The organism is Pseudomonas sp. B21-051, assembly GCF_024748795.1.
Classification (GTDB): Bacteria; Pseudomonadota; Gammaproteobacteria; order Pseudomonadales; family Pseudomonadaceae; genus Aquipseudomonas; species Aquipseudomonas putida_A.
The window spans coordinates 1,942,060-2,859,002 of record NZ_CP087166.1; the positions used below are offsets into that span (position 1 = coordinate 1,942,060).

A 916,943-nucleotide genomic window follows, 5' to 3' on the forward strand; every position below is an offset into this window, starting at 1 on the left:
CACGGTTTGAACCAGCACATCAGCTATACGCCGGGTTCAACTGAAGTCGACACCAGCGCCGCCGAAGCCTTTGCCGGGCGCGCCGGGGTTTGTCAGGATCACACCCATGCGTTTCTCGCCTGCGCGCGTAGTCTGGGAATTCCGTCGCGTTATGTGTCGGGTTATCTGTACAGCGAGGACGCCGAGCATCTGGCCAGTCATGCCTGGGCCGAAGCGTGGCTGGATGACGCCTGGTACAGCTTTGACGTGACCAACCAATTGGCCCGCCCGGAGCGCCATCTGAAACTGGCGGTGGGCTTGGATTATCTGGATGCCTGCCCGGTGCGCGGGATGCGTCGGGGCGGTGGTTGTGAGCAGATGCATGCGAAGGTGTTCGTGTCGCCGACACCGGTTATTTCCGTGCAACAACAGTAAACACCGTCCCCTGTAGGAGCTGCGGCACGCTGCGATCTTTTGACTTTGATCTTAAAAAGCAGAATCAAAAGATCGCAGCGTGCCGCAGCTCCTACAGGAGGTTGTGGTGAACAAGGAGTTTTTGAACAGGATCAGGGCTTAGTCTTGCGCCCAGCCATGTGCTGCAAATAGCCGATCAGCAACTGCAAGTCCCCCTCTGGAAACACATCCGCCGAAAACCCCGGCATCTTCGCCTGCGGCCACTGGCGCAAACTCTGCGGATCGCGAATGTAGCGCTTGAGAAAATCCGCGCCGAAATACTCGGTCGGGTTATACGGAATATTCAGGTCCGGCCCGAACTGCGCATCGCCCGCACCGTTCAACCGGTGGCAGGCCAGGCAGTTCTTCTGGAACAGTGCAAAACCCTGATTCACCGGGTCATCCGCTTTTAGCTTGGGATCCGGTAACAGCGCAGGGAAGCGCTCGGCCACTGGCGCCATGCGCTTGATGCTTGCCACCTGGAACGGCCATTGTTCCGGGCTGATGTTGCCGGCCTGCGGGTCAGTCCATACCAGATAGAACGGCCCGGCGCTGTGTTTACCCTCGGACAGCGGCGGCCACGGCTGCGTCGGGTCCTCGATCGCCAGCCAGGCCTGCGCACCTTTGCTGTTGAGCAACGGCGCAGCGGCCAGTTCGGCGGCAAACCCGTCCAGCGCCACCGCTTGCAGGTGATCGGCCGGTTTGATCCCGGTGAGCAGCGCCGCCACGGGCACGGCGCGATAAGTCATGTCCTTCTTGTAGGACACATCGTTGTTGATGGTCAGAGTTTGTGCTTGCGGATGCTTGAGCAACTCTTCGGTCTGCCAGGTGCGACTGTTCGCGCCCAGCTCCAGCGTGAGCTGCGCCGCAGACAAGGGCATGCTCAGCAGCAAGGCCCAGAACACAATGAGCGTTTTCAAATGATCGCCATCCCTGTCGTGGAAGTGCGCAAAAGGTTCGCACAGCCACGCTGGCCCGGGTAGCGGGCCAGTCACATTTTGTCTGGCGATAGCGGGCGCCTGCCGCTTGAGTCAGCCAATCACCTTGGTCAGATTGGGCAAAATCAACAACAGCGTCGTGGCGAAAAGAATGAGTCCTGCTTGACGAACTTTCGGTTGTTTGAACATGGCTTGACCGCCTTTATTGTTATTTCCTGATGTTTGCCTGCATATCCATGACGGCAAACGCTGCACTTCCTGTTGAAGAAAGTCGGCCCCGGCAAAACCCGACGACCCTGACGTACATGTACTACCTTAGAGGCCACGTCACGCTTGGCTTAGATCCATTTCATATGTATTTGCTGCTGTTTGCGATAAAAACGGCATGAGGCTTATTGCCAGCTTCTTCGCCGCCCGCTGGCTAGACAACTCGCTGACCTGAACCGGTTCACCTGAGGCTAAATGACCGTCCGTCTGAGCGTGCGCGTCAACATCATTGAGCGCTGTGGTCATTGAATCCATGCGCGCTCAGGACAACAGTGACAGCACGAAATTCACTCACCGCACAGGTTCGAGGACGTCATGACCCAAGCTTTGATTTTCGATGCGTTACGCACGCCCCGCGGCAAAGGCAAGGCCGATGGCGCGCTGCACAGCGTCAAACCGGTGAATCTGGTCGCCGGGTTGTTGACCGCACTGCAAAGCCGTACCGCGCTGGACACCAGTCAGGTCGATGACGTGGTGCTCGGCTGCGTCACGCCAATCGGCGATCAAGGCTCGGACATCGCCAAAACCGCAGTGCAGGTAGCCGACTGGGATGTCAGCGTCGCCGGCGTGCAGATCAACCGCTTCTGCGCCTCGGGCCTGGAGGCAGTGAACCTCGGCGCGATGAAGGTGCGTTCGGGCTTCGAGGATCTGGTGGTGGTCGGTGGCGTCGAGTCGATGTCGCGGGTGCCGATGGGCAGCGACGGCGGCGCCTGGGCACTGGATCCGCAAACCAATCTGCACAGCCACTTCACCCCGCAGGGCGTTGGTGCGGACCTGATCGCCACCCTTGAGGGCTTCAGCCGTGAGGATGTCGATGCCTACGCTTTGCACTCGCAGCAAAAAGCCGCACGGGCGCGGGCTGACGGTTCGTTCAACAAGTCGCTGGTGCCGGTGCAGGATCAGAACGGCATCATCCTGCTTGACCACGACGAATTCATTCGCGCCGAGTCGACGCTGGAAGGCCTGGGCAAACTCAAGCCGAGTTTCGAGATGATCGGCCAGATGGGCTTCGACGCTACGGCGCTGCGGGTCTACAGCCATGTCGAGCGGATCAACCACGTGCACACGCCGGGCAACAGCTCCGGCATCGTCGATGGTGCGGCGCTGATGTTGATCGGCTCCGAAGCCAAGGGCCTTGCGCTCGGCCTGCAACCGCGGGCCCGGATCGTCGCCACGGCGGTGACCAGTACTGACCCGACCATCATGCTCACCGGCCCGGCACCGGCCACCCGCAAGGCTTTGGCCAAGGCGGGTTTGCGCGTGGAGGACATCGACCTGTTCGAGGTCAACGAGGCGTTTGCTTCGGTGGCGCTGAAGTTCATCAAGGACATGGCGGTGGACCCGGACAAGGTCAACGTCAACGGCGGCTCGATCGCCATGGGGCATCCGCTGGGCGCGACCGGTTGCGCGATCCTCGGCACCTTGCTCGATGAACTGGAAGCCCGGCGCCTGCGCTACGGCCTGGCGACGCTGTGTGTCGGCGGCGGCATGGGCATTGCCACCATCATCGAACGCCTCTGAGCCCCGAATTCAAGGAAACCTTGTTATGAGCGAAGCCATTCGTTACGAAAAAGGCCAGGACGCCATCGTCGTGTTGACCATCGACATGCCGGGCCAGAGCGCCAACACCATGAATGCCGTGTACCGCCAGGCCATGGGCGCCTGCGTTGCGCGACTGGTGGCGGAAAAAGACAGCATCGCCGGGGTGATTATCACCTCGGCGAAGAAAACCTTCTTTGCCGGCGGCGACCTCAATGAGCTGATCAAGGTCGGCAAACCTGAGGCCAAAGCCTTTTATGACATGGTGCTGAGCCTCAAAGCGCAGTTGCGCACCCTGGAAACCCTCGGCAATCCGGTGGTCGCGGCGATCAACGGCGCCGCGCTCGGCGGTGGCTGGGAAATCTGTCTGGCCTGCCATCACCGGGTGGCGCTGGACGACGCGGCGGTGCAACTCGGTCTGCCGGAAGTGACACTGGGCCTGCTGCCGGGCGGCGGCGGGGTGGTGCGCATGGTGCGTATGCTCGGCATCGAAAAGGCCTTGCCGTACCTGCTCGAAGGCAAGAAAGTGCGCCCGCAGCAGGCGTTGCAGGCCGGTTTGATCGATGAGCTGGCGGTAGATCGTGATGAACTGCTGGCCAAGGCTCGCGCCTGGATTGTCGCCAACCCGACTGCAGTGCAGCGTTGGGACGTGAAGGGCTATCAGATCCCCGGCGGCACACCGTCGAATCCGAAAGTCGCGCAGATGCTGGCGATAGCGCCGTCGATCCTGCGCAGCAAGACTCAGGGCACGCTGCCGGCGCCAGAGAAGATTCTGTGTGCGGCGGTGGAGGGCGCACAGGTCAATTTCGACACCGCGCACCTGATTGAAACCCGTTACTTCACCGAACTGACCACCGGGCAGATCTCGAAAAACATGATCGGCACCTTCTGGTTCCAGCTCAACGAGATCAACGCCGGTGGCTCGCGCCCGCAAGGGTTTGCGCCGTATGTCACGCGCAAGGTCGGTGTGCTCGGTGCGGGGATGATGGGCGCCGGGATCGCCTTCGTCAGTGCCTCGGCTGGCATCGATGTGGTGCTCAAGGACATCAACCTGGCGGCGGCCGAGAAAGGCAAGGCCCATTCGGCGGCGCTGCTGGACAAGAAAGTCGCCCGTGGCCAGATGACGGCTGAGAAACGTGAGGCGGTGCTGGCGCGGATTCACATCACTGAAAATGATGCGGATCTGGAGGGTTGTGATTTGATCATCGAGGCGGTGTTCGAGGATCGCGAACTGAAGGCAAAAGTCTCGTCGGCAGCGCAAAATATTGTCGGCCCTGATGCGGTAATCGCCTCCAACACGTCGACCCTGCCGATCACCGGGCTGGCGACGGCAGTACCCGATGAGAGCAAGTTCATCGGCCTGCATTTCTTCAGCCCGGTGGACAAAATGCCGCTGGTGGAAATCATCAAAGGTGCGCAAACCAGTGCTGAAACCCTGGCGCGCGGTTTCGACTTCGTCCTGCAAATCAAGAAAACCCCGATCGTGGTCAACGACAGTCGCGGCTTCTTTACCTCGCGGGTGTTCGGCACCTTCACCAATGAAGGCATCGCCATGCTCGGCGAAGGCGTGAGCGCGCCGATGATCGAGACTGAAGCGCGCAAGGCCGGGATGCCGGTCGGGCCGCTGGCGATCTCCGACGAAGTTTCCCTCAGCCTGATGAGCCATATCCGTCAGCAAACGGCCAGAGACCTGCAAGCGGAAGGGAAACCGCTGACAGATCATCCTGCATTCGCTGTGATTGACTTGCTGCTCAACGAATACAAGCGTCCGGGCAAAGCCGCTGGCGGTGGTTTCTATGATTACCCGGCGGGTGGTCAGAAACATCTGTGGCCGGAGTTGAAGACGCGCTTCGAGCAGGCCGACGGACAGATCTCGCCGAAGGATGTGCGTGATCGTCTGTTGTTCGTGCAGGCCTTGGAAACCGTGCGCTGCGTGGAGGAGGGCGTGCTCACCTCGACGGCGGATGCCAACGTCGGCTCGATCTTCGGCATCGGATTTGCGCCGTGGACCGGTGGCGCGTTGCAGTTCATCAATCAATACGGCGTGCAGGACTTCGTCGCACGCGCGCAGTATCTGGCCGAGCAGTACGGCGAGCGCTTTGCCCCGCCGGCGCTGTTGCTGGAAAAAGCCGCGAAAGGCGAGCTGTTTTAAGTGATCGGCTGAACGCTGCGGGGCTTGCCTTGCCGGGGTGTTTCAAGGCAGGCTCTGGGGTGTTCATTATTCCCATCACGTGTCAGGTATTTTTTATGTCGCTACGCATCTGCATTCTGGAAACCGACATCCTGCGTCCGGAACTGGTCGATCAATATCAGGGTTACGGGCAGATGTTTCAGCGCCTGTTCTCGCAGCAACCGATTGCCGCCGAGTTCACCGTGTACAACGTTATGCAGGGCGAATACCCCAGCGACGACCAGACTTTCGACGCGTACCTGATCACCGGCAGCAAAGCCGATTCGTTCGGCACCGACCCGTGGATCCAGACCCTCAAGCAATACCTGCTGACCCGCTACGAGCGCGGCGACAAGCTGCTCGGCGTGTGCTTCGGTCATCAATTGCTCGCTCTGTTGCTCGGTGGCAAAAGCGAGCGCGCCAGCCAGGGCTGGGGCGTCGGCACCCACAACTACAAACTGGCGGCCAGGGCGCCGTGGATGAGCCCGGTGCGTGAAGAGCTGACGTTGCTGATCAGTCATCAGGACCAGGTCACGGCGCTGCCGGAAAACGCCACGGTCATTGCTTCCAGCGATTTCTGTCCGTTTGCCGCGTATCACATCAACGATCAGGTGCTGTGCTTCCAGGGCCACCCGGAATTCATTCACGACTATTCGCGGGCGCTGCTGGATCTGCGTCAGGAGGCGCTGGGTTCGCAGATCTACTCGAAGGGCGTCGCAAGCCTCGAGCAGGAGCACCATGGCACGACCGTGGCGGAATGGATGATGCGTTTTGTGGCGCACAAGCCTGAAGCTGCCTGATAGCAGATCAAAAGATCGCAGCCTGCGGCAGCTCCTACAGGGAATGTCATCTGTAGGAGCTGCCGCAGGCTGCGATCTTTTGCTTTTGCTTCCCTACAACCACCCCGACCTCTTGAAACTCGCCCACAGACTCACACATCCCACCGTGATAAACCCCAGCACGGCGAAATAGCCGTAATGCCAGCTCAGCTCCGGCATGTTCTGGAAGTTCATCCCGTAAATCCCCGCCACTGCCGTCGGAAACGCCAGAATCGCCGCCCATGCGGCAAACTTGCGCTGCACCACGCTCTGCCGTGACGCCTCCAGCAACACACCGATCTCGATGGTCTGGCTGGCAATGTCCGCCAGCGTGGTCAGGTCTTCCATCTGCCGCGTGACGTGAATCTGCACATCGCGGAAGTACGGGCGCATGTTCTTGTCGATGAACGGGAAGCTCAGCTTCTGCAGCTCCTCGCCAATCTCCACCATCGGCGCTGCATAGCGGCGCAGGCGCAACACGTCGCGGCGCAGACCGTGGAGTTTCTGGATGTCATGCTCGTTCAACGCACTGCACAGCACGTTGCGCTCCAGTTCATCGATCTCGGCATGAATCGCTTCGCCCACTGGCTGGTAGTTTTCGATGACGAAGTCCAGCAGCGCATACAGGACGAAATCTTCGCCGTGCTCCAGCAGCAGCGGCCGCGCCTCACAGCGTTGGCGGACATGCGCATAGGACGCCGAGTGACCGTTACGGGCGGTGATGATGTAGCCCTTGCCGGCGAAGATGTGAGTTTCGATGAACTGCAAGATCCCATGTTCGCGGATCGGCGAGTAGGTGACGATAAACAAGGCGTCACCAAAGGTTTCCAGCTTCGGCCGACTGTGTTTTTCCAGGGCGTCTTCGATGGCCAGTTCGTGCAGGTTGAACTGGCGCTGCAGATTGGCCAGTTCCTGAGCGTCCGGCTCTTCCAGGCCGATCCAGACAAAGTGTCCGGTTTTCGCGGCCCAGGCAGCGCCTTCGTCAAGCGTGATATTGGTGACTTTCTTACCAGCGCTGTACACCGCAGCAGCAACAACTCGACCCATGGTGGTGGTTCACTTCTTCTTGGCAGATGGCAGGGAATACAAGGCTTCAGCTTAGCCGTGTCGCTGCTTGAGAGTCAGTGAAATCTGTACAGTTCACCCGGCAAAAGAAAACCCGCACAAGGCGGGTTTTTTTCACGCAGCTCGCAGCTGCTGATCCATCGCGGCGATGCATTCGCGCATCTGCTCGCGGCACTGGGACATAAGCATGGGCATGTCATCCATGGTCAGCCCGGCTGTAGGAATCGCCGGCAGCGAGCGTATGAGAATGTTCCCGCTGCGCCAGCGGTTCAGGCGCATGTGCTTGATGTAGCTGCTGACACACACCGGCACGATCGGCACACCGGCGGCGATCGCCATCTGGAACGCGCCTTTCTTGAACGGCAGCAGTTCTTCACCGAGGTTGCGCGTGCCCTCCGGGAATACCCAGATCGACGTGTCTTCGTGTTGCAGGGTGTGGGTGGTGGTGAGCATCGACTTGCGCGCCTTGTGCGCGTTCCCGCGATCGATCAACACGTTGCCCGCGAGCCAGAACAGTTGCCCGAACAGCGGCACCCATTTCAGGCTTTTCTTGCCAATGCACACGGTACGCCGAGGCACCACGTTGCCGAACACGAACAGGTCGTAGTTGGACTGATGGTTGGCGACGATCACGCAACTGGCGGGCTTGTTCATCAACGGGCCGACGTCGGCCTTCACCCGCAAACGCAAAATGCACATCGCCGGAAGCGCGTAGAGGCGGGCGCACAGTCGGCTGTTGTCCGGGTTGAACGGACGGCATAGCCCGAGGATCACGCCCAGCACGCCGGCCAGAATAAAGTGCAGGCCCATCAATAACATACGAAACACAAACAGCATTTTCAGGCCCCACCGGGACAAAAGGTGGCGCAGTGTACGGATGTGCACTGTTTTCGGCAATTGCTGCTATAGAGTCCGGAGATAGGCGATGTTTAAGCGCATGTTTCCGAGTTGATTGGCAGAGCCGTGCTAGAGCAGTCGACGCTCGATCAACCGAACGCGTAAGAAAAAGCCCGACACGACGGTCGGGCTTTTCTTCTGCTCGGGAGCGCGGGCTTAGCCCAGATGTTCCTGATCCTGGATGATCGCGTTGTCGAGGGCTTCGAGCAGCGCCTTGCGCACTTTGAGCTTGGTGTTCTTGTGCGCGTTCATGTTGATCTTCTTCAACTGACGCGCCGCGGCCAGGGCTGCGCCTTGCAGCTCTTCGGCAGCCACCACCTTGTCGAGGAAACCGGCATCCACCGCGCTTTTCGGATCAAACATCTCACCGTTGATCACCGAACGGTGGAACGCCGAGCGGCGCAGGCGATCACGCGCCAGCTCGATACCGGCATGGTGCATGGTCATGCCGATCTGCACTTCGTTCAGACCGATGCTGAACGGGCCGTCGACACCGATGCGGTAGTCGGCGGACAGCAGCAGGAACGCGCCTTTGGCCACGGCGTGGCCTGGGCAGGCAACGATCACCGGAAACGGGTGGGAGAGCAGGCGACGGGCGAGGGTCGAACCCGCAGTCACCAGCGCCACGGCTTCTTTAGGCCCGGCGGTCATCACCTTCAAGTCATAGCCGCCCGACAGAATCCCCGGCTGACCGGTAATGATCACGATGGCACGATCAGTCTTCGCCTGATCCAGCGCCGCGTTGAACGCCGCAATCACGTCCGGGGAAATGGCATTGACCTTGCCGTTGTTCAAGGTCAGGGTCGCGATACCGTCTTCGAGGTGGTAGGCAATCAACTCACTCATGACGCTATTCCTTGTAAGAAAGATGGGCAGACGTTACCCACCACCGTAGGCCAGGTAAAGCGCTGTGACTGACTCGCCGGTCACCGTTTCCGGCCGCGCCCGGCGTAGCACACCGTTCTGCTTCTATATAGAAGGGTGGCCGTCACCAGAGATTGGCCGGTTTGCCATCGCCCAGGGTGGGGCGAAACGCCTTTTTGTCTTAACCGCATGAAAATTCTGAAAAAAAGTTTGCCATCAGAAAAGCTTTCGACTACATTAGCGCGCCTCGACAGACAGAACATGTTTGAAGAGATACGGTGAAGTGTCCGAGTGGCTTAAGGAGCACGCCTGGAAAGTGTGTATACAGGAAACTGTATCGAGAGTTCGAATCTCTCCTTCACCGCCAAATTCAGTAAACGCAAGCCCCTGATTTTCCTAGAGAAATTCGGGGGTTTGTGGTTTTTGGCGTCTGAAAAAAGGCCATATGGGACTGAGATGGGACTGGTGCGCTATTTTGGTGCGCAAACAGAGACCCCCGAATGGTGACTGACCGTCACCAGCGATACGATGAGCTAGGCTTTTGCGAACTGAACTCAAAGGACGACTTCCATGCCATCTGACTCTGATTCCAACATTGCCGCGGCAGATGCTCTGACTTTGCTCCTACATAACCAGCATGCCTTGGCGGCAGCGATCGAGGAGGTCACCAAATGGCTTTCAGAAAATGGCGTAGAGGGTGTTGCCGATAACGCACTAGGGGCCCTCGAAACCCTGGACGCAAATGCTAAAGCGATTACTGAAGCAATTACGCGACTTAGGTATTGATCTGGAAACATCCATCGAGCAACTTCTCCCCCTTCACGAAAGGCAGAAAACGGCCAAAAGCAGTCGCCTGGGATTGCCGTCTTTCGACCGATAGCAGTCCTCGCCGGAACCGGCTTTGATGTCTAGTACAAGGACACACTAAATGAGCTTGCTGACCACTTTTGGGCCTCTCCGAGATATTCCCCTAGACAACATCGAGCAGCTAAAGGAAATACTCATCCGGTCTGACAAGAGCAGAATGCTTGAAGGGTTGGTCATTGAGGCTGTGTTCAATGAGTACCTCGGCAAGCTGGTTGGTCAAGGAATCGATATTTTACCGGTTTCTCTCGTTAGGACTCTGACGATAAAGGAAAATGCACGACAGAAATTCGTAAACTCTTGGTGGGTGTGGGATCACTCGGAGACCGGTCAAGCAGCCGCGGATCTGCGCCATCGTCTGGCCCCTTCGTCCGGTCGGAGCGAGTTCCTGTTTGATTGCTATTACGACGAGATGAGCCGTGATTTCTTCATGAGGAAATGGGGAGAGCAAACCAACATCCCTATTCAGTCTTTCATGATGAAAAAGCGAAAGCAGTCGTCTCCCCAGTTCAGGATTCCATCGGATTCGGTGATCGACGAGAATCGATCTCAGCAGGCCTTCTGGGCCGGTCTTTCCAGCCACTATAGCGATGATCTCTTTAAGCAGGTCGTTCTTCATCGGCTGTTTAAAAACTGTGCGATACAACCTTTTTTCGAGGGTGTCTGGGACATTGACAGCTTGGCGCGATGGCCAGACAACTCTCTCATGCAGTTAGAGGTAAAGCACAAGTACCCACATATTGAGAAAACCTCTAAGGAACTATTTTTCGGCATTAACAACGGTCAGTTGCAAGTAATGCAGGATTTAGCCCGTCGAGGAATCAAGACGCTGCACATGATAATGGTGAAGCCCATCTGGGACAAAAATCACGGGACGGGCTATCTCTTAAACAGAATTGGTATCCGGAAGAACGTATTGCTGCTGGCAAAGTTATTGGATGCAGATACGTTGGACGAGATTCGATCCAGGCCGTCAAGGCAGACGGGAACAGAGCAGTCCCTCACCGGCAAGAATGAACAAAAGGCGCGCTACGTTGGCGCACCTGAGTTTCAACTCCTTGGCACGCTTGATGATCCAGTTGACGTTGTGGCAAGAAACATCGCCCTTGCCGCCACAGGCGCCCTCAACCAGCCTGTCACTGATCAGCTTTTGCGTGATAACCAGATTCATCGGTAGAAAAGTAGCGGAGACAGATCACGATACGGTTGCTTGTGAGGGAATCTGGGATGAGCTCTGATGGCAGCGAGTGACTGCTTCTGGCTGAAAGCTGGCGCTCACGATTGGCCCCTTTCGGGCAAAATCGGCCATCCGACTTCACCACTTACGCTCAGAGAGTACATCCTGCGGACAGTCAAATCCTGATTTTCACTGAGCGTTAACGATATCTACAAAAAATGTACCTGCTTCATTTTTTTCGACAAAAAAAGGCCGATGACACCCTATCGGATGATCGGCCAGTTTTGATCAGATGTAGCCTGACGGAAAAGAATCAGAAACTGTCTAGCGAATATTCCGACGCCTCTGTGCAACGAATAAACGCTGCGTAGTAGGTATGAAGGTTGGTATTTTTCTCATAGAGGATTCTTGCAAAATCCGCAGGAGAAATGTCCCATTTTGGTGCGCGTCCTGTCGTGAAGTAGCGGTCAAACGCCCACCCGCTTGGGACGTAATCCGGTCTAATAACAGAATCGTGAATATGGTCACGACCAATATAAAGCGCACTTATAAGCGCCGCTTGATCCCCGATGTCGTAGCGATCCAGAAACGCCTTTGCACTCTCCTCGTCACGGAAAGGGATGTGAGGTGAAATGCTGTCAATAAGATCCGTAATGCTTGTCATGTGACTATCCTTTTTTTCCAATCCCAAAAATAGCATTGGCCACGTTGCAAAATGAGGGCTTCGATCTGGATTTCAAGGCGCCGGAAGACACTCAGATGTCATCCGCTTCTCAGCCCGCCGCAATAGTGGGTAGCACACCTGGATTTGCTGATTTCTGCCCAACGCAGTCGTCCATGAACGACCGCTTCTGGCCGATGGCGGCGTTTGAAGACTGATACGTGGAATTCCGGCCTATGTTCAATCGGCCCCCACACCTGGTCATGGTGTGGGGGCCTTTTTCTGGCAGCGTGGAAACCAGTCTCCCCCAGGCTGGCTTACCACTCCCTGACCTTCTGGCTTCGCGAAAGTGGTGGACTCAGTGGGTTCAACGCAGAGCTGTAACCGGTGACAGCTTCAAGGCCATTTGCAGCATCCCTACCACGTCGGGTCCGTCTTCATTGATCCACGTCCCGTAGTGTTGACGGATCATGTTCCCGTTGGTGTGGCCCATCTGTTCGGCGATCCAGTCGATCGACGCCACACCAGTGGTCAGCAGCTGACTGGCGTACGTATGCCGACACTGCCCTGGTCCACGATACCTCACCCCGGCCGCGAGCAAGTGCGCCTTGAAGAAGCGGTCGCGGACCACGAAGTCGTTGGCGTGCGGTAGACCGCTTTTACTGTTCAGGAACACGAAATGCAGTTTGTGCTGGCGCACTGTCTTGTTGTCCCGCTCGACGACATCCACGGTTTCCGCCCGGCGTCGGCGAGTCAGCGAATCAATCTTCTGCAGCGCTTCCCATGCCGGTGCCAGCAGGCGCACGCGGCGCGTTGATCGGCGGGTTTTGGTCACGCGGTACGCGCCGCGCACCTTGGATCGGCGAAAGGTCACGGTGCCTTGCGCCAGGTCGACATCCTCCCAAGCCAGGGCGATCGTCTCCGACACCCGAGGGCCGGCCCATAACATGAACTGCACCATCAACAGCTCGTGCGTACGGCTGGTCGGAGTGTCGAGGATCTGTTTGATCTCGGCACGGGTGAATGGGTCCGGGGCCTCCGGATCCGGCAGGCGCACCATCAAGCCTTCGGTTGGGTCGTGGGCGACTTTCATGCGCGTGCGGTACAGACGGAACACTTGGCGCACGTTGCTGATGATGTCGCGGATGGTCTTATTCTTCAGGGTTTTCGACAGCGTGCCCTGTATCCATTCCTGCAGGTCCAGATGATCGATCTGGTTGATCTGTGCCTTGCCCCAGCGCGGCCGCACATGTACCTCGGCCTTGTTGGCATACCCCCGGTAGCTCGACGCGGCAACGCTGTTGGCCTTGATCTTCAACCACAGGTCCAAGTAGTGGCCAAAGGTGTTTTCGACCAGCTTTGAGGAATTTGGAAAATGCCGGGCATAGTCAAAGGTGCCGATCTGGATTTCGTAATCGATGATGCCGAGCAGGCGTTTGGCCTGGGCCACGGTGGCCGGCGTGTTGCCTCCGGGAATCGATTCCCGGCATTTCTCCCCGTTGTGTTGAAAGTAGATTCTCACGGAATTGCCGCGAGCTTCGACGCCACTCATGTAAACCCCTAACGCTGTACTCGTGTATCGACAGTCTGACGATCGGAAACAAAAAGGCCCGTTTCCGGGCCAAGTATCTGCAGGCGCATCTTCTAGTGGACGCGGTTATCGCTTGGGCGGGTGATGGCGCCGGTGGGCATTGAGTAACTGGCGCTGCCGGCTGCACTTGGCATGGTTGCCTTGCACCCGCCACTTGCCGCACAGGTCGCACACGCTGGTGTGGTCCAAGTTCCAGGGAAAGCGCCGCGCGGAGATTGCTGGGTCGTTAGACATGGCGTGAGTCACCCTGTGTTGCGGGAATGGCGAGCAGCCGAGTGACTACTGCCGCATCCGTTGCGCTCAACTCGCCTAGGGTACGGGCCATCTGGCTTAGGCTTTCCAGGCGCGTGCGTGATTCCGGGGTTTTGTGCACCAGGTAGCCGATGACGGCCGCGCCGATCAGCGCGGTGGCCACGAGGTGGCGCGCTGGTGTGGTAGCCTGCGTGCCGCTGCTGCTTAGGTTCTGTACTTGCATGTTTGAGTCCTCTGTAGTGGTCGGGTGTCGAGGAGCTGCAACTCCTCGACACTGTTTTTCAAAGGTCAGTCCTTTCGGGCCAGGTGAACCACCAGGCCGTCAAAATCCGGCAGGTGTTCGACACAGGACTGCCATTCCAGAACCTTCAAAATCTGTTGCCGGCTGCAGTCGTCGACCAGGATTTCGCGCTGGCCACCGGCGGCGCGGACTTCCAGGATCTGCAGCAAACCTTCTTCGCCATAGGCACCGGCCTGGATGATCGGCGCGCTTTCGCCGACAAACTCCAGTCGATCCTGAACGGCCTGCAGTTTGTTGGTTTTGCCGTCGCCGGCATTGCCCATAAACACTTGAACTTGCATCGGTGTAGCCTCCTTTTACGCTTTGAAGATCCAGCACTTGACCGTCGTCGGACGGCCCGGCGCCAGTGGGGTTTTGGCGTTCAGCGCCGCACGTACCGCGCTGTGCACGGCCTTGTTGGCATCGAGAAATTTGTGCGAGCGGGATTCTTTGAGCAGGTCGCGCAGGGTCGCCACGTCGGCCAGCTTCTGTTTGTGTTCGGCGGCGCGTTCGCTGAATTCGTTGAGGTTGATCGCGATGACGTTCGGGTCGCTGCTGTGGTCGACCACCGGGTCTTCGCTGAGCGATTGCAGGTAGTCGTACACCTCCCAAAACTCGGCCACCGCCGGATGGTCGGAGCTGATCGAAGCCTGGCGCTCGATGGCCATGCGCACGATCTGGCGCTGAGTGGCGGCAACCTGGGGTTCGTCCAGTTTCAGGACCAGGCGCAGGGCATCGAGCAGTGACAGCAGCTGCGCATGGTTCTTGCTGATCCGCTCGACGCGGATGTACCCACGCAAGTCGTATCCACAGCTGCTGCAGTTGCCTTGTTCGTTGGGATACTCCGTACCGCAGGCAAAGCAGTGGGTGTGCAGGCGGCGCAACCTGGCTTCGTGTTCGGGCACGCGTTGGGCGAACAGCTCGAGCACAGCTGATTCCTTACCGACGGCCCGAATCAGGAAGTGGCTCAGCGTGCCGCCGTCCAAGGCGTTCAGCTTGTCCGCTGCAGCGCGGCTTTGCGGTGTCACTGTCGGCCGGATGAAATGCAGCTTGACGATCCGGGTCATGATCGCCTCATGAGCGACCACGGCCGCGTTCTGGCTGATGGCGATCGTGCCGCGAAATGGTGGCTCGTAGGTTTCGTTGCCGGCGGTCTTCACGCCTTTGGTGGCCAGCGTGCCGCCGCCGTAGAAGTCTTTCAGCTCGTCCCATTCGAAGGTCTTGGCGTGCGATCGATCATCGCCGTGCCGATCGGCTTCAAGGAACACCACCGGCATGCCCGATACCTGGCCCATCAACCGCGAGCGACCAGCTTTCGTCGACTTCATTGGGTCGAAGCCTTCGTAGCCTTCACGGCCGAGCAGTTTCCACAGCAGATTGAGGAGGGTGGTCTTGCCGGCGCCAGCCTCGCCCGTGGCCTCCAGAAAGGGAAACGACTGGTAGCGGCTGCGGATCTGCTCACAGAAGAGCGAGCCGAAAAAGAACACCAGTGCCACCAGGCCCTGGGCACCGAAGCAGGTCCACAGCAGCGGCAGCCAGGCTTCATTGAAGTCCTTGCCATCTCGCTGTAGTTTGATTGGGACACCTTTTTGCAGCGTCTTCAGACGCAGCTTGCCGAACTCGAAATAGTCCTCGCTGTTGACCTTGTAGGTCGTGCCGTCCTTGATCGCCAGGTCGCCGTAGACGTAGCAGCCGTATTCCTTGCTGTAGCCCACGTAGTCGATCGTCGACACGGTTTTGATGCCGAACAGTTGGTCCTTCATCAGCTTGTCCAGCTGCTGACCGCTGCCGGTATACATGGCGCCGGCGGCCATCCCGAGCAGGCGTTTTTTGAATTCACTGGCCGCTGACAACTGCCCGCTGGTGAAGGTGTTCTTCACGCTTTCGGAGTCGTGCGGGAAATCGACGCGCAGGTAATACCAGGACTCGTCCGTCACTTCATTGCGCTGGAAATACAGGGCTTGCGGGTAGCAGTTGGCAATCTCGACCACGCTGCCCGATTGCTGCAGCGCTTTCTCGCGTTGTTGTGCTTGGTTGAGCAACTGGTCGTCGTGGTTCTCGCTGTCCTCGATGTCCTGCATCGCCCGGTTGAATTTCTCCATGTCCAACTTGAACCAGTACAGGCGACTGCCGAAGCCCAAGTGGAATTCACCACGCTTGTTCCAGTCGTATATCAGCAACGCTTTTTCGGCCGCGCTTTCGGCAAGCAGCAGGGCGCCCAGGTGACGCGCCTGTTTCAGATCAGCCGCGATCTGGTCGGCGCGTTGGCTCTCGTCTTCGATGAAACTCCAGCGCTGATGCAGATCGTTCCAGTCGGTCTTGCGGCCGTCACGCAGAGGGATCTGCGCCGCCTCACAGACGAACCCCAGCGCTCGCGCCTGCTTCGCCCAGCGTTTGGTGTAGGCGTGGGCGCCCGACTCGTTGTCGAGCGCCCAGACCAGCTTGGGCAACTTGCCGTCGCGGTCACGGGCCAGGGCTCGCAGTGATTCTTCAGGGAAGGCATTCGAGGACATGGCCGACACCGCGACGATGTCGTTGTGCACCAGGGCGATCGCGTCAAAGATGCCCTCGACAATCCAGACTTCTTTCGCTTCCAGCAGGTCGACGCACGGCGGGCACCACCAGACGCCGCGATAGCTGTCCTTGGATTTGAACCGGGCTTTCATCTTGCCGAAGCGGTGCGGCCGATCGATCAGGCGTTCCCACCAGCCGCCTTTTGCCAGTGCAAAGCGCACGGTGGCGCTGCCGGCGTTGTGGTCCGGGGAGTAAAAGCTTTCCTGAGTGAACCAGCCTTGAATCAATTCGATGCGAAAGCCCCGGGCAAACTCAAGGTAGGCGCGGGCGGTGGCATTGGGGTGTTGGTCGGTGGCCGGCGCACGCTTGCTCCAGTCTTCGAACAGGTCTTCGTACAGCTCCTTCACGTGCAGGGTGTGCGCGCATTTTTCAGGTCTGCCGCAGATCACCAACCACGGAGCATCAAAACGGGTGTACAGCGTTTTCTGGCGGCACTTGGGGCAGGTGCCGCCGCGCATGTAGTCAGCATTTGCCCGTTGCTTGAGCCCGTAATCGGTTTTCAGGCGTTCGATCACGTCGCTGCGCAGTTGCTCTTTCATGGTTACTTCGCTTTCTTGAGGCAGAGGGAGAGGGCGCCGATCAGGTGTTTCTGAGCAGCCATCACGGGGCAGTTGGCGAGAATTGACCCGTGGCGCAGACCATCGGGAATCAGGCGGAACTGGTCTGCGTACCAGAGTTCGTTGAAGCTGAGACGGTACTGCTCGCGCAGGTTGGCCAAGAGCGCTTGAGCCTCTACAGGCGTCAGTTTTGCGTTGATGTTCAGGGCGTTTTCCATCGTCAAACCTCAATTTCGGGCGCAGCTCACCCAAACCCACGGCAATGGGGATCGGGGATTTGTTGGTTAGGTGTTAGGAAGCGGTGATGCGAAAGCGCCCGTTATCGGGAGCAATGAGGATGCGTTCGTAGATCAGGCTGACTGGGATTGCCCAGGCGTTGCCGGTGGCGGTATCGAAAATCACGGTGTGCGTTGATGTGCTGTTGATGACATCCAGTCGCTGCCGATCGCCGACCGCTGCCATTTCACTGTTGGCCAGATGCACCAACCGTTCGGCGTGCTGCATTGTGGCGTTGTAATCCGTCACAAGGTGCTGAACAGCGCGTTTGAACAGTTGCTGGTCGTCGCCCAGATGTTCGCACTGATGACGCTCAAGAAAAGCAAAGGCCGCGGTTTTGAGCATGTCCTGATATTCCTGTACGGCCGGCAGATTGTTCATTGGCTTTTCCCCGGTTTGGCACGGTACAAGTCGATAGCGGCCAGCACTTCGGCGTGCCGTGCGGCCATGTGGAGGTTGTGTGCGGCAAGGATGTGTTCGGCTTCTTCCATGCTGATAGAACCGTCTTCCAATGCCTGGGCGATCGCTTGGTCAACGCAACCGCGCTTTGCCGATACCTGCACCGACCGCGCATACAGTTCGACGTTGTCCAGCTTCTCCGGGTCGGCGACGGCTACAAACAAGCCGCCATACATCTGCGCAACGTAGTTCGGAAAGTGGTGGGTGCCGCTGGCTTGCTCCAGCATGTAAACCTGAACATCCGTCAGTGGACTGCAGCCGGCATTCTCGTAGGCGTGGTTGTCGAACTTTTTGACCTTCATTCCCAAGCGAGCGGCAGCACCTTCGCGTCCCTCGGGAAAGCTGCGAATGATCTCGCGCATCGCTTCTTTGCGCGTCTCTAGAACGGGGCTTTTCATCTTCTACTGTTCTCTGTAGGTCCGTACCGTTACTGTTCGATTACGCCGTCTTTGATGCCAAGTAATACGGCGGCGCGATGTGCCTCCCCCCGGCGACCTTTGATCCTTCCGTTCAAAAGGTCGCTGACTAAATTTTTGTTCAAGCCATGCTTGCGGCTGAATTCCGCGATGCTCATTCCTTTTCGATCCAACGCCTCTCGGGCTTGCTCGGGTGTAACGGTGGCGGGCATAGTGCGCACTCTGTTCAGTTGTGTTTACTTGTGTTTGTCTGTGGTGATTCTTGGTCAAAAAAATGATCAAGTCAATGGTGGTGAATAAAAAAATGATCATTGCTGATCGAGTAGGTGAACGCCTGCGGGAAGAGCGCGAGCGCCTAGGGCTAAATCAAACAGAGTTTGGAGTGCGTTTAGGCGTCAGTCGGGGGACGCAAAAAAACTATGAATTGGGGGCGAGTTCACTCGACCTTCGATACGTAAGCGCGCTTGAAGAGCAGGGAGCTGACGCGGCTTACATTTTGACTGGGCGGCGGTCGACGCCGATCGGTCAAATGTTGTCAGCGGCAGAAGAAGAATTGATTACCCAGTACAGAAGCATCACGTCATTTGACCAGGAAGCGATACGTCGTTTTCTTCAGGCGATGGCCGATGACGCTGCCCGTCAGAAGAATTAACTCGCAACAAAAGCTTGTACGACATTGGTCGCCCCTACGTTTTAAAGTCGGTCCTCATCCCGTCAATGCCGATTCAGCCATGCACTTTATGGAGTAGTCAGCATGTTGGATCGCATCAAAAAAGAACCTCTTTGCTTGGGATTTGCCGAGTTCGAATGGCACAACTTGAGCAAAGCGGAACGCCGCCTCATTGGCCTATACCGGTCATTGAGTGAAAAGGAGCAAGGTCAGCTTCGTCGGCTATCTGAAATTCTTGCCATCAATCCTGAAGAGTCAGCCAACAGCTGATGTCTTGATCGCCGACGTTTCGGTGTCGGCGATTGACCTGTCACGCAACTGCCTGCGCCCCGAGCTGCTCGAACAACTCCCGCTGTTTCGCCCTGGGCATTTCCCGAAGACGATCAAACAACAACCGGTCGAAGGTTTGCGCTGATGGACTCAGCGTGTGGGAAAACGTCAAGTGGGCCACCCATGTATGCCCGCACTGGACGTCCAGGCACTGGCAATAGAGCGTCACGAAATCTGGCGATTGCGGCTTGCTATCCCGGATTAATCCCTTGTTTCCACACTTGCATGTCACTCGCATATGTCCCTCCCCAGGGGCAGCTGATCGCCACCATATTGCCATATTTTGTAGTGGCATCCGCTATGGTTACTATTTCATGCAGTGACATCCACTGCTTCTGGAGCAGGTTTCCAGCCAAACCGCCTGTCATCGCGTAGCCGGTCGTTCAACTGATTGAACAACTGACAGATCGGTCGAATCTCGTTGCTGGTGTACACGCGGTCGATCTTTTCGATGTCGCCGAAACCACCGGTATTTTCCGGGATGATGCCGGCCAGTGCGGGGTTCATCCGCCAGGCCGCGATGACATCGTTTCGTGTGATGTTCTTCACTTTCTCCAGCTCGTCTTTCGCCTGGAAGTCACCCACCGGAATGATCTGAATTGCGTTCTCTTTGCCGTTGGGGATGTTGACGAACATCGATCGGAAGTTGCCCACGCCCTTGCTCGCGCTGATCTGGGCGCGCAGCTCGTCTTCGTCCTCTTCGGTCAGGTCGGGATCGTTTGTGTAGAAGATGTAGCCAGCGTGTGCGCCGTTGCTGTAGTAGCGCCGGCGGAAGAGGGTGGCGGCCTCATTCAGCAGCAACGCCTGCAGGCCGCCCAGGTAGTCCGGAATCCCGTAAATGTTCTGTTCCACGTCGTAGTCCAGGACGTGGGAGATTTCGTGCGCCTCGAACTCCATTTCCTTGTTGTCGGGCAGCAGCATCACGAAGCCTCCGTCGACCTTCACGCGCATGTTGATCGCCGGCAGGTGCTGCAGCTCCAGCACCTGGCCGAACGCGTTGGTGTCGTTGTAGAAGTACGCTTCGCCGAACACCATGTAGTCCAGCCCGGCACGGCCCATCGTCTCCGTACTGCAGCCGGCCGAGGCGATGAACTCACGCAGCAACAGGTTGCGCTTGAACTTCGGAATGGCGCCGTGGTGCGCGTTGGCGCGCAACAGCTTGGCCAGGCCTGCCCGTGACACCGGCGGTTTGTAGATCTTGCCGTCGTCGCTGGGAAACACACCCACGTACTCGCCGATGTTGCCGGACAGCACCTGCTCCGGCTCCCCGAACGTAAACGTGCGCATTGGCTGTTGCTGTGGTTGGGCTACGTGGTGCTTTCTGCGTTTGCGGTTGGCCATGGCTGCTATGGGTACTCGTGACGTAGCGGCTACGGCGCCGCTTGTTGGTGTTCAAAGGTTCGTTGGACAGGGCGTGCATCACCGCCCAGGCAATGTCGGCATGACCGGTGGCTTCGGTACGGGATGCGCTGTAGGTGATCTGGCCGCTGTTGGTGGCGCCGCGCTTGATGGTCAGGAATGCCTGGGCGATATCCGTCCAGCCGGCGTCCCACTCGATGCGACTGCCTTGGATCGTGTCCTGGGCTTTCAGTACCAAGGCGTTTTTTGCTTCCAGGCTGTAGTGAATCGGGGTCGCCTTGGCGTAAAAGTCGCGCACCAGGTCGAACACGCCGTAGCCCACGCCGGTGACATCGATGCCGATGTGCTGCACGTTGAAGCGCTCAGTCAGCTTCTTGACCTGCGCGGCTTGGTAGGTGAACGAATGGCCTCGCCAGCTGTGCTTTTCCAGAATCCGGAACTTCGCCCCAGGTTCGAGCGGCGGCGCGATGACCACACAGGTGGCGTCGTCGCGGGTGCGGCTCGGGTCGTACCCCAACCAGACCGGACTGTTGCCGAACGGACGATCCAACTCCGGGTTGTAGTCCTCCCACAACGACAGATCCGAATAACAGCGCTCCAGATCCTTTAGGCTGAACGCGCTTTGTGTGCTGTCGATGAACTTGCAGTAGAACAGCTGTTGGAATTTGTCTTCGTCGTACTCCAGCTGCAGCTGCTCGAGGTCGAACAGATCGCAGCCGCCGGCGATCGCGTCGTCTAGGGTGATCGTCTTGCGCCACTGGCCGTCCGGGCACAGCGCGCCCTGCGTGTAAGCCGCTTCGCTCGGCCACACGCCGCCGGCCTTCTTGCCGCGCTTGCTGTTGCGAAACTCTTCACCCGACCAGAACGGATACGCCTGGTGCGAGACGGCGCTGGGCGTCGAGAAATAGGTTTTGCGCCATTTCTTGTGGGTGCCCATGGCGCTGGCGACGGTGCTGAGCTTTTCGAAGTCGCGAATCCAGAAGTATTCGTCGACGTAGACGTGGCCGTGGTAGCCCTGGGCGGTGCTGCTGTTGGTGCTGAGAAAGCGTAGCTCGGCGCCGTTGCTCAGGGTGATCGGGTTACCTGTCAGCTCGATGCCGAACCACTGCTGGGCAAACTGGATGATGTAGCTGCGGAAAATTTCCGACTGCGATCGGCTGGCTGACAGAAACACCTGGTTGTCTCCGCTCAACACGGCGTCCATGAACGCTTCGCCGGCGAAGTAATAGGTCAGGCCGACCTGACGGCTTTTGAGGATGTTCCGGACACGGCGGGTCAGCGGGTTCTGTTTCGCCTCGAACAGCTCTTTCTGGTAGCCGTACATTTTCGAGATGAACTTATCCAGAAAGTCCACTTCGGTCAGGCCGCTGATGTCGTTCTTCGCCTTCTTTTCGCGCTTCTTGCCGCCGCTCTCGCCCCGCTCACGACGTTGACCTGGCTGGCGTTCGCGAGGCTCGTCCGGACCATCTGACGGCGCTGCCGGCGCAGGTTTGGCCGCGAGTTTTTTCAGTCGCTCAAGCAGGCTTGTCAGCCGCTCCAGTTCATCCAGTTCGGCTTTTGTCAGCGGGTCGATCTTCTCCAGAATCAGGGTGATTCGTCGGTTGACGGCGCTCAACGGTTCTTCGTCCGTCAGCATCTCGTCCCAGCCGCCTTGGCGAATCCAGTAATAGACGATACGGATGTTGGGCAGCTTCAAATGCGCCTGGATTTCCTTCACCGAACAGCGGCGCAGGTAGAGGCGTTTTGCGGCTTCTTTGACTTCGGTCGGGTAGTTCATGGGCCGCAGTCTATGCGGCGAAAACGCCGGAAACGCGGGCTGAAATGCGGCGCTGATCGTAGAGTTTTCTTCTACGAATCGGGCCGAAGCAAAGCGTTTGTTTGGGGGATTTCGGCTCCCTATCGTGGCGGCTCATTCAACGATTGAGCGCAGTCACCGACCATGCCCCGTTCCCTTGTCTCCTACTGGAAACGTGTTGCCACCAGCGGCCCGACCGTCGATGGCCGCGAGATCCTTCCCCAGGAACTGCGCGACATCGCCGAGACGTACACACCGGCGAAATACACCGCTGTGATCTGGTGCGACCACGAGCGCTGGCCAGGCTCGCACGGCACTGTATTTGCCGTGCGCCTGGTGGAAGAGGGTGAGGATCTGGAGCCGGGGCACATTGCTCTGGAAGCGCAGTTAAAACCGAACGATCGCCTTCTGTACCTCAACGATCAGGGCCAGAAGCTGTTCAGCAGCATTGAAATCACCCCGAATTTCGCCGGCAGCGGCAAGGCCTATCTGACGGGCCTGGCGGTGACTGATTCGCCGGCGAGCCTCGGCACGCAAGAGCTGTACTTCTCCAATCGCACCAGTCGCGCCGCGTACTACGCCGCCTCACAAGAACTCGGCCCCCTGCGCGAAACCGAGCCGCAGGGCGAGATCGGGCGCCTGGCCGCCATGTTTACCCGCCTGTTCAAGCGTTTCGGCATTGAAGACACGCCCACCGAAACCACTCCGCAAACCCCAACCGAGAGCAAACCCCCAATGGATGAAGCTACCGCAACGGCTTTGAAAGCCCTGCTGGCCCAGCTGCTGGTCGTCGCTGCCGGCATTCAGGCCGTCATCGAGCCTGCAGCCGAAGATGCGCCGGAACCCGATCAGGCCCCGATCGATGACGTCAGCGCTGCAGTAGACGAGATCGTCACCACTGCCGAAGAGGACCGCGAATTCAAGCGCAATGGCGGCGGCAACAAGGCTGTGCTGGCCGCGCTGACCAGTCTGCAGAAGCAATTCACCGAGCTGAAGAACACCCCAGCCGGTCGCCAATTGCCGCGCACCACCGGCGCCACCGACAAATCCAAAGTGCGGGTGCTCTGACATGGCCCGTTCCCTGAGCGCCTACGGCGCCAAGATGTACGCCGAAATGCAGCTGGCGATCGCCGAGACCTACGGTGTCGAGCTGGCCAGCAAGATGTTCTCCGTTGAACCGTCGATCGCCCAGGAGCTGAACGACGCCATCACCGCCAAATCGGACTTCTTGCAGCGCATCAACGTCATTCCAGTGACCGAGATCAAGGGCGAGAAGGTGTTTATTGGCGTGTCTGGCCCGGTGACTGGCCGCACCAACACCAAGACCTCCGATCGCGTGGCGAAAGATGCTTCGGCGCTGGACAACAGCACCTACGAGCTGTCGTCGACCGAGTCGGACGTGGGCCTGCCTTACGCGAAAATTGATGCCTGGGCCAAGTTCCCGGACTTCCATCAACGCTACTCGGCTGCCGTGCAGAAACAGATCGCTCTGGATCGCATCATGGTCGGCTTCCATGGTGAAAAAGCGGCTGCTCAGACCGACATCGAAGCCTTTCCAATGCTGCAGGACGTGAACAAAGGCTGGCTGCAGCAGCTGCGCGAGCAGGCGCCGCAGCAGGTACTCAAGGAAGGCAAGACACCCGGCAAGGTCACCCTGGGGCCGGGGGGCGATTACGAAAACCTCGACGCCCTGGTGCATGACACCAAGCAAATGGTGGACGAGCGTCTGCGCGATGCCGGCGACCTGGTGGCGATCATCGGTTCCGACCTGTTGGCCGCTGACAAAGCCAAGCTGTACGCCAAGCAGGGCGACACCCCGACCGAGAAAGAGCGCATCGAAGATGCCCAGGTGATCGCCACCTACGGCGGTTTGCCGAGCTTCAGCTTGCCGTTCTTCCCGGTCAACGCTGTGCTGGTCACCAGCTGGGACAACCTGTCGATTTACTTCCAGGACTCCAGCTGGCGCAAGCAAACCGTGGACAACCCGAAACGCTCCCGCGTCGAGGATTACAACAGCCGCAACGAGGGCTACGTGATCGAGCAACTGGAAAAAATCGCGCTGACTGAGAACGTGGAGCTGGTGAAGTGAGCCTGGCCCTTGCCCACAAACGCCGCATTTTGGCTCAGGGAACCGCTGCAGTGATCGCTGCTGCAGCGGCACCGCTGGCGTATTCGCCAACGGAAGCCCTGAGCAGCCCAGCCAACGCGAAAAAGCATCTGCTGCTGCAGGAGGCGGCAATGGCTCAAGACCTGGAGCGCCTGAGCGCGATCAAGGGGCTGGCCGGACGCCAGGCGCTCAAGCGTGAGGAACTGTTGCCCAAGTACCAGGACTTCATTCAGCGCTACATGGACTCGGGCCTGGTGATGCCGAACCCCGTCCTGGTGCAGGTGATGGTCTGGCTGTTCGACACCGAGCAGTTCGAAGACGGTCTGGTGCTGGCGGGCTTTGCGATCGAGCAGGGCCAGCAGATGCCGGAGCGCTTCAAACGGCGCGACGTGCAGACCTTCGTTGCAGACGCGGTGATCGACTGGGCCTACGGCGAATACAACGCCCAGCGCAGCCCGGAGCCTTATCTGTCCAACCTGCTGCCGCGTGTCGACGGTGAATGGGATCTGATCGAGCAGATCCCGAGCAAGTACCACAAGTTGATCGGTATGCGCGCTATGGAGGCCGAGCAGTGGGAAACAGCGCTTACGCATCTGGAGCGCTCCACTGAGCTGTACGCCAAAGCCGGCAATGAAACGCGCATTGCGAAGTGCCGCAAGGCAATCGCCAAACAAGCACCCGCTGTCACCGGCGCCCAATAACCGACTACCCCCCCAGCGGGGAACTGTGGACGTGTGTCTGCCATTTATGGACAGCCTCACGAAAAACAGTCTCCCCGCCCTAATTCGAGCGGTCAGCAATGAGCTTTTCCGGGAAACCCACCACCTTTGTGGAACAGGCAATTGAGAACGACGGTTTCTGGCCGAACCTCTCCGTGGCCGAGTTCCAGAAGGGCTATCGCCTGCCGGCGGAGTTCCTGAGCGACCTGCTGAGCGACGCCTTGTTTATCGCGATGGCTGAGATCAATACCGATCTGGCCAAGCTCAAAACCAGTTGGCTTGCGGCGGGCATTGCCGCCGTGGAAACAGCCGATCCGATGCTGCTGCCTGAACGAGCGTTCAAGGCCAAGCTGTACAAGCGCGCCGTATATTGCCGCGCCAAGGCCAGCGCCCTGCAGCAGTTCGCCACCGTGACACGTCGCGAGAGCGCCGAGAACACCGGCAAGGAAGCGCCGGAGCGTGAAGACACGTTTCTGGCATTCAGTCAGCAGGCTGTGCGCGCCCTGCAGGGCCGTGGCCGCATTACGGCGTCACTGCTATGACCAAGCTGCAGGCGTTGACCGCCTACCTACTGGAACGCCGCTTGGTCGAGCCTGAACAGCTCGACAGCTGGACGGAGCAGGTCAAGCTGTCGCTGATCTGGAAGCCCGACGCCGACGGCATGCACTTTGCCGACATGCACTATCGCGCCGTGATTGTCCTGGAGCGTTTCGCCGCCAATCCGGCGCGCATGATGGCCTTGGTGGGCAGTTGGCTGGAAACCCACGACGCCGACCGCGATCACTACGAACTGCCGGCGCCGGAATTCGCCGTTGAGCCCCTGGACAGCGATCTGTTCGACGTGGAAGTCACGCTGGAATTCGTCGAGCCGCAGTATCTCTCCGAAGACCCGGACGGCGAGATTCAGGCCTTCGGCAAGACTTGGGCGTTCATCCCGTTTGACCTGTGGGTCGCTGAGCGCGGCGAGGTGGCCACCAGTGGCGGGGCGTAGCACGTTCGAACTCGATGTACGCGGACGGCTGGGCGTGCGTGAGCAACTGGCCTTGCTGGCTCTGCCGCCCCAGTTGCGTCGGCGTTTGCTGAACCAGGTGACCAAGCGCGTGCGGACGATGAGCCGCAAACGTCAGCGTGCCCAGCAGAACCTTGACGGCTCGGCGTTCGCTCCGCGCCAGGGCGACGGCAAGGGCAAAAAGAAGATGGAAGCCGGCCTGGCCAAGCTGATGGTAGTCACTCGACTGACCGCTGATGAAGCGGAACTGGGCTGGAAAAACGCCCTGACCCGATGGGTCGCCGCCCAGCAACACAACGGTGTCAGTGAACGCCGCACCGCTGCGCAGATGCGCCGCTGGAACAAGACCCCGCCGGGACTTGCGGCCACCGAAAAGCAAGCCAAGCGCCTGCGTCGGCTGGGTTTTCGCGTGCGCCAGGCTGGCAAAAAGAGCCTGACCAGGCCGTCGGTGGCGTGGATTCAGGAGCATGTGAACTACGCCAAGGCGGGCTTGCTGATCCGCATCCTGGACGACCAGCGCAGCGAGTCTTCGGGCGCGCAGAGCTGGGAAATCACCCTGCCGAAGCGCCAGTTCATCGGCGTTAACTCCGATCGCGACACCAATCTGCTGATTAACCAGGTGTTGCAACAAATCCTTAATTCACCCCGCTAACGAGGCACTGCATGGCACTCGGTCAAGTCACCGTCGACAATCTCAATCTGGGCCAGGGGCCAGTGAGCGAGATTGAGCGTTACTTTCTTTTCATCGGCCCAGCCGGCAAGAACGTCGGGCAGATCCTGCCGCTGAACATGGACAGCGACCTGGACGTCCAACTGGGCGTCCCGGCAAGCGACCTGAAAACCCAAATCACCGCCGCCCAGCTCAATGGTGGCCAACGCTGGGCGTGCGTGGCGGCTCCGATCGGCGCCGAGGGCGATTGGGCCAGCGCATTGGAAAAGGCCCAGCAACAGGGCTACTCCGTCGAAGCCGTGGTGATTACCAACCCGGTCACCACTGCCGCTGAATTGTCGGCCATGCATGACGCGGCGATCGCCCTGAACAACACCTACGGGCGCCGTGTGTTCGTTATGGCGTCCGTGCCTGGCATCACCGCCGAACAGACCTGGGCGCAGTACGTCAGCGAGCGCAAAGGGCTGCTGGCCAATCTGGCGGCGCCGCGTGTGCTGGTCGTGCCGCAACTGCATGGCAATGACCTGGGCGTGCTGGCCGGGCGCTTGGCCAACGCTTCTGTGAGCATCGCTGACAGCCCCATGCGTGTGGCCACCGGTGCCGTGCTGGGCCTCGGCCCTGTTCCGATCGATGGCGAAAAAGTCCCCCTGACCTCGGCGGTGCGCAGCGAGCTGGATCGGGCGCGCTATTCGGTTTCGCAGACCTATCCCGACTACCCGGGCGTGTACTGGGGTGACGGCAACATGCTGGACACCGCCGGCAGCGACTTTCAGGTCGTGGAATACCTGCGCATCACCGACAAGGCCGCTCGCCAGATTCGCCCGCTGCTGATTCGCCGCGTCGCCGATCGCCGCTTGAACAACACCCCAAACAGCATGGCCGTCAACACCAACCAGTTGATGGCGCCGCTGCGCGCCATGGCCAAGTCCACCACGTTCGCGGGTCAGGTGTTCCCCGGCGACATCGAGCCGCCGAAGGACGGCGACCTGGTGCTGACTTGGCTGACCAAAACCAAGGTCGCGGCCTACATCAAGCTCAAACCCCACAACTGCCCGAAAGACCTCACGGCGAACATCGCCCTGGATCTTTCCACTGACCAAACGGAGTAATGCCCCATGGCGAAGATTGGCGGCAAAAACTTTGACGTGAGCCTGGGCGATATCGCGCTGCACGTCGAAAGCTGCACTTTGGATATCACCGACAACTCGGCAGTGGCCCAAACCCGGGGCGTGCCAGACGGCACCGTGGACGGTGACGTGGCCGCTGCCGGCGAATTCGAGCTGGATACCACCAACTTCAATCTGCTGATCGACGCGGCGCGCTCAGCGGGCAGCTTCCGAGGCCTCAAACCGTTCGATGCGGTGTTCTTCGCCAAGGCCGGCGAAGACGAGGAACTGCGGGTGGAAGCCTTCGGCTGCAAGGTGAAGCTGTCCAGCCTGCTGGCGATCGATCCGAAGGGCGGCGAGAAGAGCAAACACAAGGTTCCGTTCGACGTGACCAGCCCGGATTTCATCCACATCAACGGCGTGCCGTACCTGGCTGCAACCGAGATCGAGGGGCTGCGCTAATGGTGGACTGGTTCGACCGTGCCCAGGAGCTGGAGCAACGCCAACGTGACCAGGCGATCAAGGCTCAGCTGAGCAAGCCTGTGCCGGTCGGGCCAAGCCTGACCCATTGCCAGGACTGCGACAAACCAATCCCGCCGGCGCGCCAGGCGCACGGCGGCATAACCCGGTGCGTCCCGTGCCAGACGGACGTCGAGAAGGGTAAACGCCGATGACCACTGAAACTTCGCGTCTGGGAACGCTGGAGCGCCAACTCGCCGTGATCGAGCACCGCATGAACGAGTTTGAGGGTCGTCACGACACCGTGCCGACTCGCGTGACCAAGCTTGAGCAGCAGTTCGAAAACATGACTGGCCAGCTCAAAGAACTGAACAAGGGGCAGCAGGCGTTGACCCTGGCGGTCAACGTGATCGGCTCCAAGGTCGGGCGCTTGCTCACGATTCTGACGTTGGTTGGCGCCGTGCTGCAGATGGTCGTGCCGGCACTGCTGCGCGTGTGGTTCCCATGAGCCTGCGCGGCAGGATCATGGCCGGCGCGATCGCGCTGGCCAGCACCCCATTGGTGATCTTCCTGGGCACCTGGGAAGGCAACGGCCAGAACACCGTTTACGCGGACAAGCTCGCCGGCGGACTGCCCACGGTTTGCAAAGGCATCACCCGGTTTACAAGCCCGTACCCGGTCGTCGTCGGCGACTACTGGTCGCCCGCCAAGTGCGCCGAGGTGGAGCAGCTGGTGATCCGCAAAACGCAGCTGCAGCTGGCTGAGTGCATCACCAATCCAAACGTGGGCCAGAACACGTTCGACGCACTCACCAGTCATGGCCACAACTTCGGCGTGACCAGCACCTGCGCCAGTCGAGCGGTCGCGCTTATCAACGCCGGTCGCATCGCCGAGGGCTGCAAAGCCCTGGCATGGGCTCCGGACGGGAAGACGCCGGTATGGGCCTTTGTGACTGACGCCAAAGGCCAGAAGCGCTTTGTGCCGGGTCTGCACAACCGCCGGCTGGCCGAATCCCGGCTGTGTGCGGAGGGCTATTGATGCTGCGCGAAGCCTTATTCCTGGTCGTGCTGTGCCTGGTTGCCTGGATCGGTTTTGACGTACTTGAAGGCCAGCGCGACGAAGCCAGGCGCGAGCGGGACAGCGCGCTATCGGAGGCCAGCGGCCTGCGCGAAGCGGCGCGCATCAGCGGCGAAATGCTCGCCGAGCGGGACGCGATCGACCAACGAAACACCAAGGAATTGACCGATGCACGCAATGAAAACGAACGCCTGCGCCGCGCTGTTGATGATGGCACTGGTCGGCTGTACGTCAGCGCCACCTGTCCCGCCTCCGGATCTGTGTCCGCCACCGCCGGCGCCGCCCGCGTGGCTGATGCAGGACGCGCCGAACTCGCAGCAGACGCTCGACAGGATTATTTCACCCTCCGAGATCAACTCGCCCAAAGCAGGCAAATGATCGTCGGACTGCAGCAATACGCCATGGGCGTTTGCCGGCGATCGCCGGCGCCCCAGGCCAACCCTTTACCCAACCTCAACAAGTGAGTCATCCAATGAACGAACAAAACGCAGAAATCACCCTGGAAGTCGGCGAAAACGAATTCACCTTCAGCCTGACCCCGGCGGACGTGACCAAGTACTTCAACGCGCTGACCCAAACCAACAAGGTCGCCCCGGGCCACAACCTGCTGATGAACACCGTCAAGCAGGAAGAAAAAGCCACGCTGAAACCGCTGCTGGGTAATCCGGTGATGGTGATGCAACTGGCCGGTGCGCTCCTCGAGGAGTACGGCCCGAACGTTGAGGTGGTCGTAAAAAAGCGCTCGAGCACGCTGAGCGCCTGAGTGAAAACGGCCTGGGCCAGCTGATGGCCCTGACGAACCGCTGGCTACCTGGTGCCGAACCCACGCCCGAGGCGATGGGCACGGCCAAGTGGCTGGAGGACGAACACTGGAGACGCATGGAGTTTGCCGTGGCTAGCGGCATCGCCCTTGCGCTGAACGGGTAACGACATTGGCAGACCGTAGCGCCAGCCTGGCTTTCATCCTGAGCCTGACCGATAAGGTCACCGCGCCCCTGGGCAAGGTGAAAATGGGCTTTTCCGAGCTTGCCGACCAGAGCGAAAAGCACATCAAGACGATCGGCCTGGGCTTGGGCGGGCTGACGGCAGGCGTGGTCGCCATTCGTGAATCCATGGAACCGGCGCTAGAGGTCAACCGTGCCCTGGGCGACGTGCGTTCGCTGGGCGTGGCCGAGGACGCGCTGTCGGCGCTCAATGCCAAGTCGCTGGAATTCGCCGTGAACTACGGAGAGAACGCCAAGGACTTCGTGGCGTCGGCGTACCTGATCGAAGGCGCCATCAAGGGGCTTGCCGGCAACCAACTGGCCACGTTCACCAACACCAGCAACCTGTTGGCCAAGGCCACCAAATCCGACGCCGAAACGATGGGCGAATACGTCGGTACGCTCTACAACCTGCAGAAGTCCCAAGCCGATGCGATGGGGAAGGGCGCGTGGGTCGAAAAGCTCGGCGGCCAGACGGCGCTGGCGGTGCAGCTGTTCCGCACCAGCGGCGCGGCCATGAAAGACGCCTTCAAGGAAGCCGGGGCGATCGCCACGACGTCCGGCGTCGACCTGGCTGAACAGATGGCGGTGATCGGCACGCTGAGCAGCACCATGGAGGGCGGCGACGCCGGCGGACGCTACAAGGCGTTTTTCGAGAACATCGGCGCCGCCTCGGAAAAGCTCGGCATGAAGTTCACCGACCAGCAGGGAAAAATGCTGCCGATGATGACCATCCTGGACAAGCTCCAAGGCAAGTTCGGTGACCTGACCAGTGCGTCGGCGGGTGCCAAGCTGATGGAGGCCTTCGGCGGCGAAGGCGCCCAGGTGATCGGCGCGCTGGCCAAGGATACCGATCGGCTGCGCAACGGCATCGAGCAGCTGGGCAAGGTGCGCGGATTGGAGAACGCCGAGCAGATGGCGCGGGCCATGGTCGATCCGTGGCAGCAGTGGGCGTCCCTGGTCGAAGTCATGCGCGTGGTGTTCGGCCAGGTGCTGATCCCGGTGCTGTCGCCGTTCATGGCCAATATGGTCGACATTGGCAAAACGCTGGTGCGCTGGTCGCAGCTGTTCCCCAACATCACCCGCGTGGTCGGCATCACTGCGCTGTCGATCATGGGCATCGTCGCCGCCATGTCTGCCTTGACCATGGTGGTGGGCATCGCGCGGATGACGTGGCTGGGCATGCTCACCGTCTGGAAACTGTTCCAGGCGATGGGCCTGCGCACGGTCGCGATGTTCATCCTGCAGAAACTGGCGATCCTCGCTTACGTCGTGGTGATTCACACGCTGAGCGCCGTTCTGGCGGTCATTCGTGGCGCCATGTTGCTGTGGCAGGGCGCGATCTGGTTGGTTAACGCGGCGCTGCTGGCCAACCCGGTGGTGTGGATCGTGGTCGGGATCGTTGCCCTGGTCGCGGCGATCGCTGCAGCCGTCTTCTACTGGGATGAATGGACGACGGCCCTGATGAATACCGCCGCGTTCCGGATCGTTGCGGAGACGTTCCAGAAGCTGTCCGACTGGTTCGATTCGATGGGCGGCTGGTCGGGCATGGCCAAGGCCGCGTGGGACAGCATCGTCGGTATTTTCACCAAAGCCGTAAACGGCGTGATCGAGCTGCTGAACAGCATCCCGGGCGTGAACATCGAGGCGCGTTTCGGCGGTATGCCCGAAGTGCCAGGCGTCGACGCTGCTGCCAGCGCTTCAGACACCGCCAACGCCGCGCAGAAAGCCCAACAGACCATCAATGCGGCCATTCCCAGCCTGTCGCCGGCACGCCCGTCTGCAGTGCCGCCGGGTGGCCTGCTGACCAGCATCCAGAACAACAACAGCAGCCAGAACAAGGGCACGCATGTGGAAAACGTGAACATCCACACCGGCAAGCAGATGACGCCGCTGGAGATGGAAAACATGGTCGCGATGGCGGTGGGTGGATGAGCGAATACGTGGATTTGCTGATCGTCGACAACGACCTGGCGCTCGATCCATCCAACCAGCCCAGGCTGATCGATGACCGCGCCTGCATCGCCCAGGACATCGCGCACATGATCCGCGACAGCGGCCTGCTGGTCACGCTGGTGGCCGAGCGCGACCGCCTGCGTCAGCGCGATTGCGTCCAGCAGATGGAACTGCTGGTGGAAGACGACGTGCGCCTGGTGCCGGGTACGGCACGCATCACCGAGCAGGCGCCAGGCGTGTACCTGGTGACCGCCAAAACCATCAAATTCGGATCGATCGAGGTAAGTCTGTGAGCGTCGATTTCAAAAAGGTGATTGCCGATACTGGCATCCCGACCACCGAAGCAGGCTTGAAGGCTGCTTGGGAAAAAGAGGTGGAAGCCCAGGGCGCGAAAGTCGCCAACACCAGTAGTTATTCGCCGTTCTGGCGGGTGATGACCGCGCTAGTCACCAAGCCAGTGTTGTGGTTGTTGGACTTCCTGTGCTTGACCGTGCTGCCCAATTTCTTCGTGAAAACGGCGGTCGATGCCTGGCTGGACACGCTCGCCTGGGCGGTCAACGTCGAGCGCAAAGGCGCGACCAAAGCGAAAGGAAAATTGCTGTTTACCCGGGCCATTCCGGACGGTGTGCTGGAGCTGGAAAAGGGCATCGTGGTGCAGTCTGCCGCGATCAACGGCAACGTCTACAAACTGGTCACGACGGCGCCGGCGACGTTCCAGCAGGGCCAGCTGCAGCTGGACGTTCCTGTCGAGGCGATCAAAGCCGGCAGTGGTTTTAACCTGGCGCCGGGTTATTACGCGATCCTGCCGGCGCCGATCCCTGGCATCGTGCAGGTGGTCAACAAAGACGGGTGGCTGGATTCACCAGGCGCCGATCCGGAACCCAACGAGCAGCTGCGCCTGCGCGTGCGCAACCAGTTTTCGGCGGTCAACCAGTGGCACACTGACGCGGTCTATCGCGCCATGATTTCCGCCTTTCCCGGCGTGCGCCCTGACGGCGTGTACTTCGAACACGGCGCCCCGCGTGGCCCCGGCAGCGCTAACGCCTACATCCTGTTTGATGCAGGTGTGCCGGCGGCGACGTACCTGGAGCAAATCAACGCGCATATCCGTGACCAGGGAAACCACGGCCACGGCGACGACTTGCTGGCCATGGTCATGCCTGAAACGCTGGTCAATATCCTGGTAAACGTCTGGCCTTTCGCCAACCAGACGCCGGCGCAGATCGCCGACCTCAAGCACGAAATTGAACTGTTTGTGCGCGCCGCGTTTCGCGAAAGCACGCCTCGCGACTACCAGCCGACGCTGACTTACCCGCAATCGAGATTTAGCACCAGTCGCCTGACCGAAGAACTGCACCGACAGTTTCCCGGCATCGAGGCGGTGAAATTCACGCCCGTGGTCGACATCGTCAGCGGCCTGTCGATTCCCCGGCTGGAAAATCTGACGGTGAACATCAAGTGATAAAGCTCAAATTGCCGTTCTGGCTCGCCGGCACCGAGCTGTCGAAATTGACCGCTGCCGCACAGTCCTGGTGGGAATCCGTCACTGGCTGGCTGCGCTGGCCTTACTCGCAGATCGATCCCGACACCTGCCACCTGAGCATCCTTGAACTGTGGGCCTGGCAGCGCGACGTGACGCGCTTCACCGGCGAGCCGGAATCGCTGTTCCGCTTGCGGGTGAAATTCGCCTTCATCAACTCGGTCGACGCCGGCAGCACCGCCGGCATGAAACGCATTTTCGAGCGTCTGGGCGTCGGCTATGTCGAGATCGAGGAACGCCAGCCCGACCGCGATTGGGACGTGGTGCTGCTGAAGTTTAGCAACGCGCAGCTGTCGCTCAATCCCGAACTGCTGCGCGTGCTGATCCAGCAATACGGTCGGACGTGCCGGCGCTACGACTTCGTGACCATCACCCCCGTGGGCCTTCAAGTGAGCCTTATCGATTTCAACGACGACCAGCAAACGCTGGTCGCCAGCCTGTAGGAGCGCACTGTGAGCGCCAGTATTACGTTGGCCGGTGAAGGCCAGATCGCCCTGAAACAAAGCCAGAAAAAGCCCCTGGTCATCACGAAATTTGTCTTTGCCAACGTGCCCGGGTTGAACACCGAGGCCCCGGTGGATCGTGCCGCCGGCAAGCCCCCGGCAGGGCAGATCGTGCAGACCTACGAGATTCCCAAGGAAAACGCCGGCTTTGTGAACCCGAACCAGGTGGTATACAGCGCTCAACTGGGTTCCGACATTGGCGACTGGGACTTCAACTGGGTCGGCCTTGAAGATGAAGACGGCCTGCTGTTCGCGGTGTCCTACGTGCCGCTGCAGCAAAAGCGCAAGAACATCCCGCCGCTGCAGATCGGCAACAACGTCACCCGCAATTTTCTGGTGGCCTTCGACGGCGCCCAGGCGCTGACCGGCGTAAAGATCGATGCCAGCACCTGGCAGCACGACTTTACCGTGCGCCTGGCCGGGATCGATGAGCGCGAGCGACTGAGCAATCGTGAAATTTACGGTCGAGCCTGTTTCTTCGGTAACTCGCTGGCATTCGGGAAAAGTGAAAACGGGTTCCAGTTGAATGCCGGCACGGCGTACATCGAAGGCATACGGGTGTTCATGTCGAAGCCCTGGCCATTCACTGGTGTTATTCCCGTTGGAACTATCACCCTCGACGTGTGCCTGGAACGGCAGTTGAACGATCGGGTGGCGACGTGGAAGGTCGTCTATGGAGAAAAGGGTGATTACACCGACGCGGCAGGTATCCGTCACTACTGTGTGCCGATCGTCTATTTCGCCTCTGCGACAGAAATCTACGATGCTCGTCCAGCGGAGCCGATCGCCGGGGCGCTTATGCAGCATTTCGCGGCGCGCAATGGCGATTACGCGAATCTTCGTGCGCGTGGTACGACAAAAGAAGACGTCGAGCTGGAAAACGTGCCCAACGCCATCAGCGACGATCCCGCTACCAACAGCAGCAAGATCATTGCGTCTACAGCAGCGTTGAACAAGCTGCAGAAGCAGGTCGACGACTCGATGACCGGCATGGTGGCAGCGTTTGCAATGACTGCTGCCCCGCCGGGATGGTTGAAATGCAACGGTGCGGCGGTGTCGCGCACGGCCTATCCGCGGCTGTTTGGATGGTTAGGTACGCACTACGGCGCCGGTGACGGAACAACCACGTTCAACTTGCCCGATATGCGCGGCCTGTTCCCTCGCGGCTGGGACGACGGGCGCGGCCTCGATCCTGGTCGGGCGTTCGGTGTCTATCAGGACATGATGATCCATTCCCACGCGCACACCGCCTCTGCTGCTGCGGTGGGTGACCACCTTCACGCCGCCTGGACGGACGCCCAGGGCAACCACGTTCACCGAACCTGGACTGACGCTCAGGGCGCACACAATCACTCGGCGGCCAGCTCGCCGGGTATTGGCCAAGGTGCTGGTGGCCTCAACTCGGTACAACAATCGGGTGGCGCACACGAAACGTCCTGGGCGGGCGCGCACGCACACAACATCGGAATGGATGCCGCCGGCCACCACGCGCACAACGTCGGCGTAGGCGGGGGCGGCGCGCACACCCACGGCGTCACCGTCGCCGCCGCCGGCGGCACTGAAACCCGGCCTAGGAACTTGGCCCTTTTCTACTGCATCAAGTATTGAGATCGAGCATGACTGAGAAACTTGTCTATCAGACCAACCACCTGGGCATCCTTGTTGGTGCAGTGAAGGCTGACGAATCCCCGCTGGAACCGGGGGTGTACATGATCCCAGGCGGTTGCGTGGAGATAGCACCGCCGCCGACTCCCGAACACAAGGCCGCGTGGTGGAACGGAAAAGCCTGGCAGCTTGTGGACTACTTCGGCGGCGTCGTGGTGTACGACACTGCGACCGGCGAACCGCGCACGCTCGAAGGTTTCGAACCGGTGCCGGCGGGGCACACCATGAATAAGCCTGGGCCGAATCAGATCTGGAAGAACGGCGGATGGGTCGATGACATTGATGCCGTGCTGGCTGCGCTGCGGGACAAAAAGCTGCAGATGATCGGGGCCGACTGCGCCGAGTACGTCGCCGGCGGATTCAACTCCAGCGCCCTGGGCGACGTGCACCGCTACAGCAGCGCCATCGATGACCAGGTTAACCTGAACGCCCAGGTGTTGCTGGGACTCGATGACGTTTACCCGTGTACCGGCGTCGACCAGGTGCTGGCTTTCCGGCCTCACACTATCGCCCAGTTGCAGAAGGTCAGTCATGACCTGGTGCGGTTTCGGCAGGCGGCGCAGCAACAGGCCGAGGCGCTGCGTCAGGCAGTAGCCGGCGCGCTGAAAGACAAAGACCTCAAGGCAATGAAGGCCATCACCTGGACGCCTCCGGCATGACCTGGGCACCGGTGACAATGCGCTGGCCGGAACAGGCCACGCAATGGATGGGCAAGCTGTCGGCGGCCAAGGATCTGGCCGGCGGCGAGCTGGCCAGCACCGCCCAGCGCCTGGCCGGCCTGAACGGATTGGCCATCACCAACCCGGGCCCGGTCGGTGATGCCGCCAAGGGCGCGATCGCAGCGGGCCGGGCGGCATTGGTCGAGCAGTTGGGCCAAGTGCCGGCGTGTCTGGTGGTGACGCCATTCCAGAGCGGCATCGGCCAGGGCACGGACTACCAGCGTTTCCTATCTGCGCCGAACGTCCTGGAACACCTGGCCAGAAAGTTGGAAGACGCGACCGACTCCGGGCGTCCGGCGGGGCCGCAATACGCGCTGTCGATACTGTTCCTGGGCACGCGCCTGGAACAGTTGGCCAGTGGCCTGTCGCGGTTCAATGCATTGCTACCGATTCCCGACCTGGTGCGCACGGAGCGGCGCGCCCAGCACCTGATGAAATTGGAAAGCGACAAGTGGGAGATCCCCAGCGCCGGCCCGCTGCCGCGCTGGCAAGGACTGCCCCTAGAGCGCTGCACGGTGGTCAAGGCTGCCAAGCAATCGATGGCCGGCCAATTGGCTGTGCTGGAGGGCTACGCCGCCGACAGTTCGCCGTTAGGCGATCTGGCTGCGCTGGCCGCCCGCAAGGCGGCACAGCAACAGGGACGGGATCAACAATTGGCTGAGCTGAAAAACCTGCTGGCTGGGGGGAACCCCGACGTCAGCATACGGGCGCGCTTGATTGGCCCGGGCAACTGCAGCGAGCTGCGCCAGGAGCTGCTGAGCGGCGATGCCCCTGGGCATGAGTGGGTGCAGTGCGCGGGAATGCTGTTGGTCGGCACCAAGGAAGGTCTGAGTTTTGTACAGGAACTGGTGGGCCTATGACGCTTTTACTCGACGGGCAAAAAGTCCTGGGGAAAAACCTCAAGGTCACCGGCAATCTGCGCATCGAAAGCGGCGACATGTCGGGGCAGACCAGCAACACCGACAAGGCCCACAAGGGCTTCAAGCCCAAGATGCTGGCCGTTTCGCTGATGATCCCGTTTGTAGATCGGGTGCAACTGACTGATCTGATGCGCCTGGCCGAAGCCACGGCGAGCGGTGGGGAGTTGCATCTGTACCGCGTCGTGAACGACACCGCCGAGGCCTTCGGCGTGCGCCAGGTGGAGTTCTCCGAAGGCGTCAGCGCCCGAGAGGCGGACAACCTGAAAGCCTGGCTGGTGCAATTCACCCTCAGCGAGCGCGAATCGAACCCGGAAAAGGTCGAGGGTCGACGCGCCGGCAACAAGGTCGACGCCCAGGGCGCCCCGGGCAGTGCGGTGGGCGAAGGTGGGGGCGGCTCAGGTTCGAGTGACAACCCGGAACTGAGCGGCTTTGAAAAGGTGTTGGGCCGCGTGGATAAGTGGCTGGGGAGTGAGCAGACGTGAAACTGCACAAGGTTCTGTCGATCAATGGCGCGCCTGTTCGCTTGGTCAAGGAAGACGTTCGGCTGGACGCCACCAGTCCAGGGCGGGCGAACTTCACCGTTCAGTCTGCTGAGCCGCTGAAAGGGTTGGTGACGCTGGATATCGGCTACAACGACCGCACGCTGCAGCGCCACTTCATCGGCTACGTCGAGCGTTGCACCGCCGCCAATGCCAAAAAGCAGGTGCTGTTCTGCCGTGAGCTGGCTGCTGTGCTGGCCAACCCGCTGCCGTTGAACCTGCGTCACGTCGATCTGCGCGCCGTACTGGCTGCGATCAGCGAGCAGACGGGCCTGCGTTTTCGTGTTCCCGATCAGCCTTACGCTGGCGTGAAGGCGCCGTACTTCTACAGCCTTGCTGCCGGCTACCAGGCCATGGACAGCCTGGGCCGAGTGTTCAGTATTCCCGACTTCACCTGGCACCAGCTGGGCAACGGCGAAGTGTTCGCCGGCAGCTGGGCCGACAGTTTTTTTGGCGCCCGGGCGGCGCTGCAGATCCCCACGGAGCTGTTTGACGGCTACCAGGGCAACCAGAGCGCAATGGTGGCGGCCCTTCCTGGCCTGCGACCGGGTGCAACGATCAACGCCGGCGAACGTGTCACCAGTGTGGCACTCGCCAATGACCAGATGGCCATCCGATGGAAGACGCAATCCGCCGCGCTGTAGAGCGCCAGTTCCCCGAACTCACTGGGGGTTACCACCTACCACGCTTCGCCCGCGTCATCGCCGTCGCCGATGCGCCGGCAGATGCTGGGATCTGCGACGACTTCCGTCCGCGCTACGCGGTCGACATTGAAGTCCTGGGTGCCGATGACGAGCCAGATCCAGCCATCCCGACGCTTACCGGTGTTCCGCTGCCGCTGCCTACGGGGGGCGAGGACATGGGCATTTATGCCTTTCCGGAGGAAGGCACGCGCGTTGTGGTGTGCTTCGCCTACGGCCTGCCGAACAAACCCTACATTCAGTCGATTCTGCCGCACGGTCTGAGCATGCCGAAGGTGCCGAAAGGCGACCAGGTGTGGCAGCACAGCGGCACGGCACAGCAGCGCGTCGACGCGGACGGTAACTGGTTACGCCAGACCGATGGGAAGATCCGGGATCAAGCGATCGAACGTGAGGTTGAAGCCCTGGACAACCGCGAGCAGTTCCAGAGCCACGCTCGGGCCGTCGACGACCATTCGACCGAGACGGTAGGTGGTGTGAAAAAGATCGAGGCGCTGGGCGCGTTGAAGCTGCTGTCGGGCGGATCTGCGAGCCTGGCGGCGTTAGGCGACCTGCAACAGGCGACTGGGCGCGATCTGAACGTGGTTGCCGGGCGAAAGTACAGGGCCACGGTGGGTGGCAATATGCAGGAAAGAGTTGAAGGCTCTCGCGGTAGTGTTGCCGGCGTTAGCCAGAGTTATCAGGCGCCGAAGAGTTGGCTGGGGTCCACAGATTTGAACGTTCTTCAATTGTTGGTCGACTTGATCGTCTTGATCAAACAATTGAGCGAACAATTGGCTGAGCATACTCACTTAGCTGGTTCAGTGGTGAGCCCGGCAGACCATGCAGAATTCAAGAAAAAGGCGATATATGCTACGGAAATGGCGAATGCGTTGGCGTTGATCACTCTCTAAGACTAGCTTGAGCGAACGATGGCTTTAGATCCAAGGAGGTAAGCGCCAGAAACGTTCTCATCGAGATCATTAGATTTTTTTTTGAAATGGATGCAAACTTTCTCTCAAACGCATCGCTAGGTCGCGGCGCTTTTGCGATCCAAGTGAAAGAGAATAAAACTATTGTTATTACTATAAAAGGATTTTTATATGGTTTTTGGTGAGTTGTTTAAGTCTGAGCGTTCCGTGCCAGTTTTCTTAGGATCTCCTGAAGCTGAAGCCGAATCCACTATTCAATCTCGTGTTTCTATTCTTGATGTGTATGAAGATTATCATAAGCTAATGCCAGCGCTGAGTACCGAGCAGTTTATTGTTATAGGTCGGAAAGGGTCGGGGAAAAGTGCTTTTGCAGAGTTTGTTAGCGCTAAATCAAAATCTACGCCAAATCTATTCAGTCAGTTTATTAGGGCGAGTGAATTTCAAATAGAGAAGGCAATTCAGTCAGTAGCGGGCAAAGAGAGCTCAGTTGATAGTGAAAGCTTTTTTTTGTGGCTGATATACACAAATATACTAAAGATGTTCAGTAATAATGCCGCAATTCAAGAGGATAAAAGTTATGAATTGTTGAGGCAATTTCTGAATAAAAACTCAGGTTATATAAATATTAAAGACTTTGAAATAAAAGGTCTTGTCGAAAAGCATGGCTTTGATGTTAGCATTGAGCAGTTTAAAAGATTTTTCCGGCTAAAGATGAATCGAAGTTTGGAGATTAAATCTGAAAGAGCAAGTTTTGATAAGCTTCTTCCACATTTGGAAGAGGTTATAGTGGCGGCTCTAAGCTCAGTCGCTGAGCGAGATAATAAAAATTCTTATTCAATATTTTTTGATGATTTAGATGTTTGGTTTAATTCATCAAGCAGGGAGTCTTCTGATTCGCTAGTTAGTCTAATTCGAGCGTGTCGAAGGGTCAATAACACGGTGTTCGGTGCGAATGAGATAAGAGCGAAGGCAATAATATTGCTCCGCGATGATATAGAGTCTTATATATCTGCTCGCTATGCCGATACGGCTAAGATTTTGGCGTCATATTCTATAAAGATTAATTGGTACCAAGAGGATTACTCTGGCGCTGATTTTGAAGATAAGCTTAGTTTAAAGCGTTTTATAAACAAGCGCATTGCTTACGCATTCAATAAGGCTGGTAAGTCGTTTGATTCAGAAGATCCTTGGTCGGCGCTTGTAGATAATATGAGTGGTGAGCGCTCAAGTTTCAAACATGTCGTGAATAAAACGTTGTTTCGTCCTAGGGATTTGTTGCTTTTTTTTAAGCCGTTGGAAAATGGAAGTTATAATTTTCCCCTTTCAAGGTATGAAATAAATACGCTAAGCGTTAGCTATGCTAGGGAGCTTGCAAAGGAGGTTAAAAATGAATTATCTTCATTTTATTCTGGTACGCAGGTGGAAAATATCTTTGGTGCCATCACGGAAATTGCGAGAACTAAAACTAAGTATGAGGATGCTTTAAAAATAATTGAAAGCAATTGTAAGGATGTTGTTCCTAAGGATGTTCTTGAGGATCTTTTCTTGAGGTCGATAGTTGGATCATGCGATATTCATGGGCGTTTTTCATTTAAGTGTCGAGAGCCGATGGGTACAGCGAATCCGGTGAAGCTCGACAAGGACAAATTTGTTGTTGTTCAGTATGGGATTAAAGACTATGTCTTGCAAACACACTGACACAATTTAAATTCGTCCTAAAGAGCAAAAGGGCGCAAGTAGTTGAGTAGGTCAGCGTTGACCGGATCCTTGGAAAATGAAGGGGCCGGTCATACTTTTATGAGTAGGGGCTGTGACAAAGTGCTCAAGTACCAAGCATGTCTAGTTCGTATCCGAGCACCCATCGGATAGCGTTCAGCTTGCCATTTATAACTCCCAATTCGAAATCGCTCCAAGGGCCAAGATTCTCGGCGCCTAGCTCTTCCTCCGCACGTATAGCCGCCTCAAGATCGCCCGGCCAGCATTCATCCGAAATATCGTTCGCATCACATTCTTGTCTGAACCATTGAGCAAATGGAACTATCTTCGAACGCCCCTCTTTGAGTGCAATCCGCTGCTCACGGTGGCGGTTGTACCATACCTGTAGTCCGAATCTCCGCTCCAGTTTTACCAATTCGGATAATCTGCGAGGTTCATCTTCATATTCGTATTCTGCCAGAAGCTCTTCAATCCATTCCGGTACAAGCTCGTTGAGAAGCAAGTTGAGGTTGACAGAATAGGTTGAGCAACTGCCATTGAATAGTGATGCTATGTCGGGATGAGGCGCGCGCTCATCGCCTGAACCTGAGCTAAAGTCATGCTTGTTGTGTGTGACGAAGGCGTAGCGGTTTCGTTTGTCCTTGCAATCCGCTAATGCAACCGCGTAAAGCTCGATCAGAATGGCGTCGCCGATACTGTTCTTCGATTTGTGGAACGGTGCACGTTTGTCAAGTGCTCGCTTGGCGGCAGCAAGCAAAACGAAATTGGTGGTCTCTAGTCTCTTCGAGCCTGCGAACAGCGCCTCGATGCGGCTGATGGATTCATTCACCGCTTCGCCGAGTGTGGCGATACGATGGTCTAGATCACCGATTTGGGCTAGAGCCTCTTTATGCCCCTCAGGTTTGCCAAATTGATTGACGGCTTCCCGAACCCGTCGGAAGGTACTCGATAAACTTTGGCCGCTTTCCTTGACGACGCGATCTTTGTTTCGCTCAAACTCATCGATTACTTGCTGTGGGAGCAGTAATTCCAACATCCCAGTTTCAGTCAGTTCCTCAAGTGCATCTATTGTGGATCTTTGCCGATAGTCTTTCGCGAGATCGAGCCACACGCATGTGTCGATCATGATGAATAATTTACCTATCTCATGCTCATCTGTTGTTTCAATTTCCCACATATGTGTTCTTTCGCACCTGCTTTATACAAAGTTTTAATTCTGATGCCAGATGGACATCGGTGCCTGGGATGTTATCGCAACATCCGCGATTTCGACCTATCTATTCGAAGCTTTGAAGCTCTGAACAAAAACTCAAAGAAAAAGCACTTATCCCCCTCCCGCCGACGGGCTTTGCGTCCCTTTTTTGTGCAAAGTCCAGAACGGCGCAATTGCCTGCTCTACCCACGCCCGCTGCGGGGGCTGTGTGAATACTGTCGATTGCACGGAGTGCAAGGTTTTGCAAAAAAGTGCAGGGACGTTGCACAGCGCGACAGAACGGCGGCGAGTTGGTTAAGGGAGGGAGAGGCCCGGCCTGAAGAGGCTTCGGTCTGTAAAACCTGCTGAATAGGGTCTTTTCGTTTTCAGAGCTGTTCGTATAAGTCGCGAATCCAGCATCCTCCAACCCGCTTGCAAAACGGCTGTAAGCCCCGGCCTGCTTGACTCCACGGTAATTCCCGGCATTGCACAGCGTTACCAAGAAATCGTGACGATCAGCGCCAATTTAGAAGGCGCGAAAAGCTGTTGAAAACAGGCGTTGTCGTTGCCCATTTTCAAACGTGGGCTGGGGAAAAGGTAATTTTGGTAAGCGAGGGATAGAAACGGGCTGCAGCCCTCGCAGCGCTTGGCTTTACGCTATTACCTCAAGGGGTAATTTTAGGTAAGGACAAAGGTAATAATTTCTGAAAGGCCTTATTTCATTGGGTTTGGTAGCCATGTGGAATTACTCACATAGAAGGTAATTTTCTAACCATTTGCTTACCTCATTATTACCTTCACTTAAATCGCTGAACGAACCGGATTTAAAGGCCTGCAGCGAATTGCGCTCAGCGCATTACCAAAATTACCTTTTTCCCATGGGTCAACATGAAACGTCGAAATGGCCTTCGCGACCCCGTTCTGTAAACAGGTGCACAAAACCCATGGGACTGGCATGGGACTGAGATTGAAAATTCCGCTCCTCTGCAGCCCTTATAAACCGGGGGGTATGCTTCAAAAAACCGTAAACGGGTAGTTTCGAATCTCTCCTTCACCGCCAAATTCAATACGCAAAACCCCTGATTTCGAAAGAGATCAGGGGTTTTGTGGTTTCTGGCGTCTGGATTTTAATCCGTCACGGAAGTGCGCGAGTGCTCGGCCTGATTTCCCATAGCGCATTACAATCGCCGCTTTATCAGTAGAAAAAAGGATTGCTCCCATGATCATCTCCACCACTCACGCCATTGAAGGCCGACAGATCACCGCGTACCTGGACATTGTCAGCGCGGAGTCGGTGCAGGGCGTCAATGTGATCCGTGACATGTTTGCCGGCATGCGCGATTTTTTCGGTGGGCGCTCGCAGACGCTGGAGCGTGCGTTGAAAGAGGCGCGGGTTCAGGCGACGGACGAGATCAAGGAACGGGCGCGGGCGTTGCAGGCGGATGCGGTGGTCGGGCTGGATTTCGAAATCAGCATGCCGGCGGGCAAGGGCGGCATGGTTGTGGTGTTCGCGACGGGTACGGCGGTCAAGTTGCATTGATGTAGTCGCTTGTTCAAGCGAGCCCATTCAGACGATGAATGGGCTTTTTGCGTTTTGCTTTCGATCAGCCCTGAGGCTTGAGGATGACAAGCCCGTGGGCGTCATAGGTCAGGGGCGTATCGATCGCGACCAGAGGCGGGGTGCCGGTGGAGGGCGTTGGATTGGCAGGCTGACTCGGGTGGTAGACAACGCCGGGGGTCAGAACCGGTTTGTCCGGGTAGGTGATGGTGATGTCGCCTGAAGCGAGCTTTTCCTTGAATTTCTCACCGGCGGCTTTGCCGGCAGCGATCTGTTCGTCCGTGAGTTTTACGACAGGCATTTCCGGGAATCCGTTGATTTTCATGTTCTCTCCTTGAGATTCATTTGTATGAAAAAGGGCAACGGCCTGTGGCCGGGAATCTTTAGCGTTGAGAGATCAACGGTTGGTTCGGATGTTGAGCAGGTGTAGGCCATTCGTCGGGCATCGATCGAACTGAACCACAAGTCCGGTAATGACCGGCTAGTCTCAAAAGCCTTGGAGGTCGATATTTTTTCAGGCAAAAGGGCTTTGCCGGTGTCGATCCATTGCAAAGGGGAGAGGCTATGACTGATCCGTATATCGAAGATGATGGAGCCGAATTTTCATTCAACAACTGTGTCCGTTGCGGCCAGACGGAGTACCAATCGGGCTTTGGCGAGGATCCGGTGCAGACCGGCAAAATCAAGTCCACGGCGCCCAAGGGGCCGAAAGCCAAATTCCTTCCAAAGGTCTCGGCCCGCTCAAGAAAATGAAGTGAGACTGATAACCCCGTCTATGAACGGGGTTTTTTTATGCCTGCTGTTTATGAAAAGGAAATCTCCTACAAACTCTTGGCCCGGTTTGGTGTTTTTCACAAACTTTTCACGTCCACGGTCGTAGGGTGAAGCCATCCGTTAGAAAGCAAGTCTCCAGCCCGTCTCCCCAGCGGGCTTTTTTTTTGCCTGCGATTAAACCTTTTGCCAAATCGCTGTCCAATCGGCGCCAAGTGTGCGGCGATAGCTGATTTGTCTGGACTTCAGCGCGTCGGCAGCTTTCAATCTCGGCCCCTTTTGATCCCCCCTATTTTCGAGGTTTTCGTCATGCGTCTAACATTGCCTGCTCTGGTTCTGGGGCTTCTCGTTGCTCAAGGTGCGGTCGCCGGTGAAGGCACTGCTGCACTCGGCGGCGGTCTGGGTGGCGCGCTGGGTAACGTGGTCGGCCAGAAGATGGGCGGCAGCACGGGCGCAGCGATTGGTGCCGGTGTTGCAGGCGCGGCCGGCAGTGCGATGGCAGCCGGCAAGGGCAGCCGCACCAAAGCGGCTATCGGCGGTGGTGTTGGCGCGGCCGGTGGTTCGGTGATCGGCAACAGCCTGGGTGGCCGAAATGGCGCGACCATTGGCGCCGGTCTGGGTGGCGCTGCCGGTGGTGCCGTCGGCGCCAACCTGTCCAAGGGGCACAAGCGTCACTGATAGCGAACGTTTGTCAGAAATAGCCCGGCTCGATGTCGGGCATTTTTCATGGCTGAACGTTTTCCCGAAAAATGTCTCCAATCTGACATAGGCCCCTGTGGGCATCCCCTCCCGATTCGGGAACTGTGAGGTTCAAATGCGCTTGTCATTGTCTGCACTGTTTTTCGGATTATTCATCGCTCAAGGTGCGATGGCCGCCGGAGATGGCAGCGCCGCCGTAGGTGGCGGTTTGGGCGGTGTGCTCGGTAACGTGGTCGGTGGCCAGCTCGGCGGTAGCACTGGTGCCGCGGTTGGCGCAGGCGTCGGTGGCGCGGCGGGCAGCGCGGTCGGGGCGAATAAACACAATCGCACCGAAGCCGCCATTGGCGGTGGTCTCGGCGCTGCCGGCGGCTCGGTGGTCGGCAACAGCCTGGGCGGCTCCACCGGTTCGGCCATCGGTGCTGGTTTGGGTGGTGCGGCGGGTGGTGCAGTGGGCAACAACCTGGGTGGCGATGGCGGCAAAGCTCATTCCGGTGGTGGTCACAGGCACAACAAGTACAAACATAAAAAACCGCCATCACTGATTGAGTATTCGAAAACAAACCCGGCCTGGCGCCGGGTTTTTCGTTTCTGACGATCGGGCTCTGGAACGATTGGCTGTGGGGCTTTTCGAACGTTATACAACCAACAAGTTGAAGAGGTTTGCCATGACTCCCGAAACCGAAGGCAAGGAAGAAAAAGGCCCGAGCGGTTTGCCGTTTATCAATGATCCGGGAAACGAGGATCCGGGGTCGCTGATGGACGATGCGACGGTGCCGTTGAATGATGCGGATGAGGCAGATATGGAATATGAGGAGGATGAGGATGAGCAGTGATTGCTTGTTCTCTTGATTGAACGCGGTAGTGCTGCTTTCGAGCCTTCAGGGCCTGGGTTTCTGTCAGGCCCTTTGTGAGGTGTGAGATGAGTGGTGAGCAGAAGGATGACGATGTCGATCAAACGCCGGAGTATCCGTTGCCTTCGCCTACGGATCCTTTGGGGCGGGGTGAGTTGCCGTTGGAGGATGAGGAGGAGTAGCGCTCATCCTGTGATTCCTGGAGGGCTGCAAGCGCAAGGGCCAGTCCAAACATCGCTTCAATTGGGTATTGGACAGAAAAAGAGACATCAATCCTGTCCGCACTGACTTTAACGAAGCGCCCATTCAGATGGGGATATTCGTAGTGGATATCCTGGTCCGAAAAATCGACAAACGATCGGAGGGTGTCTCCATCCAAGTAGCCATAAATGTCACAGGAGAACCCGCCATCAAGCATCTCAATCTGCTGGTTTTCGCGTTCGGTCGCTATCACGCACTCTTTATCAGGCAGCAGCATTTCGAACTCCACGTCGTAAGTGCTTCCCACCGCTATTTTTGAGGGGCTGTAGCTGACGAAACACCTGAGCGAAAAACCCTCAACTACCAGATCAATAGCGTCTTCTACAAATTGATCTATTCTGACGACTATCGCCTTATATGTCTTATTCATAGGCAGGCTAGCGATGCTAGCCACGAGCGATAAAAATTCTTTTGCTCCTCTATATTGTTTGTAAGGTCTCTGTCTTCGTAATCAAAGATCCGAACGATATCTTCTTCATCTGCTGGTTTTCCTTGTTTCAGTTCATAGGCAACGAGTCCGCAGGACATTTGTGAGCTCATGCTAGATGGATGAACGTTAAGCTTTGAGCCTTTGCATAAAAACTGTATTTTCGGAAATTCTGCTCTTAACGCGCCGAAGCATCCGTATAGGTCATAAGAGGTGTAGCGTCTGGTCAGGCCGTTTGTTCTCGTGAAGGTCAGTGCTCTATTCTTCCGGTCGCATTCTATGATCGCGGTTTCCAATCCTTGGGCCGTTAGTATTCGGATTTCGATCGGATTCATCATTTTGTCCTGTTCGGGTTGAGGACTGAATAGCCTTTATAGCTACCATCTTCGCGGACCGGTGTGGCTCCCACGATATCCTGGCTTTTGACGCCTCCTGGGATTGCAATTTCCACCTCCCGACGATGAGGAGACAAAGCGCCTAGCTCTCTGTTCACGTCAATCCCTTTGACGTTTTTTAGAACATATATATATCCATCTGCAATTCCGTAGCCTGTCGCAAATTTCGCTGCCTGTTGTTCTGAAACGGAAGTGCTGATGTACCAGCTCGGCGGGATTTTATTGTCTAGTGCATGGAGAAACAGGTCTTTACTGTCGCCCCATGGCTCAAATCCGGTTTCGAAAATCTCCCAAGGCTCGCGGTCATCCCCCCTGAACAGATATTGGTTTTCTTGTTTGGGTGCCGGCGCCGTGGGCTCTTTCGCGTCTACACCAGCGTTGCTCGATGGGTCATCGAGATTGGATGGAGCGCGACAGTTTTTTGCTCCTGGGCAATCATTCAACCCCAACGGATCCACCCATCCCGTCGGATTCGGCACGTACTGGTACTGATTCAACCCGCCCGCCAGCTTGATGGGATCCGGCGTCAGATACCGCCCCAGCCTCGGGTCGTAATACCGGTGCCGGTTGTAATGCAGCCCGCTTTCCGCATCGAAATACTGCCCCTGAAAGCGCAGCGGCTGGTCCAGGTAGTCCTCGCCGGCGAGGGTGATCGCCGACACCTTGCCGTAGGCGTCGTATTGCGCCGACCAGACGATTTCGCCGCTGTAGTCGGTCAGTTCCTGCGGGGTGCCGAGGTGGTCGAGTTGGTAGTAGAACGGGCAGGCGCGTTTCGGGCCTTTGCCGTCGAGCAGCGCCAGCGGGCGGAAGGTGCCGGGTTCGTAGACGTAGCTGCGGTGGTGGTTAGGGCTGCTTTCGGCGACGAGGTGGTCGCCTTGCCAGAAGAATTCGGTGGTCTGGCCGTCGACGGTTTTGCGGATGCGTCGGCCGAAGGCGTCGTACTGGTAGGACGCGGTTTGGCCATCGGCGCGGGTCAGGCCGATCAGGCGGTGCTGGCAGTCGTAGCGGTATTCGGTGACGAGTTGCTGATCGCGGCCACGACGCTCGCGGATCAGGTTGCCGAAGGCGTCGTAGTCGTAATGGCGGTCGCCTTGCATCAGCAGGCGATTGCCCTTGATCCGCGTCGGGCCGGGGCGGTCCTGCATCAGCAGGTTGCCGGCCGGGTCGTGGGCGAAGGATTCCGGCAGTTCGTCACGTGAGTGGCGCACGCGGATCAAGCGGTCGAGGGCGTCGTAGCCGTAGGTGCGCTGGCCGTGGCGGCTGTCGGCGATGTGCTCGAGGTTACCGTTGGCGCTGTAGGCATAATCGCGGCGGTACAGCGAGTCGTGCTGATGGCCTACAGCATGGGCCAGCAAACGCCCCTGATCGTCGTAGGCATAATCGCTGCGCAGCAGGCCTTGCTGGCGTTGTTGCTCACGACCGCATTCAAACTGATGGCTGGTCAGCCGCGTGCCGTTAAGGTCGATGGCGGTCAGCGCACCGCCCTTGGCGTAGTGATAGTCGAGCTTGCTGTTGTCCGGCAGACGCTGGCGCTTGAGCTGGCCGCAGGCGTCATAGGCATAACGCAAGGTGCCCCAGCCCTGGTGCTCGGTGATCAGCCGATCCTGCCGGTCGTATTCAAAGGCCAGCGGATGCTTTTGACCGTCATCGACCCCGGTCAAACGGCCCAGGCGGTCGTAGGTGTAAGCCACCTGAACCCCGTCCGGCAGGGTTTTCAGCAGCAGACGCCCGGCCGCATCACGCGCGTAGGCAGTGACCAGCGTCGAGCCGTCATCGCCGAACTCGGTCTTCTCCAGCAGGTGCCCGTTGCCGTCATAGGCGTAAGCGGTACGCCGGCCGTCGAAGCCGGTTTCCTGTCGGATCAATCCGCTCGGCGTGTAGTCCAGGCGGTACTTTTCCCCAGACTCGTTCTCGACTTCCGTCAGCAGCAGTTGCGCATGGTCGTAGCGGTACTGCACCCGCGTGCCGTCGGGGTTGATCTTGCGCGAGACCCGATGCAGGTCGTCGTCATACTCGTAGCGGGTGATGCGCCCGAGTTCGTCGCGTTCGGCAGTGACCTGGCCGTAGGCGCCGTAGCTGTAAGCGCGGGTGGCGCCGCCAGGCAACGTCGTCTGCACCCGTCGGCCAACCGCGTCCCACTGCTGGCGGGTGATCGCACCGTGTTCGTCGCAAGAGGTCGTCCGCCGCCCCAGCGCATCGTAGGAAAAGCGCCGCACACCACCGTCAGGCAGGGTTTCCTCGATCAGTTGGCCGAGGTCGTTCCACGACAACTTGTGCCGGCTGCTGTCCGGATAACGGATCGACAGCAACTGCCCGCGCGTGTCGTAGTAGTAATGGGTGACCTGGCCGTCAGGATCGACCGCCTCGGTGACATCGCCCTCGGCGTTGCGCCGATACGTCCAGACCGCGTCACCGCGAGAACGGCTGTGCAGGAAACCGTTGCGATACTCGTAGGACGTTGGCTCATCGTCCGGCGGAAGCAGCGCAATCAGCCGTCCGACGTCGTCGTAGCGGTATTCGGTGAGTGCGCCCAGCGGATCCTGCTCGGCGATCAACCGGCCCGCGTCGTCATAGGCCTTGAGGTGCTCACCGCCATCGGCCTCGACCTTGCGCACCAGCCGTGCGCTGTCGTCGTGGACGTAGGTTTCTTCGGTGCCATCAACGTAATGCACCGTGACGCGGCCGTCGTCCGCCCAGACATACCGCGTGTTCATCTGCGCGAACGAGGCCCAATGGCGCACGCAACGCGCCGCTTTGCCCGAGCGCTGCCACTCCCAGAAAAAGCTCGCGCCACCGGTCAGCTGCCGCTGCAGGATGACGTGCTGATCGTCGTAGTCGTAACGCTCGCTGTCACCGACGGCGTTGGTCGCGGCCAACAAACGCTGACGGGCGTCGTAGCAATAACTGACCAGCGTCTGCTCGGTGCGCCAGTCGCTGTCGCGCCAAACCTGATAATCAACGCCGATCAGATGCGCCCGGTCGTAGCGCAGCAACAGCGAGCGACCGGCACCGTTATCCAGGCGCTGCACACGCTCGGAAAAATCGCGATGCACCGTCAGACGATTGCCATACGCATCACTGACCGCCATCAACCGCCCGGCGCGAAAGTGATAAAACCGCGCCGCATCCCCCGCCAGCGCGAGGATCAGTTCCTCTGGCTCATCGCCGAGAAAAATCGCCGCCCGCGACAAGCTGTTGTGAATCGCCGGGCGCTCAACACTGGGCAACGGAAACCGCGTGCGGCGGTTCTCGTGATCGACCCAGATCACCGCATCGCCATCGAACTCCAGCCGATGCGCCAGCGAATGACTCCAGCCAAACCCTAGCCCGACATCGATCTCCACCGCGCTGGTGCGGTACAACCGGGTGAACTCGAACGGCAACAAGCCATCGAGCGTGCCATCGGTCAGGGTCAGCAATTCTTCGCCGGTGACCATCGACACCGGACAGCCGTTGGTGCAGGTCAGCGGCGCGCAGTCGGCGCTGTCGCCGTTGGGGTTTTTCGCTTGATTCGAAGCGTCATCGTGAGGTTCGTGACGCTCCATCCGGGTCGTGCCACGGGACTTGTCCCGTGCAATCGGCGCCGGATTTGGCACGGTCAACACCACGGCGTCCGTCTGACGAATGTTCAGCGGGATCGCTGGCGTTGGCTTCAACGGCACATCGCGCGCGTTGACCAGCAACGGCTTTAACGCGCCCGCGTGCTTGCTCAGATCAGCGGTGGAGGGCAGCTCGCCCAGGCGCAACGCCGACGCTGCCAGCCATTCCCGCGCCCGGGGCGACTTGATCTTGCTCAGCACCTTGCTGCTCAGTCGCACAGGCACGCCAACGCCGCCGGAAACGCGCATCAGTAAAAAGCTGATCAACAACTCGACCCGAACTTCTGCCACCACTTCTGCCAGGTACTGCGGCGGCAGCATCTTCAACCAACTGCTGAACGCAGCCAGGTGGATAAACAGCAACGGCTCGTCACTGAGGATCAGTAAGCCATTGGCAATAGCCTCACTGGAGGCGTCGAGTAGCGCTTGCAGCTCGACATCGCTCAGGTACTGCAGGAGTTTTTCGCTGTTGGCCTGCAGGTCGGCGAGCAGGGCAAACAGCTGTTTAACGTCATCCCAGATGTCGTGCAGGGCTTTCTCGAAACCGCGCCAGTCGGCCTGTTGCAACTGTTGATAACGATCAGCCAAACCGGCGCCGGAAAACTCCGCCCATAGCGGCTGAAACCCGTCCCACTCCTGACGAAGCCAGACCTCCAGCCCGTCCAGAATCTCTTCATAGGAGGCGTACAGCGCTTGGATATGGGCGCTGGACACATCAGGAAAGAAGGTGATGCGATAACGCTGGCCCGGATCGCAGTCGCGCACTTCCAGAATGCCGCTCGGGCCGATGGTATGGCGCAGCGGTTCACCGAAACTCAATACCCCGTCGATTTCGCCGATCACCGGTTCGAGCAGCACCGGGGTATCGCCGATCGGTACGAACCGCGCCGCCTCGAACAGGTGCACCAGGGTCAACGGGCCGCTCACGGGGCACATGACCACCGAGGTCTGGATCGGCTGGCGGGATTTGACCGGAGCGCTGAGGTGCACGTCGTCGCCGACCTTGAACACCTGCTCGATATCCAGCGCCGTTCCCGTCCAGAACTGCTCGGCCCAGTCCTCGTAGTTGTTCAGGCACAGGCGAAACTCGCGGATCAGCCTTTCAAAGTCCGGGTGTTGCGGGTTCAGGGCGGCAACCACCAGCAGGCCGATGCTGTTGTTCAGGGCCAGGAGCCGATCGGTTTGGAACATTCGCAAGCACTCGCGCACGTGAAAGAGGTGCGCGGACTTTGCGGGGGATCAAAATGGAAAGAAGTCGGGAAAGTAGGTGTTATCTGTAGGGCATTTCGCTAAATGTCAGCGAGTCATTCCACGGCTCGTAAACATTGCCCATTGCTCAATGTCCGCTGGCCTCGCTATGCTGCTGAACCCATTAATCAGATCCGAGCAGCGGCGCCGGCTGGGCCGCCCGGGATGTTTTTGATAACGGATCCGATGATGAATGCACCGATGAAGACGTTTGGCCCGATCAAGGCCGTGATTTTCGACATGGACGGTTTGCTGCTGGACACCGAGGGCATCTACACCGAGGTCACGTCGCTCATTGCCGAGCGTTACGGGCGGACCTTCGACTGGAGCGTCAAACAGAACATCATCGGCCGTGGCGCCAATGACCTGGCGAACTACGTGGTGCAGGCGCTGGATCTGCCGATCAGTGCCGAAGAGTTTCTGCTGATCCGCGAACCGCTGATGCGTGAACGCTTCCCCAAGGCCCAGGCGATGCCGGGCGCAGAGGAACTGATTCGCCACCTCAAGGCACACAACATTCCGATCGCCGTGGGCACCAGTTCGTCGCGGCAGTCGTTCGGCCAGAAAACCACATTGCATCGTGACTGGTTTGCCCTGTTCGATTTCATCGTCACCGCCGATGACCCGGAAGTCGGCGCAGCCAAGCCGGCGCCGGACATCTTCCTCACCGCCGCCCGGCGTCTGGGCGTCGCGCCTGAGGATTGTCTGGTGTTCGAAGATTCGCCGTTTGGCGTAACCGCCGCGAAAGCGGCGGGGATGACTGCCATTGCGATTCCCGACGCGGCCATGGCCGATGAAAAATACGCGCATGCCGACGGGATTCTGCGCACGCTCAAGGCGTTCACCCCGAGTGCCTGCGGTTTGCCGGCGCTGGACTGGGCTTGATCAGCCAATAAGCGCCCATAAAAAACGCCGCCCTCTGCAAAGAGGCGCGGCTTTTTTTGTACCCGGGATTCAGCGCAATCAGGCGCCAAAACCACCGTCGATGGTCAGGCTGGCACCGGTGATGTAACCGGCTTCCGGGCCGACCAGATAAGCGACGAAACCGGCGATTTCATCGGCGGTGCCGTAACGGCCCACCGCCATCAGCGGGATCAGGCTCTCGGCGAAATCGCCATGGGCCGGGTTCATGTCAGTGTCGACCGGGCCGGGCTGCACGTTGTTGATGGTGATGCCGCGTGGGCCGAGATCACGGGCCAGACCTTTGGTCAGACCGACCAGTGCCGATTTGCTCATCGCGTACACCCCGCCACCGCCGAAGGGCATGCGGTCGGCGTTGGTGCTGCCGATGTTGACGATTCGTGAGCCTTCGCCCATGTGCTTGGCAGCTTCCTGAGACGCGATGAATACGCTGCGCACGTTGATCGCCAGAGTCTGGTCGAAGTCTTCCAGTTTGAAGTCTTCCAGCGGTGCGATGGCCAGGACGCCGGCGTTGTTCACCAGAATATCCAGGCGGCCAAAGGCTTCGACGGTGGCGCTGACGGCATTGCGGATGGCTGTTTCATCGGCGCTGTCGGCCTTGATCGCCAAGGCTTTGCCGCCGTTGGCGGTGATGCTTTTCTGCAACTCTTCGGCCTTGGCGGAGGATCTGACGTAGGTGAATGCGACAGCGGCGCCTTCGGCGGCCAGACGTTTGACGATGGCGGCGCCGATACCACGGGAACCGCCTTGAATCAGAGCGACTTTGCCGCTGAGGTGTTGAGTGGTCATGTTCGATCTCCAGAGAATTCAAGGCGGGGTGCCTTGTTGTTGGAGCCGAGTATCGGCCTCGCATCGACAACCGTGTAGACCATGATTGCTATAGTCTGTGTAAACCAGAAGTTTATAGTGGCTATCATGGAAACTTTCAGCAGTATCGAATGCTTCGTTCGCAGCGCCGAAGTCGGCAGCTTTGCCGAAGCCGCCCGGCGCTTGAGCCTGACCCCGGCCGCCGTCGGCAAGAGTGTGGCGAAGCTCGAGGTGCGGCTCGGTGTACGGCTGTTCCAGCGTAGTACACGCAACCTGACCCTGACTGAGGCCGGTCAGCTGTTTTTGAGTCAGGTCAGTGGCAGTCTGACAACGATTCAGAATGCCGTGGCCAATCTGTCGAGTGTGGAAGGCCTGCCGGCGGGGACTTTGAAAGTCAGCATGGGCACGGTATTCGGACGTTTGTACATCGTGCCGTTGCTGCAGGAGTTTTTACGTCGGTTTCCGGCGATCAACCCTGACTGGCATTTTGATAACCGTCAGGTCGATTTGATTGGGCAGGGTTTCGATGCAGCGATTGGCGGCGGCTTCGAATTGCCCCAAGGCGTGGTCGCACGCAAATTGACACCCGCGCATCGCGTGTTGGTGGCGTCTGCTGACTATCTGCAACAGCACGAAGCGATCGCCGAACCGGATGACCTGCAACGTCACGATGGCATCCTGATTCGTTCGCCGCAAACCGGTCGAGTGCGCTCCTGGCAGTTGATCAGTGGCCGCAGTCAGCTCTGTCAGCCCTTGACCCTCAAGACGCGAATGACCATGAGCGACTCCGAAGCCGCCTGCGCCACGGCAGCGCAAGGTCTGGGGATCGCACTGGTCAGCATGCCGTTTGCCGTGGGTTACCTCGAGGCGGGCACGTTGCAGCGCGTGCTGCCGGACTGGTACATCGATGACGGCAACATTTCGATCTACTACGCCGAGCATAAATTGTTGCCGGGCAAGACCCGGGCGTTTGTCGATTTTTTGATTGAGCAGTTTGCAGAGCGGGGGCTGGCTCGGCGGTTCAGTGCCATTTGAGCAAGGGTTGGGTCCGAGTTGACCCCTTCGCGAGCAGGCTCGCTCCCACAGGAGATTTTTGAACATCATAGATTCAATGTGGGAGCGAGCCTGCTCGCGATGAACGATAACGCGGTCTACCGGGCAAACCGCTCCGCCCAGCCAATGATCTGCTTCGGTCGTGGCGTCGCATAGGTCCGCACCTTGGACGTCGACAACCCCAGTCGCACCAGCGATTCGGCGATGGTCACCGCCGCCGTCACGCCATCCACCACCGGCACCCCGGTGCGGCGGCGGATCTGCTCATCCAGCCCGGCCATGCCGCCGCAACCCAGGCAAATCACCTCGGCCTTGTCCTGAGTCACCGCCAGTTCAGCTTGTTGCACGATGGCTTCCAGCGCGCGCTGTGGTTCGTGTTCCAGCTCCAGCACCGCCAGGCCGCTGGCCCGCACCGATGCACAGCGATCCCACAGGCCCGAGAGTTTCAGTCGGTCCTCGATCAGCGGCACGGTGCGATCCAGCGTGGTCACCACCGAATAGGCGTGGCCGAGGAACATCGCGGTACTGGCAGCCGCGTCGGTGATGTCCACCACCGGCACGTTGAGCAGTTCCTGCAAACCTTCGCGGCCGTGTTCGCCGTAACCGGCCTGAATCACCGCGTCGAACGGTTGATCGTAAGACATCACCCGGTCCATCACGGCGATGGCTGCCAGGTAACTTTCGAAATTGCCTTCCACCGAGTCGGCGCCGAAGAACGGCGTCAGGCCGACGATTTCCGTACCGGGGGCAGCGACCGCTTGCGCCGAGCGGGCGATGGCCTGGGTGATGGATTCGGTGGTGTTGACGTTGACCACAAGAATACGCATGGGAAGTCCTTATTGCGGGCAGTTCAGCGGCCCAAATCCGGGCCGCAAGGAAGTTAATGGCTGACGTTGTCGACGGCGATCGATTCGCCGCTGACGTCGGCGTAGTGCGGCTGGCGTTTGGCGATGATCAGGTAGAGCATCGCGGCGATGCCGGCGCCCACCAGCCAGGAGAACGGCGAGATGCTGTGGAAGCCCGGCACCAGCGCCAGGACGATGGCGATCAGCGCTGCCGGAATGAACGCTGCCACGGCACGGAAATTCACTCCACGGCTGTAGTAATAAGCGCCGTTGGGATCTTCGCTGTAGAGCTGCGGAACGTTGATCCGGCCCCTGCGGATCAGCCAGTAGTCGACCATGATCACCCCGTACAACGGGCCGAGCAGGGCGCCGAGGCCGGAGAGGAAATACACGATCACCAGCGGGCTGTTGTAGAGGTTCCACGGCAGGATCAGCACGGCGATGGTCGCGCTGATCAGCCCGGCGCGGCGGAAGGTCAGGTACTTCGGCGCCAGGTTGCTCAGCACGAAGGCCGGGGCGACGAAGTTGGCCATGATGTTCACCGCCACGGTGACGATCAGGAACGCCAGGCAACCGAGCACCAGAAAGAACGTATTGGGAATCGAGGCGATGATTTCGGTCGGGCTTTCGATGATCCGCCCGTTGATCTGAAATTGCGCACCGCAGAGCAGGACGGTGATGGCGGCGAACACCAGAATGTTCACCGGCAGGCCCCAGAAATTGCCGACCTTGATGGTCTTGCGGCACGGCGAAGAACGGGCGAAGTCGCAGAAATTGAGGATCAGCGTGCCGTAGATCGCCAGCCACAGCGCGCCGCCGGCAAAAATGTTGCGCCACATCTCGCCACCGCTCAGCGGTTCGCGGATCGACCAGGCAATCGTGGCGTTGGCCTGGGTGTACATCCACGCGGCGAGGGCGGCGACGGTCAGCAGAATCACCGGGCCGGCAAACGCTTCGTAGCGACGGACCATTTCCATGCCGTAAGCGAGGATCGCCAGTTGCACGAACCAGATCGCCACGAAACACACCCAGCCCAGGGTCGACAGACCGAGGATCGAGTTTTGGTCGTAATCGGCGAAGCTAGGATGAATCGCCGTCAGCAGCACACGAAATACCACCGATGCCAGATACGTCTGAATGCCGAACCAGGCGATGGCGATCACCGCGCGAATCAACGCCGGAATCTGCGCGCCGTGGATGCCGAAACTGATCCGGCTGATCACCGGAAACGGCACCCCGGTTTTCTGCCCCATGTAGCCGGACAGGTTCATGAAAAAGTACACCAGCGCCGCGCCGATCCCCAGCGACAGCAGTATCTGCCAGCCCCCCAGGCCCAACGCATACAGACCGATGGCGAACGAGTAGTTGGCGATGTTGTGCACATCGTTGGTCCACAGCGCAAAGATGCTGTATTTGCCCCAGCGCCGACCTTCGGCCCGGGTCGGTGCCAGGTCGCGGTTGTGCAGGCGCGGGCTCAGTTGTAACGGTTCGGCCAGACCCGTGTCGGGTATTGGCTGGTCGAGGGCAGAGGCGGGCAGATTCAGCGCGATGTTGTTGGAGAGACTTGTACGCATTCCGGCAGGCTCCTGATGGGCGGGCCGCGATGACTGTGCATGAGCGGTCAGGCTCGACAAATCTTCGGCGCGGCCAGCAAACATCACTGGTTACGGGGCATCTGCAGCCTTTACGGGATAGGGCGCTTCAGGCTTGCGGATCGAAAGTGTAGATTGATGTTTTGCAGTTTTGTATACAAAACATGTATGCACTAAAGCTAGATCTGTGCCAGTCAGCGATCTATGAAGCGCTGCGCTCATTTCGAAAAGTTATCGATGAGCGCTAAGTGTTTGAAAATGATTGGTTATAAATTGACCGATTGAACAGGTATTTATTTTTTGCGAGGGATTTGCGGGGAGGGCGACGCGCAGAGGTGTACAGCAAGGATGTAACTTTTCAGGGCGCGAAAACAAAAAAGTGCACACATAAATGGCACCGATGGTGACATTCGTGTGTACACATTTTTCAGGTCGCGCAGGTGCAAAATGTGGGAGCGAGCCTGCTCGCGAATGCGTTGGATCAGTCAACGAAGATGTCGACTGAGACTACGTATTCGCGAGCAGGCTCGCTCCCACAGGGGATGTCACTGGAATGGAGGTCAGGACTTGCTGATGATATTCCCCGCATGCAGCCCGCACTCTTTCTGCGTCGCTTCTTCCCACCACCAGCGGCCTTCGCGCTCGTGCTGGTTCGGCAGCACCGGGCGGGTGCACGGTTCGCAGCCGATACTGATGAAGCCGCGTTCATGCAGGCTGTTGTACGGCAGTTCGAGCATGCGGATGTAACCCCAGATCTCTTCGCTGGTCATCTGCGCCAGCGGGTTGAACTTGTACAGGGTGCGTTCGGGCGTGGAGAACGCGGTGTCGATCTCCAGCACCGCCACGGCGCTGCGGGTGCCCGGGCTCTGGTCGCGGCGCTGGCCGGTGGCCCAGGCTTTGACGCCGGACAGTTTGCGCCGCAGCGGTTCGATCTTGCGGATGCCGCAGCATTCGCCATGGCCGTCCTTGTAGAAACTGAACAGGCCTTTTTCCTTCACGAACGGTTCCAGCTTCGTGTAGTCCGGTGACACCAGTTCGATATCGATCTTGTAGTGCTCGCGCACCTGATCGATGAAGCGATAGGTTTCCGGATGCAGGCGGCCGGTGTCGAGGCTGAACACTTTGACGTTTTTGTTCAGCTTCCAGGCCATGTCCACCAGCACCACATCCTCGGCGCCACTGAAAGATATCCACAGCTCATCGCCGAACTCGGCGAACGCGAGTTTCAGGATGTCCTGGGCGGATTTGTTGGCATAGGTCGTGGCGAGTTCCACGACATCGAACGTTGGGCTCATCAGGGCGGCTTCCTACAGGTCGGTGGCGCTGGGCGCTCTATATGGCGGCGATGTTAACAAAAAGCGGCGGGTACGGGGGCCGCTGCGCTGCGTTGCGTGCTCGCGGGGGAGTCGCTAGAGTTCGGGCTGGCTGGACCCAATAATCAATGCAAATGGAGTGTCTTGTGGAAATTGCTTGCCTGGATCTTGAAGGGGTACTCGTACCGGAAATCTGGATCGCCTTCGCTGAAAAAACCGGAATCGAATCCCTCAAGGCCACCACCCGGGACATTCCCGATTACGACGTGTTGATGCAGCAACGCCTGCGCATCCTCGACGAGCACGGCCTGAAGCTCTCGGACATTCAGGAAGTGATCGCCACCCTCAAGCCGCTGGACGGCGCAGTGGAGTTCGTCGACTGGCTGCGCGAGCGCTTCCAGGTGGTGATTCTCTCGGACACCTTTTACGAGTTCTCCCAGCCGCTGATGCGTCAGCTGGGCTTTCCGACCTTGCTCTGCCATCGCCTGATCACAGACGACAGCGGCCGGGTGACCAGCTATCAATTGCGCCAGAAAGATCCCAAGCGTCAGTCGGTGCTGGCGTTCAAGAGCCTGTACTACCGAGTGATTGCAGCCGGTGATTCGTATAACGACACGAGCATGCTCGGCGAGGCGGATGCGGGGATTCTGTTCCATGCGCCAGACAATGTGATTCGCGAGTTCCCGCAGTTCCCGGCGGTGCATACGTTTGCCGAGTTGAAGCAGGAGTTCCTCAAGGCCTCGAACCGCAACCTGTCCCTGTAAACCCCATCACTGTAGGAGCTGCCGCAGGCTGCGATCTTTTGATCCTGTTTTTTTAGATCAAGATCAAAAGATCGCAGCCTTCGGCAGCTCCTACAGGGGCCGTTTCAATCAGAGGTTTTGCAGGGTATCGAGCAGGATTCTGACTTTGGTAATCGACTCCTGATACTCTGCCTGCCAGTCCGAATCGGCCACGATCCCGCCGCCACCCCAGCAGCACACCTGCCCATCCTTGACCAACAGACTGCGAATCGCGATGGAGCTGTCCATCTCGCCGCGCACGTCCAGGTACAGCAACGAACCGCAATACAAACCGCGCCGGGTCGGCTCCAGTTCGTCAATGATCTGCATCGCACGAATCTTCGGCGCGCCGGTGATCGAGCCACCGGGGAAGCTGCCAGCAATCAGGTCCAGTGCGTCGCGATCCTCGGCCAGTTCGCCGGTCACGCTGCTGACCAGGTGATGCACGTTGGGATAGCTTTCCAGGCTGAACAGCTCCGGCACCCGCACCGAGCCGATGCGGCAGGTGCGGCCGAGGTCGTTGCGCAGCAGGTCGACGATCATCAGGTTTTCCGCGCGATCCTTGGGGCTGGCCAGCAGTTCGGCGGCGTTGGCGGCGTCTTCGGCAGGCGTCAGGCCACGCGGGCGGGTGCCCTTGATCGGGCGGGTTTCCACCTGGCGCTGGCTGACTTTGACGAAGCGTTCCGGCGACAGGCTCAGCACCGCGTCGCCGTCGGGCAGGCTCTGAAAACCAGAAAACGGCGTCGGGCAGGCCTCGCGCAACGCGCAATAGGCCAGCCACGGATCGCCTTGACACGGTGCGCGGAAACGCTGGGCGAAGTTGACCTGATAGCAGTCACCGGCCTGGATGTATTGATGAATGCGTTCCAGCGCCTGGCGATAGTCATCGGCCGACAGATCGGCAGTCATCGGCGTGTCCAGCTTGAATGGCGTCAGCGGTGCTGAAGTCGGTTGGCTGAACAACGCGATCAGTCGTTGCCGCTCGCTGTCGGCCATCGACGGGTGAAACACCAGTTGGCTGGTGGCGGTCTGGTGATCGCTGATCAACGCCCAGTCGTACAGACCGAACCGCGCGTCGGGCAATTGCAGATCGTCCCGGGCCTGGCTCGGCAGGTTCTCGAGATGTCGGCCGAAGTCGTAGCTCAGATAGCCGATCAGGCCGCCGGCGAAGGGCAGTTCATGGCCCGCCGGCAGTTGCGCTTCGCCCAGACGGCTCAGATTATCGCGCAGACGTTGCAGGAACAGGCTGCCGCTTTCGTCGGGCAACACCGCCAGTTGTTCCAGCGGCCAGGCGCTGAGCAGGTCATAACGGCCACGGTCGGCACTTGGCCGGCCGCTGTCGAGCAGCACAGCGCCGGGCGCATGGCGGATGGCCGCGAAGTAAACGGCGGGGTTGGCGTGGTAGGGCAGCGGGTGTACGGAACAGGTCAGCATGGGCGGGGCAGATCGGCCATTGAGGCGGGGTGGGGATTGTAGTCCTCTGCGGGAGTTGCTCCTAGAGGGGATGTCGGGGATGAGCAGATTGGGGGTACGGTTGGAGCCTTGTGCTGACTGGGATTACGTCTTCGCGAGCAGGCTCGCTCCCACATTGGATCTTCAGTGTTCATGAGAACCCTGTGGGAGCGAGCCTGCTCGCGAAGGCCGCGACGCGGTCCCGCATCAGCCCTCAACCGCCGGAATATGCCCAAACATTTCCTGAGTGAACGCCACCCGCTCTTCAACTGACTCCGTCACCCCACGCGCCTTCAGGTCTTTCAGATGCGCCTCGACCGCGTGCGTACGCTGAGTCAGCCCGCAATCGTTGGCAATCTGGATATTCAGCCCCGGCCGCGCATTCAGCTCGAGAATCAGCGGGCCTTTCTCCTGATCCAGCACCATGTCCACACCGATGTAGCCCAGGCCACACAGCTCATAGCAACCAGCGGCGAGTTTCATGAACCCGTCCCAGTAGGGCAGTTGCACGCCATCCACCGCGTTGGTGGTGTCGGGGTGTTTGTTGATGATGTTGTTCAGCCAGGTGCCGCGCAGGGTCAGGCCGGTGGCGAGGTCGACGCCGACACCGATGGCGCCCTGGTGCAGGTTGGCCTTGCCGCCGGACTGGCGGGTCGGCAAACGCAGCATGGCCATCACCGGATAGCCCATCAGCACGATGATGCGGATGTCCGGCACGCCTTCGTAGCTGATGCTTTTGAAGATCTGGTCGGGGGTCACCCGGTATTCGATCAGCGCGCGGTCGCGGTGGCCGCCCAGCGAATACAGGCCAGTGAGAATGCTCGAGATGTGGTGCTCGAGTTCTTCGTGAGCAAGGATCTTGCCCGACACCGTGCGATAGCGGCCCTCGAAGCGGTCAGCGATGACGATGATGCCGTCACCGCCTGCACCTTGAGCCGGCTTGATTACGAAGTCGTTACGCCCGCCGATGATCTCGTCGAGCTTGTCGATTTCCTTCTCCGTGGAGATCACGCCGTACAGCTCCGGCACATGAATGCCGGCCTCGATCGCGCGCTCCTTGGTGATGATCTTGTCATCGACGATCGGGTACAGGCTGCGCTTGTTGTACTTGAGCACGTAGTCGGCGTTACGCCGATTGATGCCCATGATGCCCCGCGCCTCCAGAGCCTTCCAGGTCTTCCAGAAACCGAACATCAGGCGTCAGCCTTCTTCAGGAAAGCCTTGAAGCGCACTAGCTCGGTCAGGCGATAGCCGCGATAGCGACCCATCGCCAGCATGAAACCGACCAGAATCAGCAGGATCGCCGGGAAGGTGAACACGAAGTACACCAGCTCGGGCACGGTCATGATCAGGTGCGCCAGTGATGCCGCGAACAGCGTGCCGATCGCCACTTTCATGGCATGGCTGGCGCCGCGTTCTTCCCAGGTGATCGACAGGCGTTCGATGGTCATGGTCAGAATCACCATCGGGAACAGCGCCACCGACAGACCGCGCTCCAGACCAAGCTTGTGGCTGAACAGGCTGATGGCGGCAATCAGCACCACCACGAAGGTCAAGACCACCGACAGACGCGGCAGCATCTGCAGCTTCAGGTGTTCCAGGTACGAACGTAATGACAGGCCCAGCGCGGTGATCACGGTAAACAGGAGGATGCCGAAGCCCAGTTGCGTTTCGCGGAAGGCCAGGGCGATCAGCACCGGGGTGAAGGTGCCGAGGGTTTGCAGGCCGATCAGGTTGCGCAGAATCAGAATCACCAGCACGCCGATCGGGATCATCACCATGATCATGAACGTCTGCTGGGTCTGCAGCGGCAGGCCGTAGAGCGAGTATTCGAGGAAGTTGGCGTCGGTGTTTTCGTCGGTCAGCTTGGCCAGACGAATCGCGTTCATTTCGCTGTTGTTCAGGCTGAAGGTCACGTTGGCTTTCTTCGCGCCCTCGATGGTGATCAGGTTTTCATCACCGGTCCACCACAGCAGGCGGTCGGTCGGCAGGCCTTGCTCGCCGGTTTCCGGGTTGAAGTACAGCCAGTCGTTGCCGTTGAAGCTGCGCAACCACAGTTCCGGGGTTTGCGGTTGATCGGCAACGAGGCGGATGGTGTGGACTTTTTCTACCGGCACGTGGGCGATCGACAGCAGCAGTTCGACGATCTTCGCCTTGTGCGGTGTCGACGGGTCGCCGGCCAGCAGCAGTTTGACGTTGTCGTCGTTGGCGTTGTTGACGCGTTTGATCGCTTCGCCGATGAAGGTTTCGACGTCGGCCGAGTGCTGGCGAATCGGTGCCAGCAGAGCTTCGGCGGCGATCTTTTCCGGGCCTTCGATGGCGATGCTGTCGCGGAAGGTCGGGCCTTTGATCTTGGATTTTTCTGCGGTGTAGCGCTTGGTCAGCACCAGACGGTAATACAGGGTCTGGTTGCCCTTGGCCCGGCGCGCCGACCAGGTGACCTTGCGGTTGCCGTCGACCCGGTTGACCGCCACACCGTAGTTATTGGAGATAAAGCTTTCGTTGAGGCTGACGTAATCACGGCTCAGCGGCGGCACGAACATCTGGACCTTCACCGGGTCCTTGGTGCTGGCGACGAACTCGACTTTGGCGTCGATGTTCCACAAGTCGTCGGTGGCGTCTTCGGTCACCGGGATGCCGAGCACGAAAATCTGATAGGCCGTAACCGAAACGCCCAGGAGCACCAGAATGGTGATCAGGATTTTCAGGTGGAAGGTTAGAGAACGCATGGAAATTACTCGGCGGTATGAGCGGCGATGGTGCAGGCGGGTTTGCCGGCAGCGTATTTAAGACTGGGGTCGACCAGCGCGTCGAAGCGTTTCAAGGCTTCGGAGCCGATCAAAAGCGGGTATTGGAACGCACTTCGGTCGGTCAGGTTCACTTCGATGCTGCGCAGCGCCGTGCCCATGCAGATATCCAGCTCGATCACCGGGCGCGCGGTGTATTTCTTACCTTCTTCCGGGTCGTAGTCGCCGGCGCGGCGCTTGATCTTGCTGACCCGGGCCAGCGGCCGCTCGATCGGGTGCGAATGCGCTGCGTCGATCGCCAGGTAGAAACGCACCCAGGACTCGCCGTTGCGTTTGAAGCGTTTGATGTCGCGGGCACTCAGCGAGGCGGTTTTGGCGCCGGTGTCGAGTTTGGCCGCGACTTGCAGATTGATGCCGTCAAGCGATGCGTATTCGTTGAGGCCGTACACGGTTTTTTCCCCCGCCGCGGCGAGGCCGGGCAGGCAAAACAGCGCAAAAAATGTGGGGAAGGGCTTGAGTCTCATAAATCCTGGTGCGCAGCGTTCCGTTTTCGGTTCAGGTTCCTGGCAATACTGCGCAAGCTCCTTCGTGTGCCTATCAGCTTTTTATGACAAGCCGTACAAATGGCCAGCAAATGCGGGCGGCATTCTAGCACGGTGGTTTTATGGCGCCAGCGCTGGGGCCGGTCTATAAAAGATCAAAAGATCGCAGCCTGCGGCAGCTCCTACAAAGGATTCGCGTACATCCTGTAGGAGCTGCCGAAGGCTGCGATCTTTTCGGGTTATTAGACGATTGTCGACAATATCCATTTATCCTTTGACTGACGCCGGCTAATTGGCTAGTTTTTGCCGCATTGGATTTAAAGGTGTCGACAATCATGCTGGATCAACTCGATCCCCCGGTCATCAGCGGCGAGGATTCCGAGACGCTCTCGGAAAACGTCTTCCGGCGCATCCAGGCGGCCATCGTCAAAGGCGAGATCGCCCCGGGCAGCAAGATCTCCGAGCCGGAGCTGGCGCGCACTTATGGCATCAGTCGCGGGCCGCTGCGCGAGGCCATCCATCGGCTCGAAGGCCAACGCCTGCTGGTGCGCGTACCGCATGTCGGCGCGCGGGTGGTGTCGCTCAGCCACGCCGAATTGCTCGAACTCTACGAAATCCGCGAATCCCTTGAAGGCATGGCCTGTCGGCTGGCGGCCGAACGCATGAGCGTCGAAGAAATCGACGAACTGCGCCGGGTGCTGGAAACCCACGAGCGCGACGCGGCGTTCCAGGCTGGCGTCGGCTATTACCAGCAGGAAGGCGATTTCGACTTTCATTACCGGATCATCCAGGGCAGCGGCAATCGCACCTTGACCCAGATGCTCTGCGGCGAGCTGTACCAACTGGTGCGTATGTACCGCATCCAGTTTTCCACAACGCCCAACCGCCCGCGTCAGGCCTTCGCCGAACACCACCGGATTCTCGATGCCATCGCCGACCGTGACGGCGAACTCGCGGAATTGTTGATGCGCCGCCACATCGGCGCCTCGAAACGCAACATCGCCCGTCATTACCAGGACGGCGCCGACAATAAGACAGCCACTGAACGAGGTGAGTCATGAGTTCCAAGCAGAACACTCCAGGCCAGCGTTTCCGCGATGCGGTCGCCAGCGAGCACCCATTGCAGGTGGTCGGCGCGATCAACGCCAACCACGCGCTGCTGGCCAAGCGCGCCGGTTTCAAGGCGATCTACCTGTCCGGTGGCGGGGTGGCCGCAGGCTCGCTCGGCGTGCCGGACCTGGGCATCACCGGCCTGGATGACGTGCTGACCGATGTGCGGCGCATCACCGACGTCTGCGACCTGCCGCTGCTGGTGGACGTCGACACCGGTTTCGGTTCGTCGGCGTTCAACGTGGCGCGCACTGTGAAGTCGATGATCAAGTTCGGCGCGGCGGCGATTCACATCGAGGACCAGGTCGGCGCCAAGCGCTGCGGTCACCGTCCGAACAAGGAAATCGTCAGCCAGCAGGAAATGGTCGACCGCATCAAGGCCGCAGTCGATGCCCGTACCGACGACAGCTTCGTGATCATGGCGCGGACTGACGCGCTGGCGGTGGAAGGTCTGGAATCGGCACTGGATCGCGCCGCCGCGTGCATCGAGGCCGGCGCCGACATGATCTTCCCGGAAGCCATCACCGAGCTTGAGATGTACAAGCTGTTCGCCAACCGCGTGAAGGCGCCGATCCTCGCCAACATCACCGAGTTCGGCTCGACGCCGCTGTACACCACCGAGCAACTGGCTGGCGCCGATGTGTCGCTGGTGCTGTACCCGCTGTCGGCATTCCGCGCGATGAACAAGGCAGCGGAAAACGTCTACACCGCGATCCGCCGCGACGGTACACAGCAGAATGTCATCGACACCATGCAGACGCGCATGGAGCTTTACGATCGCATCGACTACCACACGTTCGAGCAGAAGCTCGATGCGTTGTTTGCCGCTAAAAAATAAAGATCAAAAGATCGCAGCCTTCGGCAGCTCCTACAGGAACGCGGTCGAGGTAGGAGCTGCCGAAGGCTGCGATCTTTTGCCAACAACACCGTAATTGCAGATTCCCTAACAAATTCAAGATTGGAGACAGCAATGGCCGAAGCAAAAGTACTCAGTGGCGCCGGGCTCCGGGGCCAGGTTGCCGGGCAAACCGCACTGTCCACCGTGGGCCAGGCCGGTGCCGGGCTGACCTATCGCGGTTACGACGTGCGTGAACTGGCAGCAGACGCGCAGTTCGAAGAAGTCGCGTACCTGCTGCTGTACGGCGAACTGCCGACCCAGGCGCAACTCGACGCTTACCAGCAAAAGCTGAGCAAGCTGCGCGACCTGCCGCAAGCATTGAAAGAAGTGCTCGAACGCATTCCCGCCGACGCCCACCCGATGGACGTGATGCGCACCGGTTGCTCGTTCCTCGGCAACCTGGAGCCGGAGAAAGACTTCTCCGAACAGCGCGACAAGACTGACCGCCTGCTCGCCGCGTTCCCGGCGATCATGTGCTACTGGTATCGCTTCAGCCACGACGGCAAACGCATCAACTGCGTCAGCGACGAGCCATCGATCGGCGGCCATTTCCTGCACCTGCTGCACGACAAGAAGCCGAGCGAACTGCACGTCAAAGTGATGAACGTGTCGCTGATCCTCTACGCCGAGCACGAATTCAATGCCTCGACTTTTACCGCCCGGGTTTGTGCATCGACCCTGTCCGACCTGTATTCCTGCGTCACCGCAGCGATCGGTTCGCTGCGTGGCCCGCTGCATGGCGGCGCCAACGAGGCGGCAATGGAGATGATCCAGCGCTTCTCGTCGCCGGAAGAGGCGATCAAAGGCACCCTCGGCATGCTCGAGCGCAAGGACAAGATCATGGGCTTCGGCCACGCGATCTATAAGGACAGCGATCCGCGTAACGAGGTGATCAAGGGCTGGTCGAAAAAACTCGCCGACGAAGTCGGTGACAAGGTGCTGTTTGCGGTCTCCGAAGCCATCGACAAGACCATGTGGGAGCAGAAGAAATTGTTCCCGAACGCCGATTTCTACCATGCCTCGGCGTACCACTTCATGGGCATCCCGACCAAGCTGTTCACGCCGATTTTCGTTTGCTCGCGCCTGACCGGCTGGGCCGCGCACGTGTTCGAGCAACGCGCCAACAACCGCATCATCCGTCCAAGCGCCGAGTACGTCGGCGTCGAACAGCGCAAGTTCGTGCCAATCGAACGTCGCTGAATGGTGAGGGCCAGCCACAAAGCGTAACCCCTGTAGGAGCTGCCGAAGGCTGCGATCTTTTGATCTTGATCTTGATCTTGATCTTGATCTTGATCTTAAAAAACAAAATCAAAAGATCGCAGCCTTCGGCAGCTCCTACAGGGGGGCGGTGTGGAGGCCTCTTCCCTTTGAAACTACCGTGACCCGAGTCCTGACCCGATGAACACAGAATTTCGCAAAAACCTGCCCGGCAGCCCTCTGGATTATTTCGATGCCCGCGCGGCGGTCGAGGCGATTCAGCCCGGCAGTTATGACACCCTGCCGTACACCTCCCGAGTGCTGGCGGAAAACCTCGTGCGTCGTTGCGACCCGGCCACGCTTACCGAATCCCTCAAGCAACTGATCGAACGCAAACGCGACCTCGACTTCCCGTGGTTCCCGGCGCGCGTGGTCTGCCACGACATTCTCGGCCAGACCGCACTGGTCGACCTCGCCGGCCTGCGTGACGCGATTGCCCTGCAGGGCGGTGACCCGGCGCAGGTCAACCCGGTGGTGCCGACGCAACTGATCGTCGACCACTCGCTGGCGGTGGAAGCGGGCGGTTTCGACAAGCAGGCGTTCGAGAAAAACCGCGCCATCGAAGACCGGCGCAACGAAGACCGTTTCCACTTCATCAACTGGACCAAAAAGGCCTTCAAGAACGTCGACGTGATCCCGCCAGGCAACGGCATCATGCACCAGATCAACCTGGAGAAAATGTCTCCGGTGATCCAGGTGCGCGACGGCGTGGCGTTCCCCGACACCTGCGTCGGCACTGACAGCCACACCCCGCACGTCGATGCTTTGGGCGTGATCGCCATCGGTGTTGGCGGTCTGGAAGCCGAGAGCGTGATGCTCGGTCGCGCGTCGTGGATGCGTCTGCCGGAAAGCGTCGGCGTCGAACTGACCGGCAAGTTGCAACCGGGTATCACCGCCACCGATATGGTGCTGGCGCTGACCGAATACTTGCGCAAACAGAAAGTCGTCGGCGCGTGGCTGGAGTTCTTCGGCGAAGGTGCCGCGGCGCTGACCCTAGGCGACCGCGCGACCATCTCCAACATGGCCCCGGAATACGGTGCCACCGCAGCGATGTTCTACATCGACCAGCAGACCATCGACTACCTGAAACTCACCGGTCGCGAAGACCAGCAAGTGCAACTGGTCGAGCAGTACGCCAAACTCAACGGCCTGTGGGCCGACAGCCTGAAAGGCGCGCAATACGAGCGTGGCCTGACTTTCGATCTGTCGTCGGTGGTGCGCAACATGGCCGGCCCGAGCAATCCGCATGCGCGCGTCGCGGTATCGGATCTGGCGGCCAAAGGCATCTCCGGGCAGTGGGATGACGTGCCGGGGCAAATGCCCGACGGCGCGGTGATCATCGCCGCCATCACCAGCTGCACCAACACCAGCAACCCGCGCAACGTGATCGCCGCCGGCCTGCTGGCGCGCAACGCCAACAAGCTCGGCCTGACCCGCAAGCCGTGGGTCAAATCCTCGCTGGCCCCTGGTTCGAAAACCGTCGCGCTGTACCTCGACGAGGCAGGGCTGACCACGGAGCTGGAGCAACTCGGTTTCGGCGTTGTCGCGTTTGCCTGCACCACCTGCAACGGCATGTCCGGCGCCCTCGATCCGGTGATCCAGCAAGAGATCATCGACCGTGATCTGTACGCGACTGCCGTGCTTTCCGGCAACCGCAACTTCGACGGCCGCATTCACCCGTACGCCAAGCAGGCATTCCTCGCGTCGCCGCCGCTGGTGGTCGCTTACGCCATCGCCGGGACCATCCGTTTCGACATCGAGAAGGACGTGTTGGGCGTGGTCGACGACAAGGAAATCCGCCTGAAAGACATCTGGCCGAGCGACGAAGAAATCGACGCCGTGGTGAAGTCGTCGGTCAAGCCGGAGCAGTTCCGTCAGGTCTACATTCCGATGTTCGCCATCCACGAAGACACTGGCCCGAAAGTCACGCCGCTGTACGACTGGCGCGAGATGAGCACCTACATCCGCCGTCCGCCGTACTGGGAAGGCGCGCTGGCCGGCGCGCGGCCGCTGAAGGGTATGCGTCCGCTGGCGGTGCTGCCGGACAACATCACCACCGATCACCTGTCGCCCTCCAACGCGATCATGCTCGACAGCGCCGCCGGCGAATACCTGGCGAAAATGGGCTTGCCGGAAGAGGACTTCAACTCGTACGCCACGCACCGGGGCGACCACTTGACCGCCCAGCGCGCGACCTTCGCCAACCCGAAACTGTTCAACGAAATGGTCCAGGAAAACGGCAAGGTCAAACAGGGTTCGCTGGCACGGGTCGAGCCGGAAGGCAAGGTGATGCGCATGTGGGAAGCCATCGAAACCTACATGCAGCGCAAGCAGCCGCTGATCATCATCGCCGGTGCCGACTACGGTCAGGGTTCGTCCCGTGACTGGGCGGCAAAGGGTGTGCGTCTGGCGGGTGTCGAAGCGATCGTCGCCGAAGGTTTCGAACGCATCCACCGCACCAACCTGGTGGGCATGGGCGTGTTGCCGCTGGAGTTCAAACCGGGCACTGACCGACACACCCTGGGCATCGACGGCAGCGAGACCTACGACGTGATCGGCGCCCGCACCCCGCGCGCGGACCTGACGCTGGTGATCCATCGCAAGTCCGGCGAGCGCGTTGAAGTGCCGGTGACCTGCCGTCTGGACACCGCTGAAGAGGTGTCGATCTACGAGGCCGGCGGCGTGTTGCAGCGCTTCGCCCAGGACTTCCTCGAAGAGTCGGCGGTTGCCGTTTAAATCACGTAATGCGAGCGCGGGTCGGTTGACCCGCGTTTGCGGATAAGGAGCACTATGGCTCACGCAGCTAAGTTCGCACCGCAGATCAAAATCCCCGCCACTTACATGCGCGGCGGCACCAGCAAAGGCGTGTTTTTCAGCCTCAAGGATCTGCCCGAAGCCGCGCAGATTCCCGGCCCGGCCCGCGATGCCTTGCTGCTGCGGGTGATCGGCAGCCCCGACCCCTACGACAAGCAAATCGACGGCATGGGCGGCGCCACGTCGAGCACCAGCAAAACCGTGATCCTGTCGAAAAGCAGCAAGGCCGATCACGACGTCGATTACCTGTTCGGTCAGGTCTCCATCGACAAGCCGTTCGTCGACTGGAGCGGCAACTGCGGCAACCTCTCGGCAGCGGTCGGTTCGTTCGCCATCAGCAACGGTCTGGTGGAGGCCAGCCGCATTCCGCATAACGGTGTGGCGGTGGTGCGCGTGTGGCAGGCCAACATCGGCAAGACCATCATCGCCCACGTGCCGATCACCAACGGCGAGGTGCAGGAAACCGGTGATTTCGAACTCGACGGCGTGACCTTTCCGGCGGCCGAAGTGCAGGTCGAATTCATCGATCCGGCGGCGGAGGAAGAGGGCGGCGGCGGTTCGATGTTCCCCACCGGCAACCTGATCGATCAGCTGGAGGTGCCGGGTGTCGGCACGTTCCAGGCGACCATGATCAACGCCGGGATCCCGACGATTTTCGTCAACGCCGCAGACATCGGCTACACCGGCACCGAACTGCAAAGCGCGATCAACAGCGACCCGCAAGCCCTGCAGATGTTCGAAACCATCCGCGCCTACGGTGCATTGCGCATGGGCCTGATTTCCAATCTGGACGAAGCGGCCAAGCGACAGCACACGCCGAAAGTCGCGTTCGTCGCCAGGCCTGCGGATTACATCGCGTCCAGCGGCAAGGCGATTGCTGCCGCTGATGTGGATTTGCTGGTGCGTGCATTGTCGATGGGCAAATTGCATCACGCGATGATGGGTACGGCGGCGGTGGCAATCGGCACGGCGGCGGCGATTTCCGGGACTTTGGTAAATCTTGCGGCAGGCGGTGTCGAGCGCAACGCTGTGCGCTTCGGCCATCCTTCCGGCACCCTGCGCGTGGGTGCCGAGGCCAGCCTGGAAAACGGTGAGTGGGTGGTGAAAAAAGCCATCATGAGCCGCAGTGCCCGAGTGTTGATGGAAGGCTACGTGCGCATCCCCGGCGACTCTTTCTGACCCATCACATAACCCCTGTAGGAGCTGCCGCAGGCTGCGATCTTTTGATCTTGTTTTTTAAGATCAAGATCAAAAGATCGCAGCCTGCGGCAGCTCCTACAGGGGAGTGCATTTCAATATAAGAAAATCAGCCTGAACCGAGGTCCCCTCAACGAACCACTACCAGAGTGAATCGAACATGAGCGCCAACGTCGACCTGAACAACCGCCCTGACTACGACTGTGTCCTGCAGGACATCGCCGATTACGTCCTCACCTTCAACGTCGAATCCGCCGAAGCCCTCGACACCGCCCGCAACTGCCTGATGGATACCCTCGGCTGTGGCCTGCTGGCGTTGCGTTTTCCCGAATGCACCAAGCACCTCGGCCCCATCGTCGAGGGCACCGTGGTGCCGTTCGGGGCGCGGGTGCCGGGCACTTCCTATCGCCTCGACCCGGTGAAAGCCGCTTGGGACATCGGCTGTATCGTGCGCTGGCTCGATTACAACGACACTTGGCTTGCCGCCGAATGGGGGCATCCGTCGGACAACCTCGGCGCGATTCTCGCGGTGGCCGATCATCTCTCGCAGAAGCGTGTCGCCAACGCTGAGGCGCCGCTGACGATTCGCGATGTGCTGGAAGCGATGATCATGGCCCACGAGATTCAAGGCGTGATCGCTCTGGAAAACTCCTTCAACCGCGTCGGCCTCGACCATGTGTTGCTGGTGAAAGTCGCTTCGACCGCCGTCACCGCCAAACTGATGGGCGCCAATCGCGAGCAACTGCTGTCAGCGTTGTCTCATGCGTTTGCCGATGGTCAGGCGCTGCGCACCTATCGCCATGCGCCGAACGCCGGGTCGCGCAAATCCTGGGCGGCGGGGGATGCGACCAGTCGTGGCGTGCGTCTGGCCGACATCGCCCTGCGCGGCGAGATGGGCATTCCCGGAGTGTTGACGGCCAGACAGTGGGGCTTCTACGACGTATCGTTCAGCCACACCAACAACGATCTGGCGCTCAAGCCGGAAGGCAAACGCACCTTCAGTTTCTCGCGGTCCTACGGCAGTTACGTCATGGAAAACGTGCTGTTCAAGATCAGCTTTCCCGCCGAATTCCACGCGCAAACGGCCTGCGAAGCGGCGGTGACCTTGCATCCGTTGGTGCGCAACCGCCTGCATGAGATCGACCGCATCGTCATCACCACCCATGAGTCGGCGATTCGTATCATCTCCAAGGTCGGGCCGCTGGCCAACGCCGCCGACCGCGACCACTGCCTCCAGTACATGACCGCCGTGCCGCTGGCGTTCGGCAATCTGCTGGCCGAGCAATACGAGGACGATTTCCACGCTGCGCATCCGATCATCGATGTGCTGCGCGAGAAAATGGTCATCGTCGAAGACCCGCGTTTCACCCGCGAGTATCTGGAGGCCGACAAGCGCTCGATTGCCAACGCGGTGCAGGTATTTTTCAAGGACGGTTCCAGCACCGAGAACGTAGTGGTCGAATACCCGATCGGCCATCGCCGGCGCCGGGTCGAGGGGATTCCATTGCTGGAGGACAAGTTCAGAGCGAATCTGCTGACACGATTCACCGGGCAGCGCAGCAACGAGATCTTCGCGTTGTGCAAGGATCAGGCGAAGGTTGAAGCTACTCCCGTAAATCGCTTCGTCGACCTGTTCGTCATCTGACACCAAACACTGCAGGAGCTGCCGCAGGCTGCGATCTTCTGATTTTGCTTTTCAAGATCAAAATCAAAAGATCGCAGCCTGCGGCAGCTCCTACAGGGGATGAGTGGTGTTATTTGAAGCGCCGCTCCACACCTTTCTCCACCAGAATCTTCGCGGAAATCTCTTCCACCGAAAAATGCGTGGAGTTGATGTGCGGGATGTTCTCGCGGCGGAACAGGTTTTCCACTTCGCGCACTTCGAATTCGCACTGGGCATAGCTCGAATAGCGGCTGTTGGGCTTGCGCTCGTTGCGGATCGCGGTGAGGCGATCGGGATCGATGGTCAGGCCGAACAGCTTGTGCTGATGGGCGCGCAGGGCGGTCGGCAGGGTCAGGCGCTCCATGTCGTCTTCGGTCAGCGGGTAGTTGGCCGCGCGGATGCCGAACTGCATCGCCATGTACAGACACGTCGGCGTCTTACCACAACGCGACACGCCCACTAGTATCAGGTCGGCCTTGTCGTAATAGTGGGTGCGCGCACCGTCGTCGTTGTCGAGGGCGAAGTTCACCGCCTCGATGCGCTCCATGTAATTGGAGTTGTGCCCGATCGAGTGGGACTTGCCGACGGTGTAGGAAGAATGCTCGGTCAGTTCCTGCTCGAGCGGGGCGAGGAAGGTCGAGAAAATGTCGATCATGAAACCATTGGACGTTGCGAGAATCTCACGGATGTCCTGATTGACGATGGTGTCGAAGATGATCGGACGGAAGCCGTCGGTTTCAGCGGCTTTGTTGATTTGTTGTACCATGGCCCGCGCTTTGTCCGCGTTGTCGATATACGGCCGCGTGAGCTTGGTGAAGGTAATGTTTTCGAACTGCGCCAGAAGGCTTTGACCCAGGGTTTCGGCGGTAATGCCGGTGCCATCGGAGATAAAGAAAGCAGATCGTTTCATTTGCACCTTGGGCCTTAAGCTAAAGAGTATTTCTGGATATGATAGGCGCGATTTGCCGGCCGCCATTGGCCCGCATTCTCACTTATTTTCCAGGTCCAGGCCATACAGCCGGCCAACGCTCCCCCGAGCCGCCGGTTTCTGAGCTTTTCCAACACAGTTAGTGGAGAGATCACCTTGGTAGAGTACGTAGTTTCCCTCGATAAGCTCGGCAAACACGATGTTGAGCATGTGGGGGGCAAGAACGCATCCCTGGGCGAGATGATCAGCAACCTGGCGGGTGCCGGTGTGTCGGTCCCCGGCGGCTTTGCCACCACCGCGCAGGCCTATCGCGACTTTCTCGAACTGAGCGGCCTCAACGATCAGATCCACAAGGCTCTCGACGCCCTGGACGTCGATGACGTCAACGCGCTGGCCAAGACCGGTGCGCAGATCCGTCAATGGATCATGGATGCCGAATTCCCTGAAAAACTCAATACCGAGATCCGCACCGCGTTCGCCGCGCTGTCGGCCGGCAACCCTGACGTGGCCGTGGCCGTGCGTTCCTCCGCCACCGCCGAAGACTTGCCTGATGCATCGTTCGCCGGCCAGCAGGAAACCTTCCTGAACATCCGTGGCGTGGAAAACGTTATCCGCGCCGCCAAAGAGGTGTTCGCTTCGCTGTTCAACGACCGTGCGATTTCCTACCGCGTGCATCAGGGCTTCGACCACAAACTGGTCGCCTTGTCGGCTGGCGTGCAGCGCATGGTGCGTTCGGAAACCGGCACCGCCGGCGTGATGTTCACCCTCGATACCGAATCCGGTTTCCGTGACGTGGTGTTCATCACCGGCGCCTACGGCCTGGGCGAAACCGTTGTACAAGGCGCGGTCAACCCCGACGAATTCTATGTACACAAAGGCACCCTGGAAGCCGGTCGCCCGGCGATCCTGCGTCGCAACCTGGGCAGCAAAGCGATCAAGATGATCTACGGCGACGAGGCCAAGGCCGGTCGTTCGGTGAAGACTGTCGATGTCGATAAGGCTGAGCGCGCGCGTTTCTGCCTGACCGATGCCGAAGTCAGCGAGCTGGCCAAACAGGCGATGATCATCGAGAAGCACTACGGTTGCCCGATGGACATCGAGTGGGCCAAGGACGGTGACGACGGCAAGCTGTACATCGTGCAGGCCCGCCCGGAAACCGTGAAGAGCCGCACCCAGGCCAACGTCATGGAACGTTACCTGCTGAAAGAAACCGGCACCGTGCTGGTTGAGGGGCGTGCCATCGGCCAGCGCATCGGCGCCGGCAAAGTGCGGATCATCAAGGACGTCTCGGAAATGGACAAAGTCCAGGCCGGCGACGTGCTGGTTTCCGACATGACCGACCCGGACTGGGAGCCGGTGATGAAGCGCGCCAGCGCCATCGTCACCAACCGTGGCGGCCGTACCTGCCACGCGGCGATCATCGCTCGTGAACTGGGGATTCCAGCGGTCGTGGGTTGCGGCAACGCCACCCAACTGCTGAAAGATGGCCAGGGCGTGACCGTGTCCTGCGCCGAAGGCGATACCGGTTACATCTTCGAAGGCGAGCTGGGCTTCGACGTCAAGAAGAACTCCGTGGACGCCATGCCGGAGCTGCCGTTCAAGATCATGATGAACGTCGGCAACCCGGACCGCGCCTTCGACTTCGCGCAGTTGCCGAACGCCGGTGTCGGCCTGGCCCGTCTGGAATTCATCATCAACCGCATGATCGGCGTACACCCCAAAGCGCTGTTGAACTACGACGGCCTGCCGCAGGAAATCAAGGACAGCGTCGACAAGCGCATCGCCGGTTACAACGATCCGGTCGGCTTCTACGTCGAAAAACTGGTGGAAGGCATCAGCACCCTCGCGGCAGCGTTCTGGCCGAAGAAAGTCATCGTGCGTCTGTCGGACTTCAAGTCCAACGAATACGCCAACCTGATCGGCGGCAAGCTGTACGAGCCGGAAGAAGAAAACCCGATGCTCGGCTTCCGTGGCGCTTCGCGTTACATCAGCGAATCGTTCCGTGACTGCTTCGAACTCGAATGCCGCGCGCTGAAGCGTGTGCGCAACGAGATGGGCCTGACCAACGTCGAAATCATGGTGCCGTTCGTCCGTACCCTCGGCGAAGCCAGCCAGGTGGTCGATCTGCTCGCCGAAAACGGCCTGGCCCGTGGCGACAACGGCCTGCGCGTGATCATGATGTGCGAACTGCCATCCAACGCGATTCTCGCTGATGAATTCCTCGAATTCTTCGACGGTTTCTCGATCGGTTCCAACGACCTGACCCAGTTGACCCTGGGCCTGGACCGTGACTCCGGGATCATCGCGCACCTGTTCGACGAGCGTAATCCAGCGGTCAAGAAGCTGCTGGCCAACGCGATTGCCGCGTGCAACAAGGCCGGCAAGTACATCGGTATCTGCGGCCAGGGCCCTTCGGACCACCCGGACCTGGCCAAATGGCTGATGGAGCAGGGCATCGAAAGCGTGTCGCTGAACCCGGACTCCGTACTGGAAACCTGGTTCTTCCTCGCCGAAGGTCAGGCCCAGGCTTGATCCATATGTGAACGGCCCGTTCCCTTGTGGGAGCGAGCCTGCTCCGGGCGGCGTTCCGACGAAGACGGACTGACAGGCAGCAGTGATGTCGACGTATATACCGCTTTCGCGAGCAGGCTCACTCCTACAAGGGGCGGGCTTTGAGATTGAAGTAGGGCGGGCTCCTGTAGATGCCGCCCTTTTTTGTGCAAGAGCATTATGCAAAGCAGCAGCAACCTGTTTCCTGTCGCCCTGATCAGCGCCGAACGTCGCGGTGATCTGAGCGAAGACGTGTATCGACTCAAACCCGGCAACAGTCCCGACTGGTCCGTGGAAATCGCCGTGACCCGCTTGGGTATGGCCGACGACACGACACCACGCGGCGTGCCGGTGATTTTGCTGCACGGCAGCTTTTCCAACCGGCGCTTCTGGTTTTCCCCCAAAGGCCTGGGGCTGGGCGCTTACCTGACCCGGCTGGGCTTCGACGTGTGGATCCCGGAGATGCGCGGTCACGGTCTGTCGCAGCGCAACGAGGACTACCGGCGCAACCGCGTGGCCGACTACGCCCGTTACGATCTGCCGGCAATTGCCGCGTTCGTCCGCGAGCAGAGCGGGCAGGTGCCGCACTGGATCGGCCATTCGCTGGGCGGCATCACGCTGGCGGCGGCGTTGGGTGGTGAATACCTCGGCGAGCCGGCCGTGGCCTCGGCGGCGTTTTTCGGCACGCAGGTCAGCCGCACTTACTGGCCGCTGAAGATTCCACCAGTGGAGTGGAGCGGGCGCTTCATTCTCAAGCGTTTCGCGCAGTTGTCCGGCTCACGCCTCAAGCGCGGCCCGGAAGACGAGCCGATCGGTCTGGCGCTGGAAAGCATGCGCTGGTACGGCCTGTTCGGGCGTTTTGGCGACAAGGACAAGGACTGGTGGGCCGGCCTGGCCGAGGTTCAGGTGCCAGTGCTGGCAGTGACCGCGGCGGGCGATCATCAGGATCCGGCATGGGCCTGTCGCAAACTGTTCGAGCAGATCGGCTCCGAGCACAAACAGTTCGTCAATCTGGGGCGCGAGCAGGGCTTCAGCGACAACTTCGGGCATGTCGAGATGCTGGTGAGCAAAGCGGCGCAGGCCGAAGTCTGGCCGCTGGTGGCGCGCTGGCTTAATGATCAGCAGACGCCGTTGCTCGGCGACAAGCCGGATCTTGCCGCTGCGGTCTGAGTCCGGGGCTCTGAAAAGGGCATTTCGTTCAGGTCGGCTTGCGGCTAAGATATGACGCATTGTGCGGTTCTGGTCATATTTGGTGGGTGCTTAGCTATTACGTTTCAGCGTTTGTTCAGGTTCGTTCAGCGACCATTGCATGAACTAAGGTAAACAGCGACCGCCGGGACTCGTTTCAAAAGAGTGCGACATCCTTGATCGTCTTCCTTGTTACAGGAGTTTTTCGATGAACCATTACCTCACGCCTGAACTGTGCGACGCTTATCCGGAGCTGGTGCAGGTGCTGGAACCGATGTTCAGCAATTTCGGCGGCCGTGATTCTTTCGGCGGCGAAATCGTGACCGTCAAATGTTTCGAAGACAACTCGCTGGTCAAGGAGCAAGCCGAACTCCAGGGCAATGGCAAGGTGCTGGTGGTCGATGGCGGCGGTTCGCTACGGCGCGCGCTGCTGGGCGACATGATCGCCGAGAAAGCCGCGAAAAACGGCTGGGAAGGGATGGTCATCTACGGTTGCATCCGCGACGTTGACGTTATTGCCCAGACCGATCTCGGCGTTCAGGCGTTGGCCAGCCATCCGATGAAGACCGAAAAGCGCGGTATCGGCGATCTCAACGTGCCGGTGACCTTTGCCGGTGTGACGTTCCACCCAGGCCAATACATCTATGCGGACAACAACGGCGTGATCGTTTCGCCAAGTCCGCTGCAGATGCCTGAATAAGTTTTTCGACAAAGGGATGCGGATGTTCGAGGAAGAAAACGCGCAGTGGGGGCTGGTGCATGCACTGGTGCTGGACGGTAAAGGCGGTGCGCGTTCGATTGCCCGGACTGAACTCGACGATCTGCAGCTGCAGGCCCATGAGAGCCTGTGGTTGCACTGGGATCGCAGCCATCCGCAAACCCAGACCTGGCTGCGCAAATCCAGCGGCCTGAATGAATTCGCCTGCGACCTGCTGCTGGAAGAAAACACCCGCCCGCGCCTGTTGCCGTTGCCGGACGCCGAGCTGCTGCTGTTTCTGCGCGGGGTCAACCTCAACCCCGGCGCCGAGCCGGAAGACATGGTCTCGGTGCGGATTTTCGCTTCCGCCCAGCGCGTCATCTCTTTGCGTTTGCGTCCGCTGCGCGCCACCGATGAGCTGCTGGCGCTGCTAAGCGAAGGCAAAGGCCCGAAAACCTCCTCGGAACTGATCCTGTATCTGGCGCAATTCCTCACCAACAAGGTGCAGGATCTGGTCACGTGCCTGTCGGAACTGGTCGATGAAGAGGAAGAAAAACTGGATGCCGACGAACGGTATACCCCCGAGCATGGCTCGATTTTGCACATCCGCCGCCGGGCGGCCGGGCTGAAGCGTTTTCTGGCACCGCAGCGGGACATTTTCGGACAGCTGACGCGGATAAAACTGCCGTGGTTTGTCGACGATGACGCCGACTACTGGAACGAATTGAACAACAGCCTGACGCGCTATCTCGAAGAGCTGGAATTGACTCGAGAGCGCATGGGGCTTGTGCTGGAGGCTGAAGACCGGCGTTTGAACGTGCGCATGAATCGCACGATGTACCGTTTCGGCATCATCACCTGCATCTTTTTGCCGATGAGTTTTCTCACTGGCCTGCTGGGCATCAACGTGGGTGGCATTCCGTTCTCGAGCAGCCCCTATGGTTTCCTCATTGCCTGTCTGACAGTGTTGGCCATGGCCTTAGGTCAATGGTGGTTATTCCGCCGTTTGCGCTGGGTGTGAAGATGCAACATGTGACCCGACCAAATTTGCCCGCGTCTTTCACAGACATCACGAGAGGTGCGTATGCACGATCCGTTTGAACAGTCTTTGCGCGACATGCTCAACGCCTCGCCGTCCAGCCGTGACGACGACGCGTGCCTGGGTCGCGTACTCAAAACCGCCAACCGCCAGGTGGGCGCCGGTGATCTGTTCAGCCTGCTGGGTCGCTGGCTGCCAGCGCTGATGATCGCCCTGAATAACGGATCGGCCCACGTTTCGCCGGTTTCCCGTCTTCGTAAAACTACTGCACGCACTGCTGATAAGGCTGATTGAATATGGAACTTGATCTCTGGACTCAGAGCCTCGTCACTGCAATGACTGCGTTGTGGACCAAAGTCGCCAATTTCATCCCGAACCTGTTCGGCGCACTGGTGGTGCTGCTGTTGGGCTTCGTGGTGGCCAAGCTGCTCGATACCTTGCTGTCCAAATTGCTCGCCAAACTGGGCCTTGATCGCCTGATGGGCGGCACCGGTCTGACCAAGTTGATGTCGCGGGCCGGCCTGCAAGTGCCGATCTCGACCTTGATCGGCAAGATCGTTTACTGGTTCGTTCTGCTGATTTTTCTGGTTTCTGCAGCAGAGTCCCTTGGACTTGAGCGAGTTTCAGCTACGCTGGACATGCTGGCGTTGTATTTGCCGAAGGTTTTCGGCGCCGCGCTGGTGTTGCTGGTGGGTGTTTTGCTCGCGCAATTGGCCAACGGCCTGGTGCGCGGAGCGGCAGAAGGCGTAGGGCTGGACTACGCTTCGGGTCTGGGCCGAATCGCCCAGGGGCTGGTGATCATCATCAGTATCTCGGTTGCGATCAGTCAGCTCGAGGTCAAGACCGACCTGCTGAACCATGTGATTGTCATCGTATTGATTACCGTTGGTCTGGCCGTTGCGCTGGCCATGGGTTTGGGAAGCCGGGAAATTGCCGGTCAGATTCTTGCGGGAATCTATGTGCGTGAGTTGTATCAGGTTGGGCAACAAGTGCGTGTTGGCGAGGTCGAAGGCCAGATCGAAGAGATCGGCACGGTTAAAACCACATTGCTGACCGATGAGGGTGAGCTAGTCTCACTTTCCAATCGGATCCTGCTGGAACAGCATGTGAGTAGCCGCTAACCCGGCAAACCCTGCTAATGTATGCCGCCGCAAAATGCCCTGAGAGGGGTGCGGCGGACATTGACCTGACTGTCGGCACGACTTGTTTTGAATAAAGCCCAAACGCTATCCACGCGCTATGACCCCCGTGAGCTCTCTGATGAGGAGTTGGTCGCGCGCTCGCATACCGAGCTGTTTCACGTGACGCGCGCCTATGAAGAGCTGATGCGGCGTTACCAGCGAACATTATTTAACGTTTGTGCGAGATATCTTGGGAACGATCGCGACGCAGACGATGTCTGTCAGGAAGTGATGCTTAAGGTGTTGTACGGCCTGAAGAACTTCGAGGGGAAATCGAAGTTCAAAACCTGGCTCTACAGCATCACGTATAACGAATGCATCACGCAGTATCGGAAGGAACGGCGAAAGCGTCGCTTGATGGACGCATTGAGTCTGGACCCGCTGGAAGAAGCGTCGGAAGAAAAGGCGCCGAAACCCGAGGAGAAGGGCGGACTCGATCGCTGGCTGGTGTATGTGAACCCGATTGACCGTGAAATTCTGGTGCTACGATTTGTCGCAGAGCTGGAGTTTCAGGAGATCGCAGACATCATGCACATGGGTTTGAGTGCGACAAAAATGCGGTACAAACGTGCTCTAGACAAATTGCGTGAGAAATTTGCAGGCATTGCTGAAACTTAGTTCAGCGCAAATATCTCTTACGTGTAGGCAAGTTCTGATAGACTTGTCGCCGAGTTGTCCCCCGGTTTGCGGGACTGCTTCACAATCACCAGATGGGGATTTAACGGATGAAACTGAAAAACACCTTGGGCTTGGCCATTGGTTCTCTTATTGCCGCTACTTCGTTCGGCGCACTGGCACAAGGCCAAGGCGCAGTTGAAGGCGAGATCAACTACAAGAAGCAGTACAACGACAGCATTGATCATGTCGAAGACGGCTTCAACCCAGGCGCCAAAATCGGTTACTTCCTGACCGACGACGTCTCGATCAACTTCGGCTGGGATCGTAACAACCACACCCGTTCGAACGACGGTACCGGTAGCCAGAAACTGCGCGGTGACAACTTCGGTCTGACCGCTCAGTACCACTTCAACAACGCTGGCGACGCTCTGCGTCCTTACGTTGAAGGTGGTGTCAAGCACGGCAACCTGACCAACGTAGCTGCTGACGGCCACACCGGTCGCGACCAGTCGACTTTCCTGACTGCTGGCGCTGGCGTTAAGTACTACTTCGCCGAAAACTTCTTCGCCCGTGCTGGCGTAGAAGCTGACTACAAACTGGACAACGGCCGTTGGGACTACGCTCCATCGGTTGGTCTGGGTGTTAACTTCGGTGGCGGCGGCAAGCCTGCTGCTGCTCCAGTTCCAGCTCCGGCTGAAGTCTGCTCCGACAGCGACAACGATGGCGTTTGCGACAACGTTGACAAGTGCCCGGACACCCCAGCCAACGTAACTGTTGACGCTGATGGCTGCCCAGCAGTTGCTGAAGTTGTTCGTGTAGAGCTGGACGTGAAGTTCGACTTCGACAAGTCGGTCGTCAAGCCAAACAGCTACGCTGACATCAAGAACCTGGCTGACTTCATGAAGCAGTACCCAGCCACTCACACCACTGTTGAAGGTCACACTGACTCCGTCGGTCCTGACGCTTACAACCAGAAACTGTCCGAGCGTCGTGCAAACGCCGTTAAGCAGGTTCTGACCCAGCAGTACGGTGTTGAGTCGTCCCGCGTTCAGTCGATCGGCTACGGCGAATCCCGCCCAGTTGCTGACAACAAAACTGAAGCTGGCCGTGCTGTTAACCGTCGCGTAGAAGCGCAGGTTGAAGCTCAAGCTAAGTAATTAGCTGCCGCTACGAGAAAAGCCCGGCTCAGGCCGGGCTTTTCTTTGCCTGCGATTTGGCTTGGAAGCTCTAAAGATCGCAGCCTGCAGCAGCTCCTACACGGTATCCGCACACATCCTGTAGGAGCTGCCGAAGGCTGCGATCCTTTGATCTTCTGCAAAGGCAGCCACTGCACCAATGACCAGAATGGCCGGGCTCTTCAGTCCAAACCTGTTGGCGTCGTCACTCATGCTCATCAGATCACTGCGGCACTCGCGCTGTTCTGGCAGAGAGGCATTCTCGATCATCGCCACCGGCATATCCGCCGCCATCCCGCCCGCCAATAGCTGTTCGCGAATTTCGCCCAGTTTCGCCACCCCCATATAAATCACCAGCGTCGTCCCGCCCTGCGCCAGCGCCTGCCAGTTCAACTGGCTGTCGTCCTGAGTGTGCGCGGTCACCAGCGTCACCCCGCGCGCCACACCGCGCAACGTCAGCGGAATATCGCATTGCGTCGCGCCGGCGAGTCCGGCGGTAATGCCGTTGACCAACTCGACCTCAACCCCACGTTCGCGCAACCACTGCACTTCCTCAGCACCACGGCCGAAAATGCACGGGTCACCGCCCTTGAGCCGCACCACGCAGTTGCCTTGGCGTGCATAACGCAACATCAGCCGATGGATGAGCGCCTGCGGTGTCGAGCGACAGCCGCCGCGTTTGCCCACGGCAATGACTCGCGCGGTGGGGCAATGGTCCAGCACCGCGGCATTGACCAGATCGTCGATCAACACCACCTGCGCATCACGCAATGCGCGCACCGCTTTGAGCGTCAGCAGTTCGGGATCACCGGGACCGGCACCCACCAGCCAGACTTTTGCATTCATGGTGTTTTCCTTATCAGATGGATACCGGCTGCAGATCGGCCGCCAGCAAGCGCTTGATTTCCGGGACGCACGAACCGCATTGCGTGCCGCATCCCAGTTGTTGTTTGAGGCCTTGCAGATCGAGACCCTGGCGAATCCCGGCACATACCGCGCTGTGGCTGACGTTTTGGCAGTTGCACAGGGTTTTGTCGGCTGCGGTCCGGACTCCGGCGTTGCCCGGCGGCACACTCATCGGCGCCAACAGCCAGCGGCGCAGTTGTTCATCGGTGCGGCCCTCCAGCCACAGCCCTTGCAGCCAATGCTGGGCCAGGGTTTCGCCGGCCAGGCGGATCGCGGTGATGCGGCCGTTTTCGATGCGCACCCGTTTGCCGATGGCGCGACGCGGGTCGTCGTAGGCCAGTACCGGCCCGTCGAGCAGCGCCAGACACTGATCGATATCGCGCAGCAGTTGCGGCGCCGGCGCCGTGGCGCTGGCAGCGCGTATCAGCAGTGCGGGCCGCTCACGTCCGGCAAGGCTGAGGCTGACGTAGGAAAACGCCTCACACAGCGGTCGTAGCGTCTCGAAATGCCGTTGAACATCGCCTTCGATGAGTGCGAAGAGCTGCCATGGCAGCTTCACCGGTTCCAGACGCACGCCGCTGTGCTTGAGTTCGGGCTGCTTCGACAGCGGGTCGAAGGCCGCCAGGGTCAGGCTGTTCACTCCGCCCTTGAGAAAGCGCTCGCCCCAGTGCATCGGCAAAAAAGCCTGACCCGGACGCACGCCGTCGTCGCTGCCGACAGCCACAATCACCGCACCGCGTCGACTCTTCAGGTTGACCAGATCCCCCGGCTGCAAACGATGACGGCGCATTTCGTCCGGATGCAGGCTCAACAGCGCTTCGCTGACATGCCCGAACAATTGCGCTGCGGTGCCGGTGCGGCTCATGCCGTGCCATTGATCGCGCAGGCGGCCGGTGATCAGCGTCAGCGGAAACCGTGCATCGCGTTGTTCTTTGGCCGCGTGGTAGGGATCGGCAACGAACTGCGCACGACCGTTGGCCGTGGGAAAAATCCCGTCGCCATACAAACGCGCGGTGCCTTGTCGGGCGCCAGTGGGGAAGGGCCACTGTTGCGGGCCAAGTTCATCGATCAATTGATGGCTGAGGCCCGACAGGTCCAGATCGCGTCCACGGGTCAGTTGTTTGTATTCGTCGAACAACTGCGCCGGATGCTCGAAAGCAAACAGGCTCGGTTGTTGCGGACGCAGACGTTGCTCCAGTCGTCGTGCGAAATCCACGGTGATCGCCCAGTCCGGCCGCGCTTCACCGGGTGGGAGAATGGCCTGGCGCACGTGGGAAATGCGCCGTTCGGAGTTGGTCACCGAACCTTCTTTCTCGCCCCAACTGGCAGCGGGTAACAACAGGTCGGCGAAGGCGGCGGTTTCGGTGGTGCGGAAGGCTTCCTGCAACACCACGAACGGACAGGTCTGCAACGCCTCGCGAATCGCGTGCTGATCTGGCATCGACTGCGCGGGGTTGGTGCAGGCAATCCACAGCGCCTTGATCTGGCCGCTGCGCATCCGTTCGAACAGCTCGATGGCGCTCAGGCCGCTGGTTTCAGGCAGTTGATCGACACCCCAATAGGCTGCCACTTCGGCGCGGTGTTCGGGGTTGGCTGCCTCCCGGTGACCGGGCAGCAAATTGGACAGGCTGCCGGTTTCCCGCCCGCCCATGGCATTTGGCTGACCGGTCAGCGAGAAAGGTCCTGCGCCTGGCCGGCCGATCTGCCCGGTGGCCAGGTGCAGATTGATCAGCGCGCTGTTTTTCGCGCTGCCAGCGGTGGACTGATTCAGGCCCATGCACCAAAGCGACAGGAAACTTGGCGCCGTGCCCACCCATTCCGCGCACTGCTGCAATTGCTCGACACTGATCCCGCACAGTTGCGCGACCATTTGCGGGGTGTAATCGCGCACCCGATTTTTCAGTTCAGGCAAACCGTCGGTGTGCGCCTTGATGAAGTCGCGGTCGATCCAGTCTTCCCACAGCAGCAGATGCAAAATTCCATGGAACAGAGCGACATCGGTGCCGGGCAAAATCGCCAGATGTAGGTCCGCCAACTCACAGGTGTCGGTGCGTCGGGGATCGATGACGATGACCTTCATCTGCGGTCGGCGCGATTTTGCCTCTTCAAGGCGTCGGAAAAGAACCGGGTGGGCGTAGGCCATGTTACTTCCGGCGATCATCACGCAATCGCTGAGCTCCAGATCTTCATAGCTGCACGGCGGCGCATCGGCGCCGAGGCTGCGCTTGTAACCGACCACCGCCGACGACATGCACAGCCGGGAATTGCTGTCGATGTTGTTGGTGCCGACCAGCGCTCGCGCCAATTTGTTGAAGGCGTAATAGTCCTCGGTCAGCAACTGGCCAGAGATGTAAAACGCCACGCTGTCCGGGCCGTGTTCGGCGATGGTCTCGGCAAAAACCTGGGTCGCGTGATCCAGCGCCGTATCCCAGTCGCAACGGCTGCGGGCCAGGCTTTTGCCCAGACGCAGCTCCGGGTACAGCGCCCGGGCGGCCGGATCGCCGGTCAGGTGCAGGGTCGAGCCTTTGCTGCACAATTTGCCGAAGTTGGCCGGATGCGCCGGATCGCCGCTGACGCCGAGAATGCGCTCGCCGTCATGCTCGATCAGCACGCCGCAGCCGACGCCGCAGTAGCAGCAGGTCGAGGCGGTCGTCTGGCGGTTCATCAGACCGCATCCCGCAGTGCTAACTGCACGCGGCCGTTTTCGACCCGGGCCGGATGATGGTGCGCGCAGCCGATGTCCGGGGCCTGAGCCTCGCCGGTTTGCAGGTCGATCTGCCAGTTGTGCAGCGGGCAGGCCACGCGTTTACCGTAGATCAAACCTTGTGACAGCGGCCCGCCCTTGTGCGGGCAGCGATCGTCGAGGGCGAAAACTTCGTCGTCGCTCGTACGAAAAATCGCGATGTCACCCTTGGGGCCGGCAATGATCCGCGAACCGAGGGCGTTGATCTCTTCCAGGGCACAGATATCGAGCCAGTTCATGCCGGCACCTCCAGGTTTTTCACAGGGATCACCTCGAATTCTTTCTTCAGTTGCGGCTGCGCCAGACGCTCTTTCCACGGGTCCTGTTCGAACGACAGGGAGAATTGCAGGCGCTCGTTCAGGGCCTTGCGGCGTTCCGGGTTTTCGAGCACGGCTTGCTTGATGTGCTCCATGCCGACCCGTTGCAGGTAGTGCACGGTGCGTTCGAGGTAGAAGGCTTCTTCGCGATACAGCTGCAGGAACGCGCCGTTATATTCGCGGACTTCCTCGGCGGTCTTCAGCTTGACGAAGAACTCGGCGACTTCGGTCTTGATCCCGCCGTTGCCGCCGATGTACATCTCCCAGCCGGAGTCGACACCGATGATTCCTACGTCCTTGATCCCCGCTTCCGAACAGTTGCGTGGGCATCCGGAGACAGCGAGTTTCACTTTGTGCGGCGACCACATGTTGAACAGGTCGTGCTCAAGCTCAATGCCCAACTGCGTCGAGTTCTGCGTGCCGAAGCGGCAGAACTCGCTGCCGACGCAGGTTTTCACGGTGCGGATGGATTTGCCGTAGGCGTGGCCGGAGGGCATGTCGAGGTCTTTCCAGACGCCCGGCAAGTCCTGCTTCTTGATCCCCAGCAGGTCGATGCGCTGACCACCGGTGACCTTGACCATCGGTACGTTGTACTTGTCGGCCACGTCGGCGATGCGCCGCAATTCCGAGGGGTTGGTCACGCCGCCCCACATCCGTGGCACCACCGAATAGGTGCCGTCCTTCTGAATGTTGGCGTGGGCGCGTTCGTTGATCAGGCGCGATTGCGGATCGTCCCTGGCTTCGCCGGGCCAGGTGGAAATCAGGTAGTAGTTCAGCGCCGGCCGGCAGGTGGCGCAGCCATTCGGGGTTCGCCAGTTGAGGTAGCTCATGGTGCCGGCGATGGTCAGCAGATGCTGTTCGCGGATCGCCTGACGAATCTGCCCGTGGTTGAGGTCGCTGCAACCGCAGATGGCTTTTTCGCTTTTCGGTTTGACGTCCGCCGCGCCGCCGACGGTGTTGATCAGGATCTGCTCGACCAGCCCGGCGCAGGAGCCGCAGGAACTGGCAGCCTTGGTGTGCTTTTTCACGTCATCGACGCTGAACAGGCCGTGTTCCTGAATCGCCTTGACGATGGTGCCTTTGCACACGCCGTTGCAGCCGCAGACTTCGGCGTTGTCGGCCATGCTCATGGCTTTGTCCTGGCCCTGATGTCCTACGTCGCCGATAGAATTTTCACCAAACATCAGGTGATCGCGGATCTCGCCAATGGCGTGATTCTCACGAATCTGTCGGAAATACCAACCGCCATCTGCCGTATCGCCGTACAGACAGGCGCCGACCAGCACGTCATCCTTGATCACCAGTTTTTTGTACACGCCGCCGATCGGGTCGGAGAGGGTGATGGTTTCGGTGCCTTCGCCGCCCATGAAATCACCGGCGGAAAACAGGTCGATGCCGGTGACTTTCAATTTGGTCGAGGTCACCGAACCCTGATAGCGGGCGAAACCCAGTTGCGCGAGGTGATTGGCGCAGACCTTGGCCTGTTCGAACAACGGCGCCACCAGGCCATAGGCGATGCCGCGATGGCTGGCGCACTCGCCGATGGCATAGATGCGCGGATCGTAGGTCTGCAGGGTGTCGTTGACCAGAATCCCGCGGTTGCAGGGGATGCCGGCGCGTTCTGCCAGTTCGGTGTTGGGGCGGATACCGGCGGCCATTACCACCAGATCGGCGGGGATGATCTCGCCGTTCTTGAACTGCACCGAGCCGACCCGGCCATTGCCCGCGTCGTGCAGGGCCTGCGTCTGTTCGCACAGGCGAAAATGCAGGCCACGGGCTTCGAGCGCCGTTTGCAGCAGTTGGCCGCTGGTCTTGTCCAGCTGTCGCTCCAGCAGCCATTCGCCGATGTGCACCACGGTGACGTGCATGCCGCGCAGCATCAGGCCGTTGGCAGCTTCGAGGCCGAGCAGGCCACCGCCGATGACTACCGCGTGTTTGTGGGTTTTGGCGGTGTCGATCATCGCCTGGGTGTCGGCGATGTCGCGGTAGCCGATCACACCCTGCAAGTCATTGCCCGGAATCGGCAGGATGAACGGCGTCGAGCCGGTGGCGATCAGCAGGCGATCATATTCAGCCTCGGTGCCGTCCTCGGCGATCACCCGGCGTTTGACCCGGTCGATCTGCACCACCTTGCGGTTGAGCAGCAACTTGATGTGGTTTTCCAGGTACCAGTCGAGGTCGTTGAGCACGATCTCTTCGAAGGTCTGCTCACCGGCCAGCACCGGCGACAGCAGGATGCGGTTGTAGTTGGTGTGCGGTTCGGCGCCGAAGACCGTGATGTCGTACAGCTCATTGCTCAGCTTGAGCAGTTCTTCCAGGGTGCGAACCCCGGCCATGCCATTGCCGATCATCACCAGTTTGAGTTTTTTCATCAGGTTCTCCGGGGAGCGGTGGCTGGCCTCTTGTGGGCAGTCAGGCCGTGCTCGACAAATGTTGCGCAAACAAAAAAAGGCGTCCCGCTAGTTGCCTAGCGAGGACGCCTTTGTCCTGGTCCCGTTCTCTCGGGAAGCGCAGCCTTCGTCGTTGAAGGCTGGGCTTTATGTGTGGTGAAAGGGGTAATGCAGTGGTTGTGCCAAGTGGGAGAGTGGCGTGTTTATTAGGCGGAAACGGTTATAGACGGGGATTTTTTGCACCGAATCGACGCGGGTTGCTCGTTCGCGGGGCATTCAGGCAGCCAGAATTGTTGTGATTGGGCTGGCCTCTTCGCGAGCAGGCTCGCTCCCACAGTGGATCTGTGTCGTTCACAAATCCCCTGTGGGAGCGAGCCTGCTCGCGAAGGGCGCGACGCGGTATCAGCGATGAAACAACACCACCAGCAGCACCAGATTCCCCAGCAAGGCCAACAACGCCAGCGTTCGCCAGACCTTCAACGGCTCGCGCTCCAGCAAAGGCCTGGGTCGCACACTCAAACTGCGCCGCTCACCTTGTTCCAGCACCAGCAACCACTCCTCAGCCGTTTCAAAGCGCTGTTGCGGATCCGCCGCCACGCCGCGCTCCAGACTCTGCGCAATCCATTCCGTCACGTCCGGGCGGTAGCGAGCGGCACTTACCGGCAGGCCAAATCGTGGCCGTTGAAAGGCTTCGACCTCGCCATAGGGAAAGTGCCCGGTCAGCAGGAAAAACAGGGTCACACCCACCGCGTACAGATCCTGTTGCGCACTCGGTGGCTCGCCGCGAAAGGCTTCCGGGGCGATGAAGCTGGGCGTTCCCGGCAGTGTTGACGGTGCGTCTTCGGACAGACCGGGGCAGTACGCCAGACCGAAATCCAGCAGGCGTAACTCTCCATCGTCACCCAGATGCAGGTTTTCCGGCTTGATGTCGCGATGCAGAATCTGCCGCCGATGCAGCAGGCCTACCGCCCGCAGCAAACGCTCGGCAATGTCCTGCCACTGCGCCAGCGGCAATGCAGGGTGGTGTTGAAACAGCCGCGCCAACGTCATCCCGGAATATTCGCGCATCACGTAGTACAAATGCTGACGCTGAGTGCCGCTGTGGACTTCAGGAAAATGCCGCCCGGCGACACGCTTGAGGAACCATTCTTCCGACAGTAAGGCCTGCCCGGCCTGGGGATCATCGGCCAGCCGCGCCGGCAGGGTTTTCAACAACCAGCCCCGACGTTGACCATCCAGCACTCGATACAGCAGCGATTGCTGGCTCTGAGCGACAACGCCCTGCACCTGCCAGCCTTCGAACATCTGCCCGGTTTTCAGCGCTGGCGGCAGCGGCCATTGCTGTAAGTGAATCAGTGCATCGCCGATGTTCGCTTCGCCGAGCGCGTCGACCCGCACCAGCAGCGCACTGGCATTGTCCTGACTGCCGGCCAGATGCGCGGCATTGACCAGCGTGTGTGCGGCGCTGTCGAGATCCGGTTGATCGCGCAGAATCGCGGCAATCGCGGTATCGCCCAGAGTCGACCACACGCCATCGCTGAGCAGCACGAAGCATTCGCCCTCGCGTAATTCACCGTCGAGAAAATCCAGTACAAGATGCTGATCCAGGCCCAGCGCGCGTTTGAGCACGTGCTGCATGCCCGGCTGCTCCCAGACATGATCCTGCGAAATCCGCTGCAAAACGTCGGCCTGCCAGCGATAGACTCGGCAATCGCCGACGTGGGCCAGAGTGAAACGCCGACCGCGCAGAACCAGCGCGCTGACCGTGGTCAGCAACGGTTGCCCGCCGCCATTGGCCTGCAACCAGCGATTTTGCGCGAGCAGCAGGCGATCCAGCGCTTGGGCCACGCTCCAGGTTTGCGGTGTGGCGTAGTAATCCAGCGCCAGTGCTTGCAGGGTCGAGCGCGCGGCCAAGCCGCCGTCGACGCATTGGCTGACACCGTCGGCGATGGCGACCAGATAGCCTTTGCTGGCGGCCAGCGCCGGGGCGGGCGTCACCAGGCGCAGGGCGTCCTGGTTTTCCGCGCGCGGGCCGGTGGCGCTGGCTTGGGCAAAGCTCAGTTGCAGGGGCATCGACGTCTCAGACTCGCGCAGCGGTCACTGCGGCCGAACCCCAGGTGGTTCTCCAGCGGCGCTTGACCCCGTGCAGACCGAACCACGCCAACACGCCGAGGCTGGCGAACAACCACAGCGCCAGTTGATAGCTACCGGTGCTTTGCTTGATCGCGCCCATGCCGGCCGCCAGGGCAAAACCACCAATGCCACCGGCCATGCCGATCAGCCCGGTCATCACGCCGATCTCCAGGCGAAAACGTTGCGGCACCAACTGGAACACCGCGCCGTTGCCGGCACCGAGACCGAGCATGGTGCAGACGAACAGCGCCAGTGCGGCGTAGGAACTGGGCAGGTTGAAACCGACAGCGGCGATGCAGATTGCCGCTACGGTGTACATCGCCAACAAGGTGCGGATGCCACCGAAGCGATCTGCCAACGCGCCACCCAGTGGACGCATCAGGCTGCCACCGAACACGCAGGCAGCGGTGTAGTAACCGGCGGTCACCGGGCTCAGGCCGTATTGGTCGTTGAAGTAGCCGGGCAGGGCGCTGGCCAGACCGATAAAGCCGCCGAAGGTGACGCTGTAGAAAAACATGAACCACCAACTGTCGCGGTCGCCGAGGGCCTTGAAGTAGTCGGCCATGGCTTTGGCCTTGGGCCGCTGCGGGGCGTTTTTTGCCAGCCAGGCGAACAGCACCAGCGTCAGGATCAACGGAATCAGGGCGAAACCGAATACGTTGCTCCAGCCGAACGCCGCAGCCAGCACCGGGGCGATCAGCGCGGCGAACACGGTGCCGGAGTTACCGGCGCCGGCGATGCCCATCGCCTTACCCTGATGCTGCGGTGGATACCACTGCGAAGCCAGCGGCAGGGCCACGGCAAACGAAGCACCGGCCATGCCGAGGAACAGTCCCAGAATCAGCGCCTGTTCATAACTGTGGATGCCGAGTTTCCAGGCGCCAAACAGCGCGCAGATCACGATCACCTGACCGATCAGGCCAGCGGTTTTCGGTGACAGACGATCGGCCAGCATGCCCATCACAAAGCGCAGCACCGCGCCGGCGAGAATCGGTGTCGCCACCACCAGACCACGTTGTTGCGTGGTCAAGTGCAGGTCGGCGGCGATCTGCACCGCCAGCGGGCCGAGCAGGTACCAGACCATGAAACTCAGGTCGAAATACAGGAACGCTGCGAACAGGGTCGGGGTGTGGCCGGATTTCCAGAAGCTTGAATTCATCGCGCACCTCAGCTGAAAAGAGTCTCGAAAGGAGTCACAGCAGGTGGCGCGCCGCCACGGCCGCACCACCGGCCCCGGGCTGTGGGGCCAAAACGCAAAAACGCCGCTACCTGCTACGCCGGTGGGGCGAACGGGTGAGCGACGTCTTTGTCGTGGGTGGGCAACCGCCGTTGGTTACCTGTGCTGAATGCTTAGCCAGATTTGTGCCAACAGTTCTTGACGGGGGGGCGGCGATTTGCGAGCAGGCTCGCTCCCACAGGGGAATGCATTTCCAATGTGGGAGCGAGCCTGCTCGCGAAGAGGGCTTACGGGCTCTGATAGAATTCAGCCGAGCAACTCACTCATGGCAATGATCTGCTCCGCCACCTGAATCAGTTTCTGCTGGCGGCTCATGGCTTGGCGGCGCATCAGGGTGTAGGCCTCTTCCTCGTTGCAGTCTTTCATTTTCATCAGCAGCCCTTTGGCCTGTTCGATGCGTTTGCGCTCGGCCAGTTGCTGATCGCGGGCCAGCAGTTGCGCGCGCAAGGCCTGATCGCTTTCGAAGCGGGCCATCGCCACATCGAGAATCGGCTGCAGGCGCTGGGCGTGAATGCCCTCGACGATGTAGGCACTGACCCCGGACTTGATCGCCTGGCGCATCACCCCCGGGTCGTGTTCGTCGGTGAACATCACGATCGGCCGGGGCTGGTCGCGGCTGACCAGCACCACTTGCTCCATGACATCGCGGCTCGGTGACTCGGTATCGATCAGAATCACGTCCGGGCGCACCGTTTCGACGCGGGCCGGCAGGTCGATGGTCAGGCCGGACTCATCGATGACCTCGAAACCGGCCTCGGTCAGCGCGGCCTTCAGGCGCCCGACTTTTTTCGCGGTGTCGTTGATCAGCAGAATGCGCAGCATGTTGGCGGTCTCCTGTCAGCGGCGGGTGAGAAGGGCAGTGCTGTCGCTCAGGGCGTGCAGCTTGAAACTGCGGGCGTAACCAGCCGGATCGCTGCCGTCCCAGACTTTGCCATCGAGCAACTGACTGCTGCGCATCTCCTTGCCCCACGCGGCGACACCGACGGCGGTGGCTGCTTCGCGGTAAATGTCCAGTTGCTGAACCTGGCGGGCCACCGCGAGGTAGTCGGGATCCTCGCGCAACAGGCCCCAGCGGCGGAATTGGGTCATGAACCACATGCCGTCGGACAGGTACGGCAGATTCACCTCGCCGTTGCCGTGAAAGCGCAAGGCGTGCGGGTCCTGCCAGCGATTGCCGAGGCCATCGGCGTAATCACCGAGAAAACGCGGCTCGATGCAGGACAGCGGGGCGTCGAGATACTCCGGGGCGCTCAGCAACTGCGCGGTGCTGCGGCGGTTTTCCGGGTTTTGCTCGATGAAGCGGCTGGCCTCGAGGATCGCCATCACCAGCGCCCGGGCGGTGTTGGGGTATTGCTCGATGAACGCGCGGGTGCAGCCAAGGACCTTTTCCGGGTGGTCGGGCCAGATGCTCTGGCTGGTGGCGAGAGTGAACCCCAGATCCTGTTGCACGGCGCTGGCCGCCCACGGCTCACCGACGCAGAAGCCATCGATACGCCCGGCTTGCAGGTGAGCGACCATTTGCGGCGGCGGCACCACCACGCTGTCGACGTCCTGCAACGGATGAATGCCCTGACTCGCCAGCCAGTAATACAGCCACATCGCATGGGTGCCGGTGGGAAAGGTCTGGGCGAAGGTCAGTTTTGCGCGGGTTTGGTGCGCGTGCCGATCGAGTGCTTCAGGACTGGTCACACCCAGTTGCTGCAAACCGTGGGACAGGTTGAGGCTCTGGCCATTCTGGTTCAGGCCCATCAGCACCGCCATGTTGCTCGGCGCCACGCCGCCAATGCCCAAGTGCACCGCGTAAATCAGCCCATACAGGCTGTGGGCCACATCCAGTTCGCCGCTGACCAGTTTGTCGCGCAAGGTCGCCCAGGACGCCTGGCGCTTGAGGTTGATCGTCAGGCCGTAGGGCTGGGCAAAGCCCTGTGTTGCGGCCACGACCACCGAGGCGCAATCGCTCAGGGCCATGAAGCCGAGGTTGATCACGCTTTTTTCCGGGGCATCACTGCCGTTGACCCAAGCCAGCGGCCCTACGGACGAATCACTCATATAAAGCCACCTTCAAAAAAAACGCCGTCCCAGGCTTTGCCCAGGCAAAACCTCCGAACGACGCCATTGTCCGTACCCGCACGCCGCCATTGGCCTTTGGGCTGATACCCCTGAAAGTGCAAGGCATATGCCAGTCAGGCTGATTTACCTGTGTGCCTCGCGCCGGGGGGCGATGCCCGGCTATAATCGCCGCCTCTTTTCGCCGCCCGAGTCATCGCCGCCCATGTACACCCTGGCCCGTCAGCTGTTGTTCAAACTTTCCCCGGAAACCTCCCACGATCTGTCGCTGGATCTGATCGGCGCGGGTGGGCGTTTGGGCCTCAACGGCATGCTGTGCAAGAAACCGGCGAACGTGCCGGTGACGGTCATGGGCCTGGACTTCCCGAACCCGGTGGGTCTGGCGGCCGGTCTGGACAAGAACGGCGCGGCCATCGACGGTTTCTCGCAACTGGGTTTCGGTTTTGTCGAAATCGGCACCGTAACTCCGCGTCCGCAGCCGGGCAACCCGAAACCACGGATCTTCCGCCTGCCGGAAGCCGAGGCGATCATCAATCGCATGGGCTTCAACAACCTTGGCGTGGATAACCTGCTGGCGCGGGTCGCGGCGGCCAAATACAAGGGCGTGCTGGGGATCAACATCGGCAAGAACTTCGACACCCCGGTCGAGCGCGCGGTGGACGACTATCTGATTTGCCTGGACAAGGTGTATGCCCACGCCAGCTATGTCACGGTCAACGTCAGCTCGCCGAACACCCCGGGCCTGCGCAGCCTGCAGTTCGGTGATTCGCTCAAGCAGTTGCTGGCGGATCTGGCCACGCGCCGCGCCGAACTGGCCCTGCGCCACGGCAAGCACGTACCGCTGGCGATCAAGATCGCTCCGGACATGACCGACGAAGAAACGGCGCAGGTGGCTCAGGCACTGATCGAAACCGGAATGGACGCAGTGATCGCCACCAATACCACCCTGAGTCGCGTCGGCGTCGAAGGCATGGAGCACGGTGACGAGGCGGGCGGTCTGTCCGGCGCTCCGGTGCGTGACAAGAGCACGCATACCGTGAAGGTGTTGGCGGCTGAGCTGGGTGGTCGGTTGCCGATCATTGCGGCCGGTGGCATCACTGAGGGCAAGCATGCGGCGCAGAAGATCACCGCGGGTGCGAGCCTGGTGCAGATTTACTCGGGCTTCATCTATAAGGGCCCGGCGCTGATTCGCGAATCGGTCGACGCGATCGCCGCGCTGCGCAAATAACCCAGGCTGACCCGGTCCATGTAGGAGCTGCCGGAGGCTGCGATCTTTTGATCTTGTTTTTTAATATCAAAAGCAAGATCAAAAGATCGCAGCCTCCGGCAGCTCCTACATGGTTCGAGTGAAAATTCTCCACGGCACAAAAAAGGGCTCCTCGAAGGAGCCCCTGGGCCGTAGCCCGCCGTCCGGGAAGGACGTGCATGGTAAGTCGCTAAAAATTCAGATTGTCGTGTTGCAATAAGTGCCCTGTGTCAGCCGACGGCGTGAAGTTCGTTGAGTCTGTGGATTCCCGCAGTGCCGGTCATACCGTCCCAGTTGTCGCCGCGTCCTTCTCGCCAGCCGTTGATCCAGGCTTGACGTACCGACGGTAGAGTAAATGGGCAAAGCTCGCGGGATTTGCCACCAACGCCATATTGATATCCGCGCAAAAATGCTCTTTCCAACGGATCACGCTTAAGTCTTCTCATAGGGTGTTTCCCTCACTTGTTGACTGTTTGTGTCGCGTCGACCTCAACCGAGGTCCTGGCAGAAAAACTCTGCCGTGGTGCGGCTCGCTGCCGGCGTGGCGAGCCAAGGTGTTGACGCCGTTGCGACGTCAACCTGTGGTCAGTTCTAACCAATGAGTCACACCGAGGGAATGATCGTTTTGTAATAAGGACGTAACGAAAATAGTGCTACAGCCATAAGTAACGACCGGTTTCATGAATGTTTTTTCAGCAAACCCCGGTATGATCGGCCCCGCACTGGATGATGGGGTTAATCCTTTAGTGAGAATGACCCACGTTTACGCTGGGGTAATATTCGACGAAGGGTTGCTTTGAGTCATTTTGTTTCATCAACTTTAATAACTGTCCTTGCATCCAAGCTCTTTTAACCCGAGCAGCGGGGATGGAACGGCACACCTCCGTGCCACGCGGGCGCTCTTTTAGAAAAGCGCCTGATTGAAAACCGGATCGGCAATGCGTTGCCGGTTCACTAGCCAAAGGCTCTGGAAATACCATGTCCGACCGTTTCGAACTCTTCCTCACTTGCCCCAAAGGCCTTGAAGGCCTGCTCATCGAGGAAGCCGTCGGGCTTGGCCTTGAAGAAGCCCGCGAGCACACCTCCGCCGTGCGTGGCATGGCGACCATGGAAACCGCTTATCGCCTGTGCCTGTGGTCGCGTCTGGCCAATCGCGTGTTGCTGGTGCTCAAGCGCTTCCCGATGAAAGACGCCGAAGACCTGTACCACGGCGTGCTTGACATCGAGTGGCAGGATCACATGCTCGCCGACGGCACCCTGGCCGTCGAATTCAGTGGCCACGGCTCGGGCATCGACAACACCCACTTCGGTGCGCTGAAAGTCAAAGACGCCATCGTCGACAAACTGCGTACCCCGCAAGGCGACCGTCCGTCGATCGACAAGCTCAACCCGGATCTGCGCATTCACCTGCGCCTGGATCGCGGCGAAGCGATCCTGTCCCTCGACCTTTCCGGCCACAGCCTGCATCAGCGCGGTTACCGCCTGCAGCAGGGCGCGGCGCCGCTGAAGGAAAACCTCGCGGCAGCGATCCTGATCCGTTCCGGCTGGCCGCGCATTGCGGCCGAAGGCGGCGCGCTGGCAGACCCGATGTGCGGTGTCGGTACGTTCCTCGTCGAAGCCGGGATGATCGCCGCCGACATGGCGCCGAACCTGCGCCGCGAGCAGTGGGGCTTCACCGCATGGCTCGGCCACGTTCCGGCGCTGTGGAAAAAACTCCATGAAGAAGCGGTCGAACGTGCCGCTGCCGGTCTGGCCAAGCCACCGCTGTGGATTCGCGGTTACGAAGCCGACCCGCGGCTGATTCAACCGGGCCGCAATAACGTCGAGCGCGCCGGTCTGAGCGAGTGGATCAAGATCTATCAGGGCGAAGTCGCGACCTTCGAGCCGCGTCCGGACCAGAACCAGAAAGGTCTGGTGATCTGCAACCCGCCGTACGGCGAGCGTCTTGGCGACGAAGCCAGCCTGCTTTACCTCTATCAGAACCTTGGCGAGCGTCTGCGTCAGGCCTGCCTGAACTGGGAAGCGGCGGTGTTCACCGGCGCGCCGGATCTGGGCAAGCGCATGGGCATTCGCAGCCACAAACAGTATTCGTTCTGGAACGGCGCGCTGCCGTGCAAACTGTTGCTGATCAAGGTGCTGCCGGATCAGTTCGTCACCGGCGAGCGGCGGACCCCGGAACAGCGTCAGGCCGAGCGTGAGCAAGCGGCCTACGATCAGACCCCGAACGAGCCGCAAGAGCGCAAGTTCAACAAGAACGGCAACCCGATCAAACCAACGCCAGCCCCGGCGCCAATGGTCGAGCAGCCGCGGCTGAGCGAAGGCGGGCAGATGTTTGCCAACCGCCTGCAGAAAAACCTCAAGGCGATGAGCAAGTGGGTCAAGCGCGAAGGCATCGACTGCTATCGCGTCTACGATGCCGACATGCCGGAATACGCCATGGCCATCGACCTGTACCACGACTGGGTGCATGTGCAGGAATACGCGGCGCCGAAGTCGATCGATCCGGAAAAGGCCTCGGCACGCATGTTCGACGCCTTGGCGGCGATCCCGCAGGCGCTGAACGTCGACAAGAGCCGCGTGGTGGTCAAACGCCGCGAGCGCCAGAGCGGCACCAAGCAATACGAGCGTCAGGCGGCGCAGGGCAAGTTCAATGAGGTCAGCGAAGGCGGCGTCAAGCTGCTGGTGAACCTCACCGACTACCTCGACACCGGGCTGTTCCTCGATCACCGGCCAATGCGCATGCGCATTCAGAAAGAGGCGGCCGGCAAGCGCTTCCTCAATCTGTTCTGCTACACCGCGACCGCCAGTGTGCACGCGGCCAAGGGCGGTGCGCGCAGCACCACCAGCGTCGACCTGTCGAAGACTTACCTCGACTGGGCGCGGCGCAACCTGTCGCTGAACGGCTTCTCCGACAAGAACCGTCTGGAGCAGGGCGACGTGATGGCGTGGCTGGAAAGCAGCCGCGACGAGTACGACCTGATCTTCATCGACCCGCCGACCTTCTCCAACTCCAAGCGCATGGAAGGCATCTTCGACGTACAGCGTGATCAGGTGCAGTTGATCGACCTGGCCATGGCGCGTCTGGCGCCGGGGGGCGTGCTGTACTTCTCCAACAACTTCCGCAAGTTCCAGCTGGAGGAGAACCTGGCCGAACGTTACGCGGTCGAGGAAATCAGCGCGCAGACCATCGATCCGGATTTTGCGCGCAACACCAAGATTCACCGCGCCTGGAAAATCACGGCTCGTTGACGCTTGGGCGGGTTGGATCCACAGAGCCTTGATTTTTAAAGGCTCTTGGATCCGATCAGCGCTAGCCAAATTAATGGCTAATAGCTATAACTCAACTCATGGCCAATGGGGTTTTCCCCCGAAACAATGGCGTCGTGAGTTGCCCCTATGTCGTTGCACCCCGTGCGCCCAAAGATTCTGGGTTTTATCAGCGAAGACGTCTCGGCCTGGCTGGTCGCGCTGCTGGTATTGCTCGCCGGCGGGATTCTCACGGGGCTGCTCGCCTGGGCCACCCTCAATCAGTTTCACCATCAACTGCGCCAACGCTTCCAGCTGCTGGCCAATGAACGTTACAGCCGCATCGAAGAGCGTTTCCAGGATCAGGAACAGCGTCTCGACGGCCTGCGCCGTTTCTTCGCCAACTCCGATTCGGTCTCGCGCAGCGAATTCGATGGCTATGCCAAGCCGCTTTTATTACGCACCCAGGCCTATTCCTATGCGCCGCGGGTCAGCCGTGCCGAACGCCCGGCGGTCGAACAAGCCGTGCGTAACGAAGGCTTCAGCACCTTCACCTTTCGTGAACTGAACGCTGACGATCAGTTGCAGACCGCCGCTGATCGCCCCGAATACGTACCGGTGATCTACACCCAGAGCCTCAGTCGCTTGCCCACGCCGCTGGGTTACGACTTGCTGGCGCAACCGCTGCGCCGGGCGACGCTGGAACGCGCCGACCGCACCGGGCACATGGTGGTGTCGCAGCCATTGCATCTGGTGGGAATTGATCCGGCGTATGCCCGGGGCGTCTTGCTGCTGGCGCCGGTCACTCGTGAAGGGGCGCCGAAAGGGCCGCCGCAAGGCTATGTGATGGCGGTGATCAGCATGCAGCAGTTGCTGGCCGACGGACTGCCGGAGGAGCACCAGGATTTCCTCAATGTACGCATTCTCGACCTGTCCACCGATGAACAGCATGAAGTGCTCTACGAGTCGGCCAACCAGGCCGGGGCCAGTGATCTGTCGGCCACGCAGTTGTTGCGCATGGCCGACCATGACTATCAGGTGGACATACAGCCCAGCGAAGCCTTTCTGCAAGCCAACCATTCGTCAATCAGCAGCCTGGTGGTGCTGGGGGCGCTGCTGAGTCTGTTGCTCAGCGCACTGCTTTACGTGCTGGTCAGTCAACGCCAGCGCGCCTTGCGCATGGTCGAACTGCGCACGCAGGAACTGCACGCCCGCGAGCAGGAATTGCGCGGCACCCACGGTCAGTTGCGCGGCGTGCTGAATGCCGCGACCCAGGTGGCAATCATCGCCACCGACCTGCGCGGGGTGATCAACACCTTCAACCCTGGTGCGGAACAGATGCTCGGCTACAGCAGCGCCGATGTGGTCGGCCACATGACCCTGGAAAACCTGCATCTGCCGCGAGAACTGGCCGCGCGTTCGGCGGAGTTGAGTGCGCGTTACGGCAAGAGCATTCCGACCTGCCACGCGATGTTGGTCGAGGGCGGCGAGGTCGGCGGTCATGAGGCGCGCGAGTGGACGCTGGTGCGCAGCGACGGCAGTCATCTGCCGGTGAACATGCTCGCCACCCCGGTGCTCGATGAACAGGGTCTGTGGGTCGGGCATCTGGCGATCTGCATCGACATCACCGAGCGCAAGCGCGTGCACGAGGCGCTGGCGGCGCGCGATGTATTGCTGAAAAAGCTCAGCGCCCACGTGCCCGGCGGCATCTACCAATTCAAGATGGAGTTCGACGGGCGCTTCAGCGTGATCTATGCCAGCGACGGCATCCGCGAGATCTACGAGCTGGAGCCGGACGTGCTGCTGCTCAATGCCGAGGCCATTTTCACCCGCATCCATCCACAAGACGTCTCGCGAGTGCGCAGCTCGATCCGTGCTTCGGCGGACAGCCTCAGCCCATGGCGCGAGGAATACCGTGTGCAGTTGCCCGAGCGCGGCCTGCGCTGGGTGCGCGGCGAGGCGACGCCGGAAGAGCTGCCGGGCGGCGGCGTGCTGTGGCACGGCTACATCTCGGACATTTCCGACTTGAAACGGGTGGAAGAGGAATTGCGCGCGCTGTCGGTCACCGACTCGCTGACCGGCATCCACAACCGCCGCTACTTCCAGGAACGCCTGACCACCGAAATGGCCCGGGTCGAGCGCGGCGGCGGCGAGCTGTCGGTGATCATGCTCGACATCGACCACTTCAAACGCATCAACGACCAGTACGGCCATGCCGTGGGCGACCGGGTGCTGCAGGCGGTGTGCGAGCGCATCGGCCATCGCTTGCGGCGTACCGATGTGTTCTGTCGTCTCGGTGGTGAAGAGTTCATGGTGCTGTGCCCGGACATCGACGGCGAGCATGCGTACATGCTGGCGGTGGAGCTGTGGCAAGGCCTGCGCAGTGCGCCGGTGGATGTGGTCGGGGTGGTGACGGCCAGTTTCGGCATCGCCAGCTGGCGTCCGGGGGAAGGCGCGGATGCCCTGCTGCTGCGGGCAGATTCGGGGGTGTATGCGGCGAAGCAGGGCGGGCGTGATCGGGTGGAGCAGATGAGCTAAGCCGTTACACCAATCCCCTGTGGAACCCTGTTTTGTGGCGAGGGAGCTTGCTCCCGCTTGAGTGCGTAGCGCTCACAAAATCATTGGGGCCGCTGCGCAGCCCAGCGGGAGCAAGCTCCCTCGCCACAGAGAGTTGCATCCACAGGTTCGACGGTGGTTTACAGGGCTGAAGCCGTCTGCGGCAGGCGCGGCTGCTTGTACAGATCCAGCAGCACCTGATCCAGCACCGACGACGCGCCGAACGGCGCCTTGTCGTTGAGGATCGCCACCACCGCCCAGGTGTTGCCGTTGACGTCGCGGCTGAAGCCGGCAATCGCGCGCACGGTGTTCAGGGTGCCGGTCTTGACGTGGGCTTCGCCGCGCATCGCGGTGGTTTTAAGGCGTTTGCGCATGGTGCCGTCGGTGCCGGCAATCGGCAGCGAGCTGATGTACTCGGCGGCGTACGGGCTGTGCCAGGCGGCTTGCAGCATGTTGGCCATCTCGCGGGCGCTGACGCGTTCGGCGCGCGACAGCCCGGAGCCGTTTTCCATCACCAGATGCGGCGCGGTGATGCCTTTCTTCGCCAGCCACTGGCGGACTACGCGTTGCGCAGCCTTGGCGTCGTCACCGTCGGCTTCGTTGCGGTACTTCTGGCCAAGGCTCAGGAACAGCTGCTGGGCCATGGTGTTGTTACTGTATTTGTTGATGTCGCGGATGATTTCCGCCAGATCCGGCGAGTAAGCACGGGCCAGCAGCTTGGCGCTGCTCGGGGTCGCGGCGAGGCGATCCTTGCCCTGGATGCTGCCGCCCAGTTCTTTCCAGATCGCACGCACGGCACCGGCGGTGTAGGTCGCGTGGTCGAGCAGCGACAGATAAGTCTGCGAGCTGCAGCCTTCGCCCAACTGACCGGCGACAGTCACGGTCACGCTGCCATCAGGCTGGGTCACCGGGTTGTAGCGCACGCCACCGGTGCACTGCTTGGAGTTGAGCGCCTTGACCGTGTTTTCGATGCGCACGCTGGCAATCGGCGGCTCCACCGAGATCAGCACCCGGCCCCCGTCATTACGCGCGACGAAGCGCAGGGCCTTGAGGTTGACCAGCAGCGAGTCGGGTTTGACCAGGAACGGCTTGTTCTCGTCATTGCCGTCATCATTGAATTCCGGCAGTTGCGGCTGGATGAAGAAGCTGCGGTCGAGGATCAGGTCGCCGGTGACCTGGGTTACGCCGTTGGCACGCAGGTCGCGCATCAACAGCCAGAGTTTTTCCATGTTCAGCTTCGGATCGCCGCCACCCTTGAGGTACAGGTTGCCGTTGAGGATGCCGCCGCTCAGATCGCCATCGGTGTAGAACTCGGTTTTCCACTGATGGTTGGGGCCGAGCATTTCCAGCGAGGCGTAAGTGGTGACCAGTTTCATGGTCGAGGCCGGGTTGACCGAGACGTCGGCGTTATACACGGTCGGATTGCCGGGGCCGTCGAGCGGGATCATCACCAGCGACAGCGCGGTCGGCTGCAGCTTGCTGGCCTTGAGGGCTTTTTCGACGTTGGGGGTGAGGGCGGTGTTGATGGTGGCAGCGGCAACCGGCAGGGCCAGGGGCAGAAGAAGGCCGGCAAGAAAGAGAGGACGCAACGATTTGATCATATGAAATAAAACCCTGCAGAAGAGGGGAAAAATAACGAGGGCATGGATGAAAAAGCCCTCAGTGGTCATGAAAGTGTCGGCATTATGCCCCAAGGTGTAACAGCTTGTGCCTTGCCCGGGGTGGCCATTTGGTTATTTTTTTTACGGGCGGTCGCCATCGCGCCCAGAGAGTCGGGTAATTGACCGCTTAAACTGGTAAAGTGCCGGCCGTTATTACTTAAGAGGATTGTTCCAATGGCGACTAACCGTTCCCAGCGTCTGCGCAAAAAACTGTGCGTTGATGAATTCCAAGAGCTGGGTTTCGAACTGAACCTGGACTTCAAAGAAGACTTGTCCGAAGAAGCCATTGACGCTTTCCTCGAAGCATTCATCAAAGAAGCCATGGAAGCCAACGGTCTGGGTTATGTTGGCGGCGATGACTTCGGTCTGGTTTGCCTGCAGAAGCGTGGCTCGGTCAACGAAGAGCAGCGCGCTGCCGTTGAAGCCTGGCTGAAAAACCGTAGCGAACTGACCGGCATGACCGTCAGCCCGCTGCTGGACGTCTGGTATCCGGAAAAGCCGATCAACGCGGCCAAGTGATACTGAAAAAAACGGCGACCTGAGGGTCGCCGTTTTTTTGGGACGATCAAAAGATCGCAGCCTTCGGCAGCTCCTACAGAGATCAGTGTAGGAGCTGCCGAAGGCTGCGATCTTTTGCTTTAAGCTTTACGCCAGTTGAGTATCAGCAAGGTGAGCACCCCCGCGACAATCCCCCAGAACGCCGAGCCGATGGAAAACAGCGTCAACCCCGACGCCGTGACCATAAAGGTAATCAGCGCCGCCTCGCGTTCCTTGACCTCGGTCATGGCAATGCTCAGACCATTGATGATCGAGCCGAACAGCGCCAGCGCGGCAATCGACAGCACCAGTTCTTTCGGCAGCGCGGCAAACAGCGCCGCCAACGTAGCGCCGAATACGCCGGCAATCCCGTAGAAAATCCCGCACCAGACCGCCGCGGTGTAGCGCTTGTTGCGATCTTCATGGGCGTGCGGCCCGGTACAGATCGCCGCGCTGATCGCCGCGAGGTTAATGCCGTGGGAGCCGAATGGCGCCAGCAACAGCGAGGCGATGCCGGTGCTGGTGATCAGCGGCGAGGCCGGTACGTTGTAGCCGTCGGCGCGCAGCACGGCGATGCCGGGCATGTTCTGCGAGGTCATCGCCACCACGAACAGCGGAATGCCGATGCTGATGGTCGCGGCCAGCGAGAAGTGCGGGGTGGTCCAGACTGGCGTCGCCAGTTCCAGGTGGAAACCGCTGAAATCCAGCAGACCCATGAAGCCCGACAGCGCGGTGCCGAGCAGCAACGCGGCGAGCACGGCGTAACGCGGCGACAGGCGTTTGACCAGCAGATAAGTGAAGAACATCCCCAGCACCAGCCCGGTGCGGTGTTGCGCGGCGACGAAAATTTCGCTGCCGATCTTGAACAGAATCCCCGCCAGCAACGCCGCCGCCAACGACGCCGGGATTTTTCTCACCAGACGTTCGAAGCTGCCGGTCAGGCCGCAAATCGTCACCAGCACCGCGCAGGTGATGTAGGCACCGATGGCCTCGCCGTAGCTGACGCCACCGAGGCTGGTGATCAGCAGGGCCGCGCCGGGTGTCGACCAGGCAATGGTGATCGGTGTGCGATAGCGCAGCGACAGACCAATCGAACACATTGCCATGCCGATGGAAATCGCCCAGATCCACGAAGAAATCTGCCCGCTGCTCAGGCCCGCCGCTTGTCCGGCCTGAAACATCAGCACCAGGGAACTGGTGTAGCCGGTCATCATTGCGATGAAACCGGCGACGATGGCCGAAGGCGAAGTATCGGCGAGGGGGCGCAGGCGAGTGTAGGTGGCGTCGTTCATGACGGCGGTGTTCCTTATACAGATGAAGATCCCCGCAATTACGCTGACCCCTGTGTAGGAGCTGCCGAAGGCTGCGATCTTTTGACTTTGATTTTCAGAAGCAAGATCAAAAGATCGTAGCCTTCGGCAGCTCCTACATGAGAGCCGTTGTGCGCAAAGGCGGATTCTGCGATCAAGCCTAAACTCAATCGTAACGGATCGTTGCAATACAGCCGTGGTCACAAACAGCCATACAGTCGTGTTGCCACCATCCATTGTGTACAATCGCGCTGTTTTTTACGCGATACTTGCCAGCGACCTACTGTGCCGTATTACAGTCACGGTCTATTCGCCGCAGTTCTCCCGACTCGAGTGCCCATGAACGAACAGTTGCAACCCCTCAAGAAACAACCGCGAGCAGGCAAAGCCGGCCGCAGCGGAACCCAGGACGATATTGTCTACGCGCATATCTTCGAGGCGATCCTCGAACAGCGTCTGGCGCCCGGCACCAAGTTGAGCGAAGAAGCGCTGGGGGAAATCTTCGGGGTCAGCCGCACCATCATTCGCCGCGCGCTGTCGCGTCTGGCCCATGAAGGCGTGGTGCTGTTGCGACCGAATCGTGGCGCTGTGGTCGCCAGCCCGAGCGTTGAAGAAGCGCGTCAGGTGTTCATGGCTCGCCGTCTGGTGGAGCGCGCGATCACCGAACTGGCCGTGCAGCACGCCACCGCCGAGCAGATTGCCGAACTGCGCCAGATGGTCAACGACGAGCGCGACAGCTTCTCCCGTGGTGATCGTGGTGCCGGTATCCGTCTGTCGGGTGAGTTTCACCTGAAACTGGCGGAAGCGGCGAAAAACGCGCCACTGATCAGCTTCCAGCGCAGCCTGGTGTCGCAGACCTCGCTGATCATCGCCCAGTACGAAAGCGGCAACCGCTCGCATTGCTCTTACGACGAGCACACCCAATTGATCGACGCCATCGAAGCGCGCAATGGTGAACTGGCGGTGGACCTGATGATGCATCACATGGATCACATCGACAGCAAGCTCAACCTCGATGAGGAAAGTGCGTCGGATGATTTGCATGCGGTGTTCTCGCATCTGTTGCAGACCAAGAAGCCTGGGCGCCCAAGCGCCAAGCTTTAAAAGATCGCAGCCTGCGGCAGCTCCTACAGAGGAGTGCGATCCAATGTAGGAGCTGCCGCAGGCTGCGATCTTTTGATCTTCCTGACAGGCAACAAAAAATCCCCCGGGGCTAACACCACCGGGGGATTTTTTATGCCTTGGGAAAACTCAGCGCTGATGCACCAAAGCACCCGCCGCATACGTCTGCTGCACCGTGCGGTCATCGCCCAGCGTCATCAACACGAACAACGTCTCGGCAATGTTGTTGGCCTGTTTCAGGCGATAGCTCAGCAATGGCGTGGCGTTGTAGTCCAGCACCAGGAAGTCCGCATCGGAGCCCGGTTGCAGGTTGCCGATCCTGTCTTCCAGACGCAGCGCCCGCGCACCGCCGAGGGTCGCCAGGTACAGCGACTTGAACGGACTCAACCGCGCACCCTGCAACTGCATGACTTTGTAGGCTTCGTTCAGGGTTTGCAGCAGCGAGAAACTGGTGCCGCCGCCGACGTCGGTGCCCAGACCGACGTTGAGTTTGTGCTTCTCGGCCATCGGCAGATTGAACAGGCCGCTGCCGAGGAAGAAGTTCGAGGTCGGGCAGAACGAGATCGCCGAGCCGGTTTCCGCCAGACGCGCGCACTCGTCATCGCACAGGTGCACGCCATGGGCGAACACCGAGCGCTCGCCGAGCAACTGGTAGTGATCGTAAACGTCCAGATAGCCCTTGCGCTCCGGGAACAGCTCCTTGACCCACTCGATTTCCTTGAGGTTCTCGCTGATGTGGGTCTGCATGTACAGATCCGGGTATTCGGTCAGCAATTGGCCGGCAAGGGTCAGTTGCTCCGGGGTGCTGGTCGGCGCGAAACGCGGGGTCACGGCGTAGTGCAGGCGGCCCTTGCCGTGCCAGCGTTCGATCAGCGCCTTGCTCTCGACGTAGCTCGATTCGGCGGTGTCAGTCAGATAGTCCGGGGCGTTGCGGTCCATCATCACCTTGCCGGCGATCATTCGCAGGTCGAGCTTCTCGGCGGCCTCGAAAAACGAGTTCACCGATTGCGGGTGCACGCTGCCGAACACCAGCGCGGTGGTGGTGCCGTTGCGCAGCAGTTCCTTGATGAAGATGTCGGCCACGTCGTCGGCATGAGCCTTGTCACCGAACTGGCTTTCGCACGGGAAGGTGTAGGTGTTGAGCCAGTCCAGCAGTTGCTCGCCGTAGGCGCCGACCATGCCGGTTTGCGGCAGGTGGATGTGGGTGTCGATGAAGCCCGGGGTGATCAGCGCATCCTGATAGTGGGTGATCTCGATGTCCGCCGGCAGGGTCGGCAGCAATTCACTGGCGTGGCCGAGGGCGCTGATCTTGCCGCCATCGACCACCAGCAGGCCGTCCTCGAAATATTCGTAGGAGGCTTCGATCCCGACTTCGGCGGGGTCGGCGATGCTGTGCAGGATGGCGGCGCGGTAGGCTTTGCGAGTCAGAGGCATGAGGGTTCTCTAATCAGTTTGAGGCTTTGAGTTTGGCGGCCTGACTGCGCCGGGAAAGCGGCAGCAGTCTGGCAATCGGTTCGGCGCTGGCGCTGTGCTGGCCGAAATTGGCGTTATAGGTGGCGATGATTTCGCCGGCGATGGAGATGGCGATTTCCACAGGCAGTTTGCCTTTGACTTCGCCGATGCCCATCGGGCAGCGCATGCGTTGCACGACGCCGCTGTCGAAACCGCGATCACGCAGGCGATGTTCGAACTTGGCCCGTTTGGTCTTCGAACCGATCAGGCCGAAGTAAGCGAAGTCGTTGCGCTTGAGGATCGCGGCAGTGAGTTCCAGGTCGAGCTGATGGTTGTGGGTCATGACGATGCAATAGCTGCCGGCGGGCAGGTCGTCGATTTCATCCACAGGCTCTTCGGCGACGATTTTACGCACGCCATGGGGGATCTGTTCGGGGAATTCTTCTTCCCGCGAATCGATCCAGCGCACCCGGCAGGGCAGGCTGGCGAGCAGCGGCACCAGCGCACGGCCGACATGCCCGGCGCCGAACACGGCGATCTGCGCCTGCACCTGGCCCATCGGTTCGAACAGCAACACGGTGGCGCCACCGCAGCACTGGCCGAGGTTGGCGCCGAGGCTGAAGCGCTCCAGATGGGTGTCCTGCTTGCCGCTGGCAAGCATTTCGCGGGCGATCTGCATGGCTTTGTATTCCAGATGCCCGCCACCGATGGTGTCGAAGGTCTGACGGGCGCTGACGACCATTTTCGAGCCGGCGTTGCGCGGGGTCGAGCCGAGTTCTTCGATGATCGTCACCAGAACGCAGGGTTCGCCCTGGTTCTGCAGGTCGGCGAGGGCGTCGATCCAGTTGTACATATTCACCTCGACATCTGTCGTTGTCTGTTCGGGCCTCTTCGCGAGCAGGCTCGCTCCCACAAGGGAATGCATTCCAAAATGTGGGAGCGAGCCTGCTCGCGAAAGCCGCACCTCGGTCCTAGAGCGGAGCCAGCTCGGTTTCAGCTTCGACCGCTTTCACAGTCTTGAGCTGGCGCATCTGCTCACACCCCCACAGCACCCGCTCCGGGGTCGCCGGCGCATCGATCTGCGGTTGATGCTTGTAATCACCGAGGCTCGCCACCGCGTCCTTGATCGCGCACCACGCGGCAATTCCGAGCATGAACGGCGGCTCACCCACAGCCTTGGAATGGAACACCGTGTCTTCCGGGTTCTTGCGGTTTTCCACCAGCTTCACCCGCAGGTCCAGCGGCATGTCCGCCACTGCCGGGATCTTGTAGCTGGCCGGGCCGTTGGTCATCAGCTTGCCCTTGTTGTTCCAGACCAGCTCTTCCATGGTCAGCCAGCCCATGCCCTGGACGAAACCACCCTCGACCTGACCGATGTCGATCGCCGGGTTCAACGAGGCACCGACGTCGTGGAGGATGTCGGTGCGCAGCATCTTGTATTCGCCGGTCAGGGTGTCGACGATCACTTCGCAGCACGCCGCACCGAAGGCGAAGTAGTAGAACGGCCGACCACGGGCCTGGCTGCGGTCGTAGTAGATTTTCGGGGTCTTGTAGAAGCCGGTGCTCGACAGCGAGACCTGATTGAAATACGCCAGCTGAATCAGCGCTTCGAAGGTCATGATGTGGTCACGCACGCGCACATGGCCGTTGTGGAATTCCACGTCTTCTTCGCTGACCTTGTAGTGCCGCGCGGCGAATTCCACCAGACGCTGCTTGATGATCTCGGCGGCGTTCTGCGCGGCCTTGCCGTTGAGGTCGGCGCCGCTGGAGGCGGCAGTCGGCGAGGTGTTCGGCACTTTGTCGGTGTTGGTTGCGGTGATCTGCACCCGATCCATTTCCACCTGGAACACTTCGGCCACCACCTGCGCGACCTTGGTGTTGAGGCCCTGGCCCATTTCCGTGCCGCCGTGGTTCAGGTGGATGCTGCCGTCGGTGTAGACGTGGATCAGCGCGCCGGCCTGATTGAGGAAACTGGCGGTGAAGGAAATGCCGAACTTCACCGGGGTCAGCGCCAGGCCTTTTTTCAGGATCGGGCTGTTGGCGTTGTAGCGGCGGATCGCTTCGCGGCGCTCGGCGTACTGACTGCTGTCTTCCAGTTCGGCGGTCATCTCTTCGAGCATATTGTGCTCGACGGTCTGGTAGTAGTGGGTGACGTTGCGCTCGGTCTTGCCATAGTAGTTGGCCTTGCGCACGGCCAATGGATCGAGGTTGAGGTGACGGGCAATCGCGTCCATCACTTCTTCGATCGCGACCATGCCTTGCGGGCCGCCGAAACCCCGGTAAGCGGTGTTCGACGCGGTGTTGGTCTTGCAGCGGTGACCGTTGATAGTCGCGTCACCGAGGTAGTACGAGTTGTCCGAGTGGAACATCGCCCGGTCGACAATCGACGCCGACAAGTCCGGCGAGCAGCCGCAATTGCCGGCCAGGTCCATGGCGATCCCGTGCAGGCGCCCGGTGCTGTCGAAACCGACGTCGTACTCGACGTAGAACGGGTGGCGCTTGCCGGTCATCAGCATGTCTTCGACCCGTGGCAGACGCATCTTGGTCGGCTGGCCGGTGAGGTGCGCGATCACCGCGCACAGGCACGCCGGGCTGGCGGCCTGGGTTTCCTTGCCGCCGAAACCACCGCCCATGCGGCGCATGTCGACGACGATCTTGTTCATCGACACGTCGAGCACTTCGGCCACCAGTTTCTGCACTTCGGTGGGGTTCTGCGTCGAGCAGTAGACGATCATGCCGCCGTCTTCGGTGGGCATTACCGAGGAGATCTGGGTTTCCAGATAAAAGTGTTCCTGGCCGCCGATGTGCAGCGTGCCTTGAATACGATGCTCGGCGGTGGCCAATGCCGAAGCCGAATCGCCGCGCTGATGCGTGTGGCTGTCGAGCACGAAGTGGCGTTTGCGCAAGGCTTCGACCACGTCCAGCACCGGCTCCAGATCTTCATACTCGATGATCGCCGCCATCGCTGCTTTGCGTGCGGTTTCCAGGTCTTTCGCGGCTACGGCCAGTACCGGTTGCCCGACGAATTGCACGTCATCAATCGCCAGCAGCGGATCGCCCGGCAGCAGCGGGCCGATGTCTTTCAGGCCCGGCACGTCTGCGTGGGTGATCGCAATGCGCACGCCTTCGAAGGCGTAGCAGGGCTTGGTGTCGATGCTGATGATTTTCGCGTGGGCGCGGTCCGACAGTCGTGCGTAAACGTGCAACTGATTGGGAAATTCCAGGCGATCATCGATGTACTGCGCTTCACCGGACACATGCTTGGCGGCGCTGTCGTGCTTGACGCTGCGGCCGACACCGGTGGTCAGGTCTCTGGCGAACAGTTCCGCCAGTTCGGCTTGAGTCTTCTCTACGGCGTGATGGTTAGACATAAGCGGTCACCCGAGTCTCGATGTGCGGTGTTTGCAGTTCGATGAAGTATTTGCGCAGCAGGTTCTGCGCGCTGAGCAGGCGATATTCCTTGCTGGCGCGGAAGTCCGAGAGCGGCGTGAAGTCTTCGGCCAGCGCAGCGCAGGCGCGTTCGATAACGGCGTTGTTGAATGGCTGTCCGAGCAGCACGGCTTCGCAATGGGCGGCGCGTTTCGGAATCGCGGCCATGCCGCCGAACGCCATGCGCGCATCGCTGATTACGCCGTTTTCCACGCGCAGATTGAAGGCGGCGCAGACGGCGGAGATGTCATCGTCCAGACGCTTGGAGACCTTGTAGGCGCGGAAGCGCTGTTCGGCGGTGGCGCGCGGGACGACGATTTTCTCGATGAACTCGCTTTCCTGACGGGCGGTGACCTTGTAGTCGATGAAATAATCTTCCAGGTTCAGCGTGCGCCGGGTTTCGCCTTTGCACAGCACCACTTGCGCGCCGAGGGCGATCAGCAGCGGTGGCGAATCACCAATCGGCGAGGCGTTGCCGATGTTGCCGCCGAGGGTGCCCTGATTGCGGATCTGCAGGGAAGCGAAGCGGTGCAGCAGTTCGCCGAAGTCCGGGTACTCGGCGGTCAGCGCTTCGTAGCAGTCGGAGAGGGTGGTAGCGGCGCCGATTTCGATGCGGTCGTCGAAGGTTTCGATGCGCTTCATCTCGGCGACGTTGCCGACGTAGATCATCACCGGCAGGGTGCGGTGGAACTGGGTGACTTCCAGCGCCAGATCGGTGCCGCCGGCCAGCAGCCGCGCTTGTGGGTAAGCGTCATACAGATCGGCCAGGTCGGCGACGGTCAGCGGCACCAGGCAACGCTTGTCGCCGCTGTTGAGTTCGCCGATATCGGTCGGGGCAATGGCTTTGAGGCGGGCGATGGTCTCGGCTTCGCGGGCATCGAACTGGTCCGGTTGCTTGCCGCAGCAGGATTGCTCGGCGGCGGCGAGGATCGGCCGGTAGCCAGTGCAACGGCAGAGATTGCCGGCCAGCGCTTCGTGCGCCTTGGCCTGATCCGGTGCATCGCTGTTCTTTTGCAGGGCAAACAGCGACATGACGAAACCGGGGGTGCAGAAGCCGCACTGCGAGCCGTGGCACTCGACCATGGCTTGCTGCACGCTGTGCAATTCGCCCTTGTGCTTGAGGTCTTCGACGCTGATCAGTTGTTTGCCGTGCAGCGACGACACAAAGGTCAGGCACGAGTTGAGGCTGCGATAGCGAATGTGTTCGCGGCCAGCGTCATCCGTTTGCAACTCGCCGACCACCACGGTGCAGGCACCACAGTCGCCGCTGGCGCAGCCTTCTTTGGTGCCGGATTTGCCCACGTGTTCGCGCAGGTAATTGAGCACGGTCAGATTCGGGTCCAGGGCGTGCTCGCTACGGAGTTCCTGGTTAAGTAAAAACTGGATCACGGAAGGCCTCGCAGACTCATTATTGTTGTTAACCGACTTCAACCGAATTTAGCAGGTCTGACTTTTCGGTCAATGGTTTTCTGACTTAAAGGTCAGGAAAACCGGTTTTGTCGATTAACGCGTGCTCTATTGAGTATTGACCCTGAGCGGATCCACTGCTTTTTTGCTTGAATCGTGCCAAAAAGCGCCGTGCGGGCACTCCGCCATGTACTTGCATTTGCGCTACACTGCGCCGCTTGTGCAGATCGAAGAGTTTGAAGGACAACCATGACGTTCAAGGCGCCGGACAGCCTCGCCGAGCAAATTGCTCACCACCTCGCCGAACGCATCATTCGCGGCGAAATGAAGCCGGGAGAGCGCATTCAGGAACAGAAGGTCACGCTGGCCCTCAATGTCAGCCGCGGATCGGTCCGCGAAGCCCTGCTGATCCTTGAACGCCGCCACCTGATCGCGATCCTGCCGCGACGTGGCGCCCATGTCACCGAACTCACCGCGCACAAGGTGCAGAGCCTGTGCACGCTGATGAGCGAGCTGTACATCCTGCTCGGCAATGCGGTCGCCAATGGCTGGCAGACCCAGGCCGACATGGCGCCGTTCGTGCAGATCCAGCAGCGCCTGACCGCCAGCTACGAGCGTCAGGACATCCGCACCTTCGTCGACGACAGCTTCGCCGTGATGCGCGCTGCGTACCCGTTCGCCAACAACCCTTACCTGCAAGAGACCGTCGAGAACCTGCAGCCGGCCATGAGCCGTGCGTATTTCCTCGCCCTCGAACAGCGCAAGGCCGAAATGAGCGAGTTCCTCGAACTGTTCGAACGCCTGCTGGCCGCTGTGCTCGCCCGTGATTTGCCGCAGATCCGCATCGTGCTGACGGCTTATGCCCAGCGCAGCTGCGATCTGGTGGTCTCCGCCCTGACGGTTGCCTGAGCGTGCGGCTGAAGTGCATCAAACTGGCGGGGTTCAAGTCCTTCGTCGACCCGACCACGGTGAACTTCCCCAGTAATATGGCGGCGGTCGTCGGGCCGAACGGTTGCGGCAAGTCGAACATCATCGACGCCGTACGCTGGGTGATGGGCGAGAGTTCGGCGAAGAACCTGCGTGGCGAGTCGATGACCGACGTCATCTTCAACGGCTCGACCAGCCGCAAACCGGTGAGCCAGGCGAGCATCGAACTGGTGTTCGACAACTCCGATGGCACCCTGGTCGGCGAGTACGCGGCTTACGCCGAGATCTCCATTCGCCGCAAAGTCACCCGCGACAGCCAGAACAGCTATTTCCTCAACGGCGCCAAGTGCCGTCGTCGCGACATTACCGACATCTTCCTCGGCACCGGCCTCGGCCCGCGTAGTTACTCGATCATCGAGCAGGGGATGATCTCCAAGCTGATCGAAGCCAAACCGGAAGACTTGCGCAACTTCATCGAAGAAGCGGCAGGCATCTCCAAGTACAAGGAGCGCCGGCGCGAGACTGAAAACCGCATCCGCCGCACCCACGAAAATCTTGCGCGTCTGACCGACCTGCGTGAAGAGCTTGAGCGTCAGCTCGAACGCTTGCACCGTCAGGCCGAGTCCGCGAAGAAGTATCAGGAATACAAATCCGAAGAGCGCCAGCTCAAGGCGCAACTATCGGCCCTGCGCTGGCAGGATCTGAACGATCAGGTCGGCCAGCGCGAGTCGATCATCGGCACCCAGGAAGTCAGTTTCGAAGCGCTGGTCGCCGAGCAGCGCAATGCCGATGCGGCCATCGAGCGGCTGCGCGATGGGCACCATGAATTGTCCGAGCGCTTCAATCTGGTGCAGGGACGCTTCTATTCGGTCGGCGGCGACATCGCTCGGGTCGAGCAGAGCATCCAGCACGGCCAGCAGCGCTTGCGTCAGTTGCAGGACGATCTGAAGGAAGCCGAACGCGCGCGCCTTGAAACCGAATCGCACCTGGGCCACGACCGCACGCTGCTACTGACCCTCGGCGAAGAGCTGGACATGCTCACCCCCGAGCAGGAAGTCACCAGCGCCGCCGCCGAAGAAGCCGCCGCTGCGCTGGAAGATTCCGAAAGCGTCATGCACGGCTGGCAGGAGCAGTGGGACACGTTCAACCTGACCGCTGCCGAACCCCGGCGTCAGGCCGAAGTGCAGCAGTCGCGGATCCAGCAGCTGGAAACCAGCATGGAGCGTCTGGCCGATCGGCAAAAGCGTCTGGCCGAGGAGCGCGATCTGCTTTCCGCCGACCCGGAAGACGCGGCGATCATGGCGCTCAACGAGCAGCTCGCCGAATCCGAAGCGACCCTCGAAGATTTGCAGACCAGCGAAGAAGCGCAGGTCGAAAAACTTGAACAACTGCGTCAGGAATTGCAGCAGGCACTGACCGCGCAGCAGCAGGCGCAGGGCGATTTGCAGCGCCTCAACGGACGACTGGCGTCGCTGGAAGCCTTGCAGCAAGCCGCGCTCGACCCGGGCACCGGCACCGCCGAATGGCTGAAGGAACACAACCTCGCCGAACGGCCGCGTCTCGCCGAAGGCTTGAAGGTCGAGGCTGGTTGGGAGCTGGCGGTGGAAACCGTGCTCGGCGCCGATCTGCAAGCGGTGCTGGTGGACGACTTCAACGGCTTCGATCTGTCCGGTTTCACCCAAGGCGATCTACGCCTGCTCAGCCCCGCCAGCGATGGTGTGCGGGTAGCGGGCAGTCTGCTGGACAAGGTCGAGGCACAGATCGATCTGTCGCCGTGGCTCGGCCAGGTCAAACCGGTCGACAGCCTTGAGCAGGCCTTGGCCTTGCGCGGCCAGTTGAGTGCCGGGCAGAGCCTGATCAGTCGCGACGGTTACTGGGTTGGCCGACACTTCCTGCGGGTGCGTCGCGCCAGTGAAGCCGAGAGCGGCATGCTTGCCCGTGGCCAGGAAATCGAGACGCTGCAGGCCGAACGCGAAGAGCGCGAAGCCACGGTCGAAGCCATGGAAACCCGGCTGCAAACCCTGCGGGCGCAACAGCGGCAGCAGGAAAACGGCCGCGAACATTTGCGTCGTTTGCTGCAGGACGAAGCGCGTTCCCAAGGTGAATTGAAAGCCCAGTTGTCCGCCGGTAAAGCCAAGGCCGAACAACTGATGCTGCGCCGCACGCGGCTTGATGAGGAGCTGATCGAACTCGGCGAGCAGCGCGAGCTGGAACACGAACAAGTCGGCGAAGCGCGCATGCAATTGCAGGAAGCGCTCGATGCCATGGCGCTGGACACCGAGCAGCGCGAGTTGCTGCTGGCTCAGCGCGACAGCCTGCGCGAACGCCTCGACCGCGTGCGTCAGGAAGCCCGCCAGCACAAGGATCACGCCCATCAACTGGCGGTGCGTCTCGGTTCGTTGCGCGCGCAACATGACTCCACGCGTCAGGCGCTGGAGCGGCTGGAAATGCAGGCCGAGCGCCTGACCGAAAAGCGTGAGCAGTTGAGCCTGAATCTGGAGGAGGGCGAGGCACCGCTGGAAGAGCTGCGCCTGAAGCTCGAAGAACTGCTCGACAAACGCATGACCGTCGACGAAGAACTGAAGACCGCGCAGATCGCGCTGGAAGACGCCGACCGCGAACTGCGCGAAGCGGAAAAGCGCCGGACCCAGGCCGAGCAGCAATCGCAATTGATCCGTGGCCAGCTCGAACAGCAGCGCATGGAATGGCAAGCACTGACCGTGCGGCGCAAGGCGTTGCAGGATCAATTGCTCGAAGACGGCTACGATCTCAATGGCGTGCTCGCGACCTTGACGCCTGAGGCCAGTGAACGCGCCGCCGAAGAAGAACTCGAACGGATCAATGCGCGGATTCAGCGCCTGGGCGCGATCAACCTCGCGGCCATCGACGAATACACGCAACAATCCGAGCGTAAACGTTATCTTGATGCACAGGACGCCGATCTGGTCGAAGCACTGGAGACCCTGGAAAACGTCATTCGCAAGATCGACAAGGAAACCCGTAACCGCTTCAAAGATACCTTTGATCAGATCAATGGCGGATTACAGGCACTTTTCCCGAAAGTTTTCGGTGGTGGCAGCGCGTATTTGGAACTGACGGGCGAAGATCTACTCGATACAGGGGTGACGATCATGGCGCGGCCGCCAGGAAAGAAGAACAGCACCATCCATTTGCTCTCCGGCGGGGAAAAAGCCCTGACCGCACTGGCACTGGTTTTTGCGATCTTCAAATTGAATCCGGCGCCGTTCTGCATGCTCGATGAAGTTGACGCGCCACTGGATGACGCTAACGTTGGACGCTACGCACGATTGGTTAAAGAGATGTCGCAGACCGTGCAGTTCATCTATATCACCCACAACAAGATCGCCATGGAAATGGCCGATCAACTGATGGGGGTGACGATGCACGAGCCGGGTTGTTCGCGACTGGTTGCAGTGGATGTCGAGGAGGCGATGGCGATGGTGGACGCCTGAGTCAGCGTGGTGTCGGAAGGGTATGAGTAGTCTGTAGGACTTTTTTACCGACTTCGACTTGCTGGCCAATCGACATATTCGCGCAAGCCAATGTGACAGACGGTGTAAAGTTGTCTTTGGTCGTGCTAGTTTAATGTCAATTTTTCGTATACGTGGGCAAAACGCCTGTCAGAACATAGAGTTGGCGCCACGTTTTAAAGCGGTTTGCACAATGTAAACCCCTTATTTTTCAGCATTTTTTATAGAGGCACGGGATTACATGGAAATCGGTCTGCGCGAGTGGCTGATCGTCATCGGCATCATTGTGATAGCCGGTATTCTTTTCGATGGCTGGCGCCGTATGCGCGGCGGCAAGGGAAAACTGAAATTCCGTCTTGACCGAAGTCTGTCCAACCTGCCGGACGAGGACACCAGTGCTGAGCTGTTGGGCCCGGCCCGCGTGCTGGATACGCATAAAGAGCCGCAACTGGACGAACACGATCTGCCGTCGGTGAGCATGCCGGCCCGCGAAGCACGCGAGCCTCGCGAATCCGGTTCGAAACGTGGCAAGCGCGGCAGCAACGGTCCGGCCCAGGGCGACCTGAACCTCGATCTGGATCTGGACGGCGGCCCGAGCTTCAGCAGCCGTGATGATGACTTCGTCGACGACAGCAAGCCTGCGCCAGCGGTGGCCGACAAGGATCAGCCGCAAGCCGAAGAAGTCCTGGTGATCAGCGTGATCTGCCGCGACGCCGCCGGCTTCAAAGGCCCGGCCCTGCTGCAGAACATTCTCGAAAGCGGTCTGCGGTTTGGCGAGATGGATATTTTCCACCGCCACGAAAGCATGGCCGGCAACGGTGAAGTGCTGTTCTCCATGGCCAACGCGGTCAAGCCGGGCATTTTCGATCTGGACGACATCGACCATTTCAGCACCCCGGCGGTGAGCTTCTTCCTCGGCCTGCCTGGCCCGCGTCATCCGAAGCAGGCCTTCGACGTGATGGTGGCGGCGGCGCGCAAGCTGTCGCAGGAACTGAACGGCGAGCTGAAAGACGACCAGCGCAGTGTGCTGACCGCGCAGACTATCGAGCACTACCGTCAGCGCATCGTCGAATTCGAACGCCGCGCTCTGACCCAGAAGCGCTAAGGCCAAGATCAAAAGATCGCAGCCTTCGGCAGCTCCTACAGAGGAACGCGATCCCTGTAGGAGCTGTCGAGTGCAACGAGGCTGCGATCTTTGAATGATGAAACTGGAGCAGCCTCGGCTGCTCTTTTGCTTTATGAGAGAACACCCATGACCGCCGCCAAAAACCGCATTCTAGAGCTGCGCGCTGAACTCGATCAGCACAACTACCGTTATCACGTCCTCGACGAGCCGAGCATTCCGGACGCCGAGTACGACCGGTTGTTCCACGAGCTCAAGGCACTGGAAGCGGCCAATCCGGAATTGATCACCAGCGACTCGCCGACCCAGCGTGTCGGCAGTGTGGCGCTGACCGCGTTCACCCAGGTGCGTCACGAAGTGCCGATGCTCAGCCTCGGCAACGCCTTCGAAGAAACCGACATGCGCGAGTTCGACCGCCGGGTGACCGAAGGTCTGGATCTGCCGGCCGGTGATCTGTTCGGTGGCGGTGCGGCGGTGGAGTACAGCTGCGAACCGAAACTCGATGGCCTGGCGGTCAGCCTGCTGTATCAGGACGGCGTGCTGGTACGCGGCGCCACCCGTGGCGACGGCACCACCGGTGAAGACATCAGCGTCAACGTGCGCACCGTGCGCAACATCCCGTTGAAGCTGCACGGCACAGGCTGGCCGGCGATCCTCGAAGTTCGCGGTGAAGTGTTCATGTCCAAGGCCGGTTTCGAGCGCCTCAACGCCTCGCAACTGGAAGTCGGTGGCAAGACCTTCGCCAACCCGCGCAATGCTGCTGCCGGCAGCCTGCGTCAGCTGGATTCGAAGATCACCGCCAATCGCCCGCTGGAATTCTGCTGCTACGGTATCGGTCAGGTCTCCCACGATATCTCCGACACCCACATCGGCAACCTCAAGCAATTGCAGAAGTGGGGCATGCCGATCAGTCATGAACTGAAACTGGCCAAAGGCATCGGCGAGTGCCTGGATTACTACCGCGACATTGGTGAGCGACGTAACTCGCTGGCTTATGAAATCGACGGTGTGGTGTTCAAGGTCAACAGCATCGCCGATCAGCGCGAGCTGGGCTTCCGCGCCCGCGAACCGCGCTGGGCGATTGCGCATAAATTCCCGGCCATGGAAGAACTCACCGAGCTGCTCGACGTGGAATTCCAGGTCGGCCGTACCGGCGCGGTCACTCCAGTGGCGCGGCTGAAACCGGTCAAGGTCGCAGGCGTCACCGTCGCCAACGCGACCCTGCACAATATGGATGAAGTGGCGCGCCTGGGCCTGATGATTGGTGACACCGTAATCATCCGCCGTGCCGGTGATGTGATCCCGCAGGTGGTGCAAGTGGTCACCGAACGTCGCCCGGAGAATGCCCGTCCTGTGGCGATTCCAGAGAGCTGCCCGGTCTGCGGCTCCCATGTCGAGCGCACGCAACTGGTCAAGCGCAGCAAAGGCAAGGAAACCATCAGTGAAGGCGCGGTGTACCGCTGCGTTGGCCGTCTGGCCTGTGGCGCGCAACTGAAGCAGGCGATCATTCACTTCGTCTCGCGTCGGGCGATGGACATCGAAGGCCTTGGCGACAAGAGCGTCGAGCAACTGGTCGATGAAGGTTTGGTCAGCTCGCCGGCCGATCTGTATGCGCTGAAGTTCGACGACATTGTTGATCTGGAGGGCTTTGCCGAGGTCTCCAGTAACAAGCTGCTGGCGGCGATTGAAGACAGCAAGCAACCGGGACTGGCGCGGTTCATTTATGCGCTGGGCATTCCCGATGTCGGTGAGGAAACGGCCAAGGTGTTGGCGCGCTCGCTGGGTTCGCTGGAGCGCGTGCAGCAGGCGTTGCCGCAAGTGCTGACCTACCTGCCGGACATCGGCCTGGAAGTGGCCCACGAGATTCACAGCTTCTTCGAAGATGCACACAACCAGCAGGTGATCACCGAGTTGTTGGTGCATGGTCTGCAGATTCAGGATCAGGGTGAGCTGGGCGCCGAGTTCGCCGCCAGCACCACGCTCGGCGGTCTGCTCGACAAGCTGCACATTCCCTTTGTCGGCCCTGGCGGTGCGCAGAAACTGGCGGACAAGTTCGGTTCGCTGGACGCGGTGATGAATGCCGACTGGCTGGACATGCGTCAGGCGCTACCGGAGAAGCAGGCCAATTCGGTGCGCGAGTTTTTTGCTGTGCCTGAGCACCGGCAAATCGCCGAGTCTGCCGAAAAACAGCTGCGGGATTTCGGCATGCACTGGCTGAGCGAGAAGAAAGTCGTCGAAGGCCTGCCGCTGTCCGGCGAAACCTGGGTGTTGACGGGCAAGGTCGAGTTGATGAGCCGTGATGTGGCTAAAGAGCACTTGGAAAGCCTCGGCGCCAAGGTCGCCGGCTCGGTATCGGCGAAAACTCATTGTGTGGTCGCAGGGCCGGGTGCAGGCTCGAAACTCACCAAGGCCAATGAGCTGGGGGTGAAGGTGATGGATGAAGAGGCGTTTATCGCGTTCCTCAAAACCCACGGTATTTCTGCCTGATACCTGTTCGGTCGGCAGTCTGTTTTTGTGGCGAGGGAGCTTGCTCCCGCTCGGCGACGAAGTCGTCGCAAAACCACCATCCTCGGTATTTCAGGATAAATGAGGTCGCATGGTTTTGGGGCTGCTTCGCAACCCGGCGGGAGCAAGCTCCCTCGCCACATCGGCAGTGTGTATTCGGGAACATTGTGGTCTTCAGGATGATCTAGTCTTGGCAAGCCCCAGGGAGAGATCGCCATGTACCGCTTTTTCGAGCAGCTCAGTTCTCGCATTGTCGCGCCGTTCATGGGCGAATCTTCACGCAACAGCAAAATCTGGCCGTGCCGCTGCGGCCAGTCGCTGTTCTTTCGCAACAGTCAGTGCCTGGCTTGCAACGCCATGTTGGGCTATCAGCCTGAAGAAAGTCGCCTGACCTCGCTGCAGCCTGGCCCGCAGGACGGCAGTTGGACACTCGATGTCGATCCTGATGCCGGACTGTTCCGCCGCTGCGCCAACCTCGACACTCCCGCCGCGTGCAACTGGCTACTGCCGGATAACGGCCACGACAGCCTGTGCATCGCCTGCAGCCTCAACCACACCATCCCCGACCTGTCGGTACCGGAAAACCCTGAACGCTGGCGCAAAGTCGAAATCGCCAAGCGTCGACTGGTGGCGCAACTGATCACCCTCGGCTTGCCGGTCATCCCGAAAACCGTGGATGAGACCACCGGTCTGGCCTTCGACTTCATCGGCGTCGACCTCGAAGGCAACGCGCCAATGACCGGCCACGCCAATGGCCTGATCACCCTCGACATCAAAGAAGCCGACGACGCCCATCGCGAGCAGGTGCGGGCGGCAATGCATGAACCCTATCGCACGCTGCTCGGGCATTTCCGGCATGAGGTCGGGCATTATTATTGGGATCGTTTGATCGCCAACGGCCCGTGGCTCGAAGCTTTTCGCAAGCTGTTCGGCGACGAGCGCGCCAGTTACGCCGAAGCGCTCGACCGTCACTATCAACAGGGGGCACCGCTGGACTGGCCGCAACATTACGTCAGCGCCTACGCGACCATGCACCCGTGGGAAGACTGGGCGGAAACCTGGGCGCATTACCTGCACATGATGGATGCAGTGGATACCGCGCTGGGTTTTGGCATGAGTGCGCGGGAAATGGATTTCGATTACCAGCCGTTTCCATCCAGCACTCTGTACGATCCGGAGCACCCCGGCGGCGCGGCGTTTCTGTCGTTCGTCAATGCGTGGATCGAACTGGCGGGGATGCTCAACGAGCTGTCACGCAGCATGGGGCAGCCGGATTTCTACCCGTTCGTGCTGCCGGCGGCGGCGATTGCCAAGTTGCACTTCATCCATCTGGTGATCCAGCAGGCGGGCGGCAAGGCGGACGAGGTGCTGACCCTGTAGCAGCTGCCGCAGGCTGCGATCTTTTCAGGCTCAGCGCATGTCCTTGAACCCGTTCATATTTTTAATCTGAAACCAACGGTTGTAACTTCGCTTCAGATAGGTACAATGGCGCGGCTCGCCGACAGGTGAGTGTCGTTATGGTGACCCCATCGGTCCCCCCGCAACGATTACCCGTGAACCTGGTCAGAGCCGGAAGGCAGCAGCCACAGCGGGAACATTGTGTGCCGGGGTGTGGCTGGTGGGGTTACCACCTTAACGAACAACCAACGCTACAACAGAACTGCATGGGTTTCGCCCACTGCGGTTTTTTTATGCCTGCGATTTGGGCTTTCACGCCAGCCCCTGTGGGAGCAAGCCTGCTCGCGAAGGCTGCCCCACCGATGCCTGTTCAGCCACCAAGGTTTAACAGTGGCATACTCCACCGTCTTGCTGCGCGCGTCGTTGACAAGTTCGCGCCCTGGCTACGAGGTTGTATGCACCCGGAACATCACGATTTATCCACCGCCGTGTACTTGCCTGTGACGGACGAGACCTGCGCCAGTCTGCTGCAGCCCGAGGGCGCGAAAATCCTCGGCGAGCTGACGGATGCGCAGCTGGCCGCCGTGCTGGTCATCCAGAATCTGGCCCAGGCCGCCGAAAAGGATCTCACCGCCACAGCGGCGGAGAAGGTGCTGGCGCGGCTGATCGCCTGGGCGGTCGATGGCGGGGCAGGGCTGCTGTCCGAGGCGCAACGGCTGTTCGACCCGCGTCAATTGTATTTCGGCCTGAACGCCATCAGGGGCTTGAACCTGCGATTGCTGTTGGCCGAAGAGGTGGCGGCGCAGGATTACCTCCTGCCCAGTGGCAAGTGGGATGACGAGTTCAAGACGCGCCACCACGCGATCAACAATCCGTTCAGCCAGCAGATGATCAGCCCGGCACACCGCGAGCGCTGGCTCAGCGCCGCGCAGGACAAACTGGTCAGAACCTTCCGCGCCAACCTCGATGAAGACCTGCACGTGCAAGGCTATGCCGGGATCGGCAAGAGCCACCTGGTCGGCGCCTTGACCGAGTGCCTGCGCCCAGAGAAAACCCTGTTGCTGGCACGCACCCCGGAAAAACTCGCGACCCTGTGCCAGCGCATGGGCGTTGCCAGTGAACGCAAGCCCGGCATCACCTTTGAGGCGTTCGCGCGCGGGCTGATTTATGGGCGCAAGCCACAGCCGGCAAGCGCCGCCGGCCGAGTCGCGAGCAAACAGCGTTTGGCGCAGGAGTTGAACATCCTCGGCTTTCGCGAGCATGACGCGCAACGAACCCTCAACGTCTGCCTGGAAACCCTCGAGCGCTATTGCCAATCCCGGGACTACAGCCTGTCGGCGCATCATCTGCCGTATTTCAAGCTGTCCTTGTCCGGTCTTGAGTCCAAAGTGCTGCTGGAATATTCGAGCCGCGTCTGGACTTACCTTGAAGCCAACCCGGCGTGGGGCCGGCAGAGTGGCTTCGAAGCCTTGTTGCTGATCAAACGGGCAAGCCTCGCGGGCTGCGTGGTGCCGCCGCGTTATAGCCACGTGCTGATCGACGAGAGTCAGGACATTCCCGCTTCGCTGCTGCAGATAATCGAGCGCGGCCGGCAGGTGCTGATCACGCTGGGCGATGAGTACCAGCATGCCGATCGCGACCTGGTGAAAAGAAAGCGTGAAGTGCGCCAGAGCGATATCACCTACTCGGTACGCTCGGGGCGCAACGTCGAGCGTCTGGTCAATCCGCTGATTTCCCGGCACTCGGAAAAGACCAAGGTGCCCTTTGAAGGCGCGCGTGAAGCGGACGTCGGCATCGAGTTTTATCCGCAGGGCTTTGTCCCGCCCGAAGGTTGCGTGGTGCTGACGGCGTCACCGTGGGACACCATGAAGTGGGCCATGCAGTTGCACGATGCCAATTGCCTGTTCAGCTTTGCCGACATGAAAGCCCAGCGCGATCTCGAACACTTCATGACCAGCGCCATCGAGTTGTTCAAGGTCGATTACTACAGTTCCACGCACAGCGAGAAGGGGCCGCATCGCTATTTCAGCGATTTGCCCAAGTGGCAGCAGGTGCGCGATGCCAACCATTTCGACGAGGCGTTTCTCTGGGTCGAGGCCGAGCTGGAGAAAGGCTTCAAGGTCGCTGACCTGACCCGGCTCAACCGGATGATCGGCGGCCCCGGCAAAAGCTGCCTGCTGATGCAGGCGCACGAGGCGGGCGGCATGGAGTTCGATCGCGTTCTGCTGACCCCCGAGCTGCTGACCAACGTGCAGTTCAAGGACGCCTACGCGTTCGATCAGCGGATCTGCGCCGTGTACATCGCCATCTCCCGCGCCCGGCAGCAGCTTTACCTGCCGTACGATGTGGTCGAATGGATCGAATTTCACGACTACCAGAAATTCCGCGAGTCGCACGGTTACTGATTGCCTGACGTTATGGGTTGTCTGGGTCCCGATTCCGCGCCGATATTTCCCCGCCAACAGTCGCTTGGCCAGATTAGACGAGTACACCGGATGCAATTTTGCCCTTGCTCCGCTAGCATTAGCCGCTTCAGCTTCCTTCGTTGCGACGGTTTTCGATGAGTTATCAGGTTCTTGCACGTAAATGGCGTCCGCGCTCGTTCCGCGAAATGGTCGGCCAGACCCATGTGCTCAAGGCTCTGATCAATGCCTTGGACAGCCAGCGGCTGCACCATGCGTACCTGTTTACCGGTACGCGCGGGGTCGGTAAGACCACCATTGCGCGGATCATTGCCAAATGCCTGAACTGTGAGACAGGTATCACTTCCAGCCCCTGCGGCGAGTGTTCGGTATGCCGCGAGATCGACGAGGGCCGCTTCGTCGACCTGATCGAGATCGACGCCGCGAGCCGGACCAAGGTCGAGGACACTCGCGAGCTGCTGGACAACGTGCAGTACGCGCCGAGCCGCGGGCGCTTCAAGGTCTACCTGATCGACGAAGTGCACATGCTCTCCAGCCATTCCTTCAATGCGCTGCTGAAAACCCTCGAAGAGCCGCCGCCGTACGTCAAGTTCATCCTGGCGACCACCGACCCGCAGAAACTTCCGGCAACGATTTTGTCGCGCTGCCTGCAGTTCTCGCTGAAGAACATGACGCCCGAGCGCGTAGTCGAGCATTTGACCCACGTCCTCGGTGCCGAAAACGTGCCGTTCGAAGACGACGCGCTGTGGCTGTTGGGCCGCGCTGCGGACGGCTCGATGCGTGACGCCATGAGCCTGACCGATCAGGCCATCGCCTTCGGTGAAGGCAAGGTGTTGGCCGCCGATGTGCGGGCGATGCTCGGCACGCTGGATCACGGCCAGGTCTTCGACGTGCTGCACGCGTTGATCGAAGGCGATGCCAAGGCGTTGCTTGAAGCCGTGCGTCACCTGGCCGAGCAGGGGCCGGACTGGAATGGCGTGCTCTCGGAAATTCTCAACGTGCTGCACCGTGTCGCCATCGCCCAGGCGTTGCCTGAAGGTGTCGACAATGGCCATGGCGACCGTGATCGGGTGTTGGCGCTGGCGCAGGCGCTACCGGCCGAAGACGTGCAGTTCTATTACCAGATGGGCCTGATCGGTCGCCGCGACTTGCCGCTGGCGCCGGACCCGCGTGGTGGTTTCGAGATGGTCTTGCTGCGGATGCTGGCCTTCCGGCCCGCGGACACGGCGGACGCCCCGAGGCAACCGCTAAAGCCAGTGGGGATCAGCCAGGCCACAGTTGATTCCGCAAACTCAGTGGCTGCCGCGCCCAAGCCTGCGCCGGTAGTCGCTGCGGCTGTTGCACCTGCACCGGTTGTTGCTCCAGCGCTAGCGCCAGCGCCGGCTCCAGAGCCAGCGCCGGTGGTTGCTGCTGCACCGGCACCTGCGCCAGAACCAGAACCAGAACCAGAACCTGAGCCAGTCGTCGCCGAAGCGGTAGTCGACCTGCCGTGGAACGATCCGGTCGAGCCCGAGCCAGAACCCGAGCCGGTGCAGCAACCAGCCGTCGAGCCGGTGCTGGAAACCGCCAGCGAGCAGCCCGAGTTGCCGCCGATGCCGCTGCCGACGCCGGACAGCGTGGTGCCGGATGCGCCGGAGTGGGCCGCTGCGCCGATTCCCGAGCCGTCGGTCGCCGACGTCGATGCCGCCACACCGGGCATGGATCTCGACGATGAGCCGCCGCTGGACGAAGACTACATTGAGCCGGACATGGATTCGGCCTACAGCTACCTCGACGATCTGGCCAGCGAACACACCGCCGAGCCGGCCCCGGAACCCGAGCCGGAGCCTGCCGCCGCGCCGGCCACCGGTCTGGCGTTGCAATGGCTGGAGCTGTTCCCGCAACTGCCGATCTCCGGCATGACCGGCAGCATCGCCGCCAACTGCACGCTGATCGCGGTCGATGGCGACCATTGGCTGATGCACCTGGACCCGGCGCACAGCGCACTGTTCAACGCCACACAGCAGCGGCGCCTGAACGATGCGTTGAACCAGTTCCACGGTCGCACGCTGACCCTGACCATCGAGCTGATCAAGCCCGAACAGGAAACCCCGGCGCAGGCCGCGTCCCGTCGCCGGGCCAACCGTCAGCGCGAGGCGGAGGAATCGATCCACGGTGATCCGTTCATCCAGCAGATGGTCCAGCAGTTCGGTGCGGTCGTGCGACACGATACTATTGAACCTGTCGACGCCTTGGTCGCCCAAGGCTAATAACTGAGGGCGTTCGGCGTTAAGTGCCGGGCGCTGTTTTGATCCAAGTACTTTTGAGGTGATTCCCATGATGAAAGGTGGCATGGCCGGCCTGATGAAGCAGGCGCAGCAGATGCAGGAAAAAATGGCCAAGATGCAGGAAGAACTGGCCAACGCCGAAGTCACCGGCAAGGCCGGTGGCGATATGGTCACCGTGGTGATGACCGGTCGTCACGACGTGAAAAGCGTCAGCATCGACCCAAGCCTGGTTGAAGGCCTGAGCGAAGACGACAAGGAAATGCTCGAAGCCGTGGTCGCTGCCGCCGTCAACGACGCCGTGCGCAAGATCGAAGCCAACAGCCAGGAAAAAATGGGCAGCATGACCGCCGGCATGAACCTGCCAGCGGGTATGAAACTGCCATTCTGATTCGCCTTTGCGGGTTGAATGAGCTACACAAAATGCCAGGCATCACGCCTGGCATTTTTGTTTCCGTTCCTCAGGCACAACCACCTGTAGGAGCTGTCGAGTGAAACGAGGCTGCGATCTTTTGATCTTGATCTTTAAAAGCAAGATCAAAAGATCGCAGCGTGCCGCAGCTCCTACATGATTTCGAGCAGTGAGATACATCGAACCCGGCACCGCGCTCAAGGTCTGCTCCCTATACCCCCGAATTCATCATTCACAGGAGACGCTGACATGTCCGACCCTCTGACCCTCAATCAACGCTTCGTCCTCGCTTCACGTCCGGTGGGCGCGCCGACTCCGGAAAACTTCCGTCTGGAGCGCGAAGCGTTGCCTGATCTCGAAGACGGCCAGGTGTTGCTGAAAACCTTGTACCTGTCGCTCGACCCGTACATGCGCGGGCGCATGAGCGACGCACCGTCCTACGCCGCGCCGGTACAAATCGGCGAAGTGATGACCGGTGGCGCTGTCAGCCGTGTCGAGAATTCCCGTCATCCAAAATTCCACCAGGGCGATCTGGTGGTCGGCCTCACCGGCTGGCAGAGCCACAGCATCAGCGACGGTCGTAACATCATGCCGATCCCGTCCGGCCTGCCGAGCCCGTCGATGGCGCTCGGCGTGTTGGGCATGCCGGGGATGACCGCGTACATGGGGCTGATCGACATCGGTCAACCGAAAGAAGGCGAAACCCTGGTGGTCGCTGCGGCGTCCGGTGCCGTCGGTTCGGTGGTCGGTCAGGTAGCGAAGATCAAGGGCCTGCGTGCCGTGGGTGTGGCCGGTGGCGCCGACAAATGCACATACGTGGTCGAGGAACTGGGTTTCGATGCCTGCATCGATCACAAGTCGCCGGACTTTGCCGAGCAATTGGCCAAGGCCTGCCCGAACGGCATCGACATCTATTACGAAAACGTTGGCGGACATGTGTTCGATGCCGTGGTGCCGCTGCTCAATCCCAAGGCGCGGATTCCGCTGTGTGGACTGATCGCCGGCTACAACGCCACGGAAGCGCCGCAAGGCCCGGATCGTCTGCCGATGCTGCAGCGTACGTTGTTGACCAAGCGCGTGCGGATTCAGGGCTTTATCGTGTTTGACGACTACGGCGACCGCCAGCCGGAATTCATCAGCCACATGGTGCCGTGGGTGCGCGATGGCAAGGTGAAATTCCGTGAAGACGTCGTGGAAGGCCTGGAGCAGGCGCCCGAGGCATTTATCGGTCTGCTGGAGGGGCGCAACTTCGGCAAACTGGTGGTGAAGGTCGCCCAGGACTGAGCATTTGACGCTGGCCAGAGGCGCGGGTATAAACCGCGTCTCGTTGTTTTGTCGGACTTTTTACCCATGAGCTTCAGCCCTTTGATTCGCCAACTGATCGACGCCCTGCGCACTTTGCCGGGCGTGGGTCAGAAAACCGCCCAGCGCATGGCGTTGCAGTTGCTCGAACGTGACCGCAGCGGTGGCACGCGACTGGCTCAGGCCCTGAGCCAGGCCATGGAAGGGGTGGGTCACTGCCGCCAGTGCCGCACGCTGACCGAAGACGATCTGTGCCCGCAATGCGCCGACACGCGCCGCGACGACACGCTGCTGTGCGTGGTGGAAGGGCCGATGGACGTGTATGCGGTGGAGCAGACCGGTTTCCGTGGTCGCTACTTCGTGCTCAAGGGCCACCTGTCGCCGCTCGACGGTCTGGGGCCGGAAGCCATCGGTATTCCGCAGTTGATGGCGCGCATTGAAGAAGCGGGCACCTTTACCGAAGTCATCCTCGCCACCAACCCCACGGTGGAAGGTGAAGCGACTGCGCATTACATCGCCCAACTTCTGGCCAACAAAGGCCTGATCGCCTCGCGCATTGCCCACGGTGTGCCGCTGGGTGGGGAACTGGAGCTGGTGGATGGCGGGACGCTGGCGCATTCGTTTGCCGGGCGTAAACCCATCTCTCTCTGAGTTCAGCGGTGCCTTGACTGGCGCCTTCGCGAGCAGGCTCGCTCCCACATTGGCTTTGTGCCATTCACAAATCCCCTGTGGGAGCGAGCCTGCTCGCGAATGGCGCGCCTCGGTCTACCTGATTCACACAATTGTATTGAAAACCAAGCAAGCGCTCGGTTAACGTCGGCCAACCCTCCAGTGGAGTTCGCCGATGCCTGCCTTTCAGGAATACTTCGACCCCAGCCACCAAATGGTCCGCGACAGCGTCAGACGTTTCGTCGAGCGCGAGATCTTGCCGGACATCGATGCGTGGGAAGAAGCCGAAGGCTTTCCCCGTGAGCTGTACCTGAAGGCCGGGGCAGCGGGGATTCTCGGCATTGGCTACCCGGAAGCGCTGGGCGGTAGCCACGAAGGTGATGTGTTCGCCAAAGTCGCCGCCAGCGAAGAACTGATGCGCTGCGGCTCTGGTGGCCTGGTCGCGGGCCTAGGATCGCTGGATATCGGCCTGCCACCGATCATCAAATGGGCCCGGCCCGAGGTGCGCGATCGCGTCGTGCCGCAAGTGCTCAGCGGCGAAAAGATCAGCGCGTTGGCGATTACCGAACCCGGCGGTGGTTCCGACGTCGCCAATCTACAGACCCGTGCCGTGCGTGACGGCGAGTTCTACCGGGTCAGTGGCAGCAAAACCTTCATCACCAGCGGCGTGCGTGCCGATTTCTACACCGTCGCAGTGCGCACCGGAGCGCCGGGTTTCGGCGGCATCAGCCTGCTGTTGATCGAGAAGGGCTCCCCAGGCTTCACCGTAGGCCGTCAGCTGAAGAAAATGGGCTGGTGGGCCTCGGACACCGCTGAGCTGTTCTTCGACGATTGCAGAGTGCCTGTGGGCAATCTGATCGGCGCCGAGAACATGGGCTTTGCCTGCATCATGGGCAATTTCCAGAGTGAACGGCTGGCGCTGGCGCTGATGGCCAACATGACTTCTCAGCTGGCATTGGAAGAGGCGCTTAAGTGGGCGCGCGAGCGTGAGGCGTTCGGCAAACCGATCGGCAAGTTCCAGGTGATCAAGCATCGGCTAGCCGAAATGGCCACGGCACTGGAAGTATCGCGCGAGTTCACCTACCGCCAGGCGGCGAAAATGGCGGCGGGGCAGAGCGTGATCAAAGAGATTTCCATGGCCAAGAACTTCGCCACGGACACCTCGGACCGGCTCACCAGTGAAGCGGTGCAGATTCTTGGCGGCCTGGGTTACATGCGCGAAAGCCTGGTGGAGCGGCTGTATCGGGATAACCGCATTCTGTCGATCGGCGGCGGGACGCGGGAGGTGATGAACGAGATCATCAGCAAGCAGATGGGGCTTTAAAAGCAAAAGATCGCAGCCTTCGGCAGCTCCTACAGGGAAACGCACATCCCACTGTAGGAGCTGCCGAAGGCTGCGATCTTTTGATCTTTACTATTTATCCGTCAGCGCAAACTGCGTCAGACAGAAAGTAGGAATACCCATGTCCTCAAGACGCTGCGAACCCCCCAGCTCCGGCAGATCAATGATCGCCGCCGCCTCATGCACCCGCGCGCCCATGCGGCGGATCAGGTTGGCCGCGGCGATCAGCGTGCCGCCGGTGGCGATCAGGTCATCGAACATCACCACCGAGTCGCCTTCGCACAGGCTGTCGGCATGGACTTCGAGGAACGCTTCGCCGTACTCGGTCGCGTAACCTTCGGCCAGCACGTCCGCCGGCAGCTTGCCCTGCTTGCGGAACAGCACCAGCGGCTTGTTCAGCTGGTAGGCCAGCACCGAACCGATCAGGAAGCCGCGCGCATCCATCGCGCCGATGTGGGTGAAGTCGGCTTCCACATAACGGTGGGCGAAGCTGTCCATCACCAGGCGCAGGGCCTTGGGCGACTGGAACAGCGGGGTGATGTCGCGAAAGATCACGCCCGGTTTCGGGAAGTCGATCACGGGGCGGATCAGGGATTTGATGTCGAAGGAGTCGAAGACCATCGTCGAGGTGTCCTGGCAGGGCTGCAAACGGCGCAGTATACCCGCGGCTGAAACGCTTCGCTCAACCGCGGATCGAGATCAGCCTTCGAGCGAGCCGCCGGCCAGGGCGCACAGCTGGATCGGGTCGAGGATGTGGATCTCTTTGCCCTCGGCGGCAATCAGTTCGTTCTGCTGGAAGCGGGTGAATACCCGTGACACGGTTTCCACCGCCAGGCCCAGATAATTGCCGATTTCATTGCGCGACATGCTCAGGCGGAACTGGTTGGCCGAGAACCCGCGAGCGCGGAAGCGGGCCGACAGGTTGACCAGAAACGTGGCGATACGCTCGTCGGCGGTTTTTTTCGACAACAGCAGCATCATCTGCTGGTCGTCACGGATCTCGCGGCTCATCACCCGCATCAACTGACGGCGCAGCTGCGGCAGTTGCAGGGCCAGTTCATCAAGGCGTTCGAACGGGATTTCGCAGACCGAGGTGGTTTCCAGGGCCTGGGCCGACACCGGATGTTTCTCGGTGTCCATGCCGGACAGGCCGACCAGCTCGCTCGGCAGGTGGAAACCGGTCAGTTGTTCTTCGCCGCTGTCGCTCAGGCTGAAGGTCTTCAGGGCGCCGGAGCGTACTGCATAGACGGAATCGAAGGTGTCGCCCTGGCGGAACAGGAACTCACCCTTTTTCAACGGGCGGCCACGTTTAACGATTTCGTCCAGCGCATCCATGTCTTCCAGATTCAGAGAAAGTGGCAGGCAGAGAGGAGCCAGGCTGCAATCCTTGCAATGGGCCTGGTTGTGAGCGCGCAGTTTGACTGGCTCGGACATTTCTTAAATCCTTGTGGGAAAACACACATAAGACGTAAGGGTAACCCACGGGGGGACATTCAGGCCAGCCTATGGCGAGATTGCCCCGCGGGCATAAGGCCGCAGGGCAAACAAAGACACGGGGCGTTCGCGATACATCGGGTTCATAGGCAGGGCGTTTCAAATCACCCGCGAGAAGCGCTGGCGGTTCTGCTGCTCCAGATACGCATCGAACACCATGCACACCGAGCGCACCAGCAGGCGTCCGGCCGGCAACACTTCGATGCGTTCGCGTTCCAGCTTGATCAGCCCATCGTTGGCCATGCCTTGCAGTGGCGGCCACAGCGCGCCGAAATAGCCCTGAAAATCGATGTTGAACGCTTGCTCGATCTCGGCGAATTCCAGGCTGAAATTGCAGATCAACTGCTGGATCACCGCGCGGCGCAGGCGATCATCGGCATTGCACACCAGGCCACGGCTGGTCGCCAGTTGCGCGGCGGCGAGGGTGTTCTGGTACTGGTTCAGATCGCTGTTGTTCTGACAGTAGAGATCGCCGATCTGGCTGATCGCCGACACTCCCAGACCGATCAGGTCGCAATGGCCGTGGGTGGTGTAGCCCTGAAAGTTGCGCTGCAGTGTCTGTTCTTCCTGGGCAATCGCCAGCTCATCGTCGGGCAGGGCGAAGTGATCCATGCCGATATAGCGATAGCCGGCGGCGGTCAGTTGTTCGATGGTGCGCTGGAGCATCTCGAGTTTTTGCGCAGGGCTCGGCAGCTCGTGGCTGTTGATCCGCCGTTGCGGCATGAAACGTTCCGGCAGGTGTGCATAGTTGAACACCGAGAGACGATCAGGTTGCAGGCTGATGACTTCCTCAACGGTGCGCGCAAAGTTCTCCGGTGTCTGTTTGGGCAGGCCGTAGATCAGGTCGATGTTGATCGAGCGAAATTGCAGGGTGCGCGCCGCATCGATCACCGCGCGGGTTTCTTCCAGGCTCTGCAGGCGATTGACCGCCCGTTGTACCGCCGGATCGAGGTCTTGCAGGCCGATGCTGACCCGATTGAAGCCGAGTTCGCGCAACAGGCCCATGGTCGACCAGTCGGCCTCGCGTGGGTCGATCTCGATGCCGTAGTCGCCGGAATCGTCATCCAGCAGATTGAAGTGTTTGCGCAGGTGCGCCATCAACTGCCGCAGTTCGTCATGGCTGAGAAAGGTCGGGGTGCCGCCGCCGAAGTGCAACTGCTCGACTTTCTGCGCCGGTTCCAGGTGACAGGCGATCAACTGGATTTCCTGCTCCAGGCGTTGCAGATACGGCTGCGCTCGCCCGCGATCCTTGGTGATGACCTTGTTGCAGGCGCAGTAGTAACAAATGTTCGCGCAGAACGGCACGTGCACGTACAGCGACAACGGGCGCAACGCCTTGCGGCTGTCGCGCAGGGCGTGGAACAGGTCGAAGGTGCCGACCTGACTGTTGAATTGCACGGCCGTCGGGTACGAGGTGTAGCGCGGCCCCGCCAGGTCGTAGCGGCGGATCAGATCAGTGTCCCAACGAATGGCGTCGAGCATGCGGGCATTCCCCCGGATAGGCTGGCAGTGTGGCGAGTCTATCGGGGTGCGGCGACGGGGCTGTTGATTTGCATCAAGAGCATAAGAGCAAAAGATCGCAGCCTGCGGCAGCTCCTACATTTGGAATCTGTTCCCCTGTAGGAGCTGCCGAAGGCTGCGATCTTTTGCTGTTAATGGCCCATCAGCCAATGCTGATGCGGCCCCGGCAATGTCCAGATCCCGAACACAATCACCAGCAGACCCCCAGCCATGCGCACGCTGCGTTTGCGCAGCAACGCCGTGACCCGCTCGGCCGCCAGCCCCGTCGCCAACAGCACCGGCCATGTCCCCAGCCCGAACGCCAGCATCAACAGCGCACTGTCCAGCGCATTGCCCTGGCTTGCCGACCACAGCAGCGTGCTGTAAACCAGTCCGCACGGCAGCCAGCCCCACAGTGCTCCGAGCAGCAGGGCGCGGGGCAAACTCGATACCGGCAGCAGCCGATTGGCCACCGGCTGAATGTAGCGCCACAACCCGCGACCCAGGCTTTCGATGCGGGTCAGGCCGCTCCACCAGCCGGCCAGATACAGGCCCATGGCGATCAGCAGCAGTCCGGCGAGGATGCGCATGACCATCGCCGCCGGACTGTTTGCCACCGCCCAACCAGCGAGGCCGATCAGCAAACCTGCGGTGGCGTAACTGAGGATCCGTCCGAGGTTGTACGCCAGCAGCAGACGAAAGCGTCGGCTGCGCTGCTCCTTGGGAATCGCCAGGGTCAGCGCGCCCATCAGGCCGCCGCACATGCCCAGGCAATGCCCGCCACCGAGCAGGCCGAGGATCAGCGCGGAAACCAGCAGCGGCGCCAGCTCAAGCATGGGGCGGCGCCTTGTCCTGCGGTTTGTCGGCTTTGGCTTCGTCCACGGCGGCGGTGTGGTTCGGGTCCTGATCGTCGAACAGGATGCTGTGGGCCGGGCCGTCGAGGTCGTCGTACTGCCCACTGTCCACCGCCCAGAAGAAGATGTACACGGCGATGGCCACGATCAGCAGGGCGGCCGGGATCATCACGTAAAGAGCTGGCATCGGTACTCCAGGCCCGCGCGGCTCAAGCCGGCAACGGGCGGGTTTCTGAGCGGGTGCCGGCGACCGGCGCGCTCGGCAGGCGAGTCAGGCGCAGGGCGTTGAGCACCACGGTCAACGAACTGATCGACATGCCGACCGCAGCCCACACCGGGGTGATCCAGCCGAGGGCGGCGAACGGCAACATGAGGCCATTGTACAGCGCCGCCCACAGCAGGTTCTCGATGATTACCCGACGGGTTCTGCGCGCTAAGGTAAAGGCTTGCACCAGCGCGTCGAGGCGGTTGGACAGCAGTACCGCGTCGGCACTGGTTTTCGCCAGATCGGTGGCTGATCCCATGGCCACGCTGATGTCGGCGGCGGCCAGCACCGGTACGTCGTTCACACCATCGCCGAGCATCAGCACTTTGCGCCCTTGTGCGTGCAGTTGTTGCAACACTTGCAGTTTGTCATCCGGTCGCAGACCGCCACGGGCCTCGTCGATGCCCAGTTCGGCGGCGACGCTGGCGACCATCGGCGAGCTGTCGCCCGACAGCAGCAGCGTGCGCCAGCCACGGGCCTTGCAGGCGGCGAGCAGGGCGGGCGCATCGTCGCGCAGGCGATCGTCGAGAACAAACCACGCCAGCGCTGCCGAGTCATCACCGAGCAGCAGCCACTGACCCGGTTCATCCGGCATCGCCGGCAACGGTGAACCGCTGAGGGCGCAGACAAATTCTGCCTGACCAATGCGCAAACGCTGTGTGCCAACCAGCCCTTCGAGGCCAAGTCCCGGCGTGCTGTGCACTTCGTCAGCGGCCAGTGGCGCACGACCGAACGCGCGGGCAATCGGGTGTTCCGAACGGTTTTCCAGCGCGGCGGCAAGGCTCAGGCACTGGTCGCTGTTCAGCGTGCCCAGTGGGCGAATCGAGCGCAGTACCAAGCGGCCTTCGGTGAGGGTGCCGGTCTTGTCGAAGATCACCGTGTCGATCTGGTTCAGGCCTTCCAGCACATGGCCGCGCGTCAGCAACAGGCCGAGTTTGTGCAGGGTGCCGGTGGCGGCGGTCAACGCCGTCGGGGTTGCCAGCGACAGCGCGCAAGGGCAGGTCGCCACCAGCATCGCCAGCACGATCCAGAACGCCCGCGACGAATCCAGCTGCCACCACAACAGGCCGATGGCTGCGGCCGCAATCAGCGACAACAGCAGGAACCATTGCGCGGCGCGGTCGGCGATTTCTGCCAGTCGCGGCTTCTCGGCCTGGGCGCGATCGAGCAGGCGGACGATGGCTGACAAGCGCGTGTCCTGACCCAGTGCCAGTACCTCGACGGTGAGTGCGCCTTCGACATTCAGCGTACCGGCGGTGACCGCATCGCCAAGGGTGCGCGGTTGTGGCAGGTATTCACCGGTCAGCAGCGATTCATCGATGCTTGACTGGCCGTCAAGGATCTTGCCATCCGCCGGCAGAATCGAACCCGGTTGCACCAGCACCCGGTCGCCGAGGCGCAATTCGCTGAGCAGAATCCGTTCACTTTGGCCTGTGTTGTCGAGGCGCAGGCACGAGGCCGGCAGCAGATTGACCAGTTGTGCCGTCGCGGCGGCGGTGCGTTCGCGGGCCCGGCGTTCCAGATAGCGCCCGGCAAGGAGGAACAGCGCGAACATCCCGACCGCATCGAAATACAGTTCGCCGACGCCGGTGATCGAGGTCCAGATTCCGGCGATGTAGGCGCTGCCAATGGCTAAAGACACCGAGACGTCCATGGTCAGATGACGGGTGCGCAGATCGCGCATGGCGCCCTTGAAGAACGGCGCGCAGCTGTAGAACACGATCGGTGTGGTGAGGAACAGAGCGACCCAGCGCAGAATCGTATGCAGCTCGGGGCTGAGGTCGATATTGAATTCCGGCCAGGTCGCCATGGTCGCCATCATCGCCTGGAACCACAGCAGCCCGGCGACACCTAGCTGGCGCAGGGCCAGACGGTTTTCGCTGGCCAGTTGTTCGCTGGCGCGGTCGGCCTGATACGGGTGCGCGGCGTAGCCAATGTGCCGTAGTTCGGCGAGGATCTGGCTCAGCGGCAATTGCGCATCGGCCCATTGCACGTGCAGGCGGTGGTTGGACAGGTTGAGGCGCGCCTCGGCCACTGCCGGCAGGGTGCGCAGGTGTTTCTCGATCAGCCAGCCGCAGGCGGCGCAACTGATGCCTTCCATCAGCAGGGTGGTTTCGGCGAGTTCACCCTCATGACGGACGAAGGGTTGTTGCACGTCGGCGCGGTCATACAGCGCCAGTTCATCGGTCAATTGCACCGGCAAGGCTTCGGGGTTGGCCGAGGCTTCGCTGCGATGCTGGTAATAGCTTTCCAGACCACCAGCAACGATGGCTTCGGCCACGGCCTGACAGCCTGGGCAGCAGAACTCGCGGGACTCCCCGAGCACAACGGCGGTGAAGCGACTGCCCGACGGAACGGGCAGGGCGCAGTGGTAGCAGGGGAGTGGGGTGGTCATCGAATATTCGCTAATACTGCTGAATCAACACCATCCCTGTAGGAGCTGCCGCAGGCTGCGATCTTTTGATCTTGCTTCTAAAAAACAAAGTCAAAAGATCGCAGCCTGCGGCAGCTCCTACAGGGTTCGGTTTACTTCTTCAGGTCTTCGGCGCCCTGCAGCGGCTCGTCACCAAGCAGCAGATCCTTGTCGTGGCTGACCTGTTCCTCTTCGAACATGCGCCACATGTGGTCGTCCTGAGTGCCCAGCAATTCGACAAAACGCCGACCTTCGACCTTGTCGCCCAACTGGCCGATGTAACGACCGGCTTCGGTTTCGCTGCGGCTCAGGATGATCTTGCGATCCTTCTCCGGTTGGGTCGGCGAGATCAGGTTCAGTTCCAGGGTTTTCGGCTGGCTGTTGCCGCTCAGGCGCAGGTCGACTTCGCCGGTGACGTCATCCAGGTGCACGTTGGCGCGCATCTTCAGATCCTGCGCCAGCAGCTCGCGATCCAGTGAGCGGTTGATGCCCTTGCCGGCCTCGTAATAGTTGTCGTTGACCAGGTTGTCCGGGTTGTTCACCGCAATGGTCACCATGGACAGGGTCAAGGTCACCGAACAGGCCAGAATCCCGATGATGATCCATGGCCAAAGGTGCTTGTACCAAGGACTGGCGGCGTTTGCTGCAGGCATGTTCAGTTCTCTCAACGGGTTTGTGGGCCGATGAATCGGCTCTTGGCTTCAACGTGGACGCTGTCGTCGTCGGCGTCCTTGAGGATGAATTTCACCTCGTTGGTGCTCGACGGCAATTGTTCCGGTGCGCTCGACAACTCCACCGGCATGCTGAAGATTTCACCGGCCGGTACCTTGATCTCGCGTTTGCCTTGCAGGCGCAGATCCGGCAGACCGGCGGCTTCCAGCACGTAGGTGTGGTCGCGCTGATCTTTGTTCATGATCTTCAGGCTGTAGACGTTTTCGATCCGGCCTTCGGCGTTCTCGCGGTACAACACGCGGTCCTTGCTGACGTCGAAGCCGACCAGCGAGCGCATGAAGAACGCCGTCACCAGCAGACTGATCATCGCCAGCAGTACCACCGCGTAGCCAATCAGGCGTGGCCGCAGTTTATGGGTTTTCTGGCCGGACAGGTTGTGTTCGGTGGTGTAGCTGATCAGGCCGCGCGGGTAATCCATCTTGTCCATGATCGCGTCGCAGGCGTCGATGCACGCCGCACAACCGATGCACTCGATCTGCAGACCGTCACGGATATCGATACCGGTCGGGCACACCTGAACGCACATGGTGCAATCGATGCAGTCGCCCAGCCCCATGGCCTTGTAATCGACACCTTTCTTGCGCGGGCCACGGCTTTCGCCGCGACGCGGGTCGTAGGAAACAATCAGGGTGTCCTTGTCGAACATCACGCTCTGGAAACGTGCGTAGGGGCACATGTAGATGCACACCTGCTCGCGCAGCCAGCCGGCGTTGCCATAGGTGGCGAGGGTGAAGAAACCGACCCAGAAATACGACCAGCCATCGGCCTGACCGGTGAAGAATTCGAACACCAGTTCGCGGATTGGCGAGAAGTAGCCGACGAAGGTCATGCCGGTGACGAAGCCGATCAGCAGCCACAATGAATGTTTGGCGAGCTTGCGCAGAAACTTGTTGCCGCTCATTGGCGCTTTATCGAGCTTGATACGCTGGTTGCGGTCGCCTTCGGTGACTTTCTCGCACCACATGAAAATCCACGTCCACACGCTTTGCGGACAGGTGTAGCCGCACCAGACGCGGCCGGCGTAAACGGTGATGAAGAACAGGCCGAACGCCGCGATGATCAGCAGGCCGGACAGCAGAATGAAATCCTGCGGCCAGAAGGTCGCACCAAAGATGAAGAACTTGCGTTCCGGCAGGTTCCACCACACCGCCTGATGCCCGCCCCAGTTCAGCCACACCGTACCGAAATACAACAGGAACAGCGCGGCGCCACCAATCATCCGCAGATTGCGGAACAGGCCGGTGAAAGCACGGGTGTAGATTTTTTCTCGAGAGGCGTAAAGATCGACGCTGTTGTTCGCGTTTTTGCTCGGTGGTGTGACGTCGTGTACCGGAATCTGGTTGCTCATCATTGCATCCCACGGCAGTGGACAAATGCCTCGGTCGATACGTGCCGACCGCGGTCAGAAAGGGGTGTTGCAGTGGCGCAATGATACGCCTGTCGCTCTAACTCAAGGGTGCGACCTTTGGTCGCGTTGGGGAAAAAGCATTATTGGTGTAGCGAATGCAGCAAAGCCTGATGCAGATCAATTGACTTGTTGAGTATGGACGGTTTTGGGGTGGCGGCTAATTCATTGTTCCGACGGGTTGATCAGGGCGACGCCGCTCGACCGGAAATCACCGACATTGCGCGTGACCACCGTGAGTCCATGCACCAGGGCCGTGGCAGCGATCAACGCATCGCTTTCATTGGCCTGGTCGGGTACATGCAGGCTGGCCTCTCAAGGTATGAAACGCAAGGGTGTCGCCCATAAAAAAGCCCCCGCCAGAGCACTGGCGGGGGCTTTATTTTGCGTCAGGCGTTGGCCTTACTGCGCCTCGGCTTCCGGCGCTTTTTCACCGTGGGACAGGCTGTACACGTACGCTGCCAGCAGGTGGACCTTGTCGTTGCCTTGCAGTTGTTCCTGGGCAGGCATCTGGCCCTGACGGCCGTAACGGATGGTCTGCTGCAGCTGGGCGAAGCTCGAACCGTAAATGAACGCGGCCGGGTGGGTCAGGTTCGGTGCGCCCATGGCTGGCGTGCCTTTGCCTTCCGGACCGTGGCAGGCCACGCAGTTGGCGGCGAACAGTTTCTGGCCGTTGGCCGGGTCAGCCTTGGTGCCTTCCGGCAGTTTGCGGCCATCGAGCTGGGTCACCACGAAGGCTGCGACATCGGCTACGCCTTGTTCGCCAATGACTTCGGCCCAGGCTGGCATCACCGCGTGTCGACCGCCCATGATGGTGGTCTTGATGGTTTCCGGCTCGCCGCCCCAGCGCCAGTCGGCGTCGGTCAGGTTCGGGAAGCCATAGGCGCCCTTGGCGTCGGAACCGTGGCACACCGAGCAGTTGGAGGCGAACAGACGGCCGCCCATCTTCAGCGCTTGCGGATCCTTGGCGACTTCTTCGATTGGCATCGCCGCGAACTTGGCGAAGATCGGACCGAATTTAGCGTCCGAGCGGGCCATTTCCTTTTCCCACTCGTGTACGCCGGTCCAGCCGGTCTGGCCGTTGGCGAACGCGGTCTGCTTGTCGTTATCGAGGTAGTTGTAGCCCGGCAGCAGGCCTTTCCAGTTGCCCAGGCCCGGGTACAGCACCAGATAACCGAGGGCGAACACGATGGTGCCCACGAACAGCATGAACCACCATTTCGGCAGTGGGTTGTCGTACTCCTCGATCCCGTCGAAGGAGTGGCCCACGGTCTCTTCCGTCTGCTCGCTGCGCTGGCCCTTGCGGGTCGACAGCAGCAGCCAGGTCAGGGAAAAGATCGTACCGAGACTGAGGACTGTGACGTACAGACTCCAGAATGTAGTCATTCTTTGTTACTCCTAGAAGCTTGCTCGACGTGCTTGATGGCTTCGGGATCATCCGCAAAAGGCAGCAAGGTTGCGTCTTCAAACTCCGACTTGCGCTTGGGGCTGAACACCCATAACGCCAAACCGATGAAGGCCACCATCACGACGACGGTGCCCAGGCCGCGAATCATCCCGATATCCATAAAGAATCACCGTTTGCTTTTGATGATGGTGCCCAGGCCCTGAAGGTAGGCCACCAGCGCGTCCATTTCGGTTTTGCCCTTCACGGCATCTTTTGCACCGGCGATGTCTTCGTCGGTGTAAGGGACGCCGAGCGTGCGCAACACTTCCATTTTCCTGGCCGTGTCTTTGCCGTCGAGCTTGTTTTCCACGAGGAACGGGTAAGCCGGCATTTTCGACTCAGGCACCACGTTGCGCGGGTTGTACAGGTGCGCACGTTGCCAGTCATCGGAGTAACGACCGCCCACGCGAGCCAGGTCCGGACCGGTACGTTTGGAGCCCCACAGGAACGGGTGGTCCCAGACGCTTTCACCGGCGACCGAGTAGTGGCCGTAGCGTTCGGTTTCAGCGCGGAACGGACGGATCATCTGCGAGTGGCAGCCGACACAACCGTTGGCGATGTAGACGTCGCGGCCTTCCAGTTCCAGTGCCGAACGCGGCTTCATGCCCTCGACCGGCTTGTTGGTGACGTCCTGGAAGAACAGCGGAACGATCTGGGTCAGGCCGCCAATGCTGACGGCAATGACCATGAAGAAGGCCAGCAGGCCAATATTCTTCTCGACAGCTTCATGCTTCATCAGTGAGCTCCAACAACAGCGATCTGGGCGGCGGCTTCGGCTTCAGCCGCGTTCGAGGCGCGCACGGTGCGCCAGACGTTGTAAGCCATCAGGAACATGCCGCTGGCGAAGAAAGCACCGCCCAGGGCACGGACGATGTAGCCCGGGTGGCTGGCCTGCAGCGCCTCGACGAACGAGTAGGTGAGGGTGCCGTCATCGTTGATTGCACGCCACATCAGACCCTGAGTGATGCCGTTGACCCACATCGAGGCGATGTACAGCACAGTACCGATGGTTGCGAGCCAGAAGTGCGCGTTGATCAGGCCGACGCTGTGCATCTGCGCACGACCGAACAGTTTCGGGATCATGTGGTAGATCGCGCCGATCGAAATCATCGCCACCCAGCCCAGCGCGCCGGCATGAACGTGGCCGATGGTCCAGTCGGTGTAGTGCGAGAGCGAGTTGACGGTCTTGATCGCCATCATCGGACCTTCGAAGGTCGACATGCCGTAGAACGCCAGCGACACCACGAGGAAGCGCAGGATCGGGTCGGTGCGCAGCTTATGCCAGGCGCCCGACAGGGTCATCATGCCGTTGATCATGCCGCCCCAGCTTGGTGCCAGCAGGATGATCGACATTGCCATGCCCAGCGACTGCGCCCAGTCCGGCAGTGCGGTGTAGTGCAGGTGGTGCGGGCCGGCCCAGATGTACAGGGTGATCAGCGCCCAGAAGTGCACGATCGACAGGCGATAGGAGTAGATCGGACGTTCGGCCTGTTTCGGCACGAAGTAGTACATCATCCCGAGGAAGCCGGTGGTCAGGAAGAAACCCACGGCGTTGTGGCCGTACCACCACTGGATCATCGCGTCGGTCGCGCCCGAGTAGGCGGAGTAGGACTTGAAGAAACTCACTGGCAGGGAGGCGTGGTTGACGATGTGCAGCATCGCCGTCACAACGATGAATGCGCCGTAGAACCAGTTACCGACATAGATGTGTTTGGTCTTGCGCTTGGTGATGGTGCCGAAGAACACCAGCCCGTAGGAGACCCAGACAATGGCCAGCAGAATGGCGAGCGGCCATTCCAGTTCGGCGTATTCCTTGGTGGTGGTGTAACCCAGTGGCAAGGTAATGATGGCGCCGACGATGACCGCCTGCCAGCCCCAGAAGGTGAAGGCGGCAAGGCTGTCGGAGATCAGTCGCGTCTGGCAGGTTCGCTGCACGACATAGTAGGAAGTGGCAAACAGTGCACAACCACCGAAGGCGAAAATCACCAGGTTTGTGTGCAACGGGCGCAGGCGTCCAAAGCTCGTCCACGGCAGACCGAAGTTCAACTCCGGCCAGACCAGTTGCGAGGCGATGAAGACACCAAGCCCCATGCCAAGGATCCCCCAGACCACCGTCATGATGGCGAACTGGCGGACTACCTTATAGTTATAAGCAGTCGGACTGATTGCTGTGCTCATTCTAAGGTTCCACGGTTTGGGTGTTTTATTAGGATTAAAATCGGCCGCAAGTATGCAGAGAGCAGGGGGTCATTGCAACGCGCCATGACCTGGGTCAATGCTTTCCAACGCTGATTCTGCGGCCTTTCCATACGCCGCGTAAGGTCAAAATTGACCTCGGACAAAATGTCGCAGCGGATGAAAAAAGCGAGGGGATCAGGTCGCTTGTAACGGGGTGTGTTCAAACGCTCAGTTCGGGTGACGGACGGTAAATGGCACGACAGCCGGTATCTACCGGCGTTTGCGGCCACATCAGTCAGCCGGTTCGTAGAACACAGCAGTCAGCGTTGACCTGGAACCAGCACAAGCCAGTCCGCATCGAGCAAGCGTAGACCCGAATCCGGGGAACCGAAAGGAGAGGGTGTGACGGGGTGCGACAATGCGTCGCAAAGGGGCGGGATGCTGCCGCACCGAGAATGGTGCGGCAGAGGTGTACGCAATGCTTACTGTTTGTTGTCTTCAGTAATCAGTTTTTCTGTATTCAATCCATGACTAAGGCTGTACACATAAGCGGCGAGCAATTGCACTTTATCATTGCCCAACAGTTCGTTCTGTGCCGGCATGTGGCCCTGGCGACCGTGGCGGATGGTCTGCTCAAGCTGCGTCAGACTCGTGCCATAAATAAATCCGGCCGGGTGCGTCAGATTCGGCGCACCCATGGCTTCAGTGCCGTGGCCGGTTGCCCCATGACAGGCTACGCAGGTGGTGCTGAACGCTTGCTGTCCGGCTTGCAGATTCGCCTTGCTGTCGGCTGGCAGCGGCAGGCCGGCCAGTTCGTGACGCACATATGCGGCGACGTTCTTCACACCCGTCTCGCCGAGCACTTCGCCCCAGGCCGGCATCGCCGCCATCCGGCCACCCATGATGGTGGTCTTGATGGTTTCGGCATCGCCGCCCCAGCGCCAGTCCTTGTCGGCCAGGTTAGGGAAGCCGAACGCGCCCTTGGCGTCGGAACCGTGGCACACCGAGCAGTTGGAGGCGAACAACCGGCCACCCATTTTCAGCGCCTGCGGATCCTTCGCCACTTCCTCCACCGGCATGGCGGCGAATTTGGCGAAGATCGGCCCAAATTTGGCGTCGGCCTTGTTCATTTCCTTTTCCCACTCGTGGACGCCGGTCCAGCCGTCCTCGTAGCCGGGCAGGATGCCTTTCCAGTTGCCCAGGCCCGGATACAGGATCAGATAGCCCACGGAAAACACCAGCGTGCCGGCGAACAGCATGAACCACCACTGCGGCAGCGGGTTGTCGTACTCCTCGATGCCGTCGAAGCTGTGGCCCATGGTCTGGTCGACGCTGCCCTTGGTCTCGCCCCGGCGGGTGCCGATCAGCAACCAGGTCAGGCCGATCAGGCTGCCGATGGTCAGTACGCAGATCCACGTACTCCAGAAGGTGGTCATGGCCGGGTACTCCTTGGTTCAGATACTGGTTGGCTGTCGGGTTGCGGCTCGTCGGCGAACGGCAGCAGGCGCGCTTCGGCGAACTCCGGCGTGCGCTTGCGGTTGAACACCCAGATCGTCAGGCCGACGAAGGCGACGAACACCACGACGGTGCCGAGGCCGCGAATCAGGCCTGCATTCATTTCAATGATCATCGTGCTCACCTCTTGCTCTTGATCGCAGTGCCGAGCACTTGCAGGTAGGAGACAAGGGCGTCCATTTCGGTCTTGCCCTTGAGGCTGGCGACCGCGCCGCTGATGTCGTCGTCGGTGTACGGCACGCCGAGGGTGCGCATGGTCTTGAGCTTGGTTTCGGTGTGGCTGCTGTCGACCGCTTGCGTCACCAGCCACGGGTAGGCCGGCATTTTCGACTCAGGCACGACGTTGCGCGGGTTGTACAAGTGCGCGCGGTGCCAGTCATCCGAGTAACGCGCGCCGACTCGTGCCAGATCCGGCCCGGTACGTTTGGAGCCCCACAGGAACGGGTGATCCCATACGCTCTCACCGGCCACCGAGTAGTGCCCGTAGCGCTCGGTTTCGGCACGGAACGGGCGGATCATCTGCGAGTGGCAACCGACGCAGCCTTCGCGGATGTAGATGTCGCGGCCTTCCAACTGCAGCGCGGTGTAAGGCTTCATGCCTTCCACCGGTTTGTTGGTGACGTCCTGGAAGAACAGCGGGACGATCTGGGTCAGGCCGCCGATGCTCACGGCGAACACCATCAGCAGCATCAGCAGGCCGACGTTCTTTTCAATCGTTTCGTGTTTCATGGCGGACTCCTCAGGCCATCTGCGCGGCAGCAACGACGTCAGCAGGCTGTGAGGCCCGCACGGTGCGCCAGGTGTTGTAAGCCATCAGCAACATGCCGCTGAGGAAGATCGCCCCACCCACCAGACGCACGATGAAGCCTGGGTGGCTGGCCACCAGGGTTTCGACGAAGGAGTAGGTCAGCGTGCCGTCCTCGTTGACTGCGCGCCACATCAGGCCCTGGGCGATGCCGTTGACCCACATCGAGGCGATGTAGAGCACGGTGCCGATGGTCGCGAGCCAGAAGTGCGCGTTGATCAGGCCGATGCTGTGCATCTGCTCTTTGCCGAAGACTTTCGGGATCATGTGGTACAGCGCGCCGATCGAGATCATCGCCACCCAGCCGAGGGCGCCGGCGTGAACGTGGCCGATGGTCCAGTCGGTGTAGTGGGAGAGGGCGTTGACGGTCTTGATCGCCATCATCGGACCTTCGAAGGTCGACATGCCGTAAAACGCCAGCGAGACCACGAGGAAGCGCAGGATCGGGTCGCTGCGCAACTTATGCCAGGCGCCCGAGAGGGTCATCATGCCGTTGATCATGCCGCCCCAGCTCGGTGCCAGCAGAATCAGCGACATCACCATGCCCAGCGACTGCGCCCAATCCGGCAGCGCGGTGTAGTGCAGGTGGTGCGGGCCGGCCCAGATGTACAGGGTGATCAGCGCCCAGAAGTGCACGATCGACAGGCGATACGAATACACCGGACGTTCGGCCTGTTTCGGCACGAAGTAGTACATCATCCCGAGGAACCCGGCGGTGAGGAAAAAGCCCACGGCGTTGTGGCCGTACCACCATTGCACCATCGCGTCGGTCGCACCGGCGTACACCGAGTAGGACTTGGTCAGGCTCACCGGCAACTCAAGGTTGTTGACGATGTGCAGGATCGCCACGGTGATAATGAACGCGCCGAAGAACCAGTTTCCTACATAAATGTGCTTGGTCTTGCGCTGCATGATCGTGCCGAAGAACACGATGGCGTAGGCGACCCAGACGATGGTGATCAGAATGTCGATCGGCCATTCCAGCTCGGCGTATTCCTTGGAACTGGTGTAACCCAGCGGCAGGCTGATCGCCGCCAATAGAATCACAAGCTGCCAGCCCCAGAAGCAGAACGCGGCGATTTTCGGCGCGAACAATTGCGTCTGGCAGGTGCGTTGCACCGAGTAGAACGAACTGGCGAACAGCGCACAGCCACCGAAGGCGAAGATTACCGCGTTGGTGTGCAGCGGGCGCAGACGGCCGAAACTGGTCCAGGGCAAATTGAAGTTGAGTTCAGGCCAGACCAATTGGGCCGCGAGAAAAACCCCGAGCCCCATGCCGACGATGCCCCACACCACCGTCATAATGGCGAATTGGCGGACCACCTTGTAGTTGTAGGCGGTACTGATAGAAGTGTTCATGGTTCCCCATCCACGGTTCAGCCGAAGTGAGCGCGCGCAGAAAACGCCGCGAATCCTTCGCCTGGAGTTATAGGCAGACTAAAAGCGAGGCAAGCATGGACAAACAGCACAAGGCCAGTATTGACGGGGATCAATGGGTGCAGTGCGTGCGGGATCATGGGTGGTTGTGGGATGCCGCTGTTGGCGAGGCTTCGGCGACGCTCATCCTCGCCCATGGTGCCGGGGCGCCGATGGACAGTGAGTGGATGACGGATATGGCTGGGCGCCTTGCTGCATTGGGCGTGAACGTGTTGCGGTTTGAGTTTCCTTATATGGCGCAGCGGCGGGTGGATGGCAGTAAGCGCCCGCCGAATCCGGCGCCGAAACTGCTTGAGTGCTGGCGCGAAGTGTTCGCTGAAGTGCGACGTCATGTCGCTGGGACTTTGGCCATCGGTGGTAAGTCCATGGGCGGGCGGATGGCCAGTCTTTTGGCTGACGAATTGGGCGCCGATGCGCTTGTCTGTCTTGGATATCCGTTTTATGCGGTTGGGAAACCTGAGAAGCCGCGGGTTGAGCATTTGGCTTCTTTGCGGACTCGGACTTTGATTGTGCAGGGGGAGCGGGATGCTCTGGGTAATCTTGCGGCGGTTGAGGGGTATTCGTTAGCGCCGAGTATTGAGCTGTTTTGGCTGGCGGCAGGGGATCATGATTTGAAGCCGCTGAAGGTTTCCGGGTTTACGCATTCGGATCATTTGGCGAGTGCCGCGCAGAAGGTGGCCGCTTTTCTTCGGTAAGGTTTGGTTTGGGGTGTATATCCGTTGCTGCGGTTATGGCTGCTTAGGGTTCCGCCCTTACGGCGGGTCACTTTTTCCAGACGCCGAAAAAGTAACCAAAAAGGCTTGCTCCTGCGTTCGGCCCGCTCGCTGGGGCTCGGGGTCCCTTCGCTCCGGGATCCATCCGGGCGCAGCGCCTACGGTTTGCTTCGCTGCACCTCCTCTCGCTGTGTTTGGCTGCGCCAAACGGTCGCTGCGCTCCCACCCCCGGATGAATCCCGGACCGAAGCCTTCCGACGTCGCCCGTGAATCAAGATCAAGAGCGATAGCCGAGCTTGCGCTCATCCTGGAGTGGGGCGGCTGCGCCGCGGGTTTTGTGTAGGAGCTGCCGAAGGCTGCGATCTTTTGCTCTTGATCTTGTGGGAGCTGGCCTGCCAGCGATGACGGCCTATGAGCCGACTAGGTTTTGGCGGGTGCACCCGATCCAATGTGTGGGGGCTTGCTCGCGAAAGCGGCCTGCCACGCACCATCAGTTTCAGACTGGCAATAAAGAAGCCCGGAAGCTTTCGCTTTCCGGGCTTTCAAGGTCAAAAGATCGCAGCCTTCGGCAGCTCCTACAGGTGATCGGTGTAGGAGCTGCCGAAGGCTGCGATCTTTTGCTCTTGATTTTGTGGGAGCTGGCCTGCCAGCGATGACGGACTGACAGGCAATGAATGTCTAACTGTAAACACACAGTCCAAAATGTGGGAGCGAGCTTGCTCGCGAAAGCGGCCTGCCAGACACCATCAAAATATCAGGAAAAACCCGACACTCCCTGCGCATAAACGTAACCTCGCAAGCACGTTTAAAGTACACGAACCGTTACGCCATAACGGCTACAACGCCTTGCGCCGTTGCCTACGCGTACGCCAGAATCCGCCGGCTTACACGGCTATGGGCCGGGCTATATCGTTTGCCTGTCACTGAAAATCAGTGATCGGGTTTGGTAGCCTGTCTGTAATAGCCGTATGGCAACACCTATGCAGTCCCTTTTTTGGGGCTCGGTTTTATGGTGGTCATGCGTGGGGCTCATTCGTGAGCGCCGGGTTCCTATTGCAGCCGGTCTACCAACCCGCGTATGGCCACCACCCATCGTTTGGTAGCGTGGGTGATGGCTTCTTGAGATCTGCGATAGGAGTTACATCCATGTTCAAAGCCACGCCCAATCCACCAGAAACTGAAATACCCCACCACCCCGAGCTTGAGTCCCAAAAGACAAAAGAAGCCGCCGACCGCGCACTCGACTATTACCTTGGCCCCGATATTCCGAAGTACTTCCCACCCAAGGCTCGCCCCATCTACATGGTCGATCCCACGCTTGATGACGAAACACTTCTCGTCGAAGCCAGTGAATCACTGTCATCAGCCAACGCCATGGCCGGCAATATTGCCAACTCGGTGAAAGGTCCTGAGCGCAAACCGCTGCTGGCGCTGCAACAGGTGATCATGCTGAACGAGCTGTTGGTCAATCGACTGCTGGATAAGCTGAAGTTGTCTCAATAATTTTGCTGGCCGTTATGGCCTCTTCGCGAGCAGGCTCGCTCCCACATTTGGAATGCATTTCCCTGTGGGAGTGAGCTTGCTCGCGAATGCGATCTGGCAGGCACCATCAATTTCAGACTGGCAATAAAAAGCCCGGACGCTTTCGCTGTCCGGGCTTTCAAGGTCAAAAGATCGCAGCCTGCGGCAGCTCCTACAAAAAACGGTGTAGGAGCTGCCGCAGGCTGCGATCTTTAGCTTTTAGCGGTTAAACCGCTCCACCAACGAATACTGCGTGTTCGCCGTCTTGGTCAGCTCTTCACTCAGCAACGCCGAGTTATGCGCCTGTTCCGAGGTCTGATCTGCCAGTTCCGAAATATTGCTGATGTTGCGGCTGATCTCCTCAGCCACCGCACTTTGCTCTTCGGTCGCGGCAGCGATCTGCGTGGTCATGTCGGTGATGTTGGCCACCGCTTCACTGATGCCGACCAAGGCCTGATCCGCTTCCAGTACTCGCGCCACACCTTCTTCCGCCTGGCGATGGCCGGCTTCCATGGTTTGCACAGCGCTGGACGCGGTCTGCTGCAGCTTGGCGATCAGGGCATGAATCTGCCCGGTGGATTCGCTGGTGCGTTGCGCCAGTTGACGGACTTCGTCAGCCACTACGGCAAAGCCACGGCCCATTTCGCCGGCACGTGCTGCTTCAATCGCGGCGTTGAGCGCGAGCAGGTTGGTCTGGTCGGCGATGCCTTTGATCACGTCGACCACGCCGCCGATTTCGTCGCTGTCCTTGGCCAGTTGGGTGACGGTCAGGCCGGTTTCGCCGACCACCACCGACAGGCGCTGGATGGCTTCGCGGGTTTCCCCGGCGATGTCGCGGCCGCGACCGGTCAGGCGGTTGGCTTCCTGGGTGGCGTCAGCGGTGCGCTGCACGTGGCTGGCGACTTCTTGGGTGGTGGCGGCCATCTGGTTGACGGCGGTGGCGACCTGTTCGGTTTCCACGCGCTGACGTTCCAGACCGCTGGAGCTGTTGTGCGCCAGGGCGTCGGACTGTTTGGCCTGATCGGTCAGGTGCTCGGCGGTGTCCTGCAGACGAGTCAGGCAGGTTTTCAAGCGCGCTTCCTGGCTGAGGATCGACATTTCCAGACGCGCCTGCGCGCCACGGCTGTCGGTGTACATCTGCGCGATCAGCGGGTCGGAGGTGGTCTGCTCGGCCAGACGCAGCAGGCGCTTGAGCCCGCGTTGCTGCCATTGCAGGCCCATCAGGCCCAGAGGCACCGACAGGCCGGCAGCGAGGGCAAAGCCCCAGTGCGAGTTCAGGGTTGCGCCGATCACGAAGCTAAGCTGGCTGACCAGAATGAACGGCAGCCAGTCTTGCAACACCGGCAGCCATTTGTCGCTGGAAGGGATCGCCGACTTGCCTTGGTTGATGCGTTGGTAGAGCGCTTCGGCACGGCGGATCTGTTCGGCGGTGGGTTTGATCCGCACCGACTCGTAACCGACCACCTGATTGCCGTCGAACACCGGTGTCACGTAGGCGTTCACCCAGTAGTGGTCACCGGATTTGCAGCGATTCTTGACAATGCCCATCCATGGCAAGCCTTGTTTCAGTGTGCCCCACATGTGCGAAAACACCGCCGCCGGCACGTCTGGGTGACGAACCAGGTTGTGCGGCGCACGGATCAGCTCTTCACGCGAAAACCCGCTGATTTCGACGAAAGCGTCGTTGCAGTAGGTGATCACGCCTTTGGCGTCGGTTGTGGAAATCAACCGCTGCTGAGCCGGGAAAGTCCGTTCGCGTTGTGTAATGGGCTGGTTATTACGCATGGTTTTTCAATCCGCAAGGCTTTGAAAGGTTGTCGGCGTTGTCAGGAAATTATTGAAGTTTTTTTTCAGATATAAGTACGGCGTCGCAAAACCGCTCTTGCTTCAAGCGGCCAGCATCGGATAGGTGAACAGCGCAAAATGCAGCAGGTTCAGCCCGAAATGCGTGGCGATCGCCGCCGTCAGCCCGCCAAAACGGTAGGCCAGACCATAGCCGACACCCGCCAGACCCGCCAGCAACACCCAGTGCCAGCCGGCACCCAGATGCGCCAGGGCAAAGATCAGCGACGCCAGCAGCAGGGCGAGGTTGTCGCCGTGCGGCAGGTGCTTGAACAGGCGGCTCAAACCGCCCTGTATATAGCCGCGAAACAGCGCCTCCTCGACCAGCGTCACCAGCAGCAGATTATTCAGCAGCCACAGCCACGCCTGATCGGGCCACTTCGGCGCCCAGGCGATCATGCCGAACAACAGTGCGCCGCCCAGCGCCAGGACGGCGCTCAAGGTCAGGGCGAGGACGCTGGCGTACACCGTCGGACGCAGCGAGCGTGCCGCGACAATCCACGGGCAGGCGAGCAACAGCCAGAAGCCGATCAGGGGTTTGTCCAGATTCAGGTACATCGCGAACGGCACGGCGTCGTCGGTGAAACGCAGCGGGGCGATGGCCCGGCCGTTGGCGAATCCCGGCAACCAGTGCAGTGCCAGCGACAGCGCGAGGAAAATGAACACGGCATGCCCCAGCAGGCGCGCCACCGGCACCTGCTGTTGGCGCACGGCGAAACCGGTCACCAGCAATAATCCGAAGGAGATCAGCGCGAGCCAGCCGAGTTGGCCAAAGCTCAACGCCAATCCATAACCGAGGCTGAGAAGTGCCAGATAGAGCCATGGCAACGCCTTCATCGAAAGTCCTTGTGCAGAATTTTGTGGAAGGGCTTTCTACACGGGTGAGGGCGTGGGGACAAGTAAAGGTGTGGCGGGAAACGGTGACACGCCGCAATCCTCCGGTAGGAGCTGCCGCAGGCTGCGATCTTTTGATCTTGAAAAGCCAAAGTCAAAAGATCGCAGCCTGCGGCAGCTCCTACAAGGTTTTGTGTATGGCTGAGGATCAGCGCAGGTTGAGTTTCGCGGCGGCGCGCTCGGTGATTTCCGTGCGCAGTTTCAACGACGGCGCTGCACGCAAGCGAGCCTCGTCGACGATCGCGCTCGGTGCCGTATCAGGGCTGCCGGAATTGAATGGCGGTGCAGGCGCATATTCCAGTTGCAACTGAATCAACTGCGCGGCCTCGGCCCCCACCAGTTCGGCGGCCAGCACCAGCGCGAAGTCGATGCCTGCGGTAATGCCGCCACCGGTAAACAGATTGCCGTCGCGTACCACCCGGTCCTGCACCGCAATTGCGCCGAGTTTTGGCAGCAGTTCGTGATAAGCCCAGTGCGTGGTGGCGCGTTTGCCTTGCAGCAGTCCCGCCGCGCCCAGCACCAGCGAACCGGTGCACACCGACGTTACATACTTCGCCTGCGCCGCCTGGCGCCGGATGAAATTCAGCGTGCGCTCGTCCTCCATCAACGCGCCGACCCCTGCGCCGCCGGGAATGCAGATCACATCCAGATTCGGGCAGTCCTCGAAGGTGGTGGTCGGTTTCAACAGCAGGCCGGTGCTGGCGGTGACCGGCACCAGATCTTTCCAGATCAGATGCACCTGCACGTCCGGCAGCGAGGCCAGTACGTCATAGGGACCGGTCAGGTCGAGTTGCTGCACCTGCGGAAACAACAGAAAACCGATCTGCAACGTCATGGGGTGTTTCTCCAGTTGAGGGGTGGACGGCTTCACTGTAGGCGCGTAGGTTCTGGCGTATACGCCAATAACCCCACGAATTACGCCAAATGCCCAAAGCCATTCACGTACTCGCGTTTGCCAACATGCAGATCCTCGATGTCACCGGCCCGCTGCAAGTGTTCGCCTCGGCCAATGACATCGCTCGTCAGCGCGGCTTGCCGGTACCGTATGCGCCGTCGGTGATTGCCAGTGAGGGCGGGGCGGTGATGTCGTCGGCAGGGCTGGCGGTGCTGGCCGAACCGTTGCCGCGGCAGGCCAGCGATACCTTGATCATCGCCGGTGGCTGGGGCATTTACCCGGCAGCGGAAGACGTGCCGCTGGTGGATTGGGTGCGCGAGCATGCGGCGAAATGCCGACGCGTGGCCTCGGTCTGCACCGGCGCTTTCCTGTTGGCGGCCAGTGGCTGGCTCGACGGACGTCGCGTGGTCACCCACTGGACCCGCTGCGAACAACTGGCCCAGCAGCACCCGAAGCTGCAGGTCGAAGCCAACCCGATTTTCATCAACGACGGCCCGGTCTGGACCTCGGCCGGCGTCACCGCCGGCATCGATCTGGCGCTGGCGATGGTCGAGGAAGATCTGGGCCGCGACATCGCCCTCGACGTCGCCCGGCATCTGGTGGTGTTCCTCAAACGGCCCGGCGGGCAATCGCAATTCAGCGTGACCCTGGCCCTGCAGAATCAGGGCAATCGCTTTGATGAGCTGCACGCCTGGATCGCTGAAAACCTCACCTGCGACCTCGGTGTGCCGACCCTGGCCGAACAGGCTGGCATGAGCGAACGCAGTTTCGTCCGCCACTACCGCGCCGACACCGGTCAGACCCCGGCCCGCGCCATCGAGCTGATCCGCGTCGAAACCGCGCGGCGTCTGCTCAGTGACACCGGGCTGCCAGTGAAGCGAATCGCGGCCAATTGCGGCTTTGGCAGTGAAGAAACGTTGCGCCGCAGTTTTCTGCGGGCGATTGGCGTGACGCCGCAGGCGTATCGGGAGCGGTTTTCGGTCAGCACTGGAGCAGATCCAGTAATGCCTTGAGCGTTTGCTGCGGTGCTTCTTCGGGAATGTTGTGGCCGACACCGTGCAATACGCGCCTTTCGTACAGGCCGGTGAAGTGCGCAATGTCTTCATCGACTTCCGGCGCCGGACCGACCCCATCGTCGGCACCGCACAGGGAGATAGTGGGCACGCTGATCGGCGGTTGTTTGATCAACGCGTCTTCCATCCATTGCAGCGCCGGATCGCCTGCGGCGTACATGAAGCGATGACGGTAGGAATGAATCACCACGTCGACGAATTCCGGGTTGTCGAAGGCCGGTGCGCTCAGCGGATAACGTTCGGCGTTGCGTGCCCAGGTCGGTGACCACAATTTCCAGAGCAGTTCACAGAACGCCTGCCGGTTTTGCGTCAGGCCCGCGACGCCGCGTGGCGTGTGGAAATAGTACTGGTACCAATAACGGTGCTCGGTCTCGGGGTCCAGTGGCCGGGTTGAATTGGCGATGTCCTGCACGTTGTAACCATCCCCCGTCACCAACCCGCGCACCCGCTCGGGAAACAACGCCGCAACGATGCACGCGGCCCGACCGCCCCAGTCGTAACCGCAAAGCGTGGCCTGTTCGATACCCAGCGCAACCATCAACTCCAGCAAATCCTGAGCGAGGGCCGCTTGCTGGCCGGAACGCAGTGTTTCGGGGTGGTTGAAGCGAGTCGGCCCGTAACCGCGCAGGTACGGAACGATCACCCGATAACCGTGGGCGCCGAGGGTGGGGGCGATTTCATCGTACGCCCGAGGCGAGTAGGGGAAGCCATGCAGCAATATGACCGCGTCGCCGGTGGACGGGCCGTGCTGTTCAAAGGCTACGGTCAAGTTGGGTGTCGGTACCCGTTGAATATCAGACACGGCAGACTCCACAGCAATGGGCGTCAGGCAACACTAGACCATTCTATTGTGGCGAGGGAGCTTGCTCCCGCAGGCCTGCGCAGCAGTGCATTCAAGTATGGGGTCGCTTCGCAACCCGGCGGGAGCAAGCTCCCTCGCCACAGGGGAAGCGTCACTTGTCGGGGTTGCTTCTCCTTAAGCCTCGGCTTCCGCCACCTGATTGAAATACTTCGTCCGGTCCGGGGTAAACGTCACCCGCATCTTGGTCCGCGAGCAGGTCAGCGAACGTTCCTCACCCAGATCAATATCCAGATCCTCGCCCCGCAAGCCCTGCCACTGGGCGAGGTATTTCAGTGAGCCGTATTTCTCGTTTTTCTTCAGGCTGCGGCTGACGCCGCCTTTCCAGCCGAGTACCGGCAGTTCGCCGGCGAGGCATTGTTGCGCAAGGTCGGGGAAGCGCGTGGCGCGCTGGCGGCCGATTTCCCAGCATTTGATCAGGCCTTTGTCGGCGGCATCCCAGAGTTGGGTGCGGGTCAGGCCGCTGCGCAGTGGCGTGGCGATGGGGCGGTGGACGTGCTGGGTCATTCTGGTTCCTTGAATTCGGGTTTTATTGGACAGCTCCGCTGTGCCCGTTGCGGTGGATGGTAGGGGGGGATGTAACAGCTGGCAACAGGGTATTTCAGGGTGTAAGTGCAGGTTGCGGGGGAGGGATTGGGCGGGGATTGTTTAGACGAAGTAGGGGCTGAATGACCTGGCGTGTGGCGAGGGAGCTTGCTCCCGCTCGGCTGCGAAGCAGGCGCAAAGCCAGACAATGCGGTTCTTCTGGAGAAATGGTGGCGCAGGGATTGGGGCCGCTTCGCGACCCGGCGGGAGCAAGCTCCCTCGCCACACAAGTTCACCAACGTTTATTTTTGTGTAGGAATTCGTCCTGCAAAACCCGAGTTGAAGGGATATTTCCGACAGAGTGCGGCGAAATTACGGCTGCCAAACACTCTTTTCCCCACTCAAACGCCGATCAAGAAAACTCGCCGCACTGATCAGCGCCAGATGCGTCAGCGCTTGCGGGGTATTGCCCAGATGGCGGCCCTTGCTGTCGAACTCTTCGGCGTACAGCCCCAGCGGGTTCGCGTAGCGCAGCAGTTGTTCGAACTCCAGATGCGCCTTTTCCACCTGACCGGCCCGGGCCAGGCATTCGACGTACCAGAACGAGCACGCGGCAAACGCGCCTTCGGTGCCGGTCAAACCGTCGATGTTGGCGTCATCGTTGCGATAGCGATAAACCATGCCGTCGCGCACCAGAGTCTTTTCGATCGCTTCAAGGGTCGACAGCCAGCGCGGGTCCTTGGCGCTGACGAAGCGCACCAGCGGCATCAGCAGCATCGAACCGTCGAGCGCGGTGCCGCCCTTGTACTGGACGAAATGCCCGCGCTCCTCGTCCCAGAAGTTGTCCCAGATGTCGGCGTAGATCGCCTGCCGGGTCTGATCCCACTGAACGAACGGCGCCGGCAGCGAGCGTTTCGAGGCCAGGCGAATCGCTCGATCCAGAGCCACCCAGCACATCAGTCGCGAGTGCAGGAAGTGATGCTGCTCACCGCGCATTTCCCAAATGCCTACATCGGTTGTCTGCCAGGTCTCACACACCTGATCGACCACTTCGCGCACGTGTTTCCAGCCTTGGTGGGAAATCGCGTCGCCGTATTTGTTGACCAGGTACACCGCGTCCATCAGTTCGCCAAAGATATCGAGCTGAATCTGATCGTACGCGCCATTGCCGATGCGCACCGGTTGCGCGCCACCATGGCCGGAGAGGTGCGTGAGTTCGGTCTCCGGCAGCTCCTGGCGACCGTCGATCGCATAGAGGATATTGAGTTTTGTCGAATGACCCTGACAATCGCTGACCCGCCCACGCAGCCAGCCCATGTAGGCGTTGGCCTCATCGACAAAACCCAGGCGCATGAACGCGTAGACGGTGAACGAGGCGTCGCGGATCCAGGTGTAGCGATAATCCCAGTTGCGCTCGCCGCCGGGGGTTTCCGGCAGGCCGAAGGTGGCGGCGGCGAGGATCGCGCCGTGCTTGCGCGAGGTCAGCAGCTTGAGCGCGAGGGCCGAACGATTGACCATCTCCCGCCAGCGCCCGCGGTAGTTGGACTGGCCGATCCAGTCGCGCCAGAACTTCAGCGTGCGCTCCAGGCACATTTTTGCGCCGTCATCCTTGAAGCGCGGATCGTCGGCGCCACCGAGGACAAATTCGGCGTGCTGATCCTGTTTCAAACTGAAGGAGGCAACGGCCGATTCGCCATCGATGTGCAACGCCTGATCCGCCACCAGCCGCAACGATGGCTGACCCTCGGCGCTAAATATCACCGATTGTTCATCCATCTGCGCCCGGGTGTTGGCGCGCGCGTAGTCATGGCGAACCGCGCAGCGCATGTGAAACGTCGCTTCCCCGCTGACCACCCGCACCCGGCGCATCAGCAGCGGCAGGTCATCGACGCTGTCGCCGATCGGCAGCAGGTCGGTGATTTCCACCACGGCCTGTTCGCTGAGCCAGCGCGTTTGCAGAACGTTGGTGTCCGGCAGGTAGATCTGTTCGCGCCGGGCATCGGGCAAGTCCGGCGCGAGCTGGAAAATCCCCGCCTCGGGCGTGTCGAGCAGCGAACAGAAGATCGACGGGCTGTCGAATTCCGGCCAGCAGAAAAAATCCACGCTGCCCTTGTCGTTGACCAGTGCGGCACTGCGCAGGTCGCCGATGATGCCGTGGGCGTCGATCGGGCTTTGTCGTTCAGGATGATGCTCAGCCATTGCCACGAAACTCCGGATAAAGACTCATGCCGCCGTCGATGAACAGGGTGGTGCCGACGATGTAGTCGGCGGCGTCGGAAGCGAGAAACACCACGGCGTTGGCGATGTCCTCGACATCGCCGATGCGACCGTAGGGGATCAGCTCCAGCAGCTTCTCACCGGCAGCGCCTTCGGTGGCGTCCTGATTGATTGCCGTGCGAATCGCCCCCGGCGCGATGCCGTTGATGCGGATGCGCTGCTGGCTGACTTCCTGGGCGAGGGTCTGCATCAACTGATCGACGCCGCCCTTGGACGCCGCATAGTTGACGTGCCCGGCCCACGGAATGCGTTGATGTACCGAACTCATGTGAATGATCTTGCCGGCCGCGCGGGACACGCCTTCACGCACGCCCTGACGATTGAAAATCCGCAGCGCGGCGCGGGCGCAGAGGAACTGGCCGGTGAGGTTGACGCCGATCACCGTGTTCCAGTCTTCCAGGGTCATGTCCACCGCAGCGGCATCTTTTTGCAGGCCGGAATTGGCCACCAGAATGTCCAGCGCGCCAAAGGTCTCGAGGGTCTCGGCGAACAACCGTTCGACCTCGTCTTCCTTTGAAATATCGGCGCCGATGGCCAGCGCCTGACCGCCGTCGGCGATGATCTGCCGGGCCAGCGCTTCGGCGGGTTCGGCCTGACGGTTGTAATTGATCACGACAGCTGCGCCGGCAGCGGCCAGCGCTTTGGCGGCGGCGTGGCCGATGCCAGAGCTGGCACCGGTGACCAGCGCCACTTGGCGGGCGAGGGATATTTGCATGCAGGGTCGCGCCTTGAGTGAGGGCCTATTTAGCTGACTGGTCGCAGGCCGGGAGAGTTCAGAGCAAAGATCAAAAGATCGCAGCGTGCCGCAGCTCCTACAGAGAATGTAAGCACCTGTAGGAGCTGCGGCACGCTGCGATCTTTTGCTCTTCAAGGCCTTCACATTCCACCAACAATTCCCCGCTTCCACGCTCATCAGCCTTTATGGCAACTTGGCGACCCCTGATGAGGCTGTCCCCATGGAAAATCCCTACCGCGAATTATTCACCGCCCCCGGCGCCCGGGCTTTTGTACTGGCCGGGATGATCGCGCGCATGCCGATTTCCATGACCGGGATCGGCGTGATCACCATGCTCTCGCAGCTCAAGGGTGGGTACGCACTGGCCGGTGCAGTGGCGGCGACCTTTGCCTTGGCCACGGCGTTTTGTGCGCCGCAGGTCTCGCGTCTGGTGGATCGTTTCGGCCAGGGCAAGGTGCTGCCGCTGTCGGCATTGATCGGTGGCGGGGCGCTGTTGATGTTGTTGCTGTGCACCCGCTTGCAGGCGCCGACCTGGACGCTGTTCATCTTCGCCGCGCTGGCCGGTTGCATGCCAAGCATGTCGGCGATGGTGCGCGCGCGCTGGACCGAGATCTATCGCGGCCAGCCGCAATTGCAGACCGCCTACGCGCTGGAATCGGTGCTCGATGAAGTCTGCTTCATCGTCGGCCCGCCGCTGTCGGTGGGTTTGTGCGTGGTGGCGTTTCCCGAGGCCGGGCCGTTGGCCGCGCTACTGGCGCTGGCGATCGGGGTGACCGCGTTTGTCGCCCAGCGCAGCACCGAGCCGGCGGTGCACCCGCAGGAATCACAGCATCAGGGTTCGATCATTCGCTCGACCGACGTGCAATGGCTGCTGGCATTGATGCTCGCCATGGGCGTCATCGTCGGTGTGGTCGATGTGGTCAGCGTCGCGTTCGCCCAGCAGCAGGGCCAACCGGCGGCGGCGAGCATCGTGTTGTCGGTGTACGCCATCGGCTCGTGTCTGGCCGGGATCGCGTTTGGCGCGATGCGCTCGAAACTGCCGTTGCCGCGCCTGTTTCTGTACGGCGGGGTGGCGACGGCGGTGACCACGCTGCCGCTGTTGCTGGCGAGCAATATTGTCGGTTTGTCGCTGGCGGTGTTTGTCGCGGGGTTGTTCTTCTCGCCGACGCTGATTGTGGCGATGGCGCTGATCGAGCGCATCGTGCCGCCGGCCAAACTCACCGAAGGCCTGACCTGGCTGGTGACGGGCTTGAGCATCGGTGTGGCGATCGGCGCGGCCGGCTCGGGTGCGTTGGTGGATGCGTTTGGCGCACGCAGCGGATTCTGGCTGGCGATTGCGGCGGGGGCGGTGGTGCTGGGTTCGGCTGTGCAGAGTTTCCGCCATTTGAAGTGATCGGCATTCGGACTAATTCGCGCAACGCCTCATCCGTTCTCTTTTACAGATAACCCATTGAGGTAAACGCGGTGACAAAGCTGACACTGCTGTGCCTGCCCTATTCGGGCGCCAGCGCCATGGTCTACAGCCGCTGGCGGCGCCAACTGCCGTCATGGCTGCAATTGCAACCGGTGGAGTTGCCCGGGCGCGGTGCCCGTTTCGACGAACCCCTGCAAACTGACATGCGAGCCCTGGCTCGCCAGTTGGCCCGTGAGCACAAACCCGGCCTGCAAATGCCTTACGCCCTGTTCGGCCACAGCCTCGGCGCGCTGCTGGCGTGCGAGATGGCGCACGCCTTTCGCGAGCTCGGCGCGCCGGAACCGGTGGCGCTGTTCGCCTCCGGCACGGCGGCGCCGACCATGCGCAGCGACTACGATCGCGGGTTTGCCGAAGCGCGCAGCGATGAGGAATTGATCGATCAACTGCGCACCTTTCAGGGCACCAGCGAAGAAGTGCTGGCCAACCAGGAGCTCATGAGCCTGACGCTACCGGTGCTGCGCGCCGACTTCATGATGTGCGGACGCTTCACCCCGGCGCAGCGGCCCCTGCTCAATTGCCCGGTGCATGTGCTGGGCGGCAAGGAAGACCGCGCGACCACTGAGCAACTGATCGGCTGGAGCAAGGAAACCCTGGGCAGTTTTTCCGTGGACATGATGACCGGTGGTCATTTCTTCATCCATGAACACGAAGCCCGGGTGATCCGCACCATCAAGACGCATCTGGAAGTCCATCACCGGCGTCATGCGCAAGCGGCGGCACCGGCGTTTTGACGCACCGCTCACAATCGAGTGATTACAGGAGGCCAGTCATGGCTGTTGCTGTGGAGTTTTCCGTTCGGCCGCTGCTGCCGCAACGAGGGCGCTTGCCGCTGTTGGTGGAAGCGACCGAGGTGGATACCGACCTGCTGGCGGTGTTCGATGAATTGAAAGCGCTGGTCGATGAGCATCTGCTGCGCGATGGCGGGGTGCTGTTTCGCGGGTTTCGTCTCGACGGCGCTGAACAGTTTCGTCAGTTCGCGGCCAGCTTCGGGCATCCGCTGTTGAACTACGAGTTCGGCTCCACGCCGCGCACCAACGTCACCCAAGGCGTATACACCTCGACCGAATACCCGGCGCACCAGAGCATTCCGCTGCACAACGAACAGGCCTATTCCCGCGACTGGCCGATGAAGATCTGGTTCTACAGCATGATCGCGGCGAAGTCCGGTGGCGAAACGCCGATTGCCGACAGTCGCGAAGTCTATCGGCGTATTCCGGTGGCCATTCGTGAGCGCTTTGTCAGCAAAGGTCTGATGTATGTGCGCAACTTCGGCAACGGCCTGGATGTGGCCTGGGAAGATGTGTTCAACACCGACGACCGCGAGGTCGTCGAAGCGTATTGCAAGGCCCATGGCATCCTTTGCGAGTGGAAGGATGACGGCGAGTTGCGTACCCGTCAGACCTGTCAGGCGGTGGCGGTGCATCCGGTGACCGGCGATCACGTCTGGTTCAATCAGGCGCACCTGTTCCACATCTCCAACTTGCAGCCGGAAGTGCGCGAAAGCCTGCTGGATATCGTCGATGAGGAGGACTTGCCGCGTAACGTTTATTACGGTGACGGCTCGGCCATCGAAGATGAAGTGCTGGCACAGATCCGCGCGGTGCTCAATGAATGCGCGATCAGTTTCCCGTGGCAGGAAGGCGACGTACTGATGCTCGACAATATGTTGTCGGCCCATGCGCGTTCGCCGTTCGAAGGGCCGCGCAAAGTCATCGTGGCCATGGCCGAGGGGCATTCCCAAGGCCCGCTCTGAGCCATTCGGGTGGTTGCCCGTGAAGGTGCCGAAGCCGGTCTTGTACCGGCTTCGGCATTTTTGCGTCGGTGTGGGTAACCGCCGGGCCGCTGGTGCGCCAGCGCGCTAAATCATTGCGTTTGTCATTCGTTCTTGTTGATACGACCGGGCCTCCTGGTCACGCCGCCGATCAGCAAGGACCCAATGCATGAATGCCGCAGACGCACAGAAACTCGCCCGCCGCTTTATCGAACTGCCACAGGACAAACGCCGTTTGTTTCTCGCCGGCATGGCCCGCGAAGGCATCGATTTTGCGCAGCTTCCCATGACCGCCTGTGACGGGATCGCCGAGCGTGACGGCCTGTCCTACGCCCAGCAACGGATGTGGTTTCTCTGGCAACTGGATCCGCAAAGTGCTGCCTACAACCTGCCGATGGCCGTGCGCCTGAACGGCGCGTTGCAGGTGCAAGCGCTGGAGCAGGCGTTCAGCCTGCTGGTCGCGCGGCACGAATGTCTGCGCACCACCTTCGGTCAGGTCGGCGAGCGTGCCTTCCAGCGCGTGGCCGAGCCGCAGGCGCTGCAACTGCCCCTCACCGATTTGAGCGCCGTGCCCGAACAGCAGCGCTGGCCGCTCGCGCAACAGCACATGATGGCTGAAGCCACGCAGGCGTTCGATCTGCAAAACGGCCCGCTGCTGAGTCTGCGCCTGTTGCGTCTGGCCGAGCAGGAACACGTGCTCCTGCTGACCTTGCACCACATCATTGCCGATGGCTGGTCGATGAATATTCTCATCGACGAGTTCATGCGTACCTACGATGCGCTGGTGGCGGGGCGCGAACCATCGTTGCCGGCGCTGACCGTGCATTACCGCGATTACGCGCTGTGGCAGCGCAGCTGGCTGGAGGCGGGTGAGCGCGAACGGCAACTGGACTACTGGCGCGCACAATTGGGCGACGAGCATCCGGTCCTGGAGTTGCCGACCGACCGCGCTTATCCGGCGCAGTCGAGTCACCAGGGCGCGCGTCTGGAAACGGTCATTGATGCGGCGCTGCGTCAGGAGCTGAAAAGCCTTGCCCAGCGTCAGGGCGTGACCCTGTTCGTGGTGCTGCTGGCAGCGTTCAAGACGTTGTTGCATCGCTACAGCGGGCAGACCGACATTCGCGTCGGCGGCCTGATTGCCAACCGCACCCGCAGCGAAACGGAAGGGCTGATCGGCTTCTTCGTCAACACCCAGATCTTGCGCAGCGAAGTCACCGCGCAAACCCGATTCGCCGAGCTGTTGCAGCGTTTGCGCGAGGCCGCACTCGGCGCGCAGGTTCATCAAGAGCTGCCGTTCGACGCCTTGATCGAGGCCCTGCAACCGGCGCGTAGCCAAAGCCACAATCCGCTGTTTCAGGTGATGTTCAACCATCAGCCGCTGGTGACCGACTTGCAGCATGTGCAGTTGGAATCGGGTCTGCAGGTGGGTTATCTGACACAAGAGCAACTGGCCGGCAGCGCTCGGCAACATGCGGCCACCAGCGATTTGATGCTCGATACCCGCGAAGAAGGCGAGCAGCTGTTCGCCGCCTTCACCTACGCCACCGATATTTTTGATGCCGCGACCATCGCCGCGATGGCCGGGCATTGGCGCAACATTCTTGAATCCGTCTGCCGCGACCCGCAGCAGGTCATCGGCGAAGTCGCGCTGCTGGCAGATGACGAACGCGCGCAGCTGATTCAGACCACTGCTGCGGCGCCGCGTTTCACCAGCGTGCAAAACCTGTTCGAGGCGCAAGTGGCACGCACGCCGCAGGCAGCGGCCGTGATCCTCGCCACCGCGCCGTCACCGTCACTGACCTATGCCGAACTCAATGCGCGCAGCAATCGCCTGGCGCATCAGCTGCGCGCGCGCGGCGTCGGCCCGGACGTGCTGGTCGGTGTCGCGTTGGGGCGCTCGCTGGAGCTGGCGGTGGCGTTGCTGGCCGTGCTCAAGGCGGGCGGGGCCTATGTGCCACTGGACCCGCAAACTCCGGCTGAGCGATTGCGCCATGTGCTGGATGACAGTGGCTTGAAACTGCTGCTGACCGACAGCGCCAGCCTTGCCAGCCTGCCGGCGCTGGAGGCTGTCGAGTGCCTGTGTCTGGAGCAATTGTCCGGCGAAACTCCGGCCGACAACCTGGCGTTAACGGTCGCGCCGCAGAATCTTGCCTACGTGATCTACACCTCCGGTTCCACCGGGCGGCCGAAAGGCGTGGCGGTCAGTCACGGCGCACTGAGTGAATTCATCGAGCGCGCCATCGATTACAGCGACCTGCGCGAAGGTGACCGGATCCTGCAGTTCGCCACCAGCAGCTTCGACGGTTTTGTCGAGCAGTTCTTCCCGCCGCTGTGCCATGGCGCCGCTGTGGTGCTGCGTGATGCGCCATTGTGGGACAGCGCAACGTTGCGTCAGGTGATTGTCGATCACGGCATCACCTTGGCTGACCTGCCGGCCGCGTACTGGTATTGGCTGGTGCAGGAATACGCGGCACAACCGCCGGCCGGTTTTGGCGCGCTGCGACAGATCCACGTCGGTGGCGAGGCCATGGCGGTGGACGGTTTACGTCTGTGGCAACAGGCCGGGCTGGGGCATGTGCGGTTGCTCAATACCTATGGGCCGACCGAAGCCACGGTGGTTTCGACGATTCATGATTGCAGTGCACTGACGGCAGACGCCGTGTCCTGGCGCGGCATCCCGATCGGCAAGGGTCTCGATGCCCGACGTCTGTACGTGCTGGACGATGATTTGAACCTGCTGCCGCAAGGTGCGGTGGGCGAGTTGTACATCGGTGGCCCGGGCCTGGCCCGTGGTTATCACCGTCAGCCGATGCTCAGTGCCGAGCGCTTTATCGCCGACCCGTTCGCCGAAGGGCAGCGTCTGTACCGCACCGGCGACCGTGCCCGACTGGGCGCCGATGGCGCGCTGGAGTATGTCGGCCGGGTCGACCATCAAGTGAAGATCCGCGGTTTCCGCATCGAACTGGGCGAAATCGAGTCGCGCCTGCAACAGTGCCCGGGCATTCGCGAGGCGGTAGTTCTGGCGGTGCCGCTCAGCGGCGGCCAGCAACTGGTGGCGTATGTGGTCGGCGAGCACGCCGTGCTGGAAAGCGCCGCCACCCAGTCGGCGTTCCGCCAGCAAATCCGCACCGCGCTGCAAGCCCATCTGCCGGACTACATGGTGCCGGGGCATTTGTTGTTGTTGCCGAACCTGCCGCTGACACCGAGCGGCAAGCTCGACCGCAAGGCCTTGCCGGCGCCGGATGCGAGCCAGTTGCAAGGCGACTATCGCGCGCCGCAAACCGACACCGAACTGTGTCTGGCGCAAATCTGGGCTGAGGTCCTGCATGTGTCGCGGATCGGTCTGGATGATCATTTCTTTGAGTTGGGCGGCCATTCGCTGCTGGCCGCGCAGGTGATCGCGCGCATCAAAACTCAATTGGGCGTGGTCTTGCCATTGCGCAGTCTGTTCGAGAAACCGTTGCTGGCCGATCTGGCGGCAGTGCTGGCGCAACAGGCGGACAGTGCAACGGATGACGACTGGTCCGACATGGATCAGTTCATGAATGCTTTGGAAGGAGAAGAAGTATGAGCGGCACCATGGCGGAGCGTATCGCTAAAAGATTCGTCGGCTTGCCGCTGGAGCAGCGTCGACAGTTTCTGGCCAGACTGCGCGAGGACGGCAAGGACTTCAGCCTGTTGCCGCTGCCGGTCTGTCGTCACGAGGTCACGCCGATACCGTTGTCGTTCGCTCAGCAACGCCTGCTGTTTCTCTGGCAACTCGAACCGCAGAGCGCCGCGTACAACATGGCGGCCGGCCTGCGCCTGAAAGGAAGCCTGGACGAATCGGCGCTGCAACGCTCTTTCGATCATCTGGTCGCGCGCCATGAAGTGCTGCGCACCGTGTTCCACACTGATGGCGATCAACCGCAGCAGGTGATTCTCGAGCAGCAGCCGATCGCTCTGGAACGCATTGACCTGACCGGCCTTGCGGCTTCGCAGCGTGAGCCGGCCTTGGCGCAACAGGTGCAGACAGTCACCGCGCGGCCGTTCGATTTGCGCCACGGTCCGCTGCTGCGGGCCAGCCTGTTTGCTCTGACCGAAGAGGAATTCGTGCTGGTGGTGAGCATGCACCACATCGTCTCCGACGGTTGGTCGATGGACGTGATGGTCAAGGAATTCGTCCAGTGTTATCAGGCCTTCAGTCTTCAGCGCGAGCCGCAGTTGCCGGCGCTGCCGTTGCAATACGCCGACTATGCGATCTGGCAGCGGCGCTGGCTGGAAGCCGGCGAGGGCGAGCGTCAACTCGATTACTGGCGCCAGCAACTCGGTGAGGAACATCCGCTGCTGGAAGTGGCGCCGGACTTCGCCCGGCCCCTGACGCAAAGCTTCGCAGGCCAGACCCTGAGCTTTGATTTCGGTGCCCGGTTGTCCCTGCAACTCAATGCGTTTGCCCGCAGCAAGGGCATCAGTCTGTTCATGCTGGTGCTGGCGGGTTTCTCGCTGTTCCTCTCGCGTCAGGCCGGGCAGCGCGACATTCGCGTCGGCGTGCCGAATGCCAATCGTGGCCGTGCCGAAGTCGAAGGGTTGATCGGTTTCTTCGTCAACACCCAGGTGTTGCGTTGCGAGGTCGATGAGCGTGGCAGTTTCGAAGACTTGCTGGCGCGGGTGCGCGAGGCGGCGTTCGGCGCACAGGCCCATCAGGAACTGCCATTCGAGCAACTGGTGGACGAATTGGTGGCGGAACGAACCCTGGGCCACAACCCGCTGTTCCAGGCCAAGTTCAACCAGAACGTCGGTATGCAGAAACAGCGCTCGATGAACCTGCCGGGGCTGAGCGTCGCGGAGTATCCGCTGGACAAGGACGGCACTCACTTTGATCTGGCACTGGACATCACCGACGACGGCACGCTGATCCACGGCCAGATGACCTATGCCAGCGACCTCTATCGCGCGGAGACCGTCGAGGCTTTCGTGCCGGCGTTGCTGGGTTTGTTCGACGAATTGCTGAAGGCACCGCAAGCGCCGTTGCACAGCGTTGCCACGCTGGCTCCGGTGGTGCTCGCAGCACCGGGCGAACCGGCGTTGTCAGTGTTGCAGCAGTGGGATCGGCAAGTGGCGCGACAGCCCGAAGCACTGGCTGCGCGCGACCTGAATCAGACCCTGAGTTTTCAGGCGCTGGACCAGGCCGCCAATCGTCTGGCCCATCACCTGCTGGCGCAGGGCGTCAGCCCCGGCCAACCGGTAGCGGTGCTGATGGGGCGTTCGCTGGACTGGCTGACCTGTGTGCTGGCGATCTTCAAGGCCGCAGCGGTGTACATGCCGCTGGACGTGAAGGCGCCGAACGCGCGGTTGCAGCAGATGCTCGGCAATGCCGGCGCGCGCCTGCTGTTGTGCGCACAAGGGGATACGCGGGTGTCCGTGCTGGCTGTCGACGGTTGTCAGGGGCTCGCTTATGCCCCGTACCAGTGGCAGCAGGAGGCGGACGTCAGCCCGGTGGCGGCACTGTTTGCGCAGTCCCCGGCGTATGTGATTCACACCTCCGGTTCCACCGGGCAACCCAAAGGCGTGCTGGTCAGTCATGGAGCGCTGGGCAGTTACGTGCGCGGGGTACTGGAGCGCCTGGCGCCGACGCCGGACTCCAGCATGGCGCTGGTGTCGACCATTGCGGCGGATCTGGGCTTCACTGTGTTGTTCGGCGCGCTGTGTTCCGGTCGCCTGTTGCACGTACTGCCGGAAGAACTGGGTTTTGACCCGGATCGATTTGCCGAGTACATGGCTACGCATCAAGTGGGCATGCTGAAAATCGTCCCGGGGCACCTGGCGGCGTTGTTGCAGGCAGGCCGCGCCGCCGATGTGCTGCCGGCGCAGGCGCTGATCGTCGGCGGCGAAGCCTGCTCGCCGGCACTGGTGGAACGCGTGCGTCAGCTCAAGCCGGAGTGCCGCATCATCAACCACTACGGGCCGAGCGAAACCACGGTCGGTGTACTGACGCACGAGGTCAGTGAGCTGGCGGCCGACGCGCGCAGCGTTCCGGTCGGCACCGCGCTGAGCGGTGCGCAGGTCTACATCGTCGACGATGTGCTGAACAATGTCGACGATCAGGTGGCCGGCGAGCTGTACATCGCAGGTGACAGCGTGGCACTGGGGTATCTCGGGCAACCGGGTCTGACTGCCGAGCGCTTCCTGCCTGATCCGTTCGGCGCCCCGGGTGCGCGGGTTTATCGCAGCGGTGACCGGGTGCGGCGCAATCGTCAGCAAGCGGTGGAGTTCATTGGTCGCGCCGACGATCAGGTCAAGGTGCGTGGTTATCGCGTCGAACCTGCGGAAGTCGCGCGGGTGCTGCTGGGGCTCGACGGTGTCAGTGAGGCGGCGGTGCTCGCCCTGGCCCTGGATGACGATCCGGCGCGCCTGCAACTGGTAGCGTGGTGTGTGCCGGTGGCCGGTGCGACTTTGCAGGCACACGCTCTGCGTGAGCAGTTGCAGGCGTGCCTGCCGGATTACATGGTGCCGGCGCAGGTCGTGCTGCTGGAGCAGCTACCGCTGACGGCCAACGGCAAACTCGACAAGCGTGCCTTGCCGGTACCGGGTGTGGTCACGCAGCATTTCGTTGCGCCGGTGGGGGAGGTCGAGGAGAAGCTGGCGGCAATCTGGGCCGAAGTGCTCAAGCTTGAGCGCGTGGGCACCAGCGACAACTTCTTCGAGCTGGGCGGTGATTCTATCCTCAGCCTGCAGATCATCGCCCGGGCCAAGCGCCAGGGGATCAAGCTGAGCCCCAAGCAACTGTTCGAAAAACAGACCATTGGCCAATTGGCTGCAGTGGCCAGGCTGATCGAAGCCAAACCGGTGGCGGCCACGGCGCAGCCGAATCGTGGGCCGCTGCCGTTGTTGCCGATTCAGGCACGCTTCTTCGAAACTGATATTGCCCAGCGCCAACACTGGAACCAGTCGGTGATGTTGCAGCCGACCACCACGCTTGACGCCGATCACCTGCGTACTGCATTGGCGGCACTGGTCGAACAACACGATGCACTTGCGCTGAATTTCCAGTGCTCGGGCGATACGTGGCAGGCACTGGCGCAGACCCAGCGTGATCCAGAGTTGTTGTGGCTGCGCGAGCTGGACAGTCTGGAGGCTTTGCCGGCACTCGCTGATGAAGCCCAGCGCAGCCTCGATCTGCGACAGGGACGCTTGCTGCGTGCGGTGCTGGTGAACCTGCCACACGCTGAGCAACGGCTGTTGCTGGTCATTCATCACCTGGTGGTCGACGGGGTGTCCTGGCGCATTCTGTTGGAGGATCTGCAGCACGCTTACACCGCGCTCGCCGCCGGCACTCCGCTGGTCCTGGCGGGTAAAAGCACTTCGCTGCACAGCTGGGCCGAACATCTGCAACGGTATGCGCAAAGCGAGGCGCTGGCTGCCGAGAGCGACTACTGGCGCGCAACGCTGGAGGCGGGCGACGCACAACTGCCGCGAGATTTCCCGCAGGACAGTCAGACCCGTGCCGAGGCGGCCCGGGCCAGTTCGCGCCTGAGTCAAGCGCTGACCCACAAGCTGCTCAAAGTCGCTCCCGCGGCGTATCGCACGCAAATCAACGACCTGCTGCTGACCGCACTGGCGCGGGTGCTGTGCGACTGGAGCGCACAGCCTTCGGTATTGATTCAGCTCGAAGGGCACGGGCGCGAAGATCTGTTCGACGAGGTCGATCTGAGTCGCACGGTCGGCTGGTTCAGCAGCCTGTTCCCGGTACGCCTGACCCCGGATGTGAATCCGGGCGCCTCCCTGTGTGCGATCAAGGAACAATTGCGTGCGGTGCCGGGCAAAGGCATCGGTTATAGCGTGCTGCGATATCTGAGCCGGCGCGCCGAGCTGCAGGAATTGCCGCAACCGCGCGTGACGTTCAACTATCTGGGCCAGTTCGACGGTGCATTCAGCGCTGACGAGGGCACGCTGTTCGTGCCAAGTGGCGAAAGCACCGGCGCCAATCAGGACGCCGCTGCACCGTTGGGTAACTGGCTGAGCGTCGATGGTCAGGTGTACGGCGGTGAGCTGGAGCTGACCTGGACCTTCGGCACGGGCATGTACCGCGCAGAAACCATTGCGGCGCTGGCCGAAGCCTATCGGCGTGAGCTGGAGCGTCTGATCGAGCACTGCTGCGACAGCGGTGAAGCAGGCGTCACGCCGTCGGACTTCAGTCTGGCGACCTTGACCCAGGCACAGCTGTCGGCACTGCCAATCCCGGCCCGTGACATCGTCGATCTGTACCCGTTATCGCCGATGCAGCAAGGCATCCTGTTCCATAGCGTCAACGATCCGGACAGCCCGGCGTACACCAACCAGTTGCGTGTCGATGTGCAACAACTGGACGCCGAGCGCTTCCGTCAGGCCTGGCAGCACACCGTTGAGGCCCACGAGATTCTGCGCAGCGCATTCGTCTGGCCGCAGGATGCCGCGGCGGCGGTGCAAGTGGTTCGGCACAACGTACAGATGCCATGGCAGTTCGAGGATTGGCGTGGCCGGGCTGACCTTGGCGAAGCGCTGGAACAACTGGCCAGCGACGATCTCGCCAGCGGGTTCGACCTGACCGCCGCGCCTTTGTTGCGGGTAGCGCTGGTGCGCACCGACGAAGCGACGCATCACCTGATCTACACCTGTCATCACATCCTGATGGATGGCTGGAGTACCTCGCAGTTGTTCGGCGAAGTGTTGCAGCGCTACGCCGGTCTGGCCCCGGCCGCGCCTCAGGGGCGCTATCGCGACTACATCGAGTGGCTCGGCCAGCGTGATCAGCAGGCCAGCCGCGCGTTCTGGACGGCGACGCTGGCCGACCTGCAAGAGCCGACGCGACTGGCCGGGGTCGTGTCGGGCGCGCCGCTGGCGGCGGTCGGTTACGCCGACCACGAGCATGTGTTCAGCGAGGCGTTGACTGCCGATCTGAACCGGTTCGCCCGCGAGCAGAAAGTCACTCTCAATACGCTGGTGCAGGCGGCGTGGCTGGTGCTGTTGCAGCGTTACACCGGTCAGGACAACGTGGCGTTCGGTGCCACCGTTGCCGGACGTCCCACCGACCTGCCGGGTGTCGAGCAGCAGATCGGTCTGTTCATCAATACCCTGCCGGTGGTGGCGGCGCCGTCCGCGGAAATCGTCGTCAGTCAGTGGTTGCAACAGGTGCAGGGCCTCAATCTGGCGCTGCGCGAGCACGAACATACGCCGCTCTACGACATTCAGCGTTGGGCGGGAACCGGTGCCGGGGCGTTGTTCGACAGCATTCTGGTGTTCGAAAACTACCCGATGGCCGAAGCCCTGCAACAAGGCCCGGCCACCGGTCTGACGTTCTCCGCGATTCGCCGCCAGGAACAGACCAACTACCCACTGACGCTGGTGGCGGTCACCGGTCGCGAGCTGAGTCTGGGCATCAGTTACGATCAGGCCAGTTTCGCCGCGACCACGGTCGTTGCCTTGAGCGCGCAGCTGGAAAGCCTGCTGACGCAGTTCCTCGCCGATGCCGCTCAGCCACTGGGCGGGTTGCAATTGCTCGCAGCGCCGCAGCGCGAAGAGGCGATCAATTGGGGCAAGGCTGACGTCACCGCGACGGACACTCGCACGGTGCTGGAACACATCGCCGCGCAACTGCAACGGCAACCACAGGCGCAGGCCGTGGTGTTCGCCGAGCAATCGATCGATTACCAGAACCTCGATACCCGGGCCAATCGTCTGGCGCACAAACTGCAAACCTTGGGTGTCGGGCCGGAAGTGCGCGTGGGCGTGTGCATGCGTCGCACCCCGGACATGCTCGTGGGCCTGCTGGCGATCCTCAAGGCCGGTGGCGCTTATGTGCCGCTGGATCCGGACTACCCGCAGGAACGTTTGCTGCACATGCTCGACGACAGCCACGCCGCCGTGCTGCTCACCGAACCCGCGGCGCAGGCGATGCTGCCCGAAGCGTTGAGTGCGCAGGTAGTGCTGGTGGAAGAGGACGCGCTCTGCGAATTCCCGTCTACCGCCCCGGTGGCGGAAGTGACGGCGCAGAATCTGGCGTATGTCATCTACACCTCGGGTTCCACCGGCAAGCCGAAAGGCGTGGCGATTACCCACGGCAACCTGTCGGCGCTGATTCAGTGGTCGGCGGGTGTGTATCGCGCAGAACAACTGCGCGGTGTGCTGGCATCAACGTCGATCTGCTTCGACCTGTCGGTCTGGGAAATCTTCGTCACGCTGGCCTGCGGCGGTTGTCTGGTACTGGCGGACAACGCACTGGCACTGGCCGATCTGCCGGGCCGCGAGCAGGTCACCTTGATCAACACGGTGCCGTCGGCGATTGCCGCGCTGCAACGTGCCGGGCAGATTCCGCGCTCGGTCAAGACCATCAACCTGGCCGGTGAACCGCTCAAGCAAAGTCTGGTGGATACCTTGTACGCGAGCACCTCGGTGCAGCAGGTGTACGACCTGTACGGGCCGTCGGAAGACACCACGTATTCGACCTTCACCCTGCGTACGCCGCAAGGGCAGGCGAATATCGGCCGGCCGCTGGAAAACACCGTCGCGTACCTGCTCGACAGTCAGTTGCAGGTGCTGCCTGAAGGCGTGCCGGCCGAGCTGTACCTGGGCGGTGCCGGCGTGACCCGTGGCTACCTGATGAAGGCCGCGCTGACCGCCGAACGCTTTGTGCCGAACCCTTACGCCAGCAACGGCGAACGGCTGTACCGCACCGGCGACCTGGTGCGCCAGGGCAGTGACGGCAACATCGAATACATTGGCCGCGCCGACCATCAGGTGAAGATTCGCGGGTTCCGTATCGAACTCAGCGAGATCGAGGCGCGGCTGCTGGAGCAGGCGGACATTGCTGAAGCGGTGGTGCTCGCTCAGGACGGTGCGGCCGGTAAACATCTGCACGCCTACGTCGTGCCGGTGCAGCCGGTGACCGATCAGGTCGCGATGGCGGAACGCTTGCGCAGTGCTCTGGCCGCGCGCCTGCCGGCGCACATGGTGCCGGGGCACTTGCACCTGATTGAAGCCATCCCGCTGACGCCTAACGGCAAGCTGGATCGCAAGGTGCTGATGACCCTCGGCGACAGTCCGACGCAGCAGCAGTATCAGGCGCCACAGACCGATCTGCAGTGGGAAGTGGCGACGGTCTGGCAGGAGGTGCTGGAGGTCGAGCGCGTCGGACTGGCGGACAACTTCTTCCAGCTTGGCGGGCACTCGTTGCTGGCCACGCTGGTGGTGACCCGGATCAAGGAACGTCTGGGTGACAAGGTGCCGCTCAAGGACTTGTTTGAAACCGATACCCTCAAGGCGTTCTGTGCGCGGATCGAGGCCCTGCGCGTCGAAATGTCGCCCGTTCAGGATGAATTGGCTAAATCCCTGGAGGCCCTCAAACGTCTATCCCTCGATGATCTGGAAAAACTGATTTCTTGAGAGGGAAAAACGCGTGCAAGAGTTAATCGAGTCGGTAGGACAACTTTCGGCTAAGCAAAGAAAGGCTCTGGCGGTTCTGCTCAAGCAGAAAGGCGTCAACCTCTTTGACATTGCCCCGGTTTTCAAGCGCACGGCTGAAGAGCCGTTGCTGCTGTCCTACGCCCAGCAACGCCAGTGGTTTCTCTGGCAGTGGGCGCCGCACAGCGCGGCCTACAACATTCCGACGGCCCTGCGTTTGCAGGGGCCGCTGGATGTATCCGCGCTGGAGCGCAGCGTCCAGGCGCTGATCGAACGACACGAAACCTTGCGCACGGTGTTCACCCAGGAAACCGGACAACCCTTGCAAGTGGTCCTGCCCGCAGGCCCCTTTGCACTGGAGATCCAGCAACTGAGCGCTGAGTCGGCGAACGACCCTGAAGCGTCCATTCAGGCGTTCGTGCAGACCCAGAGCCATAAAACTTTCGACCTGGAGCACGGCCCGCTGTTGCGCGCGGCGTTGCTGCAGGTCACCCCGAATGACCATGTCCTGGTGCTGACCCTGCACCACATTGTTTCCGATGGCTGGTCGCTGCAAGTGATGATCGAGGAACTGGTGCAGCTGTACGCCGGTTTCAATCTCGGGCACGCCGCCGGTCTGCCGGCGCTGCCGATTCAATATGCCGATTACGCCCTGTGGCAGCGGCAGTGGATGGAGGCCGGTGAGCAAGAGCGGCAACTGGCGTACTGGCAAGAGAAGCTGGGCGGTGAGCAGCCGGTGCTGGAACTGCCGATGGATCGCCCGCGTTCCATCGAGCAAAGCTTTGCCGGGGCCAGTCACAACCTGATTCTCGACCCGGCGCTGAGCCATGCGCTCAAGGCGTTCGCCCGTCAGGAAAACGTGACGCTGTTCGTGGTGTTGCTGGCCTCGTTCCAAGCGTTGCTGCACCGCTACAGCGGGCAGGCCGACATCCGCGTCGGCGTGCCGGTGGCCAACCGTGGACGGGTGGAAATCGAGCGTCTGATCGGCTTCTTCGTCAATACTCAGGTGCTCAAGGCCGACATCGACGGGCAGATGCCGTTTGTCGATCTGCTGCGTCAGGTCAAACAGACCGCGCAGCAAGCCCAGGCCCATCAGGACTTGCCGTTCGAGCAACTGGTCGAAGCGCTGGAGCCGGGGCGCAGCCTGAGCCACAGCCCATTGTTCCAGGTGATGTTCAACCACCAGGCCGAACGCCGTGCGAGCGTCGAAACCCGCCTCAACGGCCTGAGCATCGAACCGCTGGAATGGCAAAGCCAGACCGCCCAGTTCGACTTGACCCTGAACACTACCGAGCAGGCCCACGGTATCGAAGCCGTGCTCAAGTACGCCACGGATCTGTTCGACGCCGCGACCATCGAGCGCCTGGGGCAACACTGGAATGCACTGTTGCGGGCGATCGTCGCCGAGCCGGGGCAGCGTATCGGGCAACTGCCGATGCTCGATGACAGCCAGCAACAACAATTGCTCGCGCAGTGGAATCCGGCACGGGTGGAACAAGCGGTCGAGCAGTGCATTCAGCAAGTCATCGAAGGCCAGGCTGAACGTCATCCTGAAGCGATCGCCGTGACCTTTGACGGGCAGCGTCTGACCTACGCCGAGCTCAATCGCCGTGCCAACCAGTGGGCGCATGTGCTGATCGACCGTGGCGTCGGCCCGGACGTGCGCGTCGGCGTTGCCGTCGAGCGTTCGCTGGACATGATCGTCGCCATCCTCGCGGTGCTGAAGGCCGGTGGCGCGTATGTGCCACTGGACCCGGGTTACCCGGATGACCGGCTGAGCTACATGATCGCGGACAGCGGCATCGAATTGCTGCTGACCCAGGGCCATCTGCTGGCGCAGTTGCCAGTGCCAGCGGGACTGACCTGTCTGGATCTGAACCAGCCAGTCGCAGGCAGCCGCGACAGCAATCCGGTGTGCCTGACCACACCGGACAATCTGGCCTACGTTATCTACACCTCGGGCTCCACCGGCAAACCGAAGGGCGCTTTGTTGCCGCACAGCAACGTCATTCGTCTGTTCAGTGCCACTGAACACTGGTTCGATTTCGGCCCGCAGGACAGCTGGACGCTGTTCCATTCCTACGCCTTCGACTTCTCGGTCTGGGAGATTTTCGGTGCGCTGCTCTACGGCGGCAAACTGGTGGTGGTGCCCCACGACGTCAGCCGTTCCCCGGAAGATTTCTACAGCCTGCTGTGCGATGAAAATGTCACCGTGCTGAACCAGACGCCCTCGGCATTCAAGCCGTTGATGCTGGTGGCCAGCGAGTCGTCGCGCTATAACGCCCTGCGTTACGTGGTGTTTGGCGGCGAGGCCCTCGAAGTGCAGAGCCTGCGACCGTGGTTCGAACGTTTCGGCGACCGCGCGCCAACGCTGATCAACATGTACGGCATCACCGAAACCACCGTGCACGTGACCTACCGGCCATTGTCGCTGGCTGATTTGCAGCAGAGCCACAGCAGCCCGATCGGCGAACCGATCGTCGACCTGTCGTGGTACTTGCTCGACAATTCACTGAACCTGGTGCCGCAAGGCTGCATCGGCGAGCTGTACATCGCCGGCGCCGGTCTGGCCCGTGGTTACCTTAATCAGGCCGGCATGAGCGCGACGCGGTTTGTTCCGGATCCGTTCAATCCGCAGGCGGGTCAACGCCTGTATCGCACCGGTGACCTGGCGCGGCTGCGCGGCGACGGTGTGATCGAATACATCGGCCGCATCGACCATCAGGTGAAGATCCGCGGTTTCCGAATCGAGCTGGGAGAAATCGAAGCGCAACTGCTCAAGCACCCCGAAGTGCGTGAAGCGGTGGTGCTGGCGGTCGATGGTCCCAGTGGTCAGCAACTGTCAGCCTGGATCGTCGCCAACGAGGCGCTGGATGCCGAAGGGCAGGGCGCACTGCGCGATTCGATCAAGGCACATTTGCGCGAGTCGCTGCCCGATTACATGATTCCGGTCAGTTGGGCGTTTCTTGAGCGTCTGCCGCTGACGGCCAACGGCAAACTTGATCGCAAGCAACTGCCGCAGCCGGACGTCGCCCTGGTGCAGGAAGCCTACGCCGCACCGCGCAACGAACTGGAGCAGCGTCTGGCCGATATCTGGCAGGACGTGTTGAAGGTCGAGCGCGTCGGCCTCAACGACAATTTCTTCGAGCTGGGCGGCGATTCGATCATTTCGATTCAGGTGGTCAGTCGCGCCCGTCAGGCGGGTATTCGCTTCACCCCCAAAGACATCTTCCAGCACCAGACCGTGCAGCGTCTGGCAACTGTCGCGCAACAGAGCGATGCGGTGCAGACGCAACAGGGCGAAGTGCTCGGCGATGCGGTTCTGACGCCGATTCAGCATTACTTCTTCAACAGTGCTATCCCGGCGCGGCATCACTGGAACCAGTCGATCCTGCTGACCCCGGCCACGGCGCTGCAAGCGGCGCCGCTGGAACAGGCGCTGCTGCACCTGCAACGGCACCACGACGCGCTGCGCCTGCGTTATCGCCAGACCGGCGATGGCTGGCAGCAGAGCCATGCGCCGGCGGATCAGGCGCAAGCGTTGCTGCGCACTGTCACGCTGGATGACAGTGCGGCATTGCCGGCGCTGTGTCTGGAGTTGCAGCGCAGTCTCGATCTGCTCGACGGCCCGCTGATGCGTGCGGCGCTGGTCGATCTGCCGGACGCCAGCCAGCGCTTGCTGCTGGTGATCCATCACCTGGTAGTCGATGGCGTGTCGTGGCGGATCCTGCTGGAAGATCTGCAAACCGCCTATCAACAACTGAGCGGCGGGCAGGCTGTGGTGCTGCCGGCCAAGACCAGCGCGTTCAAGGATTGGGGGCAGCGTCTGCAAGCCCATGCCCGCAGTGCGGCGCTGGACAGTCAACTCGACTACTGGCGCGGGCAGTTGCGCGACGTCTCGGTCGAGCTGCCGCTGGACAACCCGCAAGGCCAATTGAGCAATCGTTTCGAGCGCAGCGTCGACACCCGTCTGGATGCCGAACGTACCCGTCAGCTGTTGCAACAGGCCCCCTCGGTCTATCGCACCCAGGTCAACGATCTGCTGCTCACGGCACTGGCCCGTGTGCTGTGCCAGTGGACGAACACGGACAGCGCGCTGGTGCAACTTGAAGGTCACGGTCGTGAAGACCTGTTCGACGATGTCGACCTGAGCCGCACGGTGGGCTGGTTCACCAGCATGTTCCCGGTGCGCCTGACCCCTGGCGCCAGTCTCGAAGCGTCGATCAAGGGCATCAAGGAGCAACTGCGTGCAATCCCTGACAAAGGCATCGGTTATGGCTTGCTGCGTCATCTGGGCAGTGCCGAGGCACAGGCGGCGCTGAACGGGCTGGCGCATCCGAAAGTCACGTTCAATTACCTCGGCCAGTTCGACAACAACTTCGACGCCGACGCCCTGTGGGTGCCGGCTACCGAAGACAAGGGCGCCGGTCAGGATGAAAACGCGCCGATGGCCAACTGGCTGACCATCGACGGCCGGGTCTATCAGGGCCAGCTGAGCCTGACCTGGACCTACAGCGGCGACGTGTTCGAAGAGGCGACGATCAATGCGCTGGCTCGCGCTTATGAAGTGGCGCTGGGCGAGTTGATCGATCATTGCCTGAGCCAATCGAGCGGTGGTTTGACGCCGTCCGACGTGCCGCTGGCCGGGTTGTCCCAGGCGCATCTGGACAGCCTGCCGATCGCCGCTCAGCGCATCGAAGACATCTATCCGCTGGCGCCGATGCAGCAGGGCATTCTGTTTCACAGCCTGTACGACGCCGATGCCAGCGCCTACGTCTATCAGATGCTGCTGGACATCGACGGCCTCGATGTGGCGCGTTTCCAGCAAGCCTGGCAGCGGGTGGTGGATCGCCATGAAGTGCTGCGCGCCGGGTTCATCTGGGGCCGCGACGGTCTCGATGCACCGCTGCAAGTGATCAATCGGCAGTTGACCCTGGAGATGCCGGAAGTCGATGTGCGGGGTGTGGCGGATCTGCCGGCGGTGCTTGAGGCTCGGGCGCAGGCCGACCGCGAGCGCGGTTTTGATCTGCAGAATCCGCCGCTGTTGCGCCTGTGCCTGTTGCGCACTGCGGATGAACGTCATCGATTGATTTTCACCTGCCACCACATTCTGATGGACGGCTGGAGCAACTCGCGGATGTTCGGCGAGGTGTTGCAGGATTACGCCGGTCAGCCGGTGCCGGGTGCGCAGGGCCGCTACCGCGATTTTCTGGTCTGGCTGCAAGGTCAGGACAAAGCCGCCGCCCAGGATTTCTGGCGCGGGCAACTGGCTGCGCTGGAGGCGCCGACCCGCCTGGCTTCGGCCTGCCACGGTGCTACGGTGCCGGGGCCGGGCAAGCAAATGCATCGTCTGCATTTCGATGCGGCCTTCACCCGGCGCCTGAACGCGTTCTCGCGTCAGCAGCAAGTGACCCTCAACAGTCTGGTGCAAGCTGCGTGGCTGCTGGTGTTGCAGCGTTACACCGGGCAGGCCACGGTGGCCTTTGGCGCGACCGTGTCGGGGCGTCCGGTGGATCTGCCGGGCATCGAGCAGCAATTGGGGCTGTTCATCAACACCTTGCCGGTGATCGCCAGCCCGCAGGCGACCGTCAGCGTCGGTGACTGGGTGCGCAGCGTGCAGGACAAGAACCTGCTGCTGCGTGACTACGAGCAGACCCCGTTGCAGGACATCCAGCGTCTGGCCGAGCTGAGTGACGAAGCGCTGTTCGACACCTTGCTGGTGTTTGAAAACTACCCGGTTTCCGAAGCGCTGGAGGCCAATCCGGGTGGGTTGCGTTTTGGCGGGCTGGAACACCGCGAGCAAACCAACTACGGCCTGACCCTGATCGCCGGGGCCAGCGACGTGTTGAATCTGGACTTCAACTACCTCACCGAACACTTCGCCGAGCGCAGCGTGCTGGGCCTGGCGGCGCATCTGCAAGAGGTGCTGCGTCAGTTCCTCGAGGCGCCGCAACGTTGCCTGGGCGAGATTGGTCTGTTGCCGCTGGCCGAACGTCAGACCCTGGCGCAATGGAATGACAATCACGCCGCCTATGCAGAGCAACGCCTCATTTCGCAGAGTTTCGAAGCGCGGGTGGCGATGCATCCGCAAGCGCAGGCACTGAGTCATGCTGGTGCGGCTCTAAGCTATGCCGAACTCAACCAACGTGCCAACCAGTTGGCCCGTCATCTGCTGGCACTCGGGGTCGGCCCGGAAATCCGCGTGGGCGTGGCGATGCCGCGTTCGGCGGAACTGGTGATCGGCCTGATGGCGGTGCTCAAGGCCGGCGGCACTTATGTGCCGCTGGACCCGGATTATCCGGCAGATCGCGTCGCCTACATGCTCGACGACAGCCAGGCGAAAGTCCTGCTCACGCAACAGTCGCTACTGGCGCAATTGCCGCAGACCGATGCGCAAGTGGTGTTGGTCGAGGCGGGCGGTCAGGCGTTTGCCGGGCAGTCGCCGGACAATCTGCCGGCGCGGGGCGATAGCGCCAATCTGGCTTACGTGATCTACACCTCCGGTTCTACCGGCAAACCGAAAGGTGTGGCCATCGCTCATCGCAACGTGCAGGCGCTGATTCACTGGTCCGCCGAGGTCTACAGCGAAGACGACCTGCAAGGCGTGCTGGGCTCGACATCGGTGTGCTTCGACCTGTCGGTGTGGGAGATTTTTGTCACCCTCGCGCGTGGCGGTTCGCTCGTCATGGCGCGCAATGCGCTGGAACTGCCGGACTTGCCGGAGCGTGATCAGGTGCGCCTGATCAACACCGTGCCGTCGGCGATTGCCGCGCTGCAACGCGCCGGGCACATTCCGCCCGGCGTGCGCATCATCAACCTCGCCGGCGAGCCGCTGAAGCAGGGCCTGGTCGAAACGCTCTATGGCGAAACATCGGTGGCCCACGTCTATGACCTGTACGGGCCTTCGGAAGACACCACCTATTCGACCTGGACCCGCCGCGAGGCCGGTGGTCAGGCGAACATCGGCCGGCCGCTGCTCAACACCTCGGCGTACATGCTCGACGGCCAATTGCAGGCGGCACCGATTGGCGTGGCGGCCGAGCTGTATCTGGCCGGCGACGGCATCACCCGCGGCTATCTGTTCCGCCCGGGCCTGACCGCCGAACGTTTCGTCCCCAATCCGCTGTCAACCAGCGGCGAGCGCATGTATCGCACCGGCGACCTGACCCGCTTCACCGATGACGGCCGGATTGAATACGTCGGTCGCATCGACCATCAGGTCAAGGTGCGTGGTTTCCGCATCGAACTGGGTGAAATCGAAGCGCGTCTGCTGGCCCAGGACAGCGTGCGCGAAGGTGTGGTGCTGGCGGTGGATGGCCATAGCGGTCAGCAACTGGTGGCGTATGTGGTGCCGAGCGACAGCGGCCTGAGTCTCCAGGAGCAGGACGATCTGAGTGAAGCGTTGCAGTTTGCTCTGAAGGCGCACCTGCCGGACTACATGGTGCCTGCGCAGTGGCTGTTCCTAGAGCAGCTGCCACTGACACCGAACGGCAAACTCGATCGCAAGGCTTTACCCGCGCCGGACGCCAGCCAGGCGCAACGTGAATACGTGGCAGCCTCGACGCCGCTGGAGCAACAACTGGTCGAAGTCTGGCAGGACATTCTCAAGATCGAACGCGTCGGCGTCACCGATAACTTCTTCGCTCTTGGCGGCGATTCGATCATCTCGATTCAACTGGTCAGCCGTGCGCGCCAGCAGGGCATTCGTTTCACCCCGAAAGACCTGTTCCAGCAGCAGACCGTGCAGAAACTCGCGGCTGTGGTCTCGGTGGATGACGACTCGGCGGACGACACGGCAGTGGATTATCCATTGGCCCAACTGGATCAGGCGCAGCTCGACGCGCTGCCGGTACCGGCGCAGATGATCGAGGACGTTTACCCGCTGTCGCCCATGCAGGAAGGCATGCTTTTCCACACGCTGTCGGACAACGGCAGCAGCCTTTACGTCCAGCAGGTCAGCCTGCCGATCAAGGGTCTGGACGTAGAGCGCTTCCGTCAGGCGTGGGAATTCGTCATCGTCCGGCAGGCGATTCTGCGCACCAGTTTCCATTGGCAGGATGGCCTGGCGAAACCGTTGCAGGTGGTGCATCGCCACACTCCGTTGCAGATGCAGGTACTCGACTGGCGTGAGCGCGAAACCAGCGAAGAGCTGATTGCCCGGTTCGCCAGCGATGACCGCGCGCTCGGTTTTGATCTGGCCGAGGCGCGTTTGCAGCGGATAACCTTGCTGCGCCTGAGCGACGATCAATACCAGATGATCTGGACCAGCCACCATATCCTGATGGACGGCTGGAGCAGTTCGCGCCTGTTCGGCGAGGTTCTGCAGTATTACGCCAAGGGCGAAATCATCGGCGAGAACGGTCGTTACCGCGACTTCATCGCCTGGTTGCAAGCGCAGGATCAGGACGCTCAGGAGCTGTTCTGGAAGGCGCGTCTGGCTGTGGTCAACGAGCCGACGGCGCTGAGCCAGGCGATGCATCCGCGCCACAGCGCCGATGTTTCCGGTCACGATGCGATCTACTCGAACTGGGACAAGGCGCAAACCGAACAACTGCTGCAGTTCTGCCGCGACTTGCGCATCACCCCCAACACCTTGATTCAGGGCGCGTGGCTGCTGCTGTTGCAACGCTACACCGGGCAGCAGACAGTCACCTTCGGCGCTACGGTGTCGGGACGTCCGGAAAGTCTGGCGAATGTCGGCAACATGCTCGGCCTGTTCATCAACACCTTGCCGATCATTCAGACGCCGCAAGCGCATCAGCGCCTGGCCGACTGGCTCGGCGAAGTGCAGGCCTATAACCTCGACATCCGCGATTACTCCCAGGCGCCATTGGCCGATGTACAGCGCTGGTCCAACCTCGGCGGCCAGGCATTGTTCGACAGCATTGTGGTGTTCGAGAACTTCCCGATCGACGATCGCCTGCAAGAAGAAAACGACACCGAGCTGACCTTCGGCAAATCCATCGGCCACGGCGTGACCAACGTACCGATGGACCTCGCGGTGATGCTCGGTGACGAGTTGTCGATCGAATATCTGTATTTGCGCAGCCATTTCAGTGCCGAAGCGGTTCTGGGTATTCGCCAGACCATGGAAAACACCCTCGCGGCGATGATGGCAGCGCCGTACGAGCGCCTCGGCAACCTGCAGCGCCTGAGCCGCGAGCAATGGCAAGCGGCGCAGGCCTGGAGCGCCGAACCGGCGCACAACCATCAGGCAGCGTTGTTGCCGGAGTTGATCAGCCGCCACGCGCAACAACAGCCGCAGGCCATTGCCTTGCAATGCGCGGGGATGAGCCTGAGCTACGGCGAACTCGAGCAGCGCGCCAATCGTCTGGCTCACTGCCTGATCGAACAGGGTGCCGGCCCGGAAGTGGTGATCGGCGTCGCCTTGCCACGCTCGCTGGAGATGGTGGTCAGTTTCCTCGCCGTGCTCAAGAGCGGTGCGGCGTACGTGCCGCTGGACATCGAGTACCCGCCGGAGCGTCTGGCGTACATGATCGAAGATTCGGGCATGGCGCTGCTGCTGACCCAGAGCAGCCTGCGTGCGACGTTGCCGGCGCCACAGGGGTTGCTGCGTCTGGAAATCGATCACCTCGATGAAAGTCGCTATGCCGATCACGCCCCCGCCAGCCGCGTTCAGGAGCAGGGCCTGGCGTATCTGGTCTACACCTCCGGTTCCACCGGACGGCCAAAAGGCGTTGCGGTGACCCAAGGCCCGCTGAGCATGCACTGCCAGGCGATTGCCGAATTGTATGAAATGGATGCCAGCAGTTGCGAGCTGCACTTCATGTCGTTCGCTTTCGACGGCGCCCATGAGCGTTGGCTCAGCACCTTGTACAGCGGCGGTCGCCTGGTGATTCGCGACGGTTGCCTGTGGACACCGGAGCAGACCTACGAGGCGTTGCACGAATACGGCATCACTATTGCCTGCTTCCCGCCGGCCTACCTCAAGCAACTGGCCGAATACGCCGCCGCCAGTGGTATCGCGCCGCCACCGGTGCGCATCTATTGCTTTGGTGGTGACGCGGTGCCGGATCAGACGTTCGAGCAGGTGAAGGCGGCGCTACGCCCCGAGTACTTCACCAACGGCTATGGCCCGACGGAAACCGTGGTCACGCCGATGCTCTGGAAAGTCCCGGTGAGTCAGCATTGCGAAGCGGCGTATGCGCCGATCGGTCGCGCCGTAGGTGCGCGTTCACTGTACGTGCTGGATGAAGACCTGAACCCGTTGCCGCCAGGTTTTGCCGGCGAGTTGTACATCGGTGGCTATGGCGTCGCCCGCGGCTATCACGGGCGTCCCGATCTGACCTGCGAGCGCTTCGTGCCGAACCCGTTCGCGGCGGGTGAGCGTCTGTATCGCAGCGGCGACCTGGTGCGCCTGCGTGCGGACGGCGTGGTCGATTACGTCGGGCGCATCGACCATCAGGTCAAGGTGCGCGGCTTCCGTATCGAACTGGGTGAAGTCGAGGCGAGTCTGCGACAGTTGCCGGCGGTCACCGATGCACTGGTGATCGCCCGGGACAATGCGTCGGGCAAGCAGCTGATCGGTTACGTGGTGACCGAAGCCGGGCAGAACATAGGCGATGAACTCAAGGCCGGGCTGCGGGCGTCGTTGCCGGAATACATGGTACCGGCGCAGATCGTTTGCCTGGACGCGTTCCCGGTCACACCCAACGGCAAACTCGATCGCAAGGCGTTGCCGGAACCCGAGTTCAAAACCGAAGAATACGTCGCTCCGCGCAACGAGCAGGAAACCTTGCTCGCGCAAATCTGGGCTCAGGTGCTGCAGGTCGAGCAGGTAGGCATCTGCGACAACTTCTTCGAACTGGGCGGCGACTCGATTCTGAGCCTGCAAGTGATTTCCCGGGTGCGTAACCACCCGACGCTGAACATGGACCTCAAGCTGCGCGATCTGATGCGCTATCAGACCATCGCCGGCATCGTCGAACAGGACGTGGCGAAGGAGGGCGGCCAGCCACCGACGACGGACCTTACGCAGGTGGCAGCGGAGGGCACGTTCAACCTGCTGCCGATTCAGGAGTGGTTCTTTGCCGAGGACATGGCCGAGGCGCATCACTACAACCAGTCGCTGCTCCTGAGCGCGCGCCAGCCGCTGGATCTGGACGCGCTGGAGCAGGCGCTGGGCTGGATCGAAAAACATCACGACTCGTTGCGTCTGCGTTTCTCCCGCGAAGGCGGGCGCTGGGTGCAACGCTACTGTGAGCTCGATGAACAGGGCGAAGCGTTGCTCTGGCGTCGTGAAGCCGCGAACAGCGAGCAGGTCGAAACGCTGGCCAACCTCGCCCAGCGCAGCCTGAACCTCGACGTCGGGCCGGTCTGGCGAGTAATGCATGTGGCCATGCCCGAGGGGCAGGCGCGACTGCTGGTGGTGATCCATCACCTGGTGGTCGATACCGTGTCGTGGCGGATTCTGCTGGACGACTTGAAGGTCGCCTACGAAGCCTGCGTGCAAGGGCTGCAACCGCAGCTGCCGATTCGCACCAGCAGCTACCGTTCGTTTGCCGAAGCGTTGCAGGCCCAGGCGCCGGTGATTGCCGAGCAGGAACTGGACTGGTGGCTGGAGCAACTGGACCAGCCGGGTGTCGATCTGCCGTGCGACAACCCGCGCGGCAAAAACCTCGTGCGCCAGCAGGCGCAGGCACGACTCAAACTGTCACGCGAGCACACCGAGCAACTGCTCAAACAGGCACCGGCGGTGTACGGCACGCAGATCAACGATCTGCTGCTGTCGGCGCTCAGCCGCGCCTTGTGCCGCTGGAGTCAGCAGCCGTCGGCGCTGATCCTGCTCGAAGGGCATGGTCGCGAAGACCTGTTCGAGTCCATCGACCTGAGCCGCAGTCTGGGCTGGTTCACCAGTATGTTCCCGGTGCGTCTGCGTCCGGACAGCGAGGACATCGGCCGCTCGATCGTCAATGTGCAGGCGCAACTGGCGGCGATACCGCAGAAGGGCATCGGCTACGGCGTGTTGCGTCATCTGGCGGGGGCCGAGGTATCCCGGCAACTGGCGGGTCTGCCGCAGGCGCGCGTCACGTTCAACTACCTGGGGCAGTTCGACCAGAGTTTCGACGAGCAGGCATTGCTGGTGCCGGCACTGGAGGAGACCGGCGACAACTACAGCCTGAAGGCGAATCTGGGTAACTGGCTGGAAATTGTCGGCCAGGTCTATGACGGTCAGTTGGCCTTGCGCTGCATCTACAGCAGCCAGCGCTATCGCGCCGGCACCATGGATGCGTTGATGAACGATTACCAGCGCGAGTTGGAGGCGTTGATCGAGCATTGCATGGCACGCGCCGGCTGATCGCCGGGCACTCGGTAATTTTTGGGGCGTTGCCGAGGCGCGCCCCTTTTTTGCTTATACAAGGATCTTAGCGATGTCGTTACACCCTGATCTGGAAGCCTTTCTCGACCTGGCCCAAGACAGCCAGGACGCCGGCCTGCCGGCCATGCACCAGATGACTCCGAGCGAGGCCCGTGCCACCTTCGAGCAGACCACCGCACAACTGCGCTGGGTTGCGCCCGAAGATTTGTCGGTGACGCAGATCGACATGGCGGCCAGGGACGGCGCGCCTTTGGCGTTGCGACTGTATCGGCCGAACGGCGCCGTTACGTCGATGCCGGTACTGGTGTATTTCCACGGTGGCGGATTTGTCGTCGGCAGCCTCGACTCCCATGACGGTGTGTGCCGCGAGTTTTGCCAGCGCACGCCTTGTGCGGTTTTGTCGGTCGGTTATCGACTGGCGCCCGAGCATCGTTTTCCTGTGGCCCTGGAAGATGGCGAAGACGCTTTGTCGTGGCTGGCGGAAAACGCTGCGAGCCTCGGCCTCGACACCACGCGCGTAGCGTTCGGCGGCGACAGCGCCGGCGCCACACTGGCTACCGTGCTGGCGATACAGGCAGTCGTACAGCCGCAAACCGTAGCCATCGCGCCCAAGGCGCAGTTGCTGTGTTATCCGGTTACCGATGCTTCACGCACCCACGATTCGCGTCTGCTGTTCGGCGAAGGTTACTTGCTGGAAAACGAAACGCTGGACTGGTTCTATCAGCACTACGCGCGCAGCCCGCAAGACTGTCTGGACTGGCGTTTTTCACCGTTGCTGACAGAGGATCTGCGTGGTGTGGCACCGGCTATTGTGCTGTTGGCCGGGTTTGATCCGTTGCTGGATGAAGGGCAGGCTTATGTCGATAAATTGCGTGATCACGGGGTGAGTGTTGAACTCGAACATTGTCCGGGGTTGACGCATGATTTGCTGCGTATGGCTGCGGTCATGCCTGATGTGTTGCAGGTGCATGAAGATTTGAGCAGGGCGTTGGGGCGGTTGTTGGGGTGATGCTTTGGTTGGGGGGGATATCCGTTGCTGCGGTTACGGCCTCCTATGGTTCCGCCCTTACGGCGGGTCACTTTTTCCAGACGCCGAAAAAGTAACCAAAAAGGCTTTACCCTGACGTTCGGCCCTCGCCTGGGCTCGGGTTCCTTCGCTGCGGGATTCATCCGGGGGGCAGCGCCTACGGTTTGCTTCGCTGCACCTCCTCTCGCTGTGTTTGGCTGCGCCAAACGGTCGCTGCGCTCCCACCCCCGGATAAATCCCTCCACTCAGCCTGCCGACGGGCCTTGAGATCAAAAGCGGTACTCGAGCTAACGCTCATTGTGTTGAGTGGGGCGGCTGCGCCGCATGGGCAGCACGCAATCTGAACTGTAGGAGCCAGCCTGACAGCCGACCAATCTCTTACTGAATGCACCCAGTCTCATGTAGGAGCTGCCGAAGGCTGCGATCTTTTGATCTGGCTCTGGCTCTGGCTCTGGCTTTTGATGTGTCTTTTGATCTTTTGCCCCTTCGGCAGGCCGAGCGAAGGTGTCCATCCGGGGGTCAGGCGCGCAGCGCCATGCGGCGAAGCCGCATACATCGAGAGGAGGTGCAGCGAAGCAAACCGGAGGCGATGCCCCCGGATGGACACCGTAGCGAGGGAACACTGAGCCTCAGCGAAGTGCCGTACGCCGGGGGAAGCCTTTTTGGTTACTTTTTCGGCGTTTGGAAAAAGTGACCCGCCGTAAGGGCGGAACCGTAATCAGCAACCCCTCGCAGCAACGGATATGCCCCCAATCCCAATCCCCAATAATCCCAACCCCCCAACACCAGACAGACAAAAAAAACCCCGCCAAAGCGGGGCTTTCTCACAACCGAAGCAATCAGAAGACAGCCTTGACCGACATCACGAAATTACGCGGATCACCATAAAAGTTACCGAAACCTTCGGTACCAATGGTTGAGTAATAACGCTTGTCGAACAGGTTGTTACCGTTGAGCGCGACCGACCAGGTGTCGTCGATCTTGTAGCCGATGCGACCGTTCCACACCGCATACCCGGCACCGTTGATGTTGCCACCGCCAATCGGCGAGACGCGATAGTTGCCGCTCTGCGCGTTGACGCCGGCACCGACGGTGACGCGATCCAGCGGGCCGGTCAGGCTGTAGTCACCCCAGACACGCAACAGGTGACGTGGCACATAAGAGTTGTAGGCGGCGCCGTCCAGAGTGGTGTCGGCATCTTCCAGCACTTTGGTCTGGGTGTAGGTGTAGCCGGCCAACAGTTGCAGACGGTCAATCACTTCACCGCTGACTTCCGCTTCGAAGCCCTGAGCGCGGACCTTGCCGGAGTTGATCGAGCAAGAGCTGTCTTCGCAGCGCAGATCATCCTGGGCAGCATCTTTCTGAATGGTGCGGAACAGGCTGAAGGAGCTGTTCAGACGACCGTCGAACCACTCACCCTTGATCCCCAACTCGTAGCTCTGGCCGATCAATGGCTTGAGGGTGCTGCCATCGATGGTCTTGTAAGCGCCTTGCGGGGTGAAGATGTCGGTGTAACTGGCGTAGGCGGTCAGGTTGTCGTTGAGGTCGAACAGCAACCCGGCGAACGGCGTGACTTGCCCGGTTTCGGTGGACTTGGTGTTGACCGGTGTGCCTTCGCCGCGGAAGTACTGCACCGAGTCGGTGTCGGATTTGTACCAGCTCACACGGCTGCCCAGTACGAGGGTCAGCGGATCAGCCAGTTTGAAGCGGCCGATGGAGTAAGCGCCGTATTGCTTGATGTGCATGTCCACCGGGCCACCACGGGATGCATTGGCCAGGTAATAGCTTTCATCCGGTTGCGGGATGTGGTGGTTCGGATCCAGCACGTTCTGACGTTGTGGCAACGCGGCCACTGCGTAGAAGTCGTCCTTGTTCGAACGGCTGGCGTTTACGCCGACGGTCAGTTCATGTTGCTGGCCGAACGCGTCGAATTTGCCGTCAACGTAGGTATCGAAGCCGTAGTCGACCTGGTCGTAATCGTAAGTGCTGCCCAGCATCAAGGTGCTGGACGAAGTGGCGCCGACCGGCACGGCACCGCTCGGGAATGCGTATTCCATGTCCTGGGTGTTGCGCGAGTAGACGCCCGCAACCTTGAGCGACCAGTCGTCATTGAACTGGTGCTTGAGGTCAGTGAAGTAGGTGGCGCGTTTGCTGCGCTGGTTGTTCCAGGATGTGTTCAGGCAGGTCGAGCGCTTGAGGTGCAGGTCGGAGCCGTCGGCGTAACGTGGCAGGCCGCCCCAGCAAGGCGTGGCGTCGACGTCTTCCCAGGCGACGCCGACACCCAGGGTGGTGTCGGGGCTGAGGTCGAAGTCCAGGGCGCCGTAGTAGATCTGATCCTTGCGGCTGGCGACGTCATAGAAATATTGACGGGTCTGCTCAGTGACCACGGCGCGACCACGGATGGTGCCCGAGTCATTCAGCGGGCCGCCGGTATCGACCTGACCGCGATAGTTGTCCCAGGTGCCTGCCGACAGCGAGAGTTCAGTGTGGGCGGTATCGCCGCCGCGCTTGCGCACGAAGTTGACGCCACCGGCAGTGCCGCCGGCGCCTTTCATCATGCCGGCGGCGCCACGCAGTACTTCCACGCGGTCATAGATGGCCATGTCGCTGTTGAAGCTGTCGGCCTGCACGTAGCTGCTGCCGATATCCAGCGGCACGCCGTCGTACTGATACTGGCCGCTCATGCGGAAACCGCGGGAGTAGAAATACTTGCCGCCCATTGGCGAGTCGTAAACGGTGATGCCCGGGGTTTTCTCCATCACTTGTTCGATGGTGTTGAGGTTCTGGTCATCGAGCATCTTGCGCGTCATGACCGTGATCGACTGCGGTGTTTCTTTCAGCGAATGCGTGCCCTTGCCAATGGTCACGCCACCGGTGGTGTAGGAGTTGCTGCCTTCGGTGGTGGCGCTCATGCGTTGCGCGCTGACGTTGGTCGGCGCCAGTTCCATGGTATCGCCGGTGGCCGGGCCGAGCACGGTCACGGTGTTGCCGTCACGCTGATAGCGAATGCCGGTGCCTTTGAGTATCGCGTTAAGCGAATCATCACCCTGGTAGCGCCCGCTGAGCGCGCTGGAGCGCAGACCTTGCAGACTTTCCGGGCTGTAGATGATTTGCAGGCTGGTCTGTTGGCTGAGGGTTTGCAGGGCCTGTGCCAGTGGCTGGGCCGGAATGTTCAGTGTCCATTCCTGTGCCTGGACATGCGGGACGGCGGCGACGGTCAGTGCCAGACCGATGCCGGTGCCGGCCAGTCGCGAACGTGTGACGCCCTGCATCAGCAAGGCTCGAGTCAGGGGGCGAAGCATGAAACGGGATGCGGACATGAGGTTAAGACCTTGGCAGGTATAGTTGTTAATGGTTCTTATTCATCTCATTAAGACGAGGAAGCCGCGGCAAACCGGAAAACTATTTTTCCGGCCTGGCCGCGGCCCCCGTGTTTCAAGCGCTCTGCAGTTCGCTTTTGACCTTTCCGGCCTCCATGCGCACCAGTTGGTCGGCAACGTCGAAGTAACGATCATCGTGGGAAATCACGATGATGGTCTTGCCCAGGCGTTTGAGGTCGGGCAGCAACTCGGTGTAGAAAATCCGCCGGAACGTCGGATCCTGATCCGCCGCCCACTCATCGAACACCAGCACCGGGCGCTCTTCGAGCCAGGCGTTGACCAGCGCCAGGCGTTTGCGCTGGCCGGTGGACAGATCGGTGGTGCTGAAGGCACCGTCGCGCACGCTGACCTTGTGCGCAATTTCCAGGCGTTCGAGGTAACGGGTGGCGTCCTGCGGCACCTGACGGTCGCCCTGGATCAGGTCGTCGAACAGGTAGTAGTCGGCAAAGATCGTGGTGAAGTTCTGTCGGTAGTCATCGCGGTTGAGCGCGGTGATTGCTTGATCGTTGACGCGGATTTCGCCTTCGGTCGGTGCGTACAGGCCGAGCAGCAATTTGATCAGCGTGGTTTTGCCACAACCGTTTTCGCCGACGATGAACACGATGTCGCCTTGTTCGATGCGCAGGTTGACCGGCCCCAGACGGAACGGTTCGCTGCCTTCCACCGCCGGGAACGCGTAGCGCACGTTGCGCAGCTCCAGGCTATTGACGGCTGCCGCTTTGCTGCCCGTGTCTTCCAGTAGCAGGTGCGGTTCCGGCGAGGAAAACTGTTCGCTCAGCTCGGCAATCCGGCGGAACGCAATCTGCGCACGGCTGATGATCGGCAAGGTGCTGACCAGATGCTCCAGCGGGCCTTTCATGTACAGCAGCACCAGCACAAAGCCACTCATGACCGCTTTGTCGCCGCTCGGCCAGAAGGATTGCAGCGCCAGAGCCATGCCGATGACCACGAAGAACAGCATCGAGCCGAACGACTTGGCGATCACGAAGGTGTTGATGGATTTGATCTGGGTGTCGCAGATCTTTTCTGCGGTTTTCTGAATGCCGGCGACAAACATGCGCTGGCGCCGCGGGCGGTGGATACGCAGCTCCTTGGCCCCTTCGGCAATCGCGTTGTAGTGCTTTTGCAGTTCGTCTTCGGAGTCGCGTGCGGCGTAAAACCCGCGCATGCCCTTGGCCCGGGCAATCGCCTGAATCGTGGTACCGATGGCGATGGCCACCAGCATCATCAGGAACATCGGCCAGGACAACATCGCCAGGTAACCGAGGCAGCCAAGGGTGACGGTCATGGAGATCGCCAGCGGCGCAAAGGCGAAGGCGAAGTCGCTGATGGTGTCGACGTCGTGGGTCAGCACCGGGATCAAGCGGTGACTGCGATAGCGTTCGATCTGGTCGATTGGCGCCGACAGCACTTTCTCCCCCAGTTCCTTGCGCAGCCTGGCAATGATGTGCTGGCCGACATAGTTGGTGCCGATGTCCGACAGAATTGTCGTCAGCAACGCCACGACGCAGAGGCCGGCGAAGATCATGACTACCGTGCGGGTCAGGCCGTCATCGGAGTGCAAGGCATTGTTGATGGTTGCCAGCAGCACGGTGACGCTCAGGCCACCGATCATGCCGAGCACGATGGACACAGAGACGATCAGGCGGAAGGGCTTGAGCAGGGCGAACAATTCGTTGATCGCCCCACGCGTAGGCTTGGTCATGGAGGATTCCTGCTTCGGTGCGGAGGGAGTGCCGGTACTTAAGGAAAACGAATGGTCACGGAGTTTCTTTAAACGACCGCAGACGGGGCTGCGGTCGTGGCGGCAGGAATCAGAGGTCGCGCACTACGCGGAAGCCGAGCCAGTCGCCCTTGCTGGTCGGCCAGCTGCTGTTACGGTTGCCGGAGCGGGAGAACACCGGCGCTTCGCCCCAGTCGTTGCCGCGCATGACCTGGCGTTCACAGTTTTCCCGCACCCATGGACGACCGTCGTCGGGTACTCCGGAATAGTCCTTGTGATAGCAATCGGCGGTCCACTCATAGACGTTGCCGTGGGCGTCGTAGACGCCGAAAGCGTTGGCCGGAAAGGTCCCGGCCGGCGAGGTGAAGTTGTAGCCATCGGCTGCGCCATAGGTGTTGGCGTGTTTGGAGATCTGGTAGTTGTTGCCTTCATCGAACGGGAACGGGAAGGGCCCGGTGCTGCCGCCACGGGCGGCGTATTCGCGGATCGATTCGCTTTGCAGGCGATAGCTTTGGCCGGTCTTTTTCGACAGCCAGTCGATATAGCCTTGGGCTTCGGCGACGTTCATGCACACCGCCGGGTCGCGCGCGGTCTGCTTGAACTCCGGTTTGCCAGCGGTGCAGCGGCGACCCGGACGATCATCGAAGTCGTAGGGCTTGTTGCCGGTTTCGCGCACATACGCGTCCCATTCGCCGACCAGTACCTGGAAACGGCTGATGGCGAACGGTTTGTTGAAGGTCACCACGTGGCGCGGACCTTCATCCGGCTCGCGGCCGACTTCGTCCTCCGGGGTGCCCATGGTGAAGCTGCCAGTGGGCAGTACCACCATTTCCGGACAGTCCTTGCAGTCCTTGAACACTTTGCCCGGAGCAGGCGGGGTCGCAGCCTGTGCGGCGCCGGGCAACAGACCCGCGCAGAGCGCGGTCAGCGCCAGTGCGGGGAGGGCCTTGAAGGCGTATGAGGCGTGGGGCTTTTTCATGAGTCGTCTCTGTGAAAGGAAAACCGGGGTCGAGCGCTCAGGCGCGCAGTTTTTTGCCGAGGATGTCCATGAACCGGTCGACTTCGGCTTCGCTGTTGAGCAGCCCGGGTGCGGTGCGGATCACCGGGCCGACATCGCGGCTGACGGCGTCGCAGATCACCCGTTGGTTCATCAGGTAGGCGGCGACGTCGTCGCAGTCCTGGCCCTTGATCCGGAAGAACGTGAAACCGGCGGAAAACTGCGGATCGAACGGGGTCACCAGTTCGATGTTGGCGTGTTCCCGCAAGCGCTCTTTCAGATAGCTGTTGAGCTGATGAATGCGTGTCTGAACGTCGGCCTTGCCCAGTTGCAGATGCAGTTTGAAGGCCTCGTCCAGTGCCCAGCGGTGTTCGAAGGCGTGGTAGCCGCCCGGGCTCATGGTGGTGGCAAACGTCGTCGCTTCGGAGAACGTCGGCACGCTCGGGCTGACGTATTTCACTTCCTCACTGCGGCTGCAGACGATGCCGGTGCCGCGCGGGCCGAACATCCACTTGTGGGTACCGGCAATGAAAAAGTCGCAGTTCATCTGCGGGAAACTCAGATCATCGACGCCGAAGCCGTGCACACCGTCGACCACGTAAATCAATCGGTCCTGATCTTCGCGCTGACGGTTGTGTTCATCGACCAGCCTTGAAATCTCGTCGATCGGCAACTTCACGCCACTGCCCGAATGCACCCAGGTCATCCCCAGCACGCGGGTTTCAGGACGGATGTTGCGGTTGATGGTGTCGAGCACCTGATCCAGCGAAACGCTTTGCGGGGTTTCGAACAGCTTGAGTTTTCGCACCCGGGTGCCATCGCGGCGGGAGCGGAAATCGAGGATGTTGCGGGTCGAATAGTGCTCGTGCTCGGTGGTGAGGATTTCCTGATCCGGGCGCACGTGCACGCCACCGTAAATCATCGCCAGGCCTTCGGTGGTGCTGCCGGTGAGGGCGATCTGGCCCGGTTTGGCCTGCAGGTATTTGCCGGCCCAGACCCGCACATTGTCTTCGCGCTTTTCGGTGACGCCGAAATCCCAGTCCATGGCCAGCCCCGGGTTCAGATCCAGCGCTGCACGATGGTGGGCGATGGCCTCGCGCACGGGTTTGGGATGGGAGGTGACCAGAAAGTTGGCGAAGTGAATCGCCTGCGGATCCTGCTCGAACAACTGGCGCAGCTGCGTCCATTTGCTCCCGGAAGGCACGGCGGCGGGCGGGGCCATTGCTGGCGCAGCGAGCGTTGTGCCAAACGGCAGGGCGGCGGCAACCACGCCTGCCTGTTTCAGAAACGTGCGACGGTCGGTCATGGCTGGGCGCTGTCCTGGCGGGAGATCAACGCCGGTTTGGCCGCTTTCTGCACCTGATCCCAGACGCGCATGAAGTTGCCGCCCCACAGTTTGGCGATGTCGGCTTCGGAGTAACCACGCTGGATCAGTTCGGCGGTGACGTTGCGGATTTCACCGACGTTTTCCCAGCCCTTGATGCCGCCGCCGTCGTTGAAGTCCGACGAGATACCGACATGGTCGATGCCGATTTTTCGCACGGTGTAATCGATGGCATCACCGAGGTCCTTGAGGGTCGCTTTCGGTTCTTCTTCAAGGATCGCGTAGAGGCCGCTGGCGTACTGGCCGAGTTTCTGTTCGGACCAGGCGGTGATGATCGGATCGCCCGGCATCAGCGCCATGGCCAGGTTCGGCAACGGTGGCAGGTCGAAGCGCGCGCGCAGTGCGTTGAGTTTGTCCTGAGTGCCTTGGGTCAGCGGTTTGAGGTATTGCGAGAACCCGACCACCTGCACCACGCCGCCACTGTTCTTGATCAGTTGCAATTCCTTGTCGCTGAGGTTGCGCGGAATATCCACCGCTGCCCGTGGCGCCGAGTGCGAAGCCACCAGCGGTGTACGGCTCAGTTGCGCGACCTGTTCCAGGCCCTTGGTCGACATCTGCGAGACGTCGATGATCACGCCCAGATCGTTTAAACGGTGCACCGCTTGCTTGCCGATGTCCGAGAGACCGTCGAGGGCATCGGGCGAATCATTGAAAAACGGCAGCGGGCGCGACGAGTCGGCCCAGCTGTTGTTGCCGATGTAGCTGAAGCCGAACATGCGCATGCCGCGCCCGGCCCACAAGTCCAGTTTGCTCAGATCGTTGCCCAGCGGGTAGGCGTTGAGCATGCTGATGAAAATCGCAAACTTGCCTTCGCCATGCAGGCGGCGGAAATCATCCGGGGTGTAGGCGATGCCAACCTGATTGGGAAAGTCGCGGACCATCCCGGAAATGATTTTGTAGCGCACTTCCTGTTGGTTGCGCGCTTCTTCGACAAAGCCCTCGGTCGGGCGATGCGGCGCATTCGGGCCGTTCCACATTTCCGGCCAGCCAAACACGGTCAGCGCCGCGCCGGACAAGCGACCGCGATTGGCCTTGATCAGGTCGAACTGGCCCGAGCCGTCCTTGTCGGCTTCGTTGCCGTGCGCGCCGAAACTCAGGGGCACGGTGATGTGGCTGTCGAACGAGAGGATGCGATCCTGCAGCTCGGTTGCCTGCTTCATCACTTTGACCGGATAGCCGGGGTTGTCCCGAAACCAGTAATCCCAAGCCAGAAATCCTGCGCCGGCGCTGATCGCCAAGGCCAGCGGCAGGCCGATAAATAGAGCCTTTTTCGAACGCGGTTTTGTCATTGCCATCTCATTCAGGTTCGCCGTCGAGGTGCAGGCGCAGGGGCCCTTGCTATCTGGGAGGAACGAGTGACCGGACGGCTAATTTAGTGGCGCGAGTGAAAAGCGCTCGCGGCGCGTCGCGATCTTTTGCCGGCGCCATAAATTTCCTCGACGAGCAAACGTTCTAGCTTGGATAAAGCCTGCTTCATGGCTGACACAGGTAGGGCAATGACGATCTCTCGACGCTGGTTCATGGCGGGCATGGCACTTACGGGCGCCGCGCTGCCTGCCGCTTTTTATGCACATCGTGAGCTGACCCGTGAGGAGTTTCCGATCACACCGGGAGAGGCCACAGTGGATCTGGCCGACACGGCCGGTCAGCAGTTGGCGGACAACCTGCGCGGCGTGTGGGATATCCGTTTCAGCGGAGCCGCCGCAGGGCTGGATGGCCTGCCACACGAAGGTCTGGAATTGTTTCTCGACATTGCCCGTCGTGGCCGCGGCTTGCGCGGATTCCTCGATACCGGGGCCAGTCTGCGTTCTGACGCGCCGGCGCGCTATCAGGTGATTGGCGATCTGGCGCCGGGTAATGGCGCCGAGATGTACTGGCGGCTGCTGCGCACCGATGCGCCGCAAGCGCCGCCGGTCTATGAATTCAAAGTCAAACTGGATGAAGTCTGGGCGGCTTTCGGCAATGCCGGTAGCGGCACGCTTACCGGGCAGGTGTTGCGCCTGGATCGACCGTTGGGCTTGCCCGAACTCGACAACCATTTCATCGCCATCAAGCGACGCTTTCCCGAGGCTCGCGAGCGCACTGGATTGAACCCGACACTGTTGGCGTGGCTGGTCGCTCCGGAACATCGCCTGTTCCACCAGCTCTGGCATGCGACCCGGGACAAGTGGCACAAACTCTCGGAGAAAAAGCGCGAGGCCCTGCGCGGAATCGGCTGGCAACCCGGGCCGCGCGACAAGGAACGGGATGCCCGCGGGCCACGCAAGGATCGCAATGGTTCGGGCATCGACTTCTTCTTCATGCACCGGCACATGCTGGGCAAGGCCCGCTCGATGCAGGACTTGCCGTCGTGGCCGGCGTTCCCCATGCCGCAACCGGAACTGGAACGCGACCGTCAGGGCTTCGCCCGCTACTTCGACAACCACGACGGCAACGCCTTGCCGCCGACCTGGGTGACCGACGGCGATGACGAGTACACCCAGTGGGTCAGCGACATCAAAGCGGCCGAGACTTACCACAGCAATTTCCAGGTCTGGGAATCGCAGTACCGCGACCCGCGATACTTGTCGAAACTTACCCTTGGTCAGTTCGGCTCAGAAGTAGAGCTGGGCCTGCACGATTGGTTGCATATGCGCTGGGCGTCGGTGGCACGCGACCCGTCCAACGATATTCCGGTGCCGATGGCGCGCGATCAGGCGGATTTTGCCGCGCGTTGGTACGCCCCGGAAAACGACTTTCTCGGCGACCCGTTTTCCTCCCATGTGAACCCGGTGTTCTGGCGTTTTCACGGCTGGATCGATGATCGCCTCGAAGACTGGTTCCGCGCCCATGAGCGTTTTCATCCGGGCGAAGTCAGTCGTCTTGAGGTCAATGGCGTGCCGTGGTTTGCCCCGGGACGCTGGGTTGAAGTCGACGACCCGTGGCTGGGGCCGGACACCCATGGCTGCAGTACCGTGCCGGGGCTGCAAATCGGTCGATCGGTGGAGATGGATCCGGAAACCATGAAACTGGCGCTGCGCATCACCTTTGGCGATGAAGACAATATGGCCGACCTGTTCCGCAAGGTGCCGCAGCGACCGTGGTACGCGCGGCATCTGAAAGTGAAAGGGCGGCAACTCTGAGCGCAAAAAAAATCGCAGCCTGGTGCTGCGATTTTTTTTGCCTAGGGATCTTGGTTGCCTGACCTGGCGCCTTCGCGAGCAGGCTCGCTCCCACAGGGGACTTTGTAAACGACGCAGATCCAATGTGGGAGCGAGCCTGCTCGCGAAGGCGTCGGGACAGTCGATAAGGGACGGTCAGATGACTTGCCAGCCGCCGCCCAATGCCTTGTACAAGGCAATGCTGGCCTGCAAACGCGACAGGCGCAGTTGCACGTTCATGTCCTGCGCCGCGTACAGCGTGCGCTGGGTTTGCAGTACGGTGAGCAAGTCTTCGGCACCGGCCTGATAGCGACTTTGGGCAATGTCGAAAGCGGTTTGCGCCTGGCTCAGTTCCTCGCCTTGCCATTGCCGTTGTTCGTCGAGACCGCGAATGTTGCTGAGGGCTTTTTCGACGTCGGCGAAACCATTGATGATTGCCCCGCGGTACGTCTCCAGCAGTTCGTCCTGACGAGCCTTGGCCTTGTCGCGTTCGGCGCTCAGGCGACCATTGTTGAAGATCGGTGCGGTCAGCCCGGATGACAGGTTGTAGAATGTCGTGCGCAGCAGATCCGCCGCCAGATCGGCGCCGGTGCCGAGGCTGGCGGTGAGGGTGACTTTAGGTAGCATGGCCGCCCGGGCCACGGTGACATCGGCCTGTGCGGCCGCGAGTCTGGCTTCGGCGCTGGCGATGTCCGGGCGCCGGCTCAGCAGATCGCTGGGCACGCCACTGGCGATGTTCGGCCACTGCAATTGTTCGAATGACTGTTGAGGTGACGACAGCGTCTGCACCGGTTGGCCGAGCAGGGCGGCGAGGCTGATCAGTGCTTCGCGTGCCTGTTGCTGCACCAACGGCAATTTGCGTTGTTGTTCGGCCACCAGACTTTTCTGCTGGGCCAGTTCCAGCGCGGTGGCGCTACCGGCGTCGAAGCGGGTTTGCACCAGGTGCAATACGTTTTGCGCGTTGGCCAGATTGAGTCCGGCGATGCGCGCCTGCTCACGCAAAGCGAGGGCCTGGGTGTAGCTGGTGGCAACGCCGCTTTGCAGGGTCAGTTCGACGGTGGCGCGATCGAATTCGCTGGCCTGCACGCCGAACACGGCGCTGTCGCGAGCGGCGCGTTTGCCGCCCCAGAAATCGATTTCGTAACTGGCGCTCAGCTCCGCGTCGTAGTAATCCAGCGAACGCTTGTCCGGGTTCACGTCCAGTTGGCTGTAGCCCTTACCGTGCAATAGTTTCTGCCGATTGGCATTCAGTCCGGCCTTGAGTTCCGGCAGCAGCGGGGCGCCAGCAATCGTCGCGCTGGCCTGCGCCTGCCTGACCCGGGCCACCGCGGCGCCGAGGTCATGGCTGCCCAGGCGCGCCTGTTCGACCAGTCGATCGAGTTCGGGGCTGCCGAACAGCTTCCACCATTGGCGATTGCTCTGCACCGCACCGGGATGATCCGGTGACTGCCAGGCGGGCGGTGGCTGCACGCCGCTGTCGGGGCGTGGCGCAGGGCTGCTGCAGGCCGCCAGCATCAGGCTGGCGGCGAGGAGGGTCAGTGGCGCTTTCATAGATCGATCATTCACTGGTAAGGGCCGTGACCGGATCGAGCCGGGCGGCCTTGCGGGCAGGCATGAAGCCGAAGATGACACCGGTGACCAGTGCGCAGGCAAAGGCGCCGACCACAGCCAGCCATTGAAACGCGATCGCCACGCCGCTGAACATCAGGACGCCGCCGACCAGCATTGCCAGACTGATGCCGGCGATGCCACCGACCACCGAGAGCATCACCGCTTCGGTGAGAAACTGGCGCAGGATGTCACGCTGACGGGCGCCGGTGGCCATACGAATGCCGATTTCCCGGGTGCGTTCGCGCACGGTCATGAGCATGATGTTCATCACGCCGATACCGCCCACCAGCAGCGAAATGGCAGCAATGGCGCCGAGCATCAGCGACAGCGTGCCCTGGGTGCGCGCCTCGGCCTGGATCATCGCGGCGTTGTTGGTGAGTTCGAAGTCCTTCTTGCCGTTGTGCCGGCGCAGCATCGCTTGTTCGATGGCCTGTTCGGCGTCCTTGACCTTGCGCGCATCCCTGGCGGCGATCACCACGTATTCCGGATTGCGGCTGCCGAACAGACGCATGCTGGCCGCGGAGTAGGGCACGGCGATGCGATTGTCGCTGTCCGAGTCGCCGGAGCTTGAGCCTTTTTCGGCGAGAACGCCGAGGATCTGGAACGGCACGTTTTCGATCAGGATGTACTGGCCGATCGGGTCGGCGACATCCTTGAGCAACTTGTCGCGCACTTTGGTGCCGATTACCGCAACAGCGGCGGCACTGTCTTCGTCGGCCTGGGTGAAGTAACTGCCCTGGACCACCGGCCAGTTGAAGATGATCGGGAAGTTGGTGTCGTTGCCACCGACATAACTGCTGTGATCGACGTTGCCGAAACGCACGCCGGCGGTCGAGCCGTTGACCGGCATGATGCGTTCGACCTGGGGCAGGGCGGCCAGCTCGGCGACGTCATCGAGCGTGATGATCCCCGGTGGCGTGCGCGGGTTGGGCGCGGCGCCGCTGAGATAAATGATGTTGGAGCCGAAGGCGCCCATCTGCGCCATCACCTGGCGTTTGCTGCCTTCGCCAACCGCCAGCATCACCACCACTGAAGCCACGCCGATGACGATGCCGAGTAGCGTCAGCGCGGTGCGAAACCGATTGATCCACATGACTCGCCAGGCGGCTTGCACCGCATCCACCAGTTCGCCTTTCCAGGCGCCGGTCCGGGTACTGCCGGCGCTCAGGCGCTGGCGCAGATCGACCGCTTGCAGGGCGCCGGGGTTGGCGGTACGGGGCGCGGCTGACGGATGCTCGGCGGTGTCGCTGATGATCAGGCCGTCGCGGATTTCGATGATCCGTTTGGCCCGTTGCGCCACTTCGCGGTCGTGGGTGATGAGAATCACCACATGGCCCTGACTGGCGAGTTCGTCGAGCAAGGTCATGACCTCGGCGCCGCTGTGGCTGTCGAGGGCGCCGGTGGGTTCGTCGGCGAGAATGATGTGGCCGCCGTTCATCAGCGCCCGGGCAATCGACACGCGCTGCTGCTGACCGCCGGAGAGTTGATGCGGGCGGTTGCCGGTGCGACTGGCCAGGCCCAGGCGCTCCAGCAATGCACTGGCCCGCGCGTGGCGTTCTGCCGCCGGAGTACCGGCGTAGATGGCCGGCATCTCGACGTTTTCCTGGGCGGAGCCGGACGGTATCAGGTGATAGCCCTGGAACACGAAACCGAACGCCTCGCGACGCAGCCACGCCAGTTCGTCGGTGTCCAGTTGCGCGACATCTTCACCGGCAAAACGATATTCGCCACTGGTAGGGCGATCGAGGCAGCCAAGGATGTTCATCAGTGTCGATTTGCCGGAACCGGACGCGCCGACGATGGCCACGAACTCGCCGGCATGAATCGACAGATCGATGCCGCGCAACACTTCCACCAGCGGACTGTCATTGCCGCCGTAGGATTTGCGGATCTGTTGCAGGTCAATCAGGGGCGTTTGCATTCAGCCTCCGCTGCCGGTGGCCTGAGTGCTGAGGACGTGATCGCCCTCGACCAGACCTTCGAGCACTTGCGTGCGTAGCCGATCGCTGATGCCGGTTCGCACATCGCGGGACTGGACTTCGCCGTTGGCGGCAACGACCTTTGCCCGTTGCCACTGCGCACGCGTGCCTGGTTGCAGGGCGGCGCTAGGCACGGTCAGGGTGTCCCTGGCCTGTTGCGCGACAAAGAACACCTGCGCAGTCATATCGGTCATCAGGCTGTTGTCAGCGTTGTCGACATCGAGCAGCACGGTGTACAGCACCACCCGTTCGCTGCCGCTGCGACCGCTGGTGGGACTGCCGCCCTGATTCTGTTCAAGGGGGCGCGGCGGCACCGGCAGAATTTGCCGCACAGTGCTGTTCCAGCGTCGGCTGCCACCACTGAGGGTGGTGAAGTAGGCGGTCATGCCAGGTTTGACGTGGCCAATGTCCGCTTCGGAAACCTCGGCCCAGACCGTCATTGGCGATAGCCGCGCGATACGCAGGATCAACGGTGTCTGTTGCTGCGCGTTGAGTGTCTGGCCTTCCCGCGCGCCCACCGCCACCACGGTGCCACTCATCGGTGCATAAATGCGTGTGTAGCCGAGCTCGGCCTCGTCACTGCGCAGGCTTGCCTGGGCCTGGCGGATCTGCGCCTGGAACATGTCGATGCGCGCCTGGGTCGCGCGAACTTCGGCGTGTGCGGTCTGTACATCTTCTTCGCGGGTAGCGCCACCGGCGGCGAGCTTCTGCTGGCGCTGATATTTCTGCTGTGCGAGATCGTGCTGGGCGCGCTGCTCCTGCAGTTGCGCCTTGAGGTTTTCGATCGAGAAACGCCCGGCATCGAGTTTGGCCTTTTGCGTTGAGGGGTCGATCTCCACCAGCAACTGGCCTTCCTTGACCGTATCGCCAGCCTCGACATGGATCTTCTGGATCTGCCCGGAAGCCTGCGCCCCGACATCCACATAGCGCCGCGGCTGCAAAGTGCCCAGTGCGGTCACGCTGTTTTCGATATTGCTTCGGGTCACCTGAACGGTGGCGTGGGCGTCCCGCCCGGGTGGCAAAACCTGCCACGCGGCAACGGCGATCACGGGAATCAGAAAAAGGGCGGCGAACAGGGCGCGTCGGGCGGAGCGGGGACGTTTCATGCAGGGATCCGGCCAGTAGGTTCGGCCCGTCGTTCAACAGCGGTGGCGCATTGCGCGGGGGTTGAACGCTGTCGCAAGGCGCGACAGATACGGGGAGCTGTCCTGTAAACGATGAATGCGCAAGGGAATTTAAGTGCGCACACATCAAGTAACAGGTAGCCGCAGAGGACTATTTGGCCTGGATGTGGAAACAGCTCTTTAAATCTATATGAGAATTACTATAAATTACGCACCTCAAGTTGCCACCATCTTGCTACTGCGGATTGCGGGCGGCGGGGTCAGTGTGCTCAAGGACAGGAACTGCATCGAGGCGGTCGGGAGTCATGTTGGAAAACTACTATCGGGAGCTGGTGTGTTTCCTGAACGCCAGGCTGGGCAACCGTCAGGTCGCCGAAGATGTGGTGCATGACGCTTATCTGCGAGTGCTGGAGCGCTCCAGCGACACGCCCATCGAGCAACCCCGGGCGTTTCTCTATCGCACCGCCCTGAACCTGGTCATCGATGATCATCGGCGCAATGCCCTGCGTCAGGTCGAGTCGCTTGATGTGCTCGACAGCGAAGAGCGCTATTTCACCCCGTCGCCCCATGGCACCCTCGATCACGGCCAGCGTCTGGAAATGCTCCAGCGTGCGCTGGCGGAGTTGCCGCCGTTGTGCCGCGACAGCTTTTTGTTGCGCAAGATCGAAGGTCTTTCCCACCCCGAAATTGCCGCGACCCTCGGGATCTCCAAGGCGTTGGTGGAAAAACACATCGTCAATGCCATGAAGCATTGCCGGTTGCGGATCAAACAATGGGACGTCCATTGATCCTTGCTGGTTAAATTTCCTTTCATCGTCCTCGTTCCTACTCAACAGACGACCTGCTGACCTGTTTCAGGCCGGTCAGGCCACCCAGGCTTTATCCCCGTGTTGAGGGGTTCATCCAGAGGACACTGGAAATGACTCAGGCAATTGCATCGCCCATCGTTCACGACCTGATCGGCGTCGGTTTCGGCCCTTCCAACCTGGCGCTGGCCATCGCTCTGCAAGAGCGCGGCCCGACCCACGGCGAGCTGGATGTGCTGTTCCTCGACAAGCAGGCCAACTACAGCTGGCACGGCAACACCCTGTCGACCCAAAGCGAGTTGCAGATTTCCTTCCTCAAGGATCTGGTAACCCTGCGCAACCCGACCAGCCCGTACTCGTTCGTCAATTACCTGAAGGCCCACGGCCGTCTGGTGGACTTCATCAACCTTGGCACCTTCTACCCGTGCCGCATGGAGTACAACGACTACCTGCGCTGGGTTGCCGGGCAGTTCACCGAGCAGAGCCGTTACGGCGAAGAAGTACTGACCATCGAACCGGTGCTGCACAACCATCAGGTTGAGGCGCTGCGCGTGATTTCTCGCGACAGCGAAGGCCAGCAGTTGGTGCGCACTGCGCGTTCGGTGGTGGTCAGCGCCGGCGGCACACCGCGTATTCCGGAGGCGTTCAAGGCGCTGAAGGGTGACAGCCGCGTGTTCCACCACTCGCAGTACCTGTCGCAGATGGCCAAACAGCCGTGTGTGAACAACCAACCGATGAGCATCGCGATCATCGGCGGCGGGCAGAGCGCGGCGGAAGCCTTCATCGATCTGAACGATTCGTTCCCGTCGGTGCAGGTCGACATGATCCTGCGCGGCTCGGCCCTCAAGCCTGCGGACGACAGCCCGTTCGTCAACGAAGTGTTCTCGCCGGAATTCACCGATCTGGTGTTCCAGCAAAACAGCGCCGAGCGTGAGCGCCTGGTCAACGAGTACCACAACACCAACTACTCGGTGGTCGACATTGATCTGATCGAACGCATCTACGGCATCTTCTATCGGCAGAAAGTCTCGGGCATCGCCCGTCATGCGTTCCGTACCCTGACCACCGTCGAGAGCGCCACCGCCACCGAGCGCGGCATCGAACTGGCGGTGCGCAACAACGCCACCGGCGAAGTCACCGTGCGTATCTATGACGCCGTGGTCCTGGCCACCGGTTATGAGCGGCAGATGCACCGCAAACTGCTGGCGCCACTGGAAGAATACCTCGGCGATTTCGAGGTCGATCGCAACTACAAACTGATCACCGACGAGCGCTGCAAGGCCGGCTTGTACATGCAGGGCTTCTGCCAGGCCAGCCATGGCCTGAGTGATACGTTGCTGTCGGTGTTGCCGGTGCGTGCCGACGAGATTGCCGGATCGTTGTATGAGCATGGCAAGCATCGTGGGCATCGATCGATGGCGGATCTGCTGTTGGCGACTGCCAGCTGAATCTGCTTTGCCTGATACTCCGCCTTCGCGAGCAGGCTCGCTCCCACATTGGCTCTCTGTTGACCACAAAATCTGTGTTCAATGAAGATCCCCCTGTGGGAGCGAGCCTGCTCGCGAAGGGGCCGTCAAAAACACCCTGAAATCTGAATCCTGAACCCTTCCTGAACATCCCCGATATTCCCCGACACACCTCCTTACACGGGTTTACTCTCAAATCATCGAGGCGTAAGCTTCGCGCGTTTTCATCAATAGCGGAGACCCACAGTGGGTACTTGTTCGAGTGACAGTTGTCGGCCGGTCTCGGTAACCGGCAGATTCTCGGCAAGATAACGCGCAGCCTTTCTCTGCCGTTGTCTCGCCGTAAAGCGAGCAGCGGCATCCCGATCATGGTCAGTTGAGACCATGTCCCGACGTCCTTCTCATCGACACTGAAAGTGTGTGATTTCGACCGTGTGGTCGCGATCGCAAACCTATCGACACGCCTGTCCTTTGTGACCGGCGCGCCAAGCCTTGCCGTGCCGGTTTTTCCGGCGCACGAGGCATGGTCGTACCTGCTCGACGGTTTCCCGGCTGACCATAGGGGCAACAGCCATGAAACTTACGCTCAAGGAATTTTTCGCAGGCTTCCTGCGCACACGCCACATCGCCCGGCACTTCCGCCGTCTGGCGCTGCTGGAATCGATCACCGACACCACGGTCAGCCGTGAAGTGCCGCCCACCCTGGCCAACACCCTGGTCGATGCGGCCCATCGCGACAGCGGTGAACTGCTGTCGTCACTGGGTACTCACACCGACGGCCTGACCGATTTTGAAGTCGACGCCCTGCGTGCGCAGTACGGCCTCAACGAAGTCGAGCACGAGCAGCCGCTGCCATGGTGGATCCACCTGTGGCACTGCTACAAAAACCCGTTCAACCTGCTGCTGACCCTGTTGGCGGTGATCTCGTGGCTGACCGAAGACCTGAAAGCCGCCACGGTGATTTTCTCCATGGTGGTGCTGTCGACGCTGCTGCGCTTCTGGCAGGAAAGCAAATCCAACCAGGCCGCCGACGCGCTCAAGGCGATGGTCAGCAACACCGCCACGGTGATGCGCCGCGACGAGCCGCGCATCGAACTGCCGATCAAGCAACTGGTACCGGGCGACTTGATCGTGCTGTCCGCCGGCGACATGATTCCCGCCGATTGCCGAGTGCTCAGCGCCAAGGATCTGTTCGTCAGCCAGGCGGCGATGACCGGTGAATCGATGCCGGTGGAAAAGTTCGCCCGTCAGGCCGACCGCGACACGCGTAATCCGCTGGAGCTGGAGAACATCCTGTTCATGGGCACCAACGTGGTGTCCGGCACGGCGGTGGCGGTGATTCTCACCACGGGCAACAGCACTTATTTCGGTGCGCTGGCGCAGCGGGTCGGTGCGACTGACCGCGCGGTGACCTCGTTCCAGCTGGGCGTGAATAAAGTCAGCTGGCTGCTGATCCGCTTCATGTTCGTCATGGCGCCGCTGGTGCTGTTCATCAACGGATTCACCAAGGGCGACTGGACCGAAGCGTTGCTGTTCGCGCTGTCGATTGCCGTGGGTCTGACCCCGGAAATGCTGCCGATGATCGTCACCTCGACCCTGGCCAAAGGTGCGGTGTTCCTGTCGCGCAAAAAGGTCATCGTCAAGCGTCTGGACGCGATCCAGAACTTCGGCGCCATGGACGTGCTGTGCACCGACAAGACCGGCACCCTGACCCAGGACAAGATTTTCCTCGCGCGCAATGTCGATGTCTGGGGTGAAGACTCCGATGACGTGCTGGAAAAGGCCTACCTCAACAGCTACTACCAGACCGGGCTGAAAAACCTGCTCGACGTGGCGGTGCTGGAACACGTGGAAATCCATCGTGAACTGAAGGTCGGCACGGCATTTCGCAAGGTCGATGAGATCCCGTTCGACTTCAACCGCCGGCGCATGTCGGTGGTGGTGGAGGGGCGTGGCGAACCGCATCTGCTGATCTGCAAAGGTGCGGTGGAAGAGGTGCTGGCGGTGTGCACCCGCGTGCAGCACGGCGACGTCGAAGAAGCCTTGAGCGATGAATTGCTGACCCGGATTCGTCAGGTCACCGCAGCATTCAACGCTGAAGGCTTGCGCGTGGTGGCGGTGGCTGCCCGCTCGATGCCTGAAGGTCGCGACACTTACAGCCTGGCGGATGAACAGGAACTGACGCTGATCGGTTACGTGGCGTTCCTTGATCCACCGAAGGAAAGCACTGCGCCGGCACTCAAGGCTTTGGCCGAGCACGGCGTGGCGGTCAAAGTGCTGACCGGTGACAACGAACTGGTGACCGCGAAGATTTGCCGTGAAGTCGGTCTCGCGCAACAGGGCTTGCTGCTGGGCAACGATGTCGAGCGCATGAGCGACGCCGAGCTGGCCGTGGCGGTAGAAAAAACCAACGTGTTCGCCAAGCTGACGCCGTCGCACAAGGAGCGCATCGTGCGCATCCTCAAGGGCAACGGGCATGTGGTCGGCTTCATGGGCGACGGCATCAACGACGCCCCGGCGCTGCGCACCGCCGACATCGGGATCTCGGTGGACAGTGCGGTGGATATCGCCAAGGAAGCCGCCGACATCATCCTCCTGGAAAAGAGCCTGATGGTGCTGGAGGAGGGCGTGCTCGAAGGGCGCCGCACCTTCGCCAACATGCTCAAGTACATCAAGATGACCGCCAGCTCCAACTTCGGCAACGTGTTTTCGGTGCTGGTCGCCAGTGCGTTCATTCCGTTCCTGCCGATGCTGCCGATGCACCTGCTGGTACAGAACCTGCTCTACGACATTTCGCAGATCGCGATTCCGTTCGACAACGTCGACAAGGAGATGCTGAAGAAGCCGCAACGCTGGCAGCCGGCTGATGTCGGGCGCTTCATGCTGTTCTTCGGCCCGATCAGTTCGATCTTTGACATCCTGACGTTCGCCTTGATGTGGTATGTGTTCGATGCCAACACCCCGGACCACCAGACCCTGTTCCAGTCCGGATGGTTCGTGGTGGGGCTGCTGACCCAGACGCTGATCGTGCACATGATCCGCACGCCGAAGATTCCGTTCCTGCAAAGCCGTGCAGCCATGCCGTTGCTGGTGATGACCGGAATCATCATGGCGGTCGGGATCTTCCTGCCGATGGGGCCACTCGCCAACTACTTCAAACTGCAGGCGCTGCCGTCGCTGTACTTCGTGTTCCTGCCGATGATTCTGTTGGCGTACATGGCACTGACCCAGGCGGTGAAAGGCTTCTACATCCGCCGGTTCGGCTGGCAATAACAGCAGACTGCAATCTTCACCTGCCACCCTGTAGGAGCTGCCGCAGGCTGCGATCTGTTGATCTTGCTTTCAAAGATCAACAGATCGCAGCCTGCGGCAGCTCCTACAGGGATCGGCTATTTCAAGTGAATTGGCAGCAAGCCCGACAAAGGGACTGTGATCTATTCAAGGAGCTTCATCATGCAAGCCATCAACAATCTCAACCTCGATTCACTGCTCGATACGCTGGTCAGCCTCAGCGCCGCGTTCATCCTCGGTGGCCTGATCGGTTTCGAGCGCCAGTACCGGCAACGCACGGCGGGCCTGCGCACCAACGTGCTGGTGGCGGTCGGCGCGGCGATTTTCGTCGACATGGCCAACCGTCTCGGCGGTGCTGAAGGCGCGGTGCGGGTGGTCGCCTACGTGGTCTCCGGCATCGGCTTTCTCGGTGCCGGGGTGATCATGCGCGAAGAGGGCAACGTGCGCGGCCTCAACACCGCCGCGACTCTGTGGACTTCCGCCGCCGTCGGTGCCTGCGCCGGTGCCGACCTGCTGGCCGAAGCGGTGCTCGGCACGCTGTTCATTCTGGCCGCCAACACCTTGCTGCGGCCGATCGTCAACAACATCAACCGTCAGCCACTGGACGTGGTCTCGGCCGAAGTGACCAACATCGTTTACGTGATCGCCCGGCGCTCGCAGCAGAAAGCCGTGTTCGCCCTGCTCGAAGCCGAGCTGGAACGCAGCAACTACCCGGCCAGCGACGTCGATGTGCACGCCTTCGGCGCCGACGAAATCGAGATCGAAGCCACGTTGGCGACGACTTCGGTGGACGGTGACGAGCTGGACGCACTGGTGGCGCGGATCTCGACTTCAGCGCTGGTGGTGCAGGCGTTCTGGAGTCCGAGTACGACGGAATAACGCAACCACATCGGGCAGCCATTCGACATGGCTCAAGGGGCGGATGAATGACCGGTTTTTTAGGAAAAGTCCTACAGAACTGCTCCTGAGGCTTGCGTAGTCTTGGCGCACCCGTCCACCTCTACGAGATCGAGCATGATCAATAAATCCCTGCGCATCCTGATTGCCGATCCGCAGCATTTTCACCGGATGAAAATCGAGCGCCTGTTCAATGGCCTCGAATACTTCCGGGTTGCTCCGGTACAGAGTCTGCTTGAGCTGCTGACCCTGGTGGAATACGGCTGTGAACCCTTCGACGCCGTGGTCATCAACGCCGAGCTGGCGGCCGGATCGCTGGACCTGCCGGGTTTTTTCCTCAACAACCCGCAGGTGCGCCACGTCCTGATCTATAACGAACCCACGGCACCGGCGCTGACACCCGCCGGCTTCGCTCAGGAAAACCTGCAGATCAGCCATGTCGCCTTGCCCAATGCGGCGGCGATCAAGCACCTGATGGCGCGGGTCGACGTCGCCCCGGTTTGCGCGGCGAACACCTGGAACCCGGCGCCAGCCGTGCAGCGCCGGGCCTGAGCACGGATTACCCTTTCGCGCAACTGTCAGATCTGACAGGTAGATACGCTTTGCTTCCCGTGTAACAGTCTTTGCGCAGCCAACCCGGTGAGTAACAGCTGATGCCGGTGGCGCCATCGTCCTGTTTTTGCACTGGGAGCGGTCATGAAGTCAGCGCTGATCGTCGACGATCATCCGGTGGTAAGGGCTGCCGTGAAACTCGTCCTCGAAGCCGAAAGATTCAAGGTGATTCACGAAGCATCCAGCGCCAGCGAAGCCATGGCGCTGAACCGTGAGCACAAGCCGAAACTGGTGGTACTTGATCTCAAGTTGCCGGGAGTCGGCGGACTGGAGGTGCTGGAGCGGCTCAAGGCCACCGACCCTGACTGCAGAGTGCTGATCTTTACTTCTCAGGATCCGCTGCACTATCAGGATCGCTGTCTGCGTAGCGGCGCCATGGGTTATGTGGCTAAAACCAACCAGTTGCTGCAACTGCACAAGGCTGTTCAGGCGCTGATGTCGGGCTACTCCTATTTTGCTGCACTGCCTGATAACGGCCTTGTGTCGACACCGTCGCACCGCAGCGAAAAACAGCTGATCGACGAGCTCTCCAACCGAGAACTGAACATCCTCGTGCAGTTGGCTCTGGACAAGCCCAACAAGAAAATCGCCGCGGAAATGTTCCTCAGCCACAAGACCGTCAGCACCTACAAAACCCGCTTGATAAAAAAGCTGGGTCTGCACTCAAAGTCAGCGGTGTACTTGCGCGAATTCGCCAAGCGCAACGATTTGATCTGAGTAGAAAATTGAACCTGCGACGCTGGTGGTGTGTGCTGTGGTTGAGCATCACGGCCACCTGCTGGGCCAGTGAACCGCCGCAGCCTCTGGAGTTGTTGAGCCAGGCGGCACTGGAAAATATCCGGGTTCCGCTCGACGAGCAGGATCGCCAATGGCTGCGCCAGCACCCACGGTTGCGCATGGGCATTTCCGGCGCCGATTACCCACCGTTTGAAATCACCCGCAATCGGCTGGAGCTGGAAGGTCTCACCGCCGATTACGCCGAGCTGCTGGCGCAACTGCTCGATGTGCGGATCGAGGTGCAACGCTTCGCCAATCGCGACGCAGTGATGAGCGCACTCAAGCGCGGCGAACTTGATCTGCTGGGCACCTCGAACAATTTCGAGCTGGCCGATCCGGATTTCATTTTGTCGCGCCCCTACGCCGAAGATCAGCCGATGCTGGTGACCCGGCTCGACGAAACGTTACCCGCGGATCTGGCGGGCCGACGCATCGCCATGGTCGAGGATTATCTGCCCGTGGCCAGCGTGCAGGCGTTCTATCCCGAGGCCAACGTGCAGCGCTATCCCTCGGCGATGGACGCGCTGGGGGCGGTGGCATTCGGCGTCGATGACGGCTATCTCGGCGACCTCATCAGTGCCAATTACCTGATCAACACCAATTATCGCAATGACCTGCAGTTGGCCGGGCCGTCCGGACTGGATGCCAACCCCTTTGGGTTTGCCCTGCAACGCAGTGACGTGCGCCTCAAACGCATCATCGACAAGGCGCTGGCGGCGATTCCCATGGAGCGTCGTCAGTTGATCGAGCAGCGTTGGAGCGCGGGGCGCGCGCACATGGCCGCGCAGTCGCGGGTGCGCCTCAGTGCCGGCGAGCAGCAGTGGCTGGAGCAACATCCGGTGGTGCGGGTTGGAGTGATCGAGGACTTCGCACCGCTGACGTTTTTTGATGCCGACGGGCGATTCAACGGGCTGGCGGCGCAGTTGCTCAACCTGATCAGTCAGCGTACCGGGCTGCAATTCGAGTTGGTTAGGGGGCGTTCGCTGGACCGCCAGATCGAACAGCTCAAGGCCGGTGAGCTCGACGTGCTGCCGGTGGTGACCCCGAGCAGCGAACGTGAAGCCGAGCTGCAATTCACCCGCGCCTACCTGAACAATCCATTTGTGCTGGTCAGTGCGACAACCGCGGGTAGTCCGCGCAGCCTCATTGATCTGCCGGGCAAGCGCCTGGCGATTTATCGCGGTCATCCATTACGCGACTTTATTCTGCAGCAGGTGCCCGGGATCCGTCTGGTGGAGGTGCGCAGCCCGGCCGACGGTATGGAACTGATCGCCAAAGGGCAGGCCGACGCGACCGTCAGCTCGCTGCTGGTGGCGCGTTTTCTGATCGCCCGCCATTACCGCGAGCGCCTGCGCATCACCAATACCATTGGCGATCAACCGGCGCGCATTGCCTTGGCGACCGCAGCGCAGGATTCGGCGCTGCACACCATTCTGAACAAGGCGCTGCTGAGCATCGCGCCACAACAGATGGACGAACTGGTCGAGCGCTGGAGCCATGACGTGGTCGTGGAAGAGAGCTATTGGCAGCGTCATCGCCGCGAAATCCTGCTGGCGTTTGCCGGCGCGGCAGGGCTGCTGTTGCTGGCCCTGGCCTGGATCGGTTTTCAGCGCTGGCAGTTGCGCCAGCGTCAGCAGTGGCTGCAGCAGTTGCAGCAGGCCAAGGATGCCGCCGACGACGCCAATCGGGCCAAGACCACGTTTCTGGCGACCATGAGCCATGAAATCCGCACCCCCATGAACGCCCTGATCGGCATGCTCGAACTGGCCCTCAAGCGTGCCGAGGAGGGCGTCACCGACAAATTGGCGATCGAGGTCGCGTCCGGTGCCGGCCAGCAATTACTGGGATTGATCGGCGATATTCTCGACATTGCGCGTATCGAGTCCGGGCATCTGTCCCTTGCACCGGAGCGGGCCAATCTGCGGGAACTGGTGATCTCGGTGTGCCGGGTATTCGAGGGGCTGGCGCGCGAGAAACGCCTGCTGTGGCAGGTCGAACTGGATGCGCACAGCGACGTTGACGTGATGCTCGACCCGACACGCTTCAAGCAAGTGCTGTCAAACCTGTTAAGCAACGCGATCAAGTTCACCGAGCACGGTCAGGTCAGTCTGCAACTGGCGGTGAGCAGGACAGCGCTCGGCCAGTTGGCCGTGAAAGTAGTGATTGAAGACAGTGGCATCGGCATCAGTGAGGATGACCGCAACCACCTGTTCAGCCCGTTTGTTCAGGCCGGTAACCATGGCCAGTCAGCGCGCAGCGGCTCGGGATTGGGATTGGTGATCAGCCGCAACCTCTGCGAAATGATGGGCGGAACGCTGCGCCTCGACAGTGAGCTGGGGCATGGCACGCGGGTCGAGATAAATCTGCAATTGCTGCCGTTGGCCGCGCTCGCCTCCGAGGCGGCAAGCCCCGCCGTGGCGGACACGCCGGCGCGCTCATTGAGCGTGCTGGTGGTGGACGATCATCCGGTCAACCGCTTGCTATTGTGCTGGCAGCTGAGTGAGCTCGGCCACCGCACGGTCGACATCGAGGACGGAGAGTTGGGCCTGCAGCGTTGGCGGGCCCAGGCCTTCGATGTGCTGATCACCGACTGCAACATGCCGCGGCGCAACGGCTACGAACTCGCCCGGACGATCCGTGACGAAGAGGCGGCGAGCGGCCGGGCGCGTTGCCTGATCCTCGGGTTTACCGCCAACGCGCAAGTCGAAGAACGGGCTCGTTGCCTGGAGGCCGGCATGGACGATTGCCTGTTCAAGCCGATTCGCTTGCATGATCTGCAGCAGGCGTTGCAGGCGGCCAGTCACAGCGAAAGCGATCACCTGCCGACCCCGGCAGTGACGTTGACCGAGATCGACCTGAGCGCGCTGGAGCAGATGGCCGGAGAAAATCACGCGGTGATGCAACGCCTGCGCGAACAGGTGTTGCGCAGTTTGCACGACGATCTGCAACGGCTGGATGCGGCGCGCCAGCCCCAGGATCTGGACGAGTTGCGGACACTGGCGCATCACATCAAGGGCGGTGCACAAATGGTCGGTGCCGCGCGGGTAGCGGCGGCGTGCAGCGATCTCGAACAGGCGTGCCGCGACGCCGAAACGCTGTCTGTCCACCGCTCGGTGGATGCGCTGCGCACGGCCATGCTTGGCCTTGCGCAGCGGCTTCAGGACTGAGCGGTCAATCCCACTGCGGCGCAATGCCTTTCGGGCTGGTCAGACGATGGCCGCGCTCCAGACCGGCGATCAGCGCCATGTCGGATTCGCTCAGGGTCAGCGCGGTGGCGCCGAGGTTGCTTTGCAGGTTGGCGCGTTTGGTCGACGATGGAATCACCGCGTAACCCGACTGCATCGCCCAGGCCAGGGTGACCTGCGCCGGGGTCGCTTGCAGACGTTCAGCGATCTGCTGAATCACCGGATCCTTCAGCACTTCGCCATAGGCCAGGGTCATGTAGGAGGTGATCTGGATACCCTGGCTGCGGGCGAACTCGACCACTTTGCGGTTTTGCAGGTACGGGTGCAGCTCGATCTGGTTGGTGGCGATGTTGTCTGCGCCGACCGCTGCGATGGCTTGCTGCATCAGCTCGATGGTGAAGTTGGACACCCCGATCTGCCGGGTCAGGCCCAGACGCTTGGCTTCGAGCAGCGCGCCCATGAATTCGGCGACTGGCACCTTATCTTCCGGCGACGGCCAGTGGATCAGCGTCAGGTCGAGGTAATCGGTCTGCAACTTCTGCAGGCTTTCCTTGAGGCTGTCGATCAAGCGATCCTTGGCGAAGTTGGCGATCCAGATCTTGCTGGTGATGAACAGCTCTTCGCGAGCAATGCCGCTGGCGGCGATCGCCTCGCCGACCTCGGCTTCGTTCTCGTAGATCTGCGCGGTGTCGATGGCGCGGTAGCCAAGTTCAAGGCCGGTGCGCACCGAATCGATGACCACCTGACCTTGCAGGCGAAACGTACCCAGACCAAAAGCGGGAACAGACATTGATGACTCCAGGGTTGCAGTGGGAATGGGCAGGAGTATCCGCGTCTGTGTCCTTGAGAAAAACCGCTGGTGGGGCAAAGCACTGTTGAGCAGAAGTCATGAATCTTTCGCCGCCGGCAACACTCCTGTAGGAGCTGCGGTACGCTGCGATCTGTTGATCTTGTTTTTCGGGATCAACAGATCGCAGCGTACCGCAGCTCCTACAGGGTTTTGTGGGTGATGCCGAACCTGTCGGGGTGAGCCTGCTCGCGATGGCCGCGCCGCTGATTCAAGCAATATCACTGTGCGCAAACTCCTCCCCAAGAAAATCAATCAACGTGCGCACCGACGGCAACAGCCCCCGGCGCGAGGGGAAGATCGCATGCACGATCCCGCATTTCGGCGCCCAGCCCGGCACCAGTTCCACCACACGCCCGGCGGCGATGTCCTCACGCACCACAACGCTCGGCAGGTGCGCCACGCCGACCCCGGCGATGACTGCCTGACGCAGGGCGATCAAGTCATCGGTGACCAGGCGCGGCGAGTGCCGGATCACCGCGCTATTGTCATTCGGCCCGAGCAGCTCCCATTGGTACTCGCGCTGCGCCGCCCCCCAATGCAGGCTCGGCAGGCCGTTAAGATCGGCGGGCGAGGGCGGTGACGACAGGTGCTCGACAAACATCGGGCTGCCGACCACCGACTGGGTGCTGTTGCCCAGTACCTTCATCACCATGTCGGTGTTTTCCAACGGTGGAAAACGCACCCGCAACGCGATGTCGAAACCTTCGTGCAACAGATCGACCCGCCGGTTGGTGCTCTCGATGAACAACTCGACCAAGGGGTACTTGAGCATGTAGCGGGTGAGCATCGGGCCGACCCAGGAATTGAGCAGCGCCGTCGGGCAACTGAGGCGCACCAGACCTTGCGGCTCGGAGCGGTTGCGTTCGATCAGCTCGGCAGCGCTTTCGGCTTCGACGCGCATTGCCAGGCAGCGCTGGTAATACGCCTGGCCGATTTCGGTCAGCGAACAGTGCCGGCTGGTACGGTGCAGCAGGCGCACGCCGAGGCGTTCTTCGAGTTCGGAAATGCGTCGGCTGAGTTTCGACTTGGGCATGTCCAGCGCCCGCCCGGCGGCGGCGAAACCGTGATGTTCCACCACTTGAGTGAAGTAGTAGAGGGTGTTGAGGTCTTCCATCATCGTTCTCCAGATAGAACGCTAAGGCTGATTTTTGCAGTCTAGTGCATTAATGGATGCGGATTTAAGCTTAATCCATCGCATCACTCACCCCTTTGGAGACAACCATGAAAAACATCATCGGTATCTACACCAGCCCGCGCGGCCATTGGGTCGGCGATGGGTTCCCGGTTCGCACGCTGTTTTCCTACGACAACCTGGGCAAACACATCAGCCCGTTCCTGTTGCTCGATCACGCCGGCCCGGCGCAATTCACCCCGACCACCGAGCGACGTGGCGTTGGTCAGCATCCGCACCGTGGTTTCGAAACCGTGACTATTGTGTATGAGGGCGAAGTGCAGCACCGCGATTCCACTGGCAGTGGCGGGGTCATCGGCCCCGGCGACGTGCAATGGATGACCGCCGCTTCCGGGATCCTGCATGAGGAGTTTCACTCGGATAACTTCGCCAAAACCGGCGGCAATCTGGAAATGGTCCAGTTGTGGGTCAACCTGCCGGCCAAGGACAAAATGGCCGCGCCGGGCTACCAGACCATTCTCGACAGCGACATCCCGAGCATCGCGCTTAAGGACAACGCCGGTCACCTGCGGCTGATCGCTGGTGAGTTCGATGGCCACACAGGCCCATCGCGCACATTCACACCAATCGACGTATGGGACCTGCGCCTGAATGCCGGCAAATTGCTGACGCTCGATCTGCACGAAGGCCGTAACACCGCGCTGGTGGTGTTGAAAGGCTCGGTGCAGGTCAACGGTCTGGAGTCGGTGGGTGAAGGGCAGTTGGCGCTGTTCGAACGCAAGGGTCAGCAACTGACACTTGAAGCAAGCCAGGACGCGGTGGTGTTGCTGCTCAGCGGCGAGCCGATCGACGAACCGATCGTCGGCCATGGCCCGTTCGTGATGAACACCGAGCAGGAAATTCACCAGGCGTTCGCCGACTTCCAGTCTGGCCGCTTCGGCCAGATGCACGCTTAACGTTCAACCACTCCGCTCTACACAGGACGCGTAGGCCGGTTCGAAGGCCAGGGATGGCTGTTGCCCAAAGAAAGAGGAAACGCCCATGAGCACTGTCTATGCAGCGAACTTCAATGGCCACAAACCGACCATCGATCCCGACGATAGCGCGATGTTGTTGATCGACCACCAGAGCGGCCTGTTCCAGATCGTCAAGGACATGGACGTGCCGCAACTGCGCGCCAATGCCGTGGCGCTGGCCAAAGCGGCAACCCTGCTGAAGATGCCGGTAATCACCACTGCCTCGGTGCCGCAGGGACCGAACGGGCCGTTGATCCCGGAGATCCACGAGGCCGCGCCGCATGCGCAATACGTGGCCCGCAAAGGTGAAATCAATGCCTGGGACAACGCCGAGTTTCACGCGGCGGTCAAAGCCACCGGCAAGAAAACCCTGGTGATCGCCGGCACCCTGACCAGCGTGTGCCTGGCGTTCCCGTCGATTGCGGCGGTGCATGAAGGCTACAAAGTGTTTGCCGTGGTCGATGCCTCGGGCAACCACTCAAAACTGGCCACTGATCTGACCATTGCCCGTCTGGCCCAAGCCGGGGTGGTGCCGATCGACATCATGGCGACGCTGTCCGAACTGCAAGGCTCGTGGAACCGTGCCGATGCCGAACAGTGGGCGGCCGTCTACGCCCAGGCCATGCCGCATTATCAGTTGCTGATCGAGAGTTACCTCAAGGCTCAGCAAGTCGCGAACGAACACGAAGTGCTGGATTCGCAGCGCTGATCGTTTCATCCATGCCGACCGGCGGTCGGCTTTGACAACCCGCGAGGATTATTGCAATGACCACTCAATACAAACGTCTGGACAAAAACAACGCCGCTGTTCTGCTGGTCGATCACCAGGCCGGCCTGTTGTCGCTGGTGCGTGACATTGACCCGGACAAATTCAAGAATAACGTACTGGCGCTGGCCGATCTGGCCAAGTACTTCAAGCTGCCGACCATCCTGACCACCAGTTTCGAAACCGGTCCCAATGGCCCGCTGGTGCCTGAGCTCAAGGTGCTGTTCCCGGACGCGCCGTACATTGCCCGCCCGGGCCAGATCAACGCCTGGGACAACGAAGATTTCGTCAAGGCAATCAAGGCCACCGGCAAGAAGCAACTGATCATCGCCGGCGTGGTGACCGAAGTCTGCGTGGCGTTCCCGGCACTGTCGGCGCTGGAAGAAGGCTTTGATGTGTTCGTGGTCACCGATGCATCGGGCACCTTCAATGAACTGACCCGCGAATCGGCGTGGAACCGCATGTCCAGCGCCGGCGCTCAGTTGATGACCTGGTTTGGTCTGGCCTGCGAGCTGCACCGTGACTGGCGCAACGACATCGAAGGCCTGGGCACGCTGTTTTCCAATCACATCCCGGACTACCGCAACCTGATGACCAGCTACAGCACCCTGACCAACGGCAAGTAACCAACAGCACTCGCAATCCCCTGTAGGAGCTGCCGGAGGCTGCGATCTTTTGATTTGATTTTTTAAGGATCAAGATCAAAAGATCGCAGCCTCCGGCAGCTCCTACAGGGGTTTTTGGGTGTTTTTGCGGCGGCGTTCAATCTCTGAAATCAATTACTCCTACACTTGCCCAATCTGTGCGATCTTCTCGCGATTGGCCCCTGTCGGAGTGCTTTGATGTTGTCTTTTTTGACCGAACATCCGTTGTTTTGCGCGTTGATCCTGATCCTCCTCGATCTGGGCCTGTGGCGCCTGATCAGCTCCCGTGGCAGCGAGTGGAAATTGCTGGTACGGGTGCTGATTTTCGCCTTGTTCAGTGCGGTATTGTTCAACGAAGGCCTCAACCCGATGGAGCCGGCGCCGTGGGCCGACAACGTGCCGCTGCATCTGGCGGCGACCGGGTTGCAGATCGGTTGGTGGCTGTTCGGCGCGCGCACCCTGACCGTGCTGATCGGCGCGGTGATGATGCAGCGGGTCGGCCACACCGGGCGACTGTTGCAGGATCTGCTCGGTGCGGTGATTTTCCTGATCGCGATTATCGCGGCCCTGGCCTATGTGCTGGATCTGCCGGTCAAAGGTGTGCTGGCGACGTCCGGGGCTTTGGCGATCATCGTCGGTCTGGCGTTGCAGAGCACCCTCAGCGACGTGTTCTCCGGAATCGTGCTCAACACCACCAAGCCCTATCAGATCGATGACTGGATCTCCATCGATGGCACCGAAGGCCGGGTCGTCGATATCGACTGGCGCGCCACACGTCTGCAGACCAGTCAGGGCAGCATGGCGGTGATTCCCAACTCGCTGGCGGCCAAGGCGAAGATCATCAACTTCAGCCGGCCGAGCAACATGTTCGGAGTCGCCGTCAGCGTCCAGGTCAGCCCGCATGCCCGGCCCAATACGGTGATCGATGCGCTGGAGCGGGCGATGCAGGGCTGCCGTCCGCTGCTGGATAATCCCTCGCCAAGCGTCGCGCTGAAAAGCTCCAGCAGTGCCGGCGCGGAATATGAAATCAGCGGTTTTGTTTCGTCGATGGATCAGAAGCGCTCGGTGCGCAATCAGCTGTTCGATCTGGCTTACCGGCATCTGCAGGCATCCGGGGTCAATCTGTTGTCGAGTGTCGAACCGATCGTCGCCGGCAACCTCTCACGGCCACGGGCGCTGCTCGACAGTTCGCCGATTTTCTCCACCCTGCGCCAGGAAGAGAAAGACACCTTCAGCCAGAACATGACCCTGCAAACCTTCCGTGCCGGCGAGACGATTCTCGAGGCCGGGGAGGTCAGCGATCATTTGTTCATCATCGAATCGGGTGTGGTCAGCGTGACCTTGACCCGCCATGGCAGCCCGTTTGAATCCGGGCGCATGGGGCCGGGGGAGGTGATCGGCGAGGCCGGCATCCTCTCCGATTCGTCGGTGCCGGCGACCTTCGCGGCGAAAACCTTCTGCGCGTTGTATCGCATCGAGAAGACTTACCTGAAGCCGTGTCTGGATGCCCGTCACGACATCAACGAGGCGATGAAAGCCTTGCTCGATTATCGCCTGCACAAGGCCCAGACCCTGACCCAGGACGTGCCGACCGTGGTGGCGAAAACCGGGTTCCTGCAGTGGTTGCGCAATCGCGTGTGACGGGTGGTCTACTCGTCTTCCGGGAGATTGGCTATTTGTCCGGGGCAGTGGCGGGACTACCTTAGTCACACATTCACTGGCCCCGGAAATTCAATCATGAAAGCTCGTACCGATTTCTACACCGCTTCTCCAGACGCCCTGAAAGCGATGATCGCCCTGGAAACTGCGGTCTCGAAACTGCCGCTGGAAAAGACCCTGATCGAACTGGTCAAGCTGCGCGCTTCACAGATCAACGGCTGTGCGTTCTGCATCGACATGCACACCGCTGACGCGATCAAGGGCGGCGAAACCCCGCGTCGACTGTTCGCCGTGACCGCTTGGCGTGAAGCGCCATTCTTCACCGAGCGCGAGCGTGCTGCGCTGCTGTGGACCGAATCGTTGACCCAACTGAGCCTGACCCACGCCCCGGACGAAGACTACGACATCGTCGCGGCGCAATTCACGCCCAAGGAAATGGTCGACCTGAGCGTGGCGATCAGCACCATCAACAGCTGGAACCGTCTGGCGGTGGGCTTCCGCAAAACCCCACAGCTCTAAGCCGCAACACATAACCCTGTAGGAGCTGCCGAAGGCTGCGATCTTTTGACTTTGATTTTTAAAAACAAGATCAAAAGATCGCAGCCTGCGGCAGCTCCTACAGGGGCCGGTTGTTTCGGAAGTCTGGATCAATGCGCATCCGCACTCGGCGCGGGCGGTGGTTGCACCTTGCGCATCAAGGGCACCATCGCCGTGGCGATGATGAAGCACAACATGATCATCAAAAAGGTGTCGCCGTAGGTCTGGGTCTGCGCCTCGCGGTAGGTCAGCAGCCACAGCTGACGCAGGCCGGCGGTGACGCCGACATCACCGCTCTGACCCAGCGTCGCCAGGTTGCCACCGACCTGCGACAGCCACTGATTCAGCGCCTCGTTGCTGCTGTTCAAATGCTCGGCCAGGCGGGTGAAGTGCAGGTTGGTGCGGTCATTGAGAATGGTCGCGCACCCGGCAATCCCGATCGCCCCACCCAGATTGCGCATCAGGTTGAACAGCCCCGAAGCGTGCTTCAAGCGTGCCGGTGCCAAGCCGCCCAAGGTCAGCGTCACCGCCGGCGGCACCGCCAGTTGCTGAGCGATCCCGCGCAACGCTTGCGGCAGCATCAATTGACCGGCGCCCCAGTCGTGGGTGATCGGACTGAATTCCCACATCGACACGGCAAACAGGCCCAGGCCGATCATCATGATCCAGCGCAAATCCATGCGATTGGCGAGAAAGGCGTACAGCGGAATCGCCATGATCTGGAACACCCCGGTGGAAAAAACCGCCAGACCAATGTCCAGCGCGCTGTAGCCACGCACCCGTCCGAGGAACAGCGGGGTCAGGTAAATCGTTGCGAACAGGCCGATCCCGGTGACAAAGGAAAAGAAACAGCCCAGGGCAAAGTTGCGATCCTTGAGCGCGCGCAGATCGACGATCGGGTTGGCCACGTTCAAGGTGCGCCCGATGAAGGCCAGGCCCGCCAGACCGCTGATCCACGCCGTGGTCAGAATCGTTTGATCGCTGAACCAGTTCCAGCGTGGGCCTTCTTCGAGGGTGTATTCCAGGCAGCCGAGAAACAGCGCGAGAAACACCATGCTCAGGTAGTCCGCGCCTTTGAGCAGCGCCAGTTCCGGCTGGTCGATCTTCACCAGCATCGGCACGGCCACCGCGACGAAAATCCCCGGCACCAGGTTGATGTAGAACAACCAGTGCCACGAGGAAATGTCAGTAATCCAGCCGCCGATCACCGGACCCAGGGTCGGCGCCAGTGATGCCACTGCTCCGATGGTCGCTGCGGCAATCACCCGCTGTTTGCCGCTGAAGAAAAAGAACGCGGTGGTGAACACCAGCGGGATCATCGAGCCGCCGAGAAAGCCTTGCAGCGCCCGAAAGGCGATCATGCTCTGGATGTTCCAGGTCACGCCGCAAAGCAGACTGGCCAGGGTGAAGCCGATCGCCGAAGCGCAGAACAGCCAGCGCGTGGAGAACACCCGCGACAGCCAGCCCGACAACGGGATCACGATGATTTCGGCGATCAGATAACTGGTCTGCACCCACGCGGTTTCGTCGGTGCCGGCCGAGAGCCCACCGCCGATGTCACGCAACGACGCCGAGACGATCTGGATGTCCAGCAGCGCAATGAACATGCCGATGCACATCGTGGCGAAGGCGAACACTTTGGTCGCGGTGGCCATGTCGGCGGCGTTGAACGGTTGCGCCGGGGCGGTGATGGCGGTGCTCATGGCGCGACGGCCACGGCGCTGGTTTCAGCGGGCGCGCGGGTGTCGACTTCAGCAGTGACCGACAGCCCCGGCCGCAGATGCCCGAGCACGCCGTCGGCCGGATCGAGCAAGATTCGCACCGGCACCCGCTGGACGATTTTGGTGAAGTTGCCAGTAGCGTTCTCTGGCGGCAGCACACTGAATTGCGAGCCGGTGGCCGGGGCGAGGCTGTCGAGGCGGCCATGGAATTCCTGGCCGGAGAGCACGTCGGCATGGATGCTCACCCGTTGCCCGGGTTTCATCCGCGCCAGTTGGTCTTCCTTGAAATTGGCATCCACCCACAGACCGCTGGCCGGTACCACCGACAACTGTTGCGACCCGGCCTGGGCATAGGCGCCGACCCGCGCGCGGCGGTTGCCGATCAAGCCGTCGACCGGTGCGCGCAGTTCGGTGTAGCCGAGGTTCAGTTGCGCCAGATCACGCTCGGCGCGGGCTTGTTGCAGGGCAGCGCGGGCCTGTTGTTTCTGGGTGTCGATCACCGCCAGTTGGCGCTGGGCGGCGAGCAATTCGGCCTGGGCGCGGGCGCTCAGGGCCTGGGCGGTCTTGAAGGTGGCGTCGGCGCGTTGGGCACTTTCCACCGACACGGCATTGGTGCTCACCAGACGTTTGTAGCGCGTGTTGTCATCCCGCGAGCGGGCGGTTTCAGCACCGGCAGCATCGATGCCGGCGCGGGCCTGGCCGATCACCGCTTGCTGCAATTGCTCGGTGGCGTCGAGGTTGGCCAGCAGCGCCTCCTCGGCGGCAACCGCGCCTTCGGCTTTGGCGAGATTGGCACGATAGTCGCGCGCGTCGAGGCGGATCAGCACGTCGCCGGCCTTGACCGATTGGTTGTCGCTGACCAGCACTTCTTCGATGTACCCGGCGACCTTCGGCCCGATCACCGTGACGTCGCCACCGATGTAGGCATCGTCGGTCTCTTCCAGAAAACGCCCGGTGCCCCACCAGTGCGCGGCATACATGCCGACCACCACCAGCGCGATCAGGCCGGCGCCGGTCAGCAGCAGGCGTTTGCGCAGTGGTGGCTTGGCGGGGGTGACCGGGGCAGACAGGTCGGGCTCGAGGGGGTGCATGCTGGTCATGGCGTAATACCTGCGGAAACGGGCTGTTATTACGGCCGTAATATGACGCAAGTAATATTTTGTGGCAATTATGTTTTTGTGCCGATCGTCAGTTGCTTACCCGGCCTCGGGGTTTGGAGCGGTTTCGACAAACGACAGTGCCCGTAATACGGGGGCAAATCTTCGAGAACTCGATGAAAGCCCTCGGGGAACCCCTGAGGCGGTGACGTTGAACGCAGTAAAATCAAATGTTTAAGAAATGTAAGCGTTGTAGGAAGCGTCTTGCATTTGTGTAGGAAGGCTCTGACTATCACTCGCATTGATGAGGTGGCATTACGCTACTTTATGATTGCAAGGATGTTGCGTGCCGTATTCGCTTTGCGCTGTTTTCCGTCGTCGTTCCACGCTTTGCCCGCTGTTGTCGGCCTTTGTGTTGAGTGTGTGTGCCTCCTCGATTCAAGCGGCTGATCCTGTTGCGCCGGGCCAGGAAGTGCTGCGCCAGCAGCAACAGCAACAGCGCGATCTGCAACAACTGCAGATGGAACAACGCAAGCGCCAACTGGAGCGCGGTGCGTTCGGTCCTGCGCCCGCCACACCAGCTCTCCCGCAAACCGTCACCCCCGATGAACGCTGCTGGCCGCTAAGCGGCACGCGTATCGGCGGCGTCACGCTGATCGACAGCGCCAAGCTCAACGCCCGGATCAACCCGCTGCTGGCGCCGTGCATGGGCGTCGGCCAGATCAACCATCTGCTGGCGACCATCACCGCGATCTACGTCGAGCAGGGCTACATCGCCAGCCGCCCGTACCTGTTGAGCGCGCCAGCGGCGGGGCAGTCGCTGGACATCATGATCGACGAGGGCTACATCGAGTCCATCGAACTGGCCGATCAGAGCCTGCCCGTTTCGCTGGGCGGCGCATTCCCGCACATGCTCGGCCAGCCACTGAACCTGCGCGATCTGGAGCAGGGCCTTGATCAATTGAACCGCTTGCGCTCGATCGACCTGACCGCCGACATCGCCCCCGGCAGCCAGCCCGGCGCGTCGCGAATCATCCTGCGCTCGCGCACGGCCGGGCAGTCGCGCTGGGCGTTGGGCCTGGGCATGGACAACCTCGGCAGCGCCAGCACCGGGCGGGATCGCAATACCGTCAGCCTGAGCTTCGACAGCCCGCTGCAACTCAACGATCTGTTGAGCCTCAGCGCCAGCGATACGTTGAATCAGGGCGATCGCTACAGTCGCAACGCCAGCCTGTATTACGCGATCCCCTACGGCTACTGGACCTACAGCGCGTTCGCCAGCCACGCCGAATATCGCGCGCCGTTCAAACTGCCTAGCGCGACCTTGTACAGCACCGGCATCACCGATCAACTGAGCCTGCGCGCCGACCGCGTGTTGTGGCGCGACCAGAGCCGCCAGCTCAGCGCCAATCTGCAATTGGCGCACAAAGACGTCGACAGCTATCTGGAAAATGTTCGCCTGGGCATTCAAAGCCCGACCCTGACTGTGGCCGAAGCCGGGCTCAATCTGTTCTGGCTCGACCGTGCGGTGTGGAACCTCGACTTCACCTACTCAAAAGGCTTGCGCTGGCTGGGTGCCGATGACGACGCCAATCACGCGGTCAGCAACCTGCCCAAAGCCCAGTTTCGCAAGTACCGCGCGGGCATCAGCCAATGGCGCAATGGCCAGTTCGGCGCGCAAGCGTGGCAGTGGCAGAGCCAGCTCAATCTGCAATACAGCCCCGACCCGTTGCCGGCCATCGAACAGTTGCTCGGCACCGACGATTCGGCGGTGCGCGGTTATCGGGTCAGCAGCGCATCCGGTGCCAGCGGCGCGATCTGGCGTAACACCTTGCGCCTGCCACTGCGCAGCGATTGGCCGCTGCAGATCACCCCGCGTGTGGGCCTGGACAACGGCTGGCTCAAGGCCGATCAGGGTGCCCCGGGCCAACGCCTGAGCGGTGCCAGCGTCGGGCTGAATCTGGGCTGGAAGAATCTGCAAGTGGATGTCGATTACCAACGCGCCCTCAACACCCCCAACGGTTTGCAGCACGAGCCAGAGACCTGGCTGATGCGCGTGGGGTTGCAGATATGAGCACCACCGAGACTCATCAAGCAGTGAACCAACAGCCGTCGGATCTGAGCGCGACAGCCACGGCCAAGACTAAATCGCGCGCCGTGATGCCGTACTTACATGGAGACGTTTTTATGCCAGCACATACCTTTGCATTCCATCTTTCTCCTCGGGGCAAATTGCGCTGGGCGATCGCCAGCCTGTTCTTCGCCGTGCACCTGCCCAGCGCCCTCGCCGGCGGTGTGGTGGTCGCGCCTGGCCCCAGCGGCACCGCGCAATTGCAGACCCAGGGCGGCGTGCCCATCGTCAATATCGTCGCGCCCAACGGCTCCGGCCTGTCGCACAACCAGTTCCTCGACTATAACGTCGACCGTCAGGGCCTGGTGCTGAACAACGCCTTGCAGGCCGGGCAATCGCAGCTCGCCGGGCAGCTGGCGGCCAACCCGCAACTGCAGGGCCAGGCGGCGAGCGTGATCCTCAACGAGGTGATCAGCCGCAACCCTTCGGCGATCAACGGCGCCCAGGAAATCTTCGGCCGCGCGGCCGATTATGTGCTGGCCAACCCCAACGGCATCTCGGTGAACGGCGGCAGCTTCATCAACACGCCGAACGCCAGTCTGCTGGTCGGTCGTCCGGAGTTGAACGACGGCAAACTGCAAGCCTTGAACACCCGCGACGCCAGCGGTCAGTTGCAGATTCAGAGTGGCGGCCTGCGTAATGCCGAGGGTTCGGTCAACTTGATCGCCCCGCGTATCGACAGCCAGGGCCGCATCGATGCCCGCGATCAACTGAACCTCACCGTCGGGCGCAATCAGGTCGATTACGCCAGCGGTCAGGTCAAAGCCGTGGATCCGGCGGGCAACACCCAGGATCAACGCATCGACGCCAGCCTGTTCGGCGCGATGCAGGCCGGGCGCATCAACATCGTCAGCACCGCCGAAGGCGCGGGCGTGCGTGTAGGTGCGGTGCAAGTGGCCGGGCGTGACGGCGTGCAGATCCGTTCGGCTGGCGACTTGAGTGTCAGCGGTGAAGCCAGCCCCAACAGCCTCGAAGTGACCCGTGCCGGCATTCGCAGCAGTCAGGGCAATGTCGGCCTGCACAGCGGCAACGACCTGACGCTGGCCGCTACCGATGTCAGTGCTCGCGACGTCAACGTCAATGCCAAGCGCAACCTGACCTTGAGCACCGTCGAAAGCCGCAAGCTCCAGGAACAGCGCGAAAACTGGAGCAACAGCACCATCGGCATCACTTGGGAAACCTACGACCGCACCCAGACCGACAGTGAAACTCGCCAGCACGGCAGCCAGATCGTCGCCAGCCGTGACGCCAAATTGTTCTCCGGCAAAGACACCGAACTCAAAGCCGCCAAGGTTGAAGCGGCAAAAAACCTCGATGTGCAGAGCGGCGGCGATCTGCGCCTGACCGCAGCTACCGAAAGTCACACCCAGACCGATCAGGGCAACCATCGCAAGCATCTGTGGAAGGCTGACTGGAACAACAGCAGCGAAGAGCAGCGCAGCATCGGCAGCCAGTTGAAGGGCGGCAATATCGCGCTGCAGACCGCCGCGCTGCTGCGTGCCGAAGGTGCCGAACTGAACAGCGCCGGCGATGTGAAACTGGCGGGCAAGCAAGTGGACGTCACCACGGCCACCCGCACCAGTCGCAGCAATAACAACAGTTACTCCGGCGACCTGGTTGGCGGCGGATTCTTCGGCAAGACCGGTGATGCCGACAAGGGCCAGACCCGGCATCAGGGCAGCAAAATCAACGCGGCCGGCAAACTGATCGTCAAGGCTGACGACGTGCGCATCAGCGGCAGCCAGGTGCGTGGCGGCACCGAGGCCAGCGTGATCAGCGATCAGGGTTCGCTGGTGATCGACGGTGTGCAGGACACTTCGCACAGCAACAACCACGACAAGGACAGCAAGTTCTTCGGCATCACCAAGGACGAGTCGCGGCAGAACTCCAGGGACAGCACCACGGTGCGCAGCGAGCTGGTTTCCGACAGCAACCTCAAGCTCAATAGCGCCAAGGACATCGAAGTGGCCGGCTCCACGGTCAAGGCTGGCGGCGCGCTGACGGCGGACGCAGCGGGTGATGTGAACGTGCATTCCACGCACAACAGCCACGACAGCAGCTCGACCACCGAGACCCGTGGCTTCGATGCCTACGCCAAAGAGCAAACGCCGGAGCAATACCGCGCCGGGGTGCACTACGAAGACAAGCAGCAGACCGTCACGCGCAACGACGTCAATCAGCAAGGTTCGAGCCTCAGCGGCGGCAGCGTGCAGGTGAAGGCCGGCGGCGATCTGACGATCAAGGGCGGTGAAGTCAAATCCACTGCTGGCGATACCACGCTGGGCGGCAAGAATGTGTCGTTGCTGGCCGAACAGGACAGCCACAAAACCTCGACCGACACCTCCAGCACCGGCGGCGGTTTCTACTACACCGGCGGCCTCGACCGCGCTGGCAGTGGCGTCGATTTTGCCCACAGCACCACGCAAGACAGCAGCAGCAAAACCACCGCGCAAACCACCCACGTGCAAAGCAGCGGCAGCCTGAACATCAACGCCGACAAGCTGCTGACCGAAGGCGCGCAGGTCAAGGCTGGCAACGGCCTGAACGTCGCCGCCAACGAGGTCGACAACCGCGCCGCCAGCAACACCGAAAGCAGTACGCACAACCAGAGCAACTGGTCGGCGGACATTGGCGCCAACGTCGAATACAAGGACATCGCCCGCCCGATTGCCGGTGCGGTCAAAGATGTGCTCAACGCCAAAGTGCCGGACAAGGAAGCCCTGAGCAATCTCGGCCAGCCGAACGTCGGCCTCGACGTGGCGATCGGTCACGCCAGCGCCGACAAGACCGAGCACAACAGCACCGCCGTGGTCAGCCGTTTCGACGGCGGCAGTGTCGAGGTGAAAACCGCCGGCACCCTGCACGACCAGGGCACTCAGTACAGCGCGAGCAACGGCAAGGTCAACATCAGCGCTGACAAAATGGTTGCCGATGCCGCGAGCAACACTCACAGCAGCAGCGATAACTCAGTCGATGCCAAGGTCGACGTGCGCGTCTACACCAAGACCGGCGAAGACGTGAACGTCGCAGGCAATGGTGCGGGTGGCAACAGCTACAGCAGCAAGGACAGCAGCACCGCAGTGGTCGGCGGTTTTGCCGGCAGCCAAGGCGTGAACATCAAGGTGGGCGGTGACGCGCAATTCGCCGGCAGCCGTTTCGACGGCGGGCAGGGCGGTGTGAGCATCAAGACTGGCGGCGATCTGGCGCTGAACCAGGCCAATGACCGCCAAAGCAGCAGCGACTCCAGCCTGCGCGGCAACGGCTCGCTGACGGTCGGCACCTTGCCGGGCACCGACGGCACCAACGTCAACCTCGGCGCTGGCTTCCAGCTAGACCACACCGGCAAGCAGACCACTGACACTCAGGCCCATGTGGCGAGCGTCAGCGGCAACGGCCCGGTGCAACTGAGCAGCGGCGGCAATCAGGTTCAGCAAGGCACGCAGATCGACAGCGCCGGCGCTATCGATCTGCACGCTGACGGCAAGCTTGATCTGCAAGCGGCCGTTGATACCCACACCGCGACTGGCAGCAATCTCGGCGGCGGTTTGAAGGGTGGCGGCAGCAAATCCAGCAGCGAGAAGAGTCGCGATCAGGGCGGTAATCTGAGCGGTAACTTCAACATTGGTCGGGTCAACGAAAACTCGCAAACCCTGACCGGTGGCCAGCTCAACAGCCAGAGCAACGTCGCCTTGAGCGGTGACGCGGTGCACCTGCAAGGCACGCAAGTCAGCGCGCCGAACGTCAGCATCGATGCGCAGAAGGGCGGTTTGGTTCAGGAATCGGCGCAGTCCACCGAGAGCCGCAACAACTGGAACGTCGCGCTGAATGCCGGCGGCAACCTGAGCAGCAAGACCCCGGCCGCAGCCGATGAAAAGGCCAGCAGTGACCACGGCTTCAACGCCGGGGCCAAGGTCGGCGTCGATTACCTGCAAGGCGCCACCCAGCAGAACAGCCAGATCAAGGCAGACAGCGTGGTGCTCAACAGCGCAGGCGATGCACGGCTGTCGGGCGCGCGGATCGATGCGAACACTGTCAGCGGCAAGGTCGCCGGAGATCTAACCGTCGAAAGCCGCCAGGACTCGACGACCCAAGCCAAGGTCGATGTTGATCTGGGCCTGACGGCGAAGAAAAACCCACCGAGCGACAAGGAAAAACTCGCCGGCACTGACTACAAACCAACGCTGAAAGCGCAGGGCGAATACGCGCACAAGGACAGCGTGGTGCAGGCGTCCGGCATCAGTGGCAATCAGGGTGTGAAGTTGAACGTTGGTGGTGGTACGCAGCTGACCGGCGCGCGGATTTCATCGACGGACGGCAAGGTCGATCTGGGCGCTTCGAAGGTCGTTGGCAGCGATCTGGTCAACCGTGAATATGGGGTGAAAGCCGGACTGGACCTGCCGCAGAAAACCGATGAGAACGCACCCAAGGTGTCGTTCGATAACGGCAATCTGAAAGTCGGTCCGGTGACCCTGAGCGGCAATCTGGACAGCCAGACTCTGCAGGCCGGGATCGACGAAAAAGGCTGAGCAGCACCGCTATAAAAACTGTGGGAGTGAGCCTGCTCGCGATAGCGTCAGTTCAGTCAGCGAAGCTGTTGATTGAACCAGCGCTTTCGCGAGCAGGCTCGCTCCCACATTGTTTTTTATTTCGATGAGACCTTGAGGTCAGTTCGAAGCCTTCGCCTTACCCGCACTCATCAGCACGAACACCGCCAGCAGCGCCGACAGGATCGAACCCAGCAACACGCCGACCTTCACCGAATCGACCAGATGCGGCGCGTCCGGGAAGGCCAGTGCGCCAATGAACAGGCTCATGGTGAAGCCGATCCCGCAGAGCAGGGCGACGCCGTACAGTTGCAGCCAGCTCGCGCCTTGCGGCAGTTGCGCCAGGCCGCTGCGAATCGCCAGGGCACCGAGGCCGAGGATGCCGATCTGCTTGCCGAACAACAGCCCGAGCGCCACGCCCAGCGGTACCGGCTCAAGCAGGTTGCTCGGAGAAATGCCGGTCAGCGACACGCCCGCATTGGCGAAGCCGAAAATCGGCACCACGGCGAACGCCACCCACGGATGCATTTTTTCTTCGAGGTACAGCAGTGGCGAATTGTGCTCGTCTTCCGGGTTACCCAGCGGAATGCACAGGGCCAGAATCACCCCGGCGAGGGTCGCGTGAATCCCCGATTGCAGCATGAAGAACCACAGGAAGGCGCCGGCGAACAGGTACGGCCAAAGCTTTCTGACACCGCAGCGGTTGAGGATCACCAGCAGTGCAATCACGGCCAGCGACGCCAGCAGCATGCTCACCGACAGGCCGCTGGTGTAGAAAATCGCGATGATCACCACCGCCCCCAGATCATCAAGGATGGCCAGCGCCGAGAGAAAGATTTTCAGCGACACGGGCACCCGTTTGCCCAGCAGCGACAGCACGCCCAAGGCAAAAGCAATGTCGGTGGCGGCGGGAATCGCCCAACCGCTGAGGGTCTGCGGATTGCCCCAGTTGATCGCGACGTAGATCAGCGCCGGGACCAGCATCCCGCCCAGCGCGGCGAAGCCCGGCAGGGCGCGCTGACCCCAGGTCGACAACTGACCGGCGAGCATTTCGCGCTTGATCTCCAGGCCCACCAGCATGAAGAAGATCGCCATCAGGCCATCATTCACCCAATGCTCGATCGACAGGCCGGCGACTTTGATGTGCAAGGTCGAGAAGTACGTGGCCGCCCACGGCGAGTTGGCGACCAGCAGCGCGGCCAGGGCAGCGGCCATCAGAATCAGGCCACCGGCGGACTCGGCGGCGAAAAATCGCGAGAGAAAGGCCAGGGCAGAAGGCGACTCCTGGCGGGCAGCCTGCAGGCGTGACGGATCGTGGCTCATAGGCACAGCAACTCCGCGCGGCGGCCCGACCTGCGCTGAATTAAACCTGCCCTGCCGCGTTGTTGCGGTGGCACCCGGGCGGCATTTTACACAATAGGGGGGAGAAGGCGCGGTTTTACTGACGATTACCCTTGAATCGAGCGTTTCCAAGGAATGAATTGCCGGGCTTAATAGGAAGCATTACTATTCACGCCTCTTTCCCCCAGCACGCTGTCATGAACCCCATGCTGCCCCGCAGACCCGGCTTTTTCGAGCATTACGAAGAGTTGATCGGCACCTGGACCCGGCGTCTGCGCAATCGTGCGCAGGCCGAGGATCTGGCGCACGACACCTTTGTGCGGGTGCTCGAATCCGATTCGGCAGCGGTGCAGCAGCCACGGGCGTATTTGCACCAGACCGCACGCAATATTGCGGTCGACGGTTATCGGCGTGAGGATCGGCGGGAAGCCATGGAGTCGCAGGCGATTGATCACAGTGTGTCGTCCACCGGCGACCCGGAGCATTACATGCAGGCGATCCAGTTGGCCGACTCCATCGAACGGGCGCTGCAGGAACTGCCGCTCAACTGCCGGAAGATTTTCGTCTGGCAGAAGATCGAAGGGCTGACCCAGGCGGAAATCGCCGAACGCCTGGGGCTGTCGAGGAACATGGTCGAAAAGTATATGATCCGCACCCTGCGACATCTGCGCGACCGTCTCGACGGCTTGCAGTCATGAGCCGCTGCTTTCAATCCCCAGCCAAACAGGACATTCCATGATGGATACTCGTGATTGCGCGTGCGGGCAAACAACGGTGCGCGATGAAGCGGCACGCTGGTTTGTGCGTCTGCAGGAACCGCTGATCAGCGCCGACGAACAGCAGCGCTTCGACACTTGGCTGAACCAGCATCCGCAACACCGTGACGAGTTCCAGCTGCTGCAAGGCTTGTGGACGGCGGCCGATCTGCTGCCGGCGCCACGCCTCAAGGCCCTCGTCGAAACCCCGCCGGCCCGTCGCGAGCGTCGTCCGCTGCTGCGTTATGCCGTGGCGGCCAGTGTGCTGGCGGTGGCGCTCGGCCTCGGTCTGTTCAGCGGTCTGAATCACCCGGACGGCTACAGCGCCGAGTTCGCGACGGCGCTGGGTGAGCGCAAACATGTGGCGCTGCCGGACGGATCGGTGATCGACCTGAACAGCCGCAGCCGTCTGCAGGTGCGGTTTGAGAAGGATCGGCGGCTCATCGAATTGAGTGAAGGCGAGGCGCTGTTCAGCGTTCAGCACGACACCGCGCGGCCGTTCGTGGTCGAGGCCGGCAGCGGCAAGGTCACGGTCACCGGCACGCGTTTCGATGTGCGCCGCGATGTCACGCAAACCCGGGTCGCGGTGGAGCAGGGCACGGTCAAGGTGCAGGGACGCACTGCGCCGGACGACCAATTCATCAACCTGACCGCGGGCCTCGGCACCCATGTCGATGCCGAGGGTCGCGTCGCCGCCGCATATGCGGTCAATCCCGCCGAACTGACGGCCTGGCGCAGCGGCAAACTGGTGTTCAACAACGCCAGCCTCAGCGAAGTGGCGGCGGAAGTTTCGCGTTATCGCGACAAGCCACTGACGGTCAGCAACCCGGCCGTGGCCAGTCTGCGTCTGACCAGCGTGTTCAAATCCGACAACACCGACGCCTTGCTCAAAGCCTTGCCGAGCATCCTGCCGGTGGCCGTTCGCACCCTGGCCGATGGCAGTCAGGAAATAATTTCAAAATAAAATTCAGGTTTTTTTCGAGTTCATCGTCTTCCTGTTCAACTGCAACTGGTTTGCATTAACAGACGCGCACTCTTGCGATCCACAGGACTACGTTCGACGTGAAAAACACCTCTGCCAACAACAAAAAATCACCTTGGTTGCCGCTGGCCCTGGCGCTGGCGGTCAACGCTGCCATGCCACTGGCGTATGCCGCCGACGCCATTCACATCCGCGCCCAGCCGCTGGGCCAGGCCCTGAGCGAACTGGGCCAGCAAACTTCGCTGCAATTGTTTTTCAGCCCGGATCTGGTCGCCGGCAAACAGGCGCCGGCGATTGACGGCAACCTTTCCCCCGAGCAGGCGCTGCGCCAATTGCTCCAGGGCAGCGGCCTGGACTATCAGATCAACGAAGGCTCGGTGACTTTGGCTCCGGCCGCAACTGCCGCCAGCAATGGCCCGCTGGAACTGGGCGTGACCGACATCAAAGTGGTCGGCGACTGGCTCGGCGACGCCGACGCTGCGGTGGTGCAGAACCACCCGGGCGCACGCACGGTGATCCGCCGCGAAGCCATGGTCGAGCAGGGCGCGATGAACGTCAGTGACGTGCTCAAGCGTGTGCCGGGCGTGCAGGTGCAGGACTCCAACGGCACCGGCGGCAGTGACATTGCGCTGAACGTCGGCGTGCGTGGCCTGACTTCGCGCCTGTCGCCACGCTCCACGGTGCTGATCGATGGCGTGCCAGCCGCGTTCGCTCCGTACGGCCAGCCACAACTGTCGATGGCGCCGATCTCCTCGGGCAACCTCGACAGCATCGACGTGGTACGCGGCGCCGGTTCCGTGCGTTACGGCCCGCAAAACGTCGGCGGGGTGATCAACTTCGTCACCCGCGCCATCCCGGAAAAAGCCACCGGGGAAATCGGCACCACGCTGGAGACCACCCGTTACGGCGGCTGGAAGCACATCGACACGGCGTTTCTCGGCGGCACCGCCGACAACGGCATGGGCGTAGCGCTGTTGTATTCCGGGGTCAACGGCAACGGTTACCGCGAGCGCAACAACGGTAACGACATTGACGACGTGCTGCTCAAGACCCATTGGGCGCCGACCGATCAGGACGATTTCAGCCTCAACTTCCATTACTACGACGCCAGCGCCGACATGCCCGGCGGCCTGACGCAGAAGCAGTACGACGACAAGCCGTACGACTCGGTGCGCGATTACGACAACTTCAGCGGTCGGCGCAAAGACGTGTCGTTCAAGTGGATCCGCCAGATCGACGAGCGCACTCAGGCAGAAATCCTTACTTATTACACCGACAGTTTTCGCGGCAGCACCATCGCCGCCCGCGACCAGAAAACCCTCAGCTCGTACCCGCGTTCCTACTACACCCTGGGTGTCGAGCCGCGTGTGTCGCGGGTGTTTGACGTCGGCCCGACCACGCAGGAAGTCAGCGTCGGTTATCGCTACCTGAAAGAGGCGATGCACGAGCAGTCGAGCCGTCTGGCACTGGTCAACAATCAGCCGGTGGTCACACCGACCTCTGACGGCCATGTATTCCAGGATCGCACCGGTGGCACCGAGGCCAACTCGGTGTATGTCGACAACAAGATCGACGTCGGCAACTGGACCATCACCCCCGGCGTTCGCTTCGAACACATCAGCACCGACTGGCATGACCGCGCCGTGCTCGACACAGCAGGCAAAAGGGTGCCAGAGAAGAACCGCAGCATCGAAAGCAACGAACCGCTGCCAGCGCTGAGCGTGATGTATCACCTGTCGGACGCGTGGAAACTGTTCGCCAACTACGAAACCTCGTTCGGCAGCCTGCAGTATTTCCAGCTCGGCCAGGGCGGCTCGGGTGACCAGACCGCCAACGGCCTGGAGCCGGAAAAAGCCAAGACCTACGAGATCGGTACGCGCTACAACGATGACGTGTGGGGCGGGGAAGTGACGTTGTTCTACATCGACTTCGATGACGAACTGCAATACATCAGCAACGATGTCGGCTGGACCAACCTCGGCGCGACCAAGCACCAGGGCATCGAAGCCTCGGTGCACTACGACATGGCGGCGCTTGATCCGCGTCTCGACGGTCTGACCGCCAACGCCGGTTTCACCTACACCCGCGCCACCTACGAAGGCGAGATTCCGGGCTTCAAGGGCCGTGATCTGCCGTTCTATTCGCGGCAGGTGGCGACCGTGGGCTTGCGCTACGACGTCAATCGCTGGACCTACAACATCGACGGTTTCGCCCAATCGAAACAGCGCTCGCCGGGCACCGGGGTCAACGCCGATGGCAGCTTCAACGGCAATTACATCACCGAAGGCACGGCCGACGGGCAGTACGGTGACATCCCGGGTTACGTGACCTGGAACGTACGCGGCGGGTATGACTTCGGGCCGCAGGTGTCGAACCTGAAGCTCGGCGCCGGGGTGAAAAACATCTTCGACAAGCAGTATTTCACCCGTTCCAGCGACAACAATTCGGGGATGTATGTCGGTGCGCCGCGCACATTCTTTGTGCAGGCCAGCGTCGGGTTTTAAAGCTTAAAGGCAAAAGATCGCAGCCTGCGGCAGCTCCTACAGGAAACGCATTCCAATGTAGGAGCTGCCGCAGGCTGCGATCTTTTTGCTTCAGACTTTCAACACCTTCCCGCCGATGGCGACTGCTACCAACAGCACCGCCATCAACCCGAACGCAAAACTCAAACTGCTGGCATGCGCGACAAAACCGATCACCGCCGGCCCCGCCAGTATTCCCGCGTAACCCAGCGTGGTGATCGCCGGCACCGCGATGCTTTCCGGCATCACGGTCTGCTTGCCCACCGCCGTGTACAGCACCGGCACAATGTTCGAACAACCGGCGCCGACCAGCGCATACCCCAGCAGCGCGGCTTCCCAGCTCGGGGCGAAGGTTGCCAGAAACAGCCCGGCCGCCGCCAACAGCCCGCCGAACAGAATGATCCGCGTGGCGCCGACACTGCGCACAATCCGGTCACCCATCAAGCGTCCCGCCGTCATGGTCAGGGCAAATGCGGCGTAACCCAAGCCCGCATACGCCGTGTCGATCCCGCGTTCCTGCGCAAGGAACACCGCGCTCCAGTCCAGCGCCGCGCCTTCGGTGAGGAACACGATGAAGCACATCCCGCCGATGAACAGCACGATGCCGTGGGGAATGGCGAACGCCGGTCCCGAGCTTTCACTGCCGTACGGCAGCATGTGCGGCACCGCTTTGAACAGCGCACCGATCAACAACGCCACCACTACCAGCATTGCCGCCAGTGGCGTCAGGCCGAGGCCGAGCAGGGCGCTGACGCCTGCCGCGCCGACAATCCCGCCGAGGCTGAACAGGCCATGAAACCCCGACATCATATTTTTGCCGCTGGCCCGCTCGACGATCACCGCTTGCAGGTTGACGGTCGAATCCACCGTGCCCAACCCGGCGCCGAACATGAACAGCGTGGCGATCAGCGCCGGTATCGACGACACCGTCGCCAGCAATGGCAGCGCCGCGCAAATCAGCAGGGTGCCGCCGGTGGCGACTTTGCGGCAGCCGAAGCGCGTGGCGAGAATCCCCGCCAGCGGCATCGCCAGAATCGAACCGACCCCCAGGCACAGCAGCAGAAGGCCCAGCGTACCTTCATCGAGTCCGGCGCGGGCCTTGGCGTACGGCACCAGCGGCGCCCACGCGGCAATGCCGAGGCCGGCGATGAAAAAAGCGATGCGTGTGGACATCTGTTGCAGGCGTCCGGGGACGAAAGTGTCTTGGGGGTTGAGGCTGGTCATATCGATCCTTGGCAAAAAACGTCGCGTCCCCGAATGACAGTGATAGCGCGTCGAGGTTCGATCGCAAGTCTCGGGGCAGGGCAACCGACATCCTAACCTGTGGCAGCGGGCTTGCCCGCGATTGCGGTGGTTCAGGCGATGAATATGGCGACTGACACGCCGCTTTCGCGAGCAAGCTCGCTCCCACATCGGATGACCGGTGTTCACAAATGCCCGTTCTGTGCAGAACCCTGTGGGAGCGGGCTTGCCCGCGATTGCGGTGGTTCAGGCAACGAATATGGCGGCTGACAAACCGCTTTCGCGAGCAGGCTCACTCCTACAGGGGATCGCGGTTTACAGTGATGACTTCGACAAGGTGAGTGAGGCCGGTGATGACGCAGTTCTACGATGCGCGGGGCAATATTTACGGAGTGGTTTCGCCGCAGAGGCTTCGCGAGGCGGGGATCGATCTGCCGAACGATGCCGCGCGGTGTGCTGTGTCGAGACCGGCATGGAGCCACGCAGTCATCGCGCTGTGCTGCGACTGGCCCGAGGGCCAGCGTCCGGCGGGGAGCAAATCCCACCGCAGCGACGGCCTGTTGATCGGCCCGTTCCAGGCAGCGCCGCCGTTCGATGTGCTCATCGTCAACACCGACGGCACCTTGGCCGAACGCAGCGGCAATGGCCTGACGATTTTTTCCCAGTCGTTGCTGGAGCAGGGGCTGATGCCGGCGCAAGGCGCATTGCTGAGGGTGCATCACGACAAGGGTGACGTCGTGGAAACTTCGGTGAAACCAGCCGCAGTCGAAGGCGTCAACGGCTTCTGGCTCGACCTCGGTCAACCGGGTTTCGGGCCTTCAGCGGTGGCCGCTCAAGATGTTGAAAGCCGCGAGTTCAATGATCATGAGGTGAGCCACGTAACACCCTTGGCGCAGCTCGATCCCGCTTGGCAGCACAGCCAGTTTGTGCGCATCGGCAACCCGCATTGTGTGACGTTGTTGAGCGACGTCGCCGAGCTGCCGAGCAACTCACAAATGCGCGAATCGCCCTGGGCTGAAGGCCTGACCCGGATCGCCTATGCCATGCCGACGGGCGCCGGATTGCCATGCCCGGCGGGCGTCAATCTGCAATGGGCCGCGCTTGAGTCAGCGCAGCACATCGTTGCCCGAGTATTCGAGCGTGGCGAAGGGCCGACGGCGTCCTCCGGCACCAGCGCCAGCGCGGTGGCGTGTGCCGCATGGGCGGTGGGTTGGGTGGCGAGTGGGGGGGTGCACGTCGTCATGCCCGGCGGCACCGCGCCGATTTTGCTCGAAGAAATCGACGGAGAGTTGGTGCGGGTCAGCTTGTTCGGTGCGGCGCGGTCGATGGGCTGAGTTCTGAATCGTCATCGCTGGCAAGCCAGGCGCCCACATTGGATTCAGGTGGACACGAATAATGTTTCCCCACAAAACCCTGTGGGAGCCTGGCTTGCCAGCGATGAGGCCCGCAGAGCGACCCTGTCAATGAGCCTTGAACAGCGTCACCGACACCACTTGATCACCCTGCACCGCCAGCCAGAGCAGTGCACTTGGCGAAAGCTCATCCTCGAAACATTCAGCAATTACCGTGTGCGCCGACCTAGCCAGTAGCGCCAGCCTTTGCGCATGTTTCAACTGGCGCTTTACCGCGCCACTCACAGGAATCGGTGCATGCCCGGCGCGCACTTGTTCACAGAAGGCCTGTGCGACTTCACGGGGTGTCGGTGGGGGCGGTGAGGTCAGGCCGGCTTCGTCGAACAGCCGGTTGAGTTGCTCCGCTGCGCTGACCGCCCGAGGAAAACCGGCAAATGCCGAGGCCTGCAATAACACTTCGGTCATTTCACCGGGCGCCAGCCCCGAGGCCAGTCCCGTCTTGAGGTGCACACTCAGCGGCGGACCGACCATCCCCGAGGCGACGATGGCGGCAAACGATACTGCTTCACGCAAACGCGGGTCGAGGCCGGGGCGCGCATGCAAATGCCCGTAAACCACACCGACCGCCAACTCGCCCAACGCGGGCACGGTGTGAAACAGCGCATCGAGACGAGCGCCGCCATCGGGTACAAGTTCGGTAAAGATATGACGGCCTTCGTGGTACAGCGTGGCCATGGGCGAAGGTTTGTGGTTCATGGAGAAATCCTCAAGCCAATGAGGATGGCGGTTGATCAACTACGCACGAACTTCAGCATGAAAAAGCGTCCATCGAGGTGGGGGAAATCGACGTCACCGCGACGCCGATCTGATTACCTTAGACGAACTCCACCAAAGGCATCGTGCGCTGCATCAACACCTTGCCGCCACGAATCGAATACAGCGGCAGGCCCTGGCTGCGAATAACCTCGTAATCGCTGTCCGCCGACAGAATCAGCAAGTTCGCCGGACGCCCCTGTTCCAGACCATAACGCTCACCCAGGTGCATGGCCTTGGCGCTGTTGTCGGTGACAAGGTCCAGCGCGTTCTGCAGGTTGCGATAACCGAGCATGTGGCAGATGTGCAACCCGGCTTCGAGCACGCGCAGGATGTTGCCGTTGCCCAGCGGATACCACGGATCGACGATCGAATCCTGGCCAAAACAAACGTTCATCCCGGCTTCAAGCAATTCATTCACGCGGGTCACGCCACGGCGTTTCGGGAAGTTGTCGAAACGTCCCTGCAGGTGAATGCTTTCGGTCGGGCACGAGACGAAACTGATCCCGGAATGCCCGAGCAGGCGGAACAGTTTGGCGCAGTAAGCGTTGTCGTAAGAACCCATTGCCGTGGTGTGGCTGGCGGTGACCCGCGCACCCATGTCGCGGCTGCGCGCCTCTTCGGCGAGCACCTCAAGAAAGCGCGAGTGCGGGTCGTCGGTCTCGTCGCAGTGCACGTCAACCAGGCAGCCGGTGCGCTCGGCCAGATCCATCAGAAACTTCACCGAACTGACGCCCTGATCACGGGTGTACTCGAAATGCGGAATGCCGCCGACCACATCGGCACCCATGCGAATTGCTTCTTCCATCAGCTCGCGACCGTTGCGGTACGACTCGATGCCTTCCTGCGGGAACGCGACGATTTGCAGGTCGATCAGCTGCCGGGATTCTTCGCGGACTTCGAGCATCGCCTTGAGTGCGGTGAGTTGCGGATCAGTGACGTCGACGTGGGTGCGCACGTGCTGGATGCCGTGGGCGGCCAAGGCCTGGATGGTCTTTTTGGCGCGGGTCTTGGTGTCTTCTTCGGTGATGGTGACTTTGCGCTCACCCCAGCACTCGATGCCCTCGAACAGCGTGCCGCTCATGTTCCAGCGCGGCTCGCCAGCGGTCAGCGTGGCGTCGAGGTGGATGTGCGGCTCGACGAAGGGCGGCACCACCAGATTGCCGCCGGCGTCGAGGTCGCCGGGGTTGAGGGTCGGGGCTTCGGTCTGGCGACCGATGCTGCGGATCAGACCGTCTTCCAGGTGCAATTCGTGCAAACCTTCCTGGTTGCGCAGTCGGGCGTTGATGATGTGCATCAGGCGAATCCTTCTTATAGGTCTGGTAGTGGCGCACTGGCGCGACGGGCGCCGAGCAGGCCGGTGACGATGACATACGTTAGCGCGGCGGCGGCAATCCCTACCAGCGGCGCGACCCACGGCGAGTGGAACGCAGCGAGCGTACCGACCGCGTAAGCCCCCAGCCCCGGCCAGTTGAACGCCGGCAGCCGTGCGTCGGCCAGACGCGGATAACGCCCGCGCCAGCGGAAGAAAAAGTCGGCCATGATCACTCCGCCAATCGGCGGAATCACCGTGCCCAGCAGAATCAGGTACGGCACCAGCATGTCGTACATGCCCAGCAGGGCGAGCAGGGTGCCGATCACCGCGCCGGCCAGGGTCACGGTTTTGCGTCGGCCGGTGCGCAGCAGGTTGCAGCCGGCGACGGCAAAGTTGTAGATGGTGTTGTCCTGGGTGCTCCAGATATTCAGCAACAGCATGGCCATCGCGGCCATGGCGAAACCTTGCAGCAGCAACACTTCAACCACGTCGGGCTGCTGATAGACGATCGCGCCGTAGGCACCGATCAACACCATCAAGCCATTGCCGATGAAAAATCCGATCAGGCTGGCCACCATGGCAACCCGTGCCGAGCGCGAGAAACGGGTCCAGTTGGTGGCCTGGGTCGCGCCGCTGACGAAGGTGCCGAACACCAGCGTGATCGCGGTCGACCAGTCCAGCGAACCCGTCGGCACCACGCTGAGCAAACCTTCGAGGCCACCGACTTTTACCGTCGCGACCCACATCGACAGCATCAGCAGCAACATCATCGCCGGCACCGCGATATACGACAGAATCTCCAAACCGCGATAACCGACATACGCCGTGGCGCAGAACACCAGGCCGAACAGCACCATCAAACCGAGCACCGCGCCTTGCTCCAGATCGAAGTATTTGCCGAGCACCACGGCGGCGGTCGCAGTGCCCCAGGCGTACCAGCCGATCTGGGTGAAACCGAGGATCAGGTCACTGAGCTTGCTGCCCACTTCACCAAAACAGAAACGCCCCATCAGCACCGAATTAAGCCCGCTCTTGAAGGCGATATAACCCAGCCCCGCCGCATACAGCCCCAGCAGCAGGTTACCGACGACGATCACCGCCATCATCTCGGCAAAACTGAAGGCCACACCGAGCTTGCCGCCGGCAAACATGGTTGCGGTGAAGAAGGTGAAACCCAGCAGCACCATGGCGGTTGAGGCCAGACCTTTGCGGGCATGCATCGGCACTTCGCTGAGCGGGTAGTCGTTTCCGGGATCGTTCTGCGTCATGGGGCGTTCCTTGCTGAAGAGGGGGACGCGGGATGGGTTGCAGTGGTCGTGCCAAATGCTGATTGGCGCGGGTTATGTATAGACGAGGCACGCCGTCAGGCGCGAAAACAGTGCATCTGAAAGCACCAAAGCCCAATGTAGGAGCTGCCGCAGGCTGCGATCTTTTGATCTTGATTTAAAAAACAAGATCAAAAGATCGCAGCCTGCGGCAGCTCCTACAGGGGATTTGTGTGGGTTCAGAGGAAGCGCAGCAGGGCGGCGACGATCGCTTCCGGGGCGTCTTCCTGGACCAGGTGGCCAGCCTTGGCGATTGGGTGAAATTGCGAACCGGGAATCATCTTGTGCAGCGCCCGGCCACGCTCGATGGGAATCCACTGATCCGCTTCACCCCAGAGAATCTGCACCGGGCAGCGGATGCTCGGGTACAGCGGTTCGGCCTCGCGGGTGTAGCGCTCGTCCATTTGCGCGATCTGCCGATAGAACGCCGCTTGCCCCGGATCGCCGAGCCACGGTTGCACGTAGGGCGCCAGTTCGGCGTCGGGGATGTCGCGGTGAATCGCCCCGCGAATGTAGGTCGGGACGATGGCGCGCTGAATGTAATCCGGCACGCCGCTGAACGCCGCTTCATGCTGGCGCACATGCTGCACGAACGGCGAACCCCATGGCGTCAGCGCCACCGGATCGATCAGCGTCAGGCTGCGGTAGTCCCTGCCATTGAGCAAGTGCGTACGCAGTGCGGTGGCACCGCCGAAGTCGTGGGCGACCACGTCCGGGCGCTGGATGTTCCAGTGATCGAGCAACTGCGCAAGCAGTTGATTCTGCACGCCGAGGGAAACATCGGCATCCGGTTGTGCGGAGCGCCCGTAACCCAGCAGGTCAAAATAATGCACCCGGTGAGTGGCGAAAAAATGCGGCGCGATGCGGTGCCACACGTAAGACGAGAATGGTGTGCCATGCACGAACACCAGCGGCGGGCCGTCACCGCGCACGGCGTGGCGCACCGGATGCCCATTGAAATCGAAGACCTGATCCAGCAGCCAGTCCGTCATCGACCTGTCCTCTTGGCGGGGTTGAGCCAAAAAGCATAGGCATAAAAAAACAGCCGTGAAGGCTGTTAACGCAGATCCCCTCTGTAGGAGCTGCCGCAGGCTGCGATCTTTTGATCTTGATCTTAAAAAACAAGATCAAAAGATCGCAGCCTGCGGCAGCTCCTACACAGGGATCTGTTTGGATCATTCACCGCGATAAATGCAACCGCTGGTGCAGGTCTCGTGAATGCGGATCGCGCTGAGTTCCGGCAGCAGGGGCTTCATTTCATTCCAGATGAATTTGGCCAGGACTTCGCTGGTCGGGTTTTCCAGGCCGGGAATGTCGTTCAGGTAGTTGTGGTCCAGACGCTCATACAGAGGCTTGAAGATCGCCTTGATCTCGGAAAAATCACGGATCCAGCCGGTGTGCGGATCGAGGTCGCCGCTCAGGTGCAGCGCCACCTTGAACGAGTGACCGTGCAGGCGTCCGCACTTGTGGCCGTCCGGTACGTGCGGCAGGCGGTGGGCGGATTCGAAAGTAAATTCCTTGAAGATTTCCACAGTATTTTCGGCTCTGTTCAGGTGGCGTTCGCCGCAGCGATTCGGGCAGGCGGCGAGTTTACCAGCTTGTGTTTGGCGATGCGGGAAAACACTGACTAAAGGGTCAGCAAGCGTTCGGCGAGGCGACCGTTGGCGGCCAGTTCGAGAAACTCGTCACCCAGTCGGCGGCTTTCGTCCATCGCCGCGTGCCAGTATTTCTGCCGACTCGGCGCATCGCCCATGAAGCGCTTGAAGTCGTTACGGTCGGGCAGTTTGCCGTAGGGCAGGCGCGCCAGATATTCCTTTGATGGCGCGAGCAACAGCACGTCCTGCAAGCGCTCGACCGAAGCACGGCGCCACGGCAGGGTCTTGTCGAACCAGCCGGGAATCACCCGATCGGTGAAGTGCGGATAGAGCACAATGCCGTCGCCGCTGTAGGGCAGGTCGAGATGATAGTCGAGCAGCCCGCCGTCGCGAAAGGTGCCGGCACCGGCGCCCGGCAGGTCACGTACGCCTTCCATGACCATCGGGATCGAGCCGGAGGCCAGTAGCGCCTGGCGCAGGTTGCCGGCGTTGAGGGCGACGAAGCGCGACGGAAAGTCATTCAGCGCATTCACCGGCGGCGCGAGGCGCGGGTCGTGAATGATCAGCCGTTCGAAGTGCCGCGACAGCCGTGCCCGCCCGCGCAGGTTATCGGCGATCACCGAGCCCAGCGCCAGACCGAGGCGGCCGCGATGGTCATCTGCCAGGCGCCCGTGGCTTTTCACCACCATGATGTTCAGGCGGTAGTCGGCGTTGTTGAGGATGCTGGCGTCGCGGCCGTCGAGCAGGTCATTGAGCATGCGCTGCGAGCTCGCGCTGATCTCGGCCATGGTCACGCCTTTATTGAAATTCTGCTCGGCGTACAACTGGCCGAGGCGGCGGATGCCTTCGGCGGCGTCCGGCAGGCAGGCGCTGGCGAAGCGCCAGGAACCGACCGACGCGCCGATCAGCGAGCGCTCTCGCGGCGCGCTCGGCAGCCATTCTCCGAACAACGCCAGATCCAGCCCCTGAATCCCCAATGCCTTCGGCCCGCCGGCCGCACCGGGCAGGGTGCCGACGTCGGCGGCGTTCAGCCCTTGGGCACGAATGCGTGCCATGGCCCGTGGGCCGGCCTTGAGGGTGAGGGCGGGGAACTTGATGTGGATGGCAGTCATACCGGTCTCGATCGTTAGCAAGCGAACAATTATAAGCACATGTTACCGAACTCTGTAGGAGCTGCCGCAGGCTGCGATCTTTTGACTTTTAAAGGCAAAATCAAAAGATCGTCCGAACGCGGCCCGAGCCTGCGGCAGCTCCTACAGGGCAATGATGGCAATTCAGTTTCAGTTAAGTTCGCACCGCTATGGTGCCCACCGTAGCTGCACATAAAAATACGGAGAACCCATGAAAACCCTGACTGCCCTGTCCATTGCCTCGATCATCGGCCTGACCGCCAGCCTCGCCCATGCCCGCGATCTTGGCCCCGATGAAGCCCTGCGTCTGCGCGACGCTGGTACTATCGTCTCCTTCGAGAAGCTCAACGCCACGGCGCTGGCCAGACATCCGGGCTCGACCATCACCGAAACCGAGCTGGAAGAGGAGTACGGCAAGTACGTCTACCAGGTCGAAATGCGTGATCCGCAAGGGCTGGAGTGGGATCTGGAATTAGACGCGGTCACTGGGCAGGTTCTCAAGGATCATCAGGATACGTAATGAAGGTTAATGTTCGCGCCACCAGCCGCACGGCGTTGGCGCTTGTGATTGTTTGCTCGGCGGCGATGGCCCGCGACCTCGATCAGGACGAAGCGCTGAAGCTGCGTCAGCAGGGGGTGATCCTGCCGCTGGAGCAGGTTTTGCAACAGGCGCTGGATCGCTATCCGGGGGCCAAACTGCTGGAGGTCGAGCTGGAGGAAAAGCACGACGTCTATGTTTATGAAGTCGAGTTGCTGACGGCCGAGGGTGTAGCGCGCGAGCTGCACCTGAAGGCCGATACCGGCGAACTCGTGAAAGACAAGGAAGATTGACCGATGCGTTTGCTTCTGGTGGAAGACCACGTGCCGCTGGCCGACGAACTGATCGCCGGCCTGCAGCGCCAAGGCTACGCGGTGGACTGGCTGGCGGACGGGCGTGATGCGGTCTATCAGGGCAGCAGCGAGCCGTATGACCTGATCATTCTCGACCTCGGCCTGCCCGGCGTTCCCGGGCTGGAGGTGCTGGCGCAATGGCGCGCCGGTGGCCTGTCGACCCCGGTGCTGATCCTCACCGCCCGCGATTCCTGGGCCGAGCGCATCGAAGGCCTGAAGGCCGGCGCCGACGATTACCTGACCAAACCGTTCCATCCCGAAGAGCTGCACCTGCGGGTGCAGTCGTTGCTGCGCCGCTCCAAGGGCCAGGCCAACCAGCCGACGCTCAAGGCCGCCGGCCTGCATCTGGACGAAGGTCGCCAGTGCGTGATTCGCGACGGCAGCGAGATTCAGCTGACCGCCGCCGAATTCCGCCTGCTGCGTTATTTCATGCTGCACCCGGAACAGATCCTGTCGAAATCCCACCTCGCCGAGCACCTCTACGACGGCGAGACCGAGCGTGATTCCAACGTCCTCGAAGTCCACGTCAACCACCTGCGGCGCAAGCTCGGTAAAGCGGTGATCGAAACCCGTCGCGGCCAGGGTTACCTGTTCGGCGGGCAAGCTTCGTGAGGTCGATCCAGCGCCGCTTGAGCCTGGGCTTGATCAGCGTGATGGTGATCGTCGGCCTGGTGCTGGCGCAAACCAGCCTGTGGTTGTTCGAAGTCGGTTTGCAGCGTTATCTCGAAGCCGGTCTGCGCAACGACAGCGAAAGCCTGCTGGTCGCGCTGGTGCGTGGCCCGCAAGGTCTGCAACTGGATGAGCGGCACCTGTCGCCGGCCTATCAGCGACCGTTTTCCGGGCATTACTTCCGCATCGATTTTGCCGACAGCCACTGGCGCTCGCGTTCGCTGTGGGATCAGGATCTGCCACTGCTGGAGCACCCGGGTTTGCACAGCAACCTGCAACTGGGGCCGGACGGTCAGCAGTTGCTGGTATTGCGTTCGGACTATCGACGTCTGGGGCAGTCGATTTCGATCAGCGTCGCCCAGGATTACACCCCGGTGCGCGAGAGTTTCCAGCGCATGCGCCAGATCGGCCTCGGGCTGGGCCTGGCCGGTTTGCTGCTGATTCTGCTGCTGCAACGGCTGACGGTGCGCCGCGCGTTGAAGCCGCTGGAACGCGCGCGCGAGCAGATCGCCCAGTTGCAGCAGGGCCAGCGCTCGCAACTGGACGATCAGGTGCCGGTCGAGCTGGAGCCGCTGGTGGCGCAGATCAACCATCTGCTGGCGCACACCGAAGACAGCCTCAAGCGCTCGCGCAATGCGCTGGGCAATCTGGGACATGCGCTGAAGACGCCGTTGGCGGTGCTTTTGAGTCTTGCGTCGAGCGAAAAACTCGATGCCCACCCGGAGCTGCGCCGAATCCTCAAGGAGCAACTGGAACAGGTGCAACAGCGGCTCAATCGTGAGCTCAATCGCGCACGGTTATCCGGTGATGCGCTGCCGGGTGCGCTGTTTGATTGCGATGCGGAACTGCCGGGATTGCTGGCAACGCTGAACATGATCCACGGCGAGCATCTGGCGCTGAGCTACGTCGCGCCGTCGGGGCTGCAACTGCCGTGGGATCGCGAGGACTTGCTGGAGCTGCTCGGCAACCTGCTGGACAACGCCTGCAAATGGGCGGACGCCGAAGTGCGCCTGAGTGTGATCGAAAGAACAGATGGCTACGCCCTGAGCGTTGAAGATGACGGGCCAGGGATTCCTGAGGAGCAACGCACTCAGGTGTTCAGCCGTGGCACGCGGCTCGATGAGCAGACTGACGGGCATGGCCTGGGGCTGGGGATCGTGCGCGATATCGTCGAGACGTGGGGCGGGTTGCTGGTGCTGGGCGAGAGCGAGTGGGGCGGGTTGAAGGTGGTGATCGAGCTGCCTAAACGCTGATCCCGGATCCCCACAAAACCCCTGTAGGAGCTGCCGAAGGCTGCGATCTTTTGACTTTGATTTTTTTAAAAACCAAGATCAAAAGATCGCAGCCTGCGGCAGCTCCTACAGGGGAGGGGGTGGTTTTCAGACCCGGAACTGATCCATCAGACTCTGCTGCTGATTCGCCAGGCTGTTCAGCGACTGGCTCACCCGCGCCGACTCGTTGGCCTGTCCGGACAGCGATTCGGTCACGTCACGAATGGTCGCCACGTTGTTGTTGATCTCCTCGGCCACCGCGCTCTGTTCTTCCGCCGCGCTGGCGATCTGCAGGTTCATGTCGCTGATCACCGTCACCGCATCGCCGATCTGGCGCAGTGCGGTCACCGCTTGCCCGACCTGTTCGACACTGCCCTGCGCCTGACGATGACTGTTGCCCATCGAGCCGACCACATCCTGGGTACCGGTCTGCAGTTGTTCGATGACCTGACGGGTTTCTTCCACCGACTCTTGGGTGCGGCGGGCGAGGTTGCGCACTTCGTCGGCGACCACGGCAAAACCACGCCCGGCTTCACCGGCGCGAGCGGCTTCGATCGCCGCGTTGAGCGCCAGCAGGTTGGTCTGTTCGGCGATGGCGCGGATGGTTTCCAACACGGTGCCGATCTTCTCGCTGTTGGCGGCCAGGCCTTCGACCTGAACCATCGCCGCGCTCATGTCGGCGGCGAGGGTGTCGATGCTCGCGGTGGTGCGGTCGATCACGGTCAGGCCCTGACGGGTGGCGCGGTCGGCGTCCTTGGCCGCTTCGGCGGCTTGCGCAGCACTGCGTGCAACGTCCTGCGCGGTGGCGCTCATTTCGTGAGAGGCGGTGGCGACCTGATCGACCTGACGGTATTGCTGCTCCATGCCGGCGCTGGTCTGGGTGGCGATGGCCGATGACTGGTCGGCGGTGTTGCGCGCGTCCTGCACCGAGCGTTTCACCTCGGCGATGATCGGCTGCAACTTGTCGAGGAACTTGTTGAACCAGCCGGCCAATTGACCGAGTTCATCCTGCTTGTCATAGGCCAAGCGCCGGGTCAGATCGCCTTCGCCACTGGCGATGTCTTCGAGCATATGCGCGACGCCGAGGATCGGTTTGGTCACGCTGCGCGCCATCAGCCACACCAGCAGCAGGCCGACCAACGCGGCGAGCACGCCGAGGCTCAGTTCGATCAGGGTGCCGGAGTTGTTGCTCGCATCCAGTTGCTGCTTGAGCGCTTCGGCGCGGCTGACCAGAACCTTTTCCGGCACGTCGAGCAACACGGCCCACGACGGCCCGCCGGGGATCGGCTGGAACGGCGACAGGACTTTCAACTGGCCGTTGCTGTGCAGGCTGCTGATGCTGCTGCTGGCCGCCAGTTGACGCAGCAGTTCGGCGCCGCTGACGGTGTCCACGGCATCCAGGCGCTTGCTCAGTTTGCTCGCATCCGGGCTGTAACCGGCGAGCAGGCCGGTGGGGCTGATGATGCTCACGGCGGTCTGGCCGTCGTAGAGTTTTTTGCTCGCGCCCTGGCTGATCGCCTGCAGGCTGTTGAGATTGATGTCCACCGACAGCGAGGCGATGACTTTGCCGTTGACCATCAGCGGGAAGACGATGCTGGTCATCAGCACGTTCTGACCGTCGATCACATAGAAGTACGGTTCGATCACGCACGGCTTGAGCGTGGTGCGCGGGCAGGTGAACCAGGCGTTGGCGGCCTGACCGCTGGGGCCGGTGCTGGTGTCGGTCATGTCGCTTTCCGGCAGGGCCATCGAGGTGACTTTGCCGGGAGTCGGCTGCGACCAGTACAGGGCAAAACGGCCCTTGTCGTTGCTGCCGAGTTCAGCCTGACCGGCGAACAGCTCATCCTTGCCATCCAAGGCGTTGGCTTCGAACACCAGCGACAGACCGAGCAGCTCCGGGTTGGCCTGCAGCGCGGACTTGACCTGACGGGTCATGTCTTCGCGCAGGTCGAAGGCATCGAGGAAGCGCTTCTCGGCCTGCTCGCGCAAAAACAGCACCTGACGCGAAAAACCGTGACCGTACTGATAGGCATCCATGAACTGTTGGCGAATCCCGGCAGCCTGCACCTCACCCTGCGATTCAATGCGCGCCTGGGCCGACTCGGTCAGCATCTCCATGCTCGAAGCTTTCACCAGCTCGGAGCTGTGCTCCATGCGATACAGCGAAAGACCCACCAGCAGGGTCACGATGCCCGCCAGGCACAGGCCGGCGAGCAGGGTGATTTTCCATTGAATGGAAAGTTGTCTGAGCGACATGGAGACGTCCTTATTCGATAAATATCTGAGACTTTGCACTGTAACGGCCGCGTTTCGGCTTTCTTTATTGTTAAGCGCAATATGACCAATTGCCGCACGCAACCAATCCCCTGTAGGAGCTGCCGCAGGCTGCGATCTTTTGATCTTGTTTTTTAAAAATCAAAATCAAAAGATCGCAGCCTGCGGCAGCTCCTACAGGGTTGTTCATCGGTTGTTACATTCGGTTGCTTTGACACCATCGCCACTCTGCGGCACAGTGCGCGCCCTTCTAATAAGACCCTCTTTGCAAATCCGCCGGTTAACCGTTGGCGGACTCATCCTGTCTGGCGGTGATATTTCATCGCAGTGTTTTTGAGGTAGTGAAATGAATGCAGTGATTGCTGCGGTCGGCGTCATGCTGATCCTCAGCCTGTCCCGCGTACACGTGGTGATCGCGTTGATCGTCGGTGCGCTGGTCGGTGGCCTGACCGGTGGTCTGGGCATCGACGCCACGCTCAAGGCGTTCAACAGCGGCCTGGGTGGCGGGGCGACGGTGGCGTTGTCCTACGCATTGCTCGGCGCTTTCGCCGTGGCGATTGCCAAGTCCGGTCTGGCCCATGCGCTGGCCGACAGGGCCCTGGCGATGGTCGACCGCCAGCATTCGACCGGCGGCGGCAGCGTCAAGTGGCTGCTGATCGGTCTGCTGTGGGTGGTGGCGATTGCCTCGCAGAACATCCTGCCGATCCACATTGCGTTCATCCCACTGCTGGTTCCGCCACTGTTATATGTGCTGACCAAGTTGCAGCTGGATCGCCGGTTGATCGCCTGCGTCATGACCTTCGGCCTGATCACCCCGTACATGGTGTTCCCGGTGGGTTTCGGCAACATCTTCCTCAACCAGATCCTGCTGGCCAACGTCAGCAAGGCCGGGGTCGATATCAGCCAGATCAACGTCATGCACGCCATGGCGATTCCGGCCCTGGGCATGGTCTTCGGCCTGTTGATGGCGGTGTTTTTCAGCTATCGGAAAAAGCGTGTTTACGATCTGCAGAAGATCGAACAGGTCGAGCAGGTCAGCGTGGCATACAACCCGAAGACCATTGGCATTGCCGGTCTGGCGATTGCCGCCGCGTTCATCATTCAGTTGCTGCTGGATTCGATGATTATCGGCGCACTGGCCGGGTTCCTGATTTTCTCGGCCTCGGGCATCGTCAAATGGCGCGAGACCGACGACCTGTTCACCGAAGGCATGAAGATGATGGCGATGATCGGCTTCATCATGATCTCCGCCTCGGGTTTCGCCGAAGTGCTCAAGGCCACCGGCGAAGTGCGCTCGCTGGTCGAAAGTGCGGCGGCGTGGATCGATCACAGTCAGGCGATCGGCGCGCTGTTGATGCTGCTGGTGGGCCTGATGGTGACCATCGGTATCGGCTCATCGTTCTCCACGGTGCCGATTCTGGCGGCGATTTTCGTGCCGCTGTGCGTGCAACTGGGCTTCAGCCCGATGGCCATCGTGTGCATCGTCGGCACCGCCGGGGCGCTGGGCGATACCGGCTCGCCGGCCTCGGACTCGACGCTGGGCCCGACCTCCGGTCTGAATGTCGATGGCCAGCATCACCACATCTGGGACACCGTGGTCCCGACCTTCCTGCACTACAACCTGCCGCTGCTGGCGTTCGGTTGGGTGGCGGCGATGGTCCTCTGATTAAAAGCTGAAGATCAAAAGATCGCAGCCTTCGGCAGCTCCTACAGAGATTGGTGTAGGAGCTGCCGAAGGTTCGGGCCGCGATCGGACGATCTTTTTTTGGGTTCAACTTTTGCTCGCGCGTGCCGTTAACGCCTTTAACCACGCCAATAAAACCAAAAGAGTGAGCCCCCCCATGCGCTTGAGTCTCAAGGCCAAAGTCCTGTCCCTTGCCGTCCTGCCGGTGCTGCTCTTTGCGCTGGTCATCAGCCTGACCACGCTGTTCATCCTCCAGCAGCAGGCGCACACCGAGGTCGAACAGACCCGCGAGCGCCTGCTCGCCGACGCCAAGGCCACGCTGCAAAGTTACGTCGCCGTGGCCATGACCACGATCAAACCGCTGTACGACGCCGCCGTCCCCGGCGACAACGCGGCGCGGGCGCAGGCGATCAAGCTGCTCTCGGGCATCCGCTACGGCAAGGACGGCTACTTCTTCGGCTACGACTCCGAGACCGTACGCCTGTTCAAGGCCAACGACCCCGAAGGCGTGGGCAAAAGCTTCAAGGACAATCGCGACCCGAATGGGGTCTACGTCAACCTCGGCCTGGTGAAAGTGGCGAAAGACGGCACCCACTATCTGCAATACAGCTCACCGCTGCCGGGCAATGCCAGCGTGCTGGTGCCGAAACTCGGCTACACCGAATACCTGGCGAAGTGGGACATGGCAGTCGGCACCTCGGTCAACCTCGACGGCATTGAAGCGCAAGTGGCGTTGGTCGAAGCGCAAGTGCAGGAGCGCATGCAAGGCGTGATCCTCAGCATCGTCGGCGTGGCGGTGGTGGTGTTGCTGGTGATTGCCATCGCGGGGATGCTGCTGGCCAACACCATTCTGCGGCCGCTGAACCTGATGAAAGCCAATCTCGACGACATCGCGGCGGGCGAGGGCGATCTGACCCGCCGGTTGAACATCACCAGCCAGGACGAACTCGGCGAACTGGCCGGCTCGTTCAACCGCTTCGTCGACAAGATCCACGGCCTGGTGCGGCAGATCACCGAGATGACCACGCAACTGACCGGGCTGGTGACCCAGGTGTCGGATCAGGCCCAGCGTTCCGATCAGGCGATGGAGCGTCAGCGCCACGAGACCGATCAGGTCGCCACGGCGATCAACGAGATGTCCGCCGCCGCCCAGGAAGTCGCCAAGAGCGCGCAGAACGCCGCGGTCGCCGCGCAACAGACCGATGAAGAAGGCCAGAGCGCCAAACGCGTGGTGGCCGGCAGCATCAAGCAGATTCATGCGCTGGTGGATGATATTCGCAGCAGCGGCGTGTCGCTCGACAGCCTGCAGCAGGACGTGTCGTCGATTGTCGGCGTGCTCGGGGTGATCCGCTCGATTGCCGAGCAGACCAATCTTCTGGCGTTGAACGCGGCGATCGAAGCGGCGCGCGCCGGGGAGGCCGGGCGCGGTTTTGCGGTGGTGGCGGACGAAGTGCGGGCGCTGGCAAGCCGCACGCAGATCAGCACTCAGGAAATTCAAGGCATGATCGATCGCCTGCAGGCCGGCACACAGTCGGCGGTCGAAGCGATGCGTCGTTCCAGCGAAGCGGGCGATGGCACTTCGGCGCAGGCCAATCAGGCCGGGGCCTCGCTGGACGCCATGGCTGACCTGATCGCGACCATCAACTCGATGAACGCGCAGATCGCCAGTGCTGCCGAGGAACAAACGGCGGTGGCCGAAGAGATCAACCGCAGCGTGCATCAGATCGCGGTGGCGGTGGACAGCGTGGCGGATGAGACCCAGTTGGGCGCGCAGACTTCGCGCAGTCTGGCCGACCTCGGCCAGCGCTTGGGCAAACTCGTAGGCCAGTTCCGTATTTAACGTTTTACACAAACCTGTGTAGGAGCTGCCGAAGGCTGCGATCTTTTGATCTTGCTGTTTAAAAGATCAAAAGATCGCAGCCTTCGGCAGCTCCTACACGGGGACGGTGTAAGGATTAAGGCCTGTCCCAGTACGGGATTTCGCCGAAACATTCGATGAAAAAATCAATTACCGTCCGCACCTTCACCGACAACCTTCGACTCCCCGGCCACAGCACCGCGATCTGCTGCGGCTCCAGGCTGTTCGACACCTGATACTCGCGCAACACCGGCACCAGCGTGCCTTCACGCACCGCCTCTCCAATCAGCCAGGACGGAAACATCACCAGCCCCAGGCCTTGCTCGGCGGCCTGGGTGAGGGTGTCGGCGTGGTTGCCAGTGATCGGGCCTTTGACCGAGTAAGGCGTCCAGTCGCCCTGGTCCTGACGGAAGAACCAGCGTTGCTGACCGGTCGCACCTTTGTAGGCCAGACATTGATGTTGCGCCAGGTCCTCCGGGTGTTGCGGCGTGCCGTGGCGCTTGAGATACGCCGGACTGGCCGCGACCTGAAAGCGGTGCGGCGCCAGAATCCGCGCCTGCATGCTCGAGTCGTGCATCGGACCGATGCGAAACAGCAGGTCGGCGCCTTCCTGCAACGGGTCGACGTAATGGTCAGTCTGTTGGATGTCCAGTTGCAGCTTCGGATAGCGCGCGCACAACTGACCGAGCCACGGCGTCAGATGCCGTTGGCCGAACACCACCGGCGCGTTGATCCGCACCAAGCCGGTGGGTTCGCTTTGCTGTTCCTGCAACGCCTGCTCGGCTTCTTCCAGTTGTACCAGCACCAGCCGCGCATGGTGGCCGAGCATGCGCCCGGCTTCGGTCGGCGTGACGGCGCGGGTGTGGCGGTAGAGTAATTGTTGGTTCAATGCCTGCTCCATCAACTGGATCTGCCGCGAGATTGAAGAGGGCGCCACGCCCTCGCGGCGGGCGACTTCGGAAAAACTGCCGTGGTCGAGCACCGCCACAAACAGCCTGAGTGCCTTGAATCCCAGTTCGTTCAGCCCATGCATGGATCGTCCTGTTGTGCGAGTTGCGCAAAAGTGTTGTCTGGATGCTCCCATTTATTGCACAGCTACGCTAGCCGATAATCCGCGCCATCGTTTACTTGCGTGGATTTTGGATGATGCAGACATTGGATGAAGTGAGTGTGCCGGCGCCGGCGACCCATTCGTGGTTGCGCCTGTTGTTGCTGCCGCTGGTGATTCTGGCCGGCATGGGCCTGTCGGTAGAGGCCGGGTTACTGGGGCCGTTGGGGGAGCAGGTCGGGCATCTGTGGGCGACTTTGAGCATCTTCGGCGTGGGTTCGGCGATTCTGTTTTTGCTGCTGTTGTTTGCCGGCCCGCAGAAAGGCCCGGCGCTGACTGACCTGCCGCGCTGGCAATTGATTGGCGGCTTTCTCGGGCCGATGTACGTGGTGGTGCTGACCCTGGCGACGCCGCATATCGGGATCGCGATGACGATGATCGCGATTCTGTCCGGACAGGTCGGCAAGAGTGTGCTGATCGACCATTTCGGCTGGTTCGGCGCGACGCGCAAGAAGGTCAATGCCGAGCGCTGGCTGGCGTTGGTGTTGATTGTGGTGGCATTGGTTCTGATTGCGCGGGGTTGAGAATATGAGTCTGGTTATTTTGTTGGCAGTGGTGGTGTTGGCTGGCGCGGTGTTGAGTGTGCAGGCGGCGATCAATGGACGCCTCGGTGAAAGCGTCGGAGTGTTGCGCAGTAGTTTGCTGACGTTTTTCGTCGGGGCGGTGGTCACCGGGTTATTGATTGTGTTTTTTGAACCGGCGCATGCGGTGAGTTTGCTTGATGTGCCGAAGTGGCAGGTCTGCGGGGCGCTGTTTGGGGTGGTTTACATGATGGTCATGGTCGGTGCGGTGCCTGTTGTGGGGACTGCGGTGGCGACTGTTGCGGTGATTGTTGGTCAACTTGGGATGGGGATGTTGATCGATAATTTTGGCTGGCTGGGGAATCCGGCGATCGAGCTTTCGTCTTCTCGGGTGTTGGCGATGGTGTGTCTGGGGTTGGCTTTGGTTTTTATGTATCGGAGCAGTGTTCGTCGTTCTGATTGAGTTTTGGTTTTGGGTGCATATCCGTTGCTGCGGGTGTTGCTGATTAGGGTTCCGCCCTTACGGCGGGTCACTTTTGGCAAACGCCCCAAAAGTAACCAAAAACGCTTGCTCCTACGTTCGGCCCGCTCGCTGGGGCTCGGGGTCCCTTCGCTCCGGGCTTCATCCGGGCGCAGCGCCTACGGTTTGCTTCGCTGCACCTCCTCTCGCTGTGTTTGGCTGCGCCAAACGGTCGCTGCGCTCCCACCCCCGGATGAATCCCTCCACTCAGCCTTCCGACGTCGCTCGTGGATCAAGATCAAAAGCCGCAGCCGAGCTAACGCTCATCCTGTTGAGTGGTGGAAAAGCGCGTGCTCGACTTTTGCTTTTCTGTAGGAGCCAGCCTGCTGGCGATGGCGGCCTGACAGCCGACCGATCTCAAACTGACCACACCCGATCCCCTGTAGGAACTGCCGAAGGCTGTGATCTTTTGATCTTGCTCTGGCTCTGGCTCTTGATTTGGCTTTTGATCTTCAGCCCCTTCGGCAGGCCGAGCGAAGGTGTCCATCCGGGGGTTAGGCGCGCAGCGCCATGCGGCGAAGCCGCATACATCGAGAGGAGGTGCAGCGAAGCAAACCGGAGGCGATGCCCCCGGATGGACACCGTAGCGAGGGAACACTGAGCCTAAGCGAAGTGCCGTACGCCGGGGCAAAGCCTTTTGGGTTACCTTTTCGGCGTTTGGAAAAGGTGACTCGCTGTAAGAGCGAAACCGCCAGCGGCAGCACCCGCAGAAACGGATATTCACCCAATTCCCCAAAAAAACCAGATCAACAGATCGCAGCCTGCGGCAGCTCCTACACTGGTATTTACGGCTTATCCCGAAAGCCCAGACAACCACCAAAAAAAGGAGTCTGCCCCCATGCCCGATAGAAAATGCGACTGCCCCAACTGCAAATGCACCATCAAGGATGGCGAACACGCCTACGCCGTGCACGGCAAACACTATTGCTGTGAAGCCTGCGCGCACCACCACAAGGGCGGTGAAGAGTGTTCAAGCAAAGGCTGCCATTGCGCCCACCCCAAATAACCGCGCGCATAAAAAAGTGGAGCCTAATCAGACTCCACTTGCAGTTTCAGGCTTTCATCATCCAGCCGTTCGGCATGGCGAACCGTGCCTTGCAGCCGTCGACCGTCAACCCTGACCACCACGGTTTTCGCCTGGTCGAGGTCTTCCGGTAACGGCGCCGGCACGCGCAGGGCGAAGCTATAGGGATCGTCTTCGACAGCCTCAAGACCCACCTGACAGTCCACGCTTTTGGTGATACGGCCGAACAGGGTGTCCAGGCCGTAATCCAGATGCGCCGGGCTGAAGATGTTGGTCATTGTGTATCCCCCCCAAAGAGTCCCCATCGCCTGACGAGAGTCTAGCTCGCCGGTCGCCATGTGACATTTTCCACGCCGAATTTCTCCGCCATCGGTTTGCTGGTCTTTTGCACTTTTTCCCGGCCGAAACGCGGGATGCGACCCACACCGGCGTCACAACTTGCCCAGTGCCACGCCTCGGCGTTATCCATTTTGTCCGAACGGATAATGAACGACTTGGGCGTGCCGTGAAGGGTGTAATCGATGACAAACAGTTTTGCGTTGTTCATAAAGCCCGTATTCCTCCCTGTGGTATTAGAAGGATCGCGGCGCGTCGGGAAAATTCACTCGGATTGTCCGACGGTATCTATCGTTGGCGACGCATCGACGCAGTGGTTAACATGGCCGCTCCGCCAACCCCAATGAATGCTCGCCATGGCCCTCGCCGCGCCCCCCGATCTCACGGATACCGATGTGCCGGTGCAGCCGCTGGCGCGCACCTATCCGCGTGGTCTGTTCATCGAGCCGCACGAGCATGTCTGGGGGCAGTTGCTGTATGCGATGAGCGGGGTGATGTGGGTCGAGACCCCACATGAGGCGCTGGTGGTGCCACCGCAGCGCGCGGTGTGGTTGCCGCCCGGGGTGCCGCACGGGATTCGTGTGGTCTCGGACTTGCAGATGCGCAATATCTACCTGCGCCCGGTGCTGGCGGCAACGCTGGATTCGACGGTGCAGGTGATCGAGGTTGGTGGGCTGTTGCGTGAGTTGATCGTCGGCCTGGTGGAGCAGGGCGACAGCGGTGAGCCGGCTTATTACGACGCCTTGGTCGGGCTGGCGTTGCTGGAGCTCAAGCGTGCCCGGCGCTCACAATTGAAGATCCCGCTGCCGGACGATTCCGACCGGCGCCTGATGAATCTGTGCCAGGCGGTGATGGCAGCGCCGTCGCTGGAGGTCCCGTTCGAGCAGCACGCGGAAAATGCCGGGGCCAGCGTACGCACGCTGGCGCGGTTGTTCAAGGACAGTCTCGGCATGGGCTTCGCCGAATGGCGGCGGCAGGTGCAACTGGCGACGGCGGTGGCCGAGTTGATTCAGGGCGTGCCGGTGAGTGCGATTGCTCGCGAGCTGGGGTATTCACCGAGCAGTTTCAGTGACATGTTCCGGCGCGAGCTGGGTGTGGCACCTTCGCAATTCTCCACGGCCTGACCCGATCCCTGTAGGAGCTGCCGCAGGCTGCGATCTTTTGATCTTGTTTTCAAAATCAAAGTCAAAAGATCGCAGCCTGCGGCAGCTCCTACAGGGGGTATCGCCTGAGATTGGCCGAAATTCAGAAGTCCTTGGCCGACGCTTGTATCCATCCTTCCCTAGACTCTGCCCATTCTTTTAACGCGGCGGAGTTTTCCTATGAATTACCTGATTTCGCTGGCCATCGGACTGGGCGTCGGCCTGCTCTATGGCGCACTGGACTTCCGTTCCCCGGCACCACCGGCCATCGCGCTGGTGGGGCTGCTGGGCATGCTGGCGGGTGAGCAGTTGTGGCCGATGGGCCGGCAACTGGTCGCTGGTTGGCTGTCCTGAATTCCCTTTCTCTCTTCAGTGGATGTCCTCATGAAAGCACTGCAATTCGATAAAACCGGCGATCTGTCCTCCCTGCGCTTCGTCGACGTACCGACCCCAATGCCCGGCACTGATGAAGTTCTGGTCGAGATCAAGGCCGCCGGCCTGAACCCCAGCGATGTGAAGAACGTGCTCGGACGGTTTCCGTACACCACATTGCCGCGAATTCCCGGGCGCGATTTTGCCGGTGTCGTGGTCGAAGGGCCGCCGGCGTTGATCGGCCAGGAAGTCTGGGGCACCGGGCGCGACTTGGGCTTTTTCGCCGATGGCTCGCACGCGCAGTTCGTCAAACTGCCGGCCAATGGCGTGGCGCACAAACCTTCGCACTTGAGTTTCGTCCAGGCGGCCAGCCTCGGCGTTCCGTACACCACGGCGTGGGATGCGCTGGAACGCAGTCTGGTGAGCGCTGAAACCCGTTTGCTGGTGATCGGCGGCGGTGCGGTGGCCACGGCGGCGTTGGCGCTGGCCAAGGTGCGTGGTGCGCAAATCCTCGCGGCTGCGCGGCGGCCGGAGCAGGTCAAGGAGTTGCAGGCGCAGGGCTATTCGACAATTCAGCTGGATAAACCCGAAGACCTCGGCGCACAGGTCAATGCGGAGTACAGCGGCGGCGCCGACGTGATCTTCGACACCACCGGTTTCTGGCTGCCGGCCTCGGTGGCGGCATTGGCCGCGTTCGGGCGCATCGCGATCATCGCCGCACCGGTCGACGGCCATGTACAGTTGCCGGCGCTGGCGTTGTACCGCAAGGGCGGTTCGGTGGTCGGGATCAACTCGCTGCTGTACGGCGTGCAAGCCTGTGCGGTGATGCTCGAGCAGTTTGGGCGGTTCTTCGATGAGGATCTGTTGCCGTCGCCGCAGGGGTTGGTGGAGGTGCCATTGGCGGAGGGGTTGGACAGCTACGCGCAGGTGAATCAGGGCAGTGGCGACAAGATTATTCTCATCCCCTGACACCGCAAAACAACTGTGGGAGCGGGCTTGCTCGCGAAAGCGCTGTGTCAGCGAAGCAAGTATTGGCTGATACACCGCATTCGCGAGCAAGCTCGCTCCCACATTTTTACCGTGTTGTACTCAGGATTGCGGGATGCCGTTTTCCCACGCCGACCAGTTTTTCAGAATGTCCTGCACCAGCGGATTGCCGGCGCGATAGAGGTTTTCCAGCGCCGGCACAAAGCCGCCCTGATCGGCGTACTTCAGCAGATTGTCCACCTCGCTGCCACCCGGTTCCGGACGATCAAAGTCAGAGCCGGCACGCACCACGGCCAGACGCTGCACATCCACCAGACCTTCGCGACTGGCGCGTAACAAGGCCTCGTAGGTCGAGTTGTCTTCCTGTTGCGTGGTGCAATATTCACCCTGGTTGTCGGTCAGCAGTTTGGTCCAGACTTCGGCCCGTTCGCTCAGGCGTGTGCCGGAGAACCAGGTGTTGCCCGCCAGCGTGTCGCAACGCGTGACCACCGGCGGCTGATTGGCCGGGGCTGACGGGTATTTCCGGCGCCACACCGCCGATTCCGTGCTCTCGCTCAGTTCGACCTTGTGGCTCAGGGCGAAGGCCTTGGCCTGCAATTTCGGGTTGAGTTCGAAGACTTCGGTCTTGTAGTCCAGCGGCGGTTTTTCGTTCGGCCCCTTGGTGTTGATGCCCAGGTAGCCAGTCGGCCAGCTCGCCGGCGCGTCGCGCGAATCCAGCTCCCATTGGGTACCGAATTCCACCAGGTAATGCGCCCACGCGGCGGTGCCGATGGTCCCGTGTTTCGGGCTGATCCCGGCGATCCCGGCGATCAGAAACCAGCTTTTGCGCAGGTCGAATTTCGGCGACAGGGCCAGTGCCAGGGTCGAGGCGGCGGCATTGGTCTGGCCCATGCCGGTGGTCAACAGGCACACCTGCTGCGTGTTGCAGCGGATGGTCGGGTACTCGGCGGACAGCCCCGGCACGCGGACTTCCTGCTTGAGGTCGAGACGTTCGATCCAGTGCTGCGCCTCGGGGGCGAACATGGTGATCAGCACGACTTTCGGCTGGATCGGCGCTTCAGTAGCCCAGGCCGTGGAAGAGAGCAGGGCCGCAGCGGCCAGGGTCAGACGCGTCATTGCTTGCATGAGAATCTCCTGATTTCAGAACTGGTAGCCGATGCCGGCGTAGTAACCCCAACCATTGGAGCGTGCGCGGAAATTGCCGTCGCCGAAGTTCAGCTCGCTGCCGTCCTCCCAGTTGCCACCGTTGTGGAAATAACGGCCGACCAGGGTGAAGCGCAAGTGGGTGAACGAGTACAGCAACACGTTGGTCGCCACCGTGGCATTGGCGGTGCGTGCCGGGTTGTCCTTGTGGATGTCCGAGCCGAAGTCGAAGTTGGTGAAACCGATGTAGGTCAGCGACGCGCCGTTGCTGAATTTGTCGATGGGCACGATGTACTTGAGCTGCGCGCGGTAGCCGTCCCACGAATACTCATTGCTCGCGCCATAGTTTTCCCACTGGTAGCGCCCGTACAGGTTGGCCGACAGGTTGACCCGCGAATGGGTGTCGATGTCGGTGCCGAAACCGCTGTACAGGGTGTTGGCGCGGTTCTCTTTACGGCTGCCGTGATCGTAGATCCAGTCGAACGCCACGTACCATTCCTTGAACGGGCCGATGGCCAGGCTGCGGCCGGCGAGGTAGTCGATGGAGATGCGCGGCTCGTGTTCCATGAACACCGGTGAGCCGTGATCCCACACGCCTTTGTCGTGGCTGTTGCCGATGTTGAAGATCTTCGGAATGTCGACGTAGCCATACAGCTCGAACGGCCCCTTGCGCCCGAAGTACTCGTATTCCAGATAGATATCGTCGGCCGGTTGCGGCCCGAAACTGATGTCCTTGCTGCCGATCAGTGTCAGGTCCTGGTTGTACCAGTCCGACAGATAAGCGCCTTTTTTCGGCGGGGCAGCTTCCGGGCTGAGGGCTTCACCCTGGGCGGATTCATCGGGCAGGGCCGGTTGTGCCAGTACGCTGTGGCTGAGAACTCCGGTAACGCCGGTCAGTAGCAGGGAAACAGCAAACGTGCGCGCAAATGGGGCGCGAAGAAGGGAAGCAGCGTGCATTCAAAGTCCTTTTTTTGCGGATCGAGGCCCGGGTTCTGCGGGTCTGTACGGTTTTGTTACGAAAAAGCCGTTATAGGCAGGTCGCAAACGTTTGCACAACACGTACCAAGTCGCTCCGTTCGCCCCTGTAGGAGCTGCGGCACGCTGCGATCTTTTGATTTTGTTTTTAAGGATCAAGATCAAAAGATCGCAGCGTGCCGCAGCTCCTACAGGGAGAGTGGCGTACACAGAGTTCAATGTTTACTGGCTGAAACCCCCGTTTTAGACGGCCCTAGTATTAAAGTATTAACACCATTTAATCAGTGCCCCATCGCGGGGCGTCTACTAGCTTGTCAGCCATGACGCGGTTTTGTGATGACCGTCGCAGTCTTGATTCGCGTGTGGAATAAGCACCTCTCCCACGCCTTCAAGGAAGAATTTGGCCACGACAAGGAGTAGCCCGTGGAAGCAAGGTTTGGTGTCGCCCTCGTTTCGCGTTTTTCCCCACTTTCCCTTGCTGTGCACCTGAGCGTTGCCGGACTTTTGTTCGGTGGCGTCAGCGCACCGGCACTGGCCACATGCTCCACGGCCGGTTCCACTGTGACCTGTAGCGGCGTGCCGAGTCTGCCGCTATTTCTCAACAATTTTGCCAGTGCCACCAACGGTCTGACCGTCAACGTCAACTCGGGGGCGCAGATGAACGCGACGCTCGGCGGCCACGTGATGGACCTGACCGGAGTCAATATCAGCCTGAACAACTCCGGGACGATCGACCCGGCGCTGCTGGGCCTGGTGTCGGTGTTGAGCGGCGGTGCCTTCATCGGTACGGGCGCAACCAGTACGGTCAGCGTGCTCAACAATGCCAGTGGGATCATTCGCGGTACCGGCATGTTGCTCGGGCTCAACCTGACCAGCGTTGACGGCTTGGGCATCGCGGTGAACAACGCTGCGGCCGGCACTACCAGCATCACCAACAACGGCACCATCACCTCGACCGGACTCTCGGTCGGCGGCATCACCTTGGCCGACACCCCGGTGGTCGGTGTGTACGGTGGCTCGCAGGTCAACATGACCAACAGCAGCACCGGCGTGATCAACGGCCGGATCGCCTTCGAGACCTCGGCGGCGGGCAACATTTTCACTAACGCCGGTGCGATCACCGGCGGCGTTTCGATGGGCGCGGGCAGTACCAACACCTTCACGGCGGTAACCGGCTCCAGCGTCAACGTGGGTGACGGCGTGCAGGTCAGCGTCGGCCTCGGCGGACTGATCGGCATCAACCTGACGTTCGCCCCGACCGGCACTGTCGATGGCGGCGCGGGCGGCACCAACAGCCTGATCCTGCAAAACCCGGCCGGTGTCGGCGGCGGCACCACCGGGGTCGGCACGGCGTCGAGCGCCACTTACGTCAACTTCAACAACCTGACCATCAACAGCGGCACCTGGACCTTGCAGGGGCCACTGGTCAGCGGCGCGACCACGCTCAATGGCGGTGTCGCGCAGTTCAACAACAACGCCACGTTCGGCAGCGGTGTCCTCACCTCCAACGGCGGGATCCTCCAGGCCAGCAACGCCGGGTTGAACCTCAGCAATCTGATCTCCCTCGGCGCCGGTGGTGTGACCGTGCAGGGCACCAACGCTACCACCCTGAGCGGGGTGATTTCCGGCAGCGGCGGCCTGAGCAAAGTCGGCTCCGGGCAACTGAGCCTCAGCGCTGCCAACACCTATCTGGGCAACACCACACTCAACGGCGGCACCGTGCAGTTGGGCAACAATCTGGCGCTGAGCACCGGTACCGTCAACGTCACCGGCGCGACCACCTTGAGCGCGCCCGGCACGATCAACCTGAACAACGCCATCAGCCTCGGCGGCACATTGACGGCCGGCGGCACCGGCGCTCTGACCCTCGGCGGCTTGATCACTGGCAGCAGCGGCCTGACCAAGACCGGTAGCGGCAGCCTGACCCTCAGTGGCGCCAACAGCGGTTATACCGGCACTACCACTTTGAGCGCCGGCAGCTTGCTGGTGACCAACAACAACTCGCTGGGCAGCGGCGCGCTGAATACCGCGGCCGGCACCAGTCTGGACAGCACCGCCAACGTCACGCTGGCCAACAACATCGGCATGACCGGCGCGCTCAACGTGCTCGGCAGCAATGCCCTGACCCTGGGCGGCGTGTTGTCCGGCACCGGCGGGATTACCAAATCCGGCACTGCCAGCCTGACCCTGACGGGGAACAATACCAACGCCGGCAACACCGTTCTCAACGCCGGCAGCCTGTTCGTCGGCAGCAACACCGCGCTGGGGACTGGCGCATTGAACGCAGCGGCCGGCACCACGCTGGATGCGACCACCGCAGTGACCCTGGCCAACGCTGTCGCGCTGGCCGGCGGAGTGACCATCGGCGGCACTCAAGCGCTGGGTCTGAGCGGCGTCGTCAGCGGCGTCGGCAATCTGATCAAGAACGGCACTGCCAACCTGAGCCTCAGCGGTAACAACACCTTCGCCGGCGGCACCGCGCTCAACGCCGGTACGCTGATAGTCGGCAGCAATACCGCACTGGGCACTGGCGCATTGACCACGGCGGCAGGCACCACCCTCGACAGCAGCACCGCCGTGGCGCTGACCAACGCGGTCAGCCTCGGCGGCAACCTGAACATCGGCGGCAGCGCCAACCTGACGCTGGGCGGTATCGTCAGCGGCAGCGGCGGGCTGACCAAGAACGGCGCGGCCAACCTGATTCTCAATGGCGCCAACACCTTCCTCGGTCCCGTCGCGTTGAACGCCGGCACCATCACGGCGGGCGCGAATGCGGCGCTCGGCAGCGGCAACATCACCGTCGGCGGCGTGGCAACCCTCGACAGCAATGCGGCGGTGACACTGAACAACAACGTCATTCTCAACAACAGCCTGGGGATTGGCGGCAGCAACGCGCTGACCCTCGGCGGCGTGCTCAGCGGTACCAGCCAACTGGTGAAAAACGGCGCCGCCAATCTCACCCTCAACGGCACCAATACCTACAGCGGCGGCACCACCCTGAACGGCGGCAGCCTGACCGTCGGCAACGGCGCGGCACTGGGCACCGGCGCCTTGTCGGTGGAAGGCGCGGGCACCCTCAACAGCAGTTCCGCCGTGACCCTGAACAACAACGTGATTCTCAATGCCAACCTCACCGCAGGCGGCGCCAACGCGCTGACCCTCGGCGGGGTAATCAGTGGCGCGAACGGCCTGATCAAGACCGGCGCATCGAGCCTGAGCCTGAACGGCAACAACACCTACACCGGCACCACCGCGCTGAATGCCGGTTCGCTGGTGGTCGGCTCCAACACCGCTCTGGGTACGGGCGCACTGAACGCTGCGAACGGCACCACGCTGGATGCCAGCACGGCGGCGATCCTGGCCAACAACGTCAACCTCGGCGGCACGCTGACCGTCGGCGGCACCAATGCGCTGACCCTCGGCGGGGTGGTCGCCGGCATCGGAGGCCTGGTCAAGAACGGCGCCGCCGACCTGACCCTCAACGGCGCCAACACCTATTTCGGCAACACCGCACTGAACGCCGGCAAACTGATTGTCGGCAGCAACAGCGCGCTGGGCTCCGGCACGTTGAACGCGGCGGCCAACACCACGCTGGATGCCAACACTGCCGTCAGCCTGAACAATGCCGTGGCCTTGGCCGGTGCCTTGAATGTTGGGGGCACGGCAGATCTGACCCTGACCGGTCTGGTCAGCGGCGCCGGCAGTCTGGTGAAAGACGGCGCGGCCAATCTGATTCTCAATGCGGCCAACAACTACCTCGGCGGCACCACCCTCAACGCCGGTACGCTGACCGTTGGCAACAGTTCGGCGCTGGGTTCCGGCGCACTGACTGTCGCGGGTGCTGCCACACTGGACAGCAATTCGCCGCTGGTCAGCCTCAATAACGGCATCGCTCTCAACGCTGGATTGACTGTCGGCGGCACGCAGAACCTGACCCTCGGTGGCGTGACCAGCGGCACTGGCCAACTGATCAAGAACGGCGCCGCCAACCTGACGCTCAATGGCAACAACACTTTCAGCGGCGGCACCACCCTCAACGCCGGCACCTTGACCCTGGGCAATGCCAACGGTCTGGGTAGTGGTGGCTTGATCGTCGGCGGCGCGGCGACTCTCGATAACAGCGCCTCGTTCGGCATCGGTAACGCGATCACCCTCAACGCCGGGTTGACGGTGGCCGGCAACAACGACCTGAGCCTCAACGGCATCATCGACGGCGCCGGCAGCCTGACCAAAAACGGTCTGTCGGACCTGACTCTGGCCGGCAACAACACCTTTACCGGCGCCGTGAACATCGTCTCCGGCAGCGTCACTACCCTCAACACCAACGCGCTGGGCAACACTTCTGGCGTCAACATCAGTGCCGGTGCCGGCCTGAATCTCGGTAGCGATGCCAGCCTCGGCGCGCTGACCGGCAGCGGCAGTGTGCAACTGACCGGCAGCAACACGTTGACCGTCGGTGGCGGCAACGTCACCAGCACCTTTGATGGTGATCTCAGTGGCAGCGGTGGCCTGACCAAAGTCGGCACCGGCACCTTGAACCTCACTGGCATCAACGGCATCACCGGCAACACCGCGATCAATGGCGGTACCGTGGATCTGTCCGGTTCGCTGGGCAGTGCGCAGGTCAACGTCAACACCGGCGGTACCCTGACCGGTACCGGCTCGGCGCTGGGCACGGTGAACATCAATAGCGGCGGCCATCTGGCGCTGTCATCGGGCAATACCTTGTCAGCCAGTGGCCTGACCCTCGGTGCCGGCAGCAACGTTGATGTGGCGCTGGCGACACCGTCGACCAGTTCGCTGATGAACATCGGCGGCAACCTTACCCTCAACGGTAATCTCAACGTCAGCGATGCCGGCGGTTTCGGCGTCGGTGTGTATCGTCTGTTCAACTACACCGGGGCCTTGACCAATCTGGGCCTGGACGTCGCCAGTGTGCCGGTCGGCTATGGCCTCGGCGATCTGGTGGTGCAGACCGGCGTGGCTAATCAGATCAACATTCAGGTGTCGGCACCGAACGTCAACATCCGTTACTGGGACGGCAGCCAGACCATTGCCAACGGCGTGGTCGATGGCGGCAGCGGCACGTGGAATGCGGTCGGCACCAACTGGACCGATGCCAATGGTCTGGTCAACCAGCCATGGGCCGGTGACTTCGCCGTATTCCAGGGCGCCGCCGGTACTGTCTCGGTGAACGGCACGCAAGCATTCACCGGCATGCAATTCCTCACCGACGGTTACACCCTGGTCAACGGCGCGGCGGGGCAATTGACCGCTGTCAACGGGACTGGCGGTACCACAGCACTGCGGGTTGATCCGGGCGTTACTGCGACCATCGGTGTGAATATCGATGGCAGCGGGATTCTCAACAAACTCGACGCCGGTACTCTGGTGCTCAATGGCGCCAACACCTACAGCGGCGGCACGCAGCTGGACGGCGGCAAGATCATTGTCGGCAGCAACACCGCGCTGGGCAGCGGCACACTGACCGCCAACGCCGGTACGCAACTGGACAGCAACACCGCCGTAACCCTCGGCAACGCTGCGACGCTGAACGGCAACCTGACCGTGGTTGGCAGCAATGCGCTGACCCTCAACGGCGTGATCGGCGGCACCGGTGGCCTGATCAAGAATGGCGCGGCGAACCTGACCCTCGGCGGCAACAACGCCTTCCTCGGGCCGGTGGCGCTGAACGCTGGCGGATTGATTCTGGCGTCGAACTCGGCGCTGGGCTCCAGCACGCTGAATGCGGCTGGCGGCACCACGCTGGATGCCAGCACCGCGACTTCGGTAAACAACGCGGTGAATCTCGCCGGTAACCTCGGCATCGGTGGTACAGCGGATCTGACTTTGGCCGGCACGGTCAACGGCGCCGGCAGCCTGAGCAAAAACGGCGCAGCCAACCTGACCCTCAGCGGCAACAACAACTTCCTCGGCGGCACTACCCTGAACGCCGGCACCCTGACCGCCGGTAGCAACTCAGCACTCGGCTTGGGCAACCTGACCGTGGCCGGCGCTTCGGCGCTGGACAGCAGCGCAGCAGTGAGTCTGGGCAACAACGTGGTGATCAACGCCAACCTGAGCAACACCGGCAGCAATAACCTGACCCTCGCCGGTGTGGTCAGTGGCGCGGGCGGGCTGATCAAGAACGGCGCCTCGAACCTGACGCTCAACGGCATCAACACTTACACCGGTGGCACCACGCTGAACGCCGGTACGCTGACCCTTGGCAATGGCGCCTCTCTGGGCAGTGGTGCGCTGACCGTGGCGGGCGCTTCGAGTCTCGACAGCAGCGCGCCGCTGGTGCTGGCCAACAACATCAACCTCAATGCCAACCTCGGTCTGACCGGCAACAACAACCTGACCCTCGGTGGTGTGATCACCGGGGCGGGCACCCTGACCAAGAATGGTCTGGCCGACGTGACGCTGTCCGGCAACAACACCTTCAGCGGCACCTTCGATGTGCAATCCGGCAGCCTGACCACCCTCAACGGCGCGGCATTGGGCAACAACGCCACGGTCAATCTCGCGGGCGGCGCGGCGCTGAACCTCGGCGCCTCGGGCAGCCTCGCCAGCCTGACCGGCAACGGTACCGCGCTGGTCGGCACCGGCAACACCCTGAGCCTGGGTGGCAATAACGTCAGCAGCACCTTCGCCGGCATCCTCAGCGGTGACGGCGGGCTGATCAAACTCGGCACGGGTACGCTGACCCTTAGCGGCATCAGCGATCTGACCGGCGATACCAACGTCAACGCCGGCACCCTGCAGGTCAACGGTTCGCTGGCCAGCGGCAACGTACTGGTCAACAGCGGCGGCACCCTTGGTGGCAGCGGCACCTTGACCGGTGCGGTGACCGTGGCCGATGGCGGTCATCTGGCCGGCGCCACCGGCAGCACCCTGGCGGTGGATTCGCTGGTGTTTAACGGCAACTCCAACTTCGATGTCGGCCTCGGTACACCGGTCTCCGGTGGCGGTAACGCGCTGGTCAACGTTGGCGGCAACCTGACCCTCGACGGCACCCTCAATGTCAGCGACATCGGTGGTTTTGGCAGCGGTGTGTATCGCCTGATCAACTACACCGGCGGCCTGACCGACAACGGCATGCTGATCGGCACGGTGCCGGGCAGCGTCACCCCGGGCGATCTGACCCTGCAAACCGCGCTGGCCAACCAGATCAACCTGCTGGTCACCGCACCGGGCGTCACAGTGCAGTTCTGGGACGGCAACCAGCTGGTGGCGAACGGATCGGTCGATGGCGGCAACGGTACCTGGGGCACCGGCACCACCAACTGGACCGATGTCAACGGCACCACCAATCAGGCCTGGACCAACAACTTCGCGGTGTTCCAGGGCACGGCGGGCACGGTCACCGTCAACGGCGCACAGACCATCACCGGCATGCAGTTCGTCACCGATGGCTACAGCCTGCAGAACGGCACCGCGGGTTCGTTGAATCTGGTCAACGGTTCGCTGGGCAACGCCTCGGTACGCGTCGATCCGAACGCCACCGCGACCGTCGGTGTTGTACTCAACGGCAGCGCCACCCTCGGCAAATACGACAGCGGTACGCTGGTGCTCAACGCCGCCAACGGCTACACCGGTGGCACCGCGCTCAATGGCGGCAAGATCGTGGTCGGCAATAACGCCGCGCTCGGTACCGGCGTGTTGACTGCCGCTGACGGCACCGCGCTGGACAGCAACGCGGCGGTCAGTCTCGCCAACGCTGTGGTGCTCAATGGTGGCTTGACCGTCGCTGGCTCCAACGCCTTGACCCTCGATGGTGCGGTCAGCGGGGCGGGCAGCCTGATCAAGTCCGGTGCTTCGCGCCTGACCCTCAACGGCAGCAACACTTACAGCGGTGGTACTCAGCTCGCTGGCGGCACATTGGTGCTGGGCAATAACAGCGCGATCAGCAGCGGTGTATTGAGCGTGACCGGCAACGGCAGCCTCGACAGCAGCTCGGCGCTGCAACTGGCCAACGCGATCAATCTGGGGTCGCAACTGACCCTGGCCGGCAACCAGAACACCACGCTGCTCGGCGCCATCACCGGCACCGGCAGCCTGGTGAAAAACGGCAGCGCTGACCTCGTGCTGAGTGGTGCCAATACCTACAGCGGCGGCACCACGCTGAACGCTGGCACTACCACTGGCGACACCAGCAGCCTGCAAGGCGCCATCGTCAACAACGCAGCGTTGACCTTCGCGCAGAACGCCGACGGCAGCTACACCGGCAACCTGACGGGCGCCGGCACGCTGAACAAAACCGGCACCGGCCAGTTGCTCCTCACTGGCAACAACACCTTTACCGGCAACACCTCCGTGCAGGCCGGCAACCTGATCGTCAACGGCGTGCTCAACAGTGCCAACGTCAACGTCGCCAGTGGTGCGAGAGTCGGTGGCAGCGGGCAACTGGGCGGCAACGTGCAACTGGCCAGCGGTGCGACGCTGACCGGTGGCGGCTCGGCTACACCGTTGTCGGTCGGCTCGCTGGCGCTGTCCTCGGGCACCAACCTGGACTTCAGCCTCGGCTCGGCCGCCAGCTCCACCACAGTGGTCAACGTCGCCGGCAACCTGACCCTCGACGGTACGCTGAATGTCAGCAACGCCGGCGGCTTCGGCACCGGGGTCTATCAACTGTTCCGTTACGGCGGCAGCCTGACCGACAACGGTCTGGTCTACGGCAGCCTGCCGGTATCGGCGGCCAACCTGACCCTGCAAACCGCGATTGCCAATCAGGTCAACCTGCTGGTGCAGGGAAGTCCGGGTGAAGTGCAGTTCTGGAACGGCGGCACCACCAATCCTGACGGCAGTATCGGTGGCGGCAGTGGCGTGTGGGGCCCGGGCACCAACTGGACCGATCCGAGCGGCACTCAGGCGCTGGCGTCCAATGGTCAATTCGCAGTGTTTGGTGGCCAGGCGGGTACCGTCACTGTGCAGGGCAATCAGAACTTCACCGGTCTGCAGTTCCTCACCGGGGGTTACAGCCTGGTTCCAGGGGCTGGCGGTACGCTGACGCCAGTCAACGGTGCCGACGGCAGTCTGGCGCCGGTGCGGGTCAATGCCGGGGCCAGTGCTGAAATCGACGTGCCGCTGATTGGCACCGGCGGTATCGAGAAACTCGATTCCGGCACCCTTGTGCTGACGGGCGCCAACACCTACAGCGGTGGCACCACCGTCAGTGGCGGTACGCTGATCGGTAACACCACGAGCCTGCAAGGCAACATCACCGACAACGCCACACTGGTGTTCCAGCAGAATGCCAATGGTCAGTTCAACGGCATTCTCAGCGGACTCGGGGCGATGGCCAAACGCGGCGCCGGCACGTTGTTGCTGACCGGCAATCAGCCGTTCAGTGGCACGGTCTCGGTCGATCAAGGCGTGCTGCAAGTCGGCAGCCGTGCGGCCCGGGCTTCGTTGGGCGCACAAGTCACGGTCGCCAACGGCGCAGGCCTGAGCGGTAACGGCAGCGTTGGTTCGGTGGTCAACCACGGTGTGGTCGCTTCCGGTGGCGCTGACGGCACCTTGAGCGTGGCCGGCAACCTGACCAACAGCAGTGATGGTGTGCTGGCGCTGACGGTCAGTTCGCCAACCGCTACACCGCTGGCGGTAGGTGGCACGGCAGCTCTGGGCGGCGGTCTGGTGGTCAACAGCCTGGCGCCGTTCACCGGCAATACCACTTACTCGCTGATCACTGCGGGCGGTGGTGTGACTGGCACCTTCAGTGCTGCCGATCTGCCGCAGTACGCGTTCCTCGACAGCTCGCTGGTCTACGGTGCCGACTCGGTCACCCTGGCTGTGAGCCGCAACGGCAATTCGTTCGCCGATGTCGCTGCCACGGGCAACCAGCGCGGCACCGCCACGGCACTGTCCAATAACGGTGCGGCCGGCGCGGCGTTGCAGAATCAGATCGTCAACCTCAGCGTGGTAGGCGCGCGTAACGCGTTCGACAGCCTCTCCGGGGAAATCCACGCCAGTACCGCCAGCGCCATGCTTGAGGATTCGCGCTTCATCCGTGAGGCGGTCAACGATCGCATGCGCCAGCCATCGTGCAGCGCGGCGGATGATCCACGCAAAACCCTGGCACCGAGCGACACGCAACTGAGCAGCAACGGTTGCCACGGGGAAATGGTCGGCTGGATCCGGGCCATCGGTGCCTGGGGTGACATGGGCGGCGACAGCAACACGGCGAAGGTCGATCGCAACCTCGGCGGTTTCATGCTCGGCACCGACAAGGCGCTGGACGACACCTGGCGTGCCGGGATGGCGGCCGGCTACACCCGCAGTAATCTCAACGCGCATGATCGCAACTCCGATGCCAAGGTCGACAGCTACCACTTGGCCGGGTATCTGAACTCGCAATTCGATGCACTGGCAGTGCGCCTCGGCGCGGCTTATAGCTGGCACAGCATCGAGACCAAACGCGATGTCAGCGTCGGCTCTTACAACGATCGACTGAAGGCCGATTACGACGCACGCAGTGCGCAGGTGTTCGGTGAAGTGGGTTACGCGATCAGCGCAGCAGGCGTTGCCATCGAACCGTTCGCAGGGCTTGCCTACGTCAACTACGACAGCGACACCGGCAAGGAAAAAGGTGGAGTGGGGCGCCTGAAGGCCGACGCCGATCAGGACATCACCTACTCGACCCTTGGGGTGCGTATCGGCAAGTTGGTGACCCTGGCCAACGGCAGCCAGCTGACGCCACGCGCAGCCATCGGCTGGCGCCATGCCTACGGCGACACCAAACCCGACGCCGACCTGACCTTCATCGACGGCGGCGCCTCGTTCAGCACCCAGGGCGTACCGATTGCCAAGGACAGCGCATTGCTCGAAGCCGGCATCGACTTCCAGGTCACCCCGACCGGCAAGCTGGGCATCGGCTACTCAGGCCAGGTGTCGAGCGAAAACAACGACAGCGCGTTCAACATCAGCTTCAGTCAAAGCTTCTGAATCATGGTCGAAGTACTTTAGCCGCCCGAAAGGGCGGTTTTTTTGGGGCAAAGGGGTGGCTCATTTTTCAACCAGGAGTTTGGGTACAGCGCTCAGTTTTTCCTGTCTTTGATTTGAACTTTTAGTTCGATTTCAACCCGTCGATCTACTGCAAGACATTCCTTCTGCTCTGACGGCGTCAAGTCTCTGGGGCAGTTCGATTTAGGGACTAATGAGCCTTGGGCCAATCGTTTCGTCTGTGAGTCCGACAAACCGGCAAACAGATCCTTGATTTCTGCATACACACTGTCCGCACGCCGCATGGACAGGGCCATGTTGGAGTCTCCGGTTTTGAACACTGGAATTCGATCGGTATGACCGGTGATGGTGGCAGACAGGATTTGCAGATTGTCGGCTTCCAGTTTGTGTTTGGTTTCCTGAGTAAATTTGGCGAGCTGGAGCTTTCCGTTGTCGCTGATTTTGTCTTCGTAAATATCAAAGAGTGTGTCGGTGTTGACGGTCAGGCAGGTATTGAAGCTATTTTTTTTGTCCGTGGCCGACAGAACTTTGAGACCGCTGCGGTCAAGTTCAACTCTGGCTTTGGGAACCCACTTGTCATTTTCGTACGCGGTTATTTGAACCAGGCTTCGCTCCCCCAGTCCGTGCCACAGAACATTGAAGTGGTGGGCTATATTGGATTGGTTGTCATTTTTTAAACAACCGTATATGGAGATGCCAAACTCTTTGGCAACATCACTGACAATTTTCTGGTTTTCACTGCTTAAGGCCAGAGAGACGTCTTTTTGCTGGATGCCAATCAAGGAAAAGCTTTTATCAGTGATTTTTCCGATGACGGGCAATGCGATTGCTGGCACCCCGAATATGGCAGCGAAAATCAACCCTGTTCGCAAGCGTGCTTGACGTCTTCTGGCATCAGGATCCTGCTCGTTTTCAAGTTTTAATTGAATGACAGCGAAATAAAATAGCAATCCGCTGGCAAGAGACATTGGGGCTCCTGTGGGGCCACCAATTCTGTAACCGATCGCGATAGAAAATGCGCAAAGGATCACGCATACCACAGCAAAATAAAAACGCTCCAGAGTACCCTTGGTTTTTACAAACAGATATCCGTAATAAACCGCAGCAAAGCCGATCGCCAGCCAGGAAAAGTACAACGCGCCAAACCCAAGTGCGATAAAAACAAAGATCAAACTGTCCGCGATACTAAGGCCCGTGGGGAAGAAATTTATCAAGAATGCACAGTAGCTCCAAGTTATCAGTACTCCGGTGGAAATGATGATTTTTGCTATTAGTGAACTGTGTTTGTTGGCTGATTCCAAAAGTTCTGACACGGTGCGGTCCTGCGAGAATTGAGTTATGGTTTGTATGAAGTTCGTCTGTGAACGATGCGAGCAGTGTCAATCCAAGGATGTGCTGTTTCCTCGGATTAACAATTCAATCAATCACGTCGCCAGGCGGCCTTCCAACTCAAGCAACAACCGGTCATTTTCTTCCATCGCCTGCGCCAGACTCCGGTCAAGCCTTTCACCCACCTCTATTATTTCGCGGTCGCGGTTCACGCCTAGAGGATCAAGCCTGTCCACCAGGTAAACAACAAAAGTGCTGGCCAGCCCTGTCAGTGCGCCGACGATGACCGCAGACAAAATCGCCCCCACAGTGCCGAGCCCCGGAATCAGCAGCATTTGTTTTTCGATGACCTCTTCGAGTGCAACACCGGCAATGATCACCCCTCCGGCGCAAGTGATCTTGATCGCCTCGTGTGCTGCCTGACGCAGGGTGAGTCCCTCAGGAGGCAGCAACAGTGTTTTCAGTGCCTTGAGCAACGACAGGAACCCTTCACGGAACATGCGCACAGCACGTTTGCCCGTGGTGACAAAGACGTTGATCAGGGTGGTGACCAGGTTGGCCAGTACCCCGGCCACGAAGCCTGCACCACCGGCAGCCAGCGCCGTTTGCCATTGATTGCCGACTCGTTTGGCCACGCGCCCGAGGCGCGCGCGTAGTTCCGGGACCAACGATTCATGGCTTCGGCCATGGCGGTACAGGTCCATCAGTTCGTCAAACGTTGCGCTGAAAAATTCGATCAGCATGACGCCGAAGGCTTGCTGAAACGCCATCTTGCCGCCTTCCTTGATGCTGGTCTTGGCAAGGTCCGCTTTGAACTTGTCGCTTTTGTAATAGGCGTCGCTGAGTTTCTTTTCATACTCGGCACGTGCTGCCTTGTCCTTCGCCAGCAGCAGATCAGGGTTCTGCGCAATGGCTTCATGCTGTTTGAGCAGATTGAGGCGATTTTCTTCTTTAGGCGTCAGTTCGGTTTTCTCCGACAGCCGCTGCATTTCCTCCCGACGACTGACCGACTGCGTCTGCAGCTTTTCAACAAGTTCGGTGGCACTCAATTTACCTTTTGACTGGTTAAGCGCTTTCTTCGTCGGATTCAGATTGGAGTCGACATTTGCCAGTTTCGGTGCATCGAGATCGGCCAGTACTCGTCCCGGATCGGTATAAATTTCATTGGCTGAAATGGTGTGGTCGAGGTTGCGCGGATCCTGCGTCTTGTTCTGGCCGAAGGTCTCGTTTGTGTAGGCGTCCTTGAGGGTGCCCGATTGCTGAGCCAAAGTGTCTTTGGCGTTTTTGTCGGTGTAAGCCTTGTCCTTGTGAAATTTGTCCGAATCATAAGCAGGCAAGTCCGTGTACTTTTTAGCAGCAGCATCGCTGGCGTACACCTCATTCCTCGCGTTATTGATGGTGTCGACGTTGCCGCCTTTTTTATCGTAAACCGCGAGCACTCGACCCAACCCGAAAGGTACCGCAATAGCCTGCAACACCTCGCGTCTACTGTCCCCGATGAGTTGCTCGAAACGTTCCTGATTGAACGCTTGCGAGTAGCCTTTGAGCGCTGCCTGGGCTTCATCATCCGTGACGTCAAGCTCCACCGAAAAATCAGCGGCAAGCAAATCGTCGTCCAACAGCAGAGGGCTCAGGGGCTCCTCAAGCAATTGTCGAGCAAGGTCAGCCTCGGGCAACCCGACGAGGCGGGTCGCACTGGCAACCGTTGCTTGCTGGCGTTGCCGGGCTTTGAAACGTTCGATTCGATCCGTCATGGCAGTTCTCCTATCAAGCAGCGGCAGACAGCTGTGCCCATCCCGAGCGAAACGCTTTCTGCGGCTCACTCATTTCACCGTTCAGGGTCGTGACGAAATCGATGATTTCATCAAACAACGCTTGCGCCTCAATTCCGGTTTTTCGCGCTCGGATGAAAGCCTCCTTGAGCGTCGGAGGATTGCTAGCGAGCAAATTCATCGCTGCTTGAACTTTGGCGGGCAGGAAGTCACCACCCATGCCCAGCAGGAACTCATTGATTTGCTGCTTATCCTCTTCACTGGCGCCGCCATTGCAGGCGGCGCTCGCCTGTGCAACGGCTTGCATGGCAATCAGCATGCGGAAATATGCTTCATGGCTGTCAATGCACGCCTTGGCTTTTGCGAGCGCGTCGGAGAAGCGCCTTTCCCTGACCTCACTCTTCGCCTTTTCGCGGTTCTCACCGCGAGTTTCAGCATTTTTTTCCTTGCGCTCTTCCAATTCTTTTTTGGCATTCCAATAGGTCGCCATCGAGGTTCCGAAGTCGGATACATAGTCCCGGGAACTGTCGTAGCCGCTGGTGATGGTTTCGCGGGTGAAATCGTAAGCATCACTCAGAACATCGCTTACTTTGTCAGCAGCATCCACAACGGATTCAACGGCCGCGGTGTAAACGTCTGCCACAACGTCGGCGGCATTGGAGGCGGTTTCGACAGTGGAGTTGTAGGCATCGGATACGGCATCGCCAACCTTTTCGGCTGCTTCAGTCACGACGTCAGTCACTGCATCGGCGGCATCGGAAATGGTGTCGACGGTGGCGCCATACAGATCGCCGACTTTGTCTCCAACGATGTCAGCGGCTTCAGCAACGGTCTCGCGGGTCGCATCGAATGCGCGGCCGACCGCGCTGGTGATAGAGGAGAAAATAAAGGTCGTGTTGAGACTTTCTGGACAAGAGGGCTCGGGTTCGCGTCGCCAAGAATCGATAAAGGAGCCAGTTTCGGTTGGTTTGGAGGCGCGTTGTTTCATAGTAGTCCCTGACTTTGAATGAAGCGTTGCGCGATTCTCCCTGGTTGAAAGGTGATGTCAATATGCCTTCAGTTATCTTAAGAGGGATTGACACCGCTGAGCTGGTTTGGACCTCTGCTAGAATCGCCCCCATCAACTGCCAGAGACTCCCCCATGAGCGAGCCGATTCGTCTGACCCAATACAGCCACGGTGCCGGTTGTGGCTGCAAGATTTCCCCGCAGGTGCTGGAAGTGATTCTGGCCGGCAGCGGTGCGCAGAACCTTGACCCGAAACTGTGGGTCGGCAATGCCTCGCGTGATGACGCGGCGGTGTACGAGATCGATGCCGAGCGTGGTGTGGTGTCGACCACCGACTTCTTCATGCCGATTGTCGACGATCCTTACGATTTCGGCCGGATCGCTGCGACCAATGCGATCAGCGACATCTATGCGATGGGCGGCGATCCGCTGATGGCGATCGCAATCCTTGGCTGGCCGGTGAATGTGCTGGCGCCGGAAGTGGCGCGGGAAGTGATTCGCGGCGGACGGGCGGTGTGTGATGCCGCCGGCATTCCGCTGGCCGGCGGGCATTCGATCGATGCGCCGGAGCCGATTTTTGGCCTGGCTGTGACCGGTCTGGTGGAAAAGCGCCACATGAAGCGCAACGACACCGCCACCGCCGGTTGCCTGCTGTATCTGACCAAGCCGCTGGGCATCGGCATCCTCACCACCGCCGAGAAGAAGGGCAAATTGCGCCTTGGCGATGTCGGTGTGGCCCGCGACTGGATGTGCACCCTGAACAAGCCCGGCAGCCGTTTCGGCAAACTCGCCGGGGTCGCTGCGATGACCGACGTTACCGGTTTCGGTCTGCTCGGGCATCTGGTGGAAATGGCCGATGGCAGCCACCTGACCGCTCGTATCGGCTACAACCATGTGCCGCGTCTGGACAGCGTCGAGTACTACCTCGAACAGGGCTGTGTGCCCGGTGGCACCTTGCGTAACTTCGACAGTTATTCGAGCAAGCTCGGTCGTCTGCAGGAGTTGCACAAGCGCGTGCTGTGCGACCCGCAAACCAGCGGTGGCCTGCTGATTGCGGTCACTCCCGAAGGTAACGACGAGTTCCTCGCCGTCGCCGCCGAACTGGGCCTGAACCTAGCGCCGATCGGCGAGCTGGTCGAGCGACAGACCCACGCAGTCGAGGTGATCTGATGTCACGCGACTGCACCGATTACCGCGATATTTTCCTCAACGACCGGCCGATGATGGATGCCCGTGCGCCGGTCGAGTTTGCCCATGGCGCGTTTCCCGGCGTGGTCAACTTGCCGCTGATGAACGACCGTGAGCGCGAGCAGGTCGGGACATGCTACAAGCAGCATGGGCAACAAGCCGCCATCGCCCTGGGTGAGCGGCTGGTGTCTGCCGAAGTGCGTGAGCAGCGCATTCAGGGCTGGGTCGAGTTTGCCCGGGCGCACCCCGACGGCTACCTGTATTGTTTTCGCGGCGGCTTGCGTTCGCAGATCGTCCAGCAATGGATCAAGGAGCAGGGTGGGATCGATTATCCGCGGGTCGGCGGTGGCTACAAGGCGATGCGCACGTTCCTGCTGGAGACGATCGATCAGGCCGTGGCCGAGTGCGATCTGGTGCTGCTGGGCGGCATGACCGGTACCGGCAAGACCGAACTGCTGGTGCAGTTGCGCAATGGTCTGGATCTGGAAGGCCACGCCAATCATCGAGGATCGAGTTTCGGCAAGCGCGCCACCGGGCAACCGACCAATATCGATTTCGAAAACCGCCTGGCCGTTGATCTGCTGAAAAAACGCGCCGGCGGGATCCAGCAGTTTGTGCTGGAAGACGAGAGCCGGGTAGTCGGCAGTTGTGCCTTGCCATTGCCGCTGTACCGAGGCATGCAAGTGGCGCCGATGGTCTGGCTCGAAGACAGCCTGGAGCAGCGGGTCGAGCGGATCCTGCAGGACTATGTGATCGACCTGCACGCCGAGTTCGTCGCCGTGCATGGCGCGCAGGGCTTTGCGCTGTATGCCGAACGGTTGATTGCGAGTTTGAACAATATCCAGCGCCGGCTGGGCGGCGAGCGCCATCAGCGGATGTTCCTGCAGATGGAAGAGGCCTTGGCGGAGCAGGCGCGCAGCGGTTCGGTCGAGGCGTTCCGTGACTGGATCAGCGTGTTGCTGCGCGAATATTACGACCCGATGTATGCGTTTCAGCGTGAGAAGAAGGGCGGGCGGATCGAGTTTGCCGGGGAACGCGGGGCGGTGTTGGAGTATCTGCGTGAGCGAGCCAGCCAGAAAGATTGAGGTTGTAGCGGCTGGCCTCTTCGCGAGCAAGCTCGCTCCCACAGGGTATTTGTATTCAACGCAGATCGGATGTGGGAGCGAGCTTGCTCCCACAGGGTATTTGTATTCACCGCAGATCGAATGTGGGAGCGAGCTTGCTCGCGAAGGGGCCGGGTCAGGCCACACAACACTCAAGTCGGGCAAGTCACCTTGCCGTTATCCAGCCCCTGCTTGTAGCTGTGGCTCTGCAGGCTGGCCTTGCCGTTGTGCCAGGTCAGGGTCAGCACGTACAGCGAATCGAAATCGCCTGACGCCCAGTCATCGGTAATGGTCTGCTTCTCGCCCACCGCGTTGCCCGCGACCTTGTTGATCAACTCCGGCAGATAACCGTGCGACCACGCGGTGTAGATCGTCGCGTTGTGGTACTTGTCCTCGGTCAGCTCGCGCGCCAGGTCACTGGTGTCGTTGGCGGAGAACTCGATGTTCACCGGCAGGCCGAGCTTGATCGCGGCGGGGCTGATGGTCATCAGTGGGCGGATGTAGCTGTAGGAGTTGTCCAGCTCGCCTTCCTCGACATTGCGCGTCGGGTTGGCGGCGAACACGTAGTCGGCCTTGCCGAATTTTTCCGGCAGCAGGGTCGACAGCTCGATCGCCCGGTTCAGACCCTGACAGTTGAGCTGGCCGAGACCGCCGGCGGGTTTTTCCGCGTGGCGCAGGAAAATCAGGGTCTGCGTACCGTCCACCGGTTGCGCGCGAATCTGGCTCGATTCCAGCGACAAGGTCAGCGCACTGACCGCCAGCAGGGAGGGCAGGGCCACATAGGCACGATGTTTGAAGCGTTTGGCGAAACTCATGAGGTTCGTCATTGAATATAGGATTCTTCAGCAAATTCGGTTGGGGCTGACCAACCCTTACACCGCGGGCTCCCAGCACCGGGTGTTGTCCATGTCGTGTGTCGCGCTTCCTTTACGAAAGGCATAGCTCAGAGTCCTCTGAGGCCGGTTTGGTTCAGGCACATTACCCGCAGGATGTTACGGTTCGTGTAGGAGCTGCCGCAGGCTGCGATCTTTTGATCCAGCTTTAAAAAACCAAATCAAAAGATCGCAGCCTGCGGCAGCTCCTACATTATGATCAGTGCTTTCCTTGTGACTGGATGTTTCCCATGACTGATCTGTCCGCGTTCCCCATCACCCAGAAATGGCCCGCGCAGTACCCTGACTGGATTCAGCTCTATTCGCTGCCGACCCCCAACGGCGTCAAGGTCTCGATCATGCTCGAAGAGATCGGCCTGCCCTACGAGCCGCACCGTGTGGGCTTCGATACCCAGGATCAGCTGTCTCCCGAGTTCCTGTCGCTGAACCCCAACAACAAGATCCCGGCGATCCTCGATCCCCACGGCCCGCAAGACCAGCCGCTGCCGCTGTTCGAGTCCGGCGCGATCCTGATCTACCTCGCCGACAAGAGCGGCCAGTTGCTGGCGCAGGAAGGCGCGCTGCGCTACGAGACGATTCAGTGGCTGATGTTCCAGATGGGCGGTATCGGCCCGATGTTCGGCCAGCTCGGTTTCTTCAACAAATTCGCCGGCAAGGACTACGAGGACAAGCGTCCCCGTGACCGCTATGTCGAGGAGAGCAGGCGCCTGCTCAGCGTGCTCGACAAACGCCTGGAAGGGCGCGACTGGATCATGGGCGAGCGCTACACCATCGCCGACATCGCCACGTTCCCGTGGGTGCGCAACCTGATCGGCTTCTACGAGGCGGGGGATCTGGTGGGCATCAGCAACTTCCCGAACGTCACCCGGGTGCTGGAGCGCTTTCTGGCGCGCCCGGCGGTCATTCGAGGCCTGACCATTCCCTCGTAATCAACACCAGTCCCTGTAGGAGCTGCCGCAGGCTGCGATCTTTTGATCTGGTCTTCTAAAAACAAAGTCAAAAGATCGCAGCCTGCGGCAGCTCCTACAGGGGAATGTATGTTGTCTGACGGATTATTGCGCTGACGGTAATGCTGTCTTGATTGATCCAGGTTTGTACCTGCGCCCAGCGAAGGCATAAGCTTCGCCCTCTACGACTTTCGTCTCATCTGCCGTTTTCAGGAAGCACCATGTCCAGCCAGTTCCCCGAAGCACGTCCCCGCCGTCTGCGCCGCAATGCGAGCCTGCGCAGCCTGTTCCAGGAAACCGAGTTCAGCCTGAATGATCTGGTACTGCCGATTTTCGTCGAAGAAGAGATCGACGACTTCGTGCCGATCAAGAGCATGCCCGGGGTGATGCGCATTCCGGAGCGCAAGCTGGCCAGTGAAATCGAGCGTTATGCCCGTGCCGGGATCAAGTCGGTGATGACCTTTGGCGTGTCCCATCATCTGGACGCCAACGGCAGCGACACCTGGCGCGAAAACGGCCTGGTCTCGCGCATGTCGCGGATTGCCAAGGACGCGGTGCCGGAAATGATCGTGATGTCCGACACCTGCTTCTGCGAATATACCGATCACGGCCACTGCGGCGTGATGCACAACCACGAAGTCGACAACGACCAGACCCTGATCAACCTCGGCAAGCAAGCCGTGGCGGCGGCGCGTGCCGGTGCGGACGTGATCGCGCCGTCGGCGGCGATGGACGGCCAGGTGCGGGCGATTCGCCAGGCGCTGGACGCCGCCGGTTTCACCCAGATTCCGATCATGGCCTACTCGACCAAATTCGCCTCGGCGCTGTACGGCCCGTTCCGCGAGGCCGGCGGCAGCGCGCTGAAGGGTGATCGCAAAAGCTATCAGATGAACCCGATGAACCGCCGCGAAGCCCTGCGCGAATCGCTGCTCGACGAGCAGGAAGGCGCCGATGCGCTGATGGTCAAGCCGGCCGGTGCGTACCTCGACATCATCCGCGACATTCGTGAAGCCTCGAACCTGCCGTTGTCGGCGTATCAGGTCAGCGGCGAATACGCGATGATCAAGTTCGGCGCGCAGGCCGGTGCAATCGACGAGGATCGCGTGGTGCGCGAAAGCCTGGGCGCGATCAAGCGCGCGGGGGCGGATCTGATCTTCACCTACTTTGCGATGGATCTGGCGCTGGCCGGGATCTGACGCCCAACATTTAGCCCCGGTGGGAGCGAGCCTGCTCGCGAAAGCGGTCTTTCAGCAGACATCCATGTTGACTGACACGACGCATTCGCGAGCAGGCTCGCTCCCACATTTGATTTGTACTGGGTCAGAGGCAGTGGAAGTAGGGGCGGATGCCGTGATCCCGAAAGTACCGCTCGATCACCTTCGGATCCGCACTGTTATCGGCAATCGCCACATAAGTATCCGGGCGCAGCAGATAAAACCCGTTACGCCCCAATCCCGCCGTGTCAAACGCCGGCCGCCAGTCGAACACGTGCAGCGGCAGATGGTGTTCATTGCACCAGGCGATCATCTCGTCGCTGGTGTCGCCGTACACGTGCACCTGCCAGCAAGGCTGGCGCAGCGGTTCATAGTTATCCCCCTCTCCATCGTGGGCCCACGGCAAACGGTCGCCGCCGTGGACGTGGCCGGCCGTGCCCTGGCTCAGCGGCATGCCGCGATAGTTGAGGGTGACTTGCGAAACCGTGCGAAAGAGGAACTCGCGGCTGGCCTCGAACGTGGCCATTTTCGGGATCAGAAACGGTGCCAGGCGCGTACGCAGCAGATCGGCGATGCGCCCTTCGGCGGTGACGAAGCTGAACACCTTGTCGGTGGTCGACACCAGCCGCCGGGCGAAGGCGATGCGCTCGGTTTCGTAGGTGTCGAGCAGTTGCGCCGTGGCGCTGCCGTTGAGCACCGCGGCGAGTTTCCAGGCCAGGTTGATCGCATCGCCAATCCCGGTGTTCATGCCCTGGCCGCCGGCGGGGCTGTGCACGTGCGCCGCGTCGCCAAGCAGAAACGCCCGACCGCTGCGAAAGTGCTCGGCCACGCGGTGATGCACGCGGTAGGTGGAGAACCAGTTGACCTCGTCGATGTGCACTTTCAGGTGCTCGATGGCGCGGCTGCTGACGTCGGCAAATTGCAGGGTTTCGGCGCGCTCGGCACGTTCATCACGCACCGTGCCGATCAGCCGGGCGCGGCCTTCACCGGCCAGCGGGAACACCGCGAGAAAATCCGCTTCGTCCAGATCCAGATGCAGCTCGCCATTGAGTGCCGGGCCGCTGGCCTGCACATCCGCGACGTAGAAAATCTGCTGATAGGTGCCGCCCGGGAAATCGGTGTCGAGGGTTTTGCGCACCACCGAACGTGCGCCGTCGGCACCCGCCAGATAGCACGCCTGACAGATTTCCTGCTGCCCGTCCGGCAAGCGCAAATGCGCGATTAGGCCATCGCCGGTTTCTTCGAAACTCTCAAGCTCGGTGTTGCGCTCAACCGTCACGTCATAGTCTTCGAGGCGTTCGAGCAGCAGCCGTTCGTGCTGATCCTGGGGAAAGATTTCGATGAACGAGTAGGGCGTCAGGCCTTCGCCGATGCGCTGCAGCGGCAACTGCGCGACCGGTTTGCCCTTGACCCAGAAATTCGCCGCCGCGACCTTGTGGCCGTTGCGCACCACGGTGTCGGCCAGGTCCAGCTGGCGATACAACTCCAGGGTGCGCGCCTGCACCGCCAGTGCTCGTGAGGTGGTGCCGGGCGCGGAGGTCTTGTCGATGATACGCACGCGCACGCCCAGTTTGCTCAGCCACAGGGCCAGCACCAGACCGGTCGGGCCGGCACCGATGATCAGAACGTCGCTGCGGTTCATGGGCCTGTCCTCCGTTGGCTGTGGAGCAAGTATGGATCAGATGGAAAGGGTAGCCAGTGCCGGCCCCTTCGCGAGCAAGCTCGCTCCCACAGTCGAACGCATTCCAATGTGGGAGCGAGCCTGCTCGCGAAAAGGCCTTTTCAGGCACCCAAAAACCAAAAAGGCCCCACAGCGGTGAAGCTGCGGGGCCTTTTTCATTTTGGCAGCGGTTTAGAAATCGATCGTCCCCGACAGCTTCGCCACCCGCGGCTCACCCTGGGTCAGATAGCCGCCCTGCGCCGATTCCCAATACTTCTTGTTCGCCAGGTTTTCGACGCCCAGGCGCAGGGTCACGTCTTTCTGCGAGACCTTGAACGCATAACGCGCACCCGCGTCGAAGCGGTTCCAGGTCGGCAGGCTGAGGTTGTTGGCGGCGTCGGCATATTGGCCACCGGTGCGCAGCATCCGCGCATTCAGCGCCACGCCTTGCAGGCCCGGTACATCCCAATCGGCGCCAGCGTTGAACTGGAAGCTCGGCACGCCGATCGCTCGGTTGCCGTCGTTGGCACCGTTCTGAGTGTTGCGCAGTTCGGTGTCCATCAGCGTCAGGCCGCTGAGCAGGCGCAGGCCGCTGATCGGCTCGCCGAAGACGTTCATTTCCACGCCTTTGTTGATCTGCTCGCCTTCGCGCACGTAGGTGCAGGTGGTAGCGCTGTTGATTTCGCAGTAACCGTCGCTCGGCTGCTCGATGCGATACACGCCCAGGCTCGCGCCGTAAGTGCCCATGTCGACCTTGACCCCGGCCTCGGTCTGCTTGGAGCGGGCCGGTGCGTAGACCTCGTTGCCGTTGGTCACACGCAAGCCGCCGGCGCTGGTCGGCGAGGTCGGCCCCTGGGCCAGGCCTTCGATGTGGTTGGCGTAGAACGACACATGCTCCCACGGCTTGAACACGATGCCGTAGACCGGCGTGGTGATCGATTCGTCGTAGCTCGACTTGCGGCTGCCGCTGCCGTAACTGGCGTAGTTGTAGCCTTGCACCACCAGTTGCTGACGACGCAGGCCGGCGGTGATCAGCAGGCGGTCGTCGAAGAATCCGAGGGTGTCGGAGAGCGCGAGGCTACGGTTGAAGGTCTTGCCGACGATGCCCGGATCGCTGACGTCGCCGCCGGAAAAATTACCGACCGGCGACGGCGTTTCCACCGGGTGGTAGATGTTGTTGGCGTACTTGGTCAGGTCGAAGTCATAGGCGCTGCGCTGTTCCGCCCACAGACCGCTGAGGCCGAAGTTGAGTTTGTGGCTGACCGCGCCGGTGTTGAACTTGCCGTTCAGGCCGGCCATCAAGCTGGTGTTGTCCTCGTCGTGGGGGATGAACGAGCCGGTGGTGTAGGAGGCGCCGTTGTTGCCCACCAGGGTTGTCGAGTTGTAGCGACCGACTTCGCGGGTGTGCTTGGCGCCGCCAGCGACGTACGCGGTCCAGTTGTCGTTCAGGTCGTATTCGGCGCGGAGCATGCCGAAAGTGTCTTCGATGTCGGTGTAGCCCCACTTCGGCGCGTAGTTGGTGTCGGCCGATGGCGCGTCCGGAATGTGCGTGGCGGTGCCGAGGTTGACCGAGTTGCGGCCGCCGTTGACGCGCTCCTTCTGGTAGGCGAAGTCACCGGAAATGCGCAGGGCGTCACCGCGATAATCGAGGCCGATGCTGAACAGTTTCGAGCGCTGGTTCTCATGATCGATGCCGGTATCGCCCTCGCGCTGGGACAGGTTGATCCGCGCGCCGAAGCGGTTGTCTTCGCCGAAACGCTGGCCGATATCGAAGTGCTGACCGATGCGGCCTTCGCTGTTGATGTCGGTGGTGTAGCGGCGCAGCGGCTCGTCGCCGGCACGTTTGGGTTGCAGGTTGACGCCGCCACCGATGCCGGAGCCGGTCGGGGTTACGCCGTTGATGAAAGCGTTGGGGCCTTTGAACACTTCCACGCGCTCCAGGGCGTCGGTGGAAATGATCTGCCGGGGCAGCACGCCGTACAGGCCGTTATAGGAAATGTCGTCGCCGTTGAGCGGCAGGCCGCGGATCATGAACACCTGCGCCTGGTTGGAGAAACCCGAAGCCTGACGCACCGAAGCATCGTTGAGCAGGACGTCGGCAACGTTTTCCGCTTGCTGATCCTGAATCAACTGTTCGGTGTACGACGCGGCGCTGAACGGCACGTCCATCATGTCCTGATTGCCGAGCACGCCGAGCTGACCACCACGGGCGACCTGACCACCGGCGTAGACCGGGGGCAGGGCCTTGGGCGTCGGTGCCTGGGCGTTGATGTTGACGTTGTCGAGCACCAGCTCCTTGCCGTTTTCGTCGGCAGCGTGAGCGGTGACAGTCAGGGAGCACAGCAGGGCGAGAAGCGTCGGGCGGAACGGGACGGCGAGTCGAGCTGAAACGGGCATGTCGATACCTGGAGGCGTGCGGCCGGTGAGAAAAAAAGGACGGCGCGGGAACTCCTTGCGCAAATGCGACTCCAGGTGCAAATGATAGGTTTTCTCAGTAGCGTTTTGCAATCAGTTTGTCATCACCCCTGAAAACACCTATGCACCTGTAGGAGCTGTCGCAGGCTGCGATCTTTTGACTTGGTTTTTAAAAGACAAGATCAAAAGATCGTCCGATCGCGGCCCGAGCCTGCGGCAGCTCCTACAGGGATTGTGTATGGTGGTTCTGGCTTATTGAATCGGACTGGATGAAGCAACATGCGATTACTTGTTACCCTCGCCGCGCTGCTGGTGCTCACCGGTTGCGCCGGCCAGCGCAGCCAGGAGCCAGCGCCGCGTGCGCCGGCCGAAGTGAAGGCCGAAATCGTGCGGCTGATGCCGGCGAAAGTGCCCGACCGCCAGGGTTGGGCCACCGACATCTACGCAGCATTTGCCGCGCAGAACATCAGCCCGACCACGCAGAATCTGTGTTCGGTGCTGGCCGTGGCCGAGCAGGAATCGACCTTCCAGGCCGACCCCACGGTGCCGGGCCTGGGCAAGATCGCCCGCGACGAAATCGACCGTCGTGCCGCCAAAGTGCATATACCCGGTCTGTTGGTCAGCGCCGCGCTGCAAGTGCGCTCCACCAACGGCAAGACCTACAGCGAACGCTTGAACGCGGCACGCAGTGAAAAAGAACTCAGCGCCATTTTCGATGACTTCATCGGCAGAGTGCCGATGGGCCGCACCTTGTTCGGCGGCTTCAACCCGGTGCACACCGGCGGGCCGATGCAGGTCAGCATCGAATTCGCCGAGCAGCACGCCAAGGATTATCCATACCCGGTAGACGGCACGATCCGCCACGAAGTGTTCACCCGTCGTGGCGGCATGTACTTCGGCATCGCGCATTTACTTGGCTACCCGGTGAGTTACCGCGAGCCGCTGTACCGCTTCGCCGACTTCAATGCCGGTTGGTACGCCAGCCGCAATGCCGCGTTCCAGAACGCCGTCAGCCGAGCTTCGGGCATCCCGCTGGCGCTGGATGGCGACTTGATCCGCTACGACTCGATCATGCCCGGCACGACCGAACTGGCGGTGCGCACCCTCGGCAAGTCGCTGGGCATGCGCAACCCGACCATTCGCGATCAACTGGAGAAGGGCAAGACCCTGGAATTCGAAGAAACCAAACTCTACCAGCGCGTGTTCGAACTCGCCGAGCAGGCCGAAGGCAAGGCCTTGCCACGTGCGGTGTTGCCGGGGATCGTTTTGCAGAGCCCGAAAATCACCCGCAAGCTGACCACGGCGTGGTTCGCCAAACGCGTGGATGAGCGCTACAAACGCTGCATGGCCAAGGGCGGGTGAGCCGCCGTTACAGCACTTTGACTGCGCGGCCAATCGCCTGCATCGGCCCGGTCGGCTTGCCCCAATCATCCTGTGGGAGCGAGCTTGCTCGCGAAGGCGTCGTGTCAGTCGATATTCATGTCACAGGGATATCGCATTCGCGAGCAAGCTCGCTCCCACAGGGATTTGTGTCGAGCGTGAGGCCGGAGGCTTTCAGCAGTTCCTGAGTGTAGGGATGTTGCGGTGCAGCAAAAATCTCCCGCGACGAACCCTGTTCCACCACCTTGCCATCCTTGATCACCATCAGGTCGTGGGCCAGCGCATGCACCACCGCCAGGTCATGGCTGATAAACAAATACGTCAGCCCATGCTTGATCTGCAGTTGCCGCAACAGATCCACCACTTGTTTCTGCACCGTGCGATCCAGCGCCGAGGTCGGTTCGTCGAGCAGGATCAGCGCCGGCTCCAGCACCAGTGCGCGGGCGATGGAGATGCGCTGGCGCTGGCCGCCGGAGAATTCGTGGGGGTAGCGATGACGGCTCTTGGGGTCGAGGCCGACTTCTTCAAGTACGCGAATCACTGCTGCTTCGCGCTCGGCCTCGGTGCCGATGCCATGGGTCAGCAACCCTTCGGCAATGATCTGCTGCACCGACATGCGCGGGCTCAGGCTGCCGAACGGGTCCTGGAACACCACCTGAATCTGCCGCCGCAAGGGGCGCATCAAACGCTGATTGAGCAGGCTCAACTGCTTGTTGCCGAAGCGAATATCGCCCTCGGATTCCACCAGCCGCAGGATCGCCTGGCCCAGCGTCGATTTGCCCGAACCGGACTCGCCGACAATTCCCAACGTTTTGCCGCGTTGCAGGCGGAAACTGACCCCGTCCACGGCTTTGATGTACGCCTGCGAACGACTGAACAAGCCCTTGGGCAGGGGAAACCAGACTTTCAGATCATCGACTTCCAGCAGGTTGTGCTGGTACGGACTTGGCACCGGCGCACCGCTCGGTTCAGCTTCGATCAGCAAGCGGCTGTAAGGATGCTGCGGCGCGCGAAACAGGGTCTCGCAGTCAGCCTGTTCGACGATTTCGCCGTGGCGCATCACGCACACCCGCTGCGCGATGCGCCGCACCAGATTCAGATCGTGACTGATCAGCAGCATCGACATGCCGAGCCGCTGTTGCAGCTCGAGCAGCAACTCGAGAATTTTCTGCTGCACGGTCACGTCCAGCGCCGTGGTCGGCTCATCGGCGATCAGCAGTTCCGGTTCGTTGGCCAGTGCCATCGCAATCATCACCCGTTGCCGTTGACCGCCGGAGAGCTGATGCGGATAGGCTTTCAAGCGCTGCAGCGGTTGGCGAATACCCACCAGTTCCAGCAGCTCCAACGTGCGCTCACGGGCGGCGCGGCCCTTGAGGCCCTTGTGAATCTCCAGCACTTCGCTGACCTGTCGCTCCACGCTGTGCAGGGGATTGAGCGAGGTCATCGGCTCCTGGAAAATCATCGCGATCCGGTTGCCGCGCAAACCACGCATCTGCTGCTCGCTGGCCTGCAGCAAGTTCACCCCGTTATAAGCAATCGAACCGCTGCTGCTGACGGTTTTACCCGGCAACAGGCGCAAAATCGAATGCGCCGTGACCGACTTGCCCGAGCCGGACTCACCGACCAGCGCCAGGCATTCGCCTCGGCGGATATCGAGGTGCAAACCGTGCACCACTTCCTGCCCGGCGAAGGCGACACGCAGGTCGCGGATTTCCATCAGGTTGTCGCTCATCTCAGTTCCTCGGATCAAGATCGTGGGTCAAACGCATCACGGCAAGCCTCGCCGATGAACACCAACAACGACAGAATCAGCGCCAAGGCAAAAAACGCTGTCAGCCCCAGCCACGGCGCTTGCAGATTGCGCTTGGCCTGGCCGATCAGTTCACCCAGCGAGGCGGTCCCGGCGGGCATGCCGAAACCGAGGAAATCCAGCGCGGTGAGGGTGGCGATGGCGCCGGTCAGAATGAACGGCAGGTAGGTCAGGGTGGAGGTCATCGCGTTGGGCAGGATGTGCCGCAACATCAGTTCGCTGTCGGTCAGCCCCAGCGCCCGCGCAGCTTTGACGTATTCCAGATTGCGCCCACGCAGAAACTCGGCGCGCACCACATCCACCAATGCCAGCCAGGAAAACAGCGCCATGATTCCCAGCAACCACCAGAAACTCGGGGAGACAAAACCGGACAGAATGATCAGCAGATACAGCACCGGCAGCCCCGACCAGATCTCCAGCACCCGTTGCCCAAGCAAATCGACCCAACCGCCGTAATAACCCTGCAAGGCCCCGGCAACGATGCCGACCAGCGCACTGATGCCGGTGAGGATCAGCGCAAACAGAATTGAAATCCGCGTGCCGAAAATCACCCGTGCCAACACGTCCCGGGCCTGATCGTCGGTGCCCAGCCAATTGCTGGAAGAGGGTGGGCTGGGTGCCGGTTCAGTCAGGTCGTAATTGACCGTGTCGTAGCTGAACGGGATCGGCGGAAACAGCATCCAGCCGCCCTGATCCTCGATCAGCCTGTGCACGTAAGCGCTGGCGTAATCCGGCTGGAACGGCAGCTCGCCACCGAAATCGGTTTCCAGGTATTCGCTGAGGATCGGGAAGTACAAGGCGCCGTGGTAGCGGATCACCAACGGTTTGTCGTTGGCGATCAGTTCGCCACCGAGGCAGATCAGGCACAGCCCGAGGAACAGCCACAACGACCAGCGCCCACGGCGATTGGCCTTGAACTGCGCGACCCGGCGCTGACCCAGAGGAGAAAGTGTGAACATCAGGCAGTCCTCGCCGAGAAGTCGATGCGCGGGTCGAGCAGGGTGTAGCAGAGGTCGCCGATCAGCTTGATCAACAGGCCGAACAGGGTAAACAGGAACAGCGCGCCGAACACCACCGGGTAGTCACGCGACACCGCCGCCTCGTAACTCATGCGGCCGAGGCCGTCGAGGTTGAAGATGGTTTCGATCAGCAAGGAACCGGCGAAGAACACCTCGATCAGCGCCGAGGGCACCCCGGCCACCACCAGCAGCATCGCATTGCGAAACACGTGGCCGTAAAGCACGCGGCGCTCGGTCAAACCCTTGGCCCGCGCGGTGATCACGTACTGGCGGCTGATCTCGTTGAGGAAGCTGTTTTTGGTGAGGATGGTCAGGGTGGCGAACCCGCCGATCACCAGCGCGGTCACCGGCAACACCAGGTGCCAGAGATAGTCGCCGACCTTGCCCAAGGTGCTGAGGCTGTCGAAGTTATCCGACACCAGCCCCTGCACCGGAAACCAGTTGACGTAGCTGCCGCCGGCGAACACCACGATCAGCAGCATCGCAAACAGAAACGCTGGCATCGCATAGCCGATGATGATCGCCGTGCTGCTCCAGACATCGAACGCGCTGCCGTTGCTGATCGCCTTGCGGATGCCCAGCGGGATCGAAATCAGGTAGGTGATCAGCGTCGCCCACAAGCCGAGTGACAACGACACCGGCAGTTTCTGCACGATCAGATCGGTGACCTTGGCGCCGCGAAAGAAACTGCTGCCCAGATCCAGCTGTGCGTAGTTTTTCAGCATCAGCCACAGGCGTTCGTGCATCGGTTTGTCGAAACCGTAGTGATGCTTGATTTCCTCGATCAGCGCCGGGTCCAGCCCGCGACTGCTGCGCCCGGCACCCCCCGTCGCGGCGACTTCGCCACCACCGCCCATGTTGTGCCCGCCAAAACCTTGCAGACGGGCGATGGCTTGTTCGACCGGGCCACCCGGCGCGGCCTGCACGATGAGGAAATTGACCACCAGAATGCACAGCAGCGTGGGGATGATCAGCAGCAAACGTCGACTCAGATAACGCAGCATGTCACTGACCCCCCGCGAACTGGGCGTGCATCTGCTGCGTGGTCAACGGCTTGGCCGAGACCTCCCACCAGGTGTTGAGGCCTTCGTCGTACGCCGGTTGCACCGGCGGCATGCCGAAGCGGTTCTGATACACCGTCGGCGTGCCTTTGGAGTAGTAGTTGGGAATCATGTAGTAACCCCATTGCAGCACCCGGTCGAGGGCGCGGGCGTAATGCACCATGGCGTCGCGGCTGTTGGCCTTGACCAGCCCGTCGATCAGTTGATCGACCGCCGGGTTGGCCAGCACCATCGAGTTCGAACTGCCGACCTGCGTGGCACTTTGCGAGGCATACAGGCTGTACAGCTCGCGGCCGGGGGAGACGATCGGATCGCCGCTGCGCGGGAAACTGGTGACGATCATGTCGTAGTCGCGGGCGTTGAGCCGATTGACGTATTGCGCCGAATCAATCCGGCGCAAATTCAGGGTGATGCCGATCTGCGCGAGGGTGCGTTTGAACGGCAGCAGCATGCGATCAAAACCGCCCTGACCGTCGAGGAAGGTGAACTCCAGAGGCTCGCCGGCGGCGTTGACCAGTCGGCTGTGTTGCGGCGTCCAGCCGGCCTCGGCGAGTAGCTTGAGGGCTTGCAGCTGCTTGTCGCGGATGTAGCCGCTGCCGTCGGTTTTCGGCGCCTGATACACCGTGGTGAACACCTCGTCGGGAATCTGTCCGCGCAACGGTTCGAGGATCTTCAATTCCTTGGCGTCGGGCAGGGCGGTCGCGGCCATTTCACTCTTCGGCCAGAAGCTGTTCTGGCGCACGTAGAAGCCGCGCATCATCTGCTTGTTGGTCCATTCGAAATCCCACAGCAGGCTGATCGCCTGACGCACGCGGCGATCCTGAAAGATCGGGTTTTGTAGGTTGAACACGAAGCCTTGGGCCGCCGTCGGTTTTTCCGGAGCGAGGATCGCCTGTTGCAAGCGACCGTCACGCAGCGCCGGGCTGTCGTAACCCACCACATAACCGGACGAGGAAAACTCGCGGTTGTAGTCGAACGCCCCGGCCTGCAACAGTTGCCGCGCGACGTCGGTGTCGCCGTAGAAATTCACCGTGAGCGTGTCGAAGTTGTACATCCCGCGACTGACCGGCAGGTCCTTGCCCCACCAGTCCGGGTCGCGCTGGAAACTGATGCTGCGCCCGGCATCGACTTTGCTCACGCGGTACGGGCCGCTGCCCAGGGGGGGCTCGAAGCCGCCGCCGTTGGCGAAGTCGCGAGTCTTCCACCAGTGTTCGGGAACCACGCGCAGTGTCGCCAGATCCAGCGCCAGGGTGCGGTTGAGGTTGTTCTTGAAGGTGAAGCGCACCTGCCGTGGGCCTTCGATCAGCACGTCCTGCACGTCGGCGTACTGCTGGCGATAGCTGAGGCTGCCCTTGGTCATCAGCAGGTTGAAGGTGTAGTGCACGTCCTCGGCGGTGATCGGCGTGCCGTCGGCGAAGCGGGCCTTGGGGTTCAGGGTGAAGCGCACCCAGAGGCCTTCGGCATCGCGCTCCATCTGTTGCGCGACCAGTCCGTAGACGGTGTAGGGCTCGTCGAGCGAACGGAACGCCAGCGGCGCATACACCCAGTCGTTGACCTGCACCACGGAAATGCCTTGATCGGCATACGGGGTGATGTAGTTGTACTGGCCGATTTCCATCGACGCGCGACTGAGCGAACCGCCCTTGGGCGCCTTGGGGTCGACGAAATCAAAGTGCTGAAAGTTCGCCGGATACTTCGGCGCCTCGCCGTACACCGTCAGTGCGTAGCTGGCGGCGGCCATTGCCGGCACGGCGGCGCAGAGCAAAACGCCGCCGAGCAGTAGGCCTGCCATGTTGCGCATGAATCTCATGAAGTTTTTCCTCTAAGACCGAAAACTCACTGACAACGCTGAAAACTGTGGCGAGGGAGCTTGCTCCCGCTGGGCTGCGAAGCAGCCCCAAAAAATCGGATTAACCCTGCAGATTTTTGTGAGTGCTGCGCACTCAAGCGGGAGCAAGCTCCCTCGCCACAAAGGTTTGCATTCACCCGGTGTCGCGGTGTTTTGTGCCTTAGAAGTGATACGTCATGCGCGCAAACAGCGTGCGGCCCAGCGGGTCGGTGTAGCGCGGGTCATAGCCGCTCTGGAAGTTGTAGGCCTGGTTGGAGAACGGCGGGTTGCGGTCGAACATGTTCTTCATCCCCGCATCCACGTCCAGCACCTTGTTGAAGGTGTAGCCGGCCGACAGGTCCCACACCGAATACGACGCCACGCGCGCGTGGGTATCGCGGTCGTAGTCGTTGTAACCGGTGGTGAAGCGGTTGGTCAGCGACGCGCGAGCCGCGCCGAAGGTCCAGCTGCCGGTGAGGTTGTGCTTCCAGCGCGCGATCACGCCGTCCCCTTCGAAGTCGCCGACCTTGTCGGTGAACGGGCCTTTGATGGTGCTCTGGAAGTCGTACTCGTCCACGTAGGTGCCTTGCAGCCCCAGACCGAACTGGCCGTAAGGGGTGTTCGGGAAGCGGTAATCCAGCGACACATCGACACCGTTGGTCTCGACGATGCCGAGGTTGGCGTTGCCGGTGACGATGTAGTTGAGCGTGCCGTCGGCGTTGCGCACGAAGCGATCCGGGTAGCTGCCGGCCTGATCGAACACGGTGGATTCGGGGAACGGCTGGATCTGGTTGGAAATGTGAATCCACCAGAAATCCAGACCCACCGACAGGTTGCTGACCGGCTGATAGACGAAGCCCAGGGTCACGTTGCGCGCCTTTTCCGGGGCCAGATCTTCGTTGCCGCCGATCTGATTGAGGAACTGCTGGCCGCAATCGCGCCCGCCGTTGCCACCCGGTTGTACCACGCCACCGGTACACAGCACCGGGTCGTTGTAGTAGCCCTGCGTGTAGGTGATGCTGCGCGGCGAATACAGCTCGTAAAGTGACGGCGCACGGAAGCCTTCACTGTAGGCGCCGCGCACCACCAGCTCCTTGAGCGGCTGATAACGGAACGAGTATTTCGGGTTGGTGGTGCTGCCGAAGTCGCTGTATTTATCGTGACGCACGGCGGCGGACAGTTCGAGGCTGTCGAGCACCGGCACGTTGATTTCGGCGTACGCGGCTTTCACGCTGCGGTCGCCCTCGACGCTGCCGGCCGGGTCGATACCGAGGCTCTGGATGTCACCGGCGAACTGCTCGAAATCCTGATGGAATTTCTCTTTGCGGTACTCGCCGCCCAATGCCAGACCCGACGGTCCCGCACCGAACCAGTCACCGATCTCACGGCTGATCCGCCCGTCGAAACCGGCGACGCGGCCGACAGCGGTGGAGTACGCGCCGTGGTACATGGCCTGGTCGATGTACTGCTGACCGGCGGCCGATTGCGGGCCGAACGGGTTGAGCAGACCACTGGCCAGACCGTTGATCATCGCCTGATCGCTGACATATCCGCTGGTGACGCTGGAGACGATTTTGTTCTGGTTGTACGAGGCGCCGACGTTGTAATCCCAGCCGCCGACCAGACCGTCGAAGCTCAGGAGAAAGCGCTGGCTGGTGTTCTGGTCTTTCGATTCGCGCGGGCCGGCAGCGGTCTCGCGCCAGTTGACGTCGACCGGTTGCGTCGGGTCGAGGGCGAAACCGGTCGGGCCGGGGGTGATGCCGTTGCCGGGGTAGTAGGGCGATGACGAATCCAGGCTCAAACCGGTAAGCGGAGCCGGGCCGACAGCGGTGGCGTTGTTGTTGCGCGACCAGAAGTATTCGAGGTTGACGTTGTGGTCATCCGCCAGCTTGCCGGTGGTCTTGCCGAAGAACGACGTCTTTTCGGTTTGCGGAATCAGGTCGATGTATTCGCGGGTGCTGAAGCGGCACAAGCCATCACGCGCCACCAGGTTCGGCCCGTTGCAATTGCTGTTGGCCAACGGGTTGGTGGCGTTGCCGTTCTGGCTGTAGTTGCCGGGGAACGCGGTGCCGGAGGTCTGATCCAGACCACGGCCGGGCACATAGTCGCGGGCGAAGGAGCGGTCGTTGGCGTCGAGGTTCTGCTGCTTGTTGTAGTTGAACACGCCGAGCACGTTGAAGCGGTCTTGCTCCAGATCGCCGTAGCCCCAACTGGCGCTCATGTCTTTGGTGGCACCGCCGCCGCTATGGGTCGGGGTTTCGCCACCGAGGGTGAGCTGGCCGTCGGTCAGGGATTTTTTGGTGATGAAGTTGATCACGCCGCCGATGGCGTCGGTGCCATACAGGGCTGATGCGCCGTCGCGCAGCACTTCCACGCGTTCGATGGCGGCAAACGGGATCATGTTCAGATCCACCGCGCCGCCGGCCGAGTTGGTGCCCGACAAGGCGTTGTTCGCCAGGCGTCGACCGTTGAGCAGCACCAAGGTCTTGTTCGCGCCGATGCCGCGCATGTCGGCAAACGAAGCGCCGCCAGTAGCCGCGCCGACCGAGCCGGCGCTGTTGTTGATCGACTGGCTGCCGGTGATCCGCTGTACCAGTTCGGCGGTGGTGGTCACGCCCTGTTTGCGCAGCTCATCGGCCTTGAGAATGGTGATCGGCACCGCCGTTTCCGCGTCGACCCGGCGAATCGCCGAACCGGTCACTTCCACCCGTTGCAATTGCGTGGTCGGCGCTACCACCGCCGCCGCCGCTGCCGGCACGGCCGCGTTGTCATCCTCGGCAGCTTGCACAGTCCCGGCGCCCATGCCCATGGCCACCAGATACAACGGGACAAAACGGTGGCGAGAGATCGTGGCCACCAAAGGTTTGAGCGTGAAGCGTGGAGTGTTCATCAGCATGGTTGTTTCCGACTTGTCAGACGTTATCGAATTGGCCTTGTGAGCCCCTCATTGCTCCGCTTTCGGTGATACCGCGTGCGGAAAACCACTTTCTTCAAGCAAGCCGATCCCCTCCGAAGACGCGTGGCGTTTTTTCGGTCGGCTGATTGCGACGGGATGCTTCAGCGGTGCCGGGCGCGCCTCTCAACGCGCGCCCGGCACCGCACTCAGTGGGTGGTCATCACCGAAATCTTGCTGATGCCCGAACGTTCGATGGACGCCATGGCCTTTGCCACCTGGCCATAATTGACGTTGGCGTCGGCCTGCAACTGCACGCGTACTTCGGCGTCCTTGGCCTTGACCTCCTTGAGGCTGGCTTCCAGCGATTCCGGCGCCAGTTCGGTTTTCGCCAGGTAGAACTTGCCGTCCTGATCGACGCTGACCACCACCGGGTCTTTCTTTTCGGCGGGAGCGACGGCGTCGGTTTTCGGCAGATTGACCTTGATCGCATTGGTCATCAGCGGCGCGGTGACGATGAACACCACCAGCAGCACGAGCATCACATCCACCAGCGGCGTGACGTTCATTTCGCTGAGCACTTCATCGCTGTCTTGGGTGGAAAAGGACATCAGCTGGCCTCCCGCACGGCGGCTGTGGTTTTGCTGGCGATGGCCTGGCGGCTGATGGAGAACGCGCTGCGTGAAGCAAGGGCGTCGAAGTCGTGGGCGAAGTCGTCCATGTCTGCCGAGGCGAGTTTCAGGCGGCGCAGGAAGAAGTTGTAAATCAGCACCGCCGGGACCGCGACGGCGATCCCCACACCGGTGGCGATCAACGCGTGACCGATGGGGCCGGCGACCGCTTCAAGGCTGGCCGAACCGGTTTCGCCGATGCTTTGCAGGGCTTCCATGATTCCCCACACGGTGCCGAACAGACCAATGAACGGCGCGGTGCTGCCGATACTGGCGAGGATCGCCTGACCGGTTTCCAGCGAGCGGCGTTCCTTCTGAATCTGCTGGCGCAGGTTGCGCTCCAGGCGATCGGAACGGTTGATGGTGTGCGCCAGTTGTTGCGTGGTGCGCGGCGATTCTTCCACCAGCAAGGCTTCGAAACCGCTGCTGGCGATGCGCGCCAGCGAGCCTGGATACTGGCTGGCGTGTTCGGCCGCAGTGAGCAGATCCGGCGCGCCCCAGAAGGCTTTGCTGAACTGTTTGTTCTGGGCTTTCTGGCGCAGGTATTGCGCCGACTTGACCAGCATGATCGCCCAGCTGACCACGGAAAACAGCACCAGGCCCCAGAGCACACCGGGGACAATCATCGAAGACAGTGAATTGTTCATCGCTACACCTCGCTTGCATTAAGTCGGTTGTGAGTTCGTCGGGTTGTGCCGTTATTGCGGCAATTTGAAATCGATGGTCTGGGTGGCGAAGCCGTCAATCGGCGTGTCACCGCGTTTGGCCGGAATGAACTTCCAGTTCTTTACCGCCGCGACGGCGGCGTCATCCAGTTGCGGCTTGCCGCTGGACTTGGTCACTGTCACCGAGCCGGCGCGACCGTTGGCCAAGACCTGAATACGCAGCACCACGCTGCCTTCCCAATTGCGCCGCAGCGCCAGCGACGGGTATTCCGGCGGCGGGTTGCCAAGGCTGGCGAGACCGGAAATCGCTGCCGATTCCTTGACCGGGCCAGGCGCGGCGGCCGGGGCTGGTGGCGCGCTCGGTGTCGCCGGCGCAGCGGGAGCGGCCGGTTGTGCCGGGGCGGGCGGAGCTTTCGGCGGCTCGACTTTCTTCACCGGTTTGGGCTTCTCGACCGGTTTCGGTTTTTCGATCGGCTTGGGTTTTTCCACCGGTTTTGGCGGTGGCTTGACCGCGTCTTCGTCTTCCACCGGTTGTTCAGGTTCCGGAGGTGGAGGGGGCGGTGGTGGCGGTGGCGGTTCCGGTGTGGGCGGTGCCGGCGGCGTCGGGCTGCTCAGCTCGACGGTCATTTCCGGAATCTGTGGCGGAGTCGGCAGTGGCTCGGGCCGGGTCTGCTGGAAAAACCACCAGGCGCCGCCGTGGATCAGCGCCGATACCGCCACCAGCAACAGCATCTGCTGTTTGTTCAACCCGCCAGGCTGCGAAGTGTTGGCCGTGAAGGCCGGCCTGTCCGGTGGCGGCGGGATTGGCGCTTCCCGTAACGGCCCCGGCAGGGCTCTGTGCTTTACCGCATCGTTCATTAAAGCTCCCTCGGGTTGATGAAGGGCAATAAGGTGCCGTCCGAACATTGGGGTGATGTTCGAGTGGGTGGGTGTAACTTTCTTCAAGGTGTACGCAGGCCGATAGTTGAACTATCTATAGAACAGGGCTTGCTTACAGTTACTGGCTTAGAGCCATCGACTTCGAATATTCATTAGCCATTCCCTGGTGTTGTTCTATGTAGGAGCTGCCGCAGGCTCGGGCCGCGATCGGACGATCTTTTGACCTTTGTCCTTATAGGCAACATCAAAAGATCGCAGCCTGCGGCAGCTCCTACAGATCTTGTGTTCGAATTTTGTTTTGCAACCGCTGTGCCAAATGTTGCCGAAATGTAGAGCGGTTATTTCACGGCTGTTACCCATGTCGCATTTATATAAGTTTTATTGGCGCGCCGAGTTTTCTTTAGTGCGTGACTGTCCACGGCCCCGTTCTTCGGGGCTTTTTTACGGGCGAGTCAGGCCTGGCGCTGTATCAGGCGGATTCGCCAGATAGAGCCGCTGAGCTCGGGTCTGCCGGGGCACTTGCTGGTGCGCGGCGGACTGAATTGGTGCGGGTCAATGGATTAGCGGGTCACAGGCTGTATTCCTTGTTTTTGTTCAATTGAAATCAATGTCTGGATATTGGTTAGTTGTGATCGGTGGAGCGCTTTTGGTGCAATAAAGAAAAACCTGAAGTTATTGTTCGACAATCCTGCTGTTGGTCTTCGAACTGTTGTTGGCGCAATAACTTGATGGGTTGTATTTAAAAAATAAATAGTGTGCTGCCGCTGGCGCAATCAATGGCGCCAAACGCAGGGCATGAGTGTCGGGCTCAGGTAATAAGGTAAGGGTATTGATTGCCGGGACTGTTACGGCGAACTCGGTTTTGCACCGATGGATACCAACAGGCTTTGCAGAACGATTGAAGATTCACGCGGTGAACTCCTTGTTGCCAGCTCGGATACGCGAACTTTTGGTTCGGTATCGCACCTTACAAGAACGCGGATAGCGTTCGATGATTGCTCTTGGTGCGGGATGGGCACCGCCAGCGCTGTTTTGCGAGGTTTGAATTCGCAGGTCGCGATTGCATGGGAAAAACGTGCCAAAGCGGATACACCCGCTATAAATAGTGCTACACAGATCTGTCGAGATCGAGGAGGGGGCATGTATCAACTGTACGGACATCGCAATTCAGGTGCCGCAGCCATCGAGGCGGCGCTGGAGTTATGCCAGATCGCCTATCGCTTTATCGATATCGAAGCCTCAAGCGAAGCCGCCGAGGCACTGGCGCGCCTCAATCCACTGAAGCAGGTGCCGACCCTGCAATTGCCCGATGGCAGTGCGATCACCGAGAGTGTGGCGATTCTGATTCATCTGGGCCTGAGTTTTCCCGAGTCCGGTCTGTTGTCGGCCAAGGCTGCCGATCGCGATCAGGCGATTCGCGGCATGGTCTATATCGCCAGCAATTGCTATGCGGCCATCGGCGTCATCGATTACCCCGAGCGCTGGCTGGTGATGCCGGACGAAGCCTCACGGCAGAACCTGATGACCGGCGCACGGGAGCGCCTGCACTGGAGCTGGGAAGTGTTTGCCGATCAGTTTTCCGCCGAGTTGTACCTGGACGACGAAACGCCCGGCGCGCTGGACGTGCTGGCGGCCGTGGTGACGCGTTGGGCGGGCAGCCGCGAACACCTGCGCCAGAGCCGTCCGGGGTTCTATGCGTGGTTGCAGCGCATCGACCGGCACCCGGTACTGGCGCCTGTCTTCGCCCGGCATTGGCCGGTTTAAGAGTGTAAAGATCAAAAGATCGTCCGATCGCGGCCCGAGCCTTCGGCAGCTCCTACAGAGAACAGTGTAGGAGCTGCCGAAGGCTGCGATCTTTTGCTCTTGGGAATTATTCCCCGCGAATGTACTGTTCCAGCTGCTTGATCAGCTCCGCCTGCTCGGCAATCGCCTCTTTCACCAGGTCACCGATCGACAGCAAGCCGATCAGTTTGCCGTTCTCCACCACCGGCAAGTGGCGCAGGCGTTTGTCGGACATGATGCCAAGGCAGGTGTCGACGGTCTGGTGGGTGTCCACGGTGATCACCGGTGAAACCATGATGTCGCGCACCGGCGTGCCGACCGACGAGCGCCCGTGCAGCACCAGTTTGCGCGCGTAATCGCGTTCGCTGATGATGCCCAGCACTTCGTCGTTATCCACCACCAGCAAGGCCCCGACGTTTTTCTCGGCCATCTTCATCAGCGCTTCGAGCACCATGTGATCGGGCTTGATCTGGTGCACTTCCTGATTTTTCTGATCTTTGAGCTTGAGCAGTTGGGCGACGGTCTTCATGGCGGTTACTCAGGTGTTGTCGTTGTTCTCCAAGCATCGTAGACCCTTGCGCGCAGGGCAAGGTGGCAAAGCGGCAGATAGCACGCAAAAAACGTCATTTGCCGGTTTTTCCGGCTTTGCTCTAACCCTGTGGCGAGGAAGTTTGCTCCCGCTGGACTGCGTAGCAGGCCCAAACCCTGAGAATTCGGTTTGCCTGATGCACGGCATTGCCTGGTTTTGCGACTGCTGCGCAGCCGAGCGGGAGCAAGCTCCCTCACCACAGGGAATGGGGTTATCCCTTGAACGGCAGCGTAGAATGCCCCTCTGATTCAATTCCTGAGGTTGCAGTGGTGGATTTACAGCAGGGCTTCGTCCTGACCCGGCATTGGCGCGATACCCCGGCCGGCACCGAAGTCGAGTTCTGGCTGGCGACCGACGCCGGGCCGCGGCGTGTGCGTCTGGCACCGCAGACGTCGGTGGCGTTTATCCCCGCCGCACAACGCGAAGCGGCCGAACGCCTGCTGCACGACGAAAAGAACGTCGAACTGCGCCCATTGGCCCTGCAGGATTTCGAGCATCGCCCGGTGCTGGGCCTGTATTGCCAGCAACATGGCCAGTTGATGCGCCTGGAAACCGCGCTCAACCGCGCCGGTGTCGATGTTTATGAAGCCGATGTGCGCCCGCCGGAGCGTTACCTGATGGAGCGTTTCATTACCGCGCCGGTGCTGTTCAGCGGCACTGCCGATGCCGACGGCGTCTTGCTCAACGCCCAACTGAAACCCGACCCCAAATATCGCCCCAAACTGCGCCTGGTCTCACTGGATATCGAAACCACGGAAACCGGCGAGCTGTATTCCATCGCCCTCGAAGGCTGCGGCCAGCGTCAGGTGTACATGCTCGGTACGCCCAACGGCGACGCCAGCATCGTCGACTTCGACCTCGAATACTGCGACTCGCGCACCGTGATCCTGAAAAAGCTCAACGACTGGTTCGCCCTCCACGACCCCGACGCGATCATCGGCTGGAACGTCGTGCAGTTCGATCTGCGCATCCTTCACGAACACGCGCGACGCCTCGGTGTGCCGCTGAAAATCGGCCGTGGCGGTGAGGAGATGCAGTGGCGCGAACACGGCAGCCGCACGCACTACTTTGCCTCTGCAGCGGGGCGCTTGATCATCGACGGCATCGAATCGCTGCGTTCGGCGACCTGGAGTTTCCCCTCGTTCAGCCTGGAGAACGTCGCCCAGACCCTGCTCGGCGAGGGCAAGGCGATCGACAACCCGTACCAGCGCATGGATGAAATCAACCGCATGTTCGCCGAGGACAAACCGGCGCTGGCCAAGTACAACCTCAAGGATTGCGAGCTGGTGACGCGGATCTTCGCCAAGACCGAACTGCTGACGTTTCTCCTCGAACGCGCCAGCGTCACCGGCCTGCCGGCAGATCGCAGCGGCGGCTCGGTGGCGGCGTTCACCCATTTGTACATGCCGCTGATGCACCGTCAGGGTTTCGTTGCGCCGAACCTGGGGACCAACCCGCCACAGGCCAGCCCCGGCGGCTTCGTCATGGATTCACAGCCGGGGCTGTACGAGTCGGTGCTGGTGCTCGATTACAAGAGCCTGTACCCGTCGATCATCCGCACCTTTCTGATCGACCCGGTGGGGCTGATCGAAGGCCTGCAACACCCGGACGATGCCGACTCGGTGCCGGGTTTTCGCGGCGCACGTTTCTCGCGCACCCGGCATTGCCTGCCGTCGATTGTCGCGCGGGTCGCCGAGGGCCGCGAGACCGCCAAGCGCGAGCACAACGCACCGTTGTCGCAAGCGCTGAAGATCATCATGAACGCCTTCTACGGTGTGCTCGGTTCCAGCGGTTGCCGGTTTTTCGATACGCGGCTGGCATCGTCGATCACCCTGCGCGGCCACGAGATCATGTTGCGCACCCGTCAGCTGATCGAAGCGCAGGGCCACGCGGTGATCTATGGCGACACCGACTCGACCTTCGTCTGGCTGCGCCGGCCGCACGGTCAGGAGGAAGCGGCGCAGATCGGTCAGGCGCTGGTCAAGCACGTCAACGACTGGTGGCGCGAGCACGTGCGTGAGGAGTTCGGCCTGCAAAGCGCCCTCGAATTGCAGTACGAAACCCACTACAAACGCTTTCTGATGCCGACCATTCGCGGTGCCGAGGAGGGCAGCAAAAAGCGCTACGCCGGACTGGTGAGTCGCGCCGACGGCAGTGAAGAAATGGTCTACAAGGGCCTGGAAACCGTGCGCACCGACTGGTCACTGCTGGCCCGGCAGTTCCAGCAGGAACTCTACGAGCGGATCTTCCAGCGCAAGCCGTATCAGGATTACGTGCGCGATTACGTGCGCAAGACCCTGGCCGGCGAATTCGATGAGCGACTGGTCTACCGCAAGCGTCTGCGTCGCACCCTCGACGACTACGAACGCAACGTGCCGCCGCATGTGCGTGCGGCGCGGCTGGCCGACGATTACAACGCGCAGCACGGACGCCCGCGGCAATACCAGAACGGTGGCTGGATCAGTTACGTCATCACCCTGGCCGGGCCGGAACCGCTGGAAGTGCGCCGCGCCGCGATCGACTACGACCACTACATCACCCGCCAGCTGCAGCCGGTAGCCGATGCGATTCTGCCGTTCGTCGACGATGACTTCTCAACCCTGATCGGGGGGCAACTGGGCCTGTTTTGAGTCCAGCAGTTGCAGGGTCCATTCATCGAGGATGCCGTGGAAGTAGCGCTCCAGCGCCTGAGCGAACGGGCAATCTTCGGCGCTGAACTGCGCAAACAGGGTCATCGAGGAGTGGAATTTCAGGTCATCGGGGTGGCCGAAAATCTCGGCAATCGAACGCTGGCGGATGTTCAGCACCAGTTGCGTGCAGGTGCGCAGCCGGGCGCCGAGCAGGTCGTGGGCCAGATAGGCCTGCGCCTCTTCGGCGGACTGAATGGCGAAACGCCGGGACATCTCGCTGCCACCGAGCCCGGCGAACTGCGGGAACACAAACCACATCCAGTGGCTGCGCTTGCGCCCCTCGCCGAGTTCACGCTGGACCCGTTCGAACACCGGGTCCTGCGCCTGGACGAAACGCTGCAGATTGAACGGGTCATGCTGATCAGTGCTTCTCATGACGAAGCCCTCGCCAGCGCCCAGCGACTCAGACCATCGCCAGCCGCTGCTTGCGTTGTGGCGCTTTGAATACCTGGTCCAGCGCCGCCAGATCCCCGGCATCCAGTTGCAACTGCGCCGCTTGTGCATTGAGTTGCACGTGTTCCGGTCGCACAGCCTTGGGAATCGCAATCACACCATCCTGACGCAGAATCCACGCCAGTGAAACCTGTGCCGGGGTCACGTTGTGACGGGCGGCAATCTTGTTCAGTACCGGTTCGGCCAGCATCGCGCCGCCCTGACCGATCGGGCAGTACGCCATCAACGGCATACGCTGTTGTTGGCACCATGGCAGCAAGTCGAATTCGACGCCGCGCTCTTCCAGGTTGTACAGCACCTGATTGGTGGCGCAGGCAGGATTGGCCAGCTCTTCGAGGTCATCGACGTCGAAATTCGACACGCCCCAACGGCCGATCTTGCCGTCCTCGCGCAGGCGTTCGAAGGCTTCGACGGTTTCTTCCAGCGGATACTGGCCGCGCCAATGCAGCAGATAGAGGTCGATGTAGTCGGTGTCGAGCCGGCGCAGACTGCGCTCGCAGGCTTGCGGGATGCCTTTGCGGCTGGCGTTGTGCGGGTAGACCTTGCTCACCAGAAACACTTGGTCGCGCAGACCGGCGATGGCTTCGCCGACCAAGCTTTCGGCGCCACCTTCGGCGTACATTTCTGCAGTGTCGATGAGGGTCATGCCCAGTTCGATGCCTTGGCGCAGCGCGGACACTTCTCGCGGGTGCGCCGAGCGATCCTCGCCCATGCGCCAGGTGCCCTGGCCGATCACCGGAACCTGCACGCCTGCCAGTTCAAGGGTACGCATTCAAACCTCCTGTGCTGATGGTCATACCTTAGTGGGCAGCAGGATAGCGCAGGGGTTCCATGGGGCTCAAAAGCAAAAGATCGCAGCCTTCGGCAGCTCCTACAGGAGGGATGGGGTCCCACTGTAGGAGCTGCCGCAGGCTGCGATCTCTTGATCTTCAGCTTTTACCTGGCAGAAAACTTCAACACCACGCTATGGCTGTAAGTCTGCCCCGGATCCAGCCGCGTGCTCGGGAAGTCCGGCTGATTCGGCGCATCCGGATAGTGCTGGGTCTCCAGGGTAAACGCACCCCAGTGCGGATAAACCTTGCCACCCTTGCCCTTGACCGTGCCGTCGAGGAAGTTACTGGTATAGAACTGCACACCAGGCTCGCTGGTGAACAACTGCAAATGCCGCCCTGACTGCGGATCGCTGACCTCGGCGGCGACTTTGCTCACATCACCTTTGGTATCCAGCACCCAGTTGAAATCGAAGCCGCCCTGTTTCGGTTCGGCGAATTTCAGCTGCGGGTGATCGGCCTTGATGTGCGTGCCGATCGCGGTGGGTTTGGTGAAGTCCATCGGCGTGCCGGCCACTGGCGCCAGTTCGCCGGTCGGGATCAGTTTGCCGGTGACCGGGGTGTAATGGCTGGCGTGCAAGGTGGCAACCTGCTTGAGGATGTCGCCATTGCCGGCACCGGCGAGGTTGAAGTAGCTGTGGTTGGTCAGGTTGAGCACGGTCGGCTTATCGGTGCTGGCCTTATAGTCGATGCGCAACTCGTTGCTGTCGGTCAGGCGGTAGGTCACTTCGGTGGTGAGGTTGCCGGGGAAGCCCATTTCACCGTCTGCCGACAGATAGGTGAGGGTCACGCCGACGGAATCCTTGTCCTTGGTTTCCTGCGCTTTCCAGACCTTCTTGTCGAAACCCTGAGTACCGCCATGCAAGGCGTTGGACTTGTCGTTCTGCGGCACCTGATAGCGCTTGCCGTCGAGTTCGAACGCGCCGTCCGCGAGGCGATTACCGAAACGGCCGATGGTCGCGCCGAAATACGCCGTGCCTTTCTGGTAACCCTGAACATCGTCGAAACCCAGCACCACATCGGCGGCTTTGCCGTGTTTGTCCGGCACCAGCAGCGATTGCAGGGTGGCGCCGTAGGTGATGACGGTCGCCTGCATGCCGTGGCTGTTGCGCAGGATGTATTGCTCAACGGGCGTGCCGTCATTGGTTTTGCCAAAGGCTTTGTGTTCGGCGGTCAGGCCGGCCGCGTTGGCGGAGAGGGTGGCGATCATCAGGGACAGTCCGAGGCCGGAGAGCAGGTGACGTGATTGAAGCATGGTTGACCTTCCTTTTTGTTGTTGTTTTCAAAACACCATGACTCCCTGTAGGAGCTGCCGCAGGCTGCGATCTTTTGACTTTTGTTTTTAGAATCACAATCAAAAGATCGCAGCCTTCGGCAGCTCCTACAGGGAACTAGTCAATCTATTTTGGTTGTTAGTGAAGGTTTATAGCTGATTGATCGTTTATTTCAATAATAAAGACTGACTAATTAGCTTGGCATCGTTCGCCGCCAATCAGCCGGCCCAACCCGCCACTGCACTTTTTCGCAATTACCGGCTCTATCCATGGCCAGGATGCGGCGACGCCCGCCGCACAGGAATGTGCCTTTTCGAGAATTCATGCCGAGAGCTTTTCACCCGATCGCCCGATTTGTTCGCCGCCCGTGCCTGTTGCTGACCTGCCTGTCATTGCTGTTTGTCAGCGGTTGCACGCACCAGACTGGCAACGGTTTCATCGCTCAGATGCGTGACGGTCAACCGCAGGAATTCCTGCAGACCAGTGTCGACCGCATGGCCACATTGGCGATGCGCGACAACCTCAACAGTCTTTATCGGTTGATGGGCAAGCTGTATTTGCGCAACCCGGAAGAGCTGCGCAAGTCGGGGTTCCTCGACATCAACACTGCGGTAAAACAGGTGCGCCTGGCCGTCGAGCAGCAACAACCGTTGCCGGTGCTGGGCGGGCGCAAGGATCTGGCGGCGCTCAGCTATGCGATGAGTCCGGAGTTTCTCGGGGATCGGGTCGGCGCCTTCATCTATGCCATCGGCAGCATGCTGGTTACCGCCCACGGCAATCGCATCGAGTTCTACATGACCGATGCGATCAACCCGACCTTCGTCCACAACGCCGCGCGCAACATCGAAAAAGCCACATGGATTCTGGCCCAGCGCCAGAACAAGGAAGGTCAGCCGTTGCTGTTCTCCAACGAAATCTCGGAGGAGGGCAGCAACCTGAGTTTCGCCACCGAGTTCGGCAAGATCGTCGCGCGGCTCGACCTGCTGGCGCAGATGCTTGATGAGCGCTACCGGCGCATTGGCCTGAACTACGCGCAGAGCCTGCTGTTCCTGAATTTCCTCCCGGTGCAATAAAGCGCCCCTTCCCCTGTAGGAGCTGCCGCAGGCTGCGATCTTTTGATTTTGTTTTTTAAGATCAAGATCAAAAGATCGCAGCCTGCGGCAGCTCCTACAGGGAAGTGTTGTCAGTCATGAGGGATAGGTTGTATACAATCCTCCGTCACATTTGACTCAAAGGGAGCTGCACCTGTCATGACCGACTCCGCAAGCACCGAATTCACCCGCATCGACCACGCCACCCGTGCAGAAAAACTGCCCTATGCTGCGTTACTGGCCTTCGCCATGACCGGCTTCATCGCCATCCTCACCGAGACCCTGCCGGCCGGGCTGCTGCCGCAGATTGGCACTGGGCTTGGGGTCAGCGAAGTGCTTGCCGGGCAACTGGTGACGCTGTATGCACTGGGCTCGATTGTCGCGGCGATTCCACTGACCGTCGCCACCCGGGGCTGGCCACGGCGGCGGATGCTGTTGATGACGGTGGGCGGGTTTCTGCTGTTCAACACCGTGACCACGTTCTCCAGCCATTACGGCTTGACCCTGGCGTCGCGGTTTCTCGCCGGGATGGCGGCAGGGCTGTCGTGGGGGATCATGGCCGGCTACGCCCGTGGCATCGTGCCGGTGCACCAGCAGGGACGGGCGTTGGCAATCGCCATGCTCGGCACCCCGGTGGCGCTGTCGCTGGGCACCCCGGCGGGAACCTGGTTGGGCAACCTGATCGGCTGGCGCGCCTCGTTCGGGATCATGTCGGCGCTGGCCCTGGTGCTGGCGGCGTGGATTGTGCTGGCGGTGCCGGATCGTCCCGGCCAGGCCAGCGCCGAACGCCTGCCGTTGGTGCAATCGCTGCGTCTCCCGGGTGTACGGCCGGTGCTGTTCGTGGTGCTGACCTGGATGCTTGGGCACAACATTCTCTACACCTACATTGCGCCGTTCCTGATGCAAGCCGGATTGGCCGAGCGCGTCGATCTGGTGCTGCTGGTGTTCGGCCTGTGTTCGCTGGTGGGGATCTGGATCATTGGCCTGCTGGTGGACCGCTGGTTGCGCTGGCTGACGCTGATCAGCCTCGCGGTGTTTGCCGTGACCGCATTGGTGTTGGCGCTGATGTCCCCGTCGCCGTGGCTGATCTACATCTGCATGGCCGTGTGGGGCCTGTCATTTGGTGGTTCGGCGACGTTGCTGCTGACGGCGGCGGATTCGGCCGGCGAGCATGTGGACGTGGTGCAGGCGATGCTCACTACATCGTGGAACGTGGCGATTGCCGGCGGCGGCCTGTTTGGCGGGTTGTTGCTGGATCGGGCGGGCGCGATGTCGTTTCCATGGGCATTGTTGATCCTGTCGCTGATCGCGCTGGCGACGGTGTGGATCAACCGTCATCACAGTTTCAAACCGGGCCGGCGCCAGCACTGAACCACACCTCCACTGTAGGAGCTGCCGAAGGCTGCGATCTTTTGATCTTGATTTAAAAGACAAGCAAAAGATCGCAGCCTTCGGCAGCTCCTACAGTGTTAGATGTGGTAAACGGGCATAACGATAGACCGCATCGATATATGTGGTTATATGAAAAATCGCTATGCTGCGGGCCAGATTTTTCCTGTCGTTTTTCTGGACGTCTTAATGGAATTGGCAAATTTCGGCCTGGTGATTGCCGGGCTGGTGGTGGGTTTTATTGTCGGCATGACCGGTGTCGGCGGCGGTTCGTTGATGACGCCGATCCTGCTGTGGTTCGGCATCAACCCGGCAACAGCGGTGGGCACTGACCTGCTGTACGCGGCCATTACCAAATCCAGTGGCGTGCTGGTGCACAAGAAGAACAACAACATCGACTGGGCCATCACCGGATGGCTGACCCTCGGCAGCGTGCCGGCAGTCGCCATGACTTTGTGGTTTCTCAGCACGCTGCACACCGCGCCCGAGGCGATGAACGCGATCATCAAACAGGCCTTGGGCTTCGTGCTGTTCGCCACGGCGCTGGCGATTCTGTTCAAGAAGCGCCTGCTCGAATTCGCCCACAAACGCGCTGGCGGCAACTACAACCCGAGCGGCGCTCGCCTGAACGTAATGACGGTGATCACCGGGCTGATCCTCGGCACCATGGTCGCCCTGACCTCGATCGGCGCCGGCGCCCTTGGCACCGTCGCGTTGTTCATCCTCTATCCGCTGCTGCCGACCCGGCGTCTGGTCGGCACCGAAATCGCCCACGCCGTGCCGCTGACGCTGGTTGCCGGTCTGGGCCACGCGAGCATGGGCAACATGGACTGGGGCGTGTTGGGCTTTCTGCTGATGGGCTCGTTGCCGGGCATCTGGCTGGGCAGCCACCTGACCGGGCGCATTTCCGATGAATTGCTGCGTCCGTGCCTGGCGACCATGCTGCTGTTGATCGGCTATAAACTGGCGTTCTGATGTAGGAGCTGCCGAAGGCTGCGATCTTTTGACCTTCAAAATCAAAGGATCGCAGCCTGCGGCAGCTCCTACACTGGGGTATGAAGGATGTTGAATTTCATGACGGTCACCGGCAAATCCTCGTAGACCAGATCCTCGACCACCTCCCAACCCAACCGCGCATACAGCGCTTGCGCAGCGTCGGTGTACAGATACAACGTCTGTACGCCCAACGCCCTGGCTTCTTCGACAATCCGATTGACCAGTTGCGAAGCAATTCCGCGTCCGCGTTCTTCGGCTTTCACGTAGACGCCCGCCAGCCACGGCGTCAGTTGCGGGCGGATCTTCATGTCGCTGTCGATCAGCAGCGCGCCGCCGAGCAATCTGCCGTCTTCAATGGCCACCACCACGCTGGGAACCGCACCCTTGCCGCAGGCCGCGCGCATCCGCTCGGTGCGGGCTTCAAGGGTATCGCCGTCACGGAATTCGCCCCACTCCTTGAAATTGAGCGCAGCCAGTTCCTCAATCAAATGCGGGTGATCGCACAGGTAGTCGATGTGCATGGGTTGAACTCCATTTCGTGGGCAGAACGACCACCCTAATGCGCTCATAAAAGGTAATCAAATCCGCGTCACGATTATGCCGACGCAGTTGCGCAATGACGTGGCTGACCTAAGCTTCTGACAAGGCGAAACATATTTGCCGGGCACGAACCCGGAACAATCGCCGCGATGCGCAATCATTAGAGCGTGGATATCAAAAGGAGATGCGCATGCTCATCAGGTCACTGACCCTGACACTCTTGCTGGCGATTGCCGGCCCCTTGTTCGCCGTTGACAATGACTCGCCCATAGCCGGGGATATGGGACGGGCCCGACCGTTGATCGTGATCGCACAAAGCACCGTCGACCCGGTGTGGGTGGGGCTGAAAAAGTCGCTGGAAGATCCGGCGAACAAGAAGGGCGTCGCCGACCGCAACATCAAGGTCTACACCATCCTCAATATGGCCGGACAACTCGATGGCAAGGATCTCGGCCAGCAAGACACCATGGCTTTGCTGCGGTCGCTGAAACTCGGTGCCGGCGCGTACCCTAAAGTGTTCCTGCTGGGCAAGGACGGCGAGACCAAACTCTCGGCCTCGGGCGATGAGGCGAAATCGGTGGACCTGAAGAAAATCTTCGACACGGTTGATGCATTGCCGGCCAGCGAAAAGGAAATCAGCGCACCGACGGTCGCTGAAACCAAGGCCACGGCCGCTGAACCGGCAGCCAAGAAAGGCGAGAAGGGCGCCAAGGCGAGCAAACCGGCGAAACCGAGCAAGCCACCGGAAATGCCGGATGATTGATGGCATGGCCTGAACCAAAAAAATGGGCGACCTCTGCAGGTCGCCCATTTTTATTGCCCGCCCAAAAAGATCGCAGCCTGCGGCAGCTCCTACATGGGATCGGTGTAGGAGCTGCCGAAGGCTGCGATCTTTTGATTTTCAGTCGGTCAAAACGCTGAGGATCGTGTGAGCAATCTTCACCCGCTCCGGAATCGGAAAGTTCTTGTTCGCCAGAATCACTACGCCGACATCCTTCGACGGCACAAACGCCACGTAACTGCCAAAACCACCCGTAGATCCGGTTTTGTTCAGCAGCACATTATCCACCTGCGGCTGTGGCGGGTTGAGCCACTGCACCTTGTGCGGCTGCATGGCCATTTCCGTGCTGTTGCCGGCCAGCAAGCGGTCGAGGCTGATCGGGTAACGGTACATTTCCCAACCCAGGCCCTGGGTCATGTCGCCGACGCTGTAATAACCGGTGTGGGTGTTGGCAATGGCTTGTTGCAGCGGCGTTTCAAGGCTTGCCGGTTTCAGGTTGGCCTGCACGTATCGCAACATGTCGGCGGCGCTGGTTTTCACGCCGTAGGCTTCTGAATCCATGGCGCCCGGGGTGACGCGCACCGGTTGGTTGTTTTTGTCGTAGCCCTGCGCGTACAGGCTCATTTGCGTTTTCGGCACCTGCAGGTAGGTGTGTTGCAGGCCGAGTTTCGGCAGCAGGGTTTCGATCAGCGCCTGATCATAGGGCTGGCCAAGGGTCTTGGCGGCCAGATAACCGAACAGGCCCAGGCTGGGGTTGGAATACAGACGCTGGCTGCCAGCCGGGAAGCCCGGTTTCCATTGTTGGTAATAGCCGAGCATCTTGTCCGCCGAATCCCACTCGTCAGGGAATTGCAGCGGCAGGCCGCCGGCGCTGTAGGTGCCCAGTTGCAGCACGCTGATATTGTCGAAAGCGCTGCCCTTGAGTTCCGGCCAGAGTTGGCTGGCCTTGGCCGAAAGGTCGAGTTTGCCGGTCGCCTGCGCATAGCCGGCCAGGGTCGCGGCAAAGGTTTTACTCACCGAGCCGATTTCGAACAGGGTGTTTTCGCTGACTTTCTGCCCGGTATCCTTGGCGGCGACGCCGTAATTAAAGTAATGCGGTTGACCGTTGATGGTGATGGCGACGGCAAGGCCGGGGATGTTCTGCTGCTGCATCACCGGGGTGACGGCTTTGTTCATCAGGGTTTGCAGTTGCTCGTCGCTGGGTGTGGCGGCGATGCACGCGGCAGCGCCGAAAAACAGGCCAAAAGCGCTGCAGGAAATGACTTTGCTCGGGTTGATGAAGGACATGAGTGAACCACTCTCCATGAGTGTTGAGGGTGATATCCCGCTACACTGCGGGCAATCGCAAGGTTGGGCAGCTGATCAGCGCCGACAATTTAGGCAGTCTGGCACTCGTCGACAAACGATGAAATTTCGGATGAGCCATTAGAAAAATTTGGGACTGGGCATGATTCGACCTCAACTGCCGCTCAATGCACTGCGTGCGTTCGAAGCTTCGGCGCGGCATCTGAGCTTTACCCGTGCCGCCGTGGAGTTATGCGTGACTCAAGCGGCGGTGAGCCATCAGGTGAAAAGCCTCGAAGCGCAACTCAACGTCACCCTGTTCAAACGCCTGCCCCGCGGGCTGATGCTGACCAGTGAAGGCGAGACCCTGTTGCCGGTTTTGACCACGTCGTTCGATCATATCGCGCAGATGCTCGAGCGGCTGGCCGGCGGTCAGTATCGGGAAATGTTGACCGTGGGTGCCGTCGGAACCTTTGCGGTCGGTTGGTTGCTGCCACGGCTGCCAGACTTCCAGGCGAAACATCCGCTCATAGATTTGCGGCTGTCGACTCACAACAACCGGGTCGACGTCGCGGCTGAGGGGCTGGATTACGCGATTCGATTTGGCGCCGGAGCGTGGCACGGCATCGAGGCCACGCGCCTGCTCGATGCGCCATTGTCGGTGCTGTGCGTGCCGGAAATTGCCCGGCAGTTGCATACCCCGGGTGATCTGCTGCAACAGCGCTTGCTGCGTTCCTATCGCACAGATGAATGGCCGGAGTGGTTTCACGCCGCCGGCCTGGCGACCCACGCGGCACCGCCGCAGAGCATTGTCTTCGATTCGTCGCTGGCGATGATGGAAGCCGCGCTGCAGGGCAGCGGGGTAGCGTTGGCACCGCCGCTGATGTTCGCCCGGCAACTGGCTTCGGACGTGATTCGTCAGCCGTTTGCGATTGAAATCACCACCGGCAGTTATTGGCTGACGCGCTTGCAGTCACGGCCGGAGACGGCGGCGATGACGGCGTTCAAAAACTGGCTGCTACAAATCTCTGGTTAATACAACTCCATTGTAGGAGCTGCCGCAGGCTGCGATCTTTTGACTTTGATTTTTGAAGATCAAGATCAAAAGATCGCAGCCTGCGGCAGCTCCTACAGGGGGAAGGCATCAGCGCACCAGACACGGCCGCTTGTTATCGAACGTCCACCCCGGAATCAAAAACTGCATCGCCACGCTGTCATCCCGCGCGCCGAGCCCCATGCCTTTGTACAGCTCGTGAGCCTTGGCCAATTGATCCATGTCCAGCTCCACCCCCAGCCCCGGTTTCTGCGGCACTTGCACGCAACCGTCGACAATTTGCAGCGGTGCCTTGGTCAGGCGCTGACCGTCCTGCCAGATCCAGTGCGTGTCGATGGCGGTGATGTCGCCCGGTGCCGCCGCCGCGACATGGGTGAACATCGCCAGCGAGATATCGAAGTGGTTGTTGGAGTGTGAGCCCCAGGTCAGGCCCCACTCATGGCACAACTGCGCGACACGTACCGAGCCTTGCATGGTCCAGAAGTGCGGGTCGGCCAGAGGAATGTCCACCGACTGCAACTGAATGGCGTGGCCCATCTCGCGCCAGTCGGTGGCGATCATGTTGGTCGCCGTCTTCAGCCCGGTTGCGCGGCGGAACTCGGCCATGACTTCGCGCCCCGAGTAACCGTTTTCCGCACCGCACGGGTCTTCGGCGTAAGCCAGCACCTTATGTTGATCGCGGCACAGGCGGATCGCTTCTTTCAGTGACCAGGCGCCGTTCGGATCGAGGGTGATGCGTGCCTCGGGAAAGCGTTCGGCCAGAGCCGTCACGGCTTCGATTTCCGCGTCGCCACTGAGCACGCCGCCCTTGAGTTTGAAGTCCTGGAAACCGTATTTCGCCTGGGCCGCTTCAGCCAGGCGCACCACCGCTTCGGCGCTCATGGCTTTCTCGTGACGGACGCGGAACCAGTCGTTATCGGCATCCGGTTCGCTGCGGTAGGCGAGGTCGGTCTCGCGTTGATCGCCGACATAAAACAGATAACCGAGCATCTTCACTTGGTCGCGTTGCTGGCCTTCGCCGAGCAGCGCCGCGACCGGTACGTCGAGGTGTTGCCCGAGCAGGTCGAGCAGGGCGGCTTCGAGTCCGGTGACCGCGTGGATGGTGATACGCAGGTCGAACGTCTGCAGGCCACGGCCGCCGGCATCGCGCTCGGCGAAGGTCTGGCGCACCTGATTGAGGATTTTCTGATAGTTGCCGATCGCGTTGCCGAGCACCAGGCTGCGGGCGTCTTCCAGCGTCTGGCGGATGCGCTCGCCACCGGGCACTTCACCGACGCCAGTGTGGCCGGCGTTGTCCTTGAGAATGACGATATTGCGGGTGAAAAACGGCCCGTGGGCGCCGCTCAGGTTGAGCAGCATGCCGTCGTGGCCGGCCACGGGAATCACCTGCATTTCAGTGATGATTGGCGCTTTGGCAGTGTCGTGTGCGGTCATGTTTTTATCCTTGTCAGCATCTTTAAAAAGGAAGTCATGCGTGCTTTGGCGCGGCCTCGGCCACGGCGAGGTCAGCAGCGGGTTTCGGGGTGGTGCGTGCAGCGAAGACGATGATCGCGGCGATGATCGAGGTCGCGGCCAGGCCGTAGAGGCCGCCCTGAATCGAGCCGGTGTGTTCTTCGAGCAGGCCGAAGGTGGTCGGCGCGACGAAGCCGCCGAGGTTGCCGACTGAATTGATCAACGCAATTACTGCCGCAGCGATCCTTGCGTCCAGATACGCCTGCGGAATCGGCCAAAACAACGATGAGGCGGACTTGAAGCCCAGCGCGGCAAAACAGATCGCGACAAAGGCGAAGATCGGCCCGCCGGTAGTGGACATGAACATCCCCGCCGCGGCGATCAACAACGCGGTGGCGACCCAGGCCTGCTGGTGCTTCCACTTGGCCGAGAAGGCGGCGAAGGCGTACATGCCGACGATCGACAGCAACCACGGAATCGAATTGAACAGCCCGACCTGGAAATCGCTCATCTCGCCCATTTTCTTGATGATGCTCGGCAGCCAGAACGTCGCGGCGTAGATGGTCAGTTGAATGAAAAAGTAGATCAGGCAGAACAGAATGATCTGCCGGTCCTTGAGCAGTTTGCCCATCGATGGGCGGATCGGCGTCGCGGCTTCGCGGGCCTTCTGTTCATCATCGATGGCGCTGACCAGTGCGTCCTGTTCGGCGCGGGTCAGCCATTTTGCGTCGTGCGGTTTGGCGTCGAGCCAGAACCACACGAACACACACAGCCCCACGGAAAACATCCCCTCGATGAAGTACATCCATTGCCAGCCGTGCAGGCCCAGGCCGTTGATCTGCAAGAGCAGGCCGGACAACGGGCCGGAGATCAGCGAGGCGACTGCTGACCCGCTGAGGAAAATCGCGATCGCCTTGCCGCGTTCGGCACCCGGCAGCCAGCGGGTGAAGTAGTAGATCACCCCGGGAAAGAACCCGGCTTCGGCCACGCCGAGTAGAAAGCGCAGGATGTAAAAGTGCGTTTCGTTCTGGATGAACGCCATGCCGGCGGCGACCAGGCCCCAGGTAAGCATGATGCGGGTGAGCCAGATACGCGCGCCGACTTTCTGCAAAAGCATGTTGGACGGCACTTCGAACAGCGCGTAACCGATGAAGAACAGACCGGCGCCGAAGCCGTAGGCGGCAGCCCCGATGCCCAGATCATGTTCCATGTGAGTGCGGACGAAACCGATGTTCACCCGGTCAATGTAATTGACGATGAACATGATCACGAAGAGCGGCAGGACGTGGCGTTTCACTTTCGAGATGGCGGACGCGAGTGTCGAATCGACGCCCTCGTTCATCCCGGAGACGGAGGTTTTCACTTGGTTTTCTCCCACTGATTATTTTTATGCGGGGTAGGGCTCGGTGCAGCGTTGTTGCTAGACATCATACAACTGAGATTTTTTGTCCTACAAGTGGGGCGTAGCGATTAAATTTGTCTGGCGGGCAGATTTCTTATTTCTTTTTAGCGGATTCACCCGTTTTTATTGGGTTGGATTGCTTGCGTCAGACGCGTTTCATGGTTTTTCATGTCAACGTTCAAACAGATCAGCCACCTTGCCTATTCCGTTTTTTAGAATTTTATTGAATGTTGTCATACAAGTTGATGGCTGTTTCAGCACTAAAATCGATCTCGTCAGCCACCGCGCAGTGCTACGATCGACAAGCCCCGATGACCGGAACTGATCATGCAAGAAGACCTCGACGCCCCTGCGCCCAAACGTGCACACAACCTCGCACACGATCTGGTGGAGAAACTTACCCAGAGCATCCTGCTTGGCCAGTTGTCGCCCGGCGACAAGCTGCCGTCGGAGAACGCCATCGTTCAGGAGCACGGCGTCAGTCGCACGGTGGTGCGCGAAGCGATTTCCAAGTTGCAGGCCTCGGGCCTGGTCGAGACGCGGCACGGCATCGGCAGTTTCGTCATCGAGCGTGCTGCCGAGCAGGGCTTGCGCCTGAATGTCGATACGGCGCTCGGGGTGCGCAGCATTCTTGAATTGCGCATGGGCCTGGAGACACAGGCCGCGGCGTTGGCGGCGCTACGGCGCAGTGAGCAGCAATTGCTGCAGATGCGTCAGGCGCTGGATGACTATCAGCGTCTGCTGGACAGCAATGACAGTTGTGTCGAGGCTGATCGACGTTTTCATCTGCTGATCGCCGAAGCCACCGGCAATGTCTGCTTCAGCGAAATCATGCAGCACCTGGGCAGCGCGATGATTCCGCGTCAGCGGCTCAATGCCGCCGAGCGTGGCGCGGCGGATCTGAGCAAGCTGGGGCAGTTGGCCCATCTGGAGCACGAAGCGATCCTGAATGCGATCAAGCGGCAGGATCCGGACGCGGCGCGTGCGGCCATGTGGCTGCACCTGACCAACAGCCGTGACCGCTTCAGTGCGCAGGGCTGATTGCCGTTGGTCTGTTCGATAGCACCGCCTGCGCAGGCACGCTTCCAAACAGTATGGCCCGGGTTCTCCGGACCTCCCTGGTGAGGTGTGTCATGGCTAACGATTTGCTGTTTCAAGGTGGTGTGCTGCCGACCGATCCAACCCGTCCGGTGCCCGGCACGGATGAGCCGACACTGGCCGATCACGATGCGCCGCCGGGCATGAGCCCGGGACGTGATCCGTTGAGTGATGCCGATCGTCCGGAAGACTGGAAGGACCCGGCGGCGGACGATGATGTGCCGCCGGCGGATGAGCCGACGCCGTTGTCGGATGATCGCAGGTAGTGAAAACCCGGCCTTGGTGCCGGGTTTTTTGTGGGCGGTCAGTTAAAGGGGGGCTGTGGGCCTCATCGCGGGCAAGCCCGCTCCCACAGTGGTCGGTGGTGGCATGGGATTTTGTGTTCGAGACATATCCTGTGGGAGCTGGCTTGCCAGCGATGAGGCCGCAACGTCGCTGAAGATCATGGTTCAGACTTCTATTGCGCGCACCACCACCCGCCGCTCCAGATTCAACGCCAGCACACTGATCAGCACCACCGCTGACCCCACCAGCACCATCAGCGTCGGTCGCTCGCCCAACCCCAGCGAAGCAATCCCCATCGCCGTCGGTGGTATCAGGTACAACGTCATCGTCGCCCGGCTCAAGTCCACATGTTTGAGCACAAAGCCCCAGGCCAGATAGGCCAGTGCACTGGGAAATACCCCCAGCGCCAGCACTGCCCATTGCACTCTTAGCGGCGCTTGCAACACCGCCGCACTCAGCCCCGGCAGATAAATCAGCAACAGCAGCGTCCCCGACCACACCGCATAACACGCCAGACTGAAACCGTCATAACGCCGGGCGTGGTGTTTTTGCAGGGCGAAGTAAATGCTCCATGACAGCGCTGCCAGCAGGATCAGCAAGCCATGCGCGTCGATCTGCCCCAGGCCCTGATCGGCGCTGACCACGATCACCACGCCGACCAGTCCCAGTAACACGCAGCCCCAACGCCAGACACTGACCTGATCCTTGAACACGTAGCGCGCCAGCAGCGTACTGAACAGCGGGCTCGACTGCGCCAGTACGCTGGAGGCGCCGGCACTGACGCTTTGCTGGCCGATGTTCAGCGCCACGTGATGCAGACTGACGGCAAAAAATCCCAATGCGAACAACAGTGGTACATCGCGCCGTTGCGGCAGGCGAATGCCCTTGAACGCCGCGATCACGGCCATGAACAACGACGCCAGGAAAAACCGCAGTAACGCCAGATGTCCGGGGTCGTAGGCTTGCAGGCCGATGTGAATGCCGGTGGGTGAATAGGCCCAGCAGCCGACCACGAAGGCCATGGCCAGAATGATTTTCAAGGGAGAAGGAGACGGCATGATCGGCGCACCGCAAGGGTTGATGCGCCGAGTATCCGGGCGGCGAACAAGTCTCCACAACTGACTTATACTGCGCCGAATGTTCACTTTGAGTGATGAGTATGGAGCTGGCGCAGATCCGCATGTTCAAGACCGTGGCCGACGAGGGCAGCATTGCCCGCGCCGCTGAAAAATTGTTTTGTGTGCCGTCGAACATCACCGCACGGATCAAGGCGCTGGAGGCGGAACTCGGTGTGGCGCTGTTTCTGCGCGAGGGGCGCGGGCTGCGGATCAGCCCGGCGGGGCAGACGTTTCTTGCGTATGCCGAGCGGATTCTGGCGCTGACCGCCGAAGCCAAGCGCGCGCTGGATCCCGCCGCCGAACCGTCCGGCCCGCTGCGTATCGGTGCGATCGAGTCCTCGGCCACCGGGCGCTTGCCGCGGCTGTTGGCCAAGTTTCACCAGCGCTATCCGCAGGTGGCGCTGGAGTTGACCACTGGCACCTGGGGTCAGTTGCTCGACGACACCGTCAGCCATCGCCTCGACGGTGCCATCGTCGCGGTGGACGTCGAGCGCGCGCAACTCAAGCGCACGCCGATGTACCGCGAGGAGTTGCTGCTGATTGCTTCGACTTCGTTCGGCCCGGTGCGCGACATCCACGATCTGCAGGACAAAACCATGTTCATGTGGCCGCAGGGTTGTCCGTATCGGGCAGCGTTGGAGCACTGGTTGTTGCGTCAGGGGCAGGCGCTGCCGATTGTCAGCCTTGCCAGTTACGGGGCGATTGTCGGTTGTGTGAGTGCTGGCGCCGGCGTGGCCTTGGTGCCTAAAGGCGTATTTGAGCAATACGCCAGAGGCGCTGGCTGCGTGGGCTATGAGTTTCCCGAACTGACGGCGATCGACAACCTGTTTTACTGGCACGAAAACGCCGGGGTACACCCGGCGCGTGAGGCGTTTGTGGCGATGTTGCGTGAAGAATTCCTCTGACTCCGCTACACCCGCATTCCCTGTGTAGGAGCTGCCGAAGGCTGCGATCTTTTGACTTTGTTATTGAAGAACAAGATCAAAAGATCGCAGCCTGCGGCAGCTCCTACAGGGGAGGGGGTCAAGGAGTCAGGTCGCGCATCAGCAGGCCAAAGCGCAAATCCACCGCATCCGGAATCGGCAGGTACACCGTGTGGCCATCCCCTGGTGCAACCTCGATCGCTTCACCCTTGGCACTCTGCAACTGGTGCAGATCGAAGTGGAAATTGCCCTTCGGAGTCATCAATTCCAGATGATCGCCCAAGGCAAAACGGTTCTTCACTTTGACCTCGGCCAACCGGTCGCGGCGTTCGCCGGTGAGTTCGCCGACGAATTGCTGACGCTCTGACACCGAGCTGCCGTTCTGATAATTCTGGTATTCGTCATGCACATGGCGACGCAGGAAACCTTCGGTGTAGCCGCGCTGGGCCAGTGATTCCAGATCGGTCATAAGGCTGCGATCGAACTCACGTCCGGCCACTGCATCGTCGATCGCTCGGCGATAGACCTGAGTGGTGCGTGCGCAATAGAAGTGCGATTTGGTCCTGCCCTCAATCTTCAGCGAATGCACGCCCATGCGCGTCAGGCGTTCGACGTGCTGCACCGCGCGCAGATCCTTGGCGTTCATGATGTAGGTGCCGTGCTCGTCTTCAAATGCCGGCATCAACTCATCGGGGCGATTGGCTTCCTGCAGCAGGAACACCTGATCGGTCGGCGCGCCGATGCCCAGGGTCGGCTCCGGCTGGAAGGTGTGCACGATCTCGCCGAGCTGGTTTTCCGTGGCTTGCTGCGCCGAATACTTCCAGCGGCAGGCGTTGGTGCAGGTGCCCTGATTGGCGTCGCGCTTGTTCATGTAGCCCGACAGCAGGCAGCGCCCGGAGTAGGCCATACATAGCGCACCATGGACGAACACCTCCAGCTCCATGCACGGTACCTGTTCACGGATTTCGCCGATTTCTTCCAGCGACAGCTCCCGCGACAGGATGATCCGGCTCAGGCCTTGTTGCTGCCAGAACTCGACGCTCGCCCAGTTCACCGTATTGGCCTGCACCGAGAGGTGGATCGGCATCTGCGGAAAGTGCCGGCGCACCAGCATGATCAATCCCGGATCGGACATGATCAGCGCGTCCGGCGCCATCTCGATCACTGGTGCCAGATCCTTGAGGAAGGTCTTCAGTTTGGCGTTGTGCGGGGCAATGTTGACCACCACGTAGAAGCGCTTGCCCTGGGCCTGCGCTTCGCGAATACCGAGGGCGAGGTTGGCGTGGTCGAATTCGTTGTTGCGCACCCGCAGGCTGTAACGCGGCTGGCCGGCGTAGACCGCATCGGCACCGTAGGCGAAGGCGTAGCGCATGTTCTTCAGGGTGCCGGCAGGGGCGAGCAATTCCGGGGCGGCGAGGGGGAGGTCTGGCTTCATGGCGGCATCGGTCGCAAAAGCGCGGCAGGGTAGGGCAGTGGCAAGTGCGGTTTATTGATCTGGATCTACGTTTGAGTGCGTGGTCTTCATCTGTGCAGAAAGGGCACAGATCATGTGCCGGTTCCACTGTGTTCGGTAAGACGGTGGCTGCGTAACCTTTGCGCATCCACTCAACTGCAACAGGAACTTCCCATGCAGAACTTTACTCGTCGTTTTCTCACCGCTTGTGCATTTTCCGGTGTATTGGCCAGCAGCGCAGCGATGGCCGACAACCACCCGACCATTCGGGCAATGTCCGGCGCGACACCGGTCGATCATCTGCCGGCCGGCAAATCCGCACTGGTGGTGATCGATTTCCAGAATGAATATTTCAGTGGCCGGATGCCGATCCCGGACGGTGCCGCCGCTCTGGCGAAAACCCGTGAGCTGATCAGCTTCGCCGACAGCCACAAGATCCCGGTGTATCACGTGCAGCACGTCGCGCCGGCTGGCTCGCCGGTATTTGCCATCGATGGCGAGACCGTTAAATTTCACAAGGACATGCAGCCACGCCCGCAAGACGTGGTTCTGCAAAAGACCACGGTCAGCGTATTCGTCAGCACCGATCTTGACGAGCGCCTGAAGAAGGCCGGCATCAATACGCTGATCATTTCCGGCCTGATGACTCACGCCTGCGTCGCCGGCGCCGCGCGGGATGCTGCGCCGCTGGGTTACAACGTGATCGTCGCCTCCGACGCCTCGGCCACCCGTGCGATTACCCGCGTCAATGGCTCGTCCATCGACAAGGATTCGCTGCACAAGGCCGCGCTGGCGGAAGTCGAAGACACCTTCGGCGACGTGTTGAGCACTGCGCAGATCGTCAAACTGCCGGTGCGCTGATTAGCCGGGCTGCATCGTCCAGGCAATCTATGCTCCATGAACAAAGATGGCACTCGCGCGCGCCCCGGCTGACTAAGGTTCGGGGCGTGCGAGACGCCTGACTGACATGGATCGGACATGAACGAAAAAACCCTGCAATTCAAATCCCTCACCGTGCTGTTGTTGCTGGTGACGGTCGCCTTCATCTGGATTCTGCTGCCGTTCTACGGCGCGGTGTTCTGGGCGGTGATTCTCGGCATTCTGTTTGCGCCGATGCAGCGCAAGTTACAGCTCAAATTTGGCTGGCGGCGCAACCTGACAGCGCTCTGCACTCTGGGCATCTGCCTGGTGATAGCGATTCTGCCGGTGATCATCCTCAGCATCCTGTTGGTCCAGGAAGGCGCGACGCTGTACAACAACATTGAAAGCGGCCAACTCGACATCGGTGCCTATCTGGCGCAGTTCAAACACAGCCTGCCGCCATACTTTCAGCATCTGCTCGATCGCTTTGGCATGGGCGAACTCAACGGCCTGCGCGAGAAAATCGTCAAGGCGTCGATGCAGGGCAGTCAGGCGCTGGCCAGTCAGGCGTTCAGTTTCGGTCAAGGCACATTCGAGTTCGTGGTCAGCTTCGGCATCATGCTGTACCTGCTGTTTTTCTTTTTGCGTGATGGCGCCGAACTGGTGCGCAAGGTACGCACCGCGGTGCCGCTGGAGGAGAGCCACAAGCGCCGTTTGCAGTTGAAGTTCAACCGGGTGGTGCGCGCGACGGTCAAGGGCAACCTGGTGGTGGCGGTCACTCAAGGGGCATTGGGCGGGGCGATTTTCTGGTTTCTCGATATTCCCAGCGCGTTACTGTGGGCGGTGCTGATGGGCTTCCTGTCGCTGTTGCCGGCGGTGGGTGCGGGGATCGTCTGGGCGCCGGTGGCGGTGTACTTCCTGCTCAGCGGGATGATCTGGCAGGGCGTGGTGCTTGGGTTGTTCGGGGTGTTTGTGATCGGTCTGGTGGACAACGTGCTGCGCCCGATCCTGGTCGGCAAAGACACGCGCATGCCGGATTACATGATCCTCATCTCGACCCTCGGCGGCCTCGCGGTGTTCGGCCTCAACGGTTTCGTGATCGGGCCGCTGATCGCGGCGCTGTTCATGTCGAGCTGGGCGCTGTTCATCGAGACCAAACCGAAGGTCCAGTTGCCTTAAGCGTGGAATGGGCGGCTGACGATTTTCTGCGACAGGGCCTGCGCCGCGGGCAGCGAAGTGAGCGGGCCGCTGATCGGCTCGCCATCGCGCACCAGATACCAGCAGGCGAGCAATCCCGACGCTCTGAGCGATGCGGGAACAGCGCTGCCGACTACCGACATGATTTGAACCTGAGCCATGACAAGTACCTCCATCAATCTGTGGAGCTACCTTAGTGATTCGCTGCGCTCAGGGACAATCAACGCTTTCGATAGTGGTCATTGATCACAGTGAGGACTGTGTCAGTCGACAACCTGGTCGAGCATGTGCACCACTTCGCGCTCATTGAGCAGGCCCTTGTGCACGAGATTCTCCGCCAGCAGCGAAAGAAACTTGGCGCAGCGGTGGCCTTCCAGGTGTTTCAATTCAGTCAGCGCGCTGTACACCTTGCTTGAAGTGCACAGGCCGACGATGCGGTGCGGATTTTGTGTAGGCATGGGTCGTCCTTGTTTTTATCAACCTGTTGTTTACGGACGGATTCAGATTGCGGTTCCGTCATGACAAATAGATGACCGTTCTGTGTTTTGCCCCCAACGGTCAAGTCCATCATGCCGACTTTAGCTGCTGGAACTGTCCTCACAGCGACCTTGGCGAGATTTTTTCAGACTTTGCCCGACCGACGGTCATAAAAAAGCCCCGCTATAAAGCGGGGCTTGTTGGTTGCGATTACCAGCGCGGACCACCGTAGTAGCCGTGTGGCCGGCCATAGTAGCCGCGTGGTGGGCCGTAGTAGACCGGGCCAGGCACGTAAACCGGTTGTTGCACGTAGACCGGGGCCGGCTGGTAGTAGACCGGTGGCGGCGGTTGTTGCACATAAACCGGTGCCGGTTGAGCGTAAACAGGCTGTTGTACATAGACCGGCCGGTCCTGGTTGATCAATGCCGAGCCGATGATGGCCGAGCCGACGATCGCACCAAACACTGCCGGACCCTGCCAGCCACCGCCGTGGGCTTCTGCCTGACCTGTGATAGCGAATGCACCAATCAACAAGGCCACGATGGGGAGTTTACGAATCATGATAATTCCTCGGTTCTTCGACCCGGCGTCCGGGCCTGCACCAGGCCCAAAGTTGTCGCGGGGATACTTCTATGACAGCGAAATTCTGAAAATCAGCACAGCCGCTGGGTAAATTTTGTGTAAGGTCTGTACCGGCTTCTTTACCGGCAGGTCAAAGGGGCTCGCGGCCCGTTGCAGACAGGCGCTTATGATCGTCCAGAACCCGATGGAATGGCTAACTCCGTCCATCCGAAAGTCCGTTTTAAGGAGAAGTTTCATGCAGATGAATCCCAACAAAGACACCCAGCTGTGCATGTCCCTGTCGGGGCGCCCAGGGAATTTCGGTCTGCGCTTTCATAACCATTTGTATGAGCAGTTGGGCCTGAATTTCTATTACAAGGCGTTCAGCAGTCAGGACCTGCCGGGGGCCGTCGGCGGCATTCGTGCGCTGGGGATTCGTGGTTGCGGGGTGTCGATGCCGTTCAAGGAAGCCTGCATCGCGCTGGTCGATGAGCTCGATGCGTCAGCAGCGGCGATCCAGTCGATCAACACCATCGTTAACACCAACGGCCATCTCAAGGCCTACAACACCGATTACATCGCCATCGCGCAATTGCTGGAAACCCACGCGGTGCCGCGAGACACGACGTTCGCCCTGCGCGGCAGCGGCGGCATGGCCAAAGCGGTGGCCAGTGCCTTGCGTGATGGTGGCTACAAGAACGGCTTGATCGTTGCGCGTAACGAGCGCGCCGGACGGGCACTGGCGGACTCGCTGGGCTATCGCTGGCAGGCGGAGCTCAGCGAAGAGCGGCCGCAGATGCTGATCAACGTCACTCCGGTGGGCATGGACGGCGGGCCGGAGGCCGGGCAACTGGCGTTCGAGCCTGAAGTGATCCAGGCGGCCGGGACCGTTTTCGATGTGGTGGCGATTCCGTCGGAAACTCCGCTGATCGTGCGGGGGCGTGCCGAGGGTAAGAAGGTGATTACCGGGCTGGAGGTGATTGCGATCCAGGCGCTGGAGCAATTTGTGCTGTACACGGGCGTGCGGCCGAATGAAGCGCAGTTTGCGGCGGCGGTGGCGTTTGCCCGGAGCTGATGAGTTGTGCTGGCTGGGCGGGCCTCTTCGCGAGCAGGCTCGCTCCCACAGTTGAATTTTTGTCATGCACAGATTGTGTGTTCGCTGTAGATCCTCTGTGGGAGCGAGCCTGCTCGCGAAGGATGCGCCACGGTCTCAAGCCAGACATCCATGCCTATACTGCCTCCCCAGCCAGCCCAGACTTGCCACCCACGAAAACCGTGACCGAGGCCCGCCATGCACCCACCCATTCTCAACCTGCATCAGGTCGAACTCGAACCCTTGCCCGAAGCCCTGGCCCCGGAAGGCGAAACCGCCGGGCGTTATCAGCAGCGCATGGCGCGGGTAGGCCAGCAACTCGGCGCGCAAAAACTCGGTTATCGCCTGTACGCATTACCGCCGGGCATGCGCGGCAGTCCGTTTCACAGTCATCGGGTCAATGAAGAGATGTTCTATGTGGTGGCCGGGGAGGGCGAAGTGCGGCTGGGGGCTGAACGCTTTCCGATCCGCACGGGCGACGTGATTGCTTGCCCGCCGGGCGGCCCGGAAACGGCGCATCAGATCATCAACACCAGCGACGCGGAGCTGCGTTATCTGGCGGTCAGCACCCAGCAGCAACCGGATATCTGTGAATACCCTGACTCCAACAAATACGCGGTGATGGACAACTTCAAAGTCGATGACCAGGGCAATGCGTCAGGTTTTGTTGCCGTGGCGCGGCTGGCGGATGGGGTGGATTACTGGGATGGGGAATAACCCGTTGATCTCATGTAGGAGTGAGCCTGCTCGCGATGGCGGTCTGTCAGGCAATGAAATTCTGAATGAACCAGCGCAATCGCGAGCAGGCTCACTCCTACAAGGTATTGTGGTGATTATTCGAGGCGCGCCAGGCGTTCTTCCAGCGCGGCAATACGCGCTTCCAGCTCTTCGATGCGCTCGACTGACACGCTGCTGATCGAGCGCTCGGCTGGATTCTGCCGCGCCGCCAGGATCGCCTCGATATCCGCCGGATCGCCCAGTGCATGGGTGTAGCGGTCTTCACGCTGACCGGCCTGACGCGGGATCAACACCGCCAGTCCGCGCGCGATCAGGCGCTCAAGCTGATGCACCACCTGCTCGGCATCTTCGAAATCATGCATGCGGCCGCTGCGGGTCAGCAGTTCATTCACCGTCTGCGGGCCACGCAGGAACATCAAACCGCTGAGAATCACTTGGGCCGGCACCAGTTCCAGCGCCTTGTCGAGCTTGTGCTCCCAGCGATCGGCGCGACTGCCCATGACCAGCTTCGCGTAACCGTAGCTTTCCAGCGCACGCAGGCTCTGGCCGACCTGGCCTTGAGTCAGGTTCATCACCGGCTCGCGGCTGGTTTTCTGATTGCAGGCCAGCACCAGTGCATTGAGGGTCAGCGGGTAGGTTTCCGGGCTGGTGGCCTGTTTTTCGATCAGCGCACCCAGGATGCGGATTTCCGTGGCGTTGAGCCGTGGTTCGTCGGTGGTGGTTGCAAGTTCGGTGGTCATCGCGCGTTCCCTCAGCAGTCGAAGGCGCCTAGCCTAATCCTTGGCTAACAAAAGGCAAGCCGTGTGGTCATCAAGCATGGCTATAATCGCCTCCACGTTCCACCCAGCCACTACTCGAGACTGCCATGACCATTTCCCTGTACGCCGCATCCGTCCCGGTTTTTCAACAAATGCTCAACGCCCTGAGCGATGTCCTGAAAAAGGCTGAAGCCCACGCCACCGAGAAAAACATCGACCCGAACGCTTTCCTGCAAGCACGTCTGTACCCGGACATGTTCCCGTTGGTGCGTCAGGTGCAGATCGCCGTCGACTTCGCCAAGGGCGTATCCTCGCGTCTGGCCGAAGTCGAAATCCCGAAATATGACGACACCGAAACCACCTTCGCCGAGCTGCAAGCGCTGATCGCCAAGGTTCTGGCCTACATCGGCGAGATCAAGCCGGAGCAGATCAACGGCAAGGAAGGCATCGAGATCGTGACCCGTCCCGGCACGCCGAAAGAGAAGCGCTTCAGCGGCCAGGCTTACCTGCTGAGCTACGGTCTGCCGCAGTTCTTCTTCCACGTCACCACCACCTACGCGCTGCTGCGCCACAACGGTGTTGAAGTGGGTAAACGCGATTACATGGGCGCGTACTAAAACACCCGGCAACAAAAAAGCCCGCCAAGGTTTGCGCCTTGGCGGGCTTTTTATTGGGTAAAGCAAAAGATCGCAGCCTGCGGCAGCTCCTACAGGAAAGCGCATTCCTAATGTAGGAGCTGCCGGAGGCTGCGATCTTTTGATCTTCAGGCTGAACGCTGAACTTTCGCCTCTTCACCCAAGCAAGCCGCGGCGGTAAACAGCACATCAGTCGACGAATTCAACGCAGTCTCCGCCGAGTCCTGCAGCACGCCAATGATGAAACCAACCGCCACCACCTGCATGGCAATCTCGCTCGGAATGCCGAACAGGCTGCACGCCAGCGGGATCAGCAGCAGCGAACCGCCGGCCACGCCCGACGCGCCACAGGCGCAGATCGCTGCGACGACGCTGAGCAGGATCGCGGTCGGGATGTCCACGGCAATCCCCAGCGTGTGCACGGCGGCCAGGGTCAGCACGGTGATGGTGATCGCTGCGCCGGCCATGTTGATGGTCGCACCCAGCGGGATCGATACCGAGTAAGTGTCTTCATGCAGGCCCAGGCGCTTGCTCAGTTCCAGGTTGACTGGAATGTTCGCCGCCGAGCTGCGGGTGAAGAACGCGGTGATGCCGCTTTCGCGCAGGCACTTGAGGGTCAGCGGATACGGGTTGCGACGCAGCTTCCAGAACACGATCAGCGGGTTCATCACCAGCGCGACGAACAGCATGCAGCCCAGCAGCACGCCCAGCAGGTGCGCGTAACCGATCAGTGCGCCGAAACCCGAGGTCGCGAGCGTCGAGGCCACCAGACCGAAAATGCCCAGAGGTGCGAAGCGAATCACCACGCGCACGATCAGCGTCACGCCGTTGGACAGGTCACCGACCACCTCGCGGGTGGTGTCACCGGCATGGCGAATCGCGACGCCCATGCCGATCGCCCAGGCCAGGATGCCGATGAAGTTGGCGTTCATCAGCGCGCTGACCGGATTGTCGACCACGCTCAACAGCAGACTCTGCAGAACTTCAGTGATCCCGCCCGGAGCCGTCACCGCGACGTTGTCGGTGGACAGCACCAGATGCGAGGGAAACGCCATGCTCGCGACAACCGCCACCACCGCCGCAGCGAAGGTGCCGAGCAGGTACAGAAACAGGATCGGCCGGATGTGGGTTTCCTGACCGTGCTTGTGGTTGGCAATCGACGCCATCACCAGCACGAACACCAGAATCGGGGCCACGGCTTTCAGCGCCGAGACGAACACTTTGCCGATGAATGCCGAGCCTTTCGCCGCTTCCGGGGCGAACAGCGCCAGAGCGATACCGGCAATCAGGCCGATCAGGATCTGCGTGACCAGGCTGAGGTTTTTAAGGCGTTGCAAGAGAGAAGGGGATGAAGCAGTCATAACGGCATCTCTGTTTTTATACGGTTCAGGGTTGCGTGAAACCGGTGATACATCGGGGGCAGGTCACCGGCACGAAACGAAAGGGCTGATGCGACATCAACGCCATGGAACCGGTCGTTGATCAGGGTGTACGTTTTTCGGGGCGCGGACTTTATCACAGCGTAGGCGTTATCCTTCAGGCCTGTGACGATCTGCCACCGGATTGATCGCCAAGTCGGCAGGTTTGTGCAAGTCAGCCCGGAAACACTCTGTTAAGATTCACCATCCTCATTTTCATAGTCTGCCAGCGGGCCTTTCGGTCATCGCTGGTGTCGTCGTTTTGCTGGAGTTGCTCATGCTGTTGCCCATTCTTCTGTTGTCCGCCGCCGGATTCACGGTGCTGACCACGGAATTCGTCATCGTCGGCCTGTTACCGGCCATTGCCCGCGACTTGGCGGTAACCATTCCGCAGGCCGGTCTGCTGGTGACTCTATTCGCTTTCACGGTGGCGATGTTCGGTCCATTTTTGACCGCGTATTTCGCCCGGTTCGAGCGGCGCAAGTTGTTCATCAGCATTCTGATCATGTTCGGCCTGGCCAACACGGTGGCGGCGCTGGCGCCGAACATCTGGGTCATGGCCATCGCCCGGTTGATCCCGGCGCTCGGCTTGCCGGTGTTCTGGGCCTTGGCCAGTGAGACCGCAGTGGACATCGTCGGCCCGGATCACGCTGGCCGCGCGATTGCCAAGATCGGCTTCGGCATTGTTTGCGCGACGGTGTTCGGTATTCCGGTGGGCACGTTGATTTCCGATGCGTTCGGCTGGCGCAGTGCGTTCGCGATTCTGGCGGTGATCGCTTTCGCCAAGGCCTTGCTGCTGTTGGTTTACCTGCCGAAAACCAGCCTGCACCAGCATCAGGTCAGCTTCGCCTCGCAGTTCAAGATCCTGCGCAACCCGCTGATGATCGGTCATGTCGTATTGTCGATCCTGGTGTTCAGCGGCATGTTCACCGCTTATACCTATCTGGCCGACATTCTTGAGCGTCTGGCCGGGTTCAACGGCACGGTGGTTGGCTGGTGCCTGATGGGCTTCGGTGCGGTCGGGCTGATCGGCAACTCGCTGGGCGGCCGCGCGGTGGATCGTCATCCGTTAGGCGCCTCGGTGTTGTTCTGCGCGTTCATGATCGCCGGCATGGTCTCGCTGGTGCCGAACATTCACTCGACGGTGGGGCTGGCGGTGGCCATGGGCATCTGGGGTATCACCCAGGCTGCGTTGTTCCTGGTCAGCCATGTGCGCCTGATGAAGGCCGCACCGGAAGCGCCAGCCTTTGCCGCCTCGCTGAATATCGCCGGGGCCAACCTCGGGATCGGCCTCGGTGCGATGATCGGCGGGCGGGTGATTGACAGTGCCGGCCTCGGTTTTCTGGGGTTCGCCGCTGCCGGGTTCATCCTGTTGTCGGTGTTCCTCGCCATGGTGTTGATGACGCTCAAGCCGCGCGACGCATGCGCCCAGGCGTCATAACGCGGTAAACAGCTCGCGTCGGGCACCTTCGGTAATCGCAACGATGCCGGGGTGCTTGACCTTGCGCTCCACTGAAATGGCATAGAACGACTCGGTCACCGCATCGGTCTGGCCAATCACTTCGACGCCGTACTGGCGTTTGACTTCATCGGCAATCACGCTCGGACCGATGAAGATCCCGCTGCCCGATTGGCCGAAGGCTTGCATCAGGGCGCTGTCATCGAACTCCCCGACGATTCGCGGCTGGATCTGCTGCTCGGCAAACCAGCGCTGCAAACGGCTGCGCACTACGGTTTCCGCGCCGGGGATCAACAGCGGTGCGCCGTTGAGGCTGCGCGGAAAATCCTGCCCGTATTGCGCCGCCAACTGCGCGGTGGCGAAGAAACTGATCCCACACTCGCCGAGCTTCTGGCTGTACCCCTTGATGTCGAGATGCGATGGCATCGGACTGTCGGAAATCACCAGATCCAGGCGCTGGATCGCCAGATCCGCCAGCAGGCGTTCGAGTTTGTCTTCGCGGCAGGTGATGCGCAGTGGCTCGTGCAGTTCCATGGTCGGCGCGATCAGGCGGTAGACGATGGATTTGGGCACCACATCCGCCACGCCGACGCGAAACAGGATCTGCTGTTCGTTGGGCTGGGCACGCAGCATCAACTCCAGCTCGCCGCCCAGCTGAAACATCTGCTCGGCGTAGGGCAGGGCCTGGCGTCCGGCTTCGGTCAGTTCGAGCTGACGGCCGACCCGTTGAAACAGTTCGATGCCGTAAGTTTGTTCGAGCAGCGAAATCTGCCCGCTGATGGTTTGTGGCGTGAGGTTAAGTTGCTCGCAGGCACGCACGATGCTGCCGGTCTTGGCCACCACCCAGAAGTAATGCAGTTGTCGGTAATTCAGCATTCGCCGCGTCCCCTCTGTAGGAGCTGCCGAAGGCTGCGATCTTTTGATCTTGCTTTAAAAAATCAAAAGATCGCAGCCTGCGGCAGCTCCTACATCGATTGTTATAGTTCGTTAAAGCCGAAGTATAGCCGCTAAAAATACGAATTTTCCTGAAGTGTTTGTCTCCCTAGAATGCCCAGCCATCGACGGGCGGTCTGTGACCCTGTCTGTTCATTCGAAGGAAAGCCCCATGAAATACACAATCCCTGCACTGATGTTTACGTCTTTACTGCTTATGGCCGGTTGCGATCAGGCCGAGAAAAGCGCCCAGCAATTGATGGGCAAGGCCGCCGAAAGCGCCAAACAGGCGATCGACGATACGCACAAGGCTGCTGAACAAGCACTCAGCGACGCCACAGGCGGCCTGATCGAGAAAAAAGCAACACCGGAAAAAGACGCGGAAAAATCCGAATCTTCCTCCAAGACCATCTAAACCGTCTTACACAGAGTCAGGACTGACCCATGGAATATCTGTTAGAACTCGCCGCCAGCCCCGCCGCCTGGGTTGCTTTGGCCACACTGGTGGTGATGGAAATCGTGCTCGGCATCGATAACCTGATCTTTATTTCGATCCTGACCAACAAGCTGCCCGCGCAGCATCGGCAGAAGGCGCGGCGCATCGGTATCGGCATGGCGCTGATTCTGCGTCTGGCTCTGTTGAGCACTATTGCCTTCATCGTGCAGTTGACTGCCCCTGTGATCGAAATCATGGGCCAGGCGTTCTCCTGGAAGGACATGATCCTGATTGCCGGTGGTCTGTTTCTGGTGTGGAAAGCCACAACCGAGATCCATCACAGCATGGACCCGGCGCCGGAAGACCCGAAATCCGCGACATCGACCGTGACCCTGGGCTTCGCTGCCGCGATCGGTCAGATCCTGATGCTGGACATGGTGTTCTCGATCGACAGCATCATTACCGCGGTGGGCATGACTGAGCACTTGCCGATCATGGTGATCGCAGTAGTGGTCTCGGTAATGGTGATGCTGTTTGCGGCTGAACCGCTGGCCAAGTTCATCAACGACAACCCGACGGTGGTGATGTTGGCGCTGGGCTTCCTGATCATGATCGGCATGACGCTGATCGCCGAAGGCTTCGGCGCCCACGTACCGAAAGGTTATGTGTACGCGGCCATGGCATTCTCGGCAGCGATTGAAGTGCTGAACATGATGTCGCGCCGGGCGAAGCAGAAGAAGCTGGCTCAGCAGGCGTAAATCGTAACAAATGGAAAGGCCGGCTGGACTTCAGGAGTCCAGCCGGCCTTTTTGCTTTATGGCTCATGCCTTATGGCTTATGGCTTATGGCTTATGGCTTATGGCTTATGTCTTATGGCTGGTGCCTTATGTAGGAGCTGCCGAAGGCTGCGATCTTTTGACTTTGAAGATCAAAAGATCGCAGCCTTCGGCAGCTCCTACAGGGGGGGCATATCTGGCGAGGTGGCAAAGTTTCAGTGCGCAGTCGCGTGGCGGTGCTTTTCTGGCTTGTGATTCGGGGTCGAATCGACCGGATGGTGATGGCGCCGCGCAATACGCAGCACGCCCCACAGCATGGCGCTGGCCACTGCCAGCCAGCCGGCGATCAGCATTACGATAGTCATGGTCAGGCTCATCAGTGCCTCCTCTTTGCCCTGCGTCGGGCACTCACTTTTTCAATTCGCTCTGTTTCAGTGACAGTCTAGACAATGGGGTGTTTCAGACTATTGACCAAAGGTCGGTGATGACCAATCAGTTCGCTCTATGCAAACGATCGGTCTGCGGTTTAAGGCTATACCGCAGGCGTGCTCCGCCCTATGATCGCAGGCGTTGCCGGAACACGATGACCGGCGTCTGATCAGAGAGTGACGATGGTGCAGGTATTTTCTCGATTGCGAGGGGTGTTGCTGGTGGCCGGTTGCGTGGCCGTGTTGGCGGGGTGTGCGGGCAGCGTGGCGCCGCAGGTCAAGCGTCTGCCGGAGCGGGTCGAACTCAGCGGCACGTTCTATCGCGGCGAAGCCAATCAGAGTGGTCCGCAAGTGCTGGCCAGCCTGTTGTCGCAGCAGGGCATCATGATCACGCCGGGCCTGCTGGAAAAACCGTTGCATCTGCCGGGGGCACAGGACCAGCTGCAACAGAATCTGCAGAACCTGGCCCGTGATTACGGCATGGTGGTCTATCCGCTGGACAAGAACCTGCCTGCCTTGTTGACCCAGGTGGCGGCCGGTTATCCGGTAATGGTGCGCTTCAGTGAAGGCTCGGCGTTCTGGGCTGAACCGCGTTATGCGATCCTTTCCGGTTACGACCGGCTGAAACAGAAGGTGCTGTTGCGCGCCGGGATGAATCGCCGAGAACTGATGAGCTTCAGTTCCTTTGAATCGGCCTTCGAAAAATCCGGCGGCTGGGCGGTACTGATCCAGAAACCGTCGCAGATTCCCGCCGAGGTTGATCGCCAGCGCTGGCTCACGGCAGCGGACGAGCTGGCGCAGGCCGGGCAGGAACGTGAAGCGGCGCAAGCCAGAAAGGCTCTGGCCGCACATTAAGGCTCCGTTCGTCATCTGCCGGGCACCCTCACGCTCGGCAGGCCTCTCACTGATAGAGCCCGAATGTGCGGGTGAATCAGGAGGCGAGCATGGCAGATTCCCCATCCCCGAAAGGCCCACACTCAAGCGAGCATTCGTCCGGTCATGATCTGGGTTTCGATCCGGATTCACCGGATCTCGACGATCCGCAGGTCGACCCCGTCGGCCCGGCCAAGGCGCCGAAAGACGTGGAACCTGGCGAAGACAGCAAGCGTCCGGCCAAGCCCTACGATCCGTTGGCTGACCTGAAACCCTGAAGTGAGGTGCGTATGAGTACCGATTCCAGCTTCGACGATAAAAAACCGGATAGCGTGCCGACCACGCCTGAGGACGACGTGGATCCTGTGCTGGATCCGGACAGTCCGCTGCGCGATCCGTTGGCGCGGCCTAATGTGCTGACGCCAGATCCGAGCGCTGGTGACGGCATTCCGGATGACGACAAAATGCCGCTACCCAATGATTGAATAAAGGCTATTTAACCAATGGCTAATGTGGCGAGGGAGCTTGCTCCCGCTGGACTGCGCAGCAGGCCTTTTCTTGTTAAAAAAGAAGGTCCGCTACGCGCCCCAGCGGGAGCAAGCTCCCTCGCCACAGTTGGTTTTTTTCGGTTACTTGGAGGCTTCGACCACGCCGCTCTGGCGCGACTTGAGGTTTTTCTCGGCCTTGTATTGTTGAGCCACTGCCGGAACGTTGGCGCTACGGCCAGTTTCCATCCAGCTGCGGATACGGCTGGCATCGGCAAAATGCGTGTACTTGCCGAACGCATCGAGGATCACCAGGGCGACCGGACGATTGCTCATCCGCGTTACCAGCACCAGGCAATGACCCGCGGGGTTGGTAAAGCCGGTTTTGGTGATCTTGATGTCCCAGTCAGCCTTGTTCACCAGGTGATCGGTGTTGCGGAAACCCAGGGTGTAATTGGGTTTGCGGAACGCTACGGTTTTTTCTTTGGTGGTGGTCAGCTCGCTGAGGATCGGATGCTTGCTCGCGGCGACCAGCAATTTGCTCAAGTCGCGGGCGGTGGACACGTTGCGTTCAGACAGCCCGGTCGGCTCGACATAGTGCGTGTTGGTCATGCCCAGCGCCTTGGCCTTGGCGTTCATTGCGGCGATGAACGCGGCGTAACCGCCTGGATAGTGATGCGCGAGGCTGGCGGCCGCACGGTTCTCCGAGGACATCAGGGCAATCAGCAGCATCTCGCGACGCGGCAGTTCGCTCTTGAGTTTGACTCGGGAGAACACGCCTTTCATTTCCGGCGTGTGGCTGATGTCGACGTCGATCCATTCGTCCATGTTCTGGTGCGCTTCAACCACCACCAGTCCGGTCATCAACTTGCTCACCGAAGCGATCGGTACGATCACATCCGGGTTGCTCGAATAGATGACTTTATTGGTCTGCAAATCCATAAGCAGGGCGCTGCCGGAGGCGATCTTCAATTGCGAAGCATCGCGTGGCGCGGCGGTAGTTTCAGCGGCGTTGACGGTTGGCGTGACGAATGTGCCTGAAAAAGCAAAAACCAGGCTCAGAATCGAAAGACGAATTTTCACGCGGGCGAACTCATAAAGGTTGGATATTCCGTTAGTTTGTAACGGGTTATTTCTTCAAAGCGTCGCATTCTAGGAGTATGGCTGAAGATCTGTCGATGGTTGTTTGAATGACCTGAAAATCTCGTGAAAAGGCCTGTAAAAAGAGGGGTTTCCGGCGAACGGTTAGTGTTTTTTCTCAGATACGAAAAACCCCGCACAATGCGGGGTTCTTTTATTGCGGAAAAACGTCTCAGGCGTGCAGGGTTTCTGCCGCGTAGAGGGTGTTTTCCAGCAGGCAGGCACGGGTCATCGGGCCAACGCCGCCGGGAACCGGAGTGATCCAGCCGGCGCGGGGCAGGGCGGTTTCGTACACCACGTCACCGACCAGTTTGCCGTCGTCCTGACGGTTGATGCCGACGTCGATCACGATCGCGCCTTCCTTGATCCACTCGCCCTTGACCAGGCCCGGCTTGCCGGCGGCGACCACTACCAGATCGGCGCGGCCGACGTGGCCGGCCAGATCCTTGGTGAAACGGTGGGTGACGGTCACGGTGCAACCGGCCAGCAGCAGCTCCATCGCCATCGGACGACCGACGATGTTCGACGCACCCACCACCACCGCATCCAGACCATAAAGGTCCACGCCGGTGCTTTCCAGCAAGGTCATGATGCCTTTTGGTGTGCACGGACGCAGCAGCGGAATGCGCTGGGCCAGGCGACCGACGTTATAAGGATGGAAGCCATCGACGTCTTTGTCCGGGCGAATGCGCTCCAGCAGTTTGGAGGCGTCCAGGTGCTCGGGCAGCGGCAGTTGCAGCAGCACGCCGTCGATGGCCGGGTCGTCGTTGAGGCGATCGATCAGATCGGTCAGCGCTTCTTGAGTGGTTTCGGAAGGCAGGTCGTAGGCTTGAGAGAGGAAGCCGACCTCTTCACAGTCTTTACGCTTGTGCGAGACATAAACCTGAGAGGCAGGATCGCTGCCGACCAGGATCACCGCGAGGCCGGGAGTGCGCAGGCCTTGCTGGCGACGCTCGGCAACTCGTTGGGCGATCTGCTGGCGCAGGCTGGCGGCGATCGATTTGCCGTCGATTAGTTGTGCAGTCATTGCGCGTGATTAACCATCGAGAGGGGAAAAAAAGAGAACGCATTCTCGCATGTCAGGCGGTGAGGGCAAAGGCGCTTGGTCAGCAAATTCCCCTAACTCCTTTAATTAAATGAATTTTTTTCAAAAAAGATTTGACGACCTTAAGGTCGCTCTATACTATTCGTCGCACTTGTCGGGCACAGCCTAGCACTGGTTAAGAAGGTTGAGCGGGATTACGGTTCTGCGAGGCTGGAAAGCATTTAGTTTGTAGTCCTCCAAGGGTACAGATTAACAAGGCGCCCGTAGCTCAGCTGGATAGAGCATCCGCCTTCTAAGCGGATGGTCGCAGGTTCGAGTCCTGCCGGGTGCGCCATTAGGCAGCTTTGGCACAAGTAACGCGATATGGTGGGCGTAGCTCAGTTGGTAGAGCACGGGATTGTGACTCCCGTTGTCGTGGGTTCGATCCCCATCGTCCACCCCATATTTCGAAAGGCGCCAGATGTAACAGTCTGGCGCCTTTGCTTTAAAAAGCTTCATCTGCGGATGTGGTGGAATTGGTAGACACACTGGATTTAGGTTCCAGCGCCGCGAGGCGTAAGAGTTCGAGTCTCTTCATCCGCACCAATTAAAGCTTCATTCATGCCGCAGGCCTGATGAAGTTCAGCAAAGAAGTTGAATGGCTTTTTTGTGACGCAATATGGTGGGCGTAGCTCAGTTGGTAGAGCACGGGATTGTGACTCCCGTTGTCGTGGGTTCGATCCCCATCGTCCACCCCATATTTCGAAAGGCGCCAGATTTAACAGTCTGGCGCCTTTTTTGTTTTACGGCTGGTGGTTTGTTGTGCTGGGTTTCAGGTCGAAGGGCAGGGCGTTTCGTCGTGTTCATGGGCTTGCGGCCTGCGTGTCGACCACCGGTCATGTTCGCAGGATCGGCCGTCAGGGAGATGGTTCGCGGTCTCTTCTATATATAGAAGCGGTGAGCAGAGCCCTGGCGTGATGGTCTTTATTCGTCTTCGGGGTGGAGTGCATTGCTGCATTCACACCTATAAATGGCCTGCTGTTTTTTTACCCGTTTTCAGTAGGGTGACTTCTTGAGTTTGACCCACTAGAATGCATGCCCTTGATTCTGGGGTCGGAAACGGCCGGCTAACGTCTGTGCAACGAGGAATATCCATGCAAGTTTCTGTTGAAAATACTACTGCTCTTGAGCGCCGCATGAGCGTCACCGTGCCGGCTGAGCGCATTGAGAGCCAGGTCAACAAGCGTCTGCAGCAGACTGCCCAAAAGGCCAAGATTGCTGGCTTCCGTCCAGGCAAAGTGCCAATGAGCGAAATCAAGCGCCGTTTCGGTGCTGACGCTCGTCAGGAAGCTGTTGGTGATGTCATCCAGTCCTCCTTCTACGAAGCTGTGGTTGAGCAGAAGCTGAACCCTGCCGGTTCGCCTTCGATCGAGCCAAAGTCGCTGGAAGCTGGCAAGGACCTGGAATACGTTGCCGTATTCGAAGTGTTCCCTGAGTTCACCGTTGCCGGTTTCGACGGCATCACTGTCGAGCGCCTGAGCGCTGAAGTGGCTGACGCCGATCTGGACAAAATGCTGGACATCCTGCGCAAGCAGAACACCCGTTTTGAAGTGGCCGATCGTGCCGCTCAGAACGAAGATCAGCTGAACATCGATTTCGTTGGCAAGGTTGACGGCGAAGCCTTCGCTGGCGGCTCGGCCAAAGGCACTCAGCTGGTGCTGGGTTCCGGTCGCATGATCCCGGGCTTCGAAGAAGGCCTGGTGGGTGCTAAAGCGGGCGAAGAGCGCGTTCTGAACCTGACCTTCCCTGAGGACTATCAGAACCTGGACCTGGCCGGCAAAACCGCCGAGTTCACCGTGACTGTAAACACCGTGTCCGAGCCTAAGCTGCCAGAGCTGAACGAAGAGTTCTTCGCTCAATTCGGCATCAAGGAAAGCGGCATCGACGGTTTCCGCACCGAAGTTCGCAAGAACATGGAGCGTGAACTGCGTCAGGCCATCAAGTCCAAGGTAAAAAATCAGGTGATGGACGGTCTGCTGGCCACCAACCCGATCGAAGTGCCAAAGGCTCTGCTGTCCAACGAAGTTGACCGTCTGCGCGTGCAGGCTGTTCAGCAGTTCGGCGGCAACATCAAGCCTGACCAACTGCCGGCCGAGCTGTTCGAAGAGCAAGCCAAGCGCCGTGTAGTGCTGGGTCTGATCGTGGCCGAAGTGGTCAAGCAATTCGACCTGAAGCCTGACGAAGCCCGCGTTCGTGAAATGATTCAGGAAATGGCTTCGGCTTACCAGGAACCTGAGCAGGTCGTGTCCTGGTACTACAAGAACGAGCAGCAACTGAACGAAGTTCGTTCGGTTGTGCTGGAAGAACAAGTTGTGGATACTGTTCTGCAGAAAGCTAGCGTGACCGACAAATCGGTCTCTTACGAAGAAGCGGTCAAGCCGGTAGAAGCTCCAAAAGCCGACTGATTGTTTTTGCGTTAAGAAGTACACACATAAGCCAGCCTTCGAGCTGGCTTATGCGTATTCAAGACATAACTATTTGGGAGTGACTGCAGAGCATGTTCCGTAATTCGTATATTCAGCAGAACTCTGATATCCAGGCCGCCGGCGGCCTGGTCCCGATGGTTGTCGAGCAATCTGCTCGTGGCGAGCGCGCCTATGACATCTACTCGCGCCTTCTGAAGGAGCGCGTAATCTTTCTGGTGGGTCCTGTAGAGGACTACATGGCCAACCTGATCTGTGCGCAATTGCTGTTCCTTGAAGCGGAAAACCCGGACAAGGACATCCATCTCTACATCAACTCCCCGGGCGGTTCGGTGACAGCGGGCATGTCGATCTACGACACCATGCAGTTCATCAAGCCAAACGTATCGACGACCTGCATTGGTCAGGCGTGCAGCATGGGTGCATTCCTGCTGACGGCCGGTGCTCCAGGCAAGCGTTTCTGCCTGCCGAACTCGCGTGTGATGATTCACCAGCCACTGGGCGGTTTCCAGGGCCAGGCGTCGGATATCGAAATCCATGCCAAGGAAATCCTCTTCATCCGCGAGCGTCTGAACACGCTGATGGCCAAGCACAGCGGTCGTACGCTTGAAGAAATCGAGCGCGACACCAACCGCGATAACTTCATGAGTGCAGAAGCTGCGAAGGAATACGGTCTGATCGACGAAGTCATCAACCAGCGTCCTGCGTAAAATAAGCAGCTCAAAATAAGGTGGGTCGGCAGGTCCGACCACCAGCGGGCTTGAAAAAGCCCGCAATAGCCTTCATCTTGTGTTGCAAGCCTATCGGATTTGGATCGAACGAATGACTGACACCCGCAACGGCGAGGACAACGGCAAGCTGCTCTATTGCTCCTTCTGTGGCAAAAGCCAGCATGAAGTGCGCAAATTGATTGCCGGCCCCTCGGTCTTTATCTGCGACGAGTGCGTCGACCTGTGCAATGACATCATCCGCGAGGAGGTGCAGGAAGCACAGGCCGAAAGCAGCGCGCATAAATTGCCTTCGCCTAAAGAAATCAGCGGCATCCTTGACCAGTATGTAATCGGTCAGGAGCGTGCGAAGAAGGTTCTGGCCGTAGCGGTGTACAACCACTACAAGCGTCTGAACCAGCGTGACAAGAAGGCTGACGACGTCGAACTCGGCAAGAGCAACATCCTGCTGATCGGCCCGACAGGCTCCGGTAAAACCCTGCTGGCCGAAACACTGGCCCGCTTGCTGAACGTTCCGTTCACCATCGCTGACGCAACCACCCTCACCGAGGCTGGCTACGTAGGTGAAGATGTCGAGAACATCATTCAGAAACTGCTGCAAAAGTGCGATTACGACGTGGAGAAGGCCCAGATGGGCATTGTCTACATCGACGAAATCGACAAGATTTCCCGCAAGTCCGACAACCCGTCGATCACCCGCGATGTTTCCGGTGAAGGCGTGCAGCAGGCCTTGCTCAAGTTGATCGAAGGCACGGTCGCTTCCGTTCCACCGCAAGGTGGCCGCAAGCATCCGCAGCAGGAATTCCTGCAGGTCGACACCCGTAACATCCTGTTCATCTGCGGTGGTGCGTTCTCCGGTCTGGAAAAGGTTATTCAAAACCGTTCCACCAAGGGCGGCATCGGTTTCAACGCAGAAGTGCGCAGCAAGGAAGAAGGCAAGAAAGTTGGTGAGTCCCTGCGTGAAGTCGAGCCTGACGACCTGGTCAAGTTCGGTCTGATCCCGGAATTCGTCGGTCGTCTGCCGGTTCTTGCGACGCTGGACGAGCTCGACGAGGCTGCACTGATGCAGATCCTCACCGAGCCGAAAAATGCTCTGACCAAACAGTATGCCAAGCTGTTCGAGATGGAAGGCGTGGATCTGGAGTTCCGGACCGACGCACTGAAATCGGTCGCCAAGCGTGCCCTGGAACGTAAAACCGGTGCCCGTGGCCTGCGTTCGATTCTCGAAGGTGTGCTGCTCGACACGATGTACGAAATCCCTTCGCAGTCCGAAGTGAGCAAAGTCGTCATCGATGAAAGCGTGATCGAAGGCAAGTCCAAGCCACTGTATATCTACGAAAACAGTGAGCCGACGGCCAAGGCCGCGCCGGACGCGTAAGCGTCCACACTGCCGGAACAAAGAAGGGGCCTTCGGGCCTCTTTTTTTTTATGTCGTTTTTTACATCCGCTTTGCGCTTGTTTTTTTTCAAGGCAGCCCCCATCTTGGCTTCAAGCTTAATTCCATCTGATTACGGCCATATGGCCGCCGTAGAGGCGAAATCATGAAGACAACCATCGAATTGCCTCTCCTGCCATTGCGTGATGTCGTGGTTTATCCGCACATGGTTATCCCGCTGTTCGTGGGGCGCGAGAAATCCATCGAAGCCCTCGAGGCAGCGATGACGGGCGACAAGCAGATCCTGCTGCTGGCCCAGAGAAATCCGGCTGACGACGATCCCGGTGAAGAAGCTCTCTATCGCGTAGGTACGATCGCGACTGTGCTGCAGCTGCTGAAGCTGCCGGACGGCACCGTCAAGGTTCTGGTCGAAGGTGAGCAGCGCGGCGCTGTAGAGCGCTTCAGCGAAGTTGACGGGCATTGCCGCGCCGAAGTCTCGCTGATCGACGAAGTCGACGCCGCCGAGCGCGAATCCGAAGTGTTCGTGCGCAGCCTGCTGTCGCAGTTCGAACAATATGTGCAGTTGGGCAAGAAAGTCCCGGCTGAAGTCCTGTCGTCGCTCAACAGCATCGATGAGCCGGGTCGTCTGGTCGATACCATGGCCGCGCACATGGCGCTGAAGATCGAACAGAAGCAGGAAATCCTCGAAATCATCGATCTGTCGGCCCGGGTCGAGCACGTGCTTGCCTTGCTGGATGCCGAAATCGATCTGCTGCAAGTCGAAAAACGCATTCGCGGCCGCGTCAAAAAGCAAATGGAGCGCAGCCAGCGCGAGTACTACCTGAATGAGCAGATGAAGGCCATTCAGAAAGAGCTGGGCGACGGTGACGAAGGTCACAACGAAATCGAAGAGCTGAAAAAGCGCATCGATGCTGCCGGCCTGCCGAAAGATGCCCTGGCCAAAGCCACTGCCGAGCTGAACAAGCTCAAGCAAATGTCGCCGATGTCCGCTGAAGCCACCGTGGTGCGTTCCTACATCGACTGGCTGGTGCAGGTGCCGTGGAAGGCACAAAGCAAGGTACGTCTCGACCTGGCGCGTGCTGAAGACATTCTCGATGCCGATCACTACGGTCTCGAAGAGGTCAAGGAACGCATCCTTGAATACCTCGCTGTGCAGAAACGCGTGAAAAAGATTCGCGGCCCTGTGTTGTGCCTGGTCGGTCCGCCTGGCGTGGGCAAAACCTCGCTAGCAGAGTCGATTGCCCATGCGACCAACCGCAAATTCGTGCGTATGGCCCTCGGTGGCGTGCGTGATGAAGCGGAAATTCGTGGTCACCGTCGGACTTACATTGGTTCGATGCCAGGAAGATTGATTCAAAAGATGACAAAAGTGGGCGTACGCAACCCGCTGTTCCTGCTCGATGAAATCGACAAAATGGGCAGCGACATGCGTGGCGACCCGGCGTCGGCGTTGCTGGAAGTGCTCGATCCGGAGCAGAACCACAACTTCAACGATCACTATCTGGAAGTCGATTACGACCTGTCCGATGTGATGTTCCTGTGCACCTCGAACTCGATGAACATCCCGCCGGCACTGCTGGACCGGATGGAAGTCATTCGTCTGCCGGGCTACACCGAAGACGAAAAGATCAATATCGCCGTCAAGTACTTGTCGCCCAAGCAGATCGCCGCCAACGGTCTGAAGAAAGGCGAGCTGGAATTCGATGAAGAAGCGATCCGCGACATCATCCGTTACTACACCCGCGAAGCCGGTGTGCGTGGCCTCGAACGTCAGATCGCCAAGGTCTGCCGCAAGGCCGTAAAAGAGCACGCGCTGGAAAAACGTTTCTCGGTGAAAGTGACAGCTGATCTGCTGGAGCACTTCCTCGGCGTGCGCAAATTCCGCTACGGTCTGGCAGAGCAACAGGATCAGATCGGTCAGGTGACTGGCCTGGCCTGGACGCAGGTGGGCGGGGAATTGCTGACCATCGAAGCGGCTGTGGTGCCGGGTAAAGGTCAGTTGATCAAGACCGGTTCGCTGGGCGATGTAATGGTCGAATCGATCACTGCCGCGCTGACCGTTGTACGCAGCCGTGCCAAGAGCCTGGGCATTCCTCTGGACTTCCACGAGAAGCGCGATACCCACATTCACATGCCGGAAGGGGCGACCCCGAAGGACGGTCCTAGCGCGGGTGTGGGCATGTGCACGGCACTGGTGTCGGCCTTGACCGGGATCCCGGTGCGCGCCGATGTCGCCATGACCGGCGAAATCACCCTGCGTGGCCAAGTGCTGGCGATTGGTGGTCTGAAGGAAAAACTGCTCGCGGCTCATCGCGGCGGAATCAAGATTGTGATTATTCCGGAAGAAAACGTGCGCGATCTGAAGGAGATTCCTGACAATATCAAGCAGGATCTGCAGATTAAACCGGTTAAATGGATTGACGAGGTCCTGCAAATTGCGCTGCAATACGCGCCGGAGCCCTTGCCGGATGTGGCTCCGGAGATAGTTTCCAAGGACGAAAAACGTGAGTCTGATTCAAAGGAAAGAATTAGCACGCATTAATACGTTTTTGCCTGGGGGGCTTCCTTGACAGCTTTTTAGAGCCCTTGTTATAAAGCGGCTCTTAAGTGTCTGTAGGCCATTCAGCACTGTTTTTGCTTTCACCAAAAAACTTAGAATCATCTCAAAATAGATATAAGGGGACTTAGAGTGAACAAGTCGGAACTGATTGATGCTATCGCTGCATCCGCTGATATCCCGAAAGCTGCTGCTGGCCGTGCGCTGGACGCTGTAATCGAATCCGTCACTGGCGCTCTCAAGGCTGGCGACTCCGTTGTTCTGGTAGGTTTCGGCACGTTCTCCGTGACTGATCGTCCAGCTCGTATCGGTCGTAACCCACAGACTGGCAAGACGCTGGAAATCGCTGCTGCTAAAAAGCCAGGTTTCAAAGCCGGTAAAGCACTGAAAGAAGCTGTCAACTAAGCAAGTTTGTTTCAGGTTTTTACCCATCCGGGTCGGGGTCATGCCTGACTTGGCAGCGGAGCGGTAGAGCAGGTCGCTGGAACAGCTGCCTGTAACGCCGGGATCGAGGGTTCGAGCCCTGTCCGCTCCGCCAGTTACGAGAAGGCGCATCCTCGGATGCGCCTTTCTTCTATCCGGATTCTACCCACGCTCCACGGTTGCCTAATTTTTGAAGTTCAACCGTTTCTGGGGGACGCATGCTGCAGAATATCAGGGACAATTCACAAGGCTGGATTGCCAAGACCATTATCGGGGTCATCGTTGCACTGATGGCTCTGACCGGTTTCGATGCCATTTTCAAGGCCACGACGCACACCAACGATGCGGCCAAGGTCAATGGTGAAGAAATCAGCCAGAACGAGCTGAGCCAGGCCGTTGACATGCAACGCCGTCAGCTGATGCAACAGCTGGGCAAGGACTTCGATGCTTCCTTGCTTGACGAAAAAATGCTCCGCGAATCGGCCCTCAAGGGTCTGATCGATCGCAAGCTGCTGCTGCAAGGCGCAGAACAATCGAAATTCGCTTTCTCCGAAGGTGCACTGGATCAGGTGATCCTGCAGACCCCTGAATTCCAGGTGGACGGCAAGTTCAGTTCCGAGCGCTTCGACCAGGTGATCCGTCAACTGGGCTACACCCGTATGCAATTCCGCCAGATGCTGGCTCAGGAAATGCTGATCGGTCAGTTGCGCGCCGGTGTTGCCGGTAGCGGCTTCGTCACCGACGCCGAAGTGCTGGCATTCGCCCGACTGGAAAAACAGACCCGCGACTTCGCTTCGCTGAACGTCAAGGCCGACCCGGCCGCGGTCAAGCTGACCGACGACGAGGTCAAGGCTTACTACGACGAGCACGCCAAGGAGTTCATGACCCCTGAGCAGGTGGTTGTCGATTACGTCGAGCTGAAGAAGTCCTCGTTCTTCGACCAGGTTGCGGTCAAGGATGAAGACTTGCAGGCGGCGTATCAGAAAGAGATCGCCAACCTGTCCGAACAGCGCCGCGCCGCGCATATCCTGATCGAAGTCAACGACAAGACCACCGACGCTCAGGCCAAGGCGAAGATCGAAGAAGTCCAGGCGCGTCTGGCCAAGGGCGAGAAATTCGAAGCGCTGGCCAAGGAGTTCTCGCAGGATCCGGGTTCGGCCAACAATGGCGGTGACCTCGGTTTCGCCGGTCCTGGCGTCTATGACCCAGCTTTCGAAAAAGCCCTGTACTCGTTGAACAAGGACCAGGTGTCCGAGCCGGTGCGTACCGACTTCGGTTACCACCTGATCAAGCTGCTGGGTGTTGAAGCGCCTGAAGTGCCGACCCTGGCCAGCCTGAAAGACAAGCTGACCCGCGAGCTGAAGACTCAACAGGTCGAGCAGCGTTTTGTCGAGGCGACCAAGCAGCTGGAGGACTCGGCGTTCGAAGCGTCTGACCTGGCCCAGCCTGCGGCAGATCTGAAACTGACTGTGCACACCTCCAAGCCATTCGGCCGTGAAGGTGGCGAAGGCATCGCCGCCAACCGCGCGGTGGTGACGGCTGCGTTCAGTCAGGAAGTGCTGGAAGAAAACGCCAACAGCACCGGCATCGAGCTGGATCCGGAAACCGTGGTCGTGCTGCGTGCCAAGGAACATCTGAAGCCTGAGCAGTTGCCACTGGAAGCCGTAAACACGGCGATCCGTGCCCAACTGACCAAAGAGCACGCCAGCGCCGCGGCCAAGACCAAGGCTGACCAGTTGATTGCTGGTCTGCGCGATGGCAAGACTGCGCAGGACAAGGCGGTTGATGGCCAGAACTGGAAGGTTGTGACGGCGGCGACCCGTGCTCAGGAAGGGGTTGACCCGACTGTGCTGCAGGCGTTGTTTCGCATGCCGAAACCGGCAGCCAAGGGCAAGCCGACGTTCAGCAGCGTGACCTTGCAGGACGGTAGTCTGATGATCGTGCGTCTGGACGGTGTGAATGAAGCAGTAGCGCCGACTGATGAAGAGAAGGCGCAGTACCGTCGCTTCCTTGCTTCGCGTGAGGGGCAGCAGGATTTTGCGGCGTTCCGCAAGCAGTTGGAGAGTCAGGCGGACATCAAGCGGTATTGATGGTTGACTGAGTGGTAACTGGAAAGCCCCGGCCTTATGGACGGGGCTTTTTTTATGGTCGAGATTTGGGTGTATATCCGTTGCTTCGGGTGCTGCGCCTGGCGGTTTCGCCCTTACGGCGAGTCACTTTGGCAAACGCCCCAAAGTAACCAAAAGTCTGGGCCCCGGCGTTCGGCCCTCGCCGTGGCTCGGGTTCCTTCGTTACGGGATTCATCCGGGAACATCGCCTCCGGTTTGCTTCGCTGCACCTCCTCTCGATGTGTTTGGCTTCGCCAAACGTCGCTGCGCTCCTTCCCCCGGATAAACCCCTCCACTCAGCCTGCCGATGGGGCCGGCACGGCAAGATCAAGAGCTTTCGGCGAGCTGACACTCGGCCTGTGTAGGAGCTGCCGAAGGCTCGGGCCGCGTTCGGACGATCTTTTGATCTTTTGATCTTGATCTTGTGGGAGCTGGCCTGCCAGCGATGGCGGCCTGTCAGCCGACCAATCTCTGACTGCCCACACTCAACCCCACTGTAGGAGCGAGCCTGCTCGCGAAGGCGGTCGATCGGTCAACCAATCCGCGACAGACAAACCCATCACCTCACCCGCGCAAACCCATAGCCCCGAGCCCTGAGCGCCGCATACAAAGTCAAAACCAGCAACCCCACAACAATCCACGGAAAACCCCCAACCCCCAGATTCCCCAGCAGCAAACCACCCGCCAGGCCACCCCCGGCAATTCCGACATTCCACAGGGTCACCAGCATCGACTGGGCCGTATCGGCAGCCTCTCCAGAAGTTTTCGCCGAAGCAGTCTGCAGCAGCGAAGGCATCGCGCCAAACGCCATGCCCCACACGGCGACGGCGATGTAGACCACGGTCGCCGATTCTCGCCACAGGCCCAAGGCGATGGCGGAGAGCATGAACAGCAGCGTGCTGATCAGCACCAGTTCGCGTAGCCAGCGATCGATCAGGCTGCCGACGATCCATAGGCTCAGCACTGAGGCGAGGCCGAACACCAGCAGCACCCGGTCGATATCGCTGGCCAGTCCCGACGGTTGCAGGAACGGTGCGATGTAGGTGTACAGCAGGTTGTGAGCAACCACGTAGGACAGGGTCACAAACAGTACCGATCGTACCCCGGGCAGGGTGAAGACCTGACGTAGGGGCAGGCGTTTACCTGCGTGTTCTCCGGCAAAGTCCGGCACTTGCCAGCGCACCCAGATCACCAGCAACAGCGTCAGCGCAGTCATGATGGCGAAGCTCAGGCGCCAGCCGACCAGCGTGCCGAGTAGCGTGCCAGCCGGGATGCCCAGCGAGAGTGCCAGCGGCGCGCCAAGCATGGCGACGGTGATCGCCCGGCCTTGCAGGTGTGGCGCGACCATGCGGCTGGCGTAGCCTGCCAGCAACGCCCACAGCAGCCCGGCAAATATCCCGGCGAGCAAACGTGCGATCAGGGTCAGCCAGTACCATTCCGACAGAGCGGTGATGCTGTTGGCGATGGCGAAGCCGCCAATGGCTGTCAGCAGCAATGGCCGACGACGCCAGCCGCGGGTGGCAATGGTCAGCGGGATGGCGGCGAGCATCGAGCCAATCGCGTACAGCGTGACCAGTTGCCCGATCAGTGCCTGGGAGGCATTCAGCCCCGCGCTCATTTGCGGCAGCAGGCCGGCGGGCATGGCTTCGGTCAGCACCGTGATGAAGCCAGCGGTGGCCAGGGCCAGTAGGGCGCCGAGGGGTAATCGGTCGCGGGTCTCGACTGGCTGGGTGAGGGCCGAGGTCAGTTGTGCGTCGTTCATGAGTCAGCGTCCATGTGCCGAAGTGGGTGAAGGCCATAGGCTAGGGCGCTGCGCATTGGAGAAAAATGGGTTACGGTTCCGAACATATCGGACATGGATGTCGTGAATCGGAGGGGTGGAATGGACAGTCTGGGCAGTATTTCGGTGTTTGTTCAGGTCGCCGAGACCCGCAGTTTTACCGAGGCTGGGCGGCTGCAGGGCGTGTCGTCTTCAGCGGTGGGCAAAAGTATCGCCCGGCTGGAGGCGCGATTGGGCGTGCGGCTGTTTCATCGCACTACCCGCAGCATCACCCTGACCAGCGAGGGCGCGCTGTTCCTCGCACGCTGTCGCAAAATTCTTGCCGAGGTGGAAGCCGCCGAGTTCGAACTTTGCGATTCCGCCTCGCAGCCCCATGGCAAACTGCGCATCAGCCTGCCGCAGGTGCACGGGCTGGTAATGCCGGTGATGAATGAGTTCATGGCGCTCTACCCGCAGATCGAGCTGGATCTGGACCTGACTGATCGCATGGTCGACGTGGTCGAGGAGGGCTTTGATGCAGTGATTCGTACCGGTCAACCACGTGATTCACGACTGATGGCGCGGCCCTTGGGCGAATTTCACATGGTGCTGGTGGCGAGCCCGTTGTATCTGCGGCAGCGCGGCGTGCCGCAAATCCCCGCCGATCTGGCGGAGCACGCCTGCTTGCGGCACACCTTTCATGCCACCGGCAAGCTGGAGCCGTGGCCATTGATTGGCGAGGAAGGCGCGCCGGAGCCGAGCTTGCCGACGCGGCTGGTCACCACTTCCATCGAAGCCGTCAATCATGCGGCCCTGGCAGGGATGGGTATCGCCTGCCTGCCGGATTTCATGACCCATGAGGATGTGGCGCACGGGCGCTTGCAGCGAGTGCTGGATGCGCATATGAAACACACCGGTCAGTTCTGGGTATTGTGGCCCTCCAGTCGCCATGCCACCGCCAAATTGCGCGTCTTCATCGATCACTTGTCGCTGCGACTTTTTCCGGCAGACAATGGTCAATAAGGTTGTAACGGCTTTAAGACACAATCCATGCGCCGCAGGGCCAAGTTCTGTTGCACAATACGCCCCGGACTGTTTTCCCTCAGGATGTTCAATGTTGATTTCAACTCCCATGCGAGTCTTTGGGTTGGCGCTGTTGTTGACCGCTGTTGCTGGCTGTTCGAAGGACAAGCCGATCTATGAGCATGAGAACTTCGATGATTCCGGCACGTTCTCGCGCAATTATCCGGTGGCTGACACCGCGAGTTGCGAGGCGGCCCGTCGTGCGTTGCTCAGCCAGGGCTACATCATCACCAGCAGTGACCCGAAACTGATCAGTGGCCACAAAAGCTTCCAGCAAACCGGTGAAACCCACATGGAGATCAGCTTCAATGTGGTGTGTACCGAAGACGGCAGCTCCAAGCACCATGCCACGGTGTTCGCCAACGCCTTGCAGGATCGCTATGCGCTGAAGAAGACCAACAACTCCGCCAGCCTCGGGGTCGGTGTGTTGGGTTCGGTGTCGATGCCGATCGGCTCATCCGACGATTCGATGGTCAAGGTGGCCAGTGAGACCGTGACCTCGCAGAAGTTCTACGAGCGTTTCTTCACCCTGGTTGAGCTGTTCCTGCCAGCCGATGCGAAGAAAGCCGCACACATCGAAGAGAAACCCAAGACCGATCTCGGTGTGCCGGAGCCCAAGCCTGCCGCTGTAGCGCCGGCAACACCTGCCCCGGCGGTAGAGGCAACGCCTGCGCCGCCGCCAGCCGGGATTGTCGAGCCAGCCCAGACCACGACGCCGACAGCCCCGGCTGCGACCCCGGCGCCGGCCCCGGTTGCACCGACGCCAACGGGCTCCGAACCTGTGGTACCGCCTGCGGAGTCTGCGCCGATCACCCCGGCACCGAGTGCTGAACCAGCACCCGCCAGCGAAACGATCACGCCGCCGGCCAACCCGAGCAATATCCCGCCACCGTCCGAGCCGATTCCGGCAATGCAGTAAGCCCGGTGCGACACCCTGTGGGAGCAAGTCTGCTCCCACAGTTGTTTCTGCGGCGCGTGAAATCTCGTTACATTCCCCTGACAAAAATCCCGCGATAAATTCCTGACCAACTGCTACGTTTTATTCATGAAGGCGGGATGTCACTTTTCCTTCATACGGGCACGATAGGCTCGAGGCACTGGTCATGTGACCGGGCTATTTTTCAAACGGGCAGCAGGGGGATTACACGATGGATGACTATCAAGAAGAACTGCTCGAATACCAGGCGTATGAACTGGATCAGCCAGAGCCGGCCGAAGACGCCACCGAGTTGTAAGGTGTCAGGCGGTTTTACGGTGACTGCGGCGAAACTCGCCGGGTGTCTGACCGTTCCAGCGTTTGAATGCGCGCTGAAACGCCTCGGCTGAAGCAAAGCCCAGCAGATAGGCGATTTCGCCGAACGCCAGTTCGGTGTCGCGGATGTAGGTCATCGCCAGATCACGGCGGGTGTCATTGAGAATCGCGCGAAACTGCGTGCCTTCCTCAGCCAATTTGCGGCGCAAGGTCCAGGTCGGCAGCTTCAGGCGCGCCGCCACTTCTTCCAGGTCGGGTTCCCGGCCACCGTTGAGCAACGGCCCCAACAGCTGAGTGATGCGTTCACGCAGGCTGCGGGTGCGGGTCAATTGCTCCAGTTCCCGTTCACACAAATGCAGCAGATGCCGCCAGGTACTCGGGCAGTGCTCGGGATTACGCTGGGCGAGGCTGCTGAGGCTTAAGCGCAGTTGATTGCGTTCGGCACCGAACTGCAGCGGGCAGTCGCCCAGCGCGCTGTAGGCGTCGCGATAGTCCGGCGCGTCGAATTCGATTTCGATGCGCTCGGCGCGCAGGGGCTCGCGACCAACGCTGGACAGCTGATGCAGCCAGCCGGCGATGATCGAATCGACCACAAAACGGTTATAGGCGTTGTACGGGCTGATCGAATAGAAGCGCAGCCAGGCGCCATGGGCGTCTTCGTGAAAACTCGACTGCCCGCGATAATTGGAGCCGTACAGCGGCTCGAAGCGGATAAGACAACGGGCGGCCTCGCGCACGGTCGGCGCCTGCGCGGCAGTGACCCCGGCGAGCCCGGCCTGACTCAAGCGGCTGAGCTGGCCCATGCGCAAGCCCAGTGCGGGATCGCCGGTCAACTGAATCGCGCTGTGCCCCAGACGCATGTAGCGCGGAATCGACAACCGCGCGCCGGCCTCGGCCAGTCGCGCAGCATCCAGTCCATATTGTTCGAGCAGCGGTTGCGGATCGGCGCCATGGCTGCGCACGGCATCAGCGAGGCTATGCACGAAACCTACCGACAGATCCCCCAGGCGCATCGGCAGCGGCTTCATGGCTTACAACCAGATGTTCAGCAGACGCGCGCCACGGGCTTCGCCATCGGCGAATTGCTGACCGTTGCTGCTGAGGAAGCTTTGCCCCGAACCGGGCTTGTCCCAGAACTGGCCGCGCAGGAACACGCTCATGCCGGCGATCGCACGACTGCTCGGCGGTTGCGCGGTCAGTGTCAGGCGATGCCAGGCCTGACCTTCACTGATTTCCCCGGGCTTGAGGCTGACCGACCCCGGTGTACTCGAACCCTTGTAGCCGGGCCACGGCTGATCCCAAGCACCGTGGCCGACGACGAAGGCGGGCACCGCCACCAGTTGCGCGCCTTGCTCGTCGAGTCGGCGATAGTTGTCCGGGTACCAGCTGTCGCTGCCGATCAGCACACCCAGACGCCCGGCCGGGGTCTCGATCACGTTGATCGCATGCTCGTCTTCGCTTCCGATCACGTCACGTTGTTCGAAGATCGGGTGCATCTGCCGCTGGGGCTGGCCCAGCGGCACGCCATCACGGCCGAATACCACGCTGCTGTTGAACAGCGCGCCGTTGCCGGGCTTGAGCTGGCCATCACGAATACTCGGTTCGGGCAGGACGATGGAACCGGCTACCAGTGTCACGTGGAATTCCTTGGCCAGACCACCGAATAGCGCCTGGTAATCCTTGGCCATGGCTTTGGACTTCATCCGCAGGTACGCGTCGTCAAGGCGATTTTCGCCCTTGGCAGTGAGCCAGGCGCGGGCGAACAGCAACGGATTGCTCGCCGCCAGCCAGTTCATCGCTTCGACCAGGGTCGGCGCCTGATACAGCTCGTCTTTCTCGCCGCTGATCATCAGCCAGGTGCCGACATGCTCGGGCAGTACCACCACGGTTTTTTCGTTGAGCAGCCCCTGATCCTGTGCCTGCTGCAGATAAGCTGCGAGTTTGCGGTGCAGGCGCTCGGGACTTTGGTAGTCGGTCGGAAACAGTTCCGGCTGGATGCCCAGCAGATTGCCACGGTCGGCGGGCGTGCCCTGATCGACCGCCAGTTTGATGCGCAGGTCCGACAGGTAATGCCCCGCCGGCCGGTCCGCCGCCCACATGGCGTAGGTGGTCAGGGCGGCAACGATGGCCATGGAGAAAAACAGATACAGAAGTTTGCGCATGAAAACCAACAACAGCCGGGTACAGGGTGTGGCGACTAGGGTAGGGCGCATGCCTGCGCTTGCCAAGGGGCGCTGCGCATTTGGATCAATAAGTTGTCAGTTTCGGTCATTGAGTGACAGCAGTGCGACTCTTAGTCTGTCGAACATGACTGACGGGGGACGCAGAGCTCCCGCAATTTCCGTGATCGCACGTTGTGGAGTTACCGATGACCGCCGCTCATTACCCGCACCTGTTGGCCCCGCTGGACCTGGGATTCACCACGCTGCGCAACCGCACCCTGATGGGCTCGATGCACACCGGCCTTGAAGAGAAACCGGGTGGCTTCGAACGCATGGCCGCGTACTTCGCCGAGCGTGCCCGTGGCGGCGTCGGCCTGATGGTCACCGGCGGTATCGGCCCGAACGACGAGGGCGGTGTGTACTCCGGCGCAGCCAAGCTGACCACCGAGGAAGAAGCGCTCAAGCACCGCATCGTCACTCGCGCAGTGCACGAGGCGGGCGGCAAGATCTGCATGCAAATCCTCCACGCCGGGCGGTATGCCTACAGCCCGAAACAGGTCGCGCCGAGTGCGATTCAGGCGCCGATCAACCCGTTCAAGCCCAAAGAGCTGGACGAGGAAGGCATCGAGAAACAGATCAGCGATTTCGTCACCTGCTCGGTACTGGCGCAGAGCGCCGAGTACGACGGCGTGGAAATCATGGGCTCGGAAGGTTATTTCATTAACCAGTTCCTCGCCGCGCACACCAACCACCGCACTGACCGCTGGGGCGGCAGCTACGAAAACCGCATGCGCCTGCCGGTGGAAATCGTCCGCCGCGTACGCGAAGCGGTCGGGCCGAACTTCATCATCATTTTCCGTCTGTCGATGCTCGATCTGGTCGAGGGCGGCAGCAGTTGGGAAGAGATCGTGACCCTGGCCAAAGCCATCGAGCAGGCCGGCGCGACCATTATCAACACCGGCATCGGCTGGCACGAAGCGCGAATTCCGACCATCGCCACCAAGGTGCCGCGCGCGGCGTTCAGCAAGGTCACCGCCAAGCTGCGTGGTTCGGTGAACATTCCGCTGATCACCACCAACCGCATCAACACCCCGGAGATCGCCGAGCAGATTCTGGCCGAAGGCGATGCCGACATGGTCTCGATGGCGCGGCCGTTCCTCGCCGACCCGGACTTTGTCAACAAAGCCGCAGAAGGCCGCGCCGACGAAATCAACACCTGCATCGGCTGCAACCAGGCGTGCCTCGATCACACCTTTGGCGGCAAGCTCACCAGTTGCCTGGTCAACCCGCGTGCCTGCCATGAAACCGAGCTCAACTATTTGCCGGTGCAGCAGATCAAGAAGATCGCTGTGGTCGGTGCCGGCCCTGCCGGTCTGTCCGCCGCGACCGTGGCCGCCGAGCGCGGGCATCAGGTGACCTTGTTCGATTCCGCCAGCGAAATCGGCGGCCAGTTCAACATCGCCAAGCGTGTGCCGGGCAAGGAAGAATTCTTCGAAACCCTGCGCTACTTCAAGCGCAAGCTGCAGACCACGAATGTCGAGGTGTGCCTGAACACCCGCGTCGACGTGGCGAAACTGGTGGAGGGCGGTTACGACGAAATCATCCTCGCCACCGGCATCGCGCCGCGTGTGCCGGCGATTCCGGGCGTGGACAACGCCAAGGTGCTGAGCTACCTGGACGTGATCCTCGAGCGCAAACCGGTGGGCAAACGCGTTGCCGTGATCGGCGCCGGCGGGATCGGTTTCGACGTTTCCGAGTTCCTCGTGCACGAGGGCGTGGCCACCAGTCTCGATCGCACTGCGTTCTGGAAAGAGTGGGGCATCGACACCCATCTGGAAGCCCGTGGTGGCGTGGCCGGGATCAAACCGGCGCCGCACGCGCCGGCTCGCGAAGTGTTCCTGTTGCAGCGCAAGAAAACCAAGGTCGGCGATGGTCTGGGCAAGACCACCGGTTGGATTCACCGCACCGGTCTGAAGAACAAGCAGGTGCAGATGCTCAACAGCGTCGAATACCTGAAAATCGACGACCAAGGCCTGCATATCCGCATCGGCGAAACCGGCGAGCCGCAAGTGCTGGCGGTGGACAACATCGTGATCTGCGCCGGCCAGGATCCGCTGCGCGAACTGCAGGAAGGTCTGGTGGCAGCGGGACAGAACGTGCACCTGATCGGCGGCGCCGATGTGGCGGCGGAGCTGGATGCCAAGCGCGCGATCAATCAGGGTTCGCGTCTCGCCGCTGAGCTTTAACCCCCCACCTCTTGTAGGAGCTGCCGCAGGCTGCGATCTTTTGATTTTGCTTTTAAAGACCAAGATCAACAGATCGCAGCCTGCGGCAGCTCCTACAGGTTTTTTGGGTGCTGTTAGTATTGGTTTTTTCTGATGCTGCGACGCTGATGCTTTTTCCCTCTGACTGGCTCCCCCAAGCCCCCCTCGAATTGCTTCAACTCGACTGGCTCACCACCTCCGGAATCGAGGTCGCGATCCTGCGCCTCGACCAGATCGACCCGCTGATCAGCGGCAACAAATGGTTCAAACTCACCGAGCATCTCAAGGCCGCCGACCGCACCGGTGCGCAGGGCGTCATCAGCCTCGGTGGCGCGCATTCCAATCATCTGCATGCACTTGCGGCTGCCGGCAAGCGTCTGGGTTTCGAAACGGTCGGCCTGTTGCGTGGCCATCCACAGCAAACGCCCACGGTTGCGGATTTGCAGGCATTCGGCATGCAGCTGCACTGGCTCGGTTACGGCGGCTATCGGGCGCGACATGATCCCGGCTTCTGGGAGCCCTGGCAGGCACGGTATCCGAATCTGCACGCAGTGCCCGAGGGCGGTGGCGGATTGGCCGGTGCGCTGGGCTGCAAAGCGCTCAAGCAACAGGTGAGTTCCCAACTGAGCACGCTGGGCTGGAGCGATTTCCACGGCTGGTGGCTGGCGTGCGGCACCGGGACGACCCTGGCAGGACTGGTGCTCGCGGAGGCGGGAGAGCGTCCGGTGTACGGTGCGCTGGCGGTGCCGGAGGATCATGGCGTGGCGCCGCAGGTGGAGGCGATTTTGCGCGAAGCCGGAATGGTCAATGCAGGTTATGAATTATTCGATGCCAGCCGTGGTGGTTTTGCCAAGGTTGATCCGTTGTTGCGGGAGTTTATTCAACTGTCCGAGCAGGCCAGCGGCCTACCGCTAGAGCCGCTGTATACCGGCAAGGCGTTGTTGGCGCTCAAGGAGCAGATCGAGTCCGGCAGATTTGAGTCAGGCACCCGGCTGATCTTTGTGCACACGGGCGGTTTGCAGGGGCGCCGAGGATTCACTTCCTACAGTTGAGCTTCTGTGGCGAGGGAGCTTGCTCCCGCTCGGCGGCGCAGCCGTCGTCAATTCAGCGAATACAGTTTGCCTGACAGTCCACATTTTCAGGGATCAGGTCTGCTGCGCAGCCCAGCGGGAGCAAGCTCCCTCGCCACAGGGGAATTGCACCGAGGCGATGTTCAACCGCGCTTGGGCATCATCCGCAATAAGGTGTTATCACCCACCACATAATGGTGATAAAGCCCCGCCAGCGCATGCAGGCCGATCAGCCAGTAGCCGATATTGCCGATCAATACGTGCCAGTGCTCCATCTGCTTGGCGAATGTCTTGTCCTCATGAACCAGCAGCGGCAGATCGAAACCGTAGAACATCACCTGATGGCCCTCGGCGCTGGTGATCAGCCAGCCGAGGATCGGCATGCAGATCATGAACAGGTACAACAGCCAGTGCATCACCCGCGCCAGCAGGGTTTGCCATTGCGGGGATGCCGGGAAGATCAGCGGCGCCGGGCCAATGCTGCGCGCGAGCAGGCGAAACCACACCAGCACGAACACGGTCAGGCCCAGCATGTAATGCACTTCGCGGATCAGCGTGCGGCCGCCGCTGCCTTTGGGAAAGAGCCCGCGCAACTCCATGCTGGCATACACCAGGATCAACAGCACCAGCATCAGCCAGTGCAACATGATCGAAACCGTACTGTAACGAGACACGGAGCTTTTCCACGGCATGCTGCACTCCTCATGATCCAGACCCGGACCGGCATTTTGCGTATACCCTCATATCACTGTAATCCGGTTTCTGCCGATTCGCCTGAATTCAGATTAACTTTTTCATAGATGAATCAGTCTATGTGTCTTCTGTTGATTGAACTTGTTTTTAAAGTTTGCGCGAAAGTGTCCTTGGACGGTGCTCTCATGTTTTGCATTAGTTCAGATTTTGTAGTTGTCGGTTAGGGCGATATTGTTCTGGTGTCGCATTGGGTAATGCTGAGTCTATTTTTCCAGTGCTTTATTTTGTTGTTAATGGAGATAACTATGAAAGGATTGATTGTTTCTGAAATGTATAAGTTGGGTGTGAAAAAGGGAATGATGGCCAAGCCACCGGTTTCGAAACCCAAGCCATCGCCGAAGCCAACACCAACACCAACACCAACACCAACACCGAAACCAGCACCAAAACCAACACCGAAACCAGCACCAAAGCCAATACCGAAACCAGCACCAAAGCCAGCACCGAAACCGGCACCAAAACCAACACCGAAACCAGTGCCAAAGCCCACGCCCACGCCCACACCCACACCAAAACCGGTCCCGTTACCCAGGGCCCCCCTTCAATGGCCAACATTGAATATCAGCATAGATCCTCTGGCGCTGTTCAATCTGTTGGCCACGGTCGGCGTGATCCGAAACTCGGATGGCTCAAGCCGACTGCCGGACGGCAGCGTGGTGGACGCTGATGAGCAATGGGTCAAGCGGCCGGATGGTTTTATACAGTATGCGGACGGAAGAGTTGAACGTCCTGATGGCAGCATTGAATGGCCAGACGGAACAATGGAATACGTCGATGGCCGAATTGTCTGGAAAGATGGAACCGAGCGCATGCCAGACGGCAGTACGCATTATCCCGATGGTGTCATTATTGACGCTGACGGTAATCAGATTAACTGAATTGATGTGAGAAAAAAGTGCTGGTAGTTGTCGGGGACTTTTAAAGTATTGCACTGGCAAAAGACAAGAATGCCGCGACGTCTCGCAACGTTGCGGCATTTTCATTATTCAGCAGCTTTGCGGCATTTCACCATTGGCCAGACGCTTGTTGATGTCGGCAATCACTTCCGGCAGGTCGCTGATGGTGTCGATCATGTAGTGCGGGCGCGAATCGGCGAACAGCGCGTGGATGCGTTTGCGTTCGCTGGCCAGTTCGTCGCTGCCCAGTGCCCGGTAGCCGGCGTAATCCAGGCCCAGCGCGTTGCCCGAGCAGATCAGCGCCACGGTCCACATTCCGGCGCGACGGCCTTCGAGGATGCCCGGCACGGTGTCGTCGATCTTCACGCAGGCCGCGACATCATCGATGCCCAACGCAATCACGTTGGCCAGAGCCTGGGCCGGCCAGGGGCGACCGTTCGGCACTTCGTCGGTAGCCACCACGTGGTCGGCGACGTAGCCGTTAGTGGCAGCGAGGGCCACGACCTTGTCCATCACCTGTTTCGGGTAGCCGGAGCAGGAACCGATCCTGATCCCTTGCTGACGCAGGTTGGCGATAGTTTCCAGCGCGCCGGGAATCAGCGCCGAGTGCTCGGCGATCTTCTCGATCTGCAGCGGCATGAAGCGGTTGTAGATCGCGGTGACGTCATCGTCGGTCGGGGTGCGGCCGAACGCTTTGCGATAACGCTCGGCGACCTGCGGCTGATCGCATAGCGTGCGGATGTGGTCCCACTTGCCCATGCCCATCGGGCCACGGGCCTCTTCGATGGACACCTGCACGTCGAATTCGGCGAAGGCTTCGACGAAGATCTGCGTTGGCGCGAACGAGCCGAAATCGACCACGGTGCCGGCCCAGTCAAGGATGGCGGCTTGCAGTTTGCTTGGGTTGGTGTAGTTCATTTTGGTCAGAATCCTGTATTGGAATGCGATTCAAAACTGTGGGAGCGAGCCTGCTCGCGAAGGCGTCGAATCGGTCGATATCCATGTTGAATGTTCGACCGCTTTCGCGAGCAGGCTCGCTCCCACAGGGGATTTTTGGTGTGAGTCAGATATCGAGCACTTCCATCTCGCGCAGCACTTCTCCCACTGCCGCCACGGCCTGGCGCATTTCGTCCGGGCTGACGTGGCCGATGCAGCCGACGCGGAAGGTTTCGACCTGAGTCAGTTTGCCGGGGTAGAGGATGTAACCCTTGGCCTTGACCCGTTCGTAGAAGTCCTTGAACTGGTAGCGCGGATCTTGCGGGGCATGGAAGGTGGCGATGATCGGGGCCTGGATCGCCGCCGGCAGGAAGCTGCGCAGGCCGAGCTTGCCCATTTCCTCCATCAGCGCCTGACAGTTGGCGGCGTAGCGCGCATGTCGAGCAGGCAGTCCACCTTCTTCGTTGTATTGGAGCAACGCTTCGTGCAGCGCCGCGACCACGTGGGTCGGCGGGGTGAAACGCCACTGGCCGGTCTTCTGCATGTAGCTGTGCTGGTCATGCAGATCCATCGCCAGCGAATGCGAGTTGCCGGCGGCTGCAGCCAGCGATTCCTTACGGGCGAAGACAAACCCCATCCCCGGCACGCCTTCCAGACACTTGCCCGAAGCGGCGATCAGCGCATCGAACGGGACTTTTTGCGCGTCCACCGGCAACGCGCCGAACGAGCTCATGGCATCGATGATCAGGCGCTTGCCGTGTTGCTGCACGACGTCGGCGATTTCCGGCAGCGGGTTGAGGATGCCGGTGCTGGTTTCGCAGTGGATCAGCGCGACATGGGTGATGTCGCCATCGGCGCGCAGCAGGCGGTCGACGTCGGCAGCGGTGGTCGGTTCGTCTTCGGCGGTTTCGAAGGTGCTGAACGAGCGGCCGAGTACTTCGCAGATCTTCGCCAGACGCTTGCCGTAGGCACCGTTGATCAGCACCAGCACCTTGCCGTCACGTGGCACCAAGGTACCTATCGCGGCTTCAACGGCGAAGGTGCCGCTGCCCTGCAACGGCACGCAGTGGTGAGTGGCGGCGCCGTTGAGGATCGCCAGCAATTGCTCGCAGAGGCTGGCGGTCAGTTGATTGAAGCGGTCATCCCATGACCCCCAGTCGACCATCATTGCCTGGCGGGTGCGGGCCGACGTGGTCAACGGGCCGGGAGTGAGCAGGATGGGTGCGGCAGTACTCATTCGTGTGTCCTCGCGATAGCGCTGTGGGATGAAGCTACGGGGCATACGTTGCAATTCGGCGAGTCATCAATCAAATTGTTTGTTGTTATGCCAACCATCAGCGAGGGTTATTCATGAATCTGTTCCAGCTGCGCGCCTTCGACGCCGTGGCCCGGGAAGGCAGCTTCACCCGCGCCGCCGCGCGCCTGTTCATCAGTCAGCCGGCGGTCACCGGACACATCAAGGCGCTGGAGGAGCACTACCAGATCACCTTGTTGCGTCGCACCGCACGCCGGGTGGAGCTTACCGAGGAGGGCACCAAACTGGCGGCGATCACCCGCGCCATGTTCGGTCTGGCCGAAGAAGCGCAGACCCTGCTCGAAGCCAACCGGCAATTGCTGACCGGACGTCTGGAGGTGGCCGCGGACGGCCCGCACATGGTCATGCCGATGCTCGCCAGCCTGCGTGCGCGCTATCCGGGGATCACGGTGAACCTGCGTCTGGGTAATGCGCAGGAAACCCTGGCAGCGCTGCTGTCCGAGCACGCGGACGTGGCAGTACTGACCGAAGTCGAACCGCGCAAGGGCCTGCATCTGCAAGCGTTGAGCGAATCGCGGATCTGCGCACTGGTGCCGGCGGCGCATGCGTGGGCGCAGCGTGCCGGCGAGGTACGGCTCAAGGAGCTGGATCAGGTGATCATGGTGTTGCGCGAGCCGAGTTCGATCACCCGCCGTACCTTTGATCAGGCGTGTGCGCAGGCGGCGGTCAATCCACGGGTTCTGCTGGAACTGGATAGCCGTGAGGCGGTGACCGAAGCGGTGGCGGCGGAGCTGGGGGTGGGCGTGGTGTCGTCGGTGGAGGTCAGCCATGACCCGCGGGTGGTGGCGATTCCGATTGTCGGCGACGGGCTGGTCAATCGGCACATGATTGGCTGCATGGAGCGGCGGCGGGAGTTGCGCCTGATTCAGGCGTTCTTCGGCCTGGCGCCAGTCTGATACACCGTGGTGCGTCCTTCGCGAGCAGGCTCGCTCCCACAGGAATTGCGCTATGCCCATATCCCCTGTAGGAGCTGCCGCAGGCTGCGATCTTTTGATCTCGTTTTTAAAAGCAAAATCAAAAGATCGCAGCCTGCGGCAGCTCCTACAGGAGGTGGGTCAGGTCAGGCTCTCGCGCACCATCTCGAGAAATGTCGCCACCACCCGCCGCGAACTCTGCTCGCGCAAGCACACCAGCGTCTCGGTCAAGCGCCGGGTGCAATCGGTAATCGGCAACGCGCAGACCCGCGAATCCGCGCCAAACTCGGCCGCTGATACCACCCCCACACCAATCCCCACCACCACCGCCTCGCGTGCGGCTTCCCGGCCCTCGACCTGAATCGCCGGACGAATGCGAAAACCGGCGCGGGCCATTTCTTCTTCCAGGGTCTGGCGGGTCACCGAGCCGTGTTCGCGCAGCACCAGCGGCGTGTCATCGAGATCGGCCAGACAGATCGACTCGCGCTCGGCCCACGGGTGATGGCGCGAGACGAACGCCACCATCGGGTCGTTACGCAGCGGCACGCACAGCAGACGTTCATCAGTGACATCACGCCCGAGCAGCGCCAGATCGGCCTGATAGTTGAACAGGCGAAACAGCGATTCATCGGTGTTACCGGTCTCGATCTTCACGCTGATCCCCGGATACCGCTCGCAGAACCGCGCGATCTGCGGCAGCACGTGTATCGGCGCGTCCACTGCGAGAATCAGGCTGCCGGTCTGCAACGCCTGGGATTCCTGCAGCAGCTCCTGGGCTTCAGCTTCAATCACAAACAGCCGTTGGGTGATCGCCAGCAGACGCTCGCCAAGATCGGTCAGGCGCACCGAACGCTTGTTGCGATGGAACAGCAACACACCAAAGCGTTCTTCGAGTTTGCGCACCTGGTCGGAAATCGCCGGTTGCGTGAGAAAAAGCCGTTCGGCGGCTTTGGTGAAGCTTCCATGTACGGCCACGGCGTGGAAGGCTTTGAGCTGGGCGTGGGACACGGACATGTGGCCTCCGGTAACAAGCTGGGCTTATGTGTGAAATACGATAAATCGATTTTATTTATTAAACAGTAATTGCTTTGATCCGCTCACGCCAGCGCTGACTGTCCGCTCGGACAGCAGGGTTGGCGATGAGCCTGTGCGTGCAACACAGGACTCATCTGACCGCTATCGCCATCAGGGATGGGGCGCTGGCGCAGTGCTCAACAATAAAAAACACAGGCGTTTACTTAACGATTCTGCCGGCACACTCACACCCTGAGGTCAGAACCACAATGAACAAGCACATCGGCACCATTGCGCGTTGGCGCATGCAGATTTTCGCTGTCACCTGGCTCGCGTACGCCGCTTTCTATTTCACCCGCAAAGCATTTTCGGTGGCCAAACTGGGCATCGCCGAAGACCCGACCTTCATGCTCGACAAGATGGCCATGGCCAACCTCGATGCGATCTATCTGGCGGCCTACGCCATCGGCCAATTCACCTGGGGCATGCTCGCCGACCGCTTTGGCCCGAGGGTGGTGGTGCTTGGCGGGTTGCTGATTTCCGCTGGCGCGGCATTGGTGATGGGCAGCTTCGCCACGCTGCCGATCTTCGCCACTTGCATGTTGATTCAGGGATTGGCGCAGTCCACTGGCTGGTCGGGATTGTGCAAAAACCTCGGCAGTTTCTTCCCGGCGCAGCAGCGCGGGCGGGTGCTCGGATTGTGGAGTTCCTGCTATGCGTTTGGCGGTCTGGTGGCCTCGCCGTTCGCCGGCTGGTGGGCGTATACGCTGATGGGCACCTGGCACGCGGCGTTCATTTCCAGCGCGGTGGTGGTCGCGGTGGTGGCGGTGTTGTTCTTCATTTTTCAGCGCAACAAACCGGAAGACGTCGGCCTGCCAGCGGTTGAACCGGAGCCGGAACTCAGTGCCGCAGAAACCGAAGCCAACAGCAAGCTCAGTGTCTGGGAGCCGTTGAAGGAAATCCTGCGCAATCGCACGGTGCTGGTGCTGGGCCTGGCGTATTTCATGTTGAAACCGGCGCGTTACGCGATTCTGTTGTGGGGGCCGGTGATCGTCTTCGAGCAGATGCCGAGTGTCGGCAAGGTCGGCGCAGCGATCATTCCCACCTCGTTCGAACTGGCTGGTCTGCTTGGGCCGATCATGATCGGCCTGGCCTCGGACAAGCTGTTCGGCGCCCGGCGCATGCCGGCCTGCGTCCTCAGTCTTCTGGCGCTGACCGTAACCCTGGCGCTGTTCATGGGCGCGTTGCACACCGGCAGCGTGATGCTGGTGGTGGCGCTGCTGTTTGTCATGGGCCTGACCCTGTACGGGCCGGACTCGATGATCAGCGGCGCGGCCGCCATCGACTTCGGAAAGGCCAAGGCCGGTGCCACGGCGGCCGGTTTCGTCAACGGTTGCGGCTCGGTCGGCGCGGTGCTCGGCGGATTGCTGCCGGGTTACTTCGATTCGGTGACGGTGTTCATCGTCTTCGCCGGCTGCGCGTTGTTCTCGGCGCTGGTGCTGATTCCGCACTGGAACAGCCGCCCGGTCGGGGTGATGGAACCGCGCGCGGCCATTCCCAATTGCCCGCTGACCATCAAACCCCTGCGTAACTGAAAACCCTTGCCTCGCGGCCTGCTGCGGCGTTCGCGGCAGGCTGTGTCGTGGCCATCTGACTGGAGAATCCCATGCGACCGTTTTGGCTAGAGCAAGCCTTGCAAGCCGACCCATCCGCGACGTGCCCGCCGCTGCAAGGCGAAGTGCGCACCGACGTGTGCATCGTCGGCGGCGGCTATACCGGGTTGTGGACGGCGATCATGCTCAAGCAGCAGAACCCGGAACTCGATGTGCTGCTGATCGAAGCCGATATCTGCGGCGCCGGTGCCAGTGGGCGCAATGGTGGTTGCGCGTTGTCGTGGTCGGCCAAGTATTTCACCCTCGAGCGGCTGTTCGGCGTCGAGGAGGCGGTGCGCCTGGTCAAGGAATCCGAGCGCAGCATCCACGCCATCGGCGAGTTCTGCGAACAGTTCGGCGTCGATGCCGATTACCGCCTCGACGGCACGCTGTACACCGCCACCAACAAGGCGCAGGTCGGTTCCACCAACGCGGTGATCGCGGCGCTTGAGCGCAACGGCATCAACTCGTTCACCCAGCGTCCCGTTGCCGATGTGCAGCGCATGGCCGGTTCCAGCAAGCATCTGGAAGGCTGGTTCTCGCCAGCGGCGGCCAGTGTGCAACCGGGCAAACTGGTGCGCGGCTTGCGCCGGGTGGCGTTGCAACTGGGCGTGAAGATCCACGAGAACACGGCGATGACCGGCCTGGAGGAGGGCCGCCCGGCGCGTATTCACACTGCTGGCGGCTGCGTGATAGCCGACCGCGTGGTACTGGCGATGAATGCGTGGATGGCCCGGGCGTTTCCGCAGTTCGAACGCAGCGTGGCGATTGTCTCCAGCGACATGCTGATCACCGAGCCGCGCCCGGATCTGGTGCAGGAGATCGGTTTGACCAGCGGCGTTACGGTGCTCGATTCGCGGATTTTCGTGCACTACTACCACAACACGCCGGACGGCCGGATCATGCTCGGCAAGGGTGGCAATACGTTCGCGTTTGGTGGGCGGATGTTGCCGGTGTTTGATCAGCCTTCGCCCTATGCGGATTTGCTCCAGCGCAGCCTGGGGGAGTTTTTTCCGGCGTTTGCCGGGGTCAAGGTGGATGCGACCTGGAATGGTCCGTCAGATCGTTCGGTCACCGGTTTGCCGTTTTTTGGGCAGATGAGTGCCAGTGGCAACGTGTTTTATGGTTTTGGTTATTCCGGCAGTGGCGTCGGGCCGTGTCACATGGGCGGGCAGATTCTTGCCTCGTTGGTGCAGGGGCTCGATAACCCTTGGACCCGTTCGCCGTTGGTGAACGGGCCGCTGGGGTATTTTCCGCCGGAGCCGATTCGGTATCTGGGGTCGTTGATGGTGCGTAATGCGATTCGGCGCAAGGAGCGGGCTGAGGATCATGGGTGGCGGCCGCGGCGTCTGGATGTGCGGTTGGCGAAGTTTGCGGCGGCGGCGGGGAAGGCTGACAAGGGGTGATTGGGGGCTGGCGAGCGCTGCGTTCTTTTGGGTTACCGAGTACATATCCGTTTCTGCGGTAACGGCTTCTTATGGTTTCGCTCTTACAGCGACTCACTTTTCCAGACGCCGAAAAGTAAGCAAAAGGCTTGGCCCCGGCGTACGGCCCTCGCTTAGGCTCGGGTTCCTTCGCTCCGGGATTGATCCGGGGGCATCGCCTCCGGTTTGCTTCGCTGCACCTCCTCTCGATGTGTTTGGCTTCGCCAAACGGTCGCTGCGCTCCCACCCCCGGATAAACCCCTCCACTCAGCCTGCCGAAGGGGCCGGCACGGCAAGATCAAGAGCTGCAGCCGAGCTAACGCTCATCCTGTGTAGGAGCTGCCGAAGGCTGCGATCTTTTGATCTTGATCTTGATCTTGATCTTGATCTTGTGGGAGCTGACCTGCCAGCGAAAGCGGCCTGCGAGCCGACCAATCTCCAACTGCCCGCACCCAATCCAACTGTAGGAGTGAGCCTGCTCGCGATAGCGACCTCCGAGCCAACCAGTTTCCGGCCGCTGTACTCAATTCCAATGTCTGCGATGCTTACGGATCAGCCCCGTGCAGCAGCCAATCGAGCAACAGGCTGCTGTCGCGCGGTGGTGGCGTTTCATTCGGTGGCGCGGGACGCGGGTTGGCGAGGCAGAGGATCGGTCGATCCGGGTCGCTGTCGAGGAAGCTCACCCACACCTCACTGCCGGCGCGGGGCAACTGGTGGGCGGCGAGCCGGCCGGTGCCGGTCAGCGCGATCGGCAGCCACAGGCACGCAGATTCAGCTGTCTGCGTCGGCCAGAGGCTGACGCCGATGCGCCCGCGATCATCCAGTGCAGCTGGCTGGCCGGGCGATCCCAGCACTCGTGCCAGGTGATAGCCGCCGATGTTCGGGCGCGGTTGCGCCAGGGGCGGGCGAAAATCGCTCGACCAGGGCAAGGCGCTGAAGTCATTTCGATAATGATGCACGTCGGTTGTCGGATCGAGGATCGAGGGGTGCTGGCCTTGATGGTGCAGCTCAGTGATCAGCCATTGCTCGTTGAAGGCGTTGATCGGGTGTTCGCTGATCTGCAACAAATGGCCGCTGCGCAACGCGCTGCAGTCGCCTGATCCCCGGATCGTGCGCGACTGGCAGCGCTGGCGCTGCAGATGGCGCCGGCTGCGCTGTTCGGTGTGGCGTTGGTCGCTGGAAAGGTTCTGCGGTGTGAACGCTGGCACAGGGTGGTTTGCCGCGTCTGCGGTGATGACCGCCTGACCCCGGTTGCGAATGCCGGGCGCGGCCATGACCGGTGTCGCGTCATGACGCTGCAGCAGCGTGCTGATGCGTGGTGATGGCGTATCGTCGGAAGCGGCAAACGGCACTGGCAGCGGTTCCTGCGGCAGGCTCAGGTTGTCATCGGCAAATACCACCACATGCCCATCCGGGCGATGTTCGAAGTGATAGTGAATGCCTTCCTCCTCACACAGCCGTTGCAGGAAGGCCAGGTCGCTTTCCTCGTACTGCAGGCAAAATTCCCGTGGCGGGTACTGGCCGACGCTCATCTCGATCCGGTAACTGTCCGTCGGCAGTTGATGTTCTTCGAGCAGTTGCGCAAGGATCGCCGGCACGCTCGCTTGCACGAAGACCCGGCGCCGCGGCGACTGCTCCAGATTCAACAGGTGCGGGACCAGCGTCAAGCTGTAGCCGATGCGGTGGCTGGCGCGATGCTCGCAATTGACGCTGTGGATCAGGCCGTGAATCCCGTGATCGACACCCAGGCGCATGAACGCCGGTTGGCGCAGCAGGCAGCCCGGTGCCAGGGCCGGGGCCAGACCGATCACGTCAATCTCGAAACGAAAAGACTGATTGAGTGCTTCCTTGCCGTTGAAACGCAGCACCGGCAGGCACAGCTGACCATCGGTCAGGTTCAGGGTCAGGGTGTACGGGCTTTCCTGGTCATTGAGCATTCATACGGGCTCTGTGGGGTAATACGGACAGCAGAGGGTACGAAAACGCGAGCACGAATGGTCATGGCCATTGGGTTTTTCAGAAACGCCCTACAAGGTGTGGTGAAGATGTCGATTCAACAATGAATTTTTTTGGTCGATTGCCGACTTTAGGCCGTATAAACTTGGCGCCACGCGTCGGCCAATAGATGTCTCGGCGCCACAGATCAAGAGAGTGAGTAATGGGCGCACAGTGGAAGGTTAAACACAAAGAAGCGGCAGCCAACGCCAAGGGCAAGATCTTCGGCAAACTGGTGAAAGAAATCACCATCGCTGCCCGCAACGGTGCCGATACCGCCACCAACGCACACCTGCGTCTGGTGGTCGAACAGGCCAAGAAAGCCTCGATGCCCAAGGAAACCCTGGACCGCGCCATCAAGAAAGGTGCCGGCCTGCTGGGCGAAACCGTGCAATACCACCGCGTGACGTACGAAGGTTTCGCGCCGCACCAGGTTCCGTTGATCGTCGAGTGCGTCACCGACAACATCAACCGCACCGTTGCGGAAATCCGCGTAGCGTTCCGCAAGGGGCAACTGGGTGCTTCCGGTTCGGTGGCCTGGGACTTCAACCACGTCGGCATGATCGAAGCCTCGCCGGACACCCCGGACGCCGATCCGGAAATGGCCGCGATCGAAGCCGGTGCTCAGGACTTTGAGCCGGGTGAAGAGGGCGCGACCCTGTTCCTGACCGATCCGACCGACCTCGACGCTGTGCAGAAAGCCCTGCCTGAGCAAGGTTTCACGGTGCTGTCGGCCAAACTCGGCTACCAGCCGAAGAACCCGGTCAGCGGCCTGAGCGACGAGCAGATGGCTGAAGTCGAAGCGTTCCTCGAAGGCCTCGACAACCACGACGACGTGCAGGACATGTTTGTCGGTCTGGCGGGCTAAGATCAAAAGATCGCAGCCTGCGGCAGCTCCTAGAGGTGTACACATAACCCTGTAGGAGCTGCCGCAGGCTGCGATCTTTTTGTGATTATGTGTGCAATACCTGAATCACTTCGCCGAACCCCGGCCGCGCCAGCACATCTGCCTGACAGCAACGCTGCTCCAGCGCTTGCAGCACCTCGCGCTGTTCATCGCTCAACCCCGAGTCGACGCGCGCCAGCAATTCCCCGAGCAGAACCCCGAACGCCCGCACTTCGATGCGTTGCAGTGCCCGGGTTTCCAGGTTGTCGGTGGTGGCATGGAACGACGCCGCGCCGAAATCCCCGAGCAAGCAATCGCCCTGTTCGTTCAACAGAATGTTATGGCCATAGAGGTCGCCGTGGGTGATGCCCTGTTGATGCAGGTGTTCGGCTGCCGAAGCGATGCCTTGGGCAATGTTCAATGCCACTTCGGCACTGAAGCGGCAATCCTCGGCATACACATCCCGCGAGCAGCTCGCCAGGCTCGGCAATGCCGCGAGGTTGCGAAAGCTTGGGTCGATCAGTTGCATCACCAGCCCCTGTTGGCCATCGGGATGCCCGTGAATACGGCCTTCCACGCGGATCAGGTTCGGGTGCAGGCCGGCGGTGATGCAGGCATTCATTTCGTGCAGCGGCGAACCGTCGCTGGTCATTTCACCTTTATAGAGCTTCACCGCGACCGGCACCTGCGAGCCGTCGGCGCGCTGCCACTGCGCCCTGGAAATCACCCCCGAGGCGCCTTCGCCCAGGCGCTGTTCCAGACGCAGCGCCGACCAGTCGATCAGCGGCGTGGCTTCCAGCGCGGCGGCATCGGCCTCGGTTTCCAGCGGATTACCCGCGTACGCCAGCCAGGTCAGGCTTGGCAGGGTCAGCAACCACTGCGGCAGTTCACGCAGGCGGTTGGCGGCGATGCGGATCAGCTCCAGGCGGTGGCATTGGCTCATTGAGGCGGGCAACGCTTGCAGGCGATTGCCGGCCAGCAGCAGTTTTTGCAGATACGGGCGCTCACCCAGTTCGGTGGGCAGGCTTTCGATGCAGTTGTCGGTCAGGATCAACCAGCGCAGCAGCGGCGGCAGTGCTGCGCCCGGCACGTGGCTGATGCGGTTGGCCTTGAAGCCGATCATCGTCAGCGCCGCGCATTTTCCGACGCATTCCGGTACCTCGGTGAAGCGGTTGTCCGAGCAGAACAGAATGCGCATCCTGGTCAGGCGGTGCAGGTCGTCGGGCAAGCTGCTCAAGGCGTTGCCGCTGAGGTTGAGCACCTCCAGCGTATCGGCCAGCTCGAAAATCTCCCGGGGGAACTCGGTCAGGCCGCAAGACAGATCCAGCCGGGTAATGCCCGACAACTCGCCGGCGCGCAATTGAGCAAGGGTGTGCATGGGGATGTTCACTATCAAAGGAAAGAAGCGCCGGGCGCTCGGAATGGGCGACATGATAACGGCAAAGCCTGGATTTGCATTGATCTGACCCAGAGGCCCCTTTAATTCCTGTGGGAGCGAGCCTGCTCGCGAAGACGGAGTGTCAGTTGGCGAAATATTGGCTGACAGGACGCTTTCGCGAGCAGGCTCGCTCCCACAAGGGACTTGAGTGGGTCAGTGGGTTTCCTGCAACTGTCCCAGACGGCTGCGGGTGCGGGCCAGGTCGATGGCATTGCCGCCAAGCGCTTCGCGCAGTGGCAAGTGGCTGAGCACGGTCAGGTGTTTATCCTGGTCGTAGAGCACGTCGATCAGGTTGATGAAGCGCTGTTGCGCGGCGATCGGGCACTCACCCAGCTCTGGCAGGTCGTCGATGATCCACTGGTCGAAACGCCGACACAGCTCCAGGTAATCCATCACCGCCGTCGGTTGCTCGCACACATCGTTGAAGGTGAAAGCGACCCGGCTGCCATCACACAGGCGCGCCTGAACGTGTCGGCTGCCCACTGGTAACGCAATGGCCGGGGCACCTTCGGGCGGCAGGTTCAGGGTCTGGCGCTGGGTTTCGGTGGCTGGCCACACATAGTGGCCCTGCGTGAAAACCTGATGCGCATGGTTACTCGCCTGGCTGCGGTAATCGTGCGGGCCGCCGACCTCCATCACTTGCATTCGGGCATTGATCAAGTCGATCACCGGTTTGAAGCGCGCATGATAGAGCGGGTTGGGCAGCAAGCCTTCAGGCGGATAGTTGGAGGTCACCAGCAGCAGAATCCCGCGCTGGAACAAAGCCTTGAACAGGCGGGTGATGAGCATCGCATCGCCGATGTCATGCACATGAAATTCGTCGAAACACAGTACCCGGCAATCGTCTAACAGCTCGTCGAGGGTGACGCCGAGAGCGTCGTCCTGTTCGCGATGGTTGAACATGCCCTGATGCAACCGGGCAAAGAATTCATGGAAATGCACGCGTTGTTTCTGCGCGGTCGGCAGTGCCTGGAAAAAACCGTCGAGCAGCCAGCTCTTGCCGCGTCCGACCGCGCCATGCAGGTACAGGCTCGGCGGCGTTTGCGGCTTGGTGCCGAACAACAGGCTGGCCTGCTGCGCCATGCAATCGATCACCCGCTGCTGGCTGTGGCTGAGGGTGTAACCCTGGCCATGGGCCTTGTGCCGGAAATAGTCGCGGATCGACTGCGCATTCGCGTCATGCCCGGCATGCGCGGGCCGGCCCTTGGCGAACCAGCGGCGCAGCGCCGACCAGCGTAGGGTCAGTGGCGATCGTTTGGGCGCTCGAGAGGGCACAGTGCAGTCACTCCGTGTTCATCAGACCGGCGCCCGGGAGCGCGGCGCCGTAGTGTAACCAGAGGCTGCGCCAGGCTTCCATCGCGGCTCGTCGACTGTGGGCGATCACTGAACAGATTTGTGCGGGACGTACAGCTATTTTCAGCAATGTAATTCGCCGTGTTGCCAAACTTTCGAAACATATCCCGGCAGATCCATGGATCCAATCGACTGGCGGATTCGTCGACCGTTGCTAACCTGAAACACAGTAACGTCATCCAGGATGTTCCCTCACAAGGAATGGGACAGTGATTGTACGTGTGGTGATGGGCCTGCTCGGGGTGCTGGGGGCCTCGGTGCATGCGGCGGATCTTCAGGTTGAAGTCCGCGTTGACGTGCAGCGTGGCTGCCAGTTGATCGGCCAGCAGCGCGAGGCGGGTAACGAACAGCTGGGGGTGCTGGATTTCGGCAGTACTGCGCGTCTCGATGACCCGGCCGGGCCACTGGGCGCGGCGCTGACCAACCAGCGTCTGCCGCGCCTGGAGTGCAACCCCGACACGCCGTATCAGCTGCGGGTCGACGGTGGCCTGCATGGTGGCGTTGGTGAGGTTCGCTACATGGCGGGGGCGGCGGGGAGCAGGCCGATACCTTATCGGCTGTATCAGGACGCGGCGCGCCGGGTGCCGCTGGTGGTGAACGTGCCAGTCAGCGGCCGGGTGCCGGACACCGGCACTGTGGAGCTGCCGCTGTACGCGCGGATCGAGCGTCTGGCGCAGGTGCCGCAGGTCAGCCGCTATTCGGATCTGGTCAAGGTCACCGTGACCTGGTGAGTGCAGGATTTCAGGCAATTCGCTGGAGGCGGGTTGCGCAGGGAAGGGGCGTTCAATGCTGAACGCAAGGTACGCAGGCATCCTGAAGGAGTAGGACGGACGCAATGACAGGCAAGCACTGGATGGTTATCGCCACGGGTACGTTGCTGTTGCTCGCCGACGACGCACAGGCGGCGATCAGTGGGCAGATCAATGCGCGGCTGATCCTGATCGCCGGGTGCGAAGTCACCAACAGCGCCACCCCGGCGATCCCGGTGAGCAATCTGGGCACCCTCGATTTCGGTCAGCAGGGGCCGACCTGGAACACGCCGATCAAGGCCAGTCTCGACGGCGACAGCAGCGGCAAGCTGAACGTCGCCTGCAATCCTTCGGTCACCGGGTTCACCGTCACCATCGATGGCGGCAGCCACGGCGACGGCACCACCCGCCGCCTGAGCAACGGGCGCCAGACCCTGCCTTATCAACTCTTTCTGGATGCCTCCGGCAGCCAGCGCTACAGCATTGGCCAACAACACAATTTCGCTGTCACCAGCGGTGCGCAGATACCGATTCCGGTGTTTGGCACGGTGGTGGCGAATACCCGCGCGGTTCCGGCAGGTGTCTACACCGACACGCTGACGGTGACGCTCGACTGGTAACCCCGTAGAGGACGGACACCATGCGCAAGTTTGCATCAAGGATAGGTTTGTCGTTGCTCGGCCTGACGCTGGTTTCCAGTGCCAACGCCGCCACCACGGTCACCGGCCAGATCACCGCCAGCCTGACCCTGATCAGCAGTTGTCAGGTCAACGGTGCCGGCGGTTCCACCGGGCTGAACTTCGGTGCCCTGAACTTCGGCACCGCCAACAGTCTGTTCACCACCGCGAGCGGGCAGGTACTGGGCGGCGGTGGCGGGGCACTGTCGATTCTCTGCTCCAGTGGCACGACCCCGGTGGTCAAGGTGCGCGCCGGTGCTCACGATGGGCAGTCGCCGGGCGGCGCTCGCGCGCTGTACGACGGTGTCGCCAACTACGTGCCGTACGATTTCTACACCGATGCCGGGCATTCGCAACTGCTGCCGATCGACGGCACGATCAACCTGGCGACCAGCACTGGCGTGGCGCAGACGGTGAATATCTACGGTCAGGCGGTGGGCAAGGCTGGACTGCCGGCCGGGACGTACACCGACACCGTCGCTGTCGAACTGACGTTCTGATGCCATGCGCCGCCAGGGCTGTGCCGCGCTGCTCCTGCTCTGTGCGGGCAGTGTGCCGCTGCCGCTGGGGGCGGCGACAAGCCAGAGCTTTCAGGTCAGCGCGACCGTCACGCCGGGGTGTCTCATAGTCGGCGGGGTGTCGAATTACGGTGGGCTGAATTTCGGCTCGCGCTCGGCCCTCGCGACGGGAACGGTGCAAGTGGCATTGACCGGCGGCGTGCAGCTGCAATGCACCCCCGGTGTGACCTTGAACATGAGCGTCGATGGCGGCCAGTACAACAGCAGCGGTCGGCATATGCAGATCAACAGCGGCAGTGCGCGGGTGGCGTATGCGCTGTTTCGCGATGCGGCTTACAGCCAGAGCCTGGGCATCGGCCAGAGCGTGGCGGTGGCCTATAGCGATGCAAACAACATCAGCCTGCCGATTTACGGCCAGGTGCAATTGCCGGGCAATCAGCCCGGGGGGACGTACAGCGACGTGTTGCAGGTGCAGCTGTCGTGGTAAAGCGACATTTGAATGGCCGACAAGGAGCAGGTTCATGGGGGCAGTTACGTCTGGGCATTCGTTGTTGCAGGGCGCGTTGCTGGCGCTGGTCATGCTCGGGGCCGGCCATGCGCAGGCCGCCAGCTCGGTGCTGATCTGGCCGATCGATCCGGTGCTGGAGGCCGATCAACAGGCCAGTGCGCTATGGCTGGAAAACCGTGGCACGGAAACCGCCAACCTGCAGATCCGTGTGTTCGGCTGGAGCCAGAGCGGTTTTGCAGAGCAATACCAGAATCAGCGCGACGTGATCGGCAGCCCGCCGGTAGCGAAGATCGAGCCGGGGCAGAAGCAACTGGTGCGTCTGACCCGGACCAGGGACGTGCCGCCGGGGCAGGAACTGGCCTACCGGATCATTATCGACGAAATCCCTTCCGCCCAGCCGCCGGCTGCCGAGGGCGGCAAGACCGCCGCCGCGATCCGCTTTCAGATGCGCTATTCGGTGCCGTTGTTTGCTTACGGCGCGGGGCTGTGGAGCAAGGAAGACAGCAGCCGCCCGCGTGATCCCAAAGGTATCGGCGTGCCGCAGCTGAGCTGGCGCACGGTGGCGGTGGACGGTCGGCCCTATATCGAGGTGCGCAATCAGGGCGCGGTGCATGCGCGGCTGACCGATGTGGTGATCAAACAGGGCGGGCAGAGCAAACCATTGGCCGAAGGCCTGCTCGGTTATGTGCTGCCGGGAGCAGTGATGCGCTGGCCGGCATCGGGGCCGTTGGCCAGTGAGTCGGCGTTGCAGGTGCGGGTCAATGGCGGGGCGCAGGTGCAGAACATTGCGCCGGGACGCTGAAAAGGGAGCCAATGCCGAGTGGACTTTTGTGGCGAGGGAGCTTGCTCCCGCTGGGTTGGAAAGCAGCCCCAAGCCGTGTCAGGTAGTCCGCTTAAACGGTTCTGACGACGGCTGCGCCGCCGAGCGGGAGCAAGCTCCCTCGCCACAATGATTGCGTCGGGTCGTCAAAATTCCAGAGAAAGATAACTGGCTTTGGCAAGAGTGGCATCAGGAGGATCGAGTCCATTGACGGACGTAAAGCGTGTATGAGTCCGGGATGGGCTCGTCGTATTCAGCGTCCGTTGTGGCTCATGACCGGCGCGTGTTGCCTGATGTTCGTTGATCCATCGGGGGCCGGCGAACTGCCGCCACCGCCCAGCGGCATGGAGGCCGTAAGTGATGCACAGTTGTTTCTGGAGTTGGTGGTTAATCAGATGAACACCGGGCGGGTGGTGGCGGTGCAGCAGCGTGACGGCCATCTGTTTTTGCCGGCCATTGCACTGCGCGAAACCGGGATGAAATTGCCCGAGGGCAGCGCTGACGAAGTCGATCTCGACGGCCTGCCGGGACTGCACAGCGAATACGACAGTGTCGGCCAGCGCCTGCTGCTGGTGGTGCCACCGCAGTGGCTGCCGGATCAGTTCATCGGCAATCGCGAGAACTATCCGCGCACCCCGGCGCTGAGCAGTTTCGGCGCGTTGTTCAACTATGACCTGTACCTCAACGACACCGACGATGCCGGCACTTATCTGGCGGCGTGGAACGAGGTGCGGCTGTTCGACAGCTGGGGCACGTTGTCCAACACCGGGCAGTACCGGCGCACCTTGTCTGGGGATTCGGTCAGCACGCTGGACAACGGTTACCTGCGCTACGACACCACCTGGCGTTACTCCGACGACGAGCGAATGCTCACCTACGAAGGCGGGGACGTGGTCAGCGGCGCCTTGCCGTGGAGCAATTCGGTGCGTCTGGGCGGTGTGCAGTTCTCACGGGATTTTGCCGTGCGCCCGGATCTGGTGACTTATCCGTTGCCGCAGTTTGCCGGTGAGGCCGCGGTGCCGTCGTCGGTGGATCTGTTCATCAACGGCTACAAGTCGAGCAGCACCGACCTGCAACCGGGGCCGTATACCCTGACCAATATTCCCTTCATCAACGGCGCCGGGGAGGCGGTGGTGGTGACCACCGATGCGCTGGGGCGGCAGGTATCGACCACGGTACCGTTCTATGTCACCAGCAGTCTGCTGCAAAAAGGCCTGAGTGATTTCTCGGTGGCGGCCGGTACGTTGCGCCGCGATTACGGCTTGAAGGACTTCAGCTATGGCCCCGGCGTGAGCTCCGGCAGCCTGCGCTACGGTGTCAGCGACAGCTTCACCCTGGAAAGCCATGCCGAAGCGGCTGACTCGCTGACTCTCGGCGGCATCGGTGGCAATTGGCGTTTGGGCAATTTCGGCGTACTCAACAGCGCCATCAGTCAGAGCCGATTCGACGGCGACGGCGGCGAGCAGTTGAGTCTCGGTTATCAGTACAGCAGCCAGCGCTACAGTTTTTCCTGGCAGCGCCTGCAACGCCGCGATCAGTACGCCGACCTCAGCGTGATCGACAGCCCTTATATCAGCCTCAGCCGGCGCAGCGAGCAGGCGACCCTGAGCGTCAACCTCGAGCGCTGGGGCAGCCTCGGTGCCGGTTATTTCGACGTGCGCGCGGCGGACGATTCGCGCACGCGTCTGCTCAACCTGAGTTGGAGCAAACCGCTGTGGCGCAACAGCAGCTTCTATTTGTCGGCCAACCGCGAGATCGGCGACAGCAACTGGGCGGTGCAGGCGCAACTGGTGATCCCGTTCGATCTGCGCGGCAGCCTGGCGATCAGTAGCGAGCGCAGCAAAACCGGGCAGAGTCAGCAGCGGGTCAATTACAGCCGTTCGGTACCGACCGAGGGAGGGGTCGGTTTCAATCTGGGTTACGCCAAGGGAGATGGCCCCGATTATCGTCAGGCTGATGTGACCTGGCGTCTGCAATCGGTGCAGTTGCAGGCCGGGGTCTACGGCACGTCCGACGCCGAGACCCGATGGGCCGATGCCAGTGGCTCGCTGGTGTGGATGGACCGCCAGGTGTTCGCCGCCAATCGCATCGACGACGCGTTTGTGGTGGTCAGCACCGAGGGTTTCGCCGATATTCCGGTGCGCTACGAAAACCAGCAGGTCGGTCAGACCGATAAAAACGGGCACTTGCTGGTGCCGTGGAGCAGCGCGTACTACCGCGGCAAATACGAAATCGATCCGCTGAATCTGCCGGCCAACGTGCGCAGCCCCAACGTCGAACAACGCATCGCCGTGCGCCGTGGCAGCGGTTATTTGCTGGAGTTTCCTCTGACCCGGGTGATCGCCGCGAGCATCGTGCTGGTGGATGCGCAGCAACGCGAACTGCCATTGGGCGCGGGCGTGCTGCACGAGCAGAGTGGGGCGCGCACGGTGGTCGGCTGGGACGGGCTGGTCTATCTGGAAAACCTGCAGGCGCAGAACTCGTTGCAGGTGACGCTGGCCGACGGCAAAACCTGCAAGACGCAATTCGAAGTGGATATGCAGCAAAGCCAGGTACCGCTGATCGGCCCGTTGGTGTGCCAATGAGTGCGGCGCGGATCTGTCTGTGTCTGGCGTTGCTGCTGCCGGGGATGGCGCAGGCCTTGTGCTCGGTGGTCAGCACCACGCCGGCGGCGTTCGGTTCGATCAGTTCGATTGCCGTGCGCACCACGACGCAGCCCAGTTCCACGCTCAATGCAGGCTTGAGCTGCACCGGCTCACTGCTGTCATTGCTGACCAGCAACGATCATTTCTACGCCACCATCACCTCGACCCAGAGCGGCTTGCTCGGGCCGACTGGCGACGTCATTGGCTACACAATCTACGCCAACAACAGCACCAGCTACCCGGTGACTCGCGGCACCGCCTATGACTTCGCGCGTAACGGCATCATCGACGCCCTGGGGCTGCTCAACGGTACCACCCCCAAAACCGTGCCGCTGTATCTGGGCACGACCATTGGCAGCAACGTCGCCGCCGGGATTTATACGGAAACCCTGAGCATTTTCTGGAACTGGAATTACTGCTCCGGGATCGGTATCGGCAGTGTTTGTCTGGGGCGCGACATTAACAGCGGTACGGCGACATTGACGGTGAACCTGACGGTGTCCAACGACTGCACGATTACTGCGCCGAACATTGCCTTTGGCAGTGCACCGGTGATCAGCGCCTTTACCCCGGTGACCGGGCAGACCATCAATCTGGCCTGCACCAAGGGCAGCGCCTACACCGTCGGTTTGAGCGACGGGCAGAACCCGGTCAGTGTTGGCGGTCGGCGGCGGATGATTTCCGGGAGCAACTATCTGGCCTACGACATCTTCAAAAGTGCCGGCACCACCCGGTGGGGCAGCGTCGGCAGCGCGCGCCGGTCAAGCACCGATGCCGAGGTCAATCCGGGGAATGGCTTGGGTACGGGGAGCCAGATTTTCAATTACAACGCGAAGATCTACACCGACCAGACCACGCCGCCGGCGGGCACTTACCTGGACAATGTGGTGCTCGACGTAGGTTTCTGACCCAACACAGTCCCCTGTAGGAGCTGCGGCACGCTGCGATCTTTTGACCTTGATGTTAAAAATCAAAAGATCGCAGCGTGCCGCAGCTCCTACAGCGGGACTTTCAGAATTGCATTGATTGCTTCAGTTGTTTTGCCGCCGGCGAATCCGTCGGGCTGACCATCGCATAGTTGTACCCGTCACCGGACCAGTAATCGGCCTGCAGATCGCCGTCGCTGCGGCTGCCGCGTGGCAGGAAGGTGTTCTTCGGCCCCGGTGGTCGCACATAGAAACTGACCTTGTGGCCGCTGCGGTCCTCATACATGACCATCGCCGCCGGGCCTTCGTCGGTGCTGAGCAGGCGACCGCTGACCGGTTCGAAACCGGCGGATTTCAGATCAGGCAAGCGACTGGCCTGGGTGAAATAGCGGTCGAGCCAATGCTGCATGTCGCCGTCAGTGTCGACCTTGTAGTCCGCCGGCAAAATTCCCTGCTGGGCAATCAATCGATAGGCTTGCAAGGCATCGGTCATCGGTAGTGAGGATGAGCGCACGAGGGTCATTTCCCGCGCCTGCCAGCCACTGAAACCGCCGATGCCGACCGCGATCAATAACACCGCCGCGCTGGCCAGGTGACGACGCGACTGACGCTTGAGGCGCTGGCGAATCAGCGCCGGATCGAGCTCCGGGTTGGCCGGTTGCTGCAACGCACCACCCAAGGCTGCGCGCAACAACTGGGCGTCGTGCTGCCAGGCGCGCACCTGCGCGGCGGCTTCCGGGTGAGTGGCCAGCCAGGTGTCGACCAGACGCCGGTCGGCTTCGTTGAGTTGGTGATCGACGTACGCGTGCAGGTCGCGCTCGCTGGGGGGCATGCTGATCATTTGAGTATCCGCAAAGAAGGGCTGCTGATTTCGCCGTCGCTGAGTTGGCGCAAGGCCTGGCGGGCGCGGGACAGGCGCGACATCACGGTGCCGGTGGGGACGTCCAGAATTTCGGCGACTTCCTTGTAGCTCAGGCCTTCGACCGAGACCATCAGCAACAGCGCGCGTTGCTCGGTGGGCAGGCGATCGAAGGCTTGCAGGGTCGATTGGGCGATCACGGTGCGCTCGGTCGAGGGTTCGGCGTCGTCGCGACCGGTGAAGAATTCGAGCATCCGCGCATAACGACGGGAGCGTCGGTGGGCGTCGAGAAACTGCCGATAGAGGATCGCGAACAGCCACGCGCGCACGTCACCTTCGGCGCGTTTCGCACCCCAGCCGGACAGGGCCCGCTCGAGGCTGGCCTGCACCAGATCGTCGGCGCTGCTGCTGTTGCGGGTCAACGACACGGCAAAGCGGCGCAATCTGGGAATGATTTCTCTCAACTGTTCGTCGAATTCGCTCATGAATTTCTGCTAGTCACTACGCTGTGGACTAGGGAGACGTCTGCCGTTCGAGGTTATTCCACGTTCGGAAAAATAAATACCGGGCCATGGAATAAATCCCGACGGGGTGCGTCTTGCTGATTCTTCCTACTTGTGGCCGATGGCCCTGGAGTTATTCATGGTTGATCGCACTTCACCGCCGGGCAGGCCGCCGCGCCCGCCCTTGAGTACCGCGAGCACAGTGTTGCGCCTGACGGCGATTGCCGTGGTGGTTGCCGCAGTGGCCGGGGCGTTTGCCTACGTGCACGGTAACCTTGACCCACAACGTCTGACGCCCAAGGCGCTGGTCGATGTGCTGGAGAAAAACAACGGCGTGCATCCCGGGTTCCGGCGCAACCATGCCAAGGGCGTGTGCGTGATCGGGCATTTCGAGAGCAGTGGCGAGGCGCGGGCGTTCTCTTCGGCGCAGGTGTTCAATGAGGCGCAGACCCCGGTGGTCGGGCGTTTTGCATTGCCGGCGGGGAATCCCTACGCCCCGGACAGCAGTGTGCCGATCCGCAGTCTGGCGCTGCGTTTCACCCAGGCCAACGGTCAGCAATGGCGCACCGGGATGAACAGCATGCCGGTGTTTCCGGTCGGCACTCCCGAGGCGTTCTATCAATTGCAGCAGGCGCAGTCGCCGGACCCGGCCACGGGCAAACCGGATCCGTCGAAAGTGCCGGCATTCTTCGCCGCGCACCCGGAAGCCGTGCCGTTTCTGACGTGGGTGAAGACCGCCAAACCGTCGGCCAGCTATGCCACTGAAACCTACAACAGCGTGAATGCTTTCTATCTGGTCAACGCCAGTGGGCAGAAGCAGGCAGTGCGCTGGAGTGTCACGCCACTGGCGCGTGATGCCGCCGGAGCCCCGGCGCCGGAGGGCGCGGATTTTCTCGAGAAGGATCTGGTGCAGCGCCTGGCCGAGGGACCGTTGCGCTGGCAGTTGAACATCACCTTGGCCAACCCCGGTGATCCGGTGAACGATGCCAGCAAAACCTGGCCCGAGGGTCGCAAGGTAATCAACGCCGGCACGCTGGTGCTGGAGAAGACCCAGCCGCAGCTCAGCGGCGAATGCCGCGACATCAACTACGATCCGCTGGTACTGCCGGCCGGTATCGAAGGTTCCGACGACCCGCTGCTCGCCGCGCGTTCCGCCGGTTACGCCGACTCCTATCTGCGGCGCACCAGTGAAGTCAGCCAATTGCCCGCCGCCAGACAGGAGGCTCGCCCATGAGCACGCAACCGACTCATTTCGCGCTGTTGGCGCGGCTGCTGCATTGGCTGATGGCGCTGATGATCATCGCCATGTTGTTCATTGGCGCCGGCATGGTCACTTCGGTTTCACAGCGGCATGAGTGGCTGATTCATCTGCACAAACCGCTGGGGATTGCGATTCTGCTGCTGGTGGTCGTGCGTCTGTTGGTGCGGTTTTCCACTCGACAGCCGCCGCTGCCGGTCGATCTGCCGGGCTGGCAGGTGATGGCGGCCAAGGCTTCGCATGTGTTGTTGTACGCATTGATGCTGGTGCTGCCGCTGCTCGGTTGGGCGATGATCAGTGCGTCGGGGGAGCCGGTGATGCTCAGCAATGCCCTGCAATTGCCGTCGATCCTGCCGGCCGATGCGCAAGTGTTTGCCCTGCTGCGCAAGGCGCATGGCTATCTGGCGTACCTGTTGTTCCTGACTGTGCTGTTGCACCTGGCGGCGGCGCTGTTCCATGGTTGGGTGCGTCGCGACGAGGTGCTCGACAGCATGTTGCGCGGTCGCGGTCGCGATTAACCCGTCTGTGTGGCGCACCGCTGCGGTGCGCCACTTTTCAGAGTCAGCCACCAATAACCCAGCGCCACTGCGTTGATAGCGGCACCAAGCAGACACACGCCGGTCCAGCCGGCCCAGGCGTACATCGCCGTCGACGTAATCGAACCCAATGCACTGCCGATCGAATAGAACAGCATGTAGCCGGCGGTGAGGCGGCTTTGCGCTTCGGGGCGCACGCTGTAGATCATGCTCTGGCTGGTGACGTGCACGGCCTGCAAGCCCAGATCGAGGGTGATCACGCCTAGCAACAGCGCCCACAACGAGGACCGGGTGAGGGCGATCGGCAGCCACGAGGCGAGCATCAGCAGCAGCGACAGGCCACTGACCCATTGGCCGAGGCCGCGATCAGCCAGATGTCCGGCGCGCGCGGCGGCAAGTGCACCGGCGGCACCTGCCAACCCGAACAGGCCGATTTCACTGTGCGACAGCGACAGTGGCGGGGCGGCCAGCGGTAGCACCATCGGCGTCCACAGCACCATGGCGCTGGCAAAGGTCAGCAACGCGAGAATCGCCCGTTGTCGCAGCACCGGCTCTTGCCTGAACAGGCGGAACACCGAAGCGATCAGCGCGCCGTAACGGCTCGCCGGCTGCGCGGCTTCATCCTTGGGCAATACGCGCAACAGCAGCAGCGCCATCAACAGCGTCAGCCCCGCCGACAGCAGATAGATCGCACGCCAACCGGCCAGATCAGCCATGGCCCCGGCAACGGTGCGCGCGAGCAGAATGCCGACGACGATACCGCTGGTGACTACGCCGACCACCCGACCGCGTTGCGCCGGGATCGCCAGAGTCGCGGCGTACGCCACCAGCACTTGCGTCACCACCGCAAGCAAACCGGTCAGGGTCATGCCGATCAGCAACCACACGCTATTGGGTGCCAGCGCGATCATCAGCAGCGCGGCGGCCGAGAGCAGGGTCTGGGTGACGATCAACCGGCGTCGGTTGAGCAGGTCGCCGAGTGGCACCAGCAACACCAGACCGATGCCGTAGCCGATCTGCGTCAGGGTGATCACGATGCCGATGGTTGCCGGCGACATGGCGAAGGCCTCGGCCATGGCGTCCAGCAACGGCTGCGCGTAATACACATTGCCTACGGCCAGACCGCAGGCAATGGCGAACAGCAGTACCACGCTGCTTTTGAGAGGTTGAGATTGCATGCCCTGATTCCTTTTTGGGTTTCAAATTAAAACCAGAATCACGTTAAGCATTCTGGTTTTAATTTGCAACCTTGTTGGTCATGGCGTTTGATTGCGCAAAAAAAAGATCGCAGGCATAGCTGCGATCTTTGGGTGAAGCAGGGGAGGGATCAGCGCAGGGTATCGACCATGTCGGCGATGGTGGTCAGCACGTCCTTGCCCAACTGTTTCGAGCGCTTGCCGGACCAGCCCGTTTCCTTGTTTGGATGGGCATCGTGATCCTTGAACGGCATTTCCAGGGTCAGCGACAGGCAGTCGTATTTCTGGCCGACCGCGTTGCAGGCCAGGGTCATGTTGGCCTGGCCCGGTTCGTCGCGGGTGTAGCCATATTTGGTCTGGAAGTCTTTGGTGGTGTGCTTGAGGTGCGTGCGGAAATGCTCTTCGAGCTTCTCGATGCGCGGCGTGTAACCTGGGTTGCCTTCACAACCGGCGGTGAACACGTGGGGGATTTCCTCGTCACCGTGTACGTCGAGGAACAGATCGACGCCGTACTTTTCCATTTGCTGTTGTACGAAAAGGACTTCAGGGCTGATGTCCTGACTGGCGCTCTGCCAGGCGCGGTTCAAATCCTGGCCCATGGCGTTGGTGCGCAGGTGACCGTGGAAGGCGCCGTCCGGGTTCATGTTCGGCACCAGATACAGATCGGCGCTGGCGAGCAGCTTGTTCAGCACCGGGTCGTCGTGGCGTTCCAGGCGTTCGATCACGCCTTCCATGAACCATTCGGCCATGTGTTCGCCCGGGTGCTGTTGCGCGATGATCCAGATTTTGCGCTGGCCTTCGGCACCGCTGCCCTTGCGCAGCAGTTGAATGTCACGACCCTCGACGCTCTTGCCGGTGGCCAGCAGTTCGGTGCCGGCCTTGGTCAGCGCTTGCTCGATCAGCCAGTCGTGACGACCGCGGCTGTAGGGTTCGAAGTAGGCGAACCAGGCGTGAGTCTGCTCGGCTTCGAGGCAAAAGCGCAGGCTGTCGCCTTCGAAACTGGTGGGAATGCGGAACCAGTTGACGTGATCGTAGGAAGCGACGGCCTGATAGCCGGTCCAGGCTTTGTTGTAGGAGGATTGGCTGGCGTTGACCAGGCGAAACCAGTGTTCCTGATGAACATGCAGGCCGCTGGCCTTGAAGTGGAACCACTGGAAGTGAGCGCTACGGGTATCCGGGCGAATGGCCAGAACCGGGTTGAGCGGATTGGAGATGTCGATGACTTGGATGTTGCCGCTGTCGAAGTTGGCGCTGATGTCGAACGAAGATTTGGCCACGGTCATATCGGTTCCTGAATATGATTTTTATGGCAGCTACTTTACACGCAAGACTGAGGTGAAACCGAGGGAAATTGCGGCTTGCGGTGGGGGGGCGTCTTCCGTGACGCGCAAGCAGCTTAGAGACTGTGCGATTGATTCTCAAGTGCTAATTGTCATTAGTTTGCTCCAATCGGGCCGGGCTTTGCTTGCCAAGCGATATTCTTTTGATATTATCCGCGCCATCGAATTTGCAGCACCCAAAGACTTCATTAGCCTGAAGCCATAAGCCCGAAAAACGGGCAAAAAAAGACCCGGCATAAAGCCGGGTCAAAAACCGTGATTAGCCTGATGAGGAGATAGTCCAGAAGACCGACCTAAGGTCCCTGGTCCATCGACTGATCTCGCGACCAGCTGCTTGCAATAATAATCATTATCATTTGCAAGTCAAATGTTTTTATCTGCGCGATTGGAAAATTCTTTCCTGTCCGCCCGTTTCCCGTGTCTGTCAGAGCTGCTCGCCATCAATTGAATGGTCGACCATCGCTCGCGCCATATCCACCATATGCACCACCGAAAATGCCAGGTCGCGGCTCGCACCCTGCAGGTTTTCCGCTGCCTTGAAGGCGGTGGCGGCCGCGCAGCGCAACAGATCCGACGCGTGCACGAGGGCTTCTTCGCCGCTGAGATGGCGTTTCACATCGAAAAAACGTTCATCCACGTCAGGTTCTGAAACAGCTGGTTTCAAGTAATAGTCCAGTGCTCGCTGCGCTGCTGCGTTGCCCTGAGGCGAGGTGAACGTGGTGTCCATTTGCAGATCGGGCAAGTCTTTGCTGCTGATATTCATGGTGAAGGGTCACTCCTTGTTCGATTGAAAGTCCGTGCTTCCAGCATAGTACGATGCGTAGTTGTGACCAGAATTTAAATACTACAATATGTGTTTTGCCGGCCGAAGGCGGGGCAAGTAAGGTGCCGCACATGGATAAATGGATTGAGTTGGTCAAGGCCAAAATGAGTGAACTCAAAATCACTCAAACAGAGCTCGGAGAGCGCGTCGGCATGTCCCAGGGCGGGATCGGCCATTGGCTGAACAAACGTCGCGAGCCGGGCATCACGGAAATGAACCGCGTATTGCAGGCACTCGGGATGGACTTCCTGGAAGTTGTACTGGTGATTCGCGAGCCGCAGGAGACCGACGATGACGAGATGCCGCTGGCGCAGAAGTACAACCCGTACTTCCGCTATCCGGTCAGCGACTGGCACACGCCGTGCGAATCGCGCGAGAGCGCAACCGCCGCTTACGCCCCGACGCATGACAAGCAGCGCTTCGAACTGACGGACTATCACGCCCGTGGCGCAGCGTTCTGGCTGACCGTGACGGGAAACTCGATGACCGCACCTTCGGGCCAGAGCATCGCCGAAGGCATGCTCATCCTGGTGGATCCAGAGGTGGAAGCGCTGCCCGGCAAACTGGTGATCGCCCAGTGGCAGGGCTGCGATGAAGCGATCTTTCGCAAGCTCGACGAAGAGGGCGGCCAGCGTTATCTGGTACCGCTCAATCCGACCTGGCCCAAAGCCCTGTTCACCGATGAGTGCCGAATCATCGGCGTGGTGGTTCAGGCCACGGCGCGTTTCTAGTCAGATCGATCCTCGCTTTGCGTAGGATCGATCTCCCATTTACACAGCTTCCAATTCAACCAAAGCGCTGCCTTCGCCGACCATTTCGCCTTCCTGGCAATACAGCGCTTTGATCACTCCCGCATGGGGCGCGCGAATGCTGTGCTCCATCTTCATCGCCTCCAGCACCACCAGTTGCGCACCGGCCTCGACCGATTGACCGGCCTCCACCAACACCCGCACGATGCTGCCGTTCATAGGCGCAGTCAGACCGCCCTGATGGCTGTGGCTGGCGTCGACGGCGCTGATTGGGTCGAACATCTGAATACGCCGCAACTCGCCTTCCCATTGCAGGTACAGCGAATCGCCCTGACGAATGGCGCGCAAGGTGCGACGTACGCCATCGTGCTCGACGACCAATGCTTCATCCGACAGTTTGGCGTTGTCGGTGCTGCCCAAGGTCAACGCCCGATCCTGACCTTCGCAGCTCAAGTGCAAGGTGACTTCCGCCGGCAACCCTGCGCGCAACCCGCTGTTCAACGCCCACGGCGAACCCAGGTCATCCGCCCGAACAGCGCCCGGCAAACTTTGCGCGAAAGCCTGTGCTGCGGTCTGCCAGAACTCATCGCTCAGCTCACCCGGAGCGGGCAGCAGCGTTTCCTGATAACGCGGAATAAACCCGGTATCCAGCTCCGCAGCGGCAAACGCCGGATGTGCAATGATCCGCCGCAGGAAGTTGATGTTGGTCTTCAAACCGCCAATCGCGAACTCATCGAGCATGCTTAACAGCCGTAGGCGAGCCTGCTCGCGATCTTCGCCCCAGGCGATCAGCTTGCCGAGCATCGGGTCATAGAACGGCGAAATTTCATCGCCTTGCTCAACGCCGCTATCGACCCGACGCCCCGGTCCGGCGGCCGATTCACGGTAAAGCTCCAGACGTCCGGTGGCGGGCAGGAAATCATTCGACGGATCTTCGGCATACAGCCGCACTTCAATCGCATGGCCATTGAGCGGCACCTGATCCTGGGTAATCGGCAACGCTTCACCGCGCGCCACGCGAATCTGCCACGCCACCAGATCGAGGCCGGTGATCGCTTCGGTCACGGGATGCTCGACCTGCAGACGCGTGTTCATCTCCATGAAGAAGAATTCGCCGCGCGCATCGAGCAGAAACTCCACGGTGCCGGCACCGACGTAACCGATCGCCTGCGCCGAACGCACAGCCGCTTCGCCCATGGCCCGGCGCAGCTCCGGAGTCAGGCCCGGGGCCGGGGCTTCTTCGACGACCTTCTGGTGCCGGCGCTGGATTGAGCAATCGCGCTCGTTAAGGTACAGGCAGTTGCCGTGCTGGTCGGCGAACACCTGGATTTCCACGTGACGCGGTTTGAGCAGGTATTTCTCCACCAGCATCCGCGAATCGCCGAACGACGACTGCGCTTCACGTTGCGCCGAGGCCAGGGCTTCGGCCAGTTGGCTGACGTCCTCGACCACTTTCATGCCTTTGCCGCCGCCACCGGCCGTGGCCTTGAGCAGCACCGGATAGCCGATGCGTGCGCAGGCTTCGCGGAAGGTTTCGAGATCCTGCGCCTCGCCGTGATAGCCCGGCACCAGCGGCACACCGGCGGTTTCCATCAGCGCCTTGGCTGCAGATTTGCTGCCCATCGCGTCGATGGCCGAGGCGGGCGGGCCGAGGAAAATCAGCCCGGCCTGTTCAATGGCACGGGCGAAACCGGCGTTCTCCGACAGAAAGCCGTAACCCGGGTGAATCGCCTGCGCGCCGCTGGCCCTGGCCGCCGCGATCAGCTTGTCGATTTGCAGATAACTGTCAGCGGCTTTACTGCCGCCCAGATCAACGCGGATATCCGCTTCCCGGCTATGCCGCGCTTCGCGGTCAGTGGCGCTGTGCACGGCGACGGTGGTCAGGCCCAGCGCCTTGGCGGTGCGCATGACCCGGCAAGCGATCTCGCCACGGTTGGCCACCAGCAGGGTGGTGAGAACAGGTGCGCTCATCAACGCGGCTCCTTGGTGGTGGTTGCGGCTTGCCAGCTCGGTGTACGTTTTTGCAGAAAGGCGCGCAAGCCTTCCTGACCTTCAGGGCTGACGCGGATCCGGGCGATGGCGTTTTCGGTGTAGCGGCGCAGCGCCGGGGTCAGCGCACCATTGCCGACTTCGCGCAGCAGATCTTTGCTGGCGCGCATCGCGGCAGGGCTGTTGAGCAGCAGGTTGTCGATCCATTGCTCGACGGCTCGATCAAGCTCGGAGGCCGGGTAGCTCTCGGACAACAAACCGATTTCCCGCGCACGCTGTCCACCGAAGCGCTCGGCAGTCAGGGCATAACGACGTGCCGCACGTTCGCCGATGGCCTGCACCACGAACGGACTGATCACCGCCGGCGCCAGGCCGATGCGCACTTCCGACAGACAGAATTGCGCGTCATCGGCGCCAATCGCCATGTCGCAGCAACTGATCAACCCCAGCGCGCCGCCGAACGCCGCGCCTTGAACCACAGCCAGGGTCGGGATTTTCAGCTTGGCGAGGTTGTACATCAGCTCCGCCAATTCGCGGGCATCGTCGAGGTTGGTGTGGTAATCGAGTTCGGCCGACTGCTGCATCCACGCCAGATCGGCGCCGGCGCTGAAATGCTTGCCACGCCCGCGCACCAACAGGAAACGCAGGCTGGCGTCGCTGGCAACCTTGTCCAGCGCCAGAATCAGTTCGCGGATCATTTCGGCGTTGAACGCGTTGTTCTTTTCCGCACGGTTGAGCCACAGGGTGGCGAAACCCCGTGGGTCGCTCTGCAGTTCGAGGGTGTTAAAGTCGCTCATATTCTTCCGTCTCCACGGTTCTTGTGGGAGCGAGCCTGCTCGCGAAAGCGGTGTATCAGTCGAAGTATCCGGAGCTGACAGACCGTCTTCGCGAGCAGGCTCGCTCCCACAAAAAAAGCATCACATCCGGAACACGCCGAAGCGGCTCGGTTCGATAGGCGCGTTCAACGACGCGGACAAGGCCAGGGCCAGCACATCACGGGTCTGCGCCGGGTCGATGACGCCGTCGTCCCACAGCCGTGCGCTGGAATAGTAGGGATGACCCTGCTCTTCGTACTGATCGAGGATCGGTTGCTTGATCTCGGCTTCCTGCGCGGCGCTGAAGGCCTGGCCGCTGCGTTCGGCCTGCTCGCGCTTGACCTGCACCAGCACGCCCGCAGCCTGCTCGGCGCCCATCACGCCGATGCGCGCATTCGGCCACATCCACAGGAAGCGCGGATCGTACGCGCGGCCGCACATGCCGTAGTTACCGGCGCCGAAGCTGCCGCCGATGATCACGGTGAATTTCGGCACCTTGGCGCAGGCCACGGCGGTCACCAGTTTCGCGCCGTGCTTGGCGATGCCTCCGGCCTCGTACTTCTGGCCGACCATGAACCCGGTGATGTTCTGCAGGAACAGCAGCGGAATGCCGCGCTGGCAGGCCAGTTCGATGAAGTGCGCGCCTTTTTGCGCGGCTTCGGCGAAGAGGATGCCGTTGTTGGCGAGGATCGCGATCGGGTATCCATGCAGGTGCGCAAAACCGCAGACCAGGGTGGTGCCGAACAGCGCCTTGAACTCATCGAACACCGAACCGTCGACCAGCCGCGCAATCACTTCGCGCACGTCGAATGGCTGTTTGGCGTCGGCCGAAACCACGCCATATAACTCGTCGCTGGCGTACAGCGGCGCAATCGGCGTGCGCTGCTGCACTTCGCCGAGCTTGCGCCAGTTAAGGTTGGCGACGCTGCGGCGGGCGAGGGCGAGGGCGTGTTCGTCGCTCTCGGCGTAATGATCGGCGACCCCGGAAATCTTGCAGTGCACGTCGGCACCGCCAAGATCTTCAGCGCTGACCACTTCACCGGTCGCGGCTTTCACCAGCGGTGGGCCGGCGAGGAAAATCGTTGCCTGATTGCGCACCATGATCGCTTCGTCCGCCATCGCCGGCACATACGCGCCGCCAGCGGTGCAGGAGCCCATGACCACGGCGATCTGCGGAATGCCCATGGCGCTCATATTGGCCTGGTTGAAGAAGATCCGGCCGAAGTGCTCGCGATCCGGGAACACTTCGTCCTGACGCGGCAGGTTGGCGCCGCCGGAGTCCACCAGATAGATGCACGGCAGGCGGTTCTGCTGGGCGATGGTTTGCGCGCGCAGGTGTTTTTTCACGGTCAGCGGGTAGTACGAGCCACCTTTCACCGTCGCGTCGTTGGCGACGATCATGCACTCGACGCCTTCGACCCGGCCGATCCCGGCAATCACCCCGGCGGCCGGTACGTCTTCGCCATACACGGCGTGTGCGGCGAGCTGGCTGATCTCGAGAAACGGCGAGCCCGGATCGAGCAGGCGATTGATTCGCTCACGCGGCAGCAATTTACCGCGCGAGGTGTGTCGTTCCTGGGCTTTCGCGCCGCCACCCTGCGCCACTTGGGCGAGCAGGGTGTGCAGGGCGTCGACCTGTTCAAGCATCGCCGCGCTGTTGGCGGCGAACTCCGCTGAACGGGGGTTGAGCTGGGTATGCAGGATAGCCATGTGCAGCTCCGTTTAGCGGGTTTCGTTGAACAGTTCGCGGCCGATCAGCATGCGCCGGATCTCGCTGGTGCCGGCGCCGATTTCGTACAGTTTGGCGTCACGCAGCAGACGTCCGGCGGGGAATTCGTTGATGTAGCCGTTGCCGCCAAGAATCTGGATCGCGTCGAGGGCCATTTGCGTGGCGCGCTCGGCGGTGTAGAGGATCACCCCGGCGGCGTCCTTGCGCGTGGTTTCGCCGCGCTCGCAGGCCTGGGCCACCGCGTAAAGATAGGCGCGGCTGGCGTTGAGCTGGGTGTACATGTCGGCGACTTTGCCCTGGATCAGCTGGAATTCGCCGATGCTCTGGCCGAACTGCTTTCGATCGTGGATGTACGGCACGATCAGGTCCATGCACGACTGCATGATCCCGGTCGGGCCGCCGGACAGTACGACGCGCTCGTAATCGAGGCCACTCATCAGCACCTTCACGCCGCCGTTGAGCACACCGAGGATATTTTCTTCCGGCACTTCGACGTCATCGAAGAACAGCTCGCAAGTGTTGGAGCCGCGCATGCCGAGCTTGTCGAACTTGTTGCTGCGGCTGAAGCCTTTCCAGTCGCGCTCGACGATGAACGCGGTGATGCCGTGCGGGCCTTTTTCCAGGTCGGTTTTGGCGTAGATCACGTAGGTGTTGGCGTCAGGGCCGTTGGTGATCCAGGTTTTGCTGCCGTTGAGCACGAAGCGGTCGCCGCGCTTGTCGGCGCGCAGTTTCATCGAAACCACGTCGGAACCGGCGTTGGGTTCGCTCATGGCGAGGGCGCCGACGTGTTCGCCGCTGATCAGCTTCGGCAGGTATTGGCTTTTCTGTTCGTGATTGCCGTTGCGGTTGATCTGGTTGACGCAGAGGTTGGAGTGCGCGCCGTAGGACAGGGCCACCGAGGCCGAACCGCGGCTGATTTCTTCCATCGCCACCACGTGCGCCAGGTAACCCAGGCCCGCGCCGCCGTACTCTTCCGGCACGGTGATGCCGAGCAAGCCCATGTCCCCGAATTTGCGCCACATGTCGGCCGGGAACTGGTTGTCGCGGTCGATCTGCGCAGCGCGTGGGGCGATCTGATCAGCGACGAAGGACTGAACCTGATCGCGCAGCATGTCGATGGTTTCACCGAGGGCGAAGTTCAGGGATGGGTAGCTCATGGGTCACCTTTTGGCTTTTTTGTAGGTTGGGAGGGCGGTCGAACGGCTCTCACCTTTACGTTAACGTAAGCCTGTGGCGAATGACTGTCAATCACCCTTTACGTTAACGTCAACTTGAGCGAGAGTAAGAGTACCTCAGGATTGAAAGCGGACTTTCCCATGTGGGAGCGAGCTTGCTCGCGAAGGCGTCAGCTCAGTCGACACGGATGTTGAATCAGATGGCGTCTTCGCGAGCAAGCTCGCTCCCACAGGAATTAAATCCCGGTAAACCCACTAATAAAGACAATAGGGGTCGTCATGGATCAACCCAGTGCAAACCCGCAGCGCAGCTACACCCGTGGCTCACAGGACAAGGCCTTGCTGGCGATGACCATCGGGCAGAAGTTCGACCAGACGGTTGCGCAACACCCGCACGGCGAGGCGCTGGTCGTAAGGCATCAGCAGTTGCGTTACACCTGGCGGCAACTGGCCGACGCGGTGGATGTTCACGCCAGAGCCTTGCTGGCGCTGGGTTTGCAGGCCGGCGACCGGCTCGGCATCTGGGCGCCGAACTGCGCGCAGTGGTGCATCACGCAAATCGCCACGGCGAAGATCGGCGTGATCTTGGTCAACATCAACCCGGCCTACCGCAGTTCCGAACTGGAATACGTGCTCAAGCAGTCCGGTTGCCAGTGGCTGGTGTGCGCCGGCGCGTTCAAGTCCTCCAACTACCACGCCATGCTGCAAGGGCTGGTACCGGAACTTGCGGAGCAATCCATCGGCCAGTTGCGTAGCGAACGTCTGGCGGATTTGCGCGGGGTGATCAGCCTCGACGCACAGCCACCGGCGGGCTTCCTGCCGTGGTCGCAACTGGCCGATCTGGCGAGCAGTGTTCCGCCCGAACAGTTGCGTGAGCGCAGCGACAGCCTGCACTTCGATCAACCGGTGAACATCCAGTACACCTCCGGCACCACCGGTTTCCCCAAGGGCGCGACCCTCAGTCACTACAACATCCTCAACAACGGTTACATGGTCGGTGAAAGCATCGGCCTGACCCCGAGCGACCGGCTGGTGATCCCCGTGCCGCTGTATCACTGCTTCGGCATGGTCATGGGCAACCTCGGCTGCATCACCCACGCCAGCACCATGATCTACCCCAACGACGCGTTCGATCCGTTGTTGACCCTGCAAACCGTCGCTGAAGAAAAGGCCACCGGCCTGTACGGCGTACCAACCATGTTCATCGCCATGCTCGATCAGCCACAACGCGCCGAGTTCGAGCTGTCGAGCCTGCGCACCGGGATCATGGCCGGCGCAACCTGCCCGATCGAGGTGATGCGCCGGGTCATCAGCGAGATGCACATGAGCGAAGTGCAGATTGCCTACGGCATGACCGAAACCAGCCCGGTGTCGCTGCAGACCGGGCCAAATGATGAACTGGAATTACGCGTGACCACCGTCGGCCGCACCCAGCCACAACTGGAAAGCAAGATCATCGACGAGGCGGGCAACCTGGTGCCGCGCGGCACCATCGGCGAACTCTGCACTCGTGGTTACAGCGTGATGCTCGGTTACTGGAACAACCCGCAAGCCACGGCCGAAGCCATCGATGAGGCAGGCTGGATGCACACCGGCGATCTGGCGAGCATGAACGATGAGGGTTACGTGAACATCGCCGGGCGCAACAAGGACATGATCATTCGCGGTGGCGAGAATATTTATCCGCGTGAGCTGGAAGAGTTTTTCTTCACCCACCCGGCGGTGGCGGACGTGCAGGTGATCGGCATTCCGTGCTCGCGTTACGGTGAGGAGATTGTCGCCTGGATCAAATTCCATCCCTGCCACAGTGCCACCGAACAAGAGCTGCAAGCGTGGTGCAAGGAGCGCATCGCGCACTTCAAGACGCCGCGTCATTTCAAGTTCGTCGAAGAATTTCCGATGACGGTGACGGGCAAGATCCAGAAGTTTCGGATGCGTGAGATCAGTATCGAGGAGCTGAAGGCGCTGCATTGAAGATCAAAAGATCGCAGCCTGCGGCAGCTCCTACAGGGGATCGGTGTAGGAGCTGCCGCAGGCTGCGATCTTTTAAAAAACAGAAATCACAGAAAGCACAAAGGGGAGCCGAAGCTCCCCTTTAATTTTGTCGTCGCGTGCTCTTTCTTATTATTGAGGGGCGGTCTGTTGTTGTTTTTGGCAACCGTGGCCCTTTACCGCTGTTTTTGGCGACCCCCATCCGGGGTCAAGAGCAAACGTATTTTTTTGAGCGCTGATTTGCTTTCTCGTTAACGATCCAACCGATTCGGGAGCTACCTGAAGGTAGTTTTATTGTTCTCTGCCCGGTTGCGGGTCACTCCTGAGAGCACCCTGAAAAGCACACCTTCTCCAAAAAAATCTGTTAGCTGCGTCTCTGCCGTGTTGTTTTTGTTATGTCAGAGTCGGTACGTCTTATTTTTATTGGTTTGCTGCTTTTTATTCTTGTTATGCCATAGAGATAGCAGAAGCCGTGCCAACTTTTTAAATTCTTTTTAAATCAATGGCTTGTGATTTTTGAAAGATTTTTCCTTCAGGGCGAACCAGACAATTTGTTTCCGTGTTACTCGACTCCGCCCACGTTTCGGACACAGCGGTAACACCCTCGCCCTCACTGGGCGTTACGGGCCTTGGCCACGCGCGAACCGCTCGGGCGACCGAGCACTGCGCTGATCTGCTGACCCGCCGCAATCAGGGCGTCCAGGTCGATACCGGTCTCGATGCCCAAGCCGTTGAGCAGGTACACCACGTCTTCGGTGGCGACGTTACCGCTCGCGCCTTTGGCGTACGGGCAGCCGCCGAGGCCGGCGATAGAGCTGTCGAACACCGCGATGCCTTCCAGCAGGCTGGCATAGATGTTGGCCATCGCCTGGCCGTAGGTGTCGTGGAAGTGCCCGGCGAGTTTTTCCCGTGGCACTTGCGCCGACACCACTTCGAACAACCGCCGGGTCGCGCCGGCGGTGCCGGTGCCGATGGTGTCGCCGAGGGACACTTCGTAGCAGCCCATCGCATACAACTCGCGGGCGACCATCGCCACTTGTTCCGGCGCCACTTCGCCTTCATAAGGGCAGCCGAGCACACAGGACACGTAACCGCGCACGGTAACGCCGTGCTGTTTCGCGGCCTCCATGATCGGTGCGAAGCGCGCCAGGCTTTCGCTGATCGAGCAATTGATGTTGCGCTGCGAGAATGCCTCGGACGCCGCAGCGAACACCGCGACTTCTTTCACGCCCGCAGCCAGCGCGTCTTCAAAGCCGCGCAGGTTCGGTGCGAGTGCGCCATAGGTCACACCGGGCTTGCGCTGGATCTGCGCGAACACTTCGGCGGATCCGGCCATTTGCGGCACCCATTTCGGTGAGACGAAACTGCCGACTTCGATGTAAGCCAAACCGGCGGCGCTCAGGGCGTCGACCAGTTGCACCTTGTCAGCCACGCTGATCGGTTGGGCTTCGTTCTGCAGGCCATCGCGCGGGCCGACTTCGATCAGGCGTACTTGGGAGGGGAGGGACATGGGATTGACCTGTAATTATCTGAAGACTGCGGATGCCCCTTTGTGGGAGCGAGCTTGCTCGCGAAAGCGGTGTATCAGATACATATTTGTCGCCTGGGACTCCGCATTCGCGAGCAAGCTCGCTCCCACAGGGGGAGATGTTGCGTTCAATTACTGCGCTATCTGCTGACCCTTGAGCGTCTGCTCCAACGCCTGCACGCAGCGCTCTTCAGCGGTGTCGAGTTCCAGCTTCATCTGTTCGATGTCGAGCAGCTGCTGCTCGAGCTGTTCGCGGCGTTCGCTGATTTTCGCCAGCATGCTGTTGAGCTGTTTGGTGTTACCGCTGGACGGGTCATAGAGCTCGATCAGCTCGCGGCATTCGGCCAGCGAAAAGCCGATGCGCTTGCCGCGCAGGATCAGCTTCAGGCTGACCTTGTCGCGCGGTGAATAGATGCGTTCCTGGCCACGGCGCTCAGGGCTGAGCAGGCCTTGTTCTTCATAAAAGCGGATCGCCCGGGTGGTGATGTCCAGCTCGCGGGCGAGGTCGGAAATGCTGTAAGTCTGGCTGCTCATGAAAGCGCTCGGAAAAAGGTCTTGGCGCTAAGCTAATGGCGAGTTGACGTTTACGTCAAGCAAGAAAAAGATCGCAGCCTTCGGCAGCTCCTACAGGAAATGCATTCCAATTGTAGGAGCTGCCGAAGGCTGCGATCTTTTGATCTTTCCTCAAACTACCTGCTTGTCGAGCTTCTTCTCCTGCGCCGCCACCTGCTGGCACAACTCGATGATCTGCTCGCGCATCCAGCGATTGGCCGGGTCCTGGTCAGTGCTTTCATGCCAGTACAGGTGAGTCTCCAGCGGCGGCACGTCATTGACCGGCAGGTTGAACGCGTGCAAGTCATTACGCCGGGCAAAGCGCTCGGGCACCGTCATCACCATGTCGGTCTGCTGCATGACCTGCGACGCCATCAGGTAATGCTGCGAGCGCAGGGCGATCTTGCGCTGAATGCCCATTTTGCCCAGCGCCAGATCGACGTAGCCCAGACCGCTGCGGCGGCTGGAGATGTGAATATGAGTCAGCGAAAGGTAATCGTCGAGGCTGAGCTTTTCCTTGCCCGCCAGCGGGTGGCCCTTGCGCATCGCACAGACGTAACGGTCTTCCATCAGCTTGACGTGGCGCACCTGCGGGTCGGTGTTGAGCGGTGCATCCACGGCGAAGTCCAGACGTCCGGCGGCGAGTTCCTTGGTGGTTTCGCGGCGTTTCGACAGGAAGCTTTCGATGATCACCGTTGGCGCCAGACGCCGCAAACGCTGGAACAGCGGCGGCAGAATCACCGCCTCAGTGAGGTCGGTCATGCTGATGCGGTAAGTCTTCACCGCCTGAGCCGGGTTGAAGATCCGGCTTTCCTGCACCGACACCCGCAGTAGCGACAGCGCGTTGCGTACCGGGCCGATGATGTTCTGTGCCATCGGCGTCGGCACCATGCCCTGGGCGGTGCGCACGAACAGCGGATCGTTGAAGGTCTCGCGCAACCGCGCCAGCGCATTGGACACCGCCGGCTGGGTAATCCCGACAATCTGCCCGGCGCGGGTCAGGTTGGCTTCGGTGTAAATCGCGTCGAAGACGATGAAAAGGTTGAGGTCGACCTTACTCAGATTCATAACGCGGCTTCTCTTGTTCTAGGGGCTGACGATCAGCGGATCATATATCGGTGATGAATGTTTATACACGCCGAGAATAGGCTAGGTAAATTATCAGCGCTGTTCTAGCATCGATTGCATGATCTGAACAACCTCTGCCTAAAGAAGGTAATTGCTCATGGATTTCGCTTATTCGCCCAAGGTGCAAGAACTGCGTGAGCGCGTGACCGCGTTCATGGACACTTACGTTTACCCGGCCGAAGCCGTGTTCGAACGGCAGGTTGCCGAGGGTGATCGCTGGCAGCCGACCGCGATCATGGAACAGCTCAAGGCCAAGGCCAAGGCTGAAGGGCTGTGGAATCTGTTCCTGCCGGAATCGGAACTCGGCGCCGGGCTGACCAACCTTGAATACGCACCGCTGGCAGAAATCATGGGCCGCTCGCTGCTGGGGCCGGAGCCGTTCAACTGCTCGGCGCCGGACACCGGCAACATGGAAGTGCTGGTGCGCTACGCCAACGAAGAGCAGAAACAGCGCTGGCTCGAACCGCTGCTGCGCGGCGAGATCCGCTCGGCGTTCGCCATGACCGAACCGGACGTGGCCTCGTCCGACGCGACCAACATGGCCGCCCGCGCCGTGCGTGATGGCGACGAGTGGGTGATCAACGGCAAGAAATGGTGGACTTCCGGCGCCTGCGATCCGCGCTGCAAGATTGTGATCTTCATGGGCCTGAGCAACCCTGACGCACCGCGCCATGCGCAGCACTCGATGATCCTCGTGCCGGTCGACACCCCCGGGGTGAAAATCGTCCGCCCGCTGCCGGTGTTCGGCTACGACGATGCACCGCACGGTCACGCTGAAGTGCTGTTCGACAATGTGCGCGTGCCGTACGAAAACGTTCTGCTCGGCGAAGGTCGCGGCTTCGAAATCGCTCAAGGTCGCCTCGGCCCAGGACGGATTCACCACTGCATGCGGTCGATCGGCATGGCCGAACGCGCACTGGAACTGATGTGCAAACGTTCGGTGAGCCGTACCGCGTTCGGCAAACCGCTGGCGCGTCTGGGCGGTAACGTCGACAAGATCGCTGACTCGCGCATGGAAATCGACATGGCACGCCTGCTGACCCTGAAAGCGGCGTACATGATGGACACCGTCGGCAACAAAGTGGCCAAGAGCGAGATCGCGCAGATCAAGGTCGTCGCACCGAACGTGGCCCTGCGGGTGATTGACCGGGCGATCCAGATCCACGGCGGGGCCGGGGTCTCGAATGATTTCCCGCTGGCCTACATGTACGCCATGCAACGCACCCTGCGCCTGGCCGACGGCCCGGACGAAGTGCACCGCGCGGCGATCGGCAAGTTCGAGATCGGCAAGTATGTGCCGAAGGAAATGCTGCGCAGCGGTCATTAAGACCGCGTCGCCGGCTTCGCGAGCAGGCTCGCTCCCACATTAAACCGCATTCCAAATGGAAGAACGCGATCACTGTGGGAGCGAGCCTGCTCGCGAAGGGGCCAGCCCATTCAGTCCATCAACATCAGGCTCAGTACACCCAAACCTCAACCCGCCGATTCTTGATCCTGCCTTCATCCGCACTGTTTGCCGCCACCGGCATCAACGCGCCAAACCCGCGTACCTCGCGCATCACCACGCCGTTCTTCACCAGTTCGCGACGCACCGCCATCGCCCGCAGTTTCGACAGCAGATCGGCGCGGGCCGGATCGTCTTTCTCATCGCCAAACCCCACCAGCGTCACCGCGCGCTCGGTCTTGTCGTGGCGCTGTATATAGTCGAGCACGCGCGCCAGATCCTGCCGCGCCTTGTTGTCGAGGCTGGCGCTGCCTTCCTCGAAGCGGAAGTTCACCGTCAGACGCTGGGCGTGGCGGCTGAGGGATTGATAACCCTCGGGCATCAGCGCATTCGGCGTGACGGTCATCGCGTGTACGGTCTGGCTGATGAAGCCGTTGGCCGCGACAATCTTCTGGCCCTGTGGGCTTTGCGCAAACGCCACCAATGCCGATGCCCACGGATTCTGGTTGCCGGGCGGCAGATAAAAGAACAGGCGCCGGGACAGCGGATAGTCCTCAGTGGCAATCAGACTATTGAGCGGCAACATCGATTGCGATGCGCCGTCGGCAATCGCCACGGCTTTGGCCTGGCGCACATAAGGCAGACCGATGAAACCGATACCCTGCGGATCACTGCTCACCGCGTCGGACAATTGCTCGCTGGATTCGAAACGTTTCGCAGTGGAACTCAGACTTTTCCCACGCCGACCCAACACCAATTCCTTGAACGTGTCGTAGGTGCCGGACTGATCATCCCGCGCATATAAATGAATCGCACCGCCGCGACCGCCGAGGTCTTCCCAGGTTTTCACCTCACCGCTGAAGATCCGCGCCAGTTGCTCGGTGTCCAGTTGCTGCAGTGGGTTACCTGGGTGAAGGATGATCGCCAGGCCGTCGATGGCAATCACCTGCTCGGCGGCGGCGCTTTTCAGATCGCCGAGCGCTTGCAGGCTGAGCAGTTCGCTGTCCTTGATCGGGCGGGAAGAGGCGGCGAGATCGGCGCTGGCACTTTTCAGCGCGGTGAAACCGGTGCTGGAACCGTGGGCGGCGACTTCAATTACCACCCGTTTGCCTTGGGCAGTCTGGCCGACGACGTGTTGTTCGTTGGCGGCGTCGGGGTTCTCGCGGTGGACTTTGAGCAGCCCTTGCTCTTGCAGAAAACCTTCAGCCAACGCCGGGCCGAGATCGGCGCCAATGGTGTTGGAACCCTGAATGCGCAATGCCGGGCCGTTTTCAGGGATGGGCAGGGTGGCGGCACTGACCGTCAGCCATGCACTCGACAGAAAAGCGAACAGAACACGCAGGGTCATGCCGGCACCGAATCAAGCCAAGGGGATTGCCGGGGAGATTAAGTCAAGCGCATGACCAAAACATGACAGATCAGCTCAACTCAAGCCAGATCGGCGCATGATCCGACGGCTTTTCCATCCCGCGCAGTTCATAGTCCACGCCCGCATCCTTGACCCTTGGCAGCAAGCCATGGGAGGCGAGGATCACGTCGATGCGCAGCCCGCGTTTCGGTTCGTCTTCAAAACCACGGCTGCGGTAGTCGAACCAGCTGAACATGTCGGTCACGTCCGGGTTCAAGTGGCGATAGCTGTCGGTCAGGCCCCAGTTTTTCAGGCGGGCCATCCACTCGCGCTCTTCCGGCAGGAAGCTGCATTTGCCGGTTTTCAACCAGCGCTTCATGTTGTCCGGGCCGATGCCGATGTCGCAGTCTTCCGGGGAAATGTTCACATCGCCCATCACCACCAGCGGCTGTTCGTTGTGGAACTGACTTTCCAGCAGGGTTTGCAGGTCGCTGTAGAAACGCTGCTTGGCCGGGAATTTGGTCGGGTGGTCGCGGCTTTCGCCCTGCGGGAAGTAGCCGTTCATGATGGTCACCGGCACGCCGTTGGCGTCGGCGAAGGTGCCCCAGATAAAGCGGCGCTGCGCGTCTTCTTCATCGCTGGCGAAACCTTTGTGGATCGCAATCGGTTCTTTGCGCGACAGCAGCGCGACGCCGTAATGGCCTTTCTGCCCGTGGAAATAAACGTGATAGCCCAGCGCACGCACTTCTTCCAGTGGGAACTGGTCGTCGTGAACCTTGGTTTCCTGCAGGCCGATCACGTCCGGCTGATGCTTTTCGATCAGCGCTGCCAGCTGATGCGGACGGGCGCGCAGTCCGTTGATGTTGAAGGAAACAATCTTCATGGTCGGCAGTCCTGGCAAAAGGGCGATGCTAGCTGACATGTGGGATGGGGGCCAGTGTGGGGTGGGAGAAATCATTTTCATCTGTGGGATGTGGGCCGCCCAGTCGATGAAGATCCCGAGTTGGTCTATACCTGTGGGGAACTGCGCCACCCGCAAAAGGTTCGTACCATCAAGAGCGCAGTCATTTGAGCCGCGCCCCGGGGGAGAATCACCGTCATGCCTGAAACCCAGAACGCCATCGCCGACATCCACATGCTCGACCGCGGTTACTCGCGCGAAGCCCGATCGCTGCTGTATCAGGCCTATCGCCACGAGCCGACCTTCGGTTACCTGTTCGAGGCCGAGCGGCCGGGTTACGAGCAGCGCGTGCGGGCCACGGTGCGCGAACTGGTCAAACAGCATTTTCTGCAGGATCAGCCGGCCATCGGCCTGCTGGTCAACGACCGGCTGATCGGCATCGCCCTGATCGCACCGCCGCAGCGTCGCCTGGGCATCACCGAGAGCTGGGCGTGGCGCCTGCGCATGGTGCTCAGCACCGGATTTCGTTGCACCCGGCGCTATCTGGAATACCACGATGCCGTGGTCGCCTGCGTGCCCAGCGACTCGGTGCACATGCTGCCGCTGCTGGGGATTCATCCGCAGTTTCAAGGCAAACACTTCGGCGAGCAGTTGCTGACGGCGGTGCACAACTGGTGCGCGGTGGATGAAACCTCGCAAGGCGTGGTGCTCGACACCGGCAACCCGCGTTACCTGGAATTCTATAAACGCCAGGGCTACGAAGAGATCGGCGAAGTGGCCGTCGGCCCGGTGCGCGAACACGTGTTTTTCCACGCCAATCCGCAGGTGTTACAAACTGCAACGGCTTAGCCATAGAACTTTTCAGGAAATTTCCTGTTCTATCACGCTCCCAAGCCCGTGATAGCATCCGCGCCTATGAAGTTTCCAGGAAGATTTACCAGTGGCGTGCTCATGCTGTTAACCAGCTGCGCGGCGCTGGCGCAAAGTGAATTGGACGTGCGGATCAAACCGTCCAACGACGAACTCAAGGCCAATATAGAAGGCTATATCGGCAGCCTCGGCGATCGTGACGAACAAGCCTTGCTGCGCTTCAGTCGCGGGGCCGAGGAGCAGGCGCGCAAAGCCGCGCAGGCCTTGGGTTATTACCAGCCGCAGATCGACAGTGACGTGAAGGGCGGCGAAAAACCGCGCCTGGTGCTGAACATTGATCCCGGCGAACCGATTCGTCTGCGCAATGTAACCATCCGCGTCGATGGCCCTGCCGCCTCCCTCAAATCCTTTCGTGTGCCGAGCAGTGACACGCTCAAGTCCGGCGCCGTGCTCAACCATGGGCGTTATGAAGACGCCAAACGCCTGATCCAGAACCAGGCCTCGCGCTTCGGCTTTTTCAGTGGCCATTTCACCAGCCAGAAACTTTTGGTCGACCCGCGTGCCGGGGTGGCCGACGTTGAATTGATCTACGACAGCGGCCCGCGTTATGCGCTGGGCAAAGTCAGTTTCGAGGGCGATACGCCGTTCGACGAAGACCTGCTGCAACGCATGGTGCCGTTCAAGGCCGGCGATCCGTATGACTCCGAGCTGATCGCCGAACTCAACCGCGACCTGCAATCGAGCGGCTATTTCGAAGGTGTGCGCGTCGATGCTGCGCCGACGGCGGCGAAAAACGATGTGATTCCGGTCGACGTCAAACTCGACACGCGCAAACCACGGACCATGGGCCTGGGCCTCGGTTATTCGACCGACGTCGGCCCGCGGATCAAGGCCAACTGGACGCGCCACTGGGTCAACCCGCAGGGCGACAGTTACGGCTGGGAAGCCGAGTTGTCGGCGCCACGGCAGAACGTCGGATTGTTCTATGACATCCCGCTCGACCCGCCGCTGACCGACAAACTGCGCTGGGCCGGTGGTTATCAATACGAAGACATCGACGGCTCGGACACCCTGAGCAAGCTGCTGACGTTTGGCCCGGAATGGCACAGCAAGTTGCCCAGCGGCTGGCAGCGAGTGATCTCGCTGAAATGGCAGCGCGAAGAATATGAACTCGGCGACGACTCCGGCCTGAGTACCTTGCTGATGCCCGGCATCAGTTACTCGTACCTGAAAAGCGACAACCGCATCGACCCGCACAACGGCTATCGCCTGACCTTTGAAAGCAAGGTGGCGAAGGAGGGCCTCGGTTCGGACAACAACCTCTTATATGGCACAGCGTTGATCAAAGGCCTGACCACGGTGTTCGACAACCACCGCTTCCTCGGTCGGGTGCAGGTCGGCGGCAGCGCCACCAACGGTTACAACTCGGTACCGCCGTCACTGCGTTTCTTCGCCGGTGGCGATCAGAGCGTGCGCGGTTACGACTACCAGAGTCTGTCTCCGGAAAACTCCAAGGGCGACCGCATCGGCGGCCGCTACATGGTCGCCGGCAGCGTCGAGTACCAATATTCGATTGCCGAGAAATGGCGGGTCGCGACCTTCGTCGACCAGGGCAACTCCTTCAACAAACTCGAACTGCCGAACCTCAAGACCGGGGTCGGTATCGGTGTGCGCTGGGTCTCGCCGGTGGGGCCGATCCGCCTCGACCTGGCCCACGCGCTGGACGACGACGGCGGCATCCGGCTGCACTTTTCCATGGGGCCTGAGCTGTGAAGCGTGGTTTGAAAATATCGGCGTTTGCGTTGTTGGCGCTGGTGCTGTTGATTGTACTGAGCATCAGCGCGGTACTCGGGACGCAGGCCGGCAGCCGTTGGGCGCTGAGCCTGGTGCCGGGTTTGAGCGTGGAGAATTTCCAGGGCCGTCTCGGTGGCCAATGGAGCGCCGATCATCTGCTATGGCAGCAGGGCAGCAGCCGGGTCGAACTGAACCAGGCGATCTTCGCCTGGTCGCCGCTGTGCCTGATCCGCATGACTTTGTGCATCGAACAGCTCAAGGCGGATCAGGTGATCCTGCAATTCCCGCCGAGTGAGGAAACCACCGAGAGCGGCCCGATCAAACTGCCGGATCTGCAATTGCCGCTAGCCATCGAACTCGGCGACGTACAAGTCGGCAGCCTGCTGTTCAACGGCAGCGAGCAACTCAAGGGCCTGCAACTGGCGGCGCACTGGACCGCCCAGGGCCTGCAGATCGACAGCGTGAAACTGCAGCGCGACGATCTCAGCCTGAACCTCTCCGGCCTGCTGCAACCGACCGGCAACTGGCCGCTGAATATCGCCGGTGACCTGAGCCTGCCGTCCCCAGGCACTGGCCCCTGGACGCTGGCGTTGAAAGTCGACGGCGATCTGCTGAAAACCCTCAACCTGCACGCCGACAGCCACGGTTACCTCGACGGCCAGTTGAGCGGCGAGCTGCAACCTCTGGCGGAAAATCTGCCGGCCAAGGTGCGCATCACCTCCGAGGCGTTCAAACCCAGCGCCGATTTGCCGGACACCCTGCAGCTCAATCAACTGGTACTGACCGGCGAAGGCGATCTGAAAAACGGTTACCAGTTAAACGGCAATGCCACGCTGCCCGCCGATAAAGGCCCGGTGGCGTTGCTGCTCCAAGGCAAGGTCGATGCCAGCGGCGCGCAGATCGCCGGCCTCGACCTGAGTGCCAACGACAAGCAAAGCCTGAAGCTCACCGGCAGCGTTGACTGGAGCAAAGGCCTCACGGCTCAGGCCAACATCAACTGGCAGGATTTCCCGTGGCATCGGCTGTATAACGAAATCGACGAGCCGCAAGTCGCCTTGCGTACCTTCACCGGCGAAGTCTCCTACACCGACGGTCAGTACCTCGGTAACTTCGCCGCCGACCTCTATGGCCCGGCGGGGGCGTTCAGCCTGAGCAGTCCGTTCAGCGGCAACCTGAAGCAGATCGCCTTGCCGCAACTGCAAATGCAGGCCGGGCAGGGCAAGGCCGAAGGTCATGTCAACGTGCAGTTCGCCGATGGCATCGCCTGGGACACCGCGCTGGATCTCTCTGCGCTGAACCCGGCGTACTGGCTTGCGGAGCTGCCGGGCACCTTGGCCGGGCCACTGAAAAGCAAAGGCGAAATGAAGAACGAGCGCTTGAGCCTGACCGCCGACCTCGATCTGAAAGGCAAACTGCGCGGCCAACCGGCGATCCTGCAAGCCAAGGCTGACGGTGCCGGTGAGCAATGGAACCTCAACGCCCTGCAAATTCGCCTCGGCGACAACAGCATCAGCGGCAAGGGCAGCCTGCAACAGAAGCTCACCGGGCAGATCGACATCAAATTGACGCGTCTGGCCCAGCTCTGGCCGCAGCTGCGCGGGCAGGTCACGGGTCAGGTCAACGTTGGCGGTACGCTAAAAGCACCGCAAGGCAAACTCGGCCTGCAAGGTTCGCAACTGGCGTTTCAGGACAATCGCCTGCAAAGTCTCAACCTCGATGCCACGCTCGACAGTGCGCAACGGGCGAAGATCGATCTGAAGGGCAGCGGCATTCAGGCCGGCGACACCAACCTCGGCGTGTTGACCGCCAGCGCGCAGGGCGACATCAAGAGCCAGAAACTCAACCTCGACCTGCTCGGGCCGAAGCTGAAACTGGCCCTCGGTCTGGACGGCAATCTGGACAAGGGCAACTGGCGCGGTCGTTTGGCCAGCGGCGATATTCAGGCCGGCGGCCAGGATTGGAAACTGCAGAGCCCGGCCAAACTCGAACGCCTCGCCGACGGCAAGATCAACTTCGGCGCGCATTGCTGGATGTCCGGCAATGCCAGTCTGTGCGGTGAAGATCAGCGCCTGCTGCCGGAGCCGAAACTGCGCTACCACCTCAAGCAGTTCCCGATTGAAAGCCTCGCACAATGGCTACCGAAAGACTTCGCCTGGCAGGGCAAGCTCAACGCCGACCTGCAACTGGATATGCCGGCCAGCGGCCCGAACGGCGTGGTCAGCATCGACGCCAGCGGCGGCACTTTGCGCATGAAGGAAAAAGATCAGTGGCTGGACTTCCCGTACCAGACGCTGAAACTCACCAGCAAACTCACGCCGAAGCGTGTTGATACCGAACTCAACTTCGTCGGCGGCAAGCTCGGCGAATTGATGGTGCAGGCGCAGCTCAATCCGCTGCCGAAAAACAAACCGCTGAGTGGTTCGTTCCGTCTCAGCGGACTTGACCTGTCGGTGGCGCGACCGTTTGTGCCGATGGTCGAAAAACTCACCGGGCGCCTGAACGGCAGCGGGACGATTTCCGGCGGGTTGCTGGCGCCGCTGGTCAACGGCACGGTGAAGCTCAGTGATGGCGAAGTCTCCGGCGCCGAGCTGCCGATGGAACTCAAGAACCTGCAACTGCAAGCGGTGATCGCCGGCGAATCCGTGCGTCTTGATGGTGGCTGGAACAGCGGCAAGACCGGCCAGGGCAGCCTCAACGGCAATGTCGCTTGGGGTCAGGCGCTAATAGTCGATGTGGCGCTCAAGGGCACGCAATTGCCGGTCACCGTCGAACCGTACGCCAAGCTCGAAGTGGCACCGGACCTGAAGATTTCCATGGCCGGCGATGAGCTGAAGATTGCCGGCAAGGTGCTGGTGCCGCGAGGCGAAATCACCGTGCGTGAACTGCCGCCGTCAACGGTGAAAGTGTCCGACGACACGATCATCGTCGGCGCGCAGACCGAAGAGGGCAAACCACCGATGGCGATGAAAATGGACATCGACGTGGTGGTCGGCGAAGACAAACTGAGCTTCGCCGGGTTCGGCCTGACCGCCAACCTGCAAGGTCACGTGCACATCGGCGACAATATGGACACTCGTGGCGAGCTGTGGCTCAACGACGGCCGTTACCGCGCGTATGGCCAGCGCCTGAACGTGCGTCGTGCGCGGCTGCTGTTTGCCGGCCCGATCGATCAGCCGTATCTGGACATCGAAGCGATCCGCCAGACCGACGACGTGATCGCCGGTATTCGCCTGAGCGGCAGTGCCGAACAGCCGACCACGCAAATCTTCTCCGAACCGGCGATGAGTCAGGAGCAGGCCTTGTCCTACCTGGTATTGGGGCGTCCGTTGAGCACCAACGGCGAAGACAACAACATGCTCGCGCAAGCAGCATTGGGCCTGGGTTTGATGGGCAGTTCCGGGGTCACCAGTGGCCTGGCCAAAGACCTGGGGATTCAGGACTTCCAGCTCGACACCCAGGGTAGTGGCAACACCACCAGCGTGGTCGCCAGCGGCAATATCTCCGAGAAACTCAGCCTGCGTTATGGCGTTGGCGTGTTCGAGCCAGCCAACACCATCGCGCTGCGTTACAAGCTGAGCAAGAAGGTTTATGTCGAAGCCGCCAGCGGTGTCGCCAGTTCGCTGGATATCTTCTACAAGCGCGATTTCTGAGAACGTGGCCAATAGCCGGGTCGTGACGCTGCGATCCGGTTTTTCAAGGATGTATTAGACTCACCGAACCCTCAAAACCTTGCCGGTTGCGCCTATGGTTCGCTTGAGTATGGTCCTGCTCGGTAACGACTTTGTCCGCAAACGCTGGTCAGCACTGGCGCTGACCGGCATCGTCTGGGGCGCGGCCGGGGTGGCGATCTTCATCGATGCGCTGGATGGCGTTTTGTATTTCCCGCTGCATCTCTTCGGCTATCTGTTGTTGCTCGAAGCGCTGATCCTGCTGCTGGTGCCAGCCCCGCAAACCGGGACCGCTGCGGCCCTGCGTAAAGCGCGAGGTCTGGCGTTTCTCTTGCTGGGGCTGCTGATCGTTGACCGGCAACATGCTGCCGGGCTGATTCTGGCGGTGCTGTTTGGCGGGGCTTTCATCGTTGATGGGGTCTTCAGGCTGGCGGCTGCGGTGGTGGTGCGCTTTGTCGGCTGGCAAGTGTCGCTGCTGGCCGGGTTGTTCGAACTCGGCTTTGGCGTGTTTATCCTTGAGCCGTATCCGACGCTATACAAGGGCACGGTGCCGTTCTGCATCGGCATGAGCCTGTTTCTCTCGGGCTGTGCGTTGTTGCGCCAAGCCGTGCGCTTCAGGCACCTGCCGCCGCTGACAAACCCTGTTGCGCTCAGTGCGCCGGCCAGCAGCAACGCATTGGTCATTCATGTCTGGACCCCCAGCGGCACCGTCGATGACACTCTGGTGCGCAACCGTCTGCTCAATCGCTATATCGCCGCAGTCGATATCAACGGCGTGATCTCGGCCGGCCACGCGGCACTGGAATGTGGCCCGGAGATTTACATCAGCCATTACCCGCTGGACGACATCGATCGTTCGGCGGGGGATTTCGTGCGCTTGCTGCGGGCGACGCCGAACAACGATGTGGCCGGGCGGTTTCTGCCGGACTATGCGGGTGAGGTGGCGGACTGGTGTCCGTCTTCGGTTCAGGTCAGTTTTGCTCACTACGACGCCCGGCGGTTGCAGGCGTTCTGGGCTGAGTATCGACAGAACAGCACGTACAACCTCACCAGCCGCAACTGCTCGAGTGCCGTCGCCCACAGCCTCGAAGCAGCCCTTGAAGGGGCGATGAATCGCGGGCGTTCGAGCATGCTCGATTTCGCCCGGGCGCTGCATGCCGCCATCGAACCGGCACCGCCGGGATGGCACAGCATGTATGCGGTGATCAAGCGTGCCTGTGGTTATGCGCTGACGGCCTTGCGCGGGCGCGAAGTGCATCCCCTTCAACCGCCGGCTGTGCATCCTTCCGACAAATCCTGATCGACGTTACACCGAGTCGCTGCCTTCGCGAGCAGGCTCGCTCCCACAGGTTTTGGGTCCTTGCCAATATTGTCTGGCTGACGCATGACCCTGTGGGAGCGAGCCTGCTCGCGAAAGCGTCAGTGCGGGCAACACAAAAACCCACTCCACTGGTCAACTAATTACAAAGCAACCTAACTATTACGTTGACATTCGCTGCCTAGGCAGTAACATCTCGACATACATTCACTGCCTAGGCAGTTATTAGGTGAGCACATGAAGCATTTCACCCCGGACGAATTCAAACATTGCCATCTCGGCCTGTTGCTCGGCCGTGCCGCGCTGCTCAAGGACCGGATCATCGACACCCACATGGAACCCCACGGCATCACCGCCGCGCAGTTCAAGGTGTTGATCATCATGGCCCAGTTCGGCGTCGACACCCCGGCCGAGCTGTGCCGGCATTTGTCGCTGGACAGCGGTTCGATGACACGCATGCTCGATCGTCTGGAGCAGAAAGGTTTTCTGGCTCGCCAACGCAGCGAAGGCGATCGCCGTCAGGTGCAGCTCAAGCTCACCGAACAGGGCCAGCAACTGGCCGATCGCCTGCCGCACATCGGCGCCGATGCAATGAATGAACTGGCCGGCGCCGTCACCACGGACGAGTTGAAGACCCTGGAATACATCCTCAAGAAAATCCTGCTGGCAGCCGGTGACCCGATCACTATCCAGCGGTTAGGTGAACACAATGAGCGGTAAAACCTTGCGCACCAGCCTGACCCTGGTGCTGTCGGCGATGATCCTCGCCGGCTGCGCCAATTACAGCGGCCTCGACACACAGGGCAAAAACCTCGACGCGAAAAGCCTGAAAGTCGGCCAGTCGCTCAACGGCGTGACCCTGTCGCCGGCCGCGTGGCCGAAAAGCGACTGGTGGACCAGCCTTGGCGACCCGCAGCTCGACGGGCTGATCCGCGAAGCGCTGCACGACAGCCCGGATATGCAGATTGCCGAAGCGCGCGCGCATCAGGCCAGCGCCGCCGCCTATGCCGCCGATGCCGAGCGTTATCCGACCCTCGACGCCAGCGCCGGCATCAGCCGTTCGCGTCTGGCCAAGGATCAGGACCCGCGCGGGCAGGGCGATGCCTACGCGACCGTGCGTAACGTCAGCGCCGGTTTCAATTACAACTTCGACCTGTGGGGCGGCCAGCGTGATGCCTGGGAAGCTGCACTCGGTCAGGCTCGCGCTGCCGAAGTCGACCGCCAGGCTGCGCAGTTGACCCTCGCCGCCGATGTGGCCCGGGCCTACAGCGATCTGGGTCAGGCGCATATCGTCTACGACTTGGCCAACGACGACCTCAAGCGCACCAAACAGATGCTCGATCTGAGCCAGCGCCGCCTGAGTGCGGGGATCGACAGCCAGTACCAGTTCCAGCAAACCCAAAGTCTTGAGGCCAGTTCCGAAGCCAGCCTGATCGACGCTGAAAAACGTCTGAACAGCGCGAAAATCGCCCTGGCCGTACTGCTCGGCAAAGGCCCGGATCGCGGCAACGAAATTGCTCGACCGAAAGTTCTGCAAGCCAGCGCCGTGGCGGTGCCTTCGGTGTTGCCGGCGGAACTGCTCGGTCGGCGTCCGGATCTGGTCGCTGCGCGCTGGCGCGTAGAGGCGGCGAGCAAAGACATCGACTCGGCGAAAACCCGCTTCTATCCCAACTTGAACCTCACGGCTTCGGCCGGTGCCGAATCCTTGTTGGGTGACGCGATGTTCGGGTCGGCCAGTCGTTTCTTCAGCATCGCCCCGACCATTTCGGTGCCGATTTTCGACGGCGGGCGCCTGCGCGCCAACCTCGATGCGCGCGACGCCGATTACGATCTGGCGGTGGCGCAGTACAACAAAAGTCTGGTGAAAGCCCTCGGTGATGTCAGCGACACGATCAACCAGTTGCGTGACATCGGCCGGCAGATCGGCGCGCAGCAACACGCCACCGAGATTGCTCAGGATTCTTACAACACCGTCGTCCAGCGTTACGGTTCCGGCATCGGCAACTACCTGGACGTGCTCAGCATCGAGCAGCAATTGCTGCAGGCCCAGCGTCAGCTGGCCAACCTCAATGCCGAGCAGATCGACCTGTCGATTCAACTGATGCAAGCGCTGGGCGGCGGCTTTCAGGGTGAAACCCTGACCGCAGCCAACGCCACCCCAGCCACGTCGCACAACTAATTCAGGTATTTGTCATGGCCACTGCCGAAAACACCCAAACTCAAGCCAACACCCCCGACACCGGCAATCCGCGCAAGCGCAAAGTGATGCTGCTGGTGCTGGCCGTTGTGGTCCTGCTCGCCGGCGCCGGCGTCTGGGCGTATCACGAATTCATCGGGCGCTTCAATGAAAGCACCGACGACGCCTACGTCAACGGCAACGTTGTGGAAATCACCCCGTTGGTCACCGGCACCGTGGTCAGCATCGGCGCCGACGACGGCGATCTGGTTCACGAAGGTCAGGTGCTGATCAACTTCGACCCGAACGACGCCGAAGTCGGCCTGCAAAGTGCTCAGGCGAAACTGGCGCGTACCGTGCGTCAGGTGCGCGGCCTGTACAGCAACGTCGATGGCATGAAAGCCCAGGTCAACGCGCAACAGGCTGAAGTGCAGAAGGCTCAGGACAACTACAACCGCCGGAAAAACCTCGCCGCTGGCGGGGCGATTTCCCAGGAAGAACTGTCCCACGCCCGCGACGATCTGACCTCGGCGCAAAACGCCCTGGCCAACGCCAGGCAGCAACTGAAAACCACCAGCGCGCTGGTCGATGACACCGTGGTTTCGTCGCACCCGGACGTGATGTCCGCCGCAGCGGATCTGCGTCAGGCGTACCTGACCAATGCCCGCAGCACCCTGATCGCGCCGGTCACCGGTTATGTCGCCAAGCGCACCGTGCAACTCGGTCAGCGTGTGCAGCCGGGTACGGCATTGATGGCGGTGATTCCGCTGGATCAACTGTGGATCGACGCCAACTTCAAGGAAACCCAACTGCGTGACATGCGCATCGGCCAGCCGGTGGACATCGAGTCCGACATCTATGGCAGCAGCGTGAAATACAGCGGCACCGTCGACAGCCTCGGCGCCGGTACCGGCAGCGCGTTTGCTCTGTTGCCGGCGCAGAACGCCACCGGTAACTGGATCAAGATCGTCCAGCGTGTGCCAGTGCGGATTCACATCAACGCCGAAGAGCTGGCCAAGCATCCGCTGCGGGTCGGTCTGTCGACCAACGTTGAAGTGAACCTGCATGACCAGAGCGGTCCGGTGCTGGCCCAGCAACCGCCGCAAAAGGCCTCGTTCAGCACCAACGTCTACGACCGCCAACTGGCCGAAGCCGACGCGATGATTGCGCAGCTGATCCACGACAACAGCGCTGCGGTGAGCAAGACCGCGCAACGCTGAGATCACACCCTTCAGGTGCGGGCTTTTGTGGCGAGGGAGCTTGCTCCCGCTGGGGCGCGAAGCGGCCCCAATAGCTTTGCGACTGCTTCGCAGCCGAGCGGGAGCAAGCTCCCTCGCCACAAAAAGCGCGCTCCCATAGCGTCAACCCGGTTTCATAGGATTCACAATGAGCAATAACGCCTCTTTCACGCCGCCCAGCCTGTTGCTCAGCACCATCGGCCTGTCGCTGGCGACGTTCATGCAAGTGCTCGACACCACTATCGCCAACGTGGCGTTGCCGACAATTTCCGGCAACCTCGGGGTGAGTTCGGAGCAGGGCACCTGGGTGATCACCTCGTTTGCCGTGAGCAACGCCATCGCGCTGCCGCTGACCGGTTGGCTCAGTCGGCGTTTCGGCGAGGTGAAGCTGTTTCTCTGGGCCACCATTCTGTTCGTGCTGGCCTCGTTCCTCTGCGGTATCTCCACCTCGATGCCGGAACTGATCGGCTTCCGCGTGCTGCAAGGCCTGGTGGCCGGGCCGCTGTACCCGATGACGCAAACCCTGTTGATTGCGGTCTATCCCCCCGCGAGGCGCGGTATGGCCCTGGCGTTGCTGGCGATGGTCACGGTGGTCGCACCGATTGCAGGTCCGATTCTTGGTGGCTGGATTACCGACAGCTACAGCTGGCCGTGGATCTTCTTCATCAACGTACCGATCGGCATCTTTGCGGTGATGGTGGTGCGCTCGCAACTGGCCAAACGCCCGGTGGAAACCAGTCGCCAACCGATGGACTACGTCGGCCTGATCACGTTGATCATCGGCGTCGGCGCGTTGCAGGTGATCCTCGACAAGGGCAATGACCTGGACTGGTTCGAGTCGAACTTCATCATCATCGGCGCGGCGATTTCGGTGATCGCGCTGGCGGTGTTCGTCATCTGGGAAATGACCGACCAGCATCCGGTGGTGAATCTGCGCCTGTTCGCCTACCGCAACTTCCGCATCGGTACGCTGGTGCTGGTCCTTGGATACGCCGGTTTCTTCGGCATCAACCTGATCCTGCCGCAGTGGCTGCAAACCCAGATGGGTTACACCGCGACCTGGGCCGGTCTGGCGGTGGCGCCGATCGGGATTCTGCCGGTGTTGTTGTCGCCGTTTGTCGGCAAGTACGCGAACAAGTTCGACCTGCGCCTGCTGGCCGGTCTGGCGTTCCTCGCGATTGGCCTGAGCTGCTTCATGCGCGCCGAGTTCACCAACGAGGTGGACTTCCAGCACATCGCGCTGGTGCAGCTGTTCATGGGTATCGGCGTGGCGCTGTTCTTCATGCCGACCCTGAGCATTCTGATGTCCGACCTGCCACCGAGCCAGATCGCCGACGGCGCAGGCCTGGCGACCTTCCTGCGCACCTTGGGCGGCAGCTTTGCGGCATCGTTGACCACGTGGATCTGGATCCGCCGCGCCGATCAGCATCATGCGTACATGAGCGAAAGCATCAGTACCTTCGAGCCGGCTACCCGCGAGACCTTGAATCATTTGGGCGGCGCGAGCCAATCGGCGTACGCGCAGATGGATCAGATCCTCACCAGCCAGGCGTACATGCTTTCCACCGTGGATTACTTCACGTTGCTGGGCTGGGGGTTCATGGGGCTGATTCTGATTGTGTGGCTGGCGAAACCGCCGTTTGCGGCGAAGGCCGGGCCGGCGGCGTCCGGACATTGATTGTGCGGTGATTGCTAAAAGATCGCAGCCTTCGGCAGCTCCTACATTGGAATGCGTTTCCCTGTAGGAGCTGCCGAAGGCTGCGATCTTTTGATCCTGGCTTTTAGATTGCGGGAGCGGGCAGGGCTGGCGGCGGGGCGAAGTCGAACGGCGCCAGGGCAAACCCGTTCTCATCCACCTGCAACGCCCAACCCTGACGATCCCAATCCCCCAGCACAATCCGTTTCGCCGCCTGCTCGCCGAGCTGCAGCTTGTGGATCGCCGGACGATGGGTGTGGCCGTGAATCAGGGTTTTCACCCCGTAGTGCTGCATGATCCGCGGAATCTCTTCCGGCGTGACATCGACGATGTCATTGGCCTTCATCCGCACCTGCGCGCGGCTTTCGCTGCGCAGCTTGCGCGCCAGTTTGTGGCGGGTGCTCAGTGGCAGGTGGCGCAGGATGAACAAGGTGATCGGGTTGCGCAGGTAGCGCCGCAGCTTCATGTAGCCCACGTCGCGGGTGCACAGGCTGTCACCGTGCATCAGCAGCACCGGCTCGCCGTAAAACTGCACGACACTCGGGTCCTTCAACAGCGTGCAGCCGGCTGCTTTGCAGAAGGCCTTGCCGAGCAGGAAGTCGCGATTGCCGTGCATCAGAAAAATCGCCGTGCCGCTGTCGCTCAACTGGCGCAGGGCCTGGCAGATGGAACGCTGGAAGGGCGTCATGGCGTCGTCGCCAATCCACGCCTCGAAGAAGTCGCCGAGGATGTACAACGCACTCGCCGAGCGGGCGCGTCCGGCGAGCAAATCCAGAAACGCCCGGGTAATGTCCGGGCGCTCCTCTTCCAGATGCAAGTCTGAAATCAGCAGTATCACGCTTCGATGATCTCGGCTTTCTCGATGATCACGTCGTCTTTCGGCACGTCCTGGTGACCGGCCTTGGAAGTGGTGGCCACGCCTTCGATCTTGTCGACTACGTCGGTACCGGCAACGACTTTACCGAACACGGCATAACCCCAGCCCTGAGCGGTCTTGGCAGTGTGGTTGAGGAAGCTGTTGTTGGTGGCGTTGATGAAGAACTGCGCCGAGGCCGAATGCGGGTCCATGGTGCGGGCCATGGCCAGGGTGTACTTCTCGTTCTTCAGGCCGTTGTCGGCTTCGTTCTGGATGCTGGCGCGCTTGTCTTTCTTTTCCTGCATGCCAGGCTGGAAACCGCCGCCCTGGATCATGAAACCCTTGATCACACGGTGAAAGACTACGTTTTCGTAGTGACCGGCCTTAACGTATTCGAGGAAGTTGGCAACGGTGATCGGCGCTTTTTCAGCGTCCAGTTCGATGACGATGTCGCCGTAGTTGGTGGTCAGTTTGACTTGAGTCATGATCGGTGCTCTTTTTCAATGAAGCGTTTTATAAGGAATTCGTGGGTATTGGGACATTTGCGCCCTATACCGGTTCAGCCCATCGGCCAAGGTGCGCAGTTTAGCGTGACAGGCGCGAATTTCGAGGCTGTTTTTCAAATCCCGGCGATTAAATGCGCTCCTTTATAGGCCGCGCTCTGTCAGCCCCTTGACAGCATCGGCTATGATAGCGGCTTTGTTTTGTCTGGCCCCCTTTGCGGCCGCGCACATGTAAGTCAAGGATCCTATGAGCAAGCCCACTGTCGACCCTACCTCGAATGCCAAGTCCGGCCCTGCCGTGCCGGTCAATTTCCTGCGGCCGATCATCCAGGCAGACCTGGACTCGGGCAAGCACACCCAGATCGTCACCCGTTTTCCGCCTGAGCCCAACGGCTACCTGCACATCGGCCACGCCAAGTCGATCTGCGTGAACTTCGGCCTGGCCCAGGAGTTCGGCGGCGTCACGCACCTGCGTTTCGACGACACCAATCCGGCCAAGGAAGACCAGGAATACATCGACGCGATTGAATCCGACGTCAAATGGCTGGGCTTCGAGTGGTCCGGCGAAGTGCGCTACGCCTCGCAGTATTTCGACCAGTTGCACGACTGGGCAGTGGAGCTGATCAAGGCCGGCAAGGCCTACGTCGACGACCTGACCCCTGAGCAGGCCAAGGAATACCGTGGCAGCCTGACCGAGCCGGGCAAGAACAGCCCGTTCCGCGACCGTTCGGTGGAAGAGAACCTTGACTGGTTCGCGCGCATGCGTGCCGGTGAGTTCCCGGACGGCGCCCGCGTGCTGCGCGCGAAGATCGACATGGCCTCGCCGAACATGAACCTGCGCGACCCGATCATGTACCGCATCCGCCACGCCCATCACCACCAGACCGGTGACAAGTGGTGCATTTACCCGAACTATGACTTCACCCACGGTCAGTCGGACGCCATCGAAGGCATCACCCACTCGATCTGCACCCTGGAATTCGAAAGCCATCGTCCGCTGTACGAGTGGTTCCTGGACAACCTGCCGGTGCCGGCCAACCCGCGCCAGTACGAGTTCAGCCGCCTGAACCTGAACTACACCATCACCAGCAAGCGCAAGCTCAAGCAACTGGTCGATGAAAAGCACGTGCACGGCTGGGACGACCCACGCATGTCGACCCTGTCGGGTTTCCGCCGTCGCGGCTACACCCCGGCATCGATCCGCAATTTCTGCGACATGGTCGGCACCAACCGTTCCGACGGCGTGGTCGACTTCGGCATGCTCGAGTTCAGCATCCGTCAGGACCTGGACGCGAACGCCCCGCGTGCCATGTGCGTGCTGCGTCCGTTGAAGGTCGTGATCACCAACTACCCGGAAGGTCAGGTCGAAAACCTCGAACTGCCGCGTCATCCGCAGAAAGAAGAACTCGGCGTGCGCCAGTTGCCGTTCGCCCGTGAAATCTACATCGACCGTGATGACTTCATGGAAGAACCGCCAAAGGGCTACAAGCGCCTGGAGCCGAACGGCGAAGTGCGTCTGCGCGGCAGCTACGTGATCCGTGCCGACGAAGCGATCAAGGACGCCGACGGCAACATCGTCGAACTGCGTTGCTCGTACGACCCGGACACCCTGGGCAAGAACCCTGAAGGCCGCAAGGTCAAAGGCGTGATCCATTGGGTGCCGGCGGCTGCCAGCATCGAGTGCGAAGTGCGTCTGTACGATCGCCTGTTCCGTTCTCCGAACCCGGAGAAGGCCGAAGACAGCGCGAGTTTCCTCGACAACATCAACCCTGACTCACTGCAAGTGCTGACCGGTTGTCGTGCTGAGCCATCGCTTGGCAACGCACAGCCGGAAGACCGTTTCCAGTTCGAGCGCGAAGGCTACTTCGTCGCCGACATCAAGGACTCGAAACCAAGTCAGCCGGTATTCAACCGTACCGTGACCCTGCGTGATTCGTGGGGCCAGTGATTTAGCGTCAAGGAAATATAAAGTGCTGACGATCTACAACACGCTCACCAAGAGCAAAGAAGTCTTCAAGCCGCTGGATGGCAACAAGGTGCGCATGTACGTGTGCGGCATGACCGTGTACGACTACTGCCACCTCGGCCACGGCCGCAGCATGGTCGCGTTCGACCTGGTGACCCGCTGGTTGCGGTTCAGCGGTTACGACCTGACCTACGTGCGCAACATCACCGACATCGACGACAAGATCATCAATCGTGCCCGCGAGAACGGTGAGTCGTTCGAAGCGCTGACCGAGCGCATGATCGCGGCGATGCACGAAGACGAAGCGCGCCTGAACATCAAGAAGCCGGACATGGAACCGCGCGCCACGGATCACATTCCGGGCATGCACGCGATGATCCAGACCCTGATCGACAAGGGCTTCGCCTACGCCCCGGGCAACGGTGACGTGTATTACCGCGTCGCCAAATTCATGGGTTACGGCAAGCTGTCGCGCAAGAAGATCGAAGACCTGCGCATCGGTGCACGCATCGAAGTCGACGAGTCGAAAGAAGACCCGCTGGATTTCGTCCTGTGGAAAGCCGCCAAGCCGGGCGAGCCGAGCTGGGAATCGCCGTGGGGTGCCGGGCGTCCGGGCTGGCACATCGAGTGCTCGGTGATGTCCACCTGCTGCCTCGGTGAGACCTTCGACATTCATGGCGGCGGCAGCGACCTCGAGTTCCCGCACCACGAAAACGAAATCGCCCAGAGCGAAGCGGCCACCGGCAAGACCTACGCCAACGCGTGGATGCATTGCGGCATGATCCGTATCAATGGCGAGAAGATGTCCAAGTCCTTGAACAACTTCTTCACCATTCGCGACGTGCTCGACAAGTACCACCCGGAAGTCGTGCGTTACCTGCTGGTGTCGAGCCACTACCGCAGCGCGATCAACTACTCGGAAGACAACCTCAAGGACGCCAAGGGCGCACTCGAGCGTTTCTACCACGCGTTGAAAGGCCTGCCGAGCGTCGCTCCGGCTGGCGGCGAAGCCTTCGTCGAGCGTTTCACCACGGTGATGAACGACGACTTCGGCACGCCGGAAGCCTGCGCCGTGCTGTTCGAGATGGTGCGTGAGATCAACCGTCTGCGCGAGAGCGATCTCGACGCGGCGGCCGGTCTGGCGGCACGTCTGAAAGAACTGGCGAGCGTGCTGGGCGTGTTGCAGCTGGAAGCCGATGACTTCCTGCAGGCGGGCGCCGAAGGGCGTGTCGATGCGGCTGAAGTCGACGCACTGATTGCTGTACGTCTGGCGGCACGCGCCGGCAAGGACTGGGCCGAATCCGACCGCATCCGCGACCAGCTCACCGCCATGGGCGTGGTGCTGGAAGACGGCAAGGGCGGCACGACCTGGCGTCTGGCTGACTGATAGCTTGATCCGCTTTAAAAACAAAACCCGCCTTGTGCGGGTTTTTGTTTATGCGCATGGCTTAATTACTGCAGTGCCAGGGCTGATGCCTTCGCGAGCAGCAGTCAGCTCTCCGCCTGCCGCAAGCGCTTGTAGAGCGTATTGCGGCTAACCCCCAACCGCCGTGCCAGATGCGAAATATTGCCCCCGGCTGCTTTCAACTCGCGGTTCAACGCCTCGGCATCATTCAGATCCAACCCCAGCGGCTGCACGCTCTCCACCGGCTCCATCTCCAGATCGACAAAAAAGTCATCCGGCAGATGCTCCGGCCGCACCGGTTGTTCCTCGGCCATCGCCAGCGCCACCTGCATCACGCTGCTGACCTGACGCAGATTGCCCGGCCACGGATGCCGGCCGAACAGCTCCAGCACTTCGCGGCTGAGCCCGGCCCATTGCGTCGGTTCGCGATGTTGTTCCCACAAGCGTTTGAACAGCGCCTCTTTATCACTGCGCTCTCTGAGTGGTGGCAGTTCCAGTGTCAAACCGCCAATTCGGTAGTACAAGTCCTCACGAAATCGGCCCAATTGCACTTGCTCGCGTAAAGAGCGGTTGGTCGCCGAGATGATCCGCAGATCCACCGGGAACAATTCGCTGCTGCCTACCGGTTGCACACAGCGCTCCTGCAACACTCGCAACAACCGCGCCTGAGTCGGCAATGGCATGTCGCCGATTTCGTCGAGGAAGAGGGTGCCTTTGTCAGCTTTGCGGATCAGGCCGATGCTGCCTTTCTGGTTGGCGCCGGTGAACGCGCCTTTTTCATAGCCGAACAGTTCTGACTCCACCAGTTCGGCGGGGATCGCCGCGCAGTTGACGGCGATGAATGCCTGCTTGCTGCGCGAGCTGGCCTGGTGCAGGGCTTTGACGAAGACTTCCTTGCCGACTCCGGTTTCACCGTGGATCAGCAGCGGGATGTCTTTCTCCAACAGGCGTTCGGCCTGGCGCACGGCTTTCTCGACGCGGCTGTCGCCAAAGTGCAGGGAATTGAGGCTGATCGTTCCCGGCAGTTTGATCGGCGCTGCGGCGGGCTTGGATTCGGCAAATACCCGGGGCTGGATCGCAGCCTGTTTCGGTCGCTTCAACAAACACTGAAAACGGTTGCGCCCGGAGGTCTGCAGGGCGAACGGCAAGCCGTCGGGCTGATTCAACAGCTCCAGCAGCGACACGTTGAACAGGCTCTCGACACTGACCCGCGACAGGCGCACGCCGAGCAGATTGTCGGCCCGGCGATTAGCCGACAGTACCTGACCGCTCTCATCGAAAATCAGCAACCCGGCCCACTGACTGTCGAGATTGTTCAACCCGGTGTTGAAGGTCAGTTGAAAGTGCTGGCCATGGAACAGGTTGAGGATCAGCCGGTTCTCCACGGTCTGGCTCATCATCTTGACCATGCCCAGCGTGTGCGAGGGCGGCAGATAGCTGTCGCTGGACACGTCGAGCACGGCGATGACCTTGCGCTCGGCATCGAAAATCGGCGCGGCGGAGCCGGTCATGAAACGGTTGGCTTTCAGAAAGTGTTCATCGTGCTCGATGTGCACCGCCTGTTCGCAGGCCAGCGCGGTGCCGATCGCATTGGTGCCGCTGCAGCGCTCCATCCAGCTCGCCCCGGCCTGAAACCCCCGAGCCAGGTTCGGCTCGATAAAACGCTGGGTGCCCCAAGAGGTCAGCACCTGGCCCTGATGGTCGGCGAGCATGATCAGGCAGTTGGAGTTGCTGAGGATGTTCTCGTAGTACGGCAGCACTTCCTGATGGGTGGTTTGCACCAGCGCGTGGTGACTGTCGAGTAGCTGCGCAATGCCCGCGGCGGGCAATTGATCGAAGGCCGGGGTGCTTTGGTGGTCAAGGCCGAAGGCGCGGCAACGTTGCCAGGAGGTCTGGACAATCGCGTCGTGGGACAGCGGCGGGGCAGGTGCGGCCATGGTGGTGGGCCTCTGATGCAGCGTTTTTATTATTGTTATGACCCACACATTTCCCCTGTAGGAGCTGCCGCAGGCTGCGATCTCTTGATCTTGTTCTTAAAAACAAAAGTCAAAAGATCGCAGCCTGCGGCAGCTCCTACAGGGGGTGTGAACAGTTCATAGAGTGTTGTTCACAATTGTTCATTGTCAATCGCCCAACTGTTCAAATGTGTTCAGCAATGAACGCCCATTCCCCGCGTTTTCAGCTCTTTTCACGACAAATCAACCACTTGCCATTTCTGGCACGAATGTCGCTCTGCTGCACAGGTCGCTTGACTCCAATAAAAAAAAGGCCGAGCCATGTCACTCACCCTGGAGCACGTCAGTCGTACCGTCGAGGGCCAGACCTGGATCGACGATGCCTGCCTGAAATTCGAACCCGGATCCTTCAACGTTCTGCTCGGCCGCACGCTGTCCGGCAAGACCAGCCTGATGCGCCTGATGGCAGGCCTGGACAAGCCCGACAGCGGCCGGATCCTGATGAACGGCGTCGACGTCACCCAGCGCCCGGTGCGCCTGCGCAACGTGTCGATGGTTTATCAGCAGTTCATCAATTACCCGACCATGACCGTGTTCGAAAACATCGCCTCGCCGCTGCGTCAGGCCGGTGTTTCCAAAGAAATCATCCATAGCAAAGTGCTGGAAACCGCGAAGATGCTCCGCATCGAGAAGTTCCTGCAGCGCTATCCGCTGGAACTCTCCGGCGGCCAGCAGCAGCGCACGGCGATGGCCCGGGCGCTGGTCAAGGACGCCGAGCTGATCCTGTTCGACGAGCCGCTGGTCAACCTCGATTACAAGCTGCGCGAAGAACTGCGCCAGGAAATGCGCGAGCTGTTCAAGCTGCGCCACACCATCGCGATCTACGCCACCACCGAGCCCAACGAAGCGTTGGCGCTGGGCGGCACCACGACGATCCTGCACGAAGGCCGGGTGATCCAGAGCGGCCCGTCGACCTCGGTCTACCACCAGCCGCAAACCGTGCTGGCGGCGGAGTTGTTCTCCGAACCGCCGATCAACCTGATGCCCGGGCGCATCGCCGGCAACGAAGTCAGCTTCGCCAACTTCGTGCACTTCCCGTTGAACGTCGATCTGCGCCCGGTAGGCGAGGGCGAGTTTCGCTTTGGCGTGCGCCCCAGCCATATCTCGCTGGTGCCGAGCAACGATGACGATCTGGAGCTGGCGGTTACCGTCGAAGTGGCGGAAATCAGCGGCTCGGAAACCTTCCTGCATGTGCGCAACGAGCATTTCCTGCTGGTGCTGCACCTGCCGGGGGTTCACGAGTACGACGTCGATGCGCCGATCCGCATCTACATCCCGACTCACAAACTGTTCGTGTTCGATGCGCAGGGCCGTCTGGTGCAGGCACCGGGCCAACGTGTCGCGAGGGTTGCCTGATGGCCGAAATCCGTTTGCAGCACCTCGCCCACAGCTACAGCAAGCAGCCGAGCGGGCCTGACGATTACGCGATCCGCGAGATGGACCACATCTGGGAGCAGGGCGGCGCCTATGCCTTGCTCGGCCCTTCGGGTTGCGGCAAATCCACCCTGCTCAACATCATTTCCGGCCTGCTCAGCCCCTCGCAAGGGCATGTGCTGTTCGATGGCAAAGCGGTCAACGACCTGACCCCGGAGAAGCGCAACATCGCTCAGGTGTTCCAGTTCCCGGTGGTCTACGACACCATGACCGTGTTCGACAACCTGGCCTTTCCCCTGCGCAATCAGGGCATGGCCGAGGCGAAAGTGCACAGCAAGGTGCAGGAAATCGCCGAAGTCCTCGACCTGCAAAATCTGCTGAGCAAGAAGGCGCGCAACCTCACCGCCGACGAAAAACAGAAAGTCTCCATGGGCCGTGGCCTGGTGCGTGACGACGTCTCGGCGATCCTCTTCGACGAGCCGCTGACGGTGATCGACCCGCACCTGAAGTGGAAACTGCGACGCAAGCTCAAGCAGATCCACGAGCAGTTCAACATCACCATGGTCTACGTCACCCACGATCAACTGGAGGCCTCGACCTTCGCCGACAAGATCGCGGTGATGTACGGCGGACAGATCGTGCAGTTCGGCACGCCTCGGGAATTGTTCGAGCGGCCGAGCCATACCTTTGTCGGCTACTTCATCGGCAGCCCGGGGATGAACCTGATCGAGGTGCAGCCGCAGCCGGGCGGGGTCGGTTTCGCTTCGACGCGCTTGCCACTGTCCGACGCCTTGCAACGGCATATCGAACACGGTCAGTGGAAAAATCTGAAGGTCGGCATCCGCCCGGAGTTCATCCATGTCTGGGACGAGCCGTTCGATGAGGCGATGCAGGCGCGGGTGGTCCACGTCGAAGACCTTGGCACCTACAAGATCCTCACCCTCGACCTCGATGGCGCGCCGCTGAAGGTGCGTCTGGCCGAAGACAAACCGGTGCCGCAGGGCACGGCGTATATCAGTTTTCCGGCGCAGTGGCTGATGGTTTATGCCGATGAGTTTCTGCTTGAAGCCGACGACGAGGTGCAACCATGAACAAGGTGCAGAACAACAAGGCCTGGTGGCTGGTGTTGCCGGTGTTTCTGCTGGTGGCGTTCAGTGCGGTGATCCCGATGATGACCGTGGTCAACTATTCGGTGCAGGACATTTTCGACCAGTCCAGCCGCTACTTCGTCGGTGCCGACTGGTACAAACAGGTGCTGCTCGATCCGCGTCTGCATGACTCGCTGTTGCGCCAGTTCATTTATTCGGCCTGCGTGCTGTTGATCGAAATTCCGTTGGGTATCGCCGTCGCCCTGACCATGCCAACCAAGGGCCGCTGGTCGTCGGTGGTGCTGATCATTCTGGCGATTCCGTTGCTGATCCCGTGGAACGTGGTCGGCACCATCTGGCAGATCTTCGGCCGCGCCGATATCGGTCTGCTCGGCTCGAGCCTGAATGCGCTGGGCATCAGCTACAACTACGCGGCCAACACCATGGACGCCTGGGTGACGGTGCTGGTGATGGACGTCTGGCACTGGACTTCGCTGGTGGCGCTGCTGTGTTTCTCCGGGCTGCGGGCGATTCCCGATGTGTATTACCAGGCAGCGCGGATCGACCGCGCCTCGGCCTGGGCAGTGTTCCGCCATATTCAGTTGCCGAAGCTGAAGAGCGTGCTGCTGATCGCGGTGATGCTGCGCTTCATGGACAGTTTCATGATCTACACCGAGCCGTTCGTGCTCACCGGCGGCGGGCCGGGCAATGCCACGACTTTCCTCAGTCAGACCTTGACGCAGATGGCGGTCGGCCAATTCGATCTGGGGCCGGCAGCGGCGTTTTCGCTGGTGTACTTCCTGATCATCCTGCTGGTCTCGTGGCTGTTCTACACCGCCATGACCCATTCCGACGCCAATCGCTGAGGGCCCGGCCATGAGCAAGAGAAAGCTTATTCCGTTGCTGGTGTACATCCTGTTCCTGCTGGTGCCGATCTACTGGTTGCTGAACATGTCGTTCAAGAGCAACACCGAAATTCTCGGCGGCTTGACCCTGTTCCCCCAGGATTTCACCTGGCACAACTACAAGGTGATTTTCACCGACCCGAGCTGGTACAGCGGTTATCTCAATTCGCTGTATTACGTCAGCCTGAACACGGTGATCTCGCTGAGTGTGGCGTTGCCGGCGGCCTATGCGTTTTCGCGCTATCGCTTCCTCGGCGACAAGCACCTGTTCTTCTGGCTGCTGACCAACCGCATGGCGCCACCGGCGGTGTTTCTGTTGCCGTTCTTCCAGCTCTATTCGTCGATCGGGCTGTTCGACACACACATCGCCGTGGCCTTGGCGCACTGCCTGTTCAACGTGCCGCTGGCGGTGTGGATTCTGGAGGGCTTCATGTCCGGGGTGCCCAAGGAAATCGACGAAACCGCGTACATCGACGGCTACAGTTTCCCCAAGTTCTTCGTGAAGATTTTCATCCCGCTGATCGGTTCCGGAATCGGCGTCACGGCGTTCTTCTGCTTCATGTTTTCCTGGGTCGAACTGCTGCTGGCGCGCACGCTGACCTCGGTCAACGCCAAACCGATTGCCGCGGTGATGACACGCACGGTTTCCGCTTCGGGCATCGACTGGGGCGTGCTGGCGGCGGCGGGGGTACTGACCATCCTGCCGGGCATGCTGGTGATCTGGTTTGTTCGCAACCACGTGGCCAAGGGCTTTGCCCTCGGTCGGGTCTGAGGGACGCATGATGGAATGGATGAGCTGGACCACCCCCACGGCGGGGTTCTTTATCGCCATCGGCCTGCTGCTGGTGGGCATGACCACCTGGGAATTGCGCTCGCCGAGCATCCTGCGACGCGGTTTTCTGCCGATTGCCACCACCCGTGGCGATCGCTTGTTCATCGGTCTTCTCGGCAGCGCCTACCTGCATCTGCTGGTAATCGGCGTCACCGACTGGAGCATCTGGGTAGCGTCCGCGCTGTCTCTGGTGTGGCTGTTGGTTGTGATGCGCTGGGGCTAGTCGAGTCGCTCGGCAATCGTGCTCCGTAACTCAAACTGGAGGTCTCTATGTTCGACAAAAACAATAAGCTGCGACATAGCATTTCATTGGCAGCCTTGCTGGCACTCAGCGGTTTGAGCGCATCGGCCTGGGCCGATGCCTACGAAGACGCTGCGAAAAAATGGATCGGCAGCGAGTTCAAACCGTCGACCCTGACGGCCGATCAACAACTCGAAGAACTGAAGTGGTTCATCAAGGCCGCCGAGCCGTTTCGCGGCATGGAAATCAAAGTGGTTTCCGAGACCCTGACCACCCACGAATACGAGTCCAAGGTGCTGGCCAAGGCCTTCACCGAAATCACCGGGATCAAGCTCACCCACGACCTGCTACAAGAAGGCGACGTGGTGGAAAAAATGCAGACGGTGATGCAGTCGGACAAGAACATCTACGACGGCTGGGTCAACGACTCGGACCTGATCGGTACGCACTTTCGCTACGGCAAGACCGAATCGATCACCGACCTGATGGCCAACGAAGGCAAGAACTTCACCTCGCCAACCCTCGACATCAAGGACTTCATTGGCATCTCGTTCACCACCGCGCCGGACGGCAAGATCTATCAACTGCCCGACCAGCAGTTCGCCAACCTGTACTGGTTCCGCGCCGACTGGTTCGAACGCGCCGATCTGAAAGCCAAGTTCAAGGAAAAGTATGGCTACGAATTGGGCGTGCCGGTGAACTGGTCAGCCTATGAAGACATCGCCAAATTCTTCAGCGAAGACGTCAAGGAAATCGATGGCAAGCGCGTCTACGGGCACATGGATTACGGCAAGAAAGACCCGTCGCTGGGCTGGCGCTTCACCGATGCCTGGTTCTCCATGGCCGGTGGCGGCGACAAGGGTTTGCCCAACGGCTTGCCGGTGGACGAGTGGGGGATTCGCGTCGAGGACTGCCATCCGGTCGGTTCCAGCGTGACCCGCGGCGGCGACACCAACGGCCCGGCGGCAGTGTTCGCCACGCAGAAATACGTCGACTGGCTCAAGGCCTACGCGCCACCGGAAGCGGCGGGCATGACTTTCTCCGAGTCCGGCCCGGTGCCGTCGCAGGGCAATATCGCTCAGCAGATCTTCTGGTACACCGCGTTCACCGCCGACATGACCAAACCGGGCCTGCCGGTGGTCAACGCCGACGGCACGCCGAAATGGCGCATGGCGCCGTCGCCGCGCGGGCCGTATTGGGAAGAGGGCATGAAGCTCGGCTATCAGGACGTGGGTTCGTGGACGTTCATGAAATCCACGCCTGAGAAACAGAAACTCGCGGCGTGGCTGTACGCGCAGTTCGTCACCTCGAAAACCGTGTCGCTGAAGAAAACCATCGTCGGCCTGACGCCAATTCGCGAGTCGGATATCAACTCGCAGGCGATGACCGATCTGGCGCCGAAACTCGGCGGTCTGGTCGAGTTCTACCGCAGCCCGGCCCGCGTGCAATGGACTCCGACCGGCACCAACGTGCCGGACTATCCGCGCCTGGCGCAGCTGTGGTGGAGCCACATCGCCGAAGCGGCCAGCGGCGAGAAGACTCCGCAACAGGCGCTGGACGGCCTGGCCAAGGATCAGGACGCAATCATGACCCGCCTCGAACGCTCCAAGGCCCAAGCGGTGTGCGCCCCGAAAATGAACCCGGAACGCGACGCACAGTACTGGTTCGACCAGCCAGGCGCACCGAAACCGAAACTGGCCAACGAGAAGCCGAAGGGCGAGACCGTGAGCTATAACGAACTGCTGAAATCCTGGGCGGATGCGCGTAAGTGACAGGAGAACTGTGAAAGGCGAACGGCACCGTAAGGTGCCGTTTTTTTTTGCCTGATCTACCGTAATCGCTTGCAGGCAAGCTCCCACAGGTTTCAGTGGTGTCCACAAAACCCCCAAAACACCCCGACCCTCTGTAGGAGCTGCCGCAGGCTGCGATCTTTTGCTCCTGATCTTCAAAGGCCAAGGCAAAAGATCGCAGCCTGCGGCAGCTCCTACAGGACATCGGTCAATGCCAGCTTCATGTTTGAATTTCTTCAAAGGTATCAAGCGTGGCGTCAGGCCCGGGTAAAACTGGATTAACTGTGGGAGCTGGCAAGCCAGCTCCCACAGGTTTCAGTGGTGTCCACAAAACCCCAAAACACCCCGACTCCCTGTAGGAGCTGCCGCAGGCTGCGATCTTTTGCTCCTGATCTTCAAGGGCCAAAGCAAAAGATCGCAGCCTGCGGCAGCTCCTGCAGGACATCGGTCAATCCCAGCTTCATGTTTGAATTTCTTCAAAGGTATCAAGCGTGGCGTCAGGCCCGGGTAAAACTGGATTAACTGTGGGAGCTGGCAAGCCAGCTCCCACAGGTTTCAGTGGTGTCCACAAAAAACCCAAAACACCCCGACCCTCTGTAGGAGCTGCCGCAGGCTGCGATCTTTTGCTCCTGATCTTCAAAGGCCAAAGCAAAAGATCGCAGCCTGCGGCAGCTCCTACAGGACATCGGTCAATCCCAGCTTCATGCTTGAATTTCTTCAAAGGTATCAAGCATAGCGTCAGGCCCGGGTACACCGCGATTCACTGTGGGAGCTTGCCTGCAAGCGATGGGGCCATGGGTGTCACCGCAGGAAAACCGAGGCGGAATACGGTCATGACGCCGGGCAAGCTCTTCACCTCCGCCACGCCCTGATGCAGGCTCATGATCGAACGCACGATCGCCAGTCCCAGCCCGGTGCTGCCCTGCGAGCGCGAGCGGGCGCTGTCGACGCGGTAGAAGCGGTCGAACAGATGCGGCAGATGTTGCGCCTCGATGCCGGCGCCGGGATTGCTGACCAGCAGTGAAGCCTGCGTCGCGCCTTGCTCGATCAGCAAGGTGATGGTTTTGCCGTTCGGGCAATGACGCAGCGCATTCGACAGCAGATTGGAAATCGCCCGCTGGATCATCAGCCGATCGCCCAGCACCAATGCGCTGCCAACAACTTTCAAGTGAATCTGCTTGTCCTGCGCCGACAGCGCAAACATCTCCGCAACCTTCGCCGCTTCCGCCTCCAGCGCCACCGATTCAAACGGCGCCAGTGCCGACGGATGACTGACCTGCGCGAGAAACAGCATGTCGGAAACAATCCGCGCCACGCGCTCCAGCTCCTCGATGCACGACACCAGCACGTCCTGGTATTCCTCACTCGTGCGCTCGCGAGACAGCGTCACCTGGGCCTTGCCCATCAGATTGTTGATCGGCGTGCGCAGCTCGTGCGCCAGGTCATCGGAGAACTGTGACAACTGCTGCACCCCGGCATCCAGTCGATGCAGCATGAAGTTGATGCCCTGCGCCAGTTCGCTCAACTCCTGCGGCATGTTCACCACCGACAGCCGATGCTCCAGATCCTGCGTCGAGACCCTCGCCGCCACCTTGCGAAACTCGCGCAGCGGCGCCAGTCCACGCTGCACCGCGCCCCACGCCGTCAGGCCGATGAACACCAGCAACAGCGGCAAGGCAATCAGCGTCGAGCGCAGATAGGCGCTGAGCAGCGCCTGATCGTGCGCGTTGTCCATCGATAGCAGCACCGGCACGCTGCTGCCGTCCTTGAGGCGAATCAGCTTCGACGCGGTAAGGAACTTCGCACCCTCGTCATCGATGCTGTCGCTATAGGCCAACTGCTCGGTAGTGCCTCGCACCGCGCGCAATTCGGCGCGTGGATCCTTCAGTCCCGAGCCGGATTTGAGCAGCGGCGAACGCAGATTCGAACGGTCATAAATCGTCAGCGTCAGGTTGTCATGACCCATGACCTGATCGAGCAGAATGTGCGGCTTGCCACTGACTTCGTTGGCGTCGACGTACAGCGACAGGCTGTGTTCCACCTGCGCCATCTTCTTTTGCAGGCTGTCGCGCGACAGCGCATTCAGCTCATGAGTCAGGGCGAAATAGGCAAGGATCGCCAGAAACACCACCAACAGCGCGCCGAGAATACTCACCGTCAAACCGAGGCGCATCGACAGGCTGGCCGGCTTCATTCCCGCGCCTCCAGCACGTAGCCGACACCGCGCAGGGTGTGGATCAGCTTGTTGTCGAACGGGTCATCGATTTTCGCCCGCAAGCGCCGGATCGACACTTCGACAACGTTGGTGTCGCAGTCGAAATTCATGTCCCACACCAGCGAGATGATCTGCGTACGGGTCAGCACCTCGCCGGACTGGCGCATCAGCAAGTGCAGCAGGGCGAATTCCTTGGTGGTCAGGTCGATGCGCTGCTCGCCACGAAACGCCCGATGCCGGCCCGGATCAAGCTCCAGATCAGCGACTTTCAACACTTGCGGCACCGGGATGTTTTCGCTGCGGCGCATCAGGGTGCGGACCCGCGCCAGCAGTTCGGGAAACTCGAACGGCTTGACCAGGTAGTCGTCGGCGCCCAGATCCAGACCGCGAATCTTGTCCGCCAACCGCCCGCGCGCGGTGAGCATCATCACCCGCGTCGAGTGGGTGCGGCGCAGTTGTTCCAGCACGCCCCAGCCGTCGAGTTCCGGCAAGTTCACGTCGAGAATGATCAGGTCATACGCCTGCTGTTGCGCCAGATGCAATCCATCGGCACCGGTGGCGGCGTGGTCAACGATATAACCACTTTCGGTCAAACCCTGATGCAAGTATTCGGCAGCTTTAAGCTCGTCCTCGACGACAAGGATTCGCATGATCTATCACCACTTTTATTTGAGGGATATTTAATTAAGGTGGCCGGGAAAGTTGTTGTTTTTGTAAGGTCTTCCGGACGCTGTTCAATCACTGAATGACGAACACGGTAAAGGCTGTAGTGGCTACAGGGTCAACCTCGGAGGCCTTTAAAACGGCCATCCGCGACAGCCTGTCGCAGCCTGAATGCGCCAACAGACATGTATTGCATTCAGGCAAGTGCTGTTCGGCAGATAACTACCGAGTATTTGTTTCCATGTATTGCGGCAAAGCCTTTTGCACTTCGCATCCTAGAACAAAACAACTTTGCTGAACCGTGGATAACGGATTTGTAATGTTCCAGTCACCTTGTCGATAAGTTCAAAACCCTAACGTGGCGGCATCGAAAAATCCTGAATTAAAGGAAGCCCTCCATTGCCCGGTTTAATTGAACTGACGGCGCGATCACGCCTGAACAAAACCGCCAGCGGCCTCTTGTTGCTGGCGTGCAGCAGCCTGGCCAGCGCATCGACCCTGACCCTCGATCAGGCCCTGCAAAGTGCCTTCGCCGGCAACCCCGATCTCGCCGCCGCGCAGTGGGAAATCGGCATAGCCGAAGGCGACCGCCAACAGGCCGGGCTGATCCCCAATCCCGAGGTGTCGTGGGAGGCCGAAGACACCCGGCGCAACTCGCGCACCACCACGGTGATGCTCAGCCAGCCGATTGAACTGGGCGGCAAACGCGGTGCGCGCATCGATGTCGCCAGCCGCGCGCAGGACGCCGCCAGCATCGAGCTGGAGCGCAAGCGCAATGCCTTGCGCGCCGATGTGATTCAAGCGTTCAACAGTGCGCAAACCGCGCAGCAACGCTTGCAGCTGGCGCGCCAGTCGCTGCAACTGGCCGAGCACGGTTTGCGCGTGGCCCAAGGGCGGATCGAGGCCGGTAAATCGTCGCCGGTCGAAGGCACCCGGGCGCAAGTGCAGCTCTCCGAAGTGCGCCTGGAGGTGAGCCGCGCCGAACGCGATCAAGCCAACGCCTATCAGCAACTGGCGCAAGTCATGGGCGCGCCGTTACCGACCTCGACCAACGTCCAGGTCGCCACGCCAAACCTCGCCACGCTGCCGCCGCCCGGCCGTTTGCTCGAGCGTCTGAACCAGACCGCCGAGCTGCGTCTGGCGAAACTGCAGATCGATCAGCGCGAAGCCTCGTTGGGCCTGGAAAAGTCCCAGCGCATTCCCGACCTGACCGTGAGCATCGGCAGCCAGTACAGCGAAACCGAGCGCGAGCGGGTCAACGTGGTCGGGCTGTCGATGCCGATTCCGCTGTTCAACCGTAATCAGGGCAACGTGCTCGCCGCCGCACGGCGCAGCGATCAGGCGCGGGATCTGCGCAACGCCACCGAGTTGCGTTTGCGCACCGAAGTCCAGACCAGCCTTGAGCAATGGCAGACCGCCAACGGCGAAGTCAACGCGTTCAATCAGACCATCCTGCCCGCCGCACAAAGCGCAGTGGACAGCGCCACGCGCGGTTTCGAAATGGGCAAGTTCGGCTTCCTCGACGTGCTCGACGCCCAACGCACCCTGATCGCCGCGCGCAGCCAGTACATCCAGGCCGTCAGCGAGGTGACCGACGCCCGCGTGCGCCTGGAACGGATCTTCGGCGACCTCAGCGTCAGCCCTTGAATTTCACTGTTCAGACAACTGCGCGATGGCACGGCGCAGAGGAGTTTCCATGGATAAAAAACTGATGGTGGTCGCGGTGGCGACCTTGGCGCTGGGCATTGGCCTCGGTTCGATGTGGCCGGCCCATTCAACTATCGACGCGCATGCCGATGAGGCTGCCGAACACGCGGATCACGCCGAGGAGGGCGCTGCCGCCGAAGGCGAACATGCCGAAGAAGGCCACATCGAATTGAGCGCCGAGCAGATCGCCGCCGCAGGCATTCAACTGGCCGAGGCGCGGGCGCAGAGCATCAGTCTCGGCCTGTCGTTTCCCGGCGAAGTGCGCTTCGACGAGGACCGCACTGCGCACGTCGTGCCGCGCGTACCGGGGGTGGTCGAGACGGTGGCGGTCAACCTCGGGCAAGCGGTGAAGAAGGGCCAGTTGCTGGCCGTGATCGCCAGCCAGCAAATCTCCGATCAGCGCAGCGAGCAGGCTGCCGCGCAACGGCGTCTGGCCTTGGCGCGCACCACCTACGAGCGCGAGAAAAAACTGTGGCAGGACAAGATTTCCGCCGAGCAGGATTTCCTCCAGGCGAAGCAAGCGTTGGAAGAGGCGGAAATCGCCATGAACAACGCCCGGCAGAAAATCAGCGTACTCAGCGGCAGCGTGGTCGCCACCGGCGGCAATCGCTACGAACTGCGCGCGCCGTTCGACGGCGTGGTGGTGGAAAAACACCTGACGCCGGGCGAGGTGGTCGATGAGACCACGGCAGCGTTCACCCTTTCGGACTTGTCCCGCGTGTGGGTGACCTTCGGCGTTTCGCCCAAGGATCTGACCCAGGTGCAGGTGGGCAAACCCGTCACCGTCAGCGCGCCTGAACTGAAGGCCGAAGTGACCGGCAACGTGGCTTACGTCGGCAGCCTGCTCGGCGAACAAACGCGCACCGCGACCGTACGCGTGACGCTGGAAAACCCGCAGGGTTCATGGCGCCCGGGGCTGTTCGTCACCGCACGGGTCGCGACCGAGAGCCGCCAGGCCAAAGTCGCGGTGCCGGAAACCGCGATCCAGACCGTCGAGGACAAACCCACGGTATTCGTGCGTACCGACGACGGCTTCAAGGCGCAGGCGGTGGAGCTGGGCAGCCGCGCCGCCGGCCACGTCGAGGTCACCCAAGGGCTGGAACCGGGAGTGCAAGTCGCCAGCGCCGGCAGCTTCGTCCTCAAGTCGGAGCTGGGCAAAGCCTCAGCCGAGCACAGTCATTAATTCTGGAAGGTCCCCATGTTCGAACGCCTGATCCGGTTTGCCATCGAGCAGCGCATCATCGTGCTGCTCGCCGTTCTGCTCATGGCCGGCCTCGGTATCGCCAGTTATCAGAAACTGCCGATCGACGCCGTGCCCGACATCACCAACGTCCAGGTGCAGATCAACACCGGCGCCGCCGGGTTCTCGCCGCTTGAGACCGAGCAGCGCATCACCTTCCCGATTGAAACCGCGATGGCCGGTTTGCCGGCGCTGGAGCAGACCCGTTCGCTGTCGCGTTCCGGGCTGTCGCAAGTGACGGTGATCTTCAAGGACGGCACCGACCTGTTCTTCGCTCGCCAACTGGTCAACGAGCGTCTGCAGATCGCCAGGGAGCAATTGCCTGAAGGCGCGGAAGCAGTGATGGGGCCGATCTCAACCGGCCTCGGTGAAATCTTTCTGTGGACGGTCGAGGCGCAGGAGGGCGCGTTGAAGGACGACGGCACTGCCTACACGCCGACCGATCTGCGGGTGATTCAGGACTGGATCATCAAACCGCAATTGCGCAACGTGCCGGGCGTCGCCGAGATCAACACCATTGGTGGTTTCGCCAAGGAATACCAAATCGCGCCGGACCCGAAACGCCTCGCCGCGTACAAGCTCACGCTCACCGATCTGATCACCGCACTGGAGCGCAACAACGCCAATGTCGGCGCCGGGTACATCGAGCGCAGCGGCGAGCAGTTGCTGATCCGCGCACCAGGGCAAGTGGCGAGCACCGAGGACATTGCCAACATCGTCATGGCCAATGTCGATGGCACGCCGATCCGGGTGAAGAACGTCGCCACGGTGGAAATAGGCCGTGAGTTGCGCAGCGGTGCGGCCACCGAAAATGGTCGTGAAGTGGTGCTCGGCACCGTGTTCATGCTGATCGGCGAGAACAGCCGCACCGTGTCGCAAGCCGTCGCGAGCAAGCTTGAACAGATCAATAAATCCCTGCCGCAAGGCGTGATCGCCGTGCCCGTGTACGACCGCACGCACCTGGTCGACAAAGCCATCGCCACAGTGAAAAAGAACCTGATCGAAGGCGCGATTCTGGTGATCGCGATTCTGTTCCTGTTCCTCGGCAACATCCGCGCCGCGCTGATCACTGCGATGGTGATTCCGCTGTCGATGCTGTTCACCTTCACCGGCATGTTCAGCAACAAGGTCAGCGCCAACCTGATGAGCCTCGGCGCGCTGGACTTCGGCATCATCGTCGATGGCGCGGTGGTGATCGTCGAAAACACCCTGCGTCGTCTGGCGCATGCGCAGCAGCACCACGGCCGCTTGCTGACCCGTGCCGAACGTTTCAAGGAAGTCTTCGCCGCCGCAAAGGAGGCGCGACGACCGCTGATTTTCGGCCAGTTGATCATCATGGTGGTGTACCTGCCGATCTTCGCCCTGAGCGGCGTCGAAGGGAAAATGTTCCACCCGATGGCGTTCACCGTGGTCATCGCGCTGCTCGGTGCGATGCTGCTGTCGGTGACCTTTGTGCCGGCGGCGATTGCACTGTTCGTCACCGGCAAGGTCAAGGAAGAGGAGGGCGCGGTGATGCGCGGCGCACGTCGGGTGTATGCGCCGGCGCTGGCCTGGGTCATGGCCCATCGCACGGTTGCGGTGGGCGCGGCGCTAGGTGTGATCGTGCTCAGCGGCGTGCTCACCAGCCGCATGGGCAGCGAGTTTGTGCCGAGCCTCAGTGAGGGGGATTTTGCCCTGCAAGCACTGCGCGTGCCGGGCACCAGCCTGACGCAATCGGTGGACATGCAGCAGCGCCTGGAGACGCTGATCCTGGCTAAAGTGCCGGAGGTTGAACGGGTGTTCGCCCGCACCGGTACGGCGGAAATCGCTTCCGACCCGATGCCGCCGAACATCTCTGACAGCTACGTGATGCTCAAACCGAAGGATCAATGGCCAGACCCGAACAAGTCCCGCGAAACCCTGATGGCCGAACTGCAAGCCGCCGCCGCGACGCTGCCGGGCAGCAACTATGAACTGTCGCAGCCGATCCAGTTGCGTTTCAACGAACTGATCTCCGGCGTGCGCAGCGATGTCGCGGTGAAGGTGTTCGGCGATGACATGGACGTGCTCAACGCCACGGCAGCGAAGATCGCGGCGGCGATGCAAAAGGTCGATGGCGCCTCTGAAGTGAAGGTCGAGCAGACCACCGGGCTGCCGGTGCTGACCATCAACATCGATCGCGACAAGGCGGCGCGTTATGGCCTCAACGTTGGCGATGTGCAGGACACCATCGCCGTCGCAGTGGGGGGTCGGCAGGTTGGCACCTTGTACGAGGGCGATCGGCGCTTCGACATGGTGGTGCGCTTGTCCGACGCCATGCGCAAGGACATCGACGGCTTGTCGGCGCTGCTGATTCCGGTGCCGGCGCTGAACGGTGCGGCGAACCAGATTGGGTTTATTGCACTGAAGGACGTCGCCAGCCTCGACCTGGTGCTCGGGCCGAACCAGGTCAGCCGCGAAAACGGCAAGCGTCTGGTGATCGTCAGCGCCAACGTGCGCGGGCGGGATATCGGCTCGTTCGTCAGCGAGGCGGGTGCGCTGATCGAGCGCGAGGTGCAGGTGCCGGCCGGTTACTGGACCAGTTGGGGCGGGCAGTTCGAGCAACTGCAATCGGCGGCCAAGCGCTTGCAGATCGTGGTGCCGGTGGCGTTGCTGCTGGTGTTCGGCTTGTTGTTCATGATGTTCAACAATCTGAAGGATGGGCTGCTGGTGTTTACCGGGATTCCGTTTGCGCTGACCGGTGGGGTGATGGCGCTGTGGCTGCGGGATATTCCGTTGTCGATTTCGGCGGGCGTGGGGTTTATCGCGTTGTCCGGGGTGGCGGTGCTCAACGGGTTGGTGATGATTGCGTTCATTCGCAATCTGCGCGAGGAGGGACGGTCGCTGGCGGAGGCGATCAACGTCGGCGCGCTGACGCGCTTGCGGCCAGTATTGATGACCGCGCTGGTGGCGTCGCTGGGGTTTATTCCGATGGCGCTGGCGACGGGCACCGGTGCTGAAGTGCAGCGGCCGCTGGCGACGGTGGTGATTGGCGGGATTCTGTCCTCGACGATCCTTACATTGCTGATCTTGCCGGCGCTGTACCAGATCGCCCATCGCCGGGATGAGGACGTCACACCTATCCAATAGAACAACCCCAAACCCTGTGGCGAGGGAGCTTGCTCCCGCTGGACTGCGCAGCAGGCCCGCTTTTCTCAAGAAGAGCGAGGGCCGCTGCGCGCCCCAGCGGGAGCAAGCTCCCTCGCCACAAATGTTTCTCTGGCCGGAATCTCTCGGCGTGGCTGCCGAACTTGCCACATTACGAATCTGTAATTCCCCCGCCACCGTCACGAAAGGTGCGCCTTGTTACCTTGATCCCGTCTGTTACTTAACGAGGAATCAACCATGAAATTCGCCCGACTGAGTGCCTTTGCAACCGCCCTGATGCTGTCGTCCCTGGCCATGGCCGAAGGCGGTGGTGACCGCACGTTCGACCGGATGATGAGCGCCAATGATCGCGCCGTGGAGCTGTTCGTGGCCAAGGAAAAAACCGCTGCCAACCCGGTGGTGGTCAATGAAAAGAAAGAGCAGAAAACTCAGGATCTTTAACACTGCGTGAGCCTGAAACAAGCCCGTCATCGCGCATCGCTGCCGGGCTTTTTTTGAGTCTGGATGGGAAGGAGATGGAGATGAAAATGCTTAAGTCGATAGTGTTCGCTGGCGTCATGGCGCTGTCCGTGAATGCACTGGCCGAGGGCGGCGGTGATCGCACCTTCGAGCGCGCGTTCAGCGCCAACGCCAAAGCCATGGAGCAATACGCGGCTGAACGCGGCAAAGCGGCGCCGGTGGTCACCGAATACGAATACAGAATGAAGCTCGATGTGGTGAAAATCGTCAGCGTGGTGAAGCCGCAGCCAGCGTGCTCGGTGGTGCCTACGGCCATGACCTACGAAGATTCGCGGGGGCAGCTCAATACGCTCAAGTACAGCGTGGCGGGTGTGTGCCGCAATAGCGGTGGCTGACCAGCGCCTGATGCCTGCAGGCGCTGTCGCAGGAGTGGTGCATCAGCTAGCGGATTACTGTGCACCAAACATAGCGGTCCAGTAGATCCCGGCGCTGCTTTTCGGATCGGTCGCGTATGCGGCGCCGAGTTCCTTGTATTGCGGGTTCATCAGGTTGGCGCAGTGGCCGGGACTGGCGAGCCAGCCGTCGACGACTTTGCGCACGGTGTCTTGCCCGGCGGCGATGTTTTCGCCGACCAGTTGCCCACTGTAGCCGGCCAGTTCGGCACGGTCACCGGGTGTGCGGCCGTCGCGGTCCTTGTGGTCGAAGTAGTTGTTGTTGGCCATGTCGCGGCTGTGATCCTGGGAGATCGTCCCCAGGCTCGCGTTCCACGCCAGTGGCCCGGCAGCGGCAAAGGCCTGGCCGCCGCATTGGCGCGGCTGGACGCGGGCGGCGTTGAGTTGTTCCAGCAACTTCTGGCCTTCGCTCTGCGCATCGCCGAGTTTCGCCGAGAGCAACGGTCGCGCCAGCACAATGCGCCAGTCACGATCAGCACGGCTGACACCGACATCGACGAACTGCGGGTCCAGCACCACCTGGCAGAAACTTTCCTGAATCGCCTTCATCGCCGACCCTGCATCCCGTGGGCCGTTGAGGGTGATCGCCTGCACGTTGACCATCGGATAGCTGGCGCTGGCCATGGCCTGTTGCAGATCAACCATACCGGTTGCCGGTAGTCTCAGCCGTGGGTCGGCCGACAGCGGTGGCAATTCACTGGACGCCTGGCTGCCGCAACGCTGCGGTTGGCTACGGTAGGCATTGATCGACTCGATCAGTTGCGACTCGTCGGCAGCCATGGCCGAAGCGGCCACGGCCAACCCCACGGACAGCGCGGCAAGACGCAAAACGGATGGCATGAAGCGCATGGAAATCTCCCTTGAGCTGAGTGCGTTCATGATGCGCGAAATGGCCCGGGGGAGTGCAATGTCTTTTTCTTCACCGAGCGGATTTTTCTGCGGAACGTTGCGCCGGTATTTGCCGTCTACACTCTCCGAAGACCCCGGGAGCCGGGCGTCTCCCCGACGAAACACCTTGCCCGGAACGGGCGCTGCCGGAAGAACTGACATGGGATTGAAATGGTTGGCTGGCTGTTTCGCATTAACCCTGATGGCCGGTGTTGTAAGCGCCACTGAACAGGCGCCGATCAAGGCCAAGGCCGAAGAGAAAGCCCAGGTGCTGGAAGAAAAAGCCGCCGACAAAGTCAGCGCGGCGCCGGCGCCCAAATCCGAAGCGATCACCCCCACCGAAGTGCAGGCGGTTGACCCCGCCGGCACCGCGCCGCTGGACGATCCGATCACCTGCCTGGCGCGCAGTATCTACTGGGAAGCCAAGGGCCGCGACACGCTGGAAATGGAGGCGGTGGCCAACGTGGTGATGAACCGCCTCGGCCATGACGGCTTCCCCGACACCGTGTGTGCAGTGGTCAAACAAGGGTCGGAAACCAAGAGCTGCCAGTTTTCCTGGTGGTGCGATGGCAAGGCCGATCAGGTCAAGGAAGATGCCGAATACACCCTGGCCAAGGGCATCGCCGGCAAGGCCCTCAACCGCCAGTTGCCGGATCGCACCCATGGCGCACTGTATTTTCACGATCGCAAGGTGCATCCGAGCTGGGCCAGGGAGTACAAAAAGACCGCCGCGGTCGGCAAATTCCTCTTCTATAAACCGGCTGGCGGCGATGCGCGCTAGAGGCAGACCTCCCGCACACAGTTGCGCAGCCAGCGGTGCGCCGGGTCGGCGTCCATCCGTGGGTGCCAGAGCATCGACACACTGATCGGCGGCATCTTGAAGGGCAGGGCGAAGCTGTGCAGGCCCATGCGCAGCTTGCTGGTGTGACGCTCTGGAACCGTGGCGATCAGGTCTGATTCGCGGACCAGTGTCAGCGCCGCCGAAAAGCCGCCGAATGACGTGACGATATCCCGCGTCAGCCCCGTGGCGAGCAGCGCTTCGTCAACCGGGCCGCTGCTGCGTCCGCGCCGTGAGATCAGAATGTGCTGGCCGCCGGCAAAGCGTTTGCTGCTGATCTTGCCCGAGCTCAACGGATGGTCTTCGCGGACCACACCGATCCAGTGATCCTCAAACAGAATGCGGCTGTGCAGCGTCGGGTCAGTGCTGTCGTCGACCACGCCGGTCTCCAGATCGACCCGGCCTTCGCGCAGCGGCGTGCTGTCCTTGTCGGCTTTCTGCACAAAGCGCAGGCGCACGCCGGGTGCTTCTTCAGCGATGCGCGCGAGCAGCGCGGCGGCGAAGGTTTCGACAAAACCGTCGGTGTTGCGCAGGGTGAAGGTGCGCTGCAACTGGCCGGGATCGAGCACTTCGGCGGGGCGCAACAGCGCCTCGGCTTCCTGCACCAGAGCGCTGACCCGCTCACGCAATTCCAGCGCTCGCGGGGTCGGCACCAGACCTCGGCCGGCGCGTACCAGCAACGGATCGCCAGTGGTTTCACGCAGACGGGCCAGGGCGCGACTCATCGCGGACGGGCTCAGCCGCAGAATGTGCGCGGCGCGGGCGACGCTGCCTTCGCGCAACAACACGTCGAGGGTGATCAACAGGTTCAGATCCGGTGCGCTCATGACGTGGCGTTCCATGCAGGTATCAAGTGCAAAGCATGCGTCTTGCGCCTTGCCTTGTCGAGACGCAGGCTATGCTGTCTGACCTTTGCACCAGGAGCGCCCGATGCCCGGATCCCCCTTGCCCCCTCAAGCCCGCTGGGCGCTGACCAGTCTGGCGCTGTCGATGTTGATGCCGTCGCTGGACACCAGCATCGCCAATGTCGGATTACCGACGCTGGCGGCAGCGTTCAATGCGACATTTCAACAGGTGCAGTGGATCGTGCTGGCGTACCTGCTGGCGGTCACCACGTTGATTGTCAGTGTCGGGCGCCTGGGCGATGTGTTCGGGCGGCGACGCCTGCTGCTGATCGGCATCGGCATTTTTACCAGTGCTTCGTTGTGCTGCGCGTTGGCGCCCGGGTTGGGCTGGTTGATCGGCGCACGGGCCGTGCAAGGCCTTGGCGCGGCGATCATGTTCGCCTTGACGGTGGCACTGGTGGCGGATGCGGTGCCCAAGGCGCGGGCGGGCAGTGCGATGGGCTTGCTGGCAACCATGTCGGCCACCGGCACCAGCCTCGGGCCGTCGCTGGGTGGTCTGCTGATCGCGCATGTCGGCTGGCCGTCGATCTTTGTCCTCAACGTGCCGCTGGGCCTGCTCAATGCGTGGCTGGTTTATCGCTTTCTGCCGGCGGATCGCCCGGCGCGGTCGCGAGTGGCGTTTGATTATCTCGGCAGCGCAGTGTTGGTGATGACGCTGGCGGCCTACGCGCTGGCGATGACGGTTGATGGATTCACCCTGATGTTGCTGCTGGTCAGCCTGTGCGGCGCAGGGGTGTTTATCGCGGTCGAGATGAACGCCAGGGCGCCGCTGATTCGTCTGTCATTGTTCGCCGACGCGCGTCTGAGCAGCAGCCTGGCGCTGACGTTGCTGGTGACGACGGTGATGATGACCACGCTGGTGGTCGGGCCGTTTTACCTGAGCCGCGGGTTGGGACTGGGCAGCACCGTGGTCGGTCTGGCGTTGTCGGTCGGCCCGCTGCTGGCGGCATGCGGCGGGGTGCCGGCGGGGCGTCTGGTGGACCGCTTCGGCGCACAGCGGGTGGTCCCGGGGGCGTTGTTTGGGTTGGCCGGTGGTTGCAGTTTGTTGGCGTTGTTGCCGATGAGTCTCGGTCTGCCGGCGTATCTGCTGCCGATGGCTGTGATTGCCAGCAGCTACGCGTTGTTCCAGGCGGCGAACAATACCGGGTTGATGGCGACGGTCAGTCAGGATCAGCGCGGCGTGGTATCGGCCTTGCTCGGGCTGTCACGCAATCTCGGTCTGATCACCGGCGCGGCGGTCATGGGCGCGGTGTTTGCCTTCGCTACGGGCGACCCGACGCAAGCCCCGGCCGAAGTCATCGGCAGCGGCTTGCACAGCACGTTTGGTGGTGCGGCGGCGTTGATGGTTGTGGCCCTGATCATCAGCCGAACCCGCATCACCCGTGGAAGCGGCCAGCCCAGCCAAAACGCTGCTGACTGAAACAAACCCCTGTAGGAGCTGCGGCACGCTGCGATCTTTTGATCTTGCCATTTAAAAGCAACGTCAAAAGATCGCAGCGTGCCGCAGCTCCTACAGGATTCTCAGCTGGCGTGGGTACTCAAGATACTCGCCACTTGCTGCGGCTGGCAGTTGAGGTACGGCGAGGACTTCAGCCAGCGCTGGTCCGGGTACCAGGAGAACATGAACTGGCCGTCCTTGAGTTTATCGATCACCTGCTTCGCCACTTGCGGGCGCACCGCCGGGCAACCCTGGCTGCGACCGATACGGCCCTGACGCTTGCTCCACAACGGATTCACGTAGTCGGCGGCGTGGATCACGATGGCGCGGTCGCGGGCCAGGTCATTGAAGCCCGGTTCCAGACCGTCCATGCGCAGCGAATAACCGTGGGTGCCCTCGTAGCTTTCCTGGGTGCGGAACAGACCGAGGCTGGATTGGTAACTGCCTTCGCGGTTGGAGAACTGGGTAGCGAAATTTTCCCCGGAATTCGAACCATGGGCGACCAGATCGCGCAGCACCAGTTTCTGTCTGCTCAGATCGAAGATCCACAGCCGGCGGGCGGTGGAGGGTTGCGAATAATCGATGATCGCCAGATGGCGTGAGGGTCTCGCGCCATTGTTGACTGCGCATTGCATGGCGCTCAAGGCACCTTTCAGCGCTTGGGGATTGAGTTCCGGCGCGGCGTGGGCGAGGCTGGTGAAGAGAACCGGCGATGGTTTGCCGGCGGCGAAAGCTGGGCTGCTCACTACGACGAGGGTCGCGGTGGTCAGCAGAAGTCGGCGCAAATACGTCAACATTTATAAAGTGTCCTCACTTGCTACTTATTTGGCACTTTGGCTCCTGACTCCCAGTCATACCCGACAGACCCCTGTTTCGAGCCTGACTGTTCAGCGCACCTGATGTAAGGTTGACCGTCATTCAGACGGCCACGGATTGGAGTAAAGCAGTTGTTCAAAAAGTACGCATGCTACTTGAGCATTTGTTTGCTCGCTGCGCCGTTTGTCGCTTGTGCCGATGAGCCGCTGCCGCCGTTGCAGACCCTGTCGACGCCGCCGGCGGAAATGCCGGTCGAGCCGCAAAGTCCGCTGCAAGCGGTGCTGATCGGTTTGCCCCAGGCGTGCCCGGCGATTGCCGCGCACCTGAGCGGCGCGGCGCTGACGCAACTGCAAGCGTTTTATCAGCAGCAGGACTGGCTGCCGGTGTGGGCCAGCGAGTCCGGGCGTTTGCCGGCCTTGCATGCGCAGTTGCAACTGTTGGCCGATGATGGCCTCAATCCCAAACGTTATCCGGTCGCCGCCAATCCGCCGCAGGACGGCGAGTTGTGTGCCGATATCGACATTACTCGCTACTACCTGCAAGCCCTGCAGGACCTGCATTACGGTCGTCTGCTGCAATCGCATTTCGAGCCGCTGTGGCATTCCGATGACACCCCGCGTGATCGTCAGGCTGAATTGCTGGCGATCGCCGTGCCCGGTCTGCACGACATCAAGGCCGCGTTCGATCTGGCGCGTCCGCGTCTGGCGCAATACCAAAGCCTGCGCCACCTCTACGCCAGCCAGCGGCTGCAGGCCTTGCCGCACTGGCAGTCGGTGGGCAACGGCCCGCTGCTGCGCCCGGCGATGGAAGACAAACGCGTGCCGGAACTGGCTCAGCGCCTGTACAACGAGGGCTATCTGACCCACGCCATCGGCACGCCCGGCAATGCCTATGAGGGTGTGCTGGTGGAAGCGGTGAAAAGCTTTCAGGCCAACCATTCGTTGCAGGCCGACGGGGTAGTCGGGCCGGGGACGATTGCCGAGCTCAACATCAGTCCGCTGACGCGCCGCGAGCAGTTGCGGGTCAACCTTGAGCGTTTCCGCTGGCTGGCCCAGGACATGGAACCCGATGGTTTGCTGGTCAACGTCGCCGCCGCCGAGTTGACCCTGTACCAGGCCGGCGTGCCGGTCTGGCAGACCCGTACCCAGGTCGGACGCGCCGAACGGCAGACCCCGCTGCTGAAATCCCGGGTCACCCGTCTGACCCTGAACCCGACCTGGACCGTGCCGCCGACCATCTGGAAAGAAGACAAGTTGCCAGCGATCCGCAAGGATCAGACCTTCCTCAGCCGGCAGAATCTGCAGGTGCTCGACGCCCATGGCCAGCCGTTGGCCGCAGCGGATATCGACTGGGACAACCCCGGCAACATCATGCTGCGCCAGGACGCCGGGCCGCGAAATCCGCTGGGGCAACTGGTGATCCGCTTCCCCAACCCGTTCGCGGTGTACCTGCACGATACGCCGAGCAAGGCCCTGTTCGACAAAGGCCCGCGCGCCTTCAGCTCCGGCTGTGTGCGGGTCGAGCACCCGATGCAACTGCGCGACCTGTTGCTGACCCCGGCGGAACGTACGCGCACCGACACCTTGCTCGCCACCGGCAGCACCCACGAATTCCGCCTGTCGGCACCGGTGCCGATCCTCATGACCTACTGGACGGCGCAGGTCGGCAAGGATGGACAGGTGCGTTATGCGCCGGATATCTATAGCCGCGACAGCGCACTGCTCGCCGGCCTCGACGGCGCCCACTGACCGATCCCCTGTAGGAGCTGCCGCAGGCTGCGATCTTTTGATCCTGATTTTGAAAGGCAAGGTCAAAAGATCGCAGCCTGCGGCAGCTCCTACAGGGTTTGTGTGATTTCTGAAGGCTGCGCGGCGTCTAGCCCCAGTGTCCCCGCAATCCCATGGGGCGAGACTTCGGAACCCGGCATGCAAGCGCTGTTGAACGAGATTCTTGACGCTGTCCGGCCCCTGATCGGGCAGGGCAAAGTGGCTGATTATATTCCCGCCCTCGGCACCGTGCCGGCCAATCAGCTGGGCATCGCGGTGTATGGCAACGACGGCGAAATGTATTGCGCCGGCGATGCCGAGACGCCGTTCTCGGTGCAGAGTATTTCCAAGGTGTTCAGTCTGGTGCAGGCGATCGAGCATTCCGGTGAGGCGATCTGGGAGCGCCTGGGGCACGAGCCGTCCGGCCAGCCGTTCAACTCGCTGGTGCAACTGGAGTTCGAACGCGGGCGCCCGCGCAATCCGTTCATCAACGCCGGGGCGCTGGTGATCTGCGACATCAACCAGTCGCGTTTCGCCGCGCCAGCCCTGTCGATGCGCGACTTCGTGCGGCGCCTGTCGGGCAATCCACAGGTGATCGTCGACGGCAAGGTCTCCGAATCCGAATACCAGCATCGCGCCCGCAACGCGGCCATGGCGTACCTGATGCAATCGTTCGGCAACTTCCACAACGACGTCGAAGCGGTGCTGCGCAGCTACTTCAGCCACTGCGCGCTGCGCATGAACTGCATCGATCTGGCCCGCGCATTCTGCTTCCTCGCCAACGACGGTTTCTGCAAACACAGCGGCGAACAGATCCTGACTCGACGCCAGACCCAGCAGGTCAACTCGATCATGGCCACCAGCGGCCTGTACGACGAGGCCGGCAACTTCGCTTATCGCGTCGGCCTGCCGGGCAAGAGCGGGGTCGGCGGCGGGATCGTCGCGGTGGTGCCGGGGCAGTTCAGCGTGTGCGTGTGGTCGCCGGAACTCAATGCTGCCGGTAACTCGCTGGCGGGGATGGCGGCGCTGGAGATGCTCAGTTCGCGGATTGGCTGGTCGGTGTTCTGACCCAACCTTCCAAACACTGCAAAACCCTGTGGGAGCGAGCCTGCTCGCGAAAGCGTCGTGCCTGTCGATGCATCTCTCGCTGGCCCACCGCATTCGCGAGCAGGCTCGCTCCCACAAGGGTTTTGTGTTGCCTGGGAGAGCGCAGTTCCTATACATTTTCCGGCCGCCCCTCTTATGGTGAATCCGCTTCATGTCTCTTGCGCTCGAACGTCTAGTCGCTGGCACGCCGATCCCTTTCGCTGGTAACCGCGTGACCGTGGTCAGCCCCGAACTGGCGGCGCGGTTTCAGCCCGGTGACCATCTGCTGGTCGAGCAGGTGAGTGGCGAGCTGTTGCTGATTCCGGTGGTCGATCAACAAGCGGCTGCGGTGGCAATCGAGCGTGCAGCAGCGGCATTCACTGCACTTTCGGCGGTGTCTGACGAGGCCATCAGCCACTTCTTCGATCTGTTCGCACAACGCCTGGAAACCGCAGAGTGCTGGAACCTGATCGAAGCCGCCAACCTGGCCGACATCGAACGCGCCAAGGTCCGTGGCCGCTCCACCACCCGGCTGCTCGCCGACGAGCGCATGCGCCGCGACATGATCGCCGGTCTGCGCGCCTGGCGGGATGCGCCGGCCACGCGCGGCAAGGTCATCAGCTGCTTCGAACACGACGGCTGGAAGGTCGAGCAAGTGGTGTCGCCGCTGGGTATTGTGGCGTTCGTGTTCGAAGGGCGGCCGAACGTGTTCGCCGATGCCGCCGGTGTACTGCGCACCGGCAACACCGCAGTACTGCGCATCGGCAGCGATGCATTGGGCACCGCGCAAGCAATCGTCACTCACGCGCTGAACCCGGCGCTGGCCGATGCCGGTCTGCCGGCGGGGGCGGTGTCGCTGGTGGAAAGCGTCAATCACGCCGCCGGCTGGGCGATGTTCGCTGACCGGCGTCTGTCGTTGGCGGTGGCCCGGGGTTCGGGGCGTGCAGTCAGCCAGTTGGGCAGCATCGCCCAGCAGGCGGGCACGGCGGTCAGCCTGCACGGCACTGGTGGCGCGTGGCTGATAGCCGATCGTCACGCCGATGCCACACGTTTTGCCGCCGTGGTGCGCAACTCGCTGGATCGCAAAGTCTGCAACACGCTGAACGTTTGCCTGATTCAACGCGATCGCGCCACCGAACTGGTGCAGCTGTTTCTCGATGCGCTGAAGCAGGCCGGCAGCGCACGCGGGCAGGGCTGCAAATTGCACATCGTCGCAGGCAGCGAGAATTGCCTGCCGGCCGAGTGGCAGAACGCGACGGTCGAGGTCTATCGCGCCGAGGGTTATCAGACCGAAGCCCTGGCCGAAGCGCTGGCGGAATCAGAGCTGGGCCGCGAGTGGGAATGGGAAGAAACCCCGGAAGTCAGCCTGATGATCGTCGACGATCTGGATCAGGCGATCGCGCTGTTCAACCGCTACAGCCCACAGTTCACGGTGTCGTTGATCAGCGAGGATGCTGCTGTTCAGGAACGCTTCTACAACGCGGTGAACGCGCCGTTTGTGGGCAACGGGATTACCCGTTGGGTCGATGGCCAGTACGCGCTGAACAAGCCGGAATTGGGGCTTTCGAACTGGGAGAGCGGGCGCTTATTTGCGCGCAGTGCGATTCTTTCGGGGGATGGGGTGTTTACGGTGCGTAGTCGCATGACCCAGATCGACCTCAGCGTAAAACGCTGATCTGAACACCAAACCTGTGGCGAGGGAGCTTGCTCCCGCTGGTCTGCGCAGCAGACCCGAATAAGCGAGGGCCGCTGCGCGCCCCAGCGGGAGCAAGCTCCCTCGCCACAGGGTTGCACTGTTCTCCTTCAGGCAACTGCGCTGGCGTTTGCCTGAATGGCACAAGTCGCTGGCTGCTCAGCCAACGGCACAAACGTGCTCCGATCCGCCGCCAGCGCATCGATCGAGCCGGTCTCGATGTCATACACCCAGCCATGCAGGTTCAGCAGGCCTTTCTCCTGGGCCAGGCGCACGCTCGGGTGGGTCTGAATGTTCGCCAGTTGCGCGATCACATTTTCCCGCACCATCGAACTCAATTTCGCCGCGTCATCGGCATGCGGCCGCGCCTCGTTCACCACTTTCGCCGACTCGGCATGTTGTAACCAGCCGCTGACGGCGGGCAGGTGATCCATGCATTTGCACTGGGCAATCGCGGTCATCGCGCCGCAATCGGAATGGCCGCAGATCACGATGTCGGTCACCCCAAGCACCGCCACCGCATATTCCACCGTTGCCGAAACCCCGCCCGGATGCGGGCTGTAGGACGGCACGATATTGCCGGCGTTGCGGATCACGAACAGCTCGCCGGGTTCTTGCTGGGTCAGCAGTTCCGGCACCACACGGCTGTCGGAACAGGTGATGAACAAAGTGCCGGGTTGTTGAGTGGTCGCCAGGTGTTTGAACAGTTCTGTGCGTTGCGGGAAGGCTTCGTTCTGGAACTTCAGGAAACCGTCGATCAGGGCTTTCATGGGCGTGTCCTCATTGAACAAGAGAGCGGTCGGCCCGCACGCGGGGTGCGGGCCTGGCGGATCAGAACGGACGCAGCGGCAGGAACTTGCCGTCGAGGGTGACCACGGCGCGGGAGCCGCCTTCCGGGTCTTCGACTTTCTTGATGTCGAGCTTGAAGTTGATGGCGCTGATGATGCCGTCGCCGAACTGCTCGTGCACCAGGGCTTTGAGGGTGGTGCCGTAGATCTGGATCATCTCGTGGAAGCGGTAGATGGTCGGGTCAGTCGGCACGCCGCTGAGGCTGCCGCGCAGCGGGATGATCTGCAGGGCGACGACGGCGTCGGCGTCCAGTTCAAGCTTATCGCCGACCACCCGCGCGGCGTCTTGCGGCAGCGGGTGCTGGCCGAGCAGGGCAGCGGTGACGTAGGCCAGGCTCAGGCCGGTGCCATCGGCGAGATCCTGCCATGACAGATTCTTGCGGGCCTTGATGTCGAGAATGCGGGTGGTCAGGGCCAGGCTGGCATCGTTGTGGGCGTGGGACTGTTGCATGGTGTCACTCCTTTCAAGGTTGGCTTGCTGTGTGGAAGCAATATTCTGCCGATTGATCCATAGCGTCCAAGACCGATATACAATGCTTCGCATAAGCTATGCCTATAGATGGTGATCCCATGCTTCTGCGACATTTGCGATATCTGCTGGCCGTTGCCGACCACGGCGGTTTCACCCGGGCGGCGGAGGCGTTGCACGTGTCGCAGCCGACCCTGTCGCAACAGATCCGCCAACTGGAAGAAAGCCTCGGGGTGAACCTGTTCGATCGCACCTCACGCACAGTCAAACCCACCGATGCCGGCGAGGCCTACATCGAATGCGCGCGGCGGGTGCTGGTAGAGCTGGAGGCGGGCAAGCGGGCGTTGCATGACGTCAAGGATCTGTCCCGTGGCAGCCTGCGACTGGCCATGACCCCGACATTCATGGCTTATCTGGTCGGGCCATTGGTGCGCGACTTTGCGGCGCGCCATCCGGGTATTCATCTGCAGATTTTCGAACTGTCGATGGACGATATCGAAGCGGGGCTGGCGGATGACTCGCTGGACATCGCGATTGCCTTTACCCCGGTGCGCCACCCGGACATCGAGTGCATTCCGGCGTTTACCGAAACCCTGGGAATCATGATCGGGCGCGAGCATCCGCTGTACGAGAGTCAGGCGGTGCTGACGGCAAGCGAACTTGCCCAGCTGGATTTCGCCTTGCTGGCGCCGGACTTCATCACGCGCTTATCGATCGATGAATACTTCCGTCAGCAGGGGATCACGCCAAAGGTGCGGATCGAGGTGAACTCTGTGAGTACATTGCTGGAAGTGGTGCGCCATTCGCCGATGGCGACGATGTTGCCCGAGGCGATTGCCAGCGAAGACCGGGCGTTGCGTCGCTTGAGCGTCGAGAACGAAGCGCCGCAGCGTGGGGCGGCTTTGTTGCTGCGGCGGAATAATTATCACAGTGCGGCGGCGGTGGCATTTATGAATCTGGTACTGAAGCGCCATTGACATCTCACTGTAGGAGCTGCCGAAGGCTGCGATCTTTTGATCTTGATCTTAAAAAACAAGATCAAAAGATCGCAGCCTTCGGCAGCTCCTACAGGGAGTTTTAGGGGAACAAAAAAGGGCCTGCTTCTTATGGGAAGCAGGCCCTTTCAATTATTGAAGTTGTAAATCAGTAGAACCGATCAATCACCCGAACTTCATTCTTGTTCTGCATCGAATCCCACGCCTGTTTCAGCGTCTGCAGCACATTGCCGATGAAGTCTTTGTCGGCTGCAGCTTTCTTGCCGACATAACCGTGGCCGCGGCGGTACATCTTCAGGCGGGCGAGCAGGTTCTGGTGGCTGCGGTCGAATTCTTCTTCACCAGCGTGGGGCGACAGGCAGTCGATATGCACCTGACCCGACTTGCTGATCCAGAGAATGTGGCTGTCGTGGCTGTCTTTTTGTGCAGCGAACATACGAGCCAGTTCTTCGATAGTAGGTTGATTGTTCAGATTCATGATGTTTGCCCCTTGACCAGTCTGGTGATCTTTCAAAGTTGATTCGCTAATACAGGTAGCCCATCGGTTAGTTGATCCCTGGCACCGAAACCAGGACGTCAGCGGTCGCCCGTGTGAAGTACGGGGTCATGCGTCTGTTGCATGTAGTCGTGTTGAATAACTGCTACGCAATAGCGTCACAACGAGGAGAAGCAGCGAAAACCGGGAGGCTCCTTGACGACATTTTCAGGGTCGACCACAAGCGTCTTGAGAATTTTCGCCAGCGCTTCTCGTCCTTGTACTGGACGTTCAGGCCAGGTCAGCTTCTTCAATCTGCCTTGTGGGCAGCGTGTATCCGGAAAAAACAACTCGGCGGTCAGACGAGTTTGCTCAAGCGTGTTACCGATGTTCCCGATCGGGGAACGTCTTCATCATGCAAAAGCAAAACGGTGCCGTCAACGGTTTTGTAGTGATTATTTTTGTTCACTACATATTGTCGGACAAAGCTGTTTTGGAATGAGAAAAGATCCGTTCAGGCAACGGATGCGGAGGCGCGCAGGACGTAGAAGGTGCAGGGGTAACCATCCACGGTGCGCTGTTGGCGGGTGACTGCGCCGCCAGTCAATTCGGGGATCAACCTGGCCCAGAAGCGCTGCGCAGGCAGGTTGGCGTCGATGTGGAAAATCTGCCATTGACCGGGCAGACGGCTCAAGAGGGCAGAGACGACAAACTGCGCGACGCCTTGGCCACGAAAACGTCGGGTGAGGAAAAAGTAGCCGATGTTGTGTTCGGCGCCGTCGATGTGGGTGTCGTCATCCACAGTCACGAAACCGGCGAGTTCACCGTCGACGCGGATCAGGAACGGTTGGGTAGCGGGATTGCGCCAGTAATCGTCTTTCGGCTGAATGCTGAAGAAGCCATGTTCGCCGAGTTTCAGTGGTAGCCATTGGCTGAAGTCGTACATGTAGAACTGCATGAGGTTTTCGATGGTTTGCAGTTCGTCGCGGTGGGCGGGGTGCAGTTCGATGGTGGGCATGTTCAATGAACTCCAAAAGGGAGACTTAAGAACCCTGTGGCGAGGGAGCTTGCTCCCGCTGGGGCGCGAAGCGGCCCTAAAACCTGCAATCGCGATGTTTCAGATAGACCATAGTTGCAGGTTTTGCGACTGCTGCGCAGCCGAGCGGGAGCGAGCTCCCTCGCCACAGCAGCTCAGCAGGTTTGAGTTATTTGGCGGTACGCTTGGCTGCCCCGGCGGTTTTAACGCGCGTCGATTTGCGTTTCTTCTTCCACGGCGCAGCAGCCTTGCCGGCCGGTGGCGGGCCGCTGATGGTCAGGCTCAGCGCAGAACAGCGGGTGACCTGCTTGCTCATCCACGCCGCCTGTTTGGTGACGAACTCTTCCAGGCTCATCTCGCCGCTCTGCACCATGTCCAGCGCCTGTTCCCAGATGGCGGTGGTGCCGGGATCGGCAATCGCCCGGGGCACGGCGTCGATCAGGCTGAAGGCTGCCGCAGTCGCTGCCAGCGCCTTGCCGTTCTTCACCAGATAACCACGATCCAGCAGGCCCTGAATGATCGAGGCGCGGGTCGCTTCGGTGCCGATGCCGGTGGTGTCCTTGAGCTTCTGTTTGAGCAGCGGATCTTCCACCAGTCTGGCGACGTTCTTCATCGCCTTGATCAGGTCGCCCTCGGTGTAGGGTTTGGGCGGCTGGGTCCACAGATCCTTGAGGTTCACGCCGGCCACGGCGCAATCGATACCCTGGCTCAGCGCCGGAAGGGTTTGCGGGGCTGGCGCTTCGCGGCCCTTGGCCGGCGCCAGCGCTTCGGGCAAGGCACGCTTCCAGCCCGGTTCGATGATCTGCTTGCCGACGGCGCGCAACGCTTCACCGGCGCAATCGAAGTCGGCCTGGGTGCGGTCGTATTCATGGTTGGGCAGAAACTGCGCCAGATAACGCGCGCGAATCAGGGTATAGACCGCTCGGTGTTTGCCGCTCAGGCGTTCGAGATTTTTTGCCGCGGCGGTGGGGATGATGCCGTGGTGGGCGCTGACCTTGGCGTCGTTCCACGCCCGGGAGCGGCGCTGCGGGTCGAGGTGACCGTTCAGCGCGTCAAGGCTCGGGTCGGCCTGACGCAGTGCCGCCAGTATCCCCGGCGCCTCGCTGTGCTGGCTCAGCGGCAGGAAGCCGCAATCGCTGCGCGGGTAGGTGATGACCTTGTAGGTTTCGTAGAGGGCCTGAGCAATGTCGAGGGTTTCCTGGGCGCCGAGACCGAGTTTCTTCGAGCAGACCTCCTGCAGGGTGCCCAGATCGAATGGCAGCGGTGCCACTTCACGCATGCGTTCGGTGCGCAGTTTGACCACCCGCGCACTGGCGGCGCTGTTCAGAGCGGCGGCTGCCTGCTGGGCCAGTGCCTGATTCAGGCAGCGATCCTGATCGTCGCAAACGTCCGAGGGCGCACGCCACTGCGCGGTGAACAGCGTGCCATCGTGCAGCAGTTGCACATCGATCGCCCAATACGGCACCGGCACGAAGTCGGCGATGCTGCGGTCGCGATCCACCACCAGCCGCAGTGTCGGCGTCTGCACCCGACCGACGGGCAGCACGCCCTGATAGCCGGACTGACGGCCCAATAACGTGAACAGGCGACTCATGTTCATACCGATCAGCCAGTCGGCCCGCGAGCGCCCCAGCGCCGAGTGATACAGGCTGAAGGTTTCCGCCCCCGGCTTCAGCGCGGCCAGGGCCTTGCGGATCGATGCTTCATCCAGTGCCGACAGCCACAGGCGGCGGATCGGCCCGCGATAGCGGCAGTGCTCGACCAGTTCCCGGGCAATCATCTCACCCTCACGGTCGGCGTCGGTGGCGATGATCAGCTCGCTGGCCTCGCCGAGCAGGCGCTTGACCGCTTTGTACTGGCTGGCGGTGCGCGGCTTGACGGTCATTTTCCATTTGTCGGGAATGATCGGCAGATCCGCCAGCACCCAGCGCTTGTAGCGCGCGTCGTAGGCATCCGGCGGCGCGGTTTCCAGCAGATGGCCGATGCACCAGGTCACTGTGACGTCCGTTCCCAGCCAGCAGCCGTCGCCCCGGCGTTTGGCACCGAGCACGGCCGCAATGTCTTTGGCCTGGGAAGGTTTTTCACAGAGGTACAGCCGCATAACCACCGTCGTTGATCAATTCACTGGAGGTGCACAGAATGGCCGCAGTTGGCCCCCAGAGCAACTTTTATCTGTATGGATATACAGATCAAAACATTGCCGGGGATGACCGGTATTACAGGGACGTCGCAGGTGGCTATCGAGAAATCGAATGGCAGGGCAGTTGACGCCCGTGTCAGGTTCACCGGGCTTCTTAGAAACGCGAGTGAGCGGACGATCTCGCCAGTGGATTGCCGTGCTCGACGCGTACTGCCAACTCTGAAACAAGGAAGTCCCACCATGGCTCAAGCCAAAGCGAAAACCAGCAGCGCCTATGACGAAGTGAATGCCTTCAGCCATCTGTATGACCGTGGCGTCGGCCTGGTGAACGGCAAACCGTCGTTCACCGCCGACCAGGCAGCCGACGAAATCCTGCGCAAAAACCTGTCGTGGCACGACAAGAACGGCGACGGCAAAATCTCCCTGACCTACACCTTCCTCACCGAAAAACCGGCGAACTACAACCCGAACCTCGGCAACTTCAGCCAGTTCAGCGCGCAGCAAAAGGCTCAGGCCATACTGGCGATGCAATCCTGGGCCGATGTGGCCAAGGTGACCTTCACCGAGGGCAAGGGCGGCGACGGCCACATGACCTTCGGCAACTACGACGTCAGCACCGGTGGCGCGGCGTTCGCCTACCTGCCGAGCGGTGGCAGCTATGACGGTCAGTCGTGGTATCTGATCAACAATCAATATCAGGTCAACAAGACCCCGGAAACCAACAACTACGGGCGCCAGACCCTGACCCACGAGATCGGTCACACCCTCGGCCTGTCGCACCCGGGGGCCTACAACGCCGGCAACGGCAACCCGACCTACAACGACGCCAAGTACGCCGAAGACACCCGTGGCTACAGCCTGATGAGCTACTGGAGTGAAGCCAACACCGACCAGAACTTCAGCAAGGATGGCAGCGGCGTCTATGCCTCGGCACCGTTGCTCGACGATATCGTTGCGGTGCAGAAACTCTACGGCGCCAACTATGAGACGCGCGCCAATGACACCACCTACGGTTTCGACTCCAACGCCGGGCGTGATTTTTACAGCGCCACGTCAGCGGCGTCGAAACTGGTGTTCTCGGTGTGGGACGGTGGCGGCATTGACACCCTGAACTTCTCCGGCTTCACCCAGAACCAGAAGATCAACCTCAATGAAGGTTCGTTCTCCGACGTTGGCGGTCTGGTTGGTAACGTTTCCATTGCCTATGGTGTGACCATCGAAAACGCGCGGGGTGGTTCAGGCAATGACCTGCTGATCGGCAACTCGGCGGTCAACATTCTGAATGGCGGTGCCGGCAACGACATACTCTACGGTGGCGGCGGCGGTGATACGTTGTGGGGCGGCGAGGGTGCAGACACCTTTGTGTTCGGTGCAGCCAGCGACTCGACCAACAACCAGCCGGACTGGATCATGGATTTCAAAAGCGGCCTGGACAAGATCGACCTCTCGGGCATCGCCGGTTTCGCCACGGGCGCGGCCACGCTGAACTTCGTCAGCAGTTTCACCGGCCATGCGGGCGATGCAATCCTGACGTACTACGCGCAGGGCGGGCAGACCACGCTGCTGGTCGATCTGACCGGGCAGGGACAGATTGATTTTGCCGTAGGAGTGGTGGGGCAGGCGCTGGCGACTGATATCGTGGTTTGATGCCAGAAGAGCAGCCCTCACCCTAACCCTCTCCCGGTGGGAGAGGGGACCGATCGGGGAATGCATGAAATCATGCACCGACCTGATAGCACTTCGCTGAATCCACAATCGATAAAGCACTTTCAGGTCGGTGTAGAACGAAAGACACCTCGGCAGGCTCCTTCTACCTCCGGGAGAGGGCTGGGGCGAGGGGCTTTGGCCGTTCAGCTGCAAAATCACCCTGGTCTGAACCTATGGGCTATACCTGAACCGGTCTCTCTGCGCCGTATTCAGGAGTAACCCCAATGAGCACCACCGGCCTCAATCCCGTCATCACCCTCGAACAACTCCCCGGTTGCCTGCTGGTGAAATTCCACGGCATCCAGGTCGCGGCGTCCTCGCATGTGCTGGTGCTCCATGAGGCCAACTACCCGCCGGTGTACTACGTGCCCCGCGAGGACATCGACGAGAAATACTTCGCCCGCACCGACCACACCAGTTATTGCCCGTACAAGGGCGATGCCAATTACTTCAGCCTGCAGGTGCCGGGGCATGAGGGGGCGAATGCGGTGTGGACGTACGAGAAACCGAAGATCTCGGTCGATGCGATCAAGAACTATGTGGCGTTTTATCCGGATCAGGTGAAGTTCGAAGTGATCAAGGCTGACGCGTAAGTTCAGCCAAACCATCATTTGTGGCGAGGGAGCTTGCTCCCGCCGGGCCGCGAAGCGGCCCCAATCATCGCAATTGCAGGTTTTGCGACTGCTTCGCAGTCGAGCGGGAGCAAGCTCCCTCGCCACAGGTAAGCTCACTTGATCTGGAATCAGTTCTTATCGAGATCGATATTCTTCGTCTCCCGCAGACAAATCATCCCCACCACCAGGCTCACCCCGGTAATCAGCACCGGGTACCACAGCCCATAAAAAATATCCCCGGTGTACACCACCAGTGCGAACGACACCGTTGGCAGGAAACCGCCGAACCAGCCGTTACCGATGTGGTACGGCAGAGACATCGAGGTGTAGCGGATGCGCGTCGGGAACAGTTCGACCATCAGCGCCGCGAGCGGGCCGTAGCACATGGCCGAGATGATGATCAGCGCGACGATCAGCGCCACGATCATCGGTTTGTTGATCTGTTGCAGGTCGGCCTGTTGCGGGTAGCCGGCGAGGGTCACTGCGCCGCGCAGGGCGGATTCGTCGTAGCCGTCGATTTTCACGTCGCCGACGCTCACCTGCACGCCGCTGCCGGCCGGGGCGGCGACGCTGGAGTAGGGCAGGCCTTGCTTGACCAGGAAGGTCTTGACCTTGTCGCACGGGCTGTCGAATTTGGCCTTGCCCACCGGGTCGAACTGGAAGGTGCAGGTGGCCGGATCGGCCAGCACGGTGATCGGCGCCTGACGGCTGGCCTGATCGATTGCCGGGTTGGCGTAGTGCGCCAGGGATTTGAAGATCGGGAAGTACAGCGCGGTGGCCAGCAGCAGGCCGAGCATCAGCACCGGTTTGCGCCCGACCTTGTCCGACAGCCAGCCGAAAATGATGAAGAACGGCGCGCCGATCACCACGCTGATGATCAGCAGACTGTTGGCCACCGCTGGGTCCATTTTCAGGAACTGGGTGAGAAAGAACAGCACGTAAAATTGCGCGGCGTAGAAGGTCACCGCTTGCCCGGCGTTGATGCTGAACAGCGCAATCAGCACGACTTTGAGATTTTCCCATTTGCCGAAGGACTCGCGGATCGGCGCTTTCGAGGCTTTGCCTTCCTCTTTCATTTTCAGATACGCCGGCGACTCGTGCAGGCTCAGGCGGATCCAGGTGGAAATGCCCAGCAGCACGATCGACAGCAGGAACGGAATACGCCAGCCCCAGACTTCAAACTGATCGCCAGTGAAGTAGCGGCAACCGAGCACCACCAGCAACGACAGCAGCAGGCCGAGAGTGGCGGTGGACTGAATCCAGCTGGTGTGGAAACCGCGTTTGCCGATTGGCGCATGTTCCGCCACATAGGTCGCGGCGCCGCCGTATTCGCCGCCCAGCGCCAGGCCCTGAAGCATGCGCAGCACCACCAGAATGATCGGCGCGGCGATGCCGATGCTGGCGTAGGTCGGCAACAGGCCGACGCAGAACGTGGCGATGCCCATCAGGATGATCGTGGCGAGGAAGGTGTATTTGCGCCCGATCATGTCCCCCAACCGACCGAACACCAGCGCCCCGAACGGCCGTACGATAAACCCGGCAGCGAAGGCCATCAGCGCGAAGATGAACGCCGTGGTGTCGTTGACCCCGGCGAAAAACTGCTTGCTGATCACTGCCGCGAGGGCGCCGTAGAGGAAAAAGTCATACCACTCGAACACCGTCCCCAGGGACGAGGCAAAGATGACTTTCTGCGTGGCATTGCTGGTGCTGGCGCCGCTCGCGGCGTCCAGCGGCTGAGCGTGTTCTGACATATCGGTATCCCTCACAGTGATTGTTTTTGTTGTTCCACTGGTGTTGCGCGCTGCCTTGAACGAATTACACGATGCCCTGTAGGAGCTGCCGCAGGCTGCGATCTTTTGATCTTGTTCCTGATCTGAAAAAGCCAAAGGCAAAAGATCGCAGCCTGCGGCAGCTCCTACAGGGTTTGGGCCAGTTCTGGGGTTGCTGTGCAGGTCCTGGTCGGTGGGTTGAGGATCATCTGCGCCGCCTTCTCGGCAATCATCAGCGTAGGCGAACAGGTGTTGCCCGAGGTGATGCGCGGCATGATCGAGGCGTCGGCGATGCGCAGGCCGGGCACGCCATGCACGCGCAGTTGCGCGTCGACTACCGCTTCAGCGTCATTGCCCATGCGGCAGGTACCGACCGGATGGAAAATCGTCGTGCCGATCCGCGCCGCCGCTTCGTGCAGTTGTTCCTCGCTTTGCAGGCTGTCGCCGGGCAGATATTCCACCGGTTTGAACGCTTGCAGGGCCGGGGCGCTGACGATGCGCCGGGTCAGGCGGATCGCGTCGGCGGCCACGCGTAAATCTTCGGGATGGCTGAGGTAGTTCGGTTGAATCAGCGGTGCGTCCTGCGGGTCTGCCGAACGGATGTCGATGCGGCCACGGCTCTGCGGACGCAGATCACACACCGACGCGGTGAACGCCGGAAAGCTGTGCAGCGGCTCGCCAAAACGCTCCAGCGACAGTGGTTGCACGTGGTATTCAAGGTTCGCCGAGGTCTGCTCCGGCCCGGATCGGGCAAACGCCCCGAGCTGACTTGGCGCCATCGAGAGCGGCCCGCTGCGGTCATACAGATAACGCAGGCCCATGCCCATCTTGCCCCACACGCTGCCGGCGATCTGATTCAGGGTGCGGGCGTTCTGCAGTTTGTAGATCAGGCGCAGTTGCAGGTGATCCTGCAGATTGCCGCCGACCCCCGGTAGCTCATGAATCACCCCGATACCAAGACGCTCGAGCAACGGACGCGGGCCGATCCCGGAGCGTTGCAGAATGCTCGGCGAGCCGACGGCACCGGCGCAGAGGATGATTTCCTTGCGCGCCTTGAAGCTTTTCACCTGACCTTCGTGACGCGCGCTGACTTTTGAAGCACGGCCGTTTTCCAGCAGCACCCGTTCCACTTCAACCCCGGTCAGCACCGTCAGATTGGCCCGCTCGCGAATCGGTTTGAGAAAGGCCTTGGCCGCGTTCCAGCGCACTCCTGCTTTCTGGTTGACCTGAAAGTAGCCGCAACCCTCGTTGTCGCCCTGATTGAAGTCGTCGATGCTGGCGATGCCGCTCTGCTCGGCGGCGCTGCGAAACGCATCGAGAATCGGCCATGACAGGCGCTGTTGCTCGACGCGCCATTCACCCTGGGCACCGTGAAACTCAGCGGCGCCGGCAAAATGGTTTTCGCTTTGTTTGAACAGCGGCAGCACATCGTTCCAGGCCCAGCCCGGATTGCCTTCGGCCGCCCAGCCATCGTAGTCGCCGGCCTGACCGCGCATGTAGATCATGCCGTTGATCGAGGAGCAGCCGCCGAGCACTTTGCCGCGTGGGTAGCTCAGGCTGCGACCTTGCAGGCCGGGTTGCGCTTCGGTCTTGAAGCACCAGTCGGTGCGCGGGTTGCCGATGCAGAACAGGTAACCCACGGGGATATGAATCCATGCGTAGTTGTCGCGCCCGCCAGCTTCGAGCAGTAACACCCGCTGCTGTTTATCCGCCGACAGTCGATTGGCCAGCAGGCACCCGGCAGGGCCGGCGCCGACCACGATGTAGTCGAATTCTTCAAGGGAAGTCTGCATTCCCTGACCTCGCTTTTTGTTTTTATTGTCGGACACTCTAGTTGTTAGCTTTCGTTAAAAGAATGTTAGTTTTTGCGCAGCCGCTGTGCGTTTTCAAACAGCCTGGATTGACGATAGCTGACAAGGACACCCCATGTTCGACTGGAACGACCTGCGGTTCTTTCTGGAGTTGCAACGCAGCGGCCGCCTGCTGACCGCTGCCCGGCGCTTGAACACTACTCACGCCACCGTGGCCCGACACATCGAGGCCATCGAAAAAAGCCTCGGCACCGCGCTGTTCGTCCAGCACGCCCAAGGCTATGAAATGACCCCGGCAGGCGAGGCGCTGCTCAAGCACGCCGAAGCCATGGAAAACGTCGCGCTGCTGGCCCAGGAAGAAATCACCCAATCCACCGCACCGCTGGGCAAGATCCGTGTCGGCGTCACCGAAGGGCTGGGCATCAAGTTTCTCGCCAGCCGCATGATCGGCCTGTTCGAACGCTATCCGGGGCTGGAAGTGGAATTGGTCGCCGTGCCGCGCTTCGTCAGCATCCTCAACCGCGAGGCGGAAATCAGCATTCATCTGGAGCGCCCGGCGGCCGACATGCTGGTCACGCGCAAGCTCACCGACTATCGGTTGGCGCTTTATGCCAGCCAACGCTACCTCGACAACGCACCGCCGTTGCGCAGCCGCGAAGACCTCGGGCGGCATGCGTGGATCGGTTATGTCGATGATCTGCTGTTCAGTCAGGAACTGATGTTCCTCAACAGCTTCTGCCGCAGCCCGCGCGTGGTGTTCCATAGCACCAGCGTCATCGCCCAGCAGGAAGCGGCGCGCTCGGGATTGGGCATTGCCGTGCTGCCTTGCTACATGGCCGCGTCGGACCCGGATCTGGTGGCGTTGTTGCCGGATGACAGCATCGAGCGCAGTTACTGGATCAGCACCCGACGCGAGTTGCACAAATCGGTGCGGCTGCGGGTGGTCTGGGATTATGTCGTCGGCCTTTGCGAAGCGGAGCAGGGCCCGTTGCGCGGATAGTCCTGCCTACACAAATCCCCCCTGTGGAAGCGAGCTTGCTCGCGAAGGCGTAGTGTCAGTCGATACCTATGCCACAGACATACCGCCTTCGCGAGCAAGCTCGCTCCCACAGGGGGGCTGGGGCGTGGCCTGAATCCGGGGTTGAATAATATATGGATATCCGTATATTCGGTTTTCCACATGTTCGAGCCCGCTTCCATGCTCACTCCCACCGAACTGTTCAAAAGCCTGGCCGATGAAACCCGCGTCCGCGCCACCTTGCTGATTGCCGAGCAGGGTGAGCTGTGTGTCTGCGAGCTGATGTGCGCCCTCGACGACAGCCAACCGAAAATCAGCCGCCACCTCGCGCAACTGCGCAGCAATGGGGTGTTGCTCGATCGCCGTCAGGGCCAGTGGGTCTATTACCGGCTCAACCCGGAGCTGCCGGATTGGGTTCACCAGATCCTCAAGGTCACGGCCACGGCCAACGCCGATTGGCTCAAGGACAATGCCTGTCGCCTGCACAACATGGACGGCCGTCCTGCCCGCGAAACCGCGTGCTGCTGAATTTCAAATATCCCCGGAGCTATCCATGCGTGTCCTGTTCATGTGCACGGCCAACAGTTGCCGCAGCATCCTTTCCGAAGCCATGTTCAATCATCTGGCACGCGAGGGTTTCGAGGCGGTGAGCGCCGGCAGTTTCCCCAAGGGCCAGGTGTTGCCGCGCAGCCTGACGACGCTGCAACAGGCCGGTATCGCTATCGACGGTTTGTACAGCAAAGGCAACGACGCCTTCGAAGGGAACCCGCCGGACATCGTCATCACCGTCTGCGACAAGGCAGCGGGTGAGACCTGCCCGGTGTACTTCGGCCCGGCGATCAAATGTCATTGGGGGCTGGAAGATCCCTCCGATGTGACGGGTGACGAGGCCGCAGTGGATGCGGCGTTCCGTGCCACGCTGGCGATCATCGAGCGCCGCTGCGCAACCTTCCTCGGTCTTCCTTTCAAAACACTCAGCCGCGTTGAGCTTCAGCGCGAACTGGATCGCATCGGCTCCCTCTGAGCCGGAGGACATATGTCAGAGCACCTGCCCAATCTTGATCACACGCTGTTCGAAGGCCCGATCACATCACCTTCACACGAACACAAACCACGCATCCTGCTGCTCTACGGCTCGACCCGCGAACGCTCCTTCAGCCGTCTGCTGGTGGAGGAGGCCGCACGCTTGCTGGAGCACTTCGGTGCCGAGACGCGCATCTTCAATCCGTCCGGTTTGCCATTGCCGGACGACGCCCCGGTCGATCATCCCAAAGTCCAGGAACTGCGCGAGCTGGTGCTGTGGTCGGAAGGTCAGGTCTGGTGTTCGCCGGAACGCCACGGCGCGATGTCGGCGGTGTTCAAGGCGCAGATCGACTGGATTCCGCTGGAGCTCGGCGCGGTGCGTCCAACCCAGGGCAAAACCCTCGCGGTGATGCAGGTCTGCGGCGGTTCGCAGTCGTTCAACGTGGTCAATCAGTTGCGCGTGCTGGGGCGCTGGATGCGCATGTTCACCATCCCCAATCAGTCTTCGGTGCCCAAGGCCTTTACGGAATTCGACGAGGCGGGGCGGATGAAACCGTCAGCGTTTTATGACCGCGTGGTCGATGTGATGGAAGAGCTGGTGAAGTTCACCGTGCTGCTGCGCGAGCGCCAGGATTTTCTGGTGGATCGCTATTCCGAACGCAAGGAAAGTGCCGAGCAACTGATGGCGCGGGTCAATCAGCGCTCGATCTGAAATGCACAAACCTTCTAGCCTCAACGCGCCAATTGTGGATTACTGGCCCCAGCCCACCACTGTACGCACGCCATGAGCAACTGGATCGACCTTGCCCGCGACCGGGAGACCGGCATCGAAACCCTGCACGCGCATTTCGCCGGGCACGCGCACGCCTACGATCCGCACTGGCACGAAACCTACCTGATCGGCTTCACCGAGCAAGGCGTGCAGCGCTTCAACAGCCGTCGGGCGCGGCATGACAGCACGCCGGGCAAGGTGTTCATGCTGGAACCCGGCGACATCCATGACGGCGATGCGCCAAGCCCGGACGGCTTCACCTATCGCATGCTCTACTTGCAACCTTCGTGGCTGGAGCAAGCGCTGGACGGTTTGCATCTGGGCAGTTACGGCAGCGGCTTGCCGGGGATCGGCAGTGTGCTCAACGATGATCCAGAACTGGCTCGCGCCACTTTGTTTGCCTTCAATGCGCTGCATAAGCAGGACGTGCGCATGGTGCGCGATGTGGCGCTGGATGCGTTGCTCGAGCGACTGGCGATTCATCTGTACCGGCGACCGCAACCCACCGCTGCCAACCGCGCGCCACTGATCGCCCGGCAGGCACGCGATTACCTGGTGGCCTACCACGAGCAGGACATCAGCCTGCAAACCCTGGCCGACGTCTGCGGCACCGATCGCTTTCGCCTGACCCGCGCCTTCAAAGCGGCCTACGGTCTGGCGCCGCACGCGTGGCTGATCCAGCTGCGCCTCAGCCGTGGCCGGCAAATGCTCGCCGCCGGCATGCAGCCAGTGGAAGTCGCCAGCCGTCTCGGCTTCGCCGACCAAAGCCATCTGGGCCGCTGGTTCGTGCGTGCCTACGGCATCACGCCGGGCGCCTATCAGCAACGCGCCATCGGCACATTCCGCCGCTGAACAAACGTTCAAGACCACCACGCTGCTCAGCCATCACAGTAGGCCCTGACTTTCTACAGGGCCGTGCCATGCTTGCGTTCATCCTCTTTGCCTTCGTTGCCTCGATCACCCCGGGGCCGACCAACCTGATCGTCCTCAGCACCAGCGCCCGACGCGGCTGGCGGCCGTGCCTGCCGATCATTCTCGGCGCGGGGGCGGGCGCCGCTTCACTGGTGTGGGTGGCCGGCGCTGGCGCCAGTACGCTGATGCTGCCCGGTGTGCGCCCGGTGATCAGTGCGCTGGGAATGTGCTGGATGTTGTGGCTGGCGTGGCAGATTTTCACGGCGCCGGCCACCGCCATCGATCCTGCTGCCGGCGAGGAAAAAACCGAGCTGGGCCTGCTCGGCGCCGCGCTGTTGCAATGGGTCAATCCCAAGTCGTGGATGATGGCGATCGCCGTGATCAGCGTGTTTACCGCGCAAGGGCAGGGCTTGAACGCGTTGTGCCTGGCGTTCTTTCTGGTGTCGTTGCCGTGTCTGGCGCTGTGGGCGCTGCTCGGTCGCGGTGCGGCGCGCTGGTTGAACAATCCGGCGCAAATGCAGTGGCTGAACCGGATTCTGGCGGTGTTGCTGGTGGTGTCATCCGCCGCTGCGTTGCTGCACAACTGAGGTGATGCGTTGAGTGAGATAGCAGAGTTTTTTTCACAAAATTTGCAGGTGAAGTGAGGATAATGAGCGGGCAATCTGCAGGGTCTTGAAGCTGCAAGGGCAGGGTGGTGCAATCGGTTCGCCCTGCCATTGCGACGAGACCGTCGCTCACGACAATCACGAGGCACTTTATGACTCGCGACACCGCCGTCACCCGTTATGGAAAACTCTCAATCACCCTGCACTGGCTGATGCTGGCGCTGTTCGTCGGCGTCTATGCCTGTGTCGAAATCAAGGGCTTCATGCCCAAGGGCAGCGAAGCACGCGGCCTGCTGATGGGCTTCCATGGCCTGTTCGGCACGAGCATTTTCGTGCTGGTGTGGGTGCGTCTCCTCGGCCGCTTGAGCCCTCGCCCGCCGATCACTCCGAAGCCGCCAGCCTGGCAGACCGGCATCTCGCACCTGATGCACCTGGCGCTGTACGTGCTGATGATCGCCACGCCGATCCTCGCCTGGCTGATGCTCGCCGCCGCCGACAAACCCTTCCCGTACTTCGGCTTCCACGTCCCGGCACCGGTGGCGATCGACCCGGACTTCGCCAAACAGCTCAAGTACTGGCATGAAACGCTGGGCAGCACCGGCTACTGGCTGATCGGCTTGCACGCGGCGGCGGGGCTGTTTCACCACTACTGGGTGCGGGATAACACGCTGGTGCGGATGTTGCCGGGCCGCACGGAATAACCCTGACCTCCTTCAACACCCAATCCCTGTGGGAGCGAGCTTGCTCGCGAAGGCATTGTGTCAGTCAGCGATGATGCCGGCTGACACGACGCCTTCGCGAGCAGGCTCGCTCCCACAGTTTTTTGTGGCGTGTTCGAGTGCTTGGACTTCAGGTTTTGCACCTGCCTGCCGATGAAATCTGCACGATTTCAACGGATGCCATTCATGAACAAGGTTGTTGCTCTACTGGCGCTCACCGCCCTCATCGCAGGCTGCAAAACCAACAGCGCTTATACCCAGGTCGCAGATTTCCCCGCTCTGCGTTGCTTCGCCTACTGGGATGATAAAGCCATCACCTCGCTGGAAGTCAGCTACATCCGCGACCTGAGTCAGAGCGGTAACCTGCCGTGCACGATCATGCTGGGCAACCTGTACGAGAAGGGGCGCGGTGTACCGCAGGACTTTTCCAAAGCCAAGGCACTCTATCAATCCGTAGCCGATAAAGACGCCAGCGCCTACGGTCAACTTGGGCGCATGGCTGAAGAAGGCATCGGCGGGCCGGTCAATGACACCGATGCGCGGCAGTTTTATCAGCGTGCCGTGAGCAAGCCCGAGCAGCAGCGCAGTGAAGCCAAACTGGCCAAATACATGGAGGACGGGCGCGGTGGTCCGCAGGATCTGCAAGGCGCGCTGACGCATTACTTCAACGCCACGCAGTATCTCGGTGATGACGCGTGGCAAGGCATCGAACGCCTGCGCGCCAAAGGCTTGCCTCTGACGATCGAGCAGCAACAGCGCTATAACAATCTCTTTGTCAGCAACGTGCAAAGCGGCCTCAAGAAACGGGTCGCCGCCATAGAGAAGTCTCTGGAGAACAACGTCAATTCGACGTCTGCCACCAAACCGGTGCAAGTACAGCTGGAGCACACCCCCGGCGCATTGGCCCCGGTGGTTTCGATACGGCAAAGCTCGGGCGATAGCGCCCTTGATCAAAGAGTCATGCAAGCCTTCAGCGATTATCGCTTTCCCGGTGACCCGATCATGCCACCGGGCCAGAAGAGCTATCAGGCGATCCCGATCGTCAGGACGGACGGCAAGAGTCCGCGGCAGAGATTTGACGAGAGCAGAAAGAACTGAGTCTTCCCTCGATTGAATCAGCTCCAACCGTGGCACCTTAAAGCGATATGAACGGATGACCCTCATGAACAAGGCAGTTGCTATTCTGGCCCTCACGATCCTCGTTGCAGGCTGCAAAACCACTCCACCCACTCCTCAGGAAGCAAGTCTCACCGGCACTCGCTGCCTGCTGTTCGCCAAGGTGAGTGACCTTTCCGCCGACCGCGTCGACTACATCCGCGACGCCAGCAACAACGGCAACCTCAACTGCAAGCTTGCGCTCGGCGCTTTGTATGAGTTTGGTCGTGGCGGTTTATCGCCGGATGTGCGCAAGGCGCGCTCCCTGTATGAGTCTGTCGCTACGGTGGACGGCGCCGGTTATGAGCAACTGGCGCGCATGGCCGAGGAGGGCCGCGGGCAGGCGCCCGACGCTGTCGAGGCGCGACGGCTTTATCAGTTGGCGCTCGCACACCGAGAAAGCTTCAACAGTGAGTTCGCGCTGGCCCAGTTGATGGAAGAGGGCCGAGGTGGCCCGCAAGACCTGTCCGGGGCGCTGACGCATTACCTCAACGCCACCCAGCAAATCGATGACCAGGCGTGGGCCGGTGTGCAGCGGGTCCGCGCCCAGGGGTTGACCCTGACTGCCGAACAGACCCAGCGTTACAACGAAAAATGGTACGACGCTGTTAGCACCAGTCTCGCAAGTACGGTGTACGACACCGAGTTGCTGTTGAACAGACAGATCAAACCCGGCACCGCGAATAAACCGGTCACGCTGGAGGCGAAAGGCAAACCCGGTTCGCTGGTGCCGCAACTCACCTTGGTCGAAAGTTCTGGCAATCACGACGTGGACCAGGCCGTACTCAAGGCCCTCAGCGAATACCGCTATCCCGCGCTGCCGATCCTCAAAGCAGGGCAGGAATCGTGGTCATCCGAATTCCCGGTGAAGGTCGGCGTGAACTGATCGGGCTGGCCGGGCCACTTGCCGGAACAGCGTCCCGCGTCCACTCTATGGCCTGGCGACAAGGAGCGTCCGCCGACCCTCCGTCGTGACCCAAGGGAGCTTTCAGCATGAGCGAAGACAACAAGGTAAAAGGCCCGGCGTCGTACTTTCCCGCTATCGAAAAGAAATACGGCCAGCCTATCGAGCACTGGCTGAACCTGCTCGCCGGCATCACCGACAAGAAGCACATGGAGCTGGTGGCGTGGCTCAAGGAGGAACACGGCATGGGCCACGGTCATGCCAACGCCTTGGTTGCGCATCATCTGACGGTTAAAAAGTGAGGGCAGGGCAGCGATGAATTTCTCCCACCGGCCAGTGACGGCCGACGACGTCAACACCCTCTGCAGCTTTCCGCAAGGCGAACAAGAGCTGTTCTTCATGTTCCCGAAAGCGAGCTTCCCGCTGACGGAGGAGCAGATGCACACCGCGATCAGCCAGCGCTTCGACTCCACGGCGTTCTTGGCCAACGGCGAGTTCGTCGGCTTCGCCAACTTCTACCGTGCCGAGCACGACGGCGTCTGCTGTATCGGCAACGTCATCGTCGCGCCATACGCCCGGGGCCAGGGTGTCGCTCGCTACATTGTTGAAACCATGACTGCGGTCGGCTTTGAAAAGTACGGGGCAAGGGAAGTGCAGCTTTCGTGCTTCAACGAAAATACGGCGGGGTTGCTGCTCTACCCGAAACTCGGCTTCGTGCCGTTCTCCATCGAAGAGCGTGCTGCGCCGGGTGGCAGGCGTGTGGCGCTGATCAACATGACGCGCCGCCGAGAATAGTCATCCCCCAATCCCTGTGGGAGCCGGGCTTGCCCGCAATGGCGTTCGTCCGGCCGGACGTGCTCGCAAGTCTTGCGCGGAACCTGTGGGAGCTAGTCTGCTAGCGATTGCGTGACGCCAGTCGACGCGTCAAGTGTTGAGGGATTTGCCAATCCGGTCTCGTAAATGATTCATCAACAAAGCGAAAAAGAATGGACACACTGAAAGAAGACTCGCGAGCAGTAAAGGTGGCAGCGGCTTGGCAGTCGCTGACCAAGCAGATGCTCAATGCAAAAGCGGTGCACCGGATCGAGCATCTGGTTTCCAGGAATCACCCTGTCAACGTACCGTCGAGTGCAGGAGTTTATGCATTCTGGTGGATGGGCTGCCGCGAGCTTCTCATGAGCGCTAATCGGCATATTATTCTGAAGGGGCCGGGAGGCTCTGATGTCGATGTGCGTTACCACGACTGGTGGCCGGCAGACGCACCGTACCCGTGTTTGTATGTCGGTAAGGCGACCGATTTAAAGCGTCGGCTGAGGGAACACCGTTTGCCTGGTACACCTGGTCGCGCGCACCCACCGTTAACCCAGAACAATAAGGCCAAGCCTCGAACAACCTCATGCCAGTTGCGGTTTGGCATCGAACACGTTTTTCCTCGGGAAGCTGATCCCCTGACATTGATAAACAACAACATCGGGTTTTCCTGGTGCGATGACTTTCCGGATAACGCGGTCGCTGAGCGTTTCTTTGCCGAAGACAAACTGGTTGGGCACCTTCGACCCTGGTTCAACATCGATTCAGAGCGGTGATATGCGATGAGGGGCTCTTGCCCCTTGTTGAGACTTTTCAAAGGGTTTGATGATGTCAGAAGCAACCTCACGCTTGATCTACCGACGCCCGAAGCCAGCAGACCTGCCTACCGTTTTCGCCATTTTCGGCGACCCACAAACCAACCTGTTCAACCCCGCCGGCCCCATGACCGACATCACACAAGCCGAAGCACTGCTGGATCGCTGGCTGCAACACTGGGAAACCCACGGCTACGGATGGTGGGCAATCAGCAGCGCACAAGCCCCTGAGCACATCCTCGGATTCGCCGGCATCGCCGCCCACGACTACCTGGGCAAAAAGGTCATCAACCTCGGCTATCGCTTCGCCGTCGAAGCGTGGGGCCACGGCTATGCGACAGAGGCCGCACAAAATGCGCTGACCCACGCCTTCAATCATCTCGGCTTGCCCGAGGTATTCGGCCTGGTCAGGCCTGACCACACCGCCTCAATCCACGTGCTGGAAAAGATAGGCATGTGCCGCTTCGGCGAATTGGACGATGTCCCCGGCAATGCCCCCAGTCTGGTATTTCGAATCCAGCGAGATGTCCGCTGATTCGAACCACCTCCCTCTGTAGGAGTGAGCCTGCTCGCGATGACGCCAGTCCAGCCCCCACCAATCTCAATCCAGCCAAAAATCCCTGTGGGAGCGGGCTTGCCCGCGAAGACGTCTGCCCAATCACCCCATCAACCACTGACCGAAATAAACAGAAAAATCACCTCCGTTTAAACGAAGCCTCCAGTAACCACCCAAGCCCTACAACGCCTTGCGCCATCGCCTACGAGTACGCCAGAATCCGCCGGCTTGTGCGTCTAGGGCGCGGGTTCTATCGTCTGTTGGTCACTGAAAAACAGTGATCGGGTTTGGTAGCCCTGAGTCTCGTAGATTGCATAAGCATCATGATCTGCAGTGTCTGTCCGACACGGCTTTATGGTGGTCATGCACAGGGCGTCTTCGGGCGCGCCGGTTTTCTACGTCCCGGTCTACCAACCTGCGCATGGCCGCCACCCTCGTTTGGTAGCGAGAGTGATGGCTCCCTTTTTTGACGTAGGAGCTTCACCATGATCAAACCAACACCCAACCCGCCAGAAACCGACCTCGCATCCCCCTACGAATCCCTCGATTCGAAAAAACTCCACGAAGCCGCCGAACGCGCCCTCGACCACTACCTGTCCCCGGCCACCCAAATCATGGCCAGCCCGAACAAACCCGAACCCATGTACCTCGCCAACCCGAAGTGCGACACCGAATCCCTGCTCGCCAATGCCAGCGAAACCCTCGGCTCCGCCAGCGAAATGCTCAACAACTTCGCCGCCATGCTCGACACCTCCCACCGCAAAACCGCACTGGGCATCGCCCAGGTCGTCATGCTCGGCGAACTCGCCGTAAACCAGGCCCTCGACAACGTCGAAATCGCCCATTGACCACCCGGTGCGACGAGCTCAAACCCTCGCCGCACCCAGCAATTTCAACCAAGCTGGCACAGAGCCATGCCTTGCGCCTCCAGGCCTCGGCTGTCACCCTCCGGCCCGTTCTTCAAGGATCAGAACAAGGAATCAAGGATTGAGTGGCTACGTTCCCAACCCCCCGAAAAACTACCGCTACGAAGAAGCCAAACCCGTCGATATTCATGCCCAGCGTTGGGCTGAGTATGAGAAGCATGGGAAAGAGCCTGCGCGCGAGCCTGAGAAAATCGGCATTGCGTTGAGGATTGGGGTTTTCTTTGATGGTACTGGCAACAATGCGAATAACACGGCGGCAGGGCTGCTGTGCGGTGCGCAGCATCCGATTGCGCCGCAGGATATTCCTGCTAGCTGTCAGCCCTATATGGGGGATCCGGACAGCAGCTATGGTGCTGGCCCTACCAATGTTAAAAAACTGAGTGAGCTTTACGACGCCCCAGAGGGAGCCGAAGGTGACGGGCTCCGAAAGCAAGCTTTCCGCATGATTTATGTAGAGGGCATTGGCACCCAAGCGGGTAAGCAAGATAGCACCTTTGGGGGGGGCACCGGGCGAGGTGAGACCGGAGTTGCAAGTAGGGTTCAGTCTTCGTTTGCATCGATCAAATTACGTATCAAAGAACTCTTGAACGATAACCCGGGTAGCGAAGTGACTTCGCTGACCTTCGACACATTTGGATTCAGCCGTGGTGCAGCTGCTGCCCGGCACTTTTGCAATGAAGTCGTGCGTGGCAAGCAAGGTCCCTTAGGTGAAGTGCTACGTAGCAATCCTGAAGCGTTCAGCAAGACCTTTATTGATCAATACAATGCCGATATCAGAATGGGCTTTATCGGGCTGTTCGATACAGTTCCGTCAATAGCTGGCTGGTCCAATTTCGGCAACGTGAAAAGCCCCATTGCAACGGGCATCAAGCTTTACCTGGATCGTCGTTTTTTCACCGACGTCGTCCATTTGGTCGCGCGTGATGAATGCCGAGGCAACTTTGCCCTCAGCCGTGTAAAGCCTGCTCATCTGGAGATCACTTTGCCAAGTGTTCACTCCGATATCGGAGGTAGTTATCTCGACGAAGCGCAGGAATGTGTGCTTGTCAGCCCTATGCAGGTACTAGAAGTCCCTCTCCAAACCGATGTTCTCACCACTTCGATTTACCGCGATGCCGTGACAGTAAGAAATCAGTGGATAGCGGATGGCTGGCCATCCGAGATGCTGGAAATCGTCACGCCGCCTGCGCTGTTGATGCCGAACAGTCCGCAAGACCGAATGAGCCCACGTGTCAAACACGTGTATGCCGCCGTACAGCTCAAGCGTCCGGTCAGTGGCTTGCTGTCCCGAGTCTATCTGCGTGTGATGCATAAAATGGCGAAGGACAAAGGCGTTCGGTTCAACGACATTTCAGACACGCCTGATCTGGCGCTACCGTCAGAACTTCAAGCTATGTGTGATCGATTTGTCTCTGGTGACTACAGAACTACGCCAGAAGAGGAGCAAATGCTCAAACTCAAGTACATTCACACGTCCGCAAACTGGAACCATCCACTAGGCCGAAGAGATGGAAGCGGTGTGAGAGCGGTGTACATCAACGCCCCCACCCCTGACGGCATACGCGTACAACATCCCCACGTACCCGACTGGACGCTTTTTTGATGAGACTTCTAACAAGCCTGCTGTGTGCAGTCCTCATGACCGGTTGTCATGCCGATCCGCTTTCAACCAAAAATGATCCGAAGTCTCCTTGGTGGGAGCTTGCGTTCACCGAGCCTCATTACATGAAGGTTTGGGTAGAGGACACCGCCGTAGAAGACATCAAGGGCGAGACGTTCTTGCACACTGGCGGAGGATCCGCATCAGGCGGCCAACCGGAAGACGGCACCGACTCTGCTCGTGGTTGGCACGGCGTGGGCAGCACCGGAAAAAGTGTTGTTGGTGCTGATCTTCCCAAAAGAATCTATGTCCGTTGGCAATCGATTGTTGAACCGCAAACGTACAAGGTCTGGGTAGATATCCCAGAGGAAGCCAGACAACTCATGCTCGAGTCCGTCAATCAGCGCTGCGCCAAAACACCCGAACAAGAGGGGCGCTATAACGCGTCTCTCTACTTGGGCCTGGCGCCCGGTGGTGTCGTGCAAGTGTGGGTTCGAGACTCATGCCACCATCCTGTCAAAGTCGCCAGAGCACAGGCAGAGGTTGAATCGCTGGGGCCTAGCCAAGGTAAGAACCAAGGGCGCTATGCGTATCCCGTCAGCGAAAAGTCCAAGCGGTATATCGATAAATTCGGCATACCGTACGGGAGTTGGTAATCCTTAAGCCAATGAAACAACTCATAACGATACTTTGCGTTTTGCTGATCTCAGGGTGCCAAGAAACTGATCCACTCTCAGCTAAAAATGACCCGAAGTCCGAATGGTGGGAGCTGGCGTTTACTGAGCCGGACTATATGAAGGTCTGGGTTGAAAACAGTTCTGTTCAAGACGTTAACAACCGGATTTTCTACAAAACCGGCGGCGGCACCGCTGCTGGGGGAGAGCCTGAAGATGGCACAGAGTCAGCCCGGGGGTGGGCAGGTGGAGTTGGCGGCAGCGGGAGGAGGGTGATAGAAGCAGACCTGCCCGTTCGCATCTGGGTCCGTTGGCATTCAATCGTCGAACAGAAAACCTGGCAAGCATGGGTAGATATTCCGGAAGAGGCCAGGCAGTTGATGGTGACGTCCGTCAATCAGCGCTGCCCGCGAACTCCCGATCGGCAAGCAAGATTCATGGCATCGGTTTATCTCGGCCTGGCTCCCGCCGGTGTCGTTCAGGTTTGGGTAAGAGACTCATGTCATCACCCAGTCAAGGTCGCGCGAGCACAGGCGGAAATTGAACCACTGGGGCCGAGCCAAGGTAAGAACGAAGGACGGTACGCATATCCTGTGAGTGAAAAGGCCAAGCGGTATATCGACAAGTACGGCATTCCATATGGAAGTTGGTAGTCGTGACAAATACTTGAATGGATCATTTGTAATGAAAGCAACGACTGCACTGCTGGGCGCTTTATTGTTGTCCGGCTGCCAAAGCAGTGGCCCAGAAACAGGCGAAAATGACCCTAAATATCCATGGTGGGAATTAGTGTTCGTTCAGCCGAATTGCATGAAGGTCTGGGTAGAGGACAGCTCCGTCCAAGACATCAATAACAGAGTCTTCTTTAGAGCTGGCAAGAGCACTGCAGCCAGTGGAGAGCCCGATATCAGCACGGAATCTGCCCGTGGTTGGGGGACGGTGTCGGGGAGCGGGATGCCTGTGACAGGCGCCGATCTTCCAAAACTGATCTTTGTCCGCTGGCAATCCATAACAGAACAAAAAACCTACAAAGGCTTCATCGAAATTCCGGAAGAGGGCAGGCAGCTGATGGTGAAGTCAACACACCAGCGCTGCCCGGAAACACCGGAGAAAACTGCTCGCTTTATGGCGTCACTTTACGTGGGGCTCGCTCCGGGCGGCGTGCTCAAAACATGGGTTAGAGATTCATGCCGAAATCCGGTTGAGATTTCTCACGGTCAAGGGGAGATAGAGCCTCTGGGGCCGGAACAAGGGAAACATGGTGGTCGTTATGCCTATCCGGTGAGCGAGAAGGCTAAACAATACGTCGAGAAGTACGGCATTCCGTATGGGAGTTGGTAGGCGACACTTCTCTTGCCTGTCTTTCAATGACGTTGCCTTGAGTGAGTCACTTTTTTGACAGCTACCGCGTCAATGCTGAGTTCAACGAAGGTTCGCTTTCGGCCATTAGCTGACGCTTGCAAGCGGCCGGTGACGGCTAGAAACGGTCGGTATGCCTGATAAGTTAACCGGCCCCATTCCCATAATGCACCCTCTCATAGGACTTAGTTTTTTGCATCAGAACGCCGATCCACTCGACTTAACAGTTGCGCGGCGGGATGATTTGCAGCACCCACTGCGCAAGCCGAAGCTTGGTACTGATGGAGCAGATGACTGGCGAGCGATGGTCAAGTTAGATGTACAGTCAGACGCTAGCGTCCCAATGGCGGCTATCTGAGCTTGTTTGAGTTATGACTGCTTACAACGAATTCTTAGAGGAAATAATGGTGAGAGAACATCCATCAAGATCAGAGATATCGAAGGTTTTAGGAGAACCAGTCGGATTCGATATTTCAGAAACAGCTTCCAAATTGCGACGTAATCTTTTGTTGGTTTCTCTGGTAGTAATTGTACTAATCGTAGGTGAAATCCAGCCCGGCGCAGATATTTCGTTATTTGGAGTCAAGCTTACGGGAGTTACACCGTTCAAGCTTATGATAGGGTTAACAGTATTGTTGTTTTATAATTTTGTACACTATCTGTGGTACTGCTATGAGCTATATTCAGAATGGACAATTCGCATAACCGGGACAAGATTGGCTTTTGTGACAGGTGGAAGATATGGAGCTGTAGGCGCTGACTATCCTGACAATCCAAAACAGTCAACGCTTTATACTTGGTGGCTGCAAGAGTCGCGTTCGATGGTTGCATACGAGGAACTGGTTTCAAAAGTTGATGAGAGCGTTTCTGCAATAGAACGTCATATAGACGGGTTGCAGAAGGCTGATATGACGATCGCCGGTTCGATAAGTATGTCAATACAAAGTCTAGCTAACAACATCCTACAGGTACGCCAAGCGTTAGAGGCCACTGAGAGCGTAATTACCAATAATCGAGTGCCTGAATCGCTTGGGCGTTTTGATAACCGTTTTAGACTGCTCTTGAAATCTCAAAATCTCAGGATTCTACTGATTGAAGTTGGAATACCTGTTTTATTGTCTTTCGTTGCGGCCGCTTATCTAGCCCGCTTTTTTATCCAAAGTTGATGGAGATTTAACTGACTGCCCATCAGGTATATCTCTGAAAAAAGGGACGAGTTTATTATCTAGAAATAAATCCGTCCCCTTTTGTTCTATAATCCTAAAGCTTTCTTGAGAAGGTCGCCAAAAATCGGCCAAATAACTGGTTGGACTGCCCCCCAAGCAGGTCCGCATACTTTCTCAAGTAGACTTTTAGCTTCTTTCCCGTCCCCCTCACATGCAGACTCAATGGCGGTGGCTAAATCTTTGCGGTCTTCCGGTGAAACAACTTTTCCACTAGCCTCCAATATTGCAATCAGTTTAATCAAAGTATCGCTATCCGTCCCCACTGAAGAACTCATTCTTTGATTAACATTGGTACCTGTAGCGAGTTGCAGATTAGAAAACTGCCCTCCTGAAATGTGCACATTATTAATAACGCGCTGAACATTGCTTGGCCGATTTGGCGACAACCTAGCAGCCTTATATCCAGACTCCGTTAATCCTGCATACTCTCGCTTGCTGTACCCGCCAATAAACAACACGCCACTACTAGGATCATTTTCAATAAGCGCGTACGGCCCCGTACTAATGAAGTTCTTGTTTTCGAGGTCTGACAAAGCAATATCAAAGTCAACTTTTGTGATATCCCCTCCCGCACAAATGGCCGCCGCTAGATCAGATGCTAGTGGGCCTTCATATCCACTTCTCAGATTGTCAGAATCCAGCTCGCGCTCTGAAAAGTCCACTAGGAGAGCACCAAGAATTTGTTTTTCAGCTTCATCTAGACGTACGGCCATACTTACTCCTTGTATTAAAGGATCCGCTGGAGATCCTTTTGAGGTGCGCTGCCGAGATTCCGCGGAGGGAATGCAAGGCGACACTGTTGACTCGCACACATTACGGAGTCGTTAGCGGCATGTCCATGATCCGCTTTTTGGCCGGCAGCGGTCGCTTGCCGCTGTCCGCTATTGGCCGAAAGCAGCCCCATCCGTAATTCCCTATCAGTCCGAGTCCCGCCAGATCAACGGAATCTATTACCGGTATCAATCAGCAACAATCTCAAACGCAGCACCCCCCAAAACCTCCCCATTCACCAAAACCCTAACCCCATGCCGCCCCAAAAAATGCTTCCGCGTCGTAAAATCCCGAATCACCTGCCGCCTCCCCACAACCACTTCCCCAAACCCCGCCAACACCACCGTTTTCAACTTGAAAACCTTCCCCGAAACCCCGCCATTCGCCTTCACATAGTCAATCGCATAATCAATCACCAACCGCTGTTCATGCGCCACTGTCGACTTCACCGTAAACGACAACGTAATCGCCTCACCCAACCTGACCACCGCTGGCTCAACCCGCACATCCAGCAACTCAACCTCTGCCTTGGCCCCCGCACCAATCACCGTCAGCGCGCGCAGATCTCCCTGTTTGATCAAGCTGCGCAACGCATGCTTGGCAATCCACGCCGTGTGTTTGTTCTCCAGCGGCCAGCCTTCAATCGTGTCCAGCACCCATTCCGGATGCTCTTTGGTCACGTCATTCAGATGGTTCGCCACGGATTTGCGTACGTACAGACTCTCGTCGGCTTTCAATCGATTGAGGATGCCGGCGGTCAGTTGTGGGTTGGCTTGCACGGCTTCCAGGCGGAATGACCAGGGCAGGCGAGGGCGGGTGCCTTCGCTGGCGAGGCGGCGGACGTGGTGGTTTTGGTCTTGGGTCCAGTCGTGCATGAGTTCCAGCGAGCGTTCGAGGTCGCTGCGCAGGAAGTGGCGGATGGCGAATTCGGAGGAGCCGAAGGTGGTGAAGTATTTCAGTGCTTGCATCGAGGTATCGAAGGCGTGGCTGCCGTAGCTAGCCACGTAGTGCGGCAGGCACATGCTGACGAATCCGCTGTTGAGGCGGGGGGCGAGTTCGCGCAGGACTTCGAGGGAATCTTCGTAGTCCAGCGGCAGCACGGCGTGCAGGCTTTCGCTGACGCGGGCCATGCGTTGCATCACTGACAATTCCGCCAGCCCTTGGTTGGCGTGCTTGAGAAACGCCTTGGCCTTGAACGCCGGGTACACGACGCTCATTTCGCTGGCGATGTGTTGCAGGCGTTCAGCGTTGAAGATTTCCTTTAACGCCGGGGCGGCGGTGTCGGTGCTGCTCATGGTCAGGTCATCGGGGTGCTGACGAACGCTTCGAGGGTTTCGGCGTACGCGGTGTATTGGGCGATGTGCGGGTAGCGGCGGGTGTCGATCTGGTCGGGGACGACGAGGTCGGTGAAGCTCCAGGCAACGGCGAGGCTGATGCCGGCCTGGGTGAGGGTGCCGTCGGTGGGCAGGCCGGTTTTTTCCAGTTCCTGTTCGAGGGCGGTGAAGGCGGCGGCGAGTTGGCCTTCGACGCGCTCGACCCACGGTTGGTATTGAATGTCGGCCGGGCGCAGGTTGCGTTCGTAGTAGAGCTGCACGGCTTTTTCGCAGGCGGCGAGGCTGAGGCCGATCAGGCGCAGGGCGTGGGCGCGTTGTTGGAGGTCGCTCGGCAGCAGGCTTTTGCCGCTGGCGGCTTCGAGGTAGTCGAGGATGAGGGTGGAGTCCATCAGGACCACGCCGTCATCGAGGATCAGCGTGGGCGCCTTGACCACCGGGTTGATCTGCTGGAATTGCTCGAAGTGGCGGAACACCGAGACCGATTCATGTTCGAGGTCGATGCCGAGGCGTTTGGCGGAGATCGCCACGCGGCGCACGTAGGGGGAGTCCAGCATGCCGATCAGTTTCATGACGCGTTCCTTCAAGTCGAACCGGTGGGAAGGCATAACCTAGCCGAGCCTGAGGCAAATGTCAGTCGTCAAACCCGGCTTGTTCGTGAATCTCATCCACATTCAATTCCAGCCGATACGCCACCGCCACGAACAACGCCTGACACAAACACAAGGTCGCGCTCAACGAACGAAACGCCAATGCGCTGCCTTCATTCACCAGCAACAGGCTGTTGGCGTTTTTGGCCAAAGGCGAGAGGTGGCTGTCGGTGAGGATCAGGGTGTTGGCCTGTTGCTGGCGGGCGTAGCGCAGGCAGTGTTGGGTTTCCTTGGCGTAGGGGGTGAAGCTGATGGCGATCACTAAATCGCCGCTACGCACGCTGCGCATCTGCTCGCGATAACTGCCGCCCAGCCCGGAAACCAGGTGAATCCGCTTGTGAGTGTGTTGCAAGTTGTAAACGAGATAGTCGGCGACGGCGAAGGAGCGGCGTACGCCAACGACGTAGATGTTGTCGGCGTTGACGATCAGGTCGACGGCTTTTTCGAACGCGACGTCGTCGAGTTCGCGGCCCAGGCGTTCGATGCCGGAGCGGGTGGCGTCGATGCATTCGCGGGCGAGGTCGCCGTCGCTGGCCTGCTGCGACTGGTTGGCGATCATGCTGCGGATGCGTTGCTGGTAGTTGTGCACCGGCGAGGCTTTGTGGGTGTAGGCGGCACGGAACAGCGCCTGCATTTCGCTGAAGCCACTGAAGCCGAAGCGCTGCGAGAAGCGCACGATGGCGGAGGGATGTACCTCGCATTCGCGGGCGATGTCGCTGATGCGATCGACCATGATCCGGTCGCTTTGCTGGCTCATGTAGCTGGCGATGCGCTTGAGTTGGCGCGGCAGGGTGTCGTATTCGTCGGTGATCAGTTGCAGCAGACGCTCGGCATTGATCGGGGGGCTGGCGAGGGGGCGCTCGTCGTTGGCCGGCAGATCGGGGCGGGGCATAAGTTATCCTTCGGGCTGATCGTTCAACCTGTGGCGAGGGAGCTTGCTCCCGCTGGCTGCGCAGCAGGCCCAATAATTGGGGGCCGCTTCGCGACCCAGCGGGAGCAAGCTCCCTCGCCACAGTTATTTGCGGTGTGCCTGATGATAGGCGGGGTGCGGGCAGTTGGCAGGTGAGATTTTCGGCGTCTGCGCAGCTGAAACGATGCACCGCTCGGGCTTGCTGACTGAAAAAAAATGCGACCAAGTGCCGCGCGGTTAGCCGTTTGTCTTCTATATACAGCCGCTCGACTGAATTTCTTGCTATAAACGCACTCCGATGACCGCCACGAAGCCTGTGTCAGACCCGTTTACGGCTGTTGTCGGACAAATTCCCGGTATTTACAGTTGCTGAGGCCTCAAACGGGCCTTAGACTGCCGCCCCTTCGTAAATTGAGTGCCGGGTGGCGTTTGCAATAAACGATGCCTTTTCGTCGACCGGACACGGTTCGCCGGAACGCTCCCTATTTCGCCTTAATGCACGTTTTTTTATAGAGATATCAATGACAAAGGACAAGTTGCTGGCCATGCCGGCAGATGACTACATGAATGCCGAGCAACACGCTTTCTTCACTGAGCTGTTGCAGAACATGAAAGTCGAAACCCACGAGCGCATTGAGCAAAACCGTATCGCCATCGAAAGCCTGGACACTCCGGCCGACCCGGCGGACGCGGCTTCGGTTGAAGAAGAGCGCACCTGGCTGGTGAACGCGATCGATCGCGACCAGCGCATGCTGCCGCAACTGGAACAAGCCCTTGAGCGCATCAAGGAAGACAGTTTTGGCTGGTGCGACGACAGCGGCGAGGCCATCGGCCTGAAACGCCTGCTGATTAGCCCGACCACCAAGTACTGCATCGAAGCTCAAGAGCGTCACGAGCAGATCGACAAGCACCAGCGTCAGGCCTGATTCCATGGCTGCCCCCTGAATCGGGGGCGCCTGCAAAAGATCGCAGCCTTCGGCAGCTCCTACAGAGGTTCACGTAAACCCATGTAGGAGCTGCCGAAGGCTGCGATCTTTGCTTTTGCTCGTCCGCGATATTTTGCGCGTCGTTCCATTGACCTGCTGCAGACTCCACGACTAACGGACCATGGATAATGGCGTTCTAGTGGCGTTTAATGCAGCCACAACAATGAGAACAAGCGTGGGGTGTTGAAATGACGAGAGATGGATCTCTGGTTGGGGCTTTGCCCGCACCAGTGCTGTTGCCGAAAAACCGCTGGATCGCTCCGACCCTGCAAAGCATCGCCCTGATGCTGTTGCTCGCCGGCATGACGCTGGGTGAATGGTCGCTGTACATCGGCCTGCCGCTGGCGGTGCTGATTGTCTGGCTGCCGCGCCTGCGCTCGCGGGCCATCCCGGATGCTGCGGCTGTCGATGCCGGCAGCGCGATTGCCGAACTCACCCGCGATCTTTCCTACACCACCAGTCATAACGCGCTGTCAGCCGCTGGTGTGGCGTTTTCCGTCAAGCAACTGGCGGGCAAACTGGAATCGCAACTCGACGCGGCGGCGCAGATTGTCAGCAACGCCGAAGTGATGATCGCCACCGAACACGCCACTTCGCAGCTCAGTCGTGAAGCGCTGGACGCCGCCAGCGAAGCGCATCACAGCAGCGCGGCGGGGCGCACCGAATTGGTGGATTCGATTGCACGCATGCATCAACTCAGTCAACGCGCCAATGCCAGCCGTGAGCTGATCGAAGCCCTGAGTCTGCGCAGCGATGATATTCAACGGGTGACGTTGGTGATTCAGTCCATCGCCAGCCAGACCAATCTGCTGGCCCTGAACGCGGCGATTGAAGCGGCGCGGGCGGGCGAGCATGGCCGTGGTTTTGCGGTGGTGGCGGATGAGGTGCGCGGTCTGGCAGCGCGGACGGCCTCGGCGACCGGCGAGGTCGGGGAAATGGTAGCCGATATTCAGCAGCGCACGGCGCAAGTGGTGGAGCAGATCCGCGAGCTGTCCAGCGATCTGCAGATCGGTGTCGAACAAGTTGAAAACACCGGCCAGCATCTGGAAAACATCGCGCGGTTGGCGGCAGGGGTGGAAGGTCAGGTCGGCGAAATCGCCCGTGGTGCGGAAACCAATCGCGAGCAGCTCGACAGCCTGTTCAAGGCCATCGAACAGATGCGCAGTGATCTGGCGATCAGCGATCAGCAGACCCGACGCCTGGCCGAGGCCGCTGTGCAGATGGAAGGGCAGGCGGAAACCATCAGCGAGCGTCTGGCCGAAGTCGGTCTGGATGACTATCACCAGCGCGTTTATGACCTGGCGCGTGAGGGCGCGAGTCAGATTGCGGCGCGGTTCGAGGCGGATGTCGAGCAGGGGCGGATCAGCCTTGAGGATTTGTTCGACCGTCAATATCAACCGATTCCCGGGACGCAACCGGCGAAGTTTCAGACCCGGTTCGACCGCTACACCGATCAGGTGCTGCCGGCGATTCAGGAGCCGTTGCTGCCGCGTCATGAGGGGTTGGTGTTCGCCATCGCCTGCACGCAGCAGGGTTATGTGCCGACGCACAACCTGGCGTTCAGTCAGCCATTGACCGGTGACCAGCAGGTCGACGCGGTGGGTAACCGCACCAAACGCAAGTTCGCCGACCGCACCGGGATCCGCTGCGGCAGCCATCAACAGGCGGTGTTGCTGCAGACCTACACTCGTGACACCGGGGAACTGATGCACGACTTGTCGGTGCCGATCATGGTCAAGGGCCGGCATTGGGGCGGTCTGCGCCTGGGTTATAAACCGGAGAGTCCGCGCTGATCGATTGTTACCGCTCGCGCAATGAATCTGTGCACGGGCGTTGCTGTTTCCTCTGCGACGAAGTCATTAACATGGCCGTTAGTTAGGTAGCTAATGAAGTCGAGAGGTCAGTATGTGCAGAGTCGATGTCGCGGTGATGATTGGCAGTGGTGTGCCCGCCGGATTGCGCGCGATGGGCCAGAGTGTCTGCTGGGTGGTGTTGCTCAATGGTGAGCGGCGTGGCACCGCGTTCGCCAGTCGCGACGAGGCGGAGGAGTGCAAGGCTGCCTGGCTCGCGCAACTGATGGCCGAGCCTGGCGACAGCCTGCACTGACATTTATTAACGTCCGTCGTGCAGGCGTACGTTCAATTCATCGACCATCACCGCTTCTTCGCCGTCGGCACGCAGCCACTCCTTCAGAAGTTGCGCCTGTTGCGGTGTCCAGAACTCGGCATCGATCAACTTGGTGTTGGCATCCAGCGGATGCGCTTCGATGAAATCGTCGATTGCCCCGTTTTCCGATGGCAGGCCCAGTTGGTCGAACAGGGTTTTCAGATCATATGCAGGCAGTTCCATCGTGTACTCCTTTTTGCGTGTGCCGGAATGGCGCTGTCGCTCGCTCTTTATCTGAGGCAGCCGTTGGACAAGAGTTCGATTCGTGATTCAAGTGAGCGGGCGAGGGCGCACGCTTCGTTATGGTCTTCGCGGAAACCTCTTACACGACCAGTGGAAGATTCCTTGATATGAAAGAACGCGTTACCCGCCGGAACGACCTGAAATCGCGGTCTGTGATTGCCTGCTCCGTGCTCCGCAAGTTCAGCCAGATCGGTGCCTTGCAGCACGAACGGCGTGTCGATGACTGGTTTGGAAGGCTGGGCAAAGTGAGTCAGAGTGCACATATGAAGTCCTTTTCATGAGATAGCCGACGGTTACAGGTCGGTTCGGGTAGTCGGAAGGAGCATCGCTGCTCTAGAATCGCCAGTGTCTGCTGGCGACAGGTGCCTATCTAAAGCAATTTTTTACCGGCGATATGTCGGAAAAGGGCTTTTTTTCGTCAGTTTTTTCCCTAAAGTTTGTAGTCCGTCTTCGTTGCGCTTCAATGAAGATTTTTCCTTCAAGGTTTGGCGAACGTCGAGGCAAGTTTCTCGCCTGACTTTCCAGTAGTCTTGCGAACCCTTGATGAATGGGCGTTCTGCTTGTTTCAGGTTTACTGAAGTCGTTCGGTAACAGCATCGGCCTGGCCGTTTTTTTGCCGTGCGCGTTTTGGCGCAGGGTACTTTTCAGATGTGGGGATGTTTCTTTGGCAGTCAGTAATCTCGATATGCATGCTTTGTTCGTGTTGGGTGATTTGCGTGCAAAGCTGGTCAAGCTGTTTCAATCGCGTTTTGTTTACATCACCGAACAGAACGCCGAAGGCATTTACGTGGCCGAGATCGATACCGAAAGTGCATTGGTGGTCGATGACAAACCGGGGCTCAAGCTCAAGGTCGGCGATCATTTCAGCGCGGCCGTGCTGCCCAGCCGTGAAGGCGGCAAGATGGACATCCGCTTTCGCGAAATCAAACTGACGGTGTACGGCCTGGGCGATTACGCCTTTGTCGATACAGCGGATGGTCACGCGATCCTGTTCAAGGAAGGCCACAGCGTGGTGACGGTGTTTGCCGCGCAGCAGCAACTGCAGGAAGGCCTGACCAAGACCCTGAAAGCCGTTACCGGTAAAGCGGCGAAGTGGCGCAAGGGCGAACTGATCACGTTCAAGGCCAGCGAGTGATCGGTGGTGTGAGTCGCGCCGACTTCCATTCGCAAAACCTTGACCGTGCGCGTGAGGAGGCCTTGCGCCTGTTCAACGCCAAAGCCGAATTGCAGGGCGCGTGGCTGAACTGGGTGGCAGCGCAGATCTACACCTTGCGGCCTGCGGAATACGCCAGCATGGTCAGACGCGAGCTGCAAAGCTTGCAGGAAAAGTCTGAAACGTAACCTCGTCGGGATTGGCCCCCGGAAAAAGCAGGAACCTCGGCTACAGTCAGTTGACTGAGTATTCAGAGGCTTGCGGTCTTCTGCCAGGCCATCCTGCTATTGCTGTGAACAGCACGAGGTGCAAAAGCATGAAAGGATTTCGACGGTTACTGGCCGCCAGCGTGGTCACGTTCGGTGTGCTGACATCGGCGCAACCGGTGACGGCGGCGCAAACGCCCATCCATTTTGCCGACCTGAACTGGGAAAGCGGCAGCCTCATCACCGATGTTCTGCGGATTATCGTCGAGAAAGGTTATGGCCTGCCGACCGATACGCTGCCCGGTACCACCATCACTCTGGAAACCGCGCTGGCCAACAATGACATTCAGGTCATTGGCGAAGAGTGGGCCGGGCGCAGTCCGGTGTGGGTCAAGGCGGAGGCGGAGGGCAAAGTCGTCAGTCTTGGCGATACGGTCAAGGGTGCCACTGAAGGTTGGTGGGTGCCGGAGTACGTGATCAAGGGTGACCCGGCCAAGGGCATCAAGCCGCTGGCGCCGGACTTGCGCAGTGTCAGTGATTTGAAGAAATACAAGGACGTGTTCAAGGACCCGGAAAACCCGAGCAAGGGTCGGTTCCTCAACAGCCCGATCGGCTGGACTTCGGAAGTGGTGAACAAACAGAAACTGACCGCTTACGGCCTGCAGGACGATTACACCAATTTCCGCAGTGGCTCGGGCGCGGCGCTGGATGCCGAAATCAGCTCTTCGATCCGTCGGGGCAAACCGGTGCTGTTCTATTACTGGTCGCCGACGCCGTTGCTGGGCAAATTCAAACTGGTGCAGCTGGAAGAGCCACCGTTCGATGCCGAAGCTTGGAAGACCCTGACCGATGCCGATAACCCCAATCCGAAACCGACCCGTTCGCTGGCATCGAAGCTGTCGATCGGGGTGTCTACGCCGTTCCAGACACAGTATCCGCAGATCGCGGATTTCTTCAGCAAGGTGGATTTCCCGATCGAACCTCTGAACAAAGCGTTGGCCGAGATGAGCGAGAAGCACACCGCGCCACGCCAGGCAGCGGAATCGTTCATGAAGGCGCATCCAGAGGTGTGGCAGGCGTGGGTGCCGAAGGATGTGGCGGAGAAGGTCTCCGCCAGTTTGTAATCGCTCTCTGTAGGAGCTGCCGCAGGCTGCGATCTTTTGATCTTGATCTTAAAAAGTCAAAGTCAAAAGATCGTCCGATCGCGGCCCGAGCCTGCGGCAGCTCCTACAAGGCATCGGGTTGAGTTCAGAACCTGGTTTGCACCGCCAATTCAAAGGTGCGCGGCGTACCCAGATAGTAAGCCGGCGAAACATGCGCAAACTCGGCATACACCTCGTTGGTCAGGTTACGCACCCGGCCGGTGACGGTGGTGTGCGAGTCGACCTTGAAGCTGAGGAAACTGCCGAACAGCGTGTACGACGGCACGGTCATGGTGTTCGCCGTGTCCGCATATACCGATGCCACATACCGCGCATCGACCCCACCTTGCCATTGCGGCGAAAAATCGTAAGTCAGCCATAGATTGCCGACCCGATCCGGGACGTTGGTCGGTGTGTTGCCCTTGCGTGAAACCACTACGCCGGCGGCGTTCTTTTCGGTGAAGTCATCGTACTGCGCATCGACCCAGGCGAAGTTGCCTTCGGCCAACAGCTTGTCGGTAATCCGCAGGGAGCTGGCGATCTCGATGCCCTTTGAGGTTTGCTGACCTACCGGGATGCTGCTGGTCGGGTCCAGCGGATCAGTCACGGCGAAGTCCTTGCGCTCGATGGTGTAGGCGGCAACCGTCGCCGAGCCACGGCCATTCAGGTAGTCGAACTTGCTGCCGATTTCCCACTGCTTGCCGGTTGAAACATCGAAGTCCTGCGTGCCGTTCGGTTGTTCAGCGGCGGTGCTGTATTGCACGTAGACGTTGGCCGATGGAATGAACTGGTAGGTCAGGCCGACGCGCCCGGTGACCGGCTCCCAGCTGCGCTTGAGGTGCTTCGGATTGGCGGCCGTCACGGTGCGATGGTTGGTCACGTCGAGGTCGATATCGTCGTAACGCAGGCCAGTGAGCAACGCCAGTTTGTCGGTCAGTGCCAGGCGGTTTTCCACGAACAGCGCCTTGGTGGTGACCTCGTTGGTCTTGTCGCTGATCAGTGCCGGGTTGGTGCCGGGAATGTCGTAGAAATGCCCCGGACGGTAGTTGTTCGGATCGACCGTGCTCGCGCCTTTGATATTCAGCGGAGAGTTGGTGGTCTGGTTGACCTTGTACTCGAAACCGCCGGACCAGGTGGTGTCGAGGCCGAACAGGGTATTGTCGTGGCGCAGTTCGAACTGGTTGCCGTTCTGCTCACCCTGATGCCGCACTTGATAGGCGGTGGAGCGGTTCACCGCGGTGTTGTCGGCGTTGTATTGATAGGTTTCGAGGTTGCGGTAGTCACGTTGGCTGTCGAGGTGATACAGCGTATTGCGCAGGGTGGTGCTGTCGTTGATCCGGTAATCGATGATCGAGCGCACCCAGATCGTGCGCTGTTCGTAGCGCCCGTCCTCGACGTTGTAGTTGTTGAAGCGGTTGTGTTTGTCGATCTTCAACTCGCCGGCCTTGGGGTTGAGTACCGGCGTGCCCCAGTACGGGCTGTCTTCGTGTTCGTCCTGATATTCCAGGGCCAGGGTGTGCGACAGATCCGGCGTGAGGTCGCTGAGCAACGAGAACGCCACGCTCCAGGCATCGCGTTGCTGGCGGTCGATGTAGCCGTTGCTGGTGTTGTGACTGACGTCGAGCCGCGCGTAGTGCTGCACGTCGGCGCTCGGGTCGGTCAGCGCGTGGTTGAGGCCGAACGCGGTTTCGGTGGTGTCGTAGCTGCCGTAGCTGACGCGACCTTCGGCGGCTTGTTCGTCGCGGGTCGCCAGTTTGGTCACGTAGTTCAACGAGCCGCCGACCGAGCCTGCGCCGTTGATCAGCGATGACGGGCCGCCCACCAGTTCGACTCGATCATAGATCCATGAATCCACCGGTCGGGCGAGGCCGCCGGAGACGGTGACGCCGTTGAACATCTGGGTGATCTGGCTGCTGGTGAAACCGCGATAGGAGACGAATCCGCCAAAGCCTGGCGGCGCGCTGGCATTGACCCCGGGCAGGGTGTTGGCGGCGTCCTGGAAGTTCTGTGCGCCGTGGCGTTCGATGTCGTTGCGATTGGCCACGGCCACCGAGGCCGGTGTGTCGCGCACGCTAAGGCCGAGACGCGAAGCCATGCCGCTGGATTGATCGAGGCTCAGGCCCGGTTCGCTGGTGGATTCGCCGTCGATGGTGATCGGCGCCAGATCCACGGTGGATTGCGCCCAGGCGTTAATGGACAGGCAGCCGCACAGGCTCGCCAGCAGAGGAATATGTTTCATCGTTGAATCCTGAATGCTTGTCTGGGAATCAGCGCACAGGCAAACGCCGCGCGTTGGCGCAGTGGGCTGACAAATCAAAAAGGCAAAGACACTCAGGCGAGCGGCGGGGCGCGAGGGTTGGCCGAAGGCCAGGTGAAGCGGGCAGGGAGGTCGGCACTGACGATGGGCGCCAGTGGCGGGCTGTGTTGCTCGGGCAGAACCGCGAGGGTCAGGCTGGAGTTGAACGCCGGGCCCATACCGCCGCCGACCGAGCACAGCGGGCAGCCGAACGCCTTGGACAGGGTCGGCAGTTGTTCTTCGCCGGGATTGCTGCTCTGCGGCGCTTGAGTGGCCGGGTCGACCGTACAGAACTGGCCGCCGATGCCGTTGAGCTGCATCCCGACCATTTGCCCGTGACCGATGCTGCAGGCGAACACGTTGAACAGGACGCAGCAATAAAGCATCCAGGCCAGCAGTGAGCGATCGGAACGGGTGAATTTCATGGGGCGGCACTTTACCGTACCGCTGATCGGTCGTGCACTTCAAAAAATGCCGGCTAGGATGTTTTGTTCAAATCCCTCGAAAGGATTCTTGACCATGACCTTTGTGTTGGCTCAATGGCTGGTGACGATATTTGCGGCAATCGCCCTGGTACACGTGTATTGGGCGCTGGGTGGGCAATGGGCGGCGGTGGCGGCGGTACCGCAAGTGCCGGTGCGAGGACTGGTGGCGACGGTGCGACCAGCGTTCAATCCGTCAGGCTGGATCACTTTGTTGGTGGCGGCGGCATTATTGGTGATCGCCGCGCTGGTGTGCATGCGCGTCGGCTGGGGCATGCCGGCGGTGCATCACAAGGCGTTGCAATGGGTGATCAGCGCGATTGCGTTGTTGATGTTTGCCCGGGCGATCGGCGATTCGAATCTGGTGGGGTTTTTCAAGGAAGTGAAGGGGTCGCGGTTTGCGCGACTGGATACCTGGGTGTATTCGCCGTTGTGTCTGGTGTTGGGGGCGGGGTTGTTGGCAGTGGCTTGGGTTTAGAAGAGCAAGATCAAAAGATCGCCGCCTTCGGCAGCTCCTACAGGGGATTGCATGCCAATGTAGGAGCTGCCGAAGGCTGCGATCTTTTAAGGGTCAGCTACCACTCTCGGTCCTGCGGCTACTCACCTCCGCCGGCACATCATCCCCGGCCATGCGCTTGCGGAACAACGCCGCCCGCGCCAGCAGCAGGGTGGTCACCGGTACGGTGATCGCCAACAGAATCGGAATCAGCCAGGCATGCATCACCGGCCCGGACTTGAGTGCCGAGAAACAGATGATCGACGCCAGTGCCACGCACCACGCGCCCAGCGTCGAGGCCAGCGCCGGCGGGTGCATGCGCTGGAAGTAATCCTTCATGCGCAGCAATCCGGTCGCGCCAATCAGCGCAAACACCCCGCTGAGCACCAGCAGGATCGCCACCGGAATCTCCACCCACAATGACAATTCAGCAGTCATTCGATCACCTCGCCACGCAGCAGGAATTTCGCCAGGGCAAACGAGCCGACGAAGCCGAACAGCGCGATCAGCAGCGCCGCCTCGAAGTAAGTATCACTGGAATAACGAATGCCCAGCGTAAGCATCATCAACATGGCGACGATGTACAGGTAATCCAGAGCGAGTACCCGATCCTGTGCCGACGGTCCCTTGAACAGGCGAATCAAGGTCAGGACCATTGCCAGCGAGAACAGGAACAGCGTCAGCAGAATCGCATTCGACAGCAGCGGACTCATTCGAAAATCTCCATCAACGGCTGCTCGTAGGCAGTCTTGAAGTGGTGGATGAAGTGCGCCTCGTCATCCAGATCCCAAACGTGCAGCAGCAGGATGCTGCGATCCAGCGCCAGCTCCGACCAAACGGTGCCGGGCACCACGGTGCAGATCATCGCCAGCGCCGCCAGACCGTTGGCGTCGCGCAGGTCCAGCGGCACTTTCACGAAGCCTGAGCGCGGCGGCCGGCGACCGGCGTTGAGCACGCCCCAGGCGACGATCAGATTGGAGAGGATCACGTCACGGCCGACCATCAGGAACAGGCGCAGGATGGTCAGCGGCCGGCGGATGCGCACCTGTTTCGGACGCAGCTTGCGCATCATCAACGGTGCGGCGAAACCGAGGATTGCGCCGAGCAGCAGGTTGCCCGGGCTGACTGACAGGTTCAGCGTCAGCCACAAAACCCACAACGCCAGTGACAGCAACGGTGCCGGAAATACGCGCTTCATGGTTGCACCTCCAGCATCGCCGCTTTGGCTTCAGGGCTTGGCACGGCGCGGGTGCCGAGCACCGCCATCACGTATTGCTGCGGGTTGTTCAGCGCGTCGGCGGTGGCCTCGGTGTAACGCAACAGCGGTTCGGCCTTGAAGGTCAGCGCGATGCTCAACCCCAGCAACAGGAAGATCGGCGCACATTCAAGCTTGCGCAGCAGCGGCGACGGGCGCTCCTCGGGCGTCCAGAAACGCTGGATGCCCATACGCGCAAATGCCATCAACGAGGCCAGTCCGGACAGGATCAGCAGCGCCAGCAGCGCCCAGGCCGCGTTGGAGATCGGCGCCTCGCCGCCCAGCCCCAGCGGATTGAGCAGCGCACCGATCAGGTTGAGCTTGCCGATGAACCCGGACAGCGGCGGCATGCCGATGATCAATAGCGCGCAGGCAATGAAACTCAAGCCGAGAAACGCCATGGTCCACGGAATCACCTGACCGACCACGGCTTTCTGCTCGTCATCGAGGTTGATGCCTTTGGGCGGCTGCAGGGATTCCTGCGGACGCGGCAGCAACTCGCTTTCATCCTCCAGCGGGATTTCGTTGGCCGAACGCGAACGCTCGATCAACTCCGCCAACAGGAACAGCGCGCTCAGTGCAAGGGTCGAGCTGACCAGATAGAACAGCGCCGCCCCGATCAGGTTCGGCTGAGCGAAACCCACCGCCGACAGCAGAATCCCGGCCGACACCAGAATGCTCAGGCTGGCCATGCGCTCCAGACGTTGTGCAGCCAGAATCGCCAGCGCCGCGCAGGCGATGGTCGCCATGCCGCCGTAGATCAGCCAGTCGCCACCGAAAAACGCCGACGCCCCGGCCTGGCCGGAGAACAGCAGCGTCCACAGGCGCAGCAAGGTATAAACGCCGACCTTGGTCATGATCGCGAACATCGCCGCCACCGGTGCACTGGCCGAGGAGTAGGCCGGCACCAGCCAGAAGTTCAGCGGCCACATGCCGGCCTTGGCCAGAAACGCCACCGCAAGAATCCCCGCGCCGGCGTGCAGCAAGCCACGGTCGGCTTCCGGAACCAGCGGAATTTTCAGCGCCAGATCGGCCATGTTCAGGGTGCCGGTGACGCCATAGATCAGCGCCGCGCCAATCAGGAACAGCGACGAGGCCAGCAGATTGATCGAGATGTAATGCAGCCCCGACGACACCCGCGCCCGACCCGAACCGTGCAGCAACAGGCCATAAGAGGCGGCGAGCAGCACTTCGAAAAACACGAACAGGTTGAACAGGTCGGCGGTGAGGAAGGCGCCATACAGGCCCATCAGCTGAATCTGGAACAGCGCGTGGAAGCTCGACCCCGCGCCGTCCCAGCGCGCCATGGCGAACAGCAGAGCGCTGACGCCGATGATCCCGGTCAGTACCAGCATCAAAGCCGACAGGCGATCGACCACCAGCACAATGCCGAACGGCGCCTGCCAGTTGCCCGGCAGGTACACACCAATGGACCCAGGCACGCCGGTGGTTTGCGTCCACTGCAGCAGCATCACCGAAATGAACAGGCCGACGAGACTGGAGAACAGATTGATTTTCGCCTTCAGCGGCCGGTGCTTTTCGCCGAGCATCAACATGATGGCGGCGGTCAGCAGCGGCAGCAGGATCGGTGCGGCGATCAGGTGAGTCATCGCCATCATTCCTTGGGCTCCCGGCCGTCGACGTGGTCAGTACCTGTCAGGCCCCGCGACGCGAGCAACACCACCAGGAACAGCGCGGTCATGGCGAAGCTGATGACGATCGCCGTCAGCACCAGCGCCTGCGGCAGCGGATCGGTGTAGTGCAGCAAGTCCTGGGTCACGCCGTCCTTGATCACCGGCTCCTTACCGATGAACAGGCTGCCCATGCTGAAGATGAACAGGTTGACCGCGTAGGACAGCAGGCACAGGCCCATGACCACCTGAAATGTCCGTGGCCGCAGCACCAGCCAGACCCCGGAGGCGGCGAGCACGCCGATGGCGATTGCGATGACTTCTTCCATCAGACGGCTCCTTTGCTGGCGACGGCCTTGGGCAGCGACGCGGTCTTGTGACCACGCACCGATTGGTGGGCGAGGGCGGTGAGGATCAGCAGCGTCGAGCCGACCACCACGGCGTACACGCCGATATCGAAGAACAGCGCGCTGGCGATATGGATCTCGCCCAGCAGCGGTAAGGCGAAATGCCAGGTGTGGGTGGTCAGGAACGGATAACCGACCGCCATCGCCCCGAGACCGGTGGCGGTGGCGAACAGCAGGCCAGTGCCCATCCAGCGCAACGGGCGCAGGCTCATTTGCGCCTCGACCCACTGCGTACCGGCGACCATGTATTGCAGGATGAACGCCACCGACATCACCAGTCCGGCGACGAAACCGCCGCCCGGCTGGTTGTGACCGCGCATGAACAGGTAGAACGACACCACCAGCGCAATCGGCAGCAGCAGGCGCACCAGCACCGCCGGCACCATCATGAAGCCCAGCGCGGTGTCGCTGGCGCTGCGCGGGTTGACCAGATCGGTGACCACGTCCGGCGCGAGCAGGCGTTGCTGAGCTGGCAGTTGCAGGCTTTCTTTCGGTGGGCGGAAGCGTCGCAGCAGGGCGAACACGGTGAGCGCCACGGCCACCAGCACGGTGATTTCACCTAGGGTGTCGAAGCCGCGGAAGTCCACCAGCATCACGTTGACCACGTTGCTGCCACCGCCCTCGGGCATGGCGCGGCTGAGGTAGAACGAGGAAATGTCGTTGGGCGTCTGCCGCGTCAGCATCGCGTAGGACAGCAGCGCCATGCCGGCACCGACGGCAATCGACAGCAGCAAGTCGCGCAAGCGGCGCACCCGGGCCTTGCGCAGGCTCGACGGCAGTGGCGAGACTTCTTCGATGCGTCGCGGCAGCCAGCGCAGGCCGAGCAGGATCAGCACCGTGGTCACCACTTCCACCGCCAGTTGCGTCAGCGCCAGATCCGGTGCCGAGAACCAGACGAAGGTTACACACGTCATCAGTCCGCAGACGCTGACCATGGTCAGGGCAGCAAGACGGTGATACTTGGCCTGCCAGGCGGCGCCGAGGGCACAGGCAATCGCCAGCAGCCACAGGGTGACGAACACGATCGAACCCGGAATCTTCGGCCGGTCGCCCCAGCTCAGGCTGCTGTGCAACATCGGGATCAGGCCGGCGAGCACTGCCGCCAGGACCATCAGGAACAGTTGCATCTGCAGGCGGCGGGTGCCGAGGCGGCGTTCGACCCGACGGGCCATGCGCATCATCAGCACCAGACTGCGCTCGAACAGGCGCTTGCCGTTGAAGCGGCCCACCAGCGGCGGGTATTTGAAGCGGCCCCGCTTGAGCTGATTGCGCAGCAGCAGATAGACCACGATGCCGCCGGACATGGCGATCAGGCTCATGATCATCGGCGCGTTCAGACCGTGCCAGATCGCCAGGCTATATTCGGGCAAGGTTCCGCCCACCACCGGCAGAGCGGCTGCCGCGAGCAGCGGGCCGACCACTTGGGCCGGGAAGATCCCGACGACCAGACAGGTGAACACCAGCAGCTCGACCGGTGCACGCATCCAGCGCGGCGGTTCGTGCGGGGTGTGCGGCAGATCGGTAGCGGTCGGGCCAAAGAACACGTCGACGGTAAAGCGCAGCGAGTAGGCGACGCTGAAGGCACCGGCAATGGTCGCGACAATCGGCAGCGCCGCTTCGACCCACGCGGTGGCGTTGATGAACACGGTTTCGGCGAAGAACATTTCTTTCGACAGGAAACCGTTGAGCAACGGCACGCCAGCCATCGACGCACTGGCGACCATGGCCAATGTGGCAGTGAACGGAATCAGTTTGATCAGGCCGCTGAGTTTGCGGATGTCACGGGTACCGCTCTCATGGTCGATGATCCCGGCGGCCATGAACAGCGAAGCCTTGAAGGTCGCGTGGTTGAGAATGTGGAACACCGCGGCGACGGCTGCCAGCGGACTGTTCAGACCCAGCAGCAAGGTGATCAGGCCCAGATGGCTGATGGTCGAGTAGGCCAGCAGTCCCTTGAGGTCGTTCTGGAACATTGCGCAGTAGGCGCCGAGCAATAACGTACACGCACCGGCGCCGCTGACGATGTAGAACCATTCTTCACTGCCGGACAGCGACGGCCACAGGCGCGCAAGCAGGAACACCCCGGCCTTGACCATGGTCGCCGAGTGCAGATAAGCCGAAACCGGAGTGGGCGCCGCCATGGCGTGCGGTAGCCAGAAATGGAAGGGGAACTGGGCGCTTTTGCTGAGGGCGCCGATGAGGATGAGGGGAAGCAGGATAGGGTAGAGGGCATGTGCGCGAATCTGATCGCCGGCGGCCAGGACCTTGTCCAGGTCATAGCTGCCGACGACATGGCCGAGGATCATGACCCCCGCCAGCAGGCACAATCCCCCCGCACCGGTGACCATCAGCGCCATATAAGCGCCACGCCGGGCATCGGAGCGGTGGTGCCAGTAGCCGATCAACAGGAACGAGAAGAGGCTGGTCAGCTCCCAGAAGAACACGATCTGGATCAGGTTGCCGGAGATCACCAGCCCGAGCATGGCGCCCATGAACGCCAGGAAAAAGGCGAAGAAGCGCGGCACCGGATCGTCCGGCGACATGTAATAACGCGCATATAAAGAGACCAGAGCGCCGATGCCCAGCACCAGCAGCGAGAACAGCCAGGCGAAACCGTCCATGCGCAGGACGAAGTTCAAACCGAGGCTGGGCAGCCACATGAATTCTTCGCGGATCACCCCGCCGTGGGCGATTTGCGGGTACAACAGCGCGACCTGCACGGTGCCGATCAGAGCGACCAGACCTGCCAACAGGGATTCGGTATTACGCGCGTTGTGTGGCAGCACCGCTGCCAGACAGCTGCCAATGAATGGCAGAAGCAGTAGAACTATCAGGGACATAGGCTTCTAATCTGCGGAAGTTTGTGAAGCATCATACGTGCCAGCTCCCTGATTACCAAACGCCAGGATGTCTCAGAATCCTACAAAGTAGTCTGAAAAAATTGGTTTGGCTTTGTTTCAAGGGCGAAAAGATCGCAGCCTGCGGTGTAGCTCCTACAGGGATATGCATTCCGTGTAGGAGCTGCCGCAGGCTGCGATCTTTTGATCTTCGCTTTCAATTACCGCTGTCGTTCTCCAGGGCACCTTCAACTGCTTCGTCAACCTTACCCTTGGTCTTCAACTCGCTGACAATCACCGCCGCCACAATCAACCCCGCGCCAACCAAGGCAATTGCCGGCAGACGCTCCCCGGCAATCCGCCCGACGATGCCGGCCCACACCGGTTCACCGGCATAGATCAAGGTTGCCCGGGTCGGCGAAACACTCTTCTGCGCCCAGTTCATCGCCACCTGAATCGCCGCACTCGCCGCGCCGAGTCCCAGTGCGGTCACCAGCAGCGTCCAGGAAAAATCCGGAAGCGCTTCACCGGTTGGCACCACCAGCAGGAACGACAGCACCGACGTCATCGCCAATTGCACCACGGTCACCCGGCGCACATCGACCTGACCGGCATAAGTGCTGATCAGAATGATCTCGGCAGCAATCGCGATGGCACTGATCAGGGTGGCAATCTCCCCTGGGCTGAAATTCAGCGAAGCGCCGGACGGCCCGGACAGCAGCATCAACCCGGTAAACGCCAGCATGATGCCGATGCTTGGCATCAACCCCGGACGACGGCCCAGCACCAGCCATTGCAGCAACGGCACGAAGGGCACGTACAGCGCGGTGATGAATGCCGACTGGCTGCTTGGAATGCTTTGCAGGCCAACCGTCTGCAAGCCGTAACCAAGCATGATCGCCACGCCGATGAAGGCGCCGGCCTTGAGCTCGAACAGGGTCAATTCACGCAAGTGACGCCAGGAGAACAGCGCAACAATGGCGGCCGCAGCGGCAAAGCGCAGGCCGACAAATAACATCGGGCCGCTGACGGTCATGGCGTGTTGCACCAGCAGGAACGTGCCGCCCCAGACCATAGTGATCAGCACCAGCACGCACTCGGCCTTGCTGAAGCGGGAGAAGCGAAGAGGCGTGGGGGAGTTGTTCACTGACGTCATGACCTTGCGCACTATAAAAGGCAGGACGCACAATGCGCCCAACGTTGCGCAGTATACTGCCCAACCCCACCGAGTGAGCAATATAGTGCACAAAGATTCCAGCCAACGGGCGTCCGTCCTGCAACACGTCAGTCACAACGTTCGGCGTCTGCGCCACGCTGCCGACATGAGCCAGACTGCGCTGGCGGAAAAGTCCGGCGTCAGTCGGCGCATGCTGGTGGCGATCGAGGCCGGGGAAAAGAATGTCAGTCTGACCACCCTCGACCGCGTCGCTGAAGCGCTCGACGTGGCTTTCAGCGACCTGATCCAGGCCCCCGACGCACGCGATACCAGCCGCATCAACGAGGTGGCCTGGGCCGGAGTCATTCCGGGGAGCAAAGCGGTGCTGTTGTCCAAGGCCACCGCCACCCGTGAGGTCGAGCAGTGGGAATGGTGCCTGCAACCGGGTGAGGTCTATCCGTCGCAACCGGATGCCGATGGCTGGAGCGAACAGATCTATGTGTTTGAAGGTTGCCTGACGTTAACGGTGGGTGAAGTAACCAATAATATTGCGCCCGGCGAGTTTTTCATGTTTGCCAGCAACCAGCCGCACGGCTATCGCAATGACGGTCCGGTAGCGGTGCGCTTTGTGCGCAATGTGGTGATTTGATTATTTCCAGCCGTTCGTCGGGAATGCGTATCGACCTGTAATTTCTGACAGTAGACCGATCCCGGTGGCTGAGTTGAGATGGCGCTTATCAGAGCAACTGATTGACAGCCTCTGAAAACGCTCGCATCTCATCGCGATGATGCGGCCTCATTAAAAGCTACCGAAGGTGAATTCAAATGACTGCGCTCGCTGCTTTGCAAATCGAAGAGGCTAAAGATGAGGTAATCAAGTTAACTGACGTTCCTCCGGATGGAGCGACAGCGCTTATTCCGGAACCCTTAAGTTCTGATCCCGAAGATACGATTTCCATTTTTATTTCGGATTTTCTGGTCGTGGATAACGTGCGTTTAGGTGATTTGGATGAAGGATTCTATCGGCACAATATAGAGAAGGAGCACCTACTGCAGCACTCGGGGCCAGCCAGAGTTTTCCGCTACATCATATTTACCTATGCGGGGAACCCATCCGAATCTGACATCATAAAGTACACCATTCAGCATTCATGAGCATTTAGCCGACCACAACAAATGCTCGCCAGCCTTTGCCGGTCGAGCATTTGTTGAATGAGCCGCTGAAATAACCGGATTGCCTTCCCTCCTCACGTTTTATGTCTACCTGTTCATTCGTCAAAACCGTAATCTGGTGTGATCGATCAGGCAGAGCAGAGAGTGGCATGGGCGGACCTACTGACGCACCGGTGGATTGTGTACCCCTTCAAACAGACATCCTGATCATCGGCGGTGGCCTCAGCGGCACGATGCTGGCCGTGCAGTTATTGCGACTGCCCGGCCAACGCAAGATCCTGGTCATTGAGCCACGCGCCGAACTCGGCCGTGGCGAAGCCTACAGCGCCGTCGAGCTTGGCCACACGCTCAACGGCAATGCGGCGCGCATGAGTGTCGACCCGGACAACCCCGATGACCTGACTCAATGGCTGACCGCGTACATCGCTGCCGGTGGCTGGCCGGAATCTGCCGAGCAGAATGTGCCGGTCAGTGAGCTGTTCCCGCCACGCGGATTGTTTGGCGTGTATGTACAGCAGCGTCTGGCCGAAGCGCGGGTCGTTGGTGCGCAGCACGGTTCGACCGTCGAGCACATCTGCGCCGAAGTCGTCGATCTGCAAAGCGAGGCCGATTCGGTGCAACTGAGTTTGAGCAATGGACAGACTCTGCGCGGCGCCTATACCGTGCTCGCCACGGGCATGTTCCCCGCCGCCCGCACGCCGCAGAAGGAGTCCAGCGGCCTGAACGCCGCAGCGCTTGATCCGTGGGATGTTGCGGCCATGCGCCAGCTCGACCCGCAATCGACCGTGCTGATCATCGGCTCCGGCCTGACCATGGTCGATGCGGTGGTTTCGCTGGAACAAGCCGGGCATCGCGGGCCGATCGAAGTGTTTTCCCGTCACGGACTGTTACCCCATGTGCGGCGCCAACCGCCGGCGTGGGTGGATTTTCTTGCGCAAGATCCGAGCATCCGCACACCGCGACAGTTGTTGCGCGAATTGCGCAGGCATTGTCGCGAGGCGATCGCTCAGGGCATTGATTGGCAGGCGCCGCTGGACACGGTGCGGGCGCATATCGGACGGCTGTGGAGTCAGGCGACTGACGTGCAGCGTCGACAATTCGTACGCCATGTGCGGCCGTGGTGGGAGAGTCATCATCACCGGTCACCGCCGTTGAGTGCGACATTGGTGGAGCGCTTGCACCAGGAGGGGCGGTTGCGGATTCAGGCGGCGTCGTTCAAGGGGCTTGAGCCGGCGGTGGGCGAGGGGGTGAGCATTCGTATTCGGCGTCGCGGCGAGGCAGAAACCTGTGTGGTGCATGGCGCAGCGCTGATCAATTCCAGTGGCATCGAGTACGACTGGCGCCGCGTCGCGCGACCGCTGCCGCAGCAGTTGCTGGCGCGCGGGCTGGTGCGTTCGGGGCCGTTGGCGTTGGGGATTGCGGCGGCGGTGGACGGTGCGGTGCTGGATGCTGAAGGGCGGGCCGGCAGCCGATTGTTCGCGATGGGGCCACCGTTGCGCGGGATGTGGTGGGAGAGCACGGCGGTGACGGATGTGGCGTTGCAGGCGAAGGTGCTGGCGGCGCGGCTGGTTGATTGAAGCGGCCCGGCTTGCACAGAACCCTGTAGGAGTGAGCCTGCTCGCGATAGCGGTGGGTCAGTCACCTCATTGCTGAGCGGGCTGACGCTATCGCGAGCAGGCTCACTCCTACAGTAGAACGGGGCAGCTCGGTCATCTGGGCAGTGCATTCATCAGCCAGCGCTGGCGAATCTGCTCCAGGCGCCCGTCGGCGCGCAAGGTTTCCAGCGCCTGTTGCCAGCGTTTGACCTGACCCGGATCGGTCTGCAGCGAAAAGGCGATGTAGGTGTCCTGCTTCATCAGCGACATCTGATACTGCAAGCGTCCCGGTTCCATGCCCTGGGTGCGGGCCAATGCGGCGGTGGACAGGGTGTCGGAGACCACGAAATCGGTCCGGCCCAGGCTGAACAGACGCATCATCTGCTCAGGGGTTTCAACACCGTCGAGGTTTTTCAGGTTTTGCCGTTGCAGGTAGCTGTAGACCAGCCATTTGCGCGGCACGCTGATGCGCCCGGCCTGATCCGCCTGCTGCAGGGTCTTCACCGGCGGCTGGTTGTTGGCATGGGCGTAGAGCGCGGTTTCGACTTCGATCAGCGGCCCGACCCATTGATATCGGTCGTCGCGCTCATCAGTACGCAGGACGGTAAATACGCCGGTGTTGGCTGTTTCGCTGGCGGTGCGCAAGGCACGCAGCAACGGCACCTGTTGCAGGCCGATCCGGTCGCCGGTCTGTTCCGCCAGCGCGCGCACTACGTCCACGCCATAACCCACCAGATGATCGCCTTGCTGGAAATGCAGGGGCGGGTGGTTGTCGGTGAGCAGTTGCAGATCGGCCGCATTGGCCGCGAGGGCCAGGAGTGACAGCAGACACGCGGCAATCCGTTTCATGAAGCGTCCCTGAAAAAATGATCGCGAAGCTTAGTACGGGCAGGGGGTGGCTGTCGTGAGGAATGTGCGGGGCTTTTGCGTCAGAAACCAAGGCGGATTGGCAGAGCCGGCGCACGCAATGGCTGGCGCACAACCTGTGGGAGCGAGCCTGCTCGCGAAAACGGTGGATCAGTCAACATCTGAAGTGGCTGACCTGGCCTATTCGCGAGCAGGCTCGCTCCCACTTTGGTTTTGTTGTGCCTGCATGGGTGGCTGGCACAGGGGGATTCGGTGGCTGGGGGGTTATGCCACCACGCGATAGCACGGCACATACGCCGCGCCGCCCGGCAGTTTCATCCGGTGCTGGGCGACGAAGGCTTTGAGCAGCGCATCGAGCGGTTGCATGATCGCCGCGTCACCACGGATCTGGTACGGCCCGTGTTCTTCGATCAAACGGATGCCCTTGTCCTTGACGTTGCCGGCGACGATCCCCGAGAACGCGCGGCGCAGGTTGGCGGCCAGTTCGTGAGGCGGCTGGTCGCGGTGCAGCTTGAGGTTGGCCATGTTTTCGTGGGTCGGATCGAACGGGCGCTGGAAGCTTTCGTCGATCTTCAGCAGCCAGTTGAAGTGAAACGCGTCGTTGCGCTCGCGGCGGAACTGCTTCACCGCTTTGAGGCCGGCAGTCATCTGCCGGGCGACTTCGGCCGGGTCGTCGATGATGATCTCGTAGTGCTGCTTCGCCGCATCGCCGAGGGTGGCGGTGACAAAGGCATCGAGCTGTTCCAGATACGGCGCGGCATGTTTCGGCCCGGTCAGAATCACCGGGAACGGCAGGCCGGCGTTGTCCGGGTGCATCAGGATGCCCAGCAGGTACAGGAACTCTTCGGCGGTACCGGCGCCACCCGGGAAGATGATGATGCCGTGGCCGACACGCACGAAGGCTTCCAGACGTTTTTCGATGTCCGGCAGGATCACCAGTTCATTGACGATCGGGTTCGGCGCTTCGGCGGCGATGATCCCCGGCTCGGTCAGGCCAAGGTAGCGCCCGCCGTGGATGCGCTGCTTGGCGTGGGCGATGGTCGCGCCCTTCATCGGGCCTTTCATCACGCCGGGGCCGCACCCGGTGCAGATATCGAGGCTGCGCAGGCCCAGTTCGTGGCCGACTTTCTTGGTGTATTTGTATTCTTCGGTGTTGATCGAGTGGCCGCCCCAGCACACGACGATTTTCGGCTCCACGCCGGGGCGCAGGGTGCGCGCGTTGCGCAACAGGTGGAAGACGTAGTCGCTGATGCCTTGCGAGGTGCTGAGGTCGATGCGCTGGCTGTCGAGTTCGTTTTCGGTGTAGACGATGTCACGCAGGGCGCTGAACAGCATCTCGCGGGTGCTGGCAATCATTTCGCCGTCGACGAACGCGTCGGCCGGGGCGTTCAGGAGTTCGAGGCGTACGCCGCGATCCTGCTGATGAATGCGGATTTCGAAGTCCTTGTAGGCTTCGAGGATGGTCTTGGCGTTGTCGACATGCGCGCCGGTATTGAGGATGGCCAGGGCGCACTGGCGGAAGAGGGTGTAGGTGCTGCCGGAGCCGGCTTCGCTCAGTTGCTGAACTTCACGTTGAGAAAGGGTTTCCAGGCTGCCTTTCGGGCTGACCGAGGCGTTGATTACGTGTCGTTGGGTCATGCAATGATCCTTAAAACGATGTCATTCCAATGGCAGGCAAATGGCATCCGAATAGTGTGTATCCATGAATGAAGATGGCACGATCTGCGCTGTACCGCCATGTCCCCGTTGGACGCTGAAAAGTTGAAAAGGGCCCCCAGCATAGCTAAATCGCGCACAGAGGCGATAATGCCCAGCGAGTTTTTTCCCTTGCCCTTTTTATCGCTCAAGGAAGTCATGCCTGATGTTCGAGATCCAGCCGATGGACCCAGCAACGTTTCGCCAGCAGACGCGCCGCAGCACGCTGATCATTGCCGTGCTGTTCCTGGTGCTGGCGATGGCGCTTTCGACGGCGGCGGTGGCGCTGTTCGGCGAGCCCGGCGGCGATAACCTGCGGTTCAATGTCGGCGGGGTGTTCGTGGCTTTCCTGCTGACAGCGGCGCTGATGCGCGGGCAGTTCTGGCAGCAGTCGTGGATGGCACCCGCGGTCTATAGCTGGCGGCTCAAGCGCAGCCTGATGAGCGTGACCAACGTGATGCATCAGGTGACGGCGGCGGTGGAGCAGAACGATCCGACCGCGATGAAGGTGCTGCGTTTCTATCATCTGGGGCTGACCCAGATGCATGAACTGGACGGTAACTCCAGCGATCATGCGCAATTGCACCGTGAAGTCGAAGCGCACAAGGAGCGGATGCAGGCGCTGGGTCTGGAGATCGATCAGAAGCGCCTGGATCCGGCCTGGCTGCAAACCTTGAAACCCGCCGCGCGTTAAAACGGAATACGGTTGGCGCGGCGCAGTTTCCACGCACGGGCCAGGCGCCCGTAGACCAGCAGGTTGATCACCAGCACCACGCTGCCCAGCGCCAACTGGATCTGCGGCGTCAGACCTGCAGGGTAGATGATCGGCCAGATGTAGTGCTCGATGAAGCCGCCAGCGTATTCGGTCTGCCCGGCGGCGTGGCGCATCAGGTTTTCCCAGTAAGTCAGCGGACAGGTCAGGTGCAACACTTCGACCGCCACGCCCCACGCGGCCGCTGGCAAGTGCAGCCACATCAGGCGTGGCCACCTGAGTACCAGCAGCCCGCCGAACAGCACGAACAGAATGAATGACAGATGGAACAGCACCAGCCCGTCGGCTGCGATTCGGTACAGCATGTTGTCTCCCTGACGCGGTTGTGAAGGCCTCCATGGTACGCCGACAGCAGACCCGGGGCGCGGCGATTTAGCGCAAGTGCGCAAGATTGTTCAAGCCGCCAAGGGGCATTTGCTGGCAGAGTCTGCGACCGTTTCCTCGGTTGAAGAGCGTTATGTCTGACTCACTTATGCCGCGCCGTGCGTTTCTTCGCGGCGCTGCGGCGATCATGCCGTTATCACTGGCGACGGCGCCGTGGGGGCTGCTGGCCGGCTCCATGGCGATCGAAGCCAATCTCACGCCATTACAGGGGCAGGGCCTGTCGAGCATCGTGTTTGCAGGGGCGGCGCAACTGGTGGCGATCGGCATGCTCAAGGGCGGTGCCGGGATTTTCTCGATCCTGTTGACCACGCTGCTGCTGACCTCGCAGCATTTGTTGTACGGGATGAGCATGCGCTCTGTAATCTCGCCGCTGCCCGGGCGCTGGCGCATCGGCCTGGGCTTTTTGCTCACCGATGAACTGTTCGCCCTGACCAGCCAGCATGATCGCCAGCAGTTCAATCGCTGGTACGCCTTGGGCGTTGGTCTGACGTTCTATATCGCCTGGAACCTGTTCACCCTGGCCGGCATTGTCTTGGGCAGCAGCATTCCGGGGCTTGAGCACTTGGGGCTGGACTTCTCGATTGCCGCCACCTTTATCGCGTTGATCACCCCGGTGGTGCGTAACGTACCGACCGTGGTGTGTGTGGCGGTTTCGCTGTTCTGCTCGGTGCTGTTCAGTTATTGGCAGTGGGGCTCGGCACTGGTGTTGTCGGGGCTGGCCGGAATGACCGCAGGATTTGTCTGCAACAAGCTGTACCGGGGGCGCGCATGATGGTCTGGGCAGTGATTTTCGGCATGGGGATTCTGGTGTTCCTCAACCGTTACGTGTTTCTCGAACCGCGTCTGCCGCTGCGTTTGAGCAGCAACGCACGGCAGTTTCTCGGGTTTGCCGTACCGGGAATGCTCACGGCGATCTGCGGGCCGATCGTGTTCATGCCGGACAAACAGCTGAATCTGCAGTGGGATAATCCGTATTTGCTCAGTTCGCTGGTGGCGATCGGGCTGGTGCTGTACACCCGCAATACCTTGCTCAGCATGCTCTTGAGCATGGCGTTTTTCTTTTTGTTGCGTTGGTGGCTGTAAGTTGCCAGGGAAAAACTGTTCTACGCTTGTTGGATGACTATTTTCGACAAGGCGAGGTGCACATGACGACCGAGCAAAAGCGTCCGGACGAAGACGAAGAAGTAGACGAGCCCAGCGAAGAAGAAATCGAGCGTGAGAAACGCAAGGAACAGACGTGGAAGCACGACGATGGCAAGGAACTCACCGGGCCTGATATGAAGCTCTGAGAGCAATCTGCAAAAAGCCCCGCAACAGTGGGGCTTTTTGTTGTTCAGAGGTCTTCCAGAGACGGGAAGTCCGGATGTGACGCCCGATAGCCCAGGGTCCTGTCGATCCATGCATTGAGCTCGTTGACCATCACCGGTGGGTGGCCGGGATAGCCTTCGAGCGTGGTGCGCAGGATGCGTTCGATGTCCGGCACTGAACGCAGGTTTCGGGTCTTGATGTAGTGGCCGATAAAACAGTCGAGTTGAAAGCGTTCTGTCATGGACAGATAGATACACTCCAGGCCGTTGGCCTGTTTGATTGCAAAATCGTCGCGCAACTTAGTTCTCTGCAAGGCTTGTTAAAGTTGTAGGGGATTCCTGGTTTTGCTGACTCTTTGGTCAACTGGTATGCCAAATGGAAATGCGGCGCGCATGCTATCCGTAGTGCATGTAAATGTATGTATGACGGTTGAAATGTCAGACAGGCGGTTAGTTCGCTCAAACGACTGTTTTTTTCCGGGTGTTTCAACGATGAAACACCCCCTGTAAAGATCGAGTGTCACCTGTAATCACCTGTAGGAGCTGCCGCAGGCTGCGATCTTTTGACTTTGATTTTTTAAAACAAGATCAAAAGATCGCAGCCTGCGGCAGCTCCTACAGGGTTAACGGGTGAGGGCGGGGGATTTTTAGGTGATTGGCTCAATCAACCCGGCACCCTGATTGCGTGAATTGCCGACGGCTTTGCCGACCTTGTGCGAGGCGAAGGCATCACTGGCTTCACCTTCAAACAGCAGCATCTGTTCGGCGCGCGCCGCAGGTGTTGCCGGATCTAGCCATTCGGCAGCCATGTCAGCGCGAAAGACCACGGGTCGGCGATCATGAATATCGAGCAGGCCACCGACGCTGTCGGCGGTGATGATCACAAAACCGTCGTCGTCCCGGCCATCGCTGCCGGGTGTCGGACATTGGCCGATGGCGGCACAGAAAACCGGCCCATGATCGGCCCGACGGATCAGCCACGGCTGTCGGGTTTTGTCCGGGTCGTCGACCCATTCGAACCAGTTGTCGACCGGCACGATCAGCCGATGACGCCAGATCGCCCGGAAGAATGGGCCATGGGCGACCTTTTCCACGCGGGCGTTGATCGGCGCCGCGCGGTCCTTGGCCCAATGCGGGCGCCAGCCCCAGCGCAGGTTGTCGGCATACAGGCGTTGATCATGCTGATGAAGGACCGCGAGTGACGTGGTGGGTGCTGCGTTGTAGCGTTCCAGCGCGGCGTCGCCGACGTGATTGATCAGCGCATCGGGAATGCTCAGCACCGCGACAAAGTCGTGAATGCCTCGGTACTGCGAGAGTCTTCCGCACATGCGCCGAATCTCCGGTTGGACGCTTTCAGCTTAGTTGGCTGTGGCCAATCAATCCTGCGCCTCCTGACCGGTGAACGTGTCGCGCCAGACCAGCCAGCGGCGTTCCAGCACTGCGAGCAAACCGTCGCTGAGTTTGCCGAGCACGGCGAGCACGATAATCGCCGCCAGCACGATGTCCGGCCGCGAGGTTTCGCGGCCGTCGCTGAGCAGATAACCGAGGCCTTTGGTCGCGGCGATCAGTTCGGCGGCCACCAGAAACATCCACGCCAGACTCATGCCGCTGCGTAGCCCGGTGAACAGGCCGGGCAGGGCGGCGGGCAGCAGAATCCGCCGCACCAGTTGCCAGCGGCTGAAGCCATAGATGCGTCCGACCTCGACCAGTTTGCGATCAATGTTGCGAATCGCCGCGACCACGTTGACGTACACCGGGAAGAACGCGCCGATGGCGATCAGCACGATCTTCGAGGTTTCATCGATGCCCAGCCACAGCAGCAACAGCGGCACCCAGGCCAGACTCGGAATCGAACGCAGCGCAGCGAACGTCGGTTCCAGATACGCCTCGGCCTCGCGGCTCAAACCGACCCAGGCGGCGAACCCCAGCGCCAGGCTGGCGCCAATTGCAAACCCGAGCAACACCCGCAGCAGGCTGGCGCCGATGTGTTTCCACAGCGCACCTTCGGCAAGGTCGGTGAGGGTCAGGGCGATCTCGCTGGGCGCCGGCATTTGGTAGGACGGCAGCCAGCCGAGACGCACGATGCATTCCAGGGCGACCACGATCAGCAGCGGCAGGGCCAGACCTTTCAGGCGCCGGCGCCATGTCGGATTGAGGGTTGAGGGACGAGGCCGCGACAAGCTCCGGGGAGGCGCGGGCAATTCATTACTGCGAATGGTCATGCGGGGGCTCCGCTCACCGCCCATCCGCGTCAAACAGGGATGGGCGGTGAGTCTGGTCGGTTACTGGCGGGCGACGGCTTGCTGCACACCGCTGTCGAGCAACTGGTCAATGACTTGATCGACATTCACCCCACGCCGCACCAGTTCCTCGGACACCAGAATCGGTGCCGCAGCCTTGGACGCCTGCACGTCGTTGGCGGTCAGTTGCGGACTGCTCAGGTCGGTGCGCGACAGCTGCAGTTTGGCCACGTCCAGCGGCAGACCGGATTCCTTGGCCAGCAACGCGGCGAACTCGTCGGGATTTTTCAGCGCCCATTGCCGCGCCTGCTCGTAGGCTTTGATCACCGTGTCGATGGTTTGCGGATGTTCCTTGGCGTACTGCTCGGTGACGCTGACCACGCCGTAGCTGTTGAATGCCGGGTTGCGATACAGCAAACGCGAACCGGCCTGCACCTGACTGGCGGCCATGTGCGGGTCGAGTCCGGCCCAGGCGTCAACATCGCCTTTTTCCAGCGCGGTGCGGCCGTCCGGATGTTGCAGGTGCACCAGTTCCACGTCGTCTTTCTTCAGCCCGGCCTGTTGCAGGCTGCGCAGGGTGAACAGGTACGGGTCGGTGCCTTTGGTGGCGGCGATTTTCTTGCCCTTGAGGTCGGCGACGCTCTGGTAGGGCGAATCCTTGCGCACCACCAGCGCGGTCCATTCGGCGCGGCTGTAGACGTACACCGATTTGATCGGGCTGCCGTTGGCCCGACTGAGTACCGCAGCGAGGCTGGCGCTGGAGGCGAAATCGACGCCGCCGCTGTTCAGATATTCCAGCGAACGGTTACTGCCCTGGCTCAGCACCCAACTGACTTTGGTCTGTGGCAGGGCCTTTTCGAGAAAACCGAAATGTTTGAGCACCAGACTCACGGGTGAGTAGTAGGCGTAATCCAGATGGACTTCCGCAGGCGGCGCTTCGGCGGCCTGGGCCAGCGGTTGCAGGCTCAATGCCATGGCGCTGGCTACCAGCAGCGTTTTGAGGCGGGTAAACGGTAAGAACGATGTCATGGGGTGCTCCGGCAAAGGCACTGGTTGTTATGTCCAAAAATATATTTTTATCGACTGCGTCCTGCATGATTGGAATATTGCAGGCTCTGTGCCATATGCTTCTTGACCCATGTTTACGGGGTTTTCGCCGGTTTTTGCGCCTTTCAACTGTTGCTTGGGCAACACTGTGGCATGGCGCTGTTGCGCAGCGGACAGTGAGCATTCCGAGCAATGAGCTTATGCACTAATCGAATTTAAAATCGGTTTATCAACAGCGTTATGGTCTATGCAAAATCCCGTCGCAGGACCTCACATGAAGCTTTCCCGTTTGCTCCGCAGCACGCTGATGACCGCATTATTCACCGCACCGCTTGCCCACGCCGCCGAGCCGTTGGTCCTGCACGTCGGTGACCAGAATTACTACAACGTCCGCGCCTCAATCGAGGCTTCCGGCGTGTTGAAAGACGCGCCATACAGCGTCGACTGGAAGCACTTCCAGGCCGCCGCGCCACTGGCCGAGGCGTTGCAGACCGGCTCGCTGGATCTGGGTTTTCTCGGCGATTCGGGTTTTCTGTTTCTCGCCGCCAAACAGGCGCCAGTGAAACTGATCGGTGTGTCGCGACAAAACCCGGACACCATCGCGTTGCTGGTGCCGAAAGATTCGCCGGTGAAAACCATCGCCGATCTAAAGGGCAAGAAAGTCGCCTACTGGCCCGGCGCCTGGAGCCAGCAACTGACCTTGCGCGCCTTGGAGCAGGGCGGTCTGCCGGAGAATTACGTCGATTTCGTCAAACTGATGCCGATTGATGCGGCGGCGGCATTGCCACAGGGCAGCATCGACGCGTTCCCGGTGTGGGAACCGTACATCTCCCAGCAAATCGTGTTCTCCGGTGCGCGGCCGATTCTCACCGCGAAAAACCTGATGCCGGGCCTCAGCGCGATTGCCGCGTCGGCGCCGTCGATCGACAGCAAGCGTGCAGCGATTGCCGATTTTCTCGGGCGTTTGAAACAGGCGCGGGCCTGGGTCGACAGCCACACCGATGAATACGCAGACCTGTGGGCGAAGAAAGCCAATCTCGATCAGCAGGTCTCGCGGCACTGGTTGCGCCAAGCGCACATGACCGTCGGGCCGGTGGATCAGCAGGCGGCGGCCGACCTGCAGAGCACCGCGGACTTCCTGTTCAAGGTCAAGGCACTGCCGGCGCCGCTGGCCACCGCCGGGGTTATCGATACCTCGTTTCAACAGGCACTGGCTGACTGAGCGAGCGCCGGAACCAAAGCCTGTGTACCCTATCCAGACCTGGCTCGTGAGCCGGGCGCAGGGATGGATCAGGGCGAGGGAGTTTTGCCAGTCGACAACAGGGCCGCAACGGTCAGGCGCAAGGCAAAACATGAAATACGCGTTCAATCTTCTCTGTGCAGCGGCCATCGCGCTTGGGCTGGCCGGCTGCATTGCCGCGCCGATCGAGATGACCGCGCAAACCGAAACCCGGCTCAAGGCCCAGGCGCCGGTGCGCTTTCTGCTGACCTTCGATGATGGCCCCAGCGCTTCGAGTTTGTGGAATCCGTCGGCGACAGTGCTCGACAGCCTCAAGATCAACCCGGTGCAACCGGACATCAAAGCAGTGTTCTTCGTCCAGACCCGCGCGCCTCGCGCCGGCAACAGTGACATTGGTCGCGGCATCATGCGGCGCGAGCACGCCGAAGGGCACATCCTCGGATTCCACACCGCCACCCATTGGCACACCAACCATCGCTCGCTCGATCCGCAAGAACTGGAGCAGTCGTTGAGCAACGGCACGGCGGATATCGCCGCGATTACCGGAGCTGCGCCGATCCTGCTGCGTCCGCCGTTCTGGAATTACGACAAACGCACCTTCGCCGCCTATCAGCAGCACGGACTGCACGTGTTGTTGACGGATTTGAGCGCCAATGACGGCAAGATCTGGGGCTTCAACGCCAGTCCACGACGTCGGGCGAACATGCTGCGCCAGCTATCGGAAGTCCGCGAGCGCATCGCCCTCGGCGAATTTCCGACTGTGGACGGGGTGATTCCGGTGGTGGTGACCTTTCATGACCTCAACCGCTACACCGCGCGGCATACCCGCGAGTACCTGCAGATCCTGCTCGACAGCGCCGCTGCCACGGGCGTGAAACTGGCGAACAAACCGTTCTACGATGATCCCGCGGCGCTGCAGAAAGCGGCGCTGGCGCGCACGGTTCAGCAGAGTTCGGAGCCGGTGCAGTTGCCGGGGATGTGGAACTGGATCTGGGATCATGACGCGCACTGAGGCGGCGCTGGAAATGTGATCGGGTTGGCAGTCGTCGGGGCGGCAGATTATTGATCGCTCATCTATGCTGAATCGGTCGACCGACTCATCGCCTGCGAGGCGTGCGCCCATGCTAGCCATTGCCGACATCTGCCGGATTGTCGAATCCGGCTTTCCGTCGCTTGAATGCGAATGCACACAAGTGGAGCAGGGACTGTTGCGGATCAAGGTGTATGAGCCTGACTCCGGGCGAGTCGAGTTGTTGCTCAATGGCGTATCACCGGAACATCTGGTGACGATCCGCGATATTTCCAACTTCATCGGCGAATTGCGCACGGAAATGAGCGCCGGGCGCCGGGCATTCGCCGGCTGATGCCTTACAAGCGCCGCTGAAACGCCTGCACGATGCGTAATGTCGCGTCGCTGGTGGGCAGATTCTGCACCGCGTCCAGCGGATGCCAGATGCATTCGACGATCTCGTTTTGCGGGCGCAATCGCTCAAGGTCGAGCACCGAGGCCTCGTAGACATGATGCTGGGTGCTGCCGCTGTGCAGTTCCATCAGGTACAACATCTGCTCGGCATCCAGTGCCGTTTCTTCCTGCAGCTCGCGCGTCGCCGCCCCGGCTTTGGTTTCCCCAGGCTCGACCTTGCCGCCGGGCAATGTCCAGCGGCAGCGGGGTTTGCGCACCAGGAGAACGTGTCGATCCTGCTCGCAAATAACGGTGGCGCGTACTTTCATCGGTTACCTGTTTACCGCGTGTCACATAAATGAAATAAAACTGCAATATTCGAGCCGGCTCCCGGTTTAAAGGTTCCACGAGACGTTTGATCGTTTGCTCGGGTTAAAAGTGCCAGAGCCTTGGCACATCGCTGGCCGTGAGGCAGGTGGGGCAAGGCGGGTTTGTGCCAGGGCGACCGGTTCGCGTCGTTGGGTCGCAGAGAGGAAGCGCTGGCCTGACCCGCTGTGTTGTCGGGTTACAGTCAACGCTCGGCGCGGACGCCAGGTCACACCGTCAGTCAAAGCAGATGTAACGAAAGAGCCCCGGTGCTTGCCGGGGCTCTTGTTGAGGGCAGGGTCGCTGTCAGTGAACCTTGCTTCGGCTGATGGAGCGCGTTTTCACTTCCTTGGCATAGGACTGCAATCGTTCTTCATCACTTTGCAGCACCTCGCAAGACCTCAGGACCGCTTGGGCATCCGCTTCATTGCCGCTCTTGCGCAACTGTTCGGCAATGCGCTTGAGGTCGACTGCCGACCATCGCAGATCCGATGCAACGGCTTGCAGGTCACGCTGAAGTTCGTGTTCGTATTGATTGAGCCGCATGATCACCTCCGGTCATTCTCGGTAAAACAGAGTAGCCGCATTTTCATCGCCGAAGCGCAGCTCGTCTGCCACCGGGTGAATGGATGTAAATATTTGTCCAAATGCCCTCGTAGCGGGGCGTCGGGATGGATGTACAACCGGTTACACGTTACATTCGCTTTTTTTCAGATCAGGGAAACACCATGCGGATATGGATCGGGAGTTTGGCGTTGGCATTGCTGGCAGGTTGCTCATTGCCAGCATCGCTGGTGCCGGGCGAGCCAAATCTCAGCAAAACCACCACCAAAGCGCCTAAAGACTATGCCGCGTGCCTGTTGCCGTTGTGGCAGCAGGACATTCCGAAGACCACGCAGACTTCCATTTCCAACGGCTACCGGATCAAGGCACCGAGCCTCGTCACCGCCGACGAGATTCTCGACATCATCAAATACAAGGACGGCAGCCGCGTTTCCCTGTATCAGGGGCCGCCATGGGCCAAGTCCGGGTCGTTGCGCAAATCGGTGCGTGACTGCCTGTAAAGCTGCTCTGGAATGCAAAAAAGCAGAAACCGCATCCGGTTTCTGCTTTTTTTTGCTTTGCGATTTTGCGAAATGCGCTGTGACAGATCGGCACGTGGCGTATTCCAGTGTGCGCTAGGCTTTTGAGTGCCACCCGGTAACCGGAGGGACATGCCTTTCAAGGAGCCACGGATCATGGATGATCTGGTCAAAGAAGTTATTCCGTTGTTGCAGTATCTGATTCCCGGATTTGTCTCGACCTGGATTTTCTACACGCTCACTTCATTCAAGCGGCCTGATACGTTTGGGCAGATTGTGCAGGCGTTGATCTTTACGTTTGTGATTCATGGGGTGGTGTTGGGGATCGGCGCTATTGGTCTATGGGTAGGCTCGAAGGGCTTTTCTGTAGGAAAGTGGGATGGCAAAGCCCAGGCAGTGTGGGCGTTCATGGTTTCCATGGGGCTTGGTTTGTTTTCGTGTGCTCTGGCTTCAAATGACAAACTGCACAAATGGTTACGAAGTAAAAATGTAACGAATAAAAACTCATACCCCAGCGAGTGGTACAGCACTTTTGCCCGCCACAATCGCCTGGTAACGCTGCATTTGACGGATGAAAGGCGACTGTTCGGCTGGCCCGTCGAGTGGCCTTCCGGCCCCCTGGAGGGACAGTTCATCATGCTGAATCCAGGCTGGCTGGGGGAAGATGGCGTGGCGTTGCCTTTTGGCGCCGAACTATTGGTGATAGATTCCTCGAAAGTCCAGTGGGTCGAATTCAGTTCTGTCGAAGAGGTTTCATCATGAGCGCAAAAGAGCCTACTCCCATGCCGCCTGGCGTCAGGCGCCTGTTTTATGGCCCGGACGGCAAGCTGCTGGCAAAACCCCTCGTCAAAGGGCCGAGTGCGCCGCCACCGCTAAAGCGCCAGTACCGGGATTGACTGAACGCCGCTCATCGAGCGGCGTTTCGTTATGTTTTGCATTTGTGGGGGTTGCAGTCAGAGCGTATCCACCAACCAGTCCCTGAACGCTTTCAGTGACGGCAACGCCTCATTGCGCGGCGGATACACCAGGTAATAGCTGCGCCGGCTGGTGATCGGCTTCCCCAGTTGCAGCAGCTCGCCGTTAAGCAATTCATCCTCCACCAGAATCCGCGGCACCAGCCCCACGCCAATATTCGCCCGCACCGCCTGAATCAGGTGCGAGGTCATTTCAAAGCTCGGCCCGATGCGCATGCTGCGGTGTGGCAAACCATGATGGGTGAACCATTCCGCCCAGGCCTGGGCATTGCTGCTGACATTGAGCAGTAACTGCCCGGCGATGTGCTGTTCGGCTTCGTCGCGTTCGGTCAGTGACAACTGCGCACTGGCAATCACCACCAGCTCTTCAGTGTGTAGCGGCAGGGCGCTCAGACCGGGCCAGTCTCCCGCACCGACACAGATCGCCGCGTCGATTTCGCTGGTGTCGAAGTCGATCGCTTCGATACGCGAATGCAAGTGCACGGTCATGCCCGGGTGCGCAGTGTAGAAGTCCTTGAGTCGCGGCAGCAGCCATTTCGAGCCGAAGGTCGGCAGCGTCGCCAGACGCAAACTGTGAATGCCAGAACCGAACGCCATGGCCTGCAACGTCGCGCTGCGGATCTGCCCGAGGGCTTCGGCGAGTTCGCGCTGATACATGCGCCCGACATCGGTCAGCACCACTTGCCGGCCTTCGCGGCTGAACAGGCGCATGCCGAGCATCTTTTCCAGAATCTGCACCTGACGGCTGACCGCGCTTTGCGTCAGCGACAGTTCGTGGGCGGCGCGGGTATAGCTTTCATGGCGTGCGGCAGCCTCAAAGGCCAGCAACAACGACATGGAAGGGGTGAGGGTTCGCGGATTCATTCGTTTTAGTCATGGATTGCGGGTCGATTTTACGTTTGTCCCGACGGCGCCAAGCAATGAACATAAGCACCATGAGATGGCGGGAGCGTGACGCAATCATTCATTGCGCACAACTGTTCACCGCCACATGGCCCGATATTGACCGAGATTTCCCGACCGATGATTGCCCAGCTGTCGCCCGCCACCGCATTGAGCGCTGATTACCAGCATTTCCTCAAAGCCCTGAAAGCCAGTGGCTTTCGTGGCGAGATCAGTGCTGATTACGCCAGCCGCGTAGTGCTCGCCACCGATAACTCGATCTATCAGCGTCTGCCGCAAGCGGCGGTGTTTCCGATGGATGCGGAGGATGTGGCGCGGGTCGCACGGCTGATCGCCGAACCGGCTTATCAGCAAGTGGTGATCACGCCGCGTGGCGGTGGCACCGGCACCAACGGCCAGTCGCTGACCGATGGCATCGTCGTCGACCTGTCGCGGCACATGAACCGCATTCTGGAAATCAACGTCGAGCAGCGCTGGGTGCGGGTGCAGGCCGGGGTGGTCAAGGATCAGCTCAACGCCGCGCTGAAATCAGCCGGGCTGTTTTTCGCCCCGGAGCTGTCGACCTCCAACCGCGCCACCGTTGGCGGCATGATCAACACCGACGCAAGCGGGCAGGGCAGTTGCACCTACGGCAAGACCCGCGACCATGTGCTGGAACTCGACATGGTCCTGCGCGGTGGCGAGCGTCTGCACGGCGCAGCGCTGGCGGAAGAAGATCTGACAGCGCTGTGTGCCCGTGAAGATCGGGTCGGTGAAGTCTATCGCTGTGCGCGGCAGATCATTGATGAGCAGGGCGAGTTGATCAAACAACGCTTCCCTGACCTCAACCGCTGCCTGACCGGCTACGACCTGGCGCACCTGCGCGAGACGGACAATCGTTTCAACCTCAACAGCGTGCTGTGCGGCGCCGAAGGCTCGCTGGGGTTTGTGGTGGAGGCGAAGCTCAACGTACTGCCGATCCCCAAACACACGATGCTGGTGAACATTCGCTACGCCGGGTTCATGGATGCGTTGCGCGATGCCCGGGCGCTGATGGCGCTCAAGCCGCTGTCGATTGAAACCGTGGATTCCAAGGTGTTGTTGCTGGCGATGCAGGACATCGTCTGGCACGGCGTCGCCGAATACTTCCCGGCAAGTGCCGAGCGGCCAACACTGGGGATTAACCTGGTGGAATTCTGCGGTGATGATCCCGAGGATCTGCAGCGCCGGGTCGAAGCCTTCCTCGAACACTTGAGCAGCGACACCACGGTCGAACGCCTCGGCCATACCCTGGCGGTCGGTCAGGCGGCGGTGAACAAGGTTTATGGCATGCGCAAACGCGCAGTCGGCCTGCTCGGCAACGTTGCCGGCGAAGCGCGGCCGCAGCCATTTGTCGAGGACACCGCAGTGCCGCCGCAGCACCTGGCCGAGTACATCGCTGAACTGCGCGAACTGCTCGACAGCCACGGTTTGCAGTACGGCATGTTCGGCCACGTCGATGCCGGCGTGTTGCACGTACGGCCGATTCTCGACATGAAGGATCCGCAGCAAGCGGCGTTGGTGCGTCCGGTGTCCGACGGTGTCGCGGCACTGACCCAGCGCTACGGCGGCCTGTTGTGGGGTGAGCACGGCAAAGGCCTGCGCTCGGAATACGCGCCGGCGTTTTTCGGTGAGTTGTACCCGGCGTTGCAGGCACTCAAAGCCGCGTTCGACCCGTTCAACCAGTTCAACCCGGGCAAGATCGCCACCCCGGCCAACACCGATGCGCAGCTGTTGAAGATCGACGAAGTGGCCCTGCGCGGCGAGCTCGACCGGCAGATCGACGAAAAGGTCTGGCAGAGCTACGGCGCAGCCATGCATTGCAACGGCAACGGCGCCTGCTACAACTTCGATCCCGACGACGCCATGTGCCCATCGTGGAAAGCCACCCGCGAGCGTGCGCAATCGCCCAAGGGTCGCGCATCGCTGATCCGCGAATGGCTGCGTTTGCAGGGTGAGGCGGGGGTTGATGTGCTGTCCGATGCGATCCGTCGTCCGGTATTTTTCCGCAACCTTTGGACCCGTTGGCGCAACAGCCGCGCGCAGGACGCAGATTTTTCCCATGAAGTTTATGACGCCATGGCCGGCTGCCTGGCGTGCAAATCCTGCGCGGGACAGTGCCCGGTCAAGGTCAACGTGCCGGAATTCCGTTCGCGTTTCCTTGAGCTGTATCACAGCCGTTATCTGCGCCCGGCGCGGGATTATCTGATTGCCTCGCTGGAGTACAGCATTCCGTACATGGCGCGGATTCCGGCGCTGTACAACGGCTTGATGGGCGCAACCTTTGTGCGCAAACAGCTGGAGCGTCTCGGTGGCATGGTCGATGTGCCGTTGATCAGTCGCTTTGATTTCCACGCTGCGCTGCGCCGCTGGAAGGTGCAGCCGGCGACGGTTTCCACGCTGTCGGCGCTGACCCCGGCTCAGCGCGAGCGCAGTGTGGTGTTGGTGCAGGATGCCTTCACTCGTTACTTCGAGGCGCCGCTGCTGGCGGATCTGCTGGAGCTGATTTCGCGGCTGGGCTATCAGGTGTATCTGGCGCCATCTAGTGCCAACGGCAAGCCGCTGCATGTGCAGGGTTTCCTCTCGGCGTTCAACCGCGCGGCGTTGCGCAATGCGCAGCAGCTACGCGAATTGGCCGATCTCGGCGTGCCGCTGCTGGGGCTGGATCCGGCGATGACGCTGGTCTATCGCCAGGAATACCTGAAAGTGCCCGGCATGGACCACTGCCCGGAAGTCGCGCTGGTGCAGGAATGGTTGCTCAAGGTGATGCCGGAGCAGGTGAATAACCAATCGGCAAATGCATTCAGGCTCCTGGCACATTGCACCGAGAAAACCAACGCGCCGGCTGCCACTCGTCAGTGGGAGCAAGTGTTCGAGCGGGCCGGGTTGAAACTGGCGACGCAGGCCACCGGTTGCTGCGGCATGTCCGGCACCTACGGTCATGAGGCGCGCAACCGTGAAACGTCGGCGGTGATCTACGAGCAATCGTGGGCGCGGCAGGTCGAGGCGCCGGCGGAGCAGGGCGAAGCACTGGCCACCGGTTATTCGTGCCGCAGTCAGGTCAAACGCCAGTCGGATCGGGCGCTGCGCCATCCGTTGCAGGTGCTGCTTGAGTTGGTACGTCGCTGAGCGGTTCGTCGTCCGGGGCGTTGTCCCAGATCAGCCGTGGGTCGAAACTCATCGCCGAGAGCATGGTGAACACCACCACCATGCCGAAAAACAGGATGCCCGGGCGTGGTTCGATATCGCCCAGCGCCTGGAACTTCACCAGCGCCGCGACCAGTGCGACCACCAGCACGTCGAGCATCGACCAGTAGCCGATCAGCTCGACGAAACGGTACAGCTTCGAACGCTCACGGCGCGCCCAGTCACTGCCCCGCTGCACGGTGATCAGCAGCAGCGACAGGGCGACGAATTTGATCCCCGGCACTGCGATGCTGGCGATGAAAATGATCAGCGCGATGTCCCACGCGCCGCCCTCCCAGAACTCCAGCACGCCGCTCATGATCGTGCTGTCGGCGCCGTTGCCGAGCATCACCGTGTTCATCACCGGCAGCAGATTGGCCGGCACGTAAAACGCCAGCGCGGCGAACAGATAGGCCCAGGTGCGCGTCAGGGAGTTGGTCTTGCGCCGATGCAGCGGCGCATCGCAGCGCGGGCACTGGTGCGGCTCGTCGGTCATGTCACAGGCCAGCCCGCAGCTGTGGCACAGGCACAGATTCAGTTCGCTGGCGGTCGCGGGTCGCTTCATAGAATGTCCCACAGGTCACGAATATCGCGGCCGGCAATGCGGATCATCATCAGGCTCAGCACCGCCAAAGCGAACAGGCCGATACCCGGCAGCACATCGAGCAGCCCGGCCAGTTTGAATACCGCCACCATCGCCCCCAGCAGACACACTTCGAGCATGCTCCACGGACGCAGGGTTTCCAGCCAGCGCATGCACAGCTTGAAGCCCGGCGCCCGGCGCGATGACAAGGCGAAACTCAGCACCCAGATCAACAGCACCAGTTGAAACGCCGGGGCGATGATGATCGAAATCGCCGCGACCATCGCCATGAAGGTGATCGGCCCCTGACTCAACGCCAGCACCGAATCCCACAGCGTCGCGCTGTTCTTCAGGCCCTTCATGCTGATGCTCATCACCGGGTAGAAATTGGCGAACAGCCACAGCATGGCGGCGGTGAAACTCAGGGCCAGCCGCTGCTCGACGGTCAGGCCGTTATAGCGCTGCAGCACGCCGCCGCACCGCACGCAGAGGGTTTTCTGGTGTTTGCCGAGCACGACTTTTTCGTACACGCAGTCGCAATGCTCGCAGATGATCAGGTGTTCGGTTGAGGTCATGGGCAACGCTCGACAGCAGGCGCAAAGGGCACGGGGCGCCTGATCACTATAGAAGCCTGACGTGATTGGGCAAATGGCGTTTGGCTTGGGAATCGACTTTTTATGTTATAGAGTAACGCCAATTTTTGGCGGGACGTGCAGTTGTGCGCCCCCGATTCATTGATTCGATGGCGAAGTGTCCATGACGATTGCGTGTACCCGTTCCAACCCGCTGCCGACCGGCCGCTTGCTGTCCATTGATGCGTTACGCGGTCTGGTGATCCTGTTCATGCTGCTGGATCACGTGCGTGAAACGTTTCTGTTACACCGTCAGGTGTCCGACCCGATGGACATCGCCAACACCGAGCCGGCGTTGTTTTTCAGTCGCACGTTGGCGCATCTGTGCGCACCGGTGTTCGTGTTGCTGACCGGATTGTCCGCGTGGCTGTTCGGCGAGAAGTACGCGGGCAAGGCCGATGTCAGTGCCTTCCTGTTCAAGCGTGGGCTGTTTCTGGTGGTGCTGGAATTCACCTTGGTGAATTTTGCATGGACGTTTCAGTTGCCGCCGAGCGTGATCTATCTGCAGGTGATCTGGGCGATTGGCTTGAGCATGATCGCGTTGTCGCTGCTGGTCTGGTTGCCGCGCGGGCTGTTGCTGACGCTGAGTCTGGCGATCATTGCCGGGCATAACCTGCTGGATGGGCTGCATTTCGCGCCGGAGTCGGCACTGCATGTGCCATGCGCGATTCTGCATGATCGGGGCTGGATCGAGGTCGGTGACAGTCTGCGCTTGCGCACTTCGTATCCGCTATTGCCGTGGATCGGCGTGATCGGTCTGGGTTATGCGCTGGGCCCGTGGTTTGCCCGCGGGGCTGATGCCTTGAGCCGCCAGCAAGGCCTGTTGCTGGGCGGTGTCGCCGGTCTGCTGGGCTTCGTGGGGCTGCGGCTGATCAACGCTTATGGCGAAAAGCCCTGGGCAGTTGAAGACACGACCGTGCAAACGCTGATGGCGTTTTTCAACATCACCAAGTACCCGCCATCGCTGCTGTTCATCAGCCTGACGGTGAGCATCGGATTGCTGCTGTTGCTGGTGTTCGAACGGCTACAGACGCGCCGCTGGATTCGCTGGCTGACGGTCTTCGGTTCGGCGCCGATGTTCTTTTATCTGCTGCATCTGTACGTGCTGAAGGTGCTGTATCTGATTGCCGTGGCGCTGTTCGGCCTTAACCACGGTAGTTATTTCGGCTTCGATTCGGTAGCGGCAATCTGGCTGGTGTCACTGCTGTTGGCGCTGGCACTGTACCCGGCGGTACGCTGGTTTTCCGCACTGAAATCGCGGCGCCGTGACATCGCTTGGCTGAAATATCTGTAAGCCCTGGGGTCATTGCGCTCGCGCAATCAACGCACGACGTAAAACCCTGTAGGAGCTGTCGAGTGAAACGAGGCTGCGATCTTTTGATATTGATCTGGAAAATCAAAATCAAGAGATCGCAGCGTGCCGCAGCTCCTACAGGGGGCGGTGTTATTTGCGATCCAGCCACACCGTCTGCGCGTTGCAGAACTCGCGCACGCCGAAGTGCGACAACTCGCGACCGAAACCGCTTTTCTTCACGCCGCCGAAGGTCACGCGCGCGATCAACGCGCGGCTTAACACTCTGTAGGAGCTGTCGAGTGAAACGAGGCTGCGATCTTTTGATCTTGATCTGACAAATCAAAATCAAAAGATCGCAGCGTGCCGCAGCTCCTACAGGGGGGAGTGATGTCTCGGGTTATTTGCGATCCAGCCACACGGTCTGCGCGTTGCAGAACTCACGTACACCGAAGTGCGACAGCTCGCGACCGAAACCGCTTTTCTTCACGCCTCCGAAGGTCACGCGCGCGATCAACGCGCGGCTTAACACTCTGTAGGAGCTGTCGAGTGAAACGAGGCTGCGATCTTTTGATATTGATCTGGAAAATCAAAATCAAGAGATCGCAGCGTGCCGCAGCTCCTACAGGGGGCGGTGTTATTTGCGATCCAGCCACACCGTCTGCGCGTTGCAGAACTCGCGCACGCCGAAGTGCGACAACTCGCGACCGAAACCGCTTTTCTTCACGCCGCCGAAGGTCACGCGCGGGTCGCTGGCGGAGTAGCCGTTGATGAACACACCACCGGTCTCCAGTTCGCTGGTCAGTTGCTGGGCCAGTTGCACGTTGGCGGTATAGATCGTCGCGGTCAGGCCGAAGTCGCTGTCGTTGGCCAAAGCGATGGCGTGGGCGCAATCGCGGGCAGTGATGATCGATGCCACCGGGCCGAACAGTTCCTGTTTGAACGAGGTCATGCGGTCGGTGACATCGGCCAGCACGGTCGGCTCGTAGTAGTTGCCCGGGCCTTGGGCCTTACCGCCGCCGAGCAGCAGGGTCGCGCCTTCTTCGAGGGTGTCACGCACTTGCTGGTCGAGTTCATCACGCAGGTCGAAACGTGCCATCGGGCCGATATAGGTGTCGGCGGACAGCGGATCGCCAACTTTCAGCTTGCGGGTAGCTTCGACGAATTTGCGGGTGAATTCCTCGACCACGCCTTCTTCAATGATCAGACGCTTGGCCGCTGCGCAAACCTGACCGGAGTTCTGGTAGCGACCGATGACGGCAGCCTGCACGGCCTCATCCAGATCCGCATCATTGAGCACGATAAACGGGTCGGAACCACCCAGTTCCAGCACGCATTTCTTCAGCGCAGCACCGGCCTGAGCGCCGATGGCCATGCCGGCGCGCACGCTGCCGGTCAGGGTTACAGCGGCGATGCGCGGGTCGGCAATGGCGCTGGAAACGCCTTCCGGGGTGACGTTGATCACTTCAAATACGCCATCGGAGAAACCGGCGCGCTTGAACGCGTCGCGCAGCAGGTAGGCGCTGCCCATCACGTTTGGCGCATGCTTGAGCACGTAGGTGTTGCCGGCGATCAGTGCCGGAACCGCGCCGCGCAGCACCTGCCAGATCGGGAAGTTCCACGGCATCACCGCGAGGATCGGGCCCAGCGGCCGATACTCGATGCGCGCCTTGCCGCCTTCGACCTGAGTCGGCTCGGCATCGAGCATCGCCGGACCGTTTTCGGCGTACCACTCGCAGAGTTTGGCGCATTTTTCGATTTCGCCACGGGCCTGGGCGATCGGCTTGCCCATTTCCAGGGTGATCATGGTCGCCATGGCTTCGGCGCTGTCACGCAGGGCGCCGGCGAGGGCGGTCAGGGCGCGGGAGCGATCCTGCAGCGGCTTGCGTTTCCATTTCGAGAAACCGAATGCGGCGCGGGTCAGCGCGGCGTCGAGGGCTTCGGCGGATTCAAAGGCGTAGTGACCGATCTGCTCGCCGGTGGCGGGGTTGATCGAGATGGCGTGGGTCTGGCTGGAAATCTGGCTCATGGCTGGCTCCTGCGAGTTCAGTGGATGGGCCTAGAGTAGGGTGGCGTTTGTTTTCTGGAAACTGAATAATAAAGATCGTTTCTTTCACGATTGGAGAATGACTGTGGATCTGGTGCAGCTGGAAATCTTCAAGGCCGTTGCCGAGCACGGCAGCATCAGCGCTGCTGCGGCGCAGATTCATCGCGTGCCATCGAACCTGACCACGCGGATCAAGCAGTTGGAGCAGGACTTGGGTGTCAACCTGTTCATTCGCGAGAAAAGCCGTCTGCGTCTGTCACCCGCCGGCTGGAGTTTTCTCGAATATGCGCGGCGCATTCTCGATCTGGTGCAGGAGGCGCGGGCCACCGTCGCTGGCGAAGAACCGCAGGGCGCATTCCCCCTCGGCTCGCTGGAAAGCACTGCAGCAGTGCGCATCCCCGAACTGCTCGCGGCGTACAACCAGTTGCATCCCAAGGTTGATCTGGACCTGTCCACCGGACCGTCCGGAACAATGATCGACGGTGTACTTTCAGGACGATTGGCGGCGGCCTTCGTCGATGGCCCGGTGCTGCACCCGGCGCTGGAAGGCGTGCCGGCGTTCGAGGAAGAGATGGTCATCATCGCGCCACTCAATCACGCCCCGGTGCAGCGCGCGGCGGATGTGAACGGCGAGAATATCTATGCGTTCCGCTCCAACTGTTCTTATCGGCATCACTTCGAAAAATGGTTCAGCACCGACGCTGCCGTGCCGGGCAAGATTTTCGAGATGGAGTCCTACCACGGCATGCTCGCTTGCGTCAGCGCCGGTGCCGGGCTGGCGCTGATGCCGCGCAAGATGCTGCAGAGCATGCCCGGTAGCGCAACCGTGAGCGTGTGGCCACTGGCGGCGGATTTTCGTTATCTGACCACCTGGCTGGTGTGGCGCCGGGGCACGGTGTCGCGCAGCTTGAGCATGTTCGTGCGTTTGCTGGAAGAGCGCGGTGTGGTGCGTGCAGAAGAGTAATTGACACGTTGTGTCATGGCTGTATCTTGATCGGCGTTTCGCAATATAAAAAACTATACAGCGTAGCCATGAGGACAAGGACATGAGTGCAGCCCTGAGCGGAAAAGAAGCAGTCGGTGAGCGGTTTGTGCTGGAGACGATGCGTCATGCGCAGGACCTGACCTGGAACGCCGTTGATGCCATCGCCAAGGTGATCAAGCCCGGCATGCGCGAATCCGAAGCCCAGGAGCGGGGCAAGCAGATCCTCGCCGAACTGGGCATGGATCGCATCTGGCATCCGCTGCTGATCCGCTTTGGCGCCAACACGCTGAAGGCATTCAAGGAACGTTCCGAAGGCGATCCGGTGCTCGGTGAAAACGATATTTTCTTCATCGACATGGGCGTGGTCTGGCAGGGGCACGAAGGCGATGCCGGAGCAACCTTCACCACCGGCTCCGATCCGGAAATGATCGCCTGCGCGGCGGCCTCCAAGGAGCTGTTCAAGCGTGTCGAGGCACTGTGGCGCCAAGGCGTGAGCGGTGTTGAACTGTACCGCTATGCCAGCGATCAGGCTGATGCCATGGGCTGGAAACTCAATCTCGACATCAAGGGCCACCGCGTCAGCGATTTCCCTCACGCGATCCATCGCGGCGGCAATCTCGGTGATTTCGAGCAGGCACCGAATCCCGGGGTGTGGATTCTGGAAATCCAGATCGCCCACCCGCAGCGGCCGTTCGGCGCGTTTTATGAAGATCTGCTGATCTGATTGTCACGGCGTACCGTTTCGGCCGTACAGGCGAAAGCCTTCGCGTTGGCTCAGACGCTCGTAATACGCCCTGACGGCGGCATAGTCCGGGTGCGCAAGTGGCGTTTCGAACCAGCGGTTGACCGACAGTCCGATGGGGATGTCGGCGAGGGAAAACCGTTCGCCACTGACGTAGGCGCCAGTCTTCTGCAACTGTTGATCGAGGATGCCCATGGTCTTCGACCACTGTTCGACACCGTTGGCCAACGCGGCGCGGTCTTGGTGATCCGGTGATTTTCGCACCAGCGACATGAACGCATACGACCACGACCGGTTCAGCTCCGACGCCTGCCAGTCGATCCACTGATCGACCCGCGCGCGGACTCGCGGCTCGGCGGGATAGAGGTCTGCGCCGCCATAGGCGCCTGCCAGATAACGAATGATCGTATTGGATTCCCAAAGAATGAAATCGCCATCCTGAATCACCGGCACCATGGCGCAGGGATTGAGCGCGAGAAACGTTGGCGTATCGGTGGGTTTGAAACCCGAGCCCCAATCCTCACGCTCGAACGGGATCTGCAGTTCGGCGCAGGTCCACAGCACTTTGCGCACGTTGATCGATGACGCCTTGCCCAGAATTCGCAGCATGAGTTTTCCCTGTCTCGTGGTTGCCTGTCGTGGGGTATCAAGAAATACCACACGACAATGCAGAAGGCCCGCGCATGGCGGGCCTTCTTTTTACATGGAATCAATCTCAGAGACTGCCCACCAGTTTGCCGCCCATCATCCGCCGCCGATAGGCGCTGTCACGATTGGCCAGCCAGAAGTACAGCGGCGACGTCACCAGCAGGCCCACCAGCCACGACAGGTCCGCGCCGTTGATGTGCGCCGACACCGGGCCGACGTACAGCGGGGTATTCATGAACGGGATCTGCACCGCGATGCCGATCGCGTAGGCCAGCAGCGCCTGCGGGTTGTAGCGTCCATAGATACCGCCGTCGACCTGGAAGATCGACTGGATGTCGTACTGGCCCTTGTGGATGGCATAGAAGTCGATCAGGTTGATCGCCGTCCACGGCACCAGGACCACTAGCAGCACCAGTACCAAGTCGACGAAGTGACCGATGAAGTCCTTCGACGCGCCGACGGCTGCGAAGCAGCAGGCCAGCAACACGATGATCGAAATCACTGCACGGCTTTTGGCGGTCGGGATCCAGCGGTAGGCGAAGGTCTGCACCAGAGTGATCAACGACAGTACCGCGCCGTACAGGTTGAGGGCGTTGTGGCTGATCACGCTGAGCAGGAACAGCACCAGCATCAGCGGGCCAATCGAGCCGGTGGCGAGTTTGACCGCGTCCATGGTGTCCATGCCCACCGGGGTCGCGAGGACGGCGACGGCACCGAAGATGAACGCCAGACTCGAGCCAAGCGCCGAGCCGAGATAGGTGGTCCAGAATGTCGACGAGACTTTGACATCGGCCGGCAAATAACGCGAATAGTCGGACACGTAAGGGGCAAACGCGATCTGCCACAGCGCGGCGAGCGACACGGTGGCGAGCCAGCCGGAGAGGTTGAAGCTGCCGCGAGTGAGGAAGTCATCGGTTTGAATATGGGTGAAGATGTAGCCGAAACCGACGACGATGCCGATCCCCAGCACCCAGGTGCCGATGCGGTTGAGCACGTGGATGAAGCGGTAGCCGATGATGCCGATGATCCCCGAACCGAGGGCACCGATGACGATGCCGACCGGCACCGGCACGCTGTCGACCACGCCGTGCAGCGACTTGCCGGCCAGCACGATGTTGGAGGCGAAGAAGCCGATGTACATGACCCCGGCAATCAGCACCACCAGCAGCGCGCCGAGCGAGCCGAACTGCGCGCGGCTCTGGATCATCTGCGGAATGCCCATCTGCGGGCCTTGCGCCGAGTGCAGCGCCATCAGCACGCCGCCGACCAGATGGCCGACCAGAATCGCGACGATGCCCCAGACCAGGTTCAGGTGGAACAACTGCACGCCCAGCGCGCCGGTGACGATGGGCAACGGCGCGATGTTGCCGCCGAACCACAGCGTGAACAGATCCCTGACCTTTCCGTGGCGATCTTCGGGGGGCACGTATCCTATCGTGTGTTTTTCAATGAGCGGCGCGGATGTTGTTGCAGAGGTGGACATGACGAACTCCAAGGCAAGGATGAGTACGTGGACGTACTTCGGTAAGCGCCGACACGGACGGCGCATTTCTTGTTGAAGCGATCATGTGCAAAGGCCCGGGATAGATAAATTAGTAAGTTTGTTGCTTCAGACCTTAAAAAATATATGCCGTGGGTCTGGGGGCTGTCCGGTATGTTCAAGCGTGATCAACAACAAAACTTTCAGAGGCGAACCCTTTCCTGTGGCGAGGGAGCTTGCTCCCGCTGGGCTGCGCAGCGGCCCCAAAAACGGCGCCGATCCCCCGATATTGTGAGTGCTGCGCACTCAAGCGGGAGCAAGCTCCCTCGCCACAGACGCGTTGTCTTACTTGCAGAGGTTTTATATGGCCGCCTACAACCTGCGCCAGCTCAAATACTTCGTCGCCACCGCCGACTGCGGCAGCGTCGCCGAAGCCTCGCGCAAGCTCTATATCGCCCAGCCGTCGGTGTCGACCGCGATCAAACATCTGGAAGAAAGCTTCGGCGTGCAGCTGTTCATCCGCCATCACGCCCAAGGCGTGTCGCTGACGCCCAGTGGTTCGCGGTTTTATCGCAAGGCTTTGGAGTTGCTGCGAGTGGCGCATGAGTTCGAGCAGAACGCGCTGGCGGACAACGATGTGGTCTCCGGACAGATCGATATCGGCTGTTTCGAAACGGTGGCGCCGCTGTACCTGCCGCGCCTGATCGCCGGTTTCAAGCAGCGCTGGCCGGGGGTGGAAATCCGTATTCGCGATGGCGAACAACAGGAACTGGTGCAGGCGCTGACTACCGGCAGCATTGATGTGGCGATGCTCTTCGAACACGACCTCGACAGCACCATCGAAACCACCTCGCTGATGCCACCGCAGCAGCCTTACGCCTTGCTGCCGGCCGACCACCGCTTTGCGCAACAGGCGAAAGTCTCGCTGCACGATCTGGTGCTGGAACCGATGATCCTGCTCGACGTGGTGCCCAGCCGTACCTACTTCGTGAGCATTTTCGAGGAGCGCGGACTGACCCCGCACATCGTCTTCAGCTCACCGTCGATCGAGATGGTGCGCGGCATGGTCGGGCGCGGGTTCGGTTTTTCGATTCTGGTGACCCGGCCGTTCGGCGAGTACACCTACGACGGGCAGAAAGTGGTGTGCGTGCCGCTGGCGGAAACCGTGACCGGCTCGGGCTTGTCGGCAGCCTGGTTGCGCCGGGTACAACTGACCAAACCGGTGCAGTTGTTCGTTGATCATTGCCGAGAGGAGTTGGCTCGACTGTACGCCTGAGCGTGCGTCGAGCCGTGTTTCAAGCGCGGATAGATGTCAGCATCCGTTGCAGCATCGCATCGCAGGCATCGAGTTGTGCGCGGCTGACAAACTCGTCCGGTTTGTGCCCCTGGTCCATGCTGCCGGGACCGCAGACCACCGTGGGAATACCCGCCGCATCGAACAGCCCGCCCTCGGTGCCGAACGCCACGGTGCCGAATTCCCGCGAACCGCAGAACGCCGCGATCAACTCCGCCGCCTGACTCTGCGCATCGGTAGCCAGGCCGGGATAAGCCGACAGCTCACTGAAACGAATCGCACTGTGCTCACTCACTGCTCGCATGCGCGGCAGCACTTGCTGCTCGGCGTAGGCCTGCAACTGCTGCGCGACCTGGGTTGGATCCTGCGAGGGCAGGGCGCGGATTTCGAAGTCGAAGCGGCAATCGGCGGGGACGATGTTCAGCGCTTTGCCGCCGCTGATCACCCCGGTCTGCACCGTGCTGTAGGGCGGATCGAAACGCGCGTCGTGCTGCTCGGGCGCCTTCAGTTGTTGGCCGATGCGCCCCAGCTCGCCGATCAGCTCGGCGGCGTACTCGATGGCGTTGACCCCCAGCGGCGCGTAAGCCGAATGACACGGATGACCGTGCACGTCGCAGCGCATCGCCAGTTTGCCTTTGTGGCCGAGCACCGGTTTCAGTTCGGTGGGTTCACCGATGATGCACAGCAGCGGTTTGACCGGCCGCTGCTCCAGCTCGGCGAGCAGCGAGCGCACCCCGAGGCAACCGACTTCTTCGTCGTAGGACAGGGCGATGTGCACGGGCATGCGCAGGTCTGCAGCGACCAACGCCGGCACCAGGGACAACACGCAGGCGATGTAGCCCTTCATGTCGGCGGTGCCGCGCCCGAACAGCTTGCCGTCGTGTTCGCTGAGTTCGAACGGCGCGACAGTCCACGGCTGACCGTCGACCGGCACCACATCGTTGTGACCCGAGAGCACGATGCCCGGTTGCTCGGCCGGGCCAATCGTGGCGAACAGATTGGCCTTGCTGCGCTCGGCGTTGTAGATCAGCTCGCACGGCACGTCGAAGCCTGCGAGGTAATTACGCACGAACTCGATCAGTTGCAGATTGGATTCGCGGCTGGTGGTGTCGAAGCCCACCAGCGTCCTGAGCAACGCGACGCTGTTGCTCATCGATCATCTCCGGCAACGCCATAACCCGGCGCCTTGGCCGGGTCGAGCGCGCGGTCGATGTAGTCCTGCAACTGCGGCTGATAGGCGTCCCAGAGTTTTTGCAACTGGCCGATCGGGTCTGCGTCTGCCCAGTCGACCCGCAAATTGACGATCGGCCAGGTCTGTTCGCCGACCACCACCACGGCTGCCGAATGCACGGGGCCTGCTTCGCCACCAAGGGCCTGGCCGGCGTGCAAGGCCTTGAGCAAGCGGTCGGCCAATTGGCCTTCGCCGTCTTCAAAGGCGCGGACCATCGCCTCGATGACCGCACGCCCGGCGAGCATGTTGCCGGCGGCCACGCATTGCTCGCCGGACACCGCGTTGTGCACGCCGAGGGTTTGCGCACCGCTGAAATGCGCGGTCTGGCCGAGGTGGTTGATCGCGGTGATCTGCCGGTATTGGCTGTAGCCGTTGCGGGTCAGGACCAGGTCCAGCGCCGCGTCGGGCGCGTGGCCTTGTTCCATCAGCGCGAGGACTTCCGGGCCGAGGGACGGCAGGGTGATGTTCTGGCTCGACACCGCGCCGACACCCGGCAGCAGCCACGGGCAACGCGCGCCGACGGCGATGCTGGAGGAACTGATGGCGACACCGAACTGGCCGGTTTCGGGGCAACGGGCTGCGATTGAAAAGGTCATGGTCTAACTCCTTGTGCGTCTGGGCCGGCCTCTTCGCGAGCAGGCTCGCTCCCACAGGGGATTGCATTTCAATGTGGGAGTGAGCCTGCTCGCGAAGGCCGCGACTCGGTCTGCCGACTTACTCGGGAATCACCGCCACCACATCAATCTCCATCAGCCACTGCGGCTGCCCCAGTGCCGACACCACCAGCCCGGTGGAAATCGGGAACACGCCTTTGAGCCACTTGCCGACTTCCTGGTACACCGGCTCACGGTAGCGCGGGTCGATCAGGTAAGTGGTGGTCTTGACGATGTGGCTCATGTCGCTGCCGGCTTCCTCCAGCAACTGTTTGACGTTGCGCATCGCCTGTTCGGCCTGCGCACGCGGATCCCCGAGGCCCACCAGATTGCCGTCGAAATCAGTGCCGACCTGACCCCGCACATACACGGTGTTGCCGGCGCGGACGGCCTGGCACAGGTCGTTGTCCAGGGTCTGGTTAGGGTAGGTATCCTTGGTGTTGAACATACGGATGCGGGTGTGGGTTGGCTTGCTCATGTACAGCTCCAGACTAGGTGTTCAGCGGCGCACCGGGCACCGATGCGAAAGAGGGAAATCAAGCGTCGACGGTATCGGCGGCTTTCGTGCTGGCGGTCGAATGCAGGGCGGCTTCACGCTGCTCGGCATCCTTGTAATCGAGGTATTTACGCTGGGTGGCGATGTGGTCGGCCACGTGTTTGGCGTCATGCCACACGCCCCAGATGAACGACGAACCACGCCGCGACTGCCATGGCAGCCCGAGGAAATACACCCCCGGCTCGCTGGACACGCCGCGCTGGTGCTGCGGTTTGCCCTTGTCGTCAAACGCTGCAACCTGCAGCCAGGAATAATCCACGGCGAATCCGGTGGCCCAGATGATCGAGGTGATGCCAGCCTTGGCCAGATCGAGATCGAGCAGCGGATATTTCACGCACTCCGGATCCGGATAGGTTTCGCGCGCCTCGGGTTCTTCGGGCAGATCCAGGCCATTGCGTTCGATGTAGGCATCCGCGGCATCCAGCAGCGCCAGATAGTTTTCGTCGCCACGCTTGAGGTTGTCGCTCAGGTCCTGCTTGAAGGTCACCACGCCGTTGTTGAACGACTCGGTCACGCCGACCAGGGTCATGCCGCGATGGGCCAGCCCACGAAAATCGATGGTGCGCCCGCCATGCGCGCCGCTGACCGCAATGGTCACATGCTCGCGGCCGGGTTTCATCGCTGCTTGATCCCACTCGCCGAGCACCCCCAGCCACCAGCAGAAATCACGGTTGCGATAGGCACGCGGCGGACGGTCATGGGCGCCGACCGAGAGATAAACCTGCTTGCCGGAACGCTGCAATTCATCGGCAATCTGCACGCCGGACGAACCGGCCCCCACCACCAGCACCGCGCCTGCGGGCAGTTGCTGCGGATTGCGATAGTCAGCGGAGTGGATCTGCAACAGACGCGGGTCTTGCGGGGCGATCGGCGGGATCACCGGGCGCTGGAACGGGCCGGTTGCCGCGACCACGCGGCTGGCCTCGATCACGCCTTCGGAGGTCTCGACGGTGAAGCCCGGACGCCCGACATTGCGCACCACGCTTTTGACCTCGACCCCGGTGCGGATCGGCGCGTTGAATTTCTTCGCATAGGCTTCGAAGTAGTCCGCCACGCGCTCCTTATGGGCGAAACCGTCGGGATCGACATCATCGAATTCCAGCCCCGGAAAGCGGTCGTGCCACGCCGGACCGTTGGCTACCAACGAGTCCCAGCGCCCGGTGCGCCAGCGTTCGGCGATGCGGCTGCGCTCAAGCACCAGGTGCGGCACGCCAAGTTTGCTCAGGTGCTCGCTCATCGCCACACCGGCCTGTCCGGCCCCCACGACAAGCGTGTCTGTTTTTATTATTTCAGTGGTCATTTCTACATCCTTCCTGGCAAGGCAAGTGGATTCGGATCGCTTCAGGCTTGTCCGTTTTGCTTGCGGTCAGACTAGGCAGGAGGGGGGTATCGGTAAAATATTATTAAGCTGGGATGTGAATACAAATTGCTGAAGCAGAGGGGGGGAAGCCAGTAAAAACGCGGCTTGCAGGGCAGGGGAAGGTTGTCCCGGGCAGGAAAACCCGGGACAGACAAGGAGAATTTCTCCTTCAAGGAGGGGGGAGTGTCGCGTCAGTTGCCGTCGGCAACCTTGCGTTCAATCGCATCGGTCTTGCGTTTGAGCTCCTCGACCTCCTGTTCTTTGGTGCGGATCGAGGTCGGCGTCAACACCTCGTCTACTGCTTTGGTGTCGTCGTCACTGTCCTGCAGATCGCGGCGAACCACATCCACCGGTTTGCCCGCCGCATCGAGCGGTGGTGCGTTATGAGGGGTTGCAGGCTTGCGGTCATCGGTGTTTTTCATTTTTCATACCTCCATTGGCTTACAACGTTGGATACGACGACATGACGCGAGTTCGAGAAATTTCACGGGTAACCGCTGCCGCCCTCGGCTGCGCACTACTGATTGCTACACAGACGGTTCAGGCGGCCAGTTTCGACTGCGCCAAGGCCCGGGCGGCGGACGAAAAAGCCGTCTGCGCCAACCGCACGCTGAACGATCTGGACGTGACCATGGGCGAGCTGTTCAGCCTCGATAAACGCCTGCTGCCGATGGGCGGACGCGATGCTCTGATCGGTGAGCAGCAGGCCTTCCTCAAAAGCCGCAAGGCCTGTGGTGCGAAGGTCGATTGTTTGACTGAGCTGTATCAGAAGCGCGTCGTTGCGTTGCGCAACATCATCGAGACGCGAGTGATGACGCAGGGGCCGTTTTGACCCGCTGCGTTTTTCTGCTGCTGGTCAGGTCATGCCGTCAAAGCAAACTCCACGATACCCCGACATAAACCCCCAGTCCTTCACCCGGCGTAGACCGCGCCGCGTCCTGGCCCTTGTCGTCATACCCCGGCGTGACCGTCGCGGCGTAGTGCTTGTTGGTCAGGTTGCGCAGGTCGAGCCAGGTTTGCCAGTCGTTTTTCGGCGCGTTGTAGCCGACGGTGGCGCCGAAAAGTGCGTAGGGATCGGCGTAGTAGCTGTTGGCGTAATCCACCGCGACTTTGGACACCAGTTGCGTGTTGACCGCCGCGAAGAAGCCTTGTGGCCAGTCGTGGCGCAGTTCGCCCTGGTAGTAGTGCATCGGCAGGCCCGGCAGGCGGTTGTCGCCGAAACGCGGGTCGTCGCGGTAGTGGAAGTCGCTGAAAGTGTAGGCCTGACGCAGGCTCAATTTACGTCCGTCGGCGGCTGACCACAGCGTGCTCTGCAGACTGGCTTCCACGCCTTGGTGCACGGTAGGGCTGGCATTGAGTTCGTACGGGGTGACGGCGTTGGCGTCCGGCAGTACCGACAGCAATTCGTGGCGCACCTGCGCGTAGTACCACGCCAGGCTCCACTGGCCGAGGGTGCTGTCGCCGCGACCGCCGAGTTCGAGGGTGGTCGCGGTCTGGTTCTGCAGTTTGATCGGGTCGCTCTGAGTGCCGGTCGCCGCACCGTTGCCGGCCGGGAAACGGATGTTCGAGCTGTAGATCAGCGACCACGGGTGCGGTGCTTCGACCGAGCGGCTGAGGTTGCCGAACAGTTGCAGGTCCGGCGTGACCTGATAGCGCAGACCCAGTCGTGGCGCGTAATCCCAGTCGTTCAGGCTGGTCTTGCCGCCGCTTTGCGGGTAGGTGACGGCGCTTTCGCGGCGGGTGTAGATGGCGGCGAGACCGGTGGTCAGCCACAGGTCGTCGGCGATTTCCAGATCGTTGCCCACGTGCAGAACGGTGTCCGAACCCTGATAGGTGAAGTTGCGCATGCGGGTGCCCGGGGCATACGCGGCGGTGTTGCCGGACGGGATGCGCACGAATTCACTGGCGCCGTCGTTGGGCAGGTGTTTGGTGGTGCGCAGGCCGATGGTGCTACGGCTTTCCATGCCAAACAGGGTGTCGCGGCGCTTGTAGTCGAACGTGCCGCTGACGTCGGTGTAAGCCACTTTCAGACGGTTCGGGCCTTCGCGCAGGTCCATCGGGTAGTCGTGATAGACCAGGCCGGTCTGAATGCTCGAGTCGTCGTCGATGTAGTAGGTGGTCTTGTTGCCGATGAAGGTGCTGCCCGGTTGTTTGCGGCTGTCATCGCGCGACACATAAGCCGGGTTGGCCGCCCGTGGAGTGTGCTCGATCGAGTGCTTGGTCACGCGGCCGGCGAGGTCGTTGTCGGTCTCGCGATAGCGGATATAGAAGCGGGTTTCCAGGTTCGGATTGAAGCGATAGCCGAAGTTGGCGATCACACCTTTGCTCTCGCTGGCGGTGTGATCCTGATAGCCGTCGGCGTTCGCATCGGTCAGCGACACGTAGTAATCGAAGTCGCCCAGCACCTGCCCGGAACTCACCTGACGCTGCTGATAACCGTGGCTGCCGGTGGCATAGCGCACCTGCAATTTCGGCGCGTCGTAGCCGGTATGGCTGACGTAATCGACGGCGCCACCCAGCGCCAGGGCGCCGCGATCAAAGCCGTTGGCGCCGCGCAGCACCTCCACATGGTCGAGCCACAACGGTTCGAGCAATTCGTAAGGCGTGCCGCCGGGGCCGGTCAGCGGCAGGCCGTCGAGCATCGTGTACAACCCCGAGGCATGCGCGCCCGGTGCGCGGTTGATCCCCGAACCACGGATCGAGATTTTCACCCCTTCATTACCCGCCGATTGCGCGTAGACCCCCGGCTGATAGGCCAGGACGTCCTGATTGCTCGCCACTCGGCCCTGCAACGGCTGGCGCATGTCGACCAGGTTGCTGCCGCCGGGCACTTGCGCCAGACGCGCTTCGGCCTCGGCGACGGAGGCATCGGCGCCGCTTTGTTCTTCAGCCGAAATCAGCACCTGTCCCAACTCCATGCTTTTGGGTTCCTCGGCCATGACCGGGCAGGCGAGGGCCAGGCCCAGCAGGGCAGAGGGCAGGGATTTGGGCGACGGCATCGAAGAAACTCCAGGCAGACAGGAACGGGCAATGAACAGTGCGACGCAAGAAGGAGCGACGGAAACACATGGCAATTTTGCTTTTTTAACGGGGCGCTGCGTGGCAGGCGGGGGCAGGATTGCTCAGGAGGCGGCAGTCAGGGCCATACACGCAGACGACTGGCCGCTTTCGATGGCGGCCAGTCGTCCGGCATATATCAGGATCAAGCGATCTTCAGCGCCATAAGAATGTCCAGCGGTGTCTGGGCAAACGCCCGGGCCTGTTCGGTCATCTCGGCAAGGTTTTCTTCGGCCGTGAGCAGCGGCTGGTCGCCCTTGTGCAGCACTTCGCCCTGATCACCGATGACGGCCCACGCCAACTGCGCCCAGTCTTGCGGGTCGGTCATGCCTTGCTTGATCGAAATCAGGAACAACTGCTGCACGCGGCTGATCGGCACGCCACCGCCGGTGACCGGGCTGGCCAATACCTGAATGTTGCTGTTGAACAGGGCGCGCTTGCACAGTTGCAGGTTGAGGGTGTCGCAACGTTCCTGCACCTGCCTTTCGGCGGATTCACTCTGGCACGGGGCGGCGACGCCCATACCGATCAGCACGGTGACAGCCTGCACCAGGTCGTCATAAGACACGGCGCCGACGGCCATCGACAATTGCTGCAAGGTTTTCGCTTCGTAGGCATTGGCGGCGAGCGCTGCGAGCACCGGGCGGTAAATGTCCGCTTGTAAAGACGCCTCGCCCGCAGGGCCTGTGACCGTGCCGGGAATGTTTTCGATCGCTTGCAGCAGGACAAACCGGCTTCTCAGCAATCCGTCGCGTTGCTCGGCGGCAGACAGCCGATTGGCGCCGCGTACGTACAGATCCCGGCGGAAGTTCTGGTTGATAAAGTAGTCGCGCGCCTGTTCGCGCATGATCGGGTGCTCGATACCTTCCAGAAAGTCCATGCCTTCTGCACTCAGGTTCAGCGCGGCCACGGTGTCCAGCGGTACAGCCGTGGTGGCAAAGTCGAGTTTGGCTGCGGTCATGGCATCGACCACGTCGATGAAATACATGCAGTCCCAGTTGCGATTGAAATACTCATGGCCCACGTACTGACGGTTCTGGCCCTTGATGCTCTGCAACTGGGCTCCGAGGGCCGGCGCCGCTCTGGCGTACTTCGGATTGGCCGCCAGCAGCGTTTCGGAAAACTCCATCGCGGCATCGATGCGTTTGGCCGGGCTGGTCGAGGCCTGGCTGGCAAAGCGATTGTGAATGCTGAACAGATTGCGCAGTGGCGCCGAAGGTGACCAGCCCGGGAAGCAGTTGTAGCTCACGTACAACATGCCGCCGGGCTTGAGGTGGCGACGGGCGAACTCGACGATCAGTTGCTGATTGTCGCGGCTGACCCAGGACCAGATGCCATGCAGGCTGATGCTGTCGAACGCCGGCAGATCATCGCGGGCCAGCAGTTGCTCGAAGCTGTCGTCATACAGACGGGCCTGGCTGTTCCAGTCGTTTGCCAGCGCCATGGCATGCGCGGCCTGGGATGGTGTGAAGTCGGTGCCAACGTAGTTGCCCGGGTTGGCAGCAGCGTGGATGTTGATCGAGACACCCTGGCCAAAGCCCAGTTCGCAATGGTAGCCGCCGCTGCCTTCCAGGGTGGCAAAACCGCGCAACAACAGGCAATAACGCTGGAACACCGGATTGATTTCCCGGCTGTACGAATAGGTGTAACCCTCGTCGGTGAAATACCCTTCGTTCCAGGCGTTGCTCATGGGTGCATCCTTCAATTCGCGAGTGAGAGCCGCTCTTATAAGGGGTTGGCATTGCGCACCACAAGCGGAAAAACATGTAAGTGAATCTTACGATTGCCGAGGCGTTTAGACGTCTGTCTGCCATCGCTGCTGTGGGCCGCAAATCGGTCATGCAGTCTTTCGGGCCAGCGCCCGTGTTAATTCGAGCACCATGCCCTGTAGGAGCTGCCGCAGGCTGCGATCTTTTGACTTTAAAGATCAACATCAAAGGATCGCAGCCTGCGGCAGCTCCTACTGGGGCGCGTGTGGAGTCAGCGGCCGTGCGCTGCGTTCGCCAGTTGCCCGGTATCGACCCGCACGAACACTGAATCACCCACCGCCGTCAGCACTTCTCCGGCGTACACCTCGCAGATCACCCGAGTTTTGCGCCCGACGTCGCCTTCGACCCTGGCGCGCAAGGTCAAGGTGACGCCCATCGGCGTGGGTTTGATGAACTTGATGCCGAGGTTGCCGGTGACGCAGTCGATGCGCGGCAGGCTGCCCGGTTCGCGTTGTTCATGGCGATAGTGGTAGGCCATGGCGGTCCAGTTGGAATGGCAGTCGACCAGCATTGCCAGCAGGCCGCCGTACACCAGGTCCGGCCAGCCGCAGTATTTGTCGTCCGGCAGGTGTTCGGCCATGACGTGCACGCCGTCCTCGTGCCAGTAGCTTTTGACGTGCAGCCCGTGAGGGTTGCGGCCGCCGCAGCCGTAGCAGACGCCTTCGGGGGCGGCGAGGTCTTGCAGAGGCGTTTCGGAACGGGTCATGGGTCTGATCATCCTGAAGTGGTGAGTCCGGTCAGGCGCAGGCTGTTGCGCCCACCGCGCTTGGATTCGTAGAGCGCGGCATCGCCTTGTTCGATCAATGCGGCAAGACTGGCCGGCGGCTGGTTGAACAGGGTGGCGCCGATGCTCAGCGTCACCGGTTCGGCGGTGGGGAATGCCTGGGCGGCGCTGCGTTGAAACTGATCGCGCAGGGCGTCGCCCAGTCTGACGATGTGATCACTCGGCGCATTGCTCAGCAAAATCACGAACTCGTCGCCGCCCAAACGCGCGGCCAGCGCCTCATCGGCGGTTTCGGCGCGGATCATTTCGCTCAGGGCCACCAGCAAACGGTCGCCGGCGCTGTGGCCGTACTGATCGTTGACCGATTTGAAGTTGTCGATGTCGATCAGCAGCAGGGCGCCCGGATGCGCCGCAGACACGCCCCGCAGCAGGCCCGGCGCGCGCATGTCGAGGGCGCGGCGGTTGTAGAGAGCGGTCAGTGGATCGCGGGCGGCCAGTCGGGCGATCTGCTCCTCGCGCCGGTAGCGTTCGGTGCCGGTCATCGACAGTGCAATGAGCATGATCGCCATCGCGCCCTCGACCAGCGAGATCTGGATGATGACGCCACGGAACGCAGCCAGGTCGATCAACGTGCCGGGGATCACTACGGTCAGGGCCTTGGCCACATAGAAAATCCCATGTCCGAGCAGCACGTAGCGCAATTGCACCGCACCGACGCTCAGCGATTTGCCATGCGGGCGCAGCAGCAAACTGGCCTTGAGCGTCGAGGCGGCGACCAGCAGCGAGTTGGCGGCCAGCATGACTTTCGACCACAGCGCCCCGTCCGGCAGCAACAGCATCACCAGCCAGCAGACGAAGATCAGGTACCAGGCCGGTGACAGGCGGATCTGGGTGAAGCGCGCCACCCCCAGCAGAAACAGGAAGTGCGCGGTCACCAGCAAGCCATTGGCGAACCAGATGCCGATCAGCAAAAAACCGTTGCTGCGCAGCAGGGCCAGGGTGGAACCGATGGTGATGGTGGCGAAACCGGCGCTCCAGAACAGCAGCGAAGGCTCACGAATACTGCGCCACTCGACCGCCAGATACAGCGCGGCGGCGGCTGCGAGAGCAATCGAGATGGTCAGCATCGTTGGAGGGTCGAGCGGCATTTCCGGGGGAGCCTGTCAGAAGGTCGGTAAGGCCGCCGATTGTAAGCGTTCGGGGCCGTTTTGGCAGGCGCCGCATGCGATCGTCACCGACGGGAGTCCACGCTCATTCGTGAGGCGTGAGCCAGGTGTCGACGACCCGTCGATCCAGTTCTTCCCAATAAGCCATGCCCAGCACCCGCGTGGTGTTCAACCCACGCAAATAGCCGCGCAACTGGTTGGCGGTATCGCGCTTGAGCTGCGCATCGCTGATGTCCTTGTCCAGCAACACGCTTTCGTACTGCACCAGGTATTCGGCCACCCGCTCGCGAAAGTCGGGCAAAACCGCGTCGCGGATCAGGTCAAAGGTTCTCAAATCGGCGTCCTCACTGTTGTTTTAGTCATTAGAGATGAGCATGTATCAAACTTTATCGTCGGTAACTATCGCTAGAAGTAATAGTGACCATCACGAAACGCAAGTTCAGCTTTGCATTCAATAGGCGGAAAATCGCTTTCATTGAACACGCAGCTCAAGGAATTTGCGCGATGAAGACACTGACCCGACTGGCGCTGATCGCTCTGCTGATGAGCGGCGTGGTAGCCACGGCACCGTCTTACGCAGACGACGCCTGTGAGTGTCATCTTCAGCCGATCGCCGGCAGCAGCGCGACCTTGCAGCATTCACAGACCGTGGGTGTGCTGTACAGCGAAAACACCCGGGAAAACCTGCAGTACCTGACGCGTTACCACGATATGGCGCTGCACGGTGCCAAGGATGCACTGGATTCGCGAATCCGCGCCGCGTTTGTCAGCAGCTCCGACCCGGAACTGGCGATCGACTGGTTGCTCAGCTCGCTGCAACGCCAGTTCATGTCGGTGACCGTTTACGACAACCTCGATGCACTGATTCTGGCGCATCCGGACATCGTGGTGAAACTGGATACCTTCAACCGCCTCCTGACCCAGCAGAACAGTCTGTACGAGGCGCACTTCATCGCGCGTTTTTACGATGCCGACCTGCAGTACATCGGCAAGGCCGAAGGCGCGGTGGAGAAACAGATTCCGTCGGTCTGGGTACACGACAAAGCGGCGCAGGAGATTGCCGCGCAGATCGAGCAGCAACGTGACCTGCAACTCAATGCCTTGAAGCAGTTCGATGCCTCGCTCAAGGCGCTGGTGGCTTCTAGCTGAACACTCAAAACCAAAAGGGCAGCGGCGGCGCCGTGACGCTGAACCGCTGCCAGTTGAACCGAATCTTTATTTTCGAGATTACCCCGATGCGTGCTTTGTTTGCTCCGACCCTGGCCGTTGCCTCCCTGCTGCTCGCCGGTTGCGCCTCCGCACCGAACGACCCGACGCTGACCTTGCACACCAGCAAGACCCCGGCGCAATACGCTGATTGCGTGGTGCCCAAGCTGCAGGGCAGTGCGCTGAACCCGACCGTCTCGCAGACCCAGCGCAGCTACCGGATCGTGGTGCCAAGCAAGGTGTCGGCAGACAACGTGCTGGAAGCCTACAAGGCCGGCAACGGCGGCAAGGTGTTCATCTACGAGCGCCACTTGCTGGCTTCGAACTTCCTGCCTTCCAGTTTTGAACGCGCCGCCCAGGACTGCATCTGACCCGGCTGCACAAACCGTTTTAACCGAGCTCCTTTGGTTGGCCGCAACCAACCAATACTTTGCCCCGCACCTCATTCGGTTGCGGGGCTTTTTTTGCCTGACGTTTGCTGCGGTGGTGATGTCGGCACGCTAACGTTTGCCCGGCGTGATCGGCTGCTTGCGTCGGCGAAGGGGAATATGGTTGCATAGTACAACTAAATTTCAGCAGTGATATGTCATGAGTATCCCTACAGCCTTGATCGAAGAAATCCGTACAGCGTCGCGCACGATGGTGCGTGAGTTCGGTTTCCTGCGCGCCACCCTGGCGGCGACCGACTATTCAGCCTCCGGCGTGCACGCATTGCTGGAAATCGAGGCCGGGGACGGCGTCAGCGCTGCGCAACTGGCGCAAAGCCTTGGTCTGGAAAAATCCAGTGTCAGCCGCATGGTCGGCAAACTGATCAAGGCCGGGGAAATCGAGGAGCGTGCCGCCGAGGACGCCCGGGTCAAGCATCTGCACCTGACGGCGCAGGGCCGGCAGACCGTCGCCGACATTCATGCCTACGGCCAGGCCCAGGTCAGCAAGGCACTGAACACGCTCAATCCGTCGCAACAACAGAGCGTGGCGCAGGGCCTGTCAACCTACGCGCATGCGCTCAAGACCATCCGCCTGGGCGCTGACCGGCCACTCACGTCGAACCTGCACATCAGCGCCGGCTATCGCCCCGGCCTGATCGGCCGCGTGGTGCAAATGCATGCGGATTATTATTCGCGGCATTCCGCTTTTGGCGCGATCTTTGAAAGCCGCGTCGCCCGTGAAACGGCGGAGCTTGTCGGGCGCCTCGATCAGCCCTGCAACCAGATCTGGGTAGCCACGCTTGATGAGCGCATCGTCGGCTCAATCGCGATCGACGGCCAGGATCTAGGCAACAATCAAGCGCATTTGCGCTGGTTCATCCTCGACGATGGCTGCCGCGGCAGTGGCGTCGGCCGGCAACTGCTGAGTGCGGCGGTGGAGTTTTGCGATCAGCAGGGTTTTGATGCGATTCAGCTCTGGACCTTCAAGGGACTCGACGCCGCGCGCCGACTGTACGAAGCGGCCGGGTTCGAATTGACCATGGAAGAGCAGGGAAGTCAGTGGGGCAGCGTGGTGACGGAACAGCAGTTCACCCGTGCAGCCGCCTCACGTTGAAGGTTGATTCAGCGTCATCACGGGGGCGCTGAACATGTCCGCCAGCCGGTTGGCGAAAGCCGTGATTTCCAGATCGCTGCGCGTAGTCCCGGAAAAGTCTGGACGAGGGCAAACCGCTACAAACGCATGCCCATTTCGACAGCCCGAGTCTCAAAGCCGAACTCCGCATACATCCGCGCGGCACGGTTATTGAACGGCCAGACGGTCAAACGCAGATCCTGGGCATCCTGTTCGATCGCCCAGTTTTTCACCAGATTCATCAGCCCACGGCCGATGCCCTGTCCCGAAAACTGTTCGGCGACACACACCGAGCCGATGCGAACGACATTCTGCGGTTGCATCAACGGCCCTGAACTGGCCGACAGGCTGGCCGTGATAAACGCTGCAGGTTGATCGTGGACATGGGCGATGAACACAACGTGACCGGGTTTCTCGAACAGCGCTGACCAGTGGGGCAGGTCGCGGGAAAATTCCGCGGTGGGCGGGGCATAGATGTCGGGGCGGGCAGTGTGATGCACGTCGTTAAGCAATTGCCCCAGCTCACACATGCTCAACGCGTCTGCGCTCGTCGCGGTGCGGTAAGTGATTCGTTCCATGTCGTGCGGTGCTCCTTGATTACGCGTAAGCCGCGAACGGCGCTGTTGATCGCTATTGTTCCAGCCAGTCAGGCTTCCTGCGCCTTGGCTCTGGCAATCGAAAACGCCTTCGGCAAATTGGCGCCATTCTTCGCGGCCAAGATCTCGGCCATCACGCTGACAGCGATTTCCGCCGGTGTCTTGCTGCCAATGTAGATGCCGATTGGCCCGTGCAGGCGCTCGAGTGACGCCTGGGTCTCACCAAAATGCTCGATCAGACGTTCGCGGCGCAGTTGGCTGTTGCGCCGCGAACCGATGGCGCCGATGTAAAACGCCGGGCTGTGAAGGGCTTCGAGCAGCGCCAGATCGTCGAGTCGGGGATCATGGCTCAAGGCGACGATGCAGGTGCGCAGATCGACCGCGAAGTCGCGCACCACGTCATCGGGCATGCCGATGATCCGTTCCACACCGTTCACCGCCCAGGTTTCGATGTATTCGGCACGCGGGTCGCACACCGCGACCTTGAAGCCGTTGAACAGCGCCATGGTCGCCAGATACTCGGCCAGCGCGCCGGCGCCGATCATCAGCAGCCGATACCCCGGCCCGAGGGTATTGAGCATCCGGTGGCCGTCGAAACTGAATTGCTCAGGAGTTGCCGTGGTTTCCAGCGTGACGCGACCGCTATCCAGTGCCAGGCAGCGGCGCACCAGTTGCCCGGCATCCAGTTGCACCAGCAGTTCGTCCAGCACCTGCCACGACGGGTTGAACTCAAGAATCAGCTCAAGCGTGCCGCCACAGGGCAAACCGAAACGATGCGCCTCGTCGGCGCTGACGCCATAGCGCACCACCTCGGGCGCACTGTCCTTGAGGCCACTGCCGCCATGCGCGGTGGTGTAGCGCTGGATCAGGTCGTCCTCGATGCAGCCGCCGGACACGCTGCCGACCACGCGCCCGTCGTTACGCAAGGCCATCATCGACCCTGTCGGGCGCGGCGAAGAGCCCCATGTGCGCGCCACCGTGGCGAGCAACACTTGCTCGCCGGCGGCGAGCCAGTCCCGCGCAGTGCGCAGGACCAGCAAGTCGATGCTTTCCATCAAACGTTCCTCTAACGCATTTGCAGAATGATCGGGCTACTGCTGGCCGGATCCGTACGTTCACGCAGCTTGTTGACGGCCTGCGCTTCAACGGCATCGCCCTGATTGCCCCAGGTGCTGCGCATGAAGGTCAGCACTTCGGCGATCTCCTGATCCGACAACTGCTCGCGGAAGGCCGGCATGCGATAGGCGTCCGGCACTCCGGCGGCCACCACCCGCTGCGAACCGTTGAGGGTGATGTTGATCGCCGAGGCACTTTCCTTGGCCAGTGCCGAGGTGGCGCCGGCCAACGGCGGCATCCATTCCGACTGGCCCTTGCCGTCCAAACCGTGGCACGAAGCACAGCGCGTGACGTAGGTATGAGCACCGGGCGCGTCCAGACGTTCCGTCGCCGAAACCGCTTGGTACTGCCATGGCTGGCCGTCGCGCTGACGGTCCCCGGGCAATGACTTGAGATAACGGGCAATCGCGCTCAGATCGTCATCGCTCATGAACTGCGTGGAGTTGTTGAACGCCTCGGTCATCGAGCCGTAAACCACCGCGTGTTTATTGCGCCCGGTCTTGAGGAACTGCACGATCTCCGGTTCGCTCCAGCGGCCCAGGCCGGTGTTGTGATCATCACGCAGGCTCGGCGCGTACCAGCCATCGAGCAAGGCGCCAGCGAGGTACGGCGTGGCGGATTCATCCAGTGCCTTCTCGTTGAACGCCAGACCGCGCGGCGTATGGCAACTGCCGCAGTGTCCTGCGCCTTGAACGAGATAAGCGCCGCGATTCCACACGGCATCCTGCGACGGTTTGGCCACGTAAGGTTCGGTGTCGGCAAACACACCATTCCACAGCGCAATCGGCCAGCGCAGGTTCAACGGGAAAGGAATCGCACTCGGGATATTCGCCTGCTTGACCGGTGCCACGCCTTTCATGAAAAACGCGTACAGCGCTCGCACATCGTCGTCACTGAGCTTGGCGTAGGACGGGTAGGGCATCGCCGGGTACAGACGACGGCTGTCGGGTGCCACGCCGTGGCGTACCGCACGGTCGAAGTCCGCCAGGCTGTAGCGACCGATGCCGGTTTCCGGCTCCGGGGTGATGTTGGTCGCGTGGATCGCGCCCAGTGGTGTGGCCATTTCCAGACCGCCAGCGAACGGCGCACCGCCCGGCACGCTGTGGCAGGCCACGCAATCGCTGAGTCGGGCGACGTATTCGCCACGAGCGACCAGCGCCGGGTCGATATCGGCCACGGCGGTGTGGTTGTTTTCAAGGCGCGAGACAGGCTCGCGGGTGACATACCAGGCCAGCAGGCCTGCCGCGACCAGGCACGGCACTGCCAGCCAGCCAGCGGTTCTTGCGAATCGGCGGTTATTCATGGACGCTCCGGCGCTGATCAAGTGAAGGTGTGGCGGCTCATGGGCAGGCTGCGCACCCGTTGCCCGGTCAGCGTTGCCACCGCATTGGCGACGGCGGGCGCGACAGCGGGCAACGGTGGTTCACCGATGCCGCCCATTTTTTCCCCGCTCTCGACAACACACACGTGGACCCGAGCCATCCGCGCAGGCGGCAGGATCGGATACAAGTCGTAGTTGCGCGCGCGCGGTTTGCCATCAATCCACACGGCTTCCTCCACCAGGGTCTGCGAAAGGCCCAGCGCCACCGCGCCATTGACCTGCGCCTCAACAATCGCCGGATTGACGATGCTGCCGGGGTCGATCGCCTGCCAAATGTCGTGCACCTTGACCTGACCGTGCTCGATGGAGACCTCGGCGATCACCGCCGTCTGGGTACCGAACGGCGACGCCATCGCCACGCCTCGCGCACGTTTGCTGCCGTCCGTCGCGATGAACGGCCCACGCTTCCAGCCACCCGACAGCTCGCCCACCGCTTGCAGCAGCGTGGTCAGTCGCGGGTTGTCGCGCAGCAGATGCAGGCGCAATTCGAACGGATCCTTGCCGCCCTTGTCGGCCAGTTCGTCAAGGAACGATTCATAGAAGAAGTCGTTGAGCGAATTGCCCACCGAACGCCAGTAACCCAGCATCGCCGGGCCTTTGGCGTAGATCTGCGCGATGCGTTTGTTGGGGATTGCATAGGATTTACCCGACAACCCTTCAAGCGCCGTCGGGTCGAGTTTTTCACCCTGTTTGCCGGCCAGCGCCTCGGTCGGGCCCTCGGTGGCGCTGATCGCTTCGATCGCCAGCGGCCAGCCGTCGTTGTCCAGCGCCGCGCGGAAATTCACCGCTGCCACCGGACGCAGCACGTCGCGCAGGAACTCTTCCTCGCGGCTCCAGATCAGTTTGACCGGGCGACCAACCGCTTTCGATAACTCGATCGCCTGCGGGTAGGGGCTGGCGGCGTCGTAGAGGAAATGCCGACCGAAGAACCCCCCGAGCAATGGCGAATGCAAGGTGATGCGCGACGGATCCAGCCCGGTGCGTTTGGCAATGTCCGCACGAAACATGTCTGGCGCCTGATTCGGCAGCCAGACTTCCAGCGAACCGTCGGGATTGAATCGGGCCAGCGCCGACGGCGGCTCCAGTTGCCCGTGGTTCAGGTACTGGTTGTGATAAGTGGCGTCAATCCGGGTCTTGGCGCTGGCCAGAACTGCAGCCACGTCGCCCTCATTTTCATCATCCCTGGCCGGGCCTTTGTCTTCAGCCAGACGCTTGAGCCAGGCATCGCTGGAAAAGTCCGCAGGCATCGAGCGTACCTGGCTGTCGGCCGTGGGCTCCTGCCAGTCGACCTGAATCGCTTCCACTGCACGTTTGGCGTGCCACCAACGCTCGGCGACCACCGCCACGGCCCCCGGCAGGCGATGCACGGAATGCACGCCTTTCATCGCCTTGACCTGCTCTTCGTTGCGCAGGTTGCCCACGGTCATGCCCAAACGTGGAGCATGTTGAACGGCGGCGTGGAGCATGTCGTCGACCTTCAGATCGATGCTGTAGAGCGCCTTGCCCGTGGACTTGTCGTAGGCATCGACGCGCTTCACCGGTTTGCCGATCCAGCGGAACTGGCTCGGATCACGCAGCTGCACCGAGGCAGGATCGGGAACCGGCAGATCCATGGCGTGCTCGGCCAGTTCGCCGTAGGCCAGAGAGCGGCCCGATTTGGCGTGCACGACTTTGCCGGGTTCGGTACTCAGTTCGCTGACCGGCACCCCAAGTTTCTGCGCACCGGCCTGCAACAGCATGGCGCGGGCGAGGGCGCCGAGGCGGCGCATCACTGGATAACTCATGCGCACCGACATGCTGCCGCCGGTGATGCGCATGCCGTTTTCCATCACCACATAGGCTTCGCCGGGCGGCGCGGCTTCGACCAGGAACGTCGACGGGTCGGCATCCAGCTCTTCACCGACGATCTGCGCCATCGCGGTGAACGTACCTTGTCCGCCTTCCATGAACGGGCAGAGCAGGCGCACGCGGTTGTCCGGGCGAATTTCCAGAAACGCCGGGACCTGCGTGCCACGCTCGGCCGTCGCGGCCGCCACTGCCGCTTGCACGCGAGTCGTGCCCAGCGGCAGGCCGAAACCGAGCACCAGTGCGCCGACGGCGGTGCCGGCCAGGAAACGTCTGCGCGACACGTTGATCGGTTCGTGCAGAGCCAGTGCTGACGCTTCCTGAGCAGGATCGATACGCACGTTCATCAGGCGTCTCCCTTGCCGGCCAGCTCATGCACGGCGGCATGAATGGCGTTGTACGTGCCGCAGCGGCATAGATTGACCATCGCCGCCTCGATCTGCGCGTCACTTGGCTTGGGGTTTTGCTTGAGCAGCGCCGTGGCCGCCATCACCTGTCCGGACTGGCAGTAGCCACATTGGGCGACCTGCAGATCAACCCAGGTCGAGACCACGCGTTTGCCCACTTCATCGGCCTCGATCGCCTCAATGGTGGTGACCTCACGGCCGACCACGCCGGCCACCGGCGTGACGCACGAGCGCACCACGTTGCCGTCCACCAGCACGGAACAGGCGCCGCACTGCGCCAGTCCACAGCCGTATTTGGTGCCGGTCATGCCCAGATCATCGCGGATCACCCACAGCAGGGGTGTATCGGCGTCGGTATCGACCTGATAGGTTTTCTGGTTGATTCGTAGTTCCATGGTTCACCCGCTCGATCATCGGTTGACGTGCATTTTTATAAGCGGTGAAACGCTGCATGGCGCCTCACCGGTAACGCGTGTTCTTTTGCTCAACTGGCCGCGTTGCCCAGTGCTTCTGCGGCGAAGGGTTCGCCACGCAGCAGCGCGATGTCACGACTGGGTGCGGTGCCGTACAGGCGTGCGTATTCGCGGCTGAACTGCGAGGGACTTTCATAGCCGACCGCAAACGCCGCTCGCGAAACGTCCAGACGCTCCATCAACATCAGCCGGCGCGCCTCGTTCAATCGCAGCCATTTCTGGTACTGCAGCGGACTCATACCGGTGAGTTGGCGGAAGTGGTGGTGAAAGGTCGGTGCGCTCATCTGCACCCGCGCCGCCAGCTCATCGATGCGCAGCGCTGCGGTGTAGTTGACCTTGAGCCAGTCGATGGCTTTGGCGATGCGATAACCCTGGCCATCGACGGCCGTGATCTGCCGCAGCCGCGCGCCTTGATCGGTATGGAGCAGCCGATAGTGGATTTCTCGTAGCACCAGTGGCGCCAACACCGGGATCGCCTCAGGCTCGTCGAGCAATGCCAGCAGGCGCTCAAGCGCGCCTTCCAGAGCGGACGACATGTTGCCAATGCCAGCGCCGGTGTTCATCGACGGCTGCCGCTTCGCAGGCAAGCCACCTTTGCTGAGGATCTCGGCGAGCATGCCGACATCCAGTTTCAGCACCAGCCCGACACAGGGCTGTTCGGGGCTGGCGAGCATCACTTCGGAATTGGCGGGCAGATCCAGCGAGGTGACCAGAAACCGCGAAGGGTCGTAGCGGTAACCCTCACCGCCGACCCACAAACGCTTTTCCCCACGGCCCACCAGAATCAGGCTCGGCTCGATCATGCACACGGTCGGTGGCGCCGGCTGATCGCGACGAAACAGCGACAGGCCGGGTATCGACGTGGCGAAGTCGCCCGCTACGCTCACGCGCGAGTCAATGTTCAACGCCAAAGGTGATTCGTGGCGCAGCGAGGTAGGGATCATGTCGGGCAACTCCTGTTGAGTGAACTCTAATCCGCTGCGCAGGCGATTCCTATACACCACCCTGCATCCTCAGAGGATCAGGCAAGCATTCAAGAGGAATGCACTAGGGCAGAGGTGAATCGACCGGGAGAATGTGTCAAGCCATTACAGGAGAGACGCGATTCGACAACGCGATCCTCGCACCGTGAAAAACAGTGCGTCCGGGCAATTGCCCGGACGCCTCTCGCAATACAGGTAGTTCCCATGACTTCCCTTACTACAGAACAACGCGGCTGGAGCGCCGTGCTGGCCATGTCGTTGGCCGCCTTCGCGCTGGTCGCTTCAGAATTCATGCCGGTCAGTTTGCTGACGCCGATTGCCGCCGAATTGCACATCACCGAGGGCCAGGCCGGGCAGGGGATTTCCGTGTCCGGGGCGTTCGCTCTGGTGACCAGCCTGGTGATTGCAGCGGTTGCCGCTCGCGTCGAGCGCAAGAAGCTGTTGCTGGGTCTGACCTTGCTGATGATCGTCTCGGGTACGGTGGTCGCATTCGCGCCGGGCTATCCGTCGTTCATGTTCGGGCGGGCCCTGATCGGCATCGCCATTGGCGGTTTCTGGTCGTTGTCGGCGGCAACCGCGATGCGTCTGGTGCCGCCTGATCAAGTATCCCGGGCGCTGGCGATCGTCAACGGCGGAAACGCGCTGGCGACGGTGATCGCCGCTCCGGCGGGGAGCTTCCTCGGTGCGTTGATAGGCTGGCGCGGCGCATTCTTCTGCGTGGTTCCGGTCGCTGCGCTGGCGGCCGTGTGGCTGCTGATCAGTCTGCCGTCCTTCAAGCTCGAGCGTCAGGCCGGTAGCGGCAACGCCCTGCGGCAGATGAAGCAATGGCCGGTCGCCTTGGGGATGGTCGCCGTCAGCGTATTTTTCATGGGGCAATTCATGCTGTTCACCTACCTGCGGCCCTTTCTGGAGGTCGTCACCGGGGTCAGCGTTGCAACCCTGTCGTTGATGCTGCTGGGGCTGGGACTTGCCGGTTTTATCGGGACCTTTGTGATCGAAAGATTCCTCGGCACTGGCCTGTACCGCACGCTGACAGTTATCCCGCTGATAATGGCGGTCATTGCACTGGCGCTGGTCAACTTCGGCGCATCGCCGCTGCTGACTGCGGTGCTGCTCGGACTCTGGGGACTGGTCGCCACAGCGGCTCCCGTAGGCTGGTGGACCTGGCTGGCGCAGACGCTTCCGGAGGATGCCGAAGCCGGCGGAGGCTTGCTCGTGGCCATCGTGCAACTGGCAATCGCCGGAGGGGCCATCGTCGGTGGCCTGGCGTTTGATCTGAGCGGTTATAAAGCCACCTTCGAGCTGAGCGCGGCCGTGTTGGTGATTGCGTCGGTGCTCGCCTGGTTAGCGGGACGCAGTGCTGCTGAAGTTCATCTGGTCGAGTCGAGCGCGGCCGGCTGACGGGGAAACGTTGTCATTTGAGCGTAACGACGACCTTGCCCTTGGCGCGCCCCTGCTCGACGTACTTCAACGCCTCTGCCGTCGAGGCAAACGAGAAGCTGCGGTCAATCACCGGTCGGATGATTGCCTCCTCGACCAGCGTGGCAATTTTTTGCAGTTGTGCACCATTGGCCCGCATGAATACGAACGCGTAGTTGACCGCCTGCTTGCGCGCCTTGCGCCGGATACCGAAGCTCAACAGGCGCATGACCTGTTGCAGTGGCCAGGACAAGCCTTGTTCTTGTGCGAACTGTGCAGTGGGCGGTCCCGAGATGGAAATGAGCTGGCCGCCGGGCTTCAGGACCTTGAGTGATTTTTGCAATACGTCCGCGCCGAGGCTGTTCAACACCACGTCGTAGTCGTGCAGGACGCTTTCGAAGTCTTGCTGCTTGTAGTCGATGACCAGATCGGCGCCCAGTGCCTTGACCCATTCGACATTCGCGGTGCTGGTGGTCGTGGCGACGAAGGCGCCGAGGTGTCTGGCCAACTGGATGGCAATGCTGCCAACCCCACCCGATCCCGCGTGAATCAGTACTTTCTGACCCTTTTTCAGTTGTGCGGTTTCGACCAGTACTTGCCAGGCCGTCAACGCGACCAAAGGCAGGGACGCGGCTTGTGCCATGCTGGTATTGGCAGGTTTTCGTGCGACCGCGTTTTCGTCCACGGCGATCCATTCGGCGAACGTTCCGATCCGCGTTTCCGGCGGGCGAGCGTAAACCTCGTCTCCCGGTTTGAACCGCGTCACCTGTGAGCCAACCTCAACCACGACACCCGCCAGATCATTGCCCAGTATCAGCGGTAATGCATAGGGCAGAATCAGCTTGAACTCGCCACTGCTGATCTTCGAATCCAGCACATTGACGCTGCTGGCGTGTACCTCGATCAAGACATCACGGGTACCCACCACGGGGGCAGGCGCTTCGCCAATGCGCCCAGGCTTGTTTCCATAGCGATCAATCAGAAATGCTTTCATCGTAGTGCGGCTCTTGGCGGTTGTGAGGAGGGTAGCTGGCGCGTTGCGGTGTTGCTGCGCCGTGTCGTCAGGCGTCGAGGAATGCCTGGGCCTTGGCGACAAAATCAACGCAGTGCTGGAAAATCCCGCCGTGGCCGGCATCCTCGTAAATCACCAGTTGTGCGTTGGGAATGCGCTTGGCCAGCGCCATCGAGTTGACGCTGGGCACCATGATGTCGCTGTCGCCGTTAACGATCAGTGTGGGTATGCGCAAGCGTCCGAGGTCTTGCGGCGGCTGTTGGCCCCACGCGGTGATCGCTTTCAACTGGCGCAGAAAAGCGCTCGGTGTCGGGCCTTTGTCGCGATTGTTTTTGCGTGCTTTCAGGCGTTGCAGATACTGCGCGGCAGATCGACGGCCATTGGCTGTCGAGGTGAAGAACAGGTAGACCTTGGGATCGCGCAAGGTCAGCAAGCCTTTGAGGATCAATGGCCAGGTGACCGCACCGACTCTGTCGATGCCGCTGCCGCCGGCCGGACCGGTACCGGTCAGAATCAAGCGACGCACCCGATCAGGCGCCTTCAGGGCGATGTCCTGAGCAACGAAGCCGCCGAGCGAGAATCTCAGTACATCAACGGTTTCCAACCCCAGCGACCGGATCAACTGAATGGCATCGTCTGCCATTTCACCGACAGTCAGTGGCGCGGTTCCACCAGAGCCGCCAATACCGCGATAGTCAGTGGTGATGACGCGTCGGGTGCGTGCCAGGCCATCAATGATCGCGGGATCGAAGTTGTCCAGCACGGCGCCCCAATGGTTGAACAGCACCAGCGGCACGCCGATCGCGGGGCCGACGTCGCGGTAAGCGAAGCGAACGCCGTTGACCGTGATCGACTGGTTCGCCGCGTTGCTGAATGGCGTCGACACGCCAGTGTGGTTATTTTCCAGGGTTTGATTCATTTCCGCTCCGGATCGCGGGCCGGATTCGATGCAGTGACTTGCGCCTGCATCGAATCCGCCGCGCGTGCTCGCTACCAAAAAATCACTGTGGGTCGAGGTAGCGCTGGGCAACCGCAGACTGACGGATTTGCCCGATCAGGTCCTGACGTGCGCCTTGCAGATCATCCCAGCGTTGCGCTTCGTGCAGCGGCGGGATGGTCACCGGTTCGCGACGATCGAAGCCGACCAGAGCGGCGTCCACCAGATCCCCCACTTCCATGATGTCGCTCAAGGTGTTGATGTCGATGCCGGAGCGATCCCAGATCTCCGTACGGGTGGCGGCGGGGAGTACGGCTTGCACGTAGACGCCCTGAGGTGACAGTTCCAGGCTCAGTCCCTGGGACAGGAACAGGACAAAGGCCTTGGTCGCACCATAGACGGTCATGCCGAACTCCGGCGCCAGGCCCACCACCGAGCCGATATTGATGATCGCGCCGTCACCGGCCTTGACCAGACGTGGAGCGATGGCGCTGGCCAGGCGCACCAGCGCGGTGGTGTTGAGGGCGACCAGTTGCGCAACACTGTCGGTGCTTTGGTCGATGAAGTTACCGGAGAGGGCGGCGCCGGCATTATTGACGAGGATGCCGATACGGGCGTCGTCGCGCAGGCGGCTTTCAACGGTGCTCAGATCAGTGAGTTGGGTCAGGTCCGCCGGGATCACATCGACGGTGACGTCGTGTTCGCTGCGCAAGCGGGCTGCAAGTGCGTCCAGGCGTGCCTGGTCGCGGGCGACCAGTACCAGATCGTGGCCGCGTTGCGCGAAGCGCTCGGCGTAGACCGCGCCAATGCCGGTGGAGGCGCCAGTGATCAGAACAGTAGGGCGAGTGCTCATGGGGGATCTCTCTTTCAGGATGTGAGAAACAGAACGGGCTCAGTTGGCGCTGACGCTTGATTCAGCCAGCGTCGGGTAGTCGATGTAGCCTGCCGCACCGCCGCCATAGAGGGTGACGGGATCGAACGCGGACAACGGCGCGCCATGCTTGAGGCGCTCCACCAGATCCGGATTGCCAATGAACGGGCGACCGAAGGCGATCAGGTCGGCCTGGTCTTCGGCGAGCTTCGAGGTCGCCAGGTCCAAGTCATAGCCGTTATTGGCGATGTAGGTGTTTTTGAAACGCTGGCGCAGCGCGCCGAAATCGAAGGGCGCCACGTCGCGCGGGCCACCGGTCGCGCCTTCGACCACGTGCAGATAAACCACCCCAAGGGCATCGAGTTGCTCGGCGACGTAATCGAATTGCGCCTGCGGATCGCTGCTGGAGACGCCGTTGGCCGGCGACACCGGAGACAGGCGCACACCGGTGCGATTCGCGCCGATTTCATCAACCACGGCCGCCGTCACTTCAAGCAACAGACGCGCCCGGTTTGCAATCGAGCCGCCATAGGCGTCGGTACGCAGGTTGGCGCTGTCCCTGAGGAATTGATCGAGCAAATAGCCGTTCGCACCGTGAATTTCCACGCCATCGAACCCGGCGGCAATCGCGTTTGCCGCAGCCTGGCGAAAGTCGGAGACGATCCCCGGCAGTTCGCTGGTCTCCAGCGCGCGCGGCGCCGAGACATCTTCAAAGCGATTGTTGACGAAGACTTTGGTGGCGGCGCGCAATGCAGAAGGGGCCACGGGGGCGGCGCCGTTTTCCTGCAGATCAACGTGCGACACGCGGCCGACATGCCACAGCTGCAGAAAGATTTTTCCGCCCTTGGCATGGACTGCATCGGTCACCTGGTGCCAGCCGTCAATCTGTGCCGGCGTGTAGATTCCCGGGGTGTCCTGATAGCCCTGACCTTGTCGGGAAATCTGCGTGGCTTCACTGATCAGCAAGCCTGCGCTGGCGCGTTGGCTGTAATAAGCGGCCGCGAACTCGCTGGGTATAAAGCCTGCGCCTGCACGGTTGCGAGTCAGCGGTGCGAGGACGACGCGGTTCGACAGCGTCAGGTCGCCAAGTGTGTACGAGGTGAACAGAGTCTGGTTACTCATCTGGTATTTCTTCCGTGCCCGTTGGAGAAGTCGCTGTGCCTGCAATTAGGATGATGATCGAAATCTAAACTGTCAACGGTTTTGATTATGACCAGCATCTATGTATGATTGGCGCAAGCATTCCCAATGAATACGAGGTACTGCACGTGCGAGTGACCAAGGCCCAGGCGCAGGCCAATCGAGAGCACATCGTCGAGACCGCTTCCGAACTGTTCCGTGAGCGCGGCTTTGACGGCGTCGGTGTGGCGGATCTCATGGCGGCTGCCGGTTTCACCCACGGTGGTTTTTACAAGCATTTCGGCTCCAAGGCCGATCTGATGGCTGAAGCTGCTTCCTGCAGTCTTGCCAAGTCGCTGGCAGGTGCCGAAGCGCTCGACGTACCTGGCTTCATCGATGTGTATGTGACGAAAGAACATCGCGACGGACGTGGCAGCGGTTGCACCATGGCCGCGTTGTGTGGCGATGCAGCGCGTCAATCGGATGAGGTGAAAACGACGTTTGCCGAGGGGATCGAGCGCACCCTGCAGACCCTGGGAGACAAATATCCGACCGGGCCGGACGCCGTGGCGGGCGAGGGGAGAAAGAAAATGATCGACCTGTTGTCGCGGGCTGTCGGCGCGATTGTGCTGTCGCGTGCCTGTCCGGATGATTCCGCCCTGGCCGACGAGATCCTTGAGGTGTGCCGCGCGGAGATGCTGGCTTCGTTGCCGGTTGACGAGGAGACGGTCTGAGGCGACGCTGGATTGTCGTTTCGCTCAAGAGCCGGTTGCGCTACATACCAGCGCCTATGAGCAGATGGACCTGAAGCGCAGTCTCAGCGGCAACGCAAAGGTCAGGAGTACCGTTTCAGACGCTCACGCCAGTTGCCACCGTGCGTGCGCTGGCACGCTTCCTCGGAGTCGAAACGCACGTTGCGCTCTGATGGGAGCAGGTCGATATCGGCCTCCTTCAGCGCAATGGCCGTCAGCTCAAGCAGGCGTGCCTTGGCATCAGTCAGGGCGAGGTTTTTGTCGGCCTCGGTGTCGAATACCCAGATGACGTTCAGGGTTGCCGTCAACGCGTTCAGGTCAGCGGTGTGGGTCAGCCAGGTGAAGCCTTTGATTTCGCTTTTTGCGCTTTCACACGCGTCAGTGAGCGTGGCAATCAAGCGCCGCTCGATCCGCGCCAGTTCACGTTTTCCAGGGGGCATTGCAGATCCTTTGACGACAGTGGTGGTGTGGTCTCACTGTAATTGCTGAGGTTCAAAAATCCTCATGTCCAACCCGAATTCCCTGTGGGAGCGAGCTTGCTCGCGAAAGCGGTAGGTCTGTTATGTCAGTGTTGACTGACTTGGCGCCTTCGCGAGCAAGCTCGCTCCCACAAAGGTTGCTGTGAACCGGGATGCCCCTGTCCAGCACAAATCTTTGTGGGAATGTGGCGTCAATCCAGATCGCTGGCCTGATGCCGTTCGGCAACCTGGCTCGCCTCGTCACCCCAGGTGCGATTGACGCGCTGGCCACGAATCACCGCAGGGCGTTGGGCGATGTCCTCTGCCCAGCGTTGCACGTGGGTGTATTCGTGGGCCGCTAGAAATTCGGCGGCCGAATACACGTTGTTGCGCACCAGTTGGCCGTACCACGGCCAGACCGCGATGTCGGCAATGGTGTAGCTGTCGCCGGCCAGGTAGCGGCTTTCCTTGAGGCGTCGGTCGAGCACGTCGAGCTGACGCTTGGCTTCCATGGTAAAGCGGTTGATCGGGTATTCGAGCTTTTCCGGCGCATACGCGTAGAAGTGCCCGAAGCCGCCGCCCAGATAAGGCGCGGCGCCCATCTGCCAGAACAGCCAGTTCAGGGTTTCCGTGCGGCCGGCGGGATCTTTCGGCAGGAAGGCGCCGAATTTCTCTGCCAGATACAGCAGGATCGAACCGGATTCGAATACCCGAATCGGCGGCTGTGTGCTGCGGTCGAGCAGCGCCGGAATCTTCGAGTTCGGATTGATCTCGACAAAACCGCTGGAGAACTGATCGCCTTCGTTGATGCGGATCAGCCACGCGTCGTACTCGGCCTCGGTGTGCCCCAGTGCGAGCAACTCTTCCAACAGGATGGTCACCTTGACGCCGTTGGGCGTCGCCAGTGAATACAGCTGCAGCGGGTGTTTGCCTACTGGCAGGGTCTTTTCATGCGTCGGCCCGGCAATCGGGCGGTTGATGCTGGCGAACTGGCCGCCGGACGGGGCTTCGTGTTTCCAGACGGCGGGTGGAACGTAGGGCGCTTTACTCATGAAATGGGCCTCATGGTGAACTTGCCGAGAATGACCTGACGGGTATCAGACACGACAGCATAAACGCTCTAGCTCAGGACTGCGCAACCCCCGGAATGATCAAACACGCCGCCAGACCCATCAGCGCGATCCCGATGACCTTGTCGACGATCCGCTGTTTTTCCAGCAGGCGCCGGCGTAGCCGTTCAGTGGAGAAAAACAGCGCGACCAGGCTGAACCACGCCCAATGGGCGATCGACATGAACAGGCCATAGGCGAAGTTCAACGTCAGCGAACTGCCTGGCTCGACCACCTGGCTGTACGCCGCGACCACGAACAACATGGTTTTCGGATTCAGTGCATTGGTCAGAAAACCTGAGCAGAACACCTTCCAGGCACGGGGCGCCGAAGCACTCGCATCGGCAAATGTCAGCACCGATTTATTGGTAAAGGATTTGATGCCCAGATAGACCAGGTAGCCGGCGCCCAGCAGCTTCATCATCCAGAACAGCATCGGTGACTGAGTGATGATCAGCGCCACCCCGAACACCGTGTAAAACACATGAACCTGCACGCCACAGGCAATGCCCAGCGCAGCCAGCAAACCACTGCGCCGCCCGTAGGCGTAACTGTTGCGAGTGACCATGGCAAAGTCCGGGCCGGGACTGATCACCGCCAGAAGGGTGATGGCGATCATCAAAAACAATTCATTCATCCCTACGCTCCATTGCATCATTTACGCTACTTGAATTCACAGATTCAAAGTCCGCAGACATTTCTTCCAAAAGCCTGGAAGGATGCGGCAGGCATTGAGTGGCGCAATGATGGAGAATTGTCACTGGCAAAAAAAACGATTTATAGTCGCGAAAATCTGTGAGAAATCATCGCCTATATGAATCTGCCTCCGCTGGCTGCCTTTCGCTTCTTCAACACCGCCGCCCAGACCCAGAGTTTCGTCAAGGCTGCCGAGCTGCTGCACGTCACCCACGGCGCGGTCAGCCGCCAGGTACGCTTGCTGGAGGAGGCGATCGGCGTCGAATTGTTCGAACGGCGCAACCGCGCGATCTTTCTCAACCATGCCGGGCGCTTGCTGTTCAATGTCACCGCGCCGATGTTCGAGCAGTTGGAAAGCGCGGTTTATCGCCTGCAACGCGAAGTTCACGATGACGTGCTGGTGGTGTCCTGCGAGCCGACCATCGCCATGAAATGGCTGATTCCGCGCTTGCCTGACTTCCACAGCACTCACCCGCAGTTGCAGGTGCAATTGCTGACGGCCGGCGGACCGATCGACTTCGCTCGTTCAGGGGTGGATCTGGCGATCCGCCGCGACGATTTCCATTGGGACGAGACCGTGCACGGCGTGACTGTTTGTGAAGAGTGGATCGGCCCGATCTGCGTGCCGTCCAGTCGTCCTGACGGCGATCATTTGCGCGATGCCTGCCTGCTGCACAGCAAGACGCGCCCGCAGGCGTGGGACAACTGGGTGCGACTGGTTGGCATGAATGCGTCGGGTGTCAGTCGGGTCGATTACGAGCATTTCTACCTGTGCATTCAGGCCGCGCTGGCCGGGTTGGGCGTCGGTATGGCGTCGTTTCTGATGGTGCAGGACGAACTCGAATCCGGACAATTGATCGCGCCGTTCGGCTTCGTTCGCGACGGTTCGAGTTATTGCCTGCTGTCACCGCGACCCTTCGAACAGAGCGCCAATGCCATGCTTTTTCGCGAGTGGATTACCCAGCAGATGAGCGCGTGCAGTCAACGGCTCGGTGCTGATCTGAAGCCTTGAAGACAGAGGCGCTGCAGTCATCAGCCAGGCACGATCAACGGGCTTGCATCGGCCAGCGCCTGTTCAGGTGCTCCGTCAAATAATCCATGAAGGCTCTGACCTTCGGCGTCATCGCCGCTCGCTCCTGTACGCACGCATAGATGTCCATCGGTTCGACATAAGACTGCGCTTCACCTTGGAGATGGTCGAACAACGGCACCAATTGCCCGCTTTCAAGGTAGGGTGCGGCGACGAATTCGGCCAGGCGCGTGACCCCTGCGCCGTTGACTGCCATTTGCGCCAGGGCATCGATGTCGTCGCTGATGGCGGTGGCGTTGATCGGGGCGTCGTAGTGCTGGCCGTCTCGGATGAAACCCCAGCGCAGAAAGCGCCCGTCCAACGGGTAACGGAACGCCAGGCAGGCGTGGTGTTGCAGGTCTTGCGGTGATAGCGGCACGCCGGCGCGTGCAAGGTAGGCGGGTGCAGCGCAGAAGATGAAAGGCAGGGAGACGAGCCGGCGCGCGACGATACCGTCTTCCAGTTGTGGCTTGATCCGCAGGCTCAGATCAATGCCGTTCTGGATGTGATTGATCTTCCCATTGGTGGTCGACAGCTCGACCAGCAGGCGCGGATGCAGTGCGGCGAAACTGGCCAGTAACGGCGCCAATACGTGGCGGCCGAATGCGCTGGTGGAGGCAATGCTCAAGCGGCCTTGCAACTCGCCTTCGTCGCCGATGATCGCGCTTTGCGCCGACTCCAGATCAGCCGCAATACGTCGAACCTTCTCGTAGTACAGCGCGCCATTTTCGGTCAGGGCCATGCTGCGGGTGGTGCGCTGCAGCAGACGCACGCCGAGGTGCGTTTCCAGGCGACTGAGGGTCTGGCTGACCGCTGCCGCACTGACGCCCAAGGTCTTGGCGGCGCCGACGATGGAGCCGGCTTCAACCACTTTGATAAAACTGGCAATCGCCGCCAACAGATTCATCCGTGTCCCGCCGCGTGGGTTTGATTCGTAAGTTGTGCTTTATAAAGTACCTGTGGCGGGCCGTCTAGTTGGGGGCAGGGGGCTTTGCTAAGGTGCCGACTCCCAGTCAATGGATGGAAAAGCCATATGAATCAAAGAACCACTACCGATGCCTTGTATCCCACCCGGCGCAAGCTGTCGCCGCGTGCAACGCCGTACGTGTTTGCGTTGTACATGGCGACGATCATGGCGTTCCTGATGTCACTGGTGATCACCGCCGCCAACTCCGGGATTGATAACGACTACCTGAGTAATGCGCTGCACGCCTACAAGCTGGCGATGCCGGTGGCTTTCCTTTGCATCCTCGTGGTGCGGCCGATCGTGATCAAACTGGTGGCGATGACGGTGCATCCGCATCGCTGAGATACACCTCAGAAAAACTCGTCGAGCAACTGATAAAAGGCGATTTTTCGCTGATCCGGTTGCACGCCGTAAGCCTCGAAAAATACCGGCAGCCATTGCTCGCCCAGGTTGTAGGCGATGCTGTGGGCTGCCAGTGCCAAGTCCTGAAACCGATCGGAAACACCCAGTCGCCCGCAGTCGACGAAACCGCTGAAGCGACCGTTGTCGGCGAGCAGGTTGGGCAGACACGCGTCGCCATGGGTCACCACCAGGTCTTCGCTGTCCGGGCGCGCGGCCAGCATCTGCTCGAACACCGCTTCGGCGCCTTGGCCGAGGCGCGAATCGTCAAAATCTTCTTCATCGATCAAACCAGCCAGCAGGTGCTCGCGGGCCAGGGCGATTTTCGCATCGAGGCGATGATCGAACGGGCAGTTTTTGATGTCGAGCGCATGCAAGGTGCGCAAGGCACTAGCCGCCAGCGAGACGATTTGCTGCGGTGCGAGATCCCCGCTGCTGGCGAGGTCTCGCCCCGGTACGGCAGTCATCAGCAACCAGTAACGGTCATGGGCTTCGGTGCTGTCGAGCACCCGCGCTGCCGGCACATCCTGCTCCGCCAGCCAACGCAGGCGCTGGACTTCGCCGGGCAATTCGGCAAAGGAAATCCGTGGTTCCGATTTGACGAACAGCGGGTCTGATCCAGCGGGCGTGAGGCGGAACACGTCGGCACGGGATTCACCGATGGTTTGTTGTTCGTAGCGGATATCAGCGAAGCGTTGGCGCCATGTCTGTGGCAGATCCATTTTCATTGGTACCTTGTGACAGTGGGCGCCAGTGCGCCTTCAAGAATTCGATAAACACTTTGACCTTGCGCGTGCTGCGCCGGTGCGCCAGGTACAGCACGTAAATCCACGGGCCGAACGCGCTTGGCTCACGCCAGTACTCGGGCATCACTTCCACCAGCTCGCCGCGCGCCAGGTACGCTGCGGCGCTCCATTGCGGCAGAAACTGCAAGCCCTGGCCCTTCAGCAGGCACGCCAGCAGGAAGTCGTAATTGTCGCTGGCTACTCGCGGATTCGGCTGGGTCAGGCGAATCCGACGGTCCCCTTGCTTGACCCACCAGAAATGCCGGTTGAGCAACGGATGGCGGAAGATCAGCCAGTCGTGCTGCTGATAGTTGTCCAGTGACACCTCGTTGCCCTTGCGCGCCAGGTACGCCGGGCTGGCGCACAACACCACCTGATTCTCGACGATGGGTTGGGCGATCACCCCCGGCAGGTCGATCGGGCCGTCACGCAGCGCCAGATCGTAACCGCCATCCACCGGATCGTCATAGCTGTCGCTTAGGTCGACTTCCAGATGCACTTGCGGATGGGCGTCGAGAAAACGGCAGCAGACTTCGTTGAGAAACGCCGGGGCGAAGGAGGGCGGGGCGGTGATGCGCAGGCCGCCGCTCAATTCGTGCTTGAGCTGTTCGACGCCTTCGCAGGCCAGTTGCAATTGCATCAGCGCCTGCCGCGCACCGTCCAGATAAATCCGCCCGGCTTCGGTCAGCGCCATGCGTCTGGTCGTGCGGTCGAACAGGCGCGTGCCGAGCTCGTCCTCCAGCTGCGCCACGGCTTTGGTCAGGGCCGACGGGGTCTTGCCGAGCACCTCGGCGGCGCGGCTGAAATTGCCGTGTTCGGCGGTGGCGACGAACATGGTCAGGGCGCTCATCTTGTCCATTGATCTATTCCTGCTGGGCACAGAAGTTGTGCGCGAGGTGGCATTCAGTTATCGCCAAGGCTTGGATAGGCTTGCTCGCAGCCTAACAAAAATAACGAGAAACCTCATGAAGCAGCTACTGACCCTGATGGTGTCATCGGCACTGGCCTGTGCCTCGCTGGAAAGTCTGGCGTCTGCCGATCTGATCCTGCACAACGCCAAGGTCTACACCGCCGAACCCGGCCAGGCCTTGCAGCAAGCGGTTGCGGTGGAAAACGGCAAGATCCTCGCCGTGGGCACGGGTGCGCAGGTGTTGCGCCTGAAGACGGCGGCCACGCAAGTGATCGACCTGCACGGCAAGGTGCTGATGCCCGGCTTCATCGACTCGCATTCGCACACCATCAAGGGCGGGCTGCAGCTGTTGCAGGCGAATCTCGACGGGCAACTGCTGCCGCTCGATCAACTGGAACAACGCCTGCGCCAATGGCGCCAGAACGGTAAGGCGCAGCGTGGAGAATTCCTCAGTGTCGGCGGGTTGCCATCGACTTACTGGAGTGACATCGCCGGTCTCGAACAGCGCTTCAATCAGGGCGAATGGGCAAACCTGCCGATCCTGCTGCTGGGCTGGGATCTGCACACCGGCTGGGCCAATCGAGCGATGCTCGAACGTGCCGGTGTGACGGCTGAAAAGATCAAGGGACTTAAAGGCGAAGAGCAGGCGACCATCGGCCATCACTCCGACGGCAGCCCGGATGGCTTCCTCGTCGATGCCGGTCTGTACCCGGTACAGGCCTTGCTGCCGCCGCCGACGGCTGATCAGTTGCTGGCCGGCGGGCGCGCGGCGCTGAACTACTACAAGAGCCTGGGGATTACCGGCTGGCTGGACCCGCTCGCCAACGAAGTCCCCGGCAGTGACATCACCAACACCTCGCTCGGCGTGTTGCCGACCTACAAAAAGCTCTCGGAAAACGGCGAACTCACCGCTCACGTTGCGGCGCTGCTGATGGCGGACTCCAAGGCCAGACCGGCCGACCTCGATGAGCTGGACAAGGTGCGCCAACAGTTTCTCGGGGTCAGCAACCTGACCCTGCCGGGGATCAAGATCTTTGCCGACGGTGTGGCCGAAGTGCCGGCGCAAAGCGCGGCGATGCTCGAGCCGTACCGCAACTCGAAAAAAACCGGTGAACTGCTGATCGATCCGGCGCATTTCGGCGAACTGGTCAGTGCCGCCGATGCGCGCGGCTGGCTGGTGCACATCCACGCCATTGGCGACCGCGCGGTGCGTGAATCGCTCAACGGCATCGAGCAGGCGCGCAAGGGTCGGCAGAGCGGCATCGTCCATTCGATCACCCACCTGCAAATGGTCAACCCCAAGGAATTCGCCCGCTTCAAGGCGCTGAATGTGATCGCCTCGATGCAGATGTTCTGGGCCGCCGCCGACGAGTCGAGCATGGATCTGGTCAAGCCTTACGTCAGCGCGATGGCCTTCATGTACACCTATCCGGCGCGTTCGCTGTTGAAGAACGGCGCGACCATCGCCGGTGCCAGTGACTGGCCGATCACCACCCCCGAACCGTGGAAGGCGATCTATCAGGCGGTCAGCCGCAAAGGCCCGAAAGGCGTGCTCAACGCCGCCGAAGACATCGACCGCCAGACCATGTTCCAGGCCTACACCCTCAACGCAGCCAAAGTGCTGCGACTGGAAGACCAGATTGGCTCGCTCAAGCCCGGCAAGCAGGCCGACATGATCGTCCTCGACCGCGATGTATTCGCGGTCGATCCCATAGCCCTGCGCGACACCCAGGTGCTCAATACCTGGTTTGCCGGGCGCGAAATCTACCGCCGCAAGCCTTGACGGCATCTCTGTGTAACGTAACCAAGGAAACCTTTTCGTGAATGTTCATTGCTTTGTCACCGACACCCGTAACCCGCAGATTCGCGGGCAACAGATTGGCGCCACCTGGGCGGCTCAGATCCGCCAGACCGTCGAGCTCTATCTGGATTTCTTCAATCAGGTCGGTGTGCCTCAGGCACAGGTGCAGACCATAGGCGAAGCCAGTCTGCAAACCCTGCAAAACTGGTGCCCGAGCCTCGCCGAAGAGATCGTCGCCACTGCTGAGGGCGCCGGGATACCACTCTGGCAGCTCGCCAGCCTGAATGCCCGTACCGAGATTCTCGCGGTGATGCCGGCGTCCACCGAAGGCGAGTGCTCGACCGCCGTGTTCGCCCCCAATGGCGCGAGGGCGCCACGCACCATTCAGACCTGGGACTGGCACGATTCGCTGGTGCCCAACGGATTGATTCTGCAACTGACCACGGCCAAGGGCATGACGGTCAAGCTGTTCACCGAGTTCGGCATGCTCGGCAAGATCGGCGTCAACAGCGCGGGGCTGGGGTTGCACTTCAACATCCTGCATCACGCCAGCGACAACGGGTCTGCCGGGGTGCCGGTGCATGCGATTGCCCGGCGCATCCTCGAAGAAGCCAGCAGCGTTGACGAAGCGATTGCGCTGGCGCGTTCAGCGCGGGTCAGTGCCTCGACGGTACTGACCGTGTTCACCCGTGAGGATTCGAACCCGCGTGCGGTGAGCATTGAAATGTCGCCAGCCTTCACCGCCGTGGTGCGGCCCGATGCCGAAGGCTGGATCACTCACACCAACCACTTTCTCGATCCCGAACTGAGTCTGGGCGAGCGCACGCCTGATGCGTCCACGACCTACGCGCGTATTGCCCACGTCAACACGGCGCGGCCGAACATGACCAACGGCAACCTCAGTCAGCGGGCTGACGCCATGTGTGGCGAGGCGGGCGAAGACGCGCCGATCTGCTTCCACCCGGATCTGAGCATGCCGGCCACCGAGCGTTGGGAAACCTTGCTGACCATCGGCATCGACACTGAAAACAGCGTGCTCGAATACGCCGCCGGCAACCCCGCGCAGCTGGCCCGAAACGGCTATCTGCGCTTCTGAATCGCTGCCTCCAATAAAAACAAAACGAGCAATACACATGGCTACCGAGATTGATCGCACGAGCGGTTCCCCGTCTGCGCTGAGGACGTTTTTCGTCTCCGGCATGGGCACCGCCCTGGAGTTTTACGACTTCGTGATTTACGGCACCGCCGCCGCGCTGGTGTTTCCCAAGGTGTTCTTCCCGCAGATGGACCCGCTGACCGCGACGCTGGTGGCGTTCGGCGCCTTTGGTGCCGGGTTCTTCGCCCGGCCCCTTGGCGGCATGGTGTTCGGGCATTACGGTGACAAACTCGGCCGGCAGAAAATGCTGGTGATCACGCTGCTGCTGATGGGTTTGAGCACGCTGTTGATCGGGTGCCTGCCGGGCTATGCGACCCTTGGTGCTGGCGCACCGGTGTTGTTGGTGCTGCTCAGGCTGGTGCAAGGCTTTGCCGCCGGTGGCGAGTGGGGCGGTGCGGCGCTGTTCGGCATCGAGTCGGCGCCGCCCGGGCGACGTGGGCTGTGGGGCAGTTTCACCAGCATGGGCATCGGTATCGGCGGGATTCTCGGTGCCGGGGTGTTCGCCATTGTCAGTGTCGCGGCGCACGATGACCTGGCCGGATTCGCCTGGCGCATTCCGTTCTGGCTCGGTGGTGTGCTGGTGCTGATCGGTCTGTATGCGCGCCTGCAGAAACCCCTCGAACAGCCCGCCGAACCGCAGGCCCACGTGCGCATGCCATTGCTCGAAGCGCTGCGCGCACGGCCCACAGCCATGCTCCTGTGCACCGGCATTGCCTTTGGCTACGTGACCATCGCCTACATCGGCAGCACGTTCTTTTTGTCGTATGCCACGCAACTGGGTTACGGCAGTACCGACGCGCTGATTTTCGACTTGTCGCTGTCGATCGCCATCGTCATCACCGCGCCGTTGTTTGCCTTGCTGTCGGACCGCATCGGCCGTCGCAAGGTAATGGTCCTCGGCGCGGTGATCATGGCTCTCGGCTTCTTCGCATTCTTCCCGCTGATCGGCCTCAAGAGCCTGCTGGTTTCCACCGCTGCGTACATCGTCATCGGTGCGTTCATGGGCGCGACGCAGGGGCCGATTCCGGCGTTCCTCGCCGAGCAGTTTCCCCGGCACATGCGCTATTCGGGAATGTCGGCGGCCTATCAGATCGGCGCGGCGCTGGGCGGGGGGACGGCATCCAGTGCGGCCACGGCGATTCTGATCGCCAACAACCACAACGCGTTCGGGGTGGCGGTTTACGGCGCGGTTGCGCTGGGCATTGTGGCGGTGTGTTCATTGCTGCTCAAAGAAACGGCGCACCTGAGCCTTGAGCAGATCGACGAGGCCGAGTGGCCTTCACCCATGACCGTTACCAGTTGAACCACTCGTCCCTGTAGGAGCTGCCGAAGGCTGCGATCTTTTGATGTTGTTTTTCAAGATCAAAAGATCGCAGCCTTCGGCAGCTCCTACATGAAGCGGCTCGGCAATAAAAACAATCGAAACTTCGCGCGCGTCCCGACTGTCCAGACCCATGTACCGCCCGGCGGATATCTCGCCGGGCAGGCTTCATGCATCGGTGACAGGCGAGGAACGAGATGACGACGACAGTGGGAGATTTTCTGGTTGAGCGGCTCAGCCAATGGGGCGTCACGCGGATTTTTGGTTATCCGGGAGACGGCATCAATGGTGTGTTCGGCGCGCTCGCCCGAGCCAATGGCAAGATCGAATTCGTTCAGGCCCGGCACGAAGAAATGGCCGCGTTCATGGCATCGGCCCACGCCAAGTTCACGGGCGAGTTGGGCGTGTGCATTGCCACTTCCGGTCCCGGCGCTTCGCACTTGATCACCGGGTTGTACGACGCGCGCATGGATCACCAGCCGGTGCTGGCGATTGTCGGCCAGCAGGCGCGGACGGCGCTCGGCAGTCATTACCAGCAGGAGCTGGACCTGGTGTCGATGTTCAAGGATGTCGCCGGGGCGTTTGTGCAGCAGGCGTCGGAGCCGTCGCAAGTGCGGCATTTGCTTGATCGCGCCGTGCGCACGGCGGTTGGCGAGCGGCGGGTGACGGCGATCATCCTGCCCAATGACCTGCAGGATCTTGCGTACGAGCCACCGGCGCGGGCCCACGGCACTGCGCATTCCGGCGTCGGATACACCAAGCCGAAAGTGCTGCCCTACGAGGCCGATCTGCAACGCGCCGCCGACGTTTTGAACAGCGGTGAAAAGGTCGCAATTCTGGTCGGCGCTGGCGCGTTGCAGGCGACGGATGAAGTGATCTCTGTCGCGGAAAAACTCGGTGCTGGCGTCGCCAAGGCGTTGCTCGGCAAGGCCGCGCTGCCGGACGATTTGCCGTGGGTCACCGGCAGCATCGGCCTGCTGGGCACCGAACCGAGCTACAAGATGATGCACGAGTGCGACACCTTGTTGATGATCGGCTCGGGTTTCCCCTATGCCGAGTTTCTACCGAAGGAAGGCCAGGCACGGGGCGTGCAGATCGACCTGCAGCCGGACATGCTCAGCCTGCGTTATCCGATGGAGGTCAATCTGGTCGGCGATTCGGCGGAAACCCTCGCGGCACTGCTGCCGTTGCTTGAACAGAAAACCTCGCGCAAGTGGCGCAAGAAAATTGAAGGCTGGCGCAGCACCTGGGAAAAGACCCTGGAAAAACGCGCCATGTCCAAGGCCGATCCGATCAATCCGCAGCGGGTGGTGTATGAACTGTCACCGCGCCTGCCGGATCAGGCGATCATCACCAGCGACTCGGGCTCCTGCGCCAACTGGTACGCCCGTGACCTGAAAATCCGCCGGGGCATGCAGTGTTCGCTGTCCGGTGGCCTGGCCTCGATGGGCGCCGCCGTGCCGTACGCGATTGCCGCCAAGTTTGCGCATCCCGAGCGCGCGGTGATTGCGCTGGTGGGTGACGGCGCGATGCAGATGAACAACATGGCCGAGCTGATCACCGTCGCCAAATACTGGCGCCAGTGGGACAGCCCGAAATGGATCTGTGCGGTGTTCAACAACGAGGATCTGAATCAGGTCACTTGGGAGCAACGAGTGATGGAGGGCGATCCGAAGTTTGAAGCGTCGCAAAGCATTCCCGACGTGCCGTATCACCTGTTCGCCATTTCCATTGGCCTGAAAGGAATTTTCGTCGACCGCGAAGAGGACGTCGCCGCCGCCTGGGAACAGGCGCTGGCCTCGGACGTGCCGGTGCTGATCGAGTTCAAGACCGATCCCAACGTGCCGCCGTTGCCGCCGCACATCAAGCTCGAACAGGCAAAAAAATTCGCCACCACTTTGCTCAAGGGTGACCCCGACGAAGCGGGCGTGATTGTGCAAGCCGCCAAGCAGGTGCTGGCCAGCGTCCTGCCTGGCAAAAAATAGATGCCTGTAGGAGCTGCCGCAGGCTGCGATCTTTTGACTTTGATTTTTTAAAAACAAGATCAAGAGATCGCAGCCTGCGGCAGCTCCTACAGAGGGTCGTGAGGGATAAACCGATGAGCAAAACCGTCAGCGCCCAAGATCTGCACATCAGCCTTGATCCGTTAAGCGAGGAGGGGTTGTTCAAATGGCTGCTCGCCAGTTTCCTGATGGGCAAGCGTATTCAGGCCGGCATTGCTGCAGAGGCGTATCGAATGATTGCCGAGCGGCATCAGCGCGACACGCCGCGCGAACTCGCCAACTGCACGCATCGGCAATTGGTCGGCATGCTCGGTGAGGCGCATTACGTGCGTTACGACGAAACCACGGCCACGCGTCTGCTGGCGCTGGCGGCGCGGCTCAATGACGAATACGCCGGCAAGGTTGGCAATATCGTCAAGGTCAGCGCCGATCGGGCCGAGTTCGAAAAACGCCTGATGGCGTTCGACGGGATCGGCCCGAAGACCGTGGAGATTTTCATGCGTGAAGCGGCGAAGGGGCTTTTTTGATGTTCATCGGTTGCGCAGGCTGGAGTCTGGGGCGTGAGTATTGGCCGCAGTTTCCGGCCGAGGGCACGCATCTGCAACGTTATGCCGCGCAGTTCGACTGTGTGGAAATCAACAGCTCGTTCTATCGCCCGCATCGGCGTCAGACCTATGCGCGTTGGGCGGATTCGGTGCCGCCGGGCTTTCGCTTTTCAGTCAAGGTGCCGAAGCAGATTACTCATGAATGGCGTCTGCAAAACTGTGATCAAGCGCTGGACGAGTTTCTCGGGCAGTGCGAGGGTTTGGCCGATCGGCTGGGGTGTTTGCTGGTGCAACTGCCACCGTCGCTGGCCTTTGAGCCGGCAAGTGCAGAGGCGTTTTTCGTGGCGTTGCGCCAACGCTTCGCCGGTGACGTGGTGCTTGAGCCACGGCATGAGTCGTGGGTGGTGGCAGAGCCGATGCTGCAGGCGTATAGGATTGCCCAGGTCGTGGTTGATCCGTCGCGGATCAGTACCGACGGTGCGGCGCAGGGCTGGGCGGGTGTGCGCTATTGGCGGCTGCACGGCTCGCCACGGATTTATCACAGTGCCTATGAGTTGCCATATTTGCAGCAGCTGGCGCAGGACATGAAGGCCTGCGCTGCGGAGGGGGCCAGCGTCTGGTGCATCTTCGACAACACCGCCAGTGGCGCCGCGTTGGGCAACGCGATGACACTGGCGGAGCTGACCAGGGCCTGACTCAGGCTGACAGGTGCTCGTACAGAATGGTCGCGCCGACGATCATCAGTACCACGCCACCAACGATTTCTGCGCGCTTGCCGACGACCGCACCGAGCACACGACCAAGCATCACGCCAATGGTCACCATGGTCATGGTCGCCACGCCGATGGCCGCTGCCGCCACCCAGATATTCACGTCGACAAACGCCAGGCCGACGCCGACCGCGAGCGCGTCAATGCTGGTGGCGAACGCGGTAACCGCGAGAATCAGGAACGAGTGCTGACCGGGTTTTTCTTCTTCCTCGTCTTCGTGCTTCAGGCCGTTGTAGATCATGTGCAGGCCGAGGATCAGCAGCAGGGTGAAGGCGATCCAGTGGTCCCATTCGGCGACCCAGCGGGTGGCAGCCTGGCCGATCAGCCAGCCGATGATCGGGGTGATGGCTTCGATCACGCCGAAGATCAGGCCAGTGCGCAGCGCCTCGGTCAGACGTGGTTTGTGCAGGCTGGAGCCTTTGCCGATGGCCGCGGCGAACGCGTCCGTGGACATGGCCAGAGCGAGGAATATGAGGGAAACAGGATTCACGGGGGCACACTTCCAGTCGGGCTATGAGTCAACGACACAACCACACGCCCGACTTCAGGCATGGATGTGTCGTCGGTCTCACCAACCAAAAGGTGTTCGTACCACGGCAGGTTGCCGAGAATGTTGATACGAACGCTTCCGAGGGACTCGGAAACAGGCTACTCCCCAACGAGGCTGCGGATCTTATGGGGGCAAACATGAAAATTTTGTCAAAAGCATTGAGACGATCGATCAACACAAGACTCTGTGGCGAGGGAGCTTGCTCCCGCTGGGTCGCCAAGTGGCCCTTTCTTCGCCGAACAACAAAAGGCCTGCTGCGCAGTCCAGCGGGAGCAAGCTCCCTCGCCACAGATATCTTCACACGGAGTTACGCTCGAACTTGTCAGCTCAGCGCTCCTCATTGATCCGCAACTGCGCACACAACCCGCCCTGCGCCCGGTTGTACAGCTGCAACGAGCTGCCGATCTTGCTGACGATCATTTGCACGATCGCCAGCCCCAGTCCGGCGCCGTTATCGTGGCCGTGGCTGTAAAAACGCTCGAACAGCCGCGCGTAGTCCAATTCGTTGATCCCGGGCCCGCTGTCCTCGACGCTGATGTACACCGCGCCGCCCGCCTGCGGTTGCACCTGGACTCGCACCTCGCTGCCCGGCGGGGCGAAGTTCAGCGCGTTGGTCACAAGATTCTGCAAGGCGATGGCGAGGGCCACCGGGTCGGTGTCGACCGGGCAGTGGTGGTCGCTGTCGAGGATCAGTTCGACGTCTTTTTCCATGGCCAGCGGTGCCAGTTCGGCGAGTTCTTCGCGTACCAGTTCGGTCAGCTCCACGCTGCGGGTTTCGGGATTGGCCAGGTGCGGTTCGATGCGCGCCATGGTCAGCAACTGACTGGCAATGCGCGTCGCCCGATCTACCGCGCTGAGCAGATATTCCAGCGCCTCTTCGCGTTGTTGCGGGGTCGCCGCCAGTTGCGCGTTTTGCGCGTGGATCCGCAGGATCGCCAGCGGTGTACGCAGCTCATGGGCAGCGTCGGCAATGAAGCGCCGCTCACGCGCCAGCAGATTGTCGATCTGCTGCAGCAGCCGATTGAGCGCGGTCTGCATCGGCTCCAGATCGTGGGGCAGGGGGCTGAGGTGCAGCGGTTTCAGGGTTTCGGTGTCACGGCCGCGAATGCTCTGCGCCATGGCGCGCAACGGTTGCAGGCCCCAGCCGATGGTCAGCCAGATCAACGCGGCCAGCAGCGGTACGCCAATCAGGCTCGGCCAGACGGTGTGGCCGACGATGCGCTCGATCAGATCCTGGCGGATGTCGTCGCGCTCGCCGACCCAGATCAGCAGCCCTTGTTGCGAATCCTTGAGCAGAAACGCGCACCAGTCGCGGCCATTTTCCATCAGGTCATGCGAGCCGAGAGTGGTGGGCGGTGCGGCAAGTTCCGGCGCTTCAGCCGAGCGCACCAGCAACTGCCCGTCGCTGCGCCAGACCTGAAAGGTCAGACGGGTTTCGTAAGGGTGCGCGGCCTCGCCGTCGCCGACCCGGCTCATGGCTTCATCGAAGGCCTGATAGAGCCGGCTCCAGTCGTTGTCGCCCGGCGCACGCTGGGCCAGCACGCCTTGCAGCAGGCGTGCGCTTTGCGCCAGTTGGGCATCGTAGACTTCTTCGATTTCATGGTGACTGTCGCGCAGCACCAGCCAACTGATCAGCAGGTCGCCGATCAATACCAGAATCAGCACCGGCACCAGAATCCGCGCGCGTATGGAAATCATGGTTTGAGCTCCACCACATAGCCGACACCGCGCACGGTGCGGATCAATTCGCTCGAGAGTTTTTTGCGCAGGTTGTGGATCAGCACTTCGAGGGTGTTGCTCTCGACCCGATCCTGCCAGCCATACAGCGCTCGCGACAGGCGCTCGCGGGTGACGACTTTGCCCGGGCGGGCCATCAGTTGATGCAGCAGTTGATACTCCATCGGCGTCACCACCACATCGGTGCCGTGCCAGGTGACCTGCTGCGTGACCGGATCGAGACACACACCGGCATGTTCAAGCACCGGCTGCGCACGGCCCTGACTGCGGCGCAGCAATGCGCGAATCCGCGCTTTCAGTTCATCGACGTCGAACGGTTTGATCAGGTAGTCGTCGGCGCCGGCATCCAGCCCGGCGATGCGTTCGGCGGTGCCGTCGCGGGCGGTGAGGATCAGTACCGGCAAGTCCTGTTGTTCGCCACGCAAGCGTTGCAACAGCGCGAGGCCGTCGAGCCGGGGCAGGCCGAGGTCGAGCAGCAGCAAGTCGAAGCTTTCACTGCGCAGGGCGTGCAGGGCGCTGACCCCGTCCTGCAACCAGTCGAGCGTATAGCCTTCGCTGCCGAGGGCAACGCGAATGCCTTGACCGAGGGCGCGATCATCTTCGACCAGCAATAGGCGCATAACGGATTCTCTTGAGGAAACACGGCGGTTGATCGGCGGCATCATGCCGCTGTGCAGCCAGCTGTGGCAGCTGACCCGACGGGAAAGATGTAACGACTCGTTGCCAACTAAGCTTCGACTAAGGTTGCTTTTGCACAGTGAGGCCTTCCTCATCGAGCGAGAGTGTTTCCATGCGCAAACTTCTGCTGTTGTCCCTCATCGTTGCCAGCCCATTGGCCGTCGCCGGCCCGCAATGCACCACCGCCGAACGCTCGCAGTGGCAAGACCAGAAAGCCTTTCAGGAGCAGCTCAAGGCCCAGGGCTACGAGATCAGCAAGTTCAAGGTTACCGACGGCAACTGCTACGAGATCTACGGCTTCGACAAGGACAAGCGCAAGGTCGAGATCTACCACGACCCGGTGAGCGGCAAAGCGGTGAAAACCGAGATCAAGGGCTGATGCCGAGCGCGTCCGTGCGCCTGTGGGACCCCGTGGTGCGGCTGTTTCATCTGTCCATCGCGGGCGTCTTCGTTGCCAATTACTTCTTCAATGAAGTCGGTGACGCTTGGCATGTCTGGCTCGGCTATTACGCCATGGGCTGGCTGCTGGTGCGGCTGGTATGGGGCTTCGTCGGGCCGCGCAGTGCGCGTTGGGCGGATTTCTGGCCGACGCCGACGCGGCTGGTCGCCCATGCGCGATCCCTGATTCGCGGACGTCCCGAGCATCGCCTCGGGCATTCGCCGATGGGCGCGCTGGTGATGCTGTTGATGTTGCTGGCGATGTTTATCACCGGTTTGAGCGGCTGGGCCATGGAAGAGATCGACGCCTTGTGGGGCTCCGATTGGCCGTTGCAGGTGCACGAAACCGCCGTCGACAGCTTGCTGGTGCTGGTGTGTCTGCACATCGTCGCCGCGCTGTTCGAGAGTTTTCTGGTTCGTGACAACTTGCCGTTGTCGATGCTCACCGGACGCCGACGGCACCTGCCGGACGATCCTCCGCGCTGACAGGGATGTGTTGTCGATTGCCCACCATCCTGTTTTTGCCGTGAGTCCACTATGCGTGCGCTTCCCGATCGCTTGAAATTTATTCTCGGCGGACTGGCCGTGAGCCTGGTTTTCTTTAGTGCCTGGCGCAGTCATCCGGCTCATGTGCTGGCGCCATTTGCCGAGGCCACGCCGCCGGTGGATGCTTCGCTGCAGGCACCGGAGCCGCTGTACAGCAGTCGCTTCGTCTCCTCGCAACTGAATGATTTCGTGCACTCGTCGTCGGTGACCGCGCTGCCGGGCGGCGACCTGATGGCGGTGTGGTTCGCCGGTTCCCGCGAAGGCGCCGCCGACGTGCAGATCCGTACCGCCCGCTATGACGCCAACACCGCGGAGTGGGGCGCCGAGCAGGTGTTGGCCACCCGCGAATCGACCCGCGACGGCACCCGCCGCTACATCCGCAAACTGGGCAATCCGGTGATCGCCCTCGCGCCGGATCAACGGCTGTGGATGTTTTATGTCTCGGTATCCGTGGGCGGCTGGGCCACCAGTGCGATCAACGTGATGGTTTCGGATGATTTCGGGCGCAACTGGTCGGCGCCGCGACAGCTGATCACTTCACCGTTTTTCAACATCAGCACACTGGTGCGCGCCGCGCCGGTGTTCCATGCCGACGGTTCGATCGGCCTGCCGGTGTATCACGAGTTCATGGGCAAATTCGCCGAGTACCTGTACCTGAGCGCAGACGGCGCGGTGATCGACAAATTCCGTATCAGCCGTGGCAAGCATTCGTTGCAGCCGACCATTGTGCCGCTGGACGGAAAACGTGCCGTGGCGATGCTGCGTTATGCCGGCGACACTCATCATCGAGTGCTGGCCAGCCGTACCGAGGACGCCGGGCAGACCTGGAGCGAGCCGTATCCGCTGGAACCGGCCAACCCCAATTCATCGCTCGCGGCGGTCGGCACCGGTGACAACGGTCTGCTGGTTGCGCTCAATGATCTGCAGGACGGACGCTTCAAGCTCAGCCTCTATGGCACCGATGCCAATCTGAACCACTGGCGCAACGTGATCGAACTCGATCAGTCGCCCGATCCGCTCGGCCAGCCGTTCGCCCCCGAAGCCTACAAGGCGATCATCGGCGAAGGTTTTCGTGCTTCCAGTGGTGCCCGGCGCTTGCCGCTGGAGCAACGCTTTCTGAGCAATCTGGACTACCGGGTGTGCAAGCCGCAGGGCTGTGATTTCGAGTACGAGTATCCGTACTTCAGTCGCGGCAGCGATGGTCTCTATCACCTGGTGTATTCGTGGAATAACACCTTCATTAAACATGTCAGCTTCAACGAAGCGTGGCTCGAGGAGCGCCTGTGATGCTGTTGCTCTGGCAAGCCCATTTGACATTCATCCTGCTGGGTTTTGTCCTGCTCGGCTCGTTGCAATGCACGCAACGCTGGCGCCCGTGGCTGTTGCCGCTGCTGGCGCTGGTCAGCTTCGTGCCAGTCAACGAGTTGCCCTTGGCGGCGTATGTGCGCAGTGTCACCGACGATCTGGCGATCACCACGCTGGTGTTGCTCGGCTGGGCCAGTCTGGTCCGACTGGGCGTGGTCGAGCGGCAGACATTGTCGGCACGGGTGCAGGTGCTGGTGCTGTTTACCGTGCTGGCCGCGCTGTTGTACCCGGCGACGATGGGCCTGACGTATTTCGATCCGTACCGCTGGGGCTTCAATCCACGGCCGATGATCGTCTGTATCGGCCTGCTGGCACTGGCGCTGTTGTGGCTGCGCAACACGCTGGCGGTGTCGATGCTCGCGCTGGGCACGCTGGCGTTCGCCTTGCGTCTCAAGGCTTCGGAAAACTACTGGGATTACCTGATCGATCCGCTGCTGGTGGGTTACTGCCTGGTTGCCGCTGCGGCGCTGTGCATCCGCCAGGTCTGGCGTCTGCTGCGAGCCGCACCGGCGGGCACGACATCTTCTATTTGAACCAACGACACAGAGGTCAATGATGGGCTGGTTGCAATCGCGACGCCTGCGCTACGGCGTGGGCGCGGCAGGTTTGGCGTTCTTGTTGTTTGCCGTGCTCAGGCTGATATTCGTGCTGGGGTTTTCCGGGATTGCGCCCAGCGAGCTCATCGATAATCCGGCACTGCGCGAAACCCTCGGGATCGGTTTGCGCTTCGACCTCCGCCTGGCGGTGTTGCTGATATTGCCGCTGGCACTGCTGGCCTGGCTGCCGCGCTGGAACCTCACGCGGTTGCCATGGCTGCGCGTGGTCGTGCGGGTTTACTGGCTGCTGGCGCTTGGTGCGGTGGGCCTGCTGTACATCATTGATTTCGGCCACTACGCCTACCTCGGCGTGCGGATCAACGCCACGGTGCTGCGTTATCTGGAAGATGCGCAAATCTCACAACAGATGGTCTGGGAAACCTATCCGGTGCTGTGGATCGCGCTCGGCTGGTTGGTGGTGCTGGGCGTCTGGTTCTACGGACTTTTGCAGCTGGAACGGCTGACACTGGCCCGTGAACCCAAGGTTATCCGGCGTCCATCGCTGGCATTCGGCACCGGGCTGGGCGTGGTTGCGGTTCTGCTGGCGCTGCTGGGTCGCGTCGACAATCTCAATCTGGAAAACCCGGTGCCGCTGCGCTGGAGCGATGCGTTCTTCTCCGGTGACGCGCAGATCGCCGCTGTCGGCCTGAACCCGGTGCTGTTCCTTTACGACACGTTGAAGACTGGGCAGGCGCAGTTCGACGAGCAGCAAGTGCGCGAGCACTATCCGTTGATCGCCCGCTATCTGGGTGTGGATCGACCGGACCCGCAACGCCTGACGTTCGAGCGTCAGCAAGGTGTGCAACCGTATCGGCTGCAGGGTACGCCGAACGTGATGTTCGTCATGCTCGAATCTCTGGGCACCAGCGCCGTCGGCGCCTATGGCAATCCGTTGAACCCGACGCCAAACCTCGATCAACTGGCGACCCAAAGCTGGTTTTTCAAGCACTTCTATGTGCCAGTCACCGGCACTGCGAAAACCGTGTGGGCGAGCATCACTGGCGTGCCCGACGTGACGCGCCGCGAGACCGCCACCCGTCATCCGCTGATCACCCGTCAGCACACGCTGATCAATGCCTTCACCGATTACCAGAAGCTCTACATGATCGGCGGCAACGCCGGCTGGGCCAATATCAATGCGTTGATCCAACAAAGCATCGACGGCGTGCGCCTGTATCAGGAAAGCGACTGGCGTTCGCCGCTGGTGGACGTGTGGGGGATTTCCGATCTGGATCTGTTCAAGGAGAGCGACCGCATCCTGCGCGACCTGCCGAAGGACCGACCGTTCTTTGCCTACGTGCAAACCTCGGGCAACCATCGGCCGTTCACCATCCCCAAGGACAACGACGGTTTCAAGGTCAGCAACCTGTCACTGGAGCAGGTGCAGGCTGCCGGTTCGCGTAGCGTCGAGCAGTACAACGCGGTGCGCCTGCTGGATTTCAATATCGGCAAATTGATGGAATTGGCCAAGGCCGGCGGCTATTACGACAACACGATTTTTGTGTTCTTCGGCGACCACAACACCCGCATCAGCCAGATCCCGCACATGCCGCCGGCGTTCGAGCAACTGGGCCTGGAAAGCAATCATGTGCCGATGCTGATTCACGCCCCGGGGCTGCTGGCGCCCAAGGTCATCGAGCAAGCGGTGGGGCTGACGGATTTGCTGCCGACAGTGGCGGGGATGGCCGGCGTGCCGTTCAGCAATGGCGCGATGGGCCGCGATGTCCAGCAACCGGCGCCGGAAGGTGAGCGCGTGGTGCCACTGGTTTTGCGCGAGGGCACGTTCCCGTTGATTGGCGGGGTGACCAAGGATTTCCTCCTGCAGATGCAGCATGACGGCAGCTCACCGACCCTGCATGACCTGGCGTCGAAGACCCCGCTGGATAACGTCGCCGAGCAAAATCCCGAGGAATTCCAGCGCCTGGTGGAGCTGACGCGGGGGCTGCACGAGAGCGCGCGGCTGATGCTGTATCGCAACGTTCGCTGACCGGGTGGGGACCCGGTCAGCGAGGCGTTTTAGCGGTTCAGGAACGCCAGCAGGTCTTCATTCAGCGCTTCGGTGTGCGTTACGGCAAAACCGTGGGGGGCGCCGGCATAGACTTTCAGCTCAGCGCCTTTGATCAGCGCGGCGGCCTGCTTGCCGGTGGTTTCGAACGGCACGATCTGATCGCCGTCACCGTGGATCACCAGGGTCGGCACGTCGATCTTCGCCATGTCCGGTCGGAAGTCGGTTTCGGAGAACGCGGTGACACAATCCACGGTGCCTTTCAGCGAGGCCAAAAGGGCGACGTTCAGGGTTTGCGTGAGCACGCCATCGGAGACTTTCTGCCCCTGATTGGTGCCGTAGAACGGCGCGGCGAAATCCGCGATGAACTGCGCGCGATCCTTGAGCAGACCGGCCTTGATCCCATCGAACACCGAGGTGTCGACACCTTGCGGGTAGTCGGCTTTCTTGCCGAACAACGGCGTCACCGCACCGAGCAGCACCAGCCCGGCAACGCGCTCGCTGCCGTGGCGGGCGATGTAGCGACTGACGTCGCCGCCACCCATGGAGAAGCCCACGAGCGTGACGTCGCGCAGGTCGAGGTGGTTGATCAGTTGCGCGATGTCATCGGCAAAGGTGTCGTAGTCGTAGCCGGTCCATGGTTGATCGGAGCGCCCGAAACCACGGCGATCGAAGGCAATCGTGCGATAGCCGCGACTGCTCAGGTATTCCATCTGGTATTCCCACATGTCGGCATCCAGCGGCCAGCCATGGCTGAACAACACGGGTTTGCCGCTGCCCCAGTCCTTGAAATAGATCTGTGTGCCGTCATCGGTAGTGAATGTGCTCATGGAAACTCCTTGCTGTGGGCAATCGTTCAGGAAGGCCGGATGCCGCAATGGCCGCCCATCACTATCGGCGCAAACCGCGGCTGTCACTTGTACGCAAGTGCTCAATTGCCATGGCGGGTGGCGTGGTTCTTTTCCAGCGTCACAGTTGTAAGATGCAACCACACGCTGGATTTGATGGAGAAACACCCTGTGAAGCGCAAAAGCCTGCACGGCAACGCCTGCCCGGTCGCCCGTACGCTGGACCTGATCGGCGACTGGTGGTCGCTGCTGATCATCCGCGATGCGCTGGAGGGCATTCGCCGCTTCAGTGATTTTCAGAAGAATCTGGACATCGCCAAGAACATGCTCAGCGCCCGACTCAAGGCCCTGGTGGAGCAGGGGATCCTGCAAACCGTGCCGGCCGCCGATGGCGGTGCCTATAAGGAATACGTGCTGACCGAACGCGGCAGGGCCTTGCAGACGGTGATCGTCGCGCTGTCGCAGTGGGGCGGCGAGCACTTGTATGCGCCGGGCGAGCCGGGTTCGGTGATGGTCGATGCACAGCAGCGTCAGCCAATCAGGAAGCTGGAATTGCGTTCAGCGGATGGCCGCCTGCTGGCACCTCAGGACGTGGCGACGAAGTTGGGCGTTGCACACTGAACCAAGGATTACCCCCGGAAAACCTCAGCCGCGTCGATTGTTTAATCCCTGTTACAAACCCGACAAACGGTAGATACGATAGTTTGACGTCAAAATGATGGCCATCTAATATCGCGCCACTATTTTGATGTCATTCCGTCTCGAGGGATCGAACATGTCCTCACCCGCCCTCGCGGCGAGGTTGTGCGTAGCGTTGCTGTGCCTGTCTCCGCTCCAGATTGCCTTTGCTGCACCGACCCCCGGCGAGACCGACCTGATCCGCGAGCGCCAGAATCGCCTGCTTGAAGAGCAGCAGCGGCGTCTGGAGGAACTCAAGGACCTGCCCGGCAAGGATGCCAGGCCAGCGCAACCGGCAGCGCCCATCGATACCCGCTGTTTCCCGATCAAGGACATCGAGCTCAATGGCGCCGACAGTCTGTCCGACAGCGACAAGGCCCGTCTGCTGAAGCCCTATATCAACCAGTGCCTCGGGGTGCCGCAACTCAACGAGTTGCTCAAAGTCATCACCGACCATTACATCGAGAAAGGCCTGGTCACCAGTCGCGCCTACCTGCCACAACAGGACTTGTCCGGCGGGCACCTGAAAGTGCTGGTGGTCGAGGGCAAGCTTGAAGGCATGAAAGGCGCCGAGAACAGCAAGCTTTCACAGCGCGAACTGGCGATGGCGTTTCCCGGCAAGTCCGGCGAGTTGGTCAACCTGCGCGAGATCGAGCAGATGGTCGATCAGCTCAATCGCCTGCCGTCCAATCAGGCGAAGATGGAGCTGGCGCCGGGCAAGAACGTCGGCGGCAGTGAAGTACTGGTCACCAACAACCCGCAGAAGCCATGGCGTGCCGGACTGTCGCGCAGCAACGACGGCCAGCGCAGCACCGGCGAACAGCAGTGGGGCACCAACTTTGAGTGGGACAGCCCGCTGGGTCTGGCCGATCAGTTGAGCCTGCGCGGCGGTCACGATGCAATGACCGACCACCAGCACACCTCCAGCAACGCCATGCTCAATTACAACCTGCCGTGGGGCTGGTGGAATTTCAGCTACACCTACAGCCAGAGTGACTACCGCTCGCAGATCGCCGCCAACGGCTACAACTTCAAGCAGACTGGCGACAGCGAAAACCATCAGCTGCGCGCCGAGCGGGTGATCCATCGCGACTCGGTGAGCAAGACCTCGCTCAGCGCCGGGCTGTCCTACCTGCGCACCAACAACTTCATCGAAGACAGCAAGCTCAAGCTGAGCAGCAACCGCATCAGCGAAGCGCAGTTCGGCTTCAACCACGGTCGCCGCATCGGCAGCGCCTTCGTCAACTTCGACGCCGGCATGCAGGAAGGCATCGGCGCGTTCGACGCGCAGGGCAGCCACGATCCGGGCCCGGGCGAACCGGACGCACGCTACCGCAAATACACCGCGACCCTGAGCTACCTGCAGCCGTTCAAGGTATGGGGCGAATCCTTCAGCTTCAGCAGCCTGATGACCGGCCAGCGCAGCGAAGACGTGCTGTTCAGTCCGCAGCGCACCAGCCTTGGCGGGTCAGCATCGATCCGTGGCTACAAGGATCAATCGCTGTCCGGCGACAGCGGCGGCTACTGGCGCAACGACCTGCGCTGGAGCCGACCGGTGACGGCCGAATGGCTGCACCCGGTGTTCGCTGAATACGGCACCAGCCTCGGTTACGACCAGGGCGTGATTCGCGGCGACCGCTACAACGGCGATCAGCACGGGCGCATGTCGAGCAACTCGCTGGAGCTGTTTGCCCGTGGCGAGCACGTGGCCGCCAGCGTGACCTTTGCTCACTCCCTCGAACGCCCGGATGTGCTGACCGAGCGCGAAGCGCCGATCTATTTCCGCCTCGACTTTTTCATCTGATAACCACTTTTCGAGATCATCGACATGGATGTTCGCCAGTTCGCCTTCCTTGCAGGCCAGCCTTCTGCGGCCGTAAAAAACCGTGAGTCGTTCCTGGGCATGCCCAAGCGCGGGCTGGCGTTCCTGCTGGCGAACGTCATGTTCTGGCAGCCGATGTGGGCGCAGGCCGACGGCATAGTCGTGGCCAACCCGAACACTTCGCTGGATCGGGCCGGCAATGGCGTGCCGATCATCAACATCGCCACGCCCAACGGCAGCGGGCTGTCGCACAACCAGTTTCACGATTACAACGTCGGCGCGCAGGGGCTGATCCTCAACAACGGCTCGGCGCAGAATACTGTCACGCAGTTGGGCGGGCACATCGTCGATAACCCGAACCTGAAATACAGCGGTGCGGCACAGACGATTCTCAACGAAGTCATCAGTGCCAACCCGAGCCAGTTGCGCGGCTATACCGAAGTGGCGGGGCAGTCGGCGCGGGTGATCGTCGCCAACCCGTATGGCATCACTTGCAACGGTTGCGGCTTCATCAATGCACCGCGCGTGACGCTGAGCACCGGCAAACCGGTGCTGGATAACGGCCGTCTGGATCGCTTCCAGGTCGACCAGGGCAGCGTCGCCATCGAAGGCGCCGGCCTCAATGCGAGCAACGTCGACCGTTTCGAAATTATCACCCGCAGTGCGAAGATCAACGCGCAACTGCAGGCGCAGAACCTGACCATCGTTGCCGGTCGCAACGACGTCAACGCGCAGACCTTGAACGCCACGGCCCGCGCCGATGATGGCAGCGCCAAACCGCAACTGGCAATCGACTCCTCGGCACTCGGCGGGATGTATGCCGGGGCGATCAAACTGGTGGGCACCGAGGCCGGGGTCGGCGTGAAGCTCGACGGCAAACTGATTGCCAGCGGTGGCGATATTCAGCTTGATGCCAACGGTCAATTAAGCCTTGTCGATACCTCGGCGACCGGTGCGGTCAACGTCAAGGCTGCCAGTCTCGATGCGCGCGGGCCGGTGTATGCCGGCACGGCATTGAACGTGCAGACCCAGGGCAATCTGACCAACCGGCAAACCCTCGCGGCCCGCGACAGTATTGCCCTGAGTGCCGGTGGGCAATTGACCAACGGCGGCGTCATCGAAGCCGGGATCAACGCCGACGGCGGGCGCAACGGCAACGGTGATCTGAACCTGAGTGCGCAGCGTCTCGACAACACTGGCAAGAGTCTGGTGGCCAGCCGCACTCTCACTGTCAGCACCGCGCAAACCCTGAACAATCAGGGCGGTACGTTGAGCGGTCAAAGCACCACGATCAGCGCCGGCACTCTGGACAACCGCAGCAGCGGCCGCGTACTCGGCAACGCGACGCTGAACGTCAACGCCAATCAAGTCCTCAATACTCAAGGGTTGATCCACAGCGCGGGCAACCTGACCGGTAGCCTCGGTCTGCTGGACAACAGCAATGGTGAGGTTTCCAGTAGCGGTGTCACCCGATTCAGCGCGGCGACAGTGAACAATCGCAGCGGTCAGATCCTTGGCGATCTGGGGTTGAATATCGACCTCAGTGGCGCGCTGGACAACCGCGACGGCGTGCTCGGCTCGGGACAGTCGGTGAACCTGCAGGCTGCCAGCCTCGATAACCGCGATGGCGGTGTGCTGGTCAGCGACGGCGGCCTGACCTTGCGCGTGCGCGGTCTGCTCGACAACCGCAACAAAGGCGAGATCACTGCCAAGGGCGCCATCGATGCGCAAACCGGCAGCCTCGACAACCGCGACGGCAAACTCATCGGTAAAACCACCCTGGCACTGCGCAGCGATACCGCGGACAACCGTGCCGGCGTGATCCAGGCCGATCAGCAATTGACACTCAACGTCGACCGCCTGGACAACCGCGACAAGGGCCAGATCACCGGCAAGTCCGGTATTGCCTACACCGGCACACGTCTGGACAACAGCGGCGGACTCATCAGTGCGGTCGGTCCGGTCAGCCTCAAGGCCAGCGAAGTGCAAAACGCCGCAGGTCGGATCTCCAGTCAGAGCGATCTCACGGCGATCATCGGTTTGCTGCAACAACAGGGCGGTGCGCTGGTCGCTCAGGGCAATCTGAGCCTGACCGGCGAGACCCTCGACAACCGCAATGGCGGTCTGGTCGGCACCACAAAAGCGCTGACCCTGACTGTCGACGATGTCGACAACCGCAACGGCGAAATCTCCAGCAGTCTGCTGCTTAACATCAAGGGTCAGCGCCTGGACAACAGCGACAGCGGCAAGCTGCTTGCCGGTAGCGATCTGGGCCTCACCGTGGCGAAGCTGATCAACCAGAGCAAAGGCCTGATCAGTGCCAAGGGCACCACCACGCTGACCGGCAGCAGCCTGGACAACAGTGGCGGTCGCTTTGACAGCCTCAAGAATCTGGTGATTACCCTCGACGATGCCTTGGTCAGCGCGCAGGGAAACATCAGCAGCGAAGGCACGCTGACGGTCACAGCAGGCAGGATCGACAACAGTGGCGGTTCGCTCGGCAGCGCCGGCATCCTGCGGATCACCAGCAGCGGGGCGGTCATCAACCAGGCAGGCTCGATCGGCAGCGACAGCACGCTGACTCTCAAAAGCGCCAGCCTGGATAACAGCCGCAAAGGTTTGATCTCGGGTACTGGCGCGAGCCGTATCACCACCGGGGATATCGATAACAGTCAGGGCGGGCGTCTGATCAGCGGTGCGACGCTGGATCTCGACGCGGCGCAGGTCAATAACGCTACCGGGCGCATTGCCAGTCAAAAGGCCCTGAACGCTTCGGTGCGCGGGCTGGATCAGCAGGGCGGCGAACTGTTCAGCAAATCCGACCTGACCCTTGATTTGAACCACGGCCAATTGAACAACCAGAACGGTCTGATCAACGCGCCCGGCACGCTGCTGCTGAAAAACCTCAATGGCGTGAACAACCACAGTGGCGAAATCTCCAGCCAGCAAGCATTCATGCTTGAGGCCAATGACCTGGACAACAGCAACGGCATGTTGATCAGCCAGCAAGGGCTGACGCTGCGCATTGCGGCAGCGCTGAATAACCTCAAAGGCGTTATTTCTGCGGCGGCACTCGACAGCCATTCCGTCAGCCTCGACAACCAGGATGGCTTGATCAGCAGTCGCGGCCAATTGCTGCTGACCACCGACAAGACCTTGAACAACCAGTCCGGCACACTCATCGCCGACGGTGAACTGACGCTGACCGCCGATACGCTGATCAACCAGCAGGGCAGCATTGCCGGCAAGTCCGATGCGTCCATTCAGGTAAAAAGCCTGAACAACCAGAACGCTCAACTGATCGCCACCGGTGTACTCAAACTCAGCGCCGAGACCCTCGACAACCGCCAGGGTGGCTTGCTCGGTTCGACCAAAGCCATGACGCTGACGGTCGATGAACTGGACAACCGTGGCGGCGAAATCACTACCAACAGCGATCTGATGCTGACTGGTAAAAAACTCGATAACAGCGATGGCGGTAAGGTCTTCACCAGCAAGGCACTGACGCTCACGGTCGATCAGTTGCTCAACCGCAACAAAGGCCTGATCGATACGGGCACGCTGCTGAAGCTGCAAGGCCGTACGCTGGACAACAGCGGCGGTGAGTTGCTCAGCCAGCAGGACATGGTGCTGAACCTCAGCGGCGACTTCACCAACCACCTCGGTAACGTCAGCGGCGAAGGCGCGCTGACCGTCACTTCCGCGCAACTGAGCAACACTGGCGGCAACCTGTCCAGCGCTGCAGATCTCACCCTCGACAGCACTGGCAAGGTCGATAACCAAGGCGGGCGGATCGTCACCGATGGCCTCCTCGTGCTCAAAAGTACCGGTCTGGATAACCGGCAGAAGGGCACCGTCAGCGGCAAAGGCGCGGTCACGGTCACGACCGGTGACTTCGATAACAGCAGCGGTTCGCTGAGCAGCGCCGACACGCTCGATCTCGTCGCCGGCCAGGTCACCAACAGCGATGCAGGCAGCATCGGCAGCCAGGGCGCACTGACCGCGTCGGTGACAGGCTTCGATCAACAGGGTGGCAAGCTGCTCAGCAACACGCGCCTGAACCTGGACCTGAATCACGGCCAGTTGAACAACATCAACGGCGTGATCAGCGCGCCTGGCACTCTGTTGCTCAAGCAACTCAATGGCGTCAACAACCAGGGCGGTACGATCTCCAGCACTGAAGCGTTCACCCTGAACGCGCAGAGCCTGGACAACAGCAACGGCAAACTCTTGAGCAATCAGGGCCTGACCCTGCGCATCGCCAACGCGCTGGACAACGTCAAAGGCCTGATCGGCGCGGCGTCGATCGATGTCCGGGCGGGCAGCCTGAACAACAGCGGTGGCAGCCTGGTCAGCCGTGGCGATCTTGAACTTACGGTCGATGGCCTGTTGCGCAACGATGCCAGCGGCCTGATCAGTGCCGCGCAGGCGCTGAACATCGGCAGCGCCGATCTGAACAACCAGAGCGGCATGCTATTGGGTGTCAGCGCGGTCACGCTCAATGCGATGGCGCTGAACAACCGTGACAGTGGTTTGATCAACAGCAAGGGCAATCTGAAGCTGACCGCGACCGGTGTGGACTCCAGCAATGGCGGTGAAATCTCCGCCGCGGGTGACATCGATCTGACCCTGACTTCGTTGACCCAGAACGGCGGCCGACTGTTGGGCGACCAAGCCGTCACGCTGGACCTGGCCAACGGTGACCTCGATAACCAGAACGGCCTGCTCACCGCCAAAGGCCCGCTGACCCTCAAGCGTCTGCGCGACCTGAACAACCAGAGCGGTGAGATCTCCAGCAATCTGAGTTTCGACGTCATCGCTCGTGCCGTGAACAACAACGCGGGCAAGTTGATCAGTGGCGAAAAACTCTTGCTGCGCGGCACCTCGATCACCAACCAGAAGGGCTTGCTGTCCGGCTGGCAAGGGTTGAGCGTCAGCGGCAACAGCCTCGACAACCGCGACAGCGGCACACTCTCGAGCAAATTCGGCGATGTCGCGGTCGATCTCCAGGACGCGTTGCTCAACAGTGGCGCCGGTGCGCTGGTTGCCGAGGGCAGCCTGACGGTCAAGGCCGGCAGCCTCGATAACAGCAACAAAGGCATTCTGAGCAGCGGAGTAGCGCAAAGCCTGACGCTAAGCGGCGCGCTCAATAACAGTCAGGGCGGCTTGATCGCCAGCGACGGTGCGCTGGATCTGCTGAGCATGGCGCTGACCAACGTCGGCGGCGCGATCAATGCGCAGCAGGCGATCAACGCCACGGTTTCGCGACTGGACAACAGTGGCGGCCAGATAGCCAGTAATGACGCAATCAGCTTTAACCTCAGCGGTGACCTTAACAACAACGGTGGCCGACTGGCTGGCGCAGGTCCGGTGCTGATCAAGGGCGTGACCGACCTGAGTAACCAGAACGGCCAAATCGCCAGCCAGAAAAACCTGGAGCTTTCGACCGGCTCACTGGACAACAGCAACAAGGGCACCATCGCCGCCAATGATCTGCTGCAAATCACCGCCAGCGGCGCGGTACGCAACAACGCTGACGGCTTGATCTACAGCCAGAACGCCGCCCTGCAACTGAAGGCGGCGAGCCTGAACAATGGCAAAGGCGCGCTGCAAAGTGAAAACGGCCTGACCCTCGATGTCAGCGGCAATCTCGACAACCAGAGCGGCAAAGTCATCGCGCAAAACGGTGATGTGAGCGTCAACGCCGCCAACATCGATAACCGCGGCGGCATTCTGTCCAGCATCAAAGGCGCACTCGAAGCGCGGACGGTGGGTGTGCTGCGTAATGGCTACGACCTCAACAACAACCGCCAGGGCGGCATCATTCAGGCGCAGGGTCTGAAGCTGACGGCATTGGCGGGGCTGGACAACAACGGCGGACGCATCTCCGCGCAAGCGACAGACGCGAACATCGCCACGGCCGGATTCGATAACCGCAGCGGTGTGCTTTATGCCAAAGGTCTGGTGAGCGTCAGCGGTACCAGCCTGGACAACGGTGCCGGGCAGATTGCCGGTGAGCGCATCGACTTCGGCCTCAGCGGCGCACTGAGCAACGTTGCGGGTGTCATTGAAACCAACACGCAACTCGCCGTCAGGGCGGCAAGCGTCAACAACCAGAGTGGTCGTCTGCGTTCGCTGGGCAACTGGGGCAAGACTGATTTGCAGATCGGCGGCCAACTCGACAACCGTAACGGCGTGCTGGAAACCGCGAACACCGACATGACCGTCAACGTCGGCAGCTTCCTCAATGACGGCGGGCAACTCAACCACGTCGGCCGCGGCAAGTTCGAAATCTCCACGGCCAATGTGATCGGTGCGGGTGGCAGCATCACCACCGGTGGGTTGCTGGAACTCAATGCTGATACCTGGAACAACTCCAGCGTGATTCAGGCCGGAACCTTGAACGTCAACGTCCGGCAGTTCAGCCAGAGCGCCAGCGGCAAGTTGCTGGCCTCGGATGTGTTGCAGGTGCGAGGCGGCAACTGGACCAACGACGGCTTGATCGCCAGTGATGGCCTGATCGATATGCAGTTGAGCGGCGGCTACAGCGGCAATGGCCGACTGTCGAGCCAGCGCGGGACTTACCTCTCTGCTGCACAGATGAACATCGGCGCGAACGGCAGCTTCGCCGCAGGTGCGACCTCGACCATCAGTGTGGGCGGGGCCCTCGTCAACGCCGGGCGCATTACTTCCAGTGAAGACCTGACCGTCAATGCCGGTAGCTTGATCAACTACGGCACCCTCGGGGGGGCGCAGAACCTGAACATCAACACGCCTTCGATGCTCAATGATCGCGGGCTGATTTTCAGCGGCAACGACATGACGCTCAGTGTGGGCAATCTGACCAACCAGAACGGTGATTTCTACGGGTTGGGGAATGTGACCATTAAGGGTTACGGGACCGCACAGGCCAGTCAGGTGTCGAACCTGTCGGGTTCGATGGAGAGCGGCAAGACCTTCAAGATTGACGCAGCCAACTTCGCCAACCGCACCTCGGGAGACGACGGTACGCAGAGCTTCGCCCTGAATCGTAAGCTGGTTTCGGGCTTCATCGGCGTTCAGTGCGGCGATTGTTCAGGAGGCACCTACGACGTCAATCTGATTGCTCACGAAGTCTTCGAAGGTGGGCAGGACAATGACACCACGGCATCGTCGTTGCTGACAGCCGGTGGCGATTTCATCTTCAACGGCGGTGAATTCCTCAACAGCAAAAGTACGCTCAGCGCTTCCGGCAACATCACCATCAATGCCAACAACATGAGGAACGTCGGTGCGGTCAGCGGCAGCATCGAGCGCACCCGAATCTTCCGTACCGGCGCGATCGACTCGGGCTCGTTCAATGTCTTCATGCCTGAGGTGGTTGCGTACAACCAGCGCAATAACCCTGACTTTCCGAACGTCTATTACATCGACGGAACCGGGAACTTTGCTCAAGGCGTCGTCACCTCGGCAACGGGGCGGGAACCTGGTCACGACGGCGGACTGACCCGAGTGGTCGTGATCAAGGACTCGGTGACAAACAAGTCGGTGGGCGACCTCACCCTGTCCGGTTATGCCTGGGGTAACACCAGTCCGCAATCGCAATATGATCCGAATAACCTGGTCGACATGCCGACCAGACTGCAGGGCTTCACACTGACCTCTGACAAAGAAGTCGCCACTGACGGCACCAGTCCAGTCGCGGGTCGCAACGCGGTCATTCAGGCCGGCGGCAATGTCTCGATCACCGCTACCAAGGAACTGCAGAACAGCGTGATCCACGAGGATTACGGCTCTACCGGCGGCACCAACAAAGTTGGCAACACCAACGTCGGCAACACCGGCACCACCGTTATCCGGATCAACAGCCAACTGCCGCCGGACCTCGCCCAGCAGCAGGTCAACCCGCTGTCCCTGCCAGGCTTCTCCCTGCCAACCGGGGATAACGGTCTGTTCCGCCTGAGCGGGCAGGGCGCCGCTGATACCGCGCCGGCCGCCGCAACCGGCCCTGCGCCGACCTGGACCGTGGGCGGGCAAACCGTTGCCACCGAAGAGCACGTCGTGGCTGCCAGCACTGGTGGCCCGCGTAATCTTTTTATTGACGCGCCGCCCGCAGTCTCCGACAGCACACGCGCAGTGGATACGTTCCACCGCAGCCCGAGCGTCGTGCAGGCCGTCGCCAGCACGGTCGACGTCAACGTGCCGGTGAAACCCGCCGGCCCGGGCATGAAAGACCGCGGCAACGACGCCAGGGAGTCGATCGACACCCGTCCGGTGACCCGCGTCACCGGTCTGCCGGACACCAAGGCGCCGTCCAACGCGCACAAATACCTGATCGAAACCAATCCGGTGCTGACCGACCTCAAGTCGTTCATGAGCTCCGACTACCTGCTGGAAAAACTCGGCTACGACCCCGACCAGAGCGCCAAGCGTCTCGGCGATGGCCTCTACGAACAACGCCTGATCCAGCAAGCCGTCACCGCCCGCACCGGCCAGGCGTTCATCGACGGCCAGACCTCCAACGAGGGCATGTTCAAGTACCTGATGAACAACGCCATCGCCAGCAAGGACGCACTTAACCTGTCGGTAGGCGTCGGCCTCACCTCGCAGCAAGTCGCGGCGCTGACGCACGACATCGTGTGGCTCGAAGAGCACGAAGTGAACGGCGAAAAAGTCCTGGTGCCGGTGGTTTATCTGGCGCAGGCCAATGGTCGTCTGGGTCCTACCGGGGCGCTGATTGCCGGTAATGATGTGACGCTGATTGCCGGTGAAAACCTGGATAACGTCGGGACGTTGAAGGCGACGAATAATCTGTCGGCGACGGCGGGTAATAATCTGATAAATAGTGGACTTATTCAGGCTGGGAATCGTCTGGATCTGTTGGCGACCAACGACATTATCAATAAATCCGGGGGCGTCATCACCGGGCGTGAAGTGTCGCTGAACACACTCAGTGGAGATGTAATCAACGAGCGCACTGTTACTTCATCCGACAGCAGCACACGTTTCGGTACTCAGCATCACGATTTCGCCGATACAGCTGCACGTATCGAAGCCACCAATGACCTGAGCATCATGTCCGGCCGCGACATTAATATCTCCGGTGGTGTGCTGCAAAGCGGTCGAGACATGGATCTTGATGCCGAGCGCGATCTTAGTATCGCAGCGACACAAGTCACTAACAGCGTATTTCACGACAGCAAACACAACAGCAGTGACGTCACTCAACTGGGTGCGAACGTCAATGCGGGACGCGATTTCACAGCGCAGGCCGGTCGCGACCTGGCAGTGATCGCCAGCCAGATTGATGCTAAGCGCGATGTCTCGATGAGCGCTGCCGAAAACTTGATCATCAGTTCTGCGGCGGACGAACAGCACTCTTTGTCCAAGGGCAAGAAACTTACCATTCAGGAAGATCATGTCAGCCAGGTCATGTCGGGGGTGACGGCAGGCGGCAGTGTGGCGCTTAGTTCTGGCGAAGATCTGACCGTTGTCTCCAGCCGGGTCACGGCGGGCGACGAGGCGTATCTGGTAGCGGGTAACAACCTGAATATTCTCGCGGCCCAGGACACTGATTACTCGCTGTACGACAAGAAGAAAAAGGGCTCTTTCGGTTCCAGTAAGACCAAGCGTGATGAGGTGACCAAGGTCGACAACATTGGCAGTGTGATCACCTCGGGTGGTGACATGGTCCTGGTGAGTAATGGCGATCAACATTACCAGGCCGCCAAACTGGACAGTGGCAATGACCTGACCATCACCAGTGGCGGCTCCGTTACTTTCGAAGGCGTCAAGGATCTGCATCAGGAGAGTCACGAGAAGAGCAGTTCAAGCTCGGTTTGGAGTTCTGCGAAGGGTCGAGGGAATACCGACGAAACACTGCGTCAGACCGAACTCATAGCTAATGGCAATCTGGTAATCAATGCTATTGACGGCTTGAATATCGACCTGCGCGACATCAACCAAAAGTCGGTCAGTCAAACGATCGACGCCATGGTCAAAGCAGACCCGGGGCTCGCCTGGTTGAAAGACGCCGAGAAACGCGGTGGTGTTGACTGGCGCATGGTCAAGGAAACACACGAATCGTTCAAATACAGCAACTCCGGAATGGGGCCGGCAGCCATGCTGGCGGTGGTCATCATTGTTTCTGTGCTGACAGCAGGAACCGGAACAGCCGCGACGATAGGGGCTACTGCAGGTCAAGCGGCTTCGTCTGCGGCAATCGCTGCGGGTGCTTCCGCATCTACGGCTGCTACCATTGCTGCGGCTGCATCTGCGGCAGCCACGGCGGCGTTTTCTGCAGCGGTAGGGCAGGCTGCTACCAGTGCAATCAACAACAAGGGCAACTTGGGCGATACCTTCAAGGATGTGATCGCTTCGGAGAGTTTCAAAAGTTACGTTTTCGCTGCAATCACGGCAGGTATTGCCTCGAAGTTCGGATACAACCCCACAGATCTGAACTTCGATCTGGACAGTGTCCAGAGCGTAGCTATGAAGGCAACGTTTGATGCCTTGGCGAAAACGGCGGTCATGGGCGGAAGTCTTCAGGACAACCTGGTTTCTTCAGCACTTGGCTCCGTCGTTGCCATCGGTGGCGCGGTTGCAGCTAATAAGATTGGTGATATCACCGTATTCGACCAAGGCAAAGTCACCAAGGTTGTGATGCATGCCGCGCTGGGCGGTTTGATGGCCGAAGCGATGGGTGGCGATTTCCGTACCGGTGCGATTGCAGCGGGGGCGAATGAGGCGCTGGTTGATTTTCTGGCCGACAAACTGTTGCCGGTAGGTGTTGATAAGAACAGTGCGGTTTATCAGCAAGGGGTAAACAAGTTACTGGCAGCCTCGCAGTTGGTTGGCGTACTGACGGCTGCAATTACAGGTGGGGATGCGTCCACTGCTGCTGCTGTGACAGCCAATGCAACCCAGTACAACAATCTTGACCATCCGTCCGCCGAACGATTGCTCAAAGAGCTTGAGGGATGTCGATCAACTGCTGGTTGTAGTGCGCAAACGATCCGCGACATCGTCACCAAGTATGAGGATCTGTCCGCCCAACGTTCGATGGCAATCAATGATTGCAAAAGTCGGGCATGTGTTGATGAAATCCAGAGCAGCGCCGTTTCCATGGATACTCCGGTGGCGAAGGATCTGTTGAATTTCCTTCGCAGAAATGTTTCTTACGACATGGTGGGTTTGCTTAATGGTAACCCCTGGTCGATAGCCGTTCCATCGCAGGGCGTTGACGGTTGGGGGGCTTTATTTACCTCCGATAAACAGATGGCCTTCGCCAAAAACCTGGCAGAAGGTTGGTTGACCCCCGACGAGATGGCTCTCGCAGACCAGTGGGCAAAAGATACCAGTTGGCTGGATCAGCAAGCGGGTCAGCCGCTAACGCTGCAACAGCGGGCGACGTTGATGACTGAGCTGCAGATGACCGCAGGGATGTTACTTATTGGCAAAAGCGCCCCTTACCAAACTGGTATAGAGTTTAAGCCAAAATGGACGCGAAAGAGCGTGGGCCAAATTGATGCTTATACCTCACCTTCAGAAGCAATAAAAACGCTGGAAGCCAACGGTTACAACAGAACGTTTTCAGGGGACGGAACGGTCTCCATGCTGACCAAAGGAGACAGGACTTATAAGTTCTATCCGATGTCTACGTCGACAAAAGAACCTACGGCAGAATTGCTAATTAAAGGCATCGACAGATCGATTGTCAAAATCCGATTCAAGGTTGAGTAAATGAGCCTGTCAAAAGTGGAATTTAAAGAAGTGAATCGCATAACGGCAGCGTTAGCGAGGCACCTTGATTTGGAAAAAGATCTTCCTGCGATGGTCTTTCTTGATTCAGGGCTTGAGTATTATTTTTTTGAAAGGCCAGTGCTAAGTAGTACTGATGTTCTCAGTGACTTGGTTCGCTTGAACTATGAAGTTTTCTCGACAGACGTATTCGCCTTGTTCAGCGCACCTTCTGGCTTGTGCTACCTTTTCGATGGGAACAATGTCGATGAAGGTATCGAAGTCTTGAATTCTGGCTTTCGGGACTTTTTCAAAGGCACTGCGGATTACCCGATGATCATCGGTAATCTGGGTTTTGATTGGCTATTGTTTGAAAGTGCTTACGAAGAGTTTGGTGTCCTGGCTCTGAGTAAGGCCAATGCCAAGTTAAAATTTTCTGAGGGCGTAGGGCGTAATTTGATCCGTTCCAAGGAGTTTCAAGCCCTTAAAGGTCGTGATGGAACTTTGGACGCAATCATTGACGCGTTTCATGATTATTTCAATGATGAAGGTGGGCGGGTCCCGCTCAAATAAACCATACCACTTCCGCTTGTTCCTCCCGGTATTGGAGATCGAACCATGAATGCTCTGCAACAGGATCTGGTGATCGATCTCCCGTGTGGAAAAGTGTTGAGAAGAAGGCCCTCAAGGTTGTTTTTTTTTCGGGCTCCGCTGTGCCAGCATGTAGGTGCGGCCAGACCACGTTTAGATAAAGGGGCACGGGTCACAGCTTTGAACTTTATTTAAGAAACATGTTCTGTCCGCGTTTTCCCCACGTGATCGCTATCCAAAAATTCAATTGAATGTATTTACAGTGGAAAATTGAATATGCGAGTCGATAGTATGTTTAATCAGGCTAGAGCTATGGTTGCAGGGAACTATAGCTACGCGATTGATCAATTTGGTTTTCGTCCGGAACAAGCGTTTGCGTATACTCAAGATGAATTGGAGCGTCTTATGCGAAAGGATGCTCCTGGGGCTAACGCAGTTCTTCAGACTGCTATTTATATGGAAGGCATTCGTCGTGGGCTAAGGCTGTCAAGGGAAAGTCAATATGCGATTGATATGTTGGAGGTTTTGGCAGGTACGTACGAAAAGTGCAGCGTTGAGAGTCTTATAGAGATCGGCGTTGATGATAAAGAATTAGAGATTATCCAGTCTGATATGGACACTGTTAGAAAAGTGTTTTTGTGATTGGAATTATTAGGCCGGGTTTCAATTGCTGCTGAACTGAAAAGCCCCGAACTGCTCGGAGCTTTTTATTTGGGCTGGCGGTCTACAATGACTTAACGAAACGCCGGCACCACATCCCTGATAAACAACTCCAGCGACTTCTTCTTCTCCGCATGCGGCAAACTGTTATCACACCAGAAACTGAACTCATCCACCCCCAGTTCCTGGTAGTACTTGATGCGGGGAATGATCTCCTCTGGCGTACCAATCATCGCCGTCTTGTGCAAACTCTCCAGCTCAAACTCCGGGCGCCCGGCGAACTTCTCTTCCGGGCTCGGGGCGAGGAAACCATTGACCGGCGTTTCCTTGTTGCCAAACCACGCATCGAAGGTGCGATAGAACCGTGAGATCGCTTTGGCGCCGACTTTCCAACCGTCCGGATCGTCAGCCGAGTGCACGTGGGTGTGGCGCAGCACCATCAGTTGCGGGCGCGGCACATCCGGGTTGTTATCCAGCGCAGTCTGGAATTTGTTCTTCAGGTCGACGACTTCTTCGTCGCCCTTCATCAACGGCGTGACCATCACGTTGCAGCCGTTGGCCACGGCGAAGTTGTGCGAATCCGGGTCGCGGGCGGCGATCCACATTGGTGGGTTCGGCTTCTGGATCGGCTTCGGCACGCTGGTCGAGGTCGGGAATTTCCAGATGTCGCCGTCGTGGGCGTAGTCGCCTTGCCACAAAGCGCGAACTACGGGGACCATTTCGCGCAGGGCCTGACCGCCGCTGGAGGCGGGCATGCCGCCGGCCATGCGATCGAATTCGACCTGATAGGCGCCGCGCGCGAGGCCGACTTCCATGCGTCCATTACTGATCACGTCGAGCAGCGCGCATTCACCGGCCACCCGCAGCGGGTGCCAGAACGGCGCGATGATGGTGCCGGCGCCCAGGTGAATGGTGGTGGTTTTGGCGGCGAGGTAGGCCAGCAGCGGCATCGGGCTTGGCGAGATGGTGTATTCCATCGCGTGGTGTTCGCCGATCCACACGGTGCTGAAACCACCGGCCTCGGCCATCAGGGTCAGTTCGGTCAAGTCTTCGAACAATTGGCGGTGGCTGACGCTTTCGTCCCAGCGTTCCATGTGGATGAACAGGGAAAATTTCATGACGCTTCCTCGGATCTTTTATTGTTGAGGCTACATGTGGGAGCGAGCTTGCTCGCGAAAAGCGGTGTAACAGCCGGCAAATATGGCGACTGACAAGACGCCTTCGCGAGCAAGCTCGCTCCCACAGTTGATTTGTGTAGGGCTGACGATCAGGCCAGAACGGGCAGGGCGCCCATCTTGCCGTGGCAGTACACCAGCGGCCCGGTGTGCTGCTCCGGGACGATCAGATTCTTCACCGCGCCGACCATGATCGCGTGGTCACCACCTTCATATTCGCGCCACAACTCACACTCGATGATAGCCGTCGCATTGGCCAGGATCGGGTTGCCCAACTCGCTCAATGTCCATTCGATGCCTTGCGCCTTGTCCTTGCCTTTGCGGGCGAAGGCGTAAGCCTCGCTCTGTTGGCCGCCGGAGAGGACGTGGATCGCGAAGCGTTTGTTCTTGATCAGCACGGGATAAGAATCGGAGCTGTAGTTGGGGCAGAACAGCACCAGGGCCGGGTCCATCGACAGCGAGCTGAAGGCGCTGGCGGTGAGGCCGACGATCTGACCGTCATCGTCCAGCGTGGTGATGACAGTGACGCCGGACGGAAACGAGCCCATGACTTGTTTGTAGATGGCAGCATCGATCATTGGACGGTCCTCGGGTGTTGTGACGCGATTTTTATGTATTTGTTGGTCTGATGGTATACCAGTATTTTTTCTTTGCAAGGGCTTTTAGGCTGAACCGATAAACGTGGTGCTTTCGTCGGAAACTCAGCGTTTATTGGGCTTTCGGCTGGCCTGCAGGCCACGGTATCAGTGAGGATGGCGTATCAGGTGGCGCCGCAAATTACGTATCAGTCTTGTGAAATGTTTGGAATACCATAATATGGTCTGCATCTGAGGGGCGACCCAGAGTTCCCCCGGTTTGGCTTCATACAAAGATAAGAACAGACAAACTCGAGTTCATGCATATGTCCCAGATGTCCCGGCAAGATCCGTTGATCGAGAATCACACGGTCGACTACGTCCCACTCGCGGAGCGCCACGGGAAGGCCCGCGACCTTTTCACCTTATGGTTCAGCACCAACATTGCGCCACTGCCGATCGTCACCGGCGCCATGGTGGTTCAGGTGTTCCATCTCGACTTGCTCTGGGGGCTGCTGGCGATTGCGCTGGGGCACCTGATCGGCGGCGTGGTGATCGCACTGGCCTCGGCGCAGGGGCCGCGCATGGGCATTCCGCAAATGGTTCAGAGTCGTGGTCAGTTCGGGCGTTACGGCGCACTGCTGATCGTGTTTTTTGCGGCGCTGATTTACATCGGTTTCTTCATTTCCAACATCGTGCTGGCCGGTAAGTCGATTGTCGGCATCGCACCGTCGGTACCGGCGCCGCTGAGCATTCTGATCGGCGCACTGGCGGCCACGGCGATTGGCGTGATCGGCTACAACTTCATCCACACGCTCAACCGCATCGGCACCTGGGTGATGGGCAGCGCGCTGCTCGCCGGTTTCATCTACATCTTCGCCCACGACTTGCCGGCAGACTTCCTGACGCGCGGCAGCTTCAACCTGTCGGGCTGGCTGGCGACGGTATCGCTGGGGATTATCTGGCAGATCAGCTTCTCGCCGTACGTGTCCGATTATTCGCGTTACCTGCCGGCGGATATCGGCATCGCCAAACCGTTCTGGGCCACTTATCTGGGCGCGACGCTGGGAACGATTCTGTCGTTCAGCTTTGGCGCAGTGGCGGTTCTGGCGACGCCGGAAGGCACCGAGGCGATGGCGGCGGTCAAGCAGTCCACCGGGTGGATGGGGCCGATTCTGATGGTGCTGTTCTTACTCAACATCATCAGCCATAACGCGCTGAATCTGTATGGCGCGGTGCTGTCGATCATCACCTCGATCCAGACGTTTGCCAGTCAGTGGACGCCGAGCATCAAGGTGCGCGTGGCGTTGTCGAGTGTGGTGCTGGCGGGTTGCTGCGTGGTGGCGCTGGGTGCCTCGGCGAATTTCATTTCGCAGTTCATCGGGCTGATTCTGGCGTTGCTGCTGGTACTGGTGCCGTGGGCGTCGATCAATCTGATTGACTTCTACCTGATCAAGCGCGGCGCGTATGACATCAGCTCGATTTTCCGCGCGGACGGCGGCATTTACGGGCGCTTCAATCTGCACGCGATCATTGCCTACTTCATCGGGATCATTGTGCAACTGCCGTTCGCCAATACGTCGCTGTACGTCGGGCCGTACGCCAATCTGGTGGATGGTGCGGATCTGTCGTGGCTGGTCGGCCTGGTGGTGACGGTGCCGCTGTATTACTGCCTCGCCACACGTGGGCAGACCCGGCAGAGCAGGGCGGCGCGGTTGAGTTATACCGACTGACCAATCATCAATAAACTGTGGCGAGGGAGCTTGCTCCCGCTGGACTGCGCAGCAGGCCCTGCTTTTCTAAATCGAAGAGCGAGGTCCGCTGCGCGGCCCGGCGGGAGCAAGCTCCCTCGCCACAAATGATGTTTCCTTAGCCCTTGTGCATTCCAGTGGTCATTCAAATTGGCCATTTCGATCCCCTTTTGGCCCATCCCCCACTGTGCCGCGACTGCGCGGTCGGCAAGAATCAAAGCCATAACTAAACGCTGGACTTTGCTTGCCCTTGGCTACCTTTACAGCCGCTGCCGTGTACAGAACATAAAAACCATCGATCTCACGTCGCATTCCGGGGAAACAACCATGGTCACGATGAAACGCATTCTGGGGGCCACCGTGTGTGGGCTGACGCTGCTGGCCAGCGCGGTACACGCCGAGCAGCGCGAGCTGCGGGTCTACAACTGGGCGGATTACATTCTGCCGTCGGTGCCCAAGGATTTTGCCGCGAAGACCGGCATCAAAGTGACCTGGGACACCTTCGACACCAACGAATCGCTCGAAGCCAAGTTGCTCACCGGCAACTCCGGCTACGACTTGGTGGTGCCGTCGAACCAGTTCATCGACACCCAGATCAAGGCCGGGGTGTTCCAGAAACTCGACAAGTCGAAACTGCCGAACTGGAGTCACCAGGACCCGGCGCTGCTCAAACTGCTCGACGCCAACGACCCCGGCAACCAGTACGGCGTGCCCTACATGTACGGCACCGTGCTGATCGGCTTCAACCCGGCCAAGGTCAAGGCCGCATTGGGCGACAATGCGCCGGTGGACAGTTGGGATCTGGTGTTCAAACCCGAGAACATGGAGAAGCTCAAATCCTGCGGCGTAGCGATGCTCGATTCGCCGTCGGAAATTCTGCCGCTGGCCCTGCATTACCTCGGCCTCGACCCGAACAGCCAGAACCCGGCCGACTATGAAAAGGCCAAGGACCTGATGCTGAAGATTCGTCCGTACGTGACCTACTTCAACTCGGCCAAATACATGACCGATATCGCCAACGGCGACATCTGCGTGGCCATCGGTTACTCCGGCAGCTTCTACCAGTTCGGCAACCGCGCGAAAGAGGCAGGCAACGGCGTGGTGGTTGACTGGCGTTTGCCGAAGGAGGGCGCGCCGATCTGGTTCGATACCTTTGCCATTCCGAAGAGCGCGAAGAATGTCGAAGAGGCGCATGAATTCCTCAACACCTTGCTCGATCCGAAAGTCATTGCGCCGATCAGCGACTTCCTCGGCTACCCGAACGTGAACAAGGATTCGATGCCGCTGGTGAACAAAGACATCACCGCCAACCCGAACCTGACGCCAACGCCTGAAGCCCTGAAAACCCTCTACGTGGTCCAGCCACTGCCGCAAAAACTCGAACGCGTACGCACACGGGTGTGGACCAGCATCAAGTCCGACAAGTAACCACCCCCTCCCTGTAGGAGCTGCCGAAGGCTGCGATCTTTTGATCGTGTTTTTCCAGGAGACAACACCAAAAGATAGCAGCCTGCGGCAGCTCCTACAGGGATTGGGTTTGGTCTTCCTTGCGGGTGACGATCAGGCTCAACACCACCGACCCCAGAATCACCCCGCCCACCACCGCCAGCGACCATTCCACCGGCATGTGGAACCAGGGCATCAGCGTCATCTTGCCGCCGATGAACACCAGCACGATCGCCAGTCCGTACTTGAGCAAATGAAAGCGGTCAGCCATGTCTGCCAGCAGGAAGTACAACGCCCGCAGGCCCATGATCGCGAAGATGTTCGAGGTGAACACGATGAACGGATCGGTAGTGACCGCGAAGATCGCCGGGATGCTATCGACCGCAAACATCAGGTCGCTGGCCTCGATCAGCACCAGCACGAGGAACATCGGCGTGGCCCAGCGCACGCCGTTCTGCAGCACGAAAAAGCGTTCGCCATGAAAGCCCTGAGTGATCCGCATGTGTCCGCGCACCCAGCGCAGCAGCGGGTTTTTGTCGAGATCAGGTTGTTGCTCGGCGAACATCAGCATCTTGATCCCGGTGATGATCAAGAACACCCCGAAGGCATACAACAGCCACTCGAACTGCGACACCAGCCACACCCCGGCGAAGATCATTGCCGCGCGCATCACGATCGCCCCGAGCACGCCGTACAGCAGCACCCGGCGCTGCAATTCCGGTGGCACCGCGAAGTAGCTGAAGATCATCACGAAGACGAACATGTTGTCGATCGACAGTGACTGCTCGATCAGATAACCAGTGAGGAATTCCAGCGTCTTGCGCTGGGCAATGTCGGCGCCGAACTCGCCGTGCAGATACCACCAGAGCAACCCGGCAAAAGCCATCGCCAGCGCGCACCAGGCGATCACCCAACAGGACGCTTCCCGCACTGAAACACGGTGCGCCTTACGTCCGCCGAAGACGAACAGGTCCAGTGCAAGCATGGCGAGAACGAAGACGATAAACGCGCCCCACATCCATGGTTCGCCGATATTGATGTTGGTCGTTGGCATGGCGGGCTCCCTGGCTTTTATTGAATTAGGGTCAGGCAGGGCCATGCTAGCGGCGAGTTTGGATGTAAGAAAAATCGCTTATTTCTGAACGACAGTTCGGGAAAAACGAAGTGTTGTACTGATGATGCGCCCATGGCGGTATGATCGCCGCCCTCATTGGGTCGGGCGAATGCCTTGTCCGGCAACGAAAAGGAGTTTCGTAATTGAATCAGCCAGTCAATGAGTCGCGTGCAGAAGAGGGGTTGGAACGCTACCGGAAATATTTGCGCATCGAGGTTTCGTTATTCATTGCGGCGATGCTCGGCGCATTCGTACTCAATGGCTACGCTCATCTGGAAAAATATTATCTGGTGCTGGATGTGCCATTTGACCGCTTGAATATCAGTGGTCAAAAGCTTGCCGCGTACGGCGCTGCAGGACTTGGATCGATGATCGGCGCGTTACTGTTCGCCATAGCATTTGTCATTGCCGTTTCATTGATCATTGCCTTGACTGAGCGGCCGGGAAGGCTGCCGGTATCCCCGACAAATCCTCTGTGGCTGGTGAGGTTTCGCCAGCGTGCAAGTGAATTGAACATCGTGTTCAAACTCTTCGCGTTTTCCGCAGTCCTGGCTGGATTTTCCATTCTGGCCTGGTATCTGACCGTCCACGTACCCTCGATGTCGGGCAGAAAATCTGCTCTGGATACCGCCGCGAAGTGCGAGGAACGCACCTTGACCTTCCGCAGTCTGGACCGCTACACCGCCTGCCAGGTTGCAGAGTCTGAGGACATGTTGTATCTGCTCAAGCGCGACTCAAAAAACAACACCGAGGTTTCGTTTTATACTTTCCAGCTCCCCAAAGCCGGCCTTGTTGAAAGCAAGGGGGAAAGCAAGAAAATGAAATTCGATCCGGATGATGACGACGGGAAATAACATGACTGTCGGCATCAGGACCGATCAAGTGCGCGCACCTGATCGGTCATCTGGTGTGCCCGAGGAGGCTGCAGCTGCCGCCTCGAGTCAGTTATTTGCCACGCGCCAGCGCCGGAGTACGCGGCGGCACCTGACGCTTCGAACCGGTGGCTTCAAACGCCGAGGCCAGACGTAACAGGTTCGAGTCATCGTAGGCACGACCGGCGAAAGTCAGACCAACCGGCATGCCGATGTCGGCCATGATCCCCATCGGTACGGTGACAGTGGGTACGCCGAGGTGCCGGATCGCCAGATTGCCGTTGGCGACCCAGATGCCATTGCTCCAGGCGATGTCCGCCGATTCCGGATTGATATCGGCATCTGCCGGGCCAACGTCGGCGTTGGTCGGGAACAGCACCGCGTCGAGTTTCAGCGTATCCATCCAGTCTTCGAGGTCGAGCTTGCGGGTCTTTTCCAGGCCGCGCAGGCCGTCCGCCAGGGTCGGGATCTGGTCCCACGGGGTGATGCCGCGTTGGGCCATGCGCACGTACTCGTCCATGCCGGCGGCCAGATCGCCTTCACGATTGGGCAGGGTGCCCGGGTCGTGCGGGAAGATTTTCGGCCCGTCGACATCGGCCAGACGGTTGAGCTTCGGATCGCCATTGGCGCGCAGGAAATCGTCGAAGGCCCAGGCCGACAGGTCCCACAGTTCGTGGTGCAGAAATTCCTTGGAAACGATGCCGCGATTGAACACGGTCGGTGCTCCCGGACGGTCGCCTTCGCAGTTGGAGACCAGCGGGAAATCCACTTCGATGACTTCGGCGCCGGCCGCTTCCAGGGCTGCGCGGGCCTGTTTCCACAAATCGATCACCGAAGGGCGAGTGTTGATGCGCTGCCCGGTCGGGCCGCCGATGCCCGGCGCTTCGCTGGTGCCGGCTTCAGGGTCGGCATTGATGTACATCTTCGGCACACCGAGGCGTTTGCCGGCCAGTGCATTGGGTTTCACTGCCAGTTCAGCGTAGGACGCCGGGCGCACCGAAGCGACGCTCGGGATCGGCACCCACGGCTGCAGGCGCCACAGATCACCACGGGTGTCGGGGTCTTCAGCAACCACCACATCGAGCACTTCAAGCAGATCGGCCATGGTGCGGGCGTACGGCACCACCACGTCCATCGTCGGCGTCAGCGGCCAGTTGCCACGCACCGAAATCACCCCGCGCGATGGCGTGTAGGCGCACAAACCATTGTTCGACGCCGGGCCGCGACCGCTCGACCAGGTTTCTTCCGCCAAGCCGAAGGCCGAGAAGCTCGCGGCGGTGGCGGTGCCGGCACCGTTGGACGAGCCAGAAGCAAACGGCGCAGTCAGATAAGCAGCGTTATACGGACTCTCGGCTCGGCCATAGACACCACGCTGCATGCCGCCATTGGCCATCGGCGGCATGTTGGTCTTGCCCAGGCAGATCGCCCCGGCGCCGCGCAGGCGTTCGATGGTGAAGGCGTCGCGATGCGCCACCAGATCGGCGAAGGCCGGGCTGCCCGAGGCGGCGGTCAGACCCTTGACCAGATAGCTGTCCTTGGCGGTGTAAGGGATACCGTCGAGCGGGCCGAGGGTTTCGCCCTTGGCCCGGCGCGCGTCGGACGCCTGGGCTTCGGCCAGTGCCTGGGGATTGCGCACCACCACGGCATTCAGTGCGGTGGCGGTGTTCGGGCCGTCGTAGGCGTCGATCCGGGCCAGATAGGCCTGCACCAGTTCAACCGCGGTGGTCTGGCCGGCGTCGAGCGCCGCGCGTAATTGAGCAATGGAGACTTCAGTGACTTCGATCATGCTGTTACCGCCGACAGGTTCGCTAAAGGGGTGGGTCATTATGGTTATCGTTGAAACGTGTGAAGAATTACCGATGGGCGAAACTCTACCCTGAACTTTGCCGAATGGCATGTGCTAATTCGATAAATATCGACAAAACTCAACGAAAAAATTCTCCCGGTGTCTCGCCAAACTGTTGGCGAAAGGCCGCGATGAACGCCGAGGTGGAGTCATAACCGCAAGCCAGAGCCACGTCGGTGACGCGTTCGCCACGTTCCAGCGGAGTCAGCGCGCCCAACAATCGCAAGCGCTGGCGCCAGGCGCGGAAGGTCAGGCCGGTGTCGCGTAAAAACAGGCGGCTGAGGGTCTTTTCAGTGACGCCGAATTTTTCGCTCCAATGGTTCAGGGTGGTCTGCTGTTCCGGATGTTGCTCCAGGCTTTGATAGATCTGTCGCAGACGGCTGTCCTGCGGCAGCGGCAGCATCAAGTCGATCTGCGGTGCCTCGGCCAGTTGATCGAGGATCACCTGGGCCAGGCGGCCATCCGCGCCGCTCTCGTCGTATTCCACCGGAACCAGACTGAACGCGCGGATCAGCTCGCGCAGCAGGTCGCTGACGCCCAGCACATGACAGCGCTCAAGCGCCCAGCCGGCCACGCTGCAATCGATGTACAGGCTGCGCATTTCGGTGTGTGGCGAGCTGAACACTCGATGCGGCACGCCCGCCGGAATCCACACCGCGCGCTCCGGTGGCGCAACGAAACGCCCGGCGCTGGTCTGCACCTCAAGCACGCCCTGAATCGCGTACGACAATTGCACCCACGGGTGACTGTGACGCCGGGTCAGTGCGCGATTGGGCAGCGATTCGGTGCGCCCGTAAAGCGCACGGGGCAGGCTGGGCAACCCGGGAATGCTGCGCCGGAAGCTTTTCTCGTGTCCTTTAGGCGGCATCTGTTGGCTCTTCGGCGTTAGTCGGTAATTCCTGCTCACGTTAGAGTCGCAGTCACGTACTGGCAACCCCCGGATGAACAAGCCCATGACTCGCCCAAGACTCCTGCCCGACAACTTCACCCTGACCCTGATCGGCGTCGTGCTGCTGGCCAGTTTCCTGCCGGCCAGCGGTCAGGTCGCGGTCGGGTTCGGCTGGCTGACCAACATCGCCATCGCGCTGCTGTTTTTCCTCCACGGCGCGAAACTGTCGCGTGAATCGATCATCGCCGGTGCCGGCCACTGGCGCCTGCACCTGTTGGTGTTCAGCCTGACCTTCGTGCTGTTCCCGATCCTCGGCCTGGCGCTGAAACCGCTGCTGTCGCCGCTGATTGGCGACAAGCTGTACATGGGCATGCTGTATCTCTGCGCGTTGCCGGCCACCGTGCAGTCGGCGATTGCCTTCACCTCGCTGGCCCGCGGCAATATCCCGGCAGCGATCTGCAGCGCGGCGGCGTCGAGTCTGTTCGGGATCTTTCTCACGCCGTTGCTGGTGACGCTGTTGCTGAACGTGCACGGTGACGGCGGCTCGACCCTGGATGCGATTCTGAAGATCAGCGTGCAACTGCTGCTGCCGTTCATTGCTGGGCAGATCGCTCGGCGCTGGATCGGCGCGTGGGTCGGGCGTAACAAGAACTGGCTGAAGTTTGTTGATCAGGGTTCGATTCTGCTGGTGGTGTACGGCGCATTCAGCGAGGCGGTCAACGAAGGAATCTGGCATCAGATTCCAGTGGTCGATCTGCTGGGGCTGGTGGTGGTCTGCTGCATCCTGCTGGCGCTGGTGCTGTTGGCGTCGACCCTGCTCGGCAAGGCGTTCGGTTTCAGCCAGGAAGACCGCATCACCATTCTGTTCTGCGGCTCGAAGAAGAGCCTGGCCACCGGCGTGCCGATGGCGCAGGTGTTGTTTGCTGGCAGCACGATTGGCGTGTTGATTCTGCCGCTGATGCTGTTCCATCAGATTCAATTGATGGTTTGCGCGGTGTTGGCGCAGCGCTATGCCAAACGGCCGGAATCGGTGCCGGAGTTGATGGCACAGGTAGATCCATAAACACTGCATTCCCTGTAGGAGCTGCCGCAGGCTGCGATCTTTTGATCTTGAAAGTCAAAAGATCGCAGCCTGCGGCAGCTCCTACAGGGGGCTTTTTCTCAATCCTGAGTCACGTGTTTCGGCCCGGCCAGTGCCCAGGCAATCAGGCCAAACAACGGTACGAACACGATGGCGATAATCCACACGCCTTTGTTGCTGCCTTTGCCTGCGCTCTTGCGCACGCGGTTGATCGCCCACAATTCAACGATTACAAGAACGACGGCGAGTACGATCCAGACGGGTTCAATTTGCATGGGCTACCTCCTGATGGTCTTTCAGTTAGGTGACCCCAAGCGCGCAGGGTTCATTTAAATTGCGCCGCTGCCTCCCGAATATTTCACCGCAGCGGCTGCCCGCGACGGCACGTTGAGCGTGCGCAACAGCGACGACACATGGATGCGCACGGTGAACGGCGAAATATCCAGTTCCCGGGCGATCTCCTTGTTGGTCTTGCCTTGGGCGATCAGCCGCAACACGTCCTGCTGACGCGGGGTGAGGGCGGTGCCGGTCTCCAGCGGCAGCAGCCCGGAAGGGGCGAACCTGACCAGCACTTCGCCTTCGCGGATCGCCAGAATCGCCTCGCCGATTTCATCCGGGGCGATGTTCTTGCCGATGAAACCGTCGATGCCGGCCGCCATCACCTCACCGATCAATGCCTCGTCGTCGACCATCGACACCACAATCAGCGTGGTGCGCGGCAGTTTTCGGCGCAACTCGGCGAGTTGGCTGATGCAGGTCAGGCCGGGGAAGCGCAGGTCGAGAATCAGTGTGTCCGGCTCGCTGCCGGCGGGCAGCAAGGCCAGCACGGCGTCGAGATCGCCGGCCTCCTCGATAGTCGCCTCGGGCAACAGGCGCTGCACGGTGCGCCGCATGGCTTCGCGAAACAACGGGTGATCGTCGGCTATGATGATGCGGCAAGTCATGACGTGACCCTCCCTGGATCAGCGTGGTTTACGGCATGCACCTTAGCACCGCAAACGCAGATTGCCTGCCGACCGCTGCTGAATCTGACGACTGTCGCACAAGGACGTTGCCCATGAAGTTCGAGAAAAACACCGAGCTGGATCAGGCCAATCTGCGGATCATCATCGCCAGCATCGCCATGGTTTACATCTGCGTGCTCGGTGTCTTGCCGGGTCAGCGCTTCGATGTCTATCTGCCGGTGGTGGTCTACATCGCGCTGTTTCTGCTGGCGTCGATTGTCTTGCGCCAGGCTATTGCGCGCTGGCCGGGGCATTACCCGGCGCGGCGGATTTTTGCCATGGTCCACGATTACACTGGCACCTGTTTCGGCCTGGTGCTCGGCGGTGAGGCGGCGTTGCCGCTGTACGCGGTGATCATCTGGGTCAATCTCGGTAATGGCATGCGCTACGGCTCGCGCTACCTGGCGATTGCCACGGGGTTGGCGCTGCTGGCGTTGCTGGCGGTCTATCGGTTGACGCCGGTGTGGCAGGCGCAACCGTACATGGTGCTGATGTTGATGCTCACCAGCACGGTGATTCCGTTCTACGCGCACTTGCTGCTGGAGCGTACGCGCAAGGCCTCCGAAGAGGCGGTCGCGGCCAATCTGGAAAAGTCGCGGTTTCTCGCTCAGGCCAGCCATGATCTGCGCCAGCCGATTCACTCCATCGGCCTGTTTACCGCGTGCCTGCGCGAGTCGCGGCTGGGCGAGCAGGAGCGGCAACTGGTCGACAACATCGACCGTTCGCTGCTCAATGTCTCCCAGTTGTTCCGTTCGATTCTCGACCTCTACACCCTCGACAACGGGCGCATCCTGCCGAGGTTGCAAGTGTTCAATCTTGGCGAGTGGCTGGCCGACCTGATCCGCCAGAACGCCGAGGCGGCGCGCTGGGCCGGCGTGGAGTTGCGTCTGCGCCCCTGCCAATACTGGGTGCAGAGCGATCCGGCGTTGCTCGCGACCATGGTGCAGAACGTGCTTTCCAACTGCTTCAAGTACGGCGCGCAACGCCCGGTGCTGATCGGCGTGCGCAAACGCGGCACCGGGCTGGCCATCGTGGTTTATGACCGCGGCAACGGCATTGCCGAGGAGCATCTGCCGAAAGTATTTGAAGAGTTTTATCGGGTGCGTCAGGTGCGCGACAAGGACGTGGAAGGCGTCGGCCTCGGGCTGTCGATCGTCAAGCGTCTGGGGCAGTTGATCGGCGTCGATGTGGCCTTGCGCTCGCAGCTCGGGCGTGGCACGGCGGTCTCCCTGTATGGCTTGCCATCGGCCGTGGCGCCGCAGTTGCCGGCCATGCGTGACGATGTGCGGCAGGCCGGTCTGTTGACCGGGCTGAAGGTGTGTCTGGTAGAGGATGATCGCAACGTCTTGCTGGCAACCTCGGCGCTGCTCGAGCGCTGGGGCTGCGTGGTGCAGGGCGAGTTGAGCGGAGAGAATCTGCGCACTGATTGCGACATCATTGTCGCCGACTACGATCTGGGTACGCATTCCACGGGTATCGAGTGCATTGACGAGGTGCGGCGCCAGCGGGGTTTTGCGGTGCCGGCGATGATCATCACCGGGCATGACATCGAGAAAATACAGGCGGCCTTGCACGACCGCCAAATTGCCATCCTGTCCAAACCGGTACGCCCGGCCGAGCTGCGCGCGACCTTGCGCAGCCTGCGCGACCGGCAAACCGAGCCGGCCGAGCAGGTTTGACTCAACGCTTGCAGAGGTAGTCTTGTGTGATGGTGGTTTGCAGGCAGTTGAACTGGCCCATGGTGCGGCAGATGTTTTTCTCCGAGCCGGTCACCTCGGCATTCTTGTAGCCCCAGGTCTTGCAGCGCTCCATGGCGACAGTCAGGCCTTGTGCGGCGTTGGTCTGGCCGCTTTCGAACTGGCCCAGTTCGTAGGAGACCTGGACCACGCCGTCGTTCTTGCTGCCGCCGGTGGCTTCCCACTGTTTGGGCGTGGCGCAGCCGCTCAGCGCGAGGGCGGTGAGGGTGATAGAAGCAATCAGGATTTTCATGATGGAACGTAGTCCTTTACCGGGGATGAGGGATTACTGAAACGGAATCGGCGAGGCGCCTTTCGGCAGGCAGGACAGCGGCGGGGTCATGATGCCCATGCTCGCCACGGCGATAATCGCGCCGCTGGGCAACTCGCAGTTGTACTCGCCGGCCGGCGTATACGCGGTGTAGTAGGTGAGGGTGCTGTCGCTGCGGATGTTGTCGATTTTCGACACCGGTTTGCCGATGACCGTCTGGGCGCGTTCTTTCATGCTGGCTTCGGTGGGTTTGGCGGTCTGGCAGCCGCTGGCGCCAAGCAGCAGGGCGCTGACGATCGCCACTTTGAGAAGGTTGGAATGCAGTTTCATGGTGTTTCTTCCTTGGTGTTGTTCTGATTTCCAGGCACAACGATCCCGCGCACTGCACAGCGGCAATGTTGGGGAGCATCGGGGGTTGCGAGGGAATATAACGCCGGGTGGCGGGGCGGTCGATTAGCACAAATGTGCTAGTGCCGCGGAGGGAGAGGCGACCCAATGGGTCGCCTCGCGCCGATTACTGAGGAGAGTTGAACTGGTCGGAATAGCTGCCGGTCATCAGCGCCGAAGCGACGCGATCAGAACCGACGCCGACGCGTGAGTAGGCATACCGGTTGGCGCCGACCCTGTCGGTGCCGTCGGAGGCGACGGTATTGGCGCCGACGTGGTCGGACCCATCGGAAGCCACTGCGCCGGCCCCGACATGATCAGAGCCATCGGAAGCCACAGCGCCAGCGCCGACGTGATCAGAGCCATCGGAAGCCACAGCGCCAGCGCCGACATGATCGGAGCCATCGGAGGCCACAGCGCCAGCGCCGACATGATCCGAGCCGTCCGAGGCCACTGCGCCAGCGCCGACATGATCGGAGCCATCGGAGGCCACAGCGCCAGCGCCGACATGATCGGAACCATCGGACGCCACTGCACCAGCGCCAACGTGATCAGAACCGTCCGAGGCGACTGCACCAGCGCCGACATGATCCGAACCATCAGAGGCCACCGCGCCGGCCCCGACATGATCGGAACCGTCCGAGACGACTGCACCAGCGCCGACATGATCCGAACCATCGGAAGCCACTGCACCGACCCCCACATGATCCGAACCATCAGAGGCCACCGCCTGCGGCTGCGCGGCCCAAACCGGTGGCAACATCACGGTCGCCGCGACCGCAAGAATGGCGCCTGATAAAAGCGTGTGTTTCATGATTTTCTCCACGACCCATCAGCCACACAGCATTCCGTTGGCCCGGGGTTGACCAGATTGGCGATTGGCACGGGCGCACGGTAACGCGCACGGGTGTCGACGTATTGCATGAAACCGCGATAGCGAACTGAAAAGTATAGATCGTCAAACACGGGCCATGGCTGGCCGGGGGAGCAAGCGATAGTCGGTTAACTTCCTTGCGCATGAGCGCTTGAAGGAAATCAGTCTAAAAACACCTGACCATCATTCGATGGATTTTGCTAGCCTCAAAGGTGTAGGCGAAGACGCAGACTGATGCGCAAGCGGATAGCAAGGGGACGTGGGGCGCGTTCCGAAGGGTACACGGTTAGAAAGATCTCCGCGCTGAGATCCAGCCCTTATGCCGTGTGAGGCAGCAAAGCACCGCTCTTTTTCCATGGTTGCTTTTGTACTGTGAGAGGCCCGATAAACCTTGTAAGCCAGAGACCAGCACTGGCCGCCTACTCGAACACCAAAGCCCGCATTGCTGCGGGCTTTGTCGTTGTTGCAGGGTCAGATTTTGCTCAGCGCGTACGCCAGATCGGCGCGCAGGTCTTCGAGATCTTCGACCCCCACTGACAGACGCACCAGGCCGTCGCCGATGCCCAGTTTGGCGCGGGTTTCAGCAGGAATGGTCGCGTGGGTCATGATCGCCGGATGCTCGATCAGGCTTTCAACGCCGCCCAGACTCTCCGCCAGGGCGAAGATCTTCACGTTTTCCAGAAAGCGCCGTGCGCCCTCCAGATCACTGTTCAGATCCACCGAGATCATCCCGCCAAAACCATGCATCTGCCGCTTGGCCAACTCGTGCTGCGGGTGCGACGGCAGGCCTGGGTAGTAGACGCGTTTGACCTGCGGCTGCTGCTCCAGCCACTTGGCCAGTTCCAGCGCGTTGCTGCAATGACGCTCCATGCGCAGCGCCAGGGTCTTGACCCCGCGCAGGGTCAGGAACGCGTCGAACGGGCCGGAAATCGCGCCGACCGCGTTCTGCAGGAAGCCGAGTTTGTCCGCGAGTTCGGCATTCTGCCCAACCACTGCGATACCACCGATCACGTCGGAGTGACCATTCAGGTACTTCGTGGTCGAGTGCAGCACGATGTCGAAACCCAGCTCCAGCGGGCGCTGAATGTACGGGCTGGCGAAGGTGTTGTCGGCAACGCTGATGATCCCGCGTGCGCGGCAGATGCGCGCAATCGCGGCCAGATCCGACAGGCTCAGCAGCGGGTTGGTCGGCGACTCGACAATCACCAGACGGGTGTCGTCCTGCAGCGCCGCTTCGAACGCCGCCAGGTCAGTCAGATCGACGTAGCTGAAGCGATGCCCGGCACTGCGCTGACGGACCTTGTCGAACAGGCGGAACGTGCCGCCGTACAAGTCATTGCCGGAGATCACGTGCGAGCCGGCATCGATCAGTTCGAGCACGGTGGAAATCGTCGCCAGCCCGGAAGCGAACGCGAAGGCGCGGGTGCCACCTTCCAGATCCGCCACGCAACGCTCCAGGGCAAAACGCGTCGGGTTGTGCGAGCGCCCGTAGTCGAAGCCCTTGTGCACGCCGGGGCTGTCTTGCAGGTACGTCGAGTTGGCGTAGATCGGCGGCATCAGCGCGCCGGTGGTCGGGTCCGGCGCTTGCCCGGCGTGGATCACCCGGGTCGCGAAGCCTTGGGATTTATCGTCGTGCTGACTCATGCGAGGGATCTCCGTAATTGGTTGAGCATGTCGGTGCGGGTAATCAGGCCGTGGAAGCCCGAAGCATCGGCGATGATCGCGACGAGGCCGCGACTGAGCACCGCTTCCAGCTCGGCGAGGTTGGCACCGGGGGCGAGGGTTTGCAATTTGTCGGTCATCACGCTGGAGACTGATTGACTGAAGCGCGCGGCATCCTCGTGCACCGGCAGCAGGATGTCCGACTCGTCGATCACGCCGACCAGTTGTTTGCCTTCAACCAGCACCGGCAATTGCGAAACATCCGCCAGGCGCATGCGCTGGAACGCGGTCAGCAGGGTGTCGTCGGGGCCGACGCTGATCACGCGGCCATCTTCGAAGCGCCGGGCGATCAGATCGCGCAGGTCGCCATAGCGTTTGCGCTGCAACAGGCCCTGATCGGTCATCCACTGGTCGTTGTAGACCTTCGACAGATAGCGCGTGCCGGTGTCGCAGACGAAGCTGACCACGCGTTTCGGCTCGGTCTGTTCGCGGCAATAACGCAGCGCGGCGGCGAGCAGGGTGCCGGTCGACGAGCCACCGAGAATGCCTTCGGCACGCAGCAACTGGCGGGCGTGGTCGAAGCTTTCTTCGTCGCTGATCGAGTAGGCGTGGCGCACGCTGGTGAGGTCGGTGATCGAAGGAATGAAATCTTCGCCGATGCCTTCCACCGCCCACGAACCGGGCGTCGGCATGGTGCCGTCACGGCTGTACTGAGCCATCACCGAACCCACCGGGTCGGCAAGGACCATTTGCAGATCCGGCTGTACCCGTTTGAAGAAGCGGCTCAGCCCGGTCAGCGTGCCGGCGGAACCGACGCCGACCACGATCGCGTCCAGATCATGCTCGGTCTGGGCCCAGATCTCCGGCGCGGTGCTGCACTCGTGTGCCAGCGGGTTGGCGGGGTTGTTGAACTGGTCGGCGAAGAACGCGCCGGGAATGTCTTTCGCCAGTCGTGCGGCCACGTCCTGGTAATACTCGGGGTGGCCCTTGCCGACGTCCGAGCGAGTGATGTGCACTTCGGCACCCATGGCTTTCAAGTGCAGGACTTTCTCGGTGGACATCTTGTCCGGGACTACCAGCACCACGCGGTAGCCTTTGGCCCGGCCGACCAGCGCCAGACCCAGACCGGTGTTGCCGGCGGTGGCCTCGACGATGGTGCCACCCGGTTGCAGGCGCCCGTCGCGTTCAGCGGCATCGATCATCGCCAGACCGACGCGGTCCTTGATCGAGCCGCCGGGGTTTTGTGATTCCAGTTTGAGAAACAGTGTGCAGAGGCCGGTATCGAAGCGGGTAACTTGTACCAGCGGCGTATTGCCGATCAGCCCAAGTACGGCAGGGCGTGAATCCTTTGACATTTCTTCACCTCTTGTAGTGGTGTTGATCGCGTTCCATTCGCGGGGAAAAGCTCGCGTGCAACATAGGCTCAGACATGATCTGTCGCAACCTTTAACCAGCCGCTGCGCCAGCCATTTCGATCTAACCATAGAACAGAATCGCAGCCTGTAACGGCGCGGTTTCAGAGGGTTTACATCAAGGCGCCATCGAGTATTGAAAGGGCGTCGTGCGCTTCGCCTGCAGCTTGATCTGCGGATGAATATCCTGCAGGGCAAACCGTGTTTTCAGCGGAAAAACAGCTCACATTTGATCATGAGAGAAACTCGTGATCATCAAGATTAAAATGAGTTTGTCTCACTAGTGCCCGATCCTGACAATGACCGCCATCAACAAGACATTGGAGTTGTTTGTCATGGCACTGGCCCATTCCCTCGGATTTCCGCGCATCGGTCGCGACCGCGAACTGAAAAAAGCGCAAGAGGCGTTCTGGAAAGGAGAACTGAACGAGGCCGGCCTGCGTGAAGTGGGTCGTGAATTACGCAAGGCCCACTGGGACCTGCAGAAAAACGCCGGCATCGAGCTGCTGCCGGTAGGCGATTTCGCCTGGTACGACCAGGTGCTGACCCATTCGCTGATGTTCGGCGTGGTTCCCGAGCGCTTCCGTCCGCATGACGGCAAGGCCAGCCTGCAAACCTTGTTCGGCATGGCCCGTGGTGTCAGCGACAGTTGCTGCGGCGGTGCCCATGCGCAGGAAATGACCAAGTGGTTCGACACCAACTACCATTATCTGGTCCCGGAATTCAGCGCCGATCAACAGTTTCAGCTCGGCTGGGAACAGTTGTTCGAAGAAGTTGAAGAGGCCCGCGCACTGGGGCATAGCGTCAAACCGGTGATCATCGGCCCACTGACTTATCTGTGGCTGGGCAAGGCCAAAGGCGCCGAGTTCGACAAGCTGGAATTGCTTGATCGCCTGCTGCCGCTGTACGGGCAGATCTTCGCGCGCCTCGCCGCCCTTGGTGTGGAATGGGTGCAGATCGACGAACCGATTCTGGTGCTCGACCTGCCGCAGGAATGGAAGAACGCTTTCGAGCGTGCGTACAACCAGATCCAGCGTGATCCTCTGAAAAAACTGCTCGCTACCTACTTCGGTGGTCTGGAAGAAAACCTCGGCCTGGCCGCCAATCTGCCAGTTGATGGCCTGCACATCGATCTGGTGCGTGCAGCGGAACAGTATCCGACCATCCTTGATCGCCTGCCGGCCTACAAAGTGCTGTCGTTGGGTGTGGTCAACGGTCGCAACGTCTGGCGCTGCGATCTGGAAAATGCGCTGGCGACGTTGCAGCATGCGCATGAACGTCTGGGGGATCGGCTGTGGGTCGCGCCGTCCTGCTCGCTGCTGCACAGCCCGGTGGATTTGGGCCGCGAAGACCAGCTCGATGCCGAGCTGAAAAGCTGGTTGGCGTTTGCCGTGCAGAAGTGCGAAGAAGTCGCCGTGCTGGCGCAGGCGGTCAACGAGCCGGAGGCGCCGAAAGTGCTCCGCGCGTTGGCCCAAAGCCGCTCGGTACAGACCAGCCGCGCCGCCTCGCCGCGTATTCACAAACCGGCAGTGCAGGCCCGTGTGGCGGCCATTACCGCGCAAAACAGCCAGCGCCAGTCGCCGTTTACCCAGCGCATCGCCAAGCAGCGCGCCGGCCTAGATCTGCCGCTGTTCCCGACCACCACTATCGGTTCGTTCCCGCAAACTGCGTCGATCCGCCTGGCGCGTCAGTCGTTCAAGCAAGGCAAACTGAGCGAAGCCGAATACACCGAAGCCATGTACAGCGAGATCCGTCACGCCGTGCAAATCCAGGAGCAACTGGGCCTCGACGTGCTGGTGCACGGTGAAGCCGAGCGCAACGATATGGTCGAGTACTTTGCCGAGCAACTCGACGGCTACGTGTTCACCCGTTTCGGCTGGGTGCAGAGCTACGGTTCGCGTTGCGTGAAACCGGCGGTGATCTTCGGCGACCTGAGCCGCCCGCACGCCATGACCGTGGACTGGATTCGCTACGCCCAGGGCCTGACCGACAAGGTGATGAAAGGCATGCTGACCGGACCTGTGACCATGCTGATGTGGTCGTTCCCCCGCGAAGACGTGTCTCGTGAAGTGCAGGCACGGCAGCTGGCGCTGGCGATCCGTGATGAAGTGGTGGATCTGGAAGCCGCCGGGATCAAGATCGTGCAGATCGACGAAGCCGCATTCCGCGAAGGCCTGCCGCTGCGCCGCGCGCAATGGCAGCACTATCTGGACTGGGCCACCGAAGTTTTCCGTTTGTGCGCGTCGGGTGTGCGTGACGAAACGCAGATTCACACGCACATGTGCTACAGCGAATTCAACGATGTGATCGAGTCTATCGCGGCGATGGATGCCGACGTGATCACCATCGAAACCTCGCGCTCGGACATGGAATTGCTCGATGCCTTTGAAGCATTCGACTACCCGAACGAGATCGGCCCGGGCGTCTACGACATCCACTCGCCTCGCGTTCCAGATGCTTCGGAGATGGCCGATCTTCTGCGCAAAGCGGCTCAGCGAGTTCCGGCCGAGCGGTTGTGGGTCAACCCGGATTGCGGTCTGAAAACCCGTGGCTGGCCGGAGACTGAAGCGGCGCTGGTGCACATGGTTGCCGCCGCCCGGCAACTGCGCAAAGAACTGGCCTGAGGAGACAAGCACGAAACCCTGTGGGAGGGAGCCTGCTCGCGAAGGCGGCGTGTCAGTCGAATAATGTTTCGCTGATACACCGCTTTCGCGAGCAGGCTCGCTCCCACAATGGGATTAGTGATCAGTCAGTGCCGGCTCATCAAGCCGTGAAGTACACCGAGGCGTAGCCCCGGTTCCGACGGCGCCATCTGCGAAATGCCGAATACCTTGAACGCCGCCAACATCAGCACCAGCCCTCCAGGGAGGATGCTCTGGCGGTGCGGCTGCAAGCCTGCCAGCTTCAATTGCTGGACGTTCTTCACCTTCAGCAGCAACAGCGACAAACGCAACAGTCCGCCATAGGTAATGCCGTCCTGGCCGAAGTCATTGAGCCGATTGGCCTTGAGCACTTTCGCCAGCATCCGCGCCGTGCCCGACGAGCCGATGGTTTGCTGCCAGCCCTGCGCGCGATAGCGACGGGCGACTTTTTCGAATTGCAGGATCGCCACGCGCTCGGCTTCTTGCAGTGCGCCGGGCGCGATGCGTCCGTCAGGGAAATAGTGTGCGCCCAGGGTGCCGCTGCCGATGGCGATGCTTTCGGTGAGCAGCGGTTGGGAACCCTGGCCGAGAATCAGCTCGGTGGAACCACCACCGATGTCGACCACCAGACGCATGTCTTCTGCATCTGGCAGCGAATGAGCGACGCCGGCATACACCAGTTGCGCCTCTTCATGGCCCGAAATGACGTCGATACGAAACCCCAGATGGCGTTCGGCACTGTGCAGAAACAACTGCGCATTGTCGGCCTCGCGTACCGCGCTGGTTGCCACTGCCCGCACCTTGCCGGCCTCGAATCCGCGCAGTTTCTTGCCGAACCGCGCCAATGCCTGCCAACCTCGATCCAGTGCCATTTCGTCCAGAGCACCGCCGTCGAAGCCTTCGGCCAGTCGCACCGGTTCACGCAGGGTTTTGACTTCCTGAATCATCAAGCCTTTTCGACTGCGAACCGACTGGCCGATCATCAGGCGAAACGCATTCGAGCCCAAGTCGATAGCGGCAAACAGCGAGGCGTCTTCTTTCATGGGAATCCCTGCAAACATCCGTCGAAGGCTCAAGACGGTTTGCGAGGATTCTGCGATGCGCTTGATGACATCCTGATGACGGGGCAGGGGCGGTTCGGTGAATTGTTGACTGTCATGACTCTGTCATTATCCGGTGACTATCCTGACCCCAATACATCGCGTGTTCTTAAAGTTTTTGCTGCCTCTTCTGGCAGCTTTTTTTTGCCTGAAATTCGGCATGTTTCCCCCAAACCGACACCAAACCCTGTAGGAGCTGCCGCAGGCTGCGATCTTTTGATTTTGGTTTTTACAAACAAAAGCAAGATCAAAAGATCGCAGCCTGCGGCAGCTCCTACAGGGTTATGTCAGCAGGTTTGCGGAGTGTATTTGCAATTGTCCGTGAGGGTTGGCTAATATACGTTACATATACACTTCGTATCGGATTCGGATATGGGCATCGTAAAGATTTCAGAAGACATGCACGAGAACCTGCGTATCTCCAGCACCGCGCTCAGCCGCTCGATCAACGCGCAGGCCGAGCACTGGATGCGCATCGGCATGCTCGCCGAGCTGCACCCCAACCTCGACCACAGCGCCATTTGCCGCTTGCTGATCCGCGCCGAACAGAACGGCGGGCTGGATCTGCATCAACTGACTCAGGAAGCCGTCAGCGCATGAGAAACCAGATCAAGATCAATACCCCCGCCGAAATCGCCCAGTCGCGGGCTGCCGGCAAGCTCGCCGCCGAAGTGCTGGCAATGCTGGTGCCGCATGTGAAGGCCGGGGTGACTACCGATGAGCTGGACCGGTTGTGCAACGATTACATCGTCAACGTGCAGAAGGCGATTCCGGCCAACGTCGGTTATCACGGTTTTCCGAAAACCGTCTGCGCTTCGGTCAACGACGTGGTGTGCCACGGCATCCCGTCGGGCACACCGCTGAAAGACGGCGACATCGTCAACCTCGACATCGCGGTGCTCAAGGATGGCTGGTTCGGCGACACCAGCCGCATGTACGTGGTCGGCGAGACGACGCCTGAGGCGCAGCACCTGATCAACACCACTTACGACGCCATGTGCGCGGGTATCCGCATGGTGCGCCCCGGCGCCACATTGGGCGACATCGGCCATGCGATCCAGAGCCTGGCGGAGAAAGAAGGTTTCAGTGTGGTGCGTGAATACTGCGGGCATGGCATCGGCAAGGTTTACCACGACGAGCCGCAGATCCTGCATTACGGTTTCCCCAATCAGGGCATGAAACTCAAGGCGGGGATGATTTTCACCGTCGAGCCGATGCTCAATGCCGGCAAGCGCCATGTGAAGAACATGCCGGATGGCTGGACGGTGCTGACCAAGGATGGTTCGCTGTCGGCGCAGTGGGAACATATGGTCGCGGTGACCGAGACAGGCTTCGAAATCCTCACCGCCTGGCCGGACGAGATCGAAGGATTCACCCCGATCAACTGAGTGGCCCCGTTGAAATGCAATCTCATGTAGGAGCTGCCGCAGGCTGCGATCTTTTGATCTTTGAAAAGCACAATCAAAAGATCGCAGCCTGCGGCAGCTCCTATACGGATTCTCAGTGTGAACCGGCGGCTTTGTTGAGGTCGCTTTCAGCCCATTCGGTGTAGACACAGGCGTCCGCCGTAGCCCAGCGCACTCGCACCGGGTCGCCAGCCTTGAGCGGCATGCCGGCGGCGGACAACGCTTTCACCGTCATCGAAGTACCGCCCGAAGTCACCACGCTGCAGGTCTGGCTCTCGCCAAGAAACAACACCTCCACCACCTGCGCCGACACCTCATTCCAACCTGCTGCCAGCGGCTCGTCGCTCGCCTGTTGCACACTCAGCGCCACCGCCTTTTCCGGGCGCACCATCAGCAGTACATCCTGATCGGTGTGCAATCCAGCGGTCAGACGAATCGACAATGACTGTCCTTCAAACGAAGCCGCTGCATTGCCCTGCGCCTTGAGCTTGAGGAAGTTCGAGTTGCCGAGGAACGACGCGACAAACGCGTTCGGCGGATTCTGATACAGGTCATACCCGCTGCCCAGGCCAACAATCTTGCCGTGACTGAAAATCGCAATGCGCTGCGACAGGCGCATGGCTTCTTCCTGATCGTGGGTCACGTAGACGATGGTGATGCCCAGGCGCCGATGCAGCTGGCGCAGTTCATCCTGCAAGTCTTCACGCAGTTTTTTGTCCAGCGCACCGAGGGGTTCGTCCATCAGCAGAATGCGTGGCTCGTAGACCAGCGCCCGGGCGATGGCAACGCGTTGCTGTTGCCCGCCAGAGAGTTGCGAAGGGCGGCGATGGGCGAATTGTTCGAGCTGCACCAGTTTCAACATCGCATCGACGCGTTTGTCACGCTCGGCGGCGGCGAGTTTGCGGATCGCCAGCGGGAAGGCGATGTTGTCGCGCACCGACAGATGCGGGAACAGCGAATAGCGCTGGAACACCATGCCGATGTCGCGCTTGTGCGGCGGCACATTGACCAGCGACTGACCGTTGACCAGGATCTCGCCGCTACTGGGGGTTTCGAACCCGGCGAGCATCGACAGCGTGGTGCTTTTGCCCGAGCCGCTGGAGCCGAGGAAGGTCAGGAACTCGCCGTCCTTGATGTCCAGCGAAATGTTGTCGACGGCGGCAAAGTCGCCGTAGTGCTTGTTCAGATTGCGCAGGCTGACCAGGGGTTTGTCGTTCTGCTGGGATGCGTCTTTGATCACGGCACTCATGTCGTACTCCTGGGCGCTCAGGCGCTGATTTCGTTGCGCCGGCGCAGCGCGGCGGCGATCACCATGACCAATACCGACAGGCCGATCAGCAGCGTCGAAGCGACGGCGATCACCGGGGTCAGGTCCTGGCGCAGGGTGGTCCACATTTTCACGGGAAGGGTTTGCAGGGTCGGGCTGGCCATCATCACGCTGAGCACCACTTCGTCCCACGACACCAGAAAGGCGAAGAGGGCGCCGGCGACCATACCCGGACGGATCGCCGGGAACGTCACCTTGAACACTGCTTGCAGGCGGGAGGCGCCGCAGATCACCGCCGCGTCTTCAATCGACTGATCGAACAGCTTCAGCGAGTTGATGATCGAGATGATGGTGAACGGCAGCGCGACGATCACATGGCTGACAACGAACGCAAACATCGTCCCGGTGTAACCGAGCTTGAGAAACAGCGCGTACACCGCCACGGCGATGATCACCAGCGGCACGATCATCGGCAGGGTGAACAGGCCGTAGAGCATTTCCCGGCCGGGAAAACGCCCGCGCACCAACGCAAAGGCGGTTGGCAGACCGAGGGCCACGGCGCAGATCGTGGTCAGCACGGCAACCTTGAGGCTGGCTGCCGCAGCGTTCATCCAGTCGGCGTTGGAGAAGAACTGGCCGTACCATTTCAGCGTCCAGCCCGGCGGCGGGAACACCAGCCACTGCGACGAGCCGAACGACAGCAGGACGATGAACACGATCGGCAACAGCAGGAACAGACCGATCAGCCCGGTGGTTGCATACAAGCCGAAACGCATCCGGCGGCTCATGGCATTGGGAGTCAGGAGCATCTCGGCTTACCTCGCGTTGCTGGCGCCAACCGGGGATTCCGGCTGAAGCTTCAGGTAGAAGTAGAACAGCACCAGCGTGATCGCGATCAGCAACGCGGCGCCGGCACTGGCCAGGCCCCAGTTGAGGAACGATTGCACCTGCTGAATGATGAACTCCGGCAGCATCATGTTCTGCGCCCCGCCGAGCAGCGCCGGGGTGACGTAGTAACCGAGCGACATCACGAACACCATCAACCCGCCAGACGCCAGGCCCGGCCGGCACAGCGGCAGGAACACCCGGAAGAAATTGGTCCACGGGCTGGCGCCGCAGATCGAACCGGCCTGCAGAATCATCGGGTCGATGGCCTGCATGGTCGCCTGCAACGGCAGGACGATGAACGGGATCATGATGTAGCTCATCCCGATCACCACGCCGGTCAGGTTGTGCACCATTTCCAGCGGCTGATCGATGATGCCCAGCGCCATCAAAGCCTTGTTGATCACCCCCGAGGCCTGGAGCAATACCAGCCACGAATAGGTGCGGGCGAGCAGGCTGGTCCACATCGACAGCAGTACGATGTTGAGGATCCAGCGGCCCCAGCCGCGCGGCACCAGGGTGATCGCCCAGGCCAGTGGAAAGCCCAGCAACAGGCTGAAAATCGTCACCAGCCCGGCCACCGAGAAGGTGTTGAGCAGCACCCGCGCATACGCCGAGTTGGCGAACAGTTGTTCATAGTTGCCAAGGCCCGGGGTAGGTTCGAGCACGCCGCGCAACAGCAGGCCAATCAACGGCGCCAGGAAGAATAAACCGAGGAACAATAGTGCCGGGGTGAGATTGCCGGCACCTTTCCAGCGTTGTCTGAGGGAGGAGGGCGAGCCAGCAACGCCGGTGGCGCTCCCGGTCACCGTTGCAGGACGGGGCGCAGTGGCCGCCATTTTCATTTGACCAGCCATTCGTTCCACCGTGTCGCGATGGCTTGACCGTTCTTGGCCCAGTACGCGAAATCAAGAGTGATCTGATCCTTGGCGTAAGCCGTCGGCAGGTTCGGGGCCAGCACCGAGTCCAGGCGCGCCACGCTGTCGACGTTGACCGGGGCGTAGGCGGTCAGGTTGGAGAAGTCGGCCTGGCCTTTGGCACTGCTGGCGTTGGCCAGAAACTTCATCGCCGCGTCCTTGTTTTTCGAGCCTTTTGGAATCACCAGAATGTCGGCCATGACCAGGTTCTGTTTCCAGCTCACACCGACGGGTGCGCCGTCTTCCTGCAGGGCGTGAATCCGGCCGTTCCAGAACTGGCCCATGCTCGCTTCACCGGAGGCCAGCAGTTGCTGCGACTGCGCGCCGCCGCCCCACCAGACGATGTCTTTCTTGATGGTGTCGAGTTTCTTGAAGGCGCGATCCAGATCCAGCGGGTAGAGCTTGTCAGCCGCTACGCCGTCGGCCAGCAGCGCCAGTTCGAGCACGCCGGGGCTCGGCCATTTGTACAGGGCGCGTTTGCCGGGGTAGGTCTTGGTGTCGAACAGCGCGGTCCAGTCTTGCGGCTTGGCAGCGCCGAGCTTGCCTTCGTTGTAGCCGAGGACGAAGGAGAAGAAGAACGAGCCGACGCCGTAGTCGCTGACGAAACGCGGGTCGATCTTGTCGCGCTGGATGACTTTGAAATCGAGGGGTTCGAGCAGGCCTTCAGCGGCGGCGCGCAGGGCGAAATCGGCTTCGACATCGACCACGTCCCATTGCACGTTGCCGCTTTCGACCATGGCCTTGAGTTTGCCGTAGTCGGTCGGGCCGTCCTGCACCACGGTGATGCCGCTGGCCTTGCTGAACGGATCGGCCCAGGCCTGTTTCTGCGCATCCTGGGTGCTACCGCCCCAGCTGACGAAGTTCACGCTTTCGGCGGCCATTGCAGCCTGGCCGGTCACGCTCAGCAGTCCCGCAAGAAATATTGCGGTTGCAGCTTTGTTCAACACCATTTTCACGCCCTCATTGTTGTGTTTTTGAGCGGGCTTTGCGTTGTTGCCCGCCTGTCGGGAGCAGTAGCAGGACGGTTTTTCAGATCGTCCGGTCTATGGAATATCATATTATGGTATTCCAAACTTTGTGCAAGCACTTTGCCTTACCGGTTATCTGGCGAAGCTGTTTTTTTGACCGCTGAAGGATTTTCGATAGGTAAAGAATTGTGGCGAGGGAGCTTGCTCCCGCTGGGTTGCGAAGCGACCCTGGCATTTCTAAAGAGCTGAGGCCTGCTGCGCAGTCCAGCGGGAGCAAGCTCCCTCGCCACAGGAAATCACCTGTGTCTGGGAGTTATTCGGTGAAGGGGATGCTCTCCACCACCTCCAGGTCATACCCGGTCAACCCGGCATATTTGAGCGGCGGCCCCAGATGCCGCAGCTTGCCCACCCCCAGGTTCTGCAGAATCTGCGCCCCGGTGCCCACCTCCGAATAAATCCGCGATTGCGAACGGCTGAACTGCCTAGGCGGCTGAGTCAATTGCGGCACGCGCTCGAGCAACGCCTGCGACGATTCATGATTGGCCAGCACCACCACAACGCCATGACCTTCCGCCGCGACCCGTTGCAACGCCGCCCACAGCGTCCAGTTGCTTGGCCCGCTGTACTCGGCGCCGACCAGATCACGCAGCGGATCGATCACATGCACGCGCACCAGCGTCGGTTCCTCGCGGCGCAGATCGCCCATCACCATCGCCATATGCACGCCACCCTCAATGCGATCTTCGAAAGTGATCAAGCGGAAGGTGCCATGCACCGTCGGCAGCTCGCGTTCGCCGATACGTTCGATGGTGTGCTCGGTGCTGAGTCGATAGTGGATCAGGTCGGCGATGGTGCCGATCTTGATCCCGTGCTTGCGCGCGAACATTTCCAGATCCGGACGCCGGGCCATGGTGCCGTCGTCGTTCATCACCTCGACGATCACCGAGGCCGGGGTGAAACCGGCGAGGCGGGCGAGGTCGCAGCCAGCCTCGGTGTGGCCGGCGCGGGTCAGCACGCCGCCTTCCTTGGCGCGCAGCGGGAAGATGTGCCCAGGCTGCACGAGGTCTTCGGCGCGGGCGTCTTTGGCCACGGCAGCCGCGACCGTCCGCGCGCGGTCAGCCGCAGAAATGCCAGTAGTCACGCCGACCGCCGCTTCAATCGACACGGTAAACGCGGTGCTGAACACGCTGCCATTGCTCGGCACCATCTGCTCAAGGCCCAGGCGTTGGCAGTGTTCGTCGGTCAACGTCAGGCAGATCAACCCGCGCGCTTCACGGGCCATGAAGCTGATGGTCTCGGGCGTGCAGCAGTCGGCGGCCAGCAGCAGGTCGCCTTCGTTTTCCCGATCTTCGTCATCGACCAGCAGGACCATTTTGCCGAGGCGATAATCTTCGAGGATTTCTTCGATGCTGTTGAAGGCCATGCTGGACTCTCAGGGTTGGTTGCAAATAATATTGGTATACCATAATACAAAATCAACAAAGAGGTCACTATGAAGGCGTACTGGATTGCCCACGTGGATGTCGACGATGCCGAGCACTACAGCCAATACACCCAGCGCGCACCGGCAGCCTTCGCCGCGTTCGGCGCGAAATTTCTGGCCCGGGGCGGACGCAGCGAAGCGCTGGAGGGCAGGGCTACTCCTCAGCGTAGCGTGGTGATCGAATTCGAGAGCTACGAGCAGGCGCTGGCGTGCTACCACTCGGCGGCGTATCAGAAGGCGAAACGTTATCGCGAGGAATGGGCGAGGGCAGAAATCATCATCGTCGAGGGCCTGGCGCCGTAACCCCTGTAGGAGCTGCCGCAGGCTGCGATCTTTTGATGTTGATTCTAAAAACAAGATCAAAAGATCGCAGCCTGCGGCAGCTCCTACAGGGATTTTGGGGTGTGAGGGAATATGGGGCACCGGCAGGGTGGGATGTGATCAGCGGATAAAGTGGATCTTGCCGCTGTCATCATTGCCCATGTAGATCCCATACACCCCGGCCTGACGCTCCTCGATATAGCGCTCGAGAATCTGCCGGATCGCCGGGTAATAGATCTGCTCCCACGGAATGTCCTCGGGGGCGAAGAACTTGTAGTCCATGGTCTCAGGGCCGAACTGCCCGGTGATCTCCAGCGCGATGGCGCGGAAGATGATGTACACCTCGCTGATCTTCGGCACGCTGAAAATCGAATACGGCGAGACGATTTCCGCGCGCACGCCGCTTTCTTCCCAGACTTCACGCAGCGCCGCCTGCTCGGTGGTTTCGCCGCTTTCCATGAAGCCGGCGGGCAGGGTCCAGGTGCCCGGGCGCGGTGGGATCGCCCGTTGGCACAAGAGGTATTTGCCGTCCTGCTCGATGATGCAGCCGGCGATGATCTTCGGATTGACGTAGTGGATGTAGCCGCAACCGCGGCACATCAGGCGCTCGTGCGTATCGCCCGGCGGTACCTGCTGACCGAGGTCAGGGCCACCGCATTTCGGGCAAAAGCTCGGGCTGAACATGTCAGTGACCTATGCGCGGTTCTTTCAGCGCGATCGGCAGGGTGATGTTCGGCGTGGCGCCGGTCTCTTCCTGTTTGCGCTTGAGGTAGTCGAGGGCCACGGCGGCGGCCGCGCGTACGTGATCGACGCAGGCCTGATGCGCCGCCAGTGGATCGCCGCTCTTGATCGCCTCAACCATTTTTTCCATCTCGTGGTTACTCGCGCCGCGCCGGTTTTCCTGGGACACCGAGGTCGCCCGCAGGTAGCTGATGCGCGCCTGCAACTGGCGCAATTGAGTGGCCGCAACGTGGTTGCCCGAGCCTTCGAGCAGCACGTCGTAGAAGCCCTGTACCGAGTCGATCACCTGCTGCAGTTCGCCGTCCTTGAGCGCCTTGCGGTTCTCGTCGAGGGCTTTTTCCAGGGCCTTGATGTCCTTGGCCTTGGCACGCAGGGTGAACAGCTGGACGATCAGGCCTTCGAGCACGCAGCGCAGCTCATAGATGTCGACTGCATCGGCGAGGGTGATGATCGCCACCCGTGGGCCTTTGGCATCGGCGAACTCGACCAGGCCTTCAGACTCCAGGTGACGCAGGGCTTCGCGCACCGATGTGCGGCTGACACCGAGGCGATCGCACAGATCGCGTTCGACCAGACGATCGCCGGGCATGAGCTGGAAATTCATGATCGCGCTGCGCAGTTTATCCAGCACGATTTCGCGCAGGGTAACGGGGTTGCGATTGACCTTGAAGCTGTCGTCGAGTGGCTGGCGTTTCATGGGGTCCGCTCTTGAAGTTGGCTGTCCATGCCAGACGGGCATCTAAACAGCCGAGGGGTTAACTGGAGGCCTCGGCGTCGGCTTCGGCGAAGGCTTCACGGGCGAGCCGGAAACTGTCCACGGCTGCCGGGACGCCGCAATAAATACCGACCTGAAGCAGAATTTCGCGTATTTGCTCACGACTCAGGCCGTTACGCAAGGCGCCGCGCACATGCAGCTTGAGTTCGTGCGGGCGGTTGAGCGCCGAGATCATCGCCAGGTTGATCATGCTGCGCTCCTTGAGCGACAAACCCTCGCGCCCCCAGACATGGCCCCAGCAATATTCGGTGACCATTTCCTGCAGCGGGCGGGTGAAGTCGTCGGCGTTCTCGATCGAGCGCTGCACATAGGCTTCGCCCAGCACCTGGGTGCGGATCTTCAGGCCTTTTTCGTACTTTTCGTTAATCATCATGCCTCCAATTCCCCCCTGTAAGAGCTGCCGCAGGCTGCGATCTTTTGATCTTGCTTGTAAAAATCAAAGTCAAAAGATCGCAGCCTGCGGCAGCTCCTACAGGGATTGTGTTTATCCATCAGGCCAAGGGTGGCAACGGCCCGAGCTTGCCCTTGTGATAAATCATCGGCGTCACCGGTTGCTCGGGCAGGATCAGGTTCTTCACCGCGCCGACAATGATCGCGTGATCACCACCATCGTATTCACGCCACAACTGACACTCGATGATCGCCGTGGCCTTGGCGAGGATCGGGTTACCCAGTTCGCTCAAATGCCATTCGATGCCGTTAGCCTTGTCCTTGCCTTTACCGGCGAAGGCGTAGGCCTCGGCGGTCTGGTCGGCGGACAGCAAATGGATCGCGAATTTCTTGCTGTCGCGCAGCACCGGGTAGGTGTCGGAAGCGTAGTTGGGGCAGAACAGCACCAGCGCCGGATCAATCGACAGCGCACTGAAGGCGCTGGCGGTGATGCCGACGATGGCGCCCTCCGGGTCGAGGGTGGTGACCACCGTGACCCCGGACGGAAACGAGCTCATGACGTCTTTGTAAATGCCGGGTTCGATCATGTCGCAGGACTCCTAGCGCATCACAAACGGATCAGGCATCGGCGCCTGAGAGAGATTGATCCACACCGTTTTCAATTCGGTGTAGGCCAGCACCGAATCGATGCCGCTTTCGCGTCCATAGCCACTGTTCTTGAAGCCGCCGATCGGCGCCATCGCCGACACCGCGCGGTAGGTGTTGACCCAGATGATTCCCGAACGCACATCCCGCGCCAGGCGATGGGCGCGACCCAGATCGCGGGTCCAGATGCCGGCGGCGAGGCCGAATTGCGAGTCGTTGGCGATCGCCAGCGCTTCGGCCTCATCTTTGAAGCGAATCACCGATGCCACCGGGCCGAAGACTTCTTCCTGCATGATCTTCATCGAGTTGCGGTCGCACTCGAACAGCGTCGGCTCGTAGAACCAGCCGTCACCCAGATCGGTGGGTCGCTTGCCGCCGGTGCGCAACCGCGCGCCTTCAGCAATAGCGTCAGCCACCAGACCTTCGACCACCGCCAATTGCTGCGCGGTGGCCATCGGACCCATTTCGCTGTGGTCTTCCTGCGGGTTGCCGATACGGATGCGCTGGGCACGTTCGACCAGGCGGTTGACGAACTCTTCGTAGATTTCGTCCTGCACCAGCAGGCGTGAGCCGGATACGCAGCTCTGGCCCGAGGCGGCGTAGATCCCGGCGATGGCGCCGTTGATCGCGCTGTCCAGATCGGCGTCGGCGAAGATGATGTTCGGCGATTTGCCGCCGAGTTCCAGCGACAGCTTGGCGAAGTTTTCGGCGCTGCTGCGCACCACGTGCCGGGCCGTGGCCGCGCCGCCGGTGAAGGCGATCTTGCGGATCAGCGGATGGCGGGTGAGGGCGGCGCCGGTGCTCGGCCCGTAACCGGTGACAACATTGACCACACCCGGCGGAATCCCGGCTTCGAGGGCCAGACGTGCCAGCTCAAGGATGGTTGCCGAGGCGTGCTCGGACGGCTTGATCACAATGGTGTTGCCGGCGGCGAGGGCCGGGGCCAGTTTGATCGCGGTCAGGTACAGCGGGCTGTTCCACGGAATGATCGCGGCGACCACACCCATCGCCTCGTGCACGGTGTAGGCAAACAGGTCGGGCTTATCCAGCGGCAGGGTGCCGCCTTCGAGCTTGTCGGCCAGGCCTGCGGTGTAGTGGAAGAACTCCGGCAGATAGCCGACCTGACCACGGGTTTCGCGGATCAGTTTGCCGTTGTCGCGGCTTTCCAGCTGCGCCAGTTGTTCCTTGTTTTCTGCGATCAGGTCGCCGAGACGGCGCAGCAGTTTGCCGCGTGCGGTGGCGGTGAGGCCGCGCCAGGCCGGGCTGTCGAAAGCCGTCTGCGCCGCTTGCACGGCGCGTTCGACGTCGGCTTCACCGGCGTCAGGCAGTTCGGCCCAGGCTTGCGCGCTGGCCGGGTTGAGGCTTTCGAAAGTCTTGCCGGAGAGGGCGTCGACCCATTCTCCGCCGATGCACATCTGGAAGCGTGCGAGTGTCATGCAACGATCCCCTTTATATGGTTTTGTCGGGAGTGTGCGTCGTCGAGAAATTCCAGCAGCGTCTGGTTGACCAGGCGCGGCGACTCTACCGGCATCATATGCCGTTGCTCGGGCAGCACCGCAACCTTCGCACCGGGAATGCGCCGGGCCAGTTGCTCGGCCATTTCCGGGGTGGAGCCGGGGTCGAGTTCGCCGGTGGCGATCAGCGTCGGCGCCTGGATGCTGCCGAGGTCGTCGGCGCGGTACATGTCCTGCGTGGCGAACAATTCGTAGGTGGTCAGGTAACCCTGCGGGTCGTTGCCGGCCAGGGTCTGACGAATAGCTGCGATCTGCGCCGGGTTGGCCGCCTGATATTCACGGCTGAACCAGCGTGACAGCGCCGCTTCGGCGTTGGCATCCGGCCCGTGTTCAGCGGCCTGCGCGGTACGGGCGATAACCCCGGCGCGTTGCTCTTCGCTGCGGTTGAACACGCTGTTCAACACCACCAGACTTTGCAGGCGCTGCGGGTAATGCAGGGCAAATGCCCGCGCCACCAGCCCGCCCATGGAGAAACCGATCACCGCTGCCTGGAGCAGATTCAGGTGATCGAGCAGCTCCAGCAACTGATCGGCATAACCGAGCAGGCCGGTGCCGCTGGCCGGGCGCGGGCTGGCGCCATGGCCGAGCATGTCGTAGGCGATCACCCGGTATTGGGCAGACAGGCCAACGATCTGGCCGCCCCACATTTCTTTGTTCAGGCCCACGCCGTGGATCAAGACCACGGGCTGGCCTTGGCCGGTCGCCAGGTAACTGGTGCCAGCCGGGGTGAGTTCAGCGGTGAGCCGAATCATGGAGCGCTCCTGCAATGCCTTTTATTGTGATTACTGGGCTTTTTCGGCGGCCAGTTCTTCCAGATCGATGTAGCGGTTGCCGATGCGCGGGTGCAGGCGGCCACCGTCGGCGCAACCCAGCACCACGACGATTTCGTCGGCACGCGGCGCGTCTTCGATCTGCATTTCCAGGGTGATGTAGTGCGAACGCAGCCCTTCGTCGTCCTTGTGCATCATCGGGATCTGGATCGAAGTGCCCGGGCCGCCGCGCTTGTTGGTGAAGCTCAGGTAGCTCTTAGCTTTGACCGCCTCGCGGTAGTGGTTGCCGAAGCGCAGGGTGTGGATCACCGCCGAGGCGTGTTCGATCTCGCCGTCGGCGCCGACCACTGCCGCTTTGCCGTACGCCTCGATCTTCTCGGCACCGCCGATGATGCTCACCAGACGCTCGACCATCATGGCGCCGAGGTCGGAGCAGTTGGCGCGGATCTGCGGTTTCAGATCCTCGACGAAGCCGTTGCCGACCCACGGGTTCTTCATCACCACGGCCAGGCCAACCATGGTCACTGGCTTGTCAGTGGCCTTGCCACCTTCGATGAAGGTTTCTTCGACATAGCTGACGATCTTGCGAATTTCGAAACTCATGAGCTGCTCCGTAGGGGGATTGAGAGTGTCTTTGCGTCTGATGGTATACCATAATACCGATCGTGCAAGTCCCCCACGCAAGATTTGCCGGATCGATCCGGCGAATGGCAGCGCATTCATCCGCCACCACAATTCCCCCAAACATCATTAACCCCTTTGGGAGCGAGCCTGCTCGCGAATGCGGTGGGTCAGCCGATGAAGATGGCGACTGCAAGGGCATCTTCGCGAGCAGGCTCGCTCCCACAGGGAAATTCATTCGTTACAGGGGCCGCTTTCGGTTAACAAAAGATAACGTGGCGCCGATTGTCAGACGTTTCCAAAGCCCGATAGGATGAGCCAGCTTCCCAAGGCGCTCTGGACTGCGGGTTTCACGGCTATGCTTGTGACCTGTCAGTCACCACGAGCACCCTTGCGGCGCCCTAAGGCCCAATGGCCTAACAATAATAAATAGGGGAAGGTCTATGAGTCGTTGCCGCCCGCCGGCGTTTCGCAACACCGCGTTGCTGGCCACAGCCCTTACACTGCTGGGCTGTGCTGCCTTGTCGGCACCCGTGCTGGCCGCCGAAGCGCCCGCCGACGGGGTGTATTCCACCGAATCGGCCAAAGCCGCCAAAAGCCTGATACTCGATGTTGTCCACGCCGGTACCCGCTTGGTGGCGGTGGGTGATCGCGGGCACATTCTCTATTCCGATGACCAGGGCAAGACCTGGACCCAGGCCAAGGTGCCGACCCGGCAACTGCTGACGGCGGTGTATTTCGCCGACGACAAGCACGGCTGGGCGGTCGGCCACGACGCGCAGATCCTTGCCAGCGAAGACGGCGGCCTGACCTGGAGCAAACAGTTCGAAGACCTCAAGCGCGAAGCGCCGCTGCTCGACGTCTGGTTCCAGGACGTCAACCACGGTGTTGCGGTCGGCGCTTACGGCGCACTGCTGGAAACCACCGACGGCGGCAAGAACTGGCAAGACGTCAGCGACCGCCTCGACAACCAGGATCAGTTCCACCTCAACGCCATCGCGGCGGTCAAGGACGCCGGGCTGTTCATCGTCGGCGAGCAGGGCAGCATGTTCCGTTCCCCGGACTGGGGCCAGACCTGGGAAAAACTCCAGGGCCCGTATCAAGGCTCGCTGTTCGGCGTGATCGGCACCGCGCAAGCGCAAACCCTGTTGGCCTACGGCCTGCGCGGCAACCTCTACCGCTCCAGCGACTTCGGCAGCACCTGGCAGCAGGTCGAACTCAAGGCCGCGCGCGGTGCGCTGGAATTCGGCCTGTCCGGCGCCACGCTGCTTGCCGACGGCTCGATCGTGATCGTCGGCAACGGCGGCTCGGTGATCAGCAGCAGCGACAACGGCGAAACCTTCAGCGTGTTCAACCGCCCGGACCGCATCTCGCTGTCCTCGGTCACTGCGGCCGGCGACGGCAATCTGATTCTGACCGGGCAGGGCGGCGTGCACACCACGCAGCCCAACGGCGCCGAGATCAATAATAAGAAGGCGGGGCTATGACTTCCTTGATCACTCCTCAGCAGGACAAAGCGACGCTCCTCGAACGTCTGATTTTCAACAACCGCCCGGCCGTGATCCTGATCTGCCTGGTTGTCAGCATTTTTCTGTTCTGGCAGGCCACGCTGATTCGCCCTTCCACCAGTTTCGAAAAAATGATCCCGCTCAAGCATCCGTTCATCGAGAAGATGATGGAGCACCGCAACGATCTGGCGAACCTGGGCAACACCGTGCGCATTTCGGTGGAAGCCAAGGACGGCGACATCTTCTCCAGGGAGTACATGGAGACCCTGCGCCAGATCAACGACGAGGTGTTCTACATCTCCGGCGTCGACCGTTCCGGCCTCAAGTCACTGTGGAGCCCGAGCGTACGCTGGACCGAAGTGACCGAAGAGGGCTTTGCCGGCGGTGAAGTGATTCCGCAGAGCTACGACGGCTCGCCGGACAGCCTCGACATGCTGCGCAACAACGTGCTCAAGTCGGGGCAGGTCGGGCGGCTGGTATCCAACGACTTCAAGTCGAGCATCGTCGACATCCCGCTGCTGGAGTCCTACCCGGACCCGCAGGATCAGGGCAAGCTGCTGGCGCTGGACTACCGCCAGTTCTCCCATGAACTCGAAGACAAGATCCGCAACAAGTTCGAAGCGCAGAACCCCAACGTCAAGATCCACATCGTCGGTTTCGCCAAGAAGGTCGGTGACCTGATCGACGGGCTGGTGATGGTGGTGATGTTCTTCGGCATCGCTTTCGTCATCACCCTGATCCTGCTGCTGTGGTTCACCAACTGCCTGCGCAGCACCGTCGCGGTGTTGAGCACCACGCTGGTGGCGGTGGTCTGGCAGCTCGGGCTGATGCACTTCTTCGGTTTCGGGCTGGATCCGTATTCGATGCTGGTGCCGTTCCTGATCTTCGCCATCGGCATTTCCCACGGCGTGCAGAAGATCAACGGTATCGCCCTGCAATCGAGTGAAGCGGACAACGCTCTGACCGCGGCGCGGCGTACCTTCCGGCAACTGTTCCTGCCGGGGATGATCGCGATTCTCGCCGACGCCGTCGGCTTCATCACTCTGCTGATCATCGACATCGGCGTGATCCGCGAACTCGCAATTGGCGCCTCCATCGGTGTGGCGGTGATCGTGTTCACCAACCTGATCCTGCTGCCGGTAGCGATTTCCTATGTCGGCATCAGCAAGCGCGCCATCGCCAAGAGCAAGAAGGACGCGAATCGCGAACATCCGTTCTGGCGCTTCCTGTCGAACTTCGCCAGCCCGAAAGTCGCACCGATCTCCATCGCTCTGGCGCTGATCGCCTTCGGTGGCGGCCTCTGGTACAGCCAGAACCTGAAAATCGGCGACCTCGACCAGGGCGCGCCGGAACTGCGTCCGGACTCGCGCTACAACAAGGACAACAACTTCATCATCAACAACTACTCCACCAGTTCCGACGTGCTGGTGGTGATGGTCAAGACCGCCACCGAAGGTTGCTCGCGCTACGAAGCGATGGCGCCGATCGATGAGCTGATGTGGAAGATGCAGAACACCGAGGGCGTGCAGTCGGCGATCTCGCTGGTGACCGTGTCCAAGCAGATGATCAAGGGCATGAACGAGGGCAACCTGAAATGGGAAACCCTGTCGCGCAACCCGGATGTGCTGAACAACTCGATCGCCCGCGCCGACGGCCTGTACAACAACAGCTGTTCGCTGGCGCCGGTGCTGATCTTCCTAAACGACCACAAGGCCGAAACCCTCGACCGCGCGGTACACGCGGTGCAGGAATTCGCCAAGGCCAACAACAAGGACGGCCTGGAATTCATCCTCGCCGCCGGTAACGCCGGCATCGAAGCCGCCACCAACGAGGTGATCAAACAGGCCGAGCTGACCATCCTGATCCTCGTGTACATCTGCGTCGCGGTGATGTGCATGATCACCTTCCGTTCATGGGCGGCGACCCTGTGCATCGTCCTGCCGCTGGTGCTGACCTCGGTGCTGGGTAACGCGCTGATGGCGTTCATGGGCATCGGCGTCAAAGTCGCGACCCTGCCGGTGGTGGCGCTGGGCGTGGGCATCGGCGTGGACTACGGCATCTACATCTACAGCCGTCTGGAGAGTTTCCTGCGCGCCGGTCTGCCGTTGCAGGAAGCCTATTACCAGACCCTGAAATCCACCGGTAAAGCGGTGTTGTTCACCGGTTTGTGCCTGGCGATTGGCGTGTGCACCTGGATCTTCTCGGCGATCAAGTTCCAGGCCGACATGGGCCTGATGCTGACCTTCATGTTGCTGTGGAACATGTTCGGTGCGCTGTGGCTGCTACCGGCGCTGGCGAAGTTCCTGATCAAGCCGGAGAAGCTGGCGGGGCAGAAGGGCAACTCGCTGTTCGCCCACTGATCCGGATGCCTGAAACGACAAAGCCGCAACTCGAGGGTTGCGGCTTTTTTGTTGGTAAAGATCAAAAGATCGCAGCCTTCGGCAGCTCCTACAGGAGGCCAGGTACATCAGTAATCTCAATCCCTGTAGGAGCTGCCGAAGGCTACGATCTTTTGACTTTGCTTCAAGAGAGCTCGGTGCCGAGCACAGCGCTCAACGCACTGCGCGCATCGTCCAGCTGCACTAGCGTCGCATGCCTTGCACCCAGCGCATCACGGTTCTCGATCGCCGTAAGAATCGCCTTGTGCCTCGGCAGCGCGAGTTCATGCAGATTCGGCCGTTGATTCGAATGCTTCAGCGCCTCGGCAATCGCCACCGAAAGCATGTTGCACAGGTTCGCCAGCAGATCGTTGTGGGTCGCGTCAGCGATGCGGCTGTGGAAGTCCAGATCCGGTTGCAACAAGGCTTCCGGGGTCGGCGCGGCTTCCATGCGTTGATAGGCCTCGCCGATGGCGGCGATGTCGGCCTCGGTCGCATGCTGGGCGGCGAGGGCGGCAGCGGCCGGTTCGATGATGCTGCGCACGCTGGTCAGCACATTGAAGAATTCATTCTGCGGGCTGCTTTGCATCAGCCAGTGCAGCACGTCCGGGTCGAGCATGTGCCACTCGCGGCGCGCCTTGACCACCGTGCCGACCCGCGGTTTGGAATACACCAGCCCCTTGGCCACCAGCACCCGCGTGGCTTCGCGCAACACCGGCCGACTCACCGCGTATTCCTCGCACAACAGCGCTTCGGCGGGCAGTTTGTCGTCGGGCAAAAAGCGTCCGGAGACGATCTGCATGCCCAGTTCCTGGACAATGCGCGAGTGCATGCTTTTACGGTCGGAAGGTTTGCGGTAATCCATGGGGAACGGCGCGATCCTGAGCGATGGAGGTGCCGCGCATCATAGCAGGCGTGCGGCGCAATCATCAGGCCTGAAATCTGCGAACACCCTGTGGCGAGGGAGCTTGCTCCCGCTGGGCTGCGCAGCGGCCCCAAAACCGGTATATGCGGTTCTCCTGTGATACCGCTAATGCTGATTTGCGACTGCTACGCAGCCGAGCGGGAGCAAGCTCCCTCGCCACAGTGGTTGGATTCAGGCCTGAAAGATTTTGCTGTTAATGAGAATGACGCGGGACTTCCGCACCTCGACAACCAACGAGGAAGTCGAAATCACAACCCTGATCCGCCTGCAGCACATGGTCGATGTACAGCTGACGATAGCCGCCGACCAGTAGCTGCTGCGGTGGCTGCAGATCGGCCATGCGCGCCGCCAGTTCGGCATCCGGAATGTCCAGATGCAAACGCCCGCTGGCGCAATCCAGCTCGATCCAGTCGCCTTCCTGCACCACCGCCAACGGCCCGCCGGCCGCCGCTTCCGGGGCAACGTGCAACACCACCGTGCCATACGCGGTGCCACTCATTCGCGCATCGGAGATGCGCACCATGTCGGTCACGCCTTGCGCCAGCAGCTTGGCCGGCAAGCCCATGTTGCCCACCTCGGCCATGCCCGGATAACCCTTCGGCCCGCAATTCTTCATCACCAGAATCGAATCTTTGTCGACATCCAGTTCCGGATCATTGATCCGCGCCTTGTACATGTCGAAGTTCTCGAAGACCACCGCGCGACCGCGATGCTGCATCAGCTCAGGCGTAGCGGCGGACGGCTTGAGCACCGCACCGAGCGGCGCCAGGTTGCCGCGCAGCACGCAGATACCGCCGTCAGCGCGGATCGGATTGTCAAGGGTACGGATCACTTCGTCCTCGCCATAAATCGGCGCGTCCTTGGTGTTTTCGCCCAGCGATTTACCGTTGACGGTGAGGGCATCCGGATTGGGGATCAGATTGGCCTCGCCGAGACGCCGCAGTACCGCCGGCAAGCCGCCAGCGTAATAAAACTCTTCCATCAGGAAACGCCCGGACGGTTGCAGGTCGACGATGGTCGGCATGCCGCGCCCGATGCGGGTCCAGTCGTCCAGATCGAGCTCGACACCGATGCGACCGGCGATGGCTTTCAGGTGAATCACCGCGTTGGTCGAACCGCCAATAGCCGCGTTGACCCGAATGGCGTTTTCAAAGGCTTCCCTGGTCAGGATCTTCGACAGGCGCAAGTCTTCGCGCACCATCTCCACCGCACGCATGCCGGACATGTGCGCCAACACATAACGCCGCGCATCGACTGCCGGAATCGCTGCGTTGTGCGGCAACGACGTGCCCAGTGCTTCGGCCATGCAGGCCATGGTCGACGCGGTGCCCATGGTGTTGCAGGTGCCCGCCGAGCGTGACATGCCGCCCTCGGCTGCAAGGAAATCGTCAATGGTGATGGTGCCGGCCTTGACCTGCTCGCTGAGCTGCCAGACCACGGTGCCGGAACCGATGTCCTTGCCCTTGTGCTTGCCATTGAGCATCGGCCCACCGGTGACGACGATCGCCGGCACGTCGCAACTCGCCGCGCCCATCAGCAGCGCCGGGGTGGTTTTGTCGCAGCCGGTCAGCAGCACCACGCCGTCAATCGGGTTGCCGCGAATCGCCTCTTCGACGTCCATGCTCGCCAGGTTGCGGGTGAGCATGGCGGTGGGGCGCAGGTTTGACTCGCCATTGGAGAACACCGGGAATTCCACCGGAAAGCCACCGGCCTCGATTACCCCGCGTTTGACGTGCTCCGCAATCTGGCGGAAATGCGCGTTGCACGGGGTCAGTTCCGACCAGGTGTTGCAGATGCCAATGATCGGTTTGCCATGAAACTGGTGGTCGGCGATGCCCTGATTCTTCATCCAGCTGCGGTACATGAAGCCGTTCTTGTCGGCAGTGCCAAACCATTGGGCCGAGCGCAGGGTGGGTTTCTTCTCAGACATGATCGATTCTCTTATTGTAAGACTATTGTTTGCGAGCCATGGCTAAACATAAGCGCAAAATCGCCGCTTTGGAAGTGTTGTTGGGTAATTAGTATTACTATATAGTCGTTTTCGACGGAGGGATCGGCCCTGGCGGTTTTCCGCGAGAGGCGTCCCCCGAGGTTCTATAAAAACAACAATCGGAGACCGATCCCATGAGCCAGGAACTGCGGCTTGTTCGCCGCATCACGCTGAAACTGATTCCCTTCCTGATCCTGCTGTACCTGATCGCCTATGTGGATCGCTCCGCCGTCGGCTTCGCCAAGCTGCACATGGGCGCCGACATCGGTATCGGTGACGCGGCCTACGGTCTCGGTGCCGGGCTGTTTTTCATCGGCTACTTTCTTCTCGAAATCCCCAGCAACCTGATGCTCGAACGCTTCGGTGCGCGGCGCTGGTTCGCGCGGATCATGATCACCTGGGGCGCGATCACCATCGGCATGGCGTTCGTCCAGGGCCCGCACAGTTTCTACGTCATGCGTTTTCTGCTCGGCGCGGCGGAGGCGGGGTTCTTCCCCGGCGTTCTCTACTACATCACCCAATGGTTCCCGGTGCGCCATCGCGGCAAGATCCTTGGCCTGTTCATCCTCTCCCAACCCATCGCGATGATGATCACCGGCCCGGTGTCCGGCGGCTTGCTGGGCATGGACGGCATCCTCGGTCTGCACGGCTGGCAGTGGCTGTTCATCGTCATCGGCACCCCGGCGATCCTGCTGACCTGGCCGGTCCTGCGCTGGCTGCCCGATGGCCCGCAAAACGTGAAGTGGATGGACCAGGCCGAGAAAGACTGGCTGACCGGCGAACTGAAAAAGGATCTTCAGGAATACGGCCAGACCCGTCACGGCAACCCGCTGCATGCACTCAAGGACAAACGTGTGTTGCTGCTGGCGCTGTTCTACCTGCCGGTGACCCTGAGCATTTATGGCCTCGGCCTGTGGCTGCCGACGCTGATCAAACAGTTCGGCGGCAGCGATCTGGTGACCGGTTTCGTCTCGGCGGTGCCGTACATCTTTGGCATCGTCGGCCTGCTGATCGTGCCGCGCAGTTCTGACCGCATGAATGACCGCTACGGCCATCTGGCGGTGCTTTATGTGCTGGGTGCGCTGGGCCTGTTCTTCAGCGCGTGGCTGACCCTGTCGGTGGCGCAACTGGCGGCGCTGTGCCTGGTGGCGTTCGCGCTGTTCTCCTGCACGGCAGTGTTCTGGACCTTGCCCGGGCGGTTCTTTGCTGGTGCGAGTGCGGCGGCGGGGATCGCCTTGATCAACTCGGTGGGCAACCTCGGCGGCTACATCGGGCCGTTCGTGATTGGTGCGTTGAAGGAATACACCGGGAATCTGGCTTCGGGTCTGTATTTCCTCAGTGGGGTGATGGTGTTCGGTTTGATTCTTACAGCAATCGTCTACCGGGTGCTTGAGCGTAAACACGTGCTACCGGTGGAGCAGTTCGCCGCCAGTGCACGCGGTGCTACCCGTACCTGACTGGACAACGCTGGCCCCTGTGGGAGCGAGCCTGCTCGCGAAGAGGCCATCACATTCAACATTGTGGGTGACTGACACACCGCTTTCGCGAGCAGGCTCGCTCCCACAGAGGAACGGCGGTGTTTTTGAGGGAATAGGAGAAAAAAATGCATCTGGTTCAATTCGAATTGAATGACGGCGAGCGCCGCGTCGGCGTGGTCGACAACGGGCTGATACGCGAAGTGCAGGACGCCCGCAGCGTACGCGATCTCGCGCTGGCCGCCATCGAAGCCCGCAGCACTCTGGAGCAGCAAGTACAAACCCACGGCCTCGGCATCAGTCATGACTATGCGCAGTTGCTCAAAGACCGGCGCATCCTGCCGCCGCTCGATCACCCGGACCCGGCGCACCTGCTGGTCAGCGGTACCGGCCTGACGCACCTGGGTAGCGCCTCGGCGCGGGACAAGATGCACCAGCAGGCCGGCGACGAAGCGCAAATGACCGACACCATGCGCATCTTCAAATGGGGCGTGGAGGGTGGCAAGCCAGCGGCGGGGCAGGCGGGCGTGCAGCCGGAATGGTTCTACAAGGGCGACGGCAGCATCGTCGTGCGTCCGGGCGAAGCGTTCCCGTTGCCACCGTTTGCCGAAGACGCCGGCGAGGAACCGGAAATGGCCGGGCTTTACGTTATCAGCCACGACGGCAAACCGTATCGCCTCGGTTTCGCAGTGGGCAACGAATTCTCCGACCACGTCATGGAACGCAAGAACTACCTGTACCTGGCCCACTCGAAACTGCGCAGTTGCAGCTACGGCCCGGAACTGCGCACCGGCGAATTGCCGCAGCATCTGGCTGGCACCAGCCGCATCCTGCGTGACGGCGAAGTGCTGTGGCAGAACGAATTCCTCAGCGGTGAGGCCAACATGTGCCACAGCCTTGCCAACCTCGAATACCACCACTTCAAATACCGCCAGTTCCTGCGTCCCGGCGACGTGCACATCCATTTTTTCGGCACCGCGACCCTGTCGTTTGCCGATGGCATCCGCACCCAACCGGGCGACCAGTTTGAAATCAGCCAGGCCGAATTCGGCGCACCGCTGGTCAACGGCATCGCCCCGGCAGCAGCGGCTTTTCAACCGGACAGCATTGGCACCCTTTAAGGAGCTCCCATGACTCAGATTCTTGGCCACAACTACATCGGCGGACAGCGCAGCGCAGCAGGCAACGTCAAACTGCAAAGCGTCGACGCGACTACTGGCGAACACCTGCCGTACGATTTCATTCAAGCGACTGAAGCCGAAGTCGATGCCGCCGCCAAAGCCGCCGCCGCAGCGTACCCGGCTTATCGCAGCCTCAGCGCCGAACGCCGCGCGCAATTTCTCGACGCGATTGCCGATGAACTGGATGCCTTGGGTGATGATTTCGTTGCGCTGGTGTGCCGCGAAACTGCGCTGCCGGCGGGGCGGATTCAGGGCGAGCGCGGGCGCACCAGCGGGCAGATGCGCCTGTTTGCTAAAGTCCTGCGGCGCGGTGATTTCTACGGCGCGCGAATCGATCTGCCATTGCCCGATCGCCAGCCGTTGCCGCGCCCGGATCTGCGCCAGTATCGCATCGGCCTCGGCCCAGTGGCGGTGTTCGGAGCGAGCAACTTTCCGTTGGCGTTCTCCACGGCCGGTGGCGATACCGCTGCGGCGCTGGCCGCCGGTTGCCCGGTGGTGTTCAAGGCCCACAGCGGCCACATGGCAACCGCTGAACGGGTCGCTGATGCACTGATTCGCGCGGCAGAAAAAACCGCGATGCCTGCCGGTGTGTTCAACATGATTTACGGCGGTGGCGTCGGCGAATGGCTGGTCAAGCATCCGGCGATTCAGGCAGTTGGTTTCACCGGTTCGCTGAAGGGCGGTCGGGCACTGTGCGACATGGCAGCGGCGCGGCCGCAACCGATCCCGGTGTTCGCCGAAATGTCGAGCATCAACCCGGTGATCGTTCTGCCGCAAGCCTTGGCTGAGCGCTCGGAAACCATCGCTCGCGACCTGACCGCGTCGGTGGTGCAGGGCTGCGGCCAGTTCTGCACCAATCCGGGTTTGGTCATTGGTATTCGTTCGCCGCTGTTCAGCGCCTTCGTCCAGCAAGTCGCCGGGCTGATTGGCGACCAACCGGCGCAGACCATGCTCAACGCCGGCACTCTCGGCAGCTATGGCAAAGGCTTGCAGAAACTCTTGACGCATTCCGGGATCGAGCACTTGGCGGGCCAGCCGCAGCAGGGTAATCAGGCGCAGCCGCAATTGTTCAAGGCCGATGTCAGCCTGTTGATCAACGGCGATGAAGTGCTGCAGGAAGAAGTGTTCGGCCCGACCACGGTGATCGTCGAAGTAGCGGACAAGGCCGAGCTGAGCGCGGCGTTGCAGGGCCTGCACGGGCAACTGACAGCGACGATGATCGGCGAACACGCCGACTTCGAACGTTTCCCGGAGCTGACTCCACTGCTCGAACAGAAAGTCGGGCGGATCCTGCTCAATGGTTATCCGACGGGTGTGGAAGTGTGTGATTCAATGGTGCATGGCGGGCCGTATCCGGCGACATCCGATGCGCGCGGAACGTCGGTGGGGACGCTGGCGATCGACCGGTTCCTGCGCCCGGTGTGCTTCCAGAACTACCCGGATTTCTTGCTGCCGGAACCGCTGAAAAACGCCAACCCGTTGCGTATCCAGCGGTTGGTAGACGGCAAGCCCTCGCGCGACGCGTTGTAACCGCCAGCCAATATCCCTGTGGGAGCGAGCCCGCTCGCGAATGCATTCTTTCAGTCAGCCTTTCATGGCCTGACACACCGCATTCGCGAGCAGGCTCGCTCCCACAAGGGTTCCCATAAGGCCTCTGGATCACATTGAGCTATCATTGGCCCTTTCCCCCTAAGAAAGACTGTTTGCCATGACTGCCCAAACCCTTCTCAACGCCCTCGAACACTGCGGCATGGTCGAAATCGATGGCTTGCACGCCTTCGAATTCGCCCTCGACGAAGACGACAACCTGCACATCGAATGCATCGATGGCCGCACGGCCAAGCATTGGGAGTTCACCCCGGCGCAGGTTACGGCGGCGACGTTTGATGAAGATCTGCAGAGCTGGCTGATCATTGGCTATGCCAGCGATACCAAGACCACCGGCGAGCACCGTCTGGTCTGCCTTGGTGATGTAGTCAGCAGCAGCGACGACGAGGAAGATGATCAATGAACATGCGTAAATTCTGGCCGCTGCTGATGGCCGGCAGCGTCGGTGCGATGGGCCTGTCCAGTGCCAGCGCCGAGACTTATCAATTGCTGGTGGGCTCCTACACCGCCGGCACCAGCCAGGGCATCTATCGAATGAATTTCGATAGCGCCACCGGGCAGATCGACGCCAAGCCGCTGCAAGTGGTGAAGAGCGAAAACCCGTCGTGGCTGACCCTGTCCAAAGACCAGCATCGGCTGTTCGTGGTCAACGAAAACGGCCCTGGCCAGAAAGATCCGGTCGGCCGCGTCAGCAGCTATTCGATTGATCCGAAGACCCACGCCCTGACTCTGATCAATCAAGTGCAGAGCCTGGGCAACGAGCCGACCCATTCGAGCCTCAGCGGCGATGCCAGCCATCTGTTCGTCAGCAACTATTCGGTGGTCGAAGATCCAGGCGGCACCCTCGCGGTGTTGCCGGTCGGCGCCGATGGCAAACTCAAACCGGTGGTGCAGATGAGCGCGCACCCGGCGAGCCGGGTCAATCCCGAGCGTCAGGCCTCGAACCACGTACACTCGACGGTGTCCTCGCCGGATGGTCGTTACGTGTTCTCCAACGACCTCGGGGCGGACAAGGTCTTCATCTACCAGTTCGACCCGAAGGCCAATCCGGACTTGCCGCTGACCCCGGCGAAAACCGCTTCGGTGAGCCTGCCGGCCGGCAGTGGCCCGCGTCATCTGTTGTTCAGTGCCGACGGCAAGCATGCCTGGCTGACCATGGAAATGAGCGCGCAGGTCGCGGTGTTCGACTACCACGACGGCGTGCTGACCCAGACGCAAATGGTCGATCTGGCTGCCGGTCAGCCGACCTCGGACAAAGCCGCCGCCGCGCTGCATGCGTCGGCCGATGGCAAGTTCCTCTACGTCAGCAACCGTGGCACTGCCAATCAGTTGCTGGTGTTCAGCATCGATCCGGCGACCGGTCAGCTCAAGGAACTGCAAAAGCGTTCGGTGGAAGGTGATCACCCGCGTGAGTTCAGCCTCGATCCGAGTGGCAAGTTCCTGCTGATCGCCAACCAGAAGAGCAACGCAATTGTCGTCGTCGAGCGCGATGCCAAGACCGGTCTGCTCGGCAAAACCGTGCAAAAACTGCCGATGGACGCCCCGAGCGATCTGAAGTTTCTAGTGCGACAATAAGCCACAGGCCCCGGTTTGCGGGGCCTGTCTCGTTGTATTAATCGCGCTGATATCCGGTAATGCTACAAAGCATTTCAAGCGATCAACCCTCGAGCGTTAAGTTTGCTTCACGGCCCAACCGGGCAAAGCAAGCCAACCGAACACGAGGGTTACCGCCATGAACTTCAATCTCTTCTCTGTCATCGCCGCTTCCGCCATCTCTGCCACCGTTGCATTGCCAGCCAGTGCCAACGTTGAAATAGCCGGCAAAAAATCCCACACCCAGAGCTACACCCAGAAATACCTGCAACAAAGCGCCAACTTCTACGCCGCGCTGGATCACAAAGCCCAACACTGAAATGCCCGCTTCGAACAACTCCCTGTAGGAGCTGCCGAAGGCTGCGATCTTTTGATCTTCAACGTCAAAAGATCGCAGCCTTCGGCAGCTCCTACACGTATGTGTGATCGAAAAATCTCCGCTCGATAGGTTTACTTCAACGCCGAGATAGATCGGCTAAATAATCAACCAAGCTGATGTTTACTATGGCAAACCCTGAGTGGTTACCGCGGCTTTTTTGATTGATCCTGACGGCACTGAAACATGCCCACGGAGCGCATCATGGCCAGTTCAATCATTACCTCAGCCAAGCGCGGCGCCTACCTGGCCATCGGTCTTTACCTGGCACTGGTGCTGTTCGTCAGCATCGCCGCGCAAACCCAACACAGCTTCGACGCACCGATCCAGGTCGCACACCCCGGCATTCAGTTCGAACACCGCGCAGACGTGCTGGTTGATCGTGCTGAACTCACAGGAGTGGGCGGAGCATGAAAGGCTACAGACTCTGGGTCATCGCCGGGCTGGCACTGATGACCAATGGTGCGGCGTTACTCGGCTTCGGCCAAGGTTCGGTGGGTGCGCTGGCTCGGGCCATAGAGGCCAATCACAGCATCGCGCACAACATCGAACGGGCCAACTCCCAAGGGTTGCTGGCCGGCAATCCGCCGATCAAGGCTGAGGTCGACTTTCTTGGGCCGTTTGAAGTGGATTGCATGGCACTGGGCATGTGCCAGGCGCTTGCATAACCCTGTAGGAGCTGCCGCAGGCTGCGATCTTTTGATCTTGATCTTGAAAACAAATCAACAGATCGCAGCCTGCGGCAGCTCCTACAGGAGGTTATTTCTTCATGATCGAGGTGAAGAGGTTGGAGTCGAGCAAGCGCTGCAACCACGCTTGCAACCGCACATAAGGCGTCTGCGCAAACCACTCGCGATCAACATGCGCAAACTGCCGCACGAACGGCAGCAACGCCACATCCGCCAGACTCAAGTGATCGCTCAGCAAGTAATCGCGATCCGTCAGCAACTCATCCAACTGCTGCAAAAACAACGCCCCCTCAGCCCGATAAACCTCCATCGGTTGCTCGGGATAGCGCTCGGCGTATTTGTAGCGGTTCAAATGCACCTTGAACCCTTGATCATTAGCCTCGATCAACCCGGTAATCCGTGAATCCCCGCCGAGCAGCCAATCGTCCGGATCATGCTGCGCCAACGCCCAGCGCATGATTTCAAGGCTCTCATCGATCACCCGGCCATCGGTATCCAGCACCGGCACCGTGCCTTTGGGCGAGATCGCCAGCATCGCGGCCGGTTTGGCCTTGAGGCTGACTTCGACGATCTCCACCGCCACGCCCGAATAGCGCAGGGCCATCCGCGCACGCACCGCGTACGGGCAGCGGCGGAATGAATACAACGTGTTCATTTCACCTCCAGGGTGCTCAAGCCGTTGCCGAGGCGTTGCACCTGAATCTGCACCGGAATCCGTTCGTGCATTTCCTGCACGTGGGAAATCACCGCAACTTTGCGTCCCTGCGCCTGCAAACCGTCAAGGGCATCCATGGCCAGCTGCAGCGATTCCGGGTCGAGGCTGCCGAAGCCTTCGTCGATGAACAGCGATTCGATTTTCAGCGTGCTCGAAGCCATCGAGGCCAGCCCCAATGCAAGGGCCAGCGACACCAGGAAGGTCTCGCCGCCGGACAGCGAATGCACCGAGCGCAATTCGTCGCCCATCTCGGTATCCATCACCAACAGGCCGAGCATGCTGCCGCCGCGTTTCAAACGATAGCGTTTGACCAGTTGGCGCAACTGCACGTTGGCGTGATGCACCAGCAAGTCGAGGTTGTAGGCCTGGGCGATCTTGCGGAACGTGTCGCCGGTGGCCGAGCCGATCAACGCATTCAGGCGCGCCCAGCGCTGGTACTCGGCATAGGCGTCGGCGATCTGCTGTGCGAGTGCCTGATTGGCGTTCTGCCGGCGCTGATCTTCAGCCTGTTCGGCGCGCAGTTCGGCGCACTGTTGCTCGCTGAGGTTGAACTGGTTCTGCAGGTCGGCGAGGGCGCTGGCGAGTTGTTCGGCATCGAGATTGCCGTTGTGCTGCGCCTGATGATCGGCCAATCGCTGATCCCGCTCCTGCAGCAGCACCTTGGCCTGTTCGATGGCTTTTTCGTTGTGCTGCAGGCGTTGGCGCAGTTCGCTGAGCTGCGTGTCATCGACCCGCAGCAGGTCTTCGAGGCCACCGTCATCCAGTTCAGGATGGCGTGCGCGCCAGTCAGCAATCTTCTGCGTCAGCTCGCTGTCTTCGCTTTGCAGCGCTTGCAAACGCTCCTGCTGCGCCTTGAGTTCGGCGCCAATCTGCACCCGTTGCGTGCGCACGTTCTGCAGTTCCGCAGCGGTGCTGGTCTCGGCGTTGCGCGCCTGATCCACAGCCTGTTCCAGTTGCTGCTGCCAGTGCTCGGCGCTGCTTTGTTTGCCCAGCAGTTGCGCGAGTTTTTTCTGACTGGCTTGTTGCTGCTCGGCCAGTGCACTGAATTGCTGCTCGGCGCTCTGCAACTGCTGTACGCGGCTGAGCTGGCGATCCTGTTCCTTGTCCAGCGTCTGCTGGCGTTGCTGCTGTTCGGCCAACTCTTCCTTCTGCTGATCAACCTGCGCCAGGCGCTCGGCAATCTGCCGGTCCAGCTGCATGAAAGTCGCCGCCGGCTCGATACGTAAGGCTTCGAGGGTGTCGGCCGGCAGCAGGCTGGCGAACGCGGTGAGTTCTTCGTCGAGGCGCTGACGATCGCTGCTCAGTTCGCGTTGTTGGTTGTTCAGGTGCTGCGCCGCTTGCTGATGCGCGTTTTCGGCGTTACGCAGTTGCTGGGTCAGGCGCGCCGCGTCCTGTTGCAGTGTGAGCAGGGCGCTCTGGCGTTGTTCGTCCTGACTGATGCTCTGGTTCAGTTGATCGTTGTGCCGGGTCAGCCAGGCGTCGCGCTTGTCGGCGTCCTGGTTCAGTAACTGAGCGGACAGCGGATGGGCGTCGAGGCTCGGTGCTAGTGCCTGTTGCTGCGCGACCAGTTGTTCCTGTTGTTGCAGCAGCTCCTTTTGTTGAGCGATCACGCCACCAACTTCGGCGCGCAGCTCGATGAGCTTTTCCTTGAGCTGATCGACCACTTGCTGGGCGTTGGCCTGTTCGCTTTCATCATGACGGCCGAGGCTTTGCAGCAGCGCTTCCGGCTGATGATACGGATGCTCGTTGCTGCCACAGACCGGGCACGGCTGATCGTCCTGCAACTGCGCACGCAGCTCTTCGACACTGGCGCTGCGGGCCAGACGCTGGCGTTCGAGCAGTTCACGGGTGACGTTGAGGGTTTGCTCGGCGACGGTCAGCTCGGCCTTGGTTTTCACCCCGTCCTGGGTCAGACGTTCACGTTGCTGCTGTGCATCGAGCAGGCGCTGTTGCAGCTCTACGCCGCGTTTTTCCAGCTCCTGCTGGCTGGCCCACAACCGCGTCAGATCTTCGATGGCGCGCAGTTGTTTGCGGTTGTCCTGCAACAGGTTGCCAAGGATGCCGATCTGTTCGGCGACCGCATCTGGCTCGGCGCCGGCCTCTTTGAACAGCACTTCCAGTTGCTGTTTTTGCGTGGCCAACGCGTCGGCGCTGTGCGTGGCGTTCTGTTCGAGGGTCGCCAGTTCGGCCTGGCCCTTGTTCAGGCGATTGCCGATCAGCATCAGCTGTTGCAGGCGATCGCGATAGGCATTCCACGCATCGCTGAGCGGTGCCAGATCGGCACTTTGTTCCAGTTCGGCGGCGATTTTCTGCAAGCGTTCCGCGACTTGTAGCTGTTTATCCTGCAAGGTCTGAATCGCGCTCTGGCCCTCACTGCAGGCCTGCTCGGCGGCTTGCCGGGCCTCGGCGCTGAGCGCGGTGTCCTTGGCGAGGCGGGCTAGGGTGCTTTGCTCTTCGAAGGCCTGACGCAGCAGCGGGGCGCTTTCGCTGTGGTGCTGCTGCGCTTCGCTGAGGGCGACTTTCGCCGACTCGAGTGCCTGCTCCAGTTGCGTCTGTCGTTCGCCGAGTTCGCTGTGCTGCCGAGTGTGCGCGGCAATCTGTGCCGCCAGCGGTGTCAATTGCGCATCTAGTTCGGTCTTGCGCGCGAACTGGTGGCGTTGCGGGGCGAGTTGCTCCAGGCGCGTCAGTTTCAGGCGTTCCCCGGCAAGACCTTCCCACTGTTGCTGCGCACTGTGCAGTTGCTCGGCGGCGGCTTGTTGCGCGTCCTGCAACTGGCGCAAATCCTTGAGCCAGCTGTGCTGCTGTTCGAGTTGCTTGAGTTGCGCCTGCTGCAACTTCAACTGTTGCTGGGCGGTGCTGAAGCGTTCGTCCAGTTCTGCGCGGGCTTCGGGTGTCAGCGGAGTGACGCCGGTGGCCTGATCCTGCAGCAGCTTGTGCGCTTCGCGGGCCTCTTTGGTCTTGTCGAACGCGCGCCGGCCAAGGCGGGTGTAGAGCGCGGTGTCGGTGAGTTTTTCCAGCAGTTCGCTGCGGTCGTTGTCGTCGGCCTTGAGGAACGCGCTGAACTCGCTCTGGGCCAGCAGCACGGCGCGGGTGAACTGCTCGAAGTTCAGACCGAGCGCAGCTTCGAGCTGGGTCTTGTATTCGCCTTTCTGACTGGCGAGCAGTTGATCCTGATCGATGTCACGCAGGCTCTGACGGCTGATCTGCAACTTGCCGCCAGCCTTTTCCCGGGCGCGGTTGGCTTCCCAGCGCGCACGGTAACGGCGACCATCGACGCCGACGAAATCCACTTCCGCATAACCTTCACCGGTGCCGCGCCGCAGCAAGGTGCGCGGGTCGCCGGTGGCGATTTCACCGTCGGCGTCCGGCACCTTGGCGTCACGGCTGGTGTTGTTCAGGCGCGGCACGGCGCCGAACAACGCCAGGCACAGCGCATCGAGCAGGGTACTTTTACCGGCGCCGGTCGGCCCGGTGATCGCGAACAGCCCGGCACTGGCCAGCGGCTCGGCGGTGAAATCAATCTCGAACGGCCCGGCCAGCGAGGCGAGGTTCTTCAAGCGAATGGCGAGAATCTTCATGGCTGCTCGCCCTCCATCTGTACGTCCTGCAGCAGTTCGGCGAAGTCCTTGAGCGTCTGCTCATCGACCTCGTTGCCATAGTTGTCGAGCCAGGCGCGACTGAACAGCTCCTGCGGAGTGAGTTGATCCAGTTCAACCAGCGCGCTGCCGTCGTCGCTGCCATCGGCACCACGGTTGCCGGCGTACTCGGCGGCGATCCGCACCAGGCGCACGGCTTTGCCTTGCAGGGCGTTTTCCACCTGATGGCGCAGGTCCGGTTGTGGCTCGTCTAGGGTCACCCGCACCTCCAGCCATGGCTGGCGCTGGGTTTCGGCGAGCAGATCGATATTCGGCAGGTCAGCCAGTTGCAGCAGGATGTCGGCCAGTGGCGCCGGGCCGATGCGTTGCAGGTTGACCGACCTTGGAATCAGTTTTGGTTCGACACTGACCAGGGTTTCGCCATCGAGGGTGACGTCGAGAATCTGGTGCTGATAACCGATCTCCGAGAACGACAGCGGGATCGGCGAGCCGCTGTAGCGAATCCGCTCTTCACCGTTGACCTTCTGCGGCTTGTGCAAATGGCCGAGGGCGACATAGCTGATGCTCGGCCCGAACAGGCTGGCGGGCAGCGCTTCGGCGTTACCGATGATCAGGCTGCGCTCGGAGTCTTCCGAGACCGAGCCGCCAGCCATGTGCGCGTGGCTGATGGCAACCAGCGCCTGGCCGGGTTTGCGCTTGGCATTCGCCGCTTCGATCAGCCACTCATGCACCTGACCGATACCGCGCAGATAATCGTCGCCCAGGTGTGCACCGGTCACTTCCGCCGGACGCAGGAACGGCAGCGCCAGGCACCACGCGGCGATTTCGCCTTGGGCATTCGGCAGTGGCAACAGCAGCCGTTCGGCGTCGAGCTGGCCGTCATCCAGCCACAACACCCGCCCCAGCGCATGGGTGCGCAAACGGCGCATCAACGGCGCCGGCAGTTCGATGCGCGAGCCGGAATCGTGGTTGCCGGCAATCATCACGATGGTCAGCAACGGTTGCTGCTCGTGAGCGCTGACGATGAAGTCGTAGAGGCGTTCCTGGGCTTTGACCGGCGGATTGACCGTGTCAAAGATGTCCCCGGCAATCAGCAGCACATCCGGCTGCGCCAGTTGCAGTTGGCGCAGCAGCCATTCGAGAAAGCACGCATGCTCGAAATCGCGCTCCTGGCCATGCAGGTTTTGCCCAAGGTGCCAGTCGGAGGTGTGGAACAGACGCAAGGTGGACTCCGCAACAGAAAAAGGTGATGGCCGCGGGGGAAATGATGGGCGGCTGAAGAGGAGGGAGTTTACTGGCAAACGGGCGAGCTTGCGCAAAGGCTTGAAAGTTCAAATGATCGCAGCCTGCGGCAGCTCCTGTAGCGGGGACAAGCGCTCACTCTGTAGGAGCTGCCGCAGGCTGCGATCTTTTGCTTTTTACTTCGGATAAAGCGGCGGCAACCCGCTGTCACCCACCGGATCCTGCACCCGCTCCGCCGCCGGAATGGTACGAATCGCCCGCCACAGATCCTCACCCTGCCAATGCTGTCCGGTCTCGCTGTACAGCGCACCGTTGAGGCCGTCCAGCGCGTCCGACAACGGCACAAACCGCGCCGCCATATCCGCCAGTGTCTCCGGCTGCTGCCGCGCCCATGCATCCAGTGCCTGCCGCGTCGCTTGCGGATCATTCGCCTGGCACGCCCGTTTGATGTCGTCCAGCAAGGTGCGCGGGCTTGGGCCGGTTTGCGCGGCGCGATGCACCGCCGGTTGCCAGCGTGCACGCCACCACAGGCCGAAGCCGAGCAGGGTGGTGCAGGCGAGGATCAGGGTGCTGAGTTTCCACCACCACAACACATCGTTATCGACGGCGTTCATTTGCAAGGTGCCGGCCGGGGTGTCGACCTGCAGGCTCGGGTTGGTCGCCACTTGCAGGGTGCGCGCCGGCAGGCTGGTGTGTTCCAGATGATCTTCGAAGGTGTTCCACCAGATCACGTCCACCGTTGGCAACTCGATCGCGCCGCTGCGGCTGGGCACCAGCGCTTCGCGTTCTTCACGGCTGCCGATCAGGCCGCGCTCGCCGCTCTGGTTGCTCAGCACCGGTTGATCCGGGTAGCGGCGCAGGCCGTTGGCCTCGGTGGCGGGCAGGGCCGGCAACTGCGAACTGGCCAGGCCTTCGGCTTTCAACGTCAGGCTGCGAGTCAGGGAGTCGCCGACCTGGAGATGATCCGGCTCCGGGTTCCAGCTTTCGCTCAGGCTCAGGCTGCGTGCGGGCAACCACGGCGCATCGGCCGGGTAAGTCAGCGGTTTCGGTTTGACCGTCAGCGGAATCTCGGAGGAACTGACGCGTAGCAGCTTGCCGGGTTTCGGGCCCTGCGCGGTCGCGTCCTGAGCGGGCTGAGTGTCGACCAGCGTGGCACTGAACGTTTGCGGGGCGATGGTCAGCAAACCGCTGTGCTGCGGGTAGATCGCATAGCGCATCTCGATCACGCCATGGCGCACGCCGTTGATATCTTTCTCGTAGGTGCGGGTGTCGCCCAGTTGCTCGATGCGCGCGTCGGCGATCTGCAGCGGGGTCAGGCTGCTGTCGTCATACAGCGACACCGAGTGGTAGATGCGCAGGGTCAGGATCGCCTGGGCCTGTACGTAAACGCTGGACTGGTCGAGACTGGCCTCGATGAACACCGGGTCCAGGTTGTTTTTCTCTTCACGGCTGTCGCTCTCGACTACTTGCACGGTGATCGGCTGGCTCTGCACCTCGCCCAGTTGCAGCGGCGGAATGGTCACGCTGCCGTTCTCTTTCGGCAGCAGGGTGATGATCCAGCGGGTGGTGGCGCGGTTGTCGCCATTGAGGGTGTTCAACTGGTTGACCTGACGCGTGCCGCGCACCTCGAACAGCGGTTCCAGCGGCGTCAGGTCGGGTTTGCCGAACTGCGTGACATCATCCGTTTCCAGGGTGAGTTCGACCGTCTCGCCGGAGTTCAGGCGACTGCGATCCACGCTGGCCGTCAGCTCGGCCGCGTGGGCGGTGGCCGTGCAGAGCAGCAGGGGCAGCAACAGAGCGGTGAAACGGGTCATCGAGTTTTTTCCTGATCCTGATGTTGTTGCTGTTCGTACCAGAATTTGCGTCGCAGCAGTTCGCCCGGGTCGTCGGGGATCTTGCCCAGCCATTGTTCCAGTGCCTGACGCTGCTCGCCTTCGAGGTTGTCCTCGCTCGGACGCAGCGTCGGCACGGTGTCGGTTTCTTGCGCTTCATCGCTGCCCGGCACTTCGTTGGGGCCTGGCTGCGGCAGGGTAGTCGGCGGCGGTTCGTTGGCCGACTCGCCGGGCTGCGCCTCGCTCGGGGTGTCACTTTTCACCGCGGGTGGTGGCGCGGTCGCTGGTGGCGATTCATCGCCGGGCACGTTCGGCTGCGCCGGTTGTGGCTGTGGTTCGGCCGGTGGCGGAGTGTTCTTCTGCTTGAGCAGGTTTTCCACCAGGGCCTTATTGGTCAGCGCCGGGCGCAAGTCCGGTTGCAGTTCCAGCGCCTGCTCATAGGCATCGATGGCGGCTTCCAGCTCACCACTTTTCGCCAGGGCGTTGCCACGATTGTAGTGGGCGCGGGCATCGCTGCCTTCGGCGAAACGCTGAGCGGCGCCACTGTAATCGCCGGCCTCGTACAACGCCAGCCCTTGCCACTGGTGATCTTCGAAATGTTCGGCAGCCTCGGCCGGACGCTTCTGTTTGAGCAGGTGCAGGCCCTGTTGATCGGGGCGCAGCCACAGGTCTTCGAAGTCGAAAGCGTAGCTCGGCTGCGGCAGGCACAGCAGCAAGGGCAGGCAGAATAACCAGCCACGCCGTCCGGCGCAGGCGGCGAGCAGCAATAACGGCAACAACAGCCAGTAACCCTGATCGGCCCAAGTGTCGAGGCGCACGGTCTGGCCGTCGTTGCGCAGGCTGCGCGGGCCATCGAGCAGGCCGAGGGCGCGCAAATCGGACTCGTCGAGACGCGCGCTATGGTACTCGCCACCGACACTGGCGAGGAATGCACCAAGGCCCGGGCTGTCGAGTTGCGGCACGCGGATCGCGCCTTGTTCGTCCTTGAGGAAACTGCCGTCCTCCTGAGCGATCGGCGCGCCTTCAGCGGTGCCGATGCCGAGCATCAGCAGTTGTGCCGGTTGCTGGCCAAGGGCGCGACGAATGCCTTGGCGTTCCTCTTCGGTCAGCGAGGAGCCGATCAGCAGAATCCGTCCCTGGCCGAGCGCGCCTTGCTTGAGCAGGGCCAGCGCCTTGCTCACGCCGAGATCAGCGCGATGGCCGCTTTCCGGCATCAGCGACGGCTTGAGGGCGTCGAGCAGATTGTGGCTGGTCGCCAGGTCATCCGACAGCGGCACCAGCGTGTGCGCGCTGCCGGCGTAGACGACGATCGCGGTCTGCGCGTCGCTGCGTACCTGCAACAGGTCGAACAGCTTGCGCCGGGCCTGTTCCAGTCGTGTTGGCGGCGAGTCGGTGGCAAGCATTTCCGGGGTCAGCTCCAGCACCACCACCAACGGGTCGGCAGGTTTCTGGCTGGTCTGTTCGACCCGTTCCCAGCTGGGGCCGAGCAGGGCGACGATGGTCAGCAGCCACGCCACGCCAAGGGCCACCCACGGCAACTTGCTGGCGCGGCCATTGCCGCCGCTGAGCAGCGTCGCGTGGAACGCCGGCGGCAGAATCATCTGCCAGCGTCCAGCACGTTTCTGCCGGTGCCAGAGTTGCCAGATCAGCCAGCCGAGCAGCGGCAGGAGCAGCAGCCACCAAGGGCGGAACCAGTGCGGCCAGAGCGCGATCATCGGCGCCTCCGCAGACGCAGGCGCTTCAGACGCTCACGCCAGTCAGGCAACGGACTTTGCAGATACAGCTCCTTGGTAAACAGGCGTTGCAGCGCGTTGTCCGGCCACAAGTCGCGGGCGACCAGCAACAGGCTCAGCAGCAGGGCCAACGCCAGCGGCCACTGATACAGGGCTTGCGCCGGGCGCGCCTGGGTCGGTTGCTGGGTCACCGGTTCGAGCTGATCGAGGGTCTCCCTGATCGCTTGCAGCTCTTTGCCGTCGCGGGCGCGGAAGTACTGGCCGCCGGTGGCTGCGGCAATCGCCTTGAGCGCCGGCTCGTCGAGGTCCAGGCTCGGATTGACCCCGAGCAAGCCGGTGCTGCCACTGTCTTGCGGGTCCGCGCCAATGCCGATCGGGTAGATTTTCACCCCTTCGCTGGCGGCCAGTTTCGCCGCGGTCAACGGATCGATTTCGCCGCCGTTGTTGGCGCCGTCGGTGACCAGAATCAACACCCGACTTTGCGCCGGACGCATGCGCAGGCGCTTCAGCGCCAGACCGATCGCATCGCCGATGGCGGTGTTCTTGCCGGCGATGCCGATGCGCGCTTCATCGAGCCAGACGCGCACGGTGTGCCGGTCGAAGGTCAGCGGTGCCTGCAGATAGGCCTGACTGCCGAACAGGATCAGACCAACGCGGTCGCCATCACGGCTTTCAAGGAAATCCCCGAGCAGATGCTGGACCAGCGACAAGCGACTGACGTCTTCGTCCTGCCACTGCATGTCGGGGAAATCCATCGAACCGGACACGTCCACCGCCACCAGCAGATCGCGGCCGCTGGCGGCAATCGGCAACGGCTCGCCGAGCCATTGCGGGCGCGCCGCGGCGCTCAGCAGCAACAGCCACAGCAGCAGGAACGGTGCTTGCTGGCGCCACGCCGGCAGGTTGGCGCGGGCCCGGCGCCGCGCCAGACCTTCGAGGTCGGAGAGGAAACTCACGCGCAGCGCCGGCTCGCCGCTGTCGGCCACCGGCAGCACCAGACGCATCAGCCACGGCAGCGGCAGCAGCACGAAGATCCACGGCCAGGCGAACTCAAACATGCTTGCGAATCCAGGTGTCGACGGCTTGGGTCAGGCCGGCGATGGCTTTGTCGTCGAGCTTGCATTCGGGTTTGTAAGCACCTTCGACCAGCACCATCCAGCGTGTCAGGCCGGCGGCCGGGCAACGGTTGTCGAGAAACGCCAGCCATTTGCGGCCATTGAGCGTGTGGCTCTGGCTGTAGGGGTAGTGGTTGCGGCACAGGCGTTTGAGCAGACCGTTGAGCTGCTGCAGCCAGGCCCCGGCCGGTGCGCCGTCGTAGGGTTTGGGCATCTGTGCCAGTTCGGCCAGCGCGGCGATGCGCACGGGATCGAGCGGCTGTTCGGCGCGCACGATCGGGCGTTTCCTGGTCGGAATGAACCGGCGCAAACGCCACACGGCGAAGCCCAGCAACGGCAGCAATAACAGCAGCAGCCACCAGCCCGGTGCCGGTGGCCAGAAGTCGATCGGTGGTGGCGAAATCAGCGGTTGCAGTTGCTCGAGGCCGTTCATCGACTGCTCCCCGGGCGCTGCGGATTGAGGAACTCGCGCATCTGCTCGACCATTTCGCTTTGCGTGCTCAACGGCATCAACAGCACCCGCAGTTTTTGCGCGAGCAATTCCCAGCGTGCGATGCGGGCTTCGGCCTGAGCGCGATAGGTCTGGCGCAGCTCGAAATTGAGGGTGTCGAGTTCCAGTTGTGCACCTCTTTCCGCGAACCGCAACAGCCCGGCGGCAGGCAACGCATGATCCAGTGGATCGGACAGCGGCAACAGCAACAGATCGCAATGACGCGACAGCAGGCTCAGTTGCTGCTCGGCGCTGTCGGACAGCGCGCGCTCGTCACAGATCACGATCACCAGACTGCCTGGACGCAACACTTCACGCGCCCGGCGCAGCGCCACGCCAAGGGCGTCGCGGTCCGGCTCGCGTTCGCTGTGCAGCGACTGATTGACCTTGACCAGACGATTGAGCAATTGCAGCAGGCTCTGTTTGCTGCGGCGCGGTTTGATTTCGTAATGCTCGTTGTCGCCAAACACCAGCCCGCCGACCCGATCATTGTGCCCCAGCGCCGCCCAGCCGATCAGCGCCGCCGCTTGCGCCGCGAGCACCGACTTGAACATCAGCCCGGAGCCGAAAAACAGCCGCGTGCTTTGCTCGACCATGATGAAAATCGGTCGCTCGCGTTCCTCATGGAACAGCTTGGTGTGCGGCTCCTGGGTGCGCGCGGTGACGCGCCAGTCGATGGTGCGTACGTCGTCGCCGGCCTGATAGACCCGCACCTGATCGAAGTCGACCCCGCGCCCGCGGAATTTCGAGTGATGCAGGCCGATCAGCGGGCTGCGCTGGCTCGGCGTGGAAAACAGCTGCACTTCGCGCACACGGTGGCGCATCTCGATCAGGTCGGTGAGGCTGATGCGGATGCCCGGTTCGGACGGCAGGGGGGCGTTCATGGGGGTCAAGCGACGGCTACGACGTCGAGAATCCGCTGCACCACCCGATCCTGATCGATGCCGGCGGCTTCGGCTTCAAACGACAGAATGATGCGGTGCCGCAACACGTCGAACAGCACGGCCTGAATGTCTTCCGGGCTGACGAAGTCGCGCCCGGCCAGCCAGGCGTGGGCCCGGGCGCAGCGGTCGAGGGCGATGGAGCCGCGTGGGCTGGCGCCATAGGCGATCCACTCGGCCATTTCCGGGTCGAACTTGGCCGGGGTGCGCGTGGCCATGACCAGTTGCACCAGGTATTCCTCCACGGCGTCAGCCATGTACAGACCGAGAATCTCCTTGCGCGCGGCGAAAATCGCCTGCTGGCTGACCCGGCGTTCAGGCTTGGTTTCGCCATTCAGCGCTTCGCCACGGGCCTGCTGCAGGATCCGGCGTTCGACGGCGGCATCCGGAAAGCCGATCTTCACGTGCATCAGGAAGCGGTCGAGCTGCGCTTCCGGCAGCGGGTAGGTGCCTTCCTGCTCGATCGGGTTCTGCGTGGCCATCACCAGAAACAGTGGCGACAGCTCGTAAGTGCTGCGCCCGACGCTGACCTGACGCTCGGCCATGGCCTCGAGCAGCGCCGATTGCACTTTGGCCGGGGCGCGGTTGATTTCGTCCGCCAGCACCAGGTTGTGGAAGATCGGCCCTTGCTGGAACACGAAACTGCCGGTTTCCGGGCGATAGATCTCGGTGCCGGTGATGTCGGCCGGCAGCAGGTCCGGGGTGAACTGGATGCGATGGAACTGGGCTTCGATGCCCTCGGCGAGTTCTTTGATCGCTTTGGTCTTGGCCAGACCCGGAGCGCCCTCGACCAGCATGTGGCCGTCGGCGAGCAGGGCGATGAGCAAACGCTCGATGAGTTTTTCCTGGCCGAGAATCTGCGTTGAAAGAAAGGTTCGCAGCGCCAGCAGCGCTTCACGATGTTCCATCGGTGACTGTTCCTGGAAAGGGTGGCCCCAGGCGTTCGGATAACGCCGGGGCTGGGGGCGTTACTTTAATCCATCGAGGGGGGCGGCGACTAACGGCATTTTGCGCAAAGTGCGGGAAATGACTGGGGGATTTGTTGGAATTTTGTAGCCGGAGAAAGGTGCAGTGTTCTCTCGGGCCTCTTCGCGAGCAGGCTCGCTCCCACATTTGAACGGCGTACACCGTACTGTAGGAGTGAGCCTGCTCGCGATGAGGCCAGTCCAGCCGATATCAAATCTGGCTGATGTAGGTGCCAGTCCCGTCCAGAATGTTCTTCAGGGTTTCCTCAACCTCATCCAGATCCACCATGTCCGGATTGAAGGTGATCTCCAGCACATCATCGCCATTCAGCGCATCGGCATCCGCCGCCGCAATTTCAATCTTCAGCAGCGTTTTGCCCAGGGTGACTTTCACCCCGTCGAGGGTCGAAGGCTCGCCATCCAGGGTGATCTCCAGCTCATCCTCATCGGGATAACGGCTCATCAAAAACATCTCGCCCTTGTCGCTATGACAGCAGAGCATGGCCATGTTGTCTTCTTCGTCGTCGCACGGGTTGACGATCAGTAGGGCGGTGGTCATTTGCATGGGGGAATTCCTGCCTCGGCGGGCGCTAAGTGCAATCGAAAGCGCGATTTTGCCAGCCTTGGCGGATTTGCGCTGCTCTCTTGCATGGGTTGCTTTATTGATGCCTGCAACAATTGGGTGCGAGAAACCTGGCGGAATCAATGAACAAGGAAAATTCCGACAGATGAATCCTGGGTTGAGGGTTGAAATTTCCGACGACGCTGCAGGAAAAATTACTTGTTTGAACTTCGAAGCCGTTTTCTGCTTTTTCGCTTGTTTTATCGACACGATTGTCATTATTTTGCGGTTCTAACGCAAAGGAGTGCGTCAACACAAACTGAAAAAAAGGACCTCTTTCAATGCATCCGTATTTCGAACGCGCTGAGGAAATTGCACACCTGTCCGACGATCAGATCGAGCAGATTTATCAGCGATATCTGGACGGGGAAAAAAGCGCTGCGCTTCTGGTCGAGTATCAGATCCCTGCAACTGTCCGCAGCTTGCTCAAGGTTTTGCCGCCGATTGTCAGTCAGGATCTGAAGTGCCCTTATTGCGATGTGCCGATGTGGGTGCGTCGGCACGCCCGGGGCACTCCGGTCTCGCAGCGTCATCCTTACAAGTGCATACGGTGCGAGCACCGATACTCTGCATCCGCCCGCCATGGCCGACGCATGGCGTGTACTTGCCCGGCATGTTGCCAGGTTCATCAGCAACAATTGGCGGCGCAGGCCGAGCGTGATCGACGCGAACTTGAATCGCGCTTCGGTATACCGAGTCCGGCGGTGCCGTATTCGACCCTTGGGTTTGTGCAGAAACTGACGTTGCTGGCCTTGCTTGACGATGGCAATGCCAACCATCCCGAATGGATCGCGCCGTTGAGCGCGACATCCCGAAGCGAACATCTGGCACCGAGCGTCGAGGCCAGCGAGGAAAGATTGAAGAGTCTGCACGAGGCTGGCGTGTTAACGGTCGCGACGAGCTCTGATATCAGGGCCTTCGATCGCACTGAGGGTTGCAGTATCAGTGACTATTGCGCAGTGCGCTGGCAGCCTAATGTGGCACTCGGCGGAGTTGCGCGCTGTAATCGGGAAAGTCTGTACCTGACGCTCTATCAGGAATTGTCCGGCGACATTCAAGTCGCCTGGAAGAGCGAACTCTACGGGCTGATTTTCGATCTTGCCCGAGAAGAGTCGCTTCAATACATCCGTGTGCTGGCCAATGAAGTCGGTTTTTCGTTCACGGCCGAGGCGCGTGCCGAAACGGTTGTGGGGCAACTCCTGCAGGATTTTTCCGTAAGCCAGCTCTATTACTTTGCCCGCCTGGCGGTAAAAAACGCTGCGCACTTCTACGCCACCGGCAACTCCAAAGGTCGCAGTCACGCGTCCAACACCATCCCGCGCAACATGCTCGGGACCGCTCAGGACGCCCTGACTCGGAACTGGCGCAAAAACGCACACCGCGATTCGCGGGTACCGCAATCGGCGTTGCATCGGCTGTTGTACGACGTAGTGCTCAAGGACAGCGGTGCCGGGTTTTCCAAGTCGCCGGGAATGTATTGGCGCGATGAACTGGTGCCGCAGTTCTTCTCCCGTGCAGCTTTTGACAGCGACCTGCTCGGTCATTTGAGGCTGTTTTGCCGAGAGTGTGACTCCAGCAATATCGACGCCAGCATGGATAAATTGATCCTGAAAACCATGTGTTATGACTGTGCCACGGTGAGCAAATTCAGGGCGTTCGAGGAGCTGCCTGACTGATGTTGATGGGGGGCTGTAAACAGCTCAGGAAAAAGGGAAGGCATAGCGCTCAATGAGAGTGGCGGCGTTCCCTTTTTTCCTTCCAGTTCTTGATCAGCAAGTACGGAAAGTAAAAAAAGATTCGATGGATCAGAAATGGGATGACAAAGAAAAGTATCAACATGCCTGAAGAGAATATCGAGTAAAACAATATGTTTTGTCCAAACAGGTTTCCATATTTTCCGGTGCCTTTTCCAAGATCTGTTTCGGTTAAATAAAAAGCTAAAATAAAAAACATAATCATAAAGGCTGTAAAGAATATTCCGGTGGTGAATCGAGTTAAAATCCTGTTTTTGTACTGGGCCGGGTCAATCTTCATTGTTTTGTAAATTTTGTAGAATAGAATTGGCGCAAATATTGGCCCGACAACCGCTACATAGTTTGCGGTTGCTTTGGAACTGAAGGGGAATGAGGAAGACCAGAATCCGCTCAAGCCGAAAAGCTGGTTGTCCAGGAAGTCGTTGATGGCAAAATCCAGGCTGCTTTGCGGGAGTGCAGGAAGAAGAAGGTTTATAAAAAAGATCGGCGCGCAGAAAAGGGAAATCAATAATGGAGGTACAGTCAGTTCAGGCGGGTTTTTATTCATCTTGGTGTTCTCTAGTAGGCTGGCTGTGTTGTCTGTTTAACAGAGCCAGCCGGAAGGCTGGCCCGTTACAGATGTTTGCTATCCTTTTGAGGAAGTGCTATTGAACTGATCGAGGATCAGTGTATTTATTTTTTCCACGTTATCAGCGCTCAAAAAGGCTGCTGCCAAGGCAATCAATAAGCCGACTACCACGATACCGGGTACGGTAGTAACCAGTGCCGGGAAAAAGTAGGCGGCGGTCACTGCCAGTAGTGCGCCTGCCCCCATACCAGCCGCAATACTCTCAAGCTCCAGCATCAACGGTTTCCAATTGCCTTCTTGGAAACCAATCGCAGTTTTCTCGATCACCGAGTGCGCCTGCACGATTTTTCCGGTTACGCCAAATCCTTTGGCGAGCCGATTGACACTGTCCATGTAGGTCGCCTTGTCCAGCGCGTTCAGTGCGTCGACAACCGCACGGGTATCCTGCGGGCTGAGCCTTGCATTCGGGTTGGTTCGCACCTGCTCGAACGTGCGCAGCGCCTCGTTGTAGCTCCTGATCTTTTTCCCTGATACATCCTTTTGAAGATCCATCACCACTTGATGGAGGTTGGCGCCGTATTTCTCGAGGATGAATTTGTTCGCGTCGGCGACGTAAGCCACCGCGCGTTTGTAGTCATCAATACGTTTGGCCTCCGCTTCGGCTGCGATCCGTTGTTTTTCTTCCTCCAGTCGCAGAGCAGCCTGACGCGCCTGTTCTTGTCTTTGCGCCTCTTCTGCTTGTCGCGCCGCTTCGGCGGCCTGCTGTTGGGCGAGGGCCTCTGCCTGTCGCCGAGCTATTTCGGCATACAGTCTGGTCTGGCGGTCTTGAAGATTTGCGATTTGTTCGTTCAGAAGCATGGCGTCGTAAGTGGCTTGTAACTTTGCATATTGTTGCGACGTTTTAATATCCCTTAATTTTTGCTGCAGTTCGGTGTTTTTTTGAAAAAGCAATTCATTGACAATGTTGGTGGCTTTGTTTAGCCATGTATCGGGAGTGGGGTGGGGCAGCGGTGGGTATCTGCTGTCTATAATGTTCAGCTCTGTTTGCAAGCCTTGCTCTAAATTGCGCTTTTTTTCCAGATAGTCACTTTCTATCGCCAGTGTGAGCCCATGCATCGGGTTGCCCAGCGGATAATTCTTGAGAATATCTCCGCGAATGGTGCCAGGGTTCAAATTGATGATTTCCCAGGAGCCATCGGCGTAGATTATTGTTGTCGGAAGTTCAAGTTGTCGCATGTGTTGATTCCTTTCTTTGATAGAGACCCGCTCCGTGGGTCGGTTTGATAACTGATGTCTGGTTTTTTATGAGGTGCGCTTATATAGATAGCACTGCCGATTTTTGCGTTCAAATCGTGCTGTAGGAATTCGGTCTTCAAATTATGTGAGACATTTCTTGTCGGTTTGTAAGGATTCTTTAGTGTGTTTCTACTTGTTGTTTTTATTGGTTTTTTTGGTGCGAACAACCGAAGGCTGTGTAAGCTTTGGCTGGGTGATTTTCCAAGGAGGAAAGGTGTGGCAGGAACGAATTTCAGGTAATCGGTCATTTCAGGTGCGCTTGCCTGTTGAACGGCCACCTGAAGCGCGAGAATTCTCTTTGGCTGCTAATGTTTACCGGTGCGCGGGGCCGCGTTTACGTGCCAATGACCGAATATGTCGCAGCACCGCAAGCAGACACATTGTCGCACCCATTAAGCTGCGCAACGGATGAGCACCCGTAAAGACATTGTCGGCAGCCTCGACAGTCGTTTTTGCAGATGCCCATTCAATGGAAGGTGAATGTGACCTGAGTGTCTCGTCCAGCTTCACCCACCTGTCCCCCTGTTTCCTCTGCCCGAGAATCAGGAACAGGGCGACACAAGCCCCGCAAGGGGTGTTGCACGCGACGCTTTCCATCAATAACAAGCTTAAGCGGAGTACCACAGATGGCGTTCTTCACCGCAGCCAGCAAAGCCGACTTCCAGCACCAACTGCAAGCGGCACTGGCGCAGCACATCAGTGAACAGGCACTGCCACAAGTGGCGCTGTTCGCTGAACAATTCTTCGGCATCATTTCCCTGGACGAGCTGACCCAACGTCGCCTCTCCGACCTCGCTGGCTGTACTCTTTCCGCGTGGCGCCTGCTTGAGCGCTTCGATCACGCGCAACCGCAAGTGCGCGTCTACAACCCTGATTACGAACGCCACGGCTGGCAATCGACCCACACCGCTGTCGAGGTCCTGCACCACGACCTGCCGTTCCTGGTCGACTCGGTCCGCACCGAGCTGAACCGCCGCGGCTACAGCATCCACACCCTGCAGACCACCGTGCTCAGCGTGCGTCGTGGCAGCAAGGGTGAGCTGCTGGAAATCCTGCCGAAGGGCAGCACCGGCGAAGGCGTGCTGCACGAGTCGCTGATGTACCTGGAAATCGACCGCTGCGCCAACGCGGCCGAACTGAATGTGCTGAGCAAAGAGCTGGAGCAGGTGCTCGGTGAAGTGCGCGTCGCGGTCGCTGATTTCGAGCCGATGAAGGCCAAGGTGCAGGAGATCCTCACCAAGCTCGATAACAGCGCATTCGCCGTCGATGCCGACGAAAAGACTGAAATCAAGAGCTTCCTGGAATGGTTGGTGGGTAACCACTTCACCTTCCTCGGCTACGAAGAGTTCACCGTTGTCGATCAGGCCGATGGCGGCCACATCGAATACGACCAGAATTCCTTCCTCGGTCTGACCAAACTGCTGCGCACCGGTCTGACCAACGAAGACCGGCACATCGAAGACTACGCAGTGAACTACCTGCGCGAACCGACTCTGCTGTCGTTCGCCAAGGCTGCGCACCCGAGCCGCGTACACCGTCCGGCCTACCCGGACTACGTGTCGATCCGTGAAATCGACGCCGACGGCAACGTCATCAAGGAACACCGCTTCATGGGCCTGTACACCTCCTCGGTGTATGGCGAGAGCGTGCGGGTCATCCCGTTCATCCGTCGCAAGGTCGAAGAAATCGAACGCCGTTCCGGCTTCCAGTCCAAGGCTCACCTGGGCAAGGAACTGGCGCAGGTCCTCGAAGTATTGCCGCGTGACGACCTGTTCCAGACCCCGGTCGACGAACTGTTCAGCACCGTGATGTCGATCGTGCAGATCCAGGAACGCAACAAGATCCGCGTGTTCCTGCGCAAAGACCCGTACGGTCGCTTCTGCTACTGCCTGGCCTACGTGCCGCGCGACATCTATTCCACCGAAGTGCGCCAGAAGATCCAGCAAGTGCTGATGGAGCGCCTGAAGGCCACCGACTGCGAGTTCTGGACCTTCTTCTCCGAGTCCGTGCTGGCTCGCGTGCAACTGATCCTGCGTGTCGATCCGAAGAACCGCCTCGACATCGACCCGCTGTTGCTGGAAAAAGAAGTGGTACAGGCCTGCCGCAGCTGGCAGGACGACTACGCCGCACTGACCGTCGAAAGCTTCGGCGAAGCCCACGGCACCAACGTGCTGGCGGATTTCCCGAAAGGCTTCCCGGCGGGTTACCGCGAGCGTTTCGCGGCCCATTCGGCCGTGGTCGACATGCAGCACCTGCTGAGCCTGAACGAAAAAAATCCGCTGGTGATGAGCTTCTATCAGCCGCTGGGCCAGGTTTCCGGTCAACGCGAGCTGCATTGCAAGCTGTACCACGCCGACACCCCGCTGGCGCTGTCCGACGTATTGCCGATTCTGGAAAACCTCGGCCTGCGCGTGCTGGGTGAATTCCCGTACCGTCTGCGCCACACCAATGGCCGCGAATTCTGGATTCATGACTTCGCGTTCACTGCCGCCGAAGGCCTGGACCTCGACATCCAGCAACTCAACGACACCCTGCAGGACGCGTTCGTCCACATCGTCCGTGGCGATGCCGAGAACGATGCGTTCAACCGTCTGGTGCTGACCGCCGGTCTGCCATGGCGCGACGTGGCGCTGCTGCGTGCCTACGCCCGTTACCTGAAGCAGATTCGTCTGGGCTTCGACCTGGGTTACATCGCCAGCACCCTGAACAACCACACCGACATCGCTCGCGAGCTGACCCGGTTGTTCAAAACCCGTTTCTACCTGGCGCGCAAGCTGGGCAGCGATGATCTGGAAGACAAGCAACAGCGTCTGGAACAGGCGATTCTGACTGCATTGGACGATGTTCAGGTGCTCAACGAAGACCGCATCCTGCGTCGTTACCTGGACCTGATCAAAGCCACCCTGCGCACCAACTTCTACCAGACTGATGCCAACGGCCAGAACAAGTCGTACTTCAGCTTCAAGTTCAACCCGCACGCGATCCCTGAGCTGCCGAAGCCGGTTCCGAAGTTCGAAATCTTCGTTTACTCGCCACGCGTCGAAGGCGTGCACCTGCGCTTCGGCAACGTTGCTCGCGGTGGTCTGCGCTGGTCCGACCGTGAAGAAGACTTCCGTACCGAAGTCCTCGGCCTGGTAAAAGCCCAGCAAGTGAAGAACTCGGTCATTGTGCCGGTGGGTGCGAAGGGCGGCTTCCTGCCGCGTCGCCTGCCACTGGGCGGCAGCCGTGACGAGATCGCGGCCGAGGGCATCGCCTGCTACCGCATCTTCATTTCCGGTCTGCTGGACATCACCGACAACCTGAAAGACGGCGCGCTGGTACCGCCGGCCAACGTCGTGCGTCATGACGACGATGACCCGTACCTGGTAGTGGCAGCGGACAAGGGCACTGCGACCTTCTCCGACATCGCCAACGGCATCGCCATCGACTACGGCTTCTGGCTGGGCGACGCATTTGCTTCTGGTGGTTCCGCCGGTTACGACCACAAGAAAATGGGCATAACCGCCAAGGGCGCGTGGGTCGGCGTACAGCGCCACTTCCGCGAGCGCGGCATCAATGTTCAGGAAGACAGCATCACTGTGGTCGGCGTCGGTGACATGGCCGGTGACGTATTCGGCAACGGCCTGTTGATGTCCGACAAGCTGCAACTGGTTGCCGCGTTCAACCACATGCACATCTTCATCGATCCGAACCCGAACCCGGCGACCAGCTTCGTCGAGCGTCAGCGCATGTTCGACCTGCCGCGTTCGGCCTGGACCGACTACGACACCAGCATCATGTCCGAAGGCGGCGGCATCTTCTCGCGCAGCGCGAAGAGCATCGCCATCTCGCCGCAGATGAAAGAGCGCTTCGACATCAAGGCCGACAAGCTGACCCCGACCGAACTGCTGAACGCCTTGCTCAAGGCGCCGGTGGATCTGCTGTGGAACGGCGGTATCGGTACTTACGTCAAGGCCAGCAGCGAAAGCCATGCCGACGTGGGCGACAAGGCCAACGACGCACTGCGCGTGAATGGCAACGAGTTGCGCTGCAAGGTAGTGGGCGAGGGCGGTAACCTTGGCATGACCCAACTGGGTCGTGTGGAATTCGGCCTCAATGGCGGCGGTTCCAACACCGACTTTATCGACAACGCCGGTGGCGTGGACTGCTCCGACCACGAAGTAAACATCAAGATCCTGCTGAACGAAGTGGTTCAGGCCGGCGACATGACCGACAAGCAACGCAACCAGTTGCTGGCGAGCATGACCGACGAAGTCGGTGGTCTGGTGCTGGGCAATAACTACAAGCAGACTCAGGCCCTGTCCCTGGCGGCGCGTCGTGCCTACGAGCGCATTGCCGAGTACAAGCGTCTGATGAGCGATCTGGAAGGCCGTGGCAAGCTGGACCGTGCCATCGAGTTCCTGCCGACCGAAGAGCAGATCAACGAGCGCGTTGCGGCAGGCCATGGCCTGACCCGTCCCGAGCTGTCGGTGCTGATTTCGTACAGCAAGATCGACCTCAAGGAACAGTTGCTGAACTCGCTGGTGCCGGACGACGACTACCTGACCCGCGACATGGAAACGGCGTTCCCGCCGACCCTGGTCAGCAAGTTCTCCGAAGCCATGCGTCGTCACCGTCTGAAGCGCGAGATTGTCAGCACCCAGATCGCCAACGACCTGGTCAACCACATGGGCATCACCTTCGTTCAGCGACTCAAAGAGTCGACCGGCATGAGCCCGGCGAACGTGGCCGGCGCCTACGTGATCGTGCGTGACATCTTCCATCTCCCGCACTGGTTCCGTCAGATCGAAGCGCTGGACTATCAGGTCTCCGCTGACGTGCAGCTGGAGCTGATGGACGAGCTGATGCGTCTGGGCCGCCGTGCTACACGCTGGTTCCTGCGTGCCCGTCGCAACGAGCAGAACGCTGCCCGTGATGTCGCGCATTTCGGTCCGCACCTGAAGGAGCTGGGCCTGAAGCTCGACGAACTGCTGAGCGGCGAAATCCGTGAAAACTGGCAGGCGCGTTATCAGGCTTACGTCGCGGCCGGTGTGCCGGAGTTGCTGGCGCGTATGGTCGCGGGTACCTCGCACCTGTACACCCTGCTGCCGATCATCGAAGCGTCCGACGTCACTGGCCAGGATCCGGCTGAAGTGGCCAAGGCCTACTTCGCCGTGGGCAGTGCGCTGGACATCACCTGGTACCTGCAACAGATCAGCGCGCTGCCGGTTGAAAACAACTGGCAGGCCCTGGCCCGTGAAGCGTTCCGTGACGATGTGGACTGGCAGCAACGTGCGATCACCATCTCTGTCCTGCAACAGGGCGACGGCACTCAGGACGTGGAAGCACGCCTGGCGCTGTGGATGGCCCAGCACGAAAGCATGATCGAGCGCTGGCGCGCCATGCTGGTGGAAATCCGTGCTGCGAGCGGCACTGACTACGCCATGTATGCCGTTGCCAACCGTGAGCTGCTGGACCTCGCGTTGAGCGGGCAGGCGGTGGTGCCTGCGGCTGCTGCGAATGCCGAGCTTGAACTGGCCTGAGTAGTGGTTGAATGAAAAAGCCCCGGGGTCGTGAGATGCCGGGGTTTTTTTATGTCTGTGAATTCACCCCGACCCTGTAGGAGCTGCCGAAGGCTGCGATCTCTTGATTTTAAAAGTCAAAAGATCGTCCGATCGCGGCCCGAGCCTTCGGCAGCTCCTACAGGGTTTGGGTGTCACCAGAAAACCTGTGGGAGCTGGCTTGCCAGCGATGTGGGCCTTACTTTCAATACAACTTATGTGCTTGTTTGTTATCCAGCATCGACACTTTATCTGTCGGCCTGGTCAACAAATTACTCAGCGACTGATCAAACTTCTGCAACGCCCGAACTTGCACATCCTGCTGCTGATTAATATCAGCGACGATCTCTTCCGAACGCTTGAAGTCCGCCCACACCGGCGTCAGTTCCTTCGCTTCAGAACCTTTCGCCGTACCGATGTAGTTCAACTTCGCATCATAGAAATCCGCACTCACATCAGCCTTGATGTCGGAGCTGCGCGAAGTGATCAACTGGCTGTGGGCGTCGACGATCGCCACCACATCGGGATGCGCCGCGCGCAGGCTCTGCATGTCCGGGTACACCGTAACCGAGCCGAACCGCCGTTGCAGCGAGGCCTTGACCCAGTCCACCGCCATGTCCGGTTTCGAGGTGTTGACGTAGGCGTCGTGGATCGGCTGCACCAGCAGGCTCTCGCCGAAACCGGTGCCGGCGTTGGCCTGATAGTCACGCAGGTATTCACGGTTGGTCTGGGTACTCGGGCTGTAGACCACGCCCAGTGACACGCCGGGACCGCTTTGCACGTGGGCGGCGCTGCTGCGGCCGACCGGTTGGGTGAACAGGGTATCGAGGGACGACACCGCTTTCGGCGCGGTGGGTACTGAACAGGCGGACAAGGCTAAAACCGATATCGCCAGGGTACTGGCAAAGGCAAGTTTCATGGTGAGTCTCCCGTGAAGCAACTTCAGTCGGAAAGTCAGCGTTGTCGCGGCTGTTTGTGACGGGCGCACGACAGTTGATTCAGACTAAACCCGCCAACCTGTAAATAAGCTGACAATTTTTCGAGTTGTGGCGATGCATTAGTTTTATTGGTTTTAAGGCAAATCGGTTAATTGCCTCGGGAAATAAAAAGGCGCAAAACAGTGTTTTGCGCCTTTTTATTTATGGCTGTGCAAACAACCATCAGTTTTTCAAGGGGATCAATACTTGCTCGTCCGGGGCCAACACCATGAACACCAGCAACTTCGCCGGTTTGCTGTTGCTGGCGTTTTTCGACACCAGATGTTCGGAGCCGGCCGGTTCGTACCAGAATTGGCCTTTCTTGTAAGTGATCGGCTGTTCGCCCTTGACCTGGGAAATCACTTCGCCTTCGAGCACGTAGGCCATGGCGGTGCCGTCGTGTTTGTGGGCGATCGAAGACTGGCCGGGTTTGTAGTCGACTTCGATCATCATGGCTTTCTTGCCGGGGGCGTTTTTCAGCATCTGGTCTTGCAGGACGGTGACTTTTTCCGATGGGTCGTGGGCCAGGGCTGCAGTAGACATGGACAGGGCGAGAGCGGCGGTGAAGAGGTGCAGGGCTTTCATGTTCGATCACCAGTTGGGGAGGGGGGGTGACCACAGTAGTCTGCGGGGTGGGGTATGCAAACGGCCAATATTCGGGAAGATCGGGTGACCAATTGGCCTTGGCCAAAAAGCAAAAGATCGCAGCCTGCGGCAGCTCCTACAGGGATTGTGTAGGAGCTGCCGCAGGCTGCGATCTTTTGATCTTGCTTCTAAACGATCGGAAAACTGTTGAAATCCACACTATTGGCCAGACGGCTATCGATCAGGTCAATAAACCCCTGCGCCTCGGGCCGGTTGAAGTGCGCCTGCATCGCCGCTTCCGACTGCCAGCGTGCGCTTACCGTCCAGCGGTGGCTGTCCTCGGGGCAGCGGTCGACCATATAGGCGTCGCAGCCCGGTGTCTGGCGCAGGGTGTCGACGATCTTCTGCAACTGCCGACCGAGCTCTTCCGAACGGCCGGCGGCGGCGCGCACCTGGACGGTGTTGATCACTTCGTTGGACATTGCTCACACTCCTGAATCAGGCCGGACGAATCCTGCTCATTGAGGGAAAACGCCTATGCAGAATAGGCCTGCACCTGCTGATCACCAATAACCAATCGGCGGTTAATCGCCCAGACCAATCATTCACGCCACTTGTTGCAGAATGTCGCGCAGGCGATCCAGAGCGGTGTCGATATCGAGGGTTTCAATGGCGCCGAAGCCGAAGTACAGGCCGCTCTTTACCGGCTGTTGATAATGAAAAATGTCGATGGGATACAGCCCGACCTCGACTTTTTTCGCCAGTTCGATCACCAGCGCCAGGTCGATCGGCACCTTGCACAGCACCGCCATGTGGAACCCGGCACTGGGCGGTATCGCCTCCAGCCACGGCGCCAGATCCGTCGCCATACGCGCCAGAATCCGTTCGCGGCGCTGGGCGTAAATCGTATGGCAACGGCGGATGTGCTTGAGCAGGCAACCTTCGGCGATGAACTTGGCCAGCGCCCATTGCGGCAGGGTCGAGGCGTGCAGGTCGGTGAGTTGTTTGGCGCGGATCACCGCTTCGAGAATCGCCGGCGGCGGGATCGCGTAACCCAGACGCAGCTCCGGCAGCAGGGTCTTGGAGAAGGTGCCGACGTAGGCCACGATGCCGCGCTGATCGAGGCTGAACAGTGAGTCCGTCGGCCGCCCTTCGTAGCGGAATTCGCTGTCGTAGTCGTCCTCGATGATGATCGCGCCCAGCTCATAGGCGCGGGCGAGCAAGGCTTCCCGGCGCGCCTGGCTCATCGGCATGCCCAGCGGGAACTGGTGCGACGGCGTGACATAAATCATCCGCGTGCCCTCGGGAATCTGCTCGACCACAATCCCTTCGGCATCCACCGGGATTCCGACCACTTCGGCGCCGTGGGTGCCGAACAGCAACCGCGCGGGCGGATACCCCGGATCTTCCATCGCCACCCGGCTGCCGGGGCTGATCAGCACGCGGGTGATCAGGTCCAGCGCCTGTTGCGCGCCGTTGCACACCACGATGTCTTCGTCCTGACAGTTGATCCCGCGCGAAAACGCGATGTGCCGGGCAATCGCATTGCGCAGCGCCGGCAGGCCTTCGGGCACGCTGTAGAAGCCTTTGGAGCCAGCCATCTGGCGCATCGCGTGGGAGACGCAGCGGCGCCAGTCGTCATGCGGGAACTGGCCCTTGCTGGTGGCGCCGCCGATGAAGTCATAGCGCAACGAACCTTCCAGCGACGGGTGGCGCAAGAACACCGGCAGGTTGCGCCAACGCTCGATCACCTCGGCGCTGGCCAGTTCGGTGTGGCTTTGCTTGCGCTGGATCTGCGCCGGGCGGGCGTTGACGTAGGTACCTTTGCCGATCACCCCGGTGAGGAAATTTTCGTAAGTCAGCTGCGCGTAGGTGTCGGAAATGGTCTTGCGCGAGATCCCCAGTTGCTCGGCCAGCAGACGGCTGGGCGGCAACTGCGTGCCGGCGGCCAGGCGCCCGGACTCGATGGCGCCGCGCAGTTGCTTGTACAACTGGCCGGCGAGGTCCTTGCGGCCATTGATCACGACGTGAAGTTCCATACCGACGCGGCTCCGGGGGGCGATTGAAGTGTCGGCCAGATTACCGCTGTTGCGTGATGGGCAGTAGTTGCCTACCCGAAAAACTCCAAATTGGTCACTAACCCATGTGGGAGCGAGCCTGCTCGCGAATGCAGTGTGTCATTCAAAAATGGGCTGACTGACCTGACGCCTTCGCGAGCAGGCTCGCTCCCACAGGGGATCTATGTAGAGAAGAGGGCAGTGGTGTGGCGGTTTTTCGTGGAATTGGGGCTGTAATGCCGAGGGCGCAGCGCTTACCGTGAACTCATCATTCCGCTTCCCGAGAGCTGCCATGTCCCCGCGTCTGGACTACTACAACGCATCGCCCAAGGCGATGAAAGCGATGATCGCCATGGAGGCGCTGACCAGCGACCTGAGCATCGAGGCGCCGCTGTTGCAACTGATCAGGATCCGCGCCTCACAGCTCAACGGCTGCGCGTTCTGCACCGACATGCATTCGGTGGACGCGCGTCGGGCCGGGGAGAGCGAGCGGCGCTTGTATGCGATCGCGGTGTGGCGCGACAGCGGCTTTTTCAATCCCCGCGAGCGCGCCGCGTTGGCCTGGGCCGAGGCGGTGACGCTGTTGGCTGAAAGCCATGTGCCGGACGAGGTTTACCAGTTGGCCAAAGCGCAATTCAGTGAGGCTGAACTGGTGGATCTGACCATGGCCGTCACCACGATCAACAGCTGGAATCGCCTGGCGGTAAGCTTCCGCCAAACCCCAAGCGACTGACATGCACATAACCTGTGGCGAGGGAGCTTGCTCCCGCTCGGCTGCGCAGCAGTCGCAAAACCTTTGCATGCGGTCTGTCAGTTAAAACCGGTTCGGCAGATTTGGGGGCGCTGCGCCCCCAGCGGGAGCAAGCTCCCTCGCCACAAAGATTGGTCTTCAGTTTGGTGGGCGGTGAGCTTTCGTCAGCCCCAAAGTGACTGAAGATCAAAAGATCGCAGCCTTCGGCAGCTCCTACATTCGATCCCATGTAGGAGCTGCCGAAGGCTGCGATCTTTTGACTTTGATGTTTCCCTAATTCGGTGGGCGCTGTGGTTTGACTGAAGTGCCGAAAGTGTTGCCCATGCGGGTGCCTGTCGCCGCCGGCGTCGCCAGTCCAACCTGATTCGGCGGTCGCTTGTTCACCGGCACATTCAGCGCTTCCTGATTCTTCTGCGCAGCCGCAGCACCCTCGGGATTGTTGCCCATCTGCTGACTCAGACAATCGTAATTCGGCGCCTTGTAGCCACCCACCGTCACCTCCACACAGCCCAGCGGCTGTTCGGCGTGGGCGCTGACGAAGGCGCTCAGCAGTAGCCCGCCGAGGGCGAATTTCCACAGTGATTTCATGCAAGCCTCCTGGCCGGCCCGAAGCGGCCGCTCTCTGAATGCAGTCTAGTGCAAGCCTTGGGCGAATCCCGTGATGGTTTTTTTGCACCGCCCGTCACACCAGATTCATAAACAGCCATCAGGATGACGGTTTTCAGGGGTACGTCAGCCGTGCAGCGAGGCAGTTCCAGGGACGGTCTTCAGCGTTCAACGAGGCTTGTGCGCCGGGTGAGTCTGGGGCTGCTGCTTGGCTGGTTCAGCGGCGCTGCGACAGCTGAACCCGCGCCCGCCGACTTGCGCATGACGCTGCACATTCCGGCGCAGGACCTGGCCCGGGCGCTGGATCAGTACAGCCATGCCACCGGGGTGGCGGTGCTGGTCGACAGTCAGTTGAGTCGTGGCCGGCGCTCGTTGGCGGTCGATGGCGAATACACCGCTGCCGACGCCTTGCGCCGTTTGCTCGGCGGCAGTGGCCTGATGGCGCGTTACGCCCGCGACGATGCGTTCACCTTGCAAGTGGCGCAGGTCGAGGACGTGCCGTCGGCCCTGGACAAAACCACGCCGGCCAGCGCCGCCGTGAGTCGCAGCTACGCCACCGCCGTGCAAGCGGCGATCGAGCGCAACCTGTGCCGTTCGCCGCTGACCCGTCCGGGCAGTTATCGCGCGGTGTTGCAGGTCTGGGTCGGGCGTGACGGCGTGGTGCAGCACAACCGGTTGGTCACTTCGACCGGTGATGAACGGCGCGATACCGCGCTGGTGGAGAGCTTTCGCAATCTCAGGATCGACCGGCCGACGCCCAGCGCGTTGCGTCAGCCGGTCACGTTGCTGTTGTTACCGGAGTCGTCAGGGAAACGCATGGAATGCACCAAATGGGAAGGAGTTTCCGGGGGATGAAAGACACCGGACAAGGTTCGATGGTCCAGCTGTTCCTGACGTCCTACGAGGACTTTCGGGTGCGCTTGCGACGCCGTCTCGGCTCGGAGGATCTGGCCAACGACGTGCTGCACGAAACCTACCTGCGGGTCGACCGCATGGAAACGCCGCCGAACCTGCTGCGGCCCAACGCCTACCTCTATCGCATGGCCCTGAACATCGCCGCCGACCGCCGTCAGGCCGATGCGCGCCTGCTCACCGGCGAGGAAGTCGAAGAGCTGCTGCAAATCGGCGACGAGGCGCTGGACCCGGCGCGGGTGGTGGGTGGGCAGAAGGAAATCCAGTCGCTGCTCAGCGCCCTCTACGAACTGCCAGCGCGGCGTCGCCGAATCTTCATCGCGGCGCGGCTGGAAGAGGCGCCGCACCTGGAAATCTCCCAGCGCTTCGGCATCTCCACACGCATGGTCGAGAAGGAAATCAAAGCCGCGTTGGGCTTCTGCGCGGCGAAACTGGAAAGAAAAGTGTTTCAGCGGTTCGGTCGCGGGGCCGGAAAACCGTCTTCTGAATAGTGCCCGATCATTTCGTTGAGAATCTGCGCGTTTGAACATCTTTCGACTGACACCTGCCCAGCCATCGGCGGCCGACAATCTGCACAGCGAAGCCCACGACTGGTTGGTCCTGCTGACCTCCGGCCGCGCCACTGTGGCTGACGCCCGCGCGCTGCGCCAGTGGTGCGCGCAGAGCGCCGAACATGCTCAGGCTTTCGAGCAGGCCAAGGTGTTGTGGCACAACCTGCAGCCTGCCGCTGAAATGCTGCAGTCGCCGCGACGCTTCGGTCGCCGGGCGTTTCTTGGTGGCGCCATCGCGGCATCGGCGGCGTTTTTGCTGGTGCGCGGGACGATTCCCGGTGGTTTTGAAGGGCTCGGCGCCGATTACATCACCGAGGTCGGCCAGCAGAAGCGTTTCGAACCGGCCGACGGCGTGCGCCTGGAACTCAACACCCAAACCCGCATCAACCAGCGCGCCGGCGACGACGGTGTGCAGGGGTTCGAACTGGTCAGCGGCGAAGTCGAAGTACAGACCGCGCGGCTGCCATTGGCGATGCAGGCCGGGGGAGGGTGGTTACGGGCGAGCCAAGCGCGGTTCAATTTGCGTAACACTGATCAGCAAGTCTGCGTGACCTGCCTCGATGGTTCGGTGGACGTCAATGTCGATGGCCGCAGCCTGCGTTTGCAGCCGGGTGAGCAACTGACCTACGACGCGCAGCAAGTGGGCACAGTGCAAAGCGTCGACACCGCCGCAGTGATGAACTGGCGCCAACAGGTACTGGTATTCAACGGCGCAACCCTCAGCCAGATGATCGACGAGATCAACCGCTACCGCCCCGGCATGTTGCTGCTGCTCAACCGCGAACTCGGCCAACGCCGCGTCCAGGCCCGCTTCAGCCTCGACCAACTCGCCGGCGTCGCACTACTGATCCGCGATGCCTACGGCGTCAAATGCACCGAACTGCCCGGCGGAGTCGTCGTCCTCAGCTAGTGGATTGACGGTGTACATATCCGTTGCTGCGGTAACGGCCACTTAGGGTTCCGCCCTTACGGCGGGTCACCTTTTCCAAACGCCGAAAAGGTAACCCAAAAGGCTTGCTCCTACGTGCGGCCCACTCGCTGGGGCTCGGGGTTCCTTCGCTCCGGGATCGATCCGGGGGGCAGCGCCTACGGTTTGCTTCGCTGCACCTCCTCTCGCTGTGTTTGGCTGCGCCAAACGGTCGCTGCGCTCCCACCCCCGGATCAATCCCTCCACTCAGCCTTCCGACGTCGCCCGTGGATCAAGATCAAAAGCTTTCGGCGAGCTGACACTCGGCCAGTGAGTGGGGCGGCTTCGCCGCATGCTGTGCTCGCGACTCGATATTGTGGGAGCTGGCTTGCCAGCGATGGCGACCTACCAGACAACCACCCTCCAACTGATCAAACCCAATCCAACTGTGGGAGCCAGCCTGCTGGCGATGACGGCCTCACAACCAACCAATCCCACTGACTCCCCCAAATCCCAATGTAGGAGCTGCCGAAGGCTGCGATCTTTTGATTTTGATTTTAAAGATCAAAAGATCGCAGCCTACGGCAGCTCCTACACGGATATCCACATTGCAGCCAGCATCACTCCAACGGCCCCATCACCTGCCGATACCGCTCCACCCCCTGCGCCGTCTCCCGCGTCAACCGAACCTCCAACCCCATCGGATCCTCCCGCCGATTGCCACTCAACTGCCGCCAACCCTTATCCGCCTCCCAAACCCGCACCTGCACATCACTCACCCCCTGCAACACCGCCACCCCAGCCCCCGGCGCCGGCAACGGATAACGACTGCGCGCCTCAGCCACCGCCCGATACAACGTATCCCCCTTGACCCACCAGCGCACCCGCTGCAAAGCCCCAGGCTGATCCGCCGCACTGCGAATAATGTCCAGGCGAAACCCCTTGCTATCACTGCTCCGCACCGTCAACGCAGGCGGCGCACTCGGCGGCTCATCATCCACGCCAACCTTCTTCGGCTCAGTCAACTCAATCCCCGCACGCATCTCCACATCACGCTGCAACTGATTCAACGCCCGCAACAAACTGTCACTCTGCTCACTGCTCGCCTGCAAATGACTGTCCGCCCGCGTCACACTGTCCAGCCCGCGCCAAGCGATCAGACTGACCACCGCCATCAGCAAAATAGCGACCATCACCTCGATCAGGGTAAAGCCCCGTTGAGCGTTCATTGCACACTGATCCTTCCACTGGCATCACGCCGCACACTCAGCCGATTGAGCCCATCAGACAGGGTCAATTGCAGCGGCGGATTGATCCACTCGGCGTTAAGCACCACCTTCTGCTTCGGCTCCACCCGCACCTCCAGCTTCGGACTCTGCCAGGTACGCGGTCGCAACTGCGGGTCATCTTTGAAATGCTCAAACCCCCGACCACTGTCACTGCGCCGACTGAACCGAAAGCCCTTGCCATCGCTCAGCCACACAATCGGCCGACCATCCGCACGGGCCTCCGCCTGCGCCACCTGCAGCAACTGCGCCACACGCTCGGCATCCTTGCGCAGCAACTGCAGCGGGTCCGGCTTGATACTCAGACTGATCGCCGCACTGGCGATCCCGATGATCACCAGCACCACCATCAGCTCGATCAGCGTAAAGCCCTGTTGCTTGCCCACATTCATCGGTTGCGCACTCCGTTGCGTCCAGCCCCGTCCAAAAAAACATCCTGCACGGCCAACATGTAAGCCGTGTGAAATAAAACCGTGAGAATTGCCGCGTAGCCTGTCAGCAGGGACTAAAAGGAGATTCAGCCCATGATGCTCACCACCCGCATATCCCCCCCGCAAACCGTCCAGGCCCTCGCACTGCTCGCCGCCCTGGTCGGCGTCGCGACCTGGTCGTCGCTGCTCCTGACCTCCGCCGAATCCCACACCCCTCCGGCGCCACCGCAAATGCTCGCGGCGCGCAGTGATAACCCGGCGTTGCAGTGGTTTTCCAACCAGACGGCACCGATGGACATCAAGGTGAGCGGGGTGATGGCGGGGAGTCGCGGGGCGGTGGCGATTTTGAGTTTGAACGATGGGCCGCCGAGGAGTTTTTTGCAGGGGGAGAGGGTGGGGCCTGGGGTGAAGTTGGTGGCGGTGGAGGGGGATGGGGTGGTGATTGAGCAGGGGGGGGAGAGGGTGCGGTTGGGGGTGGAGAGGTTGGGGGAGGGGGTGGTTTTGCCGAGCCTTATGAGGCCCTGATTTGTAGGATCGGAGTTGTTATTTTTGCCGTTTAGTTGGATGCCGGTTCAAGGTACTCCAAAAGCAGGGAGCCGATACGAAAGGGAGTGCTTCTTGCCGCTTCCGGCCTGATGCAGGTAATCGAGAATGTCCGCTACCGGCCAATAGCGGACGCTCGAGGGTGCGAAATTGCAAACTGAACTTCAGTTTTTCGCCTTAAATATAAATTTTAGTTGCTCCAATTTGACAGTTGGTCAGGGTTTGCGATTTTTTTATGGATTTTCCGTGGAATGTGCGGAGCCTCCTCCGCCAATGCATCAAGACGAGAACGGACGTTGTGTATTAGCTCCTGAGTTATTGGCCTCGCTAATCCGATCTGTTCAAGCTCTCTTCCAATGGAGTTATATTTAGACCCCGCAGTTCTGTGCTTTTCTGCTTTTTCCTGATAAGCCATCGAGGCGGAAAATGTTGCTAAGACTGCTGCTAAAATACTAAAAAAACCAAGCATTATCTGCAACCATAGTGCGGGTTGGTTTTGCAGCGTCGCGAACACAGTGGTACCGGTTATAGCAGACAGCACTGCTGCCGAGCCAGATAGTCGTGCGTGCATTTTAGTATAGTATTCAGCAGATTTGTAATGCCCAACGGCTACAGTACTACAACGTGTATACCATTTTCTCAGCAGCTGTTCGGTGTCAACTGGTAGCTCAAGATCCACTGACATATACCCCCCCCTACAAAGTGACCTATAAATGGCAAAGCCGGCCTAATCGTATTGCACTACTAAAATTAAGATCTGAAGCTTCTCGCATCATTCCAACTTGTAGCACTCGAGTGGCTGCCATCGCTTAACTAGCGTAAATATTACCCATCCCTAGTTATAGGGAAGCGGGTTAATGAGTTTTCCACTCAGGGTATAGGCTCATAGGAAAAACTTCCGTTTTCGATAGCCATTCCTTCCCCTCTCCTCCACCTATCCAATCGATCTGCATACTGCGCACTACCGGGCTTCAATATTGACCCCATCAGATATAAATCTAGATCTACAATTTTTACAGCCCTAGAGCTTGAGCAGATCTCTGCCTGTTGATAGAGAAAATCAAAAACATAGGTTTTTCCGCTCTGAATATTTTTGTATTTATCTAGCATTTTATGACTAATAATATTTCGTATTGCTTCTTTGTCATGTGATGACATTCGCGCACCGAATATTATTCCAGTAACCTGACTGAAATCATAATAAAACAAACGTTGCAAACTGTTATAGGTCGAGCAGCCGGAAATCCACTTAGTAGGCTGGCGCAACATTAGCCTGCATTCTTGCTCGTACTGCCAGCACTTGTTTTTGGTAAGTAATTGCTCTCTGATTTTTTTATGATACTCCAGTCTTGATAATTCTGAGTCGAAGCTATAACCCGTGTAGATTACTGGCAGCAATGAAAATGCATCTATCGGATGAAGCTGGTCTTTGTAATTGATATCTTCGATTTCGAAAGCAGCGCTAACAGATGAGAGGTGGTTTGTTGTAACAGCTAGTGAGTCTTTTTTTCTAATTGGACACTGATTTAGGCAGCCATTTATCGGTCTATAAGTCAGACAAAATCCCGTATGACTCGCGGCATAGTGAGACCACATTAACATGTCTGAATTTGTTCTAGATAATGAGATGGAGTATCCCGAGCCAGGGGCATAAAGGTTTAGCAGTGCCAATAGGTGTTCCAGCGAATTTTCAAGCTTGGAGAGCTCCATGAGTGAGATGTGCCTATCACTGAAAACTTGCTCTATTATTTTTTCTTTATGGACGTGAAAGTCGATTATTAACTGCTCATAAGAAATTGGACCTATCTTTGTTAAATAAGCCGCAGCAATTTTTGCTTCTTGCTCATTCTCCCATAGGCTTGTTAGTGTTCGTGTCCAGTCGCCTGAAAATTCAAATTTTGACTGCATATCGATAGGATCGTTAAGCTCTTCCTTTGAGGCGAAATACCATTCGTCGTAAAGTAAGCCTTTTTGTGAGAGTAAGTTTGATGATCGATACCGATAGACATGCATTTTTATTCTCCTAAGTACCTTTTTGCACACGTTTTTAGACACTTTTGGGCGGAAGGTAGCTATTTTTGTATCATGCTTTAACTAATAAGGAAAGATCGCTTGTTTGACGTTTTATGGTTTACACAGGCGCAATTATCATCAAAAAACTATCGCAGACTTTCAAACAGCCTTGCACTGTCGTTGGAACGCACCAAGGGCAAATGGTCGTCAGGTACATCAGAGAAAGGCAACTTGGATAGTCGAAAGTCATTCGCGAATGGCCGGTTTTGGCCGAGCGCAGCCATCGAGTCTGAGATGTAGTCCAAAAACGCAAGTCAGCTGGCCCAATGAGTGGACGGATCTATTTAGGGGTCAGGCTTTTTCTGAATTCATGTCGCGGCGGCTGTGCGTGGGACACCTTCGGGTGTGCCGGATTCCTTGATGTCCGGTCGGTCAACCCGCGTACAGCTGCCACCCAGTTTGTTTGACCGCGAACGGTGGCGGCTCCAGTCATCAAGGAGCTTCACCATGATCAAACCAACACCCAACCCACCCGAAACCGCCTCGGTTTCCCCCTACGAATCCATCGACTCAAAAAAACTCCACGAAGCCGCCGATCGCGCGCTCGACCATTACCTCTGTCCGCCCGGTTCCACGCCACCGCCGCGTAAAACTCGTGGGATGTATGCCGTGACGGCGGACAACAAAACCGAAGAGCTGCTGGTCGATGCCAGTGAAACGCTCGCTTCGGCCAAAACCCTCGCGCAGAACATTGCCAGTTTGTTGCCGGTGTCGCAGCGGCACGCGCTGGCGGGGATTGCGCAGTTGATCATGCTCGGGGAGTTGGCGGTGAATCGGGCTTTGGATAATTTGCAGTTGCCGGGGTGATGTAGGTGTCGGGAACACTTGGTGATTGATCGGGTGTTCATTCTGGCGCCTTCGCGAGCAGGCTCGCTCCTACAAGGTTTTATGCTGATTGCAGATGTTGTGTAAAACGCTGAAACCTGTGGGAGCAGTTGATTATTACCGTGCCGTCTTCGTGTGGTTATTGAGTCGCTTCAGGACATTCACGGGTCCATCGCGTCACCGTCATGTCATTGAACTGCTCGCCAATGGTATCGACGCGCAAGCAAGCTGCTTTCTTCGAGTAGTACAAGATGCAACGCGAGCTATCAAAGGAGCAGGTGTCCAGTTCGAAGAGTTTGCGTGCAGCCAGTTCTTTCTCCACGCCACTGTATTCACAGCCATCGGTGGTATGCATCCGCGTCGGCTTCCAGTCTTGTTTGATTAGCTTGGCCCTGGCCGCCACTAAACGTTCACCGACGACGATGCCTGCTGGCCCGTGCTTGTCGTTAGACGTCTGTGAGACATCGGCAATCGCTGTGTTGATACCGATGCAATAAAGAGCGAAAAATATGAGGGTCGAAGCCTTCATTTGATTTTTCCTTTAGCCGATTTGTAGCTCGACAAAAGCCCGGACACTCGGTGTGAGGTCATGGGGGAAATGGTAATTCTTCTGCCCGATTTCTCGTGACCCACCGGCTCCGCCAGCGAAGGAGAATCCTATATGATTAAGTCGGCTTAGCATGGTTTCACAAGGGGTATTCAGGGGGTCCCATTGCCTTTAATATCGGCGCCCCTCACGAATGTCACGGTCAAAACAGCTTGATACAAAAACCGAGCGGGCCAAAGGAAATGGAAAGCAAGATTAAATTATGGAAAAGCAAAGCAAGGTCGAACACTGGGCATATCCGTTCAAGCTAAAGCGAGCAGGTAATCAGCACGCCGAGGCACAGGATCCCAAGCAATACTATGAAGCATTGGCTAAGGCCCACGGCGGGTTCTATCCGATGGGTACTAATGGTTCCTGGCATGGCGGAATTCATTTTGATGGAGGAACGGGAGATGTCCTCGATCAATCCTCAGTACGTTGCATCGCAGACGGAGAGGTAATCGCATACCGAGTCGACGAGACTGCCCCCGTCACAGAGTATTTCGGTGACCATATGCGTGTTGTACAAGCTCCGTACTCCACAGGACTTGTACTTGTCCGGCACCGACTCGAGATACCGAACCAAGAGAGTGATCAAGATGAGGACGCGCCACCCGTTGGGGAGCTGATTTTTTACAGCCTCTACATGCACCTGCTTGATTGGGCTGGCTACCAGAAACAGGATGCACCTCTGCCTCCAGCGCTCTTTGGGCCGTTGACCTACAGCCCAAAAGCAGAAAAGTCTGTCGATAATTTCCTCGGGTTGAACACTAGGGCTGGAGCCCCCGGTACGGCCGCCCATAGCATCAAAAATGCTATGTTGCCCAAAGGTGTAAAAATCAGGACTGCGGAGTCAGCGGCCGCCCCAAACGAAAAGTGGAAAAAGCTGAGCGCGGTAATCGAGGGGAATTCCATTCCTGAAACTGTTAGTGAGGCATGGGTTTACACCGGGGAGCTGGAGGCTGCTGGTCCCGATACTTATTTAGTGTCTGTACGGTCCAATGACTCGAATTCGGCGTTGCTTCCTGGGAAAGGGTTGAATGTCTATAAAACGTCAAAGGGGAAACAAAAAAACTCGATAACAGGCGTCTTGCCATTAGGAGTGAAGCTCACTCTGGAAGACGGCAGTGGAGAGTTTCGGAAAATCAGCAGTCTCACCGAGGGCGTAGATACCTTACCGCTTGCAGCTGACAGTGCTAAAAATATTCATGGCTACGTAGCTATTAGTGCCTTGCAAGCGCAACCAAGCAAGCCGGTTACTGATTCTTTTCATCTATTGCCAGAACCATACGAAATCAAGGCGGGCGAAGTAGTCGGACATTTAGGACCTTATCAAAACGTCAGTGACAGTGAATCAAAGTCGCTCCTGCATTTAGAAGTTTTTAGCTGTGACGATGTGCCAGCATTTATCGCTAAAAGTCGAAGTCATGCAAAAACTCTGGCTGATAAACAAAAAACACTACTAAAAATCCATAAGGGTGCGAGTCGGCTGATTAAGCATAAGGACGGTATTAACGCCAACAATCCGCCTGATATATGTCAGGAAGGGTCAGTTATTGGAGTCGATCTTATAATTCCTCAGTGGGTTCTTGAAGATCTACCCGCAACCTATCAATTGTCAGACAATAAATCTATTCCCGTTAGCACGCCGGCCCAAGCTATTCGCTGGTGGCGTCTGGATAACTTACTCGAAGACGCGGAAGGTCATCCGATCAATGGCTGGCTTGGTGAGCAGGACTTGATTACTACTCGTCATAGTCCTTGGGAGTGGGAGGGTTTTGATTTTATCGAGGAGAGTGGGAAGCCGGTTGAGCATCTTGCCCATCTTCTGGATACGCGAGGTTTACTCAGTAACGAAGAGCGAGAAAACTATCGTGCCAAAATTAGCCAGGCAGATAGCGGTCCCGTAAAGCGAAGGCTCTACGATATCGTAGATGCTAATAAGGACAATAAATTTAGTGTCGAAGAGATTCACTCTGCATTGGCTAAGCTCTGGCATGCTCAATCAATATCGCAACTCATGACACGTTATGAAAGTGAGTGGTTTTGGAACGCTGAAAAGTGGGACGAGCTCGACCCTCTGCTCAACCATTCTCCATCACAGCCGAATCAAAACTGGGCGAATGAGAAAAAAAGAATCGAAAAACTATCGTGGTGGAAAGACGCTGGTTTATCGCCTGATGGGAAAGCATGGCACTTTCATTTAATGGGATTGCTTGGGAACTTCACCTGTCCGGCCGATGATAATGATTTGAAATGGCTGAAGGTGCCTTACGGACAACTAACGTTCAATGTCGAGGGGAACGACTTTGAAGATGCTGGTCATCCTGCTCATCGCTATTTCAGCCGAGTCGTGCACTGGCCAGAAGGTGTGTCAGGGGTGACGATAGGTCGAGGATACGACCTGGGTCAACAGGCTGATCCAAGGGCGGACTTAGTTAATGCCGGAGTTAAAGAGCCTCTCTTATCTTGGTTGGTTGGGGCGAAAGGCTTGCATGGTCAAGCTGCAAAAACATATTTAGATAATGCAAGCCAAGAAATCAGAAAGCATGTGATAACGCGAAAGCAACAATATTTGTTATTCATATCTGTCTACGAATTCATGAAAAAAGACATTTTCAGGATTTCAGGTGTAATCAGCAACGTAGAGAAATATGGTGTCTTGCAATGGGATGCCGTTAATAAAAAAAATCAGGACGTCATTGTAGATCTTCGATACCGCGGAGACTATCACGTGGAATCCAGGAAGTTCATTCAAAGGCCGTTTACTGATAATGATTTGGCCAAAATAAAACTAGAAATGTCGAAGCATAGCAATTGGGTAGGCGTGCCCCCAAACAGGTTCGCCGAAAGAAATCGTTACTTGGAGAGTAATTAATGCGTACTTTACGTCTCGCAGCCTACACGCTTTTTGGTTTGGCTTGCTTTTCATCCGCGACGGCGGCTGAGTTTGACTACAAGCGGGTCTACCAGGCAGATGCAGGGAAAGTAGGCAAATATATCGTGAGATATTTGAGGACATTCGATTCTCCGTGCATACGGGTGCAATCGCTCGTGCCAGGGGGTAACGGGAAAATAGTTAAAGAAAAAGAGCTGTGCTCCATTGACGGCAAAAGTTTTCTCGACGGATACACTCAAGTTGAATTGAAAAAGGGAGAGTTTCAAGAAGATAAACTGACTTTCTTGTTTGAGATAATGCCACTTGAGCCGGCCCCCGAGTTTCTAAAAAAATGTACTGTTCCATTTAAGGATGGTGCGCCTCAGGATCTTGTTTGTGAAACGATAACGCCGTGAGTTGGAAGCTCTGTAGGCGAGCAAAACGTGGGTACGGATGAACATGTGTCGAACCTGACAACTCGGTCCGTCCATCTCCAAGGGGGGGGTAGGCGTATCGGGACACCTTGGTAAGGGAGCATAGGGCCGTATCTATTTAAGGGGGGAGGTGACGCGGTGGGATTTCGATAAACACCACCGTTTAAAAAGACATCTCCTGTCACTCTCCCAGGCTACACATCCTTGCGCCTTTGCCTACAGCTACGCCAGAATCCGCCGGCTTGTGCGCCTTGGGGGCGGGTTTTATTGTGGTTCGGTCGCTGACGAATCAGCGATCGGGTTTCGCAGCCCGGATCAATCAAGGCGCACAGCGCTCCCAATCGTTGTCATTTCTGGCAATGGTGCTTCATGGCGGCTGTGCGCGGGATACCTTCGGGTATGCCGGGTTCCTTGATTCCCGGTCTGCGAACCTGCGTACAGCTGCCACCTCCATTCGTTTCGCAGCGAACCGTGGCGGCTCCAATAATCAAGGAGCTTCACCATGATCAAACCAACACCCAACCCACCCGAAACCACCTCGGTTTCCCCCTACGAATCCATCGATTCAAAAAAACTCCACGAAGCCGCCGACCGCGCGCTCGATCATTACCTCTGTCCGCCCGGTTCCACGCCGCCGCCACGTAAAACCCGCGGCATGTATGCAGTGACGGCGGATAACAAAACCGAAGAGCTGCTGGTGGATGCCAGTGAAACGCTTGCTTCGGCCAAAACCCTCGCGCAGAACATTGCCAGTTTGTTGCCGGTGTCGCAGCGCCATGCGCTGGCGGGGATTGCGCAGTTGATTATGCTCGGGGAGTTGGCGGTGAATCGGGCGTTGGATAATTTGCAGTTGCCGGGGTGATGTAGGTGTCGGGGACACCCGGTGATTGATCGGGTGTTCATTCTGGCGCCTTCGCGAGCAGGCTCGCTCCCACAGGGTTTTAGGTTGATTGCGGATATCGTGTGGGGCATGCGTTGTTTTGTTGCCTGAGATGTTTGTGTAGGAGCTGCCGGAGGCTCGGGCCGCGATCGGACGATCTTTTGATTTTAAAAAACAAGATCAAAAGATCGCAGCCTTCGGCAGCTCCTACAGGGGGCGATTCAATAGGGTTTCCAGGCGGGCCAGGGGTGGGGCGTCCTGGTTGCGGTCGAAGACCTGGATGGCGATTTTGAGTAGTCGGCCATTTTCAGCCGCTGCGATTACTTGCTCACACCGCAACGACAATCGTCCCTGATCACAATCAACGGCTTTCACACCGGTCGGCAATCGACCTTCCAGTTGCAGCTCCGCCATGCGTGTTTGCGCTGCGATCATTGCAATCGAGCGATCACGCAGAACTCCACTGCTTTGGGTCATCAGTCCCGCCACGCGCACGGCCGCCGACATCGCCACGGCAATGATCGCCAGCGCCACCAGCACTTCAATCAGGGTGAATCCGTTTTCTCGGGAGCGCGTAGGCATATAAGGCTCAGAGCCACAACACAGCCCTCGACCCTAACCCCCGTCCTTGACGGCTTGACGACGAAAACTCCCGAGGATTTTCAACATCCCTGACATATCTTCTTGCAACACTGCGCGTCGAATCGAATCAAGCCAAGGGAATGTCGAGATGGATATCGCGCAGTTCAAACAGCCCCAGCGACCGAGCCGGATGCCCCGTGGGCAGCAGGGTTTCACGCTGATCGAGATCATGGTGGTCGTGGTGATTCTCGGGATTCTGGCGGCGATGGTGGTGCCCAAGGTGCTCGACCGGCCGGATCAGGCGCGGGCGACGGCGGCGAAGCAGGATATTGGTGGTTTGATGCAGGCGCTGAAGTTGTATCGCCTCGATCACGGCACTTACCCGAGCATGACGCAGGGTCTGAAAGTGCTGGTGGAGCGGCCGGCGGATGCGAAGAACAGCAACTGGCGTTCGTATCTGGAGCGTCTGCCGAATGACCCGTGGGGTCGTCCTTATCAGTACCTCAACCCCGGCGCCAACGGCGAGATCGATATCTTTTCCCTCGGTGCCGACGGTCAGCCTGACGGCGACGGTGTGAATGCCGATATCGGTTCCTGGCAGCTGTAAGGCCGGTGATGAACAGCCAATCGAACCAGCAGGGGATGGCGATCATCAGTGCGCTGTTGATTGCGGCGGTGGTCGCGGTGATTGCGGCGGGGATGTTGACCCGGCAGAGCGTTTCGACCCGTGCGCTGGAGGCGGATCAGCAGCGGGTGCAGGGGCGTTGGTTGTTGCACGGTGGGCTGGAGATGAGCCGGCAATTGCTCTGGGATGCGCGGCAGCGTGATCCGTTGACCCGGCTCGATCAGCCGTGGGCGCAGCGCTTGAATGCGCAGGGTTTCGAGGGGCGGCTGGAGGATGAGCAGGGCAAGTTCAACCTGCGCAATCTGGTGGCCAACGAGCGTGTCGATGAAGCGCAGGTGCAGGCGTTTCAGCGGCTGTGCGAGTTGATCGGCATCAGCGCCGGGTTGAGTCAGCGCATCAGTCAGCGGGTGATCGGCTCCTATCCGTATCTGCTGAACCCGCAGATTGCCGAAAACACCGCGAGCACAAACGCCTTTGACAGTGGCCGCGCTACGTCGCCGAATGCGTCGCGCAAGCCGCAGAATCCGAAGTTGCCGATGCTGCGCAGTGTCGATGATCTGCGCAGCGTCGAGGGCGTGAATGAGGCTGTCATCGGCAAACTGGCGCCGTACCTGACGGTGATCCCCGCGACCACCTGGCTCAACGGCAATACCGCCACCGCGCCGGTGCTGGCCGCGTATGTGCCGGGGTTGTCGCTGGAGCGGGCGCAGGCGCTGATCAATGAGCGTGACGCCGGGCGCTGGTTCATCAACCGTGGCGATTTCGTCAACCGCTTGCGCATGCCCCAACTGGAGCTGACCAGCGTCAAGGTCGGCATCACCAGTGACTGGTTTCGCCTGCGTGGCGAGGCGCGGCGTGATCAGCGTCGGGTCAGTCTCGATGCGTTGCTGCACCGCAGCGAGGATCGTCTGCCGCAGGTGATCTGGTCGCGGGTGGGCGTATGAGTCAGTTGCGTGTGAGTTTGCCGCCACTGGCGCAGTTGAGTCTCGACAGTGAGATGGACTGCGCGTGGCTGGACCGTCAGGGGCAGGTCGTTCGTGAGCAGCGTCTGACCTTTAGCCAACTGGGGCAGTCAGCGAAACAGCCACCACTGAGCGCTTTTCTGCACCCGTCGGACAGCCTGCTGGCGAGCATCGACCTGCCGCCGCTGCCAGCGAACAAGACCGCAGCCGCGGTGCAATGCGCTGCGCAGGCCTTGATGCTCGGTGACTGCAATGACATGCACATCGCCCACAGTTCGCGGGATGAAGCGGGGCAGGTGCAGATCGCCTGGGCGCCGCGTCAGCGTTTGCAGCATTTGGGGCAACTGCTGAAGCAGGCCGGGATGAATCTGCGCGGCTTGTACCCGGCGGCGTACAGCTTGCCGGTGCTGCCGGGCACGGTGGCTTGTCGGCAGGACGGCCATTTGTTGCTGCGCGAAAGCGTGCAGACGGCGCGGGTGCAGCCGCTGTTCGACGACGAGATTGGCGATTGGCTGCTGACCTGCGGCACGCCCTTGCACTGGATCGGTTCTGCACCGCCGCCGCAAGCGCAATTGCCGATGGCCGAGGCGCAGCGCTGGACCGGACCGTTGCCCGGTTGGGGCCTGCAGGGGGCGGTGCAACAGCAGCGCGGCGAGCATCGCGGTTGGGGCCGGGCGTTGGGGCTGTGCGCATTGGCGGTGGCGGTGTGGGTGATTGGCTTGAACCTGTATGCCGCCCGTGAAGCCAGTCAGGGTCAGCAGCTCAAGACGTTGATGACCCAGCGGGTGAAGCAGGCCTTTCCCGAGTTGCCGGTGATCCTCAATCCGTTGCAACAGGCGCGTCAGCAATTGGCGGCGCGGCAGAAGGGGGCGGCGGAGGATCCGGCGCAGCCGTTCAATCGGCTGGTGTTGCAGGCCGGCAGTGGCATGCCGTTCATGGCCGGCACGGTCGAGCGCCTGACGTTTGTCGACGGCAGCTTGCAGTTGAGTCTGCTGGCCGATGCCCGGCGCAGCGCCAATGACAAGGACAAGGATTGGCAAGCTGCATTGGCTCAGGTCGGGATCAGTGCGACGGCTGACGATGAAGGCTGGCTGCTGCGCCCGAGCGACGAAGTCGCCACTCCCGACGAAAGCGCTGACGACAGCGGAGCAGAAGATGAATAAGGCATCGCTCGCGGTGTATCGCGCCCGTTGGCAGCGTTTCAGCGCGCAACTCCAGGCGCGCTGGCAAGCGTTGGCCCTGCGCGAAAAACGCATGGTCGGCGGCATGACGGTGGTGCTGTTGTCGCTGTTGGTGTGGGTCGCGCTGATCCAGCCGCCGCTGAAAAAAATCACTTACTGGCAAAACGAAACGCCGAAGTTGCATGCGCAGACCGAAGCCCTTGAAGTGCTGTTGCGCGAAATCAGCGTACGCCCAGACGGGCAAAGCCTGGTGCAGTCTCTTGAACAGACGCTGCAGGCCAGCGGCCTAGCCGGACACTATCAATTGCAGGCCGGAGAGGCCGGCGCGTGGCAGTTGACGTTCGACGCGGCGCCGGCCGATGCAGTGCTCGACTGGCTGTTGAGCAACCCGGCACAACTTTCTCTGCAAGTGGTCGAGGCCCGTCTGCAACGCGCAGACAACGCTTCGACCGAAGTCACTGCCGGCACATTGTCAGGCACCGTTCGCATGGATCAGGCGCTGGGCGCTAAGGAAGCTTCATGAAGGGGTCAGGATCCAAACCGGCGCGCATGGCGTTGCCGATGCTGCTGATGGCATTGAGCGCGTGCAGCAACACCACCACACCGCCGAACCAGCCGCCGTTGCTGGTGGACAGCGAACTCGGCCGCCCATTGGCCAACACCCAGCGCAGCGGCGATGCGCTGCTCGACCGGCAACGTGCCCAGGCACAAACCGCGCCGCAACCACGGCAGATGCACAACATTACCGAACGCGCACGCAGTGGCGGCGCCCCACGCGGCAGCACATTGCCGAGCAATCCGCTGGGCGATCAACCGGTGACGCTGAATTTTGTCGATGCCGATATACAAGCGGTGGTGCGCGCGTTGTCGCGTTCCACCGGCCAGCAGTTTCTGGTCGACCCTCGGGTCAAGGGCAGCCTGACGCTGGTCTCGGAAGGTCAGGTGCCGGCACGCCAGGCTTATGACATGTTGCTCGCGGCGTTGCGCATGCAGGGTTTCAGCGTGGTCGATGTCGGCGGCGTCGCCCAGGTGGTGCCGGAGGCCGACGCGAAACTGCTCGGCGGGCCGATCTACAGCCCGGACAAACCCGCCGGCAACGGCATGCTCACCCGCACCTTTCGCCTGCAATATGAAAACGCGGTGAACCTGATTCCGGTGCTGCGTCCGATCGTCTCGCCGAACAACCCGATCAATGCCTACCCCGGCAACAACACCATCGTGGTTACCGATTACGCCGAGAACCTGACCCGCGTCGCCCAGTTGATCCAGACCATCGACACGCCGAGTGCGATCGACACCGACGTGGTGCAGATCCAGAACGGCATCGCCGCCGACATCGCGCCGATGGTCGCGGATCTGCTCGACGCGCCGGGCAACGACCCGACGCAGAAAATCGCGGTGATCGGCGACCCGCGTTCCAACACCATCATCATCCGCGCCGGCAGCCCCGAGCGCACCGAGCTGGCGCGCAATCTGATTTACAAACTCGATAACGCGCAGAGCAATCCGAGCAATCTGCACGTGGTTTATTTGCGTAACGCGCAAGCGGCGAAACTGGCGCAGGCCTTGCGCGGGCTGCTGACTGGCGAGAGCGACAGCGGCACCAGCGACAGTGCGCGCTCGGTGCTCAGCGCCATGGGCAGCAACGGCAACAACAATGGCGGATCGAGCGCGCAGAGTGGCACGCAAACCAGTGGCAACACTTCGACCACATCGAGCACTGGCAGCACCGGCGGCAGTTATGCGCAGGGCAGCAGTTCGACTGGCAGCGCCGGCAATCAGGCCAGCGAGCAGAATGTCGCGTTCAGTGCCGGCGGGGTGACGATTCAGGCTGATGCGACCACCAACACCTTGCTGATTTCTGCACCGGAGCCGTTGTATCGCAACCTGCGCGAGGTCATCGATTTGCTCGACCAGCGCCGTGCGCAAGTGGTGATCGAGAGCCTGATCGTCGAGGTCGGCGAGGACGATGCCAGCGAATTCGGCGTGCAGTGGCAGACCGGTAATCTCGGCGGCAAAGGCGTGATCGGCGGGGCGAATCTTGGCGGTTCGGGGATCAACCTCAACGGCAAGACCAGTCTCGATGTACTGCCCCAGGGTTTGAACCTCGGTTATGTCAACGGCACGGTCGACATCCCCGGCATCGGCAAGATTCTCGACCTGAAAGTCTTGGCCCGGGCGCTGAAGAGCAAGGGCGGCACCAACGTGTTGTCGACGCCGAACCTGCTGACGCTGGATAACGAAGCGGCGAGCATTTTTGTCGGCCAGACCATTCCGTTTGTCAGCGGTAGCTACGTTACTGGCGGCGGTGGGACCAGCAACAACCCGTTCCAGACCGTGACCCGGGAAGAGGTGGGGTTGAAGCTCAATGTGCGGCCGCAGATTTCCGAGGGTGGCACGGTCAAGCTTGATATCTATCAGGAGGTCAGCAGCATCGACGAGCGCGCTTCGGCCAGCGCGACGTCGGCGGGGATCGTGACCAACAAACGTGCGATTGATACCAGCATCCTGCTCGACGACGGCCAGATCATGGTCCTCGGCGGCTTGCTGCAGGACGGCTACAGCCAGAGCAATGAAGCGGTGCCGTGGCTGGGCACCTTGCCGGGAATCGGCGCGCTGTTTCGCAACGAACGCCGGGCGATCACCAAGACCAACCTGATGGTGTTCCTGCGCCCGTACATCATCCGCGACAGCGAGGCGGGGCGCAGCATCACCCTCAACCGCTACGACTTCATGCGCCGCGCCCAGGGCGGGCTGCAACCGGAACGCAGCTGGGCAATGCCGGACATGCAGGCGCCGCAGTTGCCGACGGCGGCGCAGGGGGTGCCGGCGGTGGTGCCGGGTACGGGGCCGAGAGCGACGATCAAGGCTGTGCCGATTGATGGGAACACACGCTTTTGAACAGCATGATGACCGTGGCGAGGGAGCTTGCTCCCGCTCGGGTGCGCAGCGCCCGCAAATCCGACATGCAAGGTGTGTCTGTGGGAATGGGGTTGCAGGGTTTGGGTCTGCTGCGCAGCCCAGCGGGAGCAAGCTCCCTCGCCACAGGAATGGGGTACGACCTTGGACCTGTAGGAGCTGCCGCAGGCTGCGATCTTTTGATCTTTAAAAGCAAAAGATCGCAGCCTGCGGCAGCTCCTACACGGGATTGTATTGTCATGGGGGGAGGGTGTAGATGAGTTCACTGCCCTACGCCTGGGCCAAGGCCCAGCGCATTCTGTTGTGCGACGGCGTGCTGACGGTGTGCCCATCGACGCCCGGCTGGTCGATCAGCGAGGTGCGGCGGCAGTTCGGTGAAACGTCGCTCAGGCGCGTGCGCGATGACGAGCTCGACGGTCTGCTCGCCACGGCCTATGCCGATACCGGCAGCGCCGCCGCTGTGGTCGGTGCGGCAGAGAACGAAGTCGATCTTGATCGCCTGATGCAGGACATGCCGGAAATCACCGACCTGCTCGACACCCAGGACGGCGCGCCGGTGATCCGCATGATCAACGCCTTGCTCACTCAGGCCGCGCGGGATGAGGCCAGCGACATTCACATCGAACCGTTCGAAACCCACTCGGTGGTGCGCTACCGGGTCGACGGCACCTTGCGTGACGTGGTCTCGCCACGCAAGGCGCTGCACGGCGCGCTGGTGTCGCGGATCAAGATCATGGCCCAGCTCGACATCGCCGAAAAACGCCTGCCGCAGGACGGCCGCATCGCTTTGCGCGTGGCCGGGCGGCCGATCGATATTCGCGTGTCGACCGTGCCCACCGGGCATGGCGAGCGGGTGGTGATGCGTTTGCTCGACAAACAGGCCGGGCGTCTGCACCTGGAAACCCTCGGCATGGACGCGCAGGTGCTGGCCAGACTCGATCACCTGATTCGCCAGCCCCACGGCATCGTGCTGGTCACCGGCCCCACGGGCAGCGGCAAGACCACCAGCCTCTATGCCGCGCTGGCGCGACTGGATGCCAGCACCAGTAACATCCTCACCGTCGAAGACCCGGTGGAATACGACCTGCCGGGGATCAGCCAGATTCAGGTCAACGCCAAGATCGACATGACCTTCGCCCTGGCGCTGCGGGCAATTCTGCGTCAGGACCCGGACATCATCATGATCGGCGAGATCCGCGATCTGGAAACCGCTCAAATCGCCGTGCAGGCCTCCCTCACCGGACACCTGGTGCTGGCGACGCTGCACACCAACGACGCGGTGTCGGCGGTCAACCGCTTGATCGACATGGGCGTCGAGCCGTTTCTGCTCGCTTCGTCGATGCTCGGCGTCCTGGCGCAGCGACTGGTGCGCCGGTTGTGCAATCAGTGCAAACAGCAAGACCCGGCAGCGCCGGGCACCTGGCGACCAGTGGGCTGCGCCGCCTGCAATCACACCGGCTACAGCGGCCGCACCGGCATCCACGAATTGTTCTGCATCGATGACGACATCCGCACCCTGATTCATCAAGGGGCAGGGGAGCAGGCCTTGCGTGCGGCGGCGGCGAAGGCCGGGATGTTCAGCCTGCGCGAGGACGGCGAGCGCTGGATTCGCAGCGGCGCCACCGCTCCTGAAGAAATCCTCCGTGTGACCCGGGACGCCTGATGAATCGCTATCGTTTTGAAGCCGCCGACGCTACCGGCAAGATTGAGTCCGGGCATCTGGAGGCGGACAGCCAGGGCGCGGCGTTCGGCGTGTTGCGCAGCCGTGGTTTGACCGCGTTGTCGGTGCACAAGGAAAGCAACGTCGCCCAGCATGGCGGCGGAGGTCTGTTCAGTGCGCGTATGTCGGACAACGATCTGGCCTGGGCCACCCGGCAACTGGCGAGTCTGCTCGGCGCCAGCCTGCCGCTGGAGGCCGCGCTCAGCGCGACGGTGGAGCAGGCCGAAAAAAAACACATCGCCCACACCCTCAGCGCGGTGCGCGCCGACGTGCGCAGCGGCATGCGTCTGGCCGAGTCACTGGCCGCGCGGCCACGGGATTTTCCGGAGATTTACCGCGCGTTGATCGCTGCGGGGGAGGAGTCCGGCGATCTGGCGCAGGTCATGGAGCGGCTGGCGGATTACATCGAGGAGCGCAACAACCTGCGCGGCAAGATCCTCACCGCGTTTATCTACCCCGGTGTGGTCGGGCTGGTGTCGATCGGCATTGTGATTTTCTTGCTCAGTTACGTGGTGCCGCAGGTGGTCAGTGCGTTTTCCCAGGCGCGGCAGGACTTGCCGGGGTTGACCTTGGCGATGCTCACCGCCAGCGATTTCATTCGGGCGTGGGGCTGGTTGTGTGCGGCGCTGATCGCCGGTGTTTTCTGGAGCTGGCGCCTGTATCTGCGCAATCCGGCGGCACGTTTGAGTTGGCATCATCGGGTGCTGAAATTGCCGCTGATCGGACGGTTCGTGTTGGGCCTGAATACTGCGCGATTCGCCTCGACCCTGGCGATTCTCGGCGGTGCCGGCGTGCCGTTGTTGCGCGCGTTGGAGGCGGCGCGGCAGACGCTATCCAATGATCGGCTCAGCCTGAGTGTCAGCGACGCCACGGCCAAGGTTCGCGAAGGGGTGAACCTCGCGGCGGCGTTGCGGGTGGAAAACGTGTTTCCGCCGGTGCTGATTCACCTGATCGCCAGCGGCGAGAAAACCGGCGCACTGCCGCCGATGCTCGAACGTGCGGCGCAAACGCTGTCCCGCGATATCGAACGGCGGGCGATGGGCATGACCGCGTTGCTCGAGCCGCTGATGATTGTGGTAATGGGCGGGGTGGTGCTGGTGATTGTGATGGCGGTGTTGTTGCCGATCATCGAGATCAACCAGCTAGTGCAATAACCCCTGTAGGAGCTGCCGAAGGCTGCGATCTTTTGATCTTGATCTTGAAAAGCAGAAGCAAAATCAAAAGATCGCAGCCTGCGGCAGCTCCTACAGAGAATGGAATGAGCACAACTCAAATGTGGGAGCGAGCCTGCTCGCGAAGGGGCCGGTCCGGACAACAAAAAATTCAGACTTTTTTCCAAGGCTTCAGCATCACCCGAGTCAGGTTTCCCCCATCCTCGGGTTCTCCTTTCTGTCATCTGCAACCACCCCGCAACGGCTGCAGCCAGTTTCAGCCAAACCCACGATCCAGATCCCTCGCAATCTCCCATAAACACCCGAGAAAACCCCCTGAAAAACCCCGCGCAGCTCCCGAGGTTTTTTCCTTTATCTGTCACCGCAAGATGCGAATTTCTCAGTGCGACTTAACCACGGACCCCGCTTGCGAAGGTCAGCGGTGAGTCTTCCCAGTGTCATGCAAGACCCCTGAAAACCTGTGTTCACAACCATCGTTGAAAAGGAGATTCTTCATGTTCAAGCGTACTCTGATCGCCGCTTCCCTGACCGTCGCCGCCCTGGCTTCCGCTCAAGCCATGGCCGTTACCGGTGGTGGCGCCACTCTGCCAGCCGCTCTGTACAAAGGTTCGGCCGACAGCATCCTGCCAGCCAGCTTCAGCTACGCCGCCGTGGGTAGCGGCGCCGGCAAGACCGCTTTCCTGACCAACAACCCGGCCGGCTTCAGCACCACCGGCACCGTGCATTTCGCCGGTAGCGACTCGATCCTCAGCGCTTCGGAAATCAGCACCTACAACACCACCTACGGCGCTTCGTACGGCCCGCTGATTCAACTGCCTTCGGTGGCTACTTCGGTTGCCATCCCGTACAAAAAAGCCGGCCAGACCGCTCTGAACCTGACCAGCGCTCAGCTGTGCGATGCGTTCTCCGGTGCCAAGACCACTTGGGGCCAGCTGCTCGGCACGACCGACACCACGCCGATTCGCGTCGTTTACCGCAACGTTTCCAGCGGCACTTCGGAAATCCTCAGCCGTCACTTGAACTCCGTCTGCCCGACTCAGTTCGCCACCAACTCGACCTTCACCAACGCTCGTCTGCCAGCCGGTTCGGCACTGCCTTCGAACTGGGTCGGCGTCGCCAACACTTCTGATGTCGCCACTGCCGTGAACGCGGTTGACGGTTCGATCGGTTATGTCGGTCCGGACGGTGTCGACGCCACCAGCAACGCTGTTGTTGCTCGCGTCAACGGCGTTCAGCCAACTTCGCTCAACGTCACCCTCGCACTGTCGTCGGTGTCGGCTCCTTCGACCCCAGCCCAGGCTGCAAACCCTGCCAACTGGTCGCCAGTGGTGGCTAACCCGGCTTCGGGTTACAAACTGGCTGCCTACACCAACTTCATCTTCGGTCAGTGCTACAAGGATGCAACCGTGGCCGCGGCCGTCAAAGCCTTCCTGACTCAGCATTACAGCAACCCGGGCAACAACACTGCGACACAGGCCCACAAGTTCGTCGCCGTGCCTAACGCCTGGAAAACCGCTGTTACCGCCAACTTCATCACCAACACCTCGGGCAACAACCTGGACATCAACAACGCCAGCGTCTGCAACGCTATCGGTCGTCCTTTGTAAGCTCGCGCGGTAGTAACAGCGATGACGGCAACCTTCGGGTTGCCGTCATTTTTTTTGGCTCGAATACACGCCGAACATGAAGTTTGTGTGACATCCGTTCGGTCGCGCCCTCCGCCAACTGCCTATGTCGTAACAGCAGGTTTTTGCAGGCCTGCGGCATCTTTGGCAACCAAAGTGTGGCAATCAAAAAAGGATCTCGTAGTGATGCTCGCTCGCCCATCCCGTCGTCGTACCCACGTTCAGTCCTTCCAGCGTGATGCCGTGGAGCCGGCGCTGTGGCTGCTCAAGCCGTTGGCGCACGCGGTGGCATTGTGTCTGGTGGCGGGCAGTGCGCAGGCGCAGACGGCGTTCAGTTCGAACTGGTTTGCCGCCAAGGGGGCAGCGCAGCAGGCCGCAGCGGCGCGTCCGAGCGTGGGGGGCCTGCCGGGGATGACACCGCCATTGGCCCAGCAGCAGAAGGCCAATGCACAGTTGCAGCGTTCGATCCAGACCCTGAACAACACCGTCGCGGCGATTGCCGCGCAACAAGCGGCGCAGGCGGCCGGACGCGCTGCCGCGTTGGGCACGGTACAGTTTGTGCCGGACGGTCTGGGTGAGGGCGGTTTGAAAGTCGATAACAGCCTGACCCAGGGCTGGCAGAACGCGAAGGGCCCGCAGCAGACCCGGGCCGACGGCAAAACCACGGTGAAGATCGAGCAGACCGCCGACAAGGCGATCCTCAACTGGGAAACCTTCAACGTCGGCCGCAACACCACCGTTGAATTCGCCCAGCAGTCGAATTGGGCGCTGCTCAACCGGGTCAACGACCCGAATGCCCGGGCCAGCCAGATCCAGGGCCAGATCAAGGGCGACGGCACGGTGATGTTGATCAACCGCAACGGCATCGTGTTCAGCGGCAGCAGTCAGGTCAACGTGCGCAACCTGGTGGCCGCTGCCGCCAACATCACCGACATCCAGTTCCGTGATCGTGGGCTGTATTTCGACAGCACCGGCACCCAGCCGACGTTCACCGATGCCGCCGGCAAGGTGTTGGTGGAACGCGGTGCCTCCATCGACACCCACAAGCCGGCATCGTCTACCGCTGCCGGTGGTTATGCCTTGCTGCTCGGCAGCGACGTACAGAACGACGGCAACATCAACACCATCAAGGGCCAGACCGTGCTGGCGGCCGGCGACCGTTTCTACATCCGCAAAGGCTCGGGCACCGAGGGCAATGCGCTGTCCACCACATTCGGCAGCGAAGTCATTCCGGGTTTCAAGGCCGGTGCCGTTGCGGGCAAAGTCACTAACAACGGACTGATCCAGTCGTCTACCGGCGACATCACAATGGCTGGGCACGAGGTCGTGCAAAACGGCGTATTGCTTGCCAGCACGTCAGTGGCGACGCGGGGCACGATTCACCTCTCCAACCCGAGCACCGATTCTAACGGCAGCGTGACGCTGGGGCAGGGCAGCGCCACGGCCATCATGCTCGACAGCAGCGACCTGACCGCTCTCGACAGCCAGCATCAGGCCGCGCTGACGGGCGTCACGGCCAATAACCGGATCCGTGGCGATCAGTCACGCGTCGAGATTCAGAGCGGCGGCAGTGTCGAGTTCCAGAGCGGTTCGATCACCCTGGCCACTGGCGGCCAGATCGCGGTCAATGCACAACGCCGCAGCTTGGTGCGCGACGGCGCGATGATCGATGTGTCCGGTGCCCTCGGCGTCAAAGTGGCAATGGAAAACAACAGCATCAAGATCAACGTGCAAGGCAACGAGCAGCGCGATGCCTCGGTCAACCGCGAGAAAGGCGCGCTCAACAGCAATGACATCTGGGTCGATGTGCGCGATCTGGTGTACGTGCCGGCCGGGACCAACGGCTACGCCACGGATCGCTGGTACACGGCGGGCGGTTTGCTCGAAGTCGGCGGTTATCTCGGCACTCAAGGGCACAGTGTCGGCGAATGGATGGCTCAGGGCGGCACGGTGAGTTTTGCCGGCAACGACGTGGTCACGGAAAAAGGTTCGTTGATCAACCTGTCCGGCGGCACCCTGGATGTACAGAGCGGCGAGATCCGCCAGAGCTGGCTGCGTGGCGCCGACGGCAAGTTGTATGAAGTGTCGCGCGCGCCGGGGGATCTGCTCTACACCGGCCTGTACAAAGGCTATGAAGACAGCAGCCAACGCTGGGGCCAGACCAGTTATTACTACAGCCCGCTGATTGCCCCGCGCTCGCGTTTCGAGTCGGGTTACACCGTGGGCCGCGATGCCGGACAACTGGTGATCGCCACGGCCAACGCCGTGCTCGACGGGCAAATGATCGGCGAGGTGTATCAGGGCGAACGGCAGAATCAGGCGCCGAAACCGGTGCTCGACGGCTATCAGCAGAGCCAGACCGCGCTGGCCCGGCGAGCGCAGTTGATCGTCGGTAGTTACGATCCGACCTTCGTCGCGGCGTCGAACGGCCTGCTCTACACCCTCGATCCATTGCTCGATCAGGTGCAGATCGGTGGCACGCGCCCGGTTGCCGGAAATGATCCGGACCTCACCGGCGCGGTGTCCGATACCCGCAAGGGCAAGCTGTATCTTGATAACGATCAACTCAACGGGTTCCGCCTCGGTGCGCTCAAGGTTTCGACCAAGGATCAGATTGCCGTTGACGGCGCGCTGACGGTCGATAACGGTGGCGACATCACCCTGTATTCCCCGGATGTGCAGATCGGCGCCGACCTGACTGCTCGCGGTGGCAGTCTGCGTCTGGGCAACGTACTCAATCAGTTCAATGGTGGCGCAAACACCGACACTCGCCTGGCGGCCAAAGCCGAAAAAACCACGCAAACCCGCATCGCCGAGGGCGTGCATCTCGACACCCGAGGGCTGTGGAGCAACCTGCGCACCAACCCGGACGATAGCGCCAGCCTCGCGTATCTGAACGGTGGCCTGATATCGATCCGCAGCAGCGGTGATATCGACGTCGCTGCCGGCAGCCTGCTCGACGTTTCTTCCGGTGGCGCCATGCTCGCCAATGGCAAGACCCGGGGTGGCAAGGGTGGTGATCTGACGCTGGAGTCGAGCGCTATTTCCGCGCCGGGCACATCGCATCTGAACCTCGATGGCGAACTGCGCGGTTATGGCGTCACGGGCGGTGGCACCTTGACGGTGCAGGCCAACAGGATTCTCGTCGGCCAGACGGATAAAGCCCTGGCAGACAACAGCCTGCAACTGTCCACCGACCTGTTCGGCAAGGGGTTCTCCGCCTACAACCTGATCGGTCTCAAGGGGCTCGACGTTGCCGAAGGCGCCGCGATTGATGTGACCCTGCCGGTGTACCGTTTCGGTGATGCGGCACCCAACCAGGTCAGTGGCGTCGATCCGCGAACGGCGCTGGAGCTGTGGACACCGACGCTGTTCCAGGAAAACCCGACCAAGGGCGTGCTGACCCAACGCGCCGGCGCCAGCCTGACCCTGCAAGGTGGCGCGACGCTGGTCGGGCTGATAGACGCGGCCGACAGCCCCCTGACCCTGGGCCGTGGCTCGCGCATCAGCGTCGACCCGGGGCAGAGCATCAAGCTGCGCGGTGCCGGGCAGATCACCGTCGACGGTGAACTGAATGCCTGGGGCGGCACGATCGATATTCGTCAGCAACAATTCGGCTCGATCCAGCCGGCCACTTCGATTCAAGCGGCGGATCCGAATGCACATGACCGCTCGATCTGGATCGGCGAGCAGGCCGTGCTGGATGTCGCGGGGCGTGCGAATACGGCGACCGACACCCTGGGCCGCACTTACGGGCAGGTCGGCAAGGGTGGCAGCATCATCATCGGCGGCGAGATCGATGCGAAACTGACAACCGCCACGGCTGCCGATGCCTACGTGATTGTGCGTCCGGGCGCGCGGCTGGATGCCTCGGGCACCGAGGCCGTTCTGGATATCGCCGGTCAAGGCCCGACTCGTATCGCAACGGACGGCGGGCGCATCAGTTTGAGTTCTTATAACGGTCTTTTCGTTGAAGGCAACTTACGTGCGGCGGCGGGTGGCGTCGGGGCGGCCGGTGGTCGTCTGGAACTGGCGCTGGAGACGCCGTTGTATTCCGATTCGGCGAGCAACGCGGTGCGCTCGCCGAGGGAAATGATCATTGGCCAAGCGGCAGGAAACGAGCGGCTGCCCGCGAATCTGCAACCCGGCGAAGGCGCCGATGGCTTGCGTTACGGTCAAGCCCGTTTGAGTGCCGATGGCTTGATGACGGGCGGTTTCGACAATCTCAGCCTGCTGAGCAACGGTCCGTTGTCGTTTGACGGTGACGTCAATCTGCGCATGAATCAGAGCCTCAGTCTCTTCGCCGGAGCGCTGTCTCTCGCCGAGAATTCCAAAGGCTCGGCACGGGTTGATTTGAGTGCTCCATACCTGCGTCTGTCAGGGGTGGGCACCTACTTTTCCGGCTTCAGCATGACGCGCCCACGGTTGCTCCCTGGCCCGACGGCCCGATTGTCCGACGCGACGTTCAATGCCTCCGCGAACCTGTTGGACGTGGGCAATGGCCTGTCCTTCGGGACTCAGGGGTCGATCCTGCAACGGCAGGCGCCGGCCGTTGAATACAGCCGTCGGGCTTTCGGTCTGGTGAGCCTCGACAGCAGCGGCGACCTGCGCTTCCTCGCGCCGAATGATGGCGCGGAGAAAACCAGGCTGTGGACGCCGGGCGACTTGAACCTCGGTGCGGCGCAGATCTATCCCGCCACGGGTATTCAGGCTGAGGTGCGTGCCGGTTATCAGGGCGCCGTCCCGGTTTCCGAACACACCTTGCGGATCAGCGGCCACGGCGCGGCACCGGCTGCAGTGCCGTACTCGGCATTCGGAAAGCTGATTTTTTCCGCCGCGTACATCGAGCAGGGCGGTGTCTTGCGTGCACCGCTGGGCAAGATCGTATTGGGTGACGATTTGCTCAGCACCACTCACGAGGTTCGTCTCCTGCCGGGCAGCCTGACTTCGGTCAGCGGTGCCGGCCTGGTCATGCCGTACGGTGGCACCACGGACGGTATCGACTATCGCTATAACGGCAAATCCGTGGTGCTCGACGGCATCTCCGGCGAAACATCAGGCGTGTCGATCGGCACGCAGTTCGCCGATGTGCAAAGCGGCGCGGTCATCGACCTGTCCGGCGGTGGCGATCTGCGTGGCGCCGGTTTCGTGTCCGGTCGCGGGGGTTCCACCGATGCACGTTTCAACCCGCTGGTGCGCAATGCGCCTGACGGCACCTTCAGCCTGCCGGGGCTGGCGAGCAACCCGGTGTATGCCATCGTGCCCGGCAACCAGAGCAGCTATGCGCCGATGCTGGCCGAAGCGGGTGCGGTCGATCCGCGCATTGGCCAGCAGATCACCATTGGCGCCGGTGTGCCGGGGTTGGCGGCGGGTACTTACACACTGTTGCCGTCAACGTTTGCCCTGATGCCTGGCGCGTTCCGGGTTGAGGTAAACGGTCAGGCGGCACCCGGCGTGACAACGGGGGCGTTGCCACTGCGCAATGGTTCATGGACCAGCAGCGGGCAGCTGTCGATTGCCAATACCGGCCTGCGTGACAGCCTGGCCAGTCAGGTGATTCTCACGTCAGCCGATGTGTTGCGTCGTTACTCGCAGTACAACGAAACCGGTTTCTCTCAATTCATCCAGAGCGACGCCGCCCGGCGCGGTGTACCGCGCGCGCTGGCACCGATGGACGGCAAGACACTGGATCTGCGTCTGGCCCCCGGCGGCAAGCAAGACATCGCTTTGCAGTTCAACGGGCGCACGCTGTTCGAGGCTGCCGAGGGCGGCATGGCCGGCACGGCGGTGGTACGTGGCGGCTACGCCGGCAGCAGCTTCGAGATACTGGGCGCGGGCAGAGGACCGACCACCGGCTTCAACGGTGTGTCGTTGTATACCGACACGCTCAACAGCCTCAACGCGGGGCGGCTGACCATCGGTGCGATGCCGAATGTCTTGTACAACACTAGCGCCAACGTCATCGGCTTCCTGGGCACGAGTGAAAGTATTGTCTTGCGTGAAGGGGCGATTCTGTCTGCGCCGCAGGTTTTGCTGCGCACCACGTCAACGCTTGGCGGCATCACGGTCGAGGCGGGAGGCGGGATCAATACGCTGGGGCGTGGCAACGTCGCCTACGACTCGCTGGCCGGTTACGTTTATGAGCCGAAAGGTTCCAGCCTGTTGATCGTTTCCAACGGCTGGACCAATGTGCTGGCGCCGGAGCTGGCCAGTGGCATCAGCGGAGCGGGCAGTATCCGGATCGGCACTTGCGCAACGAGTGTGTGCAGCAATCCGGCCCTGCTGTATTCGAACGGCAGTATCACGGCCGCCACGGATAACCAGTTCGAACTCGGTGAAGCGGTGCGTTTCGGCACCCGTCATCTGGCACTGGCGGTCGGCTCGGTCAATGCCGGCAGCGCCGAGGCGCTGGCGGCGGCAGGCAGCCGTGTGCCCGCCGGCCTCACGCTCAACCAGAACGTACTCGACCGCTTGCTGCGCGGTGATACGCAGTTTGCCGCGCCGGCCCTGGAAACCCTGAGCCTGACTACTCGCGACGCCTTCAATTTCTACGGCAGCGTCAGCCTCGACACAATCGATCCGCAGACCGGCCAAAGCAAGTTGCAGAACCTGGTGCTGGTCACTCCGTCGATCTACGGTCTTGGCAATGCCGGCGATGTGGCGAGTATCCGTACCGCCAACCTGATCTGGAACGGCGCGACCCAGAGCCCGGGCGCAGTCATCACGGGCGGCGCGGGCACCGGCAGCGGCACGCTGCACATTCAGGCCCAGCGGATCGAGCTGGGTTACGGCCCGATGCCTCAGGCCAGCGGGCTGGATCAGAACAATCGACTGGCGCTGGGTTTTGCCAACGTCAACCTCAGCGCCAGCGAGCGCATCACCGCCAATCACAAGGGCAGCCTGGCGGTGTATCAGGAGCAGGGCGCTTACGATTCGCTCAAGGGTTACCGCTACAGCGGTGGCAATCTGAATCTGCGTACGCCGTTGCTCACTGGCGAGGCGGCATCGGTCAGTCTGCTCAAGGCCGGCAACAGCCTCACGCTCAGTGGCGCTGGTGCTGCCGGGGTGGCCAATGCCTTGGGGGCGGAGTTGAATCTCGAAGCCCGCGACATCGTGCTGGACAGCCGTATCGCCTTGGCCAGCGGCAAGCTGACCGTCAAGTCCGAGGGCGATTTGACGCTAGGCACTAGTGCCGTGCTGGACTTGGCCGGGCGAACCTTGCCGTTCAACGATGTCAGCAAATACAGCTGGGGCGGCGACGTCTCGCTGTACAGCGCCAACGGCAATATCCGTCAGGCTGCGGGCTCGCGGATCGATCTGTCGGCGAAGAACAATCAAGCCGGTAACCTCAGTGTCGTCGCACTGGCCGATGCGGTCGGGATGGTCGATCTGCAAGGCGAGATTGTCGGCGGCAGCAGCGGTTACTACGACGCCGGGGGCACGTTGGTGCCGTACAAGGCCGGTGGAGTGGACATTCGCGCGCAACGACTGGGCGGTGACGCCAGTGAGCAGTTTGCCGCGCTCAACCAGCGCTTGAATGCCGGGCAGGTTTACGGCAGCCGCAGCTTGCAGCTCAAGCAAGGCAACCTGGTGATCGGTGATGGCCTTAAGGCGAGCGAGGTCAATGTCTCGGTGGACAATGGCAGCCTGACGGCGACCGGTCTGATCGACGCCAGTGGCGAGCGTGTCGGCAGCATTCGCCTGTCGGCGAAAAACGGTCTGACCCTGGCGGGCAGCAGCGTGCTCGATGCCCATGGTCGCGTGCTGCGTGTCGACAGCTACGGCAAGATCATCGATGCGCCGAACCGTGCCACGGTCGAACTGAGTTCCGGTGACGGTTTGCTCACGCTGGGCAGCGGCGCGCGCATCGATCTGCGCCACGGCACCGATGCCGTGCCCGGTTTCCTTGCCGGACAACACGATGGAATGCTGCGCGGTACGCTGGAGCTGAACGCGCCGCGTCTGGGCAGCAACGACATCGCCATCGACGCCAGCGGTGCGTTGACCATTCAGGGCGCACGCTCCATCGCCCTCAACGGTTTGCGCCGCTACACCGATGCCCGCGAGGGTGTCGATCAGGCAGTCAGTGGTCGGCCGTATCAGGTGATTGATCAGGCCATGCTCGAGCGCATTCACGGCGACAGCAGCAACTTTATCAACGCCGCACTGGGCAACAACGATCTGCTGCAACGCAAGCTCGCCGGGTTGAACAACGCTACGTATGCCGATGCGTTCCATTTGCGGCCCGGTGTGGAGATCGCCAGCAAGACGGCTGACGGTGATCTGGTGGTGGAGGGCGATCTGGATTTGTCCGGTTACCGCTATGCCAGTCTCAATCCGCACACACAGCTGAAGCCCTCTGTATATGGTTCCGGGGAAGCGGGCAGCCTGGTGATTCGTGCCGGTGGCAACCTCGATATTTACGGCAGCATCAATGACGGCTTCGCGCCGCCACCGGAAACCCAGGACGATGCCGGCTGGAAACTGATTGCCGGTGTGCAGCCGTTCGGTGGCGATCTGATCGTGCCGGGCAGTGGAGTGACACTGGCCGAGGGCACGCAGTTTCCGGTGGGCGCGACACTCAATTACGACGTGACGATTCAGGGTGCAAGACTGGCCAGTGGCACGTTGCTGCCGACCCAGGCGGTACTGGGCGAAGCGTACACGTTCAGCGCCGGCACTGTGCTGGCGGGGGCTATCCATGATGCCAACGGAAATCTGTTGTATGCGGCGGGAACGTTGCTCAGCGAAAGTGTGACGTTGCCGGCGAACACTCGCCTGGGTGCCGGTATCCGCCTGAACAAGGCCACGAGCCTGCAGGCCATGACCTGGCCCAAGGGCGTGCCGCTGCCAGGGGTTTTCGACCTTGATCTTTTAACGGTTTCCGGTGTGAAACTGAGTAGCGCGCTGGCCTTGCTGCGCGGCTCGCTGATTCCTTCGATGACCGATGTAAAGCTTGCCGACGGCACTTCGCTGATCGAACTGCGTCCGTTCACGGGTGACCAGCAAGGCAAGAACTGGGCGGTGGCGAGCATGCTGCCATCGGGCAGTACGTCGTGGTCGATGCGCGTGGTAGCGGGTGCGGATATTGATTCAGCCGACAGCCGTGTCGTGAAACCGGTGACCCGCGAGGGTGATCTGCGGCTGGCCGATACTCATTACGGTGTGAAGGTGACGACATCGGCCGGGCGAATGGTCTGGGCGGCGGGTAACCAATATGGCTTCCCCGAGTTTGAACCCGTCCCCGATGACGCTCTGGTTGCTTGCACTATCGAGCCGAGCGATTGTGCCCCCATGGCTCGCTGGGTCTGGGCGCCGGGCAGTGGAGCGGGCCCGGATTACGAGCCGGTTCCCGAGGAGGCTCAATTCATTTGTGATCTGCAGCCGGAACTGTGCATCGGCAACAATCCCGGAAAAACCGCCAAAGCTCATACGCAGATGTTCAGTGTCCTGCGCACCGGTACTGGCGATCTCGACCTGATCGCCGCAGGCAATCTGAGCATGGATTCACCGTTCGGCGTGTACACCGCCGGCACCCAGTCAGCGAATATCGATCCGCTCTATAACCAGCCGCGCGGGCATCTTTCGGATAACAATTCGGTGTTGGGTACGGCCGGTGCCACTTATGAAAAATGGGTCGACGGTGGCAGCGACAGCCTCTATCAGGCCTGGTATCCGCAGATGGGGGGCAATCTGACAATCAATGCCGGCGGATCGGTTTCGGGTGACTCGGTGGGCACGAAAGCGCAATCGGCAGCGGCTGGGTTCCGCGAGCAGATGGCCAGTGTGGCAATGGGCAACTGGCTGTGGCGCCAGGGGACCGGAGGCACGGATGTGCCGACGGCCTGGTGGATCAACTTCGGCAGTTATGCCACGCAGTTGATGACGCCTGACGGTAATACCGAACCGTACCTGGTCGGCTTCACCGGATTCGGCACCCTGGGCGGCGGCAACATCAGCCTGCGTGCCGGTGGCGACGCCGGGATGCTCAGACCGTTGGGCGATGCGGTCAATTATCCGCGCAGCCAGGGGCTGATCGTTGCCGTGGGCAGCACCGGGCGTGTCGCCGACGATGGCAGCGTGCAGATGACCGGCGGTGGCGATATGGACATTCACCTCGGCGGCGCACTCAATCCATCGTTACAAGCGCGGGCCGGGGATAACGGAACTCAGCCGCCGAGGCACGATCTGCAAGGCGCACTGATCAACTTGCGCGGTGCGGCGCAATTGACCGGAGGGGCGCTGGGCGGCATCAATCTGCAATACGGTGCCAACTCGCAGTTGCATGATGTCCGTGAAACCCGACCGCTGGATCCTTTCACCCCGACGACCAGCAACGCTTCTGGTGGCCTGGTGCTGATTCCCGGAGACTCCGGCATGAGTCTCAGCACCCGTGGTGATCTGGTATTGGGGGGGGCGGCCGATCCCGGTCGTGTGAGCCAATTCAACGCCACGCCACTGCTCGATAGCAACGCTAATATCCTGACCGGCGGCATCCTGAGCGGCTTCTCACTGTGGACCGATCACACCGCCATCGATCTGTTTTCCGCCGGTGGCAATCTCACGCCCAGCACTCAGTTGGCGCAGGTCGATGGGAGTCTGTCTCCTGTGAGCGGCGCCAATACCTCGCCCACCGATGGTCGTTTTGTCTACCCGGCGATTCTTCGGGCCGTTGCCGCTCAAGGTTCGATTTATGCGGGGCCATCAGCGGCTTACGGTGTAGGCAATGCTGCGCCGAAAACCGCGTATTCCCTGCTTTTGGCGCCTTCTACCTCCGGGCAACTCGAACTGTTGGCGGGCGATTCCATCTATGCCGGCGGCTACGCAATCAATCAGTCCGGGGCTAGCCCGCTGGCCATCGCCACCCCGTTCAGGCCGTCATTCCTCGCCTTTTCCAGCAATAACCCCAACAAGCCACTCAACAGCAATTACGGCAGTGACGGTGTTAAACCGGAAGGTAATTCGCGTTATCCACTGTTCGCTTTTGGGCCCGACAGCTATTCCGGTTTGAGTGAAGTGCAGGGGCCCGCACGGTTCTATGCCCTGACCGGCGATCTGGTAGGGATACGCAGTGGCGAGACGTTGAGTTTCGATACCTCGAAACGCACTTGGTACGAAGCAGCAGGCCCTGTCTGGATGATTGCCGGACGTGACATCGTGGCATCCGGAACCAACCTGGGCCAACCGACAGCCGTGCAGCCCGAGGAAATGGGCGTCGGTCAGGAGGGCATTACCTCGACCGGCAACCTGTTCGTTCATAACGACGTGCGAGATATATCGCGGGTGTCGGCGGGTCGCGACATTCTTTACAGCAGCTTCGATATCGCCGGCCCTGGCACGCTGGATATCAATGCCGGGCGCAACATTCTGATGGAAAACCGCGCCAGCATTACCAGTCTGGGCTCGATAGTGGCCGGGGATACGCGGCCCGGTGCCAGCGTGGTATTGCAGGCGGGCACGGGCGCTCAGGGGCCGGATTACACAAGGCTCATCGCCCGTTACCTGAATCCGCAGAACCTTGCTGATCCGAATGCCTCTCTCAACGGCCAGCCGGGCAAAGTGGTCAAGACCTACCTCGACGAGTTGCAGAGCTGGCTGACGCTCGGCTACGGCTTTAGCGGCAACGCAGAGCAGGCACAGGCGTTCTATGCCGCGCTGCCGAGTGCCGAGCAGGCGATCTTTGCGCGGCAGGTGTACTTCGCCGAACTGCGCGCCGGCGGCCTGGAATACAACGACGCTGACGGTCCGCGCAAAGGCAGTTATCTGCGCGGTCGCAACGCCATCGCTGCACTGTTCCCGAGCACCGATGTGGCCGGCAATCCGCTGCGTTACGACGGCGACATCACGCTCTACGGTGGTGCCGGGGTCAAGACCCTGTTCGGCGGCGATATCCAGATGCTCACGCCGGGCGGCGGTCAGGTGTTTGGCATTGAAGGCGCGGCGCCACCGTCCACCGCCGGGATCATCACCCAGGGTTCGGGCAACATTCAGCTCTACTCGCAGGGCAGCATTCTGCTGGGGCAGAGCCGGATCATGACCACCTTCGGCGGCTCGATCCTCGGCTGGTCGGCCGAGGGCGACATCAACGCCGGTCGCGGCTCGAAAACCACGGTGGTCTACACCCCGCCAAAACGCGTCTATGACACTTGGGGCAACGTGACGCTGTCACCATCGGTGCCGAGCACCGGTGCCGGTATTGCCACGCTCAACCCGATTGCCGAAGTGGCACCCGGCGACATCGACCTGATCGCGCCGCTGGGCACCATCGATGCGGGCGAGGCGGGCATTCGCGTCTCCGGCAACGTCAACATCGCCGCGCTGACCGTGGTCAACGCCGCCAACATCGCCGTACAGGGTAAAACCAGTGGCGTACCGGTGGTGGCGGCGGTGAACACCGGTGCGATCACCTCGGCCAGTTCGGCGGCGTCTTCGGCAACCCAGGCCGCTGAGGACGTGGCCCGTCAGCAGCAGGCAGCAGCGCGGCAGAACCAGGCGTCGGTGTTCACCGTGCAGGTGTTGAGCTTCGGCAACGAACAACTGGCGCCGAGCCGTGATGGTGCCAGTCGTGCGCCGGCCAGCGGATACAACCCGAACAGCCCGGTGCAGGTGCTGGGCGCCGGGGTGCTGGATGAACAGGCGAAACAGCAGCTGACCGAGGAGGAACGGGGGCAGCTGACGTTGTAAAAGACTCTCGTGTAGTACGCTTCGGGCGGCCTTTTGGCCGCCCTTTTTTATGTTGATGAGGTTCGTGGGTATTGTCGTCGGGTGTGGACTAACGTCAGTATTTTGATGCGCCCGTTCACTCGATAGACCAGCAGATAGTTCGGATTGACCACCATTTCCCGAGTGCCTGGCACTCGACCGGACCGGTAACCATAGGGGATTGATGAAAGCCTTTGCGTTGCTGCACCAACCTTGTGCTGTAGAGCCACTGAAGCGTTGGAGTTGTATTGTTCAACGTAATCGATAATGTCAGCCAGATCGTTCAGAGCTTGATTGCTCCATTCAAGCAGCAGCGCGGCGCTTCCTGCGCTTCTCTTCCAGCATCTGGTCGAGCATTGCCATAGCTTCATCATGGGGAATGCCAGGGCTGGGGTCATCGAGTGCCTCCTGTACCTTGGCACGAAACCAGCGATCGTAGCTCTCTGCCTCTTCTTCGGATTCGAAGTCAGAGTAAAACGGGGAAAGTAATAAGCTCATAGTGATCTCCGTGATCAATCTCAGCAGTTTAAGGGGGAATGGCCCATTGTCGTCACTGGCAGACGATGTACCCCATGAGCTCTCGAAGAACCATGGGATAACGAAGCCCAGTATCTGCAAGCGCCCCTTTGAAATCTGCCGGACGTTTCCCTCCGTTGTCCGGCAATCTCGACCGCCGTTGTAGGCTTATTCCTCCACTCTGTTTTTCAGGTTTCCAGCCTACAAATCCGCGCGCACCTTCCTACAAATGCACTCAGAACGCATACGGAATACTCACCTTCGCCCACAACATTTCCCCCTCTGGCCGGTTCTCCACGTCAAACTCCTTGGCCCAGCGAATTTCCGCGCTGGCGTATTTGAGGAAGGTCAGGTGCAGCGCCGGGCCAATCGCGAAGACTTTGCCGCGCACGCCGTCATCCACATCCTGCCCGGCGAATTGCACGGTGTGGCCGTACTGTTTGTCGTCGGTGGTCTGCTTGAGGTAGTAGCCGTTGATACCGAACATCACATCGTCGGTGATCTTGTAGCTGGCCGAGTAATCGAAGTGGAAGATCTGCCCGGACTTGTAGTCGGTGTCCTTGTTCTTCTCATTGAAGCTGTAAGTGGTCTTCATCGACACTTCGGTCTTGTCGGTCGGCAGCCAGGTGAAGGAGAAAAGCGGCTTGTAGGTGTAGAAATTGTTGCTGGTGTTGGCCAGCCGATCGACGCTGTATTCGCCGGTGGGCACGGTGATTTCCACGGCAGCGCCGAGGGTCAGGTTCTTGCCCATGTCCCACAGGATGATCGGCGCAACGGTGGTGTCGCCCATGCCTTCGCGGGTATCGCTGAGACCGAATGCCGAGACTTCCTGCTTGAGCCAGGGCTGGGCGATGTAGCCGGCCAGGCGCCCGCCGAACACGCGCACCGGGCTCAGGTAATCAATACGCGGGATCACCGCCGTGGATTCGATCTCGACATTCGGCACCTTGCCGCCCAACGAACTGATGTTGAGCTTGGTCGACTTGTAATGGTTGTAGTAGAGGTTGAACGCGACCATGTTCTGCGGAAGGCTGTCGACTTCCAGCGGCAGCATGAAAAATCCGTCGGTGCCGGGGCCGATGTTGTCGACGCCGGCTTCGGTGGCCAGGGCCGGCAGGCACGCGGTGCAACCGAGCAAGGTCAGTGCCAGACGCAAGGGGAAAGTGGCGCGGTTCGGGCTCATGGCTGTCCTCATTATTATTGTGGTGGGACGTGGCGCCGGTACGCAGAACGTCCGGCACCATAGAAATAAGCGCTTGGCGCCCGCCGGGGCAGGGTATTGGCGGACAGTTAGGGGGACTTCTGCGGACAGTCGGCCAACCCTGTGCTAACTTCTTTCGACATAACCGGTTACAAAAATAACAATCAAGCGTGATCCGGAATGTCAGCCCCCATGAACGTAAAAGTCCAAGACCCCACTTTTGAATTGGCGCTGGTCTCGCCGTTCCTCCTGCAAACCCTCGCCGAAGTCGTGCACAACAAAGGCATCGACCCCGAAAGCCTGTGCCGTGGCCTGGGCTTCAGCCTCGAAGATCTGCAGGATCCGGCGCAGCGGATTTCCTACCGCCAGGCCGTGGCGATGATTCAACGGGCGCTCAAAGTGTTGCCCAATCAGGGCCTGGGGTTGTGGGTCGGCGCGCAGAATGTGTTGGGTACGCTGGGGCTGCTCGGGCATGTGCTGTCGCTGTGCAAGACCTTGCGTGATGCCTTTGCCCTCGGCATCCGCCATCAGCACACCTCCGGCGGAGTCGTGGTGTCCAGCGTCGACGTGGTCGGGGATCGGGTGCACCTCGACGCCGAGTGCCGCTTGCCGTTTGCCGATGTGCAGGTGTTCGCGGTCGAAGAGTTTTTCGCCAGCCTGCTGGTGTATGGCCGGGCCTTGGCGGGCCATGATTTCAAGGCGATCGCCGTGGAGTTTGTGCATGCTGCACCGGATTATCTGAGCGAATACCACCGCCTGCTCGGGCCGGACGTACGCTTCGGCTGCCTGCACAATCGCATGCTGATCGATGCCCGGTGGCTGGACGTCAACCTGCCCAATCATCATTCGCTGGCGTTGCGTCAGGCGGTTGCCTTGCTGGAGCTGGAAGCGGCGCAGGTGCACCAGAAACTCGATCTGATTCAGGCCGTAGAGCGGGCGATTGCCCGGGACCTGAGCCGGGGCAGCCATATCGAAAAAATCGCCGGCGACCTGAACATGAGCAGCCGCACCTTGCGCCGCCGTTTGACCGAGCACGCGCTGACCTTCGAAGCGTTGCTGGAGCAGGTGCGTCAGGCGCGGACCATGAGCCTGCTGGCCAATCCGGAGATGCCCATCGAGCGGATTACCGAAGAAGTCGGCTACAGCGATGTGCGCAGTTTTCGCCGGGCGTTCAAGCGCTGGACCGGGATGAGCCCGAGTGCGTGGCGTACCGAGAGCACCGCTACCATTTAGAAGATCAAAAGATCGCAGCCTTCGGCAGCTCCTGCACCGATCCCTGTAGGAGCTGCCGAAGGCTGCGATCTTTTGACTTTCAGAGCCCCCAAAAAATCTCCGGCTACAGGTAAACTCCCGCGCTCTTTCCCAAGGAGTTCACATGAGTTACTACCAGCCGGGCATTCTCGCCACCCCTGTTCCTGCGCAAGCACGTCACCTGTTTTTTGCCCTTGCGTCGGTTGAAGCACTGCCGCAGGCGATCGACAACCTGATGAATCTGGTGGACGGCAAGTCGGCTGTGATCGGTTTCGGTGAACCCCTGACCAAAGCGCTGAACGTGCAGATCGACGGCCTGCGCAGCTTCCCGGCCATGAGCGGCGTCGGCGTGGAAAACCCGTCGACCCAGCACGCGCTGTGGGTCTGGCTGCACGGTGCGGATCGTGGCGAATTGCTCAATCGCTGCCACGCTTTCGAAGCCGCGCTGGCCCCGGCGCTGCGCCTGGTAGACATGCAGGAAGCCTTCCGCCACAAGGACGGCCATGACCTGACGGGCTACGAAGACGGCACCGAAAACCCGCACGATGACGCCGCGATCGCTGCCGCATTGCTGGGCGAGGGCGCTGATGGTCTGGTCGGTGGCAGCTTCGCCGCGATCCAGCAGTGGCAGCACGACCTCAAGGGTTTCCATAAGCTGTCCGCCGAAGACAAGGACAACATCATGGGCCGTCGCTTGAGCGATAACGAAGAGATCGACGACGCGCCAGTCTCCGCCCACGTCAAACGCACCGCCCAGGAAAGCTTCGCCCCCGAAGCCTTCGTCGTACGGCGTTCGATGCCGTGGATCGACGGTGATCGCGCCGGCCTGATGTTCCTCGCGTTCGGTGTTTCGCTGGACGCCTTCGAAGCCCAACTGCGGCGTATGAGCGGTCTGGAAGACGGCATCACTGACGGTCTGTATCGCATCAGCCGGCCGATCACCGGCGGCTACTACTGGTGCCCGCCCATCAAGGACGGCCACCTCGATCTGCGCGCGTTGCGCATCGGCTGAGTGTTTCAAACACAGGGAGTTGACCATGGATGTGGTGCGTTGGGGCATGATCGGTTGCGGCAGCGTCACTGAACGCAAGAGCGGGCCGGCCTTCTACAAGGCGCCCGGCTCGGCGCTGGTGGCGGTGATGGGCCGCCGTCTCGAAGCGGTGAGCGATTACGCCGCGCGCCACGGCATCGCCCGGGTCTACACCGATGTCGATGCGCTGATCAACGATCCCGAGGTGGACGCGGTGTACATTGCCACGCCACCCGACAGCCACCACGCCTACAGCCTGAAAGTCGCCGCCGCCGGCAAGCATTGCTGCGTCGAGAAACCGATGGCGCTCAATGCCGGGCAAAGCCGCGAGATGCAGCAGGCGTTTGCTGATGCCGGTCTGCACCTGTTCGTTTCCTACTACCGCCGTTCGTTGCCGCGCTTTGCCCAGGTTCGGCAATGGCTGGCGCAGGGCCGCATCGGTGAGGTGCGGCACCTGAGCTGGACGCTGACCAAGGCCCCGTCGGCGGCGGATCTGGACGGCAGCGCCAACTGGCGAACCGACCCGAGCGTGGCCGGTGGCGGCTACTTTGCCGATCTGGCCAGCCATGGTTTCGACCTGTTCCAGTACCTGCTCGGCGACATCGTCGAAGTCGCCGGTTTCACCGCGCGCCAGGCCGGTTTGTATGCGGCGGAAGACGCGGTCAGCGCCAGTTGGCGCTTCGCCTCCGGGGCGCTGGGCACGGGTTGCTGGAGCTTTGTCGCGGATCGGCGCGAGGACCGGGTGGAGATCATCGGCAGCCAGGGGCGGATCGCGTTCTCCGTGTTTGACGAACATCCGGTGCAGCTGTTCGCCGATGAGCAGATCAGCCTGGAGATCCCCCATCATGAGCACATTCAGTGGCATCACGTGCTGGGCATGAATGCGCATATCCGTGGTGATTCGCAGCATCCGGCCGTCGCCGAACAAGCCCTCAAGACCGATTGGGTCATGGATCAGATCCTTAAACGCTAAAGTCAAAGGATCGCAGCCTTCGGCAGCTCCTACAGGGGGATCGCATTTTCAAACTGTAGGAGCTGCCGAAGGCTGCGATCTTTTGCTTTTCAACGGCGCATCTAAGGTTATGCCCAAACAATATTTCTCAAGCTTGTCATAACGTCTCTAAGATCACGTCATAACTCGTTATGACAAGTGATCCCTGATGACCGATAACGTCCTGTCCCTCAGTAGCGTCCCGTTGCACACCCAACTGCGCGATGTCCTGCGTGCGCGCATTCTCGACGGCGAATACCCGCAAGACAGCCAGATGCCGTCCGAAAGCGAGCTCGGCACGCTGTTCAAAGTCAGCCGCATCACCGTGCGCCAGGCGCTGGGCGATCTGCAGAAGGAAGGGCTGATCTTCAAGATCCACGGCAAGGGCACTTTCGTCGCCAAGCCGAAAACCTTTCAGAACGTCAGCAGCCTGCAAGGCCTCGCCGAGTCCATGACCGGGCGCGGCTACGAGGTGATCAACCGCCTGCGCAGCTTCAAATTCATCCCCGCTGACAAACGTGTCGCCGAGCGCCTGCAAGTCGCCGAAGGCGAGACCGTGGCGCAGATCAAACGCGTGCGACTGATCAACCGCGAGCCGATCTCGCTGGAAATCACCTACCTGCCCAAAGCCATCGGTGAACGGCTGGAGAAGGCCGATCTGGTGACTCGCGACATCTTCCTGATTCTGGAAAACGACTGCGGCATCGCCCTCGGCCACGCTGACCTGGCCATCGACGCGGTGCTGGCCGACAGCGATTTGACCCAGGCGCTGAACGTTGAGGCCGGCTCGCCGATCATGCGCATCGAACGTCTGACCCACGATGCCAACGGCCAGCCGCTGGACTTCGAACACCTTTACTACCGTGGCGATGCGTTCCAGTACCGCCTGCGGATCGACCGGCAAAAAGGGGAGCAGGCATGACGCGCAACACGTTGGAACAGGAATACGACATCGTCGTGATCGGCGGCGGCACCGCCGGCCCGATGGCGGCGATCAAGGCCAAAGAGAAGAACCGCGACTTGCGCGTGCTTTTGGTGGACAAGGCCAATGTCAAGCGCAGCGGTGCGATCAGCATGGGCATGGACGGCCTGAACAACGCGATCATCCCCGGGCACTCGACGCCGGAGCAGTACACCAAGGAAATCACCATCGCCAACGACGGCATCGTCAATCAGGCCGCGGTGTACGCCTACGCCACTCACAGCTTCGAAACCATCGAGCAACTGGATCGCTGGGGGGTGAAGTTCGAAAAGGACGAGACCGGCGATTACGCGGTGAAAAAAGTCCACCACATGGGCGCCTACGTGCTGCCGATGCCGGAAGGGCACGACATCAAAAAGGTCCTTTACCGCCAGTTGAAACGCGCGCGGGTGAGCATCACCAACCGTCTGGTTTGCACCCGTTTGCTCACCGACGAGGAGGGCGCGGTCAACGGCGTGATGGGCTTCGATTGCCGCACCGCCGATTTCCATGTGATCAAGGCCAAAGCGGTCATTCTTGCGTGCGGCGCGGCCGGTCGCCTCGGTCTGCCATCCTCGGGTTACCTGATGGGCACCTACGAGAACCCGACCAACGCCGGCGACGGCTACGCGATGGCGTATCACGCCGGGGCCGAGCTGGCCAACCTCGAATGCTTCCAGATCAATCCGTTGATCAAGGATTACAACGGCCCGGCCTGCGCCTACGTCACAGGTCCCTTGGGCGGCTACACCGCCAACAACAAGGGCGAACGCTTCATCGAGTGCGACTACTGGAGCGGGCAGATGATGTGGGAGTTCCACCAGGAACTGGAAAGCGGTAACGGCCCGGTGTTCCTCAAGCTCGATCACCTGGCCGAGGAAACCATCCAGAACATCGAGGAAATCCTGCACAGCAACGAGCGCCCGAGTCGTGGTCAGTTCCACGCCAATCGCGGCACCGATTACCGCACGCAGATGGTCGAGATGCACATCTCCGAGATCGGCTTTTGCAGCGGCCATTCGGCCTCCGGGGTGTGGGTCAACGAGCGGGCCGAGACCTCTGTGAAAGGCTTGTACTCGGCGGGTGACATGGCCGCCGTGCCGCACAACTACATGCTCGGCGCGTTCACCTACGGCTGGTTCGCCGGGCACAACGCCGCGGATTTTGTCGCCGGGCGCGAGTTCTCGACGCTGGATGCCGCGCAGATCGAGAAAGAGCAAGCGCGGGTCTATGCGCCGCTGGATCGTGAACACGGTCTGCCGCCGGCGCAGGTCGAGTACAAGCTGCGGCGCTTCGTCAACGACTACCTGCAACCGCCGAAAGTGACCAAAAAAATGCAGATCGGTTTGCAGCGTTTCAGTGACATCGAACGCGACCTCGATCAGATGAAGGCCAACAACGCCCACGAACTGATGCGCGCGATGGAAACCAGCGTGATCCGCGACTGCGCCGAAATGGCCGCGCGCGCCTCGCTGTTTCGCGCCGAGAGCCGCTGGGGCCTGTACCACTACCGCGTCGATCACCCGCAGCGCAACGACAGCGAGTGGTTCTGCCATTGCCATCTGAAGAAGGGTGAAGACGGCCGCATGACCAGTTTCAAGAAACCCGTCGAGCCGTACATCATCCCGCTCGATGCCGAAGAAATGCAGGCTTACGACCGCTTGCGCGTGGGCGCGTTCGCCGCTTGATGCATCACCAGAGAGAGTCCGAACCATGGCCTATCAAGCCCAGGAAATTTTCTTCCGCTCCAACGCCCCGGTCACCGTGGACGAGGACAAATGCATCGCCGAAAAGGGTTGCACCGTGTGCGTTGACGTCTGCCCGATGGACCTGCTGGCGATCAACCCGTCCACACAAAAGGCCTACATGGCGTTCGATGAATGCTGGTACTGCATGCCCTGCGAAAAGGATTGCCCGACTGGCGCCGTCAAAGTCGACATCCCCTATCTCCTGCGCTGAACCCCGATCCCTGTAGGAGCTGCCGAAGGCTGCGATCTTTTGATCTGGATTTTGATTTTAAAAACAAGATCAAAAGATCGCAGCCTTCGGCAGCTCCTACAAAGGATTTGTGGCATGCCATTAGCTACCCGGAACACCCGGACGCTGGATTCACCCGACACCCCTCGTTTCCCACCGCGCCCTGATCGCGGCGGAGACGAACATCCAATAAATGATTCGAGGGGAAACACTCATGTTGCGTGCAGCAATCGCCGGTCTGGTACTGGCAACATTTACCCTGTCGGCCTCGGCCGAAACCATCCGCATCGCCATCGGCACCCAGGACACCACCATCAACTGCGCCGCCGGCGGGCTGTTGATTCGTGAACTCGGCCTGCTCGACAAGTACCTGCCGCACGACGGCGCCTACAAAGACGCAAAATACGACGTGCAGTGGAAGAACTTCACCAGCGGTGCGCCGCTGACCAACGAGATGGTCGCCGGCAAACTCGACTTTGGCGCCATGGCCGATTTCCCCGGCGCGTTCAACGGTGTCGCGTTCGAAACTGCCGGCAAGCACAGCCTGTTCATCAGCGTGTTGTCGGGCAGCATCAAGGGCAGCGGCAACGGCATCGTGGTGCCGAGTGCGTCCGGGGTGCAGGCGCTGAGCGAACTCAAAGGCAAGACCATCTCGGTGCCATTCGCCTCGACCGCCCATGGCATGCTGTTGCGCGCGGTGGCGGAGCAGGGCTGGGATCCGCTCAAGGATGTGAACATCATCGCCCAGCCACCGGAAGTCGCCGGCTCCGCGTTGCAGGCCGGCAAGATCGACGCTCACGCCGATTTCGTGCCGTTCGCCGAGCTGTTCCCGAGCCGTGGTTTCGCCCGCAAGATTTACGACGGCGCCCAGGCCAATGCGCCGACTTTCCACGGAGCACTGGTCGATCAGGCTTACGCGAAACAGTACCCGGAAATCGTCGTCGCTTACCTGCGGGCGAGCATCGAGGCCAATCAGTTGCTGGCCGCCGAACCTGAGAAGTACAGCGAGCTGATCGCCAAGGTCACCGGCGTCGATGCCGAGGTCAACTACCTGTTCCACGGCCCGCTTGGCGTGCAGACCCGCGACCTGAGCTGGAAGCCGGAATACCGTCAGGCGGTGGGCACCGCGATCGACACCCTGAAGCTGCTGAAGAAGGCCGATCGCGGCCTCGACCTGAACACCTTCATCGACGATCAGTACATCCGCGCCGCGTTCAAGGCCGCGAATCTGGACTACACCGCACAACTCGCCAACTACGCGCAAACGCCGTTGAAAGCGTTGGCTGCGGCGACCGGCAAAGCCATCACCGACTTCAGCCACGTCGCCGAAATCTGGGTGCGCGGTGAAGACAAGGTGCGCCAGTACGCCTCCGCCGAATCGGCGTTCACGGCGTTGGCCGCGCTGAAACAGGAAGGCAAAAACATCCGCGCGGTGTATGCGCAGGCCAGTGACAGCGGGATCAAGCTGCTTGCCGATCAGGCGTGGTTCGCCAGTGACGCCAAGGGGCGGTTGAGTGCGTTCCTGCTCAAGGGCCAGGCGCAGCAGTTCGCGGCGGCGCAGGGTGGCAAGGTCTTCGACTTTACCGATGCCACCACTCAGGCTGTAGCCACCCGCTAACCCGAAGAACACCGCGCTCCCTGTAGGAGCTGCCGAAGGCTGCGATCTTTTGATCTTGCTTTTTAAAATCAAAATCCAGATCAAAAGATCGCAGCCTTCGGCAGCTCCTACACGGGGCGTGGTGAAAGGAATATTTATGTTCAGATCCATTAAGCGCTGGGTTCCAAGAGCCGCGTCTTTGCTGCTCTGCCTGCTGTTCTGGCAACTTGCCGCCAGCCACCACTGGAACCTCGGCCTGGTCACCTTCGCCAACGTGCCCACCCCGTTGGCGGTGATCGAAGCGGCGTTGGGTCTGGGCGATTCCGGCAAGCTGCTGCAACACCTGACCGCCAGTCTCAGCCGGGTCTTCGCCGGTTACCTCGCGGCACTGGTGATCGGCATCGCTCTGGGCCTGGCCATCGGCCGCTCGAAATGGGCCGAAGACCTGCTGTTGCCACCACTGGAAGTGCTGCGCCCGATTCCGGCAGTGGCGTGGATTCCGCTGGCGATCCTGATGTTCCCGTCGTCGGAGCTGTCGATGGTGTTCATCACCTTCACCGGCGCGCTGTTCCCGATCCTGCTCAACACCGTGCACGGCGTCGAAGGCGTTGATCCACGGCTGATCGCCTCGGCGAAAAGCCTCGGGGCAGGGCGCCGGGCGATTTTGCTTGAAGTGATTTTGCCCGGCGCCGCGCCGAGCATCATCACCGGCCTCGCCATCGGTATGGGCACCTCGTGGTTCTGTCTGGTGACCGCCGAGATGATCTCCGGCCAGTTCGGCATCGGTTACTACACCTGGGAGTCCTACACCATCCAGAACTACGCTGACATCGTCGTCGGCATGCTGCTGATCGGTGTGCTGGGCATGGGCAGCAGTCTGCTGATCAAGCGTCTGGGCGGGCTGTTCACGCCCTGGCACCGACCACGAGGAAAAGCCTGATGAGCGCAATGCAAACCCCGGAAGGGCGAATCGATATTCGCCAATTGTCGATCGTTCTCGGTGAGGGGCAGCAAGCCTTCGAAGCCGTGCAGGGGCTGGATTGCCAGATCGAACCGGGCCAGTTCGTGTGCATTCTCGGCCCGTCCGGTTGCGGTAAATCGACCTTGCTCGGTGCACTTGCCGGACACTTGAGCGCCCACACCGGCAGCCTCAAAGTCGACGGCGGCGAGGTGTCCGGGCCGTCGCCGCAACGCGGCATGGTCTTTCAGCATCACACGCTGTTTCCGTGGCGCACGGTGCGCGACAACGTGGCCTTCGGCCTGAAGATGCGCGGCATCGGTAAAACCGAGCGCCAGCGTGAGGCCGATGAAATGCTCAAATTGGTGGGCCTCGACGGCTTCGCCGAGCGCTGGCCCGATCAGCTTTCCGGCGGCATGCAGCAACGGGTGGAGATCGCCCGGGTGCTGGCCAACCGTCCACGGCTGCTGCTGATGGACGAGCCGTTCGGCGCGCTGGATGCCTTGACCCGCCTGAACATGCAGGAACTGCTGCTGGACATCTGGACGCGGATTCGCACCACCGTGGTGTTCGTTACTCACGATATCGACGAGGCGCTGTTCCTCGCCGATCGGCTGTTGGTGATGAGCGCACGCCCCGGGCGAATCATCGAAGACCTGCGTCTGGACTTCCCGCGCCCGCGCACCACTGAGCTGGTAACCAGCGCCGAATTCTCCCGCCTCAAGCGCCATTGCCTCGACCTGCTGCGCCACGACAACCCCCGACCGCTGCCGCGCCTCAACCCGCTCGGCCTGCCTCCCGAAAACCCTTTGCCGCGATTTGCCCTATGACCTCATTTTTTGCTGTGACCGATAACGATGACATCCTCGCCCTGCAACCGCGTCTGACCGCTGACGATGCCGGTGTGCGGCGCATTGCCCTGATCGAACTGGCTGATCTGGAGGAGCCGGATGGCCTGCTGTGGCTGGTTGAGAAACTGAGCGAAGATCCGGCCGAAGAAGTCCGCGCCGAAGCTGCGCGGCTGCTGGAAGCGTGGGAAGACGAACCGGTGGTGGCTGCGCTGTGTCAGGCGCTGACCGATCCATCTGCGGCAGTGCAGGCCGCCGCCGCGCAAAGTCTGAGCCTGCTCAAGAGTGAAGCGGCAGGCCGGGTGATTCTGCCGTGGACCGATCATGCTGAAGTCAGTGTGCGAATCGCCGCGTTTCGGGCATTGCGCGAACTGCGTTTCGCCGATGCCGCACCAGCCGCCATCACCGCATTGAGCGATGCCGATGCCAATGTGCGCCGCGAAGCCGTCGGTGTGCTCGGCTGGCTCAAGCAGCTCGACGCACTGCCGGCTCTGGCGCGTCTGGCCAGCGCCGACCCGGACACCGAAGTGCGCCGCGCCGCCACCGGCGCCCTCGGTCTGGCGTCCGGCGCCGACGTGCTGCCAGCCTTGCGTCAAGCGCTGCAGGACGATGCCTGGCAAGTGCGCGAAGAGGCGGCCACGACGCTGGGCAAAGTCGGCCACAGCGACGCTGGTCCGGCGTTGATCGCAGCCCTCGGCGATGACTATTGGCAAGTGCGCTTGCGTGCTACCCGCAGCCTCGGTCGCCTGCGTTTTGCGCCGGCGCTGGACGCCCTGATCGAGACCCTCGGCCATCGCATCAGCAACCTGCGCAAGGAAGCGGCGCTGGCCCTCGGTGAGTTGCGTGATCGCGGCGCGATGGCGGCGTTGCAGGCGGCGCAGGATGACGGCGACCCGGAAGTGCGCAAAGCGGTGCGGATTGCCCTGAGTCAGTTGCAATGAACCCGCTGTCAGTGGGCAACTCGCAGAGCCAGCAGACGTTGCGCCTGAGCTGGCCGGACGGCCGCGAATCGCTGTTCAATCACGCCGAACTGCGCCGCCAGTGCCCGTGCTCGCAGTGCCGCGCGTTTCGCCTGAAAGGCATGATTCCGCTGGTCGATGAGCGCGTCCGCCTGATCGAGATCAACCCGCAGGGCTATGGCGTGCAACTGGTGTTCAGCGACGGCCATCAACGCGGGATCTACCCGTGGGACTATCTGGCACAGCTCGATTCTTAGGTTCACCGCAATCAACTGTGGGAGCGAGCCTGCTCCGGGCGGCGTTCCGACGAATGCGGTGGATCAGTCGATATCAATTTTAACTGACCCACCGCCTTCGTCGGAACGCCGCCCGGAGCAGGCTCGCTCCCACAAGGGCGTTCGGTGGCTGGACTGTTACTGCGCAGCCGTCATGGCTGGCCGGCACCCGCGAAACACATCCAGCCCCGGCTGATACAGCGCGGTCTTCACCTCGAACAACCCCAGCACCGAATGAAACAGGTTGTCATGGCTCAGGTCCGGCTGGCCGGTCTTGCCTTGCAGGCAATCGCGATCAATCCCCAGTTGCGCCAGCGTGTTGTTGCCGAACCACATCACCATCGGCACATGGGTCTGCGCCTCGGGCGCCAATGCATAAGGCGCGGCGTGCAGGTACAGGCCGTTTTCGCCCAGGGATTCGCCGTGATCGGAGACATACACCATCGAGGTGTCCAGTGAGTCCTGATTGCGTTTGAGCAACTCGATCACCTTGGCGAGGAAGTGGTCCGTGTACAGGATGGTGTTGTCGTACACGTTGACCAGTTCATCACGGCTGCAACTGCCCAACTGGTTGGTGTGACAGATCGGGGTGAAGCGCTCCATGCTTTTCGGGTAGCGCTCGTAGTATTCCGGGCCGTGGCTGCCGTCGGCGTGCAGGACGATGATCGCGTGGCCCTTGAGGCTGTCGATATAGCTTTGCAGGTCGGCCAGCAGCGCTTCGTCGAGGCAGTTGTTGCCGTCGCAGAACGGCCCCGGCTGGTTCTTCGCGATGTCGCGGTGCGGCACGCGCAGGCAGGTGCCTTTGCAGTCGCTGTTGTTGTCCAGCCACAGCACTTGCACGCCGACGCGTTGCAGGATATCCAGCAGGCCTTCGTAGGTTTTGCCTTTCCTGTCGCTGTAGTCCTCACGCGGGAACATCGAGAACATGCACGGCACCGATACCGCCGTGGACGTGCCGCAGGAGTGCACCTGGGTGAAGTTGAGGATGTCCAGTCTGCTCAGCTCGGGATTGGTCTCGCGCGCATAGCCGTTCAGCGAGAAATGATCGGCGCGGGCGGTTTCGCCGACCACAAACACCATCAACGACTTCTTCTCGCGGCTGGCCGCTTTGGCGCTCATCACCGCGTCTTCACCGATGGCCTGCACCAAAAAGTGCTTTTTGATGCCCAAGCGCTGCTTGGTGTACTTGCTGATGGCGTAGATGTAATTGGTCGGGTTGATGAAGTGGGTGAGCTTGTCTTCCTCGCGGAAGATTGGCGCGTAGGTCGAATAGAACGCGCCCACTGAGGCGCCGATGACCAGTACACAGGCCGCAATCACCAGAACCTTGTTGAGCAGGCCACGAAAGAACGGCCGATAACGCACCGGCCAGCGCCAGATCAACGCCGCCGGCAGCACGCCGAGCAGCAACACATAAGCCAGCAGCTTGCCGTTGAACAGCGCAGCGGCCTCGCCGGGGTTGGTTTCGAAGACGTTCTGGATCATCACCGTGTCGATGGTGATCCCGTATTCGTTCATGAAATACGCAGAGCAGGCCGAGAGCAGGGCGACCACGCTCAGCGCCGGTTTCAACGTCCAGCGAAACGACACCAGGGTCAGCAGCAGAGTGATCGCCGCCCACAGGAACAGACCGAACGAGGCGAAAAATGCCAGTTTGTGCACGCCTTGCAGGGTGATCAGCGTACCCAGCGCCTTCCAGGTCGCCAGGTTGTACAGCGCCACCAGTGCCAGGGAAAACAGCAGCACCAGCCGGGTGGAAGTGATGGACGGTAAACGCAGTCCTTTGCCCAAAGCCATTACAGACATTCCTCTACTCGAATAGAACACGCGCGGAAACGCGCGTAACTGTAGAAGAACAATAGTAAAAATTTCGTAAACATCTCGTAACAAACTCCCGTTCCCCTGTAGGAGCTGCCGAAGGCTGCGATCTTTTGATCTTGCTTTATAAAATCAAAAGATCGCAGCCTGCGGCAGCTCTTACACGGGGTGGGGTGTCAGAAGGATTTGCTCACGCTCGCGACCACCGTTGCGGTGCACACATCCTTGAACCCCCAGTTGCTCAGGCACTGGCTCTGCGACAGGTCGGTGTCGATGTAGCTGAGGCCCAACACCACCCCGGCCAGGTTGTGCGTCAGCTTGACTTCCCATTCACGGTAACTGTCCTCGCCATGCCCGGACGCCGAGTACAGGTGCGGGTCCTTGAAATCCATGTTGCCGTAACGCAGTTTCAGCCCCGAATCGAACGGCAACTCGGTTTCATAACCGACATAGGTGTAGAGCGAGTTCTGCTTGCTGTCGATTCCCGGCGCATCGCTGGAGTAATACGCCGCGAGTTTCACCCCGTAGACACCGAGAATCCCGTAGACCTCGCTCTGGTTGAACTGGCTTTCCTTGGGGTAGGCGTACTTGATGTAGCCCAGATCGAGGCTGACATCCTCGGTGGCTTGCCACAGCCAGCCGGCGTAGTAATCGACTTCCTGCCGGGTTTTCAGGCCATCGCCGAAATCGACGTTGGAACTCCAGGCACCCACGTACAGGCCGCTGCTATGCGCCAGGGTCAGACCGGCCTGCACGGCCGGGTCATTTTGGGTTTGCGAGATGCCGCGGGTGCGGTAGTCGCTGGCCAGGGTCAGGTCCACCAGCACGGCGAAATCGTCGTTCAAGGGAATTGCGTCGCTGCTCAGGGGCAGCAGGCTCAAGGAACTCAGGGCGAGCAAGGACAAGGCTTTCATGGAGAAGTCCCGATGTTGTGATTGTTTTAGGGGCTGGACGCAAAACCTGTAGGAGCTGCCGAAGGCTGCGATCTTTTGATCTTGTTTTTAAAATCTAGATCAAAAGATCGTCCGAACGCGGCCCGAGCCTTCGGCAGCTCCTACAGGGGGGAACGAGTTGTTATTGGGTGGCGGTGTAGACCTGTCGTCCGCCAAACCAGGTTTGCAGAACCTGGGTGTCATGCAGGGCTTTTTCGTCGACGCTGAACACGTCGCGGTCGACCACGATGAAATCGGCCTGTTTGCCCGGCGTCAGCGAACCGATCTGCTGATCCAGGCCGATTGTCCGCGCCGCGTTGGCGGTATAGGCGTAAAACATGGTTTCGCGATCCAGACGCTCGTCGGCATTCAGCACCCCCAGAGGCCCGACGCGGGTGATAGCCTGGGCCATGGCGTTGAACGGGTTGGGTGACGACACCGGCCAGTCGCTGGCACCGGCAATCGTCGCGCCCTGTTTCAGCAGCGAGTGCGCCGGGTATTGATAACGGAAGGCGAGGGCGCTGACGTAGGGCTTGATCATGTCGGTGGTGTAGTCATCGGCACTGGCCCACAACAGTTGCATCGAGGCGACCACGTTCAGCGGTTTGAAGCGGGCAAACTCTTTCGGGTTGACCATCTGCAGGTGGGTGATCGAATGGGTGATGCCGCTCTGCCGATCCTTGCGCGCGCGTTCGATGCCATTCAGCGATTCCCGTACTGCACGGTCGCCAATGGCATGGATGTGCACCAGCCAGCCGCGCTGGTCGATGGCGCTGACCAGTTCGCCGAAATGCTCTGGATCGATCAGCAGCTCGCCCTGTTTTTGTGAGTTGCGGTACGGATCGATCATCGCCGCGCTCTGCGCCGGGTACTCGATCACGCCATCGGCGAAGATCTTGACTCCGGGCAGGGTCAGGTTGGGGATGCCCTGAAATTGCAGGCGCACCTTATCCAGCGTGTCGAGGTCGGCCGGCAGGCTTTTCGGATTGGCGACAAGCAACGCTGCGACGTGCACGCTCATGTCGCCGCTTTCCGACAGCGCTTTGTAGGCTGGCAGCACGCCGACGGTTTTCTCGGTGGGTTTGAGCGCGAACACGGCCTCACCCGGTGCGGCATTGGCGGCGGGGTCCATCCACGCGGTGATGCCGAGGCTGTTGTTGAAGCGCACCGCGGATTTGGCCGCAGTAAGCATATCGGCCGGGCTCGGCACCGGCATTTTCGCGGCAACCCGGTCCCAGCCGGCATCGACCAGAAAGCCGTTGGGCTCGCCGTTGGCCAGTGCGCCGATCGTGTCTTTTTCCGCAGCGGGCAGGGTCTTGAGCAACGCCGCGTCGATGCCGGCGCGCTTGAGCATCACGTTGTTGGCCCACGCGGTGTGGTGATCGCTGCCGGTGAACACCACCGGCACGTCAGCCCATTCGCCGTGGTTGAAGGTCTTGCCCAGCGCTTCGGCCTGCGCCCAGTACGCCGAGCTCATGCCGGCAATGCTCAGCACATCGCCATGCCTGGCCTTGCCGTCGTCACGCCAGGCGCGCAGGCGTTTTTCCAGTTCGTCGAGGGCGACGACTTCGTCTTCCATGTTGGCCGAGACCATTTCCAGACCGCCGAAAATCGCGTGGGAATGGCTGTCGATCAAGCCTGGCATCAGCGTCTTGCCGCCGAGGTCGATCACCTGTGTGCCGGGCTCGATCAGAGCCTTGATCTGCGCGTCAGTGCCGACTTTCAGCACTTTGCCGTTTTCCACGGCCAGCGCCTGTACCTTCGGTTGCGTGCGATCGGCGGTGAATATCTTGCCGTTGACCAGCACCAGATCGGTGGCGGCCATGGCTTCCATCGAGGCAAAACTTACAGCGGTAACCAACAGACTCGGGATGAATCTTTTCATTGAAGATTTCCTTGTTATTGCGTCTGATGGCCAGATTAGTGGCTGATGCTGGCCGACAGAACGCCTCCCTCACGAAAAACGTTTTTGCCTGAATGGAAAAAGCATGGACAAGCTGGGTGCACTGAAAATGTTCGTGGTCACCGCGCAACTCGGCAGTTTCAGCCGCGCGGCGGAGCAGTTGGGCAAGACCCCATCGGCGCTGACCAAAGCGGTCAATCATTTGGAGTCGGAACTTGGCGCGCGACTGTTCGAACGCAGTACGCGGCGGATTCTGCTGACCGAAATCGGCCGCGTTTATCTGGAAACTGCGCGGCTGGTGTTGCAGCGACTGGAGGAGGCCAGCGAGGAAATCGAGCAGTTGCAGCACGGCTTGCGCGGCAGCCTGAAAATCACCGCACCGCTGGCGTACGGGCGGGCGTTTCTCGATCAGGTGTGCGACGGCTTTTTGCAGCAATACCCGCAGATCAGCCTGCAAGTGGATCTGTGCGACGCGTTCGTCAATCTGCTGGAAAGCGGCTACGACCTGGCCTTGCGCGAAGGGCATGACGATCTGCCGGGGCTGATCGCCCGAGTGGTTGGCAGCAATCGTCTGGCGTTGTGCGGCAGTCCGGATTATCTGGCACGCAAAGGCTCGCCGGTGAGTCCGCAAACCCTCGAACAGCATGACTGGCTGCTGTATCAGCATCCGTTGCTCAGCCGCGAGTTCTGGTGGGCCGAGCGCGACGGCCAGCGCCTGAGCCTGATGCAACCGACGGCGCCGCGCTTGCGCAGCGACAATTACGACCTGTTGCTGGCCAGCGCATTGGCCGGACGCGGTTTGCTGCACACGCCGCTGTGGAGCGCCGCGCCGTACATTGCCGATGGGCGTCTGGTGCGGGTCATGGCTGACTATGAAATCGACCCGGACAGCTTCGGCCCGCACATTCTCGCGGTGTACCCGAGCCATCGACGGGCCACGGCCAAGGTCGTCGCATTCATCGATTACATCGCCGCCTTCCTCGCCGAACGCGGCCTGAACTGACACCCGTTCCCCTGTAGGAGCTGCCGCAGGCTGCGATCTTTAAAAAGATCAAAAGATCGCAGCCTGCGGCAGCTCCTACACAGTTCCGGGTCGCCTCCTTTGTAGGAGCTGACGAGTGAAACGAGGCTGCGATCTTTTGATTTTTGTGGATCGCCGGCCCAGGCCGACTGGCGGTGCTTGTCAGTAAAATCCCACAGGAGTACAAATGTACTCCATGACAAACCTGACTCCCCGCCGTACCGCCATCCTGACCTTTATCCGCGAACGCATCGCCGAACACGGTCAGCCCCCAAGCCTCGCTGAAATCAGCGAGGCTTTTGGTTTTGCCTCGCGCAGCGTGGCGCGCAAGCACGTGCTCGCGCTCACCGAAGCCGGGTTTATCGAGGTCAATCCGCACCAGGCCCGGGGCATTCGCCTGCTTGGGCAACCCGCGCGCCCGGAGCTGCTGGATATTCCGGTGCTCGGCCGGGTCGCTGCCGGCGCACCGATCGGTGCCGATGCCGACATCCATAACCGCTTGATGCTTGATCCCGCGCTGTTCTCCCGTGCGCCCGACTACATGTTGCGGGTGCAGGGCGACTCGATGATCGAGGACGGCATTCTCGACGGTGATCTGGTGGGAGTGAAGCGCAATCCCGAGGCGCTCAACGGCCAGATCGTGGTGGCGCGACTCGATGGTGAGGTGACGATCAAACGCTTCGAACGTGTCGGCGCTACAGTGCGCCTGCTGCCGCGCAACCCGGCGTACCAGCCGATTGTCGTGCGCGATGATCAGGATCTGGCCATCGAAGGGGTGTTCTGCGGTCTGGTGAGGCAAGGCTGATGGGCGCCGTCGTTGCACTCGATACGCTGTTCAATGGCGGCCAGGTCTGGAAGGGCCGACCTGCGCCACCGGTGGCCAGCCCGCAACCCACCGGGCATGCCGCGCTGGATGCGGCACTGCCCAGCGGTGGCTGGCCGGAAGCGGCGCTGAGCGAAATCCTCCTGGCCGGGCCCGGGGTTGGCGAGTTGCAACTGGTGTGGCCGACGCTGGCGCGGCTGTCGGCGGCGGGCGAGCGCATCGTGCTAGTGGCGCCACCGTTCGTGCCGTACCCGCAGGCGTGGGCGAACGCCGGGGTCGATCTGCGGCAGTTGTCGGTAATCCAGGCCAGCGAACGCGATGCCTTGTGGGCGGCGGAACAATGCCTGCGTTCCGGCAGTTGCGGCGCGGTGCTGTGCTGGCCGCACAAGGCCGATGACCGAGCGTTGCGGCGTTTGCAGGTGGCGGCGGAAACCGGCCAGACCCTGGCGTTTGCCTGGCGCCCGCTGAGCGAGGCGATCAACCCGTCGCCGGCCGCGTTGCGTATTGCCATCGACGCCAGACCGGCCCAGTTGCGCGTACTCAAATGCCGGGGCGGGCTGGCGCGCACGGCGCCGATTGCGTTTGCCGTGGGGCACTGAGGTCGTCATGCGCTGGGTGTGTATTCTGTTCCCGCAATTGGCCCTCGACGCGGTGCTGCGTCAGCGTGCCGATCCTGCTGAGCCGTTGGTGCTGCTCAGCGGCCCGGTCCAGCGCCGGGTGCTGCAAGCGGTGAATGCAGCGGCGCGCCAGCTCGGCTTGCGCGCCGGCCAGTCGATGACCGCCGCGCAAGCGTTGAGCAAAGGCTTTGCCACCGCCGATTACGACCTCGCCGAGGTCGAGCACTGGCAGCAGTTTCTCGCCGCGTGGGCCTATCGTTTCAGCGCGCAGGTCAGCGTGCATTATCCGCGTACCGTGGTGTTCGAGATCGAGTCGAGCCTGGGCCTGTTCGGCTCCTGGGCGCAGTTCGAAGCGCGGCTGCGCAAAGAGCTGACCGAGCTGGGCTTCCGCCATCGCATCGTCGCCGCACCGAATCCGGTGGCGGCGCGGGTGCTGGCCAACGCCTACGACGGTCTGGTGGTACCTGACGGTGAAGCCTTGCAGCATCACCTCGGAAAGTTGCCCGTCGACCGTGTCGGGCTGGAGCCGCAGGTCGCCACCGCGCTGACGCGCATGGGTCTGCGCAACCTGAACCAGCTGCAGAGCCTGCCGCGTCAGGCCCTTGCCCGGCGCTTCGAAGCATCAATGCTCAAGCATCTCGACACGTTGTTTGGCGCGCGTCCGTTGGCCTTGGCGTTCTATCTGCCGCCGGATCGTTTCGATGTGCGCATCGAACTCAATTTCGACGTGCAATCCCATCAGGCGCTGCTGTTCCCGTTACGCCGCTTGACCGCTGACCTGTCGGCGTTCCTCTGCGGACGTGACAGCGGCGTGCAGCGTTTCGACCTGCATCTGGAGCACGCCGGGCTGCCGGACACGCTGATCAAGGTCGGCCTGCTCAGCGCCGAGCGCGATCCGGCGATGCTTTTCGAACTGGCCCGTGGACGACTGGAGCAAGTGCAGGTCGAGGCCCCGGTACGCGGCTTTCGTCTGCGGGCCGAAGACCTGCCGAGTTTTGTGCCGCAGTTTCAGGAACTGTTCGATGACCGTCCGCAACAGACCTTGCCCTGGGAGCAATTGCGCGAACGCCTGCGCGCACGGCTCGGTGATGACGCGGTGCAGGGCCTGCGCTTTCAGGCCGACCACCGCCCGGAATGCGCGTGGCAGCACGGCGTCGACAAGCAGCGTTGCAGCGGTTTGCCGAGCGTGCAGCGTCCGGGCTGGCTGCTCGGCGAACCGCAGAGTGTGCCGGAAGGTTCGGCACGGATCCTCATGGGCCCGGAGCGCATCGAGTCCGGCTGGTGGGACGGTGACGATGTGCGCCGCGATTACTACCTGATCCAGAACCGCGCCGGTCAGCAGGGCTGGGCCTATCGGGCCGTGGGCGAGGGCGGTCCGTTGTGGCTGCAGGGCTGGTTTGCATGAACCACGGTTATGCCGAGCTACACTGCCTGTCGAACTTCAGTTTCCAGCGCGGCGCCTCCAGTGCTCTTGAGCTGTTCCAGCGGGCGAAAAAGCACGGCTATCAGGCGCTGGCGATCACTGACGAGTGCACCCTGGCCGGGATCGTCCGTGCCTGGCAAGCGGCGAAATCGGTGGAGCTGCCGCTGATCATCGGCAGCGAAGTCCGCATCGACAACGGCCCGAAACTGGTATTGCTGGTGGAGAACCTTGCGGGCTATCAGGCCTTGTGCGGCTTGATCACTCAGGCCAGGCGGCGTACGCAGAAGGGCCAGTACCAAGTGCTGCGCGAAGATTTCAGCGAGCCATTGCCGGGGTTGTTCATTGTGTGGGTGCCGGACAGCATCGATGACGTGGAGGAGGGCCGCTGGCTGAAGCAGACTTTCGGCGAGCGTCTGTATCTGGCGGTGCAGTTGCATCGCGGGCAAGACGATCAGCGGCGGCTGGCGGCCCTGCTGAGTCTGGCCGATCAACTGCAGATTGCCGCCGTGGCCAGCGGCGATGTGCACATGCACGCCCGTGGCCGGCGCGCCCTGCAGGACACCATGACCGCGATCCGCCATCACGTCCCGGTGGCCGAGGCCGGGTTGCGCCTGCACCCCAATGGCGAGCGGCATCTGCGCAGCCTCGAGGTGTTGCGTGAGCTTTATCCGCCGGCGTTGCTCGACGCCTCGGTGCAACTGGCGCGGCGCTGCACTTTCGAGCTGAGCGAGTTGCGCTATGAGTATCCGAAGGAGCTGGTGCCGCAGGGGCACACCGGCAGTTCCTGGTTGCGCCAACTGACCGATGAAGGCATTGCCTGGCGCTGGCCAAAAGGGCCGCAGGCCAAAGTGCTCAAGCAAATCGACGATGAGTTGCAACTGATCGCCGAACTCGGCTACGAAAGCTACTTCCTCACCGTGCACGACGCAGTAAGTTTCGCCCGCAAGCAAAAAATCCTCTGTCAGGGCCGCGGTTCGGCGGCTAACTCGGCGGTGTGTTTTGCCTTGGGCATCACCGAGATCGACCCGGACCGCACCACGCTGCTGTTCGAGCGTTTCATGTCGAAGGAGCGCAACGAGCCGCCGGACATCGATGTCGATTTCGAGCACGAGCGCCGCGAAGAAGTCCTGCAATACGTGTTTCGCCGATATGGCCGGCGGCGTGCGGCGCTGACGGCGGTGGTCAGCACCTACCACGCTGCTGGGGCGGTGCGTGACGTGGCCAAGGCCCTTGGGCTGCCGCCGGATCAGATCAATGCACTGGCCGATTGCTGCGGCCACTGGAGCGACGAAACACCGCCGCTGGCGCGCTTGCTCGAAGGCGGCTTCGACCCCGACAGCCCGGTGCTGCGTCGGGTGCTGAGCCTGACCGGGCAACTGATCGGCTTCCCCCGGCACTTGTCGCAGCACCCGGGCGGCTTCGTGATTTCCGAGCAGCCGCTGGATACGCTGGTGCCGGTGGAAAACGCCGCCATGGCCGAGCGTACGATCATTCAGTGGGACAAGGACGACCTCGACGCGGTCGGGTTGCTCAAGGTCGATATCCTCGCCCTCGGTATGCTCAGTGCCATCCGCCGTTGCTTCGACTTGCTGCGTCGTCATCGGCATCTGGATCTGAGCCTGGCGACGATTCCCGCTGAAGACAAACCGACCTACGAGATGATCAGCCGTGCCGACACCATTGGCGTGTTCCAGATCGAATCGCGGGCGCAGATGTCGATGCTGCCGCGGCTGAAACCGGCGAAGTTCTACGATCTGGTGATCGAGGTGGCGATCGTTCGCCCCGGGCCGATTCAGGGCGGGATGGTTCATCCGTATCTGCGCCGACGCAACAAGGAGGAGCCGACAACCTATCCCTCGCCGGAACTGGAAGTGGTGCTCAAACGCACCCTCGGCGTGCCGCTGTTTCAGGAACAGGTGATGCAGATCGCCATTGTCGCCGCCGACTACAGCCCCGGCGAGGCCGATCAGTTGCGCCGCTCGATGGCCGCGTGGAAACGCCACGGCGGGCTGGAACCGCACAAGGCACGGCTGGCCGCCGGTATGAAGAAAAACGGCTACACCGAGGAATTCGCCGCGCAGATCTTCGAGCAGATCAAGGGCTTCGGCAGTTACGGTTTTCCCGAATCCCACGCCGCCAGTTTCGCCTTGCTGACTTACGCCAGTTGCTGGCTCAAGTGCCACGAACCGGCAGCCTTCGCCTGCGCGTTGATCAACAGCTGGCCGATGGGTTTCTACAGCCCGGATCAGATCCTTCAGGACGCCCGTCGGCATCAATTGCAGATCCGTCCGGTGGACGTGCGCGCCAGCGACTGGGATTGCAGCCTGGAACCGATCAGCGGCGCGCAGCCGGCGATCCGCATGGGCCTGCGGATGATCAAGGGCTTTCGCGAGGACGACGCCCGGCGCATCGAAGCGGCGCGGGCGCGGGGGGCGTTTGCCGATGTCGCCGATCTGGGCGAACGGGCCGCACTCGACAGTCGCGCCCAAGCGTTGCTCGCCGATTCGGGGGCGTTGCGCGGCATGGCCGGGCATCGGCATCGTGCGCGCTGGGAAGTGGCCGGGGTGCAGAAACAGCTGGGCCTGTTTGCCGGGTTGCCGAGTCAGGAAGAAGCCGATGTGCTGCTGCCCAAACCGAGTGTCGGCGAGGACCTGCAGGCCGATTACGCGACCATCGGCACCACGCTGGGGCCGCATCCGCTGGCGCTGCTGCGTGGCGAGCTGAAGGCGCGGCGTTGTCGCAGTTCGCAGGAGTTGCTGGACGTCGAACACGGCCGGCCAGTGAGCATCGCCGGGCTGGTCACCGGGCGGCAGCGGCCGGGCACCGCCAGCGGCGTGACTTTCGTCACCCTCGAAGACGAGTTCGGCAACGTCAACGTGGTGGTCTGGCGCGATCTGGCCGAGCGCCAGCGTCAGGTGCTGGTCGGCTCGCAACTGCTCAAGGTCGATGGCCGCTGGGAGCGTGAGGGCGAAGTCCGGGATTTGATCGCTGGCCGGCTGAGCGACCTGAGTTCGCTGCTCGACGGCATCCGCGTACAAAGCCGCGACTTCCATTAACACCGATCCCTGTAGGAGCTGCCGCAGGCTGCGATCTTTTGATCTTGTTTTTAACAATCCAAGTCAAAAGATCGCAGCCTGCGGCAGCTCCTACAGAGGTGGGTTGTGGTGTTCAGATCAGCCAATCCATTGGCGTCAAAAAAACCTGTCTTCCATGATGGCACTTTGTCATAATGCCGGCCCTTTTCCGCTCCCCACTGCCTTGCCGTGCCGGGACACACCGTTTTTTTAAGAAGGAATGCACAGTGAGAATGATCTCCCGGATGTTGGTCTCAGGCGTTGCGATTGCCGTGCTCGGCACCCTCGCCAGCTCCCTGGCCGGGTGCGCCACCGAAAGCTCCCGCGCCCTGCCGGTGGCCAAGGTCGAGAGCGCCACGCAAGCCTGGAGCGGCGCTCGCGTACCGATGGCCGTGGGCAAGTTCGATAACCGCTCCAGCTACATGCGCGGGATCTTCTCCGATGGCGTTGACCGCCTCGGCGGCCAGGCCAAGACCATCCTGATCACTCACTTGCAGCAGACCAACCGTTTCTCGGTACTGGATCGCGACAATATGGGCGAGATCCAGCAGGAAGCGGCGATCAAGGGCCAGGCCCAGCGCCTCAAGGGCGCAGATTACGTGGTCACCGGTGACGTCACCGAGTTCGGCCGCAAGGAAACCGGCGACCACCAGCTGTTCGGCATTCTCGGCCGTGGCAAGACTCAGGTCGCCTACGCCAAGGTCAACCTGAACATCGTCAACATCAGCACCTCCGAAGTGGTGTATTCGACTCAGGGCGCTGGCGAGTACGCCTTGTCCAACCGCGAAATCATCGGCTTCGGCGGCACCGCCGCGTACGACTCCACCCTCAACGGCAAAGTCCTCGATCTGGCCATGCGCGAGGCGATCAATCGTCTGGTCGATGGCATGAACGCCGGTGCCTGGAAACCGGCTAACTGATCGCTATTCATTGCAAGGAGCAACACCCATGAATCTGACTTTGTCGCGGTCGCTGCTGGCCCTGACGCTGGCCGCCAGCGCCTTGCTGGCCGGTTGCAGCAGCCCGAAAACCCTGTACCAGTGGGAAGACTACCAACCGCAGGTCTACGAATACTTCAAAGGCGAAGAGCCGAAAGAAGCCCAGGCCGAAGTGCTGGAGCGCGACCTGCAGAAGATCCGTTCCACCGGCAAGGCTGTACCGCCGGGCTATCACGCGCACCTGGGCCTGCTGTACCTGAGCATGGGCAAGGACGATCAGATGGTGCAGCAGTTCCGCACCGAGAAAGCGCTGTTCCCCGAGTCCGGCCCGTACATGGATTTTCTGCTTAAAAACGCCAAGACCGGAGACGCCCAATGATTTCGCGCACCCTGAAACTGTTGGCCGCCGGTTTGGCCCTGACCGTGCTCGGTGGCTGCGTCGCGCCGAAAACCGTGGATTACTCGGCGTACAAGCAGGCGCGGCCGAAGACCATTTTGGTGCTGCCGCCGCTCAATACCTCGCCGGACGTCAAGGCGTCATACAGCCTGTTGTCGCAAGTGACGTTCCCACTGGCCGAGGCCGGTTACTACGTGCTGCCGATCACCCTGGTGGACGAAACCTTCCGCCAGAACGGCCTGACCACCCCGGATGACATCCATCAGGCTCCGGCCAACAAGCTGAAGGAAATCTTCGGTGCCGACGCTGCGCTGTACATCACTGTGACCGAGTACGGTACGCGCTACATGGTGATCAGCAGCGAAACCGCGGTAACCGCCACCGCCAAGCTGGTCGATCTGAAATCCGGCACCACGCTGTGGACCGGTTCGGCACGGGCGTCGAGCGAAGAGGGCGGCAATAACAGTGGTGGCGGCCTGGTCGGCATGCTGATCACTGCCGCGGTGAAGCAGGTGATCAACAGTTCGACCGATGCCGGGTATCCGATTGCCGGCGTGGCGAGCAATCGCCTGTTGTCGGCCGGTCAGCACGCCGGCCTGTTGTACGGCCCGCGTTCGCCGAAATACGGTACTGACTGACCATCAAAAGATCGCAGCCTGCGACAGCTCCTACAGGGGAATGCATTCCAAATGCAGGAGCTGTCGCCGCCTGCGATCTTTTTGCATCATTACGGGCCTCTCGTTCACTTGACCCCACCTGACTTGCGATTCATCCCCTGCATCTCGACGCCGAAGGCGATATCCTGCGCCACACTTATCTGCGCAAACGGCGAATAACGCTGCAATACCGCGTTTGCCCGAGGCTAAAGGAGTGTTCGAATGACCGAGAAGAAACTGGAAACCACGGTCGACCGCGTCTACCAAGGGGTTTACCAGGCGATCAGCAAGCGTTCGCTGCGTCCGGGGATGAAGCTGGGTGAAGCGTCGCTGGCCGAACTGTTCAATGTCAGCCGCACGTCAGTACGCGCCGCGCTCAAGCAACTGGAAGCCGAGGGGCTGGTCACCACTGAGCCTAATAAAGGTGCATCGGTGTCGCTGCCGAGCAACGAAGAGATCCGCTCGCTGTTCGAAACCCGGCGGCTGATCGAAATCGGCATGGTCACCGAACTCTGTCGGCGCAAGGACACCGCCGCCATGCAGGTCCTGCGCGAGCACCTGCTACTGGAGGACGCAGCCCACGCGGCAGGCGATCACGAGCAACTGATTTACCTGCTCGGCGAGTTCCACCTCAAACTGGCGCGCAGCCTCAACAACCCGGTGCTGCTCGACTGGTTCCAGAAGCTGATTTCCCGCGCCTCGCTGTACGTTGCCGCACTGGATGACGACAGCCATGAAGCCTGCCGTGACAACGAACATCTGCGCCTGATCGAATACATCGAGGCAGGCGATCAGAGCGCCGCCATCGAACTGACCTGCACGCATTTGAACGGTATCGAGAAGGCGATTCTCGACGTCGCGGCGAAGATGAAAACTGGCTACCATCCGCTCAAGCACCTGATCGGGGTCTGATCCGGGCCTGGTCTGAAATCGGCTATACCTCTAATGAAACCATTACGGCCGATGAGGCTCGAAACAGACGGGCGTCGCGGCGTTCTGCCGTCGCGATGTATCGGGCAAACACCAAAGGACACCGAGTCAATCGATGCAGTTTTTATCCGATAGCCACGGTTGTGACGGCTGGAAAGGCGAGATGGCCGGGCGCATTTGTGCGTTCGACTGGCGTCAGACCGAACTCGGCCCGCTCGACACCTGGCCTGCGAGCCTGTGCAGTGCCGTGCAACTGATGCTGGCGTCGCCGTTGCCGATGGTCATGCTCTGGGGCCGTGCCGGCTATATGATCTACAACGATGCCTACTCGCAGTTTGCCGGTGGTCGCCACCCGTATCTGCTGGGCGCACCGGTGGAGCTGGGCTGGCCAGAAGTCGCTGATTTCAACCGGCATGTGGTCGACACCTGTCTGGCGGGCGGTACTTTGTCGTACCGCAACAAGGAACTGGTGCTGCTGCGCGATGGCGTGCCCGAAGACGTCTGGATGGATCTGTATTACAGCCCGGTGCCCAACGATGACGGTGTGCCGGCCGGGGTGATGGCGATGGTGGTCGAAACCACCGAGTTGGTTCGCTCCGAGCGCCTGCGTCAGGCCGCTGAAGATGCCTATCGCGCCGACAACGAACGGGTGCGCCTGGCGCTGAATGCCGGGGCGTTGCTCGGCTCTTTTGTCTGGGACGTGAAGAATAATGTGCTGTCGGCCGACGAGCGTTTCGCCCGCACATTTTCGTATCCACCGGATCAGGACTTGAGCAATCTGCCGCAGTCCTACTGCGAAGCTCGGATCCACCCGGACGATCTGGCGTGGGTGCATGATCGGGTCAGCCATTCGGTGCAGACCGGTGAGCCATACAACGCCGAATACCGCGTACAGCGCCCGGACGGCAGTTATCTGTGGGTGCTCGCCAGTGGTGCCTGCGAGTTTGACGAACACGGCGCAGCGTTTCGTTTCCCCGGGGTGTTGATCGACATCCATGAACGCAAGATCGCCGAAGAATCGCTGCTCAAATTCACGCGCAACCTGGAACAGCGGGTGGCCAGTGAAGTGGATGCCCGGCTGGCGGCGGAAGAGCAACTGCGCCAGTCGCAGAAGCTTGAAGCCATCGGCGGCCTGACTGGCGGCGTGGCCCACGACTTCAACAACCTGCTGCAGGTGATCGCCGGCAACCTGCACTTGCTGGCGCGGCACGAGCCGGACAATGCCAACGTGCAACGCCGGGTCAGCGCTTCGTTGGCGGCGGTCGAGCGCGGTGCCAAGCTATCGTCGCAACTGCTCGCCTTTGCCCGGCGTCAGCCGCTGTCGCCAGCAGTGTGCGATCCGCGACAGATCTTTGAAGGTGTTGGCGAATTGCTGCAGCGCGCGTTGGGCGAGACCATTCAGATCGATGTGCAACTGCCGCAAGAGCCGTGGCACATCAACGTCGACCGCAATCAACTGGAAAACGCCATTCTTAATCTGGCGATCAACGCCCGGGATGCGATGAAAGGCGAGGGTACGATTGTCCTCAGCGCCCTCAATACCCGGCTGGACAGCAATTTCTGCGCGGGCAAAGGCATCGTTGCCGGCGATTTCGTGCGAGTGATGGTCAGCGATTCCGGCGTCGGCATTGCGCCACAAATGCTCGAGCAGGTGTTCGAGCCGTTCTTCACCACCAAGGCCGACGGCCAGGGCACCGGGCTCGGTTTGAGCATGGTGTTCGGCTTCGTCAAACAGAGTGGCGGCCACGTCGAGATCGACAGCACCGTGGGCGAAGGCACGCGGGTGCAACTGTACTTTCCGCGCAGCCTGCGTCCGGTTCTCGAAGAGACGCCGAGCGTCGACCCGCAACAGGGGGGCGGCCACGAGACCATTCTGGTGGTAGAGGACAACGACGCGGTGCGTGCTTCGGCCGTGGAGTTGCTGCGCGAGGAAGGTTATCGCGTGCTGACTGCCGGCAATGGCGACGTGGCAATGCAGATGCTGCTGGAAGGGATCGACGTGGATCTGATTTTCACCGACGTGGTGATGCCGGGGTTGATCAAGAGTTCTGATCTGGCAGCCTGGGCCAAGGTGCAGACGCCACCGGTGGCGGTGCTGTTCACCTCCGGCCACACCCGCGACATCATTTCACGCAACCACCAGTTGAGCCCGGACACGCACTTGCTCGGCAAACCGTATGGCCCGGAGGCGTTGTTGCAGATGATTCGCTCGGTGCTCAGTGCCTGATTCCCTGTGGTGAGGGAGCTTGCTCCCGCTCGGCTGCGCAGCAGTCGTAAACCTGGAAACCGCGGTTTACCTGCCGGGTTGAATCGTCTGGATTCGGGGCCGCTCCGCAGCCCAGCGGGAGCAAGCTCCCTCACCACAGGTTTTGTGCTCGACTCACATTTTCCGATCAAGGCTCGCCAATGACTTCCAAACGCACCTCCAAAGCACCCGCCGGCATGGTCCGGGTGCGTGGCGCCCGGGAACACAATCTGAAAAATGTCGACGTCGATATCCCTCGCGACGCGCTGGTGGTGTTCACCGGTGTATCCGGTTCAGGCAAGTCGTCGCTGGCCTTTTCGACCTTGTACGCCGAAGCCCAGCGGCGTTATTTCGAGTCGGTCGCGCCGTATGCGCGGCGGCTGATCGATCAGGTCGGGGTGCCGGATGTCGATTCCATCGAAGGCCTGCCGCCCGCCGTGGCCCTGCAACAGCAGCGCGGCACGCCGAGCACGCGTTCGTCGGTGGGCAGCGTGACCACCTTGTCGAGCCTGATCCGCATGCTCTATTCCCGCGCCGGCAGTTATCCGCCGGGGCAGCCGATGCTCTATGCCGAGGATTTTTCGCCGAACACCCCACAAGGTGCGTGCCCGGAGTGCCACGGTCTGGGCCGGGTCTACGAGGTGACCGATGCGCTGATGGTGCCCGATCCGAACCTGACCATCCGCCAACGCGCCGTGGCGTCCTGGCCGCTGGCGTGGCAGGGGCAGAACCTGCGCGACATCCTCGTAACCATGGGCATCGACGTCGACATCCCGTGGAAGAAACTGCCGAAAAAGCAGCGTGACTGGATTCTGTTCACCGAAGAAACCCCGACCGTGCCGGTGTACGCCGGGCTGACCCCGGAGGAAACCCGGGTCGCCCTCAAGCGCAAGATGGAACCGAGTTATCAGGGCACCTTCACCGGCGCCCGCCGCTACATCCTGCACACCTTTACCCATTCGCAAAGTGCGCTGATGAAGAAGCGCGTTTCGCAATTCATGCTTGGCAGCCCGTGCCCGTTGTGTGACGGCAAACGCCTGAAGCGTGAAGCGTTGTCGGTGACCTTTGCTGGTTACGACATCGGTGAACTGTCGCAGATGCCGTTGCTGCAAGTGGCCGAAGTACTGCGGCCAGTCGCAGCTGCAACGTATCTGCAGCAGGCCGAAGAAAGCGGCGAAACCCTCAGTCATGCGCAAACCCGTGAAGCCCGCCAGCAGCGTGTCGCTCATGGTGCCAGCGGCCATGCAAGTGCGCCGGACGTGCGCCACACACCGAACCTGTCGCTGGAAAAACGCCTGGCGGCGCAGCGGATTGCCGAGGACTTGCTGGAGCGGGTCAGCACCCTGACCGATCTGGGCCTGGGTTATCTGGCACTGGAACGCAGCACGCCGACACTGTCGTCCGGCGAGTTGCAGCGACTGCGCCTGGCGACGCAATTGGGCTCGCAACTGTTCGGCGTGATCTACGTGCTTGACGAGCCATCCGCCGGTCTGCATCCGGCCGATGGCGAGGCGCTGTTCGAAGCCTTGCAGCGCTTGAAGGCCGACGGCAATACGCTGTTTGTGGTCGAGCACGATCTGGAAACCATGCGCCGCGCCGACTGGCTGATCGACGTCGGCCCGGCGGCGGGCGAGAAGGGTGGGCGGGTGCTGTACAGCGGCCCACCGGCCGGGCTGGCCGAGATCGACGAATCGCAGACCCGCGCCTATCTGTTTGCCGAGAGCCAGCGGCAGACCCGCACCGCGCGCAAGCCGACCGGTTGGCTGAAACTTGACGGGATCAGCCGCAATAACCTGCACAACCTCAGCGCTGAATTTCCCTTGGGCTGCTTCACCTCGGTCACCGGGGTTTCCGGTTCGGGCAAGTCGAGTCTGGTCAGTCAGGCGTTGCTCGAACTGGTCGGCGCGCAACTCGGGCGGCCGCTGGTTGAGGACGAGCCGGAAGAGCTCAGCCTCGAAGACGATGCGCCGCAGGCCAGCAGCGGTCAGGTGACGGCGGGGCTGGAGTCGATCAAACGCCTGGTGCAGGTCGATCAAAAGCCCATCGGCCGCACGCCACGTTCGAATCTGGCGACCTACACCGGGCTGTTCGACAACGTGCGCAAACTGTTCGCCGCCACGCCTGAAGCACGGGCGGCGGGGTATGACGCCGGGCAGTTTTCCTTCAACGTCGCCAAGGGTCGTTGCCCGACCTGCGAGGGTGAAGGTTTTGTCAGCGTCGAGTTGCTGTTCATGCCGAGCGTGTATGCGCCGTGCCCGACGTGTCATGGCGCGCGCTACAACCCGCAGACTTTGGCGATTCAGTGGCAAGGCTTGAGCATTGCGCAGGTGCTGCAACTGACCGTGGAAGAGGCGGTAGAAGTGTTCAGCGAGCAGCCGGGGATTCGCCGTTCATTGGAGGTGCTGCGTGACATCGGCCTTGGTTATCTGCGGCTCGGCCAACCGGCCACCGAGTTGTCGGGCGGCGAGGCGCAACGGATCAAACTGGCGACTGAACTGCAGCGCAATCAGCGCGGCGCGACCCTGTATGTGCTGGATGAACCGACCACCGGGCTGCATCCGCGAGACGTCGATCGGCTGCTGGAACAACTGGATACGCTGGTCACGGCCGGGCACACGGTGATCGTGGTCGAACATGAAATGCGCGTGGTGGCGCAGAGCGACTGGGTGATCGACATCGGCCCGGGGGCCGGGGATCAGGGCGGCAAAATCGTCGCCGCCGGCACGCCGCAGAAAGTTGCCGCGAGCAAGAAGAGCCGCACGGCACCGTTTCTGGCGCGGGCCTTGAGCCGATAACTGCGCCGTTCCGGCCGGCCCCATCGCCAGCAGGCTGGCTCCCACAGGTTCTGCGGTGTGCACAGGATGGGTGATCAACACAGAGCCATTGTGGGAGCGAGCCTGCTCGCGAAAGCGGTGTGTAAGGCAATGAAGATGTCGGATGTACCGCCACCTTCGCGGGCAAGCCCGGCTCCCACAGGTTTTTTGGTGTGCACAGGATGGGTGATTAACACAAAGCCATTGTGGGAGCTGGCTTGCCAGCGAAAGCGGCGTATCAGCAATGAAGATGCTGGATGTACCGACGCCTTCGCGGGCAAGCCCGGCTCCCACAGGTTTTTTGGTGTGCACATGATGGGTGATCAACATAGATCCAATGTGGGAGCGGGCTTGCTCGCGATTGCGGTGTGTCAGGCACCGTCTAGCGTGCGGCGAACCTTGTCCAGCAGTTCGCTGATCTGGAAGGGTTTGACCAGCATTTCCATGCCACTGCCCAGAAACACCTGACGATTGATCGCGGTTTCGGCATAACCGGTCATGAACAGGATCGGCAGGCTTTCACGCCAGCCCCGCGCCACGTCCGCCAGTTCCCGGCCGCTCATGCGCGGCAGACCGACGTCGCTCAGCAGCAGGTCGATCGTCGGATCATTCTGCAAGCGCTCCAGCGCGGTTTCGATATCCGCCGCCTGGGTGCAGCGATAACCGGCATCCTCCAGCACCTCGGTGACGAACATGCGCACCGCCGGCATGTCCTCGACAATCAGCACATGCTCGCCCGAGCCCTGCGGATCGACAACCACTGGCGCGACATCAGCTCCGGTCGGGTCACTGGTGGCCGGCAGCATGATGGTCACTTCGGTGCCGCGCCGCGCCACGCTGCGGATATGTGCATCGCCACCGGACTGGCGGGCGAAGCCGTAGATCGTCGACAACCCCAGACCAGTACCCTGGCCCAACGGTTTGGTGGTGAAGAACGGGTCGAACACCTTGTCGATCACACTGTGCTCGATACCGGTGCCGTCATCGCGCACCGACAGCGCGACATACGCACCATCGGCCATGTTCGGGTCGCCATGGGAGTACGCGGCATAGGTGTTGACCCAGATATTGCCGCCCTTGGGCAGAGCATCGCGGGCGTTGATCACCAGATTCAGCACAGCGCTTTCCAGCTGCACCGGGTCGACCAGGGCAATCGCCGGTTTGTTGGTCAGTTCAAGCTTGAGGGTGATGCGTTCGCCGATGGTGCGCACCAGCAGTTCTTCCAGCGAACGCACCTGCTCGTTGATGTCCACCGGCCGGGTATCCAGCGGCTGCTGGCGGGCGAAGGCCAGCAGGCGATGGGTGAGGGAGGCCGCGCTCATCGCCGAATTCAGTGCGGCTTCGGCGTAGAACTGCACCTTGTCCGGACGCGCATCGGCCATGCGTTTCTGGATCAGTTCGAGGCTGGTGATGATGCCGGTCAGCAGATTGTTGAAGTCGTGGGCAATGCCTCCGGTGAGCTTGCCCAGTGCGTCCATTTTCTGTACTTGCAGCAACTGCGATTCGGCGCGCACCCGCTCGGCAACTTCCTTGGCCAGCTGTGTGGTGGTGTCGTCCAGACGCGCCAGGTGCGAGCGCTCGCGGTGGCGATGCTCGGTGACGTCTTCGACGAATACCAGGCTCAGCTGCGGCGTGCGGTACGGTGAAATCTGCCACTCGGTTTCGCGGATCTCGCCCTGTACACGCATGTTCAACGTGCCTTTCCAGCGCTCGCCATCGACCAGTCGCAGGCGCAGTTCGTTGAGGATCGCGCCCTGGTCCTGGTCGAAGCATTCGCTCAGGGTTTCCGGGGCGCGGTTGTCCTGAACCAACTGCGCGAAGGCGTGGTTGCACTCGTGCACCTTCAGGTTGGCATCCAGCACGGCAATCGGCGCCGAGACGTTGACGAAAATCTCGCGAAACCGGGCCTCGCTCTCACGCAGCGCGTTTTCGGTATCACGTACCCGCAGCAGAGTGCGCAGGGTCGCCAGCAATACGTCCGGGTCCACCGGGTGAATCAGGTAGGCGTCGGCCCCGGCGTTGAGGCCGGTGATGATGTCGCCGGTCTGGATCGACGCGGCAGACACGTGGATCACCGGCAGCAACGCAGTGCGTGGATCAGCACGCAGGATCCGCACGATGTCGAAGCCGCTCATGTCCGGCAGGTTGACGTCGAGGATCAGCGCATCGAGTGGCTCGCTCGCGATCAGCGCCAGGCCCTCGCTGCCGGTGCCGGCCTCCAGCACCTCGTAGCCGTGGCGCTCGAGGCGCCGGCGCAAGGCGTAGCGGGTGGCGGCGTTGTCGTCGACGATCAACAGACGGATGTCACGTTTCATCGACATTCTCCAAGGCGAGCGCCAGTGGAATGATCACGAAAAAGGTCGAGCCGACCCCGGGGGCGCTGTCCATCCCGACCTCGCCGCCGAGCAGGGCAGCGAAGCGCTTGCACAGGGACAAGCCGAGGCCGGTGCCGCGCAGGCGTTTCTGCAGCGGCGAGTCGACCTGCGAGAAGTCCTCGAACAATGCACCATGCAGCTCCGGCGCGATACCGATACCGGTGTCGCTGACGGCAAAACGTACTTTGTCCGAGCCTTCCAGGCGCGCCGAGATCCGCACTTCGCCACGGGTGGTGAATTTCAGAGAGTTGGAAATGAAATTGCGCAGGATCTGCGCGAGTTTCTTGTCGTCGGTGTACAGGCGCGGCAGGCCGATCGGCTCTTCGAAAATCAGGTCCACCGCCGACGCATCGACGATCGGCCGGAACATCCCGCGCAGGGCGGAGAACAGGTCGAACATGTCGAACCATGCCGGGGAAATACTGATCCGTCCGGCTTCGATTTTCGCCAGGTCGAGCAAGTCATCGACCATGTCGCTCAGTTCGCGGGCGGCGCTGCTGACGAACGCCACCTGCTTGTGCTGCTCGGGGCTGAGCGGGCCGTCGAGCTCATCGGCCAGCAAGCTGTTGATGCTCAGGATCGAACCCAGCGGCGTGCGGAACTCATGGCTCATGTACGACAGGAAACGGCTTTTCAAATCCGAGGCCTGCCTCAGTTCTTCCGCCTGGGTGTCGAGTTCGGCATAGAGCGCCAGCACGCCCTGGTTGGTCTCGTCGAGTTCCTCGCGCAGGGCCGCGGTCTCGCTCTGCAATCGGGCGATCAGCGCAGCCTGTTCGGCGGCATTCAGGGTTGGCGACTCAGCCATGGGCGGCCTCCAGGGCAACGACCAGCACGGTTACATCGTCGCGCCCGCGACAGAAGTCGCGGTGCAGGACGCTGGCTATCACGGCGGGATGGCGGTGCACCAGACCGGGGTAGTCTTGAAGATTCCAACGGGACTGCAAGCCGTCGCTGTACATGATCAATAGATGTCCGTTCACGTGAGCATAGTCAAAGGGCTGGGCTTTCCGGTATTGGCCGCCGACGATGCCCGGGTGCGAGGCCAGGCCTCGCGACTTGTCGGCGGTAATCAGGCTGGCGCCGATGTTGCCCACGCCAGTAAAGATCAGGCCATCGCGGACGGCATTGTACTGGGCGAACGCGGCTGCGCCGCCACGGCTGCCGATCATGTCGCGGTGCATATCCTCCATCAGCAGCACCGGACTGGCGAACGGCGTCTGGGCGAACACTCGCTCGCCGGCCTTGGCCGCGCGCTCGGCATCTTCACCGTGGCCAAGGCCGTCGATGATCAGCGCACTGACATTCGCGCCGTTGTACGCCAGGTGCCAGGTGTCGCCGCATGCCGGGTCGTTGTGCAACGAGTGCTGGCTGACGCCGTAGCGCAAGTCCGGTTGACGGTCGCCGCGCGGGTACAAACGCGCCAGTAGCACCGCGCCACGGGCGTCGGCGTACACGTCAAACACTTCGGTCTGACGCGCCACAGCGCCCAGTCCGATGCCTTGGGTGCCGCCGGTGGAAAAGCCGTCGGTCAGGCACGCGTCGAGGTCAAAGCCCTGTGCGCGATCAATCGCGAGCATTTCGATGCCGAATCCGCCGCGGCGCGGCAACAGGCGCAAGTGAACTTCGCCGCGGCTGGCGTGCTTGAGCACGTTACTGGCCAGTTCGGTGGCGACCAGCGCCACGCGTCCGGCATCGGTTGCATCAAAACCGTGTTGCTCGGCGAGCCGTTGCGCGGTGCGCCGGGCGTGGCCGATCTGGCTGCTGTCTTCGATCAGCAGTACCTGGGTCAGCGACCCTGCGATATTCATGTCCATCGGGTGATCGTTATTCGCGTGCCCTTGCCCGGCTCGGTGTCCAGTTCGAACTCCTCGACCAGGCGTTTTGCCCCGGTCAGGCCCAGGCCCATGCCGCTGCCGGAGGTCCAGCCGTCGGTCATCGCCAGTTTGATATCGGCAATACCGGGGCCTTCGTCACGGAACGTCAAGCGCAGACCGACCTTGTGATCTTCATCGAGAATCTGCCAGTCCATGTCGCCGCCGCCACCGTAAACCATGGTGTTGCGGGCCAGCTCGCTGACCGCCGTGACCATTTTGGTCAGGTCGATCAGGCGCATCCCGCATTCGGTGGCCAGTTTGCGGGCGGTCTGGCGTGCGAGCACGACATCCTGCTCGATATGGATGGGTTGAGTACCGCTGCTGCGTACGGTCATTGCCGGTTTACTCGTTCCTGCAGCAGTTTCATCCCGCGCTCGACGTTCAGTGCGGTGCTGACTCCCGGCAGGGTCAAACCGAGTTCGACCAGGGTGATCGCAACGGCGGGTTGCATGCCCACCAGCATGGTTTCGGCGTCCATGATTTTCGACAGCCCGGAGATCGTGCTGATCATCCGGCCAATGAACGAGTCGACCATGTCCAGCGCCGAGATGTCGATCAACACACCACGCGCCGAGGTCTTGCTGATGCGCTCGGACAAGTCGTCCTGCAACGTGAGGGCGAGTTGGTCATGCATGTCGACCTGAATGGTCACCAGCAGAAACTTGCCCATTTGAAGAATCGGGATACGTTCCATCGGCTCAGACCGCTTTGCCGAGGCTGATGCCCAAGCGGGAGAGGGCGAGCTTCAGTGCGTCGGCCAGATTGGCCTTGGTCACCACGCCTTGCAGGTCGAGGCCCAGGTGGACGATGGTCTGGGCGATCTGCGGACGCACGCCGCTGATGATGCAGTCGGCACCCATCAGACGAATCGCGGTCACGGTTTTCAGCAGGTGCTGCGCGACCAGGGTGTCGACGGTGGGGACGCCGGTGATGTCGATGATGGCGATTTCCGAACCGGTGTCGACAATGCGTTGCAGCAAGGACTCCATCACCACTTGGGTACGTTGCGAATCGAGGGTGCCGATCATCGGCAGCGCCAGTACGCCGTCCCACAGCTTGACCACCGGCGTGGAGAGCTCCAGCAGTTCTTCCTGTTGGCGTTTGATCACCGCTTCACGGGACTTCTGGAAGGTGCGGATGGTGTGCATGCCGAAGGCGTCGAACAGTTCGGAAATTTCCCAGAGTTGTTCGGCGAGCAGCGCTGGCTGTTCTTTATAGTGCGCTTGCAGCAGGGCAAACAGCGGGCCCTTCAGGGCGAAGATGAAACTGGCAGTCTGTTGCGAATCCTGACCGAGCTGGGCACGGCTGTGGGAGAGCTTTTCGAGGAACTGGCGGGTGGCTTCCCAACCCGGCGCATTGATGTTGGTGCCGTTGTCATCCTGCAGGCCATTGATCACCAGTTGCAGGAATTCGCTGGTCTGTTGTTGCAGGTCATGGTCTTTGAGATTGCGGGTGGCGCCGCTGGCTTCCAGGCCGTTGATCCATTCGCTCAGCAGTTGTGGTTGTTTGTTTTTCATCGCATCGAATGTGCTGTTCTGCAGTGCTGCCATGTGCCTGTTGCTCCGTAGCGTATTGGGGCCGGTTCTGTAAAAAGTGACCGGTGCGAAGTCAGTGACCTTTGCCGTTCGAAATAGTTGTTCGGTTGCTCAGGGATATTTTTGATCCGGCGCAAGGAATGCCCCGATAACTCTAGTCGGCGCCCCTGAACTCAGCGATGTTTTGAACGTTGGCACCGTAGCGGCTTCGAATATACAAGGCTGGCGGGTTTGAGTCGCGCCAGCATTGAAAAACGAGGTGGCTATGAACGAGCAATCGCAACAGCAGCAGAAACCGGACGCCGAACCGATCAATCGCAACGACCCGGCCATAGACCCCCAGGTACCGGGGCAGAACCCGCCAACGCGACCCACGGGTGGCACCGAGCAAGTGCAAAGCGCCGATCCGGCGGTAGATCAAAAGAACAAACACACCGACAACGACAACGAATTCAGCCCCGGTTTCGAACCTGAGCCCGATCGTCCGAAGCCCGGTGAAGAAACCGATGCCGACATCGATACTGACGGCGGTTGATCTCGCTGAAACGACAAAAGGCCGCATTTATCAATGCGGCCTTTTGCTGTACAGCGCCCGGGTTATTTGCTCGGGTGCTTGGCTTGCAGCTCTTTGGCCGCGGTCAGGTGTTTTTCCAGCGCCGGCAGCATTTTCTGTGCAAAGGCCTTCAGTTCGGGGGCGCCTTTGACTTTGTCGTCGGTCACGGTGTTGGCTTCTTTCTTGAACAGTTCGATGGTTTCTTCGTGGGCCTTGACCTGATTGTTGGCGTAGGCCGCGTCGAAGGATTCATCGCGCATGTCGAGGATCTTTTCCTTGGCCTGCTTGACCAGGGTGGTGGTGTCCGGCACCTCGATGTCATTGGCCTTGGCAATGCTGGCCAGTTCATCGTTGGCCTTGCTGTGGTCGGTGATCATCATGTTGGCAAACGCCTTGATGTCGGCCGACTGGCTTTTTTCCAGGGCGAGACGGCTGGTTTCGATCTCGGAAATGCCGCCGGCAGCCGCGTTGTCGACAAAGCTGTTCGAAGTCGCGGCGAAGGCACTGCCCATGCCGGTGCTCAGGGCTACAGCCAAAACGAGATGACGCAGGTTGAATCCGTCCATTGATGTTTCTCCACACAGGTTTTTGTTGACGTTATGCAATGGAGGGAGCGGAGCAGGAAAAGGTTTGATCGCGTTTCCGACAGGGCGACGAACGGCCACCGCTGGTCTGACAGGTGGTCGACAGAACGGCCCGACCAAGGCCATTCTGATAACTGCCAGCGCAATCGGTCGCGTTGGTTGCCGATCAACTGACGGAGGTGTTCCATGCCGGTGACTCATGACCTGTATCAGGATTTGAAGCTAACGAAGGAAGAGGTCCAGCAAAAACGCACCGAGGATCCATTTCTGGATGCACTGATCAACAAGTATTCCCAGGCGGACGCCGAAGTAGTCAAGGCCGAGACGGCGACCTCGGATGCACCCAGCGATGACACCCTGAAGAAACTCAAAGAGAAACGCTTGCAGGTCAAAGACAAGATCGTCGCGCAGTTGCAGGCTCGATCCTGACCGTCAGTCGCTTCACCGCTTCAAAATGGTGAAATGACTGAACGCAGCCCCCGACCGGCACCTCGAAAGTACAGAGTCTTCACTCAGCGACTCTTTGCGAGGTGCCCCATGAACAAACCCAGATTCCCCAGTGAAGAGCAGGGCGGTTTCGACCCGGTGCCCACGCATCCGGAACCCAACAGCCCGGCACACACGACCACTTTTCCCGAAGAGCCGGACGAGGATCTTCCTGAAGACGAAGATCCGGACAAGTTCGACAGGTCGGGTAACTGATAGTCCGCTATCGTTGGCAAGCCAGCTCCCACAGGCGGATTACATCTCAACTGTGGGAGCGAGCCTGCTCGCGAAGAGGCCAGCACATTCAACATCATCGTTGCTTGACACAGCGCCTTCGCGAGCAGGCTCGCTCCCACATTGGCCCAGACTCACTTCAACGCCTCCGCCAACGGCAACCGCGCCATGTGCGTAGCCTTCAGCGACCCCAGATACAACCAGTCCCCATACTCGCGCGCCGTAGTAATCGGCGAGTAATTGCCGCTGCTGGCGTCCTGCAGATTGGCGATCACCTTGCCCTGAAGATCCAGCCCCAGGACAAACCCGCGTTTTTCCACCGGTTTTGGCAGCACCGTCAGCGCGCGCACGATCACTTTACGCACCCACGGATACCCGGCGGTGCCATCGAGCAGGGCACTGCGCGGCGCATAGAGCGCGACCCAGAAGCGATTGCTGCCATTGAACGCGAGGTTGTCGGGTAGCCCGGGCAGGTTGTCGATGAACAGGTCATGTGTCCCGGCCTTTGGGCCGCTCAGCCAATAGCGGCTGATGCGATAGGCGCCGGTTTCATTGACCAGCACGTAAGCGTCATCCGGGCCGAGGGTCACGCCGTTGGCAAACTCCAGTTTGTCCAGCAGCACGCTGGTCTTGCCAGTCTGGAAGTCATAGCGCAGCAGACGTCCGTTGCCGCCATGCTCGATGATCGCTTCGCCGTCATGGCCGTAGCCCCAACGGCTGCTGGCATCGCTGAAATAGGCGTGGTGCCCGGACTTGTCGATGGCCACATCGTCGGTAAAACCGAAGGGCAGGCCATTGGCCTCGGTGGTCAGCGGAATCAACTGACCCTGAGCGTCGAGTGACAGCAGACCTTTGACCGCGTCGGCGATGACCAGCAAACCGTTGGGATGCCGCGCCAGACCCAGCGGCCGGCCGCCGGTGTCGCTCAGCACTTGGCGCGATTTGCCATCGAGGCTGGTGCGGATCAGTCGCCCGTCATGCAGGCCGGTGATCAGGAAATCGCCTTCCAGCAGCAGTGCCTCGGGGCCGTCGATGTCGCTCGGGCCAACCTGTTTGGCGGCTTTGAGCCGTTGGTTTTCCGCGTACGGTCCTTCGCTTAGGGACGGCGCCGCTGGCGGCTTCCACGCCACCGGCTGCACCTTGGTCGGCATCAGTAGCAGAAATGCGATGACGAGGATCACCAGCAGTAACAGCAGGCGCTTCATGAAAGGTGCCCCGTCAGCGTCAGGTGCCTGAGCGCCATGTCGCGCAGGGCCTGCATCGAGGTCGCCGATTCACGTTCGATGCGGCGCTTGAGCAGCAGCAGATTGGCCAGGCGCATGCCAAGGCCATCGAACTGATAATCCAGGGTGCGCACGAAACGCGTGCCGTCGCCTTGCGTCGCGCACTCGTAGGTCAACAGCAGCGACAAACCATGATCGCCCCGCGCCTTGGCGCACCAGCGGCGGCCGGGCAGATACTCGGTGACCTCCCAGCGCAAATGGCCGGCGCGCCCGCCGGCATGAATGTCTTCTTCGAAACGCGCGCCGGCATGCAGCGGGCCTTGCGGACCGTCGATTTTCAGCGACGACGGGTGCCACTCGGGCCAGTGGTTGACACTGGCGGCGTAGCGAAGCACGGCGACCGGTTCGCCGGCGATATCGATCTGGTGCTGCATGCGGGTCATGGGCGATCTCGAATAGCGCAACGGGGCGGGTGGCGGCTCCCAGTACAGGGTGCCGAACAGGTAATCCATCAGCGGAAAAACGATATTGAAATTGCGCTCCTGCATGCGCTCGCGGCGGTGATGCAGTTCGTGCAGATGCCGCATCTGGCGGATCCACGGCAGGCGGGTCAGCGGATTATTCGACGGTAGATGCTCGCAGGCGTGAAACACCTCGTAGGCCAGATAACCCAGGACCATGCAACCGCCGAACAGCCCGGCGACATTGGCGTTGAACTGGGCGAGCAGCCACCACAGCGGCAGGGTGAAAATCAGTGTATGCACGACGATCAGCCAGGCCGGAAACAGAATCACCCGCCAGTCGCGGGCGCCGTCGTAAGTCATGTGGCCGGGGGTGAAAAAGCTGTGATGGTCGCCGGCATGCCGGGCGTAGAACAGCTTGGCGAAGGTCTTTTTGTGGTGGCCGAGATGGCGATGAACCATGTACACGCCAAAGTTGAACAACAGCAGGGTCAGCGGCACGCTCAGCCATTCCAGCGGCTGCACCTGATGCGCGCTGCTCCAGAAAGCGCCGAGCGCCAGCACGCCGAACAGCAGCACGAAAGCGCCGTGCAGCCACGGGTTGTACAGCGGATGAATGGCCGCGCGGTAGCGGCTGCGGAATGCCTCGGTGGTCTGCCTCACTGCGTTCACCTGCGGGTATTGTTGTTATACCCGGCAGATTAGCCGATCCGGCCGTTTGTGCCGGCCGCCCTTGAGGTCAGTTGCGCCATGCTCCGGTGTAAAGCGGCCGACTCAGCTCAACGGGTTCCAGCGCTGCGACCAGTCGTCATCGGTGGCGATCACCTGGCGCAGCAGATCGAACGCCTGTTGCAGCGTCGCCGAGTCGCGCTCGCGGGCATACACCAGATAGGTTGGATAACCGAATTCCGGGGCTTTGCTCACCGCTTCCAGTGCGCCGCTTTCCAGATAGCTACGCACCACACGGGTACGGAAGTAGCCGCTACCGCCATGTTCGAGGATGTATTGCAGGGCCAGCGGGCCGAGGTTGAAACTCAGCGCAGCTTTGGCCTTGTCCGGCAGGGCGGCGTCGTGCTGACGACGGAAATCCGGCCCCCAGTCGATGTAGACGTAGGGATCCGGACGGTTCGGTGCACGCACCAGAATCAGTTTTTCTTCCAGCACCTGCTCGACCTGCAGGCCGGGCCAGTATTCCGGCTGATAGACGAGCGCAGCATCGAGCACGCCGAGTTCGAGTTGGCGCAACAGGTTTTCACCGTCGCGGATTTCCATGCGCAGGGCGTGGCCGGGGATCTTCTCGCGCAGTTCGGCGGCCCAGCTGAGCATCAACGGGTTGCACAGGCTGACTTCGCCGCCGATGTGCAGCACGTTGTGATAGCCGTCCAGCAACGGCAGGTCGCGCCGCGCGGCTTCCCAGGTCTGCACCAGTTGATTGGCGTAGACCACGAAGGCCTCGCCATTGGCGGTCAGTTTTGCCCCGGCGCGGTTGCGCACGAACAGCGTACTGCCCAGCTGACTTTCGAGTTTCTGCACCCGGGCGGTGATCGCCGTCTGCGTGACGAACAACTTCTGCGCCGCCGCCGCGAGACTGCCGTGGCGAACGATTTCCAGAAAGGTGCGGGCGAGGTCGATATCCATGGGCGGGCCGGTGTCTGAGGTGCGGGCATTGTAAGTGCCGGCTCGCCACCGCGTCATCGTTCATCGCGAACAGGCTCACCCCTGCAAGGGTTCTGCGATAGACATGGATTTTGCGAACGACGCAGTACCCTTGTGGGAGCGAGCCTGCTCGCGAAGAGGCCCGCGCAGTCACCCAGGCATCAACCCGCCAACTCAACCTTGCGCACCCGCGCCCATTCCTCGACCAATCGCGCCGGCGTGCCGCAGGCTTTGCGCTTGTAGACGAAGTGGCGGCACTTCTCGGCAAACTGGTTGCGGTTGTAGAGCATGTCTTCCTGCATTTCCTGCAGCTCGTTTTCCCGACATTGCTCGATCAGCACCTGATCCACCCGCAACTTGCGTTCACGCACCGCGGCATAGGTCGGGTCAGTCAGTGCCGCGTTGGCGCGTTGCAGCAACCACAAGGAAAACTCATCCGGGCAGCGCGGGCCGATTTCCTGGACCATGCCCAGTTGCAGCGCCTGCGTGGCACTGACCGGCAGGCAGGCCTGGGTCAGTTGCTCGGCCATCGCCGGGCCGACGGCGCGGGGCAGGCTGTAGGTCCAGTATTCCGAGCCATACAGGCCCATGCTCTTGTAATGCGGATTGAGCACGATGTCGGCGCGGGCGAACACGATGTCGGCAGCCAGTGCGAGCATCACGCCGCCGGCCCCGGCATTGCCGGTCACGCCGCTGACCACCAGTTGTCGCGCGCTGAGCAATTCGGCGCAGACATCGTTGATCGCCTGAATATTTGCCCACGCTTCAGCGCCCGGATCCTGCGCGGCCAGGATCACGTTCAGGTGCACACCGTTGGAAAAGCTGCCGCGTCCGCCCTTGAGCAACAGCACGCGGGTGTCCCGAGACTTGGCCCAGCGCAGCGCTTCAACCATGCGCTGACACTGTTCGGTGCTCATCGCGCCGTTATAGAACTCGAACGTCAACTCCCCGACATGCCCGGATTCGCGGTAGCGGATCGGCTGATACGCCTCGTCGTTGAACGGCTCGCTGGCGATCGACCAGTCGAGGGTCGGCACGCCTTCCAGTTGCCCGGCCAGCACATGCCGCGCCGGTTGCTTGAAGGTCTCTTCGCCGGGCAGCGGTTTGCGCCGCAACGAGCCGATCCACAGGCTGTGATCGCCGGTGGCGACCAGCACCGCGTCGTCATGCACCGCGAGGATCTTGCCGGGAATGCCGGTGCGCTGATCGAGGTGCGCGTCGTACACGTAATACTGCCCGCCGGCCAGACTCGCCAGGACCCCGGGCTGGCCGTCCGCGGCGTCGATGCAGCGTTTGATGAAGCGCGAGCAGTCGTGCCAGCTGAAGGTGCGATCGTCCTGCTTCATGTTTGGCTGCAAGCGGCCGCGGACTTTTGGGTCGGTGTAATCCAGTGCGACCGGAACGAAGCCGTCGATGAATTTCTCGACCACTTCGCGAATGCAGCGAATCGCCGCATCGCTGACCCGACCGTTGTACAGCTCGGATTTGCGCAAACCCGACGGCAAATTGAATTCGCAGGTGGCCCAGACCGGACCGGCGTCCATTTCTTCCACTGCTTGCAGCGCGGTCACGCCCCAGCGCGTCAGTTCGTTGGTGATCGCCCAGTCCAGTGCGCTGGCGCCACGATCGCCGACGATGCCCGGGTGGATGATCACCACCGGGCGCTGCGCATTACTCCACAGCGCATACGGCACGCGGTCCTTGAGGAACGGACAGATCACCAGATCGGCGCCGCTGTGTTCGATCTGTTCGCACACCGACGCCTCGTCGGTGAACACCACGACGCTGGGCGAGTGCCCGGCCTGACGCAGTTCCAGCCAGGCGCGTTGAGTCAGGCCATTGAAGGCCGATGACAGCAGAATAATCTTCAGTGATCGCATGGTTTTCTTCCTTGAAGGGATAGCCGCGGGCTCCCGGTGAGCCGTCCTTGGCGTTCGATGGAGCGCGCAGATTAGTCAGTGCTTCAGCGCTGGCAACTGATCGGGGTCAACGTTGTGTCAGTCAATATTTCTGCAGCGACGGAACGTCTTATTCTCAAAGGTTTGTTTGTCCTGATTTTTTATTACTTCAAATGTACGCAACGCTATTGCACAGTCGCGCCTGATCAAGAGCCGGACGATCCCGGCAGAACGATGGTTTTTCGCAGCGGGTGGGACCCGTTTCAGGGAGCAAGGCATGGGTGATGTTCAAAACCCGCATTACCGGATGATTGGGCAAATGTTCCAAAAGGACTATCGCTGGCTGTGCGCTGCCGTTGGCCGCACGCTGGGTTGCCCGTACAGCGCGCAGGACATCGCCTCGGAAACATTTTTACGGGTGCTGGCTTTGCCGGATCCGAGCGCGATTCGCGAACCCCGAGCGCTGCTGACCACCATCGCCCGGCGGCTGGTCTATGAAGGCTGGCGTCGCCAGGATCTCGAACGTGCCTACCTGGAAAGCCTGGCGCTGGCGCCGGAACCGGTGCATCCATCACCGGAAGAACGCGCGTTGGTGATCGAGGCGTTACTGGCGGTCGATCGCTTGCTCAATGGCTTGTCGGCCAAGGCCAAAGCCGCGTTTCTCTACCATCAGCTCGACGGTTTGACCTACAGCGAAATCGGCGAACGGCTCGGGGTTTCCACCAGTCGGGTGCAGCAATACATGGTCGAGGCGTTCAAACGCTGCTATCAGGCGATGCAGGCATGAGGCCGGACGAGGCGGTGATCGATGAGGCGGCGCAGTGGATGGCGCTGCTGCAGTCCGGCGAGGCCAGCGCTGGCGAGCGTGCGGCGTTCGAAGCGTGGCGCGCGGCTGATCCGCGCCATCAGCGGATCATCGAACAAATGGGTGGCGGCCTTAACCTGCTGCGCAGCCCGACCTTGCGCGGGCTGCCGCGCAACAGTCTGCTGCACAGCCTGAATGCGCCGTCGAGCCGGCGGCGCTTTGTCAGTGGCAGCTTGGGCGTGCTCGGCATCGCTGTGCTGGCCGGTCTGCTCGGACGCCGCTATGGCTGGCTGCCGGAAGCGGGGGAGTTGGCGACCGGCACCGGTGAGCGGCGCGATTTCACTCTGGAGGATGGCAGTGCGTTGAGCCTGAATGCGCGGACGCAGGTGGTGGCGCAATTCGATGCGACTCAACGCTTGCTGGCGTTGCGCTCGGGTGAGTTGCTGGTGGATGTGGCCAGGGATCCTGCGCGGCCGTTTGTGGTCGCGACCGAACACGGGCGGATGCGGGCGCTAGGGACGAAATTTCTGGTGCAACAGGGTGACGATGCTACGCGGCTGGTGATGCTGCACTCGCAGGTCGAAGTGGTCACCGCCGGCGGTGCGCGGCAAGTGCTGGAGGCGGGGGAGAGCCTGCTGTTCAACGCCCAGGACATTCTGGCTCTGGAGCGCAGCACCGGCCAGGAAAGTGCCTGGGTGCAAGGTCGCCTGGAAGTGCGCGACCGGCCGCTGAGCGAAGTGATCGACAGCCTGCGCCGCTATCGCCGGGGCATTCTGCATCTGAGTCCCGAGGTGGCCGATCTGCGCCTGAGCGGCCTCTATCCGCTCGATGACAGCGACCGCACTCTGCAACTGCTGGAGCGCTCGCTGCCGATCCGCGTCACCTGGCACAACCCTTACTGGGTCAGCATCGAACCCTCAATTCCACCTAACACCCTGTAGGAGCTGCCGAAGGCTGCGATCTTTTGACTTTGTTTTTCAAGATCAAAAGATCGCAGCCTGCGGCAGCTCCTACACAGAGGTACGTGTATGCCGGTTATAGGGTTATGACTTCTTGGCCTAATCGCCGCCCTATAAAAAGCGCCGGCCCGCTGCTCATTCCCTGCAGACGCCTTCAACAGGGAAGCCCTTGATGATTTCATTCAAACAACAATTACCGCGCCTGACCCTCGCCGCTGCACTGGCAGTGGGGCTAGGGCCGATCGCGGTGTATGCGCAGGATTCTGCGACGCAGGTCTACACCTTCGACATCGCCAGCGGCCCGCTCGATGAGGTCTTGCTGGATATCTCGCGCCAGACCGGCGTACCGATTTCCTTCAGCCAGAACCTGGTGCAAGGCAAACGCAGCAGTGCGGTGCGCGGTGCCTTGGGCGGGCGTCAGGCCGTTGAAAAAGCGTTGCTCGGCAGTGGCCTGCAAGTCGAGCAAAGTGCTCAGGGCCTGAGTGTGCGCGAAGGCGCAGCGAGCACGCCAGTGGCGGCCAAAGTCAGCGCCGTGGCCCCGGCCACCAGCGCCGATTACCGCATGGAAAAAGTCACCGTCACCGGCTCGCGAATCGCCCGCGCGCAGAGTGATGGCGCGACCCCGGTCAACGTCATCACCCACGAGGAGATGGAAGCGCGCGGCTACAAGAACGTCTATGACGCCCTGGCGACGCAGACGCAAAACACTGGCATGACCCAAGGCGAGGACTATGGCAACACCTGGCAGCCGGCGGCCAGCGCAATCAACCTGCGCGGTCTCGGACCCAATCACACGCTGGTGCTGATCAACGGCCGGCGCGTCGCCGATTACCCGACGCCATACGATGGCAAGGTCAACTTCACCAACCTGGCGAACATTCCCTCGGCAGTCATCGAACGTATCGAAATTCTAAGCAGCGGCGCCTCGGCAATCTACGGTTCGGACGCGATTGCCGGGGTGGTCAATATCATCCTCAAGAAGCAGATCAATGGCATCGACGTCAATCTCAAGGGCGGCACCAGCGAGCGTGGCGGAGGCGACAATCAGCGTCTGCAAATCAGCGGTGGTGGCAGTTGGGGCGACTTCGATGGCCTGTTCGGTCTGGAGCTGACCAACCGCGATTCGATCTGGGCCGACGATCGCGGCTTCATGCAGAGCGGCCCGCTGGCGGATGTCGGTTACCGTCGCGACCTGAGCAACAACCGCTACCTCGGCCCCGGTTGCGGCGCCTATCAAGGCACCTTCGACAACAAGCTGTTGAACAACGCTGGCCGTTGCCGCACCGATCAGATGTACAACGATTACTGGACCATTCAGACGCAAAAGGAAAACTACGACGGCTACACCCGCGGCACCTGGCACTTCAGCGACAGCGGTCAGGTGTTTGCCGACTTGATGTATGGCCTTGATCACATCCAGAACAACACCCGTGGTCCGACGTTTACTTCGCCGGATTTCATTAACCAGAACAGCGGCAATCTTGAGCGCTGGTATCGGCGTTACGGTGAAGAGGAAATCGGCGGGCGGACCAGCAACAACAGCAAGTGGACCGACACTTCTTGGACCGGCACCCTCGGCCTCTCGGACAAGATCGCCGACACCGGCTGGAGCTACGATCTGGCGGCCAACCGCTCGGAATATCGCAGCGTCAGAACCACGCGCTACACGCCGCTGTCATCGATTCAGGATTTCTACCTTGGCCCGCAATTGGGCGTGAGTGGCGGTTACCCGGTATTCGCCCCGGACGCCTCGCGTCTCGATCGCCCGCTGACGCCACAAGAATGGGAGCAGTTTCGCAGCAACCTGACCCAGAACAGCAAGTCGGTTTCCACCAGCTACAACGCCTCGATCAATGGCGACTTGTTTGACCTGCCGGCCGGCCCGGTCGGATTTGCCGGCGTGCTGGAAGCGGGCAAGCAGGAGTATCGCGTCGATCCGGATGACGGCCTGAATGACGGCACTTTTTATGGTGTGAGCCCGGCGCAAAGCTCCGGTGGTTCGCGCAAGCGCTACGCGGCGGGCGGCGAGTTCAGCATTCCGGTCACCGACACTGTGCTGGCTACCGCCGCCGGGCGTTGGGACCAATACAAATTCAGCGGCCGCAGCGAGCAGCAGAAAACCTATAACCTCGGCCTCGAATGGCGCCCGATCACCAGCCTGTTGCTGCGCGGCAGTTACGGCACCAGTTTCCGCGCGCCGGACCTGAATTACATCTACCAATCCGACAGCAACGGTTACTACCCGGCGCAGATCGACTACTACGGTTGCAGCCAGGGCGTGCAGGGCGCGTGTGATCGTGGGCGGGTCGACTACACCCAGAGCGGCACCCCGGATCTTGAGTCCGAGCGCGGCAAATCCTGGACCTATGGTTTTGTCTGGTCGCCGTCGCGCAACTTCGATTTCTCCACCGATTTCTGGCGTGTCGAGATCGACGACCTGCTGACCACCGTCGACGAAAACCGCCTGTTGCAGCAAGAAAACGAATGCCGCAACGGCACCCAGGACATCAACTCTGCCAACTGCCAGTCGACCCTGGCGCGCATCGATCGCAACCCGGGCACTGCCGCCATCGATCCGAATCAGTTGCAACGGGTGCGGGTCAACGCGATCAACGCCGCCAGCGAGCGGGTCAGTGGTCTGGACTTCAAGAGCAACATCCGCTGGGGCGCCGGCCAGTACGGCGCGTTCAGCTCGGCGCTGGGCTATACCCTGGTGCTTTCGCATTTCTACAAGGAATCCGACGAGGCGCCGACTCAGGACTGGCGCACTTCGCGGACCAATTACGACTGGCGCAGCAAGGTCAACGCCAGCCTGACCTGGGATTACCAGAAGGCCACAGCGACGCTGATGGGCATTCGTTACGGCTCGGTGACCAACGGCGCGGGCGACGGGCGTCTGTCGCCATGGACGGTGTTCAACGCCAGCGCTCGCTACAAGCTCAACGACCGTGCCAGCGTCGGCCTGACCGTGAACAACGTGCTCAACCAGATCAAACACGATGACTCGGCCGGCTGGCCGTATTACCCGACCGGCAACTACGATCCGTACGGGCGGCAGTGGTGGCTGGATGTGAGTTATCACTTCGGCAGTTGAGCACACGGTATGCGTGAGTAACGTCCTACGGAAACGGAAGATTTTTTCGCAGAAACGGGGATATTTCCGACGACATTCTCAGGTTGGTCGTCGGAAGCATGATCTATAGCATCGGACATGACATTGAAGTCGTAAACGGCTTGGACGCTCAGGCCTCTGATAACGGATGGATTATGCGAACTCCCCACCTCGAATACGAAACGCCTGCTTATTCCCATCGCCTTCACTGGCGCACCGATCGTGCCAGATGCCCCATGGAGGAGGTCGAAATGCCCAGTGTCAAGATACCCCGGCTTACGGGGGTGAAGAGGGCCGAGGGCAGACCTGTCGACTTGCTCGTCCATGGCCGGAACATAAGCGACGACGCCTTTCTGATTGTTGACCTGACCGACGAAGGTTTTGAGCTGAACGATGTCGTCAACATGCTTTCAACCTCTGAGCTTTATCTGCAAGGCGACATGGTCAAACGCATCACCGGCAAGTCGGTCAGCACCGTACGGCGATTACTGAAGGAAGGTAAAACGATACGGCTTGACCCGCAGCAGAGCGTCGTCGCCTACCAATATGCGTTGGTGCTGGAAAAGGCCATTCGCGCCTTCGGGCGCCAGTCACGGGCCGAGGAGTGGCTGCGCAAACCCAGCACCTACCTTAACGGACGCGTACCCGCGGAGTTTATCCGGCATTCACTGGGGTTTCAGATGGTGGAGCAGTATCTCGGGCAACTGATATACGGGGTTTACACATGAATCCCTTGCCCTGGGACGAGCAGTGGTATGCCTGGCGGCTGGACTCCGAGATTTATGGTGGGACGTGGGACAGCGGGATGGGTTCGAATCTCAATGGTGGCCGATGGAACAAACCCGGGCGGCGAGTCGTTTATGCATCGGTCGATCCGTCGTCGGCCATTCTGGAGGTGGCAGCTCATCACAGCTTTGATGCGCTGGACAGTGAACCTTACGTGCTCACGTGTTTTGAAGTCATCAGCGAAGCAAAAGTGAAAATCGTCCAGCCGGAGGATGTGCCGAATCCTTATTGGTTGAGCCCCGCCAAGCCTTCACCCAATCAACAACAGTTCGCCGATGCGTTATTGGCAGAGCATCCGTTTGTACTGATCCCCTCGGCGGCGGCCCGGCACTCGTGGAATCTGCTGGTGAGCTGCGAGTTGGCGGAGGGGCAGTTCAGGATGGTTTCCCAAGAGCGGTTTGGGCTGGATACCCGGTTGCTGAGGGAGATGGAGCTGGCTTGATCCACACGTGCCATTCTTTTTGCATAACCTCATCACCCAACGGTCTAAATCGGGCTCTATAAAACCCTGCTGTCCATTGCACATCCCTGCATAAACCAAAACGCAGGGATGGCTGTTCATGATCCATTTTTCACCCGTTAGATCCCGTTTGAGCCTGGCCTTGCTGCTGGCGATCAATACCTTGCCGGCAATCGCTGCCGACGAGCCGACAACCCAATTGCAACGGGTCGAAGTCACCGGTACGGCGATTCGTCGGGTCGATGCGGAAACTGCAGTACCGGTCACCATTCTGCGAGTTGAAGAATTGCGCGAGCAGGGGGTGAGCACCACCGAAGAACTGGTGAGCCGGATTTCCGCCAACCAGTCTTCAGTCGGCTCTGGTCGTTCGGTAGGTTCGAGCAGCGGCGGGGCGTCGTATGCCGATTTGCGTGGCATCGGCCCGAACAAGACGCTGGTGCTGCTCAATGGTCGGCGGCTGAGCAACAACGCGACCAATGCGATCAATGGCTCCGGGGTTGACCTGAACACCATTCCGTTCGCCGCCATTGATCGCGTCGAAGTACTGCGTGACGGCGCTTCGGCGTTGTACGGCACCGATGCGATCGGCGGGGTGATCAACTTCATCACCAAGACCAGTCTCACCGAAGGCCAACTGAGCACCAACTACGACACGCCGACCCATTCCGGTGGTGGGGAAAGTCGTAACTTCAGCGGCAGTTGGGGCTTCGGCGATTTGCAGGATGATCGTTTCAACGTGTTCGGCGTGGTCAGTCATGACAAGCAGCAACGCCTGGCTGCCGAGGATCGCGGCTACACCTACAACTATCAGCCGGGACGCGGCCTCGATTACACCTCCGGCACCGCATCGCCGGCCAACTGGAGTCAGGGCAGCAACGCCACCAACCCGCTGGCCGGTACCGGCTGCAACGCCCCAGGCCTGCTGGCGCGCAATGGCATCTGCCGCCAGAGCCTGTGGAACTACCTCGATCTGGTGCCGGAAACCGAGAAGACCTCGGCTTTCGCCAAAGCCACCGGCAAGCTCGCGGATGATCACAACGTCAGCCTCGAATACTTCTGGGCACGTAACGAAAACCGCACGCAGATCGGCCCCGGTACGCTGATGGGCAATCAGGTCAATCCCGGCACGACGTTCTATCCCGGAAACGGCATTACCCCCGGCCCCAACGGTTTCGCCCTTGACCCGACGCAACCGGTGGATGTGAACTGGCGCGAAACCGCCGTTGGCGCGCGCCAGCATGAAGACGACAACACCGGCCAGCGTTTGCTGTTGAGCTTCGACGGCAGCGTGGTTGGTTGGGACTACAACGTCGGTGCATCGTACAACCAGAACAAAGTGGTCAATGCCATCGAGGCCGGTTACGTCAACGACCGCGCCGTCAGCGCCGGTATTGCCAACGGCATCATCAACCCGTTTGGCGCGCAGACCGCCGCCGGACAGGCGCTGCTGGCAGCCAATGCGGTGGACGGCGATTACTCGACGGCGGTAGGGCGGGTCAAGGCGATAGACGGGCGTGTCAGTCGTGAGATCGGTGACTGGTTCGGCGCTGGTCCTTCGGCACTGGCGCTGGGTGGCGAATACCGCAAGGAAGATTTCCATCAGGACTTCGCCCAGTTCGCCGCCGATGTGCAGAGCCTGGGCGTCGACCCGAATGCCAGCGTCGCCGGGGATCGCAGCGTCTCGGCGCAGTACGCCGAGGTCAACGTGCCGGTGCTCGACAGCCTGGAGTTGTCCGCCGCCGTGCGCCACGACAAGTACAGCGACTTCGGCAGCACCACCAACCCGAAATACTCGTTCCGCTTCCAGCCGTTCAAGCAACTGGTGGTGCGCGGCGCCTACAGCGAAGGCTTCCGCGCACCGTCGTTGTACGAGTTGTACAACCCCAATTTCACCACCTTCACTGTCGCCAACTACAACGACCCACGGCTGTGCGCCGGTGGCAATCCGAGCAACGGCGGGATCGCCAACCGCGACTGCGCCCAGCAGTTCTACAGCCGCACCGGTGGCAACACCGACCTGAGCCCGGAAACCGCGCGCAACGTCACCCTCGGTTTCGTCTATCAACCATTCGAGCGCCTGAGCACCGGGCTGGATTTCTGGTGGATCAACATCGCCAACCAGATCGCCGAATTCCCGGAATCGGCGGTGTTCGAAAACCCGGAGCTGTATCCGGATCGTCTGGTGCGCAAGCCGGACGGCTCCATTGATCACATCGTCACCGGCCTGGCCAACCTCGGCAAGATCAAGACCAATGGCGTCGACGTCAGCTTCGACTACCGCTTGCCGAGCACCCCGTACGGCAACTTCGGCATTGGCCTGCAAGGCACCTATGTCAGCCGTTACGAGTACCAGCAGCAGCTCAAGGGCGACTACATCGACAAGCTCGGAGATTTCCGTGGTGGCGATTTTTCCTCGGCCGGCGCCGTGGCCCGCTGGCGCCACAGCCTGACCGGCAGCTGGAACTACGGCCCCTACGGTGTGGCACTGACCAACCGCTACACCAGCGGCTACCACGACTCCGACCGTGAGACCCACGATTACGTCGGCTCGTACAACGTCTGGGATCTGGCCGGCACCTACACCTGGCGCAAAACCCTGAGCGTGACCCTCGGCGCGAAGAACCTGTTCGACCGCGAGCCACCGTTCAGCAACCAGACCTACACCTTCCAGAGCGGCTACGACCCGAAGTACGGCGACCCGTTCGGGCGCACGCTGTACACGCGGGTCAATTACAAATTCTGACCCGCTCTGTGTAGGAGCTGCCGCAGGCTGCGATCTTTTGACGTTAAAGATCAACAGATCGCAGCCTGCGGCAGCTCCTACAAGGATCGGATTTCATGGAAGGGGCGGGTTTTAGTCACTTATTGATCTAAGCCTGCCCTATAAAAAATGCCGGCCTGTTGCACATCACAGGTAGGCAGGATGTTTGGTGACTGTTGCGCCGCCATCGCCAGCAAGATGGCTCCCACAGGGGTTCTGTGTCAACGCAAGAACCTGTGGGAGCTAGCCTGCTAGCGAAGAGGCCAGTAGCAGCACCGTGCGAAAAAAGGATCTGCCAATGCTCTCCAGGCTCATTCTGTTCAGCGCTTTTGCGCTGCTAAGCCCATTCGTTTGGGCCGCTGCACAACCCGCGTTGACGGTCTACGGCGAAGCCCCCAAGTACGCCCCGGACTTTCAGCACCTGGCTTACGCCAACCCCAACGCTCCGAAGGGCGGCACCCTGCGTCGCTCCTCGCTGGAAAGCGGCCCGTTCGATCACCTGATTCCGTACATCGACAAAGGCACCGGTGTCGCCGACATCGATGGCTGGCTCTACGCGCCGCTGGCCTATCGCAGCAAGGACGAACCCTACAGCGTCTACGGCCTGGTGGCGCAGCAGATGGAGCTGGATGCGGATCGTCGCTGGCTGCGCTTCTACCTCAATCCGAAGGCCCGGTTCGACGACGGCACGCCAATCACTGCCGAAGACGTGCGTTACACCTTCGAACTGTTCACCACTCAGGGCAGCCTCAAATATCGCCAGCAGTTTCGTGACGTCGCCGACGTGGTGGTGGAGTCGCCAACGCAAGTGCGCTTCAACTTCAAGAACAACGACAGCCGCACCTTGCCGCTGGATCTGGCAACGCTGCCGGTGTTACCGGAACACTGGTGGCGCACGCGCAACTTCGCCGAGGGCGCCGGTTTCGAGATCCCGCCGGGCAGCGGCCCGTACCGGATCAGCGTGGTGGATGCCGGGCGCAGCGTGAAATTTCAGCGTGTCGCCGACTGGTGGGCCAAGGACCTGCCAATCACTCGTGGTCTCTATAACTTCGATCACCTGAGCGTGGAGTTCTTCGCCGACACCGATGTTTCCCGGCAAGTCCTCAAGGCTGGCGGCTTCGATTACAACCGCGAGTTTTCCGCGACCAGTTACACCATCGGCTATGCCGGCGCGGCGCTGGAGCAGGGCAAATTGCTCCGCGAACATCTGGCGCCGGGTGCCGCGCAGGGTTCGCAGGGTTTCGTGTTCAACCTGCAAAAACCCGTGTTTCAGGATCGCCGGGTGCGGCAGGCGATCGCCATGCTCTGGGATTTCGAGTGGAGCAATCGGCAGATGATGCGCAGCATGTACCTGCGCCAGCGCAGTTACTTCTCGCACAGCGCATTGGCGGCCACCGAGTTGCCGGACGCCGAGGAACTGCAAATCCTCGAACCGTGGCGCGGCAAGATCCCCGACGAGGTATTCACCCAAGTCTTCGAAGCGCCGAAAACCGACGGCAGCGGCAACATCCGCGCCGAGCAGTTGCAGGCACTGAAACTGCTGGAAGCCGCCGGCTGGAAACCTCGCGGCGATCAGTTGGTGAACGCCAATGGCGAGCCGTTGCAGTTCACCTTTCTCAACGGTCAGAAGGGCTTTGAACGGCTGCTGCTGCCGTTCAAGCGCAACCTGGCGCAGATCGGCATCGGCTTCGATATTCGTCAGGTCGACACCGCGCAATACACCAACCGCGTGCGCAATCGCGACTACGACATGATCGTGGTCGGCTACCCGGTGAGTCAGGCGCCGGGGCGCGAGATGTTCAATTACTTCGGCTCCGACGGCGCCGACGATCCCGGTTCGAACAACTACATGGTGTTGCGCGATCCCGCCGTCGATGCCTTGCTCGAAGGGCTGGTACAGGCCGACAACCGCGAAAGCCTGTTACGCCATGCCCATGCGCTGGATCGGGTGCTGCAGTGGGGTTACTACTGGATTCCCAACTATTACCCGCCGGGGATTTCCACGGTGTGGTGGAACCGTTTTGGTCGTCCGGCAACGGCGCCGCTGTATGACGCCGGGCTCGATACCTGGTGGGAAATCAGCCCGACGGCGCTAACCGCCACACAGATGCAGCAACAGCAGAAGGAGTACGCCCATGTGGGGTTATAGCCTGCGGCGTCTGTTGCTGATCGTGCCGACTTTGTTGGCGATTCTGCTGGTCAATTTCGTCATCGTGCAGGCCGCACCGGGTGGCCCGGTCGAGCAGGCGATCGCGCGCTTGCAGGGTATCGGTGTCGGCGCGGCGGTGGGCGGTGGTCATGTCGAAACCATTGGTGGCGAATCCCGCGCCACCCGGGGTCTCGACCCGAAACTGGTGGCCGATATCGAGCGTCAGTACGGCTTCGACAAACCCGCCGGTGAGCGCCTGTGGCTGATGCTCAAAAGCTACGCGCAAGTGGATTTCGGCCAGAGCTTTTTCCGTGGCGCCAGCGTCACCGAGCTGATCTGGCAGAAGCTGCCGGTGACCTTGTCACTGGGCTTGTGGGCCACGTTGATCACTTACCTGGTGTCGATTCCGCTGGGCATTCGCAAGGCCGTGCACAACGGTTCGGCGTTCGATGTCTGGAGCAGCGTGGCGATCATCATCGGCTACGCGATGCCGGGGTTTCTGTTCGCGCTGCTGTTGATCATCGTGTTTGCCGGCGGCTCCGCGCTGGACTGGTTTCCGGTGCGCGGGCTGGTCTCGGACAACTTCGCCGAGCTGTCGCCGTGGGGCAAGGTTGCCGATTACTTCTGGCATCTGGTGCTGCCGGTCACCGCGCTGGTGATCGGCGGATTCGCCACGCTGACAATCCTGACCAAGAACAGCTTTCTCAATGAGATCTCGCGCCTGTACGTGGTGACGGCGCGGGCCAAGGGCCTCAGTCAGCGCCAGGTGTTATACGGCCATGTATTTCGCAACGCGATGCTGCTGGTGGTCGCCGGACTGCCGCAGGCACTGGTGACGGTGTTTTTCGGCGGTTCGTTGCTGATCGAAGTGATCTTCTCCCTCGATGGCCTCGGCCGTCTCAGTTACGAGGCGGCGGTGTCTCGCGACTATCCGGTGGTGTTCGGTTCGCTGTTCATCTTCACCCTGTTCGGCCTGCTGATAAAACTGCTCGGCGACCTGTGCTATACGCTGGTCGACCCGCGCATCGACTTCACCGCGAGGACTGCCTGATGCTGACCCTATCTCCCATCGGACAGCGGCGCTGGGCGCGGTTCAAGGCGCATCGGCGTGGCTGGTGGTCGTTGTGGCTGTTTCTGCTGTTGTTCGGCCTGAGCCTGGGCGGCGAGCTGATCGCCAATGACAAACCGCTGCTGGTCGAGTATCAGGGCCAGTGGTATTTCCCGGCGTTCAAACGCTACACCGAACAGGATTTCGCCGGCGAACTGCCGTTCCAGCCGGACTATCGCAGCGCACAGGTACGGCAACTGATCGAGGGGCAGGGTGGGCGGATGTGGTTTGCGCCGATCCCGTTCGGTTTCGATACGGTCAACTATGACCTGACCGAGCCGGCGCCGAGTCCGCCGAGCGGCGAGAACTGGCTGGGCACCGACGATCAGGCGCGGGATGTGCTGGCGCGGGTGATCTTCGGTACGCGGGTGTCGCTGCTGTTTGCCTTGGCGCTGACTGCTGCCAGTGCGCTGATCGGCATTGCGGCCGGTGCCTTGCAAGGCTATTACGGCGGCTGGGTCGATCTGCTCGGGCAGCGCTTGCTGGAAGTGTGGTCGGGGCTGCCTGTGTTGTATCTGCTGATCATTCTGTCCGGGTTCGTCGAGCCGAATTTCTGGTGGTTGCTGGGGATCATGGCGCTGTTTTCCTGGCTGAGCCTGGTCGATGTAGTGCGCGCCGAGTTCCTGCGCAGCCGCGGCCTGGAATACGTGAAAGCCGCGCGGGCGCTGGGGGTTGGCGATGCGCAGGTGATCAGGCGGCACATCCTGCCCAACGCCATGAGCGCAACCCTGACCTATCTGCCGTTCATTCTCACCGGAGCCATCGCGACCTTGTCGGCGCTGGATTTTCTCGGTTTCGGCATGCCCGCCGGTAGCGCGTCGCTGGGCGAACTGATCGGCCAGGGCAAGAGCAATCTGCAAGCGCCGTGGTTGGGGCTGACGGCATTTTTTGCCCTGGCGCTGATTCTTTCTCTGTTGGTGTTCATCGGTGAGGCCTGCCGAGATGCTTATGATCCGAGGACTTGAGATGAGCGATAACCTGATCGAAATCCGCGACCTGCGTGTAGCGTTCAACGGCCAGCCAGTGGTGCATGGCATCGACCTCGATATTCGTCCGGGCGAATGCCTGGCGCTGGTCGGCGAGTCCGGCTCGGGCAAATCGGTGACCGCCCACAGCATCCTGCAATTGCTCGACCCGAACATCACGCGGATCGACGGCAGCATTCGTTATGCCGGGGAAGAGCTGCTCGGCGTGCATGAGCGCTATATGCGCCAGTTACGGGGCAACCGGATCGCGATGATTTTTCAGGAGCCGATGAGTTCGCTGAATCCACTGCATACGATCGAACGGCAACTCGGTGAGAGCCTGGCGCTGCACAAAGGCCTGGCCGGCGCGCAGGCCCGTGAACGGATTCTTGAACTGCTCGAACTGGTCGGCATTCAGAAACCGCGCGAACGGCTCAAGGCCTATCCACATCAGCTTTCCGGCGGCCAGCGCCAGCGGGTGATGATCGCCATGGCGCTGGCCTGCGAGCCGCAATTGTTGATCGCAGACGAACCAACCACTGCGCTGGACGTGACCGTGCAGCGCAAGATTCTGCTTTTGCTCAAGGACTTGCAGCAGCGCTTGGGCATGGCGCTGTTGATCATCAGTCATGACCTGAATCTGGTGCGCAACATCGCACAGCGGGTGGCGGTGATGCGCGGTGGGCGGATCGTCGAACAGGCGTCGTGCGAGCAGCTGTTCCGCGCGCCGCAGCATCCCTACAGCATCGAATTGCTCAACGCCGAGCCGGGGGGCGAAGCGCTGTGCCGGGATGTGGCGCAGGACTTGTTGCAGGTGCGCGATCTGCATGTGCGTTTTCGCCTGGGGGGCGGTTGGCTGCGGCCGAAGACTTGGCTGGCGGCGGTCAAGGGCATTGATCTGAACCTGCAGCGCGGCAAGACGCTGGGGATTGTCGGCGAGTCGGGCTCGGGCAAATCGACATTGGGCCAGGCGATTTTGCGCCTGATCCACGCCGAGGGCAGCATTCGCTTTGCCGGTGAGGCGCTGGAGCAGTTGAGCGGCAAGCAGTTGCGGCCACTGCGCAAACGCCTGCAAGTGGTGTTTCAGGATCCGTTCGGCAGCCTTAGTCCGCGGCTGTGTGTGGAGCAGATCATTGCCGAGGGCTTGCAGGTACACAGCGACTTGAATGCTGCCGAGCGTGAGCAGGCGGTGATCGATGTGCTGCGTGAAGTGGGTCTGGATCCGGCCACCCGACATCGCTATCCGCACGAGTTTTCCGGTGGCCAGCGGCAACGGATTGCCATCGCTCGGGCGCTGGTGCTCAAGCCTGATCTGATTCTGCTCGATGAGCCGACGTCGGCACTGGATCGCACGGTGCAGAAGCAGATCGTTGCTTTATTGCGGCGACTGCAGGAACAGCACGGGCTGACTTACCTGTTCATCAGTCATGACCTGGCGGTGGTACGGGCGTTGGCCCATGACCTGATTGTGATGAAGGAGGGCGAAGTGTTGGAGCGTGGCGAGACCCGTGCGCTGTTCAGCGATGCGCAGCATCCCTATACGCAGGAGCTGCTGGCGGCATCCAATGTGGAGGCGAGGCTGGCGCAAATCCTGTAGGAGCTGTCGAGTGAAACGAGGCTGCGATCTTTTGACTTTGATTTTTAAAAGCAAAAGATCGCAGCGTGCCGCAGCTCCTACAGGGGCCAGACGCAAAAATCCCGCCACAGGGGCGGGATTTTCTTCAAACCGAACCAAGTCTTACGACGGGAACAGCTCGGACAGTTTCATCGACAGCATCATGTCGCCTTCAACGCGCAGTTTGCCGCCCATGAACGCTTGCATGCCGTCGGTTTCACCGCTGACGATGTCTTTCAGAGTTGCGCTGTCCAGTACCAGGGTGCAGTTGGCGTCCGGGTTTTCACCTTCCTGGATGTCGCAAGTACCGTCTTTGACGATCAGCGCGTAGTGCTTGTCTTCGTCGGTGATGTTGAAACCGAAAACCAGATCCAGACCGGCAGCAGCGGCTGGGTTGAACTTGGCTTGCATCGCTTTTACGGCATCAGCTACGGAGGTCATGGTTCGATCCTTTCTTGGGTTAGGCGCTGGTTGATTACAGCAAGGGTCACAATTATCCGGACTCAGCGGAAAGTGATGAGTTCCGGAGCCTTCAGCAGTTGCAGATGTGCGTGACTGTTGAAGGAGGCCAAAGCCACCTCGCGACCGCGGAACTTCAGCTGGTTGAGCGAGGTGTTGACGATTTGCCAATTCAGTTCAAAGGCCTGTTTGGCAGGCATTTGGGTAATCAGATGGAGCAGGACAGTAATGGTGCCGCCGGAGGTGAATACGGCGATTTTCTGGTGGCTGCCGGCCTGTTCGAGGATCCGGTGCAATCCGCCCTGTACTCGCTCGACAAAACCCAGCCAGCTTTCCAGTCCGGGTGTGTCGTAGGTGCCCGCCAGCCAGCGCTCGATCACCAGGGCAAAAATGCGCTGGAATTCGGCGCGGTTCTGCGCCGCGTTGCGCAGGATGTCGATGGCTTCCGGCTCGTCCTCGAGCATGGCGGGGATCAGAGCGCGGATGATCGCGTCGGCATCGAACTCGTTGAACGCGGAGTCGGTCTCCAGCGTCGGTACCGACAGGCCCTTGGCGCTGAGCTGTTCCAGCGCGCTAGTGGCCGTGTGTTGCTGACGGCGGAGGTCGCCGGCCAGGCAGCGATCGAAGCTGATCCCGAGATCAGCGAGGTGCTGGCCAAGGACTTCTGCCTGGCGCACACCGATGGGCGACAGGACGTCATAGTCGTCTGCACCAAAGGAGGCCTGGCCATGTCGAATCAGATAGATGCTGCCCACGTCCGCGTCATCCCGGTACGTTGAAGGTTTGGCGAGGTTATGAGGATGACGGAGTGCTGTCAATGAAAAAACATACGCTTGTTTGAAATGCTCGTTACAGGCCTGTTGCCAGAGGTTTCACGGCTGGCCGACGGGGCGAGGCATGGGTATGCTGCAACCATCCCGCGCGTGTTTTGCATCCGCGCATTGTTTTAAGGAGTCTCTGTGGAGTTTTTCACCGAATACGCCAGCTTCCTGGCCAAGACCGTGACACTGGTGGTCGCCATCCTGGTGGTGCTCGCCAGTTTTGCTGCATTGCGCAGCAAGGGCCGGCGCAAGTCGGCGGGGCAGCTGCAGGTCAGCAAGCTCAACGATTTTTATAAAGGCTTGCGTGAACGTCTGGAGCAGACTCTGCTCGACAAGGATCAGCTCAAGGCCTTGCGCAAGGGCCAGGCCAAATCGGAAAAATCCGAGAAGAAGCAGAAGAACAAACCCGAGAGCAAATCCCGGGTGTTCGTGCTCGATTTCGACGGTGACATCAAGGCCTCGGCCACCGAGAGCCTGCGTCACGAAATCACCGCACTGCTGACACTAGCCACGCCAAAGGACGAAGTAGTCCTGCGTCTGGAAAGCGGCGGCGGCATGGTCCACAGCTACGGTCTGGCGTCGTCGCAACTGGCACGTATCCGCGAGGCCGGCGTGCCGTTGACCGTGTGCATCGACAAGGTCGCCGCCAGCGGTGGTTACATGATGGCGTGCATTGGCGAGAAGATCATCAGCGCGCCGTTCGCGATTCTCGGCTCGATCGGCGTGGTGGCGCAGTTGCCCAACGTCAACCGTCTGCTGAAAAAGCACGACATCGATTTTGAAGTGCTGACCGCCGGTGAGTACAAACGCACCCTGACCGTGTTCGGCGAAAACACCGAGAAGGGCCGCGAGAAGTTCCAGGAAGACCTGGACATCACCCATCAGCTGTTCAAGAACTTCGTCGCCCGTTATCGCCCGCAACTGGCCATCGACGAAGTAGCCACCGGTGAGGTCTGGCTCGGCGTGGCGGCACTGGACAAACAACTGGTCGACGAGCTCAAGACCAGCGATGAATACCTGGCAGACCGGGCGAAGAAAGCCGAGGTTTATCACTTGCATTATGCCGAACGCAAAAGCCTGCAGGAGCGCATCGGCATGGCTGCCAGCGGTTCAGTGGATCGCGTGCTGCTGAGCTGGTGGAGTCGCTTGACCCAGCAACGCTTCTGGTAAGAAAAGGCCAAAGAAAAACCCCTTTCACTGTAACGGTGAAAGGGGTTTTTTTATGGTGGCGGTATATAGGTATAGTTTGAGTTTGAATAGTTGATTCGAACTTGAAGTTTTTCATCGGCAATTCGCGCTTTTATAAAAAAGCCTGCTCGATAAGCTGTTGCTACTTTCAGTTTTCGAGAATTCAGTATGTCTTCCTTACCTGTCCAGGCTGTCGCGCCTGTATTAACACCCGAACAAAAAGGCATGTTCTTTGAGTTGATCAAGAATAATGCTCCCGGCTGGCTGCTGTCAGCATCGGATGAACTGCGTCAGAAACTTTATCAAAGCATGATTGCCAGCCATCGCGCCCAGAGTGAAGTGGACCCGTTTCTGAAGACGCTCAAGTCCCCCGAAGCGTTTTGCGCGCCGTTGCTCACCAGTGCCATGTCGCAAAGACTTGGCCAGCCGCTGGTGATAACGGGAGTTATTTTTCAGCACGTGCGCTCCACCTCCAGTCTGCTGGGCTTGCGCAGGAAACTGGTGTTGCCATTCGATCGGGATCTGCTCACGGCCGCCTGCGAAAACTTCGAACTCAGCGAGACTCAGGCCACAAATTATAACGATACCTCCTTGATCTATATTCCCGAAAAAGTAACCGGTCGAGACGCGGATATATTATCGATCCAGCCCCATGAGTTTGCGCTGTTGTGTCGAACCCTGGACTTGGGTATGCAATATCAGACTCATCTTCGTGCGGTATTCAATGTCGACGCCGAGATCAATCCGTTGCGCAGCAAGTTTGCTGCTAACTTGCAGTGTCGATTCGAGGTGGATCGGCACGTCGCATTGATGAAGAAACATATCAGTGTCGAAGTGCATGAGATGTTGCAGGCAATCAAGGACAACCAGGACACGATCAAACTGGGCAACAACACGCTGGGTTATCAGGCCTTGCGGATGCTTGGCGCCACACTCAACGGTGCGCTGTTTATCGGCCCGGTCAGCGAGCACGCCGATAACGACTACCGTTGCGTTGTTTACCTGCCGGGTGATCCGTTGCACCCGCTCAAGGAGTATCCATCCTTCAGCGATTTCGAGAAACAGTTGAGCGAGCGGTTGAAAGGCGCAGCGTTTCGCCGATTCTTCATGCGCTACATCAAGATCAGTGAGCGCACAGCGTGGGTGAACGAGCTCGATGGGCGGTTGTATCCGCGCAGTCATTCAATCCTGCCTCATACCGCGTTGTACGTGACGTTGTCAGGTGTCGATTTTACGGGGGGGCCATTCAGCCTGATGTATCGCCAGCACGCCGAACAGACCATGGCCGACGCTCGGCTTGTCGTGGTTCCCACGGGCGATGAAGACGAGAAAACCCGACTGGCCCGACTGGACACCTACAAGGCGATCGGCGTCGATCTGCTGCTGGTCGCCGCATCGTTCATCCCTGTTGTCGGCGAGGTGTTGTTGGCGATCACTGCGGTGCAGTTGCTCTCGCAGATCTATGAAGGGATTGCCAGTTGGTCCAGAGGCGAGCAGGAGCAGGCCACCGATTACTTTTTCGATGTCATCGAAAACCTGATTCTGATGGCGGCTTTCGCGGCGGGCACACGGGTCGCGGGCAGCGCGCTCAAAGTCGTCAAGTCATCGGCTTTTATCGAGCGCCTGCGCATGGTCAAACTGGCTTCAGGGCAGTCGCGCCTTTGGAAGCCTGAGCTGCACGTATATCAACAGCGTCGGGCCTTGCCAGCCGGAGTACGTCGCGATGGCCGCGGCTTGCGTTGGGTCGATGGCCAGGCGTACCTGACGCTCGATGGCTTGCACTATGCGGTGCGCCCCGAGCCTCAGACCGGGCTGTGGGAAGTACTGCCGCCCCCGGAATCGACGAGCCGCTATTCACCGTTGCTCGAAACCAACGACCGAGGGGCCTGGCGTCATGACAGCGAACTGGTTCAGGACTGGGATCGATTGAAGCTGTTTCGCCGCTTCGGCCATCCCCGCGAGGAGCTGTCGGATGCCAGTGCGCTGCAGGCTCTGGCTGTCAGCGGTATCGAAGACAGCGTGTTGCGTCAGATCCATGTAGATCGCGTTCATCCGCCGGCCTTGCTGCTCGACACGGTGTGGCGATTTCGCGCCGATGCAGCAGTGACGGAGTTTATCGAGCAACTGCAGATTCCGTTGTCGGCACCCATGGCGGATGCTGACCTGCAATTGCACCTGCTGACGACCTCGACCAGTTGGCCGGCAGACTGCGTCATCAGTGTCGTCGATGCAGCGGACACGCCAATCAATCGTTATGGCGCACCCACCGCTACCACGATTCTGAAGATAACTCAGCAGGATGTGCATCGGGGGAAGCTGTACCGTTCTCTGCTGGCTGCACTCGGCAGCCAGCGGCGCAATACCTTGCTCGGCCTGACGAGCCAGGATTCGGCGGTTCAGACACGCAAGCTGGTGCAAATCGTCGGCCAGCAGGCACAAGGTCGACGGGAGCCGTTGTTCCAGCGAATCTATCGACGCCGCGAAGCGCCGGGCAATGGTCGTGTGGCGTTGCTGATGAAGACCTTTGCCGATCTGCCGGCCAGTGTTGCCGAGGAGCTGGCGGGCAGTGCCCTGGATGGCGAAGCGCAGGAGCTGGACGCTGCCCGCGTACCATTGCGGCTGGCGCAGGAGGTGCGGCGCTATCAACAGGCGATTGCTGTGTGTCGAGCCTATGAAGGCCTGTACCTGGATAGTGGCGGTGGTCACAGTACCAATCGCCTGGTGCTCGATACCCTTGAACATTTGCCGGGCTGGTCAGGGGCTTCAGCGATCGAGATACAGGAGTGGTCGGGCAGTCACGGCAGTGTTGCGACGACGGCGTCAAGCACATCCAGTGAGCGGGTGATCATCAATGTGTCGGCGGACCGCATCAGCGTTCTGCAGGGTACTGATGCTGCGCTGAAATCATTTTCCGGGCGCACCCGCGAGCATTATTTCCAGGCTCTCTGGCATGGGTTGTCGGCGCAACGCAAGGTCGCGTTGGGCCTGTCGCTCGAGACCGGGGCAAACGGGCTGCGGGAGAAAATCACCGAACTTGCGATGAAACGGCGAACAACGTTTGCCAGGGCCATGGGCGAACGTCCCGGCGACTATTCGCCGATGGCCTTGGCTGACCGGCCCTCGGCAGGGCCCTGGGCGAACTCAGGTGCAAGCATTTCAGTCGGGGTGCGACGTATTCAGGAACTCTACCCGGCCTATTCCCCTGCACAGATCCATGCGCTACTCAACGTCTTGGGCCGCAATGAGATCCTGGTGCTGATGAAGCTGGAATTGCTGCGCCTGGAGTTTCTCGGTATTCGCGAAGTCTTGAGTCGTTGGGTGACGCGGCAAACGCAGTACAACGGGACCGATGGCGCATTGCTTGACGTTCCAAAGTCAGCGAAGGCCCGTGCCATGCGCGCGATCATCCGCTGCTGGCGCAGAGAACCGGGGGCCTCGGGCGACGCGCCACCCGACACCTTGAGCTTCGCCCCGGAGCCTTTGGGAGAGTTGCCACTGCTGGTCGGGGATTTCAGTCATGTCACGCATCTGGTCATGGACGGCACTACGCCGCTGGGGCTGACGGCATTTTTGCGTCATTTCAGAAATTTGCGCAGCCTTTCCCTGAGGGGCAACCAATTGGCCCAGTTACCGATGGCATTGGCGCGCATGCCCTGTTTGACGCATCTGGATCTGAGCGAGAACCGTATTCGTCTGTCTTCTGCATCGGTGCCGCCACTGACGCAGCTGAAAAAGCTGCGGGTGTTGAGCCTAGACTTCAATGTTGATCTTGCGCATGCCCCGGATGTCAACTCGCTACCGGATCTGGAAAGACTGCGCTTGCGCGGTTGCGCAATCGATCATTGGCCCGAGGGAACCACCGGTTTGCAACGACCGCAACTGATCGATCTGCGCGATAACCAGATAAGCACAATACCGGAGGTGCTACTCAGGGCTCCGCTGGTGGTCACCCGCGCTGTTCGCCTTATGGGTAACCCCTTGTCGCCTGACACCTTGCGACAGATTGCGACGTATCAGCAGGCGAACGGCGTCAGTTTCGGTGTAATGGCCCGGGTCTATCGACACCAGCCGCTACCCAGCGTGTCGTATGAGGGCCAGAGTGCCCGCTGGCTGACCGGCAGGCCTGCCGTCGAAGCGATACCGCGTAGCGTTACCTGGGAGGCTGTACGGACAGCGCCCGGCTCGCGGGATTTCTTCAATGTGCTTTCACAATTGATCCACACGGCCGATTACACCCGGTTGTACCCGTATTTCAGCCAGCGTGTGTGGAATGTGGTCGAGGCGGCCGCTGAAGACACGCGGTTGCGCAGCGAATTGTTCCGCACGGCGCGCGTCGCCACCAGTGTCGATGGTTATTCCGCTGTGTTCAGTGAGATGGAAGTACAGGTTCTGTGTTATCGAGCCACGGTCGCGGCGGGGGGGCGGTGGCGCGCCGCTGGAGCGGCAATTGACGCATTTGCTCAGAGGCTTGTTTCGCCTGCAAACGCTTGAAGATCGGACGTTGGCGCAGATCAACGGCCGCGCCCAACTGAGTGTCTACGAGCATGCACTCGAATTCAGTCTGGCCTATCGGGTGGGGCTGGCGGCGTGCCTGAATTTGCCTGGGCAGCCAAGGGCGATGAGCAGTCCGTTGAATGTCGAGGTTTCGCAGGTAGAACTGGATCAGGCTTATCAGGCCGTCATGCGTATCGAAGGCTCTTCGGCGTTTCCCGAATGGTGTATCGGCCAGCGATTCTGGGTCGAATTTCTCGAATCGGCGCATCCCGACGCTTTCGCCCTTGTCTATGTTCGGACTTCGCAGGCCTTGGTGCGTCTGGAGGAGCAGACCGAACTGGCGCGCGATCAGGCGGCGGTGCAGATGAACGCGATTCACGACAATTTCAGAAATGAACGTCAGGCCCTGATTCGCCAGCTCACCGATCAGGCACTGGCGCGCCATCCGGCCAACGAGCTGGCCAGTTCGGATACAGAAGAGGAGGGGAGTACGCCTTGAGGAGGTGCTCAAGGCGTATTCGATCAGCGGCGACGGAACAGCGGCAGCGGTTCGTCAGTGGCGGCCTGGTAGGTCACCGAGAAGTCTTTCAGGCTTTCCAGCGCATCGTACGGGTCCTTGTCGGCGCGCAGGGCGAACGCATCGAAACCGCAACGGCGCATGTAGAACAGCTGATCGCGTAGCACATCGCCTATCGCCCGCAGTTCGCCTTTGAAACCGTAACGGTCACGCAGCAGGCGGGCGTTGGAGTAGTTGCGGCCATCGGTGAAGGCCGGGAAGTTCAGGGCGATCACCTGAAACTGCGCGACGTCCTCACCGATTTCCTCGGCTTCTTCATCGGCGTCCAGCCACACACCCAGACCGCCGTCGCGGGCCTTGAGCGCGTGAGCATGATCACGCCACAGGGCCAGCGGCACGATCAGGTCGTCGCAGTTGGAGATGCCGTCGAGGGTCGCGTCCTTGGGCAGCAAGTGCCAGGTTTCGTCGACGACTTCGTTGTTCTTAATGATTCGCTGCATAGACGCGTTCCTTGAAGAGGTCGATGCCAATACGCTGGTAGGTGTCGATGAAGCGCTCGTCTTCGGTACGTTGTTCAACGTACACGTCGATCAGCTTCGAGATCACGTCCGGCATGTCGTCCTGGGCGAAGGAGGGGCCGAGGATCTTGCCCAGGCTCGCGTCACGGCTGGCGCTGCCACCGAGGGAGACCTGGTAGAACTCTTCACCTTTCTTGTCCACCCCGAGGATGCCGATGTGGCCGACGTGGTGGTGACCACAGGCGTTCATGCAACCGGAGATGTTCAGGTCCAGCTCACCGATGTCGAACAGGTAGTCCAGGTCGTCGAAACGGCGCTGGATCGATTCGGCGATCGGGATCGACTTGGCGTTGGCCAGCGAGCAGAAATCACCGCCCGGGCAGCAGATGATGTCGGTCAGCAGGCCGATGTTCGGCGTGGCAAAACCGCCTTCACGCAGCTCGCCCCAGAGGGTGAACAACTGGCTCTGCTCGACGTCGGCGAGAATGATGTTCTGCTCGTGGGAGGTGCGCAGTTGACCGAAGCTGTAGCGCTCGGCCAGGTCGGCGACGGCGTCCAGCTGCTTGTCGGTGATGTCGCCCGGCGCAACGCCGGTCGGTTTCAGCGACAGGGTCACGGCGACATAGCCCGGCTTCTTGTGCGCCAGGGTGTTGCGCGAGCGCCAGCGGGCGAAACCCGGATGCTCCTTGTCGAGTTCGGCCAGGGCGGCGGTCTGGTTCTCCAGCGCCTTGTAGTCCGGATCAACGAAGTGTTTGGCGACGCGATGCAGCTCGGCTTCGGTCAGTGTGGTCTGGCCGCCGCGCAGGTGTTCCATCTCGGCATCGACTTTTTGCGCGAACACTTCAGGGGTCAGCGCCTTGACGAGGATCTTGATCCGCGCCTTGTATTTGTTGTCGCGACGGCCATAGCGGTTGTACACCCGCAGGATGGCGTCGAGGTAGCTCAACAGGTCCTGCCATGGCAGGAATTCGTTGATGAAGGCGCCGACCACCGGGGTACGGCCCAGGCCACCGCCGACCAGCACACGGAAGCCCAGCTCGCCGGCGGCGTTGTGTACCGGCTCCAGGCCGATGTCGTGGACTTCGATGGCGGCACGGTCAGCGGTCGAACCGTTGACGGCGATCTTGAACTTGCGCGGCAGGTAGGCGAATTCCGGGTGGAATGTAGTCCACTGACGGACGATTTCGCACCATGGGCGTGGGTCGATCAGTTCATCGGCGGCGACACCGGCGAACTGGTCGGTGGTGACGTTGCGCAGGCAGTTGCCGCTGGTCTGGATCGCGTGCATCTGCACGGTGGCCAGTTCGGCGAGGATATCCGGGATATCTTCCACCGCCGGCCAGTTGAACTGCACGTTCTGCCGGGTACTGATGTGGGCGTAGCCCTTGTCGTAGTCGCGGGCAATCTTGGCCATCATGCGCACCTGACGGGAAGTCAGTTGGCCGTAAGGCACCGCCACGCGCAACATCGGGGCAAAACGCTGGATGTAGAGGCCATTTTGCAGGCGCAGGGGGCGGAATTCTTCTTCGCTCAGCTCGCCTGCCAGATAGCGTCGGGTCTGATCACGGAACTGCTTGACGCGGTCCTCGATGATCCGCTGATCGTACTCGTCGTATACGTACATATAAGTCCTGTTCTCAGGCTTTGGGCTACTCGGAAAACGCTGCGTTTTCGCTTGCTGGAGTCCGATGGTGCCTCGGCAATTACGCGCGCACGGCCGCGCACTCCCTAACGGAGCCGGGGCAATATACCCGTTTGCAGTTATGCGCAAAAGTGATGTTTGAGTATATGTAAAGAACCAAATCGCCTAACGAGAATGGTTGTTGATTAACCCACATTTGTCGCGGGGACAATCATCGTCTTAACTGTGATCGAGTCTTTCTGCAATCACCGATAAAACCGACAAGAGGCGATGCAATGAGCAATCCGACCAAGGCAAGAAAAAGCGATAGCAGTGTCGATGCATGGGCCATTCTGTTCCTGATTATTCTGGTAGTAGGGACGGCGGTATTCTGGGTCAGTCATCAGTAAACGACCGATCCGGGTCCGCTTCCGACGATTGTCGGACAAAAAACGGGATCAGGCGTCAATAGTCGCTGGTTCGAGGGCTATAATGCGCGGCCATTTTTCCTTGGGCCCGGATCATTCAATGTTGAAGTTTGTCCATCTCAGCCTGCTGCTGTTCGGCGCGGCTGTCAGCGTCGCAGCGAAAGCGGAGTCGGTGCTGTTCCTCAACCCGGGTTCGACTCAGGAGGCCTTCTGGGTCAGCTATTCGCAATTCATGCAGGCGGCCGCCCGTGACCTGGCCGTCGATTTGCAGATTCTCTATTCCCATCGCCAGCCGGAATTCACCCTGGCTCAGGCCAGAGTTGCCCTGCAGGGACCGAATCGTCCCGACTATCTGGTGTTCGTCAACGAGCAGTACGTGGCGCCGCAGATCCTGCGTATGGCGGAGGGCAGCGGGGTCAAGCTGTTCATGGTCAACGCGGTGCTGACCCCTGATCAGCAGGCGATGATCGGCGAGCGTGCCGATCGCATCGGCAGCCTGGTGCCGAATGACGAGGAGGGTGGCTACCTGATGATGAAGGAACTGATTCGCCTGCATCCTCCCGTGGCGCGGGGCGAACAGATTGAAGTACTGGCGTTTTCCGGTCTGAAGATCACCCCGTCAGCGCAATTGCGCGAGCAAGGCATGCAACGCGCACTGGCCGAGCATCCGCAGATTCGACTGCGGCAACTGGTGTACGGCGGCTGGACCCGGCAACGTGCCTACGAGCAGGCGCGGCAACTGGTCAGCCGTTATCCGAAAGTATCGCTGGTGTGGGCAGCCAATGATGAAATGGCCTTCGGCGCCATGCATGCGTTTGCCGAAGCCGGCAAAGTCCCGGGTAAAGATACGCTGTTCAGCGCAGTCAACACCTCACCCGAGGCATTGCAGGCGATAGTCGATGGACGCTTGAGCGCGCTGGTGGGCGGACACTTCACGCTGGGTGGCTGGGCGCTGGTGGAATTGCATGATTACGATCAGGGCGTCGATCTGGACCGGCATGGCGGACGTGACCGGCAATTGTCGCTGCTGCAACTGATCGACCAGCATCAGGCACAGCAAATGCTGGCCATGGGCGCCGCGCCGGATTACGGCGTGAGTTTTCGCAAGTTGTCGGCCAAGGACCGTCCCGCGTCCTATCGCTACCCGTTCAGCCTGCAGATCCTGATGCACTGAACCCTGTCAGACCCCGGCGAAATGCAGCACCAGTTTGACGATGGCAAACAGCGTCAAGGCGAACACGGCGGTGAAGCCGATCCCCAGGATCACGAAATGACTGGGCTTGCCATGGGTGAAGTCCCTTGCCCGGTTTTTCCCGCTTTGCACGCCGAATGCCGCAGCCATCACGCTGTGCAGCATCTGCCAGAAGCTCGGTGGCTTGTTGTCGACTGGATCGTCCATAAATCCCCCGTCCGAAAGGCTGTCCCGAGAGCATAGTCAATCCAGCGGGTTGTGCCGTGGTCGCACGCGGGCTCATGACTTGTCCGGTAACAAGTCCACGCCAATACGATAACTATGTACCGCAGATCAGCGCTGCGGACATGGTGTCCTGTCCTCCCATTTTTCAGGAGAGACAGGATGTCCACTCATCCCCCGACATTGCCCCGTGCGCCGGTCAGCGCCAGCCTTCACGGCAAGCTGCTGGAGCAGATGATCCCCGATTGGCTGATTGCCGCCTCGCCCGCACGGCGAGCCGCGATGAAAGCGGCCAGTACACGGCCAGCGCACGGCTATCACCCTTTCCCGAATCATCAGCAACAAGCGTTGAAAGAGCGGGTCACGGCGGCCTTTGTCGCCCAGAGCCGACTCGACAGAACCATGGCCGGCCTTGAAAGCCTCGATGCATTTGCCCAGGCGCTGCTCGGCAAGGCACTCAAGGATCAGTTCAACGTGACGGTCGATCTCGGCAAGACCTTGCTGTGTCTCAGACGGCCCCTCGAACTCGGAGTGCTGGAAGTTGAAGTCTCTACGTTCGAAGTGTTGAAGTTGCCCTTGCTGCAAGCGGCATTGCACAACTTCGAGGCTCGGGAATGTGAAGCGGGTGCCTATCACGCCAGATCCGGTTTCGTGGTCGAGACGGCGACCCTGGGCGAGTTTCAGGCAACAGAAATCGGCATTACGGTCAGGCAGTTTCTGACGCTGTGTCGTTCGCTGGACGTCGGTGCCCGTTATCAGGCACGGATCAAAGCGTTTTTCGAGAAAACCGACACCTTGCGCCGGCACTTCATTGCCAGCCAGAAAACCGCGTTGCGTGCCGCCGCCGAATGGGCGCTGCTGAAACAGGACATCGAGCCCGCCGACTACCGGATGATTCTGTCGGTGGTGGACGGCCAGATCCACCCGCAGCTCGGCGGCAAGGCCGTGTGGTTTCGTGATCTGAGCCTGATGAAGCGGCGGATGACCGGTTGCGTGGTGTTCAGCATCAGCGAGCGCTACCGCTACACCAACGAATTCATCGTCTACATTCCCCATGATCCGCAACACCCGCTCAAGCGTTACACCATGGCGCAGATGCGTGAGGTGTTCAAACGCAAGTTCACCGCTGCTGACCCCGCGGCTTCCGGGCCAGGACCGACCGCTTACCAGCAGTTTTTCAGTCAGTTCGTGGCCTATGCCGACCGTCCTTACTATTTCAGTCAGTTCACTCAAAAGGCAGCGGACTCTCCGAGTGACCCATTGCATTCAATCTGGGTCAAGGTCGCGCAGCTGATACCGCCACTGTCGACCATCGCGCGGATCAAGGAGCTGCCACCCGAAGCCCCCGGCAAGCGCGAGCCGCAGCCTGACCCGTATCTCGACCCGTTGCCAACCACCCGCAAGGGCGTGGCCGGGATTTGGGCGGACAACACCGATCTGTGGCAATACCTCTACGAACAGCACCGGGCCAAATTCATTGCCGACGCGCGTGCCCATGCCGTCCCCACTGCGGATGTCGATGCCCGGGTACGCGCAGAAAAACTCAGTCATCTGCTCGAACTCGGCATGATGGCGTTGAACATGGTGTCGATGTTCGTCCCGGTACTGGGCGAAATCATGATGACCGTGATGGCCGGGCAACTGCTCTATGAGTCGTTCGAGGGCGCCATCGAATGGTCTGAAGGTGATCGCCAGGCTGCCAAGGCGCATCTGGTCGATGTGGCGCAGAACCTGGCGCTGATTGGCGTGATGGGCGCGGTGGGCAAAGGCGCGGGCCGACTGCAAGCGGCCTCCGCCGAGCCCGTGATCGAGCAACTGCAGCCGGTCGAACGGCCTGACGGCTCGGTTCGCTTGTGGAAGCCTGACCTTGATGCTTACGCCAGCGACAGTGTCCTGCCGGCGAGTGCCGTGCCCGATACGCAGGGCGTGTATCGATTCGACGGCAAGACTTTCATTCGCCAGCAGGGCAAGGTCTACCAGACGCACTATGACGAGACCCTGAAAAGCTGGCGCATCCGCCACCCGCATGATCCTGCGGCATATCAACCGATCCTTGAGCACAATCGACTGGGTGCCTGGCGCCACAGCCTGGAGCGACCGCTGAGCTGGGATCGACTGACCCTGCTGCGGCGCATCGGTCATTCGACTGAGGCGTTTTCGGATGCGCAACTGCTCGAAATCGCCGATGTCAGTGGTGTCAGTAATGAGGCGCTGCGTCAGATGCACCTCGATCATCAGCCAGCGCCACTGGCCCTGGCCGACACGCTGCGTTTGTATGAGGCGGAGCAGCAGGTCGGGCGGCTGATCGATCAGGTCGAACGAGGTACCAGCCTGGATGATTCGTATCTGCTGACGCTGCCAATGCTCACGCAAATGCCGCGCTGGCCTAGCGGGTCGATTCTGGAAGTCTTCGACGGAGCGCAGCTGTCCGGCCCCAGCCGACTGTTCGGCGCGGAATCAGGCTCAATCGAGAGCCAGATGCGCACGCCGATCCAGGTGACCCGCGCCGAAGTGCTCGACGGCCAATTGCCTGAACGCATTCTGGCCGCGCTGGATGAGCCGCAAACACGTTGGCTGCTGGGCGCCGAGCCGGCGCGCGTGGTCGAATCCCGGCCGCTGGAACTGCGCAAACAGATCGCCGATTACCTGCGCACCCGGCAACCGGCGATGTTTGACAGGCTCTATGACGAGCCCGCGTTGAACGACCGACGAATCGCCAGGCTACAAGCCGCCACACCGGGGTTGGGCAGTTCGGCGGCAATCCGCGTGCTGCTGGAGGCGAACGCCGAGGAGCTGGCGCGCCTGCAAAGCGGTCAGCGGGTGCCGTTGCGCCTGCTGGAGATCTCCCGTGAATTTGCCCGACAACGCCGATTCAACCACGCGGTCGCCGGCCTGCACATGGAGAATGCCGGCGGCAGCGAAAGCCAATGGCTGGCCTTGCGCGCCCTGGAACGACTGCCGGGCTGGTCGGACGAGGTGCGGCTTGAAGTGCGCGAAGGCAGCCTCGACGGGCCGTTGCTTGACAGTATCGGCAGCGAAAGTGCCGGCCAGACCAAGTATCTGGTCAAGCGCGGGCCGGTTTATCAGGCGTACAACGAGCGCGGCGAAGAGCTCAACAGTGTGCCGCGTCACGGCGACAACTTTTTTGCCTCAATCCTCCATGCGTTGCCCGATCAGTCGCGACAGGCCCTGGGTTTTGCCCAGGTGACGCGCAGTGCCGGGCTGCGTCGGGCACTGATCGGGTATGTGGCCCGACACCGTGCCGAACTGGCGCGACTGGCGAGCAGACGCCATGGCCACAAGCAACGCTTCAAGGCGCCGGTGCGGGTACGCCAGCACGGGCTGGGGTACTACGCCAGCGGTCGTGGCGAAGGCGTGAACCCGCTGCTGGTGACGCGTGTACAGGATGTGTATCCGGCGCTTACCGATCAACAGGCGGGCGGGTTCATCCTCAAGCAATTGACCGCCGGGCGGACTGACGCGCAGATCTACGAGCTGTTGCAAAGGCGCCTGCGTGAATGGCAGGAACTCGAATCGTCGCTGGCGCAATGGGAAGGTGTGCCGGCTCCGGACTCGACGTTGCAATCGATGATTGGCGGCCGATCCAGCGTGGTGCGCAGCCTCAAGCAGAGCTGGCGCAATTCGCCGCTGGCCGATAGTCACGCGAGTGCCGCACGCCTCGATCTGACCTGCGATGACCCGTTGCCTGTGCTGACGGCGGATTTCTCGCATGTGCGTGATCTGCGAGTCAGGGGGCGGTGCATCACCGATGCCAACGTCGATGAACTGTTGGGCAATTTCCCCAGGCTCAAGGCACTACGCATCAATGCCACCGCAGAAGCGTTCACCAACGTGCCGGCGGTGTTGCAGACCTTGCCGGAATTTACTGACCTGACGCTCTACAGCGCAATGCCCTATGCCGCCGACATGCCAGCACGCCTGGCCCAATTGACCCGGCTGGAAACCTTGAGTGTCAGCACCTCGAGCTATCAGCCGCTCGCCTTCGACGTCAGCGGCATGCGTAATCTGCGCACACTGGAAATCGTCGCCTATTCATTGTTCGACTGGCCTGCGGGTGCGCTGGAGTTGCCGGCACTGGAGCGTCTGAACCTCAGGGACACCGGAATCAGCACTGTGCCGGCAACACTGCTGCAGGGGCATGAAAAACTCTGGTCGGGGCTGTCGCTGGACTGGTCAAGATTCTCCCGGGAAAACTTCGCGGGCGTGTACGAATACGTCAAGACCCATCCAGAACACCTGATCGATCGAGAGACGATGGTCAGGGATTATTGCCGTGGCGAGTTGCGGCGCTTGGGCGAGGGCGTGAATCAATCGCCCGAGGGGGTGTTCAATCGGTTCTTCGAGCAATGGCCGGATGAGCAGCAGCGTTTCACCGCGATCAATGCCTTGAGCGATCAATATGCTGCGCTGGATAGCCAACTCAATCAGTGGCAGCAGCGCGTGTTGGTGTCGCCAGAATCGCTGCGCGAACTCTTCGCGCGATCAAATCTGGCCCATCTCCTCAAAACCAATTGGCGCAAGGGCATGTTCAAACGCTACGGCGCGACGATCAGTGCTTCGACCCTGGATTTGTCGGGGCTGATGCTCAGCGAGCTGCCGGCATTACCGGCAGACGCATTTATGCATGTACGCACGCTACTGCTCAACGGCCAGCGCGTTGCAGCGGCACAGATGCGTGCTTTTGTCAGCGCGTTCAGCGAAGTACGAACCCTTGATCTGAGTAACAATGCCTTGCGCGAATGGCCGATCGAGTCGCAGAGCCTATCGCGCCTGGTGCACCTGGACCTCGCCGACAATCTATTGACCGATACTGCAGGCCTGCAGGGCGGGTTGAGCACGTTGCCTGCCCTCGAACAGCTGAATCTGCGGAACAATCCGCTGAACGAACTGAACGTCGGCAGCCTGCAGCGTTTGAAGGCCCTCGACCTGCAGGCAACGCACCTGCAACAGTGGCCGACAGGGGCTGAAGGTCTGCCGCAACTGGCGTGGCTGGACCTGCGCGACACTCGTATCAGCACGCTGCCGCCTGCCGTGCTCGAAAATACCTCGCTGCTCAATACCAACCTGACCGGTGCGCCACTGACCGAAGTGGCGTCGGCAGAACTGCGTCTGGCGCAACTGCGGCTCGAGCACACCCTCGGCCTGCCTGCCGGCGCGCTGGATGCGTTTGCCCGGCAGCCGGTGCCGGCGACCTTTCCGCCGGCAGAGAACGGTGTATCAGTGGCCCGCCAGTTGCTGCCGCTGACGCAGGCACCGGTCAGTACCGGGATGACACGGATGCGCCAGGACCTGCAGCGAGTGCAGCCGGCCCTTACCGATGAACAAGCCACGCAAGTGATCGAGGCGCTGCGCAATGAGGGTGCGACCGATGTGCAGATCGGCGAGCGGATCACCGGCTGGAGCCAGACCTTTGAAACCCTCGTTCGCCAACTCAATGGCTGGCTGTATACCCGGGAAACCCGTGGCGTCGACTGGGTCATCTCCTCGCAATCGCGCAGCCTGGCGGCGTGGCGGATCCTCACCTGTTGGCGCGCAAGGTTGTCAGTTGCCGGGGTCGATGCGGTTCTGGATCTCAACGGCCTGCAATTGGGCGATCTGCCGCCGCTGCCCGAGGATTTCGGGCATGTCGGCAGCTTGAACCTGACAGGCACACGAGTGACGGCCGAGGGCAGTAACGGCTTTCTCAAGTCCTTCACCCACCTGCGCAATCTGACCCTCAGTGGCAATGAACTCGCAGCGCTGCCTGATGCCGTCCGGCAAATGCCGCAGCTTGAGCGACTCGAGCTGGCCAGCAACAACTTCAGTGACAGTGAGCAGCTGTATGCCGCGCTGTCCGGTCTGCCGCATCTGCAGACACTGGACCTGAGCTACAACCATCTTGATGCGTTCGACGTCAGCTATTTCGAGCATTTGCAAAGTCTGGATCTGCGCAACAACAACCTCACCGAATGGCCGGACGGGACGCTGGATGCGCAGCATCTGCGGACACTCAACCTCAGTCGCAACGACATCACCGCCATCCCCGAACAGGCGCTGGACGGTCAGTACGATGAGCTGATGGACGGCACCGACCTGACTGACAACTACAACCTCTCGGAGGAATCCCTCCAAAGGCTCAGAACCTATCAGGCTGCGGGTAACCGCCCGCGAGTGCTCGGTTTCTCCAGCGCCGAACTGGACGAAATGGCTGACGACGTTGCCGGCGGGCTCAGTGAAACCACCGACAGCATCGAGTCCGACGAAACCCTCCCGGGCGAACAGGCCCATGCGCAACAGAAGGCGCCGTGGCTGGTGAATCTGCCGGCGGAGCAGGCGTCCGTGCGCGACAAACTCTGGGATCAACTGGCGGCGGAACCGGATAGCGCGGCATTCTTCCATTTGCTCGACCGATTGCAGGACACCCAGGAGTTCCGCGTGGCCAACGCCGATCTGACCCGACGGGTGTGGGTGGTCATGGAGGCCGCCGCCGCCAACAGTGAGCTGCGCGAGGTGATTTTCGCCGGTTCGGCCACACACGGGACTTGCGTGGACGGGCGCATCCTTACGTTCAGTGGTCTGGAGAGCAAGGTCTTCACCTACAACGCCTTGCTCGATTTGCCGGCCGGCCGCCCGGGAATCCGCGGCGAGGCCTTGTTGTCGCTGTCGCGGCAGCTGTTTCGGCTGGACAAGGTCGATGAGCTGGCAAAAGCGGCGGCGGCGCGCAGTGGTTTCGATGAAGCCGAAGTCCGCCTCGGTTACCGGATCGGTCTGACCGGGGGCTGGGACGATGGACTGGAATTGCCCGGGCAGCCGAAAAACATGAAGTTTGCCTCCGGTGTCACCCCGCAGCAGTTGGTCAATGCGCGGGCCGAGGTGGTCAGCGCGGAACGTTCCGAGAGATTTCTGGAGGATCTGATCCAGCGCGATTACTGGTTGGATTATCTCAAGGAGCAGCAGCCCGAAGCGTTCAGGCAAATGGATGAAGTGCAGTTGCTGGAGGAGGGCGAGGACGAAGGTCTGAGTGCCGACGATCCGCTGTATCTGAGCAGGTTGTTCGACCAGGCGGCCGCGCGAAATGCCAGGCTCATCGAGTTGTCGCGAGAGGAGATTGCAAGGATCGGCTTGTCTGCCGCCAACGTACAAATGCCCGGTACGTCCGGGCAATTGTCAGGCGTGTAAAACCCGGTGAAAGGTCAGTCCCCGGCAGGTCCGGGGACTGACCGTTGCGCTTATTCGTCGTAACCGAGGTTCGGCGCCAGCCAGCGCTCGGTCACGCTCAGGTCCTGACCTTTGCGCGAGGTGTAGCTCTGCACCTGATCCTTGTCGACCTTGCCCACGGCAAAATACTGCGCCTGCGGATGGGCGAAGTACCAGCCGCTGACCGCTGCCGCCGGGAACATCGCATAGTGTTCGGTAAGGAACACGCCGCTGCGCCCGGCACGCATTTCGCTGGCCTCGGGGTCGAGCAGGGTGAACAGCGTGGCTTTCTCGGTGTGATCCGGGCAGGCCGGGTAGCCCGGTGCCGGACGGATACCGGAGTACTGTTCTTTGATCAGTGCGTCGTTGTCCAGCGCCTCATCCTTGGCGTAACCCCAGTGCTCTTTGCGCACTTGCTGGTGCAGCCATTCGGCGCAGGCCTCGGCCAGACGGTCGGCCAGTGCCTTGACCATGATCGAGTTGTAGTCGTCGCCAGCGTCCTGATAGGCCTTGGCGACTTCTTCGGCGCCGATGCCGGCGGTGGTGATGAAACCACCGACGTAGTCGGTCACTTCGCTGTCTTTCGGCGCGACGAAGTCGGCCAGCGAGAAGTTTGGCTTGCCGTCGGTCTTGATGATCTGCTGACGCAGGTGATGCAGGCGCGCCATCGGCTTGCCGTCATCGCCGTACAGCTCGATGTCGTCGTCATGCACCTGATTGGCCGGCCAGAACCCAAACACTGCACGGGCGCTGATCAGTTTCTCGTCGATCAGCTTGGTGAGCATCTCGCGCGCGTCCTTGTACAGCGCGGTGGCGGCTTCACCGACCACTTCGTCTTCGAGGATGCGCGGGAATTTGCCGGCCAGATCCCAGGAGATGAAGAACGGCGTCCAGTCGATGTACTCGGCCAGAACGTTGAGGTCGATGTTGTCCAGCACGCGGGTACCGGTGAAGGTCGGTTTGACCGGCGTGTAGTTGGCCCAGTCGAACTGCGGCTTCTTGGCGATCGCCGCCGCGTAGCTCAGGCGCTCGGTACGGGCGCTGCGGTTGGCGGTGCGCTCACGCACATCGACGTATTCCAGACGGGTCTTCTCGACGAAACCGGCCTTGAGTTCTTTGGACAGCAACTGCGTCGCCACACCGACCGCACGCGAGGCGTCGGTGACGTAGACCACTGCATCGTTGCTGTACTTCGGCTCGATTTTCACGGCGGTGTGCGCCTTGGACGTGGTCGCGCCACCAATCATCAGCGGCAGATGGAAATCCTGACGCTGCATTTCGCGGGCCACGTGGACCATCTCGTCCAGCGACGGGGTGATCAGGCCGGACAGGCCGATGATGTCGCACTTTTCTTCCTTGGCCACCTGGAGGATTTTCTCCGCCGGGACCATCACGCCGAGGTCGACGATGTCGTAGCCGTTGCAACCCAGCACCACACCGACGATGTTTTTGCCGATGTCGTGCACGTCGCCTTTTACCGTGGCCATCAGGATCTTGCCCTTGGCTTCCGGCTTGTCGCCTTTTTCCAGTTCGATGAACGGGATCAGATGCGCCACCGCCTGCTTCATCACGCGGGCGGATTTCACCACCTGCGGCAGGAACATTTTGCCGGCGCCGAACAGGTCGCCGACGATGTTCATGCCGGACATCAGCGGGCCTTCGATGACTTCGATCGGGCGGGCGAACGACTGGCGTGACTCTTCGGTGTCTTCGACGATGTGCGTGGTGATGCCCTTGACCAGCGCGTGCTCCAGACGCTTGTTGACGTCCCAGCTGCGCCACTCTTCGGTCTCGGCTTCCTTGACGCTGCCGTCGCCCTTGTACTTGTCGGCGATGGCGAGGAGGGCGTCGGTGCCTTCCGGCGTGCGGTTGAGGATCACGTCTTCGACGGCGTCACGCAGCTCCTGCGGGATCTGGTCGTAGATTTCCAGCTGACCGGCGTTGACGATACCCATGGTCAGGCCGGCGCGGATCGCGTACAGCAGGAACACCGAGTGAATCGCTTCACGCACCGGGTTGTTGCCACGGAACGAGAACGACACGTTGGACACACCGCCGGAACTCAGCGCATACGGCAGCTCGTCGCGGATGTAGGCACAGGCGTTGATGAAGTCCACCGCGTAGTTGTTGTGTTCTTCGATGCCGGTGGCCACGGCGAAGATGTTCGGGTCGAAGATGATGTCTTCCGGCGGGAAGCCGACTTCGTTGACCAGAATGTCGTAGGAGCGTTTGCAGATTTCTTTCTTGCGCGCTTCGGTGTCGGCCTGGCCGGCTTCGTCGAACGCCATCACCACCACCGCCGCGCCGTAGCGTTTGCACAGTTTGGCGTGATGGATGAACTGCTCGACGCCTTCTTTCATGCTGATCGAGTTGACGATGCCCTTGCCCTGAATGCACTTCAGACCGGCTTCGATGACTTCCCATTTCGACGAGTCGATCATGATCGGCACGCGGGAGATGTCCGGTTCACCGGCGATCAGATTGAGGAAGGTCACCATGGCCTTCTTCGAATCGAGCATGCCTTCGTCCATGTTGATGTCGATCACCTGTGCGCCGGCCTCGACCTGCTGCAGGGCGACTTCCAGGGCTTCGGTGTAGTTGTCTTCACGGATCAGACGGGCGAACTTGGCGGAACCGGTGATGTTGGTGCGCTCGCCGACGTTGACGAACAGCGAGCTGCGATCGATGGTGAACGGCTCCAGGCCGGACAGACGGCAAGCCTTGGGAATGTCCGGAATCTGTCGTGGCGCGTAACCGGCGACGGCTTTGGCGATGGCTTCGATGTGGCCCGGGGTGGTGCCGCAGCAGCCGCCGACGATGTTGAGGAAACCGCTCTGGGCGAATTCTTCGATGACCTTGGCGGTGTCCACCGGCAACTCGTCGTACTCGCCGAATTCGTTCGGCAGACCGGCGTTCGGGTGCGCCGAAACGTGGGTGCTGGCCTTGTTTGACAGCTCTTCCAGGTACGGACGCAGTTCACTGGCGCCGAGCGCGCAGTTGAGGCCGACCGAGATCGGCTTGGCGTGGGCCACGGAGTTCCAGAACGCTTCGGTGGTCTGGCCCGACAGGGTGCGGCCGGACGCATCGGTGATGGTCCCGGAAATCATGATCGGCAGCTCGATGTGCAGCTCTTCGAACACCCCTTGCACGGCGAAGATCGCGGCTTTGGCGTTGAGCGTGTCGAAAATGGTTTCGATCAGGATCAGATCGACGCCGCCCTCGATCAGGCCTTTGGTGGCCTCGGTGTAGTTTTCCACCAGTTCATCGAAGGTGACGTTGCGGTAGCCGGGGTTGTTGACGTCTGGCGACAGCGAGCAGGTGCGGCTGGTCGGGCCGAGCACGCCGGCGACGAAACGCGGCTTGTCCGGGTTCTCGGCAGTCTTGGCGTCGGCCACCTTGCGCGCCAGTCGTGCGCCTTCTACGTTTAATTCGTACGCCAGCTCTTCCATGCCGTAGTCGGCCATGGAAATGCGCGTGGCGTTGAAGGTGTTGGTTTCCAGAATGTCGGCACCGGCATCCAGATAGGCCTTTTCGATGCCGCCGATCACGTCCGGACGGGTGATCACCAGCAGGTCGTTGTTGCCCTTGACGTCACTCGGCCAGTCAGCGAAGCGTTTGCCGCGATAATCCTGTTCTTCGAGCTTGTAGCTCTGGATCATCGTGCCCATGCCGCCGTCGAGAATCAGGATGCGCTCTTTGAGGGCTTGCTTGAGAGCTTGAAGGCGGACGCTGCGATCGGACATTGGGACTACTCGAAAAGACCATGACGAAGGGCCGGGATCATAACAAACCTGTGCGCTTTTGGAGCACTTGCTGCTTTTGCATGAATATCGTTCATGTTGGTACGAGCGTCATACTGTAGAATCGCGGGCGTTTTTTTCACGATCGGGATCATGGGCATGTCGTACCGCGTCATCAGCATTTTCTTGCTGTTCTTAAGCTGGGGCGCCATTGCGCAGGAACCCGCGATCTCACCTTCTATTTCATATACGCGTGACATCCAGCCAATCTTCACCGAGAAGTGTGTGGCCTGCCACGCCTGCTATGACTCGGCGTGCCAGCTCAATCTGGGCAGCGGCGAAGGCGCAGGGCGGGGCGCGAGCAAGATGCCGGTCTACGACGGCGAACGCACTCAGGCGGCGCCGACCACGCGGCTGTTCTACGACGCCTTCGGCAAACGTGCCTGGCAGCAGAAAGGCTTTTATTCGGTACTCGATGCCCAGGGCAGCCAGGCGGCGCTGATGGCGCGGATGCTGGAACTGGGCCACAAAACCCCGCTGACCCCGAATGCAAAGCTGCCGGAAGACATCGTCCTCGGCCTGCAACGGGAAAACATGTGCGCGATGCCCGCCGAGTTTGACGGCTATGCCGGCGCCCACCCGAAAGAAGGCATGCCGCTGGCGGTGACCGGGCTGACCGATCAGCAATACCAGACCCTGCAACGCTGGCTGGCGTCCGGTGCGCCGATCGACGAACAAGGCCTGGCGCTGAGCGCCAAAGAAGCGCTGCAAATCGTCCAGTGGGAAAACCTGCTCAATGCGCCGGGGGCGCGGCAGAGTCTGGTCGGACGCTGGTTGTTCGAACACTGGTTCCTCGCGCATATCTATTTCAAGGACGGCGAGCCGGGGCACTACTTCCAGTGGGTGCGTTCGCGCACGCCGACCGGGCAGCCGATCGACCTGATCGCCACCCGCCGCCCGAATGACGATCCGGGCACTCAGGTGTATTACCGCTTGTGGCCGGTGCAAGGGGTGATCGTGCACAAGACCCACATCACCTATCCGCTGAGTGCGGCGAAGATGGCGCGGGTCAAGAGTCTGTTCTACAGCGGCAACTGGCAGGTCAATGCGTTGCCGGGTTACGGCCCGCAGAGCCGGGCCAACCCGTTCGCCACCTTCGAGGCGATTCCGGCGCAGGCGCGTTATCAGTTCATGCTCGATAACGCCGAATACTTCGTCCGCACCTTTATTCGCGGGCCGGTGTGCCGTGGGCAGATTGCGACGGATGTGATCCGCGATAACTTCTGGGCGCTGTTCCAGGCTCCGGAACATGATCTGTACATCACCGACCCCAACTATCGCGGCCAGGCCACGCCGTTGCTGGCAATGCCCGGGCAGAACGACGACGTCGGCAGTGTGCTGAGCATGTGGCACAACTACCGCAACAAGCGCAACGAATACGAAGCCCTGCGCCGCGACAGCTACGCCGACCAACCGCCGCCGAGCTGGTCGACCCTGTGGGCCGGCAACGACAACGCGCTGCTGAGCATTTTCCGCCACTTCGACAGTGCTTCGGTGACCAAAGGCCTGATCGGTGAAGTGCCACAGACCATGTGGCTGTTCGACTATCCACTGCTGGAGCGCACCTATTACCAGTTGGCGGTCAACTTCGATGTGTTCGGCAACGTCTCCCATCAGGCGCAGACCCGTCTGTATTTCGACCTGATCCGCAACGGTGCCGAGCAGAACTTCCTGCGCCTGATGCCGGCCGACTCCCGCGAGGATTACCTCGACGATTGGTACCAAAGCAGCGGCCAGTTCAAGATGTGGCTCGATTATGAGGCGATCGACGACGACAAGCCGACCGCGCTGAAACTCGATGAGAAAGACCCGAAATACGACTTCGCCATGCAGTTGCTGGCGCGTTACGGTGATCTGAATGCGCGGCCGGATCCGATCAATCGCTGTGACGGCGCCTACTGCTCGCGGCCGAATATCGACCCGGCGCTGCAGAATGCCGAGCAGGCACTCAGTCGCCTGACCTCGCGTCCGGCTGGCGGTTTGAAGGTCATCGACCAATTGCCGGAAGCAACCATGCTGCGCATCGAAACTCGCAGCGGCAAACGCGAGATGTACAGCCTGCTGCGCAACCGTGCGCACAGTAACGTGGCGTTCCTGTTGGGCGAGTCGCTGCGCTATCAACCGGGGCTGGACACCTTGACCATCTACCCGGGCGTACTGAGCAGCTATCCGAATTTCATCTTCAACATTCCAGCCGAACAAGTGCCGGCGTTTGTCGATGCCATGGAGAATGCCAAGGATGCCGATCGTTTCGAGAAAATCGTCGAACGCTGGGGGATTCGCCGCAGTCATCCGCAATTCTGGTTCTATTTCCATGACCTGAGCCAATACCTCCACGAAACCGACCCGGTGGAAGAGGGCGTGCTGGACATGAATCGCTACCAGAATCTTTGATCGTTGAGATCGACCTGCTGTCCCAACTCCAAGCAACACCGCAAAACCCCTGTAGGAGCTGCCGAGTGCAACGAGGCTGCGATCTTTTGATCTTTTAACCACAAGATCAAAAGATCGCAGCGTGCCGCAGCTCCTACAGGGGGGGCGGTGGGGATTCAGGAATTGTGGGCGGGAGCCGATCATGTTGATTTCAGTGCAGGCCCTGCGGGCGCTTGCCGCGTGGACGGTGGTCTGTCACCACTTCATGCAGATTTTCTTCGACTTCAAGGCGCGCGGCCCGGTCGGGCAGTTCTTCATCGACAAAGGCGCAGTCGGCGTCGATGTGTTCTTCGTCATCAGTGGTCTGGTGATTTTCCTCTCCACCGAAAGCAAAGCGCTGCCCCCGGCGCGCTTTCTGCTGTACCGGCTGTTTCGCATCGTCCCGGCGTACTGGCTGTACACGCTGTTAATGGCGTTGCTGGTGGTGTTCGCCCGGCCGATGTTGCCGGATCAGACGGTGGACTGGGCGCATTTCCTCGCGTCGCTGTTATTCATTCCTGCGCAAAACCCCGGCGGCTACGGGATTTATCCGACGCTGAATGTCGGCTGGACGCTCAACTACGAAATGCTCTTCTATGTGTTGTTTGCCTGCGCGCTGGTGTTCCGCTGGCAGGTGCGCTTGCTGGTGGTCGCCGCGTTGCTGTTTTCGGTGTGTCAGGCGTTCGGCTGGCTCAACGAGTTTTACCGTTCCGACATCGTCTACGAGTTTCTGCTGGGGATCGGCATTGGCGTGCTGTATCGCCGGGGCTGGATTGGCGCCGGCCTGTGGCTGCCGCTGTTGGCGATAGGCGCTGCGATGATGGCGATCTATCACCTGGCACCGGCGCCAAGGTTATTGAACTGGGGCGTGCCGAGCGCGGTGCTGGTGATGGCTTGCATGGCGCTGGAGCGCTACGTCGAGCGCAATCGGGTGATGAAATGGCTCGGTGACTGTTCCTATTCGGTGTATCTGATGCACGTGTTGGTGCTGTCTGCCGGTGGTTTTGTTGCCCGGCGCTATGGAATCAATCCGTATCTGATGTTCGCTATTTGTGCCTTGGCTATCGCAGTGGGTTCGTGGCTGAGCTACGAATGGGTAGAAAAACGCAGCTATCAGTGGCTTAAAGCGCGGATCGATGGCGAACCGGTGCACGCACCTGTCGAGAATCTTTCCCGACAAAAATACTAGGACTTTGTCCGGCGCAATGATTGGCGTAAACTGCGCCCAAGCCTGCGAGGAGTTTCCATGACCGCTATTACCATTACCGACGCCGCCCACGATTACCTGGCCGATCTGCTCTCCAAGCAGAACACACCAGGCATTGGCATCCGCGTCTTCATCACCCAGCCTGGCACCCAGTACGCCGAAACCTGCATTGCCTACTGCAAGCCGGGCGAAGAAAAACCTGAAGATACCGCGCTGGGGCTGAAAAGCTTCACCGCCTACATCGACTCGTTCAGCGAAGCGTTCCTTGACGACGCCGTCGTCGATTACGCCACCGACCGCATGGGCGGCCAGCTGACCATCAAGGCGCCAAACGCCAAAGTCCCGATGGTCAATGCCGACAGCCCGGTCAACGAGCGCATCAACTACTACCTGCAAACCGAGATCAACCCGGGGCTGGCCAGCCACGGCGGTCAGGTCAGCCTGATCGATGTGGTCGAGGACGGCATTGCCGTGCTGCAGTTCGGTGGCGGCTGCCAGGGCTGCGGCCAGGCCGACGTGACCTTGAAGGAAGGCATTGAGCGCACCTTGCTCGAGCGTATTCCAGAACTCAAAGGTGTGCGCGACGTGACCGACCACACGCAGAAAGAAAACGCCTACTACTGAGTAAGGTGTTCACTGCGAACACGAAAAACGGCGCTGTGGCGAGGGAGCTTGCTCCCGCATGACTGCGAAGCAGTCACAAACCGGACAATGCATTTACCCGTGATGAATGGATTGTCTGGTTTTGGGATCGCTCCGCGATCCGGCGGGAGCAAGCTCCCTCGCCACAATTGCTTTCAGGGCCTGTACAAGTGCGCATGCCCCGCACGATAAAGCGACGATTCACTGAACACCTCACTGCCCAGCACTCTCCCAACCAGAATCAACGCCGTACGCCGAAACCCCTTGGCCTCAACCTTCCCGGCAATATCCTCCAGCGTCCCCAGCACCCAGTCCTGATCCGGCCATGTCGCCCGGTGAATCACCGCAATCGGGCAATCCGCGCCGTAATGCGGCAGCAGTTCGGCGATGATTTTCTGCAGATGATTGACCCCCAGATGAATCGCCATGGTCGCGCCATGCTGCGCCAGACTGCTCAATTCCTCACCCGCCGGCATCGCGGTTTTATCGGCGTAGCGGGTCAGAATCACGCTCTGCGACACGTCCGGCAGCGTCAGCTCGGCGCCGAGCAAGGCTGCACAGGCGGCGGTGGCGGTGACGCCGGGAATGATCTCGAACGGAATATTCAGCTCGCGCAGATAACGAATCTGCTCGCCAATCGCGCCGTACAGGCTCGGATCGCCCGAATGTACCCGCGCCACGTCCTGGCCATTGGCATGGGCGGATTTGATCAATTCAATGATCTGCTCCAGATGCAATTCGGCACTGTTGACCACGGTGTCGGCCTGATGCCCCTCCAACACAGCAGCCGGTACCAGCGAGCCTGCGTAGATGATCACCGGGCAGCTGCGGATCAGCCGCTGGCCTTTGACAGTGATCAATTCCGGGTCGCCGGGGCCGGCGCCGATGAAATAGACGGTCATGAAAAAATCCTGTGAAAAACGGGGCAGGGCAATGCTTCAGATGAAGATTGCTCATGATCAAACAGGGCGATTATCGGGATTTTACGCAGCGCCGGCCAATGCCAGGGTTGCCTGAGCGTATTTTTGCCGGGAAATCAGCAGTTTTGCCGGAGCCTGGATCAACTGTTCGGCAAGGGCCAGGGCGGCACTTTCCGCCACGCCGTAGCAGCCGGTGCGCTCATAGGCGATCTGAGAATGGTGACTGAGTCGCTGCTGGTAACTGGCCAGTTCGTCGCTGCTGAAATACAACAGTGGTAACGCAAGTTGTGCGGCCAGTTCCTGCAAGCCCGGCTCATCGCGCTTCAAGTCGATGCTCGCCAACGCCTTGACCGCTTCCAGCTCGATGCGATGCGCCTGCAATGCCTGATCGAGTAACGCGCGCAGCGTGCTGGCCGGGCAGCCGCGCTGGCAGCCCAGGCCGACCACAAAGGTCGGCGCTGCGCGGTCATCGGTCATGCGTGGTATTGACCAGCGCTTTTGCGGCGGAACAACCAGGCGCTGATCAGGCCCAGGGCCAGCCAGAACGCCACGTTGGTCAGCTGCGAAGCGATTTTGAACTGGGCTTCCAGCGCCTCCGGCGCGAGCATCGAATGCACTTCCGGTTGTGGTGCGCCGATCACATGCGGCACGGCGAGGATCGCCACGCCCAGCAGCTTCATCAGCCAGTGACGGCTGAACACGATCAGCGCCAGGCCGACAGCGGTGGAAGCGGCGGTGCCGATCCACCAGGTTTGCCGCGACGCCAGATCGGCTGCAGCGGTGCCCGGCAGTTCAGGCGGCAGGCCCAGGGTCGGCGCGAGCACGAAGGTCGCGTAACCGGCCAGGCCCCAGAGCAGGCCTTGCGAGGTTTTGGTTGGTGCACGCAGGGTGTACAGGCCGGCGAGCATCAGGGCGAAACCGACCGCCACCACCAGATTGCCGCCGGTGGTCGAGACCACGCGTTGCCAGCCGTCCTCCGGCTCCCAGGCTTCGGCGTCATGGGTGTGAGCAGCGGTGCCGGCGGCGTGTTCGTGAACGGCCACCGGTTCGGACTTCTCGAAGGTTTCGGCCTGCAGAATCAGCGGCGAGACCCAGAAGCTTTGCAGCAACGTCAGCAGCAGGGCGGCCAGCAGACCGGTGAAGCCTGCGGTTTGCGCGATACGTTTGATCATGTCGGCAGGTCTCAGTGGCACGGGAACGCGGCGCTGTGGCGGGTATCGTGAGCGGCGTTGTGCACCGCTTCGATGTGCGAGAAACCGGCGAAGTACACAAGGCTGGCACCCAGAATCGACGCGAAGATCGCGGCGGTCAGGCGTTGGCTCAAGGTGGCGGTGCTGGAGATTTTGTCGGTGTTGCTACCGGTGCTGCTGATGATCGACATGGCGCTTCCCTCTGGAGTGTCAGCGGGTGAATAGAGCGCATGAAAACCCCTGCGAGTCGGGCACGCAGAGGTTCGAACAGCGCCCGCCCACCGCGGGTTTGTTATGTTCAGCGACGCAAACTGCGCACTGTGTGTTGCGGGCCGGTCTCCGGGCTCACGAGGGGTTGGCGTCTGGCCGACCTGCAAGCGTCACCTTCCCATGCCGTATGGCACAGTGGATCTGACGCTTCGCTCGCTTACCGTTGCGGGGGCAGCACCGGACTGACATGGCTTTGAGTAAAGCACATGATTCACCGGTTTCCCGTTTCACCCTGTGAAGGGCACCCGTAACAAGTTGTGTAGGAGAGCATGGGTTGGGGAATTTAGTCAATTTTGGGGGTGGATCCGTTGCTGCGGTAAAGGCCACTTAGGGTTCCGCCCTTACGGCGGGTCACTTTTGACAAACGCCTCAAAAGTAACCAAAAAGGCTTTACCCTGACGTTCGGCCCTCGCTTAGGCTCGGGTTCCTTCGCTGCGGGATTCATCCGGGGGGCAGCGCCTACGGTTTGCTTCGCTGCACCTCCTCTCGCTGTGTTTGGCTGCGCCAAACGGTCGCTGCGCTCCCACCCCCGGATAAATCCCTCCACTCAGCCTGCCGACGGGCCCTCAGATCAAAAGCGGTACTCGAGCTAACGCTCATCGTGTTGAGTGGGGCGGCTTCGCCGCATGGGGGCACGGTCTCTGAATTGCAGGAGCCAGCCTGCTGGCGATGGCGGCCTGACAGCCGACCAATCTCTAATTGAATAAACCCAATCCCGTGTAGGAGCTGCCGAAGGCTGCGATCTTTTGATCTGCTTTTTGGCTTTGGCTTTTGATGTTGCTTTTGATCTTCAGCCCCTTCGGCAGGCCGAGCGTAGGTGTTCATCCGGGGTTAGGCGCGCAGCGCCATGCGGCGGAGCCGCATACATCGAGAGGAGGTGCAGCGAAGCAAACCGGAGGCGATGCCCCCGGATGGACACCGTAGCGAGGGAACACTGAGCCTAAGCGAAGTGCCGTACGCCGGGGGCAAAGCCTTTTGGGTTACCTTTTCGGCGTTTGGAAAAGGTGACTCGCTGTAAGAGCGAAACCGCCAGAGGCAACACCCGAAGAAACGGATATGCCCCCCCAAACCCCAAACCTCAAACCCGGCGTTTGGAAAAAGTGACCGCCGTAAGGGCGAAACCCTAAGAGGCCGTCACCGCAGCAACGGATATGCCCCCAATCCAACCATTGACCGGTCACCACCCGATGCGTAGCCTTGCGCTTTCGAGGTTCTTCGGCCCACGCCGAAGCTAAGAAGGGAACGCGGTCAAAGCCGCGGCTGCCCCCGCAACTGTGAACGGTGAAGTTCGTTGCCACGCCACTGCCAGCTCAATCCACTGAGCCCGCGGGAAGGCGCAGCGAACGCCAGGCCCAAGGCCCGAACACCGTCAGCCAGGAGACCTGCCTCGTCACAGATTTCTCACTACAACCGGGCGGGGTGATCCGGTGGCGAATTCTTCCGCGCGCACGTTCGCAGCGGATCTCGTCCCGTATGCCCGCCACCTTGCCAAAGGGCATCCGATGAAAACACTGGCCAAACTCCCCGTCACCATCGTCACCGGTTTCCTCGGCTCGGGCAAAACCACCTTGCTGCGCCATATGCTCGACAACGCTCAGGGCCGCCGCATCGCGGTGATCGTCAACGAGTTCGGCGAGTTGGGCATCGACGGTGAGATCCTCAAGCAATGCACCATCGGTTGCACCGAAGAAGAAGCCACCGGTCGCGTCTACGAACTGGCCAACGGCTGCCTGTGCTGCACGGTTCAGGAAGAGTTCTTCCCGGTGATGCGTGAACTGGTCGCCCGTCGCGGTGACCTCGATCACATCCTGATCGAGACGTCCGGTCTGGCCCTGCCAAAACCGCTGGTACAAGCCTTCCAGTGGCCGGAGATCCGTAGCGCCTGCACCGTTGACGCGGTGATCACCGTGGTCGACAGCCCGGCCGTGGCCGCCGGCACGTTCGCCGCGTTCCCGGAGCAGGTCGATGCCCAGCGCAAACTCGACCCGAACCTGGATCACGAATCGCCGCTGCACGAACTGTTCGCCGACCAACTGGCCAGCGCCGATCTGGTGATCCTCAACAAGGCCGACCAGACCAGCGCGGAAGATCTGGCTCGCGTGCGCGCTGAAGTCGCCGAAGAACTGCCGCCAGCGGTGAAAATCATCGAAGCCAGCAACGGTCGCCTGCCGCTGGACGTGCTGATCGGTCTCGGTGCCGGATCCGAAGAACACATCGACAGCCGCCACAGCCATCACGATCACCACCACGACGGTGATGACGACCACGATGACCACGATCACGACGCCTTCGATTCGATCTCGATCGAACTGCCGCAAGCCGACGAAAGTCTGCTGCTCGACGCGCTGACGCAACTGGTTGTGCAGCACGGCATCCTGCGCGTGAAGGGCTTCGCGGCGATTCCTAACAAGCCGATGCGCCTGTTGATTCAGGGCGTGGGCACGCGTTTCGACAAGCACTTCGACCGCCAGTGGGGCGCTGACGAAGCGCGCGTCACCCGTCTGGTGCTGATCGGTCAGGAACTCGACGCCGCGCAACTCGAAGCGCAACTGCGCGCCGCGCTCAGCGTTTAAACCATGCACCTGCTCAGGACCCAGCCCGGCGGTTTCGTGTCGGATGACAACATCGCCGACCTTGGACAAACCCCCGCCGAGCTGGTGATCCTGTGCAGCGGCGACTCCAGTCTGGCGCTGCTCGCCGAAGCCGCGCAGCAATTGCCCGAGGATTACCCGAGCCTGCGCCTGGCCAATCCGATGCAGGTGCAGAATCACGCCTCCGTCGACCTGTATGTCGATGAAGTGCTGCGTCACGCGAAGGTCATTCTGATTTCGCTGCACGGCGGCATCGCTTATTGGCGTTATGGCGTCGAGCGTCTGGTGGAGTTGTCCGAGCGCGGGGTGCAGGTGATTCTGGTGCCGGGCGATGATCGTCCCGACCCGGAACTCAGCGACCTGAGCACGGTGCCCGCCGAAGATCGCGACCGCCTCTGGCAGTTCTTGCGTCAGGGTGGCATGGGCAATGCGCTGGACTTCTTCCATTGCTTGGCCAACTGCTGGCTGGCGCGCGACTACGCCTGGGGCGAGCCGCAAGCGCTACCGCGCACGGCGATTTACCAGCCACAGAAAAACACCGCCGCACTGAGCGACTGGCAAGCCGAATGGCTGCCCGGTCAACCGGTCGCGGCGGTGTTGTTTTATCGCTCGCATTTGCAAGCGGCGAACACCGCGTTCATCGATGTGTTCTGCCAACGCTTGCAGGCGGCGGGGCTCAATCCGTTGCCGATCGCGGTCGCCAGCCTGAAAGAACCTGGCTGTCTGAGCGTGGTCGAGGACTGGCTGGACGAGGTCGAGGCGGCGGTGATTCTCAACACCACCGGCTTCGCGCAGTCCAGTCCCGAAGCCCCGCACCTGCGGCCGTTCCGGCGCAATATTCCGGTGATTCAGGCGATCTGTGCCCAAGACAACGAACCGGGCTGGCGCGACAGCGAGCAGGGCTTGGGGCCACGGGATCTGGCGATGCACATCGCCTTGCCGGAACTCGACGGGCGCATCATCAGCCGGCCGATCAGCTTCAAGGATCTGGCCTGGCGCAGCGAGCGCAGTCAGTCCGACGTGGTCTGCTATCGGGCGCAACCCGAACGCATGGATTTTGTCGCTGAACTGGCCCGACGCTGGAGCGATCTGGCGCGGCTGCCGAACGCGGAAAAACGCATCGCGCTGATCCTCGCCAACTACCCGACCCGCGATGGTCGAATCGGCAATGGCGTTGGTCTCGATACGCCGGCGGCCGCGTTGAATATCCTGCGCGCGTTGCAGGCGGAAGGATTTCCGCTAGCGACAGAGTTGCCGGACAGCGGCACCGCGTTGATCCAGCAATTGCTCGGTGGCGTCAGCAACGACCTCGACAGCATCGACCTGCGTCCGTGCCAGCAAAGCCTGGCGATGGACGCCTATCTGGCGATGTTCAACGCGCTGCCGCAAGCCAATCGCACGGCAGTACTGGAACGCTGGGGCACCCCGCAAAACGATCCGATGTGCCGTGACGGACGGATGATGATCGCCGGTCTGCGTTTTGGCCTGACCTTCGTCGGCATTCAACCGGCGCGCGGTTATCAGGTCGATCCGAGTGCGGTGTACCACGACCCGGATCTGGTGCCGCCGCACGGCTATCTGGCGTTCTATTTCTGGCTGCGCAACACCTACGGCGCGCACGCGGTGATTCACGTCGGCAAGCACGGCAACCTCGAATGGTTGCCGGGCAAGGGCGTCGGCCTTTCGGAAAATTGCTGGCCCGACGCATTGCTCGGGCCGCTGCCGAACATCTATCCGTTTATCGTCAACGACCCGGGCGAGGGCGCGCAGGCCAAACGGCGCACGCAAGCGGTGATCATCGACCACCTGATGCCGCCGCTGACCCGTGCCGAAACCTACGGCCCATTGCGCAATCTGGAGCTGCTGGCCGACGAGTATTACGAGGCGCAACTGCTCGATCCGCGTCGTGCGCGGGAGCTGCAGCGCGACATTCTGCAACTGGTGCGCGAGACGCAGATCGACCGCGAACTGCAACTCGACGCCGGTCTGGACAGCGACGCCGACGCAGCGATCTGGCTGCCGCGTCTGGATACCTATCTGTGTGACCTGAAGGAATCGCAGATCCGCGATGGCCTGCACATATTCGGCGAGTCGCCGACCGGACGTTTGCGCATCGACACGCTACTGGCGTTACTGCGTATCCCGCGTGGCGACGGCAAGGGTGCGCAGTCGAGTCTGCTGCGGGCGTTGGCCAAGGCGTTTGAGTTGGGCTTTGATCCGCTGGATTGTGTGCTTGCCGATCCGTGGAGCGGCCCGCGTCCGCCAGAGCTGCAAAGCGTCAGCGACGAAGTCTGGCGCAGCGCCGGTGACACCCGCGAACGCCTTGAGCTATTCGCCACTCAACTGATCTCCCAAATTCTGGGCGATCCCTGTGGGAGCGAGCCTGCTCGCGAAGGCGGCATGTCAGCCAACGCATCTTTCACTGATACACCGCCTTCGCGAGCAGGCTCGCTCCCACAGGGGGCAGGATGGGCTGAAGTGAGGGCAATCATTGAAAATCTGCGCGAAGTCGTCGCCCCACGCCTCGACGCCTGCGGTCCCGCCGAAATGCGTGGTCTGCTCGACGCCCTCAACGGTCGCTTCGTCCCCGCCGGCCCAAGCGGCGCGCCGAGCCGTGGCCGTCTCGACGTGTTGCCCACCGGGCGCAATTTCTACTCGGTGGACGTGCGCAACCTGCCGACCACCACCGCGTGGCGCATCGGTTTCCAGTCCGCAACGTTGATTCTCGAGCGGCACTTGCAGGATCACGGCGATCACCTGCGTCAGCTCGGGCTGTCGGTGTGGGGCACTGCGACCATGCGCACCGGCGGTGATGACATCGCCCAGGCCATGGCGTTGATGGGCGTGCGTCCGGTGTGGGCCACCGGCAGTCAGCGCGTCGATGATTTCGAGATTCTGCCGCTGAGTCTGCTCGACCGGCCACGGGTCGATGTCACGCTGCGGGTCTCGGGCTTCTTCCGCGATGCCTTTGCCAATTTGATTCGTCTGTTCGACGCGGCCGTGCAAGCGGTAGCGGCGCTGGACGAACCGGATGACCTCAATCCGCTGGCCGCGAAGGTGCGCGCTGAACGTGAGGCGCTGCTGCAATCGGGGTTGGATGCCGAAGCGGCACGGCGCCAGGCCGGCTGGCGGATTTTCGGCGCCAAACCCGGAGCCTATGGCGCGGGTGTACAGGGCGCCATCGACGGTCGCCTGTGGCAGAGCCGCGAAGATCTGGCCGAGGTCTACCTGAACTGGGGCGCTTACGCTTACGGCGGGGCGGACGAAGGCACCGCCGCTCGTGATCAGTTCGTCCAGCGTCTGAGTCAGGTGCAAGCGGTGCTACAGAACCAGGACAATCGCGAGCACGATTTGCTCGATTCCAACGACTATTACCAGTTTCAGGGCGGCATGCTCGCGGCGGTGGAAACCCTGCGCGGCGAAGCGGCGGCGAGTTATCACGGCGATCACAGCCAGCCGGATCTGCCGAGAATCCGTACCCTGAAAGAAGAGCTGAACCGGGTGATCCGCTCGCGGGCGGCCAATCCGAAATGGATCGACGGGGTCAAGCGTCATGGCTATAAAGGCGCGTTCGAGCTGGCGGCGACAGTCGATAACCTGTTCGCTTTCGACGCCACCACGCAACTGATCGACGATCATCAGTACGCGTTGCTGGCGGACGCCTATTTGCTCGACCCGACGACGCGGGATTTTGTCCGCGAGCACAATCCGCATGCGCTGCGCGACATGACCGAGCGCATGCTGGAAGCGCAGCAGCGCGGGATGTGGCAGGAACCCGGCGTGTATAAAGAAGCCCTGGAAAACCTGCTGCTGGATATAGAAGAAGACACCTGACACAGCGCAATCCCCTGTGGGAGCGAGCCTGCTCGCGAAGGCGTCGTGTCAGACAGTATTTTTGTGGCTGGCACACCGCTTTCGCGAGCAGGCTCGCTCCCACAGGGATCAACGTGGCTCCCAACGATTTTCGAAAGATCACCGACCATGACCGAGTATTGACGATGACCGACACCCCGCATTTCCCGCTCTCCGCCGTGGTCGGTGCCGATGACCTGAAACTCGCGCTGTGCCTTACCGCCATCGACCCGAAAATCGGTGGCGTGCTGATCGAAGGCCCGCGCGGCATGGCCAAGTCGACCCTGGCCCGTGGCTTGGCCGATCTGCTCGCCAGCGGTCAATTCGTCACGCTGCCATTGGGCGCCACCGAAGAGCGTCTGGTCGGTACCCTCGATCTCGACGCCGCGCTGAGTGAAGGGCGCGCGCAGTTTTCTCCCGGCGTGCTGGCCAAGGCTGACGGCGGCGTGCTGTACGTCGATGAAGTAAACTTGCTGCCCGATCATCTGGTAGATCTGCTGCTCGATGTGGCAGCCAGTGGCACCAACCTGATCGAGCGCGACGGTATTTCCCATCGGCATTCGGCGCGATTTGTATTGATCGGCACGATGAACCCGGAAGAGGGCGAACTGCGTCCGCAACTGCTTGACCGGTTCGGCCTGAACGTCGCTCTCAGCGGCCACACTGCGCCAATCGAACGCGGGCAGATCATCCGCCGCCGCCTGGATTTCGACAGCGATCCGCAGGCGTTCTGCGCGCAGTGGGAAGCCCGGCAGCAAGCGCTGCGCGAACGCTGTGAACAGGCGCGCATCGCCTTGGCGAGCATTGCGCTGGACGACGACGCGTTGGCGAGCATCACCGAGCGTTGCTTTGCGGCGGGTGTCGATGGCTTGCGTGCCGATCTGGTCTGGCTGCGCGCCGCCCGTGCGCACGCAGCATGGCGCGGCGCGGCAGCGATTGCCGAGCAGGACATCGACGCCGTGGCCGAATTTGCCCTGCGGCATCGCCGTCGTGAATCGTCTTCTTCCAGCTCTCAGCCACCCGCGCAAAACCCGGCCAGTAGCCAGGCCGAACCGAGCGAAGGGCAGGGCCAGTGGGGTGATATGCCCGTCCCGGCACTGGCCACCGGTGCCCGTCGCGAAGTGCCGAGCTGGCCAAAAAAGTAACCGGCATTCGTCCCCGATCCGACGCGGGGGCGAATGCCAGACCCCGCGCCGGACGTCTCGACCACGGACGCCAGGGCCAGCGCCACGCTGCGCGCAGCGGCCTGGTGAACTGGCCGGGCACGCTGCTCAACGGTCGGCCGCAGACTCGAGAGGATCTGCAGTTCCAGTTGCGCACTCGTACTCCCCATGAATTGTGGCTGGTGATCGTCGATGCCTCGGCTTCGACCCGCAGGCATCAGGCGCTGAGCGATGCCAAGGGCCTGCTCGCGCAATTGTTCGATGATGCTTATCGGCAACGGGCGCGGCTGGCCCTGCTGACCGCCAGCGGCAGCGCGCCGAAATGGCAGGTGCAAGGTCTGAAGGCGTCGAGTGGCTTGCGCGCCTGGCTGGAGGCGTTGGGGGCGGGCGGCGGCACGCCGTTGGTGGCGGCGTTGACGCAGGCGCAGCAATGGCTGGTGCAGCGACAAAAGCGCTTTCCTGCCGAGCAGCAGCGCTTGCTGGTGGTGACGGATGGGCGTTTGAAAGCCTTGCCATCGATACCGGCGCTGGAGTGTCCGGGATTGTTGATCGACATCGAGCGTGGGCCGATCCGCCTGGCACGGGCGCGAGAATTAGCGACAGCGCTGAATGCGGATTATCGGCATATCGATGATGTGTGAAGTCTGAACGGGCCTCTTCGCGAGCGGGCTCGCTCCCACAAGGAATGTGAACGCTGCTTTACCTGTGGGAGCGAGCCTGCTCGCGAAGGCATCGCCTCGGATCATGCAGGATCACCGAAAACCGCAGCGCTGTTCTATGCTCCACGCCAGCCCAATCACAAGGAGTGAACCATGCGGGTACTGGTCGCCAATCCTCAGGACGATTTTCGCGTCAAAGCCTACGCCGGCACCAACGGCGTGTTACTCGCCATGGATCTCGCCGAACCCCGGCGCAAAGGCCTGCTCGGGTTTGCCATCGAAAAGCAGCAGGGCGACAAACCGTGGTTGTTCCTGTTCAACAGCCTGACATTTCCCGGCAAGGCGCACACCTTCCCCCAGTATCACGCCACGCCCAGCGATAAAGCGCCGCTGCAGAAATTTCGCTGGGCCGATTACGCGGTCAATCCGGGTACGACGATGCACTATCGCGTGCACTTGGCCTATGGCACGGCGGACGCGCCGCTATTGGGCGAATCACTGGAGCTGAGTATCACCAGTGACGACGGTCATCCGGCCAACCAGAATGTGATCTTCAACCGTGCCGTGGCTGCCAGTCAGGCCTTCCAGCGCAAGTTTCCCGACCTCGACGCGCAGATCAGCGCCAACAAGAACCTGCCCATCGAAGCCTGGCCCGATGCGGCACGACTGTGGCTGGAGAACGGCTTGCTGGAGCGTTTGCTCGGTTACATCGAGCGTGCCGTGGACGCCAATTGGGCGCTGGACATCGCGATCTACGAGTATCAGTTGCAGGCGATCATCGACGCAGTGAATGCGACATTTGCCCGAGGGGTTCAGGTGCGCGTGCTTTATCACGCTCAGCCTGATGATCCCGATACGACCCTGAACGAAGCGAACCTTGCCAAATTACCGGCGGCGAACAAACGCGGCCGGGTCACCCATAACATCTTCCACGACAAATTCATTGTTCTCAGCCGCGTCGATGGCGCTGGTCAACGGCAACCGCAGGCGGTGCTGTGCGGTAGCACCAATTTCACCGCCAATGGGGTGTATCGCCAGGCCAACGTGGTGCATACGCTCGACGACGTGACGATTGCCACGCGTTATTTGCAAACCTTCGAAGAAGTCTGGGCCAACCCGGCCGATGTCGCTGCGACGCGCAGCTGGATCACCGAACACAACCCGATGGACCCAACACAGGCGCTGTTCGCCGGGTTCTCGCCACGCAGCGGTGGCGGCGATTTGCATGAGTTCGTCGAGATCATCGAGGCGGCGAAAAAGGACGTGTTGTTCGTCACCGCGTTCAGCCTGCCGGACGCGATCCTCAACGCGCTGCTCGGCGAACCGCATGACGATATCTTGCGCTACGGCCTGCAAAACACCGCGAGCAGCATCACCGGTTTTCATGCCGACCGCACCGCCGAATTCGCTGCCACAGCTTTGCTCAACACCGGGCTGGAAGGCTGGCTGAAAGAAAACATGAAAGGCCAGAAGGGCAACCTGCTGGTGCATACCAAAGCGGTGGTCACCGACTTCACTACCGACGCGCCTACCATCATCAGCGGCAGCCACAACCTCAGCACCTCGGCCAGTAACGGCAATGACGAAAATTACCTGATCATTCGGGGCGATACCGATCTGGCTGATCGCTATGGCCTGGAGTTGCTGCGGTTCTACGAGCATTACCGTTTTCGCTATTTCGCGAAAAAACTCGAGCTCAAGCAGGTGAGTCCGCTGGCGGTGGATGACAGCTGGACCCACGATTATTACGTGGAGGGGGATTTGCGCCAGCTGTCGCGGTTGCGCTTTGCCGGACGATGACAGCCAACTGTAGGAGCTGCCGAAGGCTGCGATCTTTTGATCTTGATCTTGAACAACAAAGTCAAAAGATCGCAGCCTGCGGCAGCTCCTACAGGGGGCGGTGGCCAGTTGATACAGATTTTGAAATGATTTGCCGCTGTAGAAAATGTGCCTTGAGCCTGTACGCTCCAAGGCCATTTTTCATTCAGGATTTGCATGAACACCCTCTTGGAGCCTCCCAGTCGTACCTTCTCCTCGCGCCATGGCGCGGTCTTGACGTACTCGCAGCATCCGGTTTTCCGACTCCCGTCTATCGTTGACAACGCGGCTTCAGAGCCTTCGCGTTGCACTTTGCCGTGTCCGGCAGCCTGAATTCACTGAAGAGAGATCGAGACATTTTATGGAATGGTTAGCGGATCCCACGGCCTGGTTAGGCTTGTTGACTCTGATCGTGCTGGAACTGGTGCTGGGTATCGACAACCTGGTGTTCATCGCCATCCTGGCAGACAAACTGCCGCCGCATCAGCGCGATCGTGCGCGAATCATCGGCCTGTCGTTGGCGCTGATCATGCGCCTGGGCCTGTTGGCGAGTATTTCCTGGCTGGTGACCCTCACGCAGCCGTTGTTCGAGGTGTTCGGCAAGAGCTTCTCCGGTCGTGACCTGATCATGCTGTTCGGTGGTGTATTCCTGTTGTTCAAGGCCACCATGGAACTGCACGAACGACTCGAAGGCCACATCGGTCAGCGTTCGACCAACGCCGCTTACGCGCTGTTCTGGCCGATCGTCGCGCAGATCGTGGTGCTCGACGCGGTGTTCTCGCTGGACGCGGTAATCACTGCAGTCGGCATGGTCGATGAACTGGCGGTGATGATGATCGCGGTGATCATTTCCATCGGCCTGATGATCGTCGCCAGCAAGCCGCTGACCCGCTTCGTCAATGCGCACCCGACGGTGATCATGCTGTGTCTGGGCTTCCTGATGATGATCGGTTTCGCCCTGACGGCTGAAGGCCTGGGTTTTCACATCCCGAAAGGCTATCTGTACGCGGCGATTGGTTTCTCGATCCTGATCGAGGTGTTCAACCAGATCGCCCGGGCCCGACGCAAGCGTTCGATGCAAGGCCTGCGCCCCATACGTGAGCGCACGGCCCACGCGGTAATGCGTCTGCTGGGCGGGCGCAAGCTGGAGGCGGAGGAGGTCGGCGAGGAAATCTCCGATCTGCTGGATGACGGCGAAGCCCCGAGTGCGGAGCTGTTCGATCGCCGCGAGCGGGTGATGATCAGTGGTGTGCTGCAACTGGCCGAGCGGCCGATTCGTAATCTGATGACCGTGCGTGCCGATGTAGACACCATCGATCTGGCCGACGATGTCGAAACGATTCGCACAAAATTGATGCATTCGTCGTATTCACGTCTGCCGCTGATTCGCGACGGCGCAGTGGATGAACCGCTGGGCTTCGTGCACAAGAAGGAACTGCTCAAGGAGTACCTGGCCGGTACCGAGCCGAATCTGGAGCACCTGGCGCGCAAGACCATCAACCTGCTCGACAGCTATTCGATCCTCAATGCGCTGGAACAGATGCGCTCGGCGTCGACCCACATCGCCTTCGTGGTCAATGAATTTGGTGACTTCGTCGGCGTGTTGACCATGACCGACATCCTCGAATCGATTGCCGGCGAATTGCCCGATGCCAGCGAAATCGAAGGCCCCGACGTGATCGAGGAGCAGGGCGGGTTTGTCGTCAACGGCGCGTTGAACCTGACGCGTGTCCGCCAGCGCACCGGGTTTGGCGCCGAACCGACCGAGGACTATCAGACCCTGGCCGGACTGGTGATGAGCCTGCTGGATCGCTTGCCGATGATCGGCGATCGGCTGCAGTACGCAGGCTGGCAAATGACCGTCAAAGCCGTTGAGGAACGTCGGGTGACGCAGGTGTTGCTGGTGCGCGATACCGCTTAAACGCGGATATCCCCTGTAGGAGCTGCGGCACGCTGCGATCTTTGATTCTGTTTTTTAAGATCAAAAGATCGCAGCGTGCCGCAGCTCCTACAGGGATATCGCGTGGTGTCGCAGTGACTGCGCGCGCGGGATGGTGCAAAGGTTCCGCAAGGTGCGACGCAGCCAGCCCAGGTCATGTCGTGGTTTCTGCTGTACCACCGGTGCCCTGGTCCTGCCAATATGCCGGGCAAAGTCCGCCGCCAGTGTTTCCTCTGTGCCAATCCCTTTGAGCTTCTTCAGCAACTTGCCGTTCTTGTAGAACAGCACGGTCGGTGTGCCGGTGACCTGCGGATGGCGCGGCGACTCGCTGGTATTGAGCATGTAGATGTTCGCCCGCAGCCGATACGGCTCGGCGACCTCGCGAAACACCGGCCCGGCCCATTCGCAGGCGGGGCAGTGTTCGTTGGCGAAGTACAGGATCACCGGACGCCAGGTTTTCAGGGCTTTGCGGTAAATAGGGGCCAAGCGGGAAGAAGAGGTCATCGTGCTCACTGTTATCTCCTTTTCAGTGACCATCCGAGAACGATTCGAAAGTTAAGAGCAGAAACCAAAGCGTGTCTACTGTCAGACCTGACAGGTGTGCGAATACTTTTCTGAGCGTTGAATGAATGGGCCGCTTCCTGAGCACATTGATTCCCAATGACGCACGGAGGTGTTCGACTCACGACGGGACTTGCAAACATGAGTGCAGAAAATCTGATTCTCAATGGTGATTTTTCTCAAGGCAAAGAGCACTGGCAAATTTATAAACCAAATCCAAAAGCGAAGGCCGGGTTCCGTGACGGTTATTGTCAAGTAGAGTGGGGTGTCATGGTGAGCCAAACAGTGGAACTGGACATCGGCACGTACCGTCTGAGCTTTGAATCTCTTTTTCGCGAGGCTTCCGAGAGCTACGTGAATCTGGCTCTGGAGATGACGGGTTACCGGCAAGAGCTAAAAATTCAGCGTGGGAGGGATTACTCGCACCGCTCGATTGATTTCGAGGTTACTGAAGTTGCAGAGGGTAAAAAGGATTGGTTTTCGTTGGGGCTGAATGGGCACCAGGCCGGCGGGAAGTTTCGCAAGATCAAGCTCGTTCAGATTTCTTGACCCTTAACGACTGAAACGCAGGGTAAGAAGCTGACTCTCACAGAAAAGAGCTCGTCGAGATCGGATTCAATCCAATCCGATCCCGGCAACACCGAAAGGGTGCTGAGTGCTCACCAAACGTGTCACCAATGCCCAACTTTGTTGCCAATCGTAGCGCTGGATTTCCATGCGTCCGCGTACCAAGGTGACCTCCAGAATGTAACCCGCTGATTCAAAGTACGTTTTTATTTACGAAACGGTCACTGCTTCCTGTGGCACACTTTCTGCTGTCTATTCCGTAGTAACAAACCGTGTTCCGGTATAGCGGAATAAACATCATCCTGGAGTGCTTGCCATGCATCGCCGTCCCTCGTTGTTCAAAGCGTGTGTTTTTGTTCTTGCGGCTTCGTCCGCTGTGATGGGCATGGCCCAGGCAGCCGATAGCAAGCTCGACAGTGTTCTGGCCCGGGGCAAGCTGATTGTCGGCACCGGCAGCACCAATGCGCCGTGGCACTTTCAGGGGGCGGACGGCAAGTTGCAGGGCTTTGATATTGATATCGCCAGGATGGTGGCCAAAGGGCTGTTCAATGACCCGAACAAGGTCGAGTTCGTCGTGCAGTCGTCCGATGCGCGAATTCCCAATCTGCTGACCGACAAGGTCGACATGAGCTGCCAGTTCATCACCGTTACCGCCAGCCGTGCGCAGCAAGTGGCGTTCACTTTGCCGTACTACCGCGAAGGCGTCGGCCTGCTGCTGCCAGCCAACAGCAAGTACAAGGAAATCGAGGACCTGCAAGCGGCCGGTGACAGCGTTACTGTGGCCGTGCTGCAAAACGTCTACGCCGAAGAATTGGTGCATCAGGCGCTGCCCAAGGCCAAAGTCGATCAGTACGACAGCGTCGACCTGATGTATCAGGCGGTGAACTCCGGTCGCGCTGATGCCGCCGCCACCGACCAGTCTTCGGTCAAATACCTGATGGTGCAGAACCCTGGCCGCTACCGCAGCCCGACCTACGCGTGGAGCCCACAGACCTACGCCTGCGCAGTCAAACGCGGCGATCAGGACTGGCTGAACTTCGTCAACACCACTCTGCATGAAGCCATGACCGGCGTTGAGTTCCCGACTTACGCTGCATCCTTCAAGCAATGGTTCGGTGTCGACCTGCCGTCGCCGGCGATCGGTTTCCCTGTCGAATTCAAATGATCCCGTGAGAGTGGGGCGCCTGTACGCGCCCCGCTCAAGGTACTGCTGACCATGAACTATCAGTTGAACTTTGCTGCCGTGTGGCGCGATTTCGACACCTTGCTGGCAGGGCTCGGTCTGGGCCTTGAACTGGCGCTGGTGTCGATCGCCATCGGCTGCGTGATCGGCCTGCTGATGGCGTTTGCCTTGCTCTCGAAGCATCGCGCCCTGCGGGTGCTGGCCTCGGTGTACGTCACGGTGGTGCGTAACACGCCGATTCTGGTGTTGATTCTGTTGATCTACTTTGCCTTGCCAAGCCTGGGCATTCGTCTGGACAAGATCCCGTCGTTCATCATCACGCTGTCGCTGTACGCGGGTGCCTATCTGACCGAAGTGTTCCGTGGCGGCTTGCTGAGCATCCCCAAAGGCCAGCGCGAAGCGGGGCTGGCGATCGGTCTCGGTGAGTGGCAGGTCAAGGCCTACGTCACCGTGCCGGTCATGCTGCGCAACGTGTTGCCGGCGCTGTCGAACAACTTCATCTCACTGTTCAAGGACACCTCGCTGGCCGCCGCGATTGCGGTGCCGGAGCTGACCTATTACGCGCGCAAGATCAACGTCGAAAGCTACCGGGTGATCGAAACCTGGCTGGTGACCACGGCGTTGTATGTCGCGGCCTGTTACCTCATTGCCATGCTGCTGCGTTACCTCGAGCAGCGTCTGGCGATCCGCCGATAGGAGGCTGCGATGTACGAATCTCCCAGTTGGTTGCATGAATTGTGGGTAGCACGCGAGACGTTGCTGCAAGGCTTCCTGACCAGTGTGCAGGTGTCGGCGCTGGCGATTCTGTTCGGCACGCTGCTTGGCGTCGTCACCGGTCTGGTGCTGACTTACGGCAAGTTCTGGATGCGCGCGCCATTCCGCTTTTATGTTGACCTGATTCGCGGCACGCCGGTGTTTGTATTGGTGCTGGCCTGCTTCTACATGGCGCCGGCGCTGGGCTGGCAGATCAGCGCGTTTCAGGCCGGTGCGCTGGGCCTGACGCTGTTCTGCGGCTCACACGTCGCGGAGATTGTGCGCGGTGCCTTGCAGGCATTGCCACGCGGGCAGATGGAAGCGAGCAAGGCGATCGGCCTGACGTTTTATCAGTCTCTCGGTTACGTGCTGTTGCCCCAGGCGTTGCGGCAAATCCTGCCGACCTGGGTCAACTCGTCCACCGAAATCGTCAAGGCTTCGACCTTGCTCTCGGTGATCGGCGTCGCCGAATTGCTACTCAGCACCCAACAGATCATCGCCCGGACCTTCATGACCCTGGAGTTCTACCTGTTCGCCGGTTTTCTGTTCTTCGTCATCAACTACGGCATCGAATTACTCGGCCGGCACATTGAAAAGCGGGTGGCCCTGCCATGACTCAAGCTCAAGTTTCCAACGTTCAGAACGCTCAGCCGCTGCTGGACATCCGTGGCCTGCACAAGCAGTACGGCGCAGTCGAAGTGCTTAAGGGCGTCGACCTGAGCATGCAGCGTGGCAACGTCGTGACGCTGATCGGCTCCAGCGGTTCGGGCAAGACCACCTTGCTGCGCTGCGTGAACATGCTCGAAGAGTTTCAGGGCGGGCAGATCCTGCTCGACGGCGAGTCCATCGGCTACGACGAGGTCGGCGGTAAACGTGTGCGTCACGCCGAAAAAGTCATCGCCCGCCATCGCGCCATGACCGGCATGGCGTTCCAGCAGTTCAACCTGTTCCCGCATCTGACCGCCTTGCAGAACGTCACCCTCGGTCTGCTGAAGGTAAAGAAAATGCACAGGGACCAAGCCGTGGTGCTGGCCGAGAAATGGCTGGAGCGGGTCGGTCTACTGGAGCGGCGCAATCACTTTCCCGGGCAGTTGTCCGGCGGGCAGCAACAGCGTGTGGCGATTGCCCGGGCGATTGCGATGAACCCGAGCCTGATGCTGTTCGACGAAGTCACCTCGGCCCTCGACCCGGAACTGGTCGGTGAAGTGCTGAACGTGATCAAAGGCCTGGCCGAAGACGGCATGACCATGTTGCTGGTGACCCACGAGATGCGTTTCGCCTTCGAGGTTTCGGACAAGATCGTGTTCATGAATCAGGGGCGCATCGAAGAGCAGGGGCCGCCCAAGGAGCTGTTCGAACGCCCGCAATCACCGCGTCTGGCTGAGTTTCTCAAGAGCACGCGGTTCTAATTTTGCTTTGTAATCAGGAGAAGTACCCATGAGCATTACTCGATACGGCACCGGCAGCACCGCCGCTGGCGGTCAGCCACGTCCCTTCGCGCGTGCCGTTGAAGCGGATGGCTGGCTGCACGTGTCCGGCCAGGTGCCGGCGGTGGATGGCGAGATCATCGTTGGCGGCATCGTCGAGCAGACCCACCAGACCATGAAAAACCTGATCGCGATTCTCGAAGAGGCCGGTTATGGCCTGGAGGACGTGGTGCGCGCCGGCGTCTGGCTGGATGATCCACGGGATTTCAGCAGTTTCAACAAGGTTTTCGGCGAGTACTTCAAGCCTGAACACGCCCCGGCACGGGCCTGTGTGCAGGCGAGCATGATGGTCGATTGCAAGGTCGAGATCGATTGCATCGCGTACAAGAAAAAGGCCTGATTGACGCCGGCTCTTGTAGGAGCTGCCGAAGGCTGCGATCTTTTGGAAATTTTGGATGCGCCACAAAGGCAAGATCAAAAGATCGCAGCCTGCGGCAGCTCCTACAGAGGCATTTTGAGTGAGTACTGACATGACCGAAGACACCATCAAGCGCCGGGCCCGTGGGCTGGATCGGGCGTTCGATATCCTCGATTTCCTCAAGGAGATCGGCCAGCCGCTGCGTCCGAACGACATCGCCAATGGCATCGGCAGCCCGAAATCCACGGTCTACGAACTGGTGGCATCGCTGCTGGAACGACGGATTCTGGAGCCGGTGGGCAAGGACGGTCACGTCTATCTCGGTCGCCAGTTGTACTTCCTCGGGCAGGCGCACCTGCGCCATTTCGACCTCAGCCGCGAGGCCGATCATGCCTTGCAGGAAATCGTCAGCCAGACCCGGGAAACCGCGCAAATGTGCCTGCTCAACGGGCGCAAATACACGGTGGCACTGATGAAGGAGGGCGAGCGGCATTTCCGCATTTCCTCCGACATCGGCGAAAACGCGCCGATCCCGTGGACCGCGTCCGGACGCCTGCTGCTGGCGCATTTGAGTGATCAGCAGATCATCGACCTGATCGACGAAGACGACTACATCCTGCCCGACGGCGAACGCCTGCCGCTGGAGCGCTTCCTGGCAGAGATCCGCCAGGCCGGCATCGACGGCTTTTTCTCCTTCGACAGCGTGGCCGACACCTTCACCCATTGCTTCGCCGCGCCGGTCAAAGACCCCAGCGGCGTGGCCATTTGCACCCTGTGCATCGTCGCCCCACGGGCCGATGCGAATAACAATTATGACGACTATCGCCGGGTGCTGATCGAGAGCGCCAACAGCCTCGCCCGGCGCATCAACGAATAACCGCGGCTGCTTGGGGCCGCGACTGAATGCGAGGAGTTTGACCATGACGACTGCCATCAATACCGCTGTGGAAAAGGGCGGCGCTGCCATTGGCGCGCAGCTTGTGCGTGACGTCAGCCTGCCGGCGCTGGTGCTGCACCGCGAGGCGCTGGAGCACAACATTCGCTGGATGCAGAAGTTCGTCAGCGACAGCGGCGCCGAGCTCGCGCCGCACGGCAAGACCAGCATGACCCCGGCGCTGTTCCAGCGTCAGCTCGACGCCGGCGCCTGGGGCATCACCCTGGCCAGCGCCACCCAGACCCGCGCCGCATATGCCCACGGCGTGCGCCGGGTGTTGATGGCCAACCAACTGGTCGGCACGCCGAACATGGCGCTGATTGCCGATCTGCTGGCCGACCCGGATTTCGATTTCTACTGCATGGTCGACCACCCGGACAACGTCGCCGATCTCGGCGCCTACTTCGCCTCGCGCGGAGTGAAGTTGAATGTGATGATCGAGTATGGCGTGGTCGGTGGCCGCTGCGGTTGCCGCAGCGAGCAGGAAGTCATCGCGCTGGCCCAGGCGATCAACGCGCAACCGGCGCTGGCCCTGACCGGCATCGAGGGTTATGAAGGGGTGATCCACGGTGATCACGCGGTCAGCGGCATTCGTGAATTCGCCGCGTCGCTGGTGCGCCTGGCGGTGCAGTTGCAGGACAGTGGCGCGTTTGCCATTGCCAAGCCGATCATCACTGCCTCGGGGTCGGCGTGGTACGACCTGATCGCCGAGTCGTTCGAGTCGCAGAACGCCAGCGGACGCTTCCTCAGCGTGCTGCGCCCGGGCAGTTACGTGGCGCATGACCATGGCATCTACAAGGAAGCGCAATGCTGCGTACTGGATCGTCGTAGCGATCTGCACGAAGGATTGCGCCCGGCGCTGGAAGTCTGGGCCCATGTGCAATCGCTGCCGGAGCCGGGTTTTGCGGTGATCGCCCTCGGCAAGCGCGACGTGGCGTTCGATGCCGGCCTGCCGGTGCCGTTGCTGCGCTACAAGGCCGGTGTGTTGCCGGCAGTGGGCGACGATGTAGGCGCGTGCAAGGTGACGGCGGTGATGGACCAGCATGCGTTCATGACCGTGGCGCCGGGGGGTGAATTGCGGGTGGGCGATATCATTTCCTTCGGCACCTCGCACCCGTGCCTGACCTTCGACAAGTGGCGGGTGGGGTTGCTGGTGGATGAGCAGTTGGCGGTGGTCGAGAGCATGGAGACTTGTTTCTAAGGCTTGAGACCGAGTCGCGGCCATTCGCGAGCAGGCTCGCTCCCACAGGGGAACGCATTCCAAATTGTGGGAGCGAGCCTGCTCGCGAAGGCGCCAGTCCAGACACCAACGATCAACCAGAGACACACCCGATGACCAGCCTCAGCCCCCTGGGCCCGAACACCCCGCGCATCGCCCTGATCGGCGAGTGCATGATTGAACTCCAGCACCGCGCCGATGGCAGCCTGCAGCAAAGCTTCGGCGGCGATACCTTGAACACCGCGGTGTACCTGTCCCGCGCCCTCGGCGACAGAGCCCAGGTCGATTACGTCACCGCGCTCGGCGACGACAGCTTCAGCGACGCCATGTGCCAGAGCTGGGCCGATGAAGGTATCGGCCTGGATCTTGTGCAGCGTCTGCCCGGTCGCTTGCCGGGCCTGTACTGCATTCAGACCGATGCCAACGGTGAACGGCGTTTCCTCTACTGGCGCAATGAAGCGGCGGTGCGCGATTGCTTCACCACTCCAGCGGCCGAGCCGATTCTGGCGGCGCTGGCGGACTACGACGTGCTGTATTTCAGCGGCATCACCCTTGCGGTGTTAGGTGCGAAGGGCCGCGAACGCTTGATCCAGACCCTGATCGAAGCCCGCCAGCGCGATGCACGGATCGTCTTCGACAACAATTATCGACCACGCTTGTGGGCTTCGCAGGAAGAGGCGCGGGCGGCCTATCGCAGCGTGCTGCCGCATGTCGATCTGGCGTTACTGACCGTGGATGACGAGCAGGCGCTGTTCCATTTTACCGATTGCGACGCGGTGTTCGAGGCGTACGCGCAGATCGGCACGCCGGAAGTGGTACTCAAGCGCGGCGCCGAGGCGTGTCTGATTCGTTGTGATGGCGAGGCGTTCGAAGTGCCGGCGCAGCAGGTCGACAAGGTCGTGGATACGACGGCGGCGGGGGATTCGTTCAGTGCGGCGTATCTGGCCAGGCGTTTGCTGGGAGGCAGCCCGGTCGAGGCGGCGCAGGCGGGGCATTGGCTGGCGAGTCGGGTGATTCAGGTGCCGGGAGCCCTGATCCCCAAGGACTGACAACTATCCCTGTAGGAGCTGCCGCAGGCTGCGATCTTTTGATTTTGCTTTTTTAAGATCAAAAGATCGCAGCCTTCGGCAGCTCCTACAGGGAAACAGGGAAACAGGTCAATCGCGGAAAAACACCTGCACCAGGTGATAGCCGAACTTGCTCTTGATCGGCCCATGCACCGTGCGCAGCGGCTTCTTGAAGATCACCGCATCGATCGCGCCGACCATCTGCCCCGGCCGCACTTCACCCAGATCACCGCCGCGTTTGCCGGACGGGCAGGTCGAGTATTTCTTCGCCAGCACATCAAACGCTTCGCCCTTGGCAATGCGTTGCTTGAGTTGTTCGGCCTCTTCGGCGGTTTTCACCAGAATGTGGCGGGCTTGGGCTTTCATCGTGCGATACCTGTAACGGGGTGACGGCGGGGCGCGGGATTATGCCTCAAGTGACGGCGTTTGGTTGATCATCTCGCGGATCTTGTTGGCCAGCACTTCAATCGAAAACGGCTTGGCCACCATGTCCATGCCATCCTCCAGAAAGCCCTGACGCTCGGCGGCTTTCTGCGCGTAACCGGTCATGAACAGCACTTTCAGGCCTGGGCGGTGCTGGCGGGCGATTTCCGCCAGTTGCCGGCCATTCATCCCCGGCAGGCCGACGTCGGTCACCAGCAGATCCACACGCAGCTCCGATTCGAGCAGCGGCAGGGCGGCCCTGGCGTCGGCGGCTTCGTGGGCGAGGTAACCCAGCTCCTTGAGCAGATCGAGGACCAGCATGCGTACCGCCGGGTCATCTTCAACCACCACCACGGTTTCCCCGCAAGTGGCCGTCGGCGCGGCACCGAGGGTTTCCACGGCTGGCCGTTCCGGTTCCAGCAGGTTCAGGCGCGGCAAGTACAAGCGCACACAAGTGCCCTGATTCGGCAGACTGTCGAGGCTGACATGGCCGCCCGACTGCTGGGCGAAACCATAGATCATCGACAGCCCCAGCCCGGTGCCCTGGCCGATCGGTTTGGTGGTGAAGAACGGATCGAACGCCTTGGCGCGCACCGACGGCGTCATGCCGGTGCCGTTGTCGCTGACCGCGAGCATCAGGTAGTCGCCGGCCTTGACCGGTTCGAGGGTGGTGATGTCGTTGCCGTCGAGGTAGACGTTGGCGGTTTCGATCAACAGCTCGCCGCCATCGGGCATGGCGTCGCGGGCGTTGATCACCAGGTTGAGCAGGGCATTTTCCAGTTGGCTGACGTCGGTGCTGATCGGCCAGACATCGTCGGCCAGGCGCAGCGTGAGTTCGATCGGGTCGCCCTTGGTGCGGCGGATCAAATCCTCCAGCGAATGAATCAGCTCGTTGACGTTGAGGGTCTTGCGATCCAGCGACTGCCGACGCGAGAACGCCAGCAGGCGATGGGTCAGCGCCGCCGCTCGGTTGGCCGACGACACCGCCGCTTCGGTGAAACGGCCGATTTCATCGGCGCGGCCGTCGGCTATGTAACGCTGCATCAGGTCAAGGCTGCCGATGATCCCGGTGAGCATGTTGTTGAAGTCGTGGGCGATACCGCCGGTGAGCTGGCCGACCGCTTCCATTTTCTGCGCATGGCGCAACGCATCTTCGGCGCGCTCGCGTTCGAACATCTCGTTCTGCAGGCGTTGATTGGCCTGGGCCAGTTGTTCGGTACGGGCGCTGACCCGTTCCTCCAGGGTTTCATTGAGATTGCGCAGGGCTTCTTCGGTTTTTTTTCGTTCGGATTCGTCGATTACGAAAATATAGAAACCGTTGACTGAGCCGTCGGCGCCGTGGCGCGGCAGGTAATTCATCAGCGCATGGCGGTTGCTGCCGTCGCGATGCGGGGTGTACAGGCTGAACGAGCAGGGCCGCCCGGCCAGCGCTTCGGCAATATACGGCGCGCGCAGGAAGTAGGCTTCTTCGCCGATCACTTCGCGGATGGTGCGGCCATACAACTCCTGCGGCGTGAGGCCGTACCAGTCCAGATACGCCGCATTGTTCAGGCGAAAGCGCTCTTCGTGGTCGACGTAACTGATGAGGATCGGCATTGCATTGATGATCAGCTGCAATTCCGTCTGACTCTGGCGCAGCGCCTGCTCGGTGTGCTTGCGCTCGGTCAGGTCCAGCGCTGCGCCGAGGAAGCGCACTGGCCGCCCGTGGTGATCCTTGTAACAGCGGCCCCGGGCAAACACCCAACGCAGCTCGCCGTCGGCTTTGAGCAGGCGATATTCCTCGGCGTACTCGGTGCCGTGGGTGATGCAATGCTTGATGCTGCGGGCGATCAGGGCGCGGTCTTCGGGGTGCACGCCTTGCAGGTAGTCGCTGATCGGCAACTGGCCCGCCTGTGTCGGGTCGATGCCGTGCAACTGGGCGAAATGGGCGTCGGCGATGAAGCGGTCTTCGCCGATATCCCAATCCCAGGTGCCGACCGCATCGGTGGCGGCCAGCGCCAGTTGCAGGCGTTCTTCAGTGTCGCGCTGGGCCTTGAGACTTTCTTCGGAGCGGCGTTGCAATTCGAGGGCGATGCGCCGGCGTTCGTTGGTTTCGATGGCCGTTACCAGAATCCCCGCCACCTGGGTGTTTTCATCGCGGATGGGGCTGTAGGTCAGGTCCAGCCAGAAGTCGGACTCTATGCCTTCGCGTTGCAGGGTAAATCGCCGCTCGCTGTAGGTGCGCACCTGGCCTTGTAGGACGGCTCGATAAATCGGGTCGGTAAAGTCCTGAAGTTCCGGCCATATAAGGTGCGCGGGCTGTCCGAAAGCGTGCGGATGCTTGCTCCCGGCGAGCATTGCAAAGCCATTGTTGTAGATCTGCGTGAGCTGCGGCCCCCACAACAGCAGCATCGGCATCGGTGAGTGAATCACGATGTCCACCGCGGTGCGCAGGCTTTGCGGCCAGGTGCCAGAAGCGCCCAACGGAGTGCGGCTCCAGTCGGTACGGGCGATCAGGGCTTGGGCGTCATCGGGGGAGGGTGCTGCGTTCATCACATGTATCCTGAGCGTCGGTCAGTGCGTTGGCATCTACTATTCTTGCACTTGCGGTAGACGCTGTATGACCCGTGACGTCACGACAGCGGGTCATTTCTGTTCATTGAATGCTTCGCGGGTGCTTATTGCCATGGAAATCGATGCACTGTTGCTCCGTCTGTCGAGCCAGCACGGCTCTGACCTGTTCCTGTCCACGGGAGCGCCACCCAGTGCGCGCATCGATGGCGTGCTGACGCCGTTCAGCGAGCGGCCGTTCAAGCCCGGCGAGGTCGAGACCATCGCCAACTCCCTGATGGACGCCGAGCAACGGCGCGAGTTCGATCGGGATCTGGAAATGAACCTGGCAATTTCCCGTACGGGCATCGGGCGTTTTCGGGTGAACATCTTCAAGCAACGCAATGATGTGTCAATCGTGATCCGCAACGTCAAACTCGATATCCCGCGCTTCGAAGACCTGAAACTGCCGCCGGTACTGCTGGAAACGGTAATGCTCAAACAAGGGCTGATCCTGTTCGTTGGTGCCACCGACTCCGGCAAATCCACCTCGCTGGCCGCATTGATCGATCACCGCAATCGCCACAGCAGCGGGCACATCATCACCATCGAAGACCCGGTGGAGTATATCCATCGACACCAGCGCTCGATCATCAATCAACGCGAAGTCGGCGTCGATACCCGCAGTTTCCATGCGGCGCTGAAAAACACCCTGCGTCAGGCCCCGGACGTGGTGCTGATCGGCGAGATCCGCGACCGCGAAACCATGGAGCATGCGCTGACATTTGCCGACACCGGGCACCTGGTGCTGTCGACGCTGCATGCGCACAATGCCAATCAGGCGCTGGACCGTATCGTCAATCTGTTCCCCGAAGAGCGCCGCCCGCAGTTGCTGCATGCGCTGGGCAACAATCTCAAGGCGTTCGTCTCGCAACGGCTGGTGCGTACGCTGGACGGCCAGCGCCGGGCGGCGGTCGAGGTGATGCTCGGCACGCCGACCATCGCCGACCTGATCCGCCGCAACGAGTTGGGCGAACTCAAGGGCATCATGGAGAAGTCCGGCGAGGTCGGCATGCAGACATTCGACGCGGCGCTGTACGGGCTGGTGGTGGAGGGCGTGATCAGTGAGGACGAAGCGCTCAAACATGCCGATTCGCAAAATAATCTGCGCCTGCGTTTGAAGCTGCACGCCGAGGCGGGCCCGGCGCCCGCGCCTTCATCATCAGGCGAGTGGGGCCTGATGGACTGAACACCGTTCCCCTGTAGGAGCCAGCCTGCTGGCGATAGCGGAGTGTCATTCATCCAAATATCAACTGATGCGCCGCCATCGCCAGCAGCCTGGCTCCTACAGGATCAACGTTAATCCGACAGCTCCGGGCGATTGCGAAACTGCTCCAGCGCCTCCGGATTGGCCAACGCATCGGTATTTTTCACCGGCTCGCCGTGCACCACATTGCGCACCGCGAGTTCGACCACCTTGCCGCTGATGGTGCGCGGAATATCGGTCACCGCGACGATCTTCGCCGGCACATGGCGCGGTGTGGTATTGGCGCGGATCACCTGGCGGATCTGCTGTTGCAGGGCGTCATCCAGCGTCACGCCATCCTGCAGACGGACAAACAGCACTACGCGCACATCGTCTTGCCATTGCTGTCCGATCGCCACGCTGTCCAGCACCTGCGGGACTTTCTCGACCTGACGATAGATTTCCGCCGTGCCGATGCGCACGCCGCCGGGGTTGAGCACGGCGTCGGAGCGGCCGTGGATCAGCATCCCACCGTGGGGCAATTGCTCGGCGTAGTCGCCCTGGGCCCAGACACCGGGGAACATGCTGAAATAGGATTTGCGCAGTTTTGCGCCATCAGGGTCATGCCACAGCCCGACGGGCATCGCCGGGAAGTGTCGGGTGCAGACCAGTTCGCCTTTTTCGCCGATCACTGCGACGCCTTTGTCATTCCATACTTCAACCGCCATGCCCAGGCTCTTGCCCATGATTTCGCCCCGACGCACGGGCGACAGCGGGTTGCCGTTGACGAAGCACGACACCACATCGGTGCCGCCGGACATCGACGCCAGGCACACATCGCGCTTGAAGTCGCGGTAGACGAAGTCATAACTCTGCGGCGACAGCGCGGAGCCGGTGCACAGCAGGGTCTTCAGGCTACTCAGATCATGGCTGTGCGCAGGCTTCAAACCGCTGCTTTCCAGTGTCGCGAGAAACTTGGGGCTGGTGCCGAACACACTGATGCGCTCGTCGTCGATCAGATCAAGCAGGCGGCGGTTGTCCGGGTGAAACGGCGAGCCGTCATACAGCACCACCGCGCTGCCGACCGCGAGGGCCGAGACCAGCCAGTTCCACATCATCCAGCCGCAAGTGGTGTAGTAGAACAAGCGGTCACCGGGGCCGAGGTCGACGTGCAGCCCATGCTCCTTGGCATGCTGCAGCAGCACGCCGCCGGTGCTGTGCACGATGCATTTCGGCACGCCGGTGGTGCCGCTGGAATACAACACGTACAACGGGTGATTGAACGGCACCGGGACAAACCGCAGTTCGCCTCCGGGTTGGTAGAACTCGTCCCACAACGTCACGTTGGCGTGGGTTCGGTAATCCTCGGTACGGGCCTGCGCGCGAGCGTAGGGCACGATGATCAACTGCTGCAACGATGGCAGTTGCGCGAGGATTTCGTTGACCTTGCTGGTCTGGTCGATGTCTTTACCGGCGTAGCGGTAGCCGGCGCAAGTGATCAACACTTTGGGTTCGATCTGGCCGAAACGGTCGATCACGCCGTGGGTGCCGAAGTCCGGCGACGAGCACGACCAGATAGCGCCGAGGCTGGTGGTCGCGAGCATCGCCACCAGGGTCTGCCAGGTGTTGGGCATGCACGCGGCCACCCGATCACCGAGGCCGACACCGGCGGCTTGCAGGCTGGCCTGAAAACCGGCGACGTGCTCGGCCAGTTCGGCCCAGGTCAGCTGTTCGCGCTGACCGTTTTCCGCCACGGCGATCACTGCAACGGCATCGTCACGACGGCGCAGCAGGTGTTCGGCAAAATTCAGGGTCGCGCCGGGAAACCATTCGGCACTGGGCATCTGCGCGCCTTCACGCAGGACAGTGTCGGGCTGGGTGTGAAAGCGGATGTCGAAGAAGTCGACGATCGCCTGCCAGAACGCTGCGCGCTGATCCACGCTCCAACGGTGCAGATCGGTGTAGCTGCTCAGCGCCAGGCCATGACGCTGATTGATGTCGCGGCGGAACTGATCCATTCGCGATTGGGCGATGCGCTCGGCATCGGGTTGCCAGAGGAGGTCGGACATTGGTTTGCCTCTTGTTGTGTTGTTCGAGCACGCAGGCCAGGGTGCAGCACTTAGTTCTGTGGCGAGGGAGCTTGCTCCCGATCGGCTGCGCAGCAGTCGTAAATTGCCGGGGGCGGCTTCGCCACCCAGCGGGAGCAAGCTCCCTCGCCACAGGGGGCTTGCGCTGTTTACTGCGCCAACCAGCCCCCATCAATATTCCACGCCGCCCCGCGCACCTGGCTGCCAGCCTCGCTGCATAGAAACAACACCAATTCCCCCAGATGCTGCGGCGTGACGAACTCCAGCGACGGCTGCTTCTCCGCTAGCAAATCATGCTGCGCCTGCTGCGGCTCGACGCCTTTGGCGGCACGATCATCGATCTGTTTCTGCACCAGCGGCGTCAATACCCAGCCCGGGCAGATCGCGTTGCAGGTCACATTGCTGGTAGCCGTTTCCAGGCCAACCACTTTGGTCAAGCCGATCACTCCATGCTTGGCCGCAACATACGCAGCCTTGCCAGTCGAACCCACCTGACCATGCACCGAGGCAATGTTGACGATCCGCCCCCAACCCTTGGCGCGCATGCCCGGCAGGCTCAGGCGGGTGCTGTGGAACACCGATGACAGATTGATCGCGATGATCGAGTCCCAGCGTTCCACCGGAAACTCCTCAACGGCGGCCACGTGCTGAATCCCGGCGTTGTTGACCAGAATGTCGACGCCGCCGAATTCGCGCTCGGCGTAAGCGATCATCTCGGCAATCTGCGCCGGATCGCTGACGTCCGCCGGATGGTGACCGACCTTGCCGCCGAACTGGCCGACTTCGGCGATCACGCTCGACGCATCGCCGAAACCGTTGAGAATCAGGTCGGCGCCGGCCTTCGCCAGGCTCAGGGCGATGCCCAGACCGATGCCGCTGGTGGAGCCGGTAACCAGTGCGGTCTTGCCCGAAAGAGTCGTCATGAATACCTCACACAATGCCAGTGGCGTAGAAAGTGCCGATCACTACGAAGACCGCCAGGGTCTTGATCAGCGTAATACAGAAAATGTCTTTATAGGCTTCGCGGTGGGTCAGGCCAGTGACCGCCAGCAGGGTGATCACCGCGCCGTTGTGCGGCAGGGTGTCCATGCCGCCGCTGGCCATCGCGGCCACGCGGTGCAGCACTTCCAGCGGAATGTTCGCCGCGTGCGCCGCTGCGATGAACTGCTCGGACATCGCCGCCAGCGCGATGCTCATGCCGCCCGACGCCGAGCCGGTGATGCCCGCCAGCAGTGTCACGGTGATCGCTTCATTGACCAGCGGATTGGGGATTTGCTTGAGCCAGTCGGCCAACACCAGAAAGCCCGGCAACGAAGCGATTACCGCGCCGAAACCGTATTCCGAGGCGGTGTTCATCGCCGCCAGCAGTGCGCCGCTGACCGCGCTTTTGCTGCCTTCGGCGAGTTTGCTGCGGATCGCCTTGAAGCCGAACACCAGCACCATCAGGATGCCGATCAGCAATGCCGCCTGCACCGCCCAGATCGCCGTGAGCTTGGCGATTTCCGTGGTCACCGGCGTGGCCATCCCCGGCAGCGCCAGGCTGTGGGTCTTGCCGTACCACTGCGGAATCCACTGGGTGAACAGCAGGTTCATGATGCCCACCGCCAGCAGCGGCGACAGGGCGAGCCATGGGTTCGGCAGCTTCAGGTCTTCGGCGGTTTCCGGCTCGTTACGCAGCTCGGTGCCATAACCTTCGCCGGCACGCTGCGCTTTGTTGCGTTGGCGCTGCAGGAACAGCATGCCGGCGCAGAACACGAAAATCGTGCCGATCACCCCCAGCCACGGCGCGGCCCACGCGGTGGTGTTGAAGAAGGTGCTGGGGATGATGTTCTGGATCTGCGGCGTGCCGGGCAGGGCGTCCATGGTGAACGAGAACGCGCCGAGGGCGATGGTCGCCGGGATCAGGCGCTTGGGGATATTGCTCTGGCGGAACATTTCGGCGGCAAACGGATACACCGCAAACACCACCACGAACAACGACACGCCGCCGTAGGTGAGCAGGGCGCAAACCAGCACGATCACCAGCATCGCCTGACGGGTGCCGAGCAAGCGAATCGCCGCCGCCACGATCGAACGGGAGAACCCCGACAATTCGATCAACTTGCCGAACACGGCACCGAGCAGGAACACCGGAAAATACAGTTTGATGAAACCGACCATTTTCTCCATGAACACCCCGGTGAAGGCAGGGGCAACGGCAGAGGGGTCGGTCAGCAGGACAGCGCCGAGGGCGGCAATCGGGGCGAAGAGGATGACGCTGTAGCCACGGTAGGCGGCGAGCATCAGCAGCGCAAGGGCTGCCAAGGCAATGATCACACTCATGGAGTGTCTCCAGGGATTGTTATTTTTGTGGGTGTTGCGGGTGTAGGAAGAGGCTTTAGCGAGATCTGTGCCAGATATTCAAGGTATTGAAATATAAGGGTTTTACTGGAGTTTTCGGTCAGGTGTCTGCAGGGTTGTCTCGATAGTGAGACCTTTTTGAGGCGAAAAGATCGCAGCCTTCGGCAGCTCCTACAGGGTTAATACGGAAATCCCATGTAGGAGCTGCCGAAGGCTGCGATCTTTTGATCTTGAAGTGAATGTCTCGCCAGTGAGACTAAATCTCTTTATTGAGACTCGGCGATGCCCAAGGCCAACATCTTCTTGTACAAAGTCGACCGCCCCAACCCCAGCCGAGCCGCCGCCACCGGTACTTTGCCCGCACATTGCGCGAGGGCAGACTGGATCAGCTGCCGGTCAAACCGCTGCCGCGCCTGGGCGAAAGTCTCTTCCGCCAACGGTTCCAGCATCGGCACCGACGGGCGCTCAACCGGGGTAAAGGTGCCGATGGCCGCGCGAATGTCCTCTTCGGTGAGGATTAGGTCATCGCTGAGCAGCGCCGCGCGTTCCAACACGTTGCGCAACTCGCGGATGTTTCCCGGCCACGCATGTTGCCCGAGCAGATCCAGCGCTGCGCGACTCAGCTCATGCTGACTGCGCAGTTCTTCAAGAATCGCCTCGCTGAGTGCCGGCAGATCGTCGAGACGTTCGCGCAGCGGCGGCACCTGGATCGGCAGCACGTTAAGTCGGTAATACAGGTCGGCGCGGAACTCACCGCGCTTGATCGCGGCTTGCAGATCGGTCGAAGTCGCGGCGATCACTCGCACATCGCTCTGGATCACGTCGTTGGAGCCAACCGGCTCGAACTCCTTTTCCTGCAGCACCCGCAGCAGTTTGCTTTGCAGCGGCAACGGCATGTCGCCGATCTCATCGAGAAACAGCGTACCGCCCTGAGCGATCTGTAACTTGCCGGTGCGACCCTTGCGGTCGGCGCCGGTAAACGCACCGGGGGCAGTACCGAAGAATTCGGCTTCCAGCAGCGCTTCGGGAATGGCCGCGCTGTTGATGCTGACGAACGCCTTGTGCGCCCGTGGCGAAGCGCTGTGAATCGCCTGAGCCAGCAACTCCTTGCCGGTGCCGGTTTCACCAAGCAGCAACACCGGGGATTCGGCGCTGGCACTGCGGCGGGCGCGGCGTTTGACTTCGAGGCTGGCACTGCTGGTGCCAATGAAATGGGCGAAGTTGTATTTGGTCTGCCGCGCCCGCAGCAGCGAGCGGGTCGAGGCCAGTTCTTCCTGCATGCTCAGGTAGCGCTTGAGCATCGGCGACAGGCTGCGCAATTCATCGAACAGGGCAAAACCGATGGCGCCGATCACCGCCCCGGCGTCGTCGTGGATCGGCAGGCGCATCACCACCAGCGGCTCTTTCGGCGTGTCCTGCATGTCCAGCAGGATCGGTCGGCCGGTGCGCACCACTTCACGCAGCAGGCTGCCGGGGATCACGCTTTCGCAGGGTTTGCCGATGGCTTTTTTCGCCGACTCCAGCCCAAAACGCCGGGCATAACGCTCGTTCATCCAGACGATGTTCGCATCACGATCGACAATCACCGTGCCTTCGCTGGACTGCTCGATGATCTCGAACAGCGAACGGATCGCCAGCGTGCGCACGCGTTGGTAGTCCTTGAGGCTTTCGGTGGTGTTCATGGGTTGGCGGATCCGGAATTTGGATTGTCTGTTCGGGCCTCTTCGCGAGCAAGCTCGCTCCCACATTTTGGAATGCGTTCCCCTGTGGGAGCGAGCCTGCTCGCGAATGTTGCGACTCGGTATCAAGGCAAGCGCCGATTATGCCTACCCTGGATGCGCCGCCGCCAACAGCTCTTTGGTGTAAGGATGCTGCGGCGAGTCGAACACCTCATGGCTGGCACCGCGCTCAACCACCTTGCCGTCCTTGATCACGATCATGTCATGCGCCAGCGCCCGCACCACCGCCAGGTCGTGGCTGATGAACAGGTAGGTCAGGCCGTGTTTTTCCTGAAGATCGCGGAGCAGGGCGACCACTTGTTTCTGCACGGTACGGTCGAGGGCCGAGGTCGGCTCGTCGAGCAGGATCAGCGCCGGTTTCAGCACCAGCGCGCGGGCGATGGCGATGCGCTGGCGCTGACCACCGGAAAATTCGTGCGGGTAGCGATGACGGCTTTCCGGATCCAGGCCAACTTCCTTGAGTACACGGATCACCTGTGCATCGCACTCTTCGGCGCTGGACTGACAGTGTACCTCCAGCCCTTCGCTGATGATCTGCGCCACGGACATCCGTGGACTGAGGCTGCCGAACGGGTCCTGAAACACCACCTGCATCTGCCGACGCCACGGTCGCAATTGCTTCTGATCGAGGCCATCGAGGGCGGTGCCCTGAAAACGGATACTGCCCTCGGAATCGAGCAACCGAAGAATCGCCTGACCCAGGGTCGACTTGCCCGAACCGGACTCACCGACAATGCCCAGGGTTTTGCCGCGCTGGATATTCAGGCTGATGCCGTCCACCGCGCGCAAATATTGTTTGCGCTGGAACAGCCCGCCACCGACGACGAACTCGACGCGCAAATCATCCACCTGCAGCACGTTCTCGCGTTCGTCCCGTGGCAGGGCTTCGCCTTCCGGCTCGGCGTTGAGCAGCACGCAGCTGTAAGGATGCTTTGGCTCGGTAAACAGGGTTTCGCACGGGGCTTGCTCGACGATTTCGCCAGCCTTCATCACGCACACCCGTTGCGCGATGCTGCGCACCAGATTGAGGTCGTGACTGATCAGCAGCAGCGACATGCCCAAGCGTTGTTGCAAGGATTTGAGCAGCAGCAGGATCTTGCGCTGCACCGTCACATCCAGGGCCGTGGTTGGCTCGTCGGCGATCAGCAGTTCCGGCTCGCAAGCCAGGGCCATGGCAATCATCACCCGTTGCCGCTGGCCGCCGGACAGTTGATGCGGATAGGCCTTGAGGCGCTCTTTGGGTTTCTGAATGCCCACCAGTTCCAGCAGTTCAAGGATGCGCTGTTGCGCCGCCTTACTGCCCAAGCCGCGATGTACCAGCAGGGTTTCGCCGATCTGCTTTTCGATGGTGTGCAGCGGATTGAGCGAGGTCATCGGTTCCTGGAAGATCATCGCGATGCGGTTGCCGCGTAGTTCACGCAGCACTTTCGGATCGGCGCCGAGCAGTTCCTGACCGCGATAGCGAATACTGCCGCTGGTTTGCGCATCGCCTTCGGGGAGCAACTGCAGGATTGAATGCGCGGTCACCGATTTGCCCGAGCCCGACTCGCCGACCAGCGCCAGGCACTCGCCGGGGCGGATGTCCAGGCACAGGTTGCGCACCGCCGGCTGGCCATGGAAGGCAACGTTCAGGTCGCGGATTTCGATCAGGTTATCAGTCATGGTCACACTTCAGGATCGAGGGTCGAATGCGTCACGTAACGCTTCGCCGATGAACACCAGTAAAGAAAGAATCAGCGCCAGGGTGAAAAACGCCGTCAGTCCGAGCCACGGCGCTTGCAGGTTCTGCTTGCCCTGGCCGATCAGCTCGCCCAGCGAGGCACTGCCGGCGGGCATGCCGAAACCGAGGAAGTCGAGAGCGGTGAGGGTGGAAATCGCCCCGGTCAGAATGAACGGCAGATAACTCAGCGTCGCGTTCATCGCATTGGGCAGGATGTGCCGGAAAATCACCTTGCGGTCGCTCAGGCCCAACGCGCGCGCCGCTTTGACGTATTCCAGATTACGCCCGCGCAGGAACTCGGCGCGCACCACATCTACCAGCGCCAGCCATGAAAACAGCGCCATGATCCCCAGCAGCCACCAGAAATTCGGCTCGACGAAACCGGACAGAATAATCAGCAGGTACAGCACCGGCAATCCGCTCCAGACCTCCAGCAAACGTTGCCCGAGCAGATCGACCCAACCGCCGTAATAGCCTTGCAGGGCACCGGCCGCGATGCCGATCAGCGCGCTGACGGCGGTCAGCATCAGGGCAAACAGGATCGATACCCGGGCACCGAAAATCACCCGCGCCAATACATCACGCGCCTGATCGTCGGTGCCGAGCCAGTTGACCTTTGAGGGCGGGCTCGGCGCAGGCTGATTGAGGTCGTAGTTGGGCGTGTCATCGCTGAACGGGATCGGCGGGAACAGCAGCCAGCCACCGTCCTTGCGGATCAGGTTCTGCACATAGTCACTGCGGTAATCGGCCTGGAACGGCAGTTGCCCGCCAAATTCCTGCTCGGTGTAGCGCTTGAAGACCGGGAAGTAGAGCTGGTTCTGATAGCTGACCACCAGCGGCTTGTCGTTGGCGATCAGTTCACCGCCCAGCGTCACCAGGAACAGTCCGATAAACAGCCACATCGACCACCAGCCTCGGCGGTTTTTCTTGAAACGCGCAAAACGGCGACGGCCCAGAGGCGAGAGCTTGAACATCAGGCGTTCCTCGCGGCGAAGTCGATACGCGGATCGACCAGGGTGTAGCACAAGTCGCCGATCAGTTTTATCAGAAGGCCGAACAGGGTGAAGATGAACAGTGAGCCGAACACCACCGGATAGTCCCGGGAAACCGCCGCTTCGTAGCTCATTCGGCCGAGACCGTCGAGGGAGAAGATCACTTCGATCAACAGTGAGCCGGCAAAGAACACACTGATGAACGCCTGCGGAATCCCCGAGACCACCAGCAGCATCGCGTTGCGGAATACATGGCCGTAAAGCACGCGTCGTTCGCTCAGGCCTTTGGCGCGGGCGGTGACCACATACTGACGGGTGATTTCATTGAGGAACGAGTTCTTGGTGAGGATCGTCAGCGTGGCGAAACCGCCGATCACCAGCGCCGTCACCGGCAACACCAGGTGCCAGAAGTAATCGGCAATCTTGCCCAGCGTCGACAGCGATTCGAAGTTGTCCGAGACCAGTCCGCGCACCGGAAACCAATTCAATGAGGTGCCACCGGCAAACACCACGATCAGAAACATCGCAAACAGAAACGCCGGCATCGCATAGCCGATGATGATTGCGGTGCTGCTCCAGATGTCGAAATGGCTGCCGTGATGCACCGCTTTGCGGATGCCCAGCGGGATCGACACCAGATAGGTGATCAGCGTCGCCCACAAGCCGAGGGAAATGGTCACCGGCATTTTTTCCAGAATCAGATCGGTGACCGTCGCGCCGCGGAAAAAACTTTTGCCGAAGTCCAGCTGCGCGTAGTTCTTGAGCATCAGCCACAGGCGCTCATGCGCCGGTTTGTCGAAACCGTATTGCTTTTCGATGTCCTTGATCAGTTGCGGATCGAGACCGCGGCTGGCGCGCGAGGTATTGCTCATGGTTTCGCTGGAACTGCCGCCGACACTCGCTCCACCGATGCCTTGCAGATGGGCGATGGCCTGTTCGACCGGGCCGCCGGGTGCCGCCTGAATGATCACGAAATTGACCAGCAGGATGATCACCAGCGTTGGAATGATCAGCAGCAGGCGCCGCAGAATGTAAGCCCACATCAATGCGGTCCTCCGGGTCTGCCACGCCCGATTTTCTCGGCGGTCATCTGCTGGTTGGTCAACGGCGTGCTGCTGATTTCCCACCAGCTCTCGATGGCTTCGTCATTGCTGGCCTGGATCGCCGGCATGCCGAAACGGTTCCACCAGACGGTGGAGGTGCCCGGCGGGTAATAGTTGGGAATCCAGTAGTAGTTCCATTGCAACACCCGGTCCAGCGCGTGGGCGTAGTGCAGCATGTCGCTCTGGGTCGAGGCGCGGATCAGGCCGTTGATCAATGTGTCGACCGCCGGGTTTTTCAGCACCATGTAGTTGTTGGCGCCGGGGTCGTTGGCCGATATCGAGCCGAAGTAATTGAGCAACTCGCCACCCGGAGACGTGCTGACCGGGTAGCCGGTGACAATCATGTCGTAGTCGCGGCTCATCAGGCGATTGACGTATTGCGAGGAGTCGATGCGGCGGATATTCAGGTCGATGCCGATCTGTTTCAGCGTGCGTTTGTAAGGCAGGAGCAGGCGATCCATGCCGTTCTGGCTGACCAGAAAGGTGAAACTCAACGGTTCGCCTTCGGCGTTGACCAGTTGGTCGCCCTCGGGTTTCCAGCCAGCCTGTTCGAGCAGTTCAAGGGCTTGCAGTTGCTTGTCGCGGATCAGCCCGCTGCCATCGGTTTTCGGCGCCTCGAAGACTTGGGTGAATACCTCGTCGGGAACCTGCCCGCGCAACGGCTCGAGGATTTTCAGTTCGGCGGCATCCGGCAGCTCGCGGGCTGCCAGCGCGGTATTGGAGAAATAGCTCTGCTGGCGGATGTACATGTTGCGCATCATCTGCCGGTTGCTCCATTCGAAATCCCAGAGCATCGCCAGCGCTTGGCGCACCCGACGATCCTGGAACATCGGTTTCTGCAGGTTGAACACGAACCCCTGAGCCGATTGCGGGGCCTCGGTGGCCAGGTGGGCTTTCTGCAAACGTCCGTCACTCAGCGCAGGGCTGTCGTAACCGATCGAATAGCCGGTGGCGGAAAACTCACGGTTGTAGTCATAGGCACCGCCGCGCAATACCTGGCGTGCGACATCGGTGTCGCCGAAATACTCGATGCTGAAGTGATCGAAGTTATACAGGCCGCGACTGACCGGCAGATCCTTGCCCCACCAATCGGGGTTGCGCTCAAAGGTGATGCTGCGCCCGGAGTCAACCTTGCCGACCCGATACGGGCCGCTGCCCAGTGGTGGTTCATAGCCACCGCCGCCAGCGAAGTCGCGGGTTTTCCACCAGTGCTCGGGGAATACCGGCAGGGTGGCGATGTCCAGCGGCAAGGTGCGGTTCTCATTGCTCTTGAAATCGAAACGCACGGTCAGCGGCGCTTCCACTTCGACGCCTTTGACGTCGGCGAACTGCGTGCGATAGCGCAGGCTGCCCTGGGTCATCAGCAAGTCATAGGTGTAGCGCACGTCTTCGGCAGTGATCGGCTTGCCGTCGGCGAAACGCGCCTGGGGATTGATGAAGAAGCGCAGCGACAGGCCATCCTCCGAGCGCTCCATCTTTTGCGCCACCAGGCCGTAGACCGTGTAGGGCTCGTCCATCGAGCGCTGGGCCAGCGGCGAATAGAGCATGCCGTCGATCTGGGTGACGCCGATGCCCTTGTCTATATAAGGCAGGATGTGATCGAAATGCCCGATCTCTATCGCCGAGCGACGCATGGTGCCACCCTTGGGCGCCTGCGGATTGGTGTAGTCGAAGTGGCTGAAACCGGCCGGGTATTTGGCCGGTTCGCCATAGACGGTCAACGCGTGTTGCGGGGTAGCGTCCACACCGGCGGCGCCCAACAGCAGGGCCACGGCAGTGAACAGCAAAGTCGGGAAAGCCAGTCGCATTGTCAGCCTTAAAGCCGGGTGATCGATAAGCGCAATTTGTACGCGAGCGGCGCGTCAGTCGCCAGCCGTATCCTGTAACCAAAACACAACGGCCCACCAAAAGGCGGGCCGTTGCACAGCAGACCGGACGCGGGATCAGTCCTGACGGCTGGTGACTTCAAGCAGGTGATAACCGAACTGGGTCTTCACCGGACCTTGCACGACGTTGATCGGTGCGCTGAAGACCACGGTGTCGAATTCCTTGACCATCTGGCCAGGACCGAACGAACCCAGGTCGCCGCCCTGACGGCTGGACGGGCAGGTGGAGTTGGCCTTGGCGACTTCGGCGAAATCAGCACCGCCTTCGATCTGGGCCTTGAGTTCGTTGCACTTGTCTTCGCTGGAAACCAGGATGTGGCGGGCAGTGGCTTTAGCCATGGGGAAATTCTCCAATCTATTTCAGTAAAGTGTGGAGCCTACCGGATTCAGTAAGCGATTTCTCGGCAAAGTTCCACTTGGTACATTGACGCACATCTACAGTTGCGCGGCCTTCAGGCGCATCGCGTGCTCGACATAGAGTCCGATGGAATCAAGACCGGGTTTGCTCAAGCCGTCTGGCCGACGCAGGCTGGCGAGATGATTGAGGGGGTAGTCGGAGCGGATGACCCGGCCCAGATGTGAGCTGTAGCGGCCGACGAAACCATCATTCTGCCCGGCCTCGGTGACAAAATGGCCCGCCAATGCCCGGCAGACGGCATGCACTGGATCGAGTGTCTGTAGCAAATCGTCTTGCAGCGTGCCGCTCCAGGAATAATAGTGAACGCCGTTGACCCGCTCCGCACCCTGACCGCCCCAGGTCGCAGGCAGGCCTTGCGGGTATTTTTGGTTGAATTGCCCGACGTCCGCAGTCGTCAGGGCATTGAGTGCGGCTACGGCGTTCTGCGGCAGACCCGGTTGACCGCTGAGCAGCGATAGGAATCGCGCAAACTGTGTCGCAGCGTGCTCCGCCACCTGCTCCGGCAGGCCCCCCGGAATCAGCGCCAGGCGTAAGGCGTCAGCCAGTTCCGAGCCGTGATTGGGGCCGCTGACCGATGTCACCGAGGCGACTTTCTCCGGCGCGAGCGCAGCGGCATAACGGCATGCCAGCGCGCCCTGGCTATGTCCGATCAGGTTGACTTTACCGGCGCCGGTGCCTAGCAGAACGCGTTCGATCTGGAACATCAATTGCTGGCCGCGAACTTCGTTGTCATGGGTTGCGGACACCTGCGGCACAAACACTTGCCCGCCTGCTTCCCTCAGGGCTTGCTTGACATCATGAAAAAGCTCGAAATGGCCGATACGGTCAAACCCGAACAGGCCATGGACCAAAAGGATGGGGTAGCGGGTTGTCGCATTCCGTTGCATGTTCCTGCCTCTTTTGCAGATGCTTGTCAGTGGTTTATGCGTGCCACTGTAAAACAGGCCTGCGGGTCGGCGATGTCTGAAAACTCCTCGGTACTGAAAGGAAACTGGACCAAAAGCGGTACGAATATTCGCTTCTGCTTGAGAGGGTAGTCGGAACATTTGGCAATCTTTTGCCCGGTATCGCTGGATTCTGCTTCGTAAGCCTACGTCATGCGGTGTATTTACCCTGCCGATGGAAGGCGTTGTGCTGACTTCCGCCGATCGCTGGATGGTGTTCAATGGATTTCGTTCGACGCTGCCTTAATGGCGGCGTTTTTATCCAAGGAATGGAGCTACGAATGTCTATATACGAAGCCAATGGCGGCTCTTCTGTGGCGCCAGCGTCAAATATCTTGCCTGTAGTGGATGAGTCCGCTGGCCGCGGTCTTCTGAGTTTGAAGGTGGACGGCGAAAACTTCGAATTCTGCTATCGACTCGCGCCTGCAGCGGCATCCTCCCCAGACTCGCGGCTGCCTGCTCCGATGCTCGAGGTCATGGAGGGCGGAATGCTTGATCCCTCACTGGACAACGCATTCGTCAGGGTGGCGCCTTACCCGAACATGTTGTGCGGCGACAAACTTGTACTGAGCTGGCAAGGACTGGATGACGAAGGATCGCCCTATATTCACGAAACCACACGTGCGGTCAGTGAAAGCCAGGTGGGTCAGGAACTCGTCTTTGTCGTAAAGGGTTTGCATATTGCAGCGCTGGAGCGCGGCTCGCTTGAGCTTTACTGGACGCTGTACAGCGCTGCGCTGGCAAAGCCGGTGTCATCCAGTCGTTTGCAGCTGAATGTGGGTGATCCGGAACCCGATCTGCTGGCTCCGATTCTTGAAGAGACGGTGGGCGGGACGCTCGATCCAGCCCGTGTTCCGCAGGGCACTGGCGTTATCGTGCGACCTTACGCCCGGATGGCTGTCGGGGACCGGGTCACACTGTCGTGGCAAGGGGTTGAGGGACTGCCGGTGATCAATGATGTGTTGCTCGTGGAGCAGTTTGCTGTCGGCGAAGCGCTGTCTTTCTGGATACCCGCAGATCGCATCGCCCCTCATCGTATGCAGGAGGTGAGCGTCAGCTACCGGGTGGAATCAAGGTCGGCGCAGGTGAGGAACTCTGCAAGCTCGCGAATTCTGATCGCGCCATTGATGCGAGGCGATCTCGCAGCTCCGCAGGTACTGGAAGCGCAAGATGGTGAGCTGGAGGTAGCAGATGCCGAGGATGGCATTACCGTGGTGATCGGCAATGCTCAGGCCGAGCAGGGGGAGCTGGTTTACTTGAAATGCGATGGTGAGTATTTCAGTCATCGCGATGACCGGGACATCACCCGGGAAACTGCAGGCCAGCCCTTGGTATTCATCGTGCCTTACCGTTTCTGGCGGGAACATCGGGAAACTGTGGTGCAGGTGTCGTATTCGGTGGAGCGGCTGGATGATGTCAGCCAGGCTTCCGAGATAACCCGCATTCGGGTGCGGGCATAACCCGGTGGTGAAGGCTGAGCAATGATTCAGCCTTTGCGGGATTTTGATAAGCCCGCAAAGGCTGCTCGGTTCATCAGGCTCGAAGTCGCTTGGCGGCATTCGACAGCAACTGCTCCGTCGCGCTGAACCCCAGGCAACCATCGGTGACCGATATGCCATAACGCAGGGCAGGGCTCAAAGGCTGGCAGCCCTCGAACAGATGGGACTCAATCATCATGCCGATCAAGGAACGATCGCCCAGCAGGCGTTGTTCGAGAACCGCGTTGAACACGTCGGGCTGGCGCAATGGGTCCTTGCCGCTGTTGGCGTGGCTGCAGTCGACCATGATGCGGCTAGGAATCTTCAGGCGGTTCAGGTCTGCATGTACCCGGGCGACGCTTTCGCGATCGTAGTTGGGGCCTTGATGACCACCGCGCAGTACCAGGTGCGTATCGGGGTTGCCCGGTGTCTGAATGATCGCCGGGTGCCCTTGACTGTCGACGCCAAAGTGTCGATGCGGGTGGGCTGCCGAGCGCATGGCATCGACGGCTACGGTTACGCCACCGTCGGTGCCGTTCTTGAAGCCAACAGGCATGTTCAGGCCGCTGGCCATTTCCCGGTGGATCTGCGATTCGGTGGTGCGTGCACCGATGGCAACCCAGCTGAGCAGATCGTCGAAGTAGCCGGCGGCCATCGGCTGTAGCAGCTCGGTGGCGATGGGCAGGCCCAGACGGATCATCTCGATCATCAATTCGCGCGACAGGGTCAGGCCGGCAGCCATGTCATCGCTGCCGTCCAGATGCGGGTCGTAGGCCAGACCTTTCCAGCCAACGGTGGTGCGGGGTTTTTCGATGTAGGCGCGCATTACCAGCAGCATCTCGTCGCTGACCTCATGGGCCAGCCGGGAAAGTTTTTCGGCGTATTCGAGTGCGGAGCGCGGGTCATGAATCGAGCAAGGGCCGACGACGACCAGCAGGCGATGGTCTTCGCCATTGAGAATCGCGCGAACCGCCTGGCGGTGGGCTGCGACTTGCTGGGCGAGGGCATTGCTTAGGGGCAATTGCTGTTTGAGCTGCAACGCGCTGGGCAGGCGCAGGGTCAGTGCTTCGTTGGCAGAATCAAGGGTGGTCAGTGGCAGAGCAGAAACAGACGAGTTCATATTCGGGATTCCTGGGCTGGCGGCGGGTGCTTCCCGCTCACTCGGCCCTACTGGGGTGTTCGACAATTGGCCGGATTGGCTGCGTGTGTGTGCTTGCCACCTGTGGGTGACCGATCGGAGGCGGCAGGCTGTCCCGAGCGGAGGCTGCTAAATCGCCAGGCTGTAAAAGTGTCGTAACGGTAATAAGTGGCGTAGTTCATGTGTTGATTCCTCAAAGTGTCTGGTGTGTTGCTGAAAAATTCGGGCCTGAAAAAGCAAAACCCCCGGTCGGGAGGCCGACCGGGGGTTGAGAATTCTCTGGTAGGCGACCCGTTTTCATGGGCGCCGTGTGGGTATCAGGCGCGCCAGTGGCTAAACCAATACCCAAAATAAAAGCTCGCTGGAGCGCAAACGCCATTCGCCCGGACAGCCGCAACCGAGCGCAGGACGCTGGCGGAACGAAGCTGTGAGAGGGCGTTGAACATGATCTGTCTCCGATGAATGCGCCGAGCTTACTAGAGGCCCGTACGCCTGAGCAATCAGAAATTGCTATCGCTCATTCAAGGCGTTACCTATCGTTCTAGTGCCTCAGACGTTGTGACACACTGAGATTTTGCGCAACCCCAAGGATGAATAATGGCGACGTTCACCATCGCAGCAGCCCAATCGTTTTCCGTTGCCGGTGATCTGGCGGCGAACATCGCCCGTCATTTGCGCTTCATGGCCGTGGCGGCGGAGCAGGGCGTCGAGCTGCTGGTGTTCCCGGAACTGTCGCTGACAGGCTACGAAGGCCAGATGGCCGCAGACCTGGCAATCGATCCGCAGGATGCTGTGCTGCAACCGTTGCGCGATTGCGCTCGCGAGCTGGTTCTCACCGCTGTCGTCGGCATGCCGATTCGCCATAAGGACAGTTCGAAGGTATTGATCGGCGCGCTGACATTAGGCAGGGATGGTTCTCTTGAGGTTTACAGCAAACAACATCTGCACAGTGGCGAAGAGCTCTTCTACGCCCCAGGTGCTGGTGGTTCGTCCTTGCGCATAGGCGGCGATACCGTCGCGCTGGCGGTTTGCGCTGACTTTTCCCGCGCCAGTCACGCGGCAGCGGCTGCCGAGTTTGGCGCTGACCTGTACGCAGCAGGCGTGCTGATTGGCGAGAAAGGTTATGGCGTGGATAGCGCAATACTGCAGGGCTATGCCCAAAACCACTCAATGGCGGTGCTGATGGCCAATCACGCCGGACTCACGGGTGGATGGCAATCGGCGGGGCGCAGTGCAGTCTGGTCTGAAAGCGGATCGCTGGTGGTGGCTGCGCAAGGGTCGGGTGAAGTGTTGGTTATTGCCCGGCGTGATGCCGGCGAGTGGCAGGGGCGGGTAATACCCGTGGCGGCGGGGCAATGACTTACCGGTTGCGTCGCGCCGAACCGGCAGATCGGGCGTTCGCCCGAGAGCTGACGTGCCAGAACATGCTGCGCTATTACATTGGCCACGATCTGCTGTGGCAAGACCAAGCGTTCGACGTTGCCTGGGATGGCCGTGACAGCTGGCTGATCCTTCTTGCTGAAATTCCTGTGGGTTTTTTCAGTCTCAGTCGCGATCGCCGGGCCTTGTACATACGCGAGCTGCAAATAGCCGGGGCCTCTCGCAGGCAGGGCGCAGGATCCTGGGCGATTGATCAGGTTGTCGCTCTGGCTTGCAGCGAAAAACTCCCGGCACTGCGATTGACAGTATTCAAAAATAATCCGGCACAAAGTCTGTATGAGAGAAAAGGCTTCAAGGTATGCGGCGAGGACGAGTGTTTCCTGAGGATGCAGCTCGATTTCGGTACACCTGTGCTCTGAAACCCACGGCCGGCAAGCCCTCGATGATGAATTGAAACTTTTTAAATGACGCTTGCCGCTAGGTCTGACCGGCACTTTTTGCTAAGGTGTCGGGCATCCCAATAAGACCATATCGCGAGGTGTCTGCTTGATTAGGGTGCTAGTGGTCGATGACCATGATCTCGTTCGTACAGGCATTACACGGATGCTGGCCGATATCGATGGCTTGCAGGTGGTTGGACAGGCCGAGTCCGGGGAAGAGTCCCTGATCAAGGCTCGTGAGTTGAAACCCGATGTGGTCCTGATGGACGTCAAGATGCCCGGTATCGGTGGTCTCGAGGCTACGCGCAAGCTGTTGCGCAGTCATCCGGACATCAAGGTTGTCGCTGTCACGGTGTGTGAGGAGGATCCGTTTCCTACACGTCTGTTGCAGGCAGGCGCCGCCGGCTACCTGACCAAGGGCGCTGGGTTGCCGGAGATGGTTCAGGCGATTCGCCTGGTATTTGCCGGGCAGCGTTACATCAGCCCGCAGATTGCCCAGCAACTGGCGATCAAATCGTTCCAGCCAACCAACGATTCACCTTTCGACGCCTTGTCTGAACGGGAAATCCAGATTGCGTTGATGATTGTCGGCTGCCAAAAGGTGCAGATCATCTCCGATAAACTCTGCTTGTCGCCGAAAACGGTGAACACATATCGCTATCGGATCTTCGAAAAGCTGTCGATCAGCAGCGACGTAGAGCTGACGCTGTTGGCAGTACGCCACGGCATGGTTGATGCCAGCGCCTGATCATGACTGAAACATTCGATTCCGGCGCCTTTCTGGCGACAGTCAGTGGGCGTCCCGGCGTCTATCGCATGTTCGACAGCGAGGCGCGCCTGCTGTATGTCGGCAAGGCCAAGAACCTCAAGAAGCGCCTTGCCAGCTATTTTCGCAAGACCGGGCTGGCGCCGAAAACCGCTGCGCTGGTCGGGCGTATCGCGCAGGTCGAAACGACCATCACCGCCAACGAAACCGAGGCGTTGCTGCTTGAACAGACGCTGATCAAGGAGTGGCGGCCGCCGTACAACATTCTGTTGCGCGACGATAAGTCCTATCCCTATGTCTTTCTGTCTGATGGCCAATTCCCACGTCTGAGCATCCACCGTGGCGCGAAGAAGGCCAAGGGCAAGTATTTCGGCCCGTACCCGAGCGCCGGGGCGATTCGCGAAAGTCTCAGCCTCTTGCAAAAGACCTTTTTCGTCCGTCAGTGCGAAGACAGTTACTACAAGAATCGCACGCGCCCGTGTCTTCAATATCAGATCAAGCGTTGCAAGGCGCCTTGTGTCGGCCTGGTGGAACCTGAGGTCTACGCCGAGGATGTGCGCCATTCAGTGATGTTTCTCGAGGGGCGCAGTCACGCTCTGACCAATGAGTTGTCAACCGCGATGGAAGAGGCGGCGATCAATCTGGAGTTCGAGCGCGCCGCCGAGTTGCGTGACCAGATTGCCTTGCTGCGCCGGGTCCAGGATCAGCAAAGCATGGAAGGCGGCACGGGCGACATCGATGTCATTGCAGCCTTCGTCAACCCGGGCGGCGCTTGCGTTCATTTGATCAGCGTGCGTGGCGGTCGTGTATTGGGCAGCAAGAACTTTTTTCCGCAGGTGGGTATCGAGGAGGAAGTTGCCGAAGTCATGGCGGCGTTCCTCGGTCAGTACTACATCAGCAGTCCGGAGCGCGACTTGCCGAGCGAACTGATCGTCAACGTGGTGCCTGAAGATGCCACGGCCTTGATCGAAGCCATCCACGAGTTGCGCGGTCGTGAATTGACCGTCAGCCTTCGGGTGCGTGGCACTCGGGCGCGCTGGCAGCAGTTGGCGGTCACCAATGCCGAGCAAGCGCTGGGCGCACGCCTGGCCAACCGTCAACACACGGCTGCGCGCTTCGATGCGCTGGCTGAAGTGCTGAACCTGGATGAGCCGCCGCAGCGTCTTGAGTGCTATGACATCAGTCACTCCAGTGGTGAGGCCACCGTCGCATCCTGTGTCGTGTTCGGCCCGGAAGGCGCGATCAAATCCGACTATCGTCGTTACAACATTGAAGGCATCACCGCGGGCGATGACTATGCGGCCATGCACCAGGCGTTGACTCGGCGCTTCAGCAAACTGAAGGACGGGGAGGGCAAGCTGCCGGACATTCTGCTGGTGGACGGTGGCAAGGGACAATTGTCGATGGCCCGTGACGTGCTCAACGAGCTGGCAGTGCCGGATCTGATCCTGCTGGGTGTGGCCAAGGGCGCAACACGCAAGGCCGGCTTTGAAACTTTGTATCTTAATGATGCCGCCCATGAGTTCACCCTGCGTGGTGATTCACCGGCACTGCACCTGATTCAGCAGATTCGTGACGAAGCTCACCGCTTCGCAATTACCGGCCACCGTGCGCGGCGCGGCAAGACCCGCCGCACCTCGACGCTGGAAGGCGTTGCGGGTGTCGGGCCGACCCGACGTCGGGACTTGTTGAAACATTTTGGTGGATTGCAGGAGCTGTCTCGTGCAAGCATCGAAGAGATCGCCAAAGCACCGGGGATCAGTAAAAAGCTCGCAGAGTCGATTTATGCAAACCTGCATAGCGAGTAGAATGCCAACTCACCTCGTAGCCAGTTGTGCCGATGAATATCCCTAATCTGATTACCGTTCTCCGCGTCCTGCTCATCCCGATCTTCATTTTGCTGTTTTACCTGCCTTACCAGTGGAGCTACATGGCCTCCGCTTCGGTATTCGCCTTTGCGGCGGCAACTGACTGGCTGGATGGCTATCTGGCCCGCCGCCTTGAACAAAGCACGCCGTTCGGCGCGTTTCTCGATCCGGTTGCCGACAAACTGATGGTGGCAGTCGCTTTGGTACTGCTGGTCCAGGAACACGGCAATTTGTGGCTGACACTTCCCGCAGCCGTCATCATCGGCCGCGAGATTGTCGTATCGGCCTTGCGTGAGTGGATGGCCGAACTCGGTGCCCGCGCTCATGTAGCAGTTTCCAATCTCGGCAAGTGGAAAACCGCAGCGCAGATGCTGGCGCTGGTGATCCTGCTGGCCAATCCCCGCGATTTCAGCTTCTGGGTCTTGCTGGGCTACTCCTTGCTGATGATCTCGGCAGGCCTGACATTGTGGTCGATGGTTCAATACCTGCGTGCCGCCTGGCCGCATCTGAAAACCGACGTTGAAAAGAAATAAAACTTTTTTGAATCAAAGGGTTGACGGGGCATCTGAAATCTATAGAATGCGCCACACCAAGCGGGAATAGCTCAGTTGGTAGAGCACGACCTTGCCAAGGTCGGGGTCGCGAGTTCGAGTCTCGTTTCCCGCTCCAGGTTTGTACGCGGTTGTTGTTGTGCTACTAAACAGCGATCGTTTGAGGCCGAGTAGCAAAATGGTTATGCAGTGGATTGCAAATCCACCTACGCCGGTTCGATTCCGACCTCGGCCTCCACTATAAACAAGCTCCGTAGATCCATGATTTACGGAGCTTTTTTATTTTCAGTGCGCTGCAAGATTAAGTCTTGAAATCAGCCACTGTGAACTTGCTTCACCGGGACGTGATGTATATATTTCCCGCTCTGCTTCAAAGGCTCAACACAGACAGATTCCCTGGTCGATTGATTTGAGCACTACAACAGCGCTACCGCCCGAATGGCGAAACTGGTAGACGCATGGGACTTAAAATCCCCCGCTCGTAAGGGCGTGCCGGTTCGATTCCGGCTTCGGGCACCATCTAAAATCAAGGGTTTGCGAGCGAAAGCTGAGGCAAACCCTTGTTTGTTTCGGATCGCCATTTTTAACTGGCGCCTCGTCAATTCCTCCTATCCCTTCTTTTTCCTGCGCGCAGAGACCGTTGGTCACTTCTCGATGCAGCCAATCCTGCAAGCGTCTACGTTTGTGGCTTGGTCGAAGATATCAAAGACATTGAGTAAGTATTTGAGCTTGACCCGATGGCGTTGATATCAGGATGGATCTTGATCAAGGCGCGGTACATCGCTCAGGCGATGGGCATTCAGACGGCTTGTCTGTCACGCCAGCCCCGCCATTTTTGACGTGTTAAGGAGAACACCGATGGCAATCAATCAAGTGCACGCAGCAACCGATAAAACCGCTCTCGTCGAAGCCGAGGTGTACCGTTGGTACAATCTCTTCTTTCCGTGGTCGCGCGGTATGTCTTCCCAGTCGGAAGGCGCCATCAAGCCCTTGTACGATGCGTTGGCGAATGACTTCCGTGTGGTACTCACCGATGGACAGATCATGAGCCGGGCGGACTATTGGGAGCGACTTTGGGGCTTGTATGGCAAGCGTGCTGGAAGCCCTGAATCACACATCACCAACCTCTCGATCACAGCGCTTCCCGGGGACTGCTTCCTGGCCGTCTTCGACCTTGTCAAAGAGGGGATTACCAAGAAGAAAGTCGATTCGGCGCTGATGCGCGTCGACCAGGCCTCGCCATCCGGAATTTCATGGGTTTATGTCCATGAAAGCGAGCACGAGAGGAGCTTTGCGTAAGTCACTTGAGTTGCACTCTCGTGGCTAAAAAGCCTGGATGTTTTTAACGTTGACGAAAAATCAGGCCCAGCCCCGCGCTGGGCTTTTTTGTATCTGCTGTTCAGCCAGAAACAAATAGCCCGGACAGATCCGGGCCAGTTGAGGGAACACATTCAGTGCGAATCAACCTCTTTTGCAGCCTGGGCGTTTGATCGTTCCTTGCGCCTGCGCAGCCAGCTGAAGAATGCATGTACCGGGTGCAAAAATGCCGCAAGTACGCACAGCAGCAAGATGATGAAAATGGCAATCAGCGGGAGGCTTTCGTGCGAGAACATGGTGGGGTACTCCTGTAGGCACTATGTTGGAACCCGCAGGCTAGACGCTTTGAGCCATGCTTGCGATGAACGTATGTTCATCCTCGGGCGCTTGAACTGTGCTACGGAGGGCTCACCAAAATGATCGATTCCAGAGGTGCGCGAGCGCCGGCCTTCAGTTAAGGCCAGCGCTGTGCGTGGAGTGATTACGCAGGTGTATTTCAGCCACGCTTGGGTAGTTTCCAGTTCGGACGGACGAAGTGGCAGGTGTAGCCATTCGGGATCCGCTCCAGGTAGTCCTGGTGCTCAGGTTCAGCTTCCCAGAAGGGACCCGCCGGTGCGATTTCGGTGACCACGCGTCCCGGCCACAGCCCGGAAGCGTCGACATCCGCAGCAGTGTCTTCGGCGATGTCACGTTGTTGTTCGTTGAGATAATAAATCGCCGAACGATAGCTGGGGCCGAGATCGTTGCCTTGACGGTTGGGCGTACTCGGATCGTGGATCTGGAAGAAGAACTCGAGGATCTGCCGGTAGCTGATCACGGCCGGGTCGAAAACGATCTCGATGGCTTCGGCGTGGTTGCCGTGGTTGCGGTAGGTGGCATTCGGTACATCGCCGCCGCTGTAGCCGACTCGCGTCTGCAACACGCCGGGATAACGCCGCAGCAGGTCCTGCATGCCCCAGAAGCAGCCCCCGGCGAGAATCGCGGTTTCGGTTTGTCCGGTCATGATTTTTTGCCTCTCGGTGACTGTGGATACGGTTCTGGTTATGAGGGCGCGTTGGCTATTTGCAAGCTTGACTCAGGGCTACGGACTGCTCGAACCGGTGTTTTCAACAAAAAGCCCTGACGATAAGGCCAGGGCATTGTTGGATTCGAGCGGTGAATTCGTGGCAATTCACGTCGAGTGATGGTCTAAAAACACGACATCGATCGGTTATACGAACGCTTGCCCGAAAAAGCCCCTTGGCAGGCGCTGCGGCCCGGCCAGCGCGGTAAGGCGTTCGATCCACTCCGAACGCCAGTTCGACGCACCGTGATCAGCCTTGGTGTGGCGCGCTGCGCGGCGTGCGGCATTGCGCTGGGTCTTACGTGCTTCTTTGTAGGCGTCGGTGTTGCGGCAGCTGCGGCATTTGACGCGATTGAGTTCCAGGCTTGAGGCAAGGTTATCGCCCTTGTGACCACAAGCCAGGTGTCCGTCTGTTTTGAAATGGATAACCATGAACCGTCTCCTGAGTGACGTGTACAGGTTTTGACCTTCCACGACCACAGGCGTTCGCCGGATCGGCCCAATGGTACGCCCGGAGACTGTCGATTATCGCTGTGCAGTCATCTGAAACGTGGCAGTGGCCGCTCGACCGGTTGTAGCGACGACAGGGTGCTGCGGATCAGCGGAGTGTCTTTTTCGATGTCGTTCAGTCGATCGCGGATGCGCAGGGCAGTCGGATGGCCGCCTTGATGATCGACCCAGTCGGCGATTTCCTTGCAGGCCGCCGCCAGGCGAGCCTGACGGGAGTCGAGCAGGGTGAGGAGGGTGGTGATGGACTCTTTTTCGGACATGGAACACCTCCGTTCAGACAAACCGTTGAGAGGCAGCAAACAGCCCGCGGGCTGCGAGCTCTCTGCCGTTGGGGCGCTGGTCCGTCAGCTGCTTTGAGTATAGACCCCGCCTGTCAATTGCATCAGCCGGCCGATTGTCGCGCCGGCAGCGGCGAGCTGGCCGCGTTGAGCCGTCGGCATTCGCGTCGGGCATCTTCCTCAAGATCGTAGCCATCGCCGATGAAGCCGCCGGTGCGGGTGTCATTGATCCGAAACCAGCTGCTGGCCTCAGCGGGTTCATGTTGGCTTTCCCCGGCGCGGCGACCGTGAATGATGATCTTGTTGCAGCGTTTTACGACAAAGATGTCTTCCATGGCGTCACCACAGCAAATAGGTGTCAGATCAACTATAGAAGCCTTGGCCAATCGTGCAAAAAATAGCCAGTCAGTTCGTCGGTTGCAGCCGCCATTCTGTGGCATCCCAATCCAGACGATGCGTCGGTTTCAACGCCTGTAGAAACTCAGGATCGTGGGAAACCGCGACAATTGCGCCGGGAAACGTCTGCAATGCCTGCTCGAAAGCCTGAACCGATGTCAGGTCCAGATGATTACTCGGCTCATCGAGCAGCAACAGTTGCGCAGGCGTCTTGCCCCACAACGCCACAGCCAGCGCGGCTTTCAAGCGTTCGCCACCACTCAGTGACGCGCTCGGTCGGGTGACCCGTTGCGCGTCCAGTTGCAGATGAGCCAAATGCCCGCGCAATGCACTTTCACTCAACGGACTCTGCAGCGCGAGCAATTGCTCGATGACGCTGAGACGATCATCCAGCAGCTTCAAATGCTGGTCCAGATAAGCCACGGGAACATGGGTGATGCATTCGCCGCTGGCGGGATGCAATTGGCCCGCGAGCAACCTGAGCAACGTCGATTTACCGCAGCCATTCGGACCATTGACGGCGACGCGCACGGGCCCGCTCAGCGCGAGATTAAACAGTTGCGCCGGCAACCATGGCACACACGCATCAATCAGCGTACAGACCCTACGCGCAGCAGGCACTGCGCTGCCGGGCAGGTTCATCAGCACCACATCGTCCGGGAGTACTTTGGCATAGGCATCGCGCACCTGCGCATCGAGTTCGAATTTGCGCTGCTGATGACCATGACGCACCTGGCCCATGATCTGCCTCGCGGCGCCTTTCAGGCCGGCGCGTTCGAAGCCCGAGACGTTGGCGGTTTTGGCATTGCGCAGTGAGCGGGCGGCATGCCGCTGGATGGTGTCGTGCTCGTTTTGCAAGCGCTGCTGCTCGCGCCGGCGCTCGGTTCGGCTTTGATCCAGCGTCGCTTGCGCCGCCGCCTGCTGGATCTGTCGTTGCTGCCGGTAAGCGGAAAAATTGCCGCCGTACACCGTGACACCCAGCGGCGTCAGCTCGACGATACGCTGCATGCGCTCAAGCAATTGCCGGTCGTGACTGACGACGATCAATCCGCCGCGCCAGCGTTCCAGTTCGCTCATCAACCAGTCGCGGCCGGGGCCGTCGAGATGGTTGGTCGGCTCATCCAGCACCAACAGGCGCGCCGGACTCAGGAACGCCCCGATCAACGCCAGCCGCGCCTGCTGACCGCCGCTCAGCGGTTGGGTCAGATCCGTGGGAGCAATGTCCGGCAGACCGGCGTTATCCAGCGATTGGCGCAGGCGTTCGGGCAGATCCCAGCGCTCGCCGAGGATATCGAAATCTTCCGTCGCCGCCTCGCCAGACTGCAGCCGTTGCAATGCGCAAAGAGCGGCCGCGGTGCCCGTGGCGTCGGCCACGGTCTGTCCCGCTTCGGTGGTGAATGTTTGCGCTACATAGGCCAATGGAACCGAACACGTCACGCTGCCGGCAGTCGGTTGCAAGTGTCCGGCAATCAGCTTGGCCAGCACACTTTTACCGAAGCCGTTGCGCCCGACGATGGCGGTGTGGGTGTGATCGAAATGCAGATTCAGGTCGTTGAAAATCGTCTCGCCATTGGCGAACTGAAAAGTCGTTTGATTCAGCGAGACGAGTGCAGGCGTACGCGAGACGTGAGTCATCGGCACCTCCGAAAAATGTCGTGAAGACTGACAGGCGCTATTCAGCGCGTGTCGCGATTACATTCTCAGAAGGCTTGATTGTTCACTGTCTGCGGTCGTCCGGAAGGGGGAAAGGTGGCTAGCCTAGTTCACCCATCCAGCGCGATCAAGACGCGTCCATCATTTGCTCGAGAAACATCGCCAGCGCCACTTCCTCGGAACGCAAGCCCTTGCGCACCCGCGGGCGTGGCAGTTCGGCCAGCGCACCGAGCAGGAAACGCTCGACCACGGCCGGATGGATGTAGCATTTGCGGCACACCGCCGGGGTGTTGCCCAGCTGTTTGGATACGCTCTTGACCATCTCCACCACGTGCCGTTTCGCCTCGGCTTCCGACTCCCATTGCAGTTCGCGCAATACCGCAAGGGCCAGTGCGCTGCCGGCCCAGGTGCGGTAATCCTTGGCGGTGAAGTCGGCACCGGTGAGGGTTTGCAGGTAGCTGTTGACGTCGTGGGAACTGACGGTGTGCCGCTCGCCGTGTTCGTCCAGATACTGAAACAGATTCTGTCCGGGGATTTCCAGGCAGCGCTTGATGATGCGCGCCAGGCGACGATCCTTGACGGTGATCTGGTGTTCGATGCCGCTTTTGCCGCGAAACTGGAACAGGATCGCGCTGCCGTTGACCTCGACATGCCGGCTGCGCAGGGTGGTCAGGCCATAGGAGCGGTTGTCCCGCGCGTATTGGGTATTGCCGACACGAATCAGCGTGGCGTCGAGCAGCGTGATGACCGTGGCCATGACTTTGTCGCGGCTGAAGCCGGGGGCGTCCAGCAGGGTTTCGAGCTGTTTACGCAACTTCGGCAGCGCCAGGCCGAACTCACGCAAGCGCGAGTACTTGTCGGCATCGCGCACCTCGCGCCAGCGTGGGTGATAGCGATACTGCTTGCGGCCCCGGGCGTCGCGTCCGGTGGCCTGCAAATGGCCACGCGGATCGGCGCAGATCCAGACATCGGTGTAGGCCGGCGGCACTGCCAGCGAATTGATCCGTTTGATCTCATCAGGGTCGGTAATGCGCTGCCCGGCCGGATCGAAATAGGCGAACTTGCCGCGCAGCTTTTTACGGGTGAGGCCGGGTTGAGTATCGTCGACGTAATGCAGGTCGGGCGGTAAGACGTCGGCTAGTGCGGTGTCGGGCATGGCGGTGTCCTTGGCGAATCGCTCTGTTACAGCGATTGACCGCGCGCCGTGGCCGTCGTGCCAACCAATTCAGGCGAGCACGGCGACGGCCTTGATCTGCGCCCATAAATGCTGGCCCGGGTGGATGCCGAGCTGATCCCGGGAAAACCGCGTGATCCGCGCCAACAGCGGTGTGCCGCCGGCATCCAGACGAATCAGCACATGCGCGGTGTTGTCCGCCGCCAGCTCGCTGACCACGGTCACCGGCAAGCGGTTGAGGATGCTGCTGGCCTCGCTGTTGTGCAGGGCCAGACTGATGTCGCGGGCGTGCACCTTGCAGCGCAGGGCCTGACCGACCGTCATCGGCGCGTGAGTCACACGGATGTTCATGGCAGTCGCCGGCAATTGCAGACTCAGCAACTGGTACTCGGCATCGTAGGCGCTGACCTGGCCTTCGATGATCACCCCGGCGTCGTCGCCCAACGCCATTGGCAGGTCCAGCCGGGCAAGGGTCTCGCCAATCGGGCCGCTGGCCAGGGCCTTGCCGTCGCTGAGCAGCACCAGATGATCGGCCAGGCGGGCCACCTCGTCCTGCGCGTGGCTGACGTAAAGCACCGGGATGTCCAGCTCGTCGTGCAGACGTTGCAGGTACGGCAGGATTTCATTTTTACGCTGACTGTCGAGGGCGGCCAGCGGCTCATCCATCAGCAACAGTTTTGGGCTGGTCAACAGCGCGCGGGCGATGCCGACACGTTGGCGTTCGCCGCCGGACAGATGCTGCGGATGACGCTCCAGCAGATGGCCGATGCCCAGCAGCTCGGTGGCTTGCGCCATGTCGACCCGGCGCTGAGCCTTGGTGATGCGTTTAAGGCCAAATTGCAGGTTGGCCAGCACTGACAGGTGCGGAAACAGACTGGCTTCCTGGAACACGTAACCGATTGCACGTTTGTGCGGCGGGACAAAAATCCGCCGTTCGCTGTCCTGCCAGACTTCGTCGTTGATCGTGATAAAGCCCTGTTCAGCCCGCTCAAGCCCGGCGATACAGCGCAGGCAAGTGGTTTTGCCCGACCCGGAATGACCATACAGCGCAGTCACGCCACGCCCCGGCAAATGCAGATCGACATCCAGGCTGAAACCCGAATAAGCGATTTTCAGACGTGCATCAATCATCGATCAGCTCCAGCCCGCGCGGGTCTTGCGGCTGGAGTAGAGCGCCAGCAACACCAGAAACGAAAACACCAGCATCGCCCCGGCCAGCCAGTGGGCCTGGGCATATTCCATCGCCTCGACATGGTCGTAGATCTGTACCGAAACCACTCGGGTCTTGTCCGGAATATTGCCGCCGATCATCAGCACCACGCCGAATTCACCGACGGTATGCGCGAACCCGAGGATCGCCGCCGTCACGAAACCGGGGCGGGCCAACGGCAGGATCACGCTGAAAAAAGTGTCCCAGGGATTGGCGCGCAAGGTCGCGGCCACTTCCAGTGGGCGGGTGCCGATGGCGGAGAACGCGTTCTGCAACGGTTGCACCACAAACGGCATGGAATAAATCACCGAACCGATCACCAGCCCGGTAAAACTGAAGGTCAGCGTGCCCAGACCCAGCCATTGCGTGAAGTGGCCGAGAAAGCCATTGGGCCCCATCGCCAGCAGCAGATAAAAGCCGATCACGGTCGGCGGCAGTACGAGGGGCAGGGCGACGATTGCGCCGATGGGGCCGCGCAGCCAGGAACGGCTGCGCGACAACCACAGGGCAATCGGAGTGCCGACGACCAGCAGGATAGCGGTGGTCAGGGACGCCAGTTTCAGGGTCAGCCAGATCGCCGCGAAGTCGGCACTCGTCAGCGACATTTACAGCTGATAACCGTAGGACTTGATCACCGCAGCGGCTTTCGGGCCTTTGAGGTATTCAACCAGCGCTTTGGCGGCGGCGCTGTCTTTGCCTTTGTTGAGAATCACCGCGTCCTGTTTGATCGGGTCGTGCATGCTCGCTGGAACGATCCACGCCGAACCGCTGGTGACCTTGCCGTCCTTGTAGATCTGCGACAGCGCGACAAAACCCAGTTCGGCGTTACCGGTGGACACGAACTGGTAGGCCTGAGTGATGTTCTGGCCTTCGACGATCTTGGCTTTAGTCGCCTCGGTCAGCTTGAGTTTTTCCAGCACTTGAGTGGCGGCCAGACCGTATGGCGCGGCTTTCGGATTGGCGATGGACAGGTGCTGGTATTCATTTTTCTTCAGGACTTCACCTTTGGCGTCGACATAACCGTCTTTCGCCGACCACAGGGCCAGAGTGCCGATGGCGTAGGTGAAGCGCGAACCCTTGACGGTGTCGCCTTCTTTTTCCAGTTTTTCCGGCGTGGTGTCGTCCGCCGAGAGGAACACTTCGAATGGCGCGCCATTCTTGATCTGGGTATAGAACTGGCCAGTGGCACCGTAGGCGGCAACCAGTTTGTGCCCGGTGTCTTTTTCGAAATCGGCAGCAATTGCCTGGATCGGCGCGGTGAAGTTAGCGGCAACCGCCACTTGCACTTCATCAGCCTGAGCGACACCGAAGGCGAATACCGAAAGCAGGGTGGCCAGGCAGGTTGGGGCAAAACGTGGGGCACGAATGGTCATGTAACAGCTCCGTTATGGGCGAGTGCAGAGGGCAGTTATTGTTGGAGGTGGACTGCACCGATGCGAAGGGTGAAACGCTATATAGCGAAATATATAGCGAAATGCCGCTAAACAGGAAGTGCTGTTGTATACAGGATAAGGCTGCACCGTGCCTCATCCTGTATCGGATCAGCGCCGGACCAGTTTTGCCAGCGCGCCTTGCGCCAGTTCCCGGGTCAATTCGGCGCTGCTCAGCTCCTTGCCCAGCGGGAAAGCCTGGCCGGCCCAGAGGTTACTGAACTGCGCTTCGCTTTTGGCCCGTAGCGGCATCAGCGCTCCGCCCGCCAGCGGGAACGCCGGGGCTTTCGGTGACATCGGGCCGATTTCGCGCATCACCCGATTGAGAATGCCGCGAGCCGGGCGCCCGGTGAACAGGTTGGTAATCGCGGTTTCGCTTTCCTTGGCGGTGCGCAGCGCTTGGTGATGGGAGGCGCTGACTTTCGCTTCCGGCGTGAACAGGTACGCGGTGCCAACCTGCACCGCCGATGCACCCAGCAGCAACGCCGCCGCCACCCCGCGCGCATCGGCAATGGCGCCGGCAGCGATCACCGGCACCTTCACCGCATCGACGATCTGTGGCACCAGCGCAAAGGTGCCGACTTGGCTGCTCAGGTCATCGCTGAGAAACATCCCGCGATGCCCGCCAGCCTCGTAACCCATGGCGATGATCGCGTCGCAACCGTTTTGCTCAAGCCACACCGCTTCATCGACAGTGGTGGCGGACGAGAGGATTTTCGCACCTGTGGCCTTGACCCGATCCAGCAGGGATTTCTCCGGCAGACCAAAGTGAAAGCTCACCACCTCGGGACGAAACTCTTCGAGCACGGCGCACGCTGCCGCATCGAATGGCGCCCGGTTGGAAACCGGTGTCGGTGCGTCGAAATCGACGCCCAATTCGCGGTAGTACGGCTCCAGCAGGTTTTTCCAATCCTGTGCGCGTTGCTCATCGGCGGCCGGTGGCTGGTGGCAGAAGAAATTGACGTTGAACGGCTTTCCGGTGTGCTCGCGAATGGTCTTCAGCTCTTCGCGCAACTGCTCGATGCTGAGCATTGCGGCAGGCATCGAACCCAAGCCGCCGGCGTTGCACACGGCGACCACCATGGACGAGTTCGTGGCACCGGCCATTGGGCCCTGGATGATCGGCAGTTCAATGCCAAGCAGGTCAAGAATGCGAGTGTCAGGCCATTGGCTCATGGAAGCGATTCTCCGAACGATGAAACGGGGCAGGGACGGCAGAACCGGTTTTTTAACAGCAAAACCGGACTCAGGGCCAGTGCGAATTTTCCGCGTACGCAGAGTCGTGCGCCGTCAGCGTCGATGAAAACCGCCGCCACCGCCGCCACCAAATGAACGGTTCATGACTTGCGAGGAGTTGTGAAAGTTGTTGGTGCGCTGGTTGCCGAAGTTGCGCGCGGCCGATTCGCGATTGAGGTTTTGCAACTGCGCATTGTTGTTGACCGGTGCCGTGCGGTTCGGGCTGCCCTTGACCATCGATTGCCAACCATTGTCGGTCTTCTTGTAGACGTTGCCATCGTGCCCGGCGTAGACGTTGTCACCCACTCGCGCGGCGCCGCCGTTGCGTCCCTTGACGCCAGCATATTGTGTGGTCTTGTCGGTGTTGGGGTTGTACACCGCACCACGATTGGCGCTGATCTGGGTGCCATTGCGAGCGTTGCCTGCGGTCACCCGTCCACCGGCGATGGCGCCACCGTTTGGGCCGACCACCTCACCGCTGCGCCCGGCCGCATAATTGCCGTTATAGACATTGTGTACGGCCCCGCGCTGGCCCGCCGCCGCAATGCCGGTGCGTGAGTTGTAGGAGGAACCGACCTGGCCGGCCCAGCGATTGCCGGTCCAGGCGTTGTATCCGGCGCCATAGCGACTCACCGTCGCGCGGTCGCCCCACTGCCGATAAATATTGCCGGTGGTGCCAGCCCAACCACCGGGCCCCCAGGCCACAGCTCCGCCGCGATAACCATAAGCGGCGCCACCCCAGGCCAGTGGCGCCGGATACAGGCGCGGCCCCCAGGCGTAACCCCAGCCATAATTGCCCCACCATGGATAAGCGCCCCAGCCCCAACCCATCGCCACGGTGTTGCCGCCCCAGCTCCAGCCGAAGCCGAAACCGAAGGTCCAGCCGGTCCACGGTGTGTAGCGCATGGCGACGCCGAAACCGTAGGTCACCGGTGGCCCGTACCAGACGCTGCCGACCCACGGCGTGTACGGATAACCGGTGCCGTAGACCACCACGCCGGTGGCCGGATCCAGATTCGACCCTTGATAACCCGGGGTATAGCCGACCACCACGGTGTCGCCGCTGGACTCATAGACTTTGACGTAGGTCAGGTAATGCATCGGCGAACTCGGCGGGATCGAATAGATCACCGCCGGCACCGAACTGGCCACGCTCCATGGTCCGTTCACCGAGGTGGCGCTGAACCAGATACCGTTTTCCACCGCATACCAGCTGTCGTTGTCGACCCGGATGATCGGCGTCGCGCTGTTGACCACGTACTGCAGGGATGTGCTGTTGATTGCCTTCAACTGTGGCTCGCCATCGAACTGCGGTGCGGTCATTTTCACTGCGCTTTTCTTGATCGCCGAGGTTTGCGGGATGGTCGCCGCGATCGCGGCTTCCTTGGCCTGTGGCGTGCCGGCGACCGAGGCCTTGACGTTCTCTTTCGGGCTGTCATCCGGGATGTTGGTGAAATCTGTCGGCAGTTTGTCCGCTGGGGTAAACGTCCATGGGCCGCGCAAGTCGGCAGCGCGAAACCAGCGCCCGGAAATCAGCACGTAACTGTTCTGGTCGCCGATTTCCTTGAAGATGTGCCCGGTGGTGTTGCTCACGTAGAGCAGATGGTGCCCTGAATTGGCAGCCACTGCGCTGCGCCGTCGGTGACGATCAGCTCGGTGGGCGTGGTGGCGATGAAAATTTTCGGCTGCGGCGGTTTGGCCAGGTTTGGGACCTTGTCTTTCGGATCACTCTGCCCGGTCAGCAGATCGACCTGACGGCTCTGGATCGCCGCCTGTTTGGCCTTCTCCAGATCGGCCGATGGTGCGGTCAGACGCGTGTATTCGCCGCTGAGGCTGTCAGCGGCCATCCAGCCATCGAACACATGCAGGTAGTGCTTGCCCTCGGCGTCCTTGAGCAATAGCGGGCGGGTGTTGATCACCCGTTGCAGCGCGGTGCCATCGACCGCCCGGTACACGGCGTCGCCATCGATGTAGACGAGCAGCGCCGGAAACTCGGAACTGAGGATCGTCGGCGGGGTGTTTTCCAGTGGCGCGCTGTCGGCTTTCTGCTCTGCCGACAGCACGCCGACGGCGGCTTCGAGTTGGTCGAGGGAAATGGTTTTCTTGCGACTTTCGGCATCTTTCTGCAGCGCGCCGAGCCAGACGTCGGCCTGACCGGCGTCGGCAGGGAAGTCGGCCTTGATGATCTTGTACTGATCCAGTGCGACCCAGCGCGTGGCCTTGTCGACCAGCGTGTGCGCGCTGAACTGGACGATGCCGAAGGTGGGTTTGCCGTCGGCGCCGGTGGCTTCGACGGCAGCCCGGGCACTCAGGGTGTAGCCATCCCAGCTGTCGAGTTGCGGCTGGTAAACAGTCAGTTTGGCTTTGCCGCTGGTGATCACTTGCGGCCACGTCGGCGCGCTCGGGGCAGCGTCGGCAGCGACAGGTTTGCCGGCGGTAGCCGGGGCCGCCCAAGTGTCGCCAACGGTCAGCAGGCACAGCATCAGTATCGCAAGCAACGAGCGCGGGTAAGACATTGTCAGCTCCATCGACAGGGCCGCTTTCAGCAGGATGGCAGCGAAAGCACGACCGTCGAAAAAGCATAGCCGCCCGCTTCACAATTACCGGGCGGATTCGCGAATTGGCGCAAAGTCGAGTGGGGCAATGTGTTGCTTTGTGTTATTCCAGGGCACGAGGATTTGAATCCATTGATTGAGAGGCAGCCATGTTCAACGGCATTTTGATCGACAAAGACGACAGCGGTTACCGCGCCAGCCTGCAGCAGATCAACGAAGCGCAGTTGCCTGAAGGCGACGTGACGGTGAAGGTCGCGTACAGCACGCTGAACTTCAAGGACGGTCTGGCGATTACCGGCAGCAGCCCGGTGGTGCGCAAGTTCCCGATGGTGCCGGGGATCGATCTGGCAGGCACGGTCGAAGTCAGTTCGCATCCCGACTACCAGGCCGGTGACCAGGTGCTGCTCAACGGCTGGGGTGTGGGCGAGAGTCACTGGGGTGGGTTGGCGCAAAAGGCGCGGCTCAATGGCGACTGGCTGATTCCGTTGCCCAAAGCCTTTACCGCGGCGCAAGCCATGGCCATTGGTACCGCCGGCTACACGGCGATGCTGTGCATTCTGGCGCTGGAGCGTAACGGCGTGTCCGCGGATCAGGGCGAAGTGCTGGTGACTGGCGCCAATGGCGGAGTGGGCAGTTTCGCCATCGCCTTGCTCAGCAAACTCGGTTATCGCGTGGTGGCATCCACCGGTCGGGTGTCGGAGCATGAGTACCTCAAGCAATTGGGCGCCGGCGAGATCATCGACCGCGCAACCTTGTCGGAACCAGGCAAACCGCTGGCCAAGGAACGCTGGGCCGCAGTGATCGATTCGGTTGGCAGTCACACCTTGGCCAACGCCTGCGCCAGTAGCCGCGCCGAGGGCACGGTGGCAGCCTGCGGTCTGGCCCAGGGCATGGATTTTCCGGCGTCGGTGGCGCCATTTATTCTGCGCGGCGTGACGTTGGCCGGGATCAACAGCGTGACCCAGCCAAAGGCACGGCGGATTGAGGCCTGGGAGCGTCTGGCCGAGGATCTGGACTTCGCCCTGCTGCCCTTGATCAGCCATGAAATCGCCCTCAGCGAAGTCATCGATGCGGCGCCGAAGTTGCTTGCCGGACAGCTTCGCGGCAGGGTTGTGGTCGACGTCAATCGCTGACAGAGTAGGCGTCATTGCGGCCCTGTGTGGCCGCACTTCTATACAGGGAGCCGCAATTTCGATGGATTTGAAACGACAGCAAATCGACGCCTTCACCGTTGCCGGCCTGCGCGTGCGCACCACCAACGCCGCCGAGCACCAAGCCGAAACCGCGAAAATCGGCCCGATGTGGGGTCGTTTTTTCGGCGAGGAATTGGCCGAAACCATTCCCGGCAAGTCAGCCCATTCGCCGATTTATGGCGTGTATTCGGCTTACGAGTCGGATGCTTCGGGGGCGTTTGACGTTACCGCTGGCGTTGCCGTGAATGCTTCAGTCAAAGACTTCGAGTCCGTGCGGATCGAAGCGGGCGAGTATCTGGTGTTCGAGGCGCAGGGGCCGTTGCCTGACGCGGTCATCTCGACCTGGGGAAAGATCTGGAAGTTTTTTGAGCTGAATCCGCAGATTCAGCGCCGTTACGCCACGGACTACGAGGCCTATACCGGCCCCGAGTCAGTGGCGGTCTATATCGGCGTCCACTAAGGCTGCGTTTCGCGCTCCAGCAACTGGCGCTTACGCTCCACGCCCCAGCGATACCCCGACAGATTGCCATCGCTGCGCACCACGCGGTGGCAGGGAATCGCCACGGCCAGACGGTTGGCGCCGCAGGCTTGCGCCACGGCGCGCATGGAGGTCGGCGCGCCAATTCGCTGAGCGATCTCCGCGTAACTGGCGGTGCGACCCACCGGGATTTCCCGCAACGCCTGCCACACCCGTTCCTGAAATGCGGTGCCACGCACATCCAGTGGCAAGTCGAGGCCCAGCGCTGGCGCTTCGATGAAACCCACCACCTTGGCAATCAACTGCTCGAAGCCGGCATCGGCGCCAATCAGGTTGGCCTGACGGAACTGATCCTGCAGATCGCACACCAGTTGATGCGGGTCGTCACCCAACAGAATCGCGCACACGCCGCGCTCGCTTTGCGCCACCAGAATCGCTCCGAGCGAACATTGGCCAACGGCAAAATGAATGTCGTTGTTGCGTCCGGCAGCGCGGTAGTCGCCGGGTTTCATGCCCAGCAGTTTGTCGGCTGACTCATAAAAGCGGCTGTTGGAATTGAAACCTGCGTCGTACAACGCGTCAGTCACCGAGCCACCGTCTGCAAGCCGTTCACGCACCCGGCGCGAGCGGTGCGCCGCTGCGTAGCCTTTGGGCGTCAGGCCGGTAGCAGCCTTGAACACGCGATGAAAATGGAAGGGGCTGAGGCCGGCGACCTCGGCGAGTTCATTGAGCGCGGGCACTGTTTCACTCGACTCGATCTTCCGACAGGCCATCGCCACGGTCGCGGCGTGCTGGCTGGCGACTTCAGTCTGATCCTTGCTCGTGCGTTTGCTCGGACGGTAACCCGCCGCTTCGGCGGCTTCGGCATTGTCGAAGAACTCGACGTTCTGCGGCTTGGGCAAACGCGAAAGGCTGCTGGGGCGGCAATAGATGCCGGTGGTTTTCACCGCATAGACAAACTGCCCGTCGGCCCGCGGGTCCCGTGCAACGACGGCAGCCCAGCGTGGATCGGTTTCAACGTTGATGATGGGCGAAAGCTTTTTCATGGCGAGTAGTCCGTTGACCTGTTTGATTCAGGTTAACCAGCAGCAATGTTGGTAACACTCCGGGCCTTGCGGTCAAACTTTTCAGATCACCCGGCGACACGAAAGGTCAGGTTGACCCGGCGTTCGCCCAACTGCGGATGGCGCCCGGGCTTGATCGGCAACACACCGTGAAAACGCAGGCGATCGACCCCGCCCCAGACCACCATGTCGCCGTGCAGCAGAGGAATGCGCTGGCTCTTGTCGCTGCGCAAAAAACCACCGAACAGGAACATCGCCGGCAACCCCAATGACAGCGACACGATTGGCGCCGCGTAGGCATGCTCGTCTTTGTCCTGATGCAAAGACATTTTGGCCCCGGGGACATATTGGTTGATCAGGCAGGAGTCTGAATGAAAGTCGGCAAATCCAGCGCGCTGTGCTGCTTTGCGCGCCAGTTCTGACAACACTTCTGGCATCGCCGGCCAGGGCTTGCCGGTCAGCGGATCCACGGTGCTGTAGCGATAACCGCTACGGTCGGTGATCCAGCCCAGCGTTCCGCAACTGCTGGTGCCCACCGACATGCTGAAACCGCCCGGGGTCATCATGTGGCGCAACGGTGCTGCGGCAACAATGGTATCCAGCGCGGGCAGCAGTCGGTCTACAACCGGCAGGGCGAAGCCGCGCAACACCCACGATTGTTCGCCGATCTGCTCGGCGCGGGGTTGTTGCTCGGGTTCGTGGTCGGCGAACAGGTCAAAGGTGGTCGGGTGCATGGTGTTCATGATGCGTCGTGAAAGATGATGCCCAGAGTATGCCGATTTCCGCTGTGCAGGCGACTGACGCCGTGACGCATGGTCACTCGATAGTCGCGGCGAGTGCCGCTGACCGGTCGCTGGTTGACCGCGAATATAACCGCGTCACCCTTGTGCAGATCCACGACGTGCGGGCGCGACTGCATACGTGGACGCTGCTCGGTCAGGATGAACTCGCCACCGGTAAAATCCTCTCCGGGCTGCGACAGAAGAATCGCCACTTGCAGTGGGAAAACCAGTTCTCCGTACAGATCCTGATGCAGGCAGTTGTAGTCCTGCGGGCCGTATTGCAACAGTAATGGCGTCGGCCGCAGTTGGCCAGCAGCCTGACAGCGCTGCACAAACTCGGAATGGGTTGCGGGAAAGCGTACAGGCACGTTCATGCGTTCGTACCAGCGGTTGGCCAGTGGCACCAGGCGCGGGTAAAACGCAGTGCGCAGACGTTCGATGGCTGTCGGCAGGGGATAGCTGAAGTACTTGTATTCCCCGCGACCGAAACCGTGGCGGGCCATGATGACCTGCGAACGAAACGGTTCGGTCTGCGAATACAGGGCGCTCAAGCGTTCACAGGTTTGCGCCGACAGCAACGAGCGGACGATGGCATAGCCATATTGATCCAGATGCTGTTCGAGGCTTGCCCAATCGAGCGCATCCAGCCGAGACGGGGACATTGACATGCTGACTCCTGAACCCTTTGGTCGAGGCTGTCAGTCTGGGCAAATACCGGCGGCAGAACACTCCGCCGCTTGCGGTCGAATCCCCGAGTGTTGCGTTACAGGGCTTTGCTGACGGCGATGTCGCTGATCACGTCTTCGGTGGTGCCATGGATGGCGTCCAGTGCGGCCTTGGCCTCTTCGACGGTGCCGTTTTCCAGTTGCGCGAACTCGAAACGGCGTTCGCCGTTGAGCTTGTATTTGATGACGTATTTGGTCGTTTGGGCCACGGTCGTGCTTACCTTTGTGTCAGGGGCGACTCAGCTCAGTTTGGAGCTGGAGCGGCGGATGATCTTGATCGAGTGGGTCAGGGTCGGCTTGCGCGTGACGCTGATGGCGCGACGGTTGACGGTGTCGATGGTGATGTTCCAGAAACCGGTGCTCGGCGCGGTGATGCGCGCAGGAAACGTGTCGAAAGCGCCGCCGTGGTAGGTGTGGCGGCCGCCGTTCTTGAACGCACGGAAGTTGGCGTCGTTCATCAAGCGGATGTTGCAGGTTTGCGAGCATTGGATGACGACGATGTCGTCTTCGTTGAGGTGCTCGCGCTGGTGAATGAATTTCATGGGCGCCTCCAGAAGGGCTTTTTCTACTAAATCAAAACGATAGCATGTGCGATTGGCGCAGTTTATCAGCCCGAACGGGTTATTATCCCGCCGTCGAGCGCTGCTTTGACAATTAAAAACAGTTATTCGCGATTCCATGCGGGTTTAATGGAGTAAGCCTCGGAGAAAAATGGCATTACTGCTGTCCGAGGGTCTTTATGGGAGGTATTTGTATGAAGTGGGGTGTGGTGTGTCTGCCGTTGATGTTGGTCATGGGTGGTTGCGCAAGTGTTTCCGAAATCAACGAAACCTTGCCCACCATGAGCGTGATTTCCGGCAAGAAACCCCATGAGTATGCTCAGTGCCTGGCCGACAAGCTTGCCAACAGCCGCGGCGCGCTGCAGATGCAGCCGCACAAGGATGGCGTGCGAGTGATTGTTCCCGGGAAATTTTCCACCGGCGCGGCTGCGGTGTTTGATATCGAAGACCGCTCCGGCGGCAGCAGCATCAAGCTGCATGAGCGGATGTCCAATGTGCCGATTCGTCCCCGTGACGTGCAAAACGCCGCCAATGCCTGTATTTCCGGCTGATAGAATAACGGCCATCAGCACCGATGCCGTCACAGTCTTGCTGTGACGGCATTTTCATTTCTGGAGTCGCGCATGAAGCGAGAGCAAGTACGGGAACGGCATGCAGAGGGCCTTATCTCTGCCACGCATGTGATTCAAAATCCGGCGAACTCGGGCGAATGGATCGTGTTTTTCAAGAAGAGCGCCGGTCGCAGCTATTTTCTGGTGGACGATAACGACGAAGTCGAGTCCTTTACCCGGCTCGACGACCTGATCGAGATCGTGCGCGGACTCGGGATCAAGTTCGCCGAGATCCACATGTAGGGTCTATTTGCAGACCACCACCACGCTGCGATTCTTGTAGTTGCCGACGTCGACCCCCAGGGTCTTGTCGCTTTCCTTGGGCGCCGGCGTGCCGTCGGTACCGACGATGCGATAGCCGGTGCCGGCGCAGGAGGCGTCAGCCTTTTCGTAGCACGTAGCCCAGGAGTTGGCTTCCCCGGAGCAGTCGATGCTCAAGCCCTGTTCGCCGTTGTTCAGGTAGGTGGTTTCCGAGGTGGCACAGCCACCGAGGGCCAATACCGCGATCAGCGGCAGCATTCTGTTCATGTTCATAAGTGTGTCGTCTTCAGCGAGGGAGGGGCTAAACGCTCTGACAGCGCCAGCATGAAAAGGTTATAGCGATTGGCCACTTGTTTTCATAATGCTGCGATCGGCCACAAAAAAGCCCTGCACAAGGGCAGGGCTCGGCATGTGTCGCAACAGATCAGTCCTGATCTTTGCCACGGCGTTTGGACGACGCAGGGGTATCAGTGAACACCGACGCTACATCAGTCGCCAGCTGCTCGCTGTCGAAAGGACCGGCGATGTGTTCGCCATTGGTAGTGGTCAGGTTCCACTTGCCGTCTTTCTTGTCGATCACATACCCGTTGATGATTTTTACCGCGGCCATCTATCTGTCTCGTTCGCTGGTTCAAAGGCGCCATGATACCGACAAATCCTCACATTGGGGGATGATGAGCGTATGGTGATGCAGCGCATTTGCGTGTTTGAGCTACTCTGATTTCGCTGGTCGAAGTCGCCAACGGAACTATCGGCGAGAATATTTCTCTATGTTGGCATCGGTTAGCCAGTGCGGGGCATTGTAAGGTGCACGCCGCCTGATTAGACTGCGCCGAAACTCGTACACACAGCCCTTTCAAGGACTTATATGATCAAGAAATGCTTGTTCCCAGCAGCCGGTTACGGTACTCGCTTCCTGCCAGCGACTAAAGCCATGCCCAAAGAAATGCTGCCGGTGGTAAACAAGCCACTGATCCAGTACGGCGTTGAAGAAGCTCTGGACGCTGGCCTGACTGAAATCTCGATCGTGACCGGTCGCGGCAAGCGCGCACTGGAAGATCACTTCGACATCAGCTATGAGCTGGAAAACCAGATCAAAGGCACCGACAAGGAAAAATACCTGGTCGGCATCCGCAAGCTGCTGGACGAGTGCTCGTTCTCCTACACCCGTCAGACCGAAATGAAAGGTCTGGGCCACGCGATCCTCACCGGTCGCCCGCTGATCGGTGACGAACCGTTCGCCGTGGTACTGGCGGACGACCTGTGCGTCAACCTCGAAGGCGACGGCGTACTGACCCAGATGGTCAAGCTGTACAAGCAGTTCCGCTGCTCGATCATCGCCATTCAGGAAGTCGATCCGCAGGAAACCAGCAAGTATGGCGTGATCGCCGGCGAGATGATCCGCGACGACATCTACCGCGTACACAGCATGGTCGAGAAGCCTAAGCCGGAAGACGCGCCGTCGAACCTGGCGATCATCGGTCGTTACATCCTGACCCCGGACATCTTCGACCTGATCGAACAGACCGAGCCAGGGAAGGGCGGTGAAATCCAGATCACCGATGCCTTGATGAAGCAGGCCCAGAACGGCTGCGTCATGGCCTACAAGTTCAAGGGCAAGCGTTTTGACTGCGGTGGCGCTGAAGGCTACATCGAAGCCACCAACTTCTGCTTCGAGAACTTCTACAAGACCGGCAAGGCTTACTGATAGCGCCGGATCTGCAACGTGAAGGGTGTGAATGCACCCAAGCGAATACACCCACAAACGCCCCGACTTGTTCGGGGCGTTTGTTTTTGTGCCGGGAAAAGCCTTGAGCCCGGCGGCGAGTTTTACTGACGCCCTCTGGGCGCGCTGGCTGCTTTTTCAGGGAAGAAGATACGGCGAGCCTGCTGGCTGCTCCGATTTTCCTCAGGCGGCACAGCAGAGCCCCGTAATAGCGGGCATCCTGTCCGCCCAAAACGAAAAAAGCTCCGTATCTGGCGATACGGAGCTTTTTCTTTATGCGTTACGCCGGTTGCGATCTCTCGAAACCGGCGCCTTCCAGGCGTTACTGCTGCACGATATTCGCTGCGGCAGGGTCGACCTTTTTCGGCTTCATCAGGCTGAAGTCGATCAAGGCGCGCTGCTCGCGTTCGTACGGGTTGCCGATCATCAGCGGACGCGGTTTGAAGCTGTCACTGACAAGGCTCTTGCTGCGGTCCAGTTCATCGAAACTCAAACCGGCCATGTCCGCCCAGGTGTGGATCAGGTGCGAGCTGCTGTACGGCCGGCCCAGGTCGGCGGCGAAGTTCCAGTCGTGGTTCTCGCGCCATTTCGGCGACGCCCAGGCCATGAACGGAATGGTGTACATCGGCGCGGTCGGTTTGTTCTCGTTACGGCCGAGGGTGTTGTGGCCGGCCGAGTCGAACACGTCTTCACCGTGGTCGGAGAGGTACAGCAGGAAACCGTTCGGATCGGACTTGGCGTAGTCCTTGATCAGGCTGGACACCACGAAATCGTTGTACAGCACGGCGTTGTCGTAGCTGTTGTAGGTCGGCACCTGATCGTCACGTACGCCGGCCGGCACGCCGGTACGGTCCTGGAACTTGTCGAAGGTCGGCGGATAACGGTACTGGTAGCTCATGTGAGTGCCGAGCAGGTGCACGACGATCAGCTTGCGCTGTGCCGGGTCGGTCAGCGCCTTGTTGAACGGCTCGATCACGTCACCGTCGTACTGCGCGGCGTTCTGGTTGCGGTTGTTGTTCAGGTACACCTGCTCGTCGGCCTGCTCGGAGAAGGTCGTGAGCATGGTGTTGCGCTTGGTCATGGTCTGCTGGTTGGTGATCCAGAAGGTCTTGTAACCGGCCTGTTTCATCATGCTGACCAGCGACGGCGTGGACAGGTACAGATCAGGGTTTTCTTCATCGGCGAAGGTCAGCACCTGCTGCAGCGCTTCAATGGTGTAAGGGCGCGGGGTGATGACGTTGTCGAATACCGCGAGCTGATCCTTGAGCTTGTCCAGTTCCGGGGTGGTATTGCGTCCATAGCCGTACAGGCTCATGCGCTGACGGTTGGTCGACTCGCCGATCACCAGCACCAGGGTCGAGGGTTTATCGGCGTCGGCAACTTTCAGGTTATGCAGCGGCGGCACCTTGCTGGTGCTGTGCAGCATGTCCTGCATGCCGGCCAGAGTGTCGAGGTAGCGGTGGTAAGCCACCGCCATCTGCCAAGGCACGGCTGGCTCGATGCGGTCTTCGAACTTCTCGAAACCGCCGGCGAAACTGCCGGTACGCTGGGTCTGTTTGATCAGCGGGTAGCCGACTACGGCGAAGATGATCGCGATCGCGGCCACGAACGCGCGGCCACGAGGCATGTACACCGGGCGCAGGCGGGTCCACAGGAAATAGGCGAAAGCGGTATGGGCGAGGAACGCCGGGATCATCCACCAGGCGAAGTACTGCGTCATGTACTCGCCGGCTTCAGAGATGTTCGACTCGAACATGATGAAGATGACGCTTTGCGAGAATTCCTGCTGATAGATGAAGAAATAACCCAGGCTGGCCATGGAGCAAGCCCACAGGACTACGCCGATCAGCGCGGCAAGCAGTTTGGTGCGTTTGGGAAACGCCAGCATCGGGGCGAGCCACAGCGCGCTCATCACGAATGCCTGACGGAAACCGCTGAAACCGGAGGTGCCGGTCAGCTGGATCAACAGTTGGGTGATGCCCGAGAAATACCAGAAGAAAGCGAACAGCCAGAGAACCCCGGCCCAGTCGAAACCTGTCGCAGTCGTTTTGCTGCGTTTGAACAATGCCATTCAGCACTCCAGCTCATCGTCACTAACCACCGCCGGAACGCTACATCAAACCGACGAACGGAGGCCGCGCGCAAACGCACGGCCAGAATGCGCCGGAGTATCACCAAGGCAGTGTGAAAACTTCGTTAGTTGCCGATCAGGGGCAGGAGAGCATCATGTCGGGAACGACAGGCGCCGTTCCCGAAGCTGGCGGGGCCGGTCAGGCGTGCGGATGGCGCTGGACCACCGGCAGAGGTTTGGGCTGAGCGCCCTGGGTCAGCGAGCGCAGCTGCGCCAGCTCCTGCTTCAACTGGTCGCGCTCGTCTTTCAACTGGCGCAATTCATCGCGACGGATCGTGACGTACAGGGTTTGTGGCGGCATTGCTGTGTGTACTGTGCCCATTGCTCACCTCGCAAATGGCGTGTCTCAACTGCAAATCGTCCCCGCGTCGGGGCTACTGACTTGCTATCGGCGCCAATTTTGATTTCTTTTGCCCGTGAATGGAACTTTTTTATTTTTCATGGTCGGTGTGTCTTCGGCAGGATTCGGGGCGTTATCAGTCTGGATCGGGCACAATGCCCGGAAACTTCATCGCAACGCTCTGGACTAACCTCCATCAGTCGCGTTGGGCTATAACCAATGACACACATTTATTTGTAGTAAGGAGCATCAGCACATGCAACTCGGGATTATTGGACTGGGCCGCATGGGCGGCAATATTGCGCGACGTCTGATGCTCAACGGTCACACCACCGTTGTTTACGACCGCAATACCGCTTTCATCGATAACCTGGTCGCCGAGGGCTCCACCGGCGTTGCCGACCTGCCCGCTCTGGTGGCAGGCCTGGCCAAGCCACGTGCGGTATGGGTCATGTTGCCGGCCGGCGCGCCGACCGAAGACACCATCAACGCTTTGAGCGACTTGCTGGAAGCCGGTGACACCATCATCGACGGCGGCAACACCAACTATAAGGATGACATCCGCCGGGCGAAAACCCTGGCCGAGAAGGGCCTGCACTACATCGACGTCGGTACCTCCGGCGGCGTCTGGGGCCTGGAGCGCGGCTACTGCATGATGATCGGCGGCGACGCCGAGACCGTGAACCGTCTGGACCCACTGTTCGCAGCGCTGGCGCCGGGTATGGGCAACATTCCACGCACCAAGGATCGCAAGTCCGAGGATCACCGCGCCGAGCACGGCTACATCCACGCCGGCCCTGCCGGTGCCGGGCACTTCGTGAAGATGATTCACAACGGCATCGAGTACGGCATGATGGCCGCGTTCGCCGAAGGCTTCGACATTCTCAAGACCAAGTCCAGCGAGCGTCTGCCGGAAGATCAGCGTTTCGACCTGAACGTGGCCGACATCGCCGAAGTCTGGCGCCGTGGCAGCGTGGTCTCGTCCTGGCTGCTCGACCTGACCGCCGACGCACTGGCCAGCGATCCGAAACTCGACGGCTTCTCCGGTTCGGTGGCTGACAGCGGCGAAGGTCAATGGACCATCGAAGCGGCCATGGAGCAGGCGGTGCCGGTTCCGGTGCTGTCCAACTCGCTGTTCTCGCGCTACCGCTCGCGCGGTCAGGGCACTTTTGGCGACAAGATTCTCTCGGCCCAGCGCTTCGGCTTCGGCGGCCACGTGGAGACACCGAAGAAATGACCCATACGATCCGCAGAAAATCCAAGGCAGAACCCGCACCACCGACCACGCTGTTTCTGTTCGGTGCCCACGGCGACCTGGTCAAGCGCTTGCTGATGCCGGCGCTGTACAACCTCAGTCGCGACGGCTTGCTTGACGAGAATCTGCGGATCGTCGGCGTTGATCACAACGCCATTACCGATGAGGCCTTCGCGCAAAAACTCGAAGACTTCATCCGTACCGAAGTGGCGGCGAAAGTCGGCAAGGGCGATCAGATGCTTGATCCGGCCTTGTGGGCCAAGCTCGCCAAAGGCATCAGCTACGTCCAGGGCGACTTCCTGGACGACAGCACTTATTCCGCGCTGGCGGCAAAAATTGCCGACAGCGGCACTGGCAATGCGGTGTTCTACCTGGCCACCGCGCCACGCTTTTTCAGTGAAGTGGTACGCCGTCTCGGCGCCGCCAAGTTGCTGGAGGAAACCCCGGAAGCATTCAGAAGGGTGGTGATCGAGAAGCCGTTCGGCTCTGACCTGCAAACCGCCGAAGCGTTGAACGCCTGCCTGCTCAAGGTCATGTCCGAGAAACAGATCTATCGGATCGACCATTACCTGGGCAAGGAAACCGTGCAGAACATTCTGGTCAGCCGGTTCTCCAACAGCCTGTTCGAGGCCTTCTGGAACAACCATTACATCGACCACGTACAAATCACCGCCGCTGAAACCGTCGGCGTTGAAACCCGTGGCAGTTTTTACGAGCACACCGGTGCGCTGCGTGACATGGTGCCCAATCACCTGTTCCAGCTGCTGGCGATGGTCGCCATGGAACCGCCGGCCGCATTTGGCGCTGACGCCGTGCGCGGCGAGAAGGCCAAAGTGGTCGGCGCGATCCGCCCGTGGAGTGTTGAAGAGGCGCGAGCCAACTCGGTACGCGGTCAGTACCGCGCCGGCGAGGTCGACGGCAAAGCGTTGAATGGCTATCGCCAGGAAGCCAACGTGGCGCCTGACAGCAACACCGAAACCTACGTCGCGCTGAAAGTCATGATCGACAACTGGCGTTGGGTCGGCGTGCCGTTCTACCTGCGCACCGGCAAGCGCATGAGCGTGCGCGACACCGAGATCGTCATCTGCTTCAAACCAGCGCCGTACGCACAGTTCCGGGATACCGAGGTCGACGAGTTGCAGCCGACCTATCTGCGCATCCAGATCCAGCCCAATGAAGGCATGTGGTTCGACCTGCTGGCCAAGCGGCCGGGGCCGGCGCTGAACATGGCCAACATCGAGCTGGGTTTTGCCTACAAGGACTTCTTCGAAATGCAGCCGTCCACCGGCTACGAAACGCTGATCTATGACTGCCTGACCGGCGACCAGACGCTGTTCCAGCGTGCCGACAACATCGAGAACGGCTGGCGCGCGGTGCAACCGTTCCTTGATGCCTGGCAACAGGATGCGAGCGTGCAGACTTACGCTGCCGGGGAAGACGGCCCACAAGCCGCCAATGATCTGCTGACTCGCGATGGTCGCGTCTGGCATGGTCTGGGATGAGTGAGTCGATCCGTTTTTTACTGAGTGACATGGACGGCACGCTGTTGCTGCCCGATCACAGCCTGAGCCAACGCACCATCGACGCCGTTCGTTCGCTGCGCGAGGCCGGCGTGTTGTTCAGCCTGGCCACCGGGCGTCCACCCAAAGCCATGTTGCAGCAGATCGAAGCCTTGGGTGTCGATCTGCCGACCGCCGCCTTCAATGGCGGCACCATCGTCAACCCGGATGGCAGCCTGTTGGTGGCGCATTACCTGCCGGTGCCGACCGCGCTGATTGCCCTGGCGTTGTTTGCCGATCAGCCGGATGTGGAAATCTGGGTGTTCAGCGGTGGCGACTGGTTGCTCAAGGATCCGCACGGGCCGATGGTGCCGCGCGAACAGCACGGTCTCGGTTATCCGCCGGTGGTGGTCGAGAGTTTCGAGCCGTACCTGGAGCGCATCGACAAGATTGTCGCCACCAGTAACAACACCGATTTGCTGATTGAGCTTGAGGCGCGCCTGTTGGCCAAGGTCAGCGGCATGGCTCAGGTCTCGCGTTCGCAACCGGTATATCTGGACGTGACAGCGCTGGAGGCCAACAAGGGCACCGCACTGGCGACGATTGCCGAGCACCTTGGCATCCCGCTGCAACAGACTGCGGCGATTGGCGATGGTGGCAACGACCCGGCGATGTTTCACTGCGCGGGATTGTCGATTGCCATGGGGCAGGCGGAAGAGGCGGTGAAGCGTCAGGCTGACGTGGTGACCGCGCCAAACACTGAAGACGGTGTGGCGCAGGCAATCGAGAAGTACATCCTCCAGTAACACCTGTAGGCGCTGCCGCAGGCTGCGATCTTTTGATCTTGTTTTTTATGCAGCAAGATCAACAGATCGCAGCCTTCGGCAGCTCCTGCATGAGATTGTTGTCAGAGCCAGTAACTCACCGCATACCAGCCCAGCAACCCCATCACCACGGTGTACGGCAGCGCCATCCACACCATCCGCCCGTACGACAGGCGTACCAGCGGCGCAATCGCCGAAGTCAGCAGAAACAGGAACGCCGCCTGACCATTGGGCGTTGCCACGCTTGGCAGATTGGTACCGGTGTTGATCGCGATCGCCAGTGTCTCGAAATGCTCGCGACTCATGTGCCCGGACAGGAAGGCCTGTTTTACTTCTGTGATGTAGATCGTGGCGACGAACACGTTGTCGCTGATCGCCGAGAGCAGGCCATTGGCGATGAACAGCATGCCCGGCTGTTGCTCCGCCGGCAGCGCCAGCACCCACTGGATCAGCGGCGCGAACAGTTGTTGATCGTGAATCACCGCGACCACGGCGAAGAACACCACCAGCAATGCAGTGAACGGCATGGCGTCCTTGAACGCGCTGCCCAGACGGTGCTCGTCGGTGATGCCGGTGAACGCGGTGATCAACACGATCACCATCAGGCCGATCAGCCCGACTTCCGCGACGTGAAACGCCAGACAACCAATCAGGATCAACGCAGCAGTGCCTTGTACCAGCAGCGCGGCACGCTGACGCGGGGTGCGTTCGGCGTTGTCTTCGGCGGCGTAATTGGCCAGCACGGCGCGGACGTTGTCCGGCAAAAGGGTGCCGTAGCCAAACCAGCGCAGTTTTTCCAGCAGCAGGCAGGTCACCAGGCCGGCCACCAGCACCGGCAGCGAGACCGGCGCGACTTTCTGGAAGAATTCTGCGAAGTGCCAACCCATCTCATGGCCGATCAGCAGGTTTTGTGGCTCGCCCACCAGGGTGCAGACCCCACCGAGTGCAGTGCCGACCGCGCCGTGCATCAGCAGGCTGCGCAAGAACGCGCGAAATTGCTCCAGGTCTTCATGGTGCAGGGCAGGCAGATGGCGGTCGTCGCTGAACTCGCTGTCCTGACGCGGATCATTGCCCGAAGCCACGCGGTGATAGACCGAATAGAAGCCGACCGCCGCGCTGATGATCACCGCGGTGACGGTCAGGGCATCGAGAAATGCCGAGAGGAAGGCCGAGAGGAAGCAGAACATCAGCGCCAGCAGCGCCTTGGAGCGCACGCCCAGCAGCAACCGTGAGAACAGAAACAGCAGCAGGTCCTTCATGAAGTAGATGCCTGCGACCATGAACATCAGCAGCAGGATCACCGGGAAGTTGTGCAGCAACTCATCGTACAGCGCTTGCGGCGTAGTCATCTTCAGCAGCAGGGCTTCGATCAGCAACAAGCCGCCGGGCATCAGCGGATAGCATTTGAGGGCCATGGCCAGGGTGAAAATGAACTCGATCACCAGCAGCCAGCCGGCGGCGACCGGGCCGACAGTGAACAGCACCACGGCGTTGAGGATCAGGAACCCGACGATGCACGCCTTGTACCAGCGGGGCGAATGCCCGAGGAAGTTATGCGCGAACGCCTTGGCCAGTGAACCGGACATCGGTTGCTCCTTGTTTTAAGAAGCGCGCAAGTTGCCGCAAGTGCCTGGCAAGTTCAAGTCTGGGGAGTTATTGATTCAGATAGCGCGCGACCATGGCGCGGTAGTTGCCGTCGAGTGAATAGCCGCCAACCAGGATTTGTCCGTCCGCCTGCACGGCGAGCGAGTTGGCGGTGTCCAGGCTGTGTCCCAAGCGGGTGCGGAGCCAGCCGTGCCCGTTGCCGAACCGCGCATCGAGTCGCCCGTCGGGCAAATAGCGCGCGACGATGAAGTCCGCTTCGATCCCGCCAATCGTTGCACCCACCGCGATGATGCGTCCATCTGCCATGCGCTGGGCAGCGCTCCACTGACAGCCGCTGGGGCCGATTTCCAGCAGGTGGGGGTGGCCGGCGTTGCTGCGCAATTCCGGGCGACCGTTGGGGTGCAGGCTCAGCGCCATGCAGCGGATCGGGTCGCGACTACTGCCAAAGCAGTGCAGATGCTTCTGCGATTCGATGACCTGACTGACCAGGGCACTTTGGCCGTGGGCCTTGAAGGCGAGGAAGCCATCCACCGCGAAACGTTCATCAAGGCGCCCGTCAGGCAGATAGCGCGCCACCAGCCCCTCTTGGGGGAAGTCGATGGAGCCGGCGACCAGTATCCGCCCGTCCTTCTGCAGTAGAAGGCTGCTGAGCCAGGTGTTGAGCAGCAGATGGCGGATCATCACGAAGCCGCGGCCATTGAAGCTTTTATCGAGCTCGCCGTCTGGCATCAGGCGGATCAGCATGCCGGCATGGTCGGCCAGTTCGAAGTGGTGGTTGGCGATCAGCAGAATGTGCCCGTCGTCTTGCACGGCGATGTCGCAGGCTTCGGCGCCCGGCACGCCGGGCGGCAGCCAGGTATCGCGGGAGCCGATGGACAGGTCGCCGGGCAGGCGCACCACTTTGCGCCCATTTTCACCAAAGCCGGGGTCGGGGATTCCATCAGCGCTGAACAGCGCCAGGGCGGGGAGGGTGCGGTGGGCGGTTTGATAATGCAGACCGGCCAGCAGGATTCGTCCGTCGGGCAACACCTGGATTTTGCCAGCGGTGGCTTCGAAGCCGGGTTCGAATTCGCCGATGACGCTGCCTTGCTGGCCGAAAGCGAGGTCGGCCGAACCGTCAGCGAGTATTCGCGCCAGACCAAACCGGCTGCCTTGGGCAGTACCGATCTTGGCCGCGACCAGCACGCGCCCCTGTCGATCCAGCGCAACACCCTGGGTCATGCTGGAAACACTGCCAGCGAAATAGACCTGAGCAACGCCAGTCTTGGCGAATTGTCTGTCCAGTTGTCCGCAGCGATTGAGTAGTGCCGGTCGCGCAAAGGCGTTCTCGGAGGACATGCATGCTTCTCCTTGCAAGTTGACCAGGCCCGAATCGGGCGGGTAACTGCATGAGCGGAACATTCAATCCCTGAATACACGCAAGTTCAACTGACAGAACTAACAGGTGGAGGGTCGCACTGTGCCATAACAGTGTCTTTTTGAACCAAATGAAAGCATGCCAAGCAGTGGCGCCTGACGCTTTAAAGGAAGTTGTACAGAAGTACTGGAGATGAACTGCTGCGGATAACTAACAGAACAGAGGGCGGATGACTTGGAAGTCACCCGCACGACTCTCTGATCAATGTGGCATCGACCACGATTGCAGCAGGTAACCTTCTTTGCTCAATTCGGCGCGGGCCTGTTGCAACAGCAGTTCCAGTTGCGCCGGGTCGGAGTAGGCGCTGCTCGGAATCTGCTGGCGACCGATGTGCGAGTTGGTACGATCGATGACGGTCAGGTTCAGTTCGCCGTTGCCGTCTTGTGGGGCCCAGGCCACGCACTGAAAGGGTTTGAACGCGTGGTTGGCAATCAAAAGAGCTTCGTTGATACGGAGCGGGGCGGTCATTGGGGTCTTCTCTCTGTCGTGCCCAATCAAGTGATGTGCCGTCGGTTGGGCTTACCGTTCGGCTGGTTACTTGTACTGATGCACGCAACCCCGTGGCAGGTCACACACGAAACAAAGAAATTTCAACTTAATTGCTCAGGCTCAACATTCCGAACGTTTTTGAAAGCCTGGTGAAAGATAGCAACTCGATAGCTGACTAATAAACTTGCTTCTTATAACTCGTTAGCTTGTACACCTATAAGCAATCGATACAAGGCCCTGTCAATTTCTTGCTAATGTTACAGTCGGGTCTGCCAAATGACTGTTTTTACAATAATTTCCTTAAATTTGGCGCCAAGGAACAGTCATGATCGAAGCGCCAGCGTTACGACGTTTATTGGTAGTCGACCCTTGTGACGACTGCCATCGCCTGTTACCCGGATTGCGCACGGTGGGCTGGGATGTCGACAGTTGTACCCTGGAAAATGCCGCCGATCGGACATGCGATGTCGGGCTGCTGCGACTGCAACCTTTTCACCTTGAACGTCCCGAAGCGGTCAAGGAACTGATCAGCCGCAGCGGCACCGAGTGGATCGCGGTGTTGAACCAGGAAGTCCTGCGGTTGCAGAACGTCGGTGACTTCGTCTGCGAATGGTTTTTCGATTTTCACACCTTGCCGTTCGATGTCTCACGGGTCCAGGTGACCCTGGGGCGCGCATTCGGCATGGCGCGTCTGCGCGGGCAAGGCACGATTCACGTTGACCAGCCGGAACATGAACTGCTCGGCGACAGCAAGCCGATCCGCGAGCTGCGCAAGTTATTGAGCAAACTGGCGCCGACCGAATCCCCGGTGCTGATCCGCGGTGAAAGTGGCACCGGTAAAGAACTGGTGGCGCGCACGCTGCACCGCCAGTCCCAGCGCCACAGCAAGCCGTTTGTGGCGATCAATTGCGGGGCGATTCCCGAACATTTGATTCAGTCCGAACTGTTCGGCCACGAAAAAGGCGCCTTTACCGGTGCGCATCAGCGCAAGGTCGGGCGCATCGAGGCCGCTAACGGTGGCACGCTGTTTCTCGACGAAATCGGTGATCTGCCGCTGGAATTGCAGGCCAATCTGCTGCGCTTTCTGCAGGAAAAACACATCGAGCGCGTCGGTGGCAGTCAGCCGATTCCGGTTGATGTTCGCGTGCTGGCGGCCACCCACGTCGACCTTGAGGCGGCGATCGAGAAAAAGCGTTTTCGCGAAGACCTGTATTACCGCCTCAATGTGCTGCAAGTGGTGACCGCGCCATTGCGCGAACGCCACGGTGATCTGTCGATGCTGGCCAACCATTTCTCGCACTTCTACAGCCACGAAACCGGCCGCCGTCCGCGCAGCTTCAGTGAGGATGCGTTGATCGCCATGGGCAAGCACGACTGGCCGGGCAATGTGCGCGAGCTGGCCAACCGCGTGCGACGGGGTCTGGTTCTGGCAGAAGGTCGACAGATCGAAGCCCGGGATCTGGGATTGCTCAGCCAGCACACGATTTCTACGCCGATGGGTACGCTGGAAGACTACAAGACCCGCGCCGAACGCCAGGCGCTGTGCGATGTGTTGAACCGCCACAGCGACAACCTGAGTGTCGCGGCGAAGGTGCTGGGAGTGTCGCGGCCGACGTTTTATCGCCTGCTGCATAAACATCAGATTCGCTAGAGACCAAAGCTCAAAAGATCGCAGCCTGCGGCAGCTCCTACAGGGATTGACTCTGTAGGAGCTGCCGCAGGCTGCGATCTTTTTCTTTAGAAGTAGTACGGGAATTTCAGGCTGAAGGAAAAGTCCGGGGCATCGTCGGTCATGCCGATCGACAGGTTGGGCACAATGGTCAAGTTATCCGTGGCGGCAATGGTCATGCCGACGTTGAAGTAACCGGCGTTGGCGTCACTGGACACTACCGATTGCCAATCACCGCCATCCTGTTTCAGCTTGCTCTTGCGCTGCACCAGGTCAGACACCGAGAACGACATACTCATTTTTTCGTTCAGAGCGAACGCAATACCGGCGCCGATCTGGAAGCTGTCGCCAATTTTTACCTTGCCCGGGGTTTTCTGGTTGACGGTCGAACTGATGTCGTCGAACGACTCTTCCAGGTTGTGGGTGTAGGACAAGCTGCCGAACAGCACAGCCGGGTCGAAGGTCTTGACCAGCGAGACGCCGGGGGTGATCGACCAGACGCCGTTGCCGGTTGGCAGCGTGTCAGGCACGAACAGGTTGGAGTTGGCGTCGGTCTGGCGCAGTTTGATACCGAACGGATCCTTGCCGGTTGGTGCCTTGACCCGCAGGGTGACCACGGCGTCCGGCGTGTTGACCGACTCGTCGAGGAACTTGTACGCGATGCCGAAGTTGACGTCGCCGATGGTCGGGTCGCGCGAAACATCCTGTTCCGTCGTGACGTTCGATGCACCACCGTTGCCGCCACCGGACTGATAGGTCGATTCGCGGTAAACCACCGGCACGTTCACGTCGAACTGCCAACGGTTGTCGAAGTTGTAGCGACCGGTCAGGTCCAGCGTCCAGGTGTCGGCCTTGATCCGGTCGAGGTTGATGTTGCCGAGAAAGATCGAGTCCAGCGCGAGGAAGCCGTTGAGGATCAGCTGCCGGGTGTCGTAACGCGAGTAGGTCACGCCGGTTTCAAAGCTGAATTTACCGCCGCCGAAGAAGCCGCTGGCTTCGTCGTAGAGGTTGGACACACTCTGTGCCGGTTGCGAATCATCGGCCAGCGATTGACCGTAAGAAGCGCCGCTGCCCCCGGCTGCGCCCCCCGACGCTGCGGCCGCGCCAACGCCGGGAGCCCCGGTGCTGGTCGCGACTTTTGGATTGCCTTTCATGTCAGACGGCGACTTGGCCAGCCGTTTGGGTTGCGGGGCTGCCGGTTGATCCTCAACCTGACGGACCCGTTGTTCGAGCACCGCCAGGGCCTTTTGTTGTACTTCGTATCGTTGCTTCAGCTCCAGAAGTTCCTGTTTCAGGGTCTCCACATCTGCGTCGGGTGCTGCTTGCAGCATCGCCGCGGGTAGAAGAGTACTCAGACATACAGCGGCACGCAGTGATACTGATCGATACATGAATAAGCCGTCCCTTTAAGCCCAATGATCGAGACTCAGCGTAGTTCAATATCCGATATTGCGTAGTGCCCTGAGTTGAGTCAGGTTGCAGTCCAGTGCGCCGGGGCTGATGCCGTTATTGTTAAGCACAACATTGAGTTGGGTCATGTTGTTGACCACGTTGGCGCTGCCGAGCAGGCGGGTGTTCTGCAGCAGGCCGCCCTGGGCCACTTGTTGCAGGGCGGTGCCTTGATTGCCCGAGGCCTGAATGGCCATTTGCACGCCACTGTTGCTGGCCGAAACGGCGACACTGCCGGCGGCATTGCTGGCCCCGATGGTCTGCCCGGCCATCAGGGCCTGGCCTTGTGCGGGTGCCAGTGGCGGAGGGGTATTGGCTTCTTTTACGTTGATTGCCACGTTGTTGCTGGCGGTGTTGCCGTCGCCGGCGGCGCGTACGCTTTGGGTCACGCCCTGGCTGCTGTTGAGTGCCGCGCCACCAATGACATTGCCAGTGCCCGGCGTCGGGGTGCTGCCGTTGCCCTGTTCCTTGATGGTCGAGACATAGAATTCCGGTTTGATCGTGGCGGCCTGGATTTGCATCGACGTCGCAGCGCCGATCAGATCACCGCTGGCGTTGCGCCAGGTACTGCTCATGACAATGCCGAAGCTGATGATCCGCCCCGGCATGACGTAACGACCACGAAGCTGGGACAGCTCCTGATCCTGAACTTCTATGGGTTTGAATCCTGCATTGGCATAGCCTGACGCGCTCGCTGCCAGGCAGGCGGCGGCCAGCCAGTATGAGGTTTTCATCTGCTGCTCCCGGGACATCCAGTCCCATTCTTTATAATCGGCGATTAAAAGAAGTCGCTCTGTATGAACCCGAAGTCCATCAATTCGGCATCTCTGACAGGGTTGAAGTTATCCAGCTTGTTCTTCGCAGTCAGCGGGGTCGGTGGCGTGCGCAATGCATTGGTTTTGTCATAACCGGGGCCGACGATGGCGAAGACGATGCCGTTCCAACCTTTGACAAAGTCATCATGGGCGTAGCGTTTGTGGCCTAAGACGGGATCTCCGATATAAACCCAATCCTTGTCCGAACGCTGCAGCACCACGAAATGCTTGTAGCCGCGAATTTCCATCAGTACCACCACCGGGATTGTTACGTCGTCGAGTTTTTCCGGTGGAATCTTGTAGCCCCTGGCGCGCATGCCGATGCTTTCTATGTAGCGTTTCATGTCCAGCATGGAAAAACCTTGAGTGCGAACAAGGTCCTGGTCAGCGTTGACCAGCATGCCTTTGATGATGTGCTCTTCATCGACGTCGAGCCAATAAGCCTGGCGCAGTACCGTGGCCAGTGCGGCGGCGCCGCAGCTGAAATCGGTTTTTTGTTCGACGATGTCGGCAAACTTGCGTTCACGGATGCTTTGCACGTTCTTGTAGACGAGTACGCCGCCGGGCAGGGCAGCGACAGGCATCTGGGCCGCCTGGGTCAGGCCGGACAGGCAAAGCAGGGCGATAAAGGCAGTCTTACGCATGATCGATACGCCTTTGCGGACTGAGGAAAAGCCCCGTTTCCGGGGCTTTCGTTTCGATCGCGATTACATGCAGGCTTTGCAACCTGCAGCGATGGACAGCGAGTTGCTTTGTTGGTTGCCAACACCGGCGGCGTTGTTGTAACCAGCGTTACCGGAGAAGTTGTTACCAACGTTCGAGATGTTTGCGTTGTTGGTCACAGGGTTTTTCCAGCCATCAGGGGTCAGCACTTGTTGAGTGGTGACGCCAGCCAGGCCGAAGACACCGACAGCTTCGAAGGTGGCTTTCTGATCTTTGCTGCCGCCGTTACCGCCATGGCCGCGATCGTTGTCACCATAGCCGCCACCGCCGTGGCCTTTATCACCTTCGATAGTAGCTTTGCCAACGGCAGCGAATGCGCCGACGGCGGCCACGGTGCCGGTGAGGGTATCTTTTTTGTAGGTTTGAGTGCCGTTATTGGACACAGTCAGGCCAGTGGAGCTTTGGTTCGCAGCAGCAGCAGCGTTAGCTACACGACCACCCGATACAGCAATAGCCAGGTTGTTTTTCTGTTGGTTGAAGTTGCCGGCACTGTTGTTCACGCCAATGTTGCCGGAACCGCCGTTACCCACGTTGTTGAGGTTGGCGTTGTTGGTTGTCGAGTAGTTGGCAACCGCGTTGTTGTTGTTGACCTGAGTGGCGCTGGAGACAGATACCGCGCTGCCGAAGATAAAGCTTTCGTCGGCAGTCGCCAGTGCAGCAGCGTTGTCTTGCTGGTTGCCATCGCCGGCGGTGTTGTTCATGCCGACGTTGCCGTTGGTGCCATTGGCCGAGTTATTGACGTTGGCATCGTTTTTGGTGCCTTGGTTGCCCACCAGGTTGCCATCGCTGTTCTGCGTATCGAGTACGGCAGCCCCGGCACCGGCTCCGATCTGCAGAAGTTGTTCCAGGGTAGGGCCTTTTGGTTCATGGTTGCCATGGCCATTGCCGTGCCCGTTACCATGATCATTGCCGCCTGCCTGAGCCGCCATTGCCATTACTGCTGCAAGTGCGAAAACCAGTGGTTTGAGAGCCATTGTAGGTTTCATGGTGTTTCTCCATCGTGCTTATTAGTTGGTTAAGTGTTGGTACTTTCTAATTGCACTGCTTTTGTTGTTTGGGTCAGTCAGCGACCCGGATGCTCAGGGTGTTAGCCATACGGTTCCCCACCCCGGCACTCTGGTTCACCTGAATCACCCCTCGGCTGCCGGTGAAGGCCTGATCACTTGTCGTGACCTGGCGACTGCCGGGTGAGGTGCCAGTTGCTCCTGAGCTCGGTAAAAGCGCCACGTTTTGTTGCGACAGGGCGCTGTCGTCAACGCTTTGCGGGCCAGCACTGATGCTGACGCGCGTCACGTTGGCCATCTGGTTGTTGGCACCGGCGCCCTGGTTCACGCCCAGGATCCCGTTGCCATTACTGAAAGAGGTGCCGCCAATGGTGGCGCTGGCATTCGTTGAAGGGTTGGCCGGTGTATCGATGTGCTGCCGGACGTTGGTGGTAGCACTGGCCGAGGTGCCAATGGCGATGGCTTTGGTATTGGTTTGTTGCATCTGGTCGCCAGCAGCCTGGTTGACGTTGTAGTTGCCGCGGTACTGGACACCGGTGTCCTGAATGTTCGCGTTATTGACCGAGTCGGGGGCGGCCATCGCCTGGACGCAGCCGAAAAGGGCAAGTAAAAGAAGGGAACGATTCATCTCATTGCCCTCCGGCCATGCGGGTCAGCGGAGCAAGACCGGAACTCATTGCACGGTTGACGGTGTTGGAAATCGAACCGCCCGCGCCACCGCCGTGACCGCCGCCCATGCCGGGCAGGCCGTTGGGATTGGTCAGGGTGTTCATGCCAGGCATGTTGGCGGTGGGCGTGGTGATATTGCCGCGAATCGAAGCGCCACTGGCTACACTGGCAAATTCACCGTCATTGAGTTCGGTGCTGGTCATCGCTTGATTGATGCGAGCCGAAGGGTTGGCATTGACCGTGGTTGGGTAGGGGTCTTTGCCACCGCTGCGCCCGATAGGAATGGGCTGGACGTCGCGGTTGAGAACGATCACGCCATTGCCTTCGGCCTGAACGTTGAAACTGATGAATGTGCTGGCGGCTGATCCAATCAGCAGAAGGCAGGTCAGGCCTTTATTGATATTCCCCACGGCGGCAATTCCTTCTTCAGTGGGCTGGCTCTTGTCAGCGTTGGGAAGGAGAGAGCGAAAGCTGTGCCGCTTTTGAGTTATCTATTGTTTTCAACGGGTTGGCGCTGCGGTATGCAACGTTGATACATAACCTGTTTCAGCGCTGATACAGTCATGCCGACAGCGGCGGGGGCAGGGGCGGTGCAAAGCTCTGGAACAACGGTTTGCGCCGGGGTGTTTCACCGGCGTAACAGATACCCTGACAGAATGATGAAGGCCATTTAAACGGCTGCTTTGCGCAAGGGTGGGTGTTTCAGGAATGGACACTTGGGGCCCGAAAGGAGCTGTTTGCCAGGTCAATCAGCCATCAAACGCGCCACGGCTTCGAAAGCCAGAGACCGACGTTCATCCCAATCACCCTGAACGATCTGCAACGGTTGCCCGTGCTGTTCCAGCCAGTCGCGGGTGGCCTGAAAGAACGCCATGCGTTCACTGAGCTGCGGCTGGCAGCGTTGGCCGTCGTCAGTCCAGTCGATCTGCTCCGGCGACAACAGCAGGTGCAGGTCGTAATGCCGCGCCAGCAGCTCGGGTTCCAGCCACGCCGGGCAGTCGCCAAACAGGGTCTGGCTCCAGAGGATGTTGCTCAGCAAATGGGTATCGAGAATCAGCAATTGCGGTTGCTGTGCCCGTGCCTGATCTTCCCACTGCAACTGCCCACGTGCGATGTCGGGGATGTCGTTGAGGTAGGTATCGCGTGGATTCTGCTCGATGAACCAGCGCACGTATTCGTCCACCCGCAGGCCGCCGAAGCGCTCCTGCAGGCCAGCGGCCAGCCAGCTCTTGCCGGTGGATTCCGGGCCGGTGAGGACTACCACCTTCATCGCTGCAACGCCGGATCGGCGCGCCATTCGCGCCAGCCTTGCACAGCAATCAGGGTGAACAGCGCATACAGCGCGGCGGTGAGGTACAGGCCTTTGTACAGGAACAGGCCGACGAAAATCACATCCAGCACGAACCACAGCGCCCAGCATTGCAGACGTTTCTGCGCCATCCACAATTGCGCAACCAGGCTGAACGCCGTCAGCGCGGCATCGAGCCACGGCTGCGCCGCGTCGGTCCAGTGCGCCATGGCCGCACCCAGCAGCAGGCTGCCGAGGGCGCCTACGCTCAGACCGAGCAGGATCGAGCGCCGATCCAGACGCGTGACTTCACGGCCGTCATGCATCGTCCCGGCGCGGGTCCATTGCCACCAGCCGTAGACTTGCAGCGCGGCGTAAATCACTTGCAGCAACATGTCCGAGTACAGCTTCACGTCATAGAAAATCCAGCTGTACAGCAACACCATGACCAGGCCGATCGGCCAGCACCACGGATTCTGTTTGACCGTCAGCCAGACGGCGATCACACCGAGGGCGGCGGCAAACAGTTCAAGCCCGGACATGGGGGTTCCTTGGGGGAGTGCAAGAAGGGGCGCAATTGTACCCGGAAAGCTTGAATGACGAATAACCCTGTGGGAGCGAGCCTTACCGATTTTGACGGGGCACCTGGTCCCCCTGTGGGAGCGAGCCTGCTCGCGAAAGCGGTATGTCAGCAACGCAGATGTTGACTGACATTACGCCTTCGCGAGCAGGCTCGCTCCCACAAGGGTGAGGGGTCAGACGCGGAACTGACGCAGCAACTGGTTCAACTGCTCGCTCAACTGGCCAAGTTTGACGCTCGCCGCACTCGACTGCTCCGCCGCCAGCGCGGTGCTGTGAGACAGGCCGGCCGCCTGCGTGACGTTCTGGTTGATGTCCTCGACCACATGCGCCTGTTGCAGTGTGGCGCTGGCAATCGAGGCGTTCAGGCCATTGAGATTGCGCAGGGCCTGGCCGATGGCATTCAGGCTCGCGCCGGCCAATCCCGCCTGTTCGATGGTCAGTTGCGAGGCCTTGCTGCTGTCGCCAATGACTTTCACCGCTGCTTCGGAATGATTCTGCAGGCGTTCGATCATGCTTTGAATTTCCGCGGTCGACTTTTGCGTGCGCTGCGCCAGCAACCGCACTTCATCGGCCACCACCGCAAAGCCCCGGCCCTGTTCACCGGCGCGGGCCGCTTCGATGGCCGCATTGAGTGCCAGCAGGTTGGTCTGCTCGGCAATCGAACGGATCACCTCCAGCACACTGCCAATCTGCGTGCTCTCTGCTGCCAAGGTGCGAATCACCTCCACCGCCTGGTCAATGGTTCCGGACAATTTGTCGATCTGTTGCAGGCTGCCGTCGATGTTGATCTGACCCTGCTGCGCCTGAGCCTCGGCATCGCGCATTTCAGCGGCAGCGTGTTCGGCGTTCTTTGCCACGTCCTGCACGCCATAGGTCACTTCGTTGATCGCGGTCGCGACCAGTTCCATCTGCTGCGATTGCTGCTGGCTGCGCTGCTGGGCCTGGGTCGCGTCGTTACCCAGTTCACTGGACGACTGGCCGAGCGCACTGGCCGAAACCTGCAAGTCACCGATGACCCGGCGCAACTTGGCGGTGAAGGCGTTGAAGTGATGCGCCAGTTGCGTGACTTCGTCCTGACCGTGGGTGTCGAGGCTGCGGGTCAGGTCGCTCTCGCCGCTGGCGATGTTGGCCATGGCGTTCACGGTTTCCTGCAGCGGACGGACGATGCTGCGGGCAATCAAAATCACCAGCAAGGCCATGATCACGGCGATCACCAAACCAATCACCGAAGCCTTGATCAACTGCCCCCGGAACTCGCTCTGCACATCATCGACGTAAACGCCCGAACCGAGCACCCAGCCCCACGGTTCGAACAGTTTGACGTAGGAGGTTTTCGCCACCGGCTCACTGGCGCCGGGTTTGGGCCAGCGGTAATCGACCATGCCGGCGCCTTTGCTTTTGGCGATCGCGACCATCTCGTTGAACACCGCGAAACCGTCCGGGTCGCGGATCGCCGAGAGGTTCTGGCCTTCGAGCTTGGGGTTGGTCGGGTGCATGACCATCACCGGGGTGAGGTCGTTGATCCAAAAGTAATCGCTCTGGTCGTAGCGCAGGCCGCGAATCGCGGTCAGTGCCTGTTTCTGCGCGGCGTCGCGGGTCAGGGTGCCGGCGGTTTCGAGGTCGTGGTAATAAGTCAGCAGGCCGCTGGCGGTCTGCACCACATGCTGGGTTTTCTGCGCCTTGGCGTGGTACAGGTCATCGTGGATCTGCTTGAGCATCAACACGCCCAAGGTCAACAACATGACCACCGCCACAATCAAAATGAGCCACAAGCGTCGGCTGATCGACACACTGCGCAAGCTGTTCATAACGCTGTCACTCCGATTTCTTTTTCTTGTAATAAATCAACGCCAGCATCCAACCACGTTTGGGTGGTCAGGCATACGCGACCCAAGTCGAATAACGCCGCAGCACTATTAAGGCTTGTCTGTTAGGATTTCGGCCCCGCGCGTGAAAACCTGAATCCAAATTGATATTTCACGGAATTTTGACCGTTTCGTGTGGATGCTGTGTGCGCGGAATCGGTACAGCTACAAACAGCTACGCTGATCGCAGTGAACGTAAAAAATACTATCGGGGCATGCCATTGTGCATCGCTCTTTGGGGGACTGATGGATCTTTGGACCGCCTTGCAGGCACTGATTCTTGGAGTTGTAGAGGGGCTGACGGAGTTTTTGCCCATTTCCAGTACCGGACACCAGATCATTGTTGCCGACTTGCTCGACTTCGGCGGCGAACGGGCCATGGCGTTCAACATCATTATTCAGCTCGGCGCGATCCTCGCGGTGGTCTGGGAGTTTCGTCGCAAGATTCTCGACGTGGTGATCGGCTTGCCGACCCAGCCGAGTGCGCGGCGTTTTACCGCCAACCTGCTGATCGCGTTTCTGCCGGCGGTGGTGCTGGGGGTGATTTTTGCCGACCTGATTCATCAATACCTGTTCAATCCGATCACCGTCGCGACCGCGCTGGTGGTGGGCGGTGTGATCATGCTGTGGGCCGAGCGTCGCCAGCATGAGGTGCACGCCGAAACCGTGGACGAGATCACCTGGAAGGACGCGCTGAAAGTCGGTTTCGCGCAGTGTCTGGCGATGATCCCCGGTACCTCGCGGTCCGGCTCGACGATCATCGGCGGCCTGCTGTTCGGCCTGTCGCGCAAGACCGCGACCGAGTTCTCGTTTTTCCTGGCGATGCCGACCATGGTCGGTGCGGCGGTGTACTCCGGTTACAAGTATCGCCATCTGTTCGTGCCGGCAGACTTCCCGGTGTTCGCCATCGGCTTCATCACCGCGTTCATCTTCGCCATGATTGCCGTGCGCGGTCTGCTCAAGTTCATCGCCAGCCACAGTTACGCGGCATTCGCCTGGTACCGGATCGTTTTCGGTCTGGTGATTCTGGCGACCTGGCAGTTCGGCTGGGTCGACTGGTCGGCGGCCAAGCCATGAGTGATTCCCGCGCGCGCCGCCCGGAGGGACGCCCATCTGGAGGCGGCGTTCAGCATCTGAAACTGAAACTCGCAGTGCTGCTGATCGTCTGCGCGCTGCCGCTGTTCGGCTCGCTGTCGATGTGGCTGCGCGGCATCTCGCTGGTGCCGTTGGCTGCTTATGGCGTGGTCAGCGTGCTGGCGTTTTTCATGTACTGGGCAGACAAGCGCAAGGCCCGCGCCGATGCGTGGCGCACGCCGGAGAACATCCTGCATGCGCTGGAACTGGCTGGCGGCTGGCCCGGCGCGCTGATCGCCCAACAGGTGTTCCGGCACAAGACGCGCAAGGTGTCGTTTCAGATTCTGTTCTGGGTGATTGTGGCGCTGCATCAGGTGTTCTGGATCGACCAGTTGTTTCTCGGCTCGAACCTGCTGTCACTGTTCTGAATCACCACAAATCCCCCTGTAGGAGCTGCCGCAGGCTGCGATCTTTTGATCTTGCTTTCTAAAAGATCAAAGTCAAAGATCGCAGCCTGCGGCAGCTCCTACAGGGGCGGGGTTCAGAGCAGTAATCCGATTTGGGTTTTTTTGGGCAATTTGCCCACCACCAATTGATGCGAACGCGTCAGCAATCCCTGCAGTTCCTCGGCGCCCAGCGGGTAGGGCGGGTGCATGATGATCCACTGCGCCCGTGCCAGATAAGGCGCCGGCTGAATCCCCGGGCGGTCGCAATGGCCGAGAAACAGGTCCTTGTCGACTTTGAACGCCAATGAGTCCCCGCGCAGCCCTTGCAAGGCGAACATCTTGTTGCCGGCAATCGAAAACACCCGCACGCCGCCCCACTTGAAATCCTCCCGCGCGCCCGGCAAGGCCAGGCAGAACGCGGCGACATCCGCTTCGTTCATTTTTCCCTTGTTCATAACAACCGCTCCCCGCACGCATTGAACGATTCGACCAAGTGATCGATCCACGCCCGCACCGCCGGCATCACCCCGCGTCGATGCGGATACACCGCCTGCAACCAGCCGCCGGGCAACGACCACTCGGGCAGCAATTGCACCAGCGCGCCGCTCTCAAGGTCGGCTTCGCAATACATCATCGGCAGCAGGGTAAAACCCTGGCCGGCCAGCACACAGGCCTTGCGCACGATGAAGTCATCGATACCCAGTCGCGCTTCCATGTTCAGTTCGACGCTGTTGCCTTGCTCGTCCAGCAAGCGCACATGCACCATGCGATCGGCTTCCAGCGCGCCGAGCACCGGCAGGTTCTTCAAATCCTGCGGATGAGTGATGGTTTTACCCTCGACAAAAGCCGGGCTGGCCACCACGACCATTTGTGCCTGGCGCAGACGCCGGGTGACCAGCAACGGATCTTCATCGCCCAACTCGCGTACACGCAGGGCCACGTCGAAGCCTTCGGCGACCAGATCCACCCGGCGATTGAGCAGTACGACCTCCAGTTGCACCTGAGGGAATTTGCCGAGGAATTCACTGATCACCCACGGCAACATTTCCCGCGCCAGACCAGTGGGGCAGGACACCCGCAAGCGGCCGCGTGGCTCGCTGGACATGCTGGCGACTGCTTCGTCGGCCATCTCCGCTTCCAGCAACATCGCCTGACAGTGACGCAAGTAGCGTTCGCCAACAGCGGTCAGGTTCAACTGGCGCGTGGTGCGTTGCAGCAGACGGGCGCCGAGGCGCTCTTCGAGTTCGGCAATGCGTCGTGACAGTCGAGACTTGGGAATGCCCAGCAAACGCCCGGCTGCGGCGAAGCCACCGGCCTCGACCACCTTGGCGAAATAGTAGAGATCATTGAGATCCTGCATGAAAAGCCCACCGTTCTATCAGTAGGACGAACTATCGCATTGTCGGCGGCTAATCAGCTATTGGTTTCTTCCGTAGGATTGTCTCCATTCCATCGCCGCCGGCGATTCTTTCCAGGAGATTCCACATGAAACTGCTGCACATCGATTCGAGCATTCTGGGCGACAACTCCGCTTCCCGTCAGCTGAGCAGCCAAGTCGTCAAAGCCTGGCAAGCCGCCGAGCCTGCTGCTGTCGTGACCTACCGCGACCTGGCGGCCGACGCCATCAGCCACTTCTCGTCGACCACCCTGGTGGCTGCCGGTACCACCGCTGAACTGCGCGACGCCGCACAACAGCACGAAGCCGAACTGAGCGCTTCGACCCTGGCCGAATTCATCGCTGCCGACGCCATCGTCATTGCCGCGCCGATGTACAACTTCACCGTGCCGACCCAGCTCAAGGCCTGGATCGACCGCGTCGCCGTTGCCGGCCAGACTTTCCGCTACACCGAAGCCGGCCCTGAAGGCCTGTGCGGTGGCAAGAAAGTGGTGATCGTCTCCACCTCCGGCGGCATCCATGCCGGTCAGGCGAGCGGCATCGCTCACGAAGAATATCTGAAGCTGGTACTGGGCTTCCTCGGCATCACCGACATCGAAATCGTTCGTGCCGAAGGTCTGGCCTACGGTGATGAAGTGCGCAACAACGCGATGAGCGCTGCTCAGGCGAAGATCAGCGAGCAATTGTTTGCCGCCGCGTAAGCATTGCGTAAAGACCAGCTGCCGTTCAGGTAGCGCCTCAAAAAACTCTGTATTCTGGTTCTGCAAGGGCCAGATGCGGAGTTTTTTGTTTCTGACTGTTGCATAATCTGGCCCGGGTTATGCAGTCAAACGATCAACGTCTGAGTGCAACGCCGCGCCGGATCACCGAACCACCGGGTTTCGGGCGTGTCGGAACACAAAGGATCTTTCGATTGAGTAACACAGGGTGGGCCATCCCATGATGCGTCTTTGTGCAACGTTACTGATTTGCCTGCTCGGCAGCCTCGGTTCAGTGCATGCCGCGCCCGGGCGACACCCTGTCTGGAGTGTCGGTTACCACGAAATGACCTTCCTCGATCCGCTGGATCTGCAACCGATGCGCGCCATCGCCTTCTATCCCTCCAGCGACCGCGAACACAGCAGCTTGCTTGAGGGTTACACCGTCGAGGCCGGCGCTGACACCAAGGTGGCCATCGGTCGTTTTCCGATGCTGATGTTGTCCCACGGCAACACCGGCACGCCGCTGGCACTGCATGACCTCGCCACCTCGCTGGCACGCAAGGGCTTTGTAGTGGTCGCGGTGATTCATCCCGGCGACAACTCCAAAGACCACAGCCGCCTCGGCACCCTGAGCAATCTGTATGGGCGGCCGATCCAGATTTCCGAAGCAATCACCGCGACCCTCGGCGACCCGATGCTCTCGCCGTTCGTCAACGCTGATCAGGTCGGGGTCATTGGTTATTCGGCCGGTGGCGAAACCGCGTTGATTCTCTCCGGCGCGCAGCCGGATCTGGATCGTCTGCGCCGCTACTGCCAGGAACGCCCTGACGACCATGATGCCTGCAACACTCAGGGTGAGCTGATCGTCGATCGCGATGACTTGCAGCCAGTGGCCGATCCGCGTGTGCATGCGCTGCTGTTGATGGCACCGCTGAGCCTGAAATTCGGCCGTAGCACCCTGGCGGATGTGCATGTGCCGGTGCTGCTGTACAGCGGCGATGGCGACAAACTGGTGGCCTTCGACAAAAACGCCGCGGCTCTGGCGCGCAAACTGCCGACCGCGCCGGACTTCAAGTTGTTGGCCGGGGCAGGGCACTTCGTGTTCATGGCGCCGTGCAATGAAGAGCAGATCCGCGCCATGCCGGCGCTGTGCACCGATGCCGACGGCGTGGATCGCGAAGACATTCACCGCAACCTGATCTCCGAAGCCGGACTGTTCTTCTCGCGCACGCTGGGCAAGCCGAGCCGGGCGGGGATGCAGACCGCGGATCAATAAAGATCAAAAGATCGTCCGATCGCGGCCCGAGCCTTCGGCAGCTCCTACAAAAATCGAGTGTAGGAGCTGCCGAAGGCTGCGATCTTTTGATCTTTTGATTTGGTCTTTCAGCTCATCGCCCGGCGCTTGAGCACCAAGGTCAACCCCAGCCCGATCACCGACAACAGCGCCGCGCTGAAGAAAATCCACGCATACCCCAGATTCAACGCCACTGCGCCCATCAACGGCCCGGCAATCGCCAGCGCCAGATCAAAGAACACCGCATAAGCCCCCAACCCCGAGCCACGGCTGGAACTGGGCACCTGCTTGATCGCCTCGACCCCCAGCGCCGGATACACCAGCGACAAGCCAAATCCCGCCAGTCCCGCGCCGATCAACGCGAACGCGGTAGTGGGCGCCAGCCACAGCAACACCAGGCCGACGGTCTCGATGCTCATGCAGGCGATCGCCGAATTGAAGCCGCCAAAACGGCTGATCGCCGAAATGAACAGCAGCCGCGACACGATGAAACACACGCCGAACACCGTCAGGCAATACGCGGCGCCGCTCCAGCCTCGGTTGAGATAATAAAGGGTGATGAAGGTGGTCAGCGTGCCGTAACCGATCGACGCCAGACTCAAACTGGCCCCATACGGTGCAATCCGCCCGAACACCGCCCAAAAAGGCAGCCGTTCGCCGCGTACCACCGGCACCGAAGGTTTATTGCGGATCAACACCAAGGCGCCCACGGCCAATACCGACAAGGCGATGCCCAGGCTGGCAAAGCCGTAGTCGGCGACCATCACCACGCCCAATGGCGCGCCAATCGCAATAGCGCCATAGGAGGCAATGCCGTTCCAGCCGATCGACCTTGCCGTGTGTTCGACACCGACCTGGCCCATGCACCAGCTGATGGTGCCGACGCCGATCAGGCCCTGTGCAACGCCGAGCAGCAATCGACCGATGATCAGAATGATCAGGCTCGGCAACGGAAAGTCCTGCAACAGCGTCGAAATCAGCGTCAGCAGCCCGCTGAGCACGATTCCCGACAAGCCATAAACAATCGCCCGTTTGGTGCCCAGCGTATCCGACATGCGCCCGGCCATCGGCCGACTGAGCAGGGTGGCCAGATACTGCGAGCCGATCACCAGCCCTGCAATAATGGCGCTGAAACCCAGCTGTTCATGCACATAACCGGGCAACACCGCGATCGGCAGGCCGATGCACAGGAAGGCGACAAAGGTGTAAAACACGATGGAGACGATCTGCAGGGTGATCGCCAGGGAGCTTTGCGGAGGCGGTTGCTGCGCAGACATGTGGACTCGTTCGCGGGCGGCGGTGGGAGAGTGGGCATCATGGCTGGGTACTGGAATAAAAGGAAGCAGGCTAACTATTTTTCCTGGAGTCGGTGGTGTTTTCGAGGGCCTCTTCGCGAGCAGCACAAAATCACTATCCCTTGAAATGCAAAAAGCCCCGTCACAAAGACGGGGCTTTTATCATGCAGCTAACAGCTCAATACTCGAAGCTGCTCTTAGAACACCACACCCTGACTACGCAGGTAGTCATCGTAAGTGCCGCTGAAGTCAGTCACGCCGTTGGCGCTCAGTTCGATGATGCGCGTGGCCAGGGACGATACGAACTCACGGTCGTGGCTGACGAAGATCAGCGTGCCCGGGTAGTTTTCCAGCGCCAGGTTCAGCGCCTCGATCGATTCCATGTCCAGGTGGTTGGTCGGTTCGTCCATGATCAGTACGTTCGGTTTTTGCAGGATCAGCTTGCCGAACAGCATGCGGCCTTGCTCACCACCGGAAATCACTTTGACCGACTTGAGGATCTCGTCGTTGGAGAACAGCATGCGGCCCAAAGTACCGCGAATCATCTGCTCGCCCTGCGTCCACTGACCCATCCAGTCGAACAGCGTCACGTCGTCTTCGAAGTCGTGCGCATGGTCCTGAGCGTAGTAGCCCAGTTCCGCGGCGTCGGTCCACTTGACGCTACCGGCATCCGGGGTCAGTTCGTTGACCAGGGTACGCAGCAGGGTGGTTTTGCCGATACCGTTCGGACCGATGATCGCTACGCGCTCGCCGGCTTCAACCTGGAAGCTGAAGTCTTTGAACAGCGGCTTGCCGTCGAAACCTTTGGCCATTTTTTCGACCATGACCGCCTGGCGGTGCAGCTTTTTGTTCTGCTCGAAGCGGATGAACGGGCTGACGCGGCTGGAAGGCTTGACTTCGGCCAGCTGGATCTTGTCGATCGCCTTTGCGCGGGAAGTGGCCTGTTTGGCTTTCGAGGCGTTGGCCGAGAAGCGGCTGACGAACGATTGCAGCTCGGAAATCTGCGCTTTCTTCTTGGCGTTGTCCGACAGCAGTTGCTCGCGGGACTGGGTCGCCACGGTCATGTACTCGTCGTAGTTGCCCGGGAACAGGCGCAGCTCGCCGTAATCCAGGTCAGCCATGTGCGTGCACACGCTGTTCAGGAAGTGACGGTCGTGAGAGATGATGATCATCAGGCTGTTACGCTGGGTCAGAACGTTTTCCAGCCAGCGAATGGTGTTGATGTCCAGGTGGTTGGTCGGTTCGTCAAGCAACAGCACTTCCGGATCGGAGAACAGCGCCTGCGCCAGCAATACGCGCAGTTTCCAGCCTGGCGAGACTTCGCTCATCGGGCCGAAATGCTGTTCCAGCGGAATACCCAGACCCAGCAGCAGTTCACCGGCGCGGGATTCGGCGGTGTAGCCGTCCATCTCGGCGAACTCGGTTTCCAGCTCGGCCACGGCCATGCCGTCTTCTTCGCTCATTTCCGCCAGCGAGTAGATGCGATCGCGCTCGGCCTTGACCTTCCACAGCTCTTCGTGACCCATGATCACGGTATCGATCACGGTGAATTCTTCGTAGGCGAACTGGTCCTGGCGCAATTTACCCAGACGCACGTTCGGCTCAAGCATGACCTGACCGCCGGACGGATCGAGGTCGCCGCCGAGGATTTTCATGAAGGTCGACTTGCCGCAACCGTTGGCCCCGATCAGACCGTAGCGGTTGCCCGCGCCGAATTTGACCGAAACGTTTTCGAAGAGCGGCTTGGCGCCGAACTGCATCGTGATGTTAGCTGTAGAAATCAAAGGTTTTTCCTGCGAAGCATTCTGAGTAGCGAGGGTGCGGCTGGAGCGCTTGGCCCGAGTCAAAGTGCGCTGAAGCGGGACAGTCCCGTCATCAACCAAGGGGGGCGCGTAAAGTTTGGCGGCGATTGTACTGGTCTGGCTCTTTAAACGATAGGGCGATGACGTCGCGCCTGCTGTTTGGCAGATTCAGCGGACAGTTTTTCACAGATCAGGTTCACTATTGGTTACAAAGTATGGCTAAAATGCCCTCCGATTACCCAATAGCCGCTAACGGCATGGGCTCAAGGAAGTGCCACCGGGACAGTATTTGTATTCATGCCACTGCATCAGACCCTGGGCCTCCGGCCGGCAGGCGCGCAGTTTGTTCACTTTTGACGTGTGACGATTTCCGTGAAACTCATCATTGCCGCTATTTATGTCATTTCGATTGCATACGTTCACCTTCGTGGACGTGTGCGTCACAAACTGGGCCGTCAACTGAGCGATCACTCGACGTTTCTGGCCCCGATCAACTGCTTCCTGTACCTGTTTTCGAAGAAGCCGAACAAGCCGTATCTCGATCCTTCGGAGTTTCCGGACCTGAGCCCGTTGCAGGCGCATTGGGAAGAAATTCGCCAGGAAGGGCAGGATTTGCTGCGCGCCGGTGAGATCAAGCGCTCGAATCAGTACGATGACGTTGGTTTCAACTCGTTTTTCAAAAGCGGCTGGAAGCGTTTCTATCTGAAATGGTATGGCGAGAGCCATCCGTCGGCGATGAAACTGTGCCCGCGCACTACCGAACTGGTGCAGAGCATCGGTTCGATCAAGGCGGCGATGTTCGCCGAGCTGCCACCGGGGTCGAAACTGGTTCGCCACCGTGACCCGTATGCCGGTTCGTACCGCTACCACCTGGGTCTCGACACGCCGAACGACGCCGGTTGCTACATCAATGTCGACGGCGAGAGCTACCATTGGCGCGACGGTGAAGCAGTGATGTTTGACGAGACTTACATCCACTACGCCGAAAACACTACTGACAAAAACCGAATCATCCTGTTCTGCGACATCGAGCGCCCGATGAAATATCGCTGGGCGGCAGCGTTCAACAGCTGGTTCAGCCGTACCGTGATGTCGGCGGCCGGTGCGCCGAACGACGCGGGTGACCGCACTGGTGGGATCAACCGCCTGTTTACCAAAATCTACAAAGTTCGCCTGCGTGGTAAAGAGCTGAAAAAGCGTAATCGCGCGCGCTACTACATGGAAAAGTGGGCGATCTTTGGCGGTTTGCTTGCGATCTTCATTTTGATCTGAACGGTGTATCGCGGCTGTTTATGCCATCCCCAGCGGGCTGGCTCCTACAGTGGAATTCCAACTGTGTGGAGCCACCTGCTGGCGATGAGTCTCTCAAAGCCAACCTGTCAGCTTCCTGACAGGAACCGCATCTGATTACGCCCCCGAAGCCTTTTTGGTCTTTTTCGCCGGGGCTGCCTTGCTGGCAGGCTTGTCTTTTGCCTTCGCTTTGGCCGGCGCTTTACCGCCCAGACTGCGTTTAAGCAACTCGGTCAAGTCGATCACATCGGCAGACTTGCGCTCCTCCTCGCCACCCACGGTCTCGACATCCTCGATCTTGCCTTCATGGGCCTTTTTCTCGACCAGGGCCATGATCTTGTCTTCAAACTCGTCCTTGTAATCTTCCGGGTTCCAGTCGCCGCTCATGTCCTGCACCAGACGTTTAGCCATGTCCAACTCGCCCTTGGCCAGTTGCGGTTTGGTCACTTCGCTGCCCAGTTCCAATTCGTCGAGGCCGCGCACTTCCTGCGGCCAGCGCAGTTTGACCAGCACCAGCGCCGATTCCAGTGGCATCAGTGCCGCCAGATATTGCCGAGTGTGCAGGACGACGCGGGCGAGGGCGACCTTGTTGGTTTTGCTCAATGTTTCACGCAGCAACGCGTAGACCTTGCCGCCGCGTTTGTCCGGCGCCAGATAATAAGGCGTGTCGATGTTCTGCAGCGGGATCTGCTCGGCATCGACGAAGGAGAAAATGTCGATGGTCTGTGTCGACACCGGGTGCGCCGAGCGGATCTCTTCCTCGCTGAGCACTACGTAGCGGCCCTTTTCATAGGCCACACCTTTGACAATGTGCTCCTTGGTGACTTCCTTGCCGGTGACCTTGTTCACCCGTTTGTAGCCCACCGGATCCATGCTGCGGCTATCGAGCCAGTCAAAGTCCACGCCGTGCGAAGAGGTTGCCGACACCAGCGCGACAGGGATGTGTACCAGTCCGAAACTGATCGCGCCTTTCCAGATTGCCCGAGCCATGGTGAGTTCTCCAAGTGATGATCAGGTGACCTGTGGCGCAGTGCGAAAGTTTCCAGCATTTGCGTAGCTCGCGGCGTTGCCGGTCAAGCCGTGTTACATCTTGTTTAAGGGCAACGGGTTAACAAATCCGAACCCGGGGCGTAGCGTGGACTCGAAGGCTCTATCACCTGTGCATCGAGAGGCCACCCCATGAACCGAATACTGCCAGGCATTATCATTTCGCTCCTTGGGGCCGGTCTGGCGCATGCCGACGTCGCGGCACCGTCCGCGCCGCTATTGCTGGCGCAAAGTCCCACCGGCACCAACAACAATCCCTACAACAGCCCGATCCGCCGGGCCAATCCCAACAGCATGCAGGGCACGCAGCCCAGCGCGCCGACGATTCACGGGCCGAATACAGTGCCGGCGCCCAGTACGCCCACCGTTGGCAACGGCGGGATTGGCAATGGCCAGCAGCAACGCTCGGTACCGAGTACGCCGCCCAGATTCATCCCCAACCCACCGCCACGCGATGGAGACAGCAACCGTTGAACGGCGGGACCGCGTCCCTGTCAGCCTTTGAAACGAACAAAAGGAATCGTGCATGTTGCGTAAAACCTTTCTAGCCACGCTGTGCGCCGGCGCGCTGATCAGCGCTCCAGCTTTCGCCGCTGCTCCACAAGAGCTGCAAAGCGAGCAGGGCACCCTTGAAGTCACCACGATTACTCAAGGCCTTCAGCACCCTTGGGCGCTGGCGTTTCTGCCGGATCGTCAGGGGATGCTGGTGACCGAGCGGCCGGGCAACCTGCGGGTGATTACTGCCGACGGCAAGCGTTCCGAACCCATCAGTGGTGTGCCGAAGGTCTGGGCCAAGGGCCAGGGTGGTTTGCTCGATGTGGTGCTGTCGCCGGACTTCAAACAGGATCGACTGGTGTACCTGTCCTACGCCGAGGGCGGTGGCGCCGGGGACAAGGCCGGTACGGCGGTGGGGCGTGGGCGGCTGTCGGATGACCTGAAGACGATCAGCGATTTCAAGGTGATCTTCCGCCAGGAGCCGAAACTCTCGACCGGCAACCACTTCGGCTCACGACTGGTGTTCGACCGCGACGGTTATCTGTTCATCACCTTGGGCGAAAACAACGACCGACCGACTGCGCAGGATCTCGACAAGCTGCAAGGCAAGGTCGTGCGGATCTTCCCCGACGGCAAGGTGCCGGATGACAACCCGTTCGTAGGCCAGTCAGGCGTGCGTCCGGAGATCTGGTCTTACGGCCAGCGCAATCCGCAGGGCGCGGCGCTCAATCCATGGAATGGCACTATCTGGGAAAACGAACACGGCCCCCGTGGCGGCGATGAGGTGAACATCATCGAGCGCGGCAAGAACTACGGTTGGCCGCTGGCGACCCACGGCATCAACTATTCGCTGCAACCGATCCCGGAAGCCAAGGGCAAGAGTGTCGAGGGTGCGGTTGATCCGCACCATGTCTGGGAGAAATCTCCCGGTGTTTCCGGCATGGCGTTCTATGATGCTGATCGCTTCAAGCCTTGGCAGCAGAACCTGTTTATCGGTGCGCTGGTCAGTCAGGAGCTCATTCGCTTGCAGTTTGACGGGGACAAGGTGGTGCACGAGGAGCGGCTGCTGGGTGAGCTGAAACAGCGGATTCGTGATGTGCGGCAGGGGCCGGATGGCTATCTGTACGTGCTGACGGATGAGCAGAACGGTGCGCTCTACAAGATCGGCCTGAAATAATTTCCGTTCAAATGTTCACGGATGTCCTGTGGCGAGGGAGCTTGCTCCCGCTGGGTTGCGCAGCAGCCCCAACATCTTGTAGCGCTACGCACTCATGCGGGAGCAAGCTCCCTCGCCACAAAAAAGCCTCTAGAGCGTAACGATAGTTGGCGTAGCGCGAGCATACAAAACCACCGCCGCCCGCAATTTCCCACGCCCAAACCGGCTCATCTTCTCAAACTCGCCATGGCTGACCGGCAGGTGTTGGCAGTCCATCGGCTGACGATGCTGGCTGTGATCGACATCCGGATCGTGCAGATAAACGAAGTCTTCATCGCAGTCGGTCACCATGACCCAATGCGGTGATTTGGAGCGGGTCAGGCGATAGCTGCTGATCAGCACCAGAGGCTGTCCGCCAGCCTGTAACAACTTCGGCAAATCCAGGTGGGTGCCAATTTGCCGATCGATGTCGGTTTCGTGCATTTGCGCAGTGAACTCCTCGTGCACCAGGCGCATGACGTCTTTTTTATGCTCATCGCGCACGCCATCGAGAAACAACGGTCCGGCCATACTCAGTTGTAGACGCACCCCAAACCCCCGTCGCCAGGCCGCCAGTGCCAAGCCCTGGGGGCTGCAGCCACCATGGCCGGAGGTCATGAACACCGTGGTCGCTTCACGCCAGATCTGCAATTCCTCACGCCGCTCCAGCAAGCGCTCAGGTTGCAGCGCGCCCATGGCCATCAGCAGACAGGCCGGGCCACAGGTGAACTCAGTGGTTTGCGGGTAATAGGGCACCTTGATGTTGCGCGAATCACGGTGCTGAACAATGCGCTTTTCCAGGCGCAACGCATCGGCGTGGTCTTCATAGTAATCATGAATCAACGCAAAGCGTCGGTAGCCGTTGCGCTCGTAAAGCGCGATGGCGTTGGGGTTGTCGATACGCACTTCAAGGCGCAGGTACGCGCAGTCATGCTCGACGGCGCAGGCCTCGATACGTTGCAACAACTGCTTCCCCAAACCGCTGCCGCGAGCTTCGCCGGCAATGGCGATCGAGTACAGGCGCGCCAGCGAGGTGCCGCGATGAAACAGCACCAGTGCGTAGCCGAGCAATCGACCGTCAAGCTCGGCCACCAGCAATTGCGCGTGGGCGCGAGTGATCATCCATTGAAAGCTGCGGCTGGTGAGCCGGTCGGTGGTGAAACATTGTATTTCCAGGGCCAGCAGCGCTGGCAGATCTTCAACTACCGCCAAACGAAAAACAGCATTCATATGACCACCGTAAAAGTTGCGTAACGAAACGAGACTTTCGAAAAACTTCGTGCTTAATAGAAATGGTCTTGTTCTCCAACGGATCAATCTCTATGTCAGCGGTACAGGGTCATTGGCGCGAAGTATCCGAGCAAAGTTTGCCGGCGGCAACTTTTTTAAATCCAGCCATCAGAACTTCCAGTCAAGTGTTGATTATCGTCGAACGCAAGGAAGACTGGGCTTCGTACTTTCCCAGCGAGGACATCGTCACGGCTCAGGAATACCTCGAGCAAACCCGTTACAGCGAGCCGGGCAAGCGGGTGCAGGTGATCAATCTGTGCCGCAGCTACAAGTACCTGGGGCACGGTTACTACTGCTCGCTACTGGCTGAAGCCCGAGGCCACAAGGTGATTCCATCGGTGCGTACCATCAGCGAGCTGACGAAAAAATCGCTTTACGGCCTGGCACTGGATGACCTCGATAAAACCCTGGAAAAAGCCCTCAGTCATCACCTTTACAGCGATACCGAAGGTTTTACCCTGACACTTTACTTCGGCAAGACCCATATCGAGCCGCTGCAGGATCTGGCTCGACAGTTGTTCGAAGTGTTCCCGTGCCCGATTCTTTTAGTTGAGTTTCGGCGAACTAACGGTTGGCACATCGAAGGCATAAAGTCCGGCGCGCTGCACAAGTTGCGCGACGATCAGGAAGATCAGTTCGCCAATGCGCTGGACGGCTTCAGCCGTAAAGTCTGGCGGGCACCACGCTCGCCACAAGTGGCGCGTTACGACCTGGCGATCCTGCACGATCCGCAGGAAGCCTTGCCGCCATCCAACGCCAAGGCACTGGAGAATTTCGTGCGGGTCGGCAAGCGCATGGGCATCGACGTCGAACTGATCGAACGCAAGGATTACGCGCGGATCGCCGAGTACGACGGCTTGCTGATCCGCGAGACCACCAGCGTCGACAACCACACCTATCGCTTTGCAAAAAAAGCCGAGAGCGAAGGGCTGGTGGTCATGGACGACCCGACGTCGATCCTGCGCTGCACCAACAAGGTCTACCTGACCGACCTGCTCAACAGCCATCAACTGGGCATGCCCGCCACCGAAATTCTCTACAAGGAACGACCGGAAGACTTCGAACGGGTCGGCGAACGCCTCGGTTTTCCGCTGGTTTTGAAAATCCCTGACGGTTGTTTTTCTCGCGGAGTGATCAAAGTCGAAAGTCAGCAGGCGCTGCTGGAGGCCACCGCCGAACTGTTCGAACACTCGGTGTTGCTGCTGGCTCAGGAGTTTTTCTACACCGAATACGACTGGCGCATCGGCGTGCTCAACCGCAAACCGATCTTCGCCTGCCAGTACTTCATGTCCAAGGGCCACTGGCAAATCTACAACCACAAGGCCAAGGGGCAGGACATCAACGGCGAGTGCCGCACCCTGGCCGTTCACGAGGCGCCGCGAGCGGTAGTGGAACTGGCAGTGAAGACCGCCAACCTGATCGGCGATGGTCTTTACGGTGTGGACCTGAAACAGGCCGGCGATAAAGTGGTGGTAATCGAGGTCAACGATAACCCGAACCTCGACGCCGGTATTGAAGACGCCTACTTGCAGGACGATCTGTATTCACTGGTGCTGGAGGAGTTCGTCCGACGGCTGGAGCTCAAACGTCGCGGCCAGGCCTGGTGACGCGCCGATGATCAGCAGTTTCGCATTGAGTCATGGCGCGTTGCAGCGGGTCGAGCGGCTGGACGCCGAGGTGATGTTGTTCAGCAACCCCGATGCGGCCGAGCGCGATTTGCTGCACAGCCACTACAAGGTCGACGAACACGCGTTGGCCTCGGCGCTGGACCCGGACGAAGTCTCGCGAATCGAGTTTCACCCTGATCATTTATTCCTGATCTGGAAACGTCCGGAAAACTATTCCGGCGGTGGCAGCCTGGCGTTTGAGGTGTCGTCCTGCGGCCTGCTGTTTGCTCCCGGGCAACTGCTGGTGATCGCCACCGACGACACGCCGCTGCACGGCATCGGCACCCGCCAGCCGCTCAACGCGCCGCTGGATGTGTTGCTCGATTTGCTGTTCAACAACATCCACCATTACCTCGGCCACCTCAAGGTGATCAAACTGGTGGCCCGCGAGCTGCAACAGAAATTCAACGCCTCGATGCAGAACCAGCACCTGGTGCAGATGTTCAACCTCAGCGAAAGCCTGATCTATTACATCAACGCTTTGCACAGCAACGGCGCGGTGCTGACGCGGCTGCGCAATCATGCGGAAAAACAGCATTTCGGCAGTGAAGCGCTGGGGTTGATCGACGACCTGATCATCGAAAACAACCAGTGCTACAAACAGGCGGAGATCTACTCCACGGTGTTCTCGGGGCTGATCGATGCTCGCGGCAATCTGATGAACAACAGCATGAACAATCTGCTGCGCAAGCTGACGTTGATCAACGTGGTCTTTCTGCCGTTGAACCTGATCGCCAGTATTGGCGGGATGTCGGAGTTCAGCATGATGACGGCGGGCACGCCGTGGTGGATTTCCTACCCGGTGTTTTTGGTGGTGATGTTGCTGGGGGCAGGGGGGATGTTGTTTGGGTTGCGGCGGCTGGCCAAGTGATCTGTTGTGACTTGGCCGACGCCTTCGCGAGCAAGCTCGCTCCCACAGTGGATTGCGGGTTGGCACGGGATCTGTGCCTGATACAAATCCCTTGTGGGAGCGGGCTTGCTCGCGAAAGCTATTTCAGCAGCACCGGAGGCTCAGGATCAGCCCGCTGGATCTAGCACAATCACTTTCCGGCGCTCCCGAACCCCACGCACCACCAGATACAACAACGGCCCGATCGACACAAACACTGCCGTCAGCAACAGATATGGCACCACCGACCAGACCGACATCCCCCTCGCCCGTGCATCCTTGACCATCCACACCCCGGCCAGCGTCGCCAGCAGATACAGATCAATCACCACCTGCGCTGTGTCCGGGCGCGACATCAGGCTGATGCCGAAGTCGATCAACGACTGTTCGGCCTGGAGCATCACCGATACGGTGTAGCCGGTAAACGCAATCAACGCAGTGAGGGGCAGGGCGACAGACATCATGCATTCCTTCCTTGGGTGATGAGCAGAATCGCCAGCCTACCTTGGCATCCGCAAATAAGCCATTGACTCGCTGGTCGCCGCCGGGCTAATTTCAGGCCCATGACTTCCACTGGATTGCGCTGCCAGCCAAGCATTATTACCGCCATTCCTTATTTGGCGGGCTAGCTCACGACTGCAGCACCCAACCCGCCCTAGAGGCGGGTTTTCATTTTCTGTCTCCGGGGTTTTGACAACGATGGCTCCCTGTAGGAGCTGCCGAAGGCTGCGATCTTTTGATCTTGCTTTGGATTTGAGAAATACAAAGTCAAAAGATCGCAGCCTTCGGCAGCTCCTACACAGAGCGCCCGGAGATGACGATGAAATACAGCCCCGACCAGCAAGCCCTGCTTGAGCAGTACGTGAAAAAGATCCTCGCCGCGCCGGTCTACGACATTGCCGTGCGCACCCCGTTGCAAGCGGCGCCGGCGCTGTCCGAGGCGTTGGGCAATCGGGTCCTGCTCAAGCGCGAAGACCTGCAACCGACGTTCTCCTTCAAGATCCGTGGCGCCTACAACAAGCTGGTGCAACTGAGCGATGCGCAGAAATCGCGCGGGGTGATCACCGCTTCGGCGGGCAACCATGCGCAGGGCGTAGCGCTGGCGGCGCGGGAGCTGGGAATCGCGGCGACCATCGTAATGCCCTCGACCACGCCGGAACTCAAAGTGCTTGGGGTGCGAAGTCGGGGTGCCGAGGCGCTGCTGCACGGCGAGAGTTTTCCGTTTGCCCTGGCCCATGCGCTGCAACTGGCCGAGCAGACCGGGCGCACCTTTGTCTCGCCTTTCGATGATCCGGACGTGATTGCCGGCCAGGGCACGGTAGCCATGGAAATCCTCCGTCAGCATCAGGGGCCGCTGGATGCGATCTTCGTTCCGGTCGGTGGGGGCGGCCTGATCGCCGGCATCGCGGCTTACGTCAAATACCTACGGCCGGAGGTGCGGATCATCGGCGTCGAATCGGAGCACTCGGCCTGCCTGCAGGCAGCACTGCAAGCGGATGCGCGGGTGGTGCTGCCCAGTGTCGGTACGTTCGCCGATGGCGTGGCCGTGGCACAGATAGGCGTCTATGGTTTTGAGGTGTGCCGGTTTTGCGTGGACGAGGTGGTCACTGTCAGCAATGACGAGCTGTGCGCGGCGATCAAGAATATCTACGACGATACCCGCTCGATCACCGAGCCTTCCGGGGCATTGGCGGTGGCCGGGATAAAGCAATACGTGGGACGCAGCGGTGTTCGCGGGCAGACCTTCGTCGCGATCGACTCCGGCGCGAATATCAACTTCGACAGCCTGCGCCATGTCGCCGAGCGCGCCGCGGTGTGCGGCGTCCCGGCGTGATAACACTCAGGGCAGCAGTGGGCGCAGGAAACTGCGCTCGTAGCTGACGATGAATTTTTTCTGCACCAGTGATTCCACCAGCGCCGTGCTTTCCGGGTCGGTCAGCGCGATGTGCCGGTAGCTTTCGTAATCGGCCAGCGAGGGAAAGCTGAACAGGCAATAAGCGATGTTGCTCGCGCCCTCGGAGGGCAGGAAATAGCCGTGATGCGTGCCGCCCAAGCGCTCGACGATGCCCAGCCAGGCCTTGGCGTAGGCCTCGAACTCGGTCAATTGGTACGGATCGATCACGTATCGCACATGGCAGGTAATCACGTTTGGCGCTCCCTGTTCAGGTCATTCCGCAATGGCGGTGCCGACCTTGTCCGAAGCCGACCAGATGCGATAGCGCACCTCGACATCTTTCGGGGCGTAGATCACCAGCGGCAGCTTGCTGTTGTAGCGCAGCATGAAGCCGTCACCGACGACCGGGACAAAGGCGCGTTTCTTGGCGGTGCCGGGTGGGCAGGCCATCAGCGTGCTCATCGGGCCAATGACTTTTTCCAGGCGGTAGAACGGGTAGCCCCAGCCTTCGAGGTTTTTCTCGTCCAGAGCGCCGCCCAGGCGCTGCCGATTGCAGTCGACTTCCAGGGTTTTGCCGGCGAGGACTTCAACCTGGAAGTTCTCCTCGTGATCCTGATTGGGCAGATAGATGACTTGGCGGGTGAAGCCGTTTTCCGCCTTGGGATACGGCGCGACGTCTTCGAGTTTGGCTGCATGGACGAGGGTGGACAGGCCGGTAACGAGCAGACCGATTGTCGCGCGAGCGCGTAAAGAACCCATGGAAGCCTCCTGGCGGGTGTAGGGTAGATGTCGGGCATTCTCACTGTCATCAGCGATGAATGCAAACCGGCGTCGACTTGCAAATTGCAGTGCTCAGGAAGGTCGATCTTGCATTTTGCAACTGGCCAACTGCTGGCCAGCGCGCCAAGTGCTTGATTTCATGAGGGTCAAAATGACCCGATGAAAGGCACGTTTTATGCGTCGCTTTGGTGCAGCGCACCGGCTTCGGGCGCCTACGCTCCAATGGGCATTTCGCAGTACAACCGTTTGCCGCACCAGGGAATCAGCGGGGACACACCCGTGCAGGGGCAGCAAAAGCGGTCAACGTGAAGAGTTGATTGGCAGTTTCATCAATAAGGAGAGGTTCACCATGTTTCTGTCTGCCTTGGAACTACGCAATATCATTGAAAGCAGTTTTTTGCCTAAACGCTGCCAGTGCACGCTGTCGCCAGACCTGTCGATGACCGTCAAGGTCTTCGGCGATCACCAGACTGACCAGGTTGATCTGCACGTCAGCGGTATCGATGCCAGCCATCTCAATGGCTGTCGCGAGATCAATGAACTGATTGCCGGCCTGCGCTCGGATCTGGCGCAACAAACCACACCACAGCATTACAGTCCTCGCTCCAGAGCGCTTTAACTCACCGTTTCACCCAGTTCGACCGTCACGCGCCGGGCCTGCACAAAGCTTAGGCCCAGCGCGAACTCGACCAGCACCGCGAGCAGAATCCCGGGGCCGGCATGGCCGTTCAGCCATTCACCGAAACCCAGTACCGCCAGACCAAAACAACTGACGATAAACCCGTTGCTCAGGGCATTGCGACCCAGCGACGGCGGCGCGTTGCGCACCAGATAAAACATCACCCCCAACGCCGCAAACAGCACCGCACTGCGCCGCGCAACAAAACCGGCAGCGCTCGAATACTCAATGCTCCAGATCGCCAGCAACACCTGCGGGAAAAAGCCCCAGGCCAGCGCCAGTACGAAACACAACCAAGACGTGATGATCGACAACGTGCGAAACGACAACTGCATGGCGAGTCCTTGCGGCAGTGAGAAGTGACCCGAGCATAACCCGCGAACCCTTCACCGCCTACCGCAAAGCCGCAAATCAGAGCCTTCTGTCAGTTCTGCTCGCTGCAGGCGTCAGACATTTTCCGGTAGGTGATTTCCGCCGGCTTGCCGGCATTGTCGATGTACTTCATATCAGCGCTCACGACCTTGCACTGGCGTGTGGGTTGCTCGGTCATGGAAATCACTTTGTTCACATGCAACGGCATGCCGTACTGATAGGGAACGGCCTTGGACGTGGTTGAGGTGTCATTGGCCTGAGCCAGTCCGGCGAATGCGGTGCAGGCGAGGGCGGAGGTGAGCAGCAGCGTGCGAATGTTCATGAATCGGACTCCCGTGCGACGGAATAAGCGTTCGGCGCCATACGGCCGAACCTGCCGCACTCGGCGTCAGCCAGGGGCTGAGGTGTGCGGTTCAGTACAGTCTTGGACTGCGGCGTTAAGCGATGGTTAACCTGGCTGAACGCCGGCTGTCTGGCAGAGGGATGATTTCTCGGGGATGCGGTGCCGATTCCTACAAGGATGGACGCTTTGTCTGCTTCCGGCGGCGGGAACGGGGCGGGTATGGTTTGGCGTCGCTGCAAAATCAGCGATTCGGGTTTGGTCACCTGAGAATAATCGATTGCATATGTGCCATCATTTGCACCGCGGAGTTCTTTGACCGTGTAGTGCATTGCTGTGGTGGCCGTGTGCAGGACGCCTTCGGGCGAGCTGAGTTGATTGTTCTCGGTTGACCAAGCCTGTACACGGTCCGCCTCCCATCGTTTGGTCACGGTGCTGGCGGGTTACTTTCGAAACAATCGAGTAATCAATATGCTTACACCAAATCCGCTCCCAAGCCGTTATCACCCGCTCAACAGCGGCGTCACCGACAGCGCGCCAATGGTCATCGACACACAAGCCAACCCCCAAGACATCCTCGAGTCCGCCGTCCAGCGCATCCGCGCCTGCAGTGACCTGCTCGAAACCCTGCACTGCATGTGCTTCCGGCATGGTGATGTTCAGGACATTCCACACATTACCCATGCGCTGTACCTGCTGGCGCAGGATGGCAATGATTTGCTGCAGGTGGCGCAGCAGCAGATGCTGGATTGGAAGGCGCCGGTATGCTGATTTATAAGGCTTAGTATTCACGGGCAGGCGCGTTATCTGCCCGTGCTTAGGCGGATGCCATTCGAGGGTTTTTAGAGACGGGGAGCTTCATCTGGGACAGGATCGAATGGACTAATCAAGCCAGGACTCCATTTCAGTTCAACAACATTTCCGGGCAAGAAACGGACGTGAAGATAGTCATCACCGCGTTCCCGACGAGGGAGAGGCACGGTTGCTTCATGATTTTCTTTCTTGACTCCTTGCCTGAGCTGTTCGCCTGTACGGCTGAGTATCCATTTGATCTGAACCGTTTCCCCTTCGACTTTCTGGCAACACATAATTCCGCCACCGCCCATTGCAGCCAAATTGCCACCCCAAAAATCATTGACCCAAAAACTGAGAATTGGCCGATCCGTGTGGTTCTCCGATGTCAGCATGGCGCCGGGTGTGCGAAATAACCCCGGAATTTTCGGGGCGGCGTAGATAAATATCAAAGCCACCAAAGCCAGGACTATCCGTCTTCGTCGCCAGGCTCTGCGCCGGCGTGCGTCCGCAGCAATATCTATCAAGCGAATGAAGTCCCAATCAAGAGAGCGATGCCCGGACTTTGAGCCCGTGATGAGTCTTGCCTTGCTTACTACGATTAAGGTTTGCGCATCATTTCTTATGGATAGTCAGAGACCATCCCTTTGGTTTTATTTCAGGCTCGGAATGTCGAATTCTCGAACGCGGAAATACTTCGGTATTGGAGCACCGTGCCTTTAAGTATCTGTTGGATCATGTATTGATCGTTTACGGAAAATTCGAGCAGATCTTCCACGTCGAACCTGAGGCCTTTGGGGCCGGGAGCGAACCACTCGTCCAACAGCGCTTTCACTGGGGCGTAAGGGAAGCTGGTTTTCAATTTCCAGGCTTCCCGATCTACGTCTTCAGCCAACTGAGTTCGGCACGAGGGTAGCCCAGCCTTATTGAATTGCTTTTATGACAGGGTCTTTGTAGTTTTCATCTATTTCTATTCCAGCAGCCCGCGCATTGTTTTCGGCAGCGGCGCGAGCGTCATGGTCACGCTTCAATTGAGCAGGCAACAGCTCTTTCCATTTCGCTTTTTCTTCATCTTTGGTAAAGCCTGAAGACCAAAAATCGCGCTCGCTCAGGAATTCCATCGACAACAAATAGGTGCCGGTCTCGTTCGGGGTGTCTTTGGAATCGCGACGCCAAGCTTTAAATGTCAGATAGACGCCATCATTGTAAAAGTACCAATTATAAAATGATTCAATTTGCAACCAGCGATCTATGTCGAGTTCGTAATCAGGATCCAGCCAAGGATGACTGGAGGTCAAGTATCCCAGTACGCTATCGGGCGAGGGTATTTTTTTTAGCTGAGAACCGGAAATTCGTGGATCTCCTGGATAGTAATAGTGTTTCCAGCCAGCCGCTTGTATTTTCTTTAGCAGGTTATAAATGAAGGTTTTTTGTTTTTCGTGCGGGCTGTTGTCAGGAAGTCCTCTTACTGTGAGGTCAAGATTTTCAATGGTGTCGCCGACTTTTTTGTCTACCACCATTGTGATGCTTGTCGCTTTTTCAATTGTAAGTGAGCTGTTTGAGTTTTTTACTGTGATAGTAGGCAGCTCTTTTTCATTTGCCGATCTTTTAAATTTGTACCAGCAGAGGTCTAACTCACTCATGCATTCTTGAGAGAATTTTAATGGACTATTTTGGACGGCTTTTTCTATTTGGTCGTGCAGCTCTATCTCAATGTTGTTTTGTGCGGTTGTCATGTTGGATTCACCATTGTTGCAAGCGGCAAGTAGCAGGCCAGAAAAAAGCATCCATAAAAACTTCATTTTGCATTTGACCATGTGGCGATTGTCTTGATTTGGCCTTCCATGTAGCTTTCTCGTTCTCCCATGAGTTTATGGTATTGCTTGGCAATGGACCCGATAAATTCCATTCGATCTGTTTCGTCGTAAAGATCGCCTTCCGACATCTGTACTCTGAGGTCAGGATTCTCAACATCGCAAGCGGTACTTAACGCAGCTACTCGCACCGGTACAAATGGTGCCCACTCGAAACCTGCTTGCATTTTTAGCGTAGCTCTAAATGGCGTACTTTCATAAATCAGTGGTTGCAGGATACGACGTTGCTCATGGTCAGCGATGGCAAGCAGAGAAGTAAGCTGGGCATTTCTTCTTGCAGGTCCCTGAGAAAGCTCCTCTGTTGCTTTGATGGCTTTAAAGCCTTTCACAATATCGTTGGTTACAGCCAGGTTGTTCAGAATTGACAGTGCGTCATCTGCCCAAGGCAAACTGTCGATGTTGGTTTTTATTTGTCCCTCACAGCTCCGCGCGTTGCGTTCCGGAGCGCACTCATCAAACTGATCTTTATATTTTGCGTAAAACCAATGCCAAACAAAAATATCCTGAAATAGCCAGAAATTCCCTTTACCTAACGAATTTTTACCAATTCGCAAGGGGGCTGTACGATTGGCGGGGTGAGAGCTAGATAAGGGTCATTAGGAATAAAGTCAAGTCCACACTTAACTTGTTTGCTTGCAAATGCAGCTAAGCCCATCCAGTAGAATCTACCTTTCAATTCCGGCTTTCCATCTTCACCAGTCTCGAGATAGAAACCTGCATACGCAGCCGCAATTCTCGCGGCTCGCGCACTGAAGTCAGATATCAGCTCGTACTTTCCTGAGTTCGCAGTACGTCGCTCGCTCAGGCGTCGTATAGCTTCTTCTTGCCCCATGGCCCAAAGTTTTTCGCAACCAAGAATGACTTCATGCACAGAGCATTTTTTGTCGTTGGTAGTAAATGTTGTAATCGGTTGAGCACTCATTTTTTTCGACTCGCCTCATAGTCATCCGCCCCAGAAGGAACAGTAAGCTCATCCCATACCAGATGAGCCTTCACGGGCTCTTTAGCGTCTGTTTGCACTCGAGGATGAAGTCCATCCGCATCGCTTTTTGATATTTGCGGTGCTGTTTCGGAAGGAATAATCAGTGCAGCCTTCACGGACTTGACAGGTTTTCCGTGTTTTGTAACGAACTTCAGTTGTTCGTCAAAGCGCTCCTCTATTACTTTGGCTTTAAGTACGCTTCCGGCTCTAGCCTGATCTGCAATTACCGGAATCAACGGCACTAAAATCCCGATCCCAGTCCCCACCCCAGGCGCACCACCGGTATTCACCTTCACCTCAGCCCCGCTGATGGTCACACCACCGGCATCCACCTTCACAAAGCTCCCACCCGCCTTGGCGGTCAGCTCCATGCCACCCTCGATCACCACTTTCTCACCCGCGTGATAGTGAATCTCGGTCCCGGCCTCGACAAACTGCGCCGTACCGACTTTCACATGCTGCGTCACGCCCACCGTCAGGTGATCATCCGCGCGCATCTCGCTGATGCGATCCAGATGGGTAATCCGGTGTTCCTCGACCTTGAACTCGCTCAGGGTGTTGGCCTCAACCGTGTCATGCCGCTCATTGCCCACGCGGATCTTCTGGTCGTGCTCGATGTTCTCATCCCAATCGCGCTGGGCATGGATGTAGATCTGCTCCACACCCTTTTTGTCTTCAATCCGAAACTCGTTGTAGCCCTTGCCGCCCGGGGAGCTGAGGGTTTTGAAGGTGCTGCGGGTCTTGTTTGCCGGCAGGTCGTAGGGGACGACGTTTTCCTTGTGGTACAGGCAGCCGGTGACGAGTGGCTGGTCGGGGTCGCCTTCGAGGAAGGTGACGAGGACTTCCATGCCGATGCGCGGGATGGCGATGCCGCCGTAGGCCGCGCCGGCCCAGCCGCTGGCGACGCGTAGCCAGCAGGTGGTTTTGTCGTCGGACTGGCCGTCGCGGTCCCAGTGGAACTGGACTTTGATGCGGCCGTACTGGTCACAGTGGATCTCTTCGCCGGCCGGGCCGGTGACGACCGCGGTCTGGCTGCCGAGGACTTTGGGTTTCGGGTGTTCGAGGGCCGGGCGGTAGTGCGCGTCCCACGGGGTGGCGAGGAAGCTGTTGCGGTAGCCCTGGTGGAAATCGCTTTTGTTGTCGGTGACGTCGCTGGTGACGTTTTCACCGAGCACTTGCGGTTGTTTGCCTTCGTGGAAGACTTCCAGCAGCAGCCACAAGTCGTTCCATTCGCCGCGCGGGTGTTCGGCCAGGGTCAGGAAGTGGCCGCTGGTCAGGGTTGGTTCGTCACCTTTGCCTTCGGCGAGTTTGTAGTCGCTACGATGACGTTCAAGGGCGCGGGTCGAGAGGAATTTGCCGCGCTCGCGGGTGGTGAAGCGGCCGGGGTAATCGTAGTCCTCAAGATCCGGGGCGAACTCGGATTTGACTGCGCCTTCGGGCAGGATCTTCGGTTTTTCGAAGTCGTAATCGCGGCGGCTGACGCGGGTGGTGCGGGTTTCCAGGCGCAGGTTGAAGCGCTTGATCACCGGTTTGTCGGCGCTCATGCCGGAGTCTTGCTGGTAGCTCACGGCCTTGAGTTTGCGGAACACCGTCTGATCGTCGCCGAACACCAGTTTGTGCCCGCTGCTGCTGTGCTGGAAGTGGAAGTGAATGCCTTCCTCTTCGCACAGGCGCTGGATGAAGTGCAGGTCGGACTCGTCGTACTGCACGCAGTAGTCGCGCTGCGGGTACTCGGCATTGAGCTGGAAGCTGTAGGCGTCGGCGAGGATGCCGCGATCTTCGAGGACCTGGGCGATGATTTTCGGCACCGTGAGGTTCTGGAAAATCTGCTGGTCATGGTTGTGCTGCAGATAGGCCAGCTGCGGCACCAGGCTGATGCTGTAGCGGGTCAGGGTCTTGCCGGAATCGCCTTGCTCGATGCGATACACCAGGCCATGGATCTTGCCTTCGCCGGTGGCGCCGAAGGTCAGGACGCCGGGCTTGTGCAGCAGCTCTTCGAGTTTGAGGTCGGGGCGGGCGCTGACCAGTTCGAGGTCGAAACGGAAAGGCTCGTTGAGGGCTTCGCGACCGGTGAAGCTGAGCACTTGCAGGTCGGCGGAGGCGCCTTCGAGGGTAAGGGTAATGTGGGTAGCGTTGGCGTCCAGCATGCCTTGAATTCCGTCCATTGAATAAGCAGGTGACGGATGATGGAGGATTAAACCGCCTCGTTCAAGGCGCAAATGCCGTAGGGACGGGGGCCGCAGGGTATAGGGAAAACCCCTATGACGGCGTTTAAACCCAATGAAACCGGGAGCTTCGCAGTCGTGAGCCATTGGTCAGCGCATGATTTGAGCCCATCGCAGGCCGAAGAATCGCCAGTCAGTTTCAGACTAAAGTCGCCTTCAGGCCGTCAAAGCCATCTGCCATCATTGCAGCTCACCCCTGCGTGTCCACTTCTTCCCGGCTGTTTTTGACCCGGGACGGGAGCTATTTTTCTGGCTGACTGCGCCCCGGCGCAAACGCTGTACTGTTGGAGTTTTTCATGCGTCCCCCATTCCCTCTCATCACCCCGCGCCAGTCGTTTGGCTTCGGAGCCGTTGTGCTGTGCGCCGGTTTTGCCGCGCAGGTTCAGGCCAGCGGTTTTCTCGTAGACACCACGGCGAAAATCGAATCGCGCACGGTGTACTTCAACCGCGATTTCCGTGATGGGCACACCTCCAGTGACCAGGGCGCTTCCAAGCGTGAAGAGTCAGCTCAAGGCTTTATTCTCAATCTGCAATCGGGTTACACCGAGGGCACGGTGGGCTTCGGTATCGATGCGCTGGGCATGCTCGGGTTTCAGCTCGATTCCAGCCCTGATCGCAGCAACAGCGGCTTGCTGCCGTCCAGTGGCGAGAACCCGCGCGGCTCGAAGGGTCAGTACGCAAAAATGGGCCTGACCGCCAAGGTCAAGGTCTCGGACACGGTGTTGAAGTACGGCGCGCTGCTGCCGGATCTGCCGTTGCTCAAGTACAACGACGGCCGCTTGCTGCCGACCATGTTCAACGGCGCCATGCTGACCTCCAGGGAAGTGAAGGATCTGACCTTCATGGCCGCGCGTCTGGACAAGTACACCGCGCGCGATTCCACCGATTCGCAAGACATCCGCGTGCACTGCAAGAACAAGCGCTACGCCTGCAACACCACCGCCGATCATTTCGACATGTACGGCATCGATTACAAGATCAACGATCGCCTGACCGCGCAGTATCACTACGCAGAACTGGAAGACATCTATCGCCAGCACTTTGTGGGTCTGTTGGCTAACCAACCGCTGGGTGACGGTGTGCTGAAGGCCGATCTGCGTTTGCTGAAAAGCGCCGACAGCGGTGATGCCAAGGCCGGCTCCATCGACAACCGCGCCTTGAGCGGCATGCTGTCCTACGGCATCAGCGGCCACACTTTCAGCGCCGGCTGGCAGCGCATGAACGGCGACAACTCGATGCCGTACCTCGATGGCAGCAATCCGTATCTGGTCAACTACGTGCAGGTCAACGACTTCGCCGCCGCGCAGGAGCGCTCCTGGCAGCTGCGTTATGACTACGACTTCAAGGCCATCGGCATCAACGGTTTGAGCTTCCTGACCCGCTATGTCAACGGTGATCACATCAAGGTCCCGGGCAGCGATCAGGAAGGTAAAGAGTGGGAACGCGACAGCGAGTTGAAGTACGTGATCCAGACGGGCACGTTCAAGGATGTCAGCCTGCGCCTGCGCAATGCGACGTACCGCACCAACTATGAAAAATTTGCGCGGGATGTGGATGAGACCCGGTTGATTATGAGTTACAACTTCTCCGTCCTGTAAACCTCACCCCTGTAGGAGCTGCCGCAGGCTGCGATCTTTTGATCTTGATCGTAAAAAACAAAATCAAAAGATCGCAGCCTGCGGCAGCTCCTACACAGGGGATTTTCGACAGCCTACAACCAATGCCAGAACCGGCTCCAGAAGCCGCGATTCAGGTCTTCCTTGCACCCGGCATACTGCCGCGCGTACACGTCGGAGCGGGCCTGCACCTTGCGGGCGGTGGGCATCAGCCAGGCCTTGCTGGCGTAGGTCTTGTTGCGGAAACCGCCCCAGCCTTCGTGGTAGTTCAAGTACTGGTTGTAGGCGTCGTACTTGTACACGCCGTTGATCGAGGTGGTCTTGTCCATGTACCAGCCGACGAAGTCGATGGCGTCATCGAAGTCTTCGCGGTCGGCGCCATGTCTGCCGGTGCTTTTCTGGTAATCGGACCAGACTTCATCCTTGGCCTGGGCGTAGCCCGAGGCCGTGGTGACCCGGCCCCATGGGATCACCCACAACAGGTATTTGCGCGGCGTCTTGGCGTCGTAGCGGTAGCCGGACTCCTGATACATGATCGCGAAGGGCACCTGGATCGGCACGCCCCAGCGCTTTTGCGTGACTTGCGCCGCGTCGTACCAGTCGCTTTTCTCGCGGAAGATCTCGCAGATGTCTTCCGGCGAACGCGGCGGCGAGGTGCCGCAGCCGCTGAGTAATCCCGCCAGTATCAAAAGTCCCGCCGTCCGCCCCGACATCAAACCGTCATCCCCATGCGCGCAAAAAGGCCGACAGTCTACGCGCTCAGCTCAACTGGTGACGATAGGGTAAATCCGGACCGGTCTTGCTGCACGTAAGGGCGGCCGCCTGCACGGCAAACCTGAGCATCGCGTCGATCTGCTCGCGGCTGAGTTGTTGAACCCCTTCGACAGAATCCAGTTCTTGCTCGGTCAACCAGGTAATCAGCGCCGCTTGAAAGGTATCGCCGGCGCCGACGGTATCGGCGATCTTCACCGAGCGCGCCGGTGCTGACCACGAACCATGAATGCGGCTGAAAACCGCTGCGCCTTCGCCGCCACGGGTCAGAAACACCAACTGGCAGCGATGCTGCAGCCAGCCTTCGATCACGCGCTGCGGGTCCTGTTCGGGATACAGCAGGCTCAGGTCTTCGTCGCTGACCTTGATCATGTCGGCCAGTTGCACCAGGGTCGCCACGCGCTCGCGCCACAGGTCGATGTTCGGTTCGGGATTGAGGCGTACGTTGGGGTCGAGGGTGATCAGGCGCTTGCCGCTTTCGCGCTGCACCAGGGTCAGCAGGGTGTCGGCGATCGGCTGCACCACCAGCGAGAACGAGCCGATGTGCAGACCACGCACGTCATCTCCGAGCTGCGGCAGATGGGCGAGGCTTAATTGGCGATCAGCACAGCCCTCGCCGCGAAAACTGTAATGCGGCGAACCGTTGGCACCGACCGCGACCATCGCCAGCGTGGTTGGCGCGGCGAAGTCGATCAGGTAGTCCGCACGCACGCCTTCTTCCTGCAGCACCTGCTGCAGACGTCGGCCCAGATAGTCGGTGGACAACCCGGCAAACAGCGCCGAATCCACACCCAAACGGCGCAAACCGACCGCGACGTTGAACGGCGAGCCGCCGGCAATCGCCTTGAAATTGACTTTCGAGGCCAGACCGCTGGCATCATCTTCGCTGAAGAAATCGAACAGGGCTTCGCCACACACCAAATACATAATTGTTTGCTCTTTATAGGGTTGCGACATGCTGTTGATAGCGTTCATAGGCCTGCTGGAACGCCGCGACATGGGCGGCAACCGGCAGGGTTTCACTGTGCAGATCGAGCTTCACGCAGCGCTGGCACAGATCGGCCAAAGTGTCCTCGTGACCGTTCGACCATGACTTGCACCACGCTGCCTGAATCGCCGCGCCAAGGGCTGCGGCTTCGCTGTGTTCGGTGCAGATCACCGGGGTGTTCATGATGTCGGCGACGATCTGCCGCCACACCGCACTTTTCGAACCGCCGCCGATCAGGCAAATGCTGCGGCTTTGTAAACCATTGTGGCGTAACAGATCCAGCCCATAACGCAAACCGAAGGTGGTTCCTTCAACCACGGCGCGACACAGGTTGGCCTGGGTCAGGTTGCTCAGGGTCAGGCCGTGCAGGCTGCCAGTGGCATGGGGCAGGGCGGGGACGCGTTCACCGTTGAGGAACGGCAACATGCTCACGCCTTCCGCGCCGATCGGCGCCTGGGCCACGAGGTCGTTGAATTGCTCGAGATCAAGGTCGAACAGTTCGCGGATCGCGCCGGTGGCGTTGGTCAGGTTCATGGTGCAGATCAGCGGCAGCCAGCCGCCGCTGGACGAGCAGAAGGTCGCGACCGAAGCGTCCGCGCTGACTTTTGGCGCCTCGGCGTAGGCGTACACCGTGCCGGAGGAGCCGAGGCTCATGGTGATCGCTCCCGGCTGAATGTTGCCGGTGCCGATGGCGCCCATCATGTTGTCGCCACCGCCGCTGGCGACCAGCGCATTCGGGTTGAGGCCGAGCTGTTCGGCAATCGCCGGCAGCAGCGTGCCGACCGCCTGATGCGCGTCGATCAGCTCCGGCAACGCGGCTTGCAGGCGCCCGGTGGCGTCGATATCGCGCAACAGCTGCAAGTCCCACTGGCGGCTGCGCACGTTGAAATAACCGGTGCCGGAAGCGTCGCCATACTCGCTGCAGGCGCGGCCGGTGAGCCAGAAGTTCAGGTAGTCGTGGGGCAGCAGGATGCGTGCGACGCGCGAGAACACCTCAGGATGCTGTTCTTTAGTCCAGAGTAATTTCGAAACGGTGTAGCCCGGCGCGATGACCACGCCGAGGCGCTCAAGCGATCCTCTTTCGCCGCCGAGGTGTTTGAGCAAACGGTCGTTTTCATCGGTGGTTTCGGTGTCGCACCACAGCTTGGCCGGGCGCAGTACCTGGCCCTGATCGTCGAGCAGCACCAGACCGTGTTGCTGGCCGGAGACACCGATGCCGATGATCGCCTGACCGTCGACATTGGCTGCGAGCAAGGCGCGACGGGTGGCGAGGGCGAAGGCGTCCAGCCACTGTTGGGTGTCCTGCTCGCGGCGGCCATTGGCACCGCTGATCATCGTGTGCGTGGCGGCGCCTTCGCCGAGCACTTGACCGCTGGCGGCATCGAGGATGATCGCCTTGGTGCCCTGGGTGCCGCAGTCGATGCCGAGGAAGAGTTGTCGGGTGGTCACAGTGAGGCCCTCAGGGTGTCAGGTCTGCCAAGGTGAGACCGCTATTCGCGAGCAGGCTCGCTCCCACATTTTGAAACGCGTTTACCTGTGGGAGCGAGCCTGCTCGCGAAGGCGTCGGTAGTGTCACTGCTGGAGTCAGGCCAGGACCCGCTCCAAAGTGCGCGTCACACCCACGTCACGCAAGCTGTTGCAGCACCATTCAAATGCCGCCACAAATGCTGCCGAGCGTGGAATCGCCGTACCGAAGATCTCCTCAACCGCCAACAACCGCTGGGTGATCAACGCATCATCGGCCACCAGTCCCTGACAGAATTCCGCCCGTGGATCAGGAATCGAATAGGTGTCGCCATTCTCGTCCACGCCCTTCAGATACAACGCCCAGGCTGCCACCACCAAGGCTGCACGCCTGGTCTCCTGACCATCGGCAATCAAGCGATTGATCGTCGGAATGGTGAACTTGGGAAACTTCGACGAGCCATCCGAACACACCCGCTCCAGCTGATCGGCAATCGCCTGATTGGAAAAGCGCGCCACCAGCGTGTTCTTGTAGTCAGTCAGGTCGATGCCCGGCACCGGCGCCAGTTGCGGGGTGACGTCGAGGTCCATGTAGGCGCGCATGTAACGTACGAATAGCGGATCGTTCATGGTCTCGTGAACGAAGCGATAGCCCTTCAAAAAACCCAGATACGTCAGCGCCAGGTGGCTGCCGTTGAGCAGTTTGATCTTCATTTCTTCGTAGGGCGAAACATCATCGGTGAACTGCACGCCGACCTGTTCCCAGGCCGGGCGACCGTTGACGAATTTGTCTTCCAGCACCCATTGCACGAACGGCTCACAGACCACCGGCCAGGCATCGTCGACCGCGTGTTTGTCGGCCAGTTGCAGGCGATGCGCGGTGCTGGTCATCGGTGTGATGCGATCGACCATGGCGTTGGGGAAACTGACGTTCTGCTCGATCCAGTCGCACAGTCCTGGGTCACGCAGGGTGGCGAAGGCCAGCAGTGCCTTGCGGGTCACTGCGCCGTTATGCGGCAGGTTATCGCAGGACATGATCGTGAACGCTGGCGTGCCCGCGCCACGGCGTTTTTCCAGCGCCGCGCAGAGGAAACCGAACACGGTTTTCGGCGTTTGCGGGTGTGCCAGGTCGTGTTGAATCTGCGGCAGGTGCGCCATGAATTCGCCGTTGCTGTCGTCGATGCAGTAGCCGCCTTCGGTGATGGTCAGCGAGACAATGCGGATCTGCGGATCGGCAAGTTTGTCGATCAGCGCCTGCGCGCCATCCTCGGCCAGGAGCATGTCGCGGATCGCACCGATCACCCGCACTTCGGTGTCATTGCTGTCGCCGAGTTCGAACAGGGTAAACAGGTAATCCTGCTCTTTGAGGTCGTCCCGGGCACGGCGGTCTTCCGCGCGCAAGCCGACCCCACAGATCGCCCAGTCCAGCGCCTGACCGGTGTTCATCAGCGCATCGGTGTAATACGCCTGATGCGCGCGGTGGAAGCCGCCGACGCCAATGTGCGCGATGCCCTGACGGGTGTCGCTGAGGTTGTAGGCCGGCAGTTGCACCTCGGGGGCGAGGCGATGCAGGTTTTGTTCATTCAGTTTCATCGGACAGGTCTCGAAATTCAGGCCGCGGCGCGCAGCGGGCGGGTCAGCGCCACGCCGTCGGCGTCGAACAGGTGGCAATGGCTGGCGTCCAGGTGCAGGTTCAGTTGCTCGCCATAGCGGCTGGCCAGATCACCGCGCACGCGCAGGGTCAGGGCTTCGCCGGCGTTGGTGGTGACGTGGCAGAAGGTGTCGCTGCCCAGGCGTTCGCTGACGTCGGCGGTGACTTGCAGGGTGCAGTCGCCCGGTTGCGCCAGTTCCAGATGTTCCGGGCGAATGCCCAGGGTCACCACGCTGCCGACGCTCAGGTTGGCAGCGTTGAACGGCAGGGTGATGCGCGTACCGGCGTCCAGCGAGACTTCGCAGGTCTGGCCGTCGATGCGGGCGATCTTGCCTTTGAGGAAACCCATTTTCGGCGTGCCGAGGAACCCGGCGACGAACAGGTTGGCCGGGTTGTGATAGAGGTCCAGCGGCGAGCCGACCTGCTCGATTTTGCCGCCGTTGAGCACCACGACTTTGTCGGCCATGGTCATGGCTTCGACCTGATCGTGGGTCACGTAGATCATCGTGGCTTGCAGGTCCTTGTGCAGACGCAGCAGTTCCAGGCGCATCTGCACCCGCAGGGCGGCGTCGAGGTTGGACAGTGGTTCGTCGAACAGGAAAATTTTCGGATTGCGCACGATAGCCCGGCCGATGGCGACCCGTTGCCGTTGGCCGCCGGACAGCTGTTTCGGCTTGCGCTCGAGCATCGGCCCGAGTTCGAGAATGCGCGCCGCTTCGCCGACCTTTTTCTCGACTTCGGCTTTCGGTACACCGGCCAGATCGAGGGCGAACGACATGTTTTTCTTCACGGTCATGTGCGGGTACAGCGCGTAGGTCTGGAACACCATCGCCAGATCGCGCTTGGCCGGGCTGACTTCGGTGATGTCGCGGCCATCGAGTTCGATGGTGCCGCCGCTGACTTCTTCCAGGCCGGCGATGAGCCGCAGCAGGGTGGATTTGCCGCAGCCGGACGGGCCGACGAAGACCACGAATTCCTTGTCATTCACCTCAAGGTCGATGCCCTTGATGATGGAGAAACCTTCGAAGCCTTTTTGCAGATTCTTGATTTTCAGGTTGGCCATGATGGTGGGCCTCCGCTTTGTTGTTTTTTAAGATCAAAAGATCGCAGCCTGCGGCAGCTCCTACACAGTGCCCCCTGTAGGAGCTGCCGCAGGCTGCGATCTTTTGCTTTTGATTCATTTCACGGCGCCGAACGACAGGCCGCGCACCAGTTGTTTCTGGCTGATCCAGCCGAAGATCAGGATCGGCGCACAGGCCAGGGTCGAGACTGCCGACAACTTGGCCCAGAACAAGCCTTCAGGACTTGAGTACGAGGCGATCAGCGCGGTCAGAGGCGCGGCTTTCGACGAGGTCAGGTTCAGCGACCAGAACGCTTCGTTCCAGCACAGAATCAGAGACAGCAGCACGGTGGACGCGAGACCGCCCTTGGCGATCGGCAGCAGCACGCGGACCATTTCCTGCCACAGGGTGGCGCCGTCGAGGCGGGCGGCTTCGAGGATGTCTTTGGGGATGTCCTTGAAGTAGGTGTAAATCATCCAGACCACGATCGGCAGGTTGATCAGGGTGTAGATCACGACCAGCGCGATGCGCGTGTCGAGCAGGCCGAAACTCTTGGCCAGCAGGTAGATCGGCATCAGCACGCCCACCGGCGGCAGCATCTTGGTCGAGAGCATCCACAGCAGCGTGCCTTTGGTGCGCTGGGTTTCGTAGAACGCCATCGAGTAAGCGGCGGGCACCGCGATCAGCAGGCACAGGGCCGTGGCACTGAAGGAAATCACCACCGAGTTCCAGGCAAAACTGAAGTAGTCGCTGCGCTCGTTGATGTGCAGGTAGTTCTCCAGCGTTGGCGTAAAGATGAACTGCGGCGGCGTGGCGAAGGCGTCGATTTCGGTCTTGAAACTGGTCATCACCATCCAGAAGATCGGGAAGAAAATCACGATCGCAATGGCCCAGGCCAAGGTGCCGAGCAGCAGGCTTTGCAGCCGGCGGGATTGTTGAAGAGTCATGGCAGGCCTCAGGCTTTGTCAGTCAGGTTTTTGCCGATCATCCGCACCAGAATGATCGCGGCGATGTTGGCGATGACCACGGCAATCAAGCCGCCCGCCGAGGCCATGCCGACGTCAAACTGCACCAGCGCCTGGTTGTAGATCAGGTAGGCGAGGTTGGTCGAGGCGTAGCCGGGGCCGCCGTTGGTGGTGGTGAAAATCTCGGCGAACACCGACAGCAGGAAGATCGTTTCGATCATCACCACCACGGCAATCGGGCGTGCGAGGTGCGGCATGGTCAGGTGCCAGAAGATCGCGACGGGGCCGGCACCATCGAGACGCGCGGCTTCCTTCTGTTCCTGGTCGAGGGACTGCATCGCGGTCATCAGGATCAGGATCGCGAACGGCAGCCATTGCCACGAGACAATGATGATGATCGACAGCAGCGGGTAGTGCGCCAGCCAGTCCACCGGCTCGGCGCCGAACAGCCGCCAGACGTAGGCGAGGATCCCCGACACCGGATGGAAAATCAGGTTCTTCCAGATCAGCGCACCGACGGTGGGCATGATGAAGAACGGCGAGATCAGCATCACCCGCACGATGCCGCGGCCGAGAAATTCGCTGGCCTCGAGCAACGCGCTGATCAGCACACCGAACACCACGCTGATCAACAGCACACTGCCCACCAGCAACAGGGTGTTGGTGGCGCCGGGCAGGAACCCGGAATCCGTCAGGAAATAGCTGAAGTTCTCCAGCCCGACGAACTCGTTCACCCCCGGATCGAGCAGGTTGTAGCGAATCATCGAGAAGTAGATGGTCATGCCCAGCGGCACGATCATCCACAGCAGCAACAGGGCCACCGAAGGGCTGACCAGAAACCAGCCGGGATTGCGTACGCGGACTTTGCGCTGGGGTTGCGACAGGTCGAGGTGGGCTTTGGCAGTTGAAGTATTCATGGTGATCACAACCGAGTCATACAGACCTATGGAGATCCCATGTGGGAGCGAGCCTGCTCGCGAAAGCGCGGGATCAGTGCCATGTGTATTGGCTGGCACGACGCCTTCGCGAGCAGGCTCGCTCCCACAGGAGGCAGGAGCAAGTCGTTCAGTGGTTACTTGGGATAACCGGCGCGCTTCATCTCGCGTTCGGTGGTTTGCTGCGCGGCGGTCAGGGCCTGATCCACCGTGGTCTGGCCGATCAGCGCTGCCGAGAACAGCTTGCCGACCTGGGTGCCCACGCCCTGGAATTCAGGAATGGTCACCAGCTGAATGCCGATGTAAGGCACCGGTTTCAGCGTCGGTTTGCTCGGGTCTGCGGCCTTGAGCGATTCCAGCGTGACCTTGGCGAACGGCGCGGCGCTCATGTAAGCATCGCTGTAGGTCGAGGCGCGGGTGCCCGGCGGCACGTTGGCGATGCCGTCGGTCTTGGCTACCAGTTCGCCGTACTCTTTGGAGGTGGCCCAGGCGCTGAACGCCTTGGCGGCGTCCTTGGCCTTGGAACTGGTCGGAATCGCCAGTGCCCACGAATACAGCCACGCCGAACCTTTGTCGGTGACCTGATGCGGAGCGAAGGTGAAGCCGACATGGTCGGCGACCTTGCTTTGGGTCTTGTCGGTGACGAACGAGCCGGCGACGGAAGCGTCCACCCAGATCGCGCATTTGCCGCTGTTGAACAGCGCGAGGTTTTCGTTGAAACCGTTGCTGGAGGCGCCCGGCGGGCCGGATTTCTTCATGGTGTCGACGTAGAAATTCAGCGCGTTTTTCCACTCCGGTCCGGTGAATTCCGGCTGCCATTTTTCATCGAACCAGCGCGCGCCATAGGCGTTGGCGACGGTGGTGATCAACGCCATGTTCTCGCCCCAACCGGCCTTGCCGCGCAGACAGATGCCGTACTGTTCTTTGTCCTTGTTGGTGAGTTTTTCAGCGAAACCAGCGATCTGTTCCCAGGTCGGGCGCTCGGGCATGCTCAGCCCGGCATCCTTGAACAGGTCGGTGCGGTAATAGGTGATCGAGCTTTCGGCGTAGAACGGCAGGGCGTACAGCGAACCCTTGACCGACAGGCCCTCACGCACCGACGGGAACACGTCGTCGAGGGCGTAACTGGCCGGCAGGTCCTTCATCGGTTCCAGCCAGCCCTTGGCGCCCCAGAGTGCCGCTTCGTACATGCCGATGGTCAACACATCGAACTGTCCGCCCTGAGTGGCGATGTCGGTAGTGAGGCGCTGGCGCAGGACGTTTTCTTCCAGTACCACCCAATTGAGCTTGATCTCCGGATGCTCGGACTCGAACGTTTTCGAGAGCTTTTGCATGCGGATCATGTCGCTGTTGTTGACGGTGGCAATGGTCAGGGTCTGGGCGCCAAGGCTGACGCTGCTGAGGGTCATGCAGGTGAGGGCAAGCAGAGCTTTTGCAGTGGGTTGCATCGTGCACTCCTTTTCTGCGTCCGTTGGGGGCAGAAGGACAGTTATTGTTTTTGTGTCTTCCGAATGCAGGAAGAATGTGTGCTGATTACAGCCCTCAATCGACGGACTGACAAATCATCCGTCGCACTTGAACCGATACTTTTTTGCACTGGCTAAAAATCAAAAGATCGCAGCCTGCGGCAGCTCCTACACTGATTCCTGTAGGAGTTGCCGAAGGCTGCGATCTTTTGATGTGGCTGTTAAGCGTGATTCTGTTCGGTCAGGCGTTGCACCGCGAGGCGTCGATAGTGTGACGGCGTCATGCCCTTGAGTTGCTGGAAGCGCCGGTTGAAGTTGGAAATGTTGTTGAACCCCGACTCGAAACACACCTCGGTCACCGGTTTGTCGCCGTCAGCGAGCAGTTCGCAGGATTTACTGATGCGCAGGCGATTGACGAACTCGATGAAGTTGCGCCCGGTGGCCTGTTTGAATACGCGGCTGAAATAGGTCGGCTTCATCCCCAGATGTTCGGCGACTTCTTCCAGGGTCAATTCGCGGGCGTAGTGGCTGAAGATGTAATCGACCGCGCGGTTGGTGCGGTCGATGTTGTGCTCGTCGGCCAATTGCGTGTTGGTGGCACCGGACAACAATTGATAATCGTCAGTGGCCGCCAGCAGCTCCATCAGAATGAAAAAGTGCCCGAGACGAGTGATGCCGCGGCTGTCGGCAATAAGCTGCATCAGTTTCATCGCCTCGCGGATCGTGTCCTTATCGCGAAATTCGATGCCGTACTGCGCGCGTTCCAGCAGCGGTGTCAGCGTCTTGAGTTCAGCGAATACCTGATGGCCGCTTTCGAACAACTCATCGGTGAAGTTCACCAGCATGTCGCGCTTTTCCACCACTTCGTCTTCGGCCACCTGGCTGATCCAGTTGTGCGGCAGATTGGGGCCGGTGAGAAACAGTGTTTGCGGGTAGAAGTTGCCGATGTAGTCGCCGATGAAGACCTTGCCGGAACTGGCGACGATCAGGTGCAGTTCGTATTCCTTGTGGAAATGCCAACGCACCAGCGGGCACGGAAAACCATGCTGACGGTAGATGATGGACAACCCGTTATGGTCGTCCATCAGCTCATAGGAGGGATCAGTGATTCTGGTGGCCCGGGTCATGTCCGATGCGTCTTGTTGTGGTGTTCAAGTACCCATCATGCACGCGCGACAAGGACAGTTCCAGCGCCTCAGCCCGCGCCATGCTGAGACCTTCAGGCTGATTGACCTGCTGGCAATGACGGATCTTTCTGGTTTTTTGCTTCGATCCACTGCGCCATGTACTGGGTGCTTTTATGCAAATGGTGACGCAACATGCTGCCAGTAAAGTTGGCGCGACGTAACGCTGACAAGTTGTCACGGCAATGTTGCAGGCGATCGATCAGCGCCGGGCCGTGATCAGTCCACCGATAGCGCGCGTTCAACAATGCGACGCCGGCCTGTTGTGCGTCAGTCCAGCGCAGTTTGTCTTCGTGCAGTGCCACGGCGGCGTCGGCCAATGCTTGAGCCGATCGAGTCACCGCACCAGGCCAGGGCAGTGCGCCGCCCATGCCTTCGGCGCCGATGGGCGTCGTGACATTGGGCGTGCCGCAGAGCATCGCATCGACGATCTTGCCCTTGATCCCCGCGCCGAAACGCAAAGGCGCCAGGCAAACCCGGGCTTGTGACATTACTTGCAGCGCATCCTCTGCCCAGTTCATCACATGAAACCCCTGCGCCGCGTTGTGCAGGGCTGTGGCCTTGGGCGGCGTATAGGCACCGTAGACATGCAGTTGGGCGCCGGGCAATTGCTGGCGGATCAGCGGCCAGACGGCGGTCTTCATCCACAGCACGGCGTCCCAGTTGGGCGCGTGACGGAAGTTGCCAATACTGAGAAAGTGCGCGCGCTCCTCAAAGGGTACGAACGAATCGCGCGGTGGTTCGAGCATCAGCGGGCACCAGTGCAGCAGCTCGCCCGGGACTTGAAACTGTTCGACCAGCAACTGGATTTCCACTTCGGAAATCATCAGATTCAGATCGCAGCGATACAACGCGGCGATTTCCCGTTTGGCCAGGTCAGTATCGGCCATCAGCTCGAATTCTTCGCGCAGCGCCGGTGCGAACAGGGCACTGAAATCCTGATTGTCCGGGTCGTCTTTCAAACGCTCCTTGAGCCGGTGGTGGCGGGCATGGCGCAGGCTCTGCAGGTCGGATGTCTCCAGGACGCGCAAGGCGTTCGGGCATTGCTTTTCGACACGCCAGCCGAACTGTTCTTCCATCATGAACTGGTCGAACAGCACGATATCCGGGGCCAGTTCACTGATGAAACTATCGAAGCTGCTGTTGTTGAGTTCGATCGGCACTTCGCGGATGCCCAGCGCGGTCAGGTCAGCCTTGTGCTCGCCCGGGCCGGCCGGGCTGCTGAAGGTGATGTCCCAGCCTTGCTGCAGGAATGTACCGAGGATCTGCATCACATGCCCGCTGGCTGCCGAAGAGCGCGGTTCGGGCCAGACGTAACCGATGACCAGAACTTTGGTGGCGGGAGATGCGGGCATTGACGGGGGTTCCTTGCAGGCAGGCGGCTGAAAATGGCGCGCAATTAGAGCACATCTGCAGCCGCTGCCGGATCAAGGTGAATCACTGGCCCAGAATGCCCTTGACCTTGTCACGCAACTGTTCGATCGAGAAGGGTTTGCCGATCACGTGCATGCCGGCGGGGACGTCGATATTTTCGGCGTAACCACTGGCGAACAGGATCGGCAGGGTGGAGCGCAGTTCACGTGCCTTGCCGGCCAGTTCACTGCCCGTCATGCCCGGCAGGCCGTAGTCGGTCATCATCAAGTCGATAGCCTTGCTCTGATTCCCGAGAATCTCCAACGCAGACTCGCCGTCCTCCGCCTCCAGCACGCTGAACTCCAGCTCCTCCAGCACATCGACGATGAGCATGCGCACGATGTTGTCGTCTTCTACTACAAGGATGGTGGACGCTGGGGTGGACATATTGGTGCTCTCAAGAAAGGAAAACGGAACGGCGACCGGTCGAAAATGCCGGGCTCTTGCATGAGTAAGTGGCGCATGGCCACAAGTTCCCGAGCGGGTACAAAAAGATTAGCTGCAAATCGGGGCGGCAAGGATACCCGTTGCCTGATCGGGAAGTGCAGCAAATGTAGGAAATTGCCACCATGGCAGTGAGAAAAATGGATCCATAGTACCGTTTTGGGGCAAACTCCCGGGTTTCGACAGTTCGACAAGGCTGCCCCATGTCCACTCGGTCTACAGTTGACGAAGCACGGTTCCGTAAACTCCTGACGCGCAACATCAGTCTGCCCCTGGGCGTCGGCGCGATCAGTGCTGTGTTTTTCATTTCGCTGATCACCTATTTGCTCTCGGTGATCCAATGGGTGGAACACACCGACCGGGTGATCAATAACGCCAACGAAGCGGTGAAACTCACCGTTGATCTGGAAACCGGCATGCGCGGTTTCCTGCTCAGCGGCGACGAGCACTTCCTCGACCCGTACGAGACTGCCAAGCCGCGGATCAACGTGGCGCTCAATACCTTGCTCGAATTGACTGCCGACAACCCGGTCCAGACCGACCGGTTGCGGCGTCTGCAGGCCTTGCAGACCGAATGGAGCAACTACGCGCAATCGATGATCGACCTGCAGCGCTCCAGCGGTGACTACCGGGGCGCGGTCAAGGCCGGGCGGGGCAAGCGCCTGACCGACGAAATTCGCAAGCAGTTCGAAGACGTGATCGATATGGAGCAGCAGTTGCGCACCACGCGCAACGAAGAGGTGCGCCGCACCACGGTCTGGAGCATCACTCTTTATCTGCTGTTTATAGCCGGGATCAGCGGTTTGCTTGCCTATGTCGGTCGGCGTGATCTGGTCAGCCTGTCGGACAGCTACAGCGCCAACCTCGCTGCGCAGCAAGCCAGCGCCGAGCGTCTGGAGCGCCAGGCGTGGATGCGCAGCGGCCAGACCGAGCTGGCGGAGCAGGTGCTGGGGCAACTGACGCTCAACCTGCTGGGGCGCAATATTCTGCAGTTCTGCGCGCAGTATCTGGGCACAGCAGTGGCGGCGCTGTACGTGCGCGAAGAGCACGGCGGCCTCAAACGCGTGGCGTCCTATGGGTTCTCCCGCGAACAGGAAGAAAAAGATCAGCAGATCTACAGCGGCGAAGGCATCGTCGGCCAGGTTGCCGAACAGGGCCAACTGATTCGCCTGGATTCGGTTCCGGCCGACTACTTCAAAGTCAGCTCCGGCCTGGGCGCGGGCCTGCCGCACAGTGTGCTGGTGGTGCCGACCAGTGATGATGACCGGGTCAACGGCGTGATCGAACTGGGCTTCCTGCGCCCGCTCACCGACCGCGATATCGATTTGCTGGAACTGATTGCCGGCAACATCGGCACCTCGATCGAAGCGGCACGTTATCGCCAGCGCCTGCAGGAAGTGCTGGCCGAAACCCAGCAGCTCAACGAAGAGTTGCAGGTGCAGCAGGAAGAGCTGAAAACGGCCAACGAAGAGTTGGAGGAACAGTCGCGGATTCTCAAGGAGTCGCAGGCGCATCTGGAAACCCAGCAAGTCGAGCTGGAGCAGACCAACGAGCAGTTGGCCGAACAGGCGCAAACCTTGGCCGAGCAGCGCGACGCCATGGACCAGAAGAACACCGAACTCAATCAGGCTCAGGTGCAGCTCGAAGAACGCGCCGAAGAGCTGCAGCGCTCGAGCAAGTACAAGTCCGAATTCCTCGCCAACATGTCCCACGAACTGCGTACGCCGCTGAACAGTTCGCTGATCCTCGCCAAGTTGCTGGCCGAGAACCCGCAGGACAATCTGACGGCCGAACAGGTCAAGTTCGCCGAGTCGATCTATTCGGCGGGCAACGATCTGCTGAACCTGATCAACGACATTCTCGACATTTCCAAGGTCGAGGCCGGCAAGCTGGAAGTGATCCCGGAAAACACCAGCGTCGCGCGGCTTGCCGACGGCCTGCGCAGCGTGTTCGAACCGCTGGCGGCGGACAAGCAACTGACGTTCAGCGTCGAGTTGCAGCCGGATGCGCCGATCATGCTGTACACCGACCGCCAGCGTCTGGAGCAGGTGATCAAGAACCTGCTGTCCAACGCCGTGAAGTTCACCGAACACGGCGCGGTCAGCCTGACCATCGCCGGCCAGCCGAACGAACGCATTGCGTTCATCGTGCGCGATTCGGGGATCGGTATCGCGGCAGATCAGCAGGAAAGCATCTTCGAAGCGTTCCGCCAGGCAGACGGCACCACCAACCGCAAGTACGGTGGCACCGGTCTGGGCTTGTCGATCTCGCGTGATCTGGCGGCCTTGCTCGGTGGCTCGATCAGCGTCAGCAGCGCACCGGGGCAGGGCAGTGTGTTCACCCTGGTGTTGCCACAGCAATACCTTGAGCCGGGCGACGCGCCGTCCGCGCCGCTGACTTTTACGCCGCCGTCGGTATCGACCCCGACCCCGGTTGCGCCGCCATCGATCGCGGTGTCGCCATTGGCGCCGGTGCACATCCCGCGCTTTGCCGACGACCGTGGCAAGGCTCCGTTCGCCACGCGCTGCATTCTGGTGGTGGAGGACGAGCCGAACTTCGCCCACATTCTTTACGATCTGGCCCACGAATTGGGTTACCAGTGCCTGGTGGCTCACGGTGCCGACGAAGGTTATGACCTGGCCCGCGAGTTCGTGCCGGACGCGATCCTGCTCGACATGCGCCTGCCGGACCACTCCGGTCTGACCGTGTTGCAACGCCTGAAAGAACATGCCGAAACCCGGCACATCCCGGTTCACGTGATCTCGGTCGAAGACCGCGTTGAAGCGGCGATGCACATGGGCGCGATCGGTTATGCAGTCAAGCCGACCACCCGCGAAGAGCTCAAAGACGTGTTCGCCCGTCTCGAAGCCAAGCTGACCCAGAAGGTCAAGCGCGTGTTGCTGGTCGAAGATGACGATCTGCAACGCGAAAGCATTGCCCGCCTGATCGGTGACGAGGACATCGAAATCACCGCGGTCGGCCTGGCCCAGGATGCCCTGGAGAAACTGCGCACGACGATCTACGACTGCATGGTGATCGACCTGAAATTGCCGGACATGCTCGGCAACGATCTGCTCAAGCGCATGTCGACCGAGGACATCTGCTCGTTCCCGCCGGTGATCGTCTACACCGGACGCAACCTGACCCGCGACGAAGAGGCCGAGCTGCGCAAATATTCGCGTTCGATCATCATCAAGGGCGCGCGCTCGCCGGAACGTCTGCTGGATGAGGTGACACTCTTTCTGCACAAAGTCGAATCGCAGTTGTCCCATGAACGGCAGAAGATGCTCAAGACCGCCCGCAGTCGCGACAAGGTCTTCGAAGGCCGCAAGGTGCTGCTGGTGGACGACGATGTGCGCAACATCTTCGCCCTGACCAGTGCGCTAGAGCACAAGGGCGCAGTCGTGGTGATCGGCCGTAACGGTCGCGAAGCGATTGATAAGTTGAATGAAATCGAGGACATCGACCTGGTGCTGATGGACGTGATGATGCCGGAAATGGATGGTTTTGAAGCCACCATTGAAATCCGCAAGGATCCGCGCTGGCGCAAGCTGCCGATCATCGCGGTGACGGCCAAGGCCATGAAGGACGATCAGGAGCGCTGCCTGCAGGCGGGCGCCAACGATTACCTGGCCAAGCCGATCGATCTGGATCGCCTGTTCTCGTTGATTCGTGTGTGGTTACCGAAGATGGAACGCATTTAGTGGAAAGCAGTCACTCTTCGGAGCGCAACAGCGAAATCGAATTACGCCTGCTGATTGAGGCTATCTACCTCAAGTACAGCTACGATTTTCGCGATTACTCGGGCGCTTCGATCAAGCGCCGGGTGCAGCACGCCTTGAGCCAGTTTGAATGCGCAACGATCTCGGCGTTGCAGGAGAAAGTCCTGCACGATCCCACGGCGTTCATGCAGTTGCTGCAGTTGCTGACGATCCCGGTCAGCGAGATGTTCCGCGATCCGTCGCACTTCCTGGCAATCCGCAAGGAAGTGGTGCCGCTGCTGCGCACTTATCCGTCGCTGAAAATCTGGATCGCCGGGTGCAGCACCGGGGAGGAGGTGTATTCGATGGCGATTCTGCTGCGCGAAGAAGGCTTGCTCGATCGTACGATCATCTACGCCACCGACATCAACCCGCGCTCGCTGGACAAGGCCAAGCAGGGCATTTTCTCGATGGAGAACGTGCGCGCCTATACCGCCAATTACCAGCAGGCCGGCGGTCAGCGTTCCTTTGCCGATTACTACACCGCAGCCTACGGTTATGCGATTTTCGACAAGAGCCTGTGTGAGAACGTGACCTTCGCCGACCACAGCCTGGCGACGGACAGCGTGTTCTCTGAAACGCAATTGATTTCCTGCCGCAACGTACTGATTTACTTCAACAAGAAACTTCAGGACCGTGCCTTCGGTCTGTTTCACGAATCGCTGTGTCACCGTGGTTTTCTAGTGCTGGGCAGCAAGGAAACGCTGGATTTCTCCGGCTACTCGAACCAGTTCGAGCCGCTGGTCAAACAAGAACGGATCTACCGCAAATTATGAACGATGCCGTGGATTTGCCTCGCGTCGAGGCCATCGTGGTCGGTGCTTCGGCCGGTGGGGTCGAGGCCCTGCTGACGCTGCTCGCGCCGCTGCGCCGGGGTTACGTGTTGCCGATCATTGTCGTGTTGCACCTGCCGGAGGAGCGCCGCAGCCAGTTGGCCGAAGTGTTCTCCCGGCGCCTGATGCTGCCGGTGGAAGAGGCGACCGACAAGCGGGACATCGCCCCCGGCACGGTTTATTTCGCCACGCCCGGGTATCACCTGTCGGTGGAACAGGATCGCAGTCTGTCGCTGAGTCTTGAAGACCGCGTGCACCATTCCCGTCCGGCCATTGATTACTTGTTTGAATCCGCCGCTGATGTTTACGGCGAAACCCTGGCTGCCGTGTTGCTGACCGGCGCCAATCACGATGGCGCTCGCGGCCTGGCGCAAGTCAAGCAGCGCGGCGGACTGACCATCGTTCAAGACCCGCAAGATGCACAGGTCGCCACCATGCCTCAGGCTGCGCTGAAGATTCAGCAGCCCGACCATGTCCTACCCATTCACGGCATCGGCCGTCTGCTTGTCGAGCTGGAACGAATCGCATGCTGAGTAATATCCAGGCCAAATTGCTGATCGTCGACGATCTGCCGGAGAACCTGCTGGCCCTCGAAGCGCTGATCAAGCGCGAGGACCGCACGGTATACAAGGCGCTGTCGGCGGACGAGGCACTTTCGCTGCTGCTGCAACACGAGTTCGCCATGGCCATCCTCGACGTGCAGATGCCGGGGATGAACGGCTTCGAACTCGCCGAGTTGATGCGCGGCACCGAAAAAACCAAAAACATTCCGATCATCTTTGTCAGCGCCGCCGGTCGTGAACTGAACTATGCGTTCAAGGGTTACGAAAGCGGGGCGGTGGACTTCCTGCACAAGCCGCTGGATATCCACGCGGTGAAGAGCAAGGTCAACGTGTTCGTCGACCTGTACCGCCAGAGCAAGGCCATGAAACAACAGGTCGAAGCCCTGGAGCAGGCGCGTCGCGAGCAGGAAGCGTTGCTGCAGCAACTGCAAAGCACGCAGCTCGAGCTGCAGCAGGCGGTGCGCATGCGCGATGACTTCATGTCGATCGTCGCCCACGAAGTGCGCACGCCGCTCAATGGCCTGATACTTGAAACCCAGTTGCGCAAGATGCATCTGGCGCGGGACAACGCCGCGGCGTTCACCCTGGACAAGATGCACGCGATGGTCGATCGCGACGAGCGCCAGATCAAAAGCCTGATCCGGCTGATCGAAGACATGCTCGACGTTTCGCGCATCCGCACCGGCAAGCTGTCGATCCGGCCGAATCGTTTCGACCTGACGCAACTGGTGAGCAACCTGCTGCAGAATTTCGCCCAGCAGATAGAGGCGGCGGAGACCGAAGTGTCGTTCACCGCGTCCGGGCCGGTGGAAGGTTACTGGGACGAATTCCGCATCGAGCAGGTGGTGTCCAACCTGCTGACCAATGCCTTGCGCTACGGTGGTCGCAGCCCGATTCAGGTGCGCGTGTACCGGGAAGGCGACGAGGCGCGGGTCGAGGTTCAGGACCGTGGCATCGGCATCAGTGAAGAGAACCAGAAGCGTATTTTCCAACAGTTCGAACGGGTTTCCGCCAAGACGGTAGTGGCTGGTCTCGGACTGGGTCTGTTCATTTCCGAGCAGATCGTCGCCGCCCATGGCGGCTCCATCGTCGTCGAGAGTCAAATCAACGAAGGCGCCCTGTTTCGCGTTTGTCTGCCAATCCAGGAAAACGGCATATCCGACGCAACCTCTGAGTGACCGCACGGTCGTATCAGCAGCTATTGACCGAACAAAGGCTTCCCATGAGCGTAGATGCACAAGATGTAGTACTCGTCGTCGAGGACGAACCGGTTATCTTGATGGTGCTGACAGATTATCTGTCTGGGCAGGGGTACCGCGTGTTGCAAGCCGAAAACGGCGAGCAGGCGTTCGAGATTCTCGCGAGCAAACCGCATCTGGACATGTTGATCACCGACTTCCGCCTGCCGGGCGGTATCTCCGGTGTGCAGATCGCCGAGCCGGCAGTAAAACTGCGCCCGGATCTGAAGGTAATCTTCATCAGCGGCTACCCGCAGGAAATCCGCGAGACCGGCAGCCCGATCACGCGCAAGGCGCCGATTCTGGAAAAACCGTTCGATCTGGATGTATTGCAAGAAAAGATTCAGGAATTGCTGGCCTGATCCGTAGCGGCTGATGCTCCCCATGTAGGAGCTGCCGCAGGCTGCGATCTTTTGATCTTAAAAAACAAAATCAAAAGATCGCAGCCTGCGGCAGCTCCTGCAGTTGTTTTGGGGAAAGTTCTAATAAAGCTGATCCGCTTGATTGAAACTGAACGTGGCGTTCGCCGACGGCGTGGATGGCAAAACGATCCTGATGATCGGCACTACCTTGCCGCCCGTCGAATTGTAAAAATCTTCCTGGTCAAACCGCGCCCCGGCCAATCCTCCATCCAGATAAAAGAACGCCTGAATGGGCAGCTCTTTCGGAATGTTTTGCTCCCAGGTCGCCAGAACCAGCTCAATGTAGTCGTGAGGGCCAGCGAAGAAATCTGCTAACTGATGCGCTCGAATACTCTGATAGAAAGAGTCGGCTGCCAGATTGTTCATTTCATCTCTGACATCGAAAGAACACATGTAATAACCCAGTTTGTACTGGTTCCAGCGTGTGATCCACTGCTCCGCCGTGGTTATTCCTATGGTTTGGCACCGACGACTACCGATGGGGTCATCGCGGTGCGCGCCACAACCGGGTTTGTCTCTCAGGAAAGTTCCCCCATCAATAGGAAAGGCGCAGAGGATTTGGATCTGGCGCGTACCGGCAGGCCGACCCAATACCGGGTAAAAAATGAAGCCGTTCTTCTGACCGAAAACGAGTCCCGTGAACTTGGCGTCTTTGCTCAGGAATGAAAAGGACACACCGCCACTTTTCTGAGAATGGGGGCTGGGGTTCCAGGCCTTGTAATCCTTGGAGGGAACGGTTGAGCGCAGCATGATCCCGCGACAGAGAAACGCCGGCATCGAAGCCGAGCCACAATTGAGCCGCACATCGTTGTAACGCGCCGTCAGATCCGCGGCGACCTGCGGGCCAGTCTGTGCCGTACTGGAGGCCGCACTGGATACGCCGATCCCACTGTCGGTTTTTACCTGTGCCTGTTCGGGGGGCAAACAGCCCGCCAACGACAGCACCAACATCAGTATCAGTGCAAGATTTCTGTTCATCATCCCTTTCTCCGATTCGCCATACGTCAGGTAGGCACGGCTTCCCAGCGACAGGAACGGAGCGCCTTTCGCGGCGATTCAAGCAAGGGATGACTGCAGCTGTATAGCTGTTAGAGTTGACAGGTTTCAGCCATTAAAAAGCGATATATGCTGAGCAGTTGGGCGTAAGTGAACTTCGGGTGGTCTGCTGTGTTCAGACGTCAGCTTCGAATATCTGGATTATCTGTCGGGGGCGGGCAGTCGCGTGTTGCAGGCCGAAACCCGTGAAACCCGCAGCCGATCACGCGCAAGGCACCGATCCTGGAAAACCGTTCGATCTGGATGTATTGCAGGAAAAGATTCAGGAGTTGCTGGCCTGATCCATAGCGGCTGATATTCCCCATGTAGGAGCTGCCGCAGGCTGCGATCTTTTGATCTTGTTTTTTAAGATCAAAAGATCGCAGCCTGCGGCAGCTCCTACAGGAGTATTGGGGTTAGTTATTGATCATTTCGCGGACCTTGGCGGTCAACAGATCGAAAGTGAACGGCTTGGTGATCATTTGCATGCCCGGGTCAAGAAAACCACCGCGCACTGCCGCGTGCTCGGCATACCCAGTGATGAACAACACCTTCAGCCCCGGCCGATACTGCCGGCCGATCTCCGCCAGTTGCCGGCCGTTCATCCCCGGCAGGCCGACGTCACTGATCAGCAGGTCGATGCGCTGCGTCGAGTTGAGGATCGGTACGGCCCCGTCGGCATCGCCGGCTTCGACAAACGCATAACCCAACTCACTGAGCACCGCGCTGACCAGTACGCGCACGGCGGGGTCGTCTTCGACGATCAATACGGTTTCGCCATCCATTGCTTCCGGGGCCTGCTGAACATCGGACACCGGATGCTCCAGCTCTTCGCCGCGAAAGCGCGGCAGGTACAGTTTGACCGTGGTGCCCTGATCGATTTCGCTGTCGATCGAGACATGACCACGGGACTGCTTGCTGAAG

779 protein-coding genes, 8 tRNA genes, 1 other RNA gene, 5 pseudogenes and 3 riboswitches (2 of these 796 only partly in view) are annotated in these 916,943 nt (G+C 60.6%); of the genes and pseudogenes, 408 read left to right on the forward strand and 385 right to left on the reverse strand.

The features are described from left to right. Positions 1–414, forward strand: partial view of a transglutaminase family protein gene (locus tag LOY52_RS08855; protein ID WP_027613320.1) — the 3' portion only. Its footprint begins 390 nt before the window's first position; 414 of the gene's 804 nt are visible here — the last part of the coding sequence; its start codon lies beyond the left edge, outside the window; it ends in the stop codon at positions 412–414. Positions 415–545: 131 nt separating this feature from the next. On the opposite strand, the gene LOY52_RS08860 is transcribed toward LOY52_RS08855, so the two are convergent. Together LOY52_RS08860 and LOY52_RS08865 are read right to left on the reverse strand one after the other, a co-directional pair. Beyond that, entirely contained in the window at positions 546–1,313 is a 768-nt protein-coding gene (locus tag LOY52_RS08860) for a cytochrome c (RefSeq protein ID WP_258679839.1), read from the reverse strand. A 384-nt stretch (positions 1,314–1,697) separates the two neighbouring features. Beyond that, complete coding sequence (locus tag LOY52_RS08865; protein ID WP_258679099.1) at positions 1,698–1,892, reverse strand: hypothetical protein; 195 nt, start codon at positions 1,890–1,892, stop codon at positions 1,698–1,700. A gap of 60 nt (positions 1,893–1,952) precedes the next feature. Here LOY52_RS08865 and LOY52_RS08870 point away from each other — a divergent pair, with 60 nt between their 5' ends. The 3 genes from LOY52_RS08870 (at position 1,953) to LOY52_RS08880 (ending at position 6,146) form a co-directional block, all read left to right on the forward strand. After that, complete coding sequence (locus tag LOY52_RS08870; protein WP_258679100.1) at positions 1,953–3,158, forward strand: acetyl-CoA C-acetyltransferase; 1,206 nt, start codon at positions 1,953–1,955, stop codon at positions 3,156–3,158. A 25-nt stretch (positions 3,159–3,183) separates the two neighbouring features. Continuing rightward, positions 3,184–5,328: a 3-hydroxyacyl-CoA dehydrogenase NAD-binding domain-containing protein gene (locus LOY52_RS08875; protein WP_258679101.1), complete on the forward strand. Its 2,145-nt coding sequence runs from the start codon at positions 3,184–3,186 to the stop codon at positions 5,326–5,328. A 95-nt stretch (positions 5,329–5,423) separates the two neighbouring features. Continuing rightward, positions 5,424–6,146 (forward strand): amidotransferase, encoded by a 723-nt coding sequence (locus tag LOY52_RS08880; RefSeq protein ID WP_258679102.1) that lies wholly within the window; start codon positions 5,424–5,426, stop codon positions 6,144–6,146. A 93-nt stretch (positions 6,147–6,239) separates the two neighbouring features. Here the strand turns inward: LOY52_RS08880 and LOY52_RS08885 are convergent, their stop codons facing one another. The 3 genes from LOY52_RS08885 to LOY52_RS08895 form a co-directional block, all read right to left on the reverse strand. Then, positions 6,240–7,211 (reverse strand): magnesium and cobalt transport protein CorA, encoded by a 972-nt coding sequence (locus LOY52_RS08885; RefSeq protein ID WP_027613314.1) that lies wholly within the window; start codon positions 7,209–7,211, stop codon positions 6,240–6,242. A 132-nt stretch (positions 7,212–7,343) separates the two neighbouring features. After that, complete coding sequence (locus LOY52_RS08890; RefSeq protein ID WP_258679103.1) at positions 7,344–8,066, reverse strand: 1-acylglycerol-3-phosphate O-acyltransferase; 723 nt, start codon at positions 8,064–8,066, stop codon at positions 7,344–7,346. 216 nt (positions 8,067–8,282) lie between these two features. Then, complete coding sequence (locus tag LOY52_RS08895) at positions 8,283–8,972, reverse strand: crotonase/enoyl-CoA hydratase family protein (RefSeq protein WP_064586733.1); 690 nt, start codon at positions 8,970–8,972, stop codon at positions 8,283–8,285. A 295-nt stretch (positions 8,973–9,267) separates the two neighbouring features. Between LOY52_RS08895 and LOY52_RS08900 the strand changes: the two genes are divergently transcribed. From LOY52_RS08900 to LOY52_RS08910, 3 genes are all read left to right on the forward strand, one after another. Beyond that, positions 9,268–9,357: transfer RNA gene (locus LOY52_RS08900), tRNA-Ser, on the forward strand. Positions 9,358–9,560: 203 nt separating this feature from the next. Further along, on the forward strand, positions 9,561–9,776 hold the full coding sequence (locus tag LOY52_RS08905; RefSeq protein ID WP_258679104.1) for a hypothetical protein: 216 nt from the start codon (positions 9,561–9,563) through the stop codon (positions 9,774–9,776). A gap of 142 nt (positions 9,777–9,918) precedes the next feature. After that, positions 9,919–11,031, forward strand: a complete 1,113-nt coding sequence (locus LOY52_RS08910; RefSeq protein WP_258679105.1) for a hypothetical protein — start codon at positions 9,919–9,921, stop codon at positions 11,029–11,031. Positions 11,032–11,344: 313 nt separating this feature from the next. Here LOY52_RS08910 and LOY52_RS08915 read toward each other — a convergent pair whose 3' ends face one another. Further along, a complete protein-coding gene (locus LOY52_RS08915; protein ID WP_258679106.1) occupies positions 11,345–11,695 on the reverse strand; it encodes a hypothetical protein in 351 nt (116 codons plus the stop codon). Between the two features lie 35 nt (positions 11,696–11,730). On the opposite strand from LOY52_RS08915, the gene LOY52_RS08920 reads away from it, so the two are divergent. Further along, positions 11,731–11,910 (forward strand): hypothetical protein, encoded by a 180-nt coding sequence (locus tag LOY52_RS08920; RefSeq protein ID WP_258679107.1) that lies wholly within the window; start codon positions 11,731–11,733, stop codon positions 11,908–11,910. Between the two features lie 149 nt (positions 11,911–12,059). Here LOY52_RS08920 and LOY52_RS08925 read toward each other — a convergent pair whose 3' ends face one another. The 8 genes from LOY52_RS08925 to LOY52_RS08960 form a co-directional block, all read right to left on the reverse strand. Beyond that, positions 12,060–13,244, reverse strand: a complete 1,185-nt coding sequence (locus tag LOY52_RS08925) for an Arm DNA-binding domain-containing protein (RefSeq protein ID WP_258679108.1) — start codon at positions 13,242–13,244, stop codon at positions 12,060–12,062. Positions 13,245–13,509: 265 nt separating this feature from the next. Next, positions 13,510–13,758, reverse strand: a complete 249-nt coding sequence (locus LOY52_RS08930) for a hypothetical protein (protein WP_086794754.1) — start codon at positions 13,756–13,758, stop codon at positions 13,510–13,512. Positions 13,759–13,823: 65 nt separating this feature from the next. Further along, the gene (locus LOY52_RS08935) at positions 13,824–14,117 is read right to left on the reverse strand and encodes a hypothetical protein (protein ID WP_258679109.1); all 294 of its coding nucleotides are present in this window, start codon (positions 14,115–14,117) and stop codon (positions 13,824–13,826) included. A gap of 15 nt (positions 14,118–14,132) precedes the next feature. Further along, on the reverse strand, positions 14,133–16,928 hold the full coding sequence (locus LOY52_RS08940) for a toprim domain-containing protein (protein ID WP_258679110.1): 2,796 nt from the start codon (positions 16,926–16,928) through the stop codon (positions 14,133–14,135). A 2-nt stretch (positions 16,929–16,930) separates the two neighbouring features. Further along, a complete protein-coding gene (locus tag LOY52_RS08945) occupies positions 16,931–17,164 on the reverse strand; it encodes a hypothetical protein (RefSeq protein ID WP_086794757.1) in 234 nt (77 codons plus the stop codon). 73 nt (positions 17,165–17,237) lie between these two features. Beyond that, positions 17,238–17,603 carry a hypothetical protein gene (locus LOY52_RS08950; RefSeq protein WP_226500354.1) on the reverse strand — a complete coding sequence of 122 codons (366 nt, stop codon included), beginning with the start codon at positions 17,601–17,603 and terminating at the stop codon, positions 17,238–17,240. Beyond that, on the reverse strand, positions 17,600–18,079 hold the full coding sequence (locus LOY52_RS08955) for a YmfL family putative regulatory protein (RefSeq protein ID WP_258679111.1): 480 nt from the start codon (positions 18,077–18,079) through the stop codon (positions 17,600–17,602). The genes LOY52_RS08950 and LOY52_RS08955 overlap by 4 nt, the downstream gene beginning before the upstream one ends. 29 nt (positions 18,080–18,108) lie before the next feature. Continuing rightward, positions 18,109–18,309, reverse strand: a complete 201-nt coding sequence (locus LOY52_RS08960) for a DNA-binding protein (protein ID WP_258679112.1) — start codon at positions 18,307–18,309, stop codon at positions 18,109–18,111. A gap of 92 nt (positions 18,310–18,401) precedes the next feature. On the opposite strand from LOY52_RS08960, the gene LOY52_RS08965 reads away from it, so the two are divergent. Then, a complete protein-coding gene (locus tag LOY52_RS08965) occupies positions 18,402–18,749 on the forward strand; it encodes a helix-turn-helix domain-containing protein (RefSeq protein ID WP_258679840.1) in 348 nt (115 codons plus the stop codon). A 102-nt stretch (positions 18,750–18,851) separates the two neighbouring features. Continuing rightward, positions 18,852–19,037, forward strand: coding sequence for a hypothetical protein (locus tag LOY52_RS08970; RefSeq protein WP_025111113.1), 186 nt, complete (start codon positions 18,852–18,854; stop codon positions 19,035–19,037). 40 nt (positions 19,038–19,077) lie between these two features. Here the strand turns inward: LOY52_RS08970 and LOY52_RS08975 are convergent, their stop codons facing one another. The 3 genes from LOY52_RS08975 to LOY52_RS08985 all read right to left on the reverse strand — a co-directional run bounded on the left by LOY52_RS08975 (position 19,078) and on the right by LOY52_RS08985 (position 22,233). After that, complete coding sequence (locus LOY52_RS08975; RefSeq protein WP_081794887.1) at positions 19,078–19,335, reverse strand: ogr/Delta-like zinc finger family protein; 258 nt, start codon at positions 19,333–19,335, stop codon at positions 19,078–19,080. Positions 19,336–19,409: 74 nt separating this feature from the next. Then, positions 19,410–20,279, reverse strand: a complete 870-nt coding sequence (locus tag LOY52_RS08980) for a phage portal protein (protein WP_226500483.1) — start codon at positions 20,277–20,279, stop codon at positions 19,410–19,412. After that, complete coding sequence (locus LOY52_RS08985; protein WP_258679113.1) at positions 20,191–22,233, reverse strand: terminase large subunit domain-containing protein; 2,043 nt, start codon at positions 22,231–22,233, stop codon at positions 20,191–20,193. Before LOY52_RS08985 ends, LOY52_RS08980 begins: the two co-directional genes overlap by 89 nt. Positions 22,234–22,395: 162 nt before the next feature. On the opposite strand from LOY52_RS08985, the gene LOY52_RS08990 reads away from it, so the two are divergent. From LOY52_RS08990 to LOY52_RS09105, 25 genes are all read left to right on the forward strand, one after another. After that, the gene (locus LOY52_RS08990; protein ID WP_258679114.1) at positions 22,396–23,319 is read left to right on the forward strand and encodes a GPO family capsid scaffolding protein; all 924 of its coding nucleotides are present in this window, start codon (positions 22,396–22,398) and stop codon (positions 23,317–23,319) included. 1 nt (position 23,320) lies between these two features. Beyond that, positions 23,321–24,340 carry a phage major capsid protein, P2 family gene (locus LOY52_RS08995; RefSeq protein WP_258679115.1) on the forward strand — a complete coding sequence of 340 codons (1,020 nt, stop codon included), beginning with the start codon at positions 23,321–23,323 and terminating at the stop codon, positions 24,338–24,340. Next, entirely contained in the window at positions 24,337–25,059 is a 723-nt protein-coding gene (gene gpM, locus LOY52_RS09000) for a phage terminase small subunit (protein ID WP_258679116.1), read from the forward strand. Before LOY52_RS08995 ends, gpM begins: the two co-directional genes overlap by 4 nt. Positions 25,060–25,157: 98 nt before the next feature. Next, a complete protein-coding gene (locus LOY52_RS09005) occupies positions 25,158–25,619 on the forward strand; it encodes a head completion/stabilization protein (RefSeq protein ID WP_258679117.1) in 462 nt (153 codons plus the stop codon). Next, positions 25,616–26,068, forward strand: coding sequence for a phage tail protein (locus tag LOY52_RS09010; protein ID WP_258679118.1), 453 nt, complete (start codon positions 25,616–25,618; stop codon positions 26,066–26,068). The genes LOY52_RS09005 and LOY52_RS09010 overlap by 4 nt, the downstream gene beginning before the upstream one ends. Beyond that, entirely contained in the window at positions 26,055–26,738 is a 684-nt protein-coding gene (locus tag LOY52_RS09015; protein WP_258679119.1) for a virion morphogenesis protein, read from the forward strand. The genes LOY52_RS09010 and LOY52_RS09015 overlap by 14 nt, the downstream gene beginning before the upstream one ends. 11 nt (positions 26,739–26,749) lie before the next feature. Then, positions 26,750–27,865 (forward strand): DUF2586 domain-containing protein, encoded by a 1,116-nt coding sequence (locus tag LOY52_RS09020; RefSeq protein ID WP_258679120.1) that lies wholly within the window; start codon positions 26,750–26,752, stop codon positions 27,863–27,865. 6 nt (positions 27,866–27,871) lie between these two features. Continuing rightward, complete coding sequence (locus tag LOY52_RS09025; protein WP_025111123.1) at positions 27,872–28,324, forward strand: phage protein; 453 nt, start codon at positions 27,872–27,874, stop codon at positions 28,322–28,324. Beyond that, complete coding sequence (locus tag LOY52_RS09030; RefSeq protein WP_258679121.1) at positions 28,324–28,536, forward strand: TraR/DksA C4-type zinc finger protein; 213 nt, start codon at positions 28,324–28,326, stop codon at positions 28,534–28,536. Before LOY52_RS09025 ends, LOY52_RS09030 begins: the two co-directional genes overlap by 1 nt. Beyond that, positions 28,533–28,829, forward strand: a complete 297-nt coding sequence (locus LOY52_RS09035) for a hypothetical protein (protein WP_025111125.1) — start codon at positions 28,533–28,535, stop codon at positions 28,827–28,829. The genes LOY52_RS09030 and LOY52_RS09035 overlap by 4 nt, the downstream gene beginning before the upstream one ends. Next, positions 28,826–29,359 carry a lysozyme gene (locus LOY52_RS09040; protein WP_258679122.1) on the forward strand — a complete coding sequence of 178 codons (534 nt, stop codon included), beginning with the start codon at positions 28,826–28,828 and terminating at the stop codon, positions 29,357–29,359. The genes LOY52_RS09035 and LOY52_RS09040 overlap by 4 nt, the downstream gene beginning before the upstream one ends. Then, positions 29,359–29,862, forward strand: a complete 504-nt coding sequence (locus LOY52_RS09045; RefSeq protein WP_258679123.1) for a lysis protein — start codon at positions 29,359–29,361, stop codon at positions 29,860–29,862. Before LOY52_RS09040 ends, LOY52_RS09045 begins: the two co-directional genes overlap by 1 nt. An 8-nt stretch (positions 29,863–29,870) precedes the next feature. Next, positions 29,871–30,161, forward strand: coding sequence for a putative phage tail assembly chaperone (locus LOY52_RS09050; protein ID WP_258679124.1), 291 nt, complete (start codon positions 29,871–29,873; stop codon positions 30,159–30,161). Positions 30,162–30,184: 23 nt separating this feature from the next. Further along, entirely contained in the window at positions 30,185–30,325 is a 141-nt protein-coding gene (locus tag LOY52_RS27400; RefSeq protein ID WP_047293149.1) for a DUF6890 family protein, read from the forward strand. Between the two features lie 5 nt (positions 30,326–30,330). Continuing rightward, complete coding sequence (locus tag LOY52_RS09055) at positions 30,331–32,316, forward strand: phage tail tape measure protein (RefSeq protein ID WP_258679125.1); 1,986 nt, start codon at positions 30,331–30,333, stop codon at positions 32,314–32,316. Beyond that, positions 32,313–32,630 (forward strand): DUF2590 family protein, encoded by a 318-nt coding sequence (locus LOY52_RS09060; protein WP_258679126.1) that lies wholly within the window; start codon positions 32,313–32,315, stop codon positions 32,628–32,630. Before LOY52_RS09055 ends, LOY52_RS09060 begins: the two co-directional genes overlap by 4 nt. After that, positions 32,627–33,799 (forward strand): baseplate J/gp47 family protein, encoded by a 1,173-nt coding sequence (locus tag LOY52_RS09065; protein WP_258679127.1) that lies wholly within the window; start codon positions 32,627–32,629, stop codon positions 33,797–33,799. Before LOY52_RS09060 ends, LOY52_RS09065 begins: the two co-directional genes overlap by 4 nt. Beyond that, positions 33,796–34,320 carry a phage tail protein gene (locus LOY52_RS09070; protein WP_258679129.1) on the forward strand — a complete coding sequence of 175 codons (525 nt, stop codon included), beginning with the start codon at positions 33,796–33,798 and terminating at the stop codon, positions 34,318–34,320. The genes LOY52_RS09065 and LOY52_RS09070 overlap by 4 nt, the downstream gene beginning before the upstream one ends. Before the next feature lie 9 nt (positions 34,321–34,329). After that, positions 34,330–35,988 (forward strand): phage tail protein, encoded by a 1,659-nt coding sequence (locus tag LOY52_RS09075; RefSeq protein ID WP_258679131.1) that lies wholly within the window; start codon positions 34,330–34,332, stop codon positions 35,986–35,988. A gap of 8 nt (positions 35,989–35,996) precedes the next feature. Then, on the forward strand, positions 35,997–36,704 hold the full coding sequence (locus tag LOY52_RS09080; RefSeq protein ID WP_258679134.1) for a hypothetical protein: 708 nt from the start codon (positions 35,997–35,999) through the stop codon (positions 36,702–36,704). Next, positions 36,701–37,624 carry a hypothetical protein gene (locus LOY52_RS09085; RefSeq protein ID WP_258679136.1) on the forward strand — a complete coding sequence of 308 codons (924 nt, stop codon included), beginning with the start codon at positions 36,701–36,703 and terminating at the stop codon, positions 37,622–37,624. Before LOY52_RS09080 ends, LOY52_RS09085 begins: the two co-directional genes overlap by 4 nt. Beyond that, the gene (locus LOY52_RS09090; RefSeq protein WP_258679138.1) at positions 37,621–38,166 is read left to right on the forward strand and encodes a DNA-binding protein; all 546 of its coding nucleotides are present in this window, start codon (positions 37,621–37,623) and stop codon (positions 38,164–38,166) included. The genes LOY52_RS09085 and LOY52_RS09090 overlap by 4 nt, the downstream gene beginning before the upstream one ends. After that, the gene (locus tag LOY52_RS09095; RefSeq protein WP_258679140.1) at positions 38,163–38,867 is read left to right on the forward strand and encodes a hypothetical protein; all 705 of its coding nucleotides are present in this window, start codon (positions 38,163–38,165) and stop codon (positions 38,865–38,867) included. Before LOY52_RS09090 ends, LOY52_RS09095 begins: the two co-directional genes overlap by 4 nt. Next, a complete protein-coding gene (locus tag LOY52_RS09100; protein ID WP_258679141.1) occupies positions 38,840–39,817 on the forward strand; it encodes a hypothetical protein in 978 nt (325 codons plus the stop codon). The genes LOY52_RS09095 and LOY52_RS09100 overlap by 28 nt, the downstream gene beginning before the upstream one ends. 189 nt (positions 39,818–40,006) lie before the next feature. Beyond that, positions 40,007–41,533: a P-loop ATPase, Sll1717 family gene (locus tag LOY52_RS09105; protein ID WP_258679142.1), complete on the forward strand. Its 1,527-nt coding sequence runs from the start codon at positions 40,007–40,009 to the stop codon at positions 41,531–41,533. Positions 41,534–41,657: 124 nt separating this feature from the next. Here LOY52_RS09105 and LOY52_RS09110 read toward each other — a convergent pair whose 3' ends face one another. Then, positions 41,658–42,728, reverse strand: a complete 1,071-nt coding sequence (locus tag LOY52_RS09110) for a PIN domain-containing protein (RefSeq protein ID WP_258679144.1) — start codon at positions 42,726–42,728, stop codon at positions 41,658–41,660. Positions 42,729–43,962: 1,234 nt separating this feature from the next. Here LOY52_RS09110 and LOY52_RS09115 point away from each other — a divergent pair. Next, complete coding sequence (locus tag LOY52_RS09115; RefSeq protein ID WP_202369645.1) at positions 43,963–44,283, forward strand: YbjQ family protein; 321 nt, start codon at positions 43,963–43,965, stop codon at positions 44,281–44,283. A 64-nt stretch (positions 44,284–44,347) separates the two neighbouring features. Here the strand turns inward: LOY52_RS09115 and LOY52_RS09120 are convergent, their stop codons facing one another. Continuing rightward, positions 44,348–44,626: a hypothetical protein gene (locus LOY52_RS09120; RefSeq protein ID WP_258679145.1), complete on the reverse strand. Its 279-nt coding sequence runs from the start codon at positions 44,624–44,626 to the stop codon at positions 44,348–44,350. Positions 44,627–44,865: 239 nt separating this feature from the next. Between LOY52_RS09120 and LOY52_RS09125 the strand changes: the two genes are divergently transcribed. The 4 genes from LOY52_RS09125 to LOY52_RS09140 all read left to right on the forward strand — a co-directional run bounded on the left by LOY52_RS09125 (position 44,866) and on the right by LOY52_RS09140 (position 46,604). Beyond that, positions 44,866–45,054 carry a hypothetical protein gene (locus LOY52_RS09125; RefSeq protein WP_007960727.1) on the forward strand — a complete coding sequence of 63 codons (189 nt, stop codon included), beginning with the start codon at positions 44,866–44,868 and terminating at the stop codon, positions 45,052–45,054. A 327-nt stretch (positions 45,055–45,381) separates the two neighbouring features. After that, positions 45,382–45,750: a glycine zipper domain-containing protein gene (locus LOY52_RS09130; RefSeq protein WP_007960728.1), complete on the forward strand. Its 369-nt coding sequence runs from the start codon at positions 45,382–45,384 to the stop codon at positions 45,748–45,750. 136 nt (positions 45,751–45,886) lie between these two features. Beyond that, positions 45,887–46,363 carry a YMGG-like glycine zipper-containing protein gene (locus tag LOY52_RS09135; RefSeq protein ID WP_258679146.1) on the forward strand — a complete coding sequence of 159 codons (477 nt, stop codon included), beginning with the start codon at positions 45,887–45,889 and terminating at the stop codon, positions 46,361–46,363. Between the two features lie 73 nt (positions 46,364–46,436). Then, positions 46,437–46,604: a hypothetical protein gene (locus LOY52_RS09140; protein ID WP_003223252.1), complete on the forward strand. Its 168-nt coding sequence runs from the start codon at positions 46,437–46,439 to the stop codon at positions 46,602–46,604. 118 nt (positions 46,605–46,722) lie between these two features. Here the strand turns inward: LOY52_RS09140 and LOY52_RS09145 are convergent, their stop codons facing one another. From LOY52_RS09145 to LOY52_RS27405, 3 genes are read right to left on the reverse strand one after another with little or no spacing between them, the layout of a single operon-like run. Then, on the reverse strand, positions 46,723–47,253 hold the full coding sequence (locus tag LOY52_RS09145) for a hypothetical protein (RefSeq protein WP_258679150.1): 531 nt from the start codon (positions 47,251–47,253) through the stop codon (positions 46,723–46,725). Further along, positions 47,250–47,645 carry a hypothetical protein gene (locus LOY52_RS09150; protein WP_258679152.1) on the reverse strand — a complete coding sequence of 132 codons (396 nt, stop codon included), beginning with the start codon at positions 47,643–47,645 and terminating at the stop codon, positions 47,250–47,252. The genes LOY52_RS09145 and LOY52_RS09150 overlap by 4 nt, the downstream gene beginning before the upstream one ends. Next, positions 47,645–52,495, reverse strand: coding sequence for an RHS repeat-associated core domain-containing protein (locus LOY52_RS27405; protein ID WP_408980426.1), 4,851 nt, complete (start codon positions 52,493–52,495; stop codon positions 47,645–47,647). The genes LOY52_RS09150 and LOY52_RS27405 overlap by 1 nt, the downstream gene beginning before the upstream one ends. Before the next feature lie 246 nt (positions 52,496–52,741). On the opposite strand from LOY52_RS27405, the gene LOY52_RS09170 reads away from it, so the two are divergent. After that, complete coding sequence (locus tag LOY52_RS09170) at positions 52,742–53,437, forward strand: HAD-IA family hydrolase (protein WP_045121952.1); 696 nt, start codon at positions 52,742–52,744, stop codon at positions 53,435–53,437. 78 nt (positions 53,438–53,515) lie between these two features. Here LOY52_RS09170 and LOY52_RS09175 read toward each other — a convergent pair whose 3' ends face one another. After that, the gene (locus LOY52_RS09175; protein WP_258679153.1) at positions 53,516–54,262 is read right to left on the reverse strand and encodes a 3-oxoacyl-ACP reductase family protein; all 747 of its coding nucleotides are present in this window, start codon (positions 54,260–54,262) and stop codon (positions 53,516–53,518) included. A 126-nt stretch (positions 54,263–54,388) separates the two neighbouring features. Between LOY52_RS09175 and LOY52_RS09180 the strand changes: the two genes are divergently transcribed. Next, on the forward strand, positions 54,389–55,315 hold the full coding sequence (locus tag LOY52_RS09180) for a LysR family transcriptional regulator (RefSeq protein ID WP_258679154.1): 927 nt from the start codon (positions 54,389–54,391) through the stop codon (positions 55,313–55,315). Between the two features lie 116 nt (positions 55,316–55,431). Here LOY52_RS09180 and LOY52_RS09185 read toward each other — a convergent pair whose 3' ends face one another. The 3 genes from LOY52_RS09185 to LOY52_RS09195 all read right to left on the reverse strand — a co-directional run bounded on the left by LOY52_RS09185 (position 55,432) and on the right by LOY52_RS09195 (position 59,065). Further along, entirely contained in the window at positions 55,432–56,160 is a 729-nt protein-coding gene (locus LOY52_RS09185) for an aspartate/glutamate racemase family protein (RefSeq protein ID WP_047292982.1), read from the reverse strand. A 53-nt stretch (positions 56,161–56,213) separates the two neighbouring features. Next, a complete protein-coding gene (locus tag LOY52_RS09190; RefSeq protein ID WP_258679156.1) occupies positions 56,214–57,752 on the reverse strand; it encodes an NCS1 family nucleobase:cation symporter-1 in 1,539 nt (512 codons plus the stop codon). A gap of 578 nt (positions 57,753–58,330) precedes the next feature. After that, positions 58,331–59,065 (reverse strand): phosphoadenylyl-sulfate reductase, encoded by a 735-nt coding sequence (locus LOY52_RS09195; RefSeq protein ID WP_258679157.1) that lies wholly within the window; start codon positions 59,063–59,065, stop codon positions 58,331–58,333. Positions 59,066–59,229: 164 nt separating this feature from the next. Between LOY52_RS09195 and thrH the strand changes: the two genes are divergently transcribed. Next, positions 59,230–59,847, forward strand: coding sequence for a bifunctional phosphoserine phosphatase/homoserine phosphotransferase ThrH (thrH, locus tag LOY52_RS09200; protein WP_202369654.1), 618 nt, complete (start codon positions 59,230–59,232; stop codon positions 59,845–59,847). A 108-nt stretch (positions 59,848–59,955) separates the two neighbouring features. Here the strand turns inward: thrH and pabB are convergent, their stop codons facing one another. The 4 genes from pabB to LOY52_RS09220 all read right to left on the reverse strand — a co-directional run bounded on the left by pabB (position 59,956) and on the right by LOY52_RS09220 (position 64,588). Next, positions 59,956–61,299, reverse strand: a complete 1,344-nt coding sequence (gene pabB / locus LOY52_RS09205; protein ID WP_258679159.1) for an aminodeoxychorismate synthase component I — start codon at positions 61,297–61,299, stop codon at positions 59,956–59,958. Positions 61,300–61,524: 225 nt separating this feature from the next. Then, entirely contained in the window at positions 61,525–62,511 is a 987-nt protein-coding gene (locus LOY52_RS09210) for an alpha-L-glutamate ligase-like protein (protein WP_258679161.1), read from the reverse strand. Next, the gene (locus tag LOY52_RS09215; RefSeq protein ID WP_007960894.1) at positions 62,511–64,046 is read right to left on the reverse strand and encodes an inactive transglutaminase family protein; all 1,536 of its coding nucleotides are present in this window, start codon (positions 64,044–64,046) and stop codon (positions 62,511–62,513) included. The genes LOY52_RS09210 and LOY52_RS09215 overlap by 1 nt, the downstream gene beginning before the upstream one ends. A 5-nt stretch (positions 64,047–64,051) precedes the next feature. Beyond that, positions 64,052–64,588 (reverse strand): ATP-dependent zinc protease, encoded by a 537-nt coding sequence (locus tag LOY52_RS09220; protein WP_025110318.1) that lies wholly within the window; start codon positions 64,586–64,588, stop codon positions 64,052–64,054. Between the two features lie 356 nt (positions 64,589–64,944). On the opposite strand from LOY52_RS09220, the gene LOY52_RS09225 reads away from it, so the two are divergent. The 6 genes from LOY52_RS09225 (at position 64,945) to prpD (ending at position 73,527) form a co-directional block, all read left to right on the forward strand. Next, complete coding sequence (locus LOY52_RS09225; RefSeq protein WP_177416209.1) at positions 64,945–65,667, forward strand: GntR family transcriptional regulator; 723 nt, start codon at positions 64,945–64,947, stop codon at positions 65,665–65,667. Further along, the gene (prpB, locus tag LOY52_RS09230; protein ID WP_083366502.1) at positions 65,664–66,554 is read left to right on the forward strand and encodes a methylisocitrate lyase; all 891 of its coding nucleotides are present in this window, start codon (positions 65,664–65,666) and stop codon (positions 66,552–66,554) included. The genes LOY52_RS09225 and prpB overlap by 4 nt, the downstream gene beginning before the upstream one ends. Positions 66,555–66,686: 132 nt before the next feature. Then, the gene (gene prpC, locus LOY52_RS09235) at positions 66,687–67,814 is read left to right on the forward strand and encodes a 2-methylcitrate synthase (RefSeq protein WP_258679164.1); all 1,128 of its coding nucleotides are present in this window, start codon (positions 66,687–66,689) and stop codon (positions 67,812–67,814) included. A 198-nt stretch (positions 67,815–68,012) separates the two neighbouring features. Then, complete coding sequence (acnD, locus tag LOY52_RS09240; RefSeq protein WP_258679165.1) at positions 68,013–70,607, forward strand: Fe/S-dependent 2-methylisocitrate dehydratase AcnD; 2,595 nt, start codon at positions 68,013–68,015, stop codon at positions 70,605–70,607. A gap of 54 nt (positions 70,608–70,661) precedes the next feature. Next, positions 70,662–71,864, forward strand: a complete 1,203-nt coding sequence (prpF, locus tag LOY52_RS09245; protein ID WP_258679166.1) for a 2-methylaconitate cis-trans isomerase PrpF — start codon at positions 70,662–70,664, stop codon at positions 71,862–71,864. Between the two features lie 178 nt (positions 71,865–72,042). Beyond that, the gene (gene prpD / locus LOY52_RS09250; protein WP_258679167.1) at positions 72,043–73,527 is read left to right on the forward strand and encodes a 2-methylcitrate dehydratase; all 1,485 of its coding nucleotides are present in this window, start codon (positions 72,043–72,045) and stop codon (positions 73,525–73,527) included. Positions 73,528–73,636: 109 nt separating this feature from the next. Here the strand turns inward: prpD and LOY52_RS09255 are convergent, their stop codons facing one another. Next, the gene (locus LOY52_RS09255; protein WP_007960912.1) at positions 73,637–74,455 is read right to left on the reverse strand and encodes a pyruvate, water dikinase regulatory protein; all 819 of its coding nucleotides are present in this window, start codon (positions 74,453–74,455) and stop codon (positions 73,637–73,639) included. Between the two features lie 174 nt (positions 74,456–74,629). Here LOY52_RS09255 and ppsA point away from each other — a divergent pair, with 174 nt between their 5' ends. The 8 genes from ppsA to LOY52_RS09295 all read left to right on the forward strand — a co-directional run bounded on the left by ppsA (position 74,630) and on the right by LOY52_RS09295 (position 82,903). Then, positions 74,630–77,005 carry a phosphoenolpyruvate synthase gene (gene ppsA, locus LOY52_RS09260; protein WP_258679169.1) on the forward strand — a complete coding sequence of 792 codons (2,376 nt, stop codon included), beginning with the start codon at positions 74,630–74,632 and terminating at the stop codon, positions 77,003–77,005. A gap of 198 nt (positions 77,006–77,203) precedes the next feature. Next, positions 77,204–78,193, forward strand: a complete 990-nt coding sequence (locus LOY52_RS09265) for an alpha/beta fold hydrolase (RefSeq protein WP_027613293.1) — start codon at positions 77,204–77,206, stop codon at positions 78,191–78,193. A 226-nt stretch (positions 78,194–78,419) separates the two neighbouring features. Beyond that, complete coding sequence (rraA, locus tag LOY52_RS09270; protein ID WP_258679170.1) at positions 78,420–78,911, forward strand: ribonuclease E activity regulator RraA; 492 nt, start codon at positions 78,420–78,422, stop codon at positions 78,909–78,911. A 22-nt stretch (positions 78,912–78,933) separates the two neighbouring features. Next, entirely contained in the window at positions 78,934–79,929 is a 996-nt protein-coding gene (locus LOY52_RS09275; protein WP_258679171.1) for a zinc transporter ZntB, read from the forward strand. 63 nt (positions 79,930–79,992) lie between these two features. Further along, the gene (locus tag LOY52_RS09280; protein ID WP_003223293.1) at positions 79,993–80,241 is read left to right on the forward strand and encodes a hypothetical protein; all 249 of its coding nucleotides are present in this window, start codon (positions 79,993–79,995) and stop codon (positions 80,239–80,241) included. A 2-nt stretch (positions 80,242–80,243) separates the two neighbouring features. Beyond that, positions 80,244–81,068 carry a mechanosensitive ion channel family protein gene (locus LOY52_RS09285; RefSeq protein ID WP_007916401.1) on the forward strand — a complete coding sequence of 275 codons (825 nt, stop codon included), beginning with the start codon at positions 80,244–80,246 and terminating at the stop codon, positions 81,066–81,068. A gap of 87 nt (positions 81,069–81,155) precedes the next feature. Further along, on the forward strand, positions 81,156–81,746 hold the full coding sequence (gene sigX, locus LOY52_RS09290; protein ID WP_011333251.1) for an RNA polymerase sigma factor SigX: 591 nt from the start codon (positions 81,156–81,158) through the stop codon (positions 81,744–81,746). 107 nt (positions 81,747–81,853) lie between these two features. Beyond that, positions 81,854–82,903 (forward strand): OmpA family protein, encoded by a 1,050-nt coding sequence (locus LOY52_RS09295; protein ID WP_027613290.1) that lies wholly within the window; start codon positions 81,854–81,856, stop codon positions 82,901–82,903. Between the two features lie 96 nt (positions 82,904–82,999). Here the strand turns inward: LOY52_RS09295 and cobA are convergent, their stop codons facing one another. The 8 genes from cobA to LOY52_RS09335 all read right to left on the reverse strand — a co-directional run bounded on the left by cobA (position 83,000) and on the right by LOY52_RS09335 (position 94,696). Further along, positions 83,000–83,767, reverse strand: coding sequence for a uroporphyrinogen-III C-methyltransferase (gene cobA / locus LOY52_RS09300; RefSeq protein WP_258679172.1), 768 nt, complete (start codon positions 83,765–83,767; stop codon positions 83,000–83,002). Positions 83,768–83,780: 13 nt separating this feature from the next. Then, positions 83,781–86,492, reverse strand: coding sequence for a nitrate reductase (locus LOY52_RS09305; RefSeq protein ID WP_258679174.1), 2,712 nt, complete (start codon positions 86,490–86,492; stop codon positions 83,781–83,783). Beyond that, positions 86,492–86,809: a nitrite reductase small subunit NirD gene (gene nirD, locus LOY52_RS09310; RefSeq protein ID WP_027613287.1), complete on the reverse strand. Its 318-nt coding sequence runs from the start codon at positions 86,807–86,809 to the stop codon at positions 86,492–86,494. Before nirD ends, LOY52_RS09305 begins: the two co-directional genes overlap by 1 nt. Further along, positions 86,806–89,259, reverse strand: coding sequence for a nitrite reductase large subunit NirB (gene nirB, locus LOY52_RS09315; RefSeq protein ID WP_258679175.1), 2,454 nt, complete (start codon positions 89,257–89,259; stop codon positions 86,806–86,808). The genes nirD and nirB overlap by 4 nt, the downstream gene beginning before the upstream one ends. Before the next feature lie 420 nt (positions 89,260–89,679). Further along, positions 89,680–91,350, reverse strand: a complete 1,671-nt coding sequence (locus tag LOY52_RS09320) for a bifunctional protein-serine/threonine kinase/phosphatase (RefSeq protein ID WP_258679177.1) — start codon at positions 91,348–91,350, stop codon at positions 89,680–89,682. Positions 91,351–91,357: 7 nt separating this feature from the next. Next, a complete protein-coding gene (locus LOY52_RS09325) occupies positions 91,358–92,569 on the reverse strand; it encodes a NarK/NasA family nitrate transporter (protein WP_027613284.1) in 1,212 nt (403 codons plus the stop codon). A gap of 324 nt (positions 92,570–92,893) precedes the next feature. Then, positions 92,894–93,469: an ANTAR domain-containing response regulator gene (locus LOY52_RS09330; RefSeq protein WP_202369669.1), complete on the reverse strand. Its 576-nt coding sequence runs from the start codon at positions 93,467–93,469 to the stop codon at positions 92,894–92,896. A 15-nt stretch (positions 93,470–93,484) separates the two neighbouring features. After that, positions 93,485–94,696, reverse strand: coding sequence for a CmpA/NrtA family ABC transporter substrate-binding protein (locus LOY52_RS09335; RefSeq protein ID WP_258679178.1), 1,212 nt, complete (start codon positions 94,694–94,696; stop codon positions 93,485–93,487). A 223-nt stretch (positions 94,697–94,919) separates the two neighbouring features. Here LOY52_RS09335 and LOY52_RS09340 point away from each other — a divergent pair, with 223 nt between their 5' ends. Further along, positions 94,920–95,942, forward strand: coding sequence for a quinone-dependent dihydroorotate dehydrogenase (locus tag LOY52_RS09340; RefSeq protein ID WP_258679179.1), 1,023 nt, complete (start codon positions 94,920–94,922; stop codon positions 95,940–95,942). A 248-nt stretch (positions 95,943–96,190) separates the two neighbouring features. On the opposite strand, the gene rmf is transcribed toward LOY52_RS09340, so the two are convergent. Then, positions 96,191–96,406: a ribosome modulation factor gene (rmf, locus tag LOY52_RS09345; RefSeq protein ID WP_003223300.1), complete on the reverse strand. Its 216-nt coding sequence runs from the start codon at positions 96,404–96,406 to the stop codon at positions 96,191–96,193. Positions 96,407–96,938: 532 nt separating this feature from the next. Here rmf and rlmKL point away from each other — a divergent pair. Next, on the forward strand, positions 96,939–99,209 hold the full coding sequence (gene rlmKL / locus LOY52_RS09350; protein ID WP_258679180.1) for a bifunctional 23S rRNA (guanine(2069)-N(7))-methyltransferase RlmK/23S rRNA (guanine(2445)-N(2))-methyltransferase RlmL: 2,271 nt from the start codon (positions 96,939–96,941) through the stop codon (positions 99,207–99,209). Positions 99,210–99,356: 147 nt separating this feature from the next. Continuing rightward, entirely contained in the window at positions 99,357–101,744 is a 2,388-nt protein-coding gene (locus LOY52_RS09355) for a diguanylate cyclase (protein WP_258679181.1), read from the forward strand. 158 nt (positions 101,745–101,902) lie between these two features. Here the strand turns inward: LOY52_RS09355 and dacB are convergent, their stop codons facing one another. After that, a complete protein-coding gene (dacB, locus tag LOY52_RS09360) occupies positions 101,903–103,363 on the reverse strand; it encodes a D-alanyl-D-alanine carboxypeptidase/D-alanyl-D-alanine-endopeptidase (protein WP_225138144.1) in 1,461 nt (486 codons plus the stop codon). 234 nt (positions 103,364–103,597) lie between these two features. On the opposite strand from dacB, the gene LOY52_RS09365 reads away from it, so the two are divergent. After that, positions 103,598–103,942, forward strand: a complete 345-nt coding sequence (locus LOY52_RS09365; RefSeq protein ID WP_003223308.1) for a YggL family protein — start codon at positions 103,598–103,600, stop codon at positions 103,940–103,942. Between the two features lie 119 nt (positions 103,943–104,061). Here LOY52_RS09365 and LOY52_RS09370 read toward each other — a convergent pair whose 3' ends face one another. After that, positions 104,062–105,252 carry a benzoate/H(+) symporter BenE family transporter gene (locus LOY52_RS09370; RefSeq protein ID WP_258679182.1) on the reverse strand — a complete coding sequence of 397 codons (1,191 nt, stop codon included), beginning with the start codon at positions 105,250–105,252 and terminating at the stop codon, positions 104,062–104,064. Positions 105,253–105,609: 357 nt separating this feature from the next. Here LOY52_RS09370 and LOY52_RS09375 point away from each other — a divergent pair, with 357 nt between their 5' ends. Then, positions 105,610–106,374, forward strand: a complete 765-nt coding sequence (locus tag LOY52_RS09375) for a GntR family transcriptional regulator (protein WP_083366480.1) — start codon at positions 105,610–105,612, stop codon at positions 106,372–106,374. A 147-nt stretch (positions 106,375–106,521) separates the two neighbouring features. On the opposite strand, the gene guaD is transcribed toward LOY52_RS09375, so the two are convergent. The 4 genes from guaD to xdhA all read right to left on the reverse strand — a co-directional run bounded on the left by guaD (position 106,522) and on the right by xdhA (position 112,662). Then, positions 106,522–107,826, reverse strand: a complete 1,305-nt coding sequence (gene guaD / locus LOY52_RS09380) for a guanine deaminase (protein ID WP_258679183.1) — start codon at positions 107,824–107,826, stop codon at positions 106,522–106,524. Between the two features lie 13 nt (positions 107,827–107,839). Continuing rightward, positions 107,840–108,697, reverse strand: a complete 858-nt coding sequence (gene xdhC / locus LOY52_RS09385; protein ID WP_258679184.1) for a xanthine dehydrogenase accessory protein XdhC — start codon at positions 108,695–108,697, stop codon at positions 107,840–107,842. A 118-nt stretch (positions 108,698–108,815) separates the two neighbouring features. Then, positions 108,816–111,215 (reverse strand): xanthine dehydrogenase molybdopterin binding subunit, encoded by a 2,400-nt coding sequence (gene xdhB, locus LOY52_RS09390; RefSeq protein WP_258679185.1) that lies wholly within the window; start codon positions 111,213–111,215, stop codon positions 108,816–108,818. Beyond that, positions 111,208–112,662, reverse strand: coding sequence for a xanthine dehydrogenase small subunit (gene xdhA, locus LOY52_RS09395; protein WP_258679186.1), 1,455 nt, complete (start codon positions 112,660–112,662; stop codon positions 111,208–111,210). The genes xdhB and xdhA overlap by 8 nt, the downstream gene beginning before the upstream one ends. 267 nt (positions 112,663–112,929) lie before the next feature. Here xdhA and LOY52_RS09400 point away from each other — a divergent pair, with 267 nt between their 5' ends. The 12 genes from LOY52_RS09400 (at position 112,930) to LOY52_RS09455 (ending at position 130,518) form a co-directional block, all read left to right on the forward strand. Then, the gene (locus tag LOY52_RS09400) at positions 112,930–113,589 is read left to right on the forward strand and encodes a GntR family transcriptional regulator (RefSeq protein WP_007961062.1); all 660 of its coding nucleotides are present in this window, start codon (positions 112,930–112,932) and stop codon (positions 113,587–113,589) included. Positions 113,590–113,591: 2 nt separating this feature from the next. Continuing rightward, positions 113,592–117,080 carry a chromosome segregation protein SMC gene (gene smc, locus LOY52_RS09405; protein ID WP_258679187.1) on the forward strand — a complete coding sequence of 1,163 codons (3,489 nt, stop codon included), beginning with the start codon at positions 113,592–113,594 and terminating at the stop codon, positions 117,078–117,080. A 259-nt stretch (positions 117,081–117,339) separates the two neighbouring features. Beyond that, complete coding sequence (gene zipA, locus LOY52_RS09410) at positions 117,340–118,203, forward strand: cell division protein ZipA (protein WP_027613270.1); 864 nt, start codon at positions 117,340–117,342, stop codon at positions 118,201–118,203. Positions 118,204–118,350: 147 nt separating this feature from the next. Beyond that, complete coding sequence (ligA, locus tag LOY52_RS09415; RefSeq protein WP_258679189.1) at positions 118,351–120,708, forward strand: NAD-dependent DNA ligase LigA; 2,358 nt, start codon at positions 118,351–118,353, stop codon at positions 120,706–120,708. 234 nt (positions 120,709–120,942) lie between these two features. Further along, positions 120,943–122,106, forward strand: coding sequence for a putative zinc-binding metallopeptidase (locus LOY52_RS09420; protein ID WP_258679190.1), 1,164 nt, complete (start codon positions 120,943–120,945; stop codon positions 122,104–122,106). A 147-nt stretch (positions 122,107–122,253) separates the two neighbouring features. Then, an RNA gene (ffs, locus tag LOY52_RS09425) (signal recognition particle sRNA small type) lies at positions 122,254–122,350 on the forward strand. Between the two features lie 229 nt (positions 122,351–122,579). After that, the gene (locus tag LOY52_RS09430) at positions 122,580–124,529 is read left to right on the forward strand and encodes a hypothetical protein (protein WP_258679194.1); all 1,950 of its coding nucleotides are present in this window, start codon (positions 122,580–122,582) and stop codon (positions 124,527–124,529) included. Positions 124,530–124,684: 155 nt separating this feature from the next. After that, positions 124,685–126,796 (forward strand): DNA polymerase III subunit gamma/tau, encoded by a 2,112-nt coding sequence (dnaX, locus tag LOY52_RS09435; protein WP_258679195.1) that lies wholly within the window; start codon positions 124,685–124,687, stop codon positions 126,794–126,796. A gap of 67 nt (positions 126,797–126,863) precedes the next feature. Next, positions 126,864–127,202, forward strand: coding sequence for a YbaB/EbfC family nucleoid-associated protein (locus LOY52_RS09440; protein ID WP_003223337.1), 339 nt, complete (start codon positions 126,864–126,866; stop codon positions 127,200–127,202). A gap of 270 nt (positions 127,203–127,472) precedes the next feature. Continuing rightward, a complete protein-coding gene (locus LOY52_RS09445; RefSeq protein ID WP_258679197.1) occupies positions 127,473–128,507 on the forward strand; it encodes an NADP-dependent oxidoreductase in 1,035 nt (344 codons plus the stop codon). Positions 128,508–128,573: 66 nt separating this feature from the next. After that, entirely contained in the window at positions 128,574–129,176 is a 603-nt protein-coding gene (gene recR, locus LOY52_RS09450) for a recombination mediator RecR (RefSeq protein WP_007965550.1), read from the forward strand. A 193-nt stretch (positions 129,177–129,369) separates the two neighbouring features. Further along, the gene (locus tag LOY52_RS09455) at positions 129,370–130,518 is read left to right on the forward strand and encodes an acyl-CoA dehydrogenase family protein (protein WP_258679199.1); all 1,149 of its coding nucleotides are present in this window, start codon (positions 129,370–129,372) and stop codon (positions 130,516–130,518) included. A gap of 90 nt (positions 130,519–130,608) precedes the next feature. Here the strand turns inward: LOY52_RS09455 and LOY52_RS09460 are convergent, their stop codons facing one another. The 17 genes and pseudogenes from LOY52_RS09460 to ccoN (LOY52_RS09540) form a co-directional block, all read right to left on the reverse strand. Beyond that, on the reverse strand, positions 130,609–131,157 hold the full coding sequence (locus tag LOY52_RS09460; protein WP_003223345.1) for an adenine phosphoribosyltransferase: 549 nt from the start codon (positions 131,155–131,157) through the stop codon (positions 130,609–130,611). A 78-nt stretch (positions 131,158–131,235) separates the two neighbouring features. Beyond that, the gene (gene fnr / locus LOY52_RS09465) at positions 131,236–131,970 is read right to left on the reverse strand and encodes a fumarate/nitrate reduction transcriptional regulator Fnr (RefSeq protein WP_003223347.1); all 735 of its coding nucleotides are present in this window, start codon (positions 131,968–131,970) and stop codon (positions 131,236–131,238) included. Positions 131,971–132,129: 159 nt separating this feature from the next. Next, entirely contained in the window at positions 132,130–133,512 is a 1,383-nt protein-coding gene (hemN, locus tag LOY52_RS09470) for an oxygen-independent coproporphyrinogen III oxidase (RefSeq protein WP_258679201.1), read from the reverse strand. 170 nt (positions 133,513–133,682) lie between these two features. Beyond that, complete coding sequence (locus LOY52_RS09475; protein ID WP_123587760.1) at positions 133,683–134,366, reverse strand: sulfite exporter TauE/SafE family protein; 684 nt, start codon at positions 134,364–134,366, stop codon at positions 133,683–133,685. Beyond that, complete coding sequence (ccoS, locus tag LOY52_RS09480; RefSeq protein WP_007965536.1) at positions 134,359–134,571, reverse strand: cbb3-type cytochrome oxidase assembly protein CcoS; 213 nt, start codon at positions 134,569–134,571, stop codon at positions 134,359–134,361. The genes LOY52_RS09475 and ccoS overlap by 8 nt, the downstream gene beginning before the upstream one ends. A gap of 22 nt (positions 134,572–134,593) precedes the next feature. Further along, positions 134,594–137,044, reverse strand: coding sequence for a heavy metal translocating P-type ATPase (locus tag LOY52_RS09485; protein ID WP_258679202.1), 2,451 nt, complete (start codon positions 137,042–137,044; stop codon positions 134,594–134,596). 131 nt (positions 137,045–137,175) lie between these two features. Then, positions 137,176–137,715, reverse strand: a complete 540-nt coding sequence (locus tag LOY52_RS09490; RefSeq protein WP_258679203.1) for a FixH family protein — start codon at positions 137,713–137,715, stop codon at positions 137,176–137,178. A gap of 11 nt (positions 137,716–137,726) precedes the next feature. Continuing rightward, on the reverse strand, positions 137,727–139,142 hold the full coding sequence (ccoG, locus tag LOY52_RS09495) for a cytochrome c oxidase accessory protein CcoG (RefSeq protein ID WP_027613255.1): 1,416 nt from the start codon (positions 139,140–139,142) through the stop codon (positions 137,727–137,729). Positions 139,143–139,364: 222 nt separating this feature from the next. After that, positions 139,365–139,511: pseudogene (locus tag LOY52_RS09500) on the reverse strand (VapC toxin family PIN domain ribonuclease); the annotation flags it as partial. A 90-nt stretch (positions 139,512–139,601) separates the two neighbouring features. Then, positions 139,602–140,585, reverse strand: a complete 984-nt coding sequence (gene ccoP, locus LOY52_RS09505) for a cytochrome-c oxidase, cbb3-type subunit III (protein ID WP_202369687.1) — start codon at positions 140,583–140,585, stop codon at positions 139,602–139,604. Then, positions 140,582–140,767 (reverse strand): CcoQ/FixQ family Cbb3-type cytochrome c oxidase assembly chaperone, encoded by a 186-nt coding sequence (locus LOY52_RS09510; protein ID WP_003175465.1) that lies wholly within the window; start codon positions 140,765–140,767, stop codon positions 140,582–140,584. Before LOY52_RS09510 ends, ccoP (LOY52_RS09505) begins: the two co-directional genes overlap by 4 nt. A gap of 6 nt (positions 140,768–140,773) precedes the next feature. Beyond that, on the reverse strand, positions 140,774–141,382 hold the full coding sequence (gene ccoO / locus LOY52_RS09515; RefSeq protein WP_258679204.1) for a cytochrome-c oxidase, cbb3-type subunit II: 609 nt from the start codon (positions 141,380–141,382) through the stop codon (positions 140,774–140,776). Beyond that, the gene (ccoN, locus tag LOY52_RS09520) at positions 141,382–142,824 is read right to left on the reverse strand and encodes a cytochrome-c oxidase, cbb3-type subunit I (RefSeq protein ID WP_007969186.1); all 1,443 of its coding nucleotides are present in this window, start codon (positions 142,822–142,824) and stop codon (positions 141,382–141,384) included. The genes ccoO (LOY52_RS09515) and ccoN (LOY52_RS09520) overlap by 1 nt, the downstream gene beginning before the upstream one ends. Before the next feature lie 482 nt (positions 142,825–143,306). After that, the gene (ccoP, locus tag LOY52_RS09525; protein WP_258679205.1) at positions 143,307–144,260 is read right to left on the reverse strand and encodes a cytochrome-c oxidase, cbb3-type subunit III; all 954 of its coding nucleotides are present in this window, start codon (positions 144,258–144,260) and stop codon (positions 143,307–143,309) included. Continuing rightward, entirely contained in the window at positions 144,257–144,454 is a 198-nt protein-coding gene (locus LOY52_RS09530) for a cbb3-type cytochrome c oxidase subunit 3 (protein ID WP_258679843.1), read from the reverse strand. The genes ccoP (LOY52_RS09525) and LOY52_RS09530 overlap by 4 nt, the downstream gene beginning before the upstream one ends. A 5-nt stretch (positions 144,455–144,459) precedes the next feature. Beyond that, positions 144,460–145,068, reverse strand: a complete 609-nt coding sequence (gene ccoO, locus LOY52_RS09535; protein ID WP_003223389.1) for a cytochrome-c oxidase, cbb3-type subunit II — start codon at positions 145,066–145,068, stop codon at positions 144,460–144,462. A gap of 10 nt (positions 145,069–145,078) precedes the next feature. Further along, on the reverse strand, positions 145,079–146,503 hold the full coding sequence (ccoN, locus tag LOY52_RS09540) for a cytochrome-c oxidase, cbb3-type subunit I (protein ID WP_103368400.1): 1,425 nt from the start codon (positions 146,501–146,503) through the stop codon (positions 145,079–145,081). Between the two features lie 95 nt (positions 146,504–146,598). Between ccoN (LOY52_RS09540) and LOY52_RS09545 the strand changes: the two genes are divergently transcribed. Together LOY52_RS09545 and LOY52_RS09550 are read left to right on the forward strand one after the other, a co-directional pair. Further along, positions 146,599–147,276 carry an alpha/beta family hydrolase gene (locus tag LOY52_RS09545; RefSeq protein ID WP_258679206.1) on the forward strand — a complete coding sequence of 226 codons (678 nt, stop codon included), beginning with the start codon at positions 146,599–146,601 and terminating at the stop codon, positions 147,274–147,276. A 1,164-nt stretch (positions 147,277–148,440) separates the two neighbouring features. Next, the gene (locus LOY52_RS09550; RefSeq protein WP_258679208.1) at positions 148,441–148,797 is read left to right on the forward strand and encodes a DUF6124 family protein; all 357 of its coding nucleotides are present in this window, start codon (positions 148,441–148,443) and stop codon (positions 148,795–148,797) included. Positions 148,798–149,034: 237 nt separating this feature from the next. Here the strand turns inward: LOY52_RS09550 and LOY52_RS09555 are convergent, their stop codons facing one another. From LOY52_RS09555 to inhA, 3 genes are all read right to left on the reverse strand, one after another. Then, positions 149,035–150,600: a PAS domain-containing methyl-accepting chemotaxis protein gene (locus tag LOY52_RS09555; protein ID WP_003223402.1), complete on the reverse strand. Its 1,566-nt coding sequence runs from the start codon at positions 150,598–150,600 to the stop codon at positions 149,035–149,037. Positions 150,601–150,702: 102 nt separating this feature from the next. After that, positions 150,703–151,494: a CPBP family intramembrane glutamic endopeptidase gene (locus tag LOY52_RS09560; protein ID WP_258679210.1), complete on the reverse strand. Its 792-nt coding sequence runs from the start codon at positions 151,492–151,494 to the stop codon at positions 150,703–150,705. A 205-nt stretch (positions 151,495–151,699) separates the two neighbouring features. Beyond that, positions 151,700–152,386: an isonitrile hydratase gene (gene inhA / locus LOY52_RS09565; RefSeq protein WP_258679212.1), complete on the reverse strand. Its 687-nt coding sequence runs from the start codon at positions 152,384–152,386 to the stop codon at positions 151,700–151,702. A gap of 89 nt (positions 152,387–152,475) precedes the next feature. Here inhA and LOY52_RS09570 point away from each other — a divergent pair, with 89 nt between their 5' ends. Beyond that, the gene (locus LOY52_RS09570) at positions 152,476–153,459 is read left to right on the forward strand and encodes a GlxA family transcriptional regulator (RefSeq protein WP_258679213.1); all 984 of its coding nucleotides are present in this window, start codon (positions 152,476–152,478) and stop codon (positions 153,457–153,459) included. Here the strand turns inward: LOY52_RS09570 and LOY52_RS09575 are convergent. The 4 genes from LOY52_RS09575 to LOY52_RS09590 all read right to left on the reverse strand — a co-directional run bounded on the left by LOY52_RS09575 (position 153,428) and on the right by LOY52_RS09590 (position 157,895). Next, positions 153,428–154,321, reverse strand: a complete 894-nt coding sequence (locus LOY52_RS09575) for an alpha/beta fold hydrolase (protein WP_258679215.1) — start codon at positions 154,319–154,321, stop codon at positions 153,428–153,430. The two genes, LOY52_RS09570 and LOY52_RS09575, sit on opposite strands and share 32 nt — an antisense overlap. Before the next feature lie 174 nt (positions 154,322–154,495). Continuing rightward, positions 154,496–154,885 (reverse strand): hypothetical protein, encoded by a 390-nt coding sequence (locus LOY52_RS09580; protein ID WP_258679217.1) that lies wholly within the window; start codon positions 154,883–154,885, stop codon positions 154,496–154,498. A 390-nt stretch (positions 154,886–155,275) separates the two neighbouring features. Beyond that, positions 155,276–157,102, reverse strand: coding sequence for a glycoside hydrolase family 15 protein (locus LOY52_RS09585; protein ID WP_258679220.1), 1,827 nt, complete (start codon positions 157,100–157,102; stop codon positions 155,276–155,278). Next, positions 157,095–157,895, reverse strand: coding sequence for an SDR family oxidoreductase (locus LOY52_RS09590; RefSeq protein ID WP_258679222.1), 801 nt, complete (start codon positions 157,893–157,895; stop codon positions 157,095–157,097). The genes LOY52_RS09585 and LOY52_RS09590 overlap by 8 nt, the downstream gene beginning before the upstream one ends. Before the next feature lie 241 nt (positions 157,896–158,136). Here LOY52_RS09590 and LOY52_RS09595 point away from each other — a divergent pair, with 241 nt between their 5' ends. From LOY52_RS09595 to LOY52_RS09625, 7 genes are all read left to right on the forward strand, one after another. Further along, positions 158,137–159,309, forward strand: coding sequence for an MFS transporter (locus tag LOY52_RS09595; protein WP_258679224.1), 1,173 nt, complete (start codon positions 158,137–158,139; stop codon positions 159,307–159,309). 71 nt (positions 159,310–159,380) lie between these two features. Continuing rightward, positions 159,381–160,121 (forward strand): thioesterase II family protein, encoded by a 741-nt coding sequence (locus tag LOY52_RS09600; protein ID WP_258679226.1) that lies wholly within the window; start codon positions 159,381–159,383, stop codon positions 160,119–160,121. Positions 160,122–160,159: 38 nt separating this feature from the next. Further along, positions 160,160–161,143, forward strand: a complete 984-nt coding sequence (locus LOY52_RS09605; protein ID WP_258679228.1) for a TauD/TfdA family dioxygenase — start codon at positions 160,160–160,162, stop codon at positions 161,141–161,143. A 187-nt stretch (positions 161,144–161,330) separates the two neighbouring features. Further along, a complete protein-coding gene (locus tag LOY52_RS09610) occupies positions 161,331–164,732 on the forward strand; it encodes an amino acid adenylation domain-containing protein (protein ID WP_258679229.1) in 3,402 nt (1,133 codons plus the stop codon). Beyond that, a complete protein-coding gene (locus tag LOY52_RS09615) occupies positions 164,729–172,558 on the forward strand; it encodes a non-ribosomal peptide synthetase (RefSeq protein ID WP_258679231.1) in 7,830 nt (2,609 codons plus the stop codon). Before LOY52_RS09610 ends, LOY52_RS09615 begins: the two co-directional genes overlap by 4 nt. A gap of 13 nt (positions 172,559–172,571) precedes the next feature. Continuing rightward, a complete protein-coding gene (locus LOY52_RS09620) occupies positions 172,572–184,895 on the forward strand; it encodes a non-ribosomal peptide synthase/polyketide synthase (protein ID WP_258679232.1) in 12,324 nt (4,107 codons plus the stop codon). A 73-nt stretch (positions 184,896–184,968) separates the two neighbouring features. Further along, a complete protein-coding gene (locus tag LOY52_RS09625) occupies positions 184,969–185,925 on the forward strand; it encodes an alpha/beta hydrolase (RefSeq protein WP_258679233.1) in 957 nt (318 codons plus the stop codon). Positions 185,926–186,782: 857 nt separating this feature from the next. On the opposite strand, the gene LOY52_RS09630 is transcribed toward LOY52_RS09625, so the two are convergent. The 5 genes from LOY52_RS09630 to pvdM all read right to left on the reverse strand — a co-directional run bounded on the left by LOY52_RS09630 (position 186,783) and on the right by pvdM (position 194,716). After that, a complete protein-coding gene (locus LOY52_RS09630) occupies positions 186,783–189,263 on the reverse strand; it encodes a TonB-dependent receptor (RefSeq protein ID WP_258679234.1) in 2,481 nt (826 codons plus the stop codon). A gap of 115 nt (positions 189,264–189,378) precedes the next feature. After that, positions 189,379–191,028, reverse strand: a complete 1,650-nt coding sequence (locus LOY52_RS09635; protein ID WP_258679235.1) for a cyclic peptide export ABC transporter — start codon at positions 191,026–191,028, stop codon at positions 189,379–189,381. A 109-nt stretch (positions 191,029–191,137) separates the two neighbouring features. Then, positions 191,138–192,025, reverse strand: a complete 888-nt coding sequence (locus LOY52_RS09640; protein ID WP_258679236.1) for a formylglycine-generating enzyme family protein — start codon at positions 192,023–192,025, stop codon at positions 191,138–191,140. A gap of 37 nt (positions 192,026–192,062) precedes the next feature. Beyond that, positions 192,063–193,349, reverse strand: a complete 1,287-nt coding sequence (locus tag LOY52_RS09645; RefSeq protein ID WP_258679237.1) for an aminotransferase class V-fold PLP-dependent enzyme — start codon at positions 193,347–193,349, stop codon at positions 192,063–192,065. Further along, positions 193,346–194,716 carry a pyoverdine-tailoring dipeptidase-like protein PvdM gene (pvdM, locus tag LOY52_RS09650; RefSeq protein WP_123587734.1) on the reverse strand — a complete coding sequence of 457 codons (1,371 nt, stop codon included), beginning with the start codon at positions 194,714–194,716 and terminating at the stop codon, positions 193,346–193,348. Before pvdM ends, LOY52_RS09645 begins: the two co-directional genes overlap by 4 nt. 207 nt (positions 194,717–194,923) lie before the next feature. On the opposite strand from pvdM, the gene LOY52_RS09655 reads away from it, so the two are divergent. Continuing rightward, positions 194,924–196,549: a PvdJ/PvdD/PvdP-like protein gene (locus LOY52_RS09655; protein WP_258679238.1), complete on the forward strand. Its 1,626-nt coding sequence runs from the start codon at positions 194,924–194,926 to the stop codon at positions 196,547–196,549. Between the two features lie 174 nt (positions 196,550–196,723). Here the strand turns inward: LOY52_RS09655 and LOY52_RS09660 are convergent, their stop codons facing one another. Genes LOY52_RS09660 through LOY52_RS09670 form a run of 3 tightly spaced genes read right to left on the reverse strand, consistent with a single transcriptional unit; the run spans position 196,724 to position 201,263 of the window. After that, positions 196,724–198,118, reverse strand: coding sequence for an efflux transporter outer membrane subunit (locus LOY52_RS09660; protein WP_258679239.1), 1,395 nt, complete (start codon positions 198,116–198,118; stop codon positions 196,724–196,726). Between the two features lie 7 nt (positions 198,119–198,125). Next, positions 198,126–200,099, reverse strand: coding sequence for a MacB family efflux pump subunit (locus tag LOY52_RS09665; RefSeq protein WP_258679241.1), 1,974 nt, complete (start codon positions 200,097–200,099; stop codon positions 198,126–198,128). Further along, positions 200,100–201,263 carry an efflux RND transporter periplasmic adaptor subunit gene (locus tag LOY52_RS09670; protein ID WP_258679242.1) on the reverse strand — a complete coding sequence of 388 codons (1,164 nt, stop codon included), beginning with the start codon at positions 201,261–201,263 and terminating at the stop codon, positions 200,100–200,102. It abuts the gene before it with no gap. Between the two features lie 323 nt (positions 201,264–201,586). Here LOY52_RS09670 and LOY52_RS09675 point away from each other — a divergent pair, with 323 nt between their 5' ends. The 7 genes from LOY52_RS09675 (at position 201,587) to LOY52_RS09705 (ending at position 212,297) form a co-directional block, all read left to right on the forward strand. Then, positions 201,587–202,069, forward strand: coding sequence for a sigma-70 family RNA polymerase sigma factor (locus tag LOY52_RS09675; RefSeq protein ID WP_123587729.1), 483 nt, complete (start codon positions 201,587–201,589; stop codon positions 202,067–202,069). A 131-nt stretch (positions 202,070–202,200) separates the two neighbouring features. Then, a complete protein-coding gene (locus tag LOY52_RS09680) occupies positions 202,201–203,535 on the forward strand; it encodes a lysine N(6)-hydroxylase/L-ornithine N(5)-oxygenase family protein (protein WP_258679245.1) in 1,335 nt (444 codons plus the stop codon). A gap of 591 nt (positions 203,536–204,126) precedes the next feature. Continuing rightward, complete coding sequence (gene mgtA / locus LOY52_RS09685; protein WP_258679247.1) at positions 204,127–206,826, forward strand: magnesium-translocating P-type ATPase; 2,700 nt, start codon at positions 204,127–204,129, stop codon at positions 206,824–206,826. A gap of 180 nt (positions 206,827–207,006) precedes the next feature. After that, entirely contained in the window at positions 207,007–207,723 is a 717-nt protein-coding gene (locus LOY52_RS09690; protein WP_027614024.1) for an MgtC/SapB family protein, read from the forward strand. Positions 207,724–207,858: 135 nt separating this feature from the next. Next, the gene (locus tag LOY52_RS09695) at positions 207,859–208,293 is read left to right on the forward strand and encodes a chemotaxis protein CheY (RefSeq protein WP_258679248.1); all 435 of its coding nucleotides are present in this window, start codon (positions 207,859–207,861) and stop codon (positions 208,291–208,293) included. A 144-nt stretch (positions 208,294–208,437) separates the two neighbouring features. Next, entirely contained in the window at positions 208,438–209,070 is a 633-nt protein-coding gene (locus LOY52_RS09700; RefSeq protein ID WP_258679249.1) for a response regulator transcription factor, read from the forward strand. 8 nt (positions 209,071–209,078) lie between these two features. Further along, positions 209,079–212,297, forward strand: coding sequence for a transporter substrate-binding domain-containing protein (locus LOY52_RS09705; RefSeq protein WP_258679251.1), 3,219 nt, complete (start codon positions 209,079–209,081; stop codon positions 212,295–212,297). 4 nt (positions 212,298–212,301) lie between these two features. Here the strand turns inward: LOY52_RS09705 and dkgB are convergent, their stop codons facing one another. Together dkgB and LOY52_RS09715 are read right to left on the reverse strand one after the other, a co-directional pair. Next, positions 212,302–213,105 carry a 2,5-didehydrogluconate reductase DkgB gene (dkgB, locus tag LOY52_RS09710; protein ID WP_258679253.1) on the reverse strand — a complete coding sequence of 268 codons (804 nt, stop codon included), beginning with the start codon at positions 213,103–213,105 and terminating at the stop codon, positions 212,302–212,304. A 268-nt stretch (positions 213,106–213,373) separates the two neighbouring features. Continuing rightward, positions 213,374–214,282 (reverse strand): LysR substrate-binding domain-containing protein, encoded by a 909-nt coding sequence (locus LOY52_RS09715; protein ID WP_258679255.1) that lies wholly within the window; start codon positions 214,280–214,282, stop codon positions 213,374–213,376. Between the two features lie 104 nt (positions 214,283–214,386). On the opposite strand from LOY52_RS09715, the gene LOY52_RS09720 reads away from it, so the two are divergent. The 5 genes from LOY52_RS09720 to LOY52_RS09740 all read left to right on the forward strand — a co-directional run bounded on the left by LOY52_RS09720 (position 214,387) and on the right by LOY52_RS09740 (position 218,901). After that, positions 214,387–215,253: a pirin family protein gene (locus tag LOY52_RS09720; RefSeq protein WP_258679256.1), complete on the forward strand. Its 867-nt coding sequence runs from the start codon at positions 214,387–214,389 to the stop codon at positions 215,251–215,253. Positions 215,254–215,338: 85 nt separating this feature from the next. Further along, a complete protein-coding gene (locus LOY52_RS09725; protein ID WP_258679258.1) occupies positions 215,339–216,022 on the forward strand; it encodes an isochorismatase family protein in 684 nt (227 codons plus the stop codon). Between the two features lie 56 nt (positions 216,023–216,078). Beyond that, on the forward strand, positions 216,079–216,705 hold the full coding sequence (gene ycaC / locus LOY52_RS09730) for an isochorismate family cysteine hydrolase YcaC (RefSeq protein WP_258679259.1): 627 nt from the start codon (positions 216,079–216,081) through the stop codon (positions 216,703–216,705). Positions 216,706–216,921: 216 nt separating this feature from the next. Then, complete coding sequence (locus LOY52_RS09735) at positions 216,922–218,364, forward strand: mechanosensitive ion channel domain-containing protein (protein WP_258679261.1); 1,443 nt, start codon at positions 216,922–216,924, stop codon at positions 218,362–218,364. A gap of 96 nt (positions 218,365–218,460) precedes the next feature. Beyond that, entirely contained in the window at positions 218,461–218,901 is a 441-nt protein-coding gene (locus LOY52_RS09740; protein ID WP_027614017.1) for a carboxymuconolactone decarboxylase family protein, read from the forward strand. Between the two features lie 128 nt (positions 218,902–219,029). Here the strand turns inward: LOY52_RS09740 and LOY52_RS09745 are convergent, their stop codons facing one another. After that, the gene (locus LOY52_RS09745; RefSeq protein ID WP_258679262.1) at positions 219,030–220,622 is read right to left on the reverse strand and encodes a DHA2 family efflux MFS transporter permease subunit; all 1,593 of its coding nucleotides are present in this window, start codon (positions 220,620–220,622) and stop codon (positions 219,030–219,032) included. Continuing rightward, positions 220,619–221,740, reverse strand: a complete 1,122-nt coding sequence (locus LOY52_RS09750; RefSeq protein ID WP_258679263.1) for an HlyD family secretion protein — start codon at positions 221,738–221,740, stop codon at positions 220,619–220,621. The genes LOY52_RS09745 and LOY52_RS09750 overlap by 4 nt, the downstream gene beginning before the upstream one ends. A gap of 343 nt (positions 221,741–222,083) precedes the next feature. Here LOY52_RS09750 and LOY52_RS09755 point away from each other — a divergent pair, with 343 nt between their 5' ends. Beyond that, entirely contained in the window at positions 222,084–223,811 is a 1,728-nt protein-coding gene (locus LOY52_RS09755) for a ShlB/FhaC/HecB family hemolysin secretion/activation protein (protein ID WP_258679264.1), read from the forward strand. 113 nt (positions 223,812–223,924) lie between these two features. After that, a complete protein-coding gene (locus tag LOY52_RS09760) occupies positions 223,925–228,394 on the forward strand; it encodes a hemagglutinin repeat-containing protein (RefSeq protein ID WP_258679265.1) in 4,470 nt (1,489 codons plus the stop codon). A 138-nt stretch (positions 228,395–228,532) separates the two neighbouring features. Here the strand turns inward: LOY52_RS09760 and nhaA are convergent, their stop codons facing one another. After that, positions 228,533–229,735, reverse strand: coding sequence for a Na+/H+ antiporter NhaA (nhaA, locus tag LOY52_RS09765; protein WP_258679266.1), 1,203 nt, complete (start codon positions 229,733–229,735; stop codon positions 228,533–228,535). Positions 229,736–229,950: 215 nt separating this feature from the next. Between nhaA and LOY52_RS09770 the strand changes: the two genes are divergently transcribed. The 3 genes from LOY52_RS09770 to LOY52_RS09780 all read left to right on the forward strand — a co-directional run bounded on the left by LOY52_RS09770 (position 229,951) and on the right by LOY52_RS09780 (position 233,994). Beyond that, the gene (locus tag LOY52_RS09770) at positions 229,951–230,451 is read left to right on the forward strand and encodes a sigma-70 family RNA polymerase sigma factor (RefSeq protein WP_258679267.1); all 501 of its coding nucleotides are present in this window, start codon (positions 229,951–229,953) and stop codon (positions 230,449–230,451) included. 37 nt (positions 230,452–230,488) lie between these two features. Then, the gene (locus LOY52_RS09775) at positions 230,489–231,472 is read left to right on the forward strand and encodes a FecR family protein (protein WP_258679268.1); all 984 of its coding nucleotides are present in this window, start codon (positions 230,489–230,491) and stop codon (positions 231,470–231,472) included. Positions 231,473–231,570: 98 nt separating this feature from the next. Then, the gene (locus LOY52_RS09780; protein ID WP_258679269.1) at positions 231,571–233,994 is read left to right on the forward strand and encodes a TonB-dependent receptor; all 2,424 of its coding nucleotides are present in this window, start codon (positions 231,571–231,573) and stop codon (positions 233,992–233,994) included. Between the two features lie 90 nt (positions 233,995–234,084). Here LOY52_RS09780 and LOY52_RS09785 read toward each other — a convergent pair whose 3' ends face one another. Beyond that, positions 234,085–235,236 carry an MFS transporter gene (locus LOY52_RS09785; protein WP_258679270.1) on the reverse strand — a complete coding sequence of 384 codons (1,152 nt, stop codon included), beginning with the start codon at positions 235,234–235,236 and terminating at the stop codon, positions 234,085–234,087. 371 nt (positions 235,237–235,607) lie between these two features. Between LOY52_RS09785 and LOY52_RS09790 the strand changes: the two genes are divergently transcribed. Next, entirely contained in the window at positions 235,608–236,588 is a 981-nt protein-coding gene (locus LOY52_RS09790) for a diaminopimelate epimerase (RefSeq protein WP_258679271.1), read from the forward strand. Between the two features lie 126 nt (positions 236,589–236,714). On the opposite strand, the gene LOY52_RS09795 is transcribed toward LOY52_RS09790, so the two are convergent. From LOY52_RS09795 to LOY52_RS09820, 6 genes are all read right to left on the reverse strand, one after another. Then, positions 236,715–237,362, reverse strand: coding sequence for a carboxymuconolactone decarboxylase family protein (locus LOY52_RS09795; RefSeq protein WP_258679272.1), 648 nt, complete (start codon positions 237,360–237,362; stop codon positions 236,715–236,717). 118 nt (positions 237,363–237,480) lie between these two features. Continuing rightward, on the reverse strand, positions 237,481–238,716 hold the full coding sequence (gene codA / locus LOY52_RS09800) for a cytosine deaminase (protein WP_258679273.1): 1,236 nt from the start codon (positions 238,714–238,716) through the stop codon (positions 237,481–237,483). 14 nt (positions 238,717–238,730) lie between these two features. Then, entirely contained in the window at positions 238,731–240,002 is a 1,272-nt protein-coding gene (gene codB, locus LOY52_RS09805; RefSeq protein ID WP_258679275.1) for a cytosine permease, read from the reverse strand. Between the two features lie 236 nt (positions 240,003–240,238). Further along, positions 240,239–241,051 carry an alpha/beta fold hydrolase gene (locus tag LOY52_RS09810; protein WP_258679276.1) on the reverse strand — a complete coding sequence of 271 codons (813 nt, stop codon included), beginning with the start codon at positions 241,049–241,051 and terminating at the stop codon, positions 240,239–240,241. A gap of 183 nt (positions 241,052–241,234) precedes the next feature. Next, complete coding sequence (gene queD, locus LOY52_RS09815) at positions 241,235–241,591, reverse strand: 6-carboxytetrahydropterin synthase QueD (protein WP_007915588.1); 357 nt, start codon at positions 241,589–241,591, stop codon at positions 241,235–241,237. A gap of 95 nt (positions 241,592–241,686) precedes the next feature. Beyond that, positions 241,687–242,766, reverse strand: a complete 1,080-nt coding sequence (locus LOY52_RS09820) for a patatin-like phospholipase family protein (protein WP_258679277.1) — start codon at positions 242,764–242,766, stop codon at positions 241,687–241,689. Positions 242,767–242,995: 229 nt separating this feature from the next. Here LOY52_RS09820 and LOY52_RS09825 point away from each other — a divergent pair, with 229 nt between their 5' ends. The 4 genes from LOY52_RS09825 to LOY52_RS09840 are packed head-to-tail and all read left to right on the forward strand — an operon-like array spanning position 242,996 to position 245,597. After that, the gene (locus tag LOY52_RS09825; RefSeq protein ID WP_027614000.1) at positions 242,996–243,304 is read left to right on the forward strand and encodes a PepSY domain-containing protein; all 309 of its coding nucleotides are present in this window, start codon (positions 242,996–242,998) and stop codon (positions 243,302–243,304) included. After that, on the forward strand, positions 243,304–243,615 hold the full coding sequence (locus LOY52_RS09830) for a PepSY domain-containing protein (RefSeq protein WP_258679279.1): 312 nt from the start codon (positions 243,304–243,306) through the stop codon (positions 243,613–243,615). Before LOY52_RS09825 ends, LOY52_RS09830 begins: the two co-directional genes overlap by 1 nt. A 3-nt stretch (positions 243,616–243,618) precedes the next feature. Continuing rightward, positions 243,619–244,287: a response regulator transcription factor gene (locus LOY52_RS09835; RefSeq protein WP_258679280.1), complete on the forward strand. Its 669-nt coding sequence runs from the start codon at positions 243,619–243,621 to the stop codon at positions 244,285–244,287. Then, positions 244,284–245,597, forward strand: a complete 1,314-nt coding sequence (locus tag LOY52_RS09840) for a sensor histidine kinase (RefSeq protein ID WP_258679282.1) — start codon at positions 244,284–244,286, stop codon at positions 245,595–245,597. Before LOY52_RS09835 ends, LOY52_RS09840 begins: the two co-directional genes overlap by 4 nt. 126 nt (positions 245,598–245,723) lie before the next feature. Here LOY52_RS09840 and LOY52_RS27410 read toward each other — a convergent pair whose 3' ends face one another. Together LOY52_RS27410 and LOY52_RS27415 are read right to left on the reverse strand one after the other, a co-directional pair. Next, on the reverse strand, positions 245,724–246,479 hold the full coding sequence (locus LOY52_RS27410; protein WP_371262551.1) for a methyl-accepting chemotaxis protein: 756 nt from the start codon (positions 246,477–246,479) through the stop codon (positions 245,724–245,726). Positions 246,480–246,629: 150 nt separating this feature from the next. Continuing rightward, positions 246,630–247,871 (reverse strand): annotated as a pseudogene (locus tag LOY52_RS27415) (cache domain-containing protein); the annotation flags it as partial. 364 nt (positions 247,872–248,235) lie between these two features. On the opposite strand from LOY52_RS27415, the gene LOY52_RS09850 reads away from it, so the two are divergent. From LOY52_RS09850 to LOY52_RS27425, 3 genes and pseudogenes are all read left to right on the forward strand, one after another. Continuing rightward, positions 248,236–249,555: a Na+/H+ antiporter family protein gene (locus LOY52_RS09850; protein ID WP_258679284.1), complete on the forward strand. Its 1,320-nt coding sequence runs from the start codon at positions 248,236–248,238 to the stop codon at positions 249,553–249,555. Positions 249,556–249,730: 175 nt separating this feature from the next. Next, positions 249,731–250,507: pseudogene (locus tag LOY52_RS27420) on the forward strand (cache domain-containing protein); the annotation flags it as partial. A 312-nt stretch (positions 250,508–250,819) separates the two neighbouring features. Continuing rightward, positions 250,820–251,413, forward strand: a pseudogene (locus LOY52_RS27425) (methyl-accepting chemotaxis protein); the annotation flags it as partial. A gap of 115 nt (positions 251,414–251,528) precedes the next feature. On the opposite strand, the gene LOY52_RS09860 reads toward LOY52_RS27425, so the two are convergent. Further along, positions 251,529–252,464 carry a LysR family transcriptional regulator gene (locus tag LOY52_RS09860; protein WP_258679286.1) on the reverse strand — a complete coding sequence of 312 codons (936 nt, stop codon included), beginning with the start codon at positions 252,462–252,464 and terminating at the stop codon, positions 251,529–251,531. Positions 252,465–252,577: 113 nt separating this feature from the next. Between LOY52_RS09860 and LOY52_RS09865 the strand changes: the two genes are divergently transcribed. The 3 genes from LOY52_RS09865 to LOY52_RS09875 all read left to right on the forward strand — a co-directional run bounded on the left by LOY52_RS09865 (position 252,578) and on the right by LOY52_RS09875 (position 254,586). Next, positions 252,578–253,063, forward strand: coding sequence for a DMT family transporter (locus LOY52_RS09865; RefSeq protein WP_258679844.1), 486 nt, complete (start codon positions 252,578–252,580; stop codon positions 253,061–253,063). Between the two features lie 4 nt (positions 253,064–253,067). Beyond that, positions 253,068–253,523: a DMT family transporter gene (locus LOY52_RS09870; RefSeq protein ID WP_095138734.1), complete on the forward strand. Its 456-nt coding sequence runs from the start codon at positions 253,068–253,070 to the stop codon at positions 253,521–253,523. 895 nt (positions 253,524–254,418) lie between these two features. Next, positions 254,419–254,586, forward strand: coding sequence for a metallothionein (locus tag LOY52_RS09875; protein ID WP_258679287.1), 168 nt, complete (start codon positions 254,419–254,421; stop codon positions 254,584–254,586). A 23-nt stretch (positions 254,587–254,609) separates the two neighbouring features. On the opposite strand, the gene LOY52_RS09880 is transcribed toward LOY52_RS09875, so the two are convergent. Both LOY52_RS09880 and LOY52_RS09885 read right to left on the reverse strand, forming a co-directional pair. Then, the gene (locus tag LOY52_RS09880) at positions 254,610–254,882 is read right to left on the reverse strand and encodes a hypothetical protein (protein ID WP_258679289.1); all 273 of its coding nucleotides are present in this window, start codon (positions 254,880–254,882) and stop codon (positions 254,610–254,612) included. Between the two features lie 41 nt (positions 254,883–254,923). Further along, positions 254,924–255,151 carry a DUF6555 family protein gene (locus LOY52_RS09885; protein ID WP_003223528.1) on the reverse strand — a complete coding sequence of 76 codons (228 nt, stop codon included), beginning with the start codon at positions 255,149–255,151 and terminating at the stop codon, positions 254,924–254,926. Between the two features lie 145 nt (positions 255,152–255,296). Between LOY52_RS09885 and LOY52_RS09890 the strand changes: the two genes are divergently transcribed. From LOY52_RS09890 to LOY52_RS09900, 3 genes are all read left to right on the forward strand, one after another. After that, on the forward strand, positions 255,297–256,064 hold the full coding sequence (locus LOY52_RS09890; RefSeq protein ID WP_258679290.1) for a helix-turn-helix transcriptional regulator: 768 nt from the start codon (positions 255,297–255,299) through the stop codon (positions 256,062–256,064). A gap of 198 nt (positions 256,065–256,262) precedes the next feature. Then, positions 256,263–256,436 carry a DUF1427 family protein gene (locus tag LOY52_RS09895; RefSeq protein ID WP_007969534.1) on the forward strand — a complete coding sequence of 58 codons (174 nt, stop codon included), beginning with the start codon at positions 256,263–256,265 and terminating at the stop codon, positions 256,434–256,436. 30 nt (positions 256,437–256,466) lie between these two features. Beyond that, a complete protein-coding gene (locus LOY52_RS09900; protein ID WP_258679292.1) occupies positions 256,467–257,423 on the forward strand; it encodes a zinc-binding alcohol dehydrogenase family protein in 957 nt (318 codons plus the stop codon). Between the two features lie 120 nt (positions 257,424–257,543). On the opposite strand, the gene LOY52_RS09905 is transcribed toward LOY52_RS09900, so the two are convergent. Further along, a complete protein-coding gene (locus LOY52_RS09905; RefSeq protein WP_258679294.1) occupies positions 257,544–258,566 on the reverse strand; it encodes a purine nucleoside permease in 1,023 nt (340 codons plus the stop codon). A 15-nt stretch (positions 258,567–258,581) separates the two neighbouring features. After that, positions 258,582–259,541, reverse strand: coding sequence for a nucleoside-specific channel-forming protein Tsx (locus LOY52_RS09910; RefSeq protein ID WP_258679295.1), 960 nt, complete (start codon positions 259,539–259,541; stop codon positions 258,582–258,584). 441 nt (positions 259,542–259,982) lie between these two features. On the opposite strand from LOY52_RS09910, the gene LOY52_RS09915 reads away from it, so the two are divergent. Then, positions 259,983–270,506 (forward strand): autotransporter-associated beta strand repeat-containing protein, encoded by a 10,524-nt coding sequence (locus LOY52_RS09915; RefSeq protein WP_258679297.1) that lies wholly within the window; start codon positions 259,983–259,985, stop codon positions 270,504–270,506. A 92-nt stretch (positions 270,507–270,598) separates the two neighbouring features. Here LOY52_RS09915 and LOY52_RS09920 read toward each other — a convergent pair whose 3' ends face one another. The 3 genes from LOY52_RS09920 to LOY52_RS09930 form a co-directional block, all read right to left on the reverse strand. Then, positions 270,599–271,837, reverse strand: a complete 1,239-nt coding sequence (locus LOY52_RS09920) for a hypothetical protein (RefSeq protein ID WP_258679298.1) — start codon at positions 271,835–271,837, stop codon at positions 270,599–270,601. A 111-nt stretch (positions 271,838–271,948) separates the two neighbouring features. Beyond that, on the reverse strand, positions 271,949–273,607 hold the full coding sequence (locus tag LOY52_RS09925; protein ID WP_258679300.1) for a hypothetical protein: 1,659 nt from the start codon (positions 273,605–273,607) through the stop codon (positions 271,949–271,951). Positions 273,608–273,620: 13 nt separating this feature from the next. Next, the gene (locus LOY52_RS09930; RefSeq protein ID WP_258679302.1) at positions 273,621–274,613 is read right to left on the reverse strand and encodes a hypothetical protein; all 993 of its coding nucleotides are present in this window, start codon (positions 274,611–274,613) and stop codon (positions 273,621–273,623) included. A 153-nt stretch (positions 274,614–274,766) separates the two neighbouring features. On the opposite strand from LOY52_RS09930, the gene selD reads away from it, so the two are divergent. Both selD and mnmH read left to right on the forward strand, forming a co-directional pair. Then, complete coding sequence (gene selD, locus LOY52_RS09935; protein WP_258679303.1) at positions 274,767–275,801, forward strand: selenide, water dikinase SelD; 1,035 nt, start codon at positions 274,767–274,769, stop codon at positions 275,799–275,801. Beyond that, complete coding sequence (gene mnmH, locus LOY52_RS09940) at positions 275,801–276,904, forward strand: tRNA 2-selenouridine(34) synthase MnmH (protein WP_258679304.1); 1,104 nt, start codon at positions 275,801–275,803, stop codon at positions 276,902–276,904. Before selD ends, mnmH begins: the two co-directional genes overlap by 1 nt. 170 nt (positions 276,905–277,074) lie before the next feature. On the opposite strand, the gene LOY52_RS09945 is transcribed toward mnmH, so the two are convergent. Further along, positions 277,075–277,749: a histidine phosphatase family protein gene (locus tag LOY52_RS09945; RefSeq protein ID WP_258679305.1), complete on the reverse strand. Its 675-nt coding sequence runs from the start codon at positions 277,747–277,749 to the stop codon at positions 277,075–277,077. 296 nt (positions 277,750–278,045) lie between these two features. On the opposite strand from LOY52_RS09945, the gene LOY52_RS09950 reads away from it, so the two are divergent. Together LOY52_RS09950 and hemB are read left to right on the forward strand one after the other, a co-directional pair. Beyond that, entirely contained in the window at positions 278,046–278,744 is a 699-nt protein-coding gene (locus LOY52_RS09950; protein WP_258679306.1) for a glutathione S-transferase family protein, read from the forward strand. Positions 278,745–278,983: 239 nt separating this feature from the next. Next, a complete protein-coding gene (gene hemB, locus LOY52_RS09955; RefSeq protein ID WP_047597407.1) occupies positions 278,984–279,958 on the forward strand; it encodes a porphobilinogen synthase in 975 nt (324 codons plus the stop codon). Positions 279,959–280,082: 124 nt separating this feature from the next. Here hemB and LOY52_RS09960 read toward each other — a convergent pair whose 3' ends face one another. Both LOY52_RS09960 and LOY52_RS09965 read right to left on the reverse strand, forming a co-directional pair. Next, positions 280,083–281,618 carry an FAD-dependent oxidoreductase gene (locus tag LOY52_RS09960; protein ID WP_258679308.1) on the reverse strand — a complete coding sequence of 512 codons (1,536 nt, stop codon included), beginning with the start codon at positions 281,616–281,618 and terminating at the stop codon, positions 280,083–280,085. A 210-nt stretch (positions 281,619–281,828) separates the two neighbouring features. Beyond that, positions 281,829–284,033 (reverse strand): TonB-dependent siderophore receptor, encoded by a 2,205-nt coding sequence (locus tag LOY52_RS09965; RefSeq protein ID WP_258679309.1) that lies wholly within the window; start codon positions 284,031–284,033, stop codon positions 281,829–281,831. A gap of 297 nt (positions 284,034–284,330) precedes the next feature. Between LOY52_RS09965 and LOY52_RS09970 the strand changes: the two genes are divergently transcribed. Further along, on the forward strand, positions 284,331–285,413 hold the full coding sequence (locus tag LOY52_RS09970) for a DUF1615 domain-containing protein (protein WP_258679310.1): 1,083 nt from the start codon (positions 284,331–284,333) through the stop codon (positions 285,411–285,413). Positions 285,414–285,528: 115 nt separating this feature from the next. On the opposite strand, the gene LOY52_RS09975 is transcribed toward LOY52_RS09970, so the two are convergent. The 8 genes from LOY52_RS09975 to LOY52_RS10010 all read right to left on the reverse strand — a co-directional run bounded on the left by LOY52_RS09975 (position 285,529) and on the right by LOY52_RS10010 (position 296,236). Next, positions 285,529–287,163, reverse strand: coding sequence for an ABC transporter ATP-binding protein (locus tag LOY52_RS09975; protein WP_258679313.1), 1,635 nt, complete (start codon positions 287,161–287,163; stop codon positions 285,529–285,531). Positions 287,164–287,177: 14 nt separating this feature from the next. Then, positions 287,178–288,200: an ABC transporter permease gene (locus LOY52_RS09980; protein ID WP_258679314.1), complete on the reverse strand. Its 1,023-nt coding sequence runs from the start codon at positions 288,198–288,200 to the stop codon at positions 287,178–287,180. After that, on the reverse strand, positions 288,200–289,264 hold the full coding sequence (locus LOY52_RS09985; RefSeq protein WP_258679315.1) for a microcin C ABC transporter permease YejB: 1,065 nt from the start codon (positions 289,262–289,264) through the stop codon (positions 288,200–288,202). Before LOY52_RS09985 ends, LOY52_RS09980 begins: the two co-directional genes overlap by 1 nt. Before the next feature lies 1 nt (position 289,265). Further along, a complete protein-coding gene (locus LOY52_RS09990) occupies positions 289,266–291,131 on the reverse strand; it encodes an extracellular solute-binding protein (protein ID WP_408980427.1) in 1,866 nt (621 codons plus the stop codon). A gap of 199 nt (positions 291,132–291,330) precedes the next feature. Continuing rightward, on the reverse strand, positions 291,331–294,045 hold the full coding sequence (locus LOY52_RS09995; protein ID WP_258679316.1) for a TonB-dependent receptor: 2,715 nt from the start codon (positions 294,043–294,045) through the stop codon (positions 291,331–291,333). A gap of 206 nt (positions 294,046–294,251) precedes the next feature. Then, the gene (locus LOY52_RS10000) at positions 294,252–294,653 is read right to left on the reverse strand and encodes a biopolymer transporter ExbD (protein WP_003223575.1); all 402 of its coding nucleotides are present in this window, start codon (positions 294,651–294,653) and stop codon (positions 294,252–294,254) included. Then, positions 294,653–295,360, reverse strand: a complete 708-nt coding sequence (locus tag LOY52_RS10005) for a MotA/TolQ/ExbB proton channel family protein (RefSeq protein ID WP_258679317.1) — start codon at positions 295,358–295,360, stop codon at positions 294,653–294,655. Before LOY52_RS10005 ends, LOY52_RS10000 begins: the two co-directional genes overlap by 1 nt. Before the next feature lie 51 nt (positions 295,361–295,411). After that, positions 295,412–296,236, reverse strand: coding sequence for an energy transducer TonB (locus LOY52_RS10010; RefSeq protein WP_258679318.1), 825 nt, complete (start codon positions 296,234–296,236; stop codon positions 295,412–295,414). A 1,161-nt stretch (positions 296,237–297,397) separates the two neighbouring features. On the opposite strand from LOY52_RS10010, the gene LOY52_RS10015 reads away from it, so the two are divergent. Beyond that, on the forward strand, positions 297,398–298,021 hold the full coding sequence (locus LOY52_RS10015) for a glutathione S-transferase N-terminal domain-containing protein (protein WP_258679319.1): 624 nt from the start codon (positions 297,398–297,400) through the stop codon (positions 298,019–298,021). 106 nt (positions 298,022–298,127) lie between these two features. Here the strand turns inward: LOY52_RS10015 and LOY52_RS10020 are convergent, their stop codons facing one another. Continuing rightward, positions 298,128–298,568 (reverse strand): CBS domain-containing protein, encoded by a 441-nt coding sequence (locus tag LOY52_RS10020; protein WP_007966640.1) that lies wholly within the window; start codon positions 298,566–298,568, stop codon positions 298,128–298,130. A 329-nt stretch (positions 298,569–298,897) separates the two neighbouring features. Between LOY52_RS10020 and LOY52_RS10025 the strand changes: the two genes are divergently transcribed. Continuing rightward, a complete protein-coding gene (locus LOY52_RS10025; RefSeq protein WP_258679321.1) occupies positions 298,898–301,258 on the forward strand; it encodes a DNA polymerase II in 2,361 nt (786 codons plus the stop codon). Here the strand turns inward: LOY52_RS10025 and LOY52_RS10030 are convergent. The 3 genes from LOY52_RS10030 to LOY52_RS10040 form a co-directional block, all read right to left on the reverse strand. Beyond that, entirely contained in the window at positions 301,223–301,693 is a 471-nt protein-coding gene (locus tag LOY52_RS10030; protein WP_258679322.1) for a DUF1810 domain-containing protein, read from the reverse strand. The genes LOY52_RS10025 and LOY52_RS10030 overlap by 36 nt on opposite strands. Positions 301,694–301,721: 28 nt before the next feature. After that, complete coding sequence (locus LOY52_RS10035) at positions 301,722–302,543, reverse strand: aldo/keto reductase (RefSeq protein WP_258679323.1); 822 nt, start codon at positions 302,541–302,543, stop codon at positions 301,722–301,724. A gap of 164 nt (positions 302,544–302,707) precedes the next feature. Further along, the gene (locus tag LOY52_RS10040; protein WP_258679324.1) at positions 302,708–303,856 is read right to left on the reverse strand and encodes an aldose epimerase family protein; all 1,149 of its coding nucleotides are present in this window, start codon (positions 303,854–303,856) and stop codon (positions 302,708–302,710) included. 342 nt (positions 303,857–304,198) lie between these two features. On the opposite strand from LOY52_RS10040, the gene LOY52_RS10045 reads away from it, so the two are divergent. From LOY52_RS10045 to LOY52_RS10055, 3 genes are all read left to right on the forward strand, one after another. Next, positions 304,199–304,948 carry a hypothetical protein gene (locus tag LOY52_RS10045; RefSeq protein ID WP_258679325.1) on the forward strand — a complete coding sequence of 250 codons (750 nt, stop codon included), beginning with the start codon at positions 304,199–304,201 and terminating at the stop codon, positions 304,946–304,948. Between the two features lie 177 nt (positions 304,949–305,125). Further along, positions 305,126–306,337 (forward strand): MFS transporter, encoded by a 1,212-nt coding sequence (locus tag LOY52_RS10050; protein ID WP_258679326.1) that lies wholly within the window; start codon positions 305,126–305,128, stop codon positions 306,335–306,337. 207 nt (positions 306,338–306,544) lie between these two features. After that, positions 306,545–307,330, forward strand: a complete 786-nt coding sequence (locus LOY52_RS10055; protein WP_064586898.1) for a sulfite exporter TauE/SafE family protein — start codon at positions 306,545–306,547, stop codon at positions 307,328–307,330. 68 nt (positions 307,331–307,398) lie between these two features. Here the strand turns inward: LOY52_RS10055 and LOY52_RS10060 are convergent, their stop codons facing one another. After that, a complete protein-coding gene (locus tag LOY52_RS10060) occupies positions 307,399–307,872 on the reverse strand; it encodes a GNAT family N-acetyltransferase (RefSeq protein ID WP_258679327.1) in 474 nt (157 codons plus the stop codon). Positions 307,873–308,081: 209 nt separating this feature from the next. Here LOY52_RS10060 and LOY52_RS10065 point away from each other — a divergent pair, with 209 nt between their 5' ends. Further along, positions 308,082–308,654: a DUF4174 domain-containing protein gene (locus LOY52_RS10065; protein ID WP_258679329.1), complete on the forward strand. Its 573-nt coding sequence runs from the start codon at positions 308,082–308,084 to the stop codon at positions 308,652–308,654. A 138-nt stretch (positions 308,655–308,792) separates the two neighbouring features. Here the strand turns inward: LOY52_RS10065 and ampC are convergent, their stop codons facing one another. Further along, on the reverse strand, positions 308,793–309,959 hold the full coding sequence (ampC, locus tag LOY52_RS10070; protein WP_258679330.1) for a class C beta-lactamase: 1,167 nt from the start codon (positions 309,957–309,959) through the stop codon (positions 308,793–308,795). A gap of 160 nt (positions 309,960–310,119) precedes the next feature. Between ampC and LOY52_RS10075 the strand changes: the two genes are divergently transcribed. After that, on the forward strand, positions 310,120–310,992 hold the full coding sequence (locus LOY52_RS10075; RefSeq protein ID WP_258679332.1) for a LysR family transcriptional regulator: 873 nt from the start codon (positions 310,120–310,122) through the stop codon (positions 310,990–310,992). Between the two features lie 108 nt (positions 310,993–311,100). Here LOY52_RS10075 and gudD read toward each other — a convergent pair whose 3' ends face one another. After that, the gene (gudD, locus tag LOY52_RS10080; RefSeq protein WP_258679333.1) at positions 311,101–312,444 is read right to left on the reverse strand and encodes a glucarate dehydratase; all 1,344 of its coding nucleotides are present in this window, start codon (positions 312,442–312,444) and stop codon (positions 311,101–311,103) included. 34 nt (positions 312,445–312,478) lie between these two features. Then, entirely contained in the window at positions 312,479–313,825 is a 1,347-nt protein-coding gene (locus LOY52_RS10085) for an MFS transporter (protein ID WP_258679335.1), read from the reverse strand. A gap of 366 nt (positions 313,826–314,191) precedes the next feature. Here LOY52_RS10085 and LOY52_RS10090 point away from each other — a divergent pair, with 366 nt between their 5' ends. Continuing rightward, the gene (locus LOY52_RS10090; protein ID WP_258679336.1) at positions 314,192–314,905 is read left to right on the forward strand and encodes a FadR/GntR family transcriptional regulator; all 714 of its coding nucleotides are present in this window, start codon (positions 314,192–314,194) and stop codon (positions 314,903–314,905) included. Positions 314,906–314,997: 92 nt separating this feature from the next. After that, positions 314,998–315,228: a hypothetical protein gene (locus tag LOY52_RS10095; protein ID WP_007965409.1), complete on the forward strand. Its 231-nt coding sequence runs from the start codon at positions 314,998–315,000 to the stop codon at positions 315,226–315,228. 183 nt (positions 315,229–315,411) lie between these two features. Here LOY52_RS10095 and LOY52_RS10100 read toward each other — a convergent pair whose 3' ends face one another. Then, complete coding sequence (locus LOY52_RS10100) at positions 315,412–316,305, reverse strand: DMT family transporter (protein ID WP_258679338.1); 894 nt, start codon at positions 316,303–316,305, stop codon at positions 315,412–315,414. Between the two features lie 101 nt (positions 316,306–316,406). Here LOY52_RS10100 and LOY52_RS10105 point away from each other — a divergent pair, with 101 nt between their 5' ends. Continuing rightward, the gene (locus LOY52_RS10105) at positions 316,407–317,270 is read left to right on the forward strand and encodes a LysR family transcriptional regulator (RefSeq protein ID WP_258679846.1); all 864 of its coding nucleotides are present in this window, start codon (positions 316,407–316,409) and stop codon (positions 317,268–317,270) included. 118 nt (positions 317,271–317,388) lie between these two features. Here LOY52_RS10105 and yegQ read toward each other — a convergent pair whose 3' ends face one another. Further along, complete coding sequence (yegQ, locus tag LOY52_RS10110) at positions 317,389–318,723, reverse strand: tRNA 5-hydroxyuridine modification protein YegQ (protein WP_258679339.1); 1,335 nt, start codon at positions 318,721–318,723, stop codon at positions 317,389–317,391. 192 nt (positions 318,724–318,915) lie between these two features. On the opposite strand from yegQ, the gene LOY52_RS10115 reads away from it, so the two are divergent. Together LOY52_RS10115 and LOY52_RS10120 are read left to right on the forward strand one after the other, a co-directional pair. After that, entirely contained in the window at positions 318,916–319,602 is a 687-nt protein-coding gene (locus LOY52_RS10115; RefSeq protein ID WP_258679340.1) for a cysteine hydrolase family protein, read from the forward strand. 117 nt (positions 319,603–319,719) lie between these two features. Next, positions 319,720–320,781, forward strand: coding sequence for an AI-2E family transporter (locus LOY52_RS10120; protein ID WP_258679341.1), 1,062 nt, complete (start codon positions 319,720–319,722; stop codon positions 320,779–320,781). On the opposite strand, the gene LOY52_RS10125 is transcribed toward LOY52_RS10120, so the two are convergent. The 3 genes from LOY52_RS10125 to LOY52_RS10135 all read right to left on the reverse strand — a co-directional run bounded on the left by LOY52_RS10125 (position 320,778) and on the right by LOY52_RS10135 (position 321,837). After that, positions 320,778–320,960 carry a hypothetical protein gene (locus tag LOY52_RS10125; protein ID WP_258679342.1) on the reverse strand — a complete coding sequence of 61 codons (183 nt, stop codon included), beginning with the start codon at positions 320,958–320,960 and terminating at the stop codon, positions 320,778–320,780. The two genes, LOY52_RS10120 and LOY52_RS10125, sit on opposite strands and share 4 nt — an antisense overlap. Before the next feature lie 102 nt (positions 320,961–321,062). After that, positions 321,063–321,257: a hypothetical protein gene (locus tag LOY52_RS10130; protein ID WP_025108897.1), complete on the reverse strand. Its 195-nt coding sequence runs from the start codon at positions 321,255–321,257 to the stop codon at positions 321,063–321,065. Positions 321,258–321,486: 229 nt separating this feature from the next. Then, positions 321,487–321,837: a hypothetical protein gene (locus LOY52_RS10135; protein ID WP_007965394.1), complete on the reverse strand. Its 351-nt coding sequence runs from the start codon at positions 321,835–321,837 to the stop codon at positions 321,487–321,489. Between the two features lie 256 nt (positions 321,838–322,093). Between LOY52_RS10135 and LOY52_RS10140 the strand changes: the two genes are divergently transcribed. Then, entirely contained in the window at positions 322,094–322,912 is an 819-nt protein-coding gene (locus LOY52_RS10140; RefSeq protein ID WP_258679343.1) for a shikimate 5-dehydrogenase, read from the forward strand. Positions 322,913–323,128: 216 nt separating this feature from the next. Then, positions 323,129–323,647, forward strand: a complete 519-nt coding sequence (locus LOY52_RS10145) for a cupin domain-containing protein (protein ID WP_258679344.1) — start codon at positions 323,129–323,131, stop codon at positions 323,645–323,647. Between the two features lie 116 nt (positions 323,648–323,763). Here the strand turns inward: LOY52_RS10145 and LOY52_RS10150 are convergent, their stop codons facing one another. Continuing rightward, a complete protein-coding gene (locus LOY52_RS10150; protein WP_258679345.1) occupies positions 323,764–324,408 on the reverse strand; it encodes a YceH family protein in 645 nt (214 codons plus the stop codon). 125 nt (positions 324,409–324,533) lie between these two features. Between LOY52_RS10150 and LOY52_RS10155 the strand changes: the two genes are divergently transcribed. Next, positions 324,534–325,043 (forward strand): DUF1993 family protein, encoded by a 510-nt coding sequence (locus LOY52_RS10155; protein WP_007965386.1) that lies wholly within the window; start codon positions 324,534–324,536, stop codon positions 325,041–325,043. 146 nt (positions 325,044–325,189) lie between these two features. Here the strand turns inward: LOY52_RS10155 and sstT are convergent, their stop codons facing one another. After that, a complete protein-coding gene (gene sstT, locus LOY52_RS10160; RefSeq protein WP_258679346.1) occupies positions 325,190–326,422 on the reverse strand; it encodes a serine/threonine transporter SstT in 1,233 nt (410 codons plus the stop codon). 334 nt (positions 326,423–326,756) lie between these two features. Between sstT and LOY52_RS10165 the strand changes: the two genes are divergently transcribed. Next, complete coding sequence (locus LOY52_RS10165; protein WP_258679348.1) at positions 326,757–327,920, forward strand: MFS transporter; 1,164 nt, start codon at positions 326,757–326,759, stop codon at positions 327,918–327,920. Here LOY52_RS10165 and nhaR read toward each other — a convergent pair. Further along, a complete protein-coding gene (nhaR, locus tag LOY52_RS10170) occupies positions 327,915–328,814 on the reverse strand; it encodes a transcriptional activator NhaR (protein WP_086794737.1) in 900 nt (299 codons plus the stop codon). The two genes, LOY52_RS10165 and nhaR, sit on opposite strands and share 6 nt — an antisense overlap. Positions 328,815–329,043: 229 nt before the next feature. On the opposite strand from nhaR, the gene LOY52_RS10175 reads away from it, so the two are divergent. Together LOY52_RS10175 and LOY52_RS10180 are read left to right on the forward strand one after the other, a co-directional pair. Further along, entirely contained in the window at positions 329,044–329,286 is a 243-nt protein-coding gene (locus LOY52_RS10175) for a hypothetical protein (RefSeq protein WP_258679847.1), read from the forward strand. Between the two features lie 29 nt (positions 329,287–329,315). Beyond that, a complete protein-coding gene (locus tag LOY52_RS10180; protein WP_202369784.1) occupies positions 329,316–330,065 on the forward strand; it encodes a TerC family protein in 750 nt (249 codons plus the stop codon). Positions 330,066–330,298: 233 nt separating this feature from the next. On the opposite strand, the gene LOY52_RS10185 is transcribed toward LOY52_RS10180, so the two are convergent. Next, the gene (locus LOY52_RS10185) at positions 330,299–330,448 is read right to left on the reverse strand and encodes a hypothetical protein (protein WP_258680090.1); all 150 of its coding nucleotides are present in this window, start codon (positions 330,446–330,448) and stop codon (positions 330,299–330,301) included. 246 nt (positions 330,449–330,694) lie between these two features. Between LOY52_RS10185 and LOY52_RS10190 the strand changes: the two genes are divergently transcribed. The 3 genes from LOY52_RS10190 to LOY52_RS10200 all read left to right on the forward strand — a co-directional run bounded on the left by LOY52_RS10190 (position 330,695) and on the right by LOY52_RS10200 (position 331,869). After that, positions 330,695–331,366: a peptidase C39 family protein gene (locus LOY52_RS10190; protein WP_258679350.1), complete on the forward strand. Its 672-nt coding sequence runs from the start codon at positions 330,695–330,697 to the stop codon at positions 331,364–331,366. An 89-nt stretch (positions 331,367–331,455) separates the two neighbouring features. Next, the gene (locus tag LOY52_RS10195; RefSeq protein ID WP_007965370.1) at positions 331,456–331,662 is read left to right on the forward strand and encodes a DUF6021 family protein; all 207 of its coding nucleotides are present in this window, start codon (positions 331,456–331,458) and stop codon (positions 331,660–331,662) included. A 12-nt stretch (positions 331,663–331,674) separates the two neighbouring features. Beyond that, positions 331,675–331,869, forward strand: coding sequence for a hypothetical protein (locus LOY52_RS10200; RefSeq protein WP_047291581.1), 195 nt, complete (start codon positions 331,675–331,677; stop codon positions 331,867–331,869). 144 nt (positions 331,870–332,013) lie between these two features. Here LOY52_RS10200 and pbpG read toward each other — a convergent pair whose 3' ends face one another. Together pbpG and folD are read right to left on the reverse strand one after the other, a co-directional pair. Then, positions 332,014–332,952 carry a D-alanyl-D-alanine endopeptidase gene (gene pbpG, locus LOY52_RS10205; protein ID WP_096795700.1) on the reverse strand — a complete coding sequence of 313 codons (939 nt, stop codon included), beginning with the start codon at positions 332,950–332,952 and terminating at the stop codon, positions 332,014–332,016. Between the two features lie 229 nt (positions 332,953–333,181). Then, the gene (gene folD, locus LOY52_RS10210; protein ID WP_003223627.1) at positions 333,182–334,036 is read right to left on the reverse strand and encodes a bifunctional methylenetetrahydrofolate dehydrogenase/methenyltetrahydrofolate cyclohydrolase FolD; all 855 of its coding nucleotides are present in this window, start codon (positions 334,034–334,036) and stop codon (positions 333,182–333,184) included. A 275-nt stretch (positions 334,037–334,311) separates the two neighbouring features. Here folD and LOY52_RS10215 point away from each other — a divergent pair. The 10 genes from LOY52_RS10215 (at position 334,312) to LOY52_RS10260 (ending at position 343,710) form a co-directional block, all read left to right on the forward strand. Then, positions 334,312–334,388 (forward strand) — tRNA-Arg (locus LOY52_RS10215). Between the two features lie 32 nt (positions 334,389–334,420). Then, positions 334,421–334,496, forward strand: a tRNA-His gene (locus LOY52_RS10220). Positions 334,497–334,554: 58 nt separating this feature from the next. Then, positions 334,555–334,639, forward strand: a tRNA-Leu gene (locus tag LOY52_RS10225). Between the two features lie 76 nt (positions 334,640–334,715). Beyond that, positions 334,716–334,791 (forward strand) — tRNA-His (locus LOY52_RS10230). 396 nt (positions 334,792–335,187) lie between these two features. Then, complete coding sequence (gene tig, locus LOY52_RS10235) at positions 335,188–336,498, forward strand: trigger factor (RefSeq protein WP_027614582.1); 1,311 nt, start codon at positions 335,188–335,190, stop codon at positions 336,496–336,498. 92 nt (positions 336,499–336,590) lie between these two features. Next, positions 336,591–337,226, forward strand: coding sequence for an ATP-dependent Clp endopeptidase proteolytic subunit ClpP (gene clpP, locus LOY52_RS10240; protein WP_007951559.1), 636 nt, complete (start codon positions 336,591–336,593; stop codon positions 337,224–337,226). A 112-nt stretch (positions 337,227–337,338) separates the two neighbouring features. Continuing rightward, positions 337,339–338,622, forward strand: a complete 1,284-nt coding sequence (gene clpX / locus LOY52_RS10245; RefSeq protein WP_003223632.1) for an ATP-dependent Clp protease ATP-binding subunit ClpX — start codon at positions 337,339–337,341, stop codon at positions 338,620–338,622. Positions 338,623–338,785: 163 nt separating this feature from the next. Beyond that, entirely contained in the window at positions 338,786–341,182 is a 2,397-nt protein-coding gene (lon, locus tag LOY52_RS10250) for an endopeptidase La (protein ID WP_027614583.1), read from the forward strand. A gap of 147 nt (positions 341,183–341,329) precedes the next feature. Further along, positions 341,330–341,602, forward strand: coding sequence for an HU family DNA-binding protein (locus LOY52_RS10255; protein ID WP_002552737.1), 273 nt, complete (start codon positions 341,330–341,332; stop codon positions 341,600–341,602). Between the two features lie 236 nt (positions 341,603–341,838). Next, positions 341,839–343,710, forward strand: a complete 1,872-nt coding sequence (locus LOY52_RS10260; protein WP_027614585.1) for a SurA N-terminal domain-containing protein — start codon at positions 341,839–341,841, stop codon at positions 343,708–343,710. A gap of 577 nt (positions 343,711–344,287) precedes the next feature. Here LOY52_RS10260 and LOY52_RS10265 read toward each other — a convergent pair. Next, positions 344,288–345,490: an MFS transporter gene (locus LOY52_RS10265; RefSeq protein ID WP_258679352.1), complete on the reverse strand. Its 1,203-nt coding sequence runs from the start codon at positions 345,488–345,490 to the stop codon at positions 344,288–344,290. A gap of 120 nt (positions 345,491–345,610) precedes the next feature. On the opposite strand from LOY52_RS10265, the gene LOY52_RS10270 reads away from it, so the two are divergent. Both LOY52_RS10270 and LOY52_RS10275 read left to right on the forward strand, forming a co-directional pair. Next, positions 345,611–346,510, forward strand: coding sequence for a LysR family transcriptional regulator (locus LOY52_RS10270; RefSeq protein WP_258679354.1), 900 nt, complete (start codon positions 345,611–345,613; stop codon positions 346,508–346,510). A 91-nt stretch (positions 346,511–346,601) separates the two neighbouring features. Next, positions 346,602–347,489 (forward strand): DUF2242 domain-containing protein, encoded by an 888-nt coding sequence (locus tag LOY52_RS10275; RefSeq protein WP_258679356.1) that lies wholly within the window; start codon positions 346,602–346,604, stop codon positions 347,487–347,489. Positions 347,490–347,809: 320 nt separating this feature from the next. Here the strand turns inward: LOY52_RS10275 and LOY52_RS10280 are convergent, their stop codons facing one another. After that, the gene (locus LOY52_RS10280; protein WP_258679357.1) at positions 347,810–348,850 is read right to left on the reverse strand and encodes an AraC family transcriptional regulator; all 1,041 of its coding nucleotides are present in this window, start codon (positions 348,848–348,850) and stop codon (positions 347,810–347,812) included. 3 nt (positions 348,851–348,853) lie between these two features. After that, positions 348,854–349,984, reverse strand: a complete 1,131-nt coding sequence (locus LOY52_RS10285; RefSeq protein ID WP_258679358.1) for a nitrilase-related carbon-nitrogen hydrolase — start codon at positions 349,982–349,984, stop codon at positions 348,854–348,856. Between the two features lie 206 nt (positions 349,985–350,190). Between LOY52_RS10285 and LOY52_RS10290 the strand changes: the two genes are divergently transcribed. Together LOY52_RS10290 and LOY52_RS10295 are read left to right on the forward strand one after the other, a co-directional pair. Then, positions 350,191–352,230, forward strand: a complete 2,040-nt coding sequence (locus tag LOY52_RS10290) for an FAD-dependent oxidoreductase (protein WP_258679360.1) — start codon at positions 350,191–350,193, stop codon at positions 352,228–352,230. A 146-nt stretch (positions 352,231–352,376) separates the two neighbouring features. Continuing rightward, the gene (locus LOY52_RS10295) at positions 352,377–353,300 is read left to right on the forward strand and encodes a 1-aminocyclopropane-1-carboxylate deaminase/D-cysteine desulfhydrase (RefSeq protein ID WP_408980428.1); all 924 of its coding nucleotides are present in this window, start codon (positions 352,377–352,379) and stop codon (positions 353,298–353,300) included. A 161-nt stretch (positions 353,301–353,461) separates the two neighbouring features. Here the strand turns inward: LOY52_RS10295 and LOY52_RS10300 are convergent, their stop codons facing one another. Beyond that, positions 353,462–354,010, reverse strand: a complete 549-nt coding sequence (locus LOY52_RS10300) for a cytochrome b (RefSeq protein ID WP_258679362.1) — start codon at positions 354,008–354,010, stop codon at positions 353,462–353,464. Positions 354,011–354,231: 221 nt separating this feature from the next. Further along, entirely contained in the window at positions 354,232–354,573 is a 342-nt protein-coding gene (locus tag LOY52_RS10305; protein ID WP_258679363.1) for a hypothetical protein, read from the reverse strand. Between the two features lie 52 nt (positions 354,574–354,625). On the opposite strand from LOY52_RS10305, the gene LOY52_RS10310 reads away from it, so the two are divergent. After that, complete coding sequence (locus LOY52_RS10310) at positions 354,626–354,949, forward strand: T-complex 10 C-terminal domain-containing protein (protein ID WP_258679364.1); 324 nt, start codon at positions 354,626–354,628, stop codon at positions 354,947–354,949. A 108-nt stretch (positions 354,950–355,057) separates the two neighbouring features. Here the strand turns inward: LOY52_RS10310 and phnX are convergent, their stop codons facing one another. Together phnX and LOY52_RS10320 are read right to left on the reverse strand one after the other, a co-directional pair. Further along, a complete protein-coding gene (gene phnX, locus LOY52_RS10315; RefSeq protein WP_258679365.1) occupies positions 355,058–355,885 on the reverse strand; it encodes a phosphonoacetaldehyde hydrolase in 828 nt (275 codons plus the stop codon). 145 nt (positions 355,886–356,030) lie between these two features. Then, positions 356,031–357,140 (reverse strand): 2-aminoethylphosphonate--pyruvate transaminase, encoded by a 1,110-nt coding sequence (locus LOY52_RS10320; RefSeq protein WP_258679366.1) that lies wholly within the window; start codon positions 357,138–357,140, stop codon positions 356,031–356,033. Positions 357,141–357,253: 113 nt separating this feature from the next. On the opposite strand from LOY52_RS10320, the gene LOY52_RS10325 reads away from it, so the two are divergent. Beyond that, positions 357,254–358,114, forward strand: a complete 861-nt coding sequence (locus tag LOY52_RS10325) for a LysR substrate-binding domain-containing protein (RefSeq protein WP_258679367.1) — start codon at positions 357,254–357,256, stop codon at positions 358,112–358,114. A 159-nt stretch (positions 358,115–358,273) separates the two neighbouring features. Here LOY52_RS10325 and LOY52_RS10330 read toward each other — a convergent pair whose 3' ends face one another. After that, entirely contained in the window at positions 358,274–359,146 is an 873-nt protein-coding gene (locus LOY52_RS10330) for a LysR family transcriptional regulator (RefSeq protein ID WP_258679368.1), read from the reverse strand. A 269-nt stretch (positions 359,147–359,415) separates the two neighbouring features. On the opposite strand from LOY52_RS10330, the gene LOY52_RS10335 reads away from it, so the two are divergent. Next, the gene (locus LOY52_RS10335) at positions 359,416–360,741 is read left to right on the forward strand and encodes an MFS transporter (RefSeq protein ID WP_258679369.1); all 1,326 of its coding nucleotides are present in this window, start codon (positions 359,416–359,418) and stop codon (positions 360,739–360,741) included. A 71-nt stretch (positions 360,742–360,812) separates the two neighbouring features. Beyond that, positions 360,813–362,204 (forward strand): FAD-dependent oxidoreductase, encoded by a 1,392-nt coding sequence (locus LOY52_RS10340; RefSeq protein ID WP_258679370.1) that lies wholly within the window; start codon positions 360,813–360,815, stop codon positions 362,202–362,204. A 563-nt stretch (positions 362,205–362,767) separates the two neighbouring features. Here LOY52_RS10340 and LOY52_RS10345 read toward each other — a convergent pair. Further along, positions 362,768–364,159 carry a type VI secretion system Vgr family protein gene (locus LOY52_RS10345; RefSeq protein WP_258679371.1) on the reverse strand — a complete coding sequence of 464 codons (1,392 nt, stop codon included), beginning with the start codon at positions 364,157–364,159 and terminating at the stop codon, positions 362,768–362,770. A gap of 221 nt (positions 364,160–364,380) precedes the next feature. Between LOY52_RS10345 and LOY52_RS10350 the strand changes: the two genes are divergently transcribed. Next, positions 364,381–365,085: a YebC/PmpR family DNA-binding transcriptional regulator gene (locus tag LOY52_RS10350; protein ID WP_007961154.1), complete on the forward strand. Its 705-nt coding sequence runs from the start codon at positions 364,381–364,383 to the stop codon at positions 365,083–365,085. An 85-nt stretch (positions 365,086–365,170) separates the two neighbouring features. Here LOY52_RS10350 and LOY52_RS10355 read toward each other — a convergent pair whose 3' ends face one another. After that, the gene (locus tag LOY52_RS10355; protein WP_258679373.1) at positions 365,171–366,481 is read right to left on the reverse strand and encodes a leucine-rich repeat-containing protein kinase family protein; all 1,311 of its coding nucleotides are present in this window, start codon (positions 366,479–366,481) and stop codon (positions 365,171–365,173) included. 213 nt (positions 366,482–366,694) lie between these two features. Next, on the reverse strand, positions 366,695–367,816 hold the full coding sequence (gene zapE, locus LOY52_RS10360) for a cell division protein ZapE (RefSeq protein ID WP_258679374.1): 1,122 nt from the start codon (positions 367,814–367,816) through the stop codon (positions 366,695–366,697). Between the two features lie 305 nt (positions 367,817–368,121). Here zapE and LOY52_RS10365 point away from each other — a divergent pair, with 305 nt between their 5' ends. The 7 genes from LOY52_RS10365 to LOY52_RS10395 all read left to right on the forward strand — a co-directional run bounded on the left by LOY52_RS10365 (position 368,122) and on the right by LOY52_RS10395 (position 374,719). After that, positions 368,122–368,625, forward strand: coding sequence for a spore coat U domain-containing protein (locus LOY52_RS10365; protein ID WP_408980436.1), 504 nt, complete (start codon positions 368,122–368,124; stop codon positions 368,623–368,625). A gap of 104 nt (positions 368,626–368,729) precedes the next feature. Beyond that, complete coding sequence (locus tag LOY52_RS10370) at positions 368,730–369,263, forward strand: spore coat U domain-containing protein (protein WP_258679378.1); 534 nt, start codon at positions 368,730–368,732, stop codon at positions 369,261–369,263. 20 nt (positions 369,264–369,283) lie between these two features. Continuing rightward, positions 369,284–369,820 carry a spore coat U domain-containing protein gene (locus tag LOY52_RS10375; protein ID WP_098968110.1) on the forward strand — a complete coding sequence of 179 codons (537 nt, stop codon included), beginning with the start codon at positions 369,284–369,286 and terminating at the stop codon, positions 369,818–369,820. A 4-nt stretch (positions 369,821–369,824) separates the two neighbouring features. Then, entirely contained in the window at positions 369,825–370,325 is a 501-nt protein-coding gene (locus tag LOY52_RS10380; RefSeq protein WP_258679379.1) for a spore coat U domain-containing protein, read from the forward strand. 34 nt (positions 370,326–370,359) lie between these two features. Further along, entirely contained in the window at positions 370,360–371,148 is a 789-nt protein-coding gene (locus LOY52_RS10385; RefSeq protein ID WP_258679380.1) for a molecular chaperone, read from the forward strand. Positions 371,149–371,393: 245 nt separating this feature from the next. Then, on the forward strand, positions 371,394–373,751 hold the full coding sequence (locus tag LOY52_RS10390) for a fimbria/pilus outer membrane usher protein (RefSeq protein ID WP_258679381.1): 2,358 nt from the start codon (positions 371,394–371,396) through the stop codon (positions 373,749–373,751). Beyond that, positions 373,748–374,719 carry a spore coat U domain-containing protein gene (locus LOY52_RS10395; RefSeq protein ID WP_258679382.1) on the forward strand — a complete coding sequence of 324 codons (972 nt, stop codon included), beginning with the start codon at positions 373,748–373,750 and terminating at the stop codon, positions 374,717–374,719. Before LOY52_RS10390 ends, LOY52_RS10395 begins: the two co-directional genes overlap by 4 nt. Before the next feature lie 103 nt (positions 374,720–374,822). Here LOY52_RS10395 and LOY52_RS10400 read toward each other — a convergent pair whose 3' ends face one another. Both LOY52_RS10400 and LOY52_RS10405 read right to left on the reverse strand, forming a co-directional pair. Next, positions 374,823–375,578 (reverse strand): anti-sigma factor, encoded by a 756-nt coding sequence (locus LOY52_RS10400; protein ID WP_258679383.1) that lies wholly within the window; start codon positions 375,576–375,578, stop codon positions 374,823–374,825. Further along, a complete protein-coding gene (locus tag LOY52_RS10405; protein ID WP_258679384.1) occupies positions 375,575–376,081 on the reverse strand; it encodes an RNA polymerase sigma factor in 507 nt (168 codons plus the stop codon). The genes LOY52_RS10400 and LOY52_RS10405 overlap by 4 nt, the downstream gene beginning before the upstream one ends. 157 nt (positions 376,082–376,238) lie before the next feature. On the opposite strand from LOY52_RS10405, the gene LOY52_RS10410 reads away from it, so the two are divergent. Both LOY52_RS10410 and LOY52_RS10415 read left to right on the forward strand, forming a co-directional pair. Continuing rightward, positions 376,239–377,333, forward strand: a complete 1,095-nt coding sequence (locus tag LOY52_RS10410) for a catalase family peroxidase (protein WP_258679385.1) — start codon at positions 376,239–376,241, stop codon at positions 377,331–377,333. Then, a complete protein-coding gene (locus tag LOY52_RS10415; protein ID WP_258679386.1) occupies positions 377,330–377,875 on the forward strand; it encodes a cytochrome b in 546 nt (181 codons plus the stop codon). The genes LOY52_RS10410 and LOY52_RS10415 overlap by 4 nt, the downstream gene beginning before the upstream one ends. On the opposite strand, the gene LOY52_RS10420 is transcribed toward LOY52_RS10415, so the two are convergent. Continuing rightward, positions 377,872–379,071 carry an MFS transporter gene (locus tag LOY52_RS10420; protein ID WP_258679388.1) on the reverse strand — a complete coding sequence of 400 codons (1,200 nt, stop codon included), beginning with the start codon at positions 379,069–379,071 and terminating at the stop codon, positions 377,872–377,874. The genes LOY52_RS10415 and LOY52_RS10420 overlap by 4 nt on opposite strands. 149 nt (positions 379,072–379,220) lie before the next feature. Next, complete coding sequence (locus tag LOY52_RS10425) at positions 379,221–380,372, reverse strand: M14-type cytosolic carboxypeptidase (protein WP_258679389.1); 1,152 nt, start codon at positions 380,370–380,372, stop codon at positions 379,221–379,223. On the opposite strand from LOY52_RS10425, the gene LOY52_RS10430 reads away from it, so the two are divergent. Further along, the gene (locus LOY52_RS10430) at positions 380,344–380,634 is read left to right on the forward strand and encodes a hypothetical protein (RefSeq protein ID WP_258679391.1); all 291 of its coding nucleotides are present in this window, start codon (positions 380,344–380,346) and stop codon (positions 380,632–380,634) included. The genes LOY52_RS10425 and LOY52_RS10430 overlap by 29 nt on opposite strands. A 219-nt stretch (positions 380,635–380,853) precedes the next feature. Here the strand turns inward: LOY52_RS10430 and LOY52_RS10435 are convergent, their stop codons facing one another. Next, the gene (locus LOY52_RS10435) at positions 380,854–381,192 is read right to left on the reverse strand and encodes a DUF6124 family protein (RefSeq protein WP_258679392.1); all 339 of its coding nucleotides are present in this window, start codon (positions 381,190–381,192) and stop codon (positions 380,854–380,856) included. A 131-nt stretch (positions 381,193–381,323) separates the two neighbouring features. Between LOY52_RS10435 and LOY52_RS10440 the strand changes: the two genes are divergently transcribed. Next, positions 381,324–381,983 carry a LexA family transcriptional regulator gene (locus LOY52_RS10440; protein WP_096795671.1) on the forward strand — a complete coding sequence of 220 codons (660 nt, stop codon included), beginning with the start codon at positions 381,324–381,326 and terminating at the stop codon, positions 381,981–381,983. Between the two features lie 39 nt (positions 381,984–382,022). Here LOY52_RS10440 and LOY52_RS10445 read toward each other — a convergent pair whose 3' ends face one another. From LOY52_RS10445 to LOY52_RS10460, 4 genes are all read right to left on the reverse strand, one after another. Next, the gene (locus tag LOY52_RS10445) at positions 382,023–383,972 is read right to left on the reverse strand and encodes an acetyl/propionyl/methylcrotonyl-CoA carboxylase subunit alpha (protein WP_258679393.1); all 1,950 of its coding nucleotides are present in this window, start codon (positions 383,970–383,972) and stop codon (positions 382,023–382,025) included. Continuing rightward, positions 383,972–384,787: a gamma-carboxygeranoyl-CoA hydratase gene (locus tag LOY52_RS10450; RefSeq protein WP_258679394.1), complete on the reverse strand. Its 816-nt coding sequence runs from the start codon at positions 384,785–384,787 to the stop codon at positions 383,972–383,974. Before LOY52_RS10450 ends, LOY52_RS10445 begins: the two co-directional genes overlap by 1 nt. Positions 384,788–384,907: 120 nt before the next feature. Continuing rightward, positions 384,908–386,515, reverse strand: a complete 1,608-nt coding sequence (locus LOY52_RS10455) for a carboxyl transferase domain-containing protein (protein WP_139054542.1) — start codon at positions 386,513–386,515, stop codon at positions 384,908–384,910. 12 nt (positions 386,516–386,527) lie between these two features. After that, entirely contained in the window at positions 386,528–387,691 is a 1,164-nt protein-coding gene (locus LOY52_RS10460) for an isovaleryl-CoA dehydrogenase (protein WP_258679397.1), read from the reverse strand. Between the two features lie 297 nt (positions 387,692–387,988). Here LOY52_RS10460 and LOY52_RS10465 point away from each other — a divergent pair, with 297 nt between their 5' ends. After that, positions 387,989–389,683, forward strand: coding sequence for an AMP-binding protein (locus LOY52_RS10465; RefSeq protein ID WP_258679399.1), 1,695 nt, complete (start codon positions 387,989–387,991; stop codon positions 389,681–389,683). A gap of 628 nt (positions 389,684–390,311) precedes the next feature. Here the strand turns inward: LOY52_RS10465 and LOY52_RS10470 are convergent. From LOY52_RS10470 to LOY52_RS10480, 3 genes are all read right to left on the reverse strand, one after another. After that, positions 390,312–391,211: a hydroxymethylglutaryl-CoA lyase gene (locus LOY52_RS10470; protein ID WP_115985591.1), complete on the reverse strand. Its 900-nt coding sequence runs from the start codon at positions 391,209–391,211 to the stop codon at positions 390,312–390,314. A 150-nt stretch (positions 391,212–391,361) separates the two neighbouring features. Continuing rightward, positions 391,362–391,763 (reverse strand): MerR family DNA-binding transcriptional regulator, encoded by a 402-nt coding sequence (locus LOY52_RS10475; protein WP_108592061.1) that lies wholly within the window; start codon positions 391,761–391,763, stop codon positions 391,362–391,364. Between the two features lie 150 nt (positions 391,764–391,913). Next, positions 391,914–392,849: a LysR family transcriptional regulator gene (locus LOY52_RS10480; protein ID WP_127652072.1), complete on the reverse strand. Its 936-nt coding sequence runs from the start codon at positions 392,847–392,849 to the stop codon at positions 391,914–391,916. A 157-nt stretch (positions 392,850–393,006) separates the two neighbouring features. On the opposite strand from LOY52_RS10480, the gene LOY52_RS10485 reads away from it, so the two are divergent. Next, positions 393,007–394,236 carry an acyl-CoA dehydrogenase gene (locus LOY52_RS10485; RefSeq protein ID WP_258679400.1) on the forward strand — a complete coding sequence of 410 codons (1,230 nt, stop codon included), beginning with the start codon at positions 393,007–393,009 and terminating at the stop codon, positions 394,234–394,236. Positions 394,237–394,366: 130 nt separating this feature from the next. On the opposite strand, the gene LOY52_RS10490 is transcribed toward LOY52_RS10485, so the two are convergent. Together LOY52_RS10490 and xthA are read right to left on the reverse strand one after the other, a co-directional pair. Next, positions 394,367–395,701, reverse strand: coding sequence for a phosphate ABC transporter substrate-binding/OmpA family protein (locus LOY52_RS10490; RefSeq protein ID WP_258679401.1), 1,335 nt, complete (start codon positions 395,699–395,701; stop codon positions 394,367–394,369). Positions 395,702–395,771: 70 nt separating this feature from the next. Then, positions 395,772–396,584 carry an exodeoxyribonuclease III gene (gene xthA / locus LOY52_RS10495; protein WP_027614628.1) on the reverse strand — a complete coding sequence of 271 codons (813 nt, stop codon included), beginning with the start codon at positions 396,582–396,584 and terminating at the stop codon, positions 395,772–395,774. Between the two features lie 216 nt (positions 396,585–396,800). Between xthA and LOY52_RS10500 the strand changes: the two genes are divergently transcribed. The 8 genes from LOY52_RS10500 to LOY52_RS10535 all read left to right on the forward strand — a co-directional run bounded on the left by LOY52_RS10500 (position 396,801) and on the right by LOY52_RS10535 (position 409,344). Beyond that, the gene (locus tag LOY52_RS10500; RefSeq protein WP_258679402.1) at positions 396,801–397,451 is read left to right on the forward strand and encodes an N-acetyltransferase; all 651 of its coding nucleotides are present in this window, start codon (positions 396,801–396,803) and stop codon (positions 397,449–397,451) included. 66 nt (positions 397,452–397,517) lie between these two features. Beyond that, positions 397,518–399,245, forward strand: coding sequence for an autotransporter assembly complex family protein (locus LOY52_RS10505; RefSeq protein ID WP_134785984.1), 1,728 nt, complete (start codon positions 397,518–397,520; stop codon positions 399,243–399,245). Then, a complete protein-coding gene (locus LOY52_RS10510; RefSeq protein WP_258679403.1) occupies positions 399,242–402,916 on the forward strand; it encodes a translocation/assembly module TamB domain-containing protein in 3,675 nt (1,224 codons plus the stop codon). The genes LOY52_RS10505 and LOY52_RS10510 overlap by 4 nt, the downstream gene beginning before the upstream one ends. A 94-nt stretch (positions 402,917–403,010) precedes the next feature. Next, positions 403,011–404,234, forward strand: coding sequence for an HdeD family acid-resistance protein (locus LOY52_RS10515; protein ID WP_258679404.1), 1,224 nt, complete (start codon positions 403,011–403,013; stop codon positions 404,232–404,234). 255 nt (positions 404,235–404,489) lie between these two features. Then, a complete protein-coding gene (locus LOY52_RS10520) occupies positions 404,490–404,972 on the forward strand; it encodes a MarR family winged helix-turn-helix transcriptional regulator (RefSeq protein WP_064586973.1) in 483 nt (160 codons plus the stop codon). Further along, the gene (locus LOY52_RS10525; protein ID WP_097088148.1) at positions 404,962–406,431 is read left to right on the forward strand and encodes an efflux transporter outer membrane subunit; all 1,470 of its coding nucleotides are present in this window, start codon (positions 404,962–404,964) and stop codon (positions 406,429–406,431) included. Before LOY52_RS10520 ends, LOY52_RS10525 begins: the two co-directional genes overlap by 11 nt. Before the next feature lie 14 nt (positions 406,432–406,445). Further along, complete coding sequence (locus LOY52_RS10530) at positions 406,446–407,648, forward strand: efflux RND transporter periplasmic adaptor subunit (RefSeq protein WP_258679405.1); 1,203 nt, start codon at positions 406,446–406,448, stop codon at positions 407,646–407,648. 166 nt (positions 407,649–407,814) lie between these two features. Continuing rightward, positions 407,815–409,344 carry a DHA2 family efflux MFS transporter permease subunit gene (locus LOY52_RS10535; protein ID WP_047597558.1) on the forward strand — a complete coding sequence of 510 codons (1,530 nt, stop codon included), beginning with the start codon at positions 407,815–407,817 and terminating at the stop codon, positions 409,342–409,344. 103 nt (positions 409,345–409,447) lie between these two features. Here LOY52_RS10535 and lpxH read toward each other — a convergent pair whose 3' ends face one another. Both lpxH and LOY52_RS10545 read right to left on the reverse strand, forming a co-directional pair. Next, complete coding sequence (gene lpxH / locus LOY52_RS10540; RefSeq protein WP_258679406.1) at positions 409,448–410,200, reverse strand: UDP-2,3-diacylglucosamine diphosphatase; 753 nt, start codon at positions 410,198–410,200, stop codon at positions 409,448–409,450. Beyond that, a complete protein-coding gene (locus LOY52_RS10545; RefSeq protein ID WP_134785991.1) occupies positions 410,197–410,703 on the reverse strand; it encodes a peptidylprolyl isomerase in 507 nt (168 codons plus the stop codon). Before LOY52_RS10545 ends, lpxH begins: the two co-directional genes overlap by 4 nt. Positions 410,704–410,968: 265 nt before the next feature. Here LOY52_RS10545 and LOY52_RS10550 point away from each other — a divergent pair, with 265 nt between their 5' ends. Then, the gene (locus LOY52_RS10550; RefSeq protein ID WP_258679407.1) at positions 410,969–412,669 is read left to right on the forward strand and encodes a glutamine--tRNA ligase/YqeY domain fusion protein; all 1,701 of its coding nucleotides are present in this window, start codon (positions 410,969–410,971) and stop codon (positions 412,667–412,669) included. Between the two features lie 22 nt (positions 412,670–412,691). Further along, positions 412,692–414,074 carry a cysteine--tRNA ligase gene (cysS, locus tag LOY52_RS10555; RefSeq protein WP_258679408.1) on the forward strand — a complete coding sequence of 461 codons (1,383 nt, stop codon included), beginning with the start codon at positions 412,692–412,694 and terminating at the stop codon, positions 414,072–414,074. Between the two features lie 104 nt (positions 414,075–414,178). Here cysS and LOY52_RS10560 read toward each other — a convergent pair whose 3' ends face one another. Beyond that, positions 414,179–416,029 carry a sigma-54-dependent Fis family transcriptional regulator gene (locus tag LOY52_RS10560; RefSeq protein WP_258679409.1) on the reverse strand — a complete coding sequence of 617 codons (1,851 nt, stop codon included), beginning with the start codon at positions 416,027–416,029 and terminating at the stop codon, positions 414,179–414,181. 339 nt (positions 416,030–416,368) lie between these two features. Between LOY52_RS10560 and LOY52_RS10565 the strand changes: the two genes are divergently transcribed. From LOY52_RS10565 to LOY52_RS10590, 6 genes are read left to right on the forward strand one after another with little or no spacing between them, the layout of a single operon-like run. Then, entirely contained in the window at positions 416,369–417,463 is a 1,095-nt protein-coding gene (locus LOY52_RS10565) for an ABC transporter ATP-binding protein (RefSeq protein WP_095138884.1), read from the forward strand. Next, entirely contained in the window at positions 417,463–418,572 is a 1,110-nt protein-coding gene (locus LOY52_RS10570) for an ABC transporter ATP-binding protein (protein ID WP_258679410.1), read from the forward strand. Before LOY52_RS10565 ends, LOY52_RS10570 begins: the two co-directional genes overlap by 1 nt. After that, complete coding sequence (locus LOY52_RS10575) at positions 418,569–419,435, forward strand: carbohydrate ABC transporter permease (RefSeq protein ID WP_007961995.1); 867 nt, start codon at positions 418,569–418,571, stop codon at positions 419,433–419,435. The genes LOY52_RS10570 and LOY52_RS10575 overlap by 4 nt, the downstream gene beginning before the upstream one ends. Positions 419,436–419,445: 10 nt before the next feature. Continuing rightward, entirely contained in the window at positions 419,446–420,246 is an 801-nt protein-coding gene (locus LOY52_RS10580; protein WP_258679411.1) for a carbohydrate ABC transporter permease, read from the forward strand. A gap of 10 nt (positions 420,247–420,256) precedes the next feature. Next, positions 420,257–420,529 carry a DUF2160 domain-containing protein gene (locus LOY52_RS10585; RefSeq protein ID WP_027614647.1) on the forward strand — a complete coding sequence of 91 codons (273 nt, stop codon included), beginning with the start codon at positions 420,257–420,259 and terminating at the stop codon, positions 420,527–420,529. 47 nt (positions 420,530–420,576) lie between these two features. Then, positions 420,577–422,319 (forward strand): ABC transporter substrate-binding protein, encoded by a 1,743-nt coding sequence (locus LOY52_RS10590; RefSeq protein WP_247842031.1) that lies wholly within the window; start codon positions 420,577–420,579, stop codon positions 422,317–422,319. 778 nt (positions 422,320–423,097) lie between these two features. Here LOY52_RS10590 and LOY52_RS10595 read toward each other — a convergent pair. Continuing rightward, on the reverse strand, positions 423,098–424,531 hold the full coding sequence (locus tag LOY52_RS10595; protein WP_258679412.1) for a heavy metal sensor histidine kinase: 1,434 nt from the start codon (positions 424,529–424,531) through the stop codon (positions 423,098–423,100). Next, entirely contained in the window at positions 424,528–425,202 is a 675-nt protein-coding gene (locus LOY52_RS10600) for a heavy metal response regulator transcription factor (RefSeq protein WP_003223767.1), read from the reverse strand. Before LOY52_RS10600 ends, LOY52_RS10595 begins: the two co-directional genes overlap by 4 nt. Positions 425,203–425,614: 412 nt before the next feature. On the opposite strand from LOY52_RS10600, the gene LOY52_RS10605 reads away from it, so the two are divergent. The 5 genes from LOY52_RS10605 (at position 425,615) to LOY52_RS10625 (ending at position 432,142) form a co-directional block, all read left to right on the forward strand. Then, positions 425,615–426,862 carry a TolC family protein gene (locus tag LOY52_RS10605; protein ID WP_258679413.1) on the forward strand — a complete coding sequence of 416 codons (1,248 nt, stop codon included), beginning with the start codon at positions 425,615–425,617 and terminating at the stop codon, positions 426,860–426,862. A gap of 49 nt (positions 426,863–426,911) precedes the next feature. After that, the gene (locus tag LOY52_RS10610) at positions 426,912–428,105 is read left to right on the forward strand and encodes an efflux RND transporter periplasmic adaptor subunit (RefSeq protein ID WP_258679414.1); all 1,194 of its coding nucleotides are present in this window, start codon (positions 426,912–426,914) and stop codon (positions 428,103–428,105) included. 15 nt (positions 428,106–428,120) lie between these two features. After that, positions 428,121–431,270, forward strand: a complete 3,150-nt coding sequence (locus LOY52_RS10615) for a CusA/CzcA family heavy metal efflux RND transporter (RefSeq protein ID WP_258679415.1) — start codon at positions 428,121–428,123, stop codon at positions 431,268–431,270. A gap of 255 nt (positions 431,271–431,525) precedes the next feature. After that, positions 431,526–431,729: a co-regulatory protein PtrA N-terminal domain-containing protein gene (locus tag LOY52_RS10620; protein ID WP_258679416.1), complete on the forward strand. Its 204-nt coding sequence runs from the start codon at positions 431,526–431,528 to the stop codon at positions 431,727–431,729. A gap of 80 nt (positions 431,730–431,809) precedes the next feature. After that, positions 431,810–432,142, forward strand: a complete 333-nt coding sequence (locus tag LOY52_RS10625) for a DUF2790 domain-containing protein (RefSeq protein ID WP_258679417.1) — start codon at positions 431,810–431,812, stop codon at positions 432,140–432,142. 54 nt (positions 432,143–432,196) lie between these two features. Here LOY52_RS10625 and LOY52_RS10630 read toward each other — a convergent pair whose 3' ends face one another. Beyond that, a complete protein-coding gene (locus tag LOY52_RS10630; protein WP_258679418.1) occupies positions 432,197–433,048 on the reverse strand; it encodes a CAP domain-containing protein in 852 nt (283 codons plus the stop codon). A 199-nt stretch (positions 433,049–433,247) separates the two neighbouring features. Here LOY52_RS10630 and LOY52_RS10635 point away from each other — a divergent pair, with 199 nt between their 5' ends. Next, entirely contained in the window at positions 433,248–433,868 is a 621-nt protein-coding gene (locus LOY52_RS10635; RefSeq protein ID WP_258679419.1) for a cell wall hydrolase, read from the forward strand. Here the strand turns inward: LOY52_RS10635 and LOY52_RS10640 are convergent. Next, positions 433,865–434,752, reverse strand: coding sequence for a LysR family transcriptional regulator (locus tag LOY52_RS10640; protein ID WP_258679849.1), 888 nt, complete (start codon positions 434,750–434,752; stop codon positions 433,865–433,867). The genes LOY52_RS10635 and LOY52_RS10640 overlap by 4 nt on opposite strands. Before the next feature lie 103 nt (positions 434,753–434,855). Between LOY52_RS10640 and LOY52_RS10645 the strand changes: the two genes are divergently transcribed. Then, entirely contained in the window at positions 434,856–436,250 is a 1,395-nt protein-coding gene (locus LOY52_RS10645; RefSeq protein ID WP_258679420.1) for an MFS transporter, read from the forward strand. 101 nt (positions 436,251–436,351) lie between these two features. Here LOY52_RS10645 and LOY52_RS10650 read toward each other — a convergent pair whose 3' ends face one another. Continuing rightward, complete coding sequence (locus tag LOY52_RS10650; protein WP_258679421.1) at positions 436,352–437,065, reverse strand: murein L,D-transpeptidase catalytic domain family protein; 714 nt, start codon at positions 437,063–437,065, stop codon at positions 436,352–436,354. Between the two features lie 150 nt (positions 437,066–437,215). Between LOY52_RS10650 and LOY52_RS10655 the strand changes: the two genes are divergently transcribed. From LOY52_RS10655 to LOY52_RS10665, 3 genes are all read left to right on the forward strand, one after another. Beyond that, complete coding sequence (locus LOY52_RS10655) at positions 437,216–438,832, forward strand: murein L,D-transpeptidase (RefSeq protein ID WP_258679422.1); 1,617 nt, start codon at positions 437,216–437,218, stop codon at positions 438,830–438,832. 177 nt (positions 438,833–439,009) lie between these two features. Continuing rightward, positions 439,010–439,918, forward strand: coding sequence for a glutaminase B (gene glsB, locus LOY52_RS10660; protein WP_258679423.1), 909 nt, complete (start codon positions 439,010–439,012; stop codon positions 439,916–439,918). A gap of 190 nt (positions 439,919–440,108) precedes the next feature. Further along, positions 440,109–441,611 carry an aldehyde dehydrogenase family protein gene (locus LOY52_RS10665; protein WP_258679424.1) on the forward strand — a complete coding sequence of 501 codons (1,503 nt, stop codon included), beginning with the start codon at positions 440,109–440,111 and terminating at the stop codon, positions 441,609–441,611. Between the two features lie 128 nt (positions 441,612–441,739). Here LOY52_RS10665 and LOY52_RS10670 read toward each other — a convergent pair whose 3' ends face one another. After that, on the reverse strand, positions 441,740–442,399 hold the full coding sequence (locus tag LOY52_RS10670) for a carbonic anhydrase (protein WP_258679425.1): 660 nt from the start codon (positions 442,397–442,399) through the stop codon (positions 441,740–441,742). Between the two features lie 61 nt (positions 442,400–442,460). Continuing rightward, positions 442,461–442,928 carry a cyanase gene (gene cynS, locus LOY52_RS10675; protein WP_258679426.1) on the reverse strand — a complete coding sequence of 156 codons (468 nt, stop codon included), beginning with the start codon at positions 442,926–442,928 and terminating at the stop codon, positions 442,461–442,463. Between the two features lie 119 nt (positions 442,929–443,047). On the opposite strand from cynS, the gene cynR reads away from it, so the two are divergent. After that, positions 443,048–443,923, forward strand: coding sequence for a transcriptional regulator CynR (cynR, locus tag LOY52_RS10680; protein ID WP_258679427.1), 876 nt, complete (start codon positions 443,048–443,050; stop codon positions 443,921–443,923). 166 nt (positions 443,924–444,089) lie between these two features. On the opposite strand, the gene LOY52_RS10685 is transcribed toward cynR, so the two are convergent. From LOY52_RS10685 to LOY52_RS10695, 3 genes are all read right to left on the reverse strand, one after another. Further along, positions 444,090–444,419: a hypothetical protein gene (locus LOY52_RS10685; RefSeq protein WP_003226040.1), complete on the reverse strand. Its 330-nt coding sequence runs from the start codon at positions 444,417–444,419 to the stop codon at positions 444,090–444,092. Between the two features lie 511 nt (positions 444,420–444,930). Continuing rightward, positions 444,931–445,434 (reverse strand): GNAT family N-acetyltransferase, encoded by a 504-nt coding sequence (locus LOY52_RS10690; protein ID WP_258679428.1) that lies wholly within the window; start codon positions 445,432–445,434, stop codon positions 444,931–444,933. A 187-nt stretch (positions 445,435–445,621) separates the two neighbouring features. Then, the gene (locus LOY52_RS10695; protein WP_258679429.1) at positions 445,622–447,553 is read right to left on the reverse strand and encodes a DNA topoisomerase III; all 1,932 of its coding nucleotides are present in this window, start codon (positions 447,551–447,553) and stop codon (positions 445,622–445,624) included. Positions 447,554–447,832: 279 nt separating this feature from the next. Here LOY52_RS10695 and LOY52_RS10700 point away from each other — a divergent pair, with 279 nt between their 5' ends. Then, positions 447,833–449,239 (forward strand): serralysin family metalloprotease, encoded by a 1,407-nt coding sequence (locus LOY52_RS10700; protein ID WP_258679430.1) that lies wholly within the window; start codon positions 447,833–447,835, stop codon positions 449,237–449,239. A 284-nt stretch (positions 449,240–449,523) separates the two neighbouring features. After that, on the forward strand, positions 449,524–449,892 hold the full coding sequence (locus tag LOY52_RS10705; protein ID WP_007966858.1) for a DUF427 domain-containing protein: 369 nt from the start codon (positions 449,524–449,526) through the stop codon (positions 449,890–449,892). A 149-nt stretch (positions 449,893–450,041) separates the two neighbouring features. Here LOY52_RS10705 and LOY52_RS10710 read toward each other — a convergent pair whose 3' ends face one another. Beyond that, positions 450,042–451,664, reverse strand: coding sequence for an MFS transporter (locus LOY52_RS10710; RefSeq protein ID WP_027611735.1), 1,623 nt, complete (start codon positions 451,662–451,664; stop codon positions 450,042–450,044). Between the two features lie 164 nt (positions 451,665–451,828). Next, complete coding sequence (locus tag LOY52_RS10715; protein WP_258679431.1) at positions 451,829–453,475, reverse strand: GMC family oxidoreductase; 1,647 nt, start codon at positions 453,473–453,475, stop codon at positions 451,829–451,831. Between the two features lie 133 nt (positions 453,476–453,608). On the opposite strand from LOY52_RS10715, the gene LOY52_RS10720 reads away from it, so the two are divergent. From LOY52_RS10720 to LOY52_RS10810, 19 genes are all read left to right on the forward strand, one after another. After that, positions 453,609–454,493 (forward strand): LysR family transcriptional regulator, encoded by an 885-nt coding sequence (locus LOY52_RS10720; RefSeq protein WP_258679432.1) that lies wholly within the window; start codon positions 453,609–453,611, stop codon positions 454,491–454,493. A gap of 198 nt (positions 454,494–454,691) precedes the next feature. Next, the gene (locus tag LOY52_RS10725) at positions 454,692–455,039 is read left to right on the forward strand and encodes a metalloregulator ArsR/SmtB family transcription factor (protein WP_258679433.1); all 348 of its coding nucleotides are present in this window, start codon (positions 454,692–454,694) and stop codon (positions 455,037–455,039) included. Between the two features lie 25 nt (positions 455,040–455,064). Next, positions 455,065–455,535 (forward strand): arsenate reductase ArsC, encoded by a 471-nt coding sequence (locus LOY52_RS10730; RefSeq protein WP_258679434.1) that lies wholly within the window; start codon positions 455,065–455,067, stop codon positions 455,533–455,535. Positions 455,536–455,547: 12 nt separating this feature from the next. Continuing rightward, the gene (gene arsH, locus LOY52_RS10735; RefSeq protein ID WP_183780592.1) at positions 455,548–456,246 is read left to right on the forward strand and encodes an arsenical resistance protein ArsH; all 699 of its coding nucleotides are present in this window, start codon (positions 455,548–455,550) and stop codon (positions 456,244–456,246) included. Positions 456,247–456,318: 72 nt separating this feature from the next. Further along, on the forward strand, positions 456,319–457,158 hold the full coding sequence (locus tag LOY52_RS10740) for an AraC family transcriptional regulator (RefSeq protein ID WP_096796360.1): 840 nt from the start codon (positions 456,319–456,321) through the stop codon (positions 457,156–457,158). A 68-nt stretch (positions 457,159–457,226) separates the two neighbouring features. Next, positions 457,227–457,805: a LysE family translocator gene (locus tag LOY52_RS10745; RefSeq protein ID WP_258679435.1), complete on the forward strand. Its 579-nt coding sequence runs from the start codon at positions 457,227–457,229 to the stop codon at positions 457,803–457,805. 170 nt (positions 457,806–457,975) lie between these two features. After that, a complete protein-coding gene (locus LOY52_RS10750) occupies positions 457,976–458,524 on the forward strand; it encodes a cytochrome b (protein ID WP_103484216.1) in 549 nt (182 codons plus the stop codon). A gap of 204 nt (positions 458,525–458,728) precedes the next feature. Next, on the forward strand, positions 458,729–459,640 hold the full coding sequence (locus tag LOY52_RS10755; protein ID WP_258679436.1) for a sel1 repeat family protein: 912 nt from the start codon (positions 458,729–458,731) through the stop codon (positions 459,638–459,640). Positions 459,641–459,704: 64 nt separating this feature from the next. Continuing rightward, positions 459,705–460,583 (forward strand): tetratricopeptide repeat protein, encoded by an 879-nt coding sequence (locus LOY52_RS10760; RefSeq protein WP_258679437.1) that lies wholly within the window; start codon positions 459,705–459,707, stop codon positions 460,581–460,583. Between the two features lie 107 nt (positions 460,584–460,690). Then, positions 460,691–460,903, forward strand: coding sequence for a DUF4287 domain-containing protein (locus LOY52_RS10765; RefSeq protein WP_064587993.1), 213 nt, complete (start codon positions 460,691–460,693; stop codon positions 460,901–460,903). 13 nt (positions 460,904–460,916) lie between these two features. Further along, on the forward strand, positions 460,917–461,396 hold the full coding sequence (locus LOY52_RS10770; protein WP_258679438.1) for a GNAT family N-acetyltransferase: 480 nt from the start codon (positions 460,917–460,919) through the stop codon (positions 461,394–461,396). Positions 461,397–461,587: 191 nt separating this feature from the next. Beyond that, complete coding sequence (locus LOY52_RS10775) at positions 461,588–462,187, forward strand: hypothetical protein (protein ID WP_258679439.1); 600 nt, start codon at positions 461,588–461,590, stop codon at positions 462,185–462,187. A 52-nt stretch (positions 462,188–462,239) separates the two neighbouring features. Then, positions 462,240–462,761 carry a GNAT family N-acetyltransferase gene (locus LOY52_RS10780; protein ID WP_258679440.1) on the forward strand — a complete coding sequence of 174 codons (522 nt, stop codon included), beginning with the start codon at positions 462,240–462,242 and terminating at the stop codon, positions 462,759–462,761. A 506-nt stretch (positions 462,762–463,267) separates the two neighbouring features. Further along, positions 463,268–463,630 (forward strand): DUF6124 family protein, encoded by a 363-nt coding sequence (locus tag LOY52_RS10785; protein WP_258679441.1) that lies wholly within the window; start codon positions 463,268–463,270, stop codon positions 463,628–463,630. A 139-nt stretch (positions 463,631–463,769) separates the two neighbouring features. Beyond that, on the forward strand, positions 463,770–465,311 hold the full coding sequence (locus tag LOY52_RS10790) for a DUF2235 domain-containing protein (RefSeq protein WP_258679442.1): 1,542 nt from the start codon (positions 463,770–463,772) through the stop codon (positions 465,309–465,311). Next, the gene (locus LOY52_RS10795) at positions 465,311–465,964 is read left to right on the forward strand and encodes a DUF2931 family protein (RefSeq protein ID WP_258679443.1); all 654 of its coding nucleotides are present in this window, start codon (positions 465,311–465,313) and stop codon (positions 465,962–465,964) included. Before LOY52_RS10790 ends, LOY52_RS10795 begins: the two co-directional genes overlap by 1 nt. Before the next feature lie 11 nt (positions 465,965–465,975). Continuing rightward, positions 465,976–466,635 (forward strand): DUF2931 family protein, encoded by a 660-nt coding sequence (locus LOY52_RS10800; protein WP_258679444.1) that lies wholly within the window; start codon positions 465,976–465,978, stop codon positions 466,633–466,635. Between the two features lie 31 nt (positions 466,636–466,666). Continuing rightward, complete coding sequence (locus LOY52_RS10805; protein ID WP_258679445.1) at positions 466,667–467,323, forward strand: DUF2931 family protein; 657 nt, start codon at positions 466,667–466,669, stop codon at positions 467,321–467,323. Positions 467,324–467,712: 389 nt separating this feature from the next. Beyond that, positions 467,713–468,507 (forward strand): hypothetical protein, encoded by a 795-nt coding sequence (locus LOY52_RS10810; protein ID WP_157160375.1) that lies wholly within the window; start codon positions 467,713–467,715, stop codon positions 468,505–468,507. An 86-nt stretch (positions 468,508–468,593) separates the two neighbouring features. On the opposite strand, the gene LOY52_RS10815 is transcribed toward LOY52_RS10810, so the two are convergent. From LOY52_RS10815 to LOY52_RS10830, 4 genes are all read right to left on the reverse strand, one after another. Beyond that, positions 468,594–469,280: a hypothetical protein gene (locus LOY52_RS10815; protein WP_258679446.1), complete on the reverse strand. Its 687-nt coding sequence runs from the start codon at positions 469,278–469,280 to the stop codon at positions 468,594–468,596. A gap of 246 nt (positions 469,281–469,526) precedes the next feature. Beyond that, positions 469,527–470,633 carry a DNA alkylation repair protein gene (locus LOY52_RS10820; protein WP_258679447.1) on the reverse strand — a complete coding sequence of 369 codons (1,107 nt, stop codon included), beginning with the start codon at positions 470,631–470,633 and terminating at the stop codon, positions 469,527–469,529. A gap of 2 nt (positions 470,634–470,635) precedes the next feature. Further along, positions 470,636–471,241, reverse strand: coding sequence for a glutathione S-transferase (locus tag LOY52_RS10825; protein ID WP_098964391.1), 606 nt, complete (start codon positions 471,239–471,241; stop codon positions 470,636–470,638). A 61-nt stretch (positions 471,242–471,302) separates the two neighbouring features. Next, positions 471,303–472,211, reverse strand: a complete 909-nt coding sequence (locus LOY52_RS10830; protein WP_007966905.1) for a MurR/RpiR family transcriptional regulator — start codon at positions 472,209–472,211, stop codon at positions 471,303–471,305. Positions 472,212–472,750: 539 nt separating this feature from the next. Here LOY52_RS10830 and LOY52_RS10835 point away from each other — a divergent pair. The 3 genes from LOY52_RS10835 (at position 472,751) to LOY52_RS10845 (ending at position 475,321) form a co-directional block, all read left to right on the forward strand. Continuing rightward, positions 472,751–473,155 carry a TraR/DksA family transcriptional regulator gene (locus LOY52_RS10835; protein ID WP_003225981.1) on the forward strand — a complete coding sequence of 135 codons (405 nt, stop codon included), beginning with the start codon at positions 472,751–472,753 and terminating at the stop codon, positions 473,153–473,155. 629 nt (positions 473,156–473,784) lie between these two features. Next, entirely contained in the window at positions 473,785–475,008 is a 1,224-nt protein-coding gene (locus LOY52_RS10840) for a methyl-accepting chemotaxis protein (RefSeq protein ID WP_408980437.1), read from the forward strand. A gap of 112 nt (positions 475,009–475,120) precedes the next feature. Beyond that, complete coding sequence (locus LOY52_RS10845) at positions 475,121–475,321, forward strand: hypothetical protein (protein WP_007966907.1); 201 nt, start codon at positions 475,121–475,123, stop codon at positions 475,319–475,321. 6 nt (positions 475,322–475,327) lie between these two features. On the opposite strand, the gene LOY52_RS10850 is transcribed toward LOY52_RS10845, so the two are convergent. Next, positions 475,328–475,564 (reverse strand): DUF2789 family protein, encoded by a 237-nt coding sequence (locus LOY52_RS10850; protein ID WP_095666879.1) that lies wholly within the window; start codon positions 475,562–475,564, stop codon positions 475,328–475,330. A gap of 47 nt (positions 475,565–475,611) precedes the next feature. After that, complete coding sequence (locus tag LOY52_RS10855) at positions 475,612–475,887, reverse strand: hypothetical protein (RefSeq protein ID WP_202368543.1); 276 nt, start codon at positions 475,885–475,887, stop codon at positions 475,612–475,614. 401 nt (positions 475,888–476,288) lie between these two features. Here LOY52_RS10855 and LOY52_RS10860 point away from each other — a divergent pair, with 401 nt between their 5' ends. From LOY52_RS10860 to LOY52_RS10870, 3 genes are all read left to right on the forward strand, one after another. Further along, entirely contained in the window at positions 476,289–476,759 is a 471-nt protein-coding gene (locus LOY52_RS10860; RefSeq protein WP_309474946.1) for a hypothetical protein, read from the forward strand. Positions 476,760–476,767: 8 nt separating this feature from the next. Next, a complete protein-coding gene (locus LOY52_RS10865; RefSeq protein WP_027612962.1) occupies positions 476,768–476,965 on the forward strand; it encodes a hypothetical protein in 198 nt (65 codons plus the stop codon). A gap of 128 nt (positions 476,966–477,093) precedes the next feature. Next, positions 477,094–478,107 (forward strand): ABC transporter substrate-binding protein, encoded by a 1,014-nt coding sequence (locus tag LOY52_RS10870; protein WP_258679450.1) that lies wholly within the window; start codon positions 477,094–477,096, stop codon positions 478,105–478,107. 124 nt (positions 478,108–478,231) lie between these two features. Here the strand turns inward: LOY52_RS10870 and LOY52_RS10875 are convergent, their stop codons facing one another. Together LOY52_RS10875 and LOY52_RS10880 are read right to left on the reverse strand one after the other, a co-directional pair. Then, a complete protein-coding gene (locus LOY52_RS10875; protein WP_258679451.1) occupies positions 478,232–480,364 on the reverse strand; it encodes a TonB-dependent siderophore receptor in 2,133 nt (710 codons plus the stop codon). Positions 480,365–480,456: 92 nt separating this feature from the next. Continuing rightward, complete coding sequence (locus LOY52_RS10880) at positions 480,457–480,846, reverse strand: DUF2946 domain-containing protein (protein WP_258679452.1); 390 nt, start codon at positions 480,844–480,846, stop codon at positions 480,457–480,459. Between the two features lie 94 nt (positions 480,847–480,940). On the opposite strand from LOY52_RS10880, the gene LOY52_RS10885 reads away from it, so the two are divergent. Further along, positions 480,941–481,381, forward strand: a complete 441-nt coding sequence (locus tag LOY52_RS10885) for a DUF3995 domain-containing protein (protein WP_258679453.1) — start codon at positions 480,941–480,943, stop codon at positions 481,379–481,381. 93 nt (positions 481,382–481,474) lie between these two features. Here LOY52_RS10885 and LOY52_RS10890 read toward each other — a convergent pair whose 3' ends face one another. From LOY52_RS10890 to LOY52_RS10920, 7 genes are all read right to left on the reverse strand, one after another. Beyond that, a complete protein-coding gene (locus LOY52_RS10890) occupies positions 481,475–481,837 on the reverse strand; it encodes a Na+/H+ antiporter subunit G (RefSeq protein WP_095136490.1) in 363 nt (120 codons plus the stop codon). Continuing rightward, entirely contained in the window at positions 481,834–482,112 is a 279-nt protein-coding gene (locus tag LOY52_RS10895) for a K+/H+ antiporter subunit F (protein ID WP_003225959.1), read from the reverse strand. The genes LOY52_RS10890 and LOY52_RS10895 overlap by 4 nt, the downstream gene beginning before the upstream one ends. Beyond that, the gene (locus LOY52_RS10900; protein ID WP_115989518.1) at positions 482,109–482,597 is read right to left on the reverse strand and encodes a Na+/H+ antiporter subunit E; all 489 of its coding nucleotides are present in this window, start codon (positions 482,595–482,597) and stop codon (positions 482,109–482,111) included. Before LOY52_RS10900 ends, LOY52_RS10895 begins: the two co-directional genes overlap by 4 nt. Next, positions 482,594–484,273, reverse strand: a complete 1,680-nt coding sequence (locus LOY52_RS10905; protein ID WP_202368540.1) for a monovalent cation/H+ antiporter subunit D — start codon at positions 484,271–484,273, stop codon at positions 482,594–482,596. Before LOY52_RS10905 ends, LOY52_RS10900 begins: the two co-directional genes overlap by 4 nt. After that, positions 484,270–484,614 carry a Na+/H+ antiporter subunit C gene (locus tag LOY52_RS10910; RefSeq protein WP_003225953.1) on the reverse strand — a complete coding sequence of 115 codons (345 nt, stop codon included), beginning with the start codon at positions 484,612–484,614 and terminating at the stop codon, positions 484,270–484,272. The genes LOY52_RS10905 and LOY52_RS10910 overlap by 4 nt, the downstream gene beginning before the upstream one ends. Next, the gene (locus tag LOY52_RS10915; RefSeq protein ID WP_258679454.1) at positions 484,614–487,532 is read right to left on the reverse strand and encodes a monovalent cation/H+ antiporter subunit A; all 2,919 of its coding nucleotides are present in this window, start codon (positions 487,530–487,532) and stop codon (positions 484,614–484,616) included. Before LOY52_RS10915 ends, LOY52_RS10910 begins: the two co-directional genes overlap by 1 nt. A 214-nt stretch (positions 487,533–487,746) precedes the next feature. Next, positions 487,747–488,685 carry a DMT family transporter gene (locus LOY52_RS10920; RefSeq protein ID WP_258679455.1) on the reverse strand — a complete coding sequence of 313 codons (939 nt, stop codon included), beginning with the start codon at positions 488,683–488,685 and terminating at the stop codon, positions 487,747–487,749. Between the two features lie 85 nt (positions 488,686–488,770). Between LOY52_RS10920 and LOY52_RS10925 the strand changes: the two genes are divergently transcribed. The 3 genes from LOY52_RS10925 (at position 488,771) to LOY52_RS10935 (ending at position 491,435) form a co-directional block, all read left to right on the forward strand. Continuing rightward, a complete protein-coding gene (locus LOY52_RS10925; RefSeq protein ID WP_258679456.1) occupies positions 488,771–489,334 on the forward strand; it encodes a helix-turn-helix domain-containing protein in 564 nt (187 codons plus the stop codon). A 176-nt stretch (positions 489,335–489,510) separates the two neighbouring features. Further along, positions 489,511–489,840 (forward strand): hypothetical protein, encoded by a 330-nt coding sequence (locus LOY52_RS10930; RefSeq protein ID WP_258679457.1) that lies wholly within the window; start codon positions 489,511–489,513, stop codon positions 489,838–489,840. Positions 489,841–490,007: 167 nt separating this feature from the next. After that, positions 490,008–491,435, forward strand: a complete 1,428-nt coding sequence (locus tag LOY52_RS10935) for an FAD/NAD(P)-binding protein (protein WP_258679458.1) — start codon at positions 490,008–490,010, stop codon at positions 491,433–491,435. Positions 491,436–491,567: 132 nt separating this feature from the next. On the opposite strand, the gene LOY52_RS10940 is transcribed toward LOY52_RS10935, so the two are convergent. Both LOY52_RS10940 and ppnN read right to left on the reverse strand, forming a co-directional pair. After that, positions 491,568–492,302 (reverse strand): ABC transporter substrate-binding protein, encoded by a 735-nt coding sequence (locus LOY52_RS10940; RefSeq protein WP_258679459.1) that lies wholly within the window; start codon positions 492,300–492,302, stop codon positions 491,568–491,570. A gap of 282 nt (positions 492,303–492,584) precedes the next feature. Continuing rightward, on the reverse strand, positions 492,585–493,958 hold the full coding sequence (gene ppnN, locus LOY52_RS10945; RefSeq protein WP_027612974.1) for a nucleotide 5'-monophosphate nucleosidase PpnN: 1,374 nt from the start codon (positions 493,956–493,958) through the stop codon (positions 492,585–492,587). Positions 493,959–494,181: 223 nt separating this feature from the next. Here ppnN and LOY52_RS10950 point away from each other — a divergent pair, with 223 nt between their 5' ends. Beyond that, positions 494,182–494,709, forward strand: a complete 528-nt coding sequence (locus LOY52_RS10950) for a DUF3087 domain-containing protein (protein ID WP_258679460.1) — start codon at positions 494,182–494,184, stop codon at positions 494,707–494,709. Here the strand turns inward: LOY52_RS10950 and LOY52_RS10955 are convergent. Then, positions 494,706–495,092 (reverse strand): DUF2784 domain-containing protein, encoded by a 387-nt coding sequence (locus LOY52_RS10955; protein ID WP_258679461.1) that lies wholly within the window; start codon positions 495,090–495,092, stop codon positions 494,706–494,708. The genes LOY52_RS10950 and LOY52_RS10955 overlap by 4 nt on opposite strands. 152 nt (positions 495,093–495,244) lie before the next feature. Between LOY52_RS10955 and LOY52_RS10960 the strand changes: the two genes are divergently transcribed. From LOY52_RS10960 to LOY52_RS10970, 3 genes are all read left to right on the forward strand, one after another. Then, on the forward strand, positions 495,245–495,943 hold the full coding sequence (locus LOY52_RS10960) for an AzlC family ABC transporter permease (RefSeq protein WP_183780536.1): 699 nt from the start codon (positions 495,245–495,247) through the stop codon (positions 495,941–495,943). Beyond that, positions 495,943–496,254 (forward strand): AzlD domain-containing protein, encoded by a 312-nt coding sequence (locus LOY52_RS10965; protein ID WP_166497451.1) that lies wholly within the window; start codon positions 495,943–495,945, stop codon positions 496,252–496,254. The genes LOY52_RS10960 and LOY52_RS10965 overlap by 1 nt, the downstream gene beginning before the upstream one ends. Before the next feature lie 62 nt (positions 496,255–496,316). After that, complete coding sequence (locus LOY52_RS10970) at positions 496,317–496,460, forward strand: hypothetical protein (protein WP_177325641.1); 144 nt, start codon at positions 496,317–496,319, stop codon at positions 496,458–496,460. A gap of 44 nt (positions 496,461–496,504) precedes the next feature. Here the strand turns inward: LOY52_RS10970 and LOY52_RS10975 are convergent, their stop codons facing one another. The 4 genes from LOY52_RS10975 to LOY52_RS10990 all read right to left on the reverse strand — a co-directional run bounded on the left by LOY52_RS10975 (position 496,505) and on the right by LOY52_RS10990 (position 499,747). Beyond that, positions 496,505–496,777, reverse strand: coding sequence for a hypothetical protein (locus tag LOY52_RS10975; protein ID WP_258679462.1), 273 nt, complete (start codon positions 496,775–496,777; stop codon positions 496,505–496,507). Positions 496,778–497,125: 348 nt separating this feature from the next. Beyond that, the gene (locus LOY52_RS10980) at positions 497,126–497,806 is read right to left on the reverse strand and encodes an SOS response-associated peptidase (RefSeq protein ID WP_258679463.1); all 681 of its coding nucleotides are present in this window, start codon (positions 497,804–497,806) and stop codon (positions 497,126–497,128) included. A 48-nt stretch (positions 497,807–497,854) separates the two neighbouring features. Further along, entirely contained in the window at positions 497,855–498,700 is an 846-nt protein-coding gene (locus LOY52_RS10985) for an ABC transporter permease (protein ID WP_258679464.1), read from the reverse strand. Between the two features lie 60 nt (positions 498,701–498,760). Continuing rightward, positions 498,761–499,747 carry an aliphatic sulfonate ABC transporter substrate-binding protein gene (locus LOY52_RS10990; protein WP_258679465.1) on the reverse strand — a complete coding sequence of 329 codons (987 nt, stop codon included), beginning with the start codon at positions 499,745–499,747 and terminating at the stop codon, positions 498,761–498,763. Positions 499,748–500,039: 292 nt separating this feature from the next. Here LOY52_RS10990 and LOY52_RS10995 point away from each other — a divergent pair, with 292 nt between their 5' ends. The 3 genes from LOY52_RS10995 to LOY52_RS11005 all read left to right on the forward strand — a co-directional run bounded on the left by LOY52_RS10995 (position 500,040) and on the right by LOY52_RS11005 (position 502,369). Further along, entirely contained in the window at positions 500,040–500,987 is a 948-nt protein-coding gene (locus tag LOY52_RS10995) for an ABC transporter substrate-binding protein (RefSeq protein WP_258679466.1), read from the forward strand. 130 nt (positions 500,988–501,117) lie between these two features. Then, entirely contained in the window at positions 501,118–502,017 is a 900-nt protein-coding gene (locus LOY52_RS11000; RefSeq protein ID WP_258679467.1) for a polysaccharide deacetylase family protein, read from the forward strand. A gap of 109 nt (positions 502,018–502,126) precedes the next feature. Further along, positions 502,127–502,369, forward strand: coding sequence for a DUF1652 domain-containing protein (locus tag LOY52_RS11005; RefSeq protein WP_003225919.1), 243 nt, complete (start codon positions 502,127–502,129; stop codon positions 502,367–502,369). 4 nt (positions 502,370–502,373) lie between these two features. On the opposite strand, the gene LOY52_RS11010 is transcribed toward LOY52_RS11005, so the two are convergent. Both LOY52_RS11010 and LOY52_RS11015 read right to left on the reverse strand, forming a co-directional pair. Next, positions 502,374–502,736, reverse strand: a complete 363-nt coding sequence (locus tag LOY52_RS11010) for an NUDIX hydrolase (protein ID WP_258679468.1) — start codon at positions 502,734–502,736, stop codon at positions 502,374–502,376. Positions 502,737–503,079: 343 nt separating this feature from the next. Beyond that, positions 503,080–503,319, reverse strand: a complete 240-nt coding sequence (locus tag LOY52_RS11015) for a hypothetical protein (protein ID WP_047598284.1) — start codon at positions 503,317–503,319, stop codon at positions 503,080–503,082. A gap of 182 nt (positions 503,320–503,501) precedes the next feature. Between LOY52_RS11015 and LOY52_RS11020 the strand changes: the two genes are divergently transcribed. Together LOY52_RS11020 and LOY52_RS11025 are read left to right on the forward strand one after the other, a co-directional pair. After that, positions 503,502–503,837 (forward strand): hypothetical protein, encoded by a 336-nt coding sequence (locus LOY52_RS11020; protein ID WP_003225912.1) that lies wholly within the window; start codon positions 503,502–503,504, stop codon positions 503,835–503,837. Positions 503,838–504,011: 174 nt separating this feature from the next. Then, a complete protein-coding gene (locus tag LOY52_RS11025; protein WP_258679469.1) occupies positions 504,012–504,617 on the forward strand; it encodes a DUF6338 family protein in 606 nt (201 codons plus the stop codon). Between the two features lie 191 nt (positions 504,618–504,808). Here LOY52_RS11025 and LOY52_RS11030 read toward each other — a convergent pair whose 3' ends face one another. Then, positions 504,809–505,693, reverse strand: a complete 885-nt coding sequence (locus LOY52_RS11030; protein ID WP_258679470.1) for a LysR substrate-binding domain-containing protein — start codon at positions 505,691–505,693, stop codon at positions 504,809–504,811. A 159-nt stretch (positions 505,694–505,852) separates the two neighbouring features. Here LOY52_RS11030 and LOY52_RS11035 point away from each other — a divergent pair, with 159 nt between their 5' ends. Then, a complete protein-coding gene (locus LOY52_RS11035) occupies positions 505,853–508,879 on the forward strand; it encodes an FAD-binding and (Fe-S)-binding domain-containing protein (protein ID WP_258679850.1) in 3,027 nt (1,008 codons plus the stop codon). Here the strand turns inward: LOY52_RS11035 and LOY52_RS11040 are convergent. Both LOY52_RS11040 and LOY52_RS11045 read right to left on the reverse strand, forming a co-directional pair. Continuing rightward, positions 508,812–509,501 carry a paraquat-inducible protein A gene (locus LOY52_RS11040; protein WP_258679471.1) on the reverse strand — a complete coding sequence of 230 codons (690 nt, stop codon included), beginning with the start codon at positions 509,499–509,501 and terminating at the stop codon, positions 508,812–508,814. The two genes, LOY52_RS11035 and LOY52_RS11040, sit on opposite strands and share 68 nt — an antisense overlap. Further along, a complete protein-coding gene (locus LOY52_RS11045) occupies positions 509,498–510,094 on the reverse strand; it encodes a paraquat-inducible protein A (protein WP_003225887.1) in 597 nt (198 codons plus the stop codon). Before LOY52_RS11045 ends, LOY52_RS11040 begins: the two co-directional genes overlap by 4 nt. A gap of 181 nt (positions 510,095–510,275) precedes the next feature. Between LOY52_RS11045 and LOY52_RS11050 the strand changes: the two genes are divergently transcribed. Beyond that, entirely contained in the window at positions 510,276–511,445 is a 1,170-nt protein-coding gene (locus LOY52_RS11050) for a DUF1624 domain-containing protein (RefSeq protein ID WP_258679472.1), read from the forward strand. 634 nt (positions 511,446–512,079) lie between these two features. Here LOY52_RS11050 and LOY52_RS11055 read toward each other — a convergent pair. Then, entirely contained in the window at positions 512,080–513,471 is a 1,392-nt protein-coding gene (locus LOY52_RS11055) for an aldehyde dehydrogenase family protein (RefSeq protein WP_258679473.1), read from the reverse strand. Between the two features lie 103 nt (positions 513,472–513,574). Here LOY52_RS11055 and ptrR point away from each other — a divergent pair, with 103 nt between their 5' ends. After that, on the forward strand, positions 513,575–514,453 hold the full coding sequence (ptrR, locus tag LOY52_RS11060; RefSeq protein WP_258679851.1) for a putrescine utilization regulator PtrR: 879 nt from the start codon (positions 513,575–513,577) through the stop codon (positions 514,451–514,453). Between the two features lie 82 nt (positions 514,454–514,535). After that, positions 514,536–515,198, forward strand: coding sequence for a M24 family metallopeptidase (locus LOY52_RS11065; protein ID WP_258679474.1), 663 nt, complete (start codon positions 514,536–514,538; stop codon positions 515,196–515,198). Between the two features lie 3 nt (positions 515,199–515,201). On the opposite strand, the gene LOY52_RS11070 is transcribed toward LOY52_RS11065, so the two are convergent. Further along, positions 515,202–515,825 (reverse strand): glutathione S-transferase family protein, encoded by a 624-nt coding sequence (locus tag LOY52_RS11070; RefSeq protein ID WP_258679475.1) that lies wholly within the window; start codon positions 515,823–515,825, stop codon positions 515,202–515,204. A gap of 106 nt (positions 515,826–515,931) precedes the next feature. Continuing rightward, positions 515,932–517,347, reverse strand: coding sequence for a cytosine permease (locus tag LOY52_RS11075; RefSeq protein ID WP_258679476.1), 1,416 nt, complete (start codon positions 517,345–517,347; stop codon positions 515,932–515,934). Between the two features lie 361 nt (positions 517,348–517,708). On the opposite strand from LOY52_RS11075, the gene LOY52_RS11080 reads away from it, so the two are divergent. Beyond that, positions 517,709–518,620 (forward strand): LysR family transcriptional regulator, encoded by a 912-nt coding sequence (locus LOY52_RS11080; protein ID WP_258679477.1) that lies wholly within the window; start codon positions 517,709–517,711, stop codon positions 518,618–518,620. Positions 518,621–518,639: 19 nt separating this feature from the next. Here LOY52_RS11080 and argE read toward each other — a convergent pair whose 3' ends face one another. From argE to LOY52_RS11105, 5 genes are all read right to left on the reverse strand, one after another. Next, positions 518,640–519,791, reverse strand: a complete 1,152-nt coding sequence (gene argE / locus LOY52_RS11085) for an acetylornithine deacetylase (RefSeq protein ID WP_258679478.1) — start codon at positions 519,789–519,791, stop codon at positions 518,640–518,642. Then, positions 519,788–520,465, reverse strand: a complete 678-nt coding sequence (locus LOY52_RS11090) for a DUF1028 domain-containing protein (RefSeq protein ID WP_258679479.1) — start codon at positions 520,463–520,465, stop codon at positions 519,788–519,790. Before LOY52_RS11090 ends, argE begins: the two co-directional genes overlap by 4 nt. 118 nt (positions 520,466–520,583) lie before the next feature. Then, complete coding sequence (locus LOY52_RS11095) at positions 520,584–521,000, reverse strand: RidA family protein (RefSeq protein WP_003225869.1); 417 nt, start codon at positions 520,998–521,000, stop codon at positions 520,584–520,586. A 58-nt stretch (positions 521,001–521,058) separates the two neighbouring features. After that, positions 521,059–522,378 carry an NAD(P)/FAD-dependent oxidoreductase gene (locus tag LOY52_RS11100; protein WP_258679480.1) on the reverse strand — a complete coding sequence of 440 codons (1,320 nt, stop codon included), beginning with the start codon at positions 522,376–522,378 and terminating at the stop codon, positions 521,059–521,061. 251 nt (positions 522,379–522,629) lie between these two features. Continuing rightward, on the reverse strand, positions 522,630–522,860 hold the full coding sequence (locus LOY52_RS11105) for a hypothetical protein (protein ID WP_258679481.1): 231 nt from the start codon (positions 522,858–522,860) through the stop codon (positions 522,630–522,632). A 41-nt stretch (positions 522,861–522,901) separates the two neighbouring features. Here LOY52_RS11105 and LOY52_RS11110 point away from each other — a divergent pair, with 41 nt between their 5' ends. Beyond that, the gene (locus LOY52_RS11110) at positions 522,902–523,270 is read left to right on the forward strand and encodes a lysozyme inhibitor LprI family protein (protein WP_258679482.1); all 369 of its coding nucleotides are present in this window, start codon (positions 522,902–522,904) and stop codon (positions 523,268–523,270) included. Between the two features lie 37 nt (positions 523,271–523,307). On the opposite strand, the gene LOY52_RS11115 is transcribed toward LOY52_RS11110, so the two are convergent. From LOY52_RS11115 to LOY52_RS11135, 5 genes are all read right to left on the reverse strand, one after another. After that, complete coding sequence (locus LOY52_RS11115; protein WP_258679483.1) at positions 523,308–525,437, reverse strand: TonB-dependent receptor domain-containing protein; 2,130 nt, start codon at positions 525,435–525,437, stop codon at positions 523,308–523,310. A gap of 203 nt (positions 525,438–525,640) precedes the next feature. Further along, entirely contained in the window at positions 525,641–527,185 is a 1,545-nt protein-coding gene (locus tag LOY52_RS11120) for a class I SAM-dependent methyltransferase (protein ID WP_258679484.1), read from the reverse strand. A gap of 290 nt (positions 527,186–527,475) precedes the next feature. After that, positions 527,476–527,970, reverse strand: a complete 495-nt coding sequence (locus LOY52_RS11125; protein ID WP_258679485.1) for a PaaI family thioesterase — start codon at positions 527,968–527,970, stop codon at positions 527,476–527,478. An 8-nt stretch (positions 527,971–527,978) separates the two neighbouring features. Further along, the gene (locus LOY52_RS11130) at positions 527,979–529,136 is read right to left on the reverse strand and encodes a GGDEF domain-containing protein (protein WP_258679486.1); all 1,158 of its coding nucleotides are present in this window, start codon (positions 529,134–529,136) and stop codon (positions 527,979–527,981) included. A gap of 103 nt (positions 529,137–529,239) precedes the next feature. Then, the gene (locus LOY52_RS11135; RefSeq protein ID WP_258679487.1) at positions 529,240–529,488 is read right to left on the reverse strand and encodes a hypothetical protein; all 249 of its coding nucleotides are present in this window, start codon (positions 529,486–529,488) and stop codon (positions 529,240–529,242) included. A gap of 170 nt (positions 529,489–529,658) precedes the next feature. Here LOY52_RS11135 and LOY52_RS11140 point away from each other — a divergent pair, with 170 nt between their 5' ends. The 3 genes from LOY52_RS11140 (at position 529,659) to LOY52_RS11150 (ending at position 531,902) form a co-directional block, all read left to right on the forward strand. Further along, entirely contained in the window at positions 529,659–530,303 is a 645-nt protein-coding gene (locus LOY52_RS11140; protein WP_258679488.1) for an ATPase, read from the forward strand. Positions 530,304–530,389: 86 nt separating this feature from the next. Beyond that, positions 530,390–530,731 carry a hypothetical protein gene (locus tag LOY52_RS11145; protein WP_258679489.1) on the forward strand — a complete coding sequence of 114 codons (342 nt, stop codon included), beginning with the start codon at positions 530,390–530,392 and terminating at the stop codon, positions 530,729–530,731. A 217-nt stretch (positions 530,732–530,948) separates the two neighbouring features. Further along, on the forward strand, positions 530,949–531,902 hold the full coding sequence (locus tag LOY52_RS11150; protein ID WP_258679490.1) for a helix-turn-helix domain-containing GNAT family N-acetyltransferase: 954 nt from the start codon (positions 530,949–530,951) through the stop codon (positions 531,900–531,902). A gap of 116 nt (positions 531,903–532,018) precedes the next feature. Here LOY52_RS11150 and LOY52_RS11155 read toward each other — a convergent pair whose 3' ends face one another. The 6 genes from LOY52_RS11155 to LOY52_RS11180 form a co-directional block, all read right to left on the reverse strand. Next, on the reverse strand, positions 532,019–532,498 hold the full coding sequence (locus LOY52_RS11155) for a GNAT family N-acetyltransferase (protein ID WP_258679491.1): 480 nt from the start codon (positions 532,496–532,498) through the stop codon (positions 532,019–532,021). Positions 532,499–532,566: 68 nt separating this feature from the next. Continuing rightward, the gene (locus LOY52_RS11160) at positions 532,567–533,571 is read right to left on the reverse strand and encodes an XdhC family protein (RefSeq protein WP_258679492.1); all 1,005 of its coding nucleotides are present in this window, start codon (positions 533,569–533,571) and stop codon (positions 532,567–532,569) included. An 11-nt stretch (positions 533,572–533,582) separates the two neighbouring features. Beyond that, a complete protein-coding gene (locus LOY52_RS11165) occupies positions 533,583–534,935 on the reverse strand; it encodes a cytochrome c (protein ID WP_258679493.1) in 1,353 nt (450 codons plus the stop codon). A gap of 17 nt (positions 534,936–534,952) precedes the next feature. After that, entirely contained in the window at positions 534,953–537,205 is a 2,253-nt protein-coding gene (locus LOY52_RS11170) for a molybdopterin cofactor-binding domain-containing protein (RefSeq protein WP_258679494.1), read from the reverse strand. Further along, the gene (locus tag LOY52_RS11175) at positions 537,205–537,660 is read right to left on the reverse strand and encodes a (2Fe-2S)-binding protein (RefSeq protein WP_258679495.1); all 456 of its coding nucleotides are present in this window, start codon (positions 537,658–537,660) and stop codon (positions 537,205–537,207) included. The genes LOY52_RS11170 and LOY52_RS11175 overlap by 1 nt, the downstream gene beginning before the upstream one ends. Positions 537,661–537,749: 89 nt before the next feature. Next, positions 537,750–538,682 carry an AraC family transcriptional regulator gene (locus tag LOY52_RS11180; protein WP_258679496.1) on the reverse strand — a complete coding sequence of 311 codons (933 nt, stop codon included), beginning with the start codon at positions 538,680–538,682 and terminating at the stop codon, positions 537,750–537,752. Between the two features lie 243 nt (positions 538,683–538,925). Here LOY52_RS11180 and LOY52_RS11185 point away from each other — a divergent pair, with 243 nt between their 5' ends. After that, complete coding sequence (locus tag LOY52_RS11185; protein ID WP_258679497.1) at positions 538,926–540,122, forward strand: MFS transporter; 1,197 nt, start codon at positions 538,926–538,928, stop codon at positions 540,120–540,122. A 13-nt stretch (positions 540,123–540,135) separates the two neighbouring features. On the opposite strand, the gene LOY52_RS11190 is transcribed toward LOY52_RS11185, so the two are convergent. The 4 genes from LOY52_RS11190 to LOY52_RS11205 form a co-directional block, all read right to left on the reverse strand. Further along, positions 540,136–541,134 carry an NADP-dependent oxidoreductase gene (locus LOY52_RS11190; RefSeq protein WP_258679498.1) on the reverse strand — a complete coding sequence of 333 codons (999 nt, stop codon included), beginning with the start codon at positions 541,132–541,134 and terminating at the stop codon, positions 540,136–540,138. 67 nt (positions 541,135–541,201) lie between these two features. Further along, on the reverse strand, positions 541,202–542,071 hold the full coding sequence (locus LOY52_RS11195) for an alpha/beta fold hydrolase (RefSeq protein WP_258679499.1): 870 nt from the start codon (positions 542,069–542,071) through the stop codon (positions 541,202–541,204). Between the two features lie 82 nt (positions 542,072–542,153). Further along, positions 542,154–542,942, reverse strand: coding sequence for an SDR family oxidoreductase (locus LOY52_RS11200; protein WP_258679500.1), 789 nt, complete (start codon positions 542,940–542,942; stop codon positions 542,154–542,156). A gap of 39 nt (positions 542,943–542,981) precedes the next feature. Continuing rightward, a complete protein-coding gene (locus tag LOY52_RS11205; RefSeq protein WP_258679501.1) occupies positions 542,982–544,082 on the reverse strand; it encodes an alkene reductase in 1,101 nt (366 codons plus the stop codon). Positions 544,083–544,186: 104 nt separating this feature from the next. On the opposite strand from LOY52_RS11205, the gene LOY52_RS11210 reads away from it, so the two are divergent. Further along, on the forward strand, positions 544,187–544,813 hold the full coding sequence (locus LOY52_RS11210; RefSeq protein ID WP_258679502.1) for a TetR/AcrR family transcriptional regulator: 627 nt from the start codon (positions 544,187–544,189) through the stop codon (positions 544,811–544,813). A 101-nt stretch (positions 544,814–544,914) separates the two neighbouring features. On the opposite strand, the gene LOY52_RS11215 is transcribed toward LOY52_RS11210, so the two are convergent. The 3 genes from LOY52_RS11215 to LOY52_RS11225 all read right to left on the reverse strand — a co-directional run bounded on the left by LOY52_RS11215 (position 544,915) and on the right by LOY52_RS11225 (position 547,035). Further along, positions 544,915–545,271 carry a hypothetical protein gene (locus tag LOY52_RS11215; RefSeq protein WP_258679503.1) on the reverse strand — a complete coding sequence of 119 codons (357 nt, stop codon included), beginning with the start codon at positions 545,269–545,271 and terminating at the stop codon, positions 544,915–544,917. Positions 545,272–545,501: 230 nt separating this feature from the next. Then, on the reverse strand, positions 545,502–546,341 hold the full coding sequence (gene yghU, locus LOY52_RS11220; protein WP_258679504.1) for a glutathione-dependent disulfide-bond oxidoreductase: 840 nt from the start codon (positions 546,339–546,341) through the stop codon (positions 545,502–545,504). 73 nt (positions 546,342–546,414) lie between these two features. Beyond that, the gene (locus LOY52_RS11225; RefSeq protein WP_258679505.1) at positions 546,415–547,035 is read right to left on the reverse strand and encodes a LysE family translocator; all 621 of its coding nucleotides are present in this window, start codon (positions 547,033–547,035) and stop codon (positions 546,415–546,417) included. Between the two features lie 177 nt (positions 547,036–547,212). On the opposite strand from LOY52_RS11225, the gene LOY52_RS11230 reads away from it, so the two are divergent. Next, positions 547,213–548,106: a LysR substrate-binding domain-containing protein gene (locus tag LOY52_RS11230; RefSeq protein ID WP_258679506.1), complete on the forward strand. Its 894-nt coding sequence runs from the start codon at positions 547,213–547,215 to the stop codon at positions 548,104–548,106. A gap of 34 nt (positions 548,107–548,140) precedes the next feature. Here LOY52_RS11230 and LOY52_RS11235 read toward each other — a convergent pair whose 3' ends face one another. Continuing rightward, on the reverse strand, positions 548,141–549,070 hold the full coding sequence (locus LOY52_RS11235; RefSeq protein WP_258679507.1) for a LysR family transcriptional regulator: 930 nt from the start codon (positions 549,068–549,070) through the stop codon (positions 548,141–548,143). Between the two features lie 126 nt (positions 549,071–549,196). Here LOY52_RS11235 and LOY52_RS11240 point away from each other — a divergent pair, with 126 nt between their 5' ends. Continuing rightward, positions 549,197–549,472 carry a DUF2798 domain-containing protein gene (locus tag LOY52_RS11240; protein ID WP_247268978.1) on the forward strand — a complete coding sequence of 92 codons (276 nt, stop codon included), beginning with the start codon at positions 549,197–549,199 and terminating at the stop codon, positions 549,470–549,472. Positions 549,473–549,480: 8 nt separating this feature from the next. On the opposite strand, the gene LOY52_RS11245 is transcribed toward LOY52_RS11240, so the two are convergent. Further along, positions 549,481–550,251 (reverse strand): APH(3')-II family aminoglycoside O-phosphotransferase, encoded by a 771-nt coding sequence (locus LOY52_RS11245; RefSeq protein ID WP_258679508.1) that lies wholly within the window; start codon positions 550,249–550,251, stop codon positions 549,481–549,483. Then, positions 550,214–551,173, reverse strand: coding sequence for a LysR family transcriptional regulator (locus LOY52_RS11250; RefSeq protein WP_258679509.1), 960 nt, complete (start codon positions 551,171–551,173; stop codon positions 550,214–550,216). The genes LOY52_RS11245 and LOY52_RS11250 overlap by 38 nt, the downstream gene beginning before the upstream one ends. Before the next feature lie 106 nt (positions 551,174–551,279). Here LOY52_RS11250 and LOY52_RS11255 point away from each other — a divergent pair, with 106 nt between their 5' ends. The 6 genes from LOY52_RS11255 to LOY52_RS11280 all read left to right on the forward strand — a co-directional run bounded on the left by LOY52_RS11255 (position 551,280) and on the right by LOY52_RS11280 (position 558,745). Continuing rightward, positions 551,280–553,007, forward strand: coding sequence for an amidohydrolase (locus LOY52_RS11255; protein ID WP_258679510.1), 1,728 nt, complete (start codon positions 551,280–551,282; stop codon positions 553,005–553,007). Positions 553,008–553,044: 37 nt separating this feature from the next. Further along, complete coding sequence (locus tag LOY52_RS11260; protein WP_258679511.1) at positions 553,045–554,121, forward strand: C45 family peptidase; 1,077 nt, start codon at positions 553,045–553,047, stop codon at positions 554,119–554,121. Positions 554,122–554,158: 37 nt separating this feature from the next. Then, positions 554,159–555,484: an MFS transporter gene (locus LOY52_RS11265; protein ID WP_258679512.1), complete on the forward strand. Its 1,326-nt coding sequence runs from the start codon at positions 554,159–554,161 to the stop codon at positions 555,482–555,484. A 215-nt stretch (positions 555,485–555,699) separates the two neighbouring features. After that, on the forward strand, positions 555,700–557,487 hold the full coding sequence (locus tag LOY52_RS11270; protein ID WP_258679513.1) for a thiamine pyrophosphate-requiring protein: 1,788 nt from the start codon (positions 555,700–555,702) through the stop codon (positions 557,485–557,487). Between the two features lie 113 nt (positions 557,488–557,600). After that, entirely contained in the window at positions 557,601–558,032 is a 432-nt protein-coding gene (locus LOY52_RS11275; RefSeq protein WP_258679514.1) for a DNA methylase, read from the forward strand. Further along, a complete protein-coding gene (locus tag LOY52_RS11280; protein ID WP_258679515.1) occupies positions 558,032–558,745 on the forward strand; it encodes a DUF72 domain-containing protein in 714 nt (237 codons plus the stop codon). Before LOY52_RS11275 ends, LOY52_RS11280 begins: the two co-directional genes overlap by 1 nt. A gap of 1 nt (position 558,746) precedes the next feature. Here the strand turns inward: LOY52_RS11280 and mntP are convergent, their stop codons facing one another. The 3 genes from mntP to LOY52_RS11295 form a co-directional block, all read right to left on the reverse strand. Beyond that, positions 558,747–559,310, reverse strand: a complete 564-nt coding sequence (gene mntP / locus LOY52_RS11285) for a manganese efflux pump MntP (protein ID WP_045122500.1) — start codon at positions 559,308–559,310, stop codon at positions 558,747–558,749. A 6-nt stretch (positions 559,311–559,316) separates the two neighbouring features. Then, positions 559,317–559,489, reverse strand: a riboswitch (yybP-ykoY riboswitch). Between the two features lie 208 nt (positions 559,490–559,697). After that, positions 559,698–561,068 carry an ATP-binding protein gene (locus tag LOY52_RS11290; RefSeq protein ID WP_258679516.1) on the reverse strand — a complete coding sequence of 457 codons (1,371 nt, stop codon included), beginning with the start codon at positions 561,066–561,068 and terminating at the stop codon, positions 559,698–559,700. Next, positions 561,065–561,727, reverse strand: a complete 663-nt coding sequence (locus LOY52_RS11295) for a response regulator (RefSeq protein WP_139054787.1) — start codon at positions 561,725–561,727, stop codon at positions 561,065–561,067. The genes LOY52_RS11290 and LOY52_RS11295 overlap by 4 nt, the downstream gene beginning before the upstream one ends. A 170-nt stretch (positions 561,728–561,897) precedes the next feature. Here LOY52_RS11295 and LOY52_RS11300 point away from each other — a divergent pair, with 170 nt between their 5' ends. From LOY52_RS11300 to LOY52_RS11320, 5 genes are read left to right on the forward strand one after another with little or no spacing between them, the layout of a single operon-like run. Then, positions 561,898–562,164, forward strand: a complete 267-nt coding sequence (locus tag LOY52_RS11300; protein ID WP_007960465.1) for a PepSY domain-containing protein — start codon at positions 561,898–561,900, stop codon at positions 562,162–562,164. Further along, positions 562,164–562,709, forward strand: coding sequence for a cytochrome b/b6 domain-containing protein (locus LOY52_RS11305; RefSeq protein ID WP_258679517.1), 546 nt, complete (start codon positions 562,164–562,166; stop codon positions 562,707–562,709). Before LOY52_RS11300 ends, LOY52_RS11305 begins: the two co-directional genes overlap by 1 nt. Positions 562,710–562,760: 51 nt before the next feature. Beyond that, positions 562,761–564,056: an exo-alpha-sialidase gene (locus tag LOY52_RS11310; protein ID WP_258679518.1), complete on the forward strand. Its 1,296-nt coding sequence runs from the start codon at positions 562,761–562,763 to the stop codon at positions 564,054–564,056. Next, positions 564,056–564,667, forward strand: a complete 612-nt coding sequence (locus LOY52_RS11315; RefSeq protein ID WP_258679519.1) for a hypothetical protein — start codon at positions 564,056–564,058, stop codon at positions 564,665–564,667. The genes LOY52_RS11310 and LOY52_RS11315 overlap by 1 nt, the downstream gene beginning before the upstream one ends. A gap of 22 nt (positions 564,668–564,689) precedes the next feature. Then, complete coding sequence (locus LOY52_RS11320; RefSeq protein WP_258679520.1) at positions 564,690–566,717, forward strand: LTA synthase family protein; 2,028 nt, start codon at positions 564,690–564,692, stop codon at positions 566,715–566,717. A gap of 29 nt (positions 566,718–566,746) precedes the next feature. Here the strand turns inward: LOY52_RS11320 and LOY52_RS11325 are convergent, their stop codons facing one another. Continuing rightward, complete coding sequence (locus tag LOY52_RS11325; RefSeq protein WP_123586657.1) at positions 566,747–567,565, reverse strand: alpha/beta fold hydrolase; 819 nt, start codon at positions 567,563–567,565, stop codon at positions 566,747–566,749. Positions 567,566–567,754: 189 nt separating this feature from the next. On the opposite strand from LOY52_RS11325, the gene LOY52_RS11330 reads away from it, so the two are divergent. From LOY52_RS11330 to LOY52_RS11350, 5 genes are all read left to right on the forward strand, one after another. Further along, positions 567,755–568,204 (forward strand): helix-turn-helix domain-containing protein, encoded by a 450-nt coding sequence (locus tag LOY52_RS11330; RefSeq protein ID WP_258679521.1) that lies wholly within the window; start codon positions 567,755–567,757, stop codon positions 568,202–568,204. 154 nt (positions 568,205–568,358) lie between these two features. Next, on the forward strand, positions 568,359–570,065 hold the full coding sequence (locus LOY52_RS11335; RefSeq protein ID WP_258679522.1) for a ShlB/FhaC/HecB family hemolysin secretion/activation protein: 1,707 nt from the start codon (positions 568,359–568,361) through the stop codon (positions 570,063–570,065). 24 nt (positions 570,066–570,089) lie between these two features. Beyond that, entirely contained in the window at positions 570,090–581,804 is an 11,715-nt protein-coding gene (locus LOY52_RS11340; RefSeq protein ID WP_258679523.1) for a filamentous hemagglutinin N-terminal domain-containing protein, read from the forward strand. Next, the gene (locus tag LOY52_RS11345; RefSeq protein ID WP_258679524.1) at positions 581,805–582,374 is read left to right on the forward strand and encodes a hypothetical protein; all 570 of its coding nucleotides are present in this window, start codon (positions 581,805–581,807) and stop codon (positions 582,372–582,374) included. Between the two features lie 294 nt (positions 582,375–582,668). Next, entirely contained in the window at positions 582,669–583,034 is a 366-nt protein-coding gene (locus LOY52_RS11350; RefSeq protein WP_258679525.1) for a hypothetical protein, read from the forward strand. Positions 583,035–583,126: 92 nt separating this feature from the next. On the opposite strand, the gene LOY52_RS11355 is transcribed toward LOY52_RS11350, so the two are convergent. Continuing rightward, the gene (locus LOY52_RS11355; RefSeq protein WP_258679526.1) at positions 583,127–584,170 is read right to left on the reverse strand and encodes an LLM class flavin-dependent oxidoreductase; all 1,044 of its coding nucleotides are present in this window, start codon (positions 584,168–584,170) and stop codon (positions 583,127–583,129) included. Positions 584,171–584,319: 149 nt separating this feature from the next. After that, the gene (locus LOY52_RS11360) at positions 584,320–584,805 is read right to left on the reverse strand and encodes a flavin reductase family protein (protein ID WP_003225754.1); all 486 of its coding nucleotides are present in this window, start codon (positions 584,803–584,805) and stop codon (positions 584,320–584,322) included. Between the two features lie 323 nt (positions 584,806–585,128). Between LOY52_RS11360 and LOY52_RS11365 the strand changes: the two genes are divergently transcribed. Both LOY52_RS11365 and LOY52_RS11370 read left to right on the forward strand, forming a co-directional pair. Beyond that, complete coding sequence (locus LOY52_RS11365) at positions 585,129–586,535, forward strand: cytosine permease (RefSeq protein WP_258679527.1); 1,407 nt, start codon at positions 585,129–585,131, stop codon at positions 586,533–586,535. 345 nt (positions 586,536–586,880) lie between these two features. Then, complete coding sequence (locus LOY52_RS11370) at positions 586,881–587,981, forward strand: polyamine ABC transporter substrate-binding protein (RefSeq protein ID WP_007960451.1); 1,101 nt, start codon at positions 586,881–586,883, stop codon at positions 587,979–587,981. A gap of 94 nt (positions 587,982–588,075) precedes the next feature. On the opposite strand, the gene LOY52_RS11375 is transcribed toward LOY52_RS11370, so the two are convergent. Beyond that, positions 588,076–589,053: a TerC family protein gene (locus tag LOY52_RS11375; protein ID WP_041062608.1), complete on the reverse strand. Its 978-nt coding sequence runs from the start codon at positions 589,051–589,053 to the stop codon at positions 588,076–588,078. 203 nt (positions 589,054–589,256) lie between these two features. Here LOY52_RS11375 and LOY52_RS11380 point away from each other — a divergent pair, with 203 nt between their 5' ends. Beyond that, positions 589,257–589,967, forward strand: a complete 711-nt coding sequence (locus tag LOY52_RS11380; protein ID WP_258679528.1) for a hypothetical protein — start codon at positions 589,257–589,259, stop codon at positions 589,965–589,967. Positions 589,968–590,058: 91 nt separating this feature from the next. On the opposite strand, the gene LOY52_RS11385 is transcribed toward LOY52_RS11380, so the two are convergent. Both LOY52_RS11385 and LOY52_RS11390 read right to left on the reverse strand, forming a co-directional pair. Beyond that, complete coding sequence (locus tag LOY52_RS11385) at positions 590,059–591,771, reverse strand: amidase (RefSeq protein ID WP_258679852.1); 1,713 nt, start codon at positions 591,769–591,771, stop codon at positions 590,059–590,061. Positions 591,772–591,910: 139 nt separating this feature from the next. Continuing rightward, positions 591,911–592,699, reverse strand: a complete 789-nt coding sequence (locus tag LOY52_RS11390) for a helix-turn-helix domain-containing protein (protein ID WP_258679529.1) — start codon at positions 592,697–592,699, stop codon at positions 591,911–591,913. An 85-nt stretch (positions 592,700–592,784) separates the two neighbouring features. Between LOY52_RS11390 and LOY52_RS11395 the strand changes: the two genes are divergently transcribed. Then, positions 592,785–593,783, forward strand: coding sequence for a bile acid:sodium symporter family protein (locus LOY52_RS11395; protein WP_258679530.1), 999 nt, complete (start codon positions 592,785–592,787; stop codon positions 593,781–593,783). Between the two features lie 98 nt (positions 593,784–593,881). Here LOY52_RS11395 and LOY52_RS11400 read toward each other — a convergent pair whose 3' ends face one another. After that, complete coding sequence (locus tag LOY52_RS11400) at positions 593,882–594,076, reverse strand: PLD nuclease N-terminal domain-containing protein (protein ID WP_027613057.1); 195 nt, start codon at positions 594,074–594,076, stop codon at positions 593,882–593,884. 54 nt (positions 594,077–594,130) lie between these two features. Then, complete coding sequence (locus LOY52_RS11405) at positions 594,131–594,745, reverse strand: response regulator transcription factor (protein WP_258679531.1); 615 nt, start codon at positions 594,743–594,745, stop codon at positions 594,131–594,133. Positions 594,746–594,858: 113 nt separating this feature from the next. Here LOY52_RS11405 and LOY52_RS11410 point away from each other — a divergent pair, with 113 nt between their 5' ends. Further along, positions 594,859–596,484 carry a hybrid sensor histidine kinase/response regulator gene (locus tag LOY52_RS11410; protein ID WP_258679532.1) on the forward strand — a complete coding sequence of 542 codons (1,626 nt, stop codon included), beginning with the start codon at positions 594,859–594,861 and terminating at the stop codon, positions 596,482–596,484. 1 nt (position 596,485) lies between these two features. On the opposite strand, the gene LOY52_RS11415 is transcribed toward LOY52_RS11410, so the two are convergent. The 5 genes from LOY52_RS11415 to LOY52_RS11435 all read right to left on the reverse strand — a co-directional run bounded on the left by LOY52_RS11415 (position 596,486) and on the right by LOY52_RS11435 (position 601,090). After that, on the reverse strand, positions 596,486–596,794 hold the full coding sequence (locus LOY52_RS11415; RefSeq protein ID WP_258679533.1) for a YecR-like lipofamily protein: 309 nt from the start codon (positions 596,792–596,794) through the stop codon (positions 596,486–596,488). A gap of 33 nt (positions 596,795–596,827) precedes the next feature. Beyond that, entirely contained in the window at positions 596,828–597,142 is a 315-nt protein-coding gene (locus LOY52_RS11420) for a hypothetical protein (RefSeq protein WP_134786611.1), read from the reverse strand. A 184-nt stretch (positions 597,143–597,326) separates the two neighbouring features. After that, a complete protein-coding gene (locus tag LOY52_RS11425; protein ID WP_258679534.1) occupies positions 597,327–598,013 on the reverse strand; it encodes a hypothetical protein in 687 nt (228 codons plus the stop codon). A gap of 531 nt (positions 598,014–598,544) precedes the next feature. After that, complete coding sequence (locus tag LOY52_RS11430) at positions 598,545–599,717, reverse strand: cystathionine gamma-synthase (protein ID WP_258679535.1); 1,173 nt, start codon at positions 599,715–599,717, stop codon at positions 598,545–598,547. After that, complete coding sequence (locus tag LOY52_RS11435) at positions 599,714–601,090, reverse strand: cystathionine beta-synthase (RefSeq protein WP_225135284.1); 1,377 nt, start codon at positions 601,088–601,090, stop codon at positions 599,714–599,716. Before LOY52_RS11435 ends, LOY52_RS11430 begins: the two co-directional genes overlap by 4 nt. Positions 601,091–601,482: 392 nt before the next feature. On the opposite strand from LOY52_RS11435, the gene metE reads away from it, so the two are divergent. Further along, positions 601,483–603,771, forward strand: a complete 2,289-nt coding sequence (metE, locus tag LOY52_RS11440) for a 5-methyltetrahydropteroyltriglutamate--homocysteine S-methyltransferase (protein ID WP_258679853.1) — start codon at positions 601,483–601,485, stop codon at positions 603,769–603,771. 125 nt (positions 603,772–603,896) lie between these two features. On the opposite strand, the gene LOY52_RS11445 is transcribed toward metE, so the two are convergent. Further along, entirely contained in the window at positions 603,897–604,832 is a 936-nt protein-coding gene (locus tag LOY52_RS11445) for a Ppx/GppA family phosphatase (protein WP_258679536.1), read from the reverse strand. Between the two features lie 114 nt (positions 604,833–604,946). On the opposite strand from LOY52_RS11445, the gene LOY52_RS11450 reads away from it, so the two are divergent. From LOY52_RS11450 to map, 3 genes are read left to right on the forward strand one after another with little or no spacing between them, the layout of a single operon-like run. After that, positions 604,947–605,225, forward strand: coding sequence for a hypothetical protein (locus LOY52_RS11450; protein WP_258679537.1), 279 nt, complete (start codon positions 604,947–604,949; stop codon positions 605,223–605,225). 36 nt (positions 605,226–605,261) lie between these two features. Further along, on the forward strand, positions 605,262–605,489 hold the full coding sequence (locus LOY52_RS11455; protein WP_025111624.1) for a ParD-like family protein: 228 nt from the start codon (positions 605,262–605,264) through the stop codon (positions 605,487–605,489). Further along, entirely contained in the window at positions 605,486–606,277 is a 792-nt protein-coding gene (map, locus tag LOY52_RS11460) for a type I methionyl aminopeptidase (protein ID WP_258679538.1), read from the forward strand. The genes LOY52_RS11455 and map overlap by 4 nt, the downstream gene beginning before the upstream one ends. Positions 606,278–606,389: 112 nt before the next feature. Here the strand turns inward: map and LOY52_RS11465 are convergent, their stop codons facing one another. The 5 genes from LOY52_RS11465 to ribBA form a co-directional block, all read right to left on the reverse strand. After that, positions 606,390–607,544, reverse strand: coding sequence for an ABC transporter ATP-binding protein (locus LOY52_RS11465; protein ID WP_258679539.1), 1,155 nt, complete (start codon positions 607,542–607,544; stop codon positions 606,390–606,392). A gap of 17 nt (positions 607,545–607,561) precedes the next feature. Continuing rightward, the gene (locus LOY52_RS11470; protein WP_025111627.1) at positions 607,562–608,371 is read right to left on the reverse strand and encodes an ABC transporter permease; all 810 of its coding nucleotides are present in this window, start codon (positions 608,369–608,371) and stop codon (positions 607,562–607,564) included. A gap of 6 nt (positions 608,372–608,377) precedes the next feature. Continuing rightward, entirely contained in the window at positions 608,378–609,292 is a 915-nt protein-coding gene (locus LOY52_RS11475; protein ID WP_258679854.1) for an ABC transporter permease, read from the reverse strand. Continuing rightward, positions 609,289–610,314: an ABC transporter substrate-binding protein gene (locus LOY52_RS11480; RefSeq protein WP_258679540.1), complete on the reverse strand. Its 1,026-nt coding sequence runs from the start codon at positions 610,312–610,314 to the stop codon at positions 609,289–609,291. Before LOY52_RS11480 ends, LOY52_RS11475 begins: the two co-directional genes overlap by 4 nt. Before the next feature lie 331 nt (positions 610,315–610,645). Next, positions 610,646–611,755 (reverse strand): bifunctional 3,4-dihydroxy-2-butanone-4-phosphate synthase/GTP cyclohydrolase II, encoded by a 1,110-nt coding sequence (ribBA, locus tag LOY52_RS11485; RefSeq protein ID WP_258679541.1) that lies wholly within the window; start codon positions 611,753–611,755, stop codon positions 610,646–610,648. A 69-nt stretch (positions 611,756–611,824) separates the two neighbouring features. On the opposite strand from ribBA, the gene LOY52_RS11490 reads away from it, so the two are divergent. Next, a complete protein-coding gene (locus LOY52_RS11490; RefSeq protein WP_258679542.1) occupies positions 611,825–612,118 on the forward strand; it encodes a DUF1330 domain-containing protein in 294 nt (97 codons plus the stop codon). Between the two features lie 138 nt (positions 612,119–612,256). On the opposite strand, the gene LOY52_RS11495 is transcribed toward LOY52_RS11490, so the two are convergent. The 7 genes from LOY52_RS11495 to LOY52_RS11525 all read right to left on the reverse strand — a co-directional run bounded on the left by LOY52_RS11495 (position 612,257) and on the right by LOY52_RS11525 (position 617,574). Continuing rightward, on the reverse strand, positions 612,257–612,820 hold the full coding sequence (locus LOY52_RS11495) for an NUDIX hydrolase (protein WP_095136393.1): 564 nt from the start codon (positions 612,818–612,820) through the stop codon (positions 612,257–612,259). A gap of 1 nt (position 612,821) precedes the next feature. Beyond that, positions 612,822–613,574, reverse strand: a complete 753-nt coding sequence (locus LOY52_RS11500) for a GntR family transcriptional regulator (protein ID WP_007968636.1) — start codon at positions 613,572–613,574, stop codon at positions 612,822–612,824. A 58-nt stretch (positions 613,575–613,632) separates the two neighbouring features. Beyond that, positions 613,633–614,022 (reverse strand): carboxymuconolactone decarboxylase family protein, encoded by a 390-nt coding sequence (locus LOY52_RS11505; protein WP_258679855.1) that lies wholly within the window; start codon positions 614,020–614,022, stop codon positions 613,633–613,635. Positions 614,023–614,143: 121 nt separating this feature from the next. Then, on the reverse strand, positions 614,144–614,629 hold the full coding sequence (locus LOY52_RS11510) for a flavin reductase family protein (protein WP_258679543.1): 486 nt from the start codon (positions 614,627–614,629) through the stop codon (positions 614,144–614,146). 12 nt (positions 614,630–614,641) lie between these two features. Continuing rightward, complete coding sequence (locus tag LOY52_RS11515; protein ID WP_258679544.1) at positions 614,642–616,123, reverse strand: aldehyde dehydrogenase; 1,482 nt, start codon at positions 616,121–616,123, stop codon at positions 614,642–614,644. After that, positions 616,120–616,953 (reverse strand): alpha/beta fold hydrolase, encoded by an 834-nt coding sequence (locus tag LOY52_RS11520; RefSeq protein WP_258679545.1) that lies wholly within the window; start codon positions 616,951–616,953, stop codon positions 616,120–616,122. The genes LOY52_RS11515 and LOY52_RS11520 overlap by 4 nt, the downstream gene beginning before the upstream one ends. A gap of 30 nt (positions 616,954–616,983) precedes the next feature. Continuing rightward, on the reverse strand, positions 616,984–617,574 hold the full coding sequence (locus tag LOY52_RS11525; protein ID WP_065616192.1) for an amino acid synthesis family protein: 591 nt from the start codon (positions 617,572–617,574) through the stop codon (positions 616,984–616,986). A 461-nt stretch (positions 617,575–618,035) separates the two neighbouring features. Here LOY52_RS11525 and LOY52_RS11530 point away from each other — a divergent pair, with 461 nt between their 5' ends. Together LOY52_RS11530 and LOY52_RS11535 are read left to right on the forward strand one after the other, a co-directional pair. After that, the gene (locus tag LOY52_RS11530; protein WP_258679546.1) at positions 618,036–619,079 is read left to right on the forward strand and encodes a YCF48-related protein; all 1,044 of its coding nucleotides are present in this window, start codon (positions 618,036–618,038) and stop codon (positions 619,077–619,079) included. Continuing rightward, positions 619,076–621,460, forward strand: a complete 2,385-nt coding sequence (locus tag LOY52_RS11535) for an RND family transporter (RefSeq protein WP_225135273.1) — start codon at positions 619,076–619,078, stop codon at positions 621,458–621,460. Before LOY52_RS11530 ends, LOY52_RS11535 begins: the two co-directional genes overlap by 4 nt. 163 nt (positions 621,461–621,623) lie before the next feature. Here LOY52_RS11535 and LOY52_RS11540 read toward each other — a convergent pair whose 3' ends face one another. Together LOY52_RS11540 and LOY52_RS11545 are read right to left on the reverse strand one after the other, a co-directional pair. Further along, positions 621,624–622,343 carry a FadR/GntR family transcriptional regulator gene (locus LOY52_RS11540; protein WP_007968622.1) on the reverse strand — a complete coding sequence of 240 codons (720 nt, stop codon included), beginning with the start codon at positions 622,341–622,343 and terminating at the stop codon, positions 621,624–621,626. A gap of 253 nt (positions 622,344–622,596) precedes the next feature. Next, on the reverse strand, positions 622,597–624,333 hold the full coding sequence (locus LOY52_RS11545; protein ID WP_258679547.1) for an IlvD/Edd family dehydratase: 1,737 nt from the start codon (positions 624,331–624,333) through the stop codon (positions 622,597–622,599). A gap of 194 nt (positions 624,334–624,527) precedes the next feature. Between LOY52_RS11545 and LOY52_RS11550 the strand changes: the two genes are divergently transcribed. The 8 genes from LOY52_RS11550 to LOY52_RS11585 all read left to right on the forward strand — a co-directional run bounded on the left by LOY52_RS11550 (position 624,528) and on the right by LOY52_RS11585 (position 631,294). Next, complete coding sequence (locus tag LOY52_RS11550; protein WP_258679548.1) at positions 624,528–625,850, forward strand: MFS transporter; 1,323 nt, start codon at positions 624,528–624,530, stop codon at positions 625,848–625,850. Between the two features lie 146 nt (positions 625,851–625,996). Further along, positions 625,997–626,989 carry an AraD1 family protein gene (araD1, locus tag LOY52_RS11555; RefSeq protein WP_258679549.1) on the forward strand — a complete coding sequence of 331 codons (993 nt, stop codon included), beginning with the start codon at positions 625,997–625,999 and terminating at the stop codon, positions 626,987–626,989. A gap of 9 nt (positions 626,990–626,998) precedes the next feature. Beyond that, positions 626,999–628,579 carry an aldehyde dehydrogenase (NADP(+)) gene (locus LOY52_RS11560; RefSeq protein ID WP_258679550.1) on the forward strand — a complete coding sequence of 527 codons (1,581 nt, stop codon included), beginning with the start codon at positions 626,999–627,001 and terminating at the stop codon, positions 628,577–628,579. Positions 628,580–628,757: 178 nt separating this feature from the next. After that, entirely contained in the window at positions 628,758–629,060 is a 303-nt protein-coding gene (locus LOY52_RS11565) for a DUF5629 family protein (RefSeq protein WP_027613084.1), read from the forward strand. Beyond that, positions 629,057–630,232: a lactonase family protein gene (locus tag LOY52_RS11570; protein WP_258679551.1), complete on the forward strand. Its 1,176-nt coding sequence runs from the start codon at positions 629,057–629,059 to the stop codon at positions 630,230–630,232. Before LOY52_RS11565 ends, LOY52_RS11570 begins: the two co-directional genes overlap by 4 nt. Positions 630,233–630,389: 157 nt before the next feature. Then, the gene (locus LOY52_RS11575) at positions 630,390–630,569 is read left to right on the forward strand and encodes a hypothetical protein (protein ID WP_115989595.1); all 180 of its coding nucleotides are present in this window, start codon (positions 630,390–630,392) and stop codon (positions 630,567–630,569) included. A 261-nt stretch (positions 630,570–630,830) separates the two neighbouring features. Continuing rightward, positions 630,831–631,040, forward strand: coding sequence for a hypothetical protein (locus LOY52_RS11580; RefSeq protein WP_202368446.1), 210 nt, complete (start codon positions 630,831–630,833; stop codon positions 631,038–631,040). Then, positions 631,037–631,294 (forward strand): hypothetical protein, encoded by a 258-nt coding sequence (locus tag LOY52_RS11585; protein ID WP_258679552.1) that lies wholly within the window; start codon positions 631,037–631,039, stop codon positions 631,292–631,294. The genes LOY52_RS11580 and LOY52_RS11585 overlap by 4 nt, the downstream gene beginning before the upstream one ends. 91 nt (positions 631,295–631,385) lie before the next feature. Here LOY52_RS11585 and LOY52_RS11590 read toward each other — a convergent pair whose 3' ends face one another. From LOY52_RS11590 to LOY52_RS11635, 10 genes are all read right to left on the reverse strand, one after another. Continuing rightward, positions 631,386–631,970 carry a glutathione S-transferase gene (locus LOY52_RS11590; protein WP_258679553.1) on the reverse strand — a complete coding sequence of 195 codons (585 nt, stop codon included), beginning with the start codon at positions 631,968–631,970 and terminating at the stop codon, positions 631,386–631,388. Then, on the reverse strand, positions 631,967–635,608 hold the full coding sequence (locus LOY52_RS11595) for an SbcC/MukB-like Walker B domain-containing protein (protein ID WP_258679554.1): 3,642 nt from the start codon (positions 635,606–635,608) through the stop codon (positions 631,967–631,969). The genes LOY52_RS11590 and LOY52_RS11595 overlap by 4 nt, the downstream gene beginning before the upstream one ends. Beyond that, positions 635,605–636,849 (reverse strand): exonuclease SbcCD subunit D C-terminal domain-containing protein, encoded by a 1,245-nt coding sequence (locus LOY52_RS11600; RefSeq protein ID WP_258679555.1) that lies wholly within the window; start codon positions 636,847–636,849, stop codon positions 635,605–635,607. The genes LOY52_RS11595 and LOY52_RS11600 overlap by 4 nt, the downstream gene beginning before the upstream one ends. Before the next feature lie 195 nt (positions 636,850–637,044). Continuing rightward, on the reverse strand, positions 637,045–638,682 hold the full coding sequence (locus tag LOY52_RS11605) for a BatD family protein (protein WP_258679556.1): 1,638 nt from the start codon (positions 638,680–638,682) through the stop codon (positions 637,045–637,047). Next, entirely contained in the window at positions 638,679–640,415 is a 1,737-nt protein-coding gene (locus LOY52_RS11610; protein WP_258679557.1) for a tetratricopeptide repeat protein, read from the reverse strand. The genes LOY52_RS11605 and LOY52_RS11610 overlap by 4 nt, the downstream gene beginning before the upstream one ends. Beyond that, the gene (locus LOY52_RS11615) at positions 640,412–641,491 is read right to left on the reverse strand and encodes a VWA domain-containing protein (RefSeq protein ID WP_258679558.1); all 1,080 of its coding nucleotides are present in this window, start codon (positions 641,489–641,491) and stop codon (positions 640,412–640,414) included. Before LOY52_RS11615 ends, LOY52_RS11610 begins: the two co-directional genes overlap by 4 nt. Continuing rightward, positions 641,484–641,981, reverse strand: a complete 498-nt coding sequence (locus tag LOY52_RS11620; RefSeq protein ID WP_007968588.1) for a DUF4381 domain-containing protein — start codon at positions 641,979–641,981, stop codon at positions 641,484–641,486. Before LOY52_RS11620 ends, LOY52_RS11615 begins: the two co-directional genes overlap by 8 nt. Continuing rightward, entirely contained in the window at positions 641,978–642,922 is a 945-nt protein-coding gene (locus tag LOY52_RS11625) for a DUF58 domain-containing protein (protein ID WP_027613096.1), read from the reverse strand. Before LOY52_RS11625 ends, LOY52_RS11620 begins: the two co-directional genes overlap by 4 nt. Before the next feature lie 5 nt (positions 642,923–642,927). Beyond that, entirely contained in the window at positions 642,928–643,887 is a 960-nt protein-coding gene (locus LOY52_RS11630; RefSeq protein WP_003218556.1) for a MoxR family ATPase, read from the reverse strand. Between the two features lie 268 nt (positions 643,888–644,155). Then, complete coding sequence (locus tag LOY52_RS11635; RefSeq protein ID WP_258679559.1) at positions 644,156–644,509, reverse strand: hypothetical protein; 354 nt, start codon at positions 644,507–644,509, stop codon at positions 644,156–644,158. Here LOY52_RS11635 and LOY52_RS11640 point away from each other — a divergent pair. After that, a complete protein-coding gene (locus tag LOY52_RS11640; RefSeq protein WP_258679560.1) occupies positions 644,508–644,801 on the forward strand; it encodes a hypothetical protein in 294 nt (97 codons plus the stop codon). The two genes, LOY52_RS11635 and LOY52_RS11640, sit on opposite strands and share 2 nt — an antisense overlap. 46 nt (positions 644,802–644,847) lie before the next feature. Next, on the forward strand, positions 644,848–646,242 hold the full coding sequence (locus LOY52_RS11645; RefSeq protein ID WP_258679561.1) for a hypothetical protein: 1,395 nt from the start codon (positions 644,848–644,850) through the stop codon (positions 646,240–646,242). A 49-nt stretch (positions 646,243–646,291) separates the two neighbouring features. On the opposite strand, the gene cui is transcribed toward LOY52_RS11645, so the two are convergent. Next, positions 646,292–646,867 (reverse strand): colicin immunity protein Cui, encoded by a 576-nt coding sequence (gene cui / locus LOY52_RS11650; protein ID WP_258679562.1) that lies wholly within the window; start codon positions 646,865–646,867, stop codon positions 646,292–646,294. A 78-nt stretch (positions 646,868–646,945) separates the two neighbouring features. Further along, entirely contained in the window at positions 646,946–648,124 is a 1,179-nt protein-coding gene (locus LOY52_RS11655; RefSeq protein ID WP_258679563.1) for a colicin-like pore-forming protein, read from the reverse strand. A 686-nt stretch (positions 648,125–648,810) separates the two neighbouring features. Between LOY52_RS11655 and LOY52_RS11660 the strand changes: the two genes are divergently transcribed. Further along, a complete protein-coding gene (locus LOY52_RS11660) occupies positions 648,811–653,706 on the forward strand; it encodes an NAD-glutamate dehydrogenase (RefSeq protein WP_258679564.1) in 4,896 nt (1,631 codons plus the stop codon). A gap of 223 nt (positions 653,707–653,929) precedes the next feature. On the opposite strand, the gene LOY52_RS11665 is transcribed toward LOY52_RS11660, so the two are convergent. From LOY52_RS11665 to LOY52_RS11680, 4 genes are all read right to left on the reverse strand, one after another. Beyond that, the gene (locus LOY52_RS11665; protein WP_258679565.1) at positions 653,930–654,643 is read right to left on the reverse strand and encodes an ATPase; all 714 of its coding nucleotides are present in this window, start codon (positions 654,641–654,643) and stop codon (positions 653,930–653,932) included. 241 nt (positions 654,644–654,884) lie between these two features. After that, the gene (locus tag LOY52_RS11670) at positions 654,885–655,286 is read right to left on the reverse strand and encodes a cupin domain-containing protein (RefSeq protein ID WP_258679566.1); all 402 of its coding nucleotides are present in this window, start codon (positions 655,284–655,286) and stop codon (positions 654,885–654,887) included. Between the two features lie 188 nt (positions 655,287–655,474). Then, the gene (locus LOY52_RS11675; protein WP_103486380.1) at positions 655,475–655,768 is read right to left on the reverse strand and encodes a putative quinol monooxygenase; all 294 of its coding nucleotides are present in this window, start codon (positions 655,766–655,768) and stop codon (positions 655,475–655,477) included. 123 nt (positions 655,769–655,891) lie between these two features. Beyond that, on the reverse strand, positions 655,892–657,325 hold the full coding sequence (locus LOY52_RS11680) for a PLP-dependent aminotransferase family protein (protein WP_258679567.1): 1,434 nt from the start codon (positions 657,323–657,325) through the stop codon (positions 655,892–655,894). A gap of 310 nt (positions 657,326–657,635) precedes the next feature. Here LOY52_RS11680 and LOY52_RS11685 point away from each other — a divergent pair, with 310 nt between their 5' ends. Then, on the forward strand, positions 657,636–658,076 hold the full coding sequence (locus tag LOY52_RS11685) for a carboxymuconolactone decarboxylase family protein (protein ID WP_258679568.1): 441 nt from the start codon (positions 657,636–657,638) through the stop codon (positions 658,074–658,076). A 291-nt stretch (positions 658,077–658,367) separates the two neighbouring features. Here LOY52_RS11685 and LOY52_RS11690 read toward each other — a convergent pair whose 3' ends face one another. Further along, positions 658,368–658,682, reverse strand: coding sequence for a hypothetical protein (locus LOY52_RS11690; protein ID WP_258679569.1), 315 nt, complete (start codon positions 658,680–658,682; stop codon positions 658,368–658,370). A 207-nt stretch (positions 658,683–658,889) separates the two neighbouring features. On the opposite strand from LOY52_RS11690, the gene LOY52_RS11695 reads away from it, so the two are divergent. Genes LOY52_RS11695 through LOY52_RS11705 form a run of 3 tightly spaced genes read left to right on the forward strand, consistent with a single transcriptional unit; the run spans position 658,890 to position 661,073 of the window. After that, positions 658,890–659,555 (forward strand): secretin and TonB N-terminal domain-containing protein, encoded by a 666-nt coding sequence (locus LOY52_RS11695; RefSeq protein WP_045122060.1) that lies wholly within the window; start codon positions 658,890–658,892, stop codon positions 659,553–659,555. Then, positions 659,552–660,103, forward strand: coding sequence for an RNA polymerase sigma factor (locus LOY52_RS11700; RefSeq protein ID WP_027613107.1), 552 nt, complete (start codon positions 659,552–659,554; stop codon positions 660,101–660,103). Before LOY52_RS11695 ends, LOY52_RS11700 begins: the two co-directional genes overlap by 4 nt. A 31-nt stretch (positions 660,104–660,134) precedes the next feature. Further along, a complete protein-coding gene (locus tag LOY52_RS11705) occupies positions 660,135–661,073 on the forward strand; it encodes a FecR domain-containing protein (RefSeq protein WP_258679570.1) in 939 nt (312 codons plus the stop codon). 617 nt (positions 661,074–661,690) lie between these two features. Here LOY52_RS11705 and LOY52_RS11710 read toward each other — a convergent pair. Both LOY52_RS11710 and gspH read right to left on the reverse strand, forming a co-directional pair. Next, positions 661,691–662,299 (reverse strand): prepilin-type N-terminal cleavage/methylation domain-containing protein, encoded by a 609-nt coding sequence (locus LOY52_RS11710; RefSeq protein WP_258679571.1) that lies wholly within the window; start codon positions 662,297–662,299, stop codon positions 661,691–661,693. Next, positions 662,296–662,748 carry a type II secretion system minor pseudopilin GspH gene (gene gspH, locus LOY52_RS11715; RefSeq protein WP_258679572.1) on the reverse strand — a complete coding sequence of 151 codons (453 nt, stop codon included), beginning with the start codon at positions 662,746–662,748 and terminating at the stop codon, positions 662,296–662,298. Before gspH ends, LOY52_RS11710 begins: the two co-directional genes overlap by 4 nt. A 132-nt stretch (positions 662,749–662,880) precedes the next feature. On the opposite strand from gspH, the gene LOY52_RS11720 reads away from it, so the two are divergent. Next, positions 662,881–663,312, forward strand: a complete 432-nt coding sequence (locus LOY52_RS11720) for a type II secretion system protein N (RefSeq protein WP_258679573.1) — start codon at positions 662,881–662,883, stop codon at positions 663,310–663,312. A 208-nt stretch (positions 663,313–663,520) separates the two neighbouring features. On the opposite strand, the gene LOY52_RS11725 is transcribed toward LOY52_RS11720, so the two are convergent. Together LOY52_RS11725 and LOY52_RS11730 are read right to left on the reverse strand one after the other, a co-directional pair. Then, on the reverse strand, positions 663,521–664,015 hold the full coding sequence (locus LOY52_RS11725) for an SLATT domain-containing protein (protein WP_258679574.1): 495 nt from the start codon (positions 664,013–664,015) through the stop codon (positions 663,521–663,523). Positions 664,016–664,200: 185 nt separating this feature from the next. Then, on the reverse strand, positions 664,201–665,343 hold the full coding sequence (locus LOY52_RS11730; RefSeq protein ID WP_258679575.1) for a DUF2971 domain-containing protein: 1,143 nt from the start codon (positions 665,341–665,343) through the stop codon (positions 664,201–664,203). 507 nt (positions 665,344–665,850) lie between these two features. On the opposite strand from LOY52_RS11730, the gene LOY52_RS11735 reads away from it, so the two are divergent. Next, positions 665,851–666,210: a DUF6124 family protein gene (locus LOY52_RS11735; RefSeq protein ID WP_095136351.1), complete on the forward strand. Its 360-nt coding sequence runs from the start codon at positions 665,851–665,853 to the stop codon at positions 666,208–666,210. 157 nt (positions 666,211–666,367) lie between these two features. Here LOY52_RS11735 and LOY52_RS11740 read toward each other — a convergent pair whose 3' ends face one another. After that, positions 666,368–666,757 (reverse strand): hypothetical protein, encoded by a 390-nt coding sequence (locus LOY52_RS11740; protein WP_258679576.1) that lies wholly within the window; start codon positions 666,755–666,757, stop codon positions 666,368–666,370. Positions 666,758–667,037: 280 nt separating this feature from the next. Between LOY52_RS11740 and LOY52_RS11745 the strand changes: the two genes are divergently transcribed. The 3 genes from LOY52_RS11745 to LOY52_RS11755 all read left to right on the forward strand — a co-directional run bounded on the left by LOY52_RS11745 (position 667,038) and on the right by LOY52_RS11755 (position 670,988). Then, the gene (locus LOY52_RS11745) at positions 667,038–669,692 is read left to right on the forward strand and encodes a hypothetical protein (protein ID WP_258679577.1); all 2,655 of its coding nucleotides are present in this window, start codon (positions 667,038–667,040) and stop codon (positions 669,690–669,692) included. Then, a complete protein-coding gene (locus tag LOY52_RS11750; protein WP_103486696.1) occupies positions 669,692–670,108 on the forward strand; it encodes a hypothetical protein in 417 nt (138 codons plus the stop codon). The genes LOY52_RS11745 and LOY52_RS11750 overlap by 1 nt, the downstream gene beginning before the upstream one ends. A 520-nt stretch (positions 670,109–670,628) precedes the next feature. Continuing rightward, the gene (locus tag LOY52_RS11755) at positions 670,629–670,988 is read left to right on the forward strand and encodes a DUF6124 family protein (RefSeq protein ID WP_258679578.1); all 360 of its coding nucleotides are present in this window, start codon (positions 670,629–670,631) and stop codon (positions 670,986–670,988) included. Positions 670,989–671,213: 225 nt separating this feature from the next. Here the strand turns inward: LOY52_RS11755 and gspI are convergent, their stop codons facing one another. Continuing rightward, a complete protein-coding gene (gene gspI, locus LOY52_RS11760) occupies positions 671,214–671,588 on the reverse strand; it encodes a type II secretion system minor pseudopilin GspI (RefSeq protein WP_258679579.1) in 375 nt (124 codons plus the stop codon). A gap of 148 nt (positions 671,589–671,736) precedes the next feature. Between gspI and gspG the strand changes: the two genes are divergently transcribed. From gspG to LOY52_RS11805, 9 genes are all read left to right on the forward strand, one after another. After that, positions 671,737–672,195: a type II secretion system major pseudopilin GspG gene (gene gspG / locus LOY52_RS11765; protein ID WP_115989621.1), complete on the forward strand. Its 459-nt coding sequence runs from the start codon at positions 671,737–671,739 to the stop codon at positions 672,193–672,195. A gap of 8 nt (positions 672,196–672,203) precedes the next feature. Continuing rightward, a complete protein-coding gene (gene gspK, locus LOY52_RS11770) occupies positions 672,204–673,157 on the forward strand; it encodes a type II secretion system minor pseudopilin GspK (protein ID WP_258679580.1) in 954 nt (317 codons plus the stop codon). Beyond that, positions 673,154–674,338, forward strand: coding sequence for a type II secretion system protein GspL (gspL, locus tag LOY52_RS11775; protein WP_258679581.1), 1,185 nt, complete (start codon positions 673,154–673,156; stop codon positions 674,336–674,338). The genes gspK and gspL overlap by 4 nt, the downstream gene beginning before the upstream one ends. Continuing rightward, positions 674,331–674,879, forward strand: coding sequence for a type II secretion system protein M (locus tag LOY52_RS11780; RefSeq protein WP_258679582.1), 549 nt, complete (start codon positions 674,331–674,333; stop codon positions 674,877–674,879). The genes gspL and LOY52_RS11780 overlap by 8 nt, the downstream gene beginning before the upstream one ends. Then, positions 674,876–677,257, forward strand: coding sequence for a type II secretion system secretin GspD (gene gspD, locus LOY52_RS11785; RefSeq protein WP_258679583.1), 2,382 nt, complete (start codon positions 674,876–674,878; stop codon positions 677,255–677,257). The genes LOY52_RS11780 and gspD overlap by 4 nt, the downstream gene beginning before the upstream one ends. 274 nt (positions 677,258–677,531) lie before the next feature. Continuing rightward, on the forward strand, positions 677,532–678,938 hold the full coding sequence (gspE, locus tag LOY52_RS11790; RefSeq protein ID WP_258679584.1) for a type II secretion system ATPase GspE: 1,407 nt from the start codon (positions 677,532–677,534) through the stop codon (positions 678,936–678,938). Then, positions 678,938–680,149 (forward strand): type II secretion system inner membrane protein GspF, encoded by a 1,212-nt coding sequence (gene gspF / locus LOY52_RS11795; protein WP_007961842.1) that lies wholly within the window; start codon positions 678,938–678,940, stop codon positions 680,147–680,149. Before gspE ends, gspF begins: the two co-directional genes overlap by 1 nt. Positions 680,150–680,661: 512 nt before the next feature. Continuing rightward, a complete protein-coding gene (locus LOY52_RS11800) occupies positions 680,662–681,774 on the forward strand; it encodes a substrate-binding domain-containing protein (RefSeq protein ID WP_258679585.1) in 1,113 nt (370 codons plus the stop codon). Between the two features lie 204 nt (positions 681,775–681,978). Then, on the forward strand, positions 681,979–694,476 hold the full coding sequence (locus LOY52_RS11805; protein ID WP_258679586.1) for a filamentous haemagglutinin family protein: 12,498 nt from the start codon (positions 681,979–681,981) through the stop codon (positions 694,474–694,476). A gap of 47 nt (positions 694,477–694,523) precedes the next feature. Here the strand turns inward: LOY52_RS11805 and LOY52_RS11810 are convergent, their stop codons facing one another. From LOY52_RS11810 to LOY52_RS11820, 3 genes are all read right to left on the reverse strand, one after another. Beyond that, positions 694,524–694,892 (reverse strand): type II toxin-antitoxin system RelE/ParE family toxin, encoded by a 369-nt coding sequence (locus LOY52_RS11810; RefSeq protein WP_309474947.1) that lies wholly within the window; start codon positions 694,890–694,892, stop codon positions 694,524–694,526. Continuing rightward, the gene (locus LOY52_RS11815; protein ID WP_258679587.1) at positions 694,798–694,992 is read right to left on the reverse strand and encodes a stability determinant; all 195 of its coding nucleotides are present in this window, start codon (positions 694,990–694,992) and stop codon (positions 694,798–694,800) included. The genes LOY52_RS11810 and LOY52_RS11815 overlap by 95 nt, the downstream gene beginning before the upstream one ends. Positions 694,993–695,245: 253 nt before the next feature. Next, complete coding sequence (locus LOY52_RS11820) at positions 695,246–696,193, reverse strand: transporter (RefSeq protein ID WP_258679588.1); 948 nt, start codon at positions 696,191–696,193, stop codon at positions 695,246–695,248. Positions 696,194–696,403: 210 nt separating this feature from the next. On the opposite strand from LOY52_RS11820, the gene LOY52_RS11825 reads away from it, so the two are divergent. From LOY52_RS11825 to LOY52_RS11875, 11 genes are all read left to right on the forward strand, one after another. Beyond that, the gene (locus LOY52_RS11825) at positions 696,404–697,444 is read left to right on the forward strand and encodes an AraC family transcriptional regulator (protein ID WP_258679589.1); all 1,041 of its coding nucleotides are present in this window, start codon (positions 696,404–696,406) and stop codon (positions 697,442–697,444) included. 142 nt (positions 697,445–697,586) lie between these two features. After that, a complete protein-coding gene (locus LOY52_RS11830) occupies positions 697,587–698,474 on the forward strand; it encodes a Dyp-type peroxidase (protein ID WP_258679590.1) in 888 nt (295 codons plus the stop codon). Between the two features lie 25 nt (positions 698,475–698,499). After that, positions 698,500–699,465: a Gfo/Idh/MocA family protein gene (locus LOY52_RS11835; RefSeq protein WP_258679591.1), complete on the forward strand. Its 966-nt coding sequence runs from the start codon at positions 698,500–698,502 to the stop codon at positions 699,463–699,465. Between the two features lie 187 nt (positions 699,466–699,652). Beyond that, the gene (locus tag LOY52_RS11840) at positions 699,653–700,405 is read left to right on the forward strand and encodes a GntR family transcriptional regulator (RefSeq protein WP_258679592.1); all 753 of its coding nucleotides are present in this window, start codon (positions 699,653–699,655) and stop codon (positions 700,403–700,405) included. Beyond that, positions 700,402–702,132, forward strand: coding sequence for a fumarate reductase/succinate dehydrogenase flavoprotein subunit (locus LOY52_RS11845; protein WP_258679593.1), 1,731 nt, complete (start codon positions 700,402–700,404; stop codon positions 702,130–702,132). Before LOY52_RS11840 ends, LOY52_RS11845 begins: the two co-directional genes overlap by 4 nt. A 25-nt stretch (positions 702,133–702,157) precedes the next feature. Then, positions 702,158–702,403 (forward strand): ferredoxin family protein, encoded by a 246-nt coding sequence (locus LOY52_RS11850; protein ID WP_258679594.1) that lies wholly within the window; start codon positions 702,158–702,160, stop codon positions 702,401–702,403. A gap of 211 nt (positions 702,404–702,614) precedes the next feature. Then, complete coding sequence (locus LOY52_RS11855; RefSeq protein WP_258679595.1) at positions 702,615–704,039, forward strand: ABC transporter substrate-binding protein; 1,425 nt, start codon at positions 702,615–702,617, stop codon at positions 704,037–704,039. A gap of 136 nt (positions 704,040–704,175) precedes the next feature. Next, the gene (locus tag LOY52_RS11860; protein WP_258679596.1) at positions 704,176–704,958 is read left to right on the forward strand and encodes an ABC transporter permease; all 783 of its coding nucleotides are present in this window, start codon (positions 704,176–704,178) and stop codon (positions 704,956–704,958) included. Beyond that, positions 704,958–705,806 carry an ABC transporter ATP-binding protein gene (locus LOY52_RS11865; protein WP_258679597.1) on the forward strand — a complete coding sequence of 283 codons (849 nt, stop codon included), beginning with the start codon at positions 704,958–704,960 and terminating at the stop codon, positions 705,804–705,806. The genes LOY52_RS11860 and LOY52_RS11865 overlap by 1 nt, the downstream gene beginning before the upstream one ends. After that, the gene (locus LOY52_RS11870) at positions 705,803–706,765 is read left to right on the forward strand and encodes a HEAT repeat domain-containing protein (protein ID WP_258679598.1); all 963 of its coding nucleotides are present in this window, start codon (positions 705,803–705,805) and stop codon (positions 706,763–706,765) included. Before LOY52_RS11865 ends, LOY52_RS11870 begins: the two co-directional genes overlap by 4 nt. Continuing rightward, complete coding sequence (locus LOY52_RS11875; protein WP_258679599.1) at positions 706,762–707,040, forward strand: DUF971 domain-containing protein; 279 nt, start codon at positions 706,762–706,764, stop codon at positions 707,038–707,040. Before LOY52_RS11870 ends, LOY52_RS11875 begins: the two co-directional genes overlap by 4 nt. A gap of 156 nt (positions 707,041–707,196) precedes the next feature. Here LOY52_RS11875 and LOY52_RS11880 read toward each other — a convergent pair whose 3' ends face one another. The 3 genes from LOY52_RS11880 to LOY52_RS11890 form a co-directional block, all read right to left on the reverse strand. Beyond that, positions 707,197–708,855, reverse strand: a complete 1,659-nt coding sequence (locus LOY52_RS11880) for a phosphoethanolamine transferase (protein WP_258679600.1) — start codon at positions 708,853–708,855, stop codon at positions 707,197–707,199. 197 nt (positions 708,856–709,052) lie between these two features. Next, positions 709,053–709,790 carry a TorF family putative porin gene (locus tag LOY52_RS11885; protein WP_258679601.1) on the reverse strand — a complete coding sequence of 246 codons (738 nt, stop codon included), beginning with the start codon at positions 709,788–709,790 and terminating at the stop codon, positions 709,053–709,055. 160 nt (positions 709,791–709,950) lie between these two features. Next, positions 709,951–711,693, reverse strand: a complete 1,743-nt coding sequence (locus tag LOY52_RS11890; protein WP_258679602.1) for an amidohydrolase — start codon at positions 711,691–711,693, stop codon at positions 709,951–709,953. Between the two features lie 103 nt (positions 711,694–711,796). Here LOY52_RS11890 and LOY52_RS11895 point away from each other — a divergent pair, with 103 nt between their 5' ends. The 11 genes from LOY52_RS11895 (at position 711,797) to LOY52_RS11945 (ending at position 726,630) form a co-directional block, all read left to right on the forward strand. Beyond that, the gene (locus LOY52_RS11895; RefSeq protein WP_258679603.1) at positions 711,797–712,714 is read left to right on the forward strand and encodes a LysR family transcriptional regulator; all 918 of its coding nucleotides are present in this window, start codon (positions 711,797–711,799) and stop codon (positions 712,712–712,714) included. Between the two features lie 205 nt (positions 712,715–712,919). Further along, positions 712,920–713,537, forward strand: a complete 618-nt coding sequence (gene lexA, locus LOY52_RS11900) for a transcriptional repressor LexA (RefSeq protein WP_134786550.1) — start codon at positions 712,920–712,922, stop codon at positions 713,535–713,537. Continuing rightward, positions 713,537–714,154 carry a translesion DNA synthesis-associated protein ImuA gene (gene imuA, locus LOY52_RS11905; protein ID WP_258679604.1) on the forward strand — a complete coding sequence of 206 codons (618 nt, stop codon included), beginning with the start codon at positions 713,537–713,539 and terminating at the stop codon, positions 714,152–714,154. The genes lexA and imuA overlap by 1 nt, the downstream gene beginning before the upstream one ends. Before the next feature lie 7 nt (positions 714,155–714,161). Further along, entirely contained in the window at positions 714,162–715,577 is a 1,416-nt protein-coding gene (locus LOY52_RS11910; protein ID WP_258679605.1) for a DNA polymerase Y family protein, read from the forward strand. After that, the gene (locus LOY52_RS11915) at positions 715,553–718,651 is read left to right on the forward strand and encodes an error-prone DNA polymerase (RefSeq protein ID WP_258679606.1); all 3,099 of its coding nucleotides are present in this window, start codon (positions 715,553–715,555) and stop codon (positions 718,649–718,651) included. Before LOY52_RS11910 ends, LOY52_RS11915 begins: the two co-directional genes overlap by 25 nt. Positions 718,652–718,902: 251 nt before the next feature. Further along, positions 718,903–719,589, forward strand: a complete 687-nt coding sequence (locus LOY52_RS11920; protein ID WP_225138927.1) for a CsgG/HfaB family protein — start codon at positions 718,903–718,905, stop codon at positions 719,587–719,589. Positions 719,590–719,617: 28 nt separating this feature from the next. Further along, positions 719,618–719,986 carry a DUF4810 domain-containing protein gene (locus LOY52_RS11925; RefSeq protein WP_007969675.1) on the forward strand — a complete coding sequence of 123 codons (369 nt, stop codon included), beginning with the start codon at positions 719,618–719,620 and terminating at the stop codon, positions 719,984–719,986. After that, positions 719,983–720,642, forward strand: coding sequence for a DUF799 domain-containing protein (locus LOY52_RS11930; protein ID WP_027613674.1), 660 nt, complete (start codon positions 719,983–719,985; stop codon positions 720,640–720,642). The genes LOY52_RS11925 and LOY52_RS11930 overlap by 4 nt, the downstream gene beginning before the upstream one ends. 240 nt (positions 720,643–720,882) lie before the next feature. Next, on the forward strand, positions 720,883–721,572 hold the full coding sequence (locus LOY52_RS11935) for a GntR family transcriptional regulator (protein WP_027613675.1): 690 nt from the start codon (positions 720,883–720,885) through the stop codon (positions 721,570–721,572). Between the two features lie 133 nt (positions 721,573–721,705). Next, the gene (locus LOY52_RS11940) at positions 721,706–723,817 is read left to right on the forward strand and encodes an ATP-binding protein (protein ID WP_258679607.1); all 2,112 of its coding nucleotides are present in this window, start codon (positions 721,706–721,708) and stop codon (positions 723,815–723,817) included. Between the two features lie 179 nt (positions 723,818–723,996). Beyond that, the gene (locus LOY52_RS11945) at positions 723,997–726,630 is read left to right on the forward strand and encodes an excinuclease ABC subunit UvrA (protein ID WP_258679608.1); all 2,634 of its coding nucleotides are present in this window, start codon (positions 723,997–723,999) and stop codon (positions 726,628–726,630) included. Positions 726,631–727,019: 389 nt separating this feature from the next. On the opposite strand, the gene LOY52_RS11950 is transcribed toward LOY52_RS11945, so the two are convergent. Genes LOY52_RS11950 through LOY52_RS11975 form a run of 6 tightly spaced genes read right to left on the reverse strand, consistent with a single transcriptional unit; the run spans position 727,020 to position 732,447 of the window. Then, entirely contained in the window at positions 727,020–728,963 is a 1,944-nt protein-coding gene (locus LOY52_RS11950) for a response regulator (protein ID WP_258679609.1), read from the reverse strand. Next, on the reverse strand, positions 728,953–729,828 hold the full coding sequence (locus LOY52_RS11955) for a sensor histidine kinase KdpD (RefSeq protein ID WP_258679610.1): 876 nt from the start codon (positions 729,826–729,828) through the stop codon (positions 728,953–728,955). The genes LOY52_RS11950 and LOY52_RS11955 overlap by 11 nt, the downstream gene beginning before the upstream one ends. Continuing rightward, positions 729,821–730,831 (reverse strand): ATP-binding protein, encoded by a 1,011-nt coding sequence (locus LOY52_RS11960; RefSeq protein ID WP_258679857.1) that lies wholly within the window; start codon positions 730,829–730,831, stop codon positions 729,821–729,823. Before LOY52_RS11960 ends, LOY52_RS11955 begins: the two co-directional genes overlap by 8 nt. After that, entirely contained in the window at positions 730,828–731,232 is a 405-nt protein-coding gene (locus LOY52_RS11965) for an anti-sigma regulatory factor (protein WP_003225570.1), read from the reverse strand. Before LOY52_RS11965 ends, LOY52_RS11960 begins: the two co-directional genes overlap by 4 nt. Beyond that, complete coding sequence (locus tag LOY52_RS11970; protein WP_027613682.1) at positions 731,229–731,591, reverse strand: STAS domain-containing protein; 363 nt, start codon at positions 731,589–731,591, stop codon at positions 731,229–731,231. The genes LOY52_RS11965 and LOY52_RS11970 overlap by 4 nt, the downstream gene beginning before the upstream one ends. A gap of 4 nt (positions 731,592–731,595) precedes the next feature. Continuing rightward, positions 731,596–732,447, reverse strand: coding sequence for an STAS domain-containing protein (locus LOY52_RS11975; protein WP_096796830.1), 852 nt, complete (start codon positions 732,445–732,447; stop codon positions 731,596–731,598). A gap of 250 nt (positions 732,448–732,697) precedes the next feature. On the opposite strand from LOY52_RS11975, the gene LOY52_RS11980 reads away from it, so the two are divergent. Continuing rightward, complete coding sequence (locus tag LOY52_RS11980; protein ID WP_258679611.1) at positions 732,698–732,967, forward strand: hypothetical protein; 270 nt, start codon at positions 732,698–732,700, stop codon at positions 732,965–732,967. 62 nt (positions 732,968–733,029) lie between these two features. Here LOY52_RS11980 and LOY52_RS11985 read toward each other — a convergent pair whose 3' ends face one another. After that, the gene (locus LOY52_RS11985) at positions 733,030–733,551 is read right to left on the reverse strand and encodes a DUF4142 domain-containing protein (protein WP_258679612.1); all 522 of its coding nucleotides are present in this window, start codon (positions 733,549–733,551) and stop codon (positions 733,030–733,032) included. A gap of 204 nt (positions 733,552–733,755) precedes the next feature. Here LOY52_RS11985 and LOY52_RS11990 point away from each other — a divergent pair, with 204 nt between their 5' ends. Together LOY52_RS11990 and LOY52_RS11995 are read left to right on the forward strand one after the other, a co-directional pair. Next, positions 733,756–733,998 carry a DUF465 domain-containing protein gene (locus tag LOY52_RS11990; protein ID WP_027613686.1) on the forward strand — a complete coding sequence of 81 codons (243 nt, stop codon included), beginning with the start codon at positions 733,756–733,758 and terminating at the stop codon, positions 733,996–733,998. A 108-nt stretch (positions 733,999–734,106) separates the two neighbouring features. After that, the gene (locus LOY52_RS11995) at positions 734,107–734,271 is read left to right on the forward strand and encodes a hypothetical protein (RefSeq protein ID WP_167734148.1); all 165 of its coding nucleotides are present in this window, start codon (positions 734,107–734,109) and stop codon (positions 734,269–734,271) included. A 152-nt stretch (positions 734,272–734,423) separates the two neighbouring features. On the opposite strand, the gene LOY52_RS12000 is transcribed toward LOY52_RS11995, so the two are convergent. From LOY52_RS12000 to LOY52_RS12015, 4 genes are all read right to left on the reverse strand, one after another. Further along, positions 734,424–735,494 (reverse strand): SMP-30/gluconolactonase/LRE family protein, encoded by a 1,071-nt coding sequence (locus LOY52_RS12000; RefSeq protein ID WP_258679613.1) that lies wholly within the window; start codon positions 735,492–735,494, stop codon positions 734,424–734,426. Beyond that, on the reverse strand, positions 735,491–736,636 hold the full coding sequence (locus tag LOY52_RS12005; RefSeq protein ID WP_258679614.1) for an SRPBCC family protein: 1,146 nt from the start codon (positions 736,634–736,636) through the stop codon (positions 735,491–735,493). The genes LOY52_RS12000 and LOY52_RS12005 overlap by 4 nt, the downstream gene beginning before the upstream one ends. 111 nt (positions 736,637–736,747) lie before the next feature. Further along, a complete protein-coding gene (locus LOY52_RS12010; RefSeq protein ID WP_202368380.1) occupies positions 736,748–737,611 on the reverse strand; it encodes a LysR family transcriptional regulator in 864 nt (287 codons plus the stop codon). Between the two features lie 179 nt (positions 737,612–737,790). Next, entirely contained in the window at positions 737,791–739,509 is a 1,719-nt protein-coding gene (locus tag LOY52_RS12015) for a hydrogenase maturation protein (RefSeq protein ID WP_258679615.1), read from the reverse strand. A 295-nt stretch (positions 739,510–739,804) separates the two neighbouring features. Between LOY52_RS12015 and LOY52_RS12020 the strand changes: the two genes are divergently transcribed. The 10 genes from LOY52_RS12020 to LOY52_RS12065 all read left to right on the forward strand — a co-directional run bounded on the left by LOY52_RS12020 (position 739,805) and on the right by LOY52_RS12065 (position 754,229). Next, complete coding sequence (locus LOY52_RS12020; RefSeq protein WP_258679616.1) at positions 739,805–740,314, forward strand: sigma-70 family RNA polymerase sigma factor; 510 nt, start codon at positions 739,805–739,807, stop codon at positions 740,312–740,314. Continuing rightward, positions 740,311–741,273, forward strand: coding sequence for a FecR domain-containing protein (locus tag LOY52_RS12025; protein WP_258679617.1), 963 nt, complete (start codon positions 740,311–740,313; stop codon positions 741,271–741,273). The genes LOY52_RS12020 and LOY52_RS12025 overlap by 4 nt, the downstream gene beginning before the upstream one ends. Before the next feature lie 190 nt (positions 741,274–741,463). Beyond that, positions 741,464–744,385: a TonB-dependent receptor gene (locus LOY52_RS12030; protein WP_258679618.1), complete on the forward strand. Its 2,922-nt coding sequence runs from the start codon at positions 741,464–741,466 to the stop codon at positions 744,383–744,385. A 269-nt stretch (positions 744,386–744,654) separates the two neighbouring features. Then, positions 744,655–745,131, forward strand: a complete 477-nt coding sequence (locus tag LOY52_RS12035; protein ID WP_258679619.1) for an MbcA/ParS/Xre antitoxin family protein — start codon at positions 744,655–744,657, stop codon at positions 745,129–745,131. Continuing rightward, the gene (locus tag LOY52_RS12040) at positions 745,128–745,631 is read left to right on the forward strand and encodes an RES family NAD+ phosphorylase (RefSeq protein ID WP_258679620.1); all 504 of its coding nucleotides are present in this window, start codon (positions 745,128–745,130) and stop codon (positions 745,629–745,631) included. The genes LOY52_RS12035 and LOY52_RS12040 overlap by 4 nt, the downstream gene beginning before the upstream one ends. A gap of 118 nt (positions 745,632–745,749) precedes the next feature. Continuing rightward, positions 745,750–748,392: a TonB-dependent receptor gene (locus tag LOY52_RS12045; protein WP_258679621.1), complete on the forward strand. Its 2,643-nt coding sequence runs from the start codon at positions 745,750–745,752 to the stop codon at positions 748,390–748,392. A 316-nt stretch (positions 748,393–748,708) separates the two neighbouring features. After that, complete coding sequence (locus LOY52_RS12050) at positions 748,709–750,559, forward strand: extracellular solute-binding protein (protein ID WP_258679622.1); 1,851 nt, start codon at positions 748,709–748,711, stop codon at positions 750,557–750,559. After that, positions 750,546–751,610 carry a microcin C ABC transporter permease YejB gene (locus LOY52_RS12055; protein WP_258679623.1) on the forward strand — a complete coding sequence of 355 codons (1,065 nt, stop codon included), beginning with the start codon at positions 750,546–750,548 and terminating at the stop codon, positions 751,608–751,610. The genes LOY52_RS12050 and LOY52_RS12055 overlap by 14 nt, the downstream gene beginning before the upstream one ends. Further along, positions 751,610–752,632 carry an ABC transporter permease gene (locus LOY52_RS12060; RefSeq protein WP_258679624.1) on the forward strand — a complete coding sequence of 341 codons (1,023 nt, stop codon included), beginning with the start codon at positions 751,610–751,612 and terminating at the stop codon, positions 752,630–752,632. Before LOY52_RS12055 ends, LOY52_RS12060 begins: the two co-directional genes overlap by 1 nt. A 1-nt stretch (position 752,633) precedes the next feature. After that, the gene (locus LOY52_RS12065) at positions 752,634–754,229 is read left to right on the forward strand and encodes an ABC transporter ATP-binding protein (RefSeq protein ID WP_258679625.1); all 1,596 of its coding nucleotides are present in this window, start codon (positions 752,634–752,636) and stop codon (positions 754,227–754,229) included. 141 nt (positions 754,230–754,370) lie between these two features. On the opposite strand, the gene LOY52_RS12070 is transcribed toward LOY52_RS12065, so the two are convergent. Then, complete coding sequence (locus LOY52_RS12070) at positions 754,371–754,688, reverse strand: SCP2 sterol-binding domain-containing protein (protein WP_027613701.1); 318 nt, start codon at positions 754,686–754,688, stop codon at positions 754,371–754,373. Positions 754,689–754,750: 62 nt separating this feature from the next. Next, positions 754,751–755,461 (reverse strand): histidine phosphatase family protein, encoded by a 711-nt coding sequence (locus tag LOY52_RS12075; RefSeq protein WP_258679626.1) that lies wholly within the window; start codon positions 755,459–755,461, stop codon positions 754,751–754,753. A gap of 204 nt (positions 755,462–755,665) precedes the next feature. Here LOY52_RS12075 and sohB point away from each other — a divergent pair, with 204 nt between their 5' ends. The 3 genes from sohB to LOY52_RS12090 all read left to right on the forward strand — a co-directional run bounded on the left by sohB (position 755,666) and on the right by LOY52_RS12090 (position 761,708). Continuing rightward, positions 755,666–756,697 (forward strand): protease SohB, encoded by a 1,032-nt coding sequence (sohB, locus tag LOY52_RS12080; RefSeq protein WP_123586537.1) that lies wholly within the window; start codon positions 755,666–755,668, stop codon positions 756,695–756,697. Positions 756,698–756,883: 186 nt separating this feature from the next. Next, entirely contained in the window at positions 756,884–761,206 is a 4,323-nt protein-coding gene (locus tag LOY52_RS12085; RefSeq protein ID WP_258679627.1) for a dermonecrotic toxin domain-containing protein, read from the forward strand. Next, positions 761,163–761,708 (forward strand): NEL domain-containing protein, encoded by a 546-nt coding sequence (locus tag LOY52_RS12090; protein WP_258679628.1) that lies wholly within the window; start codon positions 761,163–761,165, stop codon positions 761,706–761,708. Before LOY52_RS12085 ends, LOY52_RS12090 begins: the two co-directional genes overlap by 44 nt. Positions 761,709–761,731: 23 nt before the next feature. On the opposite strand, the gene LOY52_RS12095 is transcribed toward LOY52_RS12090, so the two are convergent. Further along, positions 761,732–762,226: a DUF934 domain-containing protein gene (locus tag LOY52_RS12095; RefSeq protein ID WP_258679629.1), complete on the reverse strand. Its 495-nt coding sequence runs from the start codon at positions 762,224–762,226 to the stop codon at positions 761,732–761,734. Further along, on the reverse strand, positions 762,210–763,868 hold the full coding sequence (locus tag LOY52_RS12100; protein ID WP_007967865.1) for a nitrite/sulfite reductase: 1,659 nt from the start codon (positions 763,866–763,868) through the stop codon (positions 762,210–762,212). The genes LOY52_RS12095 and LOY52_RS12100 overlap by 17 nt, the downstream gene beginning before the upstream one ends. 525 nt (positions 763,869–764,393) lie before the next feature. Here LOY52_RS12100 and LOY52_RS12105 point away from each other — a divergent pair. Beyond that, a complete protein-coding gene (locus tag LOY52_RS12105) occupies positions 764,394–765,467 on the forward strand; it encodes an ABC transporter substrate-binding protein (RefSeq protein WP_258679630.1) in 1,074 nt (357 codons plus the stop codon). 6 nt (positions 765,468–765,473) lie between these two features. Here the strand turns inward: LOY52_RS12105 and LOY52_RS12110 are convergent, their stop codons facing one another. Further along, positions 765,474–765,692, reverse strand: a complete 219-nt coding sequence (locus tag LOY52_RS12110) for a DUF2970 domain-containing protein (protein ID WP_025112547.1) — start codon at positions 765,690–765,692, stop codon at positions 765,474–765,476. A gap of 177 nt (positions 765,693–765,869) precedes the next feature. Here LOY52_RS12110 and LOY52_RS12115 point away from each other — a divergent pair, with 177 nt between their 5' ends. Next, a complete protein-coding gene (locus LOY52_RS12115; protein ID WP_258679631.1) occupies positions 765,870–772,886 on the forward strand; it encodes an NEL-type E3 ubiquitin ligase domain-containing protein in 7,017 nt (2,338 codons plus the stop codon). A 50-nt stretch (positions 772,887–772,936) separates the two neighbouring features. Here the strand turns inward: LOY52_RS12115 and metH are convergent, their stop codons facing one another. Together metH and LOY52_RS12125 are read right to left on the reverse strand one after the other, a co-directional pair. Continuing rightward, a complete protein-coding gene (metH, locus tag LOY52_RS12120; protein ID WP_258679632.1) occupies positions 772,937–776,647 on the reverse strand; it encodes a methionine synthase in 3,711 nt (1,236 codons plus the stop codon). A 5-nt stretch (positions 776,648–776,652) separates the two neighbouring features. Continuing rightward, the gene (locus tag LOY52_RS12125) at positions 776,653–776,904 is read right to left on the reverse strand and encodes a hypothetical protein (protein WP_258680093.1); all 252 of its coding nucleotides are present in this window, start codon (positions 776,902–776,904) and stop codon (positions 776,653–776,655) included. On the opposite strand from LOY52_RS12125, the gene LOY52_RS12130 reads away from it, so the two are divergent. From LOY52_RS12130 to nfuA, 3 genes are all read left to right on the forward strand, one after another. After that, a complete protein-coding gene (locus LOY52_RS12130) occupies positions 776,804–779,098 on the forward strand; it encodes a fatty acid cis/trans isomerase (RefSeq protein ID WP_258679633.1) in 2,295 nt (764 codons plus the stop codon). The genes LOY52_RS12125 and LOY52_RS12130 overlap by 101 nt on opposite strands. A 181-nt stretch (positions 779,099–779,279) precedes the next feature. Continuing rightward, positions 779,280–780,305 carry an acyltransferase gene (locus LOY52_RS12135; RefSeq protein WP_258679634.1) on the forward strand — a complete coding sequence of 342 codons (1,026 nt, stop codon included), beginning with the start codon at positions 779,280–779,282 and terminating at the stop codon, positions 780,303–780,305. Positions 780,306–780,362: 57 nt separating this feature from the next. Beyond that, positions 780,363–780,947 (forward strand): Fe-S biogenesis protein NfuA, encoded by a 585-nt coding sequence (nfuA, locus tag LOY52_RS12140; protein ID WP_003225494.1) that lies wholly within the window; start codon positions 780,363–780,365, stop codon positions 780,945–780,947. A gap of 173 nt (positions 780,948–781,120) precedes the next feature. On the opposite strand, the gene cobM is transcribed toward nfuA, so the two are convergent. From cobM to LOY52_RS12160, 4 genes are all read right to left on the reverse strand, one after another. Beyond that, positions 781,121–781,867 (reverse strand): precorrin-4 C(11)-methyltransferase, encoded by a 747-nt coding sequence (cobM, locus tag LOY52_RS12145; protein ID WP_258679635.1) that lies wholly within the window; start codon positions 781,865–781,867, stop codon positions 781,121–781,123. A gap of 81 nt (positions 781,868–781,948) precedes the next feature. After that, on the reverse strand, positions 781,949–782,362 hold the full coding sequence (locus tag LOY52_RS12150) for a cobalamin biosynthesis protein (RefSeq protein WP_003225490.1): 414 nt from the start codon (positions 782,360–782,362) through the stop codon (positions 781,949–781,951). Further along, positions 782,359–783,057 carry a CbtA family protein gene (locus LOY52_RS12155; protein WP_095669042.1) on the reverse strand — a complete coding sequence of 233 codons (699 nt, stop codon included), beginning with the start codon at positions 783,055–783,057 and terminating at the stop codon, positions 782,359–782,361. Before LOY52_RS12155 ends, LOY52_RS12150 begins: the two co-directional genes overlap by 4 nt. A gap of 11 nt (positions 783,058–783,068) precedes the next feature. After that, the gene (locus LOY52_RS12160; RefSeq protein WP_003225486.1) at positions 783,069–783,266 is read right to left on the reverse strand and encodes a CbtB domain-containing protein; all 198 of its coding nucleotides are present in this window, start codon (positions 783,264–783,266) and stop codon (positions 783,069–783,071) included. Positions 783,267–783,387: 121 nt separating this feature from the next. Then, positions 783,388–783,609, reverse strand: a riboswitch (cobalamin riboswitch). A gap of 927 nt (positions 783,610–784,536) precedes the next feature. Then, positions 784,537–784,750: riboswitch (cobalamin riboswitch) on the forward strand. A gap of 97 nt (positions 784,751–784,847) precedes the next feature. On the opposite strand from LOY52_RS12160, the gene cobW reads away from it, so the two are divergent. The 6 genes from cobW to LOY52_RS12190 all read left to right on the forward strand — a co-directional run bounded on the left by cobW (position 784,848) and on the right by LOY52_RS12190 (position 795,349). Then, positions 784,848–785,918: a cobalamin biosynthesis protein CobW gene (gene cobW, locus LOY52_RS12165; RefSeq protein ID WP_309474948.1), complete on the forward strand. Its 1,071-nt coding sequence runs from the start codon at positions 784,848–784,850 to the stop codon at positions 785,916–785,918. Between the two features lie 3 nt (positions 785,919–785,921). Continuing rightward, entirely contained in the window at positions 785,922–789,770 is a 3,849-nt protein-coding gene (gene cobN, locus LOY52_RS12170) for a cobaltochelatase subunit CobN (protein WP_258679636.1), read from the forward strand. A 164-nt stretch (positions 789,771–789,934) separates the two neighbouring features. Further along, positions 789,935–790,933, forward strand: a complete 999-nt coding sequence (locus LOY52_RS12175; protein ID WP_258679637.1) for an ATP-binding protein — start codon at positions 789,935–789,937, stop codon at positions 790,931–790,933. A gap of 104 nt (positions 790,934–791,037) precedes the next feature. After that, positions 791,038–791,592 (forward strand): VWA domain-containing protein, encoded by a 555-nt coding sequence (locus LOY52_RS12180; protein ID WP_309474949.1) that lies wholly within the window; start codon positions 791,038–791,040, stop codon positions 791,590–791,592. A gap of 171 nt (positions 791,593–791,763) precedes the next feature. Further along, positions 791,764–793,410, forward strand: a complete 1,647-nt coding sequence (locus LOY52_RS12185) for a phospholipase D-like domain-containing protein (protein WP_258679638.1) — start codon at positions 791,764–791,766, stop codon at positions 793,408–793,410. Positions 793,411–793,789: 379 nt separating this feature from the next. Next, positions 793,790–795,349 carry a TerC family protein gene (locus LOY52_RS12190; RefSeq protein WP_258679639.1) on the forward strand — a complete coding sequence of 520 codons (1,560 nt, stop codon included), beginning with the start codon at positions 793,790–793,792 and terminating at the stop codon, positions 795,347–795,349. Positions 795,350–795,436: 87 nt separating this feature from the next. Here LOY52_RS12190 and LOY52_RS12195 read toward each other — a convergent pair whose 3' ends face one another. Further along, entirely contained in the window at positions 795,437–795,871 is a 435-nt protein-coding gene (locus LOY52_RS12195; protein WP_258679859.1) for a co-chaperone YbbN, read from the reverse strand. 198 nt (positions 795,872–796,069) lie between these two features. Here LOY52_RS12195 and LOY52_RS12200 point away from each other — a divergent pair, with 198 nt between their 5' ends. The 9 genes from LOY52_RS12200 (at position 796,070) to LOY52_RS12240 (ending at position 803,478) form a co-directional block, all read left to right on the forward strand. Beyond that, positions 796,070–796,477 carry a hypothetical protein gene (locus tag LOY52_RS12200; RefSeq protein WP_258679640.1) on the forward strand — a complete coding sequence of 136 codons (408 nt, stop codon included), beginning with the start codon at positions 796,070–796,072 and terminating at the stop codon, positions 796,475–796,477. Between the two features lie 334 nt (positions 796,478–796,811). Next, entirely contained in the window at positions 796,812–797,660 is an 849-nt protein-coding gene (locus tag LOY52_RS12205) for a transporter substrate-binding domain-containing protein (RefSeq protein WP_047294802.1), read from the forward strand. Between the two features lie 51 nt (positions 797,661–797,711). Next, positions 797,712–798,374 (forward strand): amino acid ABC transporter permease, encoded by a 663-nt coding sequence (locus tag LOY52_RS12210; RefSeq protein WP_003225455.1) that lies wholly within the window; start codon positions 797,712–797,714, stop codon positions 798,372–798,374. A gap of 9 nt (positions 798,375–798,383) precedes the next feature. Further along, entirely contained in the window at positions 798,384–799,046 is a 663-nt protein-coding gene (locus tag LOY52_RS12215) for an amino acid ABC transporter permease (RefSeq protein ID WP_083368959.1), read from the forward strand. Next, on the forward strand, positions 799,043–799,840 hold the full coding sequence (locus tag LOY52_RS12220) for an amino acid ABC transporter ATP-binding protein (RefSeq protein ID WP_258679641.1): 798 nt from the start codon (positions 799,043–799,045) through the stop codon (positions 799,838–799,840). The genes LOY52_RS12215 and LOY52_RS12220 overlap by 4 nt, the downstream gene beginning before the upstream one ends. A 28-nt stretch (positions 799,841–799,868) precedes the next feature. Beyond that, positions 799,869–800,258: a RidA family protein gene (locus tag LOY52_RS12225; protein WP_007912330.1), complete on the forward strand. Its 390-nt coding sequence runs from the start codon at positions 799,869–799,871 to the stop codon at positions 800,256–800,258. Between the two features lie 130 nt (positions 800,259–800,388). Then, positions 800,389–801,153, forward strand: coding sequence for an IclR family transcriptional regulator (locus LOY52_RS12230; RefSeq protein WP_258679642.1), 765 nt, complete (start codon positions 800,389–800,391; stop codon positions 801,151–801,153). Between the two features lie 43 nt (positions 801,154–801,196). Then, positions 801,197–802,411 (forward strand): amino acid deaminase, encoded by a 1,215-nt coding sequence (locus LOY52_RS12235; RefSeq protein WP_258679643.1) that lies wholly within the window; start codon positions 801,197–801,199, stop codon positions 802,409–802,411. A gap of 131 nt (positions 802,412–802,542) precedes the next feature. Further along, positions 802,543–803,478, forward strand: a complete 936-nt coding sequence (locus LOY52_RS12240) for a sugar kinase (protein ID WP_258679644.1) — start codon at positions 802,543–802,545, stop codon at positions 803,476–803,478. A gap of 108 nt (positions 803,479–803,586) precedes the next feature. Here the strand turns inward: LOY52_RS12240 and LOY52_RS12245 are convergent, their stop codons facing one another. Next, positions 803,587–803,862: a peptidylprolyl isomerase gene (locus LOY52_RS12245; protein WP_003225447.1), complete on the reverse strand. Its 276-nt coding sequence runs from the start codon at positions 803,860–803,862 to the stop codon at positions 803,587–803,589. Between the two features lie 39 nt (positions 803,863–803,901). After that, positions 803,902–806,451, reverse strand: a complete 2,550-nt coding sequence (locus tag LOY52_RS12250) for a PAS domain-containing sensor histidine kinase (RefSeq protein ID WP_258679645.1) — start codon at positions 806,449–806,451, stop codon at positions 803,902–803,904. Positions 806,452–806,584: 133 nt separating this feature from the next. On the opposite strand from LOY52_RS12250, the gene LOY52_RS12255 reads away from it, so the two are divergent. Continuing rightward, the gene (locus tag LOY52_RS12255; RefSeq protein ID WP_258679860.1) at positions 806,585–807,697 is read left to right on the forward strand and encodes a PilT/PilU family type 4a pilus ATPase; all 1,113 of its coding nucleotides are present in this window, start codon (positions 806,585–806,587) and stop codon (positions 807,695–807,697) included. Positions 807,698–807,807: 110 nt separating this feature from the next. Here the strand turns inward: LOY52_RS12255 and LOY52_RS12260 are convergent, their stop codons facing one another. The 10 genes from LOY52_RS12260 to LOY52_RS12305 form a co-directional block, all read right to left on the reverse strand. Continuing rightward, positions 807,808–809,763 (reverse strand): acetoacetate--CoA ligase, encoded by a 1,956-nt coding sequence (locus tag LOY52_RS12260; protein ID WP_258679646.1) that lies wholly within the window; start codon positions 809,761–809,763, stop codon positions 807,808–807,810. Between the two features lie 167 nt (positions 809,764–809,930). Next, entirely contained in the window at positions 809,931–810,704 is a 774-nt protein-coding gene (gene hbdH, locus LOY52_RS12265) for a 3-hydroxybutyrate dehydrogenase (RefSeq protein ID WP_258679647.1), read from the reverse strand. Between the two features lie 7 nt (positions 810,705–810,711). Next, positions 810,712–812,103, reverse strand: a complete 1,392-nt coding sequence (locus LOY52_RS12270; RefSeq protein WP_258679648.1) for a GntP family permease — start codon at positions 812,101–812,103, stop codon at positions 810,712–810,714. A gap of 284 nt (positions 812,104–812,387) precedes the next feature. Then, the gene (locus LOY52_RS12275; protein WP_258679649.1) at positions 812,388–813,803 is read right to left on the reverse strand and encodes a sigma-54-dependent Fis family transcriptional regulator; all 1,416 of its coding nucleotides are present in this window, start codon (positions 813,801–813,803) and stop codon (positions 812,388–812,390) included. A 144-nt stretch (positions 813,804–813,947) separates the two neighbouring features. Continuing rightward, positions 813,948–815,522, reverse strand: coding sequence for an ABC transporter ATP-binding protein (locus LOY52_RS12280; protein ID WP_258679650.1), 1,575 nt, complete (start codon positions 815,520–815,522; stop codon positions 813,948–813,950). A 9-nt stretch (positions 815,523–815,531) separates the two neighbouring features. After that, complete coding sequence (locus tag LOY52_RS12285; protein ID WP_258679651.1) at positions 815,532–816,554, reverse strand: ABC transporter permease; 1,023 nt, start codon at positions 816,552–816,554, stop codon at positions 815,532–815,534. Beyond that, positions 816,554–817,615, reverse strand: a complete 1,062-nt coding sequence (locus LOY52_RS12290) for a microcin C ABC transporter permease YejB (protein ID WP_027612667.1) — start codon at positions 817,613–817,615, stop codon at positions 816,554–816,556. The genes LOY52_RS12285 and LOY52_RS12290 overlap by 1 nt, the downstream gene beginning before the upstream one ends. Further along, on the reverse strand, positions 817,615–819,483 hold the full coding sequence (locus LOY52_RS12295) for an extracellular solute-binding protein (protein ID WP_258679652.1): 1,869 nt from the start codon (positions 819,481–819,483) through the stop codon (positions 817,615–817,617). Before LOY52_RS12295 ends, LOY52_RS12290 begins: the two co-directional genes overlap by 1 nt. A 135-nt stretch (positions 819,484–819,618) precedes the next feature. Further along, complete coding sequence (locus LOY52_RS12300) at positions 819,619–819,900, reverse strand: peptidylprolyl isomerase (RefSeq protein WP_007912303.1); 282 nt, start codon at positions 819,898–819,900, stop codon at positions 819,619–819,621. Between the two features lie 96 nt (positions 819,901–819,996). Then, positions 819,997–820,866, reverse strand: coding sequence for a triacylglycerol lipase (locus LOY52_RS12305; protein WP_258679653.1), 870 nt, complete (start codon positions 820,864–820,866; stop codon positions 819,997–819,999). 338 nt (positions 820,867–821,204) lie between these two features. On the opposite strand from LOY52_RS12305, the gene LOY52_RS12310 reads away from it, so the two are divergent. Then, positions 821,205–822,383: a hypothetical protein gene (locus LOY52_RS12310; RefSeq protein WP_258679654.1), complete on the forward strand. Its 1,179-nt coding sequence runs from the start codon at positions 821,205–821,207 to the stop codon at positions 822,381–822,383. Positions 822,384–822,456: 73 nt separating this feature from the next. Here the strand turns inward: LOY52_RS12310 and LOY52_RS12315 are convergent, their stop codons facing one another. Next, positions 822,457–823,521: a 3-deoxy-7-phosphoheptulonate synthase gene (locus tag LOY52_RS12315; RefSeq protein WP_258679655.1), complete on the reverse strand. Its 1,065-nt coding sequence runs from the start codon at positions 823,519–823,521 to the stop codon at positions 822,457–822,459. A 615-nt stretch (positions 823,522–824,136) separates the two neighbouring features. On the opposite strand from LOY52_RS12315, the gene LOY52_RS12320 reads away from it, so the two are divergent. The 9 genes from LOY52_RS12320 to LOY52_RS12360 all read left to right on the forward strand — a co-directional run bounded on the left by LOY52_RS12320 (position 824,137) and on the right by LOY52_RS12360 (position 829,843). Beyond that, a complete protein-coding gene (locus LOY52_RS12320; RefSeq protein WP_258679656.1) occupies positions 824,137–824,898 on the forward strand; it encodes a carbon-nitrogen hydrolase family protein in 762 nt (253 codons plus the stop codon). Next, complete coding sequence (locus LOY52_RS12325; RefSeq protein ID WP_258679657.1) at positions 824,895–825,338, forward strand: N-acetyltransferase; 444 nt, start codon at positions 824,895–824,897, stop codon at positions 825,336–825,338. Before LOY52_RS12320 ends, LOY52_RS12325 begins: the two co-directional genes overlap by 4 nt. A gap of 127 nt (positions 825,339–825,465) precedes the next feature. Then, complete coding sequence (gene uvrY, locus LOY52_RS12330) at positions 825,466–826,107, forward strand: UvrY/SirA/GacA family response regulator transcription factor (protein WP_024012761.1); 642 nt, start codon at positions 825,466–825,468, stop codon at positions 826,105–826,107. Between the two features lie 2 nt (positions 826,108–826,109). After that, positions 826,110–827,933 (forward strand): excinuclease ABC subunit UvrC, encoded by a 1,824-nt coding sequence (gene uvrC / locus LOY52_RS12335; RefSeq protein WP_258679658.1) that lies wholly within the window; start codon positions 826,110–826,112, stop codon positions 827,931–827,933. A 32-nt stretch (positions 827,934–827,965) separates the two neighbouring features. After that, the gene (gene pgsA / locus LOY52_RS12340) at positions 827,966–828,526 is read left to right on the forward strand and encodes a CDP-diacylglycerol--glycerol-3-phosphate 3-phosphatidyltransferase (protein WP_007965084.1); all 561 of its coding nucleotides are present in this window, start codon (positions 827,966–827,968) and stop codon (positions 828,524–828,526) included. Positions 828,527–828,586: 60 nt separating this feature from the next. Continuing rightward, a tRNA-Gly gene (locus tag LOY52_RS12345) sits at positions 828,587–828,662 on the forward strand. 46 nt (positions 828,663–828,708) lie between these two features. After that, positions 828,709–828,782 (forward strand) — tRNA-Cys (locus LOY52_RS12350). 194 nt (positions 828,783–828,976) lie between these two features. Further along, a tRNA-Leu gene (locus tag LOY52_RS12355) sits at positions 828,977–829,063 on the forward strand. Positions 829,064–829,402: 339 nt separating this feature from the next. Beyond that, positions 829,403–829,843 carry a hypothetical protein gene (locus LOY52_RS12360; RefSeq protein ID WP_258679659.1) on the forward strand — a complete coding sequence of 147 codons (441 nt, stop codon included), beginning with the start codon at positions 829,403–829,405 and terminating at the stop codon, positions 829,841–829,843. Positions 829,844–829,995: 152 nt separating this feature from the next. Here the strand turns inward: LOY52_RS12360 and LOY52_RS12365 are convergent, their stop codons facing one another. The 13 genes from LOY52_RS12365 to LOY52_RS12425 form a co-directional block, all read right to left on the reverse strand. Further along, entirely contained in the window at positions 829,996–830,157 is a 162-nt protein-coding gene (locus LOY52_RS12365; RefSeq protein WP_258679660.1) for a hypothetical protein, read from the reverse strand. 200 nt (positions 830,158–830,357) lie between these two features. Continuing rightward, positions 830,358–830,864, reverse strand: coding sequence for a peptide-methionine (S)-S-oxide reductase MsrA (gene msrA, locus LOY52_RS12370; protein WP_258679661.1), 507 nt, complete (start codon positions 830,862–830,864; stop codon positions 830,358–830,360). Positions 830,865–831,071: 207 nt separating this feature from the next. After that, positions 831,072–831,356, reverse strand: coding sequence for a hypothetical protein (locus LOY52_RS12375; protein WP_027612677.1), 285 nt, complete (start codon positions 831,354–831,356; stop codon positions 831,072–831,074). 107 nt (positions 831,357–831,463) lie between these two features. Beyond that, complete coding sequence (locus LOY52_RS12380; protein WP_007964939.1) at positions 831,464–831,694, reverse strand: hypothetical protein; 231 nt, start codon at positions 831,692–831,694, stop codon at positions 831,464–831,466. A 122-nt stretch (positions 831,695–831,816) separates the two neighbouring features. Continuing rightward, positions 831,817–832,047: a hypothetical protein gene (locus LOY52_RS12385; RefSeq protein ID WP_007964938.1), complete on the reverse strand. Its 231-nt coding sequence runs from the start codon at positions 832,045–832,047 to the stop codon at positions 831,817–831,819. Between the two features lie 70 nt (positions 832,048–832,117). Further along, entirely contained in the window at positions 832,118–833,743 is a 1,626-nt protein-coding gene (locus LOY52_RS12390; protein ID WP_258679662.1) for an ATP-binding cassette domain-containing protein, read from the reverse strand. A gap of 145 nt (positions 833,744–833,888) precedes the next feature. Then, positions 833,889–834,917 (reverse strand): DNA topoisomerase IB, encoded by a 1,029-nt coding sequence (locus LOY52_RS12395; RefSeq protein ID WP_258679663.1) that lies wholly within the window; start codon positions 834,915–834,917, stop codon positions 833,889–833,891. Positions 834,918–834,986: 69 nt separating this feature from the next. Beyond that, positions 834,987–836,066 carry a molybdenum ABC transporter ATP-binding protein gene (gene modC, locus LOY52_RS12400; protein ID WP_258679664.1) on the reverse strand — a complete coding sequence of 360 codons (1,080 nt, stop codon included), beginning with the start codon at positions 836,064–836,066 and terminating at the stop codon, positions 834,987–834,989. A 3-nt stretch (positions 836,067–836,069) separates the two neighbouring features. Next, positions 836,070–836,750: a molybdate ABC transporter permease subunit gene (modB, locus tag LOY52_RS12405; protein WP_003225407.1), complete on the reverse strand. Its 681-nt coding sequence runs from the start codon at positions 836,748–836,750 to the stop codon at positions 836,070–836,072. Next, on the reverse strand, positions 836,751–837,518 hold the full coding sequence (gene modA, locus LOY52_RS12410; protein WP_258679665.1) for a molybdate ABC transporter substrate-binding protein: 768 nt from the start codon (positions 837,516–837,518) through the stop codon (positions 836,751–836,753). It abuts the gene before it with no gap. Between the two features lie 168 nt (positions 837,519–837,686). Further along, complete coding sequence (locus LOY52_RS12415) at positions 837,687–838,751, reverse strand: nitronate monooxygenase family protein (RefSeq protein ID WP_258679666.1); 1,065 nt, start codon at positions 838,749–838,751, stop codon at positions 837,687–837,689. Positions 838,752–838,865: 114 nt separating this feature from the next. Then, positions 838,866–840,437, reverse strand: a complete 1,572-nt coding sequence (locus tag LOY52_RS12420; protein WP_258679667.1) for a hypothetical protein — start codon at positions 840,435–840,437, stop codon at positions 838,866–838,868. After that, on the reverse strand, positions 840,401–841,327 hold the full coding sequence (locus LOY52_RS12425) for a hypothetical protein (RefSeq protein ID WP_258679668.1): 927 nt from the start codon (positions 841,325–841,327) through the stop codon (positions 840,401–840,403). Before LOY52_RS12425 ends, LOY52_RS12420 begins: the two co-directional genes overlap by 37 nt. A 188-nt stretch (positions 841,328–841,515) precedes the next feature. On the opposite strand from LOY52_RS12425, the gene LOY52_RS12430 reads away from it, so the two are divergent. Together LOY52_RS12430 and LOY52_RS12435 are read left to right on the forward strand one after the other, a co-directional pair. Next, the gene (locus LOY52_RS12430; protein ID WP_258679669.1) at positions 841,516–842,499 is read left to right on the forward strand and encodes an MDR family oxidoreductase; all 984 of its coding nucleotides are present in this window, start codon (positions 841,516–841,518) and stop codon (positions 842,497–842,499) included. 61 nt (positions 842,500–842,560) lie between these two features. Continuing rightward, a complete protein-coding gene (locus LOY52_RS12435) occupies positions 842,561–843,019 on the forward strand; it encodes a GyrI-like domain-containing protein (RefSeq protein ID WP_258679670.1) in 459 nt (152 codons plus the stop codon). Here LOY52_RS12435 and ada read toward each other — a convergent pair. From ada to LOY52_RS12460, 5 genes are all read right to left on the reverse strand, one after another. Next, positions 843,016–844,083, reverse strand: coding sequence for a bifunctional DNA-binding transcriptional regulator/O6-methylguanine-DNA methyltransferase Ada (ada, locus tag LOY52_RS12440; protein ID WP_258679671.1), 1,068 nt, complete (start codon positions 844,081–844,083; stop codon positions 843,016–843,018). The two genes, LOY52_RS12435 and ada, sit on opposite strands and share 4 nt — an antisense overlap. Before the next feature lie 86 nt (positions 844,084–844,169). Then, positions 844,170–844,835, reverse strand: coding sequence for a DNA oxidative demethylase AlkB (gene alkB / locus LOY52_RS12445; RefSeq protein ID WP_258679861.1), 666 nt, complete (start codon positions 844,833–844,835; stop codon positions 844,170–844,172). Positions 844,836–844,840: 5 nt separating this feature from the next. Further along, a complete protein-coding gene (locus tag LOY52_RS12450; RefSeq protein ID WP_258679672.1) occupies positions 844,841–845,551 on the reverse strand; it encodes a 2OG-Fe(II) oxygenase in 711 nt (236 codons plus the stop codon). A gap of 95 nt (positions 845,552–845,646) precedes the next feature. Beyond that, positions 845,647–845,817 (reverse strand): hypothetical protein, encoded by a 171-nt coding sequence (locus LOY52_RS12455; RefSeq protein WP_096796544.1) that lies wholly within the window; start codon positions 845,815–845,817, stop codon positions 845,647–845,649. 30 nt (positions 845,818–845,847) lie between these two features. Beyond that, positions 845,848–846,150: a DUF1883 domain-containing protein gene (locus tag LOY52_RS12460; RefSeq protein WP_024164475.1), complete on the reverse strand. Its 303-nt coding sequence runs from the start codon at positions 846,148–846,150 to the stop codon at positions 845,848–845,850. A 212-nt stretch (positions 846,151–846,362) separates the two neighbouring features. Between LOY52_RS12460 and LOY52_RS12465 the strand changes: the two genes are divergently transcribed. Together LOY52_RS12465 and LOY52_RS12470 are read left to right on the forward strand one after the other, a co-directional pair. Next, positions 846,363–846,719, forward strand: coding sequence for a hypothetical protein (locus LOY52_RS12465; RefSeq protein WP_258679673.1), 357 nt, complete (start codon positions 846,363–846,365; stop codon positions 846,717–846,719). Positions 846,720–846,791: 72 nt separating this feature from the next. Further along, the gene (locus LOY52_RS12470; RefSeq protein ID WP_258679674.1) at positions 846,792–847,022 is read left to right on the forward strand and encodes a hypothetical protein; all 231 of its coding nucleotides are present in this window, start codon (positions 846,792–846,794) and stop codon (positions 847,020–847,022) included. A 3-nt stretch (positions 847,023–847,025) separates the two neighbouring features. On the opposite strand, the gene LOY52_RS12475 is transcribed toward LOY52_RS12470, so the two are convergent. Next, entirely contained in the window at positions 847,026–847,313 is a 288-nt protein-coding gene (locus LOY52_RS12475; RefSeq protein ID WP_007964655.1) for a hypothetical protein, read from the reverse strand. A 151-nt stretch (positions 847,314–847,464) separates the two neighbouring features. After that, the gene (locus LOY52_RS12480) at positions 847,465–847,650 is read right to left on the reverse strand and encodes a hypothetical protein (protein ID WP_007964653.1); all 186 of its coding nucleotides are present in this window, start codon (positions 847,648–847,650) and stop codon (positions 847,465–847,467) included. Between the two features lie 258 nt (positions 847,651–847,908). Between LOY52_RS12480 and galU the strand changes: the two genes are divergently transcribed. Beyond that, positions 847,909–848,748 (forward strand): UTP--glucose-1-phosphate uridylyltransferase GalU, encoded by an 840-nt coding sequence (galU, locus tag LOY52_RS12485; RefSeq protein WP_007912230.1) that lies wholly within the window; start codon positions 847,909–847,911, stop codon positions 848,746–848,748. 340 nt (positions 848,749–849,088) lie between these two features. Here the strand turns inward: galU and LOY52_RS12490 are convergent, their stop codons facing one another. Further along, positions 849,089–850,837, reverse strand: a complete 1,749-nt coding sequence (locus tag LOY52_RS12490; RefSeq protein ID WP_258679675.1) for a phosphoethanolamine transferase CptA — start codon at positions 850,835–850,837, stop codon at positions 849,089–849,091. Between the two features lie 199 nt (positions 850,838–851,036). Then, positions 851,037–851,219 (reverse strand): DUF6026 family protein, encoded by a 183-nt coding sequence (locus tag LOY52_RS12495; RefSeq protein ID WP_007964649.1) that lies wholly within the window; start codon positions 851,217–851,219, stop codon positions 851,037–851,039. 274 nt (positions 851,220–851,493) lie between these two features. Here LOY52_RS12495 and gnd point away from each other — a divergent pair, with 274 nt between their 5' ends. Genes gnd through LOY52_RS12510 form a run of 3 tightly spaced genes read left to right on the forward strand, consistent with a single transcriptional unit; the run spans position 851,494 to position 854,797 of the window. Next, positions 851,494–852,474 (forward strand): phosphogluconate dehydrogenase (NAD(+)-dependent, decarboxylating), encoded by a 981-nt coding sequence (gene gnd, locus LOY52_RS12500; RefSeq protein ID WP_258679676.1) that lies wholly within the window; start codon positions 851,494–851,496, stop codon positions 852,472–852,474. Then, positions 852,471–853,994 (forward strand): glucose-6-phosphate dehydrogenase, encoded by a 1,524-nt coding sequence (zwf, locus tag LOY52_RS12505; protein WP_047598529.1) that lies wholly within the window; start codon positions 852,471–852,473, stop codon positions 853,992–853,994. Before gnd ends, zwf begins: the two co-directional genes overlap by 4 nt. Then, positions 853,991–854,797: an HAD family hydrolase gene (locus tag LOY52_RS12510; protein ID WP_258679677.1), complete on the forward strand. Its 807-nt coding sequence runs from the start codon at positions 853,991–853,993 to the stop codon at positions 854,795–854,797. The genes zwf and LOY52_RS12510 overlap by 4 nt, the downstream gene beginning before the upstream one ends. Before the next feature lie 101 nt (positions 854,798–854,898). Here LOY52_RS12510 and nhaB read toward each other — a convergent pair whose 3' ends face one another. The 3 genes from nhaB to LOY52_RS12525 all read right to left on the reverse strand — a co-directional run bounded on the left by nhaB (position 854,899) and on the right by LOY52_RS12525 (position 858,305). Beyond that, entirely contained in the window at positions 854,899–856,401 is a 1,503-nt protein-coding gene (gene nhaB / locus LOY52_RS12515) for a sodium/proton antiporter NhaB (RefSeq protein WP_258679678.1), read from the reverse strand. A gap of 67 nt (positions 856,402–856,468) precedes the next feature. Further along, a complete protein-coding gene (locus tag LOY52_RS12520) occupies positions 856,469–857,758 on the reverse strand; it encodes a hypothetical protein (protein ID WP_258679679.1) in 1,290 nt (429 codons plus the stop codon). A 280-nt stretch (positions 857,759–858,038) separates the two neighbouring features. Then, positions 858,039–858,305: a hypothetical protein gene (locus tag LOY52_RS12525; RefSeq protein WP_003225374.1), complete on the reverse strand. Its 267-nt coding sequence runs from the start codon at positions 858,303–858,305 to the stop codon at positions 858,039–858,041. 346 nt (positions 858,306–858,651) lie between these two features. Between LOY52_RS12525 and LOY52_RS12530 the strand changes: the two genes are divergently transcribed. Beyond that, positions 858,652–859,977: a sigma-54 dependent transcriptional regulator gene (locus LOY52_RS12530; protein WP_007964636.1), complete on the forward strand. Its 1,326-nt coding sequence runs from the start codon at positions 858,652–858,654 to the stop codon at positions 859,975–859,977. Between the two features lie 86 nt (positions 859,978–860,063). Here the strand turns inward: LOY52_RS12530 and LOY52_RS12535 are convergent, their stop codons facing one another. From LOY52_RS12535 to LOY52_RS12575, 9 genes are all read right to left on the reverse strand, one after another. Further along, positions 860,064–861,386, reverse strand: coding sequence for a hypothetical protein (locus LOY52_RS12535; RefSeq protein ID WP_258679680.1), 1,323 nt, complete (start codon positions 861,384–861,386; stop codon positions 860,064–860,066). 45 nt (positions 861,387–861,431) lie between these two features. Next, complete coding sequence (locus LOY52_RS12540; protein ID WP_123586475.1) at positions 861,432–862,178, reverse strand: hypothetical protein; 747 nt, start codon at positions 862,176–862,178, stop codon at positions 861,432–861,434. 44 nt (positions 862,179–862,222) lie between these two features. Beyond that, positions 862,223–862,903, reverse strand: a complete 681-nt coding sequence (locus LOY52_RS12545) for a C39 family peptidase (protein ID WP_258679681.1) — start codon at positions 862,901–862,903, stop codon at positions 862,223–862,225. A gap of 63 nt (positions 862,904–862,966) precedes the next feature. Then, positions 862,967–863,968, reverse strand: a complete 1,002-nt coding sequence (locus LOY52_RS12550) for a hypothetical protein (protein ID WP_007964628.1) — start codon at positions 863,966–863,968, stop codon at positions 862,967–862,969. Between the two features lie 73 nt (positions 863,969–864,041). Beyond that, positions 864,042–864,614 carry an adhesin gene (locus LOY52_RS12555; RefSeq protein WP_258679682.1) on the reverse strand — a complete coding sequence of 191 codons (573 nt, stop codon included), beginning with the start codon at positions 864,612–864,614 and terminating at the stop codon, positions 864,042–864,044. A 1-nt stretch (position 864,615) separates the two neighbouring features. After that, entirely contained in the window at positions 864,616–865,065 is a 450-nt protein-coding gene (locus LOY52_RS12560; protein WP_027612703.1) for a hypothetical protein, read from the reverse strand. Positions 865,066–865,400: 335 nt separating this feature from the next. Next, complete coding sequence (locus LOY52_RS12565; RefSeq protein ID WP_258679862.1) at positions 865,401–865,925, reverse strand: AAA family ATPase; 525 nt, start codon at positions 865,923–865,925, stop codon at positions 865,401–865,403. Next, positions 865,922–866,485, reverse strand: a complete 564-nt coding sequence (gene pnuC / locus LOY52_RS12570; protein WP_258679683.1) for a nicotinamide riboside transporter PnuC — start codon at positions 866,483–866,485, stop codon at positions 865,922–865,924. The genes LOY52_RS12565 and pnuC overlap by 4 nt, the downstream gene beginning before the upstream one ends. Positions 866,486–866,698: 213 nt before the next feature. After that, complete coding sequence (locus tag LOY52_RS12575) at positions 866,699–868,333, reverse strand: methyl-accepting chemotaxis protein (protein WP_247267394.1); 1,635 nt, start codon at positions 868,331–868,333, stop codon at positions 866,699–866,701. 303 nt (positions 868,334–868,636) lie between these two features. Here LOY52_RS12575 and LOY52_RS12580 point away from each other — a divergent pair, with 303 nt between their 5' ends. Beyond that, on the forward strand, positions 868,637–869,467 hold the full coding sequence (locus tag LOY52_RS12580) for an undecaprenyl-diphosphate phosphatase (protein ID WP_027612707.1): 831 nt from the start codon (positions 868,637–868,639) through the stop codon (positions 869,465–869,467). Next, a complete protein-coding gene (locus LOY52_RS12585) occupies positions 869,464–869,892 on the forward strand; it encodes a DUF1294 domain-containing protein (RefSeq protein ID WP_258679684.1) in 429 nt (142 codons plus the stop codon). The genes LOY52_RS12580 and LOY52_RS12585 overlap by 4 nt, the downstream gene beginning before the upstream one ends. Positions 869,893–870,005: 113 nt before the next feature. On the opposite strand, the gene LOY52_RS12590 is transcribed toward LOY52_RS12585, so the two are convergent. Beyond that, complete coding sequence (locus LOY52_RS12590) at positions 870,006–870,365, reverse strand: MmcQ/YjbR family DNA-binding protein (RefSeq protein WP_258679685.1); 360 nt, start codon at positions 870,363–870,365, stop codon at positions 870,006–870,008. After that, complete coding sequence (locus tag LOY52_RS12595; protein WP_007964611.1) at positions 870,362–871,270, reverse strand: LysR substrate-binding domain-containing protein; 909 nt, start codon at positions 871,268–871,270, stop codon at positions 870,362–870,364. Before LOY52_RS12595 ends, LOY52_RS12590 begins: the two co-directional genes overlap by 4 nt. 125 nt (positions 871,271–871,395) lie before the next feature. On the opposite strand from LOY52_RS12595, the gene LOY52_RS12600 reads away from it, so the two are divergent. Both LOY52_RS12600 and LOY52_RS12605 read left to right on the forward strand, forming a co-directional pair. After that, positions 871,396–872,007: an FMN-dependent NADH-azoreductase gene (locus LOY52_RS12600; RefSeq protein WP_258679686.1), complete on the forward strand. Its 612-nt coding sequence runs from the start codon at positions 871,396–871,398 to the stop codon at positions 872,005–872,007. Between the two features lie 238 nt (positions 872,008–872,245). Beyond that, positions 872,246–873,283, forward strand: coding sequence for a dienelactone hydrolase (locus LOY52_RS12605; RefSeq protein ID WP_258679687.1), 1,038 nt, complete (start codon positions 872,246–872,248; stop codon positions 873,281–873,283). A gap of 107 nt (positions 873,284–873,390) precedes the next feature. On the opposite strand, the gene LOY52_RS12610 is transcribed toward LOY52_RS12605, so the two are convergent. Both LOY52_RS12610 and LOY52_RS12615 read right to left on the reverse strand, forming a co-directional pair. Then, complete coding sequence (locus tag LOY52_RS12610) at positions 873,391–874,578, reverse strand: MFS transporter (protein WP_258679688.1); 1,188 nt, start codon at positions 874,576–874,578, stop codon at positions 873,391–873,393. A 215-nt stretch (positions 874,579–874,793) separates the two neighbouring features. Beyond that, a complete protein-coding gene (locus LOY52_RS12615) occupies positions 874,794–876,380 on the reverse strand; it encodes an ABC-F family ATPase (RefSeq protein WP_027612713.1) in 1,587 nt (528 codons plus the stop codon). 390 nt (positions 876,381–876,770) lie between these two features. On the opposite strand from LOY52_RS12615, the gene lpxO reads away from it, so the two are divergent. Continuing rightward, the gene (gene lpxO, locus LOY52_RS12620; RefSeq protein ID WP_027612715.1) at positions 876,771–877,670 is read left to right on the forward strand and encodes a lipid A hydroxylase LpxO; all 900 of its coding nucleotides are present in this window, start codon (positions 876,771–876,773) and stop codon (positions 877,668–877,670) included. 135 nt (positions 877,671–877,805) lie between these two features. On the opposite strand, the gene LOY52_RS12625 is transcribed toward lpxO, so the two are convergent. Continuing rightward, positions 877,806–878,678 carry a Ku protein gene (locus LOY52_RS12625; RefSeq protein ID WP_258679689.1) on the reverse strand — a complete coding sequence of 291 codons (873 nt, stop codon included), beginning with the start codon at positions 878,676–878,678 and terminating at the stop codon, positions 877,806–877,808. A 189-nt stretch (positions 878,679–878,867) separates the two neighbouring features. On the opposite strand from LOY52_RS12625, the gene LOY52_RS12630 reads away from it, so the two are divergent. Together LOY52_RS12630 and LOY52_RS12635 are read left to right on the forward strand one after the other, a co-directional pair. After that, on the forward strand, positions 878,868–879,209 hold the full coding sequence (locus LOY52_RS12630; RefSeq protein ID WP_258679690.1) for a hypothetical protein: 342 nt from the start codon (positions 878,868–878,870) through the stop codon (positions 879,207–879,209). Between the two features lie 52 nt (positions 879,210–879,261). After that, complete coding sequence (locus LOY52_RS12635; protein WP_258679691.1) at positions 879,262–880,407, forward strand: PQQ-dependent sugar dehydrogenase; 1,146 nt, start codon at positions 879,262–879,264, stop codon at positions 880,405–880,407. Positions 880,408–880,536: 129 nt separating this feature from the next. On the opposite strand, the gene LOY52_RS12640 is transcribed toward LOY52_RS12635, so the two are convergent. Further along, on the reverse strand, positions 880,537–881,655 hold the full coding sequence (locus tag LOY52_RS12640) for a peptidase C39 family protein (protein ID WP_258679692.1): 1,119 nt from the start codon (positions 881,653–881,655) through the stop codon (positions 880,537–880,539). Positions 881,656–881,747: 92 nt separating this feature from the next. Between LOY52_RS12640 and LOY52_RS12645 the strand changes: the two genes are divergently transcribed. Together LOY52_RS12645 and LOY52_RS12650 are read left to right on the forward strand one after the other, a co-directional pair. Then, a complete protein-coding gene (locus tag LOY52_RS12645) occupies positions 881,748–883,322 on the forward strand; it encodes a RimK family protein (protein ID WP_258679693.1) in 1,575 nt (524 codons plus the stop codon). 7 nt (positions 883,323–883,329) lie between these two features. After that, on the forward strand, positions 883,330–884,253 hold the full coding sequence (locus LOY52_RS12650) for a magnesium transporter CorA family protein (protein WP_258679694.1): 924 nt from the start codon (positions 883,330–883,332) through the stop codon (positions 884,251–884,253). A 146-nt stretch (positions 884,254–884,399) separates the two neighbouring features. Here the strand turns inward: LOY52_RS12650 and LOY52_RS12655 are convergent, their stop codons facing one another. Continuing rightward, positions 884,400–884,735 (reverse strand): DUF2834 domain-containing protein, encoded by a 336-nt coding sequence (locus LOY52_RS12655; RefSeq protein WP_258679695.1) that lies wholly within the window; start codon positions 884,733–884,735, stop codon positions 884,400–884,402. A gap of 350 nt (positions 884,736–885,085) precedes the next feature. Between LOY52_RS12655 and ilvA the strand changes: the two are divergent. Continuing rightward, positions 885,086–886,081: pseudogene (gene ilvA, locus LOY52_RS12660) on the forward strand (threonine ammonia-lyase, biosynthetic); the annotation flags it as partial. Between the two features lie 30 nt (positions 886,082–886,111). Here ilvA and LOY52_RS12665 read toward each other — a convergent pair. Together LOY52_RS12665 and eco are read right to left on the reverse strand one after the other, a co-directional pair. After that, positions 886,112–886,417 (reverse strand): NIPSNAP family protein, encoded by a 306-nt coding sequence (locus LOY52_RS12665; protein ID WP_003225174.1) that lies wholly within the window; start codon positions 886,415–886,417, stop codon positions 886,112–886,114. A 21-nt stretch (positions 886,418–886,438) separates the two neighbouring features. Then, positions 886,439–886,924 carry a serine protease inhibitor ecotin gene (gene eco / locus LOY52_RS12670; RefSeq protein ID WP_258679696.1) on the reverse strand — a complete coding sequence of 162 codons (486 nt, stop codon included), beginning with the start codon at positions 886,922–886,924 and terminating at the stop codon, positions 886,439–886,441. A 370-nt stretch (positions 886,925–887,294) separates the two neighbouring features. Here eco and LOY52_RS12675 point away from each other — a divergent pair, with 370 nt between their 5' ends. Further along, entirely contained in the window at positions 887,295–887,564 is a 270-nt protein-coding gene (locus LOY52_RS12675; RefSeq protein WP_007964586.1) for a DUF1652 domain-containing protein, read from the forward strand. On the opposite strand, the gene LOY52_RS12680 is transcribed toward LOY52_RS12675, so the two are convergent. Both LOY52_RS12680 and LOY52_RS12685 read right to left on the reverse strand, forming a co-directional pair. Continuing rightward, a complete protein-coding gene (locus LOY52_RS12680; RefSeq protein WP_258679697.1) occupies positions 887,561–887,959 on the reverse strand; it encodes a hypothetical protein in 399 nt (132 codons plus the stop codon). The genes LOY52_RS12675 and LOY52_RS12680 overlap by 4 nt on opposite strands. Positions 887,960–888,048: 89 nt before the next feature. After that, entirely contained in the window at positions 888,049–888,318 is a 270-nt protein-coding gene (locus LOY52_RS12685) for a DUF2790 domain-containing protein (RefSeq protein WP_258679698.1), read from the reverse strand. 489 nt (positions 888,319–888,807) lie between these two features. Here LOY52_RS12685 and LOY52_RS12690 point away from each other — a divergent pair, with 489 nt between their 5' ends. Further along, positions 888,808–889,107 carry a hypothetical protein gene (locus LOY52_RS12690; RefSeq protein WP_258679699.1) on the forward strand — a complete coding sequence of 100 codons (300 nt, stop codon included), beginning with the start codon at positions 888,808–888,810 and terminating at the stop codon, positions 889,105–889,107. Positions 889,108–889,178: 71 nt separating this feature from the next. Here LOY52_RS12690 and LOY52_RS12695 read toward each other — a convergent pair whose 3' ends face one another. The 5 genes from LOY52_RS12695 to LOY52_RS12715 form a co-directional block, all read right to left on the reverse strand. After that, on the reverse strand, positions 889,179–889,586 hold the full coding sequence (locus LOY52_RS12695) for a DUF3304 domain-containing protein (RefSeq protein ID WP_258679863.1): 408 nt from the start codon (positions 889,584–889,586) through the stop codon (positions 889,179–889,181). A gap of 465 nt (positions 889,587–890,051) precedes the next feature. Beyond that, positions 890,052–890,930: a hypothetical protein gene (locus tag LOY52_RS12700; protein ID WP_258679700.1), complete on the reverse strand. Its 879-nt coding sequence runs from the start codon at positions 890,928–890,930 to the stop codon at positions 890,052–890,054. Beyond that, a complete protein-coding gene (locus LOY52_RS12705) occupies positions 890,927–891,556 on the reverse strand; it encodes a DUF2515 family protein (protein ID WP_258679701.1) in 630 nt (209 codons plus the stop codon). Before LOY52_RS12705 ends, LOY52_RS12700 begins: the two co-directional genes overlap by 4 nt. Further along, a complete protein-coding gene (locus tag LOY52_RS12710) occupies positions 891,532–891,924 on the reverse strand; it encodes a DUF2515 family protein (RefSeq protein ID WP_258679702.1) in 393 nt (130 codons plus the stop codon). The genes LOY52_RS12705 and LOY52_RS12710 overlap by 25 nt, the downstream gene beginning before the upstream one ends. After that, positions 891,921–894,131: a type VI secretion system tip protein VgrG gene (locus tag LOY52_RS12715; RefSeq protein ID WP_258679703.1), complete on the reverse strand. Its 2,211-nt coding sequence runs from the start codon at positions 894,129–894,131 to the stop codon at positions 891,921–891,923. The genes LOY52_RS12710 and LOY52_RS12715 overlap by 4 nt, the downstream gene beginning before the upstream one ends. Positions 894,132–894,505: 374 nt before the next feature. On the opposite strand from LOY52_RS12715, the gene LOY52_RS12720 reads away from it, so the two are divergent. Next, complete coding sequence (locus LOY52_RS12720; RefSeq protein ID WP_258679704.1) at positions 894,506–895,807, forward strand: OprD family porin; 1,302 nt, start codon at positions 894,506–894,508, stop codon at positions 895,805–895,807. Positions 895,808–895,920: 113 nt separating this feature from the next. Here the strand turns inward: LOY52_RS12720 and LOY52_RS12725 are convergent, their stop codons facing one another. The 11 genes from LOY52_RS12725 to LOY52_RS12775 all read right to left on the reverse strand — a co-directional run bounded on the left by LOY52_RS12725 (position 895,921) and on the right by LOY52_RS12775 (position 908,110). Continuing rightward, a complete protein-coding gene (locus LOY52_RS12725; protein ID WP_408980429.1) occupies positions 895,921–896,538 on the reverse strand; it encodes a hypothetical protein in 618 nt (205 codons plus the stop codon). 46 nt (positions 896,539–896,584) lie between these two features. Beyond that, positions 896,585–897,523 (reverse strand): carbohydrate kinase, encoded by a 939-nt coding sequence (locus LOY52_RS12730; RefSeq protein ID WP_258679706.1) that lies wholly within the window; start codon positions 897,521–897,523, stop codon positions 896,585–896,587. A 13-nt stretch (positions 897,524–897,536) separates the two neighbouring features. Next, positions 897,537–899,033 carry a xylulokinase gene (gene xylB, locus LOY52_RS12735; RefSeq protein WP_258679707.1) on the reverse strand — a complete coding sequence of 499 codons (1,497 nt, stop codon included), beginning with the start codon at positions 899,031–899,033 and terminating at the stop codon, positions 897,537–897,539. Between the two features lie 135 nt (positions 899,034–899,168). Then, the gene (locus LOY52_RS12740) at positions 899,169–900,641 is read right to left on the reverse strand and encodes a mannitol dehydrogenase family protein (protein WP_258679708.1); all 1,473 of its coding nucleotides are present in this window, start codon (positions 900,639–900,641) and stop codon (positions 899,169–899,171) included. A gap of 17 nt (positions 900,642–900,658) precedes the next feature. Continuing rightward, positions 900,659–901,762 carry an ABC transporter ATP-binding protein gene (locus LOY52_RS12745; RefSeq protein WP_258679709.1) on the reverse strand — a complete coding sequence of 368 codons (1,104 nt, stop codon included), beginning with the start codon at positions 901,760–901,762 and terminating at the stop codon, positions 900,659–900,661. A 114-nt stretch (positions 901,763–901,876) separates the two neighbouring features. Then, positions 901,877–902,707, reverse strand: a complete 831-nt coding sequence (locus tag LOY52_RS12750) for a carbohydrate ABC transporter permease (protein ID WP_258679710.1) — start codon at positions 902,705–902,707, stop codon at positions 901,877–901,879. A gap of 8 nt (positions 902,708–902,715) precedes the next feature. Further along, positions 902,716–903,642, reverse strand: a complete 927-nt coding sequence (locus LOY52_RS12755; protein WP_258679711.1) for a carbohydrate ABC transporter permease — start codon at positions 903,640–903,642, stop codon at positions 902,716–902,718. A gap of 155 nt (positions 903,643–903,797) precedes the next feature. Beyond that, positions 903,798–905,108 (reverse strand): sugar ABC transporter substrate-binding protein, encoded by a 1,311-nt coding sequence (locus tag LOY52_RS12760; protein WP_103367022.1) that lies wholly within the window; start codon positions 905,106–905,108, stop codon positions 903,798–903,800. Positions 905,109–905,347: 239 nt separating this feature from the next. Continuing rightward, the gene (locus LOY52_RS12765; protein WP_047597152.1) at positions 905,348–906,253 is read right to left on the reverse strand and encodes an AraC family transcriptional regulator; all 906 of its coding nucleotides are present in this window, start codon (positions 906,251–906,253) and stop codon (positions 905,348–905,350) included. A gap of 92 nt (positions 906,254–906,345) precedes the next feature. Continuing rightward, on the reverse strand, positions 906,346–907,665 hold the full coding sequence (locus LOY52_RS12770; protein WP_258679712.1) for a glycosyltransferase family 4 protein: 1,320 nt from the start codon (positions 907,663–907,665) through the stop codon (positions 906,346–906,348). An 82-nt stretch (positions 907,666–907,747) separates the two neighbouring features. After that, positions 907,748–908,110: a response regulator gene (locus LOY52_RS12775; protein WP_258679713.1), complete on the reverse strand. Its 363-nt coding sequence runs from the start codon at positions 908,108–908,110 to the stop codon at positions 907,748–907,750. 260 nt (positions 908,111–908,370) lie between these two features. On the opposite strand from LOY52_RS12775, the gene LOY52_RS12780 reads away from it, so the two are divergent. Genes LOY52_RS12780 through LOY52_RS12800 form a run of 5 tightly spaced genes read left to right on the forward strand, consistent with a single transcriptional unit; the run spans position 908,371 to position 914,924 of the window. Next, a complete protein-coding gene (locus tag LOY52_RS12780) occupies positions 908,371–911,871 on the forward strand; it encodes a response regulator (protein WP_258679714.1) in 3,501 nt (1,166 codons plus the stop codon). After that, positions 911,871–912,704, forward strand: a complete 834-nt coding sequence (locus LOY52_RS12785) for a protein-glutamate O-methyltransferase CheR (RefSeq protein WP_258679715.1) — start codon at positions 911,871–911,873, stop codon at positions 912,702–912,704. Before LOY52_RS12780 ends, LOY52_RS12785 begins: the two co-directional genes overlap by 1 nt. Then, on the forward strand, positions 912,701–913,294 hold the full coding sequence (locus LOY52_RS12790) for a chemotaxis protein CheB (protein WP_258679716.1): 594 nt from the start codon (positions 912,701–912,703) through the stop codon (positions 913,292–913,294). Before LOY52_RS12785 ends, LOY52_RS12790 begins: the two co-directional genes overlap by 4 nt. Next, entirely contained in the window at positions 913,288–914,502 is a 1,215-nt protein-coding gene (locus tag LOY52_RS12795; RefSeq protein WP_258679717.1) for a hybrid sensor histidine kinase/response regulator, read from the forward strand. Before LOY52_RS12790 ends, LOY52_RS12795 begins: the two co-directional genes overlap by 7 nt. A gap of 44 nt (positions 914,503–914,546) precedes the next feature. Continuing rightward, the gene (locus LOY52_RS12800) at positions 914,547–914,924 is read left to right on the forward strand and encodes a response regulator (protein WP_003225116.1); all 378 of its coding nucleotides are present in this window, start codon (positions 914,547–914,549) and stop codon (positions 914,922–914,924) included. 120 nt (positions 914,925–915,044) lie between these two features. Here the strand turns inward: LOY52_RS12800 and LOY52_RS12805 are convergent, their stop codons facing one another. Next, on the reverse strand, positions 915,045–915,965 hold the full coding sequence (locus tag LOY52_RS12805; protein ID WP_309474950.1) for a halovibrin HvnA: 921 nt from the start codon (positions 915,963–915,965) through the stop codon (positions 915,045–915,047). 470 nt (positions 915,966–916,435) lie between these two features. Beyond that, on the reverse strand, positions 916,436–916,943 hold the end of the coding sequence (locus LOY52_RS12810; RefSeq protein ID WP_258679718.1) for an ATP-binding protein. The gene runs 1,163 nt beyond the window's last position; 508 of the gene's 1,671 nt are visible here — the last part of the coding sequence; its start codon lies beyond the right edge, outside the window — the gene reads right to left on this strand; the stop codon is at positions 916,436–916,438.

What these genes read in the sequence shown, in the direction of transcription:
- LOY52_RS09865 (WP_258679844.1), top strand. Translation starts at nt 252,578, where the DNA reads ATGCAGACATTGGATGAAGTGAGTGTGCCGGCGCCGGCGACCCATTCG.
- LOY52_RS11385 (WP_258679852.1), bottom strand. Translation starts at nt 591,771, where the DNA reads ATGATCGAAGTCACTGAAGTCTCCATTGCTCAATTACGCGCGGCGCTC.
- LOY52_RS12435 (WP_258679670.1), top strand. Translation starts at nt 842,561, where the DNA reads ATGGATTTGAAACGACAGCAAATCGACGCCTTCACCGTTGCCGGCCTG.
- LOY52_RS11830 (WP_258679590.1), top strand. Translation starts at nt 697,587, where the DNA reads ATGAGTTACTACCAGCCGGGCATTCTCGCCACCCCTGTTCCTGCGCAA.
- LOY52_RS09340 (WP_258679179.1), top strand. Translation starts at nt 94,920, where the DNA reads ATGTACACCCTGGCCCGTCAGCTGTTGTTCAAACTTTCCCCGGAAACC.
- LOY52_RS12585 (WP_258679684.1), top strand. Translation starts at nt 869,464, where the DNA reads ATGAGTGATTCCCGCGCGCGCCGCCCGGAGGGACGCCCATCTGGAGGC.
- LOY52_RS11675 (WP_103486380.1), bottom strand. Translation starts at nt 655,768, where the DNA reads ATGTCCAACGAAGTGATCAACACCGTCCAGGTGCGCGCCGCCGCCGGC.
- LOY52_RS11000 (WP_258679467.1), top strand. Translation starts at nt 501,118, where the DNA reads ATGAAATACGCGTTCAATCTTCTCTGTGCAGCGGCCATCGCGCTTGGG.
- LOY52_RS10060 (WP_258679327.1), bottom strand. Translation starts at nt 307,872, where the DNA reads ATGCACATCGACTACCTGTGCGATCACCCGCATTTGATTGAGGAACTG.
- LOY52_RS12675 (WP_007964586.1), top strand. Translation starts at nt 887,295, where the DNA reads ATGTTTCTGTCTGCCTTGGAACTACGCAATATCATTGAAAGCAGTTTT.
- LOY52_RS10815 (WP_258679446.1), bottom strand. Translation starts at nt 469,280, where the DNA reads ATGGCCGTACGTCTAGATGAAGCTGAAAAACAAATTCTTGGTGCTCTC.
- sstT (WP_258679346.1), bottom strand. Translation starts at nt 326,422, where the DNA reads ATGACTGCTTCATCCCCTTCTCTCTTGCAACGCCTTAAAAACCTCAGC.
- LOY52_RS11825 (WP_258679589.1), top strand. Translation starts at nt 696,404, where the DNA reads ATGAACGTAAAAGTCCAAGACCCCACTTTTGAATTGGCGCTGGTCTCG.
- LOY52_RS10465 (WP_258679399.1), top strand. Translation starts at nt 387,989, where the DNA reads ATGGATCAACCCAGTGCAAACCCGCAGCGCAGCTACACCCGTGGCTCA.
- LOY52_RS12590 (WP_258679685.1), bottom strand. Translation starts at nt 870,365, where the DNA reads ATGAACAAGGGAAAAATGAACGAAGCGGATGTCGCCGCGTTCTGCCTG.
- LOY52_RS09615 (WP_258679231.1), top strand. Translation starts at nt 164,729, where the DNA reads ATGAGCGGCACCATGGCGGAGCGTATCGCTAAAAGATTCGTCGGCTTG.
- LOY52_RS11005 (WP_003225919.1), top strand. Translation starts at nt 502,127, where the DNA reads ATGCTAGCCATTGCCGACATCTGCCGGATTGTCGAATCCGGCTTTCCG.
- LOY52_RS11735 (WP_095136351.1), top strand. Translation starts at nt 665,851, where the DNA reads ATGATCAAACCAACACCCAACCCACCCGAAACCGCCTCGGTTTCCCCC.
- LOY52_RS10700 (WP_258679430.1), top strand. Translation starts at nt 447,833, where the DNA reads ATGGCTCAAGCCAAAGCGAAAACCAGCAGCGCCTATGACGAAGTGAAT.
- LOY52_RS09870 (WP_095138734.1), top strand. Translation starts at nt 253,068, where the DNA reads ATGAGTCTGGTTATTTTGTTGGCAGTGGTGGTGTTGGCTGGCGCGGTG.
- LOY52_RS09110 (WP_258679144.1), bottom strand. Translation starts at nt 42,728, where the DNA reads ATGTGGGAAATTGAAACAACAGATGAGCATGAGATAGGTAAATTATTC.
- LOY52_RS11070 (WP_258679475.1), bottom strand. Translation starts at nt 515,825, where the DNA reads ATGCTGCGAATTCTGGGCAAGGCGTCATCGATCAACGTGCGCAAAGTG.
- LOY52_RS09445 (WP_258679197.1), top strand. Translation starts at nt 127,473, where the DNA reads ATGTCCGACCCTCTGACCCTCAATCAACGCTTCGTCCTCGCTTCACGT.
- LOY52_RS11270 (WP_258679513.1), top strand. Translation starts at nt 555,700, where the DNA reads ATGACGACGACAGTGGGAGATTTTCTGGTTGAGCGGCTCAGCCAATGG.
- LOY52_RS11780 (WP_258679582.1), top strand. Translation starts at nt 674,331, where the DNA reads ATGAATAAGGCATCGCTCGCGGTGTATCGCGCCCGTTGGCAGCGTTTC.
- LOY52_RS10030 (WP_258679322.1), bottom strand. Translation starts at nt 301,693, where the DNA reads ATGAGAAGCACTGATCAGCATGACCCGTTCAATCTGCAGCGTTTCGTC.
- LOY52_RS12255 (WP_258679860.1), top strand. Translation starts at nt 806,585, where the DNA reads ATGGAAATCGATGCACTGTTGCTCCGTCTGTCGAGCCAGCACGGCTCT.
- LOY52_RS12315 (WP_258679655.1), bottom strand. Translation starts at nt 823,521, where the DNA reads ATGAACTCGTCTGTTTCTGCTCTGCCACTGACCACCCTTGATTCTGCC.
- LOY52_RS12295 (WP_258679652.1), bottom strand. Translation starts at nt 819,483, where the DNA reads ATGCGACTGGCTTTCCCGACTTTGCTGTTCACTGCCGTGGCCCTGCTG.
- LOY52_RS11605 (WP_258679556.1), bottom strand. Translation starts at nt 638,682, where the DNA reads ATGACCCGTTTCACCGCTCTGTTGCTGCCCCTGCTGCTCTGCACGGCC.
- LOY52_RS11810 (WP_309474947.1), bottom strand. Translation starts at nt 694,892, where the DNA reads ATGACCCCAGCCCTGGCATTCCCCATGATGAAGCTATGGCAATGCTCG.
- zwf (WP_047598529.1), top strand. Translation starts at nt 852,471, where the DNA reads ATGACCCATACGATCCGCAGAAAATCCAAGGCAGAACCCGCACCACCG.
- LOY52_RS12055 (WP_258679623.1), top strand. Translation starts at nt 750,546, where the DNA reads ATGTGGGGTTATAGCCTGCGGCGTCTGTTGCTGATCGTGCCGACTTTG.
- LOY52_RS11800 (WP_258679585.1), top strand. Translation starts at nt 680,662, where the DNA reads ATGTTCAAGCGTACTCTGATCGCCGCTTCCCTGACCGTCGCCGCCCTG.
- LOY52_RS12425 (WP_258679668.1), bottom strand. Translation starts at nt 841,327, where the DNA reads ATGTCTTACCCGCGCTCGTTGCTTGCGATACTGATGCTGTGCCTGCTG.
- LOY52_RS12725 (WP_408980429.1), bottom strand. Translation starts at nt 896,538, where the DNA reads ATGTCGGGGCGGACGGCGGGACTTTTGATACTGGCGGGATTACTCAGC.
- LOY52_RS12200 (WP_258679640.1), top strand. Translation starts at nt 796,070, where the DNA reads ATGAGTGCAGAAAATCTGATTCTCAATGGTGATTTTTCTCAAGGCAAA.
- LOY52_RS10325 (WP_258679367.1), top strand. Translation starts at nt 357,254, where the DNA reads ATGAATCTGTTCCAGCTGCGCGCCTTCGACGCCGTGGCCCGGGAAGGC.
- LOY52_RS12375 (WP_027612677.1), bottom strand. Translation starts at nt 831,356, where the DNA reads ATGGTTATCCATTTCAAAACAGACGGACACCTGGCTTGTGGTCACAAG.
- LOY52_RS12605 (WP_258679687.1), top strand. Translation starts at nt 872,246, where the DNA reads ATGATGCGTCTTTGTGCAACGTTACTGATTTGCCTGCTCGGCAGCCTC.
- LOY52_RS11520 (WP_258679545.1), bottom strand. Translation starts at nt 616,953, where the DNA reads ATGATTCGGCTCACCGCTGAACTCACCCCGGCTGGCACCAGTTACCTG.
- LOY52_RS12580 (WP_027612707.1), top strand. Translation starts at nt 868,637, where the DNA reads ATGGATCTTTGGACCGCCTTGCAGGCACTGATTCTTGGAGTTGTAGAG.
- LOY52_RS11065 (WP_258679474.1), top strand. Translation starts at nt 514,536, where the DNA reads ATGAGTGCAGCCCTGAGCGGAAAAGAAGCAGTCGGTGAGCGGTTTGTG.
- LOY52_RS10415 (WP_258679386.1), top strand. Translation starts at nt 377,330, where the DNA reads ATGAGCACGCAACCGACTCATTTCGCGCTGTTGGCGCGGCTGCTGCAT.
- LOY52_RS10720 (WP_258679432.1), top strand. Translation starts at nt 453,609, where the DNA reads ATGTTCGACTGGAACGACCTGCGGTTCTTTCTGGAGTTGCAACGCAGC.
- LOY52_RS12365 (WP_258679660.1), bottom strand. Translation starts at nt 830,157, where the DNA reads ATGTTCTCGCACGAAAGCCTCCCGCTGATTGCCATTTTCATCATCTTG.
- LOY52_RS11620 (WP_007968588.1), bottom strand. Translation starts at nt 641,981, where the DNA reads ATGAACGGCCTCGAGCAACTGCAACCGCTGATTTCGCCACCACCGATC.
- LOY52_RS11320 (WP_258679520.1), top strand. Translation starts at nt 564,690, where the DNA reads ATGGGCTGGTTGCAATCGCGACGCCTGCGCTACGGCGTGGGCGCGGCA.
- LOY52_RS12710 (WP_258679702.1), bottom strand. Translation starts at nt 891,924, where the DNA reads ATGAGTGCTCAACCGATTACAACATTTACTACCAACGACAAAAAATGC.
- LOY52_RS11310 (WP_258679518.1), top strand. Translation starts at nt 562,761, where the DNA reads ATGCGTGCGCTTCCCGATCGCTTGAAATTTATTCTCGGCGGACTGGCC.
- LOY52_RS10130 (WP_025108897.1), bottom strand. Translation starts at nt 321,257, where the DNA reads ATGCCTACACAAAATCCGCACCGCATCGTCGGCCTGTGCACTTCAAGC.
- LOY52_RS09420 (WP_258679190.1), top strand. Translation starts at nt 120,943, where the DNA reads ATGTACCGCTTTTTCGAGCAGCTCAGTTCTCGCATTGTCGCGCCGTTC.
- LOY52_RS11405 (WP_258679531.1), bottom strand. Translation starts at nt 594,745, where the DNA reads ATGACTTGCCGCATCATCATAGCCGACGATCACCCGTTGTTTCGCGAA.
- araD1 (WP_258679549.1), top strand. Translation starts at nt 625,997, where the DNA reads ATGCATCTGGTTCAATTCGAATTGAATGACGGCGAGCGCCGCGTCGGC.
- LOY52_RS11935 (WP_027613675.1), top strand. Translation starts at nt 720,883, where the DNA reads ATGACCGAGAAGAAACTGGAAACCACGGTCGACCGCGTCTACCAAGGG.
- LOY52_RS11660 (WP_258679564.1), top strand. Translation starts at nt 648,811, where the DNA reads ATGGCGTTCTTCACCGCAGCCAGCAAAGCCGACTTCCAGCACCAACTG.
- LOY52_RS09510 (WP_003175465.1), bottom strand. Translation starts at nt 140,767, where the DNA reads ATGGATATCGGGATGATTCGCGGCCTGGGCACCGTCGTCGTGATGGTG.
- LOY52_RS11560 (WP_258679550.1), top strand. Translation starts at nt 626,999, where the DNA reads ATGACTCAGATTCTTGGCCACAACTACATCGGCGGACAGCGCAGCGCA.
- LOY52_RS11700 (WP_027613107.1), top strand. Translation starts at nt 659,552, where the DNA reads ATGAAAGACACCGGACAAGGTTCGATGGTCCAGCTGTTCCTGACGTCC.
- LOY52_RS10485 (WP_258679400.1), top strand. Translation starts at nt 393,007, where the DNA reads ATGGATTTCGCTTATTCGCCCAAGGTGCAAGAACTGCGTGAGCGCGTG.
- LOY52_RS10980 (WP_258679463.1), bottom strand. Translation starts at nt 497,806, where the DNA reads ATGTGCGGAAGACTCTCGCAGTACCGAGGCATTCACGACTTTGTCGCG.
- LOY52_RS10775 (WP_258679439.1), top strand. Translation starts at nt 461,588, where the DNA reads ATGGACACACTGAAAGAAGACTCGCGAGCAGTAAAGGTGGCAGCGGCT.
- LOY52_RS12655 (WP_258679695.1), bottom strand. Translation starts at nt 884,735, where the DNA reads ATGATGTCTGTCGCCCTGCCCCTCACTGCGTTGATTGCGTTTACCGGC.
- LOY52_RS10630 (WP_258679418.1), bottom strand. Translation starts at nt 433,048, where the DNA reads ATGCGCTTCATGCCATCCGTTTTGCGTCTTGCCGCGCTGTCCGTGGGG.
- LOY52_RS11225 (WP_258679505.1), bottom strand. Translation starts at nt 547,035, where the DNA reads ATGAATGAATTGTTTTTGATGATCGCCATCACCCTTCTGGCGGTGATC.
- LOY52_RS10520 (WP_064586973.1), top strand. Translation starts at nt 404,490, where the DNA reads ATGAAGCATTTCACCCCGGACGAATTCAAACATTGCCATCTCGGCCTG.
- LOY52_RS08995 (WP_258679115.1), top strand. Translation starts at nt 23,321, where the DNA reads ATGGCCCGTTCCCTGAGCGCCTACGGCGCCAAGATGTACGCCGAAATG.
- fnr (WP_003223347.1), bottom strand. Translation starts at nt 131,970, where the DNA reads ATGTCCGAGCCAGTCAAACTGCGCGCTCACAACCAGGCCCATTGCAAG.
- LOY52_RS11510 (WP_258679543.1), bottom strand. Translation starts at nt 614,629, where the DNA reads ATGATCGAACCCGGCATTTACAAAGACGTCATGAGCTCGTTTCCGTCC.
- LOY52_RS10895 (WP_003225959.1), bottom strand. Translation starts at nt 482,112, where the DNA reads ATGAGTCCGCTGCTGTCGAATGCGATTCTGCTGACGCTGTTCCTGTTC.
- LOY52_RS12360 (WP_258679659.1), top strand. Translation starts at nt 829,403, where the DNA reads ATGGCAATCAATCAAGTGCACGCAGCAACCGATAAAACCGCTCTCGTC.
- hemN (WP_258679201.1), bottom strand. Translation starts at nt 133,512, where the DNA reads ATGCTCGACGCCATTCGTTGGGACACTGATCTGATCCGCCGCTACGAC.
- LOY52_RS11725 (WP_258679574.1), bottom strand. Translation starts at nt 664,015, where the DNA reads ATGTCAGTGGATCTTGAGCTACCAGTTGACACCGAACAGCTGCTGAGA.
- ccoS (WP_007965536.1), bottom strand. Translation starts at nt 134,571, where the DNA reads ATGCCAGCTCTTTACGTGATGATCCCGGCCGCCCTGCTGATCGTGGCC.
- LOY52_RS11235 (WP_258679507.1), bottom strand. Translation starts at nt 549,070, where the DNA reads ATGAATCTGTTGGCGGCGATTGCCAGTTTTATCAAAGTGGTTGAAGCC.
- LOY52_RS10450 (WP_258679394.1), bottom strand. Translation starts at nt 384,787, where the DNA reads ATGAGCGACTTTAACACCCTCGAACTGCAGAGCGACCCACGGGGTTTC.
- LOY52_RS11105 (WP_258679481.1), bottom strand. Translation starts at nt 522,860, where the DNA reads ATGAAAAACACCGATGACCGCAAGCCTGCAACCCCTCATAACGCACCA.
- LOY52_RS11950 (WP_258679609.1), bottom strand. Translation starts at nt 728,963, where the DNA reads ATGAAACGTGACATCCGTCTGTTGATCGTCGACGACAACGCCGCCACC.
- gspL (WP_258679581.1), top strand. Translation starts at nt 673,154, where the DNA reads ATGAGTCAGTTGCGTGTGAGTTTGCCGCCACTGGCGCAGTTGAGTCTC.
- LOY52_RS08965 (WP_258679840.1), top strand. Translation starts at nt 18,402, where the DNA reads ATGATCATTGCTGATCGAGTAGGTGAACGCCTGCGGGAAGAGCGCGAG.
- LOY52_RS10295 (WP_408980428.1), top strand. Translation starts at nt 352,377, where the DNA reads ATGCTTTTTCCCTCTGACTGGCTCCCCCAAGCCCCCCTCGAATTGCTT.
- LOY52_RS12225 (WP_007912330.1), top strand. Translation starts at nt 799,869, where the DNA reads ATGAGCATTACTCGATACGGCACCGGCAGCACCGCCGCTGGCGGTCAG.
- LOY52_RS12685 (WP_258679698.1), bottom strand. Translation starts at nt 888,318, where the DNA reads ATGAACATTCGCACGCTGCTGCTCACCTCCGCCCTCGCCTGCACCGCA.
- LOY52_RS11720 (WP_258679573.1), top strand. Translation starts at nt 662,881, where the DNA reads ATGATGCTCACCACCCGCATATCCCCCCCGCAAACCGTCCAGGCCCTC.
- ribBA (WP_258679541.1), bottom strand. Translation starts at nt 611,755, where the DNA reads ATGGCCTTCAACAGCATCGAAGAAATCCTCGAAGATTATCGCCTCGGC.
- LOY52_RS10120 (WP_258679341.1), top strand. Translation starts at nt 319,720, where the DNA reads ATGAACGAAAAAACCCTGCAATTCAAATCCCTCACCGTGCTGTTGTTG.
- LOY52_RS10285 (WP_258679358.1), bottom strand. Translation starts at nt 349,984, where the DNA reads ATGCGCAAACTTCTGTATCTGTTTTTCTCCATGGCCATCGTTGCCGCC.
- LOY52_RS11995 (WP_167734148.1), top strand. Translation starts at nt 734,107, where the DNA reads ATGAACAAACCCAGATTCCCCAGTGAAGAGCAGGGCGGTTTCGACCCG.
- nirB (WP_258679175.1), bottom strand. Translation starts at nt 89,259, where the DNA reads ATGAAAAAACTCAAACTGGTGATGATCGGCAATGGCATGGCCGGGGTT.
- LOY52_RS10750 (WP_103484216.1), top strand. Translation starts at nt 457,976, where the DNA reads ATGACTCGCGACACCGCCGTCACCCGTTATGGAAAACTCTCAATCACC.
- LOY52_RS12800 (WP_003225116.1), top strand. Translation starts at nt 914,547, where the DNA reads ATGAGCGTAGATGCACAAGATGTAGTACTCGTCGTCGAGGACGAACCG.
- LOY52_RS11980 (WP_258679611.1), top strand. Translation starts at nt 732,698, where the DNA reads ATGAACGAGCAATCGCAACAGCAGCAGAAACCGGACGCCGAACCGATC.
- LOY52_RS11295 (WP_139054787.1), bottom strand. Translation starts at nt 561,727, where the DNA reads ATGCGCCTATTGCTGGTCGAAGATGATCGCGCCCTCGGTCAAGGCATT.
- galU (WP_007912230.1), top strand. Translation starts at nt 847,909, where the DNA reads ATGATCAAGAAATGCTTGTTCCCAGCAGCCGGTTACGGTACTCGCTTC.
- LOY52_RS11205 (WP_258679501.1), bottom strand. Translation starts at nt 544,082, where the DNA reads ATGAGTAACCAGACTCTGTTCACCTCGTACACACTTGGCGACCTGACG.
- LOY52_RS09585 (WP_258679220.1), bottom strand. Translation starts at nt 157,102, where the DNA reads ATGGCTGAGCATCATCCTGAACGACAAAGCCCGATCGACGCCCACGGC.
- LOY52_RS12715 (WP_258679703.1), bottom strand. Translation starts at nt 894,131, where the DNA reads ATGCTGGACGCCAACGCTACCCACATTACCCTTACCCTCGAAGGCGCC.
- LOY52_RS09255 (WP_007960912.1), bottom strand. Translation starts at nt 74,455, where the DNA reads ATGAAACGATCTGCTTTCTTTATCTCCGATGGCACCGGCATTACCGCC.
- LOY52_RS09010 (WP_258679118.1), top strand. Translation starts at nt 25,616, where the DNA reads ATGACCAAGCTGCAGGCGTTGACCGCCTACCTACTGGAACGCCGCTTG.
- LOY52_RS09945 (WP_258679305.1), bottom strand. Translation starts at nt 277,749, where the DNA reads ATGACGAACCTCATGAGTTTCGCCAAACGCTTCAAACATCGTGCCTAT.
- LOY52_RS12595 (WP_007964611.1), bottom strand. Translation starts at nt 871,270, where the DNA reads ATGCAGGATCTCAATGATCTCTACTATTTCGCCAAGGTGGTCGAGGCC.
- LOY52_RS12640 (WP_258679692.1), bottom strand. Translation starts at nt 881,655, where the DNA reads ATGAATGCTGTTTTTCGTTTGGCGGTAGTTGAAGATCTGCCAGCGCTG.
- LOY52_RS11615 (WP_258679558.1), bottom strand. Translation starts at nt 641,491, where the DNA reads ATGTTTGAGTTCGCCTGGCCGTGGATCTTCGTGCTGCTGCCGCTGCCG.
- LOY52_RS09895 (WP_007969534.1), top strand. Translation starts at nt 256,263, where the DNA reads ATGAATTACCTGATTTCGCTGGCCATCGGACTGGGCGTCGGCCTGCTC.
- LOY52_RS10550 (WP_258679407.1), top strand. Translation starts at nt 410,969, where the DNA reads ATGAGCAAGCCCACTGTCGACCCTACCTCGAATGCCAAGTCCGGCCCT.
- LOY52_RS12745 (WP_258679709.1), bottom strand. Translation starts at nt 901,762, where the DNA reads ATGGCCAACCTGAAAATCAAGAATCTGCAAAAAGGCTTCGAAGGTTTC.
- LOY52_RS09035 (WP_025111125.1), top strand. Translation starts at nt 28,533, where the DNA reads ATGACCACTGAAACTTCGCGTCTGGGAACGCTGGAGCGCCAACTCGCC.
- LOY52_RS11210 (WP_258679502.1), top strand. Translation starts at nt 544,187, where the DNA reads ATGATTGGCGCAAGCATTCCCAATGAATACGAGGTACTGCACGTGCGA.
- LOY52_RS11305 (WP_258679517.1), top strand. Translation starts at nt 562,164, where the DNA reads ATGCCGAGCGCGTCCGTGCGCCTGTGGGACCCCGTGGTGCGGCTGTTT.
- LOY52_RS11200 (WP_258679500.1), bottom strand. Translation starts at nt 542,942, where the DNA reads ATGAGCACTCGCCCTACTGTTCTGATCACTGGCGCCTCCACCGGCATT.
- gspH (WP_258679572.1), bottom strand. Translation starts at nt 662,748, where the DNA reads ATGAATGTGGGCAAGCAACAGGGCTTTACGCTGATCGAGCTGATGGTG.
- LOY52_RS10015 (WP_258679319.1), top strand. Translation starts at nt 297,398, where the DNA reads ATGTATCAACTGTACGGACATCGCAATTCAGGTGCCGCAGCCATCGAG.
- LOY52_RS10490 (WP_258679401.1), bottom strand. Translation starts at nt 395,701, where the DNA reads ATGACCCTGCGTGTTCTGTTCGCTTTTCTGTCGAGTGCATGGCTGACG.
- LOY52_RS10560 (WP_258679409.1), bottom strand. Translation starts at nt 416,029, where the DNA reads ATGGCCGCACCTGCCCCGCCGCTGTCCCACGACGCGATTGTCCAGACC.
- map (WP_258679538.1), top strand. Translation starts at nt 605,486, where the DNA reads ATGAGAAACCAGATCAAGATCAATACCCCCGCCGAAATCGCCCAGTCG.
- LOY52_RS12275 (WP_258679649.1), bottom strand. Translation starts at nt 813,803, where the DNA reads ATGAACACCACCGAAAGCCTCAAGGACTACCAACGCGTGCGCACGCTG.
- LOY52_RS10850 (WP_095666879.1), bottom strand. Translation starts at nt 475,564, where the DNA reads ATGGAACTGCCTGCATATGATCTGAAAACCCTGTTCGACCAACTGGGC.
- LOY52_RS09560 (WP_258679210.1), bottom strand. Translation starts at nt 151,494, where the DNA reads ATGAAGGCGTTGCCATGGCTCTATCTGGCACTTCTCAGCCTCGGTTAT.
- LOY52_RS09725 (WP_258679258.1), top strand. Translation starts at nt 215,339, where the DNA reads ATGAGCACTGTCTATGCAGCGAACTTCAATGGCCACAAACCGACCATC.
- LOY52_RS11945 (WP_258679608.1), top strand. Translation starts at nt 723,997, where the DNA reads ATGACTTCCAAACGCACCTCCAAAGCACCCGCCGGCATGGTCCGGGTG.
- LOY52_RS09265 (WP_027613293.1), top strand. Translation starts at nt 77,204, where the DNA reads ATGCAAAGCAGCAGCAACCTGTTTCCTGTCGCCCTGATCAGCGCCGAA.
- LOY52_RS11125 (WP_258679485.1), bottom strand. Translation starts at nt 527,970, where the DNA reads ATGACCCGTTCCGAAACGCCTCTGCAAGACCTCGCCGCCCCCGAAGGC.
- LOY52_RS09080 (WP_258679134.1), top strand. Translation starts at nt 35,997, where the DNA reads ATGACTGAGAAACTTGTCTATCAGACCAACCACCTGGGCATCCTTGTT.
- LOY52_RS10320 (WP_258679366.1), bottom strand. Translation starts at nt 357,140, where the DNA reads ATGAGTACTGCCGCACCCATCCTGCTCACTCCCGGCCCGTTGACCACG.
- LOY52_RS09305 (WP_258679174.1), bottom strand. Translation starts at nt 86,492, where the DNA reads ATGAACCGCCAGACGACCGCCTCGACCTGCTGCTACTGCGGCGTCGGC.
- LOY52_RS09645 (WP_258679237.1), bottom strand. Translation starts at nt 193,349, where the DNA reads ATGACCGACCGTCGCACGTTTCTGAAACAGGCAGGCGTGGTTGCCGCC.
- LOY52_RS11745 (WP_258679577.1), top strand. Translation starts at nt 667,038, where the DNA reads ATGGAAAAGCAAAGCAAGGTCGAACACTGGGCATATCCGTTCAAGCTA.
- LOY52_RS12065 (WP_258679625.1), top strand. Translation starts at nt 752,634, where the DNA reads ATGAGCGATAACCTGATCGAAATCCGCGACCTGCGTGTAGCGTTCAAC.
- LOY52_RS10430 (WP_258679391.1), top strand. Translation starts at nt 380,344, where the DNA reads ATGTCGAACGAAGATTTGGCCACGGTCATATCGGTTCCTGAATATGAT.
- LOY52_RS11425 (WP_258679534.1), bottom strand. Translation starts at nt 598,013, where the DNA reads ATGAAACACACGCTTTTATCAGGCGCCATTCTTGCGGTCGCGGCGACC.
- LOY52_RS09370 (WP_258679182.1), bottom strand. Translation starts at nt 105,252, where the DNA reads ATGAACGACGCCACCTACACTCGCCTGCGCCCCCTCGCCGATACTTCG.
- LOY52_RS10330 (WP_258679368.1), bottom strand. Translation starts at nt 359,146, where the DNA reads ATGTCCGTGTCCCACGCCCAGCTCAAAGCCTTCCACGCCGTGGCCGTA.
- LOY52_RS11110 (WP_258679482.1), top strand. Translation starts at nt 522,902, where the DNA reads ATGACGCGAGTTCGAGAAATTTCACGGGTAACCGCTGCCGCCCTCGGC.
- modB (WP_003225407.1), bottom strand. Translation starts at nt 836,750, where the DNA reads ATGTCGCTGACGAGTGCCGACTTCGCGGCGATCTGGCTGACCCTGAAA.
- xthA (WP_027614628.1), bottom strand. Translation starts at nt 396,584, where the DNA reads ATGAAGATTGTTTCCTTCAACATCAACGGACTGCGCGCCCGTCCGCAT.
- LOY52_RS11685 (WP_258679568.1), top strand. Translation starts at nt 657,636, where the DNA reads ATGTCCCCGCGTCTGGACTACTACAACGCATCGCCCAAGGCGATGAAA.
- LOY52_RS12600 (WP_258679686.1), top strand. Translation starts at nt 871,396, where the DNA reads ATGAAACTGCTGCACATCGATTCGAGCATTCTGGGCGACAACTCCGCT.
- LOY52_RS10440 (WP_096795671.1), top strand. Translation starts at nt 381,324, where the DNA reads ATGGATAAATGGATTGAGTTGGTCAAGGCCAAAATGAGTGAACTCAAA.
- LOY52_RS10200 (WP_047291581.1), top strand. Translation starts at nt 331,675, where the DNA reads ATGAGTACCGATTCCAGCTTCGACGATAAAAAACCGGATAGCGTGCCG.
- LOY52_RS09675 (WP_123587729.1), top strand. Translation starts at nt 201,587, where the DNA reads ATGTTGGAAAACTACTATCGGGAGCTGGTGTGTTTCCTGAACGCCAGG.
- LOY52_RS08885 (WP_027613314.1), bottom strand. Translation starts at nt 7,211, where the DNA reads ATGGGTCGAGTTGTTGCTGCTGCGGTGTACAGCGCTGGTAAGAAAGTC.
- LOY52_RS11495 (WP_095136393.1), bottom strand. Translation starts at nt 612,820, where the DNA reads ATGTTCAGCCCGAGCTTTTGCCCGAAATGCGGTGGCCCTGACCTCGGT.
- LOY52_RS12060 (WP_258679624.1), top strand. Translation starts at nt 751,610, where the DNA reads ATGCTGACCCTATCTCCCATCGGACAGCGGCGCTGGGCGCGGTTCAAG.
- LOY52_RS12480 (WP_007964653.1), bottom strand. Translation starts at nt 847,650, where the DNA reads ATGGCCGCGGTAAAAATCATCAACGGGTATGTGATCGACAAGAAAGAC.
- LOY52_RS12095 (WP_258679629.1), bottom strand. Translation starts at nt 762,226, where the DNA reads ATGCAGCGAATCATTAAGAACAACGAAGTCGTCGACGAAACCTGGCAC.
- LOY52_RS11910 (WP_258679605.1), top strand. Translation starts at nt 714,162, where the DNA reads ATGCGCTGGGTGTGTATTCTGTTCCCGCAATTGGCCCTCGACGCGGTG.
- LOY52_RS10810 (WP_157160375.1), top strand. Translation starts at nt 467,713, where the DNA reads ATGACTGCTTACAACGAATTCTTAGAGGAAATAATGGTGAGAGAACAT.
- dkgB (WP_258679253.1), bottom strand. Translation starts at nt 213,105, where the DNA reads ATGTCTGTTCCCGCTTTTGGTCTGGGTACGTTTCGCCTGCAAGGTCAG.
- LOY52_RS09550 (WP_258679208.1), top strand. Translation starts at nt 148,441, where the DNA reads ATGTTCAAAGCCACGCCCAATCCACCAGAAACTGAAATACCCCACCAC.
- prpF (WP_258679166.1), top strand. Translation starts at nt 70,662, where the DNA reads ATGGCTCACGCAGCTAAGTTCGCACCGCAGATCAAAATCCCCGCCACT.
- LOY52_RS09215 (WP_007960894.1), bottom strand. Translation starts at nt 64,046, where the DNA reads ATGCGTTCTCTAACCTTCCACCTGAAAATCCTGATCACCATTCTGGTG.
- LOY52_RS11585 (WP_258679552.1), top strand. Translation starts at nt 631,037, where the DNA reads ATGAAAGGCTACAGACTCTGGGTCATCGCCGGGCTGGCACTGATGACC.
- LOY52_RS11925 (WP_007969675.1), top strand. Translation starts at nt 719,618, where the DNA reads ATGAATCTGACTTTGTCGCGGTCGCTGCTGGCCCTGACGCTGGCCGCC.
- LOY52_RS12520 (WP_258679679.1), bottom strand. Translation starts at nt 857,758, where the DNA reads ATGTCCTCCGAGAACGCCTTTGCGCGACCGGCACTACTCAATCGCTGC.
- LOY52_RS11045 (WP_003225887.1), bottom strand. Translation starts at nt 510,094, where the DNA reads ATGACCTCAACCGAACACCTGATCATCTGCGAGCATTGCGACTGCGTG.
- LOY52_RS11430 (WP_258679535.1), bottom strand. Translation starts at nt 599,717, where the DNA reads ATGAGTCAGCACGACGATAAATCCCAAGGCTTCGCGACCCGGGTGATC.
- LOY52_RS11075 (WP_258679476.1), bottom strand. Translation starts at nt 517,347, where the DNA reads ATGTCCACCTCTGCAACAACATCCGCGCCGCTCATTGAAAAACACACG.
- clpP (WP_007951559.1), top strand. Translation starts at nt 336,591, where the DNA reads ATGTTCCGTAATTCGTATATTCAGCAGAACTCTGATATCCAGGCCGCC.
- LOY52_RS09640 (WP_258679236.1), bottom strand. Translation starts at nt 192,025, where the DNA reads ATGAAAAAGCCCCACGCCTCATACGCCTTCAAGGCCCTCCCCGCACTG.
- LOY52_RS10525 (WP_097088148.1), top strand. Translation starts at nt 404,962, where the DNA reads ATGAGCGGTAAAACCTTGCGCACCAGCCTGACCCTGGTGCTGTCGGCG.
- LOY52_RS09195 (WP_258679157.1), bottom strand. Translation starts at nt 59,065, where the DNA reads ATGAGCCCAACGTTCGATGTCGTGGAACTCGCCACGACCTATGCCAAC.
- LOY52_RS10125 (WP_258679342.1), bottom strand. Translation starts at nt 320,960, where the DNA reads ATGGCTCAGGTTCAAATCATGTCGGTAGTCGGCAGCGCTGTTCCCGCA.
- LOY52_RS12535 (WP_258679680.1), bottom strand. Translation starts at nt 861,386, where the DNA reads ATGTATCGATCAGTATCACTGCGTGCCGCTGTATGTCTGAGTACTCTT.
- LOY52_RS10395 (WP_258679382.1), top strand. Translation starts at nt 373,748, where the DNA reads ATGAGTGCGGCGCGGATCTGTCTGTGTCTGGCGTTGCTGCTGCCGGGG.
- xdhC (WP_258679184.1), bottom strand. Translation starts at nt 108,697, where the DNA reads ATGTACAACTGGATCGACGCCCTCGCCGACCTGCAGAACCAGGGCGAA.
- LOY52_RS12135 (WP_258679634.1), top strand. Translation starts at nt 779,280, where the DNA reads ATGTTGATTTCAGTGCAGGCCCTGCGGGCGCTTGCCGCGTGGACGGTG.
- LOY52_RS10695 (WP_258679429.1), bottom strand. Translation starts at nt 447,553, where the DNA reads ATGCGGCTGTACCTCTGTGAAAAACCTTCCCAGGCCAAAGACATTGCG.
- LOY52_RS12770 (WP_258679712.1), bottom strand. Translation starts at nt 907,665, where the DNA reads ATGCCCGCATCTCCCGCCACCAAAGTTCTGGTCATCGGTTACGTCTGG.
- LOY52_RS11435 (WP_225135284.1), bottom strand. Translation starts at nt 601,090, where the DNA reads ATGTCAAAGGATTCACGCCCTGCCGTACTTGGGCTGATCGGCAATACG.
- LOY52_RS10505 (WP_134785984.1), top strand. Translation starts at nt 397,518, where the DNA reads ATGAAGTTTCCAGGAAGATTTACCAGTGGCGTGCTCATGCTGTTAACC.
- LOY52_RS11475 (WP_258679854.1), bottom strand. Translation starts at nt 609,292, where the DNA reads ATGAAAATGGCGGCCACTGCGCCCCGTCCTGCAACGGTGACCGGGAGC.
- hemB (WP_047597407.1), top strand. Translation starts at nt 278,984, where the DNA reads ATGTCCAGCCAGTTCCCCGAAGCACGTCCCCGCCGTCTGCGCCGCAAT.
- LOY52_RS09220 (WP_025110318.1), bottom strand. Translation starts at nt 64,588, where the DNA reads ATGAGACTCAAGCCCTTCCCCACATTTTTTGCGCTGTTTTGCCTGCCC.
- LOY52_RS11025 (WP_258679469.1), top strand. Translation starts at nt 504,012, where the DNA reads ATGGATGATCTGGTCAAAGAAGTTATTCCGTTGTTGCAGTATCTGATT.
- LOY52_RS10935 (WP_258679458.1), top strand. Translation starts at nt 490,008, where the DNA reads ATGGGCGGACCTACTGACGCACCGGTGGATTGTGTACCCCTTCAAACA.
- LOY52_RS12220 (WP_258679641.1), top strand. Translation starts at nt 799,043, where the DNA reads ATGACTCAAGCTCAAGTTTCCAACGTTCAGAACGCTCAGCCGCTGCTG.
- LOY52_RS09700 (WP_258679249.1), top strand. Translation starts at nt 208,438, where the DNA reads ATGAAGTCAGCGCTGATCGTCGACGATCATCCGGTGGTAAGGGCTGCC.
- LOY52_RS10955 (WP_258679461.1), bottom strand. Translation starts at nt 495,092, where the DNA reads ATGCTGTACCGAATCGCAGCCGACGGGCTGGTGCTGTTCCATCTGTCA.
- LOY52_RS10050 (WP_258679326.1), top strand. Translation starts at nt 305,126, where the DNA reads ATGACCGACTCCGCAAGCACCGAATTCACCCGCATCGACCACGCCACC.
- LOY52_RS12760 (WP_103367022.1), bottom strand. Translation starts at nt 905,108, where the DNA reads ATGCAACCCACTGCAAAAGCTCTGCTTGCCCTCACCTGCATGACCCTC.
- LOY52_RS12030 (WP_258679618.1), top strand. Translation starts at nt 741,464, where the DNA reads ATGATTTCATTCAAACAACAATTACCGCGCCTGACCCTCGCCGCTGCA.
- LOY52_RS11525 (WP_065616192.1), bottom strand. Translation starts at nt 617,574, where the DNA reads ATGAGTTTCGAAATTCGCAAGATCGTCAGCTATGTCGAAGAAACCTTC.
- LOY52_RS11340 (WP_258679523.1), top strand. Translation starts at nt 570,090, where the DNA reads ATGGATGTTCGCCAGTTCGCCTTCCTTGCAGGCCAGCCTTCTGCGGCC.
- LOY52_RS09090 (WP_258679138.1), top strand. Translation starts at nt 37,621, where the DNA reads ATGACGCTTTTACTCGACGGGCAAAAAGTCCTGGGGAAAAACCTCAAG.
- LOY52_RS11265 (WP_258679512.1), top strand. Translation starts at nt 554,159, where the DNA reads ATGGCTACCGAGATTGATCGCACGAGCGGTTCCCCGTCTGCGCTGAGG.
- LOY52_RS10650 (WP_258679421.1), bottom strand. Translation starts at nt 437,065, where the DNA reads ATGTTGACGTATTTGCGCCGACTTCTGCTGACCACCGCGACCCTCGTC.
- LOY52_RS09905 (WP_258679294.1), bottom strand. Translation starts at nt 258,566, where the DNA reads ATGCAAGCAATGACGCGTCTGACCCTGGCCGCTGCGGCCCTGCTCTCT.
- ccoN (WP_007969186.1), bottom strand. Translation starts at nt 142,824, where the DNA reads ATGAGCACAGCAATCAGTCCGACTGCTTATAACTATAAGGTAGTCCGC.
- LOY52_RS11410 (WP_258679532.1), top strand. Translation starts at nt 594,859, where the DNA reads ATGAAGTTCGAGAAAAACACCGAGCTGGATCAGGCCAATCTGCGGATC.
- LOY52_RS10670 (WP_258679425.1), bottom strand. Translation starts at nt 442,399, where the DNA reads ATGAAAGCCCTGATCGACGGTTTCCTGAAGTTCCAGAACGAAGCCTTC.
- LOY52_RS10635 (WP_258679419.1), top strand. Translation starts at nt 433,248, where the DNA reads ATGGGATTGAAATGGTTGGCTGGCTGTTTCGCATTAACCCTGATGGCC.
- LOY52_RS08875 (WP_258679101.1), top strand. Translation starts at nt 3,184, where the DNA reads ATGAGCGAAGCCATTCGTTACGAAAAAGGCCAGGACGCCATCGTCGTG.
- LOY52_RS12190 (WP_258679639.1), top strand. Translation starts at nt 793,790, where the DNA reads ATGGAATGGTTAGCGGATCCCACGGCCTGGTTAGGCTTGTTGACTCTG.
- LOY52_RS12450 (WP_258679672.1), bottom strand. Translation starts at nt 845,551, where the DNA reads ATGTCAATGTCCCCGTCTCGGCTGGATGCGCTCGATTGGGCAAGCCTC.
- ppnN (WP_027612974.1), bottom strand. Translation starts at nt 493,958, where the DNA reads ATGACCCAACGACACGTAATCAACGCCTCGGTCAGCCCGAAAGGCAGC.
- LOY52_RS11445 (WP_258679536.1), bottom strand. Translation starts at nt 604,832, where the DNA reads ATGAAAGAAGACGCCTCGCTGTTTGCCGCTATCGACTTGGGCTCGAAT.
- LOY52_RS11195 (WP_258679499.1), bottom strand. Translation starts at nt 542,071, where the DNA reads ATGAATCAAACCCTGGAAAATAACCACACTGGCGTGTCGACGCCATTC.
- LOY52_RS10365 (WP_408980436.1), top strand. Translation starts at nt 368,122, where the DNA reads ATGGGCCTGCTCGGGGTGCTGGGGGCCTCGGTGCATGCGGCGGATCTT.
- LOY52_RS09775 (WP_258679268.1), top strand. Translation starts at nt 230,489, where the DNA reads ATGATGGATACTCGTGATTGCGCGTGCGGGCAAACAACGGTGCGCGAT.
- LOY52_RS11165 (WP_258679493.1), bottom strand. Translation starts at nt 534,935, where the DNA reads ATGAATAACCGCCGATTCGCAAGAACCGCTGGCTGGCTGGCAGTGCCG.
- LOY52_RS09885 (WP_003223528.1), bottom strand. Translation starts at nt 255,151, where the DNA reads ATGAACAACGCAAAACTGTTTGTCATCGATTACACCCTTCACGGCACG.
- LOY52_RS12155 (WP_095669042.1), bottom strand. Translation starts at nt 783,057, where the DNA reads ATGATCAAACGTATCGCGCAAACCGCAGGCTTCACCGGTCTGCTGGCC.
- LOY52_RS10760 (WP_258679437.1), top strand. Translation starts at nt 459,705, where the DNA reads ATGAACAAGGCAGTTGCTATTCTGGCCCTCACGATCCTCGTTGCAGGC.
- LOY52_RS12380 (WP_007964939.1), bottom strand. Translation starts at nt 831,694, where the DNA reads ATGTCCGAAAAAGAGTCCATCACCACCCTCCTCACCCTGCTCGACTCC.
- LOY52_RS12205 (WP_047294802.1), top strand. Translation starts at nt 796,812, where the DNA reads ATGCATCGCCGTCCCTCGTTGTTCAAAGCGTGTGTTTTTGTTCTTGCG.
- LOY52_RS09125 (WP_007960727.1), top strand. Translation starts at nt 44,866, where the DNA reads ATGACTGATCCGTATATCGAAGATGATGGAGCCGAATTTTCATTCAAC.
- LOY52_RS12150 (WP_003225490.1), bottom strand. Translation starts at nt 782,362, where the DNA reads ATGACCGATGACCGCGCAGCGCCGACCTTTGTGGTCGGCCTGGGCTGC.
- LOY52_RS09610 (WP_258679229.1), top strand. Translation starts at nt 161,331, where the DNA reads ATGAATGCCGCAGACGCACAGAAACTCGCCCGCCGCTTTATCGAACTG.
- LOY52_RS12645 (WP_258679693.1), top strand. Translation starts at nt 881,748, where the DNA reads ATGTCAGCGGTACAGGGTCATTGGCGCGAAGTATCCGAGCAAAGTTTG.
- selD (WP_258679303.1), top strand. Translation starts at nt 274,767, where the DNA reads ATGAGCGAGCCGATTCGTCTGACCCAATACAGCCACGGTGCCGGTTGT.
- LOY52_RS10765 (WP_064587993.1), top strand. Translation starts at nt 460,691, where the DNA reads ATGAGCGAAGACAACAAGGTAAAAGGCCCGGCGTCGTACTTTCCCGCT.
- LOY52_RS11100 (WP_258679480.1), bottom strand. Translation starts at nt 522,378, where the DNA reads ATGACCACTGAAATAATAAAAACAGACACGCTTGTCGTGGGGGCCGGA.
- LOY52_RS12040 (WP_258679620.1), top strand. Translation starts at nt 745,128, where the DNA reads ATGAATCCCTTGCCCTGGGACGAGCAGTGGTATGCCTGGCGGCTGGAC.
- LOY52_RS11490 (WP_258679542.1), top strand. Translation starts at nt 611,825, where the DNA reads ATGAAGGCGTACTGGATTGCCCACGTGGATGTCGACGATGCCGAGCAC.
- LOY52_RS12010 (WP_202368380.1), bottom strand. Translation starts at nt 737,611, where the DNA reads ATGGATATCGACCTCGCCCGCACCTTTCTGGAAATCGTTCGCCACGGC.
- LOY52_RS12575 (WP_247267394.1), bottom strand. Translation starts at nt 868,333, where the DNA reads ATGAACAGCTTGCGCAGTGTGTCGATCAGCCGACGCTTGTGGCTCATT.
- LOY52_RS11275 (WP_258679514.1), top strand. Translation starts at nt 557,601, where the DNA reads ATGAGCAAAACCGTCAGCGCCCAAGATCTGCACATCAGCCTTGATCCG.
- LOY52_RS09715 (WP_258679255.1), bottom strand. Translation starts at nt 214,282, where the DNA reads ATGATGGAAGACCTCAACACCCTCTACTACTTCACTCAAGTGGTGGAA.
- LOY52_RS10915 (WP_258679454.1), bottom strand. Translation starts at nt 487,532, where the DNA reads ATGTCCCTGATAGTTCTACTGCTTCTGCCATTCATTGGCAGCTGTCTG.
- codA (WP_258679273.1), bottom strand. Translation starts at nt 238,716, where the DNA reads ATGCACATCATCAACGCCCGACTGCGCAACCAGGAAGGTTTGCACGAA.
- rlmKL (WP_258679180.1), top strand. Translation starts at nt 96,939, where the DNA reads ATGTCCGACCGTTTCGAACTCTTCCTCACTTGCCCCAAAGGCCTTGAA.
- nhaR (WP_086794737.1), bottom strand. Translation starts at nt 328,814, where the DNA reads ATGCTGAATTACCGACAACTGCATTACTTCTGGGTGGTGGCCAAGACC.
- gudD (WP_258679333.1), bottom strand. Translation starts at nt 312,444, where the DNA reads ATGACCGCACACGACACTGCCAAAGCGCCAATCATCACTGAAATGCAG.
- LOY52_RS11565 (WP_027613084.1), top strand. Translation starts at nt 628,758, where the DNA reads ATGACTGCCCAAACCCTTCTCAACGCCCTCGAACACTGCGGCATGGTC.
- LOY52_RS11350 (WP_258679525.1), top strand. Translation starts at nt 582,669, where the DNA reads ATGCGAGTCGATAGTATGTTTAATCAGGCTAGAGCTATGGTTGCAGGG.
- LOY52_RS11150 (WP_258679490.1), top strand. Translation starts at nt 530,949, where the DNA reads ATGAGTATCCCTACAGCCTTGATCGAAGAAATCCGTACAGCGTCGCGC.
- LOY52_RS09005 (WP_258679117.1), top strand. Translation starts at nt 25,158, where the DNA reads ATGAGCTTTTCCGGGAAACCCACCACCTTTGTGGAACAGGCAATTGAG.
- LOY52_RS12035 (WP_258679619.1), top strand. Translation starts at nt 744,655, where the DNA reads ATGCCCAGTGTCAAGATACCCCGGCTTACGGGGGTGAAGAGGGCCGAG.
- LOY52_RS11395 (WP_258679530.1), top strand. Translation starts at nt 592,785, where the DNA reads ATGACTCGCCCAAGACTCCTGCCCGACAACTTCACCCTGACCCTGATC.
- LOY52_RS12215 (WP_083368959.1), top strand. Translation starts at nt 798,384, where the DNA reads ATGTACGAATCTCCCAGTTGGTTGCATGAATTGTGGGTAGCACGCGAG.
- LOY52_RS11500 (WP_007968636.1), bottom strand. Translation starts at nt 613,574, where the DNA reads ATGAAACGCCAGCCACTCGACGACAGCTTCAAGGTCAATCGCAACCCC.
- LOY52_RS08960 (WP_258679112.1), bottom strand. Translation starts at nt 18,309, where the DNA reads ATGCCCGCCACCGTTACACCCGAGCAAGCCCGAGAGGCGTTGGATCGA.
- LOY52_RS27410 (WP_371262551.1), bottom strand. Translation starts at nt 246,479, where the DNA reads ATGGAGCAGCAATACCGTCAGGTCGATCAGGTCGCCACCGCCTCTCAC.
- LOY52_RS11970 (WP_027613682.1), bottom strand. Translation starts at nt 731,591, where the DNA reads ATGGAACGTATCCCGATTCTTCAAATGGGCAAGTTTCTGCTGGTGACC.
- LOY52_RS09430 (WP_258679194.1), top strand. Translation starts at nt 122,580, where the DNA reads ATGCACCCGGAACATCACGATTTATCCACCGCCGTGTACTTGCCTGTG.
- LOY52_RS09670 (WP_258679242.1), bottom strand. Translation starts at nt 201,263, where the DNA reads ATGAAACGTCCCCGCTCCGCCCGACGCGCCCTGTTCGCCGCCCTTTTT.
- LOY52_RS11860 (WP_258679596.1), top strand. Translation starts at nt 704,176, where the DNA reads ATGTTCAGATCCATTAAGCGCTGGGTTCCAAGAGCCGCGTCTTTGCTG.
- LOY52_RS11805 (WP_258679586.1), top strand. Translation starts at nt 681,979, where the DNA reads ATGCTCGCTCGCCCATCCCGTCGTCGTACCCACGTTCAGTCCTTCCAG.
- LOY52_RS11325 (WP_123586657.1), bottom strand. Translation starts at nt 567,565, where the DNA reads ATGAGCACATTCACTACCGATGACGGCACACAGATCTATTTCAAGGAC.
- LOY52_RS12475 (WP_007964655.1), bottom strand. Translation starts at nt 847,313, where the DNA reads ATGAACATGAACAGAATGCTGCCGCTGATCGCGGTATTGGCCCTCGGT.
- xdhB (WP_258679185.1), bottom strand. Translation starts at nt 111,215, where the DNA reads ATGTCTAACCATCACGCCGTAGAGAAGACTCAAGCCGAACTGGCGGAA.
- LOY52_RS11750 (WP_103486696.1), top strand. Translation starts at nt 669,692, where the DNA reads ATGCGTACTTTACGTCTCGCAGCCTACACGCTTTTTGGTTTGGCTTGC.
- modC (WP_258679664.1), bottom strand. Translation starts at nt 836,066, where the DNA reads ATGATTGATGCACGTCTGAAAATCGCTTATTCGGGTTTCAGCCTGGAT.
- LOY52_RS12110 (WP_025112547.1), bottom strand. Translation starts at nt 765,692, where the DNA reads ATGGACGATCCAGTCGACAACAAGCCACCGAGCTTCTGGCAGATGCTG.
- LOY52_RS09145 (WP_258679150.1), bottom strand. Translation starts at nt 47,253, where the DNA reads ATGAATAAGACATATAAGGCGATAGTCGTCAGAATAGATCAATTTGTA.
- LOY52_RS09925 (WP_258679300.1), bottom strand. Translation starts at nt 273,607, where the DNA reads ATGACGGATCGAATCGAACGTTTCAAAGCCCGGCAACGCCAGCAAGCA.
- LOY52_RS10770 (WP_258679438.1), top strand. Translation starts at nt 460,917, where the DNA reads ATGAATTTCTCCCACCGGCCAGTGACGGCCGACGACGTCAACACCCTC.
- LOY52_RS11055 (WP_258679473.1), bottom strand. Translation starts at nt 513,471, where the DNA reads ATGAGCCAGATTTCCAGCCAGACCCACGCCATCTCGATCAACCCCGCC.
- LOY52_RS11820 (WP_258679588.1), bottom strand. Translation starts at nt 696,193, where the DNA reads ATGAGCCCGAACCGCGCCACTTTCCCCTTGCGTCTGGCACTGACCTTG.
- LOY52_RS09325 (WP_027613284.1), bottom strand. Translation starts at nt 92,569, where the DNA reads ATGAATTCAAGCTTCTGGAAATCCGGCCACACCCCGACCCTGTTCGCA.
- LOY52_RS12045 (WP_258679621.1), top strand. Translation starts at nt 745,750, where the DNA reads ATGATCCATTTTTCACCCGTTAGATCCCGTTTGAGCCTGGCCTTGCTG.
- LOY52_RS10045 (WP_258679325.1), top strand. Translation starts at nt 304,199, where the DNA reads ATGCCGAGAGCTTTTCACCCGATCGCCCGATTTGTTCGCCGCCCGTGC.
- LOY52_RS12230 (WP_258679642.1), top strand. Translation starts at nt 800,389, where the DNA reads ATGACCGAAGACACCATCAAGCGCCGGGCCCGTGGGCTGGATCGGGCG.
- LOY52_RS11035 (WP_258679850.1), top strand. Translation starts at nt 505,853, where the DNA reads ATGATTGCCCAGCTGTCGCCCGCCACCGCATTGAGCGCTGATTACCAG.
- LOY52_RS11355 (WP_258679526.1), bottom strand. Translation starts at nt 584,170, where the DNA reads ATGAAATTTTCCCTGTTCATCCACATGGAACGCTGGGACGAAAGCGTC.
- glsB (WP_258679423.1), top strand. Translation starts at nt 439,010, where the DNA reads ATGCAAGCGCTGTTGAACGAGATTCTTGACGCTGTCCGGCCCCTGATC.
- LOY52_RS09045 (WP_258679123.1), top strand. Translation starts at nt 29,359, where the DNA reads ATGCTGCGCGAAGCCTTATTCCTGGTCGTGCTGTGCCTGGTTGCCTGG.
- LOY52_RS11020 (WP_003225912.1), top strand. Translation starts at nt 503,502, where the DNA reads ATGCGGATATGGATCGGGAGTTTGGCGTTGGCATTGCTGGCAGGTTGC.
- argE (WP_258679478.1), bottom strand. Translation starts at nt 519,791, where the DNA reads ATGAGCAACAGCGTCGCGTTGCTCAGGACGCTGGTGGGCTTCGACACC.
- rraA (WP_258679170.1), top strand. Translation starts at nt 78,420, where the DNA reads ATGAACCATTACCTCACGCCTGAACTGTGCGACGCTTATCCGGAGCTG.
- LOY52_RS09950 (WP_258679306.1), top strand. Translation starts at nt 278,046, where the DNA reads ATGACTGATCTGTCCGCGTTCCCCATCACCCAGAAATGGCCCGCGCAG.
- LOY52_RS10470 (WP_115985591.1), bottom strand. Translation starts at nt 391,211, where the DNA reads ATGTCCCTCCCCTCCCAAGTACGCCTGATCGAAGTCGGCCCGCGCGAT.
- LOY52_RS11450 (WP_258679537.1), top strand. Translation starts at nt 604,947, where the DNA reads ATGACTCTGTCATTATCCGGTGACTATCCTGACCCCAATACATCGCGT.
- LOY52_RS08990 (WP_258679114.1), top strand. Translation starts at nt 22,396, where the DNA reads ATGCCCCGTTCCCTTGTCTCCTACTGGAAACGTGTTGCCACCAGCGGC.
- LOY52_RS10135 (WP_007965394.1), bottom strand. Translation starts at nt 321,837, where the DNA reads ATGATTCGTAAACTCCCCATCGTGGCCTTGTTGATTGGTGCATTCGCT.
- LOY52_RS09605 (WP_258679228.1), top strand. Translation starts at nt 160,160, where the DNA reads ATGGCTGTTGCTGTGGAGTTTTCCGTTCGGCCGCTGCTGCCGCAACGA.
- LOY52_RS11680 (WP_258679567.1), bottom strand. Translation starts at nt 657,325, where the DNA reads ATGGAACTTCACGTCGTGATCAATGGCCGCAAGGACCTCGCCGGCCAG.
- LOY52_RS11845 (WP_258679593.1), top strand. Translation starts at nt 700,402, where the DNA reads ATGACGCGCAACACGTTGGAACAGGAATACGACATCGTCGTGATCGGC.
- LOY52_RS10155 (WP_007965386.1), top strand. Translation starts at nt 324,534, where the DNA reads ATGACCATTTCCCTGTACGCCGCATCCGTCCCGGTTTTTCAACAAATG.
- gspK (WP_258679580.1), top strand. Translation starts at nt 672,204, where the DNA reads ATGAACAGCCAATCGAACCAGCAGGGGATGGCGATCATCAGTGCGCTG.
- LOY52_RS10275 (WP_258679356.1), top strand. Translation starts at nt 346,602, where the DNA reads ATGTTGATTTCAACTCCCATGCGAGTCTTTGGGTTGGCGCTGTTGTTG.
- LOY52_RS09185 (WP_047292982.1), bottom strand. Translation starts at nt 56,160, where the DNA reads ATGCGTATTCTTGTGGTCAACGTCAACACCACCGAATCCATCACCCAG.
- lexA (WP_134786550.1), top strand. Translation starts at nt 712,920, where the DNA reads ATGTACTCCATGACAAACCTGACTCCCCGCCGTACCGCCATCCTGACC.
- LOY52_RS10355 (WP_258679373.1), bottom strand. Translation starts at nt 366,481, where the DNA reads ATGCACACCCTTGCTCAATTGCGCGCCGGCGAGTTGTCGGGCATTACC.
- prpB (WP_083366502.1), top strand. Translation starts at nt 65,664, where the DNA reads ATGAGTTCCAAGCAGAACACTCCAGGCCAGCGTTTCCGCGATGCGGTC.
- LOY52_RS09985 (WP_258679315.1), bottom strand. Translation starts at nt 289,264, where the DNA reads ATGCTGCGTTATCTGAGTCGACGTTTGCTGCTGATCATCCCCACGCTG.
- LOY52_RS08935 (WP_258679109.1), bottom strand. Translation starts at nt 14,117, where the DNA reads ATGCAAGTTCAAGTGTTTATGGGCAATGCCGGCGACGGCAAAACCAAC.
- LOY52_RS10985 (WP_258679464.1), bottom strand. Translation starts at nt 498,700, where the DNA reads ATGACCATTCGCAGTAATGAATTGCCCGCGCCTCCCCGGAGCTTGTCG.
- LOY52_RS12325 (WP_258679657.1), top strand. Translation starts at nt 824,895, where the DNA reads ATGACTTACCGGTTGCGTCGCGCCGAACCGGCAGATCGGGCGTTCGCC.
- LOY52_RS12490 (WP_258679675.1), bottom strand. Translation starts at nt 850,837, where the DNA reads ATGGCATTGTTCAAACGCAGCAAAACGACTGCGACAGGTTTCGACTGG.
- ampC (WP_258679330.1), bottom strand. Translation starts at nt 309,959, where the DNA reads ATGTCCTTCATCAACCCGAGCAAAGTCATTTCCTGCAGCGCTTTTGGC.
- LOY52_RS10855 (WP_202368543.1), bottom strand. Translation starts at nt 475,887, where the DNA reads ATGTGCACTCTGACTCACTTTGCCCAGCCTTCCAAACCAGTCATCGAC.
- ada (WP_258679671.1), bottom strand. Translation starts at nt 844,083, where the DNA reads ATGAAAAAGCTTTCGCCCATCATCAACGTTGAAACCGATCCACGCTGG.
- eco (WP_258679696.1), bottom strand. Translation starts at nt 886,924, where the DNA reads ATGGGTTCTTTACGCGCTCGCGCGACAATCGGTCTGCTCGTTACCGGC.
- LOY52_RS09130 (WP_007960728.1), top strand. Translation starts at nt 45,382, where the DNA reads ATGCGTCTAACATTGCCTGCTCTGGTTCTGGGGCTTCTCGTTGCTCAA.
- LOY52_RS10575 (WP_007961995.1), top strand. Translation starts at nt 418,569, where the DNA reads ATGAACAAGGTGCAGAACAACAAGGCCTGGTGGCTGGTGTTGCCGGTG.
- LOY52_RS11550 (WP_258679548.1), top strand. Translation starts at nt 624,528, where the DNA reads ATGAGCCAGGAACTGCGGCTTGTTCGCCGCATCACGCTGAAACTGATT.
- LOY52_RS11290 (WP_258679516.1), bottom strand. Translation starts at nt 561,068, where the DNA reads ATGATTTCCATACGCGCGCGGATTCTGGTGCCGGTGCTGATTCTGGTA.
- LOY52_RS11665 (WP_258679565.1), bottom strand. Translation starts at nt 654,643, where the DNA reads ATGAAACTTGCCTTTGCCAGTACCCTGGCGATATCGGTTTTAGCCTTG.
- LOY52_RS10830 (WP_007966905.1), bottom strand. Translation starts at nt 472,211, where the DNA reads ATGCCCCGCCCCGATCTGCCGGCCAACGACGAGCGCCCCCTCGCCAGC.
- LOY52_RS09965 (WP_258679309.1), bottom strand. Translation starts at nt 284,033, where the DNA reads ATGCCCGTTTCAGCTCGACTCGCCGTCCCGTTCCGCCCGACGCTTCTC.
- cobN (WP_258679636.1), top strand. Translation starts at nt 785,922, where the DNA reads ATGCACCTGCTCAGGACCCAGCCCGGCGGTTTCGTGTCGGATGACAAC.
- LOY52_RS10780 (WP_258679440.1), top strand. Translation starts at nt 462,240, where the DNA reads ATGTCAGAAGCAACCTCACGCTTGATCTACCGACGCCCGAAGCCAGCA.
- LOY52_RS10075 (WP_258679332.1), top strand. Translation starts at nt 310,120, where the DNA reads ATGATTCGACCTCAACTGCCGCTCAATGCACTGCGTGCGTTCGAAGCT.
- LOY52_RS09790 (WP_258679271.1), top strand. Translation starts at nt 235,608, where the DNA reads ATGACGCAGTTCTACGATGCGCGGGGCAATATTTACGGAGTGGTTTCG.
- LOY52_RS08940 (WP_258679110.1), bottom strand. Translation starts at nt 16,928, where the DNA reads ATGAAAGAGCAACTGCGCAGCGACGTGATCGAACGCCTGAAAACCGAT.
- LOY52_RS08865 (WP_258679099.1), bottom strand. Translation starts at nt 1,892, where the DNA reads ATGGATTCAATGACCACAGCGCTCAATGATGTTGACGCGCACGCTCAG.
- LOY52_RS10475 (WP_108592061.1), bottom strand. Translation starts at nt 391,763, where the DNA reads ATGAGCAGCCAGACTTACAGCATTTCCGACCTCGCCCGCGAGCTGGAC.
- LOY52_RS10825 (WP_098964391.1), bottom strand. Translation starts at nt 471,241, where the DNA reads ATGAAACTGATCGGCATGCTGGACTCCCCCTACGTGCGCCGCGTGGCG.
- gspE (WP_258679584.1), top strand. Translation starts at nt 677,532, where the DNA reads ATGAGTTCACTGCCCTACGCCTGGGCCAAGGCCCAGCGCATTCTGTTG.
- LOY52_RS11145 (WP_258679489.1), top strand. Translation starts at nt 530,390, where the DNA reads ATGCGTGCTTTGTTTGCTCCGACCCTGGCCGTTGCCTCCCTGCTGCTC.
- LOY52_RS10730 (WP_258679434.1), top strand. Translation starts at nt 455,065, where the DNA reads ATGCGTGTCCTGTTCATGTGCACGGCCAACAGTTGCCGCAGCATCCTT.
- LOY52_RS11545 (WP_258679547.1), bottom strand. Translation starts at nt 624,333, where the DNA reads ATGTCTGAGAAGAAACCCACCCTGCGCTCGGCCCAATGGTTTGGCACT.
- LOY52_RS12795 (WP_258679717.1), top strand. Translation starts at nt 913,288, where the DNA reads ATGCTGAGTAATATCCAGGCCAAATTGCTGATCGTCGACGATCTGCCG.
- msrA (WP_258679661.1), bottom strand. Translation starts at nt 830,864, where the DNA reads ATGACCGGACAAACCGAAACCGCGATTCTCGCCGGGGGCTGCTTCTGG.
- LOY52_RS12015 (WP_258679615.1), bottom strand. Translation starts at nt 739,509, where the DNA reads ATGCGATCACTGAAGATTATTCTGCTGTCATCGGCCTTCAATGGCCTG.
- LOY52_RS09400 (WP_007961062.1), top strand. Translation starts at nt 112,930, where the DNA reads ATGACGTTCAAGGCGCCGGACAGCCTCGCCGAGCAAATTGCTCACCAC.
- pabB (WP_258679159.1), bottom strand. Translation starts at nt 61,299, where the DNA reads ATGCTGACCTGTTCCGTACACCCGCTGCCCTACCACGCCAACCCCGCC.
- LOY52_RS12530 (WP_007964636.1), top strand. Translation starts at nt 858,652, where the DNA reads ATGATCGAAGCGCCAGCGTTACGACGTTTATTGGTAGTCGACCCTTGT.
- LOY52_RS12755 (WP_258679711.1), bottom strand. Translation starts at nt 903,642, where the DNA reads ATGAATACTTCAACTGCCAAAGCCCACCTCGACCTGTCGCAACCCCAG.
- LOY52_RS11740 (WP_258679576.1), bottom strand. Translation starts at nt 666,757, where the DNA reads ATGAAGGCTTCGACCCTCATATTTTTCGCTCTTTATTGCATCGGTATC.
- codB (WP_258679275.1), bottom strand. Translation starts at nt 240,002, where the DNA reads ATGACGCAGAACGATCCCGGAAACGACTACCCGCTCAGCGAAGTGCCG.
- LOY52_RS10065 (WP_258679329.1), top strand. Translation starts at nt 308,082, where the DNA reads ATGCTCATCAGGTCACTGACCCTGACACTCTTGCTGGCGATTGCCGGC.
- LOY52_RS09040 (WP_258679122.1), top strand. Translation starts at nt 28,826, where the DNA reads ATGAGCCTGCGCGGCAGGATCATGGCCGGCGCGATCGCGCTGGCCAGC.
- LOY52_RS10335 (WP_258679369.1), top strand. Translation starts at nt 359,416, where the DNA reads ATGAACAAGCACATCGGCACCATTGCGCGTTGGCGCATGCAGATTTTC.
- LOY52_RS11370 (WP_007960451.1), top strand. Translation starts at nt 586,881, where the DNA reads ATGGTCACGATGAAACGCATTCTGGGGGCCACCGTGTGTGGGCTGACG.
- LOY52_RS10965 (WP_166497451.1), top strand. Translation starts at nt 495,943, where the DNA reads ATGGTCTGGGCAGTGATTTTCGGCATGGGGATTCTGGTGTTCCTCAAC.
- LOY52_RS11975 (WP_096796830.1), bottom strand. Translation starts at nt 732,447, where the DNA reads ATGGCAGCACTGCAGAACAGCACATTCGATGCGATGAAAAACAAACAA.
- LOY52_RS09335 (WP_258679178.1), bottom strand. Translation starts at nt 94,696, where the DNA reads ATGAGTGATTCGTCCGTAGGGCCGCTGGCTTGGGTCAACGGCAGTGAT.
- LOY52_RS12000 (WP_258679613.1), bottom strand. Translation starts at nt 735,494, where the DNA reads ATGAAGCGCCTGCTGTTACTGCTGGTGATCCTCGTCATCGCATTTCTG.
- LOY52_RS11530 (WP_258679546.1), top strand. Translation starts at nt 618,036, where the DNA reads ATGAGTCGTTGCCGCCCGCCGGCGTTTCGCAACACCGCGTTGCTGGCC.
- LOY52_RS10390 (WP_258679381.1), top strand. Translation starts at nt 371,394, where the DNA reads ATGAGTCCGGGATGGGCTCGTCGTATTCAGCGTCCGTTGTGGCTCATG.
- LOY52_RS10340 (WP_258679370.1), top strand. Translation starts at nt 360,813, where the DNA reads ATGCGACCGTTTTGGCTAGAGCAAGCCTTGCAAGCCGACCCATCCGCG.
- LOY52_RS10175 (WP_258679847.1), top strand. Translation starts at nt 329,044, where the DNA reads ATGAAATACACAATCCCTGCACTGATGTTTACGTCTTTACTGCTTATG.
- LOY52_RS10565 (WP_095138884.1), top strand. Translation starts at nt 416,369, where the DNA reads ATGTCACTCACCCTGGAGCACGTCAGTCGTACCGTCGAGGGCCAGACC.
- LOY52_RS11095 (WP_003225869.1), bottom strand. Translation starts at nt 521,000, where the DNA reads ATGAGCAAGCCAACCCACACCCGCATCCGTATGTTCAACACCAAGGAT.
- LOY52_RS11610 (WP_258679557.1), bottom strand. Translation starts at nt 640,415, where the DNA reads ATGATCGCGCTCTGGCCGCACTGGTTCCGCCCTTGGTGGCTGCTGCTC.
- LOY52_RS09590 (WP_258679222.1), bottom strand. Translation starts at nt 157,895, where the DNA reads ATGCAAATATCCCTCGCCCGCCAAGTGGCGCTGGTCACCGGTGCCAGC.
- LOY52_RS12525 (WP_003225374.1), bottom strand. Translation starts at nt 858,305, where the DNA reads ATGACCGCCCCGCTCCGTATCAACGAAGCTCTTTTGATTGCCAACCAC.
- LOY52_RS10640 (WP_258679849.1), bottom strand. Translation starts at nt 434,752, where the DNA reads ATGAGCGCACCGGATCTGAACCTGTTGATCACCCTCGACGTGTTGTTG.
- LOY52_RS27405 (WP_408980426.1), bottom strand. Translation starts at nt 52,495, where the DNA reads ATGTTCCAAACCGATCGGCTCCTGGCCCTGAACAACAGCATCGGCCTG.
- LOY52_RS11895 (WP_258679603.1), top strand. Translation starts at nt 711,797, where the DNA reads ATGGACAAGCTGGGTGCACTGAAAATGTTCGTGGTCACCGCGCAACTC.
- LOY52_RS09785 (WP_258679270.1), bottom strand. Translation starts at nt 235,236, where the DNA reads ATGACCAGCCTCAACCCCCAAGACACTTTCGTCCCCGGACGCCTGCAA.
- LOY52_RS10410 (WP_258679385.1), top strand. Translation starts at nt 376,239, where the DNA reads ATGGTTGATCGCACTTCACCGCCGGGCAGGCCGCCGCGCCCGCCCTTG.
- LOY52_RS08930 (WP_086794754.1), bottom strand. Translation starts at nt 13,758, where the DNA reads ATGCAAGTACAGAACCTAAGCAGCAGCGGCACGCAGGCTACCACACCA.
- LOY52_RS10455 (WP_139054542.1), bottom strand. Translation starts at nt 386,515, where the DNA reads ATGGCTATCCTGCATACCCAGCTCAACCCCCGTTCAGCGGAGTTCGCC.
- LOY52_RS11625 (WP_027613096.1), bottom strand. Translation starts at nt 642,922, where the DNA reads ATGAACGCCCCCCTGCCGTCCGAACCGGGCATCCGCATCAGCCTCACC.
- metE (WP_258679853.1), top strand. Translation starts at nt 601,483, where the DNA reads ATGGCACTGGCCCATTCCCTCGGATTTCCGCGCATCGGTCGCGACCGC.
- LOY52_RS10900 (WP_115989518.1), bottom strand. Translation starts at nt 482,597, where the DNA reads ATGAAGCGCGTATTTCCGGCACCGTTGCTGTCACTGGCGTTGTGGGTT.
- LOY52_RS11190 (WP_258679498.1), bottom strand. Translation starts at nt 541,134, where the DNA reads ATGAAAGCATTTCTGATTGATCGCTATGGAAACAAGCCTGGGCGCATT.
- LOY52_RS11345 (WP_258679524.1), top strand. Translation starts at nt 581,805, where the DNA reads ATGAGCCTGTCAAAAGTGGAATTTAAAGAAGTGAATCGCATAACGGCA.
- LOY52_RS11930 (WP_027613674.1), top strand. Translation starts at nt 719,983, where the DNA reads ATGATTTCGCGCACCCTGAAACTGTTGGCCGCCGGTTTGGCCCTGACC.
- LOY52_RS08950 (WP_226500354.1), bottom strand. Translation starts at nt 17,603, where the DNA reads ATGAACAATCTGCCGGCCGTACAGGAATATCAGGACATGCTCAAAACC.
- LOY52_RS10185 (WP_258680090.1), bottom strand. Translation starts at nt 330,448, where the DNA reads ATGACTATCGTAATGCTGATCGCCGGCTGGCTGGCAGTGGCCAGCGCC.
- LOY52_RS10385 (WP_258679380.1), top strand. Translation starts at nt 370,360, where the DNA reads ATGGGGGCAGTTACGTCTGGGCATTCGTTGTTGCAGGGCGCGTTGCTG.
- LOY52_RS10300 (WP_258679362.1), bottom strand. Translation starts at nt 354,010, where the DNA reads ATGCCGTGGAAAAGCTCCGTGTCTCGTTACAGTACGGTTTCGATCATG.
- LOY52_RS09875 (WP_258679287.1), top strand. Translation starts at nt 254,419, where the DNA reads ATGCCCGATAGAAAATGCGACTGCCCCAACTGCAAATGCACCATCAAG.
- LOY52_RS11155 (WP_258679491.1), bottom strand. Translation starts at nt 532,498, where the DNA reads ATGGAACGAATCACTTACCGCACCGCGACGAGCGCAGACGCGTTGAGC.
- LOY52_RS11870 (WP_258679598.1), top strand. Translation starts at nt 705,803, where the DNA reads ATGACCTCATTTTTTGCTGTGACCGATAACGATGACATCCTCGCCCTG.
- LOY52_RS10345 (WP_258679371.1), bottom strand. Translation starts at nt 364,159, where the DNA reads ATGCTCAATGACCAGGAAAGCCCGTACACCCTGACCCTGAACCTGACC.
- LOY52_RS10905 (WP_202368540.1), bottom strand. Translation starts at nt 484,273, where the DNA reads ATGATGGCGATGACTCACCTGATCGCCGCACCGATCCTGCTGCCGCTG.
- LOY52_RS09140 (WP_003223252.1), top strand. Translation starts at nt 46,437, where the DNA reads ATGACTCCCGAAACCGAAGGCAAGGAAGAAAAAGGCCCGAGCGGTTTG.
- LOY52_RS10990 (WP_258679465.1), bottom strand. Translation starts at nt 499,747, where the DNA reads ATGACATCGTTCTTACCGTTTACCCGCCTCAAAACGCTGCTGGTAGCC.
- LOY52_RS11960 (WP_258679857.1), bottom strand. Translation starts at nt 730,831, where the DNA reads ATGAATATCGCAGGGTCGCTGACCCAGGTACTGCTGATCGAAGACAGC.
- LOY52_RS11250 (WP_258679509.1), bottom strand. Translation starts at nt 551,173, where the DNA reads ATGGACAAGATGAGCGCCCTGACCATGTTCGTCGCCACCGCCGAACAC.
- LOY52_RS12720 (WP_258679704.1), top strand. Translation starts at nt 894,506, where the DNA reads ATGCGTCCCCCATTCCCTCTCATCACCCCGCGCCAGTCGTTTGGCTTC.
- LOY52_RS12250 (WP_258679645.1), bottom strand. Translation starts at nt 806,451, where the DNA reads ATGAACGCAGCACCCTCCCCCGATGACGCCCAAGCCCTGATCGCCCGT.
- LOY52_RS10055 (WP_064586898.1), top strand. Translation starts at nt 306,545, where the DNA reads ATGGAATTGGCAAATTTCGGCCTGGTGATTGCCGGGCTGGTGGTGGGT.
- LOY52_RS12465 (WP_258679673.1), top strand. Translation starts at nt 846,363, where the DNA reads ATGAAGTGGGGTGTGGTGTGTCTGCCGTTGATGTTGGTCATGGGTGGT.
- mgtA (WP_258679247.1), top strand. Translation starts at nt 204,127, where the DNA reads ATGAAACTTACGCTCAAGGAATTTTTCGCAGGCTTCCTGCGCACACGC.
- uvrC (WP_258679658.1), top strand. Translation starts at nt 826,110, where the DNA reads ATGACTGAAACATTCGATTCCGGCGCCTTTCTGGCGACAGTCAGTGGG.
- LOY52_RS11415 (WP_258679533.1), bottom strand. Translation starts at nt 596,794, where the DNA reads ATGAAAATCCTGATTGCTTCTATCACCCTCACCGCCCTCGCGCTGAGC.
- LOY52_RS11955 (WP_258679610.1), bottom strand. Translation starts at nt 729,828, where the DNA reads ATGGCTGAGTCGCCAACCCTGAATGCCGCCGAACAGGCTGCGCTGATC.
- LOY52_RS11635 (WP_258679559.1), bottom strand. Translation starts at nt 644,509, where the DNA reads ATGCAAATGACCACCGCCCTACTGATCGTCAACCCGTGCGACGACGAA.
- LOY52_RS09595 (WP_258679224.1), top strand. Translation starts at nt 158,137, where the DNA reads ATGGAAAATCCCTACCGCGAATTATTCACCGCCCCCGGCGCCCGGGCT.
- LOY52_RS12305 (WP_258679653.1), bottom strand. Translation starts at nt 820,866, where the DNA reads ATGCAACGGAATGCGACAACCCGCTACCCCATCCTTTTGGTCCATGGC.
- LOY52_RS12635 (WP_258679691.1), top strand. Translation starts at nt 879,262, where the DNA reads ATGTTGCGTAAAACCTTTCTAGCCACGCTGTGCGCCGGCGCGCTGATC.
- LOY52_RS11245 (WP_258679508.1), bottom strand. Translation starts at nt 550,251, where the DNA reads ATGGATCTGCCACAGACATGGCGCCAACGCTTCGCTGATATCCGCTAC.
- LOY52_RS09770 (WP_258679267.1), top strand. Translation starts at nt 229,951, where the DNA reads ATGAACCCCATGCTGCCCCGCAGACCCGGCTTTTTCGAGCATTACGAA.
- yghU (WP_258679504.1), bottom strand. Translation starts at nt 546,341, where the DNA reads ATGAGTAAAGCGCCCTACGTTCCACCCGCCGTCTGGAAACACGAAGCC.
- cobM (WP_258679635.1), bottom strand. Translation starts at nt 781,867, where the DNA reads ATGACCGTCTATTTCATCGGCGCCGGCCCCGGCGACCCGGAATTGATC.
- LOY52_RS10005 (WP_258679317.1), bottom strand. Translation starts at nt 295,360, where the DNA reads ATGAACAATTCACTGTCTTCGATGATTGTCCCCGGTGTGCTCTGGGGC.
- LOY52_RS10725 (WP_258679433.1), top strand. Translation starts at nt 454,692, where the DNA reads ATGCTCACTCCCACCGAACTGTTCAAAAGCCTGGCCGATGAAACCCGC.
- LOY52_RS12430 (WP_258679669.1), top strand. Translation starts at nt 841,516, where the DNA reads ATGTTCAACGGCATTTTGATCGACAAAGACGACAGCGGTTACCGCGCC.
- LOY52_RS09810 (WP_258679276.1), bottom strand. Translation starts at nt 241,051, where the DNA reads ATGACGGACTGGCTGCTGGATCAGGTCTTCGATTTCAATGGGCATCCG.
- ccoP (WP_258679205.1), bottom strand. Translation starts at nt 144,260, where the DNA reads ATGACCACCTTCTGGAGTACGTGGATCTGCGTACTGACCATCGGCAGC.
- LOY52_RS10820 (WP_258679447.1), bottom strand. Translation starts at nt 470,633, where the DNA reads ATGAGCAGCACCGACACCGCCGCCCCGGCGTTAAAGGAAATCTTCAAC.
- LOY52_RS12070 (WP_027613701.1), bottom strand. Translation starts at nt 754,688, where the DNA reads ATGACCTCCGTAGCTGATGCCGTAAAAGCGATGCAAGCCAAGTTCAAC.
- phnX (WP_258679365.1), bottom strand. Translation starts at nt 355,885, where the DNA reads ATGAACTACACCAACCCAAGCAAACTGCAAGCCGCCATCCTTGACTGG.
- LOY52_RS09120 (WP_258679145.1), bottom strand. Translation starts at nt 44,626, where the DNA reads ATGAAAATCAACGGATTCCCGGAAATGCCTGTCGTAAAACTCACGGAC.
- LOY52_RS09455 (WP_258679199.1), top strand. Translation starts at nt 129,370, where the DNA reads ATGCCTGCCTTTCAGGAATACTTCGACCCCAGCCACCAAATGGTCCGC.
- LOY52_RS11400 (WP_027613057.1), bottom strand. Translation starts at nt 594,076, where the DNA reads ATGCAAATTGAACCCGTCTGGATCGTACTCGCCGTCGTTCTTGTAATC.
- LOY52_RS11360 (WP_003225754.1), bottom strand. Translation starts at nt 584,805, where the DNA reads ATGATCGATGCTGCCATCTACAAACAAGTCATGGGCTCGTTTCCGTCC.
- LOY52_RS10195 (WP_007965370.1), top strand. Translation starts at nt 331,456, where the DNA reads ATGGCAGATTCCCCATCCCCGAAAGGCCCACACTCAAGCGAGCATTCG.
- LOY52_RS12285 (WP_258679651.1), bottom strand. Translation starts at nt 816,554, where the DNA reads ATGTTCAAGCTCTCGCCTCTGGGCCGTCGCCGTTTTGCGCGTTTCAAG.
- LOY52_RS12195 (WP_258679859.1), bottom strand. Translation starts at nt 795,871, where the DNA reads ATGACCTCTTCTTCCCGCTTGGCCCCTATTTACCGCAAAGCCCTGAAA.
- LOY52_RS10885 (WP_258679453.1), top strand. Translation starts at nt 480,941, where the DNA reads ATGACCTTTGTGTTGGCTCAATGGCTGGTGACGATATTTGCGGCAATC.
- nfuA (WP_003225494.1), top strand. Translation starts at nt 780,363, where the DNA reads ATGACCGCTATTACCATTACCGACGCCGCCCACGATTACCTGGCCGAT.
- LOY52_RS12460 (WP_024164475.1), bottom strand. Translation starts at nt 846,150, where the DNA reads ATGAAATTCATTCACCAGCGCGAGCACCTCAACGAAGACGACATCGTC.
- inhA (WP_258679212.1), bottom strand. Translation starts at nt 152,386, where the DNA reads ATGACGTTGCAGATCGGTTTTCTGTTGTTTCCGCAGGTGCAGCAACTC.
- LOY52_RS12470 (WP_258679674.1), top strand. Translation starts at nt 846,792, where the DNA reads ATGAAGCGAGAGCAAGTACGGGAACGGCATGCAGAGGGCCTTATCTCT.
- ccoP (WP_202369687.1), bottom strand. Translation starts at nt 140,585, where the DNA reads ATGACTACATTCTGGAGTCTGTACGTCACAGTCCTCAGTCTCGGTACG.
- LOY52_RS10755 (WP_258679436.1), top strand. Translation starts at nt 458,729, where the DNA reads ATGAACAAGGTTGTTGCTCTACTGGCGCTCACCGCCCTCATCGCAGGC.
- LOY52_RS11240 (WP_247268978.1), top strand. Translation starts at nt 549,197, where the DNA reads ATGAATCAAAGAACCACTACCGATGCCTTGTATCCCACCCGGCGCAAG.
- LOY52_RS12630 (WP_258679690.1), top strand. Translation starts at nt 878,868, where the DNA reads ATGAACCGAATACTGCCAGGCATTATCATTTCGCTCCTTGGGGCCGGT.
- LOY52_RS12100 (WP_007967865.1), bottom strand. Translation starts at nt 763,868, where the DNA reads ATGTACGTATACGACGAGTACGATCAGCGGATCATCGAGGACCGCGTC.
- nhaB (WP_258679678.1), bottom strand. Translation starts at nt 856,401, where the DNA reads ATGTCCGGTTCACTGGCCAAGGCGTTCGCGCATAACTTCCTCGGGCAT.
- LOY52_RS10665 (WP_258679424.1), top strand. Translation starts at nt 440,109, where the DNA reads ATGTCTCTTGCGCTCGAACGTCTAGTCGCTGGCACGCCGATCCCTTTC.
- LOY52_RS12020 (WP_258679616.1), top strand. Translation starts at nt 739,805, where the DNA reads ATGGGTGATGTTCAAAACCCGCATTACCGGATGATTGGGCAAATGTTC.
- LOY52_RS10090 (WP_258679336.1), top strand. Translation starts at nt 314,192, where the DNA reads ATGCAAGAAGACCTCGACGCCCCTGCGCCCAAACGTGCACACAACCTC.
- LOY52_RS10930 (WP_258679457.1), top strand. Translation starts at nt 489,511, where the DNA reads ATGACTGCGCTCGCTGCTTTGCAAATCGAAGAGGCTAAAGATGAGGTA.
- LOY52_RS27400 (WP_047293149.1), top strand. Translation starts at nt 30,185, where the DNA reads ATGGCCCTGACGAACCGCTGGCTACCTGGTGCCGAACCCACGCCCGAG.
- LOY52_RS09330 (WP_202369669.1), bottom strand. Translation starts at nt 93,469, where the DNA reads ATGCTGCGCATTCTGCTGATCAACGACACCGCGAAAAAAGTCGGGCGC.
- LOY52_RS10685 (WP_003226040.1), bottom strand. Translation starts at nt 444,419, where the DNA reads ATGAATCTGAACAATCAACCTACTATCGAAGAACTGGCTCGTATGTTC.
- LOY52_RS09175 (WP_258679153.1), bottom strand. Translation starts at nt 54,262, where the DNA reads ATGACCACTCAACACCTCAGCGGCAAAGTCGCTCTGATTCAAGGCGGT.
- LOY52_RS09835 (WP_258679280.1), top strand. Translation starts at nt 243,619, where the DNA reads ATGCGTTTGCTTCTGGTGGAAGACCACGTGCCGCTGGCCGACGAACTG.
- LOY52_RS12235 (WP_258679643.1), top strand. Translation starts at nt 801,197, where the DNA reads ATGACGACTGCCATCAATACCGCTGTGGAAAAGGGCGGCGCTGCCATT.
- LOY52_RS11280 (WP_258679515.1), top strand. Translation starts at nt 558,032, where the DNA reads ATGTTCATCGGTTGCGCAGGCTGGAGTCTGGGGCGTGAGTATTGGCCG.
- LOY52_RS09485 (WP_258679202.1), bottom strand. Translation starts at nt 137,044, where the DNA reads ATGACCACCCCACTCCCCTGCTACCACTGCGCCCTGCCCGTTCCGTCG.
- LOY52_RS08895 (WP_064586733.1), bottom strand. Translation starts at nt 8,972, where the DNA reads ATGAGTGAGTTGATTGCCTACCACCTCGAAGACGGTATCGCGACCCTG.
- LOY52_RS09975 (WP_258679313.1), bottom strand. Translation starts at nt 287,163, where the DNA reads ATGAGCGACAACCTGATGGAAATCCGCGACCTGCGTGTCGCCTTCGCC.
- LOY52_RS10960 (WP_183780536.1), top strand. Translation starts at nt 495,245, where the DNA reads ATGTCTGACTCACTTATGCCGCGCCGTGCGTTTCTTCGCGGCGCTGCG.
- LOY52_RS10405 (WP_258679384.1), bottom strand. Translation starts at nt 376,081, where the DNA reads ATGAGCGAATTCGACGAACAGTTGAGAGAAATCATTCCCAGATTGCGC.
- LOY52_RS09970 (WP_258679310.1), top strand. Translation starts at nt 284,331, where the DNA reads ATGCGATTACTTGTTACCCTCGCCGCGCTGCTGGTGCTCACCGGTTGC.
- LOY52_RS09690 (WP_027614024.1), top strand. Translation starts at nt 207,007, where the DNA reads ATGCAAGCCATCAACAATCTCAACCTCGATTCACTGCTCGATACGCTG.
- LOY52_RS09580 (WP_258679217.1), bottom strand. Translation starts at nt 154,885, where the DNA reads ATGACCCAGCACGTCCACCGCCCCATCGCCACGCCACTGCGCAGCGGC.
- LOY52_RS12730 (WP_258679706.1), bottom strand. Translation starts at nt 897,523, where the DNA reads ATGTATTTGGTGTGTGGCGAAGCCCTGTTCGATTTCTTCAGCGAAGAT.
- gspD (WP_258679583.1), top strand. Translation starts at nt 674,876, where the DNA reads ATGAAGGGGTCAGGATCCAAACCGGCGCGCATGGCGTTGCCGATGCTG.
- nirD (WP_027613287.1), bottom strand. Translation starts at nt 86,809, where the DNA reads ATGAACTGGCTCGATATCTGTGCCCTGGAAGAGATCAACGCCCTCGGT.
- LOY52_RS10970 (WP_177325641.1), top strand. Translation starts at nt 496,317, where the DNA reads ATGACGACCGAGCAAAAGCGTCCGGACGAAGACGAAGAAGTAGACGAG.
- imuA (WP_258679604.1), top strand. Translation starts at nt 713,537, where the DNA reads ATGGGCGCCGTCGTTGCACTCGATACGCTGTTCAATGGCGGCCAGGTC.
- LOY52_RS11115 (WP_258679483.1), bottom strand. Translation starts at nt 525,437, where the DNA reads ATGCCGTCGCCCAAATCCCTGCCCTCTGCCCTGCTGGGCCTGGCCCTC.
- LOY52_RS11300 (WP_007960465.1), top strand. Translation starts at nt 561,898, where the DNA reads ATGCGCAAACTTCTGCTGTTGTCCCTCATCGTTGCCAGCCCATTGGCC.
- LOY52_RS10890 (WP_095136490.1), bottom strand. Translation starts at nt 481,837, where the DNA reads ATGACTGCTGAATTGTCATTGTGGGTGGAGATTCCGGTGGCGATCCTG.
- cui (WP_258679562.1), bottom strand. Translation starts at nt 646,867, where the DNA reads ATGAATAAAAACCCGCCTGAACTGACTGTACCTCCATTATTGATTTCC.
- cynR (WP_258679427.1), top strand. Translation starts at nt 443,048, where the DNA reads ATGCTTCTGCGACATTTGCGATATCTGCTGGCCGTTGCCGACCACGGC.
- LOY52_RS11840 (WP_258679592.1), top strand. Translation starts at nt 699,653, where the DNA reads ATGACCGATAACGTCCTGTCCCTCAGTAGCGTCCCGTTGCACACCCAA.
- LOY52_RS08890 (WP_258679103.1), bottom strand. Translation starts at nt 8,066, where the DNA reads ATGCTGTTTGTGTTTCGTATGTTATTGATGGGCCTGCACTTTATTCTG.
- LOY52_RS12390 (WP_258679662.1), bottom strand. Translation starts at nt 833,743, where the DNA reads ATGACTCACGTCTCGCGTACGCCTGCACTCGTCTCGCTGAATCAAACG.
- LOY52_RS09860 (WP_258679286.1), bottom strand. Translation starts at nt 252,464, where the DNA reads ATGCATGGGCTGAACGAACTGGGATTCAAGGCACTCAGGCTGTTTGTG.
- LOY52_RS11855 (WP_258679595.1), top strand. Translation starts at nt 702,615, where the DNA reads ATGATTCGAGGGGAAACACTCATGTTGCGTGCAGCAATCGCCGGTCTG.
- cobW (WP_309474948.1), top strand. Translation starts at nt 784,848, where the DNA reads ATGAAAACACTGGCCAAACTCCCCGTCACCATCGTCACCGGTTTCCTC.
- LOY52_RS09180 (WP_258679154.1), top strand. Translation starts at nt 54,389, where the DNA reads ATGGAAACTTTCAGCAGTATCGAATGCTTCGTTCGCAGCGCCGAAGTC.
- LOY52_RS09980 (WP_258679314.1), bottom strand. Translation starts at nt 288,200, where the DNA reads ATGTTCACACTTTCTCCTCTGGGTCAGCGCCGGGTCGCGCAGTTCAAG.
- LOY52_RS10010 (WP_258679318.1), bottom strand. Translation starts at nt 296,236, where the DNA reads ATGAACGATGCGGTAAAGCACAGAGCCCTGCCGGGGCCGTTACGGGAA.
- LOY52_RS09295 (WP_027613290.1), top strand. Translation starts at nt 81,854, where the DNA reads ATGAAACTGAAAAACACCTTGGGCTTGGCCATTGGTTCTCTTATTGCC.
- LOY52_RS08925 (WP_258679108.1), bottom strand. Translation starts at nt 13,244, where the DNA reads ATGAGTGGCGTCGAAGCTCGCGGCAATTCCGTGAGAATCTACTTTCAA.
- LOY52_RS11865 (WP_258679597.1), top strand. Translation starts at nt 704,958, where the DNA reads ATGAGCGCAATGCAAACCCCGGAAGGGCGAATCGATATTCGCCAATTG.
- LOY52_RS09060 (WP_258679126.1), top strand. Translation starts at nt 32,313, where the DNA reads ATGAGCGAATACGTGGATTTGCTGATCGTCGACAACGACCTGGCGCTC.
- LOY52_RS10445 (WP_258679393.1), bottom strand. Translation starts at nt 383,972, where the DNA reads ATGAGCGCACCTGTTCTCACCACCCTGCTGGTGGCCAACCGTGGCGAG.
- LOY52_RS10590 (WP_247842031.1), top strand. Translation starts at nt 420,577, where the DNA reads ATGTTCGACAAAAACAATAAGCTGCGACATAGCATTTCATTGGCAGCC.
- LOY52_RS08985 (WP_258679113.1), bottom strand. Translation starts at nt 22,233, where the DNA reads ATGAACTACCCGACCGAAGTCAAAGAAGCCGCAAAACGCCTCTACCTG.
- LOY52_RS12780 (WP_258679714.1), top strand. Translation starts at nt 908,371, where the DNA reads ATGTCCACTCGGTCTACAGTTGACGAAGCACGGTTCCGTAAACTCCTG.
- LOY52_RS10280 (WP_258679357.1), bottom strand. Translation starts at nt 348,850, where the DNA reads ATGAAGCCGCTGCCGATGCGCCTGGGGGATCTGTCGGTAGGTTTCGTG.
- LOY52_RS10515 (WP_258679404.1), top strand. Translation starts at nt 403,011, where the DNA reads ATGGTTCGCTTGAGTATGGTCCTGCTCGGTAACGACTTTGTCCGCAAA.
- LOY52_RS10715 (WP_258679431.1), bottom strand. Translation starts at nt 453,475, where the DNA reads ATGCAGACTTCCCTTGAAGAATTCGACTACATCGTGGTCGGCGCCGGC.
- LOY52_RS10940 (WP_258679459.1), bottom strand. Translation starts at nt 492,302, where the DNA reads ATGAAACGGATTGCCGCGTGTCTGCTGTCACTCCTGGCCCTCGCGGCC.
- LOY52_RS09355 (WP_258679181.1), top strand. Translation starts at nt 99,357, where the DNA reads ATGTCGTTGCACCCCGTGCGCCCAAAGATTCTGGGTTTTATCAGCGAA.
- LOY52_RS09660 (WP_258679239.1), bottom strand. Translation starts at nt 198,118, where the DNA reads ATGAAAGCGCCACTGACCCTCCTCGCCGCCAGCCTGATGCTGGCGGCC.
- LOY52_RS09750 (WP_258679263.1), bottom strand. Translation starts at nt 221,740, where the DNA reads ATGACCAGCATGCACCCCCTCGAGCCCGACCTGTCTGCCCCGGTCACC.
- LOY52_RS10705 (WP_007966858.1), top strand. Translation starts at nt 449,524, where the DNA reads ATGAGCACCACCGGCCTCAATCCCGTCATCACCCTCGAACAACTCCCC.
- LOY52_RS09695 (WP_258679248.1), top strand. Translation starts at nt 207,859, where the DNA reads ATGATCAATAAATCCCTGCGCATCCTGATTGCCGATCCGCAGCATTTT.
- LOY52_RS10875 (WP_258679451.1), bottom strand. Translation starts at nt 480,364, where the DNA reads ATGAAACATATTCCTCTGCTGGCGAGCCTGTGCGGCTGCCTGTCCATT.
- LOY52_RS11850 (WP_258679594.1), top strand. Translation starts at nt 702,158, where the DNA reads ATGGCCTATCAAGCCCAGGAAATTTTCTTCCGCTCCAACGCCCCGGTC.
- LOY52_RS10840 (WP_408980437.1), top strand. Translation starts at nt 473,785, where the DNA reads ATGATCGCCACCGAACACGCCACTTCGCAGCTCAGTCGTGAAGCGCTG.
- LOY52_RS12130 (WP_258679633.1), top strand. Translation starts at nt 776,804, where the DNA reads ATGTCGTACCGCGTCATCAGCATTTTCTTGCTGTTCTTAAGCTGGGGC.
- metH (WP_258679632.1), bottom strand. Translation starts at nt 776,647, where the DNA reads ATGTCCGATCGCAGCGTCCGCCTTCAAGCTCTCAAGCAAGCCCTCAAA.
- LOY52_RS11315 (WP_258679519.1), top strand. Translation starts at nt 564,056, where the DNA reads ATGCTGTTGCTCTGGCAAGCCCATTTGACATTCATCCTGCTGGGTTTT.
- LOY52_RS10260 (WP_027614585.1), top strand. Translation starts at nt 341,839, where the DNA reads ATGCTGCAGAATATCAGGGACAATTCACAAGGCTGGATTGCCAAGACC.
- folD (WP_003223627.1), bottom strand. Translation starts at nt 334,036, where the DNA reads ATGACTGCACAACTAATCGACGGCAAATCGATCGCCGCCAGCCTGCGC.
- LOY52_RS12280 (WP_258679650.1), bottom strand. Translation starts at nt 815,522, where the DNA reads ATGACTGATAACCTGATCGAAATCCGCGACCTGAACGTTGCCTTCCAT.
- LOY52_RS10615 (WP_258679415.1), top strand. Translation starts at nt 428,121, where the DNA reads ATGTTCGAACGCCTGATCCGGTTTGCCATCGAGCAGCGCATCATCGTG.
- LOY52_RS09635 (WP_258679235.1), bottom strand. Translation starts at nt 191,028, where the DNA reads ATGACCAAGCCTACGCGTGGGGCGATCAACGAATTGTTCGCCCTGCTC.
- prpC (WP_258679164.1), top strand. Translation starts at nt 66,687, where the DNA reads ATGGCCGAAGCAAAAGTACTCAGTGGCGCCGGGCTCCGGGGCCAGGTT.
- LOY52_RS08860 (WP_258679839.1), bottom strand. Translation starts at nt 1,313, where the DNA reads ATGCCCTTGTCTGCGGCGCAGCTCACGCTGGAGCTGGGCGCGAACAGT.
- LOY52_RS10570 (WP_258679410.1), top strand. Translation starts at nt 417,463, where the DNA reads ATGGCCGAAATCCGTTTGCAGCACCTCGCCCACAGCTACAGCAAGCAG.
- LOY52_RS12320 (WP_258679656.1), top strand. Translation starts at nt 824,137, where the DNA reads ATGGCGACGTTCACCATCGCAGCAGCCCAATCGTTTTCCGTTGCCGGT.
- LOY52_RS11535 (WP_225135273.1), top strand. Translation starts at nt 619,076, where the DNA reads ATGACTTCCTTGATCACTCCTCAGCAGGACAAAGCGACGCTCCTCGAA.
- LOY52_RS11890 (WP_258679602.1), bottom strand. Translation starts at nt 711,693, where the DNA reads ATGAAAAGATTCATCCCGAGTCTGTTGGTTACCGCTGTAAGTTTTGCC.
- LOY52_RS12050 (WP_258679622.1), top strand. Translation starts at nt 748,709, where the DNA reads ATGCTCTCCAGGCTCATTCTGTTCAGCGCTTTTGCGCTGCTAAGCCCA.
- LOY52_RS10100 (WP_258679338.1), bottom strand. Translation starts at nt 316,305, where the DNA reads ATGCCGTCTCCTTCTCCCTTGAAAATCATTCTGGCCATGGCCTTCGTG.
- pnuC (WP_258679683.1), bottom strand. Translation starts at nt 866,485, where the DNA reads ATGTCCGGGCTTGAACTGTTTGCCGCCGCCCTCGGTGTGATCGCCGTC.
- LOY52_RS12805 (WP_309474950.1), bottom strand. Translation starts at nt 915,965, where the DNA reads ATGATGAACAGAAATCTTGCACTGATACTGATGTTGGTGCTGTCGTTG.
- LOY52_RS11090 (WP_258679479.1), bottom strand. Translation starts at nt 520,465, where the DNA reads ATGACCTTTTCAATCGCAGCCCGTTGCCCCGAAACCGGCCAGTTCGGT.
- LOY52_RS12210 (WP_003225455.1), top strand. Translation starts at nt 797,712, where the DNA reads ATGAACTATCAGTTGAACTTTGCTGCCGTGTGGCGCGATTTCGACACC.
- rmf (WP_003223300.1), bottom strand. Translation starts at nt 96,406, where the DNA reads ATGAGAAGACTTAAGCGTGATCCGTTGGAAAGAGCATTTTTGCGCGGA.
- LOY52_RS10190 (WP_258679350.1), top strand. Translation starts at nt 330,695, where the DNA reads ATGGTGCAGGTATTTTCTCGATTGCGAGGGGTGTTGCTGGTGGCCGGT.
- LOY52_RS12290 (WP_027612667.1), bottom strand. Translation starts at nt 817,615, where the DNA reads ATGTGGGCTTACATTCTGCGGCGCCTGCTGCTGATCATTCCAACGCTG.
- alkB (WP_258679861.1), bottom strand. Translation starts at nt 844,835, where the DNA reads ATGCACCCGACCACCTTTGACCTGTTCGCCGACCACGAACCCGAGCAA.
- LOY52_RS09795 (WP_258679272.1), bottom strand. Translation starts at nt 237,362, where the DNA reads ATGAACCACAAACCTTCGCCCATGGCCACGCTGTACCACGAAGGCCGT.
- LOY52_RS10180 (WP_202369784.1), top strand. Translation starts at nt 329,316, where the DNA reads ATGGAATATCTGTTAGAACTCGCCGCCAGCCCCGCCGCCTGGGTTGCT.
- LOY52_RS11455 (WP_025111624.1), top strand. Translation starts at nt 605,262, where the DNA reads ATGGGCATCGTAAAGATTTCAGAAGACATGCACGAGAACCTGCGTATC.
- LOY52_RS12750 (WP_258679710.1), bottom strand. Translation starts at nt 902,707, where the DNA reads ATGACTCTTCAACAATCCCGCCGGCTGCAAAGCCTGCTGCTCGGCACC.
- ccoN (WP_103368400.1), bottom strand. Translation starts at nt 146,503, where the DNA reads ATGAACACTTCTATCAGTACCGCCTACAACTACAAGGTGGTCCGCCAA.
- LOY52_RS09665 (WP_258679241.1), bottom strand. Translation starts at nt 200,099, where the DNA reads ATGCAAACGCCCCTGATTGACCTGCAACAGATCCGCAAATCCTACGGC.
- ccoO (WP_003223389.1), bottom strand. Translation starts at nt 145,068, where the DNA reads ATGAAACACGAAACGATTGAAAAGAACGTCGGCCTGCTGATGCTGCTG.
- LOY52_RS10040 (WP_258679324.1), bottom strand. Translation starts at nt 303,856, where the DNA reads ATGCTTCAATCACGTCACCTGCTCTCCGGCCTCGGACTGTCCCTGATG.
- LOY52_RS09960 (WP_258679308.1), bottom strand. Translation starts at nt 281,618, where the DNA reads ATGAACCGCAGCGACGTTCTGATCATCGGTGCCGGCCCGACCGGTCTG.
- LOY52_RS11255 (WP_258679510.1), top strand. Translation starts at nt 551,280, where the DNA reads ATGAAGCAGCTACTGACCCTGATGGTGTCATCGGCACTGGCCTGTGCC.
- LOY52_RS09760 (WP_258679265.1), top strand. Translation starts at nt 223,925, where the DNA reads ATGCCAGCACATACCTTTGCATTCCATCTTTCTCCTCGGGGCAAATTG.
- LOY52_RS09100 (WP_258679141.1), top strand. Translation starts at nt 38,840, where the DNA reads ATGGAAGACGCAATCCGCCGCGCTGTAGAGCGCCAGTTCCCCGAACTC.
- LOY52_RS11965 (WP_003225570.1), bottom strand. Translation starts at nt 731,232, where the DNA reads ATGACCGTACGCAGCAGCGGTACTCAACCCATCCATATCGAGCAGGAT.
- LOY52_RS11185 (WP_258679497.1), top strand. Translation starts at nt 538,926, where the DNA reads ATGACTTCCCTTACTACAGAACAACGCGGCTGGAGCGCCGTGCTGGCC.
- LOY52_RS10270 (WP_258679354.1), top strand. Translation starts at nt 345,611, where the DNA reads ATGGACAGTCTGGGCAGTATTTCGGTGTTTGTTCAGGTCGCCGAGACC.
- ccoG (WP_027613255.1), bottom strand. Translation starts at nt 139,142, where the DNA reads ATGAGCAACCAGATTCCGGTACACGACGTCACACCACCGAGCAAAAAC.
- LOY52_RS11480 (WP_258679540.1), bottom strand. Translation starts at nt 610,314, where the DNA reads ATGGTGTTGAACAAAGCTGCAACCGCAATATTTCTTGCGGGACTGCTG.
- dacB (WP_225138144.1), bottom strand. Translation starts at nt 103,363, where the DNA reads ATGATCAAATCGTTGCGTCCTCTCTTTCTTGCCGGCCTTCTTCTGCCC.
- LOY52_RS09375 (WP_083366480.1), top strand. Translation starts at nt 105,610, where the DNA reads ATGAACGAACAGTTGCAACCCCTCAAGAAACAACCGCGAGCAGGCAAA.
- LOY52_RS11420 (WP_134786611.1), bottom strand. Translation starts at nt 597,142, where the DNA reads ATGAAACTGCATTCCAACCTTCTCAAAGTGGCGATCGTCAGCGCCCTG.
- LOY52_RS11080 (WP_258679477.1), top strand. Translation starts at nt 517,709, where the DNA reads ATGGCCGCCTACAACCTGCGCCAGCTCAAATACTTCGTCGCCACCGCC.
- LOY52_RS09440 (WP_003223337.1), top strand. Translation starts at nt 126,864, where the DNA reads ATGATGAAAGGTGGCATGGCCGGCCTGATGAAGCAGGCGCAGCAGATG.
- LOY52_RS10950 (WP_258679460.1), top strand. Translation starts at nt 494,182, where the DNA reads ATGTTCGAGATCCAGCCGATGGACCCAGCAACGTTTCGCCAGCAGACG.
- LOY52_RS10545 (WP_134785991.1), bottom strand. Translation starts at nt 410,703, where the DNA reads ATGACTCAAGTCAAACTGACCACCAACTACGGCGACATCGTCATCGAA.
- zipA (WP_027613270.1), top strand. Translation starts at nt 117,340, where the DNA reads ATGGAAATCGGTCTGCGCGAGTGGCTGATCGTCATCGGCATCATTGTG.
- LOY52_RS12740 (WP_258679708.1), bottom strand. Translation starts at nt 900,641, where the DNA reads ATGAAACTGAATGAACAAAACCTGCATCGCCTCGCCCCCGAGGTGCAA.
- LOY52_RS08905 (WP_258679104.1), top strand. Translation starts at nt 9,561, where the DNA reads ATGCCATCTGACTCTGATTCCAACATTGCCGCGGCAGATGCTCTGACT.
- LOY52_RS11335 (WP_258679522.1), top strand. Translation starts at nt 568,359, where the DNA reads ATGTCCTCACCCGCCCTCGCGGCGAGGTTGTGCGTAGCGTTGCTGTGC.
- LOY52_RS11175 (WP_258679495.1), bottom strand. Translation starts at nt 537,660, where the DNA reads ATGGAACTACGAATCAACCAGAAAACCTATCAGGTCGATACCGACGCC.
- LOY52_RS11880 (WP_258679600.1), bottom strand. Translation starts at nt 708,855, where the DNA reads ATGGCTTTGGGCAAAGGACTGCGTTTACCGTCCATCACTTCCACCCGG.
- LOY52_RS11985 (WP_258679612.1), bottom strand. Translation starts at nt 733,551, where the DNA reads ATGGACGGATTCAACCTGCGTCATCTCGTTTTGGCTGTAGCCCTGAGC.
- LOY52_RS11515 (WP_258679544.1), bottom strand. Translation starts at nt 616,123, where the DNA reads ATGACACTCGCACGCTTCCAGATGTGCATCGGCGGAGAATGGGTCGAC.
- LOY52_RS10585 (WP_027614647.1), top strand. Translation starts at nt 420,257, where the DNA reads ATGGAATGGATGAGCTGGACCACCCCCACGGCGGGGTTCTTTATCGCC.
- LOY52_RS09275 (WP_258679171.1), top strand. Translation starts at nt 78,934, where the DNA reads ATGTTCGAGGAAGAAAACGCGCAGTGGGGGCTGGTGCATGCACTGGTG.
- LOY52_RS11630 (WP_003218556.1), bottom strand. Translation starts at nt 643,887, where the DNA reads ATGGAACATCGTGAAGCGCTGCTGGCGCTGCGAACCTTTCTTTCAACG.
- LOY52_RS11215 (WP_258679503.1), bottom strand. Translation starts at nt 545,271, where the DNA reads ATGCCCCCTGGAAAACGTGAACTGGCGCGGATCGAGCGGCGCTTGATT.
- LOY52_RS10035 (WP_258679323.1), bottom strand. Translation starts at nt 302,543, where the DNA reads ATGCGTACCCTTGAACTGGCAGGCGTGCAGGTTCCGGTGATCGGCCAG.
- LOY52_RS11140 (WP_258679488.1), top strand. Translation starts at nt 529,659, where the DNA reads ATGAAGACACTGACCCGACTGGCGCTGATCGCTCTGCTGATGAGCGGC.
- LOY52_RS11885 (WP_258679601.1), bottom strand. Translation starts at nt 709,790, where the DNA reads ATGAAAGCCTTGTCCTTGCTCGCCCTGAGTTCCTTGAGCCTGCTGCCC.
- LOY52_RS10745 (WP_258679435.1), top strand. Translation starts at nt 457,227, where the DNA reads ATGCTTGCGTTCATCCTCTTTGCCTTCGTTGCCTCGATCACCCCGGGG.
- LOY52_RS10645 (WP_258679420.1), top strand. Translation starts at nt 434,856, where the DNA reads ATGCCCGGATCCCCCTTGCCCCCTCAAGCCCGCTGGGCGCTGACCAGT.
- LOY52_RS10500 (WP_258679402.1), top strand. Translation starts at nt 396,801, where the DNA reads ATGCCTGAAACCCAGAACGCCATCGCCGACATCCACATGCTCGACCGC.
- LOY52_RS12415 (WP_258679666.1), bottom strand. Translation starts at nt 838,751, where the DNA reads ATGAGCCAATGGCCTGACACTCGCATTCTTGACCTGCTTGGCATTGAA.
- LOY52_RS09150 (WP_258679152.1), bottom strand. Translation starts at nt 47,645, where the DNA reads ATGAATCCGATCGAAATCCGAATACTAACGGCCCAAGGATTGGAAACC.
- LOY52_RS12650 (WP_258679694.1), top strand. Translation starts at nt 883,330, where the DNA reads ATGATCAGCAGTTTCGCATTGAGTCATGGCGCGTTGCAGCGGGTCGAG.
- yegQ (WP_258679339.1), bottom strand. Translation starts at nt 318,723, where the DNA reads ATGAAGCCAGACCTCCCCCTCGCCGCCCCGGAATTGCTCGCCCCTGCC.
- LOY52_RS10620 (WP_258679416.1), top strand. Translation starts at nt 431,526, where the DNA reads ATGAAATTCGCCCGACTGAGTGCCTTTGCAACCGCCCTGATGCTGTCG.
- LOY52_RS09850 (WP_258679284.1), top strand. Translation starts at nt 248,236, where the DNA reads ATGAATGCAGTGATTGCTGCGGTCGGCGTCATGCTGATCCTCAGCCTG.
- LOY52_RS11580 (WP_202368446.1), top strand. Translation starts at nt 630,831, where the DNA reads ATGGCCAGTTCAATCATTACCTCAGCCAAGCGCGGCGCCTACCTGGCC.
- LOY52_RS11640 (WP_258679560.1), top strand. Translation starts at nt 644,508, where the DNA reads ATGGGGGAATTCCTGCCTCGGCGGGCGCTAAGTGCAATCGAAAGCGCG.
- LOY52_RS12245 (WP_003225447.1), bottom strand. Translation starts at nt 803,862, where the DNA reads ATGAAAGCCCAAGCCCGCCACATTCTGGTGAAAACCGCCGAAGAGGCC.
- LOY52_RS10435 (WP_258679392.1), bottom strand. Translation starts at nt 381,192, where the DNA reads ATGAATATCAGCAGCAAAGACTTGCCCGATCTGCAAATGGACACCACG.
- LOY52_RS11595 (WP_258679554.1), bottom strand. Translation starts at nt 635,608, where the DNA reads ATGAAGATTCTCGCCATTCGCTTGAAGAACCTCGCCTCGCTGGCCGGG.
- LOY52_RS10740 (WP_096796360.1), top strand. Translation starts at nt 456,319, where the DNA reads ATGAGCAACTGGATCGACCTTGCCCGCGACCGGGAGACCGGCATCGAA.
- LOY52_RS09115 (WP_202369645.1), top strand. Translation starts at nt 43,963, where the DNA reads ATGATCATCTCCACCACTCACGCCATTGAAGGCCGACAGATCACCGCG.
- LOY52_RS10150 (WP_258679345.1), bottom strand. Translation starts at nt 324,408, where the DNA reads ATGACCACCGAACTTGCAACCACCACCGACGAACCACGGCTCAACGCC.
- LOY52_RS09625 (WP_258679233.1), top strand. Translation starts at nt 184,969, where the DNA reads ATGTCGTTACACCCTGATCTGGAAGCCTTTCTCGACCTGGCCCAAGAC.
- LOY52_RS11130 (WP_258679486.1), bottom strand. Translation starts at nt 529,136, where the DNA reads ATGCCGCTCGACCCTCCAACGATGCTGACCATCTCGATTGCTCTCGCA.
- LOY52_RS10145 (WP_258679344.1), top strand. Translation starts at nt 323,129, where the DNA reads ATGCACCCACCCATTCTCAACCTGCATCAGGTCGAACTCGAACCCTTG.
- LOY52_RS12510 (WP_258679677.1), top strand. Translation starts at nt 853,991, where the DNA reads ATGAGTGAGTCGATCCGTTTTTTACTGAGTGACATGGACGGCACGCTG.
- LOY52_RS11670 (WP_258679566.1), bottom strand. Translation starts at nt 655,286, where the DNA reads ATGAAAGCCCTGCACCTCTTCACCGCCGCTCTCGCCCTGTCCATGTCT.
- hbdH (WP_258679647.1), bottom strand. Translation starts at nt 810,704, where the DNA reads ATGACGACTCTTTCGGGCAAGACCGCACTGGTTACCGGCTCCACCAGC.
- LOY52_RS09880 (WP_258679289.1), bottom strand. Translation starts at nt 254,882, where the DNA reads ATGACCAACATCTTCAGCCCGGCGCATCTGGATTACGGCCTGGACACC.
- arsH (WP_183780592.1), top strand. Translation starts at nt 455,548, where the DNA reads ATGTCAGAGCACCTGCCCAATCTTGATCACACGCTGTTCGAAGGCCCG.
- LOY52_RS12175 (WP_258679637.1), top strand. Translation starts at nt 789,935, where the DNA reads ATGACCGACACCCCGCATTTCCCGCTCTCCGCCGTGGTCGGTGCCGAT.
- LOY52_RS11040 (WP_258679471.1), bottom strand. Translation starts at nt 509,501, where the DNA reads ATGAAGCGACCCGCGACCGCCAGCGAACTGAATCTGTGCCTGTGCCAC.
- LOY52_RS10800 (WP_258679444.1), top strand. Translation starts at nt 465,976, where the DNA reads ATGAAACAACTCATAACGATACTTTGCGTTTTGCTGATCTCAGGGTGC.
- LOY52_RS09555 (WP_003223402.1), bottom strand. Translation starts at nt 150,600, where the DNA reads ATGCGTAATAACCAGCCCATTACACAACGCGAACGGACTTTCCCGGCT.
- nhaA (WP_258679266.1), bottom strand. Translation starts at nt 229,735, where the DNA reads ATGAGCCACGATCCGTCACGCCTGCAGGCTGCCCGCCAGGAGTCGCCT.
- ccoO (WP_258679204.1), bottom strand. Translation starts at nt 141,382, where the DNA reads ATGAAGCATGAAGCTGTCGAGAAGAATATTGGCCTGCTGGCCTTCTTC.
- LOY52_RS10595 (WP_258679412.1), bottom strand. Translation starts at nt 424,531, where the DNA reads ATGAAGCCGGCCAGCCTGTCGATGCGCCTCGGTTTGACGGTGAGTATT.
- ligA (WP_258679189.1), top strand. Translation starts at nt 118,351, where the DNA reads ATGACCGCCGCCAAAAACCGCATTCTAGAGCTGCGCGCTGAACTCGAT.
- LOY52_RS08970 (WP_025111113.1), top strand. Translation starts at nt 18,852, where the DNA reads ATGTTGGATCGCATCAAAAAAGAACCTCTTTGCTTGGGATTTGCCGAG.
- LOY52_RS08955 (WP_258679111.1), bottom strand. Translation starts at nt 18,079, where the DNA reads ATGAAAAGCCCCGTTCTAGAGACGCGCAAAGAAGCGATGCGCGAGATC.
- LOY52_RS09830 (WP_258679279.1), top strand. Translation starts at nt 243,304, where the DNA reads ATGAAGGTTAATGTTCGCGCCACCAGCCGCACGGCGTTGGCGCTTGTG.
- LOY52_RS10600 (WP_003223767.1), bottom strand. Translation starts at nt 425,202, where the DNA reads ATGCGAATCCTTGTCGTCGAGGACGAGCTTAAAGCTGCCGAATACTTG.
- LOY52_RS10530 (WP_258679405.1), top strand. Translation starts at nt 406,446, where the DNA reads ATGGCCACTGCCGAAAACACCCAAACTCAAGCCAACACCCCCGACACC.
- LOY52_RS09050 (WP_258679124.1), top strand. Translation starts at nt 29,871, where the DNA reads ATGAACGAACAAAACGCAGAAATCACCCTGGAAGTCGGCGAAAACGAA.
- LOY52_RS09280 (WP_003223293.1), top strand. Translation starts at nt 79,993, where the DNA reads ATGCACGATCCGTTTGAACAGTCTTTGCGCGACATGCTCAACGCCTCG.
- LOY52_RS11120 (WP_258679484.1), bottom strand. Translation starts at nt 527,185, where the DNA reads ATGAGCAACGCCTGGAACGAAGGGTATTTCACCGACGAGGGTTACACC.
- LOY52_RS12680 (WP_258679697.1), bottom strand. Translation starts at nt 887,959, where the DNA reads ATGCAGTTGTCGTTTCGCACGTTGTCGATCATCACGTCTTGGTTGTGT.
- LOY52_RS10995 (WP_258679466.1), top strand. Translation starts at nt 500,040, where the DNA reads ATGAAGCTTTCCCGTTTGCTCCGCAGCACGCTGATGACCGCATTATTC.
- LOY52_RS08880 (WP_258679102.1), top strand. Translation starts at nt 5,424, where the DNA reads ATGTCGCTACGCATCTGCATTCTGGAAACCGACATCCTGCGTCCGGAA.
- LOY52_RS10350 (WP_007961154.1), top strand. Translation starts at nt 364,381, where the DNA reads ATGGGCGCACAGTGGAAGGTTAAACACAAAGAAGCGGCAGCCAACGCC.
- LOY52_RS12395 (WP_258679663.1), bottom strand. Translation starts at nt 834,917, where the DNA reads ATGCCCGACACCGCACTAGCCGACGTCTTACCGCCCGACCTGCATTAC.
- LOY52_RS10095 (WP_007965409.1), top strand. Translation starts at nt 314,998, where the DNA reads ATGGCTAACGATTTGCTGTTTCAAGGTGGTGTGCTGCCGACCGATCCA.
- LOY52_RS09285 (WP_007916401.1), top strand. Translation starts at nt 80,244, where the DNA reads ATGGAACTTGATCTCTGGACTCAGAGCCTCGTCACTGCAATGACTGCG.
- LOY52_RS12775 (WP_258679713.1), bottom strand. Translation starts at nt 908,110, where the DNA reads ATGTCCACCCCAGCGTCCACCATCCTTGTAGTAGAAGACGACAACATC.
- LOY52_RS12260 (WP_258679646.1), bottom strand. Translation starts at nt 809,763, where the DNA reads ATGTCCGACCTCCTCTGGCAACCCGATGCCGAGCGCATCGCCCAATCG.
- LOY52_RS11710 (WP_258679571.1), bottom strand. Translation starts at nt 662,299, where the DNA reads ATGAACGCTCAACGGGGCTTTACCCTGATCGAGGTGATGGTCGCTATT.
- LOY52_RS08910 (WP_258679105.1), top strand. Translation starts at nt 9,919, where the DNA reads ATGAGCTTGCTGACCACTTTTGGGCCTCTCCGAGATATTCCCCTAGAC.
- LOY52_RS09995 (WP_258679316.1), bottom strand. Translation starts at nt 294,045, where the DNA reads ATGCTGATGAACACTCCACGCTTCACGCTCAAACCTTTGGTGGCCACG.
- LOY52_RS10910 (WP_003225953.1), bottom strand. Translation starts at nt 484,614, where the DNA reads ATGGAAGAAGTCATCGCAATCGCCATCGGCGTGCTCGCCGCCTCCGGG.
- LOY52_RS11655 (WP_258679563.1), bottom strand. Translation starts at nt 648,124, where the DNA reads ATGCGACAACTTGAACTTCCGACAACAATAATCTACGCCGATGGCTCC.
- LOY52_RS10690 (WP_258679428.1), bottom strand. Translation starts at nt 445,434, where the DNA reads ATGCCCACCATCGAACTGCACCCCGCCCACCGCGACGAACTGCAAACC.
- LOY52_RS12085 (WP_258679627.1), top strand. Translation starts at nt 756,884, where the DNA reads ATGTCTTCCTTACCTGTCCAGGCTGTCGCGCCTGTATTAACACCCGAA.
- LOY52_RS08915 (WP_258679106.1), bottom strand. Translation starts at nt 11,695, where the DNA reads ATGACAAGCATTACGGATCTTATTGACAGCATTTCACCTCACATCCCT.
- LOY52_RS10785 (WP_258679441.1), top strand. Translation starts at nt 463,268, where the DNA reads ATGATCAAACCAACACCCAACCCGCCAGAAACCGACCTCGCATCCCCC.
- dnaX (WP_258679195.1), top strand. Translation starts at nt 124,685, where the DNA reads ATGAGTTATCAGGTTCTTGCACGTAAATGGCGTCCGCGCTCGTTCCGC.
- mnmH (WP_258679304.1), top strand. Translation starts at nt 275,801, where the DNA reads ATGTCACGCGACTGCACCGATTACCGCGATATTTTCCTCAACGACCGG.
- LOY52_RS09990 (WP_408980427.1), bottom strand. Translation starts at nt 291,131, where the DNA reads ATGAGATTCATGCGCAACATGGCAGGCCTACTGCTCGGCGGCGTTTTG.
- LOY52_RS09490 (WP_258679203.1), bottom strand. Translation starts at nt 137,715, where the DNA reads ATGCCTGCAGCAAACGCCGCCAGTCCTTGGTACAAGCACCTTTGGCCA.
- LOY52_RS12540 (WP_123586475.1), bottom strand. Translation starts at nt 862,178, where the DNA reads ATGAAAACCTCATACTGGCTGGCCGCCGCCTGCCTGGCAGCGAGCGCG.
- LOY52_RS12025 (WP_258679617.1), top strand. Translation starts at nt 740,311, where the DNA reads ATGAGGCCGGACGAGGCGGTGATCGATGAGGCGGCGCAGTGGATGGCG.
- LOY52_RS12555 (WP_258679682.1), bottom strand. Translation starts at nt 864,614, where the DNA reads ATGAATCGTTCCCTTCTTTTACTTGCCCTTTTCGGCTGCGTCCAGGCG.
- LOY52_RS10165 (WP_258679348.1), top strand. Translation starts at nt 326,757, where the DNA reads ATGCTGTTGCCCATTCTTCTGTTGTCCGCCGCCGGATTCACGGTGCTG.
- LOY52_RS10805 (WP_258679445.1), top strand. Translation starts at nt 466,667, where the DNA reads ATGAAAGCAACGACTGCACTGCTGGGCGCTTTATTGTTGTCCGGCTGC.
- LOY52_RS08870 (WP_258679100.1), top strand. Translation starts at nt 1,953, where the DNA reads ATGACCCAAGCTTTGATTTTCGATGCGTTACGCACGCCCCGCGGCAAA.
- LOY52_RS09210 (WP_258679161.1), bottom strand. Translation starts at nt 62,511, where the DNA reads ATGTTCGGTTTCTGGAAGACCTGGAAGGCTCTGGAGGCGCGGGGCATC.
- LOY52_RS11170 (WP_258679494.1), bottom strand. Translation starts at nt 537,205, where the DNA reads ATGAACGTGCGTATCGATCCTGCTCAGGAAGCGTCAGCACTGGCTCTG.
- LOY52_RS11505 (WP_258679855.1), bottom strand. Translation starts at nt 614,022, where the DNA reads ATGATTAACGAAAAGTACGAAAAAGGCCTGAAGATCCGCACCCAGGTG.
- LOY52_RS09365 (WP_003223308.1), top strand. Translation starts at nt 103,598, where the DNA reads ATGGCGACTAACCGTTCCCAGCGTCTGCGCAAAAAACTGTGCGTTGAT.
- LOY52_RS10870 (WP_258679450.1), top strand. Translation starts at nt 477,094, where the DNA reads ATGAAAGGATTTCGACGGTTACTGGCCGCCAGCGTGGTCACGTTCGGT.
- LOY52_RS09170 (WP_045121952.1), top strand. Translation starts at nt 52,742, where the DNA reads ATGAATGCACCGATGAAGACGTTTGGCCCGATCAAGGCCGTGATTTTC.
- LOY52_RS09735 (WP_258679261.1), top strand. Translation starts at nt 216,922, where the DNA reads ATGTTGTCTTTTTTGACCGAACATCCGTTGTTTTGCGCGTTGATCCTG.
- LOY52_RS10420 (WP_258679388.1), bottom strand. Translation starts at nt 379,071, where the DNA reads ATGCAATCTCAACCTCTCAAAAGCAGCGTGGTACTGCTGTTCGCCATT.
- LOY52_RS09545 (WP_258679206.1), top strand. Translation starts at nt 146,599, where the DNA reads ATGGACAAACAGCACAAGGCCAGTATTGACGGGGATCAATGGGTGCAG.
- LOY52_RS12545 (WP_258679681.1), bottom strand. Translation starts at nt 862,903, where the DNA reads ATGCGTAAGACTGCCTTTATCGCCCTGCTTTGCCTGTCCGGCCTGACC.
- LOY52_RS11755 (WP_258679578.1), top strand. Translation starts at nt 670,629, where the DNA reads ATGATCAAACCAACACCCAACCCACCCGAAACCACCTCGGTTTCCCCC.
- LOY52_RS12300 (WP_007912303.1), bottom strand. Translation starts at nt 819,900, where the DNA reads ATGGCTAAAGCCACTGCCCGCCACATCCTGGTTTCCAGCGAAGACAAG.
- LOY52_RS11835 (WP_258679591.1), top strand. Translation starts at nt 698,500, where the DNA reads ATGGATGTGGTGCGTTGGGGCATGATCGGTTGCGGCAGCGTCACTGAA.
- LOY52_RS10835 (WP_003225981.1), top strand. Translation starts at nt 472,751, where the DNA reads ATGACAAAGGACAAGTTGCTGGCCATGCCGGCAGATGACTACATGAAT.
- ycaC (WP_258679259.1), top strand. Translation starts at nt 216,079, where the DNA reads ATGACCACTCAATACAAACGTCTGGACAAAAACAACGCCGCTGTTCTG.
- LOY52_RS12690 (WP_258679699.1), top strand. Translation starts at nt 888,808, where the DNA reads ATGCTTACACCAAATCCGCTCCCAAGCCGTTATCACCCGCTCAACAGC.
- LOY52_RS11015 (WP_047598284.1), bottom strand. Translation starts at nt 503,319, where the DNA reads ATGCGGCTCAATCAATACGAACACGAACTTCAGCGTGACCTGCAAGCC.
- LOY52_RS12700 (WP_258679700.1), bottom strand. Translation starts at nt 890,930, where the DNA reads ATGAAGTTTTTATGGATGCTTTTTTCTGGCCTGCTACTTGCCGCTTGC.
- LOY52_RS11465 (WP_258679539.1), bottom strand. Translation starts at nt 607,544, where the DNA reads ATGAGTGCCGTGATCAAAGACGCATCCCAGCAGAACGACAAACCCCTG.
- LOY52_RS11160 (WP_258679492.1), bottom strand. Translation starts at nt 533,571, where the DNA reads ATGGAAAGCATCGACTTGCTGGTCCTGCGCACTGCGCGGGACTGGCTC.
- guaD (WP_258679183.1), bottom strand. Translation starts at nt 107,826, where the DNA reads ATGCCTCTGACTCGCAAAGCCTACCGCGCCGCCATCCTGCACAGCATC.
- LOY52_RS12310 (WP_258679654.1), top strand. Translation starts at nt 821,205, where the DNA reads ATGTCTATATACGAAGCCAATGGCGGCTCTTCTGTGGCGCCAGCGTCA.
- gspF (WP_007961842.1), top strand. Translation starts at nt 678,938, where the DNA reads ATGAATCGCTATCGTTTTGAAGCCGCCGACGCTACCGGCAAGATTGAG.
- clpX (WP_003223632.1), top strand. Translation starts at nt 337,339, where the DNA reads ATGACTGACACCCGCAACGGCGAGGACAACGGCAAGCTGCTCTATTGC.
- LOY52_RS10425 (WP_258679389.1), bottom strand. Translation starts at nt 380,372, where the DNA reads ATGACCGTGGCCAAATCTTCGTTCGACATCAGCGCCAACTTCGACAGC.
- LOY52_RS11875 (WP_258679599.1), top strand. Translation starts at nt 706,762, where the DNA reads ATGAACCCGCTGTCAGTGGGCAACTCGCAGAGCCAGCAGACGTTGCGC.
- LOY52_RS11570 (WP_258679551.1), top strand. Translation starts at nt 629,057, where the DNA reads ATGAACATGCGTAAATTCTGGCCGCTGCTGATGGCCGGCAGCGTCGGT.
- LOY52_RS12625 (WP_258679689.1), bottom strand. Translation starts at nt 878,678, where the DNA reads ATGGCTCGGGCAATCTGGAAAGGCGCGATCAGTTTCGGACTGGTACAC.
- LOY52_RS10020 (WP_007966640.1), bottom strand. Translation starts at nt 298,568, where the DNA reads ATGAAGACCGTCGCCCAACTGCTCAAGCTCAAAGATCAGAAAAATCAG.
- LOY52_RS09890 (WP_258679290.1), top strand. Translation starts at nt 255,297, where the DNA reads ATGGCCCTCGCCGCGCCCCCCGATCTCACGGATACCGATGTGCCGGTG.
- LOY52_RS10845 (WP_007966907.1), top strand. Translation starts at nt 475,121, where the DNA reads ATGTGCAGAGTCGATGTCGCGGTGATGATTGGCAGTGGTGTGCCCGCC.
- LOY52_RS10380 (WP_258679379.1), top strand. Translation starts at nt 369,825, where the DNA reads ATGCGCCGCCAGGGCTGTGCCGCGCTGCTCCTGCTCTGTGCGGGCAGT.
- LOY52_RS10795 (WP_258679443.1), top strand. Translation starts at nt 465,311, where the DNA reads ATGAGACTTCTAACAAGCCTGCTGTGTGCAGTCCTCATGACCGGTTGT.
- LOY52_RS12610 (WP_258679688.1), bottom strand. Translation starts at nt 874,578, where the DNA reads ATGTCTGCGCAGCAACCGCCTCCGCAAAGCTCCCTGGCGATCACCCTG.
- gspI (WP_258679579.1), bottom strand. Translation starts at nt 671,588, where the DNA reads ATGCCTACGCGCTCCCGAGAAAACGGATTCACCCTGATTGAAGTGCTG.
- cynS (WP_258679426.1), bottom strand. Translation starts at nt 442,928, where the DNA reads ATGCAACAGTCCCACGCCCACAACGATGCCAGCCTGGCCCTGACCACC.
- LOY52_RS09320 (WP_258679177.1), bottom strand. Translation starts at nt 91,350, where the DNA reads ATGCCCCTGCAACTGAGCTTTGCCCAAGCCAGCGCCACCGGCCCGCGC.
- LOY52_RS10370 (WP_258679378.1), top strand. Translation starts at nt 368,730, where the DNA reads ATGACAGGCAAGCACTGGATGGTTATCGCCACGGGTACGTTGCTGTTG.
- LOY52_RS09460 (WP_003223345.1), bottom strand. Translation starts at nt 131,157, where the DNA reads ATGGTCTTCGACTCCTTCGACATCAAATCCCTGATCCGCCCCGTGATC.
- LOY52_RS10400 (WP_258679383.1), bottom strand. Translation starts at nt 375,578, where the DNA reads ATGATCAGCATGCCCCCCAGCGAGCGCGACCTGCACGCGTACGTCGAT.
- LOY52_RS11010 (WP_258679468.1), bottom strand. Translation starts at nt 502,736, where the DNA reads ATGAAAGTACGCGCCACCGTTATTTGCGAGCAGGATCGACACGTTCTC.
- LOY52_RS09475 (WP_123587760.1), bottom strand. Translation starts at nt 134,366, where the DNA reads ATGCTTGAGCTGGCGCCGCTGCTGGTTTCCGCGCTGATCCTCGGCCTG.
- modA (WP_258679665.1), bottom strand. Translation starts at nt 837,518, where the DNA reads ATGACCATTCGTGCCCCACGTTTTGCCCCAACCTGCCTGGCCACCCTG.
- LOY52_RS09570 (WP_258679213.1), top strand. Translation starts at nt 152,476, where the DNA reads ATGCCCAAAGCCATTCACGTACTCGCGTTTGCCAACATGCAGATCCTC.
- LOY52_RS10710 (WP_027611735.1), bottom strand. Translation starts at nt 451,664, where the DNA reads ATGTCAGAACACGCTCAGCCGCTGGACGCCGCGAGCGGCGCCAGCACC.
- LOY52_RS12270 (WP_258679648.1), bottom strand. Translation starts at nt 812,103, where the DNA reads ATGAGTGTGATCATTGCCTTGGCAGCCCTTGCGCTGCTGATGCTCGCC.
- LOY52_RS11940 (WP_258679607.1), top strand. Translation starts at nt 721,706, where the DNA reads ATGCAGTTTTTATCCGATAGCCACGGTTGTGACGGCTGGAAAGGCGAG.
- tig (WP_027614582.1), top strand. Translation starts at nt 335,188, where the DNA reads ATGCAAGTTTCTGTTGAAAATACTACTGCTCTTGAGCGCCGCATGAGC.
- LOY52_RS08945 (WP_086794757.1), bottom strand. Translation starts at nt 17,164, where the DNA reads ATGGAAAACGCCCTGAACATCAACGCAAAACTGACGCCTGTAGAGGCT.
- gspG (WP_115989621.1), top strand. Translation starts at nt 671,737, where the DNA reads ATGGATATCGCGCAGTTCAAACAGCCCCAGCGACCGAGCCGGATGCCC.
- LOY52_RS11990 (WP_027613686.1), top strand. Translation starts at nt 733,756, where the DNA reads ATGCCGGTGACTCATGACCTGTATCAGGATTTGAAGCTAACGAAGGAA.
- LOY52_RS12160 (WP_003225486.1), bottom strand. Translation starts at nt 783,266, where the DNA reads ATGTCGATCATCAGCAGCACCGGTAGCAACACCGACAAAATCTCCAGC.
- LOY52_RS11575 (WP_115989595.1), top strand. Translation starts at nt 630,390, where the DNA reads ATGAACTTCAATCTCTTCTCTGTCATCGCCGCTTCCGCCATCTCTGCC.
- LOY52_RS10265 (WP_258679352.1), bottom strand. Translation starts at nt 345,490, where the DNA reads ATGAACGACGCACAACTGACCTCGGCCCTCACCCAGCCAGTCGAGACC.
- LOY52_RS10535 (WP_047597558.1), top strand. Translation starts at nt 407,815, where the DNA reads ATGAGCAATAACGCCTCTTTCACGCCGCCCAGCCTGTTGCTCAGCACC.
- lon (WP_027614583.1), top strand. Translation starts at nt 338,786, where the DNA reads ATGAAGACAACCATCGAATTGCCTCTCCTGCCATTGCGTGATGTCGTG.
- LOY52_RS10610 (WP_258679414.1), top strand. Translation starts at nt 426,912, where the DNA reads ATGGATAAAAAACTGATGGTGGTCGCGGTGGCGACCTTGGCGCTGGGC.
- LOY52_RS09135 (WP_258679146.1), top strand. Translation starts at nt 45,887, where the DNA reads ATGCGCTTGTCATTGTCTGCACTGTTTTTCGGATTATTCATCGCTCAA.
- acnD (WP_258679165.1), top strand. Translation starts at nt 68,013, where the DNA reads ATGAACACAGAATTTCGCAAAAACCTGCCCGGCAGCCCTCTGGATTAT.
- LOY52_RS09190 (WP_258679156.1), bottom strand. Translation starts at nt 57,752, where the DNA reads ATGCGTACAAGTCTCTCCAACAACATCGCGCTGAATCTGCCCGCCTCT.
- LOY52_RS11050 (WP_258679472.1), top strand. Translation starts at nt 510,276, where the DNA reads ATGACGATTGCGTGTACCCGTTCCAACCCGCTGCCGACCGGCCGCTTG.
- LOY52_RS12385 (WP_007964938.1), bottom strand. Translation starts at nt 832,047, where the DNA reads ATGGAAGACATCTTTGTCGTAAAACGCTGCAACAAGATCATCATTCAC.
- LOY52_RS09085 (WP_258679136.1), top strand. Translation starts at nt 36,701, where the DNA reads ATGACCTGGGCACCGGTGACAATGCGCTGGCCGGAACAGGCCACGCAA.
- LOY52_RS10460 (WP_258679397.1), bottom strand. Translation starts at nt 387,691, where the DNA reads ATGAGCTACCCATCCCTGAACTTCGCCCTCGGTGAAACCATCGACATG.
- LOY52_RS11690 (WP_258679569.1), bottom strand. Translation starts at nt 658,682, where the DNA reads ATGAAATCACTGTGGAAATTCGCCCTCGGCGGGCTACTGCTGAGCGCC.
- LOY52_RS11180 (WP_258679496.1), bottom strand. Translation starts at nt 538,682, where the DNA reads ATGATCCCTACCTCGCTGCGCCACGAATCACCTTTGGCGTTGAACATT.
- LOY52_RS11590 (WP_258679553.1), bottom strand. Translation starts at nt 631,970, where the DNA reads ATGAACACGTTGTATTCATTCCGCCGCTGCCCGTACGCGGTGCGTGCG.
- LOY52_RS09630 (WP_258679234.1), bottom strand. Translation starts at nt 189,263, where the DNA reads ATGTCCGCATCCCGTTTCATGCTTCGCCCCCTGACTCGAGCCTTGCTG.
- LOY52_RS12495 (WP_007964649.1), bottom strand. Translation starts at nt 851,219, where the DNA reads ATGGGCACAGTACACACAGCAATGCCGCCACAAACCCTGTACGTCACG.
- LOY52_RS11815 (WP_258679587.1), bottom strand. Translation starts at nt 694,992, where the DNA reads ATGAGCTTATTACTTTCCCCGTTTTACTCTGACTTCGAATCCGAAGAA.
- LOY52_RS12550 (WP_007964628.1), bottom strand. Translation starts at nt 863,968, where the DNA reads ATGAAACCTACAATGGCTCTCAAACCACTGGTTTTCGCACTTGCAGCA.
- LOY52_RS12185 (WP_258679638.1), top strand. Translation starts at nt 791,764, where the DNA reads ATGCGGGTACTGGTCGCCAATCCTCAGGACGATTTTCGCGTCAAAGCC.
- LOY52_RS10920 (WP_258679455.1), bottom strand. Translation starts at nt 488,685, where the DNA reads ATGACGTCAGTGAACAACTCCCCCACGCCTCTTCGCTTCTCCCGCTTC.
- LOY52_RS09680 (WP_258679245.1), top strand. Translation starts at nt 202,201, where the DNA reads ATGACTCAGGCAATTGCATCGCCCATCGTTCACGACCTGATCGGCGTC.
- LOY52_RS10140 (WP_258679343.1), top strand. Translation starts at nt 322,094, where the DNA reads ATGCAGATGAATCCCAACAAAGACACCCAGCTGTGCATGTCCCTGTCG.
- LOY52_RS11920 (WP_225138927.1), top strand. Translation starts at nt 718,903, where the DNA reads ATGATCTCCCGGATGTTGGTCTCAGGCGTTGCGATTGCCGTGCTCGGC.
- recR (WP_007965550.1), top strand. Translation starts at nt 128,574, where the DNA reads ATGAGCTTCAGCCCTTTGATTCGCCAACTGATCGACGCCCTGCGCACT.
- LOY52_RS10625 (WP_258679417.1), top strand. Translation starts at nt 431,810, where the DNA reads ATGAAAATGCTTAAGTCGATAGTGTTCGCTGGCGTCATGGCGCTGTCC.
- LOY52_RS09740 (WP_027614017.1), top strand. Translation starts at nt 218,461, where the DNA reads ATGAAAGCTCGTACCGATTTCTACACCGCTTCTCCAGACGCCCTGAAA.
- LOY52_RS09530 (WP_258679843.1), bottom strand. Translation starts at nt 144,454, where the DNA reads ATGATCATTGAAATGAATGCAGGCCTGATTCGCGGCCTCGGCACCGTC.
- LOY52_RS10880 (WP_258679452.1), bottom strand. Translation starts at nt 480,846, where the DNA reads ATGAAATTCACCCGTTCCGATCGCTCACTGCTGGCCTGGATGCTTTAT.
- LOY52_RS12565 (WP_258679862.1), bottom strand. Translation starts at nt 865,925, where the DNA reads ATGAAGGTGGTAGTCCTCACCGGCCCGGAATCCACCGGCAAGAGCTGG.
- LOY52_RS10000 (WP_003223575.1), bottom strand. Translation starts at nt 294,653, where the DNA reads ATGTCCTTTTCCACCCAAGACAGCGATGAAGTGCTCAGCGAAATGAAC.
- LOY52_RS12105 (WP_258679630.1), top strand. Translation starts at nt 764,394, where the DNA reads ATGTTGAAGTTTGTCCATCTCAGCCTGCTGCTGTTCGGCGCGGCTGTC.
- LOY52_RS09745 (WP_258679262.1), bottom strand. Translation starts at nt 220,622, where the DNA reads ATGAGCACCGCCATCACCGCCCCGGCGCAACCGTTCAACGCCGCCGAC.
- LOY52_RS08975 (WP_081794887.1), bottom strand. Translation starts at nt 19,335, where the DNA reads ATGCGAGTGACATGCAAGTGTGGAAACAAGGGATTAATCCGGGATAGC.
- prpD (WP_258679167.1), top strand. Translation starts at nt 72,043, where the DNA reads ATGAGCGCCAACGTCGACCTGAACAACCGCCCTGACTACGACTGTGTC.
- pgsA (WP_007965084.1), top strand. Translation starts at nt 827,966, where the DNA reads ATGAATATCCCTAATCTGATTACCGTTCTCCGCGTCCTGCTCATCCCG.
- LOY52_RS10580 (WP_258679411.1), top strand. Translation starts at nt 419,446, where the DNA reads ATGAGCAAGAGAAAGCTTATTCCGTTGCTGGTGTACATCCTGTTCCTG.
- LOY52_RS09720 (WP_258679256.1), top strand. Translation starts at nt 214,387, where the DNA reads ATGAAAAACATCATCGGTATCTACACCAGCCCGCGCGGCCATTGGGTC.
- LOY52_RS09655 (WP_258679238.1), top strand. Translation starts at nt 194,924, where the DNA reads ATGACGATCTCTCGACGCTGGTTCATGGCGGGCATGGCACTTACGGGC.
- cobA (WP_258679172.1), bottom strand. Translation starts at nt 83,767, where the DNA reads ATGAATGCAAAAGTCTGGCTGGTGGGTGCCGGTCCCGGTGATCCCGAA.
- LOY52_RS11390 (WP_258679529.1), bottom strand. Translation starts at nt 592,699, where the DNA reads ATGCCGCCTAAAGGACACGAGAAAAGCTTCCGGCGCAGCATTCCCGGG.
- LOY52_RS11375 (WP_041062608.1), bottom strand. Translation starts at nt 589,053, where the DNA reads ATGCCAACGACCAACATCAATATCGGCGAACCATGGATGTGGGGCGCG.
- LOY52_RS10105 (WP_258679846.1), top strand. Translation starts at nt 316,407, where the DNA reads ATGGAGCTGGCGCAGATCCGCATGTTCAAGACCGTGGCCGACGAGGGC.
- gnd (WP_258679676.1), top strand. Translation starts at nt 851,494, where the DNA reads ATGCAACTCGGGATTATTGGACTGGGCCGCATGGGCGGCAATATTGCG.
- LOY52_RS10290 (WP_258679360.1), top strand. Translation starts at nt 350,191, where the DNA reads ATGACCGCCGCTCATTACCCGCACCTGTTGGCCCCGCTGGACCTGGGA.
- LOY52_RS09025 (WP_025111123.1), top strand. Translation starts at nt 27,872, where the DNA reads ATGGCGAAGATTGGCGGCAAAAACTTTGACGTGAGCCTGGGCGATATC.
- LOY52_RS10480 (WP_127652072.1), bottom strand. Translation starts at nt 392,849, where the DNA reads ATGAATCTGAGTAAGGTCGACCTCAACCTTTTCATCGTCTTCGACGCG.
- LOY52_RS09930 (WP_258679302.1), bottom strand. Translation starts at nt 274,613, where the DNA reads ATGAAACAACGCGCCTCCAAACCAACCGAAACTGGCTCCTTTATCGAT.
- LOY52_RS11540 (WP_007968622.1), bottom strand. Translation starts at nt 622,343, where the DNA reads ATGGATTACCGCAAACCTTCCGACCGTAAAAGCATGCACTCGCGCATT.
- LOY52_RS12115 (WP_258679631.1), top strand. Translation starts at nt 765,870, where the DNA reads ATGTCCACTCATCCCCCGACATTGCCCCGTGCGCCGGTCAGCGCCAGC.
- LOY52_RS09910 (WP_258679295.1), bottom strand. Translation starts at nt 259,541, where the DNA reads ATGCACGCTGCTTCCCTTCTTCGCGCCCCATTTGCGCGCACGTTTGCT.
- pvdM (WP_123587734.1), bottom strand. Translation starts at nt 194,716, where the DNA reads ATGACAAAACCGCGTTCGAAAAAGGCTCTATTTATCGGCCTGCCGCTG.
- LOY52_RS09900 (WP_258679292.1), top strand. Translation starts at nt 256,467, where the DNA reads ATGAAAGCACTGCAATTCGATAAAACCGGCGATCTGTCCTCCCTGCGC.
- LOY52_RS12765 (WP_047597152.1), bottom strand. Translation starts at nt 906,253, where the DNA reads ATGACCCGGGCCACCAGAATCACTGATCCCTCCTATGAGCTGATGGAC.
- LOY52_RS09020 (WP_258679120.1), top strand. Translation starts at nt 26,750, where the DNA reads ATGGCACTCGGTCAAGTCACCGTCGACAATCTCAATCTGGGCCAGGGG.
- LOY52_RS11030 (WP_258679470.1), bottom strand. Translation starts at nt 505,693, where the DNA reads ATGAATCCGCGAACCCTCACCCCTTCCATGTCGTTGTTGCTGGCCTTT.
- LOY52_RS09825 (WP_027614000.1), top strand. Translation starts at nt 242,996, where the DNA reads ATGAAAACCCTGACTGCCCTGTCCATTGCCTCGATCATCGGCCTGACC.
- LOY52_RS10115 (WP_258679340.1), top strand. Translation starts at nt 318,916, where the DNA reads ATGCAGAACTTTACTCGTCGTTTTCTCACCGCTTGTGCATTTTCCGGT.
- LOY52_RS10375 (WP_098968110.1), top strand. Translation starts at nt 369,284, where the DNA reads ATGCGCAAGTTTGCATCAAGGATAGGTTTGTCGTTGCTCGGCCTGACG.
- LOY52_RS11730 (WP_258679575.1), bottom strand. Translation starts at nt 665,343, where the DNA reads ATGCATGTCTATCGGTATCGATCATCAAACTTACTCTCACAAAAAGGC.
- LOY52_RS11470 (WP_025111627.1), bottom strand. Translation starts at nt 608,371, where the DNA reads ATGCTCCTGACTCCCAATGCCATGAGCCGCCGGATGCGTTTCGGCTTG.
- LOY52_RS11645 (WP_258679561.1), top strand. Translation starts at nt 644,848, where the DNA reads ATGCATCCGTATTTCGAACGCGCTGAGGAAATTGCACACCTGTCCGAC.
- LOY52_RS11365 (WP_258679527.1), top strand. Translation starts at nt 585,129, where the DNA reads ATGTCCCAGATGTCCCGGCAAGATCCGTTGATCGAGAATCACACGGTC.
- LOY52_RS12790 (WP_258679716.1), top strand. Translation starts at nt 912,701, where the DNA reads ATGAACGATGCCGTGGATTTGCCTCGCGTCGAGGCCATCGTGGTCGGT.
- LOY52_RS09820 (WP_258679277.1), bottom strand. Translation starts at nt 242,766, where the DNA reads ATGACTGCCATCCACATCAAGTTCCCCGCCCTCACCCTCAAGGCCGGC.
- LOY52_RS11230 (WP_258679506.1), top strand. Translation starts at nt 547,213, where the DNA reads ATGAATCTGCCTCCGCTGGCTGCCTTTCGCTTCTTCAACACCGCCGCC.
- LOY52_RS12240 (WP_258679644.1), top strand. Translation starts at nt 802,543, where the DNA reads ATGACCAGCCTCAGCCCCCTGGGCCCGAACACCCCGCGCATCGCCCTG.
- LOY52_RS09030 (WP_258679121.1), top strand. Translation starts at nt 28,324, where the DNA reads ATGGTGGACTGGTTCGACCGTGCCCAGGAGCTGGAGCAACGCCAACGT.
- LOY52_RS12125 (WP_258680093.1), bottom strand. Translation starts at nt 776,904, where the DNA reads ATGTCACGCGTATATGAAATAGAAGGTGAGATCGCGGGTTCCTGCGCA.
- LOY52_RS09105 (WP_258679142.1), top strand. Translation starts at nt 40,007, where the DNA reads ATGGTTTTTGGTGAGTTGTTTAAGTCTGAGCGTTCCGTGCCAGTTTTC.